956 protein-coding genes, 13 tRNA genes, 2 other RNA genes, 3 pseudogenes and 1 riboswitch (2 of these 975 cut by a window edge) are annotated in these 894,236 nt (G+C 57.2%); of the genes and pseudogenes, 473 read left to right on the top strand and 501 right to left on the bottom strand.

Features of this window, described 5'->3' with window-relative positions; all coding sequences use genetic code 11:
- Positions 1–1,472 carry the 3' portion of a TolC family protein gene (locus SIB72_RS12310; RefSeq protein ID WP_413744045.1) on the top strand. 310 nt of this gene lie to the left of the window's left edge, so the window shows 1,472 of its 1,782 coding nt (coding positions 311–1,782); its start codon lies beyond the left edge, outside the window; the stop codon is at positions 1,470–1,472.
- A gap of 25 nt (positions 1,473–1,497) precedes the next feature.
- On the opposite strand, the gene trmFO is transcribed toward SIB72_RS12310, so the two are convergent.
- From trmFO to SIB72_RS12295, 3 genes are all read right to left on the bottom strand, one after another.
- Positions 1,498–2,880, bottom strand: a complete 1,383-nt coding sequence (trmFO, locus tag SIB72_RS12305) for an FADH(2)-oxidizing methylenetetrahydrofolate--tRNA-(uracil(54)-C(5))-methyltransferase TrmFO (protein WP_413744044.1) — start codon at positions 2,878–2,880, stop codon at positions 1,498–1,500.
- Positions 2,881–2,925: 45 nt separating this feature from the next.
- Positions 2,926–3,048 (bottom strand): photosystem II protein Y, encoded by a 123-nt coding sequence (locus SIB72_RS12300; protein WP_115017932.1) that lies wholly within the window; start codon positions 3,046–3,048, stop codon positions 2,926–2,928.
- A 117-nt stretch (positions 3,049–3,165) separates the two neighbouring features.
- Positions 3,166–3,684 carry a gamma carbonic anhydrase family protein gene (locus tag SIB72_RS12295; protein WP_413744043.1) on the bottom strand — a complete coding sequence of 173 codons (519 nt, stop codon included), beginning with the start codon at positions 3,682–3,684 and terminating at the stop codon, positions 3,166–3,168.
- Between the two features lie 143 nt (positions 3,685–3,827).
- Here SIB72_RS12295 and SIB72_RS12290 point away from each other — a divergent pair.
- Positions 3,828–3,899 (top strand) — tRNA-Lys (locus SIB72_RS12290).
- A gap of 41 nt (positions 3,900–3,940) precedes the next feature.
- On the top strand, positions 3,941–4,378 hold the full coding sequence (locus SIB72_RS12285; RefSeq protein ID WP_413744042.1) for a response regulator: 438 nt from the start codon (positions 3,941–3,943) through the stop codon (positions 4,376–4,378).
- Here the strand turns inward: SIB72_RS12285 and SIB72_RS12280 are convergent.
- Positions 4,349–5,437: an ATP-binding protein gene (locus tag SIB72_RS12280; RefSeq protein WP_413745127.1), complete on the bottom strand. Its 1,089-nt coding sequence runs from the start codon at positions 5,435–5,437 to the stop codon at positions 4,349–4,351. The two genes, SIB72_RS12285 and SIB72_RS12280, sit on opposite strands and share 30 nt — an antisense overlap.
- Before the next feature lie 100 nt (positions 5,438–5,537).
- Complete coding sequence (locus SIB72_RS12275; RefSeq protein ID WP_115015422.1) at positions 5,538–5,921, bottom strand: PAS domain-containing protein; 384 nt, start codon at positions 5,919–5,921, stop codon at positions 5,538–5,540.
- 77 nt (positions 5,922–5,998) lie between these two features.
- Here SIB72_RS12275 and SIB72_RS12270 point away from each other — a divergent pair.
- Positions 5,999–6,072: transfer RNA gene (locus SIB72_RS12270), tRNA-Pro, on the top strand.
- Between the two features lie 767 nt (positions 6,073–6,839).
- On the opposite strand, the gene SIB72_RS12265 is transcribed toward SIB72_RS12270, so the two are convergent.
- The 3 genes from SIB72_RS12265 to SIB72_RS12255 form a co-directional block, all read right to left on the bottom strand.
- A complete protein-coding gene (locus SIB72_RS12265) occupies positions 6,840–7,952 on the bottom strand; it encodes an amidoligase family protein (RefSeq protein WP_413744041.1) in 1,113 nt (370 codons plus the stop codon).
- Between the two features lie 2 nt (positions 7,953–7,954).
- Positions 7,955–8,590 carry a hypothetical protein gene (locus SIB72_RS12260; RefSeq protein ID WP_413744040.1) on the bottom strand — a complete coding sequence of 212 codons (636 nt, stop codon included), beginning with the start codon at positions 8,588–8,590 and terminating at the stop codon, positions 7,955–7,957.
- Between the two features lie 363 nt (positions 8,591–8,953).
- A complete protein-coding gene (locus SIB72_RS12255) occupies positions 8,954–9,265 on the bottom strand; it encodes a hypothetical protein (RefSeq protein ID WP_413744039.1) in 312 nt (103 codons plus the stop codon).
- A gap of 638 nt (positions 9,266–9,903) precedes the next feature.
- On the opposite strand from SIB72_RS12255, the gene SIB72_RS12250 reads away from it, so the two are divergent.
- Positions 9,904–10,077, top strand: a complete 174-nt coding sequence (locus SIB72_RS12250; RefSeq protein WP_413744038.1) for a hypothetical protein — start codon at positions 9,904–9,906, stop codon at positions 10,075–10,077.
- A gap of 143 nt (positions 10,078–10,220) precedes the next feature.
- Here the strand turns inward: SIB72_RS12250 and SIB72_RS12245 are convergent, their stop codons facing one another.
- On the bottom strand, positions 10,221–10,514 hold the full coding sequence (locus tag SIB72_RS12245) for a DUF1330 domain-containing protein (RefSeq protein WP_413744037.1): 294 nt from the start codon (positions 10,512–10,514) through the stop codon (positions 10,221–10,223).
- 693 nt (positions 10,515–11,207) lie between these two features.
- Here SIB72_RS12245 and SIB72_RS12240 point away from each other — a divergent pair.
- The 3 genes from SIB72_RS12240 (at position 11,208) to SIB72_RS12230 (ending at position 14,757) form a co-directional block, all read left to right on the top strand.
- Positions 11,208–11,531, top strand: coding sequence for a hypothetical protein (locus SIB72_RS12240; RefSeq protein ID WP_413744036.1), 324 nt, complete (start codon positions 11,208–11,210; stop codon positions 11,529–11,531).
- Between the two features lie 371 nt (positions 11,532–11,902).
- A complete protein-coding gene (locus SIB72_RS12235; RefSeq protein WP_413744035.1) occupies positions 11,903–12,892 on the top strand; it encodes a hypothetical protein in 990 nt (329 codons plus the stop codon).
- Positions 12,893–14,526: 1,634 nt separating this feature from the next.
- Positions 14,527–14,757 carry a hypothetical protein gene (locus SIB72_RS12230; RefSeq protein WP_115119722.1) on the top strand — a complete coding sequence of 77 codons (231 nt, stop codon included), beginning with the start codon at positions 14,527–14,529 and terminating at the stop codon, positions 14,755–14,757.
- 38 nt (positions 14,758–14,795) lie between these two features.
- Here SIB72_RS12230 and SIB72_RS12225 read toward each other — a convergent pair whose 3' ends face one another.
- Entirely contained in the window at positions 14,796–16,904 is a 2,109-nt protein-coding gene (locus SIB72_RS12225; RefSeq protein WP_413744034.1) for a 4Fe-4S binding protein, read from the bottom strand.
- 69 nt (positions 16,905–16,973) lie between these two features.
- Between SIB72_RS12225 and SIB72_RS12220 the strand changes: the two genes are divergently transcribed.
- Complete coding sequence (locus tag SIB72_RS12220) at positions 16,974–17,357, top strand: hypothetical protein (RefSeq protein WP_115119612.1); 384 nt, start codon at positions 16,974–16,976, stop codon at positions 17,355–17,357.
- Positions 17,358–17,369: 12 nt separating this feature from the next.
- Here SIB72_RS12220 and SIB72_RS12215 read toward each other — a convergent pair whose 3' ends face one another.
- Complete coding sequence (locus tag SIB72_RS12215; RefSeq protein ID WP_115015595.1) at positions 17,370–17,582, bottom strand: hypothetical protein; 213 nt, start codon at positions 17,580–17,582, stop codon at positions 17,370–17,372.
- An 83-nt stretch (positions 17,583–17,665) separates the two neighbouring features.
- Positions 17,666–18,439 (bottom strand): metallophosphoesterase, encoded by a 774-nt coding sequence (locus SIB72_RS12210; RefSeq protein WP_413744033.1) that lies wholly within the window; start codon positions 18,437–18,439, stop codon positions 17,666–17,668.
- 64 nt (positions 18,440–18,503) lie between these two features.
- Between SIB72_RS12210 and SIB72_RS12205 the strand changes: the two genes are divergently transcribed.
- Positions 18,504–18,956 carry a Fur family transcriptional regulator gene (locus SIB72_RS12205; RefSeq protein WP_115119720.1) on the top strand — a complete coding sequence of 151 codons (453 nt, stop codon included), beginning with the start codon at positions 18,504–18,506 and terminating at the stop codon, positions 18,954–18,956.
- A 22-nt stretch (positions 18,957–18,978) separates the two neighbouring features.
- On the opposite strand, the gene SIB72_RS12200 is transcribed toward SIB72_RS12205, so the two are convergent.
- Both SIB72_RS12200 and arsS read right to left on the bottom strand, forming a co-directional pair.
- Entirely contained in the window at positions 18,979–19,437 is a 459-nt protein-coding gene (locus tag SIB72_RS12200; protein WP_413744032.1) for a hypothetical protein, read from the bottom strand.
- Positions 19,438–19,464: 27 nt separating this feature from the next.
- Positions 19,465–20,460, bottom strand: coding sequence for an arsenosugar biosynthesis radical SAM (seleno)protein ArsS (gene arsS / locus SIB72_RS12195; RefSeq protein WP_413745126.1), 996 nt, complete (start codon positions 20,458–20,460; stop codon positions 19,465–19,467).
- A gap of 112 nt (positions 20,461–20,572) precedes the next feature.
- Here arsS and SIB72_RS12190 point away from each other — a divergent pair, with 112 nt between their 5' ends.
- On the top strand, positions 20,573–21,478 hold the full coding sequence (locus SIB72_RS12190) for a hypothetical protein (RefSeq protein ID WP_413744031.1): 906 nt from the start codon (positions 20,573–20,575) through the stop codon (positions 21,476–21,478).
- Here SIB72_RS12190 and stpA read toward each other — a convergent pair.
- Entirely contained in the window at positions 21,475–22,674 is a 1,200-nt protein-coding gene (gene stpA / locus SIB72_RS12185; RefSeq protein ID WP_413745125.1) for a glucosylglycerol 3-phosphatase, read from the bottom strand. The two genes, SIB72_RS12190 and stpA, sit on opposite strands and share 4 nt — an antisense overlap.
- A gap of 343 nt (positions 22,675–23,017) precedes the next feature.
- On the opposite strand from stpA, the gene SIB72_RS12180 reads away from it, so the two are divergent.
- Complete coding sequence (locus SIB72_RS12180) at positions 23,018–23,269, top strand: hypothetical protein (protein ID WP_115119716.1); 252 nt, start codon at positions 23,018–23,020, stop codon at positions 23,267–23,269.
- 323 nt (positions 23,270–23,592) lie between these two features.
- On the opposite strand, the gene SIB72_RS12175 is transcribed toward SIB72_RS12180, so the two are convergent.
- Positions 23,593–24,180, bottom strand: a complete 588-nt coding sequence (locus SIB72_RS12175) for a glutathione S-transferase family protein (protein ID WP_413744030.1) — start codon at positions 24,178–24,180, stop codon at positions 23,593–23,595.
- Between the two features lie 56 nt (positions 24,181–24,236).
- Between SIB72_RS12175 and SIB72_RS12170 the strand changes: the two genes are divergently transcribed.
- The gene (locus SIB72_RS12170; RefSeq protein WP_413744029.1) at positions 24,237–25,775 is read left to right on the top strand and encodes a hypothetical protein; all 1,539 of its coding nucleotides are present in this window, start codon (positions 24,237–24,239) and stop codon (positions 25,773–25,775) included.
- Positions 25,776–25,812: 37 nt separating this feature from the next.
- Here SIB72_RS12170 and SIB72_RS12165 read toward each other — a convergent pair whose 3' ends face one another.
- Both SIB72_RS12165 and SIB72_RS12160 read right to left on the bottom strand, forming a co-directional pair.
- On the bottom strand, positions 25,813–28,539 hold the full coding sequence (locus tag SIB72_RS12165) for an AAA family ATPase (protein WP_413744028.1): 2,727 nt from the start codon (positions 28,537–28,539) through the stop codon (positions 25,813–25,815).
- Positions 28,536–29,777 (bottom strand): metallophosphoesterase family protein, encoded by a 1,242-nt coding sequence (locus tag SIB72_RS12160; protein WP_115119585.1) that lies wholly within the window; start codon positions 29,775–29,777, stop codon positions 28,536–28,538. Before SIB72_RS12160 ends, SIB72_RS12165 begins: the two co-directional genes overlap by 4 nt.
- 95 nt (positions 29,778–29,872) lie before the next feature.
- Between SIB72_RS12160 and SIB72_RS12155 the strand changes: the two genes are divergently transcribed.
- From SIB72_RS12155 to SIB72_RS12125, 7 genes are all read left to right on the top strand, one after another.
- Positions 29,873–30,094, top strand: coding sequence for a hypothetical protein (locus tag SIB72_RS12155; RefSeq protein ID WP_115015457.1), 222 nt, complete (start codon positions 29,873–29,875; stop codon positions 30,092–30,094).
- Positions 30,095–30,211: 117 nt separating this feature from the next.
- Complete coding sequence (locus SIB72_RS12150) at positions 30,212–31,378, top strand: phosphotransferase enzyme family protein (protein WP_413744027.1); 1,167 nt, start codon at positions 30,212–30,214, stop codon at positions 31,376–31,378.
- A gap of 11 nt (positions 31,379–31,389) precedes the next feature.
- A complete protein-coding gene (locus SIB72_RS12145) occupies positions 31,390–31,977 on the top strand; it encodes a DOMON-like domain-containing protein (RefSeq protein ID WP_413744026.1) in 588 nt (195 codons plus the stop codon).
- A gap of 14 nt (positions 31,978–31,991) precedes the next feature.
- Complete coding sequence (locus tag SIB72_RS12140) at positions 31,992–33,011, top strand: transglycosylase SLT domain-containing protein (protein WP_413744025.1); 1,020 nt, start codon at positions 31,992–31,994, stop codon at positions 33,009–33,011.
- Positions 33,012–33,716: a hypothetical protein gene (locus SIB72_RS12135; protein WP_413744024.1), complete on the top strand. Its 705-nt coding sequence runs from the start codon at positions 33,012–33,014 to the stop codon at positions 33,714–33,716.
- Positions 33,717–33,743: 27 nt separating this feature from the next.
- The gene (locus SIB72_RS12130; RefSeq protein WP_413744023.1) at positions 33,744–35,072 is read left to right on the top strand and encodes an O-acetylhomoserine aminocarboxypropyltransferase/cysteine synthase family protein; all 1,329 of its coding nucleotides are present in this window, start codon (positions 33,744–33,746) and stop codon (positions 35,070–35,072) included.
- A 12-nt stretch (positions 35,073–35,084) separates the two neighbouring features.
- Positions 35,085–35,978, top strand: a complete 894-nt coding sequence (locus tag SIB72_RS12125) for a homoserine O-succinyltransferase (protein ID WP_413744022.1) — start codon at positions 35,085–35,087, stop codon at positions 35,976–35,978.
- A 29-nt stretch (positions 35,979–36,007) separates the two neighbouring features.
- Here SIB72_RS12125 and SIB72_RS12120 read toward each other — a convergent pair whose 3' ends face one another.
- The 3 genes from SIB72_RS12120 to SIB72_RS12110 are packed head-to-tail and all read right to left on the bottom strand — an operon-like array spanning position 36,008 to position 38,239.
- Entirely contained in the window at positions 36,008–36,247 is a 240-nt protein-coding gene (locus SIB72_RS12120) for a hypothetical protein (RefSeq protein WP_413744021.1), read from the bottom strand.
- Positions 36,248–36,278: 31 nt separating this feature from the next.
- Entirely contained in the window at positions 36,279–36,572 is a 294-nt protein-coding gene (locus SIB72_RS12115; protein WP_115119571.1) for a hypothetical protein, read from the bottom strand.
- Between the two features lie 53 nt (positions 36,573–36,625).
- Positions 36,626–38,239, bottom strand: coding sequence for an AAA family ATPase (locus tag SIB72_RS12110; protein WP_413744020.1), 1,614 nt, complete (start codon positions 38,237–38,239; stop codon positions 36,626–36,628).
- Positions 38,240–38,290: 51 nt separating this feature from the next.
- Between SIB72_RS12110 and SIB72_RS12105 the strand changes: the two genes are divergently transcribed.
- Positions 38,291–38,887 (top strand): alpha-ketoglutarate-dependent dioxygenase AlkB family protein, encoded by a 597-nt coding sequence (locus SIB72_RS12105; protein WP_413744019.1) that lies wholly within the window; start codon positions 38,291–38,293, stop codon positions 38,885–38,887.
- Here the strand turns inward: SIB72_RS12105 and SIB72_RS12100 are convergent.
- Entirely contained in the window at positions 38,835–39,794 is a 960-nt protein-coding gene (locus SIB72_RS12100) for an AEC family transporter (RefSeq protein WP_413745124.1), read from the bottom strand. The two genes, SIB72_RS12105 and SIB72_RS12100, sit on opposite strands and share 53 nt — an antisense overlap.
- A gap of 123 nt (positions 39,795–39,917) precedes the next feature.
- On the opposite strand from SIB72_RS12100, the gene SIB72_RS12095 reads away from it, so the two are divergent.
- Entirely contained in the window at positions 39,918–40,127 is a 210-nt protein-coding gene (locus SIB72_RS12095) for a hypothetical protein (RefSeq protein WP_413744018.1), read from the top strand.
- A 163-nt stretch (positions 40,128–40,290) separates the two neighbouring features.
- The gene (locus SIB72_RS12090; RefSeq protein ID WP_413744017.1) at positions 40,291–40,656 is read left to right on the top strand and encodes an AbrB family transcriptional regulator; all 366 of its coding nucleotides are present in this window, start codon (positions 40,291–40,293) and stop codon (positions 40,654–40,656) included.
- A 72-nt stretch (positions 40,657–40,728) separates the two neighbouring features.
- Here SIB72_RS12090 and SIB72_RS12085 read toward each other — a convergent pair whose 3' ends face one another.
- The 5 genes from SIB72_RS12085 to SIB72_RS12065 are packed head-to-tail and all read right to left on the bottom strand — an operon-like array spanning position 40,729 to position 45,010.
- Positions 40,729–41,469 (bottom strand): amino acid ABC transporter ATP-binding protein, encoded by a 741-nt coding sequence (locus SIB72_RS12085; RefSeq protein ID WP_413745123.1) that lies wholly within the window; start codon positions 41,467–41,469, stop codon positions 40,729–40,731.
- A gap of 27 nt (positions 41,470–41,496) precedes the next feature.
- Positions 41,497–42,519, bottom strand: a complete 1,023-nt coding sequence (locus tag SIB72_RS12080) for an amino acid ABC transporter permease (protein WP_413744016.1) — start codon at positions 42,517–42,519, stop codon at positions 41,497–41,499.
- Positions 42,519–43,025 carry an HdeD family acid-resistance protein gene (locus SIB72_RS12075; protein WP_413744015.1) on the bottom strand — a complete coding sequence of 169 codons (507 nt, stop codon included), beginning with the start codon at positions 43,023–43,025 and terminating at the stop codon, positions 42,519–42,521. Before SIB72_RS12075 ends, SIB72_RS12080 begins: the two co-directional genes overlap by 1 nt.
- A gap of 27 nt (positions 43,026–43,052) precedes the next feature.
- The gene (locus SIB72_RS12070; RefSeq protein ID WP_413744014.1) at positions 43,053–43,952 is read right to left on the bottom strand and encodes an ABC transporter permease subunit; all 900 of its coding nucleotides are present in this window, start codon (positions 43,950–43,952) and stop codon (positions 43,053–43,055) included.
- Positions 43,953–43,960: 8 nt separating this feature from the next.
- A complete protein-coding gene (locus SIB72_RS12065) occupies positions 43,961–45,010 on the bottom strand; it encodes an amino acid ABC transporter substrate-binding protein (RefSeq protein WP_413744013.1) in 1,050 nt (349 codons plus the stop codon).
- Positions 45,011–45,118: 108 nt separating this feature from the next.
- Between SIB72_RS12065 and SIB72_RS12060 the strand changes: the two genes are divergently transcribed.
- Positions 45,119–45,442 (top strand): hypothetical protein, encoded by a 324-nt coding sequence (locus tag SIB72_RS12060; RefSeq protein ID WP_413744012.1) that lies wholly within the window; start codon positions 45,119–45,121, stop codon positions 45,440–45,442.
- 64 nt (positions 45,443–45,506) lie between these two features.
- Here the strand turns inward: SIB72_RS12060 and SIB72_RS12055 are convergent, their stop codons facing one another.
- The gene (locus SIB72_RS12055; protein WP_413744011.1) at positions 45,507–47,087 is read right to left on the bottom strand and encodes a SulP family inorganic anion transporter; all 1,581 of its coding nucleotides are present in this window, start codon (positions 47,085–47,087) and stop codon (positions 45,507–45,509) included.
- 40 nt (positions 47,088–47,127) lie between these two features.
- A complete protein-coding gene (locus tag SIB72_RS12050; protein ID WP_413744010.1) occupies positions 47,128–48,396 on the bottom strand; it encodes an FAD-binding protein in 1,269 nt (422 codons plus the stop codon).
- 71 nt (positions 48,397–48,467) lie between these two features.
- On the opposite strand from SIB72_RS12050, the gene SIB72_RS12045 reads away from it, so the two are divergent.
- Positions 48,468–49,574 (top strand): sirohydrochlorin chelatase, encoded by a 1,107-nt coding sequence (locus tag SIB72_RS12045; RefSeq protein ID WP_413744009.1) that lies wholly within the window; start codon positions 48,468–48,470, stop codon positions 49,572–49,574.
- Positions 49,575–49,964: 390 nt separating this feature from the next.
- Positions 49,965–50,243 carry a DUF2811 domain-containing protein gene (locus SIB72_RS12040; RefSeq protein ID WP_115119541.1) on the top strand — a complete coding sequence of 93 codons (279 nt, stop codon included), beginning with the start codon at positions 49,965–49,967 and terminating at the stop codon, positions 50,241–50,243.
- Here the strand turns inward: SIB72_RS12040 and SIB72_RS12035 are convergent.
- The 6 genes from SIB72_RS12035 to SIB72_RS12010 form a co-directional block, all read right to left on the bottom strand.
- Positions 50,224–51,861, bottom strand: coding sequence for a GMC oxidoreductase (locus SIB72_RS12035; RefSeq protein ID WP_413744008.1), 1,638 nt, complete (start codon positions 51,859–51,861; stop codon positions 50,224–50,226). The genes SIB72_RS12040 and SIB72_RS12035 overlap by 20 nt on opposite strands.
- Before the next feature lie 153 nt (positions 51,862–52,014).
- Positions 52,015–52,091: transfer RNA gene (locus tag SIB72_RS12030), tRNA-Met, on the bottom strand.
- A 52-nt stretch (positions 52,092–52,143) separates the two neighbouring features.
- Complete coding sequence (locus SIB72_RS12025; RefSeq protein ID WP_115015496.1) at positions 52,144–53,124, bottom strand: asparaginase; 981 nt, start codon at positions 53,122–53,124, stop codon at positions 52,144–52,146.
- Between the two features lie 22 nt (positions 53,125–53,146).
- Positions 53,147–53,641, bottom strand: coding sequence for a CGLD27 family protein (locus tag SIB72_RS12020; protein WP_115119539.1), 495 nt, complete (start codon positions 53,639–53,641; stop codon positions 53,147–53,149).
- Between the two features lie 9 nt (positions 53,642–53,650).
- Positions 53,651–54,019, bottom strand: a complete 369-nt coding sequence (rsfS, locus tag SIB72_RS12015; protein WP_115119537.1) for a ribosome silencing factor — start codon at positions 54,017–54,019, stop codon at positions 53,651–53,653.
- Positions 54,012–54,647 carry a DUF3318 domain-containing protein gene (locus tag SIB72_RS12010; protein ID WP_413744007.1) on the bottom strand — a complete coding sequence of 212 codons (636 nt, stop codon included), beginning with the start codon at positions 54,645–54,647 and terminating at the stop codon, positions 54,012–54,014. Before SIB72_RS12010 ends, rsfS begins: the two co-directional genes overlap by 8 nt.
- Positions 54,648–54,757: 110 nt before the next feature.
- Here SIB72_RS12010 and carB point away from each other — a divergent pair, with 110 nt between their 5' ends.
- Genes carB through SIB72_RS11995 form a run of 3 tightly spaced genes read left to right on the top strand, consistent with a single transcriptional unit; the run spans position 54,758 to position 60,201 of the window.
- Positions 54,758–58,081 carry a carbamoyl-phosphate synthase large subunit gene (gene carB, locus SIB72_RS12005; RefSeq protein ID WP_413744006.1) on the top strand — a complete coding sequence of 1,108 codons (3,324 nt, stop codon included), beginning with the start codon at positions 54,758–54,760 and terminating at the stop codon, positions 58,079–58,081.
- A gap of 29 nt (positions 58,082–58,110) precedes the next feature.
- Entirely contained in the window at positions 58,111–58,782 is a 672-nt protein-coding gene (locus SIB72_RS12000) for a DUF3386 domain-containing protein (RefSeq protein ID WP_115119531.1), read from the top strand.
- Between the two features lie 60 nt (positions 58,783–58,842).
- Positions 58,843–60,201: an alanine/glycine:cation symporter family protein gene (locus SIB72_RS11995; protein ID WP_413744005.1), complete on the top strand. Its 1,359-nt coding sequence runs from the start codon at positions 58,843–58,845 to the stop codon at positions 60,199–60,201.
- A gap of 100 nt (positions 60,202–60,301) precedes the next feature.
- Here SIB72_RS11995 and SIB72_RS11990 read toward each other — a convergent pair whose 3' ends face one another.
- From SIB72_RS11990 to SIB72_RS11980, 3 genes are read right to left on the bottom strand one after another with little or no spacing between them, the layout of a single operon-like run.
- A complete protein-coding gene (locus SIB72_RS11990) occupies positions 60,302–60,541 on the bottom strand; it encodes a DUF6447 family protein (RefSeq protein ID WP_115015513.1) in 240 nt (79 codons plus the stop codon).
- Positions 60,538–60,990 (bottom strand): hypothetical protein, encoded by a 453-nt coding sequence (locus tag SIB72_RS11985; protein WP_244281521.1) that lies wholly within the window; start codon positions 60,988–60,990, stop codon positions 60,538–60,540. The genes SIB72_RS11990 and SIB72_RS11985 overlap by 4 nt, the downstream gene beginning before the upstream one ends.
- Positions 60,990–62,741 carry an ABC transporter ATP-binding protein gene (locus SIB72_RS11980; RefSeq protein ID WP_413744004.1) on the bottom strand — a complete coding sequence of 584 codons (1,752 nt, stop codon included), beginning with the start codon at positions 62,739–62,741 and terminating at the stop codon, positions 60,990–60,992. Before SIB72_RS11980 ends, SIB72_RS11985 begins: the two co-directional genes overlap by 1 nt.
- Before the next feature lie 41 nt (positions 62,742–62,782).
- Here SIB72_RS11980 and SIB72_RS11975 point away from each other — a divergent pair, with 41 nt between their 5' ends.
- Genes SIB72_RS11975 through SIB72_RS11960 form a run of 4 tightly spaced genes read left to right on the top strand, consistent with a single transcriptional unit; the run spans position 62,783 to position 65,044 of the window.
- Complete coding sequence (locus SIB72_RS11975) at positions 62,783–62,965, top strand: RNA-binding S4 domain-containing protein (RefSeq protein WP_115119525.1); 183 nt, start codon at positions 62,783–62,785, stop codon at positions 62,963–62,965.
- Positions 62,966–63,025: 60 nt separating this feature from the next.
- On the top strand, positions 63,026–63,757 hold the full coding sequence (tpiA, locus tag SIB72_RS11970; protein ID WP_115119523.1) for a triose-phosphate isomerase: 732 nt from the start codon (positions 63,026–63,028) through the stop codon (positions 63,755–63,757).
- 8 nt (positions 63,758–63,765) lie between these two features.
- Positions 63,766–64,608: a dihydropteroate synthase gene (folP, locus tag SIB72_RS11965; RefSeq protein WP_413744003.1), complete on the top strand. Its 843-nt coding sequence runs from the start codon at positions 63,766–63,768 to the stop codon at positions 64,606–64,608.
- 28 nt (positions 64,609–64,636) lie between these two features.
- Entirely contained in the window at positions 64,637–65,044 is a 408-nt protein-coding gene (locus SIB72_RS11960; protein ID WP_115119519.1) for a thiol-disulfide oxidoreductase DCC family protein, read from the top strand.
- Positions 65,045–65,122: 78 nt separating this feature from the next.
- Here the strand turns inward: SIB72_RS11960 and SIB72_RS11955 are convergent, their stop codons facing one another.
- The gene (locus tag SIB72_RS11955) at positions 65,123–69,127 is read right to left on the bottom strand and encodes a magnesium chelatase subunit H (RefSeq protein ID WP_115119517.1); all 4,005 of its coding nucleotides are present in this window, start codon (positions 69,125–69,127) and stop codon (positions 65,123–65,125) included.
- Positions 69,128–69,198: 71 nt separating this feature from the next.
- Positions 69,199–70,479, bottom strand: coding sequence for a cation:proton antiporter (locus SIB72_RS11950; protein ID WP_413744002.1), 1,281 nt, complete (start codon positions 70,477–70,479; stop codon positions 69,199–69,201).
- A gap of 125 nt (positions 70,480–70,604) precedes the next feature.
- Here SIB72_RS11950 and dapB point away from each other — a divergent pair, with 125 nt between their 5' ends.
- From dapB to SIB72_RS11925, 5 genes are all read left to right on the top strand, one after another.
- Positions 70,605–71,459: a 4-hydroxy-tetrahydrodipicolinate reductase gene (dapB, locus tag SIB72_RS11945; protein ID WP_115119513.1), complete on the top strand. Its 855-nt coding sequence runs from the start codon at positions 70,605–70,607 to the stop codon at positions 71,457–71,459.
- 28 nt (positions 71,460–71,487) lie between these two features.
- Complete coding sequence (locus SIB72_RS11940) at positions 71,488–72,147, top strand: hypothetical protein (protein WP_413744001.1); 660 nt, start codon at positions 71,488–71,490, stop codon at positions 72,145–72,147.
- Positions 72,148–72,214: 67 nt separating this feature from the next.
- Complete coding sequence (locus tag SIB72_RS11935) at positions 72,215–72,472, top strand: high light inducible protein (RefSeq protein WP_413744000.1); 258 nt, start codon at positions 72,215–72,217, stop codon at positions 72,470–72,472.
- A 45-nt stretch (positions 72,473–72,517) separates the two neighbouring features.
- A complete protein-coding gene (locus SIB72_RS11930) occupies positions 72,518–73,777 on the top strand; it encodes an FAD-dependent monooxygenase (RefSeq protein WP_413743999.1) in 1,260 nt (419 codons plus the stop codon).
- Entirely contained in the window at positions 73,761–73,973 is a 213-nt protein-coding gene (locus tag SIB72_RS11925) for a DUF2949 domain-containing protein (RefSeq protein ID WP_115119507.1), read from the top strand. The genes SIB72_RS11930 and SIB72_RS11925 overlap by 17 nt, the downstream gene beginning before the upstream one ends.
- Here SIB72_RS11925 and SIB72_RS11920 read toward each other — a convergent pair.
- Complete coding sequence (locus tag SIB72_RS11920) at positions 73,964–74,539, bottom strand: adenine phosphoribosyltransferase (protein ID WP_244281518.1); 576 nt, start codon at positions 74,537–74,539, stop codon at positions 73,964–73,966. The two genes, SIB72_RS11925 and SIB72_RS11920, sit on opposite strands and share 10 nt — an antisense overlap.
- Between SIB72_RS11920 and SIB72_RS11915 the strand changes: the two genes are divergently transcribed.
- The 4 genes from SIB72_RS11915 (at position 74,526) to SIB72_RS11900 (ending at position 76,509) form a co-directional block, all read left to right on the top strand.
- A complete protein-coding gene (locus SIB72_RS11915; protein ID WP_413743998.1) occupies positions 74,526–75,101 on the top strand; it encodes a DUF3038 domain-containing protein in 576 nt (191 codons plus the stop codon). The two genes, SIB72_RS11920 and SIB72_RS11915, sit on opposite strands and share 14 nt — an antisense overlap.
- A 40-nt stretch (positions 75,102–75,141) precedes the next feature.
- Positions 75,142–75,780: a DUF4335 domain-containing protein gene (locus SIB72_RS11910; RefSeq protein WP_115119501.1), complete on the top strand. Its 639-nt coding sequence runs from the start codon at positions 75,142–75,144 to the stop codon at positions 75,778–75,780.
- A gap of 61 nt (positions 75,781–75,841) precedes the next feature.
- Positions 75,842–76,087: a hypothetical protein gene (locus SIB72_RS11905; protein WP_115119499.1), complete on the top strand. Its 246-nt coding sequence runs from the start codon at positions 75,842–75,844 to the stop codon at positions 76,085–76,087.
- A complete protein-coding gene (locus SIB72_RS11900) occupies positions 76,084–76,509 on the top strand; it encodes a hypothetical protein (protein ID WP_413743997.1) in 426 nt (141 codons plus the stop codon). Before SIB72_RS11905 ends, SIB72_RS11900 begins: the two co-directional genes overlap by 4 nt.
- Before the next feature lie 10 nt (positions 76,510–76,519).
- Here the strand turns inward: SIB72_RS11900 and SIB72_RS11895 are convergent, their stop codons facing one another.
- Entirely contained in the window at positions 76,520–76,996 is a 477-nt protein-coding gene (locus SIB72_RS11895; protein WP_115119495.1) for an EF-hand domain-containing protein, read from the bottom strand.
- A 143-nt stretch (positions 76,997–77,139) separates the two neighbouring features.
- On the opposite strand from SIB72_RS11895, the gene SIB72_RS11890 reads away from it, so the two are divergent.
- From SIB72_RS11890 to SIB72_RS11875, 4 genes are all read left to right on the top strand, one after another.
- Positions 77,140–77,865 (top strand): response regulator, encoded by a 726-nt coding sequence (locus tag SIB72_RS11890; protein WP_170953818.1) that lies wholly within the window; start codon positions 77,140–77,142, stop codon positions 77,863–77,865.
- A gap of 12 nt (positions 77,866–77,877) precedes the next feature.
- Entirely contained in the window at positions 77,878–79,209 is a 1,332-nt protein-coding gene (locus tag SIB72_RS11885) for an ATP-binding protein (protein ID WP_413743996.1), read from the top strand.
- Between the two features lie 115 nt (positions 79,210–79,324).
- Complete coding sequence (ppk2, locus tag SIB72_RS11880; protein ID WP_413745122.1) at positions 79,325–80,284, top strand: polyphosphate kinase 2; 960 nt, start codon at positions 79,325–79,327, stop codon at positions 80,282–80,284.
- Positions 80,285–80,922: 638 nt separating this feature from the next.
- Entirely contained in the window at positions 80,923–81,303 is a 381-nt protein-coding gene (locus SIB72_RS11875; protein WP_413743995.1) for a DUF1330 domain-containing protein, read from the top strand.
- A gap of 88 nt (positions 81,304–81,391) precedes the next feature.
- On the opposite strand, the gene SIB72_RS11870 is transcribed toward SIB72_RS11875, so the two are convergent.
- From SIB72_RS11870 to SIB72_RS11850, 5 genes are all read right to left on the bottom strand, one after another.
- On the bottom strand, positions 81,392–81,574 hold the full coding sequence (locus SIB72_RS11870; RefSeq protein WP_115119485.1) for a hypothetical protein: 183 nt from the start codon (positions 81,572–81,574) through the stop codon (positions 81,392–81,394).
- Positions 81,575–82,881: 1,307 nt separating this feature from the next.
- Complete coding sequence (gene chrA, locus SIB72_RS11865) at positions 82,882–84,066, bottom strand: chromate efflux transporter (protein WP_413743994.1); 1,185 nt, start codon at positions 84,064–84,066, stop codon at positions 82,882–82,884.
- 356 nt (positions 84,067–84,422) lie between these two features.
- Entirely contained in the window at positions 84,423–85,433 is a 1,011-nt protein-coding gene (gene arsB, locus SIB72_RS11860) for an ACR3 family arsenite efflux transporter (protein WP_413743993.1), read from the bottom strand.
- A gap of 1,417 nt (positions 85,434–86,850) precedes the next feature.
- On the bottom strand, positions 86,851–87,099 hold the full coding sequence (locus tag SIB72_RS11855) for a DUF3136 domain-containing protein (protein WP_115119708.1): 249 nt from the start codon (positions 87,097–87,099) through the stop codon (positions 86,851–86,853).
- Positions 87,100–87,541: 442 nt separating this feature from the next.
- A complete protein-coding gene (locus SIB72_RS11850; protein WP_413743992.1) occupies positions 87,542–87,847 on the bottom strand; it encodes a hypothetical protein in 306 nt (101 codons plus the stop codon).
- Between the two features lie 1,765 nt (positions 87,848–89,612).
- On the opposite strand from SIB72_RS11850, the gene SIB72_RS11845 reads away from it, so the two are divergent.
- Positions 89,613–89,822 carry a hypothetical protein gene (locus SIB72_RS11845; RefSeq protein WP_137007005.1) on the top strand — a complete coding sequence of 70 codons (210 nt, stop codon included), beginning with the start codon at positions 89,613–89,615 and terminating at the stop codon, positions 89,820–89,822.
- A 195-nt stretch (positions 89,823–90,017) separates the two neighbouring features.
- Here SIB72_RS11845 and SIB72_RS11840 read toward each other — a convergent pair whose 3' ends face one another.
- Positions 90,018–90,566, bottom strand: a complete 549-nt coding sequence (locus SIB72_RS11840; protein WP_413743991.1) for a hypothetical protein — start codon at positions 90,564–90,566, stop codon at positions 90,018–90,020.
- Between the two features lie 295 nt (positions 90,567–90,861).
- Here SIB72_RS11840 and SIB72_RS11835 point away from each other — a divergent pair, with 295 nt between their 5' ends.
- Positions 90,862–91,047: a hypothetical protein gene (locus tag SIB72_RS11835; protein ID WP_413743990.1), complete on the top strand. Its 186-nt coding sequence runs from the start codon at positions 90,862–90,864 to the stop codon at positions 91,045–91,047.
- A gap of 35 nt (positions 91,048–91,082) precedes the next feature.
- Here SIB72_RS11835 and SIB72_RS11830 read toward each other — a convergent pair whose 3' ends face one another.
- Both SIB72_RS11830 and SIB72_RS11825 read right to left on the bottom strand, forming a co-directional pair.
- Positions 91,083–91,313, bottom strand: a complete 231-nt coding sequence (locus tag SIB72_RS11830; RefSeq protein WP_413745121.1) for a hypothetical protein — start codon at positions 91,311–91,313, stop codon at positions 91,083–91,085.
- Between the two features lie 1,162 nt (positions 91,314–92,475).
- Positions 92,476–93,333 (bottom strand): sigma-70 family RNA polymerase sigma factor, encoded by an 858-nt coding sequence (locus SIB72_RS11825; RefSeq protein ID WP_413743989.1) that lies wholly within the window; start codon positions 93,331–93,333, stop codon positions 92,476–92,478.
- 884 nt (positions 93,334–94,217) lie between these two features.
- Between SIB72_RS11825 and SIB72_RS11820 the strand changes: the two genes are divergently transcribed.
- Positions 94,218–94,445, top strand: a complete 228-nt coding sequence (locus tag SIB72_RS11820) for a hypothetical protein (RefSeq protein ID WP_413743988.1) — start codon at positions 94,218–94,220, stop codon at positions 94,443–94,445.
- Between the two features lie 30 nt (positions 94,446–94,475).
- Here SIB72_RS11820 and SIB72_RS11815 read toward each other — a convergent pair whose 3' ends face one another.
- The 3 genes from SIB72_RS11815 to SIB72_RS11805 all read right to left on the bottom strand — a co-directional run bounded on the left by SIB72_RS11815 (position 94,476) and on the right by SIB72_RS11805 (position 97,202).
- The gene (locus tag SIB72_RS11815) at positions 94,476–94,715 is read right to left on the bottom strand and encodes a hypothetical protein (RefSeq protein ID WP_115019405.1); all 240 of its coding nucleotides are present in this window, start codon (positions 94,713–94,715) and stop codon (positions 94,476–94,478) included.
- Positions 94,716–94,911: 196 nt separating this feature from the next.
- A complete protein-coding gene (gene arsJ / locus SIB72_RS11810) occupies positions 94,912–96,168 on the bottom strand; it encodes an organoarsenical effux MFS transporter ArsJ (RefSeq protein WP_413743987.1) in 1,257 nt (418 codons plus the stop codon).
- Positions 96,169–96,176: 8 nt separating this feature from the next.
- Positions 96,177–97,202, bottom strand: coding sequence for an ArsJ-associated glyceraldehyde-3-phosphate dehydrogenase (locus SIB72_RS11805; RefSeq protein WP_115120253.1), 1,026 nt, complete (start codon positions 97,200–97,202; stop codon positions 96,177–96,179).
- 152 nt (positions 97,203–97,354) lie between these two features.
- On the opposite strand from SIB72_RS11805, the gene SIB72_RS11800 reads away from it, so the two are divergent.
- The 5 genes from SIB72_RS11800 to SIB72_RS11780 all read left to right on the top strand — a co-directional run bounded on the left by SIB72_RS11800 (position 97,355) and on the right by SIB72_RS11780 (position 99,540).
- Positions 97,355–97,678: an ArsR/SmtB family transcription factor gene (locus tag SIB72_RS11800; protein ID WP_115120254.1), complete on the top strand. Its 324-nt coding sequence runs from the start codon at positions 97,355–97,357 to the stop codon at positions 97,676–97,678.
- A complete protein-coding gene (locus SIB72_RS11795; RefSeq protein WP_413743986.1) occupies positions 97,671–98,309 on the top strand; it encodes a DUF938 domain-containing protein in 639 nt (212 codons plus the stop codon). The genes SIB72_RS11800 and SIB72_RS11795 overlap by 8 nt, the downstream gene beginning before the upstream one ends.
- 67 nt (positions 98,310–98,376) lie before the next feature.
- Complete coding sequence (locus tag SIB72_RS11790; RefSeq protein WP_413743985.1) at positions 98,377–98,751, top strand: hypothetical protein; 375 nt, start codon at positions 98,377–98,379, stop codon at positions 98,749–98,751.
- Positions 98,751–99,176, top strand: coding sequence for a hypothetical protein (locus tag SIB72_RS11785; RefSeq protein WP_413743984.1), 426 nt, complete (start codon positions 98,751–98,753; stop codon positions 99,174–99,176). Before SIB72_RS11790 ends, SIB72_RS11785 begins: the two co-directional genes overlap by 1 nt.
- A gap of 58 nt (positions 99,177–99,234) precedes the next feature.
- On the top strand, positions 99,235–99,540 hold the full coding sequence (locus SIB72_RS11780; protein WP_413743983.1) for a hypothetical protein: 306 nt from the start codon (positions 99,235–99,237) through the stop codon (positions 99,538–99,540).
- A gap of 730 nt (positions 99,541–100,270) precedes the next feature.
- Here the strand turns inward: SIB72_RS11780 and SIB72_RS11775 are convergent.
- Entirely contained in the window at positions 100,271–100,429 is a 159-nt protein-coding gene (locus tag SIB72_RS11775) for a hypothetical protein (RefSeq protein WP_170953857.1), read from the bottom strand.
- 1,095 nt (positions 100,430–101,524) lie between these two features.
- On the opposite strand from SIB72_RS11775, the gene SIB72_RS11770 reads away from it, so the two are divergent.
- From SIB72_RS11770 to SIB72_RS11750, 5 genes are all read left to right on the top strand, one after another.
- Complete coding sequence (locus SIB72_RS11770) at positions 101,525–102,058, top strand: PAP/fibrillin family protein (RefSeq protein ID WP_413743982.1); 534 nt, start codon at positions 101,525–101,527, stop codon at positions 102,056–102,058.
- 181 nt (positions 102,059–102,239) lie between these two features.
- A complete protein-coding gene (locus SIB72_RS11765; protein ID WP_115120249.1) occupies positions 102,240–102,449 on the top strand; it encodes a hypothetical protein in 210 nt (69 codons plus the stop codon).
- 81 nt (positions 102,450–102,530) lie between these two features.
- Positions 102,531–102,773, top strand: coding sequence for a DUF2973 domain-containing protein (locus SIB72_RS11760; protein ID WP_413743981.1), 243 nt, complete (start codon positions 102,531–102,533; stop codon positions 102,771–102,773).
- A 3-nt stretch (positions 102,774–102,776) separates the two neighbouring features.
- Positions 102,777–102,977 carry a hypothetical protein gene (locus SIB72_RS11755; RefSeq protein WP_413743980.1) on the top strand — a complete coding sequence of 67 codons (201 nt, stop codon included), beginning with the start codon at positions 102,777–102,779 and terminating at the stop codon, positions 102,975–102,977.
- A 243-nt stretch (positions 102,978–103,220) separates the two neighbouring features.
- Entirely contained in the window at positions 103,221–103,523 is a 303-nt protein-coding gene (locus tag SIB72_RS11750; RefSeq protein WP_413743979.1) for a hypothetical protein, read from the top strand.
- Positions 103,524–104,001: 478 nt separating this feature from the next.
- Here the strand turns inward: SIB72_RS11750 and SIB72_RS11745 are convergent, their stop codons facing one another.
- From SIB72_RS11745 to nrdJ, 4 genes are all read right to left on the bottom strand, one after another.
- Complete coding sequence (locus SIB72_RS11745; RefSeq protein ID WP_413743978.1) at positions 104,002–104,148, bottom strand: hypothetical protein; 147 nt, start codon at positions 104,146–104,148, stop codon at positions 104,002–104,004.
- Positions 104,149–104,472: 324 nt separating this feature from the next.
- Positions 104,473–105,021, bottom strand: a complete 549-nt coding sequence (locus SIB72_RS11740) for a hypothetical protein (RefSeq protein ID WP_413743977.1) — start codon at positions 105,019–105,021, stop codon at positions 104,473–104,475.
- 900 nt (positions 105,022–105,921) lie between these two features.
- Positions 105,922–106,006 (bottom strand) — tRNA-Ser (locus SIB72_RS11735).
- A gap of 54 nt (positions 106,007–106,060) precedes the next feature.
- Positions 106,061–108,391: a ribonucleoside-triphosphate reductase, adenosylcobalamin-dependent gene (gene nrdJ, locus SIB72_RS11730; protein WP_413743976.1), complete on the bottom strand. Its 2,331-nt coding sequence runs from the start codon at positions 108,389–108,391 to the stop codon at positions 106,061–106,063.
- A 329-nt stretch (positions 108,392–108,720) separates the two neighbouring features.
- Here nrdJ and SIB72_RS11725 point away from each other — a divergent pair, with 329 nt between their 5' ends.
- The 3 genes from SIB72_RS11725 (at position 108,721) to SIB72_RS11715 (ending at position 112,331) form a co-directional block, all read left to right on the top strand.
- Complete coding sequence (locus SIB72_RS11725) at positions 108,721–109,551, top strand: class I SAM-dependent methyltransferase (protein WP_413743975.1); 831 nt, start codon at positions 108,721–108,723, stop codon at positions 109,549–109,551.
- A gap of 36 nt (positions 109,552–109,587) precedes the next feature.
- A complete protein-coding gene (locus SIB72_RS11720) occupies positions 109,588–111,252 on the top strand; it encodes a peptide chain release factor 3 (protein ID WP_413743974.1) in 1,665 nt (554 codons plus the stop codon).
- 389 nt (positions 111,253–111,641) lie between these two features.
- Positions 111,642–112,331 carry a CPP1-like family protein gene (locus SIB72_RS11715; RefSeq protein WP_413743973.1) on the top strand — a complete coding sequence of 230 codons (690 nt, stop codon included), beginning with the start codon at positions 111,642–111,644 and terminating at the stop codon, positions 112,329–112,331.
- A gap of 1 nt (position 112,332) precedes the next feature.
- Here the strand turns inward: SIB72_RS11715 and hslO are convergent, their stop codons facing one another.
- Together hslO and SIB72_RS11705 are read right to left on the bottom strand one after the other, a co-directional pair.
- Positions 112,333–113,250, bottom strand: coding sequence for an Hsp33 family molecular chaperone HslO (gene hslO / locus SIB72_RS11710; protein WP_413743972.1), 918 nt, complete (start codon positions 113,248–113,250; stop codon positions 112,333–112,335).
- 5 nt (positions 113,251–113,255) lie between these two features.
- Complete coding sequence (locus SIB72_RS11705; protein ID WP_413743971.1) at positions 113,256–113,903, bottom strand: ABC transporter ATP-binding protein; 648 nt, start codon at positions 113,901–113,903, stop codon at positions 113,256–113,258.
- Between the two features lie 95 nt (positions 113,904–113,998).
- Here SIB72_RS11705 and SIB72_RS11700 point away from each other — a divergent pair, with 95 nt between their 5' ends.
- Complete coding sequence (locus tag SIB72_RS11700; protein ID WP_115121007.1) at positions 113,999–114,448, top strand: DUF3531 family protein; 450 nt, start codon at positions 113,999–114,001, stop codon at positions 114,446–114,448.
- A 5-nt stretch (positions 114,449–114,453) separates the two neighbouring features.
- A complete protein-coding gene (locus SIB72_RS11695) occupies positions 114,454–115,248 on the top strand; it encodes a 16S rRNA (uracil(1498)-N(3))-methyltransferase (RefSeq protein ID WP_413743970.1) in 795 nt (264 codons plus the stop codon).
- Between the two features lie 31 nt (positions 115,249–115,279).
- Here SIB72_RS11695 and SIB72_RS11690 read toward each other — a convergent pair whose 3' ends face one another.
- Positions 115,280–115,762, bottom strand: coding sequence for a hypothetical protein (locus tag SIB72_RS11690; RefSeq protein ID WP_413743969.1), 483 nt, complete (start codon positions 115,760–115,762; stop codon positions 115,280–115,282).
- Positions 115,763–116,084: 322 nt separating this feature from the next.
- On the opposite strand from SIB72_RS11690, the gene SIB72_RS11685 reads away from it, so the two are divergent.
- The gene (locus SIB72_RS11685) at positions 116,085–116,231 is read left to right on the top strand and encodes a hypothetical protein (protein WP_413743968.1); all 147 of its coding nucleotides are present in this window, start codon (positions 116,085–116,087) and stop codon (positions 116,229–116,231) included.
- A 36-nt stretch (positions 116,232–116,267) separates the two neighbouring features.
- On the opposite strand, the gene SIB72_RS11680 is transcribed toward SIB72_RS11685, so the two are convergent.
- The 3 genes from SIB72_RS11680 to SIB72_RS11670 all read right to left on the bottom strand — a co-directional run bounded on the left by SIB72_RS11680 (position 116,268) and on the right by SIB72_RS11670 (position 117,638).
- Positions 116,268–116,546 (bottom strand): hypothetical protein, encoded by a 279-nt coding sequence (locus SIB72_RS11680; RefSeq protein WP_115121011.1) that lies wholly within the window; start codon positions 116,544–116,546, stop codon positions 116,268–116,270.
- Between the two features lie 158 nt (positions 116,547–116,704).
- Positions 116,705–116,920, bottom strand: coding sequence for a hypothetical protein (locus SIB72_RS11675; protein ID WP_413743967.1), 216 nt, complete (start codon positions 116,918–116,920; stop codon positions 116,705–116,707).
- 295 nt (positions 116,921–117,215) lie between these two features.
- Positions 117,216–117,638 carry a hypothetical protein gene (locus SIB72_RS11670; protein WP_413743966.1) on the bottom strand — a complete coding sequence of 141 codons (423 nt, stop codon included), beginning with the start codon at positions 117,636–117,638 and terminating at the stop codon, positions 117,216–117,218.
- Positions 117,639–117,724: 86 nt separating this feature from the next.
- Here SIB72_RS11670 and SIB72_RS11665 point away from each other — a divergent pair, with 86 nt between their 5' ends.
- On the top strand, positions 117,725–118,477 hold the full coding sequence (locus SIB72_RS11665) for a DUF92 domain-containing protein (protein WP_244281678.1): 753 nt from the start codon (positions 117,725–117,727) through the stop codon (positions 118,475–118,477).
- Here SIB72_RS11665 and SIB72_RS11660 read toward each other — a convergent pair.
- Genes SIB72_RS11660 through SIB72_RS11630 form a run of 7 tightly spaced genes read right to left on the bottom strand, consistent with a single transcriptional unit; the run spans position 118,462 to position 124,800 of the window.
- On the bottom strand, positions 118,462–119,334 hold the full coding sequence (locus SIB72_RS11660; RefSeq protein WP_413743965.1) for a sigma-70 family RNA polymerase sigma factor: 873 nt from the start codon (positions 119,332–119,334) through the stop codon (positions 118,462–118,464). The two genes, SIB72_RS11665 and SIB72_RS11660, sit on opposite strands and share 16 nt — an antisense overlap.
- 21 nt (positions 119,335–119,355) lie before the next feature.
- A complete protein-coding gene (locus SIB72_RS11655) occupies positions 119,356–119,607 on the bottom strand; it encodes a hypothetical protein (RefSeq protein WP_115014675.1) in 252 nt (83 codons plus the stop codon).
- A gap of 54 nt (positions 119,608–119,661) precedes the next feature.
- The gene (locus SIB72_RS11650) at positions 119,662–120,330 is read right to left on the bottom strand and encodes a GDSL-type esterase/lipase family protein (RefSeq protein WP_413743964.1); all 669 of its coding nucleotides are present in this window, start codon (positions 120,328–120,330) and stop codon (positions 119,662–119,664) included.
- A gap of 34 nt (positions 120,331–120,364) precedes the next feature.
- Positions 120,365–121,912, bottom strand: a complete 1,548-nt coding sequence (locus SIB72_RS11645) for a phosphonate ABC transporter (RefSeq protein WP_413743963.1) — start codon at positions 121,910–121,912, stop codon at positions 120,365–120,367.
- A complete protein-coding gene (locus SIB72_RS11640) occupies positions 121,909–122,685 on the bottom strand; it encodes a phosphonate ABC transporter ATP-binding protein (protein WP_413743962.1) in 777 nt (258 codons plus the stop codon). Before SIB72_RS11640 ends, SIB72_RS11645 begins: the two co-directional genes overlap by 4 nt.
- The gene (locus SIB72_RS11635) at positions 122,682–123,581 is read right to left on the bottom strand and encodes a putative selenate ABC transporter substrate-binding protein (protein ID WP_413743961.1); all 900 of its coding nucleotides are present in this window, start codon (positions 123,579–123,581) and stop codon (positions 122,682–122,684) included. Before SIB72_RS11635 ends, SIB72_RS11640 begins: the two co-directional genes overlap by 4 nt.
- A 37-nt stretch (positions 123,582–123,618) precedes the next feature.
- Complete coding sequence (locus SIB72_RS11630; RefSeq protein WP_413743960.1) at positions 123,619–124,800, bottom strand: pyridoxal phosphate-dependent aminotransferase; 1,182 nt, start codon at positions 124,798–124,800, stop codon at positions 123,619–123,621.
- 109 nt (positions 124,801–124,909) lie between these two features.
- Here SIB72_RS11630 and SIB72_RS11625 point away from each other — a divergent pair, with 109 nt between their 5' ends.
- Genes SIB72_RS11625 through ispG form a run of 3 tightly spaced genes read left to right on the top strand, consistent with a single transcriptional unit; the run spans position 124,910 to position 127,174 of the window.
- Positions 124,910–125,314, top strand: coding sequence for a VOC family protein (locus SIB72_RS11625; RefSeq protein ID WP_115121475.1), 405 nt, complete (start codon positions 124,910–124,912; stop codon positions 125,312–125,314).
- Positions 125,315–125,321: 7 nt separating this feature from the next.
- Complete coding sequence (locus SIB72_RS11620; RefSeq protein WP_413743959.1) at positions 125,322–125,957, top strand: uracil-DNA glycosylase; 636 nt, start codon at positions 125,322–125,324, stop codon at positions 125,955–125,957.
- 20 nt (positions 125,958–125,977) lie between these two features.
- Positions 125,978–127,174 (top strand): (E)-4-hydroxy-3-methylbut-2-enyl-diphosphate synthase, encoded by a 1,197-nt coding sequence (gene ispG / locus SIB72_RS11615; RefSeq protein WP_115121756.1) that lies wholly within the window; start codon positions 125,978–125,980, stop codon positions 127,172–127,174.
- A 449-nt stretch (positions 127,175–127,623) separates the two neighbouring features.
- On the opposite strand, the gene SIB72_RS11610 is transcribed toward ispG, so the two are convergent.
- From SIB72_RS11610 to SIB72_RS11600, 3 genes are all read right to left on the bottom strand, one after another.
- A complete protein-coding gene (locus SIB72_RS11610) occupies positions 127,624–127,875 on the bottom strand; it encodes a hypothetical protein (protein WP_413743958.1) in 252 nt (83 codons plus the stop codon).
- 240 nt (positions 127,876–128,115) lie between these two features.
- The gene (locus SIB72_RS11605) at positions 128,116–128,466 is read right to left on the bottom strand and encodes a hypothetical protein (protein ID WP_413743957.1); all 351 of its coding nucleotides are present in this window, start codon (positions 128,464–128,466) and stop codon (positions 128,116–128,118) included.
- Positions 128,467–128,958: 492 nt separating this feature from the next.
- Positions 128,959–129,132, bottom strand: coding sequence for a hypothetical protein (locus SIB72_RS11600; RefSeq protein WP_413745165.1), 174 nt, complete (start codon positions 129,130–129,132; stop codon positions 128,959–128,961).
- On the opposite strand from SIB72_RS11600, the gene SIB72_RS11595 reads away from it, so the two are divergent.
- A complete protein-coding gene (locus tag SIB72_RS11595) occupies positions 129,056–130,330 on the top strand; it encodes a S41 family peptidase (RefSeq protein ID WP_413745120.1) in 1,275 nt (424 codons plus the stop codon). The genes SIB72_RS11600 and SIB72_RS11595 overlap by 77 nt on opposite strands.
- A gap of 99 nt (positions 130,331–130,429) precedes the next feature.
- Here SIB72_RS11595 and SIB72_RS11590 read toward each other — a convergent pair whose 3' ends face one another.
- The 3 genes from SIB72_RS11590 to mfd all read right to left on the bottom strand — a co-directional run bounded on the left by SIB72_RS11590 (position 130,430) and on the right by mfd (position 134,682).
- Positions 130,430–130,684 (bottom strand): hypothetical protein, encoded by a 255-nt coding sequence (locus tag SIB72_RS11590; protein ID WP_413743956.1) that lies wholly within the window; start codon positions 130,682–130,684, stop codon positions 130,430–130,432.
- Between the two features lie 217 nt (positions 130,685–130,901).
- Entirely contained in the window at positions 130,902–131,066 is a 165-nt protein-coding gene (locus SIB72_RS11585; protein WP_413743955.1) for a hypothetical protein, read from the bottom strand.
- Positions 131,067–131,139: 73 nt separating this feature from the next.
- Entirely contained in the window at positions 131,140–134,682 is a 3,543-nt protein-coding gene (mfd, locus tag SIB72_RS11580; RefSeq protein ID WP_413743954.1) for a transcription-repair coupling factor, read from the bottom strand.
- Between the two features lie 114 nt (positions 134,683–134,796).
- On the opposite strand from mfd, the gene SIB72_RS11575 reads away from it, so the two are divergent.
- Both SIB72_RS11575 and SIB72_RS11570 read left to right on the top strand, forming a co-directional pair.
- On the top strand, positions 134,797–135,885 hold the full coding sequence (locus tag SIB72_RS11575) for a phosphotransferase (RefSeq protein WP_413743953.1): 1,089 nt from the start codon (positions 134,797–134,799) through the stop codon (positions 135,883–135,885).
- Positions 135,886–136,046: 161 nt separating this feature from the next.
- Positions 136,047–136,208 carry a hypothetical protein gene (locus SIB72_RS11570; protein WP_413743952.1) on the top strand — a complete coding sequence of 54 codons (162 nt, stop codon included), beginning with the start codon at positions 136,047–136,049 and terminating at the stop codon, positions 136,206–136,208.
- Positions 136,209–136,691: 483 nt separating this feature from the next.
- Here the strand turns inward: SIB72_RS11570 and rpe are convergent, their stop codons facing one another.
- Positions 136,692–137,360 carry a ribulose-phosphate 3-epimerase gene (gene rpe, locus SIB72_RS11565; protein WP_115015293.1) on the bottom strand — a complete coding sequence of 223 codons (669 nt, stop codon included), beginning with the start codon at positions 137,358–137,360 and terminating at the stop codon, positions 136,692–136,694.
- 170 nt (positions 137,361–137,530) lie between these two features.
- Between rpe and glpX the strand changes: the two genes are divergently transcribed.
- The 8 genes from glpX to SIB72_RS11525 all read left to right on the top strand — a co-directional run bounded on the left by glpX (position 137,531) and on the right by SIB72_RS11525 (position 145,143).
- Positions 137,531–138,535 (top strand): class II fructose-bisphosphatase, encoded by a 1,005-nt coding sequence (gene glpX, locus SIB72_RS11560; protein ID WP_115121481.1) that lies wholly within the window; start codon positions 137,531–137,533, stop codon positions 138,533–138,535.
- Positions 138,536–138,566: 31 nt separating this feature from the next.
- Positions 138,567–139,877, top strand: a complete 1,311-nt coding sequence (locus SIB72_RS11555) for a glutamyl-tRNA reductase (RefSeq protein WP_115121482.1) — start codon at positions 138,567–138,569, stop codon at positions 139,875–139,877.
- Between the two features lie 135 nt (positions 139,878–140,012).
- Positions 140,013–141,308 (top strand): glucose-1-phosphate adenylyltransferase, encoded by a 1,296-nt coding sequence (locus SIB72_RS11550; RefSeq protein ID WP_413743951.1) that lies wholly within the window; start codon positions 140,013–140,015, stop codon positions 141,306–141,308.
- Positions 141,309–141,407: 99 nt separating this feature from the next.
- Positions 141,408–142,826: an NADP-dependent phosphogluconate dehydrogenase gene (gene gndA, locus SIB72_RS11545; protein ID WP_413743950.1), complete on the top strand. Its 1,419-nt coding sequence runs from the start codon at positions 141,408–141,410 to the stop codon at positions 142,824–142,826.
- 15 nt (positions 142,827–142,841) lie between these two features.
- Complete coding sequence (gene pgl / locus SIB72_RS11540; RefSeq protein WP_413745119.1) at positions 142,842–143,558, top strand: 6-phosphogluconolactonase; 717 nt, start codon at positions 142,842–142,844, stop codon at positions 143,556–143,558.
- 233 nt (positions 143,559–143,791) lie between these two features.
- Entirely contained in the window at positions 143,792–144,325 is a 534-nt protein-coding gene (locus tag SIB72_RS11535) for a CIA30 family protein (RefSeq protein ID WP_413743949.1), read from the top strand.
- Between the two features lie 3 nt (positions 144,326–144,328).
- Positions 144,329–144,766 (top strand): hypothetical protein, encoded by a 438-nt coding sequence (locus tag SIB72_RS11530; RefSeq protein WP_115121486.1) that lies wholly within the window; start codon positions 144,329–144,331, stop codon positions 144,764–144,766.
- Positions 144,767–144,792: 26 nt separating this feature from the next.
- On the top strand, positions 144,793–145,143 hold the full coding sequence (locus SIB72_RS11525) for a hypothetical protein (RefSeq protein WP_413743948.1): 351 nt from the start codon (positions 144,793–144,795) through the stop codon (positions 145,141–145,143).
- Positions 145,144–145,161: 18 nt separating this feature from the next.
- Here SIB72_RS11525 and ilvD read toward each other — a convergent pair whose 3' ends face one another.
- From ilvD to SIB72_RS11510, 3 genes are read right to left on the bottom strand one after another with little or no spacing between them, the layout of a single operon-like run.
- Complete coding sequence (gene ilvD / locus SIB72_RS11520) at positions 145,162–146,832, bottom strand: dihydroxy-acid dehydratase (protein WP_115121488.1); 1,671 nt, start codon at positions 146,830–146,832, stop codon at positions 145,162–145,164.
- Between the two features lie 54 nt (positions 146,833–146,886).
- On the bottom strand, positions 146,887–147,174 hold the full coding sequence (locus SIB72_RS11515; protein ID WP_115121489.1) for a hypothetical protein: 288 nt from the start codon (positions 147,172–147,174) through the stop codon (positions 146,887–146,889).
- 29 nt (positions 147,175–147,203) lie between these two features.
- Positions 147,204–147,824, bottom strand: coding sequence for a uracil phosphoribosyltransferase (locus SIB72_RS11510; protein ID WP_115121490.1), 621 nt, complete (start codon positions 147,822–147,824; stop codon positions 147,204–147,206).
- 92 nt (positions 147,825–147,916) lie between these two features.
- Between SIB72_RS11510 and SIB72_RS11505 the strand changes: the two genes are divergently transcribed.
- Positions 147,917–148,465: a pentapeptide repeat-containing protein gene (locus SIB72_RS11505; protein ID WP_413743947.1), complete on the top strand. Its 549-nt coding sequence runs from the start codon at positions 147,917–147,919 to the stop codon at positions 148,463–148,465.
- Positions 148,462–149,628, top strand: a complete 1,167-nt coding sequence (locus SIB72_RS11500) for a GTP-binding protein (RefSeq protein WP_413743946.1) — start codon at positions 148,462–148,464, stop codon at positions 149,626–149,628. Before SIB72_RS11505 ends, SIB72_RS11500 begins: the two co-directional genes overlap by 4 nt.
- 231 nt (positions 149,629–149,859) lie before the next feature.
- On the opposite strand, the gene SIB72_RS11495 is transcribed toward SIB72_RS11500, so the two are convergent.
- The 3 genes from SIB72_RS11495 to SIB72_RS11485 form a co-directional block, all read right to left on the bottom strand.
- Positions 149,860–150,483 carry a L,D-transpeptidase gene (locus SIB72_RS11495; RefSeq protein ID WP_413745118.1) on the bottom strand — a complete coding sequence of 208 codons (624 nt, stop codon included), beginning with the start codon at positions 150,481–150,483 and terminating at the stop codon, positions 149,860–149,862.
- A gap of 118 nt (positions 150,484–150,601) precedes the next feature.
- The gene (locus tag SIB72_RS11490; protein ID WP_413743945.1) at positions 150,602–151,861 is read right to left on the bottom strand and encodes an MFS transporter; all 1,260 of its coding nucleotides are present in this window, start codon (positions 151,859–151,861) and stop codon (positions 150,602–150,604) included.
- Positions 151,858–152,433, bottom strand: a complete 576-nt coding sequence (locus SIB72_RS11485) for a methyltransferase family protein (protein ID WP_413743944.1) — start codon at positions 152,431–152,433, stop codon at positions 151,858–151,860. The genes SIB72_RS11490 and SIB72_RS11485 overlap by 4 nt, the downstream gene beginning before the upstream one ends.
- Positions 152,434–152,477: 44 nt before the next feature.
- Between SIB72_RS11485 and SIB72_RS11480 the strand changes: the two genes are divergently transcribed.
- Positions 152,478–153,191 (top strand): SDR family NAD(P)-dependent oxidoreductase, encoded by a 714-nt coding sequence (locus SIB72_RS11480; protein ID WP_413743943.1) that lies wholly within the window; start codon positions 152,478–152,480, stop codon positions 153,189–153,191.
- An 11-nt stretch (positions 153,192–153,202) separates the two neighbouring features.
- Here SIB72_RS11480 and SIB72_RS11475 read toward each other — a convergent pair whose 3' ends face one another.
- The gene (locus SIB72_RS11475; protein WP_206749563.1) at positions 153,203–153,598 is read right to left on the bottom strand and encodes a hypothetical protein; all 396 of its coding nucleotides are present in this window, start codon (positions 153,596–153,598) and stop codon (positions 153,203–153,205) included.
- A gap of 60 nt (positions 153,599–153,658) precedes the next feature.
- Here SIB72_RS11475 and purS point away from each other — a divergent pair, with 60 nt between their 5' ends.
- From purS to SIB72_RS11455, 4 genes are all read left to right on the top strand, one after another.
- Complete coding sequence (gene purS, locus SIB72_RS11470) at positions 153,659–153,913, top strand: phosphoribosylformylglycinamidine synthase subunit PurS (RefSeq protein ID WP_413745117.1); 255 nt, start codon at positions 153,659–153,661, stop codon at positions 153,911–153,913.
- A complete protein-coding gene (gene purQ, locus SIB72_RS11465; protein WP_413743942.1) occupies positions 153,910–154,563 on the top strand; it encodes a phosphoribosylformylglycinamidine synthase subunit PurQ in 654 nt (217 codons plus the stop codon). The genes purS and purQ overlap by 4 nt, the downstream gene beginning before the upstream one ends.
- A gap of 279 nt (positions 154,564–154,842) precedes the next feature.
- Complete coding sequence (locus tag SIB72_RS11460) at positions 154,843–155,724, top strand: S66 peptidase family protein (protein WP_413743941.1); 882 nt, start codon at positions 154,843–154,845, stop codon at positions 155,722–155,724.
- Positions 155,721–157,469 carry a gamma-glutamyltransferase family protein gene (locus SIB72_RS11455; protein ID WP_413743940.1) on the top strand — a complete coding sequence of 583 codons (1,749 nt, stop codon included), beginning with the start codon at positions 155,721–155,723 and terminating at the stop codon, positions 157,467–157,469. The genes SIB72_RS11460 and SIB72_RS11455 overlap by 4 nt, the downstream gene beginning before the upstream one ends.
- A 91-nt stretch (positions 157,470–157,560) precedes the next feature.
- On the opposite strand, the gene fba is transcribed toward SIB72_RS11455, so the two are convergent.
- The 5 genes from fba to accD form a co-directional block, all read right to left on the bottom strand.
- Positions 157,561–158,634, bottom strand: coding sequence for a class II fructose-bisphosphate aldolase (fba, locus tag SIB72_RS11450; protein ID WP_115014752.1), 1,074 nt, complete (start codon positions 158,632–158,634; stop codon positions 157,561–157,563).
- Positions 158,635–158,786: 152 nt separating this feature from the next.
- A complete protein-coding gene (locus SIB72_RS11445) occupies positions 158,787–159,854 on the bottom strand; it encodes a class I fructose-bisphosphate aldolase (RefSeq protein WP_413743939.1) in 1,068 nt (355 codons plus the stop codon).
- A gap of 115 nt (positions 159,855–159,969) precedes the next feature.
- Positions 159,970–161,064 carry a Gfo/Idh/MocA family protein gene (locus SIB72_RS11440; protein ID WP_413743938.1) on the bottom strand — a complete coding sequence of 365 codons (1,095 nt, stop codon included), beginning with the start codon at positions 161,062–161,064 and terminating at the stop codon, positions 159,970–159,972.
- Positions 161,065–161,067: 3 nt separating this feature from the next.
- Positions 161,068–161,472, bottom strand: coding sequence for a hypothetical protein (locus SIB72_RS11435; RefSeq protein ID WP_244281709.1), 405 nt, complete (start codon positions 161,470–161,472; stop codon positions 161,068–161,070).
- Entirely contained in the window at positions 161,472–162,350 is an 879-nt protein-coding gene (gene accD / locus SIB72_RS11430; RefSeq protein WP_115014761.1) for an acetyl-CoA carboxylase, carboxyltransferase subunit beta, read from the bottom strand. The genes SIB72_RS11435 and accD overlap by 1 nt, the downstream gene beginning before the upstream one ends.
- A gap of 697 nt (positions 162,351–163,047) precedes the next feature.
- On the opposite strand from accD, the gene SIB72_RS11425 reads away from it, so the two are divergent.
- Positions 163,048–163,671 carry a DUF3598 family protein gene (locus tag SIB72_RS11425; RefSeq protein WP_413743937.1) on the top strand — a complete coding sequence of 208 codons (624 nt, stop codon included), beginning with the start codon at positions 163,048–163,050 and terminating at the stop codon, positions 163,669–163,671.
- Between the two features lie 65 nt (positions 163,672–163,736).
- On the opposite strand, the gene SIB72_RS11420 is transcribed toward SIB72_RS11425, so the two are convergent.
- From SIB72_RS11420 to hisA, 15 genes are all read right to left on the bottom strand, one after another.
- A complete protein-coding gene (locus SIB72_RS11420; protein ID WP_413743936.1) occupies positions 163,737–164,549 on the bottom strand; it encodes a prepilin peptidase in 813 nt (270 codons plus the stop codon).
- Positions 164,546–164,764 (bottom strand): hypothetical protein, encoded by a 219-nt coding sequence (locus SIB72_RS11415; RefSeq protein WP_371410916.1) that lies wholly within the window; start codon positions 164,762–164,764, stop codon positions 164,546–164,548. Before SIB72_RS11415 ends, SIB72_RS11420 begins: the two co-directional genes overlap by 4 nt.
- A 130-nt stretch (positions 164,765–164,894) precedes the next feature.
- Positions 164,895–165,797, bottom strand: a complete 903-nt coding sequence (locus SIB72_RS11410; protein WP_115121504.1) for a phosphoribulokinase — start codon at positions 165,795–165,797, stop codon at positions 164,895–164,897.
- Between the two features lie 83 nt (positions 165,798–165,880).
- A complete protein-coding gene (leuB, locus tag SIB72_RS11405; protein WP_413743935.1) occupies positions 165,881–166,960 on the bottom strand; it encodes a 3-isopropylmalate dehydrogenase in 1,080 nt (359 codons plus the stop codon).
- 34 nt (positions 166,961–166,994) lie between these two features.
- Positions 166,995–168,065, bottom strand: coding sequence for a UDP-3-O-(3-hydroxymyristoyl)glucosamine N-acyltransferase (gene lpxD / locus SIB72_RS11400; protein WP_115121506.1), 1,071 nt, complete (start codon positions 168,063–168,065; stop codon positions 166,995–166,997).
- Positions 168,066–168,068: 3 nt separating this feature from the next.
- Positions 168,069–169,193 (bottom strand): glutamate 5-kinase, encoded by a 1,125-nt coding sequence (proB, locus tag SIB72_RS11395; protein WP_413743934.1) that lies wholly within the window; start codon positions 169,191–169,193, stop codon positions 168,069–168,071.
- A complete protein-coding gene (locus SIB72_RS11390; RefSeq protein ID WP_413743933.1) occupies positions 169,190–169,699 on the bottom strand; it encodes a YqeG family HAD IIIA-type phosphatase in 510 nt (169 codons plus the stop codon). Before SIB72_RS11390 ends, proB begins: the two co-directional genes overlap by 4 nt.
- Positions 169,699–170,244: a DUF3727 domain-containing protein gene (locus SIB72_RS11385; protein ID WP_115014784.1), complete on the bottom strand. Its 546-nt coding sequence runs from the start codon at positions 170,242–170,244 to the stop codon at positions 169,699–169,701. The genes SIB72_RS11390 and SIB72_RS11385 overlap by 1 nt, the downstream gene beginning before the upstream one ends.
- A gap of 20 nt (positions 170,245–170,264) precedes the next feature.
- Positions 170,265–170,750: a Holliday junction resolvase RuvX gene (ruvX, locus tag SIB72_RS11380; protein WP_115121762.1), complete on the bottom strand. Its 486-nt coding sequence runs from the start codon at positions 170,748–170,750 to the stop codon at positions 170,265–170,267.
- 12 nt (positions 170,751–170,762) lie between these two features.
- Complete coding sequence (locus SIB72_RS11375; protein ID WP_115121510.1) at positions 170,763–171,815, bottom strand: hypothetical protein; 1,053 nt, start codon at positions 171,813–171,815, stop codon at positions 170,763–170,765.
- A 53-nt stretch (positions 171,816–171,868) separates the two neighbouring features.
- On the bottom strand, positions 171,869–173,038 hold the full coding sequence (locus SIB72_RS11370; protein WP_413743932.1) for a F420-0:Gamma-glutamyl ligase: 1,170 nt from the start codon (positions 173,036–173,038) through the stop codon (positions 171,869–171,871).
- A gap of 62 nt (positions 173,039–173,100) precedes the next feature.
- Complete coding sequence (locus SIB72_RS11365) at positions 173,101–173,637, bottom strand: thylakoid membrane photosystem I accumulation factor (protein WP_413743931.1); 537 nt, start codon at positions 173,635–173,637, stop codon at positions 173,101–173,103.
- Positions 173,638–173,707: 70 nt separating this feature from the next.
- Complete coding sequence (locus tag SIB72_RS11360; RefSeq protein WP_413743930.1) at positions 173,708–175,381, bottom strand: DUF3685 domain-containing protein; 1,674 nt, start codon at positions 175,379–175,381, stop codon at positions 173,708–173,710.
- Between the two features lie 71 nt (positions 175,382–175,452).
- On the bottom strand, positions 175,453–175,818 hold the full coding sequence (locus SIB72_RS11355; RefSeq protein ID WP_244281710.1) for a Fur family transcriptional regulator: 366 nt from the start codon (positions 175,816–175,818) through the stop codon (positions 175,453–175,455).
- A gap of 144 nt (positions 175,819–175,962) precedes the next feature.
- The gene (gene hisA, locus SIB72_RS11350) at positions 175,963–176,730 is read right to left on the bottom strand and encodes a 1-(5-phosphoribosyl)-5-[(5-phosphoribosylamino)methylideneamino]imidazole-4-carboxamide isomerase (protein ID WP_413745116.1); all 768 of its coding nucleotides are present in this window, start codon (positions 176,728–176,730) and stop codon (positions 175,963–175,965) included.
- An 82-nt stretch (positions 176,731–176,812) separates the two neighbouring features.
- Between hisA and SIB72_RS11345 the strand changes: the two genes are divergently transcribed.
- Complete coding sequence (locus tag SIB72_RS11345; RefSeq protein ID WP_413743929.1) at positions 176,813–177,736, top strand: NAD-dependent epimerase/dehydratase family protein; 924 nt, start codon at positions 176,813–176,815, stop codon at positions 177,734–177,736.
- On the opposite strand, the gene SIB72_RS11340 is transcribed toward SIB72_RS11345, so the two are convergent.
- Positions 177,702–178,277: a CDP-alcohol phosphatidyltransferase family protein gene (locus tag SIB72_RS11340; RefSeq protein ID WP_115121515.1), complete on the bottom strand. Its 576-nt coding sequence runs from the start codon at positions 178,275–178,277 to the stop codon at positions 177,702–177,704. The two genes, SIB72_RS11345 and SIB72_RS11340, sit on opposite strands and share 35 nt — an antisense overlap.
- 3 nt (positions 178,278–178,280) lie before the next feature.
- On the opposite strand from SIB72_RS11340, the gene SIB72_RS11335 reads away from it, so the two are divergent.
- Both SIB72_RS11335 and SIB72_RS11330 read left to right on the top strand, forming a co-directional pair.
- Positions 178,281–178,751, top strand: a complete 471-nt coding sequence (locus SIB72_RS11335) for a CBS domain-containing protein (RefSeq protein WP_115121516.1) — start codon at positions 178,281–178,283, stop codon at positions 178,749–178,751.
- Entirely contained in the window at positions 178,751–179,068 is a 318-nt protein-coding gene (locus SIB72_RS11330; RefSeq protein ID WP_413743928.1) for a hypothetical protein, read from the top strand. Before SIB72_RS11335 ends, SIB72_RS11330 begins: the two co-directional genes overlap by 1 nt.
- A gap of 7 nt (positions 179,069–179,075) precedes the next feature.
- On the opposite strand, the gene SIB72_RS11325 is transcribed toward SIB72_RS11330, so the two are convergent.
- Both SIB72_RS11325 and pdeM read right to left on the bottom strand, forming a co-directional pair.
- A complete protein-coding gene (locus tag SIB72_RS11325; protein WP_413743927.1) occupies positions 179,076–180,599 on the bottom strand; it encodes a hypothetical protein in 1,524 nt (507 codons plus the stop codon).
- Positions 180,596–181,285 carry a ligase-associated DNA damage response endonuclease PdeM gene (gene pdeM, locus SIB72_RS11320; RefSeq protein ID WP_413743926.1) on the bottom strand — a complete coding sequence of 230 codons (690 nt, stop codon included), beginning with the start codon at positions 181,283–181,285 and terminating at the stop codon, positions 180,596–180,598. Before pdeM ends, SIB72_RS11325 begins: the two co-directional genes overlap by 4 nt.
- Positions 181,286–181,495: 210 nt before the next feature.
- Here pdeM and SIB72_RS11315 point away from each other — a divergent pair, with 210 nt between their 5' ends.
- The gene (locus SIB72_RS11315; protein WP_413743925.1) at positions 181,496–182,566 is read left to right on the top strand and encodes a transporter substrate-binding domain-containing protein; all 1,071 of its coding nucleotides are present in this window, start codon (positions 181,496–181,498) and stop codon (positions 182,564–182,566) included.
- A 34-nt stretch (positions 182,567–182,600) separates the two neighbouring features.
- Here the strand turns inward: SIB72_RS11315 and SIB72_RS11310 are convergent, their stop codons facing one another.
- A complete protein-coding gene (locus tag SIB72_RS11310; RefSeq protein WP_413743924.1) occupies positions 182,601–182,837 on the bottom strand; it encodes a ribbon-helix-helix domain-containing protein in 237 nt (78 codons plus the stop codon).
- 99 nt (positions 182,838–182,936) lie between these two features.
- On the opposite strand from SIB72_RS11310, the gene SIB72_RS11305 reads away from it, so the two are divergent.
- Entirely contained in the window at positions 182,937–183,587 is a 651-nt protein-coding gene (locus SIB72_RS11305; protein WP_413743923.1) for a PCC domain-containing protein, read from the top strand.
- Positions 183,584–183,847 (top strand): DUF6737 family protein, encoded by a 264-nt coding sequence (locus SIB72_RS11300; RefSeq protein WP_413743922.1) that lies wholly within the window; start codon positions 183,584–183,586, stop codon positions 183,845–183,847. Before SIB72_RS11305 ends, SIB72_RS11300 begins: the two co-directional genes overlap by 4 nt.
- 36 nt (positions 183,848–183,883) lie before the next feature.
- Here the strand turns inward: SIB72_RS11300 and SIB72_RS11295 are convergent, their stop codons facing one another.
- The 4 genes from SIB72_RS11295 to SIB72_RS11280 all read right to left on the bottom strand — a co-directional run bounded on the left by SIB72_RS11295 (position 183,884) and on the right by SIB72_RS11280 (position 186,132).
- On the bottom strand, positions 183,884–184,081 hold the full coding sequence (locus tag SIB72_RS11295; RefSeq protein WP_115121522.1) for a hypothetical protein: 198 nt from the start codon (positions 184,079–184,081) through the stop codon (positions 183,884–183,886).
- A gap of 25 nt (positions 184,082–184,106) precedes the next feature.
- The gene (locus SIB72_RS11290) at positions 184,107–184,904 is read right to left on the bottom strand and encodes an ABC transporter ATP-binding protein (protein ID WP_413743921.1); all 798 of its coding nucleotides are present in this window, start codon (positions 184,902–184,904) and stop codon (positions 184,107–184,109) included.
- Between the two features lie 203 nt (positions 184,905–185,107).
- Entirely contained in the window at positions 185,108–185,575 is a 468-nt protein-coding gene (locus tag SIB72_RS11285; protein WP_413743920.1) for an NUDIX hydrolase, read from the bottom strand.
- Between the two features lie 77 nt (positions 185,576–185,652).
- Positions 185,653–186,132: a DUF427 domain-containing protein gene (locus SIB72_RS11280; protein ID WP_413743919.1), complete on the bottom strand. Its 480-nt coding sequence runs from the start codon at positions 186,130–186,132 to the stop codon at positions 185,653–185,655.
- Positions 186,133–186,172: 40 nt separating this feature from the next.
- On the opposite strand from SIB72_RS11280, the gene SIB72_RS11275 reads away from it, so the two are divergent.
- Positions 186,173–186,871, top strand: coding sequence for an esterase/lipase family protein (locus SIB72_RS11275; protein WP_413743918.1), 699 nt, complete (start codon positions 186,173–186,175; stop codon positions 186,869–186,871).
- Here the strand turns inward: SIB72_RS11275 and SIB72_RS11270 are convergent.
- The 5 genes and pseudogenes from SIB72_RS11270 to nadA form a co-directional block, all read right to left on the bottom strand.
- On the bottom strand, positions 186,856–187,563 hold the full coding sequence (locus SIB72_RS11270) for a DUF1543 domain-containing protein (protein WP_413743917.1): 708 nt from the start codon (positions 187,561–187,563) through the stop codon (positions 186,856–186,858). The two genes, SIB72_RS11275 and SIB72_RS11270, sit on opposite strands and share 16 nt — an antisense overlap.
- 28 nt (positions 187,564–187,591) lie before the next feature.
- Positions 187,592–190,028, bottom strand: a pseudogene (locus SIB72_RS11265) (ligase-associated DNA damage response DEXH box helicase).
- A 14-nt stretch (positions 190,029–190,042) separates the two neighbouring features.
- On the bottom strand, positions 190,043–191,749 hold the full coding sequence (locus tag SIB72_RS11260) for an ATP-dependent DNA ligase (protein WP_413743916.1): 1,707 nt from the start codon (positions 191,747–191,749) through the stop codon (positions 190,043–190,045).
- Between the two features lie 99 nt (positions 191,750–191,848).
- Complete coding sequence (locus SIB72_RS11255; protein WP_413743915.1) at positions 191,849–192,826, bottom strand: ligase-associated DNA damage response exonuclease; 978 nt, start codon at positions 192,824–192,826, stop codon at positions 191,849–191,851.
- A gap of 229 nt (positions 192,827–193,055) precedes the next feature.
- Positions 193,056–194,027 (bottom strand): quinolinate synthase NadA, encoded by a 972-nt coding sequence (gene nadA, locus SIB72_RS11250; RefSeq protein ID WP_115121529.1) that lies wholly within the window; start codon positions 194,025–194,027, stop codon positions 193,056–193,058.
- Positions 194,028–194,092: 65 nt separating this feature from the next.
- On the opposite strand from nadA, the gene SIB72_RS11245 reads away from it, so the two are divergent.
- The 3 genes from SIB72_RS11245 to SIB72_RS11235 all read left to right on the top strand — a co-directional run bounded on the left by SIB72_RS11245 (position 194,093) and on the right by SIB72_RS11235 (position 197,077).
- The gene (locus tag SIB72_RS11245; RefSeq protein ID WP_413745115.1) at positions 194,093–194,944 is read left to right on the top strand and encodes a TIGR04168 family protein; all 852 of its coding nucleotides are present in this window, start codon (positions 194,093–194,095) and stop codon (positions 194,942–194,944) included.
- Positions 194,941–196,035: a hypothetical protein gene (locus SIB72_RS11240; protein WP_413743914.1), complete on the top strand. Its 1,095-nt coding sequence runs from the start codon at positions 194,941–194,943 to the stop codon at positions 196,033–196,035. The genes SIB72_RS11245 and SIB72_RS11240 overlap by 4 nt, the downstream gene beginning before the upstream one ends.
- Before the next feature lie 298 nt (positions 196,036–196,333).
- Positions 196,334–197,077, top strand: coding sequence for an endolysin (locus tag SIB72_RS11235; protein ID WP_413743913.1), 744 nt, complete (start codon positions 196,334–196,336; stop codon positions 197,075–197,077).
- Positions 197,078–197,106: 29 nt separating this feature from the next.
- On the opposite strand, the gene SIB72_RS11230 is transcribed toward SIB72_RS11235, so the two are convergent.
- Complete coding sequence (locus tag SIB72_RS11230) at positions 197,107–197,913, bottom strand: TPM domain-containing protein (protein WP_115121533.1); 807 nt, start codon at positions 197,911–197,913, stop codon at positions 197,107–197,109.
- Positions 197,914–197,944: 31 nt separating this feature from the next.
- On the opposite strand from SIB72_RS11230, the gene SIB72_RS11225 reads away from it, so the two are divergent.
- Positions 197,945–199,162, top strand: a complete 1,218-nt coding sequence (locus tag SIB72_RS11225; RefSeq protein WP_413743912.1) for a class I SAM-dependent methyltransferase — start codon at positions 197,945–197,947, stop codon at positions 199,160–199,162.
- Here the strand turns inward: SIB72_RS11225 and aroB are convergent.
- Complete coding sequence (aroB, locus tag SIB72_RS11220; RefSeq protein ID WP_413745114.1) at positions 199,155–200,249, bottom strand: 3-dehydroquinate synthase; 1,095 nt, start codon at positions 200,247–200,249, stop codon at positions 199,155–199,157. The genes SIB72_RS11225 and aroB overlap by 8 nt on opposite strands.
- A 100-nt stretch (positions 200,250–200,349) precedes the next feature.
- Here aroB and SIB72_RS11215 point away from each other — a divergent pair, with 100 nt between their 5' ends.
- The 3 genes from SIB72_RS11215 (at position 200,350) to ssrS (ending at position 202,645) form a co-directional block, all read left to right on the top strand.
- Positions 200,350–201,249 carry a carbohydrate ABC transporter permease gene (locus SIB72_RS11215; protein WP_115121535.1) on the top strand — a complete coding sequence of 300 codons (900 nt, stop codon included), beginning with the start codon at positions 200,350–200,352 and terminating at the stop codon, positions 201,247–201,249.
- Between the two features lie 26 nt (positions 201,250–201,275).
- Positions 201,276–202,460, top strand: a complete 1,185-nt coding sequence (locus tag SIB72_RS11210) for a 5-(carboxyamino)imidazole ribonucleotide synthase (protein ID WP_413743911.1) — start codon at positions 201,276–201,278, stop codon at positions 202,458–202,460.
- 1 nt (position 202,461) lies between these two features.
- Positions 202,462–202,645: non-coding RNA, 6S RNA (gene ssrS, locus SIB72_RS11205), on the top strand.
- A 609-nt stretch (positions 202,646–203,254) separates the two neighbouring features.
- Here the strand turns inward: ssrS and SIB72_RS11200 are convergent.
- On the bottom strand, positions 203,255–203,566 hold the full coding sequence (locus SIB72_RS11200) for a DUF2103 domain-containing protein (protein ID WP_413743910.1): 312 nt from the start codon (positions 203,564–203,566) through the stop codon (positions 203,255–203,257).
- A gap of 21 nt (positions 203,567–203,587) precedes the next feature.
- On the opposite strand from SIB72_RS11200, the gene SIB72_RS11195 reads away from it, so the two are divergent.
- Complete coding sequence (locus SIB72_RS11195; RefSeq protein ID WP_371411099.1) at positions 203,588–203,869, top strand: hypothetical protein; 282 nt, start codon at positions 203,588–203,590, stop codon at positions 203,867–203,869.
- Position 203,870: 1 nt separating this feature from the next.
- Here SIB72_RS11195 and SIB72_RS11190 read toward each other — a convergent pair whose 3' ends face one another.
- A complete protein-coding gene (locus SIB72_RS11190; protein ID WP_170955646.1) occupies positions 203,871–204,527 on the bottom strand; it encodes a TVP38/TMEM64 family protein in 657 nt (218 codons plus the stop codon).
- A gap of 66 nt (positions 204,528–204,593) precedes the next feature.
- Positions 204,594–204,890 carry an ATP-dependent Clp protease adapter ClpS gene (gene clpS, locus SIB72_RS11185; protein WP_115121547.1) on the bottom strand — a complete coding sequence of 99 codons (297 nt, stop codon included), beginning with the start codon at positions 204,888–204,890 and terminating at the stop codon, positions 204,594–204,596.
- Positions 204,891–204,960: 70 nt separating this feature from the next.
- On the opposite strand from clpS, the gene petN reads away from it, so the two are divergent.
- Both petN and SIB72_RS11175 read left to right on the top strand, forming a co-directional pair.
- The gene (petN, locus tag SIB72_RS11180) at positions 204,961–205,062 is read left to right on the top strand and encodes a cytochrome b6-f complex subunit PetN (RefSeq protein ID WP_007097877.1); all 102 of its coding nucleotides are present in this window, start codon (positions 204,961–204,963) and stop codon (positions 205,060–205,062) included.
- 288 nt (positions 205,063–205,350) lie between these two features.
- Positions 205,351–206,595, top strand: a complete 1,245-nt coding sequence (locus SIB72_RS11175; RefSeq protein WP_413743909.1) for a hypothetical protein — start codon at positions 205,351–205,353, stop codon at positions 206,593–206,595.
- Here the strand turns inward: SIB72_RS11175 and psb29 are convergent.
- On the bottom strand, positions 206,562–207,266 hold the full coding sequence (gene psb29, locus SIB72_RS11170) for a photosystem II biogenesis protein Psp29 (protein ID WP_413743908.1): 705 nt from the start codon (positions 207,264–207,266) through the stop codon (positions 206,562–206,564). The genes SIB72_RS11175 and psb29 overlap by 34 nt on opposite strands.
- 83 nt (positions 207,267–207,349) lie before the next feature.
- Here psb29 and clpP point away from each other — a divergent pair, with 83 nt between their 5' ends.
- On the top strand, positions 207,350–207,940 hold the full coding sequence (clpP, locus tag SIB72_RS11165) for an ATP-dependent Clp endopeptidase proteolytic subunit ClpP (RefSeq protein WP_115014987.1): 591 nt from the start codon (positions 207,350–207,352) through the stop codon (positions 207,938–207,940).
- A 128-nt stretch (positions 207,941–208,068) separates the two neighbouring features.
- Here clpP and ftsH (SIB72_RS11160) read toward each other — a convergent pair whose 3' ends face one another.
- The 3 genes from ftsH (SIB72_RS11160) to pyk all read right to left on the bottom strand — a co-directional run bounded on the left by ftsH (SIB72_RS11160) (position 208,069) and on the right by pyk (position 213,078).
- Positions 208,069–209,988: an ATP-dependent zinc metalloprotease FtsH gene (ftsH, locus tag SIB72_RS11160; RefSeq protein WP_413743907.1), complete on the bottom strand. Its 1,920-nt coding sequence runs from the start codon at positions 209,986–209,988 to the stop codon at positions 208,069–208,071.
- Positions 209,989–210,071: 83 nt separating this feature from the next.
- Positions 210,072–211,301: an ABC transporter permease gene (locus SIB72_RS11155; RefSeq protein WP_115121550.1), complete on the bottom strand. Its 1,230-nt coding sequence runs from the start codon at positions 211,299–211,301 to the stop codon at positions 210,072–210,074.
- Positions 211,302–211,311: 10 nt separating this feature from the next.
- The gene (gene pyk / locus SIB72_RS11150; RefSeq protein ID WP_115121551.1) at positions 211,312–213,078 is read right to left on the bottom strand and encodes a pyruvate kinase; all 1,767 of its coding nucleotides are present in this window, start codon (positions 213,076–213,078) and stop codon (positions 211,312–211,314) included.
- 89 nt (positions 213,079–213,167) lie between these two features.
- Between pyk and SIB72_RS11145 the strand changes: the two genes are divergently transcribed.
- Positions 213,168–213,497: a nucleoside triphosphate pyrophosphohydrolase family protein gene (locus tag SIB72_RS11145; protein ID WP_115121774.1), complete on the top strand. Its 330-nt coding sequence runs from the start codon at positions 213,168–213,170 to the stop codon at positions 213,495–213,497.
- 23 nt (positions 213,498–213,520) lie between these two features.
- On the opposite strand, the gene SIB72_RS11140 is transcribed toward SIB72_RS11145, so the two are convergent.
- From SIB72_RS11140 to ilvA, 3 genes are read right to left on the bottom strand one after another with little or no spacing between them, the layout of a single operon-like run.
- A complete protein-coding gene (locus SIB72_RS11140; protein ID WP_115121552.1) occupies positions 213,521–213,832 on the bottom strand; it encodes a YggT family protein in 312 nt (103 codons plus the stop codon).
- A gap of 25 nt (positions 213,833–213,857) precedes the next feature.
- A complete protein-coding gene (gene scpB, locus SIB72_RS11135) occupies positions 213,858–214,391 on the bottom strand; it encodes an SMC-Scp complex subunit ScpB (protein WP_115121553.1) in 534 nt (177 codons plus the stop codon).
- A 44-nt stretch (positions 214,392–214,435) separates the two neighbouring features.
- Positions 214,436–215,983 carry a threonine ammonia-lyase, biosynthetic gene (gene ilvA / locus SIB72_RS11130; RefSeq protein ID WP_115121554.1) on the bottom strand — a complete coding sequence of 516 codons (1,548 nt, stop codon included), beginning with the start codon at positions 215,981–215,983 and terminating at the stop codon, positions 214,436–214,438.
- Positions 215,984–216,051: 68 nt separating this feature from the next.
- Between ilvA and dxs the strand changes: the two genes are divergently transcribed.
- Positions 216,052–217,986, top strand: a complete 1,935-nt coding sequence (gene dxs, locus SIB72_RS11125; protein ID WP_413743906.1) for a 1-deoxy-D-xylulose-5-phosphate synthase — start codon at positions 216,052–216,054, stop codon at positions 217,984–217,986.
- Between the two features lie 92 nt (positions 217,987–218,078).
- On the opposite strand, the gene psaK is transcribed toward dxs, so the two are convergent.
- The 3 genes from psaK to SIB72_RS11110 form a co-directional block, all read right to left on the bottom strand.
- Positions 218,079–218,336 (bottom strand): photosystem I reaction center subunit PsaK, encoded by a 258-nt coding sequence (gene psaK, locus SIB72_RS11120; RefSeq protein WP_115015005.1) that lies wholly within the window; start codon positions 218,334–218,336, stop codon positions 218,079–218,081.
- A 64-nt stretch (positions 218,337–218,400) separates the two neighbouring features.
- Positions 218,401–218,730 (bottom strand): DUF3593 domain-containing protein, encoded by a 330-nt coding sequence (locus tag SIB72_RS11115; RefSeq protein WP_413743905.1) that lies wholly within the window; start codon positions 218,728–218,730, stop codon positions 218,401–218,403.
- Complete coding sequence (locus tag SIB72_RS11110; protein WP_115121557.1) at positions 218,727–219,065, bottom strand: DUF2499 domain-containing protein; 339 nt, start codon at positions 219,063–219,065, stop codon at positions 218,727–218,729. Before SIB72_RS11110 ends, SIB72_RS11115 begins: the two co-directional genes overlap by 4 nt.
- Positions 219,066–219,134: 69 nt before the next feature.
- Here SIB72_RS11110 and csaB point away from each other — a divergent pair, with 69 nt between their 5' ends.
- Positions 219,135–220,247: a polysaccharide pyruvyl transferase CsaB gene (csaB, locus tag SIB72_RS11105; protein WP_413743904.1), complete on the top strand. Its 1,113-nt coding sequence runs from the start codon at positions 219,135–219,137 to the stop codon at positions 220,245–220,247.
- On the opposite strand, the gene SIB72_RS11100 is transcribed toward csaB, so the two are convergent.
- The 12 genes from SIB72_RS11100 to SIB72_RS11045 form a co-directional block, all read right to left on the bottom strand.
- Complete coding sequence (locus SIB72_RS11100; protein WP_413743903.1) at positions 220,244–221,218, bottom strand: ABC transporter ATP-binding protein; 975 nt, start codon at positions 221,216–221,218, stop codon at positions 220,244–220,246. The genes csaB and SIB72_RS11100 overlap by 4 nt on opposite strands.
- Positions 221,215–222,039: a carbohydrate ABC transporter permease gene (locus tag SIB72_RS11095; RefSeq protein ID WP_115121560.1), complete on the bottom strand. Its 825-nt coding sequence runs from the start codon at positions 222,037–222,039 to the stop codon at positions 221,215–221,217. Before SIB72_RS11095 ends, SIB72_RS11100 begins: the two co-directional genes overlap by 4 nt.
- 2 nt (positions 222,040–222,041) lie before the next feature.
- Positions 222,042–222,905 carry a carbohydrate ABC transporter permease gene (locus SIB72_RS11090; RefSeq protein WP_413743902.1) on the bottom strand — a complete coding sequence of 288 codons (864 nt, stop codon included), beginning with the start codon at positions 222,903–222,905 and terminating at the stop codon, positions 222,042–222,044.
- Positions 222,902–224,188 (bottom strand): ABC transporter substrate-binding protein, encoded by a 1,287-nt coding sequence (locus SIB72_RS11085; RefSeq protein WP_413743901.1) that lies wholly within the window; start codon positions 224,186–224,188, stop codon positions 222,902–222,904. The genes SIB72_RS11090 and SIB72_RS11085 overlap by 4 nt, the downstream gene beginning before the upstream one ends.
- Positions 224,185–225,678: a glucosylglycerol-phosphate synthase gene (gene ggpS, locus SIB72_RS11080; protein ID WP_413743900.1), complete on the bottom strand. Its 1,494-nt coding sequence runs from the start codon at positions 225,676–225,678 to the stop codon at positions 224,185–224,187. Before ggpS ends, SIB72_RS11085 begins: the two co-directional genes overlap by 4 nt.
- A 95-nt stretch (positions 225,679–225,773) precedes the next feature.
- Positions 225,774–226,331, bottom strand: coding sequence for a peroxiredoxin (locus SIB72_RS11075; RefSeq protein ID WP_413743899.1), 558 nt, complete (start codon positions 226,329–226,331; stop codon positions 225,774–225,776).
- 46 nt (positions 226,332–226,377) lie between these two features.
- The gene (gene rpmB, locus SIB72_RS11070) at positions 226,378–226,614 is read right to left on the bottom strand and encodes a 50S ribosomal protein L28 (RefSeq protein WP_115015341.1); all 237 of its coding nucleotides are present in this window, start codon (positions 226,612–226,614) and stop codon (positions 226,378–226,380) included.
- A 61-nt stretch (positions 226,615–226,675) separates the two neighbouring features.
- Complete coding sequence (htpG, locus tag SIB72_RS11065) at positions 226,676–228,580, bottom strand: molecular chaperone HtpG (protein ID WP_413743898.1); 1,905 nt, start codon at positions 228,578–228,580, stop codon at positions 226,676–226,678.
- Positions 228,581–228,669: 89 nt separating this feature from the next.
- Positions 228,670–228,894, bottom strand: a complete 225-nt coding sequence (locus SIB72_RS11060; protein WP_115015026.1) for an indolepyruvate ferredoxin oxidoreductase subunit alpha — start codon at positions 228,892–228,894, stop codon at positions 228,670–228,672.
- A 45-nt stretch (positions 228,895–228,939) separates the two neighbouring features.
- On the bottom strand, positions 228,940–230,118 hold the full coding sequence (locus SIB72_RS11055) for an ATP phosphoribosyltransferase regulatory subunit (RefSeq protein ID WP_413743897.1): 1,179 nt from the start codon (positions 230,116–230,118) through the stop codon (positions 228,940–228,942).
- Positions 230,119–230,140: 22 nt separating this feature from the next.
- Positions 230,141–231,028, bottom strand: a complete 888-nt coding sequence (locus SIB72_RS11050; protein ID WP_413743896.1) for an inositol monophosphatase family protein — start codon at positions 231,026–231,028, stop codon at positions 230,141–230,143.
- Position 231,029: 1 nt separating this feature from the next.
- Positions 231,030–231,398, bottom strand: a complete 369-nt coding sequence (locus SIB72_RS11045) for a 2Fe-2S iron-sulfur cluster-binding protein (RefSeq protein ID WP_115121568.1) — start codon at positions 231,396–231,398, stop codon at positions 231,030–231,032.
- A gap of 53 nt (positions 231,399–231,451) precedes the next feature.
- Here SIB72_RS11045 and SIB72_RS11040 point away from each other — a divergent pair.
- A tRNA-Ser gene (locus SIB72_RS11040) sits at positions 231,452–231,538 on the top strand.
- A gap of 62 nt (positions 231,539–231,600) precedes the next feature.
- On the opposite strand, the gene pstB is transcribed toward SIB72_RS11040, so the two are convergent.
- From pstB to pstC, 3 genes are all read right to left on the bottom strand, one after another.
- Positions 231,601–232,419 (bottom strand): phosphate ABC transporter ATP-binding protein PstB, encoded by an 819-nt coding sequence (pstB, locus tag SIB72_RS11035; RefSeq protein WP_413743895.1) that lies wholly within the window; start codon positions 232,417–232,419, stop codon positions 231,601–231,603.
- 75 nt (positions 232,420–232,494) lie between these two features.
- The gene (gene pstA, locus SIB72_RS11030) at positions 232,495–233,394 is read right to left on the bottom strand and encodes a phosphate ABC transporter permease PstA (RefSeq protein WP_413743894.1); all 900 of its coding nucleotides are present in this window, start codon (positions 233,392–233,394) and stop codon (positions 232,495–232,497) included.
- Positions 233,394–234,344, bottom strand: coding sequence for a phosphate ABC transporter permease subunit PstC (gene pstC, locus SIB72_RS11025; RefSeq protein WP_115121571.1), 951 nt, complete (start codon positions 234,342–234,344; stop codon positions 233,394–233,396). The genes pstA and pstC overlap by 1 nt, the downstream gene beginning before the upstream one ends.
- A 144-nt stretch (positions 234,345–234,488) precedes the next feature.
- Here pstC and dnaK point away from each other — a divergent pair, with 144 nt between their 5' ends.
- Genes dnaK through murQ form a run of 4 tightly spaced genes read left to right on the top strand, consistent with a single transcriptional unit; the run spans position 234,489 to position 238,829 of the window.
- Positions 234,489–236,486, top strand: coding sequence for a molecular chaperone DnaK (gene dnaK, locus SIB72_RS11020; RefSeq protein ID WP_413743893.1), 1,998 nt, complete (start codon positions 234,489–234,491; stop codon positions 236,484–236,486).
- Positions 236,470–237,399: a DnaJ C-terminal domain-containing protein gene (locus tag SIB72_RS11015; protein WP_413745113.1), complete on the top strand. Its 930-nt coding sequence runs from the start codon at positions 236,470–236,472 to the stop codon at positions 237,397–237,399. The genes dnaK and SIB72_RS11015 overlap by 17 nt, the downstream gene beginning before the upstream one ends.
- A 59-nt stretch (positions 237,400–237,458) precedes the next feature.
- On the top strand, positions 237,459–237,863 hold the full coding sequence (locus SIB72_RS11010) for a DUF3110 domain-containing protein (protein WP_115121574.1): 405 nt from the start codon (positions 237,459–237,461) through the stop codon (positions 237,861–237,863).
- A gap of 33 nt (positions 237,864–237,896) precedes the next feature.
- Entirely contained in the window at positions 237,897–238,829 is a 933-nt protein-coding gene (gene murQ, locus SIB72_RS11005; RefSeq protein WP_413743892.1) for an N-acetylmuramic acid 6-phosphate etherase, read from the top strand.
- 17 nt (positions 238,830–238,846) lie between these two features.
- On the opposite strand, the gene mtnP is transcribed toward murQ, so the two are convergent.
- Positions 238,847–239,764, bottom strand: a complete 918-nt coding sequence (gene mtnP / locus SIB72_RS11000; RefSeq protein ID WP_413743891.1) for an S-methyl-5'-thioadenosine phosphorylase — start codon at positions 239,762–239,764, stop codon at positions 238,847–238,849.
- A 77-nt stretch (positions 239,765–239,841) separates the two neighbouring features.
- Between mtnP and SIB72_RS10995 the strand changes: the two genes are divergently transcribed.
- On the top strand, positions 239,842–240,267 hold the full coding sequence (locus tag SIB72_RS10995; protein WP_371410920.1) for a peptidylprolyl isomerase: 426 nt from the start codon (positions 239,842–239,844) through the stop codon (positions 240,265–240,267).
- A 13-nt stretch (positions 240,268–240,280) separates the two neighbouring features.
- Here the strand turns inward: SIB72_RS10995 and ribBA are convergent, their stop codons facing one another.
- A complete protein-coding gene (gene ribBA / locus SIB72_RS10990; RefSeq protein ID WP_413745112.1) occupies positions 240,281–241,966 on the bottom strand; it encodes a bifunctional 3,4-dihydroxy-2-butanone-4-phosphate synthase/GTP cyclohydrolase II in 1,686 nt (561 codons plus the stop codon).
- A 98-nt stretch (positions 241,967–242,064) separates the two neighbouring features.
- On the opposite strand from ribBA, the gene argC reads away from it, so the two are divergent.
- Positions 242,065–243,171 carry an N-acetyl-gamma-glutamyl-phosphate reductase gene (gene argC / locus SIB72_RS10985; RefSeq protein WP_413743890.1) on the top strand — a complete coding sequence of 369 codons (1,107 nt, stop codon included), beginning with the start codon at positions 242,065–242,067 and terminating at the stop codon, positions 243,169–243,171.
- Positions 243,172–243,193: 22 nt separating this feature from the next.
- Here argC and purN read toward each other — a convergent pair whose 3' ends face one another.
- On the bottom strand, positions 243,194–243,838 hold the full coding sequence (gene purN / locus SIB72_RS10980) for a phosphoribosylglycinamide formyltransferase (RefSeq protein ID WP_413743889.1): 645 nt from the start codon (positions 243,836–243,838) through the stop codon (positions 243,194–243,196).
- 43 nt (positions 243,839–243,881) lie between these two features.
- Between purN and SIB72_RS10975 the strand changes: the two genes are divergently transcribed.
- From SIB72_RS10975 to SIB72_RS10965, 3 genes are read left to right on the top strand one after another with little or no spacing between them, the layout of a single operon-like run.
- Complete coding sequence (locus SIB72_RS10975; protein WP_413743888.1) at positions 243,882–244,226, top strand: hypothetical protein; 345 nt, start codon at positions 243,882–243,884, stop codon at positions 244,224–244,226.
- Between the two features lies 1 nt (position 244,227).
- The gene (locus tag SIB72_RS10970) at positions 244,228–245,934 is read left to right on the top strand and encodes a signal protein PDZ (protein WP_413743887.1); all 1,707 of its coding nucleotides are present in this window, start codon (positions 244,228–244,230) and stop codon (positions 245,932–245,934) included.
- Positions 245,916–246,836, top strand: a complete 921-nt coding sequence (locus SIB72_RS10965) for an N-acetylmuramoyl-L-alanine amidase (RefSeq protein WP_413743886.1) — start codon at positions 245,916–245,918, stop codon at positions 246,834–246,836. Before SIB72_RS10970 ends, SIB72_RS10965 begins: the two co-directional genes overlap by 19 nt.
- A gap of 3 nt (positions 246,837–246,839) precedes the next feature.
- Here the strand turns inward: SIB72_RS10965 and SIB72_RS10960 are convergent, their stop codons facing one another.
- Positions 246,840–247,664 carry a helicase DnaB gene (locus SIB72_RS10960; protein WP_413743885.1) on the bottom strand — a complete coding sequence of 275 codons (825 nt, stop codon included), beginning with the start codon at positions 247,662–247,664 and terminating at the stop codon, positions 246,840–246,842.
- Positions 247,665–247,752: 88 nt separating this feature from the next.
- On the opposite strand from SIB72_RS10960, the gene SIB72_RS10955 reads away from it, so the two are divergent.
- Positions 247,753–249,351 (top strand): glucose-6-phosphate isomerase, encoded by a 1,599-nt coding sequence (locus tag SIB72_RS10955; RefSeq protein WP_413743884.1) that lies wholly within the window; start codon positions 247,753–247,755, stop codon positions 249,349–249,351.
- A 31-nt stretch (positions 249,352–249,382) separates the two neighbouring features.
- On the opposite strand, the gene leuS is transcribed toward SIB72_RS10955, so the two are convergent.
- Both leuS and SIB72_RS10945 read right to left on the bottom strand, forming a co-directional pair.
- Positions 249,383–252,040, bottom strand: a complete 2,658-nt coding sequence (gene leuS, locus SIB72_RS10950) for a leucine--tRNA ligase (protein WP_413743883.1) — start codon at positions 252,038–252,040, stop codon at positions 249,383–249,385.
- Between the two features lie 65 nt (positions 252,041–252,105).
- A complete protein-coding gene (locus SIB72_RS10945; RefSeq protein ID WP_413743882.1) occupies positions 252,106–252,327 on the bottom strand; it encodes an Hfq-related RNA-binding protein in 222 nt (73 codons plus the stop codon).
- Positions 252,328–252,894: 567 nt separating this feature from the next.
- Here SIB72_RS10945 and dapF point away from each other — a divergent pair.
- From dapF to dacB, 5 genes are all read left to right on the top strand, one after another.
- Positions 252,895–254,037, top strand: a complete 1,143-nt coding sequence (gene dapF, locus SIB72_RS10940) for a diaminopimelate epimerase (RefSeq protein WP_413743881.1) — start codon at positions 252,895–252,897, stop codon at positions 254,035–254,037.
- A complete protein-coding gene (locus tag SIB72_RS10935) occupies positions 254,030–255,220 on the top strand; it encodes a cysteine desulfurase family protein (protein ID WP_413743880.1) in 1,191 nt (396 codons plus the stop codon). Before dapF ends, SIB72_RS10935 begins: the two co-directional genes overlap by 8 nt.
- Before the next feature lie 35 nt (positions 255,221–255,255).
- On the top strand, positions 255,256–255,960 hold the full coding sequence (locus tag SIB72_RS10930; protein WP_413743879.1) for a DUF1995 family protein: 705 nt from the start codon (positions 255,256–255,258) through the stop codon (positions 255,958–255,960).
- A 75-nt stretch (positions 255,961–256,035) separates the two neighbouring features.
- Positions 256,036–256,554, top strand: a complete 519-nt coding sequence (locus SIB72_RS10925) for a DUF4330 domain-containing protein (RefSeq protein ID WP_413743878.1) — start codon at positions 256,036–256,038, stop codon at positions 256,552–256,554.
- A complete protein-coding gene (dacB, locus tag SIB72_RS10920) occupies positions 256,551–257,885 on the top strand; it encodes a D-alanyl-D-alanine carboxypeptidase/D-alanyl-D-alanine-endopeptidase (protein ID WP_413743877.1) in 1,335 nt (444 codons plus the stop codon). The genes SIB72_RS10925 and dacB overlap by 4 nt, the downstream gene beginning before the upstream one ends.
- Here dacB and SIB72_RS10915 read toward each other — a convergent pair.
- Entirely contained in the window at positions 257,860–258,801 is a 942-nt protein-coding gene (locus tag SIB72_RS10915) for a hypothetical protein (protein ID WP_413743876.1), read from the bottom strand. The genes dacB and SIB72_RS10915 overlap by 26 nt on opposite strands.
- Positions 258,798–259,295: a pantetheine-phosphate adenylyltransferase gene (gene coaD / locus SIB72_RS10910; RefSeq protein ID WP_413743875.1), complete on the bottom strand. Its 498-nt coding sequence runs from the start codon at positions 259,293–259,295 to the stop codon at positions 258,798–258,800. The genes SIB72_RS10915 and coaD overlap by 4 nt, the downstream gene beginning before the upstream one ends.
- Before the next feature lie 73 nt (positions 259,296–259,368).
- Between coaD and SIB72_RS10905 the strand changes: the two genes are divergently transcribed.
- From SIB72_RS10905 to SIB72_RS10875, 7 genes are all read left to right on the top strand, one after another.
- Positions 259,369–259,851, top strand: a complete 483-nt coding sequence (locus SIB72_RS10905) for a flavin reductase family protein (RefSeq protein ID WP_413743874.1) — start codon at positions 259,369–259,371, stop codon at positions 259,849–259,851.
- A 15-nt stretch (positions 259,852–259,866) separates the two neighbouring features.
- Positions 259,867–261,834 carry an excinuclease ABC subunit UvrC gene (uvrC, locus tag SIB72_RS10900; RefSeq protein ID WP_413743873.1) on the top strand — a complete coding sequence of 656 codons (1,968 nt, stop codon included), beginning with the start codon at positions 259,867–259,869 and terminating at the stop codon, positions 261,832–261,834.
- A gap of 73 nt (positions 261,835–261,907) precedes the next feature.
- Positions 261,908–262,156, top strand: a complete 249-nt coding sequence (locus SIB72_RS10895; RefSeq protein WP_413745111.1) for a hypothetical protein — start codon at positions 261,908–261,910, stop codon at positions 262,154–262,156.
- Positions 262,157–262,181: 25 nt separating this feature from the next.
- Complete coding sequence (locus SIB72_RS10890) at positions 262,182–263,669, top strand: cryptochrome/photolyase family protein (protein WP_413743872.1); 1,488 nt, start codon at positions 262,182–262,184, stop codon at positions 263,667–263,669.
- Positions 263,670–263,704: 35 nt separating this feature from the next.
- A complete protein-coding gene (hemJ, locus tag SIB72_RS10885; protein WP_115015106.1) occupies positions 263,705–264,295 on the top strand; it encodes a protoporphyrinogen oxidase HemJ in 591 nt (196 codons plus the stop codon).
- Positions 264,285–264,941: a PHP domain-containing protein gene (locus SIB72_RS10880; RefSeq protein ID WP_115121594.1), complete on the top strand. Its 657-nt coding sequence runs from the start codon at positions 264,285–264,287 to the stop codon at positions 264,939–264,941. The genes hemJ and SIB72_RS10880 overlap by 11 nt, the downstream gene beginning before the upstream one ends.
- A 29-nt stretch (positions 264,942–264,970) precedes the next feature.
- Complete coding sequence (locus tag SIB72_RS10875; protein ID WP_115121595.1) at positions 264,971–265,525, top strand: hypothetical protein; 555 nt, start codon at positions 264,971–264,973, stop codon at positions 265,523–265,525.
- A gap of 1 nt (position 265,526) precedes the next feature.
- Here SIB72_RS10875 and cobN read toward each other — a convergent pair whose 3' ends face one another.
- Positions 265,527–269,288 carry a cobaltochelatase subunit CobN gene (cobN, locus tag SIB72_RS10870; protein WP_413743871.1) on the bottom strand — a complete coding sequence of 1,254 codons (3,762 nt, stop codon included), beginning with the start codon at positions 269,286–269,288 and terminating at the stop codon, positions 265,527–265,529.
- A 66-nt stretch (positions 269,289–269,354) separates the two neighbouring features.
- On the opposite strand from cobN, the gene SIB72_RS10865 reads away from it, so the two are divergent.
- From SIB72_RS10865 to SIB72_RS10855, 3 genes are read left to right on the top strand one after another with little or no spacing between them, the layout of a single operon-like run.
- Positions 269,355–270,272 (top strand): branched-chain amino acid transaminase, encoded by a 918-nt coding sequence (locus SIB72_RS10865; RefSeq protein ID WP_115121596.1) that lies wholly within the window; start codon positions 269,355–269,357, stop codon positions 270,270–270,272.
- 57 nt (positions 270,273–270,329) lie between these two features.
- On the top strand, positions 270,330–273,950 hold the full coding sequence (metH, locus tag SIB72_RS10860) for a methionine synthase (protein WP_413743870.1): 3,621 nt from the start codon (positions 270,330–270,332) through the stop codon (positions 273,948–273,950).
- A 33-nt stretch (positions 273,951–273,983) separates the two neighbouring features.
- On the top strand, positions 273,984–274,256 hold the full coding sequence (locus SIB72_RS10855) for a DUF4090 family protein (protein ID WP_413743869.1): 273 nt from the start codon (positions 273,984–273,986) through the stop codon (positions 274,254–274,256).
- A 28-nt stretch (positions 274,257–274,284) separates the two neighbouring features.
- Here the strand turns inward: SIB72_RS10855 and SIB72_RS10850 are convergent, their stop codons facing one another.
- Positions 274,285–274,515, bottom strand: a complete 231-nt coding sequence (locus tag SIB72_RS10850) for a hypothetical protein (protein WP_011933185.1) — start codon at positions 274,513–274,515, stop codon at positions 274,285–274,287.
- Between the two features lie 75 nt (positions 274,516–274,590).
- On the opposite strand from SIB72_RS10850, the gene SIB72_RS10845 reads away from it, so the two are divergent.
- Complete coding sequence (locus tag SIB72_RS10845; RefSeq protein ID WP_413743868.1) at positions 274,591–275,022, top strand: DUF2237 family protein; 432 nt, start codon at positions 274,591–274,593, stop codon at positions 275,020–275,022.
- Here SIB72_RS10845 and SIB72_RS10840 read toward each other — a convergent pair.
- Entirely contained in the window at positions 275,004–275,738 is a 735-nt protein-coding gene (locus SIB72_RS10840) for an SDR family NAD(P)-dependent oxidoreductase (RefSeq protein ID WP_413743867.1), read from the bottom strand. The genes SIB72_RS10845 and SIB72_RS10840 overlap by 19 nt on opposite strands.
- Positions 275,739–275,851: 113 nt before the next feature.
- Between SIB72_RS10840 and SIB72_RS10835 the strand changes: the two genes are divergently transcribed.
- Genes SIB72_RS10835 through SIB72_RS10825 form a run of 3 tightly spaced genes read left to right on the top strand, consistent with a single transcriptional unit; the run spans position 275,852 to position 278,345 of the window.
- On the top strand, positions 275,852–276,751 hold the full coding sequence (locus SIB72_RS10835; RefSeq protein WP_413743866.1) for a SpoIID/LytB domain-containing protein: 900 nt from the start codon (positions 275,852–275,854) through the stop codon (positions 276,749–276,751).
- Positions 276,741–277,631, top strand: a complete 891-nt coding sequence (locus SIB72_RS10830) for an ATP adenylyltransferase (RefSeq protein ID WP_413743865.1) — start codon at positions 276,741–276,743, stop codon at positions 277,629–277,631. The genes SIB72_RS10835 and SIB72_RS10830 overlap by 11 nt, the downstream gene beginning before the upstream one ends.
- A gap of 48 nt (positions 277,632–277,679) precedes the next feature.
- A complete protein-coding gene (locus SIB72_RS10825) occupies positions 277,680–278,345 on the top strand; it encodes a sigma-70 family RNA polymerase sigma factor (protein ID WP_413743864.1) in 666 nt (221 codons plus the stop codon).
- Positions 278,346–278,351: 6 nt separating this feature from the next.
- Here the strand turns inward: SIB72_RS10825 and SIB72_RS10820 are convergent, their stop codons facing one another.
- On the bottom strand, positions 278,352–278,534 hold the full coding sequence (locus SIB72_RS10820) for a hypothetical protein (RefSeq protein ID WP_413743863.1): 183 nt from the start codon (positions 278,532–278,534) through the stop codon (positions 278,352–278,354).
- Positions 278,535–278,775: 241 nt separating this feature from the next.
- Between SIB72_RS10820 and SIB72_RS10815 the strand changes: the two genes are divergently transcribed.
- Together SIB72_RS10815 and SIB72_RS10810 are read left to right on the top strand one after the other, a co-directional pair.
- A complete protein-coding gene (locus SIB72_RS10815; RefSeq protein ID WP_413743862.1) occupies positions 278,776–280,308 on the top strand; it encodes a DUF3370 family protein in 1,533 nt (510 codons plus the stop codon).
- A gap of 25 nt (positions 280,309–280,333) precedes the next feature.
- The gene (locus SIB72_RS10810) at positions 280,334–281,407 is read left to right on the top strand and encodes a molecular chaperone DnaJ (protein WP_413743861.1); all 1,074 of its coding nucleotides are present in this window, start codon (positions 280,334–280,336) and stop codon (positions 281,405–281,407) included.
- A gap of 926 nt (positions 281,408–282,333) precedes the next feature.
- On the opposite strand, the gene SIB72_RS10805 is transcribed toward SIB72_RS10810, so the two are convergent.
- On the bottom strand, positions 282,334–282,828 hold the full coding sequence (locus tag SIB72_RS10805; RefSeq protein WP_115121605.1) for an allophycocyanin: 495 nt from the start codon (positions 282,826–282,828) through the stop codon (positions 282,334–282,336).
- Between the two features lie 80 nt (positions 282,829–282,908).
- On the opposite strand from SIB72_RS10805, the gene rlmD reads away from it, so the two are divergent.
- Positions 282,909–284,288, top strand: a complete 1,380-nt coding sequence (rlmD, locus tag SIB72_RS10800; protein ID WP_413743860.1) for a 23S rRNA (uracil(1939)-C(5))-methyltransferase RlmD — start codon at positions 282,909–282,911, stop codon at positions 284,286–284,288.
- A 41-nt stretch (positions 284,289–284,329) separates the two neighbouring features.
- Here the strand turns inward: rlmD and pheT are convergent, their stop codons facing one another.
- Positions 284,330–286,801: a phenylalanine--tRNA ligase subunit beta gene (gene pheT / locus SIB72_RS10795; protein WP_413743859.1), complete on the bottom strand. Its 2,472-nt coding sequence runs from the start codon at positions 286,799–286,801 to the stop codon at positions 284,330–284,332.
- Between the two features lie 139 nt (positions 286,802–286,940).
- Between pheT and rpmG the strand changes: the two genes are divergently transcribed.
- The 3 genes from rpmG (at position 286,941) to SIB72_RS10780 (ending at position 289,432) form a co-directional block, all read left to right on the top strand.
- A complete protein-coding gene (gene rpmG, locus SIB72_RS10790; RefSeq protein WP_115015149.1) occupies positions 286,941–287,135 on the top strand; it encodes a 50S ribosomal protein L33 in 195 nt (64 codons plus the stop codon).
- A 38-nt stretch (positions 287,136–287,173) separates the two neighbouring features.
- Positions 287,174–287,395, top strand: a complete 222-nt coding sequence (gene rpsR / locus SIB72_RS10785) for a 30S ribosomal protein S18 (protein ID WP_007097958.1) — start codon at positions 287,174–287,176, stop codon at positions 287,393–287,395.
- A 402-nt stretch (positions 287,396–287,797) separates the two neighbouring features.
- Positions 287,798–289,432 (top strand): ribonuclease catalytic domain-containing protein, encoded by a 1,635-nt coding sequence (locus SIB72_RS10780; RefSeq protein ID WP_413743858.1) that lies wholly within the window; start codon positions 287,798–287,800, stop codon positions 289,430–289,432.
- 22 nt (positions 289,433–289,454) lie between these two features.
- On the opposite strand, the gene SIB72_RS10775 is transcribed toward SIB72_RS10780, so the two are convergent.
- On the bottom strand, positions 289,455–291,275 hold the full coding sequence (locus tag SIB72_RS10775; RefSeq protein WP_413743857.1) for an FAD-dependent oxidoreductase: 1,821 nt from the start codon (positions 291,273–291,275) through the stop codon (positions 289,455–289,457).
- Between the two features lie 662 nt (positions 291,276–291,937).
- Between SIB72_RS10775 and metG the strand changes: the two genes are divergently transcribed.
- Positions 291,938–293,482 carry a methionine--tRNA ligase gene (gene metG / locus SIB72_RS10770; RefSeq protein WP_413743856.1) on the top strand — a complete coding sequence of 515 codons (1,545 nt, stop codon included), beginning with the start codon at positions 291,938–291,940 and terminating at the stop codon, positions 293,480–293,482.
- On the top strand, positions 293,479–294,672 hold the full coding sequence (lptC, locus tag SIB72_RS10765; protein WP_115121611.1) for an LPS export ABC transporter periplasmic protein LptC: 1,194 nt from the start codon (positions 293,479–293,481) through the stop codon (positions 294,670–294,672). The genes metG and lptC overlap by 4 nt, the downstream gene beginning before the upstream one ends.
- On the opposite strand, the gene SIB72_RS10760 is transcribed toward lptC, so the two are convergent.
- Positions 294,602–295,306: a cofactor assembly of complex C subunit B gene (locus tag SIB72_RS10760; RefSeq protein WP_413743855.1), complete on the bottom strand. Its 705-nt coding sequence runs from the start codon at positions 295,304–295,306 to the stop codon at positions 294,602–294,604. The genes lptC and SIB72_RS10760 overlap by 71 nt on opposite strands.
- A 65-nt stretch (positions 295,307–295,371) precedes the next feature.
- On the opposite strand from SIB72_RS10760, the gene SIB72_RS10755 reads away from it, so the two are divergent.
- From SIB72_RS10755 to SIB72_RS10725, 7 genes are all read left to right on the top strand, one after another.
- Positions 295,372–295,779, top strand: coding sequence for a tellurite resistance TerB family protein (locus SIB72_RS10755; protein ID WP_115121613.1), 408 nt, complete (start codon positions 295,372–295,374; stop codon positions 295,777–295,779).
- A 65-nt stretch (positions 295,780–295,844) separates the two neighbouring features.
- Positions 295,845–296,483 (top strand): photosystem II repair protein Psb32, encoded by a 639-nt coding sequence (psb32, locus tag SIB72_RS10750; protein WP_371410921.1) that lies wholly within the window; start codon positions 295,845–295,847, stop codon positions 296,481–296,483.
- A gap of 18 nt (positions 296,484–296,501) precedes the next feature.
- Positions 296,502–297,650 (top strand): proton extrusion protein PcxA, encoded by a 1,149-nt coding sequence (gene pxcA, locus SIB72_RS10745; protein ID WP_115121615.1) that lies wholly within the window; start codon positions 296,502–296,504, stop codon positions 297,648–297,650.
- A complete protein-coding gene (gene cobU, locus SIB72_RS10740; protein ID WP_413743854.1) occupies positions 297,640–298,179 on the top strand; it encodes a bifunctional adenosylcobinamide kinase/adenosylcobinamide-phosphate guanylyltransferase in 540 nt (179 codons plus the stop codon). Before pxcA ends, cobU begins: the two co-directional genes overlap by 11 nt.
- Positions 298,176–298,652 (top strand): tRNA (cytidine(34)-2'-O)-methyltransferase, encoded by a 477-nt coding sequence (locus SIB72_RS10735; protein ID WP_413743853.1) that lies wholly within the window; start codon positions 298,176–298,178, stop codon positions 298,650–298,652. The genes cobU and SIB72_RS10735 overlap by 4 nt, the downstream gene beginning before the upstream one ends.
- A gap of 108 nt (positions 298,653–298,760) precedes the next feature.
- Positions 298,761–299,771 (top strand): peptidoglycan DD-metalloendopeptidase family protein, encoded by a 1,011-nt coding sequence (locus SIB72_RS10730; RefSeq protein ID WP_413743852.1) that lies wholly within the window; start codon positions 298,761–298,763, stop codon positions 299,769–299,771.
- Between the two features lie 36 nt (positions 299,772–299,807).
- A tRNA-Met gene (locus tag SIB72_RS10725) sits at positions 299,808–299,881 on the top strand.
- A 71-nt stretch (positions 299,882–299,952) separates the two neighbouring features.
- Here the strand turns inward: SIB72_RS10725 and SIB72_RS10720 are convergent.
- Positions 299,953–300,246, bottom strand: a complete 294-nt coding sequence (locus SIB72_RS10720) for a hypothetical protein (RefSeq protein ID WP_115015170.1) — start codon at positions 300,244–300,246, stop codon at positions 299,953–299,955.
- Positions 300,247–300,405: 159 nt separating this feature from the next.
- Here SIB72_RS10720 and SIB72_RS10715 point away from each other — a divergent pair, with 159 nt between their 5' ends.
- On the top strand, positions 300,406–301,008 hold the full coding sequence (locus SIB72_RS10715; RefSeq protein WP_115015171.1) for a peroxiredoxin: 603 nt from the start codon (positions 300,406–300,408) through the stop codon (positions 301,006–301,008).
- Between the two features lie 43 nt (positions 301,009–301,051).
- Here the strand turns inward: SIB72_RS10715 and SIB72_RS10710 are convergent, their stop codons facing one another.
- Both SIB72_RS10710 and ftsH (SIB72_RS10705) read right to left on the bottom strand, forming a co-directional pair.
- Positions 301,052–303,850: a UPF0182 family protein gene (locus SIB72_RS10710; protein ID WP_413745110.1), complete on the bottom strand. Its 2,799-nt coding sequence runs from the start codon at positions 303,848–303,850 to the stop codon at positions 301,052–301,054.
- A 108-nt stretch (positions 303,851–303,958) separates the two neighbouring features.
- Positions 303,959–305,749, bottom strand: a complete 1,791-nt coding sequence (gene ftsH, locus SIB72_RS10705) for an ATP-dependent zinc metalloprotease FtsH (RefSeq protein WP_413743851.1) — start codon at positions 305,747–305,749, stop codon at positions 303,959–303,961.
- Between the two features lie 87 nt (positions 305,750–305,836).
- Between ftsH (SIB72_RS10705) and rpmF the strand changes: the two genes are divergently transcribed.
- On the top strand, positions 305,837–306,013 hold the full coding sequence (rpmF, locus tag SIB72_RS10700) for a 50S ribosomal protein L32 (RefSeq protein ID WP_115015175.1): 177 nt from the start codon (positions 305,837–305,839) through the stop codon (positions 306,011–306,013).
- A 3-nt stretch (positions 306,014–306,016) separates the two neighbouring features.
- On the opposite strand, the gene SIB72_RS10695 is transcribed toward rpmF, so the two are convergent.
- The 3 genes from SIB72_RS10695 to SIB72_RS10685 are packed head-to-tail and all read right to left on the bottom strand — an operon-like array spanning position 306,017 to position 308,026.
- Complete coding sequence (locus tag SIB72_RS10695) at positions 306,017–306,973, bottom strand: hypothetical protein (RefSeq protein ID WP_413743850.1); 957 nt, start codon at positions 306,971–306,973, stop codon at positions 306,017–306,019.
- Positions 306,936–307,271 carry a DUF565 domain-containing protein gene (locus SIB72_RS10690; RefSeq protein WP_413743849.1) on the bottom strand — a complete coding sequence of 112 codons (336 nt, stop codon included), beginning with the start codon at positions 307,269–307,271 and terminating at the stop codon, positions 306,936–306,938. The genes SIB72_RS10695 and SIB72_RS10690 overlap by 38 nt, the downstream gene beginning before the upstream one ends.
- On the bottom strand, positions 307,271–308,026 hold the full coding sequence (locus SIB72_RS10685) for an HAD-IA family hydrolase (protein WP_413743848.1): 756 nt from the start codon (positions 308,024–308,026) through the stop codon (positions 307,271–307,273). The genes SIB72_RS10690 and SIB72_RS10685 overlap by 1 nt, the downstream gene beginning before the upstream one ends.
- A 71-nt stretch (positions 308,027–308,097) precedes the next feature.
- On the opposite strand from SIB72_RS10685, the gene recJ reads away from it, so the two are divergent.
- Both recJ and SIB72_RS10675 read left to right on the top strand, forming a co-directional pair.
- Entirely contained in the window at positions 308,098–309,993 is a 1,896-nt protein-coding gene (gene recJ, locus SIB72_RS10680; protein WP_413743847.1) for a single-stranded-DNA-specific exonuclease RecJ, read from the top strand.
- Positions 309,990–311,354 carry a chloride channel protein gene (locus tag SIB72_RS10675; RefSeq protein ID WP_115121624.1) on the top strand — a complete coding sequence of 455 codons (1,365 nt, stop codon included), beginning with the start codon at positions 309,990–309,992 and terminating at the stop codon, positions 311,352–311,354. Before recJ ends, SIB72_RS10675 begins: the two co-directional genes overlap by 4 nt.
- Here SIB72_RS10675 and psb30 read toward each other — a convergent pair.
- Positions 311,333–311,440, bottom strand: coding sequence for a photosystem II reaction center protein Ycf12/Psb30 (psb30, locus tag SIB72_RS10670; protein WP_115015186.1), 108 nt, complete (start codon positions 311,438–311,440; stop codon positions 311,333–311,335). The two genes, SIB72_RS10675 and psb30, sit on opposite strands and share 22 nt — an antisense overlap.
- A gap of 110 nt (positions 311,441–311,550) precedes the next feature.
- On the opposite strand from psb30, the gene SIB72_RS10665 reads away from it, so the two are divergent.
- The 11 genes from SIB72_RS10665 to fmt all read left to right on the top strand — a co-directional run bounded on the left by SIB72_RS10665 (position 311,551) and on the right by fmt (position 321,949).
- Complete coding sequence (locus tag SIB72_RS10665; protein WP_115121625.1) at positions 311,551–311,925, top strand: YkgJ family cysteine cluster protein; 375 nt, start codon at positions 311,551–311,553, stop codon at positions 311,923–311,925.
- A 67-nt stretch (positions 311,926–311,992) separates the two neighbouring features.
- Positions 311,993–312,292: a TMEM165/GDT1 family protein gene (locus SIB72_RS10660; protein WP_115121785.1), complete on the top strand. Its 300-nt coding sequence runs from the start codon at positions 311,993–311,995 to the stop codon at positions 312,290–312,292.
- A gap of 13 nt (positions 312,293–312,305) precedes the next feature.
- Positions 312,306–312,614: a TMEM165/GDT1 family protein gene (locus tag SIB72_RS10655; RefSeq protein ID WP_115121626.1), complete on the top strand. Its 309-nt coding sequence runs from the start codon at positions 312,306–312,308 to the stop codon at positions 312,612–312,614.
- A 128-nt stretch (positions 312,615–312,742) separates the two neighbouring features.
- Complete coding sequence (locus SIB72_RS10650) at positions 312,743–315,076, top strand: RNB domain-containing ribonuclease (RefSeq protein ID WP_413743846.1); 2,334 nt, start codon at positions 312,743–312,745, stop codon at positions 315,074–315,076.
- A gap of 46 nt (positions 315,077–315,122) precedes the next feature.
- Positions 315,123–315,731, top strand: a complete 609-nt coding sequence (locus tag SIB72_RS10645; RefSeq protein ID WP_115121786.1) for a flavin prenyltransferase UbiX — start codon at positions 315,123–315,125, stop codon at positions 315,729–315,731.
- Complete coding sequence (locus tag SIB72_RS10640) at positions 315,728–316,294, top strand: hypothetical protein (RefSeq protein ID WP_115121628.1); 567 nt, start codon at positions 315,728–315,730, stop codon at positions 316,292–316,294. The genes SIB72_RS10645 and SIB72_RS10640 overlap by 4 nt, the downstream gene beginning before the upstream one ends.
- A gap of 56 nt (positions 316,295–316,350) precedes the next feature.
- A complete protein-coding gene (locus SIB72_RS10635) occupies positions 316,351–316,788 on the top strand; it encodes a DUF2996 domain-containing protein (protein ID WP_244281713.1) in 438 nt (145 codons plus the stop codon).
- A gap of 68 nt (positions 316,789–316,856) precedes the next feature.
- On the top strand, positions 316,857–317,939 hold the full coding sequence (gene acsF, locus SIB72_RS10630; RefSeq protein ID WP_115121630.1) for a magnesium-protoporphyrin IX monomethyl ester (oxidative) cyclase: 1,083 nt from the start codon (positions 316,857–316,859) through the stop codon (positions 317,937–317,939).
- A gap of 120 nt (positions 317,940–318,059) precedes the next feature.
- The gene (locus SIB72_RS10625; protein ID WP_413745109.1) at positions 318,060–319,505 is read left to right on the top strand and encodes a TldD/PmbA family protein; all 1,446 of its coding nucleotides are present in this window, start codon (positions 318,060–318,062) and stop codon (positions 319,503–319,505) included.
- A gap of 2 nt (positions 319,506–319,507) precedes the next feature.
- On the top strand, positions 319,508–320,893 hold the full coding sequence (locus tag SIB72_RS10620) for a TldD/PmbA family protein (RefSeq protein ID WP_115121632.1): 1,386 nt from the start codon (positions 319,508–319,510) through the stop codon (positions 320,891–320,893).
- Between the two features lie 21 nt (positions 320,894–320,914).
- A complete protein-coding gene (gene fmt / locus SIB72_RS10615; protein ID WP_115121633.1) occupies positions 320,915–321,949 on the top strand; it encodes a methionyl-tRNA formyltransferase in 1,035 nt (344 codons plus the stop codon).
- On the opposite strand, the gene SIB72_RS10610 is transcribed toward fmt, so the two are convergent.
- From SIB72_RS10610 to SIB72_RS10595, 4 genes are all read right to left on the bottom strand, one after another.
- Positions 321,938–322,582: a J domain-containing protein gene (locus SIB72_RS10610; protein ID WP_413743845.1), complete on the bottom strand. Its 645-nt coding sequence runs from the start codon at positions 322,580–322,582 to the stop codon at positions 321,938–321,940. The two genes, fmt and SIB72_RS10610, sit on opposite strands and share 12 nt — an antisense overlap.
- Before the next feature lie 221 nt (positions 322,583–322,803).
- The gene (locus SIB72_RS10605) at positions 322,804–324,153 is read right to left on the bottom strand and encodes a DEAD/DEAH box helicase (RefSeq protein ID WP_115121635.1); all 1,350 of its coding nucleotides are present in this window, start codon (positions 324,151–324,153) and stop codon (positions 322,804–322,806) included.
- 63 nt (positions 324,154–324,216) lie between these two features.
- Positions 324,217–324,435 (bottom strand): hypothetical protein, encoded by a 219-nt coding sequence (locus tag SIB72_RS10600; protein ID WP_115121636.1) that lies wholly within the window; start codon positions 324,433–324,435, stop codon positions 324,217–324,219.
- Positions 324,436–325,885: 1,450 nt separating this feature from the next.
- Positions 325,886–326,317, bottom strand: coding sequence for a hypothetical protein (locus tag SIB72_RS10595; protein ID WP_413743844.1), 432 nt, complete (start codon positions 326,315–326,317; stop codon positions 325,886–325,888).
- Positions 326,318–326,579: 262 nt separating this feature from the next.
- Here SIB72_RS10595 and SIB72_RS10590 point away from each other — a divergent pair, with 262 nt between their 5' ends.
- Positions 326,580–327,101: a hypothetical protein gene (locus SIB72_RS10590; RefSeq protein WP_413743843.1), complete on the top strand. Its 522-nt coding sequence runs from the start codon at positions 326,580–326,582 to the stop codon at positions 327,099–327,101.
- Between the two features lie 146 nt (positions 327,102–327,247).
- Here the strand turns inward: SIB72_RS10590 and SIB72_RS10585 are convergent, their stop codons facing one another.
- From SIB72_RS10585 to SIB72_RS10570, 4 genes are all read right to left on the bottom strand, one after another.
- Positions 327,248–327,472, bottom strand: coding sequence for a hypothetical protein (locus SIB72_RS10585; RefSeq protein WP_115121787.1), 225 nt, complete (start codon positions 327,470–327,472; stop codon positions 327,248–327,250).
- 408 nt (positions 327,473–327,880) lie between these two features.
- Positions 327,881–328,390: a hypothetical protein gene (locus SIB72_RS10580; protein ID WP_413743842.1), complete on the bottom strand. Its 510-nt coding sequence runs from the start codon at positions 328,388–328,390 to the stop codon at positions 327,881–327,883.
- Positions 328,390–328,731 carry a DUF6464 family protein gene (locus tag SIB72_RS10575; protein ID WP_115121641.1) on the bottom strand — a complete coding sequence of 114 codons (342 nt, stop codon included), beginning with the start codon at positions 328,729–328,731 and terminating at the stop codon, positions 328,390–328,392. Before SIB72_RS10575 ends, SIB72_RS10580 begins: the two co-directional genes overlap by 1 nt.
- Positions 328,732–328,733: 2 nt before the next feature.
- Entirely contained in the window at positions 328,734–329,462 is a 729-nt protein-coding gene (locus SIB72_RS10570) for a TerC family protein (protein WP_413743841.1), read from the bottom strand.
- Between the two features lie 38 nt (positions 329,463–329,500).
- Between SIB72_RS10570 and SIB72_RS10565 the strand changes: the two genes are divergently transcribed.
- Positions 329,501–330,355 (top strand): hypothetical protein, encoded by an 855-nt coding sequence (locus tag SIB72_RS10565; protein WP_413743840.1) that lies wholly within the window; start codon positions 329,501–329,503, stop codon positions 330,353–330,355.
- 49 nt (positions 330,356–330,404) lie between these two features.
- On the opposite strand, the gene mscL is transcribed toward SIB72_RS10565, so the two are convergent.
- The 9 genes from mscL to SIB72_RS10520 all read right to left on the bottom strand — a co-directional run bounded on the left by mscL (position 330,405) and on the right by SIB72_RS10520 (position 340,368).
- On the bottom strand, positions 330,405–330,800 hold the full coding sequence (mscL, locus tag SIB72_RS10560) for a large conductance mechanosensitive channel protein MscL (protein ID WP_413743839.1): 396 nt from the start codon (positions 330,798–330,800) through the stop codon (positions 330,405–330,407).
- Positions 330,801–331,388: 588 nt separating this feature from the next.
- The gene (gene ccsB, locus SIB72_RS10555; RefSeq protein ID WP_413745108.1) at positions 331,389–332,312 is read right to left on the bottom strand and encodes a c-type cytochrome biogenesis protein CcsB; all 924 of its coding nucleotides are present in this window, start codon (positions 332,310–332,312) and stop codon (positions 331,389–331,391) included.
- Positions 332,313–332,354: 42 nt separating this feature from the next.
- Entirely contained in the window at positions 332,355–333,470 is a 1,116-nt protein-coding gene (locus tag SIB72_RS10550; protein ID WP_413743838.1) for an LptF/LptG family permease, read from the bottom strand.
- 50 nt (positions 333,471–333,520) lie between these two features.
- Complete coding sequence (gene lptB / locus SIB72_RS10545; RefSeq protein ID WP_413743837.1) at positions 333,521–334,249, bottom strand: LPS export ABC transporter ATP-binding protein; 729 nt, start codon at positions 334,247–334,249, stop codon at positions 333,521–333,523.
- Complete coding sequence (locus SIB72_RS10540) at positions 334,246–334,788, bottom strand: hypothetical protein (RefSeq protein WP_413743836.1); 543 nt, start codon at positions 334,786–334,788, stop codon at positions 334,246–334,248. The genes lptB and SIB72_RS10540 overlap by 4 nt, the downstream gene beginning before the upstream one ends.
- A complete protein-coding gene (locus tag SIB72_RS10535) occupies positions 334,785–335,174 on the bottom strand; it encodes a DUF309 domain-containing protein (RefSeq protein WP_413743835.1) in 390 nt (129 codons plus the stop codon). Before SIB72_RS10535 ends, SIB72_RS10540 begins: the two co-directional genes overlap by 4 nt.
- Positions 335,171–336,973 (bottom strand): translational GTPase TypA, encoded by a 1,803-nt coding sequence (typA, locus tag SIB72_RS10530; RefSeq protein ID WP_115015237.1) that lies wholly within the window; start codon positions 336,971–336,973, stop codon positions 335,171–335,173. Before typA ends, SIB72_RS10535 begins: the two co-directional genes overlap by 4 nt.
- 78 nt (positions 336,974–337,051) lie before the next feature.
- Positions 337,052–339,601, bottom strand: a complete 2,550-nt coding sequence (locus tag SIB72_RS10525; RefSeq protein WP_413743834.1) for a U32 family peptidase — start codon at positions 339,599–339,601, stop codon at positions 337,052–337,054.
- A gap of 23 nt (positions 339,602–339,624) precedes the next feature.
- On the bottom strand, positions 339,625–340,368 hold the full coding sequence (locus tag SIB72_RS10520; protein ID WP_115121650.1) for a M15 family metallopeptidase: 744 nt from the start codon (positions 340,366–340,368) through the stop codon (positions 339,625–339,627).
- 111 nt (positions 340,369–340,479) lie between these two features.
- On the opposite strand from SIB72_RS10520, the gene chlP reads away from it, so the two are divergent.
- Positions 340,480–341,835 (top strand): geranylgeranyl reductase, encoded by a 1,356-nt coding sequence (gene chlP, locus SIB72_RS10515; protein WP_115121651.1) that lies wholly within the window; start codon positions 340,480–340,482, stop codon positions 341,833–341,835.
- On the opposite strand, the gene SIB72_RS10510 is transcribed toward chlP, so the two are convergent.
- Both SIB72_RS10510 and glyS read right to left on the bottom strand, forming a co-directional pair.
- Positions 341,832–342,104: a hypothetical protein gene (locus SIB72_RS10510; RefSeq protein WP_413743833.1), complete on the bottom strand. Its 273-nt coding sequence runs from the start codon at positions 342,102–342,104 to the stop codon at positions 341,832–341,834. The two genes, chlP and SIB72_RS10510, sit on opposite strands and share 4 nt — an antisense overlap.
- A 43-nt stretch (positions 342,105–342,147) precedes the next feature.
- Positions 342,148–344,307 (bottom strand): glycine--tRNA ligase subunit beta, encoded by a 2,160-nt coding sequence (glyS, locus tag SIB72_RS10505; RefSeq protein ID WP_413743832.1) that lies wholly within the window; start codon positions 344,305–344,307, stop codon positions 342,148–342,150.
- 139 nt (positions 344,308–344,446) lie between these two features.
- Here glyS and SIB72_RS10500 point away from each other — a divergent pair, with 139 nt between their 5' ends.
- On the top strand, positions 344,447–346,168 hold the full coding sequence (locus SIB72_RS10500) for an NADPH-dependent assimilatory sulfite reductase hemoprotein subunit (protein WP_115121788.1): 1,722 nt from the start codon (positions 344,447–344,449) through the stop codon (positions 346,166–346,168).
- Here the strand turns inward: SIB72_RS10500 and SIB72_RS10495 are convergent.
- The 11 genes from SIB72_RS10495 to SIB72_RS10445 all read right to left on the bottom strand — a co-directional run bounded on the left by SIB72_RS10495 (position 346,138) and on the right by SIB72_RS10445 (position 357,314).
- On the bottom strand, positions 346,138–346,881 hold the full coding sequence (locus tag SIB72_RS10495) for a M15 family metallopeptidase (protein WP_413745107.1): 744 nt from the start codon (positions 346,879–346,881) through the stop codon (positions 346,138–346,140). The genes SIB72_RS10500 and SIB72_RS10495 overlap by 31 nt on opposite strands.
- A gap of 383 nt (positions 346,882–347,264) precedes the next feature.
- Entirely contained in the window at positions 347,265–349,814 is a 2,550-nt protein-coding gene (gene recG, locus SIB72_RS10490) for an ATP-dependent DNA helicase RecG (RefSeq protein ID WP_413743831.1), read from the bottom strand.
- Positions 349,763–351,028 carry a hypothetical protein gene (locus SIB72_RS10485; RefSeq protein WP_413743830.1) on the bottom strand — a complete coding sequence of 422 codons (1,266 nt, stop codon included), beginning with the start codon at positions 351,026–351,028 and terminating at the stop codon, positions 349,763–349,765. Before SIB72_RS10485 ends, recG begins: the two co-directional genes overlap by 52 nt.
- 2 nt (positions 351,029–351,030) lie before the next feature.
- Positions 351,031–351,687, bottom strand: a complete 657-nt coding sequence (gene tsf / locus SIB72_RS10480; protein WP_115015256.1) for a translation elongation factor Ts — start codon at positions 351,685–351,687, stop codon at positions 351,031–351,033.
- A gap of 83 nt (positions 351,688–351,770) precedes the next feature.
- The gene (gene rpsB / locus SIB72_RS10475; RefSeq protein WP_115121656.1) at positions 351,771–352,490 is read right to left on the bottom strand and encodes a 30S ribosomal protein S2; all 720 of its coding nucleotides are present in this window, start codon (positions 352,488–352,490) and stop codon (positions 351,771–351,773) included.
- Positions 352,491–352,602: 112 nt separating this feature from the next.
- A complete protein-coding gene (locus SIB72_RS10470) occupies positions 352,603–353,535 on the bottom strand; it encodes a glycosyltransferase family 2 protein (protein ID WP_413743829.1) in 933 nt (310 codons plus the stop codon).
- Positions 353,536–353,625: 90 nt separating this feature from the next.
- Complete coding sequence (locus tag SIB72_RS10465; protein ID WP_006850288.1) at positions 353,626–353,781, bottom strand: hypothetical protein; 156 nt, start codon at positions 353,779–353,781, stop codon at positions 353,626–353,628.
- A gap of 35 nt (positions 353,782–353,816) precedes the next feature.
- Complete coding sequence (locus SIB72_RS10460) at positions 353,817–354,500, bottom strand: DevA family ABC transporter ATP-binding protein (RefSeq protein ID WP_115121657.1); 684 nt, start codon at positions 354,498–354,500, stop codon at positions 353,817–353,819.
- The gene (gene devC, locus SIB72_RS10455; protein ID WP_371410924.1) at positions 354,500–355,624 is read right to left on the bottom strand and encodes an ABC transporter permease DevC; all 1,125 of its coding nucleotides are present in this window, start codon (positions 355,622–355,624) and stop codon (positions 354,500–354,502) included. The genes SIB72_RS10460 and devC overlap by 1 nt, the downstream gene beginning before the upstream one ends.
- Positions 355,625–355,668: 44 nt before the next feature.
- Positions 355,669–356,574 (bottom strand): HlyD family efflux transporter periplasmic adaptor subunit, encoded by a 906-nt coding sequence (locus SIB72_RS10450; protein WP_413743828.1) that lies wholly within the window; start codon positions 356,572–356,574, stop codon positions 355,669–355,671.
- On the bottom strand, positions 356,571–357,314 hold the full coding sequence (locus SIB72_RS10445) for a phycocyanobilin:ferredoxin oxidoreductase (protein WP_170953969.1): 744 nt from the start codon (positions 357,312–357,314) through the stop codon (positions 356,571–356,573). Before SIB72_RS10445 ends, SIB72_RS10450 begins: the two co-directional genes overlap by 4 nt.
- Positions 357,315–357,333: 19 nt before the next feature.
- Between SIB72_RS10445 and SIB72_RS10440 the strand changes: the two are divergent.
- The 3 genes and pseudogenes from SIB72_RS10440 to SIB72_RS10430 form a co-directional block, all read left to right on the top strand.
- Positions 357,334–357,792: pseudogene (locus SIB72_RS10440) on the top strand (M16 family metallopeptidase); the annotation flags it as partial.
- Between the two features lie 9 nt (positions 357,793–357,801).
- On the top strand, positions 357,802–358,620 hold the full coding sequence (locus SIB72_RS10435; protein WP_413745106.1) for a M16 family metallopeptidase: 819 nt from the start codon (positions 357,802–357,804) through the stop codon (positions 358,618–358,620).
- Complete coding sequence (locus SIB72_RS10430) at positions 358,620–359,891, top strand: M16 family metallopeptidase (RefSeq protein WP_413743827.1); 1,272 nt, start codon at positions 358,620–358,622, stop codon at positions 359,889–359,891. Before SIB72_RS10435 ends, SIB72_RS10430 begins: the two co-directional genes overlap by 1 nt.
- On the opposite strand, the gene SIB72_RS10425 is transcribed toward SIB72_RS10430, so the two are convergent.
- Entirely contained in the window at positions 359,836–360,087 is a 252-nt protein-coding gene (locus tag SIB72_RS10425; protein ID WP_413743826.1) for an NAD(P)H dehydrogenase assembly family protein, read from the bottom strand. The two genes, SIB72_RS10430 and SIB72_RS10425, sit on opposite strands and share 56 nt — an antisense overlap.
- A 56-nt stretch (positions 360,088–360,143) precedes the next feature.
- Between SIB72_RS10425 and SIB72_RS10420 the strand changes: the two genes are divergently transcribed.
- From SIB72_RS10420 to SIB72_RS10405, 4 genes are read left to right on the top strand one after another with little or no spacing between them, the layout of a single operon-like run.
- The gene (locus tag SIB72_RS10420; protein WP_413745105.1) at positions 360,144–360,710 is read left to right on the top strand and encodes a biotin transporter BioY; all 567 of its coding nucleotides are present in this window, start codon (positions 360,144–360,146) and stop codon (positions 360,708–360,710) included.
- Positions 360,707–361,210, top strand: coding sequence for a signal peptidase II (lspA, locus tag SIB72_RS10415; protein WP_413743825.1), 504 nt, complete (start codon positions 360,707–360,709; stop codon positions 361,208–361,210). Before SIB72_RS10420 ends, lspA begins: the two co-directional genes overlap by 4 nt.
- Positions 361,191–363,377 carry a transglycosylase domain-containing protein gene (locus SIB72_RS10410; RefSeq protein WP_413743824.1) on the top strand — a complete coding sequence of 729 codons (2,187 nt, stop codon included), beginning with the start codon at positions 361,191–361,193 and terminating at the stop codon, positions 363,375–363,377. The genes lspA and SIB72_RS10410 overlap by 20 nt, the downstream gene beginning before the upstream one ends.
- The gene (locus tag SIB72_RS10405; RefSeq protein WP_413743823.1) at positions 363,374–364,972 is read left to right on the top strand and encodes a YcjF family protein; all 1,599 of its coding nucleotides are present in this window, start codon (positions 363,374–363,376) and stop codon (positions 364,970–364,972) included. Before SIB72_RS10410 ends, SIB72_RS10405 begins: the two co-directional genes overlap by 4 nt.
- Before the next feature lie 90 nt (positions 364,973–365,062).
- Here SIB72_RS10405 and SIB72_RS10400 read toward each other — a convergent pair whose 3' ends face one another.
- Positions 365,063–366,499, bottom strand: a complete 1,437-nt coding sequence (locus SIB72_RS10400) for a pyridoxal phosphate-dependent decarboxylase family protein (RefSeq protein ID WP_413743822.1) — start codon at positions 366,497–366,499, stop codon at positions 365,063–365,065.
- A 19-nt stretch (positions 366,500–366,518) separates the two neighbouring features.
- On the opposite strand from SIB72_RS10400, the gene SIB72_RS10395 reads away from it, so the two are divergent.
- Positions 366,519–367,067: a nucleoside deaminase gene (locus tag SIB72_RS10395; RefSeq protein WP_413743821.1), complete on the top strand. Its 549-nt coding sequence runs from the start codon at positions 366,519–366,521 to the stop codon at positions 367,065–367,067.
- Here SIB72_RS10395 and SIB72_RS10390 read toward each other — a convergent pair.
- Both SIB72_RS10390 and SIB72_RS10385 read right to left on the bottom strand, forming a co-directional pair.
- A complete protein-coding gene (locus tag SIB72_RS10390) occupies positions 367,009–368,193 on the bottom strand; it encodes a pyridoxal-phosphate-dependent aminotransferase family protein (protein ID WP_115121666.1) in 1,185 nt (394 codons plus the stop codon). The genes SIB72_RS10395 and SIB72_RS10390 overlap by 59 nt on opposite strands.
- A 79-nt stretch (positions 368,194–368,272) precedes the next feature.
- Positions 368,273–368,797 carry an allophycocyanin subunit beta gene (locus SIB72_RS10385; protein WP_413743820.1) on the bottom strand — a complete coding sequence of 175 codons (525 nt, stop codon included), beginning with the start codon at positions 368,795–368,797 and terminating at the stop codon, positions 368,273–368,275.
- 223 nt (positions 368,798–369,020) lie between these two features.
- On the opposite strand from SIB72_RS10385, the gene glnA reads away from it, so the two are divergent.
- Together glnA and SIB72_RS10375 are read left to right on the top strand one after the other, a co-directional pair.
- Positions 369,021–370,439: a type I glutamate--ammonia ligase gene (glnA, locus tag SIB72_RS10380; RefSeq protein ID WP_115121668.1), complete on the top strand. Its 1,419-nt coding sequence runs from the start codon at positions 369,021–369,023 to the stop codon at positions 370,437–370,439.
- A gap of 540 nt (positions 370,440–370,979) precedes the next feature.
- Positions 370,980–372,149, top strand: coding sequence for a hypothetical protein (locus SIB72_RS10375; RefSeq protein WP_413743819.1), 1,170 nt, complete (start codon positions 370,980–370,982; stop codon positions 372,147–372,149).
- A gap of 274 nt (positions 372,150–372,423) precedes the next feature.
- Here SIB72_RS10375 and SIB72_RS10370 read toward each other — a convergent pair whose 3' ends face one another.
- Together SIB72_RS10370 and SIB72_RS10365 are read right to left on the bottom strand one after the other, a co-directional pair.
- Positions 372,424–372,573 (bottom strand): hypothetical protein, encoded by a 150-nt coding sequence (locus tag SIB72_RS10370; protein WP_170953970.1) that lies wholly within the window; start codon positions 372,571–372,573, stop codon positions 372,424–372,426.
- A 1,142-nt stretch (positions 372,574–373,715) separates the two neighbouring features.
- Positions 373,716–373,976, bottom strand: a complete 261-nt coding sequence (locus SIB72_RS10365; RefSeq protein WP_413743818.1) for a hypothetical protein — start codon at positions 373,974–373,976, stop codon at positions 373,716–373,718.
- A gap of 190 nt (positions 373,977–374,166) precedes the next feature.
- Between SIB72_RS10365 and SIB72_RS10360 the strand changes: the two genes are divergently transcribed.
- Positions 374,167–375,234: a class I SAM-dependent methyltransferase gene (locus tag SIB72_RS10360; RefSeq protein ID WP_413743817.1), complete on the top strand. Its 1,068-nt coding sequence runs from the start codon at positions 374,167–374,169 to the stop codon at positions 375,232–375,234.
- A gap of 72 nt (positions 375,235–375,306) precedes the next feature.
- Positions 375,307–375,624 carry a copper-binding protein gene (locus SIB72_RS10355; protein WP_115121674.1) on the top strand — a complete coding sequence of 106 codons (318 nt, stop codon included), beginning with the start codon at positions 375,307–375,309 and terminating at the stop codon, positions 375,622–375,624.
- Here SIB72_RS10355 and SIB72_RS10350 read toward each other — a convergent pair.
- Positions 375,606–375,854: a hypothetical protein gene (locus SIB72_RS10350; protein ID WP_413743816.1), complete on the bottom strand. Its 249-nt coding sequence runs from the start codon at positions 375,852–375,854 to the stop codon at positions 375,606–375,608. The genes SIB72_RS10355 and SIB72_RS10350 overlap by 19 nt on opposite strands.
- Before the next feature lie 125 nt (positions 375,855–375,979).
- Between SIB72_RS10350 and SIB72_RS10345 the strand changes: the two genes are divergently transcribed.
- A complete protein-coding gene (locus tag SIB72_RS10345) occupies positions 375,980–376,234 on the top strand; it encodes a DUF6439 family protein (protein WP_413743815.1) in 255 nt (84 codons plus the stop codon).
- Here the strand turns inward: SIB72_RS10345 and SIB72_RS10340 are convergent.
- Both SIB72_RS10340 and SIB72_RS10335 read right to left on the bottom strand, forming a co-directional pair.
- Positions 376,194–376,703, bottom strand: a complete 510-nt coding sequence (locus SIB72_RS10340) for an ATP-binding protein (RefSeq protein ID WP_115018225.1) — start codon at positions 376,701–376,703, stop codon at positions 376,194–376,196. The two genes, SIB72_RS10345 and SIB72_RS10340, sit on opposite strands and share 41 nt — an antisense overlap.
- 64 nt (positions 376,704–376,767) lie before the next feature.
- Complete coding sequence (locus tag SIB72_RS10335; RefSeq protein WP_115018222.1) at positions 376,768–377,481, bottom strand: GUN4 domain-containing protein; 714 nt, start codon at positions 377,479–377,481, stop codon at positions 376,768–376,770.
- A 40-nt stretch (positions 377,482–377,521) separates the two neighbouring features.
- On the opposite strand from SIB72_RS10335, the gene mnmH reads away from it, so the two are divergent.
- The 4 genes from mnmH to SIB72_RS10315 are packed head-to-tail and all read left to right on the top strand — an operon-like array spanning position 377,522 to position 381,108.
- Positions 377,522–378,598 carry a tRNA 2-selenouridine(34) synthase MnmH gene (gene mnmH, locus SIB72_RS10330; protein ID WP_413745104.1) on the top strand — a complete coding sequence of 359 codons (1,077 nt, stop codon included), beginning with the start codon at positions 377,522–377,524 and terminating at the stop codon, positions 378,596–378,598.
- 30 nt (positions 378,599–378,628) lie between these two features.
- Positions 378,629–379,015 carry a photosystem II reaction center protein Psb28 gene (psb28, locus tag SIB72_RS10325; RefSeq protein WP_413743814.1) on the top strand — a complete coding sequence of 129 codons (387 nt, stop codon included), beginning with the start codon at positions 378,629–378,631 and terminating at the stop codon, positions 379,013–379,015.
- Complete coding sequence (locus tag SIB72_RS10320; protein WP_413743813.1) at positions 379,012–380,100, top strand: AI-2E family transporter; 1,089 nt, start codon at positions 379,012–379,014, stop codon at positions 380,098–380,100. The genes psb28 and SIB72_RS10320 overlap by 4 nt, the downstream gene beginning before the upstream one ends.
- 9 nt (positions 380,101–380,109) lie before the next feature.
- On the top strand, positions 380,110–381,108 hold the full coding sequence (locus SIB72_RS10315) for an AI-2E family transporter (protein ID WP_115121680.1): 999 nt from the start codon (positions 380,110–380,112) through the stop codon (positions 381,106–381,108).
- A 17-nt stretch (positions 381,109–381,125) separates the two neighbouring features.
- On the opposite strand, the gene SIB72_RS10310 is transcribed toward SIB72_RS10315, so the two are convergent.
- The 8 genes from SIB72_RS10310 to SIB72_RS10275 form a co-directional block, all read right to left on the bottom strand.
- Entirely contained in the window at positions 381,126–381,350 is a 225-nt protein-coding gene (locus SIB72_RS10310) for a hypothetical protein (RefSeq protein ID WP_115121681.1), read from the bottom strand.
- Positions 381,343–382,305, bottom strand: a complete 963-nt coding sequence (gene secF / locus SIB72_RS10305) for a protein translocase subunit SecF (RefSeq protein WP_413743812.1) — start codon at positions 382,303–382,305, stop codon at positions 381,343–381,345. The genes SIB72_RS10310 and secF overlap by 8 nt, the downstream gene beginning before the upstream one ends.
- Positions 382,306–382,317: 12 nt before the next feature.
- Positions 382,318–383,793: a protein translocase subunit SecD gene (gene secD, locus SIB72_RS10300; RefSeq protein ID WP_115121683.1), complete on the bottom strand. Its 1,476-nt coding sequence runs from the start codon at positions 383,791–383,793 to the stop codon at positions 382,318–382,320.
- 3 nt (positions 383,794–383,796) lie between these two features.
- Positions 383,797–384,780 (bottom strand): pyruvate dehydrogenase complex E1 component subunit beta, encoded by a 984-nt coding sequence (locus SIB72_RS10295; RefSeq protein WP_115018207.1) that lies wholly within the window; start codon positions 384,778–384,780, stop codon positions 383,797–383,799.
- Between the two features lie 202 nt (positions 384,781–384,982).
- Complete coding sequence (locus SIB72_RS10290) at positions 384,983–385,342, bottom strand: DUF3082 domain-containing protein (protein ID WP_115121684.1); 360 nt, start codon at positions 385,340–385,342, stop codon at positions 384,983–384,985.
- The gene (ispE, locus tag SIB72_RS10285) at positions 385,339–386,271 is read right to left on the bottom strand and encodes a 4-(cytidine 5'-diphospho)-2-C-methyl-D-erythritol kinase (protein ID WP_115121685.1); all 933 of its coding nucleotides are present in this window, start codon (positions 386,269–386,271) and stop codon (positions 385,339–385,341) included. The genes SIB72_RS10290 and ispE overlap by 4 nt, the downstream gene beginning before the upstream one ends.
- Positions 386,272–386,275: 4 nt before the next feature.
- A complete protein-coding gene (rsmA, locus tag SIB72_RS10280) occupies positions 386,276–387,109 on the bottom strand; it encodes a 16S rRNA (adenine(1518)-N(6)/adenine(1519)-N(6))-dimethyltransferase RsmA (protein WP_413743811.1) in 834 nt (277 codons plus the stop codon).
- Between the two features lie 17 nt (positions 387,110–387,126).
- The gene (locus tag SIB72_RS10275; RefSeq protein ID WP_413743810.1) at positions 387,127–387,561 is read right to left on the bottom strand and encodes a YraN family protein; all 435 of its coding nucleotides are present in this window, start codon (positions 387,559–387,561) and stop codon (positions 387,127–387,129) included.
- A gap of 527 nt (positions 387,562–388,088) precedes the next feature.
- Here SIB72_RS10275 and SIB72_RS10270 point away from each other — a divergent pair.
- The 6 genes from SIB72_RS10270 to fldA all read left to right on the top strand — a co-directional run bounded on the left by SIB72_RS10270 (position 388,089) and on the right by fldA (position 393,135).
- Complete coding sequence (locus tag SIB72_RS10270; protein WP_413743809.1) at positions 388,089–388,457, top strand: hypothetical protein; 369 nt, start codon at positions 388,089–388,091, stop codon at positions 388,455–388,457.
- 88 nt (positions 388,458–388,545) lie between these two features.
- Positions 388,546–389,022 (top strand): pentapeptide repeat-containing protein, encoded by a 477-nt coding sequence (locus tag SIB72_RS10265; RefSeq protein ID WP_115121686.1) that lies wholly within the window; start codon positions 388,546–388,548, stop codon positions 389,020–389,022.
- Complete coding sequence (locus tag SIB72_RS10260) at positions 389,022–389,489, top strand: hypothetical protein (protein WP_115121687.1); 468 nt, start codon at positions 389,022–389,024, stop codon at positions 389,487–389,489. Before SIB72_RS10265 ends, SIB72_RS10260 begins: the two co-directional genes overlap by 1 nt.
- Entirely contained in the window at positions 389,486–389,920 is a 435-nt protein-coding gene (locus tag SIB72_RS10255) for a 23S rRNA (pseudouridine(1915)-N(3))-methyltransferase RlmH (protein WP_115121688.1), read from the top strand. The genes SIB72_RS10260 and SIB72_RS10255 overlap by 4 nt, the downstream gene beginning before the upstream one ends.
- 510 nt (positions 389,921–390,430) lie before the next feature.
- Positions 390,431–390,676, top strand: coding sequence for a hypothetical protein (locus SIB72_RS10250; protein WP_413743808.1), 246 nt, complete (start codon positions 390,431–390,433; stop codon positions 390,674–390,676).
- A gap of 1,949 nt (positions 390,677–392,625) precedes the next feature.
- Positions 392,626–393,135: a flavodoxin FldA gene (gene fldA, locus SIB72_RS10245; RefSeq protein WP_115018182.1), complete on the top strand. Its 510-nt coding sequence runs from the start codon at positions 392,626–392,628 to the stop codon at positions 393,133–393,135.
- Between the two features lie 38 nt (positions 393,136–393,173).
- On the opposite strand, the gene SIB72_RS10240 is transcribed toward fldA, so the two are convergent.
- From SIB72_RS10240 to SIB72_RS10210, 7 genes are all read right to left on the bottom strand, one after another.
- Positions 393,174–394,130: an NAD(P)/FAD-dependent oxidoreductase gene (locus SIB72_RS10240; protein ID WP_115121797.1), complete on the bottom strand. Its 957-nt coding sequence runs from the start codon at positions 394,128–394,130 to the stop codon at positions 393,174–393,176.
- 2 nt (positions 394,131–394,132) lie between these two features.
- On the bottom strand, positions 394,133–394,924 hold the full coding sequence (locus SIB72_RS10235; protein ID WP_413743807.1) for an alpha/beta fold hydrolase: 792 nt from the start codon (positions 394,922–394,924) through the stop codon (positions 394,133–394,135).
- Positions 394,921–395,157, bottom strand: a complete 237-nt coding sequence (locus tag SIB72_RS10230; protein ID WP_413743806.1) for a hypothetical protein — start codon at positions 395,155–395,157, stop codon at positions 394,921–394,923. The genes SIB72_RS10235 and SIB72_RS10230 overlap by 4 nt, the downstream gene beginning before the upstream one ends.
- Positions 395,154–395,759: a histidine phosphatase family protein gene (locus SIB72_RS10225; protein ID WP_413743805.1), complete on the bottom strand. Its 606-nt coding sequence runs from the start codon at positions 395,757–395,759 to the stop codon at positions 395,154–395,156. Before SIB72_RS10225 ends, SIB72_RS10230 begins: the two co-directional genes overlap by 4 nt.
- A gap of 226 nt (positions 395,760–395,985) precedes the next feature.
- Complete coding sequence (locus tag SIB72_RS10220) at positions 395,986–397,020, bottom strand: chlorophyll a/b binding light-harvesting protein (RefSeq protein WP_115121692.1); 1,035 nt, start codon at positions 397,018–397,020, stop codon at positions 395,986–395,988.
- 745 nt (positions 397,021–397,765) lie between these two features.
- On the bottom strand, positions 397,766–398,026 hold the full coding sequence (locus SIB72_RS10215) for a hypothetical protein (RefSeq protein ID WP_413743804.1): 261 nt from the start codon (positions 398,024–398,026) through the stop codon (positions 397,766–397,768).
- A 541-nt stretch (positions 398,027–398,567) separates the two neighbouring features.
- Complete coding sequence (locus SIB72_RS10210; protein ID WP_170953971.1) at positions 398,568–398,732, bottom strand: hypothetical protein; 165 nt, start codon at positions 398,730–398,732, stop codon at positions 398,568–398,570.
- A gap of 484 nt (positions 398,733–399,216) precedes the next feature.
- On the opposite strand from SIB72_RS10210, the gene SIB72_RS10205 reads away from it, so the two are divergent.
- From SIB72_RS10205 to SIB72_RS10190, 4 genes are all read left to right on the top strand, one after another.
- On the top strand, positions 399,217–399,441 hold the full coding sequence (locus SIB72_RS10205) for a hypothetical protein (protein WP_413743803.1): 225 nt from the start codon (positions 399,217–399,219) through the stop codon (positions 399,439–399,441).
- Between the two features lie 129 nt (positions 399,442–399,570).
- Entirely contained in the window at positions 399,571–399,705 is a 135-nt protein-coding gene (locus SIB72_RS10200; protein ID WP_256359596.1) for a hypothetical protein, read from the top strand.
- A gap of 100 nt (positions 399,706–399,805) precedes the next feature.
- On the top strand, positions 399,806–399,994 hold the full coding sequence (locus SIB72_RS10195) for a hypothetical protein (protein WP_115018157.1): 189 nt from the start codon (positions 399,806–399,808) through the stop codon (positions 399,992–399,994).
- The gene (locus SIB72_RS10190; protein ID WP_413743802.1) at positions 399,981–400,685 is read left to right on the top strand and encodes an SGNH/GDSL hydrolase family protein; all 705 of its coding nucleotides are present in this window, start codon (positions 399,981–399,983) and stop codon (positions 400,683–400,685) included. Before SIB72_RS10195 ends, SIB72_RS10190 begins: the two co-directional genes overlap by 14 nt.
- Here the strand turns inward: SIB72_RS10190 and SIB72_RS10185 are convergent.
- Positions 400,666–401,067, bottom strand: coding sequence for a hypothetical protein (locus tag SIB72_RS10185; protein WP_115121696.1), 402 nt, complete (start codon positions 401,065–401,067; stop codon positions 400,666–400,668). The two genes, SIB72_RS10190 and SIB72_RS10185, sit on opposite strands and share 20 nt — an antisense overlap.
- Positions 401,068–401,159: 92 nt before the next feature.
- Between SIB72_RS10185 and SIB72_RS10180 the strand changes: the two genes are divergently transcribed.
- Positions 401,160–401,603, top strand: coding sequence for a LexA family protein (locus SIB72_RS10180; RefSeq protein ID WP_170953972.1), 444 nt, complete (start codon positions 401,160–401,162; stop codon positions 401,601–401,603).
- Complete coding sequence (locus tag SIB72_RS10175; RefSeq protein ID WP_115121697.1) at positions 401,603–402,877, top strand: Y-family DNA polymerase; 1,275 nt, start codon at positions 401,603–401,605, stop codon at positions 402,875–402,877. The genes SIB72_RS10180 and SIB72_RS10175 overlap by 1 nt, the downstream gene beginning before the upstream one ends.
- A gap of 5 nt (positions 402,878–402,882) precedes the next feature.
- Here SIB72_RS10175 and SIB72_RS10170 read toward each other — a convergent pair whose 3' ends face one another.
- Positions 402,883–404,028: an FAD-dependent oxidoreductase gene (locus SIB72_RS10170; RefSeq protein ID WP_115121698.1), complete on the bottom strand. Its 1,146-nt coding sequence runs from the start codon at positions 404,026–404,028 to the stop codon at positions 402,883–402,885.
- 189 nt (positions 404,029–404,217) lie between these two features.
- Here SIB72_RS10170 and SIB72_RS10165 point away from each other — a divergent pair, with 189 nt between their 5' ends.
- Positions 404,218–404,580 carry a hypothetical protein gene (locus SIB72_RS10165; RefSeq protein WP_115121699.1) on the top strand — a complete coding sequence of 121 codons (363 nt, stop codon included), beginning with the start codon at positions 404,218–404,220 and terminating at the stop codon, positions 404,578–404,580.
- A 31-nt stretch (positions 404,581–404,611) separates the two neighbouring features.
- Here the strand turns inward: SIB72_RS10165 and SIB72_RS10160 are convergent, their stop codons facing one another.
- Both SIB72_RS10160 and SIB72_RS10155 read right to left on the bottom strand, forming a co-directional pair.
- The gene (locus tag SIB72_RS10160; protein WP_115121700.1) at positions 404,612–404,905 is read right to left on the bottom strand and encodes a hypothetical protein; all 294 of its coding nucleotides are present in this window, start codon (positions 404,903–404,905) and stop codon (positions 404,612–404,614) included.
- Positions 404,905–405,162, bottom strand: a complete 258-nt coding sequence (locus tag SIB72_RS10155; protein ID WP_115121701.1) for a hypothetical protein — start codon at positions 405,160–405,162, stop codon at positions 404,905–404,907. The genes SIB72_RS10160 and SIB72_RS10155 overlap by 1 nt, the downstream gene beginning before the upstream one ends.
- A gap of 88 nt (positions 405,163–405,250) precedes the next feature.
- Here SIB72_RS10155 and SIB72_RS10150 point away from each other — a divergent pair, with 88 nt between their 5' ends.
- Positions 405,251–406,531: an NAD(P)/FAD-dependent oxidoreductase gene (locus SIB72_RS10150; RefSeq protein WP_413745103.1), complete on the top strand. Its 1,281-nt coding sequence runs from the start codon at positions 405,251–405,253 to the stop codon at positions 406,529–406,531.
- 28 nt (positions 406,532–406,559) lie between these two features.
- On the opposite strand, the gene dnaG is transcribed toward SIB72_RS10150, so the two are convergent.
- The gene (gene dnaG, locus SIB72_RS10145; protein ID WP_115121704.1) at positions 406,560–408,641 is read right to left on the bottom strand and encodes a DNA primase; all 2,082 of its coding nucleotides are present in this window, start codon (positions 408,639–408,641) and stop codon (positions 406,560–406,562) included.
- Positions 408,642–408,723: 82 nt separating this feature from the next.
- Here dnaG and SIB72_RS10140 point away from each other — a divergent pair, with 82 nt between their 5' ends.
- On the top strand, positions 408,724–409,671 hold the full coding sequence (locus SIB72_RS10140) for a DMT family transporter (protein ID WP_413745102.1): 948 nt from the start codon (positions 408,724–408,726) through the stop codon (positions 409,669–409,671).
- 12 nt (positions 409,672–409,683) lie between these two features.
- Here SIB72_RS10140 and SIB72_RS10135 read toward each other — a convergent pair whose 3' ends face one another.
- Positions 409,684–410,157, bottom strand: a complete 474-nt coding sequence (locus tag SIB72_RS10135) for a hypothetical protein (protein WP_413743801.1) — start codon at positions 410,155–410,157, stop codon at positions 409,684–409,686.
- Positions 410,158–410,178: 21 nt separating this feature from the next.
- Between SIB72_RS10135 and ruvA the strand changes: the two genes are divergently transcribed.
- The 3 genes from ruvA to SIB72_RS10120 are packed head-to-tail and all read left to right on the top strand — an operon-like array spanning position 410,179 to position 411,590.
- Positions 410,179–410,829, top strand: a complete 651-nt coding sequence (gene ruvA / locus SIB72_RS10130) for a Holliday junction branch migration protein RuvA (RefSeq protein WP_413743800.1) — start codon at positions 410,179–410,181, stop codon at positions 410,827–410,829.
- Between the two features lie 54 nt (positions 410,830–410,883).
- The gene (gene rpsO, locus SIB72_RS10125; RefSeq protein ID WP_115121707.1) at positions 410,884–411,153 is read left to right on the top strand and encodes a 30S ribosomal protein S15; all 270 of its coding nucleotides are present in this window, start codon (positions 410,884–410,886) and stop codon (positions 411,151–411,153) included.
- A gap of 26 nt (positions 411,154–411,179) precedes the next feature.
- A complete protein-coding gene (locus tag SIB72_RS10120) occupies positions 411,180–411,590 on the top strand; it encodes a PAM68 family protein (protein ID WP_413743799.1) in 411 nt (136 codons plus the stop codon).
- A gap of 27 nt (positions 411,591–411,617) precedes the next feature.
- On the opposite strand, the gene SIB72_RS10115 is transcribed toward SIB72_RS10120, so the two are convergent.
- The 8 genes from SIB72_RS10115 to trpD form a co-directional block, all read right to left on the bottom strand.
- On the bottom strand, positions 411,618–415,160 hold the full coding sequence (locus SIB72_RS10115; protein WP_413743798.1) for a DNA polymerase III subunit alpha: 3,543 nt from the start codon (positions 415,158–415,160) through the stop codon (positions 411,618–411,620).
- Positions 415,161–415,246: 86 nt separating this feature from the next.
- Positions 415,247–416,710, bottom strand: coding sequence for an Asp-tRNA(Asn)/Glu-tRNA(Gln) amidotransferase subunit GatA (gatA, locus tag SIB72_RS10110; RefSeq protein WP_413745101.1), 1,464 nt, complete (start codon positions 416,708–416,710; stop codon positions 415,247–415,249).
- A 31-nt stretch (positions 416,711–416,741) separates the two neighbouring features.
- Positions 416,742–416,990, bottom strand: a complete 249-nt coding sequence (locus tag SIB72_RS10105) for a DUF1816 domain-containing protein (protein ID WP_115018257.1) — start codon at positions 416,988–416,990, stop codon at positions 416,742–416,744.
- An 81-nt stretch (positions 416,991–417,071) separates the two neighbouring features.
- Positions 417,072–418,967, bottom strand: a complete 1,896-nt coding sequence (rlmB, locus tag SIB72_RS10100; RefSeq protein WP_413743797.1) for a 23S rRNA (guanosine(2251)-2'-O)-methyltransferase RlmB — start codon at positions 418,965–418,967, stop codon at positions 417,072–417,074.
- A 15-nt stretch (positions 418,968–418,982) separates the two neighbouring features.
- Positions 418,983–419,390, bottom strand: a complete 408-nt coding sequence (locus SIB72_RS10095) for a ribonuclease III domain-containing protein (protein WP_413743796.1) — start codon at positions 419,388–419,390, stop codon at positions 418,983–418,985.
- Positions 419,387–419,743, bottom strand: a complete 357-nt coding sequence (locus tag SIB72_RS10090) for an STAS domain-containing protein (protein ID WP_115121712.1) — start codon at positions 419,741–419,743, stop codon at positions 419,387–419,389. Before SIB72_RS10090 ends, SIB72_RS10095 begins: the two co-directional genes overlap by 4 nt.
- Before the next feature lie 73 nt (positions 419,744–419,816).
- Complete coding sequence (gene carA / locus SIB72_RS10085; protein WP_413743795.1) at positions 419,817–420,959, bottom strand: glutamine-hydrolyzing carbamoyl-phosphate synthase small subunit; 1,143 nt, start codon at positions 420,957–420,959, stop codon at positions 419,817–419,819.
- Between the two features lie 35 nt (positions 420,960–420,994).
- Positions 420,995–422,041: an anthranilate phosphoribosyltransferase gene (trpD, locus tag SIB72_RS10080; RefSeq protein WP_115121714.1), complete on the bottom strand. Its 1,047-nt coding sequence runs from the start codon at positions 422,039–422,041 to the stop codon at positions 420,995–420,997.
- A 216-nt stretch (positions 422,042–422,257) separates the two neighbouring features.
- On the opposite strand from trpD, the gene SIB72_RS10075 reads away from it, so the two are divergent.
- From SIB72_RS10075 to SIB72_RS10050, 6 genes are all read left to right on the top strand, one after another.
- On the top strand, positions 422,258–424,009 hold the full coding sequence (locus SIB72_RS10075) for an ABC transporter ATP-binding protein (protein WP_413743794.1): 1,752 nt from the start codon (positions 422,258–422,260) through the stop codon (positions 424,007–424,009).
- 49 nt (positions 424,010–424,058) lie between these two features.
- Positions 424,059–424,310 carry a hypothetical protein gene (locus tag SIB72_RS10070; protein ID WP_115018097.1) on the top strand — a complete coding sequence of 84 codons (252 nt, stop codon included), beginning with the start codon at positions 424,059–424,061 and terminating at the stop codon, positions 424,308–424,310.
- A 25-nt stretch (positions 424,311–424,335) separates the two neighbouring features.
- On the top strand, positions 424,336–425,052 hold the full coding sequence (gene msrA / locus SIB72_RS10065; protein ID WP_413743793.1) for a peptide-methionine (S)-S-oxide reductase MsrA: 717 nt from the start codon (positions 424,336–424,338) through the stop codon (positions 425,050–425,052).
- Positions 425,049–425,210 carry a hypothetical protein gene (locus SIB72_RS10060; protein WP_170953974.1) on the top strand — a complete coding sequence of 54 codons (162 nt, stop codon included), beginning with the start codon at positions 425,049–425,051 and terminating at the stop codon, positions 425,208–425,210. Before msrA ends, SIB72_RS10060 begins: the two co-directional genes overlap by 4 nt.
- Before the next feature lie 69 nt (positions 425,211–425,279).
- A complete protein-coding gene (locus SIB72_RS10055) occupies positions 425,280–425,627 on the top strand; it encodes a hypothetical protein (RefSeq protein WP_115121717.1) in 348 nt (115 codons plus the stop codon).
- 14 nt (positions 425,628–425,641) lie between these two features.
- A tRNA-Pro gene (locus tag SIB72_RS10050) sits at positions 425,642–425,715 on the top strand.
- Between the two features lie 143 nt (positions 425,716–425,858).
- Here the strand turns inward: SIB72_RS10050 and SIB72_RS10045 are convergent.
- From SIB72_RS10045 to SIB72_RS10030, 4 genes are all read right to left on the bottom strand, one after another.
- The gene (locus SIB72_RS10045) at positions 425,859–426,449 is read right to left on the bottom strand and encodes a Crp/Fnr family transcriptional regulator (protein WP_115121718.1); all 591 of its coding nucleotides are present in this window, start codon (positions 426,447–426,449) and stop codon (positions 425,859–425,861) included.
- Positions 426,450–426,706: 257 nt separating this feature from the next.
- Positions 426,707–427,681 (bottom strand): phosphate ABC transporter substrate-binding protein PstS, encoded by a 975-nt coding sequence (pstS, locus tag SIB72_RS10040; RefSeq protein ID WP_115121719.1) that lies wholly within the window; start codon positions 427,679–427,681, stop codon positions 426,707–426,709.
- 112 nt (positions 427,682–427,793) lie between these two features.
- Positions 427,794–428,120 carry a hypothetical protein gene (locus SIB72_RS10035; RefSeq protein WP_413743792.1) on the bottom strand — a complete coding sequence of 109 codons (327 nt, stop codon included), beginning with the start codon at positions 428,118–428,120 and terminating at the stop codon, positions 427,794–427,796.
- A gap of 78 nt (positions 428,121–428,198) precedes the next feature.
- Positions 428,199–429,119: a 3'-5' exonuclease gene (locus SIB72_RS10030; RefSeq protein WP_413745100.1), complete on the bottom strand. Its 921-nt coding sequence runs from the start codon at positions 429,117–429,119 to the stop codon at positions 428,199–428,201.
- Positions 429,120–429,202: 83 nt separating this feature from the next.
- Here SIB72_RS10030 and SIB72_RS10025 point away from each other — a divergent pair, with 83 nt between their 5' ends.
- The 3 genes from SIB72_RS10025 (at position 429,203) to SIB72_RS10015 (ending at position 431,404) form a co-directional block, all read left to right on the top strand.
- Positions 429,203–429,664, top strand: a complete 462-nt coding sequence (locus tag SIB72_RS10025; protein ID WP_115121720.1) for a peroxiredoxin — start codon at positions 429,203–429,205, stop codon at positions 429,662–429,664.
- Positions 429,661–430,410, top strand: coding sequence for a DUF1350 family protein (locus tag SIB72_RS10020; protein WP_413743791.1), 750 nt, complete (start codon positions 429,661–429,663; stop codon positions 430,408–430,410). The genes SIB72_RS10025 and SIB72_RS10020 overlap by 4 nt, the downstream gene beginning before the upstream one ends.
- A 523-nt stretch (positions 430,411–430,933) precedes the next feature.
- On the top strand, positions 430,934–431,404 hold the full coding sequence (locus SIB72_RS10015; protein WP_413743790.1) for a TerB family tellurite resistance protein: 471 nt from the start codon (positions 430,934–430,936) through the stop codon (positions 431,402–431,404).
- Positions 431,405–431,429: 25 nt separating this feature from the next.
- Here the strand turns inward: SIB72_RS10015 and acs are convergent, their stop codons facing one another.
- Positions 431,430–433,400, bottom strand: a complete 1,971-nt coding sequence (gene acs / locus SIB72_RS10010) for an acetate--CoA ligase (RefSeq protein ID WP_413743789.1) — start codon at positions 433,398–433,400, stop codon at positions 431,430–431,432.
- 246 nt (positions 433,401–433,646) lie between these two features.
- Between acs and SIB72_RS10005 the strand changes: the two genes are divergently transcribed.
- Positions 433,647–434,342, top strand: a complete 696-nt coding sequence (locus SIB72_RS10005; protein WP_413743788.1) for an HAD family hydrolase — start codon at positions 433,647–433,649, stop codon at positions 434,340–434,342.
- Here SIB72_RS10005 and sds read toward each other — a convergent pair.
- From sds to SIB72_RS09980, 5 genes and pseudogenes are all read right to left on the bottom strand, one after another.
- Positions 434,336–435,307, bottom strand: a complete 972-nt coding sequence (sds, locus tag SIB72_RS10000) for a solanesyl diphosphate synthase (RefSeq protein WP_413743787.1) — start codon at positions 435,305–435,307, stop codon at positions 434,336–434,338. The two genes, SIB72_RS10005 and sds, sit on opposite strands and share 7 nt — an antisense overlap.
- 40 nt (positions 435,308–435,347) lie before the next feature.
- Positions 435,348–436,139 (bottom strand): annotated as a pseudogene (gene murI, locus SIB72_RS09995) (glutamate racemase).
- Positions 436,136–437,227: an N-acetylmuramoyl-L-alanine amidase gene (locus SIB72_RS09990; RefSeq protein ID WP_413743786.1), complete on the bottom strand. Its 1,092-nt coding sequence runs from the start codon at positions 437,225–437,227 to the stop codon at positions 436,136–436,138. The pseudogene murI and the gene SIB72_RS09990 overlap by 4 nt, the downstream one beginning before the upstream one ends.
- A 6-nt stretch (positions 437,228–437,233) precedes the next feature.
- Positions 437,234–438,055 carry a carbon-nitrogen hydrolase family protein gene (locus SIB72_RS09985; protein ID WP_115121728.1) on the bottom strand — a complete coding sequence of 274 codons (822 nt, stop codon included), beginning with the start codon at positions 438,053–438,055 and terminating at the stop codon, positions 437,234–437,236.
- A gap of 33 nt (positions 438,056–438,088) precedes the next feature.
- Positions 438,089–438,853, bottom strand: coding sequence for a 2-phosphosulfolactate phosphatase family protein (locus tag SIB72_RS09980; protein WP_115121729.1), 765 nt, complete (start codon positions 438,851–438,853; stop codon positions 438,089–438,091).
- Positions 438,854–438,918: 65 nt separating this feature from the next.
- Between SIB72_RS09980 and SIB72_RS09975 the strand changes: the two genes are divergently transcribed.
- On the top strand, positions 438,919–440,481 hold the full coding sequence (locus SIB72_RS09975) for a UbiD family decarboxylase (RefSeq protein WP_413743785.1): 1,563 nt from the start codon (positions 438,919–438,921) through the stop codon (positions 440,479–440,481).
- A gap of 10 nt (positions 440,482–440,491) precedes the next feature.
- Here the strand turns inward: SIB72_RS09975 and SIB72_RS09970 are convergent, their stop codons facing one another.
- The gene (locus SIB72_RS09970; RefSeq protein ID WP_413745099.1) at positions 440,492–441,466 is read right to left on the bottom strand and encodes an extracellular solute-binding protein; all 975 of its coding nucleotides are present in this window, start codon (positions 441,464–441,466) and stop codon (positions 440,492–440,494) included.
- A gap of 133 nt (positions 441,467–441,599) precedes the next feature.
- On the opposite strand from SIB72_RS09970, the gene SIB72_RS09965 reads away from it, so the two are divergent.
- Positions 441,600–442,268 (top strand): Fe2+-dependent dioxygenase, encoded by a 669-nt coding sequence (locus SIB72_RS09965; protein ID WP_413743784.1) that lies wholly within the window; start codon positions 441,600–441,602, stop codon positions 442,266–442,268.
- Positions 442,269–442,388: 120 nt separating this feature from the next.
- Complete coding sequence (locus SIB72_RS09960; RefSeq protein WP_413743783.1) at positions 442,389–442,577, top strand: hypothetical protein; 189 nt, start codon at positions 442,389–442,391, stop codon at positions 442,575–442,577.
- A gap of 117 nt (positions 442,578–442,694) precedes the next feature.
- Here SIB72_RS09960 and SIB72_RS09955 read toward each other — a convergent pair whose 3' ends face one another.
- Positions 442,695–444,422, bottom strand: a complete 1,728-nt coding sequence (locus SIB72_RS09955; RefSeq protein ID WP_413743782.1) for an iron uptake porin — start codon at positions 444,420–444,422, stop codon at positions 442,695–442,697.
- 484 nt (positions 444,423–444,906) lie between these two features.
- Here SIB72_RS09955 and SIB72_RS09950 point away from each other — a divergent pair, with 484 nt between their 5' ends.
- Positions 444,907–445,500 carry a Crp/Fnr family transcriptional regulator gene (locus tag SIB72_RS09950; RefSeq protein WP_115121734.1) on the top strand — a complete coding sequence of 198 codons (594 nt, stop codon included), beginning with the start codon at positions 444,907–444,909 and terminating at the stop codon, positions 445,498–445,500.
- A 253-nt stretch (positions 445,501–445,753) separates the two neighbouring features.
- On the opposite strand, the gene SIB72_RS09945 is transcribed toward SIB72_RS09950, so the two are convergent.
- Both SIB72_RS09945 and SIB72_RS09940 read right to left on the bottom strand, forming a co-directional pair.
- Positions 445,754–446,332: a ferritin gene (locus tag SIB72_RS09945; protein ID WP_244281703.1), complete on the bottom strand. Its 579-nt coding sequence runs from the start codon at positions 446,330–446,332 to the stop codon at positions 445,754–445,756.
- A gap of 303 nt (positions 446,333–446,635) precedes the next feature.
- Positions 446,636–446,920, bottom strand: a complete 285-nt coding sequence (locus tag SIB72_RS09940) for a helix-turn-helix domain-containing protein (protein ID WP_413745098.1) — start codon at positions 446,918–446,920, stop codon at positions 446,636–446,638.
- Between the two features lie 1,291 nt (positions 446,921–448,211).
- Here SIB72_RS09940 and SIB72_RS09935 point away from each other — a divergent pair.
- The 4 genes from SIB72_RS09935 (at position 448,212) to SIB72_RS09920 (ending at position 454,808) form a co-directional block, all read left to right on the top strand.
- Positions 448,212–451,148 carry a hypothetical protein gene (locus tag SIB72_RS09935; RefSeq protein ID WP_413743781.1) on the top strand — a complete coding sequence of 979 codons (2,937 nt, stop codon included), beginning with the start codon at positions 448,212–448,214 and terminating at the stop codon, positions 451,146–451,148.
- A gap of 52 nt (positions 451,149–451,200) precedes the next feature.
- Complete coding sequence (aroA, locus tag SIB72_RS09930) at positions 451,201–452,520, top strand: 3-phosphoshikimate 1-carboxyvinyltransferase (protein ID WP_413745097.1); 1,320 nt, start codon at positions 451,201–451,203, stop codon at positions 452,518–452,520.
- Positions 452,501–453,472 carry an MnmC family methyltransferase gene (locus tag SIB72_RS09925; RefSeq protein WP_413743780.1) on the top strand — a complete coding sequence of 324 codons (972 nt, stop codon included), beginning with the start codon at positions 452,501–452,503 and terminating at the stop codon, positions 453,470–453,472. The genes aroA and SIB72_RS09925 overlap by 20 nt, the downstream gene beginning before the upstream one ends.
- Positions 453,473–453,722: 250 nt before the next feature.
- A complete protein-coding gene (locus SIB72_RS09920; RefSeq protein ID WP_413743779.1) occupies positions 453,723–454,808 on the top strand; it encodes a DUF819 family protein in 1,086 nt (361 codons plus the stop codon).
- A 528-nt stretch (positions 454,809–455,336) separates the two neighbouring features.
- On the opposite strand, the gene SIB72_RS09915 is transcribed toward SIB72_RS09920, so the two are convergent.
- Positions 455,337–455,705, bottom strand: a complete 369-nt coding sequence (locus SIB72_RS09915) for an AbrB family transcriptional regulator (RefSeq protein ID WP_115018000.1) — start codon at positions 455,703–455,705, stop codon at positions 455,337–455,339.
- Between the two features lie 804 nt (positions 455,706–456,509).
- Between SIB72_RS09915 and SIB72_RS09910 the strand changes: the two genes are divergently transcribed.
- The 3 genes from SIB72_RS09910 to SIB72_RS09900 all read left to right on the top strand — a co-directional run bounded on the left by SIB72_RS09910 (position 456,510) and on the right by SIB72_RS09900 (position 458,413).
- On the top strand, positions 456,510–456,695 hold the full coding sequence (locus SIB72_RS09910; RefSeq protein ID WP_413743778.1) for a hypothetical protein: 186 nt from the start codon (positions 456,510–456,512) through the stop codon (positions 456,693–456,695).
- Positions 456,696–456,759: 64 nt separating this feature from the next.
- Positions 456,760–458,100: a bifunctional UDP-N-acetylglucosamine diphosphorylase/glucosamine-1-phosphate N-acetyltransferase GlmU gene (glmU, locus tag SIB72_RS09905; RefSeq protein ID WP_413743777.1), complete on the top strand. Its 1,341-nt coding sequence runs from the start codon at positions 456,760–456,762 to the stop codon at positions 458,098–458,100.
- Between the two features lie 118 nt (positions 458,101–458,218).
- Positions 458,219–458,413, top strand: a complete 195-nt coding sequence (locus SIB72_RS09900) for a hypothetical protein (protein ID WP_115018247.1) — start codon at positions 458,219–458,221, stop codon at positions 458,411–458,413.
- Here SIB72_RS09900 and SIB72_RS09895 read toward each other — a convergent pair.
- Positions 458,398–459,675 (bottom strand): glycosyl transferase, encoded by a 1,278-nt coding sequence (locus SIB72_RS09895; protein ID WP_413743776.1) that lies wholly within the window; start codon positions 459,673–459,675, stop codon positions 458,398–458,400. The genes SIB72_RS09900 and SIB72_RS09895 overlap by 16 nt on opposite strands.
- Before the next feature lie 73 nt (positions 459,676–459,748).
- Between SIB72_RS09895 and SIB72_RS09890 the strand changes: the two genes are divergently transcribed.
- Positions 459,749–461,458, top strand: a complete 1,710-nt coding sequence (locus SIB72_RS09890) for an alpha-amylase family glycosyl hydrolase (protein ID WP_413745096.1) — start codon at positions 459,749–459,751, stop codon at positions 461,456–461,458.
- Positions 461,452–462,315, top strand: coding sequence for an HAD-IIB family hydrolase (locus SIB72_RS09885; RefSeq protein ID WP_413743775.1), 864 nt, complete (start codon positions 461,452–461,454; stop codon positions 462,313–462,315). Before SIB72_RS09890 ends, SIB72_RS09885 begins: the two co-directional genes overlap by 7 nt.
- On the opposite strand, the gene SIB72_RS09880 is transcribed toward SIB72_RS09885, so the two are convergent.
- A complete protein-coding gene (locus SIB72_RS09880) occupies positions 462,251–463,627 on the bottom strand; it encodes a UDP-N-acetylmuramoyl-tripeptide--D-alanyl-D-alanine ligase (RefSeq protein ID WP_413743774.1) in 1,377 nt (458 codons plus the stop codon). The two genes, SIB72_RS09885 and SIB72_RS09880, sit on opposite strands and share 65 nt — an antisense overlap.
- Positions 463,628–463,835: 208 nt before the next feature.
- Here SIB72_RS09880 and SIB72_RS09875 point away from each other — a divergent pair, with 208 nt between their 5' ends.
- Entirely contained in the window at positions 463,836–464,096 is a 261-nt protein-coding gene (locus SIB72_RS09875; protein WP_115018242.1) for a hypothetical protein, read from the top strand.
- 42 nt (positions 464,097–464,138) lie between these two features.
- Here the strand turns inward: SIB72_RS09875 and SIB72_RS09870 are convergent, their stop codons facing one another.
- The 5 genes from SIB72_RS09870 to menD form a co-directional block, all read right to left on the bottom strand.
- Positions 464,139–464,933, bottom strand: coding sequence for a hypothetical protein (locus tag SIB72_RS09870; RefSeq protein ID WP_413743773.1), 795 nt, complete (start codon positions 464,931–464,933; stop codon positions 464,139–464,141).
- A gap of 41 nt (positions 464,934–464,974) precedes the next feature.
- Entirely contained in the window at positions 464,975–466,525 is a 1,551-nt protein-coding gene (glgA, locus tag SIB72_RS09865) for a glycogen synthase GlgA (protein ID WP_413743772.1), read from the bottom strand.
- Between the two features lie 83 nt (positions 466,526–466,608).
- Positions 466,609–467,217 (bottom strand): L,D-transpeptidase, encoded by a 609-nt coding sequence (locus SIB72_RS09860; RefSeq protein WP_115017977.1) that lies wholly within the window; start codon positions 467,215–467,217, stop codon positions 466,609–466,611.
- Between the two features lie 42 nt (positions 467,218–467,259).
- Complete coding sequence (gene menB, locus SIB72_RS09855) at positions 467,260–468,135, bottom strand: 1,4-dihydroxy-2-naphthoyl-CoA synthase (protein WP_413743771.1); 876 nt, start codon at positions 468,133–468,135, stop codon at positions 467,260–467,262.
- Positions 468,135–469,934, bottom strand: a complete 1,800-nt coding sequence (gene menD, locus SIB72_RS09850; protein ID WP_413745095.1) for a 2-succinyl-5-enolpyruvyl-6-hydroxy-3-cyclohexene-1-carboxylic-acid synthase — start codon at positions 469,932–469,934, stop codon at positions 468,135–468,137. Before menD ends, menB begins: the two co-directional genes overlap by 1 nt.
- Positions 469,935–470,045: 111 nt before the next feature.
- Between menD and lepB (SIB72_RS09845) the strand changes: the two genes are divergently transcribed.
- The gene (gene lepB / locus SIB72_RS09845; protein ID WP_413745094.1) at positions 470,046–470,657 is read left to right on the top strand and encodes a signal peptidase I; all 612 of its coding nucleotides are present in this window, start codon (positions 470,046–470,048) and stop codon (positions 470,655–470,657) included.
- A gap of 15 nt (positions 470,658–470,672) precedes the next feature.
- A complete protein-coding gene (locus SIB72_RS09840) occupies positions 470,673–471,026 on the top strand; it encodes a DUF760 domain-containing protein (protein WP_115017968.1) in 354 nt (117 codons plus the stop codon).
- A gap of 1 nt (position 471,027) precedes the next feature.
- Here the strand turns inward: SIB72_RS09840 and SIB72_RS09835 are convergent, their stop codons facing one another.
- Entirely contained in the window at positions 471,028–472,230 is a 1,203-nt protein-coding gene (locus SIB72_RS09835; protein WP_413743770.1) for a DUF4336 domain-containing protein, read from the bottom strand.
- Between the two features lie 235 nt (positions 472,231–472,465).
- Between SIB72_RS09835 and SIB72_RS09830 the strand changes: the two genes are divergently transcribed.
- The 4 genes from SIB72_RS09830 to SIB72_RS09815 all read left to right on the top strand — a co-directional run bounded on the left by SIB72_RS09830 (position 472,466) and on the right by SIB72_RS09815 (position 481,807).
- On the top strand, positions 472,466–472,627 hold the full coding sequence (locus SIB72_RS09830; RefSeq protein ID WP_413743769.1) for a hypothetical protein: 162 nt from the start codon (positions 472,466–472,468) through the stop codon (positions 472,625–472,627).
- Between the two features lie 639 nt (positions 472,628–473,266).
- The gene (locus SIB72_RS09825; RefSeq protein WP_413743768.1) at positions 473,267–476,389 is read left to right on the top strand and encodes a beta strand repeat-containing protein; all 3,123 of its coding nucleotides are present in this window, start codon (positions 473,267–473,269) and stop codon (positions 476,387–476,389) included.
- Positions 476,390–477,054: 665 nt separating this feature from the next.
- Positions 477,055–479,778: an Ig-like domain-containing protein gene (locus tag SIB72_RS09820; RefSeq protein WP_413743767.1), complete on the top strand. Its 2,724-nt coding sequence runs from the start codon at positions 477,055–477,057 to the stop codon at positions 479,776–479,778.
- A gap of 625 nt (positions 479,779–480,403) precedes the next feature.
- Positions 480,404–481,807, top strand: coding sequence for a ubiquitin-like protein (locus tag SIB72_RS09815; RefSeq protein ID WP_413743766.1), 1,404 nt, complete (start codon positions 480,404–480,406; stop codon positions 481,805–481,807).
- 358 nt (positions 481,808–482,165) lie between these two features.
- On the opposite strand, the gene SIB72_RS09810 is transcribed toward SIB72_RS09815, so the two are convergent.
- Entirely contained in the window at positions 482,166–483,749 is a 1,584-nt protein-coding gene (locus tag SIB72_RS09810) for an alpha/beta hydrolase (RefSeq protein ID WP_413743765.1), read from the bottom strand.
- A 206-nt stretch (positions 483,750–483,955) separates the two neighbouring features.
- A complete protein-coding gene (locus SIB72_RS09805) occupies positions 483,956–484,117 on the bottom strand; it encodes a hypothetical protein (RefSeq protein ID WP_413743764.1) in 162 nt (53 codons plus the stop codon).
- A gap of 277 nt (positions 484,118–484,394) precedes the next feature.
- On the opposite strand from SIB72_RS09805, the gene SIB72_RS09800 reads away from it, so the two are divergent.
- On the top strand, positions 484,395–485,018 hold the full coding sequence (locus SIB72_RS09800) for a DJ-1/PfpI family protein (RefSeq protein WP_413743763.1): 624 nt from the start codon (positions 484,395–484,397) through the stop codon (positions 485,016–485,018).
- A 230-nt stretch (positions 485,019–485,248) separates the two neighbouring features.
- Here SIB72_RS09800 and SIB72_RS09795 read toward each other — a convergent pair whose 3' ends face one another.
- Entirely contained in the window at positions 485,249–485,626 is a 378-nt protein-coding gene (locus SIB72_RS09795; protein ID WP_413743762.1) for a hypothetical protein, read from the bottom strand.
- Positions 485,627–485,634: 8 nt separating this feature from the next.
- Between SIB72_RS09795 and SIB72_RS09790 the strand changes: the two genes are divergently transcribed.
- Together SIB72_RS09790 and SIB72_RS09785 are read left to right on the top strand one after the other, a co-directional pair.
- Positions 485,635–486,894: a cytochrome P450 gene (locus SIB72_RS09790; protein ID WP_413743761.1), complete on the top strand. Its 1,260-nt coding sequence runs from the start codon at positions 485,635–485,637 to the stop codon at positions 486,892–486,894.
- A 4-nt stretch (positions 486,895–486,898) separates the two neighbouring features.
- Positions 486,899–487,138, top strand: coding sequence for a TIGR03643 family protein (locus tag SIB72_RS09785; protein ID WP_115120924.1), 240 nt, complete (start codon positions 486,899–486,901; stop codon positions 487,136–487,138).
- Between the two features lie 16 nt (positions 487,139–487,154).
- On the opposite strand, the gene SIB72_RS09780 is transcribed toward SIB72_RS09785, so the two are convergent.
- From SIB72_RS09780 to SIB72_RS09745, 8 genes are all read right to left on the bottom strand, one after another.
- Positions 487,155–487,379: a hypothetical protein gene (locus SIB72_RS09780; protein WP_115120923.1), complete on the bottom strand. Its 225-nt coding sequence runs from the start codon at positions 487,377–487,379 to the stop codon at positions 487,155–487,157.
- Positions 487,380–487,707: 328 nt separating this feature from the next.
- Positions 487,708–488,160, bottom strand: a complete 453-nt coding sequence (locus SIB72_RS09775; protein WP_413743760.1) for a cupin domain-containing protein — start codon at positions 488,158–488,160, stop codon at positions 487,708–487,710.
- The gene (locus SIB72_RS09770) at positions 488,141–488,521 is read right to left on the bottom strand and encodes a carboxymuconolactone decarboxylase family protein (protein ID WP_413743759.1); all 381 of its coding nucleotides are present in this window, start codon (positions 488,519–488,521) and stop codon (positions 488,141–488,143) included. Before SIB72_RS09770 ends, SIB72_RS09775 begins: the two co-directional genes overlap by 20 nt.
- Before the next feature lie 483 nt (positions 488,522–489,004).
- Positions 489,005–489,445: a hypothetical protein gene (locus SIB72_RS09765; protein WP_413743758.1), complete on the bottom strand. Its 441-nt coding sequence runs from the start codon at positions 489,443–489,445 to the stop codon at positions 489,005–489,007.
- 47 nt (positions 489,446–489,492) lie between these two features.
- Complete coding sequence (locus SIB72_RS09760; RefSeq protein ID WP_413743757.1) at positions 489,493–489,678, bottom strand: hypothetical protein; 186 nt, start codon at positions 489,676–489,678, stop codon at positions 489,493–489,495.
- 326 nt (positions 489,679–490,004) lie between these two features.
- A complete protein-coding gene (locus SIB72_RS09755) occupies positions 490,005–490,553 on the bottom strand; it encodes a hypothetical protein (protein WP_413743756.1) in 549 nt (182 codons plus the stop codon).
- Between the two features lie 377 nt (positions 490,554–490,930).
- Positions 490,931–492,286 (bottom strand): calcium-binding protein, encoded by a 1,356-nt coding sequence (locus SIB72_RS09750; RefSeq protein WP_413743755.1) that lies wholly within the window; start codon positions 492,284–492,286, stop codon positions 490,931–490,933.
- A gap of 371 nt (positions 492,287–492,657) precedes the next feature.
- On the bottom strand, positions 492,658–493,836 hold the full coding sequence (locus tag SIB72_RS09745) for a serine hydrolase domain-containing protein (RefSeq protein WP_413745093.1): 1,179 nt from the start codon (positions 493,834–493,836) through the stop codon (positions 492,658–492,660).
- Between the two features lie 269 nt (positions 493,837–494,105).
- On the opposite strand from SIB72_RS09745, the gene SIB72_RS09740 reads away from it, so the two are divergent.
- Positions 494,106–496,274, top strand: coding sequence for a C2 family cysteine protease (locus SIB72_RS09740; protein WP_413743754.1), 2,169 nt, complete (start codon positions 494,106–494,108; stop codon positions 496,272–496,274).
- A gap of 407 nt (positions 496,275–496,681) precedes the next feature.
- Positions 496,682–498,844 carry a C2 family cysteine protease gene (locus tag SIB72_RS09735; RefSeq protein ID WP_413743753.1) on the top strand — a complete coding sequence of 721 codons (2,163 nt, stop codon included), beginning with the start codon at positions 496,682–496,684 and terminating at the stop codon, positions 498,842–498,844.
- 154 nt (positions 498,845–498,998) lie between these two features.
- Here SIB72_RS09735 and SIB72_RS09730 read toward each other — a convergent pair whose 3' ends face one another.
- Together SIB72_RS09730 and SIB72_RS09725 are read right to left on the bottom strand one after the other, a co-directional pair.
- On the bottom strand, positions 498,999–499,964 hold the full coding sequence (locus tag SIB72_RS09730) for an SDR family NAD(P)-dependent oxidoreductase (RefSeq protein ID WP_115120915.1): 966 nt from the start codon (positions 499,962–499,964) through the stop codon (positions 498,999–499,001).
- Complete coding sequence (locus SIB72_RS09725; RefSeq protein ID WP_115120914.1) at positions 499,951–500,769, bottom strand: SdiA-regulated domain-containing protein; 819 nt, start codon at positions 500,767–500,769, stop codon at positions 499,951–499,953. The genes SIB72_RS09730 and SIB72_RS09725 overlap by 14 nt, the downstream gene beginning before the upstream one ends.
- A 50-nt stretch (positions 500,770–500,819) precedes the next feature.
- On the opposite strand from SIB72_RS09725, the gene SIB72_RS09720 reads away from it, so the two are divergent.
- Complete coding sequence (locus tag SIB72_RS09720; protein ID WP_413743752.1) at positions 500,820–502,040, top strand: iron-containing alcohol dehydrogenase; 1,221 nt, start codon at positions 500,820–500,822, stop codon at positions 502,038–502,040.
- A gap of 80 nt (positions 502,041–502,120) precedes the next feature.
- On the opposite strand, the gene SIB72_RS09715 is transcribed toward SIB72_RS09720, so the two are convergent.
- Positions 502,121–502,354, bottom strand: a complete 234-nt coding sequence (locus tag SIB72_RS09715; protein ID WP_115120912.1) for a hypothetical protein — start codon at positions 502,352–502,354, stop codon at positions 502,121–502,123.
- Between the two features lie 85 nt (positions 502,355–502,439).
- On the opposite strand from SIB72_RS09715, the gene SIB72_RS09710 reads away from it, so the two are divergent.
- Positions 502,440–502,655: a hypothetical protein gene (locus SIB72_RS09710; protein ID WP_115120911.1), complete on the top strand. Its 216-nt coding sequence runs from the start codon at positions 502,440–502,442 to the stop codon at positions 502,653–502,655.
- Here SIB72_RS09710 and SIB72_RS09705 read toward each other — a convergent pair.
- Complete coding sequence (locus SIB72_RS09705; RefSeq protein WP_413743751.1) at positions 502,652–504,286, bottom strand: FAD-dependent oxidoreductase; 1,635 nt, start codon at positions 504,284–504,286, stop codon at positions 502,652–502,654. The two genes, SIB72_RS09710 and SIB72_RS09705, sit on opposite strands and share 4 nt — an antisense overlap.
- A gap of 203 nt (positions 504,287–504,489) precedes the next feature.
- Positions 504,490–504,672, bottom strand: a complete 183-nt coding sequence (locus SIB72_RS09700; protein WP_115120909.1) for a hypothetical protein — start codon at positions 504,670–504,672, stop codon at positions 504,490–504,492.
- Positions 504,673–505,363: 691 nt separating this feature from the next.
- Between SIB72_RS09700 and SIB72_RS09695 the strand changes: the two genes are divergently transcribed.
- The 5 genes from SIB72_RS09695 to SIB72_RS09675 all read left to right on the top strand — a co-directional run bounded on the left by SIB72_RS09695 (position 505,364) and on the right by SIB72_RS09675 (position 510,862).
- Complete coding sequence (locus SIB72_RS09695; protein WP_413743750.1) at positions 505,364–506,671, top strand: YegS/Rv2252/BmrU family lipid kinase; 1,308 nt, start codon at positions 505,364–505,366, stop codon at positions 506,669–506,671.
- A complete protein-coding gene (locus tag SIB72_RS09690; protein WP_413743749.1) occupies positions 506,668–508,212 on the top strand; it encodes a metallophosphoesterase family protein in 1,545 nt (514 codons plus the stop codon). Before SIB72_RS09695 ends, SIB72_RS09690 begins: the two co-directional genes overlap by 4 nt.
- Before the next feature lie 333 nt (positions 508,213–508,545).
- Entirely contained in the window at positions 508,546–509,334 is a 789-nt protein-coding gene (locus tag SIB72_RS09685; protein ID WP_115120906.1) for a GTP-binding protein, read from the top strand.
- 2 nt (positions 509,335–509,336) lie between these two features.
- On the top strand, positions 509,337–510,152 hold the full coding sequence (locus tag SIB72_RS09680; protein ID WP_413743748.1) for a metallophosphoesterase family protein: 816 nt from the start codon (positions 509,337–509,339) through the stop codon (positions 510,150–510,152).
- Complete coding sequence (locus SIB72_RS09675) at positions 510,152–510,862, top strand: phosphoesterase (RefSeq protein ID WP_413743747.1); 711 nt, start codon at positions 510,152–510,154, stop codon at positions 510,860–510,862. The genes SIB72_RS09680 and SIB72_RS09675 overlap by 1 nt, the downstream gene beginning before the upstream one ends.
- A gap of 392 nt (positions 510,863–511,254) precedes the next feature.
- Here SIB72_RS09675 and SIB72_RS09670 read toward each other — a convergent pair whose 3' ends face one another.
- From SIB72_RS09670 to SIB72_RS09645, 6 genes are all read right to left on the bottom strand, one after another.
- The gene (locus tag SIB72_RS09670; protein WP_115017323.1) at positions 511,255–511,500 is read right to left on the bottom strand and encodes an RNA recognition motif domain-containing protein; all 246 of its coding nucleotides are present in this window, start codon (positions 511,498–511,500) and stop codon (positions 511,255–511,257) included.
- 92 nt (positions 511,501–511,592) lie between these two features.
- Positions 511,593–511,802, bottom strand: coding sequence for a hypothetical protein (locus tag SIB72_RS09665; protein ID WP_115120902.1), 210 nt, complete (start codon positions 511,800–511,802; stop codon positions 511,593–511,595).
- A gap of 168 nt (positions 511,803–511,970) precedes the next feature.
- A complete protein-coding gene (locus SIB72_RS09660) occupies positions 511,971–513,587 on the bottom strand; it encodes an iron uptake porin (protein WP_413743746.1) in 1,617 nt (538 codons plus the stop codon).
- A 100-nt stretch (positions 513,588–513,687) separates the two neighbouring features.
- Positions 513,688–514,212, bottom strand: a complete 525-nt coding sequence (locus tag SIB72_RS09655; protein ID WP_371410902.1) for a HupE/UreJ family protein — start codon at positions 514,210–514,212, stop codon at positions 513,688–513,690.
- A gap of 119 nt (positions 514,213–514,331) precedes the next feature.
- Positions 514,332–514,481: riboswitch (cobalamin riboswitch) on the bottom strand.
- A 260-nt stretch (positions 514,482–514,741) separates the two neighbouring features.
- A complete protein-coding gene (locus SIB72_RS09650) occupies positions 514,742–514,993 on the bottom strand; it encodes a hypothetical protein (RefSeq protein WP_413743745.1) in 252 nt (83 codons plus the stop codon).
- 93 nt (positions 514,994–515,086) lie between these two features.
- Positions 515,087–515,428, bottom strand: a complete 342-nt coding sequence (locus SIB72_RS09645; RefSeq protein WP_115120996.1) for a c-type cytochrome — start codon at positions 515,426–515,428, stop codon at positions 515,087–515,089.
- Positions 515,429–515,556: 128 nt separating this feature from the next.
- Here SIB72_RS09645 and SIB72_RS09640 point away from each other — a divergent pair, with 128 nt between their 5' ends.
- Entirely contained in the window at positions 515,557–516,048 is a 492-nt protein-coding gene (locus tag SIB72_RS09640; RefSeq protein ID WP_413743744.1) for a hypothetical protein, read from the top strand.
- A gap of 388 nt (positions 516,049–516,436) precedes the next feature.
- Here the strand turns inward: SIB72_RS09640 and SIB72_RS09635 are convergent, their stop codons facing one another.
- The 3 genes from SIB72_RS09635 to SIB72_RS09625 are packed head-to-tail and all read right to left on the bottom strand — an operon-like array spanning position 516,437 to position 517,729.
- Positions 516,437–516,667 (bottom strand): hypothetical protein, encoded by a 231-nt coding sequence (locus SIB72_RS09635; protein WP_115120899.1) that lies wholly within the window; start codon positions 516,665–516,667, stop codon positions 516,437–516,439.
- Entirely contained in the window at positions 516,654–516,980 is a 327-nt protein-coding gene (locus SIB72_RS09630; protein ID WP_115120898.1) for a hypothetical protein, read from the bottom strand. The genes SIB72_RS09635 and SIB72_RS09630 overlap by 14 nt, the downstream gene beginning before the upstream one ends.
- 14 nt (positions 516,981–516,994) lie before the next feature.
- Positions 516,995–517,729: a 16S rRNA (uracil(1498)-N(3))-methyltransferase gene (locus SIB72_RS09625; protein WP_115120897.1), complete on the bottom strand. Its 735-nt coding sequence runs from the start codon at positions 517,727–517,729 to the stop codon at positions 516,995–516,997.
- A gap of 148 nt (positions 517,730–517,877) precedes the next feature.
- Between SIB72_RS09625 and SIB72_RS09620 the strand changes: the two genes are divergently transcribed.
- Positions 517,878–518,279 carry an OsmC family protein gene (locus tag SIB72_RS09620; RefSeq protein ID WP_170953909.1) on the top strand — a complete coding sequence of 134 codons (402 nt, stop codon included), beginning with the start codon at positions 517,878–517,880 and terminating at the stop codon, positions 518,277–518,279.
- Positions 518,280–518,432: 153 nt separating this feature from the next.
- On the opposite strand, the gene SIB72_RS09615 is transcribed toward SIB72_RS09620, so the two are convergent.
- The 3 genes from SIB72_RS09615 to SIB72_RS09605 all read right to left on the bottom strand — a co-directional run bounded on the left by SIB72_RS09615 (position 518,433) and on the right by SIB72_RS09605 (position 520,134).
- Positions 518,433–518,774 carry a c-type cytochrome gene (locus SIB72_RS09615; RefSeq protein ID WP_413743743.1) on the bottom strand — a complete coding sequence of 114 codons (342 nt, stop codon included), beginning with the start codon at positions 518,772–518,774 and terminating at the stop codon, positions 518,433–518,435.
- 118 nt (positions 518,775–518,892) lie between these two features.
- Positions 518,893–519,201, bottom strand: a complete 309-nt coding sequence (locus SIB72_RS09610; protein WP_413743742.1) for a DUF3721 domain-containing protein — start codon at positions 519,199–519,201, stop codon at positions 518,893–518,895.
- Positions 519,202–519,294: 93 nt separating this feature from the next.
- Positions 519,295–520,134, bottom strand: coding sequence for a metal ABC transporter permease (locus SIB72_RS09605; RefSeq protein ID WP_413745092.1), 840 nt, complete (start codon positions 520,132–520,134; stop codon positions 519,295–519,297).
- A gap of 77 nt (positions 520,135–520,211) precedes the next feature.
- On the opposite strand from SIB72_RS09605, the gene SIB72_RS09600 reads away from it, so the two are divergent.
- Positions 520,212–520,406: a hypothetical protein gene (locus SIB72_RS09600; RefSeq protein ID WP_413743741.1), complete on the top strand. Its 195-nt coding sequence runs from the start codon at positions 520,212–520,214 to the stop codon at positions 520,404–520,406.
- Between the two features lie 369 nt (positions 520,407–520,775).
- Here SIB72_RS09600 and SIB72_RS09595 read toward each other — a convergent pair whose 3' ends face one another.
- The 4 genes from SIB72_RS09595 to SIB72_RS09580 form a co-directional block, all read right to left on the bottom strand.
- Positions 520,776–521,537 (bottom strand): metal ABC transporter ATP-binding protein, encoded by a 762-nt coding sequence (locus tag SIB72_RS09595; RefSeq protein ID WP_413745091.1) that lies wholly within the window; start codon positions 521,535–521,537, stop codon positions 520,776–520,778.
- A gap of 8 nt (positions 521,538–521,545) precedes the next feature.
- Positions 521,546–522,460, bottom strand: coding sequence for a metal ABC transporter substrate-binding protein (locus SIB72_RS09590; RefSeq protein ID WP_413743740.1), 915 nt, complete (start codon positions 522,458–522,460; stop codon positions 521,546–521,548).
- Positions 522,461–522,514: 54 nt separating this feature from the next.
- Positions 522,515–522,715: a hypothetical protein gene (locus SIB72_RS09585; RefSeq protein ID WP_413743739.1), complete on the bottom strand. Its 201-nt coding sequence runs from the start codon at positions 522,713–522,715 to the stop codon at positions 522,515–522,517.
- A gap of 526 nt (positions 522,716–523,241) precedes the next feature.
- Complete coding sequence (locus SIB72_RS09580) at positions 523,242–523,394, bottom strand: hypothetical protein (protein WP_413743738.1); 153 nt, start codon at positions 523,392–523,394, stop codon at positions 523,242–523,244.
- Between the two features lie 35 nt (positions 523,395–523,429).
- Here SIB72_RS09580 and SIB72_RS09575 point away from each other — a divergent pair, with 35 nt between their 5' ends.
- Positions 523,430–524,035 (top strand): hypothetical protein, encoded by a 606-nt coding sequence (locus SIB72_RS09575; protein ID WP_413743737.1) that lies wholly within the window; start codon positions 523,430–523,432, stop codon positions 524,033–524,035.
- 41 nt (positions 524,036–524,076) lie between these two features.
- On the opposite strand, the gene SIB72_RS09570 is transcribed toward SIB72_RS09575, so the two are convergent.
- Positions 524,077–524,721, bottom strand: a complete 645-nt coding sequence (locus tag SIB72_RS09570; RefSeq protein WP_413743736.1) for an SOS response-associated peptidase — start codon at positions 524,719–524,721, stop codon at positions 524,077–524,079.
- A gap of 172 nt (positions 524,722–524,893) precedes the next feature.
- Between SIB72_RS09570 and SIB72_RS09565 the strand changes: the two genes are divergently transcribed.
- The gene (locus SIB72_RS09565; RefSeq protein ID WP_170953906.1) at positions 524,894–525,070 is read left to right on the top strand and encodes a hypothetical protein; all 177 of its coding nucleotides are present in this window, start codon (positions 524,894–524,896) and stop codon (positions 525,068–525,070) included.
- A 66-nt stretch (positions 525,071–525,136) separates the two neighbouring features.
- On the opposite strand, the gene SIB72_RS09560 is transcribed toward SIB72_RS09565, so the two are convergent.
- Both SIB72_RS09560 and SIB72_RS09555 read right to left on the bottom strand, forming a co-directional pair.
- Positions 525,137–525,358, bottom strand: coding sequence for a hypothetical protein (locus SIB72_RS09560; protein ID WP_413743735.1), 222 nt, complete (start codon positions 525,356–525,358; stop codon positions 525,137–525,139).
- Positions 525,358–525,531 (bottom strand): hypothetical protein, encoded by a 174-nt coding sequence (locus SIB72_RS09555; protein WP_170953905.1) that lies wholly within the window; start codon positions 525,529–525,531, stop codon positions 525,358–525,360. Before SIB72_RS09555 ends, SIB72_RS09560 begins: the two co-directional genes overlap by 1 nt.
- A gap of 155 nt (positions 525,532–525,686) precedes the next feature.
- Here SIB72_RS09555 and SIB72_RS09550 point away from each other — a divergent pair, with 155 nt between their 5' ends.
- Positions 525,687–525,914: a hypothetical protein gene (locus SIB72_RS09550; protein ID WP_115120891.1), complete on the top strand. Its 228-nt coding sequence runs from the start codon at positions 525,687–525,689 to the stop codon at positions 525,912–525,914.
- Here the strand turns inward: SIB72_RS09550 and SIB72_RS09545 are convergent.
- Both SIB72_RS09545 and SIB72_RS09540 read right to left on the bottom strand, forming a co-directional pair.
- Positions 525,911–526,108: a hypothetical protein gene (locus tag SIB72_RS09545; protein WP_413743734.1), complete on the bottom strand. Its 198-nt coding sequence runs from the start codon at positions 526,106–526,108 to the stop codon at positions 525,911–525,913. The two genes, SIB72_RS09550 and SIB72_RS09545, sit on opposite strands and share 4 nt — an antisense overlap.
- Positions 526,109–526,132: 24 nt before the next feature.
- Positions 526,133–526,540 (bottom strand): hypothetical protein, encoded by a 408-nt coding sequence (locus SIB72_RS09540; protein ID WP_413743733.1) that lies wholly within the window; start codon positions 526,538–526,540, stop codon positions 526,133–526,135.
- A 111-nt stretch (positions 526,541–526,651) separates the two neighbouring features.
- Between SIB72_RS09540 and SIB72_RS09535 the strand changes: the two genes are divergently transcribed.
- On the top strand, positions 526,652–526,954 hold the full coding sequence (locus SIB72_RS09535) for a thioredoxin family protein (RefSeq protein WP_413743732.1): 303 nt from the start codon (positions 526,652–526,654) through the stop codon (positions 526,952–526,954).
- A 72-nt stretch (positions 526,955–527,026) separates the two neighbouring features.
- Here the strand turns inward: SIB72_RS09535 and SIB72_RS09530 are convergent, their stop codons facing one another.
- From SIB72_RS09530 to SIB72_RS09520, 3 genes are all read right to left on the bottom strand, one after another.
- On the bottom strand, positions 527,027–527,548 hold the full coding sequence (locus SIB72_RS09530; RefSeq protein ID WP_115120887.1) for a hypothetical protein: 522 nt from the start codon (positions 527,546–527,548) through the stop codon (positions 527,027–527,029).
- Between the two features lie 301 nt (positions 527,549–527,849).
- Positions 527,850–528,059, bottom strand: a complete 210-nt coding sequence (locus tag SIB72_RS09525) for a Nif11-like leader peptide family natural product precursor (RefSeq protein WP_115120886.1) — start codon at positions 528,057–528,059, stop codon at positions 527,850–527,852.
- Positions 528,060–528,117: 58 nt separating this feature from the next.
- Complete coding sequence (locus SIB72_RS09520) at positions 528,118–528,471, bottom strand: hypothetical protein (RefSeq protein ID WP_413743731.1); 354 nt, start codon at positions 528,469–528,471, stop codon at positions 528,118–528,120.
- Positions 528,472–528,759: 288 nt separating this feature from the next.
- Between SIB72_RS09520 and SIB72_RS09515 the strand changes: the two genes are divergently transcribed.
- Positions 528,760–529,029 (top strand): hypothetical protein, encoded by a 270-nt coding sequence (locus tag SIB72_RS09515; RefSeq protein WP_413743730.1) that lies wholly within the window; start codon positions 528,760–528,762, stop codon positions 529,027–529,029.
- A gap of 203 nt (positions 529,030–529,232) precedes the next feature.
- Here SIB72_RS09515 and SIB72_RS09510 read toward each other — a convergent pair whose 3' ends face one another.
- Both SIB72_RS09510 and SIB72_RS09505 read right to left on the bottom strand, forming a co-directional pair.
- A complete protein-coding gene (locus SIB72_RS09510) occupies positions 529,233–529,523 on the bottom strand; it encodes a hypothetical protein (protein WP_413743729.1) in 291 nt (96 codons plus the stop codon).
- Between the two features lie 420 nt (positions 529,524–529,943).
- Positions 529,944–530,828, bottom strand: coding sequence for a GNAT family N-acetyltransferase (locus SIB72_RS09505; protein WP_115120882.1), 885 nt, complete (start codon positions 530,826–530,828; stop codon positions 529,944–529,946).
- Positions 530,829–531,165: 337 nt separating this feature from the next.
- Between SIB72_RS09505 and SIB72_RS09500 the strand changes: the two genes are divergently transcribed.
- Positions 531,166–531,321 carry a hypothetical protein gene (locus SIB72_RS09500; protein ID WP_170953904.1) on the top strand — a complete coding sequence of 52 codons (156 nt, stop codon included), beginning with the start codon at positions 531,166–531,168 and terminating at the stop codon, positions 531,319–531,321.
- 13 nt (positions 531,322–531,334) lie between these two features.
- A complete protein-coding gene (locus SIB72_RS09495) occupies positions 531,335–531,703 on the top strand; it encodes a hypothetical protein (protein ID WP_413743728.1) in 369 nt (122 codons plus the stop codon).
- 63 nt (positions 531,704–531,766) lie between these two features.
- On the opposite strand, the gene SIB72_RS09490 is transcribed toward SIB72_RS09495, so the two are convergent.
- The 3 genes from SIB72_RS09490 to SIB72_RS09480 form a co-directional block, all read right to left on the bottom strand.
- Positions 531,767–532,405, bottom strand: a complete 639-nt coding sequence (locus SIB72_RS09490; protein ID WP_413743727.1) for an alpha/beta fold hydrolase — start codon at positions 532,403–532,405, stop codon at positions 531,767–531,769.
- Positions 532,406–532,455: 50 nt separating this feature from the next.
- Positions 532,456–532,701, bottom strand: a complete 246-nt coding sequence (locus SIB72_RS09485; protein WP_115120878.1) for a DUF1830 domain-containing protein — start codon at positions 532,699–532,701, stop codon at positions 532,456–532,458.
- A gap of 121 nt (positions 532,702–532,822) precedes the next feature.
- Positions 532,823–533,251 (bottom strand): nuclear transport factor 2 family protein, encoded by a 429-nt coding sequence (locus SIB72_RS09480; RefSeq protein ID WP_413743726.1) that lies wholly within the window; start codon positions 533,249–533,251, stop codon positions 532,823–532,825.
- A 50-nt stretch (positions 533,252–533,301) separates the two neighbouring features.
- Between SIB72_RS09480 and SIB72_RS09475 the strand changes: the two genes are divergently transcribed.
- Positions 533,302–533,547, top strand: a complete 246-nt coding sequence (locus SIB72_RS09475) for a chlorophyll a/b-binding protein (protein WP_170953903.1) — start codon at positions 533,302–533,304, stop codon at positions 533,545–533,547.
- Positions 533,548–534,081: 534 nt separating this feature from the next.
- Here the strand turns inward: SIB72_RS09475 and SIB72_RS09470 are convergent.
- The 3 genes from SIB72_RS09470 to SIB72_RS09460 all read right to left on the bottom strand — a co-directional run bounded on the left by SIB72_RS09470 (position 534,082) and on the right by SIB72_RS09460 (position 536,684).
- The gene (locus SIB72_RS09470) at positions 534,082–534,966 is read right to left on the bottom strand and encodes an NAD(P)-dependent oxidoreductase (protein ID WP_413743725.1); all 885 of its coding nucleotides are present in this window, start codon (positions 534,964–534,966) and stop codon (positions 534,082–534,084) included.
- A gap of 70 nt (positions 534,967–535,036) precedes the next feature.
- Positions 535,037–535,354 carry a hypothetical protein gene (locus tag SIB72_RS09465; protein ID WP_413743724.1) on the bottom strand — a complete coding sequence of 106 codons (318 nt, stop codon included), beginning with the start codon at positions 535,352–535,354 and terminating at the stop codon, positions 535,037–535,039.
- Positions 535,355–535,436: 82 nt separating this feature from the next.
- Positions 535,437–536,684 carry a glutathione S-transferase family protein gene (locus tag SIB72_RS09460; RefSeq protein ID WP_413745090.1) on the bottom strand — a complete coding sequence of 416 codons (1,248 nt, stop codon included), beginning with the start codon at positions 536,682–536,684 and terminating at the stop codon, positions 535,437–535,439.
- A 224-nt stretch (positions 536,685–536,908) separates the two neighbouring features.
- Here SIB72_RS09460 and SIB72_RS09455 point away from each other — a divergent pair, with 224 nt between their 5' ends.
- Positions 536,909–537,157 carry a DUF1651 domain-containing protein gene (locus tag SIB72_RS09455; RefSeq protein WP_115120987.1) on the top strand — a complete coding sequence of 83 codons (249 nt, stop codon included), beginning with the start codon at positions 536,909–536,911 and terminating at the stop codon, positions 537,155–537,157.
- 15 nt (positions 537,158–537,172) lie between these two features.
- Here SIB72_RS09455 and SIB72_RS09450 read toward each other — a convergent pair whose 3' ends face one another.
- Complete coding sequence (locus SIB72_RS09450) at positions 537,173–537,478, bottom strand: cupin domain-containing protein (protein WP_413743723.1); 306 nt, start codon at positions 537,476–537,478, stop codon at positions 537,173–537,175.
- On the bottom strand, positions 537,465–538,742 hold the full coding sequence (locus SIB72_RS09445; RefSeq protein ID WP_413743722.1) for a Rieske 2Fe-2S domain-containing protein: 1,278 nt from the start codon (positions 538,740–538,742) through the stop codon (positions 537,465–537,467). The genes SIB72_RS09450 and SIB72_RS09445 overlap by 14 nt, the downstream gene beginning before the upstream one ends.
- A 62-nt stretch (positions 538,743–538,804) precedes the next feature.
- Between SIB72_RS09445 and SIB72_RS09440 the strand changes: the two genes are divergently transcribed.
- Positions 538,805–539,149 (top strand): hypothetical protein, encoded by a 345-nt coding sequence (locus tag SIB72_RS09440; protein ID WP_413743721.1) that lies wholly within the window; start codon positions 538,805–538,807, stop codon positions 539,147–539,149.
- Positions 539,150–539,180: 31 nt separating this feature from the next.
- Here the strand turns inward: SIB72_RS09440 and SIB72_RS09435 are convergent, their stop codons facing one another.
- Together SIB72_RS09435 and SIB72_RS09430 are read right to left on the bottom strand one after the other, a co-directional pair.
- The gene (locus SIB72_RS09435; RefSeq protein WP_413743720.1) at positions 539,181–539,828 is read right to left on the bottom strand and encodes a tetratricopeptide repeat protein; all 648 of its coding nucleotides are present in this window, start codon (positions 539,826–539,828) and stop codon (positions 539,181–539,183) included.
- Between the two features lie 959 nt (positions 539,829–540,787).
- Positions 540,788–541,036, bottom strand: a complete 249-nt coding sequence (locus SIB72_RS09430; RefSeq protein ID WP_115120870.1) for a hypothetical protein — start codon at positions 541,034–541,036, stop codon at positions 540,788–540,790.
- Between the two features lie 284 nt (positions 541,037–541,320).
- Between SIB72_RS09430 and SIB72_RS09425 the strand changes: the two genes are divergently transcribed.
- Positions 541,321–541,848, top strand: coding sequence for a hypothetical protein (locus tag SIB72_RS09425; protein ID WP_115120869.1), 528 nt, complete (start codon positions 541,321–541,323; stop codon positions 541,846–541,848).
- On the top strand, positions 541,838–542,773 hold the full coding sequence (locus SIB72_RS09420) for a bestrophin family ion channel (protein ID WP_115120868.1): 936 nt from the start codon (positions 541,838–541,840) through the stop codon (positions 542,771–542,773). Before SIB72_RS09425 ends, SIB72_RS09420 begins: the two co-directional genes overlap by 11 nt.
- Positions 542,774–542,791: 18 nt before the next feature.
- On the opposite strand, the gene SIB72_RS09415 is transcribed toward SIB72_RS09420, so the two are convergent.
- Entirely contained in the window at positions 542,792–543,481 is a 690-nt protein-coding gene (locus SIB72_RS09415; RefSeq protein ID WP_413743719.1) for a peroxiredoxin-like family protein, read from the bottom strand.
- Between the two features lie 56 nt (positions 543,482–543,537).
- Between SIB72_RS09415 and SIB72_RS09410 the strand changes: the two genes are divergently transcribed.
- The gene (locus SIB72_RS09410) at positions 543,538–543,945 is read left to right on the top strand and encodes a DUF1499 domain-containing protein (protein WP_115120867.1); all 408 of its coding nucleotides are present in this window, start codon (positions 543,538–543,540) and stop codon (positions 543,943–543,945) included.
- A gap of 212 nt (positions 543,946–544,157) precedes the next feature.
- Here the strand turns inward: SIB72_RS09410 and SIB72_RS09405 are convergent, their stop codons facing one another.
- The gene (locus tag SIB72_RS09405; RefSeq protein WP_137007080.1) at positions 544,158–544,475 is read right to left on the bottom strand and encodes a hypothetical protein; all 318 of its coding nucleotides are present in this window, start codon (positions 544,473–544,475) and stop codon (positions 544,158–544,160) included.
- On the opposite strand from SIB72_RS09405, the gene SIB72_RS09400 reads away from it, so the two are divergent.
- Complete coding sequence (locus tag SIB72_RS09400) at positions 544,468–544,626, top strand: hypothetical protein (protein WP_413743718.1); 159 nt, start codon at positions 544,468–544,470, stop codon at positions 544,624–544,626. The two genes, SIB72_RS09405 and SIB72_RS09400, sit on opposite strands and share 8 nt — an antisense overlap.
- Positions 544,627–544,829: 203 nt before the next feature.
- Here the strand turns inward: SIB72_RS09400 and SIB72_RS09395 are convergent, their stop codons facing one another.
- Positions 544,830–545,498, bottom strand: coding sequence for an NAD(P)H-binding protein (locus tag SIB72_RS09395; RefSeq protein WP_115120865.1), 669 nt, complete (start codon positions 545,496–545,498; stop codon positions 544,830–544,832).
- 57 nt (positions 545,499–545,555) lie between these two features.
- Here SIB72_RS09395 and SIB72_RS09390 point away from each other — a divergent pair, with 57 nt between their 5' ends.
- The 3 genes from SIB72_RS09390 to SIB72_RS09380 all read left to right on the top strand — a co-directional run bounded on the left by SIB72_RS09390 (position 545,556) and on the right by SIB72_RS09380 (position 546,986).
- Positions 545,556–545,849, top strand: a complete 294-nt coding sequence (locus tag SIB72_RS09390; protein ID WP_115120864.1) for a TIGR02450 family Trp-rich protein — start codon at positions 545,556–545,558, stop codon at positions 545,847–545,849.
- Between the two features lie 24 nt (positions 545,850–545,873).
- Positions 545,874–546,521, top strand: coding sequence for a class I SAM-dependent methyltransferase (locus tag SIB72_RS09385; RefSeq protein ID WP_115120863.1), 648 nt, complete (start codon positions 545,874–545,876; stop codon positions 546,519–546,521).
- Between the two features lie 93 nt (positions 546,522–546,614).
- Positions 546,615–546,986 carry a hypothetical protein gene (locus SIB72_RS09380; protein WP_413743717.1) on the top strand — a complete coding sequence of 124 codons (372 nt, stop codon included), beginning with the start codon at positions 546,615–546,617 and terminating at the stop codon, positions 546,984–546,986.
- Positions 546,987–546,995: 9 nt separating this feature from the next.
- On the opposite strand, the gene SIB72_RS09375 is transcribed toward SIB72_RS09380, so the two are convergent.
- Complete coding sequence (locus SIB72_RS09375) at positions 546,996–548,531, bottom strand: phytoene desaturase family protein (RefSeq protein WP_413743716.1); 1,536 nt, start codon at positions 548,529–548,531, stop codon at positions 546,996–546,998.
- A gap of 326 nt (positions 548,532–548,857) precedes the next feature.
- On the opposite strand from SIB72_RS09375, the gene SIB72_RS09370 reads away from it, so the two are divergent.
- Genes SIB72_RS09370 through SIB72_RS09360 form a run of 3 tightly spaced genes read left to right on the top strand, consistent with a single transcriptional unit; the run spans position 548,858 to position 550,754 of the window.
- Positions 548,858–549,619, top strand: coding sequence for an SIMPL domain-containing protein (locus SIB72_RS09370; RefSeq protein WP_413743715.1), 762 nt, complete (start codon positions 548,858–548,860; stop codon positions 549,617–549,619).
- On the top strand, positions 549,616–550,191 hold the full coding sequence (locus tag SIB72_RS09365; protein WP_115120859.1) for a pyridoxamine 5'-phosphate oxidase family protein: 576 nt from the start codon (positions 549,616–549,618) through the stop codon (positions 550,189–550,191). The genes SIB72_RS09370 and SIB72_RS09365 overlap by 4 nt, the downstream gene beginning before the upstream one ends.
- Positions 550,143–550,754: a rhomboid family intramembrane serine protease gene (locus SIB72_RS09360; RefSeq protein ID WP_413743714.1), complete on the top strand. Its 612-nt coding sequence runs from the start codon at positions 550,143–550,145 to the stop codon at positions 550,752–550,754. Before SIB72_RS09365 ends, SIB72_RS09360 begins: the two co-directional genes overlap by 49 nt.
- On the opposite strand, the gene SIB72_RS09355 is transcribed toward SIB72_RS09360, so the two are convergent.
- From SIB72_RS09355 to SIB72_RS09340, 4 genes are all read right to left on the bottom strand, one after another.
- Positions 550,751–551,251: a hypothetical protein gene (locus SIB72_RS09355; RefSeq protein WP_413743713.1), complete on the bottom strand. Its 501-nt coding sequence runs from the start codon at positions 551,249–551,251 to the stop codon at positions 550,751–550,753. The genes SIB72_RS09360 and SIB72_RS09355 overlap by 4 nt on opposite strands.
- 14 nt (positions 551,252–551,265) lie before the next feature.
- Positions 551,266–551,478: a hypothetical protein gene (locus tag SIB72_RS09350; RefSeq protein WP_115120856.1), complete on the bottom strand. Its 213-nt coding sequence runs from the start codon at positions 551,476–551,478 to the stop codon at positions 551,266–551,268.
- A 93-nt stretch (positions 551,479–551,571) separates the two neighbouring features.
- Positions 551,572–551,790, bottom strand: coding sequence for a hypothetical protein (locus SIB72_RS09345; protein ID WP_413743712.1), 219 nt, complete (start codon positions 551,788–551,790; stop codon positions 551,572–551,574).
- 33 nt (positions 551,791–551,823) lie between these two features.
- Positions 551,824–552,012, bottom strand: a complete 189-nt coding sequence (locus SIB72_RS09340) for a hypothetical protein (protein WP_115120854.1) — start codon at positions 552,010–552,012, stop codon at positions 551,824–551,826.
- A gap of 158 nt (positions 552,013–552,170) precedes the next feature.
- Between SIB72_RS09340 and nth the strand changes: the two genes are divergently transcribed.
- From nth to SIB72_RS09315, 5 genes are all read left to right on the top strand, one after another.
- Positions 552,171–552,824: an endonuclease III gene (gene nth, locus SIB72_RS09335; protein ID WP_413743711.1), complete on the top strand. Its 654-nt coding sequence runs from the start codon at positions 552,171–552,173 to the stop codon at positions 552,822–552,824.
- 58 nt (positions 552,825–552,882) lie between these two features.
- Positions 552,883–553,119, top strand: coding sequence for a chlorophyll a/b-binding protein (locus tag SIB72_RS09330; protein WP_413743710.1), 237 nt, complete (start codon positions 552,883–552,885; stop codon positions 553,117–553,119).
- Positions 553,120–553,185: 66 nt separating this feature from the next.
- Positions 553,186–553,455, top strand: a complete 270-nt coding sequence (locus tag SIB72_RS09325) for a hypothetical protein (RefSeq protein WP_115120851.1) — start codon at positions 553,186–553,188, stop codon at positions 553,453–553,455.
- Positions 553,456–553,624: 169 nt separating this feature from the next.
- On the top strand, positions 553,625–554,077 hold the full coding sequence (locus SIB72_RS09320; protein ID WP_413743709.1) for a hypothetical protein: 453 nt from the start codon (positions 553,625–553,627) through the stop codon (positions 554,075–554,077).
- Entirely contained in the window at positions 554,077–554,916 is an 840-nt protein-coding gene (locus SIB72_RS09315; protein ID WP_413743708.1) for a PfkB family carbohydrate kinase, read from the top strand. Before SIB72_RS09320 ends, SIB72_RS09315 begins: the two co-directional genes overlap by 1 nt.
- Here the strand turns inward: SIB72_RS09315 and SIB72_RS09310 are convergent.
- A complete protein-coding gene (locus SIB72_RS09310; RefSeq protein WP_256359591.1) occupies positions 554,910–555,032 on the bottom strand; it encodes a hypothetical protein in 123 nt (40 codons plus the stop codon). The genes SIB72_RS09315 and SIB72_RS09310 overlap by 7 nt on opposite strands.
- 428 nt (positions 555,033–555,460) lie before the next feature.
- Here SIB72_RS09310 and SIB72_RS09305 point away from each other — a divergent pair, with 428 nt between their 5' ends.
- A complete protein-coding gene (locus tag SIB72_RS09305) occupies positions 555,461–555,754 on the top strand; it encodes a ferredoxin (RefSeq protein WP_115120848.1) in 294 nt (97 codons plus the stop codon).
- Between the two features lie 374 nt (positions 555,755–556,128).
- Entirely contained in the window at positions 556,129–556,410 is a 282-nt protein-coding gene (locus tag SIB72_RS09300) for a hypothetical protein (RefSeq protein ID WP_413743707.1), read from the top strand.
- A 597-nt stretch (positions 556,411–557,007) separates the two neighbouring features.
- Here SIB72_RS09300 and SIB72_RS09295 read toward each other — a convergent pair.
- The 3 genes from SIB72_RS09295 to SIB72_RS09285 form a co-directional block, all read right to left on the bottom strand.
- Positions 557,008–557,361 carry an HIT family protein gene (locus SIB72_RS09295; protein ID WP_413743706.1) on the bottom strand — a complete coding sequence of 118 codons (354 nt, stop codon included), beginning with the start codon at positions 557,359–557,361 and terminating at the stop codon, positions 557,008–557,010.
- A gap of 334 nt (positions 557,362–557,695) precedes the next feature.
- Positions 557,696–558,772 carry a photosystem II q(b) protein gene (psbA, locus tag SIB72_RS09290; RefSeq protein WP_413743705.1) on the bottom strand — a complete coding sequence of 359 codons (1,077 nt, stop codon included), beginning with the start codon at positions 558,770–558,772 and terminating at the stop codon, positions 557,696–557,698.
- A gap of 167 nt (positions 558,773–558,939) precedes the next feature.
- Positions 558,940–560,289, bottom strand: a complete 1,350-nt coding sequence (locus SIB72_RS09285) for a DUF697 domain-containing protein (RefSeq protein ID WP_413743704.1) — start codon at positions 560,287–560,289, stop codon at positions 558,940–558,942.
- A gap of 150 nt (positions 560,290–560,439) precedes the next feature.
- Between SIB72_RS09285 and SIB72_RS09280 the strand changes: the two genes are divergently transcribed.
- The 4 genes from SIB72_RS09280 to SIB72_RS09265 all read left to right on the top strand — a co-directional run bounded on the left by SIB72_RS09280 (position 560,440) and on the right by SIB72_RS09265 (position 564,043).
- Positions 560,440–561,360 carry a cation diffusion facilitator family transporter gene (locus tag SIB72_RS09280; protein WP_115120841.1) on the top strand — a complete coding sequence of 307 codons (921 nt, stop codon included), beginning with the start codon at positions 560,440–560,442 and terminating at the stop codon, positions 561,358–561,360.
- Positions 561,361–561,447: 87 nt separating this feature from the next.
- On the top strand, positions 561,448–562,038 hold the full coding sequence (locus SIB72_RS09275) for a hypothetical protein (RefSeq protein WP_413743703.1): 591 nt from the start codon (positions 561,448–561,450) through the stop codon (positions 562,036–562,038).
- Positions 562,039–562,041: 3 nt separating this feature from the next.
- Positions 562,042–563,055, top strand: a complete 1,014-nt coding sequence (gene trpS / locus SIB72_RS09270; protein ID WP_115120839.1) for a tryptophan--tRNA ligase — start codon at positions 562,042–562,044, stop codon at positions 563,053–563,055.
- Between the two features lie 355 nt (positions 563,056–563,410).
- Positions 563,411–564,043, top strand: a complete 633-nt coding sequence (locus tag SIB72_RS09265) for an endolysin (protein ID WP_413745089.1) — start codon at positions 563,411–563,413, stop codon at positions 564,041–564,043.
- A gap of 67 nt (positions 564,044–564,110) precedes the next feature.
- Here SIB72_RS09265 and SIB72_RS09260 read toward each other — a convergent pair whose 3' ends face one another.
- Positions 564,111–564,452, bottom strand: coding sequence for a DUF2605 family protein (locus tag SIB72_RS09260; protein WP_115120838.1), 342 nt, complete (start codon positions 564,450–564,452; stop codon positions 564,111–564,113).
- A 24-nt stretch (positions 564,453–564,476) separates the two neighbouring features.
- Between SIB72_RS09260 and thrS the strand changes: the two genes are divergently transcribed.
- From thrS to SIB72_RS09225, 7 genes are all read left to right on the top strand, one after another.
- Positions 564,477–566,306 carry a threonine--tRNA ligase gene (gene thrS / locus SIB72_RS09255; protein WP_413743702.1) on the top strand — a complete coding sequence of 610 codons (1,830 nt, stop codon included), beginning with the start codon at positions 564,477–564,479 and terminating at the stop codon, positions 566,304–566,306.
- A complete protein-coding gene (locus tag SIB72_RS09250) occupies positions 566,303–566,698 on the top strand; it encodes a DUF1824 family protein (protein WP_413743701.1) in 396 nt (131 codons plus the stop codon). Before thrS ends, SIB72_RS09250 begins: the two co-directional genes overlap by 4 nt.
- Positions 566,699–566,770: 72 nt before the next feature.
- Positions 566,771–567,838, top strand: coding sequence for a glucokinase (locus SIB72_RS09245; protein WP_413743700.1), 1,068 nt, complete (start codon positions 566,771–566,773; stop codon positions 567,836–567,838).
- Between the two features lie 71 nt (positions 567,839–567,909).
- Positions 567,910–568,857 carry a homoserine kinase gene (gene thrB / locus SIB72_RS09240; protein ID WP_115120834.1) on the top strand — a complete coding sequence of 316 codons (948 nt, stop codon included), beginning with the start codon at positions 567,910–567,912 and terminating at the stop codon, positions 568,855–568,857.
- Positions 568,858–568,913: 56 nt separating this feature from the next.
- Positions 568,914–570,485 carry an NAD(P)H-quinone oxidoreductase subunit 4 gene (locus SIB72_RS09235; RefSeq protein WP_413743699.1) on the top strand — a complete coding sequence of 524 codons (1,572 nt, stop codon included), beginning with the start codon at positions 568,914–568,916 and terminating at the stop codon, positions 570,483–570,485.
- A gap of 11 nt (positions 570,486–570,496) precedes the next feature.
- A complete protein-coding gene (locus SIB72_RS09230; RefSeq protein WP_413743698.1) occupies positions 570,497–572,623 on the top strand; it encodes a M3 family metallopeptidase in 2,127 nt (708 codons plus the stop codon).
- Complete coding sequence (locus SIB72_RS09225; protein WP_413743697.1) at positions 572,620–574,164, top strand: arginine repressor; 1,545 nt, start codon at positions 572,620–572,622, stop codon at positions 574,162–574,164. Before SIB72_RS09230 ends, SIB72_RS09225 begins: the two co-directional genes overlap by 4 nt.
- Here SIB72_RS09225 and SIB72_RS09220 read toward each other — a convergent pair.
- The 8 genes from SIB72_RS09220 to SIB72_RS09185 form a co-directional block, all read right to left on the bottom strand.
- Positions 574,148–575,239 carry an alpha/beta hydrolase gene (locus SIB72_RS09220; RefSeq protein WP_413743696.1) on the bottom strand — a complete coding sequence of 364 codons (1,092 nt, stop codon included), beginning with the start codon at positions 575,237–575,239 and terminating at the stop codon, positions 574,148–574,150. The two genes, SIB72_RS09225 and SIB72_RS09220, sit on opposite strands and share 17 nt — an antisense overlap.
- Positions 575,236–575,742, bottom strand: a complete 507-nt coding sequence (locus SIB72_RS09215; protein ID WP_413745088.1) for a hypothetical protein — start codon at positions 575,740–575,742, stop codon at positions 575,236–575,238. The genes SIB72_RS09220 and SIB72_RS09215 overlap by 4 nt, the downstream gene beginning before the upstream one ends.
- A gap of 37 nt (positions 575,743–575,779) precedes the next feature.
- Entirely contained in the window at positions 575,780–576,484 is a 705-nt protein-coding gene (locus tag SIB72_RS09210) for a hypothetical protein (RefSeq protein WP_413743695.1), read from the bottom strand.
- A gap of 55 nt (positions 576,485–576,539) precedes the next feature.
- Positions 576,540–577,142 (bottom strand): esterase/lipase family protein, encoded by a 603-nt coding sequence (locus SIB72_RS09205; protein WP_413745087.1) that lies wholly within the window; start codon positions 577,140–577,142, stop codon positions 576,540–576,542.
- Entirely contained in the window at positions 577,130–577,495 is a 366-nt protein-coding gene (gene folB / locus SIB72_RS09200) for a dihydroneopterin aldolase (RefSeq protein ID WP_413743694.1), read from the bottom strand. The genes SIB72_RS09205 and folB overlap by 13 nt, the downstream gene beginning before the upstream one ends.
- Before the next feature lie 72 nt (positions 577,496–577,567).
- Positions 577,568–578,881 carry a glutamate-5-semialdehyde dehydrogenase gene (locus SIB72_RS09195; RefSeq protein ID WP_413743693.1) on the bottom strand — a complete coding sequence of 438 codons (1,314 nt, stop codon included), beginning with the start codon at positions 578,879–578,881 and terminating at the stop codon, positions 577,568–577,570.
- Positions 578,882–578,958: 77 nt separating this feature from the next.
- The gene (locus SIB72_RS09190; protein ID WP_115120827.1) at positions 578,959–579,852 is read right to left on the bottom strand and encodes an ROK family protein; all 894 of its coding nucleotides are present in this window, start codon (positions 579,850–579,852) and stop codon (positions 578,959–578,961) included.
- 2 nt (positions 579,853–579,854) lie between these two features.
- Positions 579,855–584,264, bottom strand: a complete 4,410-nt coding sequence (locus SIB72_RS09185) for a translocation/assembly module TamB domain-containing protein (RefSeq protein WP_413743692.1) — start codon at positions 584,262–584,264, stop codon at positions 579,855–579,857.
- A 64-nt stretch (positions 584,265–584,328) separates the two neighbouring features.
- Between SIB72_RS09185 and SIB72_RS09180 the strand changes: the two genes are divergently transcribed.
- From SIB72_RS09180 to SIB72_RS09130, 11 genes are all read left to right on the top strand, one after another.
- Positions 584,329–584,790, top strand: coding sequence for a Ycf51 family protein (locus tag SIB72_RS09180; RefSeq protein ID WP_413743691.1), 462 nt, complete (start codon positions 584,329–584,331; stop codon positions 584,788–584,790).
- Positions 584,787–585,191, top strand: a complete 405-nt coding sequence (locus tag SIB72_RS09175) for a DUF4332 domain-containing protein (protein ID WP_115120824.1) — start codon at positions 584,787–584,789, stop codon at positions 585,189–585,191. Before SIB72_RS09180 ends, SIB72_RS09175 begins: the two co-directional genes overlap by 4 nt.
- Before the next feature lie 64 nt (positions 585,192–585,255).
- The gene (locus SIB72_RS09170; RefSeq protein WP_413743690.1) at positions 585,256–585,543 is read left to right on the top strand and encodes a hypothetical protein; all 288 of its coding nucleotides are present in this window, start codon (positions 585,256–585,258) and stop codon (positions 585,541–585,543) included.
- A gap of 35 nt (positions 585,544–585,578) precedes the next feature.
- The gene (locus SIB72_RS09165) at positions 585,579–587,252 is read left to right on the top strand and encodes a CocE/NonD family hydrolase (RefSeq protein ID WP_413745086.1); all 1,674 of its coding nucleotides are present in this window, start codon (positions 585,579–585,581) and stop codon (positions 587,250–587,252) included.
- A gap of 24 nt (positions 587,253–587,276) precedes the next feature.
- Complete coding sequence (locus SIB72_RS09160) at positions 587,277–588,038, top strand: DUF3887 domain-containing protein (protein WP_413743689.1); 762 nt, start codon at positions 587,277–587,279, stop codon at positions 588,036–588,038.
- A 78-nt stretch (positions 588,039–588,116) separates the two neighbouring features.
- On the top strand, positions 588,117–590,411 hold the full coding sequence (gene glgB, locus SIB72_RS09155; RefSeq protein WP_115120822.1) for a 1,4-alpha-glucan branching protein GlgB: 2,295 nt from the start codon (positions 588,117–588,119) through the stop codon (positions 590,409–590,411).
- A 97-nt stretch (positions 590,412–590,508) separates the two neighbouring features.
- Positions 590,509–591,567, top strand: a complete 1,059-nt coding sequence (gene hemE, locus SIB72_RS09150; protein ID WP_413743688.1) for a uroporphyrinogen decarboxylase — start codon at positions 590,509–590,511, stop codon at positions 591,565–591,567.
- A 26-nt stretch (positions 591,568–591,593) separates the two neighbouring features.
- On the top strand, positions 591,594–592,595 hold the full coding sequence (locus SIB72_RS09145; RefSeq protein ID WP_413743687.1) for an NAD-dependent epimerase/dehydratase family protein: 1,002 nt from the start codon (positions 591,594–591,596) through the stop codon (positions 592,593–592,595).
- Positions 592,596–592,630: 35 nt separating this feature from the next.
- Positions 592,631–592,990: a plastocyanin gene (petE, locus tag SIB72_RS09140; protein ID WP_413745085.1), complete on the top strand. Its 360-nt coding sequence runs from the start codon at positions 592,631–592,633 to the stop codon at positions 592,988–592,990.
- A 156-nt stretch (positions 592,991–593,146) separates the two neighbouring features.
- The gene (locus SIB72_RS09135; RefSeq protein WP_413745084.1) at positions 593,147–593,512 is read left to right on the top strand and encodes a c-type cytochrome; all 366 of its coding nucleotides are present in this window, start codon (positions 593,147–593,149) and stop codon (positions 593,510–593,512) included.
- Positions 593,509–593,712: a Nif11-like leader peptide family natural product precursor gene (locus tag SIB72_RS09130; protein ID WP_413743686.1), complete on the top strand. Its 204-nt coding sequence runs from the start codon at positions 593,509–593,511 to the stop codon at positions 593,710–593,712. The genes SIB72_RS09135 and SIB72_RS09130 overlap by 4 nt, the downstream gene beginning before the upstream one ends.
- A gap of 55 nt (positions 593,713–593,767) precedes the next feature.
- On the opposite strand, the gene SIB72_RS09125 is transcribed toward SIB72_RS09130, so the two are convergent.
- Positions 593,768–594,232: an early protein (E6) gene (locus SIB72_RS09125; RefSeq protein WP_413743685.1), complete on the bottom strand. Its 465-nt coding sequence runs from the start codon at positions 594,230–594,232 to the stop codon at positions 593,768–593,770.
- Here SIB72_RS09125 and SIB72_RS09120 point away from each other — a divergent pair.
- From SIB72_RS09120 to SIB72_RS09110, 3 genes are all read left to right on the top strand, one after another.
- Positions 594,226–594,558 (top strand): 2TM domain-containing protein, encoded by a 333-nt coding sequence (locus SIB72_RS09120; RefSeq protein WP_413743684.1) that lies wholly within the window; start codon positions 594,226–594,228, stop codon positions 594,556–594,558. The genes SIB72_RS09125 and SIB72_RS09120 overlap by 7 nt on opposite strands.
- Before the next feature lie 123 nt (positions 594,559–594,681).
- Complete coding sequence (locus tag SIB72_RS09115) at positions 594,682–595,098, top strand: hypothetical protein (RefSeq protein ID WP_413743683.1); 417 nt, start codon at positions 594,682–594,684, stop codon at positions 595,096–595,098.
- 194 nt (positions 595,099–595,292) lie between these two features.
- Complete coding sequence (locus tag SIB72_RS09110) at positions 595,293–595,730, top strand: hypothetical protein (RefSeq protein ID WP_413743682.1); 438 nt, start codon at positions 595,293–595,295, stop codon at positions 595,728–595,730.
- Positions 595,731–595,751: 21 nt separating this feature from the next.
- On the opposite strand, the gene SIB72_RS09105 is transcribed toward SIB72_RS09110, so the two are convergent.
- Positions 595,752–595,994, bottom strand: a complete 243-nt coding sequence (locus SIB72_RS09105; RefSeq protein WP_413743681.1) for a hypothetical protein — start codon at positions 595,992–595,994, stop codon at positions 595,752–595,754.
- Positions 595,995–596,134: 140 nt separating this feature from the next.
- On the opposite strand from SIB72_RS09105, the gene clpB reads away from it, so the two are divergent.
- Positions 596,135–598,747 carry an ATP-dependent chaperone ClpB gene (gene clpB, locus SIB72_RS09100; RefSeq protein WP_115120815.1) on the top strand — a complete coding sequence of 871 codons (2,613 nt, stop codon included), beginning with the start codon at positions 596,135–596,137 and terminating at the stop codon, positions 598,745–598,747.
- On the opposite strand, the gene SIB72_RS09095 is transcribed toward clpB, so the two are convergent.
- The gene (locus tag SIB72_RS09095) at positions 598,748–599,227 is read right to left on the bottom strand and encodes a 6-carboxytetrahydropterin synthase (protein ID WP_413743680.1); all 480 of its coding nucleotides are present in this window, start codon (positions 599,225–599,227) and stop codon (positions 598,748–598,750) included.
- A gap of 68 nt (positions 599,228–599,295) precedes the next feature.
- Between SIB72_RS09095 and hisIE the strand changes: the two genes are divergently transcribed.
- Positions 599,296–599,964 carry a bifunctional phosphoribosyl-AMP cyclohydrolase/phosphoribosyl-ATP diphosphatase HisIE gene (hisIE, locus tag SIB72_RS09090; protein ID WP_413743679.1) on the top strand — a complete coding sequence of 223 codons (669 nt, stop codon included), beginning with the start codon at positions 599,296–599,298 and terminating at the stop codon, positions 599,962–599,964.
- Here the strand turns inward: hisIE and SIB72_RS09085 are convergent, their stop codons facing one another.
- From SIB72_RS09085 to SIB72_RS09075, 3 genes are all read right to left on the bottom strand, one after another.
- The gene (locus SIB72_RS09085) at positions 599,965–600,618 is read right to left on the bottom strand and encodes a L,D-transpeptidase (protein ID WP_413743678.1); all 654 of its coding nucleotides are present in this window, start codon (positions 600,616–600,618) and stop codon (positions 599,965–599,967) included. It abuts the gene before it with no gap.
- A gap of 139 nt (positions 600,619–600,757) precedes the next feature.
- The gene (locus SIB72_RS09080; protein ID WP_413743677.1) at positions 600,758–601,411 is read right to left on the bottom strand and encodes a matrixin family metalloprotease; all 654 of its coding nucleotides are present in this window, start codon (positions 601,409–601,411) and stop codon (positions 600,758–600,760) included.
- A gap of 21 nt (positions 601,412–601,432) precedes the next feature.
- On the bottom strand, positions 601,433–601,924 hold the full coding sequence (locus tag SIB72_RS09075) for a DUF2214 family protein (RefSeq protein WP_115016985.1): 492 nt from the start codon (positions 601,922–601,924) through the stop codon (positions 601,433–601,435).
- A gap of 276 nt (positions 601,925–602,200) precedes the next feature.
- Here SIB72_RS09075 and SIB72_RS09070 point away from each other — a divergent pair, with 276 nt between their 5' ends.
- The 5 genes from SIB72_RS09070 (at position 602,201) to SIB72_RS09050 (ending at position 604,658) form a co-directional block, all read left to right on the top strand.
- Positions 602,201–603,133, top strand: coding sequence for a sigma-70 family RNA polymerase sigma factor (locus SIB72_RS09070; RefSeq protein ID WP_413743676.1), 933 nt, complete (start codon positions 602,201–602,203; stop codon positions 603,131–603,133).
- Between the two features lie 41 nt (positions 603,134–603,174).
- Positions 603,175–603,549, top strand: coding sequence for a YkvA family protein (locus tag SIB72_RS09065; protein WP_115120809.1), 375 nt, complete (start codon positions 603,175–603,177; stop codon positions 603,547–603,549).
- 11 nt (positions 603,550–603,560) lie between these two features.
- Entirely contained in the window at positions 603,561–603,893 is a 333-nt protein-coding gene (locus SIB72_RS09060) for a hypothetical protein (RefSeq protein WP_413743675.1), read from the top strand.
- A 94-nt stretch (positions 603,894–603,987) separates the two neighbouring features.
- On the top strand, positions 603,988–604,185 hold the full coding sequence (locus SIB72_RS09055; protein ID WP_244281635.1) for a hypothetical protein: 198 nt from the start codon (positions 603,988–603,990) through the stop codon (positions 604,183–604,185).
- An 8-nt stretch (positions 604,186–604,193) separates the two neighbouring features.
- Positions 604,194–604,658, top strand: coding sequence for a phosphate-starvation-inducible PsiE family protein (locus SIB72_RS09050; RefSeq protein ID WP_115120806.1), 465 nt, complete (start codon positions 604,194–604,196; stop codon positions 604,656–604,658).
- On the opposite strand, the gene SIB72_RS09045 is transcribed toward SIB72_RS09050, so the two are convergent.
- Positions 604,598–605,203 (bottom strand): Nif11 domain/cupin domain-containing protein, encoded by a 606-nt coding sequence (locus SIB72_RS09045; protein ID WP_413743674.1) that lies wholly within the window; start codon positions 605,201–605,203, stop codon positions 604,598–604,600. The two genes, SIB72_RS09050 and SIB72_RS09045, sit on opposite strands and share 61 nt — an antisense overlap.
- Positions 605,204–605,357: 154 nt before the next feature.
- Here SIB72_RS09045 and SIB72_RS09040 point away from each other — a divergent pair, with 154 nt between their 5' ends.
- Both SIB72_RS09040 and SIB72_RS09035 read left to right on the top strand, forming a co-directional pair.
- On the top strand, positions 605,358–605,504 hold the full coding sequence (locus SIB72_RS09040; protein ID WP_115120804.1) for a DUF3136 domain-containing protein: 147 nt from the start codon (positions 605,358–605,360) through the stop codon (positions 605,502–605,504).
- A 102-nt stretch (positions 605,505–605,606) separates the two neighbouring features.
- Positions 605,607–605,927, top strand: coding sequence for a c-type cytochrome (locus SIB72_RS09035; protein ID WP_371410901.1), 321 nt, complete (start codon positions 605,607–605,609; stop codon positions 605,925–605,927).
- Here SIB72_RS09035 and SIB72_RS09030 read toward each other — a convergent pair.
- Positions 605,903–606,172 carry a YciI family protein gene (locus SIB72_RS09030; RefSeq protein ID WP_413743673.1) on the bottom strand — a complete coding sequence of 90 codons (270 nt, stop codon included), beginning with the start codon at positions 606,170–606,172 and terminating at the stop codon, positions 605,903–605,905. The genes SIB72_RS09035 and SIB72_RS09030 overlap by 25 nt on opposite strands.
- Before the next feature lie 101 nt (positions 606,173–606,273).
- Here SIB72_RS09030 and SIB72_RS09025 point away from each other — a divergent pair, with 101 nt between their 5' ends.
- Positions 606,274–606,645 (top strand): AbrB family transcriptional regulator, encoded by a 372-nt coding sequence (locus SIB72_RS09025; protein WP_115017398.1) that lies wholly within the window; start codon positions 606,274–606,276, stop codon positions 606,643–606,645.
- Between the two features lies 1 nt (position 606,646).
- Here SIB72_RS09025 and trpA read toward each other — a convergent pair whose 3' ends face one another.
- From trpA to SIB72_RS09010, 3 genes are read right to left on the bottom strand one after another with little or no spacing between them, the layout of a single operon-like run.
- On the bottom strand, positions 606,647–607,474 hold the full coding sequence (gene trpA, locus SIB72_RS09020; protein WP_115120803.1) for a tryptophan synthase subunit alpha: 828 nt from the start codon (positions 607,472–607,474) through the stop codon (positions 606,647–606,649).
- Between the two features lie 46 nt (positions 607,475–607,520).
- On the bottom strand, positions 607,521–607,853 hold the full coding sequence (locus tag SIB72_RS09015) for a DUF3007 family protein (RefSeq protein WP_115017003.1): 333 nt from the start codon (positions 607,851–607,853) through the stop codon (positions 607,521–607,523).
- A 4-nt stretch (positions 607,854–607,857) separates the two neighbouring features.
- Positions 607,858–608,109: an NAD(P)H-quinone oxidoreductase subunit L gene (locus tag SIB72_RS09010; RefSeq protein ID WP_413743672.1), complete on the bottom strand. Its 252-nt coding sequence runs from the start codon at positions 608,107–608,109 to the stop codon at positions 607,858–607,860.
- 65 nt (positions 608,110–608,174) lie between these two features.
- Here SIB72_RS09010 and SIB72_RS09005 point away from each other — a divergent pair.
- Positions 608,175–608,260: transfer RNA gene (locus SIB72_RS09005), tRNA-Leu, on the top strand.
- Positions 608,261–608,340: 80 nt separating this feature from the next.
- Here the strand turns inward: SIB72_RS09005 and pyrC are convergent.
- Positions 608,341–609,441 carry a dihydroorotase gene (gene pyrC, locus SIB72_RS09000; RefSeq protein ID WP_115120801.1) on the bottom strand — a complete coding sequence of 367 codons (1,101 nt, stop codon included), beginning with the start codon at positions 609,439–609,441 and terminating at the stop codon, positions 608,341–608,343.
- An 18-nt stretch (positions 609,442–609,459) separates the two neighbouring features.
- Entirely contained in the window at positions 609,460–611,121 is a 1,662-nt protein-coding gene (locus SIB72_RS08995; protein WP_413743671.1) for a SulP family inorganic anion transporter, read from the bottom strand.
- Between the two features lie 119 nt (positions 611,122–611,240).
- On the opposite strand from SIB72_RS08995, the gene SIB72_RS08990 reads away from it, so the two are divergent.
- Positions 611,241–612,338, top strand: a complete 1,098-nt coding sequence (locus SIB72_RS08990) for a calcium/sodium antiporter (protein ID WP_115120799.1) — start codon at positions 611,241–611,243, stop codon at positions 612,336–612,338.
- A 24-nt stretch (positions 612,339–612,362) separates the two neighbouring features.
- Entirely contained in the window at positions 612,363–612,515 is a 153-nt protein-coding gene (locus SIB72_RS08985) for a GMC oxidoreductase (protein ID WP_413743670.1), read from the top strand.
- A gap of 64 nt (positions 612,516–612,579) precedes the next feature.
- On the opposite strand, the gene gorA is transcribed toward SIB72_RS08985, so the two are convergent.
- The gene (gene gorA / locus SIB72_RS08980; RefSeq protein ID WP_413745083.1) at positions 612,580–613,941 is read right to left on the bottom strand and encodes a glutathione-disulfide reductase; all 1,362 of its coding nucleotides are present in this window, start codon (positions 613,939–613,941) and stop codon (positions 612,580–612,582) included.
- A gap of 144 nt (positions 613,942–614,085) precedes the next feature.
- On the opposite strand from gorA, the gene SIB72_RS08975 reads away from it, so the two are divergent.
- The 3 genes from SIB72_RS08975 to SIB72_RS08965 all read left to right on the top strand — a co-directional run bounded on the left by SIB72_RS08975 (position 614,086) and on the right by SIB72_RS08965 (position 615,695).
- Positions 614,086–614,289 carry a hypothetical protein gene (locus tag SIB72_RS08975; RefSeq protein ID WP_413743669.1) on the top strand — a complete coding sequence of 68 codons (204 nt, stop codon included), beginning with the start codon at positions 614,086–614,088 and terminating at the stop codon, positions 614,287–614,289.
- Positions 614,290–614,406: 117 nt separating this feature from the next.
- Complete coding sequence (locus SIB72_RS08970) at positions 614,407–614,937, top strand: DUF2808 domain-containing protein (RefSeq protein ID WP_115120797.1); 531 nt, start codon at positions 614,407–614,409, stop codon at positions 614,935–614,937.
- A gap of 41 nt (positions 614,938–614,978) precedes the next feature.
- On the top strand, positions 614,979–615,695 hold the full coding sequence (locus SIB72_RS08965; protein WP_413743668.1) for a ParB-like protein: 717 nt from the start codon (positions 614,979–614,981) through the stop codon (positions 615,693–615,695).
- Here the strand turns inward: SIB72_RS08965 and dnaA are convergent.
- Complete coding sequence (gene dnaA, locus SIB72_RS08960) at positions 615,655–617,073, bottom strand: chromosomal replication initiator protein DnaA (RefSeq protein ID WP_413743667.1); 1,419 nt, start codon at positions 617,071–617,073, stop codon at positions 615,655–615,657. The genes SIB72_RS08965 and dnaA overlap by 41 nt on opposite strands.
- 89 nt (positions 617,074–617,162) lie before the next feature.
- Here dnaA and SIB72_RS08955 point away from each other — a divergent pair, with 89 nt between their 5' ends.
- Positions 617,163–618,314, top strand: coding sequence for a trypsin-like peptidase domain-containing protein (locus SIB72_RS08955; protein WP_115120794.1), 1,152 nt, complete (start codon positions 617,163–617,165; stop codon positions 618,312–618,314).
- On the top strand, positions 618,314–618,949 hold the full coding sequence (locus tag SIB72_RS08950; protein ID WP_115120793.1) for a TIGR04282 family arsenosugar biosynthesis glycosyltransferase: 636 nt from the start codon (positions 618,314–618,316) through the stop codon (positions 618,947–618,949). Before SIB72_RS08955 ends, SIB72_RS08950 begins: the two co-directional genes overlap by 1 nt.
- 1,011 nt (positions 618,950–619,960) lie before the next feature.
- Here the strand turns inward: SIB72_RS08950 and SIB72_RS08945 are convergent.
- The gene (locus tag SIB72_RS08945; protein WP_170953901.1) at positions 619,961–620,116 is read right to left on the bottom strand and encodes a hypothetical protein; all 156 of its coding nucleotides are present in this window, start codon (positions 620,114–620,116) and stop codon (positions 619,961–619,963) included.
- Between the two features lie 868 nt (positions 620,117–620,984).
- Here SIB72_RS08945 and SIB72_RS08940 point away from each other — a divergent pair.
- Positions 620,985–621,398, top strand: coding sequence for a hypothetical protein (locus SIB72_RS08940; protein WP_413743666.1), 414 nt, complete (start codon positions 620,985–620,987; stop codon positions 621,396–621,398).
- Positions 621,343–622,056 carry a TIGR04283 family arsenosugar biosynthesis glycosyltransferase gene (locus tag SIB72_RS08935; protein WP_115120788.1) on the top strand — a complete coding sequence of 238 codons (714 nt, stop codon included), beginning with the start codon at positions 621,343–621,345 and terminating at the stop codon, positions 622,054–622,056. The genes SIB72_RS08940 and SIB72_RS08935 overlap by 56 nt, the downstream gene beginning before the upstream one ends.
- On the opposite strand, the gene SIB72_RS08930 is transcribed toward SIB72_RS08935, so the two are convergent.
- Positions 622,053–622,556 (bottom strand): GNAT family N-acetyltransferase, encoded by a 504-nt coding sequence (locus SIB72_RS08930; RefSeq protein ID WP_115120787.1) that lies wholly within the window; start codon positions 622,554–622,556, stop codon positions 622,053–622,055. The genes SIB72_RS08935 and SIB72_RS08930 overlap by 4 nt on opposite strands.
- Positions 622,557–622,636: 80 nt before the next feature.
- Here SIB72_RS08930 and SIB72_RS08925 point away from each other — a divergent pair, with 80 nt between their 5' ends.
- The gene (locus tag SIB72_RS08925) at positions 622,637–623,371 is read left to right on the top strand and encodes an alpha/beta fold hydrolase (RefSeq protein ID WP_115120970.1); all 735 of its coding nucleotides are present in this window, start codon (positions 622,637–622,639) and stop codon (positions 623,369–623,371) included.
- A gap of 24 nt (positions 623,372–623,395) precedes the next feature.
- Here SIB72_RS08925 and SIB72_RS08920 read toward each other — a convergent pair whose 3' ends face one another.
- Both SIB72_RS08920 and hisG read right to left on the bottom strand, forming a co-directional pair.
- The gene (locus SIB72_RS08920; protein WP_115120786.1) at positions 623,396–625,216 is read right to left on the bottom strand and encodes an ABC transporter ATP-binding protein; all 1,821 of its coding nucleotides are present in this window, start codon (positions 625,214–625,216) and stop codon (positions 623,396–623,398) included.
- Complete coding sequence (gene hisG, locus SIB72_RS08915; RefSeq protein ID WP_115120785.1) at positions 625,216–625,869, bottom strand: ATP phosphoribosyltransferase; 654 nt, start codon at positions 625,867–625,869, stop codon at positions 625,216–625,218. The genes SIB72_RS08920 and hisG overlap by 1 nt, the downstream gene beginning before the upstream one ends.
- A 29-nt stretch (positions 625,870–625,898) precedes the next feature.
- On the opposite strand from hisG, the gene gloB reads away from it, so the two are divergent.
- Positions 625,899–626,684 (top strand): hydroxyacylglutathione hydrolase, encoded by a 786-nt coding sequence (gene gloB, locus SIB72_RS08910; RefSeq protein WP_413743665.1) that lies wholly within the window; start codon positions 625,899–625,901, stop codon positions 626,682–626,684.
- Here the strand turns inward: gloB and SIB72_RS08905 are convergent.
- Entirely contained in the window at positions 626,681–627,790 is a 1,110-nt protein-coding gene (locus tag SIB72_RS08905; RefSeq protein ID WP_371410900.1) for an ABC transporter ATP-binding protein, read from the bottom strand. The genes gloB and SIB72_RS08905 overlap by 4 nt on opposite strands.
- A 133-nt stretch (positions 627,791–627,923) precedes the next feature.
- On the opposite strand from SIB72_RS08905, the gene SIB72_RS08900 reads away from it, so the two are divergent.
- Complete coding sequence (locus tag SIB72_RS08900) at positions 627,924–628,322, top strand: Rid family detoxifying hydrolase (RefSeq protein ID WP_115017047.1); 399 nt, start codon at positions 627,924–627,926, stop codon at positions 628,320–628,322.
- A 63-nt stretch (positions 628,323–628,385) separates the two neighbouring features.
- Positions 628,386–628,610, top strand: a complete 225-nt coding sequence (locus SIB72_RS08895; protein WP_115017413.1) for a DUF3136 domain-containing protein — start codon at positions 628,386–628,388, stop codon at positions 628,608–628,610.
- A gap of 4 nt (positions 628,611–628,614) precedes the next feature.
- On the opposite strand, the gene cbbX is transcribed toward SIB72_RS08895, so the two are convergent.
- From cbbX to SIB72_RS08830, 13 genes are all read right to left on the bottom strand, one after another.
- Positions 628,615–629,529, bottom strand: coding sequence for a CbbX protein (cbbX, locus tag SIB72_RS08890; RefSeq protein ID WP_115120782.1), 915 nt, complete (start codon positions 629,527–629,529; stop codon positions 628,615–628,617).
- Positions 629,513–629,767, bottom strand: coding sequence for a 4a-hydroxytetrahydrobiopterin dehydratase (locus SIB72_RS08885; protein ID WP_115017049.1), 255 nt, complete (start codon positions 629,765–629,767; stop codon positions 629,513–629,515). Before SIB72_RS08885 ends, cbbX begins: the two co-directional genes overlap by 17 nt.
- Positions 629,768–629,795: 28 nt before the next feature.
- Positions 629,796–630,926 carry a CO2 hydration protein gene (locus tag SIB72_RS08880; protein ID WP_115120781.1) on the bottom strand — a complete coding sequence of 377 codons (1,131 nt, stop codon included), beginning with the start codon at positions 630,924–630,926 and terminating at the stop codon, positions 629,796–629,798.
- On the bottom strand, positions 630,926–632,431 hold the full coding sequence (locus SIB72_RS08875; RefSeq protein WP_115120969.1) for an NADH-quinone oxidoreductase subunit M: 1,506 nt from the start codon (positions 632,429–632,431) through the stop codon (positions 630,926–630,928). The genes SIB72_RS08880 and SIB72_RS08875 overlap by 1 nt, the downstream gene beginning before the upstream one ends.
- A 10-nt stretch (positions 632,432–632,441) precedes the next feature.
- Positions 632,442–634,286, bottom strand: a complete 1,845-nt coding sequence (locus SIB72_RS08870) for an NAD(P)H-quinone oxidoreductase subunit F (protein ID WP_115120780.1) — start codon at positions 634,284–634,286, stop codon at positions 632,442–632,444.
- Positions 634,287–634,398: 112 nt separating this feature from the next.
- Complete coding sequence (locus tag SIB72_RS08865; protein ID WP_413743664.1) at positions 634,399–635,040, bottom strand: BMC domain-containing protein; 642 nt, start codon at positions 635,038–635,040, stop codon at positions 634,399–634,401.
- A 43-nt stretch (positions 635,041–635,083) separates the two neighbouring features.
- Positions 635,084–635,335, bottom strand: a complete 252-nt coding sequence (locus SIB72_RS08860) for a carboxysome peptide B (RefSeq protein ID WP_115017052.1) — start codon at positions 635,333–635,335, stop codon at positions 635,084–635,086.
- On the bottom strand, positions 635,335–635,643 hold the full coding sequence (locus SIB72_RS08855; RefSeq protein ID WP_115017053.1) for a carboxysome peptide A: 309 nt from the start codon (positions 635,641–635,643) through the stop codon (positions 635,335–635,337). Before SIB72_RS08855 ends, SIB72_RS08860 begins: the two co-directional genes overlap by 1 nt.
- A 2-nt stretch (positions 635,644–635,645) precedes the next feature.
- Positions 635,646–637,436 (bottom strand): carboxysome shell carbonic anhydrase, encoded by a 1,791-nt coding sequence (locus tag SIB72_RS08850; RefSeq protein ID WP_413743663.1) that lies wholly within the window; start codon positions 637,434–637,436, stop codon positions 635,646–635,648.
- 7 nt (positions 637,437–637,443) lie between these two features.
- On the bottom strand, positions 637,444–639,831 hold the full coding sequence (locus tag SIB72_RS08845) for a CsoS2 family carboxysome shell protein (protein WP_413743662.1): 2,388 nt from the start codon (positions 639,829–639,831) through the stop codon (positions 637,444–637,446).
- Positions 639,832–639,930: 99 nt separating this feature from the next.
- Complete coding sequence (locus SIB72_RS08840) at positions 639,931–640,272, bottom strand: ribulose bisphosphate carboxylase small subunit (protein ID WP_115120777.1); 342 nt, start codon at positions 640,270–640,272, stop codon at positions 639,931–639,933.
- Between the two features lie 59 nt (positions 640,273–640,331).
- Positions 640,332–641,747 carry a form I ribulose bisphosphate carboxylase large subunit gene (locus SIB72_RS08835; protein WP_115017058.1) on the bottom strand — a complete coding sequence of 472 codons (1,416 nt, stop codon included), beginning with the start codon at positions 641,745–641,747 and terminating at the stop codon, positions 640,332–640,334.
- Positions 641,748–641,815: 68 nt separating this feature from the next.
- Entirely contained in the window at positions 641,816–642,127 is a 312-nt protein-coding gene (locus SIB72_RS08830; RefSeq protein WP_006169870.1) for a BMC domain-containing protein, read from the bottom strand.
- A 347-nt stretch (positions 642,128–642,474) separates the two neighbouring features.
- On the opposite strand from SIB72_RS08830, the gene SIB72_RS08825 reads away from it, so the two are divergent.
- Positions 642,475–643,059, top strand: coding sequence for a non-canonical purine NTP pyrophosphatase (locus SIB72_RS08825; RefSeq protein WP_413743661.1), 585 nt, complete (start codon positions 642,475–642,477; stop codon positions 643,057–643,059).
- A gap of 54 nt (positions 643,060–643,113) precedes the next feature.
- On the opposite strand, the gene SIB72_RS08820 is transcribed toward SIB72_RS08825, so the two are convergent.
- A complete protein-coding gene (locus SIB72_RS08820) occupies positions 643,114–643,899 on the bottom strand; it encodes a BMC domain-containing protein (RefSeq protein WP_413743660.1) in 786 nt (261 codons plus the stop codon).
- Between the two features lie 95 nt (positions 643,900–643,994).
- On the opposite strand from SIB72_RS08820, the gene SIB72_RS08815 reads away from it, so the two are divergent.
- The 4 genes from SIB72_RS08815 (at position 643,995) to bchL (ending at position 648,874) form a co-directional block, all read left to right on the top strand.
- A complete protein-coding gene (locus tag SIB72_RS08815) occupies positions 643,995–644,393 on the top strand; it encodes a hypothetical protein (RefSeq protein WP_115017064.1) in 399 nt (132 codons plus the stop codon).
- A gap of 578 nt (positions 644,394–644,971) precedes the next feature.
- The gene (locus SIB72_RS08810; RefSeq protein WP_115120774.1) at positions 644,972–646,246 is read left to right on the top strand and encodes a ferredoxin:protochlorophyllide reductase (ATP-dependent) subunit N; all 1,275 of its coding nucleotides are present in this window, start codon (positions 644,972–644,974) and stop codon (positions 646,244–646,246) included.
- A 4-nt stretch (positions 646,247–646,250) separates the two neighbouring features.
- Positions 646,251–647,831 (top strand): ferredoxin:protochlorophyllide reductase (ATP-dependent) subunit B, encoded by a 1,581-nt coding sequence (locus SIB72_RS08805; protein WP_413743659.1) that lies wholly within the window; start codon positions 646,251–646,253, stop codon positions 647,829–647,831.
- Positions 647,832–647,983: 152 nt separating this feature from the next.
- Positions 647,984–648,874 (top strand): ferredoxin:protochlorophyllide reductase (ATP-dependent) iron-sulfur ATP-binding protein, encoded by an 891-nt coding sequence (gene bchL / locus SIB72_RS08800; protein WP_115120772.1) that lies wholly within the window; start codon positions 647,984–647,986, stop codon positions 648,872–648,874.
- Between the two features lie 15 nt (positions 648,875–648,889).
- Here bchL and SIB72_RS08795 read toward each other — a convergent pair whose 3' ends face one another.
- The 3 genes from SIB72_RS08795 to psaM all read right to left on the bottom strand — a co-directional run bounded on the left by SIB72_RS08795 (position 648,890) and on the right by psaM (position 650,521).
- A complete protein-coding gene (locus tag SIB72_RS08795) occupies positions 648,890–649,840 on the bottom strand; it encodes a protochlorophyllide reductase (protein WP_413743658.1) in 951 nt (316 codons plus the stop codon).
- 67 nt (positions 649,841–649,907) lie between these two features.
- On the bottom strand, positions 649,908–650,261 hold the full coding sequence (locus SIB72_RS08790; RefSeq protein ID WP_244281634.1) for a hypothetical protein: 354 nt from the start codon (positions 650,259–650,261) through the stop codon (positions 649,908–649,910).
- 155 nt (positions 650,262–650,416) lie between these two features.
- Positions 650,417–650,521, bottom strand: a complete 105-nt coding sequence (psaM, locus tag SIB72_RS08785; protein WP_115017424.1) for a photosystem I reaction center subunit XII — start codon at positions 650,519–650,521, stop codon at positions 650,417–650,419.
- Between the two features lie 80 nt (positions 650,522–650,601).
- On the opposite strand from psaM, the gene SIB72_RS08780 reads away from it, so the two are divergent.
- Positions 650,602–651,096 carry a CRR6 family NdhI maturation factor gene (locus SIB72_RS08780; protein WP_115120771.1) on the top strand — a complete coding sequence of 165 codons (495 nt, stop codon included), beginning with the start codon at positions 650,602–650,604 and terminating at the stop codon, positions 651,094–651,096.
- 60 nt (positions 651,097–651,156) lie between these two features.
- Positions 651,157–652,146, top strand: a complete 990-nt coding sequence (locus SIB72_RS08775; RefSeq protein ID WP_413743657.1) for a hypothetical protein — start codon at positions 651,157–651,159, stop codon at positions 652,144–652,146.
- Between the two features lie 61 nt (positions 652,147–652,207).
- Here SIB72_RS08775 and SIB72_RS08770 read toward each other — a convergent pair whose 3' ends face one another.
- The gene (locus tag SIB72_RS08770; protein WP_115120769.1) at positions 652,208–652,978 is read right to left on the bottom strand and encodes a sulfite exporter TauE/SafE family protein; all 771 of its coding nucleotides are present in this window, start codon (positions 652,976–652,978) and stop codon (positions 652,208–652,210) included.
- Positions 652,979–652,985: 7 nt separating this feature from the next.
- Here SIB72_RS08770 and SIB72_RS08765 point away from each other — a divergent pair, with 7 nt between their 5' ends.
- Positions 652,986–653,777: a lipoyl protein ligase domain-containing protein gene (locus SIB72_RS08765; RefSeq protein ID WP_413743656.1), complete on the top strand. Its 792-nt coding sequence runs from the start codon at positions 652,986–652,988 to the stop codon at positions 653,775–653,777.
- On the opposite strand, the gene SIB72_RS08760 is transcribed toward SIB72_RS08765, so the two are convergent.
- Positions 653,729–655,018, bottom strand: coding sequence for a site-2 protease family protein (locus SIB72_RS08760; RefSeq protein ID WP_115120767.1), 1,290 nt, complete (start codon positions 655,016–655,018; stop codon positions 653,729–653,731). The genes SIB72_RS08765 and SIB72_RS08760 overlap by 49 nt on opposite strands.
- Before the next feature lie 82 nt (positions 655,019–655,100).
- On the opposite strand from SIB72_RS08760, the gene SIB72_RS08755 reads away from it, so the two are divergent.
- Positions 655,101–655,775, top strand: a complete 675-nt coding sequence (locus tag SIB72_RS08755) for a phosphoribosylanthranilate isomerase (RefSeq protein ID WP_115120766.1) — start codon at positions 655,101–655,103, stop codon at positions 655,773–655,775.
- A gap of 23 nt (positions 655,776–655,798) precedes the next feature.
- A complete protein-coding gene (locus tag SIB72_RS08750) occupies positions 655,799–656,332 on the top strand; it encodes a hypothetical protein (protein ID WP_115120765.1) in 534 nt (177 codons plus the stop codon).
- Positions 656,333–656,340: 8 nt separating this feature from the next.
- Here the strand turns inward: SIB72_RS08750 and folE are convergent, their stop codons facing one another.
- The 6 genes from folE to SIB72_RS08720 form a co-directional block, all read right to left on the bottom strand.
- Complete coding sequence (gene folE, locus SIB72_RS08745) at positions 656,341–657,105, bottom strand: GTP cyclohydrolase I (RefSeq protein ID WP_115120764.1); 765 nt, start codon at positions 657,103–657,105, stop codon at positions 656,341–656,343.
- An 11-nt stretch (positions 657,106–657,116) separates the two neighbouring features.
- Entirely contained in the window at positions 657,117–657,824 is a 708-nt protein-coding gene (locus SIB72_RS08740; protein WP_115120763.1) for an SDR family oxidoreductase, read from the bottom strand.
- 24 nt (positions 657,825–657,848) lie between these two features.
- A complete protein-coding gene (locus tag SIB72_RS08735) occupies positions 657,849–658,838 on the bottom strand; it encodes an acetyl-CoA carboxylase carboxyltransferase subunit alpha (protein ID WP_115120762.1) in 990 nt (329 codons plus the stop codon).
- Between the two features lie 23 nt (positions 658,839–658,861).
- Complete coding sequence (locus SIB72_RS08730; protein ID WP_115120761.1) at positions 658,862–659,902, bottom strand: long-chain acyl-[acyl-carrier-protein] reductase; 1,041 nt, start codon at positions 659,900–659,902, stop codon at positions 658,862–658,864.
- Between the two features lie 144 nt (positions 659,903–660,046).
- Entirely contained in the window at positions 660,047–660,778 is a 732-nt protein-coding gene (locus SIB72_RS08725) for an aldehyde oxygenase (deformylating) (protein ID WP_115120760.1), read from the bottom strand.
- Between the two features lie 77 nt (positions 660,779–660,855).
- Positions 660,856–661,677, bottom strand: a complete 822-nt coding sequence (locus SIB72_RS08720) for a creatininase family protein (RefSeq protein WP_413743655.1) — start codon at positions 661,675–661,677, stop codon at positions 660,856–660,858.
- A 70-nt stretch (positions 661,678–661,747) separates the two neighbouring features.
- On the opposite strand from SIB72_RS08720, the gene SIB72_RS08715 reads away from it, so the two are divergent.
- The 3 genes from SIB72_RS08715 to pgeF are packed head-to-tail and all read left to right on the top strand — an operon-like array spanning position 661,748 to position 664,778.
- Complete coding sequence (locus SIB72_RS08715; protein WP_413743654.1) at positions 661,748–663,061, top strand: S1 RNA-binding domain-containing protein; 1,314 nt, start codon at positions 661,748–661,750, stop codon at positions 663,059–663,061.
- On the top strand, positions 663,058–663,957 hold the full coding sequence (locus SIB72_RS08710; RefSeq protein ID WP_413743653.1) for a Tab2 family RNA-binding protein: 900 nt from the start codon (positions 663,058–663,060) through the stop codon (positions 663,955–663,957). Before SIB72_RS08715 ends, SIB72_RS08710 begins: the two co-directional genes overlap by 4 nt.
- Complete coding sequence (gene pgeF / locus SIB72_RS08705; protein ID WP_413743652.1) at positions 663,954–664,778, top strand: peptidoglycan editing factor PgeF; 825 nt, start codon at positions 663,954–663,956, stop codon at positions 664,776–664,778. Before SIB72_RS08710 ends, pgeF begins: the two co-directional genes overlap by 4 nt.
- Positions 664,779–664,836: 58 nt before the next feature.
- Here pgeF and SIB72_RS08700 read toward each other — a convergent pair whose 3' ends face one another.
- The 6 genes from SIB72_RS08700 to hemH all read right to left on the bottom strand — a co-directional run bounded on the left by SIB72_RS08700 (position 664,837) and on the right by hemH (position 671,519).
- On the bottom strand, positions 664,837–666,525 hold the full coding sequence (locus tag SIB72_RS08700) for an NAD(P)/FAD-dependent oxidoreductase (RefSeq protein WP_115120755.1): 1,689 nt from the start codon (positions 666,523–666,525) through the stop codon (positions 664,837–664,839).
- 32 nt (positions 666,526–666,557) lie between these two features.
- Positions 666,558–667,796 carry a histidine kinase gene (locus SIB72_RS08695; RefSeq protein ID WP_413743651.1) on the bottom strand — a complete coding sequence of 413 codons (1,239 nt, stop codon included), beginning with the start codon at positions 667,794–667,796 and terminating at the stop codon, positions 666,558–666,560.
- 24 nt (positions 667,797–667,820) lie between these two features.
- A complete protein-coding gene (locus SIB72_RS08690; protein WP_115120965.1) occupies positions 667,821–668,039 on the bottom strand; it encodes a GIVxVP protein in 219 nt (72 codons plus the stop codon).
- A gap of 2 nt (positions 668,040–668,041) precedes the next feature.
- Complete coding sequence (locus SIB72_RS08685; protein WP_413745082.1) at positions 668,042–668,407, bottom strand: nuclease; 366 nt, start codon at positions 668,405–668,407, stop codon at positions 668,042–668,044.
- A gap of 17 nt (positions 668,408–668,424) precedes the next feature.
- The gene (gene ilvB / locus SIB72_RS08680; RefSeq protein ID WP_413743650.1) at positions 668,425–670,278 is read right to left on the bottom strand and encodes a biosynthetic-type acetolactate synthase large subunit; all 1,854 of its coding nucleotides are present in this window, start codon (positions 670,276–670,278) and stop codon (positions 668,425–668,427) included.
- 65 nt (positions 670,279–670,343) lie between these two features.
- Positions 670,344–671,519 carry a ferrochelatase gene (gene hemH, locus SIB72_RS08675; RefSeq protein WP_115120753.1) on the bottom strand — a complete coding sequence of 392 codons (1,176 nt, stop codon included), beginning with the start codon at positions 671,517–671,519 and terminating at the stop codon, positions 670,344–670,346.
- A gap of 81 nt (positions 671,520–671,600) precedes the next feature.
- Between hemH and SIB72_RS08670 the strand changes: the two genes are divergently transcribed.
- The 3 genes from SIB72_RS08670 to cobO all read left to right on the top strand — a co-directional run bounded on the left by SIB72_RS08670 (position 671,601) and on the right by cobO (position 674,285).
- Complete coding sequence (locus tag SIB72_RS08670; protein WP_413743649.1) at positions 671,601–672,818, top strand: site-specific integrase; 1,218 nt, start codon at positions 671,601–671,603, stop codon at positions 672,816–672,818.
- Positions 672,819–672,966: 148 nt separating this feature from the next.
- Complete coding sequence (locus SIB72_RS08665; RefSeq protein WP_413743648.1) at positions 672,967–673,620, top strand: class I SAM-dependent methyltransferase; 654 nt, start codon at positions 672,967–672,969, stop codon at positions 673,618–673,620.
- Positions 673,620–674,285, top strand: coding sequence for a cob(I)yrinic acid a,c-diamide adenosyltransferase (gene cobO / locus SIB72_RS08660; RefSeq protein ID WP_413743647.1), 666 nt, complete (start codon positions 673,620–673,622; stop codon positions 674,283–674,285). Before SIB72_RS08665 ends, cobO begins: the two co-directional genes overlap by 1 nt.
- A 9-nt stretch (positions 674,286–674,294) precedes the next feature.
- Here cobO and SIB72_RS08655 read toward each other — a convergent pair whose 3' ends face one another.
- A complete protein-coding gene (locus SIB72_RS08655; RefSeq protein WP_115017110.1) occupies positions 674,295–674,480 on the bottom strand; it encodes a hypothetical protein in 186 nt (61 codons plus the stop codon).
- A 113-nt stretch (positions 674,481–674,593) separates the two neighbouring features.
- On the opposite strand from SIB72_RS08655, the gene pyrH reads away from it, so the two are divergent.
- From pyrH to SIB72_RS08640, 3 genes are read left to right on the top strand one after another with little or no spacing between them, the layout of a single operon-like run.
- Positions 674,594–675,301 carry a UMP kinase gene (gene pyrH / locus SIB72_RS08650; protein ID WP_115120750.1) on the top strand — a complete coding sequence of 236 codons (708 nt, stop codon included), beginning with the start codon at positions 674,594–674,596 and terminating at the stop codon, positions 675,299–675,301.
- Positions 675,302–675,308: 7 nt separating this feature from the next.
- Positions 675,309–675,857 carry a ribosome recycling factor gene (gene frr / locus SIB72_RS08645; RefSeq protein WP_115120749.1) on the top strand — a complete coding sequence of 183 codons (549 nt, stop codon included), beginning with the start codon at positions 675,309–675,311 and terminating at the stop codon, positions 675,855–675,857.
- 14 nt (positions 675,858–675,871) lie between these two features.
- Positions 675,872–677,032, top strand: coding sequence for an NAD(P)/FAD-dependent oxidoreductase (locus SIB72_RS08640; protein WP_413743646.1), 1,161 nt, complete (start codon positions 675,872–675,874; stop codon positions 677,030–677,032).
- 48 nt (positions 677,033–677,080) lie between these two features.
- On the opposite strand, the gene SIB72_RS08635 is transcribed toward SIB72_RS08640, so the two are convergent.
- The 5 genes from SIB72_RS08635 to SIB72_RS08615 form a co-directional block, all read right to left on the bottom strand.
- Positions 677,081–677,467, bottom strand: coding sequence for a Crp/Fnr family transcriptional regulator (locus SIB72_RS08635; protein ID WP_413743645.1), 387 nt, complete (start codon positions 677,465–677,467; stop codon positions 677,081–677,083).
- 126 nt (positions 677,468–677,593) lie between these two features.
- Positions 677,594–678,766 (bottom strand): transaldolase, encoded by a 1,173-nt coding sequence (locus SIB72_RS08630; RefSeq protein ID WP_115120746.1) that lies wholly within the window; start codon positions 678,764–678,766, stop codon positions 677,594–677,596.
- 66 nt (positions 678,767–678,832) lie between these two features.
- Entirely contained in the window at positions 678,833–680,686 is a 1,854-nt protein-coding gene (locus SIB72_RS08625) for a peptidoglycan D,D-transpeptidase FtsI family protein (protein WP_413743644.1), read from the bottom strand.
- 4 nt (positions 680,687–680,690) lie between these two features.
- A complete protein-coding gene (locus SIB72_RS08620) occupies positions 680,691–681,146 on the bottom strand; it encodes a hypothetical protein (protein WP_115120744.1) in 456 nt (151 codons plus the stop codon).
- 86 nt (positions 681,147–681,232) lie between these two features.
- Entirely contained in the window at positions 681,233–682,609 is a 1,377-nt protein-coding gene (locus SIB72_RS08615) for a CPBP family intramembrane glutamic endopeptidase (protein ID WP_413743643.1), read from the bottom strand.
- 106 nt (positions 682,610–682,715) lie between these two features.
- Here SIB72_RS08615 and SIB72_RS08610 point away from each other — a divergent pair, with 106 nt between their 5' ends.
- The gene (locus tag SIB72_RS08610) at positions 682,716–684,050 is read left to right on the top strand and encodes a histidine phosphatase family protein (RefSeq protein WP_413743642.1); all 1,335 of its coding nucleotides are present in this window, start codon (positions 682,716–682,718) and stop codon (positions 684,048–684,050) included.
- A gap of 4 nt (positions 684,051–684,054) precedes the next feature.
- Positions 684,055–685,365: a dihydroorotase gene (locus SIB72_RS08605; RefSeq protein WP_413743641.1), complete on the top strand. Its 1,311-nt coding sequence runs from the start codon at positions 684,055–684,057 to the stop codon at positions 685,363–685,365.
- On the opposite strand, the gene lepB (SIB72_RS08600) is transcribed toward SIB72_RS08605, so the two are convergent.
- On the bottom strand, positions 685,304–685,882 hold the full coding sequence (gene lepB, locus SIB72_RS08600) for a signal peptidase I (protein WP_413743640.1): 579 nt from the start codon (positions 685,880–685,882) through the stop codon (positions 685,304–685,306). The two genes, SIB72_RS08605 and lepB (SIB72_RS08600), sit on opposite strands and share 62 nt — an antisense overlap.
- A gap of 252 nt (positions 685,883–686,134) precedes the next feature.
- Here lepB (SIB72_RS08600) and SIB72_RS08595 point away from each other — a divergent pair, with 252 nt between their 5' ends.
- The gene (locus SIB72_RS08595; RefSeq protein ID WP_413743639.1) at positions 686,135–687,640 is read left to right on the top strand and encodes a hypothetical protein; all 1,506 of its coding nucleotides are present in this window, start codon (positions 686,135–686,137) and stop codon (positions 687,638–687,640) included.
- On the opposite strand, the gene SIB72_RS08590 is transcribed toward SIB72_RS08595, so the two are convergent.
- The 4 genes from SIB72_RS08590 to SIB72_RS08575 form a co-directional block, all read right to left on the bottom strand.
- Positions 687,603–687,965: an arsenate reductase family protein gene (locus tag SIB72_RS08590; protein ID WP_115120740.1), complete on the bottom strand. Its 363-nt coding sequence runs from the start codon at positions 687,963–687,965 to the stop codon at positions 687,603–687,605. The genes SIB72_RS08595 and SIB72_RS08590 overlap by 38 nt on opposite strands.
- A 3-nt stretch (positions 687,966–687,968) precedes the next feature.
- A complete protein-coding gene (locus tag SIB72_RS08585; RefSeq protein WP_115017131.1) occupies positions 687,969–688,328 on the bottom strand; it encodes a 2Fe-2S iron-sulfur cluster-binding protein in 360 nt (119 codons plus the stop codon).
- A 98-nt stretch (positions 688,329–688,426) separates the two neighbouring features.
- Positions 688,427–688,939 (bottom strand): inorganic diphosphatase, encoded by a 513-nt coding sequence (locus tag SIB72_RS08580; RefSeq protein ID WP_115017133.1) that lies wholly within the window; start codon positions 688,937–688,939, stop codon positions 688,427–688,429.
- A 328-nt stretch (positions 688,940–689,267) separates the two neighbouring features.
- A complete protein-coding gene (locus SIB72_RS08575; protein WP_413743638.1) occupies positions 689,268–689,741 on the bottom strand; it encodes a resolvase in 474 nt (157 codons plus the stop codon).
- Between the two features lie 159 nt (positions 689,742–689,900).
- Here SIB72_RS08575 and SIB72_RS08570 point away from each other — a divergent pair, with 159 nt between their 5' ends.
- From SIB72_RS08570 to SIB72_RS08555, 4 genes are all read left to right on the top strand, one after another.
- On the top strand, positions 689,901–691,709 hold the full coding sequence (locus tag SIB72_RS08570; protein ID WP_413743637.1) for a proline--tRNA ligase: 1,809 nt from the start codon (positions 689,901–689,903) through the stop codon (positions 691,707–691,709).
- A gap of 10 nt (positions 691,710–691,719) precedes the next feature.
- On the top strand, positions 691,720–692,145 hold the full coding sequence (gene psb27, locus SIB72_RS08565; RefSeq protein ID WP_115017138.1) for a photosystem II protein Psb27: 426 nt from the start codon (positions 691,720–691,722) through the stop codon (positions 692,143–692,145).
- A gap of 99 nt (positions 692,146–692,244) precedes the next feature.
- Entirely contained in the window at positions 692,245–693,564 is a 1,320-nt protein-coding gene (locus SIB72_RS08560) for an adenylosuccinate synthase (protein WP_170953899.1), read from the top strand.
- A 76-nt stretch (positions 693,565–693,640) separates the two neighbouring features.
- Positions 693,641–694,651, top strand: coding sequence for an adenosine kinase (locus SIB72_RS08555; protein ID WP_413743636.1), 1,011 nt, complete (start codon positions 693,641–693,643; stop codon positions 694,649–694,651).
- Here the strand turns inward: SIB72_RS08555 and cutA are convergent.
- Positions 694,644–695,018 carry a divalent-cation tolerance protein CutA gene (cutA, locus tag SIB72_RS08550; RefSeq protein WP_413743635.1) on the bottom strand — a complete coding sequence of 125 codons (375 nt, stop codon included), beginning with the start codon at positions 695,016–695,018 and terminating at the stop codon, positions 694,644–694,646. The genes SIB72_RS08555 and cutA overlap by 8 nt on opposite strands.
- A 6-nt stretch (positions 695,019–695,024) precedes the next feature.
- On the bottom strand, positions 695,025–695,807 hold the full coding sequence (locus SIB72_RS08545) for a precorrin-6A/cobalt-precorrin-6A reductase (RefSeq protein WP_413743634.1): 783 nt from the start codon (positions 695,805–695,807) through the stop codon (positions 695,025–695,027).
- Between the two features lie 35 nt (positions 695,808–695,842).
- On the opposite strand from SIB72_RS08545, the gene SIB72_RS08540 reads away from it, so the two are divergent.
- Complete coding sequence (locus tag SIB72_RS08540) at positions 695,843–696,310, top strand: single-stranded DNA-binding protein (RefSeq protein WP_413743633.1); 468 nt, start codon at positions 695,843–695,845, stop codon at positions 696,308–696,310.
- A 4-nt stretch (positions 696,311–696,314) separates the two neighbouring features.
- Here the strand turns inward: SIB72_RS08540 and SIB72_RS08535 are convergent, their stop codons facing one another.
- Positions 696,315–696,524, bottom strand: a complete 210-nt coding sequence (locus SIB72_RS08535) for a hypothetical protein (RefSeq protein ID WP_413743632.1) — start codon at positions 696,522–696,524, stop codon at positions 696,315–696,317.
- Between the two features lie 80 nt (positions 696,525–696,604).
- Between SIB72_RS08535 and SIB72_RS08530 the strand changes: the two genes are divergently transcribed.
- From SIB72_RS08530 to SIB72_RS08520, 3 genes are read left to right on the top strand one after another with little or no spacing between them, the layout of a single operon-like run.
- A complete protein-coding gene (locus SIB72_RS08530; RefSeq protein ID WP_413743631.1) occupies positions 696,605–697,171 on the top strand; it encodes a DUF2854 domain-containing protein in 567 nt (188 codons plus the stop codon).
- A gap of 9 nt (positions 697,172–697,180) precedes the next feature.
- Complete coding sequence (argB, locus tag SIB72_RS08525; protein WP_115120733.1) at positions 697,181–698,044, top strand: acetylglutamate kinase; 864 nt, start codon at positions 697,181–697,183, stop codon at positions 698,042–698,044.
- A 3-nt stretch (positions 698,045–698,047) separates the two neighbouring features.
- Positions 698,048–699,154, top strand: a complete 1,107-nt coding sequence (locus SIB72_RS08520) for a DUF3153 domain-containing protein (protein ID WP_413743630.1) — start codon at positions 698,048–698,050, stop codon at positions 699,152–699,154.
- 25 nt (positions 699,155–699,179) lie between these two features.
- Here the strand turns inward: SIB72_RS08520 and priA are convergent, their stop codons facing one another.
- Positions 699,180–701,459 (bottom strand): primosomal protein N', encoded by a 2,280-nt coding sequence (priA, locus tag SIB72_RS08515; protein WP_413743629.1) that lies wholly within the window; start codon positions 701,457–701,459, stop codon positions 699,180–699,182.
- Between the two features lie 347 nt (positions 701,460–701,806).
- Here priA and rpoD point away from each other — a divergent pair, with 347 nt between their 5' ends.
- A complete protein-coding gene (gene rpoD, locus SIB72_RS08510; RefSeq protein WP_115120730.1) occupies positions 701,807–703,225 on the top strand; it encodes an RNA polymerase sigma factor RpoD in 1,419 nt (472 codons plus the stop codon).
- A gap of 321 nt (positions 703,226–703,546) precedes the next feature.
- Positions 703,547–703,786 (top strand): hypothetical protein, encoded by a 240-nt coding sequence (locus tag SIB72_RS08505; RefSeq protein WP_413743628.1) that lies wholly within the window; start codon positions 703,547–703,549, stop codon positions 703,784–703,786.
- Positions 703,787–704,489: 703 nt separating this feature from the next.
- On the opposite strand, the gene SIB72_RS08500 is transcribed toward SIB72_RS08505, so the two are convergent.
- Entirely contained in the window at positions 704,490–704,978 is a 489-nt protein-coding gene (locus SIB72_RS08500; protein WP_413743627.1) for a hypothetical protein, read from the bottom strand.
- 1,135 nt (positions 704,979–706,113) lie between these two features.
- Here SIB72_RS08500 and SIB72_RS08495 point away from each other — a divergent pair.
- A complete protein-coding gene (locus tag SIB72_RS08495; protein ID WP_413743626.1) occupies positions 706,114–706,548 on the top strand; it encodes a DUF3104 domain-containing protein in 435 nt (144 codons plus the stop codon).
- A 112-nt stretch (positions 706,549–706,660) separates the two neighbouring features.
- On the opposite strand, the gene SIB72_RS08490 is transcribed toward SIB72_RS08495, so the two are convergent.
- On the bottom strand, positions 706,661–707,209 hold the full coding sequence (locus tag SIB72_RS08490) for a hypothetical protein (RefSeq protein ID WP_413743625.1): 549 nt from the start codon (positions 707,207–707,209) through the stop codon (positions 706,661–706,663).
- Positions 707,210–707,660: 451 nt separating this feature from the next.
- On the opposite strand from SIB72_RS08490, the gene SIB72_RS08485 reads away from it, so the two are divergent.
- On the top strand, positions 707,661–708,026 hold the full coding sequence (locus SIB72_RS08485; RefSeq protein ID WP_413743624.1) for a hypothetical protein: 366 nt from the start codon (positions 707,661–707,663) through the stop codon (positions 708,024–708,026).
- 281 nt (positions 708,027–708,307) lie between these two features.
- Positions 708,308–708,646 carry a hypothetical protein gene (locus SIB72_RS08480; RefSeq protein WP_115120722.1) on the top strand — a complete coding sequence of 113 codons (339 nt, stop codon included), beginning with the start codon at positions 708,308–708,310 and terminating at the stop codon, positions 708,644–708,646.
- Between the two features lie 9 nt (positions 708,647–708,655).
- On the opposite strand, the gene SIB72_RS08475 is transcribed toward SIB72_RS08480, so the two are convergent.
- Together SIB72_RS08475 and SIB72_RS08470 are read right to left on the bottom strand one after the other, a co-directional pair.
- Complete coding sequence (locus SIB72_RS08475) at positions 708,656–709,294, bottom strand: Coq4 family protein (RefSeq protein WP_413743623.1); 639 nt, start codon at positions 709,292–709,294, stop codon at positions 708,656–708,658.
- A gap of 4 nt (positions 709,295–709,298) precedes the next feature.
- A complete protein-coding gene (locus SIB72_RS08470; RefSeq protein WP_413743622.1) occupies positions 709,299–709,772 on the bottom strand; it encodes a DUF6561 domain-containing protein in 474 nt (157 codons plus the stop codon).
- 83 nt (positions 709,773–709,855) lie between these two features.
- Between SIB72_RS08470 and hemC the strand changes: the two genes are divergently transcribed.
- The gene (gene hemC, locus SIB72_RS08465; RefSeq protein WP_115120719.1) at positions 709,856–710,806 is read left to right on the top strand and encodes a hydroxymethylbilane synthase; all 951 of its coding nucleotides are present in this window, start codon (positions 709,856–709,858) and stop codon (positions 710,804–710,806) included.
- A 9-nt stretch (positions 710,807–710,815) separates the two neighbouring features.
- Here hemC and SIB72_RS08460 read toward each other — a convergent pair whose 3' ends face one another.
- Entirely contained in the window at positions 710,816–711,343 is a 528-nt protein-coding gene (locus SIB72_RS08460) for a L,D-transpeptidase (protein WP_413743621.1), read from the bottom strand.
- A 128-nt stretch (positions 711,344–711,471) separates the two neighbouring features.
- Complete coding sequence (locus tag SIB72_RS08455; protein WP_115017236.1) at positions 711,472–712,059, bottom strand: inorganic diphosphatase; 588 nt, start codon at positions 712,057–712,059, stop codon at positions 711,472–711,474.
- Between the two features lie 184 nt (positions 712,060–712,243).
- Here SIB72_RS08455 and SIB72_RS08450 point away from each other — a divergent pair, with 184 nt between their 5' ends.
- Together SIB72_RS08450 and SIB72_RS08445 are read left to right on the top strand one after the other, a co-directional pair.
- Positions 712,244–712,423, top strand: a complete 180-nt coding sequence (locus SIB72_RS08450; RefSeq protein WP_115120957.1) for a hypothetical protein — start codon at positions 712,244–712,246, stop codon at positions 712,421–712,423.
- A 45-nt stretch (positions 712,424–712,468) separates the two neighbouring features.
- Positions 712,469–712,855, top strand: a complete 387-nt coding sequence (locus SIB72_RS08445) for a YbjQ family protein (RefSeq protein WP_413743620.1) — start codon at positions 712,469–712,471, stop codon at positions 712,853–712,855.
- Between the two features lie 141 nt (positions 712,856–712,996).
- On the opposite strand, the gene SIB72_RS08440 is transcribed toward SIB72_RS08445, so the two are convergent.
- Positions 712,997–713,335, bottom strand: coding sequence for a phenylpyruvate tautomerase MIF-related protein (locus tag SIB72_RS08440; RefSeq protein ID WP_115120717.1), 339 nt, complete (start codon positions 713,333–713,335; stop codon positions 712,997–712,999).
- Positions 713,336–713,398: 63 nt separating this feature from the next.
- Between SIB72_RS08440 and SIB72_RS08435 the strand changes: the two genes are divergently transcribed.
- Entirely contained in the window at positions 713,399–714,406 is a 1,008-nt protein-coding gene (locus SIB72_RS08435; protein ID WP_413743619.1) for a hypothetical protein, read from the top strand.
- Complete coding sequence (locus SIB72_RS08430) at positions 714,397–715,053, top strand: phosphoribosylanthranilate isomerase (protein ID WP_413743618.1); 657 nt, start codon at positions 714,397–714,399, stop codon at positions 715,051–715,053. The genes SIB72_RS08435 and SIB72_RS08430 overlap by 10 nt, the downstream gene beginning before the upstream one ends.
- A 321-nt stretch (positions 715,054–715,374) precedes the next feature.
- Here the strand turns inward: SIB72_RS08430 and SIB72_RS08425 are convergent, their stop codons facing one another.
- A complete protein-coding gene (locus SIB72_RS08425) occupies positions 715,375–715,539 on the bottom strand; it encodes a hypothetical protein (protein ID WP_170953895.1) in 165 nt (54 codons plus the stop codon).
- An 84-nt stretch (positions 715,540–715,623) separates the two neighbouring features.
- Here SIB72_RS08425 and SIB72_RS08420 point away from each other — a divergent pair, with 84 nt between their 5' ends.
- The 7 genes from SIB72_RS08420 (at position 715,624) to SIB72_RS08390 (ending at position 719,676) form a co-directional block, all read left to right on the top strand.
- Positions 715,624–716,739, top strand: a complete 1,116-nt coding sequence (locus tag SIB72_RS08420; protein ID WP_413743617.1) for a Zn peptidase — start codon at positions 715,624–715,626, stop codon at positions 716,737–716,739.
- Positions 716,740–716,847: 108 nt separating this feature from the next.
- The gene (locus SIB72_RS08415; protein WP_413743616.1) at positions 716,848–716,973 is read left to right on the top strand and encodes a hypothetical protein; all 126 of its coding nucleotides are present in this window, start codon (positions 716,848–716,850) and stop codon (positions 716,971–716,973) included.
- Positions 716,974–716,996: 23 nt separating this feature from the next.
- A complete protein-coding gene (locus tag SIB72_RS08410) occupies positions 716,997–717,407 on the top strand; it encodes a YccF domain-containing protein (RefSeq protein ID WP_115120713.1) in 411 nt (136 codons plus the stop codon).
- Positions 717,408–717,547: 140 nt separating this feature from the next.
- Entirely contained in the window at positions 717,548–717,859 is a 312-nt protein-coding gene (locus SIB72_RS08405; protein ID WP_115120712.1) for a hypothetical protein, read from the top strand.
- 83 nt (positions 717,860–717,942) lie between these two features.
- On the top strand, positions 717,943–718,122 hold the full coding sequence (locus SIB72_RS08400) for a hypothetical protein (protein ID WP_115120711.1): 180 nt from the start codon (positions 717,943–717,945) through the stop codon (positions 718,120–718,122).
- A gap of 642 nt (positions 718,123–718,764) precedes the next feature.
- Positions 718,765–719,139: an AbrB family transcriptional regulator gene (locus SIB72_RS08395; RefSeq protein WP_115017262.1), complete on the top strand. Its 375-nt coding sequence runs from the start codon at positions 718,765–718,767 to the stop codon at positions 719,137–719,139.
- A 198-nt stretch (positions 719,140–719,337) separates the two neighbouring features.
- A complete protein-coding gene (locus SIB72_RS08390; protein ID WP_413743615.1) occupies positions 719,338–719,676 on the top strand; it encodes a hypothetical protein in 339 nt (112 codons plus the stop codon).
- 997 nt (positions 719,677–720,673) lie between these two features.
- Here the strand turns inward: SIB72_RS08390 and SIB72_RS08385 are convergent.
- The 4 genes from SIB72_RS08385 to SIB72_RS08370 form a co-directional block, all read right to left on the bottom strand.
- Positions 720,674–720,958, bottom strand: coding sequence for a hypothetical protein (locus SIB72_RS08385; protein WP_413743614.1), 285 nt, complete (start codon positions 720,956–720,958; stop codon positions 720,674–720,676).
- A gap of 440 nt (positions 720,959–721,398) precedes the next feature.
- Positions 721,399–721,536, bottom strand: a complete 138-nt coding sequence (locus tag SIB72_RS08380) for a high light inducible protein (RefSeq protein WP_115120707.1) — start codon at positions 721,534–721,536, stop codon at positions 721,399–721,401.
- An 881-nt stretch (positions 721,537–722,417) separates the two neighbouring features.
- Positions 722,418–723,224 carry a hypothetical protein gene (locus SIB72_RS08375; RefSeq protein ID WP_413743613.1) on the bottom strand — a complete coding sequence of 269 codons (807 nt, stop codon included), beginning with the start codon at positions 723,222–723,224 and terminating at the stop codon, positions 722,418–722,420.
- A gap of 270 nt (positions 723,225–723,494) precedes the next feature.
- Positions 723,495–723,896, bottom strand: coding sequence for a hypothetical protein (locus tag SIB72_RS08370; RefSeq protein WP_413743612.1), 402 nt, complete (start codon positions 723,894–723,896; stop codon positions 723,495–723,497).
- A gap of 460 nt (positions 723,897–724,356) precedes the next feature.
- Between SIB72_RS08370 and SIB72_RS08365 the strand changes: the two genes are divergently transcribed.
- The gene (locus tag SIB72_RS08365; protein ID WP_413743611.1) at positions 724,357–724,698 is read left to right on the top strand and encodes a hypothetical protein; all 342 of its coding nucleotides are present in this window, start codon (positions 724,357–724,359) and stop codon (positions 724,696–724,698) included.
- A gap of 617 nt (positions 724,699–725,315) precedes the next feature.
- Here the strand turns inward: SIB72_RS08365 and SIB72_RS08360 are convergent.
- Entirely contained in the window at positions 725,316–725,462 is a 147-nt protein-coding gene (locus SIB72_RS08360; RefSeq protein ID WP_413743610.1) for a hypothetical protein, read from the bottom strand.
- Between the two features lie 17 nt (positions 725,463–725,479).
- Here SIB72_RS08360 and SIB72_RS08355 point away from each other — a divergent pair, with 17 nt between their 5' ends.
- The 7 genes from SIB72_RS08355 to SIB72_RS08325 all read left to right on the top strand — a co-directional run bounded on the left by SIB72_RS08355 (position 725,480) and on the right by SIB72_RS08325 (position 729,145).
- Positions 725,480–725,656: a hypothetical protein gene (locus SIB72_RS08355; RefSeq protein WP_413743609.1), complete on the top strand. Its 177-nt coding sequence runs from the start codon at positions 725,480–725,482 to the stop codon at positions 725,654–725,656.
- A 256-nt stretch (positions 725,657–725,912) separates the two neighbouring features.
- Positions 725,913–726,269, top strand: a complete 357-nt coding sequence (locus SIB72_RS08350) for a hypothetical protein (protein ID WP_413743608.1) — start codon at positions 725,913–725,915, stop codon at positions 726,267–726,269.
- A 39-nt stretch (positions 726,270–726,308) separates the two neighbouring features.
- A complete protein-coding gene (locus SIB72_RS08345; protein WP_413743607.1) occupies positions 726,309–726,572 on the top strand; it encodes a DUF1651 domain-containing protein in 264 nt (87 codons plus the stop codon).
- Between the two features lie 648 nt (positions 726,573–727,220).
- On the top strand, positions 727,221–727,415 hold the full coding sequence (locus tag SIB72_RS08340) for a hypothetical protein (RefSeq protein ID WP_413743571.1): 195 nt from the start codon (positions 727,221–727,223) through the stop codon (positions 727,413–727,415).
- Positions 727,416–727,665: 250 nt separating this feature from the next.
- On the top strand, positions 727,666–727,821 hold the full coding sequence (locus SIB72_RS08335) for a hypothetical protein (protein WP_413743606.1): 156 nt from the start codon (positions 727,666–727,668) through the stop codon (positions 727,819–727,821).
- Positions 727,822–728,030: 209 nt separating this feature from the next.
- Positions 728,031–728,105, top strand: a complete 75-nt coding sequence (locus tag SIB72_RS08330; RefSeq protein WP_413745081.1) for a DUF1651 domain-containing protein — start codon at positions 728,031–728,033, stop codon at positions 728,103–728,105.
- A 125-nt stretch (positions 728,106–728,230) separates the two neighbouring features.
- Complete coding sequence (locus tag SIB72_RS08325) at positions 728,231–729,145, top strand: calcium-binding protein (protein WP_413743605.1); 915 nt, start codon at positions 728,231–728,233, stop codon at positions 729,143–729,145.
- A 205-nt stretch (positions 729,146–729,350) separates the two neighbouring features.
- On the opposite strand, the gene SIB72_RS08320 is transcribed toward SIB72_RS08325, so the two are convergent.
- The 7 genes from SIB72_RS08320 to ftsH (SIB72_RS08290) form a co-directional block, all read right to left on the bottom strand.
- Entirely contained in the window at positions 729,351–729,656 is a 306-nt protein-coding gene (locus SIB72_RS08320) for a hypothetical protein (RefSeq protein WP_413743604.1), read from the bottom strand.
- Positions 729,657–729,802: 146 nt separating this feature from the next.
- Positions 729,803–729,875 (bottom strand) — tRNA-Ala (locus SIB72_RS08315).
- A 78-nt stretch (positions 729,876–729,953) separates the two neighbouring features.
- Positions 729,954–730,571: a transcriptional repressor LexA gene (gene lexA / locus SIB72_RS08310; RefSeq protein WP_115017292.1), complete on the bottom strand. Its 618-nt coding sequence runs from the start codon at positions 730,569–730,571 to the stop codon at positions 729,954–729,956.
- Positions 730,572–730,590: 19 nt separating this feature from the next.
- The gene (locus tag SIB72_RS08305; RefSeq protein WP_413743603.1) at positions 730,591–731,400 is read right to left on the bottom strand and encodes an alpha/beta hydrolase; all 810 of its coding nucleotides are present in this window, start codon (positions 731,398–731,400) and stop codon (positions 730,591–730,593) included.
- A gap of 115 nt (positions 731,401–731,515) precedes the next feature.
- Positions 731,516–732,247, bottom strand: coding sequence for a putative 2OG-Fe(II) oxygenase (locus SIB72_RS08300; protein WP_413743602.1), 732 nt, complete (start codon positions 732,245–732,247; stop codon positions 731,516–731,518).
- A 101-nt stretch (positions 732,248–732,348) separates the two neighbouring features.
- Positions 732,349–733,305, bottom strand: coding sequence for an ornithine carbamoyltransferase (argF, locus tag SIB72_RS08295; protein WP_115120687.1), 957 nt, complete (start codon positions 733,303–733,305; stop codon positions 732,349–732,351).
- Positions 733,306–733,684: 379 nt separating this feature from the next.
- The gene (ftsH, locus tag SIB72_RS08290; RefSeq protein ID WP_115017297.1) at positions 733,685–735,550 is read right to left on the bottom strand and encodes an ATP-dependent zinc metalloprotease FtsH; all 1,866 of its coding nucleotides are present in this window, start codon (positions 735,548–735,550) and stop codon (positions 733,685–733,687) included.
- A gap of 52 nt (positions 735,551–735,602) precedes the next feature.
- Here ftsH (SIB72_RS08290) and SIB72_RS08285 point away from each other — a divergent pair, with 52 nt between their 5' ends.
- Positions 735,603–736,484, top strand: a complete 882-nt coding sequence (locus SIB72_RS08285; protein WP_413743601.1) for a hypothetical protein — start codon at positions 735,603–735,605, stop codon at positions 736,482–736,484.
- A complete protein-coding gene (locus SIB72_RS08280; protein WP_115120684.1) occupies positions 736,444–737,187 on the top strand; it encodes a potassium channel family protein in 744 nt (247 codons plus the stop codon). The genes SIB72_RS08285 and SIB72_RS08280 overlap by 41 nt, the downstream gene beginning before the upstream one ends.
- A gap of 40 nt (positions 737,188–737,227) precedes the next feature.
- On the opposite strand, the gene SIB72_RS08275 is transcribed toward SIB72_RS08280, so the two are convergent.
- From SIB72_RS08275 to SIB72_RS08240, 8 genes are all read right to left on the bottom strand, one after another.
- On the bottom strand, positions 737,228–738,493 hold the full coding sequence (locus SIB72_RS08275) for a flotillin family protein (RefSeq protein WP_413743600.1): 1,266 nt from the start codon (positions 738,491–738,493) through the stop codon (positions 737,228–737,230).
- Positions 738,493–739,803: a flotillin family protein gene (locus SIB72_RS08270; RefSeq protein ID WP_413743599.1), complete on the bottom strand. Its 1,311-nt coding sequence runs from the start codon at positions 739,801–739,803 to the stop codon at positions 738,493–738,495. The genes SIB72_RS08275 and SIB72_RS08270 overlap by 1 nt, the downstream gene beginning before the upstream one ends.
- 52 nt (positions 739,804–739,855) lie before the next feature.
- Entirely contained in the window at positions 739,856–740,389 is a 534-nt protein-coding gene (locus tag SIB72_RS08265; RefSeq protein ID WP_413743598.1) for an NfeD family protein, read from the bottom strand.
- A 64-nt stretch (positions 740,390–740,453) separates the two neighbouring features.
- Entirely contained in the window at positions 740,454–741,581 is a 1,128-nt protein-coding gene (gene ribD / locus SIB72_RS08260; RefSeq protein WP_413743597.1) for a bifunctional diaminohydroxyphosphoribosylaminopyrimidine deaminase/5-amino-6-(5-phosphoribosylamino)uracil reductase RibD, read from the bottom strand.
- Positions 741,581–742,078, bottom strand: a complete 498-nt coding sequence (locus SIB72_RS08255) for a DUF3122 domain-containing protein (protein WP_413745080.1) — start codon at positions 742,076–742,078, stop codon at positions 741,581–741,583. The genes ribD and SIB72_RS08255 overlap by 1 nt, the downstream gene beginning before the upstream one ends.
- 149 nt (positions 742,079–742,227) lie before the next feature.
- A complete protein-coding gene (locus SIB72_RS08250) occupies positions 742,228–746,019 on the bottom strand; it encodes an autotransporter-associated beta strand repeat-containing protein (RefSeq protein ID WP_413743596.1) in 3,792 nt (1,263 codons plus the stop codon).
- A gap of 259 nt (positions 746,020–746,278) precedes the next feature.
- Positions 746,279–748,777 carry a GH116 family glycosyl hydrolase gene (locus SIB72_RS08245; RefSeq protein ID WP_413743595.1) on the bottom strand — a complete coding sequence of 833 codons (2,499 nt, stop codon included), beginning with the start codon at positions 748,775–748,777 and terminating at the stop codon, positions 746,279–746,281.
- A gap of 108 nt (positions 748,778–748,885) precedes the next feature.
- Positions 748,886–752,098, bottom strand: coding sequence for a glycosyl hydrolase family 18 protein (locus SIB72_RS08240; RefSeq protein ID WP_413743594.1), 3,213 nt, complete (start codon positions 752,096–752,098; stop codon positions 748,886–748,888).
- Positions 752,099–752,371: 273 nt separating this feature from the next.
- Here SIB72_RS08240 and SIB72_RS08235 point away from each other — a divergent pair, with 273 nt between their 5' ends.
- The gene (locus tag SIB72_RS08235; protein WP_413743593.1) at positions 752,372–753,913 is read left to right on the top strand and encodes an MFS transporter; all 1,542 of its coding nucleotides are present in this window, start codon (positions 752,372–752,374) and stop codon (positions 753,911–753,913) included.
- A gap of 16 nt (positions 753,914–753,929) precedes the next feature.
- Here SIB72_RS08235 and SIB72_RS08230 read toward each other — a convergent pair whose 3' ends face one another.
- Positions 753,930–754,193 (bottom strand): DUF3764 family protein, encoded by a 264-nt coding sequence (locus SIB72_RS08230; RefSeq protein ID WP_115120951.1) that lies wholly within the window; start codon positions 754,191–754,193, stop codon positions 753,930–753,932.
- 41 nt (positions 754,194–754,234) lie between these two features.
- On the bottom strand, positions 754,235–754,504 hold the full coding sequence (locus SIB72_RS08225) for a hypothetical protein (protein ID WP_115120950.1): 270 nt from the start codon (positions 754,502–754,504) through the stop codon (positions 754,235–754,237).
- Positions 754,505–754,586: 82 nt separating this feature from the next.
- Between SIB72_RS08225 and SIB72_RS08220 the strand changes: the two genes are divergently transcribed.
- The gene (locus SIB72_RS08220; protein ID WP_115120675.1) at positions 754,587–755,087 is read left to right on the top strand and encodes a hypothetical protein; all 501 of its coding nucleotides are present in this window, start codon (positions 754,587–754,589) and stop codon (positions 755,085–755,087) included.
- The gene (locus SIB72_RS08215) at positions 755,084–756,088 is read left to right on the top strand and encodes a hypothetical protein (RefSeq protein WP_413743592.1); all 1,005 of its coding nucleotides are present in this window, start codon (positions 755,084–755,086) and stop codon (positions 756,086–756,088) included. Before SIB72_RS08220 ends, SIB72_RS08215 begins: the two co-directional genes overlap by 4 nt.
- Here SIB72_RS08215 and SIB72_RS08210 read toward each other — a convergent pair.
- Positions 756,054–757,106 carry a sulfotransferase family protein gene (locus tag SIB72_RS08210; RefSeq protein ID WP_413743591.1) on the bottom strand — a complete coding sequence of 351 codons (1,053 nt, stop codon included), beginning with the start codon at positions 757,104–757,106 and terminating at the stop codon, positions 756,054–756,056. The two genes, SIB72_RS08215 and SIB72_RS08210, sit on opposite strands and share 35 nt — an antisense overlap.
- Positions 757,107–757,254: 148 nt before the next feature.
- Here SIB72_RS08210 and SIB72_RS08205 point away from each other — a divergent pair, with 148 nt between their 5' ends.
- Positions 757,255–758,295 (top strand): helix-turn-helix transcriptional regulator, encoded by a 1,041-nt coding sequence (locus SIB72_RS08205; protein WP_413743590.1) that lies wholly within the window; start codon positions 757,255–757,257, stop codon positions 758,293–758,295.
- On the opposite strand, the gene SIB72_RS08200 is transcribed toward SIB72_RS08205, so the two are convergent.
- Entirely contained in the window at positions 758,292–759,362 is a 1,071-nt protein-coding gene (locus tag SIB72_RS08200; RefSeq protein WP_413743589.1) for a neuromedin U, read from the bottom strand. The genes SIB72_RS08205 and SIB72_RS08200 overlap by 4 nt on opposite strands.
- 278 nt (positions 759,363–759,640) lie before the next feature.
- On the opposite strand from SIB72_RS08200, the gene SIB72_RS08195 reads away from it, so the two are divergent.
- The gene (locus SIB72_RS08195; RefSeq protein WP_413743588.1) at positions 759,641–761,959 is read left to right on the top strand and encodes an arylsulfatase; all 2,319 of its coding nucleotides are present in this window, start codon (positions 759,641–759,643) and stop codon (positions 761,957–761,959) included.
- Between the two features lie 1,077 nt (positions 761,960–763,036).
- Here SIB72_RS08195 and SIB72_RS08190 read toward each other — a convergent pair.
- Positions 763,037–763,534, bottom strand: a complete 498-nt coding sequence (locus SIB72_RS08190; protein ID WP_413743587.1) for a DUF1622 domain-containing protein — start codon at positions 763,532–763,534, stop codon at positions 763,037–763,039.
- Positions 763,535–763,560: 26 nt separating this feature from the next.
- On the opposite strand from SIB72_RS08190, the gene SIB72_RS08185 reads away from it, so the two are divergent.
- Genes SIB72_RS08185 through SIB72_RS08175 form a run of 3 tightly spaced genes read left to right on the top strand, consistent with a single transcriptional unit; the run spans position 763,561 to position 765,476 of the window.
- Entirely contained in the window at positions 763,561–763,947 is a 387-nt protein-coding gene (locus SIB72_RS08185) for a YidH family protein (RefSeq protein WP_413743586.1), read from the top strand.
- Between the two features lie 44 nt (positions 763,948–763,991).
- Positions 763,992–764,864 (top strand): bile acid:sodium symporter family protein, encoded by an 873-nt coding sequence (locus SIB72_RS08180; protein ID WP_413743585.1) that lies wholly within the window; start codon positions 763,992–763,994, stop codon positions 764,862–764,864.
- Positions 764,865–765,476, top strand: a complete 612-nt coding sequence (locus SIB72_RS08175; protein ID WP_413743584.1) for a hypothetical protein — start codon at positions 764,865–764,867, stop codon at positions 765,474–765,476.
- 28 nt (positions 765,477–765,504) lie between these two features.
- On the opposite strand, the gene SIB72_RS08170 is transcribed toward SIB72_RS08175, so the two are convergent.
- The 4 genes from SIB72_RS08170 to SIB72_RS08155 all read right to left on the bottom strand — a co-directional run bounded on the left by SIB72_RS08170 (position 765,505) and on the right by SIB72_RS08155 (position 771,419).
- Positions 765,505–766,824, bottom strand: coding sequence for a flavin monoamine oxidase family protein (locus SIB72_RS08170; RefSeq protein ID WP_413743583.1), 1,320 nt, complete (start codon positions 766,822–766,824; stop codon positions 765,505–765,507).
- Positions 766,825–766,909: 85 nt separating this feature from the next.
- Positions 766,910–768,463 (bottom strand): DUF1254 domain-containing protein, encoded by a 1,554-nt coding sequence (locus tag SIB72_RS08165; protein ID WP_413743582.1) that lies wholly within the window; start codon positions 768,461–768,463, stop codon positions 766,910–766,912.
- Between the two features lie 37 nt (positions 768,464–768,500).
- Complete coding sequence (locus SIB72_RS08160) at positions 768,501–770,006, bottom strand: DUF1254 domain-containing protein (protein ID WP_244281632.1); 1,506 nt, start codon at positions 770,004–770,006, stop codon at positions 768,501–768,503.
- 294 nt (positions 770,007–770,300) lie between these two features.
- Positions 770,301–771,419 carry a DUF1254 domain-containing protein gene (locus tag SIB72_RS08155; protein WP_413743581.1) on the bottom strand — a complete coding sequence of 373 codons (1,119 nt, stop codon included), beginning with the start codon at positions 771,417–771,419 and terminating at the stop codon, positions 770,301–770,303.
- A 130-nt stretch (positions 771,420–771,549) separates the two neighbouring features.
- Here SIB72_RS08155 and cbiE point away from each other — a divergent pair, with 130 nt between their 5' ends.
- Together cbiE and SIB72_RS08145 are read left to right on the top strand one after the other, a co-directional pair.
- The gene (gene cbiE / locus SIB72_RS08150; RefSeq protein ID WP_413743580.1) at positions 771,550–772,896 is read left to right on the top strand and encodes a precorrin-6y C5,15-methyltransferase (decarboxylating) subunit CbiE; all 1,347 of its coding nucleotides are present in this window, start codon (positions 771,550–771,552) and stop codon (positions 772,894–772,896) included.
- A 6-nt stretch (positions 772,897–772,902) separates the two neighbouring features.
- Positions 772,903–773,037, top strand: coding sequence for a hypothetical protein (locus tag SIB72_RS08145; protein WP_256359483.1), 135 nt, complete (start codon positions 772,903–772,905; stop codon positions 773,035–773,037).
- Positions 773,038–773,173: 136 nt separating this feature from the next.
- On the opposite strand, the gene SIB72_RS08140 is transcribed toward SIB72_RS08145, so the two are convergent.
- From SIB72_RS08140 to SIB72_RS08125, 4 genes are all read right to left on the bottom strand, one after another.
- Entirely contained in the window at positions 773,174–773,608 is a 435-nt protein-coding gene (locus SIB72_RS08140; protein WP_413745079.1) for a DUF192 domain-containing protein, read from the bottom strand.
- Positions 773,609–773,915: 307 nt separating this feature from the next.
- Positions 773,916–774,347, bottom strand: coding sequence for a VOC family protein (locus SIB72_RS08135; RefSeq protein ID WP_115120659.1), 432 nt, complete (start codon positions 774,345–774,347; stop codon positions 773,916–773,918).
- A 344-nt stretch (positions 774,348–774,691) separates the two neighbouring features.
- Positions 774,692–775,369, bottom strand: a complete 678-nt coding sequence (locus tag SIB72_RS08130) for a winged helix-turn-helix domain-containing protein (protein ID WP_413743579.1) — start codon at positions 775,367–775,369, stop codon at positions 774,692–774,694.
- A gap of 5 nt (positions 775,370–775,374) precedes the next feature.
- A complete protein-coding gene (locus SIB72_RS08125) occupies positions 775,375–776,295 on the bottom strand; it encodes an NAD(+) kinase (RefSeq protein WP_413743578.1) in 921 nt (306 codons plus the stop codon).
- 161 nt (positions 776,296–776,456) lie between these two features.
- Here SIB72_RS08125 and SIB72_RS08120 point away from each other — a divergent pair, with 161 nt between their 5' ends.
- Positions 776,457–778,460 carry a hypothetical protein gene (locus SIB72_RS08120; RefSeq protein ID WP_413743577.1) on the top strand — a complete coding sequence of 668 codons (2,004 nt, stop codon included), beginning with the start codon at positions 776,457–776,459 and terminating at the stop codon, positions 778,458–778,460.
- 224 nt (positions 778,461–778,684) lie between these two features.
- Here the strand turns inward: SIB72_RS08120 and pheS are convergent, their stop codons facing one another.
- Positions 778,685–779,692 (bottom strand): phenylalanine--tRNA ligase subunit alpha, encoded by a 1,008-nt coding sequence (gene pheS, locus SIB72_RS08115; RefSeq protein ID WP_413743576.1) that lies wholly within the window; start codon positions 779,690–779,692, stop codon positions 778,685–778,687.
- A 73-nt stretch (positions 779,693–779,765) separates the two neighbouring features.
- On the opposite strand from pheS, the gene surE reads away from it, so the two are divergent.
- From surE to SIB72_RS08070, 9 genes are all read left to right on the top strand, one after another.
- Positions 779,766–780,575, top strand: coding sequence for a 5'/3'-nucleotidase SurE (gene surE / locus SIB72_RS08110; protein WP_115120654.1), 810 nt, complete (start codon positions 779,766–779,768; stop codon positions 780,573–780,575).
- 324 nt (positions 780,576–780,899) lie between these two features.
- Complete coding sequence (locus tag SIB72_RS08105) at positions 780,900–782,012, top strand: tyrosine-type recombinase/integrase (protein ID WP_413743575.1); 1,113 nt, start codon at positions 780,900–780,902, stop codon at positions 782,010–782,012.
- Positions 782,013–782,046: 34 nt separating this feature from the next.
- A complete protein-coding gene (locus SIB72_RS08100) occupies positions 782,047–782,343 on the top strand; it encodes a hypothetical protein (RefSeq protein WP_413743574.1) in 297 nt (98 codons plus the stop codon).
- 142 nt (positions 782,344–782,485) lie between these two features.
- Positions 782,486–782,665 (top strand): CCRG-2 family RiPP, encoded by a 180-nt coding sequence (locus SIB72_RS08095; protein WP_413743573.1) that lies wholly within the window; start codon positions 782,486–782,488, stop codon positions 782,663–782,665.
- Positions 782,666–782,672: 7 nt separating this feature from the next.
- Complete coding sequence (locus SIB72_RS08090; protein ID WP_413743572.1) at positions 782,673–782,894, top strand: CCRG-2 family RiPP; 222 nt, start codon at positions 782,673–782,675, stop codon at positions 782,892–782,894.
- 222 nt (positions 782,895–783,116) lie between these two features.
- Entirely contained in the window at positions 783,117–783,311 is a 195-nt protein-coding gene (locus SIB72_RS08085; RefSeq protein WP_413743571.1) for a hypothetical protein, read from the top strand.
- 242 nt (positions 783,312–783,553) lie between these two features.
- Positions 783,554–783,712 (top strand): hypothetical protein, encoded by a 159-nt coding sequence (locus SIB72_RS08080; protein WP_413743570.1) that lies wholly within the window; start codon positions 783,554–783,556, stop codon positions 783,710–783,712.
- Positions 783,713–783,918: 206 nt separating this feature from the next.
- Positions 783,919–784,161 (top strand): hypothetical protein, encoded by a 243-nt coding sequence (locus SIB72_RS08075; protein WP_115120365.1) that lies wholly within the window; start codon positions 783,919–783,921, stop codon positions 784,159–784,161.
- A 533-nt stretch (positions 784,162–784,694) separates the two neighbouring features.
- Positions 784,695–785,675, top strand: coding sequence for a carbamoyl-phosphate synthase (locus tag SIB72_RS08070; protein ID WP_413743569.1), 981 nt, complete (start codon positions 784,695–784,697; stop codon positions 785,673–785,675).
- Positions 785,676–786,438: 763 nt separating this feature from the next.
- Here SIB72_RS08070 and SIB72_RS08065 read toward each other — a convergent pair.
- From SIB72_RS08065 to SIB72_RS08050, 4 genes are all read right to left on the bottom strand, one after another.
- Positions 786,439–787,326: a hypothetical protein gene (locus SIB72_RS08065; RefSeq protein ID WP_413743568.1), complete on the bottom strand. Its 888-nt coding sequence runs from the start codon at positions 787,324–787,326 to the stop codon at positions 786,439–786,441.
- Positions 787,327–787,613: 287 nt separating this feature from the next.
- On the bottom strand, positions 787,614–788,921 hold the full coding sequence (locus SIB72_RS08060) for a S1C family serine protease (RefSeq protein ID WP_413743567.1): 1,308 nt from the start codon (positions 788,919–788,921) through the stop codon (positions 787,614–787,616).
- A gap of 520 nt (positions 788,922–789,441) precedes the next feature.
- Positions 789,442–790,290 (bottom strand): hypothetical protein, encoded by an 849-nt coding sequence (locus SIB72_RS08055; RefSeq protein ID WP_413743566.1) that lies wholly within the window; start codon positions 790,288–790,290, stop codon positions 789,442–789,444.
- The gene (locus SIB72_RS08050) at positions 790,287–790,469 is read right to left on the bottom strand and encodes a hypothetical protein (RefSeq protein ID WP_413743565.1); all 183 of its coding nucleotides are present in this window, start codon (positions 790,467–790,469) and stop codon (positions 790,287–790,289) included. The genes SIB72_RS08055 and SIB72_RS08050 overlap by 4 nt, the downstream gene beginning before the upstream one ends.
- Positions 790,470–791,206: 737 nt before the next feature.
- Here SIB72_RS08050 and SIB72_RS08045 point away from each other — a divergent pair.
- Positions 791,207–791,593, top strand: a complete 387-nt coding sequence (locus SIB72_RS08045) for a hypothetical protein (RefSeq protein ID WP_413743564.1) — start codon at positions 791,207–791,209, stop codon at positions 791,591–791,593.
- Between the two features lie 248 nt (positions 791,594–791,841).
- Here the strand turns inward: SIB72_RS08045 and SIB72_RS08040 are convergent, their stop codons facing one another.
- Positions 791,842–792,285 (bottom strand): hypothetical protein, encoded by a 444-nt coding sequence (locus SIB72_RS08040; RefSeq protein ID WP_413743563.1) that lies wholly within the window; start codon positions 792,283–792,285, stop codon positions 791,842–791,844.
- Between the two features lie 175 nt (positions 792,286–792,460).
- On the opposite strand from SIB72_RS08040, the gene SIB72_RS08035 reads away from it, so the two are divergent.
- Entirely contained in the window at positions 792,461–792,787 is a 327-nt protein-coding gene (locus tag SIB72_RS08035; protein ID WP_413743562.1) for a hypothetical protein, read from the top strand.
- Positions 792,788–793,629: 842 nt separating this feature from the next.
- On the opposite strand, the gene SIB72_RS08030 is transcribed toward SIB72_RS08035, so the two are convergent.
- Positions 793,630–794,175, bottom strand: a complete 546-nt coding sequence (locus SIB72_RS08030; protein WP_413745078.1) for a DUF3611 family protein — start codon at positions 794,173–794,175, stop codon at positions 793,630–793,632.
- A gap of 59 nt (positions 794,176–794,234) precedes the next feature.
- On the opposite strand from SIB72_RS08030, the gene SIB72_RS08025 reads away from it, so the two are divergent.
- Positions 794,235–795,179, top strand: coding sequence for a bifunctional riboflavin kinase/FAD synthetase (locus SIB72_RS08025; RefSeq protein ID WP_413745077.1), 945 nt, complete (start codon positions 794,235–794,237; stop codon positions 795,177–795,179).
- On the opposite strand, the gene SIB72_RS08020 is transcribed toward SIB72_RS08025, so the two are convergent.
- On the bottom strand, positions 795,158–795,289 hold the full coding sequence (locus tag SIB72_RS08020; RefSeq protein ID WP_256359592.1) for a hypothetical protein: 132 nt from the start codon (positions 795,287–795,289) through the stop codon (positions 795,158–795,160). The two genes, SIB72_RS08025 and SIB72_RS08020, sit on opposite strands and share 22 nt — an antisense overlap.
- A gap of 27 nt (positions 795,290–795,316) precedes the next feature.
- On the opposite strand from SIB72_RS08020, the gene SIB72_RS08015 reads away from it, so the two are divergent.
- From SIB72_RS08015 to SIB72_RS08000, 4 genes are all read left to right on the top strand, one after another.
- The gene (locus SIB72_RS08015; RefSeq protein ID WP_413743561.1) at positions 795,317–796,363 is read left to right on the top strand and encodes a thiamine phosphate synthase; all 1,047 of its coding nucleotides are present in this window, start codon (positions 795,317–795,319) and stop codon (positions 796,361–796,363) included.
- Between the two features lie 28 nt (positions 796,364–796,391).
- Positions 796,392–796,607 (top strand): sulfur carrier protein ThiS, encoded by a 216-nt coding sequence (gene thiS, locus SIB72_RS08010; protein WP_115120651.1) that lies wholly within the window; start codon positions 796,392–796,394, stop codon positions 796,605–796,607.
- Between the two features lie 24 nt (positions 796,608–796,631).
- Entirely contained in the window at positions 796,632–797,603 is a 972-nt protein-coding gene (locus SIB72_RS08005; RefSeq protein ID WP_244281610.1) for a DUF1517 domain-containing protein, read from the top strand.
- A gap of 407 nt (positions 797,604–798,010) precedes the next feature.
- Complete coding sequence (locus tag SIB72_RS08000) at positions 798,011–798,193, top strand: hypothetical protein (RefSeq protein WP_413743560.1); 183 nt, start codon at positions 798,011–798,013, stop codon at positions 798,191–798,193.
- On the opposite strand, the gene larB is transcribed toward SIB72_RS08000, so the two are convergent.
- The 6 genes from larB to SIB72_RS07970 form a co-directional block, all read right to left on the bottom strand.
- Entirely contained in the window at positions 798,183–798,905 is a 723-nt protein-coding gene (gene larB, locus SIB72_RS07995; protein ID WP_115120648.1) for a nickel pincer cofactor biosynthesis protein LarB, read from the bottom strand. The two genes, SIB72_RS08000 and larB, sit on opposite strands and share 11 nt — an antisense overlap.
- Positions 798,902–799,249: a TIGR03792 family protein gene (locus SIB72_RS07990; protein WP_244281629.1), complete on the bottom strand. Its 348-nt coding sequence runs from the start codon at positions 799,247–799,249 to the stop codon at positions 798,902–798,904. Before SIB72_RS07990 ends, larB begins: the two co-directional genes overlap by 4 nt.
- A 77-nt stretch (positions 799,250–799,326) precedes the next feature.
- The gene (ispF, locus tag SIB72_RS07985) at positions 799,327–799,812 is read right to left on the bottom strand and encodes a 2-C-methyl-D-erythritol 2,4-cyclodiphosphate synthase (protein WP_115120646.1); all 486 of its coding nucleotides are present in this window, start codon (positions 799,810–799,812) and stop codon (positions 799,327–799,329) included.
- Positions 799,813–799,868: 56 nt separating this feature from the next.
- On the bottom strand, positions 799,869–800,570 hold the full coding sequence (gene trmD / locus SIB72_RS07980; RefSeq protein WP_413743559.1) for a tRNA (guanosine(37)-N1)-methyltransferase TrmD: 702 nt from the start codon (positions 800,568–800,570) through the stop codon (positions 799,869–799,871).
- Between the two features lie 6 nt (positions 800,571–800,576).
- Positions 800,577–801,086 carry a phycobiliprotein lyase gene (locus SIB72_RS07975; RefSeq protein ID WP_413743558.1) on the bottom strand — a complete coding sequence of 170 codons (510 nt, stop codon included), beginning with the start codon at positions 801,084–801,086 and terminating at the stop codon, positions 800,577–800,579.
- 243 nt (positions 801,087–801,329) lie between these two features.
- On the bottom strand, positions 801,330–801,740 hold the full coding sequence (locus tag SIB72_RS07970; protein WP_413743557.1) for a hypothetical protein: 411 nt from the start codon (positions 801,738–801,740) through the stop codon (positions 801,330–801,332).
- Positions 801,741–801,858: 118 nt separating this feature from the next.
- Between SIB72_RS07970 and SIB72_RS07965 the strand changes: the two genes are divergently transcribed.
- Positions 801,859–802,155 (top strand): hypothetical protein, encoded by a 297-nt coding sequence (locus SIB72_RS07965; protein WP_413743556.1) that lies wholly within the window; start codon positions 801,859–801,861, stop codon positions 802,153–802,155.
- Between the two features lie 63 nt (positions 802,156–802,218).
- Positions 802,219–802,788: a hypothetical protein gene (locus SIB72_RS07960; protein ID WP_413743555.1), complete on the top strand. Its 570-nt coding sequence runs from the start codon at positions 802,219–802,221 to the stop codon at positions 802,786–802,788.
- Between the two features lie 52 nt (positions 802,789–802,840).
- Here the strand turns inward: SIB72_RS07960 and era are convergent, their stop codons facing one another.
- A complete protein-coding gene (gene era / locus SIB72_RS07955) occupies positions 802,841–803,788 on the bottom strand; it encodes a GTPase Era (protein ID WP_115120640.1) in 948 nt (315 codons plus the stop codon).
- Between the two features lie 76 nt (positions 803,789–803,864).
- Here era and SIB72_RS07950 point away from each other — a divergent pair, with 76 nt between their 5' ends.
- Positions 803,865–804,383, top strand: coding sequence for a hypothetical protein (locus tag SIB72_RS07950; RefSeq protein ID WP_115120639.1), 519 nt, complete (start codon positions 803,865–803,867; stop codon positions 804,381–804,383).
- A 115-nt stretch (positions 804,384–804,498) separates the two neighbouring features.
- Here SIB72_RS07950 and SIB72_RS07945 read toward each other — a convergent pair whose 3' ends face one another.
- The 5 genes from SIB72_RS07945 to SIB72_RS07925 form a co-directional block, all read right to left on the bottom strand.
- The gene (locus tag SIB72_RS07945) at positions 804,499–805,233 is read right to left on the bottom strand and encodes a Bax inhibitor-1 family protein (protein WP_115120638.1); all 735 of its coding nucleotides are present in this window, start codon (positions 805,231–805,233) and stop codon (positions 804,499–804,501) included.
- A gap of 95 nt (positions 805,234–805,328) precedes the next feature.
- Positions 805,329–806,342 carry a PhoH family protein gene (locus tag SIB72_RS07940; protein ID WP_413743554.1) on the bottom strand — a complete coding sequence of 338 codons (1,014 nt, stop codon included), beginning with the start codon at positions 806,340–806,342 and terminating at the stop codon, positions 805,329–805,331.
- 8 nt (positions 806,343–806,350) lie between these two features.
- On the bottom strand, positions 806,351–806,755 hold the full coding sequence (rpsP, locus tag SIB72_RS07935) for a 30S ribosomal protein S16 (RefSeq protein WP_413743553.1): 405 nt from the start codon (positions 806,753–806,755) through the stop codon (positions 806,351–806,353).
- Between the two features lie 76 nt (positions 806,756–806,831).
- Positions 806,832–808,325, bottom strand: a complete 1,494-nt coding sequence (gene ffh, locus SIB72_RS07930; RefSeq protein WP_413743552.1) for a signal recognition particle protein — start codon at positions 808,323–808,325, stop codon at positions 806,832–806,834.
- Between the two features lie 83 nt (positions 808,326–808,408).
- Positions 808,409–810,583 (bottom strand): IMS domain-containing protein, encoded by a 2,175-nt coding sequence (locus tag SIB72_RS07925; protein ID WP_413745076.1) that lies wholly within the window; start codon positions 810,581–810,583, stop codon positions 808,409–808,411.
- 106 nt (positions 810,584–810,689) lie between these two features.
- Between SIB72_RS07925 and pdhA the strand changes: the two genes are divergently transcribed.
- The gene (gene pdhA / locus SIB72_RS07920; RefSeq protein ID WP_413743551.1) at positions 810,690–811,781 is read left to right on the top strand and encodes a pyruvate dehydrogenase (acetyl-transferring) E1 component subunit alpha; all 1,092 of its coding nucleotides are present in this window, start codon (positions 810,690–810,692) and stop codon (positions 811,779–811,781) included.
- A 76-nt stretch (positions 811,782–811,857) separates the two neighbouring features.
- Here the strand turns inward: pdhA and SIB72_RS07915 are convergent, their stop codons facing one another.
- Positions 811,858–812,799: an RpoD/SigA family RNA polymerase sigma factor gene (locus tag SIB72_RS07915; RefSeq protein ID WP_115120633.1), complete on the bottom strand. Its 942-nt coding sequence runs from the start codon at positions 812,797–812,799 to the stop codon at positions 811,858–811,860.
- A 159-nt stretch (positions 812,800–812,958) separates the two neighbouring features.
- Positions 812,959–814,536, bottom strand: coding sequence for an NAD(P)H-hydrate dehydratase (locus SIB72_RS07910; protein ID WP_413743550.1), 1,578 nt, complete (start codon positions 814,534–814,536; stop codon positions 812,959–812,961).
- A 48-nt stretch (positions 814,537–814,584) separates the two neighbouring features.
- Between SIB72_RS07910 and mnmA the strand changes: the two genes are divergently transcribed.
- Complete coding sequence (gene mnmA, locus SIB72_RS07905) at positions 814,585–815,787, top strand: tRNA 2-thiouridine(34) synthase MnmA (RefSeq protein ID WP_413743549.1); 1,203 nt, start codon at positions 814,585–814,587, stop codon at positions 815,785–815,787.
- On the opposite strand, the gene SIB72_RS07900 is transcribed toward mnmA, so the two are convergent.
- Complete coding sequence (locus SIB72_RS07900) at positions 815,708–817,240, bottom strand: apolipoprotein N-acyltransferase (RefSeq protein ID WP_413745075.1); 1,533 nt, start codon at positions 817,238–817,240, stop codon at positions 815,708–815,710. The genes mnmA and SIB72_RS07900 overlap by 80 nt on opposite strands.
- Positions 817,241–817,295: 55 nt before the next feature.
- On the opposite strand from SIB72_RS07900, the gene SIB72_RS07895 reads away from it, so the two are divergent.
- From SIB72_RS07895 to sodX, 4 genes are read left to right on the top strand one after another with little or no spacing between them, the layout of a single operon-like run.
- Complete coding sequence (locus SIB72_RS07895; RefSeq protein WP_115020091.1) at positions 817,296–817,625, top strand: phasin family protein; 330 nt, start codon at positions 817,296–817,298, stop codon at positions 817,623–817,625.
- Between the two features lie 38 nt (positions 817,626–817,663).
- Positions 817,664–818,281: an FKBP-type peptidyl-prolyl cis-trans isomerase gene (locus SIB72_RS07890; protein WP_413743548.1), complete on the top strand. Its 618-nt coding sequence runs from the start codon at positions 817,664–817,666 to the stop codon at positions 818,279–818,281.
- Positions 818,282–818,324: 43 nt separating this feature from the next.
- The gene (gene sodN, locus SIB72_RS07885) at positions 818,325–818,798 is read left to right on the top strand and encodes a superoxide dismutase, Ni (RefSeq protein ID WP_413743547.1); all 474 of its coding nucleotides are present in this window, start codon (positions 818,325–818,327) and stop codon (positions 818,796–818,798) included.
- Positions 818,799–818,825: 27 nt separating this feature from the next.
- Positions 818,826–819,197: a nickel-type superoxide dismutase maturation protease gene (gene sodX, locus SIB72_RS07880; protein WP_244281607.1), complete on the top strand. Its 372-nt coding sequence runs from the start codon at positions 818,826–818,828 to the stop codon at positions 819,195–819,197.
- Between the two features lie 3 nt (positions 819,198–819,200).
- Here the strand turns inward: sodX and SIB72_RS07875 are convergent, their stop codons facing one another.
- Complete coding sequence (locus SIB72_RS07875) at positions 819,201–819,869, bottom strand: hydantoin utilization protein A (protein ID WP_413743546.1); 669 nt, start codon at positions 819,867–819,869, stop codon at positions 819,201–819,203.
- 173 nt (positions 819,870–820,042) lie between these two features.
- Here SIB72_RS07875 and SIB72_RS07870 point away from each other — a divergent pair, with 173 nt between their 5' ends.
- Positions 820,043–820,225 (top strand): hypothetical protein, encoded by a 183-nt coding sequence (locus SIB72_RS07870; protein WP_413745074.1) that lies wholly within the window; start codon positions 820,043–820,045, stop codon positions 820,223–820,225.
- A gap of 265 nt (positions 820,226–820,490) precedes the next feature.
- Here the strand turns inward: SIB72_RS07870 and trpC are convergent, their stop codons facing one another.
- The 5 genes from trpC to SIB72_RS07845 form a co-directional block, all read right to left on the bottom strand.
- Positions 820,491–821,375 carry an indole-3-glycerol phosphate synthase TrpC gene (trpC, locus tag SIB72_RS07865; RefSeq protein ID WP_413743545.1) on the bottom strand — a complete coding sequence of 295 codons (885 nt, stop codon included), beginning with the start codon at positions 821,373–821,375 and terminating at the stop codon, positions 820,491–820,493.
- Positions 821,376–821,384: 9 nt separating this feature from the next.
- Positions 821,385–822,827, bottom strand: coding sequence for a dihydrolipoyl dehydrogenase (gene lpdA, locus SIB72_RS07860; RefSeq protein ID WP_413743544.1), 1,443 nt, complete (start codon positions 822,825–822,827; stop codon positions 821,385–821,387).
- A complete protein-coding gene (locus tag SIB72_RS07855; protein WP_115120625.1) occupies positions 822,824–823,678 on the bottom strand; it encodes a TrmH family RNA methyltransferase in 855 nt (284 codons plus the stop codon). The genes lpdA and SIB72_RS07855 overlap by 4 nt, the downstream gene beginning before the upstream one ends.
- A 25-nt stretch (positions 823,679–823,703) precedes the next feature.
- Complete coding sequence (locus SIB72_RS07850) at positions 823,704–823,952, bottom strand: hypothetical protein (protein ID WP_115120624.1); 249 nt, start codon at positions 823,950–823,952, stop codon at positions 823,704–823,706.
- A gap of 878 nt (positions 823,953–824,830) precedes the next feature.
- A tRNA-Leu gene (locus SIB72_RS07845) sits at positions 824,831–824,914 on the bottom strand.
- Positions 824,915–825,069: 155 nt separating this feature from the next.
- Here SIB72_RS07845 and murA point away from each other — a divergent pair.
- From murA to SIB72_RS07820, 5 genes are all read left to right on the top strand, one after another.
- Positions 825,070–826,368, top strand: a complete 1,299-nt coding sequence (murA, locus tag SIB72_RS07840) for a UDP-N-acetylglucosamine 1-carboxyvinyltransferase (protein WP_115120942.1) — start codon at positions 825,070–825,072, stop codon at positions 826,366–826,368.
- Between the two features lie 42 nt (positions 826,369–826,410).
- Positions 826,411–826,493: transfer RNA gene (locus tag SIB72_RS07835), tRNA-Leu, on the top strand.
- Positions 826,494–826,506: 13 nt separating this feature from the next.
- Positions 826,507–827,691 (top strand): aspartate aminotransferase family protein, encoded by a 1,185-nt coding sequence (locus tag SIB72_RS07830; protein ID WP_413743543.1) that lies wholly within the window; start codon positions 826,507–826,509, stop codon positions 827,689–827,691.
- The gene (locus SIB72_RS07825; RefSeq protein WP_413743542.1) at positions 827,688–828,944 is read left to right on the top strand and encodes a bifunctional folylpolyglutamate synthase/dihydrofolate synthase; all 1,257 of its coding nucleotides are present in this window, start codon (positions 827,688–827,690) and stop codon (positions 828,942–828,944) included. The genes SIB72_RS07830 and SIB72_RS07825 overlap by 4 nt, the downstream gene beginning before the upstream one ends.
- Before the next feature lie 383 nt (positions 828,945–829,327).
- Positions 829,328–829,891 carry a pentapeptide repeat-containing protein gene (locus tag SIB72_RS07820; RefSeq protein ID WP_413743541.1) on the top strand — a complete coding sequence of 188 codons (564 nt, stop codon included), beginning with the start codon at positions 829,328–829,330 and terminating at the stop codon, positions 829,889–829,891.
- Positions 829,892–829,900: 9 nt separating this feature from the next.
- On the opposite strand, the gene SIB72_RS07815 is transcribed toward SIB72_RS07820, so the two are convergent.
- Genes SIB72_RS07815 through SIB72_RS07805 form a run of 3 tightly spaced genes read right to left on the bottom strand, consistent with a single transcriptional unit; the run spans position 829,901 to position 832,868 of the window.
- Positions 829,901–831,247, bottom strand: a complete 1,347-nt coding sequence (locus SIB72_RS07815; RefSeq protein ID WP_413743540.1) for an FAD-binding oxidoreductase — start codon at positions 831,245–831,247, stop codon at positions 829,901–829,903.
- An 11-nt stretch (positions 831,248–831,258) separates the two neighbouring features.
- Entirely contained in the window at positions 831,259–832,542 is a 1,284-nt protein-coding gene (locus SIB72_RS07810) for an amidohydrolase family protein (RefSeq protein WP_413743539.1), read from the bottom strand.
- The gene (locus tag SIB72_RS07805; RefSeq protein ID WP_413743538.1) at positions 832,539–832,868 is read right to left on the bottom strand and encodes a DUF4359 domain-containing protein; all 330 of its coding nucleotides are present in this window, start codon (positions 832,866–832,868) and stop codon (positions 832,539–832,541) included. Before SIB72_RS07805 ends, SIB72_RS07810 begins: the two co-directional genes overlap by 4 nt.
- Here SIB72_RS07805 and SIB72_RS07800 point away from each other — a divergent pair.
- Both SIB72_RS07800 and SIB72_RS07795 read left to right on the top strand, forming a co-directional pair.
- Positions 832,867–832,995 (top strand): hypothetical protein, encoded by a 129-nt coding sequence (locus SIB72_RS07800; protein WP_413743537.1) that lies wholly within the window; start codon positions 832,867–832,869, stop codon positions 832,993–832,995. The genes SIB72_RS07805 and SIB72_RS07800 overlap by 2 nt on opposite strands.
- 15 nt (positions 832,996–833,010) lie before the next feature.
- A tRNA-His gene (locus SIB72_RS07795) sits at positions 833,011–833,083 on the top strand.
- A 21-nt stretch (positions 833,084–833,104) separates the two neighbouring features.
- Here the strand turns inward: SIB72_RS07795 and SIB72_RS07790 are convergent.
- Positions 833,105–834,169: a DUF1611 domain-containing protein gene (locus SIB72_RS07790; RefSeq protein WP_413743536.1), complete on the bottom strand. Its 1,065-nt coding sequence runs from the start codon at positions 834,167–834,169 to the stop codon at positions 833,105–833,107.
- Positions 834,169–835,251, bottom strand: coding sequence for a dipeptide epimerase (locus tag SIB72_RS07785; protein ID WP_413745073.1), 1,083 nt, complete (start codon positions 835,249–835,251; stop codon positions 834,169–834,171). Before SIB72_RS07785 ends, SIB72_RS07790 begins: the two co-directional genes overlap by 1 nt.
- Before the next feature lie 182 nt (positions 835,252–835,433).
- Here SIB72_RS07785 and miaB point away from each other — a divergent pair, with 182 nt between their 5' ends.
- The 5 genes from miaB (at position 835,434) to ftsZ (ending at position 840,352) form a co-directional block, all read left to right on the top strand.
- Complete coding sequence (gene miaB, locus SIB72_RS07780) at positions 835,434–836,744, top strand: tRNA (N6-isopentenyl adenosine(37)-C2)-methylthiotransferase MiaB (protein WP_413745072.1); 1,311 nt, start codon at positions 835,434–835,436, stop codon at positions 836,742–836,744.
- A gap of 39 nt (positions 836,745–836,783) precedes the next feature.
- The gene (locus SIB72_RS07775) at positions 836,784–837,845 is read left to right on the top strand and encodes a D-alanine--D-alanine ligase family protein (RefSeq protein WP_413743535.1); all 1,062 of its coding nucleotides are present in this window, start codon (positions 836,784–836,786) and stop codon (positions 837,843–837,845) included.
- Between the two features lie 34 nt (positions 837,846–837,879).
- On the top strand, positions 837,880–838,290 hold the full coding sequence (locus SIB72_RS07770) for a hypothetical protein (RefSeq protein ID WP_115020031.1): 411 nt from the start codon (positions 837,880–837,882) through the stop codon (positions 838,288–838,290).
- The gene (locus tag SIB72_RS07765; RefSeq protein WP_413743534.1) at positions 838,287–839,120 is read left to right on the top strand and encodes a cell division protein FtsQ/DivIB; all 834 of its coding nucleotides are present in this window, start codon (positions 838,287–838,289) and stop codon (positions 839,118–839,120) included. Before SIB72_RS07770 ends, SIB72_RS07765 begins: the two co-directional genes overlap by 4 nt.
- A 107-nt stretch (positions 839,121–839,227) precedes the next feature.
- Positions 839,228–840,352: a cell division protein FtsZ gene (ftsZ, locus tag SIB72_RS07760; RefSeq protein WP_413743533.1), complete on the top strand. Its 1,125-nt coding sequence runs from the start codon at positions 839,228–839,230 to the stop codon at positions 840,350–840,352.
- 86 nt (positions 840,353–840,438) lie between these two features.
- Here ftsZ and ffs read toward each other — a convergent pair.
- An RNA gene (gene ffs / locus SIB72_RS07755) (signal recognition particle sRNA small type) lies at positions 840,439–840,535 on the bottom strand.
- Positions 840,536–840,578: 43 nt separating this feature from the next.
- On the opposite strand from ffs, the gene panB reads away from it, so the two are divergent.
- Positions 840,579–841,397 carry a 3-methyl-2-oxobutanoate hydroxymethyltransferase gene (gene panB, locus SIB72_RS07750; RefSeq protein ID WP_413743532.1) on the top strand — a complete coding sequence of 273 codons (819 nt, stop codon included), beginning with the start codon at positions 840,579–840,581 and terminating at the stop codon, positions 841,395–841,397.
- Here the strand turns inward: panB and hemW are convergent.
- Entirely contained in the window at positions 841,318–842,562 is a 1,245-nt protein-coding gene (hemW, locus tag SIB72_RS07745) for a radical SAM family heme chaperone HemW (RefSeq protein ID WP_413743531.1), read from the bottom strand. The two genes, panB and hemW, sit on opposite strands and share 80 nt — an antisense overlap.
- Before the next feature lie 70 nt (positions 842,563–842,632).
- On the opposite strand from hemW, the gene SIB72_RS07740 reads away from it, so the two are divergent.
- The 6 genes from SIB72_RS07740 to cbiB all read left to right on the top strand — a co-directional run bounded on the left by SIB72_RS07740 (position 842,633) and on the right by cbiB (position 848,613).
- Complete coding sequence (locus tag SIB72_RS07740) at positions 842,633–843,802, top strand: PIN/TRAM domain-containing protein (protein ID WP_413743530.1); 1,170 nt, start codon at positions 842,633–842,635, stop codon at positions 843,800–843,802.
- A 30-nt stretch (positions 843,803–843,832) separates the two neighbouring features.
- Positions 843,833–844,498, top strand: coding sequence for an ATP-dependent Clp protease proteolytic subunit (locus SIB72_RS07735; RefSeq protein WP_115120610.1), 666 nt, complete (start codon positions 843,833–843,835; stop codon positions 844,496–844,498).
- A gap of 64 nt (positions 844,499–844,562) precedes the next feature.
- Positions 844,563–845,165 carry an ATP-dependent Clp protease proteolytic subunit gene (locus SIB72_RS07730; RefSeq protein WP_115020025.1) on the top strand — a complete coding sequence of 201 codons (603 nt, stop codon included), beginning with the start codon at positions 844,563–844,565 and terminating at the stop codon, positions 845,163–845,165.
- 197 nt (positions 845,166–845,362) lie between these two features.
- Complete coding sequence (gene ilvC / locus SIB72_RS07725) at positions 845,363–846,358, top strand: ketol-acid reductoisomerase (protein WP_413743529.1); 996 nt, start codon at positions 845,363–845,365, stop codon at positions 846,356–846,358.
- A 156-nt stretch (positions 846,359–846,514) separates the two neighbouring features.
- On the top strand, positions 846,515–847,573 hold the full coding sequence (locus tag SIB72_RS07720) for a hypothetical protein (protein ID WP_413743528.1): 1,059 nt from the start codon (positions 846,515–846,517) through the stop codon (positions 847,571–847,573).
- Positions 847,570–848,613, top strand: coding sequence for an adenosylcobinamide-phosphate synthase CbiB (cbiB, locus tag SIB72_RS07715; protein ID WP_413743527.1), 1,044 nt, complete (start codon positions 847,570–847,572; stop codon positions 848,611–848,613). The genes SIB72_RS07720 and cbiB overlap by 4 nt, the downstream gene beginning before the upstream one ends.
- On the opposite strand, the gene SIB72_RS07710 is transcribed toward cbiB, so the two are convergent.
- Together SIB72_RS07710 and SIB72_RS07705 are read right to left on the bottom strand one after the other, a co-directional pair.
- On the bottom strand, positions 848,607–849,365 hold the full coding sequence (locus SIB72_RS07710; RefSeq protein ID WP_413743526.1) for a sugar transferase: 759 nt from the start codon (positions 849,363–849,365) through the stop codon (positions 848,607–848,609). The two genes, cbiB and SIB72_RS07710, sit on opposite strands and share 7 nt — an antisense overlap.
- A gap of 26 nt (positions 849,366–849,391) precedes the next feature.
- Complete coding sequence (locus tag SIB72_RS07705) at positions 849,392–850,630, bottom strand: glycosyltransferase (protein WP_413743525.1); 1,239 nt, start codon at positions 850,628–850,630, stop codon at positions 849,392–849,394.
- 75 nt (positions 850,631–850,705) lie between these two features.
- On the opposite strand from SIB72_RS07705, the gene SIB72_RS07700 reads away from it, so the two are divergent.
- Positions 850,706–850,963: a hypothetical protein gene (locus tag SIB72_RS07700; RefSeq protein WP_115120607.1), complete on the top strand. Its 258-nt coding sequence runs from the start codon at positions 850,706–850,708 to the stop codon at positions 850,961–850,963.
- 7 nt (positions 850,964–850,970) lie between these two features.
- Here the strand turns inward: SIB72_RS07700 and SIB72_RS07695 are convergent, their stop codons facing one another.
- Positions 850,971–851,378: a hypothetical protein gene (locus SIB72_RS07695; RefSeq protein ID WP_413743524.1), complete on the bottom strand. Its 408-nt coding sequence runs from the start codon at positions 851,376–851,378 to the stop codon at positions 850,971–850,973.
- Between the two features lie 27 nt (positions 851,379–851,405).
- Positions 851,406–851,669: a hypothetical protein gene (locus tag SIB72_RS07690; protein ID WP_413743523.1), complete on the bottom strand. Its 264-nt coding sequence runs from the start codon at positions 851,667–851,669 to the stop codon at positions 851,406–851,408.
- Positions 851,670–851,695: 26 nt separating this feature from the next.
- Here SIB72_RS07690 and SIB72_RS07685 point away from each other — a divergent pair, with 26 nt between their 5' ends.
- Entirely contained in the window at positions 851,696–852,127 is a 432-nt protein-coding gene (locus SIB72_RS07685; protein ID WP_115120605.1) for a hypothetical protein, read from the top strand.
- 403 nt (positions 852,128–852,530) lie between these two features.
- The gene (locus SIB72_RS07680) at positions 852,531–852,896 is read left to right on the top strand and encodes a DUF2237 family protein (RefSeq protein WP_413743522.1); all 366 of its coding nucleotides are present in this window, start codon (positions 852,531–852,533) and stop codon (positions 852,894–852,896) included.
- On the opposite strand, the gene SIB72_RS07675 is transcribed toward SIB72_RS07680, so the two are convergent.
- Entirely contained in the window at positions 852,893–853,216 is a 324-nt protein-coding gene (locus tag SIB72_RS07675) for a Nif11-like leader peptide family natural product precursor (protein WP_115120603.1), read from the bottom strand. The two genes, SIB72_RS07680 and SIB72_RS07675, sit on opposite strands and share 4 nt — an antisense overlap.
- A 330-nt stretch (positions 853,217–853,546) precedes the next feature.
- On the opposite strand from SIB72_RS07675, the gene SIB72_RS07670 reads away from it, so the two are divergent.
- The 3 genes from SIB72_RS07670 (at position 853,547) to SIB72_RS07660 (ending at position 857,479) form a co-directional block, all read left to right on the top strand.
- Complete coding sequence (locus SIB72_RS07670; RefSeq protein ID WP_413743521.1) at positions 853,547–854,581, top strand: AraC family transcriptional regulator; 1,035 nt, start codon at positions 853,547–853,549, stop codon at positions 854,579–854,581.
- Positions 854,578–855,522 (top strand): helix-turn-helix domain-containing protein, encoded by a 945-nt coding sequence (locus SIB72_RS07665; RefSeq protein ID WP_413743520.1) that lies wholly within the window; start codon positions 854,578–854,580, stop codon positions 855,520–855,522. The genes SIB72_RS07670 and SIB72_RS07665 overlap by 4 nt, the downstream gene beginning before the upstream one ends.
- Positions 855,523–856,249: 727 nt before the next feature.
- Positions 856,250–857,479 (top strand): HEAT repeat domain-containing protein, encoded by a 1,230-nt coding sequence (locus SIB72_RS07660; RefSeq protein ID WP_413743519.1) that lies wholly within the window; start codon positions 856,250–856,252, stop codon positions 857,477–857,479.
- A gap of 296 nt (positions 857,480–857,775) precedes the next feature.
- Here SIB72_RS07660 and SIB72_RS07655 read toward each other — a convergent pair.
- The 7 genes from SIB72_RS07655 to hisF form a co-directional block, all read right to left on the bottom strand.
- Positions 857,776–857,862 (bottom strand) — tRNA-Ser (locus SIB72_RS07655).
- Positions 857,863–857,911: 49 nt separating this feature from the next.
- The gene (locus tag SIB72_RS07650) at positions 857,912–859,825 is read right to left on the bottom strand and encodes a ComEC/Rec2 family competence protein (RefSeq protein ID WP_413743518.1); all 1,914 of its coding nucleotides are present in this window, start codon (positions 859,823–859,825) and stop codon (positions 857,912–857,914) included.
- Positions 859,826–859,895: 70 nt separating this feature from the next.
- Positions 859,896–860,786 (bottom strand): glycine--tRNA ligase subunit alpha, encoded by an 891-nt coding sequence (gene glyQ / locus SIB72_RS07645; protein WP_115020082.1) that lies wholly within the window; start codon positions 860,784–860,786, stop codon positions 859,896–859,898.
- Between the two features lie 273 nt (positions 860,787–861,059).
- On the bottom strand, positions 861,060–861,410 hold the full coding sequence (locus tag SIB72_RS07640; RefSeq protein WP_115020008.1) for a hypothetical protein: 351 nt from the start codon (positions 861,408–861,410) through the stop codon (positions 861,060–861,062).
- A gap of 77 nt (positions 861,411–861,487) precedes the next feature.
- Entirely contained in the window at positions 861,488–862,189 is a 702-nt protein-coding gene (ubiE, locus tag SIB72_RS07635; protein WP_413745071.1) for a bifunctional demethylmenaquinone methyltransferase/2-methoxy-6-polyprenyl-1,4-benzoquinol methylase UbiE, read from the bottom strand.
- A 10-nt stretch (positions 862,190–862,199) separates the two neighbouring features.
- Entirely contained in the window at positions 862,200–862,445 is a 246-nt protein-coding gene (locus SIB72_RS07630; RefSeq protein ID WP_413743517.1) for a hypothetical protein, read from the bottom strand.
- A gap of 39 nt (positions 862,446–862,484) precedes the next feature.
- The gene (gene hisF, locus SIB72_RS07625) at positions 862,485–863,270 is read right to left on the bottom strand and encodes an imidazole glycerol phosphate synthase subunit HisF (protein WP_413743516.1); all 786 of its coding nucleotides are present in this window, start codon (positions 863,268–863,270) and stop codon (positions 862,485–862,487) included.
- 64 nt (positions 863,271–863,334) lie between these two features.
- Between hisF and SIB72_RS07620 the strand changes: the two genes are divergently transcribed.
- The 3 genes from SIB72_RS07620 to SIB72_RS07610 are packed head-to-tail and all read left to right on the top strand — an operon-like array spanning position 863,335 to position 866,533.
- Entirely contained in the window at positions 863,335–863,547 is a 213-nt protein-coding gene (locus tag SIB72_RS07620) for a DUF2862 domain-containing protein (RefSeq protein ID WP_115020079.1), read from the top strand.
- Between the two features lie 11 nt (positions 863,548–863,558).
- Entirely contained in the window at positions 863,559–864,512 is a 954-nt protein-coding gene (gene chlG, locus SIB72_RS07615; RefSeq protein WP_115020006.1) for a chlorophyll synthase ChlG, read from the top strand.
- Positions 864,509–866,533, top strand: coding sequence for a transglycosylase domain-containing protein (locus tag SIB72_RS07610; protein WP_115120587.1), 2,025 nt, complete (start codon positions 864,509–864,511; stop codon positions 866,531–866,533). The genes chlG and SIB72_RS07610 overlap by 4 nt, the downstream gene beginning before the upstream one ends.
- On the opposite strand, the gene SIB72_RS07605 is transcribed toward SIB72_RS07610, so the two are convergent.
- Positions 866,511–867,872 (bottom strand): 16S rRNA (cytosine(967)-C(5))-methyltransferase, encoded by a 1,362-nt coding sequence (locus SIB72_RS07605; protein ID WP_413743515.1) that lies wholly within the window; start codon positions 867,870–867,872, stop codon positions 866,511–866,513. The genes SIB72_RS07610 and SIB72_RS07605 overlap by 23 nt on opposite strands.
- Positions 867,865–868,278, bottom strand: a complete 414-nt coding sequence (locus SIB72_RS07600; protein ID WP_413743514.1) for an MGMT family protein — start codon at positions 868,276–868,278, stop codon at positions 867,865–867,867. The genes SIB72_RS07605 and SIB72_RS07600 overlap by 8 nt, the downstream gene beginning before the upstream one ends.
- A 98-nt stretch (positions 868,279–868,376) precedes the next feature.
- Here SIB72_RS07600 and SIB72_RS07595 point away from each other — a divergent pair, with 98 nt between their 5' ends.
- The 4 genes from SIB72_RS07595 to SIB72_RS07580 all read left to right on the top strand — a co-directional run bounded on the left by SIB72_RS07595 (position 868,377) and on the right by SIB72_RS07580 (position 870,416).
- Positions 868,377–868,706 carry a TIGR03894 family protein gene (locus tag SIB72_RS07595; protein ID WP_115120584.1) on the top strand — a complete coding sequence of 110 codons (330 nt, stop codon included), beginning with the start codon at positions 868,377–868,379 and terminating at the stop codon, positions 868,704–868,706.
- Positions 868,707–868,791: 85 nt separating this feature from the next.
- The gene (locus tag SIB72_RS07590; RefSeq protein WP_413743513.1) at positions 868,792–868,923 is read left to right on the top strand and encodes a hypothetical protein; all 132 of its coding nucleotides are present in this window, start codon (positions 868,792–868,794) and stop codon (positions 868,921–868,923) included.
- A gap of 6 nt (positions 868,924–868,929) precedes the next feature.
- Positions 868,930–869,619 (top strand): tRNA (guanosine(18)-2'-O)-methyltransferase TrmH, encoded by a 690-nt coding sequence (trmH, locus tag SIB72_RS07585; protein ID WP_115120583.1) that lies wholly within the window; start codon positions 868,930–868,932, stop codon positions 869,617–869,619.
- Positions 869,620–869,732: 113 nt separating this feature from the next.
- Positions 869,733–870,416, top strand: a complete 684-nt coding sequence (locus tag SIB72_RS07580) for a glutaredoxin family protein (protein WP_413745070.1) — start codon at positions 869,733–869,735, stop codon at positions 870,414–870,416.
- 51 nt (positions 870,417–870,467) lie between these two features.
- Here SIB72_RS07580 and SIB72_RS07575 read toward each other — a convergent pair whose 3' ends face one another.
- Positions 870,468–870,728 carry a hypothetical protein gene (locus SIB72_RS07575; protein ID WP_115120582.1) on the bottom strand — a complete coding sequence of 87 codons (261 nt, stop codon included), beginning with the start codon at positions 870,726–870,728 and terminating at the stop codon, positions 870,468–870,470.
- A gap of 91 nt (positions 870,729–870,819) precedes the next feature.
- The gene (locus SIB72_RS07570; RefSeq protein WP_244281598.1) at positions 870,820–871,635 is read right to left on the bottom strand and encodes an ABC transporter permease; all 816 of its coding nucleotides are present in this window, start codon (positions 871,633–871,635) and stop codon (positions 870,820–870,822) included.
- A gap of 125 nt (positions 871,636–871,760) precedes the next feature.
- Between SIB72_RS07570 and SIB72_RS07565 the strand changes: the two genes are divergently transcribed.
- Positions 871,761–873,251, top strand: coding sequence for an ATP-binding protein (locus SIB72_RS07565; RefSeq protein ID WP_413743512.1), 1,491 nt, complete (start codon positions 871,761–871,763; stop codon positions 873,249–873,251).
- Positions 873,248–873,622 carry a hypothetical protein gene (locus SIB72_RS07560; RefSeq protein WP_413743511.1) on the top strand — a complete coding sequence of 125 codons (375 nt, stop codon included), beginning with the start codon at positions 873,248–873,250 and terminating at the stop codon, positions 873,620–873,622. Before SIB72_RS07565 ends, SIB72_RS07560 begins: the two co-directional genes overlap by 4 nt.
- An 84-nt stretch (positions 873,623–873,706) precedes the next feature.
- Here SIB72_RS07560 and SIB72_RS07555 read toward each other — a convergent pair whose 3' ends face one another.
- From SIB72_RS07555 to SIB72_RS07540, 4 genes are read right to left on the bottom strand one after another with little or no spacing between them, the layout of a single operon-like run.
- A complete protein-coding gene (locus SIB72_RS07555; protein ID WP_413743510.1) occupies positions 873,707–874,324 on the bottom strand; it encodes a type II secretion system protein J in 618 nt (205 codons plus the stop codon).
- The gene (locus SIB72_RS07550) at positions 874,321–874,836 is read right to left on the bottom strand and encodes a prepilin-type N-terminal cleavage/methylation domain-containing protein (RefSeq protein WP_413743509.1); all 516 of its coding nucleotides are present in this window, start codon (positions 874,834–874,836) and stop codon (positions 874,321–874,323) included. The genes SIB72_RS07555 and SIB72_RS07550 overlap by 4 nt, the downstream gene beginning before the upstream one ends.
- On the bottom strand, positions 874,833–875,222 hold the full coding sequence (locus SIB72_RS07545) for a hypothetical protein (protein WP_413743508.1): 390 nt from the start codon (positions 875,220–875,222) through the stop codon (positions 874,833–874,835). Before SIB72_RS07545 ends, SIB72_RS07550 begins: the two co-directional genes overlap by 4 nt.
- A complete protein-coding gene (locus SIB72_RS07540) occupies positions 875,219–875,800 on the bottom strand; it encodes a hypothetical protein (RefSeq protein WP_413743507.1) in 582 nt (193 codons plus the stop codon). Before SIB72_RS07540 ends, SIB72_RS07545 begins: the two co-directional genes overlap by 4 nt.
- A gap of 71 nt (positions 875,801–875,871) precedes the next feature.
- Here SIB72_RS07540 and SIB72_RS07535 point away from each other — a divergent pair, with 71 nt between their 5' ends.
- Positions 875,872–876,633 (top strand): response regulator transcription factor, encoded by a 762-nt coding sequence (locus SIB72_RS07535; RefSeq protein ID WP_413743506.1) that lies wholly within the window; start codon positions 875,872–875,874, stop codon positions 876,631–876,633.
- Here SIB72_RS07535 and SIB72_RS07530 read toward each other — a convergent pair.
- Positions 876,623–877,906 carry an ATP-binding protein gene (locus SIB72_RS07530; protein ID WP_413743505.1) on the bottom strand — a complete coding sequence of 428 codons (1,284 nt, stop codon included), beginning with the start codon at positions 877,904–877,906 and terminating at the stop codon, positions 876,623–876,625. The genes SIB72_RS07535 and SIB72_RS07530 overlap by 11 nt on opposite strands.
- Positions 877,907–878,037: 131 nt before the next feature.
- On the opposite strand from SIB72_RS07530, the gene SIB72_RS07525 reads away from it, so the two are divergent.
- From SIB72_RS07525 to SIB72_RS07500, 6 genes are all read left to right on the top strand, one after another.
- On the top strand, positions 878,038–878,526 hold the full coding sequence (locus tag SIB72_RS07525; RefSeq protein WP_413743504.1) for a type II secretion system protein: 489 nt from the start codon (positions 878,038–878,040) through the stop codon (positions 878,524–878,526).
- Positions 878,527–878,724: 198 nt separating this feature from the next.
- On the top strand, positions 878,725–879,237 hold the full coding sequence (locus tag SIB72_RS07520) for a type IV pilin protein (protein ID WP_413743503.1): 513 nt from the start codon (positions 878,725–878,727) through the stop codon (positions 879,235–879,237).
- 74 nt (positions 879,238–879,311) lie between these two features.
- Positions 879,312–881,018, top strand: a complete 1,707-nt coding sequence (locus SIB72_RS07515) for a hypothetical protein (RefSeq protein WP_413743502.1) — start codon at positions 879,312–879,314, stop codon at positions 881,016–881,018.
- A 276-nt stretch (positions 881,019–881,294) separates the two neighbouring features.
- A complete protein-coding gene (locus SIB72_RS07510; protein WP_413743501.1) occupies positions 881,295–881,765 on the top strand; it encodes a hypothetical protein in 471 nt (156 codons plus the stop codon).
- Positions 881,762–882,448, top strand: a complete 687-nt coding sequence (locus SIB72_RS07505) for a Tfp pilus assembly protein FimT/FimU (protein WP_413743500.1) — start codon at positions 881,762–881,764, stop codon at positions 882,446–882,448. The genes SIB72_RS07510 and SIB72_RS07505 overlap by 4 nt, the downstream gene beginning before the upstream one ends.
- A 202-nt stretch (positions 882,449–882,650) precedes the next feature.
- Entirely contained in the window at positions 882,651–884,210 is a 1,560-nt protein-coding gene (locus SIB72_RS07500) for a VWA domain-containing protein (protein ID WP_413743499.1), read from the top strand.
- Between the two features lie 37 nt (positions 884,211–884,247).
- On the opposite strand, the gene lepA is transcribed toward SIB72_RS07500, so the two are convergent.
- Positions 884,248–886,062 carry a translation elongation factor 4 gene (gene lepA, locus SIB72_RS07495; protein ID WP_413743498.1) on the bottom strand — a complete coding sequence of 605 codons (1,815 nt, stop codon included), beginning with the start codon at positions 886,060–886,062 and terminating at the stop codon, positions 884,248–884,250.
- A 371-nt stretch (positions 886,063–886,433) separates the two neighbouring features.
- Between lepA and SIB72_RS07490 the strand changes: the two genes are divergently transcribed.
- The 7 genes from SIB72_RS07490 to SIB72_RS07460 all read left to right on the top strand — a co-directional run bounded on the left by SIB72_RS07490 (position 886,434) and on the right by SIB72_RS07460 (position 892,276).
- A complete protein-coding gene (locus SIB72_RS07490) occupies positions 886,434–886,892 on the top strand; it encodes a prepilin-type N-terminal cleavage/methylation domain-containing protein (RefSeq protein WP_413743497.1) in 459 nt (152 codons plus the stop codon).
- Positions 886,893–886,904: 12 nt separating this feature from the next.
- On the top strand, positions 886,905–887,447 hold the full coding sequence (locus tag SIB72_RS07485) for a type IV pilin protein (protein ID WP_413743496.1): 543 nt from the start codon (positions 886,905–886,907) through the stop codon (positions 887,445–887,447).
- A 450-nt stretch (positions 887,448–887,897) separates the two neighbouring features.
- Complete coding sequence (locus SIB72_RS07480) at positions 887,898–889,184, top strand: hypothetical protein (protein WP_413743495.1); 1,287 nt, start codon at positions 887,898–887,900, stop codon at positions 889,182–889,184.
- A gap of 2 nt (positions 889,185–889,186) precedes the next feature.
- Positions 889,187–889,708, top strand: a complete 522-nt coding sequence (locus SIB72_RS07475; RefSeq protein WP_413743494.1) for a type IV pilus modification PilV family protein — start codon at positions 889,187–889,189, stop codon at positions 889,706–889,708.
- The gene (locus tag SIB72_RS07470; RefSeq protein WP_413743493.1) at positions 889,705–890,313 is read left to right on the top strand and encodes a type IV pilin protein; all 609 of its coding nucleotides are present in this window, start codon (positions 889,705–889,707) and stop codon (positions 890,311–890,313) included. Before SIB72_RS07475 ends, SIB72_RS07470 begins: the two co-directional genes overlap by 4 nt.
- A gap of 50 nt (positions 890,314–890,363) precedes the next feature.
- On the top strand, positions 890,364–891,932 hold the full coding sequence (locus SIB72_RS07465; protein WP_413743492.1) for a hypothetical protein: 1,569 nt from the start codon (positions 890,364–890,366) through the stop codon (positions 891,930–891,932).
- A gap of 8 nt (positions 891,933–891,940) precedes the next feature.
- Positions 891,941–892,276 (top strand): DMT family transporter, encoded by a 336-nt coding sequence (locus SIB72_RS07460; RefSeq protein WP_115120563.1) that lies wholly within the window; start codon positions 891,941–891,943, stop codon positions 892,274–892,276.
- A 41-nt stretch (positions 892,277–892,317) separates the two neighbouring features.
- Here SIB72_RS07460 and SIB72_RS07455 read toward each other — a convergent pair whose 3' ends face one another.
- Positions 892,318–893,805: a malate:quinone oxidoreductase gene (locus SIB72_RS07455; RefSeq protein ID WP_413743491.1), complete on the bottom strand. Its 1,488-nt coding sequence runs from the start codon at positions 893,803–893,805 to the stop codon at positions 892,318–892,320.
- A gap of 87 nt (positions 893,806–893,892) precedes the next feature.
- Between SIB72_RS07455 and SIB72_RS07450 the strand changes: the two genes are divergently transcribed.
- Entirely contained in the window at positions 893,893–894,138 is a 246-nt protein-coding gene (locus SIB72_RS07450; protein WP_115019983.1) for a NifU family protein, read from the top strand.
- 50 nt (positions 894,139–894,188) lie between these two features.
- A protein-coding gene (locus SIB72_RS07445; RefSeq protein ID WP_413743490.1) for a hypothetical protein crosses the window boundary here: on the top strand, positions 894,189–894,236 show its 5' end (the start). The gene runs 807 nt beyond the window's last position; 48 of the gene's 855 nt are visible here — the first part of the coding sequence; its start codon is at positions 894,189–894,191; the stop codon falls past the right edge of the window.

Here is an 894,236-nt window from a genome sequence, read left to right as displayed (position 1 = left end):
CCAGCGCCCAAGAGTTGCAGGCAGGAGAGGTGCAAGGCCTCACTCTGTTGGATGCCTTGGGCCTTGGCTTTGCGAATAACCCTGCACTGCTGGCCCAACGGGAGCGTGTTGCCGCAGCCCTTGATGCAGTGCAGGCAGCGTTAGGGACCTACTGGCCGAGGATCAGCGCCGTCGCCTCAGGCAACACCGGTCAGATCAGTTCCAACAACGTTGCTTCGGTCGGAAATGCAGACCTCGGCGATAGTCCCTTGTTTGCCCCAAAACCACAAGGAGCCTTCTTTGTGCCCACTGGCGGGTGGGCCTATCTGAACCAATCGACGACGCGTGGTTCAGCAGGTCTCCAGCTCGACTACCCCCTGCTCGACTTTGCTCGAACACCGAAGGTGCAGGCGGCAAGAGCTGTGCTTGAACGCGAACGCCAGCGCTACGCCAACCAATTGAGGCAGCTGCAGCTCAAGATCAGTGAGGCCTACTACCGGTTACAACAGGCCGATCAAAACGTCCGCATCCAGGATTCTGCGGTGCGGAATGACCTGCTGATTTTGCAGGACTCGATGGACCTGAAGCTGGCCGGTTTGGTTCCCCGCTTGGATGTCCTGCGCCGGAGCGCCATCGAAGCCAGTGATCAGGAAGCACTGATTCAGGCTCTCGCTGATCGGGCGATTGCCCGGCGGCGTTTGGCTTTGGTCCTCAATCTTGCGGCCGAGATCACGCCTGCTGCCAGTGACCCAATCGCTGTGATGCCGAAGTGGCCTCTTGATCTGGAAGCCAGCCTGTTGGCGGCCTATCGAGGTAACCCGGAATTGGAGGCGATCCTGGCGACCCGAACGGCGTTGGCGCGGCAAAAAGATGCCACAGCAGCCGAACTCCTGCCGCGCTTGTCTCTGTTTGCCGGCGGTGGGAGCTACGGCCAAAACGTGAATCAGTTCAACCTCGCGGTCAGCAGTAATGGCGGTTGTTGTGGCGGGACGGTCATCCCCACTCTCAACACCAGCGGTTACGACTGGTCCTTTGGGCTCAGTTTGCGTTGGTTGTTATTTGACGCTGGTACCACCAGCGGTGAGGCTCGCGCCCTGCAGCGCCAAATCAATGCCGCCAGTCAGGACTATGCAGCTCGTCGTAATGCGATTCGTCTGAGGCTTGAAGCCGCCTTTTTTACGCATGAGGCGAGCCTGGCCAAATTGGTGTCTGCACGCCGCGGACTGGCTGCAGCTTTGGAGGCATTTCGCGATTCGCGGCTTCGCTACCAAACTGGTCTCTCCAGCGAAGTCGATCTATCCATCACCCAGGAACGCCTGATCCGCAGCCTGGAACAACGCTTGAACGCAACCGTGGGTGTCAACATCTCCTATGCCCAGCTACTGCGAGAGCTGCTGCCTGTTCCACGTGACCCAGCAGCTGCGATCACACCGGACTTGCGCTGGGACGCTCCCCAACCTTCGGTGGCTTCGCCTGCCGTGGAACATCCCTAAAGGCAGAGCTCTTAGAAGCAACGACTCAACCAGCAGCTGCAACCGGTTGCAGCTGCTCAGTCTCTGCCATCCTCTGGGCTAGGTCGGCAAGAGCACGGTCGCGGTAGGCGCCGTAGCGTTGGCGCTTGTCTCTGATGCGTTCGGGCAGGGCTGGCAGCAGACCAAAGTTCGGAGGCATCGGTTGGAATTTGCCGGATGGGGCTTCGCTGATGAAGTGGGTGAGGGCTCCGATCATGCAGGTGGGAGGCAGGTTGATGGGCGCCTTCCCCTGGCACAGACGAGCGGCATTGGTGCCAGCCAGCCAGCCCCCGGCTACGGCCGCTGCATACCCCTCGGTGCCTGTGATCTGTCCTGCGGCGAAGAGAGAATCGCGCCGGCGGAACTGCAGGGTCGGCTCGAGTAGCTCCGGTGCCTCGAGAAAGGTATTGCGGTGCATCACTCCAAACCGCACAAAATCAGCCTGGTCTAGCCCGGGAATCATGCGCAGAACCCGTTTCTGTTCACCCCATTTGAGGTTGGTCTGGAAGCCCACCAGGTTCCAGAGTCGGCCGTCCTTGTCTTCCTGGCGGAGTTGCACCACTGCATAGGCCCGTTTGGCACGGCGCACATCCCGATCGTTGACATCTCCCCAGCGGGGGTCCCAGAGGCCAATGGGTTTGAGCGGTCCGTAGCGCATCGTGTCTTCACCGCGACGGGCTAGTTCCTCGATCGGGAGGCAGCCCTCAAAGAATGTGGCGCTGTCTTTTTCGAAATCTTTGAGCTCCGCCTGTTCTGCTCCCAGCAGCGCCTCGCGGAAGGCGAGGTACTGCTCCTGAGTCATTGGGCAGTTGATGTAGTCGGCGTCGCCTTTGTCGTAGCGACTGGCCCGGAAGGCCTTGGTCATGTCAATGCTCTCTCCATCCACGATCGGACTGGCGGCATCGAAGAAATGACAGTCGTCCCGCCCAGTGAAGCTCCTCAGGTCTTCTGCGAGGGTTTCGCTTGTCAGAGGACCAGTGGCCAGAATGGTGATCTGACCCTGTTCCGGCAGGACCAGTTGCTCGCGGCGTTCAATCGTCACCAGCGGGTGTTGGTCGAGCGCTGCAGTGAGGGCTGCGCTGTAGCGGCCTCTGTCGACGGCCAGAGCGCCGCCGGCGGGTACGGCGTGTTGATCTGCCGTGCCGATCACGAGGGAGCCAAGTCGTCGCAGCTCTTCTTGCAAAAGGCCGGCAGCTCGATCACTGCTGAGCGCCCCAAAGCTGTTGCTGCAGACCAGTTCGGCAAATTCACTGCTGTGGTGAGCGGGAGACCGCTTCACCGGACGCATTTCGATCAATCGAACAGGAACACCTGCGGCTGCCACTTGCCATGCCGCTTCGGTACCGGCGAGGCCAGCACCGATCACAACGACGGTTGATCCTGTGCTCAAGAGGGTTGAGGCGCTCGCTGACTCTCAACCTTACGGATTAGGGGTTTAGGCGCGGCTGCGCTTGAGCATCAGTTGAAGCTGCCCGACAGCGGCACGACCGACGTTGAAACCAGCCCAGCTCAGTGCCAGAAGAATTGGGGATGCCACGAGGACGAGCCGGAGGTCCATGGGTCTATCAGAAAAGCCCAATGATCTTAATGACTGCTTCGCCGTCTTTGCGCTGCTGTGGACAGCTCGTTTGGTTTTGCAGCATTTCGGCCGCTGTGTCTTGGACCTCGGGAGGGATCAGGTGCTGCCCAGACTTGCGGCGTGCTGAAGGGCCAGATCGGAGTAAGAGCGGGCATGCTCCACTTGCTTCAGCATGGTTTCCTCGCTCAGTTCCCGCTTGTCCTTGGCAGGGATTCCGGCCACCAGCATGCCTGGCGAGACATCTTTGGTGACGACGGACCCTGCGGCGACGAGGGCACCTTCTCCAACGGTGACGCCGTTGAGCACCACGGCTCCGATGCCAATCAGGCAGCCATCCTTCAACGTTGCACCATGCACCACAGCACGGTGGCCAATGGTGACATGGTCGCCAATCACAACGGGTTCTCCAGGATCTCCGTGCAGAACTGCCCCGTCCTGCACGTTGCTGCCTTTGCCGATGCTGATGCTGGCGAGATCGGCCCTGGCCACGGCCATCGGCCACAGACTGCTGCCAGCATCCATGCGTACATCACCGATCACCACTGCAGTGGGCGCCACCCAGGCCTTTGGATCGATCTGGGGCTCGGGCCAGGGACTACTGGTGGAATGCGTCATCTCAGGGGTGGCAAGAGCAATCGCAAAGCCTGATTAGGCTCTCAGGGAAACGGATCTCTTGGACGAGGGTGGCGCCGGGTGATACCTTCTCATGGTGTCTGAATGGCACTCCAGTTCCAGGGCAACACGCCACGGTTCCGGAAGGGTCGCTAGCTCAGCGGTAGAGCATCCGGCTTTTAACCGGCTGGTCCTGAGTTCGAATCTCAGGCGACCCATTCCCCTCATCCTTCTGCTTGACGCTCCAGATTGCGCCAGGATGGGAGTGTCTTTCGGTGAGTCCGCCGTTCCTGTGGTGGAGACGTGTTCACAGACTGAATGTGCTTCGGTTGCCGTCGTTGACGATGACCCTCGCCTCCGTTCTCTGCTTGAAGAGGAACTCCAGGATTTGGGCGTCGATCCCCTGCTTTGCGATAACGGTGCTGCGCTGATCGAGCTGCTCGCGAACCAGCACGTGGACCTAATCCTGTTGGATCTGATGATGCCAGTGATGGATGGCTTCGCTTGTTTGGATGTCTTGCGCGACCAGCGCTATGCCGGTCCGATTGTTGTCGTGACAGCCCACGGTGACCCTAGTTTTCGCCAGCGTGTTCTGGCTGCGGGTGCCTGTGATTACGTCTTGAAGCCAGATCTGTTTGAGGCCCTTCCAGGGCTTTTACAGCGCCATCTACCTGGTTCCTCTACCCGGGCTCATTGAGGCGACCCTCGCTTGGCCGCTGAAAGGAAGCCTGAGAACGAGACACCCGCCCTGCCGCATCCGTTCCGGCCTTGAGCTGCGGAGCTCGACCTCCACATGGCCGCCCATTCCTTGCATCAGCTCGTGAACGATCGCGAGCCCGAGCCCGGATCCTTCAGGTCTGCTCTTGGAGCGATGTTGTTCAAGACGCTTGAAACGCTCAAAGATGGTGCTGAGTGCAACCAACTCTGTGTCGGTAAACCCCGGACCAGAATCCTCGAAGAAGATCAACACGGTTTCATCATCCAGGCTGGCGGAGATCTCTACAGTCGCTTTTTGATCACTGAAGTGCAAACTGTTGTCGAGTAACTGATCAAGAACGAGGCGGAATGCTTCTCTATCTATCTTGGCGTAGAGACACTTTGGGTCGAGTCGAAATTTGATCCTTGCTGCTTTATTATTAGGCAAGGATGTTCTCCATTCCTCGAAAGCTTCTGATAGGGATGTCTCCACAATTACCCAATTAAATTGACCAGTATCCAAGTCTGAGAGAAGCATCAGCTTGTCAACTAGGTTGCACACACGTCTCGATTCTGATGTTGCAGTTTCAAGATTTGAAAGCACGCGTTTGTCGTGCTGAATGATTCGACTTAAACGCTTGAGGCTGCCCGAAAGAATGGCCAAGGGTGTGCGCAGTTCATGGGCGAGCGCCTGAATGAAGATCCGTTGTTTTAGCAGTGCTTGCTCTATCGGATCGAGATCACGAATGATCAGTAGAACAAAGGGTTCTCGCAGGTTCGTGATCTGTCTCCACAGCAGCAGAGATAGTGTTTGAGACGTAGAACCGGATTGATCTTCATTGTTGGCGATGAGAAGACGTTCTGTACCATCGCCATCTTCAAACCGTTGACAAGGATGCTGCTCAGCGTCAGCTGGAAGCAGCTCACCCTTCAGGCTGTAAAAAGGGATGGCTTTGCTCAGTGGTTTGCCGAGCAGAAGTGCTGTCATTCCCTTGCTGCAAAGGTCGGCTGCTTTTTGATTGGCCCATCGGATCGTTTGTTTCTGATCCAGGATCAGCATGGCTTCGTCAGTGCTGTCGAAGGCCACACGCAGCAATCCAAGTGACTGCCGCATCTGGTCTAGAAGGTCCTGTTGGACGCTCTCCTGTTTTTCGCTGTCGTCAACAGGCATGGGGCCCTTCCAGGGGGCGCAATGTTGCTGCAAAGCTCCAATGATTATCGGTTGTTTTTTCAGCAACTATGAAATGTTCACTGCGCACACTGGTTCCATCACAGCAGATGGTGATGAGTTCCAGAGGGTGATTCACCAGCTTGGATGTTTCCGTGAGCTTGAAGCGAGAGAAGCCGCTGTGATGTTGCTCTCTGAATTCCTGAGGAAGGATGGCACTGATCGACTGACCGATCAATTGCTCATCCCAGCCATAGACATCGTGAAAGCGTGGATTGAATTCCATCACCCGACCTTCCGCATCTGCGCGGACAAACGGAAGGTCATGCCGCTCACGCAAGGCTGCAACGGCTCCTGGGGTCCACTCGCTGGCCATCGAAGGACTGCAATCCTGTTCAGGCTAGGGAGGGGAAGGGATTGCGTCTGCCTGCTGACCGCTAAACTCTGTTGCATCGGGGTATAGCGCAGTTTGGTAGCGCGCCTGCTTTGGGAGCAGGATGCCGGGGGTTCAAATCCCTCTACCCCGACTTCCAGACAACCCAGTCTATGACTGAGTTCTTCGCCGCCTTCCCAAGGCGGTTTTTTATTGGCGTGTTGAAGGCTGTGAGACAGCGCTACCAACAAAAGGAAGCCTGCGTAGCAGTGCAGTCCTGTGTTCCACGCATGCTTGGTGAGTTCCCCCAGCGCAGATCGCTGTGAACAACGCCAAGGCAGCAGGCAGCTCAAGCACAGGACGCGCGAACAGCATGAGCTGAGATCGATTGGCAGCACTCGCTGTGGCTGTTCTGATCAGGGAGCTTCAGTCTGCTTGTGGCTGCCCGTTTCTGTGTTGCAGTCAGCTCGGCATCCACGGGAAGCAACGCTTGGGGAGAGGTTTGGCCTGAGTTGCCCGACAAACGACAAGTGGTTGCTCAGGGTGAGCTTGTCTGGGACGCCCACATGCTTTGACCTTGTTCAGTCGCAGCGGCAGTGTTTGCTGCAGCTCAGGTGTTCACGGTTGGCGCATGCCAGGTCAAGCCGCTCAAAATGGCTGTCCCGAGGCCCACTGGGTCCAGACGGCCGCACTCTTGGGTGCTGGTTTTTTGCAAGACTAAGCACCGAAAAGACCACTACGTTCGCGCGCTTGGTGATCACTACGCCGGCAAAGGACGGTGCGTCAGAAATGGTCCTTGGTCGACTGGTCGTCGATCAGTCGAATGGGGGCCTTACTACGAACCTCGCAATCAATCTGGCAGTGTCACCTTTGAAGGCCCTCATGGGGAGAGGTTGAAGCTGGAGTCTCGTGTTCCCTCGGCTATTGCCTAAATCGAGAGCAATAAAAATCCCGCACACTCGTGTCTATATTGATTTCATTTAAAAAGGCAAGAATACTTTTGTTGTCAGTACCAACTGGCCCAAGCCGCTCAATGTTGATTGACGAGCAAGCGATCGTCAGCAGTGCTTCCACAACACAGGCTGCATTGATGATGTCTAATGCTTCTAGGCTCGAGGGGAGAATACGCACTTCGAATGTCGGCTTTTCTTTGATCTCGTGAATAATATTGGCTAGGTTATAGTTACAGTATTTGGTGATGGGCAACTCCTGAAGTTGCCTTTTTGCTTCTGGCCAGGCGAGAAGCGTGAAGGATGGTTGTGCAACTAAGTTGAAAAGGGATTGAGGCCATTGACCAAGCCTTGTACAGTGTATGTTTGTTTTGAATAGTCTTCTGAGCAATTGATCATGGTCGTCAAAGAGGTTGACGATGTTTTTGATTATTTGTGCAGAATGAAATGATAAGGCTTCAAAATGGAGATGGGTCGCTCCCTCTACTGGAATCGTATATGCCAGATCTTTTGCCAGGCAAAGGAATTCTGAGAGTTGCTGATGATGGTCTGACTTTATTGGGGCAGTCACTAGTTCGCATGCCCTCTCTCTCTCTCCAGGTAATGGGGCTGCGATCGCGATTGAATGATTCGATTGATCAACGACTCGACACATCCCTGAGCGATCGACCTGTAAATCAGTTCGATATAGATGTGCAAGTTTGGTTAAGACCTGTTTGATCGGTAGCTCAGCATCACATTGGCAAACAACCAATTCTAGGAATCTCGCATCATCACTAACGATCCTGTACCAGCCTTCCTTTGACGCTGCCGATTTGTCCAGGTCTGATTGAAGTGTTAGGTCGTCAACGCATAAAGCGATCAGCTTTTGACCTGGCCCAATAACTTTAAAGCCAAGTGTTAGGTTCTCAAAAATTGGAGTATCTGGTAGTTTGATCGGTTCAGCTTGAGCATGGAAAAATCTAATAACTTCTCCATTGTGAAGTCGAGCAATGGCATCAGCCAGATTTCTTCTCGACAAGCCTTTGGGGGCAATTAATTCAACCTCAAATCCGATTCGAGATCTTAAGTGATTTGTAATCACTTTTATCGATTGTATAATCTTCTCGCTGTTTGCAGTGATTGATTAATGTATTCATTGTTTCCTCTGGCCAGGTTCTGGTCGATTCTATATTTACTTTGCCGGATCTCAGCAGCTGTCGCCTGTCTGCCATGTCTGCTATGGTTCCATAGCAGAGCGAGTAAAACAGCGTCATTATATGTGTATCCTTCTTGGTAAAGCCTATAGGAGCTTAGGTCGTTGATTCTTGTTGTTCTAAGATACCGATTCTGTGCCAAGGAGACTGTCTGATTGATTGCGCGAAGTGTGTTGTTGAGATCGCCATAGTGTTGACCAATTAATATTTTTCTACCTATTCTTAGCTTCGAGTCCCAGGTTGATTGTCCCCAGAACTCGGAAAGCACTCTTGCATCCCAATAATCATAGCTGCTCCTTGAAAATGCATTCATCTGCTGCTGGCGCGTGGTATACAGCGTTGAGATGATGATCTCGTTCTTGCCTGTTAATGGAGAATATAGATTTGCCGTAAAGTGTTCATAATCAGCGCTTCTTTGTTCTGCTTTTGAAGGCCGCTGTGCTGTCAGTGTGAGGGTGCCTAGGACAAGCCATGTGGCAGCAAAAGCCGAGGCCAGTTTGTTAACCATATTGTTTCCCATGGCCATTTCCTACTTCATAGCATCACTTGTGTCAATTCTATTTTCTTCGGACAATCCTTAATGGAAGGTCGGCCTGTTGCTGCGGATGCGCTGCTCACTGGTCTGAATTCATCGCTATTCGCCGTTGTCTGTGTTGATCGCTTGTTGAGAACTGGTTGATCATGATCGGCGTGCTTTATCTTTTTTGGTTCCAATCCCATCAGATCAGTGTCGTTGCTGATGTGGAATGGTGTTAATTGATTGTTGGATTGTGTTCATGTTGAGCTTGCTGACTGATGTAATTGAGCTTGCCAATCCTTATCATCATTTTGTGAGTCAATGCCCTGACTCGTCTGTGCAGGGTGGGTAGAGTCGTTCCTTATTGCCCCTCTATCGATCCCAGATGCTGGTGCAGTTCTCCTTTTCGTATTGACGTCTATTTTCTCTAAAACTTAATTCCTGTTTGGCAAGTTGCTGACTCGCTGCTTTGACCAGCTGCTCGTCATCGTTGGAGGAGATCACGAATCGATTGATCGCCATGCTTCTACCAAGCCTGTTCTGAGCAGCTTTGATCAGATCACAATGATTGGTGTCATTGCTGTGGGTTGTTACTGGCACGATGAAGACTCCCAGTACTAGCAGCGCTGCAGTGGTGGCAGTACGTCTCCATTGGGCTGGATCAATATTGGAGCTTGAATTCACGTGGGCTTGCCTCGTCTGATGGTTTTTAGTGTCCGTCTTCTTGCAGAATTCTCTGCCAGGTTTAGATCTGCATTGGTTTCATCCTGATCACTGCTGATCGCTAAGCCTCTCACTTTGTGGCTTCACCTGTTTCAACATTAGTCGTTGTTAACGCCAACGCAGGGATCCTGTGCTCGGCCTGAGGGTAAATCTTCGTCGTCAATCATCCCACTTAAAAATAGTTCGCACAACTCTGCGGGATTTCGGCTGTTGACCCACCCCTCGAAGCCGTCATCGTCAAAGGCTCTGACAGACGGTTGTGACAACCCTGAAGCAAGAAGCCCGAGACAAAACAGCAATGCAGCTCGTTGCATTTGGTTTTTTTGTACCACTCGCTCATGTCTAGCAATCCTTCACCCCGCCCCCCAGCTCAAGCTGGTCTTCACCTCGATCTGCATCAGGCGTCGTCATCGATGTCAGTCAGGAATTTTGAACCATTTGACGCCACACTTCACGCAAGAACTTCGATTTGATCCCTTCTCCAGAACAGGGCCTCGCCTTTGTGTGCTTTTCGCTTCACCTTGCGCTGTTGTTTCTGTGGCCATGCATGTCATGCCTTGCGTCGAAACAACCAAATGGGGGTGTAGCTTTGAAATGCATTGCAGCGGATCATGATCAGTACTGTTGCCTTCATGCTCGGTGAGCTTGAAATCAGCAATGTCACCGTGGTGTTTCTGGCGATTGTTTCGCTTGTCTTTGTCGGTAGCTTTGCTGTTGTGTCTTGGCAGACAGGTGAATTGATTAAACCACCAAAAGACGAGCAAACGGATTGATCCACAGGTGATTTCATATTGGTCAAATACGCCACTAGCTATTAATGCGCTCTTATCTCCCTGATTCTGCTCGACACCTCTTTTGTCCAAATAAGCTTTTGGTGCGACAAGGGCGATCTCCTGATCGCCGAGTCATCAGCACCTTATTCATTCAGCTCTTCGGTGATGGTTAGGCTTAGTTCGGAGAAAGGCGTTCTGAGTTTGATGAGCTCTTGGTATTCCTCAGATTCATAAGCATCGATTGCGTTTTCTTTTGAGTCAAATTCTACAATTACGTTCACCGTACCTGGGCTACCTTCTCTTACGTCACTGCTAAGGTCCCGGATCAAAATCCGTGCATTGACTGTCGCTAGCCAAGCTGTGAACTTGCTGATGTAGGGCACCATGCCCAACGGAGTGTGAATTGTACCGGTGCAGACCCAATACCCTTTCGCCATGAATCAAGCTGGAAAACCTGACCTTCTCACAGATTTGCTGACTTGTCTTCCTTCTTGTTGCAGATACCCATGATGCCTCAATTGCCTTTTCAGCCTAAACGCTGTGTGCCGCTGTTCATCATCTCTGTGTAAGTCATGGCCCGGGTTGGTTTAAGCCTGGCGTCTGCTTCTGGCTGCGCTAGACCCTTCTCCTCTTCGGAGCGCATCTCTATCTCCATTCCCGCGGCCTTCTGTCCAGTCATTTCGTTTGAGCGCCCATCCCCCACTGGGTTGTGCTTGCCCTGATCTTGATCCTGACTCACCCTCGCCTCACTGTTGGCATCCGATTCTTGTAGTGTGCCGGACTGATCGGGATTTGGCCTTTTCTGGGTCTGTTTTTCTACCTTCTTTGCGCCATCACGTGATCTCAATGCTGGTTAAAGGCACCGAGGATCAGATCTGAGCATTGATATGGCCTCTCGTTTCTATGCACCAAGCCTTGCATTGCCTCGTTTGTCTCCCTCTTGGCTTCCTCGGTCATGACGATCCTTCGTTCCAGCGAGACTCCGCTTCTTGTTGGCTTGTCAGCCCTTTCGTTCTCTTGTGCGTCGTTGTTCTGTCTTGCTTCGCGTTGGTTATCCCTTTTGCTCTAAGGGGCTTCAATCGTCCTACTGAGTCCCTGGGGACCTGTCTTTCGTTTTGAACGTGTATTGATTGTCGATTTCATCAAGCACAATTGCGCGTTCCTTGTTGCTTTTATCTGTATCGTGGATCACAGTTTTTACTCAACTTCATCGATGCGCGAAGTTCGGTAAAGATGCTCCTCGCTCTATCGGCTTTGAATTTAGGTTCTGTGAACAGAATTCCATCACCATGTACAAAGTTGGCCAAATAGCCCGTAAGAAGCAAAATGCTCATCTTGAACATTTAGCGCGTGAAGCGGAGCATCGAGCTAATCAGGCAAGGGAAGATTATTTTCAGGAGCGCTATCGCTCAGTCGCAAACGAGGTGCAGGCATTTAGTGACTGCCTGGATTGAATCTAGTTTAAGCCTCCATTCAGAACGTTTCTCACCGCCTCATCGTTGGTGTTTGTGGAGCTTGTCGTTCTCTGCTTGCCTAGAACCTCCAATTTTGGTTCTCCCCTCTCTTGAGTGTTGCCACCCTTGGCCTGCGCTGGATGGCGACCCTTGCGAGTCTCCATGTCAGACCTCGTTATTCTTTTCGCTCTTCTACCTTATCCCGTATTGCTTGCGCTGTTGCGTTGATCTCCGTTATCGCACTCCCTTTTCTCTGCATCCCTAATCGCCGCCATTCCCGATTGTTCCCTTTCATCTCAGGCGAGCATTTTCGAGCCGTCCAGTTTGTGTGAATGCTTGGGGCTAGGCCTTCTACTTCATTGTCGATAGACTTGGCTCGATTTGTTGTAGGGGTTTTAATGTTTTTAGTTCATAACTCGCCTGAGCAGGCTTCTCTTCTCGCTTCAGCACTTGTGCAGGTGCATCGTCCTGGCGGTGTTTGGTATGCCCCTTCCCAAGCAGACTTGGCCCATACGTTGTTTCTGAAGCTTCTCGGAGTCGAGATTGACTTCAACTCTTATCCTGGTCTTGCTCCAGCTTTTGTCAGTACAAGTTTGAACACTCCTGGCGAGCGACAGGAGTTACTCGAGCTTCTTATCGCTTTTGAGATGCTTTGCAATCCCATCCCCGCAGCATTGGCAGATGATATTGACTCCTGGGCTGAAACCCTTGACGTTCAAAGTGATTGTCTCTTGATGTCACGAGACTTGGCCCGTAATGCGATCGCCCAGGCGACCTCTGATTTTTATCGATTAAATTGGATTGGAGAGGGCGATCATCAGGATGATCCTGCCTTTCAGCACCTTGTTCAACAGTATGGCGATCATGCCTATGGCTTGTGTGTTGAGGCAGATCCTGATGAGTTTTCTAAATGGAATCAGTTGCAGACTTTGCCCCCAGGCAGTCTTGGTCGACGTCTCTGGGAGTTCTATCAAGCCAGAGGTTTTAAGCTTCCCGGTGAGCTTGGAGCAGGTAACCCAGCACTTGCCCACCATGATTGGATCCATTTGATTGCTGGCTATGACACCACTCCGATTGGAGAGTTAGAAGTCACATCATTTATGGCCTCCTCCAGCCACTCACCTGGTGCAATCCTTGGCTTCATCGGTGCCATCTCTATCCTTGAAACAGGTCTGCTCCACAGTTTTTATGGTGCAGACAAGTTTGGCTTGGCCCTGTCCTCTGGTGATGGGATCGCAAGGGTTGCCAGTGCCATTCAACGAGGGAAAGCCTGCCTTGTCGATCCCTTGCTGGATGTTGATTACTTTGCCATTGCCGATCAGCCTCTCGTTGACATCCAACGCCAGTGGTGGGCTGTCTGAGGATCCAAGTAGGTCTTGGTGTCAGGCCTGTCGGTTGTGCATTTGCCACACTCCTGCTGTTTCTTCCTTCTTTTTTACTGGCAGTCGTTCTCTTTGATTTCCGACGCCAGGGTTTTGTGTTTATGTCCAGAAGTCGTTACGTGTGATCGCTTCATTTTGCATATTGCTTTCGTCATAGGCTCGCCTCGATTGGCTCTATCTCTGTGGTGGGTTCTTCGCTAACCTGCTTGGGGCCCATCGGTTCCGTATACCCCCGACTTGGTTGACCCAACTCTTTGTCTATTACTAGCTCTTTGTTTGTGTTGCTTGGCACTCACGTTGCGGTCTGCTCGAGCGGTTTGATGGTGCTTTTGCTTGTTTTTACGTTTGCCTTGATGTTTCAGCGTTGTTCTCTCTTGTAGGCCTACGCATTCGACTGTGTACTCGTGCTAACGACGCCAGCGCTTGATGTGGCGACCTCTCTCTCTTCACTTCCGCTGCTGCCCAGGATGTATTCAAAGCTTTTGTTGTTTGTGTCATCAGTCACCCCTGCTTGTTGAGTCTTTTGTGTGACTCGTTGACTTTCTTGATCGCCTTTCGATTCCTCACAGACCTGATCCCCGGGCGCAACGATTCGTACCTCGCGGCATTCGTCGTGATGTCTCCCCAGTTCTGTGCTGATCTACACCAGAAACTTTGTTGTGAGCAGGATCACTTCAGTCATTGATCCAAGTCATCGACGCTGAAAGCCTTTGCCTAGAAACTAGGCGCCTCGGGGTTTCAGCCTCATCGTTCTTTGTTTCATGTCTTTCAAGACCACTAGTCGGTTCAATGTTCTTGCCTTTTTCGGTATCAGTGCATGTTTTGCCTTCTGTGCCCCTGCTTTGGCTGCTGATGGGTGCGGACGCTTCCATCGCTTTTCGTACCGCCTACAACGTTGTGTGATTCGTGGTGATCTGGGCCCCCGCCTTCTGCCGGCTGCTCCTGGTTATCGGCCTGGCTCTGTTCGTTTGGCGCCCAGTTTCCCTCCTGGCAATCCCATCGTTTCACCTCGTTATCGTCGTTATCGACACCCAGCTCGGCCCTTCATTCGTGTTGATTCGCCTTTGATTCGCATCTCTCTTTGAGATTGTGTATTGGGCCATTCACGGGGATCTCCCATCCAGAGCCAATGGTTCACGTCTCGCTTGCGCTGTTGGGTTGAGCGTCGTCGTGCCTGCCTGCCTGCCTGCCTGCCTTGTTGGCTCGGACTGTGACGGTCTCAATCTCGCTTCAGTTGGCGGCTGATCTCGGCTCAGAACACCCATAAAAAACGGCCCCCCTCAGAGCCGTTATGTTTGCTCAGGAGCATTTCCCTGATTCCATTGTGTGTAGCGCTACGAACATCTGCCAGGGGTAAATGACTCATTGCGTCAGCACGCGTACTGAGGTAATCGATCTTGCCCTGTCGCTGAATGCGTCTCTTTCCTCCTTGGTTGGCTTCGACTGCCGATGCCTTCGACCCCTGATCATTTGTCCTCTGTCGTGACCAATCAACTTTCAGTTGTGGTTGCCGATCAGGGTTTTTTTTGATTGCCAAGGCATTTTTTGCTCTGCATCGTGCTTCAGGTGTCTCCCCTCGCTGGCTTAACGTTTTTTGGAATCAGGCGTTTGCCATGACTGTTGCCTCTGCACCCAAGGCTCCAGTGTCTGAAGACACGCTCATTGATGCCTTGCGTGGTTGTGAGAACTTGCAGCAACTGCTCCTGCTAAGAGATCAATTGGCCAAGGATCCTTCTAATCCTCAATTGTTCGACTGGGTTTGCTCGTTGCTTGCTCATCGCAGCGTTTCCCGTGGGCTGGCGGCGCGTGTGCTGCTGCAGCTTCATCATCATCCCTTGGCTTGAGCATTTGCTTTTCAGCGGGCTGCCGTGTTGGTGCTGTTTCAGCTCCCAACCAGCCATCGTCCACAGCCCGCCACACTGATTAACACCATGCAGGCAGCCAACCAAGCTTTGCGTTGATTGCACAGCATTCGTCTCAGCACAACAACACTGCCGAGACCTCCCACTGTGACCACGGCACTCTGGCAGAACCGGATCACATGGGGGTCGGCTTGCCAGCTTGGCAACTCAAATTCAGGCAAGCCCTCTAAGCCCTCCATGCTCACAGGCAGCACCATCCCTGCCTCACGCATTCCTATCGGTAGATGGGAGGCCAGGAGCAGCGCCCAGAGCACTGGTAGGAAACCGTAGAGCGTGTGTTCCAGTCGTTGTTGATTGACGATCAACCTGGCCAAGAGATAAACCGTTGCTGGTAGGGCAAGGCTGAGGCATGCGATCGCTATTCGCGGTAGCAGGGGGCCACTGGTGATCGAGCTTGGCGTTAGCCCTGTCCAGCCCCATAATTTCTGCCATTGCTGTAAGCAGATACTCCCGGTTAGCACCAGGACCAGGCCAGGTTCACCGTTGGGAATCACCATGTCGCGTTGAAGGTCGGCAGCAGGTGGCCGGATCGCCAGGCGCACGGACCGATGCGGACAGGCCTGGGCGCAGGTCATGCACAAGACACAATTTCGGTTGTCGCGCAGATGGGCTGGATGGGTTCCAAGCGGGCAACCTGATGTCTGCAGTCCCTCTCCTTCCGCCGGCCCTCCCTTGAAACAGGCATAACTGCTGCAGTTGCCGCTGCAGACTCCGGCTTGGGCTCGAAGTTCCAGCATGGACAATTTGGCGAACAGTCCGTTCATGCCACCGATTGGACACAGATAACGGCACCAGAATCGTTTTTCAAACCGTATCGATCCGATCACGGCTCCTGCTGTGATTAGCAGCAACAGACAACTGCTGAGTTGCCCGTTCTGGGGCAAATCGCACAGGCTTTCCCAGAGCAGGATGAGGGCAAATCCACCTGCCAGCCATCTTGAGCCCCAGGCATCGTGATCACCTCGTGGCCATGGGGATGGCGTCCAGCCCAATCCCCGAGCCAGCTTCTGGGCAAGTTCACCCCAAACCATGAACGGGCAAAACGAACACCACAACCTGCCCACAACAGGAAAGCTGAGCAGAATCAGTGGCCACCACCAGGCCCAAAACAAATTCAGTGCTCCGTTGTGAGCCCTGTCTTGGGGGCCAAACCACAACCAAAGATTGACCAGAACAAACACCCAGCTCACGATTCCAAAGAGCAGGAGATTCCAGAGCTGAGGTGCACGCATCCAGTTGCGCAACTTTGGTTTCCAGGCCCACAGGTCAAACCGTGAACGCTGTTGCCGTGGTGACGTCCAGAACACGTCCTCTGGTAACGCTTTTGGACTGCTGCCTTGGCGACGCACTTGTTGGAGTGCTCGCTCTATCAATGCCTCCAGCTCGCGCAGATTGTTCGGAAAGTCATAGTTCTGCAGTTGTTTCACCACTGCCATGGGCAGCTTGGGTGGCTTCTTCCAGCCCAGGCGCAAACTCTGTTGGCGGATGCCATAACGCAACCAATCGCCGAGATCTTGACGTCGCACCCGAAGTGGCGGCACTCGGATCAGCTGCGTCAGCGGTGACAACTCAGGGATGGCGCTTTCGGCGGTGATCAGCAGCCGTCCTCGAAACGTTTGCGGCTTGGGCTCCAACCCAGGAGATTGCCATCTGCCAGTGGCGGCGATCTCCACAATCCTTTGGCGCACGGGCGCTTCGAGTTGTTCGAAGTTGTCGATCAGAAGACTGCCTTCGCCGACCAGCTCCAGCAGCGGAACCTGGTCATTGTCCCCTTCCCGCCCGAAGAGCTCACTGCCATCACTGCGCATCTGAGCCCCGTCCACGCGCAGCATCAGTTGATGCCTTTGGCTGGATCCAAAGTGAATCAGTGCCGCGAGGTTGTCTTTTTCAAGCCCCGGTTCACCCACCAGCAACACTGCTTGGTGATTGCGATCCGTCGAGGCCTCATGGAGCGCTTCCCGCAGTCGTCTTGCCTGGGGACTGTTGCCGACGACACCGCGGCGGGGCCTGGCCACCAGATAGGGGGCAAGACGCTGAAGTGTTGCATTGCCACTTGCACTGGTACTCATGATTCAGCGTCGAATGGCCAGCTTGCGCATGTCATGGCTATGGAGTGAGTGGCATCCCCCAGCTCCACCATGCCTCGATTCTCAATCGCAGCCCTGCTGATGGTGGTAAGTGCCGTCGGGATGCCGGTTGCCCTTGCTCAGCCGCGTGGTGTCCTCCCCCTGAGTGCGGGGCAACCCATTCTCGAGGCCGATGCTGTGTTGCTTGCTTCGGGTTGGAGGCCCCATCCTCAGCAACAACCCATGGCGTTGGATCAGCGTCGAGCCGGTGTTCCTCTCTCCAGTCTTTCCGCTTGTTCGGGGACTGGGCATGGTTTCTGCCGATTTGATTACCGACGCAATGGACGTCAGCTTTCGGTGGTCACGATTCCAATCTCGCAGCGCTCAAGGCAGACCAGCCAGCTCGGTGGCGTGGTGAAGCGCTGGTGGGTCGAAACAGTGCAGAGCCGTCGTTAAGGCGGTGGGTTTTCAGCCGATGGCGGTGGTCAGTCGAACGGTGCCCCACAGATCGAAGACGCAGAAGATCACACCGATCACGATGATGTCCCAGGCTCGATGACGCACTGCCCATGGGGCGAGAAACAACTCGGCAATCCCATGCAAGGCGGTGCCAATGGCAATGTGCTCCAGCACCAGAAGCCCATGGGCAAGCAGAAACAGGGCACTGGCGATGCATCGCATCAGCACGTCCCAGGATCCACTCGAGGCTTTCGACAATGGACCATCAAGAGTTTCAGCACCTTAAGCCGACTGACCGAAGGGATTCAACCTCTCTTGGGCATCGGCCATCTCAGCAGTGTGTGTGTGAGGCGCCCATTGCGGCTTAGGTCCAGCAGGCGACCGCCAGGCAGCTGACTGCGTCCTAGTGGGCACGCCTGTAGTGCCGGAAAGGCGCAAAGCGTGGATGGGCAAGCCAGCAGAACGACATCGTTGCGTTCAGGCATCGAGCCTTGCCAGTGCTGATGCAGATGGCCGAACACAACGGCGCGTAGCTGCGGTACTGGTTGCAGTAATCGCATCAGTTCTTCTCCGTCGTCGAGTCCGATCCGATCCCATTCGGGCGCTCCGATTGGCAGAGGTGGATGGTGAAGGCAAACCAGTAATGGGCCTGACGTGAGGTTGCGTTGCTGAAGCTGCGTCTCCAACCAGCGCAGCTGACCCTTGCCAATTTGCCCACCTTCGTGGCTGCACCAGTGACTGTCGAGGATCAACACAGTCCAGTCGCCAAGACGCAAGGCCTCTGGTGCGATCTCGGCCCGCCGTCCTAGGGCTGCTCTCAGTCGCTGAGGATGATCATGGTTGCCAGGTAGGACGGCCACCCTGGTCTTGCTTGGCAGCAGATCGAGGGAATCACGCAGGAGGGCATATCCGTTCCAGCTCTCGTCCTGACAGCAGTCACCAGTAATCAGCAGCAGATCAGGGTGATGGAGTGCTGCCTGGCCCAGGGCAAGCTGCCAGTGCTGCAATGCCGGACGCTGGCGTACCCATCCTGATGGTGCGCTGACCAGGTGCGGGTCACTGAGCTGGACAACACGCATGGCCTGCAGGGCTGACGGCCGCTCTCATTAGTGGTTACTCTTGAGAAGACCATATCGAATGACGATGGCAACGAGTTCGTCTTCGACACCGGTTCAGGAGCCCCTTCAGCAGGGATTACATCAGGACGGTCGCCGTCTCACTCCTCAACGGCTGCGCATTCTGGATCTCTTTGAACGCTTGGGCTCAGGTCGGCACCTCAGTGCTGAGGACGTGCATCAGCAGTTGCTCGAAGGTGAAGCGAAGGTTTCACTGGCAACGATTTATCGCACCTTACGGCTGCTGGTGGACATGGGTTTCCTCCAAGAGCTGGAGCTGAGCGAGGCCGGCCGCCGCTTTGAGCTTTCCTCTGCGGATCATGGCGATCACCATCATCTGGTCTGTATCCGCTGTGGTCGCACAGAGGAGTTCGAAAGTATTCCGGTGATCACTGCCGGCCAAGCGGCGGCCGATCAACATGGTTTTGACTTGATCGAATCGACCCTGAACGTCAGAGGGATCTGCCCAGACTGTCGCTAAGTTTCTGCGTTTGCCTGATCCGTCAGTGGCTGCCTGGATGGTGTTCGCAGGGCATCCAAAGATCTCCCATGGCATGCACCCCTTGGCAGCCGATCTTCTTCGCTTCCTCTTCCGCCTGTTCGCGACTCGGGTAGGCCATCGATGGCTCTGACTTCTGTGCCGATGTTGTGTGGTTGTGCAATTGGTGGTCGTGGCTCTTGCTGCCATCGAGTTGCACCAGCCCCATGCTCACCGGGCCCGCCGTCCAGATCCCCATCGTGTTCACGCCGACGGCCAAGAGGCCCATGCCTACGACTGAAAGGTTGATCACGCCCATGGCGACAACGCCAATCGAGACAACTCCCATCGGCACGACACCGATACAGACCACCCCCATGGGCACGATGCCGATGGACACAGTGCCAAGGGGGGCGATGCCGATCGCGAAGCGCTTGGGCTTGCTGCCGCAGTGGGCAGGTCCTGAATCTGCTGATGCGCTCATCGAGCCAGAAGGTGCTTTGGGATGACCCTAGGTGGTATTACTGCCTCCATTCAGAGCTCCCCCACAGCTGGAACCGCTGCCGGCGGTGCAGCCGAAGCAGTGTTCGGCGACGGTGATCGCCTGGTGCTCTAGCTCTTGTGCAGGGATGCTCAAGAGATCCTCAAGGGTTTGAACATTGCCGCCGCAGGCGATCCCGAGTTGCTGATTGAAATCACAGTCAAAGAGTCTCCCCTGCCAGTTCACGCTGATCAGGGATCTGCACATCACAGCCTCGAGGTTCTCAGCCTGGAAGGACTGGCGCAGCAGCTCCCGATAGCGCTTCAGCTGATTGCTGCGTTCCAACTCTCTGGCGAAGCGTTCGATCGCCATGTTGGTGATTGTGAGCAGATGGTTGAAGCGGATGCCGTGGTCGCTTAGCAGCACCTCCCGGTAATGCTCTTCAAGCTGCTCCTGGGCCGGTGGAAGCTTGGGACCGGCTGGGTTGTACACCAAGTCGAGGCTGAGGCCGGTGCGGGGGGCTCCGTATCCGAGCTGATTGAGTTGGTGCAGTGCCTCGAGACTGCGCTCAAACACCCCTTGGCCCCGCTGGTCGTCCACCCGACCCTTTTCGGTACAAGGCAGGGAGGCCACCACATGCACGCTCTGGTCGGCAAGGAAGGCTGCTAAATCGGCCTGCCCCGGTTCGTTGAGGATGGTGAGGTTGCAGCGGTCGATTACCTCCACCCCAAGCCGGCGTGCGTCTCGGACCAACTGGCGAAACAGGGGGTGCAGTTCCGGTGCGCCGCCGGTTAGGTCCAGCACCTTCAGGTTCAGATGCTCCAACACGCGGGGAATCAACGTCACCTGCGATTCGGCCATCATCTCGGTGCGCCAAGGCCCGGCGTTGACGTGACAGTGGCTGCAGCTCTGATTGCAGCGGTAGCCGAGATTCACTTGAAGTGTTCTCAGCCCTCCTCGCGTCAGTGTTGGGAAGGGCGCTGTGGTGGTGATGCAGTCGCTAGACGTTGGAGAGACGCTGATCAGTGGTAGGCCGAATCAGACGTCATTCTGAGAGATCACTGCCACGATTGACGTTGACAGTGGTGCCGGCAGCCCCGACCCTGACCACAGGATTTGTTCTCACGCTTTCATTCGGGTGCCGCGACGTTGGCTGGCTTTGATCGCGCTGACTTCAGCGGCCTTTGGTGCCGTGGCTGCCACGCTGATGTCAGGACAGTCCTGGCTGCAGCAGTCATCCAAGCTTCCACTAACAGTCTTTGGTGAGGATCCGGCTCCAGAGCCCACGCCAGCCCCTTCTCCCAGTGAGATCGCGGTGTTTAGGCCTGATCAGTCCCTCGAGGTTGAGAGGGAGGATGGCAGTGAGCTCACCATCGCCTACTCCAGCGTGATCCTTGATCCTCGTTGGATCGACCTTCACTACTACGAAGGCTGGAGCCGGGAGTTTGAGGCCAACACGGATCGCGAGGCTCTGCTCTTTTTTACCGGACCGACCTTTGAGAAAGGCCATCCCGATCAACCCCTCGGCATGGTGCTCCATGGAGACCTCAAACTCACCAACCGATTGATACGAGCTGGAAACCGAGCAGCTGCCGCTGGTCGTGCCTTCATTGGCATTCGTCACGACGGCACACTCACGTTTGGCTTCGGCCCGTTCACCGCTTCAGACGCAGATGACTTCCGCCTCTTCATCGGTGGATTGCATGCCTTTGATCATTCCTTTGAGACCCCACCGGCTGACTACAAGGGTGTGTATGGAGCCATGACGATGGCTGATGTGCGCATCGTCTACGGATTGAGAAAGGATGGACGACTCGAGGTGGTGGAAACTGCTGATGGGGTGCTGTTCCCTGATCTGCGGTTGTTTGTGCGTGCCAAGGGTTTCCAGGCGGCCTATCTGCCAGACCATGCCTCGAAGTCGCGTTTGATCGTTCCCGGTCAACGCCTCTGGAGTGATGAACAAGCTGAGTGGGTCAGCGGTGGGAAACCATCGATCACAGCGCTACCTTTCATGCTTCGGGTGGTTGCTCGCGCGAGTCACTAGGTGCGTGTCGCCAGTTGTTGGAACCAGGCAACGTATTGCTCTGGACCTCCTGGCATGAGCAGATCGAAATGGAGTGGATCCTCTGGATCGCTGATGCCTGTCAGGCTGTTGTTGGAGAGGCTGGGGCGATCGACTTCACCGCCGCTGCTATCCACCAGAACCACACGGTTCGGTTGCTTGTAGCGCACACCGATCTCCTGCAGAAGCATCAGGAAGCCGCGATCACTCCCTCCACGTAGCCAGCCATTCCCCTCTGCGGTCGGGGTGGACGTGACGGTGTCACCGACCCCGACAAGCACTGGCATCTGCTCCTTGGGGATGGTCTGCTCACACAGGCTGATCAACGCTTGATGCTCTTGTGGTGCCGTTCTCACATTGAAATCATCCCCAAGCGGGGCCTTGCCCGTGCGCGCGGCGATGTGGCGATTGAGAAGCACCAGCAAGCCTGCTTCCTTGATTGCACCGCGCAACATGAATTGGATGTCGGTAGAACCCACATCGCCTTCCTGAGCTGGTTTCAAGCGTTCCTTCCCCTCAGCATCCCGACCTAAATTCGGGGCCACATGGAGGAAGAAGGCATCGCTTAGACCCTCCAACGCTGCGAGCGTGAGGAGTTCTTCCATCAGGTCCTGCAGCATGGCCTGCAGGGCGCGTTGCAGCTTGACGTCATCGCGGCAAAGGCTGAACAGTCCGTTCAGATTGATGGTGGGAGAGACCTGGGTGTCGAGCACGGCCTTGTGCACCTCTGCCTGCAGTTCTTCTCCGCTGAGGGACGGCATGAGGGCAGGAAGTCGCTGGAAGAGACCTGCTTCCATGCGTGCGGGTAGATCCGCCAGAAAGGCCATCTCTGCTTCGCTCACGCCAGGGTGCGACAGCTCTCCATGGCTGTTTTGAAGTTGCACGCCACCTGCGGCCAGTCCGGGCAGGTAGAGGCCATCATGGCCTGGATGCTGAGTGTTCCCGAGGGCGCGCTCAACAAGCCGATTGACTCCCCGTTTGCCCTCATGTTCGCCATTCGTGAGCACAGAGAATCGACCTGCCATCCGCGCCACGGCTTCCACATAGCTTCGCTTGATGGTGCGCGTGAGAGGGTCCTTGACCAGATTCATGCAGACCCCATCTAGGTCCTGAACGATCAAGAGGTTCTCAAGGCCTGAAAGCTCATTGAGCAGCTCGTCAGATGTCAGTCGTGGCAAGGTGTGTCGCGAGGTGAGAGGGGCTCGTGTCTGGCGTTGCTCAGCCTGGTGGTCAATCAACATCACCAGTGCTTGGATTCAGAGTCAGAGCCTGGCTGCCGCAGGGACCTTACGGCAAATGGCCAGGTCGTCCAGACATTGCCGAGTTGCTGGCATAGATCACCAACCCCATCACGGCACCGCTGGAACGCATCAGGAGGGCTGAGGTCGGAGGTGAAACCCTTGCTGATCACCTCCGAACGCTATGGGGGTGGAACCTCAAGACGCTTCAGCTTGGAAAAGATTTGATCTGATTGGATCGCGAAGATGCCACTGGCAAAATGGTGGGCGTCACAATTCAGCAATGGCTGGCTTGCCTGATTTCAACAGTTCCGAAGAGAAGCGGGCCCGGTTCGGCAAGGTCTTCGCTCCTCGGGTGGAGAAATTGATCGAGGATCTCCAGGCTGTGGCCAAGACGGCCAACCTCGAGATTTATGAATTCGACGATGCCTTGGTGAAAAAGCTGTTCGTTGAGCTAGCAAGGCGTTTTCGTCTCACGGCGCATCGCTTCGGCATTGAATTTGAGATCAGTGTTGAGGGTGAGCAGGTTGAGTGATCCCTGTCTGCACGAGGCAGCTTCAGCTGGCCACGTTGCTGCAGCGTTGGAGCAACCTCACCTCTTGTTCGACCATCAAGTAATGCAATGAACCAGCAGGTACAAGCTTTGCAAAGGCTTGGGAGCTTCGTCCTGATCGCGATGATGACCAGGCTTGAGGGTTAGAGGCCGACGTACGGCTAAAGGATGTCGAGCAGTGCATAGACGTGGTGAATGAGTTGGCGATGGACGCGTTCGCGGCTGGCGAGTCATCACGTCATAGAGCCTCGTCACGAGGTGTGCTATAGGCAAAGTGGCCTATCTGCTCTTGCCTGCGAACGCGCTCAGCTTTGTAGCCCCATCGCTTTCTGGTAGGCGGGCCTCTGCTGCACTGAGGCGATCAGGGTCTGGATGGTCGGGTATGGGCTGAGGTCGAGCTCAGGGAAGAACATCGGCAGGTAAGCCAGGTAGGCCTGCACGGCACAGTCGGCGGCACCCCACTGGCGACCCACCAGTGGTTGGGCTGGGTCAAGCCTCTGATTCAGTGCATCCATCAGGCGCGGGAATTCGCGCTCCCGATTGCTGGGCACGAACAAGGCAATGGCCAAGGTTGCATTGGCGAACAGCAGCCATTGGCTGGTGAGGGCTCGCTCGGCATCGGATTGGATGTCCTGACTGTGACGGTCCGCCAGATGCAGAAGGATTGCACCGCTTTCGAACAGTTTCAGCGGTTTCCCTTCGTTGTCGCAAAGGCTGTCATCAGCAAGGGCTGGCAGCTTGCCGAAAGGATTGATCTCCAGAAAGTCCGGTTGGCGGTGTTGATTGGCCTTCAGATCCAGTTCCACCAGCTCGTAGGCGATCTCTTTTTCCTCCATGTACCAGCGCGGCATCGATGCTCTTGTTCTCTTGCCGCCGTACAGGGTGAGAGTCATTGGCCTTGCTGATTAGGGTGTGAGGCGATCATCGCGCCAGTGAGTTGACCGGACGGATGACGCTTGAAAATGGCCTTCGCAGCAATGCTTTCTTCCCTCGCAGCCTGGATGCCGATCTGATCAAGCAACGCATCCTTGATCTTGAGCGAGGCAAGGTCGGTCTGTACAGCGTTGGTTTATACCCCGCTTCACTGGCCTACAACTGCGCGATGCAGCAGGCGTCAGAAAATAGTCTGATGCTGGCGCCACGCCCAGGTCGCGCCCTGTTCGGGGCCTTTCCAGCGAGCGCGCTGGATGGGATGGATTCAGATCACGTCGATGCGATGGAGCGGATGGCCAGCCATGCCGTCGCGGGCGGCAGGGTGCCCAACACCCTCAGCGACCTGATCCGGGAGTGTGAACTGGTGGTGTTGGCTGCCAACAGCAACCACATTGAGGAAGACCTGCAGGAGGCCTGCAGGTTGCGACAGGAGCTCGGCCGCGAAAATGTTGTGCTGGCCTGTCTGGCCGGATCCTTCAGTCACGATCACATTCAGAACGAGTCCTACGTGCTCTGTGAACGAGAGCCCAATCTCGCCTTCTTTTCTGGATTCCATCGGCACGGTGCCCTACGCAATCCGCTCGACAGCTTCACGGCAAACTTTTGCCATCCCAACGCGCTCACGGCGCTTCTTGGCGCACGCATGCTCGATCGGTTGTCACCGAACATCCAGGTTTCCCCTGGCGTGCACAACGTTGAGGGGCAATACATCAAGGCTGCGAAGAATATGTCTTCGGTGTTTGCTGGCTTTGGCTACACCTATCACCAGGAGAACCCTGGGGTCTTACCGACTCTCCTCACCCTGTTGCTCGAGCAGTGCCTCGACCAAGCGGCAACGGTCTCGATGGCGCGCCGTGATCGTCAGCGGCTTTACAACCGTCAGCCCTTCCCTCTGACAGAGCTCGGCTATGGGGTGCAACGTATTGAGGCGGCCTTGGTGCGTGGTGGGGATATGGAGAAGGTTCGGGACCATACCTTCGCCCAACTCACGGCGATGGTTGCCGATGTGCGCGGCAGCATGATGTTGCCGGTTTCCGGTCGGCCTACACGCAACTTCCAGGCTGGACAGGTGCTTGCCGATCGGATGCGGGAGCTTCAGCGTTGTCCTGCTTCGATGGAGGAGCTGGAGGGCTGGTGCGAGGACGAGGGGCTTAGCAAAGGAGGCCTCGAAGGCTTAAAGGCGTTGCGTTATTGGCCTCAGATCGTGCGCAAGTACTCCATCCCTGTGCATGACGCTTCGATGGTCAACTTGCTCTATATGGCGATCTACGGCAAACCTTCCACGAAGGATGTCGCTCTATCCGTGATGACCGACAGTCGAGAACTCTCCACGTATTGCCAGGAGTCTGTGCGTCCGACCCACAGCCGACGTTATGCAGAGGCATTGCAGAGTTTGCAGCAGCCGGAGGCGATGGATCTGATCGTCAACGCGGTGATCGCCGATAACGCACGCAAGGCGATCCGTGATGATTTGGCCCTCGACGAGGGAGACGATCTTGGCCAACCCCCTGCCTATCTACGGGCCATGAATGTGATTGAAACCGCTTTGGATTAAACGGCGATCCAGCAAAGGCGCCTGCTGTCTGGATTGCTCAGCCCAATGTCACGACGGCATCGGCAATCTCGCAATAGGGCCTGCCATCGCAACTGAGCACGATCACTTGCAAACCCCTGTCCACCGCTTTCCGGAGCATCGCCAGAACGGTCTGGAGACGCTCCGGATCCGTGTTGGTAAAGGCATCATCAAACAAAATAGGTAGGCAATTGTCATGCCCAGAGCGCAGGGCGTCGGCAATGGCCAGTCGAAGTGCTGCGTTCAACTGTTCCTTCATCCCGCCACTGAGTGCTGTGAATGGCAGCGTCAGTCCGTCGCGTTGAAGGCTGAGATCCTTCAGCCCATCCTTGGCGGCATAGTTCAGGGCGCATGCATCGTCGGGGTTCCTGAGCAGCGGGGTTAGGTAGCTGGTGATGCCGTCACTAATGGGTGCTGTGTAGCGGCTGGATAGATCGCTTCGCGCGGTGTCGAACAGTTCAAGCAGATGCTGATGGGCGCGCACCTGCATGGCTTCGTCCTGATGGTCCTGTTCGGCCTGGTGCAGCAGCGTTCTGGATTCTTCCGTCACCGCATAGGGATCTCCTTTCCCCAGGCTGCGGCATCGTTCCAGCAGTCCACCTCGTTCAGCACTGAGGTTCTGAAGTTGTGTCTGCATTGCCTGCTCCTCTTGCCGCAGCTTCGCCAACTGGCTTGCGGCATTCGGTGGCTGATCATCATCGTTGCCTGCGGTGTCTGCGAAGGCCGAGAGCTTGGAGCGCAACTGTTCGATCTGATCGGTGAGCTGCCGCAGCGTCTCCGTCAGGACAGTTCCATCGCCGTGGTCGCGAATCATGGTCTGCTCTTGCTGGTGGAGGCTGCGGGTTTCGGCTAGCAACCCCTCGCGCTTGAGTTGCAAAGCCTGGTGTGCGTTGCGGACGGTTGCGAACCTCTGTTCCAGCTCCTGCAACCCTTGTTGGGCCTTCTGGCCTTCATCCTTCACCTGGCGGTAGCGGCTGCGGCAGTGCGCAAGCTGCTGCTGGAGTGTGTCCCCATTTCGGCTGGTGCTGGGTTCTGGGAGTGAGGGATCCACTGTTGTCAGTTCCTCGTCTGTCAGTTCCTCGTCAAGATCACGCAGCCGCTGCCGCAGGGTCTGTTCGTCCTTCTCCAAGCCCTCTTCAGTGCCTGCGGACGATCGTTGCTGCTTCAACAGGGATTCACGGGTGAGCAGCTGCATTCGCTTTTGGCAGCGCCCATCGAGTTCCTCAAGGCTGGTGGCCTGCCACGTCTTGAGGCTTGTTTCAATCGCATCCTGCAGCGCCTGTCTGTCCTGGCAGAGCTCTCCCAGGCCAGCTCCTCCCCCGGGGCTAATGCGCACCCTGACGTTCTTACCGATGGATAGAGAAAAGGTGCTGGAGCGACGCTGTGATTCACCTGTTGCCAGCGATTCGTCATCAAGGCGCACCTCTTGATCGCTGCGTTCGAGGGTGACCACCGAGGCCATGGCCTCAAGGCGGACCTTGACGGCCTCCAGTTGGCGATGTTGATCCTTGAGGGTGTTCAGTTCCTCTTGCGTTGGTGCCGTTAGCCCGGCCAGGGCTTTGGTGATGTCGACGAGCTCCTGTTGCCAGGCCTGTTGATGCTGACGTTGTTGGATCAGGTGCCGCAGACGTTCTTGCAGTTGATTGTGTTCTTCCAGGCGCCTGAGCCTTTGGCCTTGCTGTTCCAATGCACTGCGCTCTGCTTCGCTCTGGTCACGGTTGCGCCGCGCATTCTTCACCGTCTCCTCCGCCTTGTTGATCGTTTCGCAGAGGCGGTGTAATTCGACATCAACTTGCTTCAGTTGTGTCTGCTGCCGCTGGAGGCTCTCCTTTGTCTGGCGCAGATTGCGTTGCTGCATCGCCAATTGGCTCTGCTGTTGCTGCATGGGGATGAGTTGTTGTTCCAAGCCCTTGCGCTCTGCCAAGGCCTTGTCCTGTTGCTGCTGCAGAGCAACGAGCCGCTGACGTTCCGCTTCCAATCTCGGACGCTGGAACTGCTCGAGTTGACGGTGCTTGTCTTCAATCGCATCCAACTCGGCGCTGGCCTGCTCATAACGCTCCAGGTTCGCAGTCGCAGCATCCAGCTGGAGGCGACGCTCCTCCACCGCCTGTTCGGACTGCCACAGGCGACTCTGATGGCGTGTGCCGCGGCTGGTGAGACTTGAACTCACCAACTGTTCCAGTTGACGATGCAGCTGTTGGTCAAGAGGGGATTGCAACGCGGCATCTGCCCGTTGCTCCAATTGCTCAATCAGGCCATGGAGGTCGTAATACTCACCACCGAGTTGGAGTAGATCTTTGCCGGCCTCCCCTTGCATGACCCACAGATGGGCCCAGCGGCTGGGTAAGACACGTCCGGCTTGGCGGCTGCCGACGATCTCCTCCACACCGAGCAAGGTGGCTAGATGTTCCTCTGCCTCTGACCCCAGCCGAGCTGCCTCGCCAGTCCCCTTCAGACTGGTCGTTCCGCTCTGGCCGCTGAACCGTTTTTGGAGGGCCCACTCTCGTCCGCGGGCTTGAAACTGGAGGTCCACCTGCGGATGGCCAGGGTGCTGAAGGGAGCGCATGCGCTGCACTGGGGCCCCTGTCGCAGTGGCCCGAAGGAAGAGGGTGCGGTGCAGCGCTTCCACCAGGGAGCTCTTGCCGGTTTCGTTGGCACCTGTGATCAGGGTGAGGCCAGGATCAAAGGCCAGCGTCAGCTCTCGATGTCGGCGAACGCTGCTGAGCCTGCAATGCAGCAGTTTCATGCGGCGACCTCCAGCGCTTCCTCAGCTTCCGCCGCCTGATAAAGCCTGTGCAGTTCGCACAGTGATGTTTCCAGCAGGGAAATCTGTTCAGCGTCCGTGGGGTCGGTCTGCTCGAGCTTGGTCTGAAGCGTATGGGCAATGGAGCGCATCAGGGGAGCGTTGCTGCGATCCAACAGTTCGGAGAGTTCCGAGGCCTCAGGGCGGCGATGACAATGTCCGCGGATCCTGAGGTGGAGCAGCCGGGTGTGCAGTCGATCGAGCCACAGCTGCAGCTCGTGGTGATCCTCAAGGCCCAGTTGACCATCGAGCTCCAGGCGGAGTAGGTCCCGTCCGACTCTGCTGCCGGTGAGGGCTCTGATCCGTTGTTTGACGCGTTCGAGATCCTTGCCGCTGCGGAGGCTGATCCGTTCGCTATGCCAGTGCATCCCAGCGGTGCACACCGGTTGGACGTCAGGCGATTGACCTCGCTCCACATCGGCGATCAGCACCTGGCTGCGTTGGTCATCGCTGCTGGTGGGAAAGCGGTCAGGTTCGGGGGTCCCGCAATACCAGCCTTTTGGACCTACTGCCTTGAGAGCATGCCAATCGCCGAGGGCGAGATAGTCATAAGCATCGACATCCCAACGGGATGGGTTGAGTTGATTGACGGCCTGGGGGCGTTTGCTGTCTGCCTGGGCGACGTCTTGTTCGTTGTGAATGGATGCGTAGTCGGTGGCTTGGAAACCTTGGATCGAGCCATGGGCCAGCACGATGCGGGCGAGATCTGGATCGAGTTGGCTCCAGTCAAGAGTCTCGATCCAGGCACCAGGACTGACGCTCTCGTGCTGGCGTCGTAAGGGGCAAGGGAGCACGGTGAAGCCAGCGATCTCCAACGGAACGGGCTCGAGGAGCAGATGGAGATTGGCGGCCCGTTGCTGCATTTCCGCCTGCACGTCGTCTCGCCGCCAGACGCCACCAGCACCACCGTGGTCATGGTTGCCGGGAATGACCAGAACCGGCGTGCTGATCGACCCGATCAGTTCCAGCACCTCCATCACCAGGGCACCGTCCACGGTGCTGCTGTCGAACAGGTCGCCAGCCACCATCACCACATCAGCCGCATGGTTTGCGGCTTGTTCAATGATGTGCTCGATCGCGACGAGTCGGGTCCGCTGCAGACGGCTGCGGCGTTCCGGATCAGTGATCCATCGATAGGGCTTGCCGATCTGCCAGTCAGCGGTGTGAAGCAGACGAGGCACGGTGGAACGAGGAACGACGGAGTTGCGCCCATGCTGCCTTGCGCTGTCATGGTTGGCGAATGGGGCGAAGATGAAAGAGCCTCGAAATCTCGGTGATGGTCCTTAACCGTCTTCTCACCACTGGAACGCTGTCGCTGGCGATCAGTGTTGGGGTCGTATCAGCAGTGGTGTCTCCTGTTGAAGCCAAAACGACCCGTTCTTTCAGCGGTTCCAACCCTGCTGAAGTGGAAAAGAACGCGCGGCGAGCTGGTTTCGACTACCCCGATGGCGAGATGAAATGCAGCAGCCGTTGCAATCAGCGCTGGGCGAAAGACTGACCACTGGCGCTGATTCTCTTTTCGCTTGCCCTTATAACGCCTGAGTTTCTGCACACTCCGGCCTGAATCTCTGGCCTGAACCCGCCATGGTTGCGGTCTGAGACGCATGCGAATCGTGTGACCCTGGCTTCCTCCTCTGCCACTCGCTCTCTGGAGGTGATTGCCGGTCGTTTCCACCCTCCGGATCAGATTGATGCCATCGATGCCATCGGTTCAGGCAATGTCAACGACACGTTTTTAGTGCGATTGGCACGGGAGTCCAATCCCGATGCCTTTGTGATGCAGCGCATCAACACCCAGGTGTTCACACGGCCCGATCTCGTGATGGGCAATCTGATCGCCCTGGGTCGGCACGTTCAGCGCCGCATCGCCTCGGGGCTTCCGGAATTGGATGGCCGCCGTTGGGAGGTTCCACGCGTGCTGTCCACCCTGAGTGAGGACCGTCACTGGGTGGAGCATGAGGGTCAGTTCTGGCGATCGATTAGCTACATCGGCGCCGCCACCGCCCACGATGTTGTTAGCGACTGTGCGCATGCTCGAGAGGTGGGCTATGGCCTGGGCATGTTTCACCATTTGATCAGCGATCTTCCGGTGGAGGCCCTTGCTGACACCCTTGAAGGATTTCATGTCACGCCTGCGTACCTAAAGCGTTACGATTGCGTGCTATCTGCTTGGCCTGGCGCTCATTGCGATGTCGATGGAGATGTCGATGTTGATGCGTCTCGCTTGTCGGAGGCGTTCGCTTATGTCGCCCAAGGTCGAGCCGGGGCGGATGTGCTGGAAGCAGCCTGTTCCAGGGGGGAGCTGCAGCGCAGGCCGATCCATGGAGATCCAAAAATCAACAACGTGATGATCGATGAGAGCAGTGGTCAGGCCGTGGGCTTGATCGATCTCGACACCGTGAAGCCCGGCTTGGTGCACTACGACATCGGTGATTGCCTGCGATCCTGTTGCAATCCTGTCGGAGAGGAGGTCAGCGACCTGAGCAAGGTTCGTTTTGATCTCGGTCTGTGTCGCTCCATCCTTGAGGGGTATTTCTCGGTGGCACGCGCTTTCCTCTCGTCTGCTGATCTGGCTTATCTGCCTGCTTGCATTCGCCTGATTCCGTTCGAACTTGGTCTTCGTTTTCTGACGGATCATCTGGAGGGTGATCGGTATTTCAAGGTGGAGCGTCGCGGTCAAAATCTGGATCGCGCTCTTGTGCAGTTCGCCTTGATGCGTTCCATTGAGAACCAATTCGAGGCGATTGAGGCCCTCGTTGTTGAACTGACAAGCACCACCTGATCTGAGCCACGATGGCGCGCCACTCAACGATGGTTTGCCAGGTTTGCAGGCTGCAACCTCACTGCCTGGACCCAGCTCCATCCCTTGCGATCACTGCAGAGATCATCTGGCAGGAGGCCGGCACGATCCTTCTCAGTTATGGCGTTTTGCCAGTTGGTGATCGCAAGGCTGCTGAGCCACTCGATCAACAGCTGGTCGGTCCCTGGCAGTGGGGTTGCCCGCAGGGCCAGCGTCGCGATCAGCTATGGCAGCACACCTGCTTTGAGGCCTTCCTTGGACTCCCCGGTAGTGAGGCCTATTGGGAGCTGAATGTGTCTCCTGGTGGGGATTGGAATCTTTATCGCTTCAGCGGTTACCGCAGGGATGGGTTGGCCGAAATGGCGGCTGTTCCACCTCTTGTCTCGATCAAGCGACAGGGCCTGGGGCTTCGCTGCACTGTGCAGTTGGATCCCCGAGGGTTCTGGCCAGCCTCGGCTGTGCCCGAGATTGGTCTGACCATGGTGGCGGAAGATCCCACGGGTGCCCTCAGCTACTGGGCCTTGTCCCATCCTGGAGATCAGGCAGATTTTCACGATCGCCGCAGCTTCCTGGTTCCCTGATTCCTGCTCTCCCTATGACCTCCCTGAGGCGCTGGATTGGCATTCTTGTTGCCGGGTGTGGCGTGCCCCTCGCCCTCGTCGCCCAGCAGCGGATTGCCATCCCGTCAGGTGAGGAGATGGCCACAGCCTCGGTTCCGGTCTCGAGCCCGGCTGAAAGCCCGATGCTGCCAACCGATCCTTCTTTGCCCCTCAGCCCAAGCGGCCGTCACTACCCCCTAGTCCCAGCTCAGGCCGATGTGCTTGCCCAGCTGATCAGTGTTTTAGAGGAGGCAATCCGTAATCCGGCTACCCCCTTGGATCAGATCCCCCAGCTCGCCCATCAGCAGCAGGTGATTTATCGGGTTTTGTCTCACGAGCCTGAGCGCGCAATCGCTGTGCGCAACGCCCTCCCACCCCAATGGCGCTGGGTGTTCGATCAGCACATCGCTGCGCGTCGGGAGTTTCTAGCGATGCATCGCGGTCCGGCTTCTGCTCGTGTTCCTGCTTGGCGGATTCAATCGCCAGCTCCTGAGGCGCAGCTCCTCAGGGCCTATCGCAGCGCGGCTGAGGCCACAGGAATTCCCTGGACTGTTCTGGCTGCGGTGAATTTGGTGGAGACCGGAATGGGCCGTATCGATGGCGTGTCTGTGGCGAATGCCCAAGGCCCGATGCAGTTCCTGCCCACAACTTGGGCTGAGGCGGGCATCGGCCAAGGGGGTGACATCCGCGATCCCTGGGATTCGATTCATGCTGCCGCTCGGTATTTGGTGCGTCGTGGCGGTCTGCGCGATCTTCGCCAGGGACTGTGGGGGTACAACAACAGCAATCATTACGGCGAAGCGGTGCTGCGCTATGCCGCGCTGCTTGATCGCGATCCCCTGGCCTATAGGGGGCTCTATTACTGGCAGATCCATTACGCCTCTGCGGCTGGTGACCTTTGGTTGCATGAGGGCTATCACCGCAGCAAGCCTGCATCGGCCCATCAGCACACCCGAGAGCAGCCGTTCAGCAAACCGCCCTCTACGCTGCCCTTAAGTACAAACACACAGAGCTGAGTGGCGAAGGAACTGACCCATCGCGCCGATGAACTTCAGGCCCTCGGCTGGTCTGCTGATGACGTGGCTCGTTATGCCGAACTCTGGGATTATCGCCAGCGCTGGGGTGCCATGAACCTCGAGCGGGAGGACCGACTCTTTCTGCGCAAGGCCGAGGCTGCTCTGCCGGCGATTGTGACCGGTAAGGCGGCAGCCAAGAAGAACATTCGGGAGAAGTCCTACTACCTCTGGTTGCGGTTTCACCTTGATGCGATGACCGCGGCGGAGCAGGTATTCGGACTGTCCGACGGTTCCCGCGGAGCATGGGCGATGCTGCTTGAGGAGGAGCTACGCCTGCTGGACTATTACCAACCTGTGCTTGGTCTCCCCGACACCCTGAAGGCCAAGGGGTTCGATGCTGTGCGCGCCGAGATGGCCGCTGATGCAGTCAGCCTCGCTGCCGATGGTGGTTCGATGCAGCAGTACGACTTCAAAGCAGCGCTGGACACCCTCAAGGCAACGGAAACCAGTCGTTGGCGCCACTTGTTGGATCAAGACGGTGCCCAGCCCTATCCAGTCCTGGATGGCCCAACGGCGGTGTCCTTCCGGCAGCAGGTTCGCAGCCGCTTCGTTCCCCTCGTGCGTCAGACCTTGCCGTCCCTTGCTGAGACCGACAAGCCAGAGCCAGCTGACGACTGGAGTGGTGCTGTTGATGCTGACAGCTAGAACAGGATCACGCTCGCCTGATCAGCCTTGACCACGCATCGCTTCGAGACGCTTCAGCTGCACGCCGGTCAGTCCCCCGATCCCGCGACCAATGCGCGGGCGGTGCCGATTTACCAGACCAGTTCCTACGTTTTCAACGATGCCGAGCATGGGGCCAATTTGTTTGGCCTCAAGGAATTCGGGAACATTTACACCCGTCTGATGAATCCGACGACGGATGTCTTCGAGAAAAGGGTGGCCGCACTTGAGGGCGGTGTTGCGGCTCTTGCCACGGCCTCTGGTCAGTCGGCTCAGTTTCTTGCGATCACCAACTGCATGCAGGCGGGTGACAACTTTGTCTCCACCTCGTTTCTCTACGGCGGAACTTACAACCAGTTCAAGGTGCAGTTCCCACGCCTCGGCATTGAGGTGAAATTCGCAGAAGGCGATTCCGTGGAGAGTTTTGCCGCTCAGATCGACTCCAAAACCAAGGCGATCTATGTCGAAGCGATGGGGAATCCCCGCTTCAATATTCCCGATTTTGAGGGACTTTCGGCTCTCGCAAAAGACCACGGCATCCCTTTGATCGTTGACAACACCCTGGGGGCCTGCGGGGCGTTGCTGCGCCCGATCGAACATGGAGCCGATGTCCTGGTGGAGAGTGCCACCAAGTGGATTGGTGGCCACGGCACCAGTCTGGGCGGTGTGATTGTGGATGCGGGCACCTTTAACTGGGGGAATGGCAAGTTCCCGCTGATGAGTCAGCCCAGTGCTGCCTATCACGGCCTGGTGCACTGGGATGCCTTCGGCTTTGGCAGTGATATTTGCAAGATGCTCGGCCTCCCCGACGATCGGAACATTGCCTTCGCTTTGCGTGCCCGCGTGGAGGGGCTGCGTGATTGGGGCCCGGCCGTGAGCCCGTTCAACAGTTTCCTGCTCCTGCAGGGGCTGGAAACTCTCAGCCTTCGGGTTGAGCGTCACACCCAGAATGCGATGGCGTTGGCCACATGGCTGCAGGAGCACTCCCTGGTGGCGTCAGTGAGTTATCCCGGTCTGGCAGGCGATCCGTACCACGATGTTGCCAAGAAGTACCTCACTGGCCGCGGCATGGGCTGCATGCTGATGTTCTCGCTTAAGGGCGGTTACGACGATGCCGTCCGTTTCATCGACAGCCTCAAGCTCGCCAGCCATCTGGCCAATGTTGGCGATGCCAAGACGCTCGTGATCCATCCGGCCTCCACCACTCACCAGCAGCTTTCGGCTGAGGAGCAGGCCTCAGCTGGAGTTACCCCCACGATGGTGCGGGTGTCTGTGGGGCTTGAACACATCGATGACATCAAGGCTGATTTCGATCAGGCCCTGGCGGCAATTGCCTGATTCATTGCAGTCATGGCTCTAATTCTTCCGCGTAGTTATCACAAAATCGCCGCGGTTGAACGAAACCGGATCTCCTGGATTGAGCCTGTTTTGGCTGAACGCCAGGACATCCGCCCGCTGCGGATCGGCATTCTCAACATCATGCCTTTGGGAAAGCAGTACGAGTTCAACTTGCTGCATCCTCTTGGCCTCTCACCCCTGCAAATTGAGCCGATCTGGATTCGGCTGCGGAGTCACTCGTACAAGACTTGGGACACACGTCACCTGGATCAGCTCTATGTGAGCTGGGAGGAGGCCACCGCTCATGCACCGCTTGATGGCCTGATCATTACCGGTGCGCCAGTGGAGCATCTCCCTTTTGAGCAGGTCAACTACTGGCCTGAGCTGGTTGAGTTGATTGAGGATGCTCGCCGCAACTGCGCAAGCACCCTTGGCCTCTGCTGGGCCGGATTCGCGCTGGCCTATCTCGCTGGAGTTGACAAGATTCCGTTTGAGCAGAAGTTGTTCGGTGTTTATCCGATGCGCAGTCTTGTTCCTGGCCATGCCTTGATGGGCACACAGGATGACGTGTTCCTTTGCCCCCAGAGTCGTCATGCTGGCCTGCCGGATGCGGCGATGGAAGCAGCGCAGCGTCAGGGCCGATTGCGCCTTCTTGCCCATGGTGAGCAGGTGGGATACACCATTTTTGAAACCACTGACCAGCGCCAGTTGATGCACTTGGGGCATCCGGAGTACAACGCTGGTCGGATTCAGGCCGAGATGGAGCGTGATATGGCTCGTGGCGATGTGCCACCACCTGAGAACTTTGACTCTGACCAGGCGCAGACGCTCTGGAGATCACACCGCAATCTGCTGTTCCAGCAATGGGTGTGGTTCTGTTATCAAAGGGTCAGCCTGAATACCTAGGCTACGTGCTCTGTTGCACTGGTTCGGGTTCAGTTGAAGGTGACAGTGCAGCGGTAGCGGTAGCTTTCTCGCACCTGAAACTCTTTGCAGTGCTGTCCGGTGATCGTCCGACCTTTGGGCACCTGCTCCTGAGCACGCTCCAAGGCGTTGTTTTCATCCCAGATGGACTCTGCTGTCACACTTCCTGCCATCACAGGCAGTGGTGTGATTGCTGAACAAAGCAGGGGAATGAAAAGCCCTAAAGCGTTCACCAGGCTGGAATTTGGCATGGCAGAGACTGCGAATGCAGTCAGACGGTCCTCATGCCTTGGTAGCAGTTCTGTCTTTGCTTGTCGGGTGTTTTGCCAGGCTGCTGCGGTTGAGCTCTCGCTCAAGGAATTCAACCCGTTTCTCCCGCAAACAGTGCCGGCAGCCCCCGGTTGTCTGGAGATGTTTCTCAGGAGTAATGCAGATCAACTGCACTGGATGTTTGCGGCAGCGAATTTTGATCGGGCTCTTGTAGCTGCGGTAATGAATTTCGGAGTAATCAAAGCGATCCCCGAAGCGCTGTTTAGCGCGTTCAAGAAACTGCTGTTCAGTGATCCGAGCTCCCATGCAATGAATCTATGGGCAGAATCCAGACGCGATCGATGCGGCGTTATGGCTTGTTACGCATCGTCCTTGGTTTGGAGCAGCTTTGCCAAGGCGGTGTTAATCGCTGCGAACGAGGTTGTCTCATCAGCAAAAACGGTGCGTTTTTGCTCGTCTGCATCTAAGGGCTCCAGCCATCGCTTCTGACATTCTCTGACAGCACTGTCGGCTTCAGAGGGGTCGTTTCCTCGTTCCTGGCGCTGCTTGATCCGAGTCTGTGCCGTGATCTCTGCGCAATGGCAGGCAACGATCGCTTGGGGGCGATCCAAGCGTTGGGCTACAGCGGCCATGGTGTGTCGTTCGTGGCGACGCAGGAACGTTGCATCAATGATCACGTGGAAGCCGCTCATCAGGCAGTGCTCCGCCAGTTGAGGCAGTTGTGTCTCAAACAGCCAGGAGTTCACTTCCTGGCGATAGCGATTCCCTGAATACCTCGCTGGATGCGTTGCGGTGGAGGTGAAGGCCCGGGCTCGTTCCCGATCGGAGCGAATGCGCACGGCTCCGAGACTGGTGCAGAGTTGCTGGCTGATTGTTGATTTGCCACTGCCGCTGAGACCATGCATCAGCACGAGGCCTCCCCGCGCTTGCCTCTCATTGGTGCAAGCAGTGTTGAGATAGCGATCCAGATCTTGGAGTAAGCCTTGCTTCCGTTGAGGGTCGATGCACTGTTCGGCCTGGATTGCGCTGACTTTGGCCCTCACCATGGCCCGATAGGCGTGATACCAGGGCCAGAGATCCATCCCGTCGTAGGCCCCGGTGCATTCCAGCCACGCATTGAGAAGATCGATCGCCTGTTCTTGGTGGCCAAGCGTCTGCAGATCCATCACCAGAAACGCCATTTCGCTGATCGGATCGATCCAGCGCAGTGAAGGGTTGAAATCGATCGAGTCAAACACCTCCAGATGGCCTTGGGAGGTGAGGTGAATGTTGCTGCAGTGCAGGTCGCCATGGCATTCACGGATGGCGCCATGCCTCTGGCGCGTGGCAAAGCGTTGCCTGAGCTGTTGCTGTTTCTGCTCAACCCAGTGGCAATGCCTGCTGAGCAGCTGCTGCTGGTCAGCCTTGCTGGCAAGGCGCTTGAGCACATCCAGGTTGGTGAATACCGGCTCGCACACTTGGTCTGGGCTCCCGAGGCGGCTGTCGCTGGCGGCGGGAATCGCGCTCTGATGAAAATGCCCTAAGTCCCAGGCCAGTGCTGTGAGTTGCTTGGTTTCAATCGCTCCCTTCGTAAGGAGCTTGCCCAGCAGCTTTTGCGGCTGGAATTGGCGCATTTTGACCGCTGTCTCAATCACGGTTCCGCTTTGACCGGATTCGATCGCGATGTCATCCGAGAGGATGCGTGCCTCCTCTTCTGGGCCCACTACAGGCACCACCCCGAGATAAAGCTTGGGTGCTAAGCGCCTGTTCAGGCGGAGTTCTTCTTGGCAGTAGTGCTGGCGTTGGCTCAGGCTGGCCGCCTGCACGAATCCCAGGTTGATCGGCTTCTTGATCTTGTAAGCGAAGCGCCCAGTGAGAAGCACCCAAGAGATATGGGTTTCGATCAGCTCAATCTTCCCCACCGGGTGGGGGTAGGCCTCAGGACGCAGAAGCGAAAGGATCAGCGTCGGTTGTGCCTCGCTGGCGCTCACCACGACTCGATCCCAACAGCCTTCAGCATGGTGCCAGTTGTCTCATTTCGTTCGATGTCAGGCGTGCCTTGGAGGTTGTACAGCGGTTGGCTGCAGGCCTCGGAAGCCCTCCTCTGGCAGGGCACGCTGACCCAACAGCTTGCTTGGGGACAGCCGCAGGTTCTCGTGTATGGCCGCCGCTATCCCACACCTCGATTGGCGGCTTTTTTGGCTGAGTGTGGTGTGTCATATCGCTATAGCGGTGTCGTTCACCGCGGCCAGGGGTGGCCGGATTGGTTCCTGCCCTTGCTGCAGCAGGTGAATGCCCGCTGCGCAACACGTTTCAACGGCTGTCTCTTGAACTACTACCGCGATGGTCACGACCGCATGGGCTGGCATGCCGATGACGAGCCGGAGATCGATCCCAGCCAATCGATCGCCTCTCTGTCGCTCGGAGCCACTCGCAGTTTTCAGCTGCGCCGCCGCGATGGTTCTGCCAGCCATTCTCTTGAGCTGGCGGATGGCGATCTGCTGGTGATGACCCCTCCTTGCCAAAGGGACTGGCTGCACGCTCTTCCAGTGCGAAAGCGCGTGGCGTGCGCTCGTCTCAACCTCACATTCAGAGTGTTCCGCTCGGTTGCAACAGCAAATACCACCAAAGCGGGACGCTGATCAGGGCCAGCAGGGTGCTTTTCAAAATCAAACGCGCGGCCCGATCAGCATCTGTGCCGGCATGTTCAGCCATCAGCAGCACGGAGATGGCGGCGGGGGCCGCGCCCTGCAGAACCAAGGCCTGACGGCTGAGTATGGAGAGGGGTAGCAGACTGCACAGCAGCCAGACCCAGGATGGAAAGAGCAGCAGCTTGCAAATCAGGGCGGCTCGGAGTTCCCCGCCTCGCTGTTGATCAAGCTCCGAACGCGTGTCGAGGTCAGAGGCGGACGTGTTCCCATCGTCAGGAATGGCTCCCAGGCGCATCCCCACCACCACTAGGGCAAGCACAATCACAATCCGGGAAGGTAGCCACAGGGCTGAGGCGATTGCCTCGACCCATGGAGTGCTCTGTACGAGTAGGGCGCCGACCAGACCGCGACTGGCCGGACTGGCGCTGATCTGACGGAGCAGTTCGCTGACGGTGCCTTGGCGTCCCGTTGACAGATCGTCTGCACTGCTTGGCGCGGAGCTGCCAGCTGGAGCCTTGCGCCGCAGCCAGAAAGGCCCGAGGCTCCAAGCCAACAGCGTCGCCCCGAGGTCATAGCCAATGCTGATCGGAAGGGCTTCGCTGGGGAGTAGGGCTAGGGCAACGGGAATACCGAAATAGGCGGTGTTCCCCAGGGCGCAGCCGATCTGAAGCGCAGGGCTGCTCACCGGTCGCCAGGCCGGGGGAAGTCCTTGCAGGACCAACATCCAGGTGCTGATGGCCAGGGCGGCAGTGAGCGCGATGGCGGCCAGGCTCCAATTCAGTCCGCCCTTGAGCAGTAAGCCCATCACGCTCACTGGCACGCCGAAACGCACGAGAGGAATGGCGAGCGGTTGGGCCCAGCCCGGTCTGAGCCTGCCGATCCAGAACCCCAAGCCCAGGCAGGGAATCAGTTCTGCGAAGAGTCTGAGGATGAGAGGATTCCGTTAAGCATTGGAAACCTAAACAAAAACCTGTTACCCCCCTGTGCCAAAGTCGCTACTGTCCATTGATGAGCTTCGGTCGTGGCTTTCGCTTCAGCTCCTTCCTGTTCCATCCCGCTGAGGGTGATCCACTTGCGGGCTTCGTTGATGCGACGTCTGGATCAGTTGCGGCTCACCTTGTCTGATCAGGTTGAGTCCCTGCCGTTCGGCAATGAAACGTGGATGCAGACCGAGCGGGAGCTGGTGGCGGCTGAGCAGGCGCTTCGCCAACTGCGAAGCTTGGAGTGCTGAGTTCTGGCTCCAGTTGGAGCCAATTCGAAGCGTTGGCGTAGCGATGTCTGGCCCAACGTTTGGCATCCTGATTGGTTGGGTTTGAATCTCATTTGGGTTGGTGAAAATATGCCCTTGCTGGCCGATTATTGAGCGCTATAACAATCGGGTTGCTTATTTTTCAATGCTGACTGGCGTAGAGCTCCTGGCGAAAGTGAAGGAGCTGGGAGATGCCTCCAAGACAGACCTGGCCACAGCATGCGGTTACGTCTCCCAGAAAAAGGATGGATCAGACCGTGTCAATTTCACGGCCTTCTATGAGGCCCTTCTCAATGCGAAAGGAATTGATTTAGGTGCCGGCAGTGCCGGTATCGGAAAAGGCGGTCGCAAGCTCTCTTACATCGCCAAGGTGCAGGGCAATGGCAATCTTCTGATCGGCAAGGCTTATACCGCCATGCTCGACCTCAATCCAGGTGATAACTTCGAGATTAAGCTTGGTCGAAAGGTGATTCGTTTAATCCCCGAAGGGTCTAGTGACGTTGAAGAGTGATTAAATCGTCGCCTTGATCGTTGCCTGATAGCTCATCAGCTGTCAGGCTTTTTATTTGATTGGATTATTTGATCAGTTGATCTGGTTGAGGAATCTTCTGGTGCGCTCTTGTTGTGCCTGATTAAAGAAGGTTTTGGCGTCTGCGCTTTCGATCACGCGCCCACTATCCATAAACAGAACCCGATCTGCAACCTCCCTGGCAAATCCGAGTTCATGGGTGACGACAACCATTGTCATCCCTTGGTTCGCGAGCGTTCGCATCGCATCTAATACTTCTTTTACCCGTTCGGGATCGAGTGCGCTGGTCGGTTCGTCAAACAACATGATCTCAGGATTGAGCGCTAAAGCCCTGGCAATGGCGACCCTCTGCTGTTGTCCTCCGCTGAGTTGTGCAGGATATTTGTCTGCCTGTTCTGAGATGCCCATCTGCTCTAGAAGGCTGCGCGCTTTTGCTTCGGCCTGAACCCTTGTCTGCTTCTGAACACGCATTGGTGCGAGCGTGATGTTCTCGAGAATGGAGAGGTGGGGAAACAAATTGAACTGCTGAAAAACCATCCCCACTCGCCTGCGGATGCGCTGAACATGGCGAGGGTCTGCCTCATTGTCCAGTTTGATGCCGAGCACATCTAGCTCACCTGAATCGATCTCTTCAAGACCGTTGAAGGTGCGGATCAATGTGCTCTTGCCTGACCCGGATGGACCCATCACCACCAGAACTTCGCCACTGATGACCTCAACGCAGACATCGTCGAGGGCGCGATGCTCAGCGCCGTAGGTCTTGCAGATGTGGTCAGCCTTGATAGCAGTGGTCATGGAGTGCGTCATCAGCGCAGGCAGGGATCAGGCGGAGCGGCCGTTGAGGGTTGGACCACTGTGTTCGATCTTGCGTGCCAGCAGGGCCATGGCAGTACAGAAGAGCCAGTAGAGCGCTCCAAGCCATACATACACCTCGAGGTGGCGGCCGATGAACGCCGGGTTGGCGAGCAGGTTTTGAGCGATGCCCAACAGTTCCACCAATCCGAGCAGGGCCATCAGGCTTGTGTTCTGTAGCAGGCCGATGGCCTGGTTGGTCAGGGCGGGAATCGCGATGCGCAGAGCCTGCGGAAGCACCACAAGCTGAAGGCTCTGGAGGGGCGAGAGGCCAAGCACCGCAGCAGCTTCACGCTGCGTCTCTGGAATGGCCTGTAGTCCGCCGCGGACGTCTTCAGCCACATAAGCCGCTGCGAAGAGGGCGAATGCGACAACCGCTCTGAGCACCTGATTGATTTCCAGTTGCATGGGCAAAAACAAGGGGATCAGCAGTTTCCCGAAGAAGAGCACGGCGATCAGAGGGACTGCGCGCATCACATCGATATACAGACGGCTGCTGTGGCGGAGCACCGGAAGGTCACTGGTGCGCCCCAGCGCAAGCAGGATTCCGAAAGGGAGAGCGAGCACTGCGCTGCAGACGGTGAGCAGCAGGGTGAGGCTGATGCCCCCCCATGCACGACTGGGGACAGGGGTGAGACCGAGACCACCAGCCATGAGGACAAGGCCGAGCGGGATCATGAAGACCCAGCACCAGGGCAGGACCATCCCCATCCAGCGATTGGATCCACGCTTGATTGGAACGATCAATGTGATCAGGGTCAGAGCAGCGAGCAGCGATATCCAGAGCAGCGGGCGCCAGCGTTGATCAGGCGGGTAACTGCCGCTAGCGAACAAAGGAAGATGACTACTGACAACAGACCAGTCAGCTGCCTGGACAATCCAGCTGATGCTGGCCCAGAGAACCCAGATGATCAGTGCGATCACCCCAAGGCTCAACACACTGTCGATTGGATAGAAGCGACAGTGCCTGATCAAGGCTTTGCATGCACGCATTAGCCCGCTGGCGGTGCCGATTGCTCAGCTCTGAACAGATTCAGGGCGGTCATGAACAGACCAACGCCAAACAGTGTGCCGAGGGCCCAGAGACTGTCGCTCGGCCATTCCAGAACAAGAAAGAGACCCAGTAGAGAGGTGATCAGGCCATCCACAAGCACAAAACCACCGCTCTGGCCTCCAGCGCTGGCACCGGCCGCCAGTTCCATCACTCCATTCACCAACATCAGGACACCAGCGAGCAGGGTGAGACTGATCTCACTGTCGATCGGATCGACCAGTACCCAGACGGCAGCGGCGCAATACAAAAGGCCGGAAAGCGCCCGGAACAGTTTGGCTGAGGCAGCTTCCGGACCACTCAATCGGAGGAACTGGCCGATTCCCGCAGCGAAGGCGATGCCACCCAAGCCCACCGTCAGCAGCGTGGCTGAGAGGAAGGGAAGCAGGATTGCAGCCACGGCAGCGATCGTGAGCAGAATGGCTGCGAGTTTCGGCTTGGAAGGCATGATGCTGCCCGAGGTGTCAGGCGAAGCTTAAGAGCGCTGCCCACGTCTAATCACGGCTCGGTTGAGCAGTTGCATCACGCCATTGATGAGCAGATTGAGCAGCAGGAAGCTCAACAACAGCAGCAGAAAACCTTCAATCGCCCGGCCTGTCTGGGTGATGCTGGTGTCACTGACTGAGTAGAGATCGGAGTAACCGATAGCGATGGCCAGAGTGCTGTTTTTGGCGAGATTGAGGTACTGACTGCTGAGACCTGGAAGGATTGCTGGAAGAGCCTGGGGGAGCACCACTTTTCGCAGACCCAAGCGCTCCGAGAGGCCCAGGCTTCTGAAGGCCTCCCATTGCCCGCGCGGGACCGAATCGAGGCCACCACGCACCACTTCGGCGATCGAAGCACCTGTAAACACGCTGAGTCCCAATAGCACAGCGGTGAATTCCACGCTGAGATGCACTCCCAGAACAGCGATCCCCTGGTTTGTAAGAGTGAAGAGGGAGCCCAGCGGTGATGGATTCGATTGCGGTAGCCCGAGCAGGGCCACGAAATACCAGAAAAACAGCTGCAGCAGCAGGGGGATCTGGCGAATCACACTCACATAGAGCGCAGCTAGGCTTCGTAGAAGAGGATTGGTACTTCTCCTCGCCGAACCCGCTAGTACTCCGAGGATTGTGGCGGCGACAAGGCCAGCGCTAATCACCTTGAGGCTGTTGATCCAACCCACGAGCAACGCCCAGGCATAGCTATCTGAGGGCGAATAAGGCAGAGCGTGTTCGGCAAGGGCAAAGCCTGTGGGACGACTCAGCCAGCTGAAACTCAGGCCCAAACCTGTGCGGATCAGGTTGACCGCCAGGTTGTTGATCAGCACCCCCATCAGGGTGAGCAGCAGCACCACCACGGCGAGTTGCAGCAGCCAGCGGCGTGTCCCTTTCATAACGGCCACTACTGGAAGGGCGGAGCTGTCATTGCCCCCCCATCGCGATACAGCTGATTGATCCCTCGAGGAATCGGGACGGCGCTGTTCGGGCCGAGATGACGGTTGTAGATCTCGCCATAGTTGCCGGTGGCTGCAATCGTCTTGACGACAAAATCCGCTTCGAGACCGAGCTTCATGCCCAGATCTCCATCAACTCCAAGGAAACGGCGCAGACGCGTTAGCTCTGTCTGTTTGTTTGCCTTGTCGAGCCAATCCCCCACATTCGCCTTGGTGATCCCTAGTTCCTCTGCCGTGATCAGGGCATACACCACCCAGCGCATTGCATCTCCAAGGCGTTGGTCCCCACCCGCCGACAGGGGAGCCAGTGGTTCTTTGCTCAATACGGCTTCGAGAATCTGGTGTTGCTTTGGCTTGGCGAAGCCTGAACGGGCCGCAGCCAGTTGTGAGCGATCGGAGGTCATCGCCGCGCATCGACCCTGGAGGTAGCCGGCTACCACCTGGTTGAGGTCTTGATATTTGATTGGTGTGTAGGCAATTCCGCGTGCTTCAAAGGCATCGTTGAGGTTCTGTTCCGTGGTGGTGCCTGAGCCCACGCAGATGGTCTCACCGTTGAGGTCGTCGATCGTGCGGACCCCTCGAGAGGTTTTCACCATCAAGCCCTGACCGTCGTGGAACACCACCGGCGCGAAGCTGACGCCATTGCCGCCAGCCGCATCCCGACTGAGGTTGAAGGTGGTGTTACGCGAGAGCAGGTCGACCTCGCCAGTTCTCAGGGCTGTGAAGCGTTCTGGAGCGGTGAGCTGCCGGAACTCGATGGCATCGGCATCACCGATAAAGGCTGCGGCAAAGGCTCGACATAAATCGATGTCGAGACCGGAATAGTCGCCGTCTGAGCTCAGAAAGCTGAAGCCAGGAATCTTGCCGCTGACGCCACATCGGAGCGTTTGACGCTGTTGGATCAGACCCAGGCGAGAGGCACCGCCTTCGCCAAGGGTGGCGCAAGCCTGCAGCATCAGTGCAGCGGCGAGCGAGACCCAGAGGGTGCGGAACGGCATGCTCAACTGCTGCGACCCCAAGTGTCTCAGACGCTTTGTGGATTTGCTTGGTGGTCAGACACGATCAACCTCCTTAGCGTGATCAGAATTCCGCTCTTGGGTGCCTGAATGAACGCCAGCCGATCCTGGCCAGCGCTGGCGTTGATGCTGATGGCCTTCATTTGGCCTGCTGCTGGTTTTTCTACAGAAGATTCAGAACGGAGCACTTACAACAACAAGATGGCTCTGATTGGTGTGCTCAGAGAGAGCGCCCGAGAGCGGGCCGTTGCCAGTGGGGATCTTCAAACGCTCTGTCTGATTCTTGGCATTGGTGTTGACGTGACCGATCAATATCTGCAGGCCCTCGATGAAGATCCGGCCCTTCAAGAACGGCATCAGGTGATGAAAGCTGATCTCGACACGTGCCTCGTTGGTCTGCCAACAGCCGATTGATCAGCGTGACTGCTGAAGATTGCGCTGATTGTTGTGGAGGCCAGGCATGGCCTCCGGTCGTTCTCTAACCGTGAGCAGCTTCTGGCTGGGAGCCGATCCGTTTGAGCAGATCAAGGCTTTCAGGGTTGAGGCCCTCCACGGTCACTTCTGATCCCCCACGTTCCAGCTTGCGGGTGAGTTGATTGAGAGCCGCGACACCGGTCTGGTCCCAGATATGCAGGTTGCTGAGATCGATCGTGATCCGCGGCGGATGTTGATGGACATCAAAGCCCTGGAGGAAATACACCTTGCTGACAAAGAACAGCTGGCCGGTGACTCGATAACGCCGGTGGTCTGGGGCGATGTCCTCGACATCCACCTTGATCACCTTTGCCACCTTTCTGCTGAACAGCAGAGCGGCGAGCGCTACACCTGCCAACACGCCAAGGGCAAGGTTGTGGGGGGTGGTGAGCATCGTTACCGCAAAGGTCATCACCATCACAGCGGTGTCGCTTTTGGGAATGCGGCCGATGGCACGCAGCCCATTGATATCTGCTGTGCTGACGGCGATGCTGATCATCACTGCCACCAGAGCAGCCATCGGGATCTGCTGTACCCAGCCTCTGGCCAGAAGGATCATGGCCATCAGGCTGACGCCAGAGAACAGGGTCGAAAAGCGACCCCGTCCTCCGTTGTCGATGTTCATCACCGACTGCCCTACCAGTGCGCAGCCCGCCATGCCTCCGAACAGCGATGAGACGAGGTTGGCAATGCCCTGCCCCTGCGCCTCACGGTTCTTATTGGAGGTGGTGTCGGTCTTGTCGTCCAGGATGTCCTGGGTCAGGAAAGTCTCCATCAGGCCAACGAGAGAGATCGACAGGGCTGTGGGCAAGACGATGCCCAACGTCGCCAGGCTGAAGGGAACCTTGCCATCAGCTAAGGCCCCGAAAGGAAGACTGGGGATCGGCAGATTGCCAGGCAGTTGCCCCAGGCTTTTGACCGTGGGGATGTCCAGATTGAGGTTGATGCTGATGATGGTCAGCACCACGATCGCCACCAGCTGGGAGGGGATAAGCCGGGTCAGCCTGGGGAGTCCGTAGATGATCACCAAGCCCAGGACCACCAGCAATCCAACCGTCGGAATTTGTGCTGTAGCCAGCACTGCCTGACCACCGTGCTCGCCATGCTCTCCGAATTGCAGATTGATTCCCAACTGAGGAAGCTGTGCCTGAAAAATCAGCAGGGCTAGGGCATTAACGAATCCACTCAGCACCCCCTGGGGGACAAAACGCATCTGGTGGGCCAGGCGCAGATAGCCCCAGAGAATTTGCAGCACACCGGTGAGAATGCCTGCCACAAGTAGATATTGCAGGCCAAGGCCTTCCACACCAAGCTCAAGGCCGCGGGCATTCCCACTGGCCACCAGGCTGGTCATCAGCAGGGCCGTGGAGCCTGTGGCCGAGGTGATCATGGCTGTGCGACCGCCCACGAACGCGATCGTCACTGATAGGCAAAACGCCCCGAAGAGGCCCACCTGTGGGTCAACATGAGCGATGCCGGAAAAGGCAATCGCTTCCGGAATCATGGCGAAAGCCACCACCAGGCCAGAGAGAACCTCCTTGGCTGGATTGTCGAACCACTGCCGCATGCCAACGCTGTTCGTCATGCGGCGACCGTATCTCACTGCCCCTATCCCCTCCCCGCATTCACAGCATCGGCAGCACCCCGTTGGGATCGAGTCGTTGCTTTAGATCCCGTAGATGCGGCAGCCAGGATCCGAAGGCTTGCTCGAGTTCGCGCGCGTGCCAAGGCAGATGGTCGTGAAGCTGAGCCAGATGCACGCCGGGGCAAAGGGGATGGAGGCAGTCTCGAACCTGCTCGAGCCAGCCCAGACTGGCTTGGCGACCGCTCCGATCTCCAGGCAGCCAGCTGGCGGTGATCCACGGTTTCCACTCGGCTTGGCGGTGGATGAACGAGCTGCTGTTGCAGGGCTGTTGGCTCACGGCGCCTCCCAGCTGTTGGCAAGCGATCGTGCATCGGTGGTGAGGGCGATTGGCCATGGCAACCCCCAGGGCCGTGATCAGGGCCTGGCTTTGGTCGCTCCATCGTGGTCCAAGCAGGCCTAAAACCTCTTGATGCACAGGCGCTTCATCGGTGAGGGCCAGACTCATCGCCCCCAAGGCTGGAAGCTGATGAATCCCGCTTAGGTGGGTGTACAGCGGTTGTGAGAGCTTTCGCGCCTCGCGTTGATGCCTGAGAATCTGGAGGGCTAAACGATCGTCTGATCTGGCCACAAGCATGACTTCAAGCCGTGCTCCCCAGCACCATTGCAGGCTAATCCCGTTCGGGAAGCCCTCTGCCTCCAAGATCAGCGCCTCGAGCTCTTGAGGGGTCACACAGCCTTGAAGGATCTCCACGGATAGGAGTGGGGTCGTTTGCAGATCGAGTTCCTGCACCACCCCGAGAAAGAGCGCAGCTCCAAGCAGTCCCCGCCATTCCATGTGCTCGGGACTGTGCTCCAGCAGGGCATCACCGGGTCTGGTGATGCGGAAGCGGTGTCCATTGCCCCAAATGCCTCTGATCCCCTCGATGTGGTCGATGGCTAGACCGAGGCTGCGGCTGAGGGGGCCCATGCCACCAGTAATCAGGAACCCAGCGCCGGGCAGGCCCGAGAGTCCGGTGGGGATCATTCTCCGGTGGATGGCCAGCTCCGCTTGAATCTCACCCATGGTCAGGCCAGCACCCAAGCGGACACTGGTGTGATCGTTATTCAGGACAAGGGTTCGGTGCCCGTCGCTCAGATCAAGCGTCCAATGCTGATCCTCTGTGCAGCGACTGGTGGTGCCACCGCTGCAGATTCTCAGGGGTAACGGTTGTGGTGCGCTGCGCAGAATCGATTCGACTTCCGTTGATGAGGGCAATAGCGTTCCCTTCGTAAGGCAATCAGCAGCGAGGGGATTGCGAACCGGGGCCACTTGCAATCAGCGCTCTAAAGAAATCATCGCGTCATTGCTGGCGATAGGGTCACCTCAGGTGAAAAAGACGTGTGACTGCGGGTTTGTCTGAGCTCAAGGCAGAAGATGTGGGCGTCCTCATCTGTGGTCATGGCAGTCGCAACCGCCAGGCGGTGGAGGAGTTCGCCAGCCTTGCTGATGGACTCAGGCCAAGAATGGGAGGCCTTCCGGTAGAGCATGGTTATCTCGAATTTGCCAAGCCGATCCTTCGAGACTCCCTTGATCGACTGCGGGCTCAGGGGGTGAAGCGTGTTCTGGCGGTGCCTGCGATGTTGTTCGCCGCCGGTCATGCCAAGAACGACATTCCTTCGGTTCTCAATACGTACAGCGCCGAAACGGGACTGACCATCGATTACGGCCGTGAGCTTGGGGTGGATCGCTTGATGATCGCTGCAGCCGGCGCGCGCATTCAGGAAGCTTTGGCCCAGTCCCCCAGTGACGTTCCGCTCGAAGAAACGCTTCTGGTGGTGGTGGGCCGTGGCTCTTCCGATCCGGATGCGAATTCCAACGTCACCAAGATCACCCGCATGCTTGTTGAGGGTCTCGGTTTCGGGTGGGGTGAAACGGTGTATTCCGGCGTGACGTTTCCTTTGGTGGAGCCAGGCCTGCGGCATGTGGTGCGCCTGGGCTTTAAACGAATCGTCGTGTTCCCCTATTTCCTCTTTTCAGGCGTTTTGGTGAGCCGCATTCGTCAGCACACCGCCTTAGTGGCTGCTGACCATCCGGATGTGGATTTTGTTTCAGCCGGCTATCTCGGAGATCACGCGCTTGTGCTCGACACCTTTGTGGAACGGGTGCAGGAAGTTCTGGGTGGCGAGACGGCCATGAATTGCTCGCTCTGCAAGTACCGGGCTCAGGTTCTTGGCTTCGAGGCTGAGGTTGGCCTCGCACAGGAAAGTCACCACCACCACGTTGAGGGCCTCACCGATGGATGTGAGCTCTGCGAACACGAGTGCACAGGTGCGTGTCAACCCGACGGCATTCCCATTCCTCTGGGTGGAGGGCATCAGCACAGCCATGATCATGCGCACGAGCATGGACACGGACACCACCCCTATCCCCATGCCGATCACCCTCTAGGGCCAGAGACTCTTCGCAAGGTGTCTGCAAAAGGCGAACCTTTTGACACCGAAACCTGAAGGAAACCAGTGGGTCTGTGGGCCTCGACGATCTCAGTCTTGCCCTGGTCTCTTGAGACTTTCTCTGATAAGAAGAGCTTATCGGTTTTAGCTCTCGGACTTTCTTTCGGTGTTTTCCACAGCTTTGCGGTTGTTTTCCACGACACCTAGGCGTTTGCGCCGGAAACTGGGGAATGCTTCGGTTGGACGCTTCTGTATCGGACACTTCTTGACAGCTTCGGCGGGTTTGGTCTCGTCTTTGCTGATCGCAAGTCGTCGCTAATAGGCCCCCTGCGCCGCAGTGAGTCTCACTAGAGATTGGGGTATGGTCGATTTTGCTCGCACCCTTTGACGTTCCCCCTTGGTTTGTGGCTTCTTAGTGGGACAGCAATGACCGACTGAGGGGCCTAAGTGGATCGCAACCATCTCGAACTTTGTGTTGAAGCGGCAGAAACTCTCGAGGTCGGTAGCTCTGCTTTGCCTGCTCCCTCCACCTTTGTCAGTCTTGAAGCTGAAATTCCCGAGCTGCTGTACCGCGGCATGAAGGACTTCATTGGTCGTCATCCCAGCTGGGATCAGTACCGGGTGATGAGCTCGGCTCTGGCCAACTTCCTCTTTCAGAACGGTTGTGAAGACCGTGCAGTCACTGAGCGCTATTTGGATGATTTGTTCAGTCGTTCCCGCCTTTGATTGCTTGCTGGCAGGCCCTTCGGGTGACAGCCATCATTGTCAACGTCGGGCTTTGCCAGGCTGAAGTGGGCCAGCAGGCACCGTCGACCACTAGAACGTTCGGGCAGCGCCAGAGCCTGTTCCATCGATCCACCACGCTGGTGCATTCATCGCTGCCCATGGCGGCACCCCCCACTTCATGGATGTAGTACCCCGGGGGCGGTGCTCCACTGGCGAGCGCGGCACTCCCCGCCACCAGTGGTTCGATCAGGGGCATGTGAACAAGATCCTGGAGTGGCCTCATCTCTCCACCAGCGGCTTCGATGGCCTGTTTCATCGTGCTCTGCATGTGCTCCACCATCGCTTCTTCGTTCAACCCCCAACGACAGTCGATGTGAACGATGGGGACGTCCCATCGATCGGTTTGGGTGGACAGGCTGACGTGGTTATGGGCCTGTGCAAGCACCTCGCCATGGCCGATCAAGAAGCCCAGACGAGAGTGTGATTGGCGCTTTAGAGCTTCAGGAGGGTCAAAGCGATTGATCCCTCCCCACAGGCCATAGCCCCGAAGGAAATTCACAGACCTCGTGCCTTCCAGACAGGGTCCAAAGGGGATGAAAAAGCTTCCCGCCCCTGAGAGTGGTGCGGGATTGATCACGTCCGACTGGGCTGGAATCGCGAAAAATCGACAGCTGGAGACGTGGTCCATCAGGTATTGGCCTAGCCGCCCGGAGGGATCCCTGAAGCCTTCGCTGCAGTGTTGCTCTTCTGAATTCAGCAGAATGCGCAAACTTTGAATCGTGGAGGCGCAAAGCACGATCAGGGGGGCTTCAAGGCGGCAGCGGCTGCCGTCGCTCAGGTTCACTGCGATCACGCCCGTGGCCCGATCTTGGCCTGGCGCGATCACCAGCTTCTCCACCATCTGATTGCTACAAACCTCCACAAGCCCCGTGGCCAGGGCGCGTTTCAGGGTGCTTCCCGTGCTGCTTGAACGGGGCCAAGCGGCCTTTTGGTTTTTGGACGGTTGTTCAAAGCCCCGAGAAGCTATCCAGGGGAAGCCAAGCTCTCGTTGCACTTTGGAGGCGAACGCCTCTTCTTCTTTGGTGGAGGGCAGTGCAGTAGTCGCCCACCCATCGGGCAGTTGCTCGAGGCCGTCGCGACGACCATGAACCGCCAGTAGTTGTTCCAGGGCGGTGTAGTGCGGTGCCAGATCGTCGTAGTCAATCGGCCACTCCGACCCATGACCATCCTCGGCGGCAGCCTTGAACTCACGATTCGATAGTCGCAGGGTGATGCCACCCCAGGTCAGGCTTCTGCCACCCACCTGATGGCCGCGGGTCCAGAGGAATGGGCGCTGATGGGGATGGCTGTAGGGATGCTTCTGCTCATCGATATAGAGCAGGGGATTTTGTTTCCAATAACCGGGATGTTGGGCCTGTCGGCGATGGGTGCCCCCGATGAGTCCTTCCAGCCTGCGGATGCTGTTGCCAGGTTCTCCTCCCATCGCCTTCCGGGGGGTGAGATCAGGACCCGCCTCAAGCACCAGAACACGGACCCCTGCCTCCGCCAGAGTCATCGCTGCCACCCCTCCGGTGGCGCCTGAGCCAACCACAATTGCCTCGAATGGGCTTTGGTTCATGGCAGTGCTGAATCCTGAAGCCATTGTGTGTTGATCCATGCCCTCCGCTAAGAACAATGTCGCAGGATCTGCGCCTCTCTCGTTGACAGCAGCAGAGGCTCTTGGACAAACAACAAAAAACCCCCGAAGCGTTTGGCCTCGGGGGTTTTGAATTGGTGGCGGGGGGGAGATTTGAACTCCCGACCTTCGGGTTATGAGCCCGACGAGCTACCAGACTGCTCTACCCCGCGATGACTCAAAAAGTATACATCCCGTGGTTCGCCGCCGCCGCTACTCAATCCTTCAGCTCTCCTGGAAGCGCAGGGCTCCCTCCACCTCTAGATGCACTCCTGGATTGAGGATTAGCACCTGCTCTTCAAGCTCTTGAAGGCTCCCGGGCGTCAACCAGTCCAGTTGTTGAAGCAGATGAAGAGCGACGGCTTGTTTGGCACGTCTGGCACCGTCTTCCACCTTGATCGCGACGCCCATTCCTTCGCCGATCCTGCTGAGGCACTGAATGCCTTCGGCGCCACCTTTGCTCAGTACCTGACCATGGCTACGGCGCATCAGTTCGGTGTCGAATCTCCCCTCGCCCGCCACGATGTGGGGGTGCGCCAGCATCGCCCTGCTGATCTGCTCCAGTTCTGCCTGGGTGGATGCTCCGAGATGGGCGTAAAGCAAGGCCATTTGCGGGAGTTGGAGACGCAGTGTTGGTGCACCGCAGTCGTCCCTGGCGGCGATCAGTTCATCAGGCGGTAGGCCCAAAAGCTCGGCAACTCGTCGGTTCACCTCTTGCTGCAAGGGATGATCGCCTTGGAGATAACTCTCTGTGGGCCAGGCCATCTTTCGACAGGTTGCCAGAAAGGCAGCGTGCTTGCCTGAGCAGTTGTGTTCCAGCGGACTGCTCGCTCCATCAGGTATCGGACACTGCAGCTGTGAAGATTCCAGTTCGGCATTCCAGAGAATCTTGAAGGCTTCGCGGGCATGCTCTGCAGTGCCGGAATGGGAGGCGCAGCTGATGGCCAAGCCCTTATCGCCGCATTGCACTTGGGCTGCCGCCCCACTACTGAGAAATGGCAGTGCCTGGAATGGCTTGAGGGCGGAGCGGATGAAACTTTCATAGTCAGCTCGTCCAGCCCGCATCAAAATCCGACCGCGCTGGTCACAGACCACGGCATGAACGCGGTGCACGGATTCCACGCTGGAACCGCGTTTCAGCCTCACTTCTAGGGGGGGCATGCCCGTGGAGGAAGGACCGCCGCCGAGGCTTGAGGGCAGTGCCATGGGAACGGCTGGTTCGGTGTGTTCAGAGAGCCTGGCAGAGACTGGCGCCAATCAGCATGAGTCCAGCAGTCCAGGCCATGGCTCGCGCGAGTCGTCCAAGGATTGGTCGCACTTCATGGCGTGCCATCAGCAGGTCACGCTGCCGCCATGCAAGCGGCTTTTCCCACACCTGACCGTCATACCAACCTGATTCCTCGTATTCCACCTGTTCTGAGAGCAGGCGTTTGTGCACGTAACTCCATCCCAACCACTGACGCACCAGTAGCAGCATGGGAAGTACTAGGGCTGAAACTGCCCCGGCTGACAACAGTCTGGGTAGGTCGTTACGCAGGAGCCAGCTGCCACTGGCCACGGTCATGGTGATCGGCATGATCCCAAGCCAGCTGATCAGCAGAGCCAGATCAAGACTGCGCTGGGATGTTGTGGGCCAGGTGAAGAACCAGGACTCACACAGCTGCTGGAATTCCTCCTGGGGACGTTGCTCATGAGGCACTGGGCAGGCACTGGTGCTGGCCATCAACGCTGATCAGAGTGCCTGTTCGCTTGGTGACGCTACGAAGTCTTTGCGTTCTCCGTGACCCCAGAAGGCTTCGAGGTCATAAAAACTGCGTTCACCCGGCTGAAGAATATGAACGATCAACTCCCCATAGTCGAGTAGAGCCCAACGGCCTTCGTTCACCCCTTCTTTGCGCAGAGGAAGTCGGCCTGTGGTTTCTTCCAGCTTGTCCTGCACGGAGCGGGCGATGGCACGCACTTGAACATCACTTTGGCCACCAGCGAAGACCATCCAGTCGGCCAGGCTCGAAACCTCGTCCACCCGGATCAATTCAATGTCGGTTGCCTTGCGATCATCACAGGCATCGGCAGCCATTTGGGCGAGCTGCTCGCTATCCATAAACATTCTCACTGGTCACAGACTCTCTCGACCCCTGTTGCTGAGCCATTTCAGCCCTTGCTTTGCTGGCGCTTTTGCGCAGGGCCTCCAGACGATCTTCGTAGAAGCTGCGCTTTTTCTTCTTGCGCGTCTGCTCCACCAATTCTTTCAACGCACCACCAAGACTTTTGTAGGCATTGGGAACGCTATAGCCAAATCGGCAGGCGAGATCAATCGCTCTTTCGTCGGCCGCGATCGCGTCCTGCAAGCGTTTCTCTGAATTGTTTTTGAGATAAAGCCTGTAGCCGGCAAAGCCGGAGAGACCCAGTGCCATCACCAGTAGCAGTCCGTCTTGGACCCACAGCTCACCGATGGCACCGCCCAGGCCGATGGCCAACGCCGCCATCTCCCAGCCGTCTCGAGGGATGGTGTCGTTCTGAACCCGACCCACTTCATGCCAGAACAGCAGATTGCGGTGATCCAGGGCGAGGTTGTCCCAATGCTCCAGATCCACCTGGATTTCCACCTCATCTCTGCCGATCTCCTCCAGGGTGATCAGCGGCGGTTCAACGGCAGCTGCGGCCTCCACGAACACCCAGCTCTGCATTTCCGGTGGCAGCAGCCCCTTGAGGCGCTGGAGCTCGCTCATAGTCCTCGCTTACTTCCCTATCCATTCACGCTAGCGAGTGATGGTTGAAAGCCGCCGTGTTGGGGGTGTCGCGTGGGAGGCTGTACAGGTTTGGCTACTTGCAAAGGCCCATGCCCCGGCGGTCTGATCTTCGTCGCATCCTTCTGCTGGGTTCCGGTCCGATCGTGATCGGACAAGCCTGTGAATTTGATTACTCCGGAACGCAGGCCTGCAAAGCTCTTCGGGCCGATGGTTACGAAGTGGTGTTGGTGAATTCCAACCCCGCCTCAATCATGACCGATCCGGAGCTGGCGGATCGTACCTATATCGAGCCCCTGACCCCGGAGGTTGTCACCCGGGTGATCGAACAGGAGCGCCCTGATGCTCTGCTCCCGACCATGGGTGGACAGACGGCTCTCAACCTTGCCGTTGCCTTAGCTGAGAACGGAACGTTGGATCGCTTCGGCGTGGAACTGATCGGTGCCGACCTCCCTGCTATTCGCAAGGCGGAGGATCGCCAACTGTTTAAGCAGGCCATGGAGCGCATTGGCGTGAAGGTGTGTCCTTCCGGGATCGCTTCAAGTCTTGAGGAAGCTGAAGCCGTGGGTGCGGCGATCACGACGTTCCCTCGCATTATTCGACCAGCCTTCACCCTCGGCGGTAGTGGAGGGGGCATTGCCTACAACCCTGAGGAGTACGCCGCAATTTGCAAAAGCGGACTGGAGGCCAGCCCTGTTTCCCAAATCTTGATCGAACAGTCTCTGCTCGGTTGGAAAGAATTTGAGCTGGAGGTGATGCGCGATCAGGTCGACAACGTCGTGATCGTTTGCAGCATCGAAAACCTCGATCCGATGGGGGTGCACACCGGCGATTCGATCACCGTGGCTCCTGCTCAGACTCTGACCGATCGGGAATATCAACGCTTACGCGATCAGTCGATTGCCATTATTCGCGAGATCGGTGTGGCCACTGGGGGCAGCAACATCCAGTTCGCCATCAATCCTGCGGATGGCGATGTTGTGGTGATCGAGATGAACCCTCGGGTGAGTCGATCCTCGGCCTTAGCGAGCAAGGCCACCGGTTTCCCGATTGCCAAGATCGCTGCCCGATTAGCCGTTGGTTACACCCTCGATGAGATCCTCAACGACATCACGGGTAAGACGCCGGCCTGTTTTGAGCCGACGATCGATTATGTGGTCACCAAAATCCCTCGTTTCGCCTTTGAGAAGTTCCGCGGTTCTCCTGCGGTTCTCACCACTGCGATGAAATCCGTGGGCGAGGCGATGGCGATTGGTCGCTGCTTCGAAGAGTCGTTTCAGAAAGCATTGCGCTCTTTGGAAACCGGCCTATCGGGCTGGGGATGTGATCGCCCTGATGCGCCTGTTACGGCCGTTGAACTCGAACGCAGTCTGCGAACCCCTTCTCCCGACCGGATCCTTGCTGTGCGAGCGGCGATGGTGGAAGGTCGCAGTGATGCTGAGATCCATGCACTCAGTCGTATCGATCCTTGGTTCCTCGCCAAGCTGCGCACGCTGATTGATTGTGAGAAAGCGCTTTTAAGCAACCGCAACCTGGCAGAACTGAGTGCTGATGATCTGCTTCAGCTCAAGCAATTGGGCTATTCCGACCGTCAGATCGCCTGGGCCACAGGTTGTGATGAGCTGGATGTACGCAGTCGACGCCATCAACTGAGCATCACGCCTCTGTTCAAAACCGTTGATACCTGCGCTGCTGAATTCGCATCCACCACTCCCTATCACTACTCAACCTATGAGCGACGCGTCCAGCGTCTTAACGACGCTGGAGAACTGGACACTCTGCCGCCGATGAATGAGGTGCAATCGGAGCAACGCCGCAAGGTGATGATCCTCGGCGGTGGGCCTAATCGGATCGGCCAGGGCATCGAATTTGATTATTGCTGTTGCCACGCTTCCTTCTCCGCCCAGGAACGGGGCTTCGCCACGGTGATGGTCAATAGCAATCCTGAGACGGTTTCCACTGACTACGACAGCAGTGACCGTCTTTATTTTGAGCCTCTCACCCTCGAGGATGTGCTCAATGTGATCGAGGCCGAGCGTCCTGAAGGGGTGATTGTTCAGTTTGGTGGTCAAACCCCTCTCAAGCTGGCCCTGCCTTTACTGCGCTGGCTTGACAGTGAAGCTGGACGCCAGACCGGAAGCCGAATTCTGGGTACGTCGCCTGCTTCGATCGACCGGGCGGAAGATCGGGAACAGTTCGAGGCCATTCTGCGCGAGTTGGAGATTCGTCAGCCTCGGAATGGTCTGGCTCGAAGTGAAGAAGAGGCTCGTTCGGTGGCGGATCGGGTTGGTTATCCGGTGGTCGTGCGTCCTTCCTATGTGCTCGGTGGTCGGGCGATGGAGGTGGTTTTCGATGAGCAGGAGCTCAATCGCTACATGGTGGAAGCTGTGCAGGTGGAGCCGGACCATCCAGTGCTGATCGATCAGTATCTGGAGAACGCAGTCGAGGTGGATGTTGATGCCCTCTGCGATCGGGATGGGACCGTGGTGATCGGGGGACTCATGGAGCACATCGAGCCCGCGGGCATCCATTCAGGTGACTCAGCCTGTTGTTTGCCATCGGTTTCGCTTGGTGAGCAGGCGCTCCAACTCATCCGTCGTTGGACCGAAGCCTTGGCCCTAGCGCTCAAGGTTCAGGGGTTGATCAACCTGCAGTTCGCCGTGCAGCGCGATGCCGAGGGAGAAGAGGTTGTCTACATCATCGAGGCCAATCCTCGCGCTTCCCGCACCGTGCCGTTTGTGGCCAAGGCCACAGGTGTTCCGCTTGCCCGTATCGCCACCCGGCTGATGACTGGAGAAACGCTCGCTGACGTTGGCTTATTGGCCGAGCCGCAACCACCGTTGCAGGCAGTGAAGGAAGCGGTTCTGCCCTTCCGGCGATTCCCTGGTGCTGACTCCGTGCTCGGCCCCGAAATGCGTTCCACCGGTGAGGTGATGGGCTCAGCTCGCGAGTTCGGGATGGCCTATGCCAAGGCTGAACTCGCGGCTGGGGATGCACTGCCAACCTCTGGACGCGTGTTTCTCTCCACTCACGATCGTGACAAACAGGCCCTTGTTCCGGTGGCGTTGCGACTGATCGAACTTGGCTTTGAGCTCACGGCCACGTCCGGTACTGCTCAAGCGCTCCAGCAGGCCGGCCTTGAGGTCAGCTCCGTTTTGAAGGTTCACGAAGGCAGACCCAATATTGAAGATCTGATCCGTTCGGGCGGGATCCAATTGGCGATCAACACGCCGATCGGCCGTCAGGCAGCCCACGATGATCGTTATATCCGTAGAGCTGCGCTGGATTACTCAGTGCCAACCGTGACCACCCTGGCAGGGGCTAGGGCTGCAGTTGAAGCGATTGCAGCCCTGCAGGCAGAGACCCTTTCGATCCATGCCTTGCAAGATGTTCACCAGACAATGCCAAGCCATTAGGGTCGTCTTCAACGACATCCCTTCTCGTTGTGACCCAGGCCCTTCCCACCCAGATTGCACCCGGCAGTGATTGTCGGGAGGCGTTTCAAGCCGCTTACGCCAATCGCTACACCTGGGATCCTGGTTTCGCTGGTTACAAGGGTCGTTGCATCTGGGAGCAAGGCGACCGTCGTGTGGAGGGCACGTTCAGCGTGGGAGCCGATCTGAAGGCCTCTGTGGACGGTGTTGATGATGCTGAAGTGCAGAAAGCGCTTGCCTCTCAGCTCTGGGAGGTCGCCATCCACCGTGTGCGTCGCAGTTTCGACCAAGTGCATGGCGACAACACCTTCACGGCTGGTGAAAGCACCGATGCTGGAGTGGAAGTGATCATCGGCGGCAAGGGTGAAGGTGATCGTTATCGGATCAAGAACGATGTGGTGACGATGGTTCATCGCCATATTCACGGCACGGTGGTGACCATTCACACCGGCAGTACCACCGACACCGGAGCCGGCTACCTCAGCCATACCTACACCAGTCAGTACTCCGACCCGGCGACGGGTGAAGCGCGTGGCCCTGAAAACCAATTTGAAGACACATTTGTGCCCCTAGAGCCCGATGGTTTCTGGGTTCTTCAGCAACGTGTGATCAAGACCGCTGCCGATGGCGATGACACTCTTGGTCATCAGATCTTCCGATTTGAATCACTTCAATCGCTTTGAATCTTGGCTTCTCTCTCTGGGATTTGAGACTTTTACGATTGCGTTTTTCTGGTTTTTAAGATGCAAGATTTCATCACGCTTGTTAATTCCAAGGTAGGTGCATTCGCATGGGGGCCATGGACTGTGGCTCTCATCGCAATTACAGGCATCTTTTTGATGGTTGGGCTTCGCTGTATTCCGTTGCGCAAGCTCGGATATGGCTTCAAGCTCCTCTTTGAGCCTGTTGATCAGCGTGGTGAGGGAGAGATCTCTCCGTTCCAGGCCTTGATGACGTCGTTGGCGGCCACCATTGGGACCGGAAACATTGCTGGGGTCTCCACGGCGATCGCCGTTGGTGGTCCGGGGGCAATCTTTTGGATGTGGTTGATCGCTATCTTCGGGATCGCGACTAAATATGCAGAAGCAGTGCTGGCTGTCCATTTCCGTGAAACTGACGCGGAAGGCAATCATGTGGGCGGCCCGATGTATTACATCCGCAATGGATTGGGCCATGGTTGGACCTGGATGGCAGGCTTGTTTGCTTTTTTTGGCATGCTCGCCGGCTTTGGAATCGGCAATGGTGTTCAGGCATTTGAACTGGCTAAAGCCCTCGAAAAGACCACGCAAATCCCCCGCAGTGCGACTGGCGTTGTACTTGGCGTACTGATTTTTCTGGTTGTGATCGGTGGTGTCCGTCGGATTGCGAGAGCGGCTTCTGCGATTGTTCCTGTGATGGCAATCCTCTACATCGGTGCATGCCTTGTCATCCTTTCGATGCACATCAATCAAATCCCAAGTGCTTTTGGCCTGATCTTTAGTTCCGCATTCAGTGGTCAGGCTGCTGTTGGTGGTGTGTTTGGAGCCGTTGTGCTGCAAGGCCTCAAGCGGGGCATTTTCTCCAATGAAGCTGGTTTGGGTAGTGCTCCGATAGCCCATGCTGCTTCCAAAACCACCAGCGCAGTTCGTCAGGGATCAGTTGCCATGCTCGGCACCTTCATTGACACATTTGTGGTCTGCACGATGACAGCCCTTGTCGTGATCACAAACTATTCTGAAACTCTGTTGGGGATGACTGATAAGGCAAGGAAGGCTTTGTCTGGATCTGACATTTCGATCACGGCTTTTGGACTTGGCATTAATGGTGGTGGAGTGATTGTGACTGCAGGCATTGTTGTTTTTGCCTTTACGACAATTCTGGGATGGAGTTTTTATGGAGAGAAGTGCACTCAGTTCCTGTTTGGAGAGAAGGCCATTCTTCCCTACCGTCTGGTTTGGATTGCAGTTGCTGTTTGTGCCGCTATCGCCGGAGAGAAAGGTCTTGTCTGGGATGTTTCTGACACCCTTAATGGCTTGATGGCTCTGCCGAATCTTTTTGCGCTCCTGCTTCTGTCTGGAACCGTGTTTAAGCTCACACGTGCCCATCGCTTTTCTGAAGGTTGAGCTTGACAAGCTGATTTTCCCTGGCTGAAACAACAAAAAAGCCTCCGAATTTGCGGAGGCTTTTTCTTGGTCGTTCTGGCTATGCAGTTTCTGCTGTTGTTCAGCCTTCCTCAGGCAGAGGGGTGACGTCGTTGAGGCGTTCGTTCAACTGCATCGCCATCGACTGACGACCCACTGCCAGCACCTTGAGAGTGTCTTCGTGCATGCGCAACTGAGCATCAGCAACTTGCATGCCACGCACCAGTTCCTTCAGCTCGTCGGGCAGTGCATTGAGGTCATAACGCTTGCCTTCGAAGGTGAGTACCGGGTTCTGATCCTGGGAGAGGTCTGAGGTGGTCATGATTCTTTTTCGCTCTGCGGGATTTTACCGGCGTCGGCCTTGTCAGCTTCATTGGGTTGGCCGGTTGTCTGATCTGGTTTGGCCCTCTGAAGCCGTTTGAAGAAAAACATCAGCAAACCTCCCACTTGGCTGGTTTCCACAAGCTCCCATCCTTCGTTGCCGAGCAGATTGAGGAAATGCTGTAGCTGGGCTGCAGGGTGCTTCTGCTCCAGGGGTGGTTGCTGATACATCTGGGGGAATTCACGCTTAATGAATTCCGGACTTAGAGAACCCTGCAGTTTTTTGCTGGCTGCCTCAGGGGTGGATGGCTTGGGTGGAGCATCATTGTTGATGTTGATATGAACGACGCGATATTCCCAGCGCTGTTGAGGGTTGTTGGTTTCGTTGTCCGTCGTTGGCCGTTGCTCACTCTCTTGGGGATCGGTGGGTGTGGGTTGCGGGTTCTCCATTAGTTGCTTCCGATGGCATTGACCCGGATGAACTGCCGTTCACACAATTCGCGGTAGCGACCGTTGCTGGCCATCAGTTGGTCGTGGCTTCCTTGCTCACGGATGCTTCCTTTCTCCAGAACAACAATTTGGTCCGCTTCCTGAACGGTTGCAAGTCGGTGGGCAATTACCAGCACAGTTCGCCCTTGCATTGCCTGACGAAGCCCCAGTTGCACAGCGGCTTCCGCCTCTGCATCGAGTGCACTTGTTGCTTCATCCAGCAGCAACACCGCAGGATTGCCAAGCACCGCCCTGGCAATGGCGATCCGCTGTAACTGGCCACCCGAGACATTGGTGCCTCGCTCTTCAAGCTGTGTGTCATAGCCATTCGGTAGGGCCATGATGAAGTCATGGGCATTGGCCAGACGAGCCGCTTCGATCAGTTGGTCGTGGCTGATCGAACGCCCGAAACGAATGGCATCGGCGACGCTTCCTGAGAACACCGTGGTTCGTTGTGGCACCAGTGCCACCTGTTGGCGAAGCTCACGTGCTCTCACTTGACTGAGATTCTTCCCATCCAGGCAGATCTCGCCAGATTGGGCTGTGTTGAAGCGCAGCAGCAGGGAAAATAGGGTGCTCTTACCAGCGCCTGATGGTCCCACCAGGGCAACCACCTGTCCGGCCTGAATGGCGAGGTTGATGTCGCGCAGCACCGGTTTGCCATCTCCATAGGCAAAGTTCACCTGCTGGAGACGCAGGTTGCCCTGGGGACGAACGAGTGAAAGGGCTGGTGATGGATCCTTGGCTTCTTGGGGTTCCTTCTCGATCTGTCGCAGTCGCCTCAATGAGGCCTGACCCTGCTGGAATTCATTGAAATTGTTGGTGACGTGTGCGATCGGGTCAATCAGCACCACCAGACCAGTGAGATAGCTGCTCAAGCCAGCAATGGTTAGGCCATCGTTCTGAATCCTCCAAGCAGCCAGCCCCAGAACGGAGAAGAGCCCGACGACCTCGATCATTCCTACGACGGGGTGCTGGAGTGCCACAAGGCTGTAGGTGAGGTGCCGGGCCTGACGGTGTTGGTCAATCTCCTCTTCGAAACGTCCCTGCAGCCAGGGTTCGGCGGCGAAGGCACGCACAAGCGGAAGGCCTTCGATGGCTTCTCCCAGCAGACCGGCCAGTTCGCTCACTTTTTTCTGGCTGCGTTCGGTGGCGGCCATCACCCGTGCTCCGAACAAGCTGATCAGCCAGATGATGACCGGGGCGAGCAGCAGGATGGATGCAGTCAGTTTCCAGTCGAGCCAGAGCATGTAGCCGAGCACGGCCAGCAACTGGAGGACGCTTGGAAGCGTGTCGTGGATGGATTTGTAGAGCACCTCGCTGACGCGATCTGCGTCTTCTGTGAGTCGGTAGGTGAGATCTCCTGCTGACAGCTTTTCCAATGCTCCTAGTTCAACCGTCTGCAAACGGCTGAACAGATTGCTGCGCAGGGTCTTGCTCACCTGTAGAGCCGGCCCAGCAAGCAGGGAGTCTTGACCGAACTGGGCCAGCTTCTGAACCGCAAAAATCAGCACGCCTTGCCCAATCAGGCCGAGCACCCGCCCGAGATCCCGTGATCCGAGTGCAGGGAAGAGAGCACCCGCCAGATTGAGCAGCCATAGAAAACTGCTCACGTAAACGAGCATGCACAACACCCCCAGCACCAACTGCCGCAGATGGGGTCGGAGCAGGGGCAGAAGCCTGCGAAAGCCTGCCTCGGAGGGTTTCAGCATCGCGTCAGACTATCAATGCTCTTTCTCGCAATCCGTCGCCCATGCGGCTCGATCAATTCCTGAAGTGGCAAGGCTGGGTCGCGACCGGTGGAGAGGCCAAGATGCGCATCCAGGCGGGAGAAGTGCAGGTGAATGACGTTGTAGAAACCCGTCGTGGTCTCCAGCTTCAGGTTGGTGATCGCGTGACGATGGGCTGCGATCATTCCGAAGTCACTGCGGTCTGAGGCCAAAAAGCTCGCGCTGGAACGTAAGTTGTCTGCTGCTGACCGTCCGAGGACCCGAGCGTGCGTAAACCGGTGATCGCTGGCAACTGGAAGATGCACATGACCTGTGCTCAGGCCAGGGAATGGATGGCCACGTTTCTACCGTTGATCGCTGCCACCCCAAATGATCGAGAACTCGTGGTGGCGCCACCCTTCACGGCGATCTCCACCATGGCTGATTTGGTGAAGGGGTCGACGCTTGAACTTTCCAGCCAAAATGTGCACTGGGAAGGGCACGGTGCTTACACCGCCGAAATTGCTCCTGGAATGCTTCTGGAGCATGACGTTGTCTACGCCATTGTTGGCCACAGTGAGCCTCGCAAATATTTCAGCGAGAGTGACGAACAAATCAATCATCGTGCCCGTTCCGCCCAATCGAATGGATTGATCCCGATCGTCTGTGTTGGTGAAACAGACGAGCAGCGCACCCGTGGAGAGGCGGAACGGGTGATCCGTCGTCAGGTTGAACAGGGGCTTGAGGGCCTTGATCCCGCCAAGCTGATCGTGGCCTATGAGCCGATCTGGGCGATCGGAACGGGCAAAACATGTGAATCCACTGAGGCGAACCGTATCTGTGGGCTGATTCGCAGCTGGGTTGGATCCCCAGATCTCATTATTCAGTACGGAGGATCGGTGAAACCCGGCAATATCGATGAATTGATGTCGATGAGCGACATTGATGGAGTGCTTGTGGGTGGTGCGTCTCTGGAGGCGGAAAGCTTCGCTCGGATTGCCAACTATCAGGCTGCCTGAACGGTGTGATGACGCAGCCTCGATCTCCTTGGCCAGCAGCATGGGGAACGCGTACGGCTGTGATGGGGGTGATCAATCTCACCCCCGACTCATTCAGTGATGGCGGTCGCTTTAATACACCGGAGCTGGCACTGAGACAGGCCAGTCGCCAGTTGTCTGATGGTGCTGATCTGCTGGATCTTGGTGCCCAAAGCACCAGACCCGGCGCGGAGGAGGTGGGGGCTACTGAGGAGATCAGTCGATTGCTTCCGCCTTTGAAGGCCATTCGTTCTGCCTATCCGCAGTCGTTAATTTCCGTCGACACCTTTCTTGCTCCTGTGGCGGAAGCTGCTCTTGAGGCAGGGGCTGATTGGATCAATGATGTCAGCGGTGGGCGGCGTGATCCGGGCATGTTTCCCCTCATCGCTGCTGCAGGTTGTCCTTATGTGCTGATGCACAGCCGTGGTGACAGCCAAACGATGGATGCCATGACCACCTACCACGATGTAGTTAGTGACGTGCTCCAGTCTCTCCAGGAGGCGAGCAATCGTGCTGCAGCGGCAGGTGTCGCCCGCAATCAGCTGATTTGGGATCCGGGCCTGGGTTTCGCTAAAACCACAACACAGAATTTGTTGTTACTCCAGGAGTTGGAGCGATTGGTGGCCGTTGGAGTGCCACTGTTGCTCGGCCCCTCTCGAAAACGCTTTATCGGTGATGTGCTCAATGAGAAACGTGCCAAGGCCCGCATCTGGGGCACGGCGGCTGTGTGCTGCCGAGCTGCGGCAGCTGGTGTTGGAGTCTTGAGGGTGCACGATGTCGCCCCGATTCGTCAGTTGGTTCAGATGTCCTCTGCAATCCTTCCGATTCGCTAGAACTATTGCCTCTGACGCGCCTTCTGTTGTGAGCAGCCCAGCGGCCGAACTCACCTTTCTGTATGACGGCGCTTGCCCGTTGTGTTTGCGCGAGGTGCGATTTCTGCGTCGCCGTGATCACCATCACCGCATTCATTTTGTGGATGTTGATGCTGATGACTACGACCCATCTCTTTGGGCGGGGATCAGTTATCGCGCAGCGATGACGCGGATTCATGCCATCCGGAACGATGGTTCAGTGCTGACGGATGTCGCTGTTTTTAGGGAGTGCTATCGGTTGATCGGTATGGGTTGGTTGTACGCACCGACAACCTGGCCCGTCCTGTCTGGTTGGGTCGATCGTTTTTATGGACTATGGGCTGCTCAACGACTTCGCCTGACGGGACGTTGCGACTTGAATTCCCTTTGTGATTGCAGGAATCAAAGCACTGCTTGATGCAATAAAAAACCCTGCTTTTGCTTTAAAGCAGGGTTGATTCGTTATGGATTAGTGCGTTGTGAATGCTGAATTATTTCAGCTCACGCCCTCGATCTTGTCTTCTACTTCTTGATAGAGCTCCTGCAGTTGTTGGATGTTCTCATCAGACGTCTCCCAGTAGCCGCGTCCATTGACCTCAAGCAGTGTTCCGACGATGCGACGGAAGCTGTGGGGGTTGAGTTCTAACAGACGCTTGCGCATCTCTGGATCATTGATAAAGGTTTCGTTGGCCTCTTCGTAAACGAAGTTGTCAACACTGCCGCTCGTTGCGCTCCAGCCCAGGGTGAAGTTGAGGCGCTTGGCAACCTCTCTCACTCCTTCATAGCCGGAGTCGAGCATTCCTTCGTACCACTTGGGATTGAGAAGCTTTGTGCGTGAATCCAGTCGGATGGTTTCACTTAAGGAACGTACCTGTGCGTTCGCAGTGGTGGTATCTGCGATGTAGCTGGTTGGGGCCTTGCCATCATCCCGCAAGCCTTGAATCAGTTTTGTAGGGTCACTATCGAAGTAGTGGCTCACATCTGTGAGGGAGATTTCTGCTGAATCAAGATTTTGGAAGGTGACGTCAGCAGTTTTCATTGCCGATTCGAACACCTCTCGCTTTTGATTCATTTCACCTGGGTTGTCAGCATTGAAGGCGAAGGTTTTACGAGAAAGGTACATCTCCTGAAGCTCTCCTTCTTCTTCCCAGGTGCTGTTCTCCACAGCGAGATTGACGTTGGAGCTGTAGCTGCCGCTGGCATTTGAGAAAACTCTACAGGCGGCATCTCGGAGGCTGGTGCCATCCTTTTCTGCTTGCTCAAGTGAGTGCTTACGCACGAAGTTTTGCTCCAGTGGCTCTTCAGCCTCCGCTGCCATCTTCACTCCCTGATCGATCAATGCCATCTGGTTGATGAAGAGATCTCGGAACACACCTGAACAGTTCACCACCACATCGATGCGAGGACGTCCAAGCTCTTCGAGGCTGATCAGTTCCAGCTTGTTGACGCGACCAAGGGAGTCAGGAACTGGGCGCACACCGATGAACCAGAGAATCTGGGCTAGCGATTCTCCATAGGTTTTGATGTTGTCAGTGCCCCAAAGAACGCAGGCAATCGTTTCCGGCCATGTGCCCTCTTCCTGTTTTTGCCGCTCGATCAATTTGTCCACCACACCTTTGGCCGCAGCCACGGCGGCACGGGTTGGGATGGCCTGGGGATCAAGCGCGTGGATGTTTTTCCCACTCGGAAGCACGCCGGGATTGCGAATCGGATCCCCACCTGGCCCGGGAAGTACATATTCGCCATCGAGGGCGCGCAGAAGGCTGCCCATCTCCATGTCTGCGCAGACCTGTTCAAGGCAGAAGCGCAAGTAAGCAAACAGTTTGTCGAGTTCTGCTGAATTCGTATTCGGGAAGCCGGCGCTGGAGCATGCGCGTAGCCAAGGGGAGGAAGGCTTAAAGCCAAACTTGGCTAGCAACTCGTAGAACCAGGCAAAGCTGTTGCGCAGGCTGACGCGACCATCGCGACCGGTCAGAGATTGCACCATCGCGCCAACTGCAGCACGGGAGGTCTCCGTGATGGTGCGGTTGAGTTCCACATCAGCGAGCACACCGTCGTCGTTGCCTTTGTAGATGTCTTCGATGGATCGGCCCATGGCTTCTGCCAAGAGGCCAGGCAAGGAGCGCAGCCCATCTTCCTCTCGCTCCAGTGCCGCGATGTTGACCAGAGTGGCAATCGCTTCTTCCGCCGTGGGTGGTTTGCCGATGGTGTGCAGACCACAGGGAAGTAGACGACTCTCGATTTCCATCAATTGGCGATACACCGCTCCGACGAGGGCATCACGGCCTTCGAGATCAAGCGCAGAGGAGTCGTCGTTGGGCAAATCGACATCTTTGTCGAGATTGCAGAGGCGTGCCGTCTCCACGATCGTGTTGACAATTTGGATTCCACGCCCACCCTCGCGGAGCTGCTGGTAGGAACCGACAAGTTCACCAAGCTCTTTCAGCCCCTTGTAGAGGCCTGCATTTTCTGCAGGAGGGGTGAGGTAACTGATGGTTGAGGCGTAACCACGGCGCTTGGCGATGGTGGCTTCTGAAGGATTATTGGCGGCGTAGTAATAGAGGTTTGGCAGTGCGCCGATGAGGGAGTCGGGATAGCAGGTTTCACTCATCCCCATCTGCTTGCCGGGCATGAATTCCAGCGAACCGTGGGTGCCGAAATGCAGCACAGCATCGGCGTTCCAGATCTTCTCTAGGTAGGTGTAATAAGCGGCGAAACCATGATGAGGACTGGCGCTGCGGGAGTAAAGGAGTCGCATTGGATCTCCCTCGTAGCCAAATGTGGGTTGAACACCCACGAAGACGTTACCGAAGTGACGGCCGTAGATCAGCAGATTTTGTCCATCACTATTGAGGTTTCCTGGCGGTTTTCCCCAGTTTTCTTCAAGCCGTTCTGAATAAGGCGTGAGGCGCTCGTATTCCTCAACGCTCATGCGGTGAGCGATTGACAGTTCTGGAGCACCTTCCATCGCCTCGGGGTCATTGATGACCGCCTCCATCAGCGCCTTTGGATTGCGGGGCAGGTTCTGTACGTCGTACCCCTTGGCCTTCATTTCCTCGAGGACGCGATGGATGGAGCCAAAGACATCGAGGTAGGCGGCGGTGCCGACGTTGCCTTTGTCGGGTGGAAAGCTGAAGACCGTGATTGCCAGCTTTTTCTCTTGCCGTGGTTTGATTCGCAGTGACGACCAGCGGATTGCGCGTTCCGCGATGGCATCCACCCGGTCTTGAAGGGTGTGAGCCTTGCCGGTGGCATCATCACGGCCTGAGAGCACGATGGGTTCAATGGCGCCGTCCAGTTCGGGGATGGCGATTTGCAGTGCAACCTGTACTGGGTGCAGACCGAGGTCACTGTCTTCCCACTCTTGGGTGGTCTGGAACACCAGTGGAAGCGCCACCATGTAAGGACGATTCAGTCGCTTGAGGGCGTCGACTGCCTTGGGGTGATCTTGTCTTGCCGGTCCCCCAACCAGTGCGAAGCCAGTGAGAGACACCACCCCATCCACTAGGGGCTGATCCTGATTGAGTGGATCGTAGAAAAAGGCGTTGACAGGCTTCGAGAAATCAAGACCACCGCAGAAGATGGGAAGAACCCTTGCTCCTCTGAATTCGAGTTCTTGAATCACGGCCACATAGTGAGCATCATCGCCGGTGACGATGTGGCTGCGTTGAAGCACGAGACCAATGACAGGACCTTGACGCGCTTGTTCCGAGAGATCGTTGCGGCTGTTGGTCCAGTTCAGGTATTCCTTCAGGTCTTCGAACATGGCCGGAGCCATCGGGTGCCAGATGCCCAAGTCGGGGAAGACCTCGGGATCGGCGACATCGATTGCAGGGCGTTCCTCACCCGCTGCTGCGGGGAAGACATATTTGTCCGCAAGCATCAACAGGAAGTTGCGGAGATTGTCTGGAGTACCGCCAAGCCAATACTGAAAGCTCAGCATGAAGCTGCGAGCGTCTTGTGCCTTCTCCACGGGCAGATACTTGAGCACCGTGGGGAGGGTGTTCAGCAGCTTGAGCATGGCGTCTTGGAAGCCAGCTCCCCCCGACTCCTTGCGCTTTTTCATGAAGCCGGCGATCGCACTCTTGCTTTGACCCAGCTGGGCCATTGAGAAGCTGCCGAGCTTGTTGAGGCGCATCACCTCAGGCATGGAGGGAAAGACCACTGCGGCCTTGAGGCGATCACGGTGGGGGGTCACCGTTTCGACAACTTTCTGGGCCAGATCTTCAATGAAAATCAGAGACGCCACAAAGACATCAGCTGAGGCAACATCGGCCTGGAAATCAGCGAAATTATCGTCATCACGAAGCTCTTCAATCAGATAGCCGCTGAGTTCAATCCCGAGGGGGCCATCCATCGCGTTGAGGCTGGTGGCGGCCTGGGTTAGGGCGTTTTGATATTGCGGTTCGAGCACCACATACACAGCCTTCATGACTGACTTGTGGTTATTGGGCTCAGCAGGAACAACCCGGCGATCGGCGGAGCGGACCTGCGTGAACATCTGCGTGCATTGAGGAATATGAAGAAGCCTACGGGGATGACGGCCCCCGCGTGCGCTTTGGGCTCAAGGCGTTACACAGTCTGTAAGCGGCTTTTGGCGAAGCCGAGCCGGTCCAGCATTGGTCCTGTCATCAGTGTTGTTGCCACGGCCATCACCACGCCAATGCCGAAGAGGGTGGCGTTAATGGCCCCGAGCTTGAGCCCCACATTCAGCACCACCAGCTCGGTCATCCCACGTGTGTTCGCAAGCCAGGCCAAGGCCTGTGCGTCTCGTTCCGGGACCCCCCCAAGGCGAGCGCTGGCCCACGTGCCTGAATATTTGCCTGCTACAGCGACGCCAAGCACCAAAGCTGTGATGAGCAGCAGGTCGCCCCGTCCGAGCTTGGTGAGCTCGGTTTCCAGCCCGCTCGCCACGAAGAACATTGGTAAAAGCAGGCGCATGACAACGGTTTCCAGCTTTGTCTCCATTCGCGTCTGGAGCTCGTTGTGGCGTGGCATCGCCAGCCCCCACAGAAAGGCTCCAAAAATCAAATGAACGCCAATTTGATCGGTCACCACACTGCTGATTAAAAGGCCTGCAAAAAGGGCTCCCTGCACCAGCGGTGAAATCTCCTTTTGGTGCTCGAAATGCTTGACCAGATAGCGTTTCGCTGGGCGGAGGAGCACTAGCAGAACAAAGGCCCAGGCTGCGGTTAGGCCGAGGGGGATCAGGCAGGCGATCGCTGACCCTGAGCGGGCAAAGGCCACCACACCCGCGAGGATCACCCAGCTGAAGAGATCATCAATCGCGGCGCAGGCGATGCTCAGGCTTCCAATCTTGTGTTCTTGCAGGCCGCGTTCTTTGAGAATGCAGGCGAGCACAGGAAAGGCGGTGATTGCCATCGCTGTGCCCATGAACAAGGCCCCATCCAAGGTGCGCTCTCCAGGGAAGAGGCTGGTGTCCCAAGCGTTCAGGCCATAGGCGAGGGCGATGCCCATGGCCATCGGCACCACAATCCCGCTCAGGGAAATTCGCAGCGCTAAAGCCGCCTGGCCGCGAAGCATGGAGGGTCTCAGTTCGAGCCCTACCAAGTACATGAACATCGCTAGCCCCAGCTGGCCCAGCAAGCTGAGCTCATCGATGATGCCACCGCCAAATAACTGTTCTTCGAGGTTGGGGGCAATCCAACCGAGCAGGCTCGGGCCTAGTGCGATGCCCCCGAGGATCTCTCCCATCACGCGGGGTTGCCCCAGCCGCGCCAGCACTTGTCCAAAAAGTTGGGACACCATGATCACAATCGCCAGAGCTGTAAACACAGCCGCTGTTTCCGTCGTGGCCGTGACCTTGATCGAGGCGGTGGCGAACATGCTCATCGGTGTGGAGAGAGCTCCACTTCATGGTGTTGTTGAAGACTTTGAAGAGCGTTGAGGTGCAGCTCCCCTTCAGGTTTCATCGTGGGGATCAGGCATGATTCGAGCTCAGTGCTGCTCTGTGCGCGATGTCTGAGGTTCGCTCCGCTGATCCCATCCACGTGGTTGTTGCCGGTGCTCTCGGTCGGATGGGGGCTGAGGTTGTCAAGGCTGTGCAAGGAGCCGCGGATTGTGAATTGGTCGGTGCAATCGACAACACACCTGGTCAAGAGGGGGTGGATGTGGGTGAAGCCCTCGGCCTCGGAAGTCTGGACGTTGCGATCACGGCCGATCTCGAGGGCTGTCTGTGTTCGGCCAGTCAGGCCGTTCGTGATCGTGGTCCTGGTGGCGGTGCCGTCATGGTGGATTTCACTCACCCATCGGTTGTTTATGCGAACACCAGGGCAGCGATTGCCTATGGGGTGCATCCCGTGATCGGTACCACCGGTCTGTCCCCGGAGCAGTTGGAGGATCTGCAGTCCTTTGCCCACAAAGCGTCCGTAGGGGGCGCTGTGATTCCAAATTTTTCAGTGGGCATGGTGCTGCTGCAACAAGCGGCCGCCGCTGCTGCACGCTTCTATGACCATGCGGAGCTCACGGAGCTGCATCACAACCGCAAGGCGGATGCTCCAAGTGGCACCTGCATCAAAACAGCCGAGCTCATGGAGGAACTCGGCAAAGCGTTTAACCCGGCTGAAGTCGATGAGCATGAATCCCTTGCGGGCAGTCGTGGCGGCGTAAGAGCCAGTGGCTTGAGGTTGCATTCCCTTCGGCTTCCTGGTCTGGTGGCACATCAGGAGGTGATGTTTGGGGCTCCTGGAGAGACCTACACCCTCCGCCACGACACGATCGACCGCTCTGCCTATATGCCTGGGGTCTTGCTGAGCATCCGTAAGGTGCGGCAGCTTGAGGCTCTTGTATACGGCCTTGAACGGCTGCTCTGACATCCGTAATGCGGCCTTCCTCCGATCCATGCTGATCCCCCTGCGGCCCGGTGAACTTCAACGTCTGATTCCGGCAGTGGCGACTGGCACCCAGTTCGCGGCTGCTCTGGGAGACCCGCGCAAGATTCTTCAGCGGGTGTTGATCGCAGCCATTGGTGGCGTCATCACGCTGCTGATTAGCCAGATGCAGTTTTCAAGCGGATGGGGCTCGATTTGGCTGATCATCGCTGTGGCATTTCTTCTCTACGTGCTGTGGGGGCCGATCCTTGAGGCGAGCCGCCGTAACGCCACCTTGCGCCGTTATCCATCCGCCGCGCTCTTCGACGGTGAAGTGGTCGACGCCTTCACTCAGGAGCGAGTGGAAAGCCGGCGTGAGCAGGCCAACGAGCGCGGCACGCTTGAGTTGGTGGAGAACAGACGCACCTGGATGGTGCTCGAGCTGGCGGATGAAGACGGCTATCTCGCCAGGCTGAGCTTCCCCATGCTCAAGCCCCATGGGCAGATACGGCCTGGTACGCCCGTGCGCTGTTTGGTCTTGAGCGATCGAAAAGACTTCTCCCGTGTCGCCTCGATCAGCGATGCCTGGCTGCCAACGCTTCGGTTGTGGGTTGGTGAGTATCCATTTCTGCTGCGTCCTGCCTTCGAGGAGCTCTGTCAGATGCGCTTGGCCTCTCGAAGGGGCCGCTGAGGAAAGTTGAGCATCTTTGCAAAACTTCGCAAACTTGCGTTACAATTCGCAAAGAAGCCAAAAACAGATGACTCAAGCCACCTCTGCATCCGCCGCTCCTGTGATTCGTGGCGCCACTATCACTACTGAAGATGGCGGCCGCTTGAACGCCTTTGCCACCGAGCCCCGCATGGAGGTTGTCGAGGCTGAGAGTGGCTGGGGATTCCACGATCGTGCAGAGAAGCTCAATGGCCGCATGGCCATGCTGGGGTTCATTGCACTCTTGGCCACCGAATTGGCCTTGGGTGGTGAAGCTTTCACCCATGGACTGCTCGGCCTGGGCTGATTGGATAGATGGAGTTTCAGCACCTTGGTGCTTGATCCTCACGACATGGTCACCCTGCCCATGCTCACAGACGAGCTTTCGCCCACCGACAAGGACGTCATTGACGCCTTGTCGGTGGGCATTTTGGGCTCCGGACCGACTGGCGCACTCCTGGCGTTAGGTCTGAGTCGGCTGGGTTGTCGGGTTCAGATCCACGATCCTCTGTCAGCGGATCAGATCAGTTCACGCAGTCGTGCCTACGCGATCACCCATTCCTCACGGCGGTTGCTTGAGCGCCTTGATCTCTGGACTTCGTTGCAGCCTTATCTGGTGCCGTTCCGTCAGCTTTGTCTCCAAGATCAGTGGAGCAAGCCGTCCGTTTGGTTTCGAATCGCAGATTTGGCGCCCGCCAATCGCAACGCTGATGCCATCGGTTGGATCTTGGACCATCAGCCGTTGATGCAGGAGCTTCTGAAGCGGTTGGATCGGGAAGCGAATGTTGCTCTCCAGTTGGGCGACAGGGCCTCTTCAGGTGTTGGCCAAGCTCGCGATGCGGGTTTTGATCTGATTGTTGCCGCGGATGGCCCCAAGTCGTCGCATCGGCAGGCCTGGCGACTGCCGCTTTGGTCATTCCCTTACCGGCAGGGATGTCTGACCCTGAAGGTGTCTCTGCGCGGAGCAGCTCCTGCCACGGCGCATGAGTATTTCCGAGCTGAAGGTCCTTTTGCTGTCTTGCCACTGGGGGGGCAGGCCTTTCAGTTGGTTTGGAGTGCTCCCCTGAATCGTTGCCGAGAGCGTGCAGCGCTTGATCCTTCCACGCTTCTGGATTTGTTGGCCACTGTTTTGCCCTCTGGCCTGGAGCCCGAGGCTTTGCTTGATCAGCCTGTCGCGGTGCCCCTGCAATGGAGTCTTGCTCCCAAATTGGCGCGAAGCCGGCAGATCCTCCTTGGTGAAGCGGGGCACCGTTGTCACCCTGTTGGTGGTCAGGGTCTCAATCTCTGCTGGCGTGATGTCGACGAACTGATTGCGCTCGTTGCCGCCCATCAACATGCAGGGCTGGCTCTGCGTCAGGTCTCCGCCCGGTACAGCCGCCGACGTCTGGTTGATTTGTTCTTGATTGGTGCTGGTACAGACGTGCTGTTGCGGCTGTTTTCAAACAGCTGGAGAGGTCTCCGACCGGTTCGATTCGTGATTTTGCTTTTGATTCAGCGGCTGCCGTTGCTGCGGCGGATCGCGCTTCAGGTCATGACCGATGGCCCGATGACAATTCTGAAGGCTCCGCCAGAGTGGAAACAGCGAGGATTCCGCCATGGTGTTCAGCAGTGATCCCCAGCCTCCGGCGTCTCCTCTTCTCCTCAAGTATCTGCGCGAGCGGCTTGGTCTGAGCGATAACGCCTTGCAGCTGGGCCAGCGTCAGGCCGAAATCGAGCAGGCTCCTCTTCCGGTGGTTCTTTGGACCTTTGGTTTGCTCAACTTGGCGCAGTACCAAGAGGTGCTGGATTGGACCAGCGATCAGGAATAGATCACGAGAGATTCCACCGGGATCGCTTCGGGCAGGCGGCGCCGTCCTCCCAGGCTCTCCAGTTCGATCACGAAGCTGGTCCCCACAAGGGTGCCGCCGGCCTGATTGATCAGTTGAGCGGCGGCGGCGGCGGTTCCACCGGTTGCCAGTAGATCGTCCACTAGCAAAACCCTGGGATTGCCTGTCAACGCATCGGCATGGATCTCCAGACGATCGCTGCCGTACTCCAGGGCATAGTCGATTCCGAAGACCTCACCAGGCAGTTTTCCAGGCTTGCGAACCGGCACAAATCCGAGTCCCAGATCAGTCGCCAGGGACGTCCCCACGATGAAACCACGGGATTCGATGCCCACGATCAGATCTGGCTTGAGAGCCTCGCAGATGGTTCCCATCTGCTTCATGACGGCCCGCCAAGCTTCAGGGTCTCGCAGCAGAGGTGTGAAATCACGGAACAGAATTCCTGGTTTCGGGAAGTCAGGAATGTCTCGAATGAACTGGCGAAGATCCAACGAAGGGTGACGCGGAGGCCTGAGTACTGGCATCATCGCAGCCATGACCGATGCCATCGCTCCACCTGTCCTCTCGGCTGCTTCGGGCGAGGCGATAGCCGTTGTCAACACCGCCCTGGACCGTCGGGGACTGGAAAGGCTTGATCTCCTGCTGCTCACTGTTGAGGCTCTTGCCATCAATGGTGGTGAGGTCATGCTCTGGGCCACACAGCAACTGGGATACGAATCCTTGTTCCCCAACCGAGTGGAACTCTGGAAGCGCCGTTGCACCAACCCCCTGCGACGTTCCACCCGACGCACTGCTCTCACTGGCGAGGAGATCGAAGCGCTGATCCGTGTGATCTGCGCCATGGCGGATCGTCTCTATCCCATGCTGCATCAATTGCTCTGGAGCCGTGAGCCATCAGCTCTGCAGGACCAACGCTGGGCAAAGTTTGATCAGCGTCTGCGTGATTTGATTGGTGAACGGATGAATCTGCGCAGGGGCTCTGTGCAGCGTCTTCTCGAGACCGAGAGCTCTTCGCCAGTGCAGCGTCAGATGGTGATCACCCTGGCTCTGGCTGCCGGAGCAGGAGGCGTTGATCGTCTGCGCGCCAGTCTTCAGGATCCAACCCCCTAAGCCACACGCTTTCGTCTTCTCCGCTTCCCGCATCGCTCGCATGTTCAATCTCTCTTATCGCTACGACCAGACGGCGGCACGTTTGATGGTGGAGGGACTCCCTGATATCTCCGCCGGCCATGGTCAGGGAGTCATCGGAATTTTGTCGTCCTGGAAACTGCAATTTGTCGGTTCGCCAGAGCTTGAGGGCAAGAGAGAACACCTTGAGGCGATGCTTGCCACCGTTTTGCCCTATGCGCGCTATCTGCTCTCAGGAGTTGCCCGCCCTTTCGGTGATGCTGATTCTCCAGTGAGTCTGGCCCCTGCCGACAACGGTGGCCATCAACTTGAACTGCGAAGCAGTAAGCCAGGCGTCTCGCCGCTTACCATCGCACTTGATGACGCGGAACTGGCTGATCTGGTGCGATGCCTAGACGCCATGCGTTTGGATTCACGCGTACAGATTGCCTGGGCTGATCAACGTGATCGGCCCCTCGCTCGCCGAGAGCTTGCTGAGCGGGTGCCACTGATGAAGCGTTTGGCGCCATCGGTGATGGGTGGTTCAGCTCTGCTGGTCGTAGCTCTGCTCTCAGCCCTTGTGCCTTTGCCTGAGAGTAAGCAACCCAAGCAAGAGGTTGTGCCGACCGAGAGTGCCGAATCCCCAGGGAATGCAGCCCAACCTGTCCCGAAAGCCGAATAGGGAACGTTGACGTTCTCCGGTTGCGGGAGAGAATTGTGCAAGTGAATCGTCTGTGCTCGGGATGGCAGCCACTTGGTCTGATCTCAGGCGACGTGTGGCCAGAATCGGTGCGTCCTTGGATGTGGTCGTACGCAGTGACCCTGAGGTCTGTGGTTTGAGTGGCTCTGGCTATCACCTCACCCTCCATCACAGCGGTTACGGCGATTGCACGGTTGGCGTGCTCACCTTGATTGATTGCCCTAACGAACTCGTGGTCATGGAATTTGAGCGCTGGATGCGCGGTGCTGGTCACGTCTTCGTGCCATGAATACGGTGCGATTCAAAGCTTCGAATTCAAGGGATGCCGAGCGTCGTGTCTTCCGCCGGCGTCGTCAGCGTCCACTTCCACCACCTTGGAGACAGGGATTAGAGGGGGTGCTCATGACCCTCCTTGGTGTCGGATTGCTCGCCTTTCTCGTTTGGCTCCCACAACGCGTTGATGCGCTGGTGATGGTGAGCGAAACGATTGCTGATCTGATCCAAGGTCTTGCACAGCTGCTTGAGGCATTACTCGGCCTGGCCTCAGTGCTCTTGATTGCCGCAGTGCTGTTTGCTGGTCTGCTTGCTCTGCTCGGAGGGCTCACCAGGATTGTGCGTTCGCTTGTGCGGATCCTCAAGGCGCCGCCACGACCTGTCAGGCGGAAGCGACCAGTCAGGGTGAGGCGAGGCCCTAGTTCCTTGCGGCGCTGACTGAATCGGATCAGGGCCTCATGCGCGGAGCGAGCGCTTTTTGCAGTGACCACAGTTCCGCCAGGGTGATTTGGCCATCGCCATTGAGGTCTAGGCCCGTGAAATGCCGATGGACCCAGGGCAATGCTCTGGATTCCTGGCGGTTGAGGTAACCGTCGGCATTGCGGTCAGCGCGCGTGAAGTGTTGCTGGAGCCTGGGGCCGCTGTGGTGCGGAGAGCGGGTATGTAGATCTTCAATCAGCAAGAAACCACGAGAATTCGGACGCCTCAAACGTCTTTCCAGAAAGGGCTTTCCCCGTACCTCTGCAGGAACGAGACGCCCGTCTCCATTCACATCCATGCGCACAAACATCGCTTCCATTCGCTGCCCGTATTGATGGATCTCGTCCTGGCCTGTCGCTGGCGCCCAAAAACCACTCAGTGGCAGCCATAGACCTGACAGGAGAATGCCTATCCCCGAGCGAGAGATACCGGTGAGGCTGATCATTGATCCAGCCTATGGAGTTTCTTTGGGAAGGTCATGACTTAATCATGACCGGAGTGCTGTGAGCTGTGACAGGGTCCAATTTCTGCGGACAGCCGTCATCTCGCTGCATACGATCTCCTCAGTCGTCGTCGTTCCCGGTCGCCATGGCGCGTGCATCAATGATCTGGGTTGTGGATGATGACCCCGAACTGAGGCAGATGGTTGGTACCTATCTGATCGACCAGGGCTACGACGTGCGTTGCCTCAGTGATGTCAAGCAGTTTGAGGCCAGATTGGAGTTCCAGCGACCCGATTTGGTGGTGCTGGATCTGATGATGCCAGGGGATGATGGTCTCACCGCTCTGCGCCGATTGCGAGATGGCGGAGATGATCTGCCGATCGTGATGCTCACTGCCCGCGGTGAAGGCGTCGATCGCATCATTGGCCTTGAGCAGGGGGCCGATGATTACCTTGGTAAACCTTTCCTTCCGCGTGAGCTCTCTGCCCGCATTGAGGCGGTTCTGCGGCGTCGGAGTGCTCTACCGGCTGGCACGCCAGTGGCAGAAGGTGGCGATGTCAGTTTCGGTGAGAATGTGCTCAATCTCGCAGCCCGCACCCTCAGTCGTTCGGGTGTTCCTGCCGTGATCACCAGTGGTGAGTTCAGTCTTTTGGCGGCCTTCGCACAGCACCCTCATCGACCGTTGTCACGGGAGCGTTTGATCGAGCTTGCCCGTGGCCCGGGTTGCGAAACCGATAGCCGCAGCATGGATGTGCAGGTGTCTCGGGTTCGCAAACTCGTGGAACCAGATCCGACGCGGCCGCGCTATATCCAGACCGTTTGGGGCTACGGCTATGTGTTCGTGCCTGACGGGACACCTCGGACGCGTTGAGGGAGTTTGTCGATGACCTCGCGGCGCCCCTGGCCGTTTGTGCTTCGAGCGCTGCTGGGATGGTGCGGTCTCGGTTTTGGTAGTTGGGCGCTCTGTCTGCTTCTGCTTCAGGTGCTGTTCGGTCGTCAGGTGGAGGCGTTGCAGACGGTGCAACTCGGCCGTGACCTTGCTCTCAATGTCCGTCTTGCCGAGCTCGCACTTGAGCGATATCCACCCCATTTGGTCTCAGAACTGACCGGTCTGGATCTGGCTGTGGTGCGTCAGCCTTCAAGCCAGTCCCCGCTGTCTCCCGCTCTGGCTCAGCAGGCGAAGGCGCTTCAAGCCGAACTCTGCCGCCGTCTAGCCCATTGCCCGATGGTGGTCGCCAATGGTCGCAGTTGGGACGTTTGGGTCGAGCTGATTTCGCCCCTGGAACCGATCTGGCTCAGGGTGTCACTTCGTTCTCCAATGGCTTGGCCGCCGGAACCGACGTTGCTCTTCCTTTCGCTTCTGGGTGCTGGTTTGAGCTGTGGGGCGTTGTTTCTGCTTCTTGAAGTGGAACGGCCTTTGCGCGGACTTGAGAGGGCGTTAGCTCTTGTCGGCGATGGAGACGACCCTGATGCCGTTCCTGCAAGAGGAGCACCCGAAGTCCAGCGCATCACCCATCACTTCAATGCCATGCTCGATCGCCTGGCGGCCAACCGCCGCGACCGAGACACCATGTTGGCCGGCATTGCCCATGATTTGCGGGCCCCAATCACGCGTTTGCAGTTCAGGCTGTCGATGCCGGCACTCTCCTCTGAGGATCGAGATCGTTGCGCCGGCGATCTCCAATCGTTGGAGCGCATCACCGGACAGTTTCTCCTGTTTGCAGGTGGTGCCGATGGTGAAGACCCTGTGGACCTTCCCCTTGATCAGCTGCTTGCGGAAGTCTCCACCAGTCACCCGCCTGAACGGCTCCAGCTCGATCTCCAGCCTGTTCTCGCTTGCGTGAAGCCGGTTGCCCTTGGCCGCGCTGTTGGCAATCTGATCGATAACGCCTTTACCTATGGCCTGGCGCCTGTTGTGGTTCGACTTCGATCCGTTGCGGATGGAGCTTTGATTGAAGTTTGGGATCAAGGTGAAGGCATGCCTGCCCATCAGTGGGAACGGGCTTTGCAGCCGTTTCAACGTCTGGATGAATCTCGCGGTGAACAAGGACACTGCGGTCTTGGTTTGGCAATCGTGGCTCATGTGGTTCGCACCCACGGCGGTCAGATCAGTTGCGCATCTGCGGATGGCGATGCCCCGGGCACCTTTGTCATTCGGCTGCATCTGCCCTCGCGACCAGCGGCAGCTGTCTTGCCAATGGTTGAGAAAAGCTGAGATCCCGTAGTGGAGTTGATCCTGTTGGTCAGATAGAGACAGGAAGTCCTTTGACGCGATGGCGCATCCAGTCAGGCTCCGCAACACGTGCAAGCAGACAATGAGTAAGAAGACAATGGCTAAGAAGGATCAGCACAAACACCCCTCCAAGCAACAGCCCCATCAAGACGATGACCAGCGGATCAAACTGTCAGAAACGATGATCGCTGGGCTCGATGGCAGCGAACAGGAACTTCATCACTCTTCTGAACGTCTCGACGATCGTTTGGAGACTGGGAGCCGCCAAAGGAAGAGGCTCAAGAAGAAAATCTACGAGTCTGAACTGGAACGACTGCAATCCGATCTGGTGAAGATGCAGTACTGGGTGAAAGTCACAGGCTTCCGCATCATCGTGGTGTTTGAGGGGCGCGATGCCGCAGGCAAGGGTGGAACGATTAAACGTTTGACTGAGCCGATGAATCCCAGGGGCTGCCGTGTGGTCGCTCTGGGAACACCGTCTGACCAACAAAAAACACAGTGGTATTTCCAGCGCTACGTGGAGCATTTCCCAAGCGCTGGTGAGATCGTCGTCTTTGATCGCAGCTGGTACAACCGCGCAGGAGTGGAGCGGGTCATGGGCTTCTGTTCAGAAGAACAAGTTGAACAGTTTCTCGATGATTGCCCTCGGTTTGAGCAGATGCTTGTGAACAGCGGCATCCTTTTGCTCAAGTATTGGTTTTCTGTCAGTGATACGGAGCAGGAGGTCCGTTTTCAATCCCGGATTGATGATCCCACAAGGCGCTGGAAGCTCAGCCCGATGGACCTTGAGGCGCGCAATCGCTGGGTTGAATTTTCGAAAGCGAAGGATGCGATGTTTGCACACACCAACATTCCTGAGGCACCTTGGTTTACGGTCGAAGCCGATGATAAGCGCAGGGCAAGACTCAATTGTTTGCGCCATGTTCTCAGTAAGGTTCCCTGGAAAGACATGACACCAGCAGCGATTACGTTGCCGGATCGTCCGCAGCAAGGGGCGTACACCAGGCCGCCAATGAATGAACAGTTCTTTGTCCCTAATGCATATCCTTACGATTAACTTTAATTCAAAGCTCTTTAGACCATTTTTCTTGTTTGTCTTGTGGGGTCTCTTTGAGCCTTGTCCGTTTCTGAAGGTGCTGTCATCTGTTTCTCTTCGAATCATGCGTTCAGGGTCAGTCAAGTCGCTTGGCATGACAGCTATGACGACCCTGATCAGGATTGAGGTGTCACGTCATGTGTCGTTTCTGGTTGCTGTTGTGATGGGGTGTTGCGGTGGCTGCTTGAACTGCCTAGACATTGCCAAGCAGTACCTCGAGCATGGATCTACCGCGCAACTGGAGGGAGCAAGACAGCGAGCGTCTTGAATTTTGGTGGCAGGAAAGATTGAGGACGTTGATGCGGGAGAGAGAAGTGCATCACGCAATTGCTCTGTTTGAAGAGTTTGAGCTAGAGCAGAAGCTCAATATTAATAATCTCTAGTCAGCGTATTTAGGGTTGATCTTTTTGGGCGTTGAGTGAATTGAGGATTGGAGTCTCCCGCTCAGCATGCTTGCGGGAATGCGTATTCTTTTGATCAAGATTGTGGACGTGTACCCCCAGTCCCCTTGGTTGTTCCCGTGAGTCTCAAAGCCTTGCTGCGTTGTGGCGCGTTGGGGCTTTTCGGCCTAGAAGACCTGTGGGTTTTGTGCTCAGACCATGAAAGTGAATGTGACCGCTGTCGTTGCTATTGCGGCTGGTTCTGTTGGGCTGATCGTTGGAGCACTTCTCCCTAAGCCAGAGCAGGCTTATGGTCTCGCTGTCGTGACTGGCACCACTGAAAAGACGCCTGTCATGAAGGACTACGTGTCAAAGTTGCAACCCCTGCTTGAAAAGGCGGGTTGTGCGTATGTCAGCCGCGACTACGACACTCTCTATATGGAGGGGAAAGGCGGCCCCATGACTGTCATCGTTGGCTGCAAGGGCGCCACCAAGGATCAAGGAGTGGCGTTCTTTAATAGCCCTGAATATCAGGAGCTGGTTGAGCTGCGTGCTCCCTACACCAACTGGCAGTTCCGACTTGTGCAGGCGAAATTCTGATCAACTTCTAGGAGGTGATGTCTATCAACGTCACGTCAGCATGGATTCTCAGACTGTGCGGCTCGAAGTCAAGGACCCTGGTGATTGCTCAGCCCAGAGGCATGCGGCAACCCAGTTGGATGTTGCCCTGATCGATCAGGCGGCCAAGGCGTAGGGCCGTGGCTTCCTCCGTGCGGTTGAAGTTGGGCTGATGGCTGGTGAGCCAGTCAACCTCGTTTTCGGTGATCACCCCAGTGGACATCGCTTCGAGGAACAATTCTCCGAGGGTCATGACTTTGCTCTAAGTGGCTGCAGGCTGATCGAGTTGCAGTCGGCTCGCATGACACCCTCAACTTTCTTCATGGATGAGAGGTGGGGCTTGGTCCATGTCAATGGATTTCGATTGACACCATCTGTTCTTTGTTGTGGCTAAGCCTTGCGCTTGCCGCTGAATAATAGAATTCCAGGAAATGCGGCTAATGGAGTGACACCAGCTGCAGCGGTATAAAGCGCATAGATGGTTAGGTCGGCAGAGCCCCAGGCTGGGTCATACAAAGCCGATAATGTAATCACCCAAAGATACACGCCAAGAACTATGGATAGGAAGCAAAAGATATTGTCTTTCCTCCACTTTGGCCCTCTTCGCCATCCTATGTAAAGCAGCAATATTGAAGTTGTAATGCTTCCAATGAAAACGGCAAGTAATACAAGGAAGAAAAGAATCATCACTGTCATTAATACTGCCTCAAGCTGAGGGTATGAGGTCTCCAGCTTACTTCCCTAAAGTCCAAACGGGCGATGAATCAAGTAGTCCGTGCTTAATGAGGTCGCAGTAGAAGTAGACATTGGCTCCGTCAGAGGTCGTTACCGTCGCATTGATCTCTGTCTTTGTCCCGTCAGAAAATTCAACGGGTGCCTTGGTAGTCTGCGTCTTGGGTTGTAGACGCACACCAAGAATCGCCAGCGCCTTCTCGTCAGTTATTTGCTTATTTCGCCACCGCTGACAGACAACTGCTGATGTTGAACAACTTGTCAAAAGCATTGCCGCGACTGGGATAAGGAGAGACTTCATTTGGTGCTTCTTGGGAGTCTGATTGCCTCTGTCGCGCTATCTGTAGACAGATTGACTTCTATATCTGGCGTTCTAGTTGCCATTATGGTGGCTGTTGATGCTATGCCTAGTGTTCATAGGATCGCGATGAATGGGTCCAATCATGAGGTGCTGTTGACTCATTGGTAGCAACGTTTCTGATTTGCTGATTTCTTCAGTCAATCATGGAGAGACCAGCTAAGTGCCAACCCGCTTTACAACTCAGCAATCCAGAAGTACCAATGCTTTTGAAGGTTGGTACTGCCTATGTGCCAGTTCATCGAGAACTGACCCCTCTTAGAGACGAAAAAGAATGATCTCGATTTGTACAGACTCCGCTCGTCTCGCAAAAAACAGTGAAAAGAGAAGGACAAGCCCATCAACCCACTGCCATCACGAGCTAGTTGGGGGCAGCAGCGGCCACCAGCGCCAATGCTGGTTGGCAGGAATCACACCTGCCCCAACCACATCGATCTTCTTCCACTGAGGTGATTCTTTAGATCCGTGGGTCACGAAAGGGTCAATCCGCCCACCACGGCACAAAACAGCACTACACGCCAGGCCGGCTGACGCCAACACACCAACAGCAAAAAAGCCACCAATGCCAAGCTCAACTCAAGACTGCTTCTGATCCCCGCTTGCCAGACGGGCTGAAATAAGGCAGCTAGCAGGATGCCCACCACGGAAGCATTGATCCCGAGCAAGACGCGACGCATCGTGCGGAGACGGCCAAGATCGCCCCAGAAGGGCAGGATCCCTCCGAGCAGCAAGAAGGAAGGGCAATAGAGAGCGATGAGTGCCAGCACAGAACCGGCGATACCCTCCAGCCCAGGCTGCAGATTAAAGCCAAGAAAAGCCGCGAAACTAAACATCGGCCCCGGCACCGCCTGAGCTGCGCCGTAACCCGCTAAAAACTGCTCCAGATCGATCCAACCGCTTGGCACAAGCGCTTGTTCCAAGAGAGGCAGCACCACATGACCGCCACCAAACACTAAGGATCCTGTGCGCACAAATCCACTGAGCTGCTGCACAACAAGCGGCCTGCCGATGGCTGAGAGCCAAGGCAGTCCCATGAACAGCACTACCGCCAATCCAAGCAAAACCACTGCCACTGAGCGCTGAAGCGGAAGAATGAGACGTTCAGGTGCCGAAGGCTCCTGGCCAGGTGGCGTGAGCAATAACAAACCCACGAGTCCACCCAACACCAGGACCAACACCTGAGCCCAGGCTCGAGGCACCAGCAGCACCAGAACAGCTGCCACAACCATCACGCTGGCCCGCTGCCGATCAGGCGCGAGTTTTCGCTGAAGGGAAAGAACAGCTTGCGCTACCACGGCTACAGCGGCCACCAGCAGGCCTTGCAGCCAGCCACCTTCAATCCAAGTGGGATGGGCCATCAGTAGGGCGGCCGCCAGAACCATCAACACAGCAGACGGCAATGTGAATCCAATCCAGGCCGCCAGCCCCCCAAGCCAGCCGGCCCTAATCAGACCCAGGCCCATACCCACCTGAGAACTCGAAGGACCTGGCAACAGCTGACAGAGCGCAACCAGGTCGGCATAGGCCTCAGGCGAGATCCAACGCTCGCGCTGCACAAAGCGCTCATGGAAGTAGCCAAGGTGCGCAACTGGTCCCCCGAAGGACGTGGAACCCAATACAAAAAACTGAAGAAACACCTCCAGTAGGGCAGGCATGACGGAACAAACTTCTCCTCAAGACGCTATTAAGGCCAAGTCAGACCGTCGGATGCGTAGAACACACCCCCCACTCACCATCCCGCAAAACCTCTAAATATTGTTCTCGAACAATCAAGATCATTCGCTATGAATTTCTTTGGGGGAAGATAAACGAGAACCATCTTTTGATCGAGGAGTCATCGCTGACACCTAAGCGACATCAATGCCACGTTGACCAGAGATCATCAACAGGAGGTAAATTCAGTTCATCCGTCTAGCTCAGACGCCCAGGTTGGCCTCAAGCTAGGCTGACTCAGTATCAAAGATTCGAGTCGGAACACGCGCAGTTGTTTTAATAATAGCGTTACTGAATCTCAACTGGGACACAAGCGTTGGTTGCGATTGGCAATCGCCACGAGCGACAACATCACTGGCACCTCAACCAGCACTCCCACCACGGTGGCAAGCGCCGCTCCTGAATTCAATCCAAACAAACTGATCGCCACTGCAACTGCCAACTCAAAGAAATTGGAGGCTCCGATCATGGCGCCGGGGGCCGCGATCGAGCGACGTTGTCCTGCAAAACGCATCCAAGAGGCCGTGATCCAGAAGATCAGATAGGTCTGAAGAGTTAGTGGAATTGCGATCAACACAATTGCCAGCGGATTGGCAAGAATCGCCTGGGCTTGCACCACAAACAGCAAGAAAACAGTGGCGATCAGAGCTGTCATCGCCAGCGGTTTGAGTCGAGCTTCCAAGTGCTCAATTCTGCGGCTGCTACGCAGACACAGTCGGGTCAACCAACCGGCCACCAGTGGAACAACAACGAACAACCCTACCGCTGTGAGCATTGTGTCCCAAGGCACAAGCACATCCGATACACCGAGCAAGAGTGCAGCAATGGGTGCGAAAGCGAACACCATGATCAAGTCATTCACCGCCACCTGTACAAGGGTGTAGTTGGGGTCGCCATCACTCAAGCGACTCCAAACGAACACCATTGCAGTGCAGGGTGCGACCCCAAGAAGAATCATTCCGGCCACGTACTCCTGACCGATCGCTTCCGGTATCCAGGCGGAAAAGAGGCCGCGAATGAACAGCCAAGCCAGGGCTGTCATGGTGAGGGGCTTAATCAGCCAATTGACCGCAGCTGTAATCAGAAGACCACGCGGTTGCTGAGAGATTCCACCAATCGATGAGAAGTCCACGGCCAGCATCATCGGGAAAATCATTCCCCAGATCAGAACTGCAATCGGCAGGTTGATCCCAGCAGCCTCCAATGAGGCGATACCTACCCCAAGGCCAGGGAGCAGCCCGCCAAGAGCAACCCCGGCCATAATCGCCAAACCGACCCAAAGAGAGAGATAACGTTCGAAAAAGCCCAAAGAAGCATCAAGAAGACTTCGCGCGATGAGCTTATGTCGCCGCAAGCCTCCACCGGAAAAGACTGACCAAAAGCGATCAAAGATGATGAAACGAAATGGAGAGCTCGCTACGTAACACTCCAGAGATTCAGAGCCCCCTGTCTAGAAGCTTTTCCATGACAGCAACCCTGGCAAGAAGGTCTCAGAGTCTCAGAGGCTTCACAACGCAGTTAGCGGCGCTGTGACGGACCTAGTCAGTCCTACGTCAACGGCCTTTTCGCTGGATCAGTGTTGGTTTTGACGGGCTGTTTGGCAGAGAAGTCGACACCTCAGCAAGGATCTACTGATGGCGTGACTGTGTACTGACCGTGCCAGAGGTTCGTTCAGAAGCTGAACGAACCGGAAGCAGCGATATCAAGAACACATCAGAGTGATCGGTGATCAGAAAGATTTGATCACCCGTACCGTGGTATCTCTGCCTCCGAAGCCGTCACCATCTCCGAATCCACCGCTGCAGCTGATGGCCTGTGCTTGCTTGCGCTGAATGCTTTTTATAGGAAATCCTCGATGTCATCCTCCCTTTCAAATGCCTGAACTGAAAGCGCTGTAATGACAAATACAAGACCGACCAAGGCTTCCATGACAAAAGGAGTGTGACTTGTTTAATCCTCAACCTCAGCCAGGGAGGCTTGCGTGACAATGACTACTCTTTCAAAACACCGACGCCTCAAATTGGTATGCCAAAATACCTTTGGCAATCAATGAGTAGATATCCCCAAGAGCCTTTGAAATCAAATGACTGATCAGTCGTCATCTAGGAATCCAACCAACATAGGCCAGCGCAATCTGTATTTTTTGCTGCAATGAGTTCAGAGAACCGGTCAGTTTCAAGTTCAAGCCAAAAAAACGAAGAAATTCAGACCATCCAGCACTACCTTCAGTGCTCCATGCTCAATATTGCTCAGGCAGGCCAAGCTCCTTGTCATCGGCAAATTCCATGATCAACGCTGCTGCATCCCGCCCCCTACCCCGAAACTTGAGGAAGTCGACCCGCCTGTCGCACCAAATAATGCTGTGCGGGTGGATTGGAATGGCTGGCATCCCCGCAAAAGAGTGATCCATCCAAACGGATGCTATTCAAAACAACTTATTTGCTTGGCAAAGTGCTGCAGGCATCGTTACAGATAGTAGGTAGCCACCATTACACGGCCATCAAGAGGCGAACCGCTCATTGGGGCGGAGTAGGGAATCCCTATCACCACTCGAAAAAACAGTTGCTGAATGCAAAATGAAGCGATCGTCACCCGTCATCCACGAGAACGCCTTGCGTATAGCTGTAAACACGAAACACTTCAGTCGATTAGGTCCAACCGGCCAAAGTGTTTGGTTGTGTGGATGGCTGCCTTGGGATGACGGCCATCAAACACCTGATTTTCCATCACGACAGCCAAGACTGAGCGATTGGCGAAGGCTGCAGGTCGCGCTGATAGCGACGGATGAGATCTTCAGGCGAGCGATGCTTCCGAGGAAGGCTGGTATGGAGGCGCTGCAAGTAATCCCAACAGCGCGTTCTTCGAATTCTTTCGAGGTCTGCTCCCTGAGAGACCAAAGTGCGAAGGGCGACGCAATAGCTGGGGAAGCCGGCCTCCAGATCACCAATCGTGAGGGCCGTTTTTGCAGAGCTCATCAACAGATCGCGCTGTGCAGGCACTCTTGTTGAAACCCATCCAACCTGTCGGTTGCCTAGATCACCGTGGCGGTTGGCGATGGGTTCCAGGCTCAAACAAGCTCGTCATCTCAGTGAATGATGCATCTACGGTCGTTGCGGCTGCATGTGGCCACGATTCTTCTGTGCTCGCTGACAGGCAAATATGGACACACTGAAGACTTTCCACTGGGTATGGACAACGCGGATCGAGTGTTAAGCCTGCAAGAGCTGGCTGACCGAAAGAGTCGTTAGGAGTCTCACTTGTAAACGTCGACCTGAAGACGAACCACAGATCACAGATAGCTGAAACGGTGCGGAATCGGTTTAAAACTCCCATGGCTTCCAGCCATGCCCCCTTCAATAGAGCAATAGTCAAAGCACAGGTAGACTGCAATGCCAAGAACTAATCACTTAGAGCACATTAGTAAGGATAATCCCATGCAATTGCTTGAACAGGAAGTATTTCCCAAGGAGCAGGAAGCATTCGCTGGCCACTGACAAATCGTTGATGCTGCTCACTTGTCCAAAGAAGACTTCCAATCAACCAATTAGGGAGTAAGGCTAGAAGCCGAGCCTCAAACTCTTGATCAATATCTTTCTCATCGTACATTACCAATACAGTCATTACTTCTGAATCTGTTAGATAGCCGCGCACTAGCCAAGTCAGCAAAGGCTCTGGTATCGCGGCTCTTGTGAGATTGAGATTTTCTTGAACGGCATGGACCATTTCATGACGGAGCACGTGTTAGAGATCATGTCCGGCTCGTGCAGCATTGCTTTGACATAGCTCAATCAAGTTGGTGTGAGAAATGTACTCACCCATCAGTGATTGGTTGTTTTGACATTCGCGACCTCCCTCCACCACCGTCACACCTGAAAGAACAAGAAAAATCGATAACGCGACATCAGTCACAACCGCCTCCTTAACCATTCCTTAAGAATCTACCCCTGCTCTGGGCCTGTCGAGAGCGCTGCTCAGCACAACTTTTCAATCCCGCCACATCCCTTGGCGCATCTACGTGTGCGAGTCGTCAAAGGCTGTGAGCTCTTCGCTTGGGCACAGCTTCTGAACCAGCCGAGTCTTAACAATGACCTTCGGGGTTCGTTCGAGCATTCAAGCCATGCAACCGGCGCAAGGACTGTTGCTCCAACCATTTGTTTAAATCGGTTTCACCCAGTTGTCGTGATCGTTCGACGTCAACTCGGTGGCTGGGATGGAATTGTGTCCAACTGAGCGAATTCCCTCGTCAGCTGATGCCAATGCGTCGTCTACCTCTCTACCCAGTCATGAACTAAAGACCTGCATGATTTGGGCTTACTTGCTAGTCATCCTTCAGTGGCGAGTTGAATTATAAGGTTGAGTATATTCAAATATAATTCCAGGTATCAGCAAAGTTTGCGATGCCGCATGGCCTTTGAGTTTTATGAATCATGCCTTAGGTAGAGAAGTCGAGTCTTGCCCGGATGGTGCTTGGCTTTGCAATCGTCGGCAAGCTGCTGTCGTCATGCTGCACAGGGCTTCGTAGGGCTGGCAGGCATTGGGTTGAGCTTGCCCACTGCCAAGGCTTTGGCTCGTCTGTGCATCTGGCTTGATGTAGAACCAGCGGCTCCATTGCTTTGGCGGTGGGATCCCAATGAGGATTTCTATAGATATTTAAAATTGGCATGTAGAAGTCAGAGAAACGCTTGCTAGCTGACTTTGTTTTGATTGTGATATTCGCGCGGGTCTAAATATGCGTCAAATGATTTGGATTGATTTGATGGCTTCGCCCCAGGGCTGTTCTTGTCGGCAATAACGCTTTACGGTTAAGTTGGTTTCATCGAAATGAAATGATGAAGCTAGCTCCGGAGACATTCGCAGCAGAAGTCTGAGCCAAGTGATGACACTGTGTTTCGCCGGGAGAGGTGGAATGTTTGTTGCCATACAGCCAGAAGGTAGTGATCCGCACCACGACTAGACCCTTCAAACCACTAGAAGAAACCTAAGGATCTAATCCCGATGGAAATCCACACCGCTCACGCCGAACCCATTGGCGAATTCATCCATGACGGCCGACACAAGCCCTTTCGGGCCTTGGCTTGTCAGGTAGGCCTGAGTTCACGACCAACAATCTCGAGAGAGCCGATTCATGCGGTGGACTGGCTCGAGCTCTACAGACAGAAATAGGCGTGATTCTCAAACTGGGCGCCGCAAAGAGAGAATCCCCAGCCGGAAGCCAGTTCAACCTTGATTGAGATCTCTTGTTTGCGAAGAGTGGTGTCTGTGGAACGATTGGCAGGACTCGATGGAGATGATGACGGCAAGAGAACACCGAGCTGTTGATACACCTACTCCTATCCCACGTGAGCGTCGCAAAGAAGTCAATGATGGGCGCCTACGCGCGATCATTTGGATGCCGCTCTCATGTGGTGATCGATGTTGTTAAATCCAGGCGAATTTTGGATTCGTCTCGAGGGTTCATGGCTACCTAAGCAGGAGTGACGAATTGGTCATGGCGGAACACGAGGGTCAGAAACTCACGCCACGCGAGATGGTGAGAGCGCATCTTCCGATCGTTTTTGATCTGCTCAAAACGGCCTCGCTTGTGGTGATTGCTGCCACGGGAATTCACCTCAGTCATCACATTCATGACATGGCGCATGAAGGGATGATCTGGCGTGATCCGCCTGCACAGAATGATCAGGGTGGGCACAAGCACTGATATCAAAGCAGCACTGCATCAATTGCAGTCTTGCTGGCAGGCCATAAGGCACCACAAAACCCCGCTTGTAGCGGGGCTTTGTGGTGTTGTGCCGGGGGATGGATCAGTCCTCACCTCCACTGACTGCCCTGCTTTTCCAATCCTTGGTGTTGTATTGCTTTCAGCCCGCAGGCATCAGGCTCCCCAGCGGCCTGATCAGTAGCCGTAACGGGGCTGCTGCACGTAACCGGAGTGCTGCTGGTAGCTGCTCTGCTGCTGATAGCCATAAGCAGGCTGGTGATACATAGGAGCCTGAGGAGCAGGGGCGTAGTTCACCGTCTGGTAGCCGTAGCCGGGCTGCTGCCGCATCTGCAGCTGCATCTTGAGCAGCTCGATCTCTTGCTGCTGCCTGAGCAGAGCTAGTTCAGAGGACGAGACAGAAGCAGCTTGTTGACGCTGCTGGCTGCCGTTGATGATTTGGCCCAGCAGTCCACCACCCAGACCAATCAGTTGGGTTTGGGTGTCGTGCTGGCGATTGCGGCGTGCTTCCCGTGAGGCCCAGTCGCGGTGGTCTCCGCAGTCACGGCCAGCGATGAATCCACCGCCATTAGGGCCACGACCACCAAGGGCGACTGAATCACAGCCGCCGGCACGGCCAAAGGTGTTGTACGGATTGGCTTGTGCAGCAGGGCCTGCAACGGTCATCAAGGTGGCACCAGCGGCGAGGGAGGCAGCAGCGGCGGCGATGGTTTTGATCGTGGTCATTGGTCTGATGGGGGTGATGAGTGAGGTGGGATCGCTCCCTCCGATGCATTCACCATCTCCGGAATCACCAGCTGACCTGCTGATCTGACTCAAGCAGTGCTGTGAGCTTGCTCACAACAGCGCAAACACCAGTCAGTGGCTGGGCTCACAGCACTGAATGGTTTGTGACGGCTGTCTGCTCATGTCCTCGATGCTCATGGCTCTGCACCTGCGTCACGTTCGGTGTCCGCTGCCTTGTTGACCTGCCGTTGTTGATCTCAGCGATGATGACAATCCTTCGTTCTCTGCTCACTTCATGTCTGCAGATCAGGCCGATCCATCAGGTTTCAATCCACTGGCGATGGTGGACATGTGGGAAGACATGCATGCCCTCGTTGCCCAGTGGGAGTTGAAGCACCAGTCAACCCCGGCCGTGGCGGCCGCTGCCTTTGAAGAATTTGCAGCGGCTTTGGTGGATCGTCCGACGGCTGAATCGGCTTAAGCGGCATCTAGGTTTCGCTTCCTAGCCATCAAGGCTTAGGTGGTCGTTTCAGACTTGACGGCCTGTTCCTGAATAGTTGCCACTGTGCTGTTGAGCTTGGCGATATCGCTTAGGCCATTGGCGTCAAACCAAGGTGCCGAGGCCCAATTAAAGCCTTCACCAAAAGTGTTGTCAGGTGCTGCGACGTACCAATGGCAGGCGACATCCGGCACATCCACTGCACAGTTTGACCAGTCGATTTGCTGCTGAGGCACTTGTACCCACATCACTGCGGCAATCAGGATTGAGAGAACACTGTGAACCACAACGCCACGTCAGGGGCTGTGACCCTAACGCTTTTGCTTGCAAACGTTGGTGTGCTGAGGCACGGATGCCTTCGGACGTGGTCGGTCGATGGAGAGCTCGAACCAGATCCCTTCCAGTGTTGATTGTTTTTGCAGCTGCTTCCAATTGATTTGGCCCCATTGCATCTCTCGTCTGCCCCCACTGCATGAGCATGGTCTGTGCTGGTTCAGCAACACAGCTCGAAGCAATCACTGGAGAGAGTTCATTTTCAATTCCCGCCTGCTTGCAATCAGTGGGATGCAATGCAACAACTAGAGTGCAGACAAAAAGAAACCCCGCCGAAGGCAGGGTTTGTAAAATACAATCAGAAGTGTGTCCTTGTTGCCACCCTGAAAGTATTTTTCCTCACGCATGTAAATTACGCCCTCAACTTGAACAGCGCTAGTTCGTGCTTGTGATTCTCAGCCTGTTCCATCACTGCCACAACTAGCACTGGTGTCTCTAGGTCTTGTGCCCCTATCGGTGGGGCTGTTCGCTCGAGGCATCACGACCAGTCAATGGTTTCGAGTTCACCAGAGGGGCACATCGGTTCATGTTGGTAGTGCTTTGCGATCCGACGAGTCGCCCAACGCTCCATCACAAGATGAGAGAGAGAACCCACTCCGACCAGCTTTGTTAGCTGAGCCGCCCTGGCTTTGATCGGAGAAACGGTCATGAAGAAGAGAATGCCTTCTCTACTCATAGCCATCTAGTTCCCTTTTGCCATCACCCTTCTCCAAGATTCAGTTCACGACAGCCTTCGTGTCGAGCCCCATGCTTGAGCGATGCATGCTGTGATCGCTCGGTTGGGTATCAACGTGCCTGCGTGACCAACCAAAACACCGCGATCAAGGCCTAGATGCCGACAGAAGGATGTCGTCATTCAGCGGTTAGAAGCTCCTGGCAATGCAGCTAAACCACGCGGTGCTTGTTGTTGTCAAAGCCTGAGCCCTCGATGCATTGCCTCCAATGTTTGCGGAGGCTTCTGTTGATGCGTTTGTTCCACCCTGAGGTTCAGTCCCTGGATCGACTCAGGCTTTTGGCCTTCGTGTCTGATCAATGCAGTTTGGGCACTTCTGCTCCCTCAGGGGCCTGACGCATGATCTAGGCGACTAAATGGCGATACTCTTCCAGGCTTGTTGCCAACCGTCTGCGTGCTCTTTGAGCTTTTTGTCGGGCTCGTTCACGGGAGATTCCCAGGTCTTTAGAGATGGACTGTAGGGATTCATTGTTCACTGCATTTCTGACGAGGATGTCGTTGTCACTGTTGCGATCAGACTCAAGCCGGCTGCGCAGTGTCTCTTGCACTCCGTCCCATTGGAACTTCTCGACATCCAGTGTTGATGTCTCATCCCAAACCAATTCCCCAATGGTTGAGCCTTCACCGCTTGGGGCTCCTGATAGGTGTGCATCAAGGCTCCCTAGCCAGCGTGTCTGACGTGCTTTGTACAGATTCTCAAGCTGAGCTTCTGTGATCTTCAGCTCTTCGCAAATCACAGCCTTCGGGGTCTCCACTGGCAGTTGACTCAGTTTTGTGAGGAGAAGGTTCATATTGGTTGGCAGCCGGATAGAGGCAGACATCTGATCCAGTGCTCTTGAGATCGCCTGGCGAATCCACCAATAGGCGTACGTGGAGAATTTGTAGCCTTTCTCGGGGTCAAATTTCTCAACGGCACGGTTCAACCCAATCGTTCCTTCTTGGATTAGATCCGGCCACTCCATTGCAGCTCCTCGCTGACGATGCAGGTATTTCTTCGACACGTTGACCACGAGGCGCAGATTCGCTTTGATCATTCGCTCCTTGGCTCTGCGGGCGGCACGCTTCTCTGAGGGTGAGGCATCTTCCGCAAACCCACGCTGAACCGCATTGCCCAGGCTGATCTCTTCCGCAGGCGTCAGCAAAGGGATCCGCCCGATCTGCGCCAGATAGTGGTCCATCTGGCTGGTGTTGGTTGAAGACATCTAACTGGTGTGAGTCAAAGCAGGAGGCCGTCGATGGAGGAGTCCAGGGCGTTTGCCTTGGCGCTGTACAGGTCGATCGCCTGAGGACGTACTTTCAGTTAGGAAGACGCTTCGGCGGGATCCGACCGTGTTGATGGGTTTGAGGGCCAGCTGCATCTCATCGATGCTCAATACTTCAACTGCAATTAAGGCGTAGGGCCGCAACTCATCGGTAAGTCTTCCGCTTTCTGTCTTCGGCTCCTGACCTGCGAGCTCGCAGGGTGCTTTCATCTGTGCCTGTTCCCAAGAGTTCCATTCGCTTTTCTTCCCGGAGTAGTGCTCTCGGCCCTCTTTTCTCTCCACCTTTGTAGGGTTTGGAGAGTGATCCATTCGATCTGGACGTTGTTAATCAACTGTGGATGATGGCTGTTGTTTCAGCTTGCAGTTCTTCGCTACATGTTCTCTTGTGTTCGCCTCAACCAGTGTTCACAGACCAGTGAGTCAACCTGGGCATCCCTTCTCGCTCCCCATCGTTGGTCTCATTGGCTCACATTTAGATAGTCGTGTCGTCCAGCGATGACTACAACAAACCTCTCGCAGGTGATCAACCTCTTTCCCTTCGTCCTTCCTGAAGGTCTTGGCTTGGAGCTCGGTCGTGTTCTCTTGGGTCCTGACCGTTGCGCCAAGGCGTGAATAACCAGAAATTACCCAACACCAGGCCGGCGGTGATCATGACCGCGAAAAGCTGTTCCAGCCTGTTCGCTAACACCCGCTCTTTTGATCACTGGCCTGATCATCAGCCCTCAGCGCTCGCGCTCCTTCAACTGGTTCTAGTTCTGTTGCGATGTGGTCGTGGTAGTCCGCTTTGGCTAGCTGTGGAGTAGTCCGTTGGTTGGAGTGGGGTCATGAGCGTGATCAAGCTTGGTGAGCAACGCCCGAAGCTGGAACGGATGGCGCGCCACTGGCCCCGCAATATTCAGGAGTATTGGCGTCAGGAGGAGGAACGACATCTTGGCCTGCCTGGAAAGCTATTGGCTGAGACGATCCGTATCGATGCAAGGAGCCGTTCTCAGCACTACGCCTTTGCCAAGCGCAAGAGCTATCAGGTCCCGCCGAATGGGATGTCTCACTAGATCTCTTCGCAGTGACGGCCGGGGGCTTCTTTACGGAGTCGGCTTAATGCTGGAACTGGAGGCACTCCAATCGGCAGATCGAAACGACACATCCGCACCGCCTGCTCGTTTGAGCTCATGCATCCCTTCGAGCTGGTTGTAGATCGAGACCAGTTGGCGTTGGATGTGGTCGGTATGCGGCAGTCCGTTGAGTGTGTGAAGGGCACGCTCGAGGCTTGCTTTGGCATCCATCAACAGCCGGCAGTCGGGGGTTCCAGGTTCGTAGGCCATCCAAGCGATCCAGACCTCACTATTCAGGCCTGGAGCTCCATCTTTTGATGTATTAAAGGCCACTTTTTAGTTCGTTCTGGCACAACGCTTCCCCTCTTCTCATCGAGATCACAGGCTTCGTTCGTGTGAATGATCGACTCCAAATCCTGCTTGCACCGCAAGTGCAGGCACTACTGTGTTTCGCCAGTTGCTGGATTCATGTTTCGGCAGAAGCTCTTGGTGATGGAAGCCTGAGGCTGCTCAGCCATGACAGCAGGACGAGTAGAGAGGATGTCCATAGGCAGGCTTGCATGCCTGCCTGCTCGGACCCTCCAAGCATGAAGATCGCTCCGGAGAGCAGCGTTCCTACCAGGCGGCCAGCAGCATTCGCCATGTAATAGAAGCCAACATTGAGACTCACGTTCTCCTGGTCGGTATACGCCAGCACCATGTAGGAGTGAATCGACGAATTCATCGCGAACACCACGGCAAAAGCCGTCAGGCCTGCGGTGATTGCGAGCGACACGTCGACGTTTCGCCAAAGGGCAACAGCAAGCAACGCCGGGATCGATGTCAGCAGCGCACACCAGAATTGGATGGCCGAGACTCCCGGACTGCTCGTCTGGCCCCACAGCTTTCGTAGCCCCGGCGCTGATCCCTGGACGATGCCATAGCCAATCACCCACAGGCCGAGAAAGCCACCGATTTCCCAGAAGGTCCATCCCAGGGATGCTTCGAGAAACACTGGTAGGGCCACCACAAACCAAACATCACGGGCTCCAAAAAGGAAGAACCGAGCCAGCGAGAGCATGTTGATGCCCTGTGATTGAGAGAAAAGCGCCGAGAACGCAGGCTTGGCTTTCATCTTGCCGATTTCACCTGGCAGAACCAGTGTCAACAGGAAGGCCATAGCCAGTCCGGCCGCCATCCAGCCCACGGCAGCATTGAAGCCGAAAGCGGTGAGTAGAACACCACCCAGGAAGAAGCCCACGCCTTTAAGCGCGTTTTTGGATCCCGTCAGGATTGCGACCCATTTGAACAGTTGTGTTTCACCCTTCTGGCTGTCTTCTGGAGAAGCGGTCACCACGGTCTTGATGGCGCTCTTTGCGCTCATCTTGTTGAGATCTTTCGCGACGCCACTGATTGCCTGCGCCACCATGACGTAGACCACGCTCAATAATTTCGGCCAGGTTGCTGCTACTGGGATCAGCATCAGCAAAGCCAGGATTTGCAGCAAGGTGCCTACCCAAAGGGTGAGCCGTAATCCATAACGAGCACCGATCCAGCCTCCATACAAGTTGGTGATCACACCAAAGAATTCATAAAAGAGGAAGAGCAACGCGATCTCGAGCGTGCTGTAGCCAAGGGCATGGAAGTGGAACACCACCAACATGCGCAGGGCTCCATCGGTGAGTGTGAAAGCCCAGTAATTGGCAGTCACCACGCTGTATTGCTGCAGAGCTGAGAGTTTCATTGCTTGCGTCAGCCTTGTTCGTTGGCGACGACGTAACAAACAAGATCAGCCATACGGTTGCTATATCCCCATTCGTTGTCGTACCAGGCATAGATCTTGAGCTGGGTCCCGTCGACGACCATCGTCGAGGGGCCGTCGATGATCGCGCTGCGACTGTCGTTGGTGTAATCGCATGACACCAGGGGCCGGGTCTCGAAACCGAGGATTCCTTGCAGGGATCCGTTGGCTGCTGCCGCAAAGGCAGCATTGACTTCTTCTGCAGTCACTTGGCGTTTCAGCTCGAACACTGCATCAGTGAGTGATCCGTTCAATAGCGGAACGCGTACTGCATGACCATTGAGCTTGCCGGTCAGCTCTGGAAAGATCATTGCAATCGCTTTCGCTGATCCCGTTGTGGTGGGGATGAGTGAGTTCAGCCCTGAGCGAGCCCGACGCAGATCAGTTTTGAATGCATCCACGGTCACCTGGGTATTGGTGATGTCGTGAATGGTTGTGATCATTCCGTGCTCGATACCGAAGTGTTCTTGCACCACCTTCACGACTGGGGCGAGGCAGTTTGTTGTGCAAGAGGCCGCTGTCACCAGTCGATTCACCTGCGGGTTGTAGCGATCATGGTTAATGCCATAGACGATGTTGAGCGCTTCTTCCCCAGCCACAACTCCTTTCACAGGACAGGCGACGACCACGCGTTTCAGCCCGATTTGCTCGAAGTAAGGATTCAAGTGTTCGGGGGTTTTGAACTTGCCGCTGGCTTCCAGCACCATCTCCACACCATGGGTCTGCCAGGGAACAGCGGTGATCTCTTTCTCTTGTGACCAGCTCACCGTGTTGCCATCAATGCAGAAGCCCTCGTCGGAGCTCTCCGCGTGGTGGTTCCAGCGGCCGTGAACAGAGTCGAACTCCAGCAAGTGAGCTCCTGCTGTTGCGTCACCACCCGGGTCGTTGATATGCACCAGTTCGATACCGGGTCGTCCCCAGAGAGCACGGAAGACCAAACGGCCAATCCGACCGAAACCGTTGATGCCAAGACGCATGAGCTGATTGGCCAGCCGAGTGGCTAGACGGAATACATTGATCAAATGATCTTGATGCATCAAAAGTCTTTGATGCAAGTGCCTGGCTTACACGCCTCGATAGCGTCGAGCCTTGGCCCAGGGCGCTTATGCGGCCAGCTCCCCGTCTTCAGATGACTGCAGTCTTCCCCGCTTTGGATTCCGCAACGGCACGCAGCCTGTTAAGGGCCTTGGCAGACCCCTTGCGGTTGCAGATCATTGAAGCCCTGTCGGAGGGTGAGCGTTGTGTCTGCGACCTCACCGGTGACCTCGGGCTGGCGCAATCACGATTGTCGTTTCATCTCAAGGTGTTGAAGGACAGCGGCCTCGTGGCAGACCGCCAGAGTGGGCGCTGGGTGTATTACCGGCTTCAACCGCAGGCAATCGCAGCTTTGCAAGCTTGGCTTGGGGCTGTGGTGAGACGCTGCGAAGGGCGCGCTAGCTGTTGTGATGACTGAAGGTTTCTTTGCGGATCCGGACCTGCGACTGGAATTCCCTGCCACCTATCGCAACCGTGAGCCAATTGCTGCAGTCCTGGCTCGTTGGCTGCCTCAGAGCGGTCACGTGCTGGAAGTGGCTAGCGGTAGCGGCGAGCACGCGGTGTTCTTTCAGCAGTGTTTCCCTGGCCTCGTTTGGCACAGCAGCGATCCTGATCCCGATCATCGGGCCAGCATTGCGGCCTGGATCGCTCACGAACCCTTGGCTGCTCGTATGCCGTCACCTTTGCCCCTCGACGTGGCCTCCCGGCCATGGTCTTTGGGGGCATCACTTCAGGCAGATCTCGCCGCCATTGTTGCCATCAATCTGATCCATATAGCTCCTTGGCCCTGTTGTGAGGCTCTCTTTGCTGAAGCGGCTAGTCGTCTGCCAAAGAAAGCGCCCTTAGTGCTGTATGGGCCCTTTCGACGCAATGGATGCCATACCAGCGACAGCAACGCAGCGTTTGATCATTCCTTGCGCTCTCGCTCTCCGCTTTGGGGTGTGCGCGATCTTGAGGCAGTCGAGGCACTCGCTGCTCACTGTGGATTCAGGGCTGGCGAGGTGCGCTCGATGCCTGCGAACAACCTTGCGATTGCCTATCGGCGTTGAGTGCAGGGGGATAGGGCGATGCCGGGGCCACAGGTTGTGAGCTTGCGGGGCCAATCGCTGCCAAGTCATGGCATCAAGAGCGGAGACGGCTTGGGGTGGCCGAGAAGATGCTGCCGGTGACCGCAAGTTGGGTTTGGAGCTGCTCAGCAGTTGCTCCGGAGTGTCTACAGGGCTACTCTGTGGTTGCTGCGATCGGTGGATGAAGGGCTTGCCCCGCGAAAATCAGGTGAAGCTCACGGTGTCTGTTCCTCCGAGCCTGCATGTGCTGTTGCGCAGTTGGGCCCAATGCGAGGGACGTGAGCTCACAAGCGTTGTGCTGCAGTGCGTTGAGCTATCGGTTCGGCAGCTCAAGAGCAGTGGGTCCATCCCCGCAGGTGCTGTTCGCAATTACGAACTCGCTTGCGAAGAGCGGCTTTCGGCCAGTGGCTTGGGAGGTGTTTGATGAGCTCGCTTGACGTGATCGAAGCTGCTTTGGTGGCACCCTCGATGGAATCGGTGATCGCTGTCACCGAGCGCTACCAATATCTTGAGGTCCATCGGGATGCAAAGGTTTTCACGGCTTATCGCGAAGTCGACCACATGTTGTTTATCGGTTTTGCCCAAGCGTTATCCAGTGAGCAACGCGCAGATTTTGAGGCCCGTGGGTTTGTTCTATTCGGTGAGCGAGAAGGAACCCAGCGGGAGCATCGCTTGCTCTTGATGACACTCGAAGAAATTGGAATCTCTGCCAGCTACGGGCCTGAATACTTTGTGGCTTCAAGGTATTTGCTGCGCCATCTACGCAATCTTGGCTGGCCACTTGGTGACCTCAAGGCGATGATCAGTGGGTTGCCCGGATCGAAGGATGGAACATCTCCTTCTCGTTGATCGGTCGTTCAGTCAAAATATTTGTCTGCTCTAAAATTCCTTATACGAGCTTTCTTTCGTGCGCCGCCTTCTTCTCCCGATTGTCGCTGCTTCGCTTCTGTTTGGCTCCCCGGCTGAGGCTATTCCGGCCATGGATGGCTTGGAGATTCGCTTGCAAGGAGAGGCCAAGGGATGGCTCGATGCCACCTGTACCTATTACGGACTGGGCTGGATCGACCGGGCACAGGGTCGAAAGGCAATCAAGCGACTCATGCTTCTGATTACAGCGCACCACCTTGGCCATGCAGACGCTGAGCTTGCCAAGACCTCTGCCCTTGCACGCGATCCCAATTGCAAAGCGATCTGGCCAGAGTCTCTGCACTAATCCAGGCCTGCATCGAAGGCCTGAATTTGATGGGGATGAGGCTGGTCATGGTTCTCTCGAGGCTTGAAGGAGCCAATGTGCTTGCCAATCCCATCGTTCCTCGAGGCCCCTTGCTGTCTAGACAGCTGTCAATTGATCTTTTCGATTGTTGCTTTCGAGGTCATGTTGAGCCCATAAGCTGACATGCGATGCATCAAATTGTTTGTATTGATCATGGCTCAAGGCGAAGATGACGCCAGGCTGCAGTCTCCTGATGGCGATTCTAAATGTAATGGTCTGTACGTCTTTGATGTTCTGGGCGTCCATTGGCATCTTCACGCATATCGAGTGGTTTGAGAACATCTTTAGGCGTGAGTCGGATGTCGTGGCTCGAATTCAATCAGTCACATCTACTTCCGCCACTCGATCAAATCACAATGATTCACCGCTAACGTCGAGAAAAGGTTTTGTCTTTGCCTATTGGGATGAGGGTCGTGGCCATAGGCTGTCAGTAGCTCGGTCGATTGAGCAAGAGCAAAGTCCTCTCATTTTTAACCTGGCAAGTCTTGGCCTCATTGCATTCACATCAGTGTTCTTCCTGATCGTTGTGAGCAAAGGATTGATTCATGCTTTGGGGCTGGCTTGATCGTCATTCAGTTGATGTTTTCTGAATGAATGGAGTTTGAGGCAGAGGCCTCTTGGCGAGAGCATGCTACTTGTTCATTGATGTTAGCTCTTAGAATCTCCTGGGTTAGTCAAGTTTATAAAAGAGGCGAGACTCAATATCTAAATCATCGTTGTCGTCGAGATTGTCTCCTTCTACCAGTTCAATGGCAAAGTCTTTGTCTTCCAGCTCATGCACAATCTTTTGGCCTTCCAGAAGGTTGTGAACGATGAGCAGGCGCTTCATTGGAAGAGGAGTCGTCGTCCAGCAGTTTATCTGGTGCCTTCCGTTCTGTTTGCTGACTAGTGCGCACCCTCAGGGCCTGGTTGTTTGATTGACCACCACTCTGGAATTGTGGAATCAGACAATTGCAAGAGTCTTCTGTTTTGATACCCAGCCTTTGGCAAAGCATGCTCTCGCTCGCATGCTTCGTAGGTGATTTCTCTTTAGCCAGGTATCGCGGTTTGCACGATTGTCTGAAGATCATCTCGCCCTCTCCCCTCAGTTGATCCAACGCACTGCCATCAAGACTGCTGCGCAGTGATTGGCGTGGCACCCCACGCTCCTGTCGCAACTGCTCACCTGATTGGCGCTGGCGCCATGTGGATCCAGCCAGGTATCAGGTCTCTGAGTCGGAGATCCGACCTTGCAACCGCCATTGCACAAGCCATTTCCACTCTTGGTGATTTTGGCTTTAAAGGCAATGCGCCATTCGACCGATGCCTAGAACCCATCGGTTGGTGGACACTAAAACCATCAATCGGATTCGGAGGCGTCCCAATGCGTGACGACGGACCAACCGAGCACCTTCTAGAAGCTGCCTGACTGGCCCGACAAGCCAAACAGCCAGACGCTTCGACCCCCCCTATTCAGCCTTCTGAATACTGGGTTTAAGCAACACATAGAGCAGGGCCGTCTTCCTTTCGTGGAAGGCGGCTTTCTCTTTGCGGAGCTGTTCTCGCTGCTTGGTCTGCAGCATCGGCAGTGTTCCTTTCTCTGCAAGGTCAACTTGATTGAGCTGCCTCGACTCATCATTGGCGGCTAGTCGGTCTGCTTCTGGGCTGGTACCTCTTCAAGGACAGCAGCCTCTGGGAGGTGAGCTGGAAGAGGGTGATCACTGTGGATTGGATGCTTAGGCTTCTTCTTGGCTGGGTCCTGTCGACCTCAGAATGATTGCGTTGCCACAAGCCTCCATGAGTGCAGGAGGCTCTTTCTCCCTCATGAGAGAAAGACGTTTCCGTTCAGCGACCTCTTCTGAAGCACTGCTGGGCACCAGCAATTGCCTTTCCACGCTCTTTGCGTCAGCCAGCCAGCATGGATCAATTGAGGATGTGAGGGGCAATGGCAAGCAAGCGTGACGCATTGCTTTCGATGCTTGAGAGCAACACCAATCACCCGAGCCTCAGCACGCTGGTTGCAGCTGTGGAAGAAGAGCAACCTGCTGATCTAAACCTCGATGCAGAGCTGTTGTCTGGCGTTTGGGATCTGCGCTGGAGTAGTTCCAGTCAGCCTTGGCTGCGTCAGGCGCCCTGGCTTGAGAATCTTCAGATTTTGGATCCTGCTCAACAACGAGGCTGCAACCTGCTTCGTCTTCGCGGGCCCCTGGGGACCATCGGTGCCATCAGCGTGCAGGCTGACCTGAAATTGATCGACTCCCAAAGGGTTGAAGTGCGTTTCCGTCAAGGAGGGTGGTTAGGTCCACGGATTCCTGGGATTGGCCAGATCAAGCTTTTGCGAGAGGTGCAACAAAGTTTCCCTGCTTGGCTGGACATCACTGTGTTGGACAGAGATCTGCGGATCTGCCGAGGCAATGCAGGCACCACCTTTGTTTTGTCGCGACGCGATGCGATCAGTGCTCAGCAATTTTTGAATTGAACAACTTGTTTCTCCAAAGCTTGATCAGTTCGCCCACCTGAGGCTGTAGTTGCACTGGGCTGAGCTCACATTGCTTTGCAGCTCCAAGACATCCATTGCTTGACAGCCACCATCGTTCCTCGTTTGCCGATGACTAGCCGTGACATCTGAACTGCAGACTGGGTGGAGAGTGACTTAGGCGATGCCTCCTGATCTGGTGATTAACGGCAAGACCATCGCCGTGAATGCTCCCAGTGACGTCACAGTCGCTCAGAGAGTGGCCAAGCACATGCAGCGCAGGATCGACGAAGACGATTGGCGCCCTTACAAGAGCAAAGCCGAAGCAGTGGCCGCCTGGTCAAAGCTTGGTGGGATTCGCGTCAAGGTGATGCAGGCGCTCGCGCTTCTCTGAGCTCGTCGCACCCAATGGCGGCCAACCGCGCCAAGACAATCAAACCTGTTAATATTTCTTCATAATGGGTTAGGCGATCCGATGCTCTCTGCTCTCTTCCCGCTTGCTTACGCGGCAGTCTTGATTTGCCTTCTCCTGCAGGCATTTCGGATGATGCGAATGGCGACCAGCACAACTCCATCAGCAATGAGACGATCGCAGGACAGGACAGGTCTTCGGACCGTGCATCCAGAACTCTTGAATGAGCATGGGCAAATCACTGATGAAGAGCTGTGGACCGTGCGCTTCTCCGATCAAGAGGGTTTTGCTCCTTCTCAGGGCTGATTGATGTCCATCGATTCTCGGTGCAAGGAACAGCAGCGTGTCGCTGATCAGATGTTGATGGATTTCAAGCACACGGCACCCGGCTCTAAAGAGCAGCTCCGGTCGTTGATGACCCTGAGCTTCCTGGTCAGTATGTGGGGCGACTTTTTTAAGAACGAAGAGAAACGCATGAACTCGGCCTTGGCCTTAGAAGCCAGCAGCTGAAGCCCTTGGGCCTGGGGCGGGCTAACGCTTTAGGCCGGGAATCATCCAGTTGAGTCTGCGAAGCTGTTTTGGGTGTGTTCCTGCTGCTTGGCCAGAGCCGTCTTTTTGGAGACGATGGCTCTGTCGCTCCCACCTGGCAGAAGGCGCTGGCCTAAGCCGCCCAGCACGGAAGAATCCCCCAGTTGGGGGATGCGCAGATCTGATCCCTGGGTTCAGATGGGATTGGCATGAACTGCTGAGCTGATGAGCGCCGAAAAGGAAATTGATCGCTTGGAGCGTGAAATCAACCAAGCCTCTGGTCATGGTGGTGGAACGGATAAGCCTGGTTCGCTCCTGTCCGGTGGCGACGGGCAGCCACCAAAGAAGCCTGGTGGTCGTCGTGGCAACACCGTGCTCGTTCTTGTCAGCGCACTTCTCTTCCTAGGCCTGGTTCTGCCGATCGCCAAGCGAATGGGCCAGTGCCACATCGATGCCCTCAGCAACGCAGCCGTAGGAGCTGCCATTGGCTTAACGGTGGGCTTTGGTCTAGGCCGGCTCAGGCCCTGATGCTTTTGCCATCGTGATCCAACCCTCCCTTTTGTGGCTATCTAAACAAGATCAATCCCCCTCCCAGCATGGACCCAAGCCGTTTCACCGCTCTCCTTTTGGTCATCATTGGCGCTGTGGTTTTCGTCACTGCAGCTGAGCTATTCACCTTCTGGGTTGGTGAAGCCGCGTTGACTAGAACCAAAGCGAATTTTGCTGCGAAAGTTTCGACGTTCAAACGCTCACTTCCAAGCCTCTCGATCAGGCCGCGTCGGAAGACTGCTTAGTCGCTCCATCAATGCCACCAGGCTGTCTAAGCATTTTCAGCGTTGTGTTCAGAAGCCTGGAGTGTTTTCCATCTTTTCCAGCTCCCAATTCTGTATTCACTTGAATCAAATTGCTGAACACACATGTTCAGCAGTGCTTCTCCTTGTTTATAAGGGCAGGCAATAACAAACCCCGCTTGTGGCGGGGTTTAGTGGGTGACTTGCAAATCGCTTCAACGAGTAGTTGCTCGATGAATCTCGTAAATAGCGTGAGCAATCGGAATGACTTGCCAAAGCCCACCAGATACTGCTTCCAGGTCCTGGTCGGACAATGCTTCGGATGCTTGGTCTTCTTGAACTTGAGTGTTGAGTTCAGACATGGTTTTAAGTGAGTTGAGTGAGTGATGTGTGGGGTGTTGCCCCCTCGACTCCTTCAAGATCACAGCCCCTCTGGTGAACCCCAGTGCATGGTTTTGGTGGTTGCATAGGCAGCTTCTGGTGAAATCCTGGTGATCGCTGCAGACCCACCTCAGCCCCTGCACTGACAACGCGCACAGACACCACAAAACCCCGCCTTTGGCGGGGCTTTGTGGTGTTGTGCCGGGGGATGGATCAGTCCTCACCTCCACTGACTGCCCTGCTTTTCCATTCACTGGTGTTGTATTGCTTTCAGCCCGCAGGCATCAGGCTCCCCGGCGGTCTGATCAGTAGCCGTAACGGGGCTGCTGCACATAACCGGAGTGCTGTTGGTAGCTGCTCTGCTGCTGATAGCCATAAGCAGGCTGGTGATACACAGGAGCCTGAGGAGCAGGGGCGTAGTTCACCGTCTGGTAGCCGTAGCCAGGCTGCTGCCGCATCTGTAGCTGCATCTTGAGCAGCTCGATCTCTTGCTGCTGCCTGAGCAGAGCCAGTTCAGAGGACGAGACAGAAGCAGCTTGTTGACGCTGCTGGCTGCCGTTGATGATTTGGCCCAGCAGGCCACCACCAAGACCAATCAGTTGGGTTTGGGTGTCGTGCTGGCGATTGCGGCGTGCTTCTCGTGAGGCCCAGTCGCGGTGGTCTCCGCAGTCACGGCCAGCGATGAATCCACCACCATTAGGGCCACGACCACCAAGGGCGACTGAATCACAGCCGCCGGCACGGCCAAAGGTGTTGTAGGGATTGGCTTGTGCAGCAGGGCCTGCAACGGTCATCAAGGTGGCACCAGCGGCGAGGGAGGCAGCAGCGGCGGCGATGGTTTTGATCATGGTCATTGGTCTGATGGGGGTGATGAGTGAGGTGGGATCGCTCCCTCCGATGCATTCACCATCTCCGGATTCACCAGCTGACCTGCTGATCTGACTCAAGCAGTGCTGTGAGCTTGCTCACAACAGCGCAGAAGTCTTTTGGAAACTGGGTCGTGTCATCGCTCTCGTTTGCCCACACGGCCAAAAGCGCTCGGTCAGACGCGCCACAACATTCAGGCTCTCGAGAGCAATGCTGAAGAGCAGCGGCTGATCGTGTTCTTCGCAGCTGCCTGCCATTGCCACGCCGTCTCCACAATCATGCGGTTCTGCTCAGAAGGCAATGCGCGATTCGACCGATGCCAAACACCCCCTAGCGGGTGGAAAGTAAGGCCATCGAGATCGGAGGTGCCCATGACGGCCGACACTCCACCAGCGCAGATCAAAGAAGCAGACTGACTTTCTGGCCCCTGCTCCAACAGTCTCAACCATGACCAGGGTTGGTCCTTTGGTAGGCATGCATCGGTCCGCCACGCCAATCGACACTCCACTTGCACCGCCCTAGGTGCCCTCGGAGTCAACGACCCAACACCTAGAGCCCATGGCCCCAGGGCGCCTTGAGCCAGACGCTTCCACTCTCTCTCTTCTGACGTGATGGGTTGAACCATGCACAAACGAGCGAGCTAGGCCGTCTCTCCATCGGGAGGGGCGGCCTTCCTCTTTGCAGCCGAGTCAATCCGCCGTCCCCGGCTCGAACTTGAACCGAGATGCTTGGCGTTTCTGCCCATCGTTGACCGATCTGACGTTGAGTATGTGTTGATCGCTGATGCCCTCTCCCTCTCTCTCTCCGCGACAACTGATCAGTTCGGTGGCTTGGCTCGGCCAATAAAAAACCCTGTATGGAACAGGGTTTTTGGTCTCTGATTGGAACGGAGAGGGTGGGATTCGAACCCACGGATGCTTTCACATCGCTGGTTTTCAAGACCAGAGCCATCAACCACTCGACCACCTCTCCAGGTGGATCAGCCCGGAGTACCGGGACGATCCAATTTTAAGGCCTGACGTCGACTCAGTTCGTTGGTTTTGCCAGCGGTAACAGGCATTTGTCGGAATCGCAGCCTGCAGGCCCTGCTTCGGTGAGCTCACCACTGTCGTAACGCTTGAGTGCGTCGAAGAAGTTGGTGTTGACTCGCCGCTTCACCACCTCTAACTGCATCTGCTCATAGGTCTCCGCATCAATCGGCTCAAATGGCAAACGTGGGAAGGTGGCGTTGGCATCGAAACGAGCTAGGAGGGCAGCGGAGATATAACCTTCGCCACGCTCGATGGTTTGATGCAAGGCTTCAGCTAGTGGCTCGATCTCATGCTCACGAAACTCGATCGTGGCTGAGGTGTTATGCGCCGTGTAGTGGCTCTGAACCTGCATATAAAAGTCGAACTGTGCCATTGCTGAGAAGGCATTGATGTCGACCGCATCAGCTCCAGGCAGATTGGCCCAGCTCACCTCGGTTGGGATCTCAACCAACCATTCCGTGCAGCGTGAATCGAATGGATCATCGAGCAAACGACCCTGGTCATCCTTGTCGGACTGGGATGGAACCACGGTGTAGCCGTAGTCCATGCAGGCCATGGCCACTGGATCGTTCTTGCGGAAGGTGATGCGACGGATGAAACGCTGAGCCTTGGGGGGGTGCCAACCAGGAGCGGCACCTGTCAGCAGACTCTTGGTGCCGGCGGGTTGCACCGTGGTGCAGCGGTTCGGCCGACGTAGCCCCTGACGATCGCAGTAGTCCCACACCGTTTCATTGACGATGGTCTTCCAGCGGCTCAAGAAAGCGGCTTCTTGACGCTTGAACTCCTGTCCCTCTTCTGTGTCGGGGCGCCCGGCTTCCCACCAGTTGAGCCAGGGAGTGCCGAAGGCATGCACGAAGAAATCGAACAGCCCCGTGAAGCTCACGCCCACAATCGGATCCCAATCTCTGCTTTGGCGATAGCGTTCGACCTCGAACTTGTGGTTCAGCAGGCAGGCCACTGACAGAGCTCCAGCGCGGAAGGCATCCCGCTGGCCCTCTTCGTCGCTGGGGTCGATCTGGTTGAGGTGAATCTCAGCCAGATTGCAGTGGAAATCAGCTCCGAGGATTTCGCCACAGGGGTTCAGGCCGTAACGGCTTAAGCGGTGCTCAAGTTCTGCAGCCTCGATTGGGCCGTGGTTCAGGCTGAGCCAGCGAGCCGCTTCCTCGCGTCCCTGGTCGCAGTAGATATCGATGAACTCTTTGCGTAGTTCAGGTGTGGTCAGCAGGTCTGCATTGGAGCGGGCGATCGCTTCAGGGGCGAATTGGATTGCACCTTCACCACTGTGGAACTGCTTGATCACCGCTTCGCGCAGCACGTCTTTACTGGGACGTGTGTGATAGACGCGGGTGTGGTTGGCCATCCGCAGGGCATCCCGTTCGGGATCAATGCGCCAGTTGCCTTCGTCATCCTGTTGCCAGAGATTGTCTTTGGCGGAGGAGGCTTCCTGGTCGTTGGCTGCGAACTGGCGCATGCCTGCACTGCGCCGGATGTTGCCGGCCACGATGGTGACTGCGGCTTCGTCAATCAGCAAGCAACATTCAATCGAGGTGAGCCTGCGGTTGATGGCTTTGCCCAGCAGCCGTGCGACCCGTGCGTAGAGATCTTTCAGCTTGACGGGATTGGCCATGCCGCCGAACCCCTTGAGGGTTTCTCCGACAGGGCGTACATCGGAGAGGTCAACAGTGACTTGGACCAGTTCACCGTTGAAGCGTGCATCGCTTGAAAGCTCAAGCAGCAGTTGATAGCTGTCGACCCAACCGCGACGCGTATCCCCGACTTTGATGGAAACCTTGTTCCCCACGATCTCGTGGGTCGTGGTCTCCTGGCGTTGGCCAGCGGGGGTGATGCCGATATCGCTGACGCCCAGGACTTCAATCGGGTTGCGCACGATCGGCAGCCGATCGATCAGTCTCGGCTCAATGATGGCGCCGGTTCCACAACCCATCATCGCCAGGTCCATCATCAGACCAAAGGCTTCCCAGTCGATCAGATTCGTGGATGTGCAGTTGTAGGCCCCTGAGAAATTTTCCTGCTGCTCGATCCAAGGGGTTCCACCGATCCAGAGCCAACGTCCCGAGGGCAAGGCCTTCTTCTCGGTCTGCATGCGCTGCATCAGCGCAATCTCGTCCTGATTGAGTTGTCCTAGCTGCCGCAGACCTTCGAGGTTGCGCTGACCCACTTGGTCCCAGCTTTCCCGTCCTGTGGTGGTCTTGCGGCTGTAGGTCCTGTAAAAGACCGGATTGGCGGCTGGGGCAGTGGCCGGGAAGTCACCGTTGGTGAGATGGAGCGTTTGTGCGTCCGTCGCACGGCTGGGTGTGAGGGTCACTGAAAGGACTCATTGTCAAGCGTCTCCGCACACTAACGCCACCCATGGGGGCTGCAAGTAATCGATGCCACCATTGGCAGTGCCCTTCACACTTCTGGCTTCGGTTCCGTCTGAACCCGCTTTGGGCCGCTGTTTCTAGGTCGTGCCTGTGGGCGGAGATGGCGTCAGCGCGTCTCTCCCTCAACGTTGCTTGTTTGATTGACTTGGCGGCCTGCAAGCTTTCGCTGATGGCATGCAGCTGCCCTCGCTCCAGTTGCATCAGGCTTGTCTCGATAAGGTGACCGAACTTGGGCATGCGTTCGCCTTGAAAGGCTCACCCTTGTGGGCGGATGTCAATCACCTTCTCCTCAGCCAGCAGGCTCTTCGCCGAGGCTGATCATTGCTTTCCAGCCAAGGGCCTTTGCCATGACCGCATCGATCTCAAAGGTGATGTCGCCCTGCCCATGATGCAGCGCATTCCTGAGCCTGAATTGATGGATGACTTCCATCAGGTTGAGGCGTATGCCAACGCTGATTTCAGTGGGACTGACGACGCGTTTGTGGAGCGTCTTGGCCAGCTTTGTGTTCAGTACCACTGTCCCTTTGCTGCGGATCAAGTCTTGCTGGATCTGGGCTGCGGACCTGGCAATATCAGCCACCGGTTGTCGAAGGTTTGGCCCGCTTGCCATGTGATCGGCATTGATGCTGCTTCGACCATGCTGTCTGTGGCGAGAGAGCGGCAAGCAAGGGATTTGGGTGCTGTCCGCCACCTCCATTTCCGTCAGCTCTCACTTCGCGACTTGGCCGATCAGGGTCCCTCAGCCTTCGCTACTGATCAACAGCCGCGGTTGCATGCCTCTGGCGTCATCAGCAATAGCCTGCTGCACCATCTCCACGACCCACAGCAGCTTTGGCTGGCCACCGCCAAACTTGCTGCTCCAGGGGCTTTGGTGCTGCATCGAGACTTGCGCAGGCCATCGAGTGCGGCGGCTGCGCTGGCTCTACGCGAACGTCACCTCGCGCATGCGCCTGAGGTGCTTCGTCATGACTATTTGGCCTCTCTGCATGCAGCCTTTACCCCAGAGGAGGTGCAAGACCAGCTGAACACTGCAGGCCTGCAGACGCTTGATGTGATCGAGGTGGGCGATCGCTATCTCGACGTGATTGGCCGTTTGCCTTGATCCGCTCTGGCAGGCTGTAGCCATTCCTTGTCTTGAATGAGCTCGGTGTCCGCCAACGTGAACAGCGCTTCAAAGGCAGAAGGCACCTCTGTGGAGGAACTGGCTCAAGCAGTCGATCGGCGGCGCAATTTCGCGATCATTTCGCATCCGGATGCCGGCAAGACGACATTGACCGAGAAGCTGCTGCTCTACGGCGGCGCCATTCAACAGGCGGGTGCCGTTAAAGCACGCGGAGAGCAGCGCAAGGTGACGTCTGACTGGATGGAACTCGAGAAGCAGCGCGGTATCTCGATTACGTCAACGGTGCTGCAGTTTGACTACGGCACCAACACCATCAATCTTCTCGATACACCTGGTCACCAGGATTTTTCCGAGGACACCTATCGCACCCTTGCTGCAGCCGATAACGCTGTGATGCTTGAGGACGCCGCCAAGGGACTTGAGCCACAGACCCGCAAGCTGTTTGAGGTTTGCAGGATGCGAGAGATTCCGATCTTCACCTTCATCAACAAGATGGACCGGCCTGGGCGAGAGCCGCTGTCTTTGTTAGATGAGATTGAAGCTGAGCTCGGACTCACCCCCTGGGCTGTGAATTGGCCGATTGGCAGCGGCGAGCAGTTCCGTGGCGTGATTGACCGTCGCACCCGTCGGGTGATTCTGTTCAGTCGTGCTGAGCGGGGGCGTCAGTCGGAGGAGCAGGTCCTCGCGCTTGACGACCCACAGCTCAAGGAGTTGGTGGAAGACGACCTGCTGGAGCAGGCAGTCGAGGAAATGGATCTGCTCGAGGCGGCTGGCGCAGAACTCGATCTTGAGATGGTGCATGCAGGCGAACTCACGCCTGTGTTCTTTGGGTCAGCCATGACCAACTTTGGTGTGCGGCCATTCCTCGATGCGTTTCTGGAGATGGCACAGCGTCCCATTGCCCGCAGTGGCAGTGAGGGCCCGATCGATCCTTTACGGCCTGATTTCAGTGGGTTCGTTTTCAAGCTTCAGGCAAACATGGATCCACGCCATCGGGATCGTGTGGCATTCGTACGCGTCTGCAGTGGTCGCTTTGAAAAAGATATGAATGTCCGTCACGCCCGCACGGGCAAGACAATCCGTCTCTCCCGCCCCCAGAAGCTCTTCGGTCAAGAGCGCGCCGTCGTTGAAGACGCCTATCCCGGTGATGTGATCGGACTGAACAACCCAGGCATGTTTGCGATTGGCGACACCCTCTACACCGGTACGAAAGTGGAGTTTGAAGGGATTCCCTGCTTCAGTCCTGAGATCTTTAGTTGGCTTCGTAACCCCAACCCTTCAGCCTTCAAGAATTTCCGGAAAGGCGTGAATGAGCTCCGCGAAGAGGGAGCTGTACAGATTTTGTACGACACCGATCAGAGCCGTCGTGATCCAATTTTGGCCGCTGTTGGTCAGTTGCAATTGGAGGTGGTGCAGCACCGTCTTGAAAATGAATACGGCGTAGAGACAAGGCTTGAGCCTCTTGGCTATCAAGTGGCTCGCTGGGTCAATGGTGGCTGGGCTGCGCTCGATAAAGTCGGTCGGATCTTCAACTGCAAGACGGTGCAAGACGCTTGGTCGCGACCGGTTCTGTTGTTCAAGAACACTTGGAATCTCAATCAATTGCAGGAAGAGCACGTTGATCTGGAGCTCAGTTCGGTGGCCCCAGTGGTGAGTGGTGTGGAGCCCATCTCTCTCTAGGCCCAGTGCTTGAAGGCTCACCTCACTCGCGATATTGGCTTCATTTCGCCAAACTCATAGAACTGAATTCGAACCGCGATGGTCGACACCATCTGGTTGCACCGAGCCAGCGCCGATGGAGGCATTGACTACGTCTGTTTTCGTTCCTGCAAAGAAGATGTTGAGCTTGTTGAGGGTTATCACCTTCCTCCCCAGATGCCTCTGATCAAATCTCGGTCATCTCTTGGCTCTCTGCAGGCACGTGATCGGCGTGATCATTTCGAAAAGTGCCTTGGATACCGGCACGGCCCACCGGTGTTTTGATTTGCCACTGTTTGATGGGACATGCTTGCTGAGCACGCCGCACTGGCGCCTATGTCGATACGCTCTAGTTAGCGTTCAAAGGGCTTATGGCCTCCGGGGTTGATTCCGGCTCAAATTCCGGTTCCCAGGATCCCTACTCACGCCTTGGCATCACGCCTGATAGCGGCTTTGAGGCGGTACAAAAGGCCAAGGCATCGGCCCTTGAGGCTGCCGGAGAAGATCCTCAGGCTCGAGCCAAGGTGGAAGTTGCCTATGACGCTGTTCTGATGGCCCGTTTACGCGAGCGTCAATCAGGTCGTGTGAGCATCGCTGCGGCTAGTGCCTCCGAGCGTGAACAGCAGGTGAACTCTCAGGCAGCCCCTTCCAGCGGTGGTTCGGGAGTGCTAACCCGACTGCGTCAGTTCTCTCTTCCCACCCCATCTGGATCCGCCGCTAATTGGATGCCGGAACTCTCCATGGTGGAGGGCCAGGGGCTGGTTGTACGAACCGTTGCCGGTGGCCTGGCGGTCTTGTTGCTGCTGGTTGCCTCCGGTACGGCCGAACTCGTGCTCTCTCTTTCCACCATCGGCTTATTCCTGAGCCAGGTCCGACGCGGTCGTCGTCCACTCCCTTCTCTTGGCTGGACTCTTCTGCTTCTGGCCGTGGGCTTGGGATTAGGTGTTTTGATCCTCAGCTTGGTTGGTGCTGCGTCCGTTGGACTGCCTTTGGCAGTGGATCAGCTCCAGGCTCTCCCTGCCGTGCTTCTGATGCTTGCAGGAGCCCTGTTGCTGGCTTGATTCAACCGGCTTGACGAGCCTCGCTGATGAGCTCTTTGAGTCCATTGGCATCGACTCGATACACCTCATTGCAGAAGTGGCAGATCAGTTCAGCCCCGCCATCCTCGTCAAGCATCGTTGTTAATTCCTCGGCGCCCAGCAGCTGAAGAGCGCCAAGACTGCGCTCATAGCTGCAGGGGCAATGGAATCTGATCGCTTGGCTTGGTTCCCCCGCTGGGATCGGCTGGGGATCAAGATCTGGAAAAACATCGTGGAGTAGTTCTTCGAGGTTGTTGTTGCAGGCAGAAAGCCGTCCGCTGAAGTTGGCGATCTCTCGGCAACGCTCCTCAAGTAACGCCACCAGTGCCGGCTCTTCCGCTGCCTTGGGAAGAACCTGTACCAACAAGGCTCCGCTGCATTGCAAGCCACTGCTGTTGATCTTCTCCCCGACAAACACGGCAGAGGGAGTTTGTTCCGAATGGAGCAGATAGGAGGCCACGTCCTCTCCGATCCCTCCCTTCACGAGTTCCACTGTGCTGCTGAAGGGCTCTCCCTTGCCTTCATCACGCACCACATGCAGATAGCCCGTGCCAGCGGCTTCTGCGAAATCAAAGCTGAAGTGGCCATCCGTATCGGGCACGGGATCCAGTTCGAGCGTCGGGTTGCCGACATGGCCGCGCACAGTGCCATTGCGACCGGCATCCACAATCAGGCCGCGTAAGGGGCCATCCGACCCAATGCGCAGATTGACGCGTCCATGGCTCACCTTCATCGAACTAGCGAGCAGCAGACCTGCGCCCATGGCCCGTCCCAGCATCACGGTGGTGAGATACGAAAGCCCATGGCGTCGGCTTGCTTCCCTTGTTGTTTCCGTGGTTGACACGGCGACCAGTCGAATCCCCCCGCCCGCTGCGGTCGCCCGGACAAGGCGGTCACTCATGGCGATCACTCAGCTGCGGCCAATGGTGACAGAGCACGGAGCTCTCCTCCCTGCAGTTTCCACTGCTCGCACTCCCACCGATGGAACAGATCCGGTTCATGGGTGACCACGATCAAGACCTTCTCTTTGGCCAAGTGCTGCAGCAGTGCGAGCACGTCGTCGCGAACCGACCAATCCAAACCTGCCGTGGGTTCATCAAGGAGCAGCACATCAGGCTCCCTCAGCAGTTGTACCGCGAGGGCGAGGCGACGCTGTTGACCACCGCTGAGTCGTTCCGGTGCCTGCTTCAGATCCAGATCATTCAGCCCAACCCGGCGTAGACCTTGATGCAGTCGCTCTGTGCTCATGCGGCGGTGCCCGAGCTTCAGTTCTTGAGTCACGCTCAGACCCAGGAAATGGCGTTCTGGGAATTGGAACACCACACCACACAACCAGCGACGTTGCCGGCGGTTCAGCTGTTGCCCTTGCCAGGTCACCCTGCCCCGTTGTGCACCTGAGAGACCGCTGATCACCTCGATCAAGCTTGTTTTGCCACTGCCACTGGCTCCTGAGATCAGCGCTGGGCGTCCTGGAGACACCTTCAGATTGATCTCTCCCAACACCGACTGTGCTGCCGTGGCCGGTTGGTAGTGCAGGCTTTTCAGTTCAAGCATCGTTCCCCGCCTTGGCCGGTTGCGTGGATTCCGTGGCCACAGCTTGAAGGATCAGCGCCCGCCTGCAGCGATGATGAGGGAGTGATTGCTCGACCATGAACGTACGTTTTCGCGAGGTTGACCCGTTCAACTGCTGGCTGTGGCTTCGCTTCACCGAGATTCCCAGTCAGGGTGAGCGTAACTATGTCGATGGCGTATTCGATAGTTGGTATGTGCTGGGGCGACTCGGTGGCTTCAATGCCGAAAACCTGCAGACCCAAGAAGAAGGGGATCAGCTCAGTTGGATGAGTTATGACAACGACGCGGCAGCAGCGGCGATGCCTGCCTTGATGCACAACATGGGGCAGCTGGAGTACCACGAGCAATGGGGACGTTGCTGGGTGGATCTCGGAACCACCGATGCCCTCGCTCTTGATGTGCTGATCAATTCCTTGCGCCAGCTGGACAGTGATGTCGTGCAATTAGAGGAATTGTTGGTGGGTGGTGAAAACGAAGATTGGCCAGTTGAAGAGCACCCTGACAGCGTCTTCCCTTCATCCAACTGAGCCGCATGGCAGAACTTCGTCGTCTGCTAATCAGACCAGAACGGCTGCAGGACAGCGGGTCTGGGATTCATCTTGAGCCGAAGGAAAGCCATTATCTGCGTCGAGTTTTGAGATTGAGGCCAGGAGATGCTCTGGCTGTGGTCGATGGACAGGGCCACCTTTGGACCGCCCGAGTGGTGGATGGTGAGCACCTAGAGCTGGGGCAGTCGCAGGCTCACCCCTACCTGAGCCAGAGCGCTCCTTTCCCTCGTTTGGGTTTGGCTGTGGTGGGTGTGCGTCGTGGCATGGATGACCTGATGCGCATGGCGTGTGAGTTGGGCATCGATTGCATCCAACCGCTCAGGTCCCATTGGCGTACGCCCCAAGCTGAGGATCGTCCTGATCGTTGGCAGGTCATCCTCGATGAGGCTGTGGAACAGAGCGAGCGTCTTTGGATGCCGCGGCTGCTGTCCACAAAGGCTGTGGCTGATTGGTGGGGTGAGCCCGATCCCGCTTGGGCACGTTGTTACGCCACAACACGCAAGAGCACGTTGCCCCGCCTGTCGACCTGGCTTGAGCACAGGCTGATCACGTCTGATAACCCTCTCCCAGCCGAGGTTTGGATGGCTATCGGACCTGAAGCGGGCTGGACCGAGGGTGAACAGCAGCAGGCCGTCGCTCTGGGGTGGACTCCAGTGCAGATGGGGTGTTCGATTCTTCGCACTGCAACGGCGGCGGTGACGGCCACGGCTTTAATGACGAGCTGGCGGGCGACAGCCCTTGAGGTAGAGCGCAGTCAGTCGCGCTCTGTTGAGAAGTAGGGCACCTGGCTCTCTCTAGTTGTGATTGAACTCAGCGCAGTAGATCGCTCACTGCGACACAGAAGGTCAGGACCTCGACCTTTCCTTGCTCCTTGAGGACGGCTAAGACAGGCACCTCGTCTGGCCAACAACCTCGAGCTTTGGAAACGAAATGAGCCAGGTCGCCGGCACTGACGGTTCCGTGGCCTCGGCGCTGGACGTCTTTTCTCCAAGCGTCGTAGAGACCCGCGAACTCACCGGCCTTCTCCAGGTTTGTGTCGCTAAGCATGGATTCGAGTGCTTTTGCGGGGCCTTCATTCAGGGTCAGATTGAGCCACTCCTGGATGAGGGGGTGGTCAACGTGCTCGCACACGGTGAGGTGATTGCCGATTGCACTGACAGGGATGACGACAGCCTCTCCGCACTCTTTGACAAGCACAACTGGTGAGCTGAAGCTCCAGACGTTTTCCTCCTCGATTCGCTGGGCGCATTGGCACAGGGTGGTCTCGTGGAGCTCGACCAGCGCTTCAGACATCGACTCTGAGTGGCTTGGGTCGCCTGTCATGGGAACAGGTTAGGCATCCTCAGTGTCACTTCAAACCAGGCCATCAAGTCTTAAGACGTCAGAGGATGTGATGGTGGCGTCTTGACTGATGCCAGGGGAACGCAGCCCCTGATGGCTTGCCTCAGGTCGCTGTTCGCTTCGAAAGATCTGCGGCCAAAACCTGGCTGAACCCAGGTTGTCCCCCTCCCTCGCAGTCCAAATGGCTCGAAGGATCTTGAGCGACAGAGAGGCAAAGGCGGAGTCTCTTGGCGTTGTCTGTGTCGCTCCTCCAGACCTGGAGCGGCAGAGACTGATGAGCCCAGCTGTGCGTGCGGTGCTGGAGCGTCATCAGGTAACGACCTCGCTTGAGCGTGTGGAGGTGCTTGATCGAGCCTGTAGTCGCGGTGAGCTCTCCGCGAGCGAATGTCAGGCCATCGGGCAAGGTCGACGCAGGAGGTAGCGCGATGACTGACTGATTGATTGATTGGCCAAGCCCTTAACGGCGAAAACAGTAAAAACCGTTGCTTGTGGCCACTGACCGATTGAAGTCTCCTAAGACAGGGATCGGTTGCCCTTCGGTGAAAGTCCTGAAGGGCCAGTAGGGCCTGGTGTCACAGATCAGCTTTTGGCAACTGCAGATGTACTTTTCTGCGCTGAGTCCTTTTTGATCCCATTCGGCAAAGATCTCGCTAATCGGGATGTTCTGCTGCTCGAAGCGTTTGGTCGCTGGTTGCTGTCCGTAGGCAGAGCCAGCGGTGAGCAGTGCAAAAGCCAACCCAGCTGATAGATACAACGTCCGCATCTTCATCTCGACGCAAGTCACTGATCTCATAGTGCGCAGAGGTCTGGATGGAGGCCAGGGCTCAAACAAGGATGAGATCTTCTGGCGTTGAGGCTGAGCTTAGGTTTTGGTCAGGCTTGGCTGAAGCTTGCTCAGAGGATGACCCTTCCGCAGAATCCTGAGGGGCGGATCGAGTGCTGATCGGCACCAGCGTCTTGTGGAATCGTGGCTAAGCAGGCTTGGGCCGGGCTGGAGCTGTTCAGGAGGATCGTCTGCATCGCCAAGGCTGAACCCAGCATCAGCACAGATCCTCCGGCCATTCCCGCCGTGAATGCGATCAGGGATTTGATGGTGAGTTGAACTTGCATGGGTCGTCTTGGTCGATGCCATCAACATCGACTGGGCTTTGGTGAAAGCCCGTGCTGCTTTGTTTGCAAGTTCAGGACGATTTCTGGTGAAGACCTGGTGAACCAGGCCCGACGGACGCTCGGCTTGCGGTTGATTGGCGCAGCGCGCTCAAGTGCAGTCAGTGCAGCCCCGCTGTTTGCCTGTCTGTGTGTTGTCTTTTGGATGCTCTTGAACGGGTCTCACAAACAGATTGGAGACCCGATTGGCTGGCATGGGCTCAGACGCTGAGCATGGTCTTGCTGCACGGAAGCAGCGTTAGAGACTGTTCTCACGACCTGTGTTCGGGCCTTTGAACAGCTCGTTGGCCATCGAACGGAAGCCCTTAAGGCTGGCCCCAGGACGACGACGTTGTTGCCGCAGGGCATTCCCCGGTTGAAGGGCTTCGGGGGCAAAGGTGCTCAGGGTCGCCACGGGCCGCTCAGCTTCGGCTGCAGCGAGTTCAGCGGCAATCGCCTCGGCGGTTGTGAGGGAGGCGTCGTTGGCTGTTTTGGCCTTGCCAGCAGGCTTGGAAGCAGGCTTCGCTGACCCTGCTTTCTGCTTCGGATTGCTCGCTTTGGCCGCGGCAGACTCACTATCAGGTTCAGCTTCCCGAACAGGGGCAACGGTCACCGAAGCAGTGCTCGAGGTCTTGGCACCATCCTCGAGTTCGAGGAAAAAGCCTTTCTTGTTGAACACCATGTCGTGATCTCGACAGTGACCTTGGCTGATTATCCGTTGCCTCAGGCCCTTCACGGTTGATGCTTAGGGCAGTGCAACACAGGCTGATGGCATTTCCCGCTCAGGATCTCACCATCTGGGGGATCGCTTTGGCCCTCAACGGCGTGTTGATCGCCCTCGCTCAACGATTGCCTTTGCTGACCAAAGCCGGCTGGGTGCATGCAGGGATTCTCGGCACGATTCTGTGGGGATGCCTCGGTTGGCGTGGCTGGTTGGCCGTGGTGATGTACCTGGTGTTGGGCTCCCTTGTCACCAGAGTTGGCCTTAAACGCAAGCAGGAAAAGGGACTGGCGGAGGCCCGTGGCGGACGTCGCAGCCCGGCCAATGTGTGGGGATCAGCTGCGGTTGGTGCCCTCATTGCTCTGTTGATCGGTGCGGGACTCGAGCCCGTTGGCCTCCTGCTGGTGGGATTCGCTGCCAGTTTTGCCGCCAAGTTGGCTGACACCTTTGGCAGTGAAATTGGCAAGCGCTGGGGACGCACCACCGTTCTGATTACGACGCTGCGACGCGTCCCTGCAGGCACGGAAGGGGCCGTGAGCCTTGAAGGAACCCTTGCGAGTGCTGCCGGCAGTGCAGTCATGACGTTGGTGGCCGTGGCATTGCAGTTGGTGCCTGCTGGGCCTGAAGCCTTACTCGTTGCCAGTGTTGGCTTGGTGGCCACCCTGATCGAAAGCGTTGTTGGGGCTTTGGTGCAGGAGCGCATCTCCTGGCTCAGTAATGAACTTGTGAATGGGTTGCAGACAGCGATCGCGGCGATGCTGGCGATTGTCGCCGCGAACCTGCTTCAGCACCTCGGCTGACCCCCCACGCCGTCTCTGCCTGCGGCCATGTCTTGCAAAACTTGCAGGGATTGCCTGAGGACCGTCCTCACCTCGACGTGACTTAGGCCCTTCTGGCGGCCAATTTGGCGAACGGTCTCTCCAAGGACGTAATGGCGAATGAGCAGCTGACGGGCATGGTCAGGCAATTGGCGCATGGCTTGATGCAACCATTCCAGTTGGTAATCGGTCTTGGTGTCTGTGCGCGAGTCCGCGAGTTGTTCAATTAACGCCGTCGCTGCTGCTCCTGTGGATGTTGCGGCGCTGGTTCCCGGTTGGTGAAGGCTGACCAGATAGCGATGCTGATGGGCCTCGAGCGCCTGCAGCCAGCGGTCCACTGAGACATCAAGAGCATCCGCGAGCTGTCTGTTCAAAAAAGGAGGCAAACCTTGTTGCAGCCGTTGTTGCTGGATTTTCATCCCCTGCGCATGCAGGTTCAGCAGCCGCCAAGGAATATGCAGTGTGCGCTCTCGATCACGACGAAAATGCATGATCTGGCCATTCGCCAGAGCCATCACATAGCTGCTGATTCGGTGCCCGCGCGATGGGTCAAATCGTTCGGAAGCTTTGATGAGACCCAGTTGGGCTTCCTGGAGAAGATCATCGTGTTCGCCGCTGCCGCGGGCCAGCTGACGGCCTGCAGCCAGGTGTGCCAGACCGAGATGGCGCAGAACACGTTCATTGCGTCGTCGGACGCTGGGGTCGAGCTGTCTTCGGTTTTCTTGGCGGATCCGTTGTTGCTCGACTGTTGCTTGATCTGAGTCTTGAACCTGGCGTCTACGAACCATGAATGGTGGAACCACTGCATTCACGCTCTGTGTTTTCACGGGCGGTTCCATCACCCTCAGGAGTGATTCTGTTCACCCCAGAGGGGGTATGAATTCCTGCTTCAGCACGGCAATCAGCTCCAGGCATGAACGCATGGGCATGCCGTTGTCGAGACTTGGCTGAATTTCCGCTTCCAACGTTCGGATCACAGATTCAGCACTTTCCCCTCGCTGCATGAGTTCCCGCACCGCGAGGATGGCGGCCTCTTCCGTAAAGCCGAGCAGAAATTCCTTTAACTGGTCTGTGCTGGCTTTAGCAATAATCGCGGCAGTGGGGTTGGGCACAGGTAGGTCCCGTTAGAAGGCAACTTTAGGGAAACTGTGTGTGCCCAATTAGCTCTAGAGGGGCGTGGTCTGGGTTTGAGCTTCTAATCCTGCCCAGCTGAGTAGGGCTGGCCAATGCATCACCCGTTGGTGGATCCAGTGGTGTCCATCGGCATTCAGATGAATCCCGTCCGGCTCGATCCACCCCAGCCAACCCGTTTCCTGTTGCATCGCCTGATGCAAAGGCAGAAACGGCACATCCGCTTCGAGGCAGGCCTCTTCCAGCTGTGCCTCGTAGACCGCAACGGAGGCATTGTCGTACCAGAGGCACTGCGCGAATGGCATCGCAGCTTCATCCACGGCCGTGAGGCCCAACACCATCACCTGCGTTCGCGGTGCCATCGCCCGAATCAGTTGTTCGACTCCAAAGCGATAGGCCTCAACCGAGAGTTGGCGTCGCCCATCGGCACGACCGACCCTGGCGCTGTCGTTGAGGCCCACGGCCAGAAGTAAGCCAGCGGGTGTTTGACGACGAAGCTCTCCGCGGCGCTCCCATTCTTGTTCCCATCGTTTTGCCACGTTTTCCAGCCCATCACCGCGCACGCCGAGTGGATAAATCAACGGCATCTCAGGTGTTTGCATCCAGCTCAGGCGCAGCCGCTCACACCAACCACCGCCTACTCGGTCCCCCCATCCGTAGACGCCGCTGTCGCCGATCACCGTGAGTTGGCGGGGTGCTTGCATCGCTGAGGGCATGTTCTCTCACAGCTTTGCAGGCCTAGGTGGACGCGCTCTCGCCTGGGGTTCGTAACCAGCGCTGTCGAAGTCCATCACTAATGCTTTCCCCAGCCAGGGTGAGCAGTGCGAAACAAGCGATGATCAGCAGCACCGCCGCCCAGTGAAAAGAACTGAGGGATTCAATCAGCATCCAGCCCAGTCCGGTACCGCCTACTAGACCGACGACAAGCGTTTCCCGCAGAATGACATCGGTGCGATAGGCCCCGTAGGCCAGGTATGAACGGCTCTGTGGGCTGAGGCAGCCAAGCAGCCACGCCTGTCTTGGCCCTGCCGCGGTGACTTCGATGGCCTTCATCGTTCCAGGGCTTTGCTGGTCCAGTCCCTCCACCAGCAGGCGTCCCATCACCCCGGCGTTCTGAAGGCCGAGGGCCAGCGCTGCCAACGCCAGGGAGGGCAGATTGGCCAATAGAAGCATCAAGAGCGTGAGCGGTGGCGGAAGGACTCTTTGAAGCGTCCAGAGACCGAGGAAGACCTGTTTCGCGATCCTTCCAGGAAAGATCAGCAGGCAGAGGGGCGGAAGGGCAATGGCAATACCAGCTGCCAAAAGCGTGAGTCGCATGGTTTGCTCGATCATCCGCAGCCATGGCAGCTCTGTGGCAGCGAGCTGTAAGGCGCTGATATCAGGGAGCGGTGGCAGCATCAGTTGCAGGGTTGTGCCGCTGGTGGGCAGCAGTTGCTGGAGCCAGTGGCCGCCAACCAGCACAGCCAGCACGGTCATGGTCAGAACGCTGACACCGTTCCATTGGCTGGGGTTTGTTTGTTGTCGATGCCTCCAGAACGTCAGACCTTGTTCCAACAGCACGCTGAGGAGGATTAACAGCCAGAGGCCCGACCAGAATTCTGCGAACCGAAGGGACTGGAGGGTGAGTTGCAGCTCTGTGCCGATCCCGCCCAGGCCGAACACACCCAGCAAGGTGGCGCTGCGTAGGGCGCATTCCAGTCGATAGCCGCCGTAGCTCAGCAAGATCGGCTGAAGCGGAGGGCCGATGCTGGAAACAAATGCTGCGGGGGCTGAAGCTCCGCTTTGCAGCACCGCGGTCAGCCTTCGCCGGTCGATGCTGTCGATTTGGTCTCGAAACACCCGGGCGACCAGAGCGGAATAGGGAATGGTGATCGCCGCAACTGCAACCCAGGGATGCAACCCCAAGACTTGCAACAGCAGCAGACCCCAAAGCAGTTCGTGGATCGCTCTGGGCAGTGCTAGCAGGCTGCGTATGGCGGCAGCAGGCCAGGTGGGGATTTTGGCACTCTCCCAGAGCACATCACTGCTGAAAACCCCCAGCAGCAGGCCGATCAGGGTGCTAAGCCCCCAGCCAACCAAGGCTGTGGCCAGGGTGACCTGCAAGCCTTCCCACAGCGATTTCAGCAAGAGAGGGTCCTTGCTGGGCTGCACGGCTCCTTGGAGGAATCGCCACCAGGTTTCGAAACCGCCGCCATGCAGTCCCTGCCCCACCACGATCAACACGGGAACGAGAGCGAGAGCCGGTAGCAGGCAGAGAAGAGGTGCGCTGACGACGGGTCGCTTCATGGCTTGGGAGCAGACCGGCGTCCTTCTGATGAGGCGCGGTAGAGCACGTCTAGATCCTTGGTCGTGATCGATGCGGAAGGAGCATCCATCACGACGTGTCCATCGCGTAGGGCAATCACCCGGTCAAAACGATCGATCAGATCTGGACGGTGCAGGCAGACCACCGTCGTGCTCGCCAAGATGTCCCCTGCAGATGTCGGTGTTTGCCGCAACAGGGTGTTGAGCAAGTCCTGCACCAGTGCTGGGTCGAGATTGGAGAGCGGCTCATCCGCCAGCACAAGATCCGGGCGTTGCCGAAAGAGGCGTGCCAGCGCAACGCGTTGGCGTTGCCCTCCTGAGAGGGTGGTCACGGAGCGATCAATCAAGTCTTGCTGCAGACCTGCCTGCTTCAGGCAGGTCATGCAGGCATCGCGTTCCAAAGGCACCAGCAGATTGGCCAGGGCCCACAACAGGGAGCGACGCCCAAGCGCACCGCAATTGATGTTTTGGGCCACCGACAATTCCTCCACCAGGTGGAGGTCCTGCCAGAGCGTGCCGATCCGTCGACGCTGGCGACGTGGAAGTTGATGCACTGGTGTGCCCTGCCAGAGCACAGTGCCGCTGCTCGGTTTGAGACTTCCATTGGCGATGGAGAGCAGAGTGCTCTTGCCGGCACCACTGGGTCCGATCAGAGCAATGGTCTCCCCTGCCCTGAAGGTAAGGGAGACGTGATTGAGGCGAGGGCTGTCGCTGCTAGTGAGACAGACATCGCGCAGCTCAAGCATCACGGTCAACGGATCTTGCCCAGTTGCCTCCCGACGGTTTCGATCGGCGCATACTGTGACGCCCATGCCGGGATGAACTCTTCAGCTGCAAACAGGCTCAGGATTGTTTTGCCGTTGGCGGTTGTTGGTTTGATCCCAAGAATGGCTTTTTGCAGCTTTGTTGTGAATCCGCTACCGAATCGTTTGTCTAGGCCAGGACGGGCAACCCAGTGGTAATCCACATACGTAGGTGTACGCCAGATCACCGTCACTTTGTTCGGATCGGCTGCTCCGGATTTCAGCGCACTGGTCCAAACCTGTTCGTTTAAGGCACCGGCTTCGTAGGAGCCGCTCTGCACAAGAGCGATCGTTGCGTCATGGCTGCCGCTGAAGCCAGGGCGTCCCCCAGCGAATTGATTGGGAGTGACACCGCCCTGCTGGAGGAAGTGCTGAGGCATCAATCTCCCGGACGTGGAACTTTCCGATCCGAACGTGAACCGTTTCCCCTTGAGGGTCTGAAGTCCTTCCAGGCTGCTGATCGATTGCAGACCAGACTGGGTATTGGCGATGAAGACGCTGCGGAATTTGGCATCGATGTCCCTCTGGGCAAGCACCGTGGCCCCGGGGGTCTGGAGACGTGCCTGCACCCCGGTCAGTCCGCCAAACCAAACGACGTCGAGGCCTCCGGTGCGAAAGGCACTGACCGCCGCTGGGTAATTGCTAACGGGCACGTAGCGAACGGGCACCTGAAGCTTCTGGCTGAGCTCTTGGGCCAGAAGTCCGTAGAGCCTGTTCAGTTTCTCGGGGTTCTGATCGGGAATGGCACCGATCCGCAGGGTTTCAGCTGCCCAACTTGGAAGGGCCGTCGTTGAAAGACTGCAGAGCAGTGCAAGGCAGACGACGGCCCGGTGTTCTCGTGCTGGCATCGAGGAATGGAATGTTCTGAAGGTGATTCAGTTCAGTTCAGAGCTGGCTGGCGAGCAGGGGCTCGAGCCGACTGAGACCGTCTTCGATCGTCTCATGCGAGACGGCACAGGAGAGGCGGACACAGCGGTCATCACCAAAGGCGGCGCCAGGGACAAGAGCTAGGCCTTCCCTTTCCAAGGCAGCCTCACAAAATGCCAGTGAGCTGCTGACATGATCCGGCAGTTTCGGGAATGCATAGAAGGCTCCACGGGGAGGGACCAAGGTGAGTCCATCCAGGGCCTTGAGCCCCTCTGTCAACAACCGACGACGGCTATTGAAGCTGGCTGCCATGCTTTTGACGCAATCCTGAGAGCCACGCAAGGCGGCTAGAGCTCCTCTCTGGGCGAAGCTGCACACGTTGCTGGTGCTCTGGCTCTGAAGGGCTGCTGCCGCTTTGATCACCTCGGGTGGTGCGACCAGATAGCCAAGTCGCCAGCCAGTCATTGCCCAGCCTTTCGCGAATCCGTTCACGACCATCGTGCGTTCTGCCAGATCGGGTGCCAGTGCAGCAAAGCTGTGGTGGGTTTCACCCTCTTCGAGCAGATACTCGTAGATCTCGTCACTCATCACCAGCAACTGGGGATGACGTCTCACGATCTCGGCAACTGCCAACATTTCGCTGCGTTCAATCACCCGACCGGTTGGGTTGCCGGGGCTGTTGATCACCAGTAGGCGCGTGTTCGGGGTGATCGCTGCTTCCAGTGCATCCAGATCAAGGCTGAAGCCCTCTTCGGCCGAGGAGGGAATCACCACGGGTTTGGCTCCGGCCAGTCGGGCCATTTCTGGATAGCTGAGCCAGTAAGGGGCCGGGATCAGAACCTGATCGCCAGGGTTGAGTAGCACCTGGAACAGGTTGAAGATCGCTTGCTTCCCACCGTTGGTGACCAGCACGTTGGTGGCGGTGGAGGGAATGTTGTTGTGCTGAGTGAGTTTGTCGGCAATGGCCTCTCTGAGCTCAGGGTCCCCTGCCGCAGGCCCGTAGCGGGTGACTCCATCGTGAAGGGCCTTAATCGCTGCCTCAACGATGAAATCGGGAGTGTTGAAGTCAGGCTCCCCTGCCGACATGCTGCAGATGTCACGACCATCCTGTTGCAGTGCCTTGGCGCGGGCACTAATGGCGAGGGTGAGGGATGGCTTGAGGGCTTCGGCCCGATTTGAGAGCACGGTCGGGCGGGGCATCAGCGCGGCACCCCTCCACCGGGTGCGCATTAAGACACCATCCTGCCTGATCTGGTGTCGTGGACAACCGTATCTGCGTCAACATTTGTGGGTGTCGCTACAGCGCCGAATGTCCGACCCAGGATCCGCTGGCATACAACTCAGCTGGGTTCTTGCCTCGAGTCAACCCGAGCGGATTGCCCTCTTTTATGCACGGCTTCTCGGCCTGACTCCCCAACCAGGAGCCTCCTCAGCTCACTGGCTTGTGATCACTGCCGAAGGGGAACGCCTGCAGTTTTATCGACCGTCCAGCCAACGACCCCAGCAAGCTCAGGGTCGTGCCTGGTCGCCCTGCTTCACGATGGCGACAGAAATGGCACCAATGCAGCGCTTGGATCGTTGGTGCAGAGACGCCTTGGATCAGGGTGCATCGCTTCACGAGGCCGCCCGGATGGAACCTTTTGGGGCTGAGTGCTGGATGAAGGACCCCGATCAGAATGACTTTCTTCTGTTGGTGACTCCGTCGCTGCACTGATGCTCCGATGGCCGTAATGCCTTCCCCTCCTGGTTCTTTCAAACAGTCCTGGCTCGAGCGTTGCCGGCAGTGCAGTCGTTGCGGCCTCTCCGCTGAGCGTCAGCATGTCGTGATCAGTCGCGGCGACCCAAGTGCCAAGGTGATGGTGATCGGTGAAGCACCTGGAGCAAGCGAAGACATTCAGGGCCTTCCATTTGTCGGACGCTCCGGGCAGTTGCTCGATCAGTTGCTCCGTACCGTTGGCTTTAACCCTGACTCTGACCTCTTCATCTGCAACGTGGTGAAGTGCCGTCCACCCAACAACCGCAAACCGTCCTCGGCTGAATTGCGCGCCTGTCGCCCTTGGATTGAAGAGCAGTTAGCGCATGTCGATCCCCTTGTTGTGGTCCTTGTGGGTGCGACTGCTGTGGCGGCAATGCTGAAGCGCAAACAAGCCATGCGCAGTCTGCGCGGTGTTTGGATTGAGCAGGCTGGACGCCTATGGATGCCGGTCTTTCATCCCGCCTATCTATTGCGCAACCCTTCTCGAGAACCTGGCAAGCCCGTGGCCATGACGCTCGAAGATTTGCGTCAGGTGCGGCTGCGGTTATGCCAGTGTGAGCCGGCATCCGGCGCGCTGTTCCCTTGTCCGCCACCACCGTGACCGCCACCACCGTGACCGCCATCAACGCGCAGTCCCGTCGTTACGACACTCAGATTCATCGGCGGGAGACCCGCACGGTGATGGTGGGTGATGTCCCCGTCGGCAGTGAACACCCAGTGGTGGTGCAGTCGATGATCAACGAGGACACGCTTGACATCGAAGCCGCGGTGGCCGGAATCCGTCGTCTTGCTGATGCCGGTTGTGAGATTGTGCGCGTCACAACGCCTTCCATGGCCCATGCCAAGGCCATGGGGGACATTCGGGCGGCGCTCCGTTCCCAGGGCTGCACTGTTCCTTTGGTGGCTGACGTTCACCACAACGGAATTCGCATCGCGCTCGAGGTGGCGAAGCATGTCGACAAAGTACGAATCAATCCAGGACTGTTTGTCTTCGACAAACCGGACCCTTCCCGTCAGGATTTTTCTCAAGAGGAATTTGATGCGATTGGCCAGCGCATCAAAGATGACTTCAGGCCGCTTGTAGAAGTTCTCAAGTCTCAAAACAAAGCGCTCCGCATCGGTGTGAACCATGGCTCCCTCGCCGAGAGGATGCTTTTCACCCATGGCGACACACCCCAGGGAATGGTGGAGTCGGCGATGGAGTTCGTGCGCATTTGCGACGAACTTGATTTCCACAACATCTTGATCTCGATGAAGGCCTCACGTGCCCCGGTGATGCTTGCCGCCTACCGATTGATGGCGGACACCTTGGATGCCGAAGGTTTCAACTATCCGCTCCACCTCGGCGTCACTGAGGCTGGAGATGGCGACTACGGACGTGTGAAAAGCACGGCTGGTATCGCAACACTTCTGGCTGAAGGTTTGGGTGACACCATCAGGGTGTCGCTGACTGAAGCTCCTGAGAAAGAGATTCCTGTCTGCTTCTCGATCCTGCAGGCCCTGGGTCTGCGCAAGACGATGGTCGAATACGTGGCCTGCCCGAGTTGCGGTCGCACGTTGTTTAATCTTGAGGAGGTGCTGAATCAGGTACGCGACGCTACCTCTCACCTCACTGGTCTCGACATCGCCGTGATGGGTTGCATTGTGAATGGGCCCGGCGAAATGGCAGATGCTGACTACGGTTACGTTGGTAAGACCCCCGGAGTGATCTCTCTTTATAGGGGGCGAGAGGAAATCCGAAAGGTGCCTGAGCAGGAAGGGGTGTCGGCCTTGATTCAATTGATCAAGGACGACGGACGCTGGGTAGAACCCGCTTGATCTCGTTAGGCTGTTAACTCAAAATGAAGACGACTTTTGGATAGGAATCCTCATCAAGTCCTGCAAAGGAGGTGAGGTCTGAATATCAGCACTGCTCATCGAAGGCGGGTACGGCGCTGTCGATTGGTCTGATCTCTTAGGGCGCCAATGACCAATGGATAGATCAGGCAGCGACTGACAGCCGTAGGCGCTGCCTTGCTCGCTTTCATCTCTCAACATCTCAACCCTCAGTAGGCTGGCTATAAATCATCCGTGCTCGTGGCGGAGCTGGGTATTCATTAGCGCCAGGCATTGAAGGCTGATTTGTGGCTTTTTGGGGTTATTGATGAAATAAAAGACCCTGCATTGGCAGGGCGATTTGAGTGTTTAGGCTTGCTGAAGCTGGTTTGGCGGGAGCGTTCGTTAATTTGATTTGGGAGCATTTTCCGCAGCCCGAAGCTCTCTTTGTCTCACCTCTGACTCTGATAGTGTTTTTGTACACAGATAGGCTGGTTGTTTAGCCACTCTTGATCAATTTTTTGTAATTTATCTACTTTATTGTTGATTAGTTCTTCAGGATAGCCCGCGGCTCTCAGGATCGCAGCCCGCTCAGCTCCCAGAAGCGCAAAGTAGTCACCCCCAGCAACTCCCTCAAGCTGTTCAATCGTCAGCTCTTGATCGAGCAGTTCAGTGTTGTTGTGGTCAGCGTTGAAAGCAGTCATTGTTTGAAAGGAGTGATTTTGGGCTTGGGGGTGTTGCCCCCTCGACTCCTTCAAGATCACAGCCTTTCTGGTGATCCCCAGTGCATGGTTGTGGTGGGGATGCAGGCAAGTTCTGGTGATGTTCTGGTGAATGGCTCAGAACCTAGTCACCACCTGGGCTGACAACGCTTCCAGCCTGCCTTCCGCATGGTCTCCCAGGCTTCGATTGCGTCTTTTCTGCACTCATAGCTAAAGAGTCGATCAGCGACGCTGGCTTGATCGCCAGGTGTTGTCTGCAATCGAGGCGAACTGGACAACAAGCACTGCGGCCACGAGGTAGCTACTAGCAATTGTCTTCTTGATACCCATCGCATCTGGGTTGTCGTTGAACATCGTTCCCAAGCAGCCAAACAGGAAGATGAATACACCAGTGACGTACCCGAGAAGGGCCGGCTTCGACATGCCGGTCACCTCTTGAGTGACTCTGGCTTCAATGCTTGCGGTTACCGGCAGTTGCTGTCCTCTTCCGTAGATATCGGACCGCTTAGTGGTGCTTTGCATAGCGGCTGGATCAGGAGGCAATTGGCTGGCGAACTGATTGGAAGTGGTCATCAGGTGAATACCGGTGCTTTAGCTTCGCCGTTTTGATCCAGGGCTTACAAGCCATAGTCGATGTGTTCTTGGTGAGACTTTGCTGAGCCTGGGGATGGGGCGGGTAGGGCTGATCCCTCACGAAGTCAGAAGTGCCTGGGCTTGCCCAAAGTGCAGAACTGTTGTTCTTCTTCAGCACACGAATCGAAAAATGCTGAGACCGCTTGGTATGACAGCGTTCCCTCTAGTTGCAGAAACTAGCGTATGGCTGTAATGATCGATTGCGCGGTGACACCAGGCCTGCCATTGCTCAAGGGCTGTTGATGCGAGGTGGCGATAGACGCGATCGATTTCGTGTCTGCATCTTCATACGTGCCTTTCCGCTCGTTTTTTTGGATCTGTTGCCGTGACCTACTCCGTGACCTACTGCAGCAGAACACCGATCGAATTTGGTCACAACTGATCGAGTACTTTGTAGTGTTCATGCGGGTTGACAACCGTTAGGCTGAAGAATCAGGCCTGAACAGTTGTCATGTCCGAGTTAAAGCCCAACCGTTCGAGCCGTTCTTCCTGGTTGGTCTTGCTTGGTGCCGGAGGCTTGTCAGCTGCGGTGGCCCTGTCTGCCCCTGGGTTGGGTTTGCCAACCAGTGGCTCTTCCTCGATCACGGATAGTCCCAAGGAGGTCATTGATCAGGTCTGGCAGATTGTCTATCGTGATTATCTCGATTCCACCGGTGAATACGATCCTCAGAAATGGAAAAAACTGAGACGAGATCTTCTCGCAAAGCCATACGCAGGCACTTCTGAATCGTATGAGGCAATCCGTGGCATGCTCGCAAGCCTGGATGACCCATATACCCGTTTTCTTGATCCGAAAGAGTTCAAGGAAATGCAGATTGAAACCTCAGGTGAACTGATGGGGGTGGGTATACAGATTTCACTCGATAAGGACACAAAAGAAATTGTTGTTGTGTCCCCGATTGAAGGAACTCCAGCTTCCCGGGCAGGCGTACAGCCCAAGGATGTGATTGTTTCAATCGATGGTCGCTCCACAAAGGGAATGACCACAGAGGATGCCGTTAAATTAATTCGAGGCAAAGAAGGCACAGAAGTTACTCTCGGCCTGCGCAGGAAGGGTGAGGTGATCGCCTTGCCGATGGTGAGGGCTCGAATCGAAATTCATGCGGTCGATAGCCAACTGAACACCTCTCCTGGTGGCGAGAAGGTTGGATATATCCGTTTGAAGCAGTTCAATGCCAATGCTGCAAAGGAGATGCGTGCGGCGATCCGTAAGCTCGAAGCCGAAGGGGCAAGCGGCTATGTCCTTGACCTGCGCAGCAATCCCGGTGGCCTGCTGGAAGCGAGTGTGGATATTGCGCGGCAATGGCTTGATGAGGGAACAATCGTTAGCACCAAAACGCGCAATGGCATCCAGGATGTGCGCAGGGCAACGGGTTCGGCACTGACTCAGCGCCCTGTGGTCGTGCTGGTGAATGAAGGCTCTGCTAGTGCCAGTGAGATTCTCTCTGGTGCCCTTCAAGACAATCACCGAGCCCAGCTTGTCGGTCAGAAAACATTCGGGAAGGGCCTCGTTCAGTCGGTTCGAGGTCTTGCCGATGGCTCAGGACTCACCGTCACCATTGCTAAATACCTCACTCCGAACGGCACTGATATCCACAAGAACGGGATTCGGCCTGATGTGACCGTGGAAATGACGGAGGAGGAGGTGAAGTCTCTGACTATCGAGGACCTCGGGACCAAGAAAGACAGTCAGTACCGGATTGCGGAAACGACGCTGATGAAAGCTCTCAAGTCCGCTAATGCAACGCAAACGTTCCGACCTGGCCTCAGCAATCTCACATCGGCGTTGGCTTCCAAACGCTGAATGGATTTTGATCTTCAACCGTGATTTCCATCACCGCGGCCCACTCCTCGGGCTCCCTCATTTGCTCCGCGTCGAATTCGAACTCTTGGTTGACCTCGCTCATTCGACGTAGCCCATTGCGTCGAGGGATCCCGCCTCACAGAAGCGATCTGCAAATTCCTGCTCCCACACTCCTCCATTGATACCGCTGAGCTTGGCTCCCGAGTCGGTGCATCGAACCTCCCATCGCGCTTTGATCCTCCAATCCCCTGCGTCGTAGAGGTTGAACGTGCCGCCTTTGGCACTGACGCCAAGCTCAGGGCAGATGCGACCGCTTTTGGATGTGCTCGAGAAGAGCTTCTTCTCGCTCGTCACGCACAAGTTTTCCAGGACTGGCTTGCGTACCGGAACGCTTCGATCCAGAGAATCGATTGTCGTTGCTATCAGCGAACATCCCGAACAGAGCAGCAGGCTTCTTTCCAGGCAAGGGGCCAATGTCGTCTTTGCCTTGGATTGACTCGCTGATTCTCAACGTCGCCAAATTGAATCTGATGCTGCCGCTCTACCGACTGATGGCTCTGGTCACGACCGGTCAGGAGACCGGTTGCATCAATCCACCACCAGGCGTTGAATCATCATCATCATTTTCAGTGTCGCTCTGAAGCAGAGCGAACAGACCAAGGGCAGCAGCGCCGATCAAGCTTCCATATAGGCCAATAGGGCCTGATGACGTGATTGGTTCAATGATTTCGCCCATTCCTGAACCCATCCAATTCGACACAGTGTAACGAAGAATTGCGGGCTGTGGCGAATTGTTCTCATTTTCGCGCTTAAACGCTGAGAACCTTGTCGTTGGAACGATTCTGCTGCTCCTGGCGCTGCTCCGTGGTGAGCCCATCGGCACCGGGGATCTGTGCTGCCATCTGTTCGAGCCAGCTCTTGAGTTCCTCCAATTGCTTGTCCATGGCCAGTACACCCAACCCTCGGGCCAGCACCTTGGCGGTACTGCCACTTCCAGCCTGATAGATCAGTCGGCCATGGAGGTGCTTGGGCAGGCCCTGACGCAGCAGTCTGAAGGCGGGTTCCTCCATCGGTGTTTCCAGCGCAATGTTCGGTTTCTCGGGGCGGATTCGGGCAAAGCCACAACGCTTGGCCAGCAGCTTCAGTTCCATCAGTTGCAGCAATGACTGCACAGGTCCTGGTAGGGCGCCGTAGCGGTCGGCCCAGCCAGCGGCCATCTCGACCAATGCTTCCTGGCTCTGACATTCGGCTGCGGAGCGATAGGCACCCATCTTTTCGTCCGCATCCGTGATCCAGTCGGCAGGGATGAAGGCGGTGACCTGAAGATCCACCTGGGTGTCGTCAACGGCGGGGATGTCTTGCCCTTGGATGTCGGCCAGGGATTCCTGCAGCATCTCCATATAAAGGTCGAAGCCAATCGCCTCCATCTGGCCGCTCTGTTCCACGCCTAGAAGGTTTCCCACACCTCGGATTTCCATATCGCGCATGGCCAGCTGGTAGCCGCTGCCCAGTTGGGCAAATTCCTGAATGGCTCGTAAGCGCTGGCGGGCTGCATCGCTGAGGGAGGCGTTGCCTGGATAGAACAACCAGGCATGGGCCTGAATACCGCTTCGTCCGACACGGCCCCTCAGCTGGTAGAGCTGGGCAAGGCCGAAGCGGTGAGCATCTTCGATCAGGATGGTGTTGACGCGGGGAATATCCAGACCGCTTTCCACAATCGTGGTGCAGAGCATCACATCGGCCTCGCCGCCGTTGAACGCCACCATGGCGCTTTCAAGTTCACCCTCGGCCATCTGGCCATGGGCCACAAGCAGCTTGAGGTCCGGCAGCATCTGACGCAGATTTTCTGCGACCTCCTCAATGCCCTCCACGCGCGGTACGACATAAAACACTTGGCCGCCGCGATCCAGTTCCTGTCGGATGGCACTGCGCACCACTTCATCGTCCAATGCGGCTAGATGGGTTTTGATCGGCCTGCGCAAGGGCGGAGGTGTGGTGATCAGGCTCATTTCACGCACACCCGAGAGGCTCATGTAAAGCGTGCGCGGAATGGGGGTTGCCGACAGGGTGAGTACGTCGACGTCTTTGCGCAGGGCTTTGATCTTCTCCTTCTGATTCACTCCGAAGCGTTGTTCTTCGTCCACCACCAGCAGGCCGAGCTTGTCGAAGGCTGTGCTCTTACTCAGGAGCTGATGGGTTCCCACCACGGCATCGATGGTGCCCGAACCGAGCCCCTCAAGGATCACTTTGCGCTCGCTGGTGGTTCTGAAGCGGTTGAGCAGCGCCACCTTGATTGGATAAGGGGCAAACCGCTCTGAAAGGGTGCGCCAGTGCTGCTGAGCCAACACGGTTGTGGGGGCCAGCATTGCCACTTGCTTCCCAGCGGTGATCGCCTTGAAGATCGCCCTGATCGCAACTTCGGTCTTGCCGAATCCCACATCTCCACACACGAGGCGATCCATTGGCTGTGCCTTCTCCATATCGCGCTTCACTTCGGCGGTCGCCTTGACCTGGTCTGGGGTTGGTTCATAGGGGAAGGAATCTTCCAGCTCCAGCTGCCACGGCCCATCAATAGGGAAGGCAAAACCGGCTGCCTGATGCCTCTCGGCATAGAGCTTGACCAGATCAACGGCCACCTTGCGTACGGCCTTGCTAGCCCGTTCTTTGGCTTTCACCCAGGCCGAACCACCCATCTTGCTCAGCTGAGGTGGGCTGTCACTGTTGGCTCGATAGCGGCCGAGGCTGCCCAGTTGATCGGCCGCTACACGCAGGATGCCGTCTGCGTATTGCACCACCAGGTAGTCGCGTGCTTCGCCACTGATCGCTAATTTTTCGAGCTGCTTGAACCGACCGATTCCGTGGTTGCGATGGACCACGAAATCCCCCTGCTGCATCTTGTTGGGATCCACCGTGCGGCTCGCTGCCTTGCGTCGCCGGCGGATGTAGCCGCTGCTCGTGAGGTTTTGTTGACCGAAAAACTCTCGGTCAGTGATCAGAACCACTCGCCAGGCTGGCAATTGCAGCCCTTCGAGCTCCGCTGTTCCTTTGGTTTTGAGCGCAACCGGAGTGCCCTGCTCAATCAAGCGGGCAATGGCCTGATGGTCCGCAGCATTGGGTACAAACCGGCTGATGCAGTCGTGTTCTTCAAGTAGCGCGACGGCTCGACTGGGCTGGGCTGAGACCAACCACACCGCCTGCCGCTCGCGTTGGTAGTCCTTCAGCAGTTCTCCCAGTTTTCCAAACTGATTGGGGTAGGCCGGGACGGGGCGACTGGCCAGGTCAAAAGCGTTGAGGTGGTCATCACTTTCATGAAGTTCCGCTAGATCAAATCCGGGGAAGACATCGGTCAGCCCCATCGCCTCTTCGATTCCGCGGTGCAATAACGGCAGTGGCAGGGCAAGTTCGCTGTGGTGTTCGGTGGCATGGTCCAACCACTGCTGACCATGGGCTTTGCCGTGCCGTCTTTCATCAATGGCGACACAGCACTGCTCGGGTAAGTAATCCAGCAGAGAGGCCGGTTCGGGCCAGGCCAGCCCCATCAACCGACGCATCCCTTCTGGGGTATTGCCTTCCAAGAGCGCACTGATTTGCTCTTCGTCGAGTAGTTGATCGAGCCCTTCCGGCATCGTTTCGCGCAGTTGTTCGGCGATCAGTGGGCTGAAGCCGGTCGGAGTCAGTCGCAGCTGTTCAACTGGATCGAGGGATCGCTGACTCGCGGGGTCAAATTCCCGCAGTTTGTCGAGCTCATCCCCGAAGAATTCAAGGCGTACAGGTAGTTCGCTGCTCACCGGATAGATGTCAACGATGTCGCCGCGGCGGCTCCAACTGCCTTCCTGGTCAATGCTGGAGACCCGCTCGTATCCGAGTTGGCTGAGGGTGAGGGCCAGCTCTTCAAGGTCGATGCTGTCGCCTTTGCGGACTGTGCGGCAGCGTGAAGCAAGCGCCTGCGGTGGCGGTAGATGGGGCTGCAGGCAACGCTCAGTGGCGACAATCGCCATCCCCTCACGGCCGCACTGATCCTGCAACTCGCTCAGCACTTGCAGTTGTCCCCAAGTGATTTCCGTCGTGGGGTCGAAGGGTTCGTATGGAGACCCTTCGCTGGTTGGGTAGAGCTGAGCTGATGGCCAACCCATCAGCTCCAGGAGTGCCGTCCATCGACCGGCCTCTTCCAGGGTGGGAACGACCACCAGCAGGGATTGATCTGCGCGTCTGGCCAGGGCACTGGCAATCAGCGCTCTGGCGGCACGATTGGCGCCACGCAGTAGCAGGCGTTCCGGTCGCTGGCTGCGCTCCTGGAGCTCTCCGGTCAACGCCGTCGTCTGCAGCAGGCGCACCAGGGAGTTCAGGGGCATGGACGATCAACAGCTGCCAACGGTTGATCTTCGCAACTGGATGTGCTCGCTGTGGAGAGTCGCCTCGCCTTCAGCGCGGATTAGGGTCGAAGCGCTGGATGGATGGGTTCAGGAATGGACCGGATCATCGATGACCCACTGGCGATTACGCCCTCCTGGCTGGAGGGGCAACTCAGGTGCATTCCTTCGTTCAAGGATCTCAAGGTCACCTCTGTTGAAACAGAAACGATTGGTGCAGCAACTGGATTCCTCTCGCGAATTGCAAGGCTGACGCCGAGCTATGGCGCCAATGCGCCACAAGCGCCATCAACATTGATTCTGAAGGTTCAGACCAATCGAGAAGGTTTTACGGATGTGGCTGAACGGCTGCAAGCCTTTGAACGTGAGCTTGGCTTTTACAAGGATTTTGCGCCAGATCTACAAGCCCGACTGCCCAGGATTTTCGGGGGCTACGCCGAAGGTGGGAAAGGCTGGATCTTGATGGAAGATCTCTCGTCCTGGAGCCAGGGTGATCAGGTCTTCGGCATCAGTCATGACCAAGTCAAGTCCACCTTGAAAACAATGGCTGCCGTGCATGCCGGTTATTGGCAGTGCGATCAGTTGGGCTTGAAATCATGGCTTCCTCGTCATGATTTCTGGTTCCATGATGACCTTGCTGTCACTTGGGAAGCTGTTAAAGAGAGTTATGCACTACGGCTTGGCGAGGCAGCAGTTGCCCTCACAGACCGAGTGGTGAACAACTACGAAAACCTGATCGCACAGTTGGACGCACTCCCTCAAACCTTGGTGCATGGAGATCTAAGGGCGGACAATCTTCTTCTCTCTTCCCCTGCTTCTTCCGGATCCGATGTGATCGTGATTGATTGGCAGACAGTCACCCGTAGTCTTGCTTGTATCGATCTAGCTTTTCTGATTGGTGGTAGCGAACCAACCGCGGAACGGCATGGTCATCCTCAGGACCCTTTGCGGTACTGGCATCAGCAATTGGTGGCTCATGGTGTGTGTGATTACACCTATCAACAAGCTCTGCATCACTTGCGTTTGGCGTTGCTGATCTGCCTCGCTGTGCCGGTTGTTGCCTTCAGAGAACTTGATGGACCCAACTTTCACACTGCGCGAGAAGCACAGCTGGCTGAATGCTTTCTTTTTCGACACACCCAGGCAGCACTCGACTGGTCTGCCGAGATTGCATTGCAAGATTGAATTGAGCCTTACGATCAGTGCAGACTCCTTGGCTGATGCCCCGTTTTCGTTGTCCGGATTGCTGCTGTGGACCAGCGATCGTGTTGCATCCCCCAAGGGGTGCTACGCCGATTTGCTCGCGATGCGGTGCAGTTTTAGAGCGGCAACCTCTGATTCGACCCGTGCCGATGCTGGTGTTTTTGGCCGTCACGACTGCCTTCATTGGTCTCTCCTTTCCGGTGTTGTTCGTGCCGCGTCCCGAACCCAGACGCCGGCCATTGATTCCAGCGTCTCCCACGGCTGAGCTTGAAGCCCGCCATCGTGGGATAGCCCCTGTTGTTTGATCTGAGCTGATGTCGTCTTTGGAAACTCAGCTTGTGGCTTTTCTCGCCTTTGGGGCTGCGGTGTCAACGCTTGCTGCCTGGATGCTCTCCAGCCTGGGGGCAAGTGCAAGAAGGCGGGGTTGAGGACAATCTGCTCGATTGCATTGGCTGGAGCATGTCAATGCTTGGCCATGCTTCAGCGATATTGTCTTAACTGGAAAGTGATCTTGCCTTGTAGTAGGCCTGTCTATCTCCCCTTCGCTCAAGGTATAACAGGCGCCAAATTGCTTTATTGCCTCTTGTTGATGCTTTTTGGGGTGGTTGATGCCTGGCTGACTGCTGCATGATTGATTTCAGAATTTGAATCAAACTCGAGAGTCTCCCGAGCAAAAACTTGCTAATTCAGTCCGTTTTGTACAACTAATCGCCAAAAAAAAGGTCCACCCGTTTGGGGTGGACCTTGACGCTTCGAGTTGGTTCGGAGTTGTTGATTGAACCTCTTGCTCAGGAGCTCTTACTATCGCGGATTCCTTGGATCGCAGCTGCGTAATCGGGTTGGTTGAACACTCCAGATCCACTCACGATTGCGTTAGCACCGGCTTCGATCACCTTCCAGGCATTAGCTCCCTTGATGCCACCGTCCACTTCAATCCATGGATCGACACCCTTCTCTTCACACATCCGGCGTAGATCGCGGATTTTCTGAACTTGATTGTCGATGAAGCTCTGGCCTCCGAAACCGGGATTCACACTCATGATCAACACCAAGTCGCAGAGTTCGAGGCAGTACTCCAGTGTGTCGATCGGGGTGCCGGGATTGAGGACGGCGCCAGCCATTTTTCCCAGATCCTTAATTTGGCCAAGGTTGCGGTGTAAGTGGGGGCAGGCTTCGACCTGCACAGAGATGATGTCTGCTCCAGCCTTGGCAAAGTCGGGGACGTATTTCTCCGGCTCCACAATCATCAGATGAACGTCCAGAGGCTTCTCAGTCACAGGACGAAGCGCATCAACGATCAGTGGCCCAATGGTGATGTTGGGCACGAAACGGCCATCCATCACATCCACATGGATCCAGTCAGCACCGGCCTGATCCACCGCTTTCACTTCTTCGCCAAGGCGAGCAAAGTCAGCTGAAAGGATGGATGGAGAGATCACCAGGGGCTTGGTGCTCATGGGGGGATCCGCGGGAATGCGCGGCGATTGTAGGAACCGCTGAATGCGCTGATACAGTGAGCCGCGCTCTTGAGCTGAGAAGTCCTGCGGCATCGGGTTCCTTGCCCTTCCCGTGGATCGCCAGGTCAGCTCACCGTTCGCTGCACCCTTTACCCCAACGCCGCATACCCGTGGATCGCACTCTTATCCAGGAAATTCTCGAGGTCGTTGAGCAGGCGGCTATCGCTTCCGCAAAGCTCACCGGTCTCGGTCAAAAGGACGAAGCTGACGCCGCAGCTGTTGAAGCAATGCGTCAGCGCATGGGCCAGATCCAGATGCAAGGCCGCATTGTGATCGGTGAGGGCGAGCGTGATGAAGCTCCGATGCTCTACATCGGTGAGGAAGTCGGCAGCGGCACAGGCCCTGGCGTTGACTTCGCTGTGGATCCTTGCGAGGGCACCAACCTTTGTGCCAACAACCAGCGAGGCTCCATGGCAGTCCTCGCTGCTTCCGATCGAGGTGGTCTGTTCAACGCTCCAGACTTCTATATGAAGAAACTGGCTGCTCCCCCGGCCGCCAAGGGCAAGGTGGACATTCGCAAGTCGGCCACTGAGAACATCAAAATTCTGAGTGAGTGTCTTGGCATTGCCGTCAGCGACCTCACCATTGTCGTGATGGATCGTGCCCGTCACAAAGATCTGATTGCTGAAATCCGTGCCACCGGTGCCCGTGTTCAGCCCATTTCCGATGGCGACGTTCAGGCAGCTATTGCTTGTGGTTTTGCCGGTACTGGCACCCACTGTCTGATGGGAATCGGTGCAGCCCCCGAAGGCGTGATTTCTGCCGCTGCCATGCGCGCTCTTGGTGGCCACTTCCAGGGCCAGTTGGTCTATGACCCGGCCGTTGCTCAGACCCAGGAATGGGCTGACCTCACCAAGGAAGGCAACCTGGCACGCCTTGAGGAGATGGGGATCACCGATCCAGACAAGATCTACGAAGCTGAGGAGCTTGCCTCCGGAGAGCATGTTGTCTTCGCTGGCGGTGGCATCACTGATGGCCTGCTCTTCAACGGCGTTAAGTTCGAGAAGGACTGCACCCGGACCAGCAGCCTGGTGATCAGCAACCTTGACAACACCTGTCGCTTCACCGACACGGTGCATATCAAGGACGGCGCTCAGAGCATCGCGCTGAACTGACCTTCAACGACTGGATAAGAGGAGCATCTCCATGCACATTGCCGTCGTCGGCCTCAGTCATCGCACGGCACCGGTCGAAATCCGTGAAAAGCTCAGTATTCCTGAGCAAACCATGGAGACCTCTCTCCAGACCCTCCGTGGTCATGAGCAGGTGCTTGAGGCTTCCATCCTCAGTACCTGCAACAGGCTTGAGATCTATACCCTGGTGCGTCATCCCGAACTCGGAATTTCCGCGGTACGGGAGTTCCTCAGTGGGCACTCAGGCCTGGCTACCGAGGCCCTCTCTCCTCATCTTTTTGCCTATCACCATCACGAAGCTGTCGATCACCTACTCAGGGTCTCGGCTGGTCTCGACAGTCTTGTTCTAGGCGAGGGGCAGATCCTCTCCCAGGTCAAGAAAATGATGCGTCTGGGTCAGGAACACAAATCCATCGGTCCGATTCTCAACCGGTTGCTGACGCAAGCCGTCAGTACTGGTAAGCGAGTTCGCTCTGAAACCAATCTGAGCACGGGTGCGGTTTCAGTCAGTTCAGCTGCTGTCGAACTGGCCCAGCTCAAGCTCGGCCAATCCCGAGGCCTCGACCAGCTCGTCACCCTTGAGACTGAAAAGGTCGCCGTGGTTGGCGCTGGCCGAATGAGTCGGCTGCTGCTTCAGCACCTTCAGTCCAAAGGTTGTTCCGGCGTTCAGCTGCTCAATCGCACGCGCGAGAGAGCACTCGCTCTGGCTGAAGATTTTCCTGGATTGCCAGTGGAGTGCCGATCGCTTGAGGACCTGGATCACTGCCTCAGTACATGCTCGTTGGTCTTCACCAGTACGGCCACCGATGAACCCATCATCGATGCAGCCCGTCTCAATCAGCTGGATCGGCTGAACGCCCTTCGCCTGATTGATATCGGCGTGCCGCGAAACATCTCCGCGGATGTTGAGGGCATTCCAGGCGTTGAATCCCATGACGTGGACGATCTCCAAGAGGTCGTAGCCCGCAACCAGGAGGCACGCCAGCAGGTGGCGATGGAAGCCCAGGGTCTGCTTGATGTTGAGTCTCGCCTTTTTCTTGAGTGGTGGGACAGCCTTGAGGCAGTGCCAACCATCAACCGCTTAAGGGCGTCTCTAGAACAGATTCGCACTGAGGAGCTTCAAAAGGCTCTTAGCCGCATGGGGCCTGACTTTTCCGCGCGGGAGCGCAAAGTTGTGGAGGCCCTCACGAAGGGCATCCTCAACAAGATCCTTCACGCGCCAGTGACCCAGTTGCGTAGCCCTCAGCCCCGCTCTGAGCGCCAGGAAGCCCTGCGTGTGGTTGAGCGCGTGTTTTCCCTTGGTGAGGACCAATCCACCAGCTGAGATCGCCTGAGAGGCAAGGGCTGAGAGCAGTCTCGATCAGAGTCTCATCGTTCTTGGTTGATCTGAGGGTGCTGATGGTTTTTTGAGCACAAAGTCCGTTAGGTTTGCCCCCGTCTCCAGTGTTAAGGCACCGGCATGAAGCGCGTTCTGTCAATAATTCTTGGTGGAGGAGCGGGTACCCGTCTTTACCCACTCACCAAAATGAGGGCAAAGCCAGCTGTACCTCTGGCTGGTAAGTATCGCCTGATTGATATCCCCATCAGCAACTGCATCAATTCAAACATCACCAAGATGTATGTGTTGACTCAGTTCAACAGTGCATCTCTGAACCGCCATCTTTCCCAGACTTACGACCTCAGTGCTGGTTTCGGCCAGGGTTTTGTTGAGGTACTAGCGGCCCAGCAGACCCCTGAGAGCCCATCATGGTTTGAAGGCACAGCTGATGCTGTACGTAAATACCAGTGGCTATTCCAGGAATGGGATGTTGATGAATACCTGATCCTTTCCGGTGATCAGCTGTATCGAATGGATTACAGCTTGTTTGTTGAACATCACCGTAAATCTGGTGCTGATCTCACTGTTGCTGCGCTCCCCGTCGACCCGAAGCAGGCTGAATCCTTTGGCTTGATGCGCACTGATGAGAACGGTGCAATTCAGGAATTCCGAGAGAAGCCAAAGGGTGACTCTCTTAAGGAGATGGCTGTTAATACAGCCCGATTTGGCCTGTCTCCCGAGTCGGCCCAGGAGAAGCCCTATCTCGCCTCAATGGGCATCTATGTATTCAGTCGCAAGGCTCTCTTTGGTCTCCTTAATGATTATCCGACCTATAAGGACTTCGGTAAGGAGTTGATTCCTGAAGCCCTTAAGTCTGGGATGAATCTTAGGAGTTATGTGTTTGACGACTATTGGGAAGATATTGGTACGATTGGGGCTTTCTACGAGGCAAATCTCGCCTTGACAGAGCAGCCTAAGCCTCCATTTAGCTTCTACGACGAAGACTTCCCTATCTATACAAGGCCACGTTATTTGCCCCCTAGTAAGTTGGTCGATGCACAGATCATTGACTCCAGTATTGGTGAGGGAACGATTCTTAAATCCTGCAGCATCAATCATTGCGTCCTCGGTGTTCGAAGCCGCGTCGAGAACAACGTCGTTCTCCAAGATTCCTTGCTGATGGGGAGCGATTTTTTCGAATCCACCTCAGAGCGTGAGGAGCTGCGTCTGAACGGCGGTACACCGCTCGGTGTGGGCGAAGGCTCAACTGTGAAGCGTTCCATCCTTGACAAGAACACTCGAATCGGACGAAATGTCACCATTGTCAATAAGGACAATGTTGAAGAGGCCGATCGTCCGGAACTTGGTTTCTACATCCGTAACGGCATTGTTGTCGTGGTGAAAAATGCCACGATCCCTGATGGGATGGTGATCTGAGCCGGGCTTTGGTTTCCTCTTTCTGACAGACGGTGCTCTGAGGGCAGCGGTTTCTCTGCCCGATGGTCACACTGAGGACATTGCAAACCACCTTTGACGATGTCCAAGGCTCATTTCGGCCTGATCGGTCTCGGAGTAATGGGCGAGAACCTTGTGCTCAACGCAGAGCGCAACGGCTTCTCGAGTGTGGTTTACAACCGCACCTACTCCAAGACTGAGGAATTTCTTGCTGGCCAAGGTGCTGGTAAGAACATTCAAGGAGCAACAGATCTTCAGGATTTTGTTAGCAAACTGCAGCATCCTCGCCGCATCCTCATGATGGTGAAGGCGGGGGCACCGGTGGATGCTGTGATTCAACAGATCTCCCCCTATCTCGAGCAAGGGGATCTACTGATCGACGGCGGTAACTCGGAGTATCACGATACGGAACGTCGAGTTGCCGAACTGGAAAGCAAGAGCTTTGGCTTCATCGGCATGGGTGTGTCAGGTGGTGCCAAAGGAGCCCTTGAAGGGCCAAGCATGATGCCTGGTGGAACAAAAGCTTCTTACGACGCCATAGAAAGCCTGGTGACCAAAATGGCAGCCCAGGTTGAGGATGGACCTTGCGTCACCTACATCGGTCCTGGTGGCTCGGGTCATTTTGTCAAGACCGTTCATAACGGCATTGAGTACGGAATTGAGCAGATCCTTGCCGAGGGCTACGACCTGATGAAGCGGGTCGGTGGCATGAATGGTTCTCAGATGGCTGATGTGTTCGCCCATTGGAACAGCACTGAGGAACTGGCCTCCTATTTGGTGGAGATCACAGAGGTCTGCCTGCGGACAAAAGACCCGGATGATGGTGCTGATCTCGTCGAGCGGATTCAAGACAAGGCTGGTCAGAAGGGCACTGGGCTTTGGACAGTGGTTAGTGCCCTGAAGATGGGTGCCTCTGTACCCACGATCTATGCCGCATTAAACGGCCGGGTGATGAGTTCAATGAAGGATCAGCGCGTCAAGGCCGAAGAGGTTTTGCGCGGACCTGCCCCGACCCCGTTTGACATGGGAAGCCCCGACGATGGAATGGCTCCTTTAATGGATGCGATGGTTTTGGCTTGTGTGGCCAGCTATGCCCAAGGCATGGAGCTGATGCGCATTGCCTCTGCTGAGCATGACTACAACCTGAACATGCCTTCCATTGCTCAGATCTGGAAGGGGGGTTGCATTATCCGAGCTCGCTTACTCAAGCGCATTCAGGATGCGTTCAATGCCGATCCACAACTGCCCAATCTGCTGATCGACCCCTGGTTTGCGGATCAGGTCAACCGGCGTTTGCCTGGTTTGGCCAAGGTCGTGGCCGGAGCGGCCCAAGCAGGGATTCCAGTTCCTTGTCTGAGCAGCACCCTCGATTACATCAATAGCTACCGCACTGGCCGACTTCCCCAGAATCTGGTGCAGGCCATGCGTGACTGTTTTGGCTCCCATACCTATGAGCGCACCGACAAACCGGGTGCTTTTCACACGGAATGGCTGGATTGAGGTTGATTGATGAGCATGACTCCGTATCAACTCGTGTGCGCCGGGGATTCTCAGGATCTCGCTCGCCGTGCCGCAGAAACCATTGCGACAGCCATTGATCTCGCCCTTGATCAACGCGATCGTGCCCAGATTGCTTTGTCCGGTGGCACGACCCCCGCTAAGGCCTATGCCTTGCTCTCTCAACAGCATCTCCCCTGGGACAGGGTCGATGTCTTGCTAGGTGATGAGCGCTGGGTCTCTGCTGAGGATCCCTCCAGCAATGCCCGGATGCTCCGTCACACGCTTATGGAGCCAGGATCTCCAGGTGCTCAGGCCTGTTTCCATCCTGTCCCCACAGTTGAACTGGCGAGCCCTGAAGCCAGTTCCGAGGCTTTTGCTGATCTGATCGGGCGGCTTTGCCCGGGAGATCCACCCGTGTTTGATCTGATGTTGCTGGGCCTTGGCGATGATGGTCATACGGCCTCGCTGTTTCCAGGAACGGATGCTCCTCTGGTGACCAATCGCTGGACGACCATTGGTCGTGGTAAAGGTCTTGATCGGATCACCCTGACGGCACCCGTTCTCAGTGCTTCTCGTCAAGTGGTTTTTCTGGTGAGTGGCGAAGGCAAGCGTCAGGCTCTGAGTCGATTACTCGATCCGATGGAGTCACCAGAACGCACACCTGCCAAGTTGGTGCAATCTCAACAGCCGATCACGATCCTTTGTGATCAAGCCGCTGCACCGGATCAGTGAGGGTAGCGATTGGGATGAGGTTGATTTGATCCCTTTGATTGGATTAGAAGCAACCGGCTTGATTACCACCGTTCTCTAAACTTTTGGTCTATTTTGACTTCGCTTCAGCTCTAAAGTTGAATTGAAACATCGTATTGGTCGCGATTTGTCAAAGTAGATGCACTGGGTTCAGAGTCACCTTCAATGGTCAATCTTATGATGATGTCCCCAATCATTGATCCCGTTTAGGTCTGATGGCGTATCCGATTGGAGACCTCCGTGAATGGTCTGTTCTTAACGACACAATCATGGGTGGGTCCAGTTCTTCTGCTTGTCGACTCACTGCGGAAGGCCTTCTCCTCGAGGGAAATATTGTTGAACAAGGTGGAGGATTTGTGAGTTGTCGATCCCCACGTTTCCAGCCTCCTCTCAATCTTTCGGCCTATCGTGCCTTGAGAATTTGTGTTGATGGAGAGGGTCGTACTCTCAAGTTTGCTCTGGCATGCAGTGATGGAGTGATGGGGATGAGTGAATTGATTCCTGGTGGTTTGCGTTGGGTGCATTCCATCCGCACCAACAGCTCAGGAACAACAGTGGCTGAGATTCAGTTCCAGGACCTACGGCCCGTGATTCGTGCCAAACCTCTTCGCCTCCCGTTGCGTTTTGAACCATCAGCCCTGACCCGTCTTCAGCTGCTCCATTCCCGCTTCGATGACCAGGGTGATGCCAATCCTGGATTCAGAGCAGGTTCGATCCGACTGCTCTTACGTTCCATTGAGGCCTTCTGAAGGATGGATTTGGCGTTACGGGATGACAGCGCTGACCCGTCGGTTGACCTGCTTGTTCTGATTGCATCCGCTGCTGACGTGTGCCGAAAGCCATTCCGCCACGCTGTGGTGTTGTTGGACGATGCCAGCGCGATCTCAGATGCTCCAAGGCTTCTCACTGACCTTCTGGAGAGTGGAGATGACCTTCGCCTCAGGATTGAGTGCAGAGATCCGGACGGTGAGCGCTGTCCAGACGAGGACCTTGAGCTGGAGCTCTATCGCAGCGGTCAGGATCTGAACCTCATGCTTGGCTGGTGGAATCAGCCAGACCGCCCCCTGCTCTGGCAGGGGCAGCATCCGGTCTGGATGAATGCCGACAGTGGTCAACGTTGTTCGGCCCCAGAGGATGGTGCGCCCCTGGAGGCGCTAACGCGCCGGCTAAGGGCCCTATTCATGGTTTGAATGGTGAGATCTCTGGAAGCTTCTTCGTGAGCAATGCATTGCCGATTGTTCTTTTGGCGCCATGGATGGTGGCGGTCGCTGTCTCCGGATCCGTGCAGGCCCGCCCGCTCTCGCCTGCACAGAGAATCAATATTGCGGCATTCATGGGTCGAGAAAGCGCAGCGCTCTACTGCCAGGGCAATGACCTTAAAACAGCAATCGAGAAGAGCGTGATCAAAACAATGCTCGATCAGGATCTCGATCCAGAGTCGATGGATCAGATCGATCTAGACCAAAAGGAAATTGGCATTGCCTTTTTTGAAAATGTCTTTGCTGATGCCTTCGCCAACTGCCCTTCAAGGGCCAGGAACATCTGGCGCCAGATGACGGAGATGTGAGTTTGGCTGTGGCAGTGCTCAGGGTTGGTCTGTGACCGCCCCTTCGCTGGCGCATGACACCAGTCGGCTGTACTTGCCGAGAATTCCGGTGCGGTATTTCGGTGTTGGAGTGCTCCAAGCACTGCGACGTCGATCTAGCTCACTGTCGTCCACATTCAATTGCAACAACAGTTGGTTGGCATCCACAGTGATGCTGTCACCTTCTTGAATGAGGCCGATGGTGCCGCCGACCGCGGCCTCCGGGGACACATGGCCGATCACCAGCCCATAAGAGCCACCTGAGAAACGGCCATCGGTGATCAAGGCCACCTTGTCGAGCAGACCTTGCCCCACGATTGCTGAGGTCGGGCTCAGCATTTCGCGCATGCCCGGCCCCCCCACCGGTCCCTCATTGCGCACCACCACGACATCTCCGGCCTTGATCTGGTTGTCAAGGATCGCGGTCAGACAGCTTTCCTCACTTTCGAACACCCTTGCTGGGCCAGTGATGACTGGATTCTTGACGCCGCTGATCTTGGCAACGGCACCCTGCTCGGCCAGATTGCCCTTGAGGATCGCCAGATGTCCTTTGGCGTAGAGCGGATTGGATAGGGGGCGAATCACCTCCTGATCGGCAGGTGGCATGGCCGGAACATCGGCCAGCCGTTCTCTCAGGCTCTTGCCTTCGATCGTGCGGCAGTCCCCATGGAGCAGGCCTGCATCAAGCAGGAGTTTCATCACCTGTGGAATGCCACCAGCTTGATGGAGATCAACGGTCACAAACTTGCCGCTTGGTTTGAGATCGCAGATCACAGGAACGCGCTGGCGAATGCTTTCAAAGTCGTCGATGTTGAGATCGATCCCCGCGGTGCGAGCGATGGCCAACAGATGGAGCACCGAATTGGTGGAGCCTCCCACCGCCATGATCACGCTGATGGCGTTTTCAAATGCTTCTCGGGTGAGCAGCTCTCGTGGACGGATATCGGATTTGATCGCCTCGACCAGCACTTCGGCGGAGAGGGCCGCACTGTCGGCCTTTTCGGCATCCTCAGCAGCCATGGTGGAGCTGTAGGGGAGGCTCAGGCCAAGCGTTTCGATTGCGGCACTCATCGTGTTGGCTGTGAACATTCCTCCACAGCTGCCGGCTCCCGGACAAGCGTTCTTTTCGATCGCCGTGAGCTGTTCTTCGTCAATCTTGCCGCTTGTGATCTGACCGACAGCTTCAAAGGCACTGACCACAGTGAGATCGCAACCTCCCAGCTTCCCTGGTTTGATCGTGCCGCCGTACACAAAGATTGAGGGGATGTTCATCCGGGCCATGGCGAGCATGGCGCCGGGCATGTTCTTGTCGCAGCCCCCGACGGCCAGCACTCCGTCCATGCTTTGGCCGTTGCAGGCGGTTTCAATCGCATCAGCGATGACCTCCCTGCTCACGAGGGAATACTTCATCCCCTCGGTGCCCATTGAGATGCCATCACTGACAGTGATGGTGCCGAAGGTCTGAGGCATCCCTCCGGCCATGCGTGTGGCCTCTTCCGCTCGCATGGCCAGATCGTTCAGCCCCACGTTGCAAGGAGTGATGGTGCTGTAGCCGTTGGCGATTCCAATAATCGGTTTGCCAAAATCGGCATCACCGAAGCCGACTGCACGCAACATCGCTCGGTTTGGTGAGCGTTGGATTCCCTGCGTGACGGCGTCGGAGCGGAGCATCGATTGCAGCCGGTGGCCGGTGAATGACTGTCGCCAACCTACCGACTGCAGGGTTCAGCTTCTGGCACCCAGATCCTCGAGCTGCCTTCGCACATCGGCGATCGCGGCATTGAGCTGTTCGACGCGATGTTCAAGCTGGCCTTCCTGGACCACTTTCTCAGTTGCATCGAAGGCTTCACTGCCGTCTTGGATGCGCGGCGCATAAAGCATGGATCGCTGGCGTTTGGAATGTTGACGACGATCCGCTTCGGAAAGCAGCCACCAAGCCAGACCGGCAGCGCCCATGACGGCGCCGCTGATCAGGGTGGCAAGGGTGCCGGAAGCCGTCTCGCGCTGGGCCATGGTCTGCTGCTGATGCCTTGTCCTTCAGGTTAGGTGGCTGATCCAGTTCTGATCTGCATTCGCTGAACAGGGTCACCGATGCCTGGCAGAACCCTGCCGTTGTCATCCAGGCTTTCATCGATGCAAGCGGTGTGAATCGTCAAATCAGGGATCTGCTCGCCGATCTGCTTCAGGCCTGGGCTGGCGGCTACCGCCGTGATCATCCGAACCCGGCGCATGTCATCCACTCCGCGATCGGCAAGTTTGTCCAAAGCCTTCAGGCATTGGCTGCCATCACTGATTTGGTCAAGAAACACCACCACGCCAGCTTGGGGCTCAATCACCTCTGGAACACCATCAAGGCAAAGCAGTGCATTGGGCAGCACCTGACGTGCGCCCTGCCAGAGACTGAGACCTCCCGGCATCAACGGGATGGTCAGAAGCGGCACAGAAGCCTCGATCACACTGCCTTCTGTGTCTTGAAGCGGTGTGGTGACGGCTTCCTTCCGATGGGGCAGCCAATCGCGTACCGCCTCGTAGCAGAGCCATCGGCCAAGCTCCTCCATCCCGGTCGCGTAAAGGGCTGCTGGTGTTCCCGCATGCCTCAGCACCGTGAGCCAGTGGGCAATCAGGGGATGGGGGGGAACCACCACCCTCAGGGTCTTGGCCATGTCGCGTGGATTGGTGGGCAGCTGCCATAACGTGACGTTTCAAACTACGGCAGGTGGTTCGCCGCTTGGCCGTCAGATCCAATCCCACGACCATGGTCGCCTTTTTTTGCGGTCTTGCCGCACGGCTCAAGCACACTCGTGCCATTGCCGCTGGACTGCTGACAGCGCTGTTTTGCTTAACGGGCACCGTGTTGTGTTTGGGAGCGGAGCCTGCTCTGGCGATCACCGCCCCTGAGCTCCGTGGCCAATTTGCTGTGCAGGAGATCAGCGCTGATATGCATGGGTTGGACCTGAAGGAGAAGGAATTCCTCAAGGCTGATCTCCAGGGCGTTGATTTGTCGGACAGCGATCTTCGTGGTGCCGTGATCAATACCTCAATGCTTCAGGGTGCAGACCTCCAAAGGGCAGACCTCGGTGACGTTGTGGCCTTTGCGAGTCGTTTTGATGGTGCTGATCTTCGTGATGCCCGTTTTGAGAACGCGATGATGATGCAGAGCCGATTTACAGATGCCCGCATTGATGGCGCTGATTTCAGCAACGCCGTGATAGATCTTTCACAGCAAAAAGCACTGTGCGCCCGGGCTGATGGGGTGAACAGTGTTACTTCCATCAGTACCCGCGAGAGTCTTGGCTGTCGATGATGCGTCGTCTCCCTGTCACCGTGATTACCGGCTTTCTTGGTGCCGGAAAAACCACCCTGCTTCGCCACTTGCTGTCCAACAGTGGGCAGCGACTTGCAGTGATGGTGAACGAATTCGGAACCGTCGGTCTTGACGGAGATCTGATCCGAAACTGTGGATTTTGTCCAGAGGATGAGCTTGAGGGACGTCTGGTTGAACTCAATAACGGCTGTCTCTGCTGCACCGTGCAGGATGATTTTCTGCCAACCATGGAGACCCTTCTCCAGCGAACTGATTCCCTCGACGGCATCGTGGTTGAGACGAGTGGTCTTGCACTGCCTCGACCCCTTTTACAGGCTTTGGAATGGCCAGAAGTGCGTTCCAAAGTTGTGGTGAACGGTGTGATTACGGTTGTGGATGGTGAATCTCTTGCTGGCGGCAGCCCGGTGGGTGATCTCGAGGCCATCGAGCGTCAACGGCAGGACGATCCGAGCCTCGATCACATCAGTGCCATTGAAGAACTGTTTGCTGACCAGCTTGAGGCCGCAGACCAGGTTCTGATCAGTCGCGCCGATCTGATTGACCCCGCTCAGCTCAGTGGTGTTCGTGAGCAGCTCAGCAGCAAGGTTCGAAGTGGAACGCCCTTGCTGGCGATCGAGCGGGGCGTTGTTGATCCGGCTTTGGTGCTCGGCACCAATCGACACGCTGTTGCGTCTGCAACGCCTGAGGCGGACCATCATCACGATCATCACGATCATCACGATCATCACGATCATCACGATCATCACGATCATCACGATCATCACGATCATCACGATCATCACGATCATCACGATCATCACGATCATCACGATCATCACGACCATCACGACCACACCCATGTCGAGGCGGTCAGTGGCCTTCTGCGCATGGAGTGCTCCGTCTCTCGAGAGGCTCTGGAACAGTTGCTCCCAGACTTCGTGGCTCGCAATCAAGTGGTGCGATTGAAAGGTCGGGTGTGGCTCCCGGGTAAAGCCCTGCCGCTACAGCTGCAGATGGTTGGACCTCGTCTTGAATCGTGGTTCGAAGCCGCGCCTGATCAAGCCTGGCGGCCCGATAGTGGGGCCGGTCTTGATTTGGTGGTGATCGGCTTTGTTGCTGATGCGGCTGACCGTTTGGGTGAACTCCTGCCCGTGCCTGCGTGAATCGAAAGCCTTCTGTTCGAGGAGAAGGCTTCTGCCTCGATCATCCTCGCCATCCATGCTTTGCAGTGAAGCCCTGTCCCAGTCACTGAGTTAGAAGGCTGGTCTGGATGGCAATTCCAGTCAGCGCAAAGCTCACAAGACTGGTCAATCCGGCGGCACCATCACCAACGATGTTGGTCGGCAGGCTCTGATCTCACGACAGCAGTCGCCAGGCGATCTGATCGCCAATGCTCAGTGGGTCACAACGAGTTCCCGAATTTTGGCTCGTTTCACTTGTTGCGCTAAATCCAAGAGGTCATTGCGGTCGATTAGGCCGATGCAGCCAAGGGTGCCGCTGTTGCCATTGCGTCCAGCGCTTGGATCTTGGTGAATGCCTAGGACCCTTCGACCGGTCGTAAAGGTTGGTTCGATGCTGATCCAGATTGGGCCGAGCTCCGGGTAGGCACCTGCCGCCAATGGTTCCACGGGGCCAAGGGTGTAGTGGCCTGCGGGAAGAGGGGCGCGGCTTCCCATCTGGTCGCGATCGGCATCCTGGCGATTGGCTCGACCACTGAGCGCGTCGTAGTGACGGACCGGATGGCCAGGGATTTCCAAGCGCAGATCCCAGATCGGATCACCCGTGCCTGCTAACCGTCGATGGGTCTTTTCGAGCACGAGCACCGACTCTCCATCTTGTTGGAGACGTGCCAGTAGCTCCTCTGGCACAATGCTGCTCCTTGCGGGAGCGGTGCTTTGGGGTCTTGCCAGGGCAATGGTGGCTAGGGCCTGCTCCAGGGTCTGAGCAGTTGCTAATCCAGGTGCTGTCAGAACAGCAGAGAGAAACACAAGCGTGATCGAGAGGCGTCCCTTCAGCATCCGCACCACCGCATTGGATGCAGAAAGCTACGGATTGTTTTTTTCGCTCACGAAAGAAAAAGCCAGTTCCTTGTCTGACCTCAGGTCTCACCTGAGATGTCAATACGCTCCACCTGGGTCAGTGGATGAAGGGTGTGAAGGCTGTTTCACGGGTGTAGCCAAGACAGGTAATCAAGGTGATCAGACCTGCAACCGCTGCCAGTAGAGCAGGACTGACGGGCTGACCTGTGTGCAACACCAGCCATGTGGCGGCAAGAGGGGTGAGGCCTCCAATCCATCCCTCTGCAACGTTGAAGGCAAGCGCCAGGCCTGTGTTGCGCACCTCGCCAGGCATTAATTCGACGTTGGCCGCATTTTTGGCGCCAGCCAGGATGGCCACAGCCATCACCAGCCCCACCTCGCCACGAAGAATGTTGTTGATGCTGTCGCTCTGGAGCAGGGTAAAGATGGGCCAAGCGCCAAGAACTAACCAGCCGCTGCCGATCACAAACAGTGGTTTGCGACCAACCCTGTCGCTGATCCAGGCCGCGATCGGATAAAGAATCAAGAGGAGCGCCATCACGCGTGTATTCAGTGACAGGGCAGTTGCTGCTGAGAGTTTGTCGATGGTTTCAAGATCGCTGACAACGTAGACAAATAAGAGATAAAAACTAACGCTGCTAGCCACATTGAGCAGCATCACTTTGGTGATCGGCCAACGGTGCTTCAGCACCATGCGCAGTGGTTGAGACGTCTTGTTTTGATTCAGCAACGCTGGTTTCAGATGCCTGCGAATCATCACCCCTGCGAACGCAATGAATGAACCCAGTGCAAACATCAGTCGCCAACCCCATTGCTCCAGCTGATCGGGTTGCAACAGTTGCGCCAGTCCGTCGCTGAGGGCTGACGCCAGCCACATGCCAGCAACGGATCCCCACAATCCCCAGATTGAAAGAATGCCTCGCCTCCGTTCCGGTGAACGTTCGCAGAGAAAGACAATTGAGGTCGTGTATTCACCTCCTGCAGATAGACCCTGAAGCAGGCGAAGGCTGACCAACAGCACTGGTGCTGCGATGCCGATCTGTTCATAGGTGGGTAAGAACGCCATCAGTGTTGTGGGAATGGCCATGGCCACAACGCTGATCAAAAGAGCTCTTTGGCTGCCGTGACGATCGCCGATTCGACCAATGATCAGTCCACCCAGGGGTCTGACCAGGAATCCCGCTGCAAAAGCAGCAAATGTTGCGAGAAGGGAAAGAGCAGGATTAGTGGAGGGAAAGAAGTGGTGACTGAGCGCGACAGCGAAATAGCCATAGAGCGAAAAGTCGTACCACTCCATGACGTTGCCGACGATGCCTGCAGCGATCACGGACAATCGACTGTTGGTTGGGGCGCTCATGATGCGTCCTCAATGGACCAGTTCAGCCCTGGAATCCACGCCAGGATGGCTGGTTTTCCAGAGAACAGTGTTCTGTAGTCAGGATGGCGTCTGACCAGGCCTAGTTCTTCGCGTTTTGCTTTTCCGCGCAAGGTCATGGCGAGGGCGATCAGCAGCGCAAGATGCAACGTGCTCTGTCGCATCAGCATCACGCCGGCTGCGCAGATCAGGACCGCTAAATACAGCGGATGGCGGCAGAGTCGATAGGGGCCTGACTGGACGAGTTGGATTCCAGGTTTTGGCTCTGGTAGGGGAGAAAGGTTGTCTCCCAGTGCGAGAAAACTCGCCACCGCCAACACCACACCTCCGGTCAGGAGGCTTCCGCCGCTGATCATCAGGCAGTTGCGCCAGATCAGGTTGAGATCTGCCAACGCACTCTGAGGCCATCCCGGCAGGATGATCACCGCCAGGATCAGGACACCTTGGCCGAGCAGCCACCACTCTCCCTGTTGATTGCGCCACAACCCTGCCCAGCTGAGGTTCCAACCGCTCAATGCGGCTTTGATGCCGATCCCCCTTGTTCTCACTCCCATCTGTCCAAGCACAATTCCATTGTGATTGGACTTTGAGGATGGAGATGACGAGACGAACCATCCTGATGAGCGGTGCCTCGCGCGGCATCGGTCGGGCGATTGCTGAGCAGGCATTGCGAGACGGACACCGTCTCAGCCTTGGCCTACGCAATCCTGATGTTCTAAGAGGGTCAGTGCTGGATCCCGCCATCGCCGGCTCTGATCGCATTCAATTGGTGCCTTACGACGCCGTTGATCCAGAGGCGGCCTCCCGTTGGGTGGAGGCCGCTGATGCAGCCTTCGCTGGCTTTGATGCCCTGATCCATTGTGCTGGGATCCTTCTCCCCACGCCTCTGCTGTTCTCCGATGCCCATGCTCATGAGCCGGAACTGTTGCTCAAGGTGAATCTGATGGGGCCCTGGTGGCTGACCAGAGCGGCTTGGCCATGGCTGCAGGCCCACGGCGACGCAAGGATTCAGGTGCTGGTCTCGATGAGTGGAAAACGCAGCAAAGGTCGCTTGGCGGGTTATGCCAGCAGCAAGTTCGCCCTGATGGGTTTATGCCAAACGATGCGCAATGAAGGTTGGCAGTCCGGTATCCGCGTTACGGCCATCTGCCCGGGTTGGGTCAACACCCAAATGGTGGAAGGCATCACCGACCTTCCGCCTGAAGCGATGACCCAGCCTCAAGACCTGGCTGCACTGTCGTCTCGACTGCTTGAGCTCCCTGCTTCAGCGGTCCCGTTTGAACTTGCTGTTAGCTGCCTACCGGAAGTCTGAGCCTGGCTTGTTTAATCCAGCGGCATGGCTCCACGCGCGCAAAGAGATCCCCAGCACAGCACTTGCTCTTCAGCCCAGCTGGATTGCACAGGGATCCAGTCGGCACCAGCACGGGATTGCATACGCACACTGCCGCTTCCGTCGTGTTCGAACCGAATCCGTTGTTGGGCTACTTCGATCCACCACTGGCTGCCAATGCGGTTGATTCCCATCCGGCAGGGCAGCCAAGGGCCTTCTTGGCTCCGACACTCCAGGGCAATGGTCTCTGCCTGTTGGCTACGGGCTCTGGTTAGGTTTGAACTGATCAAGCCAATCCCAGTCGTCACCGTTGCTGTCAGCACAACCGCTGTGATGGGAATGGAGGGATGTTGATGCACTGCGCCGCTGGGCCTTTCTTCAACGTGCATCTGCTGATTCGGCCGCGGTGCCCCGGCCTGCCAAGATTTAACAATCCCTACGAGGTGACCGTGCCGCGTTATCAAGCCCGCGTATTGGTGAATCTGCGTTCGTCGGTGCTCGACCCGGCTGGTGAAGCGACCCGTTCAGCGGCATTCCGTCTGGGAGTCGATGGCGTCAGCAAATTACGTATCGGTAAGGCGGTGGAGCTTGAACTCGAGGCCCCTGATGAGGATGAAGCTCGTCGCCGGTTGGAACTCCTCAGTGACAGGCTTCTGGCCAACCCCGTGATTGAGAACTGGACTCTGGAGCTTCAGCAAGCATGAGTGTCGGAGTTGTCGTCTTTCCCGGTTCCAACTGTGACCGGGACGTGCGCTGGGCCAGTGAGGGGTGTCTGGGGATTCCCACCCGCTACCTCTGGCATGAGGAGAGGGATCTCAGTGGCTTGGATGCGGTTGTCTTGCCCGGCGGTTTCAGCTATGGCGACTATCTGCGCTGCGGTGCAATTGCCCGGTTCGCCCCTGTGCTCGAGTCGCTTGTTGACTTCGCAGCACGGGGTGGAAGGGTCCTTGGCATCTGCAACGGCTTTCAGGTGCTCACCGAGTTGGGATTGCTCCCCGGCGCCTTAACGCGCAATCGCAATCTCCATTTCATTTGTGAGGATGCCGAACTGGAGATCGCTTCAGTGCGCACTCCCTGGACGAACGCAGCCAAAGCCAGTGACAGGATCACGCTGCCCATTGCTCACGGAGAAGGCCGTTATCAGTGCTCTGACGAGACCCTGCGTCAACTGCAAGATGATGACTGCATCGCTTTTCGCTACCTCTCCAACCCCAATGGTTCCGTTGGCGATATCGCCGGCATCACCAATGCCGAAGGCAATGTGCTCGGCCTGATGCCTCATCCCGAGCGGGCCTGTGATGCCGTTACCGGAGGGGTTGACGGACGCTTGCTGATCAAGGCCCTGCTCAGTTGAACCCACCGCTTTGTTGATGTCCTATGCATCGCAGAGTTCCGCGTCTCCGTTGTGAGCTGTCTCCGTTCTGAGCTGTCTGGGTTCGAGACCGGCTGCGGTGACCTCTGATCAGCTCCAAACTGCTTGCAGCCCTGTGCCGTCGGAGGCCTGGTGATTGATCGCAGCCATCTAGCCCCCTTGTCCCGACGCGCTTTGCTCCGCCTCGGATGTGTCGGAGCAGGTGTGCTGGGAAGCTCTGTTTTCGGGCCATTTGCAGCCTTGGCTGCAGGCCGTCAATCGATGTCTGTTTCGGCTCCACCCTCACCTTTGCGACGCGGTTCTCGACTGCGGGCGGTCAACCCAGGCACCTGGATTGATCCCGAGACCGATCTCACCCCCCTGATTCAACGCTGTGCCGTCGAGGGCTGGCATCTGGAGGTCCCTCCCAGTGTGATGGGCCAGTGGCGTTATTTCTCTGGTCAAGACCACGAGCGCGTGGCTGAGCTGGAGGCTGCCTGGTCTGATCCCTCGGTGGATGGCGTGATCACCTTGGCCGGCGGCTGGGGAGGGGCTCGTGTTTTGGAAGCGGGTTTTCGTTTCCCGCGACGTGCCAAGTGGACCCTTGGCTTTTCAGATACCAGCGCTCTTTTATTGGCCCAGTGGGCAGCAGGATTGCCTGGTGCAATCCACGGCTTCAGTGGCGGATCTGATCTTCAGTGGCAGCGCACGGTTGACCTTCTGTCTGGTCGGTCTGTGGCACCGCTCATCGGTAGGTCTGTGCGCTCAGGCGTGGCCACTGGGCCACTTGTGGTGACCAACCTCACGGTGGCCACGCACCTGATCGGTACGGCATGGATGCCAAATCTGAAGGGGGTGATTCTTGTGCTGGAGGATGTCGGTGAAGCGCCCTACCGCGTTGATCGCATGCTCACCCACTGGCGTATGGCTGGTTTGCTCCAGTCCCTTGCTGGAGTGGCCTGTGGTCGCTTCAGCTGGGCGAAGGATGACATCCTCCCAGGTGATTTCACGATGGAAGAAATTCTCGAGGAACGCCTCGGAGAACTCGGCATCCCCTTGGTTCTGGATCTTCCTGTGGGCCATGGTCGTCCGAACATGGCACTGCCGTTGGGGAGGATGGCGCGTTTGGATGGCACACGCGGAAGCCTCACCCTGCTCGGATGATCCGTTGTCTGTTCCTGGTCATCAGCCTTGTGAGCGGTCTCGCTGTTGCGGCACCGGTCAGTCGCGATGATCCGGAACACGCTGGTGAGGTCCATGCCGCTGGCTCCGCTGCAGTCGGCGCTGCCGTTGTGGTCACGGCCCATCCAAAGGCCAGTGCCGCCGCATTGGCTGTCTTGCAGGAGGGAGGGCAGGCCATCGATGCACTCGTCGCAGCTCAGTCGGTGTTGGCGGTTGTGGAGCCCCAAAGTTCTGGCCTTGGGGGCGGCGGCTTCTTGCTGCACTGGGATGCGCGCCAGCAGGAGCTGGAGGTTTTCGATGGTCGAGAAACGGCCCCTGCCAGCAGTCGTCCCGATGACTTGCTGACTCCGGAGGGGCAACCGCTGCCTTGGCGTACGGCGAGCAGTCGCCTCACATCGATTGGGGTTCCTGGCACCGTGGCGCTGCTTTGGGAGGCGCATCAGCGTCATGGCCTCTTGACCTGGCCACGCACTTTGCAGCCGGCGATTCGCCTGGCCCAAGATGGCTTTTTACCTAGTCCTCGCTTACGGCGATCCATTGAGCTTGCTCAGCGGTTAGGCGTTGGGCACAGCCCTGCGTTTCAGGCTCTTTATCTGCCTGATGGCCAGCCTCCAGCCTTGGATCAACGCTTCCGCAATCCGGCTCTCGCCCAAACCTTTGAGGAGTTGGCGCAGGTTGGTGCACCCGGTTTCTACCGCGGCAGCCTTGCCCAGCAGATGGTCAAGACGATCAACACTCTGGCGCCAAGTCAAACCGGATTCCGTGGTTGGTCGATCTCAGACCTTGCCTCCTATGCCGTGAGGCGTCGTCAACCACTGTGCCGAGATTTCCAACGCTATCGGCTTTGCACGATTCCCCCACCCAGCAGCGGCGGTCTTGGCCTGCTTCAAACCTTGGCGTTGCTCAATACAGCCGGTGAGCTGCCGGGGCCCACTCATCCGGAGGCTTGGCACCGAATGGCCCGAGCCATCCCTCTAGCGGATGCGGACCGTCTCTATTGGCTTCGGGATCCCATTGATGGCCCCTCACCGACTGAATCCCTGTTGAGACCCTCCTATCTCCGGCAGCGCGCCTTGCTGATGGAATCTTCTCCAGGCTTCCCTGTCCAGCCTGGTCTTCCCCCCGAGATCGGCCATTTTCCCTTTGCTTTGCCTGGTTCCGGTCATGAGCAGGGCACGACCCATGTGTCGATTGTTGATCGACAAGGCAATGTGGCCAGTTACAGCGGATCGGTTGAAACGGTCTTCGGCAGTCGCTATGTGGTTCAGGGCATGGTGATGAACAATCAGCTCACCGATTTCTCTTTCCGGCCCGATGTCGCGGGTGTGCCCGTTGCCAATCGCCGCATGCCCGGCCGTCGGCCACTGTCATCGATGGCTCCGGTCATCGTCTTCGAGGAGGGGGCTCCGGTGATGGTCCTGGGTAGTCCAGGGGGGCGCACCATCCCCCACTTCCTGAGCCGCGTTCTGGTTGCTTCACTGATTTGGAAGGAACCCCCTTCCCGGGCTGTGGCCCTCCCCCATCTCTCCATCCGGCGCGGCTCCTTGGTGCTTGAAAAGGATCCACCTCTGGCCTGGCCTTTCCCTCTGACTGAGCTGAACGATTCACATCAGCCATTGCGTCAGCAACGATTTTCCAGTGGCACTGCTCTGCTACATCGCATCAACGGTGTCTGGCATGGTGCTGCTGATCCTCGCCGTGAGGGCACAGCGCTGGGTCTCCCCTGAGGATCTTGCTGTCAGGCAAGGAATGCAGTCTCGTCGAAGCAACCATCAAAAAAGGGGGCCGAAGCCCCCATGCTCTTGATCAAGCTGATGATCAGGCGGCAACAGCAGCCTTGGGATCAAGGGCACCCTTGGCGTACAGACCGGCGAAGTAGTTGATGTCGCGCTGTTTGATCTTGCTGGCGTTGCCTGCAGCCCAGAACTGTTGGTAACGGTCGAGGCAGACCTGCTTCATGTACTTGCGAGCCGGCTTGTTGAAGTGGCGGGGATCGAAGTTGGCGGGATCAGCTGCGGCTGCCTCACGCACGGCTGCAGTGAAGGCCAAGCGGTTGTCGGTGTCGATGTTCACCTTGCGCACGCCGTTGCGAATGCCTTCCTGGATCTCCTCAACAGGGACGCCGTAGGTCTCGGGGATCTGACCGCCGTATTTGTTGATCATTTCCAGCCATTCCTGAGGAACGGAGGAGGAGCCATGCATCACCAGATGGGTGTTGGGGATGGCTTTGTGAATTTCAGCGATACGGCTGATCGCAAGCACTTCGCCTGTGGGCTTGCGGGTGAATTTGTAGGCACCATGGCTTGTGCCAATGGCAATGGCCAGGGCATCCACCTTGGTCTTGGCGACGAAGTCAGCGGCCTCGGCGGGATCGGTAAGGAGCTGATCCTTGGAGAGCTCACCTTCGAAACCGTGACCATCTTCGGCTTCACCTTTGCCGGTCTCGAGAGATCCCAGGCATCCCAGTTCGCCTTCGACGCTCACGCCAATGGCATGGGCCACGTCGACCACTTCCTTGGTGACTTGGACGTTGTAGTCGTAGGAGGCAGGCGTCTTGGCGTCAGCTTCCAGAGAGCCGTCCATCATCACGGAGGTGAAGCCGTTGGCGGCAGCACCAAAACAGGTGGCGGGGCTGTTGCCATGGTCCTGGTGCATCACCACGGGGATGTCGGGATAGGTCTCGACAGCCGCGATGATCAGATGACGCAGAAAGTTCTCGCCGGCGTAGGTGCGGGCTCCGCGTGATGCCTGAAGGATCACCGGGGAATCGGTTTCTTGAGCCGCCTCCATGATCGACTGAACCTGCTCAAGGTTGTTCACGTTGAAAGCAGGGATGCCGTAACCGTTCTCGGCTGCGTGATCGAGCAGAAGCCGAAGGGGAACTAGCGCCATGGAGTACCTCGCAGGTGACCTGAAATCGGACAGAAGTCCGGACCGGCTGGGAGTGTACCCGCGAGGCGTCAGGAATGTCACGTAAGCCTGACGTTTTGACGACGCCAGGCTGTGACGGTTTCAACTGAATCAGTGGACAGTCAGGCGATCCATCAATAGGTGTAGCCAGCCACGAACAGCTGTTCATCCGAGGATGGTTGAGATCCAGGAACGTAGCGCCCCATTGAAGCCTCAGAGTTGGCCTGGGCCCGCGCCATCAGGGCCTTCTGTCCGGCTGCGGTGTCAGACCCGCCCCATGCTTTCAGGCATGAATGCTGAAGAGCCCGACCGTAGGAGAAGCCAAGATTCCAGCTGGCTTTCCGCTCAATCGTATTCATGAGATTGAGGTAGATCGAGGCGGCTTCTTCGCTCAGTCCACCGGAGAGGAAGACGATGCCTGGAACACTGGCCGGCACGCTGCGCTCCAACGTACGAACTGTCATCGAAGCCACGGTCTTGGGATCCGGCTTGGCGGAACAATCCGCTCCCTGCACGGTCATGGATGGCTTCAACAGCGTTCCTTCCAGCAACACACCATTGCGCTGGCAAGCGAGATACACCTCCTTGATCACGCGTTCCTGAACGTGGGCGGTCTGTTCGATGGGGTGGGAGCCATCCATGAGGATTTCGGGCTCGATGATCGGCACCAGCCCAGATTCCTGCACTGATCGGGCGTAACGAGCAAGCCCCCAAGCGTTTTCTCGAATCGACAGTTCTGATGGACAGCCGTCTGCTGTGATCTGGAGCACCGCCCGCCATTTGGCGAATCGAGCACCTTGGGCGTAGTAATCGGCTGCACGTTCGACCAGGCCATCGAGGCCGGTACAAAGGGTTTCGATCGGATGCGCTCCGGGTAGAGGACGCAGACCCATGTCGACTTTGATGCCAGCAATCATTCCGAGCTTTTTCAGCTTGTCGACCATCGACTCGCCGTCTGCGTGATTCTGGAAAAGCGTTTCCTCATAAAGGATCGCGCCGCTGATGTAATCACCTAGGCCGGCTGAGGTGAACAGCATTCCCCGATAGGCCTTGCGATTGGCCTCGGTGTTTTCAACGTTGATCGAACCCAGTCGCTTGCCGATCGTTTTGGTGGACTCATCAACGGCCAGGATTCCCTTGCCTGGAGTCGCCAGCGCTTTGGCTGTAGCGATCAGTTCACTCGAATGCTGTGACAGTGACATGGGACCTCGCAGGGGCTCAAATCTTGTTTGAGCACGTTGGTCTCAGGGCAATGGTTGATACTTTGGCTGGTGGCGATCGCTACAAAAACCAGACTGCTTAAATCTCGCTTTCAGGTCACTTTTGAGCGATAGGACCGACTGATTGATCACAGGCTTGTTGGCTCAGTAGCCCTTCCAGAAGTCCTGGAACCATCGGCCTGCCGCTGCGGATGCTGCGGGCCCACCAGTCCTGGATCCTTGCCACAGGTGCCACCCTTCCATCGCTCCAAGTGGTGGCGAAAGCGAGGTCATCATCTGGAGACAGCGGGCGCAGAGGCTCGCCACTTTTGGCATGCCAAAGGCCGAAACCATGGACATAATCCTTCTGGTTGTCACTGCCGAGCCTGAGGGTTCCTTCGGATCCGTACACCTCAATCCAGCAGCCGCGGCCGTTTCGAGCCACTGATGAGAGGCTCATCTGGGCAGGAACGTCCTTGTCGCTGTCTCCCTGCCACTTGAGCGTGGTCTGAATCAAAGACACATCTTCAGCATCAACGATGGCCATTCCGCCCTTGGGATTGGGGCGTTCTTTGATTGAGACGCCATTGAGCGCCTGCACCGGTCCGACCGGACCGATCAACCAAGCGAGCATGTCGAAGGCATGACTTCCGAGCGCCCCAATCACCCCTCCTCCACAAGCGCTCTGTGAATACCAGTTCCATGCCCGTGACGCATCAGCTCTGCTACTCATCAGCCAGTCCAGTTTCACCAGCCAGGGGCTGCCAATGGCACCGGATTGCAGCAACCGGTCCGCTTGCATGAACAGCGGGACGGCCCGGTACTCGAAATCAACGGCGACGCTCAGCCCCTTGGCCATTGCTAGGCGCTGCAGCTCTTCAGCCTGCTCAGCATGAAGGGCGACTGGTTTTTCTAGAAGCAAATGCTTGCCTGCTTCTAGAGCGCTTTTGGCTAGCTCAAATCGCGGTGCCGGGGGGGTGGCAATGATCACTGCATCCACGGCAGGATCAGCAAGAAGGGCTTCCCAATCGGTTGTGCCTTGTAAGCCGTGCCGAGAGCAGGCTTGATCCAGCCTCTCCTGGCGCGGGTGCCATAGGGCCACAGCGCGGAGATCGGTATTGACCTCCATGGCAGGCAGATGCACAGCTTCTCCAAACCCCAGTCCGGCAATGGCAACGCCGATGGGTGACTGCGTGGAGGTTGGGGATTGCATGAATTAGGCCAGATCAGCTCGGCAGACGGCATCAATCACGCGTTCGATCAACCCGTCGCCGCCAGCAGGTTCCCACTGCGCACGCCACCGCGGCAAGCCGTTGACCTGTTTGTCGCGGAAGATGTTCTGATCGCAGTCGATCTGCATCACATAGAGCTTCCCAAGTGTTGGGGTGTCTGTGTCGGTTTGGGGTGTGTAGCGGCTCAGCACGCTGAGGAATCCTTCGCGATCGCGGCGAACACTGCCACGATCCCACCATTGGCGTCCATCATTTGTGGGTTCCACTTCCTGCCAATCCACAGGAGCTGCGATTGCCGACTGCACGCCTTGATGCAGAGCGATTGGGATCAGAACCAGTGCTGCCAGAAGCAGTGAGCAGAGCCGTCCACGCCAATCTGATGGCCTGATCAACCCACCACCTCAACAGGACGACTTCCATGCAGCCGCAGCAGGCTGGCCAGGGTGGTTTTCAGCTGTGTGCGGGGCACGATCGTGTCCACAAATCCGTGTTCTTGGAGGTATTCAGCTGTTTGAAAATTGTCTGGCAGTTTTTCGCGCAGGGTTTGCTCAATCACTCTGCGGCCTGCGAAACCGATCAGAGCTTTGGGCTCAGCCAGGATTAGATCTCCCAGCATCGCGAAGCTTGCAGTCACGCCGCCAGTGGTGGGATGAGTGAGCAGTGGCATGTAAAGCAGGCCTTGTTCGCGGTGCCGCTCCAGGGCCCCTGAGATTTTGGCCATCTGCATCAGGCTGAGCATGCCTTCCTGCATGCGGGCGCCACCTGAGGCACACACAATCAGCAAGGGCACTCGCTCGTCGGTCGCTCTTTCGACCAGTCGCGTGATCCGTTCTCCAACCACGGACCCCATGGACCCGCCCATAAAGCGGAAATCCATCACCGCCAAGGCCATCGGAAGGTTGTCCACCCTGCACATCCCTGTGATCACTGCATCGCGCAGACCTGTTTTGGCTTGGGTTTCACGAAGTCGGTCGGCATAGGCACGACGATCCTTGAAGCCGAGAGGATCGGTTGGTTCAAGCTCCCCGTTAATGGCAATGAAGCTTCCTGCATCCGCGATCAGAGCGATCCGCTCTGTGCTGTCGATGCGGTTGTGATAGCCGCAATGACTACAGACGCTGGCATTCGCGATCAGGTCTTTGCGATACACCACTTGTGAGCATTCCGGGCATTTGCTCCAGAGCCCATCGCCTTCGTCCTGTTCCTGGGTCACCTTGCCCACGTACTGATCTTTGCGGCGATCAGCAAACCAGTCGAACAGGCTCATTGGTTCTGGCTCCTAAGTCTTGGGCTGGTTTCCAAGTGATCGCAGTGGGGATGGGTGGTTGGTCCGACCTGGCATGGTTCCACTGATGGGACCTGGCGGTGATCAGCACGAATGGTGTGCACCTCAATCTTAAGAGAGACCCCTCTGCGCGAATGAATCACGTGCCAGAACGTTCTGCTTTTGCTTGTACCACTGGTCTGATCCTAGGTGATTTCTTGATGCCTAGGCCCACTCAGTCAATGTGGAAATCAGGTTGGTCTTCAGCGGAATGGTGTGCATTGCTGAATGCTAGGCACACACATTTTTCCTGTCTGTGACGTCTGTTTCCCGAATGTGTTTGGCTGATGGTGATTGGCAGTCGCGAAAATGATGGTTCAACTGTTTTGGGGTCGCTGTTTCTGACCTGACGGGTTGCCTCTGTAGGGCTTGGGCTGGGTCTGCTCATAGGCCTTGAAATCGTGTCGTGAGCTTCAGTTGTGAACCGGTTTCAATCGATGATCGCTTTCCAGCTGATCTTTCTCCCCAGTGCTTGTTGCTAAGTCCTAGATTGGAAGGAAGGAGCGCTGCGTGTTGAGCCTTGAGGAAGTGCTTACTGTTTCATCTTTTGATGGGGGCGGTTCTCTTGCTATTCGGTCTAGGCGGATTTCGATCTATCAAAGTCATGATCGTTCATCGTTTCATTCAGAATTAAGCGGCTATGTATGACCCCCGACAATCTCTGTTGGAGCATAATGCTGGCGATTGGCAGGGATATTTTGTGCGATTCAATGGCTCATTTGTGGAGCAGGAGCGCTTTCAAACGTCTCTCAGGCTTCGTGAATCACAGGGCCAGATCCAGGTGTGCTTGACGCATGTCTCAAGTGGTCAAGAACACTCCATGAACTTCAGCACTCTTCCTGACCAGATGCAGGTGAGTGAAACGGGTGACTGGTCTCTTGGGCCAACCTTCCTGACCCATTCTCACTGCGCCATTGAGCTCTGCGTTGTCAACCAACAGCAGCGTCGACGCCTCATTGTTCAGCAAGGAATGAACGGACTTGATCGCGTTGTGTATGTGATTGAGGTGAAGGGAGACGCTGGACGGGTCGAACCACCAACACCAACACAGCCCTTGGTCATGAACTCAACGCAATGCGGTGGGTATGAATTGTGGCAACCGGAGCCAGGCGTCGAGTTGCTCTTTACTTCCAGGGAGAGAGAGGATGTTGAGCAGCCGGTTTGGGGCCTTCGTTGGAGGGATCACCGAGGTGAAACGCATCAGATTGTGCGTCGGTATGGCCGTCAAAGATTATTGGAACCTCTCTCGCCTCAGTGGATCTAAGTCGTCAACATCAGAGGATTGAGACTGTCAGTGTGCTGATTGCAATGTTGCTCATTGGTTAGGCCTCAGTGGCCAAGCAGCATCAGCCATTGATGCCACCACCATGGACCACCTTTGATCCATACCAACCAGATCCCCGTTGCAATGAAGGGTCCGAAGGGAAAGGGTTCGCGCGCACTAAGGCGCCCGCTTAAGCGGGCGATGGACCCGATCACTGCTCCACCAAGAATGGCCAGCATCATGCTGATCAGAATGCCGCTGAGTCCAAGCCAAGCTCCTCCCATCGCCGCGAGTTTGGCGTCCCCAAGGCCAAGAGCAGGCTGGCCCAGAATCCTTTCTCCTATTGCACTAAGGCCCTCGAGGGCTAATAGGGCAGCACTTGCAGCCAGCAGGTGATCAAGCAGCAGGCTGCCTCCGCCTTGCTCGGTCAGCCATGCCGCCAACGCGGTCGCGATTAGGCCGCAGATCACTCCGGCGCGACACAAGGGTTCAGGCAACCAGAGATGATCGAGATCGATCAGGGTGAGGATGATCAGGAGAGTCACCAGCACCACACCTGCTAAGACCGTGATCAACCAAGGGATGGGGACAGCGAAGCCGACTGCGCTGATGGTGCTCATCCACAGGCCTGCTGTGAGCAGTTCAATCAGTGGATAGCGGATGGGAATGCTCCATCCGCAGTCGCGGCATCGACCCGCCAGAAACAGCCAACCCAAGACAGGAATGTTGTCGTGCCATCGCACTGCATGGCCGCAGCTCGGGCAATGACTGCCTGGCCAAACCACTGATTCCCTTCGTGGCAGACGCCAAGCCACCACATTGAGAAAACTACCGATGCAGGCCCCAGTGAGCAGGAGCATGAAGGCGTTGGTGTTCATCCTCGCGTCAGCCCTCGCCGAGAGCTTTTGCCTCGGAGAACCTGCGTCGAGACAAAGTCTTCTTCCGGTAGCAAGGTTGGCATGTCAAACACCACGCGCCCTTCACCACTGTGTGCGCAGAGAACCACACCCATGGGTTCGGCGGAGCGTCCCGCATCACTGAGATGACGGAAATAGATCGCGCGTGCTTTGGCGATCAGCTGCTGACTGTTCACGCGATCCCATCGCGGCGAGGGGGTTGCGTTGAACGTCGCCCCGGCGATTACAAACGATGGGGAAGAAAAAGAAATGGGTCCACCTGATTGCTCAGATGAACCCACGATAGGTGTTTTTAGGAGGTTTGAATCAGGCGAGCTTCTGCTTTTCCTCGATCATCCGGTGAATGATCGGAGTGAGGATCAATTCCATCGCAAAGCCCATCTTGCCGCCGTTCACCACGATGCTGGTGGGGCTCGACATGAAGGAGTCGTGAATCATGCTCAGCAGATAGCTGAAGTCAATTCCCCACTTCTCCCTTGCTCCCTTTCTGAAGTGAATGATCACGAAGCTCTCGTCAGGCGTCGGGATGTTCCTACAGATAAAGGGATTTGAGGTGTCGACTGTCGGCACCCGCTGGAAGTTGATGTCGGTACGGCTGAACTGAGGACAGATGTGATTGATGTAATCAGGCATCCGGCGAAGGATCGTGTCAACGATCGCCTCAGCGGAGTAACCACGCTCCGCATTGTCGCGATGGATTTTCTGAATCCACTCGAGGTTGGTGATTGGCACCACACCCACCAGTAGATCGGCAAGGCTGGAGACGTCATAGCCCTCGCCCTTCACGCCACCGTGGAGGCCCTCATAGAACAGCACATCGGTGCCGCCAGGTATGGCTTCCCAGGGTGTGAATTGGCCAGGTTCCAGATTCACACCAAGACGAGCATTGTGCTCGGTGGCTTCTTCTGGGCTGTGCAGGTAGTAACGCTTTTGTCCACCACCGGTTTCGCCGTAGACACGGAACAGCTCTTCGAGCTTGTCAAAGAGGTTCGCTTCAGGTCCGAAGTGTGAGAAGTTCTCGCCTTTGGCCAGGGCATCAGCCATGGCCTTCTTCATTGGCATCCGCTCAAAGCGGTGGTAGCTGTCGCCTTCAACGACCGCAGGAGTGATGTTCTCGCGGGCGAAAATGTGCTCGAAAGCCCTTTTTACGGTGCTGGTTCCGGCACCGGACGAACCTGTAACGGCGACAACGGGGTGGCGCTTCGACATCGATGCAGGAGGACTGGGCCCCGAGAGTTTGGCAGGTCATCGGGCCTTTGCGCTCGAAGCGTGGCCGGCATCTGCAATGGTCGTTACCGATCCAGAGCCTTCAGAAGCTCGGAGCCCATGGCTTGACAGCCCACGGCCGTGCAACCATCCGCCATCAGATCACCGGTACGGAAGCCGCTGGCGAGCACCCGGTCGACAGCCTGTTCCAGATCAGCGGCGGCCTCTGCTTCCTTCAGGCCGATCCGCAGCATCATCGCCGCCGAGAGCACCATCGCCATCGGGTTGGCTTTGTCTTGCCCAGCGATGTCCGGAGCGGATCCATGCACAGGTTCGAACAGTCCTGGCCCCTCAGCGCCAAGCGAAGCGGAAGGCAGCATGCCAATCGAGCCCGTGAGCATGGCCGCTTCATCACTGAGGATGTCGCCAAAAAGGTTGCCGGTAAGAAGCACATCAAATTGGCGCGGCGCGCGCACCAGCTGCATGGCGGCATTGTCCACATACATGTGAGACACCGCCACGCTGGAGTACTCAGGGGCCATGGCGTCAACGCGATCGCGCCAGAGTTGGCTCACATCGAGCACGTTGGCCTTATCGACTGAGCAGAGTTCTCCCCGACGTTCTTTGGCTAGATCAAAGGCCACCTTGGCAATCCGATCCACTTCGGAGCTGGAGTAGGTCATGGTGTTGAAGCCGCGTTCCTCGCCATCGGCCTCGACGCGCCCTTTGGGCTGGCCGAAATAGATCCCTCCGGTGAGTTCACGCACCACCATCAGATCCACTCCTTCGATCACCTCAGGCCTGAGGCTGCTCGCATCGATGAGGGCGGGAACGATCTTGACCGGTCGAAGGTTGGCGAACAGTTTCATGCCAGCGCGAAGGCCTAGAAGGCCTGTCTCGGGTCGCTTATTGCGTGGCAAGTTGTCGAAACGCGGACTCCCGATCGCGGCCAACAGCACCGCATCTGAAGAGCGGCAGGCTGCAAGTGTTGATTCAGGCAGTGGGTCGCCGGTGGCATCGATGGCCGCGCCGCCGATGGGCTGATGTTCAAAGCTGAGTTTGAATCCGTGCCGCTGGCTGACCTCCTCCAGCAGGTTTTGCGCCACCGAGGTGATTTCAGGTCCGATCCCATCACCGGGCAGCAGAACGACGCGATGCTGACGCATGGAATCTCAGGAGCAGCAGGGGCAGGCTGTGAGGTTACTGAGGGGGCTGGGTTCCGCCCTTCAGCACAGTGATTTCCTTTTTTAATTCCCGAAGCTGCTTGGTGAGTTCGGGAAGTTTGGAGAAAGCCGCTGAGCATCGCAGCCAGAGGCGGTTGGAGATGGCTGGATATCCACTCACCACTTCCCCTGCAGCGACTTCGCCATGAATCCCGCTCTTGGAGCTTGCAATCGCGCGGTCTCCGATCTCTGCACGGTTCGCGACCCCCACTTGTCCCGCCAGGATCACGCCGTTGCCCAGATGTGCGCCGCCGGCAATGCCGACCTGGGAGGCCAGGGCACATCCCTTGCCGGTTTGAACGCCATGGCCAATCTGGACCAGATTGTCGATCTTGGTGCCTGCTCCGATGCGGGTTTCGCCCACGGAAGGTCGATCGATGGTGCTACCGCAGCCAACCTCAACCTCTTCCTCAAGCACAACAAGGCCTGTTTGCGGCATCTTGCGCCAACCAACGGCGGTGGGCACAAATCCAAACCCCTCAGAACCAACCACAGCGGTGGAGTGCACCACACAGCGTGGATGCAGTCGCGTGCCCGGGTGCAGAACAGCATTGGCATGAACCACACAGTGCTCGGCAATAACCACGTCCGGATAAATCACAACCCCTGGGTGCAAAACAGTGTGGGCTCCGATCCGGCTGCCGTCCGCGATGCAGACATGCGGACCGATTGTGACCCCAGCACCAAGCTCGACTCGGTCGCCAATCACAGCGCTGGGATGGATACCGGCGATGCTTGGCGGTGAGGGGTGGAGGCTTTCAAGGGTTTCGGCAAAGGCGAGGCGTGGGTCTCTCAGCACGGCCCAGGCGATGCCGCGTTGATCGGCCAGTTGCTTCAGATCCTCTTGGTCTGGAAGCAACACCGCGCCGACGCCACTGGTTTCCAGATCTGTCGCCAGTGCACTGCCTTTCTCGAGAAAACTGATCTGATCTGCACACGCTTTCTCAAGGGATGCTGCGCCTCTCAACTCGGGGTCTGAGGCAAGTTGATGGGCCTGCAGGCCTGCATCTCCCTGTTGCAGGTTGGCGATCAACTGGCTGAAACGCATGGGTCAGGTCTCCTGCGGCTGGATCGTAGGCGGGGGGATCATCACGAGTGCATCGCGATGCACCACGACAGGTGATCCCTCCTCGCCGGCCCGGACGCGGGGGGATTCGTCGCGGAGTGCACGATCGAGGGCTTCACTGCTCATTGAACTCAGACCTCTTGCCACTTCCACTCCCTTGGGGTCGAGCATCCGGATCGGTTGATTGGCACCGAACTGGCCTTCCACGCCCTTCACTCCTACGAGCAGCAGTGAAGCGCCGCGATATTGCAGAGCCTGGCAAGCGCCGGCATCCAGTTGCAGGCTTCCCAGCGGCTGGAGTGCATGGGCCAACCAGCTCTTGCGGTTGCCGAGCGGTTCGGGGTGGGGGTGAAACACCGTGCCTCCACGACCGCCGGCCAACAGTTTTTCGAGAACCATGGGCTGGCGACCATCGGCGAGGTGCACGCTGATGCCGCTGGCTGTGGCGATCCTGGCCGCCGCCAGCTTGGTGGTCATGCCGCCAGTGCCCCAGCGACCACCATCACCTGCCCCTTCTTCGAGGGCAGCCAGTTCGGCGGGATCGCGCACGTCTGTGATCGGTTTGGCTGTGGCATCGATGCGGGGGTCCGCTGAATAAAGACGATCAACGTCTGTGAGCAGGATCAGTTCATCCGCCCCGACCGCAGCGGCGACAAGGGCCGAGAGGGTGTCGTTATCGCCGAAACGCAGTTCTGCCGCGGAGACGGTGTCGTTTTCGTTGACGATCGGCAGAACGTTCCAATCGAGGAGTTGATGCAAGGTGGCTGAAGCACTGTGGTAGCTGCGTCTGTCTGCCAGATCGGATCGGGTTAACAACACCTGGGCGACCGCATGGCCATGGCTGGCCATGGCCTGTTCATAGAGCCCCATGAGATGCCCCTGGCCAATGGCTGCCGCCGCTTGGAGGGCTACGACTCGATCAGGTCTCTCGTCGAGGCCAAGGCGACGACAGCCAAGTCCGACGGCACCGCTGCTGACCAGCAGAACGCGATCACCTCTGGCCAGACTGGTGGCTAGTGCACCTGTGAGGTGCTGGATCACAGAGGCGGTGGTCTGACCGTTCTGACCGCGGAGCAGGCTCGTGCCCACTTTCACCACCCGCAGCGTCATCGACGTCCGACCCCCATCAGGCGGACCAACCCCCGTTCGATTCGCTGCACCCGGTCATGGGGGCAGGGCGTTCCATCCGCTTTGAGGGGCTTCACCAGCACGGTGTACAAGCCCAAGCGATTCCCGGCAAGCACGTCTGTGAATAGCCGATCTCCGACAATCGCTAGTTCGTTTGGTTGCACTTGCAGATCCCTGAGCACCCTGCGTAGAGCAGCACGTCGAGGCTTGGCAGCACCGGAAGTGAAGCTCACCCCCAACTGCTCAGCGACTGCCCCAATCCGCTGACGGGAAGGGTTATTGCTGAAGAGATGAAGGTGCAGATGCTTCTGGGCTGCTGCGGCCCAGGCTTTGACCGCATCCGGAAGACGGACGTCATGCCCAGGCAAAAGCGTCCGATCGACATCGAGCAACAACGAGGTAATCCCCCGATTGAGAAGGTGCTCAAGCGGTAGTTGGACCACTGTTAGGCCAGGATCCCAGTCGGGCTGAAGCCAAAGACGGCGCATCACTCCGGCAGCTCACGTTCTTCCAGTTCAGCCTCGATCCGAGGCTGTATGCGATCGAAGTCAGCACCTTCTACCAACACAGCTCCGGCCTCATCCATCCGAGCAACGACAAAGAAGGGATCCAGGGGGATATAGAGGCCATACTCCTGCTCCTCAACAAGGAAGCTCACCAACAATTCGTAGGTTTCGGCATCATCATCTTCGCCATCGTCGTCCTCCAGGTCTTCGGGTTCGGGTTCGTCTAGTTCGCCACTGACGGTGAGGGTGACGGCGGAACGCACCAAAGTGAGGTCATGTTCCTGCAGCACCACATCCGCCACTGAAAGAATGGGTTCGCTATCGCTGATGGCATCGATTAGTTCGGGGTCGCTTCCGTCTTTGAGGCGGAAGAGGCAAACGGGTGTGTCGACAGGGGTAAGCAGGGCGTAGTCGCTTCCGTCAAGGGGGATCAGCTGTTCCAGGAAACAGAGAAGATCTCTGCCTGAGCTGTCTTTCACCAGGACGGTGGGCACTTCTCCGCTATTGCCGGGGCCGCTGGCGGTCATGGAACTGGAGGTCGGTTTCTTCAGGATCCAGCATCGTCGGTCCCCATGCCATGCCGGGGGGCCGAAGCCTTGACCGGTTCTGGTTCGGGGCCTTCACGTAACCACTGCTCCAGCAGGAGGCTTGCCGCCTCACTATCCAGTCGACCACTCCGATCTCCATGCAGATTGCGCTGCTCAGCGGCGGCCCAGCTGCTGCTGTGTTCATTCACCCAAGCGATTGGCAGGGCGAGCGCCTCAGCCAGGCGTCTGCCATAGCGTTCGCAATGCTTTGCCTGCTCGGTTGGATGGCCCCGCTGGTCCAGCGGTAGCCCCACGACTAATGCATCGACACGGCGCTCTGCGCACAGGGGCCTGATGGTCTTGAGGTCTTGGTCGAAAGGACCACGACGGATGGCCTGCAGAGGACGCACGCTGATCCCGAGTGGATCGCATCCCGCCAAGCCGATGCGTCGACGGCCAACATCGAGGCAGAGAACGGACCGCGGAACTGGAGCAGGCAATGCCATCGCGTGCTGGCCTCACTCAACCCTGGCGGACGAAGGCGTGGGCAGTGGGGGCCTCTGCGGCTGTAGACGACCCAGCATTGACTCGAGCGGTCGCGTGGCCTGCAACCTGCGAGGAGAGGCCTGTCGGCGCCAGAGACTCCGACCGAGAAGAAGTCCATTATCGAGCTGTTGCCAGCCGAGAGCGTTGATTCGTTCCTTCGCGGTGGTGTCTTCGCTGTTGCAGATGAGCGTGGCCTGTGGATGATCCTTGGCGACGGTCGCGAGCATGAACGCCAGCCCCTGATCAAGACGTTCATCCCAGGCGGGTTCGCGAAGCAGTTCGAGCACCAAAGCTTCGTCGCAGCGTTGCTGGCGCACGAGAGCTGCGATGGCCACTGCGCGACTGGATCCGCTGGTCTCTTCTGAGGCTGAAAGCAGAATGCCGGTGCCCGGACCCCGCTGATCCAGCAGATCCTCGGGGCGGCGATCCACGATCTGGCGTTGATGGCTGGTCGTGGAGGCTTGATCCAGTGGCCAAACCAGCGATGCGCTCCTCCGATCGATCGCGACCCAGCGGCTGACATCGGGCCAGGCTGTTGGATCGTGATCTGATGGGGTTGCTGGTGAACGCCAGCGGCAGAAACTTCGGATCGGCTGGAAGCCGAGCTCCCTCAGCACCGCCAGCAGAATGGAGTCAGTCTCATTGCAGCGAAGGATCCAGCTGCGGGAACGGGTGTGAGCTCCCAGAAGAGCCAGCTTGATCAGTTCCCTGATGATTTGCCCCTGGCTGTGCTCGGTGGGAGACGTGAGCTGCTGTAGTTCAAGCCTCCAGCAGCTGCCTTCGCGGTTGTGGGGCCTGATCACCAAAAGCGAGCGGATTTGCTCGTGCTCACTGGCAACCAGGGCAAGCGGTTGCCTGCTGATCAGAACCCCAGGTAGGAGGCTTTCGGCTCTGCTGATCCAGCCACGAAACAAACAGGTCTGAAGTCTTGGCAGAAGAGCGGCCTGATCTGTGGCCTGGAGCCAGGACAGATGGGTCGCTTTCAGTGGCTCAACTTTCAGTGAGCTGCTGGACGACTCCACCACCTCGCATCCTCAGGGCGTGTTCACAATGTATCCCGCGTTTCCGGGTGAGTGCGTCATCCTCCGGCTCGTACCAGCACCAGCGGGGTGCGTTCGTTGGCATTGCCTGCAGGATTCGGACGTAGGGCGCGATGAAGCAGGGCTTCGTCGCAGCCATGGCTCGATGCCAGCACTTTCACTCGGCCAAGATCATTGACGTCGACAATGGCGACGGCCACGCCGAGGGCATCGGCCGCCTCCTGGCACAACTGTTGCGGACGAGATGGACCGAGAACGATCGTCTGGTCATAAGGCGGTGTTGTGCCGGTGACGTCATCGATGAGTCGGGCCTGGGAGCCGGCTAGGCGATAAAAGCCACCCGGACTACCAATCAACTTGAGGCCAAAACCGAGAACCCAAGCGAGGAGTACGCGGGTCGGTCCGACCTGGTCGATCAAGGTCTGCAGGCCACAAGCAGTGGCCAGGCTGCTGGTCGGGTGGAATGTTCTGCAGAGAAGTCGTGATAACCAGCTCGGTTGAAGATTGGCTGGGTGCGCATAGCGACCCTGAATCACGGCAACGGGTGTTTCCCCGATCGTGAGCACATCACCGGGTTGAATCAGCCCGCCTGCGTAGGTGCGCATCACGGCAACGGTGTCATCGAGCGGTCCCAGCAGATGGGTCCGTATCGGCAGTACGGCACAGTCATCGCCGCGATTGAACAGTGCCTTTTCGGGCTTGAGCGGGGTGGGTCGTTTCATCGGCACCACCACGCCCTGTCGGCGTTGCAAACGCCCGAAGGGGCCATAGTTCACCCAATGCACCTCGGCCCAAAGGGTGTCGACATCCTCTGCGGCGTTCACCCCGCCCCCAGACAGGATGCTGATCTCAACCTTTACACGGGTGCTTTTGCGCCCTTTCACGATGTATGCAGCCCAGTAGCCGTCGTTGCGTGATGCCTCGTCTGGGTGATGGGGGGTGATTTTGGTTTGAATGCTTAGCGAACCAAGGTCGCATTGCCCCAAGAGCGTTGACTTCACGTCAATCTCAGGAACAAAGACCTCCATGCGTGCATGGGGGTTATTGATCTCGAGCCATCCCTCCACGAGCAAGTCATTGCCCTGTGGTGAGACCGACCAGTCACGGGGAACGAGTTGAAGTGGAGAGGCTGGTCTCAGTCGATGGCGTGACTCCAGCCAGATCACGCTCAGACCCAGGAGAAGAAGGATCAGGAGCAGGACTGACATGCGTAAATCGACCGAGGGCCGGAAGGATCAGCCGCGCAGCGTAAGCGCTTTCCGATCAGGCTTCAGCGGGTCTGCACTTCCGTGTTGACCTCGTTGAAACTCAGACTGGTGCTGACCCCTTGCGGAGCAGCGATCCCTGTTGCTTTGCTGATCGCTGCATTGATCGATCCCAGAGGCACTTGCCCCTCCTCATCAAGGAGAATGTTGCCGTTGCCGTCGACAACGACCACTTGGGGGATGCGCCCGTGCCAATAGCTGGCAGGGTCGGCAGCGCCCATCGCTTCACGTCCCTGAAGTGGATCTGTGGTGAGTGGCATGAGATCCACCGCATTTCCCCAGAGGCGTTGTAACTCAGAAACGACGGGGGCGAAGGCTTTGCTCGTGCTGCTGTCGTCGAGATAGAAGATGAGCACGCTTGTTCTACCAGCTGCTTGGGACTCACTCAAACTTGTCGCTGGTGGCACCAAGGATCCGTTGCCGGCGTAAAGGGCGTAGATGTTGCCGTCGTAGCTGTCGCTGTTCAGGCTTGCCATCGCGGGTGCCCCCAACGCTGTGATGGCGATTACAAGGCCCAAGAGCGAAGACAGCAAACGTGCCATGGAGCGTTGCAGGAAAGGAGCATTCTGCAGCCAGCTGCTCGACCCTGGCTACTGCAAAACGATGTGTTGATTAATGCCGCTCGACAGGGCGTCGACCGAGATTGCGACCCATGCCTTGGGCGATGCCGCGGCCGACAAGACCAATGGCACGGCCAATCACCTGAGTCAGAACCACCACCATCAGGTCACCGATGCGTTGGACCAATGCTTGAACCTGGGGTGCAATCGCATCTCGGGCTTCGAGCAGAAGAGCTACCTGCTGTTGCCACCAGCCCAGTGTGCGTAATTCATCATCACGGGGTTCGGTTAGAAGCAGAGGCTCAATGCGTCCTGCGCGCAGTTGGTAGAGCAGACGTTGGCTTTCATAAAGCCGAACCGGCCGTAGCACCCAGCCCTGCCAGCGTGACTGGTTGTTGAGTTGGTTGCGCAAACGTTCCAGTTCGCGAGTTGAGATCAAACGCTGGTCCAGAAGATAACGACGCAGTTCCGGCCACTCGCCGCAGATCCCAAGCAATTCGGCACTAATCAGTTCGGCATTGCGGACCAGCCAGTTGCTGACAAGGGTCTCCAGTTGCAAAAGAGCTCTGGGATGGTCGGCGGGGAGGAGCTGACCGTCCACAAGAACGGGTTGGTCACGTAGCAGTGGATCGAGCATCCGGCGTGGATCAGGCAGTTCTTCATCCCGTTGGCTCAGATCTGAATCGTCAATCAACTGCTGCGCCACGCTCTGCAACGCTTCACCACGAGGAAGGCGCACATAGTTTCCGGTCATCGCTTGGATCGCCTGGCGCCTCAACTCGGGTTGGAGACTTAGCCATTGCTCTTCAACGTCCGTGGGCTGGATCGAGCTGGTCTGGGTTCTCAGACGTTCGATGACCTGGTCGAGTTGGTTGAGAAGGGCAAGCAGCAGATCACGTCGGCGTTCTGGATGGAGACCCTCAATCGCTAGCAATCTGCCGGTGCCATTCCCCAAACCAGTGACTAATGCGGTCTGGACCCGCTCTTGGATCGACGCCCAGACCGCCATCGCATTGCGTTCTCTCACGGTGATGGCCATGCCCGATCCAAGCGGCGCAGGCTGCTCGGAGTGGGTGTCGCTACCCGTGGTTAAACCGTGATGTGCCAAGGGTTGCGCGTCTGCAAGCCCAACTTGCAAGGGGCCCCAGAGCCAAAGCAACAGGTTGCGGGCGCTTCTCAGCTCCCGTTGACGACCTTCCAGCAAAAAACGGAGGAGCAGGTTCTCCGGTGGGGGGGTCAACAGAGCATCGATCAGTTGAAGATCGTTGCTGATCTGTTGCAGCCCACTGCTGAGCAGCCATTGGCCGAGCCCCATCGGAGCTTGTTGTTGTGGTTGTGCTGCTGTTGAGTCGAAGAGGCGAATGATTCGGCCGCCATTTAAAAGAGTGGAGATCCCCTCACGCAGAGTGGGTAGGTCTGGAGCCTGAAGCAGTCCAGGACAGTCCAGATTGAGCAGATCGCTTGTGGATAGGCGCAGAGACTTCGGCAGCAACAACAGCAACGGTGAGGGTTGCCAGTACTCCTGGAGCTTGATCAGTTCCGCTTGAAGCAGGCTGAGCGACTGCACATCTTCGACGGACCAAATCACCAGACAGGGGTGCGCTTTGAGCTGATCTGCCCGTAGACAGACAGCGCATTCAGGATCGTCGGCTGTGAGTTGGAGAGCTAGCGACTCACCCAGAAGTCCAGGAGCCAGCAGCAGGATCTCGGCTTTCGCAGCGTTCACCGGGTCACCAGCAGGTCCAACTGCTTCAAACGTAACGAGCAAATGGAGGGATCTCCAGTGCCGAGTGCAGATCAGTTTCCGCTTCGCCGACCGTTGAGCTGAAGGGTGTACGACTCAATGCGATAGCCGGTAACGGTCTCGATCCGTTCCAGCAGATCTGCGGGGAGTTTCACATCGATGTCTTCGATACGCCCACTGTCGAGGCAGGTGAGGTGACTGTGGGGATCGCTCCGGTAGCCGTAAAGCCGTCCATTGGCCCGATCGAGGCACTCGATCACACCCGCGGATTGAAGCGCTTCGAGGTTCTGATAAACGGAGGTGTGGCCAATACTTCGGCCCCGGGCATTCAACTTCTCAAAAATGTCCCGTGCACTCATATGGCTTGCTTCACTCCACAGCAGATCGAGCACCATGCGGCGCTGTCGACTGAGGCGCATACCAAGCGTTCGACAGCGTTCGAAGGCGTCATGCACCCCTTGACCGATCAGTGACGGTTCAGAAGGCGAATTGTCACCAGATCTGCCCGTCACAGTCGTTGATGAAGTGACTTCACCTTAAGAGGACGGTTCTCTCAATGCACGTCAGGCCAGAGCGTTCATGCCAGTGTCTGGATCCTGAAGGCGGCCTTCTCCGATGGCCTGAATCGCCTCTTTCAGCGTCACTCGGCCGTCGTAGAGCGCGCGACCGACAATCACGCCAGAGACGCCATGTGCGGCAAGACCAAGCAGTGCCAAGAGATCGGCCATGCAGCCCACGCCTCCGGAGGCGATCACAGGCACTGAGCTGGCTTCAGCCATGCAGCGAAGGGCGTCGAGATTCGGCCCGGCAAGAGTTCCGTCTGTGGCGATATCGGTGCTGATGATGGCAGCAAGACCGGTGCGGCTGAGCTCGCGGGCTAGGGACGTGGCTTCCACATCACTCTCCTTCAACCATCCTCGTGTGGCGACCTTGCCGTCTCGGGCGTCAATCCCCACCACGATTCGTCCGGGGTGTTTGTCTGCCAGATCTTTCACCAGACCTGGATCCTCGATCGCTGCGGTGCCAAGGATGACCCGATCAAGGCCGTAATTCAGCAGGGACTCTGCCCGCTCGAAAGAGCGCACCCCACCGCCCAGCTGTACAGGGATCGATAGCGCTTCAGTGATCCTGCGCACCATGGCGTCATTGACCGGAGCACCACTTTTGGCACCATCAAGATCGACAAGATGGAGACGGCTTGCGCCTTGCTCCTGCCAGCTCAGGGCCTGGGTGACGGGGTCATCGCTGAATTGGGTGACCTGGTCGTAGTCCCCCTGATGCAGGCGCACGCAGGCTCCATCGAGAAGGTCGATGGCGGGGATGATCTCCATGCCTCTGGTCAGTGATCTGTTGATCATCCTGCAGTGCTGAGTCACGACACACGCTTCAATAGCGGCGAGTGGCGCTGATGTGATGAAGATCCTTGTGATGGGTGGAACCCGTTTTGTGGGGAAGCCTCTGGTGGCATCCTTGTTGGCTCAGGGGCATGAGCTCACACTCTTCACCCGAGGGCGTCAAGCCGCTCCTGATGCTGTTGTGCATCTCAAAGGCGATCGCACCAATCCGGATGATCTGCTGCAGCTCAAAGGTCAGCACTTCGATGTGATCATCGATAGTTCAGGTCGTTCACTGGGTGACACCCAGTCGGTGGTGGCCGTTACCGGCGCGCCTTCACACCGGCTTCTTTATGTCAGCTCTGCGGGTGTTTACGCCGGTTCGGATGTTTGGCCGTTGGACGAGCAGGCGGAGGTGGATCCTGCCAGTCGTCACGCTGGTAAGGCGGAAACCGAGGCTTGGTTGCTGCGGGAGGGGATCCCCTTCACCAGCTTCAGGCCGACCTACATCGTGGGCCCGGGCAACTACAACCCTGTGGAACGGTGGTTCTTCGATCGTGTTTGTCATGACCTACCGGTGCCGATGCCCGGTGATGGAACCACGATCACGCAGTTGGGGCATGTGGACGACCTCGCCGACGCGATGCTGAAGTCTCTGGCCGTGGATGCAGCGGCGAATCGGATCTACAACTGCTCTTCTCGGAAAGGAATCACCTTCTCTGGTGTCGTGAAGGCGGCTGCTCTGGCCTGCGGTAAGGATCCCAGCACTGTGGACATCCGTCACTTCGATCCCAGTGGTCTGAATCCAAAGGCTCGAAAGGCCTTTCCGTTACGGCTTGACCATTTCCTTACCGACGTGAGCCGCGCCGAACGAGAGCTTGCCTGGGTGCCTCGCTTTGATGCCATCTCAGCGTTCCAGCACAACTACGATCTCGACTACAGCCAACGACCATCAGCGTCCCCCGATGTCAGTGGTGATGCGGCCTTGATCGGCTTGGCCTGAGGTACCCCACCGCTGAGTGAAGGGCTAAAAGCAGCGAAGGCCAGAACAGCCACCACCCCAGTTGTTGCAAGGTCAGGATCAGAGGCTCTGGCCCCCAAGCATCGGGCCAGAGCAACAAGAGCAGGCTGATGAATTGCAAAACGGTCTTCGCTTTTCCCCATTGCGACGCTGGCGCCCCATCGTCGGCATCCCTGCGCCAACCTGAGATCAACATCTCTCTGGCAAGTAAGAGCCAGACCGCCCACAGAGGCAGGGTTTGATGCGTCGCCAACCAGATCAGAGGAGCGGCGAGGAGGAGTTTGTCGGCGAGTGGATCAAGCCGAGCTCCCCAGCTGCTGCCCCCACCTGCTCGTCTCGCCATCCAGCCATCAAGGGCATCGCTGATACCAGCCAGTAGAAGGAGGTTCCAGGCCAGGGCTTGTTGCTGGGCGATCAGCGCGATCAGCAAAGGAAGACCTGCTATAGCCCTGAATACGGTGAGGCGATCGGCCCAGGTGCGCCATCGGGATTCCAAGCTCAGAATGCATGCAGTTGGTTGCATTCCATGGTGCTTCAGCAGACGGTCCGTGATGTGATGACCTCTCCGGTCTTGACCGTCACGCCTGAAACCGAGCTTCAGGAAGCTGTGAGATTGCTCAGTCAGCATCACATCAGTGGGCTTGCAGTGGTCAACGGCAAGCGTGAACTGATCGGTGAATTGACCGAGCAGAATCTGATGGTGCGAGAGAGCGGTGTGGATGCCGGTCCTTACGTCATGCTTCTGGACAGCGTGATTTATCTGCGCAATCCACTGAACTGGGACAAACAGGTCCACCAGGTACTCGGTAACGCGGTGCAGGATCTGATGGTTGATGACACGCACTCCTGTGCCGAAACACTGCCTTTGCCGAAGGCAGCTGCTCTGCTGCATGAGCGCAGTACCCAACGTCTTTATGTTGTGAATGAAAGCAAGCAACCTGTCGGCGTTATTACCCGAGGGGATGTGGTGAGAGCTCTCGCTGATCAGGGTGGTTGATGCGGAACGCTTTGATCAACGCGATCCGTCCTGCTGCTCTGTTTCTCCTGGCGCTGGGGACGACACTTGGACTCCCTCTCCAGCCGGCACAGCCGCAGGCTTCACGGCGTCCTGTCGATGAAATGGAAGAAAGTGATTTCCTTGATCTTGTTGATCAGGAAGGGCTTGTGCTGATCACTGCCATCGGTGTGGAGGCGGTTGATGCAGAGGCTCGTCGGCAACGGCTCAGCCTTCCTGCTTTGGGTTACTGGTCACCTGATGGAGGTTGCTTCCGCCGTCCTCCTCAGGATGACTGCAATGGAATTTTTAACCCCTGAAATGTCCTCAGGGCATTGGTGGAGGCAGCAGTGGCGGCGGCGGTGCGTCATGGAATTGTTCCGGCTGTTGATCAGCGGAAAAATCGTTTTCAGCTCTCTCTCCCCTGCCTTCGGTCTCACTGGGTTGGGGGATGGCCACGGGGTCAGGCATGACAAGCGGGGGTGGCAAGTCAGGTGGCAGGTTCGGGCGGAGAGTCGGTTCAGCAGGAGAAAGTTGCTGTTCGGCAGAATCTCCGCGAATGGGGTTGGGGGCGGGGCTGAGACTCTCTCTCAAGACCAGAGGATCTGCGGTAATCGGTGGCTCAGGCAGAGGGGAGCGATCAGAGGGGATCTCCAATGTTTGCTCTGCTTGGCGATCCGGTCGTTGAACAGGCCCCGATCTTGGCGGCCAGATCATGCGTGCAACCGGTTCTACGCCTTGTTCCATCACCCGGTTCAGTCCTGCGAGAGAGCGGTCTAAGAGCCGTCCTGCAAACCACTGACTGCAGTCCAAGGGATTGGAACAGCGTTGATTCATCCTGATTTTCAGCCCGATGTTGTCCATCAGGTCACCGCGTAAGGGGGCGCGACGTTGACTCAAACGCAGCAGGTATGGAACGTGCACGAAACTGGTCGCGCCGCCACTGATCCAATTGGCGTCCTCTTCTGTAAAACCTTTGACCCCAGGAATAATCAGTCGGCTCTTGGAGGCGTGATCGGGTAGATAGGCGCTCACTAGCCCGCGACGTCTTGCCAGGTCTCGTGTTTGCTCGAGTGTGAGGCCGTCTTTGCTCATCAACATCTCAAGTCGGCCGTCCTGACGGAGCCCGAACACCATCCGGATCCTTGGCAGGTAGTAGCGGATCCGTTGGCCCATGCTGATGCTGTAAGCACCTGTGTAAGCCGCAGGCGGCTCTTCCAAGTCGTTGTAAACGCTGTGAAGACCCCCGATGAATGTGTCGTAGAGCGCGGATTTCTCCGCTGTCAGTTCGCCATAACTGAAATCGACTCCTCCGTCTTTGCGGATGCCGATCGAAGCGCGTTGACGCGCAGCGGTGCGGTTACGCCCCTTCCAGACCTTTTGACCGAACTTGAGGTCTCCCAAGGGCACGGTGATCTCCTGGCCCCCTGCTTCGAGGTGACGCTCGTACATCGGCCCGGTGACGTAGGCCAGAGCAGCGGTGTCCTGGAAGGCATCCTGTTCACGGTCCCATCCCTCCAGCAGTCCGATCCTCACTTTGCGGGGATCGAAATCAAGGGCGTAAACCTCATCATCAGGCACGTAGCGAAACGCACCTCCGGCCTCGCCCAGATTGTCGAAACTTGCGCTGGTGCCCCGCTCCCCTGGGCCAGGAGTGTCGGGTGCTAGGGCAATGAGCGTGGCAAACGTGATCAGGGGTAAGCCCACAATCCAGAGCCGTTTGCGCAGTAGCCATGGACGCCTCCTGCGGCGTGCTTGCCGCCGGCTCTTGGTCTTTGGAAGGCGTTGTGGCGATTCAGGCTGAGGCTTTCGTGCTCTGGCCTGGGCCGATTTGGAGAGAGTGCTGGTCACCTGGCCACCCTCGCTTCATCCCGGTTGGGATGGGGTTCGAACCAAGGAACGATGGCATGGTCCGCCACGAGCCATTTGCGATATCCCTCGTCGCAGTGATGACCACCCGTCAATTGTCCAAAGGCCGGAATCAGCAGACGCTGTTGAGAAGGGTTGTAGGCAAAGCAGGGAAGCCTGAGCCTGTCGCAACCGTTGCCAATGCCGGCAACTGGATGAACATGACCGCAGACATTGAGCAGCTGATCCTGCTGCTCAGGCGGTGTTTCCGGTTCATGACTTAACCAGAGGTCTCCGCATCGATAACTGGGCTGTTGAGGCAGGCCCTCGATCCGGCTGGAGCGGTCGTGGTTGCCTCCGATCAACCTCACAGGGCAGCCACAGAGATCTGGAAGCGAGCGCAAGATTTGGCGCAACCTCTCTGTGAGCCCGAGTTCGCCATGGATCAGATCCCCAAGCACGATTAGCAGTTGAGGGCTGAAGCGTTGGCAGAGCTCGATTAAGGGGTTGAGGGTGCCTTGATCGCCATCGCTAGGGATCGGGATGCCATGGCGTTGAAACAGTTCGGCCTTGCCGAGATGCAAATCAGCGACGAACAACTGGCTGGCCTTGGGTCTCCACAGAGCACGATCGGCCAGAAAAACCAGCTCCTCACGTTGCCATTGCCAGGTGTGACTTATCCCCGGCATGGGTCGAGCCTGATGTCAGATCCGCAGTGCATTTGAGCATCTTGGCGAATAACACCTGTATTGGCCAGCACATTCCTTGAAGAAATGCCAATGTGCGTCCATGTAATTGCTGTGATTTCCGCATGACCCTGGCATTGCTTCTTGCTCTGGCTGGTTCGCTTGTGGCGATGGGCCTGATTGTGCGACGTCTCGATCAGGGTTGAAGTTGTCATGCAGCATCTGCGTCTTCTGCTGCTCGCGGTCATCCTTCTGGCCACCACACCTGTCGATGCCTTTGCAAGGGTGCTTCGGGTTGGAATTAGTGGCACAGCTCCCTTTGTCGTGAGAGAGGGGAGTGTCTACAGCGGTATCAGTGTCGAAATCTGGCAGGACGTATCCACTCGCTTGAATCAGCCATTCGAGTGGGTTGGTCAGCCCAATACCGATGCGAGCCTGCGTGCCCTTGCGAAGGGCGATCTTGACCTTGCTGTCGGTCCGATCAGCATTACGCCTCAGCGACTGGCTGATCCGCTGATTGATTTCACCCAGCCCTACTTTCTGGCCGAAGAAGGCTTGTTGGTGCCAATCACTGCGCCGAGCCTGTTCCGACGCCTCCAACCGTTCTTTGGGCTGGCGGCACTCTCCTCTGCTGGAATTTTGGTCTTCCTGCTGTTTGTTGTCGGCAACCTGATCTGGTTGGCTGAACGTCGCCGCAACAGCGATCAATTCCCCCGCGCCTACGCCCATGGTGTTGGCAATGGCATGTGGTTCGCGTTGGTCACACTGACCACTGTTGGCTACGGCGATCGTGCCCCCCAGTCCCGCACCGGCAGAGCGATTGCCGGTGCCTGGATGGTTCTTTCCCTCGTTGCCCTTTCCTCGATCACCGCGGGCCTGGCGACCGCCTTCACCGTGTCCTTCTCAAGGACGGCGCCATCAGGGATTGAGTCTCTCGATGACCTCAGCCAGATGTCGGTCGCAGTGGTCAAGGGCACTAGTGGCGAATCGCTCGCAAGCTTCTACCGGGCTCGGTCTGAAGTGGCGGAGACCCTTCCGGAGGCGGTTAAACTGCTCAAGAGCCACCAGGTGGAGGCCGTGATGTTCGATTCCGTTCAGCTTCGGTACTACCTCAGTCAAAATCCGAGATCTGGGCTCAAAGTCTCTCCGTTCTCTGTCGCCAAGCAGGCTTACGGATTTTCAGTGCCTGTAGGCAGCCCATTGCGCACACCGATTGATGTGCAGTTGGTCAATATGCAGCTCGACGGCAGGATCAAAAACATCACCCGTCAGGCCTTGAAGTAAGAACCTTTAGGGCTTTGCAGAGCAGGGGACGGTTTCACACAAGGCTTTGGTGACGTCGGAGCCCATCCTCAATCAGAAAGGAGGCCAGGCTGCTGCAGCTGCGACCTTCTCGAAGGGCATGTTGCTTGAGTTGTCCCATCACCCCTCCCGGCAATGTCACATTGAGACGTTCGGACTCAGCTGCCTCGGCGACGTCTGCGGCGGTAGGTGATGGGGTCTCTGCTTCGAGGCGTTCCTGAAGCTCCTTCAGCAGTGATTGGAGGATTGACACGTTTGCGTTACGGATTAGTAACCAAATCGTAGCCCCTGTCGTTCGTCCGGCGGCTGAGGGTGCACGCGTTAATCTGTCCCGGACTTAACGGGAGTTGTGATGCGATCTCTGGCTATGAAGCTTGCCCCTGGCCAGGATCTGCGTCATGTCCTCGAAACCCTGGCCCTCAGCCACAACGTGTCGGGTTATGTGCTTGGTGTGGTCGGCAACTTGTCGAGAGCGGCTTTTCAATGCCCAGGCCAGTCGGAGCCCAATGTTCTTGAGGGTGACCTCGAAATCATCACGCTTCAGGGCCATTTCTCACCCGAGGGAGCTCATTTGCACCTGAGCCTTTCGGATGCTGCTTGCCAGGTGTGGGGTGGCCATCTCGAGCCGGGAACGCTTGTGCTCAAGGGTGCTGACCTTCTCTTGGGTCTGCTCGATCAACCTCTCCCCCAGACTCCATCCACTCTGGATCCCAACCAACCGAATGAGGTTGAGCCGAAGCCTGTTGCACCCCTTGCTACTCCCCGCGTGGAGGTGGCCGTGCTTCCAGGTTGCCCCTGGTGTACACGTGCTATTCGCATTCTGCGCAGTCTCGACATTGCTCATGCGTTGATCACGGTCGACAGTGATGAGACCTACAACGCATTGCATCAACGCAGTGCAATGACCACGTTCCCTCAGGTGTTCATCGACGGCGCTGTGATTGGCGGATACGACGCTCTTGCCCAGCTGCATGCGGATGGATCTCTGGACCAACTGCGTTGACGGACCCTCCTTCTTCCCAGGCCTCATCTGATCAAACTGCTGACCTCTGGGCCCTCAAGCCCTGGTGGTGTCAACCCTGGTCAATCCTGCTGACAGGCCTTTGTATTTCGTTGGCCAGTTGGTGGTTCTTTCACTTTCTCTGGCTCACCATTGCCGTTTCGTTGGCTGTGTTGCTTTGGTGGCTGTTGTTTCTGGTGCTTGCACCGAGTGCTTATCGCTTGGCGGCGGAGCAAGACCAGTTGGACCGGAACATCCCATAAACCGTGGTCTGAGGTGTTGGTTGAGCAGACCCTTAGTTAGGGCTGCTGCTCTAGCCGATAGCGCTGCTTTTCGCTCATCAGCTCGTTTTCCAATTGACCAATCAGTCTGCTGACGAGGGTTTGAAATTCGGGTTGGCATCCGCGGAATGCTGCTTTGTGGCGGATCGGCTCGTTGCGGGTGCGTAGATCGGTGAGCATCAGCTCCAGGGCGTCGATGCTGGCGTTGCTGTTCATGGCTCGGATCCACGTTCCCGAGAGGCTATGACAGGGGCATGACCTGGCGATAGCCACCGGCTTCGATCACCTGCAGCGACGTGTCGAACAACGTCGTCAGCGCTTGGCCGTTCAGGATGTGATCCTTGGGGCCGTCTTGCATCACAGCCCCATCTTTGAGACAGATCACACGCGTGATCTCGGGGATGATCGCCTCCACCTGATGGGTGATCATCACCAAAGTGGTTTGTGATTGACAGAGCTGACGCAGTTGGTTGAGCAGGCTGTGCTTTGCCCTGAGATCAAGAGCATTGGTCGGCTCGTCAAGCACCAGCACATCCGGTTGGTGGACTAGAGCCCTCGCGATCAGCACGCGACGGCGCTGGCCATCGGAGAGACACGTCCATCGTTCCTGGGCAAGCTCGGCGATGTCGAAGAGCTCTAAAAGCTGGAAAGCTCGATCCAGCTGGCTGTTGCTCGGTGTTTGATCTTGACGTAGCCCAACGGATCCAAAGAAGGCGGAAAGAACCAGATCGATCACACGCACGCGGCGGGGGACACGCTGTTCCAGTTCGGTTGATACCAGGCCAATCCGACGCCGCAACTCCCACTGCAGGGGCAAGTCAGACCCGAGCAGTCGTAGGTGAGAGCCTGGTTTCACCACAGGATGAATACTGCGGTCAATCAGTCGTACTAACGTACTCTTCCCCGATCCATTCGGTCCGAGAATCGCGGTGTGCTCACCGGTGCGAAGGCTGAGAGTGAGATTGTGGAACACACATCTGGTTTCGATCCAGGCTTCAACGGCCTCCATCTCAAGCCAGGGGTGAGTGCTTTCTGTCACTGAGTTGTTGTTGATGTCGGCCGTCTGTTCGCAGTGTGGATCAAGATCATGGCGAGCGGATCGCTCTCTCGGTGGTCGCCTTGTTTGTGCCCGATGTGGAGCGCCTCAGGGCTCTGTTGTGGTTCGCTCTAGGCCTCGGGGTTCTCAACAACGCATCCAGATCAGCTGGTGGTGGTGGTTGCTGCTGGGTCTTGCTCTTGTGGTCATCCTCCAGCTTCTTTGATCGGGTTCAGGTGCCTGTCAAAAGGGAGATTGGAGCGCAGCTGTTGAACCACCAACTTGAGGCAGCCTGCAAGCGCACGATTTTCGTTGAGTTGTCTGCTGTAGATCCTTCCTCGCTGGATCTGGCCCATGCTCGCAAGGGTTAGATCTTGTCCTTCCATCAGATTCAGTGACTCAACCGCCACTGGCAGTGGGCCCACGAAAACGTGCAGCAGTCGCTTCCTGTTGTGGTGGGTGAACCAGGGCGTCAAGTGGCTGGCCCGCAGATTGATCTCTTCCAGCAATTCCCGTCTCAATCCAACTTCAGCAGACTCGCCTGCTTCGAGATGACCCCCGAACAGACCCCAACATCCGGGGGCAATGATCCCTTCGACGTCATCTCGGAGTTGCAGAAGCCAGCGGTTGTTCTGATGCAGCATGGCGACGGCTACCTCGGTGCGAGGAGTCATGGTTGAGCGGTTGTGTCGCTGTCATCAGCTTGATTCAGATCATTCACCTAGTCCATTGGCTCAAAGTGAAGTGTTGGTCAGATCAACTCGGGATGGTTGGGATCACCCTTGAAGGGGCCAATGACGGCTGAGCTGATCCAGCCTCCATAGAAGCCTCCGGGTTGCGGTATCACCGCTTCGTCATTGAGCCAGCACCCATCCATCAGGCCTGGGTAGAGAGCGAACCAACCTCGTATCGCCGCAAAGGGAGGTGACGGTTGGTGATAACACCAAACAGCTCTGGGCACTGTTCGGCTTTGGCTGCAGACGTCGAAGTAACTGGCGACACCTTTCCATTCGCAGAAACTGTGACCAGAGGTTGGCCGCAACAGTTGCCTCTTCGTCTGGTCCGGTGGAAGGTAATAGGTGGGTGGGTGAAAGGTCTCCAACACCTTCAAACAGCCAGTGCCATCGAACAACACGTCATTGCCGATTTTTACAAGAACGTGTTCAGTGGCCTCTTCAATTCTGGGAGGACGTGGATAGTCGCGGACATGTTGCAAGGGGATCAGCTGCATCAGCGTTCACCGATGATGGCGACGGATGGTCAACACTGAGATGCCCAAATCTCCTCCCTTGCAACCGGTGGTCATCCTTGGAGGTTTCTTGATTACTCCGGAGGCCTATGCCGGTATCGCCTCTTGGCTACGTCACCAGGGTGCGGAGGTGGAGGTCGTGCCAGCCAGCCGGTTGGATTGGATGCTCACCACCTGGGCGTTGGGCTGGACGCGTTTGCTGGACAGGGTGCATGAGCTTGTGACGCACCTAGCGCGTCATTCGCCAACGGGGAAGGTGACACTCATCGGCCACAGCTCAGGTGGCGTGATGCTGAGGCTTTATCTCACAAACGAGCTCTTCGCTGGTCGCTGTTATCGGGGCTCGGACGTCTGCAATCGACTGATCACCCTTGGTAGCCCTCATCAAGCCCGGCGCGCCACCCCGCTTAGGGCCATGGTTGATCGTCGCTTCCCTGGTGTAGCCGTCGACGGCATTGATTATTTGGCTGTCGCCGGTTGCCTTGATCTTGCCTCCGCGAATGCGAGTGGATTTAGCCGCCGCAGTGCTTCTGGTAGCTACCGAAACATTGCCGGAACGGTTGATGTCGACGGTGATGGACTGGTGCCCGTCGAGTCAGCGCTGCTGACAGGAGCACGCCATTTGGTGCTGGCTGACACGGCCCATGGCGGTTTGTTTGGTTCGAGCTGGTATGGATCGGATGACCGGATTGGCTTGTGGGCGAATCAGATCGGTTTGTAACCGACCCAGTCGGGTTGGAAGCTGCAGGACGTTTGATTCGGAGCGGGGACCAGATGAACCTGCCAACCTTGTAAGTCGTCGATGGGTAGGCAGTCGTCGACTCCCCCCAGCTGATCAATGGCATGCAAGTCGTCTTTGTGCTGCTGCAAGGCACCACACAGCCAACGTTGACGAGCTCTGGATTTGGCTGCCTCAGCAGTGGGTGCCACCACACACCCGCAATGATGCAGCTCCTGTAACGAATGGGCTTCATAGGCGCCCATGTTCACGAACCAGAGGCGCTGTTTCACGGCTCCAGCAGGACTGAATGGCGGCTTGCTTTGGCGTTGCCCCACCCGCTTCAATTCAATCGCATAGCCATCAACACAATGCATGGCGACGTAGCTGTCGATGTGCAGGCCTCTACGACTGCCGAACCATTGCAGCTTCAGTTCTGAGAAGGTGTCGTCGATCCTCTCGCCAGCCACCCAACGCACGTCATGAAGCTCAACATGCGACTGGCGTGTGCGGCCACCGAGGACGACTAAAAAAAGAACCGTTTTCGTTCTCATGGCATCAGCGACCGACATGGCTGCAGCGGAGAGACGGATGCTGACCGTAGCTTTCTCTGGGGAATTGGCCTGGTGCTGCTTGGCTTGCCGAAGCATTTCTAGGTCGGTACGGAGAAGCAGCCCTGAAACATTCGATCTCATTCACCATGCCAAGACATGCAGAACGGTCCTATCCCTCACGCTTCAAGGCATCAGCCTGCATGCGTTGAATCCGTTCCAGTATGGATTCATTACTCATCCTGTTGTTCAGTCTCTCAACAAGAAGAGGGAAGGCCAGCGGCCCTGGTCGCGGTGTTGGTTGATGGATGATGTCGCTTTGAACCATCCGTTCTAGTGATGCCTTGAGGCGGGGTAGTTCCAACTGTTCCTTCAGCACTTCCTCGCGGGCTTGGCGTAAGAGCAAGCTTGAAGGCTCATGTCGATTAAAGACATCGAACAGGAGAGACCCGCTGATCTGGAGCTGACCCGTACTTTTGCTCTTACCCGGGTAACCCTGCACCAGCAGCCCAGCCACCTGGGCAATACTGCGGAATCGTCGCTTACACAGTTCTGAGAGATTGAGGGCTTGTTCCAGATCCTCCTCCAGGCATGCAACATCCAAAAGATGTTCCATGTGATGGTTGATCAGCTCAGCAAATGGATAGTGGCGAGGAGCTAGTAGCTCGAAGCCGTAATCGTTCACCGAGACGGTGACCGTGCCTCGATGCAACCGTGTCAATCGGGTGGCAAACAGGAAGCCCAGTCCTTCGTGCACAAATCGGCCTTCAAACGGAAAGACGTAGAGATGGCTACCTTCCTTTGTTTCACACGTTTCCAGCAGCAGCTGATCCGCCTGTGGAAGGATCGAGAGATCTTGCTGCCTTACAAACAACGGTTCTAAGGCTTGTAATTCGGCATTGTCCAACTCCCCTCGACCGGCCCTAGCAACCTCTTCCCGAAGCTGGTGGGTGAGGAGATCAGAAAGGGCCATCTGACCTCCGGCCCAGGCAGGAACAGTGGTGCTTTTTCGTGTGCTTGCTTTCACGTATGCGGTCATGTCGCGCAGACGCACAAATTCCAGTTGGCGGCCCGCGAAGAAAAAAAACATCCTTCGCTTTCAGTTGACTGATAAAGGTTTCTTCCACATGCCCGAGAACAGCACCTCTGACAAAGCGGACTCGTATCGATGGTGCTGATGTGATCGTGCCAATGTTGAGACGGTGTAAGCGTGCGATGGGACTTTGCTTAACCACCAGTCGTCCTTGTTCGTCGACCTCGAGCTTGCGGTAGCGCGAATAAGCACCAAGGCATTCTCCGCCGTGCTGCAGAAAACGTAGACACCAGTTCCAGTCCTGATCACTGAGCTGGCGGTAAGTGGCTGTGCCCCGAATGGCATGCAGGGTCTCCTCTGGGTGGAAGCCTGGACCGCAGCCCAGGGTCGTGAGATGTTGCAGCAACACATCAAGGGGTTGATCGGGGGGGTGACGCTCCTCAACCAAGCCGGAGCAGAGCCCACGCCTCACGGCGCTCAGTTCAAGCAGCTCCAGGGCATTGGTTGGCATGAAGAGCACCTTTGAGGTGGCGCCTGGACGATGGCCAGATCGACCGGCCCGCTGCAGCAAGCGAGCCAGATTCTTGGGCGAACCGATCTGCACAACCCTCTCCACAGGTTGAAAGTCAACGCCGAGATCGAGCGAACTTGTGCAGACCACCCAAAGCAGTGTTCCCGCTTTGACGCCGGCTTCAATCGCTTCTCGTTCCTGTCGATCAACGGCGCTGTGGTGCAGGGCAAGCAACCCCTCCATCTCGGGGCAGGCGAAACGAAGACATTGAAACCAGCGTTCCGCCTGGTTTCGGGTATTCGTGAAAAGCAGGGTGCTGATCGTTGGCACCAGCTGTCCCACCAGGTCTTCGTAACGACGGAGTCCGAGATGCCCTCCCCAAGGAAAACCATCGATGCTGTCTGGAAGGACGCTGGTTACTTCAAAACAGCGTTGTCGTCCTCGCGTGATCAGGACGGGCTGATTGTTTGGGCCGAGAGCATGGCGGGCGGCTGTCTGCAGGTTGCCGATCGTCGCGCTGATGGCCCAGGTCTGAAGCTTCCTGTTCTGCTGCCTCAACCAGCTCAGGGCCAGCTCCGTTTGGGTGCCACGTTTGCTGGCGATGAGCTCGTGCCATTCGTCCAGCACCACCGTGGTCACAGCGGCGAAAAGGCTGTTGGCATGCCGACTCGCCAACAGCACGCAAAGCGATTCTGGTGTGGTGATCAGGATCTGCGGTGGTGTCTTGATTTGTCGATTGCGTTCAGTTGTGCTGGTGTCGCCATTGCGGATGCCGACCCGCAATGGCCACTTCATCGTCTTGATTGGTTCCTCTAGGGCGCTGGCCAGATCACGGCTGAGGGCACGCAATGGCGTGATGTACAAGAGCTGAATACCCTCTCTCGCTGATGTTGCAGCGAGCATTTCCGCCATGGGCGCCATCACTGCGGCGTAGGTCTTTCCCGACCCTGTTGGCACCTGAATCAAGCCGGAGTGTCCAGCCAGATGGGACTGCCAGGCCTCCCGTTGAAACTGTTGAGGACTCCAACCCTTATGACTGAACCAAGCATGGATTGGCTCCAGAATCGACGTATCTGGGGTCAACGTCTCTCACCTCGTGGGCTGTTCAACAACTGCTCCGCACTCTCTAAGCAATCGGCACTTTGCGCCGTGCGGTCGTGGCGCCAACGCAGGATGCGTGGGAAGCGCACGGCTAGTCCGCACTTGTGTCTTTTGGAAGGTTGAATCCCCTCGAAGCCGAGTTCAAAGACCAGTTCTGGTTCCACGACCCTTGTCGGTCCGAACCGCTCGCGGGTATGGCTCCTGATCCAGCGGTCAAGCGTCAGAATTTCAGCATCCCCAAGGCCGGAATAGGCCTTGGCGAAGGTCACCAACTTGGGCTTGTTGTTATCCGTCGCCCTGCAATCCCAAAGAGCGAAGGTGTAGTCCGTGAAAAGGTTTGCGCGGCGACCACTGCCTGCCTGGGCGTAGATCAAGACGGCATCCAGCCGCATGGGGTCAAGCTTGTATTTCCACCAGTGACCTCGTTGACGTCCTGCCAGATAGGGCGAACTCAGTTGTTTGAGCATCAACCCTTCGGCACCGCCTTCCCCTGCAATTGTGCGCAGCTGCTCCAAGTGGTCCCAACTCTCTAAGCGATGGCCAGCACTGCGTTGCAGACGCCAGCTCTCCTCAATGTCTGCAACAGAGTTCAGGGCATTAAGCGCAGTGAGGCGCTGAACAAGAGGATGTGCTCGGAGGTCCTTACCCTCTTGCTCAAGTAGGTCATAGGCGATGAACTGCACCGGGCATTCCTGACGAATCTTTGCCCCGACATGCTTACGGCCGATCCGGCGTTGAAGGTTGCTGAAAGGAAGGGGACGGCATTGATCACGTCCCCAACAGATCACTTCACCATCAAGCACAGTGTTGACCGGTAATGCTTTGGCCATCGTCACCAGCTCAGGGAAGCTGACATTCACCAGTTCCTCACCGCGGCTCCAAAGAAAGACGCCCTCTTTGCGATGGATCAGCTGCCCTCGGATCCCGTCCCATTTCCATTCAACCCACCAGTCTTCCGCTGGTGTGCAGACCATTCTCTCTAGTTGCACCGGACTAGCCAGAAAGAAGGGGTAAGGCACAGCCCCTCGATCGCGTCGCGTCTGCTTCGCCGGTGCTGTTAGTTGATCAAACCACTCGGCACTGGGTTCAACCTCTCCCATGAGTCGTTCCAGCACATCGGTGTTGCGTAGAGAGAAGGCAGCGGCAATGGCTTTCACCACGAGGCCGCGGGCCACACCAATGCGAAACCCACCGGTGATCAGTTTGTTGAGGAGCCAATGATGCTCTTCCGGAACCGTCGCCCAAATCGAGAGCATGGCCTCTTGTTGCTGGGTTGGGGAGGAACGCGCCAAGGACGGCAATAACGTCTCCATCCACCAGTGCAAGGTGGGTTTGTTCGCCACTGCTGCGAGGAGGTCGCGGAGTTGTGGATCCTTCAGTTCAGGCCGTTGGAGGCATTGATCCTTCAACTGTGGCCATAACAGGCAGATCGTTTCAGCTGAATCGCCGACGTGGCTGTGGCATTCGTTGAATAACCACTCTGGAAGTGCGACTGACTCCTGCAGGATCTCGCGTAATCGCCGCCCCGTCAGCATCCGACGTCGGCGTTCCCCGAGCAGCAGTGCCAAGGCCCAGCATCCATCCTTGGGATCAACGGCGACGAGGTAGTTCTTGAGCAACTCCACTTTGCGCAAGGAGCTGCTGGTGCCATCCAAGCAATCGATTAATTCACCGAATGTTTCCACCGATCGGGGTCAGGCTGAGGCCAAGGGCAACGTGTTGCAGGTGTTGGCCGAGCAGAACAAGGACCAGCACAGGATTGACGAGCCGAGGTTGACGTTAGATCAACTGAGTTCGCTGAGGGGAGTGGCGTCGATTCCTTCGACTTCCTTGAGGTAGCGCACCAGCACATCGTTCTGGCCGTGGGTCACAAACACCTTTTTCGCTTTGCTCTCCTTCACGGTTTGGATCAGTCCTTGCCAATCGGCGTGGTCACTGAGAACAAAGCCACGTTCATACCCCCGTCGGCGTCGCGCGCCGCGCACAGCCATCCAGCCTGAGGCAAAGCCGGTTTGTGGTGATTGAAATCGGCGCATCCAGCTCGACCTGTGGGCTGATGGTGGTGCCAGCACGAGTCGGCCAGCCAGGCTTTCGTTCTTAGCGACTTCACTCACTGGACGACTGGGCAACATCGCGACCTTCGCTGAGCGGTAATGACGTGTGACGGTCTCCACGGCTCCGTGCAGCAAGACCTCATCATCAAGGCCAATTGCGGCGAGCTCTGCGAGGATTCTTTGGGCTTTGCCGAATGCATAACAGAACAGCAGAGACGGTCGCGTTGTGTCGCTTTTCCACCAGTTGCAGATGTCGTGCGCTATCGCTGCGCCATCAAGCCAGCGATAGATCGGTAGAGCGAACGTCGCTTCTGTGATCAACACATCGCAGCTCACAGGTTCGAAGGCAGAGCAGCTTGGATCGGCACAACGTTTGTAATCGCCTGTGACCACCCACACCTCTCCATCGACCTCCACACGGATCTGAGCGCTGCCGAGAACATGGCCAGCACTGTGAAAGGACAGGGTTGCCGCTCCGATGCGGTGCTGTTCCCCATAGGCCAGGGTCTGGAGATTGATGTTTTGCCCGAGACGTTGGCGCAGGATTCCAGCACTATTTGTGGTGGCCCAGTACTCCTCACACCCCGCCTTGGCATGGTCTGCATGCGCGTGGGTGATCAAAGCTCTACGCACGGGGCGGTGCGGGTCGATCCAGGCATCAGCCCTGCGGCAATACAGACCGCTATCGGTGAGCTCCATGACTGGCATGCAGACATTCTGACCTTGCGATCACTGGGATTGAGAGCCGATCGTTTGGTTGGCGTGCTGTCTGCTCGGCTTTGGCGAGCTCCGATTCAAGGCCGTTCACCGCTTGGGATGCCCGGTTGTCGATCGCGTCGGCGCCATCCCAGCCCCTGTCCTGCCGCAATGGCGTACGGGGGCGATGAAGTGTTCGTCGCAACGTCGGTGCTGCGAATCTCAGAACGGCTGGTTCCGATCAGCGACTCATCTCGAGCATTCGCTGGATCGGTGCTTCCGCTTGGGCGCGAAGGGATTCTTCCATGGTGATTTCTGGCGAGAGAGACACCAAGCACGCATGAAGCTTTTCGAGGGTATTGAGCCGCATGTAGGGGCAAGCGTTGCAGCTGCATCCATCAGTGCCAGGAACATCGAGGAAGTGCTTCTGAGGAAGCCTCCTCTTCATTTGATGAATGATCCCAGGCTCAGTCAGAACGATGAACGTCTCAGAGGTGCTGGTTTCGGCGTATTGGAGAAGTTTGCTGGTGGAACCAATGAAATCTGCCTGTTCAAGCAGGGATTGGATGCACTCGGGATGGGCGATCACTTCGGCATCGGGATGACGCAGTTGCAATTTGAGAAGTGCCTCCTCGCTGAAGGTTTCATGCACGATGCAGCGTCCAGGCCAAAGAGTGAGATCTCGGCCGCTCTGGTTCTGAACCCAACGGCCAAGATTGCGATCCGGAGCGAACAGAATCGGTCTGTCATCGGGAAGCTGTCGGACAAGATCAACGGCGTTGCTGCTTGTGCAGATCAGGTCACTTTGAGCTTTCACCGCAGCACTGCAATTGATGTAACTCACCACCAGATGATTGGGATGCTGCGCCTTAAAGGCAGCGAATTCATCCGGAGGGCAGTCATCGGCTAAGGAGCAGCCTGCCTCGAGATCAGGCAAGAGAACGGTTTTGGCTGGACTGAGAATTTTTGCTGTTTCTGCCATGAAGTGAACACCGCAAAACACGATCACATCGGCGTCGGTGTTGGCTGCCTTGCGTGAGAGTTCAAGCGAATCTCCGATGAAATCGGCGATGTCCTGCACCTCTGGCTCCTGGTAATAGTGCGCCAGGATCACCGCGTTGCGTTGGCGCCTCAGGGCGTCAATCGCCGCTGCCAGTTCCGTGGGTGGCGGAGGGGCTACCACGGCCGATGCGGGAACAGAAACAGCGGTCATTAGGACCATCTGCGGCAGGATGGGGATCAGCCTAGGCACCCCCCCTGACTGCAACGTCCCCAAGCCTGCGTGTGGCCATCGCTGGTGATCTGCATGGGGTTTGGTCTGATGCGGATGCACGTCTGCTTGATTGCCTTGCCCCCGATGCCGTTTTGTTTGTCGGTGACCTCAGCGACGGGGACCGACGCCTGACGAAGGCGATTACACGTCTCTCTTTTCCTGTGGCGGTGATCCTGGGAAATCACGATCGCGGCCGAGATCGCAGTGGGGCTGTTTTTCAACAACAGATTGATCTGTTGGGTGATCTGCACTGTGCCTGGCGGATGCGTCACTGGGACACCCCCTGCTTGGGTGTTGTTGGCTGTCGTCCAGGTACGGCTGGTGGAGGTTTTCACCTCTCCCCTGCTGTTGAGGCGGTTGTTGGTCCGCTCACCATGGAACAGTCGGCCGATCGGATTGTGGAGGCATGTCGTGCGGTCCCTGACGATTGGCCGCTTGTTTTACTTGCGCACTGCGGACCGACCGGACTGGGGTCTGAGGCTGGTGATCCCTGCGGCAGGGATTGGAAGGCTCCAGCCTGTGACTGGGGGGATGGTGATCTCGCTTTGGCCATCGATCGCCTGAGCTGCCAACGTCGTCCCCAGTTGGTGGTGTTTGGTCACATGCACCATCAATTGAAAGCGAAACAAGGGCAGCGCCGCACTTTTTACCGCGACCGTCATGGCACGGTTTACCTCAATGCGGCTTGTGTCCCTCGTCGAGGCCTGGATGGGGACGATCGCACCCTGACCCACTTCTCTTGGGTCGAGTTCGGGCATGGTCAGCTCAATCATGTGAGTCATCGCTGGTACCTGCCCGATGGATCTTTGGCCTACGCCGAAACCCTTTATCAAGCTGGCGATGGCATCCCGTCATGAAGGTGCTCGTTTATCTCGCTCTCAGCAGTCATGGCTACGGCCACGCTGCCCGTCAGGCGGCCGTGGTTTCGGCTTTACATGCGTTGCATCCGCTCTGGCGCTTCGTCGTCAGTTCCAAAGTGGATCCAGCCTTCCTCAAGCTTGTTTTCGCGGGTTTGCCCGTTCTCTTTCGGCAGCTGCGCTGGGATGTGGGGATGGTGCAGGCCGATGCTCTCCATTGTGATGAGCAGGCCACCTTGATGGCTCTGCGGACCCTGGAACACCATCTCCCGGAGCAGATTGACGAGGAAGCCCGCTGGATCAGGGCTCAGGGGCTGCCTGTTGTGGTGCTCGGGGACATTCCACCTGCGATCAGTACGTTGGCCCGACGCATCCATGCACCGCTGGTATGGATGGGAAATTTTGGCTGGGACGACATTTACTCCCCGCTGGGGAGAGCCTTTCAGCCTCACTGCCTTGAGGCCAGGGAGGCTTATGCCAGCGGTGATCGTCTGTTGCGCATGCCTTTCGATCTGGCGATGGACTGGGGTGTGCCTGAACGCAGCATCGGACTGATTTCGGCCCAGCCCAGACCTGTGCCTTTGGATTTTCAGCATTGCCTCAGCAGCCTTCAAACCCGATTGGTGTTTGTTGGCTTTGGTGGTTTGGGCCTCTCGATTGATCCCCGATTGTTTGATCTCTGGCCCGACCATCATTTCCTGATGGCGCCTCCTTTAGATCCCCGTCATGCCGACAACCTGCGGGCCATCACCAACGTGACGTTGCTTCCAGCTGGACTTCGACCTGTCGATGTCATGCCCATGTGTGATCGCTTGCTGGGCAAACCTGGTTTCAGCACTTTCTCTGAGGCGCTGAGCGCTGGGTTGGGTTTGCATGTCGTTGAGAGAGAGGGATTCGCAGAGGCGAGGGCGTTGATGCAAGGTCTGCGTCGTCATGGTTGTCATCGTCTTCTCTCAGCCCGCGGCTTTGCGGAGGGTGATTGGCAGCTGAATCAGCCCTTGATTCCATCCACGGAATCACCGTTACCGGCGAACGGTGCTGAGGTTGCAGCCCTGGAGATTTCCCGCCTTGTGATGCGGGGATCCGCTTAAACCACTCTGAGATAAGCCTTTCTTATTCAAAAGCCGCATGGTTTCTTGCGTCGGCTCAAAGCCAAGTCTCAAGGGCTAGCTGAGCGGCGAGATGCGATTCAAAAACCGACATCAATGCCAGGACGGTTGCCTCACTGTCCGGCGTGGGATGGGCAATGGTGATTCTTTCGGGAGAGTTCGGTTGACAACGGACATGAGTTTTTCTGCTTAATTCAGAAATCTCTTCCTTGTTGTGGGTTCCATCCGCTTCTGGTTCTCCACTGGTGTGTTCAACACCGTTGCTCCCTGAACGCAATTCATGACTTTTCTTGCTCCGACCACCTGCCGTGTTCTTGCAGGGGCCGTCGCAAGCACTTGTGTCTTCATTCCATCGGTTGCAGGGCAGGCAGCAACCATTCCATTCCCTTCTCCTGAGACCTCAGCACGTTCTCTCTCCGTTCAATTACCCGAGGAAGCCCCGGCAATCGGGCTTCCTTATGTGATCACACCTGAGCGCCGTGCCCTTCTCAATACCATCCGTTTCGCTGAAGGAACCTGGAAGGGAGGTCTTGACCTTGGTTATCGCGTCATGTTCGGAGGAGGCCTGATGGCTTCCCTCGAACGTCACCCCAACCGCGTGATTTATTCCTCTCGTTATGCCAGTGCAGCTGCGGGTGCTTATCAATTCATGCCCTTCACCTGGGAGATGGTGCAACGCAGCATTGGCGTGCGTGGTTTTGGTCCTGAAGCCCAGGACCAGGGCGCGATTTATCTGATCCAACGCCGGAAGGCCCTTCCCTTGGCTGATACCGGCAACTTGACCCCCAAACTCGCTGCTCTGCTTGCTCCTGAGTGGGCCTCGTTCCCAACCCTTCGCGGCGTCAGTTACTACGGACAACCGGTGAAACGTTTTACCCGGTTGCATAGCTTTTACAACGTCAGCCTGGCTCAACTTCGTCGTGTGCGCGATCAGCGCCGAGAAGCTCTCTCTACAGATCAAGACGAGACTGCCAAGCCTTCAAGTCCTGTTTGCAGGCCTCCGACCATCCTCTGCGGCTTCTGATTTCCGCTGCTCACACACCTTCAGCCCCTTCAGGAACCATCGGATTCTTCCAGCTTCCGACCAACGGTCGCCTGTGCAATCAAATAGGCCAGCACGGCACCTCCAAGGAATCCCATGCCATTGCGAAGCACGGGCAGTAGGTCACTGGTTCGGGTCACCACCGGTGCGATGCCGAAGATGCCAAACAACATCACCCACAAGGGAGACAGCAGCAGCAGCCACGGCCAGGCGATCAGATCGCTTTTCTCTCTGGGGTAAGCAGCGAATCCGGCGATCAACCCACCCAGCACAGAGGTGGTGAGGGTCCAGAGCCACTGCTCAAGCGGTAGCCCCGGTACAACCTGGCAACCGCCACGATCCAGGCAAACCTCAACGGCATCTAGGGCTGCATAGATCGATCCGTCTTCACCGTTGTCACGCACATAGAACTGATTGCCGTATCGCGTCTGCAGTTCCACCCACCAGGTGCGTGGCATCAGAGCGAAAAAGGCATCACCCACATTGAAATTGAGCAGGTTGCCGCCGCGAGGATCTGCGATCAGCAAAACGCTGCGCTCATCAAGGCCCCAGAACTCCTTGACCGCCACTCCCGGAGTGCGCTCGTATTGAGTCAGCACACGCAGCTTCCATCCGGTGCGTTGCTCAAATGCTGTCAGGTTGGATTCGAGCTCTGTGCGCTGCCGATCGCTGAGGGCTCTTGCCAGATCGATGACGGGGGTGGGGTGATCCGGCAGCAATTCCGGATTGTCGCTGGCCCAGGCCGGACTGCCTGCGATGAGCAGAACAATCAGGGAGAGCATCGCCAGGACAGGGCGAAAGCCTCGGTGTGCTCCCATAGCTCCAGTGCAGTGATCGGCATTCTCTCGAATGGAAAGCCTCGGTGCGCCTTGTCCGGCCTGGATGGTCACGCGGTTTGAAGAGGCCGGCGGCACCATCTCCTTCCGTCGCTTCATGGAGTTGGCTCTGCATGATCCCGACCATGGCGCCTACGGAGCCGGAATCCTGCGCGTTGGGCCTGATGGCGATTTCGTGACCTCTCCATCCATGGGTCCAGATTTCGCGGCTCTCTTGGCGCTGCAACTGGTGCAATGGTTCGATCAACTGGCGGTTCTTCATCCAGAGGCTCCTCTTTGCCTTGTGGACATCGGTCCGGGAGAAGGAGATCTAGCCGCTGATCTCATCACTGAGTTGAATCGCTTGCAACCGGAGTGGCTTGATCGCCTTGAGTTGATTCTGGTGGAACTCAATCAAGGGATGGCTGCTCGCCAACGGAAGCGCCTCGATCAGGTCGACTCGCTGGCGGTGACCTGGCGCAGTCTTGAGCAATTGTCTTCGCAACCGCTCATCGGTGTCTTTCTGGCTCACGAATTACTCGATGCACTGCCCGTGGAACGACTTGTGAATCGAGAGGGAGAGCTGAATCAGTTGTTGGTCACTGCTGCCATGGGGTCTGATCAGACAGTGCGGCTTCAGTGGGCTGAGCAACCTTTGCCTGAGGCTCTGGAACAGCAACTGCAATGGGCAGAGCATCAGTGCGATTTGGTCCTGCCTCCGGCGGGCGCCCCAGAGGGTTGGACCACGGAATGGCATCACAGTGTTCCTGACTGGCTCCAGTCAGCGGCAGGTGCCTTAGGCCACGGAGTGCTGCTGATTGTTGACTACGCCCATGAGGCAGCTCGTTATTACAGCGCCCTGCGCAGCGCCGGTACCTTGCTTGCCTACCGCCATCAGAAGGTGTCGAACGATCTGCTCGGCCAGGCAGGTTTGACAGATCTGACAGCGCACCTTTGCATCGATACACTCATCGCCCAGGCGCGCCAGCGGGGCTGGCTCTGCCTGGGCCACTGCCGACAGGGGGAGGCACTGCTGTCACTCGGCCTGGCTGAACGCTTGCACAATCTGCAGAGATTGCCAACGGACCAGTTGGCTCTCGCTTTGCAGCGTCGGGAGGCATTGCTTCGTCTTGTGGATCCTGGTGCTCTTGGTGACTTTCGCTGGATTGCTCTGCAGCGTTGCCGAGATCTTTCGGACGATCCTCTGCCTTTGCAGGCGCGATTCCTGGAGCCTCCGTCGGAGATCAGCTGAGACAGTCCAGACAAGATCTGATTTCTTCGCTGCTGACATCAGAAGCGATATGGACAGAACCGATGGTGGAGGGAATCACGAATCTGACTCGACCGTCTTGAACCTTCTTATCTCCTTGAAGGGTGTCGAGAACGGCATCCTGTGCCAAGGCCGGCCAAATCGCGGGTAAGCCGCATTTCTGCACCAATCGGCGTTGTCGATCTGCATCGAGGCGACTCCAGTCGCCACGTAGAACCGCAAGCTCTCCAACGGCCACCATGCCGATGGCAACGGCTTCTCCATGCAGCCAGGTTCCGTATCCAGTGAGATTTTCGACCACATGCCCGAAGGTGTGACCGTAATTGAGGATTGCGCGGCGACCGCCCTCGCGTTCATCGGCCGCTACCACCTCGGCCTTGGCCTGGGTGGATCGTTCGAGAATGGTTTGCAGGTTTTGTTCGCCTAGACCGGAAGCATCACTGAGTGTCTCGATGTTTTCGAGAAGAGCAAACAGCTCGGGATCTCCGATCACTCCGTATTTGATCACTTCTGCCATCCCGGCACGGAATTCCCTGGCTGGCAGTGTGTTGAGTGTTAACGGATCAATGAGCACCAGTTTGGGTTGATGAAAAGCCCCGATCAGGTTTTTCCCCCCCGGGTGATTCACACCGGTTTTCCCTCCGATCGCTGCATCCACCATTGCGAGCAGCGTGGTTGGCACCTGCACAACCGCGATACCCCTTAACCAGGTTGCCGCTGCAAAGCCCGTCATGTCTCCGACGACCCCACCACCGAGGGCAACCATCAAGGAACCGCGTTCGAGCCGTAAGCGATGGGCTGCATCGTGAATCTTGCTCACCGTGTCCAGATGCTTCTGGTCTTCTCCGGCCTCGATGACCAGCAGTTCCGGTTCGTAGCCGCTGTCTCGCAGGCTCTTCAAGCAAGTCTCCCCATAGGGAGCGGCCACATCCGGGTTGCTGACAACGAGCACCTTGCGAGGTGCAGGGCGATCTGTGCGCAGAAGCTCCTCGCCCAGACTCTGAAGTGATCCACTCCCGATCACAACGTTGTATGGGTTCAACGCGAGTTTGACGGGGATGCGTTGCATCAGAGGGCAATCAGCGCCATGGGGCGCGGCTGAAGACCGCTCCACTCTGCCGTCTAGATCGGCCATCCCGCCTAACCTCCGCGAAGAATGCTGAGAGTGCATGGGCCGCAGGCTTGATCTAGGCAAATGGCGCCAGACAATCACGGCTTGGTCTTTTCTCGTACCTGCGCTGGTGTTGTTGGCCATTTCGGTGCTCGTGCCCGCTTTGATGGCCTTGGTGATGACCTTCACCCAAACAGGCCTTGATGTTTCCGAACCACTGCGTTTTGTCGGCTTCGCCAATCTGCACAGGTTGAGTTTGGATCCGATGTTTTATCGGGTGCTCATCACCACGTTGCTCTATTTGATTGGGATCGTTCCCCCCATCGTTTTGGGGTCACTCGCTCTGGCGGTTCTGGTCAACCGTCGTTTACCGGGCATGTATGTCCTCCGTGCAGGCTTCTACACACCAGTGCTCGTTTCGATTGTGGTGGCAGCCATCGCGTTCCGATGGCTCTACGCCGAAAACGGTCTGGTGAACGGCTGGATGGTGGCGTTGCTAGGAGACGCATTTGCGCCAATCGGGTTTCTCACTAACCCGCTTCTGGCACTCCCCTCGGTGATGCTCGTGACGTTGTGGAAGGGACTTGGGTATTACATGGTGATTTTTCTCGCAGGCTTGCAGGGCATCCCTCAGGAGCTCTATGAAGCTGCTGAGCTGGATGGCAGCGATGGCTGGCGTAAACATGTTGATATCACTCTTCCCCTTTTGCGCCCATATATCACTCTTGTTTCAGTGATTTCTGCGATCGCGGCCACCAAGGTTTTTGAGGAGGTGTTTCTCATGACCCAGGGTGGGCCAGCCGATTCGACCCGCACCCTTGTCTATTACGTCTATGACCAGGCGTTTTCGGAACTCGAGATCAGCTATGCCTGCACAGTTGGCTTGGCCTTATTCCTGCTGGTGATGGTCCTGACTCTGTTTCGTTTGGTTTTCGCCGGCGAGCGAGGATTGATCTGAACACCATCAGCCACAACTCCCTTTTCATGACCAGCGCAGCAGCTGACAACCGACTCTCCCGGATAGGCGTCGTTGGCGGTGGTCAGCTGGCACGGATGCTCGTTGATGCGTCTCGTCAGCGGAATGTGGAGGTGATCGTCCAGACCCCTTCTCTGGCTGATCCAGCTGCCCAGATTGCGGCGGACGTCATTGAGGCGGATCCTGTTGATGCTGACGCCACTCAGGCATTGCTGAAGCGATGTAGCAGCATCACCTTTGAGAATGAGTGGGTCAGCATTGAAGCCCTGACAGCTCTTGAGCGCAAAGGAGCTCGGTTTCGCCCCTCGCTGGCCAGTCTGAAACCCCTGGTGAACAAGCTTCACCAACGTCAACTGCTCGATCGGTTATCCATTCCAAGTCCTGACTGGGTTGAACTGATCTCTATCGATCCAGGTGCTCCGTCATTACCCAAGGGCTGGTCGTTCCCTGTAATGGCCAAGGCCGTGACCGGTGGTTACGACGGCAGGGGCACCAGGGTGTTGAAAACCATTGACTGCCTGGCTGAACTGTTGCGATCTGTCGATCCTGACGACTGGATTTTGGAAGCCTGGGTCGATTACGAGAGCGAACTGGCCCTGGTGGTCAGTCGCGATCAGTCCGGCCGGGTTCGGGCTCTGCCTTTGGCTAAGACGCACCAATCGAACCAGGTTTGTGATTGGGTGTTTGCGCCGGCCGATGTTGAGCAGCTCGTTGAGGCCACTGCATACAACATTGCTGCATCCCTTCTCACCACATTGGACTACGTGGGTGTGATGGCGATTGAGATGTTTTACGGATCTAAGGGGTTACTTGTAAATGAAATTGCTCCACGCACTCACAATTCGGGCCATTTCTCGATTGAGGCCTGTCACAGTAGTCAGTTTGATCAACAACTTTGCATTGCAGCTGGCCTCGACATTCCCGATCCTGTCCTCAAGGTGCCCGGGGCATTCATGGTCAATCTGTTGGGGTTGCCTGCCGATCAAGCGACTTCTCTGGATCAACGCCTTTCAGCCCTGCGTGCTGAACCTTCCCTCAATCTTCATTGGTATGACAAGCAAGGTGAAAGTCCTGGTCGAAAACTGGGTCATGTCACTGTTGTGCTCGATGGCGAGGACGCATCCAGTCGCTGGCGTCAGGCCATGGACGCCTTGCAACGGGTGCGCTCTATCTGGCCTTTGCCCTTAAATTGATGAGGGACTGCTGTGTTGGTGACGGCCTTTCTCTAGTGCTCTGATCTGACTCTCTATCGACTTGGGGCGACTGTCGTGACGGTGCCGTAAACCGGCCTCGTAGCCGGAAACGAATCCCCGCTTTGTTGCCCCTTCTGGTTCTTCCAGGTCGATCACTGGGGCTCGCACGGCACAGCGGTTCACCCTCTTCCTTCTTCATGGCGTGAAAGCCAACGTTGATCGGCGCAGCCCTTAAGCGGTCTTCTTCGCTCGATATCCCTCGAACAGACCACCTCAATGTGCAGTGATCGGACCTTGTTCGCATCGTCCGTACTCCTTCCCACTCGCTTCCGGTTAGCGCCCATGGAAGCATCCTCAAATCAGCCGAAACAGGAGTGCTGTCAGACAATGCGACTGAATGACGTCGCAGCAGCCCTGCTCATGCGGATGGCAATGTCATCGCCTGGATGGGATGGTTCGGGATCAGCTTGGTCTGGCTTTCAGCGCCAGTTGCCATCGCGATTCCGGCGTTGTTGGGGATTGAACTGGTCGATGGTGTTGCTTGCAGACCCCATCGCCGTCATGTCTCCGATCAGCTCAAGCAACCGTTTCAACTGGAGCTGGGCCCACTCTCGTGCAGTGTGAGGTCTTTGAACGTTCATTGCCGCTGTCACCTGAGCATTTGTCGAAGTCTGAGGCCAGCGCGGGGTCTGCTTCAGCCTCCTGCATCAGTGTGGCGTCGCTGGATCAGTGTCCGATGTTTTCTGCTTCTTTGCGATTGGCCTGTCGTTGCAACCAGCACGCTGCTGTGCTGATCAGCTCTTGGCGGATGAGCGCCCTTTGATCGAGGCCTCAGGTTGGCAAGAATCGATCCTGCGTTGCAGTTCTTCAGCAGCCAGGTTCGTGACGACAAACACCTCCTGCACCGTCGCTCCCCGACGGGCAACAAGTTTGTAGCCGCCCAGCATTGGGGTTGAGAGCCGAAGTCTTAAGCCTTGGGTTCTGCCCCGCACCCTGGCGATCACAGCCGGTGTGATGGTCTGGATCGCCTCATCAGCTGCCAGGGCTCTGAGCCAAGGAATCAAACCCTCCAGGTATGTGCTGTGTGTGATTACCAGCCGGCCCAAGGTTGAAGCAGGTCTTCAGAGTTGGCTGAAGCTAGCGACTTTGGCTACGACAAAGAGAGAGCCCTGCTGGTCGTGATGCTCAAGTCAGTGGATAGCCTGCGGCTTTTGGTCGGGGAGCCGTTGCTCAGGCGCCATGGGCCCAACGCCTGTGTGCTCACCACAGAGCTGCATGGCTTGGAGGTGCGTGGCCTCGCCTATAGCCCAGGCAGAGTTATGCGTTACGTGCTGAATAATGAGAGCAAGCGTTTGCAGACGTCGGTTCTGATGCGTCTGGCTCGCTCAAGACGGGAACCCGCAGCATGAGTTAGAAGTCTTGCGATGGGCTGGCGTTCTTCTCCCGCCGCTTGACCAGGCCGGTGAGCACGGCGAGACCGAACATCGCAAACAAGGCGACGAACAGCATCACGCTGGCTCCCTGGGTCACGCCAGCGCCCACAGCAACAATGATCGAGTCGCTAATCAAAACGCTGATCACCAAAGCGGGCGCAAAGACTCGCCAGTGTGTGCGACTGATGCCAATGGCGTAACTGAGAAAGTCGAACAGACCTGTCATCAGTAAGCCTGTCATCAGGAAGAAATTTCCCTCGAGTTGGTTTTTGCCAAAACCGTCGATGCGTTGCATCGCTTTTTGGCCTACAAGCTTGCTGACCGGTTCACGCCCCCACGTTCTGGCGATGGCGAATGCAGCTCCACAGCACACCAAATCAGCAAGGACGATCGTGATGTAACCGACCTTGAAACCAAGCAAAGATCCTGCCAGCAGGGAGTAGATCGAACTCGGTAGCGCTGGCAGGATGATGCTGATCCCACGCAGCAGAAACAGTCCTAACGGAGCCCAAAACCCCATCTTTTTGACGATCTCTTGCAACGGTTCAAGCCCGTAGCGCTGGAGAAAAAAGACAGCGATGACAAAGAGCGCGACCCACAGGGTGATCTTCAGTGCTCTCTTGAAAGCAGGCACGCCGTGGTTCCGTTCGTCCAAGGGACTGTACGGCGAGTGATTGCTCTCAGTTTTGGAGGGTCTGGCTTAGCAGCGCTCAATCGGCGCCATGGTCAAGCCCTCTGCACCGAGCTGTTGGTGGTAGAGCTCAGCTTGCTCGAGTGGGCCGCACCAGACCTCAGCTGAGCCCTCGTTATCGATTTTGTGAGCAAGTTTCCAGGCCCGATCTTTGCCCATTCCTGGAATGATCCGGCACAGGCAATCCACGACGTGCTCAAAGGTGTTCACGTCGTCATTGAGAACGATCACCCTGGCCTGGGGATAGCCCTGCGTGGTGCGCGAACGTTCCAGCAGGGTGGCGGAGCCGGCAGTGGAGCCTGTCATGAGAATCAACAGTACTGGCGGATTGAGGCAGGAGGCTAGTTAAAATCCTCGCACTCGCATCACGCCTTCCATGCTGTTCACCTTTGCCTGGGCATCCCTGGCCGCCATGTTCAGCTTCTCAATCGCCATGGTGGTGTGGGGTCGCAATGGTGATGGCACCCTGAACTTCTGAGGTGTTGTCTGAAGCGCTGCAGTCGCCAGTCCTGAGTCAAGGGCTGGCTATCACCGCAGCAACACTGCTGGTTTTTGTCAGTGTTGCTGTGATTTACCTCTCCATAATTGAATGGCGGGATCGTGGCCGTCGGCGCAAAGGAAAAGGATCTGGCAAGGCCTGATCGGTTCTGTTGCCCGATCTCCTTGGTCGGTAGGTGGCCTTGGGCTTCTCCTATCGGTTTCCCTCCTTGGTGTGTGTTGCACCACAGCTGCGGTTGGCACAGCTCGACGCGCTGGCCTGCTGAGGTTGTCCTCAGCCGCGGCACTGCTGCAGAGCTTTCAAGGCGATCCAACCCAGGCTCCACCACAGCTTTGGTACCAAAGGCTTGGTGTGAAGCCTGCTTTATCCCTCTGGAAGCGACTTGGACGAGGGATCTGGTGGCAAGCCTGGACTGCAGATGGTCAGAACTACCTGGCACTACCTGCTCACCTGCTCACATCGAGCGAACGTTCCAGGCTCTTCGCACGAGATCTTGATGGGTTAATCCTCATCAGTGCAGATGCGCTCAATCAACAGCATCTCGAGCAATGGCTGGGCCAAGAAGGCACGGCTCCGGCTGTTGTGTCCCCTCTTCAAGACGCCTGCATCCGCCGTCTTGACCGTTCCGCTTCGGTGCAATGGCGGCCTGAGGGTCTGGCTCGGCTCAGTGGGGCACTCTCTCCGTTGTTGCAGCAGGCCCGTCACGGCTGTCTCGCTCTGCGCATGCGCGGTCGTCAACTCCAGTGGCATGGCTGGGTTGGTCCCCGTGATTTTGCTGCTGCGCCTCCGTCCCTTGCTGTGCGGGATACCTTTTCGGACCCTGAGCTTGCGTTGTCGTCGGTCATTACTGAATCCGGCTCCAATTCGCTCAAACCGTTACTGCAGATCCAGGGGCGGAACATCGGTTTGCTGATGTCGGCCTTGATTTCGCGCCAGATCATTCGTCAACCCCTGGAACAGCTTTATGGATTGGGGCGTCGACAACGCACGCAACTGTTGCAGTCACCATTCCAGTTAGTGCTTCTCCCGCAGACGCCTGCGTTTTTTCAAGCCGGCGTTCAATTGCAGTTGAAGCCGGAAGCTGAACAACAGTCCTTTCAAGCGTCACTTGATGTCATCAGTGGACGACTGCGTGATCAGGGCCTTCAGTCAATGGCTGCGACGGCTGTTCTGTGGACGGATCCCCTGACGCAAAAAGGGACTGTGGCTGGAGGTTGGCAATGGCTTCAGCTCCCCTCGAATCAGGCCTTGCTCAGCATCGGTCTTGGTATGGCACCGGCTCAACAACCGTTTCCACCGTTGCTTCCGGAAAAGACACCAGGCCTGAGATTGATCCTTTTGGCTGATCCCGCTCAGATCGTTCGGCACAAGCTGCTGAGCGGCAGCTGGCCGAGGGTGTTGAGGCAATCCTCAACATTGCAGCTTTCGTTGCATACCCTTGGCACTGCTGGCGAACCTGAGTGGTTTGAGCTGCGAGGTCAGCTTTCGCTGCCTGTTGCAGGAGCCTCCTGAGATTGTGTGGTGTCGTCTTGTCGTTCGCGCTTGCGTCGTTCGGCAGCAAGGGTCTCTTCCATCAGTTCAACGGCCTGAGCCATCCTCTCCAGATTGCGGTTGTAGATACCCAGGTCCTTTTCAACTCGGTCCTTCGTCATCCCAAGCGGTTCACTCAGTTCGTGAGCCAGCTTGGCTAGTTCGGCAGGGTCCGAGCTTTGCTCTCCCTGAGCTTTTGCTAGCAGGGTGAGCAGACCGACTGCCATCAATCGCGAATAGTGAAAATTCGGCTGATTGGCCTGATCCAATGCCTTAGCCATCGCTTCTGGCGCTCCAGCACCTTTCTCGCGGACCCAGCCTTGAACGTCCTCGACTGAATGGCCTTCCACAGCCGATTCACTATCTTCAGCGAGTTTGATCAGCTCCTCTCCATCGAAGCCGTTGCAGCTGCAAAGCGCCATGAACAGGGGCTTCCGATGCTGATCAGGGCGATAACCCTGAGTGAAGGCGTTGAACACCTGCTTCAGCCCCACAGCGAACAGGGCATCAGCTGTGAAAAATTTCTGATGGCTGAGCAAGTGCAGCTCGACCAGCAACTCATCGGCTGTCCGCCGATACAGCGAGGGAATCACATGAGGGAACGCGCTGTGAAACGCCCTTTTGCTGTCAGCAATGGTCAGATGCTCACCCAAGTGCTTGCACCAAAACAAATTGGATAAGACCCTAGCGCCGCTGAAGCCGCCGTTAGGATTACGGCAACCACCAGCAGAGCAACATGATCCCGATCGTGATCGAAGAATCAGGCCGGGGTGAGAGGGCCTTCGATATCTATTCCCGATTGCTTCGAGAGCGGATTGTTTTTTTGGGAGAGCCAGTCACCAGTGACTCTGCCAATCGCATCGTTGCTCAGCTTCTTTTTCTGGAAGCAGAGGATCCTGAAAAGGATATCTACCTCTATATCAATTCTCCTGGTGGATCGGTTTATGACGGATTAGGCATATTCGATACCATTCAGCACATCAAGCCTGACGTTCATACAGTCTGTGTTGGCCTCGCCGCCAGCATGGGTGCGTTTTTGCTCTGTGCTGGCACTAAGGGGAAAAGAAGCAGCCTGCGTCACTCCCGAATCATGATTCACCAGCCACTTGGTGGCGCAAGCGGTCAGGCTAGTGATATCCGTATCCAAGCGGATGAAATTCTATTCCTTAAAGACAAGCTCAATAGAGAGTTGTCTGATCGCACCTCTCAACCTCTTGACAAGATTCAGTTGGATACTGATCGCGATTTCTTTATGTCACCTCAAGAGGCTGTTGACTACGGTCTGATCGACTCCGTGATTGATCGGCGTCCTGTTCACTCGGTCTAGTTGTTGACTCTGGCTAGAACTCAGACTGAGGTTGCAGTTCTTCAACTGATTTGGATAAAAAAAACCCCGCGTTTGCGGGGATTTTTATGTACTCGGTCATGTTTTTTTAGGCCGAAAGGGGAAATCCCTTAGTTGTCGAGAATGGGGACTGTGCGCTCTTTGTCTGGAATTGTGGTGAACTCTGAAACCAAGGCTCGGAATTCATCACCATCCATGGTTTCGATCTCGATCAATCGCTCGACGAGTTGATCCATTGCTTCCCGATGCTCAGCCACTAGTTCCACGGTTTGGTCATAGCAGCGCTTAACCATTGCACGAACCTGCTCATCAATCTGTTTGGAAATTGCATCAGAGACGTCACTACGAGTCATCAAATCTCGGCCGAGAAACACCTCTTGGTTGCCTCCCTCTAGCGCAACAGGTCCCAGATCTGACATGCCAAACCGTGTGACCATCTGCCTGGCCATCGATGCAACCTGTTGAATGTCTCCACCAGCACCTGTGGTGACTTCCTCGTAGCCGAAGACGACATCCTCCGCTGCGCGACCTCCGAGCGCTCCCATAATGCGGGCCTTCAATTGAGCGCGAGATACAAGCATCTGCTCTTCATCCGGCGAGAACCAAGTCAGCCCTTGCGCCTGCCCTCTCGGAATCAGCGTGACCTTTTGGACAGGGTCATGGGCTTTGACCAATGTTCCAACCAGGGCATGCCCCACTTCGTGATAAGCGATCAACCTCTTGCTGCGGCCATCGGTGAGGGGCTGCCCCTCCATTCCTGCAATGATCCGATCAACGGCATCATCGATTTCACTGAGACCGATGCACTCTTTGCGGCGGCGTGCAGTGAGAATCGCTGCCTCATTGAGAAGGTTGGCAAGATCAGCCCCGGTGAAGCCAGGCGTGCGACGGGCAATGCTCTCAAGCGAGAGTTCAGCATCGATCTTTTTGTTGCGGGCATGCACTTCGAGAATCGAAAGTCTGCCTTTGATGTCTGGTGCGTCGACGCTCACCTGGCGATCAAACCGGCCTGGACGCATCAAGGCTGAATCCAGGACATCGGGGCGGTTGGTCGCCGCCAAAATGATGATGCCGCTATTGCCCTCGAAGCCATCCATCTCAGTGAGAAGCTGGTTCAGGGTCTGCTCTCGTTCGTCGTTCCCGCCGCCGATACCAGCACCGCGTTGGCGCCCGACAGCATCAATCTCGTCGATGAAAATCAAGCAGGGGCTGTTTTCCTTTGCGCGTTTGAAAAGGTCGCGAACGCGACTGGCGCCCACACCCACAAACATCTCAACAAATTCAGAACCAGAGAGCGAGAAAAAGGGAACTCCTGCTTCGCCAGCAATGGCCTTGGCGAGCAGTGTTTTGCCGGTTCCAGGGGGGCCAACAAGCAAAACGCCTTTAGGGATTTGGGCTCCAACTGACGTGAATCGTTCCGGTTGCTTGAGGAAAGTGACGACTTCCTGCAGGTCTTGCTTGGCCTCTGCAACGCCAGCGACATCATCAAATTTGACTCCGGTCTCTGCCTCCATGGCAAAACGGGCCTTGGTCTTGCCGAACTGCATGGCCTGACCTGGCCCTCCCGGCATCCCCCCATTCGAACGACGAGCAAGGAAGATGAGCGAACCGATCAGAAGCAGAGGGAAGAGCAGGTTCCCTAGCAAGCCCAAGGCCGGCGGGGCTGTGCGGGGAGGGTGAATATCAAAGCTGATTCCCTCCTCTTTCAACGTATTGATCAGCTCTGGTGCAAGGCCAGGCAGATCAACGCGGAGACGCTGTACACGGTTGTCGATTTCAGGGTCAACAGTTTCGACAACGGCATTACGGCCCCCGTCATAGATATCCACCGCTGTGATTCGTCCCGCTTCCACGGCATCGAGAAAACGCCCATAACCCATGCGACCAACGGCGGCATTTCGAGGGGCCTCTGTCGTTTGATTGGGGTTAAGAGCCTGGAGCCCACCGCTACCGATTAGCTGCCAACCCAGAAGCAACGCAACGCCGATGGGGAGAATCCAGAGAGCGATCTGACGCCAGCGTTGATTCATGGAAGATACGAAAGTGAGTCGACTTTAAGAGTTGCGAATGCATAAATGCCGGCTTTACGGCCAGATCCGTCAGCCGGATGGCTTCAGAGGCTGCGCAGGGCAACGATGGGGTCAAGACGAGCAGCCCGACGGGCCGGAATTACCCCGAAGAACAGCCCGATTGATCCGGACAGGGTCACAGTCACCAAGACAACCGATGCTCCGATAGTTGCTGGCAGTGGTGTTAGAGCCGCCACCACCGCAACGGTGCCGAGTCCGGTGGCTGTGCCAATCACACCACCCAGTGTTGCCAGCACAAGCGATTCGACCAGGAACTGGCTGAGCACATCGGAACTGCGTGCTCCAAGAGCCTTGCGAAGGCCAATCTCCTCGGTGCGTTCACTGACTGAGACGAGCATGATATTCATGATTCCAATGCCTCCGACCAGTAACGACACACCGCCGATCGCAGCCAGCATCAACGTGAGCCCCCCAGTGATGGTGCTGACAATCGTGAGCGCATCCTTCTGCGACCGCACAGCGAAATCATCATCACGAAGAATGCGATGGCGCTGGCGTAGAAGATTGGTGATCTGAAACTTCGCCGCTCCTGTGCTGGCCTCATCCAGAGCTTCGACGCTGATGAAGCTGAGGCTCACGCCGTAGGTCGGGTCCCTGCCGGTTAAACGACTCACCATGGTTGAGAGAGGGATATAGGCGTTTTCGTCTTGGTTGTTCCCGAAAACCGCCCCTTTGGGTGCCATCACTCCGATCACGCTGAAGCTCTGGTCCTTGATGCGAAGGCTCTGACCAATCGCTTGTCCTGTCGGGAACAGTTTGTCGCGCAGATCCGGGCCAATCACGACGACACTGCGGGCGCTGCGTAAATCTTGTTGGCTGATGAAGCGACCTCGAGCAACTTCGAAGCTGCGTACGGGTAAGAAGGCAGGAGTGACTCCAGAAATCGAGCTGCTGGAACTACGTGATCCGGCTTGCACAACTGCGGTGGTGGAGATCTGAGGTGCCACACGCTTCACACTGGGCACCTGCTCTGCAATTGCCTCAGAGTCTTCAAGCACCAGGGTTTTAGGAAAGGCGACCCCCCGGCGTCGGGCGTCATTGTTGCCAGGCACAACAAAGAGCACATTGGCTCCAAGATTGCTCAGCTGTTCTTCAGCCAGATTCTGCGCACCACGGCCGACACCCACCAGGGTGATCACCGATGCATTGCCAATCACGATCCCGAGCATCGTCAGCAAGCTGCGCAGTCGATTGGCTCTCAGGGTGTTGAGGGCCATGCCAACGGTTTCGTTCAGTGGCAGCTTGCGTGCCATAGGCAAACAATCAGATCGCTGTGTTGCTGCTGGTGCCGCGGTGGACGAGACCGTCCTTCACCTGGATGGTGACGACTTCGCCCTGAAGCAAGTCTCGAGTTGCATTGGAGACTCCCGTGATGACCGGGATCCCAAGCCGCTTGGCAATCACCGCTGCATGCGATGTCTCGGCAGGCTCTTCAGTGACGATTGCAGAGGCCTCACGGATCGCATCAAGATCATCTGCGTCGGTGTCACGCACCACAAGAATTTCGCCCTTTTCAATCTTGCAGGTATCCCCTGGGCACTGGGCAAGGCGAACCTTGCCACTCACTGTTCCGGTACCGATTCCTTGCCCGCGTCCAAGCACAGCACTGACGATGCCTACTTTGACCAGGTCGGTTGAACCCGACACTTCTGGGAGTGTGCCTGCGGTCTGAACAACAAGATCTCCCTCCTTCAGCCAGCCCAGATCTTGGGCGATGCCCATGGCCGTACTGAACGTGCCAGTGGTGCTCTTCTGTTGATGAATCAATAACGGGGTGACTCCCCACACCAGCTGCAGCTTGCGTGCCACGCCGATCTCACTGGTGATGGCCAGGATCGGAGCAGCTGGGCGAAATTTGCTCACGTTGTGTGCTGTCGAGCCGCTTTTGGTGAGTGGAAGGATCGCCGCTGCATTCAGTTGGCTGGCAATTGTGCTGACTGCGCTGCTGATGGCATTGGGAATTGTGCTGGGCAGATGACTATCGATGCTGCGCTGCGGGTAGTCCTTCTCGATGCGACGGGCAATGGTGGCCATGGTTTCCACTGCCTCGACTGGGAAATCGCCCACAGCGGTCTCATTGGAGAGCATCACTGCGTCAGTACCGTCGAGAATGGCGTTGGCCACGTCGCTGACCTCGGCACGGGTTGGACGAGGACTCGCTGCCATCGAGTCGAGCATCTGGGTGGCGGTAATGATCGGAATGCCAAGGCTGTTGGCTTTCTGAATCAGATCTTTCTGCAACAGGGGAACTTCTTCTGCAGGCATTTCGACACCAAGGTCACCCCGAGCCACCATCACGCCATCACAGAGAGGAAGGATGGCATCGATCTGATCAATCGCTTCGAACTTCTCGATCTTTGCGACCACTGGGGTGGTGTGCCCGTGCTTGCGAATCAGTTCGCGAATCTCCTGCATGTCTGAGGGATTACGCACAAAACTGAGTGCAACCCAGTCAACCCCTTGCTGCAATCCGAAGGCCAGGTCAGTGCGGTCTTTGTCGGTCAATGCCCGAACAGACAACTGCACATCGGGGAAATTGACCCCTTTGTTATTGGAGAGGACACCACCAACGGTGACTGTGCAGTGCAAGGTCTGCTCGGATTGTTCCACCGTGTCGACCTTCATCTCCACCCTGCCGTCATCGAGCAGGATGCGGCTACCTGCGGTGACCTCGTCGGCAAGTTTGTCGTAAGTGACCGTGGCAATGCTCTGATTGCAGCTCACCGATCGGGATGTGAGGGTAAATGGATCTCCATTGGCCAGAGTGATCGGCCCATCGGCGAAGCGACCCAGGCGAATCTTTGGCCCCTGGAGATCCTGAAGGATCCCAATGTGCTGACCCAGTTCTGATGCCACCTGACGGATCGTGGCAATACGGGTGGCGTGTTCGCTGTGGTCGCCGTGGGAGAAGTTGAGGCGGAACGTAGTCGCACCAGCCTCAATGAGCTGCCTCAGACGTTCAGGGCTTTCTGTGGCAGGACCGATGGTGGCCACGATCTTGGTTCTACGGGAAAGATCGATGTGAGCCATCCACCGGGCCGGAAACACAGCGGAATCTACCCTCCAGACAGTTCGGGCCAATGATGGTCTTGGATGTCAACGAATCAGGACAGCGCTTGATGGAGCTCAATCGTTATCAGAACGAGGCTCGTAAAACGGCCCGATATCCAGACGTGGGCTCCAATCCGATTTACCCCACGCTTGGACTCGCTGGAGAAGCCGGTGAGGTGGCTGACAAGGTCAAGAAGGTGCTGAGGGACAACGGTGGTGCTTTTGATCTTGAAGTGCGCAACGCGATCAAGCTTGAGTTGGGTGACGTGCTTTGGTACGTGGCCCAGCTGTCGAGTGAATTGGGTTTAAGCCTTGAGGAGGTCGCCGAGGCAAACCTCGGGAAGTTGGCGAGCAGAGCGCAGCGAGGCAAGCTCTCAGGCAGTGGAGACAGTCGCTGATCGCTCTCTTCTGCCTTTCTCAATCAGCTGTAGAACGATGGGCTGTTCAGCAGTGCCATCTGGGCATTGCCGAGGGCCCACTGAAAAACGTTCAGAGCAATGAAGGCCAGGATCGCTGAGAGATCGAGGCCGCCAAGGGGAGGGATGATCCCCCGGAAGGCATTCAAATAAGGATCGGTGATCGAGCTGAGCGTGCTGATCAGTGGATTGCTCTGGTCCACATTCGGGAACCAGCTGAGGAGCACTCTGATCACAAGCACATAAAAGTAGATCTCCAGTGCGCTGGAGATCACACCAAGGAGATTGACGAGATATCCGATCACTTCGGCCGACATGGTGTTCTGCGCAGAAGTCTCAACTTTATGCAGCCTGCGTTGATTCGGCTTGAAGTGAAGGCGCTTCAACCTCTTCAGGCCCTGTGGTTGGCAGCACAGAGAAGGTGCGATGGAACTTATCCGTGAGGTTGATCCAGTAGGACCGCCCTTCACTTTGCCGTTTGCGTTCGATGAAGTTCTGAGCGAGAAGCTCCTTGATGTGGTCATAGGCACCAGAACCACGCAAGTCGACAAGGTCTGATTGGAGGATCCGCTTCTTCAGGGCAATGGTGGCGAGCGTTCGCAGTGCTGCTGTGGAGAGATTGACGGGTAGGAGATCCCGCACCAGTTCCCCAAGGCCAGCCCGGAGTTGAAGGCTGTAAGTGCCGCTGCCCACCACGATGTCTAACGCTGTGTCCCGCTGGGCATAACTCGCTTCCAAGGCCAACATGGCCTGTTCAACCTGTTGTTCAGATGTGTCCGCCAAACGTGCCAGTTCGTTCAGGCTGACTGGGGTGCCTTTGAGGTAAAGAATCGCCTCGAGCCGTGCAGGCAATGAGATTTGCAGCGGCTCTGCCATCACGCTTTGGCGATCAACGCTTCAAACTATCGCCTGTTCTGACATCAGCCAGGTGTTGACTGCCCAAGGAAGAGACGGTAAGCGGGGTTGCCAGTTTCCTCCCAGCTCGGATACCCAACATCCCTGAGGAAGTTGTTCCAGTCGTCGAGTTCCGACTGTTTCACCAACACCCCAACCACGATCCGTCCGACATCAGCTCCGTGATTGCGGTAGTGGAAAATGCTGATGGTCCATTCCGGCCGAAGCGCGGTGACAAACGTCATCAGGGCTCCCGGACGCTCAGGGAATTCAAACCGATACAGCAGTTCAAGACAGCCATCATCCTGTTTGCATTGGGCCGAGGCGGGTAGTCGTCCCCCCACCATGTGACGTAGATGCACCTTGGCCAATTCATCATCACTGAGGTCTTGGCAGCTGAATCCTTGGTTCTGCAGTAATTGGATTAAGGCTCGTCGGTCTTCATGGTTCTGCACTTGAACTCCCATGAAGATCTGAGCCTGAGGTCCGTCACTCATGCGGTAACTGAATTCGGTGAGGCTGCGGCGATCGAGGCACTCGCACAGCGCTCTAAGGCTCCCGGCTCTCTCCGGTATCTGCACGGCGAGCATCGCTTCTCGCTCTTCACCGAGCTCCGCCCGCTCGGCCACGAAACGCAACCGATCGAAGTTCATGTTGGCACCGCAGGCGACTGCCACCAGAACCTGATTCTTCAAACCACGGCGCGCTACATCGGCTTTGAGGCCAGCGATGGCTAAGGCACCTGCTGGTTCAAGGATCGAACGGGTGTCTTCAAAAACATCCTTAATCGCGGCACAGATCTCATCGGTTCCCACCGTCACCATCGCGTCGACATAGCGTTGTGCGAGGGCGAAGGTGTTTTCTCCGACCTGGCGAACGGCCACGCCATCGGCGAACAGGCCCACCTGTGGAAGACGGATCCGCTCACCGGCCTCGAGGGAAAGGGTCATGGCGGCAGCGTCATGGGGTTCAACGCCAATTACCTGCACATCCGGCCAAAGGCTCTTCACGTAAGCGGCGATACCTCCGATGAGGCCACCACCACCGACAGCCACATAAATCGCGTGGGGAGGCTGGGGGATTTGGCGCAGAATTTCCATCCCAATCGTGCCTTGACCCGCAATCACCTCGGGATCATCAAAAGGATGAATGAAACAGAGACCCTCGTCTTCGCTTCGTCGTTTGGCTTCCGCGTAGGCCTCGTCGTAGGTCTCGCCATGCAGCACGACCTCTGCGCCTCGGTTGCGCACGGCCTCCACCTTCACCACTGGAGTGGTGATCGGCATCACAATCAGCGCCTTGCACTGGAGCTGCTGGGCGCTCAGTGCCACGCCCTGGGCATGGTTCCCGGCACTGGAGGCGATCACGCCCCGCTCGAGCTCTTCAGCACTGAGCTGGGCCATGCGGTTGTATGCGCCACGCAACTTGAACGAGAAGACGGGTTGGAGGTCTTCGCGCTTGAACCAGATGTCGTTATTGAGTCGGCGGCTCAGGCTGATCGCTTGCTCTAGCGGCGTCTCCCGGGCCACGTCATAGACACGTGCTCGAAGAATGCGAGGCAGGTAGTGATCCATCAGAGCAGTCTGGCTCGCCGCTGCTGCCGGGGGCCCCGTAGATTGCCTAGAACGGTCGGTGGAAGGGCATGCATCTCAGCGAGTTGACCCATCCGAATCAGCTGCACGGTTTGTCTGGGCTGGAGCTGGAGGAGATTGCCGCGCAGATCCGCGAACGTCATCTCGAGGTCGTGTCCAACAGTGGTGGACATCTGGGGCCGGGTCTGGGGGTGGTGGAACTCACTCTCGCGCTCTATCAGACCCTTGATCTCGATCACGACAAGGTTGTCTGGGATGTAGGGCACCAGGCCTATCCACACAAATTGATCACCGGTCGCTATGGCGATTTTCATACCTTGCGTCAGCAAGGCGGTGTGGCTGGTTACCTCAAACGTTGTGAAAGTCATTTCGACCATTTCGGGGCAGGACACGCCAGTACTTCCATCTCCGCAGCGCTGGGGATGGCCATCGCCAGAGACCGTCGTGGTGAGTCCTACAAATGCGTCGCTGTGATTGGCGATGGCGCACTGACTGGAGGCATGGCCCTCGAGGCGATTAACCATGCTGGACACCTGCCGAACACACCACTTCTGGTGGTTCTCAACGACAACGACATGTCGATTTCCCCTCCTGTTGGGGCCCTGTCGACCTATCTCAATCGCATGCGGCTGAGTCCCCCCATGCAGTTTCTCTCAGGCAGTGTGGAAGAGAGCATGAAGCATCTCCCCTTCATGGGCGGAGAGCTCCCTCCCGAACTGAACCGACTCAAGGAGAGCATGCGCCGTCTTGCTGTGCCGAAGGTTGGTGCTGTGTTTGAGGAGCTGGGCTTCACCTATATGGGTCCGATTGATGGCCATGACATCTCGGAAATGACCCGCACCTTCCAGGCCGCGCATCGCGTTGGAGGCCCGGTGATGGTGCATGTGGTGACCACCAAGGGCAAGGGATATCCCTATGCGGAAGCTGACCAAGTCGGTTACCACGCCCAGTCGGCATTCGACTTGGACACTGGCAAAGCTCGTCCGAGTAAGACCCCAAAACCGCCTAGCTACAGCAAGGTGTTTGGCCAAACTCTCGTCAAGCTCTGCGAACAGGATTCAACCGTGATCGGCATCACTGCCGCCATGGCCACGGGAACGGGTCTTGACATCCTGCAGAAGGCGATCCCTGCTCAATACGTCGATGTTGGGATCGCCGAGCAGCATGCAGTCACCCTTGCTGGTGGCATGGCCTGTCAGGGTCTCAAACCAGTCGTTGCGATCTACAGCACGTTCTTGCAGCGAGCGTTCGACCAGCTGATTCATGACATCGGCATTCAAAAACTACCGGTCACCTTTGTGCTCGATCGTGCTGGCATTGTTGGAGCTGATGGCCCAACCCACCAGGGCCAGTACGACATCAGTTATTTCCGCGCCATTCCGAATTTCACGGTGATGGCTCCTCGTGATGAGGCCGAATTACAGCGGATGCTCGTCACCTGCCTACAGCATGACGGCCCTGCGGCTTTGCGCATCCCCCGTGGTCCCGGAGAAGGAGTGCCGCTGATGGAGGAAGGCTGGGAACCCCTGCCGATCGGTTGTGGAGAAACGCTCTGCAGTGGCGATGATTTGCTCATCGTTGCCTATGGCTCCATGGTCAGCCGTGCCTTGGCCACAGCTGATTTACTTCGAGCCAGTGGCATCGAAGCCACGGTGGTTAATGCACGCTTCCTGCGGCCTCTGGATGAAGCACTGATTCATCCGTTAGCCCGTCGCATCGGCAAGGTTGTGACGATGGAGGAAGGGGCCTTGTCTGGAGGTTTTGGTGCTGCCCTGCTCGAATCCTTGAGCGATCACGATTTGATGCTGCCTGTTCTCCGTTTGGGCATCCCTGATCAATTGGTGGATCATGCCACTCCCCAACAGAGTTTTGAAGCGCTTGGTCTTACCCCGGAGCAAATGAAGGAACGGATTTGCAATCGGTTTGAATGGGAAGCAAGCAAAACCGGCACCACTCCTGAGACCCCGTCACTTCTTAAGCGCTGACGGGAAAGCTCAGATACAAAAAAAAAGACCAGCCCTAAGGGCTGATCTTTTCTCATGGGTTTAAGAGGGGCAAAAAGCCCCAAGGTTGCATCTCAGAGAATGCCGCGGGCAGCCAGACCTTGGATTGCACCGATTCCGATGATGTGACCCAGGCTGGTGGTGCCGAGCATGGCTGCATGGCCAAATCCACCGAAGTATTTGGAGCCAGGAAGACCTGCGCCCTCAGAGGGGTGCTTGATAGTCGCCTTGCCGACGCCAATAGCGATGACGTTGCACAGAATCATCACCAGGGCAACCTTCGGCGACCAGGAGAAGGAGGCGGGAGCGATGGCTAGAAGCGGGGAGAACATGCAAACCCTGAAGAGACACCGTATTTTCCGCTTTCAGGCAGCACTCTTCGCAGTCTCGTAAGAGTTATTCACCCGCGCCTTGTGAGCCGTGTTGGTTGAGACGCTGCATCAAGCCGGCAACGATCAGCGCATTGCTCAGGGTCAGGAAGGCCTCCGCTCCGCCGTGAAGAGGATCGACTGCCACGAGTTCTGCATCGAAATAACGCAGAGCAATGATTGCTGCCGCAATCGTGACGGCAACAAACAGGAGGGTCAGACGAAAACCGAGTTGGGTGAAGCGATGCACGCTCTTGCATTGACCGAGCCAATGCAGAAACAGCAGATAGGGCAGCAGTGAGCCTGCGAAGAACAGGCTTGGGTCAACCGCTGAGAGCTGTGTGATCCAGTTGATCATGCTGCGTGGTCCCCCTCGTTCGCATGACCCGCAGGGGAATCCATCCGTTCCCTGCGCAGCAGATTCCACGCCGCCAGTGCCAGGCAAGCATTGCCAAGAGCTGTGCAGCCAGCCTGAAGCACCACTAGTCCGCGCAATTGTTCGCTGTTGTCGAAAAAATGCCAGGTACATGCAGCCATGGCACTCACCAGGGCTGGAGTCATTGCCAAGGCAAGCCAAAGCAGGGCCGGTTTGCCCTCCCGTTGTGCCTGACGCTGCAGCAAGGCAATCGCAGCAATCCATTCAAGAACGGAGGCCACATGGATCCACCATGTGCCAAGAGACAAGGCGTGCATCGAAGCCTGTGGTTGATGCGAGCCTAGAACTTGTTAGCGGTCGATAATGCTTAGGTCAGGTCAGGCTGAATGGCAGTGACGCGTAGGACCCAGAGCCCTCAGGTGCTGTTATGCGGCTATTACGGCGAGCACAACCTTGGTGATGATGCACTGCTTGCTGTCTTGCTCGATCAGATCCCTTCCCCATGGATGTCTCGGGTCACAGCCCACGACAGCGAGGCGGTTCAAGGGCTGCATCAAGGCAACGGGGTTCGTGCTGTGCAGAGGAGATCGCTGAAGGCCACGGCTCAGGCTCTGATCCATTCCGATGCCTTGGTGCTTGGAGGAGGAAGTCTTCTTCAGGACAGCACCAGTTTCAAGAGCCTGATCTATTACATCTGCTTACTGGCATTGGCCAGGCTTAGGAGCATTCCCGTCATTCTCTGGGGTCAGGGGCTTGGCCCCCTGAATCGTTGGACCAGTCGCCTTTTGGTCCGACTGATCCTGCCGGGGGTCAGAGCCATCGGTTGGCGTGACCCCGCTTCAAAGCGGCTTGCTGACCAATGGCATATCTCTGTGCCAACCCTTGTTGCTGCTGACCCTGTCTGGAGTTTTCCTGGCGTGGTTTGGGATGGTCAGCACTGCGTCGACGCAGAGCGAAGCGGCATCGTTCTCTGCTGGCGGCCAACGCGTCAGCTCAATCTTCATGAGTGGGCCCGTCTGATTGAGGTGGTGAATCAACTTGCAGAAGGCCAAAGCCTGCCTGTCACATGGCTTGCGTTCCACAAGCATCAAGATCATCCCCTGCCAGGTTGGCTCGAAACGCAGGGTTTGATGCCAGAAACTCTTGCCCGTCGTTCGCGCTTTCAGCTAGCTGAATCGCTGGATCAGGTCTTAACGCTGTTCTCGCGCTCTCAACTCGTCCTGCCGATGCGTTTACACGCATTGATTTTGTCTCAGTTGGCAGGGGCCCCCTGTGCTGCTCTCAGTTATGACCCCAAGGTCGCTGAGGCAGCTGCCATGGCCAAGCTCGATTGCGTCGATTTAGATCATCTCCCTTCGTTTGACGATTTGATGAGACGTTGGACAGATCAATTGATGCATCCGGTCGATGCCCACACGATCGATTGCATCAAAGAGGATGCTGGCCGTCATGGCGCAATGTTGCATCGGGAGCTCTCACGAATCATGAGCAGCCACTAGGCCGTAAGTCTCTTACCGCTTCTGGCGTTGAAGCGATGCTCCTGTTCCGGTGCCCAACTCACCTGGATCGATTCCGGAACAGTCTGTTCCGATCCCACAAGCATTCGCAGTGGCCCCAGACGGGAGTCCAGCTGCCAGATTTGGCTGGCTCCGAGCCATTCTCTGTGCAGCAGCTCGCAGGCAATTCCCCCAGCCTGAAGCTTCAGAGCTTCAGGTCGAATGGCCTTGATGACACCCTGCTCAGGTGGCAAAACATTGATTTGGGGCCGACCGATAAATTCGGCTACGTACAACGAAGCGGGATGCTTGTACAACTCGATGGGGTTCGCAACCTGCTCAATTTGGCCATCCTTCAAGACAGCAATGCGATCAGCGATTGCCATCGCCTCATGCTGATCGTGGGTGACATAAATGACAGGTTTTTGATCTCGTAGCACCAGTCTGCGTAGTTCTGGTCTGAGCTCTTCTCTTAATTGTGCATCGAGATTGCTCATCGGTTCATCAAGCAGATACACCAGTGGGTCCCGAAGTAGAGCTCTTGCCAGGGCAACTCTTTGGCGCTGTCCGCCAGAGAGTTGGGCTGGTTTCTGACTGGCCCGCTCCTCAAGTTGCACCAGTTGCAGAACCTGGCGAACGCGTTGTTGGCGCTCTGATGGGGCGACTCCGCGTACTTTCAGACCCAGTTCGAGATTGGCAGCCACACTGAGGTGAGGGAAGAGGGCGTAGCTTTGAAACACCATGCCCACTTTGCGATCAACCGCTGCGGTGGAGGTGACATCAGTGCCGTCGATAGTGATGGATCCCTCGTCGGCTTGATCTAAGCCAGCGATGATTCGAAGCGTCGTACTTTTCCCGCAGCCGCTAGCCCCCACAAGTGCCAGACATTCACCATTTTGAATCTCTAGATCCAAGTGGCGAAGAATCCACCGATCGTCAATTCGACGTCCAAGATTATTGAGCTTAAGACTCATCCCTTCACCGCTCCACTCGTGAGACCGGAGACAATCGATTTCTGGAAGATTAGGACCAATGCAATCAATGGAATTGAACCGAGAACCGTGGCAGCTGCGTAGGCACCATAGGGAACTGAATAGATAGAAGATCCAGCGATGCGAGCCATGGCGACCGGAAGGGTCAGCAGGCTGGAATCGCTAAGCCAAGTCAATGCAATCGGATATTCATTCCAGGCGAATAAAAATACGAGAATGGCGGTGCTAGCAGTGGCTGGAGCGATCAGAGGAATCAGGACCCAACGCAATCGAGACCATAGGCCTAATCCTTCCAGACGTGCTGCATCTTCTAAATCGATCGGAAGGTCTCGGAATGCGGCTGAGAGCAGCAGAATTGCCAAGGGTTGAGACAACGCTGCATATGGGATTGTGAGGGCAAGAAGGTGATTGCCCAGATGTAGGCTTCGAGCCACTTCCAGCAGGGCAAGAAACAGCAACACATAGGGGAACAGGGCTGCAACGATGAGCATGGTTTGCGCCACATTCGTGATCGTGCCCCTGGACCGTGTAATCGCATAGGCAGCGGGTGTTGCGATGCAAAGAGTGAGAATAGTGCTGCCTGTTCCTACAATCAGGCTGTTGATGAGATACCTCCAGAAAGGCGGATTGCCAGTGAGGACATCTTTATAATGGTTCAGAGTCCAGCGGTGATCAATGTTGGCGAAGGGGGTGATCAGAGCTTCGTTGGTGCTGAAAGAGGTATAAAGCTGCCAAAGCAAAGGGCCGAGTGACCAGCTGAGCAACAACACAATCAGCAATCGCCGTACCGGGAGTGTCTTCACCGTCAGACTCTCCCGGTACGGCGTTGAAGACGAATCAGAAAGGACCAACTAATCAGGCAGAGCAGTAGTAGCAAGATGAAACTGCCGATCATCACTGTGGCGCTATAGCCGAAATCAAGGAAGCGCATGGCATTGATGTAAGCGTAGAGCGCCAGGCTTTCAGTGCTGCTGGCAGGTCCACCTCCTGTCATGACCTGCACGAGATCAAAGACACCAAAGGCCTGAGCGAGTCGAAACAGGAGAGCAAGCGCGATGTAGGGCTTCAGCAGAGGCAGGGTGATGCGCAGGAAACAGGTTCGCTGGGATGCACCTTCAAGACGCAGCGCCTCGTACAGATCCGTTGGGATCGTTTGAAGGCCGGCTAGGAGAATTAAGGCGGCGAAGGGGGTGGTTTTCCAGACATCGGCCAACACCGTTGCCATCCATGTGATCGCTGGATTGGAAAGGATATTGAGAGGAGCGACCCCCAAGAGAGACGCCGTTTGATTCAGTGGTCCGTAGGGGGTGTTGAAGATCCAACGCCAGCCCAGCGCCATCACTGTGGTGGGCAGAGCCCATGGAATGAGCGTCAGTGCTCGGGCCACACCACGGCCTCTCCAGCGCTGATCGAGTAACAGGGCAATGGCAAGTGCCAGAAGCACTTCAAGGCTGACCGACACGACGGTGAAACGAAGTGTCTGGCCTGCATCCTGCCAAAAACGTTGATCGCTGACTAAACGAATCCAATTGGCCCCCTGATTCGGAATTGGTACTAATCCGGTGAGCACCGAGTTGGCGTGAGCACTGAGCCACACGTAGTGCAGCATCGGTGCCACAAACACCACTGCCAGCAGGACGGCGGCTGGCACAAGAAGAAGCAGCATCAACGCCGATCTCCTGCAGAACGCATGATCACAGTGCTGGTCTTGGTGGCATTTTTCATTCCCTGTTCTGCACTGACTTCGCCAGTGAGAACGCCACTCAGTTCCCTCTGGAGAACATCACTCAATTGTGCATAGAGAGGGGTTTCTGGTCTGGCTTTTGTGTGTTCTAGAGCCTCCGCAAGCTTTGGCAGGGTGGGATTCACCTTGATCAGTTCCTGATCGTGAAAGAGCGACCCGAGAACGGGTGTGTAGCCATGAGAGAGAAAGAGTGTCTTTTGGGCTTCTTCTGAGGTGAGGAAGCGAATGGCCTCTGCCGTTGCATCCTGATGGGCACTGCTCTCCAACAAAGCAAGACCCCAACTCCCCAGGGTTGCTGTTGAGGAGGATGCTTCCTTGGCCACCATGGTGCTGATGCCTACCTTCCCTTTGACCTCACTGTCGGGCTTCTGCAACTCTGCCCAGGCATAGGGCCAATTCCGCATCAAGGCTGAATCCCCTACCTTGAAACTCTGCAGTGCATCTGGCTCGGCGTAATTGGTGACTGCTTGGGGACTAATGCCAGAACTGATGAGATGGCGAAGCCAGGTCGCTGCTTCAACTCCATTGCGTTTGTCGAGACCGAAGGCGCCGTTTTCTGGATCCATCCAAAAACCACCGAAGCCGTCGATGATTTCAAGAAAAACACAGCTGAGGCCTTCATATTGACGCCCTTGCCATACGTATCCCCAAGGAACCTTTTGATCGGCTTGAAGCTTCACGCTGATGGCTTCGAGTTGCTCAGGTGTTTCGGGTGGCCGATCCATTAGATCAGTGCGCCAGTAGAGTAGGCCCATGCTTGCCACGAAGGGCCAGCGGTAGAGCGTGCCCTGGTAGGTGTTTCCCTCGCGAGCACCAGTGGCAAGTGTCTCCACATCCGATGCGTCGAACCAGGGATCGAGAGATTGAAGCCATCCTGCAGCTGCATATTTCGGCAGCCAGGTCACATCCATCAAAAGCGCATCGAAGGGTGTATCACCTAGAAGCAGACTGCTGATGGCCAAATCAGAAATCGCTTCTGTTTCAAACGGTCCGCGAATCACGTCAAGGTGAATGTTGCCTTTGTGCAAGCGGTTGAATTGTTCCACCAATGGCCTGGTTGCATCGGCGAACGGAGCCGGCATCAGGATGTTGATGCGTTCAACCTGCCGAAACGGTGCCGATGCCAGGCCGATGGGGATGATGAGCAGCGCCAGCAGTGCAGCCAGAAGACGTGGACGCAGCGCAACAACCCTCTGCAGTGGCGTCATCGAGGCGATAACTCGAGGCTTCCCATCTGTTCTTCAGCCCAGTCTTGAACCGTAAAAGCTTCTACCGCGGCAGTCATCGTTCGCATCCGTCGCTTTTGCTCATTTTCGGGCATCTCCAAGGCCAATTCAATCGCGTCGTCCATCCGTCTGTGCGAATAGGGATTAGTCAAGACAGCACCGTCAAGAACCACAGAGGCACCTGTGAATTCCGACAACACCAATACGCCTCCTTGATTCTTGCGTGCTGCTGCATATTCCTTGGCCACGAGATTCAAACCATCTCGCAAAGGAGTAATCCAGCAGATATCAGATTGAGTAAACCATGCCACCATCTCTTCATAGGGAATGCGTCGAGTCGAAAAACGAATCGGCACCCAGTCAATGAGGCTGAAACGGCCATTAATTCGTCCTGCCATTTCCTCAATTGAACGCTGTGTGTCTTCGTAAATTTTCATGCCGCTGGCTGCAGAGACACAGGCAAGCATTAACACCACTTTTCCATGAAGATCCTTCCGCCGTTGGAGAAGTCGCTCAAAGGCTAGGAGTAGTTCTTCATTACCTTTGGTGTAGTCGACTCTGCTGGCGGAAAGGATCAGCTTCCTCCCCTTTCTAGTGTCTTCTTCAATATGAACACCAAGATTTTTGATCTCCTGATCGTCAACCAGTGCTTGAATCACATCCGGAGACGTTCCTACTGGTGACGAAACAAGCTGGATCGTTCGCCCCTCGTAAGTAAGCCAAGGGGTTTCTGAAGGCTCTGTGAGCGCCGTACCAGTACTAAGAAAACGAGGGTTCACAGCACGTTTTGGGCCCTTCTTAGCCCCAAGAAGACAGTTTGCCGCTCGTGCAAAGTTTTCTGTGTAACGGGGTATATGGAACCCGACCAAATCACAGCAGAGAAGGCTTTCGAGGATCTGTTGACGCCAAGGAAGAATTGCAAAGACATCGTTCCCCGGGAATGGGGTGTGATGAAAAAAGGCAATCTTTAGATCGGGGCGTTCGGCTCTGATGTAACCAGGAGCTAGCCAAAGATTGTAGTCATGGATCCAAACAGTCGCACCCACTGCGGCTTCTTTGCATGCCGCCTCTGCAAAACGACGGTTGACATCTTCGAAAATCCCCCAGTCGGCATTGTTAACTTCGAAGTGGGTGGGGAAAGTATGGAGAATGGGCCAGAAGGATTCCTTTGATGTGACGTGATAGAAGCTAGAAATCTGGTATTGCTCGAGAGGAATACGCCTCAAAGTAAAGGGAGAAGGATTCTCCATCGAGATCCTTTCGTCAACACTGGTACTAACCTCGTCTACCTGACGCCATGCAATCCAGGTGCCATCATGATGATTGCGAAATAGGTTTCTTAGTGTTGGAATAATACCGTTTGGACTTTTCTGGTCTCCCCAACTTCGATTTCCCTTGTCATCAATGACCTCATCAAAAGGGGTTCGATGGTAGAGAAGAATAAAAGAACTCTTTCCTTCGTCGTTCAGCATGAAAGCCCTCTAAGTGCCATGTGCCTTGGTAGGCATCTGGTTGACTGCTATTTTCCCACATGCTCCACGGCGCAATGGTGTGAACCACAGTGTTCTTAGGCCAATGCGTTGTCCTTCAAGGTTTTGAGGGTTTCAAGCACGTCTTTGGCATGCCCTGTTGGCCGAACCCCTGTCCAAGTCTGACGAATCGTCCCGGTTGGGTCGATTAAAAACGTGTGGCGCAGCGAATACGGTGCCATCCATGAGCCATAGGCTTTGCTCACCCGGCCGTCCATGTCGGACAGCAGCAAGAAATCAAGCTCTTCCGAACTGCAGAAGGAGGCATGGTCGTCGACGCCATCAGCGCTGATGCCCACAATTGACGCTCCAGACTGCTCAAACTGATCGTTCAATTGCTGAAAACCGTGGGCTTCAATCGTGCAGCCCGACGTAAAATCGCGTGGGTAGAAATAAAGCACGATCCATCGACCCCGAAACTGATCAAGGCTCCAGATGTCTTGATCCTGTTGGCCTCGCACTGTTCCTGGCAGTGAAAAATCAGGAGCGCGCTGGTCAATGGACGGTAAAGGCCCCCCTAAAGCTTTTGTAGGCCTTGGGGCCAACAGCAAAGCCCCGAACGCAGCGAGCCGACGGATGAATTGACGTCGGTTCATGCTGGTTTCGGGGCTGAAGAGATGGCTGCTGCCAGTGGCTTGGAACTCAGAGCTTGCTCAGATCCACACCAAGAGAACGAGCATAGGCACCCAGGCCTTTCTTTTGAATGGTCTTGAGGGCTCGTGTGGTCACACGAAGCTTCACCCAGCGATTGCCTTCTGCCCACCACAGCCGCCTCTGTTGCAGATTGGCTTGCTGCAGTTTCTTCGTACGGATATGTGAATGGCTCACGGCCATGCCGTTGTTAGCCCGAGTACCGGTGAGCTGACACACCCGTGACATGATGAACTTCCTGTAGAGCAGTGGCACTAAGCCAAGAGTTGATCCTACCAAAGAGGGACGCTCACATCCCTCTCTCCATCAGTTCTGACATCAGTTTGGTGCTACGGGACTGAAAGCCTGCGAGCTCATTGGGCTCCAGCCCTCCGACCGACAACCGGGCCATGTCATAGAGATGCTGGGCTAGGGATGCCGCTAGTTGCTGGCTTGGAGAACTGGTCTCATTGCTGACGAGAACGCTGCCCGCATTCAGTTTCAAGAGACCTTCCACCATGGGATGACGGCGATTCACCAGCAGAACATGATGGTCTGGTAATCCGGGGAGACGTTGCTCCATCAGAGCACCGATGTCATTCATACGGCGCATCTGCTCAGGAAGAAGGATGAGTGCCGCAGGAGAATCAGCACCACCTTTCAGTGCTTGAACCTGGATCGTGACCTTGTCGTTGTTGAGCGCTTTTTTAATTAAGCCACGCAGGCTTTCACTTGGGCTTTCGCCATCTTGATCAGTCAGTTCAGGTTGTTCATCGCGCAGGCTCTCGTCGAGCTCGGCATCAACACGCTGAAATTTGAGCTCACTATGCTTCGATTCAAGCCAAGGAATGAATTGACTGTCGATCACTGTTTCGGCGAGGAGAACTTCCGCTCCCTGGCCTTTCCAAAGGCTAAGAGCCCCTGCTTGTGCAATTTCGTCAGTGCAGTAAAGAACGCGATTGACATGATCGCTCGCTTGGCGGGCTCGATAGCCCGCCAAAGTTGTAAAGGCTTGATCCCCTACGGCAATGGGTTCTTCTGTTTCGCTTGGATTTGGTGGTGCGGTTGTGCCAAACAAGATGAGCTCACTGACCTGATCGGCAAACTTTTCATCCTCCATGGCCCCGATCTTCACGAATGGAGCCAAGGCATCCCAGGCCTCGGCGTAGGACTTGGCATCCTCTTGCTTGAGGTTGCGTAGACGATCTGCAACTTTCTTGGCTACAAAATTGCCAATAGACCGCACTCTGCGGTCAGTCTGCAATGCGCTGCGACTGACGTTCAGAGGAATGTCTGGTGAGTCGATCACGCCTCGCAGTGGCAATAGATATCGAGGAACTATTTCCTTGATTGAATCGCTAACGAAGACTTGATTGCAGTAGAGACGGATCTCGCCCTTTTCCCAGTCGGCCCGACCACTCACTTTCGGGAAGAAGAGAATGCCTTGCAGTGCATAGGGGTAATCTGTATTGAGGTGAACCCAAAGCAATGGGTCACCCTGGAATGGATAAAGATATCGATAAAGTTCGATGTAGTCCTCGTCAGTTAGCTCTCTTGGTGATTGCCTCCATGGTGCTATTTTTTTGTTGACTGGCTCTCCTTCTAGCTCCACTGTGACCGGCATGAAGTCGCAATACTGCGTGATCAGATTGCGCAGTCGGGCTGGCTCGAGGTATTCAACTTCTTCGTCGAGAAGATGCAGAATCACGTCTGTGCCTGGCTCACTACGCTCAGCAGCTTCAAGGCTGAAGTTGGGGGAACCGTCACAACACCAGCGCACAGGCTCTGTGTTAGGTCGAGCTGAACAGGTAATCAGCTCAACTTCTCGGGCGACCATAAAACTGGAATAAAACCCTAGGCCGAAATGTCCAATAATAGCGTCGTCTTCTTTCTTGTACTTTTCCAGGAAATCTTCTGCACTTGAGAATGCAACTTGATTGATATAGCGCTTTACTTCATCGGCGGTCATGCCAATGCCGTTATCTGTGATGGTGATCGTTTTCTTTTCGCGATCAACCCGAATTGAGACGGTGCCTTCGGCTCCTTCGCTGCAGTCTCCCGCCATTGCTGCCATTCGACGCTTGCTAATGGCATCAGCAGCGTTGCTGACTAGTTCGCGTAAAAAGACCTCATGGCCGGAATAAACCGCCTTCTTGATAATCGGGAAAATATTTTCGGTATGGATCTGAATCTGACCCTGTTCTAGAACGGTCATGGCACGAGATCGAACAAGGCGAGATTAGGGATGTCCCTTCAGCTGCTCAAGCCTTTTGTTGGTGAGGTCTCCGTACCTTGCCCGTAGTGTTAGGGAGTGCGCTGGAGATCAGAGCGTTCTTCAGCAAGAATTGCACCCTCCACCGGACAGACTTGCAGACAGATGCCGCAGTCGATGCAGGTATCGAAATCAATCCAGTAGAACTCGGTACCTTTCTTGTTGCGGCCTTGGCCTGCCTGGATGCAGGCGACAGGACACGCATCAAGGCAATCGGCGATGCCTTCGCAGACATCGGTCACGATTGTGTGGGCCATGGGGCACTCAGAGCGACGTTGATCCTAGTCAGCCGTTGATCCCACTCAGCTCGGTAACCAGGCAAGAGAGCTACATCGACGCGTTGCCAGTAGTGACTCTGCGTGATCGGAACTCTCCACCGGATCCAGTTCGATCATGGCGTTCATCCCCTTGCCGTGAAGCTCCTGTTGATGGAGCAATGCAGTTTCCAGACTCGAGGCTGGGCCATAGGCCACCAGAACCCGATCCAAGTCGCTCACACAAGGTTGTTCGGCTGCAGGCAGATCTCGGATGTCGTCCACACAAAAACTGAAGCCAAGTCCTGCTGCGTTGTGGCCTGATGCTCCAAAGCGCTTCAAAACACGGTCATAACGGCCGCCACGAGCGATCACGACCGGTGCTGCACGGCCCTGGCAAACCAACTGGAAAACGAGTCCGTCATACAACTCGAAGTGGGGTTGGAAACTTGGGTCGAGCTGCAGTTTGATCCCTTGTTGGGCCGCAATCGGTTGTAGATGGTTGAACATGCGTTCCAGATGCGACAGCACTGGCTTGCTGCCGAACACGCGTCGTTCCTCGGCGAGAACTGCAGAGGGTTCTCCTCGCAGGTCGATTTGTGTCTGAAGCCGATGCAGTTGCTCGGCTGGTAAATCGAGTGCTTGGAGTTGAAGGCGATCGAAGCAAACAAGGGCCTGCTTGATCTGGGGACGGACCTCAGGGGCGAAGGGAGCCAGAATCAGGTTCATTAAGCCGGCATGGCCGACCAGAAGCTGAGCCCCATGGTTCTGTTGGAGCTCAAGCGCTTGCATCGAGGCCATCAGCAAGGAGAGCAGTTCCAATTCGCCATTGACTTGGCTCGCACCAAACAGCTCAACGCCGCTATGAAGCTTCTCTTCGATTCGCTGCCCACCCTCATCGTTGGCGCAGCTCTCAAACACGGTTCCCGACGACCAGAGTCGTAAAGGACGCGGACGCTCAGCAAGTCTGGTGGTTGACGCTCTGGCAATCGACGCGGTCAGTTCTGGACGGAGTCCGAGCGGCTCATCAGCGACCAGACGCACAATGTCTGCGCTGTCAATGCCACCACCGGCTTTAAGGGTGTCCATCCGCTCCACCTGAGGTGGAGAGACCTCGTCATATCCCCAACAGCGATAGACAGCGGCGAGGCGCTCGCGCAGCAACTGGTTGTGCTCCACCTGTTGGGGATTGAGATCACGCGCGCCGGAGGCAGGTTGCAGGGCCATCCCAGTGCAAACAACAGATGTCTCAGGATCCCATGAGCCCGAGATTGGGTTCGCCAATGACCTCTCCCAACAGCGGTTTCACCTGTGCCAGTTCGCTTGAGATTTGAGAATGGAGTACAGGATTCGAGGCGAGTACACGGCCTGATCCCAGTTGAAAGGGGCTTCGGTCGTAATCCGATACAACGCCACCAGCCTGTTGCACCAGGGCGACACCTGCCGCTAGATCCCAAGGAGCGAGGCCTCGTTCCCAGTAACCGTCTAACAGCCCAGCTGCGACAAAGGCGAGGTCAACAGCGGCTGCCCCTCCGCGCCGAACACCATGGGTTCGGTGGGTGAGCCAACAGAACTCGGCATAGTTGTTGTCCAGTCTGGTGTGACGGTCGTAAGCAAAACCTGTCACAAGAAGCGAATCCTTGAGATCAGAACACTGAGAGACGGCAATCGGTGCGTCGTTGCAGAAGGCGCCTTGGCCCGGACAGCTGTGAAAGATCTGCTTCAGATATGGAACAGCAATGGCCCCAAGCAATGGAGCACCGTTCCAGCACAAACCAACCGATGTGGCGAAGAATGGATATCCGTGGGCAAAGTTGGTGGTGCCGTCTAGCGGGTCCACCATCCACTGCAAGCCATCCTGTGGCCCAAGATGTCCTGATTCCTCAGCAAGGATTCCGATCTTGGGTGTTTCGGTCTGAAGCAGCTTTAGAACCGCTGCCTCAGCCGCTTCATCAGCTTCAGTGAGCAGATCTCCCTGACGGCCTTTGCTGCGAATATTCGACAGTCGGCCGTAGTGGACCATCAGCTGCGCTGCACCATGTTCGGCAGCTTTTTTCGCTGTGGCATGCAAGTGCGTGAGTTGCGACGCGTTCAGGCCAGCTGAACTGGCAACTGATTCGCAAGACGATCGGTTCAAGTCATTCCTCGTCGAGTGGGAGACCAGAGGTGACACGGCCTTGGCCGAAGTGACGTCCGAACTGCAGCTCGTACACCTCATCTTCATCCTGGGTTTCAGCTTCCAGATCAGCGGTTGCCCTGGCAACACAAAGCAACCCGTAGCCCTGGTCACGAAGCTCACGTGACAATCCCATCGCTTCTCTCTGATCAAGTTCTCCGCTGAGAACACGCACTGCACAGGCTGTGCAACATCCGTTACGGCAAGAAAAAGGCAGAGGGTCTCCTTGCAGTTCAAAACTGCGGAGGATGTACTCACCCTCCGGCACCTGATGGGTAATCGTGCGTTGCTCCTGTCGCCAATGGATGGTCACCCTGTGGCTGCGGGGCATGGCCGAAATCGATCGAACGCCCTGCTACATTCGCACTGCCCCAATCAGCCGCTGGAGAGGTGGCCGAGTGGTCGAAGGCGCAGCACTGGAAATGCTGTATAGGGGCAACTCTATCGAGGGTTCGAATCCCTCCCTCTCCGCTATCTACCGGCCCTAAGGCCGGTTTTTTTATGCAGTGGTTGGCTCGGTGGACGGTTACGGATCAGCCGAAACGCCCAGAGACATAGTCATAGGTGGCCTGTTGGGTCGGTGAATTGAAAATCTTGTCGGTTTCGTTGAATTCAACGAGGTAACCCACTTTCCCTGAGCCTCCCTCTTGCGCTTCGGCATTGAAAAATGCTGTCCTATCACTGACACGCACAGCTTGTTGCATGTTGTGCGTCACGATCACAATTGTGAAAGTCTTTTTGAGTTCATGCATGGTTTCCTCAATTTTGAGGGTTGAGATCGGATCAAGAGCAGAACATGGCTCGTCCATTAGAATCACTTCGGGTTGAATTGCAATGGTTCGAGCAATGCATAATCGTTGCTGTTGGCCACCAGAGAGAGAACATCCGCTTTCATTTAGTTTGTCTTTGCACTCATCCCATACAGCCGCTTGTCGTAAGGAGCGTTCAACTAATTCATCCATATCACCCGTATAGCCATTGATTCTGGCGCCAAAAGCAATATTTTCGAAGATGCTCTTGGGGAATGGATTCGGTTGCTGGAACACCATGCCAATCCGCCTTCTCACCTCAACGGGGTCGACGCCTGGATGGTAAAGATCAGCACCGTCAAAGACAACTCGTCCACTAAGAGTGCAGTTATCAATTAAATCATTCATTCGGTTCAGTGCTCTCAGCACCGTGGACTTCCCGCATCCAGATGGGCCGATGAAGGCTGTGACCTGTCCTCTAGGGATGGCGCAGTAGACGTTGCGCACCGCCTCTTCCCCGCCATAACTGATGGATACATTCTCAAGGGAGAGGCAGATCTCTTCCCCAGTGGTAGGCGTCGCAGTAGTTGCAGAGACTGTCATGGAAAGAAGTGAGGAGGCGCTGCCTTTAATCAGCTAATTGGAGCGATGGGTGGATTGTTAATACCTTAGGAATGGTCAACGAGAGGTGAAGGTGTTGATCCACCGGGCCACAAGATTGAGTGCAAGAATGAAGGCCACTAGAACGAACGAGGCAGCCCAGGCAAGTTCGTTCTGTACCTCGTAGGGCATGGTTGCAAACTTGAAGATCAACACGGAGAGACTGCCGACAGGGTTGAAGATCCCTTCTGCCCACCAGGGTGAATACAGGGCTGTGAAGATCAGCGGAGCGGTTTCGCCAGCAGCCCTGGCGATCGAGAGAACAATCCCTGTTGCAATTGAGCGCGAGGCCTTCGGCAACGTGATTCGAATGGTCGTGACAAAACGGGAAGCACCGACGCCGAGAGCGGCTCTGCGTAGGTCATCCGGGACCAGTTTCAGACCTTCATCGGTTGTTTTGATCACAGTCGGCAACATCAAAACAGCCAATGCCATTCCCCCGGCTACAGCGCTGTAGGCGTGACCAAACAGGATTCGTGTTGAAACGATGGCGCTATAGATAAAGACACCGGCAATAATTGATGGAACTCCCGAGAGAACATTGGTGCCAAATCGGATGAAATTAGCAAACCATCCATGACGTGAATATTCTGCTAGAAATACGCCACCACCAATACCGATTGGGATCGCTAGAAGGCTGGCTATCAAGGTCACAATGATTGAACCTTGGATTGCATTGCTGATTCCTCCCACCTCCAAGCCTGGAGCGGGCTGCTCTAGCAAAAACAGGTCGAGGCTGAGCTTGCTAGCACCCTTGTAAAGCACATAGCTCAAAACGAGAAAGAGTGGCAGAACAGCGACGAGTGAAAAGAGCCCTGCAACGGAAGTTAAGGCGATCCCGATGATGTTGCGTGATCGCGTTGGCTTGTATCGGAGATCTGGAATTGGCCGACTGGCCTGAGCAACTGTGGAAGTCATCAGTACTTAAGGCTGAGCCGTTTAACGAGTAACTGGGCCAGGATATTGACCACTAGTGTTAAAAGGATTAAGACGAATGCTGCATACATCAGTGAGGAGACCTGGCTGCCATCAGCCTCGCCAAATTGATTGGCCAACATGGCGGCAATCGTATTGCCCGGAGCGAGTAGAGACCAGCTGAAGTTGTTTGAATTGCCAATGATCATCGTGACTGCCATGGTTTCACCCATGGCACGACCAAGGGCCAACATCACACCTCCCACAATTCCGGAGATGGATGCAGGCAAGATCACATGCAGGATGGCTGACCATTGAGTGCTGCCAACCCCATAGGCAGCCTGCCGCAGCCTGATCGGCACTTGATTCAGTGAATCGCGAGAGATCGCCGTGATGATCGGCAAGATCATCACCACAAGAACCAAAATGGCTGGGGTCATGCCTGGACCCAGCGGTTGGGTGCTGAACAACGGGATGTCCTTCAACGTGACGTGCAACCAGGTCAGGAAGGGGCGCAAGGCTGGCTCCAGAACGAAAATGGCCCATAGCCCTAGAACCACCGAGGGAATCGCCGCAAGCAGCTCCACCATCAGCCCGATGATTTCCCGCAGCGGTCGAGGAATGAACCTTTCTGTGATGAAAATGGCGGTGCCAACTCCGAGTGGAACGGCAATGAGTAATGACACCAACGAAGTCACCATCGTTCCGTAGATGGCTGTTAAGGCTCCGTATTCGTCGTCGACCGGGTTCCAGTTCGAGGTGACCAGGAAGCGCCATCCATAGAGCCCCATCGACTCCAAGGAGCCGTGAAAGACGATGGCCAGGATCAAGACCAGGACAATCGCGACGGTAGAGGCCGTTAAGACAGTCAGCCAATGGAAGCCCGTGTCGAGCTGTTTTTCCGAAGGCGGGCGACGCCGAAGCCTGTAAAGGTCGTTGGGATCGATGGGCATGCAGGCGAACCACTGTGCTTAAAACGTACGCGGAAGCCACCGCTTCGATCACTAAGACCGTATTAACCAATTGGAAATTCGGTCATGAATGGGCTTGGGCCGTTTGGTTTGGCCCGTTAACTTGGAGGTTCGCTAATCACGGCCATGGGGCGGATCGTCGGAATCGACCTGGGAACGACCAATTCCGTCGTTGCGGTGTTGGAAGCGGGTCGACCGCAGGTCATCGCGAACGCCGAGGGCACCCGTACCACACCATCAGTGCTTGGTTACACCAAGGATTCAGAACTTCTTGTTGGTCAGGCAGCTCGGCGTCAACTGGTCCTCAACCCCAGAAATACGTTTTCCAATCTCAAACGCTTTGTAGGTCGCAGTTGGGATGAACTGGATGACAGCAGTCTGACGGTTCCATACACGGTTCGAGCCAATGCTCAGAACAACGTGCGCGTGGCCTGTCCAATCACGGAAAGGGAATACGCCCCTGAGGAATTGGTGGCCAGCATTCTTCGCAAGCTCGTTGATGATGCCGCCACCTATCTCGGTGAAAGCGTGGAAGCGGCGGTGATTACAGTCCCTGCCTATTTCAATGATGCCCAGCGTCAGTCCACCCGCGATGCAGGACGGCTCGCCGGGATTGAGGTTGAACGCATCCTTAACGAACCCACTGCAGCAGCTCTGGCCTATGGCTTTGATCGCAGTGCGGTGAAGCGTGTGTTGGTGTTTGACCTTGGTGGTGGCACCTTCGATGTCTCACTGTTGCGTGTGGCTAACGGTGTTTTTGATGTCAAGAGCACCAATGGAGACACCCAATTGGGTGGTAACGACTTCGATCAGCGCATTGTTGATTGGCTAGCAGAGGCTTTTTTGAAGGCTCACGGTATCGACCTACGTCGTGACAGGCAGGCTTTGCAGCGACTGACAGAGGCAGCAGAAAAGGCCAAACAGGAGCTGTCTGGTGTTGTGATCACACCGATCTCACTACCTTTTATTGCCACAGGTACCGATGGTCCGCTTCACATCGAAACCTCATTGGAACGCTCGACCTTCGAGGGTTTGTGTCCTGATTTGCTCGACCGTCTGCTCGTCCCCGTCCAATCAGCCTTGCGTGATTCTGGCTGGGCGGCAGACGATATCGATGATGTGGTGCTGGTTGGTGGTGGCACGCGAATGCCGATGGTGCAGCAGCTTGTGCGCACTCTGATTCCTCACGATCCATGCCAATCAGTCAACCCGGATGAGGTTGTAGCCGTTGGGGCAGCTGTTCAAGCCGGGATTCTCACTGGAGAACTGCGTGATCTGTTGCTGAATGATGTGACACCACTATCCCTAGGTCTTGAAACGGTGGGAGGGCTGATGAAGGTTTTGATTCCCCGCAACACTCCGATTCCCGTTCGCCAGTCGGATGTGTTCAGTACCTCCGAATCGAATCAGTCGTCGGTCGAGATTCATATTTGGCAGGGAGAACGTCAAATGGCCTCTGACAACAAATCGTTGGGACGGTTCCGTCTCTCCGGTATTCCTCCCGCTCCTCGGGGTGTCCCCCAGATTCAGGTCGCCTTTGACATCGATGCCAACGGCATCTTGCAAGTGAGTGCAACGGATCGAACCACTGGCAGAAAGCAATCAGTAACGATCCAAGGTGGATCGAATTTGAACGAAGACGAACTGCAGGCTCTGCTCGCCGAAGCTGAAGCTCGGGCCGATGAAGACCGTCGCACCCGTGCTGCGATTGAGCGCCGGAATAGGGCCCTGACGTTGGTCTCCCAGGCTGAACGTCGTTTAAGGGATGCGGCCCTCGAATTAGGTCCTTATGGGGCTGAGCGGCAGCAGCGTGCCGTGGAGATGGCCATGCGTGACCTCCAGGATCTTCTGGAACAGGATGATCTTCAGGAATTGGAACTGGGTGTTAGCGCTCTCCAGGAGGCCTTGTTTGGTCTCAATAAACGTTTGTCTGCAGAACGACGATCTGAGTCCAGTCCATTGCAGGGGATCAGAAACACCCTCGGTTCACTGAAGGATGAATTGTTCGCCGATGACGACTGGGACGAGGACCCCTGGTCGAGCCCCAGTGGCAGACCTTCCCAGGGCCGATACAGCTCATCAAGACAAGGGATGGATCCCTGGGATGATGACTTCTACCGCTGAACCCAATTACTGGTCCCTGCTCGGTCTCGAGCCAGATAGCGATGCGGATGCCCTAAAGCGGGCCTTCCGTCGCGAGGCAAGACGCTGGCATCCGGATTTGAATGCCAACGACAGGCAGGCAGAAGAGCGGTTCAAGTTGGTCAATGAGGCCTATGCGGTGCTCAGTGATCCGAAGCGGAGGCGTGCCTGGGAAGGACGCAGCATCGATCCCCCTTCCCATGTCGACCCCTTTGCTTCAGGCTTTCCAGGCTTTGAGGATTACCTCGAGGTTGTGTTGGGTTTGGGCCGACGCCGGGCCAATGATGAAGACGATGAGGCACGGCAAACGGTGACCGATTCACCTGTTGACTCACAGCATTTTTCTGGTGATTGGCCGGCAACAGCCCCACCACCCCCACCTCCGCCTGTGCATGCAGCGGAAACTCTTGAGACTGATGTTTTGCTCACGCCGGATCAGGCACTGTGCGGAACCGCTGTTGAGATTGAGCTCAGGGATGGAACCCTCGTTGAGGTGCTGACTCCACCTCAGGCCGGAGATGGCTGGAGGCTCAGGCTTGCCGGCGTGACCCCTGGGGGAGGAGATCACTTCCTCCATTTGCGAGTGCAAACGGAGGAGGGCCTTCGCATTGATGGGCTTCGCGTGCACTATCGCCTGGAGCTCCTACCCGCCGATGCTGCTCTGGGCTGTGCTGTTGACGTGCCGACTCTTTCTGGACCGGTCACGCTCCAGGTGCCGCCAGGTTCCTCCAGCGGCCGGTTGCTGCGACTGCGAGGACGAGGACTCGAATCGGACGATCGTCGGGGTGACCAATTGGTGGAGATCGTCGTTGTGATTCCTGCTGAGCTCACGGAGGCGGAGCGGGCTCTCTATCGAAGACTGCAGGAACTAGCTCTCGAAACTGAGCTCGACTGATCTTGTCCGATCGGCGTCTGGCTGATCGGTGAGAGACTGGCCTTGATTATCTGCGCCGAATGCTTGTTCACGTTCTTCTTTATGACGCCGGACAGGACAGTGAAGGCATTCACTCACTGGAAGTGTCCGGAAACACAGTGGTGTTGATGTTCGAGAACCGTGATGATGCGGATCGTTACGCCGGACTGCTGGAGGCGCAGGACTTTCCTGTTCCAACCATCGAAGCCTTGGATCGCGAAGAGATTGAGATCTTCTGCCGTCAGGCCGGTTACGAACCAAGGCTTGTGGAGTCTGGATTTGTTCCCAAGACGGATGAAGACCGGTTGCTGCTTGCGCCTCCATCCGCCAATCGTGATGTGAGCACTTGGCAGGAGTCTGAACCAGGTGATGAAACTGCTGCTCCACCCACAGGCAAGAGCAGTGATCTGGATGAGATCCGCCGGCGCCTTGAAGGATTGCTCTGAGCGACGATGACGGAACCCATCAACTCAGAGCCAATGCTTGTGGCGTCCGACGATCGTGGCCACTTGCTCACCGAGCAGTCCAATCCCCGCAGCAGCGATCTCGACACCCTCAGCGTTGAAGACCTGGTCACCCTGTTCATTAGCGAAGACGTCAAACCTCAACAGGCTGTGGCTCAAGCTGCAGGGGCAATCACTGAGGCTGTTGAACGCATTTCCGAGCGGCTGCGTGCTGGAGGACGCCTTTTCTATGTGGGAGCTGGTACGTCTGGAAGGCTTGGCGTTCTGGACGCCGCGGAATGCCCACCAACCTTCTGTAGTCCTCCCGAGCTTGTGCAGGGTGTTCTTGCCGGCGGCGCTCCTGCTCTACTCCGCAGTTCAGAAGGACTCGAGGATCTCAGTGATGCTGGAGCCAGTGATCTTCAGGCTTGCCAGCTAAGGCCAGCAGATTGCGTGATCGGAATTGCAGCGGGAGGAACGACACCCTATGTGCATGGTGCCCTGAACTATGCACGAGTCACTGGAGCACTTGCCATTGCGATGGCCTGCGTTCCTGCCGAGCAGGTGCCGATTGGTTGTGACATTGATATCCGTTTGATCACAGGCCCTGAGCTGCTGACGGGCTCAACTCGCCTGAAGGCTGGCACTGCAACCAAAATGGCGCTCAACGTGATTTCAACCTCGGTGATGGTGCGCCTGGGGAAGGTGTACGGAAATCGCATGGTTGATGTCGCAGCAACCAACAGCAAGCTGATGGATCGTGCTCTGCGCATCCTTAGGGATCTCGCCAATGTTCCGCGCGATCGTGGCATCGAGTTGCTGCGACAAGCTGACGGATCTGTGAAGCTGGCGCTGTTGATGGCAGGCACCGAACTTCCGTTGGAAGAAGCCCGCTCAGTGCTCGCCAATCACGGCAATCAGCTACGGGACGCTTTGATCAGTTGTGACGCTGAGCTGAAAGCATCCTGAATCACCAGACTCTCGGCTTAGTCAGCGTTGAAAGCTCCCCAATAGGGGCTTGTGAACAGGTCAAGGGCTTGGCGTGTTGTGGCCGGAACCGACTCAGGACGCGTCATCAAGGCATCCGCGAGAGCTGTGTGCGCTGGTGAAAGGGGGCGCGACGCAGCCAGGGCTTGCATGAGCTCCTGAAGGATCGGACCTGTGGCTGCCGCATTGGCCTGCAAATTGGCGATCACCATGTCGACACTGACAGCATCATGATCCGTATGCCAGCAGTCAAAGTCGGTGACCATGCTGAGAGACGCATAGGCGATCTCAGCTTCACGGGCGAGACGGGCTTCCGTGTGGTTGGTCATGCCAATCACATCACAACCCCAACTTCGGTACAGCTCACTTTCCGCCCGGGTCGAAAAGGCAGGTCCCTCCATGCATAAATACGTCCCACCCCGGTGCAGTCTTTGACCATCCGGTAGTGAGGTTTCCGCCGCTGTTGCTAAGAGGGCACTGAGCTTTGGGCAGAAGGGGTCAGAGAGACTGACATGAGCAACACAACCGTTGCCGAAAAAGCTTGACGGTCGCTGCATCGTGCGATCAATAAATTGTTCCGGCACCACCATGTCGCGCGGTTGTAGATGGGCCTGTAAGGAACCCACAGCCGATACGGATACCAGCCATCGAACTTGAAGTGATCGCATGGCCCAGATGTTTGCCCGATAGGGCACTTCCGTTGGCAGCAGATGATGACCTCGACCATGTCGAGCAAGGAACACCACTTCAACTCCGTTCAAGCGGCCGATTCGAAAGGAATCGGAAGGCTCACCGAAAGGGGTGTCCACTTGTAGCTCCTTGACCCCCTCCAATCCATCGATGGCATAAAGCCCACTGCCGCCGATCACTCCAACTCGGGCCTCTTTGAGGTTGTCCTGAAGGGCGTCAGTGGGCATGGCAAGGGATGTCATTCAGTCCATCCTGCACCTGCGTAGCATGGTTTTTTGCTGCCAGCGTTTTGACGACTGTTCTGATGGAAACCGATGCCGGCCAGATCAAGCTGGACTTGTTCGATAACGACGCCCCGAAAACGGTGGCTAACTTCGTCAAATTGGCCAAAGACGGGTTCTATGACGGTCTTGCCTTCCATCGGGTCATCGATGGCTTTATGGCACAGGGCGGCTGTCCGAATTCACGTGAAGGCGCGAAGGGAATGGCTGGAACCGGAGGCCCCGGCTACATGATCGATTGCGAGATCAATAGCCGAAAGCATGGTCCAGGTGCGCTCTCAATGGCCCATGCGGGCCCTAACACCGGCGGCAGCCAGTTTTTTATCGTTCACGAAGCACAGCCTCATCTTGATGGAGTGCACACGGTCTTTGGTCAAACCGGGGATATGAACGTTGTGATGGCTCTGCGCAATGGTTCCCGAATCAACAAAGTGACCGTTCAGGACTGATAGGTCGTCAGGATCAACTCCACATCAACAGAGTCGGCTGCTCAAGCTGACTCTGTTCGGGCATCCGTCCGCTTCTGACGTCTTCGAGGGATGCTTCGATCCGCTCCAAGGTCTGCGATGGATGATTGAGTTGTTCAGCTGTTGGGGCGGTGTAGAGACCAATCCGGCTGGTTTCCTGCCATGAAGCGAGTGTTTGAATCAGTGACCGGAGTCGCGTCGTGAAGGATGTACCACCGGGTCCTCTCTGTACGTCCGTGATGCGCCATGCAAATTGGGGACGTTCCCACAGGGCCAAAAGCCTCGGTGATGAGTTGGCTGTGATCGAGACTTCAAGGTTGCTGGCAGCTGTTTCACATCTGGTGCGGATCAAGGGGAGTTGATCTGAACGGCAATTGCCATCCCAGCTAATCACTGTTTGGCTTGTTATTGGTGCAATGATTGAGTCTTCGCCATTCAAGATTGGCGCGTTTGGCTGATCATTGCTAGCTTGAAATAGATGGCCTAACTTGTCACGTTTGACCGCAAGATAATCGGCATTGTGATCGCCTGGATTGATCACCAGCGGCACACGATCCACCACCTCCAGGCCATAACCACCAAGACCGGCGATCTTGCGTGGATTGTTCGTCAGAAGACGAAGGCGATGAATGCCAAGATCGCTAAGGATCTGAGCCCCAACCCCATAGTTGCGGAGATCGGCCGGAAACCCCAGCTTCTCATTGGCTTCAACCGTGTCTAGGCCACCGTCCTGAAGGCTGTAGGCCTTGAGTTTGTTGATCAGCCCGATCCCACGTCCTTCTTGACGCAGATAGACCACCACGCCTTCTCCCTCAGCTTCGATTTGACGCAGTGCAGCCTCGAGTTGTGGCCTGCAATCACAACGCAGTGAGCCGAAGGCATCGCCGGTGAGGCACTCGGAGTGCATGCGCACCAGAACGGGTTCGCTCAAGCGATCGGGATCGCCTTTAACAATGGCGACATGCTCGCTTCCATCAAGCTCATTGCGATAACCAATGGCCTTGAATTCACCGAAAACACTGGGCATCGAGGCATAAGCCTGACGCACAACAAAACGTTCATTCTCAAGCCGGTAACGAATCAGGTCAGCAATGCTGATGAGGCGAAGATTCCATTGATCCGCATACTCCTTGAGTTGGGGAAGCCTGGCCATCGAACCATCCGCATTTTGGATTTCGCAGATCACACCGGCTGGGATGAGGCCAGAAAGGGCGGAAAGATCGATGGCTGCCTCGGTATGGCCGGCTCGCTTCAGAACGCCTCCCTGGCGAGCTCGCAGCGGGAAAATATGACCAGGACGGCGCAGATCCGTAGGACGTGCATCCTGTCGCAGAGCAACCTGGATGGTTTTGGAACGGTCTTCAGCCGAGATCCCCGTTGAAACACCATTCTCAGGGCCTGCATCAATGCTCACCGTGAAGGCTGTTTGGTTGGCGTCGGTATTGCGATCAACCATCAAAGGCAGATCAAGAGCATCAAGCTGCTGGCCTTCCATGGCCAGACAGATCAATCCCCTGGCATGGGTTGCCATGAAGTTGATCTGATCCGGGGAAGCGTATTGGGCTGCGCAGATCAGGTCACCTTCGTTCTCTCGGCGTTCGTCATCCACCACAACGACACATTCGCCGTTGCGGATCGCAGCAAGGGCATCAGGAATGGTGTCGAAGCGAACGGTTTGAATCGCGTCAGCAGTGGAAGGCGTGCTCAGGGGAGTTCAGAAGCCAACGATCTGCATTCATTATCGACATCAGTACGATCAGCCGAACTCCCAAACGACGCATGCAGCCCACTTCCACGATTCCCGCCCCTATCGCCTCGGGCGGGGTTGTCGGACGCGTCGCGGTCGTGGGAGCCTCTGGCTACGGCGGTTTGCAGACCCTCCGGCTGTTACAAGCCCATCCCCAGTTCGCAGTCACCTTCCTTGGTGGTGAGCGCAGTGCAGGCAAGCGCTGGAGTGATGTTTGCCCTTTTCTGCCCTTGTTGGATGACCCCGTTGTCGAAGCGCCTGATGCGGACAGGATTTCCGAGGCGGCTGACTATGCCGTGCTCAGTCTTCCCAACGGACTCGCGAGTGAGATGGTTCCCAAGCTGCTTGAGCGGGGTGTTCGTGTTGTGGATTTGTCGGCGGATTACCGCTATCGCAGCCTGGACGAATGGTCTCAGGTCTATGTGCATGAGGCACAGAAGCATCAACGTCAAGACTCCGACTTGTGCGAGGAGGCGGTTTACGGACTGCCGGAATGGCATGGACCGGCCATCGCTCAGGCCCGTCTGGTTGCTGCCCCAGGATGCTTCCCTACAACAAGCCTTCTGCCACTTCTGCCCTTCCTGAAGCAAGGACTGATCGAGACCGACGGATTGATCATTGACGCCAAAACAGGCACCTCCGGAGGGGGAAGAGCTGCGAAGGAAAACCTCCTCCTCGCAGAAGCCTCTGAATCGATCTGCCCCTACGGCGTTGTGGGCCATCGCCACACTTCAGAGATTGAACAGATCGCCTCATCCGTGGCTGGATGTCAGATCAATCTCCAGTTCACCCCGCACCTTGTGCCAATGGTTCGTGGTCTTCTGGCCACCGTTTATGCCCGGCTGAGGGATCCAGGCTTGACTGCAGACGATTGCACAACGGTCTTGGAGGCTGTGTATCGCCACCACCCCTGCGTGCGCGTTCTCCCCGTCGGTACGTATCCGGCCACGAAGTGGGCCAAACACACCAACCAGGCCCTGCTGTCTGTTCAGGTCGATAGCCGTACCGGACGGTTAGTGCTAATGAGTGCTGTCGACAATCTGATGAAAGGGCAGGCTGGTCAGGGGGTGCAGTGCCTCAATCTGATGGCAGGCCTCACGGCCACCACGGGCCTGCCACTCGATCCGTTTTATCCCTGATCAGGACAAGGCCTGTTCGCTCTCAACCTTCTGATCGCCAACGTTCACCACTTAACGCCACGGCCCAAGGCAAGATCCGGTGCTCTTGAGCACTGATACGGGACGACAGTGTTTCGTGATCGTCGCCTTCCAACACTGGTACGGCTGCTTGGCTGATCACAGGACCGGTGTCCACGTCCTCACGCACCAAATGTGCCGTACAGCCTGTGATTCGTACGCCAGCAGCCAGCGCTTGACCAACAGCATTGAGACCCCGAAAGCTCGGTAGAAGAGATGGATGAATGTTGATCAGTCGTTCCTGATAGGCATTGATCAGCACCGGTGTGACAATCCGCATCCACCCAGCCATCACCACCGCTTCCACTCCTGCCTGTCGAAAACTGTCAACAAGGGCCCTGTCGAGGTCTTCACGGCTGCTGTAACAGCGATGGTCATGGACAAGGCAGGGCACAGCCAGGCGTTCAGCTCTTTGTTGGGCCCCACAGCCTGGATTATTCACAATCAGCAGCTCGATCTGAGCATCCAGTCGTTCCTGGCTTGCCTGCACCAGAGCCTCGAAATTGCTGCCATTTCCAGAAGCCATCACGCCAAGGCGCAGCGGTGGGTTGAACTTTGGCCAGGCACGCTCCAACGGAGCCATCAGGACATCCCCACGCCGATCGTCCATTGGATTGAAGTGGCTAATGTTTGACAAAGCGGGCATTCAGACCGTGTCCCATCTGTCCATCCTGCCCACAGCCCTCACCGATCTCGACCGTCTTGCCTCTGTCCTTGTGTCTCAGGGCTATCGCGTTGAGCGCGAAGGACGACTGATTGGGTTTGCGGGTGAAAGCCTGCGATTTGATCTCAAAGCCACCAGCTGCGCTGGAATTCACTTCGCTTGGCGACGGTCTGCATCCGGTCCCCAGCTTGAACTGATTGCTGATCTCGAACGCCAAGGTGCCGCTGATACGTACCAACCGAGGTTGCAACGCATTCTTAGGCTTTATGCCTTATCCCAAGCCTTGGATGAGGTTAAGGCTTCTCCCGCTTTGAAGGACGTATGCGCCTGTTGACGTGACGGACCACAAGGATGTTTTCCTACGCATTGATCTCCTGGATCCTGCGTCACAAACGCTCAAGATCGAACTGAGTTGGATTCCCGAAGTCCACATGCAGAGGTGGACCTTGCCGATCTGGACGCCAGGTTCTTACACCGTCCGAGATCCGTCTCAACATTTACATAGTCTTGCCTTCTACCAGCAAGACCAACAAGTCGAGACAAGACGTCTAAGCCCATCGCGCTGGAGCGCAAAGCTTCCTTGCCTTGATCGGGTTCGTCTTGTGTATCAGCTTGAGGCCAAGCAACTGACGGTACGAACCAGTTTTCTCGACCCAGAGTTTGCCTCTCTGTGTCTGTCTGCTGTGTGCATGTTGGTGGATGGAAAACGTTGGGAACGCCATGTTCTCGAGTTGCTATTGCCACAAGGGTGGCGTGGTTTTGTTCCGCTTCCTCAAGACGATGCGTTCTATATCAGTCAGGATTTTGATCAACTTGTTGATAGTCCAGTTCATGCGGGTGCATTCGAAGATCGTCCATTTATTGTTGATGGCTGTCATCACTCGTTGCTGCTGATCGGTTCACCGCCGACGGGTTGGCCAGACACACTTGTGGAGGACATCGAGGCGGTGTGTGGAGCCGCTGCATCGCTGATGGGTGAATCACCTCCGTCAGGTGATCGCTACCAGCTTGTGATTCAGATGCTCGATAGCGGCTATGGCGGACTGGAGCATAACGATGGGGCTGTTCTTCAGTTCGCTTGGCCTGCTCTAGCTGAACCCAATGGTTACCACCAGCTTCTGCAGCTCGTGGGTCATGAATATCTGCACCAATGGAATGTTCGGCGTCTGCGTCCAAGGGAGTACATCCCTTACGACCATGGAGTTGCTGTGGTGAGTGACAGTCTCTGGTTTGCTGAAGGCATCACGAGTTACTTCGACCTTGCCCTCCCATTGCTGGCAGGACGATCGACTCGAAAAACCTTTTTAAGGGATCTCGGCAAGGACCTTTCGCATGTCCTGCTCAGTCCAGGTGTACAAGTGCAGAGCTTGGCTGATAGTTCACGGGAAGCATGGGTGCGTCTTTACAAATGCACAGCTGCAGGAGCCGACAGCCAGATCAGTTACTACAAGCTTGGGGCTGCACTTGCATTCTGCCTTGATGTTCGGTTACGAGCCCTAGGCGTGTCCCTTGCTCTGGTTGTCAGAGATCTTTGGCAGAGCTTTGGCCAGGTGGGCCGAGGCTACGGCCGGTGCGATATCCAAAACGCCTTGGCTGTGTACAGCCAGGAACTCGCCGACCAACTCCCTTGTTGGTTAGATCAGAAGGGCACGCTACCGATTAAGGAGTGTCTTGATCAGTTGGGATTGATCTTGCATCCGGTGTTGGCCAGCACGGCCTGGACGGGCTTAACCCTTGCCGATCATCCAAAAGGTGTGCGGGTGACACGTGTGCGCTTCGAGAGTCCGGCGCATCATGCCAATCTCGTTGCCGGTGACGAGATTGTGGCTGTTCGTGGTCATCGCCTCTATTCAGTTGATCAGTGGACGTTGTTGCAATCAGGTGCTGAGCCGATGGCGATCATCTACGCACGACGGGGACGGTTGGAAGAAACACAGGTGATTCCGGCACCCAACCGCACTCAGGAATACACAGTGGAGTGGAATCCTCACGCACCCCATGAGGCCAGGGTGCTTCGCGACCGATGGTTCGAGATCCACTGACCAGACGATTCAAACATTTGAGGCGACGGTTGGAAGGCCGCCATGGAATCCTGGCGATCGGATCCTTTGGCTTGATCGTGAGTCTCAGTAGTGTGATTTGGCTGAGTTCTAGCGATGTTGCGCTGACCCAGTCGCACCATCAGCCATCACTGCTTGAGCTTCTCGATCAAGTCACCAGTGGTACTCCCAAGCAGTTGGATGACGCGTCCAACCGAATGCGGCCAGATCCACCAGAGTCGACCGCATGGCGTTCACCATTGACACGCCAGTGCAAGGGAATCGACGATCAAATCAGAAAGCGCCTCGTCAAGTTGAAGTCAAGCTTCAAACAACAACGGGAACAAATTGCAATCGACCCCAGTAATTACGGCAAGCGTTACAGCGTGAATCCCTGGAAGGATTCGATTGACCCTATGCCTCGCATGGTCGTTTTACACGAAACAGCAAATTCACTCACATCGGCGATTAACACATTCAAGACTCCACACCCGAATGATCACGATCAAGTGAGCTATCACACCTTGATTGGAATGAACGGGCGTGTTGTTGATGTTGTCGATCCACTCCATCGAGCCTATGGAGCTGGCTATTCGGCCTTCCTCGGTGAATGGGCTGTGACTAATCCTGAATTTATGGGATCGGTCAATAACTTTGCGCTGCATCTCAGCCTGGAAACTCCGCCGGACGGCTACATCGGAGGTCGACACCACTCTGGCTATACCGAACAGCAGTACGACGCTCTTGCTTTGGTCCTTGAGGATTGGATGGAAACATTCAGGATTCCGTCAGAAGCGATCACGACACACCAACATGTTGATCTTGGCGGTGAAAGAGGTGATCCACGCAGTTTTAACTGGAAGAAACTTCAGGTTAGGATGGCAGCATTGAAGAGACTTTGTTGAGCTTCAGATTGTTCTGGGCTCTGACTCCATCTGAGTGGAATAAATCAATCCATGAAGGGCCGGATCCTGCATATAGCGGAGGATACGAGCGGGATAATCAAGTTTTCCGTTATGCAGATAGGCAAGCGTGGCGATCGCCTTGGCGTCTGCAAAGGATGCGCTTGCGCACAGCATGGTGGAGTCAGGTAACCGCAAGGCACGCTTGAGCCTGTGCAGTTTCCCGGCCAGGAGAGAGACATTTTGATTGGGGTCCAGCAGAAAATTCCGGGCCCACGCAATCTGCTCTTGTGAAGGATTTCTTGGCAGTCGTCCCTGATGGATCAGCTCACTAATGCCGAGTTGTGCGAGACCGTGAGTTGAGACCAAGCCTGAATGGGCGACGAAAGGTAACCCTTCTCCAGGCTTGGAATGCTGAATTTCGTCGTAAAGAATGCCAGTCAGCAACATCGGATTGATGTGGTGCTGCTCGGATTCCCTCAAAATCACAGGTTTCAGTTCGCTCAATCGAGAGAGGGTCCTCGCGCGAAGCGGTTCGAATTGATCCACACCGCGGGTGAAAAGCTGCGCCAATGGCGTTTGAGGACCGTGGACGCCGAAACGACGTTGAAGATTCTCGAGTTCTTCGGCGGAGAAATCTGTGGGGTTGGCACGGTCCTGAAGGGCATTCCCAGTCTGGGATTCCAGTGCTACCTGGGCATCGATCACCTGACCGATCGGAACGGGCGTCAGGGTTGAACGAACCACAAAGCCTGCGGCAATGCCGAAGGAGAGCGATGCCAAAAGGCTCGGTCTCAAGAATGGAAGGATGACGCGACCGAATGTGGCCATGGGGAGACGCTAGCTGTGCTGTCGCAGAAAATGGGCATCTGGAGAAATCGAAGATAGCTTCAAGCTGAGAGCGGCCTCGAACCCAGCGATGAGCTTCCCAGATTTCAGCGCCAACGACCCTCAGGTTCAGTGGCAGCGCTTCTGTGAACTGCTTTGGTTCCATGACGACCTGGGTGTATGGCTTGATATCAGCCGCATGCACCTCAACCTTTCGGATCTCGAGGGGCTACGTCCTGGATTTGATCAGGCCTTTCGATCCATGGCTGCTCTTGAAGCTGGATCGATCGCAAACGCAGACGAACAGAGACAGGTCGGGCACTACTGGTTACGGCAACCCCAGCTCGCTCCAGACGCCGACGTTCAAAGCCACATTGCCCTCGAAGTGGATCAAATCGAGGCGTTTTGCCGCTCGGTGTTGAACAAGGAGATCACCGCCCCCAACGGTCAACCCTTCACAGATGTGCTCTGGATTGGGATCGGTGGCAGCGCTCTTGGGCCTCTGTTGATGGTCCGCGCTTTACAAGAGGAGGGTGCTGGCCTCCCCTTCCACTTTTTCGACAATGTCGATCCCAACGGCATGAGCCGTGTGCTTGCAGGTATTGGTGAAGCGCTTCCCACCACATTGGTGATCACTGTCAGCAAGTCAGGCGGAACCCCAGAACCACACCTTGGGATGGAACAGGCCAGGCATCGTCTGGAGGCTTGCGGAGGACATTGGGCTGGTCAGGCAGTCGCCATCACCATGGCCAACAGCAAACTTGATCAGAAGGCCAGCGAGGAAGGGTGGCTGAAGCGGTTTGACATGTTTGATTGGGTCGGCGGACGAACGAGTATCACGAGTGCCGTAGGACTCGTCCCTGGAGCTCTCATCGGCTCTGAAATCAGAGAATTTCTTGCCGGTGCTGCACAGATGGATGAGGCCACCCGCGTCTGTGATGTCCAACGCAATCCAGCCGCATTGATGGCTGCGTCTTGGTACGTGGCTGGGGAAGGCCGTGGCCTACGCGACATGGTGGTTCTCCCCTACCGCGATCGGCTTGAGGTGTTTAGCCGTTACCTCCAACAATTGGTGATGGAATCCCTCGGTAAACGTCTGGACCGTGACGGCAATGTTGTCCATCAAGGCATTGCTGTCTATGGAAACAAGGGTTCGACCGACCAACACGCCTATGTGCAACAGCTCAGAGACGGTGTCGACAACTTCTTTGTCACCTTTATCGAAGTGCTTCGTGATTCACAGGAGATCCCTGAAATCAATGGTGAATACCCAGGTGATTTCTTGGATGGCTTCCTGCAGGGAACCCGATCAGCCCTCACCGAAGGCGGTCGTCAGAGCATCAGTATCAGCATGCGTCAATTCGATGCCCGACGCCTTGGTGCTCTGATCGCTCTGTTTGAACGTGCCGTCGGCCTCTATGGCGAGTTGGTCAATATCAATGCTTATCACCAGCCTGGTGTGGAGGCTGGGAAGAAGGCTGCTGCAGCCATTCTTAGCCTTCAAGGGGAGGTGGAGAAGGTCTTGGCGGATGGGCAGGCCAGGTCTGTCAATGAAGTGCAGTCTGCAATTGGTGAGGGAACAGTGGAGGTGGTGTTCTGGATCCTGCGCCATCTCACAGCCAATTCGCGTGGTTATTCAGCCCAGGGAAGCTGGGATAACCCCGCATCACTGCGCTTCAGCAAGGCCTGATCAGCACAACACAAGCTGCTACCGCGGCGATTCAGGGCACAAGATTCACCAGTTTCCCTGGCACAACAATCACGCGGCGGGGTGCCTGCCCCTCAAGCCACTTCTCGGCCACATCACTGGCCAAGGCCAATGTCTCGAGCGTGTCTTTGTCGGCATCGGCGGGGACCTGGAGGCTTCCCCTCACCTTCCCCTTCACCTGAATCACAAGTTCAATCGTGTCCTGAACCAGAGCCTTTGGATCATGCATCGGCCAGGCTTGCTGATGGACGCTGCCAGCCCCGTCGAGGCGATGCCAGAACTCCTCGGCCAAGTGCGGTGCAAACGGTGCCAACATTCGAATCAGGACTGACAGGGCCTCTTCGCGTATCGGTGTCTGAACAGTCTGAAGCTTGCCGCTTAGGGCATTCGACAATTTCATCAATTCCGAAATGGCCGTGTTGAATTGAAACTCTCCAGTGAGGTCGTCTCCAATGGCTTCAATAGCGGTGTGAACAGCACGACGCATGGTCTGATCGCTTTCACCGAGATCCTCTGGAATCACACTGCCATTCTGGTTAGCAAGGCTGACATGCTGATCACCCTCAGCCGCAGCTGATTCAATCAAGCGCCAGAGCCTCTGGAGAAAACGGAACTGACCTTCAACATCAGCGTCATCCCATTCCAGATCTTTCTCTGGAGGTGCCTTAAAGAGAATGAACATCCGTGCCGTATCGGCGCCATAACGGTCAATCACAGAGGCGGGATCAACACCGTTGTACTTCGATTTCGACATCTTCTCGAACAACACCTCGAGCACTCCACCGTCCTCAGGGTCCCGCGGGTCTCCTTCATCTGTGACGAGGTTGGGAGCGACATAGCGTCCGGTTCGAGGGTTTCGATAGGTCACTCCCTGCACCATGCCCTGGGTGAGGAGGCGTTCAAACGGTTCATCAATCGTCAGTAAACCTCGATCCCGCAATGCCTTGGTAAAGAAGCGGGCATAGAGGAGGTGAAGGATCGCGTGTTCGATGCCGCCGACGTATTGCTTGACGGGGAGCCAACGTTGGATTGCCTCAGATGAGAAAGGCTGCTGGTTGTTGGAGGGATCCGCGAAACGTAGGAAGTACCAAGACGAACACATGAAGGTATCCATGGTGTCCGTTTCTCTACGCGCAGGCTTTCCGCAACGGGGGCAGGGCACATTCACCCAGTCCTCAAGTTGAGACAGGGGTGACCCCCCGCGACCTGAAAGATCGACGCCCTTTGGAAGCGAGACCGGTAAATCTTCACGCGGTACAGGAACTGCTCCACAGCTTTCACAGTGGATCACTGGGATTGGACATCCCCAATAACGTTGTCTTGAGATCAGCCAATCCCTTAGCCGATACTGCACTTTTGGCGTCGCCCAGCCTTCTTCTCTGCCCTGCGTGACAATGGCTTCCTTGGCATCTTCGGAAGCAAGACCATTGAACGCACCGGAATGAACCAAGACTCCTGGTTCCGTCCAGGCCTGTCCGTCATTGAGATGCTCATCAGCTCCAGGCACTTGGATGACCACACGGAGCGGAAGCTCATGGCGGCGGGCAAAGAGGAAATCTCGCTGGTCATGGGCAGGCACGCCCATCACGGCACCAGTGCCGTACTCGGCGAGAACATAATCAGCAATCCACACGGGTAGACGCTCTCCATTGGCAGGGTTGATCACCTCCGCACCGATTGGGATCCCGCGTTTGGGCTGATCTTCAGCTGTGCGATCCTCGCTGCTGAGAGTGCTCATCAGATCGCGGAACGCGGTGACTTCATCACGGTGTTCAGCTGAAGTGATGGTTTCGACCAGAGGATGTTCCGGGGCGAGAACGAGGTAACTGGCACCAAACAACGTCTCTGGTCGGGTTGTGAAGACTGTGATGCTCGGCTCAACAGAGCTTTCTTCTGGTGTTGAGCTCTGATCGTGAAGCGAGAAACGAATTTCGGCGCCTTTGGATCGGCCAATCCAGTTGGCCTGCATCGTGCGAACACGCTCTGGCCAACCCTTCAGAAGCGCAAGGTCATCCAGCAGCGCATCGGCGTAGTCGGTGATCTTCAAAAACCATTGACGCAAGAGCCTTTGTTCCACGACGGCCCCTGAGCGCCATGACTTGCCGTCGGCATCCACTTGCTCGTTAGCCAGCACGGTTTGATCGATGGGATCCCAGTTGACCTGTGCTTCTTTCTGGTAGGCCAGATCGCCATCAAGTAGCTCCAGGAAGAGCCATTGGGTCCAGCGGTAATAGTCCTCATGGCAGGTGGCCTGCTCCCGGCTCCAATCGATCGATAAGCCGAGTCGGGCCAGTTGGTCTTTCATCTGGTCGATATTGCGATCGGTCCAGATGCCTGGATCAATCTCCCGTTCAATGGCCGCGTTCTCTGCCGGCAGGCCAAACGCGTCCCAACCCATGGGATGGAGTACAGCATCCCCGCGCATCCGCTGCACCCGCGCGATCACGTCAGTGATGACGTAATTGCGCACGTGACCCATGTGCAGGCTCCCTGATGGATAAGGGAACATCGAGAGGGCATAGAACGGTGCCCGGTCGTCATCTAGGGGCGGAGTGACATCCAGATTGATATCACTCCAATGGTTTTGCCAGCGCTGCTCAGTCGCGAGAGGGTCGTAACGACGTTGGCCGTTGTTGGATTCAGGCAGGTTGGTTGTCGACTCGGTGCTCACGGGCAGGCTTCACCTGGAAGCGATCGTGCCACAGCCGTGCTTCTTGAGCGGCCTTGGCTGTTCGTTCACCCCAGTGGCCTAATCAATGTGAGAGACCGGCGAGTGATCAGGATTGGCTCACTGGCATCGGAACGAAGCACAGCAAGAAATTCCGGATCCTGCCAGAGCAGGACACCTTCATGACTGCTGCCATTCAGGAGTTCAATCCGAAGCAGACGTTGCTCTCTGGTCCATGCCTGTAGCTGACGCACACCCGGCAGACTGGGATCAAAAAGGGTGCTATTCATCGCAATCACGGAGGCAGGAATGACGATATTGAAGTTATGAACTGAGTCTAGATGCAAATTCTAAGCGAGAGCTGGAACGATAAAAATCAACCCATCTGTTGATTGTATAAGTGCTTGTCAGATTTGGCTTAATCTCTGGCCATTTGCTCGCACCTTGAACCCAAGGAAATAGCTGATTTGGCTGATGATGGAAGCAGTCGATCAAGCTTAGTTTCTCTTTGTCTTTAGTGAATGAGATGAGGTGGGCCTTGATCACTGCTGAAATCTTGTTCAAAGCAGGTAGGACATCACCCACTTCTGGGTTAATCCTGACGATCCGAATGCCAGCCGAAGGAGATGACAGGTAAGGGGCTTGATGCACTTGGCAGGGGAAGGCAGACCAAGCTTTGAGCAAGATGATGACGAGATGATTGCAGCGATCAAAACCGCCTGTTCGAATCAGGCTGGAATCACTGCGACATGAGCTTCTAAACTTTGTTGATCCAAGCCAATCAGTCAGTCAGGTGCGGTAAGGCAGTGGGCATAACGTCTCGCTGAGATTCCAGACCAAGACAGGAGATGAAGGGAATGCTCTCATTCAGCAAATATCAGGGTCTCGGCAACGATTTCGTGGTGTTGGAGGGGCGCCAAGGGCAGCTTGATGCCACGATCACAGACCCAGATCCTCAATGGGTTCGCAGAATCTGCGACAGACGTTTCGGTGTGGGAGCAGACGGAATCATCTTGGCGCTTCCTGGCGAAGGGGATGCCGAGCTGCGGATGCGCATCTTCAACGCCGATGGCAGTGAGGCGGAAATGTGCGGTAACGGGATCCGTTGTCTGGCTCGCTTTCTTGCCGATAGCGATGGAGATGAGCCAGGTCGTTCCTGGTCGATCGTGACACCTGCAGGGCTGATCGTTCCAGTGCTCCAGGGCGATGGTCAGATTCGAGTCGACATGGGCCCCCCGGTGCTTGACCCTGCCCAGGTCCCCACAACGCTGGGGGTCGGGGAGCAGGGGCTTCCTCAAGGCCTGATTGAGTGTCATGGCGCCTCACTTTCTGTGGCGTCGGTCGGTATGGGGAATCCCCACGTCGTTGTCCCCGTCGAGGATCTGGCCACGATCCCCTTTGATCAGTGGGGCGCAGCGCTTGAGCAAGACCCCTGCTTTCCTGCCAAAACGAATGTGCATTTCCTCCAGGTGCACGGCCCCGCATCGCTAGAAATCCGCGTCTGGGAGCGAGGTGCCGGACCGACGCTTGCCTGTGGCACAGGCGCTTGCGCCACCATGGTGGCGGCCTATTTGCTCGGCTTGAGTGAGGACAGCGCTGAGGTGCTGCTGCCTGGCGGTCCATTGCAGATCAGCTGGCCGAATGGCGAGGGATCGGTGTTCATGACGGGACCCGCTGAGGCTGTGTTTGATGGGGTTCTGATTCCTGAACTGGTTCCATATGCACTAGAGCCCCTCATCGCCGAACCTGAACCTCAGAGACCAAATCAATCCGATCCCAGGCCTGAAGCGGAGATGCCATCGCCATCAAAGCCAAGCTTTGATTGTTCTCATGACTGTAAAGATGCCTGTCAACGACCTGACAATTGCCTCCAGGCTGAAGCACAACAACAGGTGCAATCCCTTCTGGATTCGATGTCGCTCGACGCCATGATTGACTTGGCTAGCGATACCCTCGAACAGCGCACTCGTTCACGCCTCGACCGCCATCAAGGTGGCTAGTGCTTCCGAGGACATTTATCTCGACAGCTGTGCCACATCACCGCCGAGATCGGGAGTGGTGGAGGCGATGAGTGAGGTTCAGACGATGGCTTGGGGCAACCCTTCAAGTCTTCATCGCCAGGGTTTGGCCGCAGCAGAAGTGCTTGAACGCTGCCGTTGGCGAATCGCATCGCAGTTGAACAGTGAGATCGAGGATTTGGTCTTCACGAGCGGTGCAACAGAATCGGTTCATCTGGCCTTGCTCGGCTTTGCAGAGACACTGTCACCTGGCCGTTTGGTGATCAGTGCTGTTGAACATCCTGCTGTGATTGCAGCGGCCAAAGGCCTTGAACGTCTCGGCTGGGATCTGGCTTATTGGCCAGTGGATCGTTACGGAATGATCGACATGGACCAGCTGGATCGCATGCTGGCCCCGCCCACACGACTGGTGTCATTAATCTGGGGCCAAAGCGAAGTTGGCACCCTTCAACCGATTGAAACGGTTGGTCGTGCCTGCGCTGAGCGAGGCATACCTTTCCATACCGATGCGACGCAGGTCTTGAGTCAGGGAAGGCCTGACTGGCAATCATTGCCCGTTGATTTGCTCAGTGCTTCGGCCCACAAATTCGGAGGTCCAAAAGGGATCGGCGTGCTGTTGGCACGAGCACAGTGTCGCCATCGCCTCCGGCCACGACAGGGTGGCGGTGGGCAAGAACACCAACTAAGGGCTGGAACTGAGTCTGTGGCGCTTTTGGCTGGGATGGCCACAGCGATCGAACAGTTGCCGCCATGGTTGTCTCCACCAGCTGTAAGAGCCGAGACCTCTTGTCACCAGATCAGTGATTTACGCGATCAATTGCTGGATGCGTTGCTCGAGGATCCCCGTCTCAGGCTCACCGGCGACCGCTGGCGAAGACTGCCTCATCACATCTCCTTGCTGGTCTTCGACCACCGAGAACGGCCTTTACCTGGTCGAGCCATCGTTCGTGCCCTCAGTCAACGGGGCATTGCTGTCAGTAGTGGGAGCGCCTGCTCGTCAGGAAAGGACAGTGGCAGTTCCGTGTTAGCGGCGATGGGATTTGGACCCGATTTGCAGCGTGCAGGGCTTCGCCTCAGTCTCGGTTCCTGGATTCAACAGCAACACTTGCCTCGTATTACTTCAGCCCTCATCGAGGCGCTTAATGAGGTCTCGGCTCAGATCTGAGAGGACTAAGACCGCGTTACCCTCCTGGCATTCTCATGAGTGACGTGAGCGCTTCCTTGCCTGCAGATCTGAAAGCTGCTGAAGCCGATGCCCTTGAGGCTCTCTTGCAGGCTCTTCGGAATGGAGAAGGCCTTCGCTGGTCGGTGACCTGGCGTTTCGAAGGGCTGAGAGTGATGCCGGTGGGGATCAGGCTCATGCACGCTCTGCGCGATGCAGGGCTGGATCCTTTGATCGCATGGTCGGACGCAGGTGCAGCAGCTCTGGCGCAGCGCGATGCCCCCGAACTGGCTGATGTGTGCTGTTCGTTGAACGATCTCAAACGAGGAAAGTTTGCTGATGGGCGCGAGCGTTGTCTGCTGGCAATGGCCCCACAGCCAAGTGATTACGAAGAGTTTGAAAGCGTCTGTGACCTCTGGTCAGGCCCGGTGGTGATGCTGAATGGTCGCCTGGAGGATGCTGCCGTGGGAATTGGCAATGTGGCAAGAACGCGACGCAAAGGCTTCGTCTCAACTTGGCAGGTTGCTTATTGGCTACAACCGCTAGCCCAGGGAGCTCTTCAACGTCAGTGGCCTGATGCGTGGTGGGTTTTCCGCCAAGATGCCGATGGTCATCGTGGCGTGACAAGTTTCGAGGTTCGTCCGGAACCGGAAGCGATCGAAGCTGCCCTCTATGGCGATAACGCGGAACTGCAACGACAGATGGGAGCCATGGATCGTTTCCTCAACGACCTGAGCAACTGAACTGCATCGCTCAGATGACGTCCTGTTGTTGGAACTGTTCAAGCTCCTTAAATTGACAGCTCTGAGGGCTGGCTGATGGCAGGTGAGAACAGAAGCAGAGCTGTGTCTTGGATCGATGCCGTCGCAGCAACGGTGGCACTCATCGCCCTCGCCGGTGTCATTTGGAGCCCGAAGCTGAGTAACTCCGTTGCGCGTGCCACCGGGTCGATCAAATCTGTCCAGGTCAGCGTGGACGTGCGCGGGTTGCCCACTGCTGATAAAGCGAAGCTGATCTCGGATGCCTTAGCGCATGGAACCACCAGTCTTGTGATCCGCAATCAACCTGCCGGTTCGCTCACATTGGTGGAGATACAAGACATCTCAAGCAAGCTCAACGCCCTGCTCCCAGACGGCACTGTGCTCGAAGTGCCAGATCCGAATCGTGAGCTGCAAGGGATCCTGGAGGCAAGATTTGTGCTGGAAGGTGAAGCCACCGTTTCCGACTCAGGAATCGTCATGGCTGGCACAAAACTGAAGATCGGCTCTCCGGTTGAACTCGAGGGTCCGCGGTATCGCATCAACGGAAGTGTGAGTGGTTTGGAGATGGAGTCATGACCATCACCCAAGGGTCGATTGCAGCAATCTTGCTCACTTCCCTGGCCGCCCCTGCATGGGGTGAGTCTGAACTGAGTGCATACCTCTCGGAGACCACAGACCAACAGCCGAGGATCCCGTTGTTGGCACCACCGCCGCCCTCAAGCAATCAAGCTCTTCCCCTTCTCCAGAAGGGCAAGACCTGCAAGCCATTACAAACGGCCCTCAGCCGGCACGTTGGTTCTTCCAATCGTGCCTGGAGTATCAGTGTTGTTGATCCAACAGGCTCCCTGATCGGTGATGTGAATGGCAGTCGTTCGCTTGTGCCTGCCTCGAACCAGAAACTGATCACCACGGCCTTCGCCCTCGACAGGCTTGGGGCAGACTTCCGGCTGAAAACTCGCCTGCTACGTCGTCCTGATGGAGTGATGGAGATCGAGGGCCAAGGCGATCCCGATTTAGGGCTGGCAGGGGTCCAACGTTTTGCCATGGCAGCCCTTGGTCACGGTGGAGCCCGCACCAATCCTGCTGGAACAGTTCAGTTGATGTTGCGGGAGGAACCACGTCAGCGCTGGTGGCCCACTGACTGGCATCCGGCAGATCGTGCTGAGGCCTATGGCGCTCCAATCACACGACTTGCACTCACGAGTAATGCTCTCGGACGTGCAATCAGTAATCCATCTGCACGGTTCCAAACCCTGATGCAGCGTGAGATTGAGCGTCAGGGCGGTCAGGTGCGCATGCAGATGCTGAAGGCAGAGGAACCCAATGCAACAAGGTTCAAGCACGGTCAGTCCGATCGTCAGCGACGCGTCGTGCTCCACGAAGAAACATCAGCGCCGATGCATGCTTTGCTCAGCCTGGCCAATACAGAAAGCCATAACTTCACCGCGGAAGTATTGCTTCGCCAGGCTGCTGATCGTTGGGACGTCAAACAAGCTTCCCATCAAGCGATGCGTTGGATGCGATATCAGAATTTGCCGGTCTCGGGACTGACGATTGCCGATGGCAGCGGCCTTTCACGGGGAAATCGGGTCACGAGTCGCACTTTGGCGGCGCTCCTACTGCGCATGAATCAACATCCACTCAGCGCCTACTACACAGCCTCAATGGCGATTGCAGGACAGCGAGGAACACTGAGGAACTATTTCCGAGGGAGCAGCCTTGAAGGCCGATTCCATGGGAAAACAGGAACATTGACAGGGGTTCGATCCGTCAGTGGAATTCTGCAGACGAACGATGGTCCTCGCTTTGTGAGCATGATCTCGAACGGAGCTCCGAACCCGAACAGCACAATCGGACGGATACTCCGTTCGGTGCAGAGCTTCAGCCCGTGCCCTTCATCGATCTGATTCGTGATGCGGCGCGACGGGCCCGAGAGATTGGTACAGCTTCGTGACCGCTCCGATCTGATGCGGGGCTTCTCTGACCGCTCTCCGGATGAATGGTCTGGATCTTCACTAATTCTTGGCGTCCAGCCAAGACAACTTGGGCCATTTCCTTGAGTCGATTCTCAAGTTCTCCCAGGGTTTGTTCGGCGTAACGATTGGCGCCGTCCTGCACTGAGACCGCTTCCTGACGGGTCCTCTGAATCAGGCTTTCGCATTGCTGCTGGGTTTGTTGCCTGTATTGAAGAGCCTCTTGATGGAGGCGCTCTGATTCAGCCTGAGCCTCTTTCTGAACTCTCAACCCCTCCTGCCGAACTTGTTCAAGTTCCTGCAAGGCCTGTTGGCGATTTCGATCATGCTGCTCAGCAAGCTGCCGTTTCAACTCAATCGCCTCTTGATCGAGCTGCTGACGCCGCTGTAGTGCCTCTTGCTCCAATTGCTGACGGCGTGTGGCGAATTGCTGCTCGAGCTGAGAGAGCTTGGTCTGCATTTCATGCTCGATCTGGGCTGATTGCTGACGGGTCGTCTGCAGCAACTGTTCGCATTGTTGACGGGTTTGCTCACGCAGTTCGTTGACCTGTCTCTCTGCTTCCTGACGGATCGAGGCGGCATTGACGAGTTGCTCACGCTGTTGCTGAGCCTTTTGAACGATTTCGTCGGCCTGATGCTTGGCAGTGGAGATGAAATCATCGCGTTTCTGGAGGAGCTGGTCCGCCTGCGTGACCTGGTTGGGCAGGGTTTCGCGAACCGCATCCAACAGTTCAACGGCATCTTGTTCATTAACGAGCCGCCCACCACTGAAGGGGATGCGGCTGCCCTCCAGCAGAATTTCTTCCAGTTGATCCAACTGGTCAAGAACTGGGAACCGCATCTCGCTCATCTCATCCTTGCCGGGAAAGGCAAATTAAAGAGCCTCGCGAGGTCATCCGCCACCACCTCGGGGACCATGTGGCTAACCGGCCCACCAAAACGGGCCACTTCCTTGACGACCGAGCTGCTCAGAAAACTGTGGTGAGCTGACGTCGCGAGGAAAACCGTCTCGAATTCGGCGGACAGGGATCGGTTGGTGTGAGCGATTTGCAATTCATATTCAAAGTCGCTCATGGCCCGAAGGCCACGGAGGATCAAATTCACGCCCTGCTCGCGAGCGCACTGGACCGTGAGGCCATCAAAACTGATCACCTCGACTCCGTTCAGATGGTTTGTGGCGGTACGGATTTGGTTCAACCGTCGTTCCAGGGAAAAGGCTGGTGTTTTGCCAGGGTTCTGGAGGACAGCCACGACCACGTCACCAAACAGACTGCAGCCACGTTCGATCAAATCCAGGTGCCCGAGTGTGAGGGGATCGAAGCTGCCGGGATAAAGAGCCCTCATGGCCTGTCTTGAGCTGGATCGATCCTATGCAGCGAGGCATGTCTAGATTCTCGCCATTGCTTGACGATCAACGATGACCCTCAATGCCGACGCCAAGAAAGTGCTGCTGCGCAAGATCCCTCACGGACTGTTTATCTGCGGTGTGCGCGAAGGTGACCAAGTGAATGGGTTTACAGCCAGCTGGGTGACCCAAGGATCTTTCGAACCCCCCTTGGTGGTGATGGCTGTGCGTAGCGACAGCACCAGCCACGGGATGATTGAGCGCAGCACTCGCTTCTCCCTCAATGTTCTCAGGGCGGATCAGAAGGATTTGGCAGCTGTATTTTTTAAGCCACAAGCAGGGGTAGGAGGTCGATTCGATGCAGCTCCCTATGACGAAGGCCCGCTTGGGCTGCCGCTCCTCAAAGATGCCGTAGGTGGTGTGGAGTGCGAACTTGTCGGATCCGTTGCTCATGGTGACCACACCGTTTTCGTCGGAGAAGTCAAAACGGCCACGCTGATTGCAGACGGCGAGGCTCTCAACCTTGCCTCCACTGGCTGGAACTACGGAGGATGAAAGTTCTCTGCAACCGTGGCTGCGACTGAAACGCTGCTGACTCATCCAGAGCGCCTCGAGCGAAGGCTGAAGGAGATCCCTCCGGAGCCCGGCTGTTATCTGATGCGTGATCGAGAGGACCGCATCCTGTACGTGGGCAAGTCCAAAAGCTTGCGCAGTCGGGTTCGTAGTTACTTCCGTCATCGCAACGATCTATCACCAAGAATCCGCCTGATGACCCGTCAGGTCTGTGAGATCGAATTCATCGTGACCGATAGCGAGGCTGAGGCGCTGGTTCTTGAATCGAACTTGATCAAGAATCATCAGCCGCATTTCAACGTGCTCCTCAAGGATGACAAAAAATACCCTTACCTTTGCATTACATGGAGTGAGCCCTATCCGCGGATATTTATCACAAGGCGACGTCGCTTCCGCAGCCCTCTAGATCGCTTTTACGGACCTTATGTTGATGTTGGCCTACTGCGCCGCACCCTTTTTCTTGTCAAAAGGGTCTTTCCGTTACGCCAACGTCCTCGACCCTTGTATGCGGATCGCACTTGCTTAAATTATTCAATCGGCCGGTGTCCAGGGGTCTGCCAGCAGAAGGTTAGTTCTGATGATTACCACCACACCTTAAGGAAGGTGGCGATGGTTTTTCAGGGGCGTAGCGATGAGTTGCAGACTCTACTTTCAGAACAGATGACGCGCTATGCGGAGCGACTTGATTACGAGTCGGCAGCAAAGATTAGAGATCAATTGCAAGGGTTGGATCAGCTTACAGCCGATCAAAAAATGAGTTTGCCCGATTCATCGGTGAGCCGAGATGTTCTAGCCTTGGCCAGCGACGACCGTGTTGCCTCGGTTCAGTTATTTCAGATGAGAGCAGGCAAGCTTGTTGGTCGTCTTGCTTATACCGCCGACGCTCAGGATCTGGAACCAGGCCAGGTTCTTCAGAGGGTGATTGAGGAGCATTACAGCCAGGTTGAAGCTGTGGAAGTTCCTCCTGAATTGCTGGTGCAACACCCGATCCCTCAGCATCAGCTCATGGAGGAATGGCTGGCAGAACAACGGGAACGAAAAGTGGTGATTCAATGTCCTCAGCGTCGTCAGAAAGCAGATCTAATTGAGCTTGTGCAGCGCAATGCCGAATTCGAACTTCTCCGTGCTCAACAAGGCCAAGAGCAGCAGGCCATGGCGACGGAAGACCTTGCGCAGTTGTTGGAACTCCAAACACCTCCAAGGCGAATCGAGGGCTACGACATCAGTCATATCCAAGGCAGTGATGCTGTCGCATCGCAGGTGGTGTTCATCGATGGTCTTCCCGCCAAACAGCATTACCGCAAGTACAAAATCCGCAGCAGCAGTATTCGCGCTGGACACAGTGATGACTTCATGGCGATGGCTGAGATCATGCGCCGTCGATTCCGTCGCTGGGCCCTGGTCAAAGCTGAAGGTGGGGACCTCGCCGCCCTTCGTAAGACAGGAGGAAGTGCTCTCCAGACTGATGGGCTCAACGACTGGCCAGATGTCGTCATGATTGATGGGGGCAAGGGTCAGCTTTCGGCTGTGATGGAGGCTCTGCGGGAACTCGATCTGGTTGAGGATCTACACGTGTGCTCCTTAGCCAAGCAGCGGGAGGAAATCTTCTTGCCCGGAGAGAGTGAACCGTTGGAGAGTGAGCCTGACCAGCTCGGTGTGGCCTTGCTCAGACGTTTACGGGATGAGGCTCACCGTTTTGCCGTCAGCTTTCATCGCCAGCAAAGGGGCCAGAGGATGAAACGATCACGCCTCTCGGATATTCCAGGGCTTGGTCCGAAACGAATCCGCGAACTGCTTTCACACTTTCATTCCATCGACGCCATCCAGCTGGCGAGCTTGGAACAGTTGACGGCAGCACCTGGCGTTGGACCTGGAATGGCAGAGCAGATCAGGGCTTATTTTCACCCTGATCATTCCGATGACAATTTGCCTGAGCAGCACTCTGACCCCTCCCCTAATGCTTGATAGAGGCTTAAAGCACCACCATGGATTCAGCCTCAGACGTTGTTTTAGGGCTCTATTGCTGGTGATCATTGGCATGTTGTTTGTTTGGCCATCCGAGGCTTTCGCCGCTCCAGGTTTATGCACCGGTCCGGTCTGCGCTGACGCGATCACAAGGAGTGCGAAAAACCATTGGCAATTGGTTTTGCGCCTGGAAGATCAACAGGGTCATCGTGAAAAGGTTGTGATGGACTGCAAGGCAGGGGAGCTCAGTCCAATGGCAGGTCTCGTCGACCGCGGTTATGCCCGTGCTCTTGGCCTGAGACTGTGCCGATACGTGGCCTAATTCACTCAGTGTCGACGCGGGAAGTATGGACATCACACTGATCTATCCACACCAATTGTTCTACGATCACCCTTCGGTCCGAAAAGGACGTGCCGTCGCTCTGATTGAGGACCCACTCCTTTTTGGAACCGATCCCAGCTCGCCAATGCGCATCCACCGCCAGCGGGCACTGTTGCACCGTGCCTCGATGGAGTCCTATGCGGAAGATCTACGAGGCCAGGGCTTCGAAGTGATCGTTCAGCGCCACCATCTGGCGAGGCAGACCAGCGGTCATCTACGCATTCTCTGGAACAAGGGTTATCGCTCGTTTTATATGGCGGATCCGGTGGATCATCGCCTGGAACAAGGAATTAAAAAGACAATCAGAGAATTTGGCGGGAACCTTGAGCAGGCTGAGACGCCAATGCTATTAACGCCCGAATCAGTGTTGAACGATTACTTCCACCAGGGTCGGAAACCGTTGATGGCTGGTTTTTATGCCATGCAACGCAAACGCATGAATGTTTTGCTCACACCTGAAGGCAAACCCCTCGGTGGTCAGTGGAGTTTTGATGCTGACAACCGCAAGCGATTACCGAAGGGAATCTGTGTTCCGACGGAACCCCATTGCGATCACAATCATCAGCTTGGCGATAGTCTCAGGCAGCTGGAGAATGAAGGCTTAACACTTGTTGGATCCGCCGATCGCTTCACCTATCCAATTAATCACAGCCAAGCGGCTGCTTGGCTGGATCATTTTCTAGACGAACGCTTTTACCACTTCGGTGACTATGAGGATGCCATTAGCAGTCAACACCGAGTGCTTTGGCATGGGGTACTCACACCGATGCTCAACATCGGTCTGCTAACACCAAGACAAGTGCTAAAGCGAGCACTGGAGGTCGCTGAGGTTAGGGCCATCCCTCTTAATTCGTTGGAGGGATTTGTCCGCCAAATCATTGGTTGGCGTGAGTTCATTGCCGCGATGTATCGCCAGCATTCTGATCGAATGCGCGACACGAACTTCTGGAATTGTGACCAGAAGCCGATCCCGAGCGCATTTAGCAAAGGAACCACCGGAATAGCTCCAATCGATGATGCCATTCATCATGCTCTTGACACCGGCTGGTGCCATCACATTGAGCGTTTGATGTTGATTGGAAACATCATGTTTCTGTGCAGCTTTCACCCTGATCGTGTTTATCAATGGTTTATGGAGATGTTCGTGGATGCCTATGACTGGGTCATGGTTCCAAATGTGTACGGGATGAGTCAGTTCGCTGATGGAGGCCTGTTCACAACAAAGCCCTATCTCTCAGGTTCGAACTATGTGCGCAAGATGTCCAACTACGCCAAGGGACCCTGGTGTGAGATTTGGGATGGGTTGTTTTGGAGTTTCGTTGCACGGCATCAGCAATTTTTCCGCGGTCAACACCGCTTAGCGATGATGGCCCGAAACCTTGATCGGATGGCCCCCGACACTCTGAAGAGCCATCAACAACGGGCATCACAGTTTCTTGACGAGTTGAGCTGAGTGGTCTCTAAGGTTTTGGCGTTCGCCTCCCAGCCATGACCCTCCCAGCCGAGGCCTACCTGTGGTTCAAGACCCTTCACATCGTTGGGGTTGTGGTGTGGTTCGCCGGACTCTTCTACCTCGTGAGGCTTTTTATCTATCACGTGGAAGCCGAGGAGCTATCGGCTGAGTTGAAAGGGCCCTTTCAGCAGCAGTACTGCTTGATGGAGCGTCGCCTGGCCAACATCATTACCACCCCTGGAATGGTTGTGGCCGTTTCCATGGCCGTCGGCCTCTTGATCACGCAACCGAGTTGGCTGCATCAGGCCTGGATGCACGCAAAACTTGCCTTTGTTGCCGCGTTACTGGCCTACCACTGGTTTTGCTATCGGCTGATGGGTCAGTTGCAACGTGGTGAGTGTCGATGGAGTGGCCGACAGCTACGAGCACTCAATGAACTTCCCACGCTGCTCTTGGTGATTGTGGTGATGCTTGTGGTGTTCAAAAATCAGTTCCCGACAGGAGCTGCCACCTGGTTCATGGTTGCGTTGGTGGTGTTCATGGCCGCGTCAATACAGTTTTATGCACGCTGGAGACGGCTTCGGCAGGAGGCTGCCGCCACGAGCTCCGAAGCCAATGTCGGCTGATCGCCATCCACTCCGGCCGGTTCTTGAAACGGTCGGACCTCAGAGCTGTCCATCAGCTCTCAATTTTCATTGCCACACCCTCTGCAGTGACGGAAGCTTGGAACCCCTGGCCTTAGCAAAACAGGCCGTGGAACAGGGTCTCAATCACTTAGCAGTGACCGACCACCACAGCTCAGCAGCGTTTCTGCCGATGCAGGCCTGGCTTGAGGCAGAGCGTCAACTAGGCACAGCAGTGCCACAGCTTTGGACTGGGATGGAGATCAGTTGCCTGCTCAAAGGGTGTTTGGTTCATGTTCTAGCCCTGGGCTTTGAGCATGGCCACCGGGCCTTGCATCTCTACAACCAGGGGGACGCTGCAGTGGGTGTACCTCTGCGTGCAGATGCTGTGGTGGATGCCATCCACGCTGCAGGCGGATTGGCGATCCTTGCCCACCCCGCCCGTTACAGGTTGAGTCACACACTGCTGATCGAGGCAGCAGCGCTCATTGGCATGGATGGTGGGGAGGCTTGGTATGACTATGAAATGCAAGGCCGCTGGCAGCCAACAGCGGTGGTGTGTGAATCGATCGATCAGCACTTGAAAAAACTTGGCCTTTTACGTACGTGTGGCACAGACACCCACGGGCATGACCTCAAAGGCCGCTAAAATGGACTACGCACCAGACTGAATCAGGCATGGGCATCTTCGACCGTCTGCGGAAATCGGGCTCGCAAGAGGCCGGCGGCAATTCTGGGGGAAAGGAGAAAGCTGCAAAGAAGGATGATTCCTTCTTCCTAGACAGTGACTCTTCCTCCTCCTTGGGCGACCGCAATTACATGCGTGAGGCCAAGACCATTCGTCGCACCTTTCCTGGCTCAGCCGACAGCCCAGGCAACAAGGAGCTTGTGACTGAGGTGGATGCCATGGGGCTCAAGGTTGAAGCGATGACGGAAGGATTAGGAGGAAGCACAGTCCAGGACGACGTCACCTCCGTCACAGGCGGAGTGCCTAAGCCGGTCAAGAAGACGTTTGCAGAGGCGATGAGCAAACAGGAGCTTCAACAGCGCTTGAAAGGCAGTGCAATCAATGGAACAAACACCCGTGCCAGTGCAGATGCGGCACCAGCTGCTCGAAAAGCCGAGTTGAAGCCGGAAACCACCACCACGGCCACAAGCCAAAAGGCGGCCAAGTCGTCCAGGCCTGGTTCGATTGATCCGTTCATGAGCATGGCCCAGAACCTGGATACCTGATTCAACCAAAGCTGCCGTTCTCCACGGCCGTTTCGGCCTGGAGAACCAGCTTGCGAAGCCTGGCAAGCCTGAGCGGATCGACGCTGCTCCACAATCCACGATTCGCAGCTTCCAGAAGACGCTCAGCCATATCTCGAAGCGCCCATGGATTGTGTTGCATCAGGAAGTCACGAGGTCCAGACGCATCTAACCATTGCGTCTGGAGAGCGTCGTAACACCAATCAGGAATGACTCCTGTCGCAGCATCGTACGCAAACAGGTAGTCGAGGCTTGCTGCCATCTCAAAGGCTCCCTTGTAGCCATGCTTCTGCATGCCATTCATCCAGCGAGGATTGAGAAGACGGCTGCGCATCACCTTGTCGATCTCTTGTTCGAGACGGTGGATCCGAAGTCGTTCCTGACGGGAATGATCTGCAAACCAAAGGGCCGGGCTGTTGCCATTGATCCGTGTCACAGCCGCAGCAAGTCCGCCATGGAACTGGTAGTAATCATCGGAATCGAGCAGATCGTGTTCGCGATTGTCCTGGTTATGCAAGACCACTTGCACCCTGGAGAGACTGCGCTCTAGACCGGATCGATCCTTTTGAGGCTCAAGAGATCCGTCGTAGCTCCATTGGCTCCATTCGAGATAGGCCTCGCCAAGATCACTGCGCTCTTCCCACTGTCCTGAGTCAATCAACGCCTGGAGACCAGCTCCGTAGGCCCCTGGTGCCGATCCAAAGATCCGCGGCTGATGTCCCTGGTTACGGGATAGAGCCGCTAAGGGGTTCATGGCTTCCGGTTCATCCAGATTGGCTACGAGAGATTGGGCCCGACTCACCCACTCAATTAAATGAGGGAAAGCGTCTCGGAATAAGCCTGAAATCCGCAGGGTGACATCCACCCGTGGACGCCCCAACAAACTGAGAGGAATCAGCTCGAGATCGATCATGCGTCGGGTGGGACCGTCCCACACCGGCCTAACGCCTAACAGCGCCAACAGTTGACCAATATCCTCACCACCGTTGCGCATCGTGGCCGTTCCCCAGACGGACAGGGCAAGATGTCGCAGGGGTTCACCTTGCTCCAAGAGATAAAGGTCGAGTAGGCGTTCGGCGCTTCTGCGACCAAGGCCCCAGGCCGCCTCTGTGGGCAAACCACGCAGATCGACAGAATAAAAATTTCGACCAGTCGGGAGGACATCAGGCCGACCTCGTGTTGGAGAACCAGAGGGGCCACTGGCAAGACGTCGGCCCTCAAGGGCACGAAGCATTGCCTTCTTCTCCTGGGTTGCACAAGCCTGAAGACGGGGGATCAGGTTGTTGCGAAGGTTGAGCAACACCGGGTCAGTCCCTTCGTCCAGCCAACGTTGAACCGCGTGATGCAGGGGGGGGGATGGCTCTTGGTCAGGACGCTTGAGCAAGCAACCAATCAAGAGTGCGGCTTGACCTTCCAGCCAGGCCACACCGTCAGCCACCCGTCGATGTCCACTCGCCTTGAGTTGGATCAACAGTGCCTGGTCATCGTCACTCAGTGCGTCACCGTCTTCATCGGACCATGGATCGTGATCGAGACCGACGACAGATGCGAGCCGCTGCGTCAAACCAACACCCTGCGCGGTTGGTGCTCGGCTAATAGCGATGAGGAGCTCCACAAGTGCGTCCGGATCCGGAATGGTGCCAAGACGATGCAAGCCAGTACGAATCTGAGCTTCCTTCAGTTCACAGAGATAGGCCTCCACTTGATCCAGACAGTCAGTCCAAGCAGAGCTGGAGAAGAGGTCAGGCTTTGACGATCCAACCAGCAGCTCAGCCGGTAATCCAGGCCAGTTGAGCGACTTCAGTAGTGAAAGCAGTTGCCGATTTAGCTCCAAGCCACGGTCTGCATTGAGCTGATTGGCTTCGACATATTCATCAAGCAGAGCTTCCAGACTTGCCAGAGAGCCGTAAGCACCAGCACGTCCAAGTGGAGGTGTGAGGTGATCGAGGATCACGGCATGGCCACGACGCTTGGCTTGAGATCCTTCTCCTGGGTCGTTAACGATGAATGGATACACGTGGGGGATGGGACCTAGGGCGAGCTGAGGTCCACAACCCTCGCCGAGGCCAACGGATTTACCGGGAAGCCATTCCGCACTCCCATGCTTGCCGAGATGCACAAGCATCTGGGTGCCGTGCACCAGCCGCAACCACAGGTATTGGGCCAAATAACGATGGGGAGGGGGCAGATCAGGTGAGTGCAGATCACTGAGTTGATCAGGGTCATAGCCGCGACTTGGCTGAACCAGGACGCAAACATGTCCAAGCTTCAAGCCATGAATGGGAAACCCTTCCTCTTCCAGTTCGAGAGCCTGATGGGCTGGGCCCCATCGCGCTTCGATCGTCTCGCGAGCAGCAATTGGAAGCGTGGCCCACCAGTCCAGATAGTCACTAAGGGGAAGATGGGTGAGCGGTGGAAGATGATGGCTTTCCGGGTCATTGGTACGAGAGGAGAGGAGGCTTGCCATCAGAGCAGTCGACGACTCTGGTAAGACCTCCTGGCCAAGCATGTATCCGGCGTCTTGCATCCAAGTGAGCACATTGAGAAGACTTGCCGGGGTGTCGAGGCCGACCCCATTCGCCAAACGCCCGTTACGAACCGGGTAATTGGCCAGGACCAAGCCAACGCGCCTTTGCTCGACAGCGGTTTGCTGGAGATTGACCCAGGCGCGAGCATGCTCTGCAAGCCAGGAGAGACCGAGCTGATCCGGCACCGTTGTGTGGACAGCTGTGGCAAGGCCTTCATGGGCAAGGTCAACCTCACGAAAACCACCGATTCGGGTGGTGATACGCCCATCCAGCTCTGGCAGAACCACCTGCAGAGACAAATCCAGGGGGTCGAGACCACGAGTGGAATTCGACCAGACGCTGCGAGGTTTGCTGCTGCTGAGCACCTGAAGCACAGGGCGATCCAGCTGATCCCAGAGTGGAGCTCCGAATCCTGCCTGTTCGAACTGCACTGAGGCGAAGGAGGTGGCAGTGATCACCACCTCAACGCGCTGTTGCTCGAACAGATTCAGCACCCCTTCCTGGACTACAGGATCACGCAGGCTGCTCACCCAGAGAGCGCGAGGGACCAGTCCGCGTTGACGGAGGGCCTTGATCAACGCCTCGGCCATGGCCTCATCGCCTGATCGCGCTAAGGCCCGATACAGCACAACACCCACTCGTGCGCCTGAGGCCTCCTCCCACTGCCAAGGTGAGGGGTCTGGCATGCAGTGGGGAACGAGAGTTGAAGGGTCTTGTGTCTTGCCCAGCAAGATGGAATCAAGAGCTTTGAGCAGAGTGATCAAATTCTCGCCACCGCCTTCTCGCAGCAACACAGCCAGCTGATCACTTAAGACCTTTGGGATCGACCCCAACGGATGCAACGCATCATCTTGATCTGGAGTTCCAGCAAGCACGACCAGTTGACGATGATCTCGGTCTTGCTGCCATTTCTGCAGTTGATCCAGTCCGTAGGACCAATGGCCGCGACCGCCGAGCAGTCGCACCACAATCAGCTGGGCATCCTGGGCAGTAACGCTGAGGTAATGATCAATCTGGGCTGGGTGTCCGAGGCTGGCCAAGGGAAGGGCTCGGATCCGATTGTGCCAAGAGACAGCCTCAGGCCTGGAGAGGCAATGCGCTAATGCTGTGAGGTCGGTGACAGCGCTAGAGAGCAGCAGTACAGGTGCTGGCGGTTGCTCAACGAGCGTGATTGCGTCGTCGAAGTCGGCCCCTGGGAGGCTGCTGAGTCGATGCATCTCCCCATTGAAGACTGCAGAGGTGCGGGGGCGGGTGAGAAGATTTGGCCATCGGCCGTTTCCGCCATGCATCAGTTTCTGCCGTTCGCCTGGTTTGAAGGCCGGTGTGTGCGATTTGAAGACGCAAAAGTTTCGATCGCCACCCATGCCCTGCACTACGGCACAGGGGCATTTGGCGGTATGCGTGCCATCCCTGATCCGGTTCGGCCTGGGGGGATGTTGCTCTTCCGTGCCGACCGTCACGCCCGCAGGCTGAGCCAGAGCGCAAAGCTTTTGCTGGCTGACCTGAGCGAGACCACGGTGATGGAGGCTCTTGTTGCCGTACTCAGAGCGAACAAACCCACAACGCCCATCTACCTGCGGCCATTTGTTTACACCAGCGATTTAGGGATCGCACCACGTCTGCACAACATCGAGACTGATTTTCTGATTTACGGTTTAGAGCTCGGCGATTACCTCTCCCCGGAAGGTGTGAGTTGTCGAATCAGTAGTTGGACAAGGCAGGAAGATCGCTCACTTCCTTTGCGTGGCAAGATCAGTGGTGCATACATCACAAGCTCACTTGCCAAAACAGAGGCCGTCACGAGCGGCTTCGACGAAGCCCTGCTCATGAATACGCGGGGGAAGGTCAGTGAGGCCAGCGGAATGAATCTGTTTTTGGTTCGCGATGGTGTCCTGATCACCCCTGGTGTTGATCAAGACATACTGGAGGGAATCACCCGCTCCAGCGTGATTGAACTGGCGAAGCACATGGGACTGGAGGTGATCGAACGCCCCGTTGATAAGACTGAACTCTGCATCGCCGATGAAGTGTTCCTGACAGGAACTGCGGCGAAAATCACTCCCATTCGTCAACTCGAATCCACAGTTTTACCGACAAACCGACCGGTGATGGATGCTTTAAGACAACGTCTGGTGGCGATTACAGAGGGGAGAGACCCTGAATTTGGTCATTGGGTGACCAGGATCGAACTCGAGGCCTAGGGATCAGTTTTGGGTCAAGTGACGTTCGTAGAATGGCTTGACTGAAGCCAGTGAGCGATGCAGGCCGTCTCAAAGACACCATCCCTGAACGCTTCCCGCTTTTTAGAACGTCTGCATGATCCCTCGCGTCCCGTCTTGGTGTTTGACGGTGCCACAGGAACGTCGCTGCAACAGATGGATCTCGGTCCAGATGACTTCGGCGGTGCGGATCTGGAGGGTTGTAACGAGAATCTTGTGGTCACACGGCCCGATGCCGTCCAGGAGGTCCATCGCCAGTTCCTTGAGGCGGGCTGCGATGTGATCGAAACCGACACGTTCGGAGCCACCTCACTGGTGTTGTCTGAATACGACCTCCAGGACCAGACCTACGAACTGAATGTTCAGGCGGCGCGGTTGGCCAGGGAGATGGCAGATCGCTACAGCACACCTGAGAAACCCCGCTTTGTGGCGGGATCGATGGGTCCCACCACGAAGCTGCCGACCCTCGGCCATGTGGGGTTCGATGAGATGCGCGATTCCTTCGCCGAACAGGCCAGGGGCTTGCTGGCAGGGGATGTGGACCTCTTCATCATCGAAACCTGTCAGGACCCCCTGCAGATCAAAGCTGCGCTGGCTGGCATTGAACAGGCATGTGAGGTGGCCGGTGAACGTCGGCCATTGATGGTGAGCGTCACGATGGAAACCACCGGCACGATGCTCGTCGGCTCCGATATCGCTGCGGTGGTGTCAATCCTTGAGCCATTCCCCATCGATGTTCTCGGCCTCAACTGCGCCACCGGTCCGGAGCAGATGAAGGAGCATGTCAAATATCTGAGTGAGCACGCCCCCTTCGTGGTGAGCTGCATTCCCAACGCCGGTCTGCCGGAGAACGTCGGTGGTGTCGCTCACTACCGCTTGACTCCGGTCGAGATGAAGATGGCAATGCACCACTTCATCGAGGATCTCGGCGTTCAGGTGATCGGGGGCTGCTGCGGCACCACCCCCGCGCACATCGCCGCTCTCTCAGAACTGTCACAGGAGATGCGTCCGGCTGACCGGGACGTACGAACCCCAGTGCTCAGAAAGGAACGCCCGCTGCTTGGGGCAGAAGCTTCCGTCTCCTCGATCTACGGAACCACGCCCTATCGCCAGGACAACTCATTTCTGATCATCGGTGAACGGCTCAATGCCAGTGGCTCCAAGAAGGTCAGGGAGCTGCTCAACGCTGAGGACTGGGATGGGCTGGTGGCTGTGGCTCGCGGCCAGGTGAAGGAAAACGCCCACGTGCTCGATGTGAACGTCGACTACGTCGGCCGCGATGGCGAAAAGGATATGCATGACCTGGTGAGCCGTTTGGTCACCAATGTCAATCTGCCCCTGATGCTCGATTCCACTGAGTGGCAGAAGATGGAAGCCGGCCTCAAGGTCGCCGGCGGCAAATGTCTGCTCAATTCCACCAATTACGAAGACGGCGATGAACGCTTCTTCAAGGTGTTGGATCTGGCGCGCACCTATGGCGCTGGGGTGGTGATCGGCACCATCGATGAAGACGGCATGGCCAGGACGGCCGAGCGCAAATTCGCGATTGCCCAGCGCGCCTACAGGGATGCGGTCGAATTTGGGATCCCAGCTCACGAGATCTTCTACGACCCTCTGGCGCTGCCGATTTCAACGGGCATCGAGGAGGACCGACGCAACGGCTGCGAAACCGTCGATGCCATCCGGCGAATCATCACAGATCTTCCCGGTGTGCATGTGGTGCTTGGCGTGAGCAATATCAGCTTCGGCCTCTCGCCAGCGGCACGGATCACCCTCAACTCGGTCTTCCTGCATGACTGCTGTGAGGCGGGAATGGATGCGGCGATCGTCAGCCCCGCCAAGATTCTTCCGCTGATCAAAATCAGTGAGGACCATCAGCAGGTCTGCCGTGATCTGATCAATGACAAGCGGCGATTTGAAGGCGATGTCTGCACCTACGACCCGCTCACTGAACTGACCACGTTGTTCGAAGGCGTTAGCACGAAGGAGGCCCGGGCCTCAGGTCCGTCTCTGGCTGACCTTCCCGTTGAAGAGCGACTGAAGCAGCACATCATTGATGGCGAGCGCATCGGGCTAGAACCAGCCCTTGACGAGGGTCTGGGGCAGTACAAACCTCTGGAAATCGTGAACACCTTCCTGCTCGATGGCATGAAGGTGGTGGGTGAACTCTTCGGTTCAGGTCAGATGCAGCTGCCTTTTGTGCTGCAGAGCGCGGAAACCATGAAAAGTGCGGTGGCTTATCTCGAACCACATATGGAAAAAACCGAGGGAAAAAGTTCAGCCAAGGCCAAATTCTTAATTGCAACAGTCAAGGGTGATGTTCATGATATCGGCAAGAATCTTGTGGACATTATCCTCACTAATAACGGATACGAAGTTGTTAACTTAGGCATCAAGCAATCGGTCGATGCAATCATCGAAGCCCAGCAAAACCATGAAGCTGATTGCATCGCAATGAGTGGTCTTTTGGTGAAGTCAACCGCATTCATGAAAGACAACCTGCAGGCCTTCAATGAGGCTGGTATATCCGTTCCGGTGATTCTCGGTGGTGCGGCACTCACCCCTCGATTTGTTCAGAAGGACTGCCGTGAGGTCTATGACGGCCAGGTGATTTATGGGCGTGATGCCTTCGCTGACCTGAGATTCATGGACGCTCTGGTGCAGGCCAAAAAAGACAATGAATGGGATAACAAGAAGGGCTTCTTGGGCACCATTCCCGAAGGCCTAGGGCTCAATGGGGACGCGAACAGTCATGACGCCGAGGGGTCTGATTCAAGTGCCAAGGTGGAAGAGGCCAAGCCCAAGGCTCCCGTCAGCCGTGAGCGCTCGGAGGCAGTTCCTGAGGAGCCTGCACTGCAGCCACCGTTCTGGGGCACCAACGTGCTTTCAGAAGAGGAGATCAATCTGGAGGAAGTCTTCAGTTATCTCGATCGCAATGCACTCTTCGCTGGCCAATGGCAGATCCGAAAAAGCAAAGAGCAAAGCCGCGAGGAGTACGAACAGCAGCTCAAGGACAAGGCTGAGCCCGTCCTGCAGGAATGGTTGCAGCGTTCCCTTTCTGAGCAGTTGCTGACCCCACGAGTGGCCTATGGCTATTTCCCCTGCGGCAGAGATGGCAATGCCGTCGTCGTTTTCGATCCTGCGAATTCAAGTTCTGAACTTGGTCGCTTCGATCTCCCCAGACAGCGCTCCGGCAACAAATATTGCATTGCTGATTTCTATCGGGATCTCTCCCCAGAGGGCGGCCCCACCGATGTCCTGCCCATGCAGGCCGTCACCATGGGGGAGAAGGCCAGTGCCTTTGCTAGAGAGCTTTTCCAGGCGGATCGCTACAGCGATTATCTCTATTTTCACGGTCTGGGCGTGCAGATGGCCGAAGCGCTGGCGGAGTGGACCCACGCTCGGATCCGCCTTGAACTGGGCTTCAGCGCTGATGAACCATCGGCCCTACGTGATCTGCTGGCCCAGCGCTACCGCGGCAGCCGCTATTCCTTTGGCTATCCCGCCTGCCCGAATGTGGCCGATTCAAGGCCTCAGCTCGATTGGCTGGGTGCAGACCGAATCGGCCTCTCCATGGACGACAGCGACCAGTTAGAGCCCGAGCAGAGCACGACCGCTTTGGTGGCGCTCCATAGCCAAGCCCGTTACTTCAGCGCCTGACATGCCAGCCTGAGCCGCTGCAGAACAATTCCCATGGCAATCGCAGGACCTGGTGGGGTCGATGAAGCAATCGCAGCTGGCCTCGACCTCGACGGCACACCCATTCCGGTGCCGATGGTGGAGCTCTACAACGAGGTCATGGACCTGGAAAGCAAGCGGGCACGCAGTGGGGTGAAAAAATCAATGCGCAACCGGATCGTGAAGACCGGAGCCAAGCATTTCGATCAACACACACTGAACCAACGGTTGATCGATGCCGGTTGGGATGGCCTGAAAGACAAGGAGATCGCTTTTTTCTTCAGTTGAGCGCTCTCTAGCTGGGCTCTGTTCAGGATTAGTCCTGGCAGAGCTTCTCCATGGTGTCGATCACCTCTTGCTGGAACTCATCCAGAGCACTCGACTCACTGAGGTCAATTCCCTCACCGGCCGCGTTCTGGGCAAGGTCCTGGAAATGGAACGCCCCTTCGCCATTGGCAAGAAACTCGATCGCCGAGGATTCGCCGCTTTCGCGAAAGGCATCGCAAAGCGCCAAAAAAGCGGCGTCTTCAGTGAACTCCCAATCCATCGAGGAGGCATGACTGATCGACCTTTAACTCCTCGCCCCCGGGATCCGTCAACCACCTTGTCGCGCAATGTGCCAATGATCAGGCAGAATTCCACCGACAAGATTGCCGGGGAAAACGTGCAAACTCACTCCGACACAAGCGTTCTCAACGTTTTGGGTGGCCATCTTGAGACTTGTGGCTGTGAACCCATGACAGGTTGGTACAGAGACGGCACCTGCAGAACCGATCCCACTGACCTTGGTCAACACAGTGTCTGTTGCGTCATGACAGAGGGGTTCCTGACCTACAGCAAGGCTCAGGGCAATGACTTGTCGACTCCTGTTCCTGAATTCGGATTTCCTGGATTGCAGCCAGGTGACCACTGGTGTGTCTGTGCTCCGCGCTGGCAACAGGCCTACAACGACGGCATGGCGCCACCGGTTCGACTGAAGGCCACCGAACAGTCTGCTCTCGAAATCATCCCGCTTGATCAGCTCAAGCAACACGCTTACCAAACAATCGGATGACCGTCCCAGGCCAGGAATGAGCCTGTCTCTTGAGGCCCTTGAGCCAGCAAGACATCAACCAGATATCGGGCTGCTCGCTCAGGTGAAAACAATGATTGCGGTGGCACGAAATCCTGGAAGGGCCTGGAGAGTGCTGTATCGGTGGTGCCTGGATGCAACAAGAGGACTGTGGACAACGGGAAGCGCCTCGCCCACTCAATGCTGAGACATCGCAAATACATGTTCTGAGCTGCCTTTGCGCCCCTGTAGGCGTACCAGCCTCCACTTTTGTTGTCGCCGATGCTGCCGACTCGTGCGCTCAGGCTGGCGAAGTGAAAGGGGCGGGATCTCGCCAAACAGGGCTCCACAGCCTGGGCAAGCAATAAAGGCGCCATCGCATTGATCGCATAACTCGCCAGTAGGTGGTCTGTGTTCACCTGCTTGAGACGTTTCTCAGGCTGCATCCCGGCACCATCAGAGCTGGTTCGGTGCAGCAGTCCAGTGGCGTTCACGACAAGTCGTAGTGGGCGGGAGTCTGCGAGCAATCGACTCTGAAGGGCCAACAGACTCTCGGGGGATTCAACATCCACAGGCCACCCCTCTGAGGGCTGCAGGGCGCGTCCACAGAGGACGACATCCAGCTCAGGGACCGTTGCGGACAGAGTCGTAGCCAGAGCACGGCCGATGCCACCGGCACCAATCACCAGAGCTAGGCCGTTCCAAGAATTGCGAATCATGGATCAATCTCTGAGAGGGCGATGCTGGTGTTCAGCCACGAACAAACCGTCAGCATGCCCATAACAACCATCCAGGCGTGATCGAGCGAGGCCCACTGCAGCGAACGATCGGGATGCTGGGTCTCGCAGGGCTTCTGTTCTGGAGCCTTGGAGAAGCGTTCCAGAGGGGAATCAGGCCTTGGGATGCTGAATCGGAGGTTGAGCAGGGTGATCTCTTGCTGGAAGCCCTTCTAGAGGCCGATCAGAGTGCTCCTGGTCCTTTGACGAAGGACAAAGAAGGATCCAAGCCACAAGCCACGCGCCAACCAAATGGTGAGCACTCGGTGTCGAGTCCGGAGGTGCGGATTGCCTTATTCAGTCATTTCCCAGTGAAGTCATTGGAAGCCAAAGGAAGGGTCCAGTGCTTGAACTCAAATGGCAAGGAAGTCAACGGGGAGCGCTTGATTCGACTGACTCAAACAGAGTTTTGGCACTGTCGGGCTGGAGAGGGAGGAAGCATTGCTGTGAATGGCGATCCATACCTTGGAAGCATTCAGTTGATCAGGCAGGACATGGGCTGGCTGGCCATCAATCGTCTGCCTCTCGAGACCTACGTGGCATCGGTCGTCGGCGCTGAAATGCCGAGTCACTGGAAGCCAGAAGCACTCAAGGCCCAAGCCGTCGCTGCAAGGTCCTATGCGTTGGTCCACATCGTGCGTCCGGCATCAACGCAATACAACCTTGGAGATACGACTCGATGGCAGGTGTACCGAGGCCTAAGCAGCTCCACAGAGTCCACGATCCAAGCAACCCAAGCGACCCGCAATCAAGTGTTGAAATTCCGCGGAGGCCTGGTGGAAAGTCTTTATGCCTCCACGAACAAGATCAGCGAAGAAGCCCATGGTCATCTCGGCGCGAGCATGAGTCAAACCGGGGCTCAGGAACTATCGGGTCTTGGATACACCTACGACGAGATCCTGAATCGGTACTACAACGGAGCTGAGTTGGCCCGGATCAAGCTCAATGGCGATTGAAAGCTACGAACAACTGGCTTTGGATCGCAGTCAAACCGCCCTTGAGCAGGGAGCATTGCATCCGCTAAAAACAACTGTTTCGTACTTGCCATCGGTTGGTACTGAACCTTTTGAGCTCCGGGAGTTGAACTCCGAACTGCCGAGACATCTACGCAAGCAAGGACCAAAACCGAATCCATTTCTTCCCTGGGATCCTCGACTAGAGGTCTGTCCAATTGGTCAATCGCATGCGCTGATACTGAATAAATATCCAGTTCAGCTAGGCCATATGCTCCTTATTAGTAAAGGCTGGGCAGCACAATCCGACTGGTTGGGAATCAATGACTGGAATGCAGTGGGGGTGGTTGACGAACTCACAACAGGGTTGTGGTTCTTTAATAGTGGTCCGAATGCGGGTGCCAGCCAGCCTCACCGCCATATTCAATTGCTGCCTAGGAGCGACAAGGAAAGTCGATGCCCCCGTGAAGGCTGGTTTGTCAACATGATCAATCAAAACACCACAGATTCAACAGAACGATCACCAGTCAAGCTGGCAACAGCCGTTCGAAGACGAGATCCAAACCGGAGCAATCAGGGCGAGCACATAACAACACTTTATTTAGACATGGCTAACGAACTCTCTCTTGGTACGCCAGCATCTAGGCAAATACCTGCTGCGCCATACAACATTCTGCTAACAAGTCATTGGATGGCAATGGTACGGAGACACTGCGATGTCAGCCATGGATTTAGTATCAATGCGCTCGGATTCGCTGGTTATCTATTAGCAACAAGTGAAGCCGAACGATCATGGCTAGAGGAGCATGGCCCCGAACAACTACTGGCCGAAGTCGTCGACCATTCAGTAGTTTCACGGTTGCCAAGACAGTCCAATTTATGAATGGCTGGAGACGAGGGTCACAACATCCCTTGCATCACAACCAAAGCCATGGCATCCAAACAAAGCAAGACAGCAGAGAGGGTCATTAATCAACTCTCGTTGGTGAAACCAATCGCTGCTCACTACGCAAGATCAACTGGGCAGGACCAAGACGATCTCATTCAGGTTGGTCGACTAGGCCTGATCAGAGCATCAAAACTCTTCATTGAGAGTGAGGGGAATCCATTCACTGCCTTCGCTCGTGTTCATATTCGTGGCGCGATACTCCACTATTTACGGGATAACAGTGGCGTTGTGAAACTTCCGAGACGCATTCAGGAACGAGCACAACGGCTGATCAGAGAATCGACGGAACAAAGCAGTAGGGCGAATCAGAACAAGCGCACACAAGAAGATGAATGGATTCTTGCTGCTTACCGACAACAACGCCAATGGCTGTCGATTGACGACGAGGCGCTGGGAGCTCGATGCCATGCTCGAGATGAGAGCTGGCAGTGTGTCAACAGACGCGAGCGACAAGACAAGCTCACTCGGTGTCTGCAGGCCTTATCGAAGCAGGAACGTCAGTGTGTGCAGTTGGTGATTCTGGAAGGACAAAGCCTGCGCGTGACAGCAGGCCAACTCGGAACGAGCGCAATGACCGTGCAACGTCGTGTGAGGCGGGGTCTTATGCGACTGGCTGAACTGTGTGCTGTCCAAGGGCTCAGCGCCTAGACCACGTCAGACCTGGTTGCTGCTGTCGCGATCCATTTGAGTCTCAAGGGTGCTGATGGCTGCATTGATCGCAGCCAGTTGGCGCTCAAGACCGTCTCGCCAAAATCGCAACATGTCCATCTTGCGCGCCTGATGATGCTGGCGCCACTCCATGCCGGGAGAAGGTGAGCACAGGAAGGGAGGAAGCATGAAACTCAGGAAACCCCGTCAATACTGGCGTATCGAAATCAGTTTCGCGAAGACACTTGGCTTCTGTCTGGAGAGTGTTTAAGTTTGAGGGCTGCGCAGTTTGTTCCACGGAACAAGTCATTCAAAACCGCGCAGGGGGTCTCCCTTGTCTCAGCGAATCCCACTTCTAGTCCTGCTAGGCGTCTCGATTGCGACAGCCGAGATTTGCTTAACGCGTCCTGCCGCTGCATATGTGCCATTGATGGCCGGACAACGTGCTCGCGCTTTGAACGGAACGTTCAACAACGTACCGGTCTTGCATTCCAATCAACCAGAAATCGTCAAGGGGGCTGGGATCCTCGTTAATACCCAGCCAGGTACGGCCGTCGCCAGCGAGACAAACCAACCACTGCGCAATGCTGCCTTCACATTTAATGGTGAATTTGGCTTGCATATGCATCATAAGTATTACCCCAGTGATGCCAGTCGAATGGGAGGGGCAAGACAGCGCGGACTGTTGACAATCGCGGCCATCGCCATCAATCCAGGCAGCAAGCCTGTGACGTTGACGTTCAAGCGTGGATCCGTCAAAAACAGCTTTGAAGCTCCTTACCACCCAAACAGATTGATGGGGGTTAAACCGCTTGGTCGCAGACCATGGAATACCGGACCAGGAGACGCGACTGCAGTTCAAATGCTGCGAGGGGAGCTCGATAGGAAACTCCCCAATCAAGTCACGATCCCTGCTCACAGCAGGAAAGTGATCATCAGCACAGTGCTTCCTGCTCGAGGAATCGCGAATGGACTACTGAGGGGAAGAAGCGATGGGCAGTTTCAGCTAGCCGTGGTTGCTGCAGAGGAAACCCAACAAGAATCTGATCTCCTAGCTGTGCTTGATCGTGGCCAATTAGCACCAGGGCGGATCTATTTGAATCGGATCAGAGAAATTGAGACTGGTCAAGTCTTTTCAAGGGTTGCAGGTGTTGCCTTAGGCGATCACTATCAAGCTTCCATTCGCCATGACCTGGAACAAGGCTCCCTACACGTCCCACTGACAAGTACTCATAAACATCATTTTGGAACAAGAGAGATACAGATCAATCCTCTAAGCACAAGAATGATTGACTCTGCTGTCAATAATGTCGGGACATACGGTGTTCGATATGACGTTGACTTGAATTTGGCTGGTGCCGGTGCTCATGATCTAGTTCTGAGTCATCCTGTTGCATCTGGCCGATCGACATTCACTGCATTTCGTGGATCAATTCGTATTGAAACTGAAGATGGTTTCCGAGAAGTGCATGTTGGCTTGCGCTCAGGTCAAAGTCTGCCAATCAGCGAGCTGCAGCTCAAACCTGGGCAGAATAATGCTGTGAAAGTAAGCCTTGTCTATCCCGCTGATGCAACACCAGGGCATTTACTCAGTGTTGTACCAGTGCAGCAACTTGCCATGATGAGGCGTCGGCAGGAGATGCAGGAAGCCGCACAACGTGCTCTAGCCACGTCAAAAGAACGGAAGGTCACACCGAGTGTTGCCCCACCATCGCCGACGGTTAAGCCAGTCGTGCCAGAACAGGTGCATCACAAACCTCAGCCGGCAACTCGCGCAACCTCAACGACGGTACCGATCCAGCCCAACAGCCCAGCCCCTTCGTACGTTTCTCCAAGGCGAGGAAGTAGTGCGATGCCACCAGCCATGATTTTGCCTCAGCAACTGAGTCCAAGTCTGGAACAGCGCTATCGCGACGCCATACATGCTCAACAACAGTGGCTTGAGCGCATGCAAGGCCGATAGGCTTGGCCTGCAAGGTAGGAGTTGAGTGACTGAGTCTGAGTCCAACGATCGACGCAGAATCAGTGTTGAGCTTCCAGACACCCTCGTTCGACGTCTGGATGAGCTGAAGAGTGAATGGGGACTTCGTGCAAGAGGCGATTGCCTCAGTCGCTTGCTGGAGGAGATCTTCAATACGGACGACGAAGCAGACACGGATCACGCGGTCAACGACAGCACTGAACTGAACCCTGACCAACATCGTCATCAATCCGACACTGGAGTTGAAACGGTTGGCATTTCGACTCGTCAACCCAGTTACAACGAAGAACGTGCGTTGGTCCTGATCGGTAGAGGCAGCATTGAACTGGGAAACCAAGACGACGACGAGCTCCCACCACCAAAGCGCCCAAGCGGAAACAGTGGGCCATCGAGCCCAGGAGGGATTGATTTACCCGGTTTCGTCCGCAAACGCACCACTCAGATCAGAGAGAGCCTGCATCCCCGCCCCGGAGTGGAGCCGTCTGGAGATGCACCTTTGATGCCTGCAGCCAACGAACAGGATTTACTCGCCAGTGCCAGTGCTGCTGGCGAGCACTGGCTCAATCTTTACGGAACTGCAGCTGGAGAAACCGTGTTGGAAGCAGCGATGACTTGGCTTGGCAGAGATATCTGGCCCAATGCGGAAGTCAGTGAAGGCCGAACGTTTACTTGGTCGCAGGCGACCGATGTGATCAACAACATGTGTCCAGGCTGGTTGGAACCCACGCCGCGATTCGAGCAGGTGATGGTGGTTGCAGGCCTATTGGAAGATCCCTTCGCAACCTCGGAGCTCGTACACAGAATTCCAACCCTGATTCGGCGATTCGTGAACCGTTTCAAGAGAAGCCGAAAAGTGACCTCCTTTCAGACACTCGAATCAACCATGACCGTGCATGGAGCACTCAAACTGCTCGCATTGCCAACCCAAGCAGGGGCATCACTGACGCTGAAAGTGATTCGCGAAGCGTACAAAAAGCAGGCGATGGATGTGCATCCAGACGCTGGCGGGTCGACTGAAGCGATGCGTCGCCTGAACGAGGCGTACCAGATGCTTCGCGAGCTCTATCGTCAAAAAAGCTAGGCTCGCCTATCTCTTCTGCGTCCAAGAAACAGACCTAGATTGCGTCACAAGCGCGACAAACCAGACAAGCCATTCGCTCCTTGGCGGACGGGCAGAACTCGCAACGTTGACTGGAGAGGCGTTGGTGGAAGGTTCGTCAAGCACGAAACCACAGAGTTGCGTCTCGGCAAGCCTATTCATCGCCTCGGGAAATCATCACGGAGGAAGGCACAATCGCGATCACGGCAGTGATCACAAGATCACGATTGCTCTGCTTGCCATTGGTCACTGCACCTGCTGGAGACCAACAGGAATGTCGACCGCGCCTAACTATCAAGAACTCTTTTTTCAATCATTCCAATTGATGCCACTACAGGAACACTGGGCGCCAAGAGCTGGACACAAACAAGGGGTCCAACAACAAATATGGTCGATCGATGTAGAGAGTGATGTCCAGAGCGTTCGTGGCAACGGTCCAGCGGTCCTTCGATTGGGCGATAAGACTGGCAGAACTGGCTTTTTCAACCCTGCGTACCTGCTGTAGACACAGGTACGCAGGGTTGAACCATTGATCTAGCGCCTGCCGATGAGCTTTATGGTCAACGGGAAGCAGCAAAGGCTGAGCGAAGGGACCTAGCCCAAAGGAGGCGCGGCAACTTGGTATTGCCAATCCAAAACAAGACTCAATACGAGTCTTGTTTTACGTCTAATTCGATATTGATAAGAGAGGTAAGAGAGCAGATTCCGGTTGGAGCCCAGAGCCTCAGGCTGAACAGGGCAAGCGTTGAGCTCTGAGGGCAAAAAGAACTAGTCTCATGAGAATTTTCTGGGTCTTACGATTAGTCTCGTGCCACGTCTTATTCAAGCCCGATGCGACGATTCTCTGGTCATGAAAAAGCCGGTGGTGTCACCGGCTTTGCTTGGAGATTCAGGGGAACAAGGCCTGATCAGGTTGGGGTCTGCATTCCCAAAATGAGGAAATCGAAGTATGGGGAAGCGAGTGTCTGCTGATCATCAGAGAGAAGTGCAAGTGCAGCAGCCCGCATCGCTTTCATGGCTTCAACCATGCCAGGCATCGGAACGCCAAGGCTGTTGTACATCTCACGCGCACCGACCAAGCCGATGTTCTGGATCATCTCAGTGCTGCCAGCAAGAACGCCATACGTCACTAAGCGCAGGTACCAGCTGTAATCACGCAGGCACTGGGCACGTTGCTTCTGACCATAGGCATTGCCACCTGGTGCCACATATTCAGGCTTTCGGCTGAACAGTTGTTTAGCCGACTCATCAACGATCTTCTTTTCGTTGTCCGTCAGGGTACGGACAACGGCGAGACGGACGGCACCTTGGTCGAGGAAATCGACCATGGAGCGCAATTCACCGCTTGTTGGATAGCGGAGATCGTCATCAGCCTGGAGAATCAGATCCCGAACAACGCTCATGACAGCTGGCATGCTGAAGTGAGTTTAGTGCTCCCAAGCCCTGAAACCGCCGATGGCGGCTTGGGTGTAACGCCTTTGCAATGGCCAACATCAGCTCCAATCCTCTGCCAGGCCTGGTGATCACCATCACCGGCGAAGATCTTGACCTGCGCGGCAATGGCATTGCCCGATGGCAGAACTGGGTGATCGTGGTGCCTTCCCTCTTGCCCGGTGAAGTTGCCCGTGTTCAGCTTCAGCAACGCAAACGGTCTCATTGGATTGGTCGCCGCACTGAATCCTTACTGGCGGCAAGCGATGCAAGAAAACCTCCATGCATCCTTGCGAGCGATTGTGGTGGATGCACCTTGCAACATCTTGAAGACGCCAGCCAAGCAGCATGGAAGCAACGCCAGTTGGAAAAGGCGTTGTTACGACTGGGATCGATCAGTCATGCAACAGATGCTCTGCTCACGAGCGATGCCTCCTGCCTGGGGTACCGCAACAGGGCTCTTCTTCCGCTACATCGTGATGTTGAAGGTCGGTTGCGCATGGGTTACTACCGGCGTGGTTCTCACAAAATCGTCAATCTGAATCACTGCCCTGTGCTTGATCCGCGTCTGGATGAACTGCTCAAGCCAATTAAGCAAGACTTGCAGGATTCAGGCTGGCCAGCTGATTCAGACCTGCAAAACGGTCCTGCACTAAGGCATCTCGGCCTAAGACTTGGCAGTCGTACCGATGACATTCTGATCACCCTCGTGAGCAGCACCAATGCTCTCAATGGCCTGAGGGAGATGGCCCAGTCATGGTGTCGTCGATGGCCACAAGTTCGTGGTGTCACCTTGAATCTCCAACCGAAACGAAGCAACCGTGTGCTGGGTGAAGACACCCAGTTGCTGTGTGGATCGGCTCAGATCGAAGAAACGTTCTGCGGCATCTCATTGATGCTGGGAACGACAACGTTCTTTCAAGTCAATACCCTTCAGGCCGAGGCAGCCGTGAATCGGCTTTGTCAGTGGCTGAAAAAGAGAGCCGGCATCACGAGTGTGATCGACGCGTACTGCGGCATTGGCACCATCGCCCTACCGCTTGCGTCACAGGGTCACAGCGTGCTTGGTCTTGAACTTCATCGTGAGTCAGTCGATCAGGCACGACTGAATGCAGCCCGTAACCATCTCGAGAACGTGGATTTCAAGGCTGGTGACGTGAAATCGTTGTTGGCAGAAGCCTTGCCTCACCACAAGGCACTGGTGGTGGATCCACCCAGGAAAGGGCTTGACTCCGAGGTGGTTGATCAGATTCTCTCGTCTCCGCCAGCGTGGTTCGCCTATCTCAGTTGCGATCCTGCCACGTTATCTCGCGATCTCAAGCAACTCGCGGGTCCTGAAGGGCCCTATGCGGTGGAAGCACTTCATCCCGTTGATTTCTTCCCCCAGACAACGCATCTGGAGTGCTTGGCACTATTAAGACTCGCAAAATAAGCTGGCTAAGTATGTCGCCAAGCTTTTCGGTTAGACAACCCTCAGCTGCGTAATTCAGCGTTAAATTGTTTTACGAGAGCCTGGCGAACTTTCTCGTGCACAGGTTGCAACTGGTCATCAGTGAGGGTGCTGTCTTTACCTCTATAGCGAATACGGAATGCTTGACTGCATTCGTTCTCACCAAGCTGTTCACCCTCAAAACGATCAATCAGTTCGACGCTTTCCAGCAATGGCTTACCGGCCTTGCGGATTGCTTGTAGTAGATCGGCACAGTGTTGATCACGCTTCACCACCACTGCCAGGTCTCGCTCCATTGCCGGCACTATGCTGAATGGCTTGAAGGCTGGAGACCACCGGTTTGTACGGGTCGCGGCTTCAAGTAAGCGACTCAGTTCAAGATCAAATAAGAACGTGTGATCTGGAAGGTCGAACTGTTCACACAGCAGGGGATGGAGTTGGCCGAAGTTGCCAAGCGCTCGCCCTTCCAAGACCAATTGGGCAGCACGACCAGGGTGAAGACGCCCGTCATCTTTGAATGGACGATCGACAACCTCCAGCTTTAGGGCCTGGAAAATGCGTGTGAGCAAGCCCCGCGCTGTGAAATAAGTCAGTGGTACAGGTTTGCCACTGCTGGTCCAACGTTCGAGACGTCGTTCGGCGCAGATGACTCCACCAAGACGAGCGCTCTGTTGAATCGAGTCTCCCTCCAGAGCAAAGACGTTGCCAATTTCAAACATCCAACATCCTGGCTGGGAACTTTGAAGATTGCGTTGGCAGATCCTTAAGTGTTCTTCCCAAAGGTTGGCTCGTAGATGACTGGTTTCGGCGAGTAGGGGATTACTGATTGGAATGCGAATCTCATCGCTGTCAGCGCTCACCGGTCGGGCCTCAGGATCAGGAGAGGTCAGAGACAATGCTGTGACCTCTTGAAGGCCAGAGGCGCAGAAGAGCATCCTTAACCGTCGCTCCGCCTGTTGCGCCGGGGTCAGATGTCCGGGCTCGAGTGGGTCAGGCAACAGGGATTCGAAGCGGTCAAATCCCACCAATCTGGCCACCTCCTCAATCAGGTCGACCTCCCGTAAGAGGTCGCAGCTACGGGAGGGAGGAACCTTGACGCTCCACCCCGTCTCAGTGGCTGTGAGGTCACATCCGAGTGCCGTCAGACAACGTTCAATCACCACATCGTCCAGTGTTTCGGGGCCCGCCTCGCCGGCCAAGGCTCCTAACAACTGATGCACCGCTGCACGTCGCAGCATGAGAGGGGGCTCTGCTCTGGCCGGCTCGGAGCAGACGAACGTGCTGCCAGCGGTGGCGCCAAGATGGTCAGTGATCAGAAGAATTGCTCGTTGCGCAGCGGCGAGGGTGACCTCCCGCGGTAATCCTTTCTCGTAACGACTGCTGGCTTCGGTACGCAGTCCGCCAGAGCGGCTGCTATTTCGGACAGCGGTAGGGCTGAAGAGTGCGGACTCCAACCAAATACGGGTTGTGCCGGCAGTGACACCGCTTGCTTCACTTCCCATGACACCGGCCAAGGCCACGGGAAGATTGCGACAGGTCACGAGCTGTGCTCTTGCGTCAAGGCTGAGTTCCCTTCCATCCAGGCCTGTGAACAATTCAGCTTCTTGGGCCTGACGAAGTCCGAAATCGGCAGCAGTGACAGGACCACCACAAAGTCGGTCAAGAGCATCTGCATCGAAGGCATGCAGGGGTTGCCCCTGTTCAAGCATCACCAAGTTGGTGAGATCCACCACAATGTTGACGCTGTTCATGCCAGCTCGTTCCAGACGCTGGCGAAGCCAGGTTGGCGAGGGTTTTGCTGCGTCGACCTTGCATAGCTCTGTGACGCCATATAGGCCTCCAGCACGCATCGCTTCCGTACTGACGGGATCGGTCTTGAGAGAGGCGATGGATTGAGGCGGTTGAAGCTCGGGGAGATTGAGAGCTGCACCAGTGAGAGCCGACACTTCACGGGCGATCCCCGTCATCGACAGCCCATCCGGCCGATTGGCCGTAATCGCCAGGTCGAGCACTGTGTCGTCCAGTCCCAACAGTGCAGCGACTGGAGTTCCTGGAACGGGGACCGAGTCCAGCAGATCCTCAAGAATGGCAATGCCATCAACGTCGCTGGACTGCCCCAGTTCCTTAAGGGAACAGATCATTCCCTCACTGGCGACGCCCCTCAATTCCCCGGACTTGATCTTGAGGTTGACAGCAGGCAACACCGCTCCAACGGTGGCCACCGGCACATGGATGCCATCACGAACATTGGCTGCGCCACAGACAATCTGCAGAGTCGCTTCGCGACCGACATCAACCTGACAAACACTCAACTTGTCAGCATCCGGATGTTTGACCCGTTCCAACACCCGTCCAACGACGACACCCTGAGCCAGGAGGGAGAGATCCTCAATCTCTTCCACCTCAAAACCAGCCATCGACAGGCGTTCTGCCAATTGATCAGCGGGCTCCTCCACCTGAACGAGATCCTGAAGCCAGGAGAGAGAAACTCGCATCGAGCCGACGAAGTGGGCTGGGAATCCTACGAAGCCCCCATCCTGCTGAGAGAACCGTGGGCATGGTCGAAAGGCGGACCGTCAAGAAGGTAAGCTTGGAGGCTGTCACTTCGCCTCGCACCTGCGGTGCAACGTCCTTATGGCTAAGAACAAGGGCGTCCGGATTGTGGTCACTCTCGAGTGCACCGAATGCCGGTCCGCCACCGACAAGCGTTCTCCAGGCGTGTCTCGTTACACAACTGAGAAGAATCGCCGGAATACAACTGAACGGCTGGAGCTCATGAAGTTCTGCCCTCAACTCAACAGGATGACTCTCCATCGAGAGATCAAATGAGTTCGCAGATTCGCAGTTCCTTTCCCCGTTCCTAATTCATGTCGAGCTCATTCTTCAAGAAGCGTCTTTCACCGATCAAGCCTGGTGATCCCATTGATTACAAGGATGTTGATCTGCTCAAGAAATTCATAACCGAGCGTGGCAAGATCCTGCCCCGTCGACTCACAGGCTTGACTGCCAAGCAGCAACGTGACCTCACCAACGCTGTGAAGCGAGCTCGCATTGTGGCAATGCTGCCGTTTGTCAATCCAGAGGGCTGATCCCTGACTGCTCACGTGTTTCATGCTGGCGACCTCGTCGGCCTGCTTGAAACACGTGAGCCGAAGCTAGCTGTTGTCGAATCAGTACAAGGCAGCAAATATCGCATTCGTGTTGGCTTCACCGCTAAACAGCAAGTTGTCGCTAGGCGTCACCTCGAACTCATCTACAGCTTGCCCAATGGCGATGATCCACCCAGTCGCCTGGGCGTTCCACCTTGGTCATTCTCTGAACCAGAGCTAGATCACGCTCGTCCCAGTAGACGCGAATGGGCCTCAGCTTGGGTCCTGCTCTCGGAATCAGATGAGACGCTTGCGCTTGATGCGTTTGCTGATCTTGTCTGCGCAGCGGATCGACCTATCCACCGCGTTGCCTGCTGGTTGGCCTTGCATCATTCCCAATGGATGTTTCGCTTCAAGCAAGGTGTGATTGAAGCGCGAAGTAGCGACGAGCTAAAACATCTTCGTCAGGAAGAACGCCGGCAAAGGCTTAATCAAGCCCGTCGTCAAGCCTGTATTGACCTGTTTCGTCAGGGTGAAGCAATACAACCTGATCGCCTTGATCATCAGCAGGCCCTGTGGATGGAGCAGATCAAGGAGATGGCGACAGGACGCCTTGATTTCCGAAAACTAGAAGACGAAGTCAAAATAATACTGAAGGAACTTCATCTCAATGAGGACACGATAGATCTCTATCGAATGTTGATCAAGCTTGGACAAATTGATCCCCATCAGTTGCCCGCCATGCAGGCCAGTCGATGGTCTTCGGGATTTAGTCCAGAGCTCGAAGCATTAGCAAGGCAATTAGTCGCCGACAGTGAGACAACCAAACCAGGTGATGAGAAACGCCTGGATCTGTGTCATTTGCACTGCGTCACCATCGATGATGTCGACACACGTGACATCGACGACGGTCTTTCACTTGAGAGGAAAGACGGAGGCGGCGCCCGGATTTGGATCCATGTTGCTGATCCTGGGCGTCTGATCGAAGCCGGTTCAGCGCTCGATCAGGAAGCCATGGCCCGTGGCAGCAGTCTGTATCTGGCACAGGGAATCCAATCCATGTTCCCGTCATGTCTGGCAACAGGTCCTTTTAGCCTCCGCAGTGGACGAAGAAACCCAGCCTGGAGTACCTGGGTTGAACTGAATCCAGATGGTGCGATTGAGGCTTACGGAATCATTCGAAGCTGGGTGAAACCTCTTTACAAACTAAGTTATGAAGATGCGGATGAACTGATTGATTTAGCGCCACCAGAAGAAGCGGATCTCGCAGATCTCGATCATCTTCTCAAACGTCGAAAGCACTGGCGTGAAACAAATGGAGCTCTAATGATGGAACTTCCTGAAGGTCGATTTCGCTGTCGCGACAACAAAGCATCACTAGAGATTACGGAGCCCTCCCCCTCCCGTTTGATGGTTGCGGAAGCCATGATCCTGGCGGGTGCTGCAGCCGCTCAGTTTGGCATCGATCATTCAGTTGCTATGCCCTTCCGTAGCCAACTGCCTGCGGAGTTGCCCTCGCCAGGCGAATTGGACGAGTTACCAGAGGGTGCTGTGCGCTTTGCCGCCATCAAACGATGCTTAAGCAGAGGTCTGATGGGAACGAAGCCAGCTGCTCATTTCAGCCTTGGCCTGCCGGCCTATGTACAAGCCACCTCTCCAATTCGTCGGTATGGGGATTTGATCGTGCAACGTCAGATACTTGCCACCTTGAACAATGACCTGCCTTTAAGCGAAGACGATCTCCAAGACCTTGTTAATCAAGTGGATCATTCCACCCGAGAAGGCATTGGAATCAGCCGAGAAGACCAGCGCCACTGGCAGCAGGTGTGGTTTGAATCCCACTCTGAAGACCATTGGCAGGCCGATTTTCTGCGTTGGTTGAGGCCACAAGACCGACTTGGCCTGATTCGGATTGATGCACTGGCGATTGACCTTCCAGCCGAGTGCCCAGCTGGCTGTTCGCCAGGTGACGACCTAACAGTTGAGGTAATTGCTGCCGATTCGGCCTGTGATCAACTCAAGTTGAGGGGACGCTGACTCCAACCAGACCGGCACCGAATTAAAGACGTTGGCTAATCCTCAACCAAGGTCCCCATGGATTCGCCGTTCCAATCAGGCAGGTATCAACAGGCTGGTCCAGCGTTGTCAGCCAGTCATGAACTGACGGCTCAAGGGTGATCACTGGCCAGCTGTTGCCATCGGATTGGTGCAGAGTGAAGCCACCGGTTTGATCGGGAACGAGTCGCCCAGACCAACGGGTTGCTCTGGGATGGTGCAAAGGTCTCTTATTCCTATCGAACCCTGATGCATCTGAATCGCGAGGCCATAGATCGCCTTCCAGCATCCGTTGAGGATCTGCAACGACAGCGGCCTGGCGTTCGCTCCACTGAGGGTGATGCCAAGGGGTATCCCAGAGCGGGACCACCGCAGCAGGAGCCTTCCGGTCATGGATCAAAGCATCCTGCAGAACGCGGACAGGTAGATCTGCTGGCGAACAATTCAGTTCTACGGACAGAGCTGCAGCGGCTCCAGCCGCCTGACCAAGATTCAGAATCAGAGGTTGAAGGCGAGTGGCACCGTTAGCCATATGGCTGGTGCTGAACTGTTTATCGGCTGCCAGGAGATTGTCGACCTCCAGGCTCAGCAGGGCGCCATAGGGAATGCAAAACGGTGTACCAGTCCATCGGCCTCCCCAACGACAACTTTTCACTGCCAGTGGCCAATCCTGGCCGGGGTAATGGTGATCATTCGCATAATTGCCAACTGCAATTGACTGCAGTTCTCCAGCATCATTCAAGGGCAACGCTGCTAGCGAAACCCCTTCGGCCATGGGCAAAAGCTCCTGCTCAATCAACGTATGACGACCGATCATCCGACGGCCCTCACGCCAGTACGGCATCGCCGCTAACCAGGGAGCAGGGCTGCCAGCGGCTTTTGGGAACGCCTTGCCCAGCCGCATCCAACCTTCACTGGCTTCTTGCATCGAGGCAGCAAATCTGAGGCTATGGGCCTGCATGTCCGCATAGAGCTCTTGTTCGGCCTCTTCCCCACGACTGAATGCACGCTCAAGATCGTCGTGCCAATCATTGCCGTGTAACGGCCAATTCAGCATCACCAAGCCAGATGGCAAGCGGCCATAAGTCAGTGTCCGTTCCAACCCGAATGAGTCACAGGCCTTCCGGAAGGGGGCGCTGATATCAGGTTGCGTAGTTGGTTGAATTGTCCCGGCCCGACCCTTTTGCAATCCGTCGCTCTGCAACTGACCGATGACCACCCATGTGGGTGACTGCACCGGCTGCTCAGCAAAGAAGGCTTCGCTTTCCAGTCGCACCCGTGCAGGGGCACTGGGCTCACCCCACGTCTCCTGCGCTTCCCATCCGAATCGAAAGGGCACATCCGCCAACGGCAAGAGATCTCCGCGATCACTGCCATCGATCACCACACGGCAGCCCACCCTGCGATGTTCACCTCCGTGCTCCACGCGCACAGCTGTCAGCACAGTCCCCGCTCGTTCGAGCTCAGAGACTCGACTGCGCCCCCACCACTCAAGATTGGTTTCAGCCCGAACCCACTCCTGCAGGATCGCTTCAGCTGTTGTAGGGCGATAACCGAAACAGCTCACCCAGTTGTGGTCCAAGCCATCAGGCTCGGACTGTTCTAATGCTCGAAGGAACGCACCCCAGAGCCCTGTTTGCCAAGGGGAAAGCTCGTTGCCATCTGGGCAGCAGACCCCTGCAGCACTGACCATGCCCCCCAACCAGGATCCAGGTGTCAACAGCACGGTGCTCGCACCAGAACGGGATGCCTGGATTGCTGCAGCCACTCCACCGGTGCCGCCACCCCAAACGACAACATCAAAATTCTGATCGGCAGCAGCCACGATGCGAGAACGTCCTTGCTTGTGATGGGTTGTTTCTCGAGCTCAGTACAGGAGCTGAGAGCAGGAAACGCAAGCCCAGGCCTACAACAACAAGCCAGTTGACGGTCAACAGCGAAACAAGCAAACCGTCTAATCGATCTCGCACTGCTTGGATCAACGTCAAGCGGTTTGGGCTTAATCAGACCCTGGGAACCAAGCAGAGAACGCTCAACGCCCTGCTAGCGCATCATCCGTTTCTGACGACGAACATGCCCTTCAAGCCGTTCATGAGCTGTTCTGCTTGTGCACGCCCCTCACGCTTGCTCTACGACCGTTGAGCGGATGGCGTGGGACGCCACGACTGCAAGCATCCATCGTTGGAGGCATTGATCGACCTAACGATCGTTCCCCCTCAGAGCGATCACCAAAACGGAAAAGCACCAGATCCATTCCCCTGGTTCCAATCAGACGAGAACGACGTCCCCTCTGTCACCATCCCAACGACCCTGAAAGCAGCGGGTGGGCAACCGATCCAATCGCAATCAAAGACGCGAGCTTGGAGGCAGAACTCAACGACAAGGCATTGCGCTGACGGATACGCGTCAGCGGAGGTCGTTAGGATCCATCGCCACCAGCCCGACCCCCAGAGTGGAGAGGCATTGTCAGGAGCAGACGTCGGAGAGATGACTTACAGCCTCACGACCCCTCTCTATTACGTCAACGACAAACCTCATCTCGGTAGCGCCTACACAACGCTCGCTTGCGATGCGCTGGCCCGTTTCCAACGCCTTGAAGGGCGCGATGTGGTCTTTATCACTGGCGTTGATGAGCATGGCCAGAAGATTCAGCGCACAGCTGCAGATCGCGATGTCAGCCCACAGGAACACTGTGATCGAATCACGCAAAGCTATCGGTCTTTGTGGCATCGCTGGGGCATCAGCAACGATCGATTCGTTCGCACAACCGCTGACAGACACTTGCCCTTAGTGCAAGATTTTTTCCGGCGTTGCGAAGCCAACGGTGATATTCGAATCGGCCGCCAGACCGGCTGGTACTGCGTGGGATGCGAAGAGTTCAAAGATGATCCCGCTGAAGCCAATGATCCGATCTGCCCAATTCACCAGAAACCTCTGGAGTGGCGTGATGAGGAAAACCTGTTTTTCCGTCTCTCCAATTTTCAAGAACGGATCGAACAACTCATCAACGAACCAGACTTCATTGCTCCGGCCAACCGCCGCAAAGAGATTCAGAATTTTGTGGCTGGCGGCCTGCGTGATTTCTCCATATCGCGCGTGAACGTGTCATGGGGACTGCCGGTGCCTGGACATTCCGGACATACCTTCTACGTCTGGTTTGATGCATTGCTCGGCTATCTCACGGCTCTTCTCGACGACGGTGGTGACATCAACCTGGATCGCCTTACCGATGTTGGCTGGCCTGCACAGATGCAGGTGATCGGAAAAGACATCCTTCGTTTTCACGCTGTCTACTGGCCAGCGATGCTGATGTCGGCAGGGTTGCCATTACCCAAGAAAGTATTTGGCCATGGTTTTCTCACCCGAGAAGGCCAGAAGATGGGCAAATCTCTAGGAAACGTTCTTGATCCCGAGCTGCTCTTGGAACGCTGTGGTTCCGATGCTGTGCGTTGGTACCTCTTGCGAGATATTCAGTTTGGTGATGATGGCGATTTCCAACAACAGCGATTCACCGATTTAGTCAATAACGATTTAGCCAACACAATCGGCAATCTTCTCAATCGCACTGCATCAATGGCTCGAAAGTGGTTCAACGACGCCGTTCCACCTTCAGGCAGCGCTACAACCGCTGATCATCCCTTGCGACTCCAGGCCGAAAAAGCAATTTCAGAGACACGTGCTGCCATGCCATTAATGGCTTTCCAGCATGCTTCTGAATCAGTTCTTCAGCTTGCGATTCAGGCCAATGGCTATCTGAATGAACGTGCTCCTTGGAGTCTGATGAAGCAGGACGGCAATGAATCGATCGTCGGTTCAGATCTGTATGCCGTATTGGAATGCTGCCGGATCGTAGGACTGCTGCTAAACCCTTTAGTGCCTGACCTGAGTCTTCGAATTCTGGAACAGCTCGGCCAGGATGGCATGCCCGAGAATTGGAATGATTCCCTTGTTTGGGGGAAGCTTGTGAGCCATCAGTCCCTTCCTAAACCAAACCCGGTGATGCAGCGCCTCGAACTGGAGACTCCCCTTTGACGCACCGCCGGAACAAACGGTTCACGCTCGGCGCCCTATGCCTTGCCACTGTCCTTTTCGGTTGCGAAGGAGCAGATCGCGCCTCATTACCTGACGCACCGCCCTTTGTCTTTCGATCGCTCGAGTTACGTCAGAAACGTCCCAATGGCCAACGTGACTGGGATTTGACTAGTCCTGAGGCCCGTTACGAATTCAGCAGAAGACTCGTGCGAGCCAGCCGTCCAGAGGGGACTCTCTACCGCGATGGACAGGAAACCTTCCGAATCAGCGCTAACCGCGCCACCGTCGTCAATGACGGCGAGCTCGTGCTGCTTGAAGGCAATGTGAATCTCCAGCAGTTACAAGGCCAGAAAGTGCTGATCAAAGGGGATCGCTTGCGCTGGACTCCCGCTGCTTCGTTACTGGTCATGGAGCAACGTCCTGAAGCGATTGATCCAATGTCTCGGATCAAGGCCAGCAAAGCTCGCTTGCATCAGCTAACGGAAGACCTCACACTGCTCGGCAACGTCCAACTCGAACGCTGGACAGAGCCACAGGGCCAGAGAGCAGGTCGCCATGCCGATGTTGTGGTTCGGAGTGGAGAAGCTGAGTGGAACCTGGCGGATGGGGATCTCCAGGCCCGTGGACCCGTGCTCGGTCAACGCCGCGGCGAAGGGCACAAGACTCTCCAGCAGCTGCATGCTGAACGTTTGAAAGGCAATACGGTTGAAGGATTAATCGATCTGATCGGACCGGTTCGCGTGTTAGCTCCCGACCGTGAAGGCCAACTGGAGGCCGCCACTACAACCTGGGACTTCGCCAAGGACGCCCTGATCAGTCGAAAACCATTCAACGCAACCATGAAGGAGTCTCGGCTCCAAGGAGATGGCTTCCGCATCGATATGGGCCAAACAACTGTGACTGTGCTTAGCGCCTGCCAAATGAACCAGCCTGGAGAGACGCTGAAAGCAAACCAATGCAGTTGGGACTGGACCTCAAACCGCGTCTCCGCACGAGGCAATGTGGTGGTCGAGCGCCCATCCAATCAACAGATCACGCGAAGTGATCGTCTGGACGGCACTGTTGGAGACAAAGGCACTGTGATCTTCAGCTCACCCGGCGGCACAGTGCAATCCGAGCTCAACATCCAGGAGGAGCAGGAGCGTCCGCTTGGACAGGCAAAACGTCGTTCGTCTCCAGTGTCATTCTGAGTCGTTCACACCAACCGGAAAACCAGCGTTCATCGGAACGACTGAAACAACGTTCCGACCAACCCCCAAGCACAACCCAACCCCGCTCCCCTAGGGGATGCACCATGACCGCCGGTAGTCCAGGCAGAACAGGATCGAATTCACTGCTTCCGGGGTAGAGGGCAGTTTTGACAAGGGAAACCAGTTTTCCCTGGGTGCGGGAGCGTTCACAGATGGCTCCAGGGGAGAACGTTTCACTGGGTGGGGACGACGTGGAGGAATCCCCTTCTGGCAAGGGCGGCACCAAACCACGTCGGAGCACTACACGTTGATCCCAGGCCACCAAAATTGTGGCCGCGGAGGTGGCAGTCAGCAGTAGGTGACTGCCCCAGGCGAGCTCGGTGCGGGTCGCATCATTCAATCCCAGTTCCATCCGCAAACCTTGAGTTCCGCCAAGGACAACCGCCTCAGGTGACAGAGGTTGGGCCCTGGTCCAGAGCACCGCGACCAGCATTAAGCCAACGGCTGCCATGGCAGCCAACACCTCCGCTCTCTGCAGACTGGGATTGATCGAAGGTGCGCTCAGGCCATTGCCAATGGCGAGCAGAAGTAAAAGCACGCCCGACGAAAGGCTGACTCTGGCACCAAAGGGCATGGAGAAGGTTGGGGGTGGCAGATCGAGTCACTCTTGCTCAAATAGTGGTGAATGCACCAGGGACCATGGACTCCGCCGAAGCGTTTGCCGCCGTCGCTCTGGGTGCTGTTGCCTGTGATGGAGTGCTGGGCAAGGACGAAGCGCATGCGCTGCGACGTCAGCTCGAGTTCCGCACGCCTTACTGCACCCGCTCCGAGGCGGAGATGGGAGACCTTTTTGACCGTTTGTTGACGCTGTTGCGTCAGGAGGGATTGAATCAGTTGGTCAATACGGCTCTACCGGCGCTGTCCACGAGCCAGCAGGAAACAGCCTTGGCACTAGCAGCTCAACTGGTGCATGCCGACAAGGTCGTTGCAGAGGAAGAAAGCACGTTTCTTGAGTTGCTTTGCACGATGATGACGCTCCCTTCCGGTCGCGCTTCTTCGATCGTTGAGGCCATCATGGCTCTCAACCGCGACAGCCTTGCCGGCTAAAGGCAGACTGCTCATAACGCTTACCAAAAACGATGCTGCGGATTCGATCGATCGTTGCCGGTTTGATGGCAACTTGCCTCAGCCTGATACTGCTTGTGCCAGCCGCGGTTGCAGTCTCGCCGCTCGACTTCTCAGCCACAGCTCCGAATGAAAGCGTGATTGATAGCGCTGATGTACTCAGCCGCTCAAGCCGCTCCGATATTGCTGCCCGCCTTGAGCAACTCAACGCTCAGCGGCTCGATGCCCGCCTGGTGACACTCCGCCGTCTCGACTACGGCTTGAGCCTCAATCAATTCGGAGAAGACCTGATCACGCGGTGGTCCGACGACCGCAATGCAGTCCCTCGTCTCTTGTTTCTGATTGAAGCGAACAATAAGCAGGCAGCAGTTGTGGCCGATCCATTGCTGTCTGATCGGATCCCAACCGATCTCCTCCGCAGCACAGCCCGAACCACGATGACCCAGCCCCTCAGGGACGGTGATCGTTACCGGCAGGCCAGTCTGGATGCAATCACTCGGCTTGAAGTCGTGCTCGCTGGGGGCGCTGATCCTGGTCCCCCAGTTGAGCTGGAGCGCACCACACTCCCCACCAATGTCCCCACCGCCGAGGAAACGAAGGAGAGCAATGCTTTTGTTTGGGTTGTCGTTCTGCTGGTAGTTGGCACCATCATCCCAATGGCCACCTGGTGGGTCTTTTCACGCTGATCCACGCTCTACTCGGTCATGCCAATCCGCAACTGGATCAACACCTTCGGTCAGGCCAAATCTCGCGATCTGAACAGCGACCTTGATCGTGGCTATGAATCGGCCCTGTTGATCCAGAGCCTCGAACTTGAGTACTACGGCGATCGACCGATCAGGCCAGACCTTGAGCTGTCAGTACCAACGTCCGTGCAGGCCACGGTTCTGCGCAAATTCCGTGCGGCTCTGAACATCTGCCGCACCAGCCTTGACCATCTCGAACCCATTCGTGGACAGCTAGACACTCAGGAACTGCGTCAATTGCAGCTGATCGAAGCTGTGGTCAGCCGGTATTCACCGAGACGAACGGCCTCAGCACCCACCATGAGCCGGGAACCGGATCCGTTGCCGCGCTCTTTTCTCGGTGTCTTGGACTCCGTCAGACGCCAGCTCGATCCCACTGCTGAAGCCACTCTTGTGGCTGGATTCCGCAGGCGAAGGGACTCCACTTTGATTTCGCTCAAAGTGCTCCTCCTGCTGATTCTTGTGCCCCTCCTGATTCAGCAGACAAGCCGGACCTATCTGATTAGCCCGATGGTGGATCGGTTTGCTCCAGACCTGCCATTCCTCAGCTACCCAAAAACCCAACTAGAAGAAGAGGCGGTTGAGAAGCTACGCGTCTTTAAAGCTGAAATTGAATTTGATGCTCTTCTCAAGGGCAAGGCGATTCCAAGCCAGCAGGAATTGCAACAGGCGCTTTCGACTAAAGCAGAGGAACTGAAAGAGGAGGCAGACGCTGCCAGCACTCATGCCATCAAGAATGTTCTTTCAGATCTCGCTGCCTTAATGGCGTTCGTGATGGTCTGTCTCTTCAGCCGCGAGGAACTTCGCGTCCTCCGTGGCTTTTTCGATGAAGCCGTCTATGGCCTTAGTGACTCGGCCAAGGCCTTTGCCATTATTCTCTTCACCGATATTTTCGTTGGGTTTCACAGCCCAGAAGGCTGGACGGTATTACTTGATGGGATTGCCAATCATTTTGGATTTCCAGCCCGAGAAAATTTTATCCTGCTATTCATCGCCACATTCCCGGTGATTCTTGCCACCATTTTCAAATACTGGATCTTCCGGTATCTGAATCGGGTCAGTCCTTCCTCCGTTGCAACTCTGCGTGGGATGAACGGTGGTGGCTAAGCCAGGTCTTGTCTTGGTCAGCGGTCCAAGCCGTGGCGGCAAAAGTCGTTGGGCGGAGTCATTACTGAAACAGCAGGCCAAGGTCACCTATCTGGCCACATCTGCCAACCGACCTGACGACCCCTCCTGGCAATCAAGACTGAGGTTGCATCGTGAACGGCGTCCTCAGCGATGGGGGCTGATCGAAACGACCTCAGACCTGCCAGAGACCATCACCAGATGTCCCAAGGATGAAGCCCTTCTGGTTGATTCCGTCGGTGGATTCGTGGCTTGGTGCCTCGACCTCGACCAGGAGCAGTGGGAGCAGCGCTCAAATCAGCTGGTAATGGCAGTGGAACAGCCAAATCGAATGGTCGTGATGGTCATCGAAGAGACGGGATGGGGGGTCGTTCCGGCAACCCCCATCGGCGGCCTCTTCCGAGATCGCTTAGGACTACTGGCTCAACAGCTCGAGACAAGAAGCGACCGCAGTTGGCTTGTGCTTCAGGGACGAGCCATTGATTTGCATGCGATCGGAGAACCGGTATGACCCTGGCGACATCTCCTCTCAGGATTGCCCTCTTCGAACCTCGAATCCCACCAAATACAGGCAACATCGCCAGAAGTTGTGCAGCTTTTCAACTGCCGCTGTCACTGATTGAACCCCTCGGCTTCAGCATCGATGATCGGGCGCTTAAAAGGGCTGGACTGGATTACTGGCCTCATGTCGACGTAACGGCACACGAGAATTTCAAGAGCTTTCTGGAGGCTCTGCCAAAGCCATACCGACTGATTGGCTGCAGCCGCCATGGAGGTAGCTCATTGAGTGAGTTCCAGTTTCTTGCAGGCGATGTCCTGCTTTTTGGCCGCGAAGACACCGGCCTTCCAGCGGATGTACGCGATCAATGTGATCAGATCTGCACAATCCCAATGCGCGGGCATGAGAATGTGCGAAGCCTCAACCTTTCGGTCTCGTCTGCCCTGGTGAGCTTCCAGGCAGGGATGCAGCTGGGTTTGTGGTGATCGACAACCTGGGCCATGCCCCCTTGCGAGGTCGTGTTCTTGCCGCTACTTTCAGCCGGTCTAAGGCTTTTCGCGGTCCATCCGCAGCTGTTCTGCTTGCTCGCTTTGATGAAGCCCCTGCTGACTCTGGCTTTAACCTCCGCACTACCAATTGTGGGAATTGCAGCCATTGGCAGTTTGCCAGGTGTCGCAGATGGACAGCACAACGTCACCGCACAGAACTTTCTGCTCGCAACAGCACCACCTCCGGTCCAAGAAACACGTCTCTGGGTTCGTTTGATCTCTGATGTGTCTCTCTCCACTCTTGCCGACGATCTCGACCTGAATGTGGACACATTGGTCGAACTCAATGAGCAGACCGATGAGGCAATCCTCAAGAAAGGAGCTTGGGTTGTTCTCCCAGAGACCAATCAGCGTCTAATTGCTCTCTCGAGTCATCTCAATTCAAGTGAAATTCGCGATTCAGCTCCTCTAACCGCACCGCCTACGCCGTCCGATGTCGTCAGGGTCTCCACTGGCGATTCAATTGTCTCCATCGCCACTGATCATGGCCTCACTCTTGCAGAGATTCGCCAGCTGAACCCAGGCCTCAATCTCGCCAAACTTGTGATCGGATCCGATGTACGGGTCGCCAATGCTGCACAAGGTTCACTCTTGGCAATCCGGCCAGGTGTTTCCGGCGGCGCCAGTTGGCCGAATCTTCCTTCCTTACCTGGAGGCCTAGATCCGACTCGGATTCAGAGTTTTCTATGGCCTGCCAAGGGAGTCTTCACCTCGGGCTATGGATGGCGTTGGGGTCGGATGCACAAAGGTATTGACATCGCCAACAACGTTGGCACACCGATTATCGCTGCCAAGGACGGCATTGTTGCTTATTCAGGCTGGAGCAGTGGCTACGGCTATCTAGTGGAACTTAGTCATGGAGATGGTTCATCCACACGCTATGCCCACAACAGCAGACTGTTAGTCCGCAAAGGTCAGATAGTGCCTCAGGGCCAAACAATCTCGTTGATGGGTAGCACTGGTCGCAGCACAGGACCCCATCTCCACTTTGAGATCCGTAAAGCCGGTGGTGCAGCAGTTGATCCAATGGCGATGTTGCCAAGTCGCCGAGCCTGATCCGCGTCGGACGATCGTTTAAACTATTTGGGTCACGACAGGGTAGCTCAGCTGGTTAGAGCGGCGGATTCATAACCCGCAGGTCGGGAGTTCAAGTCTCCCCCTTGTCATTTAAGCAAAAGGCTCACTAACAGCTAGTGAGCCTTTTTAATGCCTTAACTATCAATGCTAATGGGTGTTTTTAACGCATCTCGATGGCATTAAGGCGATCTCGGAATGACTGAGGTGCCATTGCAGCTTGTTCAGGTAGAAGGCTGTCGCCGCTATGGTTCTCCAGAGCATTGGGGCGACGCTGGGCGCGAACAGACTGGCCTTTCCTCGGCTTCACCTGAAGTGTGAGAGCACGGGTCTGAGGGTCACGAACAAGTGGTTGAGCCCTGAGCTCACTACGGACCTGATTGAGAAGTCGAAAATGACCGGTACTACTGAATTTCCTAAGAAGAGCCTGATCCCAGGCCATGGAACGTTTGATCATGCCCCCATCTTAGAGCCGCACCTGCTGCAGCTCAAAGTGACCCGACAAGGGATCCGTTGACGCAACAACCGTGATAAATTGACAAAAGCAAGTGGTAGTGGGATCGACTTCGCCTTAGCGATCGATTGACCACCACAGCTGAACCATCGCTCTTCCATCATGACTGCCACCGGCTGTCTGCGAGTGGGTCAACAGGCCCCTGATTTCACCGCCACCGCAGTGGTTGACCAGGAATTCAAAGAGATCTCACTGTCTCAGTATCGCGGCAAGTACGTGGTGCTGTTTTTCTACCCACTAGATTTCACCTTCGTGTGCCCCACGGAGATCACCGCATTTAGCGATCGCTATGCGGACTTCTCCAGCAAGAACACCGAAGTTCTAGGCGTCTCTGTTGACAGCCAGTTCAGCCACCTTGCCTGGATCCAGAGTCCCCGCAATCAAGGCGGACTTGGCGATATTGCCTATCCCCTCGTTGCTGATCTCAAGAAAGAGATCGCATCTGCCTACAACGTGCTTGACGAGGATGCAGGGGTGGCTCTTCGCGGCCTGTTCATCATCGATCCCGATGGCGTGATCATGCACGCGACAATTAACAACCTGCCAGTCGGTAGGAACGTTGATGAAACACTTCGCGTTCTCCAAGCCTTCCAGTACGTACAGTCCCATCCCGATGAAGTCTGTCCTGCTAACTGGACCCCAGGCGAAAAGACCATGAAGCCCGATCCAGTGGGCAGCAAAGAATTCTTTGCTGCAGTCAACTGATCATTTCATTGATCTTATTGTGCCGCCCCTAAGGGCGGCTTTTTTATGGCAACGCTGATTGTGGAGGTTCCTGAGTGGCATGAAGATCCTGAACAACAGCTGTGGCGGAATGCTTACCAAGCAACGCTTTTAATGCATCCATCAGATTCACATCCATCGCGACTCGACTTCCATCACTAACAACCACGCGAGTCAGGGTTGGCAATCCACCTTGCCTTGCACGTAGGTACACAGGTTCCACGTACAAAAGAGCTTTACCTAGAGGAAGAACCAATAGATTTCCCTGAACCACTTCAGAGCCTGCTCGGTCCCAGAGTCCGAATTGCTGACTAATGACAGGGTTCTGATTGATCAAGGCTTGGATTTGCTCCGGACCAAAAATGGGTAGATCGGGAGGGAAACGAATTAATACCAGTTCTCCATAATGAGGACTATCGCTACGTGCGGCCAGCCAGGCTGACAGATTGGGACGGGCCAACGGGGTGAGTGGTTGAAGCAATAGAAACTCTGAACGCTGCGCGGGCGTGAGCTGTGCAGTGATGTGATATGGAGCGACTGGAATTTGGCGTTGACCGTAAAGTTCTAAGGGGACCTGCCAAACATCATCACCGCTATAGAATGTACGCGGGTCGGTGACGTGGTATCGGAGTAATTGTTGAACTTGGAGTTGAAACATATGGCTGGGAACCATTAGATGATCGCGCAACTGTGTTGGCATCGCATCTAACGGCTGAAAAAGCTCCGGGAAGAGCTTCATCCATCCACCAATCATCGGATCATCCGGCTCACTCACATAGAGATGAACATTTCCGTTGTAAGCATCAACAACAGCTTTCACGGAATTCCGCACGTAGCGCATCGAAGTGCCGTCTGGCAGATCGGCTGCGTAGGGATAGGTACTTGAGCTGGTATAGCCATCAACGATCCAATACTGATTCTGTGCACTGTCATAACCTGCTTGTTCACCTTCGATCGGCACTGAGACAAGATAGGGATCACCTTCAAATGAGAGAAATGGAGCCAGTGCTTTCACTCTCTTACGTACATCTCGGCGCAGAAGAAGCTTGGAGCTTGTCTTCAGTGATCCCGTATTCAGCAAGCGTGGCTCCTTGAGGTAAACCGCTGCTGTAAGTCGTTGCCAGGGGTTTGACAAAGGAACTCCTGCATTGCCGGAATAGTGGTTATAAGTATTCTCATCGCCTTCAGGAAAGTCAAACTCCTGAACGCTTGTAGGAGCAATGGCATAAGGGGATGGCAGCATGCCGAAATACAAGGCTGCACGACCAATTGGCACCCGCTTTTCTACATCTTCCTGAGTGATACTCAACGATTCATTTCCTTGAATTCGGGTGGCTTTACCCAAGTCGCTAATGAAGTATTCAGGCAATCCATCAACGGCCCGTGTATTCACAGGGCTCAGAGTAAAACCGTAACCATGGGTAAAGACAAAGTGACGATTGAGCCACGTACGAGAGCGATCGGGGAGTGCGGCCTGATCCAGTTCCCTTGCCGTGATGATGACTTGCTGTCGCTGACCTGGATCGGCAGTGATTTGATATCGGTCAACGGCAGCACTGGAAAAGCGGTAGTAAACGCGCAGCTGCTGCAATTGCCGATTTGTGGCCAGCAACGGCTGACTATCCCAGAGTCGAACATTGTCCAAAGTGCTGGCACCTTCAACGAGATCCTCTGGACGGACCCTCGAGGCTGGATTGAGCGACCTGGTCGTGATCGCATCGAGTTGAAATGCTCGTCTGGTGGCCGCTATCGCATGGGTGAGATAGGGACGTTCAAGCTTGAGTTCACGGGGCCGAACCACCAGCCAATCGAGTGATGGTGTGAGCAGGAGTTCAGCCAACAGTGCAGCGAACAAGAGTGTTGTAGCCCAGGCGCGCCATTGGCGGCGATGCATCGCCCACGGCAAAGGCAGCACCAGTACAGCCAGCGCCAACATCGACAACGACTCGATCTGGCGCAATGGCAAAACCAAATGCACATCAAGCCATCCAGCGCCTGCCACAACGCCGTCCTGGGTCCACAGCAATTGATGACGAGACAGCCAGAGCAATGCGGCAAGCAAAGCAAGAATCAGCGCCAGGAATGGGCGAAGTCGCTGCCGTTCAATCGGCTGGAGCCCGGGGAATGACCAGTTAGAAACATCGGCAGGACGGCTAAAGCGACGCAGTAGTGCTGTAGCGACTGTCAGAACAAGCTGTGCGAGCAGCAACTGCAACAGCAGTGCGATGGCAGAGAAACGACCTAAGCCGAAGCTCACATCGGCACCGAAAAGAGGCTCAAGCTCACCGGTTGCAGGAATATTCAGGGCCAGTGCCCACAATCCCCAAGCCCGAGCAGCAGTGAAACAGGTGCATAAGCTGCCAAAAATGAACAATGGTGCCGTTCGAATCCGCCGCGATCGCGCAATGAGTGCAACAGCGATCAAGAGAAGAAGGGTGCAAGCAATCGATGGGTGACCAGTCATTGGTTGTTCCCACCAATGTCCAAGGCTGAACGGGTTGGTGCAAGCCAGCCAGGCCAAACGCATCAACACCGCCAGAGCAACAACGACCGCCCCCGCAGTGATCAACAGCATCAAGCCATAACGCCATCCGCTCAGAGCAAAGCGATGGGAATCGTCCGATGAAACTGAGGAATGATCGTCAGAGAGCTGCAGCCAAGAACTTCGCCAAAAGGCTCCAAGCGAAGCGACCGTGAAGGCTAAAAAGCCAGCGATAATCTGAAAAGTCCAGCGCTTAACAAGCACCGCCTGGAGAGAGAACTGCTCGAACCAGAGCCACTCAACCTGAAGACGGCAGAGCAAGACAAAGGCCAGGATAAGAATGGCCGAACCAAGCCAGAATTGACGCCGACGCCACGGTCGACATTCAAGCTGGCGATGACTCCTACCTCGATTGGGACGACTCAATCCCTGGCGATCAGCTAACCCAAATTACTGGCTACTGCTCGAAAGGCCGGCGAGTTGCATGAAACGCTCCGTATGCAGTGTTTCTTCAGCGATCAGTGATTCGACAAGGCGATCCATAATCTCGCGACGCGGCTCAAGCAGGGCAATGGCCTCATTCAGGGAGTCCTTTGCAAGGGAGCGGATTTGAGCATCGATCTCGCGACCTGTGCTTTCGGCATAGGTGGGGCGCGCATGCATCAGGTCACGGCCAAGAAAGACCTCATTGCCAGCGGCCTCGAGAGCCACCGGGCCCAACTGCGAAAAACCAAAGCGGGTCACCATTTCCCTTGCAAGCTGACTCACCATTTGCAAATCACCGCTTGCACCTTGGGTCACCTCTCCAGAGCCAAAGACGACGATTTCCGCGGCTCGACCACCTAAAGCCACAACCAACCTGGCCCGCAGCGCTGCCCGGGTGATCAGACCGGAATCAATCACCTCATCATCTGGCCAAAACCTGGTGAAACCACCAACCCCTCCACTTCGAGGCAAGAGCGTGACCTTGTCGACCGTCCCAGCCTGAGGCGTCAGCGCTGCCACCAATGCATGGCCGATTTCGTGATAGGCAATCAGTCGTTTTTTGGCGTTGTCTTGGAGAGGAGCTGCTGTCAACCCCATCGTGATTCGTTCGAGCGCGCACTCAACCTGCTCGTCACCGATGGCATTGGCGTTTTGACGTGCCGTGAGGATGGCCGCCTCATTGAGCAGATTCGCCAGATCAGCACCTGAGAAACCGGGTGTTCGTTTCGCCCATTCAGCCAGATCCACACGGTCATCGAGTGGGCGCGTGCGGGCATGGACCGCAAGGATGGCCTCACGACCTCGACGGTCGGGCAAATCCACATGGATACGGCGATCAAAACGACCCGGCCGCATCAAGGCGGTATCCAACACATCAACGCGATTCGTAGCCGCCAACAAAATCACACCCGAGTTATCAGCGAAGCCATCCATTTCGGTGAGCAGTTGATTCAGGGTCTGCTCACGTTCATCGTTTCCACCACCAATTCCCGCTCCGCGCTGACGACCAACCGCATCAATCTCGTCAATGAAAACAATGCAGGGAGACTTTTCCTTTGCCTGCCGAAACAGATCTCGCACACGAGAGGCACCGACACCCACAAATAACTCGACAAATTCGGAGGCCGCCATTGAGAAAAAAGGAACACCGGCCTCGCCAGCAATCGCCTTGGCAAGAAGCGTTTTTCCTGTTCCAGGGGGGCCAACAAGCAAAACACCACGTGGGATCTTGGCTCCAAGCCGAATGAAACTCTCAGGTTCTCTCAAGAAGGTGACCACCTCTTGCAGTTCATCCTTGGCTTCGCTGATGCCAGCGACATCTTCAAAGCGAACGTTGAGATCGTCCTGTGGTTTCACCCTCGGCTGGCTTCGGCCGAAACCCATCGCACGATTAGCAACCTGTGCAGAACGTCGCAGCAGGAAGGAAAGACCAACAACAATCAACAGAATCAGGCCAAAGTTGCCCACGACCCCCGCAAGAGCCTGTTCCTGGCGTAAGTCCTTAACCGTGAGAGGAACCCCGGCAGATTCAGCTGTACGTAAAACCTGTTGATCGTTGGCAAGGATCGAGACGGTTGCCTTGCGACCGTCCGAATACTCCACCAGGACCTCACGACGCTGTGGAATCAACGTCAATTCCTTGACGTCGCCCGATCGGATCTCGCGGAGTAATTCGCTGTAGATCGGTTTGGATTCCGACTTGGGACGAGCCAGGGTGTCAGGGCTCTGGGGGCGGTCCGAAGGGCCTGAACTCACAGCGTTTCAGCGTTGATAAAAGCCTAGCGATTTGACGAGAGGACTCTCGACAGGGGAAGATCATCGTTTGGCTGAAGTTCGCCGGCAATGGCTGTACCCAAGAAGAAAACCTCCAAGGGCAAGCGCAATCAGCGCCATGCTGTCTGGAAGGCCAAGGCGGCCACAGCGGCGCAACGCGCCATGTCACTTGGAAAATCAGTGCTGAGCGGTCGTGCCCAGGGATTTGTCTATCCGGTCTCCGAGGTTGACGACAGCGAAAGCTGAGCGTTAGCGCAGCTCACGGATGACGCGCTCATCCGTGAGCTCGACCACAACATCAGCTTGATTGATCGACTGAAGAGACTCTTGCGGAAGAGCCGTTTCAATCATTCGAATAAAACCTTCTAGCTCTTGAGTCGACAGACGCACACCCGTTCTGGACTCCATGCTTTGTTCCTGTTGCTGTTTCCAGAGTCGGCTGGCAAACACACCGGGTGCCCGCAGATGCCAGAGCTGATCGAGTGATTGCCACAGCCATTGGTAATCCTCCAGCTTGGTCAACGCCTGCTGGCGGTAGCTCAGCTCTTGGGCCGTCAGCTCAGGGTCAAGGCTTCGATTCGCTTGCGGTGACGCCCCCAAGAACCAACCCTCCAATAACAGAACATCTGCACTGGAGTGCTGCCAACCACAACGATCGCCTCGGCCACCGCGAAGAGATTTATCAAATTGAGGGGTGCGCAACTCGCCGGTTTGGCGCCATCTGGACAAACATTCCTGGATCAGAACCAGATCATGACTTCCAGGCAGAGCGCGGGGAACTGACCAGGGATTGCCCCTCATCGCCTGGTCCATCTCCGATGCGGGCCAGTAGAAATCATCGAGAGACACCACCGAAACGGACAGGCCCAGCTCAGATGCAGCCATGTCAATCCATTTGGCAAGACTGCTTTTTCCGCAGCCAGGCAAACCGCTGAGACCGATCAACTGGCGTGGCAAGCATCCGCAACAGCTTTCAAGTCTTGTCAGCAGAGGAAAACCAACACACCACAACCAATCTGCTGCCACTGGAAATGGCCAGGCTGCCAAGGCCAGTGCGGTTCCGCCTCGTTGTTGCCAGTGCTCAACCCAGGCCTGGGGTTCCGACCATCCAAGCCGATCGAGCAGATCGGTATGGCCTGGAACGGAAGCAGACAGGTCCAAACGATGCTCAGGAACCAAGTTTGTAGGCCTCAAGAACGACGGCATACACAACCCCGATCCTGAGGTTGTCGAGAGCCAACCACGACATCGGCCAAGGATCCGCAACGACTTTGGTGCGCAACCGGATCATCAATTCAACGAGCAACACCAACACCAACACCACAACGGGGCGCTGACCAATCTTCTGGAGGTAATAACTGGTGAAATTGCTGCCCAGAAAAAAGCCGATCAACAGGGCCAAAACCCCGATGCTGCGACGCTTCCATGGTCCGGTGAAGGCAGGCCGAAGCTGCTGGCCAAGTTGGCGCTGAAGACATGCATAGCGGGTGAGCTGGAGCGCCATCAGCAGGTTGAATCAACAAGAGATTGCAGATACTCCAGCGTGACCATGCCTTTGGCACAAGGGGGGCCTGACGTTTGGAGATGTGGGAGGGTCGCCTCGCCAAGGTGATTGAAGACGGCGCAAGCGCGATGTAACTGCTTTGGTAACTGCTGATCCCAGAGAGAAGGCGTGACCAAACAAGTCAGAGAAGCCTCGTGAGCAGCAATCAGACCGGCCGCAGAATCCTCGATCGCAACTGATCCATCAAGGTCTGCACCACTGCGCTCCAGCGCACAGAGATAAGGGTCGGGATAGGGCTTGTGACGTTCCACATCGTTGGCACTCACCACGCCATCGAAGGGAACGTCTGCATTGGCAAAAAGTCCTTCCAGAAGTGCTTCGACCGAGGCGCGACCACTGCTGGTGACAATCCACTGCTGAAGTCCTGCGTGGACGAGCTGATTGAGCAGCCGACTCACTCCAGGCCGCAAGCTCACAGCGCCGCCACGGATGCGATTGAGATAGTGAAGCTGTTTGCAACGACGCAAGTCCTCGAGCTGGGTGGCGTCGAGTACCTCTCCACGTTCTATGGCGTATTGGGCAACCCTTTGGGTCCCTCCCGGTATGGCCAACAAACGTTGGTACTCAGCCCGATTCCACTGCCAGCCCCATCCCAAATCAGCAAAGGCCTGGTTGAAGGCCGGACGATGGCCATCCATCTCCGTATCGGCAAGGGTTCCATCCACGTCCCAGAAGACCGCTTGCAATCGGGGCATGAATCCTCACTGCCAAGGGTTCACCCAGCTTGGATCAGCCCCACAATGCAGAGACTTGATGCTTCATCTCTTTGCCCACAGCCGTTCTCCCACAGCTCTGGCAACTGCCCCGTCCCGCAGGGAGAAATCCACTCTCCGGTGTCGCCCTGCCGATTGCGCTGCGTGCTGTGCTGGCAAGGAGAGGCACCGAAACAGTTGAGAGCGCTGAAGCCTGGATTCAGCCTCCGGATCTGCCCCCTGCCGACGGCCACTTCCCCGATCTCAAGATTGCTCTAGCTCGTCTTGTCATCGCCTGTGAGCAACAGGAACGGGTCGCGATCTGCGGTGATTACGACGCTGATGGCATGACCAGCACAGCGTTGTTGATCCGAGCGCTTCAAGCCCTTCAGGCCCAGCCAATTGCCGCGATCCCCAGTCGCATGGACGATGGGTATGGACTCAACTCACGCATGGTTGAGGAGCTCCACGCTGACGGAGTCAATCTGCTTGTGACCGTCGATAACGGTGTGGCAGCAGCAGAAGCACTCTGTACCGCCAGAGCTCTTGGAGTGGAAGTGATCATCACCGATCACCACACCATCCCGGACCCACCACCGCAGGTTCTGGCCTTGGTGCACCCTGCCACCACACCTGAACATTCTCCGTATCGAGGATTGGCGGGGGTGGGACTGGCCTTCGTGCTAGCACGCTGTCTCGCCGAGGCTCTGAATCAACCTGACGCGATCACCAGTGCAAGGGACCTGTTTTGTATCGGTACGATCGCAGACATGGCACCCCTCACCGGGGCGAATCGAGTTTGGTTGCAGGAAGGACTTCGCAGTCTTCACAGAACAAAGTGCGCTGGATTAAAGGCCTTGCAGCAGCTCAGTGGACTCGAAGAACGACCTTTGAGAGCTGACGATATTGGCTTTCAAATCGCGCCACGGATCAATGCGGTGGGTCGACTTGGTGAGCCACGACTGGTGGTGGATCTGCTTACTGAAGACAACGCCGACACAGCAGTGCAACTCGCACGACAATGTGATGGATTGAATCGCCAGAGACGCGAACTGTGTGATGCGATCGAGGCGGAAGCGACGGCCCTTGTCGAGGCAGACGCGCAACCTCTGCCTCCATTTCTGCTCCTAGCTCAAGGGCATTGGCACCACGGGGTGATTGGCATCGTCGCGGCAAGACTGATGGATCATTACCAACGTCCAGCCGCGTTGCTGGCAGCAGAAGGCAATGGACTGATGCGGGCCTCAGTCCGCGCACCAGAAGGCTTTGCTGTCGACCAAGCCCTGCACGCCTGTGCCAAGCACCTTGAGCGTTTTGGAGGACACCCTGCCGCTGGTGGTTTCACCGTGAAGCCAGAGCGGGTTGCGGCACTGCATGAGCAGCTGAATGACGTCGCCGCTGAATGGATGACGTCGCGCCATCAGGGAGTTGTTTTGCAGCCAGAGGCTCTACTGCGATTCGATCAGATCGACAGAGGCCTTTGGTCGTCGTTGCAGAAACTCGAACCTTTTGGAATCGGCAATCCAACTCCATTGTTCTGGGCACGTGATTGTGAGGTGATTGATCAGCGTCAGCTGCGGGGAGGTCATCTCCGCTTACGCCTGAGGCAGGGAGAAACACTGCATGACGGCATCGCCTGGCGATGGAAAGGAGGAGCCTCCACTCCAGAACGGATTGACCTCGCCTTCAGGCTCTCTCTGAATCGATGGCAAGGAGAGGAACGACTGCAGCTGGAGATCCAGGCCATTCGTGCCCATCACCCAACCATCGTGCTGCAACGTCATGGCCAGGAGTATCAGTGCGAACAAGTGAAGCCTGGAACGATCGTCCTCGCCAATGCTTCCGGCCAGAAGCTCGTGATTGATTACCGCGATGACGGCCTACATCAGTGCGACGACAACAGGGCCTCGCACCCCTACGTTGCAGCCCTGATCGAAGAGGCCGCGATCGGCCTCGGACTGCAGCCATGAGTTTGGATCCGAGGCACCGCCATCACCTCTTCCCAGAACTACTTGACCTCAAATACTCATCACTGCGCAGCCTGGTGCGTCATTTCATCGGCCTGTTGGTGGTCGGTATCGCCATTGGATTGGCCTGTTGGCCTCTGAACATTGTCGATCGTTTACAAGACAAACTGTTCGACTTGCTTCCAACCGAAGCCGGTGAATGGTCAGCCCCAGGCCTGCTGGTCTGTTTGATGCCGTTAGCGGTGATGCCAATCCTGCTGTTGCTTCAGCGTGGTCCCTGGAAAGCCGGCGCAGGCTCAGGCATCCCCTCCACCATGAATGCGCTAGAGGATCCGGCGCTGATGGCGGGTGCAATGGCGGCACCGGGAACGATTCAACGTGGTGTGCTCTGGTCCATTGCCACAACGGCAATGCTTCCCCTCGGAAGGGAGGGTCCAGTTGTCCAAGTAGGAGCCGCTGTGGCCAGAGCTCTGCAACGACGCTGCGGAGAGTGGCTTCCCAGCCTGAATGAACGACAACTGGTGGCGATCGGTGGTGGAGCAGGCCTGGCAGGCGGATTCAATACTCCAGTGCTAGGCGCGGTGTTCATGCTCGAGGAGCTCACCACCGATTACGCCATCACAACGATCTGGCCGGCCCTTGTCGTCAGTGTTGCCGCAGCCGGTTTTAGCAACTTTGGTGGAGTGCCTCTGTTCGGTCTCGGCGTCATCAATGTGATGACGCCTGAATCTGAGCAACTGCTGTTGGCGATCCCCATCGGTCTTGCCGGTGGAGTCGTGGGTGGATTGTTCAACAGAGGACTGGTCTGGAGCAGTGGTTGGATCGCCCCTTTTGTTCAGCGCTTCCCAATTCGAACCGGCCTCTGTCTAGGCGGTGCACTCACAATTCTGGCGCTTGCGAGCTGGGGCACCAGCACATCTGATGGTGAGGCCCTCATCCGACAATTGATCAGAGAGGGCATGCCCAACGCTGATCCGAATGGGGGAAATCTGTCTGCAGGCCTGACAAGTTTGTGGATCACGCTGGTCAGGGTGATCGGTCCGATGCTCGCCCTTGCCCCAGGGGTGCCCGGAGGATTGATCGATCCATCCCTCACCTTTGGGGCACTGCTTGGATACACCATCTGCGCTGTGATGGGGGTGAGCCAACACCTTGGGATCGCTCTAGGACTTTCTGCAGGCTTATCGGGGGCGACACAACTGCCCCTCGTCTCCATCGTTTTTGCCTGGCGCCTGGCTGGAGATCAGCAGTTATTTGCCGGAGTGGTGATGGCCGCTGTGATAGCCGCGTACACAGGCCGTCTAATTGCAAGAAAGCCTGTGTATCACGCCTTAAGCCTGCTTCAAAGAGCGCCGCGACGGTAAAACAAGATGAAGATCACTGCCGGCCCAGCAAGAGCAATCAGCGCGAGTGCCGCGAAGTTGGAAATCAGATGGAAGTCAATACCCATGGAGATTGTGCGGTGATCCGACGCAATGATCTCATTAGGCTACGGAACATGTCACTCGATTCCAGGCACCATTCCCTGCCACTGTGATACAGCGTCACAGCAGAGAGGCCATGGCAAGGGGAAAACCCTCTTGGAGCTGTATCAGTCAATGCGGTGCATGCTGTCGTCTAGCTCCTGACGAGCGACCGGAGGCACTCGAAGTGCTTAACGATGAACAACGCGAGATCTATCTTGACTTGGTCGGTGTCGACGGTTGGTGTAGGCATTACGACAGTGGTGGAAGGCGCTGTCGGATTTATGACGATCGGCCTGATTTTTGTCGGGTGACCAGCCTCGCGAGCTTATTTGAAGTTCCGCCAGAGCAAGCCGACAGCTTTGCGATCTCCTGCTGTCATCAACAGATCCGGTCTGTGTACGGAGGCCGGAGTCGGGAACTGCGTAGGTTCAATCAGATTGTTTCGGGATCAAGGAAACGAGATGCCTGAGATCGAAACCTCCAACACTGGTGTCGTGAATCCAGTACCAGCTGAGGACGATCAATCGAAGCCGGGGATGGGCTTCACGGCGGTTTTGCTCAGCACCTTCACCACTGTCTTCGTGGCAGAGCTAGGTGACAAAACCCAGCTCGCCACCCTTCTCCTGTCCGCCCAGTCGGGTGAACCATGGTTGGTGTTTGTTGGGGCAGCGTTCGCCCTGATCTGTTCCAGCTTGGTTGGCGTGCTGGTAGGGCGTTGGCTCTCCACAATTCTCCCCCCAGAGCGTTTGGAACAGATGGCGGGAGTGCTGATGGTGGGATTGGGTCTCTGGCTTGGATTTCAAGCCCTGCAATCCATCACTCAATTTTCACTTTGAAGGCTCAGATCAGATGGATTTCCCACTGCTTGCCTCCACTTTCGTCACTGTGTTTCTTGCCGAACTGGGTGACAAGACTCAGCTAGCAACCGTGGCGATCAGCGGCACATCCAACCGACCACTGGCTGTGTTCATTGGCTCGTCGAGCGCTCTTGTACTGGCCAGCCTGATCGGGGCACTCGCAGGAGGATCCATGGCCAGCGTTGTGCCCGCTGACCTGCTCCAGCTTCTGGCCTCTGCTGGCTTCCTTTTGATCGGCATCCGTTTGCTCTGGCCGATGTTGTCGTCCTCAAAAGCGTTGAAAAGCTCAGGAGAAGACTGATTCCGGTCTGCACCTAAAATCCATCAACACCTGGACATCCTCTGCGTGGTTCTTGAGCTCCGGTTCAAGGGCCTGTCCAAGGTGATCACCGCCCCCGGCCCTGTAGGCCGGCCAGCTCACACCCAACGATGAAGTTCTCGGTCGCCGATCTCCTCGACCATCTCCCGCTAACCGGATCTCTGGAAACGGGAAAACTCGAAAAGATTTTGCGGCTCAGTAACCGCGCTGAAAAGCAGCATCTAACTCTGGCGCTGCAAAGCCTGGCGAAACTTGGAGTGCTCGAGCTCGCTGGAGAAGACGAGGTCAGCCGTTGCCAAGACGAAAGCCTGATTGAGGCGCGGTTGCGTTGCAGCAGCAAAGGCTTCTGCTTTGCCATCCGCGAAGACGGCGGTGAAGATATCTACGTGCGAGATCACCAGCTCAATCACGCCTGGAACGGTGACCGTGTACTTGTGCGAATTACACGGGAGGGTGGTCGTCGTCGATCACCCGAAGGGGGCGTGCAATGCATTCTTGAACGCAATACCACCAGCCTTCTCGCCCAGCTCGAAAAGCAGGACGAACGCCTGATGGCCTTACCACTCGATGATCGCGTGCTCGCGACCATCGAACTGCCCGAAGCGGATGTCTGTCATCTGACTGAAATCGACGAACCCTCAGTTGTCGAAGTGGAGGTCGACCGATATCCGGTGGCTCAGTTTTCTGCTCGTGGCCACGTCGCACGACCGTTGCCCCTCGATGCAGGGCCTACCGGTGATCGTGAGCTTCTTCTCACCAAAGCCCACCTGCACAAAAGGCCACCAGCTCCTCGAGCCAGTAGTAAGACCCCTTCAACCAAAAAAAGAGTCGATCTCACCGATCAACCCTCGCTGTTACTCCGTTCATGGGCTGGCCTTCAGGCTCCATGCCTGCCAGCAGTTCATGTGGAACCCCATGAAGGCGGCAGCCGTCTCTGGCTGCATGCCCCATCGATTGCTGAGAGGATTAACCCGGCTAGCAGCATGGATCATTGGCTGCAAGATCAGGGAGAAGCTCTCTGTTTAGGAGAGACCTGGCAGCCTTTACTGAACACGACACTGACGCAAGCGAGCCGCTTCGAAGAGAATGCAAGCCAAGACGCCATCTCGCTGCGTCTTGATATCAGCGCCGACGGCACAATTGGCGAGTGGGAGTTTCAACTCAGCACGGTGCGACCGGTCGCCACCGTGACTGCTAAAGCCCTGGCCGCCTTGGCGACCCGCAAGCCCAAGGCACGCACCGTACCGGTGGCGCTTAAGCCTCTCAAGGACCAGCTCGGTCAGATCGAGACCTTGATCTTCTGTGCCCGAAGTCTGCATGCGCAGGCCTGCAGTCGTGGGGGGATTGAACTGGACCTGCCTGCTCCAGCCCTAGAAAATCTTGGGGATCTGCGCTGTGCATCGCCAGATTCGTGTCGCCATCAATGGCTGGCACCCCTGAATGAAGAAGATCCCAATGCAATCCTCGCTGTTCTGATCAGAGCAGCCGACCAGTGCTGGGCCCAACACGCCTCGGATCTCAATCTTCCATTCCTGGTGCTTGAAGCCGCGGAAGCTGAACCATCAACGCTCAATGATGTAGCCAAAACTGCCTTGGGTCTTGATCTGCCCTTGGAACTGGATGATGAAGGAACTCCCTCAGCGGCAGATCTGGCTCGAGCCTTTAAGGACAGCCCTTTGCGGAGAATGCTCGATCTGCAGATGCGTCAGGCGCTCCCTGACCCAATGGTGCGAGCGATCAGAGCAAGAGCTCTCAGCGATGTTGATGCCGAGAAAGAGGATGGAGAACCGCCTCTGCCCAACACCGAATCCATCCCATCCCTCCAACCTGGAGCTCCATGGTGTTGTCCAACCCTGCATGCGACAGACCTGATTAACCAGCATGTTCTTGCTGCATTGCTCAACGAAGGCAAAGATCGCCCCAGCGTGCGTCATAAGGAAAAGGTGAACCTTGGCCGAAGCGGCGCAGGTGGTGCCGTCCGTTGGGCTCTGCTGACAGCCAGTCAGGAACAGAAACTGCTCGAAGGGTTCCAACCACGTCAGCTGGTGCGTCTGAATAGCCGACGCAGACAGCAGACCGAGCTGGACAAGGATCTGATCGCGATGGCCCAGGCTCGCAGTGCGGAACCCATGGTTGGACAGGAGCACAAAGGCCGTATCAGCGGTGTACAGAGCTATGGCTTCTTTGTCGAACTCCCGCCTTCAGGGGTGGAAGGGATGGTGCACGTCAGCTCCTTGAACGATGATTGGTACGAATACCGATCACGCCAGAACCGCCTCGTTGGCAGGCGTAACCGTCGCATCTATCAGCTGGGTGACGAAGTCGTCGTCAAAGTCACCAAGGTGGACGTGCTCCGTAATCAAATCGATCTCGACATCGTTGGAACTGAGCCTGAATCGAGCCAGGGGAAGGAGTCGCTTCCCGTCGCAGTGAGCGACCAGTAAGCCAAGCGCCGCCACTGTGACTTATTCAAATCAGAACGATCAAGCATTGCTGCCCTACGTCCTGGCGGTCACTGGAGCCTCAGCCCAACAGCTGGCCGAGCGATCGCTTGAGCTGCTTTTGCAAAACAATCGCCATGTTCACCTCGTTCTCAGCAGGGGTGCCCATGAGGTCTGGAAAGCGGAAATGGGGGTCAATGTTCCTGTCGATCCTCAAACACAGGAAGGCTTCTGGAGAGAGCGACTCCGCTGCGATCAAGGAATCCTCCACTGCCACCGCTGGAATGATCAGGCGGCAACGATTGCCAGCGGCAGTATTCGCACCCGCGCCATGGTGATTGTGCCCTGCAGCATGGGCAGCGTTGGCAGAATCGCTGCAGGTGTCGCCACCGACCTGGTTGAACGTTGTGCTGATGTTCACCTCAAGGAAGGTCGCCCTCTGGTGTTAGCGCCCAGGGAAATGCCCTGGAACCTCATACACCTGCGCAACTTGACCAGCTTGGCTGAAGCTGGAGCAAGGATTGCTCCACCGATCCCAGCCTGGTACACCCAACCGAGAAGTCTCGAAGAGATGGTCGATTTTCTGGTGGTGCGCCTGTTCGATGGGCTTGGTGAATCACTCACACCGATTCAACGCTGGCGAGACGAAGAGGGATGACCAGACTCCAGAAGCTTCTCTTACTGCCCAGCCTCAGCCCCCTAGTGGCAGCCATGATCGTGGCCAGCCTCAATCTGCGCCAACCCACGTCCTTAAAACTGCTCACTTGGCGCAGCCCAGCAGTTCCGATCGGAGCCTGGGTGGCTGTCGCAGCAGGAGGAGCTGGTCTGTTTAGTTTTTTGGCTGCTTATGGGGCATCCGCTGCCAGTGCTCCTCTGCGCAGACAAGTGCATCGTCCCTTGGGCTGGGACAAGCCTGAGGATCAGTTCTGGCCCCCCTCTGTGGAGCAAGAACCTTTCACACCGCATCAACAGACAACAGAGATCAACCAACAAGCCACGGTGCAATGGCCTGAACGGGATGTGCGTGATCCCGCTCCAACCGTCGCTGTTCCGTTCAGGGTTATCCAGTGGGGAAACAAGGGATACCCAGAGCCTGCACAAGCCCAGAACGTTTCAAGGGCAGGAACTGCAGCGGCAACAACGACACAACCACAAACGACCACTGCGGACATGACAAGCCTCGATGACGACTGGGATCGTCCGCTGCCGGATGACTGGTGAGGGCTGGTGACTGCTTGCCTGCGCTGACTAAAGTTCCGCCAGTGAAGGCCATCATGGTGAGCGAAACTCCAGCTGCAGCAACTCCTGCACCTTCTGACAAGCCAAAGAAGGCAGATAAAGTCGCTAAGCCGCCGAAGCCGGAAGACAAGCCGTTCGAGGCGTTCATCCATGAAGAGCTGATTCCCGCCCTGCGGAAGGGATTGCAAGATCACAACATCACCCCTGCCGTCCTTGATCTCAGGCAAGGCGAACGGCCTGTTGTCGGTGGCACATGCTGGATGGTGCATGGCGAACTGCCCCCTGGCCGCCGTTTCTGGCTGTGTTTCTCAGAGGCTTCCATCACCTCCTCCAAAACCATTGCACTTGCAGATCCGGGCACGGATGCGAGCCTGCTCGAGTCGTTTCTGATCGACGAGAAGCGAATGACTCTGGCCCTGCTGCAATCCCGTCTGTTGCAAAGGCTCAACGGCCAGAAATGGTTGGGTGGCAACTGAGGCTTAACACGATCAACCTTGATCAGCGGTGCTCCGCCTACATTGGTTGCCACTGAAGCTCAGATTCGATGGTGCCCCCAACCGCCGTCAGTGAAGCCGCAGCAGCGGATTCAGCCGTTTCCATCAAGGACCCGGTCAAGGACACGATCCTGACGCCCCGCTTCTATACGACCGACTTCGATGAGATGGCGGCGATGGACCTCCGCCCCAACGAGGCGGAACTAGAAGCCATTTGCGAAGAGTTCCGAAAGGATTACAACCGCCACCATTTTGTCCGTAATGGTGAATTCGACGGCGCCGCCGAGAAGCTCGACCCCAAAACACGAGAAGTTTTTGTTGAATTTCTAGAGCAGAGCTGCACCTCAGAATTCTCAGGTTTTCTGCTTTACAAAGAACTGAGTCGCCGGATCAAGACGCGTAATCCTCTCCTCGCTGAGTGTTTCGCCCATATGGCCCGAGACGAGGCACGCCACGCTGGATTCCTCAATAAATCAATGAGTGACTTCGGCTTGCAGCTTGACTTGGGTTTTTTGACTGCCAACAAAAAGTATACATTTTTCAAGCCTAAATACATCTTCTACGCCACTTATCTCTCAGAAAAGATTGGCTATTGGCGCTATATCGCCATCTTCCGTCACTTAGAGAAAAACCCAGACAGCAAGATCTTTCCAATCTTCAACTTCTTCGAGAACTGGTGTCAGGACGAGAACCGTCACGGCGACTTCTTTGATGCCCTGATGAAAGCGCAGCCAGACACCGTTCGCGGCTTTCGCGCTCGTTTGTTCTGTCGCTTCTTTCTTCTGGCCGTTTTCGCGACCATGTATGTGCGTGATGTGGCTCGTAAGGAGTTTTATGAATCCCTGGGTCTCGACGCTCGCGAGTACGACCGGATGGTCATCGACAAGACCAACGAGACATCGGCACGAGTCTTCCCAGTTGTGCTCGATGTCAAGAATCCCAAGTTCTGGGATGGGCTTGAAAACCTTGTGAACAACAATGCTGCCCTGGCTGCAGCCGATGCCAGCAGCGCACCTGCTCCCCTGAAGCTGGTGCGCAAATTGCCCCACTGGCTGGCCAACGGAGTGCAGATGGCATCCCTCTTCCTGATGTCGCCTGTGCGCAGTGACCAATACCAGCCAGCCGTGCGCTAGTCAATCGCAAACGACTCACCGTCGGCCAGATCTCACAACGTGCATCTGTCAATGCCTGGCGCAAGCCGGGCATTGTTCTGTTCAGTTCTCCATAATCAGAGCTTGACGCATTCGGGCGGTTTGGTTGCATCCCATCCAACGGAACGCCAAGACCATGGGCTAGATCCGGCCCAGACGGCTTGGCAGCAGCGGCTCGAAGCCTTGCTCGGAGAAGGATGTCGGGCCGGGGCAGACCTCGTGGAGGTCTTTCTCGAACGCACGGACCACATCGGTGTCCTGGCTGAACAGGACACGATCACGAGCGTCAGTCCAGCATTTGCGATGGGGGCCGGAATTCGTGTTTTCAGCAACCAACGCGATGGCTTCGTCAGCACAAACGATCTCAGCGACGCCGGGCTTCTCAGGGCCCTCGATCAGGCGCTTGGCATGCTCAATCTGGAACGCCACGCTGCAGCAAGTTTGGGCAGCTTCGAGGGCCTACGGCCTTTGCGCGATTTTGGATTAGAGAAACAGGGATGGCTCGTTCAGGCCCCAGACCTTTCCTCAAGCACGGCCTTGTTGCTTCAGGGAACCGATCTGTTGCAGCGGCATGGACAACACCTCGACGTCAGACGCGGTAGCTATTCACGTGACTGGCAGGAGGTGCTTGTCGCCGCAAGTGATGGGACTTTTGCTCGCGATATCCGTTTGCACCAATCCAGTGGTTTGAGTGTGCTCGCTGCCGATGGTGAGCACCGGGCCAGTATCGGACGGCGCTATGGCTCCACAGACAGGCCTGACGACCTCAAGACTTGGGATGTGGACGCCTCGGCGGCAGAGGTCTGTGCGAGCGCAGCCACCATGCTCTACGCCGACTATGTGGATGGAGGCCAGATGCCCGTGGTGTTGGCCAATCGATTCGGTGGTGTGATCTTCCACGAAGCCTGTGGCCATTTGTTGGAAACCACCCAACTGGAACGAGGGACATCGCCCTTCGCCGGCATGGTTGACCAGACCATTGCCAATCCTGCGGTCACGGCCATTGATGAAGGCCTCAGTGCCGGTGCGTTTGGCTCAATTGCCATGGATGATGAAGGAATGGAGTCGCAAAGAACCGTTTTGATTGAGAACGGAGTGCTGAAACGATTCCTCAGTGATCGGGCAGGTGAGATGCGAACAGGCCATCAGCGCACAGGCAGTGGCAGGCGACAAAACCACGGTTTCGCAGCAGCCAGTCGCATGCGCAACACCTACATCGCTGCCGGTCCCCATCGACCAGAAGAGCTGATCAGCTCAATTGACCGAGGGCTTTATTGCAAATCGATGGGGGGTGGAAGTGTTGGAGCGACAGGCCAGTTCAACTTCTCAGTTGAGGAGGCCTATCTGATTGAGAACGGTCAATTGGGTCAGGCCGTGAAAGGAGCCACCTTGATCGGCGAAGCCAAGGAGGTGATGCCCCGCATCTCGATGTGTGCTGATGACCTAGATCTTGCAGCCGGATACTGCGGTTCTGTCAGCGGCAGCATTTTTGTCACCGTGGGGCAACCTCACATCAAGGTCGATTCCATCACCGTGGGAGGCCGCTGAACATGTCAGGCACCAATAGCACTGCACCTCAAGCGCTCAACGTTTCAGACCTTCGGGACCAGCTCGATGGGATGGCCCATCGTGAAGGGATCCACAAATGGGATCTAGGGGCAAGCCGCAGTAGCAATGCCACCGTTCAGGTGGACCGCGGTGAAGCCAAGCAGCTGAAAGCCTCCCAGCGCAGTTCCATCACCGTGCGTGTTTGGAACGCTGCAGGCTTGGTGGGGATCACAAGTACAACCGATCTCTCGCCATCAGGCCTTGAGCGAGCACTCATCGGGGCGAGAGACGCCAGTCAATTTGGGAATGCCAACGATATTCCCGGGTTCTCACCGCTTGCCATGGCACCGACACCGGAACTGAACCGGCCCTTGCAACCTGCCTTGGGGATTCAGAAACTGCTCAGCACCCTTAAACATGCTGAGAAGGATCTGCTTGGCCAGCATCAAGCGATTGAAACCGTGCCCTACAACGGCCTCAGTGAAGGCAGCAGCGAGCGGATCTACCTGAATAGCGACGGTGCTGTGAGGCAGGTGCAACGCACACAAGCCAGTCTTTATCTCTACGCCAGAGCCGAAGAGATGGGCCGCAAGCCCCGCAGTGGCGGCGCGATACGTGTCGCACTCGGAAGTGAGGGGCTTGATGTACAGGGCTGCGTTGATGAGGCAGCCCAACGCACGATGAGTCATCTCAATTACCAACCGATCGATACCGGTCGTTATCTGGTCTGTTTCACTCCGGAAGCTTTCCTCGATCTTCTTGGTGCGTTCAGCAGCTTGATGAATGCCCGGGCCATTCTTGATGGGGTCAGCCTCAGTGACGCTGATTCGATCGGCTCGCGCCTGGCTGTGCCGTTTTTGTCTCTCCACGACAATGGTCTGCATCCTGGCCATGTGGGAGCAGCACCCTTCGATGGGGAGGGGACACCGACACAACGCCTGCGCCTGATCCACAACGGCCTGTTGGAAAGTTTCCTGCATTCGGAAGCAACAGCGCGTCATTTCGGCGTGGAGCCAACCGGCCATGCCGGACTGGGCGCCAAGGTCTCGGTTGGTCCTGACTGGTTTGAAGTGAGTACGAGCGAGGGAACAACGAGTGGCACAACCCATCTCCATCATTCGAGCAGCCTTGACACCTTTGTTCTGATCGAGAGCCTCAATGCCCTTCATGCAGGAGTGAAGGCAAGTCAGGGTTCCTTTTCGCTGCCCTTTGATGGCTGGCTGGTGCGTGATGGTGAAAAAATATCGGTCGAGTCAGCAACGGTGGCTGGTGATATCCGCCAGGTCCTTAGCGGCATCGTGCATCTTGAACCTGACGCCAAGGTGACCCATCAGGGAGTTTCTCCTCACGTCTGGGTGGATGGTCTCGCGATCACTGGCGAAGCCTGAGTTACTGAGAGATCGACTGTCGTGAAGATCCTCTTCTGGGGCACACCTGCCTACGCGGTTCCCACTCTGCAGGCCCTAATCAAGGCAGGCCACACTGTCGTTGGCGTGGTTAGCCAGCCCGACCGCAGGCGCGGACGCGGCAAACAACTGATGCCCTCGGCCGTCAAAGACGCAGCCTTGGCTCTCGATCTGCCCGTGTACACACCGGAAAAGATCAAACAGGATGCGGCCTGTGTCGACCAACTGGCATCCCTTGGTGCCGATGTCTCTGTCGTCGTCGCTTTCGGGCAGATCCTTCCTAAGAATGTGCTGGAGATGACGCCGCTTGGCAGCTGGAATGGCCACGGCTCTCTCCTACCCAGATGGCGTGGGGCCGGTCCGATTCAATGGGCACTGCTCGAAGGAGACGGCGAAACCGGTGTCGGCATCATGGCGATGGAGGAAGGTCTCGATACTGGACCTGTTCTGCTTGAGGAGAAGGTGGCGATTGGTCTACACGACAACGCCTCCGTTCTGAGTGAGCGCCTCAGCCAGCTCACCGCCGAGTTGATGGTGACATCGATGCCACTGATCGAGGCCGCCGGACGTGGCCATGAACCAGAACGGTTGCAAAGGCTGGGCGTCAGACACCAGGGCGATGGAAGCTGTTATGCCCGCATGCTTCAGAAAGACGACTTCCAGATCGACTGGAATCAATCCGCCCTAACCATTCATCGCAAGGTGATGGGCTTGTACCCAGCCGCCTCAACCCGATGGAACGGGAAGCGCCTCAAAATCTTTAGGACAGAACCGTTAATCAGACGGCTGAGTGATCAACTGTCGACAGCGGCGACCACCCTCACAGAGCGCTGGGGACTAGAAGCTGGGATCCCTTCGACTGAGACGATTGCACCTGGAACAGTGTTGGAAGTGGTGCCCGAGCATGGCTTGGTGGTGGCTTCGAAAGGATGTCCTCTACTGATCAGAGAGGCCCAGTTAGAGGGAAAGAAGAAAAGTTCTGGTGCTCAGTTACTGCAACAACTTCAGGCAGAAACGGGAGACCAACTAGGCCACTAGGTGTTGATAGGCGGCATTGACCCGATGAAAGTCCGAGGCAAATCCGCCCACATCGGGATGATGCTTTTTGACTAAGCGACGGTGTGCCTGTTTGATCTGATCACGCGATGCTCCCCAACGCAGTCCGAGCACCTGTAAACACTCCACTAGCCGAGGATCAGCCCAACGTGGTGCTCCAGTTGGGTTGTTGGTGTCGCGGCTTGCGTGTCGGGCCTTGCCGTTGGCTTGTTTGGCCCCCTGGTAAGAACTTGCACGATGACTGGCACGGTCAGAGTGCCTCTGATCGGTACGCGTTCGTCGCCCACTGGTGGTACGCGCCATTTTTTGGCATAAGTCTTGGACAACGCGACGAGGGTCTTCATCGAGCCACTCACGCGTGCGGACCCCATACAAGGCGAAGGCAGCAAGCACGGCCCATCGTTTCTTGTTCATCCCTCCATCGAGGGCCTGGAGAAGGTCCTGGCCGAGGCCTGGCAATAAACGGTCAAGACGTTGCTGCAAGGTCAGGTTTGGGTGAAAACTCTGACGATTCAGGCTGTCCACCAGAGTCTCAAGCCCCTGGGCGCGCAGTGTGCTCCAGCCAGGCTGCTGAGCGAGAGCCTGCCCCCAGGAATCCACTTGCGCGGTGGTCACATGAACGCGTCCCCCAGAGGGTGCTTGTTTTGACTGTTGGTTATGGCGTGGAGATGGGTCAGACCTCTGTTCAAGAAGCTCTAGGCGGTGTTGAAGCTGACGCAACTGCCTTCTCAGCGCTTCATTCTCAGCCAACAAAGCATCCACATTGCTGGTGACTTGTCGAGCACGAGGATCAGCTGACCTGCGTCGTGGATCGAAGCCCATAGGGGTCGCTCAGCTCAGCGCTGCGAAGTCCGTCCGGTACGTCTTGGGCGCGCGGATGATTTGGAACGAGGTTTATCGGCCCGGCCACGATCATGGCGCGTCCCTGATCCACTTCCTGACCGAGAGGGCCGACGACCACGGCCTCCGCTGAGGTCGATTGGTGGGGCTTCCAGAACGGTGGGCTCAAAACCAGGGATCAAGACCTTCTCTAACGATTCACGAGTTGTGCGCTCAATCGCCTTGAGAAGAAGGGATTCCTCCGCCGCGACGAGAGAAATCGCATGACCACATTCGCCGGCTCGCCCTGTACGACCAATGCGATGGACATAGTCCTCCGCCACGTTGGGTAGATCGAGATTGACCACGTGCGGCAACTGCTGGATATCGATCCCACGTGCTGCGATATCGGTGGCCACCAGCACTCGCACCGATCCATCCTTAAAGCCCTGAAGAGCTCGGGTACGTGCCCCCTGACTCTTATTGCCGTGAATCGCAGCGGCTGAAAGCCCTTCCTTGCTCAGGCGCTCAGCAACGCGATTGGCCCCATGTTTTGTACGAGAGAACACTAGAACTTGCTGCCAATTATTGGTTCGAATCAGATGACTGAGCAGTTCAGGCTTGCGCTTCATATCACAGGGATGAACCAACTGCTGAACGGTACGGGCCGTTTGATTCGGCGGAGTGATTTGAATCTGCAACGGATCATGGAGCAGCCCTGTAGCCAACTTGCGAATCGATGGATTGAAGGTGGCTGAAAACAATAGGTTTTGACGTCGCTCCGGTAACTTTGAGAGTATGCGTCGAATGTCATGAATGAAGCCCATATCAAGCATGCGATCGGCTTCATCAAGCACAAGAAATTCAACTCGCTCAAAGCGTATGGCGCCTTGCTGATACAAATCGAGCAAACGTCCAGGAGTGGCGACCAGTAAATCCACTCCCTGTTGCAGCCTTTGAATCTGGGGATTGACCTTGACCCCACCAAACACCACATCACTGCGAAGGCGTAAGTGGCGGCTGTAAACCCGCACATTGTCAAGAATCTGCGCGGCAAGTTCTCGGGTAGGGGTGAGCACCAAAGCACGGATCTGGCAACGTCCAGAACGGGCTCCGTGGCTGAGCCTCTCCAACATGGGCAGGGTGAATCCAGCAGTTTTGCCCGTGCCTGTCTGAGCCGCCGCCATCAAGTCACGGCCGCTGAGCACAGCCGGAATGGCCTGCTCCTGAATCGGCGATGGTGTGCTGTAACCCTTCTCGCTCAGTGCCTTCAAAAGGGGTGCACTGAGACCCAGGTCATCAAAATTTGATGAGGACGCTGACGAAGGGGCGGCAGTAGCGGTGATGACCTGCAAGCGATGATTCATCACCCTAGAAGCAAGACCTAGGGAGGACCGGGCAATGGGCTCTCCCAATGGGGAGGACCAAAATCACCAGCAGAACTGCGAGAACAGTCGCCAGGGCAAGGGGTTTTGTCCGCCAAGGCGTTTCCGGCGGTAATCCTCCAGCTCAATATCCTCACGGTTGATCACATATCCCTGCTCAACTGACCACTGAATCGGATCAAGACCCGATCCAAGGAAATCCTTTTGCAGGCAAGGCTCTTGATCCATCCTGTCCATGAGGGCTTGCAGCTGCTCTTGACTCATCCGATGCGATCCAGCTCATCAAGCTCTAGCAGTGTTTTCTCCGAAGCAATGGGAGTTTCCAATAAGGCTTAGTGGCATCCATAGAGTGCATATGGTCTAGGGATGCATCTCTCTAATGAAACCGCTGGTATGACAGTCGCTTCCACCCAAGGGACTGAAGACTGAACAAGGCCTAAACCAACGGCTATACCCACCCTGGTCGCAGCTAGCTCACAACAGATGAGCCAGGAAACAATCGAGCCAGGCGCAGGTACAAGAGCTCACGCCGGAGTTGGCTACCAGCTGCAAACCCATCCAGTTAAGACTGATTCTCGTTTTAATAATACCCTCGTCAGAGTAGGCCTGACGCCCAGTAGATAAAGCAACTGATGAGATCGACTTCTGCGAAAGGGATCCTCTCAAGATCAGAGCGTTAGCAGTCCGCTTAAGAATGGAAGCTCGCCTATTCGCAGCATCAACGACTCTCAGCAACGCCTGCGAGGGACCCTAAGGGAAATAGTCATAGTTAAACCTTGCTGATTCAAGCCCATGCAGAGCCTTCTTGCAGAATTAGCGCACAGTCAGGAGAGATACCGACCACCTTCATTTTTGAATCGGGATGGGTACCGGGAGACAAGAGAAGTGGTCTGTATATCGATTCCACATTAGAGATTTCAGCCAAAACCTACATGACGGTTCCTTCTAATTGGAATCCACCGGTATCCGTTAGATTGCCATTGGGAGAGGCACGTTGGTTGGCCCTTGCTTGCTGGAGGGTTGAGTGCCTGCAGGACCTCCATAGATCTTGGTGTCTGGTCCCTTTGGATTCCCACCGGCAAGTTCGTTGAGCTGATCAAGGCTCAGTTCTTCATTCCGACCATCATTCGGGATCGAAGCGGTGCTCACAACAGCGTTGAAGGCTTTTAATGAGACTTATGGGCGATTCTGTACGAGCTGAGGCTTCACTGTATGTCTTGCTTGCCATGAGCTAGCGGAGATTTCTGAACCTATCGCGAATTCGGTTGACAGTTGCCTCACCCGTATCTGGCGGGCTTGATGAATGTGAGCGTATAAAGCCAATGGATAAGACAGTTGCCAGGAAGGTGAAGCACACAACAAACGCGATGACTCGCTGCGTGAATGTGGCTTCTGATTCTTCCATCAATTCGTCACCTTTACTTTGATAGTTCGTGATCTGCTCAGACAACAGCAGTTACTTGGCTGCAGCTTTGGCATGAGCTCATCAACCCAATCAAGTTACTCGTCTACGCTTCCTAGAGGCCTTCTTCCTCTGCCAGGAGGCAGACCTTGACCTGCTCTGTGTTGATCAGGACGGCAAGGACTCGGAAAATTTTGTGTCGGCAGGTTGATAGCGATAACACACCCGCCACTGCTTTTCCCTTGTGGGTTTTGCATAGCCTTCGGTGGTGAGGACTAACAAGAAGCTAAGAGCCAAGGAAAATTAGAAGCCTCATTGACTCAAAGCATTCTCAAATACTGAAGCATTTGCATCTTGACAGACACCCTTAGCAACCATTTTCATTGATCCACTCTCATACAGCAAAAGCATATCAAGATTGATCTTTCCCGGAGGAGGGAACACCAGTGACAATTGACCTTGACTGGTACTTTGACCTTCAATGCCATCGAACTTTCGCACAACAAAGCCATCGACAAAATCGATATCCACCCATGCATCCTTACCTGAGTCCATCATTCGACTATTGGCTTGATCAATCTTGAAGTGAAAGACATGGGTCATCTCTTTCACCTCTGACTCATTCGTACTGGACTGCTCAAAAGTGAAAGTCACTGCAGTATCACATGACACATAAGCAAAGTCATCAGTGATGGCAGGTGATGCCGAGAGAAGTAGAGCACCAAGGAGCGGTAGGGATTTCATTGGTATAAGTATAAGTTAAAGGCGAATCAAAGGTTAATTTCTTCGTTATGTCTGATGTGACTGCTGTGTTCTTTCAGACACTTGCCACCCCCGCTTGGTTGAACCACAGCAACGCATCAAAAAACCCCGCACTTGACGAGGCTGGCGATAGTTCTGTCGTGAGTCATGGCGACAGACTCAGCACCTATAGACAGCGTCCCTCCAGTTGCTCTAGATCCGCCAGTTAGGAGTTGCCGACATCGTTAATGAGCATGAAGGCGCATTGCCTGAATTAGGTGGCTGCCTCGAGAGTGAAGATGACATGCCTAGTTTTGTGATGCAGCGACTGGGTATTCGAGCGTTGTCGGATGCATTAGCTCTGGGGGCAATGCTTCTGCTCGGTTCCTGCACGGGTGGAGAAGCTCTGAAGCGTTTTGAGTTCAAGTCCGACGCGTTGGACTCTCAACTGACCACGGTGAATGTGCCTGCAGGGGGCGAGCTGAGCTTCTGGAACAGTCTTGATCTCAGTTATGAGCTAGGCAGTTCAGTGACGTTCAGGGTCTCCATCCAGCCGCAGGATGCGTCCAGTTCCACAGAGGTGGAGTGTGATGCGCTCAACCCGTCGATGATGTTGATGTCATCGAAGACGCAGCTGCAAAATCGTGTCAATCAATCCTGGAAACTGGCTCGAATGAGCTGTGGGTACGGTCCTGTCGTTGAAGATCAACGGCTGCAGGTCACCGCGGTGCCCGTTCTTTCCGGTTCTGTTGAGATCAGGCGCCTGGTTCTCGAGCTGAAGCGCTGAGTTTCACCCTCCGGACCTAGGAGACAACCTCTGAAGGTGGTAGCTGGCTCCGCCTCTGAGGATGTATGTAGCTTGTTGAAAGGCATCATTACCAACACCTATACCAACAACATACCTTTATGCCACTGAAATGTTAGTCCCTGTCTCTAGTGACATCCATAGAGGTCATAAGCCTGCTTCCACACCTGTTCCAGAACGCTATCGCTGAGCAAAAGTGCTCGCGGGAAGAGAGCCTTCAACCAACGACGACGCTCATCAGCAGAGGAGTGTTCAAAAAAAGACTCTTCAGCTGCTAAGACTCGGAACTTGAGGAACTCAAGTAACGCGGCTCTCAGCCTGATCAGCTCGGCACCTTCAAGTCGATCAACCATGCTTTGGAACAACTCTTGGCGGCTGAAGCTCAGAACATAGCCCGACAAGATGGACCGGGCTTCTCGGGAGATCAGCACATAAGAAAGTATGCAGAAGAATGGCTGAGCTCGGACCAAAGCACCATCCAATAGCAGGCATGGTTTAAAACCGCTCATTGGAGGAAGATCATGCTGGAGCACTTCGCATCAACTGGGCTCGATGCTGGCCACACCTCGAGCCTGGAGAGACATGGCCAAGACCAAAAACAACCAATCCAGTGATTTGCGATTAAGAGCAATCGAGCAGCGTGGAATTGACAGAGATACCTGAATCGAAGAATCGTTAGTGGGTAATGGTTCGATCATACAGAAACCATCAGCTGACTGACCGCAAAGGAGTGATCAAAACAAAGACCAGAGAGTCATCTGTCAGTTGATACACCCCCCTTGATCAGCAAACACTGAGATCCGCTCTGGATCTACACCGATTTGCAACGGTGCATTAGGCACAAGACCATCAATCCAGGGCGCCAACACCTCAACCACTCCAGGTGGTTGCCAGTGCATGGCCTTCGTTTCAGGGTGAGGGAAATATACAAAAGCAGGATAGGAAAAAGATTGAGGAGAACAGCGCAACATGATGCGCCAGAATGAAAACGTTTCTGGTGGATGAAGATCCGTCCAATAGAGTAAAGGGAAATGAAAGTCCGGGCTCTTTAATGAAAGCTTTAACGGCTCTACTGAGAGGTTGAGAGTGCCAGGCCACATTCCTTTTAAATCAAGACCAGCTTTGGCAAAGAAGGGAGTTTGCATTGCGATCGTGCCCCGTGGATAAGGTGAAGCTTCGCGAAGGGGATCGATGTTGGCTTCACCAGACGCCACTCCATGACCAGAGAGAAGTCGGCACCAATGCCAGGTCATTGAGGGAAGTGGTGTCATCAGTTGCGTGGTTGATGATGCGAGCAAGCCTGACAAGGGCCATCGGGCAGCACAGCACAACGCAAAAGCGGACTAAGAGCATTGAAACGACAGCTGGGATCTCCGATGACCCAACCATGGCGATAACGCTGTGCATCAACAGGTTGCCGTTGTTGCTTCACAAGCAACACCACGGAAACGAGCTGATAGCGGCCCAAACGCAAGGCGTAGCGATGTCGACGCTGCAAGATTAGATAGCTATGAGCATTGTGCTCAAACCACCGTCCAGGATGGGGAGAATCAACAAGGTCAAGCCGATCAATCAATCTCTCGCTGCCTGACTGCCGTAACTCAACAAGCATGATTAAGTCTCCTCTGCAGTGGGGAAAGACTTTTCAGAAAACCCCCAGATGAGCAACACAATCACTGTTGCAAGGGTGAACCACTCAGGCACTCGAAGGCCTAACCAGATCAGAGTGACCAAAAGCTTGATGCCGACAAAAGCAACGGCGAGAAATCCTGCTGTTTCAAGTCGCGGAAAAATCGCTAGCCAGCGAACAAACAGCCCTGATGTGAAGCGAAGAGCGATGACCCCAATGAGTGCACCAGTCACCACAAGGATGAGCTGATCGCTGATCGCGACTGCGGCGGCAACACTGTCGATTGAGAATGCAAGATCGGTGAAGGCAAGAGCCATCACCGTGCGCAGGAAGGATCCATCCGCAGAATCATCAGCGCCTTGATCTTGCAGTTCAATTCCACCTCCCAGCCATTTCTCATGAAGGTGCTGATAGACGAGCCAAAGCAGATAGGCAGAGGCCAACAGCTGGATCGGACGAAAGGCCAGCACCCATTGCGCCATCAGGATCAGACCAATGCGTAATACAAACGCCATGGCGATACCCAAGTTGAGGGCCTGACGTTCACGCTCTGGATCCTTCTGGGAGCGGGCGATGGCCGCCAAAGCAATGGCATTGTCGGCGGACAGGATCAGTTCCAGCGAAACCAACACCGGAAGCAAGGGCAACAGCTCTCCCCAACGGTCGACACCATCAAGCAACGGGATCAGGGAGGGGAGAGCTGCTGAATCCATGCTGGTCAGCCTAGAAATAGGAAGCTCATGGATGCGGAATGAACACCCAGGCCCAGCTCTGCCACATCGATCACGAACGCTGCGTGGTGCTTGTGACTGCCTTCGAACAACAGAAGGCCCTAGGCAGCGCTTTGGGGGAAGGAGCCAGCGCAGAGGCAGCAGAGGATCGAGCCCTGGAGAGACTGCGAAGTCGATTCCAAGCGGAACTGCAATCCGAGGTCATTGCTGGTTCAGACACCAGCACACCACCAATCCAACGATCAGATCAACCCACGCGACCCGCGCCTCGACCTGAAGGGAGGAAGGAACAGACACCACCATTAAGACCCTCGTCACCGAAACCGAGCAGCCTGAGACGGACGACGATGGCAGGGGATTCAATCGATCAAGCCCACTTGACGGCGACAGACACACCGACCATGGCTGTCGTCCAGGCCGAAGCTGCGCCGAGTGAAGCGCCTACTGATCCAGACGACTGGAGTGACGAATTAGCCGCCGTGGATCTCGAAATCCAGCGCATCGGCTGGGACCGTGAACAGGAACGAAGTTATTTGGAACGCGCCTTCGGACACAGCAGCCGCCACAAACTGACGCGCTACAGCGATCTGATTGCCTATTTGAAACGGCTGAACGCCTTAGAACCAGGAACACCTGTCGACGTGGCACCGGTCCCGCTACGCAGAGGCGATCTGATCACACAAGGGGATCAAATGTTGGAAAAGCTGGAATGGAGTGGAGAGCAGGCACGCACATTCCTTCAAAACAAACTTGGTGCAAATAGCCGTCAAGCACTGAGTGATGAACAACTGCTCACTTTCAATATGCTGATCGAAAATGAACTTGTTGAATCAGCAACCGGCACGGACGCACGAACAGCTACGTTGCCAAGCTGAAATCGCAAACTCACACCTGAATGCAGAAAGTCACGTGACTAGATTCGTTTTAACTGTTAAGCGATGAAGACTGAGCCTCTATAACCTCAGTCAGACGGGTCATCGCAGATGCCAATTGGGCCTGCGGGTCTGGCTTAGAGGCCTCGACAGCCTCACGCTTTCGTTTGGTCGCCTCTACGGTCTTGACAATCACAAAGCAAACAAAAGCAATCACAATAAAATTAATCAGAGCGACAAGAACCTCCCCTGCCGGCAATTGCGAGAGTGAGGCAACATTGGCCTCTTTCAACGCCGGCTCCAAGATATTCGTCATCAACAGTGTGACGACAGAATTAACAACCTTGCCAAACGCGCCGGCCATAATCACTGCTATCGCAAGATCAACAACATTTCCCTTGCTGATGAAGGATTGAAAAGCTGAGAGAAAGGCAGGTGTTCGAGGCACAGCGAAACAAGAATTCTTTATCGTTCTAGCTGGGCAGTAGCTACAAGACAACAGATGGTCTGGATGCTGGACTGAGTGCTGCCATCCACTTCACAACAAAGTAATCATTAACATGAGTCGTGAGAAGACTCAGAACCTTCTCACCAAGCCCAGGACCGTTGCTCATGCACTTGAGGCCACCTGGATGAACATTGAATGTATGGACGGGGATACAAATGACAACTCTGACTTGCCTTTCGATCGACGAGACCAAAGTGTTTATCGATACCATGGCTGAAGAAGGACGCCCGACAACCACAAAGCATCATCACAAGCTTGGCAAGGTCGAGATTTGGAATTTCACCCTCTCCAATGGCGACTACTTTCAACTCTGGGAACGAAACCGTGCCTTTGAGACAGTCTATTCCTATTACAGACAAGGAATTGGTTCCAGGCAGTACAAGACTCTCAAAGGTGCCGTGAAATCAATTAGGGACTTCTTCTAAAAACAGATGATTTACCAGTTGCAAAGTAAACACAGAGGAGCTTCTTAAACTCAACGAGTGGTTCAACAACAACGTCGAAACAGAGGAAGAACGTATTGACCGGTCATCCAAAGAACCAGCCATAGCTGTGCAGACCAATTCCAAGCAGGTTCACGCCGATATAACAGACCACAATCACAACCAAGCCAAATGCGGCAACCAGCGCAGGTTTCCTTCCCTGCCAACCACGACTAAGGCGCGTATGCAAATAAGCGGCATACACAAGCCAGCAGATCAGGGCCCAGGTTTCCTTTGGGTCCCAGCTCCACCAACTTCCCCAGGCTTCGTTGGCCCAAACGGCACCACTAATGATGCCAATGGTGAGCAAAAGAAACCCCACGGTGATGGTGCGGTAGCTCAGGCTGTCGAGCTGTTCACTCCGACTGAACGCAACCGACTCCAGCTCAAGATCAGCAGAGCCTGTTGCCCCCGCCAGTGCTGCTTTTCGAAAGCCCCCACTGCCAATCGAACTACTGCGTAACTCCAGAGCGTTATCACGATCAATCAAGAGCACTGCGATCGACAGCAGTGATCCAACCAGCAAAGCTGCATAACTGACCATGATCACGCTGACATGCATGACCAGCCAGCTTGAGCGCAGGGCAGGAACTAATGGAGAAGCTTCCTGGAGTCGATCCGGTAAAGCGAAGCTGGCGAAGGCAACGCAGCCGAGGCCCATGGGAGTGGCAGCTGCTGCTACGAGAGGCGATGGCCAACTGCGCTCAACCAGAAGCTGCGTGAGGGTGCAGGCCCAGGCGAGAAAACAGAGAGATTCGTAGAGGTTGCTGATTGGGAAATGTCCCGATTGCCACCAGCGCAGGACCAACTGAGAGGTGAGCGACAGATTCGCCAGCGCGATCAACACCCGTACACCGGAGGACGTTTTGCCGCTGGAGAGAGCCCAGAACCCCCAAGGGAGAGCCACCAGCAACAGAGCGAATGCCAAAAGGCCCAATAGCAGGACGGGATCGTCACCAACAACGGACATCGGAAACATGGGATGGCTTGATGGACAGTTTGAAGGGAAGGGTCAGCGACTGGCCTGACGCAGCAGATACCAACCACCAGCAAAGGAAATCAGAACAGGCGACCACGCAGCGAGAAGGGGAGACAAGGTGCCTTTGACCCCGAGGGAACTGAAACTAAAACTGAGCACGTAATAGACCAAGATCAGAACCACACTGATCCCAAAGCCCTGACTGCGGCTGGTGCGGTTATTGGGCCTCGCACCAAGGCTGCTACCGATCAGCCCAAAGACAAGACAAGCCATCGGCAGAGTGAATTTTTCCTGAATACGAACCCTGAGCTTGCGTGCCTGTTTTCGATCTCCGGCATCTCGGAGCAACTGTTCTGCTTCAAAGGCCTCTAACACCGTCATGTTGTTGGCATCTTTGGGTAACTTTGCGATCCGTATAGGTGCTGCGCTCAACGGATAGAGATAACGATCGAACTGGGCATCGATCGTTCCTCCTTCTGGAGTGAGGGTGACGCTCTGTCCATCAAGAAATTCCCATTTGCCTTCACGGTCATTCCATTTGGCTTCATCAGCCACAAGCATTTGGGTATAGCCAACGCGTGAAAAATCAAGCACCGTTACACCCTGCATTCGTCCCTTTCGGAATTCACGGGCATAAAACAGCTGAGCAAGACCGCGGGAACGGTCAGCGTCACCCCCGCCAGCCAGCCGACCGAATCTCGAATAGACAATATCTTCTCCTTTTTCAGTAGAGATTGCCTTGCCAAGAGCGCGCTGAAGAGTGATCTCAGCCGAACGATTGGAACGAGGCACGATCACATCGTTGAACACGAAGGTGAGGGTGCTCATCGCTAGCGCCAATGCCAAAGCCGGTGCCACCATCCGTTGAGCGGTGACACCAACACTGCGCAGAGCCGTCAATTCACTGTTGGCCGACAACCTGCTGTAAGCCAACAACGTGGCCATCAAAGTGGCCATCGGGAAAGAAATGACCAGAAAGCTGGGCAAGCGCAGCAACAACACTTGAATAGCGATCAAGACTGGCAGACCCGATTCGACGATCTTGCGTACGAGATCGAGCATCACTCCCACCGAGAGGGAGACGACGGTGAAGGCCGCAATGGCAAACAGGAGCGGACCGATCAATTCGGAAATCAGCCACCGATCCATGAGAGGGATGCGGCGTATGGCTCGAGACAGCCTCTGTTGGAAAGAATCAATCACAACTGGAAGCCTTCCCCGAGATAGTGACGACGCACGAGGGGATCATGGGCCACCTCTTCAGAACGGCCCGCCGCCAGAATTGATCCATCCGTAAGGATGTAAGCCCGATCTGTGATCGCAAGGGTTTCACGTACATTGTGATCCGTGATCAAAATCCCCATGCCGCGCTCCCGCAGCGAGTGAATCAGGGCTTGTAGATCTGCCACTGCCAGAGGATCCACTCCAGCAAAGGGTTCATCCAGAAGCAGATATCGGGGTCCTTCCAGGCCAACGGCCAAGGCCCGGGCCACTTCAGTGCGTCGGCGCTCACCTCCGGAAAGCTGATAGCCCTTTCGATCAAGGAAGGGATTGAGATGAAACTCATCGATCAACTGATGTAATCGATCGCGGCTCTGGGCAGTCGAAAGACCGCTTTGAGCCAAAACAAGTTGGAGATTCTCCCGTACAGACAGAGTGCGAAACACACTTGGCTCCTGAGGGAGATAACCAATGCCAAGCGTGGCTCGTTCAGGCATCGAAAGCCCTGCCACCGGATGGCCGTCCATCAGGATCTGACCCTGATCAGGTCTCAACAGACCGATCACAAGATTGAAGGTGGTTGTTTTTCCCGCACCATTCGGACCAAGCAACCCAATCACCTCGCCAGGAGCGAGCGTCATCGACACATCACTGACAAGAGGACGCCCACTAAGGGTCAGGGCCACGCGCTCAAGGGTGAGGCTCATGGCGTCAGAGGAGTCTGAAGGGTGCTGTCCGAGCGGATCACCATCTGCGTGAATACCTGCTGACCAGGAGTGGGCTCTGCTTCTGCTCGTTCCTCCTCCAGCAGGTAAACCACCCGCTCTGCTCGCAAAGCATTGCCTCCGTCCTGCGTGACATCAACATCTCCACTCAGCACAAGCCTGCCTTCACGACTGAAATACTGGGCTTGTCTGGCGGTGGCCACCATTCCCCTGGAGGGATAAACGATTCGAACATTGCCAGCGGCTGTGACCACACCAGTGAGGTTGTCGGCACTCTGGCTGTCGGACTCGATTGTGATCAGGCCACCAGGCGCCGCACCCGTGGAGGCCGATGCAGTGGTCTCACCAGAACGATCTGGCACTTGGGAGAGCTGCTCAGCATGGGCACCATGCAAAGGCATCAAGGTGATCAGCAGGGCCGCCATGCCCATTCCAAGTGGACGAAACACTTCCCTTGGGGGCACTGAGGCAAGCAACTTCGCATCAACGTTGAACTGACGGCAATCTACCGACAACCTCATTGCTGATCGAGCAGAACAGGGACGGGATACGAAGCGGGATCAAGCCCCTGCTGTAAGGCAGTGAGTCGGGAGTGGAGTGTGGAGCGGAGATGGTCGAGGTCAAGACCGAAGTCAGGAAGGGATGTGCCCTTGAGGCGACCCAAGCCTTCGCCAAGAAGAATCGTGGCGCCCTTGGTGTTGCCTCTCTCAAGATGCACATGCGCCACGGCCACTTGGATTAAACCTTGGAGGACGCGTCGCTCAGGGTCTGCCGTTTCATGCCAGAGATCTTCAAAGACGTCATGAGCGGCATACCACTGCTCTGAATTGAACAGTTGGACCCCCTCATCAAAACGGGGGTCCGAACGGACCTGGTCAGAAGAGGATGAGGGGCTAGTCGCGTTCAACGCTTCGCCATCTTCTTCGCCGGCAACTTGCGCAGACGAATTGACTCAGGGGTGACTTCAAGCATCTCGTCAGGGCCGATGTACTCCAGAGCACGCTCAAGGGTCATCTGCACAGGGGACTGAAGAGTATCCAGTTCATCCGCACCAGCGGAACGCATGTTTGTGAGTTGCTTGGCCTTGCAAATATTGATCTCGAGATCCTGAGGACGATTGTTCTCGCCGATGATCATGCCTTTGTAGACCTTCGTGCCTGGGGTGATAAAGAACTGACCGCGATCCTCAGCATTCTTGAGGGAATAGAAGGTGGCAGTGCCCTCTTCAAAAGCGATCAGTACACCATTACGACGGGTGTCAAAGTCGCCAAGCATCGGCCGATATTCAAAGAAGGAGTGACTCATGATCCCTTCACCGCGGGTGGCACGGATGAATTCGCCACGGAAGCCGATCAGTCCACGCGAGGGAACAATGAACTCAAGTTGGGTTCGCCCATCGGAACTGGTTTCCATGTTCTGCATCTCACCTTTGCGGGTGCCGAGCTTCTCGATACAGGCGCCAACAGCGGCTTCAGGTACATCCATCACCAACGTTTCCACGGGCTCGCATGGGGTGCCATCAATGGTGCGGAAAATCACCTGCGGTTGAGACACCTGGAACTCATACCCTTCCCGGCGCATGGTTTCAATCAAAATGCCCAAATGCAGTTCACCTCGACCGCTGACTGCGAAGCGATCAGGGGAATCGGTATCTTCCACCCGAAGAGCAACATTGGTGAGTAGCTCACGCTGGAGTCGATCACGCACCTGACGGCTGGTGACAAACTTGCCTTCCTTGCCTGCAAAAGGAGAATCGTTGACCACAAAAGTCATCTGCAAGGTGGGCTCATCCACCTTGATCAGCGGTAGTGCCCGTGGCTCATCAGGGCAAGCAATCGTTTCGCCGATATTGACATCATCGAAACCGGCAACAGCAACAAGATCACCCGCAGTTGCGTTCTCGATCTCAACACGTTGAAGCCCTTCGAAGCCAAGAAGTTTGCTAATACGACCTTTCTTAACCTTGCCGTCGTCTTTAATTAGAGCTGCATTCTGACCTTGCTTGATCACTCCATTGTGCACCCTGCCAATAATAATTCTGCCAAGAAAATCGGAATAATCGAGAGTGGTGATCTGCAACTGCAATGGCTTCTCTGGATCCCCAACCGGAGGTGGAACGTGACGGAGAATCGCATCAAAGAGCGGACGCATATTGTCGCTCTCTGTTTTCATATCAGGCTTGGCAAAGCCTCCTAAGCCGCTGCCAAATAGATAAGGAAAATCACACTGATCGTCGTCAGCACCGAGCTCGAGGAAGAGATCTAGAACCTTGTCGACCGCAGTCTCTGGATCGACACGAGCACGATCAATTTTGTTAACGAAGACAATGGGACGCAATCCCTGCTCGAGCGCTTTCTTCAGCACGAAGCGGGTCTGAGGCATGGGTCCCTCATTGGCATCCACGATCAGCAAGCAGCCGTCCACCATGCCGAGGACCCGCTCCACTTCACCGCCGAAGTCAGCGTGACCTGGAGTATCGACAATGTTGATACGCGTGTCGTTGTAAGTGACCGCGGTGTTTTTGGAGAGGATTGTGATGCCTCTTTCACGCTCCAGATCGTTGGAGTCCAAAACACAGGTGGGCACCGCTTCGTTGTCACGGAAGATGCCGGACTGCGCCAACAACGCATCAACCAAGGTGGTTTTGCCATGGTCGACGTGGGCGATGATCGCGATGTTGCGTATCGCCTTGTTCTGGGCGCTCATGATTTCCGTGACGTTCTGTGAATGAAGCCTGAACGCCCGGGGGCGTAGCAAGGTAAGGCTATCTCAACGTCAGATGGCTCAGGAAAGGATCCGACTGGTCCGTTCTGGTCCATCGGAGCGAAGGCTGCCACGGGTCACACCGAGGCGGTGATCGATGCGCTCCCGCCGCCAGACATCAGACGAGGGGATCGAGCCTTCGAGAGCCTTGGCATAAAGCTGCACCCTCCTCTGGCAAGAGGCTGGATCCTCATCAAGAAGCTCGAGGCGAAAACGGCGCAGACCGACCCGCAGAAGCTCAGGCAAGGCTTCAACACCGCTCTGCGCCCGACCGTTGAAAAGAGTATTGCGGCAACCGAGATCGGCGATCAGGGGATGCTCGACACCGCTTCGATCGCGCAGATGCACCTGATGCTGTTCGCAGGGGCGGCCGCAATCGGTGTGATCGTGGCCGTCAGAGAGGAACGCGCAGAAGAGACAGTGCTCCATATGGAAGAGGGGCATGTGCTGATGCAACGTCACCTCCAGCCAGTCAGGGTCCGTGGACTGAGCCAGATCCAGCAGCTGGTTGAGATTGAGGTCATAACTGGCGGTGAGGCGCTGTAGACCCCAGCGCTCCCGATACCAACGCACCGTGAGTGGATTGGCGGTATTCAGCGAGAAATCACCGCTGCAGGGTGCGAGTGGAGTCAACCGTTCCAGCTGATCAGCATTCCGAACCAAATAGCCATCAGGTTCAGCCCGAATCAAAGGCTCCAGCGTCCACGCTTCATCCGGTCGGTTGATGCGAGGGCCTGCCAGAACAATGCCGTCCCGCCAGTAACCGCGTCCAACCAGGACAGCTTGCTTGAGCTCACTCGGATGCTCGAGATCAGCAATGACCCCTGAGACCCAGTCCGGGCGGTCCAGGGCAATCAGGGCCTCTAACTGAGCCAAGCTCCGCACCAAGACCTGCAGCGTTGGACAGGGATTGGGTGCGGAGACTATTGACGAAGGCTGGGCTGGGTTCAGGCACTGACGCAAGGTGGCTTCGACCCTTTCGCCCCCCGACATGGCAGCCATCTCCTGTGGAGAGGGGAGTGCGAGAGGGCGAAGACCGGCTGAGTCCATACGATCCAGCAGGCAGCGCCGCATCCGATTGAGCTCTGCGACGGGAAGGAAGAGGCCGGCTGGCAGATCGATCTCGAGCTGATCAAGGCGCCATCCACTGCCACCAAGTCGGCCCAACTGAGTCTCCAATCGTTCACGGTCCAAGCCCCGATCGCGGGCCTGCTCAAGAGACACCGTGCTGCTCACACGAAGGCTCTCAGCAGTGGTTCCTAGGGGATGCAACAGCTGAAGCTGAAGCGGAACACCAAGACCACCAGACACGCGCACCCGGAGCGGCTGCAGGATCGGATCGACCGACTGCCGCGCCTGTCGGCTCCATGTGCTCTGCCATCTGGGATCACCTGTGAGCCAGACCGGAGCTCCAGGCTTCAAACCCATCAGGTTGATTCGGCCTGGGCCCAAACGGATGCGAGAACGACGGTGACCAAGGTCGTCAAGCTGCATGATCCTTCCGCCGATCTCCTGCGGTGGCTTGAGGGGATCAGTACCTGGAGCCGGTTGCACTTCGAGCACCACACCTTGACCGCACTCCAGTGGTTCTTCAAGACGAAGCGTGAGCCAACCTTGGTCATCACATCGCTCAAGGCAACCCACCACAGGTCCGCGCTTCTTGCTCCATCGGCCATGAACCAGACGCCTGTGGTTCACACCCTCAAGCCAACCCGTCGAAAGCCCGCGAGAGAAGCCCATCTCCAACTGACGCCGCACGGCAGTGGCATTGGTCGCGAGCCCATCAATCTGCTGCCGGTAGGCCTGGGTGACGGCAGCTACATAAGTTGGGTCTTTCAGGCGACCTTCGATCTTGAAACTGCTGATACCGATCTCAATCAGTTCGGGGATCTGCATCCAGGCCGCAAGATCCTGAGGGGAAAGCAGATAACGCTGATCAGCCAGATCAAGCTCTTCGCCATCCACCACCAACTGGTAAGGAAGCCGACAGGCCTGGGCGCATTCCCCTCGATTGGCGCTGCGCTGTCCGAGGGATTCACTGGTTAAACACTGGCCTGAGTAGGCAACACACAGAGCACCATGCACAAACACTTCGAGAGGCATCGCCAACTGACGCTGCTCAAGTTGTCGCTGCAAGCGACGTAGATCCTTGAGGGCGAGTTCACGGGCCAAAACAACTCGATCACAGCCAGCATCTGCGGCCTGAGCCACACCGGCTGCACTGGTAATCGACATCTGGGTAGAAGCGTGCAATGCCAGACCAGGCACAAGCTCCCTGGCCAAGAGACAGAGGCCAAGATCCTGAACAATCAGAGCATCGACTCCGGCGCGCTCAGCCGCAACCAGCAACTGGGCTGCTCGGCTGAGCTCATCGCTGAAGACAAGGACGTTGAAGGTGAGGAAGCCACGGACACCCCTGGCATGAAGCCAGGCCATGATCTCGGCGAGTTGATCCAGTTGAAAATTTTCTGCTCGCAATCTGGCGTTGAACGCCTCGACGCCGAAATAGACGGCATCCGCCCCCTGAGCCACTGCCGCCTTGAGGGAAGCCCAGTCACCGGCTGGGGACAACAGCTCAGGAAAGTGATGCGGTCTCAACGGGTCAGAGCCAGACGGCGAGCCGGTTCAAATTGTCGAAGAGCATCAGCAGACCCCTCAAAACGCCAATGCCAGGGCTCGTAACTCACACCCTGATTGTTGCCCTCGGGGAATGAAAGCGTGAAGTGGTACGACGCAGCATGGTCCTGGAGCCAGCGGAACGCCGACGTCGTTTCAAACGACTCTGAAAGGTTGGTGGCAGGGGCGTCACCATCGCCGAGATCAACGGCTAAACCAGTGCTGTGCTCGGAGTAACCGGGAGGAGCGCTGACCTTTGCACGCTCACTCGCCGTTTGATTGCGCTCTGATTTCACATCAAAAAAGATGCCCTTTTGCAACGCATGAGAGCGGTAACCACTCAACAGCCTGAGGTCAACGCCATCAGACGCTGCAGCTCGTTGCATCGAACGCAGGGCTTCAGCGGCGTCGATATGCAGTTCCAATCCGGGACCGACGAGAACCAGGTTGATCGCAGATGCTTCTGCATAAGGGAAATGGCCCAGCAAGCGGCCGTCAACGCTGGGAGCTTCTGCAATGCCATCGACCACTTGTGGCTGGGGTGAGAACCGGGTCAAAAGTGCCGGCCCCAACAAAACAACGCCGAGGCAACTACTGAACACAAGCAAACAGGCAATCCAAAGGCCAGAGCCACGGCGCCGTGAGCGTTGAGGAGGGCGGGAACGCCGTGCCACAGGAATGTCGTCCCTGCTGGTGCGGCGAGGGGCGACGGCACGAACCAAATCGATGATGCAGTGTTGTGACGATCGTAAGGGGGGGCGCCAGGGGGCTTCCACCGACTAAGGGTCAGCGGTGGTAGTTTCGAATTAATAATCCAGCGGAGTAGGGCTGAGATGCTGCGAGTTGCCGTCGTCGGGGGTGGTCCGAGTGGATCCTGTGCCGCCGAAATTCTTGCCAAGGCCGGCATTCAGACCTGGTTGTTCGAGCGCAAGCTGGATAACGCCAAACCTTGTGGTGGCGCGATCCCTCTCTGCATGGTCGAAGAATTCGACCTGCCTGACGAGATCATCGACCGCAAGGTGCGAAACATGAAGATGATCTCTCCCTCCAACCGGGAGGTGGATATCAAGCTGGATCCACTCGGCTACGACGACAACGCCTATATCGGCATGTGTCGCCGTGAAGTGTTTGATGCCTTCATGCGCAACCGTGCTGCAGACCTTGGCACCACCCTGGTGAATGGCCTGGTGCAAAAAATCGATACAGGCAACAACCGTCAAGGCCCCTACACCCTGCATTACGCCGACTACAGCGGGGGTGGTCCAACTGGGGAGCAAAAATCTCTGGAAGTCGACTTGATCATTGGTGCTGACGGAGCCAACTCCCGCGTGGCCAAGGCCATGGACGCTGGGGACTACAACGTTGCGATCGCATTCCAAGAACGCATCAAGCTCCCCCCAGAGGAGATGACTTACTACGAGGACCTCGCAGAGATGTATGTGGGCACTGATGTGTCCCCAGATTTCTATGCCTGGGTCTTCCCCAAGTACGACCACGTGGCCGTCGGAACCGGCACCATGCAGCAGAACCAATCGCTGATTAAGGGGCTGCAGAGAGGGATTCGTGAGCGTGCCAGCAAGCGTCTGTTCAAGGGCGAAGTCATCAAGGTGGAAGCTCACCCAATCCCAGAACATCCCCGTCCCCGTCGCGTGGTTGGTCGCATGGCACTGGTGGGTGATGCTGCTGGTTATGTCACCAAGAGCTCAGGAGAGGGGATCTATTTCGCAGCGAAAAGCGGACGGATGGCCGCTGAAGCCATTGTGGAAATCTCCAACAGTGGACAGCGCATCCCCACCGAGAAGGAGATCAAGTCGACCTACCTCAAGCGTTGGGACAAAAAATACGGTGCCACCTATGCAGTGCTCGACATTCTGCAGCGCATCTTCTATCGCAACGACGCTGCTCGCGAAGCCTTCGTCGAAATGTGCGATGACCTCGACGTGCAAAAGCTCACCTTCGATAGTTACCTCTACAAACGAGTGGTGATGATGAACCCTTGGCAGCAAATCAAGCTGACTCTTCGAACCCTCGGCAGTCTCGTGCGCGGTGAAGCACTGGCCCCGTCTGAATACGGTCCCGTCCCATCAGCCGTAGGACGTTCTGACGGTGATTTCCTTGCCGAGGAAGCAGCCCAAGCGATCAGGGCCCAATCCAAAGGCAAGGAAACTGAAACGGCTGGAGTGAACTAGTTGCGTCCTTCCAGGGCTTGACCGGCGACACCCTTCACCCGTTCAAGGCCCTGTTGAATCTGCTCTGGCGTCACTCCTGGTTTGACCTGCTCGGGACGATTCTTGAGGGTATTGACTGCATAGATGGCAGCACCGGCCAGGATTAAGGCAGCGAGAACGACACCAACTCCGTTGCCTCCCTGGCGGATCACAACTGGTTGTGTGACCACTGGGGAGGGTTCCCCGGCAGAGCGCTCAGAGGGATCCGACGATGCCATAGGCAAGACCATGTTCTCTCCATGACTTAGCCCGAGCTTCGACGACTGCCAAGCGTCAGCTTTGAATCAGATCGAAACGGGCCAGCACAGATGCCTGATTACGCAGCACTCCAAGAAGATTGAGTCGATTGCGACGCAAGTCCAGGTCATCAGACATCACCATCACGCTGTCTGGACCATCAAAGAAGGCCTCCAGTGCTGGTGTGGCCTCCACAAGCGCGTCGGCAAGGGCCTGATAAGCACCCCCAACAGCCAGGGGCTCCAAGTGGGTGACCACAGCATGCATGGCTGTTTCGCTGGGAGAAGCGAAGCGACTGACATCCACAACATCCCCAGCTGCCAGAACGGAACTCGCAAGGTCCCCCTTCTCAGCAAGGCGTGAAGCACGTTGAACCACGGCCTGCAGCGCCCCGAGACGGTTCTCTTGGCGCAGACGGCTGAGCAAGCCAAGACGATCCAAAACATCAAGAGGGTCGCCCAGCAAGCGTTGGCAGCTGAGACCATCACCGGCAACCGCCTGCACCAGGTCAGGCGCTTGACCATCGTCTTCAAGTTGCGACTGAATACGCTGCCTTAACAGCAGCAGCAGGTCATCCGCGAGAGCTTGCGCCTTCACCTTGAAAGCTGGGAAACGCTGTTGCCAGGCTTCCGCGGCCTCAGAGACAAGCCTAAACAGATCGAGCCGCCAACCCCTCTCCCACAGAATCTGAAGCAGGCCATTTCCCGCACGTCGCAACGCATAAGGATCGGAAGAACCACTGGGGCGTTCGCCCTTGGCAAAGATGCTGAGCAGCAATTCCAAGCGTTCTGCCAGAGCAACCACAGCACCGGCATCGCTCTGAGGAAGCACATCGCCAGCGCCACGGGGTAAATAGTGCTCAAACACAGCTTGAGCGACATCGCGGCTTTCCCCTTCCTCAAGCAGATACTTCGCGCCCATCAGCCCTTGAAGCTCAGGAAATTCGCCCACCATCTGACTGACTAAATCGTGTTTGCAGAGGTGAGCAGCGCGTCTTGCCGCTTCAGCGGTACCGATCGGTAACTCCAGGGCCTGAAGAAGGGTGTCGGTGAGCTGCTCAATCCGTTCCGTGCGATCCAAAAGGCTGCCCAACCCGGCGGCGAAGGTCACCCTGGAGAGCGACGCTCGACGGTCGCCACTGCTTTGCTTGCGATCGACATTGAGGAAAAATTCTGCATCCGCCAAGCGGGCGCTCAAGACCCGTTCATTGCCACGGCAGATCCGTGCATCCGCGGCAGAAAGACCGTTGCCGACCAGTAAAAATTCAGGAAGAAGAACATCACGAGACTCCAACCTCAAGGGATCTGCTGGAACCTGAGAACGGCGCAGGGGCACATAACGCTGATGCGACTGCATCACCGTCACGATCACCTCGGGGGGCAGATCAAGAAAGCGATCCGCGATTTCACCCTGAAGGATGCGTGGATCTTCCACCAGATCCACCAACTCTTGAAAGAGATCATCTGGGCAGTCCAGCTCCCCCTTCAAGGCAGCGGCGCGATCGTCAAGCTTGCTGCGGATCAGGGCAGATCTTGCCTTGCGATCAGCCTGAACACCAGCGGCAGCAAGGGCCTTGAGATAGTCATCGGCCTCGGAAAGTTCAACGCTGCCGGGATGCAAACGGTGAGAACGGGATGTTCGACCGCTGTGGACGACAGGCTCACTGGCAGCAAGGGTGACTGGCACCACATCGGGACCAAGCAAAGCCACCAACCAGCGCACTGGACGACTGAAGCGTTGATCCCCATCACCCCAACGCATAAAACGGCGCCCTTGCAAGCAATCGATCCAGGCAGGAATCCGCTCCGCCAAGATCTGGAGCGCCCCCTGGCCCTCGATCAACACCGTCGCAAAGACACAGTCGCCCTTTGGGGTGGGACGGACCTCTAGGGAGGTGGGTTCAACGCCGCAGCGTTTCGCAAATCCAATCGCGGCAGGACCTGGCTGGCCATCCACAAAAGCCTGAGCCACGGGGGGACCCTTCCGTTCTTCGCGGAGATCCTCCTGAACTTCGGCCAACGAATCGACCAAAACAACAAGGCGTCTTGGGGTGCTGGTGACCTGTACTTCACCATGCGCCAGTCTCAACTCGTCCAGGTCACGCTGAACCCGCTCCCGAAGCTGGGCCAGAGCCAAACGGGCAAAGTCAGCAGGCAGTTCTTCAGTACCGATTTCGAGCAGGAAGGTTGAGGTCACACCAGTCGGCTCGAGAAGCCAATGACTTTATTGGAAGCCGCTTCGCTAGCTTCGAGATACAGCGATCAGTGCGCCAGTGAGCCAGCCCAGCGTCGACGCCACCAAGAGTTCTCAGGGCGCAGGCAGCGGCAAGCTCGACATGGAAGGAATTCCGCTACCGAAGGCAGAGCAACGAAAACGAGACAGCCTCTTCCTCAAAGAGCCTCTACTAACAGAGCTGGGAAACGACCTGCCCAATTTCAGCGAAGACGCTCTACAGATTCTCAAGTTCCACGGCAGTTATCAGCAGGACGACAGGGACAAACGCGAGAAAGGCAAGGACAAGCAATGGCAGATGATGCTGCGCCTGCGCAGTCCGGGAGGCCGCATCCCCACCGCCCTGTTTTTGGCCATGAACGATCTGGCCGATCGCCTTGGCGACGGAACGCTGCGTGCCACAACCCGTCAGGCGTTCCAGATGCACGGTGTGCCCAAAGCCGACCTCAAGGAGGTGATTGGCACGATTGTTCGAAACCTTGGTTCCACGCTTGCTGCCTGTGGAGACATCAACCGCAATGTGATGGCACCGGCGGCGCCTTTTGACAAAGGGGGTTACCCGGCAGCAAGACAGCTCGCCGATGAGATTGCTGATCTGCTGAGTCCCGAATGCGCCGAAGGCTCGTATTTGGATCTCTGGGTCGATGGAGACCTGAGCTATCGAATCAAGGCTGGCCGAAAGGTGAATGCGGTGCGAAAGCGCCAGTTTGAGGGAGCGGTGTTCTCAGGCGATCAGCAAGAACCTCTGTATGGAGACACCTATCTGCCACGCAAATTCAAAGTGGCGGTGACCGTGCCTGGAGACAATTCAGTCGATCTGCTGACCCAGGACATCGGCCTGGTGGTGTTCACAGACAGCAACGGTGGTCTCCGTGGATGCAACGTGTATGTAGGGGGCGGCATGGGCCGTACCCACAACAAGGAAGAGACATTCGCTCGGATCGCTGAACCGCTTGGCTATGTGGCCGCGGATCAGGTGTTGGATTTGGTGCAAAGCATCCTGGCCCTTCAGCGCGACCATGGCGATCGCAGGCTGAGGCGTCATGCCCGCATGAAGTATCTGCTCCATGACAGAGGCATCCAGTGGTTCCGTCAGGAATTAATGCGCGCCTACTTCAGCGGAGACCTGAAGCCATTGCGCAGCGAGCCCAAGCCAAAACTGAATGATTACCTGGGCTGGCATCGCCATCGCGCCGGCATGTGGTTTGTAGGCATTCCGCTGCTCTGCGGTCGGCTGGAAGGTGCTTTCAAGCAAGGCCTGAGCAAGATCGTCGAGACCTATCAACTGGAAATCCGTCTCACTCCCAATCAAGATTTGCTGCTCTGCAACATCGGAACCCCACAAAGGGCTTCGATCCGCGCTGCCCTGGAAGAACTCGGGATTAACACCCCTGACATGCCAGCACCGTTAGCCCGACACGCCATCGCCTGCCCAGCCCTACCAACGTGCGGACTCGCCATCACCGAATCGGAACGGACCCTCCCTTCTGTTCTGGAGCGACTTGACAGCCAACTCCAACGCTTGGAGATCGACAAACCGGTGTTGATCCGTATGACTGGCTGCCCGAATGGCTGCGCCCGCCCTTACATGGCTGAACTGGCGCTCGTGGGGAGCGGAGTCAACCAGTACCAGCTTTGGTTAGGCGGCAGCGCCAATTTGCAACGCCTCGCCAAGCCCTATATCCAGAAGCTACCCCTGGATCAGCTGGAGGCCGCGATTGAACCTCTGCTGTTGAGTTGGAAGGAAGCAGGTGGACGCCGCACCCTTGGAGACCATGTTCAAAAACTGGGCGATCAGGCAGTATCCGAGCTGCTCAATGCTTGATCACAGCGTCCGTAGATAGCTTCCTGTGCCCCCGAACGCCAAGCCCAGAGCTGATCTCCAAAACTGAAATGCCACCACTCATTGGGATGGCGCACAAACCCCTGCCCACCGAGCACACGATCGAGCAGACAACGGCGTTGATGGACGCAAACGGCGAATGCGTCCCGACCAGCCAATGCAGTGTTGGCGTAGTGATCCGGCTCGGAAACGGGGCCAATCGCATCAATCTCACCACCCATTTCGAGCAGATCACCATCACGTCCCGCCAGCGTCAGATCAACAGCAGCTCCTGTGCTGTGCGGCGGCGGCGTGGTTGGGTCGAGGCTAGGGGGTGCCCAGAAACGACCAACGGCATGCCGAACCTCGGCAATCGCTCGATCGATGTCCGCAGCGGATCCAGCGGTCTTGAGGTTGATGCCCAAGCGAGCACACTCTTCAGCCACGGCATGGTCAACCATGAAGGCCTGCACTGAGACTGGACGCCAAGCATCGAAGATGACAAAGCGGAGCTCCTGGTCATGCGCTTGAAGCTGCTGCTCGGCCGCGATCAAACGCCTCACCACTCCCGCCCGCAGCACAAAAGGATCTGCTCCCGGTCCGTAGGGCGCGCCTAAGCGCTGGTAAGGGTGTGGCTGGAGGCACAACAGCTCTGGGCGTAACCGCTTCAGCGGCTCGCCGCAGTCGTCGATTAGACGATCGCTCCAGGGACGCAGCACCGGACCACTTCAACTGCGTTCAAGGCTGACAGAAGTCGACAGCAGGAAGCCGTTTCCACAAGTGGACACAATTTTTCCCCAGGGTGGGTCTCATTTCACACGTCGCGAGCAGGTTGTGACGCAGGAGACATGTTCGTAGCGATACATGTGACAACAAACCATAAAGACAATCTTGAGCTTTCAGAGCAAAGGCTCAGACATCCGACCAAGAACCCTGCACCAGAAGGGAAGCCAGCGATTCAATCTCAATCGAAATAAGAGCAGCAGCGCCAGAGAAAAACAAGCCAAAAAGCGACATTTGTCAGCGAGACCTCAAAAAAGCAGCAAAAAGGGAATAGTGAGACTCAACCGAGACTCAAGCCTGTGGAAATAAACGTGCATTAATTCAATTGACCTGAAGCGGTCATCCGAAGACGTTGATTTTCCAGCAACTGGCGCAGAACGGGGTGACGATTGAGACCAGGATCCAGATCAATCAGCCTGCTGGCCTCCTGGCGTGCCTCCTCCAGAACAGCGCCATCATCGGCAAGACTTGCGAGAGCCAAATCAGGCAACCCGGACTGGCGGGTTCCGAGCACTTGTCCAGGGCCGCGAAGGCGTAAATCCATTTCTGCTATTTCAAAGCCATCGGTGGAATGAACGAGAACATCGAGCCGTTGGCGTGCCAAAGCATTGCGGCTGTCATTCACGAGCAGACAGTGAGAAGCTGCTGCTCCACGACCAACACGACCACGAAGCTGGTGCAACTGGGCCAGGCCGAAGCGATCGGCATGATCAATCACCATCACGCTGGCCTCAGGTACATCCACACCCACCTCAACGACGGTGGTGGAAACAAGAACCTGACAATCTCCAGACGAAAACGACTGGATCACAGACTGCTTGTCTGCACTGCTGAGGCGTCCATGTAGCAACCCAACCGAAAGATCGGGAAAGACCTCTTCTGCCAGTTCTCGATGCACATCGACGGCGGAACGTAAATCCAATTTCTCCGACTCTTCCACCAGGGGCAGCACCACATATGCACGCTGACCGGCCTCAACCTCCTTTCGGATCAACTCATGGGCATCGTGACGCTCTGATCCGGCAATTTGACGGGTTTGGATCGGTGTCCGCCCTGGTGGCAACTCATCAATTTGACTCACATCCAGATCGCCATGCAGGGAGAGGGCAAGGGTGCGGGGAATCGGTGTCGCCGTCATCGTCAAAAGGTGAGGTTGCAATCCCTTACTGAGAAGGCGATTGCGCTGGCGAACCCCGAAGCGATGCTGCTCATCCACCACCACCAGACCAAGCCGCGAGAAGTCAACAGGGTCTTCGATCAACGCGTGGGTGCCAACCAAAATGCGCAGTGTTCCATTGGCCAGATCAGTGAGCATGCGCCTGCGGTTGGGTTTTGAAGTCGAACCAGTCAGCAACTCCACGCTGACGTGAAGTGGCATCAACCACTGACAGAGACTGCGATAGTGCTGCTCCGCCAGCACTTCAGTCGGTGCCATCAGGGCTCCCTGCCAACCGGCATCGACTGCATTCAGCAGGGAGGCGAGCGCCACCACGGTTTTACCGCTGCCCACATCCCCCTGGACCAGGCGTGCCATCGGTTCGCTCTTGACTAAGTCGCTCTCGATTTCCGCCAAAACGCGCTGCTGCGCTCCTGTGAGCTGAAAGGGCAACAAATCGAGGAAACGACCAACAAGACCGTCTCTCTGGCCAATACCCTCAAGGCTCGGAGCCTGGCGCTGACGTAAATCGGCGCGACGCTGCATCAGGCCCAGCTGAAGCAAAAGAAATTCGTCAAACACAAGCCGCCGCCTTGCCTGTTGAAGACGTTCGCGATCCACAGGCCGATGAATCCCTTGCAGGGCTTCAGTGCGGGCGATCAGATGCAGGACTGCACGTCGTTCAGGACTGAGGGGTTCGGGCCAATGCTCAGCAGCCGGAAGCACAAGCTCCACCAAACCACGCAATCGGTCGGCTGTGAGCCCATCGGTGAGGGCATAAACCGGAAGCAATCGGCCGATCTGACGTGATCGCAACGGAGAGTGAACCGTCTCCATCACCTCAATCAAAGGATCCTGAAAGCTGATCCCATAGGGGCCGGTCTTGACCAGGCCGCTAATCGCCACTGTGGCTCCTACGGGATATTGTCGGCTCTGGGCGTGCAACGCCGCTGGGTTGCTGAAGCGTTTGCCAGCGAGGAATCGAGTCACCTTCAAACGACCAGTGGGATCCTGCACTTGCAGCTCGAGGATCGACAGATTGGGGTTACGCGGACTCGTGAATCCGTGACAGCGGCGCACCGTGGCCACGATCGTTGCTGTTTGCCCGGCCTCAAGGGCGACGATGCGTCGCATCGCCGAATAGTCGACGTAATCCCTCGGGTAATACAGGAGCAAATCTCTGACCAGCAGAAGGCCGAGGGACGCCAAACGTTCAGCCAGCTTTGGTCCAATGCCCTTGACACCAGACAGCGGCAAGTCGAGAGAGAGTGAGGCTGGTGCCGTCCGGTTGGGTTGCTGGTTGTCGACTTGGTCCTTCACCCTTAATCGCGGGGGTGCCATCGGTTGCGACGGTTCCATCCGCTGGCGGAATTGATGAAGCCATTGCCGAGTGGAGGTCACCAGTCGGCGTCGAGCCGATTCAGACAGCGTCGGGTAACTGCGATAAGAAGCCGCTAAGGAGGCCAAGCGATCACTGCTATCCGCAGGGATGGGGATCGGTGGTGGTGTCGCGAGCTGACGGGTCAGAAAGTGGTGAAACCGTTCCTGTCGTCCCTGCAGATCAATGAAGCCGCGATCAGCCTCCAACGTCAGAGATGTCTGAAGAGGGTGAAGCCAGGCCTGAAGACGATTGAGGTCTGCTGCAGAGCAAGCCGGAGTCAGCTCTGGGGAGGATGGGTTGGAGGGCTGGTTGGAGGGCTGGGCCACCACTGATGCTGCACGTGTTGGGTCTGAGCACGCCGCTGCCAGTGGCGTTGCTGTCGAACCATTCTGAGCAAGCTCTGCTTCCGTTGTCGGAGCCTGCTGCGACAACGACGCAATGGCACGAGGTCGAATTCCAGTTCAGACGGGCGCAGAAGAACACAGCAGAGATCGATCAACTGGTCACCAGACCCGGTCATCGGCAAAGGGACCCTCAGACGGAGGAGATTGGAGGCCGTGGGAAGGGTGTCGACCTGGCCCGCATGCACGGCGTCAAGCAGGCTGATGGGCAGGAGGCTTGTGGTGAGACCTGCACGCAAGAGCTCAACATTGATCGCGTGAGACAGGTTGCGCAGACGACGCACGACGGCAAGATCAAGGCCGTCGAGCCAGCGCATCAGCTCCAAGGGCATCGTGGGCATGAACTCGGAACTGAGCTGATCGGAATCTGAGCCAGCTGCTTCCTCATCGCTGGGATCAGACAGGGATGAATCCTCAGACGCATCCATGGCCTGACCGGCCATCAGAAACAGCGAGCGCAACACATCCAGATCACTGCTGGCCTGGTCCGCAACGCCAAGATCACCATCCTCGTCCTGGTCTGTGGTTGGCGGAGGGTCTTCGAAACTCAGATCCAGCTCTGATTCAAGCGCCATATCCTCGTCAGAGGGTGTGAACGAAGCCTCCTCTTTCTGCTCTCCATTCACAGGAGGCAAGAGACCATCAAGAAGGGCGGGTTGATCAACAGGCGGAGCAAGGCTGAGCTGAACTGATCCGGACATCCCATCATCAGAGAAGCTGTCAGACGCCGAACCCTGTTGGTCCGTCTGATGCGCCTGGTCCGAAGACCGCTGCAAGCTCTCCATCATGGATTGTTGAGCCTGACGTCTTCGAGTCCGCTTCTCCCGATTGAGCTCCTTAGCAAGTAATTGGAGTTGTTCAATCGTGAGCAAGGAACTACAGCGTTGGATGAGCTCATCGATCCGCTGCTGGAGAGAGTGACGAGAGGGATCAGAAAGCTGATTCAAGCGAGCGTGATCAACGCTGCAGAGGAGATGCCCAAGGGCGCGATGCACCGCTGAGGGCAAGCGCTCACGTAGAAGTCTTAGATAATCAGATTGATCCGCATAAAAAGCTGGTGCCGTATCACGACACCAGCTCTGAAGACGAGCAAGCTGCTCGTCAGGGTTATATGGCAAAGCGCTTTCCTGGTCGGACGCCAAGATCAGCCTTTGGTCATTGATGCCACTTCAGTGGCGAAATCGACTTGTTCGATCTCGATCCCTTCACCCAGGGTGTAACGGGTGAAACGGCGCACCTGGACGTTTTCGCCGATCTTTCCGGCCACTTGCTTCACCAGTTCGGCCAAAGAAAGAGAGCTATCGCGGATAAAAGGCTGATCCAACAAAGCCATTTCCTTGAGTCGCTTGCCAATCCGACCCTCAACAATTCTGGCCTTCATCTGATCTGGCTTGCCCTCGAGGTCATCACGACCCATTTCGATCGACTTCTCACGGTCGACAATTTCTTGAGGGATGTCATCGGTGCTGACGTACTCAACACTTGGGCAGGCTGCAATCTGCATGGAGACATCGCGCAGTAGACCCTGGAAAAGATCGCCACGTGCAACGAAATCCGTTTCACAGTTGATCTCCACAAGAACACCAACGCGCGCACCGGTGTGGATGTAGCTGCCGATGGCTCCCTCAGCAGCGGCACGGCTCGATTTCTTCTCGGCGCTTGCAATGCCCTTCTGACGCAGCCACTCAACCGCTTTGGTCATATCGCCCTCGGTTTCCCCCAGGGCTTTTTTGCAATCCATCATTCCTGCGCCAGTCTTATCGCGCAGATCCTTGACAAGCTTGGCGGATACGGCGGCCATCGGTAGAGGGGGAAAATAGGAACAAGAAGAGCCGCCTTCCCACAAATGAGGGAGGGCGGCGTGAACAAAAAGGGAGGTGAGACTTAGCCCTGGCCGTCGTCACCACCGCGCTGATCATTGGCGCCATGGCGACCTTCGTTGATCGCGTCAGCCAAACGGCTCAACACCAACTGAACGGAGCGCACGGCATCGTCGTTGCAAGGGATCGGAACCTCACAGAGATCGGGATCACAATTGGTATCCAGCATCGACACCAGGGGGATGTCGAGCTTGCGTGCCTCCAGAACTGCATTGGTCTCGCGACGTTGGTCCACAAGGATCACAACATCGGGAAGACGACGCATGTTCTTGAGACCTCCCAGGTATTTCTGAAGACGCTCCAGTTCGCGGCGCAGAACGGCGGCTTCCTTTTTGGGGCGCATGGCGATCGCACCACTGGACTCCATCCGTTCCAGATCCTTAAGGCGATCAATCCGGGCTTTCATCGTGGTCCAGTTGGTGAGCATGCCGCCCAGCCAACGTTGGTTCACATAGGAACCACCACAACGGGCCGCCTCAAGAGCAATCACTTCCGAGGCTTGCTTCTTGGTACCAACGAAAAGGAACCGCTTGCCACTGCGAGCGGCAGAGCGGACCCACTTGTAGGCATTGTTCATGCAGACAGCGGTCTGCACGAGATCGATGATGTGAACCCCATTGCGCGCGCAATAGATGTAGCGCGACATCTTTGGGTTCCAGCGACGAGTCTGGTGCCCAAAGTGGGCGCCAGCCTCCATCATCTCGGCGAGAGTGACAACAGCCATGGTGTTTAGGGTTTCGGGTTCGCCTCCACCTGTCAGGGATGGTCAAGGACCAGCACCCGAAACAGACAGGTGTGCGGTGTGAAAGAACTCAATGAATTTATCAAAAGACCGGTCAGCGCAGCCCGATTGCCTTCGCTTCACGGAACATCGCACGCACACCGATACGATTCAGGGGAAGGCGCAGCACTTCCATTGCCACGGCAGCATGGCCATGGCTAATCAGCCATTTCAGCAAAGGACGCAACGACCGTTCGTTGAGCAATCCGCCGAGGGTCAATAGCTCCCACAGGATCAGGTGGAGCCACGTGAACTGAATGATGAAACGGACCCTACGGGTCGGATGCTTGCGAAAGAACACCAAGCCCATTTTGGCCCGTTCCTGCTCGACCCTGATCAGATCTGGAACCTGAGCAAGGCTCAAGGCTGGATGCCAGTGGTAGCCAACCGCTTCCGGGCACTTGACCAACGCCACCCCCATCTGACGCAGCCGTTCACCCAACTCGAGGTCTTCCCAGCCATAAAGGCGAAAGCCAGTGTCAAAAAGGCCTGACCGCTGCAACACCGTGCGATCAATCGCCACATTTCCCGTGGCGAAATAGGCCCAAGACAAATCCCGCAGTTTGTGGCGTTCCGTTGTCGGCTGATCGAAATTGGCCGTGTTGATCACAGCTCCGTAGGTAAAACAGAGCCGATTGCCGATCTGATGCCAATAGCGCTGAAGAGCGCGGGCATGGCTGGATAGGAACTGCGGTGTGACTACGAGGTCACTGTCGATGAAAACGATCACATCGCCGCGTGCATGGTCAACGCCACGGTTGCGCCCTTCTGCAGGTCCGCCATGGGCCTGTTCCACCAGACGGACATGGGGGAAGCGCGCAGCCTGTTCCCTTAAACGAGAAGGGGTGCCGTCGGTCGAACCATCGTCCACGAGGACGACCTCATAATCGTCGATCTCACCGGAAGGACTCTGAGCTTCCAAAGCGACCAAACACTTTTCAAGGATCGGCCAGCGGTTGTAAGTGGGGATGACGACGCTGATAAACATCCGCGTGCAACCGGAGCGAGTGAAGGTCCAGCCTAAGGACATCAAAAAAGGGGGGGCGCAAGCCCCCCCTCAGTGCCACAAGGGCGTGGATCAGTCTGCTGCTCCACCGTTGTTGGCAGTACCCGTTACACCGTTGCCTGCACCTTCACCACGGCCATCGTTACGCATTTTGCGCTTCTTGAATTTGCGGGCGTAGGCGCGGTTGCGCTCCTGCTTTTCCTTCTTGAGGTTCCTGCGCTTGGCCATCGCGGAGTTGATAAACGATTTTGGGTGCCACCAACTTACCCAACCGAGCAGAACAATCGACCGTCTTCCATGCGAACCAGTCGATCCGCCACATCCAAAATGCGAGGGTCGTGGGTCACCATCAGAACGGAACAGGCCTGCTCACGAGCCAGGCGTTTGAGCAAATCCACCACTTCCCGCCCAGTGGTGCTGTCAAGAGCAGCAGTCGGTTCATCCGCCAGCAGAAGCTGGGGATGAGCCGCTAAAGCCCGCGCAATCGCCACTCTTTGCTTCTGCCCACCGGAGAGATCGTGAGGCAACTTGTTGAGGTGATCACCAAGGCCAACCTCTCGCAACCATTGCCTCGAGAGGTCACGCCGGGCGAGATAGGAACGATCCTTCAACAGATCTGCACCCATCTGAACATTCTGTTCGGCTGTCAGACAACGCAGCAGATTGTGGCCTTGGAAGATCATGCCGATGCGTCTTCGTAGGCGCTGACGGGCACCGCGACCGGCAGCGTTAAGCGGCTGACCAAGCACGCATACCTGCCCCTCCTGCACCTTGCGCAAGGCACCGATCAATGTGAGCAGGGTTGTTTTTCCGCAACCCGAAGGACCGGTCAGGAGCACAACCTCCCCTGGCTCGATCGTCAACCCCACCGACTGCAGTACTTGGCGACGATTGGCACCTCTGCCATACCAATGGTTCAGTCCCTCAATCGCAACAGTGCTCGCCATCAGAAGATCTCGGCTGGATCGGCATCCACAAGCCGGCGCATTGCCAATCCGGCCGACAGCATGCACATCACCAAAATCATGGTGAACACCGTGGTGGCGCGGCTGAGGTCCATGCCAACCGGAAGACGGGTGGCATCTCGCACAAACCAATAGAGAGCCTGGCCAGCCAAATATGCAGGGATATAGCCAACCAAGGCGAGAATCAACCCTTCACGAACGACAACACCAACAAGCGTTTTTAGCTGATAGCCCATCGCCATCAAGGTGGCGTATTCAGGTAAATGATCACTCACATCGGTGTAAAGCACCTGATAAACGATCACGCATCCCACCACAAACCCCATGGCAGCACCGAGGGTGAAGATGAAACCGATCGAAGTACTGCTGCGCCAGTAGTTCTGTTCAAAATCGATAAAGCCCTGCTTGGTGAGCACACGAACGTCGTTAGGCAGAAGTGCAGTCAGTCGCTCCTGCACAGCCAATGGATCCGCCGTTGGCTTGAGCCGAATCAATCCCAACTCAATGCTGCCTGGAGCTTTGTTGGGCATCAGATCCAAGAATGTCTCAGAACTCGTGAGCAGATTGCCATCAGCACCAAAACTGGTGCCAAGGGAAACCAGACCTGCCACCCTGACGCGGTTTCCACCGATCTCACTCTCAACTGTGCGTCCCTGACGAAACCATTCGGCAACAGGTCCGAATTCAGGGCGGGAGAGTTGATCAAAAAGAACACGACCTTTCAAGGAAAGCTGTTGTGAATCCTGAGACAACTCAGGATTCACAAAGAATGGATCCTCTGGGTCGAATCCCAGACCAAGAATGGAGCGGGTAGAGAGGTTTTCAGGATTACGCCAAAGCATCAAACTCCAGTGGACCGGTGTAATTCCTTCGACTTGGGGATCCGCCATCGTTTGGATCAAACGCCGTTTGGGGAAACCGGCCATGCGCACCGAACTGGTGGAACGCGGACTAATCAGGACGAGATCTGCATCAAAGCGGCGATGCACTGTGACGCTCGCATCAAACAACCCGTCTCGAAAACCGAGCTGCATGAACATCAAGATGCCGGCAAAACTAATGCCAGCCAAAGCAACAAACAGGCGCACTGGCTGGCGGATCAGCATCAATGACGCCAGCGGTATCCGCCTGCGGTTCCAGAAGCCCAAATTCACTGGGGTTGAAAACGAGCGATCACTTTCATCCCAGCCAGCGTTCTGACCCTTTCAGCGGAAGCCGGATCCAATGTGACGCGCACTTCCACAATCCGAGCGTCGGCATCACCCGTGGGGTCGGTCGAAAGCACCTGCCGCTGCCTCACTTGAGGACTAATGCCGATGACCTTGCCGGCGAGGCTTTGTTTGAAACCTCCATTTTCGCTTGTGAGCGTGACTCTCTGACCAAGCTCAACGCGATTGATATCCGACTCGTACACCTCGATCAAAGCTTGCATCGACTGACTCGCACCGACCTCGATCACGCCATCAGCACCTGGACGTTCCCCGGCGCGAGTGTGAATCCGCAACACCAAGCCCTCGATGGGTGATCGCAGCTCGCTATCGGCGAGATCAGCCTCGAGTTTGCGTCGCTCCGCGCGAGCCTGCTGGAGTTGCCCTTGAAAACGAAGCAGTTCATCCCGCTTGTCATCAAGGACCACCAAGGCAGCCGCTCCAACTGAGGCCGCAAGGCGATAACGATCAACCTCCTTGCGCTGCAAACGGATCTCGGCCTGCAGCATGCGAATTCGTGCATCCACAGCCGCGACATCTGCCTGGATCTGGAGACGATTATCAAAGCGAGCCAGCACCTGGCCAACCTTGACCGGATCCCCTTCATTGACCAGCAATTCAGCCACTCTGGGGGTTCCACCAAAACCACTCACTGGGGCAGCAAGACGACGAATGTCACCAGCAGGCTCGAGTTGGCCAAGAGCTGCAACAGCTTCAGGGGCGCGAGTCACCACAGCCGGCACGGGAGAGCGAGCGGCTTGATGAGGTCGATTCCAAAACAACAGCCCAACGATCACTGTCAGACCAAGACCACCACTGAGAAGCAGCAGCGTCGGTCGACGTCTCAAGGCTCCGGTGGATCGTCGAAGAGCATTTCCTCGATGTAACGATCTGCCCACTCCACGCTGAAGGCCTTCTCCAGGACACGCCGGGTTTTGTCGTTGCGCTTCTGTTGGAGGCAATAGGAGAGCTGACCCTGATGACGATCGATCGTAGAAGGGGCGTCCGGGGCATCGGCGGCTGTGGTCTCAACGGCCTGACGCATCACCTCCAAAAAGTGCCCAACCTGCTCGAGGAACCAACCCTCCTCAACACTGTTCACAGGACGGATGAATCGCACAAAGGGAGAAAAAATCGTTCCCCAAGCCGGTAGCTCTCGCACCTGTTCAAAAGGTGGAAACGTCAACGCCTCCAACGGTTGACGGATGCTGTCTGGGAGTGTGTCCCGCACAGGTGAAAGGTCAACGATGGCCGCTGAGATCCCTGCGGGACTGGCAACGATGTCTGCTCCGAAAATGGGTAGGTCGTAACGGGGATCGGGAAAGAACACGCAGTGGAGAATCTGCAGTCCTAAACCGAGCCGAGCCGTCTCTAAATGAAGCTTGCGCAGACCTCGACATTGATGCAGTTCATTGCTGATGGACAGCGAATCACCATCCAAAGTGGCTGTGACCGCCTCAAGTTCTGGGTCGACGACGAGAGGCTGAAGGCCTGTCATGGCCCCCCTACATGTCCGGATGCGCTCGGCAAGGGCATCCACCAGAGGATGAAGCTCAAGGGATGTTGACGAGGAGGGAGGCGACGGCACCGGTGCGGTTCAGCACAGAATGGGACTTTGCCACGGGATCCTGAGCCACCCATCCCACGGTCCAGAACTGACGCACCAAACGTTTGGAAACGGAAGTCGGTGCGTCTTCGCCCCCATGCCGGATGCGGGGCTGACTTGCCTTGATTTCTGGTGTCGTGCCGGCAGTGCCTTCGAACACAAGGGTGAGGAGGGTCTGGCCCATTTCCTGGAACACATGGTGTTCAAGGGAAGCCGGCAGCTTGGGGCTGGAGATTTCGATCGACGGATCGAAGCCCTTGGTGGCAGTAGCAATGCAGCCACAGGTTTCGATGACGTGCATTTCCATGTGCTCGTTCCACCAGAAGGTGCATGCGAAGCCTTGGAACTTCTGCTTGATCTCGTCCTCGAACCAGCGTTGCGCGCTGATGCCTATGGGATGGAACGCGACGTTGTCCTTGAGGAAATTGCCCAATATCGCGATCAACCCGATGAACAGGTCGTCCAGCACTTGCTGGCCTCAAGTTGCGCGAACCATCCCTACGGACGTCCAATTCTTGGTTGGGAGGAGAGTCTGCTGGCCAGCTCACCGGACACGATGGCTGCCTTTCACCAACGTCGCTATCGAGGAACGAACTGCTGCCTGATGGTGGCGGGAGCAATCCCCAAGGGGCTGGAGCAAACCATCAGCGCCAGTCGCCTGGCCTCGCTTGCGACCCAATCAGAGGATCACCCAAACGGGATCGACCAGACACTGAGCTTCCAACGTGGACGGGACACGATCCAGGTCGAGCGCTTGGAAGCAGCGAGGTTGCTGATGGCCTGGCCTGCCGCCGCCGCGGATCAACAACATCAGGTGATGGGGATTGATCTGGCCACAACACTTCTGGCCGAAGGTCGACGCAGTCGTCTGGTGGAGCGCCTACGCGAAGAACTACAGATCGTGGAATCGATCGATATGGACCTGACCACACTCGAGCAGGGAAGTCTGGTGATGCTGGAAGCCTGCTGCCCTGCTGAGCACATCGAGGAAGTGGAAGCGGAGGTCGACCGCGTGCTTCAAGAGTGCGCATCCACACCCGTTCAGGCCGCTGAAATGGAGCGGGGTCGACAGCTGGTCGGGAACGGTCTTCGCTTCAGCTTGGAGGCTCCCGGTTCTGTGGCTGGCATCGCAGGACCCCAGGCGCTTTGGCGAGAACCGCAGGATCCCTTGAGGCCACTGCAAGATCTGCAGAACTGGACTGCGGCTGGCTTGCAATCCGACGTTTTCGGACAGCTGCAGGCGTCCAAGGCCTTCACGTTGGTAGCCCTGCCAGAGGAGGAGGGCTGATGGCACTGCCTGATCTGATCCTCGACCCTCTCGCCACTCCAGGAGTGCTGGCGGCAAAAGCCTTAATCCGCCACGGCAGCGCATCGGATCCAGAGGGACTGAGGGGCGCTCATCAGTTGCTGGGCTCTGTCCTGAGCCGAGGCTGCGGGCCCTACGGACCGATCCAGCTTGCAGACCTGGTGGAGGGATGCGGAGCCGGACTGCGCTGCGACACCCATGAAGATGGCCTGCTGATCAGCCTCAAATGCCGTGATGTTGATGCCGAGAGGTTGTTGCCGGTGATCGGCTGGATGCTCAGACAGCCACACCTGAGGCCGGATCAAGTGGAACTGGAGAAAGAGCTCAGCCTCCAAGCACTATTGCGTCAAAAGGAGGACGCCTTCCACCTTGCCTATGACGGTTGGCGATCTCTGGCCTACGGGTCCGGCTCCTATGCCCACGATCCCCTTGGTGTGGCTGAGGAACTGAAAGAGATCAGCCCCGACCAACTCCGATGCCTGGCCGCTCAACTCGAAGACCATGGCTCGGTGTTGGCGCTCTCCGGCACCATCCCGACCAAGCTGCTCAAGTTGATGGAGAGCCACGAAGCCTTCCAGGAGGGTGGAGCGCAGCCGATCATTCTCGCTGCATCAACGCCTCGTGGCACAAGCCTGAGAACGGAACAGGGGACCCTAAGCATCAAAGAGCAGACCACTGAACAAGTGGTGCTAATGCTCGGGCAACCCTCCCTTGCCCACGGCCACCCTGATGATCCAGGCCTTCGCCTACTTCAAGCCCACCTCGGCCAAGGCATGTCCAGCCTCTTATTCCGCCGGTTACGCGAAGACCACGGCGTTGCTTATGACGTCGGCGTGCACCATCCGGCACGGGCTGGAGCAGCACCGTTCGTGATGCATGCTGCAACCAGCACCGATCGCTCCAAGCTCTCTCTTCAGCTGCTTTTAGAAAGCTGGAATGAGATGTGTTCCAAACCTCTCGACCCCGATGATTTGCAGCTGGCGAAGGTGAAAGTTCGCGGCCAGCTTGCTCACGCCTCCCAAACCACCGGACAACGGGCGGAGCGTCGAGCCCAACTGAGAGGTCTGGGCTTGCCCGATGACCACGACCAACGTTGTTTAGAGATCATGGATGCGCTTGATCCAGTCTCGATTCAACGAATCGCAGCCGAGCACCTCAGTCGACCACTGCTCAGCCTCTGTGGCCCGCAAGCCTCGCTCAGGGTTCTGGAGTCTCAGTGGGAGGCTCGGCAAGGGGAAGCTCGGCAACGCTGAGGTGGTCGTTCGGCACTAGAAAAGTGCCACGACGGAAACGGACCGCAACGGTTTCCAAGGGCTTCAGACCAACCACTTCGCCTATTTCATCAGTGGAGACAAGGTCGGGCGGTCGCAACATCGGCATTGGATCCGCTGTCTTCAGATAGGGCAACGGCCGCACCAGCCGCACCTGATCACCGATCGAAACGTCCATGCACCATGGGCAATCACCCTCTCCTACTGCAGGATGGGGCCAGCTGAATGCAGCTGGTGCGGGCACTGGCCACCTGGAGCGGCGCATTTGCCGGTCTGATGCTGACCCTTGTTGGCAGCCTGATTCCTGCTGCAATGCTCTGGCCAGGGGTTCCTTTGGAGGTGCTGCCCTTACCCAGCACCTGGCAAGTGCCGGCGCTTTTGATCTGTGCTCTGGTTTGTGGGCCTCGTGCGGGTGTGATCGCCTCAGTGGCCTATCTCACAATCGGCCTCGTGGATCTTCCTGTTTTCCACGACGGAGGCGGCCCCGGCTATCTGCTCAATCCAGGTTTCGGTTATTTGGCTGGTTTTGTACCGGCTGCCTGGCTGTGCGGACGCCTGTCGCAACAGGAAGGGATGAATGATTTGGCGCGTCTGACCCTCGCTGCCATTGCAGGGCTGGTCATGATTCAAATTTGCGGCCTGCTCAATCTTCTTGTTGGTGGCCTGCTCGGCCGCTGGGCCGATCCCCTTCCCGAACTGTTGTTCAGTTATGGGGTAGGCCCCCTTCCCTCGCAGCTGGCCCTCTGTGTTGCATCAGCCCTGCTGGCCCTTCCCTTGCGTCGCCTGTTGTTGATCGAATGATGCGTTCCGTTCGACGCAAGTTCCTGCCCAATCACCTCGGGCGCGGACCGTTGCTCCTGCTCGGTTTGATCATCGTGATCGTGGATCAGGTGAGCAAAGCCTGGGTAAGACTCAGTCTTGAGCCAGGCATTCCCTCTGAATTTCTGCCTGGGCTCATACAGCTCCGCTGGGTGCGCAACACCGGAGCGGCCTTCAGCCTCTTCAGCGATTCCACCACGTTGCTGGGAGTTCTGAGCCTGTTGGTCGGGGTGAGCGTGGTGTTCTGGATCTGGCGCAACCAGCAACAACCCTTGTGGCAGGGCCTAGCACTCGCCTTCCTATTGGGAGGCACGATCGGTAACGGCATCGATCGGTGGAGACTCAACCATGTCACGGACTTTCTAGAACTGGTGCCAGTGTCGTTTCCGATCTTCAATGCAGCGGATATCGCCATCAACCTTGCAGTCGCCTGCTTTGCCATCGATGCCCTAACCCGCCGCCATGAGCACCGTCCCCACTGAGGCGAAAGCAGCTGCAAGCAACCCGATTCAATCCGGGACCTGGCAATTGGTGCTCCAGCAGGAGGGGGAAGCAGACCGAGAGATCATCCTGCACGGAGAGGCCTATCGAATCGGTAGGGATTCCGAGCTGGAGATTGCCCTCAACCACCCTGCTGTGAGCCGCAATCATGCAGTGCTTGAGCGCGACCGAAATCACTGGCGCCTCCGAGATCTCAACTCAACCAATGGCCTGTGGTGGCAGGGCAGGCGTATCCACGAGCTGGAGTTACGAGACGGTGATCGCGTCAGCCTTGCCCCCGCAGCCGATACCGGTGCTCCGGTGCTCTGCTTCCTGAATCGAAGGGATCGCCTGCACCGCAGCCTGGAGAAAGCTTTAGGCATCGGTGTGCTTGCCGGCCTGGGAAGCGGCTTCCTGCTGCTTCTACTGGCAGCAGTGACCGTGCCAGTGAGAGGCAGGCTGGCGACCGTGCAGGGGCCGATCGCCATCTATGACCGCCATGACGCACCCCTGCTGTCGGTGGATTCGAGTCGGCACCGTGAACTGCCAAGCCTCAACAGTTTTTCTCCCTACCTGATCAAGGCTCTGCTCAGTAGCGAAGACAATCGCTTCTGGTGGCATCCGGGTGTTGATCCGATCGGCACCTTGCGCGCCTTCCTCACCAACTACAGCGGCGGCACGATCAAGGAAGGTGGCAGCAGCATCACCCAACAACTAGCGCGCAGTCTTTACCCCGATCAGGTTGGCCAGGGTGACAGCCTCGGGCGCAAGTGGCGTGAACTGCTTGTCGCCATCCAGTTGGAAACACGCTTCAGCAAAGGACAACTGCTGCTGAGTTATCTCAACAGGGTGTATCTCGGAGTTGGTTGGGGGTTTGAGGACGCCTCCCAGGCCTATTTCGGACGATCCGCCGCTGATCTCAGCCTTGAACAGGCAGCCCTGCTTGTGGGTCTACTCCCGTCACCAAACGGGCATGATCCCTGCCGATACCCACAGCGGGCACTCAAGGCCCGCAATCGGGTGCTGAACAAGATGGCCGACTCTGGGCGGCTCTCGCTCGAACAAGCCAGGCTGGCTCGACGCCGGCCGGTGCAATTAACCAGTTCGGCGTGCAGCGATCAAGCCAGCCGCAGGTCCGCTCCCTTCTATACCGATCAGGTGCGTCGAGATCTGAGCGCGCTGGTGGGCCCCGATGTGGCGGCTGAGGGCAATTTTCTGATCGAGACCTATCTCGACCCGATGCTGCAGGACGTGGTGCAACGGGAACTCGCTCAGCGACTCATGGCATCCCAGGAGGTTGGAGTGAGTGAGGGAGCTGCGGTGCTACTCGACAGTCGGTCAGGAGGTGTCTTGGCGATTGCCGGTGGCAAGGATTACCGCAGCAGCCAATTCAACCGTGCCTCCATGGCAGAGCGGCAGCCAGGCAGCACCTTCAAACTGATCACATTCCTGGCCGCCCTGGAACAGGGGATCCAAGCCGCAGACAGAATTGACTGCAGCCCGATGCGCTGGAGAGGACAGAGCTTCAATAGCTCTTGCAAAGGCAAGATCAGCCTCAACCAGGCCTTCGCCTCCAGCAGCAACACAGCAACGCTTCGCCTTGCACAACGCGTCGGCCTGGAGCAAGTGGTGCAACAAGCCAGGCGTCTTGGTATCAGCACCCCCCTGGATCCAGTGCCGGGTCTTGCCCTTGGACAGAGTGAAGTGCGCTTGATCGAGCTGTCGGCGGCCTACGCGGCCGTTGCCAACGATGGTCTCTGGCATCAACCCAGCACGATCAGGCGCCTGGTGGATGCCGAAACCTGTCGGGTGCAACAGCTCAAAGACTGCGGAAGCCTGGGAGGAAGCACCACCACCACCATCGCCGGAGCCCGGCAGGCGGTACGGCAGCCGATCGCTCGGGCGATGCAGGGGATGCTGCGCAGTGTTGTGCGATCAGGGACTGGTGGTGGGGCCCAACTCGGCGGCCAGGAAGGCGGGAAAACCGGAACGACCAACGACGGGCGTGACCTGCTGTTCATCGGTTATGAACCCAAACGCCACTGGGTACTCGGCATCTGGCTCGGCAACGATGACAACACCCCCACAGCAGCATCCAGTGCCTTGGCAGCATCCCTTTGGAGCGACATCATGCGAGCGGCAGATCGGGGAACTAACACCACACCGTGAAGTCGAACACACGCTGGCTGTTCTGGGGAGGCGGTGCCCTTGTCGCCCTTGTGGTGCTTGGAATGGTGCTGCAAGCCGTTCGCAATCTCCTCTGGGACTTGAGCTACTGGCTCCCCCCCTGGATGGTGGGCCCGGTGCTGCTGCTCGCCGCCGGGCTAATCGTGGCACTGATCAGCCAGATCGGATGGCCCTGGTACAAGGCATGGAAACGGGAGCTTGACGGGCGCAATGACCCGACCACCCAGTTGCCTGCACCGCCCGACACACGTCGTCAGGCAGCCGAACAAAGCCTCGAGAGCATCGACCGCCTCCTGGACAAGCTGGATGATGCAGTCAGTCGCGAGGGCCTCCGTCAGGAAAGGGAACGGGTCGCCCAAGAACTGAAGCGCGGAGATCTCACCGTCGTGGTCTTCGGCACCGGATCGAGCGGCAAAACATCCCTGATCCGGGCACTGCTCAATGAAATTGTTGGAGATGTCGGTGCCGCCATGGGCACCACAACAGAAACTCGTACTTATCGCTTGCGCCTGAAGGGGATCCGGCGTGGTCTGCTGCTGCTGGATACACCAGGAATTCTTGAGAGTGGCACGGATGGCCGCGACCGGGAGCAGGAAGCGCGACGTCGGGCCAGCAGGGCTGATCTGATGTTGGTTGTCGTCGATGGTGACCTGCGCGCCGCTGAGCTTGCGGTGACACGTCATCTCGCAAGCCTCGGCAAACGCCTGTTGCTCGTGCTGAACAAATGTGATCTGCGCGGGGAGGAGGAGGAGCGCCGATTGCTGGCGCTGCTCCAGCAACGTTGTGCCGATCTGCTCAGTCCTGCCGACGTGATCGCCGCAAGTGCCGCCCCACAGTCGGTGCCAAGACCTGGTCAACAGCCATGGCAACCGCCTCCAGAAGTCGAGGCTCTGCTGCGTCGTCTTGCCAGCGTTCTCCATGCCGATGGTGAGGAGCTTCTAGCGGACAACATCCTTCTTCAATGCCGACATCTCGGTGAAACGGGACGCCATCTACTCGATCAGCAACGCCAAATGGAGGCACGACGCTGCGTGGACCGCTACAGCTGGATCAGCGGCGGCCTTGTGGCTGCAACCCCACTGCCCGGAGTGGACCTTCTCGGCACCGCTGCTGTCAATGCCCAGATGGTGATCGAGGTGGCGGGGGTCTATGGCGTCACCCTGAACCGCAGCCGTGCGCAAGAACTCGCCGTATCCGTTGGCAGGACACTGGCTGGTGTGGGGGTGGTGAAAGGAGGAATCTCTCTGATTGGCACAGCCCTCAGCTTGAACCTGCCAACGCTCTTGCTTGGAAGAGCTGTGCAGGGTGTGGCAGCCGCCTGGCTCACACGCATCGCTGGAGCGAGCTTCATCACCTACTTCCAACAGGACCAGGACTGGGGGGACGGTGGGGTACAAGATGTGGTCCAACACCACTACGACCTCAACCGGAGGGAATCTGCTCTGGAGCGCTTTCTTCAGACCGCTGTGAAGAGGGTTGTGGAACCACTGCAACGCCAAGTGCAGAGGAAGCTTCCACCGCGCCCAGGGCCTCGGGCGGAGGTGGAAGCATCGGACCACGGGAATCCAGGACTGTAATCAGGAGCAAATAGAACACTCCGATCGCCACAGACAGCGCTCCAGTCACAATCGCGACCCATCGTCCTCGTGGTGATGCCGGTGCTGCCATCAAGCAAACTCCCTCGCCGATGCGTTCAGGATCTCCGCCAACTGGCGCAAGTGGCAGCTTTGCGTATGGGGATTGCCAAGCACAGCCTTGAGATAGTGAAAACCGGCGTAGATGGGTCGTGAAAGCATCAGTTGTTGATTCAGCAGGCGCTGACGGGTTTTCAGCGACCAAGCCTCAATCTCTGAAGCAGTGCCCTGCAACGGACGACAAGCAAGCAAATGGAGCGGACCACTACACACCTGAAGCTGGCTCGCATCCAGGGAAGTCTCAAGACTTTGACGTCGTTCCACAGCAGAGGTGAGCAGCGAGGCAATGCCGTTCTCCCCCAATTGGCGGAGCCCCAGCCAGAGCTTGAGCACTTCGGCCGGCCGCGTGCCTTGGAGCCCTTGCTCGCCGCCATGGCCATCGCCCCAGGCGGGCTCCATGTAGGGCAAACCCGTTGCAAACGCATCCGCGAGGGTTGAGCGATCCGCCACAAGCAGCAGTGAGGAGGTTTTGGTGATCCCAAGCAATTTCTGGGGATTGACGGTGATCGAATCCGCCAGACCCAGCCCCTCCAGCAGGGGGGCGGTGGTGGCTGACAACGCGAAAATCGCCCCGATCGCGCCATCCACATGCAACCAAAGTTGCTCACGGCGGCAGAAATTGGCCAGATCGCGCAGCGGATCGATTGCACCACGCACGGTGGTTCCCGCAGTCGCAACAACAGCCAGACACGGGCGCTGCTGGGATCGAAGGGTCTTCAATCGCGTTTGGAGCAGATCCATATCCAGACAGCCATCGTCATCCACAGGAATGGTCTGAAGCGCATCGGGCCGCAATCCCATCACCCGGACCGCCTTGGCGAGGGAGACATGGGAATCAGCGCTGGCGAGCACGACCGCCTCAGGATTGTGTGCGAGGCCGAGATGATGGCGGGCCACGACCAAAGCATTCAGATTGCTGAGGCTGCCTCCGCTGGCCGGGACACCTCCAGCGGAGGCTGGCAAACCAAGGCGACTGGCGAACCAGTTGCAGAGATGCCGCTCCAGCCTGGTGAGGCTGGGAGACAATTCTTCAGCGAGAAGATTGTTGTTCAGCCCAGCACAGATCAAATCAGCGGCAATGGATGCTGTGAGTGGAGGCGGATCGAGATGGGCGAGAGCACCAGGATGGGAGGGCTGGAAGGCTCCGTCCATCACCCATTGAAGATCGTCCAGTAAACGGCTGCTGGACACGCCCTCCTGTTCAGGCACCACGTCGGGGAGCACCGACAACATGGGCAAGGGGCCGCGGCAGTGGGCATCGCCGAGCCAGCGGCAGAGCTGAGAGGACGCCTGATGGAGGAACCGCTCCAAATCGGGATCCAAACCCAACGGCGAGGCGAAAGGAGCGAGGGGCTCGGTCGTTGAGGGCTGGAGATTGCCGACCAAGGGCTCGCGATCAACAGCATTCATTCTCCACCGTGATGGCACATTGACCAAAGCGAAACCTGGATTCGAAGGATTGAACGGACCGGTGACCCTGAATGAGGAGCAACAGAAGTTTTGGATGGGACTGCTGCTCAGACGGGCCGAAGCGAACGGTCGAGAAGGAGAAGTACCAGTGAGTGCAGTGGTTCTCGACAGGCGCGGACGCTGCGTCGGATTCGGAGGAAACACCCGTGAGCGGGAGCAAGATCCCCTCGGCCATGCTGAACTCGTGGCGATGCGCCAAGCCAGCCGTCTGAGAGGCGACTGGCGTTTTAATGACTGCACCCTGCTAGTCACGCTGGAACCCTGCCCGATGTGCGCCGGTGCCCTGGTGCAGGCCCGGATGGGTCATCTGATCTATGCGGCCACAGATCCGAAACGGGGAGCGATGGGCAGCACGATCAACCTGGCAGAACACTGCAGCGCCCATCACGTCATGCAAGTGACAGGCGGTGTTTTGGAGGAGCAGGCCAGCGCCATGCTGGCCACGTGGTTCAGGCAGCGGCGACGGCGTCCTGACGGAAGCGTGGAAGCTCGGTCTCGAACAAGTTGAGAAGTCGATTCACGTTTTCGGGCTTGGAGTTGTAACCCATCAGGCCGATGCGCCAGATCTTGCCTGCCAGGGTGCCGAGGCCGCCGCCGACTTCAATGCCGTGCTCATTGAGGAGGTGTTGGGTGAATGCCTTGCCGTCGACGCCGTCAGGAATGCGAACCGTAGTGAGCGTAGGCAGACGCAAATGCTCAGGAGCATGCATTACAAGGCCCTGACTCTCAAGACCTGCCCAGAGGGCTTCAGCATTGGTGCGGTGACGTGCCCAGGCCTGTTCCAGGCCCTCTTCAGCGAGCAAACGCAGTGCTTCACGCATCCCGAAGTTCATGTTGACAGGGGCGGTGTGGTGATAAACCCTGTCACTGCCCCAGTACTGGTTGAGCAGAGAGACATCGAGATACCAGTTAGGCACCTTGTCTTTACGGGCAGCCAGCTTCTCCTCCGCGCGCGGCCCCATGGTGAACGGGCCAAGCCCTGGAGGGCAGCTAAGACCTTTCTGGCTACAGCTATAGGCCAGATCCACCTTCCAGTCGTCGAGGAAGACGGGGACTCCTCCCAGGGACGTGACCGTATCCAGCAAGAGCAAACAATTGTGCTTGCGACAGAGATCTCCGATCCCATCCATCGGCTGGCAAATACCAGTCGATGTCTCGGCATGCACCATGGCGAGGATCGCAGGCTTGTGCTCTATCAGAGCGGCTTCGATGTCCTCAAACGCGAAGGCTTCACCCCAGGGCTTCTCGACCACACGCACATCAGCTCGGTATCGGCCGGCCATATCAACCAGACGATTGCCGAAGTAGCCCTTCACGGCCACCAACACCCTGTCTCCGGGCTCGATGGTGTTCGCGAGGGTCGCCTCCATGGCGGAACTGCCCGTGCCACTCATGGGCAGGGTGAGGCGATTGTCGGTCTGCCAGGCGTAGCGGAGGAGTTCCTGAACCTCAGCCATCAACTCGACATAAAGGGGGTCGAGGTGGCCAATCGGTGTGCGGGACAAGGCCCGAAGCACCGTGGGGTCGGCATTAGATGGCCCTGGGCCCAGCAACAGCCGATCAGGCGTCGCTATAGGGCTCAGAGACCGGCGATGGCACGGATCAACCGAGGGGTGAGAGTGCGATGTCGCCAAAGCCCAAGAAGCAAATCGTGCGAAGCAGCCTACGCAGTCAGCTCACCCACTCTGAAATAAATGTTGGATTGCAACGCGATCAGCGCTTGCGAACGTCGGTCGCCGCCAATCCCTCAGCCATGTGCTCAAAAGGCTGACGCACCAGAGGGCAGCGTTCAATCGAGAGCCCGTCGGCAATGAGCATCTCGCAGACAACGTCTGCAAGAAGGACAATGCTGCGCACTGTGGGACCGGTGGGCACTCCCAGGCTCTTGTAGGTGTCATCAAGACCATTGAGGACACGTTCGTTGAGAATCGTGCTGTCACCGGCCACCAGCGCATAGCTGGCGTAGCGCAGGAAATAGTCCATGTCGCGAAGGCAAGCAGCCAGGCGACGGGTGGTGTAGGCATTGCCACCAGGCAAGAGAAGCTCTGGATCACCCTTGAAGAGTCTTTGGCTGGCTTCGCGAACGATTTCGGTGGCTTCGCGATTGATGAGCTCTACGGCTTGCAAGCGCAAGCTCGATTCACCGAGATAGCCATCGATGCTGTCCATGGCGTTGCGATCGAGATAACGACCTAACTGGTCGTAACGACCGATCAACCCGGTGATGGCATCACGCATGGCGAAGGCTTTGACGGTATCAGGATGAAACGTAACACCATCAATCGGCGCAGAACCCCGATGCGCGCTGCGATGTCACCAAGTTGACAGAAACGGTTACCAATCCTGCCTGAATCGACAAGCGCAAGCGTCCAACAGAAAAAGTGTGCCCCTTGATACAAAAAGCCCCCGAATGGCTGCTTACGGTCGTTTGGTCACATAAAGGTGAGCCTCACTGGATCCCATGGGCAAGACCGCACAGGACGTTCTCAACGCAATCAAGAACGAAGGCATTGAACTGATTGACCTGAAGTTCACTGACCTGCACGGCAAGTGGCAGCACCTCACAGTCTGCGCCGATCTGGTGGATGAGGACGCCTTCCGAGATGGCCTCGCGTTTGATGGCTCTTCCATCCGCGGGTGGAAGGCCATCAACAAATCCGACATGTCGATGGTTCCAGACCCCAGCACCGCCTGGGTGGATCCCTTCTATCGCCACAAGACGTTGAGCATGATCTGCTCAATTCAAGATCCACGCACCGGGAAGCCATACGATCGCTGCCCCCGAGCCCTGGCGCAGAAGGCTCTGAATTACATGGCCAGCACCGGCCTGGCAGACACCGCCTTCTTTGGTCCCGAGCCTGAGTTTTTCATCTTCGACGACGTTCGCTACGAAAGTGCCAACGGCTCAAGCTCCTACAGCGTCGACTCGATCGAGGCTCCCTGGAATACCAACCGGGTTGAGGAAGGCGGCAACCTCGCCAACAAGATTCAGCTGAAAGAGGGTTACTTTCCCGTTTCGCCGAACGACACCTCTCAAGACATCCGCAGCGAAATGCTGCTGACCATGGGGTCCCTCGGTGTTCCCATCGAAAAACAGCACCACGAAGTCGCCACAGCTCAGCACGAACTCGGCATGAAGTTCGCTGAGCTCATCCAGGCTGCAGACAACGTGATGACGTACAAGTACGTCGTGCGCAATGTGGCCAAGAAGTACGGCAAAACGGCCACGTTCATGCCGAAGCCGATCTTCGCTGACAACGGCAGTGGCATGCATGTGCACCAAAGCCTTTGGAAAGCAGGCCAACCGTTGTTCTTCGCCCCAGGCACATACGCCGACCTGTCGGATACAGCGCGCTGGTACATCGGCGGCATCCTCAAGCACGCGCCTTCCTTCCTGGCCTTCACCAACCCCACAACCAATAGCTACAAGCGGCTTGTGCCTGGCTTTGAAGCACCGGTGAATCTGGTGTACTCCGAGGGCAACCGATCCGCAGCCGTGCGCATCCCGCTCACAGGTCCTAGCCCCAAAGCCAAGCGCCTTGAGTTCCGCTCCGGCGATGCTCTAGCCAACCCTTACCTGGCCTTCAGCGCCATGATGATGGCCGGACTCGACGGGATTAAGAACCAACTCGACCCAGGCGATGGCCTCGACAAAGATCTGTTCGAGATGCCTGCGGAAGAACTGGCCAAGATCGATACGGTGCCCGCTTCACTGAACGGTGCACTGGAAGCACTTCGTGCAGATCATCACTATCTGCTTGAAGGTGGCGTCTTCACGCAAGACTTCATCGACAACTGGATTGACATCAAGTACGAGGAAGTGCAACAGCTGCGTCAGCGCCCCCATCCCCACGAGTTCACCATGTACTACGACGCCTGATCAAACAGGATTAGTAGAACCAGGAGACTTGAGTGTCTCTCAATGGCTCCCAACACGGGGGCCATTTTTTTTGGGAATAGACATCGGTTAACAGCCAATTCAGAGCTGCTTGGGCCAGGTCTCAACCGAACTGCAGGGCCCGATTCAGTGCATGGCTAATAACCACAGAAGATTCACGTTCAATCCTTACAAGCGGAGCAGTTGGGCCCATTAGCGCGACGGTCATCAAGAGATTGCGCAAATGGATGAACGTCGACTCACTGGCGGGCTGCAACCTGCGCCAGAGGCAGAGATCGCAGGGCGAACATCGCAGATAAGGAGCCTCCAGTGCCCACCGAACTGGCAGACGGATGGGAGTGGGGCCAGAGGCTCCTGGGCTGCCTAAGGCAATGTCAGCCCAGTTGGTGACTGGCTTTTGAGCACCTGTGTCCAAGATCACAGCCCCCTTTAATCCAGGTCATCAGGTCAGCAGGTGAATCCGGAGATGGTGAGTGCATCGGAGGGAGAGATCCCACCACACTCATCACCCCACTCAAACCAATGTCCTTCAAGTACTTCCGCCCCACACTCCGCAAAGTCACCACCACGCAAAAGGCTCCCGCTTACAAAAACACCGCTTCCGCAGAGCGTCTTGCTGATCTGATCGACGCTACTGACATCCTTTCCAACCACAGCATTGAGAAGCACCTCGCTGAAGTCAACTTTGAGGATCATGGTCACTCCATCCTCAAAGAATCAGGTCTGACTCGCGGTCACTCCATCATTGAAACTTCCTTCGGTGATCAACTTGCTGGCCGTGACTCAATTCTTGGCGGTGCAGGCAAGCAAAACGAATCACAATTCAGTGAAAGTGGTCTCCGCGGCTCTGGAGCATTTGGCAAAGGAATGGCTTCATCACCCGAGAACAGTCCAACAAGGAACGCAGAGACAGTGGCAGAAGTTGTATTGAGCACAGATGACGGAATCGCTGGAAAGTTTTCGACTGTCATTAGTGTTGTCAGCGCTCTAACAAAAGACACCGCCCATGAGCGCAATCAAGGCCTTGTTGGAGTAGTGGGAAGTGGAATTGTTGGAGGCCCGGCAGGAGTAGTGGCCGAGAAAATTGGAACAGAAATTGAAAAGAAAATTGCATCTAAAGCTCTCGAGGATATTGAAATACTAAAAGAAGGAATTTGTGGAGTTTATGGCCTTCCCGATTGCGTTATCTCCGAGGAGCGCAACCCTGGTAGCCGAATTCAAACTGAGCAAGAGATGAGAAATACCCCATCTCCTTGGAATCCCGCTAACCAGTGCACTGAGGACTCCACAAATAATGGCACGAACGATGGAAGACCAGCACCTGATGACGACGGTGGTAGCGAAGGCGGTTTCATGACCTGGAAGCTGCAAGATCAGCTCTCTAATGGCTTCAAAAATGCCAAAGATCCCATCACCAATCCTTACAACGAGAACCAAGGCGGCGGCATCCTGACTGCCACCGAACTCCAAGAGATGGAAGCTGATCTGCGTAACGCAAAAGACCCTGCCACCAACTGGGGAGATGAAAACTACAACAACGTGATTAGTGCTATCGACCTGAATGTTGGCGAACTGAGCCTGAAGGATCCCTGCACCAACTGGGGCGATAACAATTCAGGCCCCTTCCCCAATCATGTGAATGGTGCCACTGGTGAGCCTGTGGGAGGACCTGTGGTGGATCCAATGGACTGAACGAACAACTTCTTACAGGTAGACATCTCCAAATAATTAGCCGGGGGGCCTGATGCTCACGCGATGAGCTGAAAGCAATACAACACCAACGAGTGGAAAAGCAGGGCGGTCTTCGATGAATGTGGCTGATCCATCCCCCGGCCAAACAACAAAAGCCCCGCCAAAGGCGGGGCTTTTGTGTTGCCTGAGCTTTAGACAGCCAAGCATCCTCAATCCTGCGGATCGACTGGCCTGAAGGGATAGGAGCGCACCTCTTAATTGGCTTTGCTGAGATTCAGGCAAAGGAAAGCGCGACATTGAGCGAGAGGAGCCCAACAAGAAAAAATGCGGCCAAGAGGGAGGCCTCTGGAACCATTTTCACAATCGCGTAGCCAACGATGGAGAAGGCAGCTGCAATGAGTAGGGCCGCGAAGTCAGGTTGCATCTCCCTCAATGCGTGGTGGTCTGTTGTAGCCACTGCACCTCTGTGACCGAGAGCGGGAGTGCTCAGCTCAGCCGCTTACAGAAGAGCCTCAGCAGTTTTACTCCGGCAGGCACTGCATTTCCCGGGGTCCTTCGTACCTAGACCTTCGATGGCTTTAGCCGTGTCGTGACAGGCCAATTGGATTGGGCATCAAGGCCAAGCTGAGCTTGGTGTTGGCCTGCTGTCGAGAAGCGACCGAGAGGTTCCAGTCAACAGGCGGTTCTGCTTCGTGAAGAAAAGAAGACAGCGCTGACACACCGACCAAAGCTGTCTGCAGCGTCATCAGCACATTCATGGTCGATCCCGTCATCTTCCCAACCCTGCTAATCCTCTGGGGGCTGACAGCCCTTACAAAGATCGGGGCTTAGCGGACGTGTAGATCTGCCGATGCACAAGAGCCTGACGAACAGCTGTGCGCACCTTCGCGTTTTCAATCAACAGTTGCTTGGTCAAATCCCTGATTTGATCGATGTCATTGCACTGATCAAGTTCTCGGCAAGCCGCCTCAATCCGAAACTTCTGTTCCGTCGACAAGGTGATTTTGGCCATTGGTCAATGGTCTGCTGTACGGAAATTTTGGCGATTGGTGCCGGTGCGCTGTTGGGGGGTTAACCGACCAACAGTTCAATGCTCTGCAAGATTCTGCGCCTCCCCCTTTCGAGACACCCCTTGTGAGCGCTGAAGATCTCGGCATGGAAGTGGTGATGAGACCATCGCACCTTCCTCTGCGGAGTGAGGGCGTTTGACTCTCTTAAGCAGGCCTTCCAAGACCTTGACCGTCTCCAGTTTGGCAACGAGGGCGTCATCGCAGCTGATCTTTCCCTTCACAGGCTGAGCTGTCACCATCCAGACATTCGAGATGGATTGAGCTTGGAACACCGCGCTCTATCAACAGAGTGCTTCATGGTTCAGCCCCGAGCACTAAGTAGGTTGTGATGCAGAGGGAGAGAAAATAGAAGGTCAGCATTGTTTTCAATGATGCTGAGAAAAATCTATTTCCCATCCCAAGAGAAATTATGTCTGAACCTTCCACAACTCCTACAAAGTCTGACGGGACAAGCCCTACTTGTCGCTGACGAGGCTCGCCAGAACGTCACTGCAACTCAGGCGTCATTCCGTAACTGTGTGATCGCACTGTCATGCAGGCGTCGTTGATGTCTGTGGCGCAGCGCCCAAGCCCGCTGCTGCGCCATTGCGTTAGCCCCGTCCTGCTGATCTGGATGGGCCTGGATCTGCCCGAGGGCCACCTCACGCCGATGCACGTCATGGGCGTGCTGGTGTGACCAAGCCAAAAACTCAACACCAGCAGACGCATCTCGCTGGATCAAGCCACCGTCTGAGTGCTGGGACGTTTGAACAGTCATCGCGAGAACCCCTCAAGAGTCTTGCTCTAATTTTGTATCAACGGCTACAGAATTTCAAGACTTTCGTTGCGGGTCGCTGCGATGGCGTCCAAGGCTCGATGAGCGAGAGCCAAAAGAGGCCGGCACCAAAATCCACCACGAAGGCCATCCATCCGCTGGAATGGCGGTTCTACATCTTCAATCTGAAGCGATGGCGACGCCCACCCTCACCGAGATCGCCTATCGCACACTGCAGCAGACCAGAAGCCTCGCAGGCCTGGCGCACAAAGAAATCAGCACAAAGTTGATGGAACTGGTCGCACCAGACGTCACACCCCAGACCGAGCCTGTTCCTCCAGACATGCTCATGCAACTGCGCCAAGCGATGGCTGACCTTGAAGACCTTGACTGGCGCGAAGCCGAAGAGGGCCTCTATCCCAAGAGTCAACTCTTTGATTTGCCCTGGATCGACTGGGCCAGGCGCTACCCACGCCTGTGGCTCGATCTGCCCTCCACCTGGATGCGACGCCGAGAACGCAACGTGCGCGACCTCCCAGACCTCACCGATGCAGAGATCTATCCCGATTACTACCTCCAAAACTTCCACCATCAAACCGATGGCTACCTGAGCGACCACTCAGCAGAGCTCTACGACCTGCAAGTGGACATCCTCTTCAACGGGGCAGCTGATGCAATGCGAAGGCGCGTGATTGGTCCCCTCAAGCGAGGCATGCGTTCGTTTCACGACCGTCCCAACGCCAGTCTCAAAATCCTGGATGTGGGCACTGGAACTGGCAGAACCCTGCATCAGATCCGCGGTGCTCTGCCCGAGGTTTCTCTAGTGGGCCTCGACCTCTCACAGGCCTACCTGCGCCAGGCCAACCGATGGCTTAACCAAGGAGGAAGCAACCTGGTTCAGCTCCTACAGGGCAATGGAGAGGCAATTCCGCTGGCAGACGGGAGTGTTCAAGCCGTGACCTGTGTGTTTCTGATGCATGAACTGCCCTCTGAAGCCAGGCAAGCCGTGATCGATCAATGCTTCCGAGTGCTCGAACCAGGTGGTGTGCTCGTGCTGGCAGATTCGATCCAACTCGCGGATTCACCCCAGTTCGAACTGGCCATGGACAATTTCCGCAAAGCCTTTCATGAGCCTTACTACCGGGACTACGTCAGCGACAACATCAATGACCGTCTCAACCAAGCAGGCTTCATCGGGATCGCGGCCGAATCGTATTTCATGACGAGGGTCTGGACCGCTCTCAAACCTGCCGTGACATAGGGATTTGCTGACATGTCAATAACCGGATGCCTGGCACGCCCATAAGGTTCCCTTAGATGGGCCAAAGATCCAATGACCAACCCATTCCAGCTGCGCTGGCTTCAGGGCTGGTCGTTTGAAGTGGTGCTGATGGAAGGGAACGTGCAGGTCGAGGCCCGCGGCTTCGGAATCTGTTTGCGCACTCCCCTCTATCCAGGTGAAAGCCCTCAGGTTGCTGCTGACAGGCTTGTGATGGCGGAAGACCAACGTCGTAGGGCTTTGTATCAGGCCTGGATCCGGGACAAGACAGCGAGCGGAGATGCGTTGCTGCGCACTACAGGACTGACTGACAACACAGGTTTAAATCCAAAGTCGCTCGTGGTGGTGGGACCTCAGCCAGTTGCAGCTTGAGCCAACCACCATCCGATCAAGACGCCTGGTCCTCCCCAGCGCAATCCCTTCCAGAGCCACCAACCTGAGTGAATGGGCTTGAAGTTGCGGAAGATGTCACCGGCCTGAACCAACTGCTTCACCAGCTCAGAGCGCTGACGTCGACGTCGCTCATGCAAGGAACCACCACGAGGCGGAGATGTTCGCTGCAACTGCTGGTTGAGACGCACCAACCCAGACAAGACGTGCAATAACCGAATGGAATCAGAGCGATGCCGCGCCACTCGTTTCGGCTGATCTCGAGTCGATCTGATCCCCATCAAGGTCTCATCCGTGCGGATCAGCCTCCAGGATAGGAATGTTGATCACCTCAGCAATGCCTTCACGCCAAGACGCATGGCCCCCTCAGGCCGCTCCACTGGCCCAGGAGCTGCACGAGCAGCTCAGGCTCACCGATCGAAACTGGCATCAGCTCAAGGGAGACTCGGACAGGCGAGCAGCTGAACTGCTAGCAGGGGCACTGGTGCAGCTCCTGAATGGCGGCACGAACGCGGATGCCTGTGCTCTGACATCCCAGGGTTTGCTCTGGCTCAAGCGGGAACTGAAGGATCCTGGCTGTCCCCATCGTTGATCTGTGCAGCAGAGCGTCCTGGACGACGACAGGCCAGTTGAAGTCGATTGCCGCGACGGCTCCAACGCACATCGTCGAAGCATTGGTGAATCAGAAAGAGACCGCGACCCTTGGGCGCATCCAGACGGGAAGGGAGGTGCCCTTGCCGGGCGGTGAAAGGCACTCCCGAGCCTTCATCCTGAATCTGCCAGACCAGCCAGTTAGGGGTGAGGATGCGACGCACCCGTAAACACTTACCCGTATCTCCCGCATTGCCGTGGCGGACGGCATTCACGAGGGCTTCCTGCAATCCAAGCTCAAGCCGGCATGCGGTCTGCTCACAACCAACGGGCTCCAGCAGGAGCTCAAGCAGGGGGCTGAGTTGAAGCGTGGAAGGCAGGATGAAGTCAGCCCAGCGGAACGTGGGCACGACAGCGATGGAGCGCAGCCTGTCGGTCAACGACACAACGGTCTGGGAGCCAGACGTCATCGGCAGAGCTGTTCTCTGTTTTGACCATAACGGCAGCTCAGCCCGCCGCCACTACCTGGACGTGTTAACGACGCGACACCAATGCCGGATGGTTCAGCAGTGAATCCATGAGGCGCACACCTCGCAGCTGATTCACCAGCGGCATATGGCCTTCAGGTGCACTCATGGTCCAATTGAAGGATCCGGGGTAACGGGTCCACACACCCTCTTGTTTCCAACCGATTCGGGGCCAAAGACGGTCATAACGACCATTAAGAGCAGCCAGTAGTCGGGCCTGGGCGGTAAAGCCGAAGCGTCCCTGGGAGTAGGCGGTCCAAAGCCGATCGAGGCTGATCAGATCCTGCGCCTGCATCGGAGGTACTTCACTGAAATACACATATCCACGTCTCTCGGCCTCCTCGCCAGCCAGTTGCCTCAGGATTCGACTGGTGAACCGGTCAGCATCTTCAAACTGCTCAGCGAGAAGATCTCTCTGCAGAGGGCTGTAATCGATCCCCACAGCTGAAGGTGCAGAAAACCAACCACTAGAAGAGCCCAAAAGGGGCAGCAGTGCCTGGGGCTGTTGACGCTGGAAGACCTGCAGAAGCCAGCCTGCGGCCCAGTCATCTCCCTCAGGATCAAAACCGTCCATCACGGCCGTACCCAAAGCCGCGAGTTCGTCGGCTCTGTTCTCAATCGTGGGGATCAGAGAGCGACGCTGTCGCAGAGAACCACTGGAGAATCGCTCCAGCAATTGCTCAACACTGAGATTGGTGGTGGAGGACAGTCCGGACAGCATGGATCAAGGCCGGCTCTCACAGACACGGCGTTGGCCCACTATGTCAGGCATGGGCGCCGACACCACAAGAGATTTCGACAGCTTCAGGCAGGCACAAGGCCAACTGGTGGATGTTCGCAGTCCTGCGGAATTCCTTCAGGGACACTGGCCAGGGTCGATCAACATCCCTCTCTTCACTGATGAACAGAGGGCGAAGGTCGGCACGACCTACAAGCAACAGGGTCGGGATCAGGCGATTGAGCTCGGTCTGGAACTGGTGGGGCCATCGCTTTCAGCCTTGGCGCAAGCTCTCGGACAAGCGGCTGGAGCAGAGAAGCGCTTACGCATTTATTGCTGGCGCGGTGGGATGCGCTCCAGCAGCGTGGCCTGGCTGGCCGGCTTAGTGGATCAAGAAGCTCTCGTTCTAGAAGGGGGGTACAAGACCTATCGCCGTTGGGTTCTTGAACAATTCGGACAGAGTTGGCCGGTAAAACTGCTGGGAGGACGCACCGGCAGCGGCAAAACGGATCTGCTCTTAGCCCTAGCTGAGCGCAACGTGGCAGTGGTGGATTTGGAGGGGCTGGCCCATCACCGTGGCAGCAGCTTTGGTGGGCTTGGACTGCCAGATCAACCGACGACGGAGCAGTACGAGAACCGCCTTGCAGAAGCCTTGGATCACCATCGCCGCAATGGCGCCGAAGAAATCTGGCTGGAAGCTGAGAGTGCCCAGGTGGGTCGTTGTCGTATTCCTCGCGACCTCGTCTCACAGATGAAGAGCGCCGTTGTGCTGGAGATCCGTCGCCCAGCCGAAGAACGGGTGAATCAGCTTGTCGCGGTCTATGGAGATCAGGGCAGCGAAGCCCTTGCAGCCGCGACTCAGCGCATCAGTCGCCGTCTTGGCCCCCAACGCACCGAGCAAGCACTCGGCGCCATCGCCTGTCGCGACTGGCACGGTGCCTGCAGAGCCATGCTCGACTATTACGACCGCTGTTATGACCGGGAACTGGAACGTGCAGATGAACGACGCAGTGTCGATATCGCTGGCATGGGCGCTGAAGCAGCCGCTGACCACCTCTTGAACGAGTGCCTGATGCGGGTCGTACCGAAGCCAAAGCAATCGGGCAGCATTGCTCCCTAAACTCCCCGTTTGGCCTGAGCGGATCCCTCCATGGCAGATGAAACCAATGCAGCCATTCAGTTCTTCCGCGGTGTGAATGAACCGGTCGTGCCAGATATCCGCATGACCCGAAGCCGTGATGGCCGCACCGGTCAGGCCAAATTCGTGTTTGAGGAACCCCAGGCGCTTGCACCTGAGACCCTCGGCGACATTGCCGGCATGTGGATGGTGGATGAGGAGGGATCGCTGGTGACGCGTGAGGTCAATGGACGCTTCGTCAACGGCAAGCCCTTCGCCCTAGAAGCCACCTACACCTGGAAAAACGAAGCAGATTTCGAGCGTTTTATGCGCTTTGCTCAGCGTTACGCCGCCGCCAATGGTCTGGGCTACGCCGAAAACACCGGCGACAATGCTGAAGGTGACAACGAAAACGGGTGAAACTCCCTCAATGGATCGGCCTTGCGGCCCTGACGGCAGCCTGTTTGCTGCTTTGGAGCCTGAGGGATGTGCTCATCCATTTGTTCGCCGGCATCGTGCTGGCCATGGCCCTCTGCACTCTTGTGGGCAGCCTTCGCGAACGTTGGCCAATGGCAAGAAACCTTGCCCTGGTGATTTGCCTGCTGGGTCTGTTGCTGGTGCTCGGCATTGGCATTGCCATTTTGGTGCCACCGTTTATCAGTCAGTTCCAACAGTTGTTACTTCAGCTTCCTGCTGCAGCCCTTGAGCTCAAACAACTGGCGATTGCCACGATCAGCACCATCTCAGGAATGGTCTATGGGCTGCAGGGAGCTAGTGACTGGAGCGCCAGCCTCCTGGCCAATGGCACAGCGCTGCCAGATGGCGCCACCCTTGCCTCAGGACTCGGGGGCGGACTGAAACAGTTACTCGGACTGGCAGGAAATCTTGGCAACGGATTGATCCAAATTCTGTTTGTCATTGCAGTGAGTTTGATGGTGGCGGTCCAGCCCACCGCCTACCGAGAAGCCTCCATTCTTTTGATCCCTTCCTTCTATCGAAGACGGTTCAGAGAGATCCTGCTTCAGTGTGGTGATGCCCTCAGCAGTTGGATGGTGGGACTGCTGATTAGTTCTCTCTGTGTTGCAGTGCTGGCAGGCATCGGTTTATCACTGCTTGGCGTAAAGCTCGTGATGGCGAATGCACTGCTAGCTGGATTGCTGAATGTGATTCCCAACCTGGGGCCAACGATGAGCACCATCTTTCCGATGGCTGTGGCCCTGCTGGATGCTCCATGGAAATCACTGGCTGTGCTCTGCCTTTATGTGGTGATCCAAAACCTCGAGAGCTATGTGATCACCCCCTCAGTGATGCATCACCAAGTCAAGCTGCTGCCTGGACTAACCCTGACGGCCCAATTTCTATTCACCGTGATCTTCGGTCCGCTTGGGCTGCTTCTGGCTTTACCTCTGACCGTGGTGCTTCAGGTGTTGATCCGAGAGGTGCTGATTCACGACATGCTTGATCGTTGGAAACCTGAACGGCGCGCGTTCAGCCCAATGACATAAGGGGCCGCCATGAACGCCAGAAACCTCCTCATCCTTCTCACCCTCGTGGTGCTGACGCTGCTGATCTGGGAACTGCGCTGGGTGTTGCTGGTCTTATTTGGTGCCGTGGTGCTGGCGGTGGCGCTGGACGTTCCAATCCAGAAGCTGCAGCGCTTCGGTCTGCCTCGCCCTGTGGCCTTAGCGGTGGTCTTGCTGCTGCTGGTCCTGGGCGGCAGCCTGGTCCTTCAACTGCTCGTGCCGGAACTGTTTGTCCAGGTTCAAGAACTGGGAGCACTGGTACCGAGTGTGATCAGCAAGCTCAAATCGATCGTGGCCAACGATCCACGACTGCAGAGTTTTGAACAGAGACTGCCAACCCAGTTCAGCTGGGATCGGATCCAGCCCCTTGGAAGCCAGATCCTTGGTGTGGCAGGTGGAGCAGCCAATGGCCTGGTCCAGTTGCTGCTGATGAGCCTGCTAGCCGTGTTGATGGTGCTGGATCCCGGCTCGCATCGACGCATGCTGATCGCTGCCACGCCCCGTCCGGGGCGGGCGATGATGAAACGGGTGCTTGATCAATGCCGAACGGCACTGGGCGGCTGGCTGGCTGGCATGACCCTCTCCGCCACCAGCGTTTTTCTGCTCACCTGGTTAGGGCTCACCCTGTTGAAGGCCCCCCTGGCCCTGTTGAGCGCTCTGGTCTGCGGCCTTCTCACCTTTGTACCCACCATCGGCCCAACAGCGGCAACGTTGCTGCCGCTCTCGATGGCCTTGCTGGTGTCACCAGGGCTGATGCTGCAGGTGCTGTTGCTGCGCCTTGTTCTTCAGAACCTCGAAGCGTTTGTCCTCACGCCGATCCTGTTGCGTCGCACTGTCAATTTATTGCCCACTGTGGCCTTGATGGCCCAGCTCAGTCTTGGAGCCTTGCTTGGACTGCCAGGGGTTCTGTTGGCCCTTCCCCTGGTCGTTGTGCTGCAGGTGGGCATGGAATTAGTCGTGGTGCGTCAAATCATGGACCGGTGGACATAAACGCTGATGGGAAGCCTTCAACGCTTTGCTGAAGGCCCATAACGATGCCAAAGCGAAGGCAGCGCACCAATCACAACAACAGCCAACAGATGGTGTCGAACAGCGAAACTGATGCTGGTGAATGTGACGTGATCCCGCAATAACAGCAATTCCGTGCGGAGGTCAAACAAGGCCAGGCAGAGCAGCAGCAGAGGGAACCAGCGTTCACCCTGCTGTCGTAGGCGAGTGCTGGGCTCAGGCACTGGCAGTTGAGGGCGAACGCCTGGACCAGATGGTGAGCAGTGAAGGGGCCAGAGCAATGCTGGACCAACTGCCCACAATCACACCCAGAGCCAATGCAATGGCGAACCAATAGAGAGTGGAACCACCGAACAAAATCAAGGCCACAAGGGGGAGAAGCGTGGTGCCGCTGGTGTACAGAGTGCGAGTGAGCGTGGCACTCACAGCACGATCAACCTGATCTGTGATGGGCAGATCGGCGTTCTCACGTTGTTTTTCACGGATGCGGTCAAAGACCACAACCGTGTCATTCACCGAATAGCCGGCGATGGTGAGCAAGGCGACAGCAAACAAACTGTTCACCTCCAAACCGATTGCAAGCCCCAACCAAGCAAAGACGCCGGAGACGATCACCACGTCATGGGCAAGAGCTAGCAGGGCTAAAACTGCATAGCGCCCGTCATAGCGAAAGCTGATATAGAGAGCGATCCCGGCAAAGGCAACACCCAGTGAGGTGAGACTGCTGATCAGCAACTGACTGCCGAGACTGGGACCAATCGTGTCAACGGACTGACCGCCCTCAAGGAAGGGACCGGCAACAGGGGCAACGGCCTCGATCACGGCTTGACTCTGACCAGCCGTGAGCGTGGGAAGACGCAGGACGACCGATTTACCACCATCGAGCAGCTGCACGCGAGCGCTATCGAGATTGGGAGACGGAGTCTCACCATCAGCATCAAGGGGAGAAGCGATGAGAGCCTTCTCCACAACGCTGGCCTGCAATGCACTGCAGGCTTGCTCACAACTGCGTTCGAGTTGAATCTGTGTGCCACCGGTGAAATCCAAACCCGGTCGCAGTGGTGCATTGATGGCAGGGTTTGTCCAGCAGAGCGCCAGTCCCGCAATGCTGAAGCCCACCAGAAGGAGGGAGATCCACCAAACACGGCGACGGGATCGACTGAGATTGAGGGCGATCATGACGCGTGTGATTCAGACGGATTGGGTGGGCAGCTGCCGCTGGGGCAGAAAGTTCGTGGGTCGTCGCAGACCCTGATAACTCATCAGGAAGCGCAAGAGTGTGCGCGTGCAGGTGAGAGCGGTGAAGAGGCTGAGCACAACACCAATACCAAGAGTCGCCGCGAAGCCTTTGACCAACCCTGTCCCGAGCGTGAAGAGGGCAACACAGCTGATCAGGGTGGTGAGGTGGCCATCAATGATCGATGAGAAGGCTTGGGAGAAGCCTGTTTCAATCGAACGAATCAAGGTGTTGCCACGGCGAAGCTCGTCTTTGATCCGCTCAAAGATCAACACGTTGGCATCCACCGCCATGCCGATGCTGAGAATAAAACCAGCAATACCAGGGAGCGTGAGGGTGACAGGAATCAGCGCATACACCGCCAGGTTGAATAAGGCATAGAGGCTGAGAGCGACCACGGCCACAAGGCCTGCCAGGCGATAAATCAGCAGCATGAACACGGCCACAAGTGCCAGGCCGGACAGGGCTGCGAACAAACTGCGCTGCACATTTTCAGCGCCAAGGCTCGGACCAATGGTGCGCACCTGAAGGATCTTCACAGGCAGTGGCAGAGCACCACCATTGAGTTTCACCTCAAGATCCCTCGCTTCTTCGGCGCTGAAATTACCGGTGATCTCAGCATTACCACCAGTGATGCCAGCAACTTCGTACTTGGGCCCAACATTGGCCTCACTGATCGGCCGACCATCAAGGAAGATTCCCAGGAGCCGACCAGTGCCCGCGATCGATTGGGTCAGATCCGCGAAGGCTTGAGAGCCCTCAGCATCGAAGGACAAGGTGACGGCCCAATTGGACGTCTGATCGTTCAGCCTGCGCCCCGCGCGTTCAAGCAACTTGCCGTTGAATGCGGCAGGTTCGAAGCGAGCTGCAATCTGCTGGTTCACCTTGTTGAGCAACTGCTCAAGTTGCTCCTGCTCGTTGCCGGCCGAGGCATCCAATCCGAGTGCCTTCTGAGCCCTGGCGAGTTCATCCGCCGTTAGGGCTGATTCAGGATCACTCTCTTCACGCTGCTGTTTGAGCTCGAGGATGCTGCGCACCTGTGCGCGCAGGCGAAGCAGCCCCTCCATCTCTTCTTGGGTATCGGGAGTCTGGGCCCTGAATTCCAGCAGGGCTGTTTCACCAAGTGTCTTCGCGGCTCTAGAGGGATCGGTTTCACCAGGAAGTTGGAGCACCAACTGGTCATCTCCAACGGTCTGAAGCGTGGACTCAGCCACGCCGAGTCCGTTCACACGCAGATCGAGAACGGCTTTGACCAACTCGAGTTCCTTAGGCGTGATCTTGGTGATCTCCCCTGCTGGCTGCACCTCAAGCAAGAGCTGGCTTCCTCCCCGCAGATCGAGACCAAGCTCCATCGGGAAGGAGAGCAGAACGGATCCTGCAGCGATCGCCAGGGCGAGGATGAGGGCGAACCAGCCCTGCTGACGTGCCATCGATCAGAGCCCCTCGCGCACGATTGTCTGAGCCGCCTCAACGATCTGGTGAGGCTGAATGATCGTGAGGTTTTCCAGGTTTCCGTTGTAAGGGGTTGGAATGTCCTGGCTCGATAAACGCACCGGGCGAGCATCGAGTTCGTCGAAGCACTGCTCCGTGATCAGAGCGATCAATTCGGCTCCGATGCCTCCTGTCTTCATGCACTCCTCCACCACAATCACCTTGTGGGTCTTGCGGATCGAACGGGCGATCGTCTCCATATCGAAAGGCTTGAGACTGATCAGATCAATCAGTTCCACACTGATGCCATCGGCCTCAAGCTGCTCCACTGCCTTGAGGCAGTGGTGGCGCATGCGTGAATAAGTGAGGATCGTCACGTCGGTGCCTTCCTTCACCAGATCGGCCTGATCAAGGGCACAGATGTAGTCACCTTCGGGGAGTTCCTCGGTGAGGTTGTAAAGCAGCACATGCTCAAAGAAGAGCACCGGATTGTTGTCACGAATCGCGGCCTTCATCAGGCCCTTGGCATTCGTCGGGGTACTACAGGCCACGATCTTGATCCCTGGCACGGCGTGGAAATAAGCCTCAAGCCGTTGGCTGTGTTCGGCGCCAAGCTGACGACCCACTCCACCAGGACCGCGAACCACCGTCGGAATCGTGTAGTTCCCCCCACTGGTGTAACGCAGCATCCCCATGTTGTTGGAGATCTGGTTGAACGCCAGCAGCAGGAAGCCCATGTTCATGCCTTCGACGATCGGTCGCAGACCGGTCATCGCAGCACCAACAGCCATGCCGGTGAAGCTGTTCTCAGCAATGGGTGTGTCGAGTACGCGCAACTCGCCGTATTTCTCACAGAGGTCTTTGGTGACCTTGTAGGAGCCTCCGTAATGACCAACGTCCTCGCCCATCACACAAACATGAGGATCGAGGGCCATCTCCTCATCGATGGCTTCACGGAGTGCGTTGAAGAGAAGCGTGCCTGCCACAGCGTTACGGATATCCCGGCCATGCCGGCGTCAGCCGCCAAGCTATCTCAGCCCGTGCTGGATCAGCCGCCAGCGGCAAAGGTGGTGAGCAACAACACCGAGAGCAACAACCCAGGCGAGAGCAAAAGCACCAGAAGTCCAAGGTCGTGGGGTGTCATCCAATCAACGCCTGGAACAGCCCAGACAGCTCAATGGGCAAACCCTAGGCACCATCTGCCTGCTCACCTGTGAAAAGACTGCGAAGAAACACGAGAAACAGTCCTAAACCGATGAACGCAAAGCTGAACGTTGCCAGGAAAGACATTCCTGTGAGCAGAGTCTTCAGAGCAGTGGCAATGTTCTGACCAATCGGTGAACTCAGATGGGGGGAGTGGGCAGCGAAATAGAGCACCATGTTCTTGCTGAGGCCAAAACAAAGCCAGGCCAACAGAAGGCTGGTGATGGAACCGGAGAGAAAGCTGAGGGGGCCCTTTCGCCGTTGGGTCGTCGCTTCCGTGGCAGACGAAGTTGAAGCGTCGCTGAGGGGCTTGGTCTCCTGTGCTGGGGTGTCTTGACTACTCATGGGGCCAGCTTGACTCCCCCAGCCTGCAACGAACAACTCCAAACCTCTAAACCAGCATCAGCCAAGGCTTGACGGTGGTGTTCGAGGGCCCTGTCAGCGGCTTCACGGTCGACGAAGAGGGCAAAACAACTGGGTCCGGAACCGCTCATCGCCACCCGCAATTGGCCTGGGAGGGAGGAGAGCAGATCAAGAGCTGTGCGAACGGAAGTGGTTTGGGGTGCCACCACCATCTGGAGATCGTTCTGGAGCGGCGGCGGCAGATCAGGCCGCAATGGCCTGAGCCAATCTGCATGTCTCAATCGCTGACGTCGTTGTTCAAAAGCGCTCTCACTTTGGAGATAGGCGTCGCCACGCTGTCGCTTGCATTCGCCGTAAGCCCAAGGGGTCGAGACACTGACACTCGGATCCTTCACCAACACGACACCCATCGGGGCAACAGACGACGTGCAGGCTTCCAACACCTCGCCTCGGCCGAAGCAGAGCTGGGTCCCGCCGGCGATGCAAAAGGGCATATCGGAGCCCAGCTCAGCGGCCAAGGATTCCAGGCTCTGGCGGCTGTGACCCAAACCCCAGAGGGTATTGAGGGCAACCAGGGCAGCGGCACCATCGCTGGATCCACCAGCCAAACCCGCACCAATTGGGATGCGCTTGGTCAGATGGATCGTTGCACCAAGTTCGTTAAAACCTGAACGACTGCGCAGAAGCTCCGCAGCTCGAACAATCAGGTTGTCGTTCCCCGTACTGAGACCGTCCACATCGCAACTGAGGTGAATCAGACCATCAGAAGTGTTGTGGCAGGTGAGTTGATCAACCAGGTCGATGGTTTGCATCACCATCGCCAACTCATGAAAGCCGTCGTCTCGCAAACCAAGCACCTCAAGGTGCAAGTTGATCTTGGCGGGAGCGGTAACGCGAACGGTGGCCGTCATCCGATCAAGCTGGGGAGTGGGCCTGATTCAAACCCCTCGCCAGTTCGATCCAAACAGACGGTGCCAGCTCCTGGGGCCGCTGCTGCAAATTGAAGCCAGCTGCGCTGGCGAGGTCCTGGAGTTGATCAGGAGGACAGATCCCAGTCAAGGTGTTGCGAAGCATCTTGCGACGGGAAAGGAAGGCCTGCTTCAACAAGCGATCCACACGGATCGCCAAAGCAGGTTCGGGTTGTTGATCCGCCGGCAACGGATCGATCTGAATCACCTCCGACTGAACCTTCGGGGGTGGCTGGAAACAGCGCGGGGGGACAGGGCAAACCGTCGTACAACGCGCAAGCAATTGCATGCGCACACTCAATGCACTGAAATTGCGATCGCCAGGACGAGCCCGGATGCGTTCGGCCACTTCCTTCTGGATCAGCAGGACCAGACGTTTGTAAGGACTTTTCAGGGGACGATCGAGGCGACCGACGAGACGCTCCAGCAACGGCCCAGTGATGTTGTAGGGAATATTGGCGACCACCTTGGTGGCAGCCCGTCCGTCGGGAAAGGTGAGCGGGACGTTGAGCACATCCCCCTGACAAAGCGAAAACCGAGAATGCTCGCCAAAGCGCTCACGCAGGCCTGCGACAAGATCACGATCAAGCTCCACTGCATGGACCGCAGCAGCAGGGGAACTGAGCAAGCGTTCACTGAGAGCGCCCCGACCAGGCCCGACCTCCAACACCCGGTCCTCAGCGCTGAGATCAGAGGCCTCAAGGATCTGATCGAGCACGCGTGCATCACGAAGCCAGTGCTGACCGAAGCGTTTTCGAGCGGTGTGACCAGAGAAACTCATCACCCCAGCCTGAAGGATCAAGGGGAAGGATGGACAGGCGTCATGTCCAGTACAGGGATCCAGCGAACGGGACCATCAGCAGGCGGAAGGGGAACCAAGGCCAAGATCAGCTCGAGCAAGAAGTCATCACTCCAGGGATGAGCCTGTCGCCAACAGTCAACAGCCCGAATCAGTCTGCGACGCTTGTTGGCAGTCAACGAAGACAGACCCCAAGCATCACGACCACAGCGACTTCGACCTTTGACTTCGACCACTAACAAGCGCTGTTTCAGACCTGAGGATTTGACCATGAGGAGATCGATTTCTCCGTAACGACAACGCCAGCGCTGATCCAAACAACACCAGCCACTTGCAAGCAACAGATCGCGGGTGTGTCGTTCAGCCCAAAGACCAGGATCCAAGCTCAAACGGGGAGAGCACATGGCAGACAGGTCATCGCTGATCAGAACCATTCCCCATCGCCGATGCCAGAACACGTTCAATCGAAAAAAGGTTGATCAGGGCCAAGCCCTCGTCAAGAGATCGACACTGACCAACCAGAATCCATGGTGACAAGCAAAACAGTGCCAAGAGAACGCGAGGACGACAGCCACCAACTCAGACCACAAGCACGAAGAGCAAAAGAGACGAAGATCAGTTGATTGCTGGGACGAGCAACTAGAAACCGCTTGACGACAAATCCCAATCAATGGATTCGATCGATAGATCACACGAATGATCCACTAGAAAGAAATGATAGGAATGCAACAGGATGCGTATTGCAATCAGTGGTACTCATTCCCAGAACGAAGTGACCTTTGTGCGTGACTAGGTCAACCGTCATGCCCATAACGCCAGAAAAGAAGAGCCTTACCGTGCACGAGATCACGAGGGCTACAAGATTGGATGTCGCGATCAATGCAGCAAACTAGACAACGGCGCCCAGTTGTATTACAGAACTGGTCGAATCAATACCAAACAAAACCGCACGGATTGCGTCATGCTTGATCGGTGGCCAGTTGATGAGATTGCATACTCTCAATACACTGAAAACTGCAAAACAAGTGACATTAGCAACAACTTTGTGACAGATATGTTGCCGCATGCAAGAGAATCAATCCAGCACTTAGATCTACTGGTCTGGCTTCCCATCACCAATGCATGGCCTGTCGAGATGGAAGATGACGGCATCAGAACCATTGATCTGCCAAGTCGTGATGACGTCGATGCAATCTTGAAGCAGATTTGTCGAGAGCAACGGGTAGGTGTGATGAACGATTGCATCGCACCAGTCTTGATCGAACTTTGGGATGCCAGGGAGGAACATCTCGACAAACTCGTACAAGCAATCAAGAAGCCAATGGCCTGATCACCAACAACCGCTGATGGACCGAACCAAAACCTGCCCGCCTGAATGCGGAAGCGGCCTAGGCTTGTCGGGTGCATACCATCCCCCGATGTGTCGACAGCTGCTGAACGCCTTGATCGCACTAGTCCTGGTGATCACCCTGCCGCTGGCTCCTGCTGAAGCCGCGATGGACTATGCCAAACAGGTCTTGATCGGGGCTGACTTTGCCGATCGTGACATGCAGGGAGTGACCTTTAACCTCACCAATCTGAGGGAGGCAAACTTGTCTGGAAGCAATTTGCAAGGGGCCAGCCTCTACGGAGCCAAGTTGCAGGATGCCGACTTCAGCAACAGCAACCTACGAGACGCCACTCTCGATTCAGCAGTACTGGAAGGCACTGACCTCACCAATGCTGTGCTCGAAGACGCCTTTGCCTTCAATACAAGGTTTATCAACGTCAAAATCAGCGGTGCTGATTTCACCAACGTGCCTGTGCGTGGGGATGTGCTGAAATCCCTCTGCGCAGCAGCAGAGGGAACAAATCCCGTCACTGGGCGCGAGACACGCGACACGCTTGGCTGCTGATGAGCTTTGACCCCCGTAGCTTGGAACGATTACGGCAACTCGGTCGAGAGTTGCCACAGCCACTTGACGCACCACAGCAAAAGACTGCGCCAGATTCCAAATCAAACCCCAAACGGCATCGTGTCGAGACGGAAGACGATCCCGAACTGCTCTTTCATGAGCTAATGAAGGTCAGCAATGACGGAAACGTTCCTGAACATCTAATGGCACGGCTAAAAAAGGCCGAACAAAAGAAGGATGAAGAGCGTCGACGCAAGGATCGATCGTCAGCACAACACGGTAATGAAAGTGGTGGTCAAGATCCATCTCAAGCAATGGAAGAGCTCACGAAAGGCTCCAGAGGAGAGAACAAAAAGGGTAAAAATACACGGCCCCGCCAGTTAACAGCGCCTCCAGGCAGCGAAGAGGAAAGCCTGTATGTGACGTTCGGACAACTCTTATTGGAAGACGACGAGGACGAATCTTGAACCCAAGCCGATGCCGAATTCTGGCCGTGGGGAAGGTTCGCAAGGCATGGGTTCAGGAGGGGATCTCGATCTACCTCAAACGTCTTCCGGGCCTGACTGTGACCGAACTACGGGACAGCACCCCAGAGAAGGAGGCTGAGTGCATACGCCAAGCCCTGAAACCCGATGAGACCACAGTGATGCTGGCGGAAGAAGGAGATAGGTTTGATTCTGTGAATTTCGCCGCACAACTTGAGCGGTACGGATCGGAACGACTTGCCTTTGTGATTGGTGGTGCGGATGGACTCACACAACAGCTCAAGCAGTCGGCCACATGGAGGCTGTCCTTATCACCCATGACTTTTCCACACGACCTGGCCCGATTGCTCTTACTGGAACAGCTGTTCAGAGCCAAAGCAATCCAATCAGGAAGCCCCTATCACCGAGGATAAAGGCAACTGACAGGGCCAGCAGGAGCATCAAAATACTCTCCTAGCGACACGTTAGATCCATACTTAATTCTAAAGCAAGAAGAAGAAGAAGAAGAAGATAATGATGAGCAAAGACAAGCAACAATAGTATTCAAACCAATCGGAAGATGGCAAGCAAGTAGAAGAGCGAACAAATCGACAATCAAGCGAAACAGGAGAACATCATGCTCGAGTCTCTCTAACAACATTGCTGATCAGGTGTAGGCCAACAAGGCCCGAAGGAGAGGAACAATCCGATCAGAAGCATTGGTGACAACAAGAATGAGCCACTGATCACCACAGGCCGACTCATTGCGGACCGAAACGCATCATTGACCGAAGAAAGTAGAGGTGACTCAAGGGAGGTCGTCCCTTTGGGTTGATCCGGGACTGAGGGGTGATGGCTTCCCCTCAGGCTCCTCGGGTGGACGGTTGTTGGGCTGGTGGGGGCTTGGAAATTTCCACCAGCACAACCCAGATTCTGCTGGCTGAATGGGTGAAACAGATCATGCCCAAGCTGCGTGGATCCAACAGAACATCAAAGAGCAGAAGCAGATGACGACGACAACTTGCGTGACTAGGAAAGAATGCAGCGAACAAGCCAGTCGAATCACTGCAGCAAGGAAAGCAGAGAAGAGCACGAGCAACTCTTCTCTACTCACCAAGACAGGCTCAGAGATGCTCGCCCTGAACCCGAATGATTGTTCATCGGATAAAGGGGTGATGAACACAAAATGATGCGACGGAGAGCAACCAAACAACCGGCCACGATGTCAAAAATGCTGCGCGACAATGACTTGATGGTTGACGAGACGAAAAAGCAGCCAAGGCCACAAGAATGATCGATCCAATAGGGGGGTGACGAGATCAGCAGGAAATAAAAAGTATGATGCCAGCCACCTTTACAATGGGAGGCGTAATCACAAGAACAAGACGCAACAAAAAGAATGAAACCTGACACAGTCTGTTCTGCTGAGGTTTCAGTCGCTCCGATGAATGCGCAGAGAATGAGAGCGAAAGAGAGGAACATTTAGGCTGATGATGACGGGCAAGCAGAGAGACGATTATGTTGGATTGGCGTAGAGCTTGCCTGCCAATCACGGTGTTATCTCGATGCGTCGCCTGATCAATGGCCAAGCACATGCTTAAAGAAAAAGAAGAGGATCAACAGTGGTCTAAACATCTCGAGTGAGGTGGACTGATGACAGAGAGAGGATCAACGGCACACCAATTCAACAAACAAACAGATGAACTACATTGCATCACCAACGCGGCGACGATCATCAGCGGCAATACAATCCGGCAGATAAGGAGCAACGATGAAGCACCATTAGCACGAACGGGAGCATCATTGATCACAAACAAAATAAACAAATAAGCAGAAGAAGAAGATCCTATCCTCCACCCAATGACTCCATCACCGATAAAGTCATCAAGACTCTGGGGTGGTCGACACCTTGAGTCACCCGGGTCAGAGAGGTGATGGCTTCCTCTCTGCCACCTGGGATACAGTGATATCGCACAAAAAGGCCGGCAAACTTGTCACTAATAACATAAGTGACACAGGAAGATCATTGGAATGAGTACAACCCGAAAAATAACTCTCTGGTGTTAACAATCACAATCATTTCAGAGACAAGGATTGGATCAGCGAGAGTCTTGCTGATCAAAAGCTTACAAATCAAAAATAGACCCAATAAAAAAGACCTAATAAACAGCCTGCATTTCGCCAGTCATCCAAGAATCAATGGCTTGACAGAGTGAATAATTTCTTTCGATCGTATAGACGCAGTAATAGAATCACTTGGCTACGCATGTGAGGATCAAATAAAACAAGCTTTGGTATGGAGCTGACATCAAGTTCCGACAGGGCAAGGCATCCTATTGAGAGACCCCATAAACACGATGGATCTACGCCTTATAGAATTCCTGGCACGATGCGAAGAAGAAGAACGAGAAGCCGTTGATCGTTGGTTCAACGAGTTTCAACCTATTGCACTTGAAACAATAGGTACGATGAAAGTGGCCCGTGGAACATCGATCAGTAGCGATTACTCAAGAAAGGAAAAATAGGGAACCAACGAGATCAGATCCCGGGAAGATTGATAGAGCAGCAGAAACTGCAATAACCATCAGCCATTTCAGGCGTACTTAGCGGTCATAAGGAATCACAGCGATTAAATCAATCCAGAGCCAAACATATTAGAAGCCTCAATAAGCATTCAATCTCAAAAATAGTCAGCAAGTCGCTCAATATTCGATCAACAACCAAAACCGAAACAGACGCACAATTGCAGAGGGCACTCACGTGCACACGCTACAAAGCATCGAATCATTCACTACAACAGTATTGAGGCCAAATCCATTTGAATGGCGATGTGCAGGGTTAATTCCATGAGAGCCGAAAAGGTGATCCCTATGCCACGATGGTCGAATTCACAGCTCGAGGAATTCATAGACCATATCGAGTCAAATACAAAGGAACGCAACAATTGGCTTCAGTTAATCCGGACTATTGGCCTCGAAGAAACGTTATCATTTTTCCGTCCTTCAAGTAATGGTATTGCCAATACGAGTGAGCAATTATGAGTTCGAAGCGTGAATAAAAAATCACCCTCTTGACGCTCATTGATCAAGGCGCTGAAGCGCATGACGGTTCAATATAAAAGTGTTCAGATTGCTTTTTCATGAGCCCCACAATTTTCTTCGCAACGTCCACTGGTAAAACAGAAGATATCGCTGACCGTCTAAAAGAACTACTACCCGGTTCGGAAGCCAAAGATGTGGATGATCTCGGGTCCGCAGACGAACTTGTGAATGCTGAATCATTAATCTGCTGCGTACCAACATGGAATACGGGTGCAGATGAAGGTCGTTCCGGCACATCATGGGATGAACATGTTACCGAAATTCCAAATATGGACTTTGCTGGTAAAACAGTAGCCATCGTAGGCCTAGGAGACTCCTCTTCGTATTCCGACTTTTTCTGCGATGCTATGGAAGAGCTGTATACAGCATTTTTAGCCGCTGGGGCAAATATAGTCGGCAAAGTAGATATTGATGGTTATACATATAATGCCTCTAAAAGTGTGGTTGATGGGAAGTTTTGTGGTCTTCCTATTGACGAGGACAATGAGCCTGATCTATCAGATGAACGACTACAGAACTGGGTCGGACAAATAAAATCATCCTTGTGATAGAGCAGGGCAGGAACAATATTTCCTGCCCACCTCTATTATCGGTGAACCCAGTCGACCTTGAAATCGGTTCGGGTATTGAGGTATTTATCAATCGACATAGCCGCTATACAGCCATCAGAACTGGCCACTACAGCTTGCTTGAAAGGTGTATTACGGATATCACCAATTGCCCAAACCCCATCCATCTCTGTTTTCAATTCTGCATCTGTTTTTACTCCACCAAATTGATCCAATGGAATTTGGCCATGCAAAAAATCGATAATCGGTTTTGTTCCGTCAGCATAAATAAAAGCACCATCAATACTGAGCTCGAATTTGCGTGAGTTTGATTTCTCGTATAACATTAACGACTGTATTCCCTCTGAATTGCCTTGAATAGAGACGAGGCTGGTACGTTTTAAAACAGAAACATTAGCCTTGTCAGTCAAAGTATCGATATTATTTAATTTATTTGAGGGTTTAGAAGGTTGAATCCAGTACAGTTGCTTAACAAGCTTCGCCAACACGAGAGATTCATCAATCGACTCTTGGTTTGAACCATACACAGCCACATCCTGTTGCTTGAAAAAGGCAGCATCACATGTTGCGCAGTAGCTGATGCCTCTACCAAGGTAGGCTTCCTCTCCCTCAAAGGTCTTCTCCCGAGCCATCGCTCCAGTCGCCAAAACAAGAACCTTACCCCGATAGACACCATCAGGAGTGAAGACTGATTTATAGTCTTCATCTAGTTGAACTCCATAGACCTGAGCAACTTTGTACTCTGCTCCATATTGAATAGCCTGCTCACGCATCATCTCAAGCAGATTTAAACCTGAAATACTAGTTTTAACACCTGGATAGTTTGCAATTTTATGTGTAATTGCCAATGCTCCAGCACCAGGATTTTTATCGAGAATCAGTGTTTTCAGTGATGATCGGGATGTGTACAATGCACAACTACAACCCGCTGGCCCTCCACCAATAATGATGACATCGTAATCAAATGAATCCATCATTAGCCTGCCAAAAGAGTGAGTGTGTTAGGGATTGATAAATTGCATGTCATCATCAGAAATCGTTCAATTTCTGATGCACATTGTCTCGATTTGAAAAGCTGAGGGAAGTGATATCCGTCTTCAATAAAAGCAAATCTGTCTCCACTTTTGAGTAAATTTTGCCAGCGCTGCTCTGACTGTCGGTCAACGACAAAGTCTTTATCACCAACTAGTACCAGAACAGGTAGGTTTTGGGGGATCTGAATCGATTCCATATTAATAGGCTTAAGGACTGAGCCTTTGCAGTATTCCTTATCGAGTGTATTGAGGAATAAACCACTTATTTTTTGATGATCCACTCGATTGTCACTACCAAGCAACATTGGCACCAAATGATTAATAACCTGTTGGCGCTCAAGGTTTTCGTATAGATTTCTCATTTGATAATAATGAGAAAACCAATAGTTAGAGGTCTTTGTGTCAACTGAAATAAGAATCAATCCATCAACAAGGTCAGGATGTTTAGCAGCAAAATTACTAGCAAAGAGGCCACTGATGCCATGGCCGATCAAAACTGGCTTTTCATCCTTGTTTTTGCGCAGTTCTTCAAGTAGATAGGATTCGATCAGTTGCGTAGTGCAATATTCGTCAGGCTCTTGATGAAACTCCCAGCGTCTGACAATATGATTAATAGTGGCCAGTTCGCAAGATAAACGTTTGCTAAAAGGTTTAAGACTTGGCTGTAGATCAATCCATAGCAGTTCTATGGGTTTTTGAAGTGATTTTGCCTTGAGTTGACTATAGGAATTCATTGGTAAAAGTTTGAATAGTCCTTGGCCTTGGTTCTCGTCGTAACTTTGATCAAGCCAGAACGAACCTCTGACAAGAGCTTGGCGACAAGTTTCTTGTCTGAACTGTCTTCCCATTGGTTGCTTTCTAACCAATGAAGATCAGTTTCATTGATCACTTGTGCTGTAACTGAAGAAAGGTACACATCAACGATTTGTGGTTTATTTGGAATGGTAGTAGAGCGCTTATAATTCATTGAATAACCCATTCTTCAGCTGTAAGTTTGCCCATGATTTGAGGGGTTTGATTGGGAATCGGCTTAATGACATAGGTCACTCCCATTGGCTCAGGATAGATTCCAGTTGAGGCTTCAAAAGGATCATCATGTCCGACTAAAACAATATTCTTTCCAACACTTGGCGCTTGATTCAGTAGGGGGTCGACTCGTTGCTTATATTGAGAAATTTGATCTTGATTACATATCTCACAAGGCAGGAAATTAAGTTGATCTGTTTTCTGATATTGACCAAATGCAAGCTCAGCGGTTTTCCATGCTCTACAGTATTCACTTGTTTGTACAGACTCTACTGGGATTGCATGGAATTTGATTCCTTCTCCGATCTGTTTTGCCTGATTGATTCCTTGTGAACTTAACTTCCTCTGAGTGGAACAATCATCAATATCTAACTGTGGTGATGCTTGATCAGCCCAGTCCTCAGTTGTTTGAGCATGGCGAATATAAAGAATGTATCCACCATCCTGGATCAAATCAATTAACTGCTTGCTAGAGAGCTCTGTCTGTGTATCAGCATGATTGTTCAAGGAACATCCGCCGATAAGCAAACCCAGTGCTCCCATCGAAATCAGTTGCTTAAGCTTCATCGTGCTATCTATTTCAAGTTAATTTATCCAGACACAGCTAACATTCGCTTTGATGCGATACGAAGAGAGATGATTTTCGACACGTTATTGTGTGATATTTAATCCTATGGCTACCCAAAAAAAATCCCCCTTCTGCTAGGGGGACTTCAGAGTATGACGCCTGAGTGTGATCACATCTCGAGGCAGAGGATCGATGGCGCGATTAGCTAACTTTACTTTCCCCAAGGTTGTCGAGTGCTTGACCAACTTTTTTGAAGTCAAAGCCCATCCCACGTAGAGCATGCCAAAAATGGCCTTGAAGGAAGAAGAAGCCTAGGTAGAAATGGGTATTCGCCAACCATGCACGCGCAGTATGTGCATCCCCTGTTAGCTGAGCAGTATCAGAAAAATAGGGTGAAAAGGCAAACTGAAGTTTCAGAGGTTCCCCATACAGCTCAACCGGATAAATAGTTGTATTCTGTGCACACCAAATGGCAGTCACAAAACCCATCAGTGCTAGACCGGCCAATGAATAGGAAAGAATTGACTCCCCATTGAAAATCAGAACCTTTTTAAATGGCCCAAAAGGAGAACTGATGATGTGCCATACACCACCGATGGTCAAAGCAAAGGCCAATACCGCATGGCCACCCATCACATCTTCAAGACTGGAAATTGAAAGGAAGTTGGTCTGATAACCCCAAACCATCCCCAAATCAATGTTTGGTTCAACCGTTCTTACTGCTCCTAGAGCAGCATCATAAATTCCATGATGCTTGGCCCATTCCACGAAGGCAATGGCACCTAAACCGAGAAAGATTAGGTGATGGCCAAGAATGAAGCTGAGTTTCTTCGGGTCGTCCCAGGCAAAGTCAAACTTCTTGGCTCGTCCCTCTGCTTCACCCAAGTCTTTGGGTGCGCGAAGCGTGTGCCATAGGCCTGCAGCTCCCAACACTGCAGATGAAACCAGGTGAAAGGCTGCAATCGCGATGTAGGGCTGTTGATCTAGCTGTGTTCCAACCCCGTCGTAGCCAAAACCTAATCCCGCCAGATGGGGCAGCAAAATGAGACCTTGCTCACCAAGAGCAATCGATGGGTCGTAGTGAGCTAGCTCAAACAGAGTAAATGCACCTGCCCAAAACATGATGAGGCCGGCATGGGCAGCGTGTGCCGCAATAAATGACCCTGATCGTTTCGCTACACCAGAATTACCTGCCCACCAGTCGTATGTGACTGATGGATTCCCATAGGACTGCATGATTTGAATGAGATGGCTTCTCGAAGCTAGTCCTCATCAACAATCCAATACTGTTGGTGTTTACATAGCTTTTTGCCGTCGTATTATCCAGTACTAAGCATTGTCAAATACAGCACATTTAAGTCTGTACGTATTTTACATGGGCGCACATCTTTTGGACCCTGTATCTTTTGAGCGTTTATCGGCAAAGACCAAAGCACTTCTGTAACGGGTCTAAGACGTCGTTCCGGCACCCTTCTTGTGCATCTTCCCTGTATCACCTGAACCTCGCTCCGTACGGTTTGTTCTTTGTCACTTATGCATGCAGGGTATAAAAGTGATCCATGACTCAGAACTCAAATGCGATTTTCATACTCCTTGGGATCAATGTATGAATGGCGAGAGAAGCGGCTCGCCATGGCTATTGCTCTGCGTGCACAAAACTGGCCTTATTCAAAGATCTCCCAACATTTATGCATCTCACCAAAAGGAATCATGAGAGACATTAAATGTTACTATCAAAAGCTTTACTCGGCCAACACTTAGGCCTTCTACGCTCGTATTAACAACAATAAATCGATTCAGTCAAACCATATCCGTTGGCTCGACAAAGCTGTTTGCCTACAAATGTTCATTCGGCAATACTTTTCTGCCGGAGAAGAGTGAATGTCAGATCAAACTCAACCAACTGATCATCTGTGGACTGTTTCACTTCCCATTCCGTTTTAATAGAAATGATCAGGCTTCGCTGGCTTGGCCTCTCAGTTCAATTAGGCTGCTTGACTTTTGACTTTTCAGCCTGAGCAGTGTTCTCTGCTTTTTGAGTTGATACCTTATCTGGCTTGTCTGTCGGCTTTTGATCTCCCTTTGTGCTTTTCGCAGAGGTTTTCACAGTGGTTTTCTTCTTTGTCTGCGTACTGACTAGATTTTTCTCACCCATGCCTTTGTAGAGGCCAAATATAATTGCTGATAGGACTGGGATAGAGCTAATACCACCAACGGCCACTTCAAATTGACTGAGGCTCATCTGAGTTTAATTTCACAGCTGTTCGGCAACCTTAATCCTAAGACTCGCTTTGCCTGTATACCTTGACCTCCTGGCCGGCCTCATACCCACGCCATACCTGTAGCAAATGAGTCGATCCAAATCCGTTGGCGTCTTGCCGCAATCCTCTTGATTCAGGCCTAGCTGAGAGTCCATGATCGAGCCGGATCAATCCCTAGTTTGATCTTGAGTATCAACCTGCTACTGCTTTTAACCACGGCATAGGGGATCAGCCATCAACCAAGCTCCCTGCCTTGAACGTGACCTATCGATCCGAAGCTGCTTCTGCTGGTGTGCACTCTGATGAGAGGAGGCGAGTGAGTTTATTGCAACGTTCAAGACTTGAATACCTCCCTCTTGACCCTCAATTCGCTTGCCTCCTGATCCTTTAAGCGATTCGAGGCTAAAGCCTCTGTCATTAGGCCAGAATGGAATACTCAATCCCGACTGAATCCATTCATTCTCGAGTCTCTGGATGGCTTTCAAGCAGCGCAGTGATCAAACACTGCGCCATGAGGCATCTCTAAATATCATCACTGGCCGATTCCAGTAAAGCCATCAATTCTTGAAGCTCTGTTCTGCTTAGCAGCCAATCACCATCTTGATCTTTGATCACATGAGATGTCTTCAGCATCCATGAGTCTTCCAACTTGATGAGCTGGAAGTGCTTTGAGTTGTGATCAGCCATGACAGAGTTAATTCCCTCGCAAGCTTAGCGGTGAGTTTAGGGATTGACTCTTAATTCCTGACCAAAATAGCCTTCATCATTCAACCAGTCTCAGCACTTGTCATCGCCTTGGTTGCTGACATCTCGATTGCAAAGCCAGACAGCTTTAGGCAAAAATGCCCCTGGTCGCATCGCTGCAGAGCTCGCACGATGACCCCATCATTCAGCAGGAATCGTCATGCATGTCACCACGCTGGAGGATGGCTGTCTGAGGGTGTGCCTCCAGCAAGATGGTTTTGAATCATGCTGTGTGGTCTCCAGTCACCACCTTGTAGACAGTAAAAAACGTCAGCTTGAACGGGCCAATCTCCGCCTTGCTTCCACAGCCATGGGTCTGGGTTGTGACCAGCATCACAGCAGTTTGTGAGCTGAATTATCGAATCGGTTGACCAGAACAGCGACGTTGATGACATCCGGAGGTCAGAGCCTCCACCAGCCTGAATCAATGATGTCGTTTGAATCTGGTCTGATCGGAGCCTTGCTGGCTCTCACCTCTGCCTTCACCCTCAACACGGCCGAGCCAATCACTCCCCTCGCGCCGTCCTCCTCCAGGATCCAGCTCTCGTCAATCTCAGCTGACCCCTGCACCACCACCCTTCAGTGGCAGCTGAAGTCAAGCGAAGAAGGGGTTTCACAACCCACCAGAGCCGAGCAGGTCTTGACCGGCTGAAGCATGACGATGCTTGATTATTCGCCAAATGGCTGAGCATCAGCACCTAAAGGCTCGCCTACCTCAGCCCGCAACCAGGCGGGGCGTTCAGAGCGAGGATGTCTCCAGGCCAGGCTCAGGAGCGACTGAATGACCCGAGGCCTGGGAGGCCAACGACACGCCGGAGAAGACTCTCCACTGCTGGGTGTCGTTGACATGGCTGACGAATGCATCACTTCCACCTCCAGGGGTACGTCCGGTCTAAACAAGGTGACGCAGGGATGAATGAGAGCAATCGCTTAATTCGTCGCCTGCTTTAGGTATTCCTCCTCAAGCGCGCAGGCCCAGTCAGTCCGAGGATGACTCCAACCGGAGACAGCCAATCATGCGCATGCTCAGAACCTCCTCCGGATTCACCGCTGACTTCATCCAAGGCGGTCGCTTCCGCATCTGCGACGCCGGCGATCACTGCCATGTCGTGAACGATCGCCTCACGGCCTACCGCCTTGTCACGACTGCAGAAACACGGGGCATCTCCCTGGATGCAGCCATCGCCGAACGTGACGGACGCTGAGCCGCCGTTGCCTGACCACCGACGCATCCTCTGTTTCGGTGATTCCAACACCTGGGGATTCAATCCCAATGGCAGTGGTCGAATTGCCGATGGTCTGCGCTGGCCACAGCAACTGGCAGAGAATCTCCACGAGCGTCGACCTGCCATGCAATGGCATGTCATTGAAGAAGGGCTGAATTCCCGCACCTGGCTGTTGGACGATCCCATCGGAGCAGCGCGCTATGGAGCGGATTACAGCTGCAGCGGCCGGAGCACGTTGATGACATCTCTCCACAGCCACAAACCTCTCGATACGGTGGTTCTGGCCCTCGGATGCAATGACTGCAAGGCCTATCTCAACCTTGCGGCTGAACAGATCACCACAGGGGCGCAGATTCTCATTCACGACATCCGCAGAGCCCATGACTGTGGCCCCAGAGCCATGCCAAAGCAATCTCCGGCGATCATTCTGATGACGCCTCCTGCTATCCAGATCACTCCCCAGTCCTTGGCTTGGGGATTTGAAGGCGCCGACGAGAAGTCGATTGCCCTGGCCGAGCTCTATCGCCAACTAGCGGCGGAGATGGGAGTGATCTATTTCAACGTGCAGACCGTCGCGAGCCCATCCCAGCTCGACGGCGTTCACTTCGACTGCAGCAACCAGGCATTGATCGCTGACGCTCTTGCCGAGCTCATCGCGGCCAAGGCGTGAAGGTGAGTGGCTGAAACTTCTCGATTGCAACCGTCCAGGCCCTCCCAACGATCGCCTGCAGTCCCTCCTGAAAGGCCTCGGTGTCACCTGTGTTGAGCCAAGCCGCTTTGAGCGCCGGCAGATCCTCCGGGAGACGCTCCATCGGCAACTCCACCAACAGAAAACTGGCGGGGCCCGCCGCCCGCTGCAGAGAACCCTCATCGCTGCGCTGCCAAACCCGCAGCAGCAACTCGAGAGCCAGCTCACGGGCGATCGCATGGGGATTGTCACCGGTCAAATCAGAAGCGGCATCGGCCGGCAGAGATCGTCCTCCCAGCGGCAGGGCACGGCGCCCGTTCTGCTCCATCAACGCCAGAGCAACGAGATAAGGGGCGTCAGCCATCGCGAAAAGCCTTGTTGAGCAAGCATCCTCCGCCACCGGGCCACAACCACACCACTCCTCTATAGAACACCTGTACCATTAAAGGCAGATGCATGGTTCGCGCGTTGGAGCTCCCGAACACGCCGCTGCCGCTCCGGTCCCGGCGCCGTCTGCTTGCACTCCCCCTCGCCGAAGCACGGGTAGCAGCAGGGTTCCCCTCCCCAGCCGACGACTATGTGGACGTCGGGATTGACCTGAATGAGCAGCTGATTCACCACCCCAGCAGCACGTTCTTCTTACGCGTCAGCGGCGACTCGATGATCGGTGCCGGCATCCATGACGGCGACCTGCTGGTGATCGACCGCAGCCTCGAGCCCAGGCCGGGCCGAGTGGTTGTAGCCGTGCTGGATGGCGCCTTCACGCTCAAGCGCCTGATGCGTGATGGGCATGGTCTGCACCTGGAGGCCGCCCATCCGGACTATCCAAACCTGGAGCTTCAGCGCTGCATCGATGTGCAGATCTGGGGCGTAGCCATACACGTGATCCACCCACTCTGATGCCCCAGGCCATCGCATTGATCGACGCCAACAACTTCTATGCCTCCTGCGAGCAGAGCCTCGATCCAGCTCTACAGGGGAAGCCGGTGGTGGTGCTCTCCAACAACGATGGCTGCATCGTGGCCCGCAGTGCTGAAGCACGGGCCCTGGGTATCGCGATGGGAACACCCTTCTTTCAAGCCCAACGGGAGCTGCAACGCCTGAATGTGGTGGTGCGCAGCTCTAATTACGCCCTCTACGCCGACATGAGCCAGCGTCTCATGAGCTTGCTGGAGGTCCAGGTGGAAGAGCTCGAGATCTATTCGATCGATGAAGCCTTCGCCCATCTCACCAGGCCCGCCAACGGCGATCTGAACGCATGGGCCCGGCTGCTGCGCGCCCAGATCAAACGCAACCTGGGGCTACCGATTGCCATCGGCCTGGGAAGCAGCAAAGGCCAGGCCAAGCTCGCCAACCATCTCGCCAAAGGCATGTCCTCCCATGCCGGCGTGTTTGATCTGGGGCACTGCGCCGATCCCGATCCCTGGCTGGAGGCGATCCCGATCGAAGACGTCTGGGGGATCGGCCGGAAGCTGGCCCATTGGTGCCGAAGCCGCGGCATCACCAATGCAAGGGAATTGCGCGATATGCCCACCGGCGTACTCCGGTCGAAAGCAGGCGTGGTGGGTTGTCGATTGCAGCGAGAACTGCAAGGCCAAGCGTGCCTGCCCCTTGCACTGGCACCAGCTCCGAAGCAGGAAACCTGCGTGAGTCGAAGCTTCAGCCGACCGATCACCAACATCGAAGAACTACGGGAAGCGATCGCCTCCTATGTGGTGCGCGCGGCTGAAAAACTACGCCAACAGAGACAACACACCGCTGCCCTCACGATCTACACCCGTACCAGCGCTTTCAGTCCGGGGTTTTACAGCAAAGCAGCCAGCACCAGGCTCGACTTACCCAGCAATGACACCACCGTTTTACTGAAGGCAGCACTTCCCCTGGTCACACGCATTTTTCAACCGCATCGGCCGCTGGCGAAAGCCGGCGTCCTGATGCAGCACCTCCAAGCAGCCAACCAACTACAGCACCACCTGCTGGTCCCCTGCAGCCCCAAGGAGCAACAACGACGGGAGGCGTTGATGCACACCATCGACCGACTGAATCAACGCTACGGAAACGGCACGGTCGGCTGGGCCGCCTGCGGGATGGCACCGAGCTGGATGATGCGGCGTCAGCGACTAGGGCGCGCCGCCACAACACGACTGAGCGATGTGCCGGTGGTGCGGGCCTGAATGGATCAATGCCCGCTCACCATCGCCTGCACGATCTCCTGCATTTTGGGCTCAGGAATGTTCTTGAAGATGAGATCCCTGATCCAGGCCCGGACACCGGCGGAGGTGGAACGATCAAGACTCTGGCGGGAATCTTGGATCACCGCATCGGCCACTGGCTTTCGTGCCTGCTGAAAACACTCAAAAATCTCTGGAACCGGCCGGCCCGATCCAATCAGTTCCGCCAAAGCCGCAGCATCGGCAATCGCTGCACAGGCCCCCATTCCGGCATAGGGACTGGTGGCATGGGCCGCATCACCGATCATCAAGACTCGATCGCGATACCAAGAGGAAAGAGCAAGAAGATCACCCGCCTGGGTGTACACCATCTGATCTTCATTGGTGAGATCCAAACAGTGCTGAATCAGATCGGGAATGGGGTTCAGTCGACTCAAGATCTGCTGTTTCTTCGACACGGTGGCACTGGCCTGCATCTCCGTAAATGCGGCGTACCATCGAGTTTCACCATGGCCAAGCTGGGCGACACCGGCCTTGCAACCAGGTAACCAGAAATCCATCTGATAGCCGAGGGGGAGGCCAGGAGGGATCTGATCGATCACCGCGATCCAACCTCCAGACCCCAGCATGTTCAGCGCCACATCGGGATGGAGGAACTGGCGCACAACGCTATTGGCGCCATCACAGGCGATCACCACATCAGCCTGCAAACGACGACCATCGGCGAAGGTCACCATCGCTTGTTGCGGAGTGCTGTCCACAGAGACGCATTCATCGCCAAGCCTGAGGTCATCACCCACCATCTCCGCAAGCGTCTGGGAGAGACGTAAACGGTTGACCTCATAACTATCCGCCCCATTGAGACGGGAGATCTCACCGATCGGCATATCAACCACAAACCGACCTTGACGACCGTGCATGCGGAAGACCTCCAGCGGAGCGCCAAACGCGTCCACGGGGACTCCAAGATCCTGAAGGATCTTGATGGCGTAACTCCAAATCAGAAACCCGGTGGGGTGACTCTGATAGTGGCTGTATTTTTCGTGTACCGACACCTCGATTCCCTGTCGCTTCAGGGCGATCGCGAGAGTCAAACCGGCGATGCCACCGCCGATGATTGCCACCTTGTTCACGGCAAGGGTTGACGATGCCATAGCAGCAGCACAATCACACCCCTAAAGGATGCGGGACTGAACGCAAGGTGGGGTTGGAAAAGATGCCATCTCAATCAACTGAGAGGAAAGATTGAGAGCAGATCATGAGCGCAGTTCGTGAGCGCAGTTCGTGATGGTGGATCATCAACAAGAACAACCTGCCAGCACACCCACTAGAGATCACAAGACATGGAATTCAGAAGCTGGAGAGCCTTGGTCTGCATCAGCTTGATCGGCATTGGCGCGTCAGGATTCACAGCCGCCAAGCCACGGCTCTGTCGGCTCGAAACAGCCACGACAGTCGTGCCTGTGTATTGGGCTCCTGGAGAAGGAATCAGGACCAACATCATCATCAGCGACTCCACACAGGTGGAGGTGGTCGGCTACGCGAACACCAGCTCAGGCAGACGGTGGGCGAAGGTGTTCATGGCCAATGAGATGCTTCCGGGCTGGGTGGAGGCAAACGTCCTGACCAACTGTCAGCCCGGTTGCCTCAAAGACACCTTCTTTCATGGTCCTTGCCGACCAGATCAGACATGGGAGCGCGACTGACGCCACCACAGACCCCTCAGAGGGATGAAGGTCAGCCCCAGATCAACTGCAGCTCCTGGGCTCGCTTAGACAGGATGAGCACCATGCCATTGCCATGAGCATTCAGGCCGGTCTGTTCCCGGAGCAGCACCGAACTGGCCAGAGCAATTCCACAGGTCTCAATGAACAGCACTGGCACGGTGCCTTCTTTGCCGTGCATGCTCTGTAGATCGAGGGCCTGACGCACGGCCTGCTGAGACCGCGTTGTCCCCAAACGCTCCACAAAGGAGGGCCAGAGATGGTTAACGGCCGTAAATGCCGCGAAATCGAAGGACGACTCAACCATCAGGGCAACTGCTGCACAAGGGCTTCGCTGATCATGGATGCGCTGAGAGCAATCGTCTCCAACGGATCCTCATTGTCGAGATAGGCCTCAAAGGATGAAAAGCGTTCAATCCTGGGTTCGGCTCCCTCTGCTGCGCAGGCGGCTTCCCAGTCGCCGTCTTCGGGCTTGACGGACACATAGGCCTGCAGCGCCTCCTCGAGGTCACCGCCATCGCCGATGCCCTCCCCATGCCAGAACGCTTCGAGAAATGCCGTCATCGCACAACACCGAATAGAGCAGGCCAGCGAACGATGCCGCTGTTTCAGCCATCATCGGGCTCCGGCCGCTGAACCTGATCCGGTGACCATGGCTAAAGAGCCAACAACAGTCGCTGAAGCGATATCGATGACCGAGGAGCAATCGCGAGGAGATTGCCAACACCGTCAGGTCAGGGTGTTGATCGTGGGCCTCGGGCCTGCAGGTTCCGCCTGTGGCATGGGGCTTGCTGACAGCGGGCTTGATGTGCTGGCCATCGACCGAGCCCATTTCCCCCGCGACAAGATCTGCGGTGATGCCCTGCCGCTCAATAGCCAGACCCTGATTCAGAAGCTGGGACTGAACGACCAATCACCACAGCTGCAGAAACGGAGCTTCCTGGCGGAGCAGGGCAGTGTGAGAGCCAGGCAGTACAGCAACAGAAACAGCCATCGGGGCTGGCATAGGAACGGCAATGGAATTCTGTCCGGAACACCATGCATGCAAACCGTTCGTCGCCGCGAGCTTGACCACTGGCTGATGCAGCGCTGCAAAGATCAGCAGCTCGCGATGCAATTCGGATGGCAGGCGGAGAGGCTGCACTGGGACGCCAATGAGCAGCGTTGGAAGGTGAGCGGCAGCATTCACGATCCAGCCGGACAACGAACGGGTCAGTTTGCGATCAAGGCAGAGTTCGTGGTGGGCTGCGATGGCGCCGGGTCGATGATCCAACGACACTGCCATCTGTCGCAGGGGCGACCTCTGCTTGCCTTGGCCAGTCGCTGTTATCTGGGAGACGATGCCATGGCACGCTCAGATGGTGGCTCAGGCGAGCCGATCTCCCGCATCGACTACCGCTGGCCTGGAGAAGCCACCTATGCCTGGGCCTTTGCTGTGCCGGGCGGCTACAACTGCGGCGTGGCGGCGATGCCGACACCCGAAGGTGGCCATGGATTGCGGGGAAAGGAGCTGATCCAGCGCACACGCCTCTGGATCGACCATCTGCTTGGCCAACTGGATGGTCAGAGACCGATCAAAAGGCACGATGCGACGGCCTCCTCCCAAAGGGAGATCAGAACCATGGCGATTCCGGTGTTGCATCCCATTGCTCAACTGCAGCCACCTGCGGGGGTACTGCTCACCGGGGACGCTGCCTCATTGGTCGATCCTCACCAAGGCCACGGCATCGACCGAGCCATGGAAAGCGGTGCCCTGGCCGCTGAGGTGCTTCGCAATGGGATTTCTGCAGGACTGGGCCCGCAAGAATTGACCGAGCATTTTCAAGATCGTCTACGCACCTGGATTGAGATCTGGCGGCAGGACTGGCACGCCCTGGCGCTGGAACGGATGGATGATCAGGCGCTCAATCAGGCACTAGTGGGCCTGAGCTGACCAAGCAACAGACAACACGAAGCTGCACTCAAGCCGCAGGAGGAACGTCGTCTGTGACGACCTCATTGGGATTGGCATAACCGGCGCAACGCTGCTCATCGAGGTGGGCGATGTGTTTCCGCTCGCAGTAGTAGAGCTCCTGGAAGCGGAGAGCGTCGGCATTGAGGTCTTCAAACAGGGCGTGGATGCGCTGCTCCATATCGATGTTGGCCAGTGCCTGCGGCTGATCCTGCTCCTGGGCGATCAGCGATGCGATGCAACGTTCAAGCGTCTGCAGGCGTTGCCCACCCCAGGCTTCAAGCAGATGCCGACAACGCTTCAGACTTTTCTGACGTTCGAGAACGGCAGCTGTGCCGCGCAGCTGCTGCAGAGGGTTACTCAAGGCAAGTCGCTGAAGTTCACCCGGTTCGAGCAAGGGGGTGAGCCGCGACACCAACGCACTGTTCTCAAGCAGAAGCTGATCAGTGAGCAGACGGGGCAAATCGAGGTCTGCCAGGTCCTCGCCGCTGTCCTGACCGCGACTGACGGCCTCCAGCCGGCCGGAGCCGATGTTTGTTTCCTCCAGATCGGTGAGAGTTGCCCAGAGCAGCCGGTGATGTTGCAGCGCGAAATCTTCTAATTCGCGCTGACGCAGTTCCCGCCGAATTGCACTGCGATAGGAGGGGCAGTGGAGATACAGGCGCAGGATCTCGGCCTCAGAACGCTCCCGTTGGCTGGATTCCCCCGGTTGTTCGAACCGGGCCGATCGACCATGCCAGCGCTGACCCTTCACCTGCTGTCGAAGATCCTCCTCAAGCTGCAATGCCAGTCGTCCCTGCCCACCACTGAGTCGTTCCGCGACCCGTTGGAGGTAATGGGTGCGAATCGCTGATTGGGGCAGCTTGCCCAGCAGGGCCACCAAGGCACTGACGCCCTGCTGGAACTGATCCGCTTTCGCCAGATCGCGGCCTTCAAGCACCTGCTCGATCTGCCAATCGAGCCAGAGCGGCGCCTGATCTAAGAGGGCGCGGTAATCGCCGGAGCCGTGCTCCTTGAGGTAGTCATCGGGATCCTTGCCGGAAGGCAGGTGGAGCACCCGCAACTCAAGCTGGCCCTGAAGCGCCAACTGTTCCACCTCACCAATGGCACGGTTAGCGGCCCGAACCCCGGCACCATCGGCATCAAAATTGAGCACGATGCGCTTACCGTCACTACAACGGCAGAGCTGAGTGATCTGTTGCCCACTCAGGGCTGTGCCAAGGGCTGCCACCGCATTGGTGATGCCGGCGGCATGAAGAGCAATCACATCGAAATAGCCCTCCACAACAACAGCCCGGTCGTCTTTGCGAATGGCGTTGGCAGCTCGATCGAGACCAAACAGATGCTTGCCTTTCTCGAACACCTCCGTTTCTGGGGAGTTGAGGTATTTGGGCTCGCCTCCATCCAGACTGCGACCACCGAAACCGATCACCCGACCTTGACGGTCTCGGATCGGCACCATCACCCGATGGCGGAAACGGTCATAAAAACCATTGCCACCCTTGCGGGGCACCACAAGACCGGCCGCCTCAAGGAGTTCCGGGGCCAAGCCTTCCACCTCCTGAAGGTGCTTCAGCAGGCCATCCCACTGTTCCGGGGCATAACCGAGTTCAAAGGCATCAAGAGTGGCCTCACTGAGCCCCCGGCTCTCGCGCAGATACTGCAGAGCACCCTGGCCAGCCTCACTGCGCAACTGAGTGCGGAACCAGCCCGAAGCCAAAGCCAGTGCGCGATGCAATTTCTCTCGCCGTGAGAGCTGCTGGCGGAGACGTTCCTGCTGCGGACCGTCGACGGTCTCCACAGGCAACTGATATTTGCGTGCCAGCTCCAGCACAACGTCGCTGAAGCTCTGCCGCTGCAGTTCCATCAGAAACTTGATGGAGTTCCCGCCTGCACCGCAAGAAAAGCAGTAATAGAACTGCTTGGCGGGCGACACCGTCATCGACGGCTTGCTGTCGTCATGGAACGGACAGATGCCGACGAACTCACGCCCCTTCTTCTTGAGAACGACGTGCTCACCGACCACATCAACAATGTCGGCCCGTTCCTTGACGGCGTCGATGGTGCGGGGGTGAAGACGGGGCATCGCCATGGCCCCATTCTGCGAGACCTTGCGCACATCGGTGAGGCAGCGTGCGGTGCGAAGGTTGGCCCGTGATCAACAACGGCCACGGATGCACCCTCTGCTGAATGCAATCCGAGGCAGTCAGTCGCCGAAGGAATGGCGCGCCTGCGCACTGCTGATTCTCTGCGCGCTGGCGTTCAGTGTGATGACCGTTTGCGTGAAGCAACTCGGTGGTGAGCTGCCTGTCGCAGAGATCGTGCTGGTTCGCTCATTGATCAGCATCCTGATCACCCTGGTGATGCTGAAACAAGCCCAGGTCTCCCCCTGGGGTCAGCAGCGAAGCCTGCTGCTGCTGCGTGGCGCCCTTGGCACCACGGCACTGCTCTGTTTTTTTGAGGCCCTGGCCCGTCTGCCCCTGGCAGCTGCCACCCTGCTGCAATACACCTACCCCACTCTGACGGCTCTCAGTGCCTGGGTTTGGCTAGGGGAACCGATCAGGCGACGGATCGGCCTCGCTGTGTTGCTCGGCTTGGCAGGTGTCATGCTCGTGGTGCAGCCTGAATGGATCGGAAGCCCCGTGTTGGGCTCACTGACAGGCTCAAGCACAACGAGCTTGGCTCCATCGACGGCAGCCTTACCGGCCGTAGCGGTGGTGATCGGCTTGGCTGGCGCCTTACTCACCGCTCTGGCCTACGTGAGCGTCCGACAATTGTCCGTGCGCGAACACCCGCTGGTGATCGTGTTTTATTTCCCATTGGTGTCAGTACCGGCCACGCTTCCGTTCCTCTGGGGAGACGCGATCTGGCCCAGCAGCGTGCAATGGTTTTGGCTTGTGGGTGTGGGAGTGTTCACCCAGCTCGGCCAGGTGTGGCTCACGGAAGGCTTGGCAACGCTGCCGGCGGCGCGAGCGACCTCGATCAATTACGTGCAGGTGGTCTTCGCGGCCCTCTGGGGTGTGATGTTTTTTGCTGAGCCGATCACAAGCACCATGGTGGTCGGTGCGGCTTGCGTGCTTGGAGCAACACTGATCAGCCTCAGCGCCCGTCAGCCACGCTGAGCCGCCATACGCTCAGCCAGCATCAATCGGCAGGGGGAAGGTGAGCCAGTCCTGGGATCCACCGTCACTGCTGCCAGCCGGTTGAGCCAGACGCCAGCTCTCGCCCCGCTCTCCACGCTCCAAAAACAATTCGAACGGACTATCGACTCTCACCCTGTCACCAGGCAGACGCCAATCGAAGCGCCCGGTGAGATGCAAACCACGATGGTCAGCCAATGTCATCGCTTCCTGTGACTCCACCCTGACCCGACTGACCTCAGGGGCACCAGCTGCATCGAGGTCGAGGGAGGTGGCGATGGCGGACTGGGTGAGTTCGATCTGCAAACCCAGAGCTTTGAGCAGAACGGAGCGAGGAGGCTGATTCACACCCGTACACGCCGTCATGCCCAAGCCGAGCACAACCACGCAAATCAAGGCAAGACCTCTTTGCATCCACCGTCTCAGACGGAGAACAAGGGGTGAAAGACTCGACAGGTCAGGCAGCATGGGCAGATCAGGAGCAACCCCATGATCGGCTGGCTGCAAGGGGATCGGATCGACACCTGGTCTCAAGGTGGGCGTCAGGGACTCGTCATCGCTTGCGGTGGAGTGGGTTACGAAGTTCAGTTCACATCTGGACATCGCATCAAACTGGAAGGTGAACGTCGCTGCACGGCATGGATCCATCAGGTGCAGCGCGAGGACGGATGCAGTCTGTTTGGATTTATTGAGCGACGCGAGCGGGATCTGTTCCGAACATTGATCAGCGTCAATGGTGTCGGACCCCAGATGGCTCTGGCCCTGCTCGAATGCTGTGGTGCCGAGGCTCTAGTGGAGGCGATTGTGGATGGGGATCTACGCCGTCTCAGCCAGGCCCAAGGTGTGGGGAAACGCACAGCTGAACGGCTGGCCGTGGAATTGCGCGATCGCCTCAGCGAATGGAAAACACCAGCCGCAGATAGCTTGTCGTTGGTGGATCGCAGCGATCTCAAAGCGCTACCGATTCAGGGGGACCCCCTCCAGGAGCTGCAGCAGACCCTAGAAACACTCGGCTACGAAGACTTGGAAATTCGCCGGGCGATGCGCGCCGTTGCATCAGGGGCTGAACCACCAGCAACAACTGACACCGATGGCTGGCTGCGCGAAAGCCTGCGTTGGCTCAGCCGATCATCGGCATAGGGGCAGGCGAGGGGGTAAATTGGTTGTTTGCACTGTCAGGGCCAGACGCCGCGCATGTCGCTCGATACCACTCAGAAGCAGCAACTGATCAACACGCACCAGACCCACGCCACCGATACCGGTTCGGCTGAGGTTCAGGTAGCCATGCTGACCGAGCGCATCTCGAAGCTCAGCAGCCACCTGCAGCAGAACATCCACGACTTCTCCTCCCGTCAGGGTCTGCTCAAGATGATCGGTCGCCGCAAGCGACTGCTGACCTATGTGCGTAACCAGAGCGAGCAGCGCTACAGCAATCTGATTGGCAAACTGGGCATCCGCGGCTGATTCGCCGCACCAGCAAGCTTTCTGCCATGGTCGACCAGCGCAAACCCTTGCCGTTTGAACCCAGCAGGTCAGCCGACGAGAACAGCAGCAACACAGGGCGCGCATCGGCAAAAGCGTCGTCCGAACCCATCCCCAAAGCGGTGGCGAATCGGATGGCGCGTCGTGTCGCCATTGCTACGGGTGTGCCCTCCGTGATGGGCATGGCGGTGTTTGTGATCAGCTATCTGCTGGTGAGTCGTCAGATCCTCGATATTCCACCAGGCGTCACCCTGATCAGCTCAGGCGCCTGCTTCCTGTTGGGCCTCCTGGGTTTGAGTTATGGAGTGCTGTCTGCAAGCTGGGAACCGCAGCCTGGAAGTCTGCTGGGCATTGAGCACATCAAGCCCAACATGCAACGACTGCGGTCGTCAATGAAGGCACAGAACAGCAAGACCTGATCGTCCAACTCGTGAAGGATTGCCAGGTCAGGGTGATGGGGCAGATGGGGCCCCACTAAACAGGGCTTTGGTGCTGGCTTCAAAAGCCTGCTCCTTGAGGTGACTGGCCGCCAGCTGGGCATTTTTGACACAGAACTGGGATCCCAAGCGCACATAACGCACGTCGGCCCCGTTGCGCACTGCGGCAACCACGGGAACACGCACACCAAGTTCGTCCTGTTCCGGACGGTGGGCATGCAGGCATTCCCGGAGTTTGTGCTGCACAGCCACATCACTGGCCTGATCGGGTTGGAGCTCAACCAAGAGAAGATGCAGATCATCGATCGCCCGACAGTCATCGACGATCAGTTGCACGCGTTCATCCCTGCGATCAACGACTGCCCACACCAGCAAGCGTGCTTCCGCCATCAGATGATCTGAAAGACGGGCGTAGCTCTTGGGAAACACAACGGCTTCGCAGCTGCCGGTGAGATCTTCCAGGGTTAGAACCGCCATACGGTCTCCCTTTCGCGTCGTCACCTGGCGATATTCACTCACCATGGCGATCGCACTCACCTTGGCCTTGTCGGCTTGCTCCTCAAGGCTGCCTAAACCGATCGGTGCTAGCAGCTTGGCCGGGGCGGTGAGTTGCTTGAGGGGGTGATCGGAAAGATAAAAACCAACCAGTTCCTTCTCAAGTCTGAGCTTCTCAGTGGGGTGGTAATCAGGCACAGGGGAGGCCTTCGGAGCCATGCTCAGATCATTGGCCGTCTCGCCTTCAGTCGAGGTGGCGGCAGCCATTAGATCAAACAGATTGCCCTGGCCGCTCTGCCGATCCTTTGCCCTGGAGGAGGCCCAATCGAGAAGCAGATCAAGATCCGCCATCAATTGCGCACGGTTGGCATTGAGCTCAAGAGCATCAAGAGCTCCGCAGTGAATCAGCGATTCGAGGCTGCGACGATTGAGTACCGAGGAGGGCAGGCGATCACACAGATCAGGCAGCGATTGGAACGGACCGTCGGCCTCCCGGCTCGCAATCAGATGACGGATGGCGCCATCGCCAAGATTCCGAACAGCGGAGAGTCCAAACAGGATGCGCTGCCCCGTTGGGGTGAAGTCGATGCCTGAAGCATTCACATCGGGAGGCATCACTTCAATCCCCATGGCATTGCAATTGGAGATGTAGCGCTGCACCTTGTCACTCGCTCCGGCATTCACCGTGAGCAAAGCCGCCATGTACGCCACCGGGTAGTGGGCCTTGAGGAAAGCGGTTTGATAAGTGACCGCGCCATAGGCGGTGGAATGGCTCTTGTTGAAGCAATACTCAGCAAACAGAACCATCTGATCGAAGAGTTCGTCGGCAACCTTCTCGGCAACCCCACGTTCACTGGCACCCTTCACAAAGATGCCGCGATGCTTCTGCATCTCGGACACCTTTTTCTTGCCCATCGCACGGCGGAGCAGGTCGGCTTCACCAAGGGAATAGCCCGCCAGATCCTGAGCGATCTTCATGATCTGCTCCTGATACACCATGATCCCGTAGGTCTCCTGGAGAATCGGCTCCAAGGCCTGATGAGCAAAATCAATCGCCTCACGCCCGTGCTTCCGGTTGATGAACTTGGGGATTAAGCCGGCATCCAGGGGCCCCGGTCGATAGAGGGCAAGAATCGAGGAGATGTCCTCCAGGGACGAAGGCCTTAGATCGCGCACGATCTGGCGCATGCCGCTGGATTCAAGCTGGAAGATGCCCTCCAGGTCGCCACGGGCGAGAAGAGCAAACGTGTCTGGATCCTGGGGAGGAAGCTTGTCGGGATCGATGCGCTCACCAAAATTCGACTCCACCAGTTCCAGGGTCTTGTCGATCATCGTGAGGTTCTTCAACCCCAGGAAGTCCATCTTGAGCAGGCCCATCGACTCAACGTCTTCCATGAAGTATTGAGTGATCACCTGACCGTCGTTGTTGCGCTGTAACGGCACCAATTCGTCGAGGGGATCGGCTGCGATCACCACACCTGCGGCATGCACACCGAAGGTCTTGTTGGTGCCCTCGATCCGCATCGCCATGTCAACCCATCGTTTGACCACCGGATCCTTCTGATACTTCTCGCGGAAATCGGGATTGGGCGATTCATCGCCGATCATCGCCGCCAACTTGGCTGGCTTGCCGCGGGCCACAGGGATCAGCTTGGCCAGACGATCGGCATCGCCATAGGGAATATCCAAAACGCGTGCCACATCCTTGAGCACCGCCTTTGAGGTCATGCGGTTGAAGGTGATGATCTGGGCCACCTTGTCTTCGCCGTAGCGACGGGTGACGTAATCGATCACCTCACCGCGGCGCTCGATGCAGAAGTCGGTGTCGATATCAGGCATCGACTTGCGCTCTGGATTGAGAAAACGCTCAAAGAGCAAACCGTTGCTGACTGGATCGATATTGGTGATTCCGAGGGCATAGGCCACTAAGGAGCCCGCTGCCGAGCCACGCCCTGGCCCCACAGGAATCCCCTGTTCTCTCGCAAAGCGGATGTAGTCCCAAACAACGAGGAAGTAGGTGGGGAAGCCCATCTGCTCCATGATTCCGAGCTCGTAGGTCAGGCGTTCGCCGTAGTCGGCATCGATCGATGCATCGGCAGCAAGACCCAGACGATCCCGAAGCCCCTGATCGGTCACCTCTTTGAGGTAGCTCACCGGACTATGCCCCTCAGGTATCGGGAAACGGGGCATTTGATAGCGGCCAAGGATGTCATAGTCCTCAACCTTGTCGGCCACGAGGGATGTGGTGGCAATCGCTTCTTGAACGATCTCGGGTTCGAGATGATCGGCGAACAACCGACCCATCTCCTCTTCGCTGCGAATGAACTCCGTGCCGGTGTATCGCAGCCGTTTCTCGTCGGAGATCAGCTTGCCGGTAAGCACGCACAACAGGGCATCGTGCGCCTCCACGTCATGACTTGTGAGGTAGTGGGCGTCGTTGGTGGCGATCAGACCGATTCCCAGTTCCTTGGCAATCCGAGCGATCTCCACATTGACGATCCGGTCTTCCTGAGAGCCGTGGTCCTGAATCTCCAGATAAAAATCGTCGCCGAACACGCTCTGATACCAACGAGCCACATCCCGGGCCACTTCCGGACGACCGCGCAGAATTGCCTGAGGGATTTCGCCGCCAAGACAGGCAGTGGCGATGATCAAACCTTCGCTGTATTGCTGCAACAGGTGCTTATCAATGCAAGCCCTGGAAAAGATGCCGCGGCCCCGCATGCCACGTAGGTGACTGATGCTGGTGAGCTTGACCAGATTGCGGTAGCCGGTGGCGTTCTTCGCGAGAACGACCAGGTGATAGCGACGCTCCTTCTTCTGCTGCGGATCATCGATCGATCCGTTCACCACATACATCTCATTGCCGATGATCGGCTTGATACCAGCCCCCTTGCAGAGCTTCAACAGCTCCACAGCGCCATACATCACCCCATGATCGGTGAGCGCTAAGGCGGGCATCCCCAAGGCCTTGGCCCGCTCCACCATCTGCGGCAACTGTGATGCCCCATCCAGGAGGCTGTAATCACTGTGGTTGTGAAGAGGGACGAATGCCATGCCCCCAGCCTAAGAGGCAACGCAAGATGGAGGGTGCCACCCGAACACATGACCCCAGATCTAGGGGCCATGGGGCATGATCAGGGTCAGGCAGGAATCAGAGCTCCCTGCGGTGATGCCGCCATCACCTGGGCTGACTGCTCGTACTGATGGGCCACCTGAAGCAGGCGGGACTCCTCCAGAACATTCCCGATCAGCTGCAGGCCGATGGGAAGGCCTGCACTGTCAAAACCACAGGGCACGCTGATCGCTGGCAGGCCAGCCAAATTGGCAGGGATGGTGAGCAGGTCCGCCAGGTACATCGCCAGGGGATCATCAGCATGGGCGCCATTGCGGAAGGAGGTGGTCGGCGCTGTTGGCGTCAGCAGAACGTCCACCGTCTGGTAGGCAGCATCGAAGTCACGGCGAATCAAGGTGCGCACCTGTTGAGCCTTTTTGTAATAGGCGTCGACATATCCAGCCGAGAGGGCATAGGTGCCAATCAGGATGCGACGCTGCACCTCACTGCCAAAACCCTCAGCACGGCTGCGGGATGTCATGGCAGCAAGACTGTCTGCGTCATCGGCTCGGAAGCCATACTTCACGCCGTCGTAGCGGGCCAGATTGGCGGAAGCCTCCGAGGGCGCGATGACGTAATAGGTGGCGATGCCGTCGGTAAAGCGTGGGCAGCTGACATCCACCAATTCGGCACCGAGGGCCTGAAGCTGTTCAGCTGCAGCGAGAACAGAGGCCTTGACCTCAGCAGAGAGTCCGTCTTGCTCGAAACACTCACGCACAAGGCCAACCCTCAGGCCCTTAATCGGCTTCTCCAGATCAGCGCTGTAATCAGGAACAGGCACCTTCAGGGAGGTGGAATCACGAGGGTCGTAACCCGCCATCACCTGCAGTAACGCGGCTGTATCGGCGACGTTGGAGCTGAACGGTCCAACTTGGTCGAGGGAGCTGGCAAAGGCCACCAGGCCGTAACGACTAATGCGCCCATACGTTGGTTTGAGACCGACGACGCCACAGAAGGAGGCGGGTTGACGAATCGAGCCACCCGTATCGGAACCTAGTGAGGCCATGCACGCACCCGCAGCAAGGGCAGCGGCACTCCCGCCTGAACTGCCGCCCGGCACGTGGTCAACGTTCCATGGATTGGCCGTGGGGCCGAACGCTGAGGTCTCGGTGGAGCCGCCCATGGCGAATTCATCGAGGTTGGTCTTGCCCAGCAACACTGCTCCTGCATCCCAGAGTCGGCCAGTGACCGTGGACTCGTAAGGGGGCACGAAGCCAGCAAGCATGCGACTGGCACAAGTGGTGGGAACACCTTTGGTACAGAGGTTGTCCTTAATTGCGAGAGGAACGCCCGCCAATGGAGGCAAGTCATCGCCGGCACTGCGGGCCTGATCGATGCGATCGGCATCGGCCCGGGCACGCTCAGCCGTCACCTCGAGATAGGCGTTGAGGCTTGGTTCAACGGCGGCGATACGCGCAAGATGTTGGTCCGTGAGTTCACGGGCCGACACCTCACCGCTCACCAGTTGCTGACGCCACTCGGCGATCGCCATCGTCATGGACTGCTACACAGCTGCGACGCTATCAGCCGTCGTCAGCGCTGATGGTGAATGGCTCACCACGACGACAGCGCAGAAGGGTATGGCTGATATCAGATGGTGACTCAGAGGCCACATCCTCGAGGAAAGCAGGCAGCTGCTTCTGGAGGCTGGCGCGGGTGACGAACGGTCCGAACCAGTAAGAGACATCAGGGCCCTGGGTCTCAACCCGAGCCCACCAAGCCAATCCAAGACCGTTGGCAAAACTGCGCAGCGGCCTATTCAGGAGGCCCATCAACGAAGGAAGCAGAACAGTTTCATTCTGCACTGCTTCCTAACGCGTGGCTGCACTTGATCAGGGGAGTCGAGCAGAGGATCAAAGTTCAACGCTGTCCTGGAAGGGCACCGCATCCACCTGTGGTGCACTCTGTTGGTCTCGCTCGAGTTCGAGTTCAACCTCCGAAGGATGCTGCGACCCAGCCTCGAGAGCCGGTGCGATGTCGTCAGGATTCAGCGCGACCTCAGGTGATGCAACAGGTGCATCCTCGTGGGGAGGCTGAGGCGAAGCTTCAGCAGCAGCAATCGCCTCAGGCTCTAAAGCGCTCTCAGAAACTCCAACAGTCTCAGATCCAGCAGCAGTCTCAAGCGCCTCGTCCGCTCCAGCGGCCTCGTCTGTCTTGAGGCTGGCGATCGGGTCTGAATCCAAACCAGCGCAGCGCGGCCGAATGATCGGAGGAGACGGTGCCTGACCCTTGAGATCCTTCATCCAGCCGCGTCTAGCGACTTCATACAGACACATGGCGGTCGCCACAGAGGCATTCAGGCTTGGCGTGATGCCCCGCAATGGGATCCGGATCAACTGGTCGCAGTGGCGGCGTGTGAGCAACGACAAACCGTTGCCCTCTGAACCGGTGACCACCACAAGCGGCCCCTCCAGATCGGCTTCCGGCAAGGTCACATCACCTTCTTCCGCCAAGCCAACCACGCGATAACCAGCGTCTTTAAGGCTTTCCAGAGAGCGGTTGAGATTGACGACTCTGGCCACCGGTAGATGCTCCAAAGCACCGGCGGCAACCTTGGCCACAGAGCCGGTGAGCCCAGCACTACGCCGCTGAGGCAAAACAACGCCGTGGGCACCGAGGGCTTCAGCGGAACGCACAATGGCGCCGAGATTATGGGGATCGGTGAGGCCATCCAGGGCCAACAGCAGAGGCGGCTCACCCAGCGCAGCGCAACCCTCCACCAAGGTATGCAGATCAAGCGTTTCTGCAGAAGCGGTCTGCAGAGCAATGCCTTGATGCACAGCACCGCCGCTGAGCTGACCGAGTCGCGCCCAAGTGACCTCCTCAACCAACACACCGGAGGCCTTGGCATCCCTGAGCAATTGAAGGAATTTCGGTGAGCTACGCAGCTCAGCGGTGCACCAAATCCGGTGAATCGGACGCCCGGCCTCAAGGGCTGCCTGGGTGGCATGGCGTCCCCAGAGCATGTCATCAGCCTGGGCATCGGGGGAATGGGCTAGCTCCTCACCCTGCCGCTGGGCCTGATCAAACTGATCTGGGGAGGTGTCTCGGGCCCAGCCACCACGACGGGAGCCACTCCTGAACCCTTGGCGCCCCCTGAATCGATCCGAACTCGAAGACGATCCACGCTCAGGCCTGGAGGAGAAGCGTTGGTTGGAACGCTCGGAACGATGGCTCGGGTAACGGTCGCGGGGACCACGATCGCCTGAAAACCGATCGCGGGAGGGACGGTCGTTGGAAAAGCGGTCAGATGAAGAGCGCTCACCGGGGCCACGCTCAACTGGGCCACGGTCGCGGCGATCGAAACGCTCCTTGCCTTCAAAACGCTCCTTGCCTTCAAAGCGATCCTTGCGATCAAAGCGTCCGTTTCGCTCGACGCGACCAGGCCGGCCAGGAGCTGCTTTGCGGTCAAAACGATCAAATCGCGAGCGACCACCGACGTCCGAACTGCGCTCCGAGCGGGCCTCCTGATTGAAGCGGCCATCCCTGTTAAAGCGTCCCTCTCTCTGGGGTCGTTCTCCTTGATCAAAGCGATTGCCACGGTCAAAGCGATCCCCGCGTGGAGATCGGCCATCACGGTCAGCACCGCCATCGCGGTCGACACGGCGATCGCGATCGGAACGCCCACGAAATGGCCTACCTCCAGCAGAGGAGCGAGATGCACCCCCTGGACGTCCTGCACCGGAAGAACGACCGCCACTAAAGGGACGGCCATCGCCGGAAGAACGGCGATCAGAACGGAAACTCATGAACGAAACAGAGGGCTATGACAGGTCGTTTTCGGTCTCCTCCAGTTGATCCAACAGCTCGGCAAGCCGGGCCGGATTCTGCAAAAAGAGCCAGCCAACCATTGTCTCAAATCCCGTGGCCCGTCCATACACAGATCCTTCTCCCCGGCGAGGGCCACGACCAGCCCGATTGCGACCACGACGGACAAGATCCCTTTCCTGATCGGAGAGAAAAGGATCGAGAGTGTCTAAAACCGAAGCCTGGGCGTCTGCTTTCACCTCCGCCACCACGGCCCGGTGCAAATCATCTGAGCGACCGGGATGGCGGCAATGGCGCAGACGTTGATGCAGCTCCCAAACAGCATCTCCTAACCAAGCAAGTTGTAAAGGTCCAAGCTCAGCAGCACCACCGCGGCCCTGCTGTGATCGAATCCAATCGGTCAAGCCGCCAACTTGCTGAGAGCACTATCCAGATCGGGAACGAGATGGAGGAACTCCTCCAGGCGAACCAGCTTGACGGTCTGGGCCACCCGGGCATTGCCCACGACAAGAAAGCTGCGCTTGGCGTCATTGCACTGCTTCGCCAGTTGCACCATCGCTCCGAGTCCGGAGGAATCAAGAAAATCGATCTTGCTGAGATCAATCACCAATGAAGAGGCATTGGCCTTGAGCACATCACTGACGTAGGTCAGAAATTGCTTCTCGGAATACGCATCCAACTGGCCGGTGAAGTGAAACAACAGGCAGTTGTCACGCTGCTCGAAGCCACCGCGGAGAGAAACGGTGAGTCGCTGCAGTTCAGTAATGGAAACAGTCCCCCTCAGGCGCGTTGTGCCGAAGTGTAGGGAGCTTGCAGCGGGAGGACCACCGTCAGCGACGTTCTGCCATCAGCTCAACAAAACGCGCGAAATGATGGTCCGCATCGTGGGGACCAGGACTGGCCTCAGGGTGGTACTGCACGCCGAACACCGGCTGATGCGCATGGGCCATGGCTGCCACGGTCTGATCGTTGAGATTGAGGTGGGTCACCACAACGGTGTCGGCAGGCAATGACTGGGCATCAAGGGCAAAACCATGGTTCTGACTCGTGATCTCCACTTGCCCCGTGGTGCCGCAGGGGTGATTGAGGCCGCGATGACCAAACGCGAGCTTGAAGGTGGTCCCCCCCAGCGCCAGGCCGAGAATTTGATGACCAAGGCAGATTCCGAATAACGGCAGGTTCTTCTGCTGCAGCAGTCCTTTGGCCAGGGCGATACCTCCGGTCACAGCAGAGGGGTCACCCGGTCCATTAGAGAGAAACACACCCTCGGGCTGATGGCGGATCACCTCATCCAGGGTCGTGGATGCAGGCAGAACGATTACCTCGCAACCGTGGCCCACGAGGCGATCAAGGATGGCGCGTTTAATACCAAAATCAATTGCCACAACGCGAAAAGGACGCTCGGGGCGAGGCTGGAGTCGCTGGTCGAACGCAGCGGCACAGCGACTGGTCCAGGTGTAGGCCTCTGTTGTGCTGACACGATCGGCCAGATTTAGGCCCTGCATGGATGGGGCCGATCTGAGGTCTTCGAGCAGTGCCTGGGGCGAACGTCCATCCGAACTGATCACCCCATTCATCGCGCCTGCATCGCGCAGGTGACGGACCAAGGCACGGGTGTCGATGCCATGGATACCGATCACACCGTGATGATCAAGCCAATCGGGCAGGCTCTGACTACAGCGCCAACTGCTAGCGAGCGGAGCCAGCTGACGAGCAATCAGCCCCAGGGCATGGGGTTGGTCAGCCTCTTGATCCTGATCATTCACCCCCGTGTTGCCGAGCTCCGGATAGGTGAACGTGACCAGCTGGCCGGAGTAACTGGGATCGGTCATCACTTCCTGATAACCGGTCATGCCGGTGTTGAACACCACCTCACCGACGACGCTGCCGCGCCGACCACACGCCAGCCCCTGGAACACCGTGCCATCCGCCAGCACAAGCACTGCCGGGGCCTTGGAGGTGGCAAAAGTCATGGGCAAGCAGACCCTGGGAACAACAGTTCGTCTTCTTATTGTTCCTCGCCGCCGCGCAACCCCTGGCTGAGAGTCTCAAGCCGCTGCCAAGCACGGCCTTCCTCTAGGCAGGCCAAAGCTTGCTGGGCACCAGCACGGAGATCGGTTTGAACGCCAGCAACCCAGAGCACCAAAGCAGTGTTGAAAGCCACCACATCCCGCTGCGCTGCAGTGCCACGACCCTGGAGCAGATCACGGAGGATCGTTTTGTTCATCTCAAGATCACCCCCCCTCAGGGCGGACAGCGGCGCCTCCTCCAAGCCCAGATCGGCGGGGATGATCGACTCGGAACGGAGCTGGCCGGCCTCGATGATGCGCAGATCATTCGGGCCCGCCAAGGAAGCCTCATCCAGGCCGCCGGCACCATGCACCACAACGGCTCGCTGCTGACCCAGCCGCTGAAGAGCTTCCGCCATCGGATCCAGCAGATCGGGGCGGGCAACGCCCAGAACCTGGCCATCGGGCTGGAGCGGATTCACCAGGGGCCCCAGCAGGTTGAACACTGTGCGCACGCCAAGACTGCGCCGAAGCGGAGCCAGATTGACCAGGGCGGGGTGCCAGGCAGGAGCGAACAAAAAGGTGACCCCAGCCTTAGGGAGAACATCCACCACCTGGGCGGCAGAAGCCTTCAGGTCGAGCCCCAACCCCTCAAGCACATCGGCTGATCCCACCTTGCCGCTGGCACTGCGATTGCCGTGCTTGGCCACCACCGCACCACAGGCCGCCGCGGTCAAAGCCACCGCAGTCGAAATATTGAAGGTGTCTGCGCCATCACCACCGGTGCCGCAGGTATCCACCATCAACAGATTGGGCCTCGCACAGGGCAACGGGCAGGCCTGACGCAAGACGCGGGCCATGGCAGCAAGTTCTGTGCCGTTCACAGGCCGTGCGCGAAGTGCCACAAGGAAGGCACCGGTCTGAACCGGTGTGAGCGCTTCCGATAGCCAGGCCTCCATCAAGGCTGTGGCCTCGTCATCACGAAGCGAGCCCCCCTGCAGGAGATGTTCCAACAGTTGCGGCCAGGACACGGATGGATTCGGCATGAGTGGACAGAAAAAAACCCGGGTGCTGAGCACGCCGGGCCGGGTGATGGGGACACATCCAATATCCCTTAAAAGATGGCGTCTGGCCAGAAGCGCATCAAATCTCGATTCAGGCCCTCTCCAGCGGTCCCAACACGAACCCCTCAGGCCAACGGCCAAGGCCCCACACTTGCCACAGGGGTCGGTGCCTAGGTTGTTGCCTGCGCTCACCCACGGATGGCAGCCTTCCGTCTCGACCTGATCGGTCGCTACCTACGCCCGCATCGGCGCACGGTTCTGCTCGGGGCCGTGGCCTTGGTGGTCGTCAACATGCTGAGCGTCACCATCCCCCTTGAGGTAAGGAGGGTGATCGACGACCTACAGGACGGCTTTGCCATTACTGATGTGCTTCGGCAGGCCGGCTGGATTGTCGTGCTGGCGAGCTCGATGGGGGTGGTGCGTCTGATCTCCAGGCAACTGGTGTTCGGCGTCGGTCGACAGGTGGAAGTGGAACTTCGCCAGCGGTTGTTCGACCACATGCTTCGTCAGGACCCTGGCTGGGTGCAGGAAACAGGCAGCGGAGAGGTGATCAGCCGAGCCACAAGCGACGTGGAAAACGTGCGGCGACTTTTGGGCTTTGCCGTGCTGAGCCTGACGAACACCGGCTTGGCTTATGCATTCACCCTGCCGGCGATGCTGGCGATCGACCCTGGACTCACCGTGGCGGCGATCGCGCTCTACCCAGTGATGCTTGGCACTGTGCGCCTGTTTGGAGGGCGAATGATGCGCCAGCAGCGCCGTCAGCAGGAACAACTAGCTGGCCTGAGCGAGCTGATCCAAGAAGACCTCTCTGGCATCGCCGCCATCAAGATCTACGGCCAGGAGGCCCAAGAGCAACAAGCCTTCGAAGCTCGAAACGACAACTACCGCGATGCTGCGATTCGGCTGGCCCGTACGCGAAGCACGCTGTTCCCACTCTTAGAGGGCATCTCATCCATCTCTCTGCTCTTGCTGCTGGCCCTGGGGAGCGGACAACTGGAAGCGGGCACGCTCAGCATCGGTGGCCTGGTGGCACTCATCCTTTATGTAGAGCGCCTGGTCTTTCCCACAGCTCTGCTCGGATTCACCCTCAACACCTTCCAAACAGGCCAAGTGAGTCTTGAGCGTGTTGAGGAACTCCTCCAGCGCGCACCGGTGATTGCAGACCCAGAAGCACCTCAAACCCTCTCGACTCCTGTGCTCGGCAGGATCGAAGCCCGAGAACTTTCCATTCGCTACGAGGACAGCGATCGCGACACTCTCTCCAAGCTCTCCTTCGTGATTGAGCCAGGTGAGTTGGTGGCTGTGGTGGGGCCCGTTGGCTGCGGCAAAACAACCCTGGCCCGGGCCCTGGGTCGCATGGTCAACGTGAGCGGCGGCCAGCTGTTTCTTGATGGCTGTGACCTAACAACAATGCGACTCAGCGATCTCCGCCAGCAGATCGCCCTGGTGCCCCAGGAGGGGTATCTCTTCACCAGCAGCCTTGCGGACAACCTCCGATATGGCGATCCGGAAGCCGACACTGCACGAGTGGAGGCGGCTGCCGAGCAGGCTCGCCTGCTGGATGATGTCCGCGGCTTCCCCGATGGCTTTGACACGCTGGTGGGCGAACGTGGAATCACGTTGAGTGGTGGACAGCGCCAACGCACCGCATTGGGAAGAGCCCTGCTGATGACATCGCCTGTGCTGGTCCTCGATGACGCCCTCGCCAGCGTGGACAACAACACCGCCGCAGCGATCCTGGCATCGATCCGCAATCAACGTGAACGAACGATCGTGATGATCAGCCATCAACTCTCTGCTGCTGCTGCCTGCGATCGGATTCTCGTGATCGAACAAGGAACCCTGGTCCAGCAGGGGCATCACCGCGACTTGGTCCAAGAAGAGGGGCTTTATAAACGTCTCTGGGAAAGGGAACAGGCTTCGGAACGTCTCGAAGCGGTGGCCTGATAGCAGATTCCTGGCTTAGCTGAAGTTGCCGTTTCAGGGTTGCATCACCATGTCCACCGCCAACCAATACGCGGTGCGTTGCACCCTCACCTTCGGTGACATCTACGCTCAGGTTCTGGCATGGATGGCGGTTATTTTCGTCAGCCTTGCTGCGGGGCTTGGCTTGATGGGTTCCAGTCGCCCCATCTTTGCCCTGGTTGGCGTTGGTCTGATTCTGGTGCTGAGCCTTCCTTTTCTGCTCTTCGCCTTTGTCACCACTCTGCTGAATCACATTCAGCTGCAGCCTGCTCAGGATTCCTAACCTTGAGTCAGTTCACGATGCCTCGATGCTGCCTTCTTGGTTGACCGGCGAAGCTGCTCAGCGTCCCAACGCAGAACCGCTGCGACATGCCGTACTGAGCACGTCGTTGAATGCCCCGTTGATGGACGACCAGGAGGAAGTGGTCTTCGGATGCGGCTGTTTCTGGGGAGCGGAAAAAGGCTTTTGGCGCCTTCCTGGCGTGGTGACGACCGCTGTTGGATACGCAGGCGGCCACAGCCCCAACCCCAGCTACGATCAGGTGTGCAGCGGCCGTAGCGGCCACACCGAAGTGGTGCGCGTGGTCTGGAGCACGCCTGCTCTCGATTTCAGTGATCTGCTCAAACTGTTCTGGGAATGCCACGACCCCACCCAAGGGGACCGACAAGGCAACGACCGTGGCAGTCAGTACCGCTCGGCGATCTACACGACAACAGAGCGACAGCAGCAACTGGCCCTGGCCAGTCAGGCTGCTTACCAAAAGGGCCTGAGCGACAGGGGACTCGGAGCAATCACAACGGAGATCAAGGCCGATCAGCCCTTCTTCGCCGCAGAGTCGTATCACCAGCAATACCTGGCCAAACCAGGCAGTCGTCCTTATTGCTCCGCCATGCCGAGCGGCGTTCTTCTGGAGCAGTTCGATGGTTGCGCCTACAAACTGCCTGCCAGCGTCTGGAAGTACTACGACTGGTCGATCAGTCACTGCGTGCTGCGTGGGGACAACAGTCCGATCGCGCTGGCATGAAACCCGCTTGGCCTGACTGGGCGGTGCTGACCGCAATCCTGCTGACCCTTCTGGTGGTGATCGGCCTGGCCTTCAGCCTCCGCCCCAGTCGCTCCGATGCGCCACCCCTTCTATGGCGGAGCCCAAGCGTCGACAGCGGAGACTCCCTTCAGATCTGACCACCACAGCACCGCAAGCAGCTCTGTTACTGCCATGGTGAAGCGCCTCTCCTGCTGTTTACACAGTCCGTGTCGGCTCCATCAGACCCCCGACAGCGACGTCAGCTGCATCCCCTTCCGAAGGGCCTGGTTGAGCTGTATGGGCTCATTGCCGTTCTGATGGTGCTGATACCGGAGTGGCTCGCCGAAGGGACTTTGTCGATCGACATCCGCAAAGGCGGGACTGCCATGCCGATGACCACACGAGCCTGGCGAACACTTCCCGAGCTCCAACTCGCCTCGATGAGCGTTCGGGAGCTACGTCAGCTGGCACGACAGCTGCGCCTGTGGGGTTACAGCAGCGACCCTCGCGACCTTCTCACCCAACGTTTGCTGCGGCGGATTCGCCGAAGGAACAGAGGGCGACATGCCTTGTGATAACTTCGTTCTGCCGGGGCGTAGCGCAGCTTGGTAGCGCACCACTTTGGGGTAGTGGGGGTCGTGGGTTCAAATCCCGCCGCTCCGATTCGGTTCCAATCTCATCTGGCAAGCGCTCCTCGTTTGAGGGGCGCTTTTTTTTGAGAATGACCGATTTCTGAGCAAACAAAAAGGGGGCTGAACCGCCAACAGCTGTTCAGCCCAAGCAGGCGTCTGACAACTGACGGTTGATCAGCGCTGGGGCAAATGGGTGATCACCAGATGACGCTGCGCATCAAGCGTCAACCAGCCCTGATCACGGAGCTGACCAACCACGCGCGTCACGGTCACTCGTGTCGTACTGAGGGCACTTGCGATCTCCTGATGGGTGAGTCGCAGGCCAACGCGTAGGCCTTGATCGCAAGGCTGCCCGTAGTCCTGGGCCATCAGCTCGAGGAAGGCACGCACGCGATCTTCCACCCGCCTCAAGCCGAGAAGTGAAAGCATGAACTCTGTCTGACGCACACGTGCAGCCACCGCATTCACCATCAGCATCGACAGATCTGAAGACTGAGAAATCTCCTCGAGCGTGAGGCAAATCAGATCGCAATCGGTGAGTGTGATGGCTTCATAGGCTTCCACCATGCTCAGCGGTTCACCAAACGGTTCGTTCGGACCCACAAGACCCAGGAGCAACTCATCGCCCTGCTCAGTCACGGCACCAAGCTTGACCATGCCATTGGCAACGATCCAGAGGCTGTTCCTCAACAAAGGAATCGAGCTGCCGGCAGTTAGATGAACCTGATTTTTTTTCGAAACTCCAGATTGCAACATCTGAGGCATTGTCTGCTGGGAGAGAACGCCGGGTCGTGTAGGTGTTGCAACCACGTCGTTGAATTCAACTTCAACTGAAGTTAATCACCCCCTTGAACCTTTTAAGCAAAGGAATGAAGAGCATCACCTTAACAGCTGATTAAGATGATGCCTTCAAGCAAAAAGGCCTCATGCCCTCCCCAGCGATGAAACATCAAAGGGAGTGAACAATGAGGCCAAAGGATCATGGATGCAGGTCCGCCTCGTAAGACGGACCCAGGCCAAGATCACTTGCTGATTTTGTTCACAGCAGCACGGGCCTTGCTGAGGATGGCGCCCTTGAGAGGGACAAAACCGAGGTCGTCAGCCTTCGCTTGAGCTTGGTCGCTCAACATGAAGTTGAAGGCCTTCCTGATCGCGGCGGTATTCGAGCCATTGCCGGTCTTGTAAGCCAGCACCCAGGTCAGAGTGGCGATCGGGTAAGCACCCTTGGCCGTCGGATTTGGGTTCTTACCGGCGAGATTGGCATCAAGCCTGATGCCATTCAAAGCCTTGGCACCGGAAGCAAAACTGGGCTTGACGTATTCACCAGACTTGTTCTGGACAGACGCAGCAACCACATTGCCTTTGATGTACGACTGGTTGACGTAACCGATCGCGCCCTTGGTGTTCTTGATCACACCGGCAACGCCCGAGTTGCCCTTGGCACCAACACCCGAGGGCCACTTCACCGACTTACCAGTGCCGAGGGTCCAGGTCTTAGAGAAGGCCTGCATGGAGTTCGTGAAAGCCTTGGTGGTACCGGAGCCATCGGAACGGTGCACCCAAACCATTTTCCCGGGCTTACATCCCACCTGCTTCCAGTTATTGATTTGCCCCATGGCAACTTTGACGGCCTGCTCCTGAGTGAGCTTGAGATTGCAGCCGGGATAGTTGTAACCAAAAGCGATCGTGCCGCCAACCATCGGGATCTGAACCACACCGCGCTTGACTTTCGCCATATCGGTGACCTTCATCGGGTCATCAGATGCACCGAAATTGACAGTCTGATCGATGAATGCTTTGCGCCCGGAACCGGAACCTACCGCCTGGTAGTTGACCTTAGGGCCACCAGACTTGGCCAGCTCAGCGAACCAGCGCTGATACATTTTGGCAGGAAATGATGCACCGGCACCATTCAGGCGGGGAGCCGCCGAAGCAGCCATACCGGCACCCAGAGCAAGCAGGGAAGAAAAAATCAGAGTCTTCTTAGCGAAGCTCATAGCAGGCCTTAAGAGAAATAGGCCACCAATGAATAGCGAAACTAAAGAACGACAGTCGTTAGGAACAATTTAAGAGATGGCTATTATTTAACTCCAGACATTAACCGTGCCTTTACCCGCCTCGTTGCGTTTCAGCTCCTGACGACTCCTCATCACTGCAATGAAGTCGTGTGGATGCGGCATAACCTTTCAACCATCGATTCACGCGCAGACGTTGCGATGGTGGAATTTCACCGAGGAGCTGAGATAACTCCAAAGCACCAAGACGCTTCAGTTCCTTGACATCAACATGCCAAAGCTGCTCGGCTTCACGGATGAGCCGCGCCCAGGTGCGAACGCGCTGCCATGCCTGCAGGCGCATACGGGGCAGATCAATCTGCACAGCTTGATGCTGAGCAGGCTTGCGAAGCCGATGGATTTTGCGTGGAAGCGCAGCCATAGCACCAGCCTGAAGACTGGATGGACAAGTGCACGAAACCTGCGGGGAGGTTTCCAACTGATAAAGCAAATCCTGTGATCAGGAGGCCATCGTTAGCGACGTGTCGAGTTTCTGCACTGCAAAGCTCAGAGCCTCAGCTTCCCTGGCACTAAGTCGACGCGTCCAAGCACCCGCCACGGGGTCATTCCAGCGGAAACCAGCATCTCGGGCGAGATGGCGCTCGTCGTAGCTCACCTGAGCTTTGAACAAACTGCGAGGCTCGAGGCCGTGGGCCAAGCGTTGTTCAAGATCGTCACAGCGTCGAAAGACGTCAGCGAGATAGATGCAATCGGTGAGTGCCCGATGGGCTGCCCACACAGGAATGTCATAAGCCAGGGCCAGATCGCGCACGGATGGCCGGGGGCGAAGCTGACGGTCTGCAGGCCATCGCATCTCCTCCATGCTGCATAACCAGGGCTTCGAAACCGGCGGTAGGTGGCCGCGACCGAACCACTGACGGTCGAAGGCTGCGTTGTGAGCCACGAGAACATCTGCTGCATCAACCAGAGTCTGGAAGTACTGGAGTGCCGCTGCCCAGGGCTGAGCCACGGTGGTGACAGACGCGGGAATGCGGTTGATCGGCTCCGCAGCATTGGCCTGCACCGGCAACAAGAACGAGAGCTGTGCCAACACCTGCCGGCTTGAGACGTCAAAAAGGATGGCGCCCACTTCAAGACAGTGATCGCTGTCTGGGTTGAGACCCGTGGTTTCCGTGTCGAGGATCAGCAGAGTGCTGGGCGCTGTTGTGGTTTGGCTTTGGCCCTGCGCTGGATCGTGTTCAGTTGCAGGCAACGTTTCGGATGTTGAATTCTGATCCCGCCCCACAGTCGCCTCTGGCTGCCCTTCAGCCAACGGAGCTGACACCGTCTCGGGCTGCGGATCTGGCAAGGACTGAGCTGATGATGAATCGGCCGTGAAGGCCAGCAGGTCGAGTTGACCAGGAACCGACTGATTCTCCATGCGCATCCATCGCCCAGCTGCTGCCATTCTCCGTCCTTCGCAACCAATTCCTAGGGTGCGGTCTCGATATTTAGGCCCAAGAGATGCCTCTCACTGTTGGTGACCGCGCCCCCTCGATCAGCCGTGAGGATCAAGACGGCAACATCTGCAACATCGGGGACCGCAACGGAACCATCTTGGTGCTGTTTTTCTATCCGAAAGACGACACCCCTGGTTGCACAGCAGAGGCTTGCGGCTTCCGGGATTCCCATGGCGAGCTGCAGACACTCGGTGCGCAGGTGTGGGGTGTCAGTGGCGACGATGCCATCAGCCATCGTCGTTTCGCCGAGCGCCACCAGCTGCCTTTCCCGCTTCTGAGCGACGCTGATCAAAGCCTGCGCCGCGCCTTCGGAGTGCCCAAGACCCTAGGCCTGCTGCCCTCTCGCGTCACCTATGTGATCGATGGGGAGGGCGTGATCCGCCATGTGTTCAACAACCTGCTCGATGGTCCCGCCCATGTGCGCCAGGCCCAGCAGATTGTGCAATCGCTGCAGACCAAGGCATGAGCACTTGGCGCCGGCTGGATGACTGCTGGTGCCTGTGGCCCTCCCGACCCACCGCCGTCGTGGATTTCATCGGGGGGAGTTATCTGGCCGCCACACCGCAGATCAGTTATCGCCGGTTGCTGGAAGGGCTGGCCTCACGCAATCTGGCCGTCCATGCCTGGAGCTATGTGCCTGGGCTCGACCATCAACTTCAGGCCAGACAGGCCTGGGACAGCCTGCGTCAATGTCGGCGGCAGTTGCTGAACAGGCTTGGCACTCGCCTGGATCCATCGCTTCGGCTTGGTCACAGCCTGGGCTGCAAACTGCACTTGCTCGCCCCTGATGGCGGCCGGAGCAGCAAGGCCATGGTGGCGCTGAGCTTCAACAATTTCACCGCCGATCAGTCCATTCCCCTGCTCGGCGCCGTAGAAACCAGGCTTGGCCTGAAAACGGAATTCAGCCCCAGTCCACAGGAAACGCTGCGACTGATCGAGCGCCACTATCACCAACCCACCAATCTGGTGGTGCGGTTCAAGGATGACGAACTCGATCAGAGCAGCAGTTTGCTGACAGCGCTGCAGACACGTCCGCATGATGCGAGCGAAACACTCCAGCTAGCCGGCGATCACCTCACACCGGCCAGCGCAGGGCTGCGTCGAAAGCTCCTTGGAGACTGGGCTGAGGGCCAGCAACGGCAACAACAGGTGGAACAGCTTCAGCAGCTGATTGCGTCCTGGGCGCAGATGGGCACCACCGCTTCCGGATAGATCACCGAATTGGCCTTTGGTTCGCCCCAGATCTCGTCCTCGCTCAGGTCGGTTTCAATCAGCTCGATTGGGGCACCATCGTCTTCGATCATGGCCACCTTGAACCCCTCAAATGGCTCATAAGGATCGAGCAGCAAGAGCTCACCTTCAATCGCAGCATCGAGATTGTCGACCTAGAAGGCAACGTGCGGAACGGTCTGAATCAAAGGGTGAAGGCTGCTCCCTGGCTCGAAGCGGTGATACTGAATCCGAAATCCAGCCGGACCCTACCCACCGGAGCTGTCCATCCGAAAGGTGGAGCTGTCGTGCTCGCCAGGGCGGCAAGCCGTCGTCGGGATGCCCAGGTGGTGATAGCGATAGCTGACGTGAGACTTTCGCTTCATGGTTGATGACGGCTGATGGGATCACCATGACGGGCTGACAGGTGAAGGTCTGGTGAAACCCAAAAGAAGCTTCGGTTGAACCACGCAATCCAACCAATTCAACCCGCATAAGCTGACTGAGAGATCGCAGACATGCCCTGATGGCGAGCAAAAGTGACATCGCCCTGCTTCAGATCGCCCAGGTGATTGCCCTGAGTGACGGGGCCATCTCCGATGACGAAGCCCAGATGATTGAGGAGCTTCCCCAACGCCTTGGGCTTCAAGCAGCCACACAGACCGGTCAAACATCCCTACCGACACTGGCCAACCTGGCGGAACAGCTCAACAGCGAGGCGGAACGCTGCCTAGCGGCCCGTATTGCCTGCCTGGTGGCAGGCGTGTCACGCAACCCCGAAGACACACAAGACATCAACGCAGACGAACGAACGGCTTACCGAGAACTGGTGGCCGCCCTGGGCTTAACGCACGAGGAGCTCAATGAAATTGAGTGGTCTGCGAAAACAGAGCTGAAGCAAGGCAAAAGCCTTCTGCAGTTGATTGGCGATGCCCTGCTCGGCGAAGGAGGATGGCCCGATCCCACCCTGATGGGACCAGAGATTCCCGGCCTCTGATCCCAGACGTTGTTCTCTGCAGGCTTCAGGCCCGGAGACGATCGAGAACCGAGCGATCTTCCAGGGTGCTGGTGTCTCCACTCACTTCTTCACCGGCGGCGAGAGCCCGAAGAATCCGTCGCATGATCTTTCCGCTGCGGGTTTTGGGGAGAGCATCACTGCAGCGGATCTCATCGGGCCTGGCGATCGGACCGATCTCCTGGCCCACATGGGCCCTCAGCTCAGCCACAAGCGCGTCGGATCCTTCACGCCCCAGCTCAAGGGTGACGAAGGCCACGATGGCCTCGCCCTTGAGATCATCAGGCCTTCCCACCACAGCGGCTTCAGCAACGGCAGGGTGGCTAACCAGAGCGGACTCAATCTCCATCGTGCCCAGGCGATGACCCGAGACATTGATCACGTCATCCACCCGGCCCATGACCCAGAAGTAGCCATCACTGTCGCGACGGGCCCCATCACCGGCGAAATAGATGCGACTGCCGTCGGCAAGGCTGAGATGCTCCCAGTAGCTCTCGCGGAAGCGCTTCGGATTGCCATGCACAGTGCGCATCATCCCTGGCCAGGGCTGACGAACGACCAGGTAACCACCTTGATCAGCACCAACACTGTTGCCTTCGGCATCCACCACATCGGCCTGAATGCCAGGCAAAGGAAGGGTGGCCGATCCCGGCTTGGTGGGAGTAGCTCCAGGCAGTGGACTAATCATCACGCCACCGGTTTCGGTCTGCCACCAGGTGTCAACGATTGGACAGCGATGGCCGCCAATCACGTCGCGGTACCACATCCAGGCCTCGGGATTGATCGGCTCGCCGACGGTGCCAAGCAAGCGCAGGCTGCGCATGTCGTACTGGTCAGGCACGTCACGGCCACTCTTCATGAAGGCACGGATCGCCGTTGGGGCTGTGTAGAAGATGGTGATGCCGTGCTTCTGAATCAGCTCCCAGAAGGCTCCAGGCTTGGAAGGACGCGGAGCGCCCTCATACATCACGCTGGTGGCGCCATTGGAGAGAGGGCCGTAGACGATGTAACTGTGGCCGGTGATCCAGCCCACATCCGCTGTGCACCAAAAGACGTCGTCGTCCTTGATGTCGAAGATCCACTGGAAGGTGAGGTGAGCCCAGAGGTTGTAGCCGGCAGTGGTGTGGACCACTCCCTTTGGTTTTCCTGTGGAGCCAGAGGTGTAGAGCACAAACAGACGGTCTTCGCTCTCCATCGGTTCGGCCGGGCAATCACTGGCCTGACCAGGAACGACGTCATGCCACCAAAGATCACGGCCCTCGGCCATCGTCACTGAATCCTTGGTGCGCTGCACCACAAGCACAGACTGCACGCTTGGACAGGCACCATCGGCCAAGGCCGCATCCACCGCTGGCTTGAGCGCAACGGCTTTGTCTTTGCGGAATCCACCATCTGCAGTGATCACCGCTTTGGCCTCACCATCGATGAGACGATCACGAAGGGCTTCGGCGGAAAAGCCTCCGAAGACCACCGAGTGGGGGGCTCCGATCCGGGCGCAGGCCAACATGGCGATGGCAGCCTCGGGGATCATGGGCATATAGAGAGCCACAAGATCACCCTTGCCAAGGCCCATCCCTTTCAAGGCATTGGCGGCACGACAGACCTCAGCGTGCAGCTCGCGATAGGTAAATCGGCGCACATCACCCGGCTCCCCCTCCCAGATCAACGCCGTCTTGTCGGCCTTGGGGCCATCGAGATGCCGATCGAGACAGTTGTAGGAGAGGTTGGTCTTGCCGCCATCGAACCACTTGGCAAACGGGGCATCACTCCAATCGAGCACGGTGTGAAAAGGCTCAAACCAGTGCAGCTCTTTCCTTGCCGCATCTCCCCAGAAGCGATCGGGATCCTGCGCAGCAGCGTCTGCCAGAGCCCGATAGGCCTCCATGCTGCCGATACTGGCCTTGGAGGCAAGATCGGCAGGAGGGGCAAACACGCGCTGTTCATGCAGCACTGATTCGATCGTGGAAGCTTCACTCATCGCCCGTGGCCTGCAAGCACTCACTCGGGAAGGTTATCCAGAGCTCCCAAGGATGGAAGTGCTGTCGTTGCCAAGCGTTGCCAGAGGCGACCGACTTTGTTGTCTGAACTGGAGGTCACCAACAAACTTGGCGAACAAAGGCCTGCGGAGACGGAGCGGCCAGGAAGGAGCTGATCTGATGTCCATCTCAGCCGAGGCCGCGATCGGCGGCTTCTGCGCCACCTGCAGCTGGTTGCAACAGCCCACGTGAACAGCACTCAACACAAGCCTGGATTGAAGACGCTGCCCCAGGCATGCCTGTTTGATCTCGATGGGCTCTTACTCAACACCGAACCTCTGCATGGCCAAGCTTGGGAAGCCGCTGCCGCCCATTTCGGCACCCAGCTAAGGCAAGCCCAACTGCTGGCGCTGCGCGGACGCCGCCGTCGCGACTGCGCCGACCAGGTGGTGCGTTGGTTGGATGCGTCGATTGGCAGCGACGAACTGCTAGCGATTCAGCAGCCCATCGCCCGAAGGCTGCTGCCGACAGCGAAGCCAAACGCCGGTGCACAACAACTTGTTAGCTGGTGTGCCCAACACACCATGCCGATGGCACTCGTGACCAGCAGTGCCCAAGAGTCGGTCGCCTACAAGACCGCTGGCCATCCCTGGATCAATCAAATCACCACCCGGGTGCTCGGCGACGACCCCAACCTGGAGGCCGGTAAACCTGCGCCTGATCCTTTTCTACTGGCAGCCCAACGGCTAAACGTTGAGGCCTCCAGCTGCTGGGCTTTCGAGGATTCTGCGGCTGGCACGCATGCAGCATTAGCCGCTGGGTGCCATGTCTGGGTGCTGAACCCAGACGGCAACAACCTGGATTGCGGCAACCTTCCGAAGGATGGGACCTGGCAGACGATCGCAAGCCTGAACGATGTACTAACGGCTTTGAAGACTCAGTAAAGGCGACTGAGCACAAACTCAGGCAGCTCCAGCAAGGCGCGGCGAGAGGGTGAATCAGGGAGCCATTGCAGCGATTCACGGGCCTCTCGGGCGAAGGTTTCCGCGAGGGCGCGGCTGCGGGGAATGGCATCAGAAGCCCGCACCAAGTCGAGGGCCTGTTCGAGGTCACCCTCACCACTGAACTCACGTTCAATTAGTCCAGCCAGGACGGGTTGCTCTTCCAAGGCATAGAGAGCTGGAGCCGTGAGGAGGCCGCTGGCTAAATCACTGGCGGCGGGCTTGCCGAGCTGCTGCTCGCTGCCAGTGAAATCGAGGATGTCATCAACAACCTGGAAGGCGAGACCGAGCTGGCGGCCAAAGCGATAAAGCTGATCGAGTTGCTGGGGGGTCTGATCACTGAGGACCCCAGCGGCACGAGCACTGTTCGCAATCAGAGAAGCCGTCTTGCAGTAGCTCTTCTCGAGGTAGGTCTCGAAGGATTGGCCGGTGTCATAACGGAACAGGCCCTGCTTCACCTCGCCGTCGGCAAGGTCCATGATCACGCGGCTGAGCAACTTCACCACCTCGAGATCGTCGAGATTGGCGAGATGCCAACTGGCCTGTGCAAACAGGAAGTCGCCTGCAAGCACGGCCACACGATGGTTGAAGCGGCTGTGCACAGTGGCCACACCACGCCGCGTCGCCGCTTCGTCCACCACATCATCGTGAACGAGGGAGGCCGTATGGATCATTTCAGTGATCTCGGCCAGCCGACGATGCCGAGCGGTGAGATCACCTTCCGGCGACAGCGCCCGGGAAATCAGCAGAACAATCCCGGGGCGGATCTTCTTTCCACCTGCACTGAAAAGATGCTCTGCAGCCGCCTGCAGGATTGGGTGACCAGCCCCGATCAGGCTGCGCAGATCACTGAGCAGAGTTTCGAGATCGAGCTCGACCGGCTGCAAAAGCTCAGTGACGGTGGCCATGGATCCCCTCGGTGTGGCGATCCTAGAAGGCGCAGGCCGCTCATCGCAGCGTGACAGCCTCAACCCGAGGCCGCCCCCCCAGCCAAGGGGTGGCACGAAGGGCGAAACCGTCCGGATCGGCTGTCACACAGAGACGCGTGTGGCCCAGCGACAAGGGGAAATCCGGACGGCCCGGAGCGGGGGCACCTAGCAGGGCATCGAGTTGGCGAGCAACAGCCTCGGCTGGATCAATCAGCCGCACCTCTGGGGGCAGCAGGCTGCGCAACAGCGGCTCTAATAAGGGGTAGTGGGTGCAGCCGAGAATCACCGACTCAACCGAGGCCTCCAGTAGCGGAGCGAGGTAGTGGATCGCCGACTGGCGCAGCTCCGGACTCGATAGATCTCCAGCCTCGATCAAGGGAACGAAACGTGGGCAGGCCTGTTTGCACCACCATTGTTCCTGGGTTGAGGGCCTCGATGCTTTCTCGGTATGCACCCGAAGCAACGGTGGCTGGCGTCGCCAACACCCCAACCCGAGACTCGCAAACCATGGCAGCAGCGGCACCGATCAGGCCCACCACCGGCACGCCGGCCTGTCCTTCAGCCACATCACGAGCAAGAGCATTGGTGGTGTTTGCATGCCATCACAACCGTGGACACCTTCTGCACTTTCAACCACGCCACCACTTCGGCGGCAATCGAGCGAATCTCAGAAGGAGAACGACTGCCGTACGGAACACGGGCCGTATCACCGAGATAGACCGTGGGCAAAAGGGCCATGGCGGAGAAGGATGCTGCGCAGCACGGTCAGACCGCCCACTCCACTATCAAAAAGGCCAAGACAAACGCTCATCGCAGCCCCCGCAGATACTCAAGAATTCCTGTGGCGATCGCCAGGGACAAACGACGACGGTGGCCCTGATTGGCAAGCCGGGGAGAATCCAAGCGTCCGGTGACAAAACCGGTTTCAACAAGGATTGAAGGCATGGTGGTCCGGCGGATCACAAAAAAGCGACCACGACGCACGCCACGGTTGGGACTGCCAGGAGACACATTCAGCACCTGCTGTTGCACGTGTGCAGCAAGCCGTGCCGAACGGGGATCGGAGAAATAGAAGGTTTCAATCCCGTTCACCTCAGGCCGCGACATGCTGATGGCATTGGCGTGAATACTGACAAACGCTGAAGCACCAACACGGTTGGCCAGGGCAACCCTGGGAGGGAGGTCAACATCCACTTCGGCTGTTCGGGTCATCACCACTTGCACACCCTTGGCCTCAAGCAACTGGGCGACCTGCAGCGACACATCCAGCACCACATCGGTCTCTCTCAGACCCCTGATACCAACGGCACCGGGATCGGGGCCCCCATGGCCTGGATCGATCACGACGCGATAACGACCGCGGGGCACATCCGGCAGACCAGAAGGATCCACGGGGGTTTTCGTGGGTTGAATCCTGATACCAGGACTCCACTGTCCACTGCTACGGGTGAGATCTCCCTCCCCAATAGAACGCAAACCACGCGTGGCCAGCCCCTCAAAGGTCATGGTCCAACGATCCTTCGCCGTGCCGACAAGCTTGAGGCGGCCGGGATCGAGCTCGGTGCCAGGTTGAAATTCGAGCACCAGACGCGTCGCGCCTGGATTGGGCTTGCCCAAGCGGATCTGCCGAACCGGTCCACTACCGCGTAGCTTTCTGGGCCGACTGAGCTCCCCTGGAAAATCAATCCAAACGCGCGGGCCGCGTTGGCGATCTCCCGCTTCAAAGAACGCCTCTAATCGTGCTCCGGTAGCGGTGCGCAGCTGAAGGACGCCTTCACTGGTCAGCGCCCAAGCCGCCAGGGCGCTGGCCGCTCGAGCCGGCAGGGCTGACAGCAATGCACCGAGCTGCAGGCACACGGCAGCCAGCAGAGCAAGACGTCGAGACTGCGCCGAAACCATGGGGGTTCAGAACAGGGCGGGCTGGCGATGCTGAAGGCTTGGCATCTGGCCGCGGATGTGCTGCAGATGGCCAGTATCCACAGGGGCGATCGCCGCTCCAGGCACGCCACCGGCATCAGCGAGAACAGTGCCCCAGGGGTCGATGACCATGGCATGGCCATGGGTCTGGCGACGGCCGTAATGAATGCCTGTCTGGGCGGGTGCGACCACAAAGGCCGTGTTCTCGATCGCCCTGGCCTGGAGCAAAACTTGCCAATGATCCTTGCCGGTATAGGCCGTGAATGCAGCGGGGATCATCAACACCTCAGCTCCTGCACCAATCAGATGGCGATAGAGCTCAGGGAAGCGCACGTCGTAGCAAATGGACACCCCCACCTTGCACAAACCCGGAACATCCACCACAGGAGGAAGCTCGCGTCCAGGGGTGACCGTGGTCGACTCCCTGTAGGTGATGCCATCAGGTAAATCAACGTCAAAGAGGTGAATCTTGTCGTAGCGGGCCAGAAGCTGGCCATCACGCCCAACGAGCTCCGCCCTGTTGAGGGTGTGGGTTCCATCGCCAGTGGGAACGGGAAAGCCACCTCCGAGGATCACCACCTGATAGCGCCTGGCCATGGTGACCAGGAAGCGGCTGCTCTGTTCGGCCAGGGCAGGAGCCAGTTCAAGCCGAGCGGCGTCATCGCCCATAAAGGCGAAGTTCTCAGGCAGGCCCACCAATTCCGCACCACGGCGGGCAGCCAGTTCAATCTGCTCCTCGGCAGCGGTGAAATTGCTCTCCGGATCCGAGGTGCTTGTGAGTTGCACGGCGGCGGCCAGAAAGTCACTCACGGGAGGGCTTTAAAAGAACAAACTTTAGGGGGGTCAAGGGGCTGAATCAGCAAGATCGATGGCTCGCAACACGCCGCGCTCCACCTGGGTGGGCACCACACTCAACTGATCCAAGCCGGAACAACAGCGAAAGTCGGCATCATGATTGCCAATGCGAATCAACCGCTGTCCATGCGTGGCCTGGCGCAGACAAGTTTCAGGCTGCGACTGCCAACGCTCCCAGAGCACAATGGCGGCCTGCATCTCATCGTTTGCAGTAACGGCTCCCTGCTCGATCAAGGCCGAAGCAAGCGCGCCAGCCGCAAGGGAATCCTCAAGCGAATAAGCGCCCTCCCAGCCACTACCAACGATCCAAACCTGATCAAGAGACTCCTGCAGTAAACGCTCTGCAACAGCACGACGATTGGGCAAAGCTGCCGTGAACACCCTGGCCAGATCACGCACCTTCTGGAGAGAGCGGGTGCCGTTGGTGGTGCTCATGAACAGCCGTTTGCCTTGCACAACATCGGGAATCACCGCAACAGGGGAATTGCCAAGATCGAAACCTTCCAGGGTCTTACCTCCCCGTTCGCCAACAAGAAGCCGTTGTGGTTCAGGCCAGCGCTGCGCCGTAGACCGCAGCTCATCGAGATCACTGAAGGTCTGAACGGCCTCAGCACCGTTGTGAAGAGCCCAGGCGATCGTGGTGGTGGCCCGGAGCACATCAATGACCACCGCAGCATCAGCCTTGTCGGAGGCTTGCACCGAGGGGTCGCAGTCCGGCACGTCCGCGGCGACATGGAAATAGCTGAGCTTCATGGCCACGTTGGAGGGTCGGCGTGCGTCACAGTAACCAGACCGCCAGTCCAGCAACGATTCGCTCTATGGCCTTGTTTCGCTCCGGTCCGGCGACCCGTGATCTGCGGGGCTTCCTGAAGCTGCTGGAAGCCAAAGGTCAGCTGCGCAGAGTGAGCGCGCCGGTGGATCCCGATCTAGAGCTCGCCGCCATCGCTGATCGGGTGCTGGGGATGGGCGGACCGGCTCTGCTGTTTGAAAACGTGATCGGCTCCTCGATGCCAGTCGCCGTCAATCTGTTGGGAACGGTGGAACGGGTCGTATGGAGCATGGGTCTTGAGCGGGCCGAACAGCTGGAGGAACTAGGCAGCCGTCTCGCCCTGTTACAGCAACCCAAACCTCCGAAGGGGATTCAGGAAACAAAAGCCTTTGCCAAGGTGTTCTGGGATCTGATCAAGGCTGTACCGGATCGCGATCTCACGCCTCCCTGCCACCAACAGGTGTGGAAAGGCGACGACGTCAATCTCGATGCGTTACCCCTCATTCGTCCGTGGCCTGGCGACGCTGGTGGTGTCGTCACCCTCGGACTGGTGATCACCAAAGATCCAGAAACCGGGGTGCCAAATGTGGGGGTTTACCGGCTGCAAAAGCAGTCCGCCACAACGATGACGGTGCACTGGTTAAGCGTGCGAGGTGGCGCGCGTCACCTGCGCAAAGCCGCTGCGATGGGCAAAAAGCTCGAAGTCGCGGTGGCGATTGGCGTGCATCCACTCTTGGTGATGGCCGCAGCCACACCGATTCCGGTGCAGTTGAGCGAATGGTTGTTTGCAGGCCTTTATGCCGGTGAAGGCGTGCGATTAGCACGCTGCAAAACCCTGGATCTATCCGTGCCCAGCCACAGCGAAATTGTGATGGAGGGAACGATCACGCCAGGGGAAGTGATGCCGGATGGACCGTTCGGTGACCACATGGGCTTCTACGGCAATGTCGAAGATTCACCCTTGGTGCGCTTCCACTGCATCACGCAACGAAGGGATCCAATCATGCTCACCACCTTCAGCGGCCGACCGCCGAAGGAGGAAGCGATGCTGGCCATCGCCCTAAATCGGATTTACACACCGATCTTGCGCCAACAAATTCCAGAAATCAAAGACTTCTTTCTGCCGATGGAGGCATTGAGCTACAAGCTGGCAGTGATCTCCATCGACAAGGCCTATCCCGGACAGGCCAAAAGGGCCGCCATGGCCTTCTGGAGTGCACTGCCACAATTTACTTACACCAAATTTGTGGTGGTCGTCGATCGCCAAATCAACGTGCGAGATCCACGCCAAGTGGTCTGGGCAATCGCAGGTCAGGTTGATCCGCAGCGAGATTTATTCGTACTGGAAAACACACCGTTTGACAGCCTTGACTTCGCCAGTGAGCAACTCGGGCTTGGTGGGCGTATGGCGATCGATGCGACCACCAAGATTGGACCGGAAAAAAACCATGAATGGGGAGAACCTCTGCACAGGCCACAAGAGCTCGAAAACCGTGTGAGTGAGAGGCTGGAAGAATTGGGCCTGGGTGACCTAGACGGCCAAGAACCAGACCCAGAACTGTTTGGCTATGTGATGGAAACCCTGTTCAGAAAGGTCAACATCAATCGATAGAGGGAGGGAATCATTTCCAGCCCGCTTCTGCCATCAACCGGATCGCCATCGGCTGATATTGACTTAATTGGGAAATGGTGACCGAGTCCGGGGTGAAAGCACCGAAACGGGTGACATACCCAGAGGTATTGTTTACAGATACTGGGTGCTCAAACGTTGGCAAAGCCAACAAGGCACTACCCTTTGGCGAGGCTAAAAATTCAACCAATCGGATCGCATTATTCTTATTTTTTGAGTACTTGGCTACGGCAGCAGCGCTAATATTAACGTGGGCAGGATCAGGGATAAAGATTCTAACGCTATTCGCTAATTTCTGATCCTTGTTGCCGTTGACGCCGGCCAACATACGGGAGACGTAATAGTGATTAACAATCCCAATCCCACATTGACCTTGAGCAACCGCACGGACCAAGGAGATGTCACCAGGGAAGTAGGGCTGGGAAACATTCGAGATCATGCCTTTCAACCAGGCCTTGGTAGCGCCTACACCACGCAGCGCAATCTGGTCTGCCACGAGAGACTGGTTGTATACATTCTGGCGATTACGCAAACAAACCTTGTTTTTTAAAAAAGGTTTTGACAAGTCTGCATAAGTCTTGAGCTTGGACATTGGCACGATCTTGGAGTTAACCACCATCACGCGCAGTCGCCTTGACACACCGAACCAACGTCCGCTGGGATCGCGATAACGAGCAGGAACGTCTCGCTTCAAGGCAGCAGAATTGATCGGCGCAAATAAACCAGCCTTGGCCGCATTATTAATGCGAGCTGCATCCACCAGAAGGATTACATCAGCCTTGGAATTAGATCCCTCACGGCGCAAACGCTCAACAAGGGATGCTCCCTTACTCTCCAACAAACGAACTTTGATGCCAGTCTGATCGGAAAAAGCCTTGAAGACCTGGCGATCAGTGTTGTAGTGACGACCGGAATAAACACGCACTTCTTCAGCGGAGGCAGCGGGGATTGCGAGCGCGGCCGGCATCAGCAATGCGAAAAAACCCGTCAGGCAGCGATTCATCGAAAAATCGGGGGAGGATGTTACCATCAAAGCCACGATCCGAGCAAAAAACGAATCATTAGGCACATTTCAAGCGTACAAAAAGCACGAACCATAAGTGGACAGTCTACAAATTGAGATCTTCACTGCCAAGGAATGCGAAGCCATCCGCCACAAGCTTGAACATCTGGAGGTTGGCCAATGGGTCGATGGCAAGCAAACCGCTGGCAGCCATGCCAAGGACATCAAGAAAAACCTACAGCTGAAGCCATCAGATCCACTGACGGAGTCGATCGTTGCTGAGGTCCACAGCAGATTAAAAAAACAGATGGCGATCAAAAGCTTTTGCTTGCCGAAAAAATTACATCACACACTGATCAGCAAAACAACCAGAGATGGTGGCTACGGCCAACACGTAGACAATGCATTCATGACAACTGGCAGGGCGGATATTTCCTATACGGTGAGCCTAAGCAACGAGAAAGAGTACGAGGGTGGCGAACTCGAGATCCTCGACACCACCGAAACGAATACCTACAAGTTAAAGGAAGGCCACGTTTTCATTTACCCAAGTTGCTACTTGCACAGTGTCAGACAAGTGAGTGCGGGTACACGCTACGCCTGCGTTGGCTGGATCGAAAGTTACATGGCAAGCCATGAGATGCGCATGAATCTATTTAACCTCGAATCAGGAGCACGTTATCTTCTGGCGGAAAGAGGGCGCTCGGAGGCTCTAGACAGAATCTTCTTGGCACATGCCAACATTCTTCGAACACTTGGAGGATGAGTTAAAAGCAGCATTCGTAGACAGACGCCAGGCAGAAGATCACTTAGAATTGAATTTTAAACTTTGGTTCTGATGCCAAACAAAACTGCGCTCGGTCTATTGATTGCAGCCTCTGCATTGATGGCAACTGGCGCCCCTGCAAACGCAGATTTACCCAGTGGCGAACTCGAAGGTGGTTACCAGGAGTGGACCACTGATCAAGATCTCGATGCGGAAGCAACGAAAGATGCAAAGCTCAAGAAGACGGAAGCTGCGGCTGAAGATGAAGGAGTCTGCATCCCAATCGGAGAAGGCGAAAACTGCTGGTGAGCAGAAGGTTTTTAACCAGAAAAGGGGGTGCGTTAGCCCCCCTTTTTTAATGGCAAAATTCAGCACAAAAAAAGGAGAGGCATAGCCTCTCCTCCTATCGAAATTCAGATCAAACGATCAGAACTTGAAGGTGGTTTGAACCAGGCCACCAAAGGTGCTGAAGGTATCGGCACCATGACCACCGTACTTGTTGCTAGTACCGGTCTTCTCACCAAAGGGACGGCTGAGGTAGAAGAGAGCTGGTGTGATGGAAACGTTATCAGTGACTTTGAAATCGTAATAGAGTTCAAAAGCCATGTTTCCGTCATCAGGAGTACCGTCTTTCTGAGCGGTTTTCCACTGAGGCTCGCCAACAGCGAAGCCAAGACGGTTGCCTTGGATGAAGGCATCCTTCCAGTTCAGACCAACGAGCCAACCCTGGGATTGGGTGCGACGGGTGTCCTTCTTATTAGCCTTTGTCAGGGCGTCATATGCGGCTTTGGTGTAGACGCAATTCTGAGACGCCTTGGCATACTTGCCTTTGCAGACGAAGTCTGGATTGTTGAAGGCAGTGATGCTCCAACCAGCACTGATGCTGGGGATCCAACCACTTTCAGAAGGCTGCCAGAACGCATTCAGGTTGAACTGATTAGCGTCATCAAAACCACCCGAAGACGCACCAAGAGGTGTGCCGGCGCCACCAACGGTCATGCCCCTTTGTGAGTAGGCATAGGCAGCAGAAACTTGCCACTGAGCGTTGCCGTAGGCAATCTGGCTGAGGAACTTACCTTTGCTGGTGTCGGTCATGATGCCGCCACCGTCACGAGCATTGGCCTTCATGCCGTTTTTGGCGACATAGTTGGCACTGATCTTCAGCTTGGGATCACTGAAGTTGGAGTTCCGATTGCTGATCCAGTTGATACCAGCACCGGGTGAAGTGCTTGCACCATAGGCGCCGTAATAGCCGCCCAGCTTGAACTGCTTCAGCACATGCCTGTAGACGCTAGGTGTAGCGGCAAGCATGTAGTAGTTTTCGATCAGGGGACCAACGTAGGCCCTGAAATCACTACCGATGGGGAACTCATACCAGAGCTTGTCAATCTTCAGATAATTGGCGCTGCTCTTGGAAGCTTCAATCTGGGTTTGCTTCTTGGTGTAGCCACTACCAGAGAAAGCGTTCGTATTGAAATTACCCGTTCTGAGGCGGGTGTAGAGCAAATCCTTACCCGTGAAGCTGGTATTCAGGTTCAGGGTTGCGCGGTAGGAGAAGGTGAACGCGGTGTCACCTAGGTAGTCATTGGTATAGAGAGGCTTACCATCTTTGTAGAGGGTCTTGCCGTCAGAATCCGTTTGATAGGCAAAGAGATTGTCGGTCTCATCACCACCGTAAGAGGTGGCGCCCATGGTCATTTCGACCTTACCGGTGAGCTTGGTGGTGGTGGAGAACTGGGTGGCTTCCAGTTCGCCAACGCGAGCTTCCAGACCGTCAACGCGGCCCTTGAGGATGGCGAGTTCACGCTCGAACTCTTTCATCAGGCGCTTCAGCTCGTCGGTCACTTCAGTGATCCGGTCGAGGCAAGCGTTCAGCAGTGCGGCCGCTTCAAAGCGGGTCATCGCACGGTTGCCGCGGTAGGTGCCGTTCGGGTAGCCGGCGACGCAGCCGTAGCGCTCGACCAAGTTGGACAGAGCCTGGTAAGCCCAGTCGGTCGGATACACATCCGAGAACTGGGTGATGCTGGTGACCTGCTCGCCAGAAGCGGCGTAGTCAGACACACCGTTGATGTTCAGGTCGCTGGCGTTTGCAGCCAAAGGAGCCAAAAGGCCCAAGGCAGCAGGAGCAACCAGCAATTGCTGGAAGAGTTTCATGAAGGTCCTCACACAAAAGCGCATTAAGCGCTGCGCAGAAGATAATCATTGGCCCGAGCCCTGGTTAGAACAAAAACAACAACGTGGGCCCCAAGGCTTAACAACACCTCGCCTCAATTGACCGCCCCTAAAGGAGCATTTGATACGAAGCCAGGGATGGGCAGCGTTTCGATGGGGCTGGATGCGCCAAAGCTCCTATGCACCGATTGATCAAAGCCTGCTTGGTGCTCCTCGGAGTGCAGGTGCTGGTTGGGCTGATGCTTGTGAGACAACCCACACAAAACCCCAGACTTCCAGTCTCGCAGCAAAGTCCCTAGTCGCAGAGGGGTTTTGGCACGACAAGGTGTCGCATAAAGCCCACCAAGGCCGCCCATTGAGCACAGAGGCAGCCGCAACAAGGCGTTGATATTGAGAATCGCTCGCGAGAACGACCTGGTTCATGTATATTGCAATGGATTCTCAATAGCTTTAACGGTTTCTCGACGTGAGCTTCCGCTTCTTACCTGACGACCCCAGTTCATCGATCAGGATCCCCTCTGGCCAAACGGTCCTGATCAATAGTGATGACCATTCAGACTGCATGAAGCTGAATGTGCTGGAAGGGATCGCCAGGGTTTATTGCCCATGCGAGGAAACCGAGGGCATGACCCTGGCCTTCCTGCAAACTGGGGACCAACTCAGAACAGACTGCCTCTGCAGCGAAGGTGTCTGCGTCGAAGCGTTGACAGACCTGCGCTTTGAAACCAAGTCAAACGTTCCATCCAACACGGGTTACGACTCTGTGAATGAATGGACCCTGCAACTGTTGCGGATCAGGCATCTCGGCCAAGCCGAACATCGTCTGCATGCCTTGCTGAGCTTGCTTGTCAACAGACTTGGCAAACGCTATGGCGAATGGTGCAATCTCCCTTTCCGGTTAACCCATGAACGAATCGGTGAATTAATCGGCTCAACACGAGTGACATCGACTCGCCTGATGTCGAAATTACGCAATGGCGACATGATCGTGACCAGCGCGAGCAAACAGGAGATCAAGCTCTCGCCCCAGTTGATCGACTCAAGCCCTATTTCATTCTAAAAGTGAACGATATCTCTCACTCAAAATATTGCTATTCAGACAATGCACAAAAACAACTATAATCACCTGATTTGGTATCAGGAAAAGCTAGCCACAAGGCATCGCTTATGCGACAACAACAAACTAAGATCCAGACTGGCGAATGAGTTGCTTAAAATCAACCAAGAGATTCTTGGCAACTGTCTTGTTGAGGACAGCAGCAAAATCAGCCTAGAGAAACTGTTTGAAAACGAGAAGCAAAAACGTAGCAGTCTTAGGCTGTTCTCTGAGTTTGGCCAGCGCGAATCTCTCCGTCGATAATCAACAGGCCAGTCGGATCATTCTTGGCAAAACGAACGCGTCCAGAGATATAGGCGTATTGGTCTTCAGACTGAGTTTGCTTTTCAACTAGGGGGTCGAGGAACACAGTTGTACGTGTATCGCTTTCCCTTTCTGCGATTTCATACACATGTTGAATCGAACTTGTGGTGTCCGATTCAATTTTAAATGCATTATTAACCAATTCCTCCAGAGAATCCCATGCCTGCCTTGGCCTGTCGAGGGAATCAAGGGCAGTAGACTGTCCACGCGCAATCAAATATTCGGAAAATTGCACGGCATGCAACTTTTCATCGACTGACTCTGCAGCAAAAAACTTGTAGAAACCCGAAAGCTCATGTTCAGCACACCAAATCGACATGGCGAAATAAGCCATTGAGGCTTGGAGCTCAAGATTCAGATGCTGTTGTAGAGCAGAAACAAGGCTCTCACTCATTGGCTCAGCAGCATACCGTCCATTTGGACCCGTGATCAATTGCTGACCAGCGGTGGATGGGAAGGCAATGTCTGTCATAAGCAACTTCAGCGCGAATCATTTGATACCACATCAATAATGATGGCCGATAAGTGAGGCGTCAAGTAACAAAGCGCACTCTTGTGCGATATCGACCATCTATAATGAGAGTCAATAGCAAAGCGAAGCGACTCGTGCCGATTTCTGATGGGCTTGGTATCGCGCAGACAGACCCAACAACGACAAGCCAGGGCGCAAAAAGAACCAACCTTCAACCGTCAAGCCATAAAAAAAAGGGATGCAAACGATCCAAATGTTCCAAATGGAAGGGGAGCAAATGCAAATGTGGTCGTGAGTAACTGATTAATCGATCAATTGACCACAGAATCGGCTATGCCGATTCATCAGCTCTTCAGACACAATCAGTCCTTCGCCATTCGCAGATAGATCTAAAATTCCATGTTCTCTGAGCGCGAGCATGTAGCGAGTAACGGTTGAACGGGTGCAGCCCAATAAATTAGAGATTTTTTCGTGACTCAACAAAAATGGCAAGAAATACTCCTCTTTTCTCCTAAAGCCAAAGCGTGATGTAAGAGTACAAATCAAACGCTCAATCCTCAAAGAAGTCGATTTCGAGGTCACAATCATATTCATAATCAAAGGCCAGTTTCCGAATGTATTTAGGTGACAATTGCAATTCGGATCAAGTCCACGCTCCTGATCCGAGAGACACAAAGCCAGCTCGGAATACGTTAGGGCCTCAATCCTTACGTCGAACTCCTCATAAAAAAGGGCTGATATCCTTAATTTATTTTCTGCGTAAAAACCAACAGTGCTCGACTCGTCCGTAAATTTATTGTGAAGAGCTAAGCGAACAATCCCTTTGTTGATCAAGAGCAAATAGTCTTTATTGGCAACAGCGGGCTCAATTTCCTCGAGCCTGAGTGTTTGAGCTCGTTTAACAGTGAGCGAACGTATCAAAAGGCCTAGTTTGCTATATATATTTCAGCAGACTCAAATCAACTACGAAGAATCATTTGATCATGGCAGGCGTGATCAATGATACAAGGTTAGAGTTTTTCGATTTTCATCCAAAGCACCTGAGAGGCTTGATGCTGCTCGGTCAATAACTCATAGAATTCATCCGTAAGCGCTTGTGCACCTTGATTATTCTCGTCTAGGCTGAGATTGCTGACACGGTGAATACACCAGTCGGTGAGTCGTGTGATCTGCTGTATTCGTTTTATTTTTGGGCAATCCGTAAAGTCCATGCAAGGCCTTTAATCGAATCCGATTCTTGCATTGTTTGTCGGTGAGCGGTCAATCACTGCTACCCACTCTTGGCATAACAAGCACAAGTAAGAGGGTCATTTCTTACATCGCCAAAACCAAGCGATTGGATGGCAAAAGATCTGGCCTTCCTGTCAAGCGATCTTCTGAGTTAACTGCCCAATCTCTACACTTTGCAGCATCTCAATCTTGCCCAGCACAGCGAAACAGGATGATCGAACTGTTGAAACCAATTCATTTCGATCACGTTGATTTTGATCCAGGAGGTGGAAAGCCCAATCACCATCCATCATCTACAAAATACCCACCTCTTGATCGATCAAAATACAGCAGCGATGCTTCGAAGAAGCCATCTCTTTCATCTTCTCTAATCAATGATTAGAGAAGATGAATCAACCAAGTGCTGCGCCTTGATGGGCAAGTATTGCTCAAATCAATTGAAGGGACTTACGACGAAAATATATTTGTTTGATACGCGTTATTTCCAATCACAGCAAAAGGAGGATGATCAAGAAATGGCTGGTCATTTCACAAGAATGGCGGCAAGAAGTCGCGATCTCCGCCACAGCAGCAATCAAGAAGGTTCAGCAAACACGTGCAAAACTTATTAAGGACGCGACAACAAGAAGAAACGGCTAGAAAATGATCATTGCCATCTGCATTGCACCAGGGAGAGGCCATGGAAGTGATCGGTCTTGTTATTGCTCTGGTCGGCCTTCTCGGTGCAAAGGAGGTGTTTTTCAGCATTCTGCTCCTCATCCTCAGCGGCCTGATTTGGAATCAATCCAGGCGTCTGACCACTCTCCAGAGGCGTCTTGAGGCCTTAGAGACGCCGTTGAAGCAGGCTGAAAAGCCCCCAGCCTCACCTCTGGCATCGAAAGAAGGGGTGGAGGCGACGACCATCCTCTCGGCATCCATCCAACCGCCGCCAACGACTCGCGCCCATGCCCCGAGCCAGGTCAGCCAGCCAGCCGCTGCACTGACAACGCAGGCCTCGCGACCAGCAGCCAAGCCAAGGCCATCGGCTAGCCAACCATTACCAAGCAACACAACCTCTGATCGAGGCGTCGAGAGCCGCAAGCGCTGGCAAAGCATTGAGAGAAATCTGCTCAAGAATTGGACAGGGCTGATCGGCGTTCTGGCCATCGTTTCCGGTGTCTCCTTCGTGGGCATCAGCAGCCTGTTGGTGCTGCAACCGTTTCAACGGTTTCTATTGCTGGAACTGGTCTGCGTGGTGATGGCCGCACCCTCGTTTGTCATCCAACGTGGTCAACGATTCCATCCCCTCGCCGTGTGGCTGCGGAGCGGTGCCGGTGGTCTGCAGCTGTTTGCAGCTGCAGCATCAAGCAGCTGGCCAGCACTGGGACTGGCCTGGAACGAATCAATCCTGGTGGCGATCAGCCTGATGGGTGCGGCGATCGGCGCCAATCTGCTGCTTGCGGCAATCACAGCCTCGCCCTGGATGGCCGCGTCGCATGTGGTCATCGCCATGGTGCCGAGCATCGTGGCCGCACCCTCCATCACAACCATGGGTCTCGTGGCTGTGATTAGTGCATTCGGCATCTGGAGTCGTGCAGGGCGTCATGGTCCAAGCCGTGTATTGATCGCCGTGAGCTTCATCGCCGGGGAACTATGGCTACAGCGCCAGGTCACTCCCTCCCTGGCTGGTGGCATCGCCCTGTTGCTGGCGGGTGTCGAACTGCCGGTGTTGCATCTTGCCCCCCCCGACCACCTCAAGCGTCATCCAGCTTGGCGAGCTGCAAGTGTGCTGATCACCTGGCTGGGACTGGCGCTCCTCCTCGGCCAAGCACCGATTCCTGGTCTTTTGCCCGGAGTAGGGATGGTGCTCAGTGCCTTCGGCGCCGTGGCCTTGGTCGTGCTCTGCGGCAGGAGGGAGGAGGTGGATCTCATGCGCCTGAACTGGTGCGCTGCACTGGTGCTGGCGATCTCAGGTCTTGGTCAGATCTTGGCTCCGCTCAACACCGATCTGTTCCTGATCTGCCTGATCACCATCGTCTGCACTGGCTTTGTCTGGGATGCCTGTCGACGAGGGGATCGGATCTTGATCCGAAACGGAGGCTATGGCCTGCTGCTGCTCAGCAGCGCACTGGCGTTGCTACTGCCTCTGGAAGCTGATCGTGCGACCGTTGCAGATCTTCCTCTGATCCTGCTACTTGGTCTCTGGCAACAAAGGCTGGTGCACCGGCTCAGTCAAGGCAACACGTCGCTCTGGTTGAAGCGAATTCTGGCGGTTGTGGCCGTCGTCATTCCAGCAGTGAGCATCACCCTTCTGCTCCCAACCCAGGTTGGCATCTGGGTGCTGACAGCATTTCTGCTGGCGTCACTCCGCCTTTCCGGACAGGCACAACCGCTTCGCGCCCTGCGCGTGAGCGTGGTGAGCGTGGCCGTACTGAGCTGGATCTACTCAGCCAATGTGCTCCTCTCCGAATCCTGGACGACGAATGCTCTGGGAACGACCGCACTGCCTCTACTGATTTTGAGCAGTGGGATGGCCATAGGAGGCCAACGCCTGCAAGGCAGGCTGATTGGCACGCGCAGCATCGGACTGGTGCTCAGCAGCCTCAGCCTGGTGCTCACAGTGGTGGTGATGCGCGAAGCACTGGGATGGCCTGCCACCGGTCTTGCCTCGCTGTGGTGGCTGCTGCTGGCTGTGAGCTGTCTCGGCGCAGCAAAGACTCTGGCCAGCCGAGGCTTTCGCGGTGAAGTCGGAGTGTTTCTGGGTCTGAGCTGGGCCGCTCTGATCTGCTTCGTCTTGTCCCGCTTGGCAGGGCAGCCGTTCAATCCATGGCTACCGGTCGCGATTGACAGCAGCTTTATTGGTGCACTGATCCTCATCCGCCAATGCGGACACCGCATCGGCCTGGATGCATGGCGACTGTGGAGAAGTCTCCGGCAGAGCGCTGGCGATTTGGCCGTACTGGGCACCGTTGTGCTGGTCAGCATCCGCCTGGACGCTGCTGCCCAGGTGTGTGTGCTGGCATTGCTGACCCTCGCCGCCTGGCGCTGCCCGCCTTCACAACACTGGCCCCGCCAGAAAGCGCACGGGGTTGTTCTATTCCTTTCCGCGCTGATCCCCCTGGCGGGCCTGCAACCTGCACTCTCAGTGATGACAGTCGGCGGACCCTGCCTGATGGTGCTCGCCGCGGCCACTGTCTCAACAACAGGTTGGACCTCCAGCCAAGGGAAGGCCACAAGCCTGGAGGTCACCCCCTGGTGCTTCCGCTGGATCGACGCACTGGCCGGCCTCGCCGCCAACCATCCCCAGAGACTGATCGCCGCTCCACTCAGCATCGCGATTGTGGTGATGCTGGCTCAGATGCAAACGAGCCTGAACTGGCTCACCTTGCTCTGGTCTGTCGAAGCATTGATCCTGTACGGACTCAGTCTGCTGTTCCGAGATCGGCCCTTAAGGCTGACGGCGCTTGTGATGTTGGGTCTTTGCCTGGTGCGCTTGGTGGGATGGGATATGCGTCGAGCCGACATGACACTGCGCGGCATCGTGTTCACCGGGGTGGGCGTGGTGCTCGTGACGATGAACATTGTGAGCACCAGGTTTGAGCGCTGAACAGAAGACCTGGCCCATAGGATCGACGGCATTCAAAGGCGACTAATTGAACGTGTCCGGAACGAGTGGCGCTCCGCGGGAACTGAAAGCGGGAGGCGGTCTGAGCGGACAGGTACGCGTGCCTGGTGACAAATCGATCTCCCACCGAGCCCTGCTGTTCGGCGCCATCGCCGAGGGCACGACCACCATCGAGGGTCTGTTGCCGGCGGAGGATCCGATCAGCACAGCAGCCTGTCTGCGTGCCATGGGTGCAGAGATCAGCCCGATCGCAAACGGACAAGTGATCACCGTGCAAGGCGTGGGCCTTGATGGCCTGCAGGAGCCTGATTCGGTGCTCGACTGTGGCAACTCCGGAACCACGATGCGACTGATGCTGGGGCTGCTGGCGGGACGTGACGGACGCCATTTCGTGCTCAGCGGTGATGATTCCCTGCGCAGACGCCCGATGCAGCGGGTTGGGCAACCGCTGGCGCTGATGGGAGCAGAGGTGCGAGGCCGCGATGGTGGCAACCTGGCGCCCCTGGCGGTGCAGGGGCGCAAACTTCGCGGCGCCGTGGTGGGCACACCCGTGGCCAGTGCCCAGGTGAAGTCAGCCTTGCTGTTGGCAGCGTTGACAGCCGATGGACCAACCACCGTGATCGAGCCAGCCCACTCCCGTGACCACAGCGAAAGGATGTTGAAGGCCTTTGGTGCCAACCTCGAGGTGGGTGGCGAAATGGGTCGCCACATCAGCGTCAGACCCGGTGCGACCCTGAGCGGTCAGCAGGTGGTCGTCCCCGGAGATATCAGCTCGGCGGCGTTCTGGTTGGTGGCAGGAGCGCTCGTACCCGGCGCTGACCTCACGGTTGAAAATGTGGGACTGAATCCCACCCGAACCGGCATCCTTGAAGTGCTGGCACAGATGGGAGCCTGCATCGATGTGCTCAACCGCCGCGATGTTGCAGGCGAACCGGTGGGCGACCTCCGGGTGAGTCATGGTCCGCTCAAACCGTTCAGCTTTGGGGAAGAGATCATGCCCCGCCTGGTGGATGAAGTACCGATCCTCAGCGTTGCAGCCTGTTTCTGCGATGGCGAGAGTCGAATCAGCGGCGCCGCTGAACTGCGCGTGAAAGAAACGGACCGGCTGGCGGTGATGGCACGTCAGCTCAAACTGATGGGAGCCGATATCGAAGAGCACGACGACGGTCTGACCATCCGGGGCGGCAAGAGCCTGCATGGAGCAGAGCTGGACAGCGAGACCGACCACCGCGTGGCGATGAGTCTGGCCATCGCCGCGATGATGGCCGAGGGTGATTCCAGCTTGGACCGCAGTGAAGCCGCCGCCGTCAGCTACCCCACCTTTTGGGATGAACTTGAGCGGTTACGTCGCTGACCCCGGTGAAAGGCAGCATCCGCTTGGAGAGCTGACCAGCCTCTGCACAGGGGATGGAAGCCTCAGCCTTCACAGCAGCTGCTTTGACGAAGCCTTCCACAGCTCAGCTGGAGCGCTCGCCGAAGCGAAAGCAAAATTTGTGGCCCCGGCACAGATCACGAGATTTCGATCGGGCACACCCCTGCGGGTGCTGGATGTGTGTGTCGGCCTCGGATACAACAGCGCGGCCCTGATGGCAGCACTCCCCCTACAGGGCGCACCCGATCTGCAGTGGTGGGGACTCGAGCTGGATCCAAGGCCCCTGACCCTGGCCTTGCAGCACCAAGGGTTCTCAACGCTTTGGCCAGCCCACGTGCTCGAGCGTTTACAGGCTTTGCGGGATCACGGGCACTGGACTGATGCCAGTGGCGGTGGCGGTGGCGGTGGCCGCATGCTCTGGGGTGATGCAAGAACGCAGCTGAAGCAACTGCCAAAGGGGTGGGCCGTGGATCTGATTTTGATGGATGCGTTCTCTCCAGGTCGCTGTCCGGAACTCTGGAGCGAAGAGTTTCTGGCAGCACTAGCGGCACAACTGGCGCCGGGAGGGCGATTGCTCACCTATTCCAGGGCCGCCGCTGTGCGCGCCAGCCTGCGCCGAGCCGGACTGGAGCTCCGCTCGCTTCTACCGGCACCAGGGCAACGCCAGGAATGGAGCTCCGGCACCTTGGCGGAACGTCACGCAGCGTCCAGTCCTCTGGCCAACCATGGGCCAGGTTGGCAACCGCTGAGCCTGATGGAGGAAGAACACCTAAGCACTCGTGCTGCGATTGCTTATCGCGATCCCACCGGCCAAGACACCGCCCTGATGATCCATCAACGACGCCAGGCTGAACAGCAGGCGTGCCCTTGGGAAAGCACCAGCAGCTGGCAGAGACGCTGGGCGCCCTTCACTCGACCGCAAGCGGGGACTTAGATCCAATTCACAGCCTGGAGGTCAAGCCATGGTCGAGCAGACATTCAGGCTCAACACCACGGCTTTCATGATGCATCTGTGGCTCGCTGATGCACCCACAGCAAAGAACAATCAAGGCCTTTGATCAAAACCTTGGCCTGCGTCACATCGACCCAGCCTCCAGCGTGTGGGTTGTCATTTTGGTGATGTTGTGGCGAAACAAGCTGGATTCTCTCTGCCGTAGATAGAGAACAGCTCGAGAAGAAAGCTCATGGTGGTCGCGCTCGTGGCGATCCTGCTGTTGACAAGTTTGGGCTGGTGGCTGAGCCATGCCACAGCCTGGGGGCGCCAACTCGGCATGACCATGGTCGTGCTCTTGTTGGGTCTCGTGGTGACCAATGTCACGGGCTGGCAACCGGATCAGAAGGCGGCCAGCTGGATCAATGGTCCGCTCACATCGTTGGCCATTGCCCAATTGTTGCTGGCAGTTGATCTGCGGCGGCTATGGCCTGATGCGCGTCGCCTCCTCACACCCTTTCTTGTCTCCGTTGTGCTCACCGTGCTGGCGGTGTTGCTCGGGGCTCTGGTGCTAGGGCCACTACTTGGAGAACAGCGCAGTGTGCTGGCGGGGGTGTTCACGGCCACCTTCACCGGCGGCAGCCTTAATTTCGTCTCCGTGGCGAGGACGTTGCAACCGCCAGACTCGCTGCTGCTGGTAGCCACGGCGGCTGATCACGTCGTGTTTGCGATCTGGTTTGCGATCAGCTTGTGGATCGGTCAACGCTGGAGCCGCGCAGAAGCGGCCGGCTCGATTGAGCCCAACAGTGACAAGCCACAACCTGCCGGCGCAGTTGGCCTGGCCCTGCTGTGGGGGCTGGCTGTCTTGCTGGCGGCCCAAGCTGTGAGTGTGGTGCTCGCAGCAGTGCCCTCAATTCTGGTGCTCACCACCCTGGCGCTTCTCGCGGCGCAGTTGCCAGGAGGGAGCAGCCGCCGCGGATGCTACGAGCAGGGATTACTACTCATCCAACCGTTCTTCACCGTGGTCGGATTGAGTTCCCCCGTGGCAGGGCTACTTGGAGAGGGGCTGCCTGTCTTGGTCTATGCCGCCTGGATCGTGACCTTGCAAGCAGTGGCTTTATTGCTGCTGCGCCGATGGCGGCGTTGGCCCCTCGGGGAGACCTTGGTGGCCTCCCAAGCGGCGATTGGGGGACCCAGCACAGCTTTGGCTCTAGCCACATCCCTGAAGCGATCGGAGCTGGCTTTACCAGCGGTGGCGATTGGGCTGCTTGGGTATCTGTTTGGCACCTACCTCGGATTGATCGCCAGTGCCGTTGTGTTGTCACCTACAGGCGTTTGAGGCAATCGATCAGCCCCCCTGTGATCGGCTGATCGATCAGAAGAACAGTGAGAAGTCAAGAGTGAGCAGTCGACAGTGCGCCTTGAACTTGAAAGGGTTCATGACCCATCCCAGGCGAAGGCTGGTTCGCAATGGTGCCGTTGCAAGCAACACCACAGCCTTACGACACCCTCAAATCAGTTGATTGACATCGCTGAATGCCCCAGGAAAGCTTGCAATCAAGGGGAATCTCTGGGTTCGCCAGGGCAGCGAGACCCTCAGCAAGTCTCTGCAGTGGCTACAGCAGTGATTTCAGCAATGGTTTCAATATCAGTCCACCTGCCAAGACAAAGCCTTCGGAAGGGGCTTGAACCTGGAAGTCGCCAACTTCAACAGAACCTTTGCTGGCAACCGGTGTGAGTGTGCCCTCTAGCCGGTTGGTGTTTCGCCCAACCTCAAGGCAACCACGACCCATCTTGATAGGAGAAGGCAATAAAAAAGCGGGGAGCTTGATCAGCCCCCCGCTCACTGCTTAAGCAACGCGACGCATCACTCTTCGTCTTCGTCAGCACCGCCGACAGGAACGAGACGAATCTGCTTACGGCCCAGCTTGATTTCAAACTCGTCGCCAACTTGCAGGTCGAGCATGGCCGTGTAGGCCTTGCCGATCAGCAGGTTGCCATTGCCTTGAACGGTTGCTTTGTAAGAGAGCTTGCGGCCACCTTTGCCCACACCAGCAGTGCCACCACCAAGATCAATGCCTTTGGCGTTGAGCAGCGCTTCGTAGAACGCAGTGAAGTTGACTCGCTGACCACCCCCCTTTTTCTCAGAGACGTAACCACAAGCCGTTGCCAAGTCACTCTTGGAGACATCGCCCAGATCTTTCACCTTCGCCAGAAGGTCTGCACCAGTCAGCATGAAATTAAATCCCCAACATTTCTATTAATGCAGCCGCTGTCTGCAGAAGTCAACTAAATCAAAGCAACAGCACAACATTGAGAATAATTCTCAATGCAAACACAGAAGAGAGCTCCGCGGCTTTAGCCCACAAAGGGTTTGAGCAAAGCCTCCCAGCCTTGACTGGCTTCAGCGACGCGAAGGGCAACCCGCGATCCAGGCGCTGGACGCGCACAATTATTATTTCTGCTGCCTGAGCTGCCTGGATCAGCGCAACGTGAGGCTCGCTGCATGTCGACACCCCTAAGCGCCCCGCTCCGATCTGTGGCTGCTGCACTCTCTCGCGAGAGACGCGCCCGATCAAACAAGAGCTTGACTAACTTGTGACCAAGGGGGGCAATGCACCTTGAACAGGCTCAATCCATCCCTGGCAGTGGCCCTCCTGGTGCTGACAAGCTGCAGTTCAGAAGAGATGGACAAGACAAAATATTCAAACTGGAGACACGCCCAAGAAGCCTGTGAGATGTGGGCGAAACAACAAGCGGTAAGGGAATGTCGGCAAGAACAAGCAGACAACCTCTGGCTAGGAACTGACAACCAAGAGGGCCTAAGCAAGACGTTTAGCTACTAGACATCCGCCACCAAGACTTCAGCGACTCAACGTCCAGTGGCGCAGCAAAGGCGCGCAAGTGATCAGGGCAGATCGACGCCATGCACACGATCAAATCACCGCTGTGTGCAGGATCACACCGGGGCAGGACCTGGAACAACAAAGCTTGAGCAAGCCGAGGCGACGGTGAAACCATCAACCACCCAAGCCTGGCCATGACCTTCACACTCTCCGGCTTCGATTCCTGGACCTTCCAGATCGTTTTTTATGGAAGTTTGCTGGTGCTGGAAGCGCTGCGCGACGACCAACGGCTGAGCACTGTGCTCAATCCAATGGACTGCACCCGAACACGGGCTCATGACCTCATTCGCCACCCGAGCTGCAGCCTGATCAGCCGCTGAACCACCGAATCGTTTCTTGAGCGGCAATCCCGGTAGATTCCGGCCACCGATTCCCCTGCCCAGCATGCTCGCCGTCGCCGTTCTGGCCGCCGGAAAAGGCACCCGCATGAAGAGCGCACTGCCGAAAGTGCTCCAACCACTCGCGGGTGCGACGTTGGTGGAGCGGGTCCTGGCCAGTGCTCGCAACCTCAGCCCTGACAGGAAACTGCTCATCGTTGGCCATCAGGCCGAGCGCGTCGAAGAGCAACTGAGCCAACTGGACGGGTTGGAATTCGTGTTGCAGCAACCACAGAATGGAACCGGCCATGCCGTGCAACAGCTGTTGCCGGCTCTTAAGGACTTCAACGGCGAGCTGCTCGTCCTCAATGGAGACGTCCCCCTTCTGCGCGCCGAAACGATCGATCAGTTGGTCAACACCCATCGCACAAGTGGCGCCGATGTGACCCTGCTCACCGCCCGACTGGACGACCCCACTGGCTACGGACGCGTGTTTGCGGATGCCTCTGGGCGCGTCAGTGGAATCATCGAACATCGCGACTGCAGCGAAGAGCAGCAAGCCAACAACCTCACCAATGCAGGGATCTACTGCTTCAACTGGAAAACCCTGGCGGCGATGCTGCCCAAACTGAGCACCGACAACGATCAAGGAGAGCTCTACCTCACCGACACGGTGGCCATGCTCGACACCGCCATGCACGTGGAAGTGGCGGATCCCGATGAGGTGAACGGCATCAACAACCGCAAGCAGTTGGCCCAGTGCGAAGCCGTGCTGCAGGAACGGCTTCGGGAGTATTGGATGAGCGAGGGAGTGACCTTCACCGATCCGAGCAGCTGCAGCCTGAGTGAGCACTGCAGCTTCGGAACCGACGTGGTGATCGAACCGCAAACCCACCTGCGCGGACGCTGCACGATCGGAGCGGGCTGCAGGATCGGGCCGGGATCCCTACTGGAGAACACCACCCTCGGGAACCAAGTCAGCGTGCTGATGTCGGTGGTGCGCGACACGCATGTGGGAGATGACGTGGCCGTCGGCCCCTATGCCCATCTCCGTCCCGGATCGGACATCGGCGACAACTGCCGCATCGGCAATTTCGTTGAAGTGAAGAAGAGCCGCTTGAATTCAGGCAGCAAAGTGAACCATCTCAGCTATATCGGTGATGCCCAACTCGGCAGCGGTGTGAATGTGGGAGCAGGCACCATCACAGCCAACTATGACGGCGTGAATAAACATCAGACCGTCGTTGGCGATGGCAGTAAAACCGGAGCCAATTCTGTACTCGTTGCCCCGGTCACCATCGGGTCCAACGTGACGATCGGTGCCGGCTCCACCATTACCAAAAACGTTCCAGACAATTCTTTGGCGTTAGGCCGAGCCAAGCAATTGATCAAGGAGAACTGGAGCTAAATCATCGCTTCCAGAAAGCAGCCAAGATCAACACCATCAATTATCAGATTGTTTTCACACACGCTTGGATGGCAATGATCCAGGCATGTGTGAGCGTAAGGGCGTCGCAGCCAAGGCCATGACTCCACACAAGCGTTACACGGTGCGCTATCGCGACGCCGACAGCACCCCACTCGAGCGCTGCTATTACGCCAGTGACGCCTATGAAGCCAGAGTCTTGGCGATGGAATCAGTGCGTCATATCCACGACCATCCCCACGCCATCGACCTGATTCGCTGCGAGAGCTACCCGCTTTATCAACGGGCCGCCTGAAGCAGTGTGTCTGCTGACGCACCTGAACCAAGAGCGGAAAGGTCGAGACTTGACGATCCACCACCATTGCCGCAGCGGTCAAGACCAGCCGCTGCCAGGTCGTCTTGCAGGCTGGATGCGCAACTGAGCAATCGCGACCAACTGGGCAATTGAATGGTGAGTGGATCCTTCTGAAATCGCTCGACCCCAGGACGAATCAATTTGGCAAAATCCTGAACAGCAAGCTCTTCATAATGGCGGTTATATGGGAGGTTATTGACCGCAGAATCGAGGGCAAACTGACGAATTCTGTCTTCTCCAACACGACGGAACAACACCTCAAGGGTGGCCACCTGCTCAGCAGGAATGGTGCGGCCTTGATGCTCCATCAGACCACGGAGAACACTGGTGAGAATTTCCGAGCACATGCGCTGCAATCCCTCGTGTGGGGAACTGCCAAGGCTCTTGTGTTTGTGATCAAACAGGCCCAGATCCACCTGGGCAATGCGACTCAGAGCCACATGGCGGTGCACTTCCGAGAGCAGACCAATTTCCAATCCCCAATCACAGGGAATGCGCAGATTGACAGCAAGATCGCGCGTAAAGGCGAATTCGCCAGCGAGCGGATAACGAAACGCCTGCAGATAGCGAAGAAAAGGGCTGTCTCCAAGCAACTGCGACAGTGCGGATAAAAGAGGGCCAACAAACAGGCGCGTGCCACGCCCCTGGAGAGCATGGCTCTCGAGCGAAAGTCGGCTGTAGAAGGCTTTGACGTAAGCCACCCCACTGGAGGGGAACAAAAGCGGCAGCAGCATCCGCCGCGGATAGGCCGGGGTGAAGGTGCGAATGTCGGCGTCAAAGAGGGCCACCACCTCGGCGCTGCGCGTGGCCACACCGAGACCCTGCCACACCGCCCAGCCCTTACCGGGAGTGCCGAGCAAATCGAGGCCTTGGTTGGTGAAGCCCTGCAGCAACTCCATGACCGCCGGGGCATTGGTCCAGTGCACATGCACAGGAAAGGGCATCTGTGAGAAAAACGATTCCGCTTCTTTCACCTCCTCCGCCGTACTCGCCGATAAAGCGATCACGAGTTGATGCAAGCCATCCAGCTCGCGCAGCACCGATCGGATCAAGGCAAGGGCTGGCCGCCTGAATTCCTCCATCAGACAGGGAATCAGGATGGTCGTTGGACGCTGGAGCAGGCCCTGTCGCAGCAGGACGGGGTCCTCCAGAGCAAGGTTGTAGTCGTGAACGGTGGTGATCAGGCCCTGTTGAAAATCCATTCCGTGATCAGTGCGACAACATGACTGGATCGACACCGCGCACCCTGGCGTTTCATCCGTGGGAGCAGAGGCATTGCAGAAAGAGGGGCAGAAGCGGGTGGCTGCACTGCTCGGGCGGTGGCGACCTGCAGAGAATCGGGAGCAAATCGAATTCCTGGCGTCGCAATTGCTGCAATTTGCGCAGACCGGCACAGACAGCAACAGGGACGGCTCACGCTGGGATAGCGCCACCTCGGTGCTGATCACCTACGGCGATGCCGTGCGCAAGGGCGACGAACCGGCGCTGGTGAGCCTGACTCACTTGCTGAACGGCCATCTGGGACTGCTCGCCAAGCTGGTGCATGTGCTCCCATTCCTGCAGTCGAGTAGCGACGGCGGTTTTGCCGTCGCCAGCCATGAGCGCATGGCCGACCATCTCGGCGACTGGGACGATCTGCAAGCCCTGGCCCAAGGGCGAACGCTGATGGCCGACCTTGTTCTCAACCATGTGTCAGCAGCGCATCCATGGGTCCAGCAATTCCGGCAACGGCGGGAACCAGGGTTGAGCTGCGTGTTGGCACCTGATCCCCAAGCCGGCTGGGAGCAGGTCGTCCGTCCCCGCAGTTCTGCTCTATTCACACCCCTGCAAACCGAGGACGGCATGCGGCCGGTGTGGACCACATTTGGCCCCGACCAAGTGGATGTGGATTGGAGCAGCGAGGTGGTGCTGCTGGGGTTCACGGCACTACTGGCCAAAATGGTGGCCCATGGAGTGGGTTGGCTGCGGTTAGACGCGGTTGGCTACGTGTGGAAGGAAGCGGGCAGCAGCTGCATTCACCACCCCCAAGCCCACCTGCTGGTGAAGCTGCTGCGTGCCCTGCTGGACACCATGCACCCAGAGGGTGTGGTGGTGACCGAAACGAATGTGCCCGAAAAGGAGAATCTCTCCTACCTCACCCCCGGCGATGAAGCGCATCTCGCCTACAACTTCCCCCTACCACCACTTCTGCTCGACGCCATCCTGCGCGAGCGCAGCGATCTCCTCAACGTCTGGCTCAATCGCTGGCCGTGCTTGCCCCCGCAAACGACACTGCTGAACTTCAGCGCCAGCCATGACGGCATTGGCCTGCGGCCGCTGGAGGGGTTGATGGATCAGGAACGGCTGGAGCGGATGCTGGAACAGTGCGAACGGCGGGGCGGCCTGATCAGTCACCGCAGGCTCAGTGATGGGCACGAGCAACCCTATGAAGTGAACATCAGCTGGTGGGCCGCCATGGCCGATGCCGGGCGAGATCCAACGCGGCACCAACGCGAACGCTTCCTGCTCAGTCAACTGCTGGTGATGGCCCTACCAGGGGTGCCGGCCTTTTATCTGCCCACCCTGCTGGCTTCAGGCAACGACGAGGCCAGCTTCCGCAAAAGCGGCCATCGCCGCGACCTCAATCGTGAACGCTTCAACGCCGAGGCTTTGGAACGGCGATTGAACGATCCCGATAGTGATGCCAACCACAACCTCAACGCCTTGAAACGCTGTATGACGGTTCGGTCGAGGCTGCGGGCCTTTCACCCGGAAGCAGCACTGCAATGCCTCAGTGGTGCTTCCCCCGATCGCGTCATCATCCGTCGTGGCGCAGGCGATGAGACCCTTTGGGCGGTGCACAATCTCAGCCGCAACCGCATTGACATCAACCTCCGCACCCTCGCCAATCACGAGCAATGGTGCGATCGTCTCCAGGATTCGGCCGCAGTGCCGACCCGCCTCACCATCGCCCCCTTCTCTGTGCACTGGCTCCAACCATGCTGAACAAGGCTGTTGTGAATGAAGTTGTGAATGAAGGGCAGGTCTGGGTGGTGACAGATCTCGACGGCACCCTGCTCGATCACCACTATTGCTGGGACGCCGCTAAACCGACCCTTGCCTGGCTGAAGCAAGTGGGCATCGTCGTGATCCCCTGCACCAGTAAAACCGCGGAAGAGGTGGAGCGCTTTCGAATTGACGCGAACTTGGATGGCCCCTTCATCGTCGAAAACGGAGGAGCCATCCATGGAGGAATCGGCGCTGAAGCTTGGGAGCAGGGCCTGGGACGGCCACATGCAGAACTGCGCCACAAGCTCCATGCCCTTTCCCATCAGGTGGGCCACCCCTTAGCGGCTCTGGAGGATCTGAGCTCAGACCAGGTGACTGAGCTCACAGGACTGCGCGGTGAGGCGGTGCTACTGGCTCAACGGCGTCGCTGGAGTGTTCCCTTTCTCAACCCCCCAGCACCACTGCGGGAGACGGTCGAACAGGAAGCGATCCAACTCGGACTCACCGTGGTGCAAGGCAACCGGATGAGTCATCTGCTCCAGGCCGGAACCAGCAAGGGAGCGGCGCTGGCAGCACTGAAACAGCGACTCAACCAAGCCGACGTGCATGTGCTCGCCCTGGGCGACTCCCCCAATGATCTGCCCTTGCTCGAAGCGGGCGACCACAGTGTGGTGGTGCCTGGTGAACACGGGCCCCATCCTCGACTCCAGTCTTGGGTGAACGAGGGTCGATTCGTGCTTGCACCGGCAGCCCATGCCGCCGGCTGGGCCCACAGTGTGCTCGCTCACATCAAAGCGCGAGTGACTCCAGAGCTGGCAGCAACCGCTCCAGAGCCACCCCGCGACTGGCCTTGAGCAACAAGCAATCGCCTGAGCGAAGCCAAGTACCGAGTGGCACGGCGGCCTGTTCAGGCGCCTCCACAATGGCGAAGTTCTCCATCCCAGCAGCAGCCTCAACCATCGCTGCAGCCTCCGCACCGCTGGCCACCGCCACGAGTCCATCCAATCCAAGCAAGCGAGCACGCTCCACCACGGCACGGTGAAGGGGCACACTCTCACTGCCGAGTTCAAGCATGGTGCCGAGCACGGCAAAACGCCGACCGGGTTGCTCAGCAAGCAAATCGAGAGCGGCGAGCACGGCCTCGGGAGAGGCGTTGTAGGTCTCATCCAACACCGTCAAGCCACCAAGGCTGAGACGACGGTTGCGCCCACCGGGCACCTCAACAACCAGGTCGGCAAGCTTGGCGGCATCGACTCCAAGAGCATCGGCGACTGCACGGGCAAGCAACCAGTTACGGGCGTTATGGCGACCCGCCAGAGGCATCCGATATCGATGCCGATCCAGGGTGAGAAACTGGCTGGTTTCATCCAGAACAGCCAGGTCGTCAACGCCGGTGGCAGATGTTTCTCCTGCCAGGCCAACACGATGCACGCGTCCGCTCCAAACAGCTGCCAGTGCAGCCTCGAGTAGAGGGTCTCCTGCAGGAATGACCACCAAGCCATCCGGCTTGAGCGATGCAGTGATCTCGCATTTAGCGGCTGCAATCGCCTCACGACTACCAAGCCGACCAATGTGCGCCGTGCCGATGTTGGTAATCACGGCAATGTCAGGTTCGGCGCAGCGGGACAGCCGCTCGATTTCACCAGGGCCACGCATGCCCATCTCAACCACAACTGCCGCGTGGCCAGGATCGGTGCCTAACAAGGTGAGCGGCACGCCAATGTCGTTGTTGTTGTTGCTTGCACTGGCCTGGACTGAGCCGAGCGGGACCAAGGCAGCACGAATGAGTTCGCGGGTTGTGGTTTTTCCCGCTGAACCGGTGACTGCCACGACAGCAGCCCTGAGCTGACGTCGATGCAAGGTGGCGAGTTGCTGGTAGGCAATCGTTGTGTCATCGACACGCCAGTGCAACAGACCTGCAGGCACGGGATAGGAGGCATCGGCCGCCACCAGCGCCGCCTGGGCACCGAGCTCAGCCGCATTGGCCAAAAAAGCATGCCCATCAAACTGCTCCCCCACCAAGGGAACGAACAGTGCACCGGCTTCCAAGCGCCGGCTGTCGGTACAGACAGGCCCCAACGCTTGGGCGAGCACAGCGGCCAAACCTTCCGGGGTCACCCCCACTGGATGCCCCCAGAGCGGCACCAACTGGCCAAGGTTCAACACAACAACAGAGCTGCGGCACTGCCCCGATCATGCCGTTGCCCCTGCACAGCGGATGGGGAGGTTGCCACCAAGGCGACTGGCAATCGGATGGCTGCGCACCATCCACACCAAGCCCCGACGAGGCAACCCAGCCATGCATGCGGTTGGACTGATCGCGCCGCCAAAACGGCCTAGGTTCGGCACAGCTTTTTCAGCAACGCTCTCGACCATGCCTCTGCATCGCCCCTTGGTTTGGATCAGCTGCATCGCGCTTCCCTTGCTGACGGCAGGTGCGGCCCAAGCCCAGAAGGAAATCCCCAAGGCCCCCGGCCATGACCAGTGCCCTCTCGGCTATGTGAACACTCTGGGCACGACCTGCGTGTCACCGATCTATTACGAAGTGACGCCCACCCATGGCGAAGCCTGTCCTTCAGGCTGGATGAACATCGGTGCTGGCTACTGCAAGAAGAAGACCCTCGGCATCTTCTGATCCTGCGTTGAGGTGGCGAAAGAGAGTGAGCCACTCAGGTCTTCAACCAGACGGAGGCGGCCCGAATGGCTGGTTGACCACCATCCCCTGGCCGACTCGGGCGTTGCGGCCAAGCTGAACGCCCTGGGTGGAGACGAGCGTCAATTCGGCATAGCCCTCTGATCCGAGCCGTTCCCACCACAGGTCAGCCAGCTGCTGACGGCGTTGCTGGGATAGATCGAGCCAAGCATCACTGATGGTGAGGGCCACCGCATTCCGTGCAGGCAGGGGGAGGGCCGCCGTTAACAGGGCCGCTTGATCCTCTGCCGGGGTGAGCGGATCGGTGGACTCCAGTAGCAACGTGAGCAGAGGATCCTGTGCCGCAACGGCCGTCTCCTCCTGGAGGCTGTCGACCGGAGCACGCGTTGCTGAAGGGGGATCACGCTGATCAGGAGTTCCATCCGCACTGAGACGGGGCTGGGGTTCTTGCCGTGGGGCCTCCGTTGGCAAAGGCGAGGGCGCGGGCGAAGGCGCGGGCTCTAGCGGCTGGGCAAACTCAGGCTGTGCCTCCCCCACCGGCGGCGAGGGCAGCCAGCGACCAAGGGCCACCGCAGCCCCACTGATCACCGCCAGAGCAAGAGCGAGCAGTAACGGCCAAAACAACGGCGCCAGATCTTGCGGCCAGATCTCCGGCCGGTAGAGATCACCCTCACGGTTGCGGCGCCACACCTCCTGGCAGCGAAGCCGCAGATCAGCGATCACCGAGCGCAGGTCCTCACCCAGGGCGGTCCATGGATTGGTGTAAGGAACCGGCAGGGAGGAGTTCTCCCGATTCGGCGCGGGCGCCTGATCAGGCATTCAGCAGCAAGGGTCAGATGTCCCCAGTCTGATGCGCTTGGTTAGCGCTCGTTGCGATGACGTCCCAGTAAGCGGGAGATCGGATTGCGCGGAGCCGGCTCACTGTCCATGGGCGCAGCCTGCACTGTGGGGGCATTTTCACCCTCACGCCAACGGGAAGGGTCGGCATCTTGGCCCTGGGAGAAACGCTCCACTTCAGAGGCATCCGGGCCGGGCTCCTTGATGCCACATACCTCGCGGTACATCCGGTCGTACTCGAGCGCAGACCGGGACCAGCTGTAGTCCTGCTTCATGCCACGCAACTGGAGATCCTTCCAGCTGTCCTTATGGCGATAGGCCTCCCAGGCGCGCACCAAGGCGGTATAAAAATCAACCGGATCAAAGCGATCGAAGCAGAAACCAGTGCCGCTGTTTCGGCCTGGATCGTGGGGCGGCACGGTGTCGACCAAGCCACCAACCTTGCGCACTACCGGCACGCAGCCATAACGCATGGCCATCAGTTGGCTAATCCCGCAGGGCTCGAAACGGCTGGGCATCAGGAAAGCGTCGCTGCCTGCATAGATCAACCGCGACAAGGCATCGTCGTAGGTCAGGAAGACGGCCACCCGGCCCGGGTAACGCGATGCCAGTTGCCACAGGCCCGACTCCAGACCTCGATCACCGGTGCCGAGCACCACGATCTGCGTGTCGGTGTAGGCGAGCAAACGGTCGGCCACTTGGAGCAGCAGATCAACGCCCTTCTGATCCACCAGCCGACTGACCATGCCAAGCAGGAAGGTGTCTGGATTGACATCCAGACCCATGCGCTCCTGCAGCTCGCGCTTGTTCGCGGCACGCCCGGAGAGATCGTCAGCACTGAAATTACCGGCCAGGGCCTGATCGGTTGCTGGGTCCCAGGCCTCTAGATCCAGGCCATTGAGGATGCCCCAGAGCTTGCCGGAGATGTAGTTGAGCAAACCATCAAGCTGCTCGCCATATTCAGCGGTTCGAATCTCCTGGGCATAGGTGGGCGAAACGGCGTTGACCCGATCGGCATACAGCAGAGCCGCCGCCATGGTGTGATCCCCTTGCATGTACCAAGGGCACCAGGTGATGCGGTCGAGCTTCCAGCGCCAAGGCCCCTGGTACTTGAGGTTGTGGATGGTGAACACCGTGCTGATTTCGGGGTCCTGATGCATCCACACCGGAATCATCCCGGTGTGCCAGTCATGGCAATGCAGCACCTGGGGCTTCCACATGTTCCAGGCAAATTCAGCCGTGGCACTGGCAAAGAACGTGAAGCGCCAATCTTCATCCTCGCCGCCATAAATGCGCTCCGGATCAAACACGGGATGGCCAACCAGATAAATGGTTAGGCCGTTGCTGGGATGGCGGGTTTCATAAACAGCGAACTCCGTGCCCATCGTCTGGGCTCGCCAGATGGGTTCAGCCGGAATCTCGAGCTTGCTCCAGAGGCGGCTGTAGCCGGGCATGATCAAGCGAACGTCATGGCCCAGCTCGCTCAAGGCCGGAGGCAGGGAACCGACCACATCACCCATGCCACCCACCTTGACCATCGGTGCGCACTCGGCGGCAGCAAAAAGCACGCGCATGGTCGTGGGAGCTCAAGAAGGCGCCGCGACTTTAGGTTGTCATCACCAAAAACCCGAAACCGAAATGGCCGGCCGGGTCCGGCTCAGGGCAGCACCGTCACCGGCGTACCGACCCGCACAAGCTCAAACACTTCCTGAACGTTCTCTTCATACAGACGAACGCAACCGTGGGAGACGGCTCGACCGACCGTCCAGCGGTGAGGCGTGCCATGGAAGCCGGCCACGGTGCAGCCATCGATATCAAGGTATTGCTCACCGTCCCAGCCATTTCTGCCCTTGCAGTCGCGATAGAAGCCAATCCAGCGGGAACCCAAGGGGTTCTTCTCCCCTGGGGCGATTTTCTTGCCATTCACAGGATGGGTCCAGACCGGTTGACGCACCTTCTCCAGAACCCGATGCTGACCAGCTGGCGTCTCCCATCCTTCGGTGCCCACAGCCGCTGGATAGCGGCTACGGATTTCACCATCGCGAAGCACCAGCAGCTGACGATGGGTGCGATCGAGCACCAGCTGCAGGCCAAGGCGCTGACGAAGGTCGGTCGGCACCCGCGCCAAGGACGCCTCCAGGGAAATGGGTTCTGCCATCGGCGGAATCGGATCCGCAGGCCGCTTGGGGCGTGACGTATTGGTGGCGCCGGCCGGACCAGCCAGGAGTGCAACAGCAGCGACGGCGGCAGTGAGGCGTAGGAGCATCACAACGAATCCGAAGGAGGGAACAAGCTGCCCCAGTACTAGCTACGGCAGCCAAGGAGAGTCAGAAAAGTCAGGATCACGCTTCTCCAAAAATGCATTGCGGCCCTCCTGCCCCTCCTCGGTTCGATAGAAGAGGTGGGTGGCTTGTCCGGCCAATTCCTGCAGACCCGCCATGCCATCGGTTTCGGCATTGAACGCCGCCTTGAGGCAACGAATCGCCGTAGGACTGTGCTGCAGCACCTCCCGCGCCCAGCGCACACCTTCTCGCTCCAGCTCCGACAAGGGCACCACTGCGTTCACCAGGCCCATCGACAGCGCTTCCTGGGCACCGTAACGACGGCAAAGAAACCAGATTTCTCGAGCTTTGCGCTGGCCCACCACGCGGGCGAGGTAACCAGCACCAAAACCGCCATCAAAACTGCCGACCCGTGGGCCGGTCTGACCGAACACGGCATTGTCTGCAGCGAGGCTGAGATCACAAAGCAGATGCAACACCTGGCCGCCGCCGATGGCGTAGCCAGCCACCAACGCGATCACCACCTTGGGCAAGCTGCGGATCAGACGCTGCAGATCAAGCACATTGAGGCGCGGCATGCCCGCCTCATCGACATAACCCCCATCACCGCGCACGCTCTGATCGCCGCCAGCGCAGAAGGCATAGCCCCCATCCTCGGCCGGGCCAACACCGGTGAACAGCACCACACCGATGCTGCTGTCATCGCGAATGCGGGTGAAGGCATCGCACAGTTCCACCACGGTGCGGGGTCGGAAGGCATTGCGGCGGAAGGGTCGATTAATCGCCACGCGGGCAATGCCATCGCCGCTGCGATCCACAAGAATGTCTTGGTAGTCACCCCAGGGCTGCCACAACGTGCCTGAGTCACCGGGCAAAACCTGGCGGGGCTGAGGGGCGCTCATCAAGAGGACTCCAATGCTGGAGCCATTGTGATCTCCAGCACCTCCCGGCGGAGCTCGGTCCGCAAAGCAGCGTCGCCCTGCCGATCAGTGCAGACCCTCAGCAGCGCAGGGCCCGATTGGGACAACCCCCATTCCAAGGCCGAGGCGAGGTCATCCAGGCAGGCAATCTGCCTGGTGGCAATGCCGTGGGCGGCGGCGAGGGCAAGGGGATCGGTCTTCTGCGGCATGGCAAACAGCTGCTCAAAGGCTTCAGCCGGTGCAGCTGGCACGGGCAACTGCTGAAAGATGCCACCGCCAGCATTGTCGATCAGCAGGATCAGCAGCGGGCCAGAACCGGAAGCATGACCAGCCTGCAACCAACCATTGCTGTCATGCAGCAAGGCGAGATCACCCGTGATCAAGAGGCTGCGGCCGAGCACCGCCGCCAAGCCCAAACCGAGCGAAAGGGTGCCATCAATGCCGGATGCACCCCGGAAACTGAAGCAGGGACGAAGCCCTCGATCTGCAACGGCGAAGGCCTGCCAATCCCGCACGGGACTGCTGGCGGCGAGCATCAACGGCAGCCCAGGCGGCAACAGGCGAGACAACGCAAACATCAGGGCTGGTTCGCTGATGCCGCCGCGGAGGGGAAGGCGTTGCTCAAGCCAAGCCGCGATGCGGCGGTCACGTTGCTGCCAAAGGGCAGACCAGGCGTTGTCAGCCTCGGGCTGTGGCTCCACAAGCGGGAGAGGCAAACAGGCTTCGTTGGCCTGCAACTGGATCTGCGGCCAACGCGCCAAGCCTCCACTCCACTGGCAAGCGCACTGGAGAGGATCAAGGGATCGCTCCTCGCCCTCAGTAATCAACAGGTGGGGGCCGGTGCAGCGTTGCAACCAGGCCTCCAAGCGCCGGCTGGCTGGCATTGGGCCAAGCCGCAACAGCTGCAGCTCATTGACGGCAACCCCAGCGGGGAGTGGCAGTTGATCAGTAAGCAACAGATCCCAGCAGAGCACCTGTCCAGCCAACGTGGCGGGCACCGCCGCCAGCGGATCGACAAGCACGGGCCAACCGCTGCGTTGCTGCCAGCGGTGCAGCGCAGCTTCAAACGCAGGCCGCTGACCCGCGAGTCCGCGCCAAGGGCCGGCCACAACAACACCGGGACGATCCGGGTCCAGCTCAAGCTCAGGAGCGGGGGGCCCTGGCAGCGATGCGACGGCCATGGATGCGGAGCCGACCGGTGGGGACTCCAGGCAATCAATCGACTCCTGCAGAGGGGACCAGTTGCTCCAAAACGCAGCCTGCTGCTCGGCGGAGGGATGCAGTGGCTCTTCAAATGGAAGGTTGAGATGCACGGGCCCAGGCCAGTGGTGCGCTTGGTGCCAGGCCTGCTTGGCAAGCTGCAGCAACTGCGGAGGGGATGCCGCATCCAGGCCGACGTCTGGGCCACTCGCACACCAACGGCAGACGGGCTGGAGGAACTGCTCCTGATTCACCGTCTGATTGGCACCGCAGTGCTTGAGGCGGATGGGGCGATCGGCGGTTAAGAGCAGCAGTGGCTGAGAGGAACGATCGGCTTCCACAGCGGCTGGCAAGAGGTTGGCCACCGCCGTTCCTGAGGTGGTGATCACCGCTGTAGCCCGCCCGCTGGCGGTGGCTGAGCCAACAGCCAGAAAAGCAGCAGACCGCTCGTCCAGGGCTGTCGTGAGCTTGAGGAGACCCGCCCGGGCGAGACCACCGGCCGCCAGGGCCAATGGTCCGGAACGACTGCCAGGACAGAGCACAACCCGTTCAAGCCCCTGGCGATGCAGGCCTTGCAGCAACACGACGGCGGCCTGCAGATTGGCAAGAGGACGGGTCACGGCAGAAGCAGCGCCTGGGAGCAGGGCAAGAGAACAGCACTGATGCGATCCTCGTTGTACAAGCATGAGGCCATGGCAAGCGAAGGCAAGACCAGCCAGAGGCAGGGTTGGCGGGATGTGCTGCTGTGGGTGCTTCTGGCACTGATGTTGCGTTGGCTGGTGATCGAGCCCCGATGGATCCCCTCCGGTTCGATGCTGCCCACGCTGGAACTGCAGGATCGAATCCTGGTGGAGAAGATCCGGCCCAAACTGGCGCACCAGAGGCATCAGGCGCTGTCCATTGGCCGTGTCGTGGTGTTTGCCGTACCCGACCCATTGATGGAAGCGGGGTACGACCCCAACTCAGCCCTGATCAAACGGGTCGTGGCTGGCCCTGGCGATCAGGTGGAGGTGCGCGATGGCGTGCTGTTCCGCAATGGGATTGGCGTACATGAGGCCTGGCTGAGTGAACCGATCGGCTATGCAATGCCGGCCCAGACAGTGCCAGACGGTGACCTTTGGGTGCTAGGAGACAACCGCAATGAAAGCCTCGATTCCCACCTCTGGGGACCGCTGCCGCAGGATCGGGTGATCGGCACTGCGGTATGGCGTTATTGGCCCCTGAATCGGTTCGGTCCGATACGGTTCCCCCCCCAAGCGCAGGCGGGGCCCTCGCCGGAAGCTGCGTTAGGGTCAGTGTCTTGACGGCGAGCGGGCGGAATGTTTAATCCAGAGTTCCTAACCACCGACAGCCAAGACGGCCAACCCGTCAACGGACTGATTCAGTACCTGCAGGATCAATCACCAGACGTTCTTCAGCGGGTCGCGAAATCAGCAAGTAACGATATTCAGGACATCATTCGCCACAACGTGCAGGGTTTGCTGGGCATGCTCCCTGGTGAGCATTTCGATGTGAAGGTCACGGCCAACCGCGACAACCTCGCCAATCTGTTGGCGTCAGCGATGATGACGGGCTATTTCTTGCGCCAGATGGAGCAGCGCAAGGAACTCGAGGAAACACTGTTTGCTGATGATCAGATGGCAGTCAACCCCGATGACGACTTCAACGCCTGAGTCAGGGCTGAGGGCTTGAACAGGGGTTTTCAGGCACTACGCCAAGCTCAAGTAGGCGTTTGTCAATGCTGCCGAGGAACTGCCAGTTGCCAGCACTGGGAGCCCACTGGCGTTGTTCCAGTTGCTGTTTCAGCTCCGCCACAACGTCCGGACTGAAATGCAGAGGGGCGGAATAGTGAGCAGGAACCAACCAACGCAAACCAACCTGCTGCTCCACTCGGGTCAGCCACTCCACAAGGGTCTGACGAGCTCGAGGCAAGACCAGCCTCTCCAGCACCGGGGCCACCTGCAGCCGCGGGAGCGAGTCACCCATCAGCGCAGCAGCAGCAGCCTCCCAGCCCTGTTTCCAAGCAAAGGGATAAAGGCCGAAATGACTGCGCGGCGAACGACATCCAGGCCGAAGCGCATGGCGAAGCACCTCTAACGTGCCGGGAACCTCCAGCGGTTCAGGCCGCAGATAGGAGGCAAACAGCACAAGCCGAGCCCAGCCTCGACGGCGATTGGCAGGCGTGTCGTCCAGAGCTTGATCGCCCCTCTCACGGGCATGGAACAACAACGGTGCAGGGTCGCTGTTGAACACAAGCGGCGGTTCAGCGGCAATCCCGACAAGGGCATCGGTGACAAGCAAGGCCCCAGAAGGCCGATGGAAGCAGCTGATTTCTTGGAAACGACCTACGCCGAGATCGAGGGGGCCAAGCGAAATCCATGCACAAACGTCAGCGTGAGGCACGCCATCGTCGAGCAGGACCCTTGTGCGCCCGGAGGGAATCCCTAGCCAACCAAGGGGAAGCTGCACGGGGAAGCTCCACTGACCTGGGCTCAGCCACACTTCGGCATCAGGAAAAGCGCGTGCCAATGGAGCGAGCGGCAGCTTGTGCTCGAGGCCAGAAGCCGTTGGCAACACGATCGTTTGCACCCGCCCATGCAGCTGCTCGAGTTCAGCAATGGCCGTTCGCAACTCACCCGTAGGTGGCAGCGGATTCACCAGCATCAAACCGCCGGGAACCTTCACCACCGTGAGCCGGATCGGCACCGCCACGTAATACACACCCTGAAGCTGCTCGAGGCTCCAGATCTGTCCGGGGATCAGCTCTTCAAAGTGAGTGGCACGGCGACCATACGGATACAACGGCAGCAGCGGCCACCAGGGCCAGCTTTGGTCCTCTGGCGAGAAGCCCTCAGTTGCACTCAGATCGCTTGGCATCACTCAAATTGACTGTTGCATTGGTTCTGCTTGTTCTTCTGGATAAAAGCTTGTGCAAGGCATAGCCCTTGGCCATCCAGACCTCTTGGCATCCCACAACATGCCCTAGCCATGGCACTGCCCGGCAGCAGCTGTAGAGATCACTCAACTGAGGGATAAGGATGTGGAATCGAGCCATTCAGCGGAGATTGATGAGAAGACAGCCGAGTGGTTCTCAGCCCAGATCACACGATCCATGCCAAGCGACGACAGCAAATCCATTGGCAACGAACTGGAACCCCAGCAGCAGAAGGGCTATTCCACCGATGCCATCAGCTTGGTGATCGCACGTGATGTGCTTCGCAGAGTGCGGAATGGTGATTTAGCTGCTCCAACCAACGAAAATTTGAGGAATTGACCAAGCTCCATCAATTGGCTGAAGCGGCCAGAAACCCCAACGCTGATCAGCAGGATTCACACCAGCTCCAGCCACCACGCTCCCCATCAATTCAGTGATTCTGTAGCGGAATGGTTCACGCCAGGGTCGATCCAGGCACCCCGAGCGAAAAAAGCATCACACGCCACCACAGCCAGGCTGCACTCAGCGACAACCTGACCACCCGCTTGTCAGAAGGGATAAAAACAACGCAGCAAACAGCATCCCTACATCAGAGACCCAATACCCAGCCCGGCACATCGCGGCATGTGTAACCGGCCAAGATCTTTCAAGAAAAGCCATGAGGCCTTCAGTTAATTAACAATGAAATAGGCGAGGGACAGAACAGAAACATTGATTAGACAATGCAAAACCCTCAAACAAGAAAGCGTCATCAATGCGTGATCCGAAAAAGCAATTAAAGCCAACTGAAATGATGGAAAAACTATCAACAAGCAAAGCACTCCAACGCTACACAATTACCAATCCATCCAAGTAACGCATTAATTCCAAAACGTATCAATCATTACGCATCGAGTGCGTGACTGCATACAAAATACTAATTCCTGTTGGCTTAAGCCGACGCCTTCTGTTGTTGAGTCGATCCAACTTTCATCCACGATGGCACTGTTCTGCCTTGATGAGACCACTTCTTTTGCTGCGGCATTATCAGAAGAGTTCATAGCTGCACGACACGCCACCTACAAGCTGCTGTTGAGATGGCAGAACAATCCGGCTGAATGGAACCAACTGCTGCAGAAAGTCTTTGGCCGCTCAGCACCACTTGATCTCAGCGGCATCACGATTGAGATCCTCAACGGACAGGCCATGGCTGGCCTATCTGGCGCCTATGCCCCGGTTGCACCAGATGGCAATGAGCGCATCTATATCAATCAAGACTGGTTAGCAACGGCAAACGCCGATGCAATCCAAGCCGTTCTGCTCGAGGAATTAGGCCATGCCATTGATCACAGACTGAATCAGGGCAATGACACAACCGGTGACGAAGGCGCCATCTTCTCGGCATTGGCTCAAAACCGAGCAGTCGACCTACAAGAACTCAACCAAAATGATCATTCAGAACTTTATATTTCAGGGCAGAGAATAAAAATAGAAGCCTCATCAATCACAAGCTCCGTTAGTTACATCGCAACCGACGGCGTTGTCAAAATCACCCTGACGGGTTCTGACCACATCGATGCCACTGGCAATGCCCTCGATAACACGCTCATCGGCAACAGCGGTAGCAACCTCCTGATCGGCGGCGATGGAAACGACACCCTCACCGGTGGTACCGGCGCCGATCAATTTCAGCTCGGTGGCGGCGATGACCAGGTCACCGACTTCTCCATACCATCAGGCGATACCGTCGGCATCGAAGTTTGGCAGAACTACGTGATCTCCCAGGTCGGGGATGATGCGCTGATCACAGTCGCGTCAGTGGGATCAATCCGGCTGAAAAATTTCAACTCTGGAGACTGGGATGAGGATCAATACATATCGCGGACCGATGCTTCGGGCAACCCCTTCAACCCCGGGGCGGGAGGGGCAACACTGACATCGGCCACCTACAACGCCTCCTCCGGAGCCATCACCGTTACCGGCGCCAATCTCGCTGCCAAATCAGGCGCTAGTAACGATATCGACGTCTCCACACTCACCATCACAGGAGAAGGCGGCAACACCTACAACCTCACCACCGGTGACGTTGAACTCACCTCAGCCACCACCTTCTCCATCACCCTTAACGTCACCGATCAACTGCAACTTGCCGACCTACTGAATAACAACGGCACCTCCTCCGGCGGCGGCACCACTTACAACATTGCTGCCGCTTCTGGTTGGAATCCTGGCGCCGCTTCCTCACCGGCAGACAGCACCGGCAACGCCATCACCGTCTCCAACGTCGCCACTCCAACCCTCAGCTCCGCCACGTACAACAACTCCACAGGGGTTCTCGCCCTCAGCGGCAGCAACCTACCCGCCTATCCCGGCTCCAATAACGACATCGACGTCTCCAAGCTCACCATCACCGGTGGCTCCGGCAGCACCTACACCCTCACCACCGCCAACGTTGAGCTGACATCGGCGACAGTCGCCAGCATCACCCTCAACAGCACCGACCAGAGCAATCTCGACTCCCTGCTCAATAAAAACGGCACTGCCTCCAGCCAAGGCACCACATACAACATCGCCGCTGCAGATGACTGGGCACCCGGTGCAAACAGCAGCACCGACATTGCCGATCTCACCGGTAACGCCATCACCGTCTCCAACGTAGTGGCCACAGAAGAACTCCTTCTCTACATCCAGTCCAAGCTCAAAAAAACGCAGGCCATTGCCTCTCTCACCCTCGCCGCTGACACCCTCTCCCAGTCCATACGCTCAAACCTCACCACCAAAGGCATCACTCTCGCCAGCAAAGTTGTTCAACTCACCCACAGCCTTCCGGAGAAACAAACAGAAGCCAACCTCAACCTCAACCTCGACACCGTCGCACCCAACCTCAACCTTGCCGGCAGCAATGGCGAACGCAGCAAAGATAAAAAGTTCCTCTACTACAACATCAACGATCAAGGCGCTCTTTCTTCCTTGCTCTACAACACCATCACCAGAACTGGGGCTCGCCTTTTCGACACCGATGGTGATGGCATCGGTGATCTCGTCTCCGTCGCACACCGTGATGGCAACACAGGTGATAACGACGCTCAGGCCAATGGTTCCCTCAGCCTGAAAACCACCGCTGCAACCATTGACCTCAATCCTGTCTTCTCTGGAGCAGACAGCACCTTGCTCAAACTTGCTGATGCATCCGACAGCGCCACTGCCGCTGCAGTGAATTTCAAAGCCTCACTCACATCCCGCAGTGACGCCACAAACGCCATCGGCTACATCATCCTCTCCGCTGAGGAATCTGCTGACGCAGACACCATCCTCAAGGACCTTGATCAACTCAAAAGCCGTGCCGTCAGTCTCTTCTCCAGCCTGGAAGCCTCCGATGTCACCCTCCACGACTCTTTTCACTTCCACAAATCACTGCAGCTGCTCAACGGTCAATCCATTCGCTTCTTCTCAACGGCAGATTCACGCCTCACTGATCTGAGCAGCCTCAGTGATTCACGCTTCTCCTGGCTCGATCACACCATCAACTCCGATGGCAGCCTCTCCATTCGCGGCACGCACAACATCGGCGTCTCGCTCTCACAGCAAGACACCGATCCAGGCATAGCAAGCCTCATCGCTCAGAAGCAGGACATCGCACCACTGCTTGACTTCACTGCATTCACCGCAGGAGAAACACTCTCAGGCACCATTCACACCGCCAGAGAAGCTGACTTCGATTCCGTCATTGGCTTCTATCGCACCGTTGACAGCCAAGGCACCGTTCTTGCTGCGGATGGCTCCCTCCTCGCTCCAGGGCAAGACGGCTATGCAGATGCCGCCTTACTCGACTCCAATCGCGTCACCACTCTCGACAATCTCTCCGTTGCCGACAACAAAACCAAAGACACCTCTTTCTCTCTCACCGAATTCAGCCTTCTCGCTCCCTACGCGAAAGTCACAAGCACAGAAACGAACAAGACCAATACGTTCTTTGCCTTTGATGCAGCCAATGCTGATGGGCTCTCACACTTCCAAGCCTTAGGCGAAAACCTCTTTGGCCTAGAAGACTCCCTCGGTGGTGGTGACCGCGACTACGACGACTTCATCCTCGGCTTTAATTTCAAAGCCCTCACCACCTGAGCTCGGATCGTTGAGGCATGGGCACTGAGTTCGAGTCTCTGATCACTCACAACTGAAACCAAGCAAGGCGATCGGCTTGGCATCGAAACTCGCGCGCTCTTCCCTAAGCACCAGCACCCTTCTGGCCTATCCCAGTTGCACACCATCCGCTCCACTTGCACAAAAAGGCAGGGACAACTCAGGGACAACCCCCTCAAACCCATTGCAGTTACTAACTAATGGGTGGCAGCAGCGGCCACCAGGGCCAATGCTGATCCTCAGGTTGGATGCTGTTTAACGCCACTCAGCTGAGGTTCCCTGCCCACGATTCTGCCTAGAGGCGGTGCGTGCAGCAGTCGATTTGAAACCGCCCAGCAGCCAGTGGAATCGAACAGACCTCGAAAGCCGGAACCAAGCCTCAGCCCCCTCTTGACGCCTCTCAACGAAACCGAGCGAAGTGCTGAGCAAATCGTGCACGAATCGGACCAATGGCCGTTGGCGACATAGGTCAGTTCGACGAAAATCGCTGAAAGATCAAGACTGCTCTTGGTTATTCCCTCGCGCGCACTGATAGGGGATCCCTCTTGGAGAAGGGAGTGGGATGCTGGCGTCGCGGCAACCTCCGTCGACTCTGTTTATTTGCTCAATTTGAGAGATCAGCACGCTCATCCGGATGAAGCGTAGCGATGTCTTCGTTCACCCAACTCGGCCCCGAGTTCGACGGAGAAGCCGCAAATGACCGAAGCGGCAGCTCCATCTCGCTTTCCAGCAACGGCAGCATCATTGCCATTGGCACTTCTAAGAACGATGGCAATGGTGAGGATTCAGGCCATACGCGCATCTACCAGTGGGATGCAGGCTCTTCCTCGTGGAACCAGCTCGGCAGCGACATCGATGGAGATGTTGGTCATCAAAGCGGCGATTCTGTCTCGCTCTCCAGCGATGGCCACACCATTGCCATCAGTGAACCGGGTGTAAACAGCCGCTGGGGCGCAGGTTCGAAAGGCCGCACACGCATATTCACCTGGAATGGCGATGCCTGGGTTCAACGCGGCAGCGCTATCGATGGACGAAATTATGGTGACTACAACGGCACTGTCTCGCTCTCCAGCGATGGCTCCGTCGTTGCCATTGGTGCCTACCATCACAACGGACTGAATGGCCACACACGCATCTTCCAATGGGATGCAGGTTCATCCTCCTGGAACCAGCTCGGCGAAATCACGGGAGCCCACTCGGACCGTAGCGGTCGATCTGTCTCCCTCTCCAGCGATGGCACCGTCATTGCCGTTGGTGAGCATGGAAGCTTCCAAAGCGGAAATGGCTTTTCTTCAGGCCGAACCCGTCTTTTCGCCTGGAATGGCAGCAGCTGGGTTCAGCGCGGCAGCGATATAGATGGAGAAGCCGCAAGTGACGTCAGCGGCTATTCCGTCTCGCTCTCTGGAGATGGCACCATCGTTGCCGTTGGCGCTTATGGCGCCGACGGAAATGGCGAGCAGTCAGGCCATACGCGCCTTTACCAGTGGGATGCAGGCTCTTCCTCCTGGAACCAGCTCGGCAGCGACATTGATGGAGAAGCCGCTGGTGACCGTAGTGGCTATTCCGTAGCCCTATCGAGCGATGGAACCGTCGTTGCCATTGGTGCCCTTAGAAACGACGGCAATGGCACCCATTCCGGCCACACGCGTATTTACCAGTGGAGTGGCAGTGCCTGGGTGCAAATCGGCACTGATGTCGATGGAGAAGCCGAGGGTGACGAAAGCGGTGATTTTGTCTCCCTCTCCAGGGACGGCAGCACCGTTGCCATTGGTGCCCGATTGAACGACGGCAATGGCAACGAGGCCGGCCATGTGCGGGTGTTCAGCCTCGACATCACTCCTCCCACCATCGCCATCAGCTCTGATGTCTCCTCCCTAAAAGCTGGCGAAACGGCAACCCTCACCTTCACCCTCTCAGAAGCCTCCTCCAACTTCGTTCAATCCGACGTCACTGTCTCCGGTGGAACCCTCTCCAACTGGAATGCGGCATCGGCAACCTCCTACTCCGCCACCTTCACACCAACAGCTAACAGCACCACCAACGGTGTGATCTCTGTTGCCAGTGGCACCTTCACCGATGCGGCCAATAACGCCAACACCGACGGGTCCGATAGCAACAACTCCGTCACCCTCTCCGTCGACACCGTCAGGCCCACTTTCCAATCCGCTGCCTCCAACACTGGCGGCATCAAAATCATCCTCACCTACAGCGAAACACTCTCCTCCACAACCGCTGCTATCGGCACCTTCTCGGTCACCACTGCTTCTAAAAACAACCCCGTCACCGACGTTGCCATCGCTGGCTCCACCGCTGAACTCACACTCACCAACACCATCGTCAAAGGCCAAACGGTCTCCGTTGCCTACACAGACCCATCCAGCTCCGACGATGCCAATGCCATCCAAGATTCAACTGGCAATGACGCAGCATCCCTAAGCAGCACCTCTGTCACCAACAACTCCACCGTTGCCTCTGACTCCTCAGACAAGGGCTCCTCAGACAACAACGTCCTCGTTCTCAACAGCGACAACTCCTTCATCGTCACCGATGGTGACACCAAAGGCCTCTGGCTCAAATTCAACGTCAAGGCAGCCAGCACCAAACGCCAAAACTGCCTCAAAATCATCGATCAACATGGTTCCGTCCTCGGTGCCATTGGCGCCACGCAAGACTCCAAAAACCTCGGTAGCCACGCCATCTTTATCCCAGAAGGCTCAACCATTGCCTTCCATCAGTTCAGCAACAACCAAGCCATCAACAGCTCTCCTCAGCTCAACATCATCGAGCAAGCTGACGGCAGCTTCCAGCTAAAACTCAACGATGGAGCCGATGACAGCGATCACGACGATCTCACCATCGACATCACCTCATTCACAAGCTCTCCCAACGCAAGCGCCACATCCATCGCAACAGAGCAAACCGGCATCCATGACTCCATCCTGGATCTCTCCTCCATCCCCGCAGCAGGCGAAACACTCCAACTCACCATCAACAGCGATTGCTCCTTTAAAAACAGCATCGCCATGGTCAAACTCACAGAGGAAACAGACGGCAGCTTCTCCGTCAACGGAAAAACCAATGCCGATGCCACAGCCTTTGATCAAGCCGTCAAAGACCACCTCATCAACCCAAACGGCACCTCCATCACGGCCACTGGGGTACAAACACAAACCATTGACTGGACCCTCGCCTCAGCAGATGCCGGCTTCTACTCGCCCGTTCTGATCAACCCCGACGGTGAGCTCTACACCTACGGCTCTAGCTACGTCAAAATCCTCGGCTGCAACTTCTTTAGCTTTGAGGACACCCACCAAAACAGCAGCTCAGACTTCGATTACAACGACGTCTCCATCCTCTTTCAAGTCATCTAAACCGCGCTCGCAGCACAAGCAGGGCAACAGACACGGTTGCGCGGAGTGATCAGACCTCAACTTCAACAAGGCAGCCAAACAGCGCGGCAGACCAGTTCACACCACTGAGCTGCAAAACCCTTGCTCTTGGTAGGCAGCGAACACCCCTGGCAGTTGCACACCATCCGCTCCACTTGCACAAAAAAACAGGGACAAATCAGGGACGAACCCCTCAAACCCATTGCAGTTACTAACTAATAGGTGGCAGCAGCGGCCACCAGGGCCAGCTCTGATCCTCAGATTGGATGCTGTTTGACGTCACTCAGCTGAGGTTCCCTGCCCACGATTCTGCCTAGATGCGGTGCGTGCAGCTGCCGGTTTGAAACTGCCCAGCAGCCAGTGGCATCGAACAGACCTCTAAAGCCGGAACCAACCATAAAAGCTGTTGAGCACACGCCAACAGGCTCGCCCTGAACAGATGCTCCTTCGCTTGATACAACGACAAATCGGGGCATTCACAAACAGCTGATTCTCTAAGCCATCAAGGCAACAATTTCCAATAAATGGACCAACCCGAAACAACCCCTGTAGAATTGAGGAGATTGACAGGCTTGCGAATACTTTTCAGCCAGCAAAGAAGCTCACAATGCAAATCTTCATCAAAACACGTACAGGCAAAACGATTACACTAGAGGCGGAGGGGGCCGACACAATAGAAATAATCAAGCTGAAAATCAAACGCAAAGAAGGGCCATCCGAAGACATCCAAGAGCTTATATTCGCAGGGAAACAACTAGAGAACAAGAGAACCCTTCAAGACTACAACATACAAAAAGAATCAACATTACATCTATGGCTAAAAAAGCCATCTCTAAGCACAGCAGAGACAACAATAAACGGCTCGGCAATTATACTCACTTACGATCAACACGTGTCAACATATATTGCCGCAGCGACTCAGCTCAAAATATCAGAAGGGACAAATAGATTAAGCATAGAAAAGATTGAAGCCGACCATTCTTCGGTAATACTCACGCTCAATAACGCCGTGAAAACGGGCTCTAAATTACTACTGACATACAACGACCCCACAACTGGCGATGACCTATACGCAATACAAGGGCAGTACGGAGCAGACGCAGAGAACATTAGCAACACTAGTATAATCAATAAGTCTAGATTCTCGGATCTAGACCTCAACAAAGACAATTCCCTTAGAACCTCAGGCTCCTCAAGTGATGGGCTTTGGCTCAATCTAGTTGTTAGTTCTGCGAGCAGCACACTCCAGAACACGCTCACAATAGCCGATCAAGATGGCAACTCCCTTGGATCAATTGGTGCCACTCGTTTCTCCAGAAATCTCGGCACGCATTCTATCCATATCAAAGGAGGTACAAGGCTTTCTATGCATCAATCAAGCAATAATTTCGCCCTTGAAAAATCTCCTGATCTAATCATAGTAGACAACAACGATGGTACATTCAAGCTCAAACTGAACGATCACAGCAATGACAGCGATTACAACGATCTAATCATTGACATCACCACATCCAGCGACTCTCCAGATCTAGCTTCCACTGCCCTCGCTACAGAGCAAACCGGCATCCATGACTCCATCCTGGATCTCTCCTCCATCCCCGCAGCAGGCGAAACACTCCAACTCACCATCAACAGCGATTGCTCCTTTAAAAACAGCATCGCCATGGTCAAACTCACAGAGGAAACAGACGGCAGCTTCTCCGTCAACGGAAAGACCAATGCCGATGCCACAGCCTTTGATCAAGCCGTCAAAGACCACCTCATCAACCCCAATGGCACCTCCATCACGGCCACTGGGGTACAAACACAAACCATTGACTGGACCCTCTCCTCAGCAGATGCCGGCTTCTACTCACCCGTTCTGATTAACCCCGACGGTGAGCTCTACACCTACGGCTCTAGCTACGTCAAAATCCTCGGCTGCAACTTCTTTAGCTTTGAGGACACCCACCAAAACAGCAGCTCAGACTTCGATTACAACGACGTCTCCATCCTCTTTCAAGTCATCTAAATCGCGCTCGCAGCACAAGCAGGGCAACAGACACGGTTGCGCGGAGTGATCAGACCTCAACTTCAACAAGGCAGCCAAACAGCGCGGCAGACCAGTTCACACCACTGAGCTGCAAAACCCTTGCTCTTGGTAGGCAGCGAACACCCCTGGCAGTTGCACACCATCCGCTCCACTTGCACAAAAAAACAGGGAAAAATCAGGGACGAACCCCTCAAACCCATTGCAGTTACTAACTAATGGGTGGCAGCAGCGGCCACCAAGTCCAGTGCTGATCAGCAGGTTGGATGCTGCTCGCAGCCACGCAATTCAGGTTCCGTACCCACGATTCTGCCCAGCGAAAGCGCGCATCAGTGTGATCTCAGGGGACCTCCTTCAGCCCAGGTTCAACCGTCTCGAGTTGCTGCCTTGTCAACGAGGAGCGAAATAACAATGGAAGTGGTGCTGAACCGGACTGGAACGCTCCGTTACCAACAGGGGCGAGGGGAAGTGTTCCGGCTTGACCCAGAAGATGCCGATCGAAAAACAGTTTCGCCATCCCCTGAAGTTCCTGCCTGGCAAGAGACTGCGCCGGGCCAGTGATCACTGTTGGGAGGTTTGAGGTGGCATCCAAGAAGGAAAGATGCGTGCCGCTCTTCTGAACCGCAAGCACCGAGCCTGGCTGGCGAAGACCGATGAAGGGGGTGAGCTGCTGGGAAACCGGCGGAGCGAACACGTCATTCATGCCAGCAATCACGAGCATCGGCACCGCCACACGAGACATCGATCGACTGCTGAAAATCGGATTAGTCACTGGATTCACCGCAACAGCAACCTTCACGCGGGGATCGCGGAAGTTGGTTCGTTTCACCACACGTTCGGGTGCTACGCACTGCCAGATGATGGCCGGGTTGAGAACCACGGTGCTGGGGTCATTCAGCTGCTCACATCCGCGCACCAGGTGGGGCCAGTCCAGTTGAGCCCCCGCAAGGGCCGTGACCGTATAGCCCCCAAGGGACTGGCCGAGGACGCCGACCCGCTGGGTGTCGACCCTGTCCCCCCAGCGCTTCTCGACCTGATCGATCAGTTCAGTCACGGTGATCGGCTGGCGATACCAGGCATTAGCGGGAGGGATGGCACCTGTACCCTTGATCGCGGCTGTCATGGTGTCAGCACTGGTGAAGGGAAAGTCGAGAGACGCAACCGCATAGCCATGACTTGCCAGGGTCTGCCCGACGTAGAGGAGCGCGTTCATGTCAGTGTTCAAGCCAGGCGCAAGCACCACCAGAGGTGCCTGGCTACTGGCCGTTGACGACTCGGGCAGATAGACACCGGCCTTGACGCTGTCGACGACGCGACCTTTGAACGTGAAGGACACCTGCGCAAAACCAGTGTTGCCTGGTTGCGCTGCGACCTGAAGGTCCGGACCGGTTTCTGGAGTTCCTCCCAGTTCAGACAGACGCGAATAAAGCTTGTTCTGAAGATTGAACTCCTGGGTCAGGGAATGGAGCAGCGAGCCGACAGCGCTCACATCAATCGCGATCGTGGGTAGCGGATAGGCCTGAAGCACATCAATCAAACGCAAACCGTCGCTATTGGCTGCTGCATTGATCAAGGCTGAGGCCAGAGCATTGCCGGCCACGTCCGTGGGCTGATTGATCAGCTTCGCCAGCTGTTGAACCGTTCGCTTACCCAGGGGAGTGGAGAGAAAGTTCGATGCCATCAGGGCATTCACAGGAGCCGACTGATTGAGAGCCTTGCGAAGTGCCTGCTTTTCGGAGGGTTTAAACAGACGCAGAACATCGGCGAGTGCGGTCCCTGGTGATTGACCACCCGCATAGTCGGCGAGTTCATCGATCTGGATGGATCGCTCGAATTCACCAAGCTGGAAGCTGAGTCGCTCTGCGGACGATGCCGGAGCCGCTAGGACACCAAGACCGATCACCGCGAATAAAAAGCACTTCATATCAAATCAGCTATTTAGGCAAAAATTACCCCTAATTTCTGAAAAAGGTGAAACAACCAAACACTAAGAAAACTGAGCTTTTCTCATCAAGAGTCGAACAACTCAACAGCCCTTGATCAACCAGGGCGGGTAAGCAATCGGTCACGAGTCATGCCCTTGTGATTCGCCCTAGATGGAAAGACTCAGCCACGACCATGCCCAGCCGCTCAAAAAAACAAATAAAAGAGAGATCCACGGCCAACGCCAACAGCGACTCCCAGACCGGCTTCAGGACCCAGAACCGATTCCAGACTGAGGGCAGCAAGAAACACGGCGCCGGGGAGAAGAGCGTCAACTGATGCCGGCGTTGGTTGGGTGGCCATCAGCATGGAATCAAAGCGATCTGAGTCTGGAGGGTTTCAGCCACTCCACCAGCTAATCACGGTCTCTGAGTGAAACGGCATCGGCTGGCATCAACTCTGGAAAAGCCAACGGCGTCGAGCTGCATGCCGAAGAATTGATCATGAAGGGTGTGTGGGAACCCCGCAAGCATTGACTCTGGCGCTCCAATCGAGCCAGTGGCAACCATCTTGACGCGTCCAACGCCTGCACTCAGCATCGACGACAACAGCTGTCACCCCAGGCAACTGAGCGGCCAGATCACCAATGCGATCCAAACGAACGATTGGCGTTGTCCTCTTTGAGGACTTCGAGCTACTGGATGTCTTTGGGCCGCTGGAGATGTTCGGCATGGCAGCTGACCATTTCGAGATCCGCTTGATCTCAGAACATGGCGGCGTGGTGGCCAGCCGCCAGGGCCCCAAAAGCGTCAGCGACGATTCATTCGAATCGGCGCCAGCCATCGACGTGGTTCTCGTTCCAGGCGGCATCGGCACCAGGAGGGAAGTCGACAATCCTGTGCTCCTCGATTGGTTGCAGCAGCGTGCGCAGCAAGCCGAACTCGTCACCTCGGTCTGCACCGGCAGCGCGCTGCTGGCCAAAGCGGGGGTGCTCGATGGAGTGCGCGCCACCACCAACAAGTTGGCCTTTGCCTGGGCGGCCTCCCAAAGCGCAAAGGTGCAGTGGCAACAGCAAGCGCGCTGGGTGGAAGACCGCAAGTTCTTCACCTCATCAGGCGTGTCTGCTGGGATTGATATGTCGCTGGCGGTGATTGCCAAGCTGGTCAGCCACCAGGCCGCCGAGCAGGCAGCCAGCTTCGCTGAATACGACTGGCACCGCGATGCCGATTGGGACCCCTTCGCCGCATTGCACGGCTTGGTTGGCGATTAAGACCTGAACGTCTCAGTCGTAGGAGTTTTGAATCTGCCTAAGCCTTGGCAGCAGACACAATCCCAGCAGAGTATTCGGGCTGCCAACAACTCCTGCAAACCTGGTTTTTAGCAACGCATTGGCTGAGCGTGAGCCTTGACGCCTTCATCGTCGACGACCAAGTTGTCTTGACCAACCGCGACATCGACACCCGGCCGTTTCCTCTGTCCCAGCTGAGCAACACGAAGCGATCAACGCCCTAAGGCATTGATCGCTGATTCAGACTCTTGCTTGGCTTTGCCGCCGCACTTGTGGCGCGGTTGATAGCCCTGGGTTTCAGCCAAGTGACGCAGATAGACGATCTGATGGCGGTCCGCCAAACCCACCGCAGCAATCAATCCCAGCGGACCAAAGATCAAACCAGCCCAAAACCAGTTCTTGCTGCTGCGGGCCTTCTGCCCGGCGATGGTTTTGCTGAAAAAGGCACTGGCGACATGGGCCACCACGACCATGAGCAGCAACTTCGCTTCCATGACCCTCTTGTCTCCATCACGACAGCTAGCCAGCCAGCCGGCGGATGTCAGCGTCAGCAGACCGGGCGGAATCGATAACTTGATCACTGCGCGCACCTGGGCCCATGCCTGCGAAACCTCTGCCCAACACCGGTGCGGTGAGCGGCCTGAAAGAAACCCTCGATTTCTTTGGCGATCCCGGCTTTGCCCAACGGCGCTTTGAGACCTATGGCGATGTCTTCGCCACCAAGCTGCTGAACCAGCCGATCGTGTTCATCCGCGGTGAACGGGCGATCAATGATCTCTTCAGCCAAAGCGAGTCGCTGGAGGGCTGGTGGCCTGAGAGCGTCAAAAAACTGCTGGGCAGCCGCTCATTGGCCAACCGCAGCGGAGCGGGACATAAAGCTCGCCGGCGCGTGGTGGGCCAGCTGTTCTCCAACGCGGCCTTGGCTCGCTACACCCCATCAATCATTGGCCTGGTTGATGAACTTGCCGATGAGCTCATCGCAGCCAATGGCCCTGTGCCTTTGGCCGCACGCATGCGCCGCTTTGCCTTTGCGGTGATCGCCACCACGGTGCTGGGTCTGGATAGCAGCAGCCGAGAAGCCCTGTTCGCTGATTTTGAGATCTGGACCAAGGCCCTGTTCTCCATTCCGCTGGCCATCCCCGGAACCCCCTTTGCCAAAGCCATGGGCGCCAGACAACGGCTGCTGCATCGCATCAAGGAGGTCCTCAAAGAAGGCAGCAACCAAGGCGGCCTTGATCTGCTCAGTGGCGGCCTTGATGAAGCCGGTATCCCCCTCGATGACGACGACCTGGCCGAGCAACTACTGCTGCTGCTCTTTGCCGGTTACGAAACCACCGCTTCATCACTGAGTTGCCTGTTCCGCGCCTTGCTGCTGCATCCAGAGGTGATGGAGTGGCTCCGCAGCGATGTGATCGCGTCCCCGTGGCCAGCGGTCACATCACCACAATCCGAACAATTGGATGCCACGGTGCTGGAGGTGATGCGGCAAACCCCACCGGTGGGTGGCTTCTTCCGCCGCAGCTTGCATGCCATTGAGCTGGCTGATGTGGCCGTGCCGAAAAACAGCGTGATCCAGGTGGCGCTCACGCCAACAGCAGCCACCAGCGGCACCGATTTGAGCGAGTTCCGCCCGCAGCGCCATCGCGATGGATCGTTTGATCAAACCCTGCTGCCCTTTGGCGGCAGCGAACGGGTCTGCCTGGGCAAAGCGCTCGCCGAACTGGAGATCCGGCTGATGGCCGTTGGTCTGCTGCAGAAAGTGCAGCTGCAACTGGTGCCTGATCAGGATCTAGCGCTGCAGTTGGTGCCCAGCCCCACGCCCCGTAGCGGGCTGATGGTGACCGCAACAGGGCGCTAAGACCATGCGCAGCTTTGAACCCGATGAGCTCGATCGCATCATCGAGATGGCCTGGGAAGACCGCACCAGCTTTGAAGCGATCGAATACCAGTTCGGCCTCTCTGAGCAGGAGGTGATCGAGGTGATGCGCCAATCGATGAAGGCCTCCTCGTTCAAGCTGTGGCGCAAGCGCGTGAGCGGGCGCAAGACCAAACACGGCGCCACCAACCCATCGAATCGCTTTCGCGCCAAGGGCCACAAGTGAGCTCAGCGGCGGCGCTTCAGGCGAGCCACTGATCGGCATCCATGATCTTTTTGATCAAAAGGCCCAGGCGCTTGAACTCAGCAAAATTCACGTCTTTAACGGCTTGATCCAGGCCGCAATCAATCCATTCCTCACCGCACTTTGCGTAGATGGTGAAGTCCTGCTCGAGGGTCTCGCGGCGGATGCAATAGGTCATGCCGTCCTCATGGAGGAACTCAGAGGATTGCAGTTGCAGAGCCATCGATGCGCCTTAGATCAATGCGCTGATGCTGACGCACCGCTGCCATCAGCGATGATCCCCCACTCCTGAACGACCTGTGGCCCTCGAGCAACTGAAAGCATTTCTGCGGACGATGCAGCTAGGCGAGAGCCTCAAGCAGGCTGAAGGCCACAGAGGATAAAAAGGGCTTCAGTGTGACGCCTGCCTCCAAGGCTGTTTCGCCATCCAGTGAGGATGCCGAACAAGAACAGCCCGCTAGTTGATCGCCATGCGCCAAAGAACGGTGTGGACTAGTTGATGTATTCGCAGCAGGGTGAGGCCTGTGGTTTGAGCAATGGCATGACTTTGCTTAAACACAAGGATTCCATGGAGGAGCTCCTTTCACTTGAATCAAAAGAAGTTCAGCAGGTGTTTCTCCTACCGCCCAAGACCGATGTCCTTGCCTGTTGTTTGTTCCCTGATCACCGCCAAAGCTGATGTCTCCAGGACCCATTTCCACTATCGTGCCATCCATCGTCTCCACGCTCCAGCGTCCGCGCAAAGGAATGATCCATTGAGGCATTGGATTTTCATGCCACTCACAAATCTCGCCTGGAAATAGAATTAATGTGATCAATTTCGCACTAGCATTGTAGTGCATTGCACTCCAAATTGGCGCAGCCCCTTCAGCAAAAACTGATTGCTTGTGCCCCACGAGCGAATGCAAGCTCTGGCAACTTTCGCCGCTGTCGTTAACCCATACACGCCAAAATTCTATGCCGTAATTTTCCATACCTTTGCGGCTAAGCACGTTCGATTTCACTAAACACTTCCTGCGCTGCTAACAGTGCATTCGTTGCAGCCGGAAATCCACAATATGCAATCATCTGAGTAATAATCTCAAGAACCTCTGCCTTGGTTGATCCGGTATTCAATGCGCCCTTGATATGAACCTTAAGTTCTGGAAGAGCAAAGCCCTGCACAGTTAACGCTGCAACAGTACACAGCTCACGCGTTCTGTCGTCGACCACATCTCGCCTGTATAGCTCACCAAACGGAAATTCAACATTCACCTTGGCAAATTCAGGATAGATTGAGTGAATTGTCTTGATCCATTGATCAGCAGCGTCGCCAAAATGTGTTCTCATTTCTTGCATGCCTTGGACATATTTTTCTGATGGCATAGAAATTTGGTGCGATTTTACGAATGAACAGAACTGGCCAAGACTTAAGTCGGCTTAGGCTGCATTCCTATCTCATAGCAACGCTCTGGATAGGTTGCCCACGTTTCTGTTTGGCTTTGATCGAATCAGTTCACGAATGGTCTGTTGAACCGAAGGCTCCGGGGCAATAAACCCTCTTAACCGGCGTGGATTGACTGGTATGAATGTTTTGTCTGGAGATCGAAGCGATGACGCTAAGCCCCCTATTTTTCCCTTTCGGCTCTTGTATCGCTCTCAGCCTCACTTTGACGGCTTCAGGCTTCCCGACAAACTCCTAGGCAAGAACCGCTGGTACTGAGTTGTCACCCCACTAGCTCCAGATCGGATTTGCCAGTGCAAGTGAAGAGCCATCTCCCAGCACGAATCATGACTGTCGCTCGTCCGCTTCTGACCCCGAAGAACCTTGTTCGAAGCCGCAGACCTCCGAACCTTTCACCACAGGAGCTAGCGAGGCTGCATGAACTCCATGCAAAAGGTGCTCTGCTTGGCCTTGTAGCAATGGTGCTCACCTGGCAAACGATGGGCATCGCCGTAGGCATTGTTATTGCGGAACACGCCATTCACTTCAGGTCCCGCATAATCACGGAACCAGAAGTCCTTCAGCACCGGATCACCAATCCGGCCTCTGCCGTTCCACCACCACCAGGGAACGCCACCGCCATAGCAGCTCCCGTTGCTGTACTCATCAGGTTGATCACTGCAATAGGCGGGGACCCAACCATCCGACTCCCCCTCATGGCTGAGCTTGGTCCAGGCGTTAAAACAGCCAGCAGCCGACTGACGCTCACGACCACACGTATAGGTGCGCTGACCATCAGGGGAGAGGGACTCAGGAGCGGCTCCAGATGCCAGTAAAAGAACGGCTATCGAGATCAAGGCGTTCATGGCTACCGAAGCAGGAGTGGCGAACTAATGATGGCGGACCACGTGGGTCAGGAACTCACGCGACGCCTGCGTTCGATTTGTCTGTTGATGTAATTTCTTCGTCTCTCCTCAAGCATTTGTTTGACTTGCTCTCCTGCAACCCTTCCCAATCGAGCAGCACCACCCATCCCACCAGTGATGGCCTCAAGTTGATCGTCGGTGAGTTGGGTGTTTTGTTCTTTGAAGTGAGTCATTGTTTTAAAAGTGAGTTGAGTGAGTGATGTGTGGGGTGTTGCCCCCTCGACTCCTTCAAGATCACAGCCCTATTGGTGAACCCCACTGCACAGCTCTGGTGATCCTCCTGCACAGTTCTGGTGCACCTCTGGTGAAAAACTCAAACCCCAGTCATCGCCTGAGCTGACAACACACACAGACACCACAAAACCCCGCTTGTGGCGGGGCTTTGTGGTGTTTTGCCGGGGGATGGATCAGTCCTCACCTCCACTGACTGCCCTGCTTTTCCATTCACTGGTGTTGTATTGCTTTCAGCCCGCAGGCATCAGGCTCCCCGGCGGTCTAATCAGTAGCCGTAGCGGGGCTGCTGCACGTAACCGGAGTGCTGCTGGTAGCTGCTCTGCTGCTGATAGCCATAAGCAGGCTGGTGATACATAGGAGCCTGAGGAGCAGGGGCGTAGTTCACCGTCTGGTAGCCGTAGCCGGGCTGCTGCCGCATCTGCAGCTGCATCTTGAGCAGCTCGATCTCTTGCTGCTGCCTGAGCAGAGCTAGTTCAGAGGACGAGACAGAAGCAGCTTGTTGACGCTGCTGGCTGCCGTTAATGATTTGACCCAGCAGGCCACCACCCAGACCAATCAGTTGGGTTTGGGTGTCGTGTTGGCGATTGCGGCGTGCTTCCCGTGAGGCCCAGTTGCGGTGATCGCCGCAGTCACGGCTAGCGATGAATCCACCGCCATTAGGGCCACGACCACCAAGGGCGACAGAATCACAGCCGCCGGCACGGCCAAAGGTGTTGTAGGGATTGGCTTGCGCTGCAGGGCCTGCAACGGTCATCAAGGTGGCACCAGCGGCGAGGGAGGCGGCAGCGGCGGCGATGGTTTTGATCGTGGTCATTGCTCTGATGGGGGTGATGAGTGAGGTGGGATCGCTCCCTCCGATGCATTCACCATCTCCGGAATCACCAGCTGACCTGCTGATCCGACTCAAGCAGTGCTGTGAGCTTGCTCACAACAGCGCAAACACCAGTCAGTGGCTGGGCTGAGAGCGCTTCAATACGTTGATCTCTACGACGTCATGCCATGAAAAAGCCCCGCTGGTGGCGGGGCGAGGGAGGGGTCATTAACTCAACGAAGAAATTTCGAGATTGCTGACCTGCATCCAATGTCTCAACGGTTGGGGCTTGAGTTGTGAGCTCTGTAGCTGCTTTACAGAGAATCGACGAAGGCCCTAAGGACTAAACCCAAAACACAATCAACATAAAAAGGAATCATCTATACAAGATCAATGCCGATGCCTCCCGTATGAGCAACAATTCCAACCTCCATGTCAAGACCAACGCGTTCTTGACTGATTGCTATACCCCCTGAACTTTCTAAAACCCCGACAAGCTCCCCCCCTCTAGACAACTCAATCCTTCTCCCAACAATCTCAACAACCGTATCCGCAGAAACAATTGCCTTATCTCCAATGTCATTAAAATCGGCAACTACATCAAACGTCTCTTCATTGACGCCCCTCCAATGATTTTGCCTTCGAGAAAGCGAGAAGGTATCAGCACCCGAGCCACCGACGTAATCGTTAACTCCACTGCCCCCGATCAGCACATCGTCGTCACGACCTCCATTGAGACGGTCACGGCCGGCATCACCCGCGAGAATGTCATTACCATCTTGACCAAAAACCCAGTCACTGCCGCCACCAGACGAGGCAAAGTCATCAAAACTACCAAGGTATATAAAGTCATGCCCATTACCAGCTTCAACGACATCTCTGCCATGACTTAACCGAATAGTATTATTCCCGCCCAGCGAATGAACATTTGTGTCCCCTGTTGCAGTAATGCGGTCGTTTCCAATTCCCGTACGGATTGTATTTAACGAAACGTACCTTACGTAAGCAGGCCCACACGGGAATTCGTCAAAAATGAATCCCTCCTCCCCACAATCAGGATCGTTCGGGAAAGGCAACTGCCTGACTCCGTAAGCTTCGACCCGGTTGTCACCATCGCCAGCATCGATCGTATGGTTACCTTGGCCAACAATGATATGGTCATCGCCATCTCCAGATTGGACGACTCCACCTCCATCACCAGCATGAATATAATTATCTCCTTCGCCAGCATCAATTGTATCGAATCCATCTCCGCCTAAAACAGTGTCATTCCCGTCACCCGAGGACACAAAATCGTCACCATCATTGCAGTAAATTGTATCAGCAGTGTTCCCCGTAAGCGTGATCCTGTCATCACCATCTGTTCCACGAATCACGTAACTACTAATAGGAACTCGTATTCGCCCTACCGTATTAAATCCATCACCATGCTCAACATCAATGCCAACAACAGTTCTTGTCTCCCAACGCCCGCTTGCGAATGGCCAAGGCAAACCACCGCCTCTCTCCTCACTACCAATGACGGTCACTTGGTTTGCTCGATAATCAATCTCTTGAGTTGAAAAAGCAGAAAAGGCCTGATTGATCGCAGAGAATGTTTGGCTGATTTGTTGACGCGTCTCATAATCTCGACGTGCCCTAAGCCTTTCATTCCACTCGTATGCACGTGTAGCATTAAAGGCTTGCTGATAGCTTTGTTGTCGCTGCCGCAGGAAAAAGCTGAATAGGCTTGACATGTTTCTTGTGTAAATGAAACGATGAACTCACCATCTCCGGAATCAATGCCCAACCGAATGACCTGGGTCAGGCCAGATTGTGACATTGTTCACATGACTTCTCAAGCATTCATGCCCTAGGCAACAGCACTAATGCACAATTTAAATGAAGATGCCATCAACAGTTCACCACAGCTCAACATCATCGAGCACGCTGACAATAGCTTCCAGAGCAAGCTCAATGATGGAGTAGATGACGGCTCTCCCAACGAAAGGCAAACTCCATCGCCACAGAGCAAACGGGCATCTATGACAGCACCACCCAAAGCCTTCTGAAAAAAGCGGGAAAACAACTCACTTCAAAAGACGTGAAATTTCCGGGACCATCCCAATCAATCAGGCCATTCACCCTCATCGCCGATCAATTCGAGGGAACCTTTGATAAATGCAAATTGCGGTATATTTGTGGTGGTCCAGGGATTAGGAGCCTTGTTGATCAGGATGACAGCTCCATTATCTCCGTCCAGGCTAATCATTGAAAGACTGAGATAGCCGTTTCCGGAGCCTGAATGAAACAGATACCTTCCCCGAGCCTGGCTATCAGCATTGCGGTTACCGATGAAGAAGCCAAGGCTACGAGTGTCAGTTGAACTAGGGATGCTCAACTGTTGAGCCAAAGGTTGTTCAATCAGAATGTGGCTGGAGTTAAGCGCCTTAGCAAAGGCCAGATTGAACCGAGCCAAGTCGCTCGCCGTACTCCACATTAAACCCGTGGAAAGGATGGGATGCCGCATCGGTGCCCGAGGGTGCGGCTGATCATCGATGTCATAGGGAATGGCGATTGAGCTGTTGTCGTTCAGGAAGAAGTTGTTATTAAAGGTGCTACGACTCATGGTGGATGGTGTCAGCACCAACTCCTGCATCAATGCCTGGAAGGATTGGTTACTGATTGATTCCAGCGCCATCTGCAGCACCGTGTAACAGCCGTTGCAGTAGTCGAAACGGCTGCCAGGGATTCGCTCCACCGTCAGCGGTTCATTGTTGGCTGGAGGCAGTCCTCGCAGCACTTGCTGCATGGTCGGAAGAGTTTCCTTCGGACCACAGCAGCCGTCGGGGTAGGGATTGCTCAAAGCTGCGGTGTGGTTCAGCAGCATGCGAAAACTCACCGGTACTCTCGCGGTGTAGCCGTTCTCCGGGATCGTCCAGTCCTCCAAATAACGATTGACAGGCTCATCCAGGGCGATCCCTTTGATTGCGAGAAGCTTCACCGTTGCCAAAGCAGTGAGAGTCTTGGTGATGGATTGGGCCTGGAACAAGGTGTCCGCCGTCATCGGTCGGCCGCTGGCAAGGTCCGCCACTCCGAATCCCCTAGCCCAAGAGATTGAGCCGTCGTCAATCACTGCAATGGAAGCACCTGGAATCCTGTGCGTCTGTCGCAGCGTGTCGATCTGCTGCTGCAGCTCGGAGAAGGGGGTTGCCGCCTCAGTGGGCATGGCGAGGGGAACCGTGGCAAGGCAGAAAATCGCCGCAGCGCAGGCCCCGTCAAAGAGTCTTTGTCGGTCCCGAAACATCGCGTTCAAACCGTCCTTATGCTGCACGCACGCTAAACAGCCCGGTCAGATCTAGGCATTGATCAGGGTTGGCGTGCGTGTCGGTTTAGAGCGACCAACAGCAGCTCAGCGCTGCTGCCAGGTGCTCTGCTGACTAGCTTTCAAGCGTCTGTGAGCAAGATCACAAGCCGACTTGATTTCGCTCAACACACAACGTGAGCACTGCGGAAAAACTGAGTTCATCCAGAGGCCACACCCCACTCCGGTCTCCAACGTTCTCTCTTTCTCCCATGCTTGAGTTCAACCTCGACGGCGATCTCTTCACCGGTTTTGACGCCAGCAATGCTTATCAGCGCGTCGCTGGCGGAGACCCCTCCGCCTACGGCCTCTCCCAACAGAACAACGGCCAACCAGGTTCTGCCTCCGATCCTCTAAGCGCCCAGGATCCGATCTCTGCTTTGGCAGACGACGATCAGAACCAACAAGCCGCCACACTCAAGCCCCATCGCCCTGCACTCTGGAACCAGGGCACACCCAGCCAGCACCACTCCAGCCAGCCAGCAGGCGTTGCCGCTGATCCCTCCCAGACCGATCAAGGCAGCGATCGCCAGCAAGACAACAGCGATCCAGCCCAGATCGATCAACTCACCGGTGGCCATCAAGACGGCCGCGCCATCGCGAGCGCACAACAGCCAGCCAGCGCTGAGCGACTTGAGCTCGCTCCAGCTGATCCAGCTGATCTCAACACCGCACCACCGCAGCTCGATCAACTCACCGGTGAGACGCAGGCCGGATTCTTTGGCTTCATGCCAATGCCAAGCATCTTTGAGATTGATCCGGATGTGCTCTCCTATCTCGGCGAACGCGCGGAGGTGAACAACCTGCTCGCAGAAGACCGCTTTGATCGCGATCAATCCACAGGCACCGAAACCTTCTACAACTTCACATGGGGCAGCGGTTTTTCCGCCAATGAAGCCAGCGGCTACGACGTCACCGACAGCCGCACCAATGCAGCCGACATCGGCACCGTCGCCTATCGCGACGACAAAAAGGTGATCGGAACTGTTGGCTATGGCAGCGGCAGATCACGTGACGCCAACGATTACTTCTCCTTCTATGCCGGCAAGTGCGGCACCTACGACCTCTCCCTCTCCAACTTGGGCGCCAATGTCGGCCTCGCCCTCTACAACGACACCGGCTCGCTAGTCACCTGGTCGAACAAATCAGGAACCCAGAATGAAAACATCAGCACCTTCCTGAATGAAGGCCACTACACCAGCCGCATCTACAGCTACAACACCTCGGCTGCCAACAACAACGGCGCAACAGCCTTCAATCTCAACATCAGCCGCCAGGCCGACTGCTTCGAACAAATCACCAACTGCTTGATTGATGACAGCAGCATTAAAAATGCCACGCTCAACTCAATCAAATACGACTACAACTTTGATCGCAACGACGTGATCGGCATCCTTAAAAGTGCTGGCGACTATGGATCTGTCACCAACACCGAACTGACCGATCTACAGCAATTCCACAACATATTCAGCGGCACGATGCGCGCTGATATTGCCGGCCTCTCTAAAAAAGTAGTCTTTGGCGATTCCAGCAACGCCTGGTACACCGGCTATGACAGCATCCGCGATGAACTCGGCAACCTGGAAGCCGGCACCAATACCCAGAGCCTCAATCTGCTGATTGGCAAGCACATGCTGGGCACCGATAGGCCCGAAATTCACACCGGCAGCTACACCCAGGCCGGAGGCACCCTGGAGATCGGTGGCTATAGCGCCAACGATATCGATCAGGGAGCAACAGGGTCCTGCTATTTCCTCTCCGCTCTTGCCGGCACCGCCGACAAAAAAGAGTCGATCATTGAGGACATGTTTGAGGACAATGGCGACGGCACTTACAGCGTTCGCTTCTACACCAATGGCCAGGCCGACTACGTCACCGTCGACAGCATGATGGCGACCAGAGCCGATGGCACCTATCTCCATGCTGATGCTGGCGATGGCACCGCAACCGACGCACTCGTGGCCGACAACAACGAACTCTGGGTTGCCCTTGCGGAAAAAGCCTATGCACAACTAAACGAGTCGGGTCGCCTTAATCAAGAAGAAGCGACAAACCGCTACGGCATTGCCTGGAATGAAGGCATCAGCTGGGGGTTCACCACCGACGCGATTACCCATATCACTGGACTCAATTCCAGCTGGGGCAATGCAAGCTCGTCCGGCTTAGGCGCAAACAATGTGAGCTCTTCGGAGCTGCAAACCCTCGTTAACAGCAACCGTGTCGTGGCTGCAGGATGGGGCGGTCACGCTCGCACCATCACGGGCTACAACGCCACCACAGGCCAATACACCATTCGCAATCCCTATGACCAAAACCACTCCACACTGACCCATGCACAATTGATCAGCCTGGGCGCACAGTTCAGCTGGAGCAACACCTGACTCCAGCAATCAGCCCAACACAACGATCACAGAGGTGGCTACGGCCACCTTTTTTCATGCAACCATTCACGCCACTGGGCCTTCAACCCCACTTTGAGAATGTGGGATTGAAGGCCCGAAGAATGATGGCAAAAATCGAACCAAAATTACATCAGAACAATTCCAAATTAACCCCATCATTTCCTCAATAGGCCTCAACATATTAGGTGATCAAAATGGGGTATATCTGAGCCACCCAGTCCAGTCGTGCACTGTTTGTTCCCAATGCATGACGCAAGAAAACTGGCTGTGAGCAAGATCACAAGCCGGCTTGATTTCGCTCAACACACAACGTGAGCACTGCGGAAAAACTGAGTTCATCCAGAGGCCACACCCCGCTCCGGTCTCCAACGTTCTCTCTTTCTCCCATGCTTGAGTTCAACCTCGACGGCGATCTCTTCACCGGTTTTGACGCCAGCAATGCTTATCAGCGCGTCGCTGGCGGAGACCCCTCCGCCTACGGCCTCTCCCAACAGAAAAACCTCCAACCAGGCTCTGCCTCCGATCCTCTAAGCGCCCAGGATCCGATCTCTGCTTTGGCAGACGACGATCAGAACCAACAAGCCGCCACACTCAAGCCCCATCGCCCTGCACTCTGGAACCAGGGCACACCCAGCCAGCACCACTCCAGCCAGCCAGCAGGCGTTGCCGCTGATCCCTCCCAGACCGATCAAGGCAGCGATCGCCAGCAAGACAACAGCGATCCAGCCCAGATCGATCAACTCACCGGTGGCCATCAAGACGGCCGCGCCATCGCGAGCGCACAACAGCCAGCCAGCGCTGAGCGACTTGAGCTCGCTCCAGCTGATCCAGCTGATCTCAACACCGCACCACCGCAGCTCGATCAACTCACCGGTGAGACGGAGGCCGGATTCTTTGGCTTCATGCCAATGCCAACCATCTTTGAAATTGATCCGGATGTGCTCTCCTATCTCGGCGAACGCGCGGAGGTGAACAACCTGCTCGCAGAAGACCGCTTTGATCGCGACCAATCCACCGGCACCGAAACCTTCTACAACTTCACATGGGGCAGCGGTTTTTCCGCCAATGAAGCCAGCGGCTACGACGTCACCGACAGCATCGGCAATGCAGCTGACATCGGCACCGTCGCCTATCGCGATGACAAGCAGGTCATCGGCACCGTTGGTTATGGCAGCGGCTGTAATCGTGACTACAACGATTTCTTCTCCTTCCATGCCGGCAAATCCGGCACCTACGACCTCTCCCTCTCCAACTTGGGCGCCAATGTTGGCCTTGCCCTCTATGACGACAGTGGTTCGCTGGTCACCTGGTCGAACAAGTGGGGAACCCAGGATGAAAACATCAGCACCTTCCTGAATGAAGGCCACTACACCAGCCGCATCTACAGCTACAACAGCTCAGCCTGGAACAACAACGGTGCCACTGGTTTCAACCTCAACATCAGCCGTCAGGCTGACCTCTTTGAACAGGTCACCAATTGCTTGATTGATGACAGCAGCGTTAAAAATGCCACTCTCAACTCAATCAAATACGACTACAACTTTGATCGCAACGACGTGATCGGCATCCTTAAAAGTGCTGGCGATTACGGCTCTGTCACCAACACCGAGCTCACCGATCTGCGCCAATTCTGGAACACCTTCAACGGCACCATGCGTGCTGATATTGCCGGCCTCTCCAAAAAGGTGGTCTTCTCCGATGACAGCAATGCCTGGTACACCGGCTACGACAGTATTCGCAATGAACTTGGCAACCTGGAAGCTGGTAGCAGCACCCAGAACCTCAACCTGCTGATTGGCAAGCAAATGCTCGGAACCGACAGGCCGATGATTCACACCGGCAGCTACACGCAAGCTGGAGGCAGTCTCTTTGTTGACGGTATTAACGCCGGTGATGTCGATCAAGGAGCGACAGGGTCCTGTTATTTCCTCTCCGCTCTTGCTGGCACGGCCAATGAAAAAGCCGAGCTGATTGAAGACATGTTCACCGACAACGGTGATGGCACCTACAGCGTTCGCTTCTACACCAACGGACAAGCCGATTACGTCACCGTCGACAGCATGATGGCGACCAAAGCCGATGGAACCTACCTCCATGCCGACGCCGGCGATGGCACCGCAACCGATGCCGTGGTGGCAGACAACAATGAACTCTGGGTCGCCCTGGCCGAAAAGGCCTATGCACAGCTGAATGAATCCGGCCGCCTCGGCCAACAGGAAGCCACCAATCGCTACGGCATTGCAAGCAATGAAGGCATCAGCTGGGGATCCCTAACCAATGGGATTGAGCATGTCACCGGTCTCTCCGCGACCTGGGGCAATGTCAATGCTTCCGGCATCAATGGCGTCAGTTCCGCAGAACTCCAAGCCTTGGTCAATGGCGACAACGTCGTCACCGTGGGCTGGAGCGGCCATGCCCGCACGATCATGAGCTACGACGACAGCACTGGTGAATACACCATCCGCAACCCCTATGACGAGAACCACTCCTCACTGACCCATGCGGAACTGATCAGCCGTGGTGCATTTGTGAGCTGGAGCAACACCTGACTCCAGCAATCAGCCCAACACAACGATCACAGAGGTGGCTACGGCCACCTTTTTTCATGCACCAGGGCCAAGACGCACAACGCAACCATGCCGTCTCACTGAACCAAAGCTCCAACCATCATCAAGCAGTGTCGTCTAGGTCATCACGCCAACCTCAGTGACTGGTGGCGCGATCCATCAACAACTCCGAGAGCTCCCACAGCTCCGCCGCCTTCTGCAGATCAGCAGCTTCAGCACTCGTGGCCTCCGCCTCAAGGTGATGCACACCGGGGCGGACCAATGTGTTGGCGATGTAGGTAAATCCGGGCGTGGCGCTGTCATCCATGACCAATTGCGCCAGAAGCCTGCCGGCGCCTTCGAGCGATTCTGTGATCCGAAACAGATCACGGGCCACCAGAGCGAAGGCCGCCATAGCCAGCGGATTTCGCCGGCGGTTGTCGCGGAAAAAACCACCACCACTACGGGGGATCACCAGACCGGGACTCCAGGCAATCACGGGAATCGCTCCATCCAGATGCCGGTTCAACTCCCGTGCCATCAGCAGATTGCAGAGCTTGCTGTCTTTGTAGGCCTTGTCGGCATCAAAACAATCGCTGCCATCCACCATCACGAAGCCTGCCCCAGCGCGTAGCCCCGCCAGATCTCCCAGGGCTGCCGGCCGGCCCACCTTGCCGCCGCCGCTGGCGGGGTTATGCACCTCCGAGGCCGTGATCACCAGGCGCGGGTTGGCTGACCGACGCAGCACGGGCATCAGGCGCATCGCAATCAACTGATGGGCCAGCTGATTCACTGCAAAGGTGAGTTCGATGCCCTGGCAGCTCCAGCGTGGCTGGCGGGCTCCGGCGTATTGGAGCCCTGCGTTCAGCACCAATGCATCGAAGGATGTGTCGCTCTCGCGGAGCTGATTGGTGATGTCAACCACAGCCGTGAGATCGGCCAGGTCGCAGATCAGAGTGCGGACGGCTCCGCCGAAAAGGCCCAACGTCTGATCAGCCCTCGCCTGGTTGCGGCAGAGGATCGTGAGCTCATGCCCTTGGGCGTTCAGGAGCCTGGCCGCCTCAAGACCAATCCCAGAGCTGCCGCCGGTGAACAAAATCCTGGCTGGTTCAACACGAGTCATGGAGCTTGAACACATAGAGCCGAGCGTCACGATCGCTCACCACATAGACCCTGCCACGGTCTGGATCGATGGCGATGCCCTCCGCTTTACGGATGCGCTTCGGCTTGTCGTTTGGTTGATCCTTTGGCTTGATCACCAGATCAAGGCGTTGGAGGACTGCATCGCCATGCCAGTCGTAATGGAACACACACTGGCCTTTGTCGCTAGTGATCCAAAGGGTGTCGCGATGCCTGTCGTAACTGAGGTCAGAGAAGTCCAGTTGATGCGTCCCCAGCTTCGGGTGTGAGAAACCATTCGCCTCCGTCAGCTGCCTCGATGACAGGATCGTGCTGCACGCCGCATCCAGTTCGATCAGCAGGCCTGGTTCAGCCTCCTTCACGACGAACACATGCTCATTCGTCGTATTGACCGTGATTCCCTCCAAGCCCTTGTTGTCAGGTGGATCCGGGAAATACGCCGCAAGACTGCCGTAGTGAGCCATCGCTGAGAGTGGACGTTGATGCAGGTCCCGGCGACTGACAATGTCAACCGTGATGAGCGAGTTGGTCTCTTCCTGCACAGCCAGGAGCTGAGTACCGTCTGAGCTGATGGCAATCCCTTCAAGGCCTTGTGCAGGGATGAAGAAGGAGTCGTTGAGCGACACACGACCTTCGAGATCCATGCAAAAGATGGCCTTGGTGTCATCACTAACGGTGTAAAGCGCCGTGCCGTCAGCGTTCAAGCTGAGGCCCGATGGTTCATTCAGGCCGATGCCTGGATCACGAATGCGGTGACTGCTGATCAGCTTGAGGCGTAGTTTCCCCATCAGCGACCCATGTCGCGACTCAGTCGATTCTGGTTGCTCGATCCAGTCACATGCAGGTTCTGCTGATCCGCTCCTACCAGCTCCTGCTCAAAGGCCTGGCCAGGGTGTTGCCCTTCCCCCGTCAGCACAGGCTGATCGGAGCCGGTTCCAGCCAGACACTGGCGGCAGAGCTGAGCAGGCGTCGCTGGCGCCGTCCCCTACTCGTGAGCGATCGCCAGCTGATGCAGCTGCAGCTTCCAGCAGCGTTGATCCGGGACCTGGAAGCCACTGGGCTGCCATGCAGCGTGTTTGATCAGGTGCTTGAAAACCCCACCATCGCCTGCGTGGAAGCCGGTCTGCAGTGCTACCGCCGCAACGGCTGCGACAGCCTGATCGCAGTGGGAGGGGGCTCGGTGATGGACTGCGCCAAGGGCATCGCCGCTCGCGTGGGCAACCCCTGGTTGCCTCTGCGCTGGATGGAGGGCCTCTTCCGGGTGCTCGCACCGCCGCCGCCCCTGGCTTGCCTCCCCACCACCGCGGGCTCCGGCTCGGAAAGCACGATCGCAGCGGTGTTCACTGACCCGCAACGGCACGGCAAATTCGCGATCGCCGACTTGAAGCTGCTTCCCAGACTCATGGTGATTGATCCAATGCTGATGCTGGGCCTGCCAGCAGCGATCACCGCCGCCAGCGGCATGGATGCCCTCACCCACGCCGTGGAGTCGTACATCGGCCGCAACGGCAGCGCCTGGAGCCGGCGCAAGGCCCTCTCGGCGCTGAGGCGGATTCACCGCTGGCTGTTACAGGCCCATCGCCATGGCAGAGATGAGAATGCCCGACTGCAGATGGCTCTAGCGGCCCATGAAGCCGGTGCAGCCTTCACGCGCACCAATGTGGGGTATGCCCATGCCATCGCCCATGCGCTGGGCAGCCTTTACGGACTTCCCCATGGCTTGGCCAACGCCATCGTGTTGCCGGAGGTGCTGCGCTGGTCACACCCCTGTTGCGAGCAGCAACTCGCCGAAATGGCCCGGGCGATCGAACTCGAAGGCAGCGATGGCAGCGAGCAGGGGCTGGCACTGACCTTCATCGCCTGGATCGAAGCACTCAAGCAAGATCTTGGGATCCCTGCCACTGTTGCCGAGCTTCGCGAGGAGCACATCCCTCAGATCAGCCGTAGCGCTCTAAAAGAAGCCCACCCTGGCTATCCAGTGCCACGCCTGATGACGCAGACGGACTGCGAGGCCCTGGTCTCCCGTCTACAAGACCACAGCGACAACTGCTTTCGATAATCCTGCCCAGCGATCAGGAACGCTGGGCAGAGCACAGCTTCATTCCCAATCGGCTAGATCATCGACGGCCAACGTTGGGCTCAACCACCGTTGCAATAACGAACCGCTTCGGCGTTGGAGCGGCCATCAGCGACAACAGCCTCGACACAGCCGTTGAACAGCTTGCTCTCCTGCTTCACGGCACAAAGCCCGAAGGCAATCGCCGCCAGGGAGATGGCGGAGACCACCGTGGCTGAGATCTGGATCACGCCGTAGGTGAGCATCGCCCGCTTGTTGCCCTTGCACGACTGTTGTTGGGTGGAGGCGTCAGACATCGCGATTGAATCGGTCTTAAGACCCTATGGATCCAAAGACAGCACAAGAGAGTCTTAGGGGGATGGGATAACCGCACAGCGCAAAGTGAGCCTGATCACCATTGAGTTCGAGCAGCGGGGCGATCGTGAAGGCACGGTGAAGGACAACCCAAAAAACGTCACCACCGTTCTGACCTGCGTCTGCCATATCCGAAAGCCCCGTCCCCAAGGCGGGGCTTTCCCTTGGGCCGACCACGGTTGTTGCAGCGTTGCGCCCCAGCCCTCGGCACTGTTGTGGCGCACCACAAGCTGCAATCGCTAAGCAGCCAACCAGGGCAAGCGAATCCCGCAGGCTTCGAGGGGATCCATCACCAACTTGTTGAGCGCACGCCCGAGCAGCACTTGCGGTTCATCGCTGCGTATAGGAATCACAGGGTGCAGCCGGTTACCAGGCAGGCCGAAGCCCCTAACAATCCCGCGCCGAAGCAGTGAATTGCCTGCTTCCAAACCGCAGACATAGGCGCGTTCCTGGCAGAGCCCCTTGGCACCGTGTTCCTTCTCGCCCATCCGCACCCAGTCTCCAGCGCAGACCACAGAAGCCAGAGACGTCTCCAGCGGTGGCCGCTTGCTGAAACTTCCTGGCGAGAACAAAGACACCGACCCCCGATAACGCCGCACCTCCTGGTCCACGACCTGGGCACTGCGGAAACCAGGCTGCGCCATGGGCAGCAGATCCTGCATCAAGCAAGCAACGATCTCCTCATCGCTGAGATCTGCGATCGCCGAGGCGTTGTAGAAGTCGCTGGCAACCACAGACCCCTGTGGACTCTGATCAGCCCACAGCGCCTGCTCCGCATCCCGCTGCAACTGATCCAACATGAAGAAGGTGGCTCCGGCACCCTTCAGGGCAGTGAAGCGAGAGAACACATTGGCGGGATCGGCAACCGGGACGTAGCGATCCAGCCACAAACGGATCGAGACCACATCGATGGATCCAAGCGTGCCGGCACGAACCAGTTCTGGCACCAAGGCAGCGCACTGCGGTGATTGAGCCATCAAGGCCCCCATCCCTTTGGCACCAACCGCAAGCACCACGGCATCCACATCCTCAATCACACCGACGTTGGCGGTTGTGACCGAACAGGTCTCCACCGAACAGATCGTGTGGATGTCATCCGAGAGGTTGAGGCGAGTGGCGAGGGTGCCACCCAGCACTTGAAGCTGATGCTCTGAACACAGCCGTTTGCTCAGGGGCGCAAACACATGTTCAGCGATGCTTTTGGACTTGATCCAGCGCACATCAAAGGAGTCTTGATGGGCCAGGGCGTAGTAATAAAGGAGCTCCATCGTGACGGCAGCCGACAGCTCCTCCGGCGGCTTGAACAATCCCACTAAGAGGATCGGCCGCAGAAATTCATCGATCATGCGATCACTGATCCGCAGCTGCCGAAACAGCGTCAGCGCATCGATCGCGTCGTAGTTGCGGTAAACCCGATCACTACGGTTGAGGTCGAGCATGGCGTAGAGAAGACCCGCGATGCTGAGCCGATCCTGAACCGGGAGCCGCTTGAAGTTGTTGAGCGTGGCGAAGGCTTGACCCAGTGGACTCGGCAAGAACGGCGCATCGCCGAACACAGGTGCAGTCGCCTCCAGACCTTCGGGTGACCAGAACGCACTGGTGGTGAATTCGGTAAAGATCGAGCCGAGCCCGAGCTCACTGGTCAGCGCATTGATGTTGGGATAGTCCTTCCAAAAGCCCCGGGTACCGGCCTCGAACGGCTTGCCACTGTGACTGGTCAATGGCTTGATGCCAGTTGGATCGGCCAACCCATCCATCAAGGTGACACGAACACCGGCTTCGCAGAGTGTCTTGGCCGCACCCCAACCTGCCCAACCGGCTCCAATCACCACCACATGGGATGGCTTGCTGCCAGGGGTGGTCGCCTCGGTCATAGAGCTGAACTCGATCAGCTCAATTTAGAAAAGTGAACCCATGAGCCATGGGTTCACAGAGGAAAACAATCTCAGCTCCAACGTTGATGAAAACGACGTCTGCATCGTTTTGAGCTGATCGAACGCAAACGCACGGCCTGGGCTGAGCGCCAGACGATTCACAACTGGATCATTGGAGCTAGCAGAGCCCAGCTTGCGGCTGCTTAAGACTTCTCAGCCTCAGCGATGCAATTCTCCTCGGAGTCCGTCGCTTGGTCGTCATCAGCCACCGCTTCTTCGCAGTCTTGCTCGATTTGCGCCACAACGAAATCGGGAGCGACTGGAGCCGCGAAAGCCACAAAAGGGGCTGCCAGGGCAACAACCAGTGCAGCGAGTGCAGTTTTCATTGGATTGGTAGAGCTCTCTGAAGGCTTAGCAATCAGGCAAAACCTTGTCAGCTGGTGATCAAACTCTTACAAGGCGAGCCAATACCTCAAAGCCAAGAGAATGTCGCGTTGAAGGTTGAGACAACAGCCTGAGCACCAGAGGCATAAAAAGGCGAGAAACAATCCTGAACAGGTCCACTGACCGTGCCAATTAACAGTCTGATTGCAACAAGACGAATGAAGCGCAAATGAATACTGCAACAATGGCAAGAGTCAGTCTTCAAGCAGGCCTGATAGGACAATCATCTCACGTAGGGCTTATCTAGTGCAAACAATAGTGGAACACAAATAGCGGAGAGACAAACCGCAGCATCAGAGAATCAGACAGATCAAACCTATGGAGTTACAACACATTCACAAACAGGTTCACCAGCCTCTGTGATCACGATGTAGGCAACTGACGTCATCAAACGAGGGCACTCCAGTGAGGCAGAGAACGCCAACGGAGGGAAGGAGGTGTGCGAATGAAAGAGAAAGAAATTTTGGCCTGGCTGACAATCACAACATGATCCACTAACAAGAAGAAGGGAACCCACGGCCTACCGAGCATTGGGGAATCCAGCCAACTGCCTCAGGAGTGCTGGGACGCCGAAAGTCGGGATGTCAGTGGCTTCACTCAGTGGCTTCACTTTCGCGCTTTCCCTCTGCCTCAATGCCATCCAACCTGGTTCTCAACGCCGACCCTGGTGTCTGCCCAGCCTTACGCACCTGGATCGAGAACAACGCAGACCTTCTCGTTGGCTTCAGTTTGCAGGTCGCTGAGGATGTCCAAGCAGAACTCCAGTTGCACAACACAGCGCTGGCTCTGAATATCTCGTCTAGCCGAGCCATCAAAGAGGGTGGCGACATCGCTTTAGCGTCGGCAATCCTCCAGGGTGAAATCAGTGGTCTGATTCACTTTCCATCACCCACCAGTGAACGATCGGCCTCAGTGCTCTCCGAGCCTCTGGTGCGAGCGGCCCTGCTCAGCGACCTTCCCATCGCCCTGAACCCAGCCTCAGCGTCTGCACTGGTGCGAGGAATCAAGGGCAGCCGACGGGGGTATCTGATTTTTAACCCCGTTGCAGGCCAGGGCAATTCAGAAGCGGAGTTGGCAGAGATCCGCGCCTATCTGGAACCGCAGATCATGCTGCAGATCTGGATGACCAAACAAGGTGTTGATCCTGCTGAGCAAGCTCGGGATCTGATCAAAGAGATCAAGGCGTTCGATCAGACCGGAGAGGGGGAATCCATTGTGATCGCCTCGGGTGGCGATGGAACCGTCGGCGCCGTGGCCAGTGCCCTACAGGGCAGTGGAATTCCACTGGGCATCATCCCCAGGGGAACAGCCAATGCCTTTTCCGTGGCCCTCGGCATCCCAACAAGCCTCAAAGCCGCCTGCACAAACCTCTTACTCGGCAACACCCGTCGGGTGGATGTGGCACTGTGCAACAACAAACCGATGATCCTGCTCAGCGGCCTGGGATTTGAGGCGGGGATGGTGAATAAAGCGAGCAGAGAACTGAAAAACATTCTGGGCCCGATGGCTTACATCTTTTCGGGCGCACGCCAGATGGTGGACCAAAAGCCCTTCCCGGCCACCTTGCGCATGGAAGGGAAGGAACACAAAGTCGAGGCCAGTGCGATCACCGTGGCCAATGCTGCGCCAGCCACATCGGTGATGGCCCAGGGTTTTGGTCAGGTCATCCCAGACGATGGCCTGTTGGAAGTGATTGTTGCGTCCCCAAAAGACAGGATTGGGGGTTTGTCCGTGCTCACAAGTCTGGCTTGGTCGGCCATCCTCAATAACGCATCCCACCATGACAACATCGTCTGTTTTCGAACCAAGGCTCTAGATGTGGAGCTGAATGAAAACCAGAAATTGGTGGTGGATGGAGAAATCACTGAAACGCGCTCCCTTTCGATCTCCGTAGAACCGGGTGCTCTGGTCGTCGTGGCACCGATCCGGCTCAATCCTTGAATCTCGCCAGCGATCCTTCCATCCAAATCAAAATCCAACGGATGCAGGACCGTATCCGTTGGGGGCATCCCGCCCTGCAGACGCGCGGCATCGACCAAACCCAGTTCGTCCTGGATCACCACCATCAGCCATCAGAACAAGACGGGGCGTTTCATTTTCTTGTCGTTGGCGACAGCGGAACCGGTCGTCATCGCCTTCACAGCCCCCCGCGTCGCATCGCTGAACGGCTACTGGAGCACAAACAGGATGCCGCCTTTCTGCTGCATACCGGTGATGTCGTGTATTTGGTGGGAGCAACGGCTCAGTACCAACGCAATTTCATCCGCCCCTATCGCGAGTGGTTGGTGGACGGAATGCAGTGGGAAACCGTCAACCCGAAACAGCTGACATTCAATCAACCCTTCCTGCCTGTTCCCGGCAATCACGATTACTACGATCTGGCCTTTCCGATCAGACTGGTCGCAGGCTTAACGCTCCCGTTTCGCCAGCATCTGCAATGGTTTCATGATGTGGATGCCGGTTGGCGTGGCTCCCGTCAGGGCGAGGCGTATGCCCGCGCTTTTCTGGATGTGCTTCACGACATTCCTTCAGCCAAATTGGCCCACCATTTGGACACGGTTTACAGCGCCGAGTGGAACGGACGGCGCTGCCTTCGCTACCGCCCGGGAGTGCAGACCTGTCTTCCCAACCGCTACTACCGCTTTCGCCATGCGGGAGTGGATGTCTTCGCCATCGACTCCAACACACTGATCGCTCCACTGAAGCAGTCTGGAAATCACACGGAGCTCATCAAAGAACTGAAGGCCCTGAAGCAGGAACAAGCCCAACGCTTTCAGGAGCTGGCGAGTCTCCGCAATGAAGAGGAGCGAGATGGGGTGATGGACGAACTCGAAACACTGCAGGAGGAGTTACTGGATCGTCAGCGGCGGCTCAACACGCCCTCAACGGTCGACCACGAACAATTGCAATGGCTACGGGATGGGCTGATCGAATCACACCAAGACCCATCCAGCCGAGGACGCATCGTGATGCTGCACCACCCGCCTTATGTGAGCGAAAAAACAAAATGGAATCAGGCCGATACCCAGGCGATCCGACAACGCCTGCGAGAGGTTCTGAACGATGTAGCCAAGACGATCGGCCAGAGCAAGCACCCCCTGGTCGATGTGGTGTTGAGTGGCCATGCCCATTGCATGGAAGTGCTGCGTAGCCATGAAACGGGTCATGCCGATCGCAACCTCAATTGGGTGATCTGCGGAGGTAGCGGCTATGGGCTTAGGTCCCAACGTCGCGATGGAGCAGTCCTGGAAGAGCGCAATCAATCAGATCAGCTGAGGCCTGTTGCCAGCAGCGAACTCTTCATCGGCAGGAACTGGAGAAAGGGAACCAGTGCCTACAGCGGACTTCGGGTTGACATCTCAGCAGGTCGACCACTCCGGATCCAATTGACACCACTGGTCTCCTACCGAGACAACGGCTGCTGGCACGACGCCGCCTTGCCCTCGATCCCCCTACCGATGCAGTCAGCACAGACGCCATAACGGCATCAAGCGATCAAGGTCCGCACCCAGATGTGCTGGGAGAAAAGCGGAAGCATGTGCTGACTGCACAAGGATGCAAGCCCGCCTCTCGCTCGTCCAGCTGGCTCAGACCGTGACGAGACCATCTGTCTCTGTCCCATCACTGGAGTGGACAGCCAGCGACCAACAGGCTCAGAATGAGAATGATTCCCGCTTGCGGGTCGAAGCTTTTCCAGCTGTCGATCAAGGGGACGGAGTGAATCGCAGTGCCCTTTCGGGGCAGGAGGTTGGACCAAACGCCATGACCAACAAGCAAATCGCCTGCTTAGGCCTGAAGGCCTGCATCCCAGCACCATGAGCCAGACCTGGTTGATCTCAGGCCCTCCAGGCTGTGGAAAAACCAGCTGGATCCTGACGACGATCCGGAGCCACCCGGGTCCCTGTGGTTACTTACGTCTCTCAGGACTGTCAGAAGACGGGCTGGAGCAGGGGCACAATGCAGGCATCGATTTGGCCTGGCTGAGGGATCAACGACCCCAGCTGCAAGACCTCTCCCAATCAGATCAGCAGTGTGCAGACCGCGCAGACGACCAACTGAATCTGATTGAACTGCAGCAATATCGCCCACCAACTGATCCTGGTGTCGATGGAATCGATCCACGCATCAGCAACCAACTCAAAGCTCTGCAGCTCGAACCTGATCGCGCCCTGCACTTCGGGAGGGAACCAGAACTGCCCGAGCAGGACACCTTGGAGTTCAACAGACTTGAAGCCTGGAATCTCAGTCTTCACAACAGTGTCTGGGACCCCAACAGTCTCAGCAGTTTCTGGTTTGAGTTGGTCAATGGAGCCTATGGAGATGTTTATCGCGCCAAAGCATTAATGAACCTTCCGGACGGTCGCGCGTTCTTCTGTAATTGGATCGTCAGCCAGCAGGGATCGCAGTTCCTGCCTCTAGAGCGTGTGGAACCGCCAACGGGGCGCCCCGATCGAACCTCAGAGCTTGTCGTACAAGGCAAGGCTCTTGATAGCAACGGGATTCAATCCACAATCAACGACTGCCTGTTGAGTGATGCAGTTCTAGACATGCATCAAGCCCCGCTCCGAGAACAACAACCAGATCTATTCCAAGCCAAGAGGTGACCATGGCTCACGCGGTAATTTCCTGTCTCCACGCCAACCTTGCAGCCGTTGAAGCGGTGCTGGATGACATTGACCAGCAAGGAATTGAAACCATCACCTGCCTCGGGGACCTCGTGGGCTATGGCCCCCAACCCAACGAAGTCGTTGAGCTGGTTCGCCAACGCGCCATCCCCACCTGCCAAGGCTGCTGGGATGAAGACATCATCGATGGCCTCAATGCTTGCGAATGCAGCTATCCCTCGCAACTGGCAGAGCGGCGTGGCCATCTCGCCCACCAATGGACTGAGGCGAAAATGACAGCAGACAACAAGGCCTTTCTGGCCAGCCTGCCGACCTCCATACGGCGAGACAAGCTTCTGTTCGTTCATGGCAGCCCCAACAGTCAGCACGAATATCTCTTGCCTGACATGAATGCATTCGCGGCCCTGGAACGGGTTGAAACAGCGGGTGCAGAAACACTCTTCTGCGGACACACCCATCAGCCCTATGTGCGTGAACTGCGGGGCGGCTCCATTCGGGTGCGAGTGCAACACCACGACAGCAGCAGCTCAGAGGAGCAGGAAATGACGCTGCCAATGCGACGGATCGTCAATGCAGGATCGGTGGGCGAGCCACGCCACGGCAACACCCAAGCCACCTACGTCATTCACGATGAAGCAACGGGCGATTTAACGATCAGAGAGGTGAACTACGACGTGGCAAAAACATGCCAGGCCATCATCGATGCCGGCTTACCTGAAGTCTTTGCCTGGCGATTAAGCCACGGCTTTGAATATGCGGAACGGGCTGACGATGCCAGCCATGTGTGTGAGCGCTGATGGAACGCTGGGCACTGGTGAGTGGGTTGGGCGGAGATCTCGAGGTCTACGAACAGATCCAACGTGAACTGAAAAAGAGCCGCGGGGTGGAGCGTCTGTTTGTGCTCGGTGATCTAATCGGACCGAAGCACAACAGCGATGCACTTCTAAAGAGACTGCAGGAGCCCGAACGCGGCGATCTACAACCGGAATGCATCTACGGCTGGTGGGAGGAGCAATTGCTGGCCGAACGTGGATACCGCGGTGAGAGAACAGCGGAGGCACTGCGCATCAACCATGACAATGATGCGGTGGAGGGATTATTAGCTTCGGTGGATTCAGGGCACATGACCTGGCTGGCATCGCTGCAGTTCGGCTTTATTGAGCTGGATTGTGCTCTCTTACATGGCAGCTCAGCCGACGTGGGCGACGAGCTGAAGCCAACCAGCTCTCCGTTAATCCTGCTCGATCGCCTCACCCGTCTGGATGTCAACCGATTGTTCACTGCCAGGAGTGCGCAGCAGTTCCGTCTTGAGCTGAATGGGGGAGCCATCGATTCCCACATCAAAGATCTCAATGGGGAACAGCATCAACAACAGGCGGTGCCCAAACGAAGCGTGATCGGGATCGGTTCTGGCGAGTTGTTCAGCTTGTATGCACCGGGCAGTGATCACATTGAATTCCTAAAAGCCGGAGGCAAACCAGTGTCTCGAGGCTTGGGTTTCGGCTGAGAGAGACGATCTTGCCGTCAACCAATGCGTTGGTTGCAATCATTTTCCTTGTCGAGAAGACCCGAACACAACAGCGAAAACGCCAAACCTTGGCGAGCACCAACCACCTTGGCCAGGCTTGGCAATCGAGAGACAGCTTTGCTGTGCGGCCTGGGGGGATACGCCACCAAGGCCGCGAGCCAATCCAGTCGAACCATCCGTTTCTGAAGAGGCTCACCACCAGCCTGAAGCCACTCTCAGCGCATCGAAACACCATCAAAGGCGAGCCTCAGTCCGGCCCACTAGAAAGTGAGCACGCAAGCTGCGCACGCTGTGCCCAAGGATCCCCTGAGGTTCCGAGAGGGGGATGGGCCACTCAACCGGCCAGGGCCTGGTTGAGGTTGTTAATCAGGTCAACGGCGGGGTTCGGCCTTGCGCACACCGATCTGGCGGCCCATCCACTCAACGTCTTGCAGATCGTTGATGGCGGCCTGTTCGTCGGCCTCATTACGCATGTCCACGAAACCGAAACCACGCTTTCGGCCTGTCTCGCGATCCAAGGGTAATGAGCACTTGGTCACCTCGCCGTACTGGGAGAAGAGATCCTCAAGGTCTTCCCGTTCAGCATCCCAAGAGAGGTTCCCGATGAAAATCGTCAAAAAACTGGCCGTATGAGTTCTTGAGAAGCCTGCCACAGCATCGATCCCGCTGTGGCAGTGCCTGGCAGATGAACAGGCAACGCAACAACCCACTACCCCATCACTTCAGGCAATGCACTCTCTTCTGCGTTCGGATACATGGTTTTTGCCAGCACGAGAAGCTCAGAAGCCGTGCTGTGATCTCCCTCTTGACTGAGCAGTTGGATGAGAAGAATGAGTTCTGCGTAATCAGCGGTAGCGGTGCCATTGAGCAACCCCCGTGCAGTGCCACGGGCCACAATCAATTCCAAGGTCATGCTCATGGGATCAAGCTGACACCGATAAGGAGGTCACCGCCAAAACAGCAGAGTTTTGAACGCTATTGAGGCGGGGTGTCAGGACATCAACAAGATTGAGCTGCAGACGCAAGAACCGAAACAGAGCCTTCAGGCCAACACCCATTTTGAGCGTTGAGGAGTGTCCCTCAATGATCAGAAACGAAAACTTGTTTTCAACAAGCCGCCAAGCTGGCTGAACGTGTCTCCGAAGGAAGTGTTCTGACCATAAGGACGAGACAAATAGAACAAGGCAGGTGTCACACTAATATTGTCAGTGACATGAAATTGATACCACCACTCCCAAACATAGTTGCCATCTCTTGGAGCTTCCCCATTCTCCAGACTTGTCGCAAACACAGGCTGGCCCACTGCAATTCCAGCTTGGTTGCTGCGCAGGAACACATCACTCCACTCGAGTGCCAGAGTCCAGGATTGACTGGTGGATACCAGACTGTTTTGATCAACCAATGGATCATTAAAAACACTGCTTTCATAGGCAGTATTATTGATACCCCAACCCAAGCTGATTGATGGAATCCAACCGCTGTCTTGAGGCTGCCAATATCCACTTAGAGCGAAGGCCGATGTCGTACCAGGGTTTGCATAACTTTCTAAAGTAAAGTTTGAGCCATACACAATGATGTCATTGCCATTTTGGATCAAGGAATAGATCGCAGCAAGTCCTAATCCATCAACTTCATATCCTATCTGAAGAGTCCCAGTACCTCCAGAGCCATGGCCAGAAATCCCTCCATTAAAGGAATTTGACAAGGCACCATTGGCAGCAACGTAATTAGCAGTGATGCTGAATCCATGCCGGGACCAACTGATCCCAGCGCCTGACCCTAGGTTCATATTGTAGGCACCAGGCGCACCATTCAAGGTCAGTACATCCAAAACACTGCTACTGGGGTACACACTTGGCCAGATCGCAAGCATGTCTTCCTGGCCAACATTGGCGCCAATGGTGAAGGTCAAGTCAGGTGAGAATGGGAATGTATAAAAGAGCTTTTCAACAATCACATGATTGGGCGTATCGCCTTCCTGAAAGGCTACTGAGAGCTGAGAGAGAGGGCTGGGTCCACCCCCACCAAAAACGCTCAATCCACCGTCAAAGTCACCGACCCGCAAAACCGCAATTAAATTGTCCTTACCGGTGAAACTTGTGTTGAGAATTAGATCCTGATTGTAATTAAAAGTAGTAGCCCCATACAGCGCGTTCGACTGATCGACAGACTCCTGCTCGGAATCCTGCTTTGTCATTCCTGCGAAACGATTAGCACCAATGACAAAGGTGATCTCAGCCTCCAGCTTGGTGGTGGTGGCGAACTGGGTGGCTTCCAGTTCGCCAACGCGAGCTTCCAGACCGTCAACGCGGCCCTTGAGGATGGCGAGTTCACGCTCGAACTCTTTCATCAGGCGCTTCAGCTCGTCGGTCACTTCAGTGATCCGGTCGAGGCAAGCGTTCAGCAGTGCGGCCGCTTCAAAGCGGGTCATCGCACGGTTGCCGCGGTAGGTGCCGTTCGGGTAGCCGGCGACACAGCCGTAGCGCTCGACCAGGTTGGACAGAGCCTGGTAAGCCCAGTCGGTCGGAACCACATCCGAGAACTGGGTGATGCTGGTGACCTGATCTTGGCTGGACAATGGCGAACCAGCAGCAAAGCCAGAATTGGTATTGAAGCTCAATTCAGCTGAAGCCGACCCCACCGAAAAAAGAGAAGCGAATGCCCAACCAAAACCAAATCGAACCAAAATATGCTTTGAATTCATCGCGATAAAAAGATGGCGGACACAAGTTCCGCCACAAAAGAAATGCCAGAAGATTCGTCTAGAAGAATCTTTTCAATCACCATCAACAGAAATTGTTCCGTCAATCAATGATGGCAACCCATGCAAAAGCGAGACCGATACCAATCCAGATTCCAGCACCCAGGCGCTGACCCTGCTCACCCAACCAGTTGATCACCTCTTTGGATGCTGTCGTCACAAGCAGGAGTAGTGCACCCTGAGCAATCAGAAGGCCTAAGAAATAGGTGGCAAGGGGTGTGGGTTCGGCACCAACAATGGTGCTTCCCAGCAGGAAACCATGCAGACCGATCAAAGGAAGCAGCCACTGCACCGGCACCAGCGCCAGAGCCATCAGCCCCTCGATCACCAGCGATAGGGAAACAAGCGCTTCCGCCCAAGGAGCGATGGCATCGGGCAGTGGAATGAACTGGGAGAGGGCACTACCTGCAAGCCCCACAGCAAGCAAGGGGAGCACCCATTTAATGGGACGACGCAGGCCAATAAAGGCGACTGCGAGCAGGAACAAAAGATGGTCTGGTCCCAGCAGTGGATGCCCAATACCGCTTAGCAGTCCTTGCCATGCCGTCAGGCCGGTACTGTCACCCATTCCAAAGGGATGGTGAGCATAGGCAGGAACGGCAATGGAAGCAGCCAAAAGCAGGGGAGCCGACAACAGCCCAGCCTTCTGAACGGCCAGCAACGGTCGCAATGAAGTCAAGATCGATCCTCGTCGAGTGGAAACCTGGCGGGCGTTCTGACTGGCACCAACAAGAAAGAGGTGCATCACAGCTGCGGGACAGTGACGGATTCGCACCGTTCTTTCCCCGTTTCCTTCAGTGGCTGATCCCCACCAAAACCAGAGGCTTTAACCTATCAAATCCAGGCCGTTTTGTAACCAATGCACACCACCTGCCCTTCTGACAAGGTGCAGCAGATCTAAAGTGATAAATGATTCAGGATGGGGGACCAGGGCTAGCAGATACTCCTTAATCCAATCAAGCAAAAGCCTTCGGAGCAAGCTTTTGGTAACAGCAACAAGACTTGCAATCTGCGATCAAGCAATTTAACTAGCCAGCTTGAGAAGCAGATGAATCTCTTCCGAAATTCTGTATTCTGATCCAACTGATACTGATGCCTCAACCGAACCAGCCAATCGGATGAAAAATCACGATCAAGACTGTGATGGCATACCCCAATGGATTGCGATCGGCATTGCACCCAGAGGGATCGTGGCCATCGGCATCGTTCCGATGGGTGTGATCACCGTTGGCGCTGTGGGGATGGGCATCATCAATATCAGCCTTGTCGGCATGGGCGCTCTGTCGGTCTGCTTCGTCGGGATGGGGCTCTGGGGTACTGGTGTTCAGTTCATGAGCCTTTAAAGCCAAGTGACGATGGGGCACAAAAAAGCCCCTGACCAATGATCAGGGGCTTCAAGCTGGGAACGATCGTCGCTAAGGACGCAGCTGAGCAACCAAGAATCAAGCCCAACCTTTGGAGGACTGAGACTCAACATAAGCAGCAACATCAGCAATATCGTCAGCGCTCAGCTTGCCGCCAAAAGCAGGCATACCGTTCTTGCCGTTGGTCACCTGATAAGCGATGGCTTCTTCGTGGCCCTCGTTGTAGCTGGTGAGATAAGACTTAAGGTCGTCTTGCTGAAGGGTGCGCTGGCCATTAACGACGTTGCCTCCACCCATGTGGCAAGCCGCGCAGTTAGCCGAGAAGATCTGCTCTCCATGAGCAGAATCGGCAGCCATGGCAAAAGAAGGCGCCACAAGACCAATCAGAGCAGCAAGGGCGATCGAGAGCAGGTGTCTCATCATCTAGGTAGGAAGACCTACCTTCTTTAGTCGCAGATGTCCCCAAAAGCACAACCAGCCCCCGCATTCTTTACTTTCCTTTTGTATCAAGTGAGCCAGCCTCAACCAGACTGCAGCGCAACTCAACAGTGCCGACCTTGAAGTGGCTCCATGCAGCTCTGATCGGGCTTTTCGCCTGTGCTCTGATCGGCTGGCCGGCCCAAAGGGTTGAGGCATGCGTGGAGGGCCTTTCCTGGGGCATGCCCTTAGAGCAGGTGCGTGACCACCTCGGCCAAAGCCAACCCGTGGACGATGAGCAGCCCCATCGCTTTGTTGCCAGCCATGTGCTGCTGGATCGTCTTCCCGTCTCCAGCGTCACGTTTGACCTCGACGAGACCAACGGCCTGCAGTCCCTGGCCTATGAGTTCGCCATCGATGACATGAGTGAGGTACTGGCTGGTCTGCGGGCAAGGCATGGCCAACCGCTCAGCACCAGTTCAGAAGACCAAGACCAAAGCGAGCAGGTCTGGGTTTGGAATACAGGTGAAGACCTGATCACAGCCGTCAAACATCAAAGTGCCGAACAGGCAAAGTTCCTGATCTCGTATCGACAAAGCAGGCTTCGCCCAGAAACGCTCTAAAGCGATCATCAGACCGGCCCAGCAGGCATCTTTGGGGCGAACAAGTGGCCCAAGCACATGACAATCATGCTGTATAGCCAACCACAACTCAGCAGGAGATGACTAACCAAAGCCTTGGCAATCCTTCAGCAATATCGATCAACAATTGATCAAGATTCAAACGGTAACCTTGTATCCAAGCGCGAACACTCCTAGTTCAATCGTGTGCCTCTGAATGCAATCAACACGACGTGATTGGGCAGGGATGCCATCACATCTGGATACCATGCATCCTGGCCCCGTGAACCTTGGCACTGCTCTGGGATTCTGCCAGTGGACCAGACTTAATCCATGTGAGGTCGAAGCCCCGCACCTCATTGCCGCGTTCTGATTTGCACAGATCAGGGCATCAAGCCGAAACAGGCTTGGCCTGGAAATTCCAGTGTTCCTCATCCTCAAGCCAAAGCTCCCACGCAAATTGCTTGCCCCTGCTGGTGGAGAGCTTGCCGCCGAAACCAGCAGGAGAGGCGCTATAGAGATCGATGATGGCGTTGGCAGGTTCACCGTCTCTTGTGAACAGGTCAGTGACCCGATGCCCTAACCGTTCGGAGAGATCGGCTTTGAGGTCATCCAACGTCATCAGGGTTCGTCGAGAAATCCAGAATGAGATCACCGTGTTCATCACGGGTGATCACAAAGCCGAAGCCATCGAGCCGACCACTCCAGACCCCTTGGTCAGGATCGTAATCAAGCCCCTGCTGTTGCTCCACGGTGTGATCAAACAACTGTTGAAAACAATGGCCAGCGACAACTGCCGCCTGCTGCTCATCCATCTCGTCAAGCTCATGCGACTCGACCGAACACCCCTCCAGGAGCTCGGCATCAATCACATTGCCAACGCCCAAATCGGCAACGAGGGCCTCCAGGGCTGCAAGGGTTTTCGTTTCAGGCATGTGTGAATCATCGCTTAACGACAGCCGGAAGCGCGACCAGGGAGCACCTGGGCAAGCACCGTGGTGAGCGCTGTATCCACACTGAAGGTCCGAACACCAAGGTGAACTGGCTTCGCCACCACCGATTGGGCGAGGTCAAGCTCAAACGGCACAAATCCACCCTCGGGGCCGATCATCACAACCGCCGGCTGAGCCAAGTGATCTGCCAGAGAGATTGGAGCACCCATCTCAGCGATCCAACAGGGACGACCTGCACACAGATCCACCAGTTCATCTTCCACAAAGGGGCGGAAACGCTGATGCAAATGCACCCGAGGGGGCTGGGTGTCACGTGCCCGTTCCAAGCCAGACAGCAAAGCCTCTTCGATTTTTTCAGGCTTCAACAATGGGCTTTGCCAGTAACTCTTATCCACCCTGGCGCTGTTGATCAGATGCAGGTTCTCCACCCCGAACTCGGCAACCGTGCGCAGGATTCGTCGCAGCATCTTCGGCCTGGGCAAAGCCAGAACAATGTCAAAACAATGACGAGGAGGGGGCAAATCTTCGAGCTGCACCGTCAAGATCACGGTGTTCTGCTCAATGGACTGAACCACAGCCTCGCCGACCCGCCCATCCAGAATGCCAACCCTGAAGGCATCACCAACGCTGGCCCTGAGCACACCAATCAGATGGGCAGCACGATGATCAGAAATCAGCACCCGCTCGGCGTCGAGCCAATCGTCTCGCTGATGCAGCAGAACAATGTTCATGCGAGCACGAGAAGCCAGGTGAAAGCAGCAGCCAGGCTAGGAGGCGTTGAGGCTTGCGCTCACTGAAACCAAGGTCAAACCTGGACGCAATCGAAGCTGGCTGGCGAGGGAGAACGACACTAAAGAGAGCCCCTCAAAGCCAATCCGCATGACCACAATCGAATGTCGCTATAGCGGCAATCTCCACTGCGACGCCCGACACGGCCCATCAGGACAGCACCTGCAGACCGATGCACCAAAGGATCACGACGGCCTGGGGCAAACGTTTTCTCCCACTGACTTGTTGGCCACATCCTTGGGAACCTGTGTGCTCACGGTGATCGGCATCACGGCGAAACGTCGTCAATGGAATGTGGAGGGAGCTAGCGCCAGGGTGACCAAAATGATGACCCCAGAGGGTCCGCGCAAGATTGCATGCCTCAAGGTCGACGTGCACCTACCCGAGCAATGTTCCCCGGATCAACGTCGGTTGCTGATGCGCATGGCCGAAGACTGTCCGGTCAAACGCAATCTGGAGGGAGCGCTGACAATCGAGCTGAACTGGACTTGACCAGCAATGATCCATCGGCATTGACTTGATGCCAATGACTGTGCAAGACAAGCCACAGCAGCCTGGAAGATCAAAGCACTGGGCCCGGCTCATCGAGCCGGACCAGCGCTGCTCCTTCAGGCTGAAACAGCTGAACCCAGAGGCATCAAGCCGTCAGCTCCAGCCGTTGCTGGCCTGATCTTCAACGTAAGCCGCCACATCCGAGATCTGGGTCTCGGTCAGGGTGTCGATGAAGGCCGGCATTTCATTCAGGCCATAGGTGACCTGAGCCACAATTGCGCTCTCATGGCCGTTGTTGTATTGAGCGAGATACGACTTGAGGTCATCCTGCTGCAGTGTGTGCTCACCATTCACAATGTTGCCCCCGCCAGCGTGGCAAGCAGCGCAATTGGATGAAAACACTCTGGCGCCACTCGCAGCATCACCAGCGAAGGCATACGTGGGCGCCCAGATCAAAACGAAAAGAGCAGCAACGACAGACAAAAGAGCACGCATCGGCAACTTTTAATCACACAAGCCATTCTCATCGTCATCGGCGAATGGAGTCAGCCTGGCGTGCAGATCGTCATATCCCCCTTGCATCAGCCAAGCAGGTGCTGCAAGGGGGATCAGCTCAGTGACTGGTGTGGCTTCCATGATTGTGGGCCGAACAAGGCATCCACTGATCACCCATCTGGTGCGCACCTTTGCAGCCGAAGTGAACAGCCGCGGCCTCGGCTTCTTCGCGGGTGGGATACATGGCCTTAATTCCGGTAGCAGGGGTGCTCACCTCAGCCTGAGGATCCATGGAGAGAGCCACACCGCTGTGATCATCACCGGAAACGTGATGGGCGATCGCCCCACCACCGAGAGCGGACAGCGCTGTCAAGGCCGCAACACAGCCCAGATGCTTCCAAGTGGTTCGATTGAGGAAAACAGTCACAGATCGATCCACGTCGATAGAGGGTGATATCGGCGGACAGGCTGCCTGCAACGGCCCAGAGGCCACCGATATCCACGTTCTAATGGCGCAGCCTCAACCTGGCAAAGACGGCTGTCGGCGAAGAATGCCGTGATGGGGTGCGAACAGAAAGGCCAGCACAAACAGACCGGTCTGGACCAGCACGATGCATCCCGCGGGAGAGCGATCGCTCCAATAGCTAACGAACACTCCGACAACACTGGAAATCACACTGCTGGCAACGGCCAAAAGCGTCATGCGATCGAAGCGATCAGTGAGCAGATAAGCAGTGGCGCCTGGTGTCACGAGCATGGCCACCACAAGGATGATCCCGACTGTTTGCAGACCTGCTACCGCCGCTAGAGACAGAATCGACAACAACAGGTAGTGAAGGAAGCCGGTATTGATCCCAATTGAGCGCGCATGGGTGGGATCAAAACAAAACATCAGCAGATCTCGACGGAACAGCAGCAACACCGCAAACACCACAATCGAAATCAGCAGGGTCTGATGAATATCTGCATTGGAAATACCCAGCACGTTGCCGAACAGGATGTGGAAGAGGTCGATATTGCTCCGCACGTTCGACACCAAGACGAGTCCGAGAGCGAAGAAACCGGTAAAGACAAGGCCGATCACGGTGTCTTCCTTGATGCGGGATTTCTGTTGGACAAAGCCGATTGTGGCGACAGATCCAACCCCGAACACAAAGGCCCCTAGAGAGAAGGGAAGCCCAAGGGCATAGGCCAGCACCACCCCAGGAAGCACCGCATGGGAGACGGCATCACCCATGAGGGCCCACCCCTTCAGGGTCATGTAGCAGGAGAGCAAGCCGCACACCGACCCCACCAGGGCACTGATGCACAGGGCACGCACCATGAATTCATGGCGGAGAGGCTCCAGCACCCAATCCATTAGCACCCACCACTCCATGGCACCTGAGAAGTCTCTCAGGACGAAGCATCAATGGCCTTAAGCAATGGCCTCAAGCAGTGGCCTCAAGCAGTGGCCTCAAGCAGTGGCGAGCAGGCAAAGCCGCCACAGTTCGAACCAATCAGGCGGCCACGCCCACCGAGCCGCGCTCTGTTGCAGGCCTTGAGCCTCGGGCCGCTGGCGATGCTGCTCAACACAGCCGCAGCCAAGAGATTCGGGAGGACGCCATGGCGCAGTTTGAGCGAGATTTCTAATCATGCCCAGCTTCGCATTTCCGAATTGCACAACAGCAGAACACCGCAACACGAAAAAAACCAAGCCCGCAGAAGGGATCAAGTGATCTTGAATGAGTAATTTGGCCTAACTTTTGGCGCCTAACGAAATTTCATGAAGTTGTGTGGTTTCATCTTAAAGCCGTCCAGCCATCAATCAATGATCTTCTTTGCGGGAACTTTGGTAGCCACAGCTACCGTCGCTTTTGTATTTGTGATGCGCTCCATTTTAAAAGAACTTGATATAAAGCTTTCGCTACCATCTCTTCCTTCAATCAGCCTTCCTTTCACGAAGCGTTCAGTTCAGTCTGCCAATATCTGAATAGTCAAGCCCCACGGCATCAGCTCCATCTAATGACGACTATCAGAGTCAGCTTTGCTATTGCCGGTGAGCAGATCAGGAGGAACACCACCAAAGGTGAGTGAGAGATTCTCGGAGGTGAAAACCTCCGAGGTCTCGCCATAGGCAAGAACGGTTTTGTTGATCAACACCACCAGATCACAAAACTCACGCACATGGCTGAGGTCATGGGTGGAGATCAAAATGGTGCGTCCCTCACTGCGAAACTGCAGGAAAAGATCAGCCATCAACTTCTCGGTGCGCACATCCACGCCGTTAAAGGGCTCATCAAGCAGCAGCACCGAGGCCCCCTGAGCGATGGCACGGGCAAGAAACGCTCGCTTGCGCTGACCTCCAGACAAAGCCCCGATGGGACGATCACGAAGAGGGAGCAAGTCCACTTGGGAGAGGGCCTCCCGCACGGCAACGCGGTCCGCACGCGCAGGGACGCGAAGCAGATTCATGGCGCCATAGCGGCCCATCATCACAACGTCCCAGACGGAAACCGGGAAGTTGTTATCAATTCCTTCGCTCTGGGGGACGTAGGCAACGGCCTGCTCACGCTGAGCCTCCGCCACAGTCAAGCCATTGATACGAATTCGACCACGGGATGGGCGAACGAATCCTGTGAGCGCTTTAAACAAGGTGGATTTGCCTGAACCATTCATCCCAACCAGGCCACAGATGCAACCGGCAGGCAACACCAGCGAGGCGTCATAAAGCGCCACCGTGGCGTTGTAGTTCACACAAAGATGGTCAGCCTCGATTCGCATCGTCATGGCTACTGACCCTGCGGACTGAGACCCTTGCGGATGAGTCTCACATTGTGCCGCTGCAATTCGAGCAGCGTGGGGGCCGGCCCGTTGTGTTCCGAAAGAGAGTCGACGTAAAAGGTGCCTCCGAAGCGGGCTCCTGCAGCGGACGCAACCTGCCGCTGAACTTTGTCGCTCACTGTGCTTTCACAGAAGACTGCAGGCACCTCGGACGCCCGAACCGTTTCGATCAGTCTGGCCATGCGCTTGGGGGTGGCCTGGGTCTCGGCATTCACAGGCCAGAGATAGGCCTCTTCCAGGCCATAGTCTTTGGCCAGATAGCTAAAGGCGCCTTCGCAGGTCACCAGCAAACGTTGATGCTCAGGCAGTGCTGCCAAGGAGGCTCGCAGATCGCGATCAAGCTGCTGCAACTGCTGCTTGTAGACCTCACCATTGCGACGGAAGCTCGCTTCCCCGGCAGGGTCTAATGCGGAAAAGGCTGCAACGATTCGATCCACATACTGCTGAGCCCGTTGGGGCGACATCCAAGCGTGAGGATTGGGACGACCCGCATAGGCATCCCCTTCAATCAACAAAGGCTCAATCCCCTGGGTGAGCGTGACGGTAGGAACATCTCCAGCCGCTGCGGTGAATCGTTTGGCCCAAAGTTCAAGGCCAAAACCATTCTCGAGAATCAGCTGAGCTGAAGCAGCCTTCTCCAGGTCACTGGGAGTGGGTTCATAGCCATGAATTTCAGCACCCTGCTTCGTGATGGAATGCACCTGCAGTCGGTCTCCGGCCACATTGCGTGCCATGTCAGCAAGAACGGTGAATGTGGTCAGCACCACCGGCCGGCCATCAGCAGGTGCACTCTTCTCACGCTGGGCCTGAGGGGAGCGGCAAGCGGTCGTGACCAGAAAGGCCAGCAGCCAAAGTGCCGTCAACGACCTCGCAAACCTCAGAGCAGGGATGGCTAGCACCAAGTTCCAGAATCGATATTAGAAGATCGAGCGCCACCAGACGACAGCGGACGAGACGCAATAGAGACGTTCTCGTGACGTAATAGTGTCATAAACGTGCCGCGCCCCAAGAGCTCGGGCCAAGGGTGGATCGAAGCCGACCAGGGCTACCTGCAAGCGGAGACGGCCATCAGGGAGTGCGTTCAGGCTGAGATCGCACTTCGGAGATCCTCCTCGCATGGGCTTTCAATCCTGCGAAGGAAGACCGCCGCCACCGCCATGCCATCTCGCCCACAAGTGCCGGAATGATCGACCAGAGACACCAATTGCAACCACTAACTGACCTTGCAGCACCTGCCTCAACGACGATGCGGGTCAGTCAAGGAAGCGTCCTGCACCGACTGGCACAGTGCCAGTTGACGCGCGAATGTTCCAGTGTGTGAGGAGATGGATCAAGAGACGGAGTCGAAACAAGGACAGACGCCCGTCTCACTGATCTTTATCCCAACTCCGCCCTCGGCGGAGTTTTTTTTTGCGCTAAGCCAAAACTGCCTCTGGGCACACCAGCACACCAGATCTGGTGGCCTCCCATGGTCCAAAGTCTCCGCAAAACAAACATCAGCGGCGCGTGCTGATTTCGGTGACAAACCACGCCATATCTGGGACTTGCGCCAAAGCCAACACCACGACTATCTCTAAGCCAAGGCCGGGTGATGGGGACAATCACCGGCCGCAACGCAGCCCTGACCCGAGCGTCGGGGCTTTTTCATCGCTGTGGAGTCGTTCCTGAACTGATGTGGAGACCAACGGCCCTTGTCACCAGAGGAACGAAAACATCGACCTCAACCCAGCGTTGACGCCAGACACAACCCAACGCCATCACCACCTGCGCCACCGTCTGCGCCACCACCTGCGCCACAGATCCATCATGAAACGACAGACTGGTTTGGCTACATGCTGAGCCATGGGATTCAAGAGCCCCGCCAGCAAGGGCCAGACACCACCACTGTTCAGACCCACGAACCGCTGATGGAGAAGCGCCGCATCCAGGCCCTGGTCAAAGAGTGTGCAGCAGAACTGTTTGAGCTCGCATGCCAGGTGAGTGCCTATCGAGACTGGGATCTAAACCTTCCCGTGGCCGTGATCGATGCCCGTCAGAGCAAAGCCAAGCTGATCGTCACCTCCGTGGGCACGATCAACTCCGTGCTTCGTAGCTCGTCCACCATCGGCAACCCGCTTATGAAGCGGTTTTTCGAACGTTTCAGCAGTGTGGGACTGGAGCAAGCAAGGCAAGAGTTCAACCAAGGCGATCAGGCGGAGGCCTTCGCCGAACTCTGGGAGACTTACCTCGAGGAACGTCGCAGCGGCGGCCAGCCAATGTGGAGTGTCGAGGACTCCACCGCCTTCGTGATGCAGAGTCGCAGCAGCCATCGCGACCGGGAGGTGGCCTGTGTGGCTGTTCTGTGCGGCGATCCCCACGCCATCGTCACCTTCAGCGTTCCGATTCGATTTCTCACCTCTCCAGCGGAAGACGATGGCAGCGCCGGCTCCACTGACTGAGTCAAAACGAGCCAGAGGGAGGCGAGAAACTGTGCTTATGACTAAAACAACGAGTCTTGCCGCACCGCTGAGCGAGCGACTGAGCGAGCGGGGCCTTCATGCCGCCAACCGTCGCTGAGCCACGGCAGCAGTAGCCCCTCCAACGCCTGAAGCTCGGCACCATGCGCTGGAGCGAGCCAAGCCTCCTCAAGGCCATCAGGAATCAGCACTGGCATCCGTGGGTGCCAAGGAGCAACAAGCGAGTTTGCTGACGTGGTCAACACAGCACAGGTCTCAACTTCACTGCCATCAGCCCCAAGCCAGCGTTCCCAGATCCCACCCATCCAGAACGGTCGTCGGTCATGACGACCAAAGCGATGCCGGCCTTCGAAAAAGGCGGTGGCAGGGATCAGGCAGCGACGGTGGCGCCAGGCACCACGAAAGCTGGGTTTCACTGCAACCGTTTCCGAGCGGGCATTGATCGGTCGCGGGCCTGGGCCAGGATCCTTGACCCAGCCAGGAAGAAAACCCCAAAGCATCAAGGCCTCCTTGCATGCCCCCTCCTCCTGGGCCAGGGCCAAAAGGGGCTCGGAAGGCCGAACCAGAGGTCGAGGCCGATAGTGACGGCGATGCTCATCGGACAACGCGGCCTGCAAAGGAAGAGGCAGTTGGTCCGCTGTGCAATCCAGGGAGAAACGACCACACATCGGCAGATCAGCACTGCCTCAGAGGATGGCGCACCCCCAGCCAGGAGCCAAATAACAATTTGGTAGCAACAGCTACAGAAATGCCCTATAGTGAAAGCACGTTGAGCCCCACCAGGGGCTGCAGTTCGAGCTACGCCAAGCAACGGGGGCGTAGGCACTGTGGAGTTCAACCATGAACACCCTCGAAATCACCCGCAACCGGATGCGTAAGCAGGCCGCCCTGAGCGAAGCTCAGCGGCTAATGGCCAAGGCCTATCGCGGCGTTGAATACATCGACGCCCATCACACCGCCCTCAAGCCCGAAAAGGCCACGGAACTGCGTTATCGCGGCATCCGATACAGCATCTGATCGTCAAATCAAAAAGAGCCCAAGCCCCGCAAGGGGCTTTTTCATGCTGAAAACTGGCCGAAGACGTTAGGGACCATCAGCCAACTGACGGTTCCAGCGGCGCTCAACCTGAACAAACAAGAGCCACGCCAGAGAGGCACTCACCCCTCCAGCCCAATCCGAGCGCAGCAACTCCACAAGAGCAATGGTGCTGGCAGCAATGCGCAGACCAGCCAAAGCGAACCTGCCCCATCGCCTCCAGCTCTCTAAGCCAGTCGATGGAACACCAGATCCAGCCTGATCAGCCATCAGCAGTCGGAGCAGGAGAACTTCTGCTGCAGGCGATTCTCCAGTTCCGCAAGATCTTCAGACAGCATCAGCAGTGCCATTCCCATCAAACAGAGGCTTCCAGCCAGGTCTGCATCCCCATGCATCTCAAGGGTGCGTGCTGCCTGCAAATGCTGAGCCCAGGTCAACCGCATGAAGAAGCCGATGCTTAGCTTCAATCTGAACGAGGCCCCAGTGAGCAGCGAACACAGTTACAACTTGAAATACTGACACAACGCCTGAGCGGTAGAGATCGCTACAGCCCCTCGGATTCAGACCGATACCTTCACAGCATCCTCTGGAGGGAATCATGTCGTCAGGAATCGAACTGAGCACTGAACAGCTCTTCCACCTGGAACACTTCAATCGCGCCCTCGACGCCACCAGCGACCCTGCTCAGCTGAGACATCTGGCTAAGCAGCTGCTTCAGGCTTGGCAAACCCAGAAAGCGGCCACCAAGTGGATCATCCACCAACGCAGCTTTGAACCAACCCGAGCCACCGAAATGATCAAAAGCCTGCCTGATCCGGAGCCTTAAAACTCTCCTCGCAAGGATTCAGGAGAACAGTGGTGAAGCTCCATCTCCCGAACCATCTCACCGGCAAACCAGAGCCCCACAACCTCTGCACACCGATGGTCGCCATCGCAGACCCGATAGCGACCATCGCCAAGAGCTTCAATCGACGACCCCATCGGCGTCGACACAACTGACTGAATAGCCACGCGTCTCATGCGTCCAGCATCAGTTCTATCAGGTCAAATCCCCTCGAAGCGAATGTTGAGGTTGACCCGGTCAGGCCCCAAAGCCGTGGCCTGGGTGACCAGTACAGCAGTTTTTCCTGCTGGCGTGGCATCAACGCTCACACCGGCAGGGACTGCCCAGGTGGCAGAAAAGCCCCAACCAGCTTTGGTTGTACGAATCGGCTGTTCGCTGTAACCAGCGTTGGCCAGTGCCTGCTTGACCATCGAGAAGACGGAGTCTGGAGTGCCCTGGAGCTGGCCATTCAAACCGGCCTGACCGATGGCATTGCCGCTGAAGAGGGGAGCAAGTCCTGCTTTCACGGCATTCGGCAAAGCGCCCAAAAGCTCGGCAGCCGGCTCGGCCATGGCCGCTGGCGACAACGCCGACAGCGCAATCGTGGCGGCGATCAACAACCCACGCATGCGTTCCAAATAGAAGGCCCTTCGGTCTTAGTCGCCCCCTTCTCGGCTGACAACATCAGAGCATCCACCCGTCCATCTCTGGCTAGCTTTGTGCTGCATAGCAGGATCACAATGCATCTTCTCAAGTTCAGCTCGGAAGATTGCGGCACATGCCATCGCATGAGCCATTACGACGCCAAAGTGGCTGAAGAGCTTGGCTGTGATTTCGTTTCGGTGATGATGCAAGACACGAACGCTTATCGCAAATATCGCAAAGTGCTGCTGGCTCAATATCCAAATAAGGAAGGAATGGGATGGCCGACCTATCTACTGGTGAGCAATCCAGAGGCCGATTTCACCATTCATGGAGAACTCAAAGGCGGCATGCAAAAGGGTGACTTTCGAACCAAACTTCAGGCCTTACTAGACGCATGAATCTCCTCCCCTAGGGAGGCTTGAGCCGAACGGCTCGAACGTGAAGAGTAAGGAGGACGCCTGGGGACAAGCTCAGAGGGCATTGATGCCAGGGTCCTCGATGTCCATCACCTGCTTCTCGAGGGGCAACAACTCGTCCTCGTCGGAAGCGCGGGTGCGCACCGGCGCACCAAAGCCTCGAGCTCGAACATTGGAGACCTCAAAGGGGCCTGGGGTGCCGGAAGGAACCGCAAGCCGCAAGGCAAAGGGATGCACTCCAGGCTCGACATCTCCAATCGATCCCACTCGGGTGCGGTTCTGAAGCACCGGTTCACCGCTGGCATCGAGAATGCGGGCATAGACATCGGTGTCATACACAAAACGTCGACCAGGATTGGTCACCATGCCGGAGAGCACATAACAGCTGGCACCAGCAGTTCGGCTCACCCCGGAACGTCGTGGATCTCCACTTGGCGCAGGCTGGGCGCCAGGATCTGACTGATCACAAGCAGCAAGGGCCACTGACGTGAGTTTCAGATCGGCTGCCCAGGCAGGCTGCACAGAGGCGGTCAGCATCACCAAGGCGATCATCACACTGAACAACAAGCGCACCATTCGCAAGCTTCAAACCGACTCGTCACATCACATTCTGATCGATTTCAGCCCCGCGCAGTGATGGGCGCCATTACTTGCAGTCTCGAACGATGCTTACGGTGCAACGTCGTGACGTCAGCCACACCCAGCAGACTGGCAGTCGTTTCAAAACCGTCGTACTCATCAGGCCAAGAGCAGACGCCAGGAGAACGGTCATCCGTTAAGTCAAACCAAAAAACGGAGTTAAAAAGACAACATCGAAGAGATCAAACAAATCTTCTCTGGCTCACAACTCACTGCTACAAGCAGCTCTTGGTCTCCTTTACAAGACCAAGAATTGATCATCGCCCTTGCGTTGTTCAAGTTGTTCCTCCTCTAAGGCCAATTGCAGATCAATCCGTGTGATGCGATAGCCAAGGCGGCGAGCAGCGAGCACGAATTCATGGCGGGAGCGGCAACATTTCATCGCCCGTCGAATCACCCCATCGGTTTCAACATCGCTCACCAAACGCTCGAGCTCATGCCAGCTCATGGTTGTGCATTGCCTGAACACCCACCATGCCCTGGGGGCAACACCTCCGCCAGCCCCCTTAGAAGAAAAGCATCAGGAGCCAGAACACCAACAGAGCCGAGAGTCCAAGCATCGCCAAAACCAAAACGGTCGCGCCTAAGCCAGCTGCCACAAACAGCCGCGAGGCACTTCGGGGAAAGAGCAGATACAGGGTGAGGGCGAGGGCAACCGGCCAAAGAGGCGGAATCAGCAAACAAACGATGGTGACGACCCCGAGCCGGAGGCGCAAAGAGGCCTGAAGTTTCTGCTGCGCCAGGCTTTCACGCTCCGCCTGAGCTTCAGCTTCGCGTTCGTCATCGGACTGCCAGCGCCCAAGCTCCTGGGCCTTGGCCAGCTCTTGTTCAATTTTGAGTCGGCTAGCAGCGTCGCTCATACCCCAGCTTAATCAACCCAAAACAGGCTCTACGGGTGCAAGCCAGCAGGGGAAGCATCAAAAACGAACAGCAAACTCCCTGTCACGAGCTTAAAAATGGAACCATCAGCCTCAATTAATTGCGATATTGAGCTTTCCAGCCAAAGCAATCGGTACAGACAGCAAGGCAATGGTGTGACCAAGATCACAGCAAATATTGAAGTAGATCAATAAATCGGGTGCCAATCACGGCGATGGTATGTGAGTCGGAGGGATCACCTTCGAATCAACTCACACCAACAAAGAACCATGACCAACTCGTTCCTCAGCGAAACCATTGATCAAGAGATTTCTATTGAAGAAATGGCACAACTCAACGGTGGCAACTACGTTCGTAAAGCCTGGGATTGGCTTAAAGATCAAATCACAGGAGGCAAAAGCGCCAAGGACCTTATCGAAAAAGGCATTATTTGCCAATCAGGCTCTTCTCATCAGCATGGCAACCATCCAGACGCAAACTGCCCAGACAACTCGACTCAGGTTAAAGAAGGAGGCTGCACAGACGACCTGCCTTTTTAACAGATCAATGAAACCACACTTGTCCCGAAAAGCATCTCGATCAAGCCTCGCCAAAAACGGGGCTTTTAGCTGGTTCACGGCAACTCAAAAGCCAGAATCAACTTCAATCATTCTGAACCAGATCAGATCGTACGGCTACATCAAAGCCATTTTGGAGACTCACAAAGCCACAAAAAGATACACCTCTGATTTTGACCGACAACTCACCTAAGCAGATTCTTGCAGTCAGGGTTTTCCCTAACCTTGGCAATGGCCTGCCGAAGCACATTCTCATATTTTCTCGTATCTAAATCATTAACTGTTGACTCGACATAAGCCGATAAAAACCCATTGGCGACTTCATCATCGATGAGTCCTGCTTTTGCTAATTGACAAGCCGTAGATGCTGCACCACCGGTAAAACCGAACCAATAAGAATAAGGTTCAATTTCTTCTGGCTGGGCCTGGGCAGGCAAGGCAAGCAAAAAACCGGTGAGCAGTAGAAAAACTTTCATTGATTGATCATCTTTCCAATGATTTAGCATGGAGCTTGAAAAAATGACAGAGCAATGTCAGGCCATATCGACTAGTGCTGTTGCAGAGGCAGCCACGATGTCTGCTCCAGAGTGGCTGCCTGTAAAGGGCTGAGAGCAGCCTTTGAGCACCAAGTACTTGAACGACGAAGTGAAGAAGCTGGCTGAGGGCGTTACTGCGTGAGATCCTGCAGTGGCTTACCCCACAGATGTGTAAGCACACGTTTTAAAGGCAAGCACTGACAACGATCCACAACCACTGCTGTGCCGAAGTTTTGGGCGATTCATCAGAACTATCTGCTTGCGATCGCGAAGACCTAGGCCTGGTGCCGGTGCCGGTCGACAGGCTCTCCACAGGGAACGGCCATCGGCCGACTTTGAAGCGTTATAGAAACAGCGCCATTAGCCCAGTTCAAGACAAGCCAGTCCATACACATCCTCCAACCCTTGATTGGGGATGCGCCCCCGATACATGCGAAGCGTGCGGGCGAAGGGTTCAAACCCAATTCGTTCCATCAAGGGGGACGCGAACGGATTGCCCCCAGGCGAATCGATAATCACAACACCAGGGTGGTCTTGGAGTAACGCGCGGATGAGCAACTCCGCGAGTTCAGGCGAATCGGCAAGCAGAGGGCCGATGCGCCAGCCTTCGCCGTCAATCAGCAGACAGGGGCGGATGCGAGCAAAGCCATGACAAGCCTGATGCTGATCAAGCAAAGCCACGACAGAGCCGGCTGGGTGGTGCAACCAGTCCGAAAGAAAATGGGGCCTCGGGCTCAGCTCCCGCTGAGCGTCATAGATCTGGAGGGCTGGCTCGGGGATGGCATCGCCGCTTAACAGTCGCAAGCCATCAGGCATCGGTAGGTCTGGGCTGCTCCCCAAGGTTGGCGCCGCGGTGGTGCGCCAACGAATGGTTGGAGAAGCGGGCTGAAAACCCCAACGGGAGTAATCATCAATGCGATCCTCCGCAGCTTCCAGGCCAATACAGGCAACACTCTCAAGGTGATCCAAAGCGTGCTGCCAAAGCTCCTTGCCGTAGCCCTGGCCCCTGTGATCAGGCCGAACGATATAAAGCCCGATGAAGCCATAAACAAGGTTGTAGCGAACGCCGGCAATGCAGCCGATCGGCTCACCGCCGAGGCATCCCACCCAGAGACCCTGGCGATCCGTATGCCGATAGATACCAACATCACCCTTGCCTGGAGCAAAACCCTCCTGTCGCGCCCAGCTGGTCATCAACGGCACATCGGCCCGATTGATGGTGCGGATCTTGAGATAGGACGCCATCTCTTCAGCCTGAAGTCAGGCCAACCTGTCGGCAAGCGATGCAGCGGCCTTCCACACAACAGTGTGCTGATCGCAACCGGGCTGAGACGCGATACGAAACAGCCCTCTCAGAGACTGTTTCGGACGATGCGGTCCAATGCCTGACGGAAGAGGTGGTCACGAAGAGGCGCTGGAAGCTGATTGCCCTGATGGCGTCGCCATCACGCTCCGGTCCACCAGTTCTGCAACTTTGCGGCCAGACCCATCGTGACCAGCAGGCTGAGCCTGGGGCAATTCAGCATCAAAGCCGCTGGCAAGACGCAGGATCGTGCAGGATGAGATCTGCTGTTGAGCCACCTTGAAAAATGTCAGCCTGGTTGAAATCCTGCTGCGCAACATCGCCAAGGTTGCGGCTGGCTCAGGTATTGCGGCACTGCTGCTGTGGCTCACCTACGTGATGCTTGACGTGCAACACATGCAGGGTGGCTTCACCCTGCCCCAGAGCAGCTATTGACGAGCTGCGAGCAATGGCTGCCAATGAGACATGGCTGCCAACCAGACATGGCTACCAACCAGACATTGCGGCCAACGCGCCAAGGCCGCAAAAGAACAACGGCGGAATGACGATCAACTCATTCCTTCTTTCTGAGCACGCACCCAGCAACACCACAAACAACCTCATAGGCTTCCTCGGTTGTTTCGGTGATGACCCGCTTGGTGTAATCGCGCTTGGTCTCGCCCGCGGATCGGTCAGGAAGGGCATTCAGCAACCCCTTCTTGATCAACCGCACAGCCTCCTTCAGGCTGCTAGCCATCGCTCCTCCTGGCGTAAGCCCCGGTTTCCTGCAATCTCCTTCGGCAAGGGCACCACTAGCGAGTCGGGCAAGCGTGACTGAAACAAAACAGGGGGAAATCTTCTTGTCTCGTTACCCCCGGCCGTCAGCCAACCAGAACTGATCTCAACTCAGAAGCTGTTTGGCGAAGCCATCCATCCGATCAATCGCCAGAGCAAGATTCTGGTCAAGCGAGCGTCCTGAGCTTTTCCTCGGTTTGAAGCTGTGGTCGCCGTCTGGAATCCACGCAACGCTGATCGCGGCGGGCAGCTGATAGCCCTCCACCTCCTTGGGTTTTCCGAACGTATCGCGTTCGCCTTGAAGCACGAGCAGCGGCGATGCAAGCGCCATCAAATGATCCGTACGTCGCTTCTCCGGATGACCCGGAGGATGAAAGGGGTAGCCAAGACAAACGCAGCCTCGAACATTGCTGGAAGGACCAAGCGGCTCCAAAAGCTGGCTGGCCACACGTCCCCCCATGGACTTGCCACCAATGATCAGCCCAGGACGATCGACGAGCGCAGTGATCTGTTCGTGGAAACAAGCCTCAAGAACTGGAAAGCGATCAGGAGCAGCCTTCTTGCCTGTCTGACGGGAGCGCTGCATGTAAGGGAATTCGAAACGCACCACACCCCAATCCCGCTGGGACAAGCCCGTAGCCATTGCCGCCATAAAGGGACTGTCCATCGGAGCACCAGCACCATGGGCCAAAAGGAAGGTGAGCGGTGCATCAGAAGCACCGTCGAGAAGGAGAGGTGAGCTCATGGGCTTGATTCTCCTTCTCGAGTCACCTCAATGGCGAAACAAGAAGGCGCTTAGGCCACCATCGGGTTGGGGAGTGGTGCCCTGGCTCTAGACAAAAAATCGCGAACATCACCGCGAACGCTCAGCAGCTGTCCATTAACAGCCATCTGCCAGATCTCAACTTTGGCATCGATCGGTGCTCTGAAGCCAAAGATTTCGCTTGGCATCACAACTTTCTCCAAGTAAAAGTTGTTCGCACCGATACACTTCAACACCACCATTTTGGGTGATTCGTTCCAGTAAAGACAGTCCTCCATCAGAAAGGGTGCGAGTCGTGTCGTGACAATCTCCGAAATCAGAAGGAGTTTTTGTCAGATCAGCAACAACAAACAAAAGTCTTCCATTTTTCTCCAGAAACCTGATCTCAGCCTGCAGGACTCAGTCCACAAAACGCTTGTAAAGCCAGCGAACGAATCCACCAACCAGAGGCACCGGACCAAATGTGGGGCCAACGAAATCGAAATAGTCACGATGGTCACAGATTTTTCCGTCGCCATTGAGACGCAGGCGACTTGCACCTGGGTAAACGAATTCGATGCCCTTGATTTTTAGGCCCATCTCCCACTCCACAAATGCAAGATCAGCGTCCACGGCCACGGCTGTCGGCAAGAGGTAGACGTCATCGCAGCGCCTGATCAATCCATTTTGAGCGGCGATGTAAGCATCGACGCCGACACGCTCCTGGGTGGGATCCTGAAAATGCACATCGTCGGCATAAAGCGCTCGCCACTGCTCTTCGGACGGGGCAGGTAAGCCATAGGGCTTGGTGAACAGCTCTCTGAGCTGATCAGCAGACACGGCTGACATGGGGCATCCAACAACAGTTGGCTCAGATCCTGACGGATCCGCATAGGCTCATGGCGTTCCATCGGCAGATTCGATCCGTGCCAGACGTTGGCTACAGCTATGAACCGCACGAACCCTTTGGAGAGGGACTAACCACGCGTCGCCCTTGGAACACAGGTGCTCTAACCATGGTGGAGCTGATCAATGGACGCGTAGCCATGCTGGGCTTCGCAGCAGCTTTGATCGGCGAACTCGTGAGCGGACATGGACCCGCAGGTCAAGTGATGGCGATGGTCCGTTGGTATCTCTCGTTGTAAATCACAACCTGATCAAAAACTGACCAGAGACTGCCTTAATTCGAGGCTGAGCCTGATTGAGATGCTGCTGGGAAGAGAGCAAAAGTGATTGCATCAGAACAGCAAAATGCAGTCAACGCATCAATTGATACCCAAAGGAATGAAGTCAATCCTTAAGACTCCTCCCTAAGACCTCAAGGTCAAGGCGCATTCATCGACAAACACGTCGATCGCCCACTCTGGGCTGAAGCGCAACGAAGGGCCAGGGTGCCAAGCAGCGGCGCAGCCGCTTCATACCAAGGCGCCGACCTTGCGGTTGCGTAACAGCAGAACTCATATTCCTGCCGCTGCGCTAGCTTTTTCACAGGGAGTGGAGGCTCCCTGTCGATGGTTGGTTAGGTCGATGCTCCCTGACCTTCACTCGGAGTCGGGATGGAGCTTGTTTCGCTCGGAACAAGCTCCACTCCTGCTTGCCTCCTCTTCAGCCCAAAGGCCTCAGAACCGTTAGAGCCTTCCTCTGCTTTGCCTGGACGGCACGAGTGTTGGATCGCAGGATCACAGTGTTGCCTTTGGGTCGTTGAGATCAGGCTGTGGGGCGGTGAGCTCATGCAGAGCTGAATAGTCATCCCCATCCAACGGCGATCCCTGCGCTCGTTCCAGCAAAGTCATCAAGCCCTGGAGACCGCTGGCCTCAAGACCGATCAGATCAGCCTCACGCAAGAACAGGGCAAGATCCTTGCGCAACAGGGCTGTACTGAAGTTGGGATTGGCGTAGTCGTGGGCAAGCATCCGCACCAGCTTCTTGTCCACGGTCGGTGCATACAACGCTGACGGCCTCAACACCTCCATGAACCGTTCAACATCGAGCCCAGAGGCCTGAACCAAGCGAAGCGCCAGGGAATAGCCATGGGTGAGGCTGGCGATCAGCTGATTCAGGGCCAACTTGCTAGCGGCCCCGCAGCCCGTCGCCCCCATCAGCTTCGGATCTTGGCTCAGCATTCGCAACAGCGGCAATTGCGCCTCAAACAGAGCCCCATCGCCCCCCGCCATCACCAACAGCCTGCCCTCCAGAGCCTCCGGTTTGCTGCCGAGTACTGGTGCTTCCAGGTAGCGGCCATTCTGCGCCTGCACCTGTGATTCCAGCTGCCGTGATTCGCTGATCCCCATCGTGCCCATCGGCAGACAACAGGCACCGCCAAGATCGCCAAGACCAGCAACCACCTCCGCAGTCACCGGCCCATCACGCAGCACCGTGATCACGGCATCACAGCTCTTGGCTGCGCCAGCCAAGAGCTGAATCGGCTGCGCACCTAATGCCACGAGCGTGGAACATTTCTCAGAGCGACGGTTCCAGACGTGAAGGTTCACACCCTGGTGCAACAAACGGCATCCGATCGCCTCGCCCAGCAAGCCTGTACCGAGAAGAGCAATCTTGAGCATCGAAACAGAGCGTCTGCGTGCTGCCGATCATCCCCTGCCTCGCGGCAGCCTGTGAAACATGGTGCGTTGGTCAGGAAGGATGGGGGGCCATCAGAGTCACCATCTCCTCAGGGCTCGAAGGCGACGGCATCGGATCGGGAGCCAGTGCAGGCAGGAAACTGACAGCAAGCACAACGCCCGCAATCAGTTTCAACGGCACCCCCATGCCCAGCTTTGACCTTGCCGACGAACCTCGGTGAGGGTTGGGATCGGTCACGAAATAGGCCGGCGCAAGATCGGCTGGCAGTGGCTTGAAGCAACTCGGACAGCTGCCGCCAAGATCAACCGCCTGGGCGCGAATGCTCAAACAGTGGGGACAGCGATAAATAGCCTGGGGAGTGCGGGCCATCGATAGCGAAGCGATTGCTCACACCTTCACGGCAGCCTGAACCAACGTTGCTGATGGTGATCAGGTGCCGTTGTGATCCTGGTCACTCAGTCAAAAAAGGGCGCGGATCCTGATCAAATCGATGCTGAAGAGGAATCGCCTCAGGCTGCTGATCGCCATCCAAAGCAGCGGTTTGCTCAAGGGCCTGGCGCAGTAGTCGACCGCTGAGCAGGGGCATGTCGCGAGGAACGCAGATGCGGTCTCGCAAGTAACGCAAGCCCAAGGCGGAGCCGGCCATCGGCATGACCGGAGTGCCATGCAACAGCAATGTGAGGGCAGCGCGCAGGGGCTGATCAAAGGCGACGCCAAGGGGATTGCGGGCCATCAGGGTGGAGCGATGACGAAGCACAGGTTCAAGCGCAAGCAGTGCAGCCGCACCGGAATCAGCGTCATCGTCAACGAGATGGCGCTCCCAACAGGCCAAGCCTTCGCCAACATCGATCGCAGCGGCACAGCGACGCTGCTCCGCCGTGCCGTTCTCCCAGCAGCCCCCCATCTGCGGTGGAAGGTCATGGGCGTGGGTATGGAAATCGCTTTGAGTACCGCGATAGGTCGTCAACTGTTCAAGGGCCCTCAGCCAAGAATCGATGCCTGGATGTTCGTTGCGCAGGCCGAAGCCTTTGAAGTAGGCCAACGACGCGTTCATGCGCTCCACATAGGGAACAAACACCAAGTCAGCGCTGCCGGGTTCCTCTGCGAGCGGGGCGTCTGGATCGAGCCAACGCCCTCCCCCCCGAGCCAGAGCCTGCTCCATCCGCCGCGCGATGGCCTGGAACTGCTCGCGAGCTTTGTGGTCCTGACGTTCGGTCAATCCAGGGGAGCAAAGCCAAATGCACCAGGCACGAAACAGCAAACGCTCCAATTGCCGCAGGTCCCGCACCCGCCGGTCCAGCATTGATGCTCCAAGCGAACCAAAGGCCTGCTCCAAAGCCAGGAGGATGTCATCGCTTTCGGTAATCAGCCGGCCATCAAGCTCCAGGGCCGGAAGCATCCCGGATGGGATTTTGGCGGTGAACCAAGGCTCCTTCGGGCCGTAACAGCGCATGGTGACCTTACGGATCCGGTAAGGGATCCGCCGGAACTCAAGCCAGAGCCATACCTTTTGGCAGTACGGGCACCAAGCATGATGATCCCGATACAGCGTCACCCTCACGGATGCCTCGGACTGACCGAAGAGGCGCAGAGTGGCCTGAGCATTGGTCGGCCCGTTGATCCGGTCGATCAAGGCTGGGGCCATCGCCTCAAGTGCATCCCAGTGCAGGGCCTGATCAACAGACGCGACATCAGGCATCACGAAGGTATTCGATGAGGTCGCCATGATGGCGCCCAGGGACGACAGCCTGCCCAGCAGACAAGCAGCAACCAGCAGCAACCAGCCCCGACCTCGATTGACACATTTGTACTACTCGAGTAGAACAGGCGTACCAGCAGCAGGCCCATGGCGCCCAGCTCCCCTTACGCCCCGTTCAAAGCCGAGGAGTGGATGCGCACCTCTGCGATCACCCCACGAAAGCGATGCCAAGGCATGGTTGGATCCAGGATCCCCGCACCAGCGAAACCAAACGGTTCCATGCCGACGAAAAAAGCTGGGGCCAGGATCCTCGCGTGTTCGTGGATTCAGGGCGACCTGTTCCTGGAGAAGCCCCACTGCTGAAAACCAGGGTGCACCTCCGCCGCGAAACGGCCGAGCTGCTTTGGCAGGAATTGCTGCGGGTGGGTTGGCGCACCTGCATTCCCCAGTGGGGAGCCGATGTCGACATTTGAGCAACCCCACCCGCCTCAACCGAAGCGGTAGTGCTTACGCACTGGCTTAGTGACATCCCAAGTGCAACAAAGGCCTGCGGAAAATTCCACCAGGTCTCCAGCGCCGAATCGCACCGGCTCTCCACCGTCAGGCGTCACCGTCACTTCCCCTTCCAACAGCAAGCAGGTTTCCCGCTGGTCGTATTGCCAGGGGAAGGTGCTCACCTCACAAGCCCAGATCGGCCAATCGCGTGCACCCAAAGCAACGATCACGCTCTCCGAGCATGGCGAGATCACATTGATCGCCACAGATCCGACATCGGAACAATCAACCTCCATCATTGCGCGGAGCCTGCCCGTCACCGGCAATCAAGCCCCGCTCCCAGCGCCTGCACTGACGCATCAGCAATCCAGTGAGCAGGCCAAGCAAAAGGCCACACCAGCTCAGAGGCCCGAACTGCCCCAATCCCACCAGGGCTGCAGACACCCAGAGAATGCCCCAGCACCAAGGGCGAAGAGCACGAAGCCGTCGCAAGGCCGTCGAGCAACTGCGGCAATGGCGAGTGTGGCTGTGATAGCGATCCATCAAGAGATCTAGGTTCTGGCGCGGCGGCAACGAAACGCCATCAAAAGGCTCTCCGCCATGGGCCGTCAGCCAACGGTGCAGAGCGGCCACATACACATCGGCCTGACAGGGCATAAAAAAGGCACGGGTTGCTGCAGCACTGCCCCCTGCCGCATCAAGAACCCGCTCCTGATGGTGCAGAAACACCTGATCGTCTTCCAGCACCTTGTGATTAGCGATGTGCTGCAACCAGCGAGGTCTGGCACCAACCAACAACCGCGGCAACCACGAATGAAATTGAAAAGGGAAGCGGGCAAACAATCGACATTCGCCGCGGCGTGTCGGCACTGCATACACCACGGTGAGGATGCGGGCGAACCCCTTGGCGTCCAGGTCATGCCAGATCAGCTGGGGAGCGCGAAAGGTGGTGAACTGCGACCCCAGAGACCCCAGGCGAGGCCCCTCGTCCCACACGGCTGAAAAGCCATCAGCGTCTTCATGGCTGATCCTTGCTCTGACTGGAGAAGCATTGCTGCGTCGTCCAACAGTGCGATGGTGCGTGAAGGGCACATGGCTCACATCCAACACGTTTTCCAGCAAGGTGAGGGCATCCATCGGCAGGTCCCGAAAGGTGTCCTGGATGGTCCAAGTGTCCGCGGACATGTCCAGTGCCGGCACCAACGGCACGGCCCCCGGATCAACTGAGCTGGGATCACCGCTCCAAACAAACAACAGACCCTGTCCGCTGCTGCAAGGGAGGCTGATGCAACGGGCGCGAACGCTATCGCTTCTTGTACCTGCCTCGGCCTGGGGGATCCGCTGACACCGCCCTGCACCATCAAAACTCCAACCGTGATAAGGGCACTCGAGCTGGCCATCCGCATTCAGCCGTCCTTCACTCAAAGGCACCAGACGATGGGGACAGACATCGGGGAAGGCGCACCATCGCTCTTGCGAACGATCCCACCAGAGCACCAAGTCTTGATCAAGCAGAGTGAAACGATGCGGCTTTGCGGGATCGAGATCGCGCAAATAAGCCACTGGCCACCACTGCTCTGTCCAGGAAGGGAGATCCGTTCCCCACTGGCTTTTAGATGGATTAATTGAGAGCTTGTCTGGTTGCGATCGAGTTTCTGACGCCAAAGCTCCACACGAAAACCAAGGCCTTAGACGGTAAAGGGCAAGTGCTCTGTGACGAGAGAGGTCCTTTTATTTGGCTCTACACGGAGAGCCACGGGAAGGGCGAATACCGCAGACAACAACTCAATACAACAAACGCTGTCGATGCCTGTGTTGAACCACTTGGCTTCAACACGAGGGAAAAACAACAGGAGAACAAGGCTCAACCTTCTCGAAAAGCCAGTGAAGGCAAAGAAGCCAGACGAATGGGTTGGATGGATTGGGCATGGGATCACGAGCACAAAGAAGATCAGAAACATCTGATCTAATCAGCATCAACAACCAGGCACATAGAAATGACTATGAACACTGATACTTGACCCATTCGACAGGCTTCTGATCTCCAAGGTCTACGGCCCGCCTCCAATCACCGCAAGCACCCTCAAGATCATTTGCCAATTCTTTCGCAATGCCACGGTTGGTGTAATGATCGGAATCCTGCGAATTAATCTCAATTGCCTTTGTATAATCGGCAATGGCTCCTTGGTAGTCTTCTAAATTAAACTTAGAATTGCCACGATTGTAATAGTAATAGTCGTCCTGCGGATCAATCTCTATTGCCTTATCAAAGTCAGCAATTGCTGCTTGGTCATCTTCTGACCTAGACCTTAGATTGCCACGGTTATTGTAGGCATCGGCATGCTGCGGATCGATCTCTATCGCCTTTGTGTAATCGGCAATCGCTCCTTGGTAATCCTCTAGATCGTACTTGACAACACCACGATTATAATAAGCATCGGCATACCGCGGATTCACCTCTATCGCCTTTGTGTAATCCGAAATCGCTCCTTCATAATCACCTAATTCATCCTTGGCATTTCCACGCTTGAGATAAGCATCGGCATACCGTGGATTAATCGCAATCGCTCTTGTGAAATCAGCAATTGCTCCTTGATAATCTCCTTGCTCATACTTTTCTGTGCCACGGCTAGAAGAGATGATTGCCAAGGGATTCGTGCAACCGGAAATCAATGGAGACCCAAGGGCAAGCACAGACAGCGCAGCAGCAAGAGCAGTAGATCTAAGAGACATCTTCCCAAAATCGCTTAAACAACAATAATAGATATGCCCGGGATAAACCAGGATCGATTGAACGGTATTGGTGCACAAGGGCACTTATACCTAAGAAGACAGCTATCGATGCCTTACCTGGAGGATTCCGACAAGACTTCGAACGTACCGACGCCGACAGGTGCGATGACTTATTCGACTGATTGATTCAGTAGCGGAAGTGCTCGATCGTTGTATACCTGTTCGGATTCCCTATGTCGAGCGGATTAAATTTCAGGAGCAGGAACTGCCGACTAGCATCATCCTCTCTGCAAGCATACATAACACGAACTTCTTCTATTTTGCTGTTAGCAGCTCGTTGGCAAGCAGAGTATGCAGCTTGACGAGAGTAGACTTTATCTAAGCCAACATCATACGGAAGAGACAATATGAACGATAGAGGCGCTAGCAGAAGCACTTGATTCATCATAGGTTCAGCCTCCGCTTGGCAGCGGCATCCATTACATCCAATCAAACCGACCAGAAGAAGAAGAAGAAGAAGAAGAAGAAGGGCAACGGGCTTTAAAGAGAGAGAGAGAGAGAGAGAGAGAGAGAGAGAGAGAGAGAGAGAGAGATGCCTAGCGAATTAATTCCGCATAGAGCTAATTGTTGTCGTTGTTGAGCCGTTCTCGCCTTTGCTGCGCTCTCTTCATCCGCTCTTGCACCTCATAGTTTGTTGTGCGGGTAAATGAGTAGATGAGCACGACCACGATCGCAGCAAGCCCAAGAGCAAGAAAGACAAGATAATAACTTGGCACTAAGTCCAGCATAGGCTTAATTGGAAGCTTTAAACGTCATTCATCATAGGCAAAAGACTTGCCCACCGCTTATTTATTTTTCCGGCCAAGACCTTTCGCTTACAAAGAGGTCTTAGGCTCTCTATAACTGCCATTGCAGTGAACGACAATCTCGTCCAACAGATATTTGGGATTTTCTTCAATATGATGCTTCATGCAGTGGTTAAAATAGTTCGCTTCTGTTTCAATTGATCCCATCTTCTGATTGATCTGGATGGCATTAACCATCCCGATACCCAAAAAAATTGTGCCTAGTGTTGCCAGCACTGGATACAGATGGGCATTAATCAAATCACGAGCGTTGGTCATAGCGGTCTAAGGGTCTGAGTCACGTACTAGCCAGGACCTTCCGCTCAGCCCACTTCGTTCTCACAACTAGGTGCCAGGGGTTGCAGAGATGCGGAACAACTTTCTGCAACCGCTTTGCTCGTTCGATCGCGATCTGGTCGCCATTTGTCTGGTTCTTGACTGGTCAAGTCAAAAGCGAGAAATACAAGTGGTAGACAGCAAATCCTGACCATTCTGTCCAGCTGGATGCATGCCAGCTCAGGAGGACGAGGCATGATCGCGGCCATGGCCCTTCTTCTGCAGTGATGACTCGGCACGATGCTCAGACGCTCCTTGCGATGGAGCGCCACGTTCGTCAGCACGGCACAAGCATTAAGGCAGAAGACCTTGATGGCCGCTGGATGCTGCAGAACGTTTGGCCAAAAGGAAGCATCAAGACGGCGGCTCTGAGCAACTGGAGCCTGCGGGGTCTCCAGGCCAGGCTGGACATCACGGCGGTGTCGTCACAATGCCTCCAGATCAGAAATGCGGTCAGGCTTGGACCGTTCGAACTGCGCTTCGAGGGAGAGGGGGCCCTGGAAGGGCCACGCCCCTTACTGACCTTTAGCTTCAACCGCTTGGAGTTGCACGCCTGGGATCGCCCGGTCATCCAGCGCAGCCTCGACGCACCTGCACCAGGTCGACGCCCCTTCTTTGCATTGATCAACCGCGACACCAATGGCTGGTTGGCAGCAAGGGGCCGTGGGGGTGGCCTCGCGCTCTGGAGCCTGGATCAGAAGATGGACAATGGCCAACCAACCAGCGGACACGTCGCGCCAATCCATGCGAGTTGATGAGGGACCGTACGGCGATCCACCCAAAACACGCCGCCGTGATTACTCGATGGTGCTGGCCCAGCTGCTCTGGCGCATGCGCTTCGATCTGCTGCTGTTGCTGGGGTTCTGTGGCCTCGTACTGAGCAACCTGTTGCCAGATGAATGGTTTCAAAGCGAAAGCTTCATTCGCACGTTGGGCATTGCTGTGTCGATCTTCATCGGCTTCCGCAATACCCAGGCGATCAATCGTTGGTGGGAAGCCCGCAAACTCTGGGGATCAGTCGTCAATCACAGCCGCAACTGGAATGACAACCTGACGTCCTTACTAAGCCGTCAGCAACTTCGATCCCAAAACGGACAGAAACTGCTCACGCTGCAGGTGGCAATGGTGTGGCAGCTCAACTTCCAGCTGCGCAACTTCTGGCATAGGGACCTGAGGCATCTACAGGATGGGCTGCTCGCAAAGCTCAGGCTGCCGACCACAGCCACGCTGCGTGAGTTGTCGGAGACCCGAGCCAAAGCTGTGCAAAGCCTGCATCAAGAGGGATGGATCGATGGCTGGGGTCGCCAACAGTTGATGACGGTGGCCAACGCCTGTACCGATGCGATTGGGGGGCTAGAGCGCATCCGCAATACTCCACTACCAGCGTCCTATGACGTGTTTGTGCGCCTGATCAACTGGGTCTTTGGTTGGGAGGTGTTGGTGGAGTTTCACCGCCAGGGAAGTGGCTGGCCGAGCATCCTGATTGGCGTTGCCATCTTCACTTGCTTTCTGATGGCAGAACGAATTGGTGCCTATGTGGAAGGCCCTTTCGATGCTGACGGCAGCAGTTTCTCGCTTCCGCTGAACACCATCTGTCTGACCATCAGTCGCGATCTACTCGGGGACCAGTTCGATCATCTGATCCACCATGATTGCCGCGATCCCGTCCGCTGGAGCTGAGCGAGTGTGCGTCAGCCTTCAAGCCTGCGCCAGAAAGGGCTCCAAAAACTGCAGCGGCCTCGCCATCGTTTCCGAGAAGCCGAGGATGCCGCGATCACGATGCTCATAAAGCACGCTGTCGTCACCATCGAGCAGGAAGGTTCCACCACGCTGAGTGAGCCAATCATCAGAAGGGACGTAGGTGCGCCATTGACCAAGCACCTCGACCATGTTCTGCAAGCGAACACTGGCGAGCTCAAAGGGCCGCTGAAATCCCTCACCACCCGCCAAGCGGAACAGTGGGGTGGCCAAGCGCTGGGGGGCAGAACGATCGCCTGTATAACCCCGCACCACCTCCGCCAACGTGCCTGGGGAACCAATGCCGGCGCACATCATCAGCAAGTTGGGCCATGCACCGCCAGGCACCTGGAGGCCTGCATAAAGCCCTAGCTGTCCATGCAGACAGTTGTCAGCATCCACCTGAAGATGGGTGCGTGGCAGCTTGGTGTAGGAACAAAAACGGTCAGCACTGCCCTGATCACCGATGCCGATGGCCAACAGGTTCAGCCCTGACTGATGCAATAAAGGCAACAGAGGAACGAGAGCCTGGGCGTACTCAATCGAATCAAAGTCGCCAAGCTGGCCAAAGACAAGCACAAGCCTGCGGCTGCCTGGCTCCATGCCCTCGACCAGCGCCAACCGCTTCAGTAATGCTTGAGGTGCCTGCATCCCCACCGGTGATCGAATCCAGGCATGATCGCCGATCCAGTTCAAGACCGACAGCGATGACCGCTCTGCTTGCCATCACCCTGCCCTGGCTTCTGGCCCTACTGCACCTGGTTGGACCTGTTCCTGCGGATCTAGGCCTCCAGGGAGACAGCCTGCGGCCATGCCCAAGCCCAGCTCACTGTGCCCAGAGACAATGGCCCGTGAACGACACCACAGCGGCGTTCGCAGCCCTGGAGCACAACCTGCAGACAACTCCACGCACAATCGTGGTCACGACTGACTCCGAGTTGGGCTATTTGCATGCCACAGCAAGCAGCAGCCTGTTTGGCTTTGTGGATGACATTGAAGTGCATGCCGACAACTCACGAGGCCTCATCGAGGCTCGATCAGAATCACGACTCGGAGACTCAGACCTTGGCGTCAACGCCCGACGTCTTGACGCGATGGCTGAAGCACTGAGCTGAAGAACGGAACAGCCTTGACCAAGCGAAGACCGCATTCTGAAGACCAACCCTCGACACCTCAGATACAATGACAGCCATCAATCCTGCTACTTGCAGACAACAAAAGCGACGAGACAAAGGCAATCATCAAGCCAACCAGGCGCAATCAAAACAAGCACAGCGTAAAGCTGTGCCAGAAGCATCGACGATGCATCACCAAGCTCAGCACTGGATTACCGGATTAAACTCATAATGGCGATCACACTAAATACTGCATGACTGACAAAGACTGTGGTCGACAACGCTGTCACGGCGAAGCCCAGGCCTTGACTTGAGTAGCGTCGGCGCACCAACGCGATGACCGACACCACAAGCGCGATGAAGGCCAACAAAACAATCAATCCATTTGGCACAACAGTACCAATCACGTGCATTAGCTTCCAATCCATTTCTGGCTGGAGGGAGTTCATCAGAAGCCAGAATATCGACTGAAAGAGCTGGAGAAAACCAGCAGCAAGCAAAAGAAGAATTGGCGTGATTTGCATGGTCAACGGCCGTTTCCTCGATGGTTCATGGCGACTTATCGCCATCTCAACAGCCTATCTCTTTACCGAAAACAATCCAGCCCTCTTTAACCCCTATCCCCTAGCATTGAAGGGTGAAACCGAAGCCAGTGCATCAAGGGTGCAAGCAGCGTTGTGAATCCCCAAAACCCTGTAAACGCCATAGACATCATCAGCGCCTAATTTCATTAAAAAAAGCTTGCCGAGGCTTGGAGAAGAGCCCAATAACCTTCGCAATATTTAGAAGAAATGAGTCAGTCTTCGATCATGAAGAGAGGAGCCACCGCCCCTCTTTGCCGCTCAGCATTCAGAGCGCAAAGGATGGCCATCCAAGAGTCAGCCTCACCAGGTGGCAATCGCCTCATCCAGACTGATCAAAGGCTGGTCTATGCCGCTCGTCACCTCGATCACACGGCCAATCGCGGCAGGCGTGTGTAGCGCATCGACACAGCAGCGGGCCACAAGACGGCGTGGGATCGAATCACTGTCCTGCTGATCAGCTGGTGAATAGCGAATTCCTTCAGCCTCAATCCCTTCTTCGCGCTCCGAAAGGCCTCCAGGTCGCACCACCGTCCAGTCAAGACTGCTGGTTTCAAGCACCCGCTCGCCGACGCGCTTCCACACCAGAATCAAGCCAAACAAATTCAAGGGATGACGCCAACGACCGGTGCAAAGCGAGCTCACTAAAACCACCCGACGCACACCCACCCGCAGGCAGCTCTCAACCTGACGTTGAACCCCCCAGGCATCCACGCGCATCGGCCCGGTGAGATCGATCGAAGGACGAGCTCCTGTGGCAATCACAAGCGCATCCACGCCGGAGAGGGCCGCATCCAGGGCTGAAGAATCCGTCAACGACAACCTGTGTTGATCGCAGCTCGAGAGCGAAGCGGGGAGCTTGGAATCAGTCCGCAGCAACAATCTCGGTCGATCTCCCCTTGCCTGCACTTCTTCAGCAATCCGATACCCGGTTTTGCCGGAAGCGCCGCTAATGGCAACGTTGAGCGTCATGGTCTGCAGGCAGGGATGCGACGCTAACGGCCGACACCAACCGCCGCCAGCGTTGCCATGGGTTGGAAACCTGCACAAGCGTGGACCAGCCAGGAGGCTGTGGGGGGCTATCGCCATTTCCGCCTGGTGATGCAGGGAGGGCGTGGAAACGAACGGTGGGTGGAACTTGAGGCTGTTCTCGACGCCAGCACCCGCAGGCGAATTGCTTGGCGAGATCTTTGCGACCGAGAGCAGTGGAGCAGCGGCTGGCAACAGATCCCCCCACAAGAAACAGTGGAAACGTCCAGGCCCGAGAGGCCTGAAGCCGACGCTGATCCCAGCAGCCACAACAACGCCAAAGCTTCGCAATGATGCGCAGATCGGTGAGGACTGTCTTTGGTATCCCAGGTGCTGACCCAGGCCCAGCGCATCAAGCTGGACAGCGATGACGACGCGGTCTTTTATCGCGATCCCCGCTTTGTTCATCACCTCGATGCCGGCTTCCGGCAGCGCCTGACCCAGCTCTACCGAGAGCGGCTTCACCCCACGGCAACCCTGCTGGATCTGATGTCGTCATGGGTCTCCCACCTCCCCGACGACATCCGTTATGAGCGGGTCATTGGCCACGGCCTCAACGGACAGGAGCTGGCTGCCAATCCTCGACTTGACAGTCACTGGATGCAGAACCTCAACCTCGAACAGACCCTGCCACTTCCGGACAACTTCATCGACACCAGCCTGATCGTGGCGGGATGGCAGTACCTGCAATACCCGGAAGCAGTGGCCGCCGAGCTGCTTCGCATCACGCGGCCTGGAGGCCAAGTGATCGTGTCGTTCTCCAACCGAATGTTCTTCACCAAAGCCCCTCAGATTTGGACCGAGGCTGATGACCGTGGACATCTTGATTACGTTTGCGACGTGCTGACAGCACAGGGCTGGAGCGACCCGATCCGAATCGCCGAGGAGACCAAGGCGACCGGGATGATGGGACTTCTGGGAGGGCAAGGGGATCCCTTCTTATCCGTGACGGCCAGTAAGCAGTAGCCGTGACGACCAAACGCCCATGTCAGTGATGAGAGTCGTTGGCAGACGAAGTGACCATGGCTAGCCCGGGATCAAGTTCCAGGAGACAAGGCCATGGCTCCCATCGACAAGCATCTCTACGACGACACCATGGAGGAGCCAAGACACGAAGGGGTAGCCGCACCACCCAGGCCAGACCCTCTCGGCAACGAAGCGGCTGCGGGAACAGGCCAACTCAACGTGGCGCGGATGCGTCAAATCCTGAGTGAGCAGGGCCGCCAGGTTGCCGATGCGATCGATCCGCTCCAGAAAAAACTGGATCTCAAGCTGCACGAACTGGATGAAACCCTGCGGCCGAAGCTGCAACAGCCGGTGAAGGAGAAGCCCCTTCTCTCCGTGGCCATCTCAGCCGGGGTCGGGGTCTTGCTGGGCAGCCTCGGCGCCTTGACCCTCCTGGGCGGTACCAGATCCCGTTCAGGCGATTGAGCCGTCGGATTAAAGCCCGAGCGTGTCTAGCAATTGCTGCTGGACACGCGGCCCAGCGATCGCATGGGCCGCCATCGCACCACTGGCTGCCACAGGCGGGATGCCGATCCCCGGGAACGTACTGGCACCGCAACGCCACAATTGCTTGAGGGGAGTGTTGACGCCTGGGAATAACCCTTTCGCGGCAGAGAGTGCAGGTCCGTAGCTCCCCTGATGCACGTTGAGATAATGACGATGGGTCAGCGGTGTGCCCTCCATCACCACATGGCAGCGATCGCGCAAATCGGGGATCCGCTGCTCCAACACTGACCAAAACAGCTGACAACGCTCCTGCTTAAGCGCTCTGTAAGCAGCGGACCCCCGTTCCAACTCGGCCCAGCGATGCCATGGCTCACTCGCCGGGGTGTAGGCGTGCAGGACATGGTGGCCGTCAGGTGCCATCGCCGGATCGAGCACGGAGGGGATCGAGAACACGGCCGTGTTCTGCTCGGCATCAATCGGTCGATTCCAATCGCCCACCCACACCTGATGCAGTGGAAGGGGGTCGAGGCCGCTGGCGTCAAAGCCAAGATGAAGATGGAGGAAAGAACCACAAGCCGGGGTCATCTCAAGCTGCTTGCACCAGCGCCGGGCGGCCCCATCCGGCAACATTTGCACCGTTCCCCAGGCATCGACATTGCTCACAACAGCATCGGCACCAATGCGATCGCCATTGCTCAGTTGAACGCCGCAGACGCGGTCGCCGTCGAGACAAAGCTGCCGCACTCTGGTGTGGCAGCGCAACGTACCGCCGTGCCGCACCAGACCCTGCACCAGTGCATGAACGACAGCGGCACTACCGCCCTTGGGGTAATCCAGACAGGCCTGCGGCTCAAACCACTGAGCGAACAAGCTGGCCATGGCTGCGGCATTTGTTTGCCCCATCGGCATGCCACTGATCAAGAAGCAAAGAAGATCCACCCAATGGCGTAGGAACGGATCCTGGAGATGGCGATCCACCAGCGGACCAAACGCCCCGTTCAGATGACGCAGAGCCGGTAGATGGGGAAGCAGGCGCCCACCACGACGCAACAACGCTCCCATGGCATCAGCCCCGGGGGGAAGGGCAAGCAAGGGAAGGGCCTCGGCGGCGGCAGCCACCGGTTGCAAGGCCTTGGCAAAGTTTCGCCACTCTGCTTGCACCGCAGCACCACGCAAACTCTTCACCACCTGCTCGAAGCCGCTGCTGCCGACACCGATGCGCAGATCTCCTTCGGGACACAGCACGTCCCAATCGCGATAGGTGATCAGATCAAGGGGTTGATCAAGGGCCCGCAGAATCTGGGCCAGGGGATTGGTGCTGGGCCAGCAACTGAGACCGCTCCATAACGATGGGCCCGATTCGAAGTGATAACCGGCACGATTGAAACCATGGGCTGCACCACCGGGAGTTGCATGATCTTCCAGCACCAGCACCTCATGACCGGCCCTCGCCAATAGGGCCGCACAGCACAGCCCGCCGATGCCGCTGCCGATCACAATCACCTCGGTGCGTTCTTGCGTCATCGCCGACCTCCATCGCAGCAAAGGCTTGATTGAGCAAGCAGGCAAGAGACCAGATCCACGGCGCTTCCCTTGGCCCCATCGCCCATGGGAAGCGCCGTGGCAACACCCGGAGCCTTGATCGAGTTCCCGCAGAAGCCAAGCGCTAACCATTCACACCCCTGCCATGCCGCTGGCAGGGGATGGGAGGCGAGCACAGAGGTGCCTGCAAGCCTTTCTCCGATCAAAGCCAAATCGCAGTCGCACCTGGTCATAGGTCAACCTCGATCACCAAAGACGTGATCCTGTTTCACTTATAGGCTGCAGGCACCATGATCGAGGCAAGCTCCATGCCGGCATCAGCAACTGCAGGCCAACGCATCGTTGCCATGCTGCGCCGAACACCTCCCCTGGTGTTGCCGATGCTGGTTCTTAGCGCCGGACTGGTGACCGCGGGATCCGTCGCCGTGCGTGGGATCCGCACATCCGCTGACACGATCACGGTGACCGGGGCCAGCACCGAGCGCATCAAGAGTGACTATGTGGACTGGACGGTGGAAGTGCGGGGCAACGGCTCCAGCCAACAAGAGGCCTATCAGGCCCTCGAGCCCCAGGTGGAGCGGGCCGTGGCTTTCCTCAAGGAGCAGAACGTACCGGAAAGCTCCATCCAACTTGGAGTGATTCAGTCGAGCAGTCAAGACGTGCGCAACCGCGTCACCGGCGCCCTGATCACCACCCGATGGACCACCCGGCAGCCGATCCTGATCGGCAGCAGCGATGTCGGTCTGATTAGTGGTGTCTCGCGCCGGATCGGCGACCTGGTGGGCCAAGGCGTTCCCATCAGCATCCGCCAGCCGGCCTACACCTTCACCCGCCTCTCGGAGAAACGGGTCGACATGCTGGCCAAAGCCACAGCTGACGCCAAACGCAGAGCAGAAGCCATTGCCCAGCAGGCTGGCTCGGGGATCGGCGCGATCACCAAGGCCGACACAGGCACCTTCCAGATCACGGTGCCCAACTCCACAAGCATGAGCAGTTACGGCTCCTACGACACCAGCACGATCTGGAAAGACATCACCGCCGTGATGGGTGTGACCTTCCGGGTCCAGTGAGCCCAGCGGATCAGGGCCTCCCTCCCTGGCGACCGTTGTTGAAACATGCCCGCCTGAAGGAAGGGCATTCTCCGATGGGGCGATGGCTACAACTGGCATCGATTGGCCCGGATGGGAGTCCAAGGGTTCGAACCCTGGTGTTCCGAGGATGGTGGAATCACAACAGCCTTGAACTGCTCACGGATGGGCGGAGCGCCAAGCAACAGGAACTGCAGCGCGATCCTCGCTTTGAACTGTGCTGGCTGCTGCCCAAAGCCCAAAGCCAATTCCGCCTGCGCGGACATCAACACCACCTGGATCGGGATGAACGGATGCAAAGGCAACGCCACCACTGGCTAGGGCTGCAACCCGAGGCACGCGCGTTGTGGGGATGGCCACCGCCCGGTCAGGAGCTAGACAGCGCAGGCGACTGGCCTACTGCGATTCCAAACGGCACAACGATGCCCGACAGCTTTGCGCTGCTGCGTCTGGAGATCACCCATGTGGATCTTCTTGAGCTGACTCAGTCGCCTCACCGTCGCCGATGCTGGAGCGCCGAAAATGGGTGGAAGGAAGTCGCACTGAATCCCTGACCACCCCCGCCCCCAGGCCTCAGCCAGCCATCTCCTGGTCGCTGCTGCTTCCCCTTGTGCTTGTGGGGATCGCATGGCTCCAAGAACTGCTTGACACCGTTTTATTTGGGGGCCAATGGAACCTTCCCCTCGGTCCTGGCACCCCCTGGTGGTCTGTATTCACAGCCCCTTTCAGCCACAGCGGCTTCGGCCATCTACTCACCAACACGCTGGTCTTTCTCCCCCTCAGCTATCTCGTCATCAGCCAAGGGATGCGCTCTTATCTGGCCGTTTGGATTGGCGTGATCAGCGTCGAAATCCCGATCTGGCTGTTATGGCCAGCGCGAAGTCACGGCCTCTCAGGCATCGTCTATGGACTGCTGGGCTACCTGCTTCTGCTGGGATTGATCGAGAAGCGTTTGATCACATTGGGCCTGAGCGTGCTGGCCTTGAGCCTCTATGGCTCTGCTCTGATCGGACTGCTGCCCTGGGCCTCTCCCCCTGGTGTGAGCTGGATCGGCCATGCCGGAGGATTCATCGGAGGCGTGCTGGCCGCTGTGATCACGGCCCGTCCGAAGGATTAACCCTGAGCAGGTATCGCTCGTTCCACGCAGGTCCCTTTCGCTTCGATTTTGAGATCCTGCCTTGAGGTCTCTGGGATCTTGAAATCCATTTGAATAGCCATGGTCTGCTCAAAGGAGAAGGAAAGACGCCGGGGATTCAGGCGCAGCAGTCCTGACGTGCGCAGTCGTCCCATGCTTTGAACAGGTGCTTCTGGTTCGCTGGGAGGCAACACGATCAAGGGATGCTCATAGGCAAAATCCATCAGCACCTGCCCCCCCTCCAAGCGCGGAGTGCCATCGGTTAGATGACGCAAATCACTGCGCTCCTCAGCCAGATTTCGCGGCGTGATCGCGATGGGAACACCGCCCTCAGCCATGGTGAGCGTGAACGCAGCCTTCTCCGACTTGATGGAGGTTGGCGCCACCGGCTTTCCATTGGATGTGACCCGCTCTGGATCGATCGTGCAACGCAACAGGTAAACCGGCGGGAGAGAGTTCTGAACCTGAGCCAACAGCATCAGCGCAACCGGGATCACGGTTCCTCCTGGGAGAGAAAACGCCCTGAGAACCGAACAGCCATGACGACACTTGCAGCGCCATAAGCGATGAAGGTGGTCGCCTGGGCGAAGGAACCAGTGCTGTACACCTCGCCAGCGAGCAGGAGCGAATCGATCAAGGAGGCGACGGTTCCCCACAGAACCACCCACACGGAGACGTAGATCACACCTCTCACAACGGGACTCATTGTCATCACTGCAGAGATGGTGAGGTTAGAGGCAACCGTTCTCGAGGCTGCTGTGGCGATGCCGCTCTGACGATGCTGCTGTGAAGAGGCGGCTCAGCCCCCTTCCATCGATTGCTGATGGCTGTGCTGCCGATAAAGGTCACTGATCGGGTCGATCGGATCATCCGCCACAGGAGCAGAGTCGCAGTCTCCTGAAGGGGACGAGGGAGGCTTCGCCTTGGACTGTTCAAGGTCCTTCTCCTCCCGCTTCAGGATCCGGGCGAAGGCGTCGCTGGAATCATCCCGCTGACTGGATCTGCGTTGAGAGGCCATATACCGATCCGAGAGAACAGTCTGACGAACGCCTCAGGCAGGCGGCTGCTGGGAGCTGTGGCTGGATAGCTCACAGCCGAACTCGCAGCTGTTGAGGCCCTGAGCCTTGGGGTCAGCATCCTGGAGCCGCTGAAGGATGTGGCGAAGATCAGAGCCTGCCAGCTCACCATTGGATTCCCACTTCAGGCTGGTTCCTCGACGGGGATTACCTGCGTTGGTCATACGTCTTCCTCGGCAACAACACTCTGGATCGCCGCAACAGCAGCACGCAAAACAGAGCGGCAAGCCTTAATGGAAGTTAAAAACGGTAGCGATTGCTACACAAAGCCTCGCAAGCGGCCTGTGGCCCTAGGGTCCGCCCCTGTCGTGGCGCGCAACCCTTGAGACAACGAGAGCGGGCCAACCACGTCCTCCAACGGCTGAACGAGGCCTACCCAGAACCACCGATCCCCCTTGACCACAGCGACCCTTTCACGCTGCTGATCGCCGTTCTGCTCAGCGCCCAGTGCACTGACAAAAAAGTGAACGAAGTCACACCCGCGCTATTCGCTGCGGGACCCACCCCGCAGGCCATGGCCGGCCTCGAGGAAGACACGATCCGCCACCACATCCGTCAGCTGGGCCTAGCCAAAACAAAAGCACGAAACGTCAAAAAGCTGGCCCAGATCCTTGTGGTCGCCCACAACAGCGAAGTGCCCGCAAGCTTTGAGCAACTCGAGGCACTCCCCGGGGTTGGCCACAAAACGGCCAGCGTGGTGATGGCCCAGGCCTTCGGGGTTCCCGCCTTCCCCGTTGACACGCACATTCATCGTCTGGCCCAACGCTGGGGGCTCAGCTCAGGCGACAGCGTTCAGCGCACCGAGCAAGACCTGAAGAGGCTGTTTCCAGAAGACGCCTGGAATCGACTGCATCTGCAGATCATTTTCTACGGACGAGAACACTGCACAGCGCGTGGCTGCAACGGCACCACCTGCCCGCTCTGCCGAGAGCTTTACCCAAACAGAAGAAGACCAGTCACTTACAAAAAGGCCTAGGAGAAGGGGCCGATCCCGCAAAGGTCTGTTACATTTGTAAATAATTCGACATCTCAACATGGCCAACCAGCAAGCCACAGAGAAATGGTTCCAAGACAGTGCAGCCCGATCCATTCATGCCGACCAGCTGCGCAAGGTCGAGCTCTTTAACGGCCGTGCCGCCATGCTCGGCTTCGTGATCGGAGTGATCGTGGAAGGGCTTACCGGCCAGGGAATACTCCATCAGATCGGCCTTGGACCTCTGGTGGATGGCTATGCAGCCTGCAGCACAAAGATGCTTCCCTTCTGCTTCTGAACAGTCCTCTAGCACCCTGTTGTCGGGCGGGTCGGGCGTAGCCTGACCCTTCGCGACAACCCAGGGATGGCCCGAAAGAGGCGCAAGCTCAATAAAGAGATGGAAGCGGAGATTGCCGCTGCACAAAAGAAGGTGGAGTTCATCTCAGCGATGATCCGCGACATCACCGAAGAAGACATCCAAAACGAATACGCCGAAGCATTTGCCCAGGTCCACCTCGCTGCCAAACACCTGGAAGAGCTCTACAAACTCGAGGGCTTTACCGAGGAAAGCGAGGGCACCTTGGCGCTTTACAACGGATTGCTGGCCAACTTCGAAGAGGAATACGAGCTCTAAGCGCTGATTTGCAATCTCGGCAGAGCTGCAACGATCAGCGCATAAATGCGGTGGAGAGGGCGACAAGCCTGTACAACCGGTCCATCACCGTTGTTTGCCGCGGAGACCAAGCATGTCCGAGGTCAAAGGGACTTCAACTGCGCCGACCGCTTCTTGGTTCACGTTGGCCATGGCTTGCCGATGGCCTCTGGCCTTGGTGCTGAGCGCTTGGGCTCTCGCCGTGGCGGCCATTCAAATTTTGCGGGAACCCATCCCCATTGCTCTGTCACAAGACCAACCCTTCCCGGTGCGCTTGGTCGGTGATCTCAAGATCGATTCCCTGCGCCAACCCGTGAGCATTCAAGGGGCGGAGGCTCTCCAAATCCAAGCCGCCGACACCTTGCCGGTGCAAGGGCAGGTCGACGTCAAAGGCGATGTCGACATTGCCGGCAACGTCACGGTGGATGCGGTCAGAGATCCGGTCAGCGTGCAGGGTGAAGACGCAGGTCCCGTTCTCGTGGGAACGAGCCAGGATCAACCCGTTCAAGTGGACGTGAGTGGTGGCATCGATGTCAACCAAGTGAACGGAAAGATCAATGTGCAGCTGCGGAATGCAGCCAAATCGATGCTGCCGATTCCCTGATGGCGGCGAATCACGCTGACCATGGGCTGAACCTGCCGCCCCTCAAGCTGGCCGTCGTCGGCCATCAGGAGTGGGTGACCTTTCTGCAGGTCGACGCCTTGCCCCGGCCGGGACGCGTGGGCCGTGCCCATCAATCTCTGGAGGAACCTGCGGGAGCCGGAGCAGTCGTCGCGGTCCAGCTGGCGCGGCTCACGGGGCGACGGGTGTCCTTTTTTACAGCTCTCGGCCGGGATGCAATCGGCGAACGCAGCATCGAACGTCTGCGTGAGCTGGGCGTCGACCCGCTCGTCGCCTGGCGAGATGCACCAAGCCGACGCGGCATCAGCCTTGTGGAGAGGGGGGGTGATCGAGCAATCACCGTGATTGGTGAGCGCCATAGCCCGCTTGCAAGCGATGACTTGCCCTGGGAGCTTCTCTCCAGCTGTGATGGCGTGTTTGTCTCAGCCACCGATGCTGCCGGCCTGCAGCGCGCACGACGATGTTCCCTGCTCACCGCAACGCCCCGCCTCTCGATAGGCGTGCTGCAAGAGGCAGGCGTTGGAATTGATGCCCTGATCGGCAGCGCACTCGATCCGAGCGAACAAGTGCCAGAGGATGCTTTACAGCCTGCTCCTCAGCTCACGATCAGGACCGAAGGAGAGCAAGGGGGTGATCTCAAGCCAGGCGGTCGTTATGCAGCATGCACCCCCACCCATGAGCCTGTTGACTCGTATGGATGTGGAGATAGTTTTGCCGCAGGCGTAACAGCCGGACTGGCAGCTGGGTGGACGCCAGCTGAGGCAGCACGCCTGGGAGCATGGTGTGGCGCCGAATGCGTTACACGCTTCGGACCTTACTGATCATCTTTCGGCACGAAGGCCTGCGACAAGGCCACCAGAATGCCGGCAATCAGCAGGGCGGGCAGGATCACAGTTGGGCCGCCAGGAGACGTCTGAGAGGCAAACAGCAGAGGCATTACTCACAGTCTGATGAACGCTGACAGCCTGCCTGAAGCAGGTGGCAACAGCACAAGCGGCAACCTTTCGATATGAAATCCTCGAACCCATGCGTTGGCCTGCAGTGCTGCGACTGCGGTGCGCTGCTGTTGTTCTCCTGCAAGGGCGTCGGACCTCACTCGGATGCGTTCACCGTGGTAACCAGGCCCTCGCGACGCCAGATCTAGGAGCTTTCCCCGGAAGAGTTCCCTCTGTTCTCACTGCTGACGCACAGAACCCCAGACACAGATCACAGGGCTTGAGCATTAAGGACAGGATTTAGCCATTGCTCGAGCCCCACAAAGAGTGTGCCTTAAATCACATCGCTTCGTTCACGTGTCGAAATGATCATCGATCCCTTCCACGCAATTTTGACGAGGTTAGAACCAAGGGACTTCTCCATATCGACATGGCCAACTACAAGGTGACCATTCTCAGCGAAGGCCAAGAAACAGTCTTCGACTGTCCCGATGACCAATACATCCTCGATGCAGCAGAAGAGAAAGGACTGGACCTCCCATATTCATGCCGTGCAGGAGCCTGCTCGACTTGTGCCGGCAAAGTGATGACTGGTTCTGTCGATCAAAGTGATCAGAGCTTCCTCGACGACGACCAGATCGAAGCAGGATTTGCGCTGCTCTGTGTCGCCTATCCCACCAGCGACTGCAAAGTGAGCGCTAACGCCGAAGAACAACTGTATTGAGTTCGTCGTCAGAGGCCCAAAAGGATGGCCATCGCCGAGCGCCTGCCTGCCAACCCAGCGGGCGACCATTCCCAGCAATGAGATCGAGCCATCGCTGAAGCTAACGACCTGAAGCGACGCAACCAAGGCCCTCTCCAATCATGCATGCCTGCGATCATCCAAACGATGATTGCAGGCAGATCTCATCGCAAGAACAGTCATGCTTGCCGATGAATGGTTTTCTGGGCGTACTGATTCAATTCAAGCAACACCCCGAACAAGACTGAAATCAGTCGCGTCAACACCAAGTTGTTGCAACTGATACCCATTTCTCACATCTATTCCCATCAACAGGTCAAAAGGGTGCGATATCAGCATGATCCCGAAATGAATCAATGCCTTTCATGCATTGCGCCGCGATACCTCAAACCTATGCCTATCGACTGCACAGAATCATGATCCGACTTCAAAAGCTAACTCCCAGTGGCTGGACCAACCTCGCCTTTGACCTGGAAATCAATGAAGCCGTCTCGTTAGCCAAATACCTGTCGCAACAAAATCAATTCTCCTATCGATTGATTACCGACGAGATGGAGACGCTTTGCTTGATCCGAAGCGATTCATTGGGTGCGAGCGAAAAGACCCTGAAAGGGTCACTTCCCACCGTCGCGCCCTGAAGCCCAAAGCCGCCGCTCACAGAAGCAGAACGAAACCGTTACATTTCTACATGCAGGGCCTCAGGGACGGGGTCACTAAGGCCTTAGGTGTTTGGAGCCTGGGGCCCTTTTTCTTGGCTGGTTTGCGTTCAGGCAGGCGGAAGCCGTGAATTGACAACACGGGTTCCTGCTGATCTGCCTTGAAGCGATAAGGCCAAGGCACCCCGCCAACCTCGACCCAGGCGTCCGCTGTTGATGAGCAGGGTTGTCGCAAAGAGTCGTCCATAGTCTTCTCCCAGAAAGGCCAGCTTTCACCAAAACAGTGCCTTTAAAGACGTTCGCCCTCAGCAAGACACAGCACAATTACCTAGTCGGCCTGAGGGGGCCGAGCGTCGTGCCTGGGAGTCTTCTGAGGGGAGGCTCTTTTTTTTTTGGGTTGAGGCCAATCGCGCCCGAGCCAAAACAACCAACGGCTCATCGGCTTGCATCGCACCATCACCCAGCCAGGAAGAGACTCGTGCGAGCGATTCAGGCAAAGGAGTGGGATCAGCCCCAGCCCTGGCTGGCGTTGCCCTCATGCTGAAGCCCTATCTGGAAGGGCATACCATCGCCTCCCATTCAAAGGCGCTCAACGCTGTTAGGTGTTCCAGCCATGAGGGCATCAGCCACCTCCCTGGCACGGGTCATCCAGGATCTGAACAGATCGGGATCAGCCCCAGGCCGTTGGCCACGCTCCACCTCTCGATAAAGATCGGCGACGCACCAGGCTTGCGTCAGCGGGTCGCTGCCGAAGCGGGGAATCAGATGAAGGTGAAGGTGACGAGCACCCTCACCAAAGGCGATCACATAAACCCGGTCACAACCACTCACCTGCTTCACCAACTGGGAGGCACGTTGCACAATCAGCCCCCATTCACGCGCTTCCTCCGGCCAGAAGTCGGCGGGTCCGCCAAGGTGGCGACGAGAATCCAACAGACACCACCCCGACAAGGGCGCCGGCAGGGGGTGATGACGCATGAGCCATCTCTCACTGCGCCAGATCTCGAGGGCCTCGAGTTGTTCAGAATCTCTGTGAACGGAGCAGATGCCACAACTCAATTGGGATTGGTCTCCAATGGGATTGAAGCCAACAACAGCAGCAGCATGACTGCTGTGTTGTTCAAGATCACGATGGCAGAAAGACCGATCAACAGAACACGGCGAGAGAAAGACTCATGCCCATGAAAAAGCCCCCACCTAGCGGCGGGGGCTTTCCGATTCAGCTTGCGCTGAATCGCTTGGAGACTTCAGCCAAAGGCTGTTCCGATCAACCGATGGCAGGTGCTTGCAGAGCCACAGGAGTGGACTCCACAGCAGCCAGGTCGAGGGGGAAGTTGTGAGCGTTGCGCTCGTGCATCACTTCCATGCCGAGGTTGGCACGGTTCAGCACATCAGCCCAGGTATTCACAACCCGTCCCTGAGAATCAAGGATGGATTGGTTGAAGTTAAAACCGTTCAGGTTGAAGGCCATGGTGCCGATGCCCATGGACGTGAACCAGATGCCGACCACAGGCCAAGCACCCAAGAAGAAGTGCAGGCTGCGGCTGTTGTTGAACGAGGCGTATTGGAAGATCAGGCGACCGAAGTAACCGTGGGCAGCCACGATGTTGTAGGTCTCTTCCTCTTGGCCGAACTTGTAGCCGTAGTTCTGGGACTCGCTCTCGGTGGTCTCGCGGACCAGGGAGGAGGTCACCAGGGAGCCGTGCATGGCGGAGAACAGTGAACCACCGAAGACACCAGCCACACCAAGCATGTGGAAGGGGTGCATCAGGATGTTGTGCTCAGCCTGGAACACCAACATGAAGTTGAAGGTGCCAGAGATGCCCAGTGGCATGCCGTCAGAGAAGGAACCCTGACCAAAGGGGTAGATCAGGAACACCACGAAGGCAGCAGACAGCGGAGCGCTGTAAGCAACGCAGATCCACGGACGCATGCCGAGGCGGTAGGAGAGTTCCCACTGACGCCCCATGTAGGCAGAAATGCCAATCAGGAAGTGGAAGATGCACAGCTGGTAAGGACCGCCGTTGTACAGCCACTCATCAAGAGAAGCCGCTTCCCAAATGGGATAGAAATGCAAGCCGATGGCATTGCTGGAAGGAATAACAGCACCAGAGATGATGTTGTTTCCATAGATGAATGAGCCGGCAACGGGCTCACGGATGCCGTCGATATCAACCGGAGGAGCGGCGATAAAGGCAATGATGAAGCAGATGGTGGCCGCCAGAAGGGTGGGGATCATCAGCACACCGAACCAACCCACATAAATGCGGTTATTGGTGGAGGTGACCCACTGACAAAAGTTTGCCCAGGTACTGGAGCGACCGCTGCGAATGGCAGTAGCCATGACGAAACAAGGAGGACGGGACCTGACCTAAATGCCTTCAACAGACATAAGGGCAGGGCCTAAGCCTATGGAGGGCCGATTGTTTTTTGCCAGATTTAAAAACTTCGAGTCATTGCGCAAACTTCCTTCATGAAGAGCTTCATGAAGAGTTCATGAAGCAATGTTAATCATGCTGTTTTTGCTGATGTTTGGCCCTGCATCCAGCGACCGGCCTGTTGAAGGAATCCCTGCCAATTCAGTCGCTCCTGTTCCGAAGCCTTCGCCACAAGTAAGGGAGCTTGTTGCTTCAACAGCTCCAGATCTGGCTTTGCCACACCGGCATTGAGGGCCATCCAATCAGCCATGGAGACACCCACAACCCTGGTGAGATAGGCAGCACTGAGGCCCTGCATCATTCCAGCCGCCATCCAACTGCCACCCTCCAACTTGGCCAGACCCAGCAAAGCCTGACCACTCCACTCCACCACCCCCTGTGCAAGGGCCGCAGCCGCAAGATGCTTGGCCGCCACCTGCAGAACATCGGGCGTCCAACGGCAACCCCAGATCGAACCCATTTCACTCAGCATCAAGCCATTTCCCACGGCCACAGCAAGCAAATCAGTGCTGGGTAAAGGTGAGGCGACAACAGCTCCTGCCACGAGCCACTGGCTGCGTTGAAGCAACCCACGGAAGCGTTGACGCCGCAGGCTTTCCAGCTCCGCCTGCCAATCGCGATGCAGGGCCTCCAGCAACCGTTGACGGGTCAGATCGAGACCAAGGTTGGGTTGCTGAAGCAGCTGTCGAATCGGCAGCAGAAGGGACCTGAGCTGATCGGGCGACCCATCCCAAACCAGCAAGCGTTGATGCCAACGGTCTGGCAACTGGGCCAGCAAAGCCTGGTGAGCAGCGTCCCAATCCCCCTCAAGCTCCGCACGATTCACAGCCAGCCAGGCCGGCTGGCGCAACGGCACCTCCTGCAGACGCAAGAGATCTGCCGCACGAAGCGGTAGAGGAAGGATGAACAGCAACGCATCTTGTTGCTGAATCGTGAGAGGCCAAGCCCAGCTATCACTGACGCTGGGGAGAGGATGTCCGACACAAAGGTTGAGGGCATGGCGCCCACTCAGCGCTTGCTGGAGTGCCTGGCTCTCTGGCAAAGCCACCCCTTCCGATCCCACCACTGCAACTGTCAGAGGGCCGGAACGCTCCACGACCTGGTCAAGCGCGCGCTGACGTTGGTCACGGCTTGCAGCCGTGCCGGCAAGCTCTTCAAGAGCATCGAATTGGTCAAGCACTGCATCACAGCGCTTCAACCATCCCTGCACTGAAGCTGGGGACTGAAAGGCAGGTGCCTTTGCAGGCCGGCTCAGCCACCAGATGCCGCCACCCACTGCCAGCAACCCGAAGCCACCCCCAGGCACGTGGAACACGTCTGCCAGAGCCCACTGCGCCACCAGAAATCCCCCTCCTGCCACAGCGATGCCACGCAGGAGCCTCGGCTGGGCGAGGAGGGAGCCGATTGACGGCACCGGAAGCATGCGGAACGGGCCAGAAGTGTCGTCTTCCTAGCTCACCCTCGGCAAGCCGACCAGTGGGCGTTGCAGAAGCGAGGCAGAGAGCAATCCGCCCCCCGGCAGCAGACGCACGGCGTGGGACTCCATAAGTTGATGCAGTGAGTGCAGCTCTCAATGGCGAGCCACCCCGCCGGAACCGATCGACGCAAGGATGTGAAAAGAGTGCTGGTGACAGCACTGTTCATCAACCTGAGCATGACCGGCCTGAAGCTCACCATTGGTGTGCTGAGTGGCTCGCTGGCAGTGGTGGCTGATGCGATGCACAGCGCCACAGACGCCCTCTCAAGCCTGATGGGCCTGATCACCAACGGCCTTTCTGATCCAAGACCGGATCGTGATCATCCCTACGGCCACGACAAATACGAAGGCGTTGGGGCCCTCGCCATTGCAGGCTTCATCCTGTTCACGGCGATCGAGATCCTGCTGAAGGCCGGCGAACGGTTCATGGAAGGCGTGCCGCCCCTCCGCCTGAGCGGCCAGGAACTCCTGCTGCTGTGCCTTGTTCTGGGCTTCAATCTCGCTCTAGCCCTCTACGAACGTCGGGAGGGCAAGCGACTGAAGAGTCCGCTGCTACTCGCCGATGCAAAGCACACCACCAGTGACATATGGACCACTGTGATCGTGCTCGTGGGACTGACAGGTGCCTGGTGGTTCCGACTGAACTGGCTCGATGTGGCTCTAGCGGCTCCACTCGCCCTACTTCTGATCAGGGTGTGCTCGCAGGTGGTGCGGACCAACCTTCCATGGCTCGTTGATCACATTGCGATCGCACCTGAAGCCATCCATGAACAGGCCATGGCTGTTCCTGGAGTGCTCAACTGCCACGACATTGCCAGCCGTGGCGTCTTGGGACAGCGAGTCTTTATCGATATGCATATGGTCGTTGACACCGACGATCTGCCCACTGCCCACGGCATCACCGAGCGCGTTGAGGAGCAACTAGAAACGCGCTTCGGCCCAGTTCGATGCACCATCCACTTGGAACCGAAGGACTACGCCGAGCAACAGATCACCTTTCGAGGCACCCACGGCTGATTGGGCCGGTCGTCAGGGCGGCGCTATCAAGTACCGACTCCCCCCCTGTGATGCGTCACACTTGCGCCTGACTGCAGGCCACGGGCCATGACTGATTCCTACGGAGATTCCCAACAAAATGGGGGACAGGGTGAAGGTGGCCGTGATGGCGGACGCGATGGTGGTCGCCGTCGCGGGGCCGGGAATCGCGAAGGTGGCGGCTTCCGCATCCGCCTGAGTGATAACGAGATGCGCTCCGTGCGTGCTCTTCAAGAAGCCTTCAACCTGCGTTCCACTGTTTCGGTGCTGGGCTTTGCGGTGCGGAGCCTCGGCCAGATGCTCGAAGATGGCCAGTTGGATGCCCTGATCGAACAGGAGCGTTCCCGTGCCCCCCGAGGCGGCGGACGTCGTAGTGAAGGTGGCAGGGGTGGTAGCCGAGGAGATGGTGGCCATCGCGGCGACACTGGCAGAGGCGGCGGTGGCAGAGGCGGTGATCGGCCTGATCCGTTTGCCCGGCCGGCCAAACCACAGCAGGCGCCTGTGGAGGAAAGCGTGGACGCCCCAGAACCTGAGGTTGCTGCGCCAGCCAGCGAGGCACCCGAGAGCGAAGCCACGATCGAAGCCAGTGTTGCCAGCCCTGTTGACAGCTCTGTAGACAGCGACGCCCCTACCGAAGAAGCACAAGCCAACCAGGAGTAATCAATGGTCCAGTCGCGGGTTCTTTCCGGCGTCCAGCCCACCGGTGCACTCCATCTGGGCAATTGGCTGGGCGCCATCCGCAACTGGGTGGAGCTTCAGCATGATCACGACACCTTTTTTTGTGTCGTCGATCTCCATGCGATCACCGTTCCGCATGATCCCCACCGCCTGGCCGAGGACACCCTCAGCACAGCGGCTCTGTATCTGGCCTGCGGCATTGACCCGAAGTGCAGCACGGTGTTCGTTCAGAGCCACGTTCAGGCCCATGCCGAACTGTGTTGGCTGCTGAATTGCGTCACGCCGCTCAACTGGGTCGAGCGGATGATTCAGTTCAAGGAAAAGGCGGTGAAACAAGGGGACAACGTGTCCGTTGGTCTTCTGGACTATCCGGTTTTGATGGCCGCCGACATTCTTCTCTATGACGCCGATCTGGTGCCGGTGGGAGAAGACCAGAAACAGCATCTCGAACTGGCCCGCGACATCGCCCAACAGCGCATCAACGCCCGCTTCGGCAGCGACGATGCTCCAGTGCTGAAGGTGCCCAAGCCCTTGATCCTCAAGGAAGGGGCCAGGGTGATGAGCCTGACGGATGGTCGCAGCAAAATGAGCAAAAGCGACCCCAACGAGGGCAGCCGGATTGCCTTGCTCGATGCTCCTGAATTGATCACCAAGAAGATCAAACGCGCCAAAACTGATCCCCAGATGGGGCTTGAGTTCGATAACCCCGAGCGCCCGGAGACGGAGAACCTGCTGGGTCTTTACGCCATTCTCAGTGGCAAGGGGCGCCAAGCCGCCGCCGAAGAATGCGCCGAGATGGGTTGGGGCAAATTCAAACCGCTGCTGGCGGAGGCTGCCGTCACGGCCCTGGAACCGATCCAGACTCGCTACCGCGAACTGATCCAAGACCGCGCCGAACTCAACCGTGTTCTGGTCGACGGCCGCGATCGCGCCAATGCTGTGGCGGAAGCGACGGTGGCAAGAGTGCGGAGCAGCCTGGGGTTTTTGGGCACCCCCTGATCAGCCCATTTCCACTGAACTGCACGGATCAGACCACTGGGAGCTAATCAGTGCAGGAGCTTCAGAAAAGCTGCGCTAATGATTAAAACTTCCTGAGAGCTTGAAGCATTCTCAGCCAGGCCATTGGAGCCCACCCCAGTGACAGCCATGGGTCCCATGGGTCCAAGCTCCTGTGCGGCCTAAGAATAAGTGCTTAAACACATGCCAAGACTCCCGTCAAGACCGGTCCCAGACCACTCGCATCCGAACCCCTCGGGTCTGCATCGTGATGGGCCCTTGAACGGACTGTGTGCCCGGACCCTTGCAAGCATGGATGCCCAACATTCTCGGTCGCGTTTTCAATGCTGACCGCCGGATGCACCTGCTTCCTGTAGCCGGAGTCATCGGAACTGTCCTGGTCACAGGACAGGCCTTGCAAGCTGAGCGCTCCGACGGACGCCTGGCTCAAGCCGAAGCAGTCAAGGCCCATCTGCAAGCAGAGGATCAGAGCGTCCGCGCTGAACTCAGTGTTGGTCATTACCGAATCACCCCAGAACGCAGGGCTCTTCTGAACACCATCCGTTATGCGGAAGGCACTTGGAAGGACGGCAAAGACCTCGGCTACAAAACTCTTTATGGAGGAGGCCAGTTCGCTGACCTTTCCCGCCACCCCGATCGGGTGGTGGTGAAGCGATACGCCAGTGCCGCAGCCGGTGCCTATCAGTTTCTGCCTTCCACATGGCGGATTGTTGCCACCGAACTCCAGCTCACCAGCTTTGAACCAAAGCACCAGGATCAAGCGGCGCTGCGCTTGATTGAGCGACGCGGTGCGCTCGAGGAAGTTGACAGCAACGGCCTGACCAAAACTGCGATGCATCGCCTAGCGCCGGAATGGGCCTCGTTTCCCACCCATGCGGGCTCCAGCGCCTATGGCCAGCCGGTCAAGAGCCATGCAGAGCTTGCGAAGTTCTACTCGGACAATCTGCGTCAGATCCGTCTAGGGGCATGAGCCTGCAGGGCCAACGGCCCCGATCAACGTTCTCCACCCTCATTCGACTGCAACGAATGCTGCAGTCTTAATTCAGCTGTTCTGAGATCCGCGCCGAGAGCGACCACACCTCGGTCATCAGCTGATGCCAGGGAGACATCGCCCCCATTGAGACAGCCATCGCCTCAGGGGATGCCTCCAGAAGGGCACGGGTCGCTGTAATCGCCTTGCGCCCCTCGACAAGGCGTTCGGCCATGGCCAGGCGCTGCTCAGGGTCCATCACCTGATCCGGGCAGACCGCCAACAATTGCTCCCCACGGTTGAAACAGTCGCTGAAGTCTTTGAGCAATGAGTCGAGCAATGACCGAAGCAGCGCCTCAGCCTGCTCATCCCTGCGAGGCTCTTCGGAGCCAGACGACGTCGATTCCATAGAGCTGCATGACACGCCCATAAGATGGCGGCTGACATGCAAGTACCGGTGAGCAGCACAGCAGTAACCGCCCTTCCCCCGAACGAAACGGTGGTGCTGCCTAAAACCAGCGAAAGCGAAACGCTGCTGCGCATCCGCCACTCCATGAGCCACGTGATGGCCATGGCGGTACAGAAGCTTTTCCCCAAGGCGCAGGTCACGATCGGCCCCTGGACCGAGAGCGGCTTTTACTACGACTTCGACAATCCGGATCCATTCACGGAGGCCGATCTGAAGGCGATCCGCAAGGAGATGATCAAGATCATCAACCGCAAGCTGCCCCTTCAGCGGCTGGAGGTGGATCGAGCCGAAGCAGAGGCCAAGATCACGGCTCAGAACGAGCCTTACAAGCTGGAGATCCTGGCAGGGATTCAAGAACCGATCTCCTTGTACACCCTGGGCGACGACTGGTGGGACCTCTGCGCCGGACCCCATGTCGCCAATACCAGTGAACTCAACCCCAAGGCATTCGAGCTCGAAAGTGTGGCCGGCGCCTACTGGCGTGGTGATGAGACGAAGGCGCAGCTTCAACGCATTTACGGCACCGCATGGGAAACCGCTGAACAGCTGGCTGAACATCGCCGTCGCAAAGAGGAAGCCTTGCGCCGCGATCACCGCCGCATCGGCACCGATCTCGACTTGTTCTCAATCGAAGACGAAGCAGGGGCAGGACTTGTGTTCTGGCACCCGCGCGGCGCACGCATGCGCCTCTTGATCGAAGACTTCTGGCGTCAGGCCCATTTCGATGGAGGCTACGAACTCCTCTACACACCCCACGTTGCAGATATCAGCCTCTGGAAGACCTCAGGTCACCTCGACTTCTACAGCGAAAGCATGTTTGGGCCGATGCAGGTTGACGAACGGGAATACCAGCTCAAACCGATGAACTGCCCGTTCCATGTGCTCACTTACGCGAGCACCCTGCGCAGTTACCGGGAGCTCCCCATTCGCTGGGCCGAGCTGGGCACTGTGTATCGATACGAACGTCCCGGTGTCATGCACGGGTTGATGCGCGTTCGGGGCTTCACGCAAGACGATGCCCATGTGTTCTGCCTGCCAGAGCAAATCAGCGATGAAATTCTGCGCATCCTTGATCTGACCGAAAGGATTCTCTCCACCTTCGATTTCTGCAATTACGAGATCAATCTCTCCACCCGCCCGGAGAAATCAATCGGCGAAGACGCCGTGTGGGAACTGGCCACCAACGGGCTGATTGAGGCACTGAACCGCAAGGGCTGGGCCTACAAGGTGGATGAAGGGGGCGGTGCTTTTTACGGACCAAAGATCGACCTCAAGATCGAGGATGCAATTGGTCGGATGTGGCAATGCTCCACCATCCAGCTCGACTTCAACCTGCCCGAGCGCTTCAAGCTTGACTACGTGGCTGCCGATGGCTCGAAGCAACGGCCGATCATGATCCACCGTGCCATTTTTGGATCCCTGGAGAGGTTTTTCGGGATCATGACCGAAAACTATGCCGGTGACTTCCCGTTCTGGCTGGCCCCGGAACAGATCCGCCTTCTTCCCGTCACCGACGAGGTTCAGGGCTATGCCGACGACCTCTGCCAGCAGCTCACCAGCGCTGGTGTGCGCGCCTGCGTTGACCGCAGCGGCGAACGGCTGGGCAAACTGATTCGCACCGGTGAAAAAATGAAGATCCCCGTCTTGGCGGTGATTGGAGCCAAGGAAGCCGAACAGAGTGGTGCAAGCCTGCGCAGCCGTCGCGATGGTGATCTGGGCCTTGTCGATGCCGAAGTCCTGATCAAGGCGGCCTGCCAGGCCAATCAAAGCCGCAGTCAGAGCCTGTCGTTATGACTGAGAACCCGATTCAATGCCTCGAGGATTTCGCCACTCTGCGAACGGCACCAGAGCTGAATGACAACCAACGCGCGGCATTGCGACCCGCACTGGACGACGCGATGGCGTCATTTGAGTGGTTCACCGTGGGGATCATGGCCCCATCCAAGGAAAACGCCCTCAATGCTTTGCGCAGCCTGGAGAGCTCCCTCTCATGGGAAGCGATGACGATCGAGGCGGAAGCCGAGGATGTTGGCCCTGTGTTTCTCAAGGCCAATCAATCCAATGGTCTAATCCGCATCCGTGTGGAACATGGACTCGGAGAAGGCATCCTGATCTCTGGCCACAGCAACATCCCAGAGCAAACCGGGATGACTTGGGGCCCGCTTCCACTCGATTTCTTCGCTTGACCTCCCAGTGCCTGCTTGCGGTTTTCATGCCCTGCAAGCAGCCTGAGGATCAATAGCATCACAGCCCTCGGAATGGCGGCGAACACCTTTCTGGCAGGCGATGTGGGAGGAACCAAAACCCTTCTCGCGGTGTACGGCCAACGCGAAGGGCAGCTCCAAGCCCTCTATTCCCAGCGCTATCGCTCAGGAGAGTGGTCCTGCCTTGAAAGCATCGTCCACCACTTCCTCTCCAGCCTGCCGGCCGACCTTCCCCGCCCAAAGACCAGCTGCCTTGCTGTCGCCGGCCCTGTGCAAAACGGCACCGCCACACTCACCAATCTGCCTTGGGTTCTGAGCGAAACGCTGCTGTGTGACGCCACGGGACTCAAGCATCTCGAGCTTGTGAACGACTTTGCAGTGCTCATTCACGGCCTGCCCCATCTCGATGATCAGCAACAGGTCGTTCTGCAGGGGGGGCATCCCTCTCGTTCAGCAACCTTGACCCAGGGGGGGGCAGTGGCGGTTGTCGGTGCCGGAACAGGGCTAGGGATGGCCCACGGGATTCCTGGCCCGCATGGTTGGTTGGCCGTGGCCAGCGAAGGTGGTCATCGCGAATTCGCTGCCCGCACAGAGGACGAATGGCAGCTGGCTTCATGGCTCAAGGCTGACCTTGACCTCGATCGCCTGTCCGTAGAGCGCATCGTCAGTGGAACAGGCCTCGGCCATGTGATGCGTTGGCGCTTGCAACAACCGGACGCAGTCGGCCACCCACTGCAGAGGGCTGCTGAAGCCTGGCGCAGCCAACCGGTGGATTCAAAGGCATACCAAGACCTACCGGCCCTGACCGATCAGGCTGCACAGAGCGGTGATCCCTTGGCCCGCCAAGCTCTCGACCTATGGCTCGGCGCTTATGGCTCAGCGGCCGGCGATCTGGCCCTGCAGGAACTCTGCAGCGGCGGGCTATGGATTGGCGGAGGCACCGCCGCCAAACACCTGAAGGGACTGCAGTCCGCCACCTTTCTTGAACCCATGCGCAGCAAAGGACGCTTCCGCGCCTTCATCGACGGGCTCCGTGTTCATGCTGTGATCGATGCGAATGCGGGCCGATTTAGCGCAGCGTGCAGAGCTCGGGATCTCGCGACTGAGATCGAATCCACCTAGCAACGTTGGCGGCCAAAATCGTCAAGCGGCGGCCTCTCAGGTGAGACACTGGCTTGAACAGAACAGCAGGGATGGTGCAACCACGCATTGGCCAATCGGTGGTTGTTGATGTTCCTGCCACCTCAGCCAATATCGGCCCTGGATTTGATTGCCTTGGTGCCGCACTCGATCTCAACAACCGGTTCACGATGCGTCGGATCGAGGGAGATGGAGAACGGTTTGAGCTGATCATCGAAGGACAGGAAGGCAGTCATCTAAGGGGTGGCCCCGACAACCTCGTTTATCGAGCCGCCCAGAGGGTCTGGAAAGCTGCTGGTGAAGAACCAGTGGGACTCGAAGCGCGTGTGCGTCTGGCGGTGCCCCCAGCACGAGGGCTTGGCAGTAGTGCCACAGCAATCGTGGCAGGCCTGGTGGGAGCCAATGCACTAGTCGGAGAGCCCCTGAGCCGCGAAAAGTTGCTCGAGCTGGCGATTGATATCGAAGGGCATCCCGACAATGTGGTTCCGTCCCTCCTCGGTGGTCTCTGCATGACGGCGAAGGCCGCATCCCAGCGCTGGCGGGTTGTGCGCTGTGAATGGGTGCCAACGGTGAAAGCGGTCGTGGCCATCCCCTCGATCCGACTCAGCACCAGCGAAGCGCGCAGGGCCATGCCCAAAAGCATTCCGTTGGGGGATGCCGTCGTCAATCTGGGTGCCCTGACGCTTCTCTTGCAAGGACTGCGCACCGGCAACGGCGATTTGATCGCAGACGGCATGCACGATCGACTGCATGAGCCCTACCGCTGGCGCCTGATCAAAGGCGGACAGGAGGTTCGCGAAGCCGCTCTCAAAGCAGGGGCGTGGGGCTGTGCCATCAGCGGAGCGGGCCCCAGCATTCTTGCCCTTTGCTCCGAAGAGGTCGGTGCCGCCGTCAGTCAGGCGATGGTCCGGGCGTGGGAAGCCGCGGGTGTGGCCAGTCGGGCACCACTACTGAACCTCCAGACCACAGGCAGCCACTGGCATCCAAAGGAATCTGAGTAAATTTACTCAGTTCCGGGCGCGGCCCTGATAGGTTCAACATCCATTAGATGGATGCCATGGACGTCAATCTCCCTCTGATTGCCACGTCCGATGCCACGTTTCCCTGGCTTTCGCTGATCATCCTGCTCCCCGCAGCTGCTGCCCTGGTGATGCCGCTGCTGCCGGGCGATGAGAGCAATCCCTCACCCTGGCCCCGCAACCTCGCCTTGGGGGTTCTGGCAGTCGACTTTGCCCTGATGCTGGTGGCCTTCAGCCGCCATTTCAATCCACAGGACCCCTCACTCCAATTGGTGGAGCGTCTCAACTGGGTACCGGCCATTGGCCTGGAATGGTCAGTCGGGGCCGACGGTCTATCGATGCCCCTGGTGGTTCTGAGTGGCCTGGTGACCATGCTCTCGGTGGCGGCGAGCTGGAAGGTTGAACACAAAGCCAAGCTCTACTTCGGCCTGCTGCTCGTTCAGGCCGCCGCCCAAGCCCTGGTCTTCCTCTCCCAGGACTTCCTCTTGTTCTTCCTGGCCTGGGAACTGGAACTGGTACCGGTGTATCTGCTGATCGCCGTTTGGGGAGGTCAGAACCGCCAATACGCCGCCACAAAATTCATTCTCTACACAGCCCTGGCCTCACTGCTGATCTTGATCAGCGGCCTGGCACTGGCTCTTTCCGGTGACCAGTTCACGCTCAACCTGAGCGAACTGGCCCAACGCTCTCCTGGCGGCACCTTTGGGCTGCTCTGTTACCTGGGCTTCCTGGTGGGATTCGGTGTGAAATTACCGATGTTCCCTCTCCATACCTGGTTGCCTGATGCCCACGGCGAAGCCAACGCTCCGGTCTCCATGCTCCTGGCTGGAGTGCTGCTCAAAATGGGCGGTTATGCCTTACTGCGCTTCAACGTGCAAATGCTGCCGGATGCCCACCTGGTGTTGGCACCTGCACTGATCGTGCTGGGGATTGTCAACATCATCTATGGCGCCCTCAATGCCTTTGCTCAAGACAACGTCAAACGCAGGATCGCCTGTAGCTCGGTCAGCCATATGGGCTTCGTTCTGGTCGGCATTGGAGCAATCGACGCCCTCAGCATCAGCGGAGCGATGCTGCAGATGATCAGCCATGGCCTGATCGCCGCGGCCATGTTCTTTGTGACCGGAAGCTTCTACGAACGCACCAAGACCCTCTCCATTCCAAACATGGGTGGACTCGCGAAAGTGCTGCCAATCACCTTCGCTTTTTTCCTGGCCAGCTCACTGGCATCCCTGGCTTTGCCTGGAATGAGTGGCTTTATCAGCGAGATCACCATCTTCCTGGGCATCACCAGCCAAACCACCTTCACGACAGGCTTCCGCGCGATCACGATTGTTGCCGCAGCGATTGGCCTGGTGCTCACCCCCATCTATTTGTTGTCGATGTGTCGCCGCGTCTTCTTCGGGCCAAGGATTCCGGCTCTGGCCTTTGTGGGCGATATGAATCCGCGCGAGCTCCTGATCGGCCTCACCCTGCTGGTGCCCACACTCACCATCGGCATCTGGCCCAGGGTGGCGATGGACGTCTACGAGGCTTCCACCGATGCTCTCGCCAGCACGCTGTCAACCCATAGCCTGATCGCGCTCCACAATCTTCTGCCCCTGGGCTGAAGCGATACGGCATGACCAGCACCAGCCAGCCGGCTCTCCTCAAGGGCCGTGGTCTTCCTGACTACTCGGCAATCACCCCTGAAGCGGTGGGAGAGCATCTTCCAGGTCTGCTGCGAAGACTGGAGGAGCAATTGGTGTCTCTGGAGACCAGCCTCCAGCAGAAGCTGGGCCAGGGGGAGGCGATCAGCTGGACTGATGTGATGCCGCCTTTGCAGCGCATCGGTGAGCAGATGCGCTGGAGCTGGGGCGTGGTCACCCACCTGAATGGCGTCTGCAACAGCCCGGAATTACGAGAAGCCCATGCAAGCCAACAGCCTGAGGTGGTGCGCTTCGGCAACCGCATGGGCCAGAGCTCAGTGCTGCATCAAGCCCTCGAACAGTTGCGACATCATCCAGCCCAGTCGCTTGATCCCACCCAAGTGCGGATCGTCGATGCTGAGTTGCTCTCGATGCAGCAGAGGGGGGTTGGTCTTCAAGGCGACGACCAAACGGCCTTCAACCAAGCCAGTGAGCAGCTGGCCGAGTTATCAACCCAGTTCAGCAACCACGTCCTTGATGCCACCCAAGCCTGGAGCTTGGTACTGCACGATTTGGATGAGGTCGCCGGGCTTCCACCACGCGCTCTCGACACCCTCGCTTCCGCGGCTCGAGATGCCGATGATCGTCACCGTGACGGCAGCGAAGCAAGCGCTGAACGCGGCCCATGGAGACTTGGCCTCGACATGCCCCGCTACATCCCCTTCCTGACCTATGCCGAAAACCGAGCCCTGAGAGAAACCCTCTACAGAGCCCATGTGGGACGTGCCAGCAGTGGCGATCTCGACAACACTCCTCTCATTGAATCGATCCTCAGCCTGCGGGCTGATCAGGCCAAGAGACTGGATTATGCCCACTGGGCCGAACTCAGTCTGGCCAGCAAAATGGCAGACAACGTCGACAGCGTTGAGGCTCTACTTGAAGAGCTGCGCGCCGCGGCCAAGCCAGCCGCCGAAAGGGAGATCGACGCCCTGCGGGACTGTGCTCGTCGCCACCAGGCACCGGAAGCGGACTGCCTGGCCCCCTGGGATGTCACCTACTGGGCCGAGAAGCTGCGCCAGGAACAGTTTGATCTCAACCAAGAAGCTCTGCGCCCATGGTTCCCACTGCCCCAGGTCCTTGAAGGGCTGTTCGGACTGTGTGAACGCCTGTTCTCAATCCGGATCGAGGCCGCTGATGGGGAGGCGCCGATCTGGCATCCGGATGTGCGCTTTTTCCGCGTCTGCGAGCACGACGGCGCACCCCTAGCCGCCTTTTATCTCGATCCCTATAGCCGTCCATCCAGCAAACGTGGCGGTGCATGGATGGATGAATGCCTGAATCGTTCCCGCAGCGAATCAGGCGAGTTGACCTTGCCGGTGGCTTATCTGATCTGCAATCAGACCCCTCCCACGGACAACACCCCAAGCCTGATGAGCTTTGAAGAGGTGGAAACCCTCTTCCATGAGTTTGGCCATGGCCTTCAACACATGCTCACCACCGTGGAATATCCCCAGGCCGCGGGCATCAACAACGTCGAATGGGATGCCGTGGAGCTGCCCTCCCAGTTCATGGAGAACTGGTGCCTCGACCGCGCCACCTTGATGGGAATGGCCCGGCACTGGCAGACCGGTGAACCCCTCCCAGAATCCGACTTCCAAAAACTGCTGCAGGCGCGCACATTCATGGCAGGGTGCGCCACGCTCCGCCAGGTGCACTTCGCACTCACAGATCTCCGCCTGCACAGCCAATGGTCGAAGCAGCTCGGGATGAGTCCCGATCAGCTGCGCAGGCAACTTGCAGCCTCCACCACAGTGATGCCGCCGATCGCAGAGGATCACTTCCTCTGCGCCTTTGGCCATATCTTTGCCGGTGGTTATTCCTCTGGCTATTACTCCTACAAATGGGCTGAAGTGCTCAGCGCCGATGCCTTCGCAGCCTTCGAAGAAGTCGGCCTCGACCAGGAGGAGCAAGTGCAGTCGACCGGTCAGAGATTCCGCAACACCGTGCTCAGCCTCGGCGGCAGCCGGTCGCCCGCCGAGGTGTATGCCGAATTCCGAGGACGAGCCGCCAGCACCGATGCTCTGATCCGCCATTCAGGACTCACCCCCTCTGCCCCATGACGAAGCAGGGGTCTGGATCAAACCATGACCCGCTCGCCATCTCTGAGGCTTGGGGGCACCAGGCTGATGATCAGATTGAAGAGGCAGCCCTCATCAGCTTCGAGGCAGCACTGGACACAAGCTGGCTGCGTCGAGGCATCAGCCGTGAAGCCTTCCTGTCTGAACTGCTCAGGGATCTGGATCAGCGCCACCTGATCCCCCTGCTCGCCATCCTTCCCCGCAAATGGAGGCACGCTTCAGCTGTCCTCCCAGACCATCTCCGCGGTCTCGGGGCCGTGCTTGAGGGAGGACTGATCAGCCCGCTGATGCTGGCGGCCCTGGCCGACGACCTGCAGCACCTGATCCCCGCAACAGAGGCGACCCAGCCGTCACGACGTAACGCCCTCCAGAGATGGTCTGCGCTCACGATCCAAGCCGGCGAGACACCGCATCGGCTGCCTAGCTCACTGGAAGCGTGGCGCAGGCAGGCCAAACAGCTTTCGGATTCAGCCAGGGAAGGGAACAACAGCTCATCCGATGCGCGTTCAGGACTGCGCAGCCTGGGCGCGGGGCTGGTCTGGCGGAACCACGGACTGAAGCATCGACAGACCGGCGAAAGCCGCTGGTGCAACACGCTCCTGGCCCAGGTCTTAAACGCTCTCGGATCGAACCGACTGCTCACGAGCACCGGCTGCTATGGCAGCCGCTCAGCCCCATTCACGTTCGAGGGCACAACCAGCCCCCGTGAGCTGATTGCCCGACTGAGCGATCGTGGCTGGACCTGCGGGGCTCGCATCCGAGCCAGTGTCGCCAGCTTTGGAATGGGCGCCAGCTGTCCAAACGACCCGAAAGCAGAGGCAGGCAGCGCCTGGAATCAGGTGCCGCTCGGGGTGGCGTACCGCACAGGCTTGCTACGCCAAGGCCAAGAGCTAGAGGCTCTGCTACCTCACTGCAGCTTCGAACTGGAGCTGATTCCGCCGGACGGAACAGCCTGCACGCTGCTGCAGTACTACCAGGGCACTGAGGGGCTGAATGGCTGGGCCGCCATGAATGACCTGCATCGCCCCTGGCAGAACGATCGCGACAATGGAACGGTCGCCTACCCAGGCCAGGCCATCAGAGCTGAGCAACTCTTGTTAGCCCTCGACCTCTGCGACCTGATGGCCGCGGTCCACAACACGACTGCCTGCCGAGGACATCTGCACTCCGGGGGCTATGGCGCCCTGGGATTCTGCATTGATTCAACGGCTCTACTCGAGCAGGCGCTCACGGGACGCAGTCATTTGTTCCCACTCACCCTGGGCGGAATCTGGCGTGAACGCCTGAACGAACAACTCGATCAACTGCTCCAGCATGGTTTGAACCCGGGCATTGGCACGGATCGAGAGGACTGCGTCGGTCGCTATCAAAACGCCCTTCGGGCCCTCCCTTCAGATCTGTTCCTGCAAGGTGATGCCTGTGCTCCAGCGCTCGGTCGCCTGGTGGCTAGCCAACCCCGTCATAGCCCTTTCGATTTGGTACGCCGCCTCAACGGAGAGGAAAGTCTCACCCCGCCTGCGTGAGCGCTAGCTCACTGCAAATGGCTGCCACCACTTGGTCGCGATAGTGCCGACTGAACGGCCCGGAATTGCCGTTGTGGCTCATCGAAGCAATCTCGTAACGATGCAAGCGTCCGTAGGTCAGCCAACGATTCCAATTCGAGAGCGGAAGCAGAGGAAGTCGTCCCGGGTAGGCGATCCTGCCGAGGGCAGCCACAGGATCCTTGGCACCCACCACCATCGACACGTGCTCAAGCGTCTCCAGATCACCATTGCCGCTGAACACCCCGCAGACAGTGATCACCTGTACAGGCACATGGCACAACTTCTGAAGCATGGCCGCCGTGCCGATGGCCATCTCGCCTCCACCGCTGTAGCCAACAAGAACGACGCGGCTGGCTCGACTGGGATGGAAGCCGATAGCAGCCAAACGTCTGGCGATCTTTAATGCCAATTCGTAATTCATCACCGGGCCGTAACGCCGATCCGATGAAATCCCCACCTTGATGACATTGTTGGCTTGCACACAGAAGGAGCAGAGAAATCGCACCCAGCCATTGGGGTGGTGCTCCTGAAGTGAAAAGAGGCGTTGCCAAAACCAGTGACCAAAGGGGGTGGATTTCAGGCCAACGGGGGTAATGGTGTAGGCCTCAATCCCCTTAACCAACAAAGAATCACGGTCGATCGCCTGCTCCAGATGCTGCAGAAATTCACTGACGCGCGGCGGATGATCCTCCTCGCTCTGGTGAATGCCATCGAGATACACCAGGTAGTGCCGGTGGCCGGAAGCATTCGGATCCAAGGCAGGGAATAGATCTCGGGGATCCGGCAATCCCTGCATCCAGCCTTCCCAAAAGACGAAATCCACCATCACCGAATACACCCCCACCAAGGCCACCACCACGACCAGCAAAGCGCCAACCATGGTCACCAGTTCACGGATGGACTCAGGGTTAAGCAGGATGGCCGCGTCTTGGCGAACCGCACTCACCCCGAGGAAGGCCAACACCGAGGTGATCAGGAGGAGGATCACCACCACTCTCCAGCCCAAGCGCAGATGGTTGCGGTGATGCTGAATGGCGGCGCTGCGCTCACTCATGTGCCCACCTCTCGCGCCAGGGTGTTGTAACTGGCTCGCCAGCGCTGGGCAAACACCAGAGCAATCAGCACCAAGGCCAACACAAAACCAGGAAGAGACACCACAAGGCCTTCCTGAAGAGGAATGCCGTAGTGAACCTGAAGCAACAAGATCACGTTGAGGTGAATCCAGGCCAACAGCGTGACGGCGATCAAATCACTGATATAAGGGGCCGCAACAAGCACATAGAACAAACCAGGCCACAGGGCCGCTCCCATGCGATTCGCCATCATGATCGGCTGCGGTGGAACATGTTCCATCAACATCAACATCAAGCTGTGGCAGAGAATTCCAAGGCTTAGAGCCAAGCTGAGAACAAGGGCATCAACCACCATTTGCAGCGCGATCTGGCGCAGACAGAGTCGATTCGCCAGGAGCGAAAACAAATGCGAGGCAGACATAGAGAGGCCAACGCCGATGACCAGACCAAGGCCCGTGTCCATGTCCAACATGGCTTGAACCATGGACTCGAGCAAAGCGCTGAGCGGAAATCCCACAGGATCAAGCACGACGCATTTCCGGACGATTCACGATCCAAATCACCATGATTGACAACACCGCACAGTAGAAGCACCAAACAGAATTGAAGGTGGCGCTGTATGTCAGCCAGGTCAGAAAAATTGAGACAAAGATGAGCACGCCAAACAACCTCACAGCCCTATCACTCACCGCTAAAAGGGGCAAAACGATGAAGCCCCAATACACCAATTCGCCAACAGGTTCGGTGTTGACGAAGTTATGCCAGATACTGCCAAGCCCACTGAGGTCATACATCAATCTGCCGGTGCTGTGAACTGCAGGCTGCACAGCCGGCATATTGAAAAGCAACGGGGTATAGAAAAGGAGTCCCAGCACCGTTGCAACAATCGCCACCCATTGCAAACGACTCTGCAACCCTCGAGAGTCAGTACTGCGACTGATGGACCATGCACTCCATGGAATCCAGATCATCCAGAAGCAATAAGCAAAGAAGAGAAAGCCCAGGGCACCAAAGGTTGCCAGTGGTTCCATCGGCGGAGCCGATCCATTGCCAATGGCCGTCCACTCCAGTCCTTCAACAAACTGCTGCACACCGAAAAAGAATGGAACCAGTGCAAGAGGTTGATATCCAGGGCGTTCCGCCTTGGAAGCCAGATGATGGGAGTAGAGCCCAAGGGGCATCAAAACCGCTGATGCTGTGAAGCTGGCTGAAGCCGAAAAACACATCGGTTGCGATGGGAAGGTCTTTTTTCAGTGTGTCCACGTTGCAGCGAACTGCCAGTCAATCCTTCAGGATCGTTTTCATCAAGATCTCAAGCGATAAAGGGTGAGCCATCAGCTGCTGATGGCTCAGCACCGGCACCTCCTCCTGCGTCCCCATTGGCAGCACGGCCTGCCAACCAGGAACCACCATCAGGTCCCAGCGGCAAAAGAAACTCACGCATTCCACACGTTGCAAGGCCGTCAGGTCGGCATTGAGGTGGTTGAGGAGGGGACTACCCCGTTTCATATCGGCAAGACCGGCAAACAGCCAGCGCGGAATCCATTGAGCCGTCAGCGTGCCTTGCTGAGGACTTCCCACGCTGATGAACCGACGGCAGCGCCTACCCCCCCCAAAGTCCTGAAGCCAAACACGACTGATGACGCCACCCATCGAAAAGCCGAGGAGATCAATCTCCTGATCCCCCCAGCGAGCGGCGATGCACTGGTCGAGCTGTCGAGCCAGAGTCGTCAGGGGAATCGCCCCGAGGCGATGGGGGAGGTGGGGCACCAGCAGAGAGATCTGATGCTGATCGAGACGGTGAACCAGGCGCCGGAACAGGTGGGGCGTGTCCCACAATCCATGCACCAGAACCAGGGGTCTGGAGTCGTTCACACCGTCCAGTGGCGATGGCGTTCAACGGCAACCGTACCCCCGAATCCAGGGATGGGCGCCGCACATTTGCGCAGGAGAACGCGCATGGGCACTGGTCCGTAGAGCTCTTCGAGTAACGCCAGAACCCGCTCACTGAAGTGCTCAATGGTCTGACACTGAAGCGAGTTGACGAGCGACTGGACAGCCTGCACCGCAAGGCTGTAGTCAGCGGAACGGGACAGATCATCGTTGCGAGCGGCATCGTCCAGATCGAGCCTCATGCTCAGATCCAACGAAAACCATTGGCCATCGCGGCGCTCGTGATCGAGCACACCGACATGGGCCCAGACCCGCAGGTCAGAGATATGGAGGGCGTCCTTCAAAGCTTCAGTTGTCAAAGCGGTCAGGGATCAAGACAGGAACGATCAAGGCGGGAACCATCAAGGCAGGAACGGTCAAAGCGGCAGATCCCGATGGCTGAACTGACGCTCCCCTGTCGCGAAGTCTGCAGCGAGATGACCATCGCCACGCAGGCGGTAGCGGTAGGTCACCAGACCCTCCAGTCCGACGGGGCCGCGGGGAGGAAGGGTCTGGGTGCTGATCCCCACCTCAGCACCAAAGCCATAACGGAAACCGTCAGCAAAACGAGTGGAGCAGTTGTGATAGACCCCCGCACTGTCGACCGCACGCAGGAAACGCTCGGCAGTCGTGCCATTCGCGGTGGCGATCGCTTCGGTGTGACGAGAGCCATGGCGACGGATGTGTTCAAGAGCCGTCTCCAGATCAGGCACCACCCGCACGGCAAGGATCAGATCGAGATATTCGCGACCCCAGTCGGCCTCAGCGGCGGGATGGGTCACACCCAGAGCCATGCTGGCCTGATCACCGCGCAGTTCGACACCTACACCAGCAAAGGCGGGAATGGCGTCCTTCAGAAAACGTTCAGCGATCGCCTCATGCACCAGAAGCGTTTCAATCGCGTTGCAAGCGGCGGGGTACTGGGTCTTGCTGTCAATGGCGATGCGCAGAGCCTGGCCACAGTCAGCCTCAGCATCCACGTAGAGATGGCAAACGCCATCAGCGTGGCCAAGCACTGGGATACGGGTGTTGTCCTGAATGAAGCGCACCAGCTCATTGCTGCCGCGGGGAATGATCAGATCCACCAATCCATCCAACCGCAGCAGGGCCAGACTTTCCTGACGCGTGGTGAGCAGAGCGAGGGCATCAGCGCTCACCACCGAGTGAGCCAGACCCTCCTGCAAGGCTGCCATCACCGCCTGATTGGTGCGGTTGGCTTCGCTGCCTCCCTTGAGGATGGCCCCGTTACCGGAGCGGATCGCCAGAGACGCAATCTGGATCACGGCGTCGGGGCGGGCCTCAAAGATCACTCCAAGCACACCCAAAGGCACTGTGATGCGCTCCAGCACGAGTCGCTCGCTCAGCTCCCGATGCAATTGCCTGGATCCGAGGGGATCCTGCAGGTCAGCGACCTGCCGCACGCCCTCAATCGCGCCGGCGAGCTTGGCCTGATCCAGCTTGAGCCTGGCCACCAGGGCCGGAGCCAGGCCTTCAGCCGCAGCCTGCTCAAGATCGGCGGCATTCGCAGCCGCGATCCGATCCGCATGGGCCTGAAGGGCTGCAGCCATCGCCGCGAGGGCCTGCTGACGCTGCTGATCCGTGGTCTGCCCCAGATCGATGGCGGCGCGGCGAACCGCCGTTGCCAGGCGCAGCAGCTCAGCGGACGGTTCGGGCACAGCCTGGCTGGTCATCGACACGAGATGGGATCTGGGATGCATCATCCCGTTTCACGGGGCAACACCGAAGCTCAGCCACTGCGGCATCCAGCTCAGGTCAGTCGGTCTAAGGCCAAACGAGCAGCCCCAAGCCGGCCTGCACCGTTGCCGAGAGCACAGGCTTCGATGCACAGCCCTTCACGACTGACAGCCTGCACCCGCTCTTCCACCTCGCGACGCACAGCCGGCAGGAAGTGCTCCGAGGCAGCTGCCAACCCACCACCGAGCAGCACCCGTTGCGGGGTGAAGACATACACCAATGAGCTGATCCCCACCCCGAGGGTGCGGCCGTAATCCGACCACACCGCCCGAGCCTCAACGTCTCCTTGCGAAGCTCGGCGGGCAAGCTCAGCTGGATCCCCATCCCACAGCCTGCGCAGAGCGGCGATGCTGGCGAACTGCTCGAGGCTGCCTCGATTGCCGCTGTTGCAGGACAAACCATTCGGGTCAATGCTGATCAGTCCTGGTTCGGCAGCAGCACCGTTGTGGCCGGTGAACAGCGTGCCACCCAGCATCACGCCACCCCCCACACCGGTGCCAAGGGTGAGCAACACCACGTCCGTGCAGTCACGGGCGGCACCAGACCAAGCTTCTCCCACTAAGGCGCAATTGCCATCGTTGGCCAGGGTCACCCTGCGCTGGAGACGGGGCTCAAGCCAGTCCGCCAGCGGCACCTCTTCCCAGCCAGGCAGGTTGATGCACACCCGCGCCACCCGCGCCGCTGCATCCATCGGCCCGGGCAGACCGACACCCACCAGCGAGGCACAACGATCAGGATCCAGCTGTTCGATCGCCTCGCAGAGCGCCATGCAAATGGCGCCGGGCATGGCCGGCTGCGGTGTGGGGATCTGCTCTTCCGCCAACAACAACCCGTCACGGGTGAAGCGCGCCAGCTTGATTGCTGTGCCCCCCAAATCCACCCCGATCACCTGCTCAGCCGATGCCATGGTCAGAAGCGGAAGAACACCTGGAACTGGCTCTGCCAGGTGCCCTGATTGTCAACCGAGCCTGACAAGCTGAGGTTGGGATTGATCTGATAAGACAGCGTTCCCTGGGGGGGAATGTCATTGCGATTGGGTGCCGCGAGCACCGAGAGATTGAAGCGGTCAGTGAGGTCAACTCCCAGTTCGGTCACCAGCGCCAACTGAGGTGGCACTTCACCAGACACACGCTCTTTCTCATCCTGAATCTGCGGAGTGACGTAGGTGGGATAGAGAGCGAACTGGAGCCGCTGGCTGAAGGCATCCGTGAGCGTCCCGATCACAGGAGTGAGCAACGACTGCCCCAGCAACGCCGCCAGAGCGGTTCCCCCTCCGGCACCGGACAATCCAGCAAGGGAGTTGCCACCAATCAGCCCGAGGAGCTGGGCGCGGGGCATGGGAGGTGAACTACGCAACGTGAAGTTGTCGGCGAGACGGTCTGCCGGGCCACTGGCTTCCACCATCACCTTCACAAGCCTGAGCTCACCACCAGCCCCAAGACTGCCGCTGCCATTGGTCTCAAAAATGTTGGTGGATACGGCGTTGTTGCCAGTGCCGATACTCACACTGTCAGAGACGCGGCTGGTGAGAGCCACGTCGACGTAAGGGATCAGCCCCATCGAGGGAGTGAAGATGGCCACGTTGGCCGCTCGACGGTCGAGCTGAAAGCTGGTGGTGAAGAACGAGATGCGTCCAGTCAGCATCTGCACCACACCCTGAAGCTTGAGGCTGGGATCCAGCGCACCATTCAGGGTCAGTCGCCCCCTGGTGGTGAAAGCGGCCACCGGCGCGACGGTGACGGCCAACTTCGGACCGAAACTGACACGCAGGTTGTTGAAGCCCAATGCAGGCAGCTTGGGCATCGCAGCCTTCAGAGACCGACTTGAGCTGGCCTCCACCTCTGGGCCCAAAAGCACCAGGGGCTTCTGAAAATCCCATTGATCTTCAAGCAGGGTGTTGAAGGCCACCGGCTGATTGGCCGATTCCTGCCCTCCGTCACCACGTTGCGAACGCTTCCTGGCAAACAACGAGGGGGACGGCCGGATCGTGCCATTACTGATCGCCAGTGCACCACCGATCCGCGGACGCACCAGTGCACCGTTGACATTGAGATCCGCAGTGACCTCAACATCGGCAATCGGCAGATTGAGACGAGTCTTGCTGAGGGACAGAACGAGCGGCTGAGGCTCGGGCAGTGCGGTGAATAAGCCAAGGCCGCCCTTGCCATCCAAGCGTCCGTTTTTGCCAACCCGAGCCTTCAGCGACTGAACCTCAAGTCGGTTGAAATCAAAGACGACGGAGGTGTTGAAGTCACTGATGTCCTGCTTCTCAAGTTGGAAGCCACCCTTGTCGACCACCAGGAAACCGTTCGCCTGCGGCTGACTGAGAGTGCCGCTCAAAATCAGCCGAAGGCGGGCATCACCTGTCGTCCAAACGAGGCGATCATTGGTGAAACCCGTGAGGAAGCGAAGACCGTCGCCTCGGGTGACCACGCGCACATCGAGAGCACTCGACGGCTCCAAAGGAACCTGGCCGGTGACCACGACAGCCTGTTCAGCCGACTCATCACGCAAGGCCAGATCCAGCAGCAAGGCGTTGCCGGCCAGGGTGATCTGACCCTTGTCGAGGGTGAGGCGATGGGCACCGATCCGGGCATCTTCAAGAACCAGTTCCGTCGTTAGCTGAGGAGCTCCATCACCAAGTCGATAGCGGCCCGAAAGGCCAACGGCCCCGAGCAAAGCAGGGGGAACCGGTGCCACGAGCGCCAGCAGCGAGAAGGGCAGATGCTGCAACGAGAACTGCCCTTCACCCGCCCCAATCGGACCGCTGATCGTGGCGACGAACGGTTCGATTTGCAAAGCATGATCCACGTCATCCCCTTCCACCCAGAGGTGGCCGCTGGCCTTGAGCTCAAGATTGAGGTCAGCCAGATGGTCTCCACTCAGGCTGATGCGGGCATCAACCTGACCACGCAGATCCTCGGGATGGAAGGCGGAGCGATTGCGGACCGTCTGCTCGTGAGCCTTGAGGTCTTGCTGCACCGCGTTCAGGGCCTGAAGCTGTCCATTCAGCGACCCACCAAAGGTGTTCACAAGCAGGGTGCCGAGATCCTCCGCCCTTCCCTCCACAGCAGGAAGATCATCGGTGAGGTTCGTGAGGCTGAGCACACCGCGTGTGAGCCAACGCGCACTGAGGCCCAGGGCATCCACCTCAGCATCCAGGCCAGCACCAAGACGACCTTCGGCCTTGAGCAGCACTTGGCCGGAATCAGGCGGGAGCAATTCACCGGTGAGTTGATACCGACGGTTGCTGTAGGTGCCCTGAAGCTGGGCCTGACGAAGCTGAACGCCAAGCAGTCCCGGACGGTCAAAGGTGAGGTTTCCCTCCATTGCAAGAGGCTGCAGTCCGAGAGTGCCCTCCCCAGACAAGCGGCCATAAAGCCCTTCGAACCGCCCCTTCGGAGGCAGGGCTAATTCCAAACCATCCAACGGCAGACGTCGAGCCTGCCATCGGTAAGAAGCCGGAGTGCCAGCAAGGCTGAGCTCGCCCCCCTGACGGACCAATGTGACGGTGGTCGGAAGCCAGTTGCGGCCGAGCCTGGCCTGAAGAGATCCTCCGATCACAGCATCTGCAGCGGTCATGCTCAACCGACCACCTCCGCCAGGCCGCCCCTCAAAGCGCCCCTGCCACACTTCAGACAGGCGAAGGAGTCCAGCTTCCGGCGTCACCAGCTGAAGATCCAGATCAGGGCGCAGGGCGTTCAATGGACCGCTCAGCTCACCGAAGGCCGAGAGACGGCCCGCCATCGAGGTGCCAACGATGGGGCCAATCCGCGCCAGGGGGAAGTCCTTGAGTTGAATGCCCGCCTTGAGAGGGCCCAGCTCCAGACGGCGACCAGTGAGTCGCAGGGGTAGCACCGCCTCGGCCTGAAGGTCAGGGCTGGTGAAACGATCCAACCGAACCAGGCCCTTGGCTACATCCCAGTCGGCCTTCAAGGACCAGTCCTGCAGCAAAGGATTGGCCCGTTGGCCAAGGGTCAGACTGAACTGAGGCTTGGTGGTCTCCCCACGAAGGCGAACGACGCCGCGAACAGGAGTGTTGTCGCCAAGCAACTCGGGCACCAGCGACAACTGACTCCAGGCTGATCCAGCCATCTCAAGCTGCTGGCTGGCAACTGCCATGCGGGGGTAAAGGCCGCCAGCGGCCCTGAGTTTGAGCCCGGGCCCGTGAAGATCCAAACGATCAAGGCTGGCTGTGATGGCCTCTTGGTCACTCCAGTCGCCGCTCAGCTCCAGATCAAGCTTGAGCGGCCCCTTCAAGGCAACTGACGTTGGCGGGCTCCACCGACCGTCGATCCGCAGTCGAGGTTGATGCCATGGCCCCTTGAGATCAGCACGAAGCTGACGATCCCTGCCAGGTTCCTGAAGATTCAGATGCAGATTGAAGGACCGGTTGAGCGCCACATCGCCTTGCAAGGAGGCTTGATAAGCACCAAAGCTCCAGGGGCTTCGCGGCAGCGTCAGCCGATCCCCCTTACAGCTGATCTGCAACTGAGGGCTGCGGAGCGGTGCCTGTAGAGCCGGTGAGTTCATTGCGAACCCAACCAAAGAGATCCCTCCATGGCAACTGGCCTTGCCGGCCTGCCAGCCAAGTTGGAGGTCCCCCCCTAACTGCCCCTGAAGTGCGACTTCACTGGCGGGGGGAATCAACCCCTGGAGGGACTGAAGACGCAGCTTGTCAATCCTGGCCTGAAGGTCGAATTGAGGGTCTCGCCAGCGTCCCTTCAAACGCATCGCCACCTTGCCCTGTTGGGGAAGAGTCAGCTGAACAGCCGAATCGGCCCAGGACTGATCCAAATGGACATCAGCACGGCCCGCTGCCCGCACAGTCAAGTCCGCAGGCTGAATCCTGATCTGGGCCGGATCCAACAGACGGATCAAGAGACCGAGCTTCGGAGGAGGCTGATCACCGGCAGGCCCTGGCACCCAGTAGGCCCCCTCGGCATTCCGACGCAAATCAACCCGCACACCACGCAACTTGACCACCGCCACAGGCTTCCAGCGGCGCAGGCTGGCCAGCGGCGCCAGACCGAAAGACACAGATTCAACCGATGCGGTGGAGTCATCCAGCAAACCGCGCTGGACTTCGCTGGGGCCGAGGGAGACACCCGAAAGACTCAAGCCCTTGTAAGGGCCAATCCGCAGGGGATGGCCAAGGGGCTTGGAGAGCTGCTGCTCAAGGCTGGGACGCATCCGAGCGACCACCGAAGCGGCGATGCGATCCGCACCGATCCAACAGAGTCCACCGGCAACGGTGAGAATGACTCCCCTAGTCAGGAGCAGACGCGAGAGGGTCTGCGGTGGTGACCCACTGCCCATCGACCGCGTCAGTCCCTTCAGAAGTCAGCGCAATATAAAGAGCACAACCGCTGATCACCAGCCCATGAATCTGCCTCTGCTGCTTCAGAGTTCCACGCAATGGTTGGTCTGGAGCGGACTCGGCTTCGCCGTGGTCACAGCAATCGCCTTCGCAGCACGCTGGGGACTGCGATTCCGTCTCGTGGGAGTGACCAGCTTCACGCTTCTGCTCGCCGCGAGCAGCTGGGCGTTCTCGGTGAGTTACACCCCGCCCGTTGCGATCGAAGGAGCTGTAAGGGCACCGGTGGTCTTCGACAACGGCAACGATCTGGTGGTCGCGAAGGCATCACCGGAGATGGATCCCGACTCGGTCGATCCAACCCTGCAACAGCTAGCGGGGAATTTGCGTCCAGGTGGACGCAGCAGTGACGTGGTGGTCGTCCGCTTACGCCAGCTGCAACCGGCCGGCGACGGGTTGAGCAAACCAGTGGTCCTCGGCCAGACCGAAGTGAAAACGAGAGCGACGGCAAGACTGAATAAAGGATGAGCAGCGAATCTCCACTTCAGGAGCTGCCCCAGAGCTTCCGTGATGAGCAGCGGGAACTGGTGGCTGCAGGTATCGACACCTGGGGAGCCCTTCAGCAACTCAGCGACCACCAGCTCAGCCAGCTCTCCCGCCGCGGCCGTGCCAGCGCCCGAAACTTCAAACGGCTGAGGGGCATGGCCGAGCTGGTGTGCTGCCTGGATCTCGCACCGGCCGATGCAGCCCTGCTGATGCATGCAGGCCTGGCAACAGTGGCAGCACTTTCAGCAGCCTCACCCCAGGATGTCGTCACGCGTACGGGACGACTCGAACGCCAGCTCCGAAGTGGACGACCACCAGTGGTGGATCTGGCGGTGGCCCAACGCTGGATCAAAGCAGCCCAAGCATGGCAACCAAGAAACTGACCCCAGAGCGCTGCCAAGCAAGCTGATTGCCACTTCAAATGCAGTTAGTCCTTAAGGAGGGTGTATGCGCCACCTCCAAGCCTCTCTGCTGTTGTTCGCCCTTGCGGCGGCGGCGTGTGCAGCGACGTCAAGCGCGGTGGCTGCACAGTCTTCGCTTCTGGAAAGCGTCAAACGCAACCCCAACGAAGCCAGAGCCTTGTGCAGGCAGTTCAAGCAACTCAATGCCCAGGGGGTCTCGGCCACATCCAATACCGCCATCGCGGCCCTGGCCTCTCAGCGCAATCTGACGACGCAAGACGCCGAGATTTTGGCCACCTATGTGATCGGCCTTCACTGCACGGATGTGTCCTAAGCGGTCCAGCTCAACCTCAGAATCCGGGCCCATTGATCCACGCTGATCACTCCCTGACGCTTGAAGACGGTGTCGATCTGATCGCAAGGATCTGGCAGCCATCCGGATCTGGTCCGTGGCCCGCTCTTCTGATGCGCCAGCCCTACGGACGGTCCATCGCCTCGACACCGACCTATGCCCATCCTTCCTGGTGGGCCGAACGTGGATTTCTGGTTGTCGTTCAGGATGTGCGTGGCCAGGGCTCCTCTGGTGGCTGCTTCCGTGGCTTTGAGCAAGAGGCTCGCGACACCACCGCCACCTTGTCGTGGCTTCGTTCCCTACCGCAATGCAACGGACGGATCGGCCTTTACGGCTTTTCGTACCAGGGATTCACCCAATTGGTGGCCGAGGAAGGCACCCCTCCACCCGACTGCCTTGCACCGGCGATGACCGGTTTACACGAAAGAGACCATTGGAGCTGCGAAGGGGGCGCCCACTGGTGGCACCTTGGACTGGGCTGGGGTCTACAGCTCGCCGCCCTGCAAGCCCAACGAAGGGGGGACGCAACCGCATGGGAGGCAATCCGCTGCAGCCTTGAAGACAACCGATACTGCCGTGACGGATTGGATCTGCTGCGTCGCTATGATCCGGAGGGGATGGCAGTGCGCTGGCTTGATCGCTCCCCGGAGGATCCTGACGCCTGGACCTGCTATCACCCACCGACCAGCTGGCTACGCCTGCCCATGCTGCTAATCGGAGGCTGGTGGGACCCCCATCTGCGCGGCGTGCTGGATCTGCATCGTCTCAGCCAGGAGGCAGGTGGTCAGCCAGATCTGCACATCGGGCCTGCAACGCACCTGAAATGGTGGCCAAACGCCCAGCAACTTCATCTGGACTTCTTCCAACGCAACCTGATCGACCCCTCTGAGCATCCATCCATCCAAAGGGAGGAGCCCGTTGGTTGCCGAGGATCTGTCATGGCCTGGGACCTCTGCGAACAGCGCTGGCAACCCATCACCGACGCCAGAAGCAGCAGCGGTGGACTATGGCAACTCAGCGGCAGCTCCCTGGCCTGTCTTGATCCCAGTGCCGGTGAGTTGAAGGCCCTGTCCTCCGCCAGCCACGCACTCGGCTGCTTTGCTGACCCCAGCGTCAACGAGCAAGACCTCAACCGATCCGAGACTGTGGTTCCTGAGACTGTGGTGATCGTCCATGATCCATGGCGTGCCGCCCCGGCAATCGGTGGTCACCTCAGCCCCACCCCGGGCCCCTGCGATCGATCCGAGCTGGATGCCCGCAGCGATGTGGCCACCTTCACCACGGCTCCTCTGAGCCTCAACTGCCAGTTGCGCGGCCGACCTGTTCTGTCCCTGCTGGCGGCTGCAGATCAATTGGGATTTGATCTGTGCGTTGCCCTCTCCGTCTGTCCATCAGGCAGCGATCAGGTGCAACAACTCAGCACTGGCGTCACCCGCGTGAGTGGCCTCAAGGCCTGCCAAGCATCGAGCCAAAGGGTGGCACTGCAACCACTCGAAGCCAGGCTGAAACCAGGAGATCGGTTGCGCATTTCGATTGCAGGAGCCTGCTGGCCCGCAATCGCGATCAACCCTGGCCATCCCGATAGCCCCTGTGGTGCACCCAGCAGCGCATGCCGTGTCACCAGCATTGAACTGACTCTGAATCAGTGCCAATTACGTTTTGAGCCACTGATCGGTTCACCGGAACGCTGAACCTCCGGCAAACTGACGCCAAACATGCGTCGCCTTCACGCCGTGAACACCACAGCCTGCGTTCTCGCCCTTGCGCTTTGCAGTCCGATCGCATCCGTGATGCCGATGCACGGCAGTCAGGTGCTCGAGATCGCCCAGGCCGGAGCTGCTGCTACAACGACACTCACCGCCGCCCAGGCCACCCGCGCCGCACGTGAGCTTCTGGAAGCCCTGAAAGTGCAGGATGCCGCTGGCATCTATGCCGGTTTATCCACCCCTCTGCGCAGCACAACCGACGAGGAGGCAGTGCGGACCAGGCTGCGCAACAGCCCATCCCTCAGTGACTATCGGATCAGCGCAATCTCCCGCGGCATGGATGACACCACCGTGGAAGCCGTGGCTGTGCTGGCCGATGGAACCAAGGAGGCACCGCTCCTGCTGGTGCTCGACGATGAAGGGAAGCTGGTGGCTTGGAAATGGGTGGGCACAACTCTGCCCATCGAGCAGAGCGCTCTCAACTTTGTGCAGGACCTGAACGCCCAACGCTGGGTCGCCGCTCGCTACTACCTGGATCTCGACTTCCAGAAGGAGATTGGCCCTCAAGACCTCAAGCGCAAATGGAGCAAACTTGCCCGGGTCCTTGGCGGCACGAAGCAGATCAAGAGCGCTCTCGTCGCAAGCCAAGGAGGCGAGCAACAGCTAGTGCTGGTCACGATCGAATTCGGCAAGGTGACCGACAATCTGTTTGTGATTTTCAACCGCGAAGGCCGAATCATCAACGTCGATTTCTCGGCTGATCTGGTCTGATCGGTTCAAGGGCTGGCAACCGACCGCAGGAACCAGGGCTTTTCCGCCTAAGCTCCCGGCCAATAATGCCTTTAGGTCATGGCTGCTGCGGTCCTCGACTGGATGATTGAGGATGGTCTGCGGCTGGCGGAATGCCGCCACGACCATCCGCTGTCTGTGCTCGGGCCCCAGACCACAGACAGCGGCTGGACTGTGCGTGCCTGGATGCCCGAAGCCGATCGTGTCGACCTGGTGGTCAACGGCGAGGTCATCAGCACCACCACCCCCCACCACCCCTGGCTGTTTGAAGCTGAGCTAGCGCAGGATCCAGGTCAGGCCTATCGCTTGCAGGTGAGCCGTGGCGGCATCAGCCACGAGCAGAACGATCCCTGGGCGTTCAGGGATGAATGGATGGGCGAGATGGATCGCCATCTCTTCGCCGAAGGGAACCATCACCACATCTGGCGAAAGATGGGTGCCCATCTCACCACAATCGGCAACGTTGCCGGGGTGATGTTCTGCCTTTGGGCGCCCCACGCTCGAAGTGTGAGCGTGATCGGTGACCTCAATGCATGGGATGGACGCCACCACCCCATGCAGCAGCGCAACGGGGGCATCTGGGAATTGTTCGTTCCCGGTTTGAACGAAGGAGCTCTCTACAAATATGAAATTCGGACCCAGGAAGGGCACTGTTATCAGAAGGCCGACCCTTACGGCTTCCGCCACGAGGTCCGTCCGGCCACCAGCTCATTGGTGTCCCGTCTCGACAACTTCCAGTGGACTGATTCCGCCTGGATGCATGAACGGGACCGTCGCAATGCTCTCGATCAACCGATCTCGGTCTATGAGATGCACATGGGCAGCTGGATTCATGCCGCTGCGGATCAACCCTTTATCGAAGCCGACGGAACTGCTCGCCCTCCCGTTCCTGCCGCGGACCTCAAACCCGGTGCCCGCCTGCTCACCTACCCGGAACTCGCGGATCGCGTCATCCCCTACGTGAAGGCACGCGGCTTCACGCATATCGAATTGATGCCGATCACCGAGCATCCCTTCGACGGTTCCTGGGGGTATCAGGTGACCGGCTGGTACGCCCCAACCAGTCGTTTCGGCAACCCCGATGAATTCCGCGCCTTCGTCGACCGATGCCATGCCGAAGGCATCGGCGTGATCATTGACTGGGTCCCTGGGCATTTCCCCAAAGACAGTCATGGTCTGGCGTTCTTTGACGGCACACACCTGTATGAGCACTCCGATCCCCGGATCGGTGAGCACAAGGAGTGGGGCACGCTGATTTTCAATTACAGCCGCAACGAGGTGCGGAACTTCCTTGTTGCCAACCTTGTGTTCTGGTTTGAGCAGTTCCACATCGACGGCATCCGGGTGGATGCGGTGGCCTCCATGCTCTACCGCGACTACCTGCGACCCGATGGCGAATGGCTGCCCAACGAACATGGCGGCCGCGAAAACACGGAAGCGGTGCGCTTCCTGCAGCAAGCCAATCATGTGCTGTTCCAGCACTATCCAGGCGCACTTTCGATTGCAGAGGAATCCACAACCTGGCCGATGGTGACGCAGCCCACCGACATCGGCGGGCTCGGCTTCAATCTGAAGTGGAACATGGGCTGGATGCACGACATGCTCGATTACTTCGAGCTCGATCCCTGGTTCCGCCAGTTCCACCAGAACAACATCACCTTCTCGATCTGGTACACCTACACCGAGAACTTCATGCTGGCGCTAAGCCACGATGAGGTGGTTCACGGCAAGAGCAATCTCCTGCACAAGATGCCTGGAGATGACTGGCAGAAATACGCCAACACACGTGCGCTTTTGGCCTACATGTGGACCCACCCCGGCAAGAAGACGATCTTTATGGGGATGGAATTCGGTCAGCGGGCCGAATGGAATGTGTGGGGAGACCTGCAGTGGGATCTGTTGGGATACGAGCCGCACCAGGGCGTGCAGCGACTGGTCGATGACCTCAACGTGCTCTACAAGGCAGAACCAGCCCTCTGGCGCGATGACTTTGATCAGTACGGCTTCCAGTGGATCGACTGCAACGACAATCGCCACTCCGTGATCAGTTTCATGCGTCGGGAGAGTACTGGCGGTAGCTGGCTGGTCGTAGTAGCCAACTTCACACCCCAGAGCCATGCCCATTACCGCGTGGGCATTCCCCTCGCCGGCTTCTACACGGAGATCTTCAACACCGATGCGGAGCGCTACGGCGGCAGCAACCTGGGCAACATGGGTGGGAAGCATTCAGACGAGTGGGGAATCCATGGTTACGACAACTCCCTCGACCTCTGTCTGCCTCCCTTGAGTGTGATGGTGTTCAAGCACGATCCAAAGCGGAGCCTCGCCCCAGACTCAGCTGCTGGCGGAGTTTGAGCCCCAAAGCGTGTGACGAAGCAGATGCTTTACCTGAGAAGAGCCTCGGTTGCTCAGGTTCTCTCAGGTAGGTTGCCCGCTTGATCTCCACTTCCCGATGAGCGACTCCCTGCCCCTGCTGCTGCGTGCTGCCCGCGGAGAGGCTGTTGAGCGTCCCCCGGTGTGGATGATGCGCCAGGCAGGTCGGTACATGAAGATCTACCGAGACCTGCGCGACAAATATCCCAGCTTCCGAGAGCGCTCAGAGAACCCTGACCTCTCCTACGAGATCTCGATGCAGCCGTTTCGGGCCTTCAAGCCTGATGGTGTGATCTTGTTCTCAGACATCCTCACGCCGCTACCTGGGATGGGGATCGACTTCGACATCATTGAGAGCAAGGGGCCCCAGATCGGTGATCCGATCCGCAGCATGGACCAGGTGGACGCACTACGGACCCTCAATCCGGCTGAGTCCATGCCGTTTGTGGGTGAAGTCTTGGGTCGCCTGCGCCAGAGCGTTGGCAATGAAGCCGCAGTGCTTGGTTTCGTGGGTGCCCCCTGGACCCTGGCTGCCTATGTGGTGGAGGGAAAGAGCAGTAAGAACTACGCGGTGATTAAGGCCATGGCCTTCCAAGAGCCCGAGATGCTGCACAAGCTGCTCGATCACTTCGCCGAATCGATTGCTCATTACCTTCGCTACCAGATCGATTCGGGTGCCCAAGTGGTGCAGATGTTCGATTCCTGGGCAGGCCAGCTCAGTCCTGCCGACTACGACACCTTCGCTGCCCCGTATCAAAAGAAGGTGGTCGATCTGGTCAAGCAAACCCACCCAGACACCCCTTTCATCCTTTACATCTCCGGCAGTGCGGGTGTGCTCGAACGCATGGGCACCACCGGTGTGGACATCGTGTCGCTCGACTGGACCGTGGACATGGCCGAAGCCCTGGCCCGCCTACCCGAACACATTGGGGTCCAAGGCAACGTCGACCCAGGCCTGCTGTTCGGAACCCCCGAAGCGATTGAAGCCCGCATCGATGACTGCGTCCGCAAGGCCCGGGGTCGCCGCCACATTCTCAACCTTGGCCATGGCATCCTCCCCGGCACACCCGAGGAGAACGGTGCAGCCTTCTTCCGCTCTGGCAAGAGCGTGATGGAACGTCTGGGCACCGCGGCCTGAGCCACTCTCCCTTGCGCAAGGAATCCTTGACCACAGCACCGGCACGCATCCTGATTACGGGCGCCAGCGGCTGCGTCGGCCAGTACACCACTGCCTGGCTTCTTGAGCATTCCGATGCTGAACTGCTGCTGTGGCTCAGGGACCCCAGCAAGCTATCGGCGATTCCCCTCGATCACCCGCGCATCAAGCTCCTCGTTGGTGATCTTAGGGAGACCGATCGCTTCGCGACGGATCTAGGCAGCGTCAACAGGGTGATTCACACCGCCACAGCCTGGGGGGACCCTGAACGTGCGCAGCAGGTGAATGTGGTAGCAGTGAAGCGGATGCTGAGCCTGCTTGATCCCGACAAGCTCGAGCAGGTCGTGTACTTCTCCACGGCCAGCATCCTCAACCGCGATCTGCAGCCGTTGCCCCAGGCCCTGGCCTACGGCACCGAATACATCCAGACCAAGGCCCAATGCCTGAAGGATCTCGAACACCATCCGCTCGCTGAACGGATCGTGGCCGTGTTCCCCACGTTGGTCTTTGGTGGACGCATCGACGGCAGCAGCCGCTTCCCGACGAGTTACCTCACCGAAGGCCTTGCTGAAGCCAGCAAGTGGCTCTGGCTGGCGCGATGGCTACGGGCCGATGCCAGCTTCCACTTCATCCATGCCGCCGACATCGCGGCCATCTGCGGATCGTTGGCCACGACTCCCCATCAACGAAATCCCGAGCCGGGGCAGGGCCCGGTCCGCCGGATCGTGATGGGCCAGAAAGCGATCAGTGTGAATGAAGCGGTGGCCACACTCTGCCGCTGGCGTGGTGTCGCCAGAACGCCTGGAATCCCTCTATGGCCCTGGCTGATCGAAGGGCTGATCAGGGTGCTGCCCATCGAGGTGAACGACTGGGATCGTTTCAGCATCCGCCAGCGCCACTTCATTCACAACCCAGTGACCCAGCCTGAACGCTTCCAACTCACCAGTCATGGACCGGATCTTGAAACTGTTCTTGAGGACTCGGGATTGCCTAGACGTGGACAGACTTAAATGCAGCTAAACTTACGGAAGTGACTTTTGACGTGATGATCCATCATCTGCGTTCCCTTCTTTCGGCCTGTATCGCCCTCGTTTTGGTGATTGGCATGGGTGTGGCCTCCGCAAGCGCCGCCACTGTTGAGGTGAAGCTCGGATCCGATTCCGGCATGCTGGCGTTCGAGCCCAGCACCGTGAACATCAAGGCGGGCGACACCGTCAAATTTGTGAACAACAAGATGGCTCCTCATAACGCCGTCTTTGATGGGCACGATGAGCTCAGCCACTCCGACCTTGCCTTGGCTCCAGGCGAATCATGGGAAGAGACGTTCTCGACCGCTGGCAGCTACGACTTCTACTGCGAACCTCACCGTGGCGCCGGCATGGTTGGCAAGGTCATCGTTGAGTGATTGCCATGATCAGGAGCTAGGAGCTCTTTGATCTGACCAGTTCGAAACAAAAGCCATAACTCATGCCCCTCGATGTGAATCAGTAATCACATCGAGGGGCTTCACATGAGCGTCGCCATGGATAAGGTTGAAGTCCATCATGTGCCGCGTTCGACCATGCCGCAGCCAGCAGCGATTCTCCCCTTAGTTCTGGCGATCGTGATCGGCCTATTCGGGGTTCTTCCTGTTGGCGCGACTGAATCTCAACCAGACCTGGAAAACGGCGGTCAGATCTTTTCGGCCAATTGTGCGGCCTGCCACATGGGTGGCGGCAACGTTCTAAGCGCCAGTCGCACCCTCAGCCAGCCTGATCTCCAGGCCCATCTGAACGCCTACAGCCAAGACCATCTTGAGGCGATTGAGCACCAGATCGAAAACGGTAAAAATGCCATGCCTCCCTACGAAGGCAAACTGAGCGAAGACGATATCGCTGATGTCGCAGCCTATGTCGAAGAACAAGCCGAGCGGGGCTGGCAGCGATGAGCCGCCAGGGTCTCAAAGATTTTGCTCATGCTGTTGAACACAGTGCAGCTCTGCGAAGGGAGTTTCACCAACTCGATTCCATGCATGCACTCCTAGCGATGGCCCACAAATTTGGTTTCAGCGTGAGCGAGACCGATCTCAAGGATGATGAAACCTGCGCACAGATCGAGACCTGGTTCGCGCGAAGCTGGATTTCTTGAGCTCAATCAGCCATTGAGCGCAAGCCATTCGAAAGGATGGCGCATGGGATCCGCATCAAGCTGATGGCATCTGCCCAGCGCAGGCCAAGCAGCCACCATTGATGCGATAGGGGGCCAGATGATTGCGAAGGCAACGGGTGCCGCGGAAAAACAGCAGCTCTCCTCGCTCCCTGGCATGGGCATCGGTGAGTGGCAACGACAGCCACCGCTCCGGCACGGTTCCCTTCAATTCAGCTCGAATCCGCTCAGCTTCTAGGCGACGACGACGCTCCTCTCGGTCATTTTTGGCGCAAACCGCCTCCACCTGGAGTTCACGGGAACAGACGAGGCAGGCCATCACCACGGGTTTCTTCCGTTCTGTGTTGTGAGACAGCTTGTCGCTGGGCACTTCCCGCTCTCGTCCACAACTACAGCGACACCACCAGAAGGCATTCCCACTTTTGGTGCGCCGCTCTGAAGCCCTCACCACCAGCAGTTGGCCGTAGACCTCACCAACGCGGTTGCGGGGCTTCGATGGCATTCGATCTTCAAGAGCGCTACCACCAGCATGGGATCCCAAGGCCAACCTCTGCTATGGATGCAACAGAGCAACTCCGGGCTGACGCACTTGCCTGCCTGAAGCGCAAACGGGCATTCCAAAAACAACTGAAGGCTTACGTGTTAGTGAGCCTCACGCTCATCCTGATCTGGTGGGCAGACGGGATGGGTGACTTTTGGCCCATCTGGCCGATTGCAGGCTGGGGCCTGGCGTTGATCATCCAAGGGTGGAGCATGTCTCACACCGAGCGACCGATCACAGATCGGGAGATCGAGACCGAAATGGAGCGGATACGGTCAGAGTCCTAGTCCGTACGATCGTTCGAACCCTTGACCTCGCCCGCTTCGATCGTTGGACGCTGTCAAGGATTCGTCCTGAGCAGACGGATGATCACGCAGCCGGATGATCATCCAGACGACAGATCAAACTGAGTGAATTCGCCGCTTAACGCCATGGCTGTGGTGACCCTGCTTAGCGATTTCGTCGACGGCACCTCCATGGCTCTGAGCGAGGACACCGAGGCAGAGACACTGAATGCATATATGACTGCTGCTGCTGGACGTCTTTGGGCAGGCATCCAGCAGCGTCGCCTGGCACGACATCTCACCCGTGAACGCCGCGGCCCTGGCACCCTTTACTTCGCCTCAACAGCAGAGGCTCACGCCAAGGTGATGGCGTATCTACAGAGCGACACGGGGTCCAACGAGGAGAGTCACAAGCTCAAAGCGATCCAAGCGGCAGGGGTTGAAATCGCTCCACACATCGGCAAGGCATCAGAACGAGACGTTCTAATCCGAGGCCAGCAGCGTGATCTCACCGCTCAGGCCCGAGCGAAAGGATTCGGCTAACCCACGTCCACTTCGGATGAACGCCAGAGCCACGACGCCGCAACGAGCAACGGCTCTGCGTCAGGACACGGCTCAACAAACTCCGTGAGCAAGCTCACCAGCGCAACCACTTGCTGTCATCAGCTGCTGCCTTGATCAAAGCAAGGGTGAAGGCATCCAAGAGAGCCAACCCTCTCCACCCCCATGCATCAGCCATGAATGCCTTCACCAAAACCCTCACCTGTGTTGCCCTCGCCGCAGCCAGCCTCGGCGTCAGCCAACAGGCAGCGGAAGCCCACTCCATCGCCTCTCGATCTAACTGGAATTACATCGGCCCCACCCGCTCCGGGCAGAACATCTATGCGTCCATCCGGCAGGTGAGATTCAACGGTGCTCCAGTGATCACCTACGACCGATTGGCGATCAAACGCCATGGCCGTCGCCGCTATCAACTGGTCCACGCGCTGTGCAATCGCCGTGGTCTTTACCGAATCAACAACGGCTTTTTCAAGACGGCTCGCTTCGGCTCATTCCGCCACTACGAGATCCAGCGTGTCTGTGCCAATGGTCGCTTCTGGAGACGGCAGCCGTTCCGTCAAACCGTCATGCCCTTCGCTGCCCGAGCCTTCAGTTCCGGCGGCCACGCCCATTGATCCGGCGCAAACGCTTTCAACTCACGAGCCCGCAGTGCCATCAACCAGGCTGGTGCCACTGCGGGCATCGCTGAGTACAGCGAGATAAAGATCCTCATTCACCTCGCGAATGTCGTACTCCGTAGGCATGACACCGTGATGATGTTCATGCACCACCATCCAACACATCCGTTCCAGATCCCTTGGAGTGGATCCATACAGCTGGTGCAACCGCTGCACCAGCGCTCGCACCAGCTCCGCATCCAACGCGCTGCTGTCGTCCATCGACCTGGCTCTGATCGGCTGACCCTACAGAGCCAGGTCGGTTTGCCGCAGTCTGGTGGGCAGACCGACCGCGATGGATCGGTTCTCCGCTCGAAGACTGCGACCAATCCCCATACGGTCTGAACAACCGCGCGACGGACATGCAACCAACAGCAGAACAATTCACTGAGAAAGCCTGGGCCACGATCGTTTCCTCACAGCAATTGGCGCAGAGTCAGCGACACCAGCAAATCGAAACCGAGCATCTGCTGCTGGCACTGCTCCAACAAAATGGCCTGGCCAACCGCATTCTCGAGAAAGCAGGTGCCTCTCCACCCGAACTTGAGGCAGGGGTTGAACAACACCTCAAACAACTGCCAGCGCTCCAGCACCGACCAGAGTCGGTCTATCTCGGCAAAGGCCTGAGCGACGGGCTTGACCGTGCCGACAGCCTCAAACAGAGCTATGGCGACAGCTACATCTCCATCGAGCACCTGCTGCTCTCCCTTGCTGATGATCAGCGCTGCGGGAAGCGGCTGCTGAACCAGGTCGGCGTGAACGCAACATCCCTGAAAACCGCTATCGATGCCGTGCGTGGCAGCCAAAACGTGACCGATCAGAACCCTGAAGGCACCTATGAATCCCTAGAGAAATACGGTCGCGATCTCACCGCAGCCGCCCGCGACGGCCAGCTCGATCCGGTCATCGGTCGCGATGAAGAGATCCGCCGCACGATTCAGATCCTCAGCCGCCGTACCAAGAACAACCCTGTGTTGATCGGTGAACCTGGGGTCGGCAAGACGGCGATTGTGGAGGGATTGGCGCAGCGCATCGTCAATGGCGATGTCCCTCAGGCTCTACAGAACCGACAGCTCATCGCTCTCGACATGGGTGCCCTGATCGCTGGCGCCAAGTATCGGGGTGAATTTGAGGAGAGGCTCAAGGCCGTACTCAAGGAAGTGACCTCCTCGGAAGGGCGGATCGTTCTCTTTATTGATGAGATCCATACCGTGGTGGGAGCAGGAGCGACCGGCGGGGCCATGGACGCCAGCAACCTGCTCAAACCGATGCTGGCCAGGGGTGAACTGCGTTGCATCGGCGCCACCACCCTCGATGAACACCGCCAGCACATTGAGAAGGATCCAGCCCTTGAGCGGCGCTTCCAACAGGTCCTGGTGGATCAGCCAACAGTGGAAGACACCATCTCGATCTTGCGCGGCCTGAAGGAGCGCTATGAGGTGCATCACGGCGTACGCATCGCTGACAGCGCTCTTGTGGCCGCTGCCATGCTCAGCAGCCGCTATATCGCTGATCGGTTCCTACCCGACAAAGCCATCGACCTGGTGGATGAATCCGCCGCCCGCCTCAAGATGGAAATCACCTCCAAGCCGGAGGAGATCGACGAAATCGACCGCAAGATTTTGCAGCTCGAGATGGAGAAACTCTCCCTCGGCCGCGAATCCGATGCCGCCAGCCAGGAACGGCTGGAGCGATTGGAACGCGAACTCGCGGAACTCTCCGAGCAGCAGAGCACTCTGAATGCCCAGTGGCAACAGGAGAAAGGAGCGATCGACGCGCTCTCCACCCTCAAAGAGGAGATCGAACGCGTGCAATTGCAAGTGGAACAAGCCAAACGCAGCTACGACCTCAACAAAGCAGCGGAGCTGGAATACGGCACGCTTGCAGGCCTGCAGAAGCAGTTGGCCGAACAAGAAGCGGCTCTGAGCGAAGGCACGGATGGCAGCGAGAAGTCCCTACTGCGCGAAGAGGTCAGCGAAGACGACATCGCCGAGGTGATCGCCAAATGGACCGGTATTCCAGTCGCCAAGCTGGTGCAGTCGGAAATGGACAAGCTACTGAGCCTCGAGGCTCAGCTGCACGAACGCGTGGTGGGCCAGCAGCAAGCCGTCACCGCCGTCGCCGATGCCATTCAGCGCTCTCGCGCAGGCCTCAGTGACCCACATCGTCCCATTGCCAGCTTCCTGTTCCTCGGCCCCACCGGAGTCGGCAAGACCGAGCTATCCAAAGCCCTTGCGGCGCAGCTGTTTGATAGCGAAGACGCCATGGTGCGCATCGACATGTCGGAATACATGGAGAAGCACAGCGTCAGCCGATTGATTGGCGCACCTCCTGGTTATGTGGGCTACGAGGCCGGCGGTCAGCTCACCGAAACGGTGCGCCGACGCCCCTACGCGGTGATCCTCTTCGACGAAGTGGAAAAGGCCCACCCCGATGTCTTCAACGTGATGCTGCAGATCCTCGATGACGGTCGCGTCACCGACGGACAGGGACGCACTGTGGATTTCACCAATGCGGTGCTGATCCTTACCAGCAACATCGGCAGCCAAGCCATCCTCGACCTGGGCGGCGATGACGACCAGCATGAGGAAATGGAGCGTCGGGTCAACGACGCCTTGCGCGCCCACTTCAGGCCCGAGTTTCTCAACCGACTCGATGAAACGATCATCTTCCACAGCCTGCGACGCGAGGAACTACGCCAGATCGTCAGCCTGCAGGTGGATCGGCTACGCAGCCGCCTGGATGAGCGCAAATTGAACCTCAGCATCAGCGATGACGCCACCGACTGGTTGGCGAATGCCGGCTATGACCCGGTCTATGGCGCCAGGCCTCTGAAACGAGCGATTCAACGCGAGCTGGAAACGCCGATCGCCAAGGCGATCTTGGCTGGGCGCTACAGCGATGGCAGTTCGGTCGACGTCACGATCGACAGCGGTAGTGGCCCCGATGGCCAGCAGCGTCTGGTTCTGCGCTGATCAGCTAGCAACAGCGCTGAACCACGCAGGCCAGTCTTCATAGCTGGCGACATTGGCCCGATTCTCACGGGCCTCCACCTTCCAACAGCAACTGCGGCTGCCGTCCCGCTCATGCAAGAGAGCATTGGCCCACTCCCAGACCAGCCTGGCCGTGGACTCCATACCAACGTTCTCCATGACCCGTAGGTCTAGAGCTCCTTGGTCATGGAGGGCTTGCCACTGAGAGAGAAGGGGATCATCACCATTGACAAGAAACGTGTGATCAAACTGCTGGCGCAGCTGGGCTTCCAGGGGTCTGAGACTGGAGAAATCGACGACAAAGCCACAGGCATCCAGCTCTTTTGCCGCAAACCAGACCGTGAAACTGCGGCTATAGCCATGCATGAAGCGGCAATGGCCAGGATGTCGCCACTGCCTGTGACAACAGGGATAGCCCTCGAACTGCTTGCTGCAGGTGTAAGCGGTGGGGGGCAGAGGCATCGGGCAGAGGGACGGGACGGCACTGCGGCAGGATTCTTCCTGTCTACATCTGCAACACGCCCCGCCCGATGCAGCCGCTCACCTCAGCCTTCATTGATCAGCTCCGTTTCAATGAAGCGGGCCTGATCCCAGCAATCGCCCAGGACTGGCTGGACGGTGCCGTGCTGATGGTGGCCTGGATGAACAGGCAGTCGATTGAACTCACCTTGAGCACGGGAGAGGTGCATTACTGGAGTCGCTCACGCCAAGAGCTGTGGCACAAAGGAGCCACCAGCGGCCATACCCAGGCAGTGCGGAACATCCGTTACGACTGTGATGCCGACGTGATCCTGGTCACGATCGAACAGAGTGGCGACGTGGCTTGCCACACCGGAGCGCGCAGCTGCTTCTACGAAGACAGTGACCAACGTGCCCCTGGTGGAGCCGATGCGCTGCCACCACCGGCTGACGCCTGCACAGAGCTGATGCGAGTGATCGAGGCACGCCGTGATCAACCGGAGCAGGGCAGCTACACCAACAAGCTGCTCGACGGTGGAGACAACAGCATCCTCAAGAAGATTGGCGAGGAAAGCGCAGAATTCGTGATGGCCTGCAAGGACAACAGCCCAGAAGAGATCGCCGGCGAGGCCGCCGACATCCTGTTCCACATGCAGATAGCCCTGGCCCATCACGGCGTGAGCTGGCGGCGCGTGCAAGAAGTGCTGGCCAAACGCCGGGGAGCACCTCGCAGGGAGTGATCAGGGTGTGCAGGGCGAGTCGGATGCGATCACCACTTCATCACCGAGCTGCACGCTGTTCAGCAGGGCCTCCATGGTCTGGCCATTCACATTGATGCAGCCACCGGTGACAGACTGACCAACCCGGCTGGGATCGTTGGTGCCGTGAATGGCAAAGCTGTACCAGCGGAATGTGCCGTCGTAGTTGTTAAAACGGAATGGCTGTGGAGTGGCAGACACAGGCGCAAGGCTGATGTAACCCTTGCCGTACTCACCGGTTTCGCCATCTCCCTTGAAATCGATAGAACTCATGTTGCGAAACAGGCTCTCGCGGAGATAGGCCTCGGTCTTGCCAGACTTTTTGATCAGCGCAGGGTCCATCTCGAAGCGGTCATCACTGAGAATTGCGTTGACACGGAAGGTTCCGAGGGGAGTCCATCCCTCCTCAAATGTCGACCCCGCGCAAGCGATGCCATTTCGCCCATATCCAACCGGAAAGACGAAGGGGCCGTCTTCTCGCTGCAGCGTTCCCTTACTGCTAGACGGCTGCTTGCCATCCAAGCTGATGCGCAGGTCTTGCTTCAGCTCAGGCTTGCCACCACTGACTCCATCAATCCAGCCACAGCCTGTGAGCAGGGCAAGACCAAGGGGCAAAAAGGCTGAACTGGAACGCATATCAACGATGCAGCGGCGCGCATCATGACCGGTTCTCAGCCCAACGGCACGACCAGCCAAGGGCCTCGGTCAAGAAAAACCGGCGCTGTCTTGCGAGGCGACACACCGTGCGTGGTGCAACCAGGGGCGATCGATTGCTTCAACGCACCTCTGGCAACAGCGCATCCGAGGGGCGCTGCCCGAAACGAGTGGGCTGCGCCTGCAGCCAACGAAGGGTCTCCCGATCTCGAGCCGTGAGCCTCAGCACAGGCAAGTGCCCCTGATGGACCGCCATCACATCACCTGGATCATCACTGTGCCCCCAGAGCCCAAAAGCATGCCCCAGCTCGTGCAGGGCTGTGGATCGAAGCACCGATGCCCTCAACTCCGGCGACACCAGCACGGTGACACGCGGTTCCAATGACCAGCTCCCGTCACGACGCACGGCGAGAACCTCCAACAAACTGCGTCCATTGCTCGCACGCCAACCGTTGGCCAATTGACGCAAGGGCGGGCGCCGACGCTCGATCCGAATCTGGGCTCGCTCCGGCTCCTGCACGCGGATGATCGGCAGCACTTGCTGCCAGGTGGTGAGCGCTGCATCCACAGCTGAAAGCCAGCGCTGCTCCCACCGATTGGCCGTCGCCGCCTGCGCTGGTTCAAGCCAAACGCACCAGCGAGGCAGGGTCGGTGGCCCCTGGGGAGAGGTGGCAAGTCGATGCCCATAGCCAGGAGGATCTCCTGGCTGAGCAGCCTGAAGCGCCATGTCGATGGGGCGCACGTCCTGTTGCGGCGGGCAAGGATCAGGGATCATGCAACCGTGCTCCCAACAGGCTCAGGCGGGAGGAAGACCAACTCCACGGGCCATCAAAGTGGCCAAGAAGGGAATGAGGGCAAAGCCAACCAGTTCAATATTGATAATCCAGGCCAAACGCGAAGCCAACGCTTCAGAGACTTTGGGGAGTTCTCCTTTCCGTAGAGGAATGGCCCAGAGCACGTAGGTGATCGTGGGATACAGCGACAGGCCACCAACGGACAGGTAAAGGCCGACCTTCCACCAAAACAAGGGGTTGACGGTATAGAACTCCGTGCCCTGCCCGAAGTAAAGCACGCGCAAAATGCCGCTCAGCAGCACCGCCAACGCTGCCATCCCGTAGACGATGTCAGTAATCACCATCACCGTTGCAGTCCGACGGTCGGGATCGGGACGAATCAGACGACGTTCAACCACAAGCGCGGCAAAACAGAGCATGAAGCTCAGGTAATGGACGTATGCAACCCCGGCGCTTTTGGCGATTTCGGGGGTCAAGATCGTGGCCAAGGTCATGGCATTCACCGCGGAGCCGTGAGAGTAGCGACCGTCGCCACCATCTGGTCAAGCCGGAATGGGGCAGAGATCACCGGCCCAACGGATGCAGAACTCTCCACCAAGAGCCTCGAGTCGCAGCGCAATGGAGGAGAAACAGATGCGTTGACGACATCGCAAAACATAAATAAAAAAAGAAAGCGGAATAACGCATCAATCATTAATTCCGCAGTCTTTATTACACCCCTGGGTCGCAATCATTTCCGCCCTAGGTTCAAAAAAAGACAGGAGTTGAAGATGGTGAGCTCCCTGAGCGCATTCCTTGGCGAAATCGGCAGACACCAGCTGCTGACTCCTGAGCAGGAGTTAACCATGGGCCGCAAGGTTCAAGCCATGGTTTCGATCACAGAACGTTGCATGCTTGCAGGGGGCGCTGGCCCGGCATGCGATTACAGCGATGACGAGAAGAGGACAATCAAGAGAGGAGAAAAAGCTAAGAATCAGATGATCACGGCCAATCTTCGTCTCGTGGTCAACCTTGCCAAGCGCTATCAGGGCAAGGGACTTGATCTTCTCGACCTGATCCAAGAGGGAACTCTTGGCCTCACTCGGGCGGTGGAGAAATACGACCCAACCCGCGGACATCGATTCTCAACCTATGCCTACTGGTGGATTCGCCAAGGTCTCAATCGAGCCCTATCCACCCAGAGCCGCACGATTCGAATTCCCGTCAATGTGAATGAAAAGCTCACAAAACTACGTGCCGCCAAAGCACGATTGATGCAACGGAATGGACAGGCCGCCACTCCAGATCAGCTGTCGGAAGCGATGAATCTTTCCAGAACCGAAGTGGATGACCTGCTCGGTGGTGAATTGCGCAGCGTGACCGTGAGCCTGCAAGGCATTGTGAAATCAAAATCCGACCCTTCGGAATTGGTTGATGTGCTGCCAAGCGATGAATTACCTCCGATGGAACGGGCCGAAATCGCTGAACGATCCGCCTCAGCCTGGAAGCTGCTCGACAAATCCAATCTCACCCCCAAGGAACGCACGGTGGTGATGCTGCGCTTCGGACTTGATGGTTCCAACGAATGGCGCACCCTGGCCGAGGTCGCCCGCCATATGGGCTGCAGCAGGGAGTACTGCCGTCAAGTGGTGCAACGCGCCCTGCGCAAACTGAGAAAGACTGGGATTCAGAACGGCCTGATCGAGGCTCGGGCAGAGGCCTGAGGGCGAGAGTGGGGTAGACGTGACACCAGGAGAGACAGGCCATGGCTGAGGCTTCCGCGTTCCACGAGCCAGCTGTCGATGCCGAAGTCATCGACAGCTCCGTCATCGATGAAGGCAACCTGCGGCGTCTGCTGCGCCGAGCCGGTCGCAGCGTCGCCCGACCAGCCCTGGAAGTACTTGAACTCCTGCTCGACCAAGACACTCCACATCAGGCCCGCCTGACCCTGCTCGCGGCTCTGACCTACCTGTTGATGCCTGCCGATCTGCTGCCGGATTTTCTACCTGTCGTGGGCTTCAGCGATGATCTCGTGGCACTCACAGCCGTGATCGGACTGTGCCGACATCACATCACTGATGACATCCGCCTCAGGGCACAGCGCAAACTGGATCGGTGGTTTCCGCCCGGTCGCCCTTGACCGGATCGCCCATGAGTCAGTGGAATAGGGCCATGGAGGATGAGCTGGTCGTGCTGCTTAAGGACTGGCTCAAGCACCAGGGGCGAACACAGGCGGACTTGCGCCGCTGCCTGCGGGCAAGCTCCACGCGGATGCCAGCACTGCTTGAAGTCCTCGAGCGGGAACATCGCCAGGGAGGACTGCCAAAACTGGCGGCCCGGCTTTGTGCGATCGAAGCCGACTGGAGTCGTTCACCCTCCACATCCATCGGCAGTGAGAGTGCTTCAGGGGAAGCTGCAGAGGTGGATCCTTTCGGTCAGTTGGATCTGCTTCTCCAGGAAATCCGCGACGATTCCGTCAGCTGACGCCGATCCCATGCAAAGTGTGGGAAGTCGACCGCAAGACGTGTCCGTTGGATCTGGCCTGATAGCCACAGCAGCCGCGCTGATCAGCCTGCAGATGGCCGCCATCCCACCCGTGATGGCTCAGAGAGAAACCTGGCTCCTAGGCCCTGACAGCCGTACGGGACAGGAAAGCAAGGTGGTGCCGACTGACTGCGTCCAAAACAGCGACGGATCCATCACCTGCAACACCAAGATCGAGAATCCTCCAGGGGATACACCAGCACGCCCCTCCTATCAGCCCTTCACCAACTGAGAGCATCCGTGACGCGATCACGACCGTCCTGGCCAACCTTTCTGAAGGTTGTTGATTCGGCCGAGCGCAAAGTAGCCAAGTTGCTCACCGTGATCACCGGGGTGGTGATCGTGGCCGCTCTGGTGCAATTGACCATCAGGGTGGGAACTGACTTGATCAGTCCACAGCCCGCCAACTGGTTGGGGGATGGACTGATCAAAGTGCTTGGTGATCTGCTCACCGTGCTGATTGCGCTCGAAGTGCTGCAAAACGTCACCAGCTATCTGCGCCGCCATGTGGTGCAACTGGAACTGGTGCTGGTCACCGCTCTCACTGCGGTGGCACGGAAAGTGATCGTTCTCCCAGCCAGTTCCGAAAACAAGCCAGAGCTACTGATCGGATTGGGCTTGGCCTCCGTGTCCCTGGCTTGCGCCTATTGGTTGGTGATGCGTGCAGGATCTGGGCGCCCCTCGCCAACGGACTCCTCCCAGTAGAGCGCCAACCACAAGGTTCCAGGGTCAGGATCGGTGCGTTCCAGCCGATGACGACGATGGGGGGGCAGATAAAGACTGTCTCCAACCGAAAGATCGAGCATCTGATCAGGCTCTGCCAGGCAAAGCCGCGCACTGCCACGCAACAGGGTGAGCCACTCATGTTCGCTCTGGTCGTACCAGAACTGAGGAGGACTGCAGGCCTCACAAGAATGAATCAGATCGAGCCGCCAGTCAGAACCACGCTGTAATTCGCGCACCCGCTCCGTTCCGGCTGGGGGTAGGGGACTGCGCAGCAGTGGCTCTGGATCGAGCCCGAATGGAGATCTGCATGGAGCCTCAGCCATGCTGCCCTCCAGATCCGCTGAAGCCTCACCCCAGCGCCGACCGATCTCAAAGCCCCAGGAACGGGCGAGCTGAACCACCTGGTTGTGGTCGACACAGGCCGCGAAGGTTTGCCGGCGCAAAGGATCCTCCTCCAGGGAGGCAACCAAGGCGTTGAGCTGCTCCACTTTACGCAAAAATCGCTGCAGATCTGCTTCCGCCAATCAATCCTCCAGATCCAACACTCTGATCCTGACAAGCACCAGAGGAAGCCATGCCCCCCGGTCTTGCCGAGCAGTCACAAGATCATCATGGCGACGGCAAAAGCCGCCGTGTCGATGGGAGCTCGAGAGGATTGGTTAACGCCCTACTGACTGGCTGGCACTGCGCAGGCTGATCAAACAGGAAAACGAGCTCCAAAGCCTTCAACAAATGCATCGCTGGGATGATCTCCACCGACTGGACACCACGCGCGCCAGAAAGTCTCGATCCCCTGCAGACCTGATGACCCACTATCAAGACTGATTGCAACCTGTAGGAGCAGAATGACCCTGCAGGAGCCTGGATTGCATGGCAGCCGATCTGACCAACGCCTTATCGATCGTTCGCCACCGATTGATGAGGCTGATGCTGATTGTGGCGGTCGTGATCGGCCTTAGTGGGGTTGCTTTTCCTGCCCAAGCGCTCACAACTAGCGGAGAGGAGTTGTTCAACAACCACTGCATCGGCTGCCATGTCAATGGAGGCAACATCATCCGCCGCGGCCGCACCCTTAAACTCGCGGCCTTAAAGCGCAATGGGGTCGATGATCCTGAAGCGATCGCCAGAATCGCCCGGGAGGGAATCGGCCAGATGTCCGGTTATGGGGATGTTCTAGGTGAAGGTGGAGACCGACTTGTTAGCGAATGGATCTGGGACCAGGCTCAAAATGCCTGGATCCAGGGATAAACCTCAAGGGCCGTCCAGATCCCTTGCCGCCAATACACATCCTGCTCAAGCAGATCACGAAGCTGCTGCTCATTTGCAGCTTCAAAAATCCCAAAAACATGAGTGCTGGCTTGGGTTGGTCCCAGGGTGATCAGTGTGCCCTGTTCCTGAAGAGTCTTCAAACGGCTCAGATGCTCATCACGAAAAGGGGTGCGCTTTTCAAGAGCATTTTCGCAGTAAGTCCCCCAAAGAACGAAACGAGCCATCGACGCTTTCTGCTCCAAACCAGGCAAAATAACCCTCTGAGAATGGCACAGTGGAATCATCAAAGGCTATGTTCATGATGTAGATCTTCTCTCAAACAATCATGCTCACAGGGAGTGACCTGCTCAACAAGGTCAAAGAGCTGGGCGATGTCAGCAAATCCGATCTTGTCAGGGCCTGCGGCTACGTATCGGGCAAGAAGGATGGTGGTGAGCGCCTCAACTTCACTGCGTTCTATGAGGCCCTTCTTGAAGCCAAGGGTGTGAACCTTGGCCTCGGTGGTGGTGGTGGTGTCGGCAAGGGCGGCCGCAAGCTTTCCTACGTCGCAACCGTTCAAGGCAACGGCAACCTGCTAATCGGCAAGGCTTACACCGCCATGCTCGATCTCAAGACCGGCGACGAATTCGAGATCAAGCTCGGTCGCAAACAAATCCGCCTCGTTCCCGTCGGCGGGAGTGAAGAAGACGAAGAGTGATTCAATCGGCAGCCAATCTAAGCTGCCGGCAAAATTCACCAGCCTGTGCGGCAGCTGAGATTGGCTCTGTTGCCGCGATTCTTTTCACTAAAGCACTGCCTACAATCGCTCCATCCGCCCCCCAGGATTTCACTTGCTTGACCTGATCGGGTCCCGAAATCCCAAATCCCACAGCCACTGGAATGGGGCAGCACCCTTTGAGATCTGCCACGAGAGATGACACACGACTCTCGAGGCTGACTCGTTCTCCAGTCACACCCGTGACGCTCACTAAATAGGTGAATCCACGACTGGCAGAGGCGATTCTTTGCATCCGATCAGCTGGCGTGGTTGGCGCCACCAGCAGCACGAGATCAATCCCATGGGCTTGTGCCAAAGGAGACAGGCGCTCGGCCTCCTCGAGGGGGAGATCTGGAACAACAAGGCCACACACTCCAGCTGCGGCCGCATCAGCGAAAAACTCCTCGGCGCCACGGTTCAGCAGTGGATTGCTGTAAGTGAAGAGGATCACAGGGATTGTCAGCTTGCCCTTCAAACCGGAGAGCATCTCCAGAACGCGGCCGGGGGTTGTCCCCGCAGACAGAGCTCGATAGGCAGAGGCCTGGATCACCGGTCCATCCGCCAGTGGATCGCTATAGGGGATCCCCAGCTCCACCATGTCAGCTCCGTTCTCTTGAAGGCTGAGCAGCACGTCAGAGGTGGTGGAAAGATCGGGGTCTCCAGCCATCAGAAACGGCATCAGGGCCATCCGTCCCTGCTCCTGCAGACCGGCGAAGCGTGCCGCAATCGGTGACGGGGAGTCGGCTGCGGACACGGCAGATGGGGTCATGGAAGCCAAGAACGCTGATTCAGCGCAACACAAGCACTGCGGGAGCCTACGAGTCGGCGGAGGTTTCAGACGAGATCTGCTGCAGCAGAGCTTGTTGTTCCTCAGGGCTCAGAGAGTCAAAACGGTTCTGAAGCTGCTCATCGGTGATCTGGTCATAACCCTCGCGGTAGCGACGCCGCTGCTCCATGTAGGTCATCTTTCCAGTCACAACGCGGAACAGATAGGAACCAGTCCACACCACCACGATCACGATCAGAACAGCTTCCGCCGCGATCCCCGCAGAAGCATCCTCGAAACCTGCTGCGGAAAAAACGCCGTAACCGATGCCCCCCATCACCAGCACGAGGAGGCCAATCAACAGAACATTGAGACGGGTCAATGGATCAGACCTCACCCTGGCCTTGAAGCCTGAAATTGAGGAAGGGAGCAAACAAAATCATGCCCGGGAAAAAGAGAAACACCATCCCGTAGACGCCCAGCCGCTCCACCTTGCCCATGCAGTACCAGCGTTTGTTCATCCACAAATAGAGAACAAGCGGAATCACCACCAGGTAAAGGCCACCCAACACCGTGTAGGCAGCAAGCACAAGCAAGGTCTCAAGGCTGACCACACTGGTGAGGGCATCCGGCAACACGACAGTTCCGCTGAGTGATCGAAATCTAAGATGCCGTGCAGGGCACTGACAGGAGCCTTACCGCCGGGGGCATGGCGGAATCGGTAGACGCACGCGACTTAAAATCGCTTGGGATGAAAATCCTGTGGGGGTTCAAGTCCCCCTGCCCCCATCAATCCTGGGCATGGCGAGATCGTGCAGGGAGTCTTGAAAGTCGAGGGCCGACAGGTCTTCATCCTCAGCTCGACTGGCTCAGCTCGATGGCCTCCGCTCAGAGCTCACCACGCGCCAGAGCAGGGTTTCCCCGGCATGGAACAACAGGGGAGCCTGGTCAACCGCGAGAGAGGGTTCATCGTCAGGAGCGGAGAAGGGTGGATCCAGCCGTTGGGGCACGGTCTGTTCACTGCGCTCAAGGGTGACGGTCTGCTCATTGAGGGGGAGCCCATAGAAACGAGGCCCGAATTCACTGGCAAAAGGTTCAAGCCGATCCAGGCATTCCTCCTGCTCGAAGATGGCGGCGTAGCTCTCGAGTGCGTGCACGGCATTAAAAATGCCAGCACATCCGCAGGCGCTTTCCTTTCCCGCTCTGGGATGGGGCGCGGAATCAGTTCCGAGGAAAAAGCAGGGCTCACCACTGGTCGCAGCGCGCACCAAGGCACGGCGATGGGTTTCACGCTTCACCACAGGAAGGCAGTAGAAATCGCTGCGCAAGCCACCGGCAAACATTGCGTTGCGGTTGAGATGGAGATGATGAGGCGTGATCGTGGCCGCCAGTCGCCGATCTGATCCGGACACATAATCCACGGCCTGTTCCGTGGTGATGTGTTCCAGCACAACGTTGAGCCCAGGGTGACGGCGGCGCAGTGGGATGAGATGACGCTCGATAAACACCGCTTCCCGATCAAAGATGTCGACCTCCGGATCCGTGACCTCACCATGGATCAACAGGGGCATGCCCAGACGTTCCATCGCCTCCAGCACCGGATCGATCCGTTCCAGGTCAGTCACGCCTGCTGCTGAATTGGTGGTGGCATTGGCGGGGTAAAGCTTGGCCGCAGTGATCACCCCTTGGCGGTGCCCCCTCTCCAGCACCTCTGGCGCCAAATCATCGGTGAGATAGGCCGTCATCAAAGGAGTGAAGTCCAACCCCTCAGGCACAGCCGCGAGGATTCGATCGCGGTAAGCAACAGCCGCCTCAACGGTCGTAATCGGAGGGCGGAGGTTGGGCATCACGATCGCCCGAGCAAACACCCGTGCTGTGGCAGGCACCACGGCATGCAGCATCGCCCCGTCCCGAAGATGCACGTGCCAGTCGTCAGGACGGCGCAGTGTCAGACGGTTGGGGGATGCCACAGGAGACGCAAAGAGGAGCTAGTTCAGGGCAGAGACTGCGCGCCGCAGGGCTTCGCAGCGATCGGAGGTGATGCACTCTTCAGGGAGCTGTTGCAACAACTTCAACTTCTCAAGCCGTTTGCGAGTCGCACCAGGCAAGAGCACAAGATGCACTGTGCGGCCCACCTCAATCGCCTCCTTAATGGCATTTTCAAGCGCTAGCGAAGCGGTGACCCCGAGGTGAGAGACCTCATGCAGATCAAAGACTACGGACTCACAATCGCCAATGGCGTTGTGCTCCCTGGAGATGGCCTTCGCCACCCCAAAAATCATCGGGCCTGCCAACTGGAACAACAACACCCTGCCAGCGGCCTTGTCAATGAGCTCCTGCTCCTCATCAGAGAGTTCCACATCATCATCCGCGGTGCTAATCGTTTTCACCCGCTTGGACTGCAGGGCACTCATCCGATCAATGGTGAGCACATTGGCCACGAACACCCCGATGCCCACGGCGGCGATCAGATCCACCAGCACCGTGAGTGCGATCACGCCATAGGTAATCAGCGCTGCCTTGAGAGAGAGGTGGTGAGCTCTCTGCAGAAAATCCCAGTCGATGATGTCGATACCAACCTTGAGAGCGATTCCGGCCAGCACTGCCAGAGGAATCGTTGAAGCCAGCGGCGCCGCGGCGAGGATCACCACCATCAGGATCACCGCACGAATGATCCCGGACAGGGCCGATCGTCCACCGGCCTGGATATTCACCACGGTGCCCATGGTGGCGCCGGCTCCTGGCAAGCCACCAAACAGTCCGGAGGTGATGTTGGCCAGCCCCTGGCCAACAAGCTCCTTATTGGAGTTGTGCTCGGTGCGGGTCAGGCTGTCGGCCACCACGGAGGTGAGCAGGGCATCGATGCAGCCCAGCATGCCCAGAACGGCACCGTCCACGAACATCAAACCGAGCTGATCACTGCTGAAGTTGGGAACATTGAACCCAGGCAGGCTTGCCTTGAACTCAGGGATCCTGGCTAGATCAGCAGCTGCAAGAGCAGGCAGATAAAGAGACAGAAGTGTCCCGATCACAAGGGCCAACAGCTGCGGAGGGCAAAACCGCTTGATCGCTGCAGGCGTGAACCAAAGGATGGAGACAGTAATCAGCCCCAGAATTAGCTCAGGCTGATCCACATGAGTGATCAGGTAGGGAATGCGCATCAGCGTTCCCTTCACCCCTCCTTCCACCTGCTGCCCAAGGAAGGCCGGTAGCTGAAGGATCACCAGAATGGCGCCAATCCCAGACATAAAGCCTGAGATCACCGTGTAAGGCATCTGGGTGACATAACGCCCCAGGCGGAACACTCCAAACAGGATCTGAAACAGGCCCGCAAGAATCACCACGGTGAAGGCCATGGCCATCCCGGTCTTCAGCTCCTCAGCACTGCTGGCTTGGGAGGTGAAACTGAGGAACACGGTTGCAAACACCACAGTCATCGGACCCGTGGGTTCCGAAATCAGGGTGGGCGTGCCCCCAAAGAAAGCCGCCACGAGGCCGATGATCACGGCTCCCCAAAGACCTGGGCCAGGATCACCACCCGTGGCTGCAACACCGAAGGCAAGTGCCATCGGCAGGGCCACAACCGCTGCCGTCAGCCCACCAAACGCATCTCCTTTGATGTTTTGGGTGCTGATGTGGTTCAAAAACACCGGCAGGCGTTGCGTAGGTCGCGGAATGCTAGGCCTCGCTGCAAATTGAGAGCATCCGGTCTGATCAGTAATGCAAATCCACCCGAGGCAGCAGAATCAGGCCACCTTCTTCTGCTGTGATGCCGCCGTTCCTACTCGCCGCCCTGGAAGTGCTGGTGGGGATCGGCCTCCTCTTCGGCGGAGGTGAACTATTTGTTCAGGGGGCTGTGACCCTTGCCCTGATCTTCGGAATCCCCCAGCTGGTGATCGGTCTCACGGTGGTCTCGCTGGGAACCAGCGCACCGGAGTTCTTCGTCAGCATCAGCTCGGTGCTCAATCAGTCCGATGCTCTTGCTGTCAGCAATGCGGTCGGCAGCAATATCTTCAACGTGATGGTGGTTCTGGGAAGCAGTGCCTTGGTGCTTCCTCTGAAAGTGGAAAGCCGGCTAGTACGGCGAGATGTGCCCCTCCTGCTCGCCGTTTCCGCCGCCGTTTGGGGGATGGCATCAACGGGCGAGGTCACATGGCAGTCAGGCATTGCCCTCTTGCTAGCCCTTGTCATCAACACCATCTGGGAAATCCGCACCGCTCGGGAAGAACCGGAGGAGATGGAGAATGCCGAGCCTGAGATCAATGCCGAAACCGCCGAAGGCGGCTGGATCAAAGCCACCATCCGTCTGGCCGCAGGCATTGTGGTGCTGGGCTTCGGCGCCAGCATCCTGGTCAAAGGAGCCAGTGCCGCCGCGCTGCAACTGGGGGTCAGCGAAGCCGTGATCGGTCTCACGATCGTTTCCGCCGGCACCTCAATGCCAGAGCTGATCACATCCTTGGTGGCCGCCCTTCGAGGCCGCACAGATCTTGCGATCGGCAATGTGGTGGGCAGCTGCCTGCTCAATCTGCTGCTGGTGCTCGGCGGGGGAGCTCTGGCTGCCGGAGGCCGCGGCCTCAATGTGAGCCCGGAGCTGATCAATGAAGATCTGCCGGTGATGCTGCTCACCTGCCTGGCCTGCTTCCCAATCTTCTGGACCAAAGGCGTGATCTCACGCCTAGAGGGCGGCCTGCTATTGGGCCTTTACATCGTTTACATCACGGACAACGTGCTTCCCCGGACCAACCTGGCGTCTTGGGCTGATGAATACCGTTTAATTGTTCTCTGCTTGGTTCTGCCGGCCGTGATGGTGATCATCACGACGCAGGCCTTGGTGTATTGGCGACAGTTGAGACAGCAGAGGTCCTAGAGGCGAACTTGAGTTGTCGACAACGTGACCAACGAAGGCCGCTGCCATGAGCTCGACAACCTGTACATCGCTGACACCAGCGTGTTCCCCAGCTGCTCGCGCATGGGTCCAGGCCTCACCGCCATTGCCATCGCCCTGAGACGGAGCAACCACCTCGATGCCCGACTGCATGGGTAGGGCCAGCCAGAAGGGATGACGAAAACGGTTCAGGAACCAGCAGGAGTCAACGGAGCGACAGCCTTCAAGCCATCGTCACAAATTCTTCGGAGACCGTGGGATGCAGAGCCATCGTGCGGTCGAAATCCTCCTTGGTCGCCCCCATCCCAACGGCGATGGCAGCCATCTGGATAATTTCAGCCGCATGCTCACCAACCATGTGGCATCCGAGAACCTTGCCGCTCGAAGCTTCAAGCACAAGCTTGAGCAAACACCGGGGCCCGCGCTTAGGCAGAGCTTGAGCCATGGAGCGAAAGCGGGCGCGATGCACGGTGACCGCCTCTTTGCCAAAACGCTCGATTGCTATTTCCTCACTGAGCCCAACCGTTGCGAGCTCAGGCTGACTGAACACAGCACTGGCAACGAGGTCGTGATTCACCTGTCGATGACGACCGGCAAAGGCGAAATCGGCGTAAGCACGCCCTTCATCCACCGCCACCGGAGTGAGGCAGACGCGATCTGTCACATCACCAACGGCGTGGATGTGGGGCCTGTTCGTGGCTTGATCGACATCAACAGGAATGCGGTGGCCATCCACCACCACAGCCGCTGCGCTCAGATTGAGCCCTTCAAGGAAAGGGCGTCGCCCGGTGGCAAGAAGCACACCACCACAACCAACAGACTCACCCTCACTGGTGACAACAGTGAGCTCACCAGGCTGACCTTCAATTGCCTCCGGACTGACCTGGAAGCGGATCTCGACACCGTTCTCCTCCATCCCCTCTTGAACAACAGAGGACAGCTCCCGGTCAAAACCACGCAGCAGATGGTCGCCACGCACGAGCTGAACCACCTCCACCCCAAGCCCCTTGAGGATGCAGGCGAATTCGCAGGCGATGAAGCCGCCTCCAACCACAACAACCCGCGCCGGAAAACGGTCCTGAAGGAACATGTCATCACTCACCCAAGCCAGTGCAGCACCGGGGATCTCGGGTCGATGAGGGCGACCACCGACCGCGATCAGAATGCGTTTTGCCTCCAGCACCCTGTCTTGACCCGTGCCGTCGGCGTGGCTCACGGCAATCCGATGGCTATCAAGGAATCGGCCCCAGCCTGGAACCAACGTCACACCTGCCTTGGCGAGAAAATCGATGTGCAGAGCATTCAGACGATCCACCTCCTGGCGGACATGGCGCAACAGCACCGCCGTATCCCGTTGCACCACTCCTGGCACGACGCCGTAACTCGGAGCTGAGTCCAGCTGTTCCTGCACCTGGGAGCCGTACACCAGCAACTTCTTCGGAACACAGCCTCGGATCACGCAGGTACCACCGACCCGATCGCCTTCCACCAACGCCACCCGTGCACCATGAGAGGCAGCTCGTTTGGCGGCCGCAAGTCCACCAGAACCGGCGCCGAGAACGACCAGATCAAAGGAGTCTTCCAAATCTCCGCAGGGCACAACGCCGCCAACTGCCGGCATTGTGCACGTGCGCTGGAACACTGTCAGAAGGTGATGAACTGATTAAGTTCAGACCAAGAAAGCAAAACCTCTGTGCAACGACGACGTCGCAAGAACAACACTTCAGTCATGACGGCAGCCCTCTCGCTTCGAGAGATCGCAGAAACAATCACGTCAGGCGACATGAGCACCAGACTGAACCGCCTGGCCAAGGAGGGGCGCCGAGATGACTGCCTGGCCCTGATGCAAGAGCTTGGAGACTGGCAGAGCTGTGATCCAGATCTGATCGCCGAGGTCCTATATATCCCCGATCTGACCCACAACTTGAGCTAAGGGAGCATCGAATCGAGCAGCCCGAACGGTGGCAAAAGCATGTCAAGGCGTCGAGCGAAGCAGTCTGGCCAAACGTGCCAAGCATCGTCAGACTTTCCCAAGTCACCATGAGCAGCGATGCGTGCAATCTCCACTGGGCTGATGGCCAGCCTGCTGTTCGCCATCCCCGCAGCCTTTGGGGTCGAGGTGAATGGCCGCAGCAGTTTTGTTGCAGTGCCAACCCAAACAGAGCTGATTAATTACGAGAGCATTTCCTTCAGCGGTGGTGCAGTGTTTTATTTGGTTTTGGAAATGCCCAAGGGTGCGGATGCCGACCTTGCCGAAATCAATTTCAGCCAGATCCGAGGAGCCCAACCGGCTTTTTATTACGGCCCTGTGCAGCCGACCGCCTTTCTTGGCCGCCCACGACATGAAGGAAAAAACCTGCCTGTCTCGGCAGAATTCTCCAACGACAACCGTTCAGTAGCCATCCGTTTTCAGGAACCCGTCGTTCCAGGAGAAACAGTCACCGTCGCTTTTCGCATTGGGGTCAATCCCCCAGCCGACATCTACACCTTCTCAGTGTCAGCAACACCATGGGGACAACAACCGATTGCTCAGACGGTGGGTGTTGTGCAGATGAGTATTTATGAGAACACTGATTTTTAAACGCTCCATAGCCCGTAATCGCGGCATCGTGCGCTCATGAAATGAACACTAGATCCCTGAATCTCGCCCATTACGACCGCATCCCTGATCCCGACGACGGCTTCACGTTGTTCGAGGTTGAAGTGGGCCGTCTACAACCCACACAGATGTGCATCGGGCTGGCTGAAGTGCGCAGTCGGCAGCGGGATTTCCTCCAGGACAGCGAACAGGAGCGCCAGCGTTATTTGCGAACAAAACCGGTGCCCTTGGTGCGCAATGGCCGCGGAGACTTATGGATGGTTGATCGCCATCACCGACTCAGAGCTTTATTGGAGCTGGACCCGACAGTCACCACCTTCGGTTATGTGATTGAGGAGTTGGCTCAGACCAACAGGGTCGACGTTCTCAAACACCTACAGAACAGAGGTTGGCTTTACCTGTTTGATGGCCGTGGCAATGGCCCGCAGTCACCCGAGGCCTTGCCATCCAATCTGTTGTCGCTGCTTGACGATCCCTACCGGAGTCTTGTCTGGAAACTGAAAAAGGAGCGCGCCATCAAACCCCAGCCCCTGATTCCTTATCACGAATTCCGGTGGGGAGCCTGGCTGCGACGCCGTCCGCTTCCTCCCTTCTCCTCGCTGCAACTTGATCCGGCCCTTCCGGCAGCACGCAGGCTGGTGAGATCCGCCGGAGCCTCACATCTTGCGGGCTGGACAGGAAACAGCTCCTTGCAAGGGTCTAACGACGGCGACGGGAATCGATCTGGAGTAAATCCTTGACCTTCTGCACCTGGCTGGCGAGCTGAGGATCAGACGAAAGTTTCTTTTCCACCTGCTCAATCGCATACATCACCGTGGTGTGATCCTTGCCGCCAAAGGTTTCTCCGATCCGCGGCAAGCTCAGATCCGTGCCCTTGCGCATCAGAAACATACCCACTTGACGCGCCTGGCTTACGGCCCTGCGGCGGCTGCTGCTGCGCATGTCATCGGCACTGACATCAAACACCTCAGAGACCTTGTCAATCACCTGTTGCGGTGTCACTTCCACACCACGCCCACTCGGATCGAGCATCGGAGCTACCGATTCGACGGTCATCGGCAAACCAGTAATGGAGGCAAACGCCACCGCCCTGGTGAGAGCACCCTCCAACTCACGAATGTTGGACGTAAAACGACCAGAGATGTACTGAATCAGTTCTCGGGGCAGGGAAACTTTCTCCTGCTCAGCCTTTTTCTGAAGGATCGCCATCCGGGTTTCCAGATCAGGGGCCTGGATATCGGCGATTAAACCCATCGAAAAACGTGAAATCAGACGCTCCTGCAACCGAGGAATCTGGCTGGGTGGACGATCACTCGCAATCACGATCTGACGGCCTGCTTCATGCAAGGCGTTGAAGGTATGGAAGAACTCCTCCTGCGTGTATTCCTTGCCCTCAATGAACTGAATGTCGTCCACAAGTATCAAATCTGTCGCCCGGTACCGATCACGGAATGCCTGCATACCGTCCTTTCGGATCGCCAAGATCAGGTCATTGGTGAACGTCTCCGTCGAGACGTAATACACCCTGGCACCGGGATCGATCTCAAGGCGGTAGTGGCCGATGGCCTGCATCAAGTGGGTCTTGCCGAGACCAACACCACCACAGATGAACAAGGGATTGAATTCCCGCCCTGGGGATTCAGCCACAGCAAGGGCAGCAGCATGAGCCATCCGGCTGTTCGGGCCCACCACAAACCGATTGAACACATAACGACGGTTCAACCCAGGCAGTCGACGAGGCTGACGCCCGGGGACACCGCTGGTCGGCGTGGGAGAGGACAATCCTCCTGTCGTCGGTGTGGCCGGAGTCTGCGGTGCAGCAGCTGGAGCAGCTGCAGGGCCGACTGATCCGGAGGCGACCTCCTGATCATCCTGACGGGCCAAAACGGTCACAATCACGGGATTGCCAACGATGTCGCTGGCCAGTTCAGTGATCGTGGTGAGGTAGTTCTTTCTCAGCCAGTTGCTGGCAAAGCTGTTTGGGGCCTGAAGACAGAGCTCTCCATCGGAGAAACCACTGCAGCGCACCGGCCGCAACCAGGTTTCAAAGGTTGGCTTGCTCAGACTGCCCTGAAGAGCGTGCTGCACCTTGTTCCACAGCTCACTCCCCGTCAGCACAAGCAGCCCCCATTCGAATTGGGAATCTACGCACCTTGGTGAGTTTGTCTGCTCTTTCGTGAGACCCTGTCAGAAATCGGTGAGATGTTATGGGCCGCGCCGCTCACACTCTGAAACGACGCCCTTTCCACTGGCTCGGGATCGTGCTGATTGGAGCTGGCCTCAGTGGCTGTGATCCCAACTGGAAACAACAGCTGGGCATTAGGCCTGAGACCACACCCGACAAGCTCCCAGAAGTCAGCGACGCACCCAGTGCCGCTCCACTCAAGCCTGGCCGCAACGTGATTGTGTCCGCAGTGGATCGCGTCGGTGCTGCGGTGGTGCGTATCGACACCGTCAAACGCGTCAACAATCCGCTAGGAAAACTGTTTGGAGGTGCGCCTGCAATCCAGCAGCAGCAGGGGCAGGGGTCAGGCTTCATCACCCGATCCGACGGGCTGATTTTCACCAATGAGCATGTGGTGGAAGGAGCTGATCAGGTGTCTGTGACCCTGCCGGACGGCCGCAGCTACAACGGCAAAGTGCTCGGAGGCGACCCTCTCACGGATGTGGCCGTGGTCAAGGTCGTCGCCGACAAGCTGCCGGTCGCCCCGTTGGGTGACTCCAACGACCTCAAGCCTGGGGAGTGGGCGATCGCCATTGGCAATCCCCTCGGCCTCAACAACACCGTCACCGCCGGAATCATTAGCGCCGTTGACCGCACCAATGCCCTTGGGTCCGGTCAGCGAGTGCCCTATATCCAGACCGACGCTGCCGTCAACCCTGGCAACAGCGGGGGTCCGCTGATCAATGCCGCCGGGCAGGTCATCGGCATCAATACAGCGATCCGCAAGGCCCCAGGGGCAGGTCTCAGCTTTGCCATTCCGATCAATCTGGCTAAACGAATCGCCCAGCAGATCATCAGCACTGGCCAAGCCTCCCACCCCTATATCGGAGTCCGGCTTCAGAGCCTCACACCTCAGCTCGCGAAAGAGATCAACGCCACCAGCACAACCTGCCGTGTGCCGGAGACCAACGGCGTACTCGTGATCGAAGTGGTTGAGAACACCCCTGCCGCTCGAGCTGGAATCAAGACGTGCGACTTGATCCAGTCCGTGAATGGCAAGCGGGTGAAGGATCCCTCTGAAGTCCAACTGGCGGTTGACCGTGGGACCGTGGGAGAACCGATGCCGCTCACAGTGGAGCGGAACGGTGAAGAGGTTGAACTCTCCGTCCGCCCAGCGGAACTGCCTAGACGTTGATGAACGCTGCCGATGTGGCGGGTCGGCCCGTGCTGGTGATGATGAGTCGCTGGCCAGCCTTCGGCCGATGCAAACGCCGGCTTGGAGCCACGATCGGCAGCACGGCTGCAGCAACGGTGCAGGCCCGCCTAAGAACCCACACACTGACCGTGGCTCAAGAGCTACACAACGAAGGGCTGCTCAGCTTGAGGCTCGCCCTCAGCGGAGGGCCACGCCGGCTGGAGCAGCAACGACTGAACGCCAAGGTGATTGATCAGGGGAAGGGCGGCCTTGGCTTGCGGATGCGCAGGCAGATGCTTGAAGCCAGCAAGGGAAGCTCTCCGCATCCTGTGCTGATCATCGGCACAGATTTACCTGATCTGTCTCGCCGGGATCTTTGTTGCGCGATCGAAGCCGTGCACCATCACCCGCTTGTGCTCGGTCCAGCCCGAGATGGTGGGTACTGGCTACTCGGGCTCGGACAGCGCCAGGCACAGACCTGCCCTGCATGGCTCTTCTCCGGCCTGCCCTGGGGGAGCGAGCATGTGCTCGGCGCCACCCTGCAGCGAGCTCAGTCCAGAGGATGGTCCGTGCGGCTCCTTGATGAGCACAACGACATCGACCGGCTGGAAGACCTTGCTCCATGGCTGGCCTGACATTGGGACGACCAAGGGGATGACGCCTCAGGCATTGCCCCTGGCGATCGCCCCGCTTCTTGGATGGATGCTCAAGGCTTGGTGCTGGTTGGCTTTCCATCGAGCGGCAGGATGCAGGCCCTGATTCACATCAGGACCTGAAGACCATCAGCATGGTGAACGACTGATCCCAACAACAACCTGATATTTCCGAGCATCAGACCTGCCAACGGGGGATCGTGAGTCGTACTGCGATTGCGACTGGTGTTCACAATCGAAAGATTGAACGAGTCATGGGTGTCAGGCGAGGCATGGATACCAGAGATCCAGTATGAAACTGAATTCAAAGCCTTCGTGTGCGCTCGCACGAAATGCATGGCAACGGGACGCAGCTACCGAGTGATCAACCCCAGCCATGAAGTCCAATGCATCATCACACTGGAAGACTGCAAAAAGCATTTCGGGCTTGGTTGAACTGAACTGCCATTGCGCAGCAGAGCGGCCGCGGCCAAGTAGTTAGATAGAGCGTCCGTAAATCAGTTTGCAGATCTCAGGGGTAACAACAGCAGCAACATCCTGCTCCCGATCAACGACCCGATAGGTCTGACCAGTTGCCATGCACCTCGAACGCGCCTGAACAAAGGCCTTAATTTCCGTCCTGTATGCAATTTCAGGAACCCAGTGTTCTTCTGATTTGCGTTCGATTGTGAACATGGCTTCAACTAGTCTTCTTAAAGAATGCAGCCAACACGAACCTTGGCACCAAAATTCAATGATCTACTTGGGATCATCGAAGAGATCAATGACAGAGCCCAGGATTAGCAACACTCCACATCCCTAAGCCAAAACAAGCTCGGCTCTGCTATTGAGAGCCATCAGAACAGCACCATGAGGGGAAAAACTTTGACAACGAAAGGGGGGAGGCGATTGACCTAGAGGTCCCGTGCTTCCCCGCATGGGCCCCTTGGCAGTAACAGGCTTGGGATGAAAGGGTTGGCCTAACAACGTTGGGCATCCCCACAAGAGCCTCTTTTAGCTGTGATGGGCGTACCAAATCAATAGAGAAGAGATCAGAGCCACAGCAAAGAATGAACCTTGCTTCTGCATGGGAAGCAGGTCACCAGTGGCCAGATACGCACCGATATTGAGATACGCCCAAAGAACAGGCGTCCACTTGATCAAATCCATCTCGCCTGAGGGGAGTCCAAGGCAGAACCAGCCAAGCAAAAGCGGGGGCTCATCCAGCCACGAGCCCTAGTGCACACGATGGGGCCAGCACCGAATCTTCAGGAGCCAAACAATTGTCTTGATGCTCAATTCCGGGCAGATCGCAATTCGCTGCACAGACCGACAAAGCATGCACTCGATCAGCAGCACAGGAAAGAATCAAGGCTGCATGACCTTGCCGGCACCTGGGATCACGAATCCAGCTGCGCAACCAAGTCAGTCGACCAACCCTCACCCATCCTGATCCGACGATTCACGACGGGCAGTGCAAAAAAGCTCGCAAAGTGGATTGACATCAAGCTGTCTTGCCACAAGCTCAAACGTCACAGCTTGGGCTCTCCTGAACCAAGCAACAGAGCATCAAGAGGGCGGACACAGCCAGAACATCGGCGCGCCCGATCACCGTTCTGCTTAGCCGTACTCAGGAGCCCATCCGACCTGCTTGCGCCAAGTCGGCGCCCATTGGTGGCATCGCTTGGTGAGGTGAGCACCCTGCTGCAACTGCTTTCTCTTCAGGTTGCACGCCACCAAAGTGCGACTCTGAGCATCCACTCCATAGACGAAGTGCTCACAAGTCATGCAAATACAGGCGCCCTTCCAGCCGCTGAGCTCCTGCTCATCAACGAAAGCCCAGTCCTCCACGCAAGCCCCAAAATAGTTCTTGTGTACTAGCTCAGGGTGTGAGCTGCGTCAAGGCCGTGCCAGATCGTTCCTCAAGAGACCAATGCTGACAAGGGGAAACGATCAGCCACCTCTCAGCCAATCCTTCATTGCCGAGAGGGAAAGACAGCTTTCGTAGGTCCATACATGGCTAACGAGCGATCGAGGCATGCGAATCGACAAGCTGACGGGTCTCACCGCTGTGATTCGAATCGATGCACTCACGGGGCTTAGCGAGGTCTGCCTCACACCTCCGGAAGGTCTGGCGAGTGATCGACAGCTTCAGATCAACGCTCAGGTTGAGGACTCTGTCGTTCAATCTGAAGCACTGGAGCGAGACGGACTGATCAAGCTGACAGCTCAGGATGAACCCTGTATGGAGGCCCCGGACCGGAAACGAGAACAGCAACCACGACACCAACACCAACCACAACACAAACAAGATCGCAGTGGTTCCTCCCCGAGGCCCTTGCAGGATGCCGCCTTCAATCAGCCTGATGGATGCTTGAGACCCCCCCATGGCTGGCATGAACGCTGGGCTGCCCTCGTTGAGCATCGTCATCCCGTGCCTGAACGAAGCTGAGCGCCTGCCCCTGCTGCTTGCCGATCTGCAGTGCTGGCAGGGGAGGATTCAGATCGTGGTCGTCGATGGTGGCAGCCGCGACCGCAGCCGCTGGATCGCACGCATGGCCGGGGCCGACTGTGTGCCTTCACCGAGACCCGGGCGGGGGGCTCAGCTGCAATACGGCGCCGCTCAGGCCCTTGCCCCCTGGCTTCTGTTCCTCCATGCCGACAGCCGTCTCAGGCCCGGTTGGGCTGAACGTGTACTGGCCGTACTGCAGGATCCCGCTGCCATCGACGCCGCCTGGTACTTCGACCTCCGCATCGAACCTGGCCGGCCGGCTCTACGCCTGCTGGAGGCCGTCGTGGGACTACGCAGCCGATGGCTGCAGCGGCCATATGGTGACCAGGGGCTGCTGTTGCATCGAGAGCTCTACCAGCGCTGCGGCGGTTATGCCTCTCTTCCATTGATGGAAGATCTCGATCTGGTGGAGCGCTTAGCCCCTAGGGCACGGCTGAGGCCCCTGAGACAACCACTTGTTAGTGATGGTCGACGCTGGAGCGGAAGCAGCGTGCTTCAACGCAGCTGGAGCAATGCCCGTCTGCGTCAGCGCTGGCGCAACGGCGAGTCAGCGGAGCGATTAGCAGCCACCTATTACGGCCGTCGCCACAACGATTAAGTGGCGTACCAAAAACCGCAACGATGCCCGTACGGCTCCAGCTCCCAGCCCAAGCGCTGATAAAAGGGCAGAACACCAGGGTCCGCAAACAGCGTGACCTTCTCAGTGCCCATCTCCCGCAGAGCGTCCAGCACGTAATCCATCAACTGTTTGCCAAGACCAGAACCCTGATAGAGGGGATGGATGGCAACATCCCAGATCGTGGCATCGAGCACCCCATCTCCGGTGCACCGTGCAAAACCCACCAGGCGGGGCATACGAGGATCATGACGCCAGAGGCCCACACAAATCAAGCTGCATTCGAGTGCACGGCGCACCCGGCGCACAGGTCTGCGACTCCAGCCCACAGACTCCAATAGGCGCTCCAGCTCCACTAGATCCATCGGGCGGGCCTGACTGAACACCAGACTGACCTGAGGGTTGGCCGTACGGCAGAAGCGGGCCTTATCGCCATAGGCCTGCACCAGCGTCTCCTGTGTGAGTGCAGGCGTTTCGATCACCCAGCCGTTGCGAACAGACACTGATCTTGGCGTATCAGCACGGGATGCCACGGCAATGTGGAGATGCCATGTCAGCTGTGATGTCTTCAACGCCTCTCGTCGTCGGTGCCCATGGCTGGCTACTGAGCAAGAAGGTGTGGACCCCCCTAGAGCGGCTATGGACGAAGGCGCAGACGGCCAATCAGCGCCAAGGAGGATGGAGCCTTTGGTGCCCAGACCTGCCTGGATTTGGGCACCGCCCTCGCCCCCACAGCCTGCGACCCACGCTTGCTGCCTACGGACGTTGGCTGGGGGATCAGGCCCTGAGCCAGGCAGCCGGACAACCGGTGGTTTTAATGGGTCACTCGCTTGGGGCCAGCGTTGCACTGCATGCAGCCCGATATCTGCGCGAACGCGCCCCAGAGCAATGCAAAGGAGTGATCTGCATTGCGGCCGGTGGGGGCATTTATCAGCCGCGCCCCTTTCAGAAGCTGCGCCAGGGAGGACGATGGGTCGTCCGCTTAAGACCACCACTGCCGCTTGAGCTTGGACCCTTCCAGGCAGAGCAGCGCGCGGCCCTAGGCCTCCTGATCAATAGCACTTGCCGTGGGGCAATCCGTCAGATTCCAGGTCTTGTGGCCGACCTCACCGTGGCCAGCCTCTGGATCAGCGGCAGCCGGGATCAAGTGATGGAACCAGGCTACGTCCGACACCTCGCCGGTTACAGCCGACAACCCAGCCTGGTGATGCTTGAAAACTGCGGTCACCTGCCGATGCAGACGCACGCATCAGCTCTCAAGCAAGCCCTAGAGCCCTGGCTGAACGAACGACTCTGAGATCAGGAGTCTTGAACACAGCCATCACAGCGTCGCCAAGCCTCGCTCTTGTAACTCCGCCAGTTCGGCATAGAGCCCTCCCAGTGCCCGAAGCTCCAGATGGGTGCCTTGCTCGATCACCTGTCCGCGGCGCAACACGAAAATGCGATCGGCTGCCTCCACCGTGGCCAGACGATGGGCAATGACCACGGCGGTGCGTTTCTCCAGCAAACGATCGAGATCCCTTTGCAGGGTTGCCTCAGTGGAAGGATCCATGAAAGCAGTGGCTTCATCCATCACCAACACCGTGGGATTGCGAATCGCCACACGGACGACTGCTAACAGCTGCCGCTCTCCGGATGAGAGGTTGCCACCACGCTCCCGCAAGGTGGTATCGAGACCTTCGGGCAGACGGTCCAAGAGGGGTTCAAGACCCAGGTCCCGGCAGATGTCGCCCAGGCGGGCGTCATCGATCGGGACATCGAGACGAAGGTTCTCTCCCACCGTGCCACTGAACAAGAACGTGTCTTGCAGCACCACGCCAAGTTGTTGGCGCAACTCCTGCATGGGCAAATTGCGAATGTCTTGGCCGTCAAGCAAGATCCGCCCTTGCTGTGGTTCATAAAGGCGGCACAGCAAACGGATCACTGTGCTTTTTCCCGATCCGGTTGGCCCCACAAGGGCCACGTGCTCACCGGCAGCGATACGGAAGCTGAGGTTGCGAAGAATCGGCTCGTCAGGTCGATAGGCAAAGCTGACGTTGTCGAACACCACCTCTCCGCCCAGACCACGAGGGGAGCCAAGCTGGCTTACGGGGGCAGGAGCGGAAACCTCAGCGCCGCGATCGACAATCTCCAAAGGTTCCTCCAGCAGCTCGCCGATCCGCTCGACGGCCGTGAGACCCCCCTGAATCTGGGTGAAGCGCTCAGCCAACTGGCGCAGGGGATCAAACAGCCGCTGGGAATAGAGGATGAATGTCGTGAGCGTGCCCAAACCCATGGCGCCGGCAGTGACCATCCATCCACCGAGAGCCAACACGATGGCCACGGCACCGAGGGCCACCCATTCGATGAAAGCGGAGATGCTGCTGTCGAAAAAGATGGTGCCGTTCACCGCCTGTCGGTAGGCCTGACCGGTGGCGTGAAAGCGCTTGCCGTTCACGGACTCCCTCCGGAACATCTGCACCACCTCCAGCCCTTGGAGGTTCTCCTGGAAATCTGCATTCAGCTGGGAAAGCTCCTCCCTGACGCGGTAATTGGCTTTTCGGTAGCGACGCTGCAGCCAGAGAATCACCAGCGTGACCGGAATCTGAGCTGCGAGCAGCAGCAGTCCCAGCCGCCATTCCACGAGCAACATGGTTGCGGCAATCACCACCAGAGTGACCAGGTCACCGAGCACGCCGACAGCACCACTGCCAAACACTTCGGCGAGGGCATCCACATCACTGGTGAGACGCGTCAGGAGCTTGCCCACGGGCATGCGGTCGTGGAAGCGAACCGACAGGTTCATGGCATGGGCAAACAGGTCTTGACGGATCCGGGCCGTCAGCCGTTGTCCCACAGCTTGGATATTGAAGGTCTGCAGCCCTTGAAGGGCCAGACGCAGCAACACCGAACACAGCAAAACCACCACGATCAGCCTGACGGCCACAGGGGTATCGAGCCCCTGAAGCAAAGGCAGAACTGATTCCTTCGTATCCCCTCCGAAGCGGCGCAGCACAGCAATCGCCTGCCCCACCAGCAAGGGCTGGATCGCCCCAGCAAGGGCCACCGGGATCAACAACACCAGAGTGAGGGTGAGGCGACGGCGGTCTCGACCGAGATAGCGCCCCAGCCGCAAAACCCGTTGCAGGTCAGAACCTGCCATTAAGCCGTCACAACCGGAGTCGGGGTGGCATCCCGCATCGCATCGATAATCTCCCGAAGCTCACCCCGATCCAGCCGCAGCGAAAGGGGGTGGCCCACCAATCGGGCCGTGGTTTGAAACAGGTCTTCGATCGCAACCAAGCCGTTGTCTTTGAGTGTTCGCCCAGTAGCCACGAGGTCAACAATCGCCTCAGCGATCCCGGTGATCGGCCCCAGCTCGACTGAGCCTGTGAGATGGACAAGCTCAACTGGGAGCTCCAGAGCGTCGAAATAAGCACGGGCACAGCGGGTGAATTTGCTGGCCACCCGGCAATGGGGAGGGAGATCAGCAGCGCGCTCGTAACCACTGCTCTCCTTGACAGCTACGGCCATGCGACAGCCGCCGAAATTGAGGTCCACCAATTGAGCAACAGGCATCTGGTGCTCGCGCAACACGTCGTAGCCGACCACTCCCAGCTGGGCCTGTCCATAAGCCACGTAGACAGGAACGTCGCCGTTGCGGACGAGCAAGGCCCTGGCTCGCCCGCATTGGGAAGGAACCATCAGCTGACGGTTGTCGGGGTCCAGTACGGCGGAGAAGTCGAGGCCGGCTGCAGAGAACCTCGCCACCGATTCCTTCAAGAGCGCCCCCTTGGCCAGAGCGACGGTGATCATGGACTGATGCGTCGACTTGGACTTTAACGATGCCCCCTTCCTCAACGGTGCCTACCAACCCGATTCCGTTGAATGACGGCATTCATCAACTGCCGGTTCTTAACGACAACATCATCTGGATTTGGGTGCGGGGCCAGTGCGCCGTCGTGGTGGATCCTGCCGTAGCAGAGCCTGTCATCAGCTGGATTGAAGCCCGTGGACTGCAGCTGGCTGCGGTGTTACAAACCCACCACCACGCTGATCACATTGGGGGCACACCACAACTGCTCAGGCACTGGCCGGACGCCGAGGTCATCGCTTCAGCCGCGGACCGGGAAAGAATTCCTTTCCAAACAATCTCTGTGCAGGGTGGGGACCGGCTCAGCCTGCTGAATCAGCAGATTGAGGTCATCGACGTGCCGGCGCACACCTGTGCGCACATCGCCTTTCTGCTACCAGCGGGCGGGAAGCCGGGAGATGATCCGGCCCTGTTCTGTGGCGACACGTTGTTCAGCGCAGGCTGCGGACGGTTGTTTGAAGGAAGCGCCAGAGACATGCACCAGGCTCTGCAACGGCTCGGTCTCCTGGCTGACACCACAAGCGTGCATTGCGCCCATGAATACACCGAGGCGAATCTGCGCTGGGCAGCGCAGCAACGTCCGCAAGATTTGCGAATCCGATCCCGCCTGGAACAGGTTCAGACCTTGCGCCGCCGAGGCGATAGCAGCTTGCCGAGCACCCTGGCGATCGAGTGGGACACCAATCTGTTTCTGCAGGCGTCAGACCCCGACGAACTCGCAACGCTGCGCAGCCACAAGGATCACTGGCGCGGTTAAGGGGCTCCCACCAGAGCTGTTCGCTCGGGATAAAGCAGAACGGTTTCATCCGGCCGCAGCGAAAGTCGGCAGCGTGTGCCTCGGCGATAGTCATGCTGAAGAGGAAGCAGGAGCCTGAGCTGCTGACCGCCGGCTTCAACGCGATACAGCCATTCCCGGCCGAGGAACTCCCGACCCATCACGCAGGCATCACCATCTGGATCGAGGCGGAGATCAATCGCGGCTGGATCAACTAGCAACACAGGATCTTCACGTCCAGGTCCCGTCGAATGCCCCTCCAATGTCGAGTCAGGCTCTGCGCAGCGAACCTGCTCAGGCGCCCCGGACTGAACAGCCTGCAACGGTCCCAGCAGACAGTGCCAGCGGCCTGAGGCCTGCCGCTCCACAGGGAGAAGATTTCCCTGGAGGACGAAGCGACCCACAAAGGAAGAGGCTGGCGATTCCACCAGGGTGCGCGGCGTCGCGCATTGATGCAGGATCCCGTCCTGCATCACGGCCACCCGATCACAGATCGCTAGGGCTTCGCCGGGATCATGGGTGACCAGCACTCCAGAGGTGCCACAGCGACTGAGGACAGCAGGCAATTCGCTGCGCAAACGGAGCCGAACCTCCACATCGAGGTTGGAGAAAGGTTCATCCAACAACACCACCGCGGGGGCTGGGGCCAGAGCCCTGGCCAGAGCCAGTCGCTGGCGTTGACCACCCGAAAGTTCATGGGGGTAGCGACGGGTGAGCCGCTCTAAGCCCAGCAACTCAAGCAACCAGGCCGCGCGGCTGGTGTCCTGTCCGCGCCGCAGCCCAAAGCAGGTGTTGTCCCAGGCAGTGAGGTGGGGGAAGAGGGCGTAATCCTGAAACACCATTCCCACACCACGACGCTCCGGCGGAATCCAGCGCTGAGCCGTAGCCACGGGCTGGCCATGCATGCGCACCTCTCCAAGCGAGGGCACCTCAAAACCGGCAATCAGCCGCAGCAAGGTGGTTTTGCCGCAACCGGAAGGTCCCAGCAATCCCACGAGCTCACCAGGCTCCAGTTCCAGATCGATACCCTGCAGCGTCCAGTCGTTATGGGCAGATCGATAGCGATGCCAAAGCCCTCGCACCTCCACCGGTGCGGCCTCAGCCTTGGGCTCCACCAGGGAACGTCCTCCCTTCGAACTGTCTCTGGACACCGTCAAAGCGAATGGGCCCCCAGCATGAACACCGAGGGCGATGATGCAATCCCCATTGTGCGTCCCAACCATGTCGCCCTCCCCGACTCAGGCGATCACCACCGCTGCAGCTCCCGCCCCCGTCGGCCCCTACAACCAAGCCGTGAAGGCGGGCGACTGGCTGTACTGCTCGGGTCAGATCCCCCTCGATCCCGCCAACGGCTCCATGGTGGGTGATGGCGATGTGGAGGCTGAGACACGCCAGGTGCTCAAAAATCTCACCGCCGTTCTCGAAGCAGCTGGGACCGATGCCTCACGGGTCGTCCGCACCACGGTGTTCTTGGCCGATCTGAACGATTTCCAACGCGTCAATGCTCTCTATGCCGAGGTGTTTGGCACGGGCGTGAGTCCAGCGCGAGCCTGCGTGCAGGTTGCGGCCCTTCCCAAGGGGGCGAAAGTGGAAATCGACTGTGTCGCTTATCTGGGCTAAACCCAGAAAAACATCGGGGTCGACCAGCGATTGCATAGGTTGAGTAATGCGCTGCGAGACTCCATGGCCCAGGCCAAACTCACCATTGGTGAACTCGAAGCGGGATATCCCCTCTACTGCAAGGCCCTCAGACGCCTGCTGAAAGAGGGGCGAAGCATCGAAGACATCAAGAAAACGGTCTGCTGGGGTCACCTGGAAACCCTCAACCGCTGCTTGCCCGGTCGCTACAAAGCCCCCTCGTATCTCCTGGCCCTAATCCGTCGCGACCTTGAATCGCCAAAGGATTGATCCCTCATGGCAGTGGGGTGAGAGGGCGAGCCGGGTCTTGCCCCTCCACTTCACCTTGAAACACACGACTGCTGAGGATGTCAGCTGCCGTGATTGTGATCAGATCATCGCGGCTGAGGCATTCACCCATCCGTGAGAACAAGCGATTGGCCTGACGAAGGCGCATGCGATCAATCGCATTACGAATAGAACGAGCATTGGCAAAAAATGGCAACTGACGTCGCCTAAAAATGTAGTCAGCAAAAACCACTTTTGCCTGAGAGTCAAAACGATAAGCCTGCTTCTCTAACAACATCTGAGCAATCTCCATCAGCTCTTGATCACTGTAATCAGGGAAGTCCACATGATGAGCAACACGAGACTTTAGGCCAGGATTGGACTGATAGAAAGCATCCATCTCATCCTTATAGCCCGCAAAGATGACCACAAAATCACTCCTCTGACGTTCCATATCCTGGAGAAGAATTTCAATCGCCTCCGCGCCATAATCCCTTTCGTTTCCTGACTTATACAGGTAGTAAGCCTCATCAATGAACAGCACACCACCTTGTGCACGCTTGATCATCTCCCGGGTTTTAGGCGCAGTATGCCCCACATATTGCCCAACCAGATCATCACGAGTCACCGTCACTACATGGCCTTTGCGTAGGTAACCGAGACGATGGAGGATCTGAGAAATTCTGACCGCAACAGTGGTCTTCCCAGTTCCAGGCCTACCTGTGAACGACATGTGCAATCCCGGCGCACCACAAGGCAGATCAAGAGCCTGACGCGCTTGTTCTACCAGAAGCAATGCCGCGATCTCACGAATCCGAGTTTTGACTGGAAGCAGACCCACCAAATCCTGATCAAGCTGCTCAAGCACTTCAGCCACGCCCGACTCGGCGTAGCGAGCGGCCAGATCAATCGAGGAGTTCATCCACACCCGCCGCGAAGGCGTGGTCGTCAGCCTGAAGGCAAGCGCCTTCACTCTCATCGAGGGGACGCAGGGTGATATTCACGTAAGTCCTACCAAAGCTGATATCAGGGAAGCGCTGTTTGTCTTCACTGAGGCTGCCCAACCGGTCAAGGAAATCGCGAGTGGCGCTATAGGTCTCGAACTCGAGCCGACGCTCAAGCCGAATTGGACGATTGCGTTCCTCCCATGCGTGCTTCACCGAGACCCCAACGCGAACTGTGGTGAACCTAGATCAACGCTTCACGACGGCAGCCCATCAGTCGCTCCGCCCAAGCTCTGGCGTGATCACGATTGGCCTGTTGGGCCTCCTGATCATGGCTATCGAGCGGATGGGGCATGGTTCCCGCGATAGCACCGTTGGTGACACAGAACATCGACTTCTGAAAGCTCACGCAGATCTGAACATGGGCATCAACCTGGCCACGGCCATGGCTGTCGTACCAATGATCCAGTTCCTCGGGCAGATTGCGGAACATATCCTGCATGCAGAGGCTTGGTGGGATCCCTGCACCCATGCTGGGAATCGGATCGGCGTAAAGCGCTCCATAGCGGAAACTGCCCAGATCAGGAGAAATCTGCTGAGCCTGAGCGTTGTAAGACACGGTGCCTAGGAACGGCATCCCCCGAAAGAACACCGCTTCCACATAAGGAACAGCAACATCACCGAGGAAGGTCAGACCGGCCTCCGGCGGAAGCAGCCAGATTTGTTCTCCTCCCTCGCTGACCTGATAGGTGATCGGATTGGCCGCAGCTGCCACCAAACCATCGCGGATGTGATGGACCACGTCATTTACACAGGCCACGTCACCAATGCGGTAGCGATGGGCCAAATCAATGAACAGATCACTCATCACACGCCAAAACAATCCAAGGGCGTAAATCGTGGTGAGCGATCGGATCGACTCGGGCGCGAAAGCAGGAAACAACCTGTTGACGACAGCCATCAATGGATCACGACGGCAGCGCAATCGAATGATGCGATCACAGGCCTCAAGAAATGGGGCGCTATCGAAGTAGGCATCCATACCACCGGTGGCATGCCAAAACATCGCCTTTTGGCAGTACTCAGCATATTCAAAATTGATGCGATCACCGACCAAATGCTTCCACAAGCGTTCCAGAGAAAAACCCTCATGGAAGAAGCGCATAACGGGGAAAGGATTCAGCAACTGTGTTTCCCCCTGATACACAAGGTTCTTGCTGTAAGCATCAAGCACGATGCCGTAACTCTCAAGCACATTCACCACCTGAAGTAGGTGGTCTGGCGTATCCGCCAGTAGAGGCTGATCCGCCAACAAACGGGAGATCAGCACATCGAGATCAGGGATCAAGGCTGTCTGTGTCTGGGTGGCAGTCATCAGGACAATCCTCCGGAAAACTGAGTAACGGCGATCTGGCTCAGGCCTGTCGTGGCAGCTTCACTCAACCCGACTAACAAATGGGGAGCAAGACCAAGCACCAGCACGGACAAGGACAAGAGAATGGCTGGCATTTGCTGTCCCAGAGGGACAGGAAGCAGCACCTTCGGATTGGGATCGCCGCCTGAAGCGATCGCCAGCCGGCCAAAGAATGCACGGTTGACCAGCAACAGGAAATACACCGCTGTGAGGCCAGACCCCACCATGCTCAGCAGGGTGGCCAGGGGAAACGGCTGAAGGCTGCCTCGGAAGATCAAAAATTCGGAGATGAAACCCGCCATGCCGGGGATACCGGCACTGGCCATCACCCCAATGATCATCAGGGTGCCGCTCAAGGGCAGGCCTCTCTGCGGATTCAGCAAGCCGCGAAGCACCGTTAGATCGCGCGTGCCAGTGCGTTCGTAAACCACACCAACCACAAGGAAAAGAATGGCCGAGATCAGCCCATGGCTGACCATCTGAAACAGGGCTCCAATCAGGCCCAGAGGCGTCGCCGCTGCTGCTGCAAGCAGCACATAGCCCATGTGGCCAACCGAGCTGTAGGCCACCATGCGCTTCATGTCGGTCTGGGCAATCGCGGCAAGGGATCCATACAGCACTGAAACCGCCGCCCAGCCAGCAAGCCAGGGAGCCGCAAGATGCCAGGCCTCAGGGAACAGACCGAGGCAAAAGCGCAACAACCCATAGGTTCCGAGTTTGAGGAGCACACCAGCCAGGAGCACAGACACAGGCGTGGACGCTTCGGTGTGGGCATCCGGAAGCCATGTGTGAAATGGGAAGAGCGGAATCTTGATGCCGAATCCGATCAGAAGGGCTCCCATCAGCACCAACTGAGTGACCATCGGCAGGGCACCAGGAACGATCGGATTCAGACCGAAATCAACACTGCCGGTGAGCAGAGCCATTCCCAGGAATGCTCCAAGGATGAGCATCCCTGAGACAGCAGTGACAATGAGAAACTTTGTAGATGCATAGGCACGGTTGGCACCCCCCCAGACCGCGATCAGCATCCAGAGAGGGATCAATTCCAGTTCATAGAAGATGAAAAACAGCAGCAGGTTCTGGGCTAGGAAAGCGCCATTCACAGCACCGCTGATCACCAGCAGCAAAGCAAAGTAAATACGGGGTCGATTCTCAACCTGACGAGAGGCAAGGGCCGACACCAGGCAGAGCACGCCATTCATCAGCACCAACGGCATGGAAAGGCCATCGACCGCAAGGGCGTAATCCAGCCCGATGCTGGGGAGCCAGGCAAAGGTTTCTACGAGCTGCAGACCAGCCTCGGAAGCGTCAAAGGGCACCAGGAGACCCACACTGGCGAGGCACTGAACAGACAGAACAACGACGCAGACGCGACGGTAGAAATCAGAGCTTCGATCACCCGGCAAAAGGGTGATGAGCAGGGCCCCAAGAAAGGGAATCAGAAGGAGGAGGGTTAACAACATCATCAGCCGATCAGCGCAAGAGCCAGCTCAACGAAGTGAGGAAGAGAAGAATCGCGGCGACAACCGTTAGTACATAGGTTTGGCTGCGGCCGCTGATGCTCAACTTGAGGCCCTCAGCACTCTGCAAGGAGAAACGGGCCATGCCATGGAGAAGACCATCCACCACGACCCGATCAAATGCGGAAGCTAGCTGTGAGAAGCCGGCCACCACATTGACAATGGTGATCCGATAGAAGCGCTCTGTATAGAAGTCGTAGGCGAGCAAATCCTGGAACCAGCGCAACCAAGGATTGATCGAGCGTGACCACGCTTTGCTGAGAGGCACAAGCGTGCCTGCGACCAGCCCAACCACGCCGCTTCCCACCACAAGAGCTGCTGCCCAAAGCGGGAAAGCGAGTAAGCCGTCCAACGATTCCAGGCGAATCAGAAGGACAGGGGTGAGGATCACGATGACCGAGAGGGCAACCATCGGGAAGGCCATCTGCCAATTGACCTCCACTGCCCTTCGCGTCTTCAACAGCGGTTGACCGAGGAAGAGATGGCGAAACACCCGGGTGAGATTAAGGGCGGTGAGTGCATTGGTGAGCAGAAAAACAACCACCAAACCGGCCGAACGGCCACCGATGAGCTCTACGGACTGAGCCAAGCAGAGGAAGCCTCCAAGCGGGAGCAGTCCGACAAGGCCGGCAGAACCGACAAGGAAAGCACTCGTTGTCGCGGGCATGCGCCCTCCAAGACCACCCAATTCAGTGATGTCCTGGCAATTGGTGGCGGCGATCACACCGCCCACACTCATCGACAACAACGCCTTGGAGACGGCATGGGAGAACAGCAAGAGCAGGGCAAGCACAGGCACCTGCAGGGCGATCGCAATGAACACCAGGCCCAAATAGGCGGTGGTGGAATACGAGAGTGTCCGCTTGATGTCCACCTGGGCGATCGACACCAGTGAGCCGCCGATGGCACTGATTGCACCGACAACCTGAAGGACGACAAGGGTGACCGGAGCATGCTGAAGCAGAGGCATCACCTTGAGAAGCACAATCGCGCCGCAGGTCACGACCACTGAGTTACGCAGAATCGAGGCTGGATTGGGCCCCTCCATCGCCTCATCTAACCAGAGGTGCATCGGGAACTGAGCACACTTGCCCATCGGTCCGGCAATCAGTCCAAGGCCGATCAGGGTGGTGGCCAAAGGGGAAAGGCTGTCGGTCGCTGCCCAGGCATAAAGATCGTCGAAGCCCATAACGCCAGCGAAAGCGGCGAGGGCAACAACTCCCATCAACAGCAACACGTCACCAACGCGCTTGGTGAGGAAGGCATCACGCGCGGCCGTGATGACCAACGGCTGGGCATACCAGAAGCCCACCAGCAAATAGGTAGAGAGGGTGAGCATCTCCAACAGGAAATAGCTCTGGAAAAGCGTGTCGCTCAGCACAACACCGGACATGGCCCCTTCAAAGAACCCGAGCAAGGCGAAGAATCGGGCCAAAGCCCATTCTTTGTCGAGATAGCCGAGGGAATAGAACTGAGAGACAAGGCTGAGCCCCGTGATCAGCTCCAGAGCAACAACGTTTGTCAGCGAGAGGCTGAAACTGAGATCAAGCTGCAGATCGGCAACAGTCAGCCATGGGAAGTGAAGGGTTGCAGGCCCAAAGGCCATCACGTCCCTAAGCACAAGGCTGCCATGCACGAACGCGAGCAGCGTCAGCACCAGGTTCAGATAGGCCGCGGGGCGATGGGCATCGCGGCGAAACCAGCCTGCAGCCCATGGCAGAGCAAGCAGCATTCCTGTGAACCCATAGAGCGGGATCAGCCAGGACGTCTGAATTGGCAGGGTCGGATCCGGAGTCAAGGGAGTGAAAACTGCAATTGCAGCGGTGAGCCGAATTGGCAGGGGAATCTAAACTGCAAAGGTGAGAAATGACGCGGATGAATCCACGTCACCCCAAAGGGAGCTAACGGAGTCAGAGACGACGACGGGCTCCGGAGGCGATCAAGGCAGGCTCAACTTCCTCATGGGGACGGGCAATGATATGCGCGGCCACAAGACCATCTCCAACCCGCTCACAGGCATCTGCACCAGCACGGACAGCGGCGTTCACGGCGCCGGTTTCGCCACGCACCATCACGGTGACATAACCACCGCCGACAAATTCGCGGCAGATCAATTGCACTTCCGCCGCCTTCGTCATGGCATCGGCGGCCTCGATCGCAGGCACCACACCACGGGTTTCGATCATGCCCAGTGCAATGCCCTGGACCGAAGGGCTCGGTGTGGAGCTGGATGGGCGAAGCGCAGGGGTGCCGCCACCTTTATTCGAGCCACCAGAACTGCGGCTAGGACTTGAGGAACCACGAGCAGGCGTGGAGCGGCTGGCGCTGCGGCGAGTGGTTGCAGCACTACTGGCACGACGGGTCGTCGTGGCACTGCTGCTGGAGCTGGTGGGGGAAGCGGGCACGGGGGTCACATCAACAGTTGTCTTGGCGGCAGAACTGGAAGCCGAAGTGGCAGCGCGAGCAGACGCTGCTGCTGAGGTCGGCGTTGTCTTGCTAGTGGATGCGGATGTCGCAGCACTAGAGCGACGACGAGGGGTGGGGGTGGCCATGACAAGAAGAGGGGAATGGGATGAAAGAGGGAAAGGACTTCAGCTATCCATCCGGACTCCAGTGATCAATGATTCCGCCGATTGTGAGATCGGTGAGGACCGTGTTATCGGGACAGGCGTGCCTGGCCGCCGATCCGCTGGCCGTGAAAACCCAGTTGCCTTCACGGGCACCGACGGGATCCACTGCCACCATCTTCTTGCCTTTGTTGTTCTTGAGAATGCGCAGGTGCATGTGATCCAAACCCGCCACGCGGTAGGAGCAGACCATGGTTCCCATTACCTGCATGATCTCCATCAACCAGCCGCTCCTTTGGGAGTGGAAGGAGTCGATGCAGCCGGGGGTGTGGTGGGCTTCGGCGGATCAGGATCCCAGTGATCAATGATGCCCACGATGGTCAGATCGCTGGGATAAGACTTGCTGCCGGCGGCTTCACGGGCCGCAGAACTACTCACACAAATCACCCAGTCGCCAGGCTTGGCTCCAACGGCATCGACTGCCACTTTCTTGGTACTTCCATCAAGAACAACTTGAAGGTGCTTGTGCTCGAAATCAGGAATCCGATTAGTAGAAACGAGCGGCTTGATGACCTTGACGATAAGCATGATCAGTGCGCCTCCTGTTGAACAGGATCGAGGGTGGAACCTACCGCTTCGGCAGGTGTGGATTGATCACGGTCTCGAACCGTGAGCAGGGTATGAAGCAAACCATCACGCACGAGATCGGAATAACGCGTGGTGATCGCATCCTGAACACGATGACAATCAGCGATGGCACGCTGCCTGGCACCCGGCACCTTTCCGGAATAGTCGAAACGAATCACCACCGGGATAGGGAGATCGCGAGTGACATTCAGCCCTTTAAAGATCTTCACTCCCACATCCAAGTCAGGAGCTCCTTCCTCAACGGTGTCGAGGTGAGCGAAATAGGTGAGGTTGCGCAGATGCACTTCCTTAAAGCCAATACCGACGCCAATAAAACGCTCAGAGTGACCAGCATCTGGATACGGACCATTGTGCAAGCTTCTGACGTAATCCTGCTGGGAGAAGTTGTTGATCAGCAGCTGACTGATGAAACGCACCATGCCGGGATCGGGTGCCTGAGGGCAATGGGTCTGAACAGACGCGGTCACAGCTTCAGAGGCCTGGGCGGCGGTGAGGGACGCGGTGCTTTCGTAAAGAGCCTGTGCACAAAGCCAGCGGTCGAGCTGGATCCCGCCATCACGATCGGGCACATGGACGCGAATCGCATCTGTGTCGGTATCGAGGCCAATCAGCAACAGATCAACGGAGGCTCCACAGCAGAAGGTGTTTTCAACGGCTTCCCTGAAATCGTGGAGTCGCTGCAGGCCAGCACTGGCTGCCAGCGAATCATTGCTGCCGTGGGCTGCACATCCCTGATGGGTGGGATCGAGTGAACTGAAGTGGTAGGTGACCGTCTTCAGATAACGGGTCGGAGCATGGGCCTCGTTGGGAATGCTTTCGCGATAACGACGATGTTCTGTCTTCACCCAACGATTGACCGTATTCTCCACATCGAACATCGCTCCAGCATGCGATCTGCGACGTACCGCACTGAAGGGAATGCGCAGGGCATAGGCGATTGAGTGGGCGAGACGCCCATCCGCGCAGGGGGTTACATCAAGAAGATGAAAGCCACAGTCGAGCAGAAAGGTATTAAAGGCTTCGGAACGCGAGCTGCCTGAAGCTCCTTGCAGCGGATCATCAAGGAAAAATCGCTCGCTGAAAGCTTGATGAGACTGGAAGACACACCAAGCGAACAGAGCACGCATGTCCAAGGGGCAGACCCAGGACTTTTCAAGAATGTGGTCGGGAAGATCGAAGCCGAGCTCGGCACGGGTTATACGCTGAGCCTGGGGCAGGAAATCGGGCTGATGCTGAAGCGCCGACACTTGCTGGAGTAGAGGCACAATGCGCTCGAACCTGCCCTTGACCTCGAGCTCATAGGCCTGGAGCCGTTCGTTTTCGACTCGGTCGGTGAGGGGGTGGAGTAAACCGGGAGCTCGACGGCTCACCAGGGTTGTAGAGAACCCCGTCTCTGGAGAACAGGAGGTGACTGACGTGACGGAACGGTCCTTACGACGCACCCAAACAGGCTGCTGAGCGTTCGAACGTCGCCTCTCCTGACCGGAGCGAATGCGGCCGCCACTGACGGAACTGCTGGTGAGCAATGCCGCTTTCCCTGAAGTGGTGAGCGCCTTACGTCGCTCAAGAGCCGCACTCCGAGTAGAGGACTGAACCGATTCACTCCCTAAGGTTTCAAGGGATTGATCCGATCCAGTCACCGTGGACGGGGAGTGGCCGTGCTGCATCTGCAGACGGGTAGGAGCCGTGGGGGCCTGCAGACGCCCGCTCCGCTTTGATTTGGAGCGCACCATGCGTCGATCAGCCCCGTGCGCCGCCGGAGACGGTGATCAGGGATCCTTTTTCGGTGTTACCGCTGGAACCAGTGACGCGACTCACAGGCCATTCAGTCTCTTCATTGCGCTTGCGCTCAAAAGAGGACATGGCACTCATGGGGCCTGGACGGCTGGGGTTGCGACGGCGGGCAGAAGCGCCTTCAGTGCCCGTGACGTGCTCACCACGATCCCAGTCATCTCCTGTGACCTTGGTGGAGGATCCCTCACCAGTCACCCTGGAGGTCGGCTTGGCTGCAGGCTCACTCACCACAGCGACGGTGGGCTGAAACTGACGCTGCTGACGGTCCTGAAATTCGCGGTTATCGAAGCGAAACTGCTCCGTTCCCGTCACCTTGCCGCCAGCCATATCAAAAGGGCCAGTAATCCGATTCCCCTGCTCGTAGCTGGTACCGGTCACTCCCGATTGAGCTTCACGGCCCTGCTGAGCAGCACGGGCGGGAGAGGTCACACTGAAGCGTGTCCAAGCCGCACCATCCACGGTCTGTCCGTGGGTGTCAGTGCCTGCGGGAGCATCGGCACCACAGGCTGATGCCAGTTGGTCGGCGCCGATATACGGCGTGCCGGTGACGGCCTCACAGGCGCCACGTTCATCACCGGTCATTACACCGCCGATGCCCGGCTGGAGACCTGTCATCGCAGCGGCAGGGGTGCCAAGACGCACAGGCGTCCGTTCACGAATGGCCTGGACGGCTGGAGTGCCGCAATACTGACCGGCTTGTTCGAGACCCGCATAAGGAGTACCCGTGACGGCTTTGCAGCTGCCGGGCTCATCACCGGTGACCTTCTCGGATCGGCCGGTACGAGTGCCACTCACAACCTGATTGCGATTGGTGATGCTGAAACCAACCTTGGCGGCCTCAGGTTCAGCCTTTGCACCACAGAAAGCATTCACCTGTTCAGCACTGATGTACTGATCACCGGTGACGCGATGGCAGGAACCGAATTCATCACCGGTCACTTGGGAGGAACGACCGACCATGGTGCCTGTGACGCCGGTGCCGGAGAGGGTGTCGGACAGGCCGACCTTGGCGGCGGGGCGACCTTCGGGCAGGGGATCGGAGCCGAGATACTGATCGCCTGTGAGATTGCGGTTGGCACCGGCTTCATCGCCGGTCACACTGGCGGAACGCCCAACCATCACACCGCTAACAGGACGACCCTGCTCGGTGAGGCTGTGGCCCACCTTGCGGGGGGACGTGCTGCCACCGCCGCAGTAGGAAGCAGACTGGTTGGCAGAGATGTATTCAGTGCCGGTCACGCTCTTGCAGGTGCCGGGCTCATCACCGGTGACCTTCTCAGAACGACCAACCTCATTACCAGTGACCCGATTGCCGTGGCTGGTGGCGGTGATGCGCACCTTGGCGGGGGTGGTGGGCTCGGGGGCGGATTGGCAGAAGGTCTGGAAAACCTCGGCTCCTAGATACTCCGTTCCTGTGATCGAGCGACAGGTGCTGGCTTCGTTTCCGGTGGTCTTCACCGAACGGTTGGCCTGGGTGCCGGTGACCGTCTGACCGGAGGTTGTGGTGCTTTCGCCCACCTTCCAATGGGCATCCACCGCGGCGGCCTGCTTGGCACCATGGCGATTGGGGCCTGTGGGGCGGGTCACACCAGCACTTTGCTTGTTACGTGCTCCTGCTTTGGTGCGCAATTCACGCACCTGCTGGGCCAGTTCACGGCTGGTCAGGTCGGGATTGGCCTGACGGGCCACCGCAGCAGCACTGGTGGGCTGCTTGCCGGCGGTCTTGCCGTGCTTGGCCATGGCTTCACGCCGTGCCAAAACAAGGGCTCGACTGGGATTTTCAATGGCTCGCCGCTTGGGACTAGCGGTTCGACGCTCGGCTGAAGCGCGGCGATCACCGGAGCGATTACTCAGCTCAACAGTGACTGCTGGACGGGCTGGGGAGCCTTTTGCTGCAGAACGACTACCGCCACAGCCACAGTCTTTCTTCGACGCATCAACCGCCACTGGAGCAGCCTTGGTCTGACGAGCAACATCGGCGCGATTGCGATCACTGCTCTTGTCGGCTGTCTTGCCTCTGCGGGAGAGGGCTTCACGACGAGCCAGCACAAGATCACGGCTGGGGTCGCGCTTGACCTTCACCGTCGAACGAGAAGAAGAGGAAGCAGCACTTGTCAGGCCCTGAGGACGGCGCGGAGCAACAGCGACGGGTTCAGGACTGCTGACGGGGGCCGGTGCTTCGGAAGCATTGGCATTGGTGCGGGTCTGACGCGCATCTGAGGCGTTACGCACACGATTGGCGCTGCCTGTTGCTGCAACCGACGCCTTTTTACCGGCGGTGGTCAGCGCTTTACGGCGCTCAAGTGCGAGTTCGCGACTAGAAAGTCTTGCCATGTCCGCCAGAGGGTGTCGTCGTGAAGTGAAGGGATGAATTCCCTTCGAAAAAAGTTGAGCCCTGATGAAGGTCAGGGCTCGGAACCATTGGTCGAGGGATCAGCGACCCTCGAAGACCACGAAGCAAGAACCCTGGCTTTGGGTGTATGCGTCGTAACCGACGATGCGCACGTGATGGTCGGGGTAAGCGCGATGGCAAGCCTCGAGCTCACTGACCACAACGTTGAGGTCCTTCTCACCGAAGAAGGGCAGTTTCCAATAGGACCAATAGATGGCCATGGAATTGCTGGGATGGACGTGCTCGACGAGCGGGCTCCAACCCTGGGCAATGATGTAAGCGATCTGGTCGTAGATCTCGTCCTGGGTCATCGGCGGAAGAAAGCCGAAGGTCTCCAGGGTGGCGACTGTTTGGTAGTCACCCACGGTGCTCTGGAAAGGCATGGGGATCCTGGGTGTAAGAAAAAGGGATGGCCGGTTACATCAACCGGCCGAAGAAACGATCAGTTCTGAACGTCGAGCTTGTCGACAGTGTCGAACTCGAACTTGATCTCCTTCCAGGTCTCGAGAGCGATGGCCAGCTCGGGGCTGTGCTTCGCGGCTTCCATGAGGATGTCGCGGCTTTCCTTCTCGATCTCGCGACCGGCGTTACGTGCCTTGACGCAGGCTTCGAGGGCGACTCGGTTGGCAGCCGCACCAGCAGCAGAGCCCCAGGGGTGACCGTGGGTACCACCACCGAACTGGAGAACGGAGTCGTCACCGAAGATGGCAACCAGTGCGGGCATGTGCCACACGTGGATACCGCCGGAGGCAACGGCGAAGACGCCAGGCATGGAACCCCAGTCCTGATCGAAGAAGTTGCCGCGGCTGCGATCTTCAGGAACGAAGGACTCGCGCAGTTGATCGATGTAGCCGAGGGTGGTCTGACGATCACCTTCCAGCTTGCCGACGACGGTACCGGTGTGAAGCTGGTCACCACCGGAGAGACGCAGACACTTAGCCAGAACACGGAAGTGGATGCCGTGCTTGGGGTGACGGTCGATCACCGCGTGCATGGCGCGGTGGATGTGGAGCAACATGCCGTTCTTACGGCACCACTTCGACAGACCGGTGTTGGCCGTGAAGCCACCGGTGATGAAGTCGTGCATGACGATCGGCATGCCGAGTTCCTTTGCGAACTCAGCGCGCTCATACATCTCTTCGGGAGTGTTCGCGGTCACGTTGAGGTAGTGACCCTTACGCTCGCCGGTCTCCTGCTCGGACAGCTTGATGGCTTCCGCAACGAACTCGAAGCGGTTCTGCCAGCGCTGGAAGGGCTGGGAGTTGATGTTCTCGTCGTCCTTGGTGAAGTCCAGACCGCCGCGGAGGCACTCATAGACAACACGGCCATAGTTCTTACCGCTCAGGCCGAGCTTCGGCTTGATGGTGCAACCCAGCAGGGGACGGCCGTACTTGTTCATCCGGTCACGCTCGACCTGGATACCGTTCGGAGGGCCGTAGCAGCTCTTGATGAACGCCATCGGGAAACGAATGTCCTCGAGGCGCAGGTGGCGCAGAGCCTTGAATCCGAACACGTTGCCGACCAGTGAGGTCAGAACGTTGGTGATGGAACCCTCTTCGAACAGATCGAGGGGGTAAGCGATGAAGGCGTAGAAGGACTCCTTGTCACCAGGGACGTCCTCGATGCGATAGCAACGGCCCTTGTAGAAGTCGAGGTCGGTAAGGAGCTCGGACCACACGGTGGACCAGGTGCCGGTGGAAGATTCAGCAGCCACAGCAGCGGCGACTTCTTCCTTGGGGACGCCTTCCTGGCCGGTGCACTTGAAGCAGGCCAGCAGGTCGGTGTCGAGGGGAACGTAATCAGGAGTCCAGTAAGTGTCCCTGTACTCCTTAACCCCAGCGTCGTACTTCTTGCTCATGGAATAACTCCGTTAGTCGGTAAAGGAAGTTGAGATGCGCGACCTCGTCAGAGGTTCAGCGACTGATCTCAGTCCTTCTGGCCGAGGAAGTTGCCGTTGCCCAGAGCAGGCTCAACTTCACGGTGAGGGCGGGCAATGATGTGAGCAGCCACGAGGCCGTCGCCGACACGCTCGCAAGCATCTGCACCGGCACGCACTGCGGCGTTCACAGCACCGGTTTCGCCACGCACCAAAACGGTGACGTAGCCACCACCGACGAATTCACGACCAATCAGGCGCACTTCGGCAGCCTTGGTCATGGCGTCAGCAGCTTCGATCGCGGGGACCAGGCCGCGGGTCTCGATCATGCCGAGAGCGATGCCCATGGTTTCGTTAGCCATTGCCTACCGAGGAAGGGGGTGGAATGTTCGCCGCTGAGACTGCTGTGTCGAGAGGCGAAACGTCAAGGGATTTGCCCCATCTCCGGCATCACCGTCCATGCTGAACGCCATAAGCGGGACTAATACCCCTGTCACCGACTGTTCGAAAGGGCTGTTGGTCTCTGGGTGTCCGACTGCAAACATTCGCTTGCAAAAGTCTCCGTCATGCATAAGTTCACACTTGGAGCCAGTGCCCTGCAGCCAATGCAGGGGTGGAATGTTCAACCCTTTCTGACTCCCGCGCGACCGAAATTCAGACCCGACCCCTACCGCTAACCCTCACAATGGATGCCTGATTCCGGTCTCGCTTGGGAGTTCCCGTTCTCACCATTGCCAGTGGCAATCCCTGCAAAGTGAGGGAAATTGAGCATATGCTCGGTCCTCTGGAGGTTGTCGTTCAACGCCAACCCTCCGATCTGGACGTTGAGGAAACCGGTCAGAGCTATCTAGAGAATGCCCGACTGAAGGCTGAGGCTGCTGCATTGCGGACAGGGACCTGGTCCCTTGCCGATGATTCAGGCCTTGAGGTGGACGCCCTGAGTGGAGCTCCAGGCCTCTATACAGCCCGATTTGCGTCCAGTGACGCCGAGAAGCTGGACAAGCTGATTGCAGCACTTCACAACGACCCCTACCGCACAGCCTGTTTCCGCAGTGCCATGGTGCTGTGCGCTCCGGACGGCACCTGCGTCGAAGACTCAGAAGGGGTCTGCTGGGGGGAGCTGCTGCACACACCGGCCTATCCCAATGCCGGGATCGAATCGCTGTTCTGGGTGCGAGAAGCCCGCTGCAGCTATGGCGAACTCAATGATGTCCAACTGGCCCGTCTGGGCAGCCGAGGCAAAGCCGCTAGGGGTCTGGCCCCAAGATTGCGCCGACGGCTTGGCTTGGACTAAGTGATTGGACTGAGTCAGGCCCCGAAAGGGTTCAGAGCAACCAGAAGCGCCTCTTCAGCGCATCGAAGAGCGAAGGTTGACCATCTCAATTGCGCGCATTGCAGCAGCAGCAGCCTCTTCAACGTCACCCTCTCGCCCAGCAAGGGTGAGGCGACCGAAAGCACCGACGGCCTTCACATCGACCAGGGTGATATTCGATGACTTTTCGGCTTCATTGGCAGCGATCAGCACGTAACCCGCTGGCTCCGTTTCCAAGATGAACATGCTCATTCCCGCCTCAATCATCGAGCCGCGGCGGTTCTGACGGTTAATCAGCACCGCATGGTCCGGAGTGATCGCTCGGATCACTTCAGTCCAGCTCACATCGACAGGATTGCGCTGTTCGACAGAGCTACCGATCGCTTCGAGAACAACATCACCGGAATGTAAAACCGTGCTCTGATCACGGTGATACAGAGCCATCGAACCGAAGGCTCTCTCCACCACCATTTGACCGAGACGGACATTGCTGGCCTTGAGCGCAATGTCGGTGACACGGTGAACGGCCATACCGGGGGAGACCTCCATCCACAAGCAGGCGTCACCCGGAATGGGCAGAAAGCCTTGGCTTACGGAGCCCATATAGGCCGCCAACTGAGGCTGAAGCGAGTCGATGAAGACATAAGTGCGCAGTTCAATCGACTGCACATGGCTGTTTTGACGGGACAGCCTGGGTGATTCGCTGTCGGTGGTGACCACACAGCTAGCTCCGCCGGCAGAGGGATGGACCTCCGTTCCGGTGACGAGAGCGCTTCCGCCACGTCGCCGCTCCCTGGCATCGAAGCCGGCGAAACGATTCATGGCGCGGATCTTACCGGAAGGAGATCAACAAAGGAGAGTTCAAAACTTGCGTTGTGTGATGGAGCCGATACCGTCCACGCATCAGCTTTACGTCTATGGCTTCCGCCAAGCAAATCCCAGTTCAGCCAAGCGATCTCACCAACGAGCTCAATGCAGAACAGGCTCTGGGCCTGGTGAGTTATGGCCTGATGCAACGGCTGACCAACGATGGGCAGATCGATCTGCCCTGGTTAGAGGCCCCCAATCGGAGCCATGACGATTGTCTTCGTCAACTGCGTCAGCGCCTTGAACTCACAGCTCTGGCGATCGACACCGGGGCTCCGCTCACCACCGCCGAAGTGAGCATGCTTCTAGGGGCGAGACCTGGTGCAGAGACTGTGGAGCGCGGTGGTCTCAAGGCCAGAAAGGTCAGTCGCAACGTCTGGCGTCTCAGCCGCATTGATGACCCATCTGGCGGCAACTTCAGAGACGACCGTTTCCGTCGCCGCCTCTGAATGCCTTCATGGCCTGGGGCGTCATGAGTCGCCCTTTGCCTCACCCTCTGCCGCAGCATCGATCTGATCATCGGAGAGCTGATTGGAATTGGCATGCTCATCTGGTCGTGCAGCCACAACGGGTGCCACCTTCTGCTGCAACTGATTCGATGCCTGCTTCAGGGTGAGCGACTTGTCTTTGCGCACCCACTCCCCTTCGGCCGCCTCCAGCTTGGCTAGGGCCTGACGCAGTTTCTCCCCCGCTTGTTCCCCATCGCCAACGGTGGACTCAGGCCTGAGAGCCCCACCTCGCTCGAGGCAATGTCCACATCCATGCGGCTACACAGACCGCCTCGCCAGCTTGATTTTGGTCGTTTGTGGCTGCTTGTTGCGCGGTCTACTCACATGACCTCCAGACCGCAAGGGCGAGGGCCAGGGCTGCGGGTAGCAGACGCCGAGACGCCATGCGCGCATGAGTGAATCACTCGAAAGCTAGGCACGTTGTTCATACGGTTCCTGAACTGATCCCGAAGAGTTTTGGTGAGATCAGCTCACCAGCGATAAGCGAGGCAAGGTGTAGGAGAAGGCTCCTGAATGGGATGAGCGCAAACCTGCTGAAGGAAACCGGACCGCGCGAGGTGTTCTGCGGCCTCACATCGATCGTTTGGCTTCATCGGCGCATGCCGGATGCCTTCTTTCTGGTGGTGGGTTCCCGCACCTGCGCCCATCTGATCCAGAGCGCCGCTGGGGTGATGATTTTCGCTGAACCGCGTTTCGGAACAGCGATTCTGAGCGAGCGAGATCTGGCAGGACTGGCCGATGCCCATGAGGAACTAGACCGTGTCTGCTGCGAACTGCTGCAACGCCGGCCGGAAATCCGGACCCTCTTCCTGGTTGGGTCCTGCCCAAGCGAAGTGATCAAACTCGACTTGGCCCGAGCCGCTGAGCGGCTCAACGAGGAACTTCAAGGCCGGGTGCGGGTGGTGAACTACTCGGGCAGCGGCATCGAGACCACCTTCACCCAAGGAGAAGATGGCGCCCTGGCTGCTTTGGTGCCGCTGCTTCCCGCCAGTGACGAACGCCAGCTCTTGCTGGTCGGCACCCTGGCAGATGCCGTTGAGGACCGGCTGATCCACCTGTTTGGCCGCCTCGGCATTTCAACCATTCGCAGCCTGCCGCCACGGCAGTCCACCGAGCTACCTGCCGTCGGTCCTGGCACCACCGTGCTGCTGACCCAACCCTTCCTGACCGAGACAGCGCGACTGCTCAAGCACCGCGGCGCCACCGTGCTAACGGCCCCTTTCCCTCTGGGAGCCGAGGGGAGCAGACGTTGGATGGAAGCAGGCGCCGCCGCCTTCCATCTGCCCAAGGAACGGGTTGCAGAGGTTCTCGACCCATTGGAGGAGAGAGCCCGAATCGCTCTGCGCCCCCATCGAGAGGTTCTCGAAGGGAAGCGCATTTTTCTGCTTCCAGAGTCACAACTTGAACTTCCTCTCGCACGCTTCCTGCAAAGGGAATGCGGGATGGAACTAGTTGAAGTGGGAACCCCTTACCTGAACCGTGACCAGATGGCAGAGGAATTGGCGCTGCTTCCCGAGGGCACACGCGTTATGGAAGGACAACACGTTGAACAGCAGCTTGACCGAGTGCGCGAACACAAACCCGATCTGGTGGTCTGCGGCATGGGTCTTGCCAATCCACTGGAAGCCGAAGGAATCGCGACCAAATGGTCTATCGAGCTTGTGTTTAGTCCAATCCATGGCATCGATCAGGCCGGAGATCTGGCCGAGCTCTTTTCCCGTCCGCTCCGTCGCCGGCAGCTGATTCATCCGGGACTGCACCCGATCAACCCCGACCAACCCGTGCACGCCTAAACCGATGCAACTCACGCTCTGGACCTACGAAGGCCCCCCTCACGTCGGCGCCATGCGCATTGCGGCCTCCATGGAAGGAGTGCATTACGTGCTGCATGCGCCTCAAGGAGATACCTATGCCGATCTTCTCTTCACGATGATCGAGCGACGTGGCAAACGGCCACCCGTGACCTATACGACTTTTCAGGCACGTGATCTGGGAGGCGACACCGCAGAACTGGTCAAACGCCATGTGCGTGAAGCCGTGGACCGATTCCAGCCCGATGCGCTGCTGGTGGGAGAAAGCTGTACCGCTGAACTGATCCAGGATCAGCCGGGAGCACTGGCTCAGGGCATGGGCTTGACGATGCCCGTGGTGAACTTGGAGCTACCGGCTTACAGCAAAAAGGAAAACTGGGGGGCCGCTGAAACCCTCTATCAATTGGTGCGCAACCTGCTGAAAGATCAGGTTCCATCGCAGCCCAGCCATGACCCCAACGCCTGGAAGGCGGAAGGTCGTCGTCCTCGCGTCAATCTGCTGGGCCCTTCGCTGCTGGGCTTCCGCTGCCGCGATGACGTTCTGGAAGTGCAGAGACTGCTCACCATGCATGGCATCGACGTCGGCGTGGTCGCACCGCTCGGAGCTGGAGTCGAAGACGTCCTGCGTCTGCCGAAAGCAGATCTGAACGTGTGCCTCTATCCCGAGGTAGCCGAATCAACCTGCAGCTGGCTGGAACGCAACTTCGGCATTCCCTTCAGCCGCACAGTGCCGATCGGAGTTGGGGCGACTCACGACTTCCTTGTTGAAGTTCACAGATTGCTGGGGATGGAGCCGCCTTCCGCTGAGGAGGGCTATCGGCGCTCACGCCTGCCCTGGTATTCCGAGTCCGTGGACTCCACGTACCTCACCGGTAAACGCGTCTTCATCTTCGGGGATGGGACCCATGCCCTTGCCGCAGCAAGAATCTGCAAGGAAGAGCTTGGTTTCACCGTGGTGGGATTGGGCACCTACAGCCGTGAGATGGCACGGCCTGTTCGGACAGCGGCGAAGGAACTGGGCTTAGAAGCATTGATCTGCGACGACTACTTAGCAGTGGAAACCGCCATGGCGGAGGCCGCCCCAGAGCTTGTGCTTGGAACCCAGATGGAACGCCACAGCGCCAAGCGGCTCGGCATTCCTTGCGCGGTAATCAGTACACCAATGCATGTGCAAGACGTCCCGGCGCGCACCAGCCCACAGATGGGCTGGGAGGGAGCCAATGTGATCTTCGATGATTGGGTTCATCCCCTGATGATGGGCCTTGAAGAGCACCTCATTGGCATGTTCCGTCACGACTTTGAGTTCGTGGACGGCCACCAAAGCCATCTGGGCCATTCCGGCGGATCCGGCGCCGGCGTCGACACCAAAACAGCAGAACACACGACCGTCGAGGTTGATGAACATGCGTTGATTTGGACTGACGACGGTGAGGCCGAATTAAAGAAAATCCCCTTCTTCGTGCGTGGCAAGGTTCGGCGCAATGCCGAGGCCTATGCCCTCCAGGTGGGCTGCAGGGAAATCAACAGCGAGACGCTGTATGACGCAAAAGCCCACTACAAAGCATGAGCAATTCCACTCAATTATTTTCAATCCATCCGAAGAAAAAATGTGCAGAGATGGCAACAGAACAGGTAGATCTTTCAATTTCTTGGTGAAAACCGGCAAGGACACATCCGCTGCTGTTGAATGAAATTGACTCCTCTTGAAAAGGTCGCTTCATGACCACGACCCTGACGCGACCAACCGACGGCGAAGGCAGTGTGCAGGTCCATCAGGACCCTGCGCTGAACATCCAGGAAGAGACCTTGGTGATTGCCGTCTACGGCAAGGGCGGCATCGGCAAATCGACAACCTCCTCCAACCTTTCAGCGGCTTTTTCAAAGCTGGGCAAACGGGTGCTTCAGATCGGCTGCGACCCGAAGCACGACAGCACCTTCACCCTTACCCACAAGATGGTGCCGACGGTGATCGACATCCTCGAAGAGGTTGACTTTCACAGCGAAGAGCTGCGGCCTGAAGACTTCGTGTTTACCGGCTTCAATGGTGTGCAGTGCGTTGAAAGTGGCGGCCCCCCGGCGGGGACGGGGTGCGGCGGCTACGTCACCGGCCAGACGGTAAAGCTGCTCAAGGAACACCACCTCTTGGAAGACACCGACGTGGTGATCTTCGACGTGCTTGGTGATGTGGTGTGTGGCGGCTTTGCAGCCCCGCTGCAGCACGCCAACTACTGCCTGATCGTAACGGCGAATGATTTCGATTCAATCTTCGCGATGAACCGAATTGTGCAGGCGATTCAGGCCAAGGCCAAGAACTACAAGGTGCGTCTTGGGGGCGTGGTGGCCAACCGTTCGGCAGACACCGATCAGATTGACAAATTTAATTCGCGCACCGGCCTGCGCACCATGGCCCACTTCAAGGATGTCGACGCAATCCGCCGCTCACGCCTGAAGAAATGCACAATCTTCGAAATGGATGATGAAGACGAGGCGGTGCAAGCCGTCCGCAAGGAGTATCTGCGCCTCGCTCAGAACATGCTGGACAAGGTCGAACCCCTCGAGGCCATCTCACTCAAAGACAGGGAAATCTTCGATCTACTTGGTTTTGACTAATCAAAAGGTGAGCCTTTAAAGGCCCACCAACTGCATCGATAGATCCCAGACCAGTTCGGCCGTGCGTGGATCCGTGGCTTTGTCAGATAACTCCTGGCTGAACTGTTCTCCATCCTTCTTCTGACGATTACCCCAGCTCCAGTGCACGCCTGAAACACCAAAATCAGGATCGGCCACCACCTGAGCAACACGCTCTCCCGCCAGAGACTGCGTCACATAACCTCCGGTGATGTTTTTCTGGAACCAAGGGAAGATCTTCCGAAACGCCCTCGGAGTGTTCCGAAACAGTGGCGTATCTGCGACACATCCTGGATAGAGGGAACTGAACACAATTCCAGTGTCATCGTGAAGTCTTCGATGCAACTCCTGGGTTGTGATCATGTTGCAAAGCTTGCTGTCCTTGTAAGCCTTACCAGGCTTAAAGGACTTACCACTTGCCATAGTGATCGGCGCTTTAAAGCCCTGCTCGAATCCAGAAAGGTCACCAAGGTCCGCCGGTGCAGGGATAGGAATCTTGCCACCAAGTTCCTTGGAATTCGCCGTGACAGTGCCAAGAATGACGACACGACGCGATGGATGCTTCGACTGCTTCAAAGACTCCATCAGCATCTGGATCAACAAGAAATGGCCAAAGTGATTGGTGGCCATGGAGATCTCATAACCCTGGGGCGAACGCTCAGGCTGTTTGAGGCGTGGCTTGTAAACCGCTGCGTTGCAGACAAGAGCATCAATGGGTCCAAGAGTCGACACGGCACGACGGACGCTGTCGAGATCACCCAGGTCCATCTGAATGTGACGGACACGATCCTTGGGGATTTCGAGTGCATCCGCAGCACCGGCGGCACGCTGAGGGGAGCGATTGGCGGTGATCACACTCCAGCCCAGGTTGGCCAGGGCCTTCACGGCATTGAGCCCTACGCCAGAAGTCGTTCCAGTCACCAGAACAACACCAGGGGTTCCGGTCATGAGCTCTTCTCAGAAGGCGACAGTATCGCTCCGCAGTGAAGCGTCTGAAGGGTGGTGGTAACGAAACTCAGCGCCAGATCACCCGCAGCCGGTTCGGTGCGATCCACTGATCCTGCTCATCCATCAAGCGCCGATCGCCACCAAGCGTGAACAGTCGATCGAAGCGTTGCTGAAGGTTGCGCAACTTCCCGGTCTCAACGTCCACAACGGCAGCAAGCTCACCATGACGCTCAAGGCGCTCCTGATAAGCGAAGGACAGGGTGACCAAGCTGATCGCCCCCACAGTGACGAGGCCAAATTTCACGCCTAGCGCCAGGAGGCTGCACAGCTTTTCCCGTCGTTCAGTCTGGAGTTGCAGCACAGCTGCAACGGTGGCCGCATCAGGGGAGGCGGCCACAATCCGTGGATCCTCAGCACTGATGTGAGCTGGAGCAGGGGCCGAAGCTCCTCGCCTTAAACGACGACGACGACGTGAAACAGCACCAGCCGTTGACGTTGGCAAAGGGATGGATCGGATTCCCGCTTGTAACGCGGTGAGAAGGCCTTGCCAAGGGGGAGCAGCCCCCCCTGAAACGATCAGGCGCGATAGAGACTGACGCAGAGACGCATCGCCAGCACACCAGCGTGGGCAGCCACCACGAGAGCGATGAGCACTTCTGACTGGGTAATAGAGGTGGCCATGGAATCCCTTTGAAACGCTTCCATTGTTCCTTCCCGGAGCAGCAAGACGCCATCATTCGCAAAGGCCTGTCACACCACCAATGAATGCCAGTCGCCCCGATCCCGTCATCAACATCGATGCACAAGCGATCCGGGAGCTCGACCTCAGCCCTTTACGCAGTCAAATGACGCGTTCTCTGAACGAACAGCTGAGCGAGGGTGCAGTGCTCGAACTGCGTTATCAGTGGCCTCGGTCTACGGATGATCCAAGAGAGCTCAGTGAATGCCCGGAACCGCGCCTCTGGGCCTTGCGTGCTGATGCCCAGCTGCCTTGGCTGCCCTTGCTCCTGGATCGATCGGGAGGCTCCCTAGCGCAGCATGTGGCCATGCTCGTGCCCCATGACTTCAGCCCCACGGAAGGCATCCGATTCGACCCACAGGCCCTTGAGCTTTGGGTGACCCAGCGGCTGATGCTGCTGGACCATCTCGGCCGTGAGCAGCCCCAGTCGCAGCGAGGCAACCTCGCCCAGATGGCCGCCACCCTGGGTTACGAACTCGACCCAGGGTTCTGGGCACTACTGGATCGCCATGCCTAACAGCCGCATGCCTTCCACGTGAAGCGTCCGCTAGCAGCCAAGCCGTCGCAGAGGTGAGAGATGGGCATCAACGTTTGGATGATCATCGGCTTCCTGGTAGCCGCCTCTTCAGTGGTGGCCAACGATTCGCTGCAGACCCTCGGCACCTACATCTCCTCGAACAAAACACGCACACCCAAGGCTTGGCAGATGCTGTTCATCTGTGCCGTCACGGTGTTCATGTTGATGCTGGGCTGGTTCCTCAACAACGGCGAACCAGCCTGGGGACGTCTCGATCAGTTCCCCCTCCCTGAGCAGGTCACCTGGGCCTACATCATCCCGCCAGTCGCTGTTCTGGCCCTCAGCGCCTGGGGTGCACCAGTCAGCACCTCCTTCCTGCTTCTCTCCGCTTTTGTGCCCGAGACCATTCCCAAACTGCTGGGAAGCTCTCTGTTCGGTTACGCCCTCGCGTTCTGCCTCGGCCTTGCCACTTGGGGGTTGGGCCTGTGGCTTCTGGAGCGCTGGGTCTTCCGCCAAATGCAGGCGGGCACCGACGTGAACAAGGTCTGGTACGGACTGCAGTGGTTCTCCACCGGCTTCCTCTGGAGCATGTGGATGGTGCAGGATCTCGCCAACATCTTCGTGTTCCTGCCTCGCACCCTCGCGTTCATCCCGATGGTGATGTGCAGTTTGAGTCTCTGCGTCGGTCTCTGCGTGCTGGTGGCGATCGGAGGTGGGCCGCTTCAGACAGTGCTGCGCACCAAGACCAACACCGCCGATCTCCGCTCAGCCACGTTGATCGACATCATCTTTGGACTCTGCCTTGGCTTGAAGTCTCTCTTCAGCACTTTTCCGCTCAGCACGACCTGGGTCTTCCTGGGTCTGCTTGGCGGTCGTGAGATCGCGCTTCGCATCAAGGAACAGCAGATCGCAGATGTCTTCACCAACAGCTCTGACAGCAGTCTCGGCAGGAGTCTTGGCAGCGATGTGTTCAAGGCCTTCATCGGTGTGGTGATCAGCCTGGCGATCGCACTGGGCATCCAGCCATTGATCACCTGGAGTGCAGCCTGAGACCAAGCGACGACCAATCCGATCCGTGCTTTCGATCAGTGCTGCCGATCCGTGCTGCCGATCAGTGCATCTGGAGCGCTAGCTGCATGGCACGGCGACCGCTGTCGAGAGCGAGCAGCAAGGCCAGCCCCCTTAGCAACCACGCCAAGGTCTGGGGCTTGATCGAATCAAGCCGTGAAGCACTCCACTGAGCAGCCAGCGCAGCCGTCAAACCGAGCAACAGTCCGATGGAGAGCTGACCCCGGCCTTCGAAAAAAAACTGAAGCGACGCGGCCGAAGCCGAACACGCCACCGCCAGCGTGCTGAACCTGATGGCCAGGCGAATCGGTACATCCAGCCAGCGCACCATCAGCGGCACCATCACCAGCCCTCCTCCCAGGCCGAGCAGACCTCCTGCCAATCCAGCCACAGCACCAACCGCCCCCAGGCCTGTGAGAGGAACACGGAGGGAGTCATCCACCCTGCCGTCGCCCTGTTCGGCGCGAATCGAGACGGTCAGTACCCAGTACATCAGGCTCTGCATCAACAACAGCTGCCAGCCAGCAGCAAACCTGCCAAGCCGGCTGAAGACCAATGCGCTTGCAAACGCCATCAGAGCGATCACAAATCCTTCCTTCCAGGGAATAGCTCGATGGCGCAGATGGATGACCGTCCCCCCCAGCGCTGTGGGCACGATGGCGAAGGTGCTTGTCGCTAGGGCCTGATGGGGTGAGAGCCCCATCCAAAGCAGCAAAGGCGCGAAGATCAGACCACCGCCGATGCCCAGCAGACCCGCCAGGGAACCCGCCAGCAATCCAAGCGGTACCGCCACCAGCAGATCACCAAGCTCCATTCGTGCCATGCCAACCACCGCATCCTGCCGGCCGGACCCTCGCGGTATCGGCCTGAGGCTGCCGTTGCTGGAGCTGGATGGCAGCGAACAGATGGCGCTGGATGCCTGGCTGCTGGACCAATGTGTGCAGGGCAGCCTTGGCTCACCGGTTCTGCGCTTCTACACCTGGCCCGGTGCCTGGTTGTCGCTTGGTCACCACCAGAAAGCTCAGCCGAGCCAGTGGGAACAGCAAGCCCTGGCGGGAGCATTGCAACGGGTCCGCCGCCCGAGCGGCGGCGGGGCCGTCCTCCATGCCGCTGGTCTCACCTATGCCCTGATCTGGCCCCAAGCCCCAAGGGCACGGCGTGAGGCCTATCAGCGCACGAGCCGCTGGCTGATCAACGGCTTCACCCGTCTCGGTGTACATCTGCAGCCGGGCCAATCTGGTGCTTCAGCAGAAGTCGCCAACTGCTTCGCCAGTTCCACAGCAGCAGATCTGGTGGATGATCAAGGCCACAAACGCATCGGCAGCGCTCAGTTCTGGCGGCGCGGCCACCTGCTTCAGCATGGCGAAATCATGCTCTCCCCACCAGTCTCTCTGTGGAGAAGCCTGTTTGAGAGCAGTCCGCCGCCGCCGATCGAGCGGCTCCAGGCAGACGCCATCATTGGGGCACTGACTGCATCACTGCAGAGCCTGTGGCCGGACTGCTCCTGGCAAGACTTCAATCTGAACCATGAGCAATGGCAGCAGGTGCAGAGCCAAAGCGCCGCCTATCGCTTGTCTCCAACAGGCTCGTCTTCCAACAACCCAGAAGCCTGAAGAGATTCCACTGCCTGAAGCAGTGGCAGCCCGAAGGGATACCCATTCTGTCGACGAGCCGCCTCCAACATCTGAGGAGGCAATCGCAGGTTGAGGGCCTTGAGCACAGCCTCGCCCACATCCCCCCGTTCCAGGGTCCCCCCAGGCAACCCTGCACGGTTGATCACCAGCAAGCGTCCCTGGGCACTGGAATCCAAGGCCAGCACAGCTTTCCACAACGGTTCGGCCTCTCGAATGGAGGGCAGGCTGTCGAGTGGCTGCACATGATCCGCCACCGTTTGCCGATCCCACTGCTGAACAGGCAGATCCCGCAACGGTGAATCGTCAATGGTTCCGAGCCAGCGGCCACCCCGGGTGACGAGCACCCAATCCGCAAGCCGAACATCAGCCTCATCCGTCCCCTGGCCGGCAGCCTCGCCTCCCAGCCGAAGTTCGCTCATCCGACGCAGAGGCTGATCGGCTTCCAGCACTCGGAAGCGACGGGCCATCGCCGATCCCACCGTGAGCTGTCGCAGCACCTTCTGGAGCATTAAGACCTGGGTCTGGCTGCGCGAGGCACCCAGGCCAAACCAGCCGAGCATCACCAGCCAAAGGGCACTGATCCCACCGCCTCTGGCAAGGAACAACCACACACCGAGAAAGATCGCGAACAGCGACAGAAAACGACCAGTGGCGGTAGCCACCTGAATGCCCCTGCGTTGACTACCGGTGAACTGCCACACCAGCGCTTTCAGGATCAGCCCCCCATCGAGGGGAAGACCCGGCAGCAAATTAAACAGAGCCAGCACCAGGTTCACCCCTGCCAACTGGAAGACGAGATTGCCGAGCAAGGCGTTGAGGTGGGAAGCGGAATGTCCTGATGCGAACAACATCAGAGACAGCACAAGACTCACCAGAGGCCCAGCCGCAGCCACCCGAAAGGCTCCCATCGCAGTGGAACACTCGCGTTCAACGCTGGCCACACCTCCCAGCAGAAACAGGGTGATACTGCGCACCTTCACACCTTCACGCAATGCCACTAGGGAGTGACCAAGCTCGTGCAGCAAGACAGACAAAAAGAGCAGCAGCGCCGTGACCAGGCCGATCAACCAGGTCAGGCCCGGGGAAAGCAGTTGAGAGGCGGGCAGCTCACTCAACTGATCCCTAAAGGCAAGGGTGGCGAGCGCCAGGATCAGAAACCAGCTGGGATGCACCCGCAGAGGAATCCCCCGGATGCGCATCAGCTGCCAACCTTCACCCACGGGAGTCCTCCTTCGGGCCGCATTAGGGCCCTCTTGCTTCCAATCCTAGAAACTGCTTTCCAGCGGCCTCGCCCCTCCTTCCATGCCCCACTCCGCCGTTGCCGTCAAAATCTGCGGTCTCACCGACATCAACCAGGCCGATGCGGTCGCAGCAATGGGGGCGCAAGCGATTGGCGTCATCGGAGTGGAAGGCTCACCTCGCTTCGTTGCTGAGGCCAAACGGCGAGAGTTGTTCATGCACCTCCAGCACCACCATCCCGATGTGGAGAGGGTGTGGGTTGTGGCGGATCTCGATGAGCAAACCCTTGATGCCGCTCTCGGCGGCGATGGGGTCCCCTCCGTGGTTCAGCTCCATGGCGATGAATCACCCCAACGTTGCGCGCAGCTGCGCAGCAGACACCCCTGCACCCAATGGTGGAAAGCCCTGCGGCTGCGCCAAGCTCAGGATCTAAGACGTCTGCAGGGATACGGGGCCTGCGTCGATGCGCTGCTGCTGGATGCCTGGAGTCCCGACCAACTGGGCGGCACAGGCCATCGACTCAATCTGGACTGGCTGGAGACGTTGGACCGTCATCGGCCCGCTTCACTGCCCTGGTGGCTGGCTGGTGGCATCAGTGCCGAATGGATCCCAAAACTGCTCGGGAAGGTACGCCCGGATGGCCTCGATGCCTCCAGTCGCCTGGAGACCGCACCCGGCATCAAGAACCTGACGAAAGTGCAGGCCCTGATCGAAGCCGCAAGTCAAAACCACTCCTAGCGTGGGTTGACTGCACACCAAACATGGGTTCTACCCAGCATCGTTTGACACGCCTGGGCTTGCGGAGCGGTCTGATCGTCTGCATCGGTGCCCCGGTGATGCTCTGCTCAGCTGCCAGCTATGGCCAAGGAATGTTGACGGGCTGCCGACTCGAGAATGGCAGTCTGCAGTGTGTGCCTGGGCTCACCGCCTCGCCCCAGCAACAGATTCAGGTGCTGGAAGGACAGATCACGGCCGACCATGAACAGGAAGGTCGAATCGAGCAAACCATTGCAGGGCTGCATCACTTCGTGCTTGAGGGAGACGCCCGTGAGGGCACTCTGATCAGAGCCCGACTGAAGCTGGATGGCAGCAGCATCGAATCGGTGCACATCCATTGGTATCGACGCGCTGGTGATGGCCCCTGGCAACTGGTGACGAACGACTCTGAAAGCAGCTACAGGCTTAAGTCTGAGGATGCTGGCCAAGCCGTCATGGCAGTGCTGACGGTGACCAACGAGCAGGGAAGCGTGAGCCGCGTCAAGAGCAACACCATTGGGCCCGTTGTTGGGCCCTGAAGTGCCGATCAGGTGCTCAGCAGCGCTTCTTGTTGACGAACCAGTTCAAAGAATTCCAGCTTGAGACTGGGATCGTGGCGGAAATCACCACGCACAACCGAATTCACCATGCTCGTCTGGGGTTCGCGCACTCCACGCCACTTCATGCAGTAGTGCTGTGCCTTGACGATGATCCCAAGCCCCTGAGGCTGACACAGGCGCTCGATCTCGTCAGCCAGGATCATCACCGCCTCTTCCTGGATATGGGGACGGGAGAACACCCAGTCGGCGACACGGGTGAACTTGGAGAGACCAATGACGCGACTGCCTGGTTTGATCCCAATCCAGCAGTTGCCCATGATTGGCACCAGATGATGAGAACAAGCGGAGCGCACCGTGATCGGGCCAACCGTATAGATCTCGTCAAGCTCCTTGACGTTGGGGAAGCTGGCCACCTTGGGCTGCTGGTGGTAGCGCCCCTTGAAGACCTCATGCAGATACATCCGAGCGACTCGCTCAGCGGTCTCTTCAGTGTTGTGGTCGTTCTCGATATCGATCACGAGGGTGCGGAGCAAATCACGCACTCGATCAGACACCTCGCTCTCGAGAGCCTGCAGTTCCCCAGGGAGGATGTAATCGGCGATGTTGTCATTCGCCAGGAAGGAGACACCGGCGGACTTGAGACGCGCACTGATCTGTGCCGAAACGGTCGGCACGAGTTCAGCAAGGTCCTGCTGGACCAGTGCCTTGTCACTACTGAGTCCGTTGCCGTTGGCTGGAAGCGTTGAAGTCATGAAAGGCGAAATCAGAAAGCGCCGGTGGATGGCATGAGGGTGAGGTCTTCGATCACCTGTGTTGCCGGTTGCTGAGCAAGGTGAAGAAGTGCTGCGGCTGCTTGCTCGAGGGGCAGCATGGCACGCCGGTCGAAAGAGCTTTCAACCGTGGAGCTGTCCCAGAGTGGCGAATCAACGGCACCGAGTGTGAGTGTGCAGGCACGAATGCCGTTCGTACGCTCTTCTTCGGCGAGACAACGGGTAAAACTCGCCAGCGCCGCTTTTGTAGTGCAATACGCACCCCATCCGGGAAATGCATTCCGAGCTGCATGGCTACTGACATTAATGACCAGGCCACCGGCACCGCGCATGGCAGGCACAACCGCAGCACACATCTGAAACGTGCTGGTGAGATTGAGCTGTAACAACCACTGCCAGCGCTCCAACGTCATCGCAAGCAAGTCGCCGGTGTAAGCGGCACCAGCGTTGTTGATCAACACGGATGGACGCAAACCTTGCGCGAGCAATTGCTCAACCGCTGGCGCAATCGCTTCCGGATCACAAAGATCACAAGCGCGATAGACAACCCTGCGACCGGTGGGGGTGAGTTCCGCAGCAAGTGACTGCAGAGCAGCCTCACTACGGGAGAGCAGGAGGAGATCCCAACCTGCTTGAGCGAACGCTTGGGCGGCCGCATGGCCGATCCCCCGAGACGCTCCTGTGATCAATACAGACGGCAACGAGCCTCAGCAAGCCTGTAAACCCTAAACAGCCAGATCGTTTTCTGTTGTTCCAGCGGTGAGGACCCGACCCATCGCTCGGAACTTGCGATAGCGCTGATCACGCAACTCCTTGGAACTCAGGGACTCCAATTCACCAAGATGGCGCTCAATCGCCTCCTTCAGCACCTCACCCGCCTGGAGCGGAGCCCAGTTATTACCGCCTGCCGGCTCGGGAAGAACCTCATCGACCACACCGAGACTGCGCAGATCCGGGCCGGTGATGCGCAGGGCAGCAGCTGCCTCAGGAGCTTTGGCCGCATCACGCCAGAGGATCGAAGCGCAGGCTTCTGGGCTGGCCACGGTATAGACACTGTGCTGGAACATCAGCAGACGATCGGCAACACCGATCCCAAGAGCTCCACCGGAGCCGCCCTCACCGATCACCGTGGCGATGACTGGAACCCGCAGGCGAAACATTTCCCTGAGGTTGACAGCAATCGCTTCCCCCTGACCCTGCTCCTCGGCGAGCAGACCGGCATAGGCCCCTGGGGTATCGATGAAAGAAAGAATCGGCAGCCCAAAGCGATCGGCGTGATCCATCAGACGCATTGCCTTGCGATAGCCACCTGGAGTAGCCATCCCAAAATTGCGTGCCACGTTCTCTTTGGTATCCCGCCCTTTCTGATGGCCGATTAACAGCACAGATCGCTGACCGATGCGACCAACCCCCCCGACAAGTGCCTGATCATCACTACCGCGACGGTCGCCATGCAGTTCCACCCATTCATCGCAGAACATCTGGATGTAATCCAGCGTGCTGGGACGGTGAGGGTGACGAGCCACCTGGATCTTCTGTGCCGGAGTCAGGCTCGAGAAGATTTCCTCACGCCGTCGGGCCGCCAGGGTTTCAAGCTGCAGGAGCTGCTGGCTCACATCCACTTCCGAACTGCGCGCCAACTCACGGATCTGCTCGATCTGCTGCTCGAGCTCTACCAATGGCTTTTCGAACTCAAGCAGGTGACGTCTGGCCATGGCAGGAGAGGGAGGAGTGAGGGTCAGGCGGCAGCAGCCTGAAGCTGGGGGTTGAGATTGAGGGTGGAGAAACCGTGCCGCACGGACGCCTCTCCGATGAAATCCATTTTCTCAAGCGTGATGTTGTTGCGTCCCCAGCTGAAGTTGGTGTGGCAGGCCTCGAACTCAAGCAGCATTGCTTCTGCGAAGCAGGCAAACATCTGTCGTTGTGGCTTCTCCATCTCGGCAATCTCCATCATCGACCAGCCAATATCACTACCGAATTCGACGATGCCCCCTTTCAGGACATGCACTCCTGAGCCTGCGATCTTGGCATCCAAGTTCTTGGGATAACCACCATCAATCATGAGGCAGGGTTTACGGAGAGAGGCTGAATCAATCTCCAGCGTGCGGGGCATGCTGGCGACCCAGACCACCACATCCGCTTCCGGAAGAGCCTCCTCAAGAGACAGGATCCGTCCGCCGCCGAGTTCCTCCTGAAGATCCTGTAGGGGCTGTTGTTGACGGGCCACAAGCAGCAGCTCACCGACTCCTGTTCGATTCACCAGCCAGCGACACACCGCACTGCCGATATCCCCCGTGGCTCCCACCACAGCCACCTTGGCCGTGTTCAGGGAGATCCCCAGCAGCGGAGCATTGTTCTCAACCTGCCGACTAATCACCCAGGCGGTATGGGTGTTGCCTGTTGTGAATCGCTCCCATTCGAGGGTGGTGCTGCGTACGTGCTGATGCTGCAGCAAGTTGAAATTCTCGAAAATGATCGAGGTGAATCCACCCAGGGCAGTGATGTTGATGCCCTTCTTCTGAGCGAGCTCCATGGCATTGAGCACCTTGCGACGCGCCGTCTTGAAGCGGCTGAGCATCTCAGGAACGAAGCAGGAGTCGATGTAGGCGCCTTGGATGGTCTTGCCGGTGGCACTGGTGACCTCGACATGCTCAACCAGTTGTGGTGGCGCACTGCACCACACATCGAGATCACCTTCAGCGATGTGATCGAACCCAAGCTCGGAAGCTTTGCGCCTTGCGGCCTCAAAGCTGGTGGAATGTCCGATCAGACCAAACATGTACCGCTGTCGATCAACAGATTGAGCTTCCCTTTCCGAAATGGCTTGAGGGTTGATGCGGCCATGCTCTCACGAAAGCCTGTAGCGGAGGCTACGTGAGCTGAGTACTGGCGGTCCAAATGCAACAGGACCGCCTAAGCGGAGTCAGACGGCGAGCGCGGCTGCAGCCATGCGGGCGATGTCACGGGAGGTGAAGCCGATCTCATTCAGGGCCTCCTGATAAGCGATCAGGAAATCCTCGATCAGGTCCTCCTTCTCCATGTGGAGAACAGCGGCATCCTTCGCCACTTCTTCCAGCATGGAGCGAATCAATGGCAGGTTGACCCGATTGGCCTCCATCAGCTCGTCTTTGCTGGTTTCGAAATTGGCTTTGAGCCACTCCTGCCCGTAATTCAGATGGGTGTACTCGTCCTTGACGACCCCTTCAGTGATCTTGCGTGCGAAAGGATCGGCGACAGGGATATAGATGTGATACGCCGAGATCGCAAAGGCCTCGATCAGGAGGGCCTGGATCAAGAGGCAGGTCACGACCTTGCCGTCCTTCAAAGCCTGCTGGAAATTCCCGTGCAAGGGAGCAAAGAAGGTGCGTGCGAAATCCATGTCCGCTGCCACACCAAGGTTGTTACCACAAGCGGTGAAGCCCTTCATGTGCTTCATCTCCATTCTGGCCAGGCCCTTGAGCTCATCAGCCTGCTCGGGAATCAATGTGCCGAGGGAGATGTAGTTGTCATGCGCTTCCTGCTCGCCCTCAATCACGATCGCGTTGATGCGGCTATAGGCATCTTTGTAAGCCGCACTGCTGAAATCAGGCAGCTGAGAAGCAGTTACTTCCTGATCACTGATGGCAGCGACCTCAGGCGAATTGAGGGTCGGCATGGATCGTTCCGCTACGTAGGCAATGCGTGCGACTGTAACCAGCACAACCACGATTGGCTCGAATTAAGTCCAGGAGATCACGAGCTGAGAACAGAATTCACAGGCGGCCAGGCACTGGCAAGAAGGCTGAGAAACAAGTGCTGCCAGTGATCAACAACGGTTTTTTCCAGCTGACGTCCGAGTTCAACGGATGCACCGCGGCTATCGCCAACAACTCCCGTTCGACTGAGATCGGCGGTCAACCAGGCGAAGGGAGCCGCCCCCTCCAGGCTCCACCCATCCGGAGGAGTCGCAGCAGCTGAAGGGTGGCGATGCTCACCATCCACTGGGCGCTGATCACGCACCAGAGACGGCTCCAATGCGAGCATCAAACTCGTTTCAGCCAGGCCGGCATGGAGACCGCTATCCCCCTCCGAAAGCGGCAGCAGCTCCTTCAATCCAGGCACCCCACTCCAGAGGAAACAAGGAAGGACTGCCATGGTGGGGGTCTGCGCCCTTAGCTCCCTCGCCGCGGCCTGAAGCAATCCGATCTGGCCGCCATGGGCATTAAAAAGAACAAGACGGCGGACTCCCAAATCAGCAAGCTGAAGCCCCACTGTCTCGACCAAACGGATCAGCAGATCAGACGGGAGAGAGAGCGTTCCGGGGAAGCCGACATGCTCTGGGGAGAAGCCGATGGCCTGCACAGGCAGCCGCCAGATTGGGGCGTCAGGAGGTAACCCCGCCAGGATCTGATCCAGCATCCGATCCGCAAAGAGAGCATCTGTTGACAGAGGCAGATGGGGACCATGCTGTTCAAGAGCACCAAAGGGCCAAACAACGGTGGCCCCCTCTTGCTGAAGCTGCTCAGCGACCTCCGGCCAGGTGAGACGCTCAAGCCAGCGCTGCGGACTAGACATCGGACATCAGGTTGGCAGCAGACTCCCACCCTGCCTGTCAGACTGGTCGATCGACGAGTACCAGGGGCCCATGGCCGGATCAGGCAGCCCGCAGCCCAAACAACCCAGGGCCCCAAAGCCTTCCCCTGAGGGGCCGCGCAAGCCCCCTCAGGTGATGCAAATCACCCGACGTGATGAGCAAGACCGGCTGCGCCGGGAAGCCGATGAAGCCAGAGCAGCGGCAGAAGCCGCCGTACAAAAGGCTCGTGCGCTGGAGCAAGCAGCGCAGGACGCTGGTGCTGCAGGCGGAACCAAAGCTCAGCCTCCGTCGCGTCCAAACGCTCCCACCGTTGGGGATGACGCTTTGTTTGACACCTCCGAATTGGAGGGTCTTTCGATGGCCGACCTGCTCGGCCCCTCTGACAGCAGCTCCCGCGCCGGGAACCAGCGCAAATCTGCTGCCTCGAACGCTTCCGCGGAAGACAGCCGTGCGCAGGCCCGCAGCCACAGCGTGGACGACTTCGACTTCGACGAAGAAGCATTCCTGGCTGCCCTCGATCAGAACGAACCCATCGGCACAACAGGTGATGTGGTCGCCGGCACCGTGATTGGCCTGGAGAGCGATGGTGTCTATGTCGACATCGGCGGCAAAGCTCCGGGTTTTATGCCCAAAAGTGAATGCGGCCTGGGCGTGATCACCAACCTGAAGGAACGCTTTCCCAAAGGGCTCCAGGTGGAGGTGCTGGTCACCCGTGAACAGAACGCCGACGGCATGGTGACCATCAGCTGCCGCGCCTTGGCACTGCGTCAGAGCTGGGACAAAGTGAAGCTGCTGGAATCAGAAGGCAAGGTCGTCCAGGTGAAAGTGAGCGGATTCAACCGCGGCGGTGTGACCTGCGAACTGGAAGGGCTGCGTGGCTTTATCCCGCGCTCCCAGCTGCAGGACGGCGAAAATCACGAAGCACTCGTTGGCAAAACCCTGGGTGCAGCTTTCCTTGAAGTGAATTCAGAAACCCGAAAACTGGTGCTCTCGGAGAAAAGAGCAGCCACCGCCGCCCTCTTCTCCGAACTGGAAGTGGGACAACTGGTGGAAGGTCACGTGGTGGCAGTCAAGCCCTACGGCTTCTTTGTGGACCTCGGTGGAATCAGCGGTCTGCTGCACCAGTCAGTGGTCACAGGCGGAAGCATGCGCTCCCTCCGAGAGGTGTTCGATCATGGCGATGCAGTCAAAGCCCTCATCACCGAGCTTGACCCGGGGAGAGGACGCATCGCCCTGAACACCGCCATGCTCGAAGGTCAGCCTGGTGAACTTCTGGTTGAGAAAGACAAAGTGATGGCCGAAGCCGTCGATCGAGCCAATCGTGCTCGTAACGTCCTCAGACAACAAGAACAAGCAGCCGGATGATCACGGCCGACGAGCCCGCCAGCACCTCCCTCGATCGCCAGGCCGACTGGGAGCTCGATTTCTATTCCAGGCCGATCCTTGAACCGGATGGGAAGAAACGCTGGGAACTGCTGATCAGCAGCACACCTTTGCTCAACGGTGGCGAACCCTTTCGCTATTCCCGGCGTTGCCCTGCTGGGGAGGTCAATTCCACCTGGCTTGCCGCCGCTCTACGCGATGCCTTGGCCACCGCGGAAGCTGATGGCTGGAAACCACCAAGGCGTCTGCGCTCCTGGCGAAGCGCCATGCGAACGATGGTGCAGCGGGCCGCCGCTGAGCTCGACCTCGAAGTTGTCCCGAGCCGTCGCACCTATGCCCTGATCGACTGGATGGGTGAACTTGAGCGGGATGTCTACCCCCAAGAAGAGGGATTCATGGCAGGCCCCCTGGCGCCACCACCCGTTCCAGTGAGCACCCCTGCAGTACCTCTACCCGACGCCATCTGTGGTGATGCCTGGAGCTGGGCCAACCTCCCCCTTGGCAGCCTGGCCGAAGCTGGGGAATGGCCCATGGGATTCAATGGCCTCCTGCCGATCGACCCAGAGCTTGATCCAGACCTTCCCATCCCTGGCCTGCGTCTGTTCAGTCGCACCAGGGCTTTAGCCATCGCTGGCTGGCTGGGGGGGCTTGAACCGGTGCGGCTTCGAATCGATGGCCAGCAGCTCGTCCTGGATGCAGGACAGGACGACAGTTGGCTGGTCACTGACCTAGACGCCAGTGGCACCGCGGCGGCTAAGGAAGCCCTCAGGCTGACTCGGGACCAAGCCGGTGGACTCCAGTTCATCGCCGTCCAGACCACGCCAGACAACCCCCGTTTTGAAGGCTTCTGGATGCTTCGGGATCAGCCCGAGCCATGAGCACGGCCGAGGAGACAGTTCCTGACCCCTTCAGCTCTCCTGACAGCACCTTTAACAGCCTTCCTGGCTGGACCTGGATCGGCTGTTATGGCGGGTATTACCTCAGCTGTGACCTGCTTGAAACCGCAGGCTTTGAGCAGGGCTTCTTCACCCGCCGCTGGCAGGGTCGAGAACCGGACGAGCTCGCCACTTACCTTTCGGCAGGCATCACGGTGCATCGCCCAAAGCAGGTGCACAGCAACACAGTGCTCGAAGCCTCTGACGCCGATCGCCCCCCCTGGCCGGATGCTGATGGTCTTGTCAGTGATCGCGGCAGTCAGAGCCTTTGGGTCTGTGGTGCGGACTGCACCCCGGTGCTGCTGGCCGACCCAGAAAGCGGTCATGTGGCCGCCTGCCATGCCGGCTGGCGGGGTGTTGCCAGCGGCATCCTCAGGGAAGCGATCCAGCGGCTAGAGCAGCGCGGCGGCGGACGGGGACAACTCCTCGTGGCGCTGGGTCCGGCGGTCAGCGGACAGTGTTATCAAGTTGAGCAACCGGTTGCCGAGCAGGTGATGGCCTCTTTGGAGGGCAACGGGCCATGCGATCAAATTGACCCTGGCCTACGCGAACGGATCGTGCTCAACGATCCTGAACAAGACCGCTGTCGTCTCGACATCCGAGCCGCGGCCTCAGCCCAGCTGCAGGCTGCCGGTATCAGGGCAGAACACATCAGCCTGTGCCCTCTTTGCACCGTCACAGAAGCACCCTTGTTTCACTCCTGGCGCAGGGATCAGGTGAAGGCCGTGCAATGGAGTGGCATCGTCTCCCAGGCAGCGATCTGATCTGATCTGATCTGATCTGATCTGATCTGATCTGTTCTGTTCCGGCCCGTTGTTTTGATCAACGCTGGGAGATCAGACGCAGGGCCACCGCTTCAGCAGCCCTGATGCCGTCGATCGCAGCAGAGAGAATCCCACCGGCATAGCCGGCACCCTCGCCTGCAGGAGTGAGGCCGGCTGTATTGACCGATTCGCAGCCGTCATTGCGAGGAAGACGCACCGGCGATGACGTGCGTGTCTCCACTCCGGTGATCAGGGCATCAGGATGGTCATAGTCTTTGAGACGACGACCAAAGACCGGCAAAGCCTCCTGCAACGCCGCGATCATGTCTGCAGGCAAGGCCTGGCGCAGGTCCGAAGGCTTCACCCCAGGCTGATAAGAGGGTGTGATCCTGCCGAGTGCAGTGCTGGGGCGGTTGGCCAGAAAATCCTCTAAACGTTGTGCGGGAGCGCTGTAATCACCACCCCCGAGGGAGAAGGCCCTCTCTTCAAGCGCCTGCTGGAAGGCAACTCCGGCCAGCGGATCCCCTGGGAAGCGTTGATGAGGCGCCAGATCCTCCTCAAGCACAGGCATCACAAGCCCACTGTTGGCATTGCGCTCGTTACGAGAGTGCTGACTCATGCCGTTGGTCACCACCCGCCCTGGCTCACTGGTCGCCCCTACCACCATCCCACCCGGACACATGCAGAAGCTGTAAACACATCGGCCATTCGTGGCATGGTGCACAAGCTTGTACTCCGCCGCACCCAAGCGAGGATGGCCGGCCTTGCATCCCCAACGGGCCTGATCGATGAGCGTCTGCGGATGCTCGATCCGGAAGCCCACCGCGAAGGGCTTTGCACGCATGGCCACCCCCTGCTTCTCGAGCATCGAGAATGTGTCACGGGCGGAATGGCCGGGAGCAAGCACGGCCTGCTGACAGGCCAACCGACTGCCATCTGCCAGGAGCAGACCGACTAAACGTTGCCTTGGGCCGGCGGAATCATCCCATCCCGGCTGATCTTGGGGCTCAATCAGAGGTTCAAGAATCAGCTCCTGAACTTTCGCCCCAAAGCGCACCTCCCCTCCAAGCTGCTCGATCCGGGACCGCAGACCTCGCACCACGGTGGCGAGTTTGAACGTGCCGATATGGGGACGATGCACCGTGAGGATCTCCGGGTTGGCGCCGCTTGCAACCAACTCCTCCAGAACCTTGCGGCCGTAGTGCTCAGGATCACTCACCTGGCTGTAAAGCTTGCCGTCTGAAAAGGTGCCTGCCCCCCCTTCCCCGAACTGCACGTTCGATTCGGGCTGCAGAGGCCGCTGGCCACGCCAGAAACCGAAGGTATCAGCAGTGCGCTGTTTCACCGGCTGGCCGCGCTCCAACAGCAGCGGCCGGAATCCCATCTGTGCCAGCAGAAGAGCCGCGAAATAGCCGCATGGCCCGGCTCCGATCACAACAGGACGACTTTGGCCATCGAGCCCGAAACCAGCCGGAGCCTGAACCACAAGCTCGTAACGCATGTCGGGTGCGATCCGCAGTCGCTGATCGCCGCGATGCTTCTTGAGCAGCGCCGCCTCTCCACGCACCTCCACATCCAAGCTGTAGATCAATTGGATGCGTTCCTGGCGACGCGCATCGATGCTGCGCTTGATCAAACGATGGTTCAGCAACCGATCTGGCGGAATGCGCAGGCGCCGCAAAAGCGCCGCCTCAAGATCCTGAGGCCCATGGTCCAGAGGCAGACGCACCTCGGTCAAGCGCAACACCGGCGTCCACTGCCTCAGTCATCCTAAAAACCTTACTGAGCCGGGATCAGACGGGTTTCGGCGCCCCCTGTCGGGGCGCGTCCCGGACGAAGAGCGAAATCACTAGCCACACCCTCCAAGCGGGCTGACTCTCCCTCGCGCCGCAGAGCGATCGCCCTGCAGAGCGAGACCGGCTGAGCAGAGGGGGCTACCCAGGCCAGGGGGTCCCGGGTGCCATCACTGGCGAGGGGAGAAGGGCCAACACTGGAGAGAGCCAGCACCCGGGACGTTTCAAATCCGGCGGCGGCAATCAAATCGGGGGCATACCCCCAGCGCTGTGAAAAGGCTTTGGTGAAGCCCTTCCAGTTAGGGCCATGGGCGGGCTGGCTCAGCACGATCTGAGGCCAAGGCTGAGCAGAGACAGCAGAGGCTTGGGGACTGCTCAGCAACCAAATCCAACCGGGATCGCGACCACTGAGTGATCCGATCTGACGCTCTCGGAGTGCGACGGCAAGATCACCATCAGGAGGAGCTGCCAACACCAAGGCATCAGGACCAAGCCAATCGAGATCCTTGGTGAGCAGAGCCCAGGGTTCCCGATCACCCGGTGTCATCGACTGCACATCGTCCTGGGTATAAGACAGCACCGTGCCGCCTAGGCCCTCAAACAGCTCCACGAAGGGTTGAGCGAAGTCCCCCTCCAAAGCAGTGGGATCACTCACCACCATCACTCGGGTCCAGCCACGATCGATGGCAGCCTGGGCAAGGGCTCTCAGGTCGTCCCGCCGAGACGGCAGCAAGGGCAACAGTCGACCCTGCTCATCAAGACCGCTGAGGCTGTCAAGCGAGGGGCCGCGCTGATGACCCAGCAAGACGCGCGCATCACCATCCTGCGCCAGCCGGCTGAAGCTACGCAGATCAGCCGCATAGGGCGCCACGACCAGGGGAGGCAGAACCGGTTGATTGTCAGCATCTCGAGGGAAGAGAGCGGTCGGATCGTCATCCCAGCCAAGGGACTGGATCACCATCGCAACAGGCTCCGCCCCACACGCACGCACCGCCTGCTCACCGAGCACCAGCCCCTGCAGAAAGGATTGCCGTGCGCTTTCAAGTCCCTCTGGGATCAGCAGAACCACAGGAGCGCTGATCTGTCGGCTGGCAGCCATGGCCTGGCAACCCACAACGCTGGCCACCACAAACAATGCTGTACGCCAACGCAAGCAGGACAACCTTGTGAACCACGATGGCCGCTGGGTGTTGTCGTTGGTGTCCGCCTCGGAGGGAAGGGCCATGGGGAAAATCCAGGCCGTACCAAGCTAGGGAGAGCTGTCGTGGCCGTCCGTTTTTGTGACAGGATCCGAGTCTGGGATCAGATAGGCCAGAAGTCCCACAGCAGGCAACAGAAGGCCCAGGCCGACAGCGAGAGGTCGATTCGCTTCTGCCGCGTCATTCCAGATCGCTGTGCACAGGAAAGCAACTCCCAGCACGATGCAAGGCACCATCACCACTCCGGAAGCAACACGATTACGAGACACGGTCAGGAAGCGGAGCAAGTAAAGCGGGCAAGGCCGGCTTCCGCCAGTTCCAGACTGAGGTCTTGCTCCTCTCCAAGGGGAGTAACGCGTGCCAACAGTGTGCCTTCAAGCACTCCTTCAGGCCGAAAATTGACCCTTCGGCGTCGAGGGAGAGCCTTTTTCAACCATTCAGTGGCTGCCTGCTCATCGGCGGGGTCCACCTCCAGGCAAGCCAGCTGAACGGTGTAATTGCGGTTGCGATCGCCGATCTGCAGCAAGGACGACGATCGGACCTGAAGCACCTCGGCCCCCCAGGCATGCAGTGGCCAAGCGAGCAGAGCCACCAACAGCAGAGCAACCGAGCAGGCTCGACGGCTCCAAGTCGGGATCAACGCCGCCAGCGTGATCAAAGCGATGCCCCGCAAGAGGGACAAAAGCGGTGTTCATGACTGGTGACTGCACCACAGGAGCCGCAGGTTCGGGTCGGATCCATAGCCAATTCGGGATGGGAGGGTAAGCCCACCATCTGGGCATTGCTGCAGCCGGGCGGCACCATCGGATAGCAATTCTCACCACGCCGCACTCGCACGTCGATCAGCATCGGCCCTGGGGTCCGAAGGGCCTCCTGCAGTCGGGGCACCAGCATCTCGCGCGAATCGATGCGGATGCCACCAACCCCGAAGGATTCGGAGAGCGCAACGAAATCGGGCATGCCGGTCTGCATGTTTGAGGCGGAATAGCGCTCCTCGTAGAAACTTTCTTGCCACTGGCGCACCATGCCTTGCCACTGGTTATTAACGATCACGACCTTCACAGGCAGTTGGTACTGCGCGAGGGTTCCCAACTCCTGAATGTTCATCAGGATGCTGGCGTCACCCGCCACACACACCACCGTGCTATCGGGGAAAGCGGCCTGTGCCCCCAAGGCAGCAGGCATGCCGAAGCCCATGGTGCCAAGACCGGCACTACTGATCCACTGACGAGGTCCATTGCGCAGGTATTGCGCTGACCACATTTGATGCTGCCCCACATCGGTGGTGACGATCGCCCCGGTGGTGAGATCGCGGAGGGCGATCAGCACTTCCTGGGGATAAATCGGCCCATCAGGTGTAGGCACGCTGAGTGGATAGCGCTGTTTCCAGCTGTCGATCTTCTCCAGCCACGGAGCGGTCGAAGGACTGACCTCCCTCTGGCGACTCTGCTGAACCAGCTGGTTCATGCTCTGGGCTAGATCACCCAGAACCGCCACATCGGCACGGCGCGTTTTGCCGATCTCAGCCGGATCAATCTCGAATTGCACGACACGAGCCCTAGGGGCGAATGTATCGAGCTTTCCTGTGACGCGGTCATCGAAGCGAGCACCCACTGCGATCAGCAAATCGCATTCGGTCACGGCGAAGTTGGCATAAGCAGTGCCATGCATCCCGAGCATGCCCACTGCGAGAGGATCATTCTCGTCAAACGCGCCCTTGCCCATCAACGTGGTGGTAACTGGCAGCTTGTGGCGATTGGCCAACTCGGCCAAGGATTGATGCACACCAGCGGAAATCGCTCCACCCCCTACGTAAAGCAAGGGACGCTGGGCCGCCTGGATCAGATCAAGGGCTGAGGCAATCGCAGCAGGATCAGGCGGCTGCGGCAGACGGAAGCCGACGGGTACCACCGAGCCTGGTTCCATCGGCACATAATCGAATTCCTCCTGTCCCACATCCTTGGGGATGTCGATCAGCACGGGACCAGGACGCCCGGAAGCGGCGATAAAGAAGGCCTGTGCCACCACGGAAGCAAGATCGGCTGGATCCCGAACCACCCAGGAATGCTTCACAATCGGAAGGGTGATTCCGAAAATGTCGGTCTCCTGAAAAGCATCGGTGCCAATGGCCGGACGGGGCACCTGACCCGTGATCACCACCATCGGGACGGAGTCCATCTGGGCGGTGGCGATGCCGGTGACCAGATTGGTTGCTCCAGGGCCTGAAGTTCCGAAGCACACGCCCACGCGCCCAGTGGCACGGGCATAGGCATCAGCGGCATGGGTTCCCGCCTGCTCGTGGCGCACCAGGATGTGACGAACCCATCCCTGTTGCTCTGCCAGATGCAGGGCGTCGTAAATCGGCAGGATCGCGCCGCCTGGATAGCCGAAGATCGTGTCCACTCCGTGACGACGGAGTGCATCCATCAGCGCTTCAGCACCGGTGATCCGTTGCCTGCCGTCCTGAAGGGACGTACCAGAGACCGTCGGCGCAGAAGTCAGGGTCACAGCGTCGTCACACAGGGCCAACCTTCAGATTAAGGTCCAACCCGTCATCTGGTGGTGACTGACGCTCAGAGCAACCCGAGCGCATGCAGTGGACCGTGACCACTGACCAGTTCCAAGAGAAAAGCGGAAAATCCCAACATCGCCAGTCGGCCGTTCCAGACCTCCGAACTGTTGTTCCATCCCCACTCCCATTTCTCCTGGGGATAGAGCTTGACAGTGGTGGGCAATTCAGCGGCCTGGTCGAGATTCACCTCCGGACCCGCAAGGCTGTCCGCCACCATGTCAGCCAGGCCTTTGATGAAGGGGGGATAGGTGTCGAGAGCACGGACACGACGGAAGTTGACGACCCCTGCTTCAGTGGCCAACTCCCGGTATTCGATATCGATCTCTTCGAGAGTTTCAATGTGCTCGCTCACGAAGCTGATCGGAACGACAACCAGATCACGGGTTTTCGCCTCACCAAGCGCCTCTAGGGCTTCTTCGGTGTAAGGCTTGAGCCACTCGACCGGACCAACCCGGCTTTGGTAGGCGAGGGTGTGGGGATTGCTGGAGCCAAGAATGGACTCCAATTCAGCCATGATCAGGGCTGCACAGGCCTGGATCTCCTGCTGATAAGGGTCTCCTGCCTCTTCGACATAACTCTTTGGCACACCGTGGGCACTGAAGAAAACGTGAGCTTCTTCCGGCACATCTGAAGCTCGGATCTGCTCGGCGATCAGTTCAGCCATGGAGCGGACGTAGCCAGGATGGTCATACCAGCTACGAATGCAGCGCAGGGGGAGGTTATGGAAAGCGGGGTCGAGCTGACGCAGACGCTGCAACTCCCGGAAGCTTGATCCGCTGGTGCTGATCGAGAAATGGGGGTAGAGGGGAAGCACCACCACCTCTTCAATGCCATCGGCCTTGATGTCTGCGACTGCAGATTCTGTAAAGGGATGCCAGTAACGCATCGCCACGTAGGAGGTGGCCTCGATGCCGCGCTGACGCAACTCACTCTGCAGTTCACGGGCCTGCTGCTCTGTGATCCGGCGCAGGGGGGATCCTCCACCGATGGAGCGATAGGCCTCCTGAGACTTGCGACTGCGCAGGGTACTGATCAACCAAGCCAACGGCTTCTGCAGGGCCGGATTCGGCAATCGGATGATCTCCGGATCCGCAAACAGGTTGTAGAGAAAAGGCCCCACATCCTGGATTCGTTCCGGGCCTCCGAGATTGAGCAGAAGGACGCCGACCCGGGCCATGAAACAGCCGCACTTTCAAATTCGACTTGAGCGTAACCCCCATCGACGCCAAGGTGACGACAAAATGACGTCCGCCTCCCCATGACCACCACCGTGGATCTGAGCGACGATCTGGAGGTCATCAACAGCGCCATCAGCAGCGATGGCATTCGACTCCGCATCGAAAAGCGCGGTGAACGGCTGAATTTGCGGGGTCCGCTGCCCTGCAGAACGACGCCTGGTCGAACCAGGATGCAACGGCTCAGCCTCGGGGTGCCAGCAACCGTCGACGGTCTGCAAGAAGCCAAGCAGCTTCTGCTCTTAGTGGATCTCCAGCTGCGCCGCGATCAGTTTGATTGGCAGCAATGGACCAAGAAGGCAGCCCGCCCCCCCAGCGATCTCTCCAAGACATCATCCAGGCGTTCTGAAGGGAGGTCGTTCAAGAGCAACGATCCGATCACGCTTCAGCTGGAGGGCTTTGAGCAAAGCTTTTTCTGCGACCCAATCCGGCGACGATCCCCTGCCGGCAGCCGCACAACCTGGAGTTCTGCCTATAGGCCCTACCTCAGACGATTGAAGCGAATCGCTGAGGAGCGGAACCTCAGCCTGGGCACCGAACTGCTGGCCCTCACCCTCAGCAGTTATGCAGACGCCAGCCGAAGTCGTCAGCAGTGCGCCACCAGCCTCAGCGCCTTGGCGCGCCACTACGCCATCTCCCTGCCTGACAACTGGCGCGCTGAAGCGGCGGGCTACGGCCTGCATCGAGCACGGTTCCGCCAGCTGCCCAGTGATGGCCAGATCTTGGAGGCCGTGCTGCGGATCCCCAACCCAGGCTGGCGGCTGGCCTTCGGCCTGATGGCCACCTACGGGCTCCGGAACCACGAGTTGTTCTTCGCCGACCTCAGTGCGCTTGCCCCAGGGGGAGACCACGTGCTGCGAATCCTGCCCACGACCAAAACTGGCGAACATCAGGTGTGGCCGTTCCATCCCGACTGGGTGGAGCGTTTCCAGCTGTGCGAACTGGGTCGAAGCCCAGACCTGCTACCCAGCATCAACACCGATCTGAACCGCACCACCCTGCAGCAGGTGGGACGTCGGGTTGCGGAACAGTTCCGTCGTTATGAGCTGCCTCTCACCCCCTACGACCTCCGCCATGCTTGGGCCGTGCGCACGATCCACATCGGCCTGCCTGACACCGTCGCCGCAAGGATGATGGGCCACTCGGTTGCGATCCACACCCGCACCTATCACCACTGGATCACCCGACGTGATCAGCAACAGGCGGTGGATGCGGCACTCGCCCGTCAGAACGCTGGATGAGAAGGCGACGGCTGCCGATAGCAGCTCCGTTACGGAGGGCAGCGAAGTTTCGGCTGCCTGCCCGCATTCGGTGCCGCTCAGTCCAATCCTTCAGCGGCAGGATGAATGCTGTGACTGACATTCGCAGTCGCATCCTTTCCCGTTCCTGATGAGCTCGTTTCTAAGACCCCTCGCCTACCGCCATCGCTGGATCTACGACACCGTCACAGCGGTGTCATCTCTGAGTGTGGGAGGGGTGCAGCGCCTCAGGGGACTGGGGCTTGAGGTCATGAAGGCCAGACTTCAGCCCGGGGCTGCCGTGCTGGACCTGTGCTGCGGCAGCGGGGAAGCAGCAGCCCCCTGGCTATCGGCCGGTTTCAACGTGACCGGGCTGGATGTCTCGCCCCTGGCCCTGAATCTCGCCGCCAGCCGCCACCCTGACCTGCAACGCGTCGAGGGACTCGCCGAGGCTCCGCCTTTCGCCGATGCGGCATTCGACGCCATTCAATTGAGCGTGGCGCTGCATGAATTTCCGCGCCAGGAACGAGAGATCGTGCTTCGGCAATGCCTTCGGCTGCTGCGCCCCGGGGGATGGCTGGTGCTGGTGGACCTCCATCCAGCTGGTCCGTGGCTACGTCTGCCCCAGTGGCTGTTCTGCGCGCTGTTTGAAACCGACACCGCGACCGCCATGCTGGAAGACGACCTTCCCTCCCAGCTCAGAGGGCTTGGTTTCAATCAGGTGGAACAGGAACTGCTGGCCGGCGAGGCCTTGCAGCGCATCACCGCCTGTCGCCCCACCGCTCGGCCCCCCGGAGAACAGTGATGAACAACAGCAATCTGGACCAGACCGCAGCCGAGCTGGGTATGGGCGGCCGACTGGCCCCGGAACAGGACAACGCTGGCTATCGCAAGCGAATGGAACGGCGTCAGCAGGTTCAACGCCAGCGCGTGGAAGAACGCAATAAGGAAAAAGGCCTCGTACTGGTGTTCACCGGACAGGGCAAAGGCAAGACCACTGCCGGCCTCGGCCTCGCCCTGCGCACCTTGGGCCATGGGGAGAGGGTGGCGATTGTGCAGTTCATCAAAGGGGGATGGGAACCTGGCGAGGCCAGAGCCCTCAAAGCCTTCGGCGATCAGGTGTCGTGGCATGCCCTTGGCGAAGGCTTCACCTGGGAGACACAAGACCGTGAACGTGACCAGCAACTTGTGGGCAATGCCTGGCAGACCGCCCTGGGCTACCTGAAAGATCCATCCATCAAGCTTGTGCTCCTGGATGAGCTGAATGTTGCTCTGAAGCTGGGCTACATCGAGGTCAGCACCGTGCTGGATGGCTTAGGCCAGCGTCCAGAGCTTTGCCACGTCGCACTCACGGGGAGGGGAGCCCCCCCAGAACTGATCGAAGCCGCCGATCTTGTCACTGAAATGACATTGGTTCATCACCCGTTCCGTGAGCAGGGGGTGAAAGCACAGGCTGGCATCGAATTCTGAACACTCGATTCAGCTCTGCTCAAGATCAGTCTTGAGCAGAGCTGTTGCCGCTGTCAGCACCGACAAACCGCTCACCAGCAAGGCGCGGTGAACGATCGGATCGCGCCAGCAAGAAGGATCCTGACTGGCACGGTCAAGGGCCGATAACGTGAGCCTGGCCATCACCCCACTGCGTGGCTTGCCGTGATCAGGCATTGGGGGGTCTCGGTTGCACCATGCAAGCGCGTTTTCTTGTCCTGACCAGCCCTCGGCGAGAGGTCAGGACACAGGGAAACCCCTTGCTACTGTCGACAAGATCTGGTGGCTGAATGGCATACAAGCGCGCCCTGCTCAAACTCAGCGGTGAAGCGCTGATGGGTGATCAGGGATATGGCATCGATCCCGCGATCGTCCAGTCCATCGCGGAGGATGTCGCCAGGGTGATCGCCAGCGGCACCGAGCTCGCCATCGTTGTGGGTGGAGGCAACATCTTTCGCGGCCTAAAGGGGTCTGCCGCTGGCATGGATCGAGCCACGGCCGACTACGTGGGCATGCTGGCAACGGTGATGAATGCGATCACCCTGCAGGACGGCTTGGAGCGAGCCGGAGTCCCCACTCGGGTGCAAACAGCGATTGCCATGCAGGAGGTTGCTGAGCCCTATATCCGCCGCAAGGCCATTCGACACCTGGAGAAGCAACGAGTGGTGGTGTTCGGAGCTGGGTGCGGCAATCCCTTCTTCACCACCGACACCACGGCAGCGCTTCGCGCAGCCGAAATCAATGCCGATGTGGTGTTCAAAGCCACCAAGGTCGATGGCGTCTATGACAAGGACCCCGCCAAGCACGCCGATGCCGTGAAGCATGAAAGGCTCACCTTTCAGCAGGTGCTTAGCGGTGAACTAGCCGTGATGGACAGCACTGCCATCGCCCTTTGCAAAGACAACAACATTCCTATCGTTGTTTTCAATCTGTTCGAACCTGGCAACATCGGCAAAGCCGTGGCTGGCGAGCCCATCGGTTCCCGCATCAGCAACTAAATCCGTTATGTCGAAACAAGAGCTCGAAACCAGCATGCAGAAGTCGGTGGAATCCACCCAGCGCATGTTCAACACCATTCGCACAGGCCGGGCCAACGCCTCATTGCTGGATCGCATCAGCGTCGAGTACTACGGCGCCGACACCCCACTGAAGTCGTTAGCAACCCTCTCAACACCCGATTCTCAAACCATCCAAATTCAGCCCTTCGACATCAGTGCCCTCGCCTCGATCGAAAAGTCCATCGCCATGAGCGAACTGGGGTTCACCCCCAATAACGACGGAAAAATCATTCGTATCAACGTTCCTCCCCTCACCGAGGAGCGGCGCAAGGAGTTCTGCAAGCTGGCTTCCAAATACGCCGAAGAGGGCAAGGTGGCGCTGCGAAATATTCGCCGCGATGCGATCGACAAGATCAAGAAACAAGAGAAAGACGGTGACTTCTCTGAGGACCAAAGCCGCGACGAACAGGACATTGTCCAGAAGACGCTGGACAAGTTCATTGGCATTCTTGAGAAGCATTTGGCCGACAAAGAGGCCGACATTCTCAAGGTCTGAGCGCAAGAACCAGCGTGAGCAGCTCTGACGTGGTGGTGATCGGTGCAGGAGCAGCAGGTGCTGCCGCTGCCTTTCACCTCAGCCAAGCAGGCCATCGCGTCACGGTGCTGGAAAAAGATGGCGGCAGCGAGGCGCCATTGCTCCAATCACACCACTCGCGCATCAAACCCTGTGGCGGTGGCATGGCAGCGTCAGTGCAGCAGTGGTTCCCCTTCCCTCTTGCGCCAGCAGTTGATGAAGTCATTGAGCGAGTGGAGTTCAGCTGGTGTCTGACCGATCCAGTCGTCGCCGAGCTACCAGGATCGGCCCCGTTCTGGATCGTCCGCCGCGAACGGCTTGATTCGCTTCTGATCGAACGGGCTGTTGAACGGGGTGCTGACTTGCACCAAGGCTTCGAAGTCACCGACCTGAGCAGGTACGAGTCAGGCTGGCGAGTTCTCAGTGCTGATGGACGTGCGATCGAAGCGCGAGCAGTGGTGATCGCGGATGGTTCTGCCTCGCCTTGGCCCGAACGCTTCGGCCTTGGACCTGGCAAACCACATTGCGCCAGCACCACTTCGGTACGGCTTGAGGGGAGGGGGGCACTGCGGCCTGGCTCCGCCCGCTTCGAATTCGGGCTGGTGCATCACGGCTTCGCTTGGGCATTCCCGATGGGTGATGGGGTGAATGTGGGCGTCGGCACCTTCATCGGCCGCCATGCCGCCGACAGCGACGCAATCCTGTCCCAACTGTTACCAGACCTGGGGTTCTCCGCTGACGCAGGTCTGCGGCAGCAAGCGCAGCTGCGGGTTTGGAATGGCCATCACCCCCTACACGCCGATGGCATGGTTGCGGTGGGAGACGCGGCGTCGCTTTGCGATCCATTTCTGGCAGAAGGCCTGCGACCTGCCCTCATGAGTGGCTGTGAAGCCGCCTCCAGCCTGGACCTCTGGCTTCGTGGGGAGCAAAAGGATCTCTCGCTTTATTCGCAGCGGATGCGAGCACGATGGGGCGATTCGATGGCCTGGGGACGGCGTATCGCCCAGGTGTTCTATCGCTTTCCGAAAGTGGGGTATCAACTGGGCATCAAGCGACCTACCGCCCCGCAGCGCATCGCCCAAATCCTCTCTGGAGAGATGGGCTATGGCGACATCGCCCAACGCGTAATCAAACGGCTGCTGCTGAAACGCAGCTGAACAAACAAACCAGCAGCAAGCTGAGGCCCAGATTGGGCAGCCTTGGCTTCAGGATCGCTCGCTCAGCTTGAGATCACGCAAGCGCTCATCCACCGAGGCCAGCAACTCAATCGCAAACATTGGAGACTCCTGCACAGCAAACAGAAACTTCTCGCGGTTCATTTCGATCAAGCGACAGGCCGTTTCAGCCATCGCCGTGCCAAGGCGACGATGATCCGTGGTCACCAAAGCGCCCGAACCAAACACATTCCCTGCTGCAATCAATTCATATCCCTCGCTGCCATCCGAGGTTGTCCAGCACAAGCGCACGGTCCCCTCAAGCAAGCCGAACATCGAAGCACCGGATTCACCAGAAGAGAAGATCACTTCTCCAGCCTGAGCAACTCTCACCTCACTGGTGGCAGCAAGAGCTTTCATGGTGTCAAGGGCGTTCATACTCCCAACTCCAGGGCCATGGCTGATTAAAGCTCGAGAGGGCTTCGTGACGATGTCAAAAGCCCTACAGCGGACCAATCTGGGTTAGCGAAACAACTGTTGAAAGAAAAGGCGGGGACTTTGCACTCAGGCTGTCGTGAGTGCAAGAGCCGCGCCAAAACCAGAACGAACCTCCTCCGGAGTCAGGCGTCCATCGTGATCCTGATCAAGGGCGTCAAACACGGCGTCACTACCCAGCCATTCATCACGCGTGATCGAACCGTCACCGTTCATGTCGTTGAGCAAGAAAATCTCCTGAACGGCATGCCGAAAAGCGGCACCCCCCTCGAGTTCGGCCAAGCGGTGAGCCAGTTGCGCCTCAAGGGTTTCAATCGCCTTGCTGAAGCCCTTGATGCCCTCACTGAGCTTGTCGGTGGCCATGCGATCGTCAGCCATCATCGAATCGAAGCCCTGACGATCCAGATGGATTTGGGGCTCACCACCAGTGGCATTGCCTCCATCAAGCTTGCGAACGAGTGGGGCCTCGGTGCTGCGGAGTTGATCAAGCAGTTTCGGGGAAATGGTGAGGAGATCACAGCCAGCAAGCTCAACAATCTCATCGGTGTTGCGGAAACTCGCGCCCATCACCTCTGTCTTGTAGCCGTAGGTCTTGAAATAGTTGAAGATCCTGGTCACGGACAGCACGCCGGGATCCTCTGGCCCGGGATAGGCATCCCGTCCTGTCTCGGCCTTGTACCAGTCAAGAATGCGACCGACAAAGGGAGAGATCAGGGTGACGGCGGACTCCGCGCAGGCGACGGCCTGGCCAAAACCAAACAGGAGCGTGAGGTTGCAGTGAATTCCCTCCTTCTCCAGCACCTCCGCCGCTTTGATGCCCTGCCAGGTGGAGGCAATCTTGATCAGCACACGGTCATTGCTGATTCCTGCATCGTTGTAAAGACGAATCAGCTTGCGACCCTTCTCGATCGTGGCCTCAGTATCGAAGCTCAAACGGGCATCGACCTCGGTGGACACGCGGCCTGGAACGATTTTGAGAATTTCCTTGCCGAAGATCACGCAGATCTCATCCAGGGCCTCATGCACGACGTCCTCGACCGGCGCATTGCTGCCGAGCAGTCGGCGTGAGGACTGCAAAGCCTCATCGATCAAGCTCTGGTAAGCGGGAATCTGGGCAGCAGCCAGGATCAGGGAAGGGTTGGTGGTGGCGTCCCGTGGTGTGAAACGACGGATCGCCTCCAGGTCGCCGGTGTCAGCCACGACAACGGTCATGGCGGACAGCTGTTCGAGAAGAGAGGCCATGGAAGCGAAGTACGGCTCTAGGTTCGTAACGTAGCCAGCTCAGCGGAACTGGCACCCCCCTGTTTGTTAACCCGCAGGAGCTGGGGCCCCATCGGGATCTCCATCAAGAGCCGCAGCAGGTTGACGTGCCGGCTGATGGGCGGTGTGGCCTCCGCTAGGCGGAATTTTTTCGATCACAAGCAGACCATCAATGATCTTCTTGGCCACCGGCACCGCAACGGTGGAACCGTAGGCATTCCCGCCCTGGGGTTCATCCACAACGACCAACACCACGTAACGAGGGTCTTCGATCGGGAGGGTGGCCACGAAGCTGCAGATCTTGGCGCCAGGCACATAAACACCGTTGAGAGCTTTCTGGGCCGTGCCTGTTTTGCCCCCAATGCGGTAACCGGGAGTTCTGGCACCCTTACCGCTGCCTTTCTCCACCACCGATTCCATCCAAGCCAGCACGGTGCGCGTCACCTCAGGACGGATCAACGGTTGCCCCAGGATGGGATTGCGTCTGGCCAGACCATCACCCGAACGCAAACCGCGCGTGATGTGGGGACTCACCATGCGTCCACCATTGGCCAGAAGTGCATGCAGCTGCACCAGCTTCAACGGGGTGAGTGAAAAACCCTGACCGAAGGCCGCAGTGGCGGGCTCGATTGGCTGAGTGGTGAATTGCTCCCTGGTCTTGAGTTGACCGGCAACGGCCCCGGGGAGATCGGTGTCGGGTTTGGACTCCAGTCCAAGCTTCGACAACCACTGCCAATAGCGCAGCGGCTGAAGGTTGCGCATCGCCTGCACCATGCCCACGTTGCTCGAAACCTGCAGCACGGTGGCGAAATCGATCACCCCATTGGCACCCTTGTCATGGTTGAAGATTGGCCATCCTCCGATCTGAAGCTGGCCGATGTCATTCACCGTGTCATTAGGCCCGATCACCTTTTCCTGGAGAGCGATGGCCAGGTTGATCGGCTTAAAGGTCGAGCCGGGTTCGTAGAGATCCTGCACCGACCACTCACGAAACAGAGCTGGCGGAAAATCCCAGTAACGGTTGGGGTCGTAGGTGGGCGTCGAGGCCAGGGCCAGCAATTCTCCATTGCGCACATCCATCACAATCGCCACACCCTTCTTCGCGTTCCACTCCTTGACCTGCGCCGCAAGGGCCTTCGCCGCCAGATCCTGCAGACGGGCATCGAGAGTGAGCTGAAGCCGAAGGTCATCACCAAAGAAAATCCCTGGGCTGAGGTTGTCCGGCAGGGGGGTTCCATCAGCGCCTCTGCGCAGACTGCGGGATTGTTCATGCCGTTGCAGATCGCGATCTCGGCTCTGCTCCAAACCCGCCTGTGGCTCACGCTCCAGGTTCAGGAACCCCACCACATTGGCGAACAGATTGCCCTGGGGATAGACACGATGGGAATAGGCCTCGAGGTCAAGACCACTGATACCGAGACGTCGAACCTCTGAGGCGGTTTCCGGATCCAAGCCTTCCGCCAGCCGAATCCCGGAAGGTCGATCGCCCATGCGCTGAACGAGATCGGCCATGGGCAGAGCCAACAGACCCGAAAGGCGACGCGCCAGATCGAGAGGCTGACGGACGACAGAAGGATCATCCCCTGGGAAGCGAAAGTTGTTGGGATGGGCCCAAAGACGAAAGCGTTCCTCATCCAGAGCAACGAGACGTCCTGCACGATCGACGATCGGACGTCGGGTCCCAAGCGGATCGGTTCGCTGGGTCTGAACACTGCGAGCCCGGGCTTCAAGCGTGGAAGACTGCATCACTTGCAGCCAGGCCATACGGCCCATCAAGCCGATGAGTCCAAGGCAGAGCAAGCCAAACACCCAACGCATGCGTTGAGCCGGGACCGACTCAAGTGGAATCACCCGCTGGCGCGGGCGGCGACGTCTTCGACGACCGGCTTCCGGCTCGGTCATGGTGTCAATACCCCTGCTGGATCGGCTGATCCATCCAGGTCTGGATCATGGCCAGCTGGTCGACATCCTGAGCTGCCGCACTGACCTGTGGACGATCGAGATAGACGAGATTGGCCACTTGAGTGGGCACCATCGTGGCGGGAAGACTGGCCTGCTCAAGCAAATGACGTTCAAGCGTCGCGGTTGACTCGGTCAGGCGATGGGAGAGGCTACGGGTCTCCTCCAATTGGCGAAACGCCACAGTCCAACGGTGCTGCCAATGAAGCGTCAGACCCGACAGCGCCACGACAGCCAAAACGACACCACAAAGCGATCCATCAGCAACACGATGGAGACCAGCCAGTACAGGCGACCGACGTGCCATCCGCTGGGCCGACATCGATCCCTGGATCAGCTCGAATGCCCCTGAAGCTGCAGAGCGCTCTGCAGGGACAATCCGTGACTGGGGAACGGCGCTCACGTCATCGACGCGTCAATGCGTCAGTGAACCATTGGCAAGGGCCTCCCGCAAGCCCGAAAACGCCAATGAGGGCAGGGATCTGCTGATTAAGAGCCCAGAAGGATCAGATTGAGGAAGGTGGCCGCGTTCCAGCAGGCATGCATCACCACGCAGGGCAGCAGACGACCACTGCTCAGACGCAGCAGGGCTAGGCCGATGCCGAGCACCAGCAGGGGCGGCAGTTCACCAATGCTGAGGTGGGCCACAGCAAACACCAGGCCGCTGATGACCACGCCCCAACCTCGACCAAGCACCCGAGCGAGAACGGGCAGAAGCACACCCCGAAACACCAGTTCTTCAAAGAGAGGAGCGAGCACAACAGCAGTGAGAGCGAGCAGGACGAGAGCCCAGGGGTTATCACTGCGCAGCACCATCTCCAGCAGGGGATTACTACCGCCTGGATCACCAACCAGCTTTCCCATCAGCCAACCTGTCAGCACCACGGGAGGCATCACCATCAACCAGCCGCGCCCCCCCTGCAGCAAGGCAGTGAGCCAAGGAGAAGGGCGCCACTGGAGCCATCCCCCCACTGGCATCTCCTCTCTCTCCAGTCCACCGAGCTGAAGGCGAAGGATTCCCAAGGGAGGAACGGCAAGAGCGATGTAACCGAGCAGCACCGCAATCGCCTGACCGAGAGCCCCGGACTGCCCCTGTGAGATCAACGCGATCAGGGGACTGACCAGCACGGGCAGCAACACCTCCCCAAGCAAGACGAATCCTCCGGCCACAAGGATCGCCATGTCCGCCGGTGTGAGCAGCGGACCGACCAGAGGGGGCCAAGCGGGCAGCTTTCCGCGAAAGCGCGACCAGAGATGGCGGATCAACAGCCCCACTCCAGTTAGCAGCGCTGCGATTGGCAACAATTCGGCCAGCAGCAGTCGCTGGGTGGCCTGAGCAGCAGCGTTCGCATCACTGGGATCGGTGCACCAGGCTTTGCTGCCACCTAAGGCCTCACAGCTGAGCTGTCTCAGCAGCGGATCCAGCGCCGGATCGGAAAGCAGCGCCTGGTTGGCTTCAGTGAGCCCCCCACCTTGCTCATAAGTAGAAAGAGCTTGTTGCATTGCGCTCAATTCAGGCCGCTGCATCGGCAAAGCGAGGGCTGCAGTGCGCTGAGCCTCATCCCTAGTCAGTGCAGCCAGCAGAAGCCGCTGTCGATCATCGAGCCGATCGAGCGGCACCTCCTCTAGGGCTTCAAGCATCTGAGCAGATGGATCCCCTCCCACCAGCAGGGGCCTCAACTGCGGTGGCAGGGACGGTTCTGCCAACAGGGCCTTCTCCTGCTGCTGCAGAGAGAGAGCCGGCGTGACGGAGTCGCGGCTGAGGCTACTGATCAAGCCCATCACCCACACGACCATCGCCAGCACAAGGGAGATCAGAGCCAGCAATAATTTGGTCAGCCGGCGATCGGTCGGCGAAGACGTCAACGGATGCGGAGCAACAGACACCGATTCTCTCCGCTGGCGACAGAAGCGGTCGACAGAAAGGGGACCTGGCCCCCAATACGATGGCCGCGCCCCTCCCCAAAAACCGTTGTCTCTCCGTCTTCTTCTGGTGCGCCACGGCCTGAGCAGCTTCAATGTGGAGCGCCGGATTCAAGGAAGGGATGACCTTTCCGTTCTGACAGCGGAAGGTGAGGAGCAGGCGAGCAGAACGGGTCGAGCCCTGACTGACGTGCCGATCAGTGCGGTGTACAGCTCTCCCCTGAAGCGAGCCAGCGCTACCTGTGAAGGGTTACTCAAGGCCAGAGGCGGAGACTCCCTCACTCCAGTCATGGATGAAGGACTTCTGGAAGTGGATCTCGAACCTTGGAGTGGAATGAGCGCCGACGAGCGAGCCGCCCGCTACCCGGAGGCCTACCAGGCTTGGCGTCTTCATCCCGAAGAGCTGGAACTGACCCGGAAGGATGGCCGTGCCTACCGTCCTGTGCAGGAGCTGATGGCACAGGCAAGGCATTTCCTCGATCGCCTCCTGGATCAACATCCCAGTGAAGGCAACGACACAGTGCTGGTGGTGGGCCACAACGCCATTCTCCGTTGCCTGATCCTGGTGCTTCTTGGAGAACCCTCCCAGGGCTTCCGTCGTCTCCAAATTGACAACGCCTCGCTCTCGGTGTTCAACCTCAGTCCGAAGGCCAGCGGCGGCCACCAGGTGCAGATCGAATGTCTGAACAACACAGCGCACCTTGGCCAGGGACTGCCGAAAAAAGGGAACGGAGCTCGACTGGTGCTGGTGCGCCACGGTGAGACCAACTGGAATCGTCAGGGCCGTTTCCAGGGACAAATTGACATCCCCCTCAACGACAACGGCCATGCCCAGGCTGAAGCGGCTCGAGGATTCCTCGAATCGGTATCGCTGCAAAGGGCTTACAGCAGCTCAATGACTCGGCCACGTCAGACCGCTGAAGGCATCCTTCGCTCCCATCCAGGGGTGCCCCTGACGGAAACTCGTGGCCTCGTGGAGATTGGCCATGGCCTCTGGGAAGGCAAGCTCGAAGACGAGATCAAAGCGGAATGGGCAGATCTGCTCGAGGAATGGAAACGCACTCCTGAAACGGTGCAGATGCCAGAGGGAGAAACCATCCAAGACGTTTGGGAACGCTCTGTGAACACCTGGAACACGATCGCCGCAAGCCTTGAGCCTGAAGAGACTGCTCTGGTGGTCGCCCATGACGCGGTGAACAAAACCATTCTCTGCCAGCTGTTGGGCCTCACTCCAGGCGACATTTGGTCCGTGAAGCAAGGCAACGGTGGAGTGACGGTGGTCGACATGCCGACGGATCCGGGCCAGCCTTCGGTTGTGACCTGTCTCAATCTCACGTCCCACCTCGGAGGGGTTCTCGATCGCACCGCTGCAGGAGCCCTCTGAGCTAATGCATCAGACCGTGCTTCTCGATCCCGTTCGGATCCTGGTTGGTTGTGGCCAGGATCCGATTGAGAATGGTGCCGCCCTCATCCGAAACCATGAGCTGGTGGCCTTCGGAGAGGAGGCACGCCAGCAGGCAGCCAGCGAAGCGGTGCCGGTTCAGCCAGCACCCAACCAGCTGCTTGCCCCTTGCCTCGTGGATCCCCATTCCATTCTGGAAAAGCCTTTCGGTGAGCAAGCCGAGAACCTCGACAGCCTGCGCCATGTCGCGGCCAGAGCCGGGTATGGGCAAGTAGCGCTCTTGCCGCAAGCGAACGCGTGGAGGGATCGTGTCGAACGCCTCCAGGGATGGGGCAGCGATGGCAATGATGTGCGCATCCACCTTTGGGGTGCGCTGAGCCTGGACGGTGCAGGCCAGCAGCTCAGCTGCCATGGCGATCTGCTCGACCAGGGAGCCATCGGTCTGTGTGACGGCGAGGCCATGCCCGCCACAGGGTTGCTGCAGCGCAGTCTGGTGCTGGCGGAGGGAGCGCATGCACCGATCCTTGTCGCCCCGCGGGATCCCAGCCTGCAGGGCGATGGCATGGTGCGCGAGGGCGTGGAAACATTGCGGGCCGGATGGCCGATCGATCCGGTCGCCAGCGAGACCATCCCCATGGGGCAGTTGCTGGAGCTGCAACGGCTCTATCCGGACCAACCCCTTTGGGCGATGAACCTTGCCACAGCAGACGGTGTCAACCTGTTGGAGCAAGCGACTGTTCGACCCACGGCCAGCGTGCATTGGTGGCATCTCGTCACGGATCGGAGCCGGCTCCCATCGACGGCGCCGGGATGGTGCGTCACCCCTTCCCTCGGGGGAATCGATGATCGAAAAGCCTTGATCCGAGCCCTCAAGAACGGATTCATCGGCGCAGTCGCTGTTCATGCCGTTCCTCTCGATCCAGAGGATTGCCTGTTGCCTCCGGGACAACGTCGACCTGGCCTGGTCGGTCATCAGCTGGTGCTACCACTGCTCTGGCAAACGCTTGTATGCGAAGAAGGGTGGACGATTCCCCAGCTCTGGGCGGCCCTCAGTTTCGGCCCCGCACGCTTGCTCAAGCAACCCACGGAGGAGTTGGCAATCGGCAGCAATCGTTGGCTGCTATTCGATCCCGATGCACGCTGGCGTCCAAGCCTCGACCATGCCGATGCCTCCAGGGGAGGCAATCAACCGATGCTCAATCTCGAGATCAGGGGGGCCGTGGTGGCCTGTGGGCTCAGGAGTCCAGAGCGCCCGCCCGATCCCAAGGAAGAAAGCGCCAGATCGCTCGGCCGATGATCGCTGACTGGGGCAAGAAGTGAGTGCCAGGCCAATAGCGGCCATCCCAGCTATTGCTGCGGTTGTCGCCCAGCACTAAAACATGTCCTTCAGGAACAGTGACATTGAGAGGTGCACATCGACTCATCCCCTGCGCATCAACCGGGCAGTAATTAGTGACATAGGGCTCGTTGAGTTTGTCACCATTAATAGTCACATCACCTCGGGGGGTCACCACAACACGATCCCCAGGTTCCCCGATCACACGCTTGATATAAGCATCACAGGATTTAGGGGAAACCTCAGGAATTCTGTTGACGAAAGGAATATTGGCCGGAAGACAACGCCACAGCGAAGGGGCGGGGCTGTCAGCCTTCAGCACAGGATCGAACGCGTAGGGCGCATCAAACACAACGATCTCCCCGCGACGAGGCAGGCGGAAGCGGTACGCCATCTTCTCAATAATCAACATGTCGTTGATTTTGAGACCAGGCAACATTGAGCCGGAGGGAATATATCGAGACTCGCCAACAAACATCCTCAGACCGAAGTAGAGGGCAATGGTGAAAAGAACAGGTGCCCAAAAATCCCAGAAGGGATGACCACGGTGCTTTGACCTGAGGCGGTGCTTCGTTGTGGCGACGTGACCTTGCTGCCCCTTTTCTGCCGGCGTCTGCTCGTCGGAGTGATCGTCTCTCTGCGCGTCGGCCAATGCGGCTCAAAAGTAATGATTGCTCAGGATAGGCGCGATGGGCTTCAGCTTCTAGCCTGGGATTCAGAGAAACAGCTCATGGTCCGCCCCCGCTGGCAAGCATTGCAGGCCACCTCGAAGGGCCGGTTCTGGAAACGCTGGGACCAGGGCCTGGCACTGATCGCGGCAGCCAACCTGGCATGGGTTCTGTTCGACGTCACCTACGTGCCGCTGCGGAACTTCTGGTTGCAGCGCACCCTCTACCCCCTTCCTTCAGTGAGCCTGGGCATTCCCGTGCCCTGGTTGCCGGACATCACCCCGATCTATGACCCGGTGAAGGGGATTGCACCCCACCGCGATACGACCGCCTACATCTCCCATTTCCGCGCACTCGAGAGGCTCGCCAAAGTCCAGGGAATCAACAGCACAGCGGCTCGCCAGCATCGACTCGAGATGGTGGTGCGCAACAGCCAGCTGATCGACGAAAACCCGTTCGTGGGGTCCGGCAATGCCGGCACGCTGGAGAAACTGAAAAATCGGCTCAGAGCCCGGGCAGGCCTGGACTCCCCCAAGCAAGCTGCCGCCCATCTCCTCGGCGACACCTACCTGAGTGCCCACGACTGGGAACAAGAGCGAGCATTCTGGAATCAGCGAATCTTGCCGTTAGCAGCCACCAACTACTGGCGTGGCATCAACGACAGCGGCCAGCCGATCGACCATGCCTGGCGGATCGATACACCCTTTCAGATCCTTTTTCTGATCGACATCCTGCTCAGGGCCATTCGCCTGAAACGTCGGTATCCAGCGATTCGTTGGAGAGATGCCCTCCTGCGTCGCTGGATCGATCTACCGCTGTTACTGCCGTTCTGGAGGCTACTGCGGGTGATTCCCGTGACAGAACGGCTTTCGAATGCGCAGCTGATTCAGCTCGAACCTCTGCGAACGGTTGTGAGTCGCGGCGTTGTGGCCGTGCTGGCACTGGAACTGTTCGAGGTGCTCACGGTGCGCATTCTCGATGCGATGCAGCAACTGATTCGCTCACCCCAGCTTCCCAAGCGCATCCGGAATCTGCGCAGCCATCAGTCCGTCGATGACAACGGTGAGCGTGAACTCGCGGAACTGCTGCGGCTGTGGATTCCCCTTCTGCTCACCCAGGTGAGCCCTGGCATGCGTCCCCAACTGGTGGCTCTATTCAGCCATGCACTGCAGCGCAGTCTCAACGATGTGATGCTGCCAACAGCGCTCAGGGATCTGGCTCCGGTCCAGAAAGCAGAAAACGAATTCAGCCGCCAGCTAGCCGCTGGGATGGTGGATGGGCTTCTGGGTCTGTCACGATCTGCCGGTGACAGACTCGGAAAACGAGACATCGAACTGGAGGATCTCTCCATTGATGTGCTCGATCGGTTCTGGGAGGAACTGGCACGAACCCTGGAGCAAGGACCGGTTCTGGACCGCAGCCAGGAACTGGTCACCACCTTCCTCGAGGAGCTCAAACGATCAAGCATTCGTCAACTGAGGGATCAAGGCGGTGTGACCGAACTGATCACTGAACTTGATGGCCTCAGCTTCAGCGACCAAACGCCTCGATCCACTGGTCCTGCTTGAAGCCGACCAGAAATCGGCCATCTGGCAGGGCAACGAAGGGACGCTTGATCAATTTGCCATCGGCTGCGAGAGCATCCAGAGCTTCTGGATCGGACATCGCCTTGACAACAGCAGAACCGAGAGCGCGATAACTCTGACCACTGGTATTGAACAACGGAGCGCGTCGGCCGAAATGATCAGCTGCCGCGGCAAGCATTGATCGATCAGGGGGAGACTCGGTGATATCAACAACCTGATGGACGATTCCCTGCTGCTCAAGCCATGCCAGCGCCTTGCGACAGGTCGAACAGCGGGAATAACTCCAAACAAGGAGTGGTTCAGCCAAGGATCACTTTCCGAACAAGTTCTTCACAGCACCGATGAGGCTGTTCGAGCCTTTACCCACACCATCGGAAGGGCGGGTCCGCACGGTGACGTCACCATTGACGCTTGTGCGGCAGCTCAGGCGGTAATTGGAAGGGCGATCAGCCAGATACACCTCTTCGACATCGCTGCGTGGGGAGAGGTTTTGGGAACCTTCAACAACCTCGACTACGCAAGTTCCGCACTGGCCAACGCCACCGCAGTTGTTGAGATTGTTCAGGCCCTTATAGGGATTGATGCCTGCAGAAAGCGCTGCTTTGCGCAGATTGGCCCCCTCGATGCAACCGACCTGCTGGCCTTCCTGCTCAAAACGGATGGTGGGCACGGGTCGTTCACATGCTGGGCGCGCACCAACCTACAAGCTTGCGGGCACCATCCAACGAATCTGCAACGAATTTGCCCGGAACGTCACCGAGGTAAGGCTCAAGCCTGGGCCGCCGTGATGCAGTCCTGGAGCAGGGGAAGAACGGCATCGACATCCCTCCAGCCACCGATCGACGTCACGCGCCCTTCAAGGTTCTTGTAGACACGAAAGAATTCAGCCACGTCCTCAAGCTGATGTTCAGCGATCTGGCGAATGCTCTCGATCCCTTTCTGACGGGGATCGGCCACAGGGACGCACAGAATCTTGCCGTCGTAATGACCAGTGTCATGCATATCAAGAACCCCGATCGGCCGCGCCACAATCAGACAACCGGCAAAGGTGGGTTCCTCCATGATCACCATCGCGTCTAAGGGAGATCCATCCTCAGCAAGCGTGTTGGGGATGAAGCCGTAATCAAAGGGGTATCTGACCGAGGAATGAAGCACTCGGTCGAGGGCCATGACCCCAGCCTCTTCGAAGTATTCGTATTTGTTGCGACTTCCCGCTGGTATCTCAACCACCAGGTTGACGAGACCGGGTGACGGCGAGGGAAGAAGGGAGCGAAGATCCATCCCGATCCTGCGCAATGGGGTCGTGAACGGAGACAGATGGACGATCTGTGAGCACTGCGGCCACCGGAAAACCAATGGTGGCCAAGGCCAAAGTGAAGCCGATCAGGAGAAGAGATGGTCCTGAGAGATCAATGCCTTCTAGGCCAGGAGGTTCAGGCGGTGAGGGCTCTGATTGAGAACCGTTGGCAGGCTCAGGGTCCATGCAAGGGTGATGGGGGACAACCCACTCGACCGTTCCGAAGGAAGAGGGTGGAGCAAGCACCACGCACAGCCTTAGCAGCGTGTGGCCTCACAATCATGCCATCGATTTCGGCTGAAGACAGCCTGATCAGGCAGCCGGTCGTTCCTGGCGGTCCCGACGGGCTGCAAGATCAGCAGGATCAGCAGGGGCCGTGGGCAGTGAATCCAAGTGGGAGCGGATCATGCGCAGCTCCTCGAGAATCGCCGAAAGGCACTGCTGTGTGGCCGTGGATGGCGAATTAAGCACCTCAACGGTCACTTCCTTAATCCGAAGCACATCCTTGGCGAAACGCGCCACCTCGTTGGGATGGAAAAGGAGGGGATCCTTCTGATCGCTGCGGTACTCGGAATTGAGCTTGCGTGGATTAAAAGGTGGATTGAGATTGCGAGGATCAGTGTTGGTGTAGCGATACACCGACGCCCTTGAACGATTGAGGGATTTCTGAACTTCGTCGATCCCAACCAGGGACTCTGAACGCGCCATCACTGCATCCACGTCGGTGCCGCTTTCAACGCTCCGAGCAGGGACGGAAAGAGGAGAGTCAACCGAACGGGGAAACATGCAAGCTGCCTTCACAGGCCAAGCGTCCCGCGGAGATTAGCAGTTGAGACTCATGTTGCAGTCTCCAATGAGACCGGTCGTGCCAGTTCGACAATCGCCTAAACAGCCTGCCTGATTCGCAGCGGTGATAGCTTCCGGCTTCACTGCAAGTCCACTCCCATGCGCGTCTCCCGCCTGATGCTGGTGACGCTGCGGGATGTGCCCGCCGACGCGGAAATCGCATCCCATCAGCTGCTGTTAAGGGGCGGCTATATCCGTCGGATCGGATCCGGGATCTACGCCTACCTCCCACTGATGTGGAGGGTGTTGCGCAAGATCAGCGCAATCGTGCAAGAGGAGATGAATGCCACCGGCGCGCTCGAGACGCTGCTTCCTCAATTGCAGCCTGCAGAGTTGTGGGAACGCAGCGGTCGCTGGCAGGGCTACACGGCGGGCGAAGGGATCATGTTCCACCTCAAGGACCGACAGGGCCGAGAAGTGGGCCTCGGGCCCACGCACGAAGAGGTCGTGACCACCCTCGCCGGCGAGCTGCTGCGCTCCTACCGACAGCTGCCGGTGACGCTCTACCAGATTCAAACCAAGTTCAGAGATGAAATCCGCCCCCGCTTTGGCCTCATGCGCGGGCGTGAATTCATCATGAAAGACGCCTACTCCTTTCACACTGACGAAGAGGACCTGCGTCGCTGTTACGAAGAGATGGATTTGGCGTACCGCCGGATCTTCGAGCGTTGTGGGCTTGAGGCCGTGGCCGTTGAGGCAGACAGCGGTGCCATCGGTGGCGCAGCGTCCCAGGAATTCATGGTGACCGCCGATGCGGGAGAGGACATGATTCTTACCAGCGAGGACGGCAGCTATGCCGCCAACCTCGAGAAAGCGGTCTCGATCCCTTCTGAAGCCACCCCCCTGCCCCCAGGGGAAGCCGTTGTTCTGAACACCCCTGGGCAGAAGACCATTGAGGCCCTATGCAAAGCCCAAGGCCTACAACCGCAGCAAGTGGTCAAGGTGATCGCATTGCTGGCGCGGATGGAATCCGGTGCCCAGCGGCCTGTTCTGGTTTGCCTAAGGGGTGATCAGCAGCTCAATGACGTGAAATTGAGCAATGCCCTAACGAACGATCAACAGGACGGAGTGCTCGACATCACCCCGATCAGCGAGGAACAAATCGCCAATCAGGGTTTAGAAGCATGGCCTTTCGGTGCCCTCGGCCCCGACCTTGCAGACAGCTGCCTGCAAGGATCCAAATCCTGGGTGCCAGCCTTCCTGCGCTTCGCCGATCCAACCGCCCTGGAGCTGGAACGATTCGTATGCGGCGCCAACGTTGCTGATCAGCATCGCTGGGGGAGCCGCTGGGAGGAACTGGACTGCGCGCCAAAGACGGTCGATCTACGCAATGCTCAAGCAGGCGACCACTGCCTCCAGGCCCCGGACCAAACGCTGATCGCCCGTCGCGGCATCGAAGTCGGACACATCTTCCAGCTAGGCCGAAAATATTCCTCAGCCATGGAGGCCACCTTCACGACGGCAGACGGCGACCAGGAGGCCTTCTGGATGGGGTGCTACGGGATTGGCGTGTCCAGGCTGGCCCAGGCCGCCGTGGAACAGCACCACGACAAAGCCGGGATCTGCTGGCCGCTTGCGATCGCACCTTTCCAGGCCGTGATTGTGGTGGCCAACATGCAGGACGAAACCCAGAAGCAGCTGGGTGAGCGGCTTTACCAAGACCTGCTCTCCAGTGGCGTTGATGCGCTGCTGGATGATCGCAGCGAGCGGGCCGGCGTGAAGTTCAAGGACGCCGACCTGATCGGCATCCCTTGGCGAGTTGTCGTAGGTCGCGACGCAGCCGAGGGCCAGGTGGAACTGGTCGACCGTGCCAGCCAAGAAACCCAGCGCCTGCCTCACGCTGAAGCCCTCCAGATTCTCCAGGGCGCAATCAGCGGCAAGACCACCCGTACAGTCGTCTCAACCTGACTCCTGATTCATGCTCTCCGCCTTGAATCGTTTGACCAGCCAACTGATGCGCATCACCCTGGCCGCCTGCCTTGGGCTGTGCCTGATGCTCACAGCCTGTTCCGGCGCCGGGGCCTCCGGCCTCACCGGTGATTACGTGGAGGACACTGTGGCGGTGGTGCACACCCTGCAGTCCACCATTGCCATGGCGCAGGACGACGAGGGCAGGGCCGAGGCCGAAACGCAAGCAACGGCTGTGATCAATGCGTACATGTCTCGCTATCGCCCCCGTCCCAAAGTGAACGGATTGAGCTCGTTCACAACGATGCAAACAGCCCTGAACTCCTTGGCTGCTCACTACAAAACCTATGCCAACCGTCCCCTGCCAGACACGCTGCGCAGCCGGGTTGACAAAGAGCTGGGCAAGGCCGAGAAAGCGGCCGTTCGCGGCAACTGATTCTCAACCAATTCGCAACAGTTCCCCCACCCCTTTTGACTGAAGGCGGGGGGAGCTGCGAAAATCGTAGATTGTGCAGATTGGCGGCTTCGGGCCGCAGTGTCTTTGGCCAACGTTGTCGTCATCGGTGCGCAGTGGGGTGACGAAGGAAAAGGAAAGATCACGGATCTCCTCAGTCGATCCGCTGATGTAGTCGTCCGGTACCAGGGCGGCGTCAATGCAGGTCACACGATCGTCGTGGACGATCAAGTGCTGAAGCTGCATCTCATTCCCTCAGGCATTCTTTATCCAGACACCGTCTGCCTGATTGGCTCAGGCACGGTGGTGGACCCCAAGGTGATGCTGGGGGAGCTCGACATGTTGATCGAGAACGGCATCGATATTTCCGGGCTGAAGCTGGCGTCGACTGCGCACGTCACCATGCCCTACCACCGCCTGCTCGATCAGGCGATGGAGAAGCAGCGCGGCGAGAGACGCATTGGCACCACAGGCCGAGGCATCGGCCCCACCTATGCCGACAAATCCCAGCGCAGCGGCATCCGCGTCATCGACCTGCTCGATGAAGCACGGCTGCGGGATCGGCTGGAAGCCCCCTTAAAAGAGAAGAACCAGCTTCTCCAGACCATCTACAACGTCGATGCTCTGGACGCAGAGGAGGTGATCAGCGAATACCTGGCCTATGGCAAACGACTGGCTCCCCACGTGGTTGACTGCACGCGCGAGATCCATCAGGCCGCCCGCAAACGCCAGAACATCCTGTTTGAAGGCGCCCAGGGCACTCTGCTGGACCTCGACCACGGCACGTACCCATATGTCACCTCATCCAATCCGGTGTCAGGCGGTGCCTGCATCGGAGCCGGAGTGGGACCAACGCTGATCGACCGCGTGATCGGCGTTGCCAAGGCATACACCACCCGCGTTGGCGAGGGACCATTCCCCACCGAGCTTGACGGCAGCCTTAACGACCACCTCTGCGACAGGGGTGGCGAATTCGGCACCACAACCGGCCGTCGTCGCCGCTGCGGCTGGTTCGATGGTGTCATCGGCCGCTATGCCGTCGGCGTGAATGGGCTCGACTGCCTCGCGATTACCAAACTCGATGTGCTCGACGAGCTCGACGCCCTTCAAGTGTGTGTGGCCTACGACCTCGACGGAGAGCGGATCGAGCATTTCCCATCCTGTGCTGAGGAATTCGCTCGCTGCCAACCCATCTTCGAAACCCTGCCAGGCTGGCAGTGCTCGACCGCGGAGTGCCGCTCCCTTGAGGATCTGCCCGAAAAAGCGATGGCCTACCTCCGCTTCCTCGCCGATCTGATGGAAGTGCCGATTGCCATCGTCTCTCTCGGTGCCGGCCGCGATCAAACGATCGTGGTGGAGGATCCAATTCACGGTCCCAAGCGGGCCCTGCTCAGCGCCTGATCCTTGCCGATCCAAACCGCAATGGGTCTAGGGACCGTGAGGGGTGATACTGCCTTGATTCCGCAGTGACACCCTGATGAGTCCATCCCGGTTCGGATCCACCCGCTCACTGGATGTTGTGGGGATCGGCAACGCCATCGTGGATGTGCTCGTCCAGACGGATGACGCCTTCCTCACCACGCACGACCTCAACAAAGGGGCGATGGCGCTGGTGGATGAAGAACAAGCACAGCGCCTTTACAGCGCCAGTGGTGCGGGCATGGAAACCTCTGGTGGTTCCGCCGCCAATACCTTGGCGGGTCTGGCCCAACTGGGCAGCAAGGCAGGCTTCATCGGCCGGGTGCGAGATGACCAGCTAGGCACGATTTTCAGCCACGACATCCGTGCCGTCGGAACCCGTTTCGAGACACCGGCAGCCACGGAAGGTCCAAGCACAGCCCGCTGCCTGATCTTGGTCACACCAGATGCCCAGCGCACGATGTGCACCTACCTCGGTGCATCCGTACAGCTGGAGCCGGAGGACTTGGATCTGTCCATGGTGCGCGAGGCCAAAGTTCTGTATCTCGAGGGTTATCTCTGGGATAGTCCCGCTGCGAAGCGGGCCTTCATCGCCGCAGCAGAAACCTGCCGAAAGGGCGGAGGCCAGGTCGCCCTGTCCTTGTCTGATGGCTTCTGCGTTGACCGTCACCGCGACAGTTTTCTGGAACTCGTGAACGGCCATGTGGACGTGCTCTTCGCCAATGAGGACGAAATCACCTCCCTCTACGGCACCGACGATTTTGAAGCGGCTTTGGCCCAAGTGAAAGGCTGTTGCCAGGTCGCGGCGCTCACCCGCAGCGAGCAGGGATCGGTTGTGCTCAGCGGCGATCAACGCTGGGACATCCCCGCCTACAGCCTCGGCACCCTGGTGGACACCACTGGAGCAGGAGATCTGTACGCCGGAGGCTTCCTGCACGGCTACACCCAGGATTTACCGCTGGAGACCTGTGGAAACATTGGCTCGATCTGCGCCGGCCAAGTCGTCACCCAACTCGGCCCCCGCTCGCAAGTGTCCCTAAGCGAGCTGGTCCAGAAGCACCTCAGCTGAGCGGCACGGGCGGACATGTGACGGCGTCCGCCACCCAGGCGCTGTAGGCGGCAGATGCTTCGGCCTGCCAATGGATGACCTCGGGTGTTTCATAACTGTGCAGCTCTTTGAGGCCATGCTCGAGCCGCGGCCAGCCATCACGACTGGTTTTGATCAGGAGCTGCACCTCCTCCGCACACTCGCGCTGACCCTTCCAGCGGTAAGTGGACCGCACGGGCCACTGGGAAACGCAAGCGGCTAGCCCCTGGTCAACCAAAGCCTGCGCCAAGGCATCGGCATGCGCCGCATCCGCCTCTGTGGTGAGCACCAGCACCAGGAGCTGATCGGGTCGCGACCCACACCTCTCCTCAGCAGTTGGGGAATCCATAGGAGGTCAATCCAGGCGGGCCAACATCTGCTCCACGCTATGCACCAGCAGCAGCGATGACGGAGGTGCAGGACGGCGCAGCAACCACAGCGGCAGCCCCCGATCGATGCAAACCTCATGCCAGCAGCGTTCGGCAGCGCCACCAGACTGACGGCAAAGCACAGCAGTAATGCCCCAGTGGCGACAGAGAGCCTGTTCCAGACTCCCGGGGCTATCTCCCTGAAGAGGCCGAAGCAGCGCCAAATGATGATCGGGCAGGCCGGCGGCCACCGCCTGACGAAGAGCCAAAGGCGTCGGCAACACCCTGGCATAGAGGAGCGCACCTGCAGCGCGAAGCGGTGGCACCAGCCGCCCTAAGTAGCGAGAGCCAAGAGCCAGCAGCAGGCGTTGTCCAGCGAGGGCTTCGGCAGGAATCGACTCCACCGACTCGACCACTCGACTGCAGGGAGCGGGTTGAATCGGCCGCTCATATCGGATCAACGGACATCCGACCTGGCGAGACGCCATCACCAGCTGCGCGGTGATCTGCGTGGCGAAAGGGTGGGTGGCATCCACAAGCTGGTCGACACCCTCTTGGCGCAGTCGATCGACAATGGCCTGCTCGTCTGAGAGTGCTCCGACCCAGACCCGATGCAGTGACAACGACCTGTAGGGCAGTGCTGCCGCCTCAGTCACCACACTCACACTGACTTGAAAACCTTGCGCCTGCAAAGCCGCCGCGAGGGCGGGTCCCTCCCCGGTTCCGGCAAGAAGCCACACATGCCCCTGGCGATTCCTCGGTTGGTGCATCAGGATGGCGCTCTCATTCAACCCAGCCGACGGCGATGAACCACTGCGTGCTCGAAGTGGAAGTGATCCAGGCACCCACCCTTCGCTACACCCAGGACAACCAGACCCCGATCGCCGAAATGGACGTGCGGTTCGATGGTCTGCGGGCGGATGACCCACCTGGTCAGATCAAGGTGGTGGGCTGGGGAAACCTGGCGCAGGAACTTCAGAGTCGGGTGCAACCCGGACAACGACTGCTGATCGAAGGCCGCCTGCGCATGAACACCGTGCCTCGTCAAGACGGCCTGAAGGAAAAGCGAGCGGAGTTCACCCTGTCGCGCCTGCATCCTGTCGGTGGCGAAATGGCCGCACCTGCCTCGGAAACCGCCACCGGTCGCGCACCTGCTCCGGTCCGCCAGGCGCCCCGGGCTGCAGCCACGCCAACGCAGCCTCCGGCTCAGGAGAGTGCAGCTCAATGGAATAGCGCCCCACTGGTGCCTGACACCGACGACATCCCCTTCTGATCGCTCAATCGAGCTGACCATCGCCCTCCATGCGTTCACCTGCGCGGATTAGGAGCTGACCCAGTTCGCGCTCGAGGGCAGCAAGATCCAAGCGCAGCTCCGGCCAGCGTCCCCGGTCAATCTGCTCAAGCAACCAGGCCCGATCCTGATCGAGATCGCGGATAAGGCTGACGAGATCGGATTGATCTGGCTGGCTGGGGGAGCGGCTCTCCATTGGTCCTTTGGCATCGACTTGTCCCTCCATTCTCGGGGGTGCGTTCGCAGTTGCGCGGAGCGTGCATCAGAGTGAGCCCCATGAAAGATCTGTTCTCCCCAGGCAACCTGATCACCGTTGCCGGCGGCGTTCTCACCGTTGTGGGGGTCGTGGCGTACACCACAGGCAATGCCAATCTCAGCCTGCCGACCATCTTTTACGGGATTCCGATCCTGCTGGGGGGACTCGCGCTCAAGTCTTCTGAGCTCCCACCAGCACGACGGGTGGTACCCGCTGCCACCTTCAAGGCCCAGCGTGATGGAGCCCCCCCTGAGCTGGTCAAACTTCTGGCGGATGTGACCCGCTGGCGCTATGGCCAGAAAGCCCATCTCGAATCCTCCCTTGAAGCCCTCAAGCTTTGGGATGAGGACACCCCTCCCCAGCTGCTGGAAATCGAGGAATTCAGCAAAGCAGAGAGCTATGGCCTGCGGCTGCGCTTTTCGCTTGGTGCCGTTGGTCTGGAGCGCTGGCAGGAGAAACAAGAGCGACTTGGACGTTTCTTCGCCAAAGGGCTACAGGCCAATCTGCACGAGGTGGATCCCGATCACATTGATCTTCTCCTCCTCAGCGACGCTGTACCGCCCACAGGTCAGCATGGGGGGCAGTGAACGGAATCGATGGCCAGCGATGACGCCCTGAGGGTCTCCGTCCTCAGTGAAGCCCTCCCCTATATCCAGCGGTTCGCCGGTCGGCGAATCGTGGTCAAGTATGGCGGTGCCGCCATGGTCCACGCCGAGCTGAGAGAAGCGGTGTTCCGCGATCTTGCGCTGCTCACCAGTGTCGGAGTTCAACCGGTCGTCGTCCACGGTGGCGGGCCTGAGATCAACACCTGGCTCAAACGTCTGGACATTCCGGCCGAATTTCGAGACGGCCTACGCGTCACCGATCCCGACACGATGGATGTGGTGGAAATGGTGCTGGTGGGCCGGGTCAACAAGCAGATTGTGAACGGCCTCAACAAGCTCGGGGCACGGGCCGTGGGCCTGAGCGGCAGCGACGGCGTACTGGTGGAAGCACGCCCCTGGGGGGACGGCAGTCATGGCCTAGTCGGCGATGTGGCCCGGGTTAACCCCGAAGTACTCGAGCCCTTGCTGGAGAAGGGTTACGTTCCGGTGATCTCCAGCGTGGCGGCCACCAGAGCAGGAGTGGCCCACAACATCAATGCCGACACAGTGGCTGGAGAACTAGCGGCAGCCCTTGAAGCAGAGAAACTGATCCTTCTCACCGACACGCCTGGCATCCTTCGAGATCGGGACAACCCCGAATCATTGATCCATCAACTGCGCCTCTCGGAAGCCCGACAACTGATCGAAGACGGCATCGTGGCTGGGGGCATGACTCCGAAAACCGAGTGCTGCATCCGGGCCCTTGCCCAGGGGGTCGCCGCAGCCCATATTCTCGATGGCCGCGTGCCCCACGCCCTCCTGCTGGAGGTGTTCACCGACGCGGGAATCGGCACGATGGTGATGGGACGCGGTTGATCGATGAGCTTGCCCACGGCCTTGGCTGAAGCAGCCCTGGAACGGGGCGATTACGGCCAATGCCTGGAACTACTGGAACCGCTCACACAGGATCGGCCGATCTCGGATCCTGAAGGGGCCCGCATCCGGATGTTGATGGTGACCGCCTGGATGGGACAAGGCCAGGAGGAGAAGGCACTCAGTACCTGTCGCCTGCTCACCCGCTGCCGCGACACAGACCTGCGGAACCGCGCCAAACAACTGCTGGAGGTGCTTGAGGCACCGAGCCTGCAGCGTCCTGCCAGCTGGTCGATGCAACTGCCCACGCTCGACATGGATCCCACCATGGGTGGAGCTCCTGCCTCAACGCGGCGCAGCAGACGGAAAGGACCACCACCGCCGCCGCCGCCACCGACCGGGCCCACCAAGGCAGCGGCTCCAGGTTTCGCCGTGCTTGTCATTGCTGTGCTGGTGGCGCTCACCCTGCTGCTGGGGGGATGCGGGCGCCTAAGCACAGAGATCGACCTGGTGGGACCGAATCGGATCCAACTGGGCTGGAGCAGTGATAGTGGCACCGGCCGTCTACTGCCATGGCAGACCGCCTTCGCGAAGGAGCTACACAGGGGGACTTGGCCGTGGCAACCGCAGACGAGCGGTTTGCAACAGGGGAGCCAACGCTTCCAGGCACCTGTACTGAGAGCTGCGGCAGCCGAGCAGCTACTCAGCGACACGATCGCAAGCGCTGGAGAGGCCGCGGGCCTGCAGCTTCCGAAACCAAGCCTGCAGCTGCATGAGCGCAACTGGCTGATCGGGGTGCAACAGCGCCTCGAGCTCGATGTCGATCTCAAGCCCCTGAAGGATCTGCCACTGCCAGACCTGAGCGTGAGCATCAGCCCGGTGCCAGGGCAAATCAACAAGCGAAGGAGCAGCCCCCTTTCGGCCGTCACACACAACACACGATTGGAGTGGCCCCTGCAGCCGGGATCCCACAATCAGCTGACGCTGCAGTGCTGGCACTGGAGCCCGCTTGGCCTCGGCACAGTGGTTGTGCTGTTTCTGCTGGGGTTCAGCCTGCTGTTGCAGCAACTGCGCCTGAAGCTTGGTTTCGGCTATCCGGAACTGCCCTCCTGAGCATCCAACAACCGCCATTGCAGGCTCAGAGTTGAAGAGGGTCTGGATCCACCGCAAGCGCCACATCAGCGGGAAGAGCATCCCAAAGGGCAGAGCCGGGAGGGAGGGGCAAATCACTACCGGCAGGACCATGAAGCAGCAGTTGCCAGCGACTGCGACCGGCCACCCGGGCCACCGGTGCCGGTGCAGGCCCGAGCAGCCACCAACCTGCCGCGCTGCAAAGCGGGCGCAAAGACTCGGCCACCAGACTCGCTGCTGTGGCCGTAGCCGATGCCGATTCGCCTGAAAGACGCAACAAGCAAGCACGACTAAAAGGCACCAGACCGGCTTCACGGCGCAGAGCCACTTCCTCCTCCAGGAAGCGTTCGTAGCGCCCATCCACCAAATGGCGAATCACCGGATGGTCAGGTGAATAGGTTTGAACCAACACCCGACCCGGACGCTCGCCACGGCCTGCCCGCCCTGCCAGCTGAAGCAACAATTGCAGGCATTGCTCACCGGCGCGCAGATCCGGTCGGTGCAACAGACCGTCCGCAGCCAGCACAGCCGCCAGGGTGACGCGGGGCAGATCCATTCCCTTGGCAAGCATCTGAGTGCCCACAAGCACGTCAGCCTCGCCAGCGGCGAACTGCTCGAGCAGACGCCGGTGGCCATCACGGCCACCGGTGGTATCACGATCAAAGCGGAGCAAACGCAATCCCTCCAATTCTTCGGAGAGACGTTCCAGCACTCGCTGGGTACCGGCGCCGAAGGGTTTGAAAGCCAGGGAGCCGCAATGGCTGCAACTGGACTCCATCTCGGCCCGATAGTCACACCAATGACAACGCAACCACTGATGTCCAGGGCGACTGCCATGAACGGTGAGGGCCACGTCACAGTGAGGACACTGAACCACCTCTCCACAGCTACGGCAGCTGAGGAAACTGCTATAGCCGCGCCTGGGCACGAGCACCACAGCCTGCTCTCCGTTCTCCCGTAAACGGGCTAGCCGCTCCATCAGGGCACGGCTAATCAAACGCTTGTGACCATCCGCCAGCTCCGCGCGCATGTCGATGACATGCACAGGCGGCAGTTCCTGGCAGGAGATCCGCCGCGTCAAACGCGCTAGGGCCAAAGGACCAGCAGGTGACAGCTGGGTCCAGGTCTCCAGCGAGGGCGTGGCACTGCCCAGCAGGACCCGCCCGCCGAGAGCACGCACCCGCTCCAGAGCCAGATCACGGGCGTGATAGCAGGGCATCGGTGACTCCTGCTTATAAGAACTGTCGTGCTCTTCATCGAGCACGATCAGACCCAGTGGATCGAGCGGAAGAAACACCGCCGAGCGGGTCCCCACAACCACCAAGGGAGCACTCTGCTGCTGTGCCGCTTCCAGGCTGCGACGCCAGGTAAGGACTCGCTCGCGATCGCTGCAACCGCTGTGATACTCAACAACCCGGGCACCGAAGCGACGACGACAGCGATCCACCAGTTGGGGAATCAGACCGATTTCAGGAGTGAGGACCAAGGCATGGCGGCCAGCCTCCAGCTCTTTGGCCACCAGCTGGAGATACACCTCGGTCTTGCCTGACCCGGTGATCCCCCACAGCAGCATTCCGCCACCCTCAGGCTGACGAGAGAATGCCTCCACAACCTGCTCCTGCTCCGCCGTGAGCGTGCGTGGACTCTCGAGCGCAGCTCCAGAATCAGGAGTAACTTGCGAGCTCACTACTGCAGCAGGGGAGGGACGCTGCTCCCTCTGGACAAGGCCACGCTGCACAAGGGCTTGAACCAGAGAGCCACTAAAGCCCTCCGCTAACAACTGCCGCTGCCAGCTCCCCCCCGTTGTGATCAACACATCCCACAGCTCTTTCTGACGTGCTGGCAACACCGGCTGTGCTGAAGACGCGTCATCGGTTTCGATCGCGCATGGCTGGACCCACCACATCCGCCGCTCCGCCGCCTGCCGACGAGGTCGCTGACCCAACCAACCGGGAGGCAAGGCAGCCTTGAGCATCCGGAACGGACTGGTATGGCAGCGCTTGGCCATGGCATCAAGCCAATGGCGCCAGATCGGATCCACCGCTGCGCTTTGCACAAGAGCCTGAACCGGCTGCAACGTTGGTTCGATTGTCTCTGAAGTGACCACCCGACAGGCCACCACCAATCCCTGTAAGGGCCGACCTCGCAGCGTCACGCGCACGAGATCGCCGATGCCAATGCCGAGCTGGTGACGATCGCAATAGCTGAAAGCACGACCATCCCTGCCGGCCTCGAGCCACACATCCACCTCAGTGATCGGCGCGGTTGCCTGCCTAGCTGTCACCATCGCCTCCATCGCTTGATGCTGCAGTGGGGTTGCAGGTGTCGCAAGTTTTTTTTAAGATAAAGAAGTTGGACAGCACTGCGCTGTTGTCGGAACCAAGCAGAGTTCCGTCCAGAGGGAAGACACGAAGCTCGAGCAAGGGATCCATCCCAATGTTGATCGACCGGTCTAAGAAAGCCCCTGACAGCCCTGCATCGGCCCAAGAATCCAGTCAAACCTTGTTGATTCAGTTGCGTCACCGCTTCTCCTCGGTACCGAAGAACGCCTGAACATTTGTCATCGCTCACCAACCGTCCACCGAGCCGGTTTTTGAGTGTCGTACTGCTAACCCCGCTGCCCCTTCTGCCGTTATGAGTCCTGCTGCGAGCAAAACAGCACAGGCCAAGCCCAAAGCCGCTGCTAAGCCGTCGATCATGATGCTGGCCGACTCACGCGGCAAATCCAAGGTCGTCAAAGCTGCCAGTGCAGCCAAGGCAGAGGCCAAGAGCAAAACCAAAGCTGACGGCAAGACCCGCTCCAGCAAAAGCAAAACATCCGATCTCCCTGTAGGAACTGACTTGAAAGCCGCCGCTGACCAACTGCTGGCCGCTGCGGACGGCAAGAGCAAAGCCGCCAAAGCGACCAAAGGCACTGCCACCAAGGCTGCCGCCAAGACCAGTAGTGCTAAAGCCACAACAACCAAGGCTGCCGCCTCAAAAGCAGCCACCGCAACGACAAAAGCTGCAGATGCCAAGGCTGTCACAGCTGCGGCCACCCCATCGAGCGCCGAGAAGGATGCCAAGGCCAAGGCTCTGGCCAGCATCAAGATCGGGCCCAAAGGCGTCTACACCGAAGACTCCATTCGGGTCTACCTCCAGGAGATCGGACGCATTCGCCTACTGCGTCCGGATGAAGAGATCGAGCTGGCACGGAAAATCGCCGACCTGCTCTACCTCGAGGAACTCGCTGCCCAGTTCGAAAGCGACAACGGCCGCGAACCCGACAACAAAGAGTGGGCGGCGTTGGTCGAAATGCCCCTGATTCGCTTCCGCCGTCGGCTGATGCTGGGGCGCCGGGCCAAGGAAAAGATGGTGCAGTCGAACCTGCGCCTGGTGGTGTCGATTGCCAAGAAGTACATGAACAGAGGCCTGAGCTTCCAGGACCTGATTCAGGAAGGCAGCCTTGGCCTCATCCGTGCCGCCGAGAAATTCGATCACGAGAAGGGCTACAAGTTTTCCACCTACGCCACCTGGTGGATTCGTCAGGCCATCACCCGTGCAATTGCCGACCAGTCCCGCACGATCCGTCTTCCGGTGCACCTCTATGAAACGATCTCCCGGATCAAGAAAACCACCAAGGTGCTCAGTCAGGAGTTCGGGCGCAAGCCGACCGAGGAGGAGATTGCCGAGTCGATGGAAATGACCATCGAGAAGCTGCGGTTCATCGCCAAGAGCGCCCAGCTGCCCATCTCGCTCGAGACTCCGATCGGCAAGGAAGAGGACTCCCGTCTCGGCGACTTCATCGAAGCGGACATTGAGAACCCTGAGCAGGATGTCGCCAAGAACCTGCTCCGCGAGGACCTTGAGGGAGTGCTGGCCACTCTCAGTCCACGCGAACGTGACGTGCTCCGCCTGCGCTATGGCCTGGATGACGGTCGGATGAAGACCCTTGAGGAGATCGGCCAGATCTTCGATGTCACTCGCGAGAGGATCCGCCAGATCGAAGCCAAAGCGCTGCGTAAATTGCGTCACCCAAATCGCAACGGCGTCCTGAAGGAATACATCAAGTAGACAGTGCTTCTTGCAAGCCCTTTAAAGCAAAGGGCTTGGGAGGGGAGTTGACCTTCACCATCAAACTCTCCTCAAGATCTTCTTCGAGGTTCCCGCGCCTTTCAGGCTGAAGGCAAGACCCCAACATGGGGTCTTTTTAATGGTCAATCAGGCGATGCTCCCAGCACGGGAGCTCCAGCAAAGTCTTCTAAGCAATTGGGTGCATGACTGCAGCTCAAGCACCCCAAGACCCCTCAGTCGTTTGATACCGATCAACAACTCATTTGGAGTGTCAACGGAAGGCAGAAACCACTTATGACAGTGAAGCGAAACTGCCGATGAATGGAATTAAGCCGCGTCGACCGCATCTCCCTAGCGCATCGCTGGCTCCCGAGACAAGACATTGTGCTCATGCTGGAGTGCGCCTACAGAGGCATCTCAGAAGACAGCCAAGATGGTGAGTTATTGATGAAGATGGAGAGCTGGATCGAAGGTGCATGTCGACTCTCAGAACACAACATGAAAAACCTTCTGGCGCGAGTGAAAGAGTTTGCAGTAGAGGAGCGCGCAGACAAGTTCTAAACAAGACGAGTGCACTGATGTGCACAGACCTCCACACGCGATAGAGAGTTCACCTCAAAGTCTTTTGATAGCAGCGAGCAGGTCATTTGCAGGAGAGAGCAAGCAAAAGAACCGTTATGAGAGAAGAATAGAACCAATCGCCAATGAAACCGAATCGAGTCGTCCGCATCGCACAGGCTCACCCATGGTTGGCAAGGAAAGACATCTGCCTCATGCTCCACCAGGCGTACGACACATTTTCAGAAGACTGCAAAGGCGAGGAAATACAGATCAACATGGAGAAGTGGACAAGCAACTTATGCAAACTATCCGAATATGAAGCGAGAAATCTTCTTTCACTAGCAAAAGAGTTCTCCGTTGAAGGCATTGAATACAGTCAATATCCATAACAAAGCGAGACTCACTAGCCCAACCGAAGCCACCGCAGGCAACCAGGCACAGACAGCAACCTTTACATTTGCTCATGAAGTTGGGTGAGGGTCCGTAGACAAGTGCTCACCAGTACATAGGTTGGCAGATATGGAGTTTCCCTATGACGAGCTTAATTCATCTGGATGCCCCACTTCACGACGAGATCATTGATTGGTGGCAAGAGAGAGTTGTAGAGCTTGCCCAGAAAAAGATGAACCATGATGCCGCTGCCTTGTTTGCAGAGTTTGAATTAAACAATCGGCTTCTCCTCACAGACCTTAACGACTAGCGCTTACCCATCGATCCCTACAGCAGAAAAACCACCTGCAATCCACTCCTCTTCCAACCGATAAAAGTCCAGGAACCATTCCTTTTTCCAGTCCTCTGGGATGTCCAGACTCCAGAAATGGGGGACGACAAGGCAGGTCACTAGATGGCCTGTGTGGCGGGTGAGCTGACCAGTTTCCTCTAGATAGGGCTTGTCTTCTGGTTGGGGCAAGAGGTGACGACACTGGGGGAGCACCACGAATTGAAACAGGCGCTCCTTATCTCCACCTGTTTCAATATCTGCTTCGGCGGCCTTGGTGAAGTCCTCGATGAATTGTCTGTTGATGTAATCAAGGATGGTCTCTCTACTCCATCGCTGGTCAGGATGGAAATGATCCAAACAGTCACCACTGTCCTCCAGATAGCCACAGACATTCGTAAAGAGCCGAACCTTCTCGTCATCAGGAAGGGCTTCAATCCAGTAAGGGTGGAGACTAAATCTCTGAGTTGCCATAAGGCTCAGTCTATTTTCCAGAGCATGACCTCCACGGCTGCAAGACACACGCTGGAGAGAACACCCACCCCTCTGCCTGACCTTGCTTCGGCGTTGGCAGGGATCACAAAGCCTTTCGCATTACCTCGACGACGCCCCCTGTGAAGCCCCCGAGCAAAACAAGGTTCTTGGTGTCAGCTCAACAGCTGGACGCCTTCTCCATCAACCCCATTGCCTGCTCGATGGAGCTGGGTATAAATGCGCCAGGCGCAGACAAAAAGACCGCCCCTTGTGGAGCGGTCAGATCAGCCAAGTAATCCCCATCACCCGGCCCTTGTCTGCGCCACATATGTGGTACATGGCTTGAATGGTACAAGCTGAACCTTATGGATGGTGTAGCTAAAGCTGCTCTAAAGGTTTTGGTGAACTTTTAATTGGAAGCCCGCCAGCAAGGACCAAAGCACTGCATGTAGTGGTCATCGGATGTAAGTTTGGAAACCCCATCACCCGGCCTGCCCAAAGAGGCAGGCTTTTTCTTTGGAAGACACCAGTGGTAGTGGTGCCTCAAAGAAATCAGAAGCTGGATCAGAAGCGAGACGTCACAGAGGCGAATCGTCAGGATCACCAAATGCAGCGGATGCACGCAGACAGAGCGACGCAAACAAGAGAGACATCAGGAGTGTCAACGCGAATTCCATGCGCAACAAGCGAATTGGGCAAGAGTTTCGCCCTGCCAACAAGGAATGTTTGTTGGATTCACAACCAGACGGAGAACAGCATCGAAACGTTGCCCCCTTGCCTTTCCAGCTGGCTTGGAACGGCAGGAGCACTCGATCATGTGCAGGAGTCAGGCTCCAGCGCATGAAAGTTGGTTGAATACGGATAACCAAAACCGCGCTCAAGCTCTCGAACGATCTCTTCAGCTTTGTAGAGGCCAGAGACCAATTGGCAGTTGTGGCCCTGGTCGCAAACGCGGTATTCGCCCTCTCCCATTCGATGGATCGAGGACCCTCTTGGAGTCAGGGCGATCAGGCAACTCGGTGACGTCATGGCTTGCGTTCAACTTGCGATAGAGAGCAGACAGCAGTGGAGAGAGATGTGGGGCTCCCTCAACGCCGCATCCCGAAGCCATGCAGGACTCGGGACTCCTCTTGTCATGACCCTGACCGGCTTGGTGATGTCGTATCAGTTGCCACATCTCGAGTGCTCAGCCTGCAAAGACTTGGACTCCTTGCCGACGAACGGATTGCCAGAGCAGCGAGCAGCGCTAGAACTAGCCAATCAGTACAAACGTTCTATGTCCACCAAAGAGGCTGCGGCCGCCTTGGGGCCCACAGCCGGTCGAGCAGCTCCCCTGTTTCTCTCGGTGACGCCCGGTGATTTCGTCATCGTGAATCAACAGGCTGACTCCGCCCAACCCCGGAACAGCGATTGGTGGATGGGCCAAGTCATCTTCTGCGAAGGAGGTGCCAGGGACCCCAGGGCGAACAGCCTTTTTCAAATCGCCGATGTCGATGACGGGAGCATCCGATGGGTGAATGCAGACCAGGTGTCCCATGTCCTGCACGGACTAGACGGGCTGAACCCATAGGCCAGGACGCCTTGCCTATGAATCGGCGCCAGATCAGGCCAGCGCCCAACGTTCTGCTCACACCGCGCCTCAGAAGAGCGCGCGGCTTGAATGCCTCCAGAACCTTGGAGGCCTACTGGTACCAAAGGTCTTTGACATGGGTGACACATTCTCTGATCTGCTGCTCCGAAGCCAGCGTCATCTCATCTGACGAGGCCGAATCACGTCTTGCAGACATCTCTCGTAGATGTTCATGGGCCTTCTGACATCGTTCCATCTGCCTGTCCATCACGGCATTCATCACCTGAGCCTCGATTCCTTGACAATCTGAAGGCGAATTCCGCACCGTTGGTTCATCAGGACCATTGATGTATTTCGTCGGGATTCGCCCACCGGTCTTGACTAAACAGCGATCGATTCTTTCCTGATCGACCTCTTCAAGTTGCTCATGTGAATCCTGTCCACGCGTATAAGTAGCCGAGTCATAACCACATTTCCAAGCAGTGGCAAGCAGCACGGCAAAGACAAGTCCGAACCATATCCTGTTCTTCTTCATCCGTTCACAGCTGCTAAATCTGATGGCTAAGAAACGAGAATCAAAAGAGCGATCAACTGTTTTGATCCTTCCATTCTTGCTGCCATCCAGAGAAGCATAGGCTTCGCACCATTCCCATCCCCTCAAGGCGCAAGCGCATCAAACAGCAAGGAGACGCGGCGCATGGCTCAGAATGGAAGCGTGCTCAACAAGCGCTGGTGCGGCTGCGATTGGTTCGATCCATGGCGCTGCTCTGCGTTGGCGACAACAAGCTTGATCTCGAAGCCTCAGCAGAGACAGCGACAAACAAAGACATGATCAGGCAACCATGGGCTCGATCATGGGCTCGATCGCGAAGACAACTGATGATCTCAAAAGCCAAGCGAGCCCCTCATGGCCAATGCTTAGTGCAGCAGCCGATGGAGAATAACAAACACCGAACTGATGACTACATTCATCCCAAAAAGTCTGCACTTAGGTGATGACATCTGCAGGGCACGATGAGGGTGTTATCAAAACAGTTTCTTGATCTCTTGTGGACAGGGGCTGGACGCAGGCCACGCCCCTAAGGTGCAAGCCGGAACCACACATCCCAGTCATGATCAAATGCTTCACAAGCATGATGGGATGTCTGTTGCTGGCGACAACACCCGGCATAACAGCTGAGGCATTCAGCGAACGGCAACTGAACACCGTAGGAACGGAGCTCGCAAAAGGCCTACTCCCGCTTGCCTGCAAGGGCGGCCGATCGATCAGCATGAAAAATCTGGATGAAACAATGATGCTGCAGGCCTTTCTCACGGCCGGCATCAACCCAATGGACATGCCTGATCTCAGAGATGACCAAGCGGGTTACTTCGTGACGGCCATGATCGTTGAACTCTCCGACGGCATGAGTCGTTCCTGCCCTCGCATCGATCGCGTCAACGCCATCTATGGCCTGCTGGAAAGTTTTTCCAAATAAGGCCGGCATACGCGGCAACAACCGTTGGATCAGAACTCAAGGTCTGCTGATCGCTGGCGATCCAGACCAGAGGATTCACACGCAGGACGGAAGTGCCCGCAGCAAAGGCTCAGCACAGCCAGATCCAACAATCACTGGATTGCACAAGGCAACAGCGCGTGCGCATTGGCCGGGGATGGCATCGGCAAGACGCATGCTCAGGCTTGAACTGCTGACATCTTGCCCACCAGATAAAGCGACAAAACAAAGCCCCTAAGGTGTGGCGACATTGGGGGAGGCCGATGAGTTACGAATACCGCGTGGTGGGAGTCAACGTCACCCCAATTGCGGCTCCGGATCCAGTCAAAGCCAGCGAACAGTTGCAGATGTCAAAGGAATTCATCGAAAAAGAGTTCGCCAGCCACTACCAGAGCAGTCAGGCCACCAACACGCCTCTACAAGTTCAGAACCTGCTGAACATCTATGGCAAGCGAGGCTGGGAGCATTACTACGAAGGCCAGATCGGAGATCAGGTGCTGCTCTACTTCCGGCGCGATACAGATCTTGCAGTGCCGTCAGTCGACTTCACAGCTGAAGAAATGGCCACCACCCAGATGCTGGCAGCAGAGCAGCGCCCCTGAGAAGGTGCATCAGGCCGACAGCCTGAGGCGCAGGCGCAACGCCTCAAGATCCGCATGCCAGTGATCTTCAAGACGATGGCCGATGAGCAGATCGGCCTCGAGGCCTAATTGGAAACCAGCGATCACCGCACGGATCAAGGGTTCCAGAGCATCCCCGCGCTGAAGCACAGCGATGGCGGCACTCAACAGAATCCACACGGCCAGTGGAGAACGGTTCTGCACCAGGTTGAAAGCCTGAAGACTCAGTTCACCAAGGGGATCCACCCCAAAGCCTGTGAGCACGTGCACGATTTCGTGAGTTTCCTTTTGGCGCCGCAACACATAGGCGGAATCACTGCAGGGCGACTGAAGCTTCTGGACACGCTCAGGAGTCATGCCCAGCTGACGCAAAAGACTGCCGTACTGATATCCGAGGGAAGCTGGAGGCATCGCCAACAGTTCAGGCAAGCTCACCGAGGCTGGAACCCACTGCGCGGCATAGAGGGCCTGAAGGCGTTGATCCTTGAGGAGCTCCGTCGTCATCCGAGCCGCGAGCGGACTGGACTCGACGTCACCAGACATCGCAAACACATTGGCAAAGCTGGATGGGTCGCGAAGGATCAGGGCCAGGGCAGTCTCAAGGCCAAGGTCCCGCAAAAGCTTGTTCAAAACCTCAGCCGCCCTCGATGCTTTCGGTGAACTCCTGAAACGCACGCTTCAGCCGCTCAACCGGTGTATCCGAAGGCGGGCATTCCTGATTGGTTCGGGTGGTGTACGCCTGAATCAGGCGGGGCTCTGGATCAAGGATCGAGGCCACCGCCGCTTTGAAGAGAACAAGATTCGCCTGGGATGTGAGACCGGAGAGAAACGGACTGAGCATCCAGCCACTACCGCCATCGTCACCCTCCAACGATCCCTTCGGCTGAACCTCCAAGGGCCTCAGCAACTGATAAGCCCGATCACCATCACGGTCGCTGGTGTTCCGTAAGCGGGCGATCACCAATTGACCGCTGCAGAGGAGAAGCAGCTTGATTGTTCCTTCAGCCAGCAAAGGCATAAAAGGGGCATCGGTCACGCCGGCCTGCCCAGGCGGCATCGCTGTTGAGGAAGGATTGCTGCGAACGCCATTCACCACCGGCCCAGGCATGGAAACAAGCTCATCACGACGTATGGCAAATCGTAAAGCTGAGAGCACGACTGCGTAGTCTGGTCGGCTGCTAGTGACTCTCCATGGCCCTCGAGCAACTGCGCATCGCTTCCCGCCGAAGCCAGCTGGCCATGGTGCAGACGAATTGGGTGAAGGCTGAACTTGAAAAGGCCCACCCAGGCCTCGCGATTTCCGTGGAGGCAATGGCCACCCAAGGCGACAAAATCCTGGATGTGGCCCTGGCCAAAATCGGTGACAAGGGGCTGTTCACCAAAGAGCTAGAAGCTCAGATGCTCGTCGATCGAGCCGATATCGCGGTGCATTCGCTGAAGGACTTGCCGACCAACCTGCCGGAGGGGCTGATGCTTGGGTGCATCACCGAGCGCGAAGACCCTGCTGACGCCCTGGTGGTGAATGCGAAGAATGCCGACTACCAACTCGACACCCTTCCTGAAGGGTCTGTGGTGGGCACCAGCTCGCTGCGCCGGCTCGCTCAGCTGCGCCATCACTACCCCCATCTGGAGTTCAAAGATGTGCGCGGCAATGTGATCACCCGCCTCGAAAAGCTTGACGCCGGCAACTACGACTGCCTCATCCTTGCGGCAGCAGGCCTGACCCGCCTGGGCTTCGGGGATCGCATTCACCAAAACATTCCCAGCGAGATCTCACTGCATGCGGTGGGACAAGGCGCCCTCGGCATTGAGTGCGTGGAGGGCAAACCGGAAGTGCTGGAACTGATCAAAGTGCTTGAGCACGCACCAACCTCCAGCCGCTGCTTGGCGGAACGCTCCTTCCTGCGGGAACTGGAGGGAGGATGCCAGGTGCCGATCGGAGTCAACACCACGATCGACGGCGACACCCTCACACTCATCGGCATGGTGGCCAGCCTCGATGGCAAGCGTCTGATCCGTGAGCAACAGAGCGGCACGCTCGCCGAAGCCGAAGCAATCGGCAAGAAACTGGCCGACATCCTCAAATCGCAGGGGGCCGGGGAGATCCTCAAGGAGATCTTCGACACCGTTCGCCCCCAGTGATAGGCGGTCTCAGCGCGTGATCAGCACAGGCGTGCCCACATCCACCAGTTCATACAGCTGATGAACGTGGGCATTCAGCATGCGCACACAACCGTTGGACACTGCTGCACGGATTTTCACCCAGTGGGGCCAGGGAGTGCCGTGAATTCCGAATTGATTCTCACCCTGCTGCAGAAAACCAATCCAACGATGCCCAAGCGGTCCACCTCGACCCGTCACCGGATTTACCTCGCCTGATTTGGTGCTCTGGTACTGCGGATTGACGCGCATATTTTCCACGCGGAACAGACCCGTTGGGGTTGGAGTCTTGGGGTCACCGATTGCAACAGGCCAAAGGCCGAGGCGCTGACCGTTGCGAATCACGCTGATCCTGCGGCTGTTCAAATCGAGATGAATCCTGGTCGCGGTCAGCGCTGGCAAGGCGGCCACCTGCTTCTCACTGGCAGCAGCAGAGGGTGGCGACACGACCGGCAGGGCCGCTGCAGCCACCAGAACGGCTGCAGACGAACGAACAAGCGCCACAGCGAAGATTGACATGAGACCAATGAGACCCGCTGGTCTCAAGCTAAATATCGCTCAGAGAAAAAGCAGCTGCGACGGTCTGAAGACAAAACAAAGGCGGGGTCTCCCCCGCCCACAAAACAATCTGGACAAGCTGGTCAGACTCAGTCGACCAGCTTGGGATCGATCTCTGCCAGATAACGGGCCTCACAGCTCTTGATGATCTCAACAGCCTTGTCGTTACCGAAAAAGCCATTGACCGTGCAGGTGCCAGGCTTCTTCAGATCCTTGTAGTGCTGCCAGTAGTAGGTGGTTTCCTTCTTCCAGTGCTCGCCGAGGTCCTCAAAACTCTTGATGTGATCCATCCGCTTGTCATCGGCCAGCACAGCGATGACTTTGTCATCCACCTCACCACCGTCATCGAAGGTCATGATGCCGATGATCCGAGCCTCCACCACGGAGCCGGGAATCAGAGGTTCAGTCACGCCCACGATCTCGATGTCGAGAGGATCACCGTCCTCATCCCAGGTGCGAGGAATGCATCCGTAGGCGAAGGGGTAAGCCAGGGAGGAATAGCCAACGCGGTCCAGCTTGAGGTGACCGGTTTCGGTGATCAGCTCGTATTTATTGATCGTGTTGGAGTTGAGCTCCACGATCGTGTTCAGGCGCAGCTCCGCCTCATCAGCGAATGCCGGCAACACATGCAAAAGATTCGGCATGCTGCGGCTCGGAGCCTGGTCGAGATTGGCCATGGGGGGCGTTGGACAGCGCCGCGCATCCTACGAGCCACCCCCGATGACCCAGGCCTGCTGCCCACCGAACAGCTCAAAACTTGGCCTCAAAAGCACAAACACCATCGCCAAGATCAAAAGAAACCCACGGCTGGAAACAGCAGCGCATAGGGTTGAATTCCTCTCACCAGACCCAGCAGGACGAATGGTGGATCTCTACCTTGCTGCCAGGCTGCACAATCGAATTTCCAACAAGGAGTACAAGTCTCTGTTGCTCAGTCAAGACCTGGATCAGCAGGAACAAAAACTGCGCCAGAGCCTGCTGCGCTTGATCGAAACCGGCTCAATTCGACTCGAACCGGACGTCGCTGTCAGTCCGGCTTAAGAGCGCTAGCCGTGAGGTGGCTTGCTTCGCCGCCGCTGCCCCCTGATGCTGATCACCACCACTCCAACGGTGGAAGGCCAGAGAGTGATTCACGACCGCGGTCTGGTCACCGGAGAGGCGATCATTGGCGCCAATCTGTTCCGCGACATGCGCGCAAGCATGCCAGACATCGTGGGTGGGCGTTCCAAGGCCTATGAGGAGGCCCTGGCAAAAGCACGTCTGGCCGCCACAGACGCGATGGTCAAACACGCCATGAGCATGAACGCCAATGCCGTCATCGGCGTGGACCTCGACTACGAGGTGTGCGGAGATGGCGGGATGATGATCTCCATGAGCGGCACCGCCGTGCTGCTCGATGGCCAGCCACCGAAACAAGACCTGCCGCCAATCAGCCACGAACGGCTGCAACGCCCATCCATCCTGCAGGGATAAAAAAATGAGCACAATCGCCCAAAGCCAACCCGCCTGACCTGCCCCATCCTTAGTCCACGGGTCCCACCGCTTGGTCGGGATGGGGGCAGAGTCGAGGGTCACACCTCGACTTTTTTATGCGCAGTTGAAACGTCCAAGTTCTCAGCCGAAGGTCTTGCCATTCCAGCCCCAGGCAGTGGCCTTGACGTCATCAAAACCGATATAGATGCGATTGGAGGGAATACCGGTGCGCTTGCTGATCAAGTCGCAAAATGCCTTGGTCATCGCCGGCGGTTTCAAGGCTCCGATCGACTTGACCTCCACATAAGCGCAGGGATCGCAGCTGCCGGCAAAGGTCATCGGAACCCCCGTCTCCAGCAGAGTCATCACATAGGCCTCAGGCTTTCCGGTCTGCTCCGCGAGGGTCGACGAGAGTTCTTTGAGGATCCCATCAGCGTCGTCCAGCGATGACAACGATGTGCGGACGTTAATCAGGGGCACCGACGATCTGGCGAGGATGCTCGCATCCTGCCATCGTCATTCAAGAGAACAATTCGGGGCACAGTGTTTCTCTCTGATTACACCCAACGGGAAGCAGAGCACGTGTTGGCCGCCATGCTCAGCATCACCCCGGATAACGGCAACCCCCATCACCCGAGCAAGGGATTTGCCCTATCAGTGCGGGATCACCTTCTTCAACATCCGGAGATCGCGCTCTCCGGCTTACCAGCCAGCACGCCTACAGCCCTAAACCGCAGCCTGAGCCAACCACACAAGGCCCGACAGGCCATGCAGTTGCTCGTGTTAATGCCCTATCTCAGTGGCGATCTAGACAGCGATGCAATCGGCAGGGTGGAGGCCTATGCCGAGGAGCTTCGTCTTCATCCCGACAGCCTGAACGACCTGAAGCTCATTGGCGAAAAACGTCTAAAAAAAGCACTCTTTGACTATGGCCGCCGCGCCCTGAATGCATTTTTCCCAGGCAATGCCTTGCAGCAAATTGCAGCATCCTTGCGCGAAGCGCACACGATGCTTGGCGACCGCAAACAACTGGACCGTTATCTCGCCTTAGAACATCAACCTCAAGGCAGTCTGGGGCGAACGATTTACAACTTCTACACCGATCGTCGCTTTCACTTCCCTGGGGAAATGGGAAACCTTGGTGAATTCGCTGTCCGTCACGACTGCGTTCATATTCTCTGTGGTGCCAATACGGATATGAAAGGAGAAATCGCTGTTGGCGGGGTGGAGGCAGGGATGGCACGCACGCCCTATGGCTGGGAAATGCTGGCAGAGGTGATCATCGATTTCCACATGGGGATCGCCTGGAGCCTGCCACCAGGAATTGCCCCTGGCACCATGAATTTCGACCCTGAGATGGTGAGCAAAGGGCTGGCCATGGGGGGCGCGATGCACTGCGATCTACTCAGTGACTGGAATTTCTGGGATGACATCGAGACGCCTTTGCTCGAACTGCGCCAACGATTCGGAATCAACGGCGTCTCAATCATCGACATGCCAGCACCAGGAGACCACCCCAATGCCACATCCGTGTATTGGTCATGCGCGTGAAGATCTGCGGCATCCGTAGTAGCGCCGATGCCCTACTAGCAGCCCACTTGGGCGCCGATGCCATTGGTGTACTGGTAGGGCAAGCCCATCCGAGCCCAGATTTCATTAGTGCGCAGCAGGCCCACTCCATTCTCAGAGTGCTCCCCCCGTTCGTGAGCGGTGTGCTGGTCAGCCATGCCAGCGACCCTGAGGATCTGCTGATGCTGATCGAACAAGTGCAACCGACGGCGGTGCAGATCCACAGCATGATGCGTGTGGAGTGTGTGGCAACGGTGCGTCGCCGGCACCCAGGGCTGACTCTGCTCAAAGCGGTCCATGTCAACGGAGACGAGCCGCTGGCCATGGTTCGCCGCTATGCCGATCTGGTGGATGGGGTGGTAGGCGACAGCTGCAACGACGCCACGGGACAGGTGGGTGGCACCGGTCTTACCCACGACTGGGGATTGAGCTCCGATCTGGCCAAGCAGACCAAGCTTCCCTTCCTTCTGGCCGGAGGGCTCACTCCTGAGAACGTGAAGGAAGCCATCGCCAAGGTCAGGCCCTGGGGAGTGGATGTGAACAGCGGCGTGAAGGGAACCGATGGATTCAAATGCCCCAGGCGAATGAAAGAGTTCATCGGCCGTGCCCGCGACCGTCCTCATGCCTAGATCAGCTTGGCGAGAGCCCTGCTGTCGTGGTCAGGGCCGATAGCGTGACATCAGCTTTTCGTTCAGTCGCCGTGTTGAGGCCCAACGATCCACGCTTCTGGAGAGCCCTTGTCGGTTTGGTGTCGCTTGCAGTGAGCTGCACGTTGGCCTGGCTGATCCTGCAGCTCTGAAGCCAAAAGCCTGTCAAAACCCTCAAGCAGCAAGCTTGCCGGGGGACGGGTTCACGCCCCCCCGCACAAGCCTTACAAAGGCGATGCAAGCAACAACAACGCTGCTTGGCTCTAACGCTGTCATTCGCTTAGCGCTCTTAGCGCTGAAGACTCAGGCCTTGACCTTGCGGAACTGGCGAATCTCACGCCCCAGCTCCCTGATGCCATACAGGATGCCGATCAGCGTGAGCGTTGAGACGCCCGTAATCACAGCAGTGTCCCGCAACGCCGATGGATCAGCGATCAGAGACGAGATCGACGAGGTGAAGACGGACATAGCAACACCAGAGGAGCTTCTGTCTTGTTAGCAACGGTGGTTCAATTCAAATCAGTACACCGCGTGTTATCCATGCGGATCGCGATGGTCCGACGCCCGCTCACCGCCCTGGGCCTTGGCATCCTGCTCGTGCTGCCGGCGATCGCGAAGACTCCCAGCACCGAGCGCAAGCCTCGTGCTGGCTTGAATCAGGCCCCTTTGCCATCGGTGGAATCGCTGCTGGACAAGGTGCGGGACTTCCGTCCCGATATCGCCAGTGGCAAAACCTATGGAACCTATGTAGGCGCGCACCACAAACTGCTGGGCTTGTACTGGCGCCAGGTGGCCCGCGATCGCGTGGAGGATCTACCACTGGTGACCCTGATGGGACGGAACGGTCGCTTCTCCGGCTGCGGCCGCAGCCGGAGCGTCAATGCCTACTGTCCGGAAAGCAACGAGATCATCCTCAGCACCCGCGGGATGCCCCGCTCGCAGCGCTTCTCCAACGTCAGTCGACACCTGCTTGCCCTCACGGTGCTGGCCCATGAATGGGGGCACCATGTCAATCACCACAGCAACCGCGGCAGCTACAGCAAGCGAGAGGAGGATGCGGCCGATTGGCGCGCTGGACGTTATCTGGCATGGCTGCTGGACAACGAGGCGCTTGGGGTCAAGGACTTCACCGATGCAGCCAATCTCTTCTTCAGCATCGGCGATTTCCACATGGAGTCACCTCACAACAATCCGAAAGCCCGCTATGAGGCCTTCATTGCCGGCGTTGGCAGCGAACTGAAACCCGGTCTGCGCCGTGGCGGCTGGACCATGGACACACCGGAAACCTTCTCGCGGGTAACCAACAGGAAAGGCAACAGACGCGGCGAAGACGACAAGCCTGCAGGACCCAAGACCGTGAGGGCAGAGGTCTACCGCTTTGAAATTGAACGGGGGGGCCAGATCGCAGGCAACGTCTTCGGCGCACTTCTCGGGGTGGTCAACTGCGGCATCGGATCGGCCTCATCCTGCGCGAACTCCCTGAATCAACAAGGCAAAGCCAAGCCGGATGGCTGGTACCGCATCCGCACCATGCGAATCAATTGCACACGCAAGGATTTCGATATCGATGGTGACGGCATCCGCCGTCAACCCTTTCAGGGAGACCGCAAAGGCCAGGCCGCCGTCATCGCGGCACGCGCCTGCCAGCGACGGTCACCAGGGGCCTAGGGCAATCAGGCACACCTCAATCAGCGTCGCCAAGACACCGCTAGGGAGCACCCATCGACAGCCCGCAGGATTGCGTCAAGGGTGTAGGCAGAGCCCTAGGAAGGCGCCATGATCCATGCACGCAAGAGCGACACCATGAATGGCAAGCTGCTGGTAATGGCGATGCTGCTCTCGCTGCTCGCGGTAGCCATCTACGAATCAGTTCTGGTACGGGGGCTGAGCCCAATTCACTGACCCGATCGTCTAAGACGACCTCCATGATCTCGCTCCTGCTCAACCTTCTCTGGCTGCTGCTTGGAGGTGTTGTGATGGCTCTGGGCTGGTGGTTGGCGGGCCTGCTCTGTGCACTCACGATTGTTGGTTTGCCCTGGGCGCGTGCCTGTTTTGTGATTGGCAATTTCGCGCTCTGGCCTTTCGGTCAGGAAGCCGTAAACCGACGTGAACTAAACGGTCGCCATGATCTGGGCACAGGGCCCCTGGGGTTGGTAGGCAATGTGGTGTGGTTCGTCGTGGCTGGCTGGTGGCTGGCGATCGGTCACCTCAGCTCAGCCCTGGCCTGCTTCGTCAGCATCATCGGCATTCCCTTCGGAATCCAGCACATCAAACTGGCTCTGATTGCCCTTGCGCCGGTAGGAATGACGATTCAACCGATCACAAACAAGCGCTAACCTATTGATAACGACAGGAACGGAATCCTGAGGCTTTAATTCCTGCGCGAAAGGAAGCGCCTGTGACTGATCTCACGCCACGGAGTGATCGATGGCGGGAAGCAGAGCAAAGCCTCGCCATAGCTTCAAAAGCATGCCAAATGAAAACCGCCATGAAATGCATTCCCGACTCCGTGTCCGGAGAACGCCTGGCAGCCTTTGCCGCGAATGCACCCTGGCAAGGTGATGACGACAGCACAAGTGACTTGGCCAAACAGGTGCAATACATCTGCAATGACCTGGAGCTCATCCTTGGCGAACTCGATAGCGCAACCTTTGGGGGCGTTGGGCAGCATCAACAACGCGCGCTTCAGGGCAGCAAAACTGCTCTGAGAATCGCAATGCATCAGCTCCGGCAAACAACGGATTCCAGGCATGCCAAGACCAAACAACGACTCAGACACACCGCTTGACATTGTTGAAGTGCTGACTTAACCCACCTTGACGTTGCTTGATCACCACGGTGTGGTGAGAGCAAACCGCAAATCGTCTTGCGATGGAAGACCCCAGAAAAGACGACCTTCTCATCGACAAAGCACTGATGCTGAGCTATCGGCGGCATCGCAACGACTCGCTGCAAAATCTCTGTTTCTGCGATGCCTGCAAAAGGATCCGCACCAAGATCAACCTGCTCAACATCACCGATATTCGTCACGCTTTAGGCAAAGCCTGCTGAGAGCGATATGGACCCTGACGTGCGCCAGTTCGTGATTCTTCAGTTACTGGTGATCGTGGTGCCGGTAGGGACCCTCTTTGCCATTTGGATCGCGATGCTGGGGCGAGAACGTCGATGACTCGCCTTTGACTGAACCGCCGATTCCACCCATCGATCGACTGAAGCTTCCCAAATTGTGAAAGCTAACGGCACCAGTGCTCAGCACAACGCACTGGGGCGCGTATGCAGCAAAGATTGCTCAAGAGCCGGCGCGTTGACATCCTGATCAGACGCAACGGGTTGGTTGCGATGGACAGAGAGATGAGAACTGAAGCGGTGGTTCATTGGACACTGATTGAGGCCATCTCCACCCTGATCAAGAGCAACAGACTTCTGCCCCAGGGGATTGCTCCCTTCAGCATCTGAGGAAATCACAACGCTCTAGAGGAACATGAGCGAGCTGCAGGTCAGCAGAACAAGGACTGAATCAAGCCAGCCCAAATGATCCAAGGTGAACGAAAGGTGAACGTCAAGTACCACACCTGGGGTGGACTCGACGCTCAAAACGGACAACGGAAAGAACAGCAGCTGATGGAGAGCAGACCAAACGCTTGACGAGAAGAGATCGATACTGCATTAATAGATTAATCGGAGCTCTAAAGGATGCTTACTGGATCTGATCTACTGACCAAAGTCAAGGACTTAGGTGATGTCTCCAAGACAGACCTAGCCACTGCATGTGGCTATGTGTCTGACAAGAAGGATGGTGGCCAGCGTGTAAACTTCACCGCTTTCTACGAAGCCCTCCTCAATGCCAAAGGCATCGACCTTGGCACCGGTTCAGCCGGCATCGGCAAAGGTGGGCGAAAGCTTTCTTATGTGGCCACTGTGCAAGGAAACGGCAATCTTCTGATTGGCAAGGCCTACACGGCAATGCTTGACCTTGAGCCTGGCGACACCTTCGAAATCAAGCTCGGTCGCAAGCAGATCAAACTGATTCCCACTGGTGCCTCTGACGAAGAGGGCGGCGAGGAATAATCCTCCATCTACTCTGGCGTTCCTTTGATGCCCCCTGTTGACGCCTCAACAGGGGGCTTTTGACGACTGAAGCCGGCCAATCGTGCCCAGCCACGACAAAATGATTTACCGATTCACGACAGCCGGAGCAAAAGCATCATTAACAAAAGGCCAGTACTGAGTTCAGATCAATTTGAGCGGGCTGTTGCCGCCGCGACATTGACCACTGACGAAGAAGCATTGATCGACTTTGTGAGGTACACCGGAGTGATCGATGCACTGATCCTCAGGAAAGGTTTGTCCTTACCAGCCAAACCACCAGCGCTCTGTCTGCTCGCTGATGCATGCGAAAAACTGGGCACCGTGATACCTGATCACTATGCACAGATCATGCGTTGGTCTGCAGAGATCAGCCCTGACGCCATTGCTTGGAGAGGAAATTTGGTTTGCAGTCTTGCCTACAACAGCGATGGCATCGAGCTGTCACCCAATGCAGGCACGGCTTTGTATCACACCTACGTTGTTCATCAAGAACTGTTTACAGGCTTAGGTTTTTAATCGGTCCCATCAGTTTTGAAGCCTACAAACCAAGCAAAGCCCTGGCCAAGCCTCTACAGGATGCACGAGTCGGATCTCATCGCTCCCAAGCCAGACAAACCAGAGCACAGGCACCGATATCAGCCAGGGCACAAGCCCATTGGTCAATCAAGATATTTCACCAGGCAAGCTCCAGACCATCCCCGGTACTGAATCTGATTCGCAACAGCTCGCACAAACCTGACCTTATAAGAATTCACTCCTGTGACATATTGATTTACCAATCTGGAACAACCAATCCATTTATAGCCGGGAGGATCTGCCCTCACAACACACAATCCTGGCCGACTCCCCCTTGGCAATTGACCAATGACATCATTGGCTGGGGTGGGCGTGTATCGAACCAGCCTTTACTCCAACACATGCTCACCGGTGGATTGCAGAATGATTGAATCACCTATCGCAAAGCACTGAGCGCAGACATCCAAGTGCAGACTGGCGCGATGGAGAGACTGGGATGAAGCGCAAGCCATGCACCTCTCAGCAGGCATGAATCACTTCTGAGCTGGGAGCTCACGTGCGCGTCTTGATCGACCACAGGCAAGCCTGCGCCATGCAGATGCCATGACGTTGGGGATGGAACTGCGCAGCTGGGCTTGAGCCAAATCAAGCCTATGTGGTGAACACAAGGGAATCAAAAAGCGGAGACTGACCAAAGGGGCAGCAGCGTTGGGACTTGACAGATCCGTCGGCGGCTCCTGAATGGAACCGCCCACAGGGTTAAACCGAATGTTGGATCAGAAGCTTGAGCGCCTATTTCAGGACGCCGAAGAGCATCTGCGTAATCAAAGCTGCCGTTCGAGGTATGAGCGTTCAGTCATTCGATTGCCAGATAGCCGTCGCGGCATCTGGTTCGGAGACGACAAGCGAGCAGCCTGATCAACGCACCGCAGCAAAGAACTCGTGAACACGCTGGCCGTGATGAACAGCGTGTTCACGAGTGTCTGTTAATTGAACCTCAAAAGTTCAGGTAAAGACCAGGTCCGCCTCCTTCAACAAAGAGACGGAAGCCAGCACCGGGAGAGGCATAGCGTCGTTCATAGCGGTAGCGAGGGACATCACCATGGCGACGCAAAGACCTGTTATGACGTTCCAGCTGCCGGATTTGGCGCTGCTGACGGCGCAGCTGTTGCCTGTATTCAGCCTTGGAAGCTGCTTCAGCTGGAGGGGACAGCAAGGCCGTCGACCCGGTGCCAAGGATCAGACCGACGGCTGTCATGGCTGCGATTGATTTGATAGTCATGGCTCTGATGGATTGGATGAAAAGGAGGTCATCCCTCCGATGGCTTCACCCTCTCCACCGATGTGGTGAAAACAAGGTCACACAACTGGTGAAGTCCTGGTGAATCAATCCTCAAGTGGAAACCCCTTCCAGCCTGAGCGAAGGCCACTGGGCCTGTGATCCCGTTTCGGACGTTCAGTCTCAAAACTGAGGATTCAACTTGACCGTTGCGCTGGACGATCTCGGCCGGTCGGATTGAGTCGATGACCAGCTTCGGTTCTGAAAAAAAAGCCGAATCCCTGCCTAGAGGAACTCGGCCGCATCAAGCAACGACATCCATAGATGGTGAATGGCGATGTTGCCACCTACACCAAGAGCGGCAATGAACATGGCAAAGCAAAAAAGCTGAGCATGTTCCGCCCTGCTAGCCGGCGCCCAGACATCAGGCTCAGCAAGGCGTTTCATCCAAGACCAACCTGGGAGAGAATTCCTTGCCCCGTCAGAAGCTCGGTACCGAGACCAATGATGAATCCCATCATGGCGAGACGCCCGTTCCACTGCTCAGCAAAGGCAGAAAAGCCGAAATTCGAATCGCTCATCAGAAACAAAGAAACTTGAACCTTTGTAACAGATCGTTGCGGCCCGGCGCGGATCAAATGCGCTCATCGGCTCACCCTGCTCAGTTGTCCGCCCATCCAGCCGAGCAGATCAAGCCAAGGGCAGCCCAGCAGACGAGCAGCCTGAGCCGGAATTCGCGATCAGCCATTGCGGCTCGTTAGACCAGTCGTAAAGGCCTCGACCCAGGTAGACGCTGTGACAAGAGACAAGAAAAAGCAGGCTCTAGAGGAAATGATCCGCAGGGCAGCCGAAAACCTCAACCTGAGCGAGGAAGAAGCACGCGCTCACATCAATGAGCAGTTCAGGAAGCTCAAAGGCGAGTGAGCAACGAGTCGAGATGTAGCGATGCAGCTCGATCAGCTACTGAATCCGACCTTGATCCAGCTCCCTCAACGCCTCATACGCAGCCCACAGCCCCGTCTGAAAGCTGCAGCTATGACTCTTGTCGCACACTCGATATTTGCCGAGACCTAGAGCATCGATCGTGGATCCCTTGGACGTGCAGCAGATTCGACTCACAAAAGCCATGTTGATCTGATTGGGCATGGGATGGTCTATCGCGACGAGAACACCCAACTCAAACGACCGTTACCCATCTAAATTTCCCTATCCAAAGGTATAAACATCCGCGTACACGCATGGATGGAGCTCAGCAACAAACCCCTTGAAAATATTCAAGACAAGCCGGCTAACCCCATCGTGACGACGATATTGGCGACTCCCCTGCGCGAGATCGAGCCCTGGATCAACTGATGCCTGAGCAAAACAGGATTGCTGCAACATTTTTTTGCCGCAGCATCATTTTCAGAGATCGAGCGCAGTCATCACCGACAAGGTGATGTTTTAGCAATGGCATAGCGGGTCAAGACTTCGGATCGAGCTGGTATGACTTCCGAGGCAATTCAGTGACCTTATGAGGCCCATGTTCTCTGATCGCCTGTAAATAATTGGGATCAGCAGCCAAGTCATCAGCAAACTTGTCATTGACAGCCAACTGGTCATACCAGTGAAATAATCTCTCTTTGAATTCGTCCTCAGAGTAGGAGCGCAGACCTTTTTTGATCTGCATATGCAGGGCATGGTTCTTTTTCTTGACTCCGTCATAAGCCTGCTTATCTGGAAGACGCGTCATTTTGAACTGTCCCTTGTACAGGAACGGTAGCCGCAGAACATGCTTCACCAGTTTCCAATGTTTATTAACAGCGGTCTTAGATTCGCCAAGATCCCAGCCAGAAGATTCAATCTCAGCCATCATCAATTGGAAGCAGATCCTGGTCGCTGTATTTCGACTGATAGTCGCTGAGTCATGAGCAATCTTGAAAACCCCATTCCGTCCCATATGTGGGAAGATTTCAAGGCGTGTGGTTGCACCCAGCGGAGGGCGACTTGTTGTCGCGAAATAGAGACTGCGTGGAAATGAAGCAACCTTTTTAGGCAGAGGCAGCCCCCCTTCCAGTTGAAAGGCTTGCGTCACACGAGGCCCTCCAATCTGAAGCCTATGCATGGTCTGCCCATCTTTATCAAAGGCTTGCCGCGAAACCACCGTTCCTTCAAGGGTGATGAAGTTTCCGGTGAAGCGCTGAAACCAATCCGTCGCACCTGGGATCTCTGTAATGAGCGGGTAAGGGCTCTGGATCTCCTGATGGCTGTCCGTAGCGGTGCTGTCCATTGCATCACCCTATGCAGCCGACGCTCTTCTGCCCGTTGCCAGAGCTAGGGGTATGGCCAAGACTGGCGATGAAGCGCCCCAGAACGAGCTGGACATTGGGAGCCCAGCTTGGGCCGAAGCAGCGGTAAAAAGGGTCACAGCAGACCTTGAGCACGTCTGCAATAGCGGCGAATGAAGAGATGGTGTGCCCATCGGAGGGATGCGCCCTCCAGCCCTCGTCACCGAAAACACTGAATCAGTCCAGGACCCTGCGTCATTGAAGGAGGAGCATCAATGCAGGTTGGCCATCTTGTCGACACTGGAGCCAATCACCTCCACAACAAAGGCCTCCATACCATCAGCATCGATGCCAGGGTTGAGCCGGAACAGGAATGCATTCACCCATGCCGTTTCCTTGTTGTTAGTTTCATGGCCACGGTCTACAAATCCAGGTTTCTGCTTGAAAAGATGCAGCAGGATGTCCAACACATTCTGCGGCGAAAGATTTTCCGGGTCGATCGAGGGCAGAGATTCTCGGACATCTAGAAATGAGATGGAGGCTGTGTAGTCGAAATCCTCTGGAAGCACTGAGAGATCATTGGTGACTGATGGAGGGATCGTAGCGAGAGCCCAAAACTGCAACGAGGGGCTGAAATCATGGCTGCCGCCTTGAGGGCAAAGGCGCTGGAACACTGAAGACAACGCGCAGACCAAGAAGACGATGACGAGGTATCAAAAGTTGTCACTGGTTCGGTTCATTCACCTCTGGCTGTTCGGCTTTCACCCCGCCGAACCCAGTAACCTCGTTTACAATTTAGAAACGTTGGTCCCCACAAAGGACGCAGTTCGATCTCAAACAAGCAACGGGGTTTGAGGCGCTGTCGGTCGTTGCCATGAACACCCTTCTGATGATCAAAGAGAAAGAGATGAAGGCTCGACGCCTCCATCAGGCTCAGCTTTGCTTTGCCGCCCATTCAGAGGGCATTGATTACAGATCAGCTCACCTATCACCTGCGAAGCTTGCGTCTCTAGCGAACTGAGCTGTTGGCTTCATTCAAAGAAACGTTGCCCCGCTCAAAGCGGGGTTTTTTGATTGATCTCTCCAGGTCAATTGAAGTTCGTTTGATACCCATCTGCGTGGAATGATGCAGAGATGGGAATGACTCTCGAACAAGCTGAGCAGACCATCGAACAGCTCTGCAAGCAAGGGGCTCTAGAAGAAGCCACCTTTCGATGCGCTGCGGACATCATTCGCCGATGCGCTGAGGGCAGCAGCAGCTGCCAGGAAGAGTTCCGCCCGATTGACACTGCCGATGCACTGGCTGTCTGGCGACGCGAAGACCTCGCGCGCTGGCAAGACCACCACGACGCGGACGCGTTTGCCGAACGCTTTGGGGTTGGACACGGCAGGTCCTATGGCTGCATCGAACAGATGTTCAGCTGTACCGACTATGAGTTCGTCTTCGATCTCTTGCAGCAGATCCTGATGACGTAAGCCACTGGCTGGCTGACAGACCCCATCCAGCCACTGATCCGCACCAGCCTCAATACAGCCGCATTGCAAGTTTCATGGGTGAGGGGACGGAGAAGTCTTGTCTCTTCAAAGAAGCTGACGCAAAACATCTATTTTCCAATCCGAGATGGGTTCGCTAGATGTCTGCACGGCATCCCATCAAAGACAAGCCACTGCATGGCGGCAGCTGGGTTCACTGTTTCGTGTTCTTGCCATTGATCAGAGAGTTGGTTTAGTGGAGCAGCTTCTGCAGAGGTATGGCCCGCGTTTTGAAGGACTCCTGGATTCCGCTATCGATTGCAACCTTTTCGCTAACGGCATTGGTCTGGCTGGAACTCACTGCGTCGTAATCGCTTGAGCCCGGTGGCGGCTGAAACGGTTCTGAAAGAGAGCAGCATCAATCCAAACTCCACAACGTGTTGGGTCGTTGGGGTGTGGCCCGCTGGTCAGACGCTTGGTCTGCTGATGGCCCGGCAGTGTGTGAAGGTCACAGAGCAGGAAACGGACAACAGGTTGGCCACACCACGAGGGGAACTGGTCTACACCTCAATCCAGTTGGAGTGGGTTGAGGGCAAGGCTTTTCTGAAGCGACAGATGAGCTATTGCTCCTCACTGACTAACCAGCCTTCTCCATCCTTCTGCAGGCGCCAGTCAACGAGATCCTGACCCTTCTTTCGCATAAAGCCAAAGATGGGAACTGCTGACAAAGCGCTGTCGGCTCCCTTCAGCAGAGATACAGAGGTCATGATGTTGCATCGTTGAGATGCCTATTGATGCGGCCCATGGCCAGCCAGTTGGGGAGTGGATCCACGATGGGAGGCATCAGACGTTCCGCGCTACGGCGTGCCCATTGCGGGCTTTGGATTACGACGAGTCGCAGATGAAGGAGAGCGACGTGGAGAGTCGAGAGCAGCGTGCGGTACTGCTTTACGACTGCTGATCAGGGCAGGCCAATCAAAACGCCCACCAGCGCAGAAACCAGTGAGCAACTTGGGAAATCGAATGGAGCCAAGGAGACTCGAACCCCTGCCCCCCTGCATGCCATAGAGGGTAAATAAGCCTCATAAACTACTGCTATCACTGGGCTCTTCTTTATTTAATACAAATTGTATGCGCAGAAAGATGCGCAGATTTGTCCTATCCTTTCCTCAGTGGCAAAAGGTATTTTGTCGACTCTTATTTCCGCATGACTGGCCATGGCACGCGCCACTACGGAAGAGACCACTAGTCGGATTGATCAGCTCCAGGGGCTGCTCCTTGCTGGTGAACCAAATACAGCTTGTCTCGAATTCGCGAGACAGCAGTGGGGTATCTCAAGGGCACAGGGCTACAAGCTCCTGAAACGAGCATGGGCTCAGATCAAGGCCGACGTCGATAAGACCGGGATTGATCGGCAGGAGATGTTGGCATGGTCGATCCAAACGCTGATGGCCGCAGCTGGTCAAGCAATGAAGCAGAAGAACCCTGGAGCGGTTGTGAGCTGTGTGCGTCAGCTGGATTGGATGACTGGTTTAGGCGTCAACTCAACGGTTACACACCGCACTAGGTTCTGAGGCAATCTGCAGCACCTGCTGTTTCGCCATCCTGTGGTGATGCCAAGCAAGGATCGCCCTCTTGTTGATCGCCACGCCCCGAAGAACGGGGTCGGCTGGCTTGTGAACGCCCAGCAAGGGAAGGTCTGCAGCTTTACCAACGCCAATCCAACGGCGCACGCGCAGTGGGTCATTGTCGAGACCAGACCGCTACGGGGTGGTGGTCAGCCTGTGGTGCGCAGGATGCTCAGGCACAACGCCATCGAAGCCTGGGAAACGATGCAGAAGTCCGGCGGGTGGAAGCGGTGCCCGCCTAGGTGGTGATGTCGATCCCGCAGTGTGCGGGGTCAGTGAATATCAAAATCCGTCCCATGCCTTCTAGCAGGTGCCAGAAGTGCTGTGATCTTGAAGGAGTTGAGGGGCCAAGTGATTGCTAACTGCAGCCTGGGTTTCTTTCACGACCTATACAGAAATACTCAAATTTTGAATAATATTTGGCTGATTTCGGCCAGTCTCCTTCACTTACGTCAATGCATGGCGTGTCTTTAGATATTTGATATCCCTGCATGGCAGCCCTAACCATTGAGTCACAGTGGTTGGGATCCTGTTGAGCCGTTGCTGGCTGTGCTGCAAGCAAGAATGGCAGTAAAAGTAGGAGTCGTTTCATGCCATTAGTGTCGCAGATACCACGCTTAATGCCTGAAATGAATTCGTTTCTTGGTGGGCAGACCATCTGACCATCATCCGAGTGTGCAAAGCAATCGAAGCCTGGGAGACCATGCAGAAAGCAGGTTGGCAGCGTTGGCAGCCCAGTTGGTGACTGGGTTCTGAACCGTTCACCAGAGCTTCACCAGAACTTGCCTGCTTCCCCACCACATCCAGGCACTGGGGTTCACCAGAGGGGCTGTGATCTTGAAGGAGTCGAGGGGGCACCACCCCCACACATCACTCACTCAACTCACTTTCAAAACCATGACTAATTTCAACACTGACTACAACACTGAACTGCTCGATCAAGAGCTGACTGACGACCAACTGGAGGCTGTCGCAGGCGGCGGCTTCTGGAAAGACGTTGTCAACGGTGTCGTTGGCTTTACTCCTCTTGGCCCTATCAACCGCATCTCTGGTGCATTTGGTGGCCCCACCATGGGTGATCTCGTGGAATGACGACCACCTCCTGATCGAAGAGAAGAGGCAAAAAGCCCCGCCACGAGCGGGGTTTTTTATTGGTTGTGGTGTCTGCACTTCAGTCTCTTACTGGCATCTGAGCCTTTCACCAGAGCTTCACCAGAACCTGCCTGCTTCCCCACCACAACCATGCACTGGGGTTCACCAGAGGGGCTGTGATCTTGAAGGAGTCGAGGGGGCAACACCCCACACATCACTCACTCAACTCACTCAACTCACTTTCAAAACCATGACTGAACTCAACACTGACTACAACAACACTGAACTGCTCGATCAAGAGCTGACTGACAACCAACTGGAGGCTGTCGCAGGCGGTGCCTTTTGGATGATTCCGGCAGTTCTTCCGATTGTTGTTGAAGTTATTAGGCAAAACAATAAGCTGTGAATTGATTTGCAGGTCACCCACTAAGCCCCGCCACGAGCGGGGTTTTTTATTGCCACCCTGCTGAGGGTGAGAAGTTGAGAGATGGAAGCGAGCTAAGGCAGTGCCTACGGCTGTCAGTAGCTAGCTGATCTCTGCTTTGGTCATTGATGTCCTAGAAGATCAGACCAATCGACAGGGCCGTAACCGCCTTCGATGAGCTGCCTGCAGCTGTGTTGCGACACAACGCGATTGAAGCCTGGGAGACCATGCAGAAGTCAGGCTGGAAAAGGTGTCAGCCCAGGTAGTGATTCGCTTTTGAGTCCCTGTGACCAACATCACAGCTGCTGGTGAGGCAGGTCACCAGGTGAACTGTTGAGTCGGCCGATGGTTGGTTCATCGAGAGGGGAGACCCTCCACCGCTTTAGAAGTAATGGCTTTTAAATTTCTCATGCCTTGGCAGCAAACTTACCAAGGTGGCAATGCAAATGACTGGGTATACAGTCATTCTGGGAACAAGAGAATAAATCTGGGGGAGGGTGACAACTTTCTGCTGAGTTTGAGTGGTAATAACGAGGCTAGATCGGGAAGTGGTGATGACACTTTCATGATGATGGGTGGGCATCAAAAAATTTTTTCGACTGGTGGTGACAACCAAGTATTGACGTCTTGGGGCGACGATTTTATTAAACTCGGATGGGGCGACGATTTTGTTTTTAGCGGCGCAGGGAATGATTATATCGAGGTTGGCGGAGGTGACGATATTGTTTACTCAGACATCGGAGATGATTGGATCCATGCGGAGAGCGGCAAGAATAAAGTATATTCAGGGTTCGGGGATGATCAAATTATATTTCAGTCAGGGAAAAATTATGCAGATGCAGGGGCTGGCAATGACTTTATTAGCGGCTACCTCTCTACTGGTGACAATGAGTTTTACGGCGGTTATGGTAATGATGTGTTAATTGGCGGGTATGGACTTGATGATTTCAATGGCGGCAGTGGAAATGATTACTTAGACGGGAAAGAGGGGCAAAATGTCTATCGTGGGGGCGGGGGTGCAGATGTGTTTTTCTTGCAGTTAGGGGCTGATCATCATCATATTAAGGATTTTAATTCTTTAGCTGGAGATGAGTTGGTCTTCGGGAAGGATGGAGTTCCTTGTGAGTTTGAGGGGCTTAAAACAACCGTGTCTTTAATAGAAGGCGGCCTTCAACTTAATGGTCATGGGATGATGCAAGGCAAAAAGTTGACCTTCTCGATTCAATCTCAGTTTGATTTCGATGGCTTTCATCAGTCTGATGACATCTTTGCCTTGGAGCAGGTGATTCTTGATAAGTTTGGTTGACTTAGGGCCTTTGGGCTCTCTACTGCTGCGTGATTGGCTAGGGCGACCAGGATAAGGACGGCAAAAGCGGGCTGATCAAACCCCCGTCAGAACAATTCACGGCCTCTGCTTCGGTAGGGGCTTTTTGATGTTTTCACTGCCACCCTGCTGAGGGTTGAGATGCTGAGAGATGAAAGCGAGCTAAGGCAGGGCTTGGCGAGGATCCCTATCCCAGCTTTGTGGACACCTTCGGGGCATTAACCGGCGACACACACACGATCGGTTGAAGGCGGGGGTGGCGCTCGTCCACCAGCTGCTTGAGCTGGCAGACCTTCAAAAAAATATCCCCGCTGCAGGCCGGGTTCCATGGCACCCCCAGCTGCACCGATTGCCGCGGGTTCTGGTGCTGCTTTCCATCATTGATGCGGCGGGTGAGCTGGGTATCACCGTTGCGATCAGCGATGCCCCAACCCAGTCCACACCTGTCTTTTATCTGCCCACGAAGGCGGGCGAACCACTTCTGCTGAGGCATGTGCGCAGAACAATTCCTATGCGCAGAATCATGCGCAGAAATGGGCAGACATGGGACTACCCAGGTAGGACACGATGCGCAGAAGGGCACTAAAAAAGCGGCATTTCTGCCGCACAAAACCCCGTCTAGGACAGTGTTTTTAAGAATGGAGCCAAGGAGACTCGAACTCCTGACCCCCTGCATGCCATGCAGGTGCTCTACCAGCTGAGCTATGGCCCCATGGTCGTTGGCTGGGCCCTTGAGCCAGTCAATCGACGTGAGGAAGCTTACACCGGCAGGGTGCGCACTCCGTCAGGCTTAAACCTGCCGCCACACAGCAACGAGCTTGCCCTGCACCTGCACCTGATCAGCGGGCAGCTCAATCGGCTCATAGGCAGGATTGGCGGCTTCCAGTCGCACAGTGCCCCGACTGCGATGGAAGTGTTTCAGCGTGGTGCCACTGCCTGGAACCAAAGCGCTCACGATCGTGCCCTCGCGTAGCCGAGACGCCTCCACGACTGGCTCCATCAGCACCACATCACCATCGGCGATATGTGCATCCACCATCGAGTCACCATTCACCGTGAGGGCAAACAGTCCCTGCGTCTCCAACACAGGAACCAAATCGAGGCGTTCCTGCACATCATCAAAGGCCTCCACCAAACCACCCGCGGCAACAGCACCGAGCACGGGAATACCAGACGCCAGTCCCCCCAGCAACTGCAGGGTGCGGGCCTGCCCCTCCTGCCAAGTGATCCAACCCTTCTGCTGCAGATGACGCAAGCGACTCTGCACCGGAGCAGGCGAACGCAACCCCATCGCCTGCATCATCTGGCGAATCGAGGGGCTGTGGTGATTGACACCGATGTAGTCAGACAGCCAGTCGTACAGCTCTTGCTGCGCGGGGGTCAGGGGCTCAGGGGTTCCAGCAGGCACCTAAAGAAGGTCCGATCGGTCAATACATTTGTACCGGTGGGTCGGCAGGATTGCAAGGCCGACCAGGCAATCCTGCCGACGCCAACGACGACAAAAACCCGAGGCTGCTCTCACACACCAGCGGCCACTCGGCATCGGCGGTGATTGCGTGACTACTGCGCTCCAGCCAAACCAGCTGTTTGGCTGAGGCCCCGGCTTGGTTCATCAGCCGCCGCACGCCACGCTCGGTCACCACGTTGTCGCGCCGACTAGCGACCACGAGCATCGGCTGATGGACCGCAGCTAAGTGTTGACGCACCTGAGCGATCAAACGCAGCACCAAACTGCTACAGATCACGGGATAGCGGTCATACGACCAAAGCCGATCCGCCGTTCTGGGATCTGCGTAGTCGCAGGGGGGCTTGGCCACTGTCTTCACCAGTCGGATCAGCAGTGGAGCGAAAAAGCGCCGCACGTCTCGACTGCCGATCGGCGGTGAATACAGCATCAGTCCGCGAATTTCAGGGAAGCGCAATGCAGCTTGCAGCGCCAGAATCGATCCCATCGACAGCCCTCCCAGCACCACCTGCTGCCCACGCTCGAGCTGGGTGCGCAGCAAGCCATCCACCTGATCAATCCACTGCTGCGGACGGATCGGCAACAGGTCCTTCAACTGTGTGCCATGGCCAAGAAGCAGGGGCACCTCAACCGAGTAGCCCTTGGCATGCAGCGCATCAGCGAGCAATGCCATCTCCGCCGGGGACCCGGTGAAGCCATGCAGAAGGATCACCGTGACCGATCCACCTGCCAATGAGATTGGAGCCGGGCTGGCCTCAGAAACGATTGCCATCTCCGCGTCTCCAGGGCAAACCGATCAGATCCATCAGTGCAGCGTGGCAACAAGCTGAACGAATCAACACCAAAGCCATCAACAGCCCATCTCCAGAAAGTTCACCAGAGCCTGATCAGAATCCTTTGGCTGAAGGTCGATAACTGGAAAGAGAGACATTGTCGACAGCTTGCGTCGACTGGCGGGGCTGTTGAATCTGACTGGACGATGGCGCTGCATGCGCTTGGGACTTGGGCACAGCAACAGCATTGAACGCCAAAGACCAACGTTCCCCATCACCACGGAAAGGCATCACAGAATGGGGTTGCCAGGCTGGAAAAACGTAGAAGTCGCCTGGAACGGGCAATACGTAATGCGACATGCCAGTGCGGAACGACTGCACATGCCACTCTTCAGGTCCATGAAAACAAAGCTGGCCGTCAAAGCTGTTGGCGGTGATCTGTGGGGGCACAGCCAGAAAAATCACACCTGAAAAGCTGCCCCCATGGGTGTGGGTGGGGTTGTAATCGCCAGCCTTTTGACAGTTGAGCCACAGATCAATTGGCTTGAGCTCGTAACGACCAGGAACCCAGGGGCCCCTCCCCTGGGGAGGCTGCCGGTCCATGACATGGCGAATCCAACGGTCACAAGAAGGGAGCAGATGCTCAACCATCAACTCCTGCACACCAGGCTGATCCGGTCTTAATTCGCGTTGATGACTGAGCTGACCAGCCAACTTGACTGAAGCATCGGCACTCGCTTCTGGATTGTCGAGAACGGACTGACTGACACTAAGAAGGGTCTTCAGAAGAGAATCCGGTAACTGGCCCTTAAGGATCGAACGCGGGAAAAGATCCAGAACCTCCACGGGCAGCGAGTCAATAAACCATCATCTTCACATTGATCGAGCCAATCGCTTGGTTCATCAGGAGCGAAAACTCTCACCGCAGCGAGCGAGCCAGTGAAGGCTTACAACCCCCCCATCAACGCTGCCAAGAGAGCTTGCTGGGCATGCAAACGATTCTCAGCCTGATCAAAGATTCGGCTGGCACTCCCCTCCATCACCCCTGCACTGATCTCCTCGCCACGATGGGCAGGCAGGCAGTGCAAAACAATGGCGTCTGGCTCAGCTTCTGCCACCAAGGCTTCATCGAGGCAAAAGCCCTTAAAGGCCTGTTCACGCTCCGCCTGTTCCTGCTCCTGGCCCATGGACGCCCAGACATCGGTGTACAGCGCCTGGGCACCCTTCACTGCAGCTACTGGGTCACTCGTCACCGTGATCTGCGCACCAGCGACGGCAAGAGCCCGTGCCTGATCAACGACTCCTGGCAGTGGCTCGAAGCCTTCAGGGCAGCCAATCCGCACATTCACACCCAGCAGAGCGCCGCAGATCATCAACGAGTGGGCCACATTGTTGCCGTCACCGACGTAGGCCAAGGTCTGCCCCTGCAGCTCTCCGAAGGCCTCCTGCATCGTCAAATAATCAGCCAGGGCCTGGCAAGGATGCTCCAAATCGGTGAGGGCATTGATCACCGGGATCGACGCCCAGTGGGCGTAATCCACCAACTCTTGCTGGGCGAAGGTGCGGATCGCCAGGGCATCACAAAAACGACTTAACACCCTTGCGGTGTCTTCCAAAGGCTCGCCGCGACCGAGCTGGGTCACCTGAGGATTGAGGTCAACGGTCTGGCCGCCAAGCCGGGCCATTGCCACTTGGAAACTGACACGGGTACGGGTGGAGGCCTTGGTGAAGATCAGGCCCAGAACCCTGTTACCCAAGTCGATCCGACGGTCGCCCGACTTCAACTGCTGAGCCAACTGCAGCAAAGCGGCGGCCTGTTCGGCACTGACATCCTCTGACGACAGGAAATCTCGGCCGCTCAGAGGCGAGAGAACGGAAGCGACCCCCTGAGTGGCGGTAACCATGGATGTCTTCTAAAGGAACTTTATCGGGGATCAGCCCCCCTCTCGTCAAGGGGATTCGGATAACCAGAGATGAATCAGTCGGCACGGACGCATCGGCAGACAGGGTCTGCGCCACCGAAATCACCTTGGTGAGCTGACAAGCGCAAGCCGTGTTGCCGTCCTTCAGAGCGCCATCCACGCCATCGCCAAGCTCGGATCAGCGGGTCTTCTCAGTGGTGACTGGCACAGAGTGCTGCGCGTGGAGAGTTGATGGTGGCCGCGCCAAAACGGCCTCGACAGACCGACAATCTGCCAACAAAAAAGCGGACCCGAAGGGTCCGCCTGAATGGGTTGTCGAAATGGGTTGTGTCCGCTCAAGCTGTGACTGCTTGATGCCGCATCAACTCGGCATCACGCTTGCGGCGAGCATCTCCTTGAGCTCATCGCCTTCGATCACCTCCTTCTCAAGGATCTTCTGCGAGATGGTCTCCAGTAGAGCCATGTTGTGGCGCAAGATGCCGAGGGCCTGTTCATGGGCTCGATCAACCAGACCACGCACTTCCCGATCAATGGCCTGAGCGGTGGCGTCACTGACGGTGCGGCGAGGATTGTTGCCACCGCCAAGGAAGCGCCCACCACCCTGTTTGTCATAGGCCAAGGGACCAAGGGTGTCGCTCATGCCGTAGGTCCCCACCATCTGCTCTGCGATGTCGGTGGCGCGCTGCAGATCGTTGGCAGCACCAGTGGTGATTTTGTCGAAGACGATCTCTTCGGCAGAACGACCGCCGAGCAGGGTGGCAATCTGACCTTCAAGGTCTTCGCGTGAATTGAGGAAGCGTTCCTCTGTGGGCAGCTGCAGCGTGTAGCCCAGAGCACTCATGCCTCGCGGAACGATCGAGATCTTGGCCACCTTGCTGCCACCAGGCATCAGGTGACCCACGATGGCGTGACCGACTTCGTGATAGGCCACAACCTTCTTCTCATCGTCCTGGAGGACGCGACTCTTTTTCTCCAAGCCAGCCACGACCCGCTCAATTGCCTCACCCAGATCCTGCTGCTCCACTTTGGTGCGCTTGGCACGGGCCGCAAGCAGAGCTGCTTCATTGACCAGATTGGCAAGGTCGGCGCCGGCGAAACCACTCGTGGCTTGCGCGATGAGGTCGAGGTCGACACCATCCGCCAGCTTCACCTTGTTGGCATAGATCTCGAGGATGGTCTTACGACCAGAGAGATCAGGACGATCCACCAGCACCTGACGGTCGAAGCGACCAGGCCGCAACAATGCGGCATCGAGAACCTCGGGCTGGTTCGTGGCTGCCAGCACAATCACCGGCTTGTCTTTGGACGCGAAACCGTCCATCTCAGTCAGAAGCTGGTTGAGGGTTTGCTCCCGTTCGTCATTCCCCCCAACCACACCCATCGAACCCGAACGGCTCTTGCCGATGGCATCGAGTTCGTCGATAAAGATGATGCAGGGGGCATTCTTTTTGGCTTGTTCGAACAAGTCCCGCACCCTGGCGGCACCTGCACCAACGAACAGTTCAACGAACTCCGAGCCGCTGATGATGAAGAAGGGAACACCCGCCTCTCCAGCGACGGCCTTGGAGAGCAACGTCTTACCGGTGCCGGGAGGCCCGACCAACAGCACACCCTTCGGAATGCGCGCACCGATTTCGGCGTAGCGCTCGGGGGTCTTGAGGAAGTCAACGATCTCCGTGAGTTCGTCTTTCGCTTCGTCCACACCGGCGACGTCGTCGAAGGTGATGCGCGACTGCTCATCAGGGACGTAAACCTTGGCCTTGCTCTTAGTGAAGTTGAGGGCGCCCTGGGCACCACCGGCACCCATCGAGCGACGCGCGAAAAACTGCAACACCAGGATGAAGATCAGGGGGGGGACCACCCAGCTGAGGATCGTGGTGAAAATATTGGGCTTCTTGGGAGGGGCAGCGGCAAACTCAACGCCCTTGTCTTCCAGGCGCTGAGGCAGATCCATATCGAAGATGGGAGTTGTCGCCAGCACAGCGGGTGCACCCTCCTCCGGAGCACTGAGCTCATAGCGGATCTGATCCTGAGTAATGAAGGCCCGTTTCACGGCCCCGTCATTCACTTGATCAATAAAGAGTGAATAGGGCACTCGCGGCACCTGCTGCATCCCCTGATTGGGAACGAAGCTGCTGATCAACAACAAGACACCAAACCCGATCAATACCAGGTTGATGATCCCGAATCGCCTATTTGGCTGATTGTCGTCCTCGCGAATCGGCATGGCGTCAGATCCGAGTTGAGCGTCCAAACTAAAGCGAGCTTTTGGCTGCTGGTTGGCTGCACAGGGTGGAGAACCGAACGTTCGGGCTGAGTCGCTTCAGCTGACAACGCACTGGCACAGCCGCTGGGGCATCACCGCCTGGCGCAACCAAAAGGGCATCTGGAGCAGCCGGCGTCTACGCAAGGGGCATGGCCCCCTAGCCCGTAGCCACTTCCAGCAGCTCACAGCTGCAGGGATGGTGCAGGCGCTCGTGCATGGCAAACAGCTCAATCGCCTAGAGGTGCGCACCGCCTTGGCCTTCATTGCCGGCCCACTCCTCTTCGCCTTGGGGGCCGGATTGCCGTTAGCGCATCAAGGCAATGCTTCACTCGCAGCAGGATTGCTAGCGATCGGTTCGGTGCTGTTCACTGCCGGCGGCTGGTGGCAGCTTGAACAGGCGCTTTTGGCCGTGCCGTCTCTACCGGACGACGCCAAGGCCTGGCAATGGTGTGGCTTGCGTTGCAGCCTCAGCCAGAGCCTGGGAACGGTGCTGTTCAACATCAACACGTTTTTCTTGTGGGGATGGCCTCAGCCACAGGAGCAAAGCTGGCTGCTGTTGGCCGTGCTGCCAAATCTGCTGGGATCCATCCTTTTCCTGATTTCCGCCGCAGACGGATTACTGGAAGTGGGGCATGGCCGATTGCTCGTCTTCGAGCCCAAGCATCTGGGCTGGTGGATCGCAATGGTGAATACGCTCGGCTGCCTGTGGTTCATGCAGTCAGCATTGGCGTCATTGCCAAATGCCCTGCCCAAGCTCACCAGCTTCAACAACCAAATGGCCCTTCAAACCACTGTGCTGGGGTCGCTTGCCTTTGCAATCGTTGGCATCCTCAGTTTGGCGGAATGCTCAGAAGATGAGGTTGCTGAACCAAGGCCCAACCCCCCACAAGCGTGAGGGCGTTTATGAGCTCCTCTTGGCACTGTGCCTACTGGTGCTTGTGAGTTTCGCCTTCCCATCCATCTCCTGGATGGGATCGGTTGGTTATTCGTTGATCGCACTCTTGCTCACCCAGCTTGTGGTGTTGAAGATGAGCAAGCGCACTTGGAAAGACAAGCTCTACCAACTCCTCGGGGTGGTTGCTCTGGTGAGCCAACTGGTGTGGGTGATCACCCCTGTGAAATGGACCATGACCGGCGTCCCGCTTGTGCTGAGCTGGAGTGTGCTTGTGGGCTGGAGCGTGGTTCGGCTCGTGGAGAAACTGGCCAAAGAACGGCACGTCACCCATTCGATGCTGATGGGCGCAGCAGCCGGTTATCTCCTGCTCGGACTCACAGCAGGGTTGGTGATGAGTGCTGTTGAGACGATCCAACCCCACAGTTTCACGCCACTCGACGTGCCCGCGCGTGGGCTCAGCGGCGGGGACGCCAGCGTGCTCGATGCGGCCCCCGTGTTCGCCCGCATCAATTATTTCGCCTTTATCTGCCTCACCACTGTTGGTTTTGGTGACATCAAGCCGGTCCTGCCTCTATCACGCATGCTTTCAGTCGCCACTGGCATCGCAGGGCCGCTGTATCTGGCGGTGGTGATGGGGGTGCTGATCAGCCGCTACAGCCGTGAACTGGGCGGGAACAAGGCTGATCAGCACAGCAAGGAGTGATCACAGCAAGGAGTGATGCGTCGTTGCGAATGGATCAGTCCTACTCGTCACTCGTCGTAGGCATGGAGATGGAATCAGTCCCAGACTGGCCGTTGCCCTCAGAGCGGTTTGGAGTCAAGCGCAGGCCGGTGCTGTCCTGAAGCTGGCGCAGCAAGGTGGCGAGCGACAGATTCATCTGTCCTTCCCGTTCACCAATCATGGCGACCTCTTCCACCTCAATCGGCTTCACGGTGTCGCTCAGCATCGTGAGCAGCGGCTCCAGTTTCTGGAGAAGGAACAGGCGCTTGGCATCCGAACCACTGCGCTTCAGAGAGGTGACCAAATCTTGAAGGCCCTCGGCCTGGGAACGCCCCTGCTCCACGATCGTGGCAGCAGCGCCTTTGGCCTCCGCCATCATCGTTTGACATTCGGATTCAGCCGGCGCAATCACATCCGCTTCAAGCTGCTGCGTTACCTGTTTGATGCGCGCCTCCTGCACCGGCAGCTCCGCCTCAGCCCTTGCCAACTCGGCCCCCACTTCTGCTTCCACCTCCGCCACCAAGGCATCGCGACGGGTGAGCGCATCCTTGATCCGTTTCTGGGCATTGGCGGTGGCCACCGCCAATTCCTTATCGAGCCGGCGCAGGGAGGTGATGCGAGCGTTCTCCGCTTGCTTCACAGCCGATTGCGAGGTGGCCTCAGCCTCAGCGATGCGCGAATCCCTCTTCAGTTCCACCAGCTGCTTGCGACCGATCGAATCGAGGTAGCGCACGTCATCAGAGATGTTCTGAATCTGCAGTGTGTCGAGCACCAGCCCAAGCTTTTGCAGATCATCCTCCGCCTCCTCCAGCAGGGTGCGCGCAAAGGTGATCTTGTCTTCATTCAGCTGCTCGGGAGTGAGGCTGGCCATCACGCCGCGCAGGTTCCCTTCCAACGTCTCCTTGGCGATATGACGAATCTCGTCCTGGCTTTTGCCAATCAAGCGTTCGATCGCGTTGTGGATCCCGGGCTCATCACCGGAGATCTTGATATTGGCCACACCCGCCACATTGAGCGGGATACCACCTTTGGAGTAGGCGTTCTCGACCCGCAACTCGATAATCATGTTGCTGAGGTCGAGGCGCATCACCTCTTCAAGAACGGGGATGCGCAAAGCACTGCCTCCCCGTACCGTGCGATACCCCACCTTGCGCCCATCACCAGTGGTGCGGCCAAGGCCGGCAAAGATCAGCACCTCACTGGGCTGACAGATGAAATAAAGCTGGCGCAACAACACCACAAAAGCCCAAAGCCCCGCAGCGCCGGTCAATCCAAAGGCGACAAACATCAGTTAACTCCGGTCGAGGACAGGGTGCCGAGCAGGTCCACGCCAAGGATGTCCTTGACCTGCTCGAAGAACTGGCGCACAACCTTGTGATTCACCGCCACAAGGCTGGCCAGGGTGGACGCGTCATCACCATCCAGGGCGGTGATGCGCTTGAGATGCAGCTGAGCGGGCAAACGCGTGGCCTGCTGTAGCACCATCTCAATCTGCTGCAACAGGAAGACCAACTCGGCGGTACTGCCGGCGTCTTCCCACACCTGGGTGAGCAGATCGTTCACCAGGGCACTGGCCTTCACGTCTTCGGCGGTGGCGGCGGCACGGCCGCGGGCGCGCAGCTCCTGGGCCTTCTGGTGCGCCTGGGAGGGCAGAACCGCTTCGGCCTTCAAGCGCAAGCGTTCGAGTTCAACACGCACCTTCTGCAGCTGTTGCTCAGCCCGGGCTCGGGCCTCCAGCTCAGCTGCCTCGGTGCGCTCCTCCTCCGAGCGCGCGTCCTTCTCCATCTGGGCCACCTTGGTGCGCACGTCGTTGTCTTTTTCAAGCACGACTGTTTCCGCTTCAGTACGCACCACCTCTGCCACCTCCTCCATCTCGGCCTCGATCCGCTCGGCCTGACCAATCGCCTCCGCTTCAGCGATCTCGGCATCGCGCACGATTTGGGCTACACGACGACGGCTGATCGAGTTGAGGTAGTCGACGTCGTCAAACACACTCTGAATCTTGAGCGTGTCGAGCTGCAGACCGAGACGTCGCAGATCCTCCCCAACATCATCGGCAACCTGCTCGGCGAAGCGCAGGCGGTCTTCATTCACCTGTTCCGGCGTGAGCTGGGCCAGAACACTGCGCAGGTTGCCTTCAAGGTTCTCCTTGGCCACCTGCACAATTTCCTGGTTATCCCGGCCAAGGAAGCGTTCGATCGCGTTGTTGCGAACCGCTGGATCAGTACTCACCTTGACGTTGGCAATCGCCTGAATATTGAGAGGGGTACCACCCTTGGAATAGGCGTTGCTCACCTCCACCAGCACCGGCAGGAGCGTCACATCCATGCGCCGAGCCGTCTCCAGGATCGGCTTCACGAAGGTGCAGCCACCATTGGCAACCACCCTGTAGCCCTTCACCCCCTGGGCACCCTGGTTGGATTTCGAACCCGTCACCACGAGCATTTCATGGGGACGACAGATGCGGATCATCCAGCGGCTGATCAGGGTCAGCGCCACCACCACCACAAAAACAGTCGAAGCGACTGAAACAACTGCACCGGCGGGGTTGTTGCTGGGGTGGCGCTGGGCCAGAAGTGGCAACGGCTGCGTTGCCAAGCTGGGCTGCATAAGTGCGGCTGAGACTTCTTCTGCCTTAGCCAGGGTGGAATCAGTCGGCCATATCAAGAGGGTCAACGATCAGCGTGTTGGCTTCAGCCCTCAAGATCACCGCCCGATCGCCACGCTCCAAGGGGCTGGAGGCGCTGCGCGCTGCACGCCGCAACAAGCTTCCACGCACGGAGACTTCAACGAAACCGCGCTGCTGGTCACTGAGTGGGAGCGTCACCGTCGCCTCCAGTCCGATCAGGTCGTCCACCCGCACCACGGTGTTGGCTTCACGACGTGCCATCAACCGCAAGGCCAGCGCAGCGGCCCAGCCGAGCCCAACCCCGAGCAACAAAGCGAGCGGCAAGGTGAACGCTGAGGCACCTGCACCCTGAAACAACTGCAACAACAGACCGCAGAGCCCAAAGCCAGCCAAGCCAAAGGACCAGAACGATGTGCTGAACAAGACCGTCGGCTGTCCGCCTTCGGCGATGCCGGAGGGACCATCAACGCCGAAATCCACATCTGCCTCGCCGGCAATCGACAAGCTGATCAACAGCCCACCGGCGATCAAGCAGAACAGATAGGTCCAAGTCATCGCCGCAAGCCGGCAGAAGTTCCATCATCGGGGCGACGGTGCATCCAGGTCAGCCAAAACGCCATCAATCGATGGAATCGCCGCGGAGTCTGGCCTGCAGCAACAGGTCGTTTCCGAGGGATTGGGCGGAGTCAAGCGCGAGGGGAACAACCTGATCCATTGCCGTCAGGCCAAGGTCGCCTAGAGGCGTGCGGGCCAGGTCACCACCCATCAGCTTGGGGGCGATCACCACGGCAAGCTCCTGCACGCAGCCCTGCTGCAAAGCGGCAGCTGCCAGCGAGGGGCCGCATTCCCAGAGCACGCGATTGCAACCCCGGGCAGCCAACAGCGGCAACAACGCTGAAGGGTCACACTGCTCGAAGGACTGCACGGCCACACCGGCTTGTTCCCAAGCCGCCCGAAGCCGTTTGCGGCCAGCCCAATCAGTCAAGGCTTGATGGGCCACCAGGGTGGAGGCCACCGACTGGTCCCAGAGTTGGGCCTGTTCAGGCAAATCCAGGCTGCGGCTCAGCACCACGCGTAAGGGCTCGGGCTGGCGCTGGCCACGACTGGTAAGCAGAGGGTCATCAGCACGCAGGGTTCCACCGCCAACAATCACCGCATCGCAGCCGGCCCGTAGACGATGCACCCACGATCGTGCCGCTGGACCGCTGATCCACTGACTCGCTCCAGTGGGAAGGGCCGTCCGTCCGTCGAGGCTCATGGCCCACTTGAGAACCCCCCAGGGCCGACCGGTTTGTACCCGGTGCACAAAGGCGCGGTTCTGATGCGCTGCTTCTGCCTCCAGCACTCCGGTGATTACCTCCAAGCCGGCGTCCCTCAGCCGTTGGATTCCGCCTCCAGCCACGCGGGGGTCTGGATCGGTCAAGGCCACCACCACCCGCTGAAGACCGGCCTTGATCACCGCTTCCGAGCATGGCGGCGTGCGGCCGTGATGGCAGCAGGGCTCGAGGGTCACCACGATCGTGCCGCCGCGGGCGGCGGCACCGGCTTGGGCGAGAGCACCCACTTCGGCATGGGGCTCACCGGCACGCGCATGGAAGCCTTCCCCGACCAACTGGCCATCGGAGGCAAGCACCACAGCACCGACCAGTGGGTTCGGGCTGGTGTGGCCTGCCGCGAGGCCCGCCAACTGCAGCGCCCGGTGCATCCAGGGGATCCAGCGCTGTTTGGATGGATCGATGGCAGCCATCACGTCAAGGGATCGGACTGCACCTGACGCCATTCAGCCACGACGAAAGGCGGCACGGGAAGATCGTTCAGCACGCCCGGAAGAAACAAGCGCAACGGTCGGTTGTTGCGCAGGTCGCGGAGCAGAGGATCCAGGTCGAATTCGGCAGCGGCATCACGGCCATCAGCAGCGAGGGCGGGGTTATCGAGCGTGATGTCGGGCAGCTGCCATTCCTTCACACCGGCCTTCACAAGAAGCGGTGTGGGGTGATCAAGACGCACTCTGCCGGGGTATCCGACGATGCGAAGCACCACTGACTGGCCAGGCTCGCCAGTGCGATAGGCCACCGCCTGCCAACTTTGATAGTCAAGATCGCGCAGACTCTCAAGGCTGCGCAGCATTGGAGCACCGGCTTCATCACTGTGTTGATGCACCTGAGCGATCGCCACAGCAGGGGTGATCAGCAACAGGAGCAGGGCGACCAGTACCGACAAAACCAGACGACGCAACAGACGCATCAAGTAAGACAACACGATCTCCATCATCGGTGCTGAAGCTGTCTGCTGGAGGGAAAGCAGGCAGTGGGGTCGATCAGAGCCTGTCTGGATCGCTGTGACCTGAGGCCTTTGCCTCAGGTCACAGCGCCATCAACGCCAACAGCACTGACTCAGAACTGCCACTCAAAACCGCCGGAGGTGCGGTAGTCAGTGCCCCTTTCTCCTCCCCAGGCCTCAATGCCACCTCGCACATACACCTTGTAGGAGCTGCTGTTGATGTTGGCGATGGTGTAGTCCAAACCTCCCTCCACCAGAAGGCCGTTGGTGTCCTCGTTCTTGGATTGAATATCCACCTCTTGATTGGTGAACTGATAGCCAATCGTCTGCTTGCTCAGGCTGCCGCTCCAGTCACCCAGCCAACCCACGCGCAATGAGGGAACCAGTTCGGTGGTGTCGCCCGTCTTGATCGGATAGGCGAACTTCATCGCCAGATCGGTTTGCACATAGGTGGTGGAACGATTCTTGTAGGTGAGGTTCAGCTGGCCTGCGCCACTCTCGGTAAAGCGATGTTCATTGTTGAAACTCCAGGTGGTGGTGAACTGAGGCTCCAACAGGAACTTGCCCGATTCAAACGGCGCACCGACGCGGAACGCCAAGCCATAGCTGGTGCCACTCTTGTTGCCTGAGGCCGTCACATCACCAAGCTTGTTGGTGATTTCGATGATGTTCCGTCTGTGGTTGCCGCTGAAGGCTGTGGCGCTGAACAGACCCTGCAGATAGAAGTTGTCGGTCCAGTACTCAGCACGCACCCCACCGCCCCAACCATCGGAGTTCCAGGAGCCGCCACCGGCAAGAGCATTCTGCTGAGTGAGGTTGATGTTGCCGTAGTTGACAAATCCACCCACCTGGAACGACTCAGCAATGGAGACATCCACGCCCAACACACCACCACCGGCGTTGACGTAATAGGGGTTGTAGAAGTTGTCGTTGTAGCTGTCGTGGTCATCACCACCAAAGCCGCGGAACCAGGCGCGCACCCCATCACGACGGGCGTACTGGGCCGTGAGGGATGGATCCTCCTCAAACCCAGCCGCCTCCAAACTTTCAACCAGGGTGCTGTCCTCTAAACCAGTGCCCGCGTTCTGAGCGATGGCGTAATCCAACGCCTGCTGGGCATCCTCATCACTCACCTCACCACTCTTGTTCCACAATCCACGCACCGGTGGGGCAGCCTCGTTTTCAATGACCTCTTCCTGCTCAACCGCCGTGTCTTGGATCACCACGGGATCAAACTGACGCAAGGGGAGGCGTTCAAACAACGTATCCGCCAACAGGTTGTTGTACGTCGCCATGCCGCGACCAGGACCATCAATATTGCGCGGCGCCAGACCTGAAACGAACAACTTTCCGAGTGTATCGGCGCCAATAATGGGAAGATTGATGTCATCCAGAACATCATCTATGATCTCATTAATAATTTCCCCTCCAGGGGTACTGGGGTTGCAGATCAGATCAGAGAAGTTTCCGGGATCAGAGCAATCCAATTCGTCGATGATCACATCAGGAGCCTTCTGACTCACAACAAGCTGCAAGCTTCCCTCTTGAAGATAAACGTCATAAACAACACTATCGTCAATACCATTATCCACCCCAACACCCGAAAAACCTCCAACATTACCGTCGTAAACAAGCAATGAGTTCTTTGCCAACTCATTCATTTCTCCCTGACTGGCAGCGGGAGCATCAATCACCAGATAAGTACCGACTGGCTGATCCTGATTCGCTGCCGAAATCACCAAAGAACCCGCCTTGTAGTCAAAACTATCAGCAATCAAAGGCGCGGCATCTTTACTGGCAAGGCTGGCGTAAATCTCGCCACCTTCCATCACAAAGTTGGCAAACTTGGCATGATGAGAATCAAGGAGCTGAAGGGAGCCGCCCTTCAGCGTCATTGTTTGGATCCCAGCCGCTTTATAATCACCGTCGTAGTCCCAGTCTCCCAGGTGCTGCTCAGCAAATTCAAAGTTTTTGATCTTTGCGGCTTTGAAAGATGCCGCCCCTAGCGTGCCAAATTTGATCGTATCGGTGCCCTCACCACCATCAATGATTCCTGAGCCAGAGACATTGGCGTTGGTCAAGAAAGTGTCATCTCCCCCCTTCAGGTCAATATTAGATTCCGAAGCAATGGTAATAGAGCCATATACATTATCGAAAGCATTTTTGGCGTCAGTACCAACAAGAGAGTTCACACTAATTTCGCCATGATTGTCTAAATCAACGACGCTCAGGCTTCCGCCTGAGACCGCTCCAAGCCTTTTAACAACAAGAGTCTGAATTTCTTGAGAGGTATTGCCGAAATCGACCGAACCTTGTTTGACCGTCGTCTCTCCCTTATATCTAATCGCATTATTCTTCGTGACAACAAACTCGCTACTACCTAGCTTTGTAATGCCACCTGTTTTATCCACCACAAAGGAACCATCAAACTGAAAGCTCTCTCGATCATCACCAACAGACAAAATACTGCCAAGATCAAGTTCAACTTTTCCGCCGCCGGTCAGAGCCGCGATTTGATCACTTGCGCGAACATTATATTTAGCCCCTACGGCAACTTCGACCTCTGTTTTGTCAGACAAAGAGCCAGAGACCTCAAGCTGACCTTTCTTGATGATTGTTTTTCCAGTATATGTATTAATCCCTGTGAGGGTAACACTGCCTTCACCTTCCTTTGTCAAGCCACCGGAACCAGAAATAACCCCATTAATCTGAGGCCTTACATAAACACCATCTTCTACAGTCTGACGATCAAGAGCCCCATCAACATGCAAAAAGGACTGGCCATTTTTCGACTCCACAAGCTGTATATTAGAGTTAAGGCGAATTTTCTTCCCATAAAATCCTATTTTTCCGCCCCCCGCAAGCTTAACGACTTGCCCTTTACTGGATGTAATCGCATCACCCCTTAATCTTAATTTAGAACCAGAGTTAATGGTTATATCACCCAATGGGAGTGCCTTCTTTGCCATAATAACCAGGGCGCCATCATCAGTCGTACTAACGATCGTCTCTCCACTGTATTCATTTGTGCCCCAAAGCTTTGTAAGGCCGGTGCCCGAATAGGTAAATGTTGCCGACTCAGAGCCTGAAATTGCTGTAAAATCACCCTCAAAATTGGCATTAACATCATTTTTAATGACTCCGCCATTACCAGTAACATAAAATCTGCGACTAAACGAGGTGTTTGAATCTATCTTTAAAGTTCCACCATCAAATATAGGTGCATAGACTGAGCTCTCTACATCACTACCACTCCATTGGCAGTAATCACCATTTTCAACAAGCGTTGAAGGGGTGGCCGTTACACCATCTGAAATGGTATTGGCAATGCAACCACCATAGGCTTGAATGCGCCCGGCCCCTTTATTACCCCCTTTCGTAAAATAACCGGCACCATTATAGTAATACAAAAGGCCTTCATTTGTACCTTTTGCGTTCGCAGGCCTATTCGAGAAACCTCGAGGAATATCACTATTAGAGCTATAATTAGAGTATACGAAGCCACCGCCATTGGAATATCCCCATAGATCCAAATCGCCATTAGGCTCTAGCATGCCTTTTAAAGCTTCCTGAGAAGCTGTCGAAAGCGATTTTGCGAGGCCTGGGGTATCACGCCAAGGGAAGAATTTACCTGTAACTGAATCCGTATACCACTGCCCTACGGAAATACCAGGGTATTCATTGTCAGGGGTAGACCACATGGAATATTCTATTGCATAGATTTTATTGTCATTTCCACGAATGACCTGTTTATCATCGTCGGGTAATTCATAAACCGTGACCGCACCCTTCTCGACAACCTTTGTCGTCGTTGGCTCCCCCGCAAGCGCTGGTCCAAAAGGGGCAATAGAGGCAAACGCAAGCCAGGCGATGATATTGAGAGATTTTTTCACGACAACAATCACCAGAAGCGAAACTTTGAACAACGCTAGCGGCTAAATAGAAAGCGGCAATATCACCTCATATAGAGCTTATCCATTGTTTCCTAGTGACTATGAATCCACTTTGAGATGTTGCCAAGACAGGTCGAGCCTAAAGATTTGGCCGCAAAGGAAGCCAACACAGTATTGACACCAAGGCGAGGATCGTAGACAAATTGGCCCTTAGAGCAACATCCTCAATTGTGCATGAAAGGGAGATCCCATTCGTGCACAATTGAGACATTTAGCCCCGCTCTGCCCCTGGAAGCCTCTGCCAATTGGTGTGTGTCGCCCACAGCCCCCAGATCGCCATCGCCCGCAGATAGTGGCAAGCCCGGAAGGTCTTCACCGCCGTGATCGCCTCCGGGGTACGGAACTGCAATCCACCCGAATACACCTGGTTCACCACCGCTGAGCAGATTGCTTCAGCCGTCTGCTCTTCTCCCATCAGCTGGTAGTAGCTCGCAATTCCGAAGTTGATCCCGGTCCACACCTCCAAAGGATGGGTGCCATTCGGATCCAAGGGTGTTCCGTCACGGCGCAGTCCATTCGCGACACCAAGTGCTCCACCTTCAAACCGTTCGAAACAGGCTTCCTTCACTGCCTTGAGGGCGCTGCGGCTGTTGGCCTCACTCACCACAGGCTCCAGCCCGAGCAAGCGGGCATAGAAATCACCGCAAAGTTGATCGGCCATCACCACCGGCGTACCACTTTCAGCGTCGATGTCGTAGTACTCACCATTCCAGAGCAACCTGTCAAAGTTGCTGCGCGATTGCTCCAACCAACCACTGAACTCTCGCTGCTCCTCGGCCGTATCCAGCCCTGTTTTGAGCTGCAAGGTCTGACCAATGGCCAAGGCTGCTTCAAGAGCAGCGATCCAAAGCGCACCGCAATAGGCACTGACGCCCTGCAAAGGCCAATCATCAAAGGTCTGATCCGGTGCACCTCCGTTATCAGGCAGGCCATCGTGATTGGCATCAAATGTTTTGAGGTAGCGCAGGGCCTCCACAGCTGCCGGCCAGCATGCGGCCAAAAAGTTGATGTCTTCTCCACTTGGGGCCAGCTTGAAGGTGCGCCAAACCTGCAGCACGAAGTCGCTACCAAGATCTTTCCAGAGGTTGCAGTCTTGATAGGCCGTGTAGTTGGTGGCATCCCAAGGCTGCTCATTGGGGGCCCCCAGATCGTGGGGTGTGGCTCCCTTTACCTTCCGATCGGCTTCGACCCTGCCCTTGCCCTGGGTGAAATACCAACCGATCGGCCGTTGCGTTGCATCAGCAGCTGGAATCGCCCGAGCGAAGCTGCACAGCACAGCCTTATCGAGCTCTGGCCACAACTGAAGCAGGGCAAACGACCCGTAAAGGCGTACATCAAGACTTTCGTACCAGGCGTAATCGAGACACTCGAGCACGCCGAATCGGCCGAATGGATCAGCTGGCGTCGCCGCACTCCAGAGGCTGCCGCCGCTGCAAAGGTCGTAGAGCTCATTGAATAACGCCATCCGCAACGGTTCGGGGAGCTCACGGCGCTCCACGACGGGTTGCTGCCAGGCCTCAATCTGCTCTCTCCATTGCTGCCAATCGCGCAGAGCTTCAGAAGCGATCGCCGCGGCCTGGTTGCCGTCTGCCGCAAAGAAATCGGTGTAGCGCCGTAGGGCCTGGCTGCCGGTGGCAAAGGCCGTTACCGGCAGATCCCAACTGATCACGACTGGGATCTCAATGCTCTGGCCAGGCTCTAGCTGGCACTGCACCGCCAGGGCAGCACTGAGCGGATCATTGGCGCCGCTCTTGCGGTCGTTGTTGCTCTCGGGGATGGAGCCATCGGCGCTGAAGCTGTTCCACAGCTCACTGCCATCGCCACTGGGGTTCCAGCGGCTGCAGCGCTGGATGCGCACCCCCGGCTGCTCGGTGGTGGCGATGCACCACTGCCCCTCGCCTTCAGCAACAGGGTTGGAGACGTTGCCCTCCAGCACCACGCCTTTGAGGGTGCCATCGTCGACCCAGCGGTTGCGTTGGCCCGCTGTCTTGCCAATGGCTGGGGCGTAGTTGTGCTCCGGGCTGCCGTCGTCGCGGAAGTGCACCTCCGCGGAGGCATCGGTGTTGGTGAACCAGCCGTTGGTGTTGCGCCAGCTGAGCAGCAGCGACAGATCCAGGGGCTGGTCGGTGGGGTTGCGTAGGGTCCACACGAACACCGCCACTGGGTAGCTGGTGCGCTGATAGTCACCCGGCAGGATCGGGCTGAAGGCCTCGCAACGCACCTCGGCGTCATAGACGCCTTCGTAGTTCGTCCAGCTCAGGGGATAGCGGGCGGCGTAGGTGCCGGTGCTGCGCTCCGCCGTGCTGGCTGGATACCAATCCCAAGCGGATAACGGCTCTCCTGCTTCAGGCCGTGATGCATCCACATCCGGTTTCACCGCCAGGGCATGGGCGCGCATTGCGGCGCCGTTGCTCTCGAACAATGCGAACTGGCAATCCGGCAGCACCCCAAACCAGTGCTCACCGCCATCCAGATGCCAGAGGTTGATGTTGCCATCGGGCGCCCGACCGAAGCATCCCGCCCCGAAGCCGCCAAGGGGCATACCGTGATTGGCGCCGTCGTCGAGGTTGCTGGCGTAGCGCACCGTATAGGGGTTCTCCCAGCCCAGACCCAAGGGCCGGCTCCAGCTCGCCTCGGGCGGCTGCCAGCCTTTCGATTTGGAGCCGCGGCCCAGCAGGGATTTGAGAGCAGACAATCCGAGCGGAGCCATGCATGGGCCGAGAGTCGCCCCAGATTGCCAGAGTTGGGCAGAAGGGCCAGGGGTCCAGCACAAAGCCCTCACCGCAGTGAAGGCCAGCGCTGATGGTGCATGCTCCGATCAGGACAGAGCGGTGAAATCCTGGAGGCTGAACTGGCCGTCGCCGCCAAGCACCTGGTCGAACGGCTCAGCCCTGGAGGCGATCTCCTCTAGAGAACCACCACCACGCAAGGCATCAAAAGCTGCATCCACCAGGCTCTGCTCTCCAGCGGCATCATTGGACAACGCCCAGAACATCAAGCCTCCAAGCCCTGCCTCCTGCACGTAAGCCGCTTTACCAGCCACGGTGGCTGCAGTTTCAATCGAGCTCCACAGACCACTCACGGAGTCGTAGACAAACGCCGCTTTGGCGGTGTCATCCCAGAACAGCTGTAGGTTCCCGTTCTCTACCCCGGTAAGCAGATCCTTGACGTCGTAGCTGCCGGCTTCAAACGACCCGGCGGCCTGAGAGGAATCCCCCGCCTGTTGGTAGCCATTGGTGCCCCCGTCTTGCACGCCACCCCAGGCGCGGGTGTAAGCCGGAGCACCAAGCACCACCTTGCTGAGATCCACGCCGGCCTGGCGGAACTGATCGATGGCAGTGAGCACGTCGTAGCCCCCCGCATCACCGCTCATGGCCGCCTGGTGGCCGGTCTGCGACTCCCAGCCGCCGTGGAAGTCGTAGGTCATCACGTTGTAGAAGTCGACATAGGGATCGATCCCCTCAAGGTTGAGGTTGGCCAGCTTGTCGGCACCACCGGCGGTGGCGATGGAGATCTCCACCTCGCGGCCGGTCTGCTGCCGGAAGGTCTCCAGCTTCTGGTCGAGCAGTTGCAGGGTGAGGGCGAAATTGGCGCCGTCCTGATCGCTCACCGCATTGCTGCCCAATCCACCACCACCCGGGTACTCCCAGTCGAAATCGACGGTGTTGAAAAAGTCGTAGCGGTTGAGGGTGTCGATCACGCTGTCGGTGAAGCTCTCCCGGCCAGCTGCGTCGTCGAAGGCCAGGCTGAATTCACCGGAGAGGGTCCAGCCCCCAAGGGCAAAGCCAAGGTTGAGATGAGGATTGAGCTGCTTGAGCAGATCCAACTGGCGCAGGTTGCCGGCCTCGGCATTGGGGTCCCCCCAGCCCACCGGAAGGCCGGTGAGGGTGACGGACCCATCGGCCGCTGTCGTGAGCGAAAAGTCGCCACCACTGACCAAACCGTCGCGATAGGCGCTCTCGAGGCCAGCCCATTCGTTGGCTGAGAAGTTGCGGCTCACCTGCTGCTCAACGGAGAAGCGCTTGTCTGTGGCAGCCCAGGCGTCATGGATGAACAGATCGCCGCTGTCGTCGACCCCAAAGAAGCTGTAGTTGAGGTGGGTGAGCTTGCTGGCATCAACATCGGCGACGCGGAAGTCGCGGCCATAAATGCCCCATTCTTCGAAATAGCCCACCACCCGCAGGCCATCGCTGGAGCGGGATGGGTCGGGTGAGGGCGCCGTCGGTTCAGTGGGTTGGGTGGGGTCAACGGGATCCACAGGATCGGTCGGCTGCACAGAATCCGTTGGTTCCGCAGGATCCGTGGATTCCACCGGCTCTGTTGGTGCAACCGGCTCAGTGGTCTCACCAGGGTCTGTGGGAGTTGCCGGCGCTGAAGGAGCCGAAGCCTCGCCACTGTCGAAGCTCAGTGATGTCTGACCACTGAGGTCGCCGCTGCCCTGGTAATAAGAACTGAGGGTGCTGCCGGCCGCAAAGGCCTGGCCCGCAGACCAGCTCGGCGCCGACAGGGTGATGAGGCAGCGGCCGTCGCTTTGCTGCTCCTGGCTGAGGCTGAAATTGCTGACCTGCTTGAGGGCGTCATCACTCAGGAAGCTCACCGACCAGCCAGCATCCAGCGGCTGCGAGCCCGCGTTGGTGACGGTGAGATTGCCGGAGAAGGTGCCGCTCCATTGGTCGGTGACCGTGGCTTCCACCAGCACAGCCGCTGGTTGCGGTTGGGGAGCCGGTTCAGGCGCAGGTTCGGGCTCGGGCTCGGGCTCGGGCTCGGGCTCGGGCATTGGAACCGGCTCTGGTTCGGGTTCCGGAGCTGGAACCGGTTCCACACCCCTGCCTCCCACAAAGAACAGTTCATCGGTGAGGTTGCCGCTATTCGGCAGCCCCACGCTGTCAGCGTTGAAGCTCAGATTGATGCTTTGACCCGCCGCAATCGTGCTGTTCCATGCCGCAGGCGTGAGCGTCACACGCACAGCACCATCTGGCAGTGGCTCGACAGACGCATGTCCAGCCCAACTCTGGAAGTTCTGATGCAGCGTCTCAAAGCTGACCGACCAATCACTCAAGGGTTGATCTGAGCTGTTGGTGATGGTGAGCTGACCGCTCATCCCGCCCCAGTACAAGCTGCCACTGGCCTTCAGCGTTAGCGCCCCGATAGAAGGCGCCAGCCCTTCCATGCCATGGCCTTCAGCATGAACGCCAGGGTGGTGATCATGCTGCATGTGCTCGGCATGGTGCGAAGCCACACCATTGGCGATTGAGGCACCCAGGGAATACACCGGTTGTCCGGGCTCCACCTGAAACCCATCAGTGAAGGCTCCCACTGGCGCATCCGGCGTCAGCAGCACGCTGCGATCCACCAAGGCCACATCGTTCTGATCGAAGCCAAGAACCGTCTCGAGATTGTCTTCTCGCACCTGATCAAAGTGAAACTCGACGTGATCGGCACGAAGTTCACTGGCCTGAATACCCTCCAACAGCACACTCTGGCCACTGGGTTGGACGACAATCAGAAGCCCCTGTTCTGTATCAACAGCAGAGACGCGTTCACGTGTTCCTAGATAGACAAAACTGATCTTATCAACTTCAGGGTTGAAATCACTGACAATCTCCTGAACACCATATTCATGAGAACGGATGTACACCGTTTCAGAAACAGATTCATCGAAGGATGAAAGCATAATCCGGCCATCAGCATCGGCCTGCACTCCATCCTGTTTTGGGCCACGATTCAGCTCCCAAGACAACACGCCTCCAATATCGGCACGCAAATGCTCGTTACCGACAGGAGCAAAGTTATCGAGAGAAAGCTGGTCCCAACAGATCGGGGAAGCATTCGCATCAACAATCCGCTGAAAATCATTGTCCTGCCATGGATTGACAATCACAGCAGAGCCATCTTCAAGCTTGCCGAGAATTAATCCATGAACAGAAATATCCCCGAAATCCAAAACATCATGTTCTGGATCAAATCCGGCGATATCAGCGCCTGATGGATTGACGGAATAGATAGTGCCGCCACCATGAAAACCAATCACAAGGCCCTTCCCAAAGGTACAAAATCCCCAAGCATCAGAGCTGATCTGGGGAGTGACTTTTCAGCCCGAAAGCAAAGCCACGACCATTGGAATAACCCTGCCAATCCCCCCAGTCATGCCTCATCCATGATCAAACAGTGACAAAACATTTCCCAGCACGAGCCGGGCGAGCTCCAGTCGTATTCAGCAACAACCAAAGGGTGAAAACCGACCTCAGAGACCACCTCCCCACGACCTCCGCTCGCCTTTGATAGACAATCGCCTCACTCTGCGATGCGCCGCTCACTCCTCCTCCAAAACGGCAGCTCGCCCCTGGCTGTGCCCTATTTAGGAATCCTGGCCAGCTTGCAGCTGATCGATCCCAGCGTCGCCAACATCGCTCTGGTGAAGGCCAGCGCCGCCATGCAGATGGAGGGTCCCACGCTGGCGCTAGCCGCCAGCGTGTCGACCCTGGCCCAAGCCGCCACGGTTCTCGTGATGGGCTTTCTCGGAGATCGCTACGGGCGCCGGCGGGTGCTGGCAGCGTCCCTGCTGCTGGCACTGGTTGGCAATCTGCTCTCGATGCTGGCTCCCGCGGCCGATGTCTTTCTGCTGGGCCGGGCCCTCACCGGCATCGCCCTGGGATCCGTGCTCACCGGCACCTTTGCCAGCGTGCGTGCTGTGAGCAGGCCAGGGCAAGTGAGCGCTGCGCTGGGCCTCTGGAATCTGCTGATCGTGGTGGGATTCATCAGCGGCTCACTGCTTGGCGGCTGGATGGCGGTGATGCACTGGCGGCTAGCCATGGCACTGGTGCCCCTGATCTGCTTGGTGAGCCTGCCGCTGCTCCCGTTACTGCTGCCGTCAATCCCCGCCAACCACACATTGCGTGCCGACCGCGCCGGCCTGATCACGATTGGCTCGGCCGTCGTGCTGTTTTTGTACGGCATCAACCACGCCACTCCCGGCTTACGCAGCATCAGCTTCTGGCTTCCCACCGCACTCGGGCTGCTGCTCTTCGCCGTGCACATTGCGATCGAACGGCGCTGCCGCATGCCGATCTTTCCCCCACGGCTTTATCTACGCGGTTTCTTTGCCGCAGCTGTGGTGAATGGGATCGGCTGGAATGTGGCTCAAGCGGTGCTGCAACTGCAAACCAGCAACTTCTGGCAACTCGTGCAGGGCTACAGCACCAGCGCGGTGGCCCTTGGCCAACTGCCATTTCTGCTCTGCTTTGGAGTTGGCGGCATCCTGGCGGGCCGATGGATGGCCCCGGGTCGGCGCACCCTTGTGCTGATGGGCTGGGGCAGCTTCGCCCTCACCCTTGGGCTCGCCCTCCTCGCGATCGTGCAGGTGCAAACGCCCTACTGGCAGCTGCTCCCTGCCCTGACCCTGGCGGGCATCGGCCTTGCCTTTGTGGCAGTTCCCCAGTCCGCCCTGTTCGTGCAGGAAGCGCCCAACAACTGCTTCGGCTCAGTGCTGGCCTTCCGCACCACCAGCGGCCAACTCGGCTTCGCCTTCGGGCTGGCCGTAAGCGGCACGATGGTGAGCGGATTCGGATTCAACGATCTGGTCACCCACCTGCAGCTGGCAGGGCTGAGCGTTGATCAGATTCCCAACCTCGATCAACAGGTGCGCCTTTTTCTCAGAAACAGCCCGATCCACATAGAAGGCCTCCAGGTTGAGCCTGTGCTCCGCGTGATGCGAGAGGCATACAGCCAAGGGATGGCGGCCACGATGCTCGTGGTGGCCGCCTTCACTGGCCTGCTACTCGCCCTTAGCTTGTTGCTTCTGATCATCGGCTCAGAGCAGCAGCTGCTGCATCAAGAGGAACTCTGAACGGTCACCCGCAAGCTCAGACAAACACCTGACTGACGGTGCTCTCCAGCACATGCCCTGACGAGGCAATCATCTCCGCATTGTCGGCAATGAACGCCTCCATCACCCCCGATTCGGCCTGCATCACGGCGCAGACTTTGGTGGGATCGTCTTTGCTCACACCGCGATACAACGACGTAATTCCGGCCACCTTCTGAAGGGGCTTGGAGGCGTCGTAGGTGGCAGCCCACTCACTGAAGCTTGTGGTGATTGTGAAGGTGAGAACGTGCGTTTCAACCATGGGAAATTTTTGGCGAAAACTACCACCAAGAACCAACCTTTTCAGCTCACGTCTGCTCCGGGTGCGTTCTCGGCATCCAACAGGGCATCAAGGGTGACCGCCGTGCGCACCATCGCCTGGTAACGCTGCAACAGCCGACGGTTCCGATCCAACCAACGAGCAGCGTCCGCTGCACCTTCACCACCACCGCTCACGCTGAACCCGGCGGGGCCATCGGCATCCATCAGTTCCAGGTCGCCCTGCTGAGCGATCAGTGCGAGCAACAACTCATGGAGACGCTCACGCCGGTCTTTGCTCCCATCCGTGCTCATGTGCTGACGCCATTCAAGGCTGTGGCCATCTTGCAAGAACGGAGGCACAGAGCCCTCCCTCTTTGCACGAATGCTCAAGCCCATGACCACACCACAACGGTGCCGGTTACTGCTGGGTCTGCTCACCTTGGGCAGCTTGTGGCAGACGCCACCCCTGCAGGCCGAAGAGCTCTACACCCTCAAAACCACCTGCAGTACGTCCACTGAGGCCCAACCCTTCGCCTGCACGGTGACAGCACTGAACGTGAATGACACCACTGAGTATCACCACCGCTTTGGTGGTCGCTCGGTGGCCTACCGCGTCATCGACAACCCCTATGTGCGCATCGAGGGCCGTCAAGCCGGAACACCTTGGAATTCGGTGAAGAGCGCCACGATCAATTTCAAGACCCAGGAGCTCTGCTTCAACAAGCGAGCCTTCTGTGTCAACAACCCCACCTTCCTGGCCGATGTGCTGGTGAACAGCGGCGATGCCATGCAGGGACGCACCCAGGTGGGCATGGCTTTCGGTCGCAACGGCCGTGTAGACGTGGCCTGCTTCGACGAGGGCTGCACCCGACTGCTGGAGATCTTGAAGCGATGAACAAACAGCACGCAACCCCGCTTGCCGGGATCCTCAGCCTGATCCTCAGCCTCCAACCCACTGCGGCAGTGGCCGTGATGGCCACCAGCGTGGAAGCCCCCACAGGCCCAACCTCTGAGATTGAACTGGCCCAACGCCGAGGCGGCGGCGGCGGATCACGTGGAGGCAGAAGCCGTGGAGGCGGGGGCTCCAGAGGTGGAGGTTCAAGAGCAGGAGGCTCCCGCAGTTCTGGAGCCCGAAGTTCTCGAGGAAGCGGTGGCCGCACAGGCTTCAGCTCCTACAGCGGCAGTGGGTCGCGAACTGCGGGAGCAAACCGCAGTGGTTCGCGCAGCAGTACCCGGCAGAGCACGCGCCAATCCAACCAAGGCACCCGACAGACCAACCGCCAAAGCACACGCAGCACGCGCCAATCGAACCAGGGAAGCCGCCAAACCAACCGCCAAGGCACGCGTAACACCCGCCAAACGGATCGCAACAATGCGATCAACACCCGGCAGGACGGACGCAGCAACCGCACCAACACCCGGCAGAACAACAGGACTGATCGAGTCAACACCCGCAATGACTCCTACAGAAAAGCTGCCAACAACTGGGATCGGTACGGCCGAGGCTGGTACAGCAACAATGGTTGGTCCAACAACCGCCCCTGGAACCACGGCTGGTACGGCGGGTCGACCTGGAACAACTGGGGCTGGTACCCCGGAAGGGCTGCCGCCTGGGGACTGGCCAGCATGGCCACCTTCGGTGTGATCAACAACCTGGTGAACTCTGCCCAGAGCAATGAGGTGAGCTACATCGTTGTTCCCGACTCCGATTATTCCCTCTATTACCCCAGCGTCACCGCCAGTGGCGATGTGATCACATTCGAAGCCGATAACGGCTACGACACCGTTCGCTACAGCGCCAACTGCCAACAGGGCAGCCTCAACGGAGGCAGTCCCCAGGATGCCAATGAAGCGCAACTGCTCAATGCCGCCTGTCAGGTGGCGTTTGGCCAGTAACGTCTCCCCCATCCAACGACAGCGTCAGCAGCTGCAAACGCTCCTCAGCCAATGGGGCCAACGTGACGGGTCGAGCCCGGTAATCCGACGCCGCAGCAACCCTGCGAGCGATCGGATCTCGGGCTTGGTCCCAACCAGGGAGGTTCAATTCGCTGTAAATCCGCTGCACCGTCGTGAAAGGATCTGTCACCAGCGCGTCATAAGGCACTTCCAGCAATTGCCCTGGGGGGATCAAGGGGCGTGCCGCATCAAAAGCATTCAGTAAGCAGCGATAGGCTTCCGCCGTTTCCTCAACTTGAGTGAGGTCATCAAGAGGCGCCTGCAAACCAACAAGATTGCCGAGTGACTGCTTCACCTGAACCAGTGAGCGGATCGTATCGATCGGCTCCCGCTTCAGAAAGACAAAACGAGCCCGCGGAAACAGACGCAGCAACAGCGCAACTCTCGCAGTATGAGCGGGATTTTTGATCAGAAGCGTGTGCTTATCGGTGCCGTCATGGAGCCAAGTCAGGCGGGTGAAGTGCACCAGCTTGCACTCAAAATCCGGCGTAGAGGAGAGCACACAACGTCGAAAATGATGCAGGTAGTGCCAGGGGAAGGCCACGCCAGCCATGTTGGTATCAGGCGTGAGACGAACCAAGCCAATCTCATCCTCCTGGGGATCCTGTGCTGACCAAGGCACCGCATCGATCGGACGGGTGCGCGTCATCAACCGTTGTAAGAGTGGTATCAGCACAGGCTTCAGCAGCACAGCCACCTGGGGGGCAACCGTGAGACTGTTGCGAGCGGTGGCAACGCCTGGATCCGCAGCCAGGAGCTGATGCAAAAAGGTGGTGCCGCTGCGCCAATGGCCCACAATCACCACCGGATTATCTGGCAACCGCAGGGATCGACAACGATGGGCTAGCAGCAGCTGCTGCAACCAGGCCAGAGGCTCCAGGAGCACACCGGGCAGAACAAGATTAATCGCGACCGGGAGGCGGTTCCAACGAACACGACCATTGCGCAAGGATTTCAAGGCTGTACCCGGCCGTAGGAAACCTCCAGCGACAAGGCGATCCATCACGACCGAAAATGTGTATAAACGCCTTGGAATAACCACATTTTATGCGCTGAGAGGATTTTACCCATAAATTGCATAGCTGAGCGAACAGAACAAGCTGGGCATGTCCTTGGACACCCGAATCGCATCCACCGTCCCTGCCATCGCAAAACAAGACGGTTCTCTCCCTTCTCAACAGGTCCCACCCAGCCTGTGCAGCTGGGACGTTCCTTTTTTCAGCGCTTGTGATCTCTCCCGTTGCTTTCAACGGATCGGCAAAGACTTCAGCATTGTCCAGCTCACACCTGGGGCACTCGTGGGTCGTTTCACCGTGGTGCAGCTGCAGGGGATGAGCTTGCTCAGGCTGACGACCAACAAGGTGCTACTGCTCACGGGTGAGCGGGGAAAGGACACCACCAGCTTCTGCCTTGAGGTGACGGGGAACAGTGACGATCACCGGGTGCAATGTCAGCCCTTCCAGCAATTTTCTCTCTACGGCTTCAAGCAGAACCTGCAAGAAGCGCACTTCCAGCTCAGCGCCGAATCAACAAGCATCCTGGCCATCACCTCCTGCCACCGTTTCAACACCTTTCTGACGCGGGTCGGCCAAGAGCACCTGCTTGATCAGTTGATGCTGAGCAACTGCGTGCAACTTGATCAAAAATTGCATCAAAGCCTGAGCAATCATCTCTGCCAGATTTTCCAAAATCCACCATCGACAGCACAAAAAAGCAGACTTGCAGCCCAAACAATCCTGGTCAGCATTCTGAGCTGCCTGCAAAGCAATACCAAACAGTTCGTTCCTTTTGAACTTTCAGCTCGTGACCAATTAGTTCAAGAAATGGTGTCTTGGGGAATCACCTATAGCAACACACCCCTCACCCTTGATCAGATGTGTCAGCAGCTGTTCACCTCGCGACGCACTCTCATCCTCGGTAGCAAGGAGAATTTCGGGTGCGGACCGATGGAGCTGCTGCGCATCATCAGACTCCAACAAGTGCATCACTTGCTGCGATCAGAACAAGCACGCCAAAGGGCTGAGCTGCATCAGGTATGCGAAGTGGCCGAGTATTTCGGCTTTCGCAGCCGTGGACATTTCGCCAGGGCTTACCAACAGCAGTTTGAAGAGAGCCCTCGTACAACCCTGCTTAAGTCTGTGGCTTAACCGCCTGCAGGGAACAGGAATTGCACTTGTGCGCGAATCGTCCAGTCACCCAAGAGCGTCTGACCCTTAATCTCAGGTTTGACAGCGTTGTAGTAGGCGCTCAGCGAGGCATTCACAGGCTGGGTACCGATCACAAACACACGGCCAAAACCTGCACCAACAGGCACAGTCCACCCCTTATTGTCTGGATTGTTCCAGTTCGCAGTAATAATTGGCGAGCTGGTGAGATACCAACCTTTAGGCAAGTTGTAATTCAAGAAAGGTTGGATCAACATTGTGCTCACATCCTGGCCATCACTACCTGCAAAAGACCACACATTGTTGATCAGACCACCTGCCACAACAGGCCCTTTTGAATAGACCAGCACACCACTTGGCCCACCACTCCATCGCTTCGAACTGAGCCGGTTATCCGTTGCGGAGGGGATCACCAGCGTGGGCCCGAGGCCAACTGTGAGATTCCCTTTCAGCGTGGGAACAAAAAACACAGATGGATTGATATCACCGAGAGCCTGGATTGAAGACCCGTTCGCCCAGGGCTTAGAGATGAAAGGAACAATCGTGCGTGTAACTAACGTCAACCCCTTGCTGACTGGAACAGGGATCACCGGCTGAATATTGACCACATTCAGGGTCTGATTGGGCTCCGCCTTCACGTAGCGCACGGCCTGGGTTGGATCCACTGAGGGGATGGGAAGCCGTGGAGCCCATTGCGTGGAAGGGGTTGCATTCCACTGAATCGGCAAACTGATCAGGCTGGCGATCGGGTTCTGTGCAGCCTTCGCCAGCGATCCTTCTTCCGCAGACTTGGATTCGTCGGGCGACACCGTCACCGTGCCATCCCCACCGCCTGAGATCTGACCGGCATCAGCGGCCTGTGCCAGCTGTTGCTCCTCAATCAGCAGTGGACTGAAATCAAAACCAACAACGTTTCTCTCCAGCACCTTGTCATGCGCTTCTGCCGAAGCAGCACTTGTCAACAGAAGTGAGAAGCCTCCGATCATCCCTGCAGCAATCAAAAAGCGAAGGGGGAAGCTGCGCACAACACGGTCCTGAAAGTTGTGCATTTCATACCAGCCACAACCGGATAGCGGGGCAAAGTCTTAGCAGGTTGTGCACAAATGGAACCAGAGCTCCCGCAACCGGGCTCGAGCTGGCCCATGCAACTTGTCAAGCCCGCCCAAGGGAGCGTTTCCCTCTCAACAACATCCAACCGTCAGGGGCTTGGATCCAGCCTTGCCCGAACAAAGGTCCCAATCGTGCAACCTTGATCTAGCGAAAAGATTGAGCCAAGCAGCCATGGCTACCAGAAGGATGTTGCCCTTGTAGTCCAGCGGTGTCGCGCATGACCAGCACCCACCACGTTGACGGTTCCATCCTGCCGTTTCCTCCCCAGCCATCGGGGAGCAAGGCAGGAACGACGATGCAGGAATCGACATACAATCCACGGCCTGCACCCAAGTACCTTCCAGACGACGCACCCAACATCCTTGTGGTGTTGATCGACGACGCGGGCCCGGCTCTCCCGGATTGTCTTGGGGGCGATGTGCACACGCCGAATCTTCAGGCAGTGAAGGATGCTGGCGTGGGCTTCAACCGCTTCCACACCACAGCGATGTGCTCTCCCACACGCGCGTCGCTGCTCTGCGGTCGCAACCACACCTTCGTGGGCAATGGTCAGATCTGTGAATTAGCCAACGACTGGGATGGCTATTCAGGCAGGATTCCAAAAAGCTGCGCACTGCAGGCAGACGTTCTACGCAACTACGGCTACGCAACAGCAGCCTGGGGGAAATGGCATAACACCCCAACAACAGAGATCACTGCTGCTGGTCCTTTTGACAACTGGCCGACCGGACTCGGCTTCGAATACTTCTACGGCTTCCTGGCCGGTGAAGCCTCCCAATACGAGCCCCATCTGGTGCGCAACACCACAGTGGTGATGCCACCAAGCACCCCAGAGGAGGGGTATCACATCAGTGAAGACCTGGCTGATGATGCCATCCACTGGTTACAGACCCACAAAGCCCTGCGTCCCGACAAACCCTTCTACATGTACTGGGCTTCGGGTGCTCTGCATGGTCCTCATCATGTGAACAAGGAATGGGCTGATAAGTACAAAGGCAAGTTCGACGATGGCTGGGACGCCTACCGCGAACGCGCCTTCAAGAATGCCAAAGCCAAAGGCTGGATTCCGGAGAACGCCCAGCTCACACCTCGGCATCCAAGAATGGCAGCCTGGGACTCCATTCCTGAGCACCAGAAGCCTTTCCAATCACGTTTGATGGAAGTGCTGGCTGGGTTTGCCGAACACACGGATCATCAGGTTGGACGGATCTTGTCCGAGGTTGAACGATTGGGATATGAACAGAACACCCTGGTTGTCTACATCTGGGGAGACAATGGCTCCTCTGGGGAAGGCCAAGACGGCACGATCTCTGAACTGCTGGCACAAAATTCGATTGCCACCGACACCGATGAACACATCAACGTTCTGAATGAATTAGGCGGATTGGACGCGCTTGGCTCCCCGCTCGTGGACAACATGTATCACGCAGGCTGGGCCTGGGCTGGTAGTACGCCTTATCAAGGCCTGAAATTGATGGGGTCTTATTTCGGTGGCACCCGCAATCCGATGGCGATCAAATGGCCGAAGGGAATCAAGCCTGACCCCAAGCCACGAGCCCAGTTCCATCACTGCAACGATCTGGTGCCAACGATCTACGAGTTGGTGGGAATTACACCCCCGCAACAAGTCAACGGGGTCACACAGGATCCGATTCATGGCACCAGCTTTGCCTATGCCTTCAATGCCCCTGATGCACCGGGTCAACTTCACACCCAGTTCTTCGACATCTTTGGGTCGCGTTCCATCTACCACGATGGCTGGATTGCCAGTGCCGTTGGGCCTCGCCTGCCCTGGGTGAAGGGTGTGGACCCCGACATTCTCACCTGGTCACCCAACAGCGACGACTGGGAGCTCTACAACCTCGAGGAGGATTGGAGTCAAAGCAAGAACATCGCGGATCAACATCCCGAGACACTGCAGATGCTCAAGAATCTGTTCCTGGTGGAATCGGCCAAATACAAGAACTTGCCTGTAGGCGGTGGACTCTGGACCGTGATCTTCCACCCCGAGATGAAGATTGTGCCGGAGGCGACATCCTGGGAGCTTCCAGGCACCATCACCAGAATCCCCGAGCCCTGTGCCCCACGACTCGGCGCCGTTGACAACAAAGTTGTGATTGACATGGAGATAGCAGAGAATGCCAGTGGTGTGCTTTACAAACTCGGCGCTAATTCAGGCGGTCTCACTGTGTTCATGGATGAGGGGATTCTCACCTATGAATACAACCTGTTCCTGATCGAACGCACCAAACTGCGTTCCGCTCAACCCCTACCAGCCGGTCACCACAAACTGGAAATCGTGACCCAGCACACCGACGACAATCCAAGGGGGCCGCTGTCGATCAAGGGATCTCTCAATGGCAACCCACTGATCGATGGCATCGTGCCGAGGCCGGCAGCTCTGATCTTCACGGCCAATGACTGTCTTGACGTTGGTCAGGCTCTCGGGTCCCCGGTCTCCCTGGAGTACCGCGAGCGTGCACCCTTCAAGTTCAATGGAACGATCCACACCTTGCAGGTGGAGTATCTCAAATAGGGCACGGCATCCCAGGCACCATCATGCAAGACAAGCGCACTTGAATACACTCTGGATCCAGGCAGAAATCATGCTTCTCAGCCGCCAGAAACCAAGTGCCAGACTTGGATCTGGGGCCAATGCAGCGACAAGCCGGGCGACGTCTCAGAGCTTGACGGAGTCAAGGCTCAGCAGCCTCAGTGACCACCGCAATCAGATCAATCCGCTTTGCATCGAAAAGCCAATCACGCCTCCTCTCGCCGGGGGGGGGCTTAATCGGCATTAGGCGAGGTGCGACAAGCGCCTGCATGACTTGAACAAACGATCGACCTGCTCAGCAGGGACGAGACGTGAGAGCTTGTCCTTAACCTTCAGAAAGCTTGCGGTGAGCTTTGTCTGCCTTCCTCAGGATCTTTTGAGCCTGCTCTCTGGTGAGGCACTCCTCAGCCTTGACCTTGAGCTTGATCAGTTTCTTGTGCTGCTTTTCAGCGTTCATAGACTAGGCCCTCCTTAAGCCTAGTTTAACCCATGATTAAGGGTCGTCGACCTGGGCCGCCCGGACCCCTTCGTTTTGCGCAGCCAAGACTGATGCTCATGGCCCCTCAATTCGATTGCCAAGAGTCATGAGCCTTTCAAGCCTCAATTTTCTTAAAAGCTTGATCCCCCAATCAGCCACTGGAGGACGCGCAATCGTTTGCTCAGTTTGGAGTTGAGCCTTGGGGGTAACATTTTTCTCTGCCATCTCACAAGCTCTACAAACAAATAAAATGCTATGCGCTTCTCCAGCGCATCACTTCCAGCATCAAAAAAGTTAAACGATACACATTCCTTTTCATCAAGATCCATATCTTTCTGTTGATTTTCAAGGCGCTACTGCCGCTCTGCTGCCGACCGAAAAAAAGGGCTGATGACTTTCCTTCTTCCAAAGGAATAGAGAGACGCAGAGCAAACCATGGCGACAGAAGCCACTCCGACCGCGGACTGAAGGGTCTTGGTCATCACACCCTCAGCCCGAACGAACACAGGGGCTGAAGATCCAATCCTTTCAGATCAGACAACAAAGTCGCTCCCCACATCCTCATTCAGAGGCGCATTAGATCAAGAGGCTTGCTCTTTTTCTTTGAGCTCCAAGCTGAGGAAATAATTCAAGAACGTCCGCACCAAAGCCACTGCACCGAGCTGAATCAGTGCTGATGCATCCCGGCTAATGGTGGTCTGCACCACATCAGCTCCAAGCTGAAACTCCAAGGCCAAGGCCAGCCAACCACCAAAGGTGAGACGGGCAGCCGTGAGGGGACCGCGCTCCAAAAGCCGAGGCGGAATGGCCCGCAAGCGCAGGGGACCTCGCGGGCTGAACACCGCCAGGAGACCAACCCCAACGGACAGAACCGACAAACTCTCAAGAATCAAACGCAAGCCCTCTGCGGCATGCATCAACAACTGATCAGCCCACTCCATCGACCTCAAATCCAGATCTGAAGCGATTGTGAGCAAGGGAAGGCAAATTGACCAGCAACAATCCGTCGGCAGGCTGCGATTCAGCACGATCAGCACCGCCAAGGGCTGACCGAAACAGCGACGATTTCTAGCCTTCAAGCAGCGGAACACCCCGTGGGCCGAGGATGACCAACAGCAACACAGAGTTAGCCAAAACCCGTAACCGTGCTGCCGCCGAGCGCACCACGCTGGCCTGGATCCGCACGGCTCTGGCCTTGATCAGCTTTGGTTTCGGCCTCGACAAAATCATCGGTGCCATCCGCCACAACGATGGAGGAGGGGGTGCATCAGGTGATCTGAGTGTTCAGCTGATGTCGATGGGCTTCATCGGCATCGGCATCTTCACCCTGCTGATCGCCATGCGCCAACACACGCGCGAACTGGTGAAGTTACGGCATGACCCCTACGTCTATCGCCACGAGCCATCCCTCTCGATCGCCACAGCAACGGCTGTTCTTTTGATTGGCATTGCGGCATTCCTGCTGCTGTTGTTCGGACTCTTTCCAGCCTGAATCAAGCCAAGTTTTGCTCCTGAAACCGTCGCACCCACTCCGCTATGTCACTCCTGATTGCACTGGCCCTCTTTCTGGTGATGGTGTCACTGGGCCTGAATCTGCCCAGCATGCGCTTCGATCTTTTGAGGCGCAGACCAGCACTGCTGCTTCGTGTCTTAGTGGTGACCTGCATCGGTCTGCCCCTAATTGCCATCTTGCTACTCCACTCTCCTCTGGGAGAGGGTGTGTCTCCCACCATGGCCACAGCCGTGATGATCATGGCGATCTGCCCCAGCGCACCGATGATCACCCTGAAAAGCAGGCAGGTCGCCAACGATCCTGAATTAGCGGCAAAACTGCAGTTCTGGTCAGCTTGCGCCGCAGTGATCAGTGTGCCTTTGTGGATCAGTCAGCTCCCCACTGAGGCCGGCGAAGCCATCTGGACGATCCCGGCGAACGATGTCGCCGCTCAGGTTCTACAAGTGCAATTAGCTCCTCTGCTACTGGGCGTGATCTTGCGCCGTTGGCGTGGGGCATGGGTCGAACGCTGGAATCCTCTCATCCAAAAAACGGCCTCAATCGTGCTGTTGCTGCTGTTGGTGTTGATTCTGCTCGTGGCGTTGCCGCAGGCGGCACCCTTGTTGATCCGGGATCTTCAAGGGGCATTGCTAATGCTGATCCTGACCATCGCGGCCCTGGGGCTGGGCTTCCTGATCGCCAGTCAGAACAGTGATGAGCGCAGCACTCTTCCCCTAGTGGTGTCCATGCGCAATCCAGGACTGGCCCTTCTTCTGGTGCAACGCATGGCTCCCGATGCCATGGATCTCAAAGCCGCTGTGGTCGGCTACGTGTTGATGACGGCTCTGGGGTCAGCACCCTTTGTGAAGTGGCGCACCAGCATCACCGCACAACAACAGATCCCCGCACAAGACTGAATGGCCAGCATCACACCTGATCCCAACGACGAAGCCACGCGCAAGACAGGTCTCCACCAAGGCAGCGACATTGCTGCACTGCTCATCGCGGCAACGATCGGCTACCTGGTCAATCTGGTGCTGCCCATCCTGCTCGCCGCATGCATCAGTTGCAGCCTGTTGATCATGCTCAGCCGTCTGCGCCGCCGTCTGCATCGTCCAAGCCAATGGTGGGGAAGCATCGGCCTGTGCTCAGGCTGCTTCATCGGCACCGCCTCATCCATGGTGATCGACATGCAACAAGGGGGGAGCAGTCACAGCCTGTGGGAACGCTTGGCCCTGGTGCTGCTGCTGGGAATGACTGGGTTCCTCTCAGGTCGCCGAGTCGGGATCGATCCCAAGGCAATCGAGGGACGCTCGATCGGCGACCTGCTCCGCTCTTTGAGCGGAACCTTCACTGGGGTGTTTGGCGTCGTGGTGGCGATCACGTTTATCTTCAGCGGTCTTGATGAAGCGCGAGCTGCCTCCAGTCGACTCAGCACCTCGCTGACCATCATCGTGTTGTCACTGGTTGGGCCTGGCTGGATCAGCCATCGACTCAGGAAACATCTGCACCATCACCACCAAGCCTGAAGACAACCATGCATGAGGCAAGATCCGATCATGCTGTTCTGGAGGGATGAAGACTTCGCCACACGGCAACCGCCGTTCGCGAGCCGCTGGCAATAGCCCCTTCGATAAAGCCTCTCCATCCTTCACCATGATCCCCGGAGGCAAAGAAAAGGTGACCCTCCTGCCGAGGCAGAGCATCAGAGAAGCGCGTCAAGGTGCCGGGCCGATAGGTGCACCAGCTCCCCTGAGACAAAGCATCCCCTCCCCAATCGTGACCGAAGGTTGAACGCAGCCGAATCCCCGGAACAAACTCCTCGAGGACTGGTTGCCAATCGGCAACGGACCTCTCAAGTGCATCCGGCTCCAGGCTGAAACCAGCCAGGACCGAATGCTGTTCACCGCGCTGATACGTAAAGCTACCGATCAAAGGAGACTCCGTGGACCTGGCCAGGGTCATCACGGCACCTGGGTCACCCTCCACCTCAAAGAAGACCTTGGCGCCACCACCCACATGCTTGAGGCGAGACGCCTCAAGCTTCAGCTCCTCCAGAGGAGGATCAAAGGCAACTCTGTGCATCACATTCAATGGAACGGTGACAACGGCCCGTTTGGCGCTGATCGCATCACCAGCAGCGGTGGTGACTGTCACACCCTCGGCAGACTGCTGCACCGACATCACCTCCTGATTCAGCTCCACCGCAAATCCACCATCACTGGCCATTGCCTGCACCAGTGCACCCGTTCCATGGGTGAATTTGTAGCGGGCCGCTGTGTCGTTAAACAGTTCATAATTCCAGCCCGTGAGTGACCAGCAGCGCATCATCTCCACGTAGGAGGCATTCTCGGGTTGATTCATCGACAGGATCTCGAGGAAGCCACCGATGCTCGTGCGTTGCAACGGAGTGAGATCCAACGCTGCAAGCCGATCAGCCACGGTCAAAGGATCACGTTCTTTGATCAACTCCCAGCTGTGCTGGGAGTCATAGGGACGTTCCCACACCGCCTTGGCCTCAGCAAAGAAGTGCTCAAAACCACTCACAAACTCGCCAAGCTGATCCTCACGCAAGTCGCGGATCACACCGTCAATCTTGATCACCACCCGATCTGCCACACAGCCCGGTGTTTCCTGGATCTCCAGGCCATAACGCTCCTTTTCCGCCCACACAAAGGGCTGCGTCCAGTGGATCCAGGTGCCTCCCAATTCCACATGAAAGCCGTTGCGATCAGCGCTCCAGGTGCGCCCCCCTAGACGATCCCTCGCTTCAAGCACCAGCACGGCCAACCCACGTTGTTGGAGGTCACGGGCTGCTGTCAGACCAGCGAAGCCACCGCCAATCACGACAACGTCAACAGAACGATTGGCAGGCATCGAACAACAAGCAAGTGGGTGACATCAATCGGCACAGGCATCCGAACAACGGCGTCGCGGCCGGATGCCATCAAAGGGTCGTCAATCAGATCTTCTCGATCGCGCCAAGTGTCCAGGTGCGGTCAAACCACTCCTGCCCTGGACCGTAGAGACGGAAGATTCCGAACCAACCTTTGCCGGGAACCGTTTTGATCCAATTAGCCTCCAAGCCTTCAGGTGCTTCAGGGCCGAAGTAGAGCGTGATGCTGCCATCAGCATTTTTGACCATGTCGGTGTTGCGCGTGTTGTTCTTGCTGGGATAAGGCATCTCATCGCTCTGCAACATCGAGCGGGTTTGAGGGTCATAGACCACAAACGACCAGAAACGGTTGGCCGGAGGATTGGCAGGAATGGTCATCGAGTAGCTGTTGGTGCCATCGAGATAAGAACCACGGCTGTCGCGTGAAGAGAAGGTGTACTGCGAACCCACTCCTGGCATCTCCAAAACCATCGCAGGCGTGTTGACAGTGGCCAGGTAGAAGAACAAGGTGCGACCATCCATATCGCGGCCCCCATTGCCACCATCCACGAGATATTCGTGGTTACCGCCAGGGAATCCGGTTTGCCAGTAGCCAGCTTTGCCTGGATAGATGTAAGCCTTGGGGTCTTGGGGAGCGAACAGAATCGAACGGGCTGTGGCATTACCGATGGCCACTGCCTCGGTGAGCAGAGCCTTCTGTTCCGGAGAAGGATTAAAAGGCTTGCCTTTCTGGATGCCAATTGCCGAAGCCATGCCGAGCAGCTCCGGCGAGAACAGCTCGGACGGCTCGCGCTGAATCACCTCATCAAGCTCTTCGTAGAACTTGAAATTGTTGGCATGGATGGTGTTCGTCTCCCAATCCGTGAGGTTCTTGAAATTGTTGGCAGGGGGATTGGCACGCTCCGCATAGGGATAGACCTTCAGGCCTCCCTTGAATGCATTTCTGGCAGTATCTGTTTTGCCCTCATCATCCAGAAAACCACGCAGGATCAACCAGTTGATCTTGCTAGGAGTGTTGGCGACAAAGTAGCCATCGGTGTTGGCAGGAGCTGACTGACCTGGACCGATAATCAAATATTTTCCGCCCTTGCCCCGATCGGGACCGGGGCCTCCCATATCCACCACAAAGCGGAAGAACGCATCATTCACCGTGCCAGGGCCTGTACCAGCCGGCACTTCAACCACCATCGGGCCGGCACTGAGATCAAGAAAGGCCGAGGCATAAACGGTGTCGGTGTTACCGGTGAGCCAGAGCGATTGGGAACTCATCAACTCTTCAAACACACCGATATCGCGATTCGGCTGCATGCCGTAGCCATCACGATGACCCACATAGAGCATCTCGAGGGATGCCGCCGGCATGAAGTTCAGGAAGGTCTGAACCCCGCGGCCAAGGTCCACCTGGCGGCGGGCTTTGGCCATGGTGTCGTCGTTGGGGAACCCATCGAAATAATTGAAGCTGCCGATCCGAGTCTTCACCCTGTCAGGCGTCAGCACATCTTCAGGGATGGGCGTGTTGTAGCCCTGCGGAACCACATCAGCCGCACGCAGCGCAGAAGCGCTACCGGCAAGAACGACAGCAGAGAGAGCAGCAGTTGAGAAACGAGTGAAAGCAGTCATGGCTGAGAATGAATCGTGGTGTTGATCTGTTCAGGTCTCAACCGAGAGGCTGAATGTCGTTGAGCTGCCAGGTCTTGTCGAACCAAGGCTGTAGCGGTCCGTAGAAACGGAAACAGGCAAACCATCCTTTACCCGGCACGGTCTGGATCCAGTTGGCTTCCTTGCCCTGCGGTGCAGTCGGTCCGAAATAGAGATCAATACTTCCGTCGGCATTCACCACCATGTCTTGGTTGCGCTTGCTGTTTTTGCTGGGCAAGAGTTGATCGGTCTGCAACTCCGAGCGCGTCTGAGGGTCGTAGACCACCATCGACCAGAAATCCTTGGCAGGCACGTTGGCATCCACCGTGAACTTGTAGGTTTTACTGCCATCGAGATAGGCCCCGTTGGCATCGGTCGCCACAACGCCGTACTGGGATCCGGCGCCAACCATCTTCAGCACCATGGCTGGGGTATTGACGGTGTAACCCCAGAAGAAGTTGCTCCTGGCATCAAGATTTCGGCCGCCCTTGCCGCCATCGACAAGCCATTCATGGCTCCCACCCCCGAACGGGGTGAACCATTGCTTGTCCTCATAGAAGTAGACGTCTCGGTTGCGAGGCTTGCCCATATCAGCGCGCACGTAAGCGACTCCCACCTGAACGGCTTCCTCAAGGATCTGGCGGTCCTGAGCACTCGGGTTGAAGGGTTTGCCTTTCTCCAGACCGATCGCCGAAGCAAGCCCAAGCAGTTCAGGGTCAAACAGGTCGACCGGTTCACGCTGAATCACCGTGTTCAGCTCTTCAAAGAAGTGGAAATTATTGGCATGCACCGTGTTGAAAACAAGGTCGCCACCCTGGACGAACGTCATCGCCGGAGGATTGTCTTTCTGCGAGAGGGGATAGAGACGCAGACCGTTTTCGTAGTTCGCAATCGCCTGATCGGGCTTGCCTTGATCATCGAGGAAGGCGCGCAGAATCAACCAATTGGAGTAGCTGGGTGAGCGGAAGACGAAATATCCCTCGGTGTTGGCAGGCTCGCTGTCATCGGGTCCAAGGATCAGGTACTTGCCGCCTTTGCCCCGATCCGGACCGGGGGCGCCGGTGTCGGCAACGAAACGGAAATAGGCATCATTGATCGTGCCCGGGCCAAGCCCCGCAGGAATTTCGATCACCATCGGCCCCGTGTCCTTCAGATTGAAGAAGGTGGAGCCATACACCGTGTCGGTGTTGCCGGTGAGGAAGAGGGGGTTGGAATTCAGCGGGGCCATCAACATGACCTTGGTGTGGTCGTCGACACCCTGCTGGGCATGACCGACCCGCATCATCTCGATGCTGGCGGCCGGCATCAGCGTCAGGAACGTCTCATAGGCGCGGATGAATTTGAGGTAGTCGAAGCTGGTTTGAACGGTGGCTGCATCGGGCATGCCATCGAAGAACCGGAACGTACCAACACTGGTGTCCACCCCATCAGGAGTGAACACTTCCGCAGGAATCGGCGTGGTGTAACCCTTAGGGACAGCCTGAGAGAAAGCGGCGAGAGGCCTAACAACAGAAGTGAGGCCCAGCCCCACCACCAAAGCAGAGCCGAGAAGCCGGCCTGAAGGTTGCCGAAATCTTTTGATCAAAGCCAGGTACGAGCACTTCTCTTGGTTTAGGCACTCTCAAGGAGCCCAACATCCTTCAGAGCAAAAATGTGCCAATCGGGATCATCCGGATCATTGCTGGTATCCCAGCTGCACAAGGCCGCCCTATTCCCGACCCGGGTCGGGAATAGCGCAGGGAGACGCAACACGAAGCCTATGCCTCGAACAAACAGAACAAGCATGCAGAGGCCAGAGCAGACCTGGCCCATGCCTGCATCACTGGGCAGGTTGAAACTGCGGGGGAATCCAGCTGCCGTTGAAATAGGCCTCTGTCGGCGAATAGATGCGCACTGCAGCATTCCAACCGGGATAGATGTCTAAGTAGTTGTCTTGGCTGGCATCACCACCAACGTGAATCACATACTCACCGTTGGCGTTCTGCTTAGCGAAAGCACTGTTGATGTTGTACTTCTCACCAACCGCAAATCCCTGCTTGTCATAGATAGTCACCGACCAGAAGGCCCGGGGATCATTGGGCACATCCTTGAGGACAAGTTTCTGGGGCTCAGTGGAGTGCACCACTTTGGGGAAGGGGTAAACGGCCCCCTGTTTTGGCAGACCACCCCAACCAATCGCCACACCAAAGTTACGCATCTCCTCACTAATCTCACCTCGCTGACCGAAGGCCATCTCCGACGTGACGCCCTCAGGTGCCATCCGTTCGTTGTAGGCGGCGCGCAAGGCCAGGATCCCCTTCATGTCGTACTTGTGTGGGGAGATGAACTCACCCTTCTGTGCCTGCTCCAGCTGGATCTGATCCTGAACAGCACCTGCTTTCTTGAGATCCTCAGCATCCTGCATATTCACCTGCGTGCGCACGAAGGCGAAGACGTAGCGACTACCCATGGATTCTTTGGTCAGTTCATAGCGACCAGGCTTGTCACTGATCAGGGGAATCCAGTGCTCTCCATCCACAACTTCAAGGATCTGATACCGATCGGTATCGGGAAGCACCACCGTGGCCGGACTGTCCAAATCCAGAACCGCGAACGAATACAGCGTGTCGAAATTAGGGCGCAAAATCGTGCGGTCTTCTGGATCCATGCCTTTTTTCAGATGCAGAAACTCGCCTACACCAGAACTGCACGTGCCTTTGGCAATCTTGCGCACATATTCCGCCAAGATCACCTCGGTTTCCGCATGCGCGTAGTTGGTCTTGGTGACCGGAGTGATTGCCGTTGCGGTTTGCACCACCGCGGCCTTAGGGCACGAAGCAGCAGACGTTGCAGGCTGAGAAAGAGCGGCCTGATGCTGAGAGGCACCAAGCATCCCCAAGCTCAAGGCAGAGGCGAACAACACCCCCGAACGCTGGAGTGGGCGAAAAAGCGAAGGCATACCAACAAACAAACTTTCACTCTCAGTAGCTATCAATGCGCTGGATGGCAGATGAAGCGGCGATCAATAGGGAGCGAACAGCACCATCGGAACCATCAAGGCCACTCTCAGCAACGAGCACAATGACGGCATGATCGATGTGATCGGCACCGATGCCGGAGCTCCGCACTCCCTGCCGGCAACCCAGCAACAGCAGCTCCGCAACGCTGCGCTGATCGCGGCGCCCAAGCGTCTACTGGCGGCCCTAGACGCCTGGGAACCCTGCGGAGAAGCACAGCAACGCATTGCCAGTGACAACCCTGCAGTGCTCGGTGACGCACTCGCCGCGCTCGATCGAAACACCCCTGCCGTCGTCCTCGCTAGTGGAGATCCTCTCTGGTTTGGCATTGGCCGCTACCTGAGCGAACGCCTCGGAGCTGAACGACTGCGCTTTCACCCCGGGCCAAGTTCTCTGCAACTGGCCTTCGCCCGGTTGGGGCGTTCTTGGCAGGACGCGGACTGGGTCAGCCTGCATGGCAGGGATCCGCTCAGCCTCAGCCGCACACTTCAACAACGCCCAGAAGCACTGGCCGTCCTCACCGATCCCAGCCGCGGCGGCGTTGAGGAAGTGCGCACAATCCTGAGCGGAAGTGGCCTGGAAGCGGCCTATGCGCTCTGGCTCTTTGAAGCTCTCGGCCATGCCGATGAACGTGTGCAGTGCTTGGAACCAGGACAGACCACTCCAGCCGATCTGCATCCCCTTCATTTAGTGGTGCTGCTTGCCAAACCAGCCGCACCACCTGCAGCCATGCGGTTGCCGCTGTTCGGGCTCGACGACGGCCTCTTCCTGCAACACAGCGACCGACCTGGCTTGATGACCAAACGGGAGGTGCGCATCCAACTTCTGGCAGAGCTTGAACTGCCTGCGCAGGGCGTGTTGTGGGACCTGGGTGCAGGCACTGGCAGCGTGGGGCTGGAAGCCCTTCGACTGCGACCGGAGCTGAAGCTACTGGCGATTGAAAAGCGGGGAGGCGGGGCCAGGTTGATCCAGGCGAACGCGGAGCGATTGCAGGTCAAACCCTGTGCTGTTCTGGAAGGGGATGCCTTGCAGCTGCTGGGGGCCATGGCCCAGTGCCAGCCCACCACCTCCGTTCCTGAGTCGGTCCCCGAAGCTGTCCCGGCCGCACTGCGCCGACCCGACCGGGTGCTCATCGGCGGTGGAGGCAAACAGCGGGCAGCCTTGTTAAAAGCCGTTCTGCAACACCTCAACCCCGGGGGGCTCGTGCTCATTCCTCTCGCCACGCTGGAGGCTCTTGCAGAGCTGCGGCCGATCCTGAACAACGCCGGGCTGCAGGTCACACTCAGCCAACATCAGGCCTGGCGCGGGCAGTCCCTAGGGGACGGCACCCGGCTGGCACCCATGAACCCTGTGCTGCTACTTAAGGGGTCAGCAGCACAGAGGAGCAACACGGCAGACTCAGGCTCACATCAGTCCTGAACAGCGATGGCCCTTCAAAAGCGCGAGAAACAGGTGTCTCCCCTGCGCCTCAAGATCACCCTGCTGATCGCAGGCTTCGGACCGCTGGTGGCAGTCGGTCTGTTTCTGCAATCCAAGGGATTCTTCAATTCCGTCAACTGAGAAGACCAGAAACGACCCAGGGCCTCGATCGCAGCCAAGACAAGTTGAGGCAATGCCAAGGCGAAAGCTCTTGCGGAGATCGCGAGAGAGCGACAGCCCGGAGTGGCATGACAGCAGCTCGTCGTGGTCTTGAGGATCACTTCGTGGTGGTGGAACCAGGGATGAACGACTCAATCATCACCGCATCACCCAGCTCAATGCCCAGCCGTTCAGCCTCACCAGCGCCGAGTTCAATCACACTGTCAGCGGGATCGATCTTGCCGTCAGCATCCACATCGGCTCCATAGCTGGGGCATGGCAAAGAAGAACAGAACGGCACATCGCGATGAATGGCGATCACCCTGTTGTCGAGCACAAACACCATGTCGAGCGGAGCAATGGTGTTGTGCATCCAGAATTTGAGGAGCAACCGTCGCTTAAACGGAAACCACATCCCCCTCAGGGGGGGAAGTGGCGGCCGCTGCATCAGGCCGAGGCGTTGTTCTTCCCTCTGATCCGCCACCTCAAGGTCAATGCATATCCGGCTGTTCAAACACCAGCGCGCTTCGATCGGCAACTGCTGTGGTGGCATGCCCTGCGCCTGTGCGAACAAGGCACCTGAGCCGGTCTGCACGACCGCAAGACCAGACGCCACCGCTAAGCCTCTCAACATTCGCTCACGTGACCTCACAACGTCGATTCCTCTCGATGAACAGCACTGGCATCCATGCCCTAGGGCCGCCTTAGCGACTCTGACCAGCTGAGAGCTGCCAGTCGGACAGACAGGCCAACGATTCAGTCAAACCGAGCATGACGATGCGCAGCCCACAGCTGACCCCAGATGAAACATCGGCCGCCTGCAAACAAATAACCGCCGCCACAACGCGTTGCTGAACGGCTCAGCAACTCTTGAGCTCGATCCCGTTGCCCTCAGGGTCGCGGAACTGAATCGAAGGCCCATTTCCCTCGGCGCCAAAGCGGGTTTGCAACGTGGCCCGGGCCTCAATGCCATGGCTTTTCAAATAATCCAAGAGCGCATCGGCATCAAATGGATGCACTTTCAACGCCACATGGTCCATATTGCGGCCGCTGGCCGCTGGTGGTGCCGTATCTCCCGTAGCCCCACCCAGTTTCCCCAGGACCCCATCCACGGGAACCAAGTCGATCAGGCCATTGCCAACACGCAGATGCCAAAGATCCAAAGCTTCGTTGTGCTTTGCCAGCTCACATCCCAACACCGTTGTGTAGAAATCGAGCATGGAATCCAAGTCGCGCACACGAATGACGACGTGATCAATGCCAAGCAGAGGTAGGGACGTTATTAATGCCACACGAACTGTCTAGCAACAAAGACAAGCCCGCTACCGTTACAAACAATCAAGACCTATGAACTTCGGCCCTCTGGAGCCAAAAACTCCCCAGACAACGCCAAGAAAAGACGCACACCAGCGCAGGAGCCACCTTAAACAGAGGCACCATAAGTGTTCAGACAGCGCACCTTTCAAAGCGATCAAGACCTAACCAAGACACCCCAAACCCCCTATTCGCAAGCATGACAGATCAAGCATCTTCAACAAGAAAAGAACGAAAATAAAGACAAATTGGTTAATTGGCTGAACAAGCTAAAAGTCCGCAGCTTCAACTGAGATTGGATTCAGTTTTCGCGAGCTCAAATTCAGGGTTCCAAGGACGGCAGACCATCGCTCAGGCTGTACCCCTTACCGCGGATGGTATGAATTAAACGTTGTTCACCATTCTGCTCAAGTTTTTGACGCAAGTAGCGCACATACACCTCAATCACGTTGCTGGATGTGCGCTGATCGCCATTCCAAACCTCAGACAGAATCTGCTCGCGGCTCACCACCTGCCCAGCCTGGCTGAACAACAGCATCAGCAGGGCATATTCCCGAGCAGTCAGCGCCACAGGCCTGCCACCGCGACGCACCTGACGGCAACTGGAATCCACACTCAGATCAGCCAGCTGAAGAACGGTTGGTCGCTTGCGATCGCGCTGCTGAATCGTGAGGTGCAGGCGTAGACGCTGCAGCAAGTCACTGATGCCCAACGATGAGAGCCAGAAATCATTGGCACCCGCACTCAAGCAAGTTTCCCTCCCCTGAATGCTGTCCTCCCCCACATCCAGAAGGATCGGCATGGAGCCAACACGGGCGCGCAAAGCGGGGATCAAATTGGCCTGCGCAGCTGACACGATCGCCAAAGCGGGCGTGGCCTCAGGGGGAGGGGAGAAGGACGCCGCACCGGCACTCCAATCGAGGGGCTGATAGCCCGACGCCTCGAGGCGAGCAGCCAGCCCGACCGCCTGATCGCCCACAAGCAACACCGCTTCTGCCACAGCCGCTAAAGCTCCGTTTTCGGTGGATCCGGCTTGGCCACGTGCGGGAGACCCCAGCCCAATTTATTGCGAAGAACCTGAAAGAACTCATGGTCTGACAGGCGAACGAATCGCACCGGATGCTCGCTTCGGCGAATCAAGACCCGGTCTTCTGGCCACACGTAACAACCAGCACTTCCATCCACCACCATGATCAGCCGTTCCGGGGTGGCCGGGAACACTGTCACCGGCTCCTGGTCGCTGAACACCAGCGCCCTTGAGGCCAAAGAGTGCGGAGCGATGGGAGTGAGCTGCAGCACTGGACAATCCGGGGTAATCACCGGACCCCCGGCGCTGAGCGCATAAGCGGTGGAACCTGTGGGGGTGGAGAGGATGACACCATCAGCGGAGATGTCCACCGGCGCATGACGACCGATCGCGATCTCGAAATGGCACATGCTGGTGAGCGGCTCTCGGTGCAGAGCCATCTCGTTCAAGCACAGCGCTTCCCAACGGCGCTGATCACCGCGCATCACACTCACAACCAGGTTGGCGCGCTCCTCAATCGTCCATTGCTCGGTGAGCACCTGCTCGATCGCTTGATCGAGGTTGTCGAGATAAGCCTCCGCCAGGAAGCCCAAGTGGCCGGTGTTGATCGTCAGGATTGGCACCCCCACAGGAGCGGTCTGACGCGCTGCTGACAAGACAGTGCCATCACCGCCAAGCACGATGGCCAAGGCCATTGAGGGATCAAACCCCTCAGGCACGCAAGCGTTGTAACCCAGCATGCGTAGGTGCTGATCCGGGTTCGCAAAGCCCACCATGCCGCCAGCACTGCTGACCCGCACAACGTCATGGCCGGCCCGCTCCAGACTGGATTGGATGGTCTGCGCGGTCTCGACCGCCAGCGTCTTGCCGTCATTCACGATCAGTCCAACCTTGGGCACCGATCGAATCACGCAATAGGGAGATCACTTTATGAGAGTGAACCGTCTCCAGGGCACAGGGTGGGGATTTGTGATGCCTGCAGTCGGGTCTTGGCCCGCATCAAAGAGCACTGCCAACAAGAGTTCTCGTCGCTATGGAGAGAGAAGACTCCCTGAAGCCGATGCTGCTCGCTCGCTCCACACCCTTGGCTCTACTGCTGTCTGCTCTTGGGATAGGAGTTGCGTCTTGCTCCTTCGGAGGGGGAAACGCATTGAGCGGGAAACTCTCCCTAATGGGTGAACCGGTTCAGCAGGCCACCATCAACGTGTGGCGCAGCCGCGGTGGAGAAGACGCCAAGCTTTTACAAACGCTGAAATCGAAATCTGACGGGTCTTTCAAGCTAGCTCTCAAGCCTGAAAAAGGAAGCGTTGACTACCTCGTTGCCCAAGGGGGCAGCGTCAATGGCGAGACAGCGGACAAGCTCACGATGTTGACCGTTCTGGATCAAAACACCACTGAAAGCGTCCATATCAATGAACTGACAACCGTCGGCTCGGTATGGCCCAATGCCCAGTTATTCGAAGGAGATCAACTCACAGGCAGCACCAGTGCACTGGCGATTGGCTCCAGCCAAGTCCACAACCTTGTCAACCAAACATCAGGGACCTTCGGTGACACCCTGTTAAACAGCGCCAATCTGCTCAACTCCGAAACAGCCGTTCGCATGAACGTGCTTTCAAACCTGTTAGCTCTCTGCGGACAAACCTCTCAGTCCACTGGCTGTACTTCACTCCTAAGCCTGACTAGAGCAGACAACACCCTTGCGGCGATGATCTCCATCGCCCGCCAGCCCTGGAACAATGTTGCAGCTCTCTACCAATTATTCGAGAGCAACTACCCCGTTGATCAGGCCACACAACTTCGTTCCAGCGCAAGCCTTCCTTACCTGCTCTTCCAGCCCGATAATTTTTCCTTGTCAATCCGGCTCGATGGCGGTGGCGCACTCGCCCTCGGCAAGTTGATGTTTGATCACAAAGGCAACGCCTGGAGTGGTGCCAATTGGATGCCGGGATCGCAATCTGGCGTGGTCAACAGCATTGGCGGTGGTGTGACGCATTTTGGCCCAGGAGGTAAGGCCCTCTCTCCTCCCATCACTGGCTACAACGGCCAGGGTCTGAACGGAACCGGTTGGGGGACAGGAATCTCAGAAAAGTATGCATGGGTTGGCACATTCAATAACCGAGTCGGCGTTTTTTCACTGGAAGACGGCAAGGCCCTTGGCCCTGCCACCATCGATCAACCCGTGGGCCAACTGCAAGGGGTCGGCACTGCAGGAAATGGAGACGTTTGGATCGCCGACAACACCGGAAACCACATGATTCATTTTCCCGGTGGCGACTATACCCAGGGGAAAAGAATCTCAATCAAGGGCCTTCAGGCACCTTTTGGTGTAGCCATTGATGCTCAAAATCGCGTCTGGGTCAGTAGCAGCTTTAATAACAAAATCACCGTTTTCCCAGCGGATTCACCTGAACAATCAACTGCCATCGAGGTCAATCTTGGCACTCGCGGAATTGCCGTGGATTCAACCGGCCATGTATGGATCGCCCAACAAACCCACTCGCCAGAAGGCGCTCTAGCACCAGGCGCCAAGATCCCACCGGGAATCCCCGCCAATCCACCCCAACCGAAAACAATTATGCAGGAATTTGCGGCTGGGGCGGAGTTCTATGTTGACAATCCCACGCTGACGCAGTCTGGGGTTGCTGCTGTCATCTCACCAGACCTAAAAGTTGTCAAGAACGACATCGCAAAAGGGATCGCATACATTCCCTGGGGGGTCACGATTGATGGCAACGACAATGTCTGGATCGGCAACCTCTATGGACAAAGCTTGATTCACATCTGTGGGATGCAACCGAGCACATGCCCTGAGGGGAAAAGCACGGGTGATGTCATTCACAATTACCAAAGTGGAGTCATCCAAATCACCACCGATGTGATCGTTGACGATGCCGGCAATCTCTGGAGTGCCAACAACTGGTTTGACGGTGAGGTGGTCATCAACAAAACGCCAAACGCTCGAACCTCCACCTTTCCCGGAGGGCAGGGCCTTGTTGTGACTTATGGCGTCGCAGCACCAGTTCAGAACCCCCTGATGGGCCCAGTGCGCAAACCCGACTAAGCCTCAGCGGCAGCTGGAGCGCAGCAGCGCCACGATTCACGCGAGCCCAAAGAGGGTCGCAGCACCTCCACCGCCCCCACAGCCACCGCCCCCACAGCCGCTTTCACAGCCGCTGCAGACGGCTGTGAGCTGTGATGGGGTCGTCGCAAAGCAGGTCAGGCTTGGTTGTTCAGAAGGCAAGGGCAGACAGGTTTCCGCGCTGTCGCCCCGCCCGAGCAACGGGCTCAGAACTGCTCCAAGAAGCGCAGATCGCTGGTGTACAGCCTGCGAATGTCATCGATTCCATGGCGCACCATGCAGAAGCGCTCCACACCCAGGCCGGCAGCGAAGCCGCTGAAGCGCTCAGGGTCGAGTCCCAGGCCTTCCAACACAGCAGGATCGACCATGCCGCAGCCCATCACCTCAAGCCAGCGGCCGCGCCATTGCACATCCACCTCTGCCGAGGGCTCTGTAAAGGGGAAATAACTGGCCCGGAAGCGCACCGGCAAATCACCGAAGAACGCCTTCAGAAACGCCATCACCGTGCCGCGGAGATGGCTGAAATCGAGCCCCTCGTCGATCGCCAGCACCTCCACCTGATGAAACACAGGCGAGTGGGTGGCATCCACCGCATCGCGGCGGTAAACCCTTCCTGGAGCCACGATCCGAACCGGTGGAGGAGTCTGCTCCAACTGGCGGATCTGCACCGGGGAGGTGTGAGTGCGCAGCAGCAAGTTGTCTTTCAAATAGAACGTGTCCTGCATGTCCCGGGCTGGATGGTCAGGCGGGATGTTGAGTGCGGTGAAGTTGTAGTGATCGGTCTCCACCTCAGGGCCTTCCACCATCCGATAACCGAGACCACAGAAGAGATCAACGATCTCTTCTGTGGTGGTGATCAAGGGGTGACGATGGCCCATCGGCACGCCGGAAGCCGCCGCCGTCACATCAAGAGTTTCACGCGCGAGGCGAGCGTCCAGAGCCGCACTCTTCACTGCCTGCAAGCGCTCACTAAGCAACGCCTGCACTTGGGTTTTGAGCACGTTGGCCCGCTGACCCACCAGCGGGCGTTCGTCGCCCGGAAGCTTGCCCATGGCACCAAGCACCCCGGAGAGACGCCCTTTCTTGCCCAGCAAACTCACCCGTAATTGCTCAAGGGCATCGGCATCGGCTGCAGCAGCAATCTCTGCAGCGGCCTCTGTTTCCAGGGCCTCCAGCTGGTCGGTGAGCTGCTGAAGAGACACTGTGGCGCTCACGGCATTGGGATCGCAGCGACTGACTGTAAGCAGCAGCGACGCTTAGGTTCCCCTCAGCCCCCTCCGGCATGCCATGCCCCCGCTGCGGATCCTGATCAGCAATGACGACGGCGTCTTCGCCGATGGCATCAAAGCTCTGGCCCTGGCCGCCGCCGCCCGCGGCCACCTGGTCACGGTGGTATGCCCCGATCAGGAGCGCTCTGCCACCGGCCATGGCCTCACCCTCCAGCAACCAATCCGGGCCGAACGCGCTGATGAGTTGTTCGGCCAAGGGGTCACCGCCTGGGCTTGCAGCGGCACGCCTGCCGACTGCATGAAGCTGGCCCTGTTTGAACTGCTGGATTCCCCCCCTGACCTGGTGCTATCGGGGATCAACCACGGCCCCAACCTGGGCACAGATGTGTTCTGCTCCGGCACCGTTGCTGCCGCCATGGAAGGCACCCTGGAACAACTGCCGGCCATGGCAGTGAGCAGCGCCTGCTTCCAGTGGCGTCAGTTCGAGGGCGCCGGTGAGCTGGCCCTGGATGTGGCGGAATCAGCCCTTCGGGACGGCTGGCCAGACAACCTGCTGCTCAATCTCAACATTCCCCCCTGCCACCCCGATGCAATGGGGCCTCTGCGCTGGACACGGCTCTCGATCCGACGGTACGAAGAGCAGTTCAGCCCCCGCAAGGACCCCCGTGGTCGCACCTACTACTGGCTAGCGGGGGAAGCTGTGGAAGATCTCGAATCCGGCGGCGATGGTCCGCGTGACTGGCCCACGGACGTCGCCCAGATCCAGACCAATGCCCCATCACTCACCCCAATCCAGCCGGAGCTTTTCTGGCGAGGAGGCCTGTCAGCCCTCCCCAGCATCAACCTGAGTGGCCAGGCCGTGCGTTAAGCACCGAAGCGGTGTTCGACGCAGCCAACCTTGGCTCGATTGAACGGGCGCGGTTCAACGGGCGCGATAGATCTAAAATCGCCCAGAACCCCAGCAATAGCTTCAACACGGGACCTAGGCGCTACTCTGTGGGGGTAGCTGTGGGGGTCGAGCAAGTCTGTGGGCTTCCGAGTCGGACAAGAAAAAGGAAGGCGTGGTTGGTACGTGTTCGTAGATCGGCCATCAGCACTCCGGCTAAAGAAGGGCGGAAAGACCGCTAGACGGAAAGGAGGCGATACCCGTGAAGAGGCCCTCAGAAACGCTCTGAGGATCGAAGCGGAGTTAATGCAGCAATGGGCCAAGGAAGCTGATGCAGACCCGTTCATGGCCGCCAGAGAGCTGACTAAGGCCACTGGGCTGCCACTAGATGAAGCCTTGGACAGCACGCTCAGAGCTGAGAACTACAAACCACAGGAACGGGAACGCCTGCTGCTAGGCCTGTACGACAAAGCTGATCTTGAGAAGCAGGGACTAGAGGCAACGCTTAGTCAAAGCGAAGAAGCCAAACTCGAAGAAGTCAAATCAGATATTCGCCCTTGGAGCGAGTGGGTCACAGAACGATGCTTATTGGAAGAGGTAACTGCATCGACAGTCACTAACTGGAGAAGCAAGTTAAAACAACTTTCTGAGTGGTATGGATCTTCAATCGTAGGAACCATGACTCGCAAGCAGGCCAGCGCATACAAGCTGCATATGGTCCATAAAAAAATGAAGCCCAATACTATTCTCAATTACATCGGGGCATTCAACGGGTTCTGGAACTATGCAATCAATAACGGTGAGATAACTGGGGAGAATATCTGGGAAGGACAAAAGAAGAATCTTCCCAAACCCAAAAAAAGACAACCACTCGATCCACAACTACTGGAATCAGCAGAGACTCAGGCAGAACAACATGGAGATGTTAGATTCTGGCTTGGACGATATCAAGGCCTGCGAAAAGAAGATTACTGTGGACTGCGCTGGTGCGACCTAGACATGAACATTGGTGTCATGCACCTAAAGCGTTACGAGTGGAACGGACAAAAGAGGAACCTGAAGCTGAAGGAAGGTGGTGAAAGAACCATCCCTATTCACAGCAAACTAATTCAAAAGATAAGACTGATGCTGCCCGAAGCCTTAACCAGGAATGACAACGAACCAATATGGCCAAAGGATTACAAATCTCACCTAGAGAACTGGGGAAGCAAGTGGGCAACAAGTTTCACAAAGAACTATGGGTTTGGATCACATGATCTGCGTTCTTATGTGGTGACACAGATGATGCTCCAAAACATAAACCCTTATTACCTTCATGCCATCACTGGTCATACCGTTCCAGGTACCAGCAAGGTTGTCCTGGGATATGTAGCTCCGACCTTGGACCAAGTTCGAGAAGTGTTGGAGCTGCTGGAGTAGTCCTAGCCCAGCGATTCGGCCCTAACTTGTAGCCATGAAACACCTTCCCCTCCTTGGCACTCTTATCCTTTCAACTGCCTTAGGGGTGACCTCTTGTGTTCCAAAGAGAAGCCCAGAACGTGATGAAGCGAAAAAAGCTTGTCATGCATGGTTGAGCAAAGGGACTGAACTTTTTGGAACAACTGGAACAGTATATGCGCGTCTTTGCGCCGAAGATAAAGAGGTAAATCAGTTTTTAGGGAAGGAGAATAGTGCGGTTTTAGATGGAACGTTTGACCTTGAGACCATGGAAGTAGATGATTGGAAAACCATAAAGCTCTTCCCCTACTAGGCTCATAGGTTTATTCCCGTGTCAGCAAGGCGTTGGTGTGACCAAGATCACAACTGCTGATGACAGCAATCAATGAATCGAGTGCCAATCACGACGATGGTGTGTGAGTCGGAGGGATGACCTCCACTACTCACTGGAAATCATGACCAACACTGAACTCACCCTCGATCAACTAAAGACCATCAACGGTGGTGCTGCATTCATGAAATTGGAGGACATCAAAGGTGAAGCCACTGATCAAAAGCGCTCAGACTGGATCATCGTTGAGTCTTACAACCCTGGCAAAGGTGCCTCGGTCAACGGCACCATTGGTTACGAGTGATCAGATCATGACCAATAACGAACTCACCCTCGATCAGCTGCACACAATTTATGGCGGTGGACGTGAAGAGCGTCGGGCTGCTCGCCAAGCTCGTCGAGAAGCTCGAAGGGAGCGCAGGCACTTGGAGGCAGAGCGCAGGAGGGGGATATTCTGCTGGGCTTGGCCAGGACATCCTGATGACTGCCCGTACAGCAGTAATCCCAGAGAGCAGTCAGACCCACAGCAGTAATTAGAACTTGAACACCCCCGCCAAGAGCGGGGTTTTTTCATGGCTGTGGTGTTTGCACTTCAGCCCCTTGCTGGGATCTGAGCCTTTCACCAGAGCTTCACCAGAACCTTTCAGGAGTATGACCAGAGCAGTGCAGCGTGGTTCACCAGAAGGGCTGTGATCTTGAAGGAGTCGAGGGGGCAACACCCCCACACATCACTCACTCAACTCACTTTCAAAACCATGACTAATTTCAACACTGACTACAACACTGAACTGCTCGATCAAGAGCTGACTGACGACCAACTGGAGGCTGTCGCAGGCGGCGGCTTCTGGAAAGACGTTGTCAACGGTGTCGTTGGCTTTACTCCTCTTGGCCCTATCAACCGCATCTCTGGTGCATTTGGTGGCCCCACCATGGGTGATCTCGTGGAATGACGACCACCTCCTGATCGAAGAGAAGAGGCAAAAAGCCCCGCCACGAGCGGGGTTTTTTATTGGTTGTGGTGTCTGCACTTCAGTCTCTTACTGGCATCTGAGCCTTTCACCAGAGCTTCACCAGAACCTTTCAGGAGCATGACCAGAGCAGTGCACTGGGTCTCACCAGAAGGGCTGTGATCTTGAAGGAGTCGAGGGGGCAACACCCCCACACATCACTCACTCAACTCACTTTCAAAACCATGACTACCTTCAACACTGACAACAACACTGAACTGCTCGATCAAGAGCTGAGCTTCGATGAACTGCAAGAAGTTAATGGGGGCGCATTCGGCCTTATTGCGCTTGCAGTTGCCCAAGGAATTGCGGCAATTACATATCAAGCCACTAAAGGGAATTGAACTAATGGAAAGTAACTGATACTCACTAATGCCAGATCAGCATCAAGCCCCGCCACGAGCGGGGTTTTTTATTGCCCGCCAAGGTGGTGAATGCTCCTGTGACCAAGATCACAGAAACCGTTGACCCCGGTCAATGAATCGGGTGGCGGTCACGGCGATGGTGCGTGAGTCGGGAGGACACAAACCTCCACAACCCACTTCAAACCATGACCGACTCTGAATTGAGCCTTAGTCAACTTGAAAACATCTCTGGTGGCAGAAGCAGATCATGGCAATTAAATCCTGCCATCAGCGTCAAGCTGCATCAAGCACGTCTCAGTCCACCTGAAGCCTTATATCGTATACCTGATTGGTTCAAGATCCCTGGCGATATGTACAAACCAGTGACCCCCGAATCACGCGGAGACATGCTGAGCCGAAGAGGTCTTGATCCTGGCCCAATTGGCTGATATCCAGACAAAGACGTCTGCATCAGGCCCCGCCATGAGCGGGGTTTTTTGTTGTTTGCATGCGTTGTCATCCCAGGCTTTGACTGGGTTCTGAGCCTTTCACCAGAGCTTCACCAGAACTTGCCTCCATCCACACCACAACCAGGCACTTGGGTTCACCAGAAGGGCTGTGATCTTGAAGGAGTCGAGGGGGCAACACCCCCACACATCACTCACTCAACTCACTTTCAAAACCATGACTACCTTCAACACTGACCACAACAACACTGAGCTGCTCGATCAAGAGCTGAGCTTCGATGAACTTCAAGAAGTTAATGGGGGCATGATAAGTCTTGTTGCTTATTGGATCGCTAAAGCATCTCAAAAAAAGCGTTCTAAATAAAGGAGTTGAGCTATAGGTGAACCATTAGCCCCGCCACGAGCGGGGTTTTTTATTGCTCTAGTGAATAGCAGCAATGCTGAAGGTGCCTACTGCAACGGGCATCTGCCATCAAAGCAAGGCATTCTGCGCTCAATAGATCTTATCCTTATAAATGCAGCGTTCTCTACGCCTGTCCTTATCGCTGAGCGGTGTCGCTGCACTGGCACTCGCTAACGGCGCTCTGCTGTCTGCTGCTGCTCAAGAGGCAGGTGGTGCAGAGGATCTGGGTGATGTGATGAGCATCAGCCTCAAGGACGTGGTTAAGCCCACCCTTGGCTTCCAAGGCGCACTGCAAGGTGCTGGTACTCCGAACCAAGCAGGTATCGGAGGGTTGCTGCCACTGTCTGTTGGCGACAACAGCGTCTGGTTCCTTGATGCCCTCGCCAATGTCAACTTCGCTGACCGTGAGGGCGATAGCAGCATCATCAACACTGATGTCGCTGGAACCACCGTCAGTACCTCAACGCGTGTTGGCTATCGCTGGCTGAATAGTGACCGCAGTTGGATGTTTGGCGTCAACGGTGGTTATGACAGCAGGCCGATGAATACAGGCGGAACCGATACAGGCATCATTGTCAGCGGCACAGAGAAGAGTGCTTTCTTCCAGCAGGTGGCTGTCAATGCAGAAGCTGTTTCCAATGACTGGGACTTCAATGCCTATGCCTTAATTCCTGTTGGTGATACTGAGCAGAAACTGAACTGGTATTACCAAGGCGGCGCGCTTGATACCTACGGGCTTGATGTTGGTTATTTCATCACGCCTGAGCTGAATGCCTCTGTTGGTTACTACTACCAACATGGTGATGCAGGAGAAGCAGATGGCTCAGGTGTGCTCGGACGCTTGGCTTATGAGATGAGCAGTGGCTTAACAGCAGGAGTCAACATCTCCTATGACGAAGCATTCGACACAAGAGTTTCAGCTGATATTAAAGCTCGATTTGGTGGTTCAAGTACAACAGCGCAACGCAAAGAAGTTGAACAACTACCTGTAATCAATGTCTTAACATCAGCACCAAGCAACCGAGATGTGAGGGTGCACGACAGTTCCGAGAGAGAAGAACAACTACCTGTTGTACACCCTTGGCCGTCCTAGAAGCCTAGTCATAACTGTGCTTTGTAGCGATTTTACTAGCGAGTATGCAGTTGGTATGGAGACACAAGCTTGAATACCAACGAGACATACCAACAGACAGTACCTGGACAGCTAGCACTGAGATCAGCAACAGGGATGCCTTCTAGGAGCGAGCTCCCTCAACCCTTATGTCGACTCATCGTTACCAACGACACAAGCCAAGGATTGGACCACAAGACCACCAGCTGAGCGCAACAGACGTGGCCATCACAGCGGAGATTGCTGTTATCCGAACCCAAAGAGGGACCATTAGCTGCAACTAAGCGATGTTTAACAAAGGCTAAGATTAAAAAGCTAGAGAACACTCGGATTGATTTGCACATACCAACAACACACCTAATCGATACCAACGCCAGGCCAAAAAGCTTGGTGGAACCGGGAGCCTGCACTTACTATTGAAGTGGATATAGAGAAATTGAGACGGAGGATCTATTCAAGACATTACGGACTGTGTGCGCCTCCCGGATCAAAGCCTCGGATACAACAGCAAGTAGGGACCCTATGGGGTACTTCTAGTGTCCATGCATATACGTATGGGACTTAAGAGATATATTTTATTTTTTTGGGAATAATCCGACTCCCAACCGCTAGTGTCTGGACAACCACATCTGAACCGGTCTAAACACGGGGACTTCATGAGAGTATTAATTACAAGCTTAAAATCACCCGAATCCATCAGAAGAGAAGGATCGCAATGTCTACATCGTATAGTATAAATTGCTTTTTAGATATTAGAACATCGGTCTGCTACAGAGCCCTTATTATTGCCAGACATAAAGGCTTTAAGCTGAGCAAGCTGTGAACTTACACCTCTAGAATTCTTATTAGGCCTGACGACAGCAAGGTAATCGACAGCACTCTGGCATGCAGCTTTTTTGTCAGGATCGACCTGCAATCGTGCGTAGGCATTCACCCCAAGAGAGAAGATACACATATCCGCCCATTCAGGACTTGCCATAAACATCCTGTCCTTATATCTGTGGTCCCCAGGACTCGTGAGCCTGCCATCATCACCGATATACTTAAGAAATGATCCAAACTCTCCCCCACAAGACCCCAACTTGATTAACTCCAGGGAAGAATTGTAAAGCATTCGCCAAGGCTTTACATCCTCTTGCAAAACACCCCTTCTAGCCTCCATGGTAAACAAGGCATTGTAGATCTGGTTCATCTTTAACATAACCGGAAGTGATACTGAGTCATTTTTTCCTTCAGCACTTTTCCCTAATTTCAAGTTATTTGCACGAGCACGTTGTAGCATTAGAATGACAATCTCATCAAACTCAGAATCATTATTCTTATCATCCCAATATGATGCCACTACACCCATCATCGGGATAGACCAAAGACCAGTATATTCGTGTAAACCCTCAATACAATTACTCAGAAATTCCTTTGAAGAAGGCCTTCTTAGATCGAAACCATGCTTAGCTAACTTTGTTTTGCACTCTACGTAGCCAGGCCAGGTATTCCATATAGCTCGCTCTGTCTGATGAGCCGCTTGACCTGCTGTCGCTAGGTTAGAAAACTCCATAGGGGAAAGGTCTGCTCTTAATTGCAGTGGTGCAATAAGACTTGCAAAAAGAGCAATCGGAAAAATGGATTTATGCATGATCCTCATGCAAGACAATATTCATACAATAATCTAAAGCAAATAGGTCCCGATAGATTAACAAACTTCTTAGAACCCATAGCACCTAGCCCAAGTGATCCATCGCCGTGTAATCAAAAATTCAACTTGTCATTGGAGGCAGCCAGCCATAGACATATGGATTCCTATAGAGTTAAAACAAAAACGACCATCCAACCAATGCTAGATAAGTTTGACATTCAGAATAAGAGCGCTTAAATGCAAATCACACCTGAAGAAATTACCAAGAGACTTCCAGGCAATGTAAGTTAATTTGTGCACAATGAGGTCAAAAGATTGGAGAAGCCTACGCCATACATTTCGCGTTTGGCCTGTTCATGCATAGTCAACTCCTCTTGCGTGTTTAAATATCCTTGCCAAGTTTTGAGATTTTCCAATCGGTGTTCGGGAGTACACTTATGACTAGACTTATCTGCATAAAGACACCAGTTCTCGTCATTTTTAATTCTCAGGAAAGTCTCTTTGACCCTCCTTAGTCGAGTTTTTCTAAAATACAAATATTCTCCTTTTTCAAGATCATAAGATACTTCTTGACCACTTTGAAGCCACCATATCCTACCCATTTTTCTTGCGACTGCATATGGCATTTCTCTTTTAAAGTATTTTTCATCCTCTACGTCGTAACTTGCATCGTAGAGTAACTTGTTAGTCTTGTACAATGATGGATACCCTACCTTGTAATAAGCTATTAGAGCTTCACTACAATTTATTGCCAAATCACTATTATCTGCAGATGGCTCGTATTTTCCAGAGGATCGAGCGTGCCTAACGAAGATCCAGTCTCCTACTGTAATTTTTGAACCAATATCGAAATACCATTTCTCCGATTCTGCCTGCTGGTTTTCATAACAGTCCGGATCTTTTTTGCTAAATATCCTGCACCATATTTTATCTTTATTTTTACCTTCTTTCGTGTCCATCCTATTGTAAATCACAAATTCACCACTTTCCTCAAGTGCCTCAGGCTTGGATGGAGTATCCGGATAATATGGCTTGAATTTTAGGATTTCGTGTTCATCACTAAGTCTTGCGATATACGGCTTCTTGAGGAAAGAATTAAGTACTTGAGAAGAAACTGCAAAATTCAATCCTTCGTTTTCTTCTAGCTTAGATGTAACCATACCTGTTACACAGCCTGATTCATTAATTAATGGCCCTCCACTATTGCCAGGATTAACTGGAACATCAATTTGAACCATCTTATTATCATTCCTAAGTTGACTTATCACTCCTCGTGTTAGAGAGAAGTCCAGACCTCTAGGTGCACCAATAGCAAAGACATCTTCACCTATTATGGGTTCATTTGGTATCAGCCTAATGGGTGCTCCTCTAATCCCTTCTACTTTGATTAGAGCTATATCGTCCGCCATATTCCCCATAGCATCACCGATGACAATCCCCTTCTCTCTTGATTTGTTAGACCATCTGACAATTACATCTTTTTGACCTGATACAACGTGGGAGTTTGTTAGCAAGTGAGTGTTACCTTCTTTTTGCTGAACGACAAATGCACTACCGATACCGTCTGCCGTCTCAATAACAGCTACTGAAGGCAATAATTTGTTGTATAAATCGCTAACGGGTAACTTCGATTGGCAACCATTAAAAATTTGACTAGAATTTAAGGAGCAGGAGCTAGCAGCAAGAGATACAGCAGCTGCTATATATATTGATGTATATCGCATATTCGAGGCATCCGTACCATGTACAGCTTGGATCAACACATTAGTCGAGATGGTTGACGAATGACGGCTCATGTAATTATTTTTATGAGATAGAAGTTGAGCCGTAAAAACGAAGCAATCGCACTACCATGCCTGAAATAAACTAAGGTGACTAAAGTAATTACATTAAAGGTATAGAAGACATCCTAGAATGATTGACTGTGGCATTGGCTTGCCTCTAGCCTCAGCTGAGAATCCACTCCTTGATCATTGCTTCTGCGTCAAGTGGGTGATTGTGGATGATCCGGTCGATTCGTGCTTTAGCACTGACTGCAATAGAACCACGGCACCAGAATCTGATGCCTGTTTGGAGATTCCTGTTGTCGTTCATTTGAGAGTTGTGAGTGAGAGGTCAAACGTTGATGGACTGTTTACTGGCGACATAGTCAGAAAGTCTTGAAGCTGCTTCTCCAAGTAATGTAAGCATCTGGTCTTGAGCATGTGGCGTGTATTCATGTAGGAGCTTGTCTAATGAGTTAGGTTCGACTGAGCCCAAGAACTTTTTGATCACTGATTGAGCTGAAAGCTGCAACGGTTCACTAGCATCTTCTGCAGACTCAAGTTCCTTGTAAGCCTTTAGATTAATGATTTCAGATGGTTCTTGACGTTGTCTCGTCCCTTGAAATGAACGCTTGCTCTTGCCACGCCTCTCATCAGGATTGGCTGGATTGGCTTGACGGATTTCTGAAAGCTCAGCTTTGCTCATTAACTTCCCATTCTCAATGAATGCAATACGGACTTGTGCCTGACCTACTGAATTCATTCGTGATAGTTCGTACAAGGCGCTCACGCCATATGCACTGAGTAATCTCTGTTGATCTTGTCGGAGTTGTTCTTCTGGCACGTAGTCCCAACTGTCATAAGGTAGTTGGAGCCACTGCTCTGCCTTGAACTTGCCAGCTCCTATCAGCATGCTCACCTTCGAAGGTTTGAAGCCAAGTTCTTGAAGTGCCTCACGAAGGCTCTTGGTTAAACACCTCATTTGCCATGTCTCGACATCTAGTGAATAGCTAGCGACAACCATATGTAGAGCTGCTTGAGCTGCCTTCTGTTCACTCTCTACAGTTTCTCTCCAGAACTGCAGAAGGGTATTTGTGCAACTCTGACCACAATGGTTCATGAGTTGTTCGATGATTGAGGTGAATCTCTGATCGAGACTCCCATTGTCATTCTTAGGGGTAACGAGTTCCGAGATATTCATGATTGCTTGGTTAGTTCTTTCTCAATAATCTCTGCCATGTCAAAGGCAAATTCTTTCCAATCCTCATTGGCGCTTGCAAGAGTTTCTTTGGCTGGATCCAAGGGTGGATATTCAATACCACTTTCATCAACCCAAGAGCCAAGGTAGTAATGATCTGGGATTTCAATAGTTACTTTCATAAGTCGAATGTTTGTAAGTTTTTTGTCTAGTCAAAAGTTTGCTAGCCACTTGCTGGTAGCTCATCGTCCTGGCAAATGGCAAGATTGTGAAGTAGCTATCTAGCTATTCACTTAGATTCGGTTTGGGAAGTGTTGCCGTAGGCTCCGCCTGTAGCACTTACTCCGCAAACACGAACTACATCATCCAATCCAGAGCAGATTGAATTCACTTGAGTTCATGGTGGTGCCGCTGTGTTACGCGCGTCACGCTGACGGGATCGGATAACGGGTACTACTACAAGCTGCCTGAAGGCTCGTTCTCCCTGGCGTCCGATGGCGCGAATGACGACCTACTCCCGAAGGCATTCAGAGTCATTCCTTTCTTTTACGTGGGTTCCATTCCACGGGTGTTTAAGTCTTTTCCTTGACTCGCGCGCTTCTCTCTTTAAACACTGCCTATCGCTTCTCTCTGTATAGACCGCGGCTCGCTTCCCCCTGTATAGACTGCGGATCGCTTCTCTCTGTATACGGTGCAGGTTACCGCTATCAGAACACATTGCGGACTGGAGCTCCCTGTATAGGTGGCACATCGGTTCTATCTGTATAGATAACTTATTGGGTTCATTCCCTATATAGATGTCATGTTAATGAGAGCCGCCTTCGGCTTAGTGTGCGACAGCCTCCAGGTCAAAATTCCTGACTGTATCTCTTTCTAGCGATTACCTAGTATGTAGTTGTCTTGTCTGCTCTCACGATCAATGAAAGCAATCAGCTTGCTTCTGACTCCTGGGCTCGCTGCTTTGTTGGCACTCCCGCTTGAAGCGGTCGCTGGCGAGACCCAAGCTCTGCAATGTGAATCGGTCAGGCTTGAAATGGATGCCTCACTGGTTCAAAGCTCCAGTGATACAGAGCTAGAAGATGAGACAGAGATTTCTATTTTCATTGAAGATGGGACCAAATTTGGTCCGTATAAAATGAGAGCTGCTATGCAGGGTGAGATGGGTGGAACTCGAATGACAGCCTGGAAATACAAAGCACCAAACCCAAAGGGTAAGAATTTAACTCTCCGCTTGATGACAACGAGCAAAGACTCAGAACCCGACCTTTATGTGAATGGCAGGAGGTCTTCTTGCAAGCCTATTTGAGGCTGCTTGTTTCCTCCTCTTCTTCCTACACGCTTAAAGGGTAAGCTCCAAAAGATTATTGAAACAGGCGCATAGAAAGAACGCCACCCTAAGCCAATAGCAAGAGGTTCCTCTTTGCACGTTATGTCGCCCTAGAAGGACCTAAAAAGCCTCTTGCTTTCTCAACCAGGATCCCGGACAGAGGCTGCCAAGACCGCTTGCAGGACCACAGAGGTTTCAGCCAGCTAGTACCACCCTCACCCTTTCTTTCACACTAATCCTTTCCTCTCAATAGGAGGGTAAGAGTCAATCCAACCTTCGATATAAACGTCATCCTCATTTGTTTCACTCAACAGTTCAAGCGGGAAATCGTTATACCAAGCGACGAACTCTTCACTCCCGATGTCACCATGTGGAGTTAGCTGGGATTGATTCTTTGAGTCACCATCTTTGGAGAAACCACGACAATGCCTGATGTAGATTTCATGAGTATATTTAGATTGAAGTTCTTCTAAATCCTCCTCGTCAGAACCCATAAATATTCGACTGGCAAACCATTCACCATCTAATGGGTCTAGGCATTCTTTCAGCTTGTATTTATCAACCATCTTTTGGGATACATAGATTCTCCCATAATGGCCCTCATCCCAGTAATAGGTTCCACATTCGTAGCGTTCCCATCCATCGGCACTGTCTAGAAGTTCGTCAGTCATCTCTCTAATACTGAAAGCTTCCCAGCTTGAATCTACCACCTTCCTTAAGAGCAGCAAACCAATCTGGAGATACTACTTTATATCGGAAATGGACAACCTTCGCTTTACAAAAGCACTGCTCTACCTTTGAGTTAATGCGGAATTTGGAGTATGCTGGAATTAATTTATTGTTAGCATGATGCGTTGGACTCCACTCTTAGGACTTGTCTTCCTTGTTTCAGCAACACCAGCTTGGGCTGAAAAACCTTTCGCTGAGAGGGCTGCTGATTATCAATTTAACGCTGGATTGGTCTACGGAACTCTTGGAGAACTCTGCAATCTCAGAAACCTCAAAGAGATAAGTGAAGAGCAGTTCAATAGTCGAGCCACGACTTATATGAAGCAATGGCATGGTGTTCAATATGCTATTGACGGGTTGACTGCCATAAGGGAAGCCAAACCAAAATGCTATGAACTAATTAGAACAAGAGTTTTTAGAGTAGAGTCAGGTGCAAGTGATTAGAGCCCTCTAGAGACAAGCAGCCAGCACAGTAGATAGCTACATCCACTTCATCATTGATTCCAGAATGTAATTTGTGGTCTCGGTTAGATTCGCTGACGGATTCAGTTTCGACTTATTGCTTTGGTATAGATGTGGGAAGTTCTTTCGGTGTTGCTCTAATCCGTAAGCAACCACAGCATCCATATCCTCCTTACTTGGATTCTCTCCAAGTGCAGCACGCTTGATTTGATAGTCATGATCAGCTGTATCTAGTTTCAGTGATTGTGAATGTGGTTTACGTATAGGTTGCCGCGGCCTCTGAGGGATCGGTGCATGCCTCTGTGAGGGCGGTGGATCATTGCTTTATCTATACCCTCAGTAGCCAATCTCATCAAAGGCAAGCAACAGCATCTACCAAACGAGACCAAGGGACTGATCCATAATTTCCAGTCACGGTATTAGGTTCATGACCTAGCAACTTACCAATTGTTGCTTCGTTAAAGTTTGCTTCTCGAAGACAAGTCGCAACTCGATGAAGAAGCGCATGAGGATTGACACCTGTTACTGATTTACACGGCTTCGATAAGTTATGCCCCCATCGACCATTAGAACCTTTGAGTGACGGCCAAAGACACCCTTCCTGATGACAAGGAGGCTGAACTGCTGGAGGACCTCAAGTTGCTGAAGAAACTCAGGAGGCTTCGTGAAGCTGGCTTGGGCCTCTAAGGGTTCGTTCTACCAACGCACCTAAGGGCGAGCTGTGGGGGGTCGTTTGTGGGGGTAGTTGTGGGAGCTTTCTTGGATTACGCCTCAGAAAGAACCCAGTCATGGACAGCCTTTTGAGTCCATGCCTTTTGAGGCAGTCAACGGGCGCGGTAGATCCGCTGCAAGAACCAGAGCGAGAACAGCAGACCAATCAAATGGGCAAACAACACCTGGGTGTTGCTGAGCACCGAGAGCATTTCCAGTGAAGTAATCGACTCTTGCCGCCCCAGGACCTGGCCGGGAGTCTGCTGTGAAGCCTGAAAAAACAAGATGCCAGCCAGAGCCTGGTAGCCCAGAACAGCGAAGACCAGACCAATCAGATCGGCAAGCAAACCACGCTTGATTGTGCGACTCGCTTCTCCACGACTAGGGCGAGCATTGCTACCCAAAGCACGACCGAGACCCACCATCAACCAGCCTTGCCACAGGCTGAACAGCAGCACAAGGAACGCCAGAGTGGTGAGAGATAGACCCGGGCTCAGGCCAAGGGCTCGATTGGACTCACGACTAAGGCGGCCACCGATGTTGTTGAAGATGAGAAGCCCCATCACCACGATGCCAAGGGCGGTTTGAATCCAGAAGCGGATCCAGGCCATCCGCCGCAATCCGAGGGAAAGCATCTGGAGATCAAGACGGTCAGCCATGCGAGCTGTTCGGCAGTCGTCCAAACTTGCCATCAACCCTTGCCGGATGCACGGCCGTCTTGATACCCCTCTGCTCACCACAGCAGGCCCGCACCCCCACGGCCCTGGCTCTCGGAAGCTTTGACGGCCTCCATGCCGGCCACCGCCGCGTGATCGATGCCGTATGCAGTCAGCCCTGTGGTGGCGTGCCCACGGTGGTCAGCTTCTGGCCTCATCCCAGGGAAGTGCTCCATGGCGAAGCCCGCCTTCGCCTCGACCTACCCGGAGAGAAATTAGAGCTGCTGCAACCGCTCGGGATCGACCAGCTGGTCCTGGTGCCCTTTGATCGGGCCCTGGCCCAACTCAGCGCCGAAGACTTCGTTCGCACGATGCTGCTCGACACCCTTCAAGCCCGACACATCGCCGTGGGCGCCAATTTCCGCTTTGGACGCGGACGCCAGGGGAGCACGCAAACCCTGCAACAGATCTGCGCTGAGGCCAATGTGCGCGTCACTGTGCTGCCGATCCTGGAGGACTCCAGCGGAAGGATGAGCAGCAGCCGCATCCGCACCGCCCTTGGCGAGGGTGAACTAAACGTGGCGAGCGCACTGCTCGGTCGCCCCTATCGCTTCAGCGGCACCGTTGTGCGGGGCAGGGGACTGGGGCACAAGCTCGGCTGGCCCACCGCCAATCTGCAAGTGGATGGGCGCAAATTCCTACCTGGCCTTGGGGTGTATGCCGCCTGGGCCCGGGTGGGAGATCAGCCAGAGCGCTTGGCTGCGGTCATGAACCTTGGCCCCCAGCCCACCGTGGATCCAGACTCGCCCTCCGCGGTGGAGGTGCACCTGCTCGACACCAGCCTTGAACTGGTCGGGACCACGCTCACCGTTGAGCCCGTGCAACGCCTACGCGGCCAACAACGCTTTTCAGGCCTGGAGGAACTCAGCAACCAGATCGGCCGTGATGCTGAGCAGGCCCGTCGCTGCCTCACTGACGACCCGGTTCAAATGACGGAACCTGGATAGGCGTTGGTCAAGCCCCAGACAATGAACACACCGATGCCCCCCAGCAAAAGGATCCCCCACACCAACACGTGCATCGGGCTGTCGGATCCACCGTTGTCCATGGAAACCATCGAACATGTGATCGTTCCAACCCTGCCATGAAATCGATGCCTGTGGCCCCCCGCAGCGAGCAGTGTGTGGCGAGGCTGATTGATGCCAACCTCGACCGTGCCCGCGAGGGCTTACGCGTGGTGGAGGACTGGTGCCGCTTCGGGCTGGATCGTGCCGACCTGGTGCAACCCCTTAAAGATTGGCGCCAGCAGCTTGGGCAACGCCACCGTGAGCACTACAAACAGGCCCGCTCCACCGCCGAAGACACCGCGGCAGGAATGGCTCACCCTGCCCAGCAGCAGCGACCCCAGCCAAAGCAGATTGTGGAGGCCAACTGCGCCCGGGTGCAGGAAGCCCTGAGAGTTCTTGAAGAATTTGGCCGCGACCAGGATGCGGAGCTGGCACGCACTGCAGCCACCATTCGCTACGGCCTTTACGACCTCGAAGTCACAATCCTCCAGGCCGGCAAACGCGCCGAGCGCCGCCAACGCCTGGACCAATGCCACCTCTGCCTGATTACGGCCCCGGCAGAAGGGATGCTGGAGCGGGTACGAGCCGCCCTCAGCGCCGGAGTTTCGCTGGTGCAATACCGCGCGAAACAGGGCCATGACCGCGACCGACTCGCCGAAGCCCAAGCGATTGCCGGGCTATGCCGTGACCATGGAGCCTTGTTCATCGTCAATGACCGCATCGATCTGGCCCTGCTGGTGGATGCGGACGGTGTTCACCTTGGCCAAGACGATCTACCCACCGCAGCCGCCCGCAGCCTGATCGGCGACGGTCGACTACTCGGGCGCAGCACCCACAACCTGGAGCAACTGCAGCAGGCCCAGCAGGAAGATTGCGATTACCTCGGAGTGGGGCCGATCTATGCCACCGACACCAAACCGGACAGCACCGCCCAGGGGCTCCATTGGGCAGTACAGGCCAGCGAGCAGGCAAGCCTGCCCTGGTTCGCCATTGGTGGCATCCATGCCGATCGCATCCCGGAGCTGCGGCAAGCGGGCGTACGCAGGGTTGCGGTGGTGGGCGCGATCATGGCTGCTGACGACCCTCAGGCCTCCAGCCAAGTGCTTCTGGCCGCGCTGGCCTGATCCACATCCTTCGTTCAGCACAGCTCCGATGGCAACACTCACAATTCAGGTGAACGGCACGGAGCGCACGGTGGAGGCAAGCCCCTCCACGCTGGCTTGCGTGGTGGAGCGCCTTGGGCATCACCCCAAACTGGTGGTGGTGGAATTCAACGGACTGATCCTGACCCCGGAGCGATGGGCAGAACAGATGGTTCAGAACGGCGACAAGCTCGAAATCGTCACCATCGTGGGTGGTGGTTCCTAGAGTTATTCCATTCGCCTCGCTGTGTTGAAGCGTTCGTCGCTCTCCCTCCGCTCCAGCCAGATCAGCCGGATCCTGCGGCGCGGACTGTCGGCATTGTTGGTGCCGGTCTTGGTCGCAGGCCTGCTTGTGCTCCAACCGCAGCCCAGTCACGCAGCCCGTGGAGGGCGAATCGGAGGCGGTAGCTTCCGTGCCCCTTCCATGCCAAGGGGCGGCGGTTACGGCCGCAGCTATGGCGGTGGTGGCTACGGGCGCGGCTATGGCGGCGGTGGTATCGGCTTTCCCTTCTTGATCCCCATCGGCCTCGGTGGTGGTGGCGGCCTGCTGGGCCTGTTCGCGATCATGGCGATTGCCGGCGTGGTGATGAACGCTTTCCGCAGCAACAGCGGCGGTGCAGCCATGGGTGGGTATGAGCGTCCGCAGTCTTTAAGCAGTGGGCCCGTCACCCTGGTGCAACTCCAGATCGGACTGCTAGCCAATGCCAAGGCTCTGCAGCAAGATCTCCGCCAACTGGCCGCGAGCGCCGACACCGGTTCTTCCAGTGGGCTCCAGCGTGTTCTCCAAGAAACCACCCTGGCACTCCTGCGTCAGCCTGATCTTTGGGTTTACGCCGCCGTTGAAAACGGCAGCGTTCCTTTCAATGCTGCGGAATCAACTTTCAACCGCCTGTCGATGACCGAGCGCAGCAAGTTGCGCGAAGAACTCACGTCCAATGTGGGTGGTCGAAAGAACAGTGATAGCGGCGACATTCAAGCCGTCGGTGATGCTGATGCCACGAATGAATACATCGCCGTCACCGTGCTGGTGGCGAGCCGCAGTCCGGTGAAGATCAAACGGATCGACACCAGTGAAGGACTACGCGAGTCTCTACGCATCCTCGGCTCCACCTCCTCCACCGATCTGATGGCCCTCGAGGTGATCTGGCAACCGGATGGTGCTGGGGACGTGCTCAGCGCCGAAGAGCTGGTCACTGTGTATCCCAATCTCCAGCACCTCTAAGCGGGTGAACTCCCCAAACCCAATTGGAAGACAGGTTGCGCGATCACGCCACGCCTGACAAGGCAACCACCCGTACCTGACAAGCCTGAATTCTTCTGATCAAGTACAGATTTCAGCGCTTTCAATTCGGTGCAAACTCTCTAAGGTCCAATGATTGTCAATTGCTCCTGACCTTGGCTCCCGCCTCCTGCCTCGACCCCCGCTCCATGCAATGGCAGGCGAATGGTGAGCTCGATCGAAACGAGTTATTTGATCTCGTTCGTCTCCTTGGTGACGTCGAAGGTCCTGAGCTCAGAAGCGAACTCCATCGGCTAAGCAGCCAAGTCGAATCAACGGATTGATTCAAGGCTTGCCCCATTGCGCCAGCTTCTGAGCTGCTTCATCCTTCGCCCAACCTGCATCGGGTCATGGCTCGGCGTTCCCCTCAGTGGATCAATTCGTCTGTGCTGATGGAAGCACTGATGCGATATCAGGAAGGTCGTTTGCCTCTCTCGATGAAACGTTGGGTCGAACAATTGCTCGATCTCAACACCGACGAGGCATCAACGGCAGCTCTTCTGCCAAGCCCCCATCCCCTCTTCAACGACTGAGCCCTGTCCCGCCGTTGGACTGAAGAATGCGCAGGGCCGCCATCGCCGCTCCATAACCGTTGTCGATGTTGACCACCGTCAGCCCCGGTGCACAGCTCGCGAGCATGCCCTCCAGGGCTGTGCGCCCGCCTGCACTGACTCCATAGCCAACGGACACCGGCACACCGATCACCGGCTGGGGCACCAAACCGGCCAGCACCGTGGGCAAGGCTCCTTCCATCCCCGCGCAGGCAATCAAAACCTGGCAAGGCTTTAGTCGAGGCAACTGCTCCAGCAGACGATGAAGCCCGGCCACCCCCACATCAAGCATCAAGCCGCATGCAACACCGTGGCACTGCAGAGCCAACTGCGCTTCTGACGCAACCGTGAGATCACTCGTGCCTGCACCAAGCACCATCACCTCTCCCAGCTCTGCACGCCGAACAGGCAACCTCCCGAAGCTGAGACAGCGGGCAGACGCGTACCAACGCAGCACTGCTGCTTCTGATTGAGCCGCAAGCAAGGTTCGCACCGTGCGTGCCTTCTCCTCACTCACACGAGTGACCAAAGCGAGCTGATCCCGCTCTGCCAACTGATTCAAGATCGCAGCGATCTGCTCAGCGCTTTTGTGTTCACCCCATATCGCTTCATGCAAGCCGATACGAGCGGGTCGTCCCCAGTCGAAGCGGACGTCATCGCGCTGCTGCTGATCGGAGGCTGGAAAGTCGCTCACTGCGGCAACAACTCACCTTCAAAGACGAGTGGGAAGGGATTCCCACTGGCAAGACCAGTGCCCTCCCGGGCCAGTCGCTCAAACTGATCCTGAACCTTGTTCACATCGGCCTGCGGAATAGCCTTCCACTGCGCCCTGCTCTGCCAGCGAATCAGCAGAGTTCCTTCCTCAGTCGTGGCATCCCAGAGCAGATCACGGCCGAGAAAGCCATCCTGCTGTGCCAACCAAGGCTCCCAGCTGCCCTGCTCCGCCTCGAGCCAAATGGCTCGTGCTTCGACGGGCACTTTGACCCGCAGATGCTCAACAACGGCAGCATCAGAGGAGTCGGAAACGTTTGAAGCCATAGCGGCAGAGGCGAACGAGGCAGGCACCCACCACATCAGAGCGGCCGCAAGCCAGCAGACGATACGCAGCAGCAGGGTCATGCGGTTTGCAGTAGGGCAACAGCCTGACAAGAAATGCCCTCCTCCCGCCCTTCGGGTCCAAGCTTTTCGTTGGTCGTTGCTTTCACACCCACCCGTTCGGGCTCAATGCCAATGCAGCTGGCGATCGCATGGCGCATCGCTTCGATATGAGGCTTCAACTTGGGGCGCTCAGCAATCAGCACCGAATCCACATTCACCACCTGCCAGCCCTGATCACGCACCAGCGCTACCACCTGGTTCAGTAACACCAGGCTGTCGGCTCCCTTCCACTGAGGGTCATCGGGGGGGAAGTACTTACCGATGTCTCCAAGCGAAAGGGCACCGAGCAAGGCATCCATGATCGCGTGAACCAGAACATCAGCATCACTGTGGCCATCAAGCCCCAGGCCAGCCGGATGATCAAGCTGCTGCCCCCCAAGGATCAGGGGACGACCCGGAACAAGCCGGTGGATGTCATAACCATTGCCGATGCGCAGCTGCATGAATGCCTGGCCCAACCCTTGGCATTCTCAACGACCAGCCCAGCAGCTGCAGCCGACTACTGCTGTTTCTCCTGCCAACGTCGATGCAGATCCGGACGTCGTTCCCTCGTGCGCTGCTCACGCTGAGCCTGGCGCCAGGCATCGATGGCGCCATGATCACCACTGCGCAAGACATCTGGAACCGTCATCCCACGGAACTCCGCCGGCCGGGTGTAGTGGGGATGCTCCAGCAACAGATCACTGTGACTCTCATCCACCAAGGACGCGGCGGTTCCCACCGTGCCGGGCAACAGGCGTACAACCCCATTAATGATGGTCATCGCCGGCAATTCGCCACCGGTGAGCACAAAATCCCCTAACGACACCTCCTCATCAGCCAAACCGCGAATGCGCTCATCAAAGCCTTCGTAGTGGCCGCACAGAAGCACCAACTGATCAAAGTCTTCTGTCCAGCGCTGAAGATCAGCCTGCTTCAGGGGCTGGCCCTGGGGGCTCATCATCAGCACACGCCGACGCGGCAGAACGGGCACTGCCTCAAAGGCCGCATAGACAGGTTCGGGTTTCAGCACCATGCCAGCCCCTCCGCCATAGGGGATGTCATCGACCTTGTGATGGCGATCGGTGGTGTGATCGCGAGGATTGTGCAGATGCAGCTCAGCGATGCCGGCAGCGAAAGCGCGACCGATCACACCGAGCTCCAGCAGAGGAGCGAAAGCCTGGGGCACCAGGCTGAGCACATCCAAACGAAAGGGCGCCATCAGGCCTTAGCGAGCGGGAGAAGAGACCCGACGGATCTCGGAACAGAAGCTCGCCTGCTGAGGTGTTCCCGACCGGTCCACCAGCGTGGTCGTGCGCAGGCGCAGATTGGCCTTGATGAACCAAACGCGCTCCAGCACCTCGGCATCATCATCCGCAGGAAAACGGAGCTCGAGGCAACCATCCTTCCGCAATTGCCAGCCCCCCGACTGGATGGCCTGGGCCGCACCACCCGCACGCTGAACCACACCATCAGCACTGAAGACCAGGCGACTGAGCGGCTTGCCCTCGCTGTCGCTCACCGTCAAGGCAGCGCAACTGGTCGGATCGTCGTCAGACCGGATTTCGACCTCGCCGCGCTCACTTTGATGCCACTCCTCCGAGCCATCGAGGGCAAAGGTGCTTCGCAGGCTCATCCAGCGACCGACACAGAGCTGCGAGAAAGCTTGCAGGGTTTCGGGCGGGAAGGGAAGGTCGGCCACCGGAGACACAGCCGTAGGGGCAGGGGCATCAGTCATCTGGCGATTCTCTCAGCCCTGCCTCACAACCTGGCAACACTGCACCGAGCAAAGCAGCAATAACCACAACGAAATTCACCGCTGATCGGGGCGAAAAGCGCGAGCAAACCGTCTTCCGCACTGGACTCGTGACGGATCTCTACCGGACCGACCCAACCGCTATCTGAGCTTGAAGCGGGTGTGCCGATGCACTCTGTTCTTAGCGGCTGCACCGGAGCAGGCGAACAGAGCTTGGCGACAGCCTCAATAACAGGAATCACCAGGTTTCAATTTGGCCGCTGCTTCTGGGAAGGTTCGTTTCCAGATCCGACAGTTTTCTGCCTCGGTGAACTCGGATCGGTCAGGGACCGGTGCAGGCTTGATCTCTGGCGCAGGGACAGACGGGGTTGTCAACTCAGCAGGGTCATTGATGGGCTCAGCCGGAGCCGTCCCTGGCAGGACTGGATTCACTCCACCTTCAACCGGAGGCAGCGGCGTCTCGTCCAGGCTGATCGGCGGCGACTCAAAGCGGCCCAGCAGCGACACTCCGGCGAGATAGCCCACAACGCCAAAGGCGACGGCCACCAAGACGTAGAAATTGCGTTCAGCCGGCAAGGTCTTCTCAAGCCAGGGGGGGAGCTGCTGAAGCCGTTGACGGAGCCGTGCGCGTTTCATCACCCTTCCCCACTAATGGCAACGTAACGCCAGCAGAGCATTGAAGAGCGCTCACGCTCAGCCGAAGCGCTCAAACAAAGCTATTCAACAGACTGGTGACGACTGAGTTTCCCTGTCTGTGCCACACACCCCTCCCAAGCGCTTGGATCAAGCCCTCACGGTGCTGCTGCGCGCCTTGGTGAACCCAGCCATGGTGCAAGCCACCAAGTCCATGGAGGGCGACCCCAGAGCACGCATCGCCGATTGCATCGACCAGACGCGAATCGAAGCCTCCGAAGGCGCCTCGCTGGTGGCAGCCTGCGCTCCCCATGGCCGCGCCATGCTCACCCAGGCACAACAAACGCTTGAACGACTGGAAAGCCTCCAACTGCTGGCCAATCAAACAACACGTGAGCAAGATCACAGCGATGACTGACGGTCGTCAATTCACGCGGCTACTGGTAGCGAGATGGTGAGGACATCGAACCAGTTCACCCCCATGAAACTCCTTGCTCTCACCCTGGCCGCAGTCCTTCCTGCAGCCATCGTCGCTCCAGCCCAGGCCCAGCACTACGGCATGCATCCGGATTACGGCATCGATCCTGGGTACGGCATCGATCCTGGGTACGGCATCGATCCTGGGTACGGCATCGATCCTGGGTACGGCATCGATCCTGGCTTCGCGCCGCACCCCGGCTACGGAACCGACATGACCGTCGGCAACATCATCGACTCCGTGTTGGCCCCAATCGCCGGCTATCCCGAAATCAGGCCTGTTTATCCCAATGTGAGCCAGCGCCGCTGCCACGCCTTACATGCCCGTGGTCAGTTCGCAGCCATCAATGGTGCCCGATTCCAGATCAGCCCTGCCTACTCGCCGAAGGTCACCAAGACCTGGGTGGACGGTAGTCACTGTCGCTCTGCTGCGGTTGGTTATGTGGGGCAATGGCACACCATTCAGGCAGGCTGGTCTCCCGTGAGCACGCGCTTTGATCTTCGTCACGGCAACCTCGTCGAAACCCGCAACGGTCGCAAGTTGATCTATAGCCCCGTCTACCGGATGTGGTGAGTCACAGATAGCCGATTCGCGAGCCTCCCATTTGCATGGGGGGCTTGGCCTGTCAGAGGTGCTCTTCGCTGTAGCCAAGTTCGTTTAAGCGGGCTGGGCTTGTTCGCCAATTCGGCACCACCTTCACGAACAATTCCAGGTACACGGAACCATCAATCAGGGTCTGCATCTGAAGACGTGCGCCCTGTCCAATGGTCTTGAGCATGGCGCCACCCTTGCCGATCAAGATCCCTTTCTGGCTTTTTCGCTCCACCAGCACCGTTGCCAGCACAGCGGTGCGGGGCTTGCTTCCCTTGCCCTTTGTCGGCATGTCTTCCACGCGTTCGATCTGCACCGCCACGCTGTGAGGCACTTCCTCCCTGGTGTGAGCCAGCACCTGTTCGCGAATCAGCTCCCCCATCAGGAGGCGTTCGGGCTGGTCGCTCACCATGTCGGGGGGGTAGAGCTGCGGCCCTTCAGGCATCCGGGCACTGATCGCGGCGACGAGATCAGGACAGCCTTCGCCACTGAGAGCACTGCAATGCAGCAGAGGCCAGTCAGTTTCGGCCAACAGCTCGCGATACGCGGCATCGGCCTGCGGCCGTTGATCCACTGGGACCTTGTCCCATTTGTTGAGTACCACCTGCACAGGCAAGCGCTGCTGCTGCAGCAGATTGACGATAAAAGCATCGCCGCGGCCTGGCTTCTCACAGCCCTCCAGCAACAACAACACCTGGTCCACTTCGCCAATGGCTGCCCGGGCGCTCTGCACCAAACGCTCTCCCAGAAGGTGGTGGGGTTTATGGATGCCGGGGGTATCCACCAGGATCAATTGGGCCTCCGCAGTTGTGAGGATGGCCCGTAAGCGGTTGCGGGTGGTCTGGGCCACTGGCGAGGTGATCGCCACCTTGTCTCCCACCAGCTGATTCACCAGGGTGGACTTGCCCACATTGGGGCGGCCGATCAGGGCCACAAAGCCGGAACGGAACACTCCTTGCTCGTCGGGTCCCGTGTGATCCATTAAACGCCTGGTTCGCCTGTCCTCCAGCCTCTCAGCTCATCAGCCCATAGGCTGAGGCCATGGTTGGATCCCACAGATGAGCAGGCTTGAGCCCAGTTTCCAGCAGGCGATGGAGATCGCCGCCGGATGGCTGAAGCAATGGGATGACGAGGAAATCAGCGACGAGGTGATCGCCGACAGGGTGGGCGAACTGGTCGCCAGCCGTGACGGAGCGCGCGGGTTTTTCGTGGTGAGCCTGGCCGGTGACAGCGCCCTGATGGACCGCCTGCCGGAAGCCCTTCTGATCAAACTGCGGGAAGCCGGTGATGGCGTGGTTGACCTGACGGCCCGAAACCTGGCCATGAGTGCGGCCATGGTCCATCACCACCAGGGCAACGGCGACGGCGAACAGGCTGCCGGATCGGAACGCGTGAACAGCCGCTGCATTGAACTGCTGCGCCAACTCGAATCCGCTCGCGTCAAAGTGCGTCTCGACACCCTGCTTGATGCCGCGGCCCACAACCGTGGTGAGGATGTCAGTTTTCTAGAGCGATGGGGCTACAACGACGCCCAGAAGGCCGCCATCCATGCCGCGATTAACGCCGTTGCGGAGTAAGCCAAACACCAGCTTCGAGGGGATCAGTGGCCGAAGCGAAGCAGGCCTAGACACAACAAAGCCCCGGCTCTCGCCGGGGCCAAGGCTGCTCGAACAACCAGCTCAGGGATCACGCTCAGTCGCGACGACCACCACCCTGCAGAGCAATGATTAGACGCAATACAAAGACGAACAGGTTGATGTACGTCAGATACATCCCCAGGGCTCCTGAGAGGTACTGATCATCGCGATACATCCGGGGCATCGTATAGAAATCGACGAAAGCCATTCCCACGAACAGCACCGTGCCAAAGCCGGCGATCGCGAGATTAGTGATTTCATACAGGCCAGGAATAAAGAAGCTGGCAATAAAGATGCCAACCATCGCGATCACCAGGCCAAACAAACCGAGGCTGACCACCGAGGTGAGCGCCTGACCCACGCTGTCGCTCATGCGACGTCCAAACACGGAGGCCACCACAAAGGTGAGACCGGTGGCCAACGCTGCGATGCCAATCGATGCGGCACCTGCCACATAGATCGCCTGAACGACAAGGCCAGTGAGGGTGAAGCCAGTGAGCAGACTAAAGGTGGCCATCAGTGGCAACGCGGTGCCGTTGTTGGCCTTCTTGGCCGCGTTCTGGGCGACGAAAAACAGGATGAACCAGGGAATGATCGCGACCATCGAAAGGCCGTTGAAGGCCTGGTAACCGATCGAGGCCATGGTGGCCATACCACCGAGCACACCTCCGGCGGTCAGCACCATGCCACCACCCACGTAGGGCAAGGCTTTATTGACAACGTTGGGGCCAACCAGAGCGCTCGATTGCGCCTCGCGAATGGCCTCCTGGAAATTACTGCTGGCTGGCATGGATCTCCTGATCACTGTCAATACTTTGCCAGCCCTGACAAGGTTTTGGGCAGAAAACAGGTTCGGATCTCCCCATCAATTCCTGTTGCAGTGCATTAGCGCCGCGGCCTCTGGCCGCCGGATCCAGCCAGCCCACCGTTGGCTTTGTCCCGCCGGGCATAGGCCTCCACAACCCGTTGCACCATGGGATGGCGAACCACATCGGCTGCGGTGAGCTTGCAAACGGCAACCCCCTCAACCCCCTCAAGCACCTGAGCCGCTTCGACCAAGCCACTGAGCTGCCCCTGAGGCAGATCAACCTGGGTGATGTCTCCAGTCACCACCATGCGAGAGCGCTCCCCAAGCCGGGTGAGCACCATGCGCATCTGCGCCGGCGTGGTGTTCTGCGCTTCATCGAGGATCACAAACGCTTCCGACAGGGTGCGACCACGCATGTAGGCCAAGGGGGCCACTTCAATCACACCTTTTTCGAGCAAGGCGCTGGTTTTTTCGGGTCCCAACAGGGCATGCAAGGCGTCATAGAGGGGGCGCAGGTAGGGATCCACCTTCTGCTGCAGATCACCGGGCAGAAAACCGAGCCGTTCTCCCGCCTCCACCGCTGGACGGGTGAGAATCAATCGCTCCACCTTGCGTTCAGTGAGCATGCGCACGGCCAGCACCGTGGCCAAAAAGGTTTTGCCGGTTCCAGCAGGACCAAGGGCCAACGTGAGGTCGTGTCGCTCCATCGCCTCGACGTAGTTTTTCTGCCGCAAGGTCCGTGGCCTGAGCAGATTGCCCCGCTGGCTTCGGGCCAACACCTGCTGACCCATCGCCTCATGATCCTGGTGCCGACCGGTATCGAGAGACTGAAGCGCCGCTTGGACATCAACCGATGACACGCTCTCCCCCTCCTGCCAGAAGGGGCGCAATAGCTCGACAACACCAGCAGCCCTCTCCAATTGGCTGGGTCTGCCACGGATCTCAAGCTGAAGACCCCGCATCACCAAGGAAACACCGGTCAGTGCTTCGAGTTGACGCAGGGTCTGTTCGGATGCTCCGGAGAGGGCCAGAGCCGCTTCCGGAGTTGGGAGATCAAAGAGGAAACGGCCGGCAGTTGTGGCCTCGACCATGACCTCAATCAGGCTTCAGCGCCGGCCTCGGAGGCCCCTTCATCGGAGGATTCAGCAGCAGCTTCAGCGGCGGCGGCAGTCTTCGCCTCAGCAGCCTCTTTCGCGGCTTGCTTGGCAGCAGCCTCACGAGCTGCGTTCTGCTTGGCCTTGCCGACAATTTCAGCAGGACGCACACTCTTCTCGAGCAGTCCGCCCTTCTCGAGCAGGGAACGGACAGCGTCGGTGGGCTGAGCTCCCTGGCTCAACCTCGAGCGCAGACCCTCAGCATCAAGGCGAGTCTCTTTGGTGCGCGGGTTGTAATAACCGAGTTCCTCCAAGGGGCGACCGTCACGACGAGACGTGCTGTTGCAGGCCACGAGGCGGAAGCTCGCTTCCCGCTTCTTACCGAACCGCTTCAGGCGGAGCTTGATCATCGTGGCGCTACTTGTTGGTGGAACTCGGCACGGATTGAAAACCGCGTGCCAAACAGTAACCATACCTTGCGGGGTGTCACAGGTCTCCGAACCCCTTTTTCTTCTTGACCGGGCGCTGTCGGCGGGGAGGACCGCCACCACGCGAGGGACGACCACCACCACCGCCCATCCCAGGCATTCCCATGCCTGGGATCCCTGGCATGCCACCGCCCATCCCAGGCATTCCCATGCCCGGCATCCCCGGCATACCACCACCCATGCCAGGCATGCCGCCGCCGCGCGTCATCTGCTGCATGAACCCGCGCATCTTCTGGAAGTCAGCCAGCACCTTGTCCACATCCGCAGGCTGATAACCACAACCAGAGGCAATCCGCCGTCGCCGCGACGGCTGAGCCGCCAAAAGCTCGGGCTGGGTGCGCTCGGCGGCCGTCATCGAACCGATCATCGCCTCGATCTTCTTTAACTGCTGCTCCCCCTGTTTGAGCATGCCGTCATCGAGCTTGTTCATGCCCGGGATCATCTTCATCAATCCCCCGAGCGATCCCATCCGCTTGATCAGACGCATCTGCTTCAAGAAGTCGGAGAAGTCAAACGACGCCTCCTGCAGCTTCTTCTGCATCTGCTCAACATCGGCGAGCTCGACCTCCTTCTGGGCCTTCTCCACCAAGGTGAGCACGTCCCCCATGCCGAGAATTCGGCTCGCCATCCGCTCCGGGTGGAAGGGCTGGAGCGCCTCAACCTTTTCGCCGGTGCCGATGAACTTGATCGGCTGACCGCTGACCTTCCGAATCGAAAGAGCAGCACCACCGCGTGAATCACCGTCGAGCTTGGTGAGCACCGCCCCGGTGATTCCGACCTGGTCGTGAAAAGCACGGGTGAGTTCGGCCGCCTCCTGGCCGATCATCGAATCCACCACCAACAGCACCTCATCGGGCTGCACTGCGGTGCGGATCCGCACCATCTCCTCCATCATCGACGTGTCGATCTGAAGCCGACCAGCGGTATCGACCAGCAAGGTGTCGAACCCCTCTTCTTTGGCCTTGGCCAAACCGGCAGAAGCGATGTCCTCCGGTTTGGCCTCAGCACCAAGACTGAACACCTCCACACCGATCTGCTCGCCAAGCGTCCGGAGCTGCTCGATCGCGGCAGGGCGATAAACGTCTGCACCCACCATCAGAGCCTTGCGACCCTGATCCTTGAGATGGAGGCCAAGCTTGGCCGTGGCCGTGGTTTTACCGGCACCCTGCAAACCAGCCATCAGCACGACCGTGGGTGCCTGATCAGCCTTGGCCAGAGGGGCGTTGTCGCCACCCATCACCTCGACCAACTGTTCGTGCACCACCTGGATGAACTTCTGATCGGGGCTGACGCCTCGGACCACATCGGCTCCGACGGCCTTGTCGCGCACCTCAGCCACAAAATCCTTCACCACCGGGAGACTGACGTCGGCCTCGAGCAGGGCCCGACGCACCTCCTTGAGGGCACCCTCCACATTGGTATCTGAGATCTTGTCCTGACCCCTCAGCCCCTTAACCGCATCTTCAAAGCGGGCTGACAGCTCATCGAACATGGAAGCGATCCGCAAACGGTGATGTGTTGATGGTAAAAGCCACCTTTCTCACCGCTTGCGTCAGCCACTGCTCTGGCTGAAGCTCAGCTGCCGAAATAGGCATGCAGGCGCCATTGCTGGCCGTCACGGCCAAGGATGTAAGTGATCGGCAAGGAGGTGGCTGCAGTGCGTTCCATCACCTGGCCGCTGGCATCGAGGCGCTCATCGCTGTAGGCCACCTTTGCCTTGATCTCAATGCGATTGGCATTGCTACTCACCACCTCCACGGAGGTGATCGTGGCTGCCACCTTCTGGGTCGCGCCGATCGCAGCATCCCGTTGGCGCTGCGACTGCACCTGAGCCAGAAGCCCATCCCGGGCCACATCCGCTAGTCGTGCATCCGCCAAGGAGCCCCCCGCCAGCACCTGGGCCTTGCGATCCAACCAGGCTTGCAACAAACCCTCTAACTGGGCGGTGATGGGCTGATCATCCCTAAGGGCATAAGCCTGAGCAGGCTTCAACAGTGCTGGCGAAGCCGTTGACGCGGTTGACTCGGTCTGGCTGGCCCTGTTTCGGCTGAGATCCGCCTGATTGAGATCCGTCTGAGAGGACTGGGTCTGAGGCTGAGTTTGGGAAAGGCCTTGGGAGCTGCTTGCTTGCTCGGCACTGGGACTGGATTCCTGCCGAAGGCCAACCACACTGAAAGCAGCCACAACAGCCACCACACCAGCGAACACCGCTGAACCGATCACCACTGGACGACTTGGAGGATTGAGAGGAGACAGAGGGAGTGCTGGGCGAGGGAGCGTCACCTTCGGGATCGACCACTGCGGCATCGACCACTCCGCCATGGACCACTGCGGCCTGGACCACTGCGGACGAGACAGGCCGGCCAAGCGATCGAGCCATCCGGTCGAAGCCTGTTTGGTCGGACTGCTTTGATCAGCCTCCTCAGCCAAAGCGGATGAGGCTTCACCGATGGGCAGAGGCATCAAACCATCCGGATCGAGAGGGAACGCAGGGAAGGGGTCTTGCTCCTGGGCAGAGGAAGGGGAGGACTCCGTCACACGACTGAGCTGGCGACCTTCAATCCGTTCGAGACGTTCAACAAACGCCTGTACATCCCGATCCGCGAACCAGGCCTCAAGATCCACCGCCTCGGCATCCACGTCTCGGAAACCCGGCAGCACATCACGTCGCAACCAGGCCCTGCAGTAGTCGCAAAGAGCGGCGAGATCATCTCCGGGATGCTTCAGCAACCATTGCTGTAAATCGCTATCCGAAGACGCGAGTACATGGGTCTGGGCACGATCCACATCACCGAGCAGGAGGTCAAGGCATCCCTGCAGCGGCCGCATATCCAGACCATCCACTTCCAAGGACTGCAGACGCTGACGCGCTTCCTCCAGCCGCTCCGGCTTACGCCGAGAGAACCCAGCTGCGCTGAGGGCCATCACCTCCAGGAAGGCGGCATCGCTGGAGCCGCCTCGCTGCCAGCGCTGATAGAGATCCAACTGTTCTTGAACGGTGAGGAAGCGGCGAATCTGCTGAAAGAACAGCTCAAATTCACCCTGGCTAAGGCTGTGACTGTCGTTGTTCAGTGTTGAGCCTTCAAGCCCCCCCCGCTCATTCACCAGTTCATCCAGGAGTTGCAAACCCTGTTGACGCGACACCTCCTCAGCCAGATCGCGGCTGAGAAGATCAAGAATCCGATAAGGCGTGAGCTGGAGCAGATCCTGCTCGATCTCCTGACGCTGATCCGGGAGCTTGCCCACCCGTTGAAGCAGCTGCAGGCCATCGGTCAGCAGGCCCGCTGCCGATTCATAACGACGGCTTTCCTGATCCTGTCGGGAGGCATCGCGACAAGCAAGAGCGGCCAGCAAGGCGAGATCAGCCTCGCGGTTGCTGCCAAGGGCCGGAGCCTGAGGGGGCTGTAGAGCCTGGCGTGCGAGTTGAAAGGCTTCATGAGGGGAACTGGCTTCCCAAAGAAGCATCAGACCAGCAACTTCGCGGGAGGAAGACAGCTCCAGCCCGGCGATTTCGCCGGGATGCTCCCGACCCAGCTCAAGCAGTGCCGCTTCATACTCCGCTCGGCGTTCAGGGTCTGTGAGCAGATCCGACGAGAGGCGCAGCAGCTCCGACCGCTGCTGCAATGCCTCCTGGGTAAATCCCTGAGATGGGGGCCGATCGATACGCAACTGGAGAGTGCGCAACATCGTTTCGGCCTCGGCAGAGGGGCTTACGCCGAGAAGGCGGAAATGATCAATCGGCAGTTCCACCTTTTCTGAGCCCTTTCCATTGGCAGCAAACTGTAGGCAGAACAAGGGTTTTTGCCCATTGATCATCCGCTGACCCTTACAGTCAGACGTCAATGAGTGGCGTGTCATGGGCCAGGACATCGCGATGGAGACCGAGCGGACTGCAGTTGGCACAGGCCTAACTGGTGCCCATGCAGAGCGTCTCTCCAGTCTGGTCACCGCTAGTCGCGCCCAAGTCGACCGCGAAACCGGTCTGGCCTTGTATCGCGATATGACCCTGGGTCGGCGCTTTGAAGACAAGTGCGCCGAGATGTACTACCGGGGCAAAATGTTTGGCTTCGTGCATCTCTATAACGGCCAGGAAGCAGTCAGCACCGGTGTCATTGGTGCGATGAAGCGACAGCACGACTGGTTCTGCAGCACCTATCGCGACCACGTCCATGCCCTCAGCGCCGGCGTTCCCGCCCGCGAGGTCATGAGCGAGCTCTTCGGCAAAGAAACCGGCTGCAGCAAGGGCCGAGGCGGCTCCATGCACTTGTTCTCAAAAGAGCATCACTTGCTTGGTGGCTACGCCTTCATCGGCGAAGGCATCCCAGTCGCCCTCGGGGCTGCCTTCACGAGCCGCTACAAGCGTGAGGCCCTGGGTGAAGCCGATAGCGACTCCGTAACAGCTGCCTTTTTTGGTGACGGGACCTGCAACATCGGTCAGTTTTATGAATGCCTGAACATGGCGCAGCTCTGGAAGCTGCCGATCATCTTCGTGGTGGAAAACAACAAGTGGGCCATCGGTATGGACCACAACCGTGCCACCAGTGATCCTGAAATTTGGCGTAAGGCTGCTTCCTTCGGCATGGCCGGAGAGGAAGTGGATGGCATGGACGTACTGGCGGTTCGCGCTGCGGCTGAACGAGCTGTTGCCCGAGCCCGAGCAGGCGAAGGTCCCACCCTGCTCGAGTGCCTCACCTACCGCTTCCGTGGCCACTCCCTGGCCGATCCTGATGAGCTGCGGGCCGAAGAGGAGAAACAGTTCTGGGCACAGCGAGACCCGCTCAAGGCCCTTGAGCGCGATCTTGTCTCAGCGGGCATGGTCAGCAGCGAGGAGCTGCGGGCCATCGAGAAGGAAATCGACGCAGAAGTGCAGGATTGCGTTGATTTCGCACTCAGCGCTCCAGAACCGGATAGCTCCGAGCTCACTCGCTACATCTGGGCGGAAGACTGAATTCCTCTTGGGATCAAAACCACTACAGACCAGGACTGAACAAGCCCTGATCTGAAAGCAGATCTGATCGGAAATTTCAGAACTGTGGAGGAACCCTGCGGGTGAGGTTGCGCAGTTTTCGCAACGCCTTCAGCTCAACCTGGCGCACCCTTTCGCGGGACACTTCCAGCATGCGACCGATCTCAGCCAAGGTGTGACGCTCATTGCCATTCAGGCCGAAGCGCAGGCTGAGCACATGCTGCTCTTGGTCACTGAGATGGCTGAGCCAACGCCCGAGCTGCTCGTGATGAATGCTCTGTTCCACTTTGGCCAGAGGCTCATCACAAGAGTTGTCTGCGATCAGATCACCGAGGAAGCTGCGCCCTTCTTCACCGTTCACAGGCGCATCGAGGCTGCTGGTGGTCAATGCCTGACGAAGAAGGGAATCCAGCTCGTCTAAAGGCATGTCCATGGCCTCAGCGATTTCGATCCGCGAGGGCATGGCACCCAGCTTGTGCGCCAAATCGAGGCTCACCTTGCGAATCGTGGTTAAACGCTCGCTCAGGTGAACAGGAAGACGGATTGTTCGCGACTGGCAGGCAATGGCACGGGTCATGCTCTGGCGAATCCACCAGAAGGCATACGTCGAAAACTTGTAACCACGGGTGGGGTCAAACTTCTCAACTGCTCGCTCCAGGCCAAGGGAACCCTCCTGAATCAGATCAAGCAGTTCCAAACCTTTGCCTTGATATTTCTTGGCAACACTCACGACGAGACGAAGGTTGGCCTTCATCATTCGCTGCTTGGCTCGGCGCCCAACCCGGATCATGCGCCGGTCATGGGAGCTGAACTGATCACTATCGACGGCGATGGAACCGTCTTCAGTGAGAGTCATCATCTGCTGAACTTGATTGCCCAGTTCAATCTCTTCAGCTGGAGTAAGCAGAGGGATTCTTCCGATCGTGGCGAGATACCAACTGATCGGATCACTACTTCGGCGGCGCTGGGATTCAGCAAGACCGGCTGCCAGAGAGGCCATGTTGATCTCCGACTTTGTATTCGATGCGAAGACTTTCCTATGGAAATCCAAATAGGCGTTGTGTTTTCAGCAACCCTTCAGATTCATGAGGTGAAATCGACACAAAAGTCGCGACATGCTTGTTACAGAAACAACTTCTCCGAGTGATTGCAGGGCGTCTCAGCCGGCCGGCGAATTGAGATGCAAAACCATTGCCGAGAGCTGGCTGGCCACAGCCCGAGCCGTGCTGGCCTGATCGCAGGAGCGTGCCGCTTCGCCATGGAGCAGTGCCGCCGCTGCAAGCATCTCGTCCAAGCTCTGCTGCGTCGTCTGATCAGAGATGACCTGCGCACCCCAGCCAGCAGTGAATCCAGCCAGGACGTCGCCCAGGCCAGTCCTTGCGGCCCTGGGGTTACCGCTGATCAGCTGGTGCACGCTCCCTTGCGGTGACGCCAGCAGGGGATGCGCCCCTTTCAACAGCACTGTGGCTCCGGAGCATGCAGCAGCAGCACGGGCGGCCTCCAGGGGCTGATCGAGACTGATCTTTGGGAACACACGCGCGAACTCGCCGGCATGAGGCGTGATCAAAGTCGGACCAAGGCGCCCTCTGAGCCACTGCCAACCACAGGGAGAGGCCGCCATCTGATTCAGGCCATCAGCATCCAGCACCAACAAGCCTGGAAATGTCCGTAATGGCTCTGCCTGCTGCGCCCAGTCACCACCGTTCTCCCCTAGCCCAGGCCCAAGCAGCAGGGCATCCAGCCGCTGAAGATCGTGCCCGGCCAGCCAGCCTCCCCAGTCGAGACCGGATTGGTCGGTAGCCGGTAATGCTGCGGCCAGCACAACTTCCGGAATCAGCTGCCAGATCTCTGCCGCAACTGACTGTGGCAGAGCTGCCTGCACGCTGCCGACTCCACTCGCCAGGACTCCCTGGAGAGCCAACAGAGCAGCGCCGCGATAGCGCTCGCTGCCCGCCACCACCAAAACCCGACCACGCTCATATTTCATCGCTGACCGAGGCGGATGAGGCCTAGGCAGCGTCTGCAAATCGTTCTCGCCAATCATCAATACCGCACCGTTGGCGAAACGGTTGGAGAAAGGCGGGAACAGACGACGTGGCACCCCAGCATCAATCCGATGCAAACGGCCGACATAGGCAAGCGCACAGTCCTGCACCAAACCTTGCTTGATCAAGCCAACCGTGAGCGTGGCGCTTGCCATCGCTGCTCCACCAGCGAACGGGAGACCGCTGTCACCATCCAGTCCCGCTGGCAGATCGAGGCTGACCAATCGTCCAGGTTGTGTTCTCTGACGTTGCTGCAGCAAGGTGGCCAGACCCAAAGGCAGGGGACGGGTCTGCCCCAGACCGAACAACGCTTCGATCCAGAGAGAGGGGTCGTCTGGATCTGGCTCACCTACAAGCTCAGGCACCCCCAACCAGCGAACATGCTGATAGTGCTGTTGTGTGAGTGGCTGACGCAGGGGTAAAGGGCAGACAATCCGCACAGCAATCCCCACCTGTGCGAGCTCCCGGGCCACCACCAAGCCATCGCCACCGTTATGGCCTGGACCGACCAGCACCAGCACACCCTGCTCCAGCAGGCCAGGCTGTTGAAGACACCAGGCCGCCATCGCCAGACCGACCTTCTCCATCAGAGCGGGAACCGGCAGACCACTCGCCAGCCATTCCTGTTCCAGCGCCACCATTTCAGCCGTACTCACAAGACAGTGATCGGCATCAATCGGGGGCCAGGACACGGAGGGACAGCCGGGATCTCACTATGGAGAGATCCAGCGGTGCCGCCAATGCCGCCCGAACCCGTCATGTCGATCCGCCAGGCCGAGTCACCCACCACGGCCACTGAAGCAGGCGCGCAGGCTCTAGAGCGCCTGCGGCACTGGCCTGGAGAGCATCGCGTGGCCGTTGGACTCTCCGGCGGTGTGGACAGCTCTCTCACTGCCGCCTTGCTGGTGGAAGCTGGCTGGGAGGTGGAGGGACTGACCCTCTGGCTGATGAGTGGCAAAGGAGCCTGCTGCGCTGAAGGCCTCGTGGATGCCGCCGGCATTTGCGAACAGCTGGGCGTTCCCCACCACGTCGTTGATTTCAGAGAGCATTTCAAGGAACAGATTGTTCAGTTCCTGGTGGACGGCTATGCCGAAGGGCTGACGCCTCTGCCCTGTTCCCGCTGCAATCGAGAGGTCAAATTCGGGCCGATGATCTCCTGGGCCGAGGAGAACCGGTCAATCGGGCGAATCGCTACAGGCCATTACGCCCGCGTCCGTCCTGCAGACCAGAGCGACAACGGTCGTCATCAGCTGCTGCGAGGACTGGACCATCGCAAAGACCAGAGTTATTTCCTCTACGACCTACCGCAGGAAGCCCTGGGCAAGTTGGTCTTTCCGCTTGGCGAACTAACCAAACCCGACACAAGACTGGAAGCGGAACGCTTCGGCTTGCGGACGGCACAGAAACCGGAAAGCCAGGACCTTTGCCTCGCTGACCATCACGGTTCGATGCGTGCCTTCCTTGACACTTATCTACCTGCACGGGAGGGGGAGATCGTGCTCCTCAATGGCACGGTGGTGGGAAAGCATGACGGCATCGAACATTTCACCATCGGGCAGCGCAAGGGGCTGGGGGTGGCCTGGAGCGAACCTCTGCATGTCGTCCGACTGGAAGCAGCCATGAACCGCGTGGTTGTGGCCACGCGAGAGGAAGCCGGCACCGAGAGCTGTGTGGTCGGAGCCTTGAACTGGGTCTCCATGGCACAACCGGCCCTCGGCACACGTCAGCGGGTGGAGGTGCAAGTGCGATACCGCAGTGAGCCTGTAGGCGCTTGGCTGGAGGTGATCAGTCCCACCAGCGACGATGCCGCCGGAGGACGCCCCCACCGCTGCCAACTGAGATTCGATCAGGCCCAGTTCTCAATCACACCTGGCCAGGCGGCGGTGTTTTACGACGGGGAGAGGGTGCTTGGCGGCGGCTTGATCCAGCGACCCGCTCCCTGATACGGGCCAACACCACCACCGCGACAACCAGCTGCAAGGGCCGTTCACCCCAGAACACATAGGGCGTCATGCCGATCAGGGGCTCAAGCTCGGTGATCGCAAGCCCAGGCAGCATCGGCTCGAGCAACTGCTCCACGTTCGCCGTGGCCGACACCGCAGCCGTTGGGCCAGTGTTGGCGACACTCAGCAACGGACGGTTGGTTTCGATGCTGCGCAGCTGGGCCAGCGCCAGAAACTGCCGCTGCAGCAGCAAGGGGTAGGGGTCGAGATTGGCAATGGCCAATAACCACTCGGCTCCATGGCCCACCGCTCTGGCTATCGCCGCCCCATCACTGAGCTCATAGCAAATCGCCACTGCGGCCGGAGGGCCATCCCAGCGCCATAGGCGGTCTGCAACTCCCGGCGTCACACCGCCGACTGCAGACAGTCCTCCGGCGCTTCCGAGCCAGGCCGGGATCCACTCGCCGAGGGGAACAAGCCGGTGCTTGTCAAGCGCCGCTGATGGTTGCTGCGCCCCTCGCTCCACCAGCAGCAGGGCACTGCGCTGCTGGCCTTGCGTCCAGCGGAAGCCGCCGCTGAGCAAGGGCAGTGGTGCTGGCTCCAGCAATCGTCGCTCCAGTGGCAGGGTTCCCTCCGGTGCCACCAGCCAGTCAGCTCCCTGGAGGGCTGCAGCCTGCAAAGCCCGCTGGAGACGCGCCGGCAAGCGCCGCTGTTGTTCAGAGCTGAATTTCTCGCGAGTGGGCAGCGATGGCTGCCAAAGCCCAACCCGAGCAAGGGAGGGCGAATCAGCAGGAATCGCACCGGAACCAACGCTGTGCAGAAGCCACCAACCGCAGCCATGGGCCACCAACAAGGCCATCAGTCCAGCGACCAACCAGCGGCGCCAAAGAAGTAGACGCCTAGCCACCAACTGCCACAACCACCAACCCGCCAGCAGCTGACAAGCAGCCAGCCCACCACTGCCCAGCCAGCGTGCCAAACCCGCGAGGAGTGGATCACCAGGCAAAAGACTCGAGCCGACGCCGATCCAGAACAGCGGGCCCGATGCCAACAACACCTCGACCAGTCCCCAGAGAGAGGCCATCAGCAGAGCTGTGCTCAAGCGGCTGCGACGACACCATCGCGCCAGTAGCGCCCAGCTGGCGACCAAACCCGCTGCGGCTAGGCCACAGAAACTCCAGATAGCTACAGCCACCGGCAAGCTCAGAGCAGCCGGTACACCGATCCAAGTCAGTGGATGCAAGGCCAGCAACCAGCGATGGCTGACCAAGACCGCAACACAGCCCCAAAGCCCTGCAGCCGGTGGGCAGCGAGCAATCGACCAGAGCAGCGCCAAGGCAGGCAGCATCAACCAAGGTCCAGCTGAACTCCAGCCCGGGGCACTCAGAGCAAGACCCGCCAGTCCACCGCCAGCGAAGGCCTGTAGCCATGCCGAGGATCGGTCATTGCCCATGGTCAGCAGAGGGTGATCAAGCCATCCTGAAGCCATCCGCGTAGAGCGACCGGTCATGGAGAGCGCCAATCCATTGCAGCAACTGCTCCTTCGTGGCCTTGGCACCACAACCCTTGTGGCCGACCGCTTGCGCTACGTCACCCAGGAATGGGTGAGCAGTGGTCGCCTCGATTCCAGCCACGCCTCGGCCCTGGTGGACGACGTGCTCAAGGCCCTGCGAGGCGATACGCCCGAGCTGGAGCAACAGATGGGGAGGAACCTGGAACGCAACCGCGACAATCTGCTTCAGGATCTTGGTCTGGCCAGTCAGCGAGAACTGGATGAATTGCGCGGCCGCATCGACCGACTGGAGCAACAGTTGCGCCAACGAGAACGGCAGGACTGAACCTGCCAGAATCGGTCCGTTTCCAACTGCTGTACGCCGTGCGCGACATCCTGATCAGTTCTGCGGTCTGTGTGGTCTGCCTTGTGGTGGCCCTGGTGAGCCAGATCGTGGCTCCCTCCACAGTTGGGGCAGCGCCACCAATCGGTGAACCCTCCGCAATGGAGGCCGTGGCCAGCAGCAGCTCCGCCCAATCGATCCAGGCCACACCTCTGGAGCTCGATCCTGAGGATTCAAACCCCACTCTCTTCGCCATGGCAGCTGATTCCAACCAAGCTGACGCCTCCGCCCTCGGTGGTGCACTGCAGGCCGAAACGTCCCAACTCACAGCAAGCGGCTTGCGCATCACCGATATCGAAGTCGGCACCGGTCCTGAAGCCAGCTCTGGTCAGACCGTGGTGGTTCACTACCGCGGCACTCTTGAGGACGGCACCCAATTCGACGCCAGCTACGACCGCGGCACTCCTTTCACCTTCCCCCTCGGAGCCGGCCGGGTCATCAAGGGCTGGGACGAAGGCGTACAGGGCATGAAGGTCGGTGGCAAGAGGAAATTGGTGATCCCCTCGGATCTCGGCTATGGCGCCCGCGGGGCTGGTGGTGTGATCCCACCGAACGCCACCCTGATTTTCGAGGTCGAGCTCCTCGACATCAAGAAGTGAGCCGCGGTTAGTCTTGAACCACAGCAATTACGTTTCTACGCAGATGCTCCGCTCGGCCCTTTCAGCCATCGTTCGCTCACTACCCGCAGAGGTGGTTGAAGCTCACTGTGATGGCCCCTGTGGTGTCTATGACCCCGCATCCGCTCGTGTTGCAGCTGAAGCGGTGCTTTCCATGACCAAAAAACTAAAAGCCATGGAAGCCCCTGCTGCTGGAGACACCGCAGCACTGGCCGCTTACAACAACACCTTCTCCCGCTATGTGGCCATCAAGGAGGAAGAGGTTCAGAAGACCAAGAAAGAACTTCTGATCCTTTGGACGGACTATTTCAAGCCCGACCACCTCGCAACCTTCCCTGATCTGCACGATGTCTTCTGGAAAGCCTCCAAGCTTTGCAGCGCCTGCAAGGTGAACATCGACCAAGCCAAGGCTGAGGAGCTGATGGCGGCCGTGGAAAAAATCCACGGCATGTTCTGGACGTCCAAAGGCCGCAATGACGCCTGGGTGACCGCATCCTGAGCCGCCTCCATTAGCGCTATTACTTCGGTGCAATCCGATGTTGCAGCAGCAGGTCTCCATGATCTGTTGCTGCTTTTTTGTGGCAAGCGACGCCTGATGCAAGTCGAAGGCTTGTCGATGTGGCCGACCTTGCGACCCAGTGACCGCCTGCTGGTCAAGCCTTTTCAGAGGGGAGGAGCTCTGCCATCACCGGGTCAGATCCTCGTCTGCCGTCACCCTCAAAAAACAGGGGTGATCATCACCAAACGCCTGATCAGCATCGATCGAGACAGGATGATCCTTCAGGGAGACAATCCTGAGATGAGCACCGATAGCCGACAGTTTGGTTCTGTTCCTATCCCTCTTCTGATCGGTGAGGTGATGGCCAAAGTGCCCATGCCTGGCAAGGCTGACACCTAAAACTCAGAACACGTTCGGAGTTGTCTTGTGCAACCAAAGAGCACCAGTGAAGATCGATAAGCCACCGGTCAAACCAACGAGCACCGGCAGTGCGCGAACACTGCTGGCTCGCGTCAGCAGAGCAATCACTGTCACCACAGCCACCATGGCAGCAATCGACCCCAACAAATAGGCCATCAGATAGAGAATCGCTCCATGCAGAGGCAAGGCAAGAGCGGGAATCACAGCCAGCAGGTGTCCAGCCCCTGCCAGTCCATGCAGCAAGCCAAGACCTGAGACAGCGTGCGCATGGCGCCAGTGATTGCCTTGGCCTCGCACATGCAAATGCAGGTGCCGATGGGATGAGACACCATCGTGATGATGCTCATGGGTATGCAGCTCGAGACCAAAGGCGGTGCGAATCGCCAGAACACCCACGATCAACAGACTCAGACCAACCAGAAATTCGGCCCAGGCCGACATGGTTTCGGCATGAATCAGATCCTTCAGGAACACGCCTGAAAGGCCAAGAAGGACCACACCAATCGAATGTCCTGCCCCCCAGACCAAGCCCGCACGCAAAGCCTCGACGGGCCTACGAAGCGAAAATGGAGCCATGGCGACCAAATGGTCGGCTCCACTGACAACATGCATCGCCCCAGCAGCCAGTCCAGTCAGAACACTGATCAGCAAGAGACAGATTCCGAATCATTGATTCTGCAACAGAGGCTGCCTCTGACGCGTGCAAGCGAACGCGCGAAAAGCCAACCCAGACCACGATCAAATTTCACAATCGCTCGTAAAAATGCTTCATGCATGGCCCATACCCTGCCCCAGCGGCCTAACGGCCTTAATGCGCTGGATACCTGTATCTCTCCCGGTCGACCCTTGCGTTCCTCCACGGCAGGCATCACAACGCCTCGGTCACCAACCTGAACAAGGGGATTGAAGGCACTGAGCTCGAAGGCAATAGCCTGGAAGACCTCATCACCACCAGTGCCGGAGATTCCAGCCGGATCGGGGTGTTCAACCATGCTGCCCAGGTCTAGAACCACAGCCTCTATCGGCCGAGCATGAAGCCAGGAGGCGGCGGCCAAACCACAGGAACGCTGCGCGAGAGGATCGAGTCCGATTTCAGCAGCGATGACGCCTTCGTGGACCAGTCCAAGGCCGCTGGGGAATGGGCATTGCTTGGCAGCCAACCTGACCGCCAACGAATTGAGAGTGCATAGACCATGCAAAAGTCCCCGATCTAACGGGGGGCTTTTGCAGAGCACAAACCAAAGCAAACTCAGCGCAGAAAGGGCCTTGCAGTCAGCCTGAAATCAGACTTTTCAGGGCCGCTTCGACATCCTGCTGACGCATCAGAGCCTCACCCACCAACACCGCCCCAGCACCTGCAGCCTGAACACGGTCGAGATCAGCGCGCGAGAACAGACCTGATTCACTCACCAACAGCGCATTTTGCTGCTTCAGTCGGTCACCGAACTGCGCTGAGAGGGTTTCAGTGGTGCTCAGATCGGTCTCGAACGTCGTGAGATCGCGGTTGTTGATGCCAATCAAAGGGAATCCCCCCAGGCTGAGCACACGGTCCAATTCCTCTGAATTGTGCACCTCAACCAACACAGTGAGGCCAAGCGCAGCTGCCACTTTGGAGAGGTAATGAAGATCCTGGTCCGAGAGGATCGCGGCAATCAAAAGGGCAGCATCAGCGCCGGCGGCCCGAGCCTGATAGAGCTGATAGGGGCTGAGGATGAAGTCCTTGCAGAGCAATGGCAAGACAACGGCATCCCTCACATCCACCAACACCTCAAAACCACCCTGGAAGAAGGTCTTATCGGTCAGCACTGAGAGGCAGCTTGCACCCCCAGCGGCATAGGCCGTAGCGATAGACACGGGATCGAAATCCTCCCGGATCACCCCCTTGCTCGGGCTCGCTTTCTTCACCTCAGCGATCACCGCAGGCTTCACGGTCGGCTGTCGCAGTGCAGCCAGGAAATCTCTCGCCGGCGGAAGCTTCACAACCTTCGCCTTGAGCTGATCGAGCGGCATCCGCTCACGGGCCACTGAAACTTCGCGGTCCTTTTCCCAAACGATCTTCTCAAGGATGTGACGAGGCTCAGCGTCCTTGTGGGGAATGCCGTATTCGAGATGGGCCACCTGCACCGAAGGGTTAGGTGGTCTGCGGCGGATGTCCATAGATCGTCCTCAGGCTGCGAGAGCGTGAGCAGCCTGCTTGTAGGCCACTTCCACCACTTCGCTCAATGTTGGGTGTGTGTGCACTTCGGTCGCCAGCTCACGCACGCTCTGACGACGGGCGACGGCGTTCGCCACCTCCTGAATGAGGTCGGCAGCATGCAGACCATAGATATGGGCCCCCAGAACTTCACCGCTGGTTTTATTGAACAGCAGTTTCATCAGGCCATCACTCTCAAGCTCCGCCAGAGCCTTGGAATTGGCTTTGAAGTAGCTGCGCACAGCACCCAACTCAAAGCCCTGATCGGTGGCGAGCTGCTTGGCGTCAGCCTCGCTCAAGCCCACGGAACTGATCTCGGGATGGGTGAAGGTGGCCGCAGGGATGCTGCGGTAATCGATCTGCCGCTGATGCCCAAGGATGTTGTCCACGGCCACCGTGCCCTGGGCGGCAGCGGTATGGGCCAGCATCAACTTGCCGGTGACATCACCGACGGCCCACAAATGAGGGATGGGCTGACCATCCACCAGCACATGCATGCTGTCGTCAATCGGCACGAAACCACGGTTGGTTTCAATGCCCAGGGCCTCAAGATTGAGAGTCTTGCTGCTGGGTACACGCCCAGTCGCCACAAGCACAGCATCCACTTCCAGGGTTTCAACGGGCTCGCGGGTTTGCATATCAACCAACTCGATTTGAACTGGCGCACCAGGCTTGATCGATTGGGCCAACACACCGGAGCGTGCATCGATGTCACGGCCGTCGATCAGTTTGCGGGCGGCCAGCTTGGCGATATCGGGGTCAAAGGTGGGCATCACCCGATCCAAGGCCTCGATCATCGTCACTTCACAGCCCAACGCCGTATAGACGTCAGCAAATTCCAGGCCGATGTAACCGCTGCCGATGATGGCAATCCAACGGGGCAACCACTCCAAGTTCACCGCCTCATCGCTGGTGAACACGCTCCGGCCATCGATCTCGATACCAGGAGGAACGAAGGGATCAGAACCGGTGGCAATGATCACGTCGCGGGCACTGAGCACGCGATCGACGCCATTGATTTCCCGCACACCCACTGCCTGGGTCCCTTCCAGTCGCCCCGTTCCACGGATGATGGTGACCCCAGCCCGCTGCAAGCTCTTGGTGAGATTGGTGCGGATCGAGGCCACCAGTTGATTGGCATGGTCAGCGATCTTTTGGCGTTCGAAACGCACCGGGGCTGAATGAATACCGAAACCCTGCAGATGCTCAGCATCGGCGAGCTCCCGCACCCTGCCACTGGCCGCCAGCAAAGCCTTCGAAGGGACGCAGCCGCGATTCACACAGGTACCACCCATGTCGCGGGATTCAATGATCGCCACTTTGAGGCCGTGCTCTGCCGCATGCTTGGCTGCATCGAAGCCGCCATAGCCGGCACCGATCACGATCACATCGAAGTCGAAACTGGCGTCGCTCACCCGGACTGCTGCGAGGAAGCGGTCATTGTCGCCCTTCGCCGTTCCAGAAGGAGCGGAACAGCCGCAGATGCCACATTCAACGACTCCACAGCCGTGCTGTGGGGGAGGGTGACTGCGTGGGTGCAGCATCCCTGCAGATCGGGATGGAGCCCACTGCCCTCATTGCCGAGAACAAGCACCGTCGGTCGGGTCCAGTCAAGCTCCCAGTACGAGCAAACGGGCAGCGCGGGACCTGTCCCTGGCACCACGGTGCCCACCACCTGAAGGCCACGGTCCTGCCCATCCAATAGGGCCTGCCGCAAGCCCTCCACACCCATCGCTTCAGAGGGACCAAAACGCTGATGCGGCAGCCGCAGGAGCGCACCAGCCGAACTACGCACCACCTTGGGACTGAGCGGATCTGCGCCGGACCCCTGCCAGACCATCTCCACATCCGCAGCTAGGGCAGTGCGCAACAGGGTGCCGAGATTGCCTGGATCCTGAACCCGGTCCAACGCGAGCACGAACGTGGGTAGCGCCGGGCACTGGGGCAACAGGGCTAAAGGCATCAGGGCAGCGACGCCATCGGGATGCACGGTTGACAAGGCCGCCTGAAGCACCTCTTCGCTCACCAACTGCAGCCGGAGCATTGGCTTGAACAGAGCCAGCAGCGGCTGATGTCCGTCGATCCAGGCGGGCGTGGCCACAAGCTCAAGCTCGAGATCCTTGTGCTCGAGCAAGGGTGCCAGCTCTTGGAGAAGATGGGTGCCTTCCAACAAGACCAATCCTTCCTGCTCACGCCCTTTGCGCCCTGCCAGGGCCCGGAGACGGCGCACGAGAGGATTACGACGACTGGTGATCAACGGCTGCATCACCCTGCACACACGTCGGAGACGATCAGAACGACTCGTGCTTTCGCACCTTCATCCCATCGCGAAGACTGATTTCCTGACCATCCAGATCAATCCCCTTCACTGCCGCGATCTCGCCCTTAATCCCTTCGGCCGCAAGATTTTCCACAAGCTTCTTGATCACCTGGTCTTCAACAGTGGTGTGATCGATCGAGTCTGGAGTCAAAAACTCAAGGAACTTGCCAACCTTCGCAGCGACAACCTCCGAGGAATTGGAGATCTTCAACACGATCATGGTGGGGCTCAGGGCTTGATTGACACCTTCAAAATAGTGCGAATAGGGAGACTTGAACGCTCAGCGATCATCGATTCTCTGAACCAGATCAGATCGGAAGGCAATAGTGGGCCCCTTGCCTGAGTCGGTGGCCTGCTGCCGTGGCCTCGGTCCAGGGCGCTAGTTCCACCGATCCCAGTGCAGCAGAAGGTTGTGGACTCGGTTTGCGTCAACACCCCCGGCAGGAATCGAAGGTGTCCTGGGATTGGCAACAACGCCATGGGCGGCACATTCCACGGCCTCGAAGAGGGGGAACATCAAGGGTGGACGGGAGCTTGAATGCACTGACGAAAAATTCACTCACTCAGAAAGCAAAGCTTCTGCCCCTCAAATAGAGAATTTTGCCGATCGCTTCGTCTAGGCGGGACCCCTCCTCTGCACGAATCCTTCTCAAGCAACCCTCACATCCTCATGATGAGGTCGTCCAGATCCTGGCGAGGATCGAAGCGAAAAGACCTGAGGTGACCACAAAGCCGATGAGCGCATGGCACCAGCAGCAACAGGACCAACAGCCTCAGGCGGCATCCAATCGCTCAATCCCGAAGCCGATCTCGGACAAGGCCGCTGCTGAGGCACCAGAGCGACAGCGGGGTCATGACTGGAACGAACATCGCCGAAAGTAGAACAGTCAGAACGATTCGCCGGCTTCGGGTGAGCTTGACCATGCTGATCAGGCGGCTTGATTCAGGAGTAACGGATCCCTCGCTAGTGGATCATTTCACTCGACAGCGAACCACGCCTTATTCCTCAATTAGACACCAAAAATTCACAGCAACTAGCAGGTACAAACGCTGCAGATACAAACCCTCTGGATTGATCAGGCTCTTGATGAATATCGATGCGGATGGGGAGACTTGAACTCCCACGACATTGCTGCCACTAGTACCTGAAACTAGCGCGTCTACCAATTCCGCCACATCCGCTGGCGCGCCGCAAAAGCGACGAGATAGACCATACGCCATCGCCAACCCTGGACCAACAGGACTGAAACAAGGCTCGATCCAGTTTGAGCGCCGGCCGTCTAGACGGTCTCAAAAACCCTTGCCAGGATGGTGCGGAAATCCAAACTTCAATTGCCATGCCGGCTGCGGCGCCAGCGTCTCAAGAGATTCTCAAGCCGCATCTGGACATCACAGGCGGGCATGGCCTGAGTGGAGAGCTCCGCGTCAGTGGTGCCAAGAATTCTGCTCTCGTCTTGATGACAGCGGCTCTGCTCAGCGACGAGCCAGTGACCCTGACCAACGTGCCAGAGCTCACCGACATCCAAGGCATGGCTGAGATCCTCACCGCCCTCGGCGTTGCGGTGACGCGCAGTCATGAGACGGTTCATATCAACGCCAAGGAGCTCAGCCATGGCGAACCCCCCTATGAACTGGTGAATGGTCTCAGGGCCAGCTTTTTCGCCATCGGCCCCCTTCTTGGTCGTCTTGGTCAGGCCAAGGTGCCTCTGCCAGGCGGTTGCAGGATTGGTGCCCGCCCCGTGGTGGAACACATCCGCGGCCTGAAAGCCCTCGGCGCGATCGTCAGCGTTGAGCACGGTGTGGTGAGCGCGTCCCTGCCGGGTCGTCGTCGTCGCCTCACCGGTGCGTCGATCGTGCTCGACTGCCCGAGCGTTGGCGCCACCGAAACAATCCTGATGGCAGCAGTACTGGCCGAAGGGACAAGCGTGATTGAGAACGCTGCCCAGGAGCCAGAAGTGCAGGATCTGGCCAATCTGCTTAACACCATGGGTGCCCAGATCAGAGGTGCTGGGGGGCCAACGATCACGATCGAAGGCGTCGAAAAATTGCGGAGTTGTGATTATTCGGTCATTCCAGATCGGATCGAAGCTGGAACGTTTTTGCTCGCAGCCGCCATCACCCGTTCACGCATGCGCGTGGCCCCAGTCATACCGGAGCACCTCAGCGCTGTTCTGCAGAAACTTCGCGACTGTGGTTGCACTCTCGAGATCGAAGATGGAGGAATCACGATCACCCCTGGCGAGATCAAAGGAGTCGATATCACCACCCAGCCGTTTCCAGGTTTTCCCACCGACCTTCAAGCCCCATTCATGGCCTTACTCGCGACTGCGAGTGGAACGAGTGTGATCACCGAGAAGATTTACGAAAACCGCATGCAGCACGTGGCAGAGCTGCAACGCATGGGTGCATCCATCCGGCTTCAAGGCAATACTGCCGTGGTCGAAGGCGTGCCCCAACTCAGTGCCGCACCCGTCACCGGAAGCGACCTGCGGGCAGCTGCCGCCATGGTGCTGGCGTCTCTGACTGCCAAGGGCACCAGCAAGGTGTCGGGGCTCAACCACCTCGACCGCGGCTACGACGCCATCGAAGCCAAACTCACAGCCAGTGGTGCCCAGCTGCATCGCCGTCAGTCATAAGCCTTTCAAGCCTGCAGGGTGTCGCATAACATTTGAATCCGCGGGAGCCTGGCGGAATTGGTAGACGCAGCTGACTCAAAATCAGCCGGCCACTGGTCTTGGGGGTTCAAGTCCCCCGGCTCCCATCCCTCAGCTGTTATGGGGACCTACGGACGGTTCCCACTCACCCTCACCCGAGGCAAGGGCTGTTGGGTGAATGACGACTGCGGCAACCGCTATCTGGATGCCGTCGCAGGCATTGCAACCTGCACCCTCGGCCATAGCGACCGGGCGATGCGCCATGCCCTCACAAGGCAGCTTCGGCGCCTTCAGCACGTGTCGAATCTCTATGCGATCCCTGAGCAGATCGAACTCGCCAGCTGGCTTGTCCACCACAGCTGCGCCGACAGCGTGTTCTTCTGCAATTCCGGCGCAGAAGCGAATGAGGCCGCCATCAAACTGGCCCGCAAGCACGGCCACACGGTGCGCAAGATCGAGCGTCCGGTGATCCTCACCGCTAGGGCAAGCTTTCATGGACGGACCCTCGCCGCCGTCAGTGCGACTGGCCAACCCAATTACCACAAGGGATTTGAGCCAATGGTGGAAGGGTTTGAGACCTTCACCTACAACGATCTCGCCTCTTTTGAGAGCCTGCTCAACCGCTTGGAGGCGTACGGACCAAGGGTCGCGGCTGTCCTGATCGAACCGCTGCAGGGAGAAGGAGGAGTGCATCCTGGCGATCCAGCGGTCTTTGAGGCGATCCGTGAACACTGCAGCGCCCGCAACATCCTGCTGATCTTCGATGAAGTCCAGGTAGGGATGGGGCGCTGCGGCACTCTCTGGGGCTACGAACGTCTGGGCGTGGAGCCCGACGCCTTCACCCTTGCGAAGGGATTGGGAGGCGGCCATGCGATCGGAGCCTTGCTCGTCAAAAAGCATGCCGACCATTTCGTGCCGGGGGATCACGCCAGCACCTTTGGGGGCAACCCTTTCGCCTGCCGCGCCGGACTAACCGTGGCCCGCGAACTCCAACGACGCAATCTGATCCACAACGTGCAACAACGCAGTGATCAACTTGATCGCGGCCTCAACCGCTTGGTACAGCGCTACCCCAAGCTGCTGCAAGGCGTCCGTGGCTGGGGACTGCTTCAGGGCTTAGTGCTTCGTGATGATGCTGATCTCGCTGCGATTGACGTCGTGAAACGCGCGATTGAGCAGCGCCTTTTACTGGTGCCGGCGGGGCCCAAGGTGGTCCGGATGGTTCCCGCCCTTGTGATCTCCAAACGCGAGGTCAACACCTTGCTGGCACGACTTGACGCAACACTGGCGACACTGAGCGCGTGACCTTCAGCGATCTGCTGCCCCCATTTGAGCAGCGAGGCATGGACCTTTGCCTCGATCGCATGGTCCGGGCTCTGAAGACTCTGAACCAGCCCTGTGGCTCAATCCCAGCGGTTCAGGTCATCGGCACCAACGGCAAGGGTTCCATTGCCACCTTTGTGCATAGCGGCCTGGTAGCAGCAGGAATCCGCACCGGTCTGACAACATCGCCCCATCTGGTGGATTGGACGGAGCGGATCCGGGTCGATCACCAGCAGATCAGCCACAGCCGCCTAAGGGAGGAGTTGGTGGCTCTGCAGCCGCTGGCGAAGGCTGAGGCGCTCACCCCTTTTGAACTGCTGATCACGGCAGCTCTCATGCACTTCGCGGCGGAGAAAGTCAACTGGCTGGTGCTGGAGGCGGGATTAGGTGGGCGTCTCGATGCCACCACCGCCCATCCGCATCGCCCTTTGCTGGCGGTGGCCTCCATCGGCCTCGACCACTGTGAACATCTCGGAGGCACCCTTACGGCAATCGCGGAGGAGAAAGCCGCTGCAATCCAAATGGGCGCCATCGTGATCAGCGCAGACCAACCTCCAGAGGTCACCGCCGTCCTCCAACAACGATGCACCCAGATCGGAGCAACGCTGTCCTGGGTGGCCCCCCTGAGCAGCGACTGGATCCTTGGTCTGGATGGCCACGTCCAGCGCAGCAATGCGGCCGTCGCCAAAGCTGTGCTGGAGCAGATCCAGGCCATGGGATGGGAACTCGATCACGCCAGTATTCGCAACGGGTTGGCCACGGCTCACTGGCCAGGACGACTGCAAGCCATGACCTGGCGCAACCATGCAGTGCTGATCGATGGCGCCCATAACCCCCCTGCAGCGGAAGCGCTCAGCCAAGAACGCCACCACTGGCCCCATGCTCAGGAGGGCATCACTTGGATCCTGGCCATCCAATCGCATAAGCAGGCGCCGGCCATGCTCAGAGCATTGCTGCATCCCCAGGACCAGGCATGGATCCTGCCGGTCCCAGGGCACCGCAGCTGGACCCGGGCAATGCTGATCAGGGACACTCCAACCTGGTCCGGTCAACTGCTGGAGCTTCCGGAGCAACCCAACAACCCCGACTCGAGTCAGGCGGTTGTCAAAGTACTTGAAAGACTGGAACAGCAAGGATGGCCGAAGGCTGATCCCGTCATCGCAGGGTCGCTTTATCTGCTGGGTGCGCTGATCAACGAAGGCCGCCTCGCTCCAAGCCGAACATCAATGAATTGATAACTCGAAGTAAAAGCAACACCAAACTCTGGCAAAACGGGCTACCACTGTGGTGGATCAACTCTCCTCACACGAAGTTGATCTCCTCACACCACCCAGGGGGCCGTCAGGCCCCTTTTTTGTGGCTTGATCCAACAAAGGATCAAAAGGCAACAAAAAAGCCCCGCCGAAGGCAGGGCTTTTTGTGAACTCAAGTGGGCGTGTTTCCTTGTTTCCACTCCACGGAAGAGCTCAACTCCTCACTTGTTAAGAGTAATCAGCGATGTTGAATCTGCAAGCCACCCCATAGGCCAGTTGTCGAGGCGATCCATCCCAGAAGCGTCTTGGCTAGGCAACAGACCACAGAAGCGATGCAAAGTGATCTCACCAGCACATCCGATGTCATGGCAGCTAATCGCCTGGAAGGCCCTTCCGCGAAGCGCAGATTCACCAGTTTGTTCTGCAGCCTCTTAGTTGTGATAGGAAGCTGGCTTGGTGCCAACCCTGCAGTCGCCTTGGACACCGCAGCAGGCGTTGGCATGCAGGACAAAGCTCTCTTCCAAGAACGAGTTGACTACACACTCACCAATCAGAGCGAGGTGGATTTCCACGGACAGACATTGACCAACACCTCGTTCGCTGGTGCGACTGCTCGGGGAGCCAACTTCTCCGGAGCAGATCTACACGGGGCGATCTTCACGCAAGGCTCATTCTCGGATGCCGATTTCAGCGATGCTGACCTATCCGATGTGCTGATGGATCGTGCCGACTTCACCGGCACCAACCTCACCAATGCCCTGCTCAATGGTGTGATCGCCTCCGGCAGCAGTTTTGCTGGAGCAAGCATTGAAGGAGCTGATTTCAGCGATGCTCTGCTCGATCGCGATGATGTGGTGCGCCTTTGCCGAGATGCCGAAGGGGTGAACCCCACCACTGGAATGGCCACACGCGACAGCTTGGAATGCTGATGCCCCGGCTCAGCCCACCCATCCCTTGAGCTTGCCTGGGTTAAGGAGGCCGCTGGGATCATGGCGACCTTTGGCCGCCACCTGATCACCATCGACAATCCCCAAGCCGCCGTCTTCAACGGTGATGACATGGGGATTGAAGACCACAGCACCAAGCTCCCGGCAGGCGTTGATCAAACGGTCTAGATCCTCCTCTCCACGCCAACGCACCAGAGGCAGACCCGCCAATCGAGACGTACCGGCTTGACGGACCCCCTCCAGGTGCCAGAGCAGTTGATCACCCCAACGGGCCGACAAGGCATCCATCGCCACCGATTCTGGCTGGGGCAGCAACATCTGCAGATAGGTCCAACTCGGGTCCTGCTGACGCATGTGCAGGGTGGTGTGGTTCCAACTCAGCTCCCGTAGGCCGTTGCCGCGATGTGCCTCCTCCTCACCGAGGCAACAAAAGCGAGCCCCGTAGGCCTGCGCCAAACACTGCAACGTGCTCACCCCATCAGGACTCACCAGCATCAGCAGACGATGCCCCCCCTGCGGCACACCAGTCCAGGGGGGAAGAGCAGCCACAATCGCCTGATCCAGCACTGTGCACAGGTGCAAATCAACAGCCGCCTGCTGACAGCGCAGAGCCAACGCCACCGCGTCACCCCAGTCGTCGACATCAATGCACACCTCCTGCCAAGCCACCCGCGGAGCTGTCGTCAGGGTCAGTCCCGTGATAATTCCATTGGTGCCATAGGCGTGGTTCAGCGCCTCAGCATCAGCGGCATTGAGATGGAGGATGCGAGGTTCTGCCTCCATCGTCACCACTTCAAGGCCCAGCAGGTGGCCTGGATCGCGCAGGAATCCCCAGCGCACCGAGCCGATCCCCCCAGACCCGCCGGCGATGAACCCGCCGACGCTGGCACTGCGCCACGTACTGGGCATCAGCCTCAGTTGACGACCATGGGGTGCCAGTTCACGGTCGAGATCTTTGAGTAAACAACCGCTCTCCACTTCCACCACACCGGAGTGGTGATCGATCCTGCGTAGCGCCCGCAGCTCGGTCATCAGCATCACAACGCCTCCATCGAGTGGAACGCACTGTCCGTAATTACCTGTTCCCGAGCCGCGCAGAGTGAGCGGAACTCCGGCCTGGAAACAGGCTCCGGCCACAGCGGCGACAGCGGCGACCGAATGGGGACGAACGACCAGCTGGGCCCGACAACCGTGGAAACGCTTCACCAGAACCGGCGAATAATCGTGAGCATCACGGGAGTAACGCTCTAGATCCGACGGCAAGGTAAGCAGCTCCAGCTCTTCCACCACCGTCAACGCCTCCCGGACCGCCAGAAGCGCCTGAGAGGAGCAATCCATGATCCAAACGTTTAGGGACGTTCAGTGTGGAGGATTTGAGCACTGCCGGAGGAGGGCAGCGGCACACCAGCCACGACCAATTCACGCGCGGGCGGCTGCGCCAGAGCCTCAACCCATGAAGCCGCCTTGAGGATCAGCAGATCCGCAGGGGCTCCCACTCGCAACGTGCCATCCCAGGACAACGCAAGCACCCGAGCCGCTTCCGTGGTGAAGGGCATCAAGCCCAACCTTTCCCACGGCGCCAGCTGGGCTAGCGGCAACACCTGCGCCATCAAAGCCAAAGGATCGAAATTGCCGCCTGGGAACCAAGGATCTTGAACATTGTCTGCCCCCACAGCCACCCTCACACCGCCGCGCTGCAGCTGCCGAATCGGTGCTTGTGGACGCACAAGCGGAGACTTCCCCTCACGACGCCCCAACAGCCAGGCATTGGTGATTGGCAGCGCGATCACCTGTAGGCGGTGATGGGCCATCCGTGCGATCAGGCGCTGCAGCCGACGATCAGGCAGTAAAGAAAGGCTGCTGGCATGGCTGCAGGTGATCGGCACCTGGACGGGAGCCTGATCGAGCGCCCGCAACAACTGAATCAGACCTTCAGCAGGCCCCGTCTGGGATTCGTCGATGTGCAGATCAATTCCACAGCCCAATTGATCGGCCAGCCGCAGCAACTGAACCAATGCCTTACGAATGGCACCACCGGAACAGGGAGGAACGAGGACACCTCCCAGCAGTCCACCGGCAGCAGACACGCGCCGCGCCAGGGCCTGTCCATCCGCTGTGGACCAATGCTCAATCGGCCCCAAAGCCACCAGCTGCAAGCTGATCCGCTCTCGCCAGCAACGCTGTGCATCCAGCAAGGCCTCCCAGCTGCAAGCAGCACCTGGGCCAACACTGTCCACATGGCTACGGATCGCGCGCAAGCCCTGTCGAAAGGCCAGGGCGAGGGCACGCTCCGCTCGCTCTCGCACCTGCACCTGAGTACGTGCGTGATGCTCGTGCAAATTGGCTTCTAAGGCACCGGAGTAAGTACCGCCTAGGTTCGGCGCCTGGCTCCAGCTAAAAGCCTTGTCGAGATGGGCGTGGGGCTCGACCAACCTGGGCAGAAGGAGGCGTTGCGGCACAGGATGGTTCCCCTCCATCGGACTGATGCTGTGGAGGGCACCATTGCGCCAGCTGAGCGCTACTGCCACGAGACCATCCACACCGGCAGGCGGAAGCGGAGCCTGTCCGTCTTGGAGTTCAATCAACCCACGGGGGGCCCAGCCCAGCACCTGGCCCGAAGCAACAGTGCTCACTTCAGATCAGCCTGCTCCGATCGTGAGTTCACCGTGAAGAAATGCCCCGCCACCCCCACCGTGGTGACCTGGTAACGCGGAAGCCGCAAGGCAGGCAGCAACTTCTGCCCGCCCACTTCAGTGGTGAAAACGCTCAACAAACCGAGGTTGAGGCGCGTGGTGAATTGCCCTGAAAGCGTCGCCAGACTGGACTGCTGGCTAGCAATCAACCCCGGACAATCCTTGACCCACAACTGCATCAAGATGGGCATGCCGTTTTGGCCGCAGATCTCTTCTGTCGCCAACTCCACCAGCTCCTCGCCGGCATGGGTCTGATAGTCCTCCATGGTCGGATTCGTCACCAGCAAAGCAACGCCCGATCCAAGCAAGGCCAATCCCAGCGTCAACCTACCGGTCAACCATTGGCCTGAGCTTGAGAAAGCCGTACGCAGTGGACTGGAGGCGAGTTGGTAGATTCTGGTCGACGCGGCGGGCGTCGCCAAGTGGTTAAGGCAGCGGCTTGTGGCGCCGCTATTCGGGGGTTCGAATCCCCTCGCTCGCCCTTTTCATTCGAGATCCTGCGTCAAAACTGGATTCTCAATGCTTTCAGCAGTGTTTCTGCGCCATGGCGAATCGGATCCACGCAGGGAAGATTCAATTCATTTTCCGTTGCGGTTAACCACCTGTTGGCATCGTCATCGTCGAGATGCGCAGTGTTCAGCGCCACGGCCCGCACCTTGACGGCAGGGCTCGCTCCAGCAGGCCGCGCGATCGCAGCCAAAGCTTCGTAGAGCTGAACCAGCTCTGAGAGCGGCGGCAAAGGCACCTGCGGTAGGCGAGAAATCGTGGCCTGTGCAGCCCGATGCACCAACAGCAACCCAGTGGGCTGACTGCCCCGCAGCAGCGGCAGGGTGGCGGTGGATCCGGGATGGCAGAGAGATCCCTGCCCTTCCACCAGCAGCATGTCGTCGGAGGTCAGCCCCTCAGCTTCTGCCATCACAGCTGACTCAACCGCACCGGCGGCGTAATCCACCCGCACAGCATCAAGGGCCACACCCCGTCCACTGATCAGGATGCCGGCCTGACCGGTGCCGACAAAACGACAACTGACGCCCTCACGCTTGGCCGCATCACGAACGGCGAGGCAAGCGCTCATCTTGCCCACTGCCATGTCGGTGCCCACAGCCAAGATCCTCTGACAGGGCAGAGACGCAGCCCGAGCCTGGGCCACCGTCAGATCGACAGGCTCCTGACGCAGATCCCAGATCCAACGTCCGTCCTGACAAGCAGCATTAAAAACCGGATCATCTCCAAGGCGCGTGTGCAAACCACTGGCCAGAGAAAGACCAGACTGCAGCGCCGCCAGAGCATCCCGACGTAATGGCTCCGGCAGTTGACCGCCCGAGGGAGCTAGCCCCACCACGGCAACCTCCGGGCCAAAGGCCATAGCCTCGCCAAGGTCGGCCACGACAGGCACAGACCGAGCAATACCCGTGATCGCTTCAAGATTTGAGCCGGCGTAGTCAGGATCGATCACTGCAACGATCGGGCCATGCCGATGACGCAGCATCGCCAAACCGGTTTTGCCAGTGAGAGAGCCGAGACCTCCGTGCTGAAGCAGCACGACCCGATCGTCAGGGCGAAGCATCAGCCGTCCTCCCGGAAACCGATCCCTAGCCCAGCCCCCTCAGGAGCCCATTGCTCATCACCGTCCATCGGCAACCCCCAGAAGGGATCATCAACAAGATTGAGGTGACTATCCAGATCAGGCCAGCGAATCAGCGGCAACAACTGGGCGGCAGCACCATTCAGCAGACAGCTATCTGAATAGCAACCCACCATCAGATCAAGATCGAGCCGACGCGCCAGCTGCGCCATCAACAGCGCCTCACTCAGACCACCTGTCTTCAGCAGTTTCAGATTGACCCCATCGACATGGGGGGCCAACCGCAGCAGGTCGATCAAAGTCCAGCAGCTCTCATCCGCCACCAAGGGCAAAGGGCAATCGGGCTTCAGGGCCGCGAAAGATGCTGTATCCCGGTCTGGATCACTCGCCGCGGCCAACGGCTGCTCCAGCAAGACCACCCCCAGCCGCATTAGGTCTGGGATCATCCGTCTGGCCTGATCCAGCGTCCAACCTCCATTGGCATCCACCTGCAGCTCAAGCGGCAGCTGTTGTTGTTGCTGATGGCCGTTGAGAGCCTGGGCCACGGCCTCAAGCAGCTGACGGTCATGGTCGAGCCCATCCGGACTGCCCAACTTGAGCTTGATACGTCTCGCCGGCAGCTGCCCCCACCAGCGATCAAGCCGGGCAAGCACCTGCTCCACACTGCCAAGCCCGAGGGTGACGCTGGTGGCCACGCGCCGAGAGCCATCCAGACCCCATAACCGCCAAAGCGGTTCGCCCAAACGCTGCCCTCTCCAATCCCACAGCGCCAGATCAATGGCGCAACGCGCCGGGGGGGACAGAGCCGCGAGCAGAGCATCGAACCTGAGCCGATTCAAAGGATCAAGCCCATCAAGACGTGGCAGGAGCTGCTGCAACTCCGCCTCAATCGCATCCGTTCCGTAACTGCGATGGCCCGTGTCCAGTCCACCGGCCTCGCCCCGGCCGGTGACACCTTCAGCGCTGAGGGACACCTCGAGATGATTCACAACAGAGGTGGTGCCTCGACTGATGGCCAGGGGCACCGCCTTGGTTAAAGGAAACCGCCGCAGGCTCCAGCCCATACCGCTACCGCAACGATTCTCAAACTGACACAGACCCGTCGTGACCGACACTGATCTGAGCTCTCCATCACCGGTCTCCCGCACCGCTGACAGCCTTGGTCGTTTCCGCTTCACCCACCACAGCAACGCCTGCATCTCGCCACGAACGCGGCAGCTACTGGATCACCACCTTTGGCTGCCAGATGAACAAGGCGGATTCCGAGAGGATGGCGGGGATCTTGCAAACCATGGGCTACAGCGAGGCCCAAGCCGAGCTCGATGCCGACCTCGTGCTCTACAACACCTGCACAATCCGCGACAACGCGGAACAAAAGGTCTACAGCTATCTGGGCCGCCAGGCCCAGCGCAAACGAGAGAATCCCAACCTCACACTGATCGTGGCCGGTTGCGTCGCCCAGCAGGAAGGTGAATCTCTGCTGCGCCGAGTACCCGAACTCGACCTGGTGATGGGTCCACAGCATGCCAACCGTTTGGAAACGTTGCTCACCCAGGTGGAAACGGGCCAACAAGTGGTCGCCACCGAAGAGCATCACATCCTTGAAGATCTCACCACCGCCCGTCGCGACAGTGACATCTGTGCCTGGGTCAATGTGATCTACGGCTGCAACGAACGCTGTACGTATTGTGTGGTGCCCTCGGTACGGGGCAAAGAGCAATCCCGGCATCCAGAGGCCATCAAGCTGGAGATGGAAGGCCTTGCAGCGCAGGGTTTTAAGGAAATCACCCTGCTAGGCCAGAACATTGATGCCTATGGACGGGATCTACCTGGCATCACCGCGGAGGGCCGGCGCCAGCACACGCTCACCGACCTGCTCCATCACGTTCATGACGTCAGGGGAATCGAACGCATCCGCTTCGCCACCAGCCACCCGCGTTACTTCACCGAACGGCTGATTGATGCTTGCGCCGATCTTCCCAAGCTGTGCGAGCACTTCCATATCCCCTTCCAGAGCGGCGATAACGATGTCTTGCGAGCCATGGCCCGGGGCTACACGATTGAGCGCTACCGACGGATCATCGATCGGATCAAGGTGCGCATGCCCGATGCGGCACTGAGCGCCGACGTCATCGTGGCGTTCCCTGGTGAAACCGAGGTTCAGTTTCGCCGCACCCTCCACTTAATTGAAGAGATCGGATTCGACCAGGTGAACACTGCGGCTTATTCCCCGCGGCCGAATACGCCAGCAGCCGACTGGGACAACCAGCTTCCGGAAGAGGTGAAAGTGGAACGCCTCAGGGAAATTAATGCCCTAGTCGAGCGTTGCGCCCGTGACCGCAACGCTCGTTATGCAGGCCGCCGCGAAGAAGTGCTTGCCGAAGGGATCAACCCAAAGGATCCGTCCCAACTGATGGGACGGACGCGGACCAACCGACTCACCTTCTTCAGTGCCGAGGCGAGCAATGGTCACCGCTTCAAGCCAGGTGATCTCGTAACGGTGCGGATCGATGCAGTGCGCTCGTTCTCCCTGAGTGGCATCCCGGTGAACGACTGATACCTTTGGCGCTCATGCCTGGCCGCCGGCCTGCCCTTGATGACAACTCCCCCCGTTCGCATCGGCCTTGTGTTCGGCGGTGCGTCCGGAGAGCATGCCGTGTCGATCCGTTCTGCCGCCACGGTGATCGCCGCACTCGAACAGGGGCAGAACAACGAGCGATTCAGCGTCACAGCCTTCTACATCGACAGGGATGGTCGCTGGTGGCCTGAAGACATTGCCCGTGCCGTGCTGGCCACAGGTCTGCCAGCTGAAACAGACGAACTGCCCACGCCCCTGCCCGCCCCTGGACTGCACAAGCTTCCGGGGGGAGCCGATGCTGTGGATGTCTGGTACCCGGTGCTGCATGGACCCAATGGTGAAGACGGCACCGTGCAGGGATTGTTCACGCTGATGGGCAAACCATTTGTGGGAGCAGGGGTCCTCGGCTCTGCCGTGGCGATGGACAAACTGGCCATGAAGGCCGCCTTTGCTGCCGCCGGACTCAAGCAAGTGCCCTATGTGGGTCTGAATGCCTCCGATCTTCACCAGAACGATCGCCGTCAGGCCTTGGTGCAACGAATCGAACAGGAGCTCGGCTACCCCTGCTTCGTCAAACCGGCGAATCTTGGCTCCTCCGTTGGCATCAGCAAGGCAAGAGACCGTGACCAACTCCTCGAGGGCCTTGAACAAGCTGCACAGCTTGATCCCCGCATCGTTGTCGAGCAAGGCGTTAATGCCAGGGAGCTGGAATGTGCCGTTTTAGGAAAACGCCAGCTCAAAGCCTCGGTTGTGGGCGAGATCCGTTTCGATGCCGATTGGTATGACTACACAACCAAATACAGCGATGGGCTGAGCCACACCCTGATCCCGGCTCCGATTGATCCAACCCTTCAAGAGCAAGTGCAGACGATGGCCCTTGATGCCTGTCGGGCGTTATGCGTTGAGGGCATGGCACGGGTTGATTTCTTCTACGACGACAGCACCGACTGCCTCTGGATCAACGAGATCAATACCTTGCCTGGCTTCACCTCCTTGAGCATGTATCCGATGCTCTGGGAAGCCAGTGGCATCCAGCTGGAGCAACTGGTGGCACAGTTGGTCGACAGCGCGCGAGAATGAGGGGCCCTAAAGCAGGCTTGCTCCGACACGATTCATGCTTCACGGTCTGCTCTGGTTCCCACTCCTGCTGGTATTTGTTTTGCTGGCATCTCTGGGATGGCTGGAACGGCGGCGTCAGAACCTCTTCTTGGCCTGGTCAGAAGGATCTGAATTAGCAAAACTGGATGGGTGCTGTGCGGCCTGCGTGAAGGATGGCCAACTCACCTGGAGCCGCTTTTCCGCAGGCAAATTCGAACAGCAGGGACGGTTCGAGATCAAAAGCCTTGAGGTCGTCGAACTGATGGCCCTTGCATCTGGAGAAGCACCGCTAGCGAATGAATCCCAAGGACGCTGTCGGCTGAGACTGATCGGCGGTGGAGCCCAGATGGATGTTCCCTTCTCCGATGCCGATCGAGCCCGTCGTTGGATTGACCAGTTGATGAGCACTGCTCGCTGCGATCTGTGAGCGGCGATAGCTCCTCCAACTCCCCCCTGCCTCCTGGCGTTGAGAGGCGCCGCAGGCTGCGTCAGGAGCGCAGGCGAGAACGATGGATTCAATGCTGGCGTCTCACGTTCCTGGCTTCAGCAGCCACCGGGTTGGGCTGGGTCCTGCTCACCCATGGCTGGACCCTCCGTCATCAAGACCAAGTGCAGGTGAGCGGCAGCCAGCGCCTGGGCCGTGACGCAGTGATCGAAGCGGCGGCTCTCAGCTTTCCCCTGCCTCTGCTGAGCCTGCGTCCTGGTGAGGTGGAGGCTGAGCTACTCAAGAAACTGCCGGTCCAGGCCGTTGCGGTGGAACGACGGCTGCTGCCACCTGGATTGACGGTTGAACTCGAGGATCGTCGTCCGCTGGCAGCAGCCACCCGTCAAGGCGAGAAAGGCCTGCTCCGCGGCATGGTCGATCGGCGTGGACAGTGGATGGCACGCACCGCGTCAGACCACGGCGAAGAGCCCGAAACCACGATTGAAGTGAGGGGCTGGACACCGGCGCAACGGGGCTCGGTGGCCCGATTACTGGAACAGAGGGAGCAGCTCGGCAGCCCCCTTGAGAGCATCGAGATCGGAGCAGACGGCTCACTCAGCCTGCGCACAGCCGCCCTTGGCCTGGTGCAACTGGGCAACGACCCTCGCCTCCTCGAGCAGCAGTTGATCACGCTGAGCCAGCTGAGCCGCAGCCTGCCGCCGGAGCTCCGCCGTCAGGCCGGGAGCAGCATCGACTTGAGTGACCCTCGTCAACCAGAACTGCAGCTACCTGCCCAAGCGAAGCCCGCCAAGGCAAAAACAAGCGAACCCTGACGCTGTGTTGCGGATTTAGCTCGAATCCACAAGGCTGACCAGATTTAAAGGCGGATGCCGTCCGCAACGACATAATGCATCCACAGCTCAACGGCCAAGCCTCAACGATGGAGATGATGCCTCACCACCAATCAGAGGGTCCTGAGACCAGTGGCATCCTTCCCAGTCAATCGGCGCGTATCGAGGTGATCGGGGTCGGAGGGGGTGGCAGCAACGCTGTAAACCGAATGATCCAAAGCGATCTGGAAGGAGTCGGATACAGCGTTCTCAACACAGACGCCCAAGCGTTGCTTCAATCGGCCTCGCAAAACCGTGTGCAACTCGGTCAGACCCTCACCCGCGGTCTTGGCGCCGGTGGCAATCCCAGCATCGGCCAGAAAGCCGCTGAGGAATCACGTGCTGACCTTCAGCAAGCTCTACAGGGAACCGATCTGGTGTTCATCGCCGCCGGGATGGGCGGCGGCACCGGGACCGGTGCCGCACCAGTGGTCGCAGAAGTGGCCAAGGAGAGCGGAGCTCTCACCGTAGGCATCGTCACCAAACCCTTCAGCTTTGAGGGTCGCCGACGCATGCGTCAGGCCGATGAGGGGATTGCCAGGCTGGCTGAGCATGTCGACACCTTGATTGTGATCCCCAACGATCGACTGCGTGACGCCATCGGCAGTGCCCCGCTTCAGGAAGCCTTCCGCAGCGCCGATGATGTGTTGCGCATGGGCGTGAAGGGCATCAGCGACATCATTACCTGCCCCGGCCTTGTGAATGTGGACTTCGCCGATGTGCGCTCGGTGATGACAGAAGCCGGCACGGCTCTGCTCGGCATCGGTGTGGGATCCGGCCGTTCCCGCGCCATCGAAGCGGCCCAAAGCGCGATCAACAGCCCCCTGCTCGAGGCGGCCCAAATCGATGGAGCCAAGGGCTGTGTGATCAATATCAGCGGCGGCAGAGACATGACCCTCGAGGACATGACGTCTGCGTCCGAAGTGATTTACGACGTCGTGGACCCCGAGGCCAACATCATTGTCGGAGCGGTGGTGGATGAACGTCTCGAGGGCGAAATCCACGTCACCGTGATCGCGACAGGCTTCGAAAACGGCCAGCCCTATCGCAATGAGCGCGCCAAAAGTCGGCCAAGCGCCATGTCGTTCGCCGCACCAGACCCAACAGAATCCGGTGCCCGCATTCCCGAATTTCTGCGTCAGCGTCAGATGCGTTCCGATTCAGGCGAAGGCTGATCCTTCTTCTGATCAATCATCAAGAAGGCCCTGTCGATCACAGGGCTTTTTTGATGCACTGATGAAACCACTGGGTCCAGAAAAATGGTGACCCGGAGTCCACGCCTGCCCAGAGCATCCCGTGTGGCTGCTCCCTTCCGGTCCTGACCAGGTTTGGGCGTCTGGACCGCATGGGTCCGAGTCCCCGTAATGCTAGCAATGGACCTCCGCAGGCCTGGAGAGGCGGATGCGCCCTGGTGATCTCAGCCGCTTCAAGCAGTCCGGTCGTGCGATCACCGTGCTCACCGCCTGGGACAGCCTCTCCGCGTCTCTAGTGCAAGAAGCTGGAGCCGATGTGGTGCTGGTGGGAGATTCGCTTGCCATGGTCGTTCTAGGCCATGCCACAACCCTTCCAGTGACCCTGGAGCAGATGTTGCTGCATAGCCAAGCGGTGTGCCGCGGCTTGATGGGCCCAATCAGTGAACAGCCGCTGGTGGTCGTCGATCTCCCGTTCCTCAGCTACCAGTGCGGTGCCGATCGAGCCGTGGCGGCCGCTGGCACGTTGCTGAAACAGTCAGGAGCCGCGGCCGTGAAGCTGGAAGGAGCAGAGCCAGAGGTGCTCACCGTGATCGACCGGCTCGTGCGAATGGGCATTCCAGTGATGGGGCATCTAGGCCTCACTCCACAGGCCGTGCATCGTCTCGGCTACCGCCGCCAGGCCCAGGACCCCAACAGCCAAGACAAACTCAAACGACAGGCCCTTGCCCTGGAAGCGGCTGGCTGCTGCTCCTTGGTCTTGGAGCACATCCCTACAAACCTTGCCTCTGAACTGCAACAACTGCTCTCCATTGCCGTGATCGGCATCGGAGCCGGGGACGGCTGTGATGGTCAGGTTCGGGTCACAGCTGATCTTCTGGGCCTCACCGCCAAGCAGCCCCCGTTCAGCCCGGCCCTAATCCCAGGCCGACAGCTGTGCTTAGAGGCTCTCAGGGGCTGGGTGAGCGAACAACGTCAGCAGGCAGCGACTCCCACCAGCACATCAGCTCCACAAGCACCTGATTGCTGAGGGCCATCCCCTCGGGGTCGCTCAGACGCCAACGCCCCCCCTCCTGCAGCAGCAATCGCTGCTGCAGGGCCTTGGTCCAACGACGCTCGAGAGCCGGGAGATAGCGATTGCAACTGCGCTCATCCCAGCCACAGGCTCGGGCCTGATCGAGCAGGTGAACCCCCTCATGACGACGGAGACCCACCAGCAGACGGTCATCCAGGGGCAGTGCTGCGGCTGACTGCCGATGCAGGGAGGGATGCACCGCTTGATGCTGATCCGTCAGCCACAAGCCGTAAGCCTCCCGAGTCCTGGGGCGAGCAAGCCGCTCTCCCCAGGGGGCACTCGTGGCACCGAGACCAAACCCCCACCAACCCGCACCGCTCCAGTAGACGCGGTTGTGACGGGAAGCATGGCCAGGCCTGGCGTAGTTCGAGATTTCGTAGCGACAGAAGCCAGCACGGCGGAGCCGCTGACTGGTGCTGGCCATCAGATCAGCCGCCAGATCGTCATCGGGCAGTGGCAGCTCACCGCGTTGTTGCCGCCAGGCAAACACCGTGCCTGGCTCGACCTGCAGGTCGTAAATCGACAAGTGGGGAGCCGCAACCGCCAGGGCCTGCTCAAGTTGTTCGCACCACCCCTCGAGGGTTTGGTTCGGCAGGTTACGGATCAAATCCAGACTCCAGCTGCGCAGCTCTCCTTCGTGACAAGCCTGCGCCAGCCAGCGACAGCACTGCATCAAGGCATCGGAGCGGTGACGACGGCCGAGGGTCTCGAGCACACCATCATCGAAACTTTGGCCACCGAGACTGACCCGATTGATGCCGGCAGCGATCAAGGCCTGAAGATCATGCTGATCAAAGCTGGCTGGATCCATCTCCAGGGTGATCTCCGCTCCGGCCTGAACGCCAAACTGCCGACACAACCGGTTGAGCAAGGCATGGATCTGCTCAGGCGTCAGAAGCGACGGAGTTCCCCCGCCGATATAAACGGTGGCCAGCGGAGGTCCTTTTGGGGAAAGGGCGATCTCAGCATGCAACTGTTCCAGGTAAGAATCGATTGAGGCACTGCCGGGACCTTCTCCCCCTCCGGCCTTATCCCCCAGGGGCACGACAGCGAAATCGCAATAGAAACAGCGCCGATGGCAGAAGGGGATATGCACATAAGCGGTGCGCGGTGCGGACATCTGCCCAGGCCATCCGTCGGAAGATGGTGCATGCTGCCTGCAGCTGGACTGAGCCGCCACTAACCGAACCATGGTTGAACTGCTCATCCTGATTCTGTTCGTGATCTCCGGTGCGGCTACCGGATGGATGGGAGTTCATCTGCTGCCGCAGGAGCTCTTGGCTGCGGGCACCGATGTGGAGCTGGTGCGATGGGGCCTCACCTCTGGTGGTGCCGTGATCGGTCTTGTCGCCGGGCTGGTGTTCCGTCGCTTGCGGCTACAGCTCATGCGCCAAGTGCGCACGATGCCCACCGACCTGCTGGTGAGTCGTGCCGTTGGCCTGATTCTTGGGCTACTTGTGGCCAACCTGCTGCTGGCACCAGTGCTCTTGCTGCCCTTAGCGGGCAGCTCCGCCCTTGTGAAGCCTTTGGCGGCTGTGATCAGCAACGTTTTCTTTGGGGTTCTGGGGTACAACCTTGCCGAGGTGCATGGCCGCACCCTGCTGCGGTTGTTCAATCCCACCTCCACCGAAGCACTCCTGGTGGCCGACGGCGTCCTCACGCCGGCAACCGCCAAAATTCTCGACACGAGCGTGATCATCGACGGCCGCATCCGCGGCATGCTCGCCTGTGGCCTACTGGAAGGACAGGTGATTGTGGCCGAGACCGTGATCGATGAAATGCAGAAGCTGGCCGACTCCACGAACCTGGAAAAACGGGCCAAGGGACGCCGCGGTCTCAAGCTGCTCACAGAATTGCGCGAGAGCTACGGCAGACGGCTGGTGATCAACACCACCCGTTACGACGGTGCTGGCACCGACGACCGGTTGCTCCAGCTCACCGAAGACACGGGCGGCACTCTGGTGACAGCGGACTTCAACCTGTCCCAGGTGGCCCAGGTGAAGGACTTGAAGGTGATGAACCTAAGCGAACTGGTGATCGCTCTGCGACCGGAGGTGCAGCCCGGCGATGAACTGAAGCTCAAAATCGTGCGCGAAGGCAAAGAAGAAAGCCAAGGGGTGGGCTATTTGGAAGACGGCACGATGGTGGTTGTCGACGATGCTCGAACACTCATTGGCAGCCGCCACCCCGTGGTGGTCACTGGAGCTCTGCAAACCCCGACCGGCCGCATGGTTTTTGCCCGTCTGGATGAGGGCACATCGGCGAAAACAGCAAAATCGGGCAAACCCTCCCGCAGCGGAAAGGGCAAATCGTCCAAACCGAACAATCCGAACGAGCGCGACACCGCAGGCCCCCGCTAGGCTCCCACCACGCCAGGGGACGCGCCACGAATGACCACCTCAGCTCCTTACTACGGAGACTCCACGGTGTTGCGGACGCCACCTCCGGACTTGCCGTCGCTGATGCTCAAGGAACGGATCGTCTACCTCGGTCTGCCACTGTTCTCTGATGACAACACCAAGCGTCAGCTCGGACTGGATGTCACCGAACTAATCATCGCCCAGCTTCTCTATCTCGAGTTCGACAACCCAGAGAAGCCGATTTACTTCTATATCAACTCCACGGGCACCAGCTGGTACTCCGGCGACGCGATCGGCTTTGAAACCGAAGCCTTCGCCATCTGCGACACCCTCCGCTACGTCAAGCCCCCGGTGCATACCATCTGCATTGGCCAAGCCATGGGCACCGCCGCGGTGATCCTCTCTGCCGGCACCAAAGGCCAACGGGCTGCGCTGCCCCATTCCTCGATCGTGCTGCACCAGCCCAGGAGCGGTGCGCGCGGCCAGGCCACAGACATCCAGATCCGTGCCAAGGAAGTGCTTCAGAACAAGCGTTCGATGCTGGAAATCCTGTCGAACAACACGGGGCGAAGCATTGAACAGCTGGCCCAGGATTCCGATCGGATGAGCTATCTCACTCCCGAACAAGCCGTTGAATTCGGCCTGATCGATCGTGTGCTCAGCAGCCGCAAGGAGTTGCCTAGCCCAACGGTCTGACCCGCAGCCCGCCCCTCAGCAGCCTCAACCTCTTCCGCTTCCTTTCAACCCACCCAACGGACCCATGCCGATCGGTACCCCCAGCGTCCCCTACCGCCTGCCCGGCAGCCAGATGGAGCGCTGGGTCGACATCTACACCCGCCTCGGCGTCGAACGCATCCTCTTCCTTGGCCAGGAGGTGAATGACGGCATCGCCAACAGCCTGGTTGCCCAGATGCTCTACCTCGACTCCGAAGACAGCAGCAAGCCGATCTATCTCTACATCAACTCTCCAGGCGGATCGGTGACCGCCGGCCTGGCGATTTACGACACCATGCAATACGTCAAAAGTGACGTGGTAACGATCTGCGTTGGCCTCGCGGCCTCCATGGGCGCATTCCTGCTGGGTGCAGGCACCAAAGGCAAACGCCTGGCATTGCCCCACAGCCGGATCATGATCCACCAACCCCTCGGAGGAACAGCGCAGCGCCAGGCAAGCGATATCGAGATCGAAGCCCGCGAAATCCTTCGAATGAAAGAAATGCTGAACCGCTCGATGGCCGACATGACAGGCCAGAGCTTCGAGAAGATCGAAAAGGACACCGATCGCGACTACTTCCTCAGCGCGGAAGAAGCGAAAAACTACGGCCTGATCGATCGCGTCATCGCCCATCCCAACGACGCCTGATTCCCACCCACTGACAGGCGTCGACTGAGGAATCCTTGGCTGGGGATTGGACCAAGCAGTCCACAGCCTTGGCCATAGAAAAAACCTGGTGAAAGCACTCATCACAATCAAGACCGCAGTGATGAACGGTTGAGGCTGAGGCGAACGCCGCCGCTTGCGTAAGCTCGAGCGTTACTCCGCTCAACGATCCAGCCCGGATGGCCCAGCTCTTCTACGACTCCGACGCCGATCTCGGTCTGCTCAACGGCAAGACCGTGGCGATCATCGGCTATGGCTCCCAGGGCCATGCCCACGCCCTGAACCTGAAAGACAGCGGCGTCAACGTCGTGGTGGGCCTCTACGAAGGCAGCCGCTCAGCCGACAAGGCCAAGGCTGATGGCCTCGAGGTGTTGAGCGTGGCCGATGCATGCGCCAAGGCCGACTGGATCATGGTGCTGCTGCCCGATGAATTCCAGAAGGACGTCTACGACAAAGAGATCGCCCCACATCTGAGCGCCGGCAAGGTGCTGAGCTTTGCCCACGGCTTCAACATCCGCTTCGAGTTGATCAAGCCTCCTGCAGATGTCGATGTGGTGATGATCGCCCCCAAGGGCCCCGGTCACACCGTGCGTTGGGAATACCAAAATGGCCAGGGTGTGCCCGCCCTGTTTGCGATCGAGCAGGACGCCTCCGGCAATGCCCGTGGTCTTGCCATGGCCTACGCCAAGGGGATCGGCGGCACCCGTGCTGGCATCCTGGAAACCAACTTTAAGGAAGAAACCGAGACCGACCTGTTCGGCGAGCAGGCCGTGCTCTGCGGAGGGCTCTCCGAACTGGTGAAGGCCGGCTTCGAAACCCTGGTGGAAGCCGGTTATCAGCCCGAGCTGGCCTACTTCGAGTGCATGCACGAAGTGAAGCTGATCGTGGACCTGATGGTGAAGGGTGGCCTCACCGCCATGCGCGACTCCATCTCCAACACCGCTGAATACGGTGACTACGTCAGTGGTCCTCGTCTGATCACGGCCGACACCAAAGAGGAGATGAAGCGCGTTCTGGCCGATATCCAGAACGGCACCTTTGCTCGCAACTTCGTTGCAGAGTGCGCGGCTGGCAAGCCTGAGATGAAGAAGACCCGGGATCGCGATGCCCAACATCCGATCGAGAAGGTGGGCAAAGGCCTGCGTTCAATGTTCAGCTGGCTCAAAGCAGACTGATTGAACACGTGATCTCTCCAGGGGTGGAGCCTGAGGCCCCACCCCTGGATCTGTCGAGGCAGCGCGCGCCCGATTCGAGCTTTTGCATCCGATGCACCGGGGCTCGAGAACAGGCAAGGTGAAAGAGCAAGCAATCACCCCACACTCCCTGCGGCGATGGCAGATCGATTGCGTCCAACGCCCATGTTGCTCCAGGCCTCAGCCCAGGCCGGAGTCAATCTCACACTGGCGGCAACGGTCTGGATGGTGAGCGGACTGACCGCCTCTCCTCTCCTCAACAGCCTGCTGCCTGCCCTGGGGGCCCTGCCTCTGCTGCTGCAGCTCAAGCGTCATTCCCGCGGTTATGGCCTTCAGCTTCTGGCGGTGTTGGCCTTGATCGGGATCAGCCTGGCCATGAAGCCCATGGCCAGCCAGCCCTCCCTACTGCTGCTGGGCAGCTATCTAGCAGTGCTGCTGTTTGCTCTTGGCCAAGAAATCTCGATCCTGCCGCTGCAGCGGCACTTGATCAGCCACGCCGGGGGCTCGATGCAACGGTTGCGCAGTGGTCAGGAGATCGGTGCCCTGATCGGCAATCTGCTCGCAGCGATGCTGTTTCCTGCGCTCCGCCAGTTCCTCCCAGCTCTGATCCTGCTGCTACCTCTGGCCGTTGTAGCCGCACGAAGAGACACCTCTGACAGGCCATCAACAGGCACCGGTGCGGCTGCAATCACGCTGCCCTGGAGCCGCTCCTGCGCACTGCAAGGCATGGTGATGGGTGGTCTTTTTGCCCTTCTGGCTCTCTGGGTGCGTGAGGTGGATGGAGGCAAATGCTTCGATTTCGCCATGGTGCTGGCGGCCTATGGACTGGGTCGTGCTCTCGTCCGCTGGACGCCAAGCATGCACCGGTCTCTGCGCTATCTACTGATCTGTGCACTACTTGTCTTGAGCCAGTGGAGTGTGCCGGCCTGGTTGGCTGTGATGCTGTTCATCCCGATTGGGGCCATGGCCGCTGCAAGTGATGCCGCCCTCGTCGATCAGCTCACACCACTTGGGGATGCCCCCCTGCGCTGGCAGGTGCTGGTGCGCTCCGGTGCCGTGGGCGGTCTGGTCGGCAGTATCGGCCTCGGCTTGATCTGCCAGCTGATGTCTCTGAATGTGGCCCTGCCTCTCGTCGCAGCGGGCTTCATCCTGCTAGCCATAACCCAGGCGCGAGCAACGGCATCGCTGCAGCCATGATGCTGTCCTCAGCTGCCTTGGCAGCCGAAGCCATCCTGGTGGCAGCTCTGATCGATCGCTGCATCGGCGATCCGCTCGGATGGCCCCATCCCGTGATGGTCATGGGTTGGTGGATCTCCCAGATGCGCCAGCGAGCGGAAGCCTGGGCCGGAGACAACCCGAAGAAGCTAAAACTCTCCGGCCTAGTGATCACCGTGTCAATGGTGGGTGTGAGCGGGCTTAGCGGTTGGCTCCTGGAACAACTGAGCTTGGGTCGTTGGCTCGGCCATCTCGATTGGGTGGCCATCTCGGCGATGACGCTAACGGTGATCGGACTGGCCAGTGCCCTCGCCGGGCGCAGCCTGGAGCAAGCCGTTCTGGCGGTCCTCACTGCCCTCGAGCACGATGACCTCGCCAAAGCCCGTACTCGCCTCCAATGGATCGTGGGCCGAGACACCAGCAAGCTGGAAGCCAACGAAATGCTGCGTGCGGCAGCCGAAACAGCAGCCGAAAATGCCGTCGACGGTCTGTTTGCACCGTTGTTCTGGATGGTGATGGGATTGATGGTCTGGCTCATCAACGATGCGTGGCCAGGTCCTTTGGCCCTGGCCTGGGCCTTCAAGGCCGCCAGCACCCTGGATTCCATGCTGGGATACCGCCGAGAACGTCTGCGCTGGCTAGGAAGTGCCGGCGCCCGCCTGGACGACCTGATGGTGTGGGTACCGTGCCGGCTTGTGATGCTGAGCCTGCCCCTCACCACACGCTCCTGGAGGCAATGGTGGGACCTCGTGACCGCCGCCGAACGGGACGGGAAGCCAGACCCATCTCCCAATGCAGGCAGGGCCGAAGCGATCTACGCCCACTGCGCCGGACTGTGCCTTGGTGGACGCAACCGTTACCAAGACCACTGGGTGAACAAACCCTTGCTGGCAGAAGGCTTCCCCGATGCCGATGCTGCTGGGGTACGACGAATCCTGAACTTCAGCTTGCGGCTGGAAGGGTTATGGCTGCTGGTCCCCCTTGGCATTGGCCTGTTAAGCGCTGGACTGTGGCCTCAATAGGCACCACGATCCATTGGCAACAGAAGCACCCCGAAGGTCCGGAGGATGATGGCGAAATCGAGCAGGAAAGAGCGGCCGCGGGCATAGGCCACATCGAGGTGCACCCGCTTGGCATAGCTGAGGTTATTGCGCCCGCTCACCTGCCACAGCCCTGTGAGACCAGGCCGAACAGCCAACACTTCCTGCATGTAAGGGCCATAACGCTCGATCTCCTTGTCGACGATGGGACGTGGACCGACCACACTCATCTCACCCAGAAGCACATTGAGGAACTGGGGCAGTTCATCCAAGCTCGAACGGCGTAAGAAACGACCGATCCTGGTGATCCGAGGATCTTGGCGCAGCTTGAAATCCCTTTCAAATTCAGCCCGCATCTCGGCTGATTCAGCCAGCACGCTGGCGAGCACGCGATCGGCATCCGAACGCATGGTTCGGAACTTGATGCATCCGAAATGGCGATAACCACGGCCCACCCGGCGCTGCACATAGAAGACCGGACCTGGTGAACTCACCTTCACGAGCAAGGCCAGGGCAAGAAAGAGCGGCGAGCCAAGAACGAGCATGCTCAGAGCGAACAGCACGTCACCGGTGCGCTTGAGGCTGCGACCTGTGGTGCTCTGGCGACGGACGAGCGCCCTGGCAGTGAGGGTCGAAGGAGGTGCTGCAAGCAGAGCGAGATGACGACGGCTGGCCCTTCGCTTCAGGGACGCACCACGGCCAGGAAACACAATGCGACGCGGGGCATTGGCCATCCTGTCTCCCATGCGTCTCACCCTACTCAATCGCAGTCGCTCAAACCCAGCAGCGCTGCAGGGTCACTCGCGGCAACGGCATAGGCCTGGGAGTGATCTTCCCAGGCCCGTCTTAACAACGTCTCAAAACGCGATGCGAATGCCTCCGGTCTGAACCGTTCCGCCCATTGCCGCATCTGCTCAGGCACCAGTTCACGCCAAAGCCTGGCCTGCTCAAACCACTCAACGGCGTCAACAACAGACTCAGCAGTCTGGTGTGGGAAAAGCACCCCAGTTGGCTGCTTCACACCTGCAGCGGCACAACGCACACTATCGAGCAGCCCGCCACGCGCCAGACCAATCACCGGCGCACCAGAAGCCATCGCCTCAACAGGAGCGATGCCGAAATCCTCAAGACCTGCATACACAAAAGCCCGACAGCGCGCCATCAGAGCCTCGACCTGCGCTGGACTCTGGCGACCAAGGATCTGCACTGTGGGGCCGGCACAACGTTCCAGTCGACTGCGTTCAGGACCGTCGCCCACCACCAGAAGCGGAAGGCGCATCCGATTGAAAGCCTCGACAACCACATCCACACGCTTGTAGGGGACAAGACGGCAAACGCAGAGGTAAACCTCATCCCGGGGCTGATCCCAACGGAAACGATCGACCTGCACAGGCGGATGAAGCACCTGAGCCTCACGGCGCCAGAACTGACGGATCCGTCTTGCCGTGAATCGAGAGTTAGCAACAAGAACATCCACCCTGGCCGCACTGAGCTGGTCCCATTGGCGCAAGGCATGCAATTGCCAGCGGATCAGCGGGCCGAGGCCACGACGAGCCAGGGCGGAACGGCGCAGGTAGGCATGCATCTGATCCCAGGCGTAACGGACTGGGGTGTGGACATAACTGACGTGCAACTGATCCGGGGAGGTGAGCACCCCTTTGGCGACGAGGTGGCTGCTGCTGATCACCAGGGGGTAGTCAGTGAGATCGATCTGCTCAATCGCCAAGGGGAGCAGAGGCAGGTATTGCTGCACATGACTCACTCCCCAGGGCAAATGTTGAATGGGACTGGTCAGGATGCGGCGACCACTCCATGGACTGTGGGAACGGTTGCTTTCTCCATCAACGAGTGCCGCCAGGTCAGGCCTTCGGCCTTGGGCAATGAGCAAGCGATCGATCGCTTCGACAACCTGCTCTGCACCACCAACAGAACGGGGGGTGAACCACTCATGTACCAAAGCAATGCGCTGCGGCAAGTCCATGGAGGGCTGGACGGTCATGCCACCGCAAACATCTACATCACGAAGTCTCTCAGCTGATTGCACAGGCAAGAGCGAATCCCGAAGCTATGGGACATGGCGACCAAACCACTGCCGATCAACGCATTGCTGGAGGATTCCCTCAGCGAACCAGCAATCGGAACGACCGATTGTTTTAGTTGGCATGCCACACCAGTAGGAATTGCAGCTCTTTGGAGCAATGGCAGCACGCCTTCAACCCCACCTTTTGATCATGCCCTGAAAGAAGGATTGGAAGTGGGCCTAGATCTAAGCAGGGAAGAGAGAGAATTCCATCAGGTCACCCAGGGACTGGTTCTACTCTTTCATTCCTAATAAAGACTCAAGCCTGATAAAGGGTGTCAAGACGCACTCGAAAATGAAGATATCCATCCGGTCGATCATCAATCCGAACAATCACATCTTCAGGCACTTTGATCCCATACTCAGCGAGGATCTGAACATGATTCTCGATAAATTCACGGCCTGACACCCTGAGTACAGGACAGCGATTGATTCGTTCATTGCTCTGGCGCATGGCCAACAATGACCCCTCACCCTCCATCGGAAGCTTGGGAATCGAAGCCTGGAACCACACCTGTCCGCTCAAGTGCTCAACGCGCACTGGAATGTCTTCCGGCACACCCACGATTTCTTCCATGGCACGGCGAGGATCCGAGAGGAAGAGTGCACGCCGCTCTGGCGTGCTGTTCAACCACGGAGCAAAGAAATCCTGAAGTTGAAACGCCATTACTCGCCAGCAATGCTGTGAAATGATCTATGCGAAGGATAGAGAAGAAAAAAGGAGCCAACCATCCACATCACGAAGATCGCCAATACCGGAAAGTCCCAACAAAGCAAAGCCAACCACGAGATGAATTAAGCCTTGAGGTGAGCCCAAGCCGGCAATGAGAGCCCAAGCAAAACCAAGAGCCCAAGCAAAACCAAGAGCCCAAGCGACTCCATACAAACAAATGCAAATCACAACAGCAAATCCGTTCCTTACTGAAAACCAATGATTAGGATGCTTAGATGAAGCCACACTTTCGGAGTGCTGGAGGAAACATAATGGTCTTTGCTCCAGGTCGCCTGGCAGTTGGTGCCAGCGCACTAGCGGTCGTGCTAACAGCGTGCAGCGACCCCACACGTGAGATGAGCTTCAAAGCATCCATCGAAGAGCGAGGCAGCCGCCAACTGGAGTTGATCGCAGAAGTCAGCAATTTCTCAGCTGAACCCAAAACCTTCAATGATCTCGATGTCGATCAACGCCTGCACAACGCCCTACAGCTACAGACAGCCGATGGAGCACGCGGCAGCTTCACCCCAATCGACAACACAATTTCATACACGATCAACAAAGTGATCGCTCCACAGGAAAGCTTCCAATTCCGTTTGTTCGGCATTCAGTCTGAGGAATTCGTTTCAGGCGATGTTGATTTCATCATCAACAACGATTACTTCAATTACCGCTCCATTGCCTTGAGCTGCTGCCGCAACTAACGAGAGTAAAAATAGGCAACTCAAGCAATACCACCATTTCCAAAGGGGAGCGGGAAAGAAAACTTAGAAACACCAAACGATCAAGAAGATCATATGAATAAAAGCATTGATCCCGAGGCAAGAGCTTGGCGTGCAATGAAGAGGCAGAAATACAAGCCAATCATGTCGTTAGCAACCAACCAAAACTGCAGCGAACAACCTGGTCAATCCAACGAAAAGCGTCAGGAGGTTCAGACAGAGCCATGAAATAGTCCAGAAAAGAAAGAATGCAAGTGCAGCAAAACACAACAGCAGTGCAACAAGCCACTGTGAGCATTAGTGCTGATTGAACAACTTAAGGGCCTAAATTTACAATTCAAGCGATCATATGAGCCTTAGGCGCAGGGCCTTAAGCGACTGAGAGATGCTATTAAATGTATTCGGAGAACCATTGCTCGAATGTGGCTGTAAGCCAATAACGGGGTGGTACTTGGATGGTTACTGCAGAACAGACCCTTCAGACTTAGGCAACCATTCAGTGTGTTGCATCATGACTGAAAACTTTCTTTCCTACACGTATTCTCAGGGCAATAATCTCATTGACCCGATCCCATTCCTCGATTTTCCAGGACTCAAACCGGGTGATCATTGGTGTTTATGCTCGTCACGATGGGATCAAGCAAGGCGTGATGGAATGGCACCACCTGTGATGCTCGAATCAACAGACTGCTCTGCAGCTCGAGTAATCCCACTTGCCACCCTAAAATTATTTTCTACACAAAACCACTAATATCGCTGACCTGATCGAAAATCATTCTCCTCTTCCTTGAGAGTGGAAGAACTACAGGTGGTTTGCGCATAGTGAATCAGATTTTTATAACCTTCTGGCACTAATCCCGGACACAGTTGGCCAACCTCAATTGCCTGTGGGCAAAAATAAACACCTTTCCACCGATTAATAAATCTCCCTTTGATTTCATCCGAAAAATCAAAGCCATTTTGAGCAGCAAAGTCGATGATTTGCTGAGGATCTAGCGTGGCAAGCTGAGAACGAAAGTTTTCATCAGCGCGTGCCCTGTCAATAAATGCATGCAACTGTTCTTTAGACATGGCATTTGCACCTCTAGGTCATTCATACACCGAACCAGTCAGCAATGGGCGCCCAAATAGAAGTGCTGTTTTTAATAGTGAATCATCAACGCACCTAAGAAGGACGCAATTTAGAAAATAAGAGGAGCGTCAATGCACACTTGCGTCTTTGCACAGGGCATGGCTGGATCCCCGGCAACATAACATAACGCAACATAGAGCATTCGGGAGTTCGCCTGGCCGGAAAGCGCAACAGTCAAAGAAGTTCACGCAACTGAAAACAGCCAAAAAAGAGGCTAATATATAAACATCTATAGAAATGCTCAACCAACTCTTTAGGGGACAGCAAAGATGAAAGCAAGAAAAGCAAAAGAATATATCTTCAGCGATTTACTTGGGATGGAGTCATATTGCAAGAATCACTACAATGAATACTATTCTAAGTCAAATTTTTCATGCAATATCACGCAGCTCAGTAAAGGTGAATTGCTAACGAGTTCAATCTGCGCACCAATCAACAATGTGCATCTTGAAATTTTCAAGTCAAATCAAACATTACTCTACGAAGAAGAGGCAAATCAAAACTCTGTTGCATTTTGCTGGATCAACAAGCAAGGGGAAAGCCTCGGGAGTAATACAATTATAAGCGGCCATAAAATGAAAGATTTAAGCATTGCTGGCTTCAATCGCATCAACAAAACAGGTGGAAATATATGGGACATTGTTGGAGCCAATACTCTGCTGTGCTGCATGAGCCTGAAGTGGGAAAAGATGAAAGAAAAAATAGACAACATGAATGCTTACAATGCCTATGCTCGGCTTGAAGAATGTATCGGGATTGACTCAAATAGCAATGCGAGCAAACAACTTAAAATGCTATTCCAAACACATTTTACAAAGGGAGTGAGAAGATCCGATGATTTCTATGATTTAGCAATAGCAACACTAGAAGAACCTTGTGAAAAGCAAAATCAGTTAACTGAGAGATCAGAAACCACTGAACTGATTGAAGACCTAGTGAAGTTATTGCATGAAGACAGGGAAGGCTTGCCACCATTGACAGTGGGGCAAATCAGCAAATACCTAAATTCTGAAAAAGAGTCGCTTGGTCAAGCTTGCAGAACGAACTTCAATATGAATATCCTTGATTTAATAAAAAGCATCAGGCTAGAACAAGTCAAAAAATCATATTTGAATCCACACGTACCTAAAGGTCTAAAGCAATTTACCAAGCAGCATAATGCTTTATACTATGGATTTAAAAATTGGAACTCATTTCAACGTCTTTATTATAAGACATATCAAGAAAGTCCAGAAGAGACAATTGAGAAAGCGAGTAAGATCAATGTCTTAATTTCTGACCTATTTAGAGGGATTAGGGCATGAAAATATCACTCGCCTACGAAGATCCACTGCAACTTTCTGAAACTCTTCAGGAACTTGGTCAAGTCACCAGAATTACACAGCTTGAAAATGGAGAGGGTCAATATACGATGGCCCACAAAAGATCATCTGGCATTGCGATCGCAGAGATCAGCGCGACCAAACCGTTGTTATATGAGGGCTGGGGTACGGATTGGTCAGTTGATTTCAATTGGATTACTCCGAAACATAAATCAAATACACCCTTTGGCTACTGTGAAGGCTATGAAATGAGTCCGAATAGTATCGGAGGATTGAATACTCTGAATACAATGCCAGGTGGCTCTTGGGGTAAATACTCAGGGGCGTGCTCCTCTACTGCTTGCATGCTGAATAAGCAAATATTATTAGATGCTCTCAAAAAGTGTCATGCCAAAACAGCCATCGAAAATCTAAGCAAATCCAGAGGGATTGATGTCAATACCGAAGCATTCTCACAATTAAGACGGCTGACACGCAGAGACCTTATCAAAGGCATCTCTACCCCATCTAAATATTATGATCTGATGATTGCTTGCCTGGAAGAAGGCGGAAGAAGATTGTACAAGAAGGGAGAGGCTAAAAATCAACGCTTACTCGGTGAAATTGTCAACCTTTCACATGATATCAATAAGATGAAAACTCCACTGACATTATCGGATGTTTGTCAGCAGTTAAATGCTGGTCAGGCCTCTCTATACCGAGTGTGTCAGGATCATTTTGGTATGGGAGTCATAGAAATGATGACCCAGGTACGACTGGAGGAGGCTAGAAGAGAAATGTTATATCAAAAGGTCAATATGCCTAATACTACTAGTGTGATACGTGAAATAGCAATCCGTTTTGGCTTTAAACATCAAGGCAGATTTTCGAGGAGATATTTCACAGCCTTTGGTGAATTACCGAGTCAAACACTTGATGACTAAAGCAATCATCTCTTTGCAGCCAAAGACAGGATGCTGAGAGGGCCTGCTACGACACATCCGCCCCAACACCAGGGCAATTGCAACAATTAGTGAAGCTTGGCAAGGGCGTATCCATTTCTTATCAAAAAGAGTAAAATAGTTAAAACATGGCTCTTTCGAGTGCCATTAACATCTGCGTTTATTGCTCAGTCAAGAATGAAAAGGGTAACTTTTGAGCTAAGTGACGAGCTGCACAAAAAGCTAAAGCTACTTTGCTATACAGAATCAGTTTCAATCGGACATATCTTAAGGCAGTGCGTTTCCGACTTTTGCGTCAAGCATGATGCACATTTAATTGAATTGATTGATAACCGTTCAAAATAGTCTTCTACAATACTTATTCAGAAGAACTAAATCCATTAAAACCGACAACGATTTCAACAGGTAGATCGCAATCATTGCTGAGATGATTATGCGAATCCCCCTTGTGATTAATGCGTCAGCTTGTGCTTGCCACTGGCTCCCTCCTAGCCGTGGTCACTTGAGGAGACACATTTGCACAATTGCGTCAGATGTCAATGATGCGTTGATGCAGAGCAAAAACCCTTTGGTGTGCATATGAGAATATTGAATTTATGGTTTACATGCCCTCGTAAATAAGGAAAGTGGTATTAAGGAGATATGAAATACATGAATTTAAATATTGAATCCTATTCTAGATAGAATAAAAAATAATCAATTAGTTCCGATGGCTGAGAGATTTGATGTTCTTGTTGAGGGCATGAGTGAGAACGATGCATTGACACTTTTACTTGAAAAAACGTCAAACGTTCAAAGGCCCGCCGATCGATATTTTGCAGCAACAAGACTTGGTCTTAGTCAAACAGAAGAGTCACTAAATGTTCTACTTCAAGCCACCAATAACCTTAGTATAGACGAATTATATGACAGAATCACCCGTCGTAAATCCATTGAAGCACTGGGCAGACGCAAGGACAAACGAGCAATACCTTCCCTAGTAAAAGTATTAACATGTACAGATACAGAGGCTGTTATTAATGCAATTTCTGCCCTTATTAGGATCAATTGGGAGCCAACACTAGCTGAGCAAGAGATACTTGTATCGTTACTTGATGGTGAGGTGACAAAGATTCGTGCTGTCATTCAAGCCCATACAAGACTGAAGATAAAAAATTCAAAATCTAGCACTGTGATCAATACACTTTGCCAGCATGAGAGTGCTTTAGTGGCAGGGGCAGCAAGGGCATATCAAGCCAAGGTTTATGGAAACACTCACCTTCTAGACCCTTTAATTCCACAACTTACAGACCTGATTGCAGGCAAAAGGCGCTCCGCAGTTATTGATCTCGGTGATGCTGGAGACGAAAGCAGACTTGAAGGATTAGTTCGTGCACCTGTTTCGATGTCTTTAAGAGCAAAAAGTTTTTTTGAGATTGTTGATTACAATGGCTCGATTTCAAGCTCAAAGAATCAATCCCTACTTGAACAGCTTTTGACGGATAATCCAGAGCATCTTGCCATTCGAGATGAATGGAAATGTGACCTTGATGCAGCGGAGATCGAGCGAAATCTGAGCCATCGAGATGAGGCGCGTCAGTATGGGGCTGCCTTAAGCCTGATGGCGATTGATCAAGACAGCTGCTTGAACTTGATCGACAGCATGCAAGAAAGGCTCTGGTCTGACTATGTCACTCATTATTACCTGACATGCATCATAGGATTACGTAAATTCCAGCAAAAAAGTGATTTAGTCCGTTCAGCTCTTTCAGAAACAACTCCCCAATATTCAAAGTCAAGGATCGCGGCAGCCTGGGCTTGCCTCGAACTTGGCCTTGATGACCAGATGGAGATCATCTATGAGCTAGCCAATTCAGCCTATTGGCAACCTCTCCGCTGGACATGCCAACAAGTGTTTGCCCGTCTGGTTGAAAAGCAACAATTATCTGCAAGATATTGAACCGAAAGTGTCAGATTTTTGAATCATGCCTTCTCAGGAGTGAGTCGGCTTTGATCCACAAATGATTGCTCTTCTAGCACCGTCGGTTCGACGTTCCTAGAGGGGCATCTTGATCTTCCAACACCAGCATTTTTTAGCAACAAGATCACGGACATTACCGCCAACAATTCAATCCACCGAATCGTGTTGACAACGTGTTCTGTACCGAAATCCACTGAATCAAGACAAAGAGAAAGATCTATTGCATAGACATCGATCGTTCTCTTTGTCTGATCAGTCCAGAAACAAATTCAAAACGGAGAGGGTGGGATTCGAACCCACGAGGGTGTTACCCCTACACGATTTCGAGTCGTGCGCATTCAACCGGACTCTGCCACCTCTCCATGAGTCGTTAGACGCTTCGTCATAGTAACGGTCAATGCATGATGCTCGTTACGGCTGCAGTCTCAACTGAGAGCGCTGCAGGCTGACCCGGCGATGGCCTGCCTGCAGCACAAAACGACGGCCGCTGCTCCCAATCGGTTGCAGTACTAAGCCCGCGGAAGCCAAGCGCTGGCCTTCCAGCAAAGGGAACTGCCCCAACTGCTCAGCGTGCAACGTTCTGGCCAGGCTCTGCCAACAGTCCAGCTTTGACGCGGCAACGGGGTCGAGCACCGCAATCCAATCGAGGCGAGCATGACCATGGCCGTGCGCCAACTGCTGAGCCACCCGGCAGCTGAGCCGGTCTCCATGGCTGCTGATCAGGGCTGCCCGTCCGTGATGGCGCAACAAGACCCATTGCCGGCCCCATTGATCAACCCGCACCACAGCATCCGCCAGCAGACCTGCTCCATGCACCAGAAGAGCCATCAAAGCCAGGGGCATCAACACCCAGCGCCAGCGTCGCGAACCAGACAGCCAACACGAGGCAACCGCCAACACGATCACCAGCACTATCCACCCCGATGGGCGTCCGATCAATAGCTGTGCATGAGGCCAATTGCTGATCGCGGTAACCAGCCCCTGCAAGCAAGCCGCAAGGACTTTGACAGGCACGGCTAACACCGGGAGAAGCAGGCTCGCCACGGCCTGCGGCAACAACAGCACCAGCGTGGCCAAGAACATCGCAGCAAGGGTGAGTGCCATCAAAAAGGGCGAGGCCAACAAATTCGCCAGCACGCCATAGAGGGGCATGGCACCGAAGTGAAGCCACTGCAACGGCAACGTCCAGGCCATGGCTGCCAAGGGAACGGCCAACGCCGGAGCCATGCTGCTGAGTGCCTTCGGCAACCGAGATTTCAACCACGTTTCAATGACCGGTGCGCTCACCACCAACCCTGCTGTCGCAACAGCACTGAACTGAAATCCGATCGACCGAGCCCAGCCGGGCTGCCACCACAACATCAGCACCAGGGTGGCCAGCAACAAGCCGATGGGTCGACTGCGGCTTCCTCCTTCGCGGATCAACAGAGCCGATGCACCCATCAGCACAGCACGCACCACTGAGGGTTGCGGTCCCGCCAGCAGCAAAAACACAACCATGAGGCCACAGCCTGCGAACATCCGCCAGGAGGCCAGCCAACGGCTGCTCAGCAGCAACACACTGCCCAACAACACCGAGAGATGGAAGCCTGATGCGGCCAGGGCATGGGAGAGGCCAGCCACCCTGAAGGCCTGTCTCACACTGTCCGGAAGGTCAACCTGAGCCCCTCCAAGCACCAAGGCTGCCACCATCGCCCCATGGTTTGGGCCTAGGTGAGCAGACAGTTGGGTGATGATTCGTCGCCGGGCCATTGCTAAGGGAGCCCATCCATTCGCGATCCGCTCCAAGCGTGAGACCTTGAATTGTGTCCAGCAGCCCAGCCTTGAGAGCCGTTCGGACGGAGACGGTAGTAAAGGATGAATGGCCTGAGCCGGGCGGCGCAGATGCCCATCCGCCCTGATCCAAGTGCCGGCAAGAACCGGGGTTGAACAAGGCTCAAGCAGCACCTCGGTGACACCGCTCATCCGTTTCCCATCAATGCGCTGCACACCCACAAATCCACGACAGCGACCATCACGAGGATGGGAGTCTTGGTGCCATCGCCCCTCTAGCCGCTGCAGCCGGGAGTCAGGTGCCAACGCATGAAAGGGATCGAGCTCCCCAGGGCCATGCTCCAGTCCAAACGTTGCCCGCGACAGGCTCAAGACCAGCAGCAGAAGCAACAGCAGCGCCTGACGGCGCGACCACCGCTGACGACGCACCAGCCAGCAGCTGCTCCAAGCCAGCGCGAGCAGCATGAGCGCCCAATGGACAGCACTGTCAACCAGGGCTGCACCGAAAAGACTGAAGAGAACAAGAGCCGCAACGGCCACAGCGGCGGGCATCCGAGAACAAACAACGGTTGCTGAAGCATTCCCCAGACCTTGCCTGTCGCCGCCCTCGGCTGCGGCTGCCTCAGCCAGCCACGGCAGCAGGTTGCTGCTTGAGGAGGGGGAAGCCGAGGGCTTGACGCTCCTCAAGCCAAGCTTCGGCAACCTTGCGAGCAAGATTGCGGATACGGGCGATCGTGGCGGTGCGCTCCGTTACTGAAATCACCCCTCGGGCCTCAAGCAAGTTGAACGTGTGGGAGCACTTGAGGACGAAATCGAGCGCTGGGGCGGGCAGCTGCTTCTCAATCAGATCAGCGGCTTCGGCCTCATAGATCGCAAACAACTGCTTGAGCCGATCGGGATCAGAGGCTTCAAAGTTGTAGTGGCACTGACCCTTTTCAAAGGGCAACCAGATGTCTCCATAGTTGCGCTCCGCATTCCAGCTCAGATCCCAGATGCTCTCCACATCTTGGAGATACATCGCCAGTCGCTCCAGGCCATAGGTGATCTCAATCGAGACAGGCCGGCAGTCAATGCCGCCGCACTGCTGGAAATAGGTGAACTGGGTGACTTCCATGCCATCGAGCCACACCTCCCAGCCCACACCCCAGGCACCGAGGGTGGGCGACTCCCAGTTGTCCTCCACGAAACGGATGTCGTGATCGGCTGCCTTAATACCCAAAGCCTCGAGGGAAGCGAGATAGGTCTCCTGGATCCCATCCGGAGAGGGTTTGATCAGCACCTGGTACTGGAAATAGTGCTGCGCGCGATTGGGGTTATCGCCGTAACGGCCGTCGGTGGGGCGCCTGCAGGGCTCGGGGTAGGCCACAGCCCAAGGTTCCGGGCCGATGGCACGAAGCACCGTGTGGGGACTCATCGTGCCGGCACCCTTTTCCGTGTCGTAAGGCTGCAAGAGCAAACAGCCCTGATCCGCCCAGAAACGGTTGAGGGTGCCAATGATGTCCTGGAAATGAATCGGGGCAGGGCTCGTCATCAGCAGATGAGGGCAGACGGTCGATATGTGCAAGTTTCTAGGTCATCAACCTGATGAGACTTGGCCTTCGCTCTGTGCTCAAAAAGGAAGAGACCCAATCACTAAGTTCAATAAGCCTTCAATAAGCACTGCTTCGCATCTGTTTCGATCAGAAGGCACAACCCCAAAGCGATCGAACTGATCGATTGAAAAGCTTGACGACTGCATTCTTTTCAAGCCAAAAGAGTGCCAGCCATTGCTTTAACAAGCCCTGCATCAACCGCTCTGAGCCAAGCAGCGATGCAGATGGGCAATGGCGTGATGACGATGCGGATTACTTCGGCTAGGGCTCATCATTCCCAGCCAGAAACTGCCATCGCCCTGAAACACCAAGACAGGCTTGGAGACTGCCTTGCCATGGGATTCCAACAGCGACATGCAGAGCTTCTCCGCCACTTCCATGCCCTTAGGCCGGGCCCTCAGACGGCGCAGCACTGGATCCACCTGGGAAAACGACACGAACGTGGCCCGCTGGGCATCGGTGACCAGGATCATCCCGTCCAACCACTGCACCTCGAGCAACAGATCCTCGATCGAGGCCAGCAGAGAGGGAAGCGGGAAGGCCATCACATTTCTGCGTCTTAAGGTTTTCTTTCTAATCTCCCTGGCGCCCTGATCGCAAGCGGTCGGCGATCTGGCCCGGCTCAGGCTTGCAGTAAAAGCACACCCATCTGGCCTGCCATCAGTGGCCTGTGTCGTGCCAAAGCAAAGCCAGCTTCCCTTGCCATCGCTTCCTGCTCAGCGCCGCTCGCAAAACGTTCAAGGCTTGCCTCGAGATATGCATACTGGGGCTCCAGATTGGCCAGGGCCGCTGCTGGTACCACCACGCGGCGCAGGTACTGACGTTGAAAAGCAGCAGACCAGCTGGCCTCGGGCAAACGGTTGAAGTCGAGAACCCCAGCCCGACCCCCCGACTTAAGCAAACGGTGCATTTCCGCTAGGCCTGCTCCGGCATCAGCAAGGTTGCGCAGGCCATAGGCCATCACAACACCATCAAAACTGGCGTCAGGAAGAGCCGTGGCCATGGCATCACCTTGCAGCCACTCAACATTCAGCCAGGGCTCAACAGAACGGCGCTCCTCCGCCAGTTCCAATGGCGCCCCGGCAGCATCAAGGCCCACGACCTCCCCACTGGGCCGAACCATTCGGGCTAGCGCCAGGGCTAGATCACCGGTGCCGCAACAGAGATCCAACCAGCGTTCTCCCCCACACGGTCGCAGCCAGGCGATCAGCTGACGCTTCCACTGCCTGTGCAGACCGAGGCTGAGCAGATCATTGAATCGGTCGTAGCGAGGCGCCACATCATTGAAAAGCTGCTCAACGGCAGCGGCATCTCCAGGTTTCACATCCATCCCGTCAAACCGGCAGACCGTTGAGGGTCATCACCATCACCAACGCGAGCCCAACAGCCGCCGAACACACCAAACATCCAGCCAGCATTAACGAAAACTCGCTCTGATCAATCGCGGACTGCATCAACTTCAAAGCCCAGACCACCAAACCAACCACCACAACAGAACTGAGCAATCCCAGCGGGAGCACCCACTGATGGGCAATCAAAGGCACCCCATCAGGTGGAAAGTCGGTGGATCCATCAACCACAACCGTTTCAGGAACGTGCAGAAACTTTAGAGAAGACGCTCAAGCCTGCGCAGGGCGGATGGTCATGCCCCGCTGCAACAGGTCCTGCTTGATCTCCTCCACGGTGAGCACGCCGTCATGCAAGAGCGAAGCCAACAGGGCCGCCGACGCCTGCCCCCCCTCCGCCCCGTGATCCAAAGCCGCGGCGATGTGATCCAAACAGCCAGCCCCACCGGACGCGATCACCGGTACCGGCACCGCCTGGGCCACAGCCCTTGTGAGCGTCAGGTCATAACCGGCCTGGGTGCCATCACCATCCATCGAGGTGAGCAAGATCTCACCAGCGCCCAACTCCGCCACACGACGCGCCCAAGCCACCACATCAAGACCGGTGTTCTCCCGGCCTCCCTTCACGAACACATCCCAGCCATCAGTGCCCTGCTCACGTCTCCTTGCATCGATCGCCACCACGATGCATTGGCAGCCGAAGCGGTCGGCGCCACGCGCCACAAGCTCTGGATCACGCACCGCCGAGGAATTGAGACTGACCTTGTCGGCTCCGGCCCGCAGCAACTCTGTGATGCCGTCTACGGAGGAGATCCCCCCTCCGACCGTGAAGGGAATCGTCACCTCCTCTGCTGTGCGCCGCACCATGTCCACCAACGTGGCCCTGCCCTGATGACTGGCAGCGATATCGAGAAACACCAGTTCATCTGCTCCAGCTTGGCTGTAACGGCAAGCAAGCTCCACCGGGTCTCCGGCATCGCGAAGTCCCACAAAATTCACACCTTTCACCACACGGCCTTCGGCCACATCAAGGCAAGGGATCAGGCGAAGGGCGACCATGACAACGAAAGGAGATCACGAGGCGGCTGTTAGGGTGACGCCCACTTTCCAAGCCTTGCAGGCCATGTCCCAGGCGGCGATCAACATCGGCTCCAAGGTTCGGGTCACCCGCGTTCGTGACCGCATCCCAACCACCCTCGTCGAGCTGCTCCAAAAGGATGCAAGTGGCGAAGTCGTCGATTTCCGCACCGTCGATGGCCAGGGCATCGGTGTTGTGGTGGAACTCAGCAATGGCACCACCTGCTGGTTCTTCGACGACGAAATTGCTGCAGCCTGAGGCCTCAGGCTGTGAGTGACGCCCGTCAACTGCTTGGCATGAAAGGTGCCAGTGGCACCTCCAACATCTGGAAGCTGCGACTGCAGCTGATGAAGCCCGTCACCTGGATTCCCCTGATCTGGGGTGTTGTCTGCGGTGCCGCTGCAAGTGGCAACTACCAATGGCGTCTTGACCATCTGGCCGCAGCGATCGCCTGCATGCTGATGAGCGGCCCTCTTCTGGCCGGCTACACCCAGACGATCAACGACTACTACGACCGCGAGATCGACGCGATCAATGAGCCCTACCGGCCCATTCCAAGTGGAGCGATCCCGCTGTTCCAGGTAAAGATTCAAATCTGGCTACTGCTGCTCGCGGGCCTCGGCGTTGCTTATGGCCTTGACCTCTGGGCCGGGCACACCACGCCCGTGGTCTTTCTGCTCGCCCTTGGCGGCTCCTTTGTGAGCTTCATCTACTCAGCCCCACCACTGAAACTGAAGCAAAACGGCTGGCTTGGGAACTACGCCCTTGGAGCCAGTTACATCGCATTGCCCTGGTGGGCAGGCCAGGCCCTGTTCGGTCAACTCACCTGGGCCACCGCCCTGCTCACCCTCGCCTACAGCCTGGCCGGCCTCGGCATTGCCGTTGTCAATGATTTCAAGAGCGTCGAAGGCGATCGGGCTCTTGGCCTCCAGTCTCTTCCTGTGGTGTTCGGCATCAAACGTGCCAGCTGGATCAGCGCCGGGATGATTGATGTCTTCCAGTTGCTGATGGTTGCCGTTCTGATAGCGATCGGACAGCATTTCGCAGCAGTGCTGCTTGTGCTTCTCATCGTTCCTCAGATCACATTTCAGGACATCTGGCTTCTGCGTGATCCGGTCGAGTTCGACGTGAAGTATCAGGCCAGCGCTCAACCCTTCCTGGTGCTCGGAATGCTTGTGACCGCACTGGCCATTGGCCACAGTCCTCTGACCCAGGTGATGTGAAGCGCACCCGCCGTCATTGGGTCCTGCTAGCCGGCTCCGCTGCGGCGATTGGTTGCGGTGTGGCCCTTGGCCAGGGAGCTCTGACCGAGGCACTTGATGCCACGCTGCCGGATGCACGCGAGATTGCCAGCTTCAACCGTCCAGGCACCATCACGCTGCTTTCAAGCGATGGACAGGTGATCCAAAAGCTGGGTCCTGCCACCCGGGAAAAGGTCAATCCAGGGGAGATGCCGCTGCTGGTGAAGGAGGCCTTCGTGGCCGCGGAAGATCGGCGTTTCTATGAGCACGACGGCGTCGACCTCTGGGGAATCAGCCGTGCGCTTGTTACCAACCTCAAGCAACGCGCGGTGCGTGAGGGCGCCAGCACGATCACTCAGCAACTGGCCCGCACGGTGTTTCTGAGTCAAGACCGCACCATCACCCGCAAGCTGCGGGAAGCAGCCCTGGCCTACAAGCTGGAACGCCAGCTGAGCAAGGAGCAAATCCTTGAGCAATATCTCAATTACGTGTACCTGGGATCCGGTGCCTATGGCGTCGCCGATGCCGCTTGGGTGTACTTCTCCAAAACCCCCAATCAGCTCAGCCTGCCGGAAGCGGCACTGATTGCCGGTCTGCCTCCAGCACCTTCGGTGTATTCACCGCTGGTGAACGAATCCGTTGCGCGCGAACGCCGAGCGATCGTGCTGAACCGCATGCAACAAGCCGGCTTCATCACCGCCAGCGCAGCCGAAACGGCCCGCAACACTCCTCTCAATCTCAAACCTGCCACCCCGAAATACTTCAACAGTGCAGCGCCTTACTTCACCAGTTGGGTGGCGCAACAACTGCCTCAGATGCTCACCCCTGAGCAACTGGAAGTGGGTGGCCTCAAGATCCGCACCAGCCTCAATCTGAAGTGGCAGAAGCGGGCCCAGCAGGTGGTGCGTGAGTTCGCCCCAGGTAACGCTGAGGGTTCGATCGTCTCGATTGAACCCGGCACTGGGCTGGTGCGGGTGATGGTAGGCGGCAAAAACTTCCAGGCGAGTCAGTTCAACCGCGCCACGCAAGCCCTGCGCTCTCCGGGCTCCACCTTCAAGCTCTTCCCCTATGCCGCAGCAATCAATGCGGGTGTGAAACCGGAAGACATCTTCGTGGATGCCCCTCGCTGCTGGAACGGCTACTGCCCCAAGAACTTCGGCAACAAGTATTTCGGCAAGATTTCACTGGCGGAAGCTCTGAAGAACTCCCTCAACACCGTGGCAGTGCAGCTGCAAGACAAGGTGGGCTTTGACGCGATCATCGCCATGGCCAACAACCTGGGGATCGGCACCACCCGGCCGCTGGGCAAGTACTACCCGATGGCCATCGGCGCCTACGAGCAAACGATCCTCGATATGACCGCTGCCTATGCCGCCGTCACCAATCGCGGCGTCTACGTCAAGCCCACCGCCTTCGAAGACATCCGCGGCCCTGGCGGCCAGATGATCTGGAGCCGCCGCAGCGACGGTGCCAGGGGGCGTCGCGCCGTCGACAGTGATGTGGCTGACACGATGAACTGGATGCTGCAACGCGTGGTAACTGGAGGCACCGGCGTGGCGGCGAAGCTTGATGACCGCCCCGTGGCTGGTAAGACCGGCACCTCGGAGGGAGGGCGGGACCTCTGGTTCATTGGATCCATTCCCCAGCTCACCACCGCCGTGTGGTTTGGCTACGACAACAACCGCGAAACCAACAGCAGCAGTGGCGAGGCGGCTTGGGCCTGGAAGCAGTTCATGAACACCATCAAGGGCAACTTCCCAGTCCAGCAGTTCCCGCCCAAACCTGTACTCACCAGACTGTTCCGGGATAACCGAGGCACCAAGCGTGCCCTGCCCGAACGCAACAACGATCCCACCAAAAAGCCCGACGATCCCACCAAACCCGACACCAGCTGGGACACGAGCACCCCAGCGGACCCCAATGCCACAGCACCGCAGCGGAATGTGGTGCCTCCAGGCGGCCCCCCGGTGGACGAATTCTTCAGGCCAATGCCGGTGCAGTAGCCGGTGCTTCGATCACAGCGGCATAGAAGCCATCTCCGCCATCAGGATCGGGCCAGCGCTGCTGTTGCTGGGTGAGTGTCAGCTCTGGATGTGCTGCGAGGAAGGCCTTGATCCGATCGCCATTCTCGGATGGATGAATCGTGCAGGTGGCATAGACCAGGGTGCCTCCCGGGGCTAGCAGAGGCAGCATCGCCTCCAACAATCGCGTCTGCAACGGCAGCAACTCCGCCACTGTGGCCGCAGTGACGCGCCAACGGGCATCCGCATGGCGGGCCAAGGTGCCAAGGCCTGAACAGGGTGCATCCAGCAAGATGCGCTGAAAGGAAGAGCGCCACTGGGGCTTGTGCTCCAGAAGCTCGGCGGCATCAGCGGTCATGGCCTGCAGACAGCCAGTGCCGAGGCGGGCGGCATTGGCAGCAACCCGCTGCAGACGCCCAGCCGAACGATCCACAGCCCACACCTCACCCCGATCACCCATCAGCTCGGCGATGTGGGTGGCCTTACCCCCTGGGGCCGCGCAGGCATCGAGCACCCGGTCTCCCGGCTGAGGATCCAACAAAGGCGACACCCATTGGGCGGCGCGATCCTGCACGCACCAATGGCCCTCGTCGTAGCCAGGCCAGCGACGTAAATCGCCACCACTGCTCAACACTTGCAGACCATCGGGACACTCCGAAATCGGCACGACCTCCAACCCCGCCTGCTCAAGAGCAGCGCGGACCTCAGCGGGGCTGCTGCGCAGGCGATTGACCCGCAGATCAAGGGGCGGCACCTGATTGCATGCCCGAGCCACCCGCTCTGCTTGCTCAGGGCTGCACCATTGCTGCAACTCCTGGCAGAACCAGTCCGGCAGCGACTGCTGCAGGGCCAGGCGCAGGGCCGGATCAAGCGGGAGCTCAAGCTCCTCCCCCAGGTCCCGGGCCCGCAAGGCAGCCCGGAGCAGACCATTCACCACCGGGGCCAGACGGGCCAGCCCGTGCTGTTTGGCCAGCTCCACACTCGTGTTCACGGCTGCCGCGGCCGGAATCCGCTGCATGAAGAGAAGTTGGTAAAGCCCGAGATGCAGCAGCCAACGCAGCCGAGGAGGCTGTTTACGGGCAGGAACACGACCGAGGCGATCCAACCAGCCATCCAGCCATCGCCGCTGACGGATGGCGCCATAGGCGAGTTCAGTGACCAAGCCGCGATCGACCGAGGCAAGGTTCTTTCCGCGCAGGGCTCGCTCCAGCGCCACATCGGCATAGGCACCAGCAGCCACCGCTTCCAAGACCTCCCAAGCGATGTGACGTGGGGCCACGCCAGCGGCCGGCGACGCGCTCCGGGCGGATGGATCACTCACGGGCAGCAGGCATCACACCCACATCCTCCAGCGCAGACAGACCGGGAGGTTGGGCTGGGCGCCAAAGGAAGCGCTGCAGGGGAAGACGACCATCCCCATCCACGGGGATGCCTTCCGCAAGCAGCAGGTCTCGCTGCATCCAGTCGGACCCCTCACGGCTGAGGCTCATGGCGATACAGCCGCGGGCATTAACTACCCGATGCCAAGGCAGCTCGGACGACAACGACAGCCGGCGCAGGGCCCAGCCCACCTGGCGTGCACAACCGTAGGCACCAATCCAGTCAGCCACCTGGCCATAGGTGACCAGACGGCCGCGGGGAATCGCTGCGACCACCTCAAGCACCCGCTGGTCAAAACCGCCGCGCTGAGCAGCCAGGCTTGACGCAGCCAGGGGTAATGCAGCCATGCCCGCAGAAGCCTCTGCACTCCAGGCTGGCAGGGGTGAGGACCACTGCGGGAACGGCGTGGTGGGATGCTGGTGTGCTCGGACTCAGAAAGAACGCAATGACGGCTGACAAGGAGCTGATCAAAGAGGTGGCTCAGGAGCTGTGGGACACCACCAAGAAGCTCCGCCCTGGCCTGCCCAAGATCGTGCGCTCCCAATTGGTCCTCAAGGCGCTGATGACCATCGGCGACCTCCAGGACCAACTGCAGGCCGGAATGATTCTCGGGATCATTGCGGACCAGGAGCCCGATGACGAACCCGCAGGCGAGAGCAAGGAGAGCGGTGACGATTCCACCGTCAGCGACGCAAGCATGAGCGACACAAAAGCCAGCGTCGATGAATCCCGCAATGCGCCCCGGGTTGTTCGCAAACGCTCCGGCGCCCGCTGATCACACCATCACAGGGATTCAGCCGCCATGCTTCGCTCGAGGCATGGCGTGATCAAGCCATGACACTGCTTGATGAAACAGCTTCATGACACTGCTTAGGGCCTTGCTGTTGTTCGTGGTTGGCCTTGGGCTGACCCTGCTGATGCTTTGGGGCGTGCTCTCTTTGCTGCTCGCCGCAACGGCTTGGTTCATGATCCTTCCAGCGATCCAGGGGTAGCGCGCGATGCCCCTACTCCCCCGTCGGTTTGAACGTCTGAAGTCTGTTCTCGATGGCCGCATGCGTGATCTCACGGTGCTGCTTGAGCATGTGGAGAAACCACACAACCTTTCAGCGATCCTGCGCAGCTGCGATGCCGTTGGGGCCCTTGAGGCCCACGTCGTCAGCCTGAGTGGCCGATCGCGCACCTTCAACAGCACGGCCCAGGGCAGCCAGAAATGGGTTCCCCTGATCGATCACGCCAGCATTGAAGACGCTGTCACCAGCCTCAAGACTCAGGGATTGAAGCTCTACGGCACCCATCTGGGTGTCAATGCCCGCGACTACCGCGACTGCGACTTCACCGGCCCCACAGCTTTCGTGCTCGGGGCAGAGAAATGGGGACTGAGTGATCGGGCTCAGGCACTGATGGATGAAGCGGTGTTGATCCCGATGACAGGCATGGTCCAGTCGCTGAACGTGTCTGTGGCGGCGGCGACCCTGCTGTTTGAGGCAGCCAGACAACGCCGGGCCGCAGGAGTGCTGCCCACCAAGGGCGAGGGACTACCCGGAGAGCTGTATGAACAACGGCTGTTCGAGTGGGCCTACCCGGAGGTGGCGGACTGGTGTCGCCAGGAGAAGCGCCCTTACCCCGCCCTGAACGCGTCAGGTGAAATTCAGGAGCAACTGCCGCGCACGCTCAAACTGCGCTGCTAAGGGCTGGGTCCCGATCGACTCGCCATCGCTACGGTCTAGAGCACTGGTGCGATCACGGTGTGTTGAGCCCCAAAACCACCCTCTCCTCCCTCGGCGAGGTGCATCTGTACCGGATGTCGACCCCCGACCATGAATGCCCCTGGGGCCTGAAGGCGATCAGCCTCCTGCAACAACACGGCATCCCCTTCCAGGACCACAGGCTCATCAACCAGGAGCAAGTGGAAAGCTTCAAGCAGAAGCACGGCGTTGCCACCACTCCCCAGCTGTTTGCGGGTGAGCAGCGGCTCGGCGACTACAGCGAGTTAGCAGCCCAACTGGGCGAGACGGCGGAAGCAGCCGACTACTCCTACACACCTGTAATCGCCGTGTTCGGCACCACGCTGCTGATGGCGGTGGTGCTGGGAGAAGACACCCTGCAGCGCTTCATGGGCTTTTCGGTATGCGCTCTGGCGATGCTGAAGCTGATGGATGTGGAGTCGTTCGCTAGCAGCTTTGGCAAATACGATCTGATCACCCAGCGGTTTCGGCTCTGGGCTCGTCTCTATCCCGGCGTGGAACTGCTGATCGGTCTGGGATTTCTGCATCACCCACCCGTCGCGCTCGCCGGTTGGGTGGCGTTGGCCATCGGTGTGCCAGGCATGGCATCCGTGCTCAAAGCCGTTTATGTCGACAAGCTGGCGCTGAACTGCGCCTGCGTGGGAGGCAACAGCAAAACTCCCCTAGGAATTATCAGTTTCAGCGAATACGCAATCCTGACCGTGATGGGTGTTGCCGTGGCCTTCCAACTGGCGTTCTGATCCAGGGGTCTTCTGATCCAGGGACGTGTCCAGATCAAAGACGGATCCAGATCAAAAAGGAATGAGCACGTCTTTGCGTGCCTTGGATCGCTGAGTGACCGGCTGGTTGCGACGGGCAGCAGGCAGACGCAGGGCCACCACCAACACCAGTGACTCCAGAAGCATGTTCTGGCCAACAAACAGCACCACCAAACCCAGGGCGATGGCCAGCATCTGCTCAAGCAGGCCGATCACATCGTCCGGGTTGGAACGCCCCGACAGCCACAAGTACGTGCCCATGACCAACAGCACCAGAGTGGCCCACCAGGGCATGGGAGCGGAATGCGGAGTGCTTCCAGTGTGGCGCAGGTGGAGCGAATGCGGGATTCAGGCCTGAGAGTGCCTGTCAGGCAAACGCAACATCTCAGCCGGTAGGAGCATCACCACTGCTCACCCAAGCCTCCAACCCTTCGCCAAGGAAGGAGAGGCCAAGCACCAGCACAAACATCGCCAGTCCTGGATAGAGGGCAGTCCACCAGATGCCGGTGGGCACCGCCGCCAGGGCCAAGTTGAGGTCGCTGCCCCATTCCGGCACGGTTTCTGGCAAGCCGAGCCCAAGGAAGCCAAGCCCCCCCAGCACGAGAACGGCATCAGCAGAGTTGAGCGTGACGAGCACCGGCACCGAGGTGATCACATTGCGCAGTAGATACCGACGCAGGATCCACGCTGGCCCGGCCCCGAGCGAACGGGCCGCCTCCACAAACAGCTCCGCTTTGACTTGAGCGGTCTGGTTACGGACCACGCGGAAGTACTGGGGCACGTAAACCACACACAGAGCAGCGGCAGCATTGGGGATGCCTCGCCCCAGCAAGAAGGCCAGCACCACGGAAAGAAGCAGGACAGGCAGGGTGTACAGGGTGTCCATCAACAGCACCAAGACCCGATCCACAGGGCCGCCGAGATAGCCGCTCACCATGCCCAACGGCACGCCGATCACTAAGGCGAGAGCCACCGCCAAGAGCACCACCTGCAAGGCCACACCACTGCCTTGGAGGGTGCGCACACACACATCACGACCAAGTCGATCGGTTCCGCACCAATGCTGCAAGGAGGGAGAGGCATAGATCGGGTTATCGAGCCCAGCATTCGGATCCGGCAGCCAACCGGCCCAGAGCAGCAAGGGCGTGACCAGAGCGACCAAGGCGTAGATGGCCACGATCACCAAACCCCAACGGGCCATCCGGGCCGAAAGGCTGGGGCGCGACAGCCCCAGGGGGGAGAAACCAAAGCTCAACGCCGACTCGATCCAATCGCCCTATCAGCATTCTTGCTGCAGATCCCCGCCAAGATGATGAAGATGGAGAAATGGCCACCTCTCCTCACTGGCGCGACCACCTGCTCGGCAGCTTGACCGGTCAGCTGCAGCTCGCCACCTACCTGGCGGTGTTCCTCGGGTTCAGCGGAGCCAGCATCGGAGGTCTCTGGCTGACCCAGCGCAACCAGGCCATCTCCCGAGACACTGAGCTGCGCGCCAATGCTCGTTCACTCGAGACGCACCTGCTGGCTGATCGACTGCTGGAGAAACCAGCAACAGAAAGTGCAACGGCCAGACAACGACGCAAGCAAGCCATCCGTGAAGAGCTGCGCTGGCATTCCACCATGCGTCACACGCTCTTGATCGAAGAGCCCGATGGCGAGCTGCTGCTGCCAGCCGATGCCCGCCTACCGGGGAAGAAGGCGGTGGCAGAGGCCGTGAACGGCTCGCTGAATAAACCGGGCATCACCCAATCCCTGAGCGTGAATGGGTTGGATTACATCGCTGTGCTCAATCGGGTCTATCCCTCAGGCCAGCGGGTATGGAGCAGCGCAGAGGTCACCAACATCAATCGCGCCCAGAGCGCCTTTCTGAATTGGATGATCGTGATCTGGGGGAGCTGCTTACTGCTGTCGCTCTGGATCGTGAACGGACTGGTGCGGCGGATTATTCGCCCGCTGAGCCAGCTCACCAACGCCTCAGCCCAACTCACCGCAGACACCCTCAACACTTCAGCGCTGACCATTGAAGGAGCGCCGCTGGAAGTGACACAGCTGGCCAATACCTACAACGACCTCAGAGCCCGCCTCGCCAAGTCTTGGGCAGACCAGCGCCGCTTTGTGAGTGCAGTCAGCCACGAACTTCGCACCCCCCTGACGATCGTGCAGGGCTATCTGCATCGCACGATCAAACGCGGCGACAACCTCAGCGAAGGCCAGCGCAAGGGCCTGCGCACAGCCGAAGAGGAGAGCGTGCGCATGCGCCATCTGCTCGATGACCTACTCGACCTTTCTCGCAGCGACAGCGGACAGCTGCGCGTGAACAGTGAACCCGTCGCGATGGGGATTGCCCTCCACGAAGCCGTGGATCTGGCCCGCAGCAGCCTGGAGCGGGATGTGCGGCTGGAGCTGCCCCAGCCCAGCCACGATCAGCAGGCACTGGTGGCCATGGCCGATCCAGATCGCCTGCGTCAGGTGCTCCTGGATCTCATCGAGAACGCCCACAAATATTCCCCCTCCGCCACACCTGTGACTGTGCGTCTGCGCCAGGAAGATGCCATGGCCGTGGTGGAAGTGGAGGATCAAGGCATCGGCATTCCCGCCGACGATTTGGCCAAAGTGTTTGACCGCTTCCACCGCGCAGCCAATGCCAGAGTGAGCAGCGGCAGTGGCCTGGGGCTCTCGATTGTGCAGCTGCTGGTAGAGGCGATGGGGGGTGCGGTGAGCGTGCGCAGCCAACTGGATCAGGGCAGCACCTTCACTGTGCAACTGCCCCTCAGCAACGATGGTGCTGCAGTCACCGCGAGGAACGTGACGGAATGATCCTGTATCTGCTGCTCACCTCCCTGCTGATCCCGGTGAATCTCTGGGCCGCCATCACCCCGCACCTGCACAACGAGCTGTCGATGCGAGCCCTGCATGCGGTGTCGGTCGTGTTGCTGCTTCCCTTACTGATCTCGCTGTGGAGTGATCGCAGCTCCATCCGGTCAGTACCGGCGGTGGTGCTGGCGATCTTCCTGTGCGTGATGGTGGTGGTGAATGTGGAGATCGCCGCCCAAGGGATGGGGGTGGAATTCGGCTGGATTGATCACCTCTTCCTCGCCCTCGCGGCCCTGAGTGTGGAGGCCTACTACTTGCTGGAGCCCAACGCCACGACGCCCTTACCGAACCAAGTTGTGGATCAGACCGACTAACACGATCAAGACACCACGGCTGCGCGCACCACTATCCGCAATCCCGTACCGCAAGCCCGTCCCGTGATCGATTGCGGTCGTCGTTTAGAGAGCAGCGCGACTGCTCAGATGGATGGCAGTCGATCCATCAGCGCGCCCCGACGCTGGCAGCTGTTGCTCCAGGGTGATGGCCACCACGGGCAGCTGAGGATGGGGCAGCGCCAGCAGGCCCTTGCCTTCTCCTGCAGGTAAGCCATCCAGCAGCACCCGATTCTGGAATCGACTGTTCAGATTGATCTGGCCATCCAGGCCATAGGCCGGACCGCAGCGCATCAGCACCTGATCACGCCAGATGGCGGAGGGTGGCTTACCAACGGTGTACACGATCGCCTGCTGTCGTGCCTCCAGGTCATGGGCGGAGAGCGCCAGCGCCAACACTGGCCGCCGTCCGGCCAGATTGCAGGGCCAGGTGGATGACAGCGGTGGGTCGGTCACCAGCGCGTGCCCCAGCTCCCGCTCAGCCCGCATCAAGGCGATGGTGCGTTGCTGGATGCGCCGGGCTTGCAAGCGCTGAGCCATCGCACCCGTAAAGCGAAGATCTCCCAGCAACAGTTGAACGAACACACCACACAACACCGTGCCGAGAGAGGCGGCCAGCAACAGTTCCACCAGGGAGAATCCCGCAGCAGAGCGATGCCGCGCACATGACCGCAGGCTGGTCATGACCGTGGCAGGCAGTGGCTGCTACTCAACTGCGCCGCAGGATCAGCGCCATAGACACCCTGGCGGGTGACGCCGAGGGGCAGGCTCACGACCACACAAGGTCGATGCTGCGACGCCGGATGGCTGAACACCACCAAACCGCCATCCAGCAACAAACCATTGGCACTGAAGCGAAGCAGGCCGGAAACATTCGTGTGCAGGCTCACTCCAGAGGTGGTGAGTGGGTCCACAAGAGCCGCCCCACTGCTTGGGCAGGACGGCAGCGCCCCTGCACCATCCGGCTGCAAACCGACATCAGTGAGACGAAGAGCACAGGCCTGTTGGCGATGCATTGCCGAGAGGCGGCCGCGGTCGATCGCCACCTGCAAGCGTTGAGCCGCAACAGCCAACTGCTGGCGAGCACGATCGCCACCGGTGTGGACAACAACCACGCTGCTGAGAATGGCCAGCAGCGTGATGGCGAGCAGGCATTCCAGCAACGAGAAACCGCCATCACAGGAGCGATGGGTCATGACGGGGTCTCGCGGCTGGAGCTGCACCAGCCGCTACCAGCCGCCGTGAACAACTGGCGGCGCAGCAGACCGGTGGCGTTGTGCTCCAGCGTTAACCACACCCCCTCACGGTTGGGATCCATCGCCAAGCGGCGGCTGATCCCCGCCTCACGCGGCAGGGCCTCATCCAGATCCACCTCAAGCGCGAGGGGATCCAACGGACACCCCAGCTCTGCAGCCGCCAACCAGCGACGACTGAGCAACCATTGCAACTCCAACCGCTCTCCGCCCTGCACCAGGTCGCGGGCGGCCTGGCTGGTCTGGACCGTTTGACTCCACACCTGCAATGAGGCGCAGCAACTGGAGCTGACGATGACGCCAGCCACAAGCACTTCGGCGAGGGTCATGGCGCCGCCTCATCAGGGCTGGCGTTGGCGACATCGACCGCCGGCAACAGCTCTAAACCTGGGTGCAGCTGGAAGCCCGCATCCGTGCGCCGCAGCGGCAGCTGAGCGGCACTACCGCTCGCAACCATCACCAACTGCAGCTGCGCCTGCTCACCGTTGGGCTGCCAATCCAGCAGTTGCCATCGGGTCTCGCCCACCTGGCCTGCACGCAACGCCTTGACGTCTGCCGTCGGGCAGGCACGGTTCAAGCCATCCCAGTCACTGGATCCCCAGGCCAGCAGACAATCCTGGCCTGGAACAGCAGCCTGTGCCGCAAACGCCATCGCGGCAGAGCGGAGCAGATCACGGCGCTGATGTTGCTGCGCGTCGATGCGGGCACGCAGACGACCATGCAGCGCCAGGCTGTGCATCGAGGCACTGCCGAGCAACAGCACCAGCGAGGTACCAAGCGCCAGGGGCAGCACAAAGCCTGTGTTGGGCTGGGCATGAAGGATGCGCAGCGATCCCGGCTTGGTCTTGGGGCGGTGGTGATGGCTGGGATGCCAGCGAGACGCAGAAACGAGCAGGCAGTTCGGCATGGGCCAGGAACCAAGTGGCGAAAGCATTCCCCCTGCTCTGAACGCGCCCTAAGGCGACGTGATCGGATGCCATGGCACGGCAAAACAGCGTGGATAGCCTGCGGAGAGTGGTGGTGACGGGGGTGAGCGATTCAACAGCGCAGCTGCTGGTGGTGGATGACGACCCCGAACTGCTGCACTTTCTGCAGGAGGAACTGGAAGGGGAAGGCCACCAATGCATTGCCGTACCCAGTGGCCAAGACGCACTGATGCAGCTGCGCAACGGCGACTTTGCCCTAGTCGTTTTGGACTGGACCCTGCCAGATTTTGATGGCATCGAAATCTGCCGGCGCCTGCGCAGCAGTGGTGACACCACTCCAGTGCTGATGCTCACCGCCCACGATGCCCTCGAGGAGCGCGTTTCGGCCCTTGATGCTGGTGCAGACGACTACCTCACCAAGCCCTTTGAACTGGAGGAACTGCACGCGCGAGTGCGGGCCCAACTACGCCGCGGCGGTTATGCCGCCGATCGAGAGGCCAACAGCTCACTAGACCTCGGCGATCTTTCGATTGATCTGATCAGCCGCCAGGTGATGCGAGGAGACAGCGCCATCAATCTGTCGCAGCGGGAATTCGATCTGCTCGTGTGTTTGGTGGAGGCAGCCGGCACGGTGCTGAGCCGGGAGCAAATCTTGAGCACGGTGTGGGGCGATCCGTTCGTCGGCGACCCCAACACGCTGGATGTCTACATGGGCTATCTGCGCCGAAAGCTGGAGCAAACCGGGCTCCAGCAGCTCCTGCACACCGTCCGCGGTGTGGGCTTCATGGCACGGGTCGGTGACGTCAAACCCTGAAAGCCAGCTGCAGATCTGCACCACCACCGGCGCGATCGGCAATCACCAGCTCAGCCCCCATGGCGGTGATCAGCTCCTGTACCACCGCCAGGCCGATGCCACTGCCGCGAGTTCCAACTGAACTGCTACCCCGCGCGAACCGACGCAACACCTGGCTGCGTTCACCCAACGAAATTCCAGGGCCGCGATCAAGCACATGCAACACCAGCCATCGCTGTTGCTCCCGGCACTCGCTGCTGGCACTCAGTTGCACGCTGCCGTCGCTGTAGGCCAGAGCGTTATCGACGAGCGCCAGTAGACATTCCTGCAAGCGTTGCGGGTCCGCCGCAATCGCAGGAAGGCCAGCGTGTGTAGCTGGCCCCAATTGCAAGCGGCCAGCGGCCACAGAAGACAGTCGTTCAAACGCTTCCAACAGCACCTGCTCGGGATCACAAGGCTGCGGATCAAGCTGCAAACGACCCGAATCACGACGGGCAAGCTCCAACATGGATGTGATCAGCGCCGCCATGCGTGAAGCCTCCTCAACAATCTGCTGCAGCGGTTGGTTCTGCTCTGGCGCATGGGGTTTGCGCAGTAATCGCTGCGAACGGCCAGAAATCAACGTGATCGGCGTTCGCAATTCGTGGGCCACACCATCCACAAATTGACGCTCCCGCTGCCAGGCAGCTGCCAAACGTTGCTGCAGGTTGTTGATGGCGATGGCAATCCCTTCCAGTTCCTGAGGTTGGCTGGCTGGATCGAGCAGATGCTCACCGAGGTTGTCGGCCTCAAGCGCTTGCAGCTGTTGATCAAGCTCATTCAGGGGCACCACCAAGCCACGCCGCAGCACAGGGCGCAGCAACACTGAGGTGAAGAGGATGGAGACACCAGCAGCAGCGATCAACAGCAGTTGGCTGAAGCGCTCCTGCTCCAGGGAACCGGAAACGTTCTGGCGCAGCTCCAACCAACGGGTTTCACCATTGGCCAACAGCAGCTGGTTGCGGCTCTCAAGCCACTGCTCACCTGCAGGGCCTGCTGTAAGGCGAGGAGACTGCTCCGGCCCCTTGCTGCGAAGCGTCGCCTCCAAACCCACCGTGCGAAGCGGCACGGAATCGAGCTGCTCTATCGACGACTGCTGCGCCAGAGCAGCCACCAAGCGTTGATGGTTCTGGCGGCGCTGCCAATCCGCCAAAGCACCATTCGCCACCAAGAGCACGGTGTAACCAGCGATCACCGTGAGCAGGGCGGTGTTCTGCAGCCAAGCCCGCAGTGATGGCAGTGACTGGTGTTTCAAAGCCTGAGCACAAACCTAAGAGGGTTCTTAGAGAGCTCTAGCCGTTTCTTCCTCTACCGGCCAAGCAAACAAGAGATGGTGAATCTGTGAGCACGAAACGTGCCGTTCAACCATTCACCCAATCACCAGCCATGACCACTCTCAACAGCCGCCTACAACTGGCCATGCTCAACCGTAAAAAGAGGCGCAATGCACTCGAAAAAGGCTTCACACTGGTGGAGCTGATGATTGTAATTGTGATTGTTGGGGTTCTTTCTGCCGTAGCCCTTCCGAACTTCTTAGGGACCAAAAGTAAAGCTGAGGCTGGCGCCACTAATGGGAGCCTTGTAGGGCTAGCCAAAGAATGTGCTTCAAATGCAGTCCTTGACAGCCCTGATGAGCCAGCAGCAAAAACTGCGGCAAACATCGAATACGTACCCAAGGCTGGTGGCGGCAATGCAGCCGATGAGTGTGCCTACGGAGCAAAAATGTCAAACAAAACTGCATTCACAGCCAACAAAATCGGAGGCACCAAGTGCGGACCTGACACAGCAAATGGGTCCGATGACACATTTTGCGTGGTCACAATTACGGACGACGGAGAAACCACCTACGAATGGGGTACCGCCGTGGCCTCATAAAGGCAGCCATCCAGGGAAGAGGGCAGAGACAAGCTCCTTCTTCCCGGAAGACAAAACAGACATGAACCAAAATAGAAAAACATAATAGCAGCACAAATCTAATCGCAAAAGAGATCACAAATAGACAGCCTATAGCGACAAATCCCTACAGCCCTCGAACCGAATCTTGGCACTCGGGCAAAAAAGAACCCAATTATCATGATGAATACTACCTACAAAAAAGAGCACAAAAGCAGAAGCCAGGGCTTCACGATTACAGAGCTGACAATCGTCGTGGCAATCATCGGAGTCCTTTCAGCAATGGCGATACCAAGCTACGTGTCACAGCTTCGACGAACACAATTAATGGAGGCAGAATCAACGGTCAGTTCAATCCAAGCGATTATTTCAGCTTATACAGACGAGACGGGCGAGATGCCAAACACATGGGAGCAAATCAACTCCATCACCGCAATCATGGCATCCAACGGCGACGGCACATCAAGCCAGGCAAAATCGAATGATCTCAAGGAGATAGTGCTTCCCGGAGACCATTACAAACTCAAGATTAATGCGCCTAGCGGAACCAATACTGTGTATACACTGACAGCCAATCCACTGGACACAAATTCAAACTATGACATTCGATCTTGCCTGGACATTAGCAATGGGGCCAGTGATTTAACCACTGGCTCTTCCAGGGAAAAAGCGAAAGCTCCTGCCTGCTCCTGACAATGAAAAACCACACTCAGAAGCAACAATTTCCCCAACACAAGAGCAGACAGTCCTACCGAGGGGAAGAAGTCATGGCCATGGTCGCAGCACTCTTGATGGGTGTTGTCTTGCTAGCTGGGACCACAGGCTTGATGATTCGCCAATTAGCAGCACGCAAGTTAGGAGCGGCAGAGAGCTATCAGCAAATGGCTGAATCAGCTGCCTTGAATGGCCTCAACCGTATTTTGAGCGATCTCAACCGTGATGACAGCAACCATTACACCGGTTTTTTACTGTCTCTCAATAATGACGAGGGCAGACGAGGTTGGGCAACGCCAAACACCAGTGGATTCCAACTCGTCGACCTCTGCACACCTGTCACCAAATACATCAGTGCCTATCCGCTAGGAAGCAGTGATGCTCCACCAGAAGTGGCCATCAACACCGGCACCATGCGTTCTGATGGTGTCAAAGGGCCTCAAGGTCAGGACAAACCAATTCAGATTGGCTATCGGCTGAGAAGCTATAACACCACAGCAGTGTCAGGCAATGGTGAAGGAACCTTTTACGTCGAAGGCATAGTCAGTCGAGGCAACAATATTCTCGCCCGTGCCCTACTAAGGCGCTCACTTTATATCAGCTCAAAAGTAGCTGGTGCCAGTGATTGGGCTGTGATCAGCGGCAACAATCTTCGCCTTAACGACACCACCATCAATGGCCCCGGAAACATCTTCTATCTCACCACGAATCCAGACCAGTACTCAGCCCTGCAATACGCTAATCGGTGCAGCAGCTCTGCACTGCTGAATGATGTGGGATCAGACAATCACTCACTTGCTGGAAAAAACCTCCGCAATCAGATTTGGCCTCGTAATATCGACGAAACAAAGCGGGGAGTCGGTGGTATGCCTCCGATCACTCTCTTTGAGAAAGAGCCCGTCAAAGACACCACTAGGGCAAGCAGCGGCAATACCATCCGCATGTGGAGCTTTGATGACAGCCCAGCTGCTCCTGGTGACAGAGATAACATCGCCGGCAATGACGTGGATGCCGAAGGCAATCTCATCCTCTACCCGGCGCTTCCCTGCGGTGAAACAATCTGCGTGAGGGATGCCGATAAAACAGCATCATCAGACTTTCGAACCCTCGCCGAAGAAGGCATCAGCATTCATCAAAGTGGCTCAACCATCATTCTCAAGCCTGATGTGCTCTGCGCCGGCTCCGACAAATTTGATTGCCATGTCTATCTCGATCACATCAAGCTCAACCAGACCAAGTTGCAGATCCAAACCTCCAGCAGCCGTTCGGTAGTCCTCCACATTGAACAACCTGAGGCGTACCCCAGTGACGGCCGCATCTCCAGGGCAATTCAGTTATCAGGCACGGCAACACTATGCAGCGTGGATGGTCCCAACGCAGGCTGCAATGGCAGAGCTGAACAGCTTGTGATTATGGCCACTTCCGGAGCCACTCCAACCGACGCATGCAATAGCAGCGTGCGGTCCGTGAGCTTCACCGGTGAAACGCTTCCCCATGCATTGCTGTATCTGCCAACAGGGACAGTTCGTCCCAATGGCGCGACCCTCAATGGAGTGGCCTGGGCCAGCAGTATCTGCGTGGTGAATCAACAGGGGTTGCCCTCAAGCTTCACTCTCAATAGCAATGGTGCTAACCAATCCATCGTTCAGCAGGCCAATGAAGCTTGGGGATGGAACAGCCGATTCCAGTACCCCGGTTATGGGCGCATGGTCACCCGCGCCATTCGGGGTACAAGCCTCGACACCTTTGAGCGTTGGTAGATCCTCACATTCAACACACGCAATCTCAGCAAACTCTCACACAAACCAGAGAGAACTCCTAGCAAAGACTTGGCTCCCAATCACAAGAGCAGAATTAACTGAAGCGAGACTGAAAGGATCAAAAGCGAACACTCGCATGACCCACTCAAGATGATCTAATCCTTTACGACGGGTTAGTCCAACACCACACGGACAACCATGAAGCCTCAAGTTCTATCGAGTCAACGCAGAGTCACCTCCCGGAAAGGCAGCTCCGGCTTCACAGTGATTGAAGCCTTGATCGCAGGCCTTGTGGTGGCCAGCGTGATGACCGCCGTTGCGAGACTGAGCCTGTCTGCCATGGCGACCAGCCGCAATCAGTCATCACGTAACGCGATTGAAGCCGCAATTAATGCTCATATTCAGCTCGTGCAGATGCAAGACTCCTATCTCACGCCAGAAGCCCTTGTTGTAAAAACTGGGATGAGTAATACAACAGAAGCACTAGAAATTGCCTGCGGCTATAACACTCAAAATGCAGGTGACACTGCTAGTTCTCCAAGCACCTATCTAAAGAATCACCTGCAAGACCCCACCATTGCCGGAGAGAGCCCTCATCCAGCGGTCACAATCAACTGGAACGATACAGATCGATCCTTGCTCGTGCTCACTTACAGCTTTGAGGCGCCGGAATCATCCATCGGCATCGAAAAACGGATCGTGGACGTGAATCCAAACTTTTCATCCCAGTGTTACGACGTGCCATGAAGCGAACAGAAACCGGATTCACCCTGATTGAAATGGTCGTAACGGTCGCGATCCTGTCAATCGCGACAGCGATAACAGCACCAATCATTACCCGCAATCGTTGGCAGGGAGAGGTCGACCGTTATGCCTCGATGCTGGAATCAGGACTCTATGGTTTGAGAGCAAAACTAGGCGCCCGTAAAACAAGCTGCATCATCAGCTTTCCTGCAAAATTCAATTTTGCACCGCCAAACAAGCTAGTAGAATTCAGCCAATCAAACAGCAACAATCAAACCAGCTTCCAATGCTGCGATTCAGAAATCAGCAGACTGAAGCACGATCCTGATTGTAATATCGGCCATCCTGGCTACCAACTCAGTTCTCTGACCAATCGACCACTCGATAATCTACGGCTTCTCCTGCATGAATCCACGCCAGAAAGCAATGCAGTGCGTGTTGCCGTCTCAGGCAAAGAGTTTGGATTCACCCCACCAGGAACAACCGCAAACTCTGGGACCCTCACTTTTCTGATCTGCCACAACAGATCTCAAACTGCAGGCAGCACTAGCGCGTGCCTTCCCGATCAAGACCGGCTAAGAATGCGATGCGTACAGATTGATGGAACAGGGGCAATCGCAAAAGGCACATGGGAAGTGACAAGTCCATCATCACCAACCAGCAGTGGCACTTGCAAGAAGCATTAGGCCAGAAGTTCAGTCAATTCTCAGATCAAATTCAGAAGCTGCTGTTCTTAAAGAGCTGTAGAAATGCCAGATTAAAACCACCACAAGACAAGCCTGAGTGAAAGCCATGTCTTACCTAGCACTTCGCAAACGCCAATCGCATCCACAAAGGCGCAATGGCTTCACAGCAACCGAACTGCTCGTAGGAGTGGCCGCTGGAACCATGATCCTTGGAGCCTCTGCAACGGCTCTGCGCTCCACCCAAACGATCATTTCCGAATCACAAGAAAGGGCCACATTGCGCCAGAACACGACTAATGGCATGAAGTTAATGCGATCAGAGATTGAACGCAGCATGAATGTTCTGATCACCCGCACCGAAGCCATTCAGCCCGGAGAAGAAGATAAAGACCTGATGAGTAACCATGCCACAGTCGTCAATCAGTGCAAAGAGATGGCAGGAGTTCAAGGCTTCAATCCTCTCTTTGCAGTCAATATGGTCGAGCTGAATGAACCGGTGATCTATGGAATCGGCGTCAGCAGAAACGTCATCAGTGCCGATGGAATCAGCCTCAGCACTGGTGGCAGAGGCTACGCGCTACTGCGCTGTGGGGCCCCACTCAACATGGATGGCACCTACGCAGACAGTGAAGATGCAGCCGCAAACAATGGAGCTGAGCAGTATCAATCCGGGATCTTCATCAGCCACATTTTGGATGACATCGGCATAATCCAGTGCAATGCCAACGACCTCCCTGATACTGAGACCTGCCCAGATCCCAAGCCTTTAAAAGAGGTCTTAGAGGGAACAAGCTTTGCATTCAGCGGAGACAAAACACCGGCACGGACAGCGCAGCAACCCGCTCTACGGATTCAAACCGATCAGAACACCAAGCTAATTAAGTTTATTGATCCTTATGAGCTTGATGACACTAAAAGTGCAGGGTACAAAAAAATCTCAGCGAGCTATCTGGAAACATCATCAGGAGTGAAAACACAAACCAGACAAAATCTCTATTTCGCAGCCTTCGCACGTGCAGACAAACGCGTGCGCTTTGGCTACAACTCAGCCGAGAGTGCAGAAGGTCAAGGCTACCCCGGTGGCGCCTTCTTCCAAAACATCACCAGCGAAAACCTGCGCTTTATTCTGGATGGGTCAGGCTCGATGAGTGCCTGCGTGGCTTGGAGCGGAGAATATGGAAACACTCGACGGCGCTTTTATGACCCCCAAAAGGGCTACTTCAGAACCTCTCAAATCTGCAGTTACACCCGCATGGAAGCCCTTCAAAATGAAATGATTGATATTATCCAAAACCTACCAGATGCCACCAGAATTGGCCTGGCAGCCTTCAGTTCAGATGGCTATCGCAATAACACAACCTGGGAGCAGAGCCGCACCCATCTGGTAGAACTCGGCCCAGTCAATTCTGAAGAGCGCCAATCAGCAATCGAATTCGTACTCAGCCTGAGCAACAGTGATCCTCGTTACTGGGGAGGCACGATGCCATGGAATACCCTCAACAAAGCATTCGAGGATGATTCCACCGACACAATCTATTTCCTCTCAGATGGCAAACCAAACTACGATCCCTCTCGAAGTTCATGGAACAGCAGCGACTATGAGGATGTAGCCGATTACTATGCAGGCCTCAATGCCAGCCGCATCTCCAACCAAAAAGAATCGATCAAGATCAATTCCACCAGCGTGGGGCTCGATTCGGAATGGATGCAGCTGCTCTCCAGTCGTACATCCGGGGAATACATCAAGGTGGATGGCCTTTAAGCCGTAACTCGATTTGGTTAGGTGATAAGCGCCTGCTTTAAGGCGCCTGATTCAACTTCAGCACGGCCATAAAGGCTTCCTGGGGCACATCCACCTTGCCCATCGCCTTCATCCGCTTCTTGCCCTTCGCCTGTTTCTTCAGCAGTTTCTTCTTGCGTGAGATATCACCGCCGTAGCACTTAGCAAGCACATCCTTACGAATAGCGCTGATGCTGGTAGAGGCGATGATGCGGCTGCCGATCGAAGCCTGAATCGGAATCTTGAACTGCTGGCGCGGAATCAGTTCCTTCAGTTTCTCCACCAAGGCCTTGCCCACATTGTAGGCCTTGTCTTGGTGAACAATCGTGGTGAGTGCATCGGCCCGCTCGCCGTTGATCAGCACATCCAGGCGCACCAGCTGGTTTTTGCGGTAGCCGATCAGGTGATATTCCATCGACGCATAGCCCTGGGTGCGCGTCTTCATCTGATCAAAGAAGTCAGTCACCACCTCTGCCAGCGGTAATTCGTAGATCAGGGTGACGCGATCGGTGGTGATGTATTTCATATCGAGGTAATCACCGCGCCGCTCTTGGCACAAACCCATCAGCGCTCCGTTGAAATCATTGGGGGTATAGATCTCCATGCGCACGTAGGGCTCTTCGATCGATTCCCGTTTCTGCGGATCGGGAAGGGTGGCAGGGTTATCCACCATGATCTCGCTGCCATCGATCATGTTCACCTTGTAGATCACCGATGGTGCGGTGACGATCAGGTCGAGGTCGTACTCCCGCTCCAACCGTTCCTGCACAATCTCCATGTGCAGAAGCCCCAGGAAACCGCAACGGAAGCCGAAGCCCATAGCGCTGCTGGTTTCGGGTTCGTACTTCAGGGCTGCATCAGAGAGCTGAAGTTTGTCGAGCGCATCGCGTAGATCCGGGTACTGATCGGCCTCGGTGGGGAACAGACCGCAAAACACCATCGGCTTCGCCTCGGTGTAGCCCGGTAACGGTGCATCCGCCGGCTCATTCACCAAGGTGATGGTGTCACCCACTCGGGCATCGGCCACAGCCTTGATGGACGCCGCCAAGTAGCCCACTTCACCGGCATGGAGCTCGTCCATCTTTTTCTGATCCGGGGCCATGATCCCGATCTCATCAAGCTCGTAGGTCTTCTTGCTGGCCATCAGCAAGACCTTGTCTTTGCGGCTGATGCTGCCGCTCATCACCCGGAAATAAACGATCACACCCCGGTAAGGGTCGTAATAGGAGTCGAAGATCAGGGCCTTCGTGGGCTCCTTCACGGTGTCCGCCGGCGGCGGCACCCGGTCCACCACGGCCTGGAGGATCTCCGGCACGCCCATACCGGTTTTGGCTGAGCAGGGAATGGCATTGCTGCAGTCCAGCCCGATGATCGCCTCGATCTCTTCCTTAATCCGATCGGGATCGGCTCCCGGCAAATCGATCTTGTTGAGCACCGGGATGATCTCGAGATCGTTCTCCAGCGCCAGATACACGTTGGCCAGGGTCTGCGCTTCGACGCCCTGACTGGCATCTACCACCAGCAGAGCCCCTTCACAGGCCTGCAGCGAACGACTCACCTCATAGGAGAAATCAACGTGCCCAGGGGTATCGATCAGATTGAGCACATACTCCTCACCATCGGCCGCCTTGTAGTTCATCCGAGCGGCCTGGATCTTGATCGTGATGCCCCGCTCACGCTCCAGATCCATGTTGTCCAGGAACTGCTCCTGCATGTCGCGGTTGGCGACAGTGCCCGTGTCTTGAAGCAATCGATCGGCAAGGGTCGACTTGCCGTGATCGATGTGGGCAATGATGCAGAAATTCCGGATCCGTGAGACGGGGGCGTCGGTCATGCAGCGGCTGAGGCCCGTCTCGGGTCACGAAGTCTTCTTGAAGCGATCCTAGAAGGCCTGCCCTCTAGCGCTGAGGCAGCAGAAAGCACTGGCGCTATCCCACAGCAGCGACTGGGAAACGCGCAATGGTGACTTCAAACACATCAAGTCCGAAGTCTTGAAGACTATTCCCCCAAAAAATGAATTCTTAAGTCTCATCATGAGGCTTTCATCAAGCTCTCAGACAAGTCTCAGGCGAACTTCTCGCACCGTTCATTGATGAGAAACCTCCAAGAAAGTGCTGAGTGCTTTCAAAAGGTTGAGTGAAACCATTCACAGCTCTCGCTGGTAGTACTCCCACAGAGCCCTAGAAGACTCACCCTTCAGACACCATGACGACACTCAAATCCAAGCTGCTTCAGACGCTTGCCACCCGGTCAAGGGATTCAAAAGCACGTGCCAACAATGGTTTCACGTTGGTGGAACTGCTGATTGTTGTCGTGATTGTTGGCATTCTCAGCGCTGTGGCTCTGCCACAGTTTTTCAGCCAAACCAAAAAGGCTGCTGCCACTGAGGGAACGCAAACCGCATCATCAATCGCCAAGCAAGCTGCGGCTTATTACCTAGAGCAAGGCTCTCTTGGAACAGTCGACAAGACTTGCGCCACTTATGCGGGAACACTGAATACCACTAACACCAATTTTACGTACGAGTGCTCAGGCAGCAAAACAGCTTTTGCCGTCAAGGCAATCGGCAAAACAACAAATGACAACACCAACGGTGTGACTGTCACTTTCACAGGCAATTTGACAGACGGAACCTTCTCTAAGCCTGTCGTCACTGGCATCTAAGCAGCCGACATCATGGCGACAGGAATCACAAAGAAGAAGTTCCACGATTCTCACTCAAGAGAGCAAGGCTTCTCACTAGTCGAGCTCTTAGTCACTGTTGCCATTATCGGCATTCTTGGAGCAATTGCCTTACCACAATATTTCAATCAGGTTCAGAAAAACCGGCAAAATGAGGCAGCTACCGTGCTCTCCCAGATTCAAACAACGATCGCTGCCTTCGTGGACGAAATGGGAATCCTGCCAACCAGTTGGCAGGATCTCAACAAGATCACCCCTCTAATGACACCGGAAGGGCCTGCCAATCAAAATCATTTGAATTGGATCACGATTACTAGCGGTGGTTGCACAGAGATGCAACAGGATCATTGCTATGAGGTGAACGCCACAGAAAGCGATCAGGCCTTCACCCTGACGGCACGCTCCAAGCATGCCGATGCCACGACTTACAACGTCGTGGCCTGCCTAGACCTGCGCACCGGATCCAGCGATCTGAAGAAAGGAACAACTAATACAGCGGCATCACTTTCGGATCTGCGTTGCTTTCGTCAGGAATAACGCATGAAGTGTTCACTCCGTCTCAAGCTTCAATCACTGAAGCATCGCCTTCAACAGGGCGGTGCAAATGATCAGCAGGGAGTGACCCTCGTGCTCGCTCTGATGCTGGGCATGGTCTTACTAGCAGGCGTCAGCAGCCTCTTGGCAAGGCATTTGATGTCAAGGAGGCTGAGCGCAAAAGAAAGCTATCAGCAGATGGCAGAAGGAGCGGCAAACAATGGTCTGAACAGAATTCTTGGACAACTCAACAATCCAGACCCATCGCAAAACAGGGGATTCCTATTCACATTGGATAATCGAGAGAATCTCAACGAGCCCAATAATGGCTTCCTTTGGGAACTTCTCAATACAAGACAATCGCCACAGTTCTCGGAAGTCTGCCTGGATACGTCAATCGGCCTGCCCAACCATCCACAGGGCAAGTCAGCGGCTTTCTGGCCCACAACGGAAGTGGCACTCGCATCCAATAACAGCATCAACATGCGTGAGGATGGGATCTCAAAAATCGAGACTTTTTATCGACTGAGAGGATACAGCAGCCCTGGAACCTCAGGAAGCAGCGATAGTGGCGAAGCGAAATTCATTATCGAAGGCATTGTGCGCCGAAAAGGAGCCTCTCCGAACTCCTATTTGGCACGCAGCCGCCTGGAGCGATCTCTCTACATCCAATCATGGGTCGACATCAGCCGGTCGGATGACTGGGCCATTTTGGCGGCCGATCACTTCGAACTGGGCCCCATTCAACTCAACAGCCCTGGGCAGATTGTCTGGCACACCAGCGAAAACATGGTCAGCCAAATTGCGGGGCAGTGCAAGACAGCCAATCTTGTTCAACGGCTGGGTGGGAGTGCAAGGAATACAAGAAATTTAGCGGCAAGGATCTGGCCAGTGGTCAATCAAAAGCAACCACCAACAACCATCTTCAAAACAACAGGAGTGAAAGATAGTGTTCCAGGCCGAACTGGTGAAATCCGAATTTGGCGTATTGATGATGAATATTTGAGTCCTCCAGGTTGCACATGGCGAGTGGCCTGCCAGCGGGGCAGTAATGACAACACCTACAGCCGTCCCTCCGGGATTGAAAGACTCGAAAACTGGCAACACATCGACGGAAGGTGGCAATTCACAGCCACGATCCGATTACGTGAAGAAGACATCTGCAAAGGCCAAACTGGGGATTGCCACGTCTATCTGGATCGCCTCAATCTCAAGCATTCAAAACTGCTGATCGAGAACGATTCAAGGCCTGTTGTGCTTCACCTGCTTGGAGCAGCCCAGGGACACAGCAACAACTCAGGCGACCAGACTGCCGCAATGTCGATTGGTGCCAATGCACTGGTCTGTGGGGTCGATGCAAATAGCACCACCTGCAATCGACGTCCCGAGCGACTGATCATCAGCACAGAAGCAACTGCTGCACCGGATCGCTGCTCCACCCAGCATCACAGGCTCAATCTTGCCGGCAACAGTCTGCCTGCTGCCTGGATTCTGATGCGGCAAGGCACCGTGGCACTGCAGGCAGACACCCAGCTCCAAGGGATGATCTGGACCCACAGCTTCTGCTCTAACAATCATCGCCTCAGCCTGAACGCCAGCACGCAAACGGCTGGATCATCGACCCTGACGCAGCAAGCCGCCAATCTGTGGGATTGGGGCAGCAAAGGTTTTTCGGGATATGGCCGCCGGATCACCCGCGGCATTCGGGGCACAGGCCTGGATCAATTCCAGCGCTTCTAACCATGGCGAACCAACGCAACAACAACCCAATCGCTCGCCATCAACCGCCTGATGGAGATGGATTCACCTTAGTGGAAGTGATGATCGCCGGAGGCCTTTTAATGATGGTCATGATCGGCGTGGCAAGGATCTCGATCCAATCGATTACCAGTGGCCGGCATCGCATCGAACGGGACAGAATCGAAGCCGCAATTCACAACAACATCCAATTGATCCAACAAGCTGATGCCAAGCTAACGCTTGAATCAATGCCCCGAAAGGAACAACGGCAAGCCTGCATTAATCCAGCCCTCTATCTGAAGCAGAAACTGGAAAACCAAGGAGGTGATATTGCTGTTCCTGCACCCATCGTCGCTGGCGTAGATGGCAAGAATCCAATCTCTCGTTCAATCCAAGAAAGCAACGATCCTGGCATCACAGTGATCACCTATCTTTTCTCTGCTCCAGAACATTCCATCGGCAGAGAGCGTCGGGTTTTAGAGATCAATCCAAACTTTCAAACCCGTTGCATTCTGGAATCATGAAGAACAACATACCCAATCCATCTGAAGGATTCACTCTACTCGAGCTACTGATCGTCATCGTGATCGTGTCGCTGGCGAGCGCCTGGGCCCTGCCCCAATACCACCGACGACGAGCCCTCAGTCAATTGGATCAATATACACAGCAGATTGAATCAGGTTTGTTCAATCTGCGTGCACGCCAGTCAGCTGAGGGAACCAGCTGTGAAATCAACTTTAATCCAGCATTTGTTGGAACCGACAATGTCAATTCTGGCTTTGGCAGTGCCACAGACGTGATCGAGACAAGCCACCTCACACAACAGCAACGGGACCAAAGGCTGCAATGCTGTGATGCAACAGGCTGCTCTTGGGATCCGCCCTATCGGCTCATCAGCCGGGAAGGCACCGCCAATTCAAAACTGATCGAGCTGAAAGCCTCCAAAGCGCAGTATTCGCTGTCACCACCAGGAACAAGTACAGACGAAAGTCCTTTGCTTGTTGTGATCCGATCAACCAACTGGAACAAGGATCCTCAACGACCATTACCGCTGCGCTGCGTCAAGCTTTCGACAACGGGCCATCTACACCGCGGCACCTGGGAGAACAACCGATGTCGACGACGATGACATCCCAAAAAACAAAGACCCGTCTGAATAATCCATCCGATTTCTCAACCATGAACCGCCACCCCATCAACAACAAGATCAAACTTCAGTCCTGCAGAGTAAGCAAACAGGGCCAACGAGGATTTGGCCTACCGGAAGCACTGGTGGCAGCCAGTGCAGGGGCTGTTCTGATCGGAGCCTCAACACTTGCGCTGCGATCAACAGGAAGCTTGATCAACAAAATGGACCAAAAAGCCTCCTTGCAACAGAACACAACCGGTGGCAAACGCCTGATGCGATCAGAAATTGAACGCAGCCTGCATCTTCTGATCGCAACCGACACTACGCCTAGCGAGAATCTGGCCCATACAGACCTCAACCATACAGATTACAAAGCCTCACTGAATCAGTGCAAGGCACTAGCCCAGCAATCCAACAAAGTCTTCAACCCGCTCTTTGGGGCGAAGATGGCGGAACTGAATCAGCCTGTTTACTACGGCCTATCACTCAGCAGTAGTGGCCATGGCTATGCGATTCAACGCTGCGGCTCAATGATGCATCTAGACGGACGCTATAACGAAACAGAAACACAATCCCTCGCCACAGTCATTGATGACATTGGGCGAATTCGCTGCGACTCAGACAAGCCAGAATGCAAAATAACATCATCGAAAGGAGAAGTGCCTCTCAAGAACATTGCCGCCAACATTAATTTCACCTTCTCTGGCGACAAAACACCAGAGCGCATATCGAGAGAGCCGGCGATCCGCCTAATGACAGATGAGAACAGAAAGCTTATTCGCTTCATCGACCCCACCAAAGAAGGCGACAACATCGAAACAAGCTTTCTAAAAGTTGAGTCTATCAACAAAGAAATCACGACCCGACCTTTCTATTTCATTGCCTACGCCCGTGCCGACAAACGCATCGAAAATGGGGAAGATGAGGGCAGCGTTTTGAATGGCCTCTTCTTCAGGAATGTGAGCAGTAAGCGAATGCGCTTTCTTGTTGATGGCTCCGGCTCGATGAGTGCCTGCATTCTCTGGGGTAGTGGATACGGGAATTGGAAGGTGTATTGGGGCGGACGCTATTACTTCTGGAGCCGCCGAAGCTGTGCACTCACTCGCATGGAATCACTGCAGAATGAACTGAAGTCGCTAATCAGCGATCTGCCCGACGACACCCATATCAGCCTGCGCTCGTTCAGTTCAGCTGGCTATCAAAACCATCGCAGTTGGGAGGATTCAGCCCGAGCCCTCACCAAAATCGGCAATGACGGTGCTCGTGATTCAGCCATCGCCTTCATCAACACACTGGATGACGGGGTTGCCTATCGCTGGGGAGGGACATCCCCCTGGGAGGGACTGGATGAAGCCTTCGCGGATGAAGGCACTGACACGCTCTACTTCCTCTCCGATGGAGAACCCAACTACGATCGCAATCGAGGTCAATGGAACACAGCTGACCACACATCAGCCCCTGCCTATTACGCCGACCTCAATGACGGGCGAGACATCAGCATCAAGGTCAACACCATTGCGTTGGGCTCGAAATCAAGCTGGATGGAAACCCTGGCCACCCGAACCACAGGCGATTATCTCTACATCGATAAAAAATACGTGCTGAGTGCCTCGCAATAATCTCCGTCATGCCATCCCTCTCACCCTGGCTATTGCTGTTGCTCGCGATCAGCGCAGAAATCGTTGGTACGTCTTGCCTCAAGCTCACCCAAGGCTTCAGTCGGCCCATGCCAACCCTGCTGGTGCTGGGGGCCTACGCGATAGCCATGCTGCTCCTGTCACGGGTGGTGGAGAGCATCCCCCTTGGGATCACCTATGCGCTCTGGAGCGGAATCGGCATCGTGGCCATCGTGATCGTGGGCGTGCTGGCCTACCGCCAGGTGCCCACACCGGTGCAGCTGCTGGGCATGGGATTGATCACCGCTGGTGTAGTGAGCGTTAACCTCGGCGGCCAAAGCGGCTAAATCCGGTTCAACGCCGAAGCCGGTGCCGCCATCCAAATCCGTCAACCCGACCCCGACAGCCCCAGCACCGCATTCACACGCTGACGTGTGCGCCCCAGCAACTCGGCATCGGTGCTCAGGTCTTGCCCGTAGCTCGGCAACAATTTCCGCAGCCTCAACTGCCAGGCCTCGCTAGCAAGCTTCAGCGGGAAGCAGCGCTCCAGCACCTCGAGCATGATCGTGACCGCCGTGCTCGCACCGGGAGAGGCCCCGAGCAATGCCGCCAGCGAACCATCGGAAGCGGCCACCACCTCGGTACCCAGTTGCAACCTGCCGCCCTGCTTGGTGCGCTTGATGATCTGCACCCGCTGACCGGCCACCGACAGGGTCCAGTCATCAGCCCGGGCCGTGGGCAAGAACGATTGAAGCGCCTCCAAACGATCAGCCGGACTCTGACGCAACTGATCGATTAGGTAGGTGACCAGATCAAAGTTGCTCAGCCCCACCTGAAGCATTGGCAGCACGTTGCCCACCCGCACGGAACTGGGCAGATCAAGCAGCGATCCCTGCTTGAGGAACTTGCTGCTGAAGCCTGCATAGGGTCCGAACAACAGCGAGCGCTGGCCATCGATCCAGCGGGTATCGAGATGGGGCACCGACATCGGCGGAGCACCCACCTTTGCCTTGCCATAGACCTTGGCATGGTGATGCTGCGCCAGCTGGGGGTCGTTGCACACCAACCACTGCCCACTCACAGGGAAGCCGGCATAATCCGCCGCTTCCGGGATACCGGACGACTGCAATAGCGGCAGAGCACCGCCACCGGCACCAAGAAACACAAACGGAGCCGCAACCTGCCGACGTCCCGACGGGCCACGGAGCTCCAAACGCCAATCGCCCTCGGCCATGGCCCCATCCCGACAGCGTCTGAGCTTGGAAACCGTGGTGCCGTACAACACCTCCACGGCCCCACTGCTCTGCAACGTCGCCAGATAGGCCCTAGTGAGGGTGCCAAAGTCCACATCAGTACCGCGGCCAATGCGGGTGGCAGCGACAGGTTCACGGCCCTGTCGCCCCGCCATCACCAAGGGCATCCAGGTGGCGAGTTCTCCAGGATCCTCGCTCCACTCCATCGCAGCGAAGGCCGGCAGAGCACTGAGCTGACGGTGACGCTGACGCAGGAAGGCAATGTCGTCTTCGCCCCAAACCGCACTGAGATGCGGCACCTGATGAAGAAAGTCCCCAGGGTCCAGGCGCCCCTGCTCAACGAGCGACGCCCAAAGCTCAAGGCTGAGTTCAAACGAGGCATTGATCGCCAAGGCCTTGGCTGTGGCGATCGACCCATCCGCCTGCACTGCGGTGTAATTGAGCTCGCAGTTGGCTGCATGGCCAGTGCCGGCATTGTTGCCTGCGGCGCTGCTTTCCATCGCCGCCCCTTCCAGCCGCTCCACCAGCAGCAGGCGAAGGGTCGGATCGAGCTCTTGGAGCAAGGTCGCCAGGGTGGCGCTCATGATCCCCGCACCCACCAGCACGACGTCGTAGCGGTTCACAGCGGCGGCGTGGCTTTGTTCAGGCTATGGGTCGACCGTAACGGTGCCTTCCTAGGCTGAATGCAGTCCAATCCCTCATCCCCGGTCATGAGTACTGAAACGCTGCCGCTCACAAGCGAAAACGTGGAAAAGGTGCTGGATGAGCTCCGCCCATTCTTGATGGCCGATGGTGGCAACGTCGAGGTCGTGGAGATCGATGGGCCTGTGGTGAAAGTGCGTCTGCAGGGCGCCTGTGGCAGCTGCCCGAGCAGCACCATGACCCTCAAAATGGGGATTGAGCGCAAGATGCGCGAATCGATCCCTGAAGTGAGCGAGGTGGTGCAGGTGCTTTGAGAACCACTTCGTTGAAAGCCGAATAAATTTGGGCAGGTCAAGTCTGCTTAATGGTCACCGAGGAACAACTTGCAGCCCTCGATTTGACCCTCTGGCTT

It is taken from the genome of Synechococcus sp. MIT S9451, assembly GCF_047304725.1.
Classification (GTDB): domain Bacteria; phylum Cyanobacteriota; class Cyanobacteriia; order PCC-6307; family Cyanobiaceae; genus Synechococcus_C.
Note: the sequence above shows the minus strand (reverse complement) of the source record. Positions and strands in the feature narration are given on the sequence as shown.

Excerpts from the sequence above, each read along its gene's own strand:
- SIB72_RS10820 (WP_413743863.1), bottom strand. The coding sequence starts at position 278,534 with ATGCTTCCTCCCTTCCTGTGCTCACCTTCTCCCGGCATGGAGTGGCGC.
- SIB72_RS11100 (WP_413743903.1), bottom strand. The coding sequence starts at position 221,218 with ATGAGTCTTAAGCTCAATAATCTTGGACGTCGAATTGACGATCGGTGG.
- SIB72_RS09430 (WP_115120870.1), bottom strand. The coding sequence starts at position 541,036 with ATGACCAACGCTCGTGATTTGATTAATGCCCATCTGTATCCAGTGCTG.
- mnmA (WP_413743549.1), top strand. The coding sequence starts at position 814,585 with ATGCCGCCCGAACCCGTCATGTCGATCCGCCAGGCCGAGTCACCCACC.
- priA (WP_413743629.1), bottom strand. The coding sequence starts at position 701,459 with ATGGTGACAGCTAGGCAGGCAACCGCGCCGATCACTGAGGTGGATGTG.
- SIB72_RS07520 (WP_413743503.1), top strand. The coding sequence starts at position 878,725 with ATGATGAATACTACCTACAAAAAAGAGCACAAAAGCAGAAGCCAGGGC.
- SIB72_RS09105 (WP_413743681.1), bottom strand. The coding sequence starts at position 595,994 with ATGGACGACAGCAGCGCGTTGGATGCGGAGCTGGTGCGAGCGCTGGTG.
- SIB72_RS11575 (WP_413743953.1), top strand. The coding sequence starts at position 134,797 with ATGGACCGGATCATCGATGACCCACTGGCGATTACGCCCTCCTGGCTG.
- SIB72_RS07545 (WP_413743508.1), bottom strand. The coding sequence starts at position 875,222 with ATGACCCTCGCCGAAGTGCTTGTGGCTGGCGTCATCGTCAGCTCCAGT.
- pstB (WP_413743895.1), bottom strand. The coding sequence starts at position 232,419 with ATGACAGTCTCTGCAACTACTGCGACGCCTACCACTGGGGAAGAGATC.
- SIB72_RS11915 (WP_413743998.1), top strand. The coding sequence starts at position 74,526 with ATGACCGATGCCATCGCTCCACCTGTCCTCTCGGCTGCTTCGGGCGAG.
- SIB72_RS10385 (WP_413743820.1), bottom strand. The coding sequence starts at position 368,797 with ATGCGTGATGCCATCACCGGGTTGATCGGTCGTTACGACCAGTTAGGT.
- SIB72_RS12105 (WP_413744019.1), top strand. The coding sequence starts at position 38,291 with ATGTCAGGCGTGCCTTGGAGGTTGTACAGCGGTTGGCTGCAGGCCTCG.
- SIB72_RS09870 (WP_413743773.1), bottom strand. The coding sequence starts at position 464,933 with ATGCCTGATCAGGCGCCCGCGCCGAATCGGGAGAACTCCTCCCTGCCG.
- SIB72_RS09680 (WP_413743748.1), top strand. The coding sequence starts at position 509,337 with ATGGCTCACGCGGTAATTTCCTGTCTCCACGCCAACCTTGCAGCCGTT.
- SIB72_RS11390 (WP_413743933.1), bottom strand. The coding sequence starts at position 169,699 with ATGCGCCGTCTTTGGCTTCAGCCCGACTGGGATCCTGGCCTAACAGTG.
- SIB72_RS08445 (WP_413743620.1), top strand. The coding sequence starts at position 712,469 with ATGCTGATCACCACCACTCCAACGGTGGAAGGCCAGAGAGTGATTCAC.
- SIB72_RS09915 (WP_115018000.1), bottom strand. The coding sequence starts at position 455,705 with ATGCTGACTGGTGCAGACCTTCTGGCGAAGGTGAAAGATCTGGGCGAT.
- SIB72_RS09060 (WP_413743675.1), top strand. The coding sequence starts at position 603,561 with ATGAGTCAGTGGAATAGGGCCATGGAGGATGAGCTGGTCGTGCTGCTT.
- SIB72_RS11775 (WP_170953857.1), bottom strand. The coding sequence starts at position 100,429 with ATGAAGCGCCTGCTCATCGTTCACAACCTTCTGGAAGGCCAAAAGATT.
- SIB72_RS11280 (WP_413743919.1), bottom strand. The coding sequence starts at position 186,132 with ATGCAGCTGATCCCCTTGCAACATGTCCGCGACTATCCACGTCCTCCC.
- lepB (WP_413745094.1), top strand. The coding sequence starts at position 470,046 with ATGGCAAGCGAAGGCAAGACCAGCCAGAGGCAGGGTTGGCGGGATGTG.
- SIB72_RS10550 (WP_413743838.1), bottom strand. The coding sequence starts at position 333,470 with ATGGATCGGTGGCTGATTTCCGAATTGATCGGTCCGCTCCTGTTTGCC.
- SIB72_RS09565 (WP_170953906.1), top strand. The coding sequence starts at position 524,894 with ATGAACACCCTCGAAATCACCCGCAACCGGATGCGTAAGCAGGCCGCC.
- glgB (WP_115120822.1), top strand. The coding sequence starts at position 588,117 with ATGGCTGCTGCGGTCCTCGACTGGATGATTGAGGATGGTCTGCGGCTG.
- SIB72_RS10240 (WP_115121797.1), bottom strand. The coding sequence starts at position 394,130 with ATGGATTCATTTGATTACGATGTCATCATTATTGGTGGAGGGCCAGCG.
- SIB72_RS12275 (WP_115015422.1), bottom strand. The coding sequence starts at position 5,921 with ATGGCCAGCGAGTGGACCCCAGGAGCCGTTGCAGCCTTGCGTGAGCGG.
- SIB72_RS09960 (WP_413743783.1), top strand. The coding sequence starts at position 442,389 with ATGGCAACTGGCGCCCCTGCAAACGCAGATTTACCCAGTGGCGAACTC.
- SIB72_RS09800 (WP_413743763.1), top strand. The coding sequence starts at position 484,395 with ATGCGATCCAAACGAACGATTGGCGTTGTCCTCTTTGAGGACTTCGAG.
- gndA (WP_413743950.1), top strand. The coding sequence starts at position 141,408 with ATGTCCAAGGCTCATTTCGGCCTGATCGGTCTCGGAGTAATGGGCGAG.
- acsF (WP_115121630.1), top strand. The coding sequence starts at position 316,857 with ATGGTGCCCCCAACCGCCGTCAGTGAAGCCGCAGCAGCGGATTCAGCC.
- SIB72_RS07805 (WP_413743538.1), bottom strand. The coding sequence starts at position 832,868 with ATGGAGGACTATCAGACCCATGCCGGCGAGGAGCTGGTGGAGTTGGCG.
- SIB72_RS10150 (WP_413745103.1), top strand. The coding sequence starts at position 405,251 with ATGGCTAAAGAGCCAACAACAGTCGCTGAAGCGATATCGATGACCGAG.
- SIB72_RS08860 (WP_115017052.1), bottom strand. The coding sequence starts at position 635,335 with ATGGAGATCATGCAGGTAATGGGAACCATGGTCTGCTCCTACCGCGTG.
- SIB72_RS10260 (WP_115121687.1), top strand. The coding sequence starts at position 389,022 with ATGAGCTTTGACCCCCGTAGCTTGGAACGATTACGGCAACTCGGTCGA.
- SIB72_RS09750 (WP_413743755.1), bottom strand. The coding sequence starts at position 492,286 with ATGTCAAGCCTATTCAGCTTTTTCCTGCGGCAGCGACAACAAAGCTAT.
- SIB72_RS11495 (WP_413745118.1), bottom strand. The coding sequence starts at position 150,483 with ATGCTGAAGGGACGCCTCTCGATCACGCTTGTGTTTCTCTCTGCTGTT.
- rpsR (WP_007097958.1), top strand. The coding sequence starts at position 287,174 with ATGTCGAGCTCATTCTTCAAGAAGCGTCTTTCACCGATCAAGCCTGGT.
- hemW (WP_413743531.1), bottom strand. The coding sequence starts at position 842,562 with ATGTCCGCACCGCGCACCGCTTATGTGCATATCCCCTTCTGCCATCGG.
- SIB72_RS12085 (WP_413745123.1), bottom strand. The coding sequence starts at position 41,469 with ATGACCACTGCTATCAAGGCTGACCACATCTGCAAGACCTACGGCGCT.
- SIB72_RS10965 (WP_413743886.1), top strand. The coding sequence starts at position 245,916 with ATGGTTCGAGATCCACTGACCAGACGATTCAAACATTTGAGGCGACGG.
- SIB72_RS09920 (WP_413743779.1), top strand. The coding sequence starts at position 453,723 with ATGGTGGTCGCGCTCGTGGCGATCCTGCTGTTGACAAGTTTGGGCTGG.
- SIB72_RS10205 (WP_413743803.1), top strand. The coding sequence starts at position 399,217 with ATGATGTCGTTTGAATCTGGTCTGATCGGAGCCTTGCTGGCTCTCACC.
- SIB72_RS11750 (WP_413743979.1), top strand. The coding sequence starts at position 103,221 with ATGAGCGCCGAAAAGGAAATTGATCGCTTGGAGCGTGAAATCAACCAA.
- petN (WP_007097877.1), top strand. The coding sequence starts at position 204,961 with ATGCTGTTCACCTTTGCCTGGGCATCCCTGGCCGCCATGTTCAGCTTC.
- SIB72_RS07600 (WP_413743514.1), bottom strand. The coding sequence starts at position 868,278 with ATGGCTGCATTACCCCTGGCTGCGTCAAGCCTGGCTGCTCAGCGCGGC.
- SIB72_RS08030 (WP_413745078.1), bottom strand. The coding sequence starts at position 794,175 with ATGGCTGACCGTCTTGATCTCCAGATGCTTTCCCTCGGATTGCGGCGG.
- cobO (WP_413743647.1), top strand. The coding sequence starts at position 673,620 with ATGAACAACAGCAATCTGGACCAGACCGCAGCCGAGCTGGGTATGGGC.
- SIB72_RS12300 (WP_115017932.1), bottom strand. The coding sequence starts at position 3,048 with ATGGACCTCCGGCTCGTCCTCGTGGCATCCCCAATTCTTCTGGCACTG.
- SIB72_RS08555 (WP_413743636.1), top strand. The coding sequence starts at position 693,641 with ATGAGTCCATCCCGGTTCGGATCCACCCGCTCACTGGATGTTGTGGGG.
- SIB72_RS11505 (WP_413743947.1), top strand. The coding sequence starts at position 147,917 with ATGGTCGCCTTTTTTTGCGGTCTTGCCGCACGGCTCAAGCACACTCGT.
- SIB72_RS10930 (WP_413743879.1), top strand. The coding sequence starts at position 255,256 with ATGAGTGACGTGAGCGCTTCCTTGCCTGCAGATCTGAAAGCTGCTGAA.
- SIB72_RS10575 (WP_115121641.1), bottom strand. The coding sequence starts at position 328,731 with ATGCTTGTTGAGTTACGGCAGTCAGGCAGCGAGAGATTGATTGATCGG.
- SIB72_RS09285 (WP_413743704.1), bottom strand. The coding sequence starts at position 560,289 with ATGCTTCCGGTGCCGTCAATCGGCTCCCTCCTCGCCCAGCCGAGGCTC.
- SIB72_RS07900 (WP_413745075.1), bottom strand. The coding sequence starts at position 817,240 with ATGGGCAATGACCGATCCTCGGCATGGCTACAGGCCTTCGCTGGCGGT.
- SIB72_RS09095 (WP_413743680.1), bottom strand. The coding sequence starts at position 599,227 with ATGCCTCTGCCCCCCACCGCTTACACCTGCAGCAAGCAGTTCGAGGGC.
- SIB72_RS10760 (WP_413743855.1), bottom strand. The coding sequence starts at position 295,306 with ATGCCCTTTGGTGCCAGAGTCAGCCTTTCGTCGGGCGTGCTTTTACTT.
- pstC (WP_115121571.1), bottom strand. The coding sequence starts at position 234,344 with ATGCCCATCGATCCCAACGACCTTTACAGGCTTCGGCGTCGCCCGCCT.
- SIB72_RS11985 (WP_244281521.1), bottom strand. The coding sequence starts at position 60,990 with ATGGAGAACCCGCAACCCACACCCACCGATCCCCAAGAGAGTGAGCAA.
- SIB72_RS11410 (WP_115121504.1), bottom strand. The coding sequence starts at position 165,797 with ATGTCGAAGCGCCACCCCGTTGTCGCCGTTACAGGTTCGTCCGGTGCC.
- SIB72_RS09055 (WP_244281635.1), top strand. The coding sequence starts at position 603,988 with ATGGCCGCCATCCCACCCGTGATGGCTCAGAGAGAAACCTGGCTCCTA.
- htpG (WP_413743898.1), bottom strand. The coding sequence starts at position 228,580 with ATGACCGTTCTAGAACAGGGTCAGATTCAGATCCATACCGAAAATATT.
- SIB72_RS07565 (WP_413743512.1), top strand. The coding sequence starts at position 871,761 with ATGGCCACCTCTCCTCACTGGCGCGACCACCTGCTCGGCAGCTTGACC.
- SIB72_RS11480 (WP_413743943.1), top strand. The coding sequence starts at position 152,478 with ATGACGAGACGAACCATCCTGATGAGCGGTGCCTCGCGCGGCATCGGT.
- SIB72_RS12245 (WP_413744037.1), bottom strand. The coding sequence starts at position 10,514 with ATGGCGAAAGGGTATTGGGTCTGCACCGGTACAATTCACACTCCGTTG.
- SIB72_RS10425 (WP_413743826.1), bottom strand. The coding sequence starts at position 360,087 with ATGGACGTTTCGATCGGTGATCAGGTGCGGCTGGTGCGGCCGTTGCCC.
- SIB72_RS11870 (WP_115119485.1), bottom strand. The coding sequence starts at position 81,574 with ATGACCCTCGGAGAATTGTTCCTCGAAGCGATGTCCACTGGGGTGATC.
- SIB72_RS09605 (WP_413745092.1), bottom strand. The coding sequence starts at position 520,134 with ATGGATTGGGTGCTGGAGCCTCTCCGCCATGAATTCATGGTGCGTGCC.
- SIB72_RS09340 (WP_115120854.1), bottom strand. The coding sequence starts at position 552,012 with ATGACCAACGCAGGTAATCCCCGTCGAGGAACCAGCCTGAAGTGGGAA.
- SIB72_RS11855 (WP_115119708.1), bottom strand. The coding sequence starts at position 87,099 with ATGAGCTCTGCAAAAACGGCCCTCACGATTGGTGATCTGGAGGCCGGC.
- SIB72_RS09520 (WP_413743731.1), bottom strand. The coding sequence starts at position 528,471 with ATGAGCGACGCTGCTAGCCGACTCAAAATTGAACAAGAGCTGGCCAAG.
- SIB72_RS10250 (WP_413743808.1), top strand. The coding sequence starts at position 390,431 with ATGGGTGAAACAGATCATGCCCAAGCTGCGTGGATCCAACAGAACATC.
- SIB72_RS12140 (WP_413744025.1), top strand. The coding sequence starts at position 31,992 with ATGACCTCCCTGAGGCGCTGGATTGGCATTCTTGTTGCCGGGTGTGGC.
- SIB72_RS08575 (WP_413743638.1), bottom strand. The coding sequence starts at position 689,741 with ATGTTTCCCCGTTCGGTTGACTCTCCTCTTTCCGTCCCTGCTCGGAGC.
- SIB72_RS09900 (WP_115018247.1), top strand. The coding sequence starts at position 458,219 with ATGACTCCACACAAGCGTTACACGGTGCGCTATCGCGACGCCGACAGC.
- SIB72_RS08970 (WP_115120797.1), top strand. The coding sequence starts at position 614,407 with ATGCGTGCAATCTCCACTGGGCTGATGGCCAGCCTGCTGTTCGCCATC.
- tsf (WP_115015256.1), bottom strand. The coding sequence starts at position 351,687 with ATGGCCGCCGTATCCGCCAAGCTTGTCAAGGATCTGCGCGATAAGACT.
- SIB72_RS07855 (WP_115120625.1), bottom strand. The coding sequence starts at position 823,678 with ATGCAGCCGTTGATCACCAGTCGTCGTAATCCTCTCGTGCGCCGTCTC.
- SIB72_RS08265 (WP_413743598.1), bottom strand. The coding sequence starts at position 740,389 with ATGACTTGGACCTATCTGTTCTGCTTGATCGCCGGTGGGCTGTTGATC.
- SIB72_RS08375 (WP_413743613.1), bottom strand. The coding sequence starts at position 723,224 with ATGGACAGCACCGCTACGGACAGCCATCAGGAGATCCAGAGCCCTTAC.
- SIB72_RS10335 (WP_115018222.1), bottom strand. The coding sequence starts at position 377,481 with ATGCTGTCCGGACTGTCCTCCACCACCAATCTCAGTGTTGAGCAATTG.
- SIB72_RS11255 (WP_413743915.1), bottom strand. The coding sequence starts at position 192,826 with ATGCCAGTCATGGAGCTCACCGATAGCGGTCTGTATTGCCGCAGGGCT.
- SIB72_RS12125 (WP_413744022.1), top strand. The coding sequence starts at position 35,085 with ATGGCTCTAATTCTTCCGCGTAGTTATCACAAAATCGCCGCGGTTGAA.
- SIB72_RS10805 (WP_115121605.1), bottom strand. The coding sequence starts at position 282,828 with ATGAGCGTTGTTCGGGATCTGATTCTCCAGGCTGATGACGATCTCCGC.
- SIB72_RS09185 (WP_413743692.1), bottom strand. The coding sequence starts at position 584,264 with ATGGGCAGTGGGTCACCACCGCAGACCCTCTCGCGTCTGCTCCTGACT.
- arsJ (WP_413743987.1), bottom strand. The coding sequence starts at position 96,168 with ATGAAACTCTCAGCTCTGCAGCAATACAGCGTGGTGACTGCCAATTAC.
- SIB72_RS10880 (WP_115121594.1), top strand. The coding sequence starts at position 264,285 with ATGTCGGCTGATCGCCATCCACTCCGGCCGGTTCTTGAAACGGTCGGA.
- SIB72_RS07705 (WP_413743525.1), bottom strand. The coding sequence starts at position 850,630 with ATGACCGTCCAGCCCTCCATGGACTTGCCGCAGCGCATTGCTTTGGTA.
- SIB72_RS08605 (WP_413743641.1), top strand. The coding sequence starts at position 684,055 with ATGCATCAGACCGTGCTTCTCGATCCCGTTCGGATCCTGGTTGGTTGT.
- SIB72_RS08280 (WP_115120684.1), top strand. The coding sequence starts at position 736,444 with ATGAGGTTGCTGAACCAAGGCCCAACCCCCCACAAGCGTGAGGGCGTT.
- SIB72_RS09065 (WP_115120809.1), top strand. The coding sequence starts at position 603,175 with ATGGCTGAGGCTTCCGCGTTCCACGAGCCAGCTGTCGATGCCGAAGTC.
- hisF (WP_413743516.1), bottom strand. The coding sequence starts at position 863,270 with ATGGTCGCCCTTCGCCTGATCCCTTGCCTTGATGTGGCCGAAGGCCGT.
- SIB72_RS08935 (WP_115120788.1), top strand. The coding sequence starts at position 621,343 with ATGAACGCTGGGCTGCCCTCGTTGAGCATCGTCATCCCGTGCCTGAAC.
- SIB72_RS09160 (WP_413743689.1), top strand. The coding sequence starts at position 587,277 with ATGCGTCGCCTTCACGCCGTGAACACCACAGCCTGCGTTCTCGCCCTT.
- ccsB (WP_413745108.1), bottom strand. The coding sequence starts at position 332,312 with ATGTCCGTTGTTGGTGACGATCCCGTCCTGCTATTGGGCCTTTTGGCA.
- SIB72_RS12210 (WP_413744033.1), bottom strand. The coding sequence starts at position 18,439 with ATGCGTGTTGTCCAGCTCAGTGACCCGCACCTGGTCAGCGCACCATCA.
- dxs (WP_413743906.1), top strand. The coding sequence starts at position 216,052 with ATGCATCTCAGCGAGTTGACCCATCCGAATCAGCTGCACGGTTTGTCT.
- SIB72_RS09225 (WP_413743697.1), top strand. The coding sequence starts at position 572,620 with ATGACGAAGCAGGGGTCTGGATCAAACCATGACCCGCTCGCCATCTCT.
- SIB72_RS10315 (WP_115121680.1), top strand. The coding sequence starts at position 380,110 with ATGAACGCCAGAAACCTCCTCATCCTTCTCACCCTCGTGGTGCTGACG.
- SIB72_RS11060 (WP_115015026.1), bottom strand. The coding sequence starts at position 228,894 with ATGGCCCACACAATCGTGACCGATGTCTGCGAAGGCATCGCCGATTGC.
- SIB72_RS10045 (WP_115121718.1), bottom strand. The coding sequence starts at position 426,449 with ATGCCTCAGATGTTGCAATCTGGAGTTTCGAAAAAAAATCAGGTTCAT.
- pyrH (WP_115120750.1), top strand. The coding sequence starts at position 674,594 with ATGGCATACAAGCGCGCCCTGCTCAAACTCAGCGGTGAAGCGCTGATG.
- SIB72_RS10375 (WP_413743819.1), top strand. The coding sequence starts at position 370,980 with ATGTCCTTCAAGTACTTCCGCCCCACACTCCGCAAAGTCACCACCACG.
- SIB72_RS09135 (WP_413745084.1), top strand. The coding sequence starts at position 593,147 with ATGCCGCAGCCAGCAGCGATTCTCCCCTTAGTTCTGGCGATCGTGATC.
- SIB72_RS09530 (WP_115120887.1), bottom strand. The coding sequence starts at position 527,548 with ATGGTGCGCTTGTTGTTCAGTGTGATGATCGCCTTGGTGATGCTGACC.
- SIB72_RS09110 (WP_413743682.1), top strand. The coding sequence starts at position 595,293 with ATGAATGCCTTCACCAAAACCCTCACCTGTGTTGCCCTCGCCGCAGCC.
- SIB72_RS12035 (WP_413744008.1), bottom strand. The coding sequence starts at position 51,861 with ATGAACCAAAGCCCATTCGAGGCAATTGTGGTTGGCTCAGGCGCCACC.
- SIB72_RS11995 (WP_413744005.1), top strand. The coding sequence starts at position 58,843 with ATGCAAGATTTCATCACGCTTGTTAATTCCAAGGTAGGTGCATTCGCA.
- SIB72_RS08780 (WP_115120771.1), top strand. The coding sequence starts at position 650,602 with ATGAATGCCAGTCGCCCCGATCCCGTCATCAACATCGATGCACAAGCG.
- SIB72_RS08355 (WP_413743609.1), top strand. The coding sequence starts at position 725,480 with ATGCCTATTGATGCGGCCCATGGCCAGCCAGTTGGGGAGTGGATCCAC.
- SIB72_RS08990 (WP_115120799.1), top strand. The coding sequence starts at position 611,241 with ATGCCGCCGTTCCTACTCGCCGCCCTGGAAGTGCTGGTGGGGATCGGC.
- SIB72_RS10170 (WP_115121698.1), bottom strand. The coding sequence starts at position 404,028 with ATGGCATCGTCAACCCTTGCCGTGAACAAGGTGGCAATCATCGGCGGT.
- SIB72_RS07800 (WP_413743537.1), top strand. The coding sequence starts at position 832,867 with ATGGTCGGATTCGTCACCAGCAAAGCAACGCCCGATCCAAGCAAGGCC.
- SIB72_RS07665 (WP_413743520.1), top strand. The coding sequence starts at position 854,578 with ATGAAAATATCACTCGCCTACGAAGATCCACTGCAACTTTCTGAAACT.
- ftsH (WP_413743907.1), bottom strand. The coding sequence starts at position 209,988 with ATGAATCAACGCTGGCGTCAGATCGCTCTCTGGATTCTCCCCATCGGC.
- SIB72_RS10690 (WP_413743849.1), bottom strand. The coding sequence starts at position 307,271 with ATGGCGCTCCAGCTCACCCGCTATGCATGTCTTCAGCGCCAACTTGGC.
- SIB72_RS11785 (WP_413743984.1), top strand. The coding sequence starts at position 98,751 with ATGAGCTCGCTTGACGTGATCGAAGCTGCTTTGGTGGCACCCTCGATG.
- SIB72_RS07945 (WP_115120638.1), bottom strand. The coding sequence starts at position 805,233 with ATGCCAGCCAGCAGTAATTTCCAGGAGGCCATTCGCGAGGCGCAATCG.
- SIB72_RS10780 (WP_413743858.1), top strand. The coding sequence starts at position 287,798 with ATGTTTCGCTTCAAGCAAGGTGTGATTGAAGCGCGAAGTAGCGACGAG.
- ilvD (WP_115121488.1), bottom strand. The coding sequence starts at position 146,832 with ATGCTCCGCTCCGACGCCGTCACGCAGGGAATCCAACGCTCACCAAAC.
- SIB72_RS08765 (WP_413743656.1), top strand. The coding sequence starts at position 652,986 with ATGCCAACCACCGCATCCTGCCGGCCGGACCCTCGCGGTATCGGCCTG.
- csaB (WP_413743904.1), top strand. The coding sequence starts at position 219,135 with ATGGCAGTGACGCGTAGGACCCAGAGCCCTCAGGTGCTGTTATGCGGC.
- ftsH (WP_115017297.1), bottom strand. The coding sequence starts at position 735,550 with ATGCCGATTCGCGAGGACGACAATCAGCCAAATAGGCGATTCGGGATC.
- SIB72_RS09665 (WP_115120902.1), bottom strand. The coding sequence starts at position 511,802 with ATGAGCATGACCTTGGAATTGATTGTGGCCCGTGGCACTGCACGGGGG.
- SIB72_RS12175 (WP_413744030.1), bottom strand. The coding sequence starts at position 24,180 with ATGACTCTCACCCTGTACGGCGGCAAGAGAACAAGAGCATCGATGCCG.
- scpB (WP_115121553.1), bottom strand. The coding sequence starts at position 214,391 with ATGGCAGAGCCGCTGCAAATCTCATTGCCTGCACGGCTCGAGGCGATT.
- SIB72_RS09945 (WP_244281703.1), bottom strand. The coding sequence starts at position 446,332 with ATGACAGACATTGCCTTCCCATCCACCGCTGGTCAGCAATTGATCACG.
- SIB72_RS10135 (WP_413743801.1), bottom strand. The coding sequence starts at position 410,157 with ATGCTGCCTGACCTGTCGAGTCTTTCACCCCTTGTTCTCCGTCTGAGA.
- nadA (WP_115121529.1), bottom strand. The coding sequence starts at position 194,027 with ATGACCGCTGTTTCTGTTCCCGCATCGGCCGTGGTAGCCCCTCCGCCA.
- SIB72_RS09515 (WP_413743730.1), top strand. The coding sequence starts at position 528,760 with ATGACCAACTCGTTCCTCAGCGAAACCATTGATCAAGAGATTTCTATT.
- SIB72_RS12295 (WP_413744043.1), bottom strand. The coding sequence starts at position 3,684 with ATGACGCATTCCACCAGTAGTCCCTGGCCCGAGCCCCAGATCGATCCA.
- SIB72_RS09250 (WP_413743701.1), top strand. The coding sequence starts at position 566,303 with ATGACTGAGAACCCGATTCAATGCCTCGAGGATTTCGCCACTCTGCGA.
- SIB72_RS08395 (WP_115017262.1), top strand. The coding sequence starts at position 718,765 with ATGCTTACTGGATCTGATCTACTGACCAAAGTCAAGGACTTAGGTGAT.
- SIB72_RS11740 (WP_413743977.1), bottom strand. The coding sequence starts at position 105,021 with ATGACCATGATCAAAACCATCGCCGCCGCTGCTGCCTCCCTCGCCGCT.
- SIB72_RS09860 (WP_115017977.1), bottom strand. The coding sequence starts at position 467,217 with ATGCTCCTACGCCTCACTGCCGCCGTCGCTGCTGTTGCACTCCTGGCT.
- SIB72_RS09125 (WP_413743685.1), bottom strand. The coding sequence starts at position 594,232 with ATGCCATCGAAGCCCCGCAACCGCGTTGGTGAGGTCTACGGCCAACTG.
- rpe (WP_115015293.1), bottom strand. The coding sequence starts at position 137,360 with ATGAGCACCAAGCCCCTGGTGATCTCTCCATCCATCCTTTCAGCTGAC.
- pdeM (WP_413743926.1), bottom strand. The coding sequence starts at position 181,285 with ATGCCGGGGATAAGTCACACCTGGCAATGGCAACGTGAGGAGCTGGTT.
- SIB72_RS08035 (WP_413743562.1), top strand. The coding sequence starts at position 792,461 with ATGATGCGTTGGACTCCACTCTTAGGACTTGTCTTCCTTGTTTCAGCA.
- SIB72_RS08725 (WP_115120760.1), bottom strand. The coding sequence starts at position 660,778 with ATGCCGACCCTCAATTCGCCTGAGGTCGCTGCCATCAGTGATCAGGAA.
- dapB (WP_115119513.1), top strand. The coding sequence starts at position 70,605 with ATGTCTGAGGTTCGCTCCGCTGATCCCATCCACGTGGTTGTTGCCGGT.
- clpB (WP_115120815.1), top strand. The coding sequence starts at position 596,135 with ATGCAACCAACAGCAGAACAATTCACTGAGAAAGCCTGGGCCACGATC.
- SIB72_RS09210 (WP_413743695.1), bottom strand. The coding sequence starts at position 576,484 with ATGTGTTTTTCGGCTTCAGCCAGCTTCACAGCATCAGCGGTTTTGATG.
- SIB72_RS07915 (WP_115120633.1), bottom strand. The coding sequence starts at position 812,799 with ATGGCCTCTCTGGCAGCCGGTCTTGCTGAATCCCAGCGCCGCCGAAGT.
- SIB72_RS11850 (WP_413743992.1), bottom strand. The coding sequence starts at position 87,847 with ATGGTCCATGCCGTTCAAGAAAATCTCAATCTCACAAGAGCCGCGATA.
- gloB (WP_413743665.1), top strand. The coding sequence starts at position 625,899 with ATGCCCCCTTCCTCAACGGTGCCTACCAACCCGATTCCGTTGAATGAC.
- SIB72_RS07735 (WP_115120610.1), top strand. The coding sequence starts at position 843,833 with ATGACCACCTCAGCTCCTTACTACGGAGACTCCACGGTGTTGCGGACG.
- SIB72_RS09245 (WP_413743700.1), top strand. The coding sequence starts at position 566,771 with ATGGCGGCGAACACCTTTCTGGCAGGCGATGTGGGAGGAACCAAAACC.
- psb28 (WP_413743814.1), top strand. The coding sequence starts at position 378,629 with ATGGCAGATGAAACCAATGCAGCCATTCAGTTCTTCCGCGGTGTGAAT.
- SIB72_RS08655 (WP_115017110.1), bottom strand. The coding sequence starts at position 674,480 with ATGCCTGATCACGGCAAGCCACGCAGTGGGGTGATGGCCAGGCTCACG.
- SIB72_RS11875 (WP_413743995.1), top strand. The coding sequence starts at position 80,923 with ATGAAAGTGAATGTGACCGCTGTCGTTGCTATTGCGGCTGGTTCTGTT.
- SIB72_RS07640 (WP_115020008.1), bottom strand. The coding sequence starts at position 861,410 with ATGGCCTTCCCGCTTCCCTCTCTGCTGGCCTCGATCGAGGATCTGTTG.
- SIB72_RS10675 (WP_115121624.1), top strand. The coding sequence starts at position 309,990 with ATGAGTTTGGATCCGAGGCACCGCCATCACCTCTTCCCAGAACTACTT.
- SIB72_RS09460 (WP_413745090.1), bottom strand. The coding sequence starts at position 536,684 with ATGCCTGATGTCGCGTCTGTTGATCAGGCCCTGCACTGGGATGCACTT.
- SIB72_RS08365 (WP_413743611.1), top strand. The coding sequence starts at position 724,357 with ATGGGAATGACTCTCGAACAAGCTGAGCAGACCATCGAACAGCTCTGC.
- SIB72_RS09535 (WP_413743732.1), top strand. The coding sequence starts at position 526,652 with ATGCATCTTCTCAAGTTCAGCTCGGAAGATTGCGGCACATGCCATCGC.
- SIB72_RS07850 (WP_115120624.1), bottom strand. The coding sequence starts at position 823,952 with ATGATCGTGTTGAAGATCTCCAATTCCTCGGAGGTTGTCGCTGCGAAG.
- SIB72_RS08050 (WP_413743565.1), bottom strand. The coding sequence starts at position 790,469 with ATGAAAGTAACTATTGAAATCCCAGATCATTACTACCTTGGCTCTTGG.
- SIB72_RS10195 (WP_115018157.1), top strand. The coding sequence starts at position 399,806 with ATGCGCATGCTCAGAACCTCCTCCGGATTCACCGCTGACTTCATCCAA.
- SIB72_RS10470 (WP_413743829.1), bottom strand. The coding sequence starts at position 353,535 with ATGTTTATCAGCGTCGTCATCCCCACTTACAACCGCTGGCCGATCCTT.
- SIB72_RS09230 (WP_413743698.1), top strand. The coding sequence starts at position 570,497 with ATGACCAGCACCAGCCAGCCGGCTCTCCTCAAGGGCCGTGGTCTTCCT.
- lepB (WP_413743640.1), bottom strand. The coding sequence starts at position 685,882 with ATGTTTGTTGGCGAGTCTCGATATATTCCCTCCGGCTCAATGTTGCCT.
- glmU (WP_413743777.1), top strand. The coding sequence starts at position 456,760 with ATGCTCGCCGTCGCCGTTCTGGCCGCCGGAAAAGGCACCCGCATGAAG.
- SIB72_RS08845 (WP_413743662.1), bottom strand. The coding sequence starts at position 639,831 with ATGGCAAGACTTTCTAGTCGCGAACTCGCACTTGAGCGCCGTAAAGCG.
- trpC (WP_413743545.1), bottom strand. The coding sequence starts at position 821,375 with ATGGACATCCGCCGCAGACCACCTAACCCTTCGGTGCAGGTGGCCCAT.
- SIB72_RS11630 (WP_413743960.1), bottom strand. The coding sequence starts at position 124,800 with ATGCCCCGCCCGACCGTGCTCTCAAATCGGGCCGAAGCCCTCAAGCCA.
- SIB72_RS11935 (WP_413744000.1), top strand. The coding sequence starts at position 72,215 with ATGACTCAAGCCACCTCTGCATCCGCCGCTCCTGTGATTCGTGGCGCC.
- SIB72_RS07685 (WP_115120605.1), top strand. The coding sequence starts at position 851,696 with ATGGTCTTTGCTCCAGGTCGCCTGGCAGTTGGTGCCAGCGCACTAGCG.
- SIB72_RS11980 (WP_413744004.1), bottom strand. The coding sequence starts at position 62,741 with ATGCTGAAACCCTCCGAGGCAGGCTTTCGCAGGCTTCTGCCCCTGCTC.
- SIB72_RS11270 (WP_413743917.1), bottom strand. The coding sequence starts at position 187,563 with ATGAGATCGAATGTTTCAGGGCTGCTTCTCCGTACCGACCTAGAAATG.
- SIB72_RS09465 (WP_413743724.1), bottom strand. The coding sequence starts at position 535,354 with ATGGCCCGCACTCCCCAGGCTATTTATCGCTGTCCCCACTGTTTGAGC.
- SIB72_RS10180 (WP_170953972.1), top strand. The coding sequence starts at position 401,160 with ATGGTTCGCGCGTTGGAGCTCCCGAACACGCCGCTGCCGCTCCGGTCC.
- rlmD (WP_413743860.1), top strand. The coding sequence starts at position 282,909 with ATGGCCAACATCAGCTCCAATCCTCTGCCAGGCCTGGTGATCACCATC.
- secD (WP_115121683.1), bottom strand. The coding sequence starts at position 383,793 with ATGGCACGTCAGCAGGGCTGGTTCGCCCTCATCCTCGCCCTGGCGATC.
- SIB72_RS11700 (WP_115121007.1), top strand. The coding sequence starts at position 113,999 with ATGAACGTACGTTTTCGCGAGGTTGACCCGTTCAACTGCTGGCTGTGG.
- SIB72_RS12170 (WP_413744029.1), top strand. The coding sequence starts at position 24,237 with ATGACGCTTGAAAATGGCCTTCGCAGCAATGCTTTCTTCCCTCGCAGC.
- SIB72_RS11720 (WP_413743974.1), top strand. The coding sequence starts at position 109,588 with ATGAGCTCGGTGTCCGCCAACGTGAACAGCGCTTCAAAGGCAGAAGGC.
- SIB72_RS10715 (WP_115015171.1), top strand. The coding sequence starts at position 300,406 with ATGACTGCCACCGGCTGTCTGCGAGTGGGTCAACAGGCCCCTGATTTC.
- SIB72_RS08420 (WP_413743617.1), top strand. The coding sequence starts at position 715,624 with ATGGTCCGACGCCCGCTCACCGCCCTGGGCCTTGGCATCCTGCTCGTG.
- SIB72_RS11845 (WP_137007005.1), top strand. The coding sequence starts at position 89,613 with ATGGCGGAACACGAGGGTCAGAAACTCACGCCACGCGAGATGGTGAGA.
- trmD (WP_413743559.1), bottom strand. The coding sequence starts at position 800,570 with ATGGCGCCCTTTCGTTTGGATGTGCTCAGCCTGGTGCCCCAGGCTTTC.
- SIB72_RS08940 (WP_413743666.1), top strand. The coding sequence starts at position 620,985 with ATGCGAATCGACAAGCTGACGGGTCTCACCGCTGTGATTCGAATCGAT.
- SIB72_RS10275 (WP_413743810.1), bottom strand. The coding sequence starts at position 387,561 with ATGGTTCTGATCAGCGATGACCTGTCTGCCATGTGCTCTCCCCGTTTG.
- SIB72_RS11110 (WP_115121557.1), bottom strand. The coding sequence starts at position 219,065 with ATGCACGCCTTGTCTCTTGGCACATGGTGGATCCATGTGGCCTCCGTT.
- psb27 (WP_115017138.1), top strand. The coding sequence starts at position 691,720 with ATGCTCTCCGCCTTGAATCGTTTGACCAGCCAACTGATGCGCATCACC.
- SIB72_RS08055 (WP_413743566.1), bottom strand. The coding sequence starts at position 790,290 with ATGAATATCTCGGAACTCGTTACCCCTAAGAATGACAATGGGAGTCTC.
- SIB72_RS12055 (WP_413744011.1), bottom strand. The coding sequence starts at position 47,087 with ATGACGAACAGCGTTGGCATGCGGCAGTGGTTCGACAATCCAGCCAAG.
- pgl (WP_413745119.1), top strand. The coding sequence starts at position 142,842 with ATGACTCCGTATCAACTCGTGTGCGCCGGGGATTCTCAGGATCTCGCT.
- SIB72_RS10600 (WP_115121636.1), bottom strand. The coding sequence starts at position 324,435 with ATGAGTCAAGAGCAGCTGCAAGCCCTCATGGACAGGATGGATCAAGAG.
- SIB72_RS12215 (WP_115015595.1), bottom strand. The coding sequence starts at position 17,582 with ATGCGATGCATCGCCAGTGCCCTGTTTCTGCTTGCCCATGGGCTTCTG.
- SIB72_RS11715 (WP_413743973.1), top strand. The coding sequence starts at position 111,642 with ATGGCCTCCGGGGTTGATTCCGGCTCAAATTCCGGTTCCCAGGATCCC.
- SIB72_RS10060 (WP_170953974.1), top strand. The coding sequence starts at position 425,049 with ATGAAACCCGCTTGGCCTGACTGGGCGGTGCTGACCGCAATCCTGCTG.
- SIB72_RS07680 (WP_413743522.1), top strand. The coding sequence starts at position 852,531 with ATGCTATTAAATGTATTCGGAGAACCATTGCTCGAATGTGGCTGTAAG.
- rpoD (WP_115120730.1), top strand. The coding sequence starts at position 701,807 with ATGAGTCCTGCTGCGAGCAAAACAGCACAGGCCAAGCCCAAAGCCGCT.
- SIB72_RS11140 (WP_115121552.1), bottom strand. The coding sequence starts at position 213,832 with ATGTCGGCCGAAGTGATCGGATATCTCGTCAATCTCCTTGGTGTGATC.
- SIB72_RS08540 (WP_413743633.1), top strand. The coding sequence starts at position 695,843 with ATGAACCACTGCGTGCTCGAAGTGGAAGTGATCCAGGCACCCACCCTT.
- SIB72_RS10220 (WP_115121692.1), bottom strand. The coding sequence starts at position 397,020 with ATGCAGTCCTATGGGAATCCATCAGTCACATACGACTGGTGGGCAGGT.
- SIB72_RS09735 (WP_413743753.1), top strand. The coding sequence starts at position 496,682 with ATGCTTGAGTTCAACCTCGACGGCGATCTCTTCACCGGTTTTGACGCC.
- SIB72_RS10695 (WP_413743850.1), bottom strand. The coding sequence starts at position 306,973 with ATGCCGTCGTTCTTGAGGCCTACAAACTTGGTTCCTGAGCATCGTTTG.
- SIB72_RS08155 (WP_413743581.1), bottom strand. The coding sequence starts at position 771,419 with ATGCCTTCGCTTTTTCGCCCACTCCAGCGTTCGGGGGTGTTGTTCGCC.
- SIB72_RS09885 (WP_413743775.1), top strand. The coding sequence starts at position 461,452 with ATGCTGAACAAGGCTGTTGTGAATGAAGTTGTGAATGAAGGGCAGGTC.
- miaB (WP_413745072.1), top strand. The coding sequence starts at position 835,434 with ATGAACAAGGCGGATTCCGAGAGGATGGCGGGGATCTTGCAAACCATG.
- SIB72_RS09325 (WP_115120851.1), top strand. The coding sequence starts at position 553,186 with ATGGCCCGAAAGAGGCGCAAGCTCAATAAAGAGATGGAAGCGGAGATT.
- rlmB (WP_413743797.1), bottom strand. The coding sequence starts at position 418,967 with ATGAGTTTCCGTTCTGATCGCCGTTCTTCCGGCGATGGCCGTCCCTTT.
- SIB72_RS11385 (WP_115014784.1), bottom strand. The coding sequence starts at position 170,244 with ATGACCGCCAGCGGCCCCGGCAATAGCGGAGAAGTGCCCACCGTCCTG.
- ruvX (WP_115121762.1), bottom strand. The coding sequence starts at position 170,750 with ATGGCATTGCCTGCTCCAGTTCCGCGGTCCGTTCTCTGCCTCGATGTT.
- SIB72_RS08020 (WP_256359592.1), bottom strand. The coding sequence starts at position 795,289 with ATGGTTTCCATGGACAACGGTGGATCCGACAGCCCGATGCACGTGTTG.
- SIB72_RS11690 (WP_413743969.1), bottom strand. The coding sequence starts at position 115,762 with ATGTCTGAAGCGCTGGTCGAGCTCCACGAGACCACCCTGTGCCAATGC.
- SIB72_RS08360 (WP_413743610.1), bottom strand. The coding sequence starts at position 725,462 with ATGACCTCTGTATCTCTGCTGAAGGGAGCCGACAGCGCTTTGTCAGCA.
- SIB72_RS08505 (WP_413743628.1), top strand. The coding sequence starts at position 703,547 with ATGGAATTAAGCCGCGTCGACCGCATCTCCCTAGCGCATCGCTGGCTC.
- acs (WP_413743789.1), bottom strand. The coding sequence starts at position 433,400 with ATGAGTGAAGCTTCCACGATCGAATCAGTGCTGCATGAACAGCGCGTG.
- ilvC (WP_413743529.1), top strand. The coding sequence starts at position 845,363 with ATGGCCCAGCTCTTCTACGACTCCGACGCCGATCTCGGTCTGCTCAAC.
- SIB72_RS11235 (WP_413743913.1), top strand. The coding sequence starts at position 196,334 with ATGACTTTTCTTGCTCCGACCACCTGCCGTGTTCTTGCAGGGGCCGTC.
- SIB72_RS10685 (WP_413743848.1), bottom strand. The coding sequence starts at position 308,026 with ATGCCCCGATTGCAAGCGGTCTTCTGGGACGTGGATGGAACCCTTGCC.
- SIB72_RS10500 (WP_115121788.1), top strand. The coding sequence starts at position 344,447 with ATGGAAGGAATTCCGCTACCGAAGGCAGAGCAACGAAAACGAGACAGC.
- SIB72_RS07650 (WP_413743518.1), bottom strand. The coding sequence starts at position 859,825 with ATGCCCGCCGCTGTGGCCGTTGCGGCTCTTGTTCTCTTCAGTCTTTTC.
- SIB72_RS11585 (WP_413743955.1), bottom strand. The coding sequence starts at position 131,066 with ATGGGCGAAATCATTGAACCAATCACGTCATCAGGCCCTATTGGCCTA.
- SIB72_RS09715 (WP_115120912.1), bottom strand. The coding sequence starts at position 502,354 with ATGTCTGACGCCTCCACCCAACAACAGTCGTGCAAGGGCAACAAGCGG.
- SIB72_RS10580 (WP_413743842.1), bottom strand. The coding sequence starts at position 328,390 with ATGACACCACTTCCCTCAATGACCTGGCATTGGTGCCGACTTCTCTCT.
- SIB72_RS11475 (WP_206749563.1), bottom strand. The coding sequence starts at position 153,598 with ATGCACGTTGAAGAAAGGCCCAGCGGCGCAGTGCATCAACATCCCTCC.
- SIB72_RS10720 (WP_115015170.1), bottom strand. The coding sequence starts at position 300,246 with ATGATCAAACGTTCCATGGCCTGGGATCAGGCTCTTCTTAGGAAATTC.
- SIB72_RS09175 (WP_115120824.1), top strand. The coding sequence starts at position 584,787 with ATGAGCAGCGAATCTCCACTTCAGGAGCTGCCCCAGAGCTTCCGTGAT.
- SIB72_RS11975 (WP_115119525.1), top strand. The coding sequence starts at position 62,783 with ATGCGGCTCGATCAATTCCTGAAGTGGCAAGGCTGGGTCGCGACCGGT.
- pheT (WP_413743859.1), bottom strand. The coding sequence starts at position 286,801 with ATGCGAGTTTCTCTCTCCTGGCTTCAGGATCTCGTTCAGGTGGAGGAG.
- aroB (WP_413745114.1), bottom strand. The coding sequence starts at position 200,249 with ATGCAACGCATCCCCGTCAAACTCGCGTTGAACCCATACAACGTTGTG.
- SIB72_RS10185 (WP_115121696.1), bottom strand. The coding sequence starts at position 401,067 with ATGGCTGACGCCCCTTATCTCGTTGCTCTGGCGTTGATGGAGCAGAAC.
- SIB72_RS12025 (WP_115015496.1), bottom strand. The coding sequence starts at position 53,124 with ATGGCACTGCCCTCAAGCCTCGGCGGCGGTCCTTCCTCCACGGGCATG.
- SIB72_RS07720 (WP_413743528.1), top strand. The coding sequence starts at position 846,515 with ATGGCAGATCGATTGCGTCCAACGCCCATGTTGCTCCAGGCCTCAGCC.
- SIB72_RS11485 (WP_413743944.1), bottom strand. The coding sequence starts at position 152,433 with ATGGGAGTGAGAACAAGGGGGATCGGCATCAAAGCCGCATTGAGCGGT.
- SIB72_RS09620 (WP_170953909.1), top strand. The coding sequence starts at position 517,878 with ATGACCACAATCGAATGTCGCTATAGCGGCAATCTCCACTGCGACGCC.
- SIB72_RS08855 (WP_115017053.1), bottom strand. The coding sequence starts at position 635,643 with ATGCTTATCGTCAAGGTCATCAAGCCGCTCGTTTCTACTAATCGGATT.
- ilvA (WP_115121554.1), bottom strand. The coding sequence starts at position 215,983 with ATGGATCACTACCTGCCTCGCATTCTTCGAGCACGTGTCTATGACGTG.
- SIB72_RS09675 (WP_413743747.1), top strand. The coding sequence starts at position 510,152 with ATGGAACGCTGGGCACTGGTGAGTGGGTTGGGCGGAGATCTCGAGGTC.
- SIB72_RS08095 (WP_413743573.1), top strand. The coding sequence starts at position 782,486 with ATGACCAACACTGAACTCACCCTCGATCAACTAAAGACCATCAACGGT.
- ppk2 (WP_413745122.1), top strand. The coding sequence starts at position 79,325 with ATGGCTAAGAAGGATCAGCACAAACACCCCTCCAAGCAACAGCCCCAT.
- SIB72_RS07790 (WP_413743536.1), bottom strand. The coding sequence starts at position 834,169 with ATGCTTCGCCCTGACGATCGGGTCGTGCTGCTTCAGCACGGAGGTCTC.
- SIB72_RS10115 (WP_413743798.1), bottom strand. The coding sequence starts at position 415,160 with ATGGCATTCGTCCCTCTTCACAACCACAGTGATTACAGCCTCCTGGAT.
- SIB72_RS10640 (WP_115121628.1), top strand. The coding sequence starts at position 315,728 with ATGACCAGACTCCAGAAGCTTCTCTTACTGCCCAGCCTCAGCCCCCTA.
- SIB72_RS11755 (WP_413743980.1), top strand. The coding sequence starts at position 102,777 with ATGTCCATCGATTCTCGGTGCAAGGAACAGCAGCGTGTCGCTGATCAG.
- SIB72_RS07820 (WP_413743541.1), top strand. The coding sequence starts at position 829,328 with ATGGCAGCTAATCGCCTGGAAGGCCCTTCCGCGAAGCGCAGATTCACC.
- rsmA (WP_413743811.1), bottom strand. The coding sequence starts at position 387,109 with ATGAGTTTCTCTGGTCACACCGCTCGAAAACGCTTCGGTCAGCACTGG.
- SIB72_RS10460 (WP_115121657.1), bottom strand. The coding sequence starts at position 354,500 with ATGGCGAGCACTGTTGCGATTGAGGGACTGAACCATTGGTATGGCAGA.
- SIB72_RS09025 (WP_115017398.1), top strand. The coding sequence starts at position 606,274 with ATGCTCACAGGGAGTGACCTGCTCAACAAGGTCAAAGAGCTGGGCGAT.
- pstA (WP_413743894.1), bottom strand. The coding sequence starts at position 233,394 with ATGACTTCCACAGTTGCTCAGGCCAGTCGGCCAATTCCAGATCTCCGA.
- cobN (WP_413743871.1), bottom strand. The coding sequence starts at position 269,288 with ATGCATCGACTCAGCAGCCTCCCAGGGGCCGACTTCGACGACGCAATC.
- rpsP (WP_413743553.1), bottom strand. The coding sequence starts at position 806,755 with ATGATCAAGCTCCGCCTGAAGCGGTTCGGTAAGAAGCGGGAAGCGAGC.
- SIB72_RS09660 (WP_413743746.1), bottom strand. The coding sequence starts at position 513,587 with ATGAATTCAAAGCATATTTTGGTTCGATTTGGTTTTGGTTGGGCATTC.
- SIB72_RS08545 (WP_413743634.1), bottom strand. The coding sequence starts at position 695,807 with ATGCACCAACCGAGGAATCGCCAGGGGCATGTGTGGCTTCTTGCCGGA.
- SIB72_RS09030 (WP_413743673.1), bottom strand. The coding sequence starts at position 606,172 with ATGGCTCGTTTCGTTCTTTGGGGGACTTACTGCGAAAATGCTCTTGAA.
- SIB72_RS10665 (WP_115121625.1), top strand. The coding sequence starts at position 311,551 with ATGGCAAGGGGAAAACCCTCTTGGAGCTGTATCAGTCAATGCGGTGCA.
- SIB72_RS08695 (WP_413743651.1), bottom strand. The coding sequence starts at position 667,796 with ATGGCCCTTCCCTCCGAGGCGGACACCAACGACAACACCCAGCGGCCA.
- SIB72_RS08630 (WP_115120746.1), bottom strand. The coding sequence starts at position 678,766 with ATGGCCTCTCTTCTCGAACAGCTGTCCGCCATGACCGTTGTCGTGGCT.
- SIB72_RS11820 (WP_413743988.1), top strand. The coding sequence starts at position 94,218 with ATGAGCGTGATCAAGCTTGGTGAGCAACGCCCGAAGCTGGAACGGATG.
- SIB72_RS09425 (WP_115120869.1), top strand. The coding sequence starts at position 541,321 with ATGACTCGGCACGATGCTCAGACGCTCCTTGCGATGGAGCGCCACGTT.
- SIB72_RS07775 (WP_413743535.1), top strand. The coding sequence starts at position 836,784 with ATGACAACTCCCCCCGTTCGCATCGGCCTTGTGTTCGGCGGTGCGTCC.
- SIB72_RS08080 (WP_413743570.1), top strand. The coding sequence starts at position 783,554 with ATGACTACCTTCAACACTGACAACAACACTGAACTGCTCGATCAAGAG.
- SIB72_RS11445 (WP_413743939.1), bottom strand. The coding sequence starts at position 159,854 with ATGTCACTGTCACAGCATTCGAGTGAACTGATCGCTACAGCCAAAGCG.
- ruvA (WP_413743800.1), top strand. The coding sequence starts at position 410,179 with ATGATCGGCTGGCTGCAAGGGGATCGGATCGACACCTGGTCTCAAGGT.
- SIB72_RS11555 (WP_115121482.1), top strand. The coding sequence starts at position 138,567 with ATGCACATTGCCGTCGTCGGCCTCAGTCATCGCACGGCACCGGTCGAA.
- SIB72_RS12120 (WP_413744021.1), bottom strand. The coding sequence starts at position 36,247 with ATGCCAAATTCCAGCCTGGTGAACGCTTTAGGGCTTTTCATTCCCCTG.
- SIB72_RS10370 (WP_170953970.1), bottom strand. The coding sequence starts at position 372,573 with ATGCAACCTGACTTCGCGGCCCTACTCATTGCAGCTGCCTTCTCCATC.
- metG (WP_413743856.1), top strand. The coding sequence starts at position 291,938 with ATGACTTACAGCCTCACGACCCCTCTCTATTACGTCAACGACAAACCT.
- SIB72_RS08385 (WP_413743614.1), bottom strand. The coding sequence starts at position 720,958 with ATGACTATCAAATCAATCGCAGCCATGACAGCCGTCGGTCTGATCCTT.
- SIB72_RS09350 (WP_115120856.1), bottom strand. The coding sequence starts at position 551,478 with ATGAGTCCCGTTGTGAGAGGTGTGATCTACGTCTCCGTGTGGGTGGTT.
- SIB72_RS08500 (WP_413743627.1), bottom strand. The coding sequence starts at position 704,978 with ATGGCAACTCAGAGATTTAGTCTCCACCCTTACTGGATTGAAGCCCTT.
- SIB72_RS11825 (WP_413743989.1), bottom strand. The coding sequence starts at position 93,333 with ATGTCTTCAACCAACACCAGCCAGATGGACCACTATCTGGCGCAGATC.
- SIB72_RS07505 (WP_413743500.1), top strand. The coding sequence starts at position 881,762 with ATGAAGCGAACAGAAACCGGATTCACCCTGATTGAAATGGTCGTAACG.
- SIB72_RS09070 (WP_413743676.1), top strand. The coding sequence starts at position 602,201 with ATGGTGAGCTCCCTGAGCGCATTCCTTGGCGAAATCGGCAGACACCAG.
- ispE (WP_115121685.1), bottom strand. The coding sequence starts at position 386,271 with ATGACGGCCACCGTTCGCGTTACCGCTCCCGCCAAGATCAACTTGCAC.
- SIB72_RS08485 (WP_413743624.1), top strand. The coding sequence starts at position 707,661 with ATGATCAAATGCTTCACAAGCATGATGGGATGTCTGTTGCTGGCGACA.
- SIB72_RS09770 (WP_413743759.1), bottom strand. The coding sequence starts at position 488,521 with ATGCCATCAGAAAAATATGTCCAAGGCATGCAAGAAATGAGAACACAT.
- SIB72_RS09470 (WP_413743725.1), bottom strand. The coding sequence starts at position 534,966 with ATGCTCAAGATTGCTCTTCTCGGTACAGGCTTGCTGGGCGAGGCGATC.
- SIB72_RS08455 (WP_115017236.1), bottom strand. The coding sequence starts at position 712,059 with ATGGCCAATCTCGACCAGGCTCCGAGCCGCAGCATGCCGAATCTTTTG.
- SIB72_RS08380 (WP_115120707.1), bottom strand. The coding sequence starts at position 721,536 with ATGAGCGATTCGAATTTCGGCTTTTCTGCCTTTGCTGAGCAGTGGAAC.
- SIB72_RS07740 (WP_413743530.1), top strand. The coding sequence starts at position 842,633 with ATGGTTGAACTGCTCATCCTGATTCTGTTCGTGATCTCCGGTGCGGCT.
- SIB72_RS11315 (WP_413743925.1), top strand. The coding sequence starts at position 181,496 with ATGCAGCATCTGCGTCTTCTGCTGCTCGCGGTCATCCTTCTGGCCACC.
- SIB72_RS08835 (WP_115017058.1), bottom strand. The coding sequence starts at position 641,747 with ATGAGCAAGAAGTACGACGCTGGGGTTAAGGAGTACAGGGACACTTAC.
- SIB72_RS09820 (WP_413743767.1), top strand. The coding sequence starts at position 477,055 with ATGTCTTCGTTCACCCAACTCGGCCCCGAGTTCGACGGAGAAGCCGCA.
- rpmF (WP_115015175.1), top strand. The coding sequence starts at position 305,837 with ATGGCTGTACCCAAGAAGAAAACCTCCAAGGGCAAGCGCAATCAGCGC.
- SIB72_RS11225 (WP_413743912.1), top strand. The coding sequence starts at position 197,945 with ATGGAAAGCCTCGGTGCGCCTTGTCCGGCCTGGATGGTCACGCGGTTT.
- SIB72_RS08245 (WP_413743595.1), bottom strand. The coding sequence starts at position 748,777 with ATGGCTCCGCTCGGATTGTCTGCTCTCAAATCCCTGCTGGGCCGCGGC.
- SIB72_RS08145 (WP_256359483.1), top strand. The coding sequence starts at position 772,903 with ATGGCCCTTCAAAAGCGCGAGAAACAGGTGTCTCCCCTGCGCCTCAAG.
- SIB72_RS10120 (WP_413743799.1), top strand. The coding sequence starts at position 411,180 with ATGGTCGACCAGCGCAAACCCTTGCCGTTTGAACCCAGCAGGTCAGCC.
- SIB72_RS08975 (WP_413743669.1), top strand. The coding sequence starts at position 614,086 with ATGACGGCAGCCCTCTCGCTTCGAGAGATCGCAGAAACAATCACGTCA.
- SIB72_RS09560 (WP_413743735.1), bottom strand. The coding sequence starts at position 525,358 with ATGGCTGATCAGGCTGGATCTGGTGTTCCATCGACTGGCTTAGAGAGC.
- SIB72_RS07815 (WP_413743540.1), bottom strand. The coding sequence starts at position 831,247 with ATGGATTGCTCCTCTCAGGCGCTTCTGGCGGTCCGGGAGGCGTTGACG.
- SIB72_RS09400 (WP_413743718.1), top strand. The coding sequence starts at position 544,468 with ATGGTCAACGGCCGTTTCCTCGATGGTTCATGGCGACTTATCGCCATC.
- SIB72_RS12180 (WP_115119716.1), top strand. The coding sequence starts at position 23,018 with ATGGCTGGCTTGCCTGATTTCAACAGTTCCGAAGAGAAGCGGGCCCGG.
- SIB72_RS08410 (WP_115120713.1), top strand. The coding sequence starts at position 716,997 with ATGATCTCGCTCCTGCTCAACCTTCTCTGGCTGCTGCTTGGAGGTGTT.
- SIB72_RS09345 (WP_413743712.1), bottom strand. The coding sequence starts at position 551,790 with ATGGCCTCTCAACGCAGATCCAGTCAGCGGGATGATTCCAGCGACGCC.
- SIB72_RS10225 (WP_413743805.1), bottom strand. The coding sequence starts at position 395,759 with ATGGGAGCACTGGGTTTGCTTATCGGCGGATGTTCCTTGAACAATCAT.
- SIB72_RS11910 (WP_115119501.1), top strand. The coding sequence starts at position 75,142 with ATGTTCAATCTCTCTTATCGCTACGACCAGACGGCGGCACGTTTGATG.
- SIB72_RS11660 (WP_413743965.1), bottom strand. The coding sequence starts at position 119,334 with ATGGAACCGCCCGTGAAAACACAGAGCGTGAATGCAGTGGTTCCACCA.
- SIB72_RS11950 (WP_413744002.1), bottom strand. The coding sequence starts at position 70,479 with ATGAGCATGTTCGCCACCGCCTCGATCAAGGTCACGGCCACGACGGAA.
- SIB72_RS08085 (WP_413743571.1), top strand. The coding sequence starts at position 783,117 with ATGACTAATTTCAACACTGACTACAACACTGAACTGCTCGATCAAGAG.
- SIB72_RS09170 (WP_413743690.1), top strand. The coding sequence starts at position 585,256 with ATGCGCCACCTCCAAGCCTCTCTGCTGTTGTTCGCCCTTGCGGCGGCG.
- SIB72_RS12200 (WP_413744032.1), bottom strand. The coding sequence starts at position 19,437 with ATGAGCGCATCAGCAGATTCAGGACCTGCCCACTGCGGCAGCAAGCCC.
- SIB72_RS09940 (WP_413745098.1), bottom strand. The coding sequence starts at position 446,920 with ATGATTGTGACCTCGAAATCGACTTCTTTGAGGATTGAGCGTTTGATT.
- SIB72_RS09765 (WP_413743758.1), bottom strand. The coding sequence starts at position 489,445 with ATGAACGCCTTGATCTCGATAGCCGTTCTTTTACTGGCATCTGGAGCC.
- hemC (WP_115120719.1), top strand. The coding sequence starts at position 709,856 with ATGGCCCTCGAGCAACTGCGCATCGCTTCCCGCCGAAGCCAGCTGGCC.
- SIB72_RS07710 (WP_413743526.1), bottom strand. The coding sequence starts at position 849,365 with ATGGCCAATGCCCCGCGTCGCATTGTGTTTCCTGGCCGTGGTGCGTCC.
- SIB72_RS09375 (WP_413743716.1), bottom strand. The coding sequence starts at position 548,531 with ATGACGCAAGAACGCACCGAGGTGATTGTGATCGGCAGCGGCATCGGC.
- SIB72_RS08635 (WP_413743645.1), bottom strand. The coding sequence starts at position 677,467 with ATGAACGCCCTTGACACCATGAAAGCTCTTGCTGCCACCAGTGAGGTG.
- trpA (WP_115120803.1), bottom strand. The coding sequence starts at position 607,474 with ATGACCCCATCTGCCGTGTCCGCAGCCGACTCCCCGTCACCGATTGCG.
- gatA (WP_413745101.1), bottom strand. The coding sequence starts at position 416,710 with ATGGCGATCGCCGAGTGGCGTCAGCAACTGGTGAGCGGTGAGGTGTCG.
- SIB72_RS08205 (WP_413743590.1), top strand. The coding sequence starts at position 757,255 with ATGTCCTTGGACACCCGAATCGCATCCACCGTCCCTGCCATCGCAAAA.
- SIB72_RS11455 (WP_413743940.1), top strand. The coding sequence starts at position 155,721 with ATGATCCGTTGTCTGTTCCTGGTCATCAGCCTTGTGAGCGGTCTCGCT.
- SIB72_RS09485 (WP_115120878.1), bottom strand. The coding sequence starts at position 532,701 with ATGGAGGACTGTCTTTACTGGAACGAATCACCCAAAATGGTGGTGTTG.
- SIB72_RS09190 (WP_115120827.1), bottom strand. The coding sequence starts at position 579,852 with ATGGCATCGGCTGAGCAGGTGATCGGGGTGGATTTGGGGGGCACAGCA.
- SIB72_RS07770 (WP_115020031.1), top strand. The coding sequence starts at position 837,880 with ATGCTTCACGGTCTGCTCTGGTTCCCACTCCTGCTGGTATTTGTTTTG.
- SIB72_RS07695 (WP_413743524.1), bottom strand. The coding sequence starts at position 851,378 with ATGGCGTTTCAACTTCAGGATTTCTTTGCTCCGTGGTTGAACAGCACG.
- SIB72_RS08235 (WP_413743593.1), top strand. The coding sequence starts at position 752,372 with ATGCGCCGCTCACTCCTCCTCCAAAACGGCAGCTCGCCCCTGGCTGTG.
- SIB72_RS08750 (WP_115120765.1), top strand. The coding sequence starts at position 655,799 with ATGGGTTCTACCCAGCATCGTTTGACACGCCTGGGCTTGCGGAGCGGT.
- SIB72_RS10215 (WP_413743804.1), bottom strand. The coding sequence starts at position 398,026 with ATGAGCCTCAGTCAATTTGAAGTGGCCGTTGGTGGTATTAGCTCTATC.
- SIB72_RS07470 (WP_413743493.1), top strand. The coding sequence starts at position 889,705 with ATGAAGAACAACATACCCAATCCATCTGAAGGATTCACTCTACTCGAG.
- rpsO (WP_115121707.1), top strand. The coding sequence starts at position 410,884 with ATGTCGCTCGATACCACTCAGAAGCAGCAACTGATCAACACGCACCAG.
- SIB72_RS08225 (WP_115120950.1), bottom strand. The coding sequence starts at position 754,504 with ATGAGCACGGATGGGAGCAAAGACCGGCGTGAGCGTCTCCATGAGTTG.
- SIB72_RS09265 (WP_413745089.1), top strand. The coding sequence starts at position 563,411 with ATGCACCTGCTTCCTGTAGCCGGAGTCATCGGAACTGTCCTGGTCACA.
- mtnP (WP_413743891.1), bottom strand. The coding sequence starts at position 239,764 with ATGCCCACTGACGCCCTTCAGGACAACCTCAAAGAGGCCCGAGTTGGA.
- SIB72_RS12090 (WP_413744017.1), top strand. The coding sequence starts at position 40,291 with ATGCTGACTGGCGTAGAGCTCCTGGCGAAAGTGAAGGAGCTGGGAGAT.
- SIB72_RS12285 (WP_413744042.1), top strand. The coding sequence starts at position 3,941 with ATGGGAGTGTCTTTCGGTGAGTCCGCCGTTCCTGTGGTGGAGACGTGT.
- SIB72_RS11145 (WP_115121774.1), top strand. The coding sequence starts at position 213,168 with ATGGAGCTCAATCGTTATCAGAACGAGGCTCGTAAAACGGCCCGATAT.
- folP (WP_413744003.1), top strand. The coding sequence starts at position 63,766 with ATGACGCAGCCTCGATCTCCTTGGCCAGCAGCATGGGGAACGCGTACG.
- SIB72_RS11770 (WP_413743982.1), top strand. The coding sequence starts at position 101,525 with ATGGCAAGCAAGCGTGACGCATTGCTTTCGATGCTTGAGAGCAACACC.
- SIB72_RS08955 (WP_115120794.1), top strand. The coding sequence starts at position 617,163 with ATGGGCCGCGCCGCTCACACTCTGAAACGACGCCCTTTCCACTGGCTC.
- SIB72_RS08255 (WP_413745080.1), bottom strand. The coding sequence starts at position 742,078 with ATGCGTCTGTTGCGTCGTCTGGTTTTGTCGGTACTGGTCGCCCTGCTC.
- SIB72_RS07990 (WP_244281629.1), bottom strand. The coding sequence starts at position 799,249 with ATGGCTTCAAACGTTTCCGACTCCTCTGATGCTGCCGTTGTTGAGCAT.
- ribD (WP_413743597.1), bottom strand. The coding sequence starts at position 741,581 with ATGGCTGCCATCGATCCATCCAAACAGCGCTGGATCCCCTGGATGCAC.
- SIB72_RS07590 (WP_413743513.1), top strand. The coding sequence starts at position 868,792 with ATGACACTGCTTAGGGCCTTGCTGTTGTTCGTGGTTGGCCTTGGGCTG.
- SIB72_RS07895 (WP_115020091.1), top strand. The coding sequence starts at position 817,296 with ATGGAGAGCGCCAATCCATTGCAGCAACTGCTCCTTCGTGGCCTTGGC.
- SIB72_RS10035 (WP_413743792.1), bottom strand. The coding sequence starts at position 428,120 with ATGGCTGCGCTTCCACGCAAAATCCATCGGCTTCGCAAGCCTGCTCAG.
- SIB72_RS08325 (WP_413743605.1), top strand. The coding sequence starts at position 728,231 with ATGGCTTTTAAATTTCTCATGCCTTGGCAGCAAACTTACCAAGGTGGC.
- SIB72_RS10840 (WP_413743867.1), bottom strand. The coding sequence starts at position 275,738 with ATGATTCGCAATTCTTGGAACGGCCTAGCTCTGGTGATTGGTGCCGGT.
- SIB72_RS09805 (WP_413743764.1), bottom strand. The coding sequence starts at position 484,117 with ATGCTGATGGCCACCCAACCAACGCCGGCATCAGTTGACGCTCTTCTC.
- hisIE (WP_413743679.1), top strand. The coding sequence starts at position 599,296 with ATGCAGCCGCTCACCTCAGCCTTCATTGATCAGCTCCGTTTCAATGAA.
- SIB72_RS09785 (WP_115120924.1), top strand. The coding sequence starts at position 486,899 with ATGCGCAGCTTTGAACCCGATGAGCTCGATCGCATCATCGAGATGGCC.
- SIB72_RS10655 (WP_115121626.1), top strand. The coding sequence starts at position 312,306 with ATGGATTTCCCACTGCTTGCCTCCACTTTCGTCACTGTGTTTCTTGCC.
- SIB72_RS09300 (WP_413743707.1), top strand. The coding sequence starts at position 556,129 with ATGCCTTTCATGCATTGCGCCGCGATACCTCAAACCTATGCCTATCGA.
- SIB72_RS11335 (WP_115121516.1), top strand. The coding sequence starts at position 178,281 with ATGGTGCTTCAGCAGACGGTCCGTGATGTGATGACCTCTCCGGTCTTG.
- SIB72_RS08950 (WP_115120793.1), top strand. The coding sequence starts at position 618,314 with ATGAACGCTGCCGATGTGGCGGGTCGGCCCGTGCTGGTGATGATGAGT.
- SIB72_RS08775 (WP_413743657.1), top strand. The coding sequence starts at position 651,157 with ATGGGCATCAACGTTTGGATGATCATCGGCTTCCTGGTAGCCGCCTCT.
- SIB72_RS09545 (WP_413743734.1), bottom strand. The coding sequence starts at position 526,108 with ATGAGACGCGTGGCTATTCAGTCAGTTGTGTCGACGCCGATGGGGTCG.
- SIB72_RS12145 (WP_413744026.1), top strand. The coding sequence starts at position 31,390 with ATGGCGCGCCACTCAACGATGGTTTGCCAGGTTTGCAGGCTGCAACCT.
- glgA (WP_413743772.1), bottom strand. The coding sequence starts at position 466,525 with ATGCGCGTGCTTTTTGCTGCCGCCGAGTGCGCACCGATGGTCAAGGTG.
- SIB72_RS08045 (WP_413743564.1), top strand. The coding sequence starts at position 791,207 with ATGAAAGCAATCAGCTTGCTTCTGACTCCTGGGCTCGCTGCTTTGTTG.
- trpS (WP_115120839.1), top strand. The coding sequence starts at position 562,042 with ATGGTCCAGTCGCGGGTTCTTTCCGGCGTCCAGCCCACCGGTGCACTC.
- SIB72_RS10890 (WP_413743872.1), top strand. The coding sequence starts at position 262,182 with ATGGACATCACACTGATCTATCCACACCAATTGTTCTACGATCACCCT.
- hisA (WP_413745116.1), bottom strand. The coding sequence starts at position 176,730 with ATGGAGATCATCCCCGCCATCGACCTTCTCGATGGAGCCTGCGTGCGC.
- SIB72_RS09035 (WP_371410901.1), top strand. The coding sequence starts at position 605,607 with ATGCTGATTGTGGCGGTCGTGATCGGCCTTAGTGGGGTTGCTTTTCCT.
- SIB72_RS11240 (WP_413743914.1), top strand. The coding sequence starts at position 194,941 with ATGAAGGTGCTCGTTTATCTCGCTCTCAGCAGTCATGGCTACGGCCAC.
- secF (WP_413743812.1), bottom strand. The coding sequence starts at position 382,305 with ATGATCGCCCTCAATCTCAGTCGATCCCGTCGCCGTGTTTGGTGGATC.
- cbbX (WP_115120782.1), bottom strand. The coding sequence starts at position 629,529 with ATGAACTCCTCGATTGATCTGGCCGCTCGCTACGCCGAGTCGGGCGTG.
- SIB72_RS07485 (WP_413743496.1), top strand. The coding sequence starts at position 886,905 with ATGGCGACAGGAATCACAAAGAAGAAGTTCCACGATTCTCACTCAAGA.
- SIB72_RS07450 (WP_115019983.1), top strand. The coding sequence starts at position 893,893 with ATGAGTACTGAAACGCTGCCGCTCACAAGCGAAAACGTGGAAAAGGTG.
- SIB72_RS07500 (WP_413743499.1), top strand. The coding sequence starts at position 882,651 with ATGATCCTTGGAGCCTCTGCAACGGCTCTGCGCTCCACCCAAACGATC.
- SIB72_RS10265 (WP_115121686.1), top strand. The coding sequence starts at position 388,546 with ATGTGTCGACAGCTGCTGAACGCCTTGATCGCACTAGTCCTGGTGATC.
- SIB72_RS08945 (WP_170953901.1), bottom strand. The coding sequence starts at position 620,116 with ATGGATTTGATCAAGTGGACGCCTGTTCTTTGGGCGTATCTCAATATC.
- SIB72_RS09550 (WP_115120891.1), top strand. The coding sequence starts at position 525,687 with ATGTCGTCAGGAATCGAACTGAGCACTGAACAGCTCTTCCACCTGGAA.
- SIB72_RS08735 (WP_115120762.1), bottom strand. The coding sequence starts at position 658,838 with ATGGCCAGACGTCACCTGCTTGAGTTCGAAAAGCCATTGGTAGAGCTC.
- SIB72_RS11530 (WP_115121486.1), top strand. The coding sequence starts at position 144,329 with ATGGATTTGGCGTTACGGGATGACAGCGCTGACCCGTCGGTTGACCTG.
- SIB72_RS07660 (WP_413743519.1), top strand. The coding sequence starts at position 856,250 with ATGGCTGAGAGATTTGATGTTCTTGTTGAGGGCATGAGTGAGAACGAT.
- SIB72_RS08320 (WP_413743604.1), bottom strand. The coding sequence starts at position 729,656 with ATGCCTCAGCAGAAGTGGTTCGCCCGCCTTCGTGGGCAGATAAAAGAC.
- clpP (WP_115014987.1), top strand. The coding sequence starts at position 207,350 with ATGATCCCGATCGTGATCGAAGAATCAGGCCGGGGTGAGAGGGCCTTC.
- SIB72_RS10400 (WP_413743822.1), bottom strand. The coding sequence starts at position 366,499 with ATGAATGCTGTTGATCGCGAGCCCTTGGTCGGCAATCTCCAGCCCTCA.
- trpD (WP_115121714.1), bottom strand. The coding sequence starts at position 422,041 with ATGCCGAATCCATCCGTGTCCTGGCCGCAACTGTTGGAACATCTCCTG.
- SIB72_RS09700 (WP_115120909.1), bottom strand. The coding sequence starts at position 504,672 with ATGAAAACTGCACTCGCTGCACTGGTTGTTGCCCTGGCAGCCCCTTTT.
- SIB72_RS09595 (WP_413745091.1), bottom strand. The coding sequence starts at position 521,537 with ATGCGAATCGAGGCTGACCATCTTTGTGTGAACTACAACGCCACGGTG.
- SIB72_RS09235 (WP_413743699.1), top strand. The coding sequence starts at position 568,914 with ATGGACGTCAATCTCCCTCTGATTGCCACGTCCGATGCCACGTTTCCC.
- SIB72_RS08350 (WP_413743608.1), top strand. The coding sequence starts at position 725,913 with ATGGCACGCGCCACTACGGAAGAGACCACTAGTCGGATTGATCAGCTC.
- SIB72_RS08965 (WP_413743668.1), top strand. The coding sequence starts at position 614,979 with ATGAACACTAGATCCCTGAATCTCGCCCATTACGACCGCATCCCTGAT.
- SIB72_RS09955 (WP_413743782.1), bottom strand. The coding sequence starts at position 444,422 with ATGAAACTCTTCCAGCAATTGCTGGTTGCTCCTGCTGCCTTGGGCCTT.
- SIB72_RS11760 (WP_413743981.1), top strand. The coding sequence starts at position 102,531 with ATGCTCTCTGCTCTCTTCCCGCTTGCTTACGCGGCAGTCTTGATTTGC.
- SIB72_RS11425 (WP_413743937.1), top strand. The coding sequence starts at position 163,048 with ATGTATGACCCCCGACAATCTCTGTTGGAGCATAATGCTGGCGATTGG.
- SIB72_RS08595 (WP_413743639.1), top strand. The coding sequence starts at position 686,135 with ATGGTCCGCCCCCGCTGGCAAGCATTGCAGGCCACCTCGAAGGGCCGG.
- SIB72_RS11045 (WP_115121568.1), bottom strand. The coding sequence starts at position 231,398 with ATGCCCCGCAGCCACAGGGTGACCATCCATTGGCGACAGGAGCAACGC.
- SIB72_RS11675 (WP_413743967.1), bottom strand. The coding sequence starts at position 116,920 with ATGCAAGTTCAACTCACCATCAAATCCCTGATCGCATTCACGGCGGGA.
- SIB72_RS11670 (WP_413743966.1), bottom strand. The coding sequence starts at position 117,638 with ATGGTGTTCAACAAGAAAGGCTTTTTCCTCGAACTCGAGGATGGTGCC.
- SIB72_RS09380 (WP_413743717.1), top strand. The coding sequence starts at position 546,615 with ATGGCTCCCATCGACAAGCATCTCTACGACGACACCATGGAGGAGCCA.
- SIB72_RS09075 (WP_115016985.1), bottom strand. The coding sequence starts at position 601,924 with ATGACCTTGGCCACGATCTTGACCCCCGAAATCGCCAAAAGCGCCGGG.
- SIB72_RS08530 (WP_413743631.1), top strand. The coding sequence starts at position 696,605 with ATGAAAGATCTGTTCTCCCCAGGCAACCTGATCACCGTTGCCGGCGGC.
- SIB72_RS12075 (WP_413744015.1), bottom strand. The coding sequence starts at position 43,025 with ATGCCTTCCAAGCCGAAACTCGCAGCCATTCTGCTCACGATCGCTGCC.
- SIB72_RS08720 (WP_413743655.1), bottom strand. The coding sequence starts at position 661,677 with ATGTCTAGTCCGCAGCGCTGGCTTGAGCGTCTCACCTGGCCGGAGGTC.
- metH (WP_413743870.1), top strand. The coding sequence starts at position 270,330 with ATGCAGGCCGTCTCAAAGACACCATCCCTGAACGCTTCCCGCTTTTTA.
- SIB72_RS11155 (WP_115121550.1), bottom strand. The coding sequence starts at position 211,301 with ATGGCACGCAAGCTGCCACTGAACGAAACCGTTGGCATGGCCCTCAAC.
- SIB72_RS09315 (WP_413743708.1), top strand. The coding sequence starts at position 554,077 with ATGGCGGCGAATCACGCTGACCATGGGCTGAACCTGCCGCCCCTCAAG.
- SIB72_RS08335 (WP_413743606.1), top strand. The coding sequence starts at position 727,666 with ATGACTGAACTCAACACTGACTACAACAACACTGAACTGCTCGATCAA.
- SIB72_RS11605 (WP_413743957.1), bottom strand. The coding sequence starts at position 128,466 with ATGACCACTTCCAATCAGTTCGCCAGCCAATTGCCTCCTGATCCAGCC.
- lepA (WP_413743498.1), bottom strand. The coding sequence starts at position 886,062 with ATGACCGACGCCCCCGTCTCACGGATCCGGAATTTCTGCATCATTGCC.
- SIB72_RS08175 (WP_413743584.1), top strand. The coding sequence starts at position 764,865 with ATGGCCAGCATCACACCTGATCCCAACGACGAAGCCACGCGCAAGACA.
- hslO (WP_413743972.1), bottom strand. The coding sequence starts at position 113,250 with ATGAGTGACCGCCTTGTCCGGGCGACCGCAGCGGGCGGGGGGATTCGA.
- clpS (WP_115121547.1), bottom strand. The coding sequence starts at position 204,890 with ATGACAGGCTCCACTGCCGGCTCCGCCACCCTGCTGGAACGTTCGCGC.
- SIB72_RS09555 (WP_170953905.1), bottom strand. The coding sequence starts at position 525,531 with ATGCGGTTGACCTGGGCTCAGCATTTGCAGGCAGCACGCACCCTTGAG.
- coaD (WP_413743875.1), bottom strand. The coding sequence starts at position 259,295 with ATGAGGGCTCTTTATCCCGGCAGCTTCGATCCCCTCACACTCGGGCAC.
- SIB72_RS10650 (WP_413743846.1), top strand. The coding sequence starts at position 312,743 with ATGAAGTTCTCGGTCGCCGATCTCCTCGACCATCTCCCGCTAACCGGA.
- SIB72_RS08730 (WP_115120761.1), bottom strand. The coding sequence starts at position 659,902 with ATGTTTGGTCTGATCGGACATTCCACCAGCTTTGAGGCCGCAAGGCGC.
- SIB72_RS07560 (WP_413743511.1), top strand. The coding sequence starts at position 873,248 with ATGATCCTGTATCTGCTGCTCACCTCCCTGCTGATCCCGGTGAATCTC.
- SIB72_RS09130 (WP_413743686.1), top strand. The coding sequence starts at position 593,509 with ATGAGCCGCCAGGGTCTCAAAGATTTTGCTCATGCTGTTGAACACAGT.
- SIB72_RS11900 (WP_413743997.1), top strand. The coding sequence starts at position 76,084 with ATGAATACGGTGCGATTCAAAGCTTCGAATTCAAGGGATGCCGAGCGT.
- SIB72_RS11340 (WP_115121515.1), bottom strand. The coding sequence starts at position 178,277 with ATGCAACCAACTGCATGCATTCTGAGCTTGGAATCCCGATGGCGCACC.
- psaM (WP_115017424.1), bottom strand. The coding sequence starts at position 650,521 with ATGGCCACCTCTATTACCCAGTCAGAAGTGCTCATCGCTCTCGTGGTG.
- SIB72_RS10895 (WP_413745111.1), top strand. The coding sequence starts at position 261,908 with ATGTTGTTTGTTTGGCCATCCGAGGCTTTCGCCGCTCCAGGTTTATGC.
- SIB72_RS09370 (WP_413743715.1), top strand. The coding sequence starts at position 548,858 with ATGCCGGCATCAGCAACTGCAGGCCAACGCATCGTTGCCATGCTGCGC.
- SIB72_RS09615 (WP_413743743.1), bottom strand. The coding sequence starts at position 518,774 with ATGCGTGCTCTTTTGTCTGTCGTTGCTGCTCTTTTCGTTTTGATCTGG.
- SIB72_RS08100 (WP_413743574.1), top strand. The coding sequence starts at position 782,047 with ATGAAACACCTTCCCCTCCTTGGCACTCTTATCCTTTCAACTGCCTTA.
- SIB72_RS11905 (WP_115119499.1), top strand. The coding sequence starts at position 75,842 with ATGGCAGCCACTTGGTCTGATCTCAGGCGACGTGTGGCCAGAATCGGT.
- SIB72_RS10830 (WP_413743865.1), top strand. The coding sequence starts at position 276,741 with ATGGCGATTGAAAGCTACGAACAACTGGCTTTGGATCGCAGTCAAACC.
- SIB72_RS11620 (WP_413743959.1), top strand. The coding sequence starts at position 125,322 with ATGGCCGTAATGCCTTCCCCTCCTGGTTCTTTCAAACAGTCCTGGCTC.
- SIB72_RS07515 (WP_413743502.1), top strand. The coding sequence starts at position 879,312 with ATGGCCATGGTCGCAGCACTCTTGATGGGTGTTGTCTTGCTAGCTGGG.
- SIB72_RS09970 (WP_413745099.1), bottom strand. The coding sequence starts at position 441,466 with ATGCCGGCCGCGCTCGCAATCCCCGCTGCCTCCGCTGAAGAAGTGCGT.
- hemJ (WP_115015106.1), top strand. The coding sequence starts at position 263,705 with ATGACCCTCCCAGCCGAGGCCTACCTGTGGTTCAAGACCCTTCACATC.
- panB (WP_413743532.1), top strand. The coding sequence starts at position 840,579 with ATGCGCCCTGGTGATCTCAGCCGCTTCAAGCAGTCCGGTCGTGCGATC.
- SIB72_RS08200 (WP_413743589.1), bottom strand. The coding sequence starts at position 759,362 with ATGCACAACTTTCAGGACCGTGTTGTGCGCAGCTTCCCCCTTCGCTTT.
- SIB72_RS10075 (WP_413743794.1), top strand. The coding sequence starts at position 422,258 with ATGGCAGCCTTCCGTCTCGACCTGATCGGTCGCTACCTACGCCCGCAT.
- SIB72_RS09645 (WP_115120996.1), bottom strand. The coding sequence starts at position 515,428 with ATGAGACACCTGCTCTCGATCGCCCTTGCTGCTCTGATTGGTCTTGTG.
- SIB72_RS08105 (WP_413743575.1), top strand. The coding sequence starts at position 780,900 with ATGCAGCAATGGGCCAAGGAAGCTGATGCAGACCCGTTCATGGCCGCC.
- bchL (WP_115120772.1), top strand. The coding sequence starts at position 647,984 with ATGACCACGACCCTGACGCGACCAACCGACGGCGAAGGCAGTGTGCAG.
- SIB72_RS11355 (WP_244281710.1), bottom strand. The coding sequence starts at position 175,818 with ATGCGCCTCAGTCGACAGCGCCGCATGGTGCTCGATCTGCTGTGGAGT.
- SIB72_RS08220 (WP_115120675.1), top strand. The coding sequence starts at position 754,587 with ATGACCACACCACAACGGTGCCGGTTACTGCTGGGTCTGCTCACCTTG.
- SIB72_RS10845 (WP_413743868.1), top strand. The coding sequence starts at position 274,591 with ATGATCAGGCAGAATTCCACCGACAAGATTGCCGGGGAAAACGTGCAA.
- SIB72_RS07595 (WP_115120584.1), top strand. The coding sequence starts at position 868,377 with ATGACGGCTGACAAGGAGCTGATCAAAGAGGTGGCTCAGGAGCTGTGG.
- SIB72_RS08895 (WP_115017413.1), top strand. The coding sequence starts at position 628,386 with ATGGCCCAGGCCAAACTCACCATTGGTGAACTCGAAGCGGGATATCCC.
- SIB72_RS08625 (WP_413743644.1), bottom strand. The coding sequence starts at position 680,686 with ATGACCGAGCCGGAAGCCGGTCGTCGAAGACGTCGCCGCCCGCGCCAG.
- SIB72_RS11695 (WP_413743970.1), top strand. The coding sequence starts at position 114,454 with ATGGCAGAACTTCGTCGTCTGCTAATCAGACCAGAACGGCTGCAGGAC.
- SIB72_RS12220 (WP_115119612.1), top strand. The coding sequence starts at position 16,974 with ATGCCTCGATTCTCAATCGCAGCCCTGCTGATGGTGGTAAGTGCCGTC.
- SIB72_RS10730 (WP_413743852.1), top strand. The coding sequence starts at position 298,761 with ATGAAGCCCCTGCTGACTCTGGCTTTAACCTCCGCACTACCAATTGTG.
- psb32 (WP_371410921.1), top strand. The coding sequence starts at position 295,845 with ATGGCAACTTGCCTCAGCCTGATACTGCTTGTGCCAGCCGCGGTTGCA.
- rsfS (WP_115119537.1), bottom strand. The coding sequence starts at position 54,019 with ATGGATAGCGAGCAGCTCGCCCAAATGGCTGCCGATGCCTGTGATGAT.
- SIB72_RS11790 (WP_413743985.1), top strand. The coding sequence starts at position 98,377 with ATGGCATCAAGAGCGGAGACGGCTTGGGGTGGCCGAGAAGATGCTGCC.
- SIB72_RS11805 (WP_115120253.1), bottom strand. The coding sequence starts at position 97,202 with ATGCGTCTTGGCATCAACGGTTTCGGTCGGATTGGCCGTTTGGTCTTC.
- SIB72_RS12165 (WP_413744028.1), bottom strand. The coding sequence starts at position 28,539 with ATGAAACTGCTGCATTGCAGGCTCAGCAGCGTTCGCCGACATCGAGAG.
- SIB72_RS07550 (WP_413743509.1), bottom strand. The coding sequence starts at position 874,836 with ATGACCCATCGCTCCTGTGATGGCGGTTTCTCGTTGCTGGAATGCCTG.
- SIB72_RS07555 (WP_413743510.1), bottom strand. The coding sequence starts at position 874,324 with ATGACCAGCCTGCGGTCATGTGCGCGGCATCGCTCTGCTGCGGGATTC.
- SIB72_RS11210 (WP_413743911.1), top strand. The coding sequence starts at position 201,276 with ATGACCAGCGCAGCAGCTGACAACCGACTCTCCCGGATAGGCGTCGTT.
- SIB72_RS10850 (WP_011933185.1), bottom strand. The coding sequence starts at position 274,515 with ATGGATTGGGAGTTCACTGAAGACGCCGCTTTTTTGGCGCTTTGCGAT.
- SIB72_RS09490 (WP_413743727.1), bottom strand. The coding sequence starts at position 532,405 with ATGAGCTCACCTCTCCTTCTCGACGGTGCTTCTGATGCACCGCTCACC.
- SIB72_RS08925 (WP_115120970.1), top strand. The coding sequence starts at position 622,637 with ATGTCTTCAACGCCTCTCGTCGTCGGTGCCCATGGCTGGCTACTGAGC.
- SIB72_RS08795 (WP_413743658.1), bottom strand. The coding sequence starts at position 649,840 with ATGACCGGAACCCCTGGTGTTGTTCTGGTGACTGGAACGACTTCTGGC.
- psb30 (WP_115015186.1), bottom strand. The coding sequence starts at position 311,440 with ATGGGTATTGACTTCCATCTGATTTCCAACTTCGCGGCACTCGCGCTG.
- SIB72_RS12225 (WP_413744034.1), bottom strand. The coding sequence starts at position 16,904 with ATGAGTACCAGTGCAAGTGGCAATGCAACACTTCAGCGTCTTGCCCCC.
- leuB (WP_413743935.1), bottom strand. The coding sequence starts at position 166,960 with ATGCGTCAGCATCGCGTCGTTCTGCTGCCCGGTGATGGGATCGGACCT.
- SIB72_RS11365 (WP_413743931.1), bottom strand. The coding sequence starts at position 173,637 with ATGGCACGTTTGCTGTCTTCGCTCTTGGGCCTTGTAATCGCCATCACA.
- chrA (WP_413743994.1), bottom strand. The coding sequence starts at position 84,066 with ATGCCTGCCCTACTGGAGGTGTTTCTTCAGTTTTTTGTATTGGGTTCC.
- dacB (WP_413743877.1), top strand. The coding sequence starts at position 256,551 with ATGACCATCACCCAAGGGTCGATTGCAGCAATCTTGCTCACTTCCCTG.
- SIB72_RS10160 (WP_115121700.1), bottom strand. The coding sequence starts at position 404,905 with ATGGTTGAGTCGTCCTTCGATTTCGCGGCATTTACGGCCGTTAACCAT.
- SIB72_RS09575 (WP_413743737.1), top strand. The coding sequence starts at position 523,430 with ATGCTGAGCCATGGGATTCAAGAGCCCCGCCAGCAAGGGCCAGACACC.
- SIB72_RS09455 (WP_115120987.1), top strand. The coding sequence starts at position 536,909 with ATGCCAAGGCATGGTTGGATCCAGGATCCCCGCACCAGCGAAACCAAA.
- SIB72_RS10660 (WP_115121785.1), top strand. The coding sequence starts at position 311,993 with ATGGGCTTCACGGCGGTTTTGCTCAGCACCTTCACCACTGTCTTCGTG.
- murA (WP_115120942.1), top strand. The coding sequence starts at position 825,070 with ATGCCGGCTGCGGCGCCAGCGTCTCAAGAGATTCTCAAGCCGCATCTG.
- SIB72_RS11610 (WP_413743958.1), bottom strand. The coding sequence starts at position 127,875 with ATGACTGCTTTCAACGCTGACCACAACAACACTGAACTGCTCGATCAA.
- SIB72_RS11010 (WP_115121574.1), top strand. The coding sequence starts at position 237,459 with ATGCTTGTTCACGTTCTTCTTTATGACGCCGGACAGGACAGTGAAGGC.
- cbiB (WP_413743527.1), top strand. The coding sequence starts at position 847,570 with ATGATGCTGTCCTCAGCTGCCTTGGCAGCCGAAGCCATCCTGGTGGCA.
- rpmB (WP_115015341.1), bottom strand. The coding sequence starts at position 226,614 with ATGTCACGGGTGTGTCAGCTCACCGGTACTCGGGCTAACAACGGCATG.
- SIB72_RS11295 (WP_115121522.1), bottom strand. The coding sequence starts at position 184,081 with ATGAACAGCAACGCCAGCATCGACGCCCTGGAGCTGATGCTCACCGAT.
- SIB72_RS09410 (WP_115120867.1), top strand. The coding sequence starts at position 543,538 with ATGACCGCTCTGCTTGCCATCACCCTGCCCTGGCTTCTGGCCCTACTG.
- SIB72_RS11635 (WP_413743961.1), bottom strand. The coding sequence starts at position 123,581 with ATGCCAGCACGAGAACACCGGGCCGTCGTCTGCCTTGCACTGCTCTGC.
- SIB72_RS07525 (WP_413743504.1), top strand. The coding sequence starts at position 878,038 with ATGACCACTCTCAACAGCCGCCTACAACTGGCCATGCTCAACCGTAAA.
- SIB72_RS10825 (WP_413743864.1), top strand. The coding sequence starts at position 277,680 with ATGGCATCCAAACAAAGCAAGACAGCAGAGAGGGTCATTAATCAACTC.
- SIB72_RS08090 (WP_413743572.1), top strand. The coding sequence starts at position 782,673 with ATGACCAATAACGAACTCACCCTCGATCAGCTGCACACAATTTATGGC.
- SIB72_RS08215 (WP_413743592.1), top strand. The coding sequence starts at position 755,084 with ATGAACAAACAGCACGCAACCCCGCTTGCCGGGATCCTCAGCCTGATC.
- msrA (WP_413743793.1), top strand. The coding sequence starts at position 424,336 with ATGCTGCCTTCTTGGTTGACCGGCGAAGCTGCTCAGCGTCCCAACGCA.
- purQ (WP_413743942.1), top strand. The coding sequence starts at position 153,910 with ATGAGTGTCGGAGTTGTCGTCTTTCCCGGTTCCAACTGTGACCGGGAC.
- SIB72_RS11920 (WP_244281518.1), bottom strand. The coding sequence starts at position 74,539 with ATGGCATCGGTCATGGCTGCGATGATGCCAGTACTCAGGCCTCCGCGT.
- SIB72_RS07960 (WP_413743555.1), top strand. The coding sequence starts at position 802,219 with ATGAAACTCCTTGCTCTCACCCTGGCCGCAGTCCTTCCTGCAGCCATC.
- SIB72_RS09480 (WP_413743726.1), bottom strand. The coding sequence starts at position 533,251 with ATGTCAGCCGTGTCTGCTGATCAGCTCAGAGAGCTGTTCACCAAGCCC.
- SIB72_RS07575 (WP_115120582.1), bottom strand. The coding sequence starts at position 870,728 with ATGCCCTGGTGGGCCACTCTGGTGCTGTTGGTCATGGGCACGTACTTG.
- SIB72_RS07830 (WP_413743543.1), top strand. The coding sequence starts at position 826,507 with ATGGGGACCTACGGACGGTTCCCACTCACCCTCACCCGAGGCAAGGGC.
- SIB72_RS08180 (WP_413743585.1), top strand. The coding sequence starts at position 763,992 with ATGTCACTCCTGATTGCACTGGCCCTCTTTCTGGTGATGGTGTCACTG.
- petE (WP_413745085.1), top strand. The coding sequence starts at position 592,631 with ATGATCCATCATCTGCGTTCCCTTCTTTCGGCCTGTATCGCCCTCGTT.
- SIB72_RS10015 (WP_413743790.1), top strand. The coding sequence starts at position 430,934 with ATGGCGAGCAAAAGTGACATCGCCCTGCTTCAGATCGCCCAGGTGATT.
- SIB72_RS07670 (WP_413743521.1), top strand. The coding sequence starts at position 853,547 with ATGAAAGCAAGAAAAGCAAAAGAATATATCTTCAGCGATTTACTTGGG.
- accD (WP_115014761.1), bottom strand. The coding sequence starts at position 162,350 with ATGAGCCTGTTCGACTGGTTTGCTGATCGCCGCAAAGATCAGTACGTG.
- SIB72_RS08535 (WP_413743632.1), bottom strand. The coding sequence starts at position 696,524 with ATGGAGAGCCGCTCCCCCAGCCAGCCAGATCAATCCGATCTCGTCAGC.
- SIB72_RS08405 (WP_115120712.1), top strand. The coding sequence starts at position 717,548 with ATGAAAACCGCCATGAAATGCATTCCCGACTCCGTGTCCGGAGAACGC.
- SIB72_RS11515 (WP_115121489.1), bottom strand. The coding sequence starts at position 147,174 with ATGGCCCAGCGCGAGACGGCTTCCGGCACCCTTGCCACCCTGATCAGC.
- psaK (WP_115015005.1), bottom strand. The coding sequence starts at position 218,336 with ATGTTCTCCCCGCTTCTAGCCATCGCTCCCGCCTCCTTCTCCTGGTCG.
- rpmG (WP_115015149.1), top strand. The coding sequence starts at position 286,941 with ATGGCTAAGAACAAGGGCGTCCGGATTGTGGTCACTCTCGAGTGCACC.
- SIB72_RS10020 (WP_413743791.1), top strand. The coding sequence starts at position 429,661 with ATGAGCACTTGGCGCCGGCTGGATGACTGCTGGTGCCTGTGGCCCTCC.
- SIB72_RS11600 (WP_413745165.1), bottom strand. The coding sequence starts at position 129,132 with ATGACCTCCTTGGGACTATCCGTGATCGAGGAAGAGCCACTGGTTGGC.
- SIB72_RS10270 (WP_413743809.1), top strand. The coding sequence starts at position 388,089 with ATGCTTGATCGGTGGCCAGTTGATGAGATTGCATACTCTCAATACACT.
- SIB72_RS07535 (WP_413743506.1), top strand. The coding sequence starts at position 875,872 with ATGGCACGGCAAAACAGCGTGGATAGCCTGCGGAGAGTGGTGGTGACG.
- SIB72_RS11055 (WP_413743897.1), bottom strand. The coding sequence starts at position 230,118 with ATGGCCCTGCAACCTGCCTCCGGCGCGCGTGATCTCAATCCCCAACAG.
- SIB72_RS11440 (WP_413743938.1), bottom strand. The coding sequence starts at position 161,064 with ATGCAATCCCCAACCTCCACGCAGTCACCCATCGGCGTTGCCATTGCC.
- SIB72_RS11345 (WP_413743929.1), top strand. The coding sequence starts at position 176,813 with ATGAAGATCCTTGTGATGGGTGGAACCCGTTTTGTGGGGAAGCCTCTG.
- pgeF (WP_413743652.1), top strand. The coding sequence starts at position 663,954 with ATGAGCACGGCCGAGGAGACAGTTCCTGACCCCTTCAGCTCTCCTGAC.
- lspA (WP_413743825.1), top strand. The coding sequence starts at position 360,707 with ATGATGCGTTCCGTTCGACGCAAGTTCCTGCCCAATCACCTCGGGCGC.
- SIB72_RS08665 (WP_413743648.1), top strand. The coding sequence starts at position 672,967 with ATGAGCTCGTTTCTAAGACCCCTCGCCTACCGCCATCGCTGGATCTAC.
- SIB72_RS09505 (WP_115120882.1), bottom strand. The coding sequence starts at position 530,828 with ATGGCGTCCTATCTCAAGATCCGCACCATCAATCGGGCCGATGTGCCG.
- SIB72_RS11285 (WP_413743920.1), bottom strand. The coding sequence starts at position 185,575 with ATGACTCCTCGCACCGAGGTAGCCGTCGCCATGCTGCATCAGAACAAC.
- SIB72_RS09085 (WP_413743678.1), bottom strand. The coding sequence starts at position 600,618 with ATGCGTTCCAGTTCAGCCTTTTTGCCCCTTGGTCTTGCCCTGCTCACA.
- SIB72_RS10030 (WP_413745100.1), bottom strand. The coding sequence starts at position 429,119 with ATGGAGAATCAGTCGGTTCCTGGTCAACTCGACCTGCTGGCCTTCACG.
- SIB72_RS09910 (WP_413743778.1), top strand. The coding sequence starts at position 456,510 with ATGACCTTCACACTCTCCGGCTTCGATTCCTGGACCTTCCAGATCGTT.
- SIB72_RS11305 (WP_413743923.1), top strand. The coding sequence starts at position 182,937 with ATGCGATCTCTGGCTATGAAGCTTGCCCCTGGCCAGGATCTGCGTCAT.
- SIB72_RS11745 (WP_413743978.1), bottom strand. The coding sequence starts at position 104,148 with ATGTCTGAACTCAACACTCAAGTTCAAGAAGACCAAGCATCCGAAGCA.
- SIB72_RS08470 (WP_413743622.1), bottom strand. The coding sequence starts at position 709,772 with ATGCCTGGGCCGGTGGTGAATGGCGTTCGCAGCAATCCTTCCTCAACA.
- SIB72_RS08345 (WP_413743607.1), top strand. The coding sequence starts at position 726,309 with ATGCCAAGCAAGGATCGCCCTCTTGTTGATCGCCACGCCCCGAAGAAC.
- frr (WP_115120749.1), top strand. The coding sequence starts at position 675,309 with ATGTCGAAACAAGAGCTCGAAACCAGCATGCAGAAGTCGGTGGAATCC.
- SIB72_RS08480 (WP_115120722.1), top strand. The coding sequence starts at position 708,308 with ATGAGTTACGAATACCGCGTGGTGGGAGTCAACGTCACCCCAATTGCG.
- SIB72_RS07475 (WP_413743494.1), top strand. The coding sequence starts at position 889,187 with ATGGCGAACCAACGCAACAACAACCCAATCGCTCGCCATCAACCGCCT.
- SIB72_RS10230 (WP_413743806.1), bottom strand. The coding sequence starts at position 395,157 with ATGAATTATAAGCGCTCTACTACCATTCCAAATAAACCACAAATCGTT.
- SIB72_RS11925 (WP_115119507.1), top strand. The coding sequence starts at position 73,761 with ATGGTGTTCAGCAGTGATCCCCAGCCTCCGGCGTCTCCTCTTCTCCTC.
- SIB72_RS08865 (WP_413743664.1), bottom strand. The coding sequence starts at position 635,040 with ATGGCCACCCCCACCCCTCGTCGTCGCTCTAGTGCTGCGACATCCGCA.
- chlP (WP_115121651.1), top strand. The coding sequence starts at position 340,480 with ATGCTGCGAGTTGCCGTCGTCGGGGGTGGTCCGAGTGGATCCTGTGCC.
- SIB72_RS08580 (WP_115017133.1), bottom strand. The coding sequence starts at position 688,939 with ATGGATCTTCGCTCCCTTCTTCCCTCGCCGTCACCCGGTCTCGTCAAC.
- glnA (WP_115121668.1), top strand. The coding sequence starts at position 369,021 with ATGGGCAAGACCGCACAGGACGTTCTCAACGCAATCAAGAACGAAGGC.
- SIB72_RS10815 (WP_413743862.1), top strand. The coding sequence starts at position 278,776 with ATGGCCGGACAACGTGCTCGCGCTTTGAACGGAACGTTCAACAACGTA.
- SIB72_RS10835 (WP_413743866.1), top strand. The coding sequence starts at position 275,852 with ATGCTGGGTCTCGCAGGGCTTCTGTTCTGGAGCCTTGGAGAAGCGTTC.
- SIB72_RS10410 (WP_413743824.1), top strand. The coding sequence starts at position 361,191 with ATGAGCACCGTCCCCACTGAGGCGAAAGCAGCTGCAAGCAACCCGATT.
- SIB72_RS12260 (WP_413744040.1), bottom strand. The coding sequence starts at position 8,590 with ATGGCCATGGGAAACAATATGGTTAACAAACTGGCCTCGGCTTTTGCT.
- SIB72_RS08000 (WP_413743560.1), top strand. The coding sequence starts at position 798,011 with ATGGCTCGGCGTTCCCCTCAGTGGATCAATTCGTCTGTGCTGATGGAA.
- SIB72_RS08850 (WP_413743663.1), bottom strand. The coding sequence starts at position 637,436 with ATGGTGCGCTCCAAATCAAAGCGGAGCGGGCGTCTGCAGGCCCCCACG.
- SIB72_RS09780 (WP_115120923.1), bottom strand. The coding sequence starts at position 487,379 with ATGGCTCTGCAACTGCAATCCTCTGAGTTCCTCCATGAGGACGGCATG.
- SIB72_RS11625 (WP_115121475.1), top strand. The coding sequence starts at position 124,910 with ATGTCCGACCCAGGATCCGCTGGCATACAACTCAGCTGGGTTCTTGCC.
- SIB72_RS10960 (WP_413743885.1), bottom strand. The coding sequence starts at position 247,664 with ATGGCCACATTCGGTCGCGTCATCCTTCCATTCTTGAGACCGAGCCTT.
- SIB72_RS10340 (WP_115018225.1), bottom strand. The coding sequence starts at position 376,703 with ATGACGTCTGGCTCCCAGACCGTTGTGTCGTTGACCGACAGGCTGCGC.
- SIB72_RS08875 (WP_115120969.1), bottom strand. The coding sequence starts at position 632,431 with ATGTTGTTAACCCTCCTCCTTCTGATTCCCTTTCTTGGGGCCCTGCTC.
- SIB72_RS09745 (WP_413745093.1), bottom strand. The coding sequence starts at position 493,836 with ATGTTTCGGGACCGACAAAGACTCTTTGACGGGGCCTGCGCTGCGGCG.
- SIB72_RS09655 (WP_371410902.1), bottom strand. The coding sequence starts at position 514,212 with ATGGGTGACAGTACCGGCCTGACGGCATGGCAAGGACTGCTAAGCGGT.
- SIB72_RS11650 (WP_413743964.1), bottom strand. The coding sequence starts at position 120,330 with ATGCAAGCACCCCGCCAACTCACGGTGATCGGCGACAGCGGCGTCTAC.
- rpsB (WP_115121656.1), bottom strand. The coding sequence starts at position 352,490 with ATGGCTGTTGTCACTCTCGCCGAGATGATGGAGGCTGGCGCCCACTTT.
- SIB72_RS09825 (WP_413743768.1), top strand. The coding sequence starts at position 473,267 with ATGGCACTGTTCTGCCTTGATGAGACCACTTCTTTTGCTGCGGCATTA.
- SIB72_RS07490 (WP_413743497.1), top strand. The coding sequence starts at position 886,434 with ATGACGACACTCAAATCCAAGCTGCTTCAGACGCTTGCCACCCGGTCA.
- SIB72_RS07950 (WP_115120639.1), top strand. The coding sequence starts at position 803,865 with ATGAGCAGGCTTGAGCCCAGTTTCCAGCAGGCGATGGAGATCGCCGCC.
- SIB72_RS09730 (WP_115120915.1), bottom strand. The coding sequence starts at position 499,964 with ATGACTCGTGTTGAACCAGCCAGGATTTTGTTCACCGGCGGCAGCTCT.
- SIB72_RS07975 (WP_413743558.1), bottom strand. The coding sequence starts at position 801,086 with ATGACTGATGCCCCTGCCCCTACGGCTGTGTCTCCGGTGGCCGACCTT.
- SIB72_RS09705 (WP_413743751.1), bottom strand. The coding sequence starts at position 504,286 with ATGACCGAGGCGACCACCCCTGGCAGCAAGCCATCCCATGTGGTGGTG.
- SIB72_RS09390 (WP_115120864.1), top strand. The coding sequence starts at position 545,556 with ATGGGTTGGAAACCTGCACAAGCGTGGACCAGCCAGGAGGCTGTGGGG.
- SIB72_RS08425 (WP_170953895.1), bottom strand. The coding sequence starts at position 715,539 with ATGTCCGTCTTCACCTCGTCGATCTCGTCTCTGATCGCTGATCCATCG.
- SIB72_RS07465 (WP_413743492.1), top strand. The coding sequence starts at position 890,364 with ATGAACCGCCACCCCATCAACAACAAGATCAAACTTCAGTCCTGCAGA.
- SIB72_RS09540 (WP_413743733.1), bottom strand. The coding sequence starts at position 526,540 with ATGCGTGGGTTGTTGATCGCCGCCACGATTGCGCTGTCGGCGTTGTCG.
- SIB72_RS08195 (WP_413743588.1), top strand. The coding sequence starts at position 759,641 with ATGACCAGCACCCACCACGTTGACGGTTCCATCCTGCCGTTTCCTCCC.
- menB (WP_413743771.1), bottom strand. The coding sequence starts at position 468,135 with ATGAGCGCCCCTCAGCCCCGCCAGGTTTTGCCCGGTGACTCAGGCACG.
- dnaG (WP_115121704.1), bottom strand. The coding sequence starts at position 408,641 with ATGGCGATGCCCCGTCTTCACCCCCGCACCATCGACGCCGTCAAGGAA.
- lptB (WP_413743837.1), bottom strand. The coding sequence starts at position 334,249 with ATGAGCCTCACCCTTGAGCGCGTGGCCCTGACCCTTAGTGGGCGTCCT.
- SIB72_RS08170 (WP_413743583.1), bottom strand. The coding sequence starts at position 766,824 with ATGCCTGCCAATCGTTCTGTTGACGTTGTCGTGATTGGCGGTGGCTTC.
- cutA (WP_413743635.1), bottom strand. The coding sequence starts at position 695,018 with ATGGATTCCCCAACTGCTGAGGAGAGGTGTGGGTCGCGACCCGATCAG.
- murQ (WP_413743892.1), top strand. The coding sequence starts at position 237,897 with ATGCTTGTGGCGTCCGACGATCGTGGCCACTTGCTCACCGAGCAGTCC.
- SIB72_RS10465 (WP_006850288.1), bottom strand. The coding sequence starts at position 353,781 with ATGGCCAAGCGCAGGAACCTCAAGAAGGAAAAGCAGGAGCGCAACCGC.
- surE (WP_115120654.1), top strand. The coding sequence starts at position 779,766 with ATGCCCCCGCTGCGGATCCTGATCAGCAATGACGACGGCGTCTTCGCC.
- SIB72_RS07570 (WP_244281598.1), bottom strand. The coding sequence starts at position 871,635 with ATGGCCCGTTGGGGTTTGGTGATCGTGGCCATCTACGCCTTGGTCGCT.
- SIB72_RS12230 (WP_115119722.1), top strand. The coding sequence starts at position 14,527 with ATGACTGTTGCCTCTGCACCCAAGGCTCCAGTGTCTGAAGACACGCTC.
- SIB72_RS11705 (WP_413743971.1), bottom strand. The coding sequence starts at position 113,903 with ATGCTTGAACTGAAAAGCCTGCACTACCAACCGGCCACGGCAGCACAG.
- SIB72_RS12060 (WP_413744012.1), top strand. The coding sequence starts at position 45,119 with ATGAACGCCAGCCGATCCTGGCCAGCGCTGGCGTTGATGCTGATGGCC.
- SIB72_RS10360 (WP_413743817.1), top strand. The coding sequence starts at position 374,167 with ATGGCGACGCCCACCCTCACCGAGATCGCCTATCGCACACTGCAGCAG.
- SIB72_RS09840 (WP_115017968.1), top strand. The coding sequence starts at position 470,673 with ATGTTTAATCCAGAGTTCCTAACCACCGACAGCCAAGACGGCCAACCC.
- argF (WP_115120687.1), bottom strand. The coding sequence starts at position 733,305 with ATGGTTACCGCCACTCAGGGGGTCGCTTCCGTTCTCTCGCCTCTGAGC.
- SIB72_RS11330 (WP_413743928.1), top strand. The coding sequence starts at position 178,751 with ATGCGGAACGCTTTGATCAACGCGATCCGTCCTGCTGCTCTGTTTCTC.
- SIB72_RS08400 (WP_115120711.1), top strand. The coding sequence starts at position 717,943 with ATGGAAGACCCCAGAAAAGACGACCTTCTCATCGACAAAGCACTGATG.
- SIB72_RS10905 (WP_413743874.1), top strand. The coding sequence starts at position 259,369 with ATGACCCTCAATGCCGACGCCAAGAAAGTGCTGCTGCGCAAGATCCCT.
- SIB72_RS10855 (WP_413743869.1), top strand. The coding sequence starts at position 273,984 with ATGGCAATCGCAGGACCTGGTGGGGTCGATGAAGCAATCGCAGCTGGC.
- SIB72_RS09360 (WP_413743714.1), top strand. The coding sequence starts at position 550,143 with ATGCTGGAGCGCCGAAAATGGGTGGAAGGAAGTCGCACTGAATCCCTG.
- SIB72_RS08715 (WP_413743654.1), top strand. The coding sequence starts at position 661,748 with ATGGCCGGATCAGGCAGCCCGCAGCCCAAACAACCCAGGGCCCCAAAG.
- SIB72_RS09215 (WP_413745088.1), bottom strand. The coding sequence starts at position 575,742 with ATGGTTCAAGCCATGTTGGACATGGACACGGGCCTTGGTCTGGTCATC.
- SIB72_RS07620 (WP_115020079.1), top strand. The coding sequence starts at position 863,335 with ATGTCCCAGGCGGCGATCAACATCGGCTCCAAGGTTCGGGTCACCCGC.
- SIB72_RS09495 (WP_413743728.1), top strand. The coding sequence starts at position 531,335 with ATGGCTGCCAATGAGACATGGCTGCCAACCAGACATGGCTACCAACCA.
- SIB72_RS10955 (WP_413743884.1), top strand. The coding sequence starts at position 247,753 with ATGAGCTTCCCAGATTTCAGCGCCAACGACCCTCAGGTTCAGTGGCAG.
- SIB72_RS09695 (WP_413743750.1), top strand. The coding sequence starts at position 505,364 with ATGCCATCCAACCTGGTTCTCAACGCCGACCCTGGTGTCTGCCCAGCC.
- SIB72_RS11725 (WP_413743975.1), top strand. The coding sequence starts at position 108,721 with ATGTCAATCACCTTCTCCTCAGCCAGCAGGCTCTTCGCCGAGGCTGAT.
- SIB72_RS07460 (WP_115120563.1), top strand. The coding sequence starts at position 891,941 with ATGCCATCCCTCTCACCCTGGCTATTGCTGTTGCTCGCGATCAGCGCA.
- SIB72_RS10620 (WP_115121632.1), top strand. The coding sequence starts at position 319,508 with ATGTCAGGCACCAATAGCACTGCACCTCAAGCGCTCAACGTTTCAGAC.
- lpxD (WP_115121506.1), bottom strand. The coding sequence starts at position 168,065 with ATGCGTTTCAGCCAGTTGATCGCCAACCTGCAACAGGGAGATGCAGGC.
- SIB72_RS09260 (WP_115120838.1), bottom strand. The coding sequence starts at position 564,452 with ATGGAATCGACGTCGTCTGGCTCCGAAGAGCCTCGCAGGGATGAGCAG.
- SIB72_RS12080 (WP_413744016.1), bottom strand. The coding sequence starts at position 42,519 with ATGCGTGCATGCAAAGCCTTGATCAGGCACTGTCGCTTCTATCCAATC.
- SIB72_RS08830 (WP_006169870.1), bottom strand. The coding sequence starts at position 642,127 with ATGGCTAACGAAACCATGGGCATCGCTCTCGGCATGATCGAGACCCGC.
- pstS (WP_115121719.1), bottom strand. The coding sequence starts at position 427,681 with ATGAGCTTCGCTAAGAAGACTCTGATTTTTTCTTCCCTGCTTGCTCTG.
- SIB72_RS12010 (WP_413744007.1), bottom strand. The coding sequence starts at position 54,647 with ATGAGCGAGCTCCAGCGCCTCAAGGGGCTGCTGCCACCGGAAATGCAG.
- SIB72_RS10210 (WP_170953971.1), bottom strand. The coding sequence starts at position 398,732 with ATGGCTGATCACAACTCAAAGCACTTCCAGCTCATCAAGTTGGAAGAC.
- SIB72_RS09195 (WP_413743693.1), bottom strand. The coding sequence starts at position 578,881 with ATGACCAGCCAGGCTGTGCCCGAACCGTCCGCTGAGCTGCTGCGCCTG.
- SIB72_RS10105 (WP_115018257.1), bottom strand. The coding sequence starts at position 416,990 with ATGGGCCTCCTGAATAGGCCGCTGCGCAGTTTTGCCAACGGTCTTGGA.
- SIB72_RS08900 (WP_115017047.1), top strand. The coding sequence starts at position 627,924 with ATGTCGCCCTCCCCGACTCAGGCGATCACCACCGCTGCAGCTCCCGCC.
- SIB72_RS08070 (WP_413743569.1), top strand. The coding sequence starts at position 784,695 with ATGCAGCGTTCTCTACGCCTGTCCTTATCGCTGAGCGGTGTCGCTGCA.
- SIB72_RS09355 (WP_413743713.1), bottom strand. The coding sequence starts at position 551,251 with ATGCTGTTGGCTCAGGTTCAGAACTCTCTCCCGCCGGTTTACCTGTTG.
- SIB72_RS08340 (WP_413743571.1), top strand. The coding sequence starts at position 727,221 with ATGACTAATTTCAACACTGACTACAACACTGAACTGCTCGATCAAGAG.
- dnaK (WP_413743893.1), top strand. The coding sequence starts at position 234,489 with ATGGGGCGGATCGTCGGAATCGACCTGGGAACGACCAATTCCGTCGTT.
- SIB72_RS11275 (WP_413743918.1), top strand. The coding sequence starts at position 186,173 with ATGCCCAAATCTCCTCCCTTGCAACCGGTGGTCATCCTTGGAGGTTTC.
- SIB72_RS09415 (WP_413743719.1), bottom strand. The coding sequence starts at position 543,481 with ATGCAGGCACCTCAAGCATTACTGAAGCGGTTGGCGCTGGTCGAGGGC.
- SIB72_RS09630 (WP_115120898.1), bottom strand. The coding sequence starts at position 516,980 with ATGCCTGAAACGAAAACCCTTGCAGCCCTGGAGGCCCTCGTTGCCGAT.
- SIB72_RS08460 (WP_413743621.1), bottom strand. The coding sequence starts at position 711,343 with ATGTCAATCTTCGCTGTGGCGCTTGTTCGTTCGTCTGCAGCCGTTCTG.
- SIB72_RS08275 (WP_413743600.1), bottom strand. The coding sequence starts at position 738,493 with ATGTTTGTCGCCTTTGGATTGACCGGCGCTGCGGGGCTTTGGGCTTTT.
- SIB72_RS09975 (WP_413743785.1), top strand. The coding sequence starts at position 438,919 with ATGGCCTTGTTTCGCTCCGGTCCGGCGACCCGTGATCTGCGGGGCTTC.
- SIB72_RS11015 (WP_413745113.1), top strand. The coding sequence starts at position 236,470 with ATGACTTCTACCGCTGAACCCAATTACTGGTCCCTGCTCGGTCTCGAG.
- SIB72_RS07730 (WP_115020025.1), top strand. The coding sequence starts at position 844,563 with ATGCCGATCGGTACCCCCAGCGTCCCCTACCGCCTGCCCGGCAGCCAG.
- typA (WP_115015237.1), bottom strand. The coding sequence starts at position 336,973 with ATGAGCGCCCAGAACAAGGCGATACGCAACATCGCGATCATCGCCCAC.
- SIB72_RS09280 (WP_115120841.1), top strand. The coding sequence starts at position 560,440 with ATGGCGAGCCACCCCGCCGGAACCGATCGACGCAAGGATGTGAAAAGA.
- SIB72_RS10915 (WP_413743876.1), bottom strand. The coding sequence starts at position 258,801 with ATGAGCGAGATGCGGTTCCCAGTTCTTGACCAGTTGGATCAACTGGAA.
- SIB72_RS08670 (WP_413743649.1), top strand. The coding sequence starts at position 671,601 with ATGACCACCACCGTGGATCTGAGCGACGATCTGGAGGTCATCAACAGC.
- SIB72_RS09830 (WP_413743769.1), top strand. The coding sequence starts at position 472,466 with ATGCCAAGCGACGACAGCAAATCCATTGGCAACGAACTGGAACCCCAG.
- SIB72_RS11550 (WP_413743951.1), top strand. The coding sequence starts at position 140,013 with ATGAAGCGCGTTCTGTCAATAATTCTTGGTGGAGGAGCGGGTACCCGT.
- carA (WP_413743795.1), bottom strand. The coding sequence starts at position 420,959 with ATGACTTTTGCCACCTCCAAGGCCCCGGCAGTGCTTGTGCTGGCGGAT.
- SIB72_RS11885 (WP_413743996.1), top strand. The coding sequence starts at position 77,878 with ATGACCTCGCGGCGCCCCTGGCCGTTTGTGCTTCGAGCGCTGCTGGGA.
- argC (WP_413743890.1), top strand. The coding sequence starts at position 242,065 with ATGCAGCCCACTTCCACGATTCCCGCCCCTATCGCCTCGGGCGGGGTT.
- SIB72_RS10585 (WP_115121787.1), bottom strand. The coding sequence starts at position 327,472 with ATGGTTGATCGACTTGAAGGTGCCGAGCTGATCAGGCTGAGAGCCGCG.
- SIB72_RS11990 (WP_115015513.1), bottom strand. The coding sequence starts at position 60,541 with ATGACCACCTCAGACCTCTCCCAGGATCAGAACCCGGTACTCACCTTC.
- SIB72_RS09875 (WP_115018242.1), top strand. The coding sequence starts at position 463,836 with ATGCCTCTGCATCGCCCCTTGGTTTGGATCAGCTGCATCGCGCTTCCC.
- SIB72_RS09395 (WP_115120865.1), bottom strand. The coding sequence starts at position 545,498 with ATGACGCTCAACGTTGCCATTAGCGGCGCTTCCGGCAAAACCGGGTAT.
- SIB72_RS11930 (WP_413743999.1), top strand. The coding sequence starts at position 72,518 with ATGGTCACCCTGCCCATGCTCACAGACGAGCTTTCGCCCACCGACAAG.
- pyk (WP_115121551.1), bottom strand. The coding sequence starts at position 213,078 with ATGGCTCACATCGATCTTTCCCGTAGAACCAAGATCGTGGCCACCATC.
- SIB72_RS10510 (WP_413743833.1), bottom strand. The coding sequence starts at position 342,104 with ATGGTCTTGCCTATGGCATCGTCGGATCCCTCTGAGCGCTCTGCCGGG.
- SIB72_RS10735 (WP_413743853.1), top strand. The coding sequence starts at position 298,176 with ATGACCCTGGCGACATCTCCTCTCAGGATTGCCCTCTTCGAACCTCGA.
- SIB72_RS09420 (WP_115120868.1), top strand. The coding sequence starts at position 541,838 with ATGCGAGTTGATGAGGGACCGTACGGCGATCCACCCAAAACACGCCGC.
- SIB72_RS11800 (WP_115120254.1), top strand. The coding sequence starts at position 97,355 with ATGACTGCAGTCTTCCCCGCTTTGGATTCCGCAACGGCACGCAGCCTG.
- SIB72_RS09720 (WP_413743752.1), top strand. The coding sequence starts at position 500,820 with ATGCAGGTTCTGCTGATCCGCTCCTACCAGCTCCTGCTCAAAGGCCTG.
- SIB72_RS09790 (WP_413743761.1), top strand. The coding sequence starts at position 485,635 with ATGCCTGCGAAACCTCTGCCCAACACCGGTGCGGTGAGCGGCCTGAAA.
- SIB72_RS09895 (WP_413743776.1), bottom strand. The coding sequence starts at position 459,675 with ATGGATTTTCAACAGGGCCTGATCACCACCGTTCACGACTACAACCTT.
- SIB72_RS11085 (WP_413743901.1), bottom strand. The coding sequence starts at position 224,188 with ATGACGCCACTGCAGAGGGTTGTTGCGCTGCGTCCACGTCTTCTGGCT.
- SIB72_RS12070 (WP_413744014.1), bottom strand. The coding sequence starts at position 43,952 with ATGAAAGGGACACGCCGCTGGCTGCTGCAACTCGCCGTGGTGGTGCTG.
- SIB72_RS10365 (WP_413743818.1), bottom strand. The coding sequence starts at position 373,976 with ATGACTGTTCAAACGTCCCAGCACTCAGACGGTGGCTTGATCCAGCGA.
- SIB72_RS07940 (WP_413743554.1), bottom strand. The coding sequence starts at position 806,342 with ATGGTCGAGGCCACAACTGCCGGCCGTTTCCTCTTTGATCTCCCAACT.
- SIB72_RS10595 (WP_413743844.1), bottom strand. The coding sequence starts at position 326,317 with ATGAAATCCCTACCGCTCCTTGGTGCTCTACTTCTCTCGGCATCACCT.
- SIB72_RS10865 (WP_115121596.1), top strand. The coding sequence starts at position 269,355 with ATGCATCAGTTTCTGCCGTTCGCCTGGTTTGAAGGCCGGTGTGTGCGA.
- SIB72_RS10925 (WP_413743878.1), top strand. The coding sequence starts at position 256,036 with ATGGCAGGTGAGAACAGAAGCAGAGCTGTGTCTTGGATCGATGCCGTC.
- SIB72_RS09310 (WP_256359591.1), bottom strand. The coding sequence starts at position 555,032 with ATGCCTCTGCTGTTTGCCTCTCAGACGTCTCCTGGCGGCCCAACTGTG.
- folE (WP_115120764.1), bottom strand. The coding sequence starts at position 657,105 with ATGACTTCAACGCTTCCAGCCAACGGCAACGGACTCAGTAGTGACAAG.
- SIB72_RS08755 (WP_115120766.1), top strand. The coding sequence starts at position 655,101 with ATGCCCCACTCCGCCGTTGCCGTCAAAATCTGCGGTCTCACCGACATC.
- SIB72_RS10430 (WP_413743827.1), top strand. The coding sequence starts at position 358,620 with ATGGCACTGCCTGATCTGATCCTCGACCCTCTCGCCACTCCAGGAGTG.
- SIB72_RS09685 (WP_115120906.1), top strand. The coding sequence starts at position 508,546 with ATGAGCCAGACCTGGTTGATCTCAGGCCCTCCAGGCTGTGGAAAAACC.
- SIB72_RS11460 (WP_413743941.1), top strand. The coding sequence starts at position 154,843 with ATGTCTGTTTCGGCTCCACCCTCACCTTTGCGACGCGGTTCTCGACTG.
- SIB72_RS11490 (WP_413743945.1), bottom strand. The coding sequence starts at position 151,861 with ATGAGCGCCCCAACCAACAGTCGATTGTCCGTGATCGCTGCAGGCATC.
- mnmH (WP_413745104.1), top strand. The coding sequence starts at position 377,522 with ATGTCAGGCATGGGCGCCGACACCACAAGAGATTTCGACAGCTTCAGG.
- SIB72_RS09725 (WP_115120914.1), bottom strand. The coding sequence starts at position 500,769 with ATGGGGAAACTACGCCTCAAGCTGATCAGCAGTCACCGCATTCGTGAT.
- era (WP_115120640.1), bottom strand. The coding sequence starts at position 803,788 with ATGGATCACACGGGACCCGACGAGCAAGGAGTGTTCCGTTCCGGCTTT.
- SIB72_RS10570 (WP_413743841.1), bottom strand. The coding sequence starts at position 329,462 with ATGGATTCAGCAGCTCTCCCCTCCCTGATCCCGTTGCTTGATGGTGTC.
- ftsZ (WP_413743533.1), top strand. The coding sequence starts at position 839,228 with ATGGAGATGATGCCTCACCACCAATCAGAGGGTCCTGAGACCAGTGGC.
- SIB72_RS11370 (WP_413743932.1), bottom strand. The coding sequence starts at position 173,038 with ATGTCAGTCCTGCTCCTGATCCTTCTTCTCCTGGGTCTGAGCGTGATC.
- psbA (WP_413743705.1), bottom strand. The coding sequence starts at position 558,772 with ATGGCTACTGCCATTCGCAGCGGTCGCTCCAGTACCTGGGCAAACTTT.
- SIB72_RS09815 (WP_413743766.1), top strand. The coding sequence starts at position 480,404 with ATGCAAATCTTCATCAAAACACGTACAGGCAAAACGATTACACTAGAG.
- SIB72_RS08815 (WP_115017064.1), top strand. The coding sequence starts at position 643,995 with ATGGCTTCCGCCAAGCAAATCCCAGTTCAGCCAAGCGATCTCACCAAC.
- SIB72_RS08840 (WP_115120777.1), bottom strand. The coding sequence starts at position 640,272 with ATGCCTTTCCAGAGCACCGTGGGTGACTACCAAACAGTCGCCACCCTG.
- argB (WP_115120733.1), top strand. The coding sequence starts at position 697,181 with ATGGCCAGCGATGACGCCCTGAGGGTCTCCGTCCTCAGTGAAGCCCTC.
- SIB72_RS12280 (WP_413745127.1), bottom strand. The coding sequence starts at position 5,437 with ATGCTGATCCTGGATCAGAAACAAACGATCCGATGGGCCAATCAAAAA.
- SIB72_RS12020 (WP_115119539.1), bottom strand. The coding sequence starts at position 53,641 with ATGGCCAGCACCAGTGCCTGCCCAGTGCCTCATGAGCAACGTCCCCAG.
- SIB72_RS09980 (WP_115121729.1), bottom strand. The coding sequence starts at position 438,853 with ATGAAGCTCAGCTATTTCCATGTCGCCGCGGACGTGCCGGACTGCGAC.
- SIB72_RS11835 (WP_413743990.1), top strand. The coding sequence starts at position 90,862 with ATGTCTGCAGATCAGGCCGATCCATCAGGTTTCAATCCACTGGCGATG.
- SIB72_RS08165 (WP_413743582.1), bottom strand. The coding sequence starts at position 768,463 with ATGACTGCTTTCACTCGTTTCTCAACTGCTGCTCTCTCTGCTGTCGTT.
- SIB72_RS10070 (WP_115018097.1), top strand. The coding sequence starts at position 424,059 with ATGTCCACCGCCAACCAATACGCGGTGCGTTGCACCCTCACCTTCGGT.
- proB (WP_413743934.1), bottom strand. The coding sequence starts at position 169,193 with ATGACGCTGCGGGTGGTGAAAGTGGGCACGAGCCTGCTCCGCGGTCAG.
- carB (WP_413744006.1), top strand. The coding sequence starts at position 54,758 with ATGCCCCGGCGGTCTGATCTTCGTCGCATCCTTCTGCTGGGTTCCGGT.
- SIB72_RS12115 (WP_115119571.1), bottom strand. The coding sequence starts at position 36,572 with ATGGGAGCTCGGATCACTGAACAGCAGTTTCTTGAACGCGCTAAACAG.
- SIB72_RS09625 (WP_115120897.1), bottom strand. The coding sequence starts at position 517,729 with ATGAACATTGTTCTGCTGCATCAGCGAGACGATTGGCTCGACGCCGAG.
- SIB72_RS09275 (WP_413743703.1), top strand. The coding sequence starts at position 561,448 with ATGACTGATTCCTACGGAGATTCCCAACAAAATGGGGGACAGGGTGAA.
- SIB72_RS08065 (WP_413743568.1), bottom strand. The coding sequence starts at position 787,326 with ATGCATAAATCCATTTTTCCGATTGCTCTTTTTGCAAGTCTTATTGCA.
- SIB72_RS11215 (WP_115121535.1), top strand. The coding sequence starts at position 200,350 with ATGGGCCGCAGGCTTGATCTAGGCAAATGGCGCCAGACAATCACGGCT.
- SIB72_RS10155 (WP_115121701.1), bottom strand. The coding sequence starts at position 405,162 with ATGACGGCATTTCTCGAAGCGTTCTGGCATGGGGAGGGCATCGGCGAT.
- SIB72_RS08415 (WP_413743616.1), top strand. The coding sequence starts at position 716,848 with ATGATCCATGCACGCAAGAGCGACACCATGAATGGCAAGCTGCTGGTA.
- SIB72_RS11645 (WP_413743963.1), bottom strand. The coding sequence starts at position 121,912 with ATGAAGCGACCCGTCGTCAGCGCACCTCTTCTCTGCCTGCTACCGGCT.
- trmH (WP_115120583.1), top strand. The coding sequence starts at position 868,930 with ATGCCCCTACTCCCCCGTCGGTTTGAACGTCTGAAGTCTGTTCTCGAT.
- SIB72_RS09330 (WP_413743710.1), top strand. The coding sequence starts at position 552,883 with ATGGCCAACCAGCAAGCCACAGAGAAATGGTTCCAAGACAGTGCAGCC.
- SIB72_RS08810 (WP_115120774.1), top strand. The coding sequence starts at position 644,972 with ATGAGCGCAAACCTGCTGAAGGAAACCGGACCGCGCGAGGTGTTCTGC.
- SIB72_RS08820 (WP_413743660.1), bottom strand. The coding sequence starts at position 643,899 with ATGAATCGTTTCGCCGGCTTCGATGCCAGGGAGCGGCGACGTGGCGGA.
- SIB72_RS11420 (WP_413743936.1), bottom strand. The coding sequence starts at position 164,549 with ATGAACACCAACGCCTTCATGCTCCTGCTCACTGGGGCCTGCATCGGT.
- hemH (WP_115120753.1), bottom strand. The coding sequence starts at position 671,519 with ATGGCCCGGGTCGGCGTCCTTCTGCTCAATCTCGGAGGCCCGGAACGA.
- SIB72_RS09740 (WP_413743754.1), top strand. The coding sequence starts at position 494,106 with ATGCTTGAGTTCAACCTCGACGGCGATCTCTTCACCGGTTTTGACGCC.
- SIB72_RS08075 (WP_115120365.1), top strand. The coding sequence starts at position 783,919 with ATGACCGACTCTGAATTGAGCCTTAGTCAACTTGAAAACATCTCTGGT.
- SIB72_RS09510 (WP_413743729.1), bottom strand. The coding sequence starts at position 529,523 with ATGAAAGTTTTTCTACTGCTCACCGGTTTTTTGCTTGCCTTGCCTGCC.
- SIB72_RS09990 (WP_413743786.1), bottom strand. The coding sequence starts at position 437,227 with ATGGTTTCGGCGCAGTCTCGACGTCTTGCTCTGCTGGCTGCCGTGTGC.
- SIB72_RS11500 (WP_413743946.1), top strand. The coding sequence starts at position 148,462 with ATGATGCGTCGTCTCCCTGTCACCGTGATTACCGGCTTTCTTGGTGCC.
- SIB72_RS09450 (WP_413743723.1), bottom strand. The coding sequence starts at position 537,478 with ATGATGGAGGTTGATTGTTCCGATGTCGGATCTGTGGCGATCAATGTG.
- SIB72_RS07540 (WP_413743507.1), bottom strand. The coding sequence starts at position 875,800 with ATGCCGAACTGCCTGCTCGTTTCTGCGTCTCGCTGGCATCCCAGCCAT.
- SIB72_RS10605 (WP_115121635.1), bottom strand. The coding sequence starts at position 324,153 with ATGAATCATCGCTTGCAGGTCATCACCGCTACTGCCGCCCCTTCGTCA.
- mfd (WP_413743954.1), bottom strand. The coding sequence starts at position 134,682 with ATGCCCCTGAACTCCCTGGTGCGCCTGCTGCAGACGACGGCGTTGACC.
- SIB72_RS11115 (WP_413743905.1), bottom strand. The coding sequence starts at position 218,730 with ATGATCAACTGGATCACACAGCTCTCAGCGGTTGACCCAAGCCTGTTC.
- SIB72_RS11955 (WP_115119517.1), bottom strand. The coding sequence starts at position 69,127 with ATGTTCACGCAGGTCCGCTCCGCCGATCGCCGGGTTGTTCCTGCTGAG.
- SIB72_RS07700 (WP_115120607.1), top strand. The coding sequence starts at position 850,706 with ATGGCGACCAAACCACTGCCGATCAACGCATTGCTGGAGGATTCCCTC.
- SIB72_RS10945 (WP_413743882.1), bottom strand. The coding sequence starts at position 252,327 with ATGAATAGCACCCTTTTTGATCCCAGTCTGCCGGGTGTGCGTCAGCTA.
- pxcA (WP_115121615.1), top strand. The coding sequence starts at position 296,502 with ATGCCAATCCGCAACTGGATCAACACCTTCGGTCAGGCCAAATCTCGC.
- SIB72_RS12205 (WP_115119720.1), top strand. The coding sequence starts at position 18,504 with ATGGCAACGAGTTCGTCTTCGACACCGGTTCAGGAGCCCCTTCAGCAG.
- SIB72_RS10540 (WP_413743836.1), bottom strand. The coding sequence starts at position 334,788 with ATGAGGTTGTCGGTAGATTGCCGTCAGTTCAACGTTGATGCGAAGTTG.
- SIB72_RS10235 (WP_413743807.1), bottom strand. The coding sequence starts at position 394,924 with ATGAATTCCTATAGTCAACTCAAGGCAAAATCACTTCAAAAACCCATA.
- SIB72_RS09755 (WP_413743756.1), bottom strand. The coding sequence starts at position 490,553 with ATGACCACGATCAAAACCATCGCCGCCGCTGCCGCCTCCCTCGCCGCT.
- ispF (WP_115120646.1), bottom strand. The coding sequence starts at position 799,812 with ATGCAGCTGCGCATCGGCAATGGTTATGACATCCACCGGCTTGTTCCG.
- SIB72_RS11510 (WP_115121490.1), bottom strand. The coding sequence starts at position 147,824 with ATGGCCAAGACCCTGAGGGTGGTGGTTCCCCCCCATCCCCTGATTGCC.
- sodN (WP_413743547.1), top strand. The coding sequence starts at position 818,325 with ATGCTCCGCTCGGCCCTTTCAGCCATCGTTCGCTCACTACCCGCAGAG.
- SIB72_RS09475 (WP_170953903.1), top strand. The coding sequence starts at position 533,302 with ATGGCGTTCCATCGGCAGATTCGATCCGTGCCAGACGTTGGCTACAGC.
- SIB72_RS10995 (WP_371410920.1), top strand. The coding sequence starts at position 239,842 with ATGGAAACCGATGCCGGCCAGATCAAGCTGGACTTGTTCGATAACGAC.
- SIB72_RS10200 (WP_256359596.1), top strand. The coding sequence starts at position 399,571 with ATGACCCGAGGCCTGGGAGGCCAACGACACGCCGGAGAAGACTCTCCA.
- SIB72_RS08770 (WP_115120769.1), bottom strand. The coding sequence starts at position 652,978 with ATGGAGCTTGGTGATCTGCTGGTGGCGGTACCGCTTGGATTGCTGGCG.
- ggpS (WP_413743900.1), bottom strand. The coding sequence starts at position 225,678 with ATGCTGAACGACGAAGGAAAGAGTTCTTTTATTCTTCTCTACCATCGA.
- SIB72_RS10140 (WP_413745102.1), top strand. The coding sequence starts at position 408,724 with ATGCACCCTCTGCTGAATGCAATCCGAGGCAGTCAGTCGCCGAAGGAA.
- SIB72_RS10290 (WP_115121684.1), bottom strand. The coding sequence starts at position 385,342 with ATGAGTAGTCAAGACACCCCAGCACAGGAGACCAAGCCCCTCAGCGAC.
- SIB72_RS09810 (WP_413743765.1), bottom strand. The coding sequence starts at position 483,749 with ATGAAGTGCTTTTTATTCGCGGTGATCGGTCTTGGTGTCCTAGCGGCT.
- SIB72_RS08305 (WP_413743603.1), bottom strand. The coding sequence starts at position 731,400 with ATGGCAATCGTTTCTGAGGCCAGCCCGGCTCCAATCTCATTGGCAGGT.
- SIB72_RS09080 (WP_413743677.1), bottom strand. The coding sequence starts at position 601,411 with ATGATCCCTGATCCTTGCCCGCCGCAACAGGACGTGCGCCCCATCGAC.
- SIB72_RS08120 (WP_413743577.1), top strand. The coding sequence starts at position 776,457 with ATGCTGCTCGCTCGCTCCACACCCTTGGCTCTACTGCTGTCTGCTCTT.
- SIB72_RS08880 (WP_115120781.1), bottom strand. The coding sequence starts at position 630,926 with ATGACTGCCACCCAGACACAGACAGCCTTGATCCCTGATCTCGATGTG.
- SIB72_RS10345 (WP_413743815.1), top strand. The coding sequence starts at position 375,980 with ATGCCTTCACGCCAAGACGCATGGCCCCCTCAGGCCGCTCCACTGGCC.
- SIB72_RS11685 (WP_413743968.1), top strand. The coding sequence starts at position 116,085 with ATGAGCCCAGCTGTGCGTGCGGTGCTGGAGCGTCATCAGGTAACGACC.
- SIB72_RS11830 (WP_413745121.1), bottom strand. The coding sequence starts at position 91,313 with ATGTGGGTACAAGTGCCTCAGCAGCAAATCGACTGGTCAAACTGTGCA.
- thiS (WP_115120651.1), top strand. The coding sequence starts at position 796,392 with ATGGCAACACTCACAATTCAGGTGAACGGCACGGAGCGCACGGTGGAG.
- devC (WP_371410924.1), bottom strand. The coding sequence starts at position 355,624 with ATGCTGATCCGCCAGCCAGTGCGCCTGTTTGTTGCTTTGGCTGGCATT.
- SIB72_RS12155 (WP_115015457.1), top strand. The coding sequence starts at position 29,873 with ATGGTCCTTAACCGTCTTCTCACCACTGGAACGCTGTCGCTGGCGATC.
- thrS (WP_413743702.1), top strand. The coding sequence starts at position 564,477 with ATGGCGGCTGACATGCAAGTACCGGTGAGCAGCACAGCAGTAACCGCC.
- SIB72_RS08805 (WP_413743659.1), top strand. The coding sequence starts at position 646,251 with ATGCAACTCACGCTCTGGACCTACGAAGGCCCCCCTCACGTCGGCGCC.
- SIB72_RS10025 (WP_115121720.1), top strand. The coding sequence starts at position 429,203 with ATGCCTCTCACTGTTGGTGACCGCGCCCCCTCGATCAGCCGTGAGGAT.
- SIB72_RS08520 (WP_413743630.1), top strand. The coding sequence starts at position 698,048 with ATGAGCTTGCCCACGGCCTTGGCTGAAGCAGCCCTGGAACGGGGCGAT.
- SIB72_RS11940 (WP_413744001.1), top strand. The coding sequence starts at position 71,488 with ATGCTGATCCCCCTGCGGCCCGGTGAACTTCAACGTCTGATTCCGGCA.
- SIB72_RS08710 (WP_413743653.1), top strand. The coding sequence starts at position 663,058 with ATGATCACGGCCGACGAGCCCGCCAGCACCTCCCTCGATCGCCAGGCC.
- SIB72_RS10175 (WP_115121697.1), top strand. The coding sequence starts at position 401,603 with ATGCCCCAGGCCATCGCATTGATCGACGCCAACAACTTCTATGCCTCC.
- SIB72_RS08230 (WP_115120951.1), bottom strand. The coding sequence starts at position 754,193 with ATGGTTGAAACGCACGTTCTCACCTTCACAATCACCACAAGCTTCAGT.
- SIB72_RS07785 (WP_413745073.1), bottom strand. The coding sequence starts at position 835,251 with ATGGGCTGGAGCCTGCGGCGGTTTCCTTTAACCAAGGCGGTGCCCCTG.
- SIB72_RS11230 (WP_115121533.1), bottom strand. The coding sequence starts at position 197,913 with ATGGGAGCACACCGAGGCTTTCGCCCTGTCCTGGCGATGCTCTCCCTG.
- SIB72_RS09525 (WP_115120886.1), bottom strand. The coding sequence starts at position 528,059 with ATGAGCTGGCATGAGCTCGAGCGTTTGGTGAGCGATGTTGAAACCGAT.
- ffh (WP_413743552.1), bottom strand. The coding sequence starts at position 808,325 with ATGTTCGATGAGCTGTCAGCCCGCTTTGAAGATGCGGTTAAGGGGCTG.
- SIB72_RS11075 (WP_413743899.1), bottom strand. The coding sequence starts at position 226,331 with ATGAACCGACGTCAATTCATCCGTCGGCTCGCTGCGTTCGGGGCTTTG.
- dapF (WP_413743881.1), top strand. The coding sequence starts at position 252,895 with ATGCTCTCATTCAGCAAATATCAGGGTCTCGGCAACGATTTCGTGGTG.
- hemE (WP_413743688.1), top strand. The coding sequence starts at position 590,509 with ATGAGCGACTCCCTGCCCCTGCTGCTGCGTGCTGCCCGCGGAGAGGCT.
- hisG (WP_115120785.1), bottom strand. The coding sequence starts at position 625,869 with ATGATCACCGTCGCTCTGGCCAAGGGGGCGCTCTTGAAGGAATCGGTG.
- SIB72_RS08430 (WP_413743618.1), top strand. The coding sequence starts at position 714,397 with ATGCGCGTGAAGATCTGCGGCATCCGTAGTAGCGCCGATGCCCTACTA.
- SIB72_RS07970 (WP_413743557.1), bottom strand. The coding sequence starts at position 801,740 with ATGAAACGCGCACGGCTCCGTCAACGGCTTCAGCAGCTCCCCCCCTGG.
- SIB72_RS11890 (WP_170953818.1), top strand. The coding sequence starts at position 77,140 with ATGGCGCGTGCATCAATGATCTGGGTTGTGGATGATGACCCCGAACTG.
- SIB72_RS08140 (WP_413745079.1), bottom strand. The coding sequence starts at position 773,608 with ATGCCACCACAGCAGTTGCCGATCGAAGCGCGCTGGTGTTTGAACAGC.
- sds (WP_413743787.1), bottom strand. The coding sequence starts at position 435,307 with ATGGCCACCGTCACTGAGCTTTTGCAGCCGGTCGAGCTCGATCTCGAA.
- SIB72_RS10875 (WP_115121595.1), top strand. The coding sequence starts at position 264,971 with ATGGGCATCTTCGACCGTCTGCGGAAATCGGGCTCGCAAGAGGCCGGC.
- SIB72_RS09570 (WP_413743736.1), bottom strand. The coding sequence starts at position 524,721 with ATGTGTGGTCGTTTCTCCCTGGATTGCACAGCGGACCAACTGCCTCTT.
- fldA (WP_115018182.1), top strand. The coding sequence starts at position 392,626 with ATGAGCCCCACAATTTTCTTCGCAACGTCCACTGGTAAAACAGAAGAT.
- SIB72_RS09180 (WP_413743691.1), top strand. The coding sequence starts at position 584,329 with ATGAATCTGCCTCTGCTGCTTCAGAGTTCCACGCAATGGTTGGTCTGG.
- SIB72_RS10565 (WP_413743840.1), top strand. The coding sequence starts at position 329,501 with ATGAACACCCAGGCCCAGCTCTGCCACATCGATCACGAACGCTGCGTG.
- SIB72_RS10355 (WP_115121674.1), top strand. The coding sequence starts at position 375,307 with ATGACCAACCCATTCCAGCTGCGCTGGCTTCAGGGCTGGTCGTTTGAA.
- SIB72_RS09120 (WP_413743684.1), top strand. The coding sequence starts at position 594,226 with ATGGCATTCGATCTTCAAGAGCGCTACCACCAGCATGGGATCCCAAGG.
- SIB72_RS08015 (WP_413743561.1), top strand. The coding sequence starts at position 795,317 with ATGAAATCGATGCCTGTGGCCCCCCGCAGCGAGCAGTGTGTGGCGAGG.
- SIB72_RS09220 (WP_413743696.1), bottom strand. The coding sequence starts at position 575,239 with ATGAGTGAGCGCAGCGCCGCCATTCAGCATCACCGCAACCATCTGCGC.
- SIB72_RS08495 (WP_413743626.1), top strand. The coding sequence starts at position 706,114 with ATGACCCTGACCGGCTTGGTGATGTCGTATCAGTTGCCACATCTCGAG.
- SIB72_RS11840 (WP_413743991.1), bottom strand. The coding sequence starts at position 90,566 with ATGACCACGATCAAAACCATCGCCGCCGCTGCTGCCTCCCTCGCCGCT.
- SIB72_RS09835 (WP_413743770.1), bottom strand. The coding sequence starts at position 472,230 with ATGCCAAGCGATCTGAGTGCAACTGAGGGCTTCTCGCCAGAGGACCAA.
- SIB72_RS11795 (WP_413743986.1), top strand. The coding sequence starts at position 97,671 with ATGACTGAAGGTTTCTTTGCGGATCCGGACCTGCGACTGGAATTCCCT.
- SIB72_RS11665 (WP_244281678.1), top strand. The coding sequence starts at position 117,725 with ATGGCATTTCCCGCTCAGGATCTCACCATCTGGGGGATCGCTTTGGCC.
- SIB72_RS08185 (WP_413743586.1), top strand. The coding sequence starts at position 763,561 with ATGACCAACAGCAACACAGAGTTAGCCAAAACCCGTAACCGTGCTGCC.
- SIB72_RS08570 (WP_413743637.1), top strand. The coding sequence starts at position 689,901 with ATGCGCGTCTCCCGCCTGATGCTGGTGACGCTGCGGGATGTGCCCGCC.
- SIB72_RS09320 (WP_413743709.1), top strand. The coding sequence starts at position 553,625 with ATGGCTTGCCGATGGCCTCTGGCCTTGGTGCTGAGCGCTTGGGCTCTC.
- SIB72_RS09305 (WP_115120848.1), top strand. The coding sequence starts at position 555,461 with ATGGCCAACTACAAGGTGACCATTCTCAGCGAAGGCCAAGAAACAGTC.
- SIB72_RS08920 (WP_115120786.1), bottom strand. The coding sequence starts at position 625,216 with ATGGCAGGTTCTGACCTGCAACGGGTTTTGCGGCTGGGGCGCTATCTC.
- SIB72_RS10165 (WP_115121699.1), top strand. The coding sequence starts at position 404,218 with ATGGAATTCAGAAGCTGGAGAGCCTTGGTCTGCATCAGCTTGATCGGC.
- pdhA (WP_413743551.1), top strand. The coding sequence starts at position 810,690 with ATGGGCCAGGACATCGCGATGGAGACCGAGCGGACTGCAGTTGGCACA.
- SIB72_RS09585 (WP_413743739.1), bottom strand. The coding sequence starts at position 522,715 with ATGCGAGGAGGATCTCCGAAGTGCGATCTCAGCCTGAACGCACTCCCT.
- purN (WP_413743889.1), bottom strand. The coding sequence starts at position 243,838 with ATGGACGATCGGCGTGGGGATGTCCTGATGGCTCCGTTGGAGCGTGCC.
- SIB72_RS09760 (WP_413743757.1), bottom strand. The coding sequence starts at position 489,678 with ATGACTCACTTCAAAGAACAAAACACCCAACTCACCGACGATCAACTT.
- SIB72_RS08040 (WP_413743563.1), bottom strand. The coding sequence starts at position 792,285 with ATGACTGACGAACTTCTAGACAGTGCCGATGGATGGGAACGCTACGAA.
- SIB72_RS11895 (WP_115119495.1), bottom strand. The coding sequence starts at position 76,996 with ATGATCAGCCTCACCGGTATCTCTCGCTCGGGGATAGGCATTCTCCTG.
- SIB72_RS10755 (WP_115121613.1), top strand. The coding sequence starts at position 295,372 with ATGGACTCCGCCGAAGCGTTTGCCGCCGTCGCTCTGGGTGCTGTTGCC.
- SIB72_RS12065 (WP_413744013.1), bottom strand. The coding sequence starts at position 45,010 with ATGCCGTTCCGCACCCTCTGGGTCTCGCTCGCCGCTGCACTGATGCTG.
- fba (WP_115014752.1), bottom strand. The coding sequence starts at position 158,634 with ATGGCGCTAGTTCCCCTTCGGCTTCTGCTCGATCACGCAGCCGAGAAC.
- SIB72_RS11535 (WP_413743949.1), top strand. The coding sequence starts at position 143,792 with ATGGCGTATCCGATTGGAGACCTCCGTGAATGGTCTGTTCTTAACGAC.
- thrB (WP_115120834.1), top strand. The coding sequence starts at position 567,910 with ATGGTGCAACCACGCATTGGCCAATCGGTGGTTGTTGATGTTCCTGCC.
- SIB72_RS07580 (WP_413745070.1), top strand. The coding sequence starts at position 869,733 with ATGTCGACCCCCGACCATGAATGCCCCTGGGGCCTGAAGGCGATCAGC.
- SIB72_RS08450 (WP_115120957.1), top strand. The coding sequence starts at position 712,244 with ATGGTGGATCTCTACCTTGCTGCCAGGCTGCACAATCGAATTTCCAAC.
- cbiE (WP_413743580.1), top strand. The coding sequence starts at position 771,550 with ATGATCGATGTGATCGGCACCGATGCCGGAGCTCCGCACTCCCTGCCG.
- SIB72_RS11765 (WP_115120249.1), top strand. The coding sequence starts at position 102,240 with ATGCCTCCTGATCTGGTGATTAACGGCAAGACCATCGCCGTGAATGCT.
- SIB72_RS11815 (WP_115019405.1), bottom strand. The coding sequence starts at position 94,715 with ATGGCCTACGAACCTGGAACCCCCGACTGCCGGCTGTTGATGGATGCC.
- SIB72_RS07675 (WP_115120603.1), bottom strand. The coding sequence starts at position 853,216 with ATGTCTAAAGAACAGTTGCATGCATTTATTGACAGGGCACGCGCTGAT.
- SIB72_RS09635 (WP_115120899.1), bottom strand. The coding sequence starts at position 516,667 with ATGACGTTGGATGACCTCAAAGCCGATCTCTCCGAACGGTTAGGGCAT.